Genomic DNA, 922,746 nt, shown 5'->3' with positions numbered 1-922,746 from the left:
TTGTCCGCTTTAGGCCCGGGCCCGCTGTGGGAGCCGTACAGATTATAAGCCATCACCACATATTCGGGGCCCTCCGGCAGCTTCAGCTTTTTCAGCGGCGCACTTGGCTCCAGTACGATCCGCAATTTCCGGCCGTCCCGCCGCAGCTCCTGATACAATTCATTGTAAAAAGCAACCACACCGTTCCAATCGCTGTCCTTGATTTTCTCGTAGTCAATTTCCACGCCATCCAGATCAAGCTGATCGGCCGCGTTCGCAATTTCCCGGATATGCTCCTGACGAACCGTCTTATTTTGTGTTAAATGGCGCACCAGCTCAGGGTCTTTTTGCACAACCGAACCGTCACCGTTTATCCGGTCATTGACAATCGTAATAAAAGTCCCGCCGTCAGCTTGGCGAAGTGAGGCATCGCTCGCAAGACTCTCCCGGAACGAATCTTTGAAATAGAGATGTCCCGCCGCATCGAAATAAGCCGCAAACATCTGCAGTTCGGACAGGCGGGAACCAAGCGCCCCGTAGTCTTCCTCCCCGGATTCCTGCTGCCAATCCACGATCCAAGCCGATAGATCGGTAGACTCGCCTACCGGTTGCAAAGCGGCGTTGGGTTGGCCTTCCGCCCTGCTTATATAGTAGTAAGTGCCGCCGCATAAAATCACGATGGTCGCTATGACCCCAATTAAAAGAAAGGATTTGGGAAAAACGCGTATTTTAAACAAGGGCGTTAGCTCCTTTTCATAAATTAAATCCATGATTCAAAAAAGCGGTTAGCAAGTGCAGCTTAGGTCCCTGGCACGAAGGACGGAAGCTCCAGCGTGGCCTGAAATCCTTCATTTACGCCGCTCTCAAGCAGCAGCCTGCCGCCATGTGCCGCCGCAATCCTGGCAACCATCGGCAAGCCCAGCCCATGGCCATGCTTCTTTATACGTTTGCGGCTTGACGAATACGGCAGCTTGAGCAAGTCCGGCAGTTCGGAACGTTCCGCTCCTTGGCCGTTATCCGATACGATCAAGCGGCATACGGACCGTTCCCGATCCCATTCCGTCCGTATGACGATCCGGCAGCCTTGCGGATTATGGGTAATGCTATTTTGTACTAAATTGGATACGGCGCGCAACAGCAACTTTTCATCCGCCCGCACCTTTATTTTATCGTCATTCAGTTTCAGATCAATGGTATACCTGTTCGTATCCAAACCTTGATTGAGAAAGTCGGAGGCCGCCTGTCTGACGATTGCGGACACTCGTACCTCTTTAATGCTCAAGGGCTGCATTTCATATTCCAGCATGGAGACCAGGTTCAAGTCATGGATAAGGGAACGCAGCTTCTCGCCTTGCCGGCGAATAATTCCCGCTTGCTGCCGCTGATCCAAAGGCAAGGCCGAGTGGTCTTCCAAGTCGCTGGCATAACCCAAAATCATCGACAACGGCGTACGGACATCGTGCGAAATACCGGCGATCCAATTGGAACGCGCCTCATCCTTCGCTTTAAGGGCTCTGTTCTGTTCCTGCAGCATCCTGGAAGCGGCATTGATACTGTCCGCCAAATCGCGGAAAATACTTTTGGCTTTGACCTGGACCGGCTCTTGCTTCGTCAGTCCGTGGATTCCGCTGACCAGCGGTTTTATGCTTCGCATGCACCATGCGCCCAAGCAGACCGACAACACAATGAACAAGACCAGATTACAAACCAGCAAAAGCACGATTCGGACCGGCAAAGATTGAATCCAATCCTTGAAATAGCTGACTTGGTACTTCGCATAGGTATGTTGAGGATACCCCACTACAAGCAGCCCCGTGTCTTTCTCCCATATGAACACCGGGTAATCCAGCAGATAATTGCGCGAGAACTTGGCTACATCCACTAAGCTGTAAGTACGCGGAAGCTGTTTAGGCAACTTATATTCCCAAGCAATTTTGCCTTTTGAATCGAGCAGCATGGCCCAAGCTTCACGTTCATTCAACAGCTTCTCCGCCGGGCCGGCAAGCCGAAAACCATCGGAGTGAACTTCCAGTTGTTCCGCTACTTCCCTAACCACCGACTCCGGGTTCCGCTGTTTATTTTCACTAAATACGATCGTGCCTAACAGCACCAGATTAAAGGCCATAAGCAGGAGGGAAAGCAGCATGGTTGCGCCGATAAACCGCCTAAGCATCGTCAGGACTCCTTGCATTACGGCGCCTCCTTCACATGAAGCTTGTAACCCAACCCTCTGACCGTAAGCAAATGCCGCGGACGCGACGGATCGGCTTCAATTTTTTCCCGGATGCGGCGAATGTGCACCATCAGCGTGTTTTCGTAACTGAAACTGTCATCTCCCCATACCGCCTGGCAAATGGCATCCGACGTGACGATCCGGCCTTCGTTCTCGTAAAGCTTTAATAGAAGCGTGCGCTCCTTGGCCGTTAACGGCAGTTCCTCTTGATTGCGCCTTACAGCAGCACTTTCCAGATCGATCTCAATGTCCCCCAGACAAAACGCAGGCAAACGTTCCGGTGCAGCGGAAGCAAATGTCCGTTTCAAAATGGCCTGCAAACGCAAAAGCAACTCGCGCGGCAAAAACGGTTTAACCAAATAATCGTCCGCTCCGAGTCCGAGCCCCAGCAGACGATCCTCATCTTCTCCCCGGGCGGACAACATCAATACGGGCATCTCGGAAAACGTGCGGATCGCGCTTAACAGACCAAAGCCATCCCCATCCGGGAGCATCACATCCAGGATAGCGATATCGGGCTTGTCCGTCCGGCATATGGCCAACGCCGAAGCGCAGTTTTCCGCCAGGTATATGCGAAAATAACCTTCCTTGCGCAAAAAACGTTCGATCATCACGCGTATTTCCGGCTCATCGTCCACAATAAGTATTTTTTTGTCTTTCAAATTATCCATGTACCCTCACCCAGTTCTCATTATACATGGAAGGCGGAGCTTCGCCCCCGGTATGCCGCGATTTAAGGTTGTCGTAAGGTTGCCGTAAGCTCATCGAAAGGTTCGGACTATAAAGTGAAAAGAAAACAACAAAAAACGGAGTTGAACAAACATGAATTCCCGAGCGCTTATCGCAACGCATAACTTGTCCAAAATGTACAATGGGGTCTATCGGGTAAACAAAGTTAATCTTGCCGTTCCGGAAGGGGAAATTTTCGGTTTCCTCGGGCCGAACGGTGCGGGAAAATCGACCTCTCTCAAAATGCTGCTTGGCCTTATCAAGCCTACGGAAGGCGAGGTGACCGTTTTCGGCCGCGAACTTGCCAAAGACCGCAGGTCCATCCTTAAGCAGATCGGCTCTTTGATTGAATCTCCGTCTTATTACGGTCATTTGACCGGCTGGGAGAACCTGAAAATCATGCAGCGTCTGCATGATGCACCGTCCAAAAATTTATATGAGGTTTTGCGCATCGTCCGTCTGGAAAAACAAAAGGACAAGCGGGTCGACCATTACTCGCTTGGCATGAAGCAGCGGCTGGGAATCGCCATGGCGCTGCTTGCCTTTCCAAAGCTGCTCATCCTCGACGAGCCTACCAATGGGCTCGATCCGGCGGGAATTTTGGAAATCAGGGAACTGATCAAATCGCTTCCCGCGCGTTACGGAATGACCGTAATGTTGTCCAGCCACCTGCTTTCGGAAATCGAGCAAATCGCCAGCTCGGTGGGAATTATCAGCAACGGCCACCTGCTGTTCCAAGGAACCATGGGGCAGCTCAACGCCAAAACGAAAATCTCCATCTCCTTAAAAACTTCCGACAACCAAGCGGCGGAACGCCTGCTCTTAAAACACGGCTTTCAAGCATCTTCCAGCGGTCCGCGCCTGCTGTTCGACCATCTTGACGATACTTTAACCGCGCAGGTCAACCGCTTGTTGGTCGACTGCGGACTCGACGTGATCCGAATCGAGGAGCGAAAAAAAAGCCTGGAAGATATTTTTCTGGAACTGACGGGAAAGGAGCGCAGCCTGTAATGAAAGAACTGACTTTAGAGTTTTTTAAACTGCGCCGCAAAAAAATCGGGTGGATGATTGCGATTTTTTTGGCGGCCGAAGTACTTTGGATATTCATGGTCACCAGCATTACGCTCGCCCGCCATCCCGAAAACGTCGGATGGGAGTACGTCCTATTGATGTTTTCCACGTTAAACGGGCTTTTTCTTCCCATCATTTCGGCCGTGGTCGTTTCCCGCCTCTGTGATATGGAGCATAAGGGAACGACGTGGAAGATGCTGATGGCAACCAACGTCAGCCGCAACCGCATCTACTTGGCCAAGTGGATTTGCGCCAATACGCTGCTGCTCTGCGGAGCCGCTTTCCAGATATGCGCCTTATCGGCTTTCGGGGTACTTAAAAATTTCCCGGACCCGCTGCCGCTCGTGCTGTTGGTCCGCCTTCTGGCTGGCACGTTCCTGACAAACCTTGCCGTCACTGCGCTGCAGCAATGGATTTCCCTCACGTTCAAAAATCAGACCTTTGCGCTTACGCTCGGCATGGCCGGCGGCTTTTTAGGCGTTACAGCCAGCTTTTTTCCCGCATTCATACGTAAGTTTATCGTCTGGTCCTACTATACGGAGATGTCTCCCATCGGGATGTCTTTTAATACCTTAGCGGAAACCAGCCACTATTTCGTGTTGCCCGCGCAAGCCGGAAACTGGGTGGCCGCTCTGCTGATGGTTGCGATATTCTATACGGCCGGATGCCTTCACGTATCCCGTCAAGAAATATAAGGAGCCATTCCTGTAATGAAGTAATTTGCCCCTTGAAAAGAAAAAGCGCCTCCTGTATGCTGGGTCTCGGAATGGTGGCCATTCACTGCCCTAATTGAAGGAGGACGCTCTACATGAAGTATAAGCTGAAACAGAAAAAGAATCAACGAATTACACGAATTACCGAATCGACACTGGTCGTCGGAGCGGATATCGCCAAGAAGATTCATGTGGCTCGTGCAGTAGATTTCCGTGGCATTGAGCTTGGAAAAGACTGCGTGTTTCATAATAGCCAGGAAGGGCTGACGAAGCTGGCGACGTGGATGAAGGAGCTCGGGCAGACACACGGCAAGACGGACATCATATTTGGCATCGAGCCTACTGGACACTACTGGTTTCCGTTAGCAGCCTTCTTACAGGATCAAGGGATTCAAGTCGTAGTGGTAAACCCGCATCATGTCAATAAGTCGAAAGAGCTTGAAGATAACTCACCGACGAAGAGTGACTACAAGGATGCAAAAGTCATCGCAAAACTCATTCGGGATGGGAATTACTCCGAACCGAAGTTGCCGACGAAGGAATTCGCAGAACTGCGGATCCTGATGAACCTCCGCGAGAAGGTATCGGACAGTCTAACTCAAGTCAAAAGCCGCATCGGCAATTGGTTTGATCGATTCTTTCCGGAGTACGCAAAAGTGTTTAAAAACTGGAGTGGCAAGGCATCGTTCATGACCATGCGAGCCTTCCCGTTGCCTGCTGATATCGTCGCCAAGGGCGCTAGAGACGTCCTAGCGCATTGGAAGACGGAAGTCAGGCGTGGCGTTGGAATCAAGCGGGCAGAAGCGCTTTACGCTGCAGCAAGCGTCTCCATCGGTCTGACAGAAGGCATCGTTGCCGCCAGGCTGGAACTAAGTACGCTACTGTCGCAGTTTGACCTGTTTAACGAGCAGCTTGAAACGATTATGCATCAAGTGGCCGGAATTTTGGAGGGCATTCCAGGAACGACAGAAATGCTGTCTGTACCCGGAATCGGCGTTCTGACCGTAGCCGGATTTCTAGCCGAGGTTGGAGATCTGAATCACTACGATCACGGTCAGCAGATCATTCGTCTGGCGGGCCTTAATCTGATGGAAAACAGTTCAGGCATACGGAAAGGACAGACAGGCATAACCAAGCGAGGGCGATCACGCCTACGGGCGCTGTTGTTCCGAGCGGTGATGCCGCTGGTTGCAAAGAATCCGGAGTTCCAAGCGCTTCACCGGTATTACACGACGCGGAGCCAGAACCCGCTGAAGAAGAAGCAATCTCTCATTGCCCTATGTGGAAAACTCATACGGGTGCTTTATACCCTGGGAACAAAGCAAAGAATGTATAACGCCAACGATGTCATGGGCCCCGTTAGGCAAGCCCAGCTGCAACAATTGGCTGCATAAAGTCAAGGAAGCAATCACCCTGCAATATCGCTTATTCACATGTGTACAACTAGACAACGGAAGCACCGGAGAAGCCGACGCACGACACACCGTAAGGGCAACGACCCTGTAAAGGAGCGAGAAACGGCATCCACCCCTTGAGAGGTAGAACGAAGGAATGTAAGGGCATAGACCCAGTGTGACATGGGAGGGTGAACCCCAAGGGCGGAATGTGGAGATCCATTGTGCGATCATAACCAATTATCTACAGTTTTGGAAACGAGAAGATCCTAAGCTCTGTTCCCGCCTACGCTCTTACAGAAAATCGTGGTGTAGACTATATTCTCCACCAGTATCTCTTACACTGTCAAAGTTGAAATATTGAGAATGAACGAGAAAACAGGAGAAGTTATTACTTTATAGTGGGAGGTTTCCCCATGATCCGAAGCATTGCCGCCGAATGGCTTAAACTGCGCCGCGGGCGCATCTGGATAACGATGACCGTGCTGCCTGCGCTCAGTTTGTTCATCGGCTGTTTCAACTATTATTCCAATCAAGAAGTTTTGAACAATGCGTGGTATAGCTTATGGACTCAAGTCAGCCTGTTTTACGGCGAATTTTTCTTTCCTATCCTCATTGCCATTTGCTGCGCGTATGTGTGCAGGCTGGAGCATGCCAACCGGAATTGGAACCTGGTGCATACCGCCCCCGTCTCCGCCGCCAGCATTTATTTCGGCAAACTGACGGTGATCGCGGTTTTGATTTTAGGCGTTCAAGCTTTATTTATTGCCTTATACTTACTCTTCGGGCTTCTCCTTTCGCTGCCTCCTGCGGATATTCCCGTGGAACTGGCCGGATGGGCTCTGCGCGGCTGGATCGCCGCGATTTCGATCGCGTCCATGCAGCTTTTGCTCTCCTTCAGGATACGCAGCTTCGCCCTTCCCGTCGGCATCAGCATATGCTGCTCCATGCTTGGTCTCGGTCTGTACATCCTAAACATGAGGTTCCTCTTCCCGTTTAGCTTATTGACAACCGGCATGGGCGTATTAGAGCAAAGCTCGCTTACGGGTCCGGAAAATGGTCTGTTTATCTTCATTAACGCCGCTTATATTTCCGTGTTCTCAGCTTTGGCAATACACCGGCTGCGGACAGCAGATGTCGTCACCACCTAGAAATGGGGCCTTCCGATTCGGAAAGGCCCTGTTGTTTCCTCGTTCAAAAGGTGTCAATCGCCCAGTTGACCGCCGCGTCAAACGTCCATTTAACGCCGTTGACCACTTTTTGCAGCGGGGTGTATCCGTTGGAGAACAGCACTTTGCCCGCAGGTTCCCCGGCAGCGTTTTGCTCGGCCTCGGCAACGATGACATCATCAAACACCCCGTCATACACCGGGTCTTTGCTATGCTCTTCACTAGCTGTGGCTTCCAAAGCCAACCCGCCCGCGGCAAGCGTAGACGCGATTGGGATCTCCGGCGCGACGGCCTCCCCGCCGACCTGTAGGGTCAACCCGCTGCCGGCGATCGCCACGTCCAGCTTACGCTCGATCGCCGTCTGCTCCGACACCCCTTTTAAACTGCCGAGATTCCGGGAGATCAGCGTCTTTTCCTCCGTTTGGCCGGGCTCTTTTTGCACGACGCGAAGCAGGTTATCTTCCACGATCAGCTTCACGTAAGCATCGGCCTGGCGGTCGTACCTTAAATATACCGATTGCGAGCCGATAATGTTCCCCGCGATCTGCAGCGACACCTTCACATTTTGATAGCCATCGCTCCCTTTAAGATAAAGCAGGCCTTTGCCGTTTTCCGGGGAGGTCAGGATGATGCGGTTGCCCCTGAATTCAGCGGCCCCGCCAAGCAATTGCCAATGATCGGCCCGCTTCTTGTCGCCTTCGTAAAAATCGTAGGATTCCCCGGTGTCCCCCGCGATTCTCATCAATAAATGGTTGCGATACCAGCCGGGAGACGGCTGCAGCCGCGTCAAATCGTACAAATCGGCGCCGCTGTCATTAAAGGTTTGCCCTTCGCGGTTAAAGTGCATTTTAAACAGCCGTTCGATGTTACCGGAATTCACGTTTTCCACCAAAGGATTCATTCCGTTGTGCAGCGAATTGGCGTGCATGATCATGTAAACATTCGGAACGAACCCCAGCTTATCCCGATAAATCTGCTCCATAAGCCGGTAATCTTGGTTGATGCGCGCTTCCATTTCCCGGCGGTTTTCCAATGGCACCTTATCGGCGTCGCGGATGAAGTCCATCAAATAGTGCGTATAGTATTGTGCTTCGTCTTTATCCTTAAACTGCTGCTCGGTTTGCGTCCCGGCATACCGCCCGTCCTTGTCAAAAATATTGATGTACGTCAAACGGTACCCATTGCTGCCCAATTCCCAATAGCCTCTGCGCGTTAACTTAAGCAGCTCCGGCCCCGACAGAAATTTCGGATCCACGACGTCCAGCCGGTCGGCATAGGAAAGCATCGTTGCTTTATAATTGTACTTTTCCAGCAGGGGCTGGGCGAACAAGGCGGAATCGCTGCGCCCGTCTTCAAAGCTTAAATACACTGCCCTTGGCGGCAGCAGCTTACCGTGCTGGTAAAAATCAAGCATATCCTGCTGCGAAACCGTGACATACCCGTTTTGATGCAAAATTTGCAGCTGCTCATCCAGACGGCTTTTGGCGATCAGACCGCGTGTCCCGTTTCGATCCACTCCGTAATAGGATAAGGCGATAAATCCCCGCGTTTGCTGCCAGGCCGCTTTGTCTGGCTCCCGGTAACGGTGGATTCCCGCCACGGCGTGTACCAACAACACCAGCACCATAGCCAGCACCACAATCTGAACGGTCGATTTGACCGCTTTTTCCCGTTCTTTGCGCCCGACATCAAGCGCCTTGCGCGGCTTGTTTTTTCCCATAGTCAGTCAACCTCACTGTATGAACCCTTGTCCTTGTGGGAATCATTAAAAAGATTTTTAAACAATGATTTTCTCCGCTTGTTCGCTTTGCGGCTTTCTTTTTTGGCCTTGGCCTCAACATCCTGCGGTGTTTCCCGCGTACCCCAGGTGGATTTCCAGAACGTCACCCAGGCGACCGGCATTTGCCAAAGCAGCACCAGCTCGTAAAAAACGCAAAACACCAAACCGAAAATCCATAGCTTGCTTTTACGGAACAAAAGATGGGCAAAACTCATCAATAATGCCATTAACATAAGTCCCATCAAAAACGTGCCCGGAAAAATACCGTAAGCAAGCGGTACGTATACAAGATTGTACAAAACGACGATCGGAGCGGCGATCGGAACGACCAGGCCTATGTAAAAAAACAGCGCCATGAACGGTTCTTTACGCCAGATGAACGTCCCCGCGCGCAGCGACTCCCGCAGCCAGGAACGCTTCCAGCGCATCTGCTGCTTCAGAAACACATCCAGCTTGGATGGCACGATGGTGGAGCAAATCGCGTTGTCCTGATACCCCGTCCGATGAGACCGCAAAATGAAGTTGGTCATGCTGCGGTCATCGCCAAACGTTGCCGGCTGGCCGAGAAACTTCTGGTTCAACCAGTCGTCCGCGTATTTGAGCACCAGCTCTTTCCGATAACATGACAGCGGACCGGACAGGCAGGTGACGCTGTCGAACCAGGATTCCGCCGCTTTCATGATGCGAAACGCGATATAATATCGAACCGTCTGCAGCTTCGTAATCGAATTCGTATATTTGTTTTCTACATCCGTCCGGCCGGCCACCCCGCCCATCTTCGGATCTTGGAACGGCTGCACGAGGTGAAGGATGGCGTCCGGCTCCAAAAAGCTGTCGGAATCGACGAACACGACCAAATCATGTTTGGCCATCTCCACGCCTTTGACCAAAGCGACCCGCTTGCCTCCGTTCTCCGGCAATACAACCAGCTTGAGGCGATCCCGGATGGCGAACCGCTCCGCTTCCTTATGCAGGCGCTCGACGATCTCATTAATCCGCTCCACCGATCTGTCAGACGAACGGTCGTCCACAACGATCACTTCCAGCTTGTCGATCGGATACTCCTGATTGATGCAGCTGAGAACGGTGCGCTGAATCCATTGTTCTTCATTAAAACAAGGGATAATGATCGACACGCCCGGCGTGTAGTCCGGGTTGACCGGCACGTTGCGGTACAAAGCCCCGAAAAAATACCGCGTCAGCAAAAATACGGCCGCCGTGAGACTGTATAAATAAAGCAAAATGTTGTATTTGAAATAGATGATGCTTTCCACGCGCATCAGCAAAATGATCGTCATCGCAACGAACAGCAGTCCGCTCGCCGTATAAACGGAGTAGCCCCAGCGCCTTTTCTGAAAGTAATTGTAAAGGCTGCTTTCAAAAGCGAGCGCCGCCATCGGTTTCTCCCCGTCCGGTGTTTCACGGGTAAAGCTGCGAACGACCGCCGCTTTTATTTTCACCTTCGACTCAAAACCCTCCGGCATCGTCCCCGGCGGAATGTTGAAGCGCAGCTCGAACACGTCGCCCTCTCGGCACGCTTTGGCCCCGCCTGGCTCCAGTTCCACCAACATCCCCGTTGAAGAAATATCCGCGGCCATTCCGCGTATGCCAGACTTTGCACCCGCCTTTTTCTCCGCTTTTTTACCATCTCCCTGGGGAAACAACGTTACGGGGAAATCGGCCTCATAACGCAAGCTGAGCAGACGGGGCATTTTACTGTCGGCAGTGGTGCCGTCCCCTTCGTCTTTTAACTGGAATCCGCCTCGGCGGTCCAACGCCTTGCGGATATTCTCTGGATCGGGGACATGGGCAAGCAATCGCCGGTCTGCCTTGGGCGTGGAGAGCACTTCAACCGGCTGTTTTTGTTGGTTCTTTTTTCTCAAGTTCATTGCCCCTTAACGTATAAGATCGGGCCTTTACAGGCTCCAGTAGTGGTAGCCCGCCGCTTCAAATTCGGCTTTAGCGAAAACCGCCTTAACATCGACAAACACTTTGCTCTTGTCCGCCCCGAACAACCGGTCGTAATCCTCCCGGCTCATGCCGAGGAATTCGCTGTGAGGCACAGCCAGTACCACCACGTTCAAATCCCGCAAATCGGACAAATTTGCCAGCTCCAGTCCGTACTCTTCATAAACGAGCTGCGGGTCTACCCACGGATCATAGACAATCGGCTGGATATCATATTCCTGCAGCTCCTCGATAATATCCGTAACCTTCGTGTTGCGAAAGTCGGGGCAGTCCTCCTTATAGGCCAGGCCAAGGATGCCCACTTTCACATCCGATAAATCTTTCCGCAGGCGCATCAGCAGCTTCACGATGCTGCGGGCGACATACTTGCCCATGCCATCGTTGATGCGCCGTCCCGCGGAAATGATTTTCGAGTGATACCCCGCATCTTCCGCTTTATAAGTTAAATAGTAAGGATCAATGCTGATGCAGTGGCCGCCAACCAGCCCCGGGGTGAATTTGAGGAAATTCCATTTGGTTCCCGCCGCGGCCAATACCGCTTTCGTGTCGATCTCCATCCGGTGAAACAGCATGGAAAGCTCATTCATAAAAGCGATATTGATGTCGCGTTGGGCGTTTTCGATCACTTTGGCCGCCTCGGCCACGCGGATGCTCTCGGCCCGGTAAACTCCCGCCTCGATCACCAGCTCGTAAACCTTCGCCACAAGGCCAAGCGTCTGCTCGTCCATGCCGGAAACGATCTTTACGATGTTCTCGAGCCGGTGAACCTGATCGCCCGGGTTGATCCGTTCGGGGGAATAGCCGACTTTAAAGTCGACCCCGCATGTAAGCCCCGACTCCGCCTCGAGAATCGGAACACATACTTCCTCGGTGACGCCGGGATAAACCGTTGACTCGTATACGACCACCGCGCCGGGGCGCAAATGTTTGCCGACCATGGCGCTGGCGTTCTTGACGTAAGTCAGGTCCGGCACTTTATCGTTTTGGACCGGCGTAGGTACGGCCAGAATGTAAAACGAAGCCTCCCCCAGCCTTGTCTCATCCGCGGTGAAGTCAATCCCGCTCGCCCCAATCGCCTGGGCCCCCACATCGCCGGTGGGGTCTTTTCCCGCCCGGTAATCGGCTATTTTCCGAGGGTTTAAGTCAAAACCGATCACGTTTGCTTTCCGGGCAAACGCGACCGCCAGCGGCAAGCCGACATACCCCAGTCCAACGACAGCCAGCTTGGCCGTCCGATTCTCTATGTTTGCGTATAGCTGATCCAAATTCTTCATAAGTTCAACTCCGTTCATTTCCCCTTGAGTATTCATAGATGTTAAGTAAGCGTCCGTTTTTTATTTCATCCCGTACAGCTCGTCCAGAAGCACAAAGGAATAACCCCGTTGCTTCAACTGATCGATCACTTCCGGCAAAGCTTCCAGCGTATGGATGCCGTCAAGCATATGCAGCAAAATGACGCTGCCGTTGGTTGTCTGCTTCAACACCCCGTTTAAAATGTACTGAGCATCATGGTCGGAATTCCAGTCCAAAGTGGTCACATCATACAAAGCGATCGTCTTATACCCCGTGGCCGCGATCACCTTGGCCGTTTCCTTATTGATCTCCCCGGTTGGGGGCCTGAACAGCATCGCCGGCTGCTGTTGAATCGCCTCGGTGATGACGCGGTGCGCCTTGACCACTTCCTCCTGCAGCTCATCGGGCGGTATTTGCGTAATTACGGGATGAGTGTAGGTATGATTGGCTACAAGATGGCCTTCTTCAACAATCGCCCGAGCCAGGTTCGGGTTGTTCTCCACGCCGTTCGCCCGCAGAAAAAAGGTCGCTTTGACGTTATGGTCCTCCAGAATCTTTAACAGGCGGGTGACGGTCAAATCGCTGCCCCAATCGTCAAAGGTCAAGGCGACGACCTTTTTGCCGTGCGGGTTCCATTTGGCGATGTCGTTGGCGTTATAAATCAGGTTATAGTCCGCCTGCTTGTAATCGGGGTTGATCCGGGCGGCATCGTACCCCGGAATCTGCTCCAGCGGCTTCCGCTCTCCGCCGCCTTGCACCAGCTTTGCTAGCGGCACCAGCTTATAGCCCACTTCATTCGCCGCATCCGCGATATAAGAAATGGAGGAGATCACCTCGGGATTCACGTCCGTGTTTAGCGCAATAATGCCGCCGCGGCTAATGTACTTCCGTATGTAGTCGCCAATTTCCTTAGCGCTCTTCATGTCGCTGTCTTTCGGGTTAATGTTGTAGGAAACGACGGCCTGCAATCCGGTTTGCGCCGCCACCAGGCGGACATCGTCATTGAAGCTGGCCCCCCGGGTCCGGACAAATTGCGGCGTCTTGCCTGTTGCGTCGGCAATCAATCCGTTGGTACGGTTGATTTCTTTATAGATTTCTTCATAGCTTAAAGTCGTTAAGTCGGCGCGCGTTAACGTATTGTTTTCCACCTCGTGACCGCGGCTCACCAACTCCTTGACGAGTTCCGGCTCCTCGGCCGCCCGCATGCCCGGGACAAAAAACGTCGCCTTGATTTGATACTTGTCCAGTTCATCCAGCAAACGCATGATCGTCTCGCGATCGCCCAACCCGTCAAACGTTAGGGAAAGCTCTTTTTTGGCCGTGTACACAAAAGACAAAGCTTTGCTTGGTTCTCCCGTATACCGGGTAATTGGCTGCTGCTGTGTTGAAACGGTCTGAACACCGGAAAGGGAAGAAGTCCCATCCCCGTTGTCCGCCTGCGGATTGGCCCGGCTGCAGCCGGCCACCCAAAACGCAAGCAGGGCTATGGCGATACCGATCCGTACGGCACGGGCCCTTTGTCCTCCTAGCGATATCATGCGTTCACCTTCTCCTGAAAGTTAATTTTTACCAATCAAAACTCTGAAAATAAAAAAACCGCCATTCCTGCATGGCGGCCGGACAATCATAGCGCAGCTTGCACCGTAACTTGCACGGCAGCTTGCACGCTTTAGACTCCGAACTTTGCGTCCTATCCTTTCGAATAGTTTGCCTTTAACTTCGTTTCATTTAATTATTTAAATTTATTATAATCGACTTCGGCTGGAAAGCAATCCATTGTTTATGAAAAAAAGCCGATTCACAAAAAAATAATTGGGATTATGGTCCCCATTAGTCCATGACCAATCTCCCAAAATGGAGCTAAAAAACAAGGGCGCCTGCTCCTTACGGAGCGGACACCCTTGTTGGTCCATCTAGTCCCGTTATTCGGAACCAAGAAAAATGTAGCGGGCCAGTACGAGAATCACCAGCACCCACATCAGCCAATGAATTTTGACTTTGTTTTTGCCGAACAGGTTGTTGAATCCGCCCAGAATGACATAAGAGACCAAACCGGCGGCGATCCCGTTGGCGATGCTTCCGGTAAAAGGCATCAATACGATCGTCAAAAACGCCGGGAACGCATGCAAGAAGTCATCCCACTCGATCGATTTGACCTGGCCGATCATCAGCACGCCGACGATAATCAGCGCCGGAGCCGTTGCCGCGCTGGGGACAACGCCGGCCAGCGGCGCGATGAACAGCGCCAGGAGGAACAAAATCCCCGTCGTTACCGAAGTGAGCCCGGTACGTCCGCCTTCGGCCACGCCAGCGGTGCTCTCTACATAGGATGTGATCGTGCTTGTGCCAAGAAACGCACCCGCGCTGACGCCAACCGCATCCACCAGCATCGCCTTGCCGATTTTTTTCTCGCCTTCTTCTTTGTTTTTCATCAAACCGGCGCGCGTGGCCGTGCCGACCAAGGTGCCGAACGTATCAAACAATTCAACGAACGTGAATACAAAAACAATTTCAAACAGACCCAGATGCAAAGCCGCGCCTAAATCGAGCTGGCCTACCGCGAGGTTATCGAAAGTGGGCAGCCAGTTGGCGCCGGAAAGTCCGGAAACGTTGGTGACGCCCATCGGAATGCCGATAATGGTCGTGGCGATAATCCCGATCAACAGTGCTCCTTTGACCCGCAGCGACATCAAAATGGCAATCAGGATCAAGCCGATCAATGTTAATTGGACATCGGGGCTATGGACGAAATCGCCCAGCGTGAAGTTGATGCTGCTGCCGGGAACCGTGGCGGACACGTCCGTTACCCCCGACAGATTGGCGCCGATCAGGTTGCTCATCTTCAAACCGAGGCTGGCCACAAACAGGCCGATGCCGACCGTGATGGCCGCTTTAATGCTCTGCGGCACGGCGACCAGCAGCAGCTGTCGGACCTTCGTCACCGTCAGAATCAGAAAAATGATGCCGGAAATAAATACCGCGCCAAGTGCTGCCTGCCAAGTGATAGCTCCGCCCGAGCTAAGCACCACGGTCATGAAGTAAGCGTTCAGCCCCATGCCCGGAGCCAGCGCGATCGGGATATTGACGAACAATCCCATAAGAATCGTGATCAGCCCTGCGCCTACCGTGGTGGCGAAAAATACCCCATCCACCGGAATGCCCGCTCCGCCGGGTCCCAAAAAGATCGTGTTCACGAACAAGATGTACGCCATCGTCATAAACGTGGTGATCCCTGCTATAATCTCCGTTCTTACATTCGTTCCGTGTTCCTTAAGCTTAAAGAACCGATCCATAAGAAAAATTCTCCCCCTTAAAATGAGTCGGAAAACGACAAAAAACCCGAGGTCAATAAATGTTCCCCGGGTCCCGTAAGCCAGAAGAAGCATGAGACCGCATAGGCCTGCCGAAAAACCCCAAACTCGCTTTTCCCCGCCAAAGCCCTGCGCCGCTTCTTCTCTTCGTAGCAAGATCATTTACGGTGACCTCGTAGAGACTTCCGGGCCGATTCCCGGAATTATACGAAAAAGAATTAAATTGGTATTCGTCGAATCCTTACAAACCCTTTAACAAGGGCTTGTCACATGATTTATTCTAGGCACGGGCGAAGGGATTGTCAATAGAAAAAACGAATATTTCTTTATGATATACCGTTGATCGTTCGTTTTTATACAAATTTAAACGATTACTGCCTGCTTATGGTAAAGTGTGCTCCAGATGATCTCGTATTATTCGGTCCCGGTTCATCCGGCCAACCAATTGACTTATTTGAGCCTCCGGTGATGGAGGAGTTTATCCGCTGCTTCACTTCATTTTGCGTCTCAATCTACGGCCGGGGCCGAGGCAGCTGCTGCACCTCTGCTCTTCTCCACATTCTTCTTCACCACATCAGCCTCTAAGGGCTCAACCGGAGCGCCAACACTAAAACTGCCGATGATTTTTCCGAGTGTGGTTTTGTCAAAATCGGTTTGGGAATACAGTTCAACTGTAAAGCCCTTCTCTTCCCAAATCACAATTCCATTGGCAAAATAGACCGTAGCCCCGTTGATTACCTCTGTTTTCACCTCTTCGGTAGTGCCAATCCCGTTTTCTCCACCTTTGGAAATCAGAAAATTAGCAGCTTTATCCCCTGAATTGTATTGCAATTCGACCATGCTGGTGCCCTGAAGAACACTGTTCTCAAACTTATAGTCTGCCACCCAACCAGGGGCCGGGAAGTTCATTCCAAGCGCTGCACGGGCTTCATCTATCGTTAGTTTGGCCGAAGCCGGCAATTCAATAACGCCGTCTCGCTCGCTTTTTCCATCATTTGGAGTGAAAGACGTAGAAGCAGGAGGAATTTCCTTATCGTATTGCGTTATTTCGAGATTCCCCACCTTAAACTTTGCCATGATGGATTGGAACATTTCCTGTGCATAGCTGGTTGTAGAAAATGCCCCGCCCAGACAAATTACCGCACCGCCTATCACCGCTGCTGTTCTCCAACTGCTTTTTTTCATCGTTATCCCGTCCTTTTCCCTTGATTGGGGTTGAATAGCTTCATGATCCAGCTTGTATATCAAGCGGTTATAAATCCTTTCTTTGGAGGTGCCGCTCCCCTGTTCTGCCTTCTCAAGCAGTTCTATGGTCTTGCTGAATTCTGTGAGATTATTTTTTTTGTTCATATTTTGAATCCCCCCGCCTGTAAGGAAAGATGCAGTTTTTTTAGGCTTCTATACAGTACAACGCCAATGTTGGACTCACTGACACCCATGATCTGTGCGATTTCGGAATTCTTCAATCCAGCCCCATATTTCATTGCAATGATGTTACGCTCCTTCTCTCGCAGCTTAGCGAGAGCCTTGAACAGTGCCTGATTATTATCCTCGCGAATCGCCAACTCCTCAGGAGACGGCTTGGGAAAAATCAGTTCCAGCAAAGAATCCAGTGAGGAGTGGTTTCTTTTCTTCTGAGCCCTGAAGTAGTCCGTTACAGCGTTTCTTACAATAGCAAACAACCATACCTCAAAATTGGATTTTTCCGGTGAATAGCTGTAATACTTGCATATAACGGTCTCAAACACCTGACTGCAAATATCCTCCGCCGCATGGTGGTTATTAATGCGATAATAGATATACTTGTAAACACGTTTGAAATACGTATTATATATCTGTGTGAATTCCTCTTTTGACATGATTGCCGCACGTGATTTTCCCGTATTTTGGTAACGTTCCACTTTACTCTGGATAACTTCCATCCGCACCCTCCTTCCACCTTGCCTTCACCTGCAGCTATACAAATTGCGCAATTTGTAATGAAGGAACTCACATATGTTAATACGTAAAATGAACAAAAGCATTAACAACCTTTCCTATCGATATAAAAAAAACGCCTGACGGCTCCTTTAGTGGCTCTGACTTCTACTTTGAAGCGATGGGAGGCTCTTCCTAAACATTGGACGCTGCTCTAACGGACACCAGCGACCTTATCCGCCCATTTCCCGGGTATTTCCCAGGCTAACGGACCCACATGACACTATTTCGTTCTAAACCCGTTCATCCAGGCCGATTTGAGGGAAATAAGGGCATCTGTGTCCGTTACATTTTGCAGACCTCCGTTTTTCCGAAAATAACGGCTCTGGTGTCCCTTAGCCCCTTTTATAAGGTAAAAAAATACCCCCTTCTACCTGCTGAACAACGCAGATAAAAGAGAGTATTTTATTAACACTCTATAGTTGCACGTCAACTGGAAATCCAGTTCACTCCCACTCGATCGTCGCCGGCGGCTTCGACGTAATGTCGTACACGACCCGGTTGACGTTATCGACTTCGTTGACGATCCGCACCGAAATTTTCTCCAGCACGTCCCACGGAATGCGGGCCCAGTCGGCGGTCATGCCGTCGATGGACGTCACCGCGCGAATCCCTACGGTGTAGGAGTAAGTCCGGGCGTCGCCCATAACCCCTACGCTTTTCATGTTTGGCAGGGCGGTAAAATACTGCCAAATTTCGCGATCCAGCCCTGCTTTGGCGATTTCATCGCGCAGGATGTAGTCGGAATCGCGGACGATTTTCAGCTTGTCCTCCGTGACTTCGCCCAGAACGCGAATCGCCAGGCCCGGACCCGGGAACGGCTGTCTCCACACGATCTCCTTCGGCAGACCGCATTCTTCGCCGACTTTGCGGACTTCATCCTTAAACAGCGTCTTCAACGGTTCAACGAGCTCGAACTTCATGTCCTCCGGAAGTCCGCCCACGTTGTGGTGGGATTTGATCGTCTGCGCCGTAGCGGTGCCGCTCTCGACGATATCCGTATACAGCGTGCCCTGCGCCAAAAATTTAAAATCGTCAAACCGCCGCGATTCTTCTTCAAACACGTAGATAAACTCGTTGCCGATGATTTTCCGCTTCTGTTCCGGATCGTCGACGCCGGCCAGCTTGGACAGGAACCGCTCACGCGCGTCGATCTTGACGACCTTCATGTCGAACTTGCCGACAAACGTCTCCATTACGCTATCGGCTTCGCCTTTGCGCAGCAGGCCGTGGTCGATGAACATGCAGGTCAACTGATCGCCGACCGCTTTGTGGATCAGCATTGCCACGACCGACGAATCGACGCCGCCGCTTAACGCGCACAGCACCTTGCTGTCGCCGACCTGCGCGCGGATGTCGCGAACCGCGTCCTCGATCCACGTCTCCATGCTCCATTTGCCTTCGCAGCCGCAGATTTCGTACAGGAAATTGCGGATCATTTCATTGCCGTGGATCGAATGGCGGACCTCCGGATGGAACTGTACACCGTACATTTTGCGTTCGGCATTGGCAAATCCGGCGATCGGGGCATGCTCCGTGGAGGCTTCCACCACAAAACCTTCAGGAAGTTTCGTCACGTGATCCCCATGGCTCATCCACACCGTCTGCTTGGCCTGAAGCCCGCGGGTCAACACCGAATTTTCGGCAAAATCAACATCCGCTTTCCCGTATTCCCTTTTTGCCGCGCGTTCCACTTTCCCGCCAAGCTGTTGCGCCATCAGCTGCATGCCATAGCAGATGCCCAGGATTGGCACGCCGACATCGTACACGGCCGGATCGATATGCGGCGCGTTTTCGGCGTAAACGCTCGACGGTCCGCCCGAAAACACGATCCCCTTCGGCGCCAGCTCCCGGATGCGCTCCACCGGCGTATTAAATGGCAGTAGTTCACTGTAAACGCCCAAGTCGCGGATCCGTCTGGCAATCAGCTGGTTGTATTGCCCTCCGAAATCAAGGACGACAATCATTTCATTTGGCTTATTCATGACCGAGCCTCCCTCAAATTATGACACCTATTATACGAAACGACGAAAGAGGTCGTCAAGGAAGCCGGGGCCGGGAATCAGCGGCGCCGAAAGGCCAAATTTCGGCAATGCTTCAGAAACTTCATGCTTTCCCTGCGCTCGGGTTGCCGCCCTCCGTAATAGAGGTTTTCCCAAATCGCCACAAACTCTTCAGCCGCGCCGGTTAAACCCGGTCTGCCCTGAAGGGCGGACCGCAAATATTCCCTGGCCGTCATGGCCGGCGGTTTGGGTCCGTAACTCTGGCCAAGCTCCCGCCAAACCCGGTCGGCGGCTGTCAGCAATTCGCTTCGTCCCGGGAAGCTGCGGCGCGGCCGGCGCAGGTACAGCCACAGCTGCAGCCGATTACCGCGCCAGGCGATTTCCCGAGCGATCAAAACCGCAAAGCCGGCGCCAAGCAGCGAGGCCGTCCAAACGAACGGATTCGGCACGGGCTGCAGCTTCTCCCGCCAGCCGGCGGCAATTTCGGCAGTGGCGGATGTCCATTCGGCGGCCAGCTTACGAACGCTTGCCACCGCCTCGTTCAGGCGTTCGAGCAGCCTCGCGCCGGCGTTCCCGCCGGCCGCGTCGCCGGGGTTGCCTGCGCCTGCCGCAAGCGCCTCGCCGAATCCGGGCGTCGGATCAAAAGGCACCCAGCCGGCCTGCGGAAAATAAACCTCGACCCAGGCATGGGCGTCCGCGTATGTCACGTCAATCCGCTGCATCGTTTCGTCCTGGCCAGCGCGGCCTGCCGCTTCGGGTTCGCCCGGCGCAAAACCCTTCACCCATCTCGCCGGAACGCCGCCGCTGCGGAGCAGCACCACCATCGCGCTGGAAAAATGATCGCAGTAGCCGATTTTGTCCTCGAACAAAAAACGGTCGACAAAGTCAGCCTCCGCCGGGGGACGCCGGGTATCCAGGTTGTAGGCATAGTTCTTCTTCAAATAGCTTTGTACGGCCAGAGCCGCATCATAGCGGCTGTTTGCACCGGCTGCGAGCTCTTTTCCCAAATTCCGCACCCGTTCCGGCAAGGCGTCGGGAAGCTGCAGATAACGTTCGGCGATGCCCTCCCCGTCGGGGCCGTGATCGTCTCGCAATGCAGGGCCCGGGGGCGTTTGCAGCAGCGCGGTCACTTCGTAGCCGTAGATTTGCTCGGCCGCGGCGGCGTAATCGATCACCAGCGCGTCAGCGAGCGGGTCGAAACGGGGATTCACCTGAACCCGGGGAGTTTGTTCCCCGCCAAAAACAAATCCGGAACGCACCGGAATGCCGCCGGAGAGAAGCGCTACCCGCCCGGTCAGCGGTTCTTTGAACATCACCGTCTGGCGGATTTCTTCCGTGACCGGGGCGGTTTCCGGCTTGATGGGCTGTGAAGCCGCCGTTGCGGCGTTCTTCGTTTCCCGCGTCCCCGCACTTTTCGCACCCTCCCCCGCAGCAGGCTGAATCCAGCCCCGCCCCGTATAGACGCTTTTGCTTTCCCCGCGCCAATACGTATTCCGCGGCGACAGCGCCGTGAAATACACATCGTGCCGAAGCTGCAAAGGCGCCCCCAGTTCGGCGTCGCTGCGGCTGTACCCGGAAACGCTGAAGACCGCCGCCGTTTCCTGCGCTGCAGTCAGCTCGGCGCCGCTCCACTCGGACAAACTCTGCGCAATCTGCTGCCAGGATACCGGACGGATCGGCTGAACCGGAAGCTGCGAGCTCAACAGCGCGGCGCCGGCCACGCAAACCAGAACAATCCCGGAGCCGAGCAGGCTTCCCCGGCCCGAGGCGTAACCCGGGTCCCGCTTGCCGAACACCAATGCCTGTAAAACCAGGCCGAGCACCGCGGACCGGATTAGTCCCAGATATAACTCGGTGGCTCCAGCCGTTTCCAGAATGACCAAATAAAGCAGCGTCACCGCCAGGAACAGCAGGATGTTTTGCCTGCCGAGCGTCAGCATTTGCACGGACACGACCAGCAGCGTCCAACCGATCAGCAGCAGCAAAGTGCGGAATTCCATACTGACGCCGCTCAGCCGTCCGGTTTCCATAAATTCGGTCAAATCAGCGCCAAGCTGTTTTCCGAAATCGATAAACCAGATCCATCCCTCCGCCTGCCCATGGAGATAAAATAAGGAACAGACGATCAAAAACGGAGGCAGCATGGCATATAAAAAAGACGGTAAACGCAAACATCCGGCGCATAACAGCAGTCCCGTCAGCACGAAAAAAAGCCTAACCGTGTCCGCTTGGTCATTGGCGACAAAAGCATACAGCGGATACAGCCATTCCCCAAACAGTCCGAACAAAAGCGCCGATAAAACGAACCGCAGTCCGAAGCCCGGAACATCGTCTTTGGGGACGGCTTCAAATGATGCATCCGGACGCGGAATCCCTCCCTCCGCAGGGGAGACAGCCAAGGCTGCCGCTTCTTCCTTTGAACTAGGCGCTGGCATGTTCCGCTCCCTCCTTTCGCGGGAGTCCAAGGTGCCGGGGCGTCAGGCCAAAAACGGCTGCGCCATGTTCCCGCAGGCGGGAGGCAAGCGCGTCATCAAGCTCCGCCCCGTCCGGAGAGCACGCGCACCACAGCTCGACGGAAACGCCCGCTTCCGCCAGTTGCAATACAGCTTCCATCAAACCGGGGGTGAGCTGTCCGGTAATGACCGAGACAGACCGTCCCTGGGCGGACAATTCCGGCCAGTCCCGCTCAAGCACCGCCTCAACGGGCAAACCTTTGCCGAGATCAACCCCGGCCAGCAGTTCCCTACCGTAGGCTAGTCCTTCATACCCGGATAGCGTGGCGATGCCATCCATTCCGCCGTGGCTAAGCAGCAGCTCCCCCGGTTTCCCGTACCGGGCTTCCCGCTGCAGCCAGGACGCCGCGGCGGATACCGCCAGCTCAAAGCGATCGGCCTCCGTGAGCCCGGCCGCCGGCGCAGCAGCGGACCGTTCCTTGCCGGCGGAGCGCCGCTGACCGGATACCTGACCCCGCGGCGCGGTATAATCCGCTTCATCCGTACCAAGCAGCAAATAACGCGGCACGTTCCCCTGCTCCTCCGGAATACGGGTCAGCAGCGTTCCCGTCTTCGCCGAATGTTTCCAGTGAATGCGACGCAGCGGATCCCCGGTCATGTACGGCCTCAGCCGGCCGGGCGCGGACGGCGCTGCCGCCTGCCGGCGGTACGGACCGCCGCCGCCCTCATCATCGCCGTACGCCTCCAGCGTTTCCGAAGGATAGGAACTTAACGGCCGTGGGGGGACGATCAAAACGTCTTCCGTCTCTACCCGCAAGCTGCGCTTAAACCAGCCGAGGGCATCGCCCCACGTCAGCCGCACCGCGATGTTTTCGTAAATCCCCCGATTGATTTCTTCCATATGATAAGTTCCGCTGTAAACCCTGCTAAACCCGGAGAAATACAATTTGCCTGCTCTGCCGCTGTTACGTACCACCGAAACTTCCGCGGCCAGATCATCTTCCACATGCAGCCACAGCGGCGGTAATCCGCTTAGGCAAGTCACCGTCAATTTCACGGCGAGCCCATCCCCGTCCGCCGGACGGTCCGGCTCCCAGGACCGCACCACTTTCATCCGTTTCGGCCCGCACCATAATGCCAACGCGCCTTGCAGCATCACGAACCAAGGCAGCAGCGCCAAAAAGAAAGAAGACGCGCCTCCGCGCCATAAATACCATGCCGTGAGCAGCCCCGTTGCCGTCAGAGCCGCCGCCCATCTCCAAATCCCGCTTCTCATGACGGCGCTCCTGAGACCCTTGCAAAAATCGGCACGTCCACTTTGGCGAGCAATTCCTTAAGCACCCGTTCACCGCTGATTCCGGCGATTTTGGCTTCGGTTTTTAATACGATCCGGTGGACCAGCACCGCTTCCGCAACCGCTTTGACATCATCGGGCGTAACAAACGAGCGGCCCTTGAAATAAGCCATCGCCTGCGAAGCCCCCATCCAGGCCAGCGTGCCGCGCGGGCTGATGCCGAGGGATATTTGCGGGTGACGGCGCGACGCGTCCGCCAGGCTGACCATATAACGCTTGACGACGTCATCGACCAGCACGCCCCGCACCTGCCGCTGCATCGCGGCGATTTCGTCGGGCAGCAGCACCGGCTTCAGCTCGGCGAGGGGATGCTGCTCCTGCAGCCGGCCAAGCATCTCGAGCTCCTGCTCCGGATTCGGGTACCCCAAAGTCAGCCGCATCAAAAAGCGGTCCAACTGCGCCTCCGGCAGGCGGTAGGTCCCCTCGTATTCCAGCGGATTTTGCGTGGCCAGCAGCAAAAAAGGCTTCGGCAAAGCCCGGGTGACTCCGTCCACGGTCACCTTCCGCTCTTCCATCGCTTCCAGCAAAGCCGACTGCGTTCTTGGAGCCGCGCGGTTGATTTCATCGGCCAGCACGATATGGGAAAATACCGGGCCTGGCCGAAATTCAAACTGCCCGCTTTGCGCATGATAGACGGTGATCCCGGTAACATCGGAAGGCATCAAATCGGATGTAAACTGGATGCGGCCAAACGATCCGCCGAGGCAGGCCGCCAGCGTCCGCACCAGCATCGTTTTGCCGACGCCGGGAACATCCTCCAGCAAAATATGGCCTCCGTACAGCATGGCGACGACCGCCAGCTCGATCTCTCTTTTTTTTCCGACAATAACACGATCCACTCGGGTGACCAGCCGCTGCAGCAGATCATGAGCCTGATCCTGATTCATCGTATCTCCTCCGTTTCTAGGCAGGCGGAAAACTTCCAACCAATCTATCTACCAGTTTCCCCAGAAACTAGCGGAAATAGACATGAATGAGAGATACGGGCAAAACAGTCCTGCCCCGGTCAGGCCGGTGCCGGTTACAGCGCGGTCACCCGGCGTTCATCCTCACGTAACGTGAGCGAAGCGATCGGATGACCCGCCGCTTCCATAAGAATCCGCAAAGGCACCCACAGCGATTCGTTTTTGCGTTCGAAAATCAGGTCATACTTGACCTGGGGTTCTCCTGTACGCTTCGATGTCGCCGTGCCGGTTTTCGGATCGAAGGTTACTTTCGCATTACCCCATACGACGACGGCATGTTGGTTGTCCCCGTCCCAATGGATTTTGGCGCCGAGCCGTTCCATCGTCGTCCGCAGCGGGACAAGGTATTGCCCATCCTGCAGCCGGTACTCCCCGCTTTCCAACCGGGTTTGCACGCCTCCCGCCTCAACCGTTAACGGCAAATCCGGGCCGAACAAAGCGGCGTTGGGCACGACATTGGCTTTCACCCAGGCGTCCGACGGGATGGTTCTATGTTTCTTTTTTACGGAAGGGTCAAGATGAAATTGTACGGGCGGCTGATCGGGGGAAATCGCTTGAAACGCATACCCCTGCTTCTTATAGTATTGAATGATTTTCGGGAGCGCCTTGACAGATTCCGCATGTCCCCCGCCATCGTGCAGGAGCACGACGACCTGATTTTGTTGGTTCGCGGATATTACGTTGTTTACGATTTCGGAAGCCGGAACCCCTTTTCTTCGGGAATCCCCGCTGTCCACGTTCCAGTCGAATACTTTATAGCCCCCGAGCTCAAGGAGGTTGAAATACGTTTGGTCAAAATGGCCGTACGTCCCGCCCGGAGCGCGAACCAGCGGCGTGCGTTCACCGGTGATTCCGCGCAGCACCTCTTCGGTGGCTTTGATCTGCTTCCAAAAATGGCCAAAGCTCTCGTAAAGCTCCTTGTATTCATGGTTATAGGTATGGTTGCCGAGCGTATGCCCGGCTTCCTCAATCCGCCGGATCATCTCGGGGTAGCGTTTCGCCTGCTCGCCAAGCACGAAAAAAGTGCCCGGAACGTCCTCTTTTTTCAAAATGTCCAACACCTCGTCCGTAAGCGGGCTAGGCCCGTCGTCAAAGGTAAGATACACCACTTTGCCGTCGGCTTTATTGGCGGTTTTGCCGTCGGTTTTAACAGTGGCGTTAACAATCGCTTTACCGTTCGCCGGTTTGGCCATGGCCGTTTCACCGGCTGCAGACACAGATAAAGAAACTGCCGCAGTTAGCACAGCATCCGCTCCCAACACCTGCGCCCCATTCTCCCTGGCATGTTCCCCCGCTTTTGCCGCGCCCTTATTTGCCGCCAGCGAATCTGCCGGCGGTTGGGCGAGCGCATGCGCCGCGACTTCCGGCCACCCTTGCCCCTTCGTTTGAGCGCCAAGCGGGACACTCACGACCCAAACAAGCGCCGTTAACAGCAACACCGTACGAATTGCCACTAGACCAAATTTCCATTTTCTATTCATCGTTTTTTCTACCTCCGCCGCTATGAGTAAATGAGATTATATGATTCATTTGGCTTTCTGGTAGATTGTATGAAGCTAGAAATGGAAATAGACCCCGTCCCCCGTATTGGACCGTAACGGACTGTAGTGACCTTATTCGCTCATTTCCCGGATATTTCCCGTTCTAAAGGACACAGATGCCGCTATTCGGCTCCACAAGGCAAGTTATTCGAAGATTCACTGGAAATAAAGGCTCCTGAGTCCGTTACAATTTTATTTCCTACGTTTTACCCCAAATAAAGTCTCTGGTGTCCGTTAGCGAATCGAGGAAACAGCCGCTTTCCGCTTTCAACATACGACGGCCGACTGGCGGGTGTCCCGGACAAAAGAAAAAACCGCCGAAGAAATGGCGGTTCTTTGATAACCTGATTTTAGGCGGGGTGGGCAGTTTTGATTGGAAAAATCCAATAGATCGCCGGAAATCGCACGCTATTGGGAGCTCTCATTGGAAAAAATCCAGTAGATTTCGTTCAAATCGCCCATTTTACACCCTGTCGAGACTCATCTATTGGAAAATATCCAATCAAGCGTCTGTATTTACCATTCATTTTCCAATTCTATTGGATATTATCCAATGAAATGCAATACCTGGACCGCGCATAAAAGAAATTTATCATCACCCCCGCCTACCGGCCCGCCTCTTTAACGGCCTCCAGCACCTGGTCGGCATGGCCTTTGACTCTGATGCCGCGCCACGCCTTCAGCAGCTTCCCTTCCTCATCGATCAAAAAAGTGGAACGGACGATGCCTTCGAATTCGCGGCCGTACATTTTTTTGAGCTGCCAAACGCCGTAATTCCGGCAAACTTCATGATCCTCGTCCGCGAGCAGCGGAAAGGTGATTCCCTGCTTTTGGCTAAAGCGGTCATGCGACTTGACCGAATCCCCGCTGATCCCCAGCACGGCCGCGCCGTATTCGGCAAACATCGCACCGAGATCGCGAAAATCACAGGCCTCCTGGGTGCAGGCCGGCGTGGAATCTTTTGGATAAAAATAAAGGACGACCTTGCGTCCGCGAAACTGCTTCAGCGATATCTCTTCTCCCCCGCTTGCGGGAAGCCGGAAATCCGGAACGGGCTTGCCCGCCTCCAACTGATGCTCCGTCATATGTGTATCCTCCTTAAAGCTCCTAACCTAAAATTGATTGTATTTGTAAAAAAAATTATAATGTAATGATATTAGGATATCTATATATGAAATTCGAACTTATCGTTTTTTTCTGAAAGGAACGAACATAATGACGAAACGCACAAAACGCGCGATCCTCTGGTCGGTGATCGGAGTTGTAATCGCAATCGCCGCATTCGTGGCCTACTATTTTATCGCGATATATAATCAGGTGGACAACTTTAAGAAAGAAGGAGAAGATTCCCCTTTCTATAATGTTCAGCCTACCGAGACCAAAGCCGAGGAACCTCCGAAATGGGAGGGAACGGAACGGGTCAATATTTTGCTGATGGGCGTGGATGCCCGCGGCCTGAAAAAGGGGGAAATCCCCCGGTCGGACACGATGCTTGTCGCATCGCTTGATCCCGTCACCAAAAAGGCCTATCTCTTCTCTATTTTGCGCGATACTTATACGGATATACCCGACTACGGCAAAGAGCGGATCAATACGGCGATCACCCATGGCCCCAATACGGCGATGAAGGCGGTGTCCGATTTGCTCGGCATCCCGATCCAGTATTATGTTTACACCGATTTCCAAGGCTTTATCGAGCTGGTGGACGCGGTCGGCGGCGTTGATTTTTACGTGGAAAAAGACATGCATTACACCAGTAAGGCGGATAACCATGAATACGACATCGACCTGAAAAAAGGCCAGCAGCATCTGGACGGTAAAACGGCGCTGCAATACGTGCGCTTCCGCCATGACGCCATGTCCGATTACACCCGGACCGAGCGGCAGCGCAACTTCCTGAATGCCGTCGCGGATAAGCTGAAGTCGACGACCTCGATCATGAAGCTGCCTTCGATTTTGGAGAAGGTGAATCCTTATATCGATACGAATCTGTCCGTGCAGGATATGTGGAAGCTGGCCACCGTTGGCTATGACAGCCAGATGGCAGCGAGCGAGCAGATTCCCCCGATGGAGCTATTGAAGGAAGAAACCGTCGGCGGATCGTCGGTGCTGGGCGTTCGCAGCGAAGACGAGCTGAAGCAGTACGTCCAGGATGTGTTCAACAAGACGGAAGAATCCAATGCGGAGGACGGCAGCCAAAATTCTACAGAGAACAGCGGCGGCTCCGAAAGCGGAAGCGATAAAAGCAACGCCGGAAACAGCGGCAGCACAAGCGGCGGCGGCAGAACGGGGAGCAGCGCGTACGGCGGCGGAACGGCGGAGCAGCCGGCGGCTTAACCCGCCGGCGGCCATCGCCTGGGATCGCGGCAGGCGCTCCCCATCCGGTTTAGCTTGAGAAACACGCTCCCTCCGGATGAAGTCAACCCGGAAACCCCGGAGTCTGCGGAACTGAGTTGTTTCAGGGACGCGGCTCCGGGGTTTTCAAAACATTATTTTCGAAAGGAAGTTTTGCATTATGAACCGATCGTTATCCGAACATCTTTACGAGGAAGCGCTCAAACATATCGTCGGCGGCGTCAACAGTCCCTCCCGGTCTTTTAAAGCGGTGGGCGGCGGGGCGCCTGTTTTTATGAAAAAAGCGGAAGGCGCGTATTTCTGGGACGTGGACGGGAACCGCTACGTCGATTATTTGGCCGCCTACGGGCCGATCATTACCGGGCACGCCCATCCGCACGTAACGCGGGCCATTCAAGAGGCTGCAGCGAACGGCACACTTTACGGCACGCCCACCGAGCTGGAAATCCGGCTCGCTAAAATGCTGAAGGAAGCGATCCCCTCGATGGACAAGGTTCGCTTCGTCAATTCCGGCACGGAAGCGGTCATGACGACGATTCGCGTTGCCCGCGCCTATACGAAGCGCAACAAAATCATCAAATTCGCCGGCTGCTATCACGGCCATTCCGATCTCGTGCTGGTCGCGGCCGGCTCCGGCCCGTCCACGCTCGGCATCCCCGACAGCGCCGGCATTCCGACCAGCATCGCGCACGAGGTAATCACCGTGCCGTTTAACGATGCGGCGGCGCTGAAGGATGCGCTGGACCGGTGGGGCGACGACATCGCCGCCGTCATGGTCGAGCCGATCGTCGGCAATTTCGGCATGGTGATGCCGAAGCCCGGCTTCCTGGAAGACCTCTGCCGGCTGGCGCGGCAGTATGGCGCCCTCGTTATATACGACGAGGTCATCACGGCCTTCCGCTTCCATTACGGCTCGGCGCAAACGTACGCCGGACTGGCGAACCACGAAGCGATCCGGCCGGACCTGACCGCGCTCGGCAAAATCATCGGCGGCGGCCTGCCGATCGGCGCGTACGGCGGCAGCAAGAAGATCATGGAGCAGGTGGCGCCGCTTGGCCCGGCCTATCAGGCCGGGACGATGGCCGGCAACCCCGCCTCCATCTCCGCCGGCATCGCCTGCCTTGAGGTGCTGCAGGGCGCCGGCATCTACGAAGAGATGGACCGCCTCGCCGCGAAATTGACGGACGGCCTAGCCGGCTCAGCCCGCCGGCACGGGGTGCCGCTGACGATCAACCGCATCCGCGGATCGTTTTCGACGCACTTCTGCGACCACCCCGTTACTAATTACGACGAGGCGCAGGATACCGACAGCGCGGCGTTTGCCGCCTTTTTCCGGGCGATGCTGAACCGCGGCGTCAATCTCGCGCCGTCAAAATTCGAAGCCTGGTTCCTGACGACCGCGCACACGGACAGCGACATCGACTTTACGCTCGAAGCCGCCGATGCGGCGTTTAAGGAAATTGCCGGCAAGTAAACGAATGACGATTTCGGCGTGGGTTCTCGGCGTCATGTTTTCGGCGTCGGGTTCTCGGCCTCATGTAACGTCGGGTTTTCGGCCTCACGTTTTCAGCGCCGGGTTCCCGGCGTCAAATTTTCAGCGTCGGATTTTGGGGGGCGGGCTTTGGTGTTAGGTTTCAATGTCGGTTTTCGACTTCAGGTTTTCGACTTCAGGGTTTCGACTTCAGGGTTTCGGCATCGGGCTTCGGTGTCACTTTCCGGATGGCCGTTCACGCTAAGTTCGGAATGGAATCACGGCATCCTCAAGCTCACCGAAAATAACGGTAATTTTTGGCGTTATTCCGGCGATATCCCTCACTCAATGAGAAATAGAGGAAATTTATGTCGCTATTTACTTGAATCACAAGTAAATACCCGCGCTCTGGACCATTCATAGATAAATAAGGACAAAAAATGTCGCTAATAGGGATGAACATGCCTAGCTCCGAATAATAAGAACATAAAGTTCCGCTATTTTGATGGTCCAGCCGACGGTTGGCCGATCCAATAGCAGGCTGTCAAGCACCGATTTCTAGATTGAGCCCCTCTTGTTCCTTTATATTCGGTTTTAGTTCTCACCGGACGGTCACAAATAGCGGGCACTGCCCCATTTACGATTCTCGCAGGACGGGTCTATACTAAAAGAAGCAGATGTATAAAGGATGTTGCTGGAAATGCTGCAAACCATAAACCGACAACTGAACCGGATGATGCCCTTGATTACGCCGACCAGCATTTTGATCGGGGTGTTGTGTGGCGGCAGTTTGTCCGCTTATACGTACCTGTCCCCGTGGCTGTTCGCTTTCATGACCTTTGCCGGGAGCATCAGCCTGAGCTTCAAGGATTTTTTGAACGTGCTTAAAAAACCCCTGCCCCTGATTCTCTGCCTGTTCATCCTGCATTTGGCGATGCCTTTGCTCGCCATGGGTTTGGGACATCTCGCGTTCCCGGGGGATTTTTATACGATTACCGGATTTATTCTCGCCGCCGCCATTCCTACGGGAGTCAGCAGCTTCGTATGGGTCGGCATCTACAGGGGCAACATCGCCCTCACCTTGTCGATTATCCTGATCGACACGATTCTGGCGCCTTTCGTCGTTCCCGGCATCCTGGCGCTGCTGGTCGGCACGAACGTCCAGCTCGACGCCGCCGCGATGATGGGCAGCCTATTCTGGATGATCGTTGTCCCCTCGCTGCTCGGGATGCTGATGAACCAGTGGAGCAAAGGGGCGGTCATTGCGGCTTGGAGCCCGTGGCTGAACCCGTTTTCCAAACTGGCCATGGCCATCGTCGTGGCGATCAACGGCGCGGTCGTCGCTCCTTATTTAACAAATTTCACCCCGCGGCTGTTGGGTCTTGGGGCCATTATCGTCTTGCTTGCTACGATCGGCTACCTGCTGGGCTTCGGCTTTTCCAGGCTAATGCGATTGAACGAGGCCGACAAGGTTGCGCTCGTCTTCAACGGCGGCATGCGCAACATCAGCGCCGGCGCGGTGCTGGCCGTTACGTACTTCCCCGCCCCGGTGGCCGTTCCGGTCGTGCTCGGCATGGTGTTTCAGCAGATGATGGCCTCCCTGGTCGGCTATGTGATTGGCCGCCAATCCCGCTCGCAGGAGCGGACCGACACGGCTTCCGCCGCCTGACGCTGCGCCTCTCCGCCGACTGACGCTTCGCCTCTCCGCTGCCTGACGCTGCGCCTTTCCGCTGACTGAAACTGCGCCCTCCCGCAAATGATGCAGCGGCGGAATCTGCCTAAAAAGTCCACGCCGGCCCTGTCGTTTTTTTCGTTTATCTAGTAGACGATTCTGGAAATAACGTTAGCATGATGGCAAGTGAAGACTTGAGAAAACGGCAAAATTAGTCTATTGAAGATCTCGGGTGACAGCATAGAGGAAAAAAAGGGCGCTATTTCAGCGATATTCCCTATGTTGCGTGCAATAGAGGAATTTTATGGCGCTATTTTCATGATTTAGTGGCGAAAGGCCCGCCTTTCGACGTGTTCATCGAAAAATAAGACCCAAAAGTTCCCCTATGGTGATGAATAGGCTCAAATTCGGAAAATAAGACCCTAAAGTTCCGCTATTTTATGGGGACGGACGATACTGAGCTCAAGACTAATATAGAACAAAGTGATCCATGGCCCCTGTCCGCAGATAAGCCATATTATTTCCGGTCATTCTACTAGTTTTCGCCTCACTGTTTTCCACTCCCCCTGTTTATCGGCCCTCCGGTTCTTCTGCCCTTCCGGTTTCCCGGCTCCCGCTCCGTCTCTTCCCGGCTCTCATTCCGTCCCTTTCCGCTCTTTTTCGAACCGTACCATTCCTTTTCCCTACTTTGCCGCTGTTCTTCATCAGCGCTTTTCCGTATAATAGAGTATAAACTAGAGCATTGCCCCCGGCCTCCAGGCTGAAAGGCAGCAAATATCTAAGGCAAAGGATGGGAGTACTTTGAATCAATCCGCAGCAAAATCCCTTGGGCGCAGCATTCCCCCGTTTCGGGCCGATCAGGTCGGCAGCCTGCTTCGGACCGCAGCGATCAAAACAGCCCGCGAACAGCGCGCAGCCGGCAGTCTATCGGCCGAGCAGCTGCGGGAAATCGAAAACGAAGAGATCCGCCGCATCGTGGACAAGCAGAAGGAAGTTGGCCTGCAGGCCGTAACCGACGGCGAATTCCGCCGGGCGTGGTGGCATTTTGATTTTCTTGAAAATCTCGACGGCGTCGAAGGATATGAAGCCGAAAGCGGCATCCAGTTCCACGGTGTCCAATCGAAAGCCCACAGCATCAAAGTCACGGGCAAAGTCGATTTCAGCAATCATCCGATGCTGGAGGACTATAAATTCCTGCACGGACTGGCCGGTTCGCATACGGCAAAAATGACTATTCCGAGCCCCAACATGCTCTATTACCGGGGTAAAATCGATACGCCGCTGTATGAGGATAAAGAAGCGTTTTTCCAGGATCTAACCCAGGCTTACAAAAAAGCGATTCGCGCTTTCTACGATGCGGGCTGCCGCTACCTGCAGCTGGACGACACCTCCTGGGCCGCCTTCTTCTCCGAAGAATCCAGGGACAAGCTGCGTGCGCAGGGCAAAGATCCGCAACAGGTACTTGAACTGTCGGCCAAAATGATCAACGAAGCGATCGCCGACCGCCCGGCGGACCTGGCGATCACCATGCACATCTGCCGCGGCAACTTCCGCTCCACCTGGACCGGCTCCGGCGGTTACGACGCGGCGGCGGAAACGATTTTCGGCGGCCTGAACCTGGACGGATTGTTCCTGGAGTTCGACGATGAACGCTCCGGCGGATTCGAACCGCTGCGTTATGTCAATCGGCCTGATTTGCAGGTCGTGCTGGGCCTGATCACCTCCAAGTTCGGCGAGCTCGAAAACCCGGACGCGATCAAGCGCCGCATCGACGAAGCCTCTCGCTATGTGGGGCTTGAACAGCTGTGCCTGAGCCCGCAGTGCGGCTTTGCTTCCACCGAAGAAGGCAACCTGGTAGCCGAGGAGCAACAGTGGGCCAAACTGCGCCATGTTGTGGAAATCGCCGCCGACGTGTGGAAGTAACATCCGTTAACCGGATACGCCCACGCATAGCTGAAAAAAGCCGTCCCCGGTCTTTGGTGACTGGCCCCTGTCTTCACAGACAAGGGCCAGTCCTTCCAAGCTAAGACCAGTGGGACGGCTATTTTCATAATATACAGGCCAGAACCGCGTGCTTACTGCTGCGGAGCCTTGTCGAAGAAATTCTCCTGCACGTATTTGGCCGCGATATCAAGCTGTTGTTTGGAGTCGGTGTCCTTTTTCGAGAACGATTCCTGCACGACATTGGACATGGTTGCATAGTAGTCCTGGGTGCCGAATTGCGCTTCCGGCTTGCCTTCCAGCAGGCTGAACAGCTGCGGATCGTATTTGTACACGTTGTCGTATTTGTCGTAAATGGCTTTGACTTTTGCGGCGTATTCCGAATCATCGCTGAAATATTCGAGCGGCGTCGGGATGTAGTATTTGCCTTCATCCTTGCGGGCTTTGATCGTATCCTCCACCGATTTCAACGCATCGTCCGTGAAATAATCAAACGTAATATAGCGGAAGGCCATTTCCTGCTCGTCCTTCGTCGCGTTCGGGTTGATGACGAGATAGTTGCCGCCCAAAATCCCGTAGTGCTTGCCGCCCTTCTCCGCCGCTGGCATCGGATAAGCGATCACGTCCTCCGGCTTCATGCCGCCTTCGTTCAACGCCGCCTGGATCACGTCAAACGCCCCGGCGATGACCATCCCCGTCCGGCCTTGCTTAAACGAGCTGATCGCATCGCCCCAGCCGAGCGCCCAGTCCTGCGGAATCGCGTTCACTTCCCAGCGCAGTTTTTTGTAGAAGTCCAGCGCTTTGACCCCGGCTTCGGAGTTGAACACCGCCGTCAGCTTTCCGCCTTCGGTCGTTTGGATGTCACCGCCGGCTTCAAACAGGAAATTCGTCCAGTTCCAGCCCGCTTCGTTGCCTTTTCCCATTGGGGCGATGCCGGAGATGCCTTTTTTCGGATCGGCCACACCCTTGGCCGTGTTGTACATGTCATCCCACGTCCAGTCGAGCGCCGGTATCGCCACGCCTTTTTCATCGAGCAGCTTTTTGTTGATGACCGTCGAGGTCACGTAGCCATTTTGCGTGATGCCGTACACCTTGCCGTCGACGATAAACTGGTTCTGCAGCACGGGATTGATCTCGTCTTTGTACTCCCAGTTGTTCCAAAGCTCCGTGATATCGGCTACCCAGCCGCGTTCCACGAGCAGCTGCGCTTCGGTCGCCCAGGTATTGTAAAACGTCGGCGCTTCGTTAGAGGCCATTTTTGCGCCAATTTCGTTTACATTATACGCCCAATCGTCTTTGATGATCGTCACGTTCGGATACTTTGCCTGGAAGCGGGCGATTTTATCGTCCTCCTGCTTGCGCAGCGTCGTTTCGTCCGGCAGCGGATAGTGGATTTTCAGCGTGACCTTGCGCTGCGTAATATCACCCGCTTCTCCTGCGGTCCCGGCGTTGCTGCCGCCATTGCCGCTTGGGCCGGCGGTTTCGCCATTCCCGGTGCCCGCCGCATTTTTACTGCCTCCTCCGCCTCCGCAGGCCGCCAGCAAGGAACCAAACAGTACGAGACACATCAAAACTGCTGAAAACTTACGCATGGAAACTCCCCTTTTCACAAAAAAATATATGTTGAGAAATGACATCTTCATCTTAAAAGAGAACTCTTGAGCAATCGATGTGCAATCGTATTCCTTTCGTGTTCAGGCTTACGATCTTGAAAACGTTATCCTTTCACCGCGGACAGGCTGACGCTGCGCATGATGAATTTTTGGAAGAACAGGAAGATGAAGATCGGCGGAATCATCGCCATGAACAGGATCGTAAATTTCACGTTGGTGTCCAGGCTGCGCGCGCCTACTACGTATTTGTAAATGGCTGTCGCCAGCGTGTATTTATCTTCGGTCTGCATGACGAGCGACGGCCAGAACCAGTCGTTCCAAGCGGTGGAGAAAATAAAAATCGCCAACGTGGCGAAAATCGGCACCGACAGCGGCACGGCGATCCGGATGAAAGCGGTCCATTCCGAAGCCCCATCGATGCGGGCCGCCTCGAAAATTTCCGGGTGGATGCCGTCGAAGAAGTTTTTGATCAGCAAAAAATAGTAGGCGCTCGCTCCCGCGGGAAGCCAGAAAGCCCAGTAGGAGTTCAGCAATCCAAGCTCCTTCAGGTTGACGAAGTTCGGAATCATGTAGCTCGAAGCCGGGATGAACAGCGTCATCAAAATGAAGAAATAAATCCCCCGGCCAAAAGGCACGCCGATCCGCGAAATGCTGAACGCGGCCAGCCCCAGCACCAAAACGGTCATGAGCAGATTCCCGGCGAAAATCAGCAGCGTGTTTTTTAAGTAAGTCGGCAAATCGATAAACGTCCAGCCTCTGGCGTAATTTTCCCAATGCCACTCCTGCGGGAAAAACCGTGGCGGAAACGAATTGACCTCCGGGTTGCTTTTGAGCCCGTTAAACAGCGTCATGGCGATCGGATACAGCATCGTGACGACCATCACGGCAATACATAACACCATTAATCCGTAGACGACTTTGTTCAACGGGTTCCGCAGATCGGACGGCGACAAAATCCCTCTTTCTTTCATACTAGTACTCCTCCCTGTTCAGCTTGAATTGCGCGATCCCCAGCACGGCCAACACCAGGAACATCAACACGCCGAGCGCCGTTCCTGCCCCGTAATCCAATTGGGTGAACGCGTATTTCACCGTCAAGAGAGCATAGGTAAGCGTCGCTTTGTTGGGCCCGCCGTCCAGCATGGCCAGTTGGGACTGGTAAGCCTGGGAGGTTCCGATCAGCTGCAGGATCAGCATCAACACGATCAAATTCCGCAGCGAAGGCAGCGTAATATATCTGATCCGGTTCCAGACGCCGGCGCCGTCGATTTCCGCCGCTTCGTACCAGTCCCGCGGAATGCTCAGCACCCCGGCCAAATAGATCAGCATGGCCGAGCCGAACTGCTGCCACGTTTCCATGAACACCAGCGAAACCATCGACCACTTCGGGTCGGAGACGAATGCGATCGGATCGGCGCCAAAAACACCGAGCAGCGCATTGATCGGACCCACCGGATCATACATCCAGCGCCACAGCCCGTACAAAACGACGCCCGGAACGACATAAGGCAGATAGGCCGCAATCCGCGCGAATCCCTGGAAAAATTTCAGCTCCGAAATGGCGATGGAAGCCGCGATCGGCACCCAAAACCCGATCACCAAACAGAGCAGCATGTAGTAGAGCGTATTTCTGATCGAAAGAAGCACGTCGGGATTGTTCAGCACCTTAACATAGTTTTCCAATCCTACAAACGTATTTCCGTTGACAAAATCGATATGGTAAAAGCTGTACACCATCCCTTTGACGATCGGCACCCACAAAAACACGATAAAAATAGCGATCGCCGGCACGAGGAACAAATACCCCATCATGTATTTTTTCCAATTCGAACCCCGCCGCAGAGCGGTTTGCGCCCCCGGCGCCGGCGCACGCTTCGTGTTCCGGCGCTGTCCGCTTTCCGGCGAATAAGGCGTTTCCCCCATCGGTCTCCCTCTTTTCTTCGTAATGTCTAATCCTAATTGTAGAAAAGGGGGGGATCCGCGAACATGTCTAAAACTATGTGAACTATAACCGATCTTACTTCTTCAGCTCGCTGGGGCTGACGCCGAAATATTTTTTGAAAATTTTGCTAAAATGCTCGGGGGACTCGTATCCGACCCGCTCGGCGATCTCGTACCGGCGCAAATCGGTGTTCAGAATCAGCGTTTTGCTTTCTTCCATCCGCAGCTTGATGACGTACTCCCACAGGTTGTACCCGGTGTTTTTCTTGAACAGGTAGCTTAAATAGTTGGGACTGACGTGGTTTTTCTTGGCCACCTCGTGAATCGTCAGCCCTTTTTGGCTGTAGTTTTGCTCGATATACTCCTTGGCGCTTTCGACGATCTGGTTGTTTTGCGTGTTGAGCTCCTCCCGGGAAGGGTCCAGGGCATAATTGTGCCAGTTGAAATCTCCATAATAAAACACATGGTAATCGCCGTGCTCTCCGCTCCACAGCATCGCCTTGTCCGCCTGACGGCTTAACAGGCCAAGAAAATCGGCGCCTTGCATAATTTGGCTGATCCCGACGGTGCACAAAATGCCGAGATATTTATGGACGTGATGATGCAGGCTGCGGCCGATCATTTCGAGCTGGTTGATTTTGTTGACGCTGGGCTCGGCATATTCCGCTTCACTCCACTGTGCGATGATGGCAATCTCCAGATCCCTAGTGTAAAAAGACAGGGCATTCCACTCCCCGTGCAGCAGCTCTTTGACGATGTTCAGCGCGGCATATTGAAACAGCCGGACGTCCCGGTTGTTCTGATTTTTTTCTCCGGGAAGCGCCAGCTTCATTTTGATCACGGAAAAATAAGGCCCGCTAAGCCCCAGCTTCCGCAGGTTTTCCGTTTCCTCGTCCGGGTCCGCCGCGGCAGGTTCATTCGCTTCCGTCAGCAGGCGGTTCAGCTGCTCGGTTTTTCCGGGTCCCAGCTCCTCCATCCGGAAATGCTCCTGCGCCCGGGACAGCCATTCCTCCATCTGCGGCGCCGGCTTATCCATTTTCAATAACGCATTGCGCACGGAATCGAGAAACTGCTCACTGTTCAGCGGCTTGACCAGATAATCCTTGGCCCCGAGCCGGATGGCCATCTGGGCGTACTGAAACGTCTCGTGGGCCGAAATGATGATCGTCTGCACCCACGGCTTGAGAATTTTCGCCTGATGCATCAGCTCGATCCCGTCCATCTCGCCCATCCGGATGTCCGTTACGATCAGGTCGATATCCTCCATCCTGACGTAATCTAACGCCTCATGGCCGCCCTGGGCGGTGATAATTTGGCCGATCGCGAGACCCGAGGACGTCAAAAGTCCGGCCAATCCTTTGCAAATGAGCGGCTCATCATCTACGACCAAGATGTTGTACATGCCTAAATTCCCCCTTTTCGTCATTCCCCGGAAATTTCCGTAATGGGCAGCGTGATCGTCACAACGGTGCCCCCCTCCGGACGGATCGCATAACTCAGGCCGTAATCGGCCCCGAAATGCAGCCGGATCCGCTGATGGATGTTGCGGATGCCGTAGCCGACGGACGGGCTGGGATTCTCGCCGTTCAGCAGCCTGTCGATGGCCGCGAAATCCACCGCTTTGTAGCCATTGTCCGCGATGGTGATATGTATCCGGCTTCCGTTTTGGAGCGCCCGGATGGCGATCTCGCCGTCTTCCCCCATATTTTTCACACCATGAATGATAGCGTTCTCAATCAACGGCTGGAGCGTGATTTTCGGTATGGCGCACGTTTGCAGCGCCGCGGGAATGTCCCAGGTCACCCGAAAGCCGTACTCGTACCGGTGCTCCTGCAGCTTGATGTAGGCGGAAGCGTGCTGCAGCTCCTCCTCCAGCGTAATCAGTTCCCGGCCGCGGCTTAAGCTGATTTTCATCAGCTTGGACAGTTCTTTGATCATTTCCGCGGAGGACGTGCCTCCCTCCATCGTGCTTTTCCAATAAATGCTTTCCAGCGTGTTGTACAGCAAATGCGGGTTGATCTGCTGATACAAAATTTGCAGCTGCGCCTCTTTCTGCTTGATATCCATCTGGTATTTGTAATGCACCAGCCCGTTCAAACGGCGCGCCATCCCGTAGATGCTGGAGACGAGCACGCTGATTTCGTCGTTTCTCCGCCATTTTGGCGTTTCCGGCACGGATTTGCCCGGTTCATATCGGCGCACAAAATAAACGAGCTTCTGCAGCGGGGTCATCAGCCCTCGCCAAAAGTACAGAATCATGATCAGCCCCACCGCAAAATAGGCCACCGAGATCAGCAGAATAATCCGCTTGATTTCGTTTTGCTGCTGAAGCAGGGCTTTCAGCGGAACTTTGTAGACCAGCTTCTGCTGAAGTACACCATGATAATGGATGACATAAATAAAATCATGGGTGATGACATCCTTGGCCCCGATCATTGCGTTCTCCACCGCCGCTTCCGGCGGTAAATCAAGCACCCCGCCCGCCTCGGGCGGCAAGGCGAGTCCCCCGGCTGCCCCCGGCAGCGCCGCCGTCAAAATCCGATCGTTCCAATCGGTGAAATAGAGCTCGCCCTCCGGAATCGATACGGTTTGCAGCGATTCTCCGATCCGCCCCTCCACGTTCGAGACGACCAGCACGCCGATCGTTCCGCCCTTGTCGATGTTGTTGATCGCCCGGACGTAGGCGAGGGTCCGCTGATTTTTTTGCCCTTGGGCCGGGGGCGACAAATGCTCGATTAAGCGCAAATAGCCGTTCCCTTTCCTGGCGACGGCTTCATCAAACCATTCCGGCTTCTCCCGTTCAAGAAAAAAATAAACCCCGGCTTTCTTGGACTCCGGATAATACGGCGCAAAAGAATACGAGTTCGACGGGTCGTACACGAACAGCGAATAATAAAGCGGCTCATGCTGGCCGGTCTCATCGGAATAACTGTTCAGCAGATTTTCCAGCTTCTCGTAGTTTTTCACCCGCTCCGTCGTCGTGTTATCCTCGGCCGGGTTTAACTGCTGGACCAGCGGATGCTGAAACACCGTCGATGCCACCTTGTTGATCGATTCGATATCCCGGCTGATCAGCCGGAAATTTTGATTGTTCAGCTCGATGTAGGCATTGGTGACATTCCGTTTCAAAATTTGATCCGCCCGATAGTTTCCGTACGAATTCAAAATAAACAGAGGGACGACCAGCACCAGAAAAACCAGGATCAACTGCTGCTTCAAACCGATCTGCGTCAACGGATTCTTGAATCCCGATTTCACTTGTCATGCACCTCCGGTTGCTTTAAGTACGAGTTCAAAAAGCCGGCTTTTTGAACGACCTCTTTAACTATAGCAAGCTTGAAAACCCGCAAGGTATGCGCATTACTACGGATATCGTGGCGTTTCCTAAGAATTGCGGGTGCGTATCGGGTCAATGCGTCTTACTTGTTAATAAACCCGCCATTCCTCTGCCCAGCTATGGCCTGTCTATACCCTGTCTACTGCCACTGCTCATAGTTTAGAGCATTTTCCGCGTTTTGCCAGCTACAAATTTAGGCTCTCAGAGATGTGGAATCCGACGCCCTGAAGAAAGTTTCGCACCTGCTCATTCCCGGCCTAAAACATTTCGTAATATTTAATAAACTAATAGAGAGTATTATAATGGTTTTAATAATGAAGATTCATCCAGATAAGTTTTTAGAAGTTGGAGAGTGGTGCTAGATGGTTTCTAACAAAGCTATAACCAAGTACACCGAAAAACAAATAGGCAACTTCAATTTGGATGAGTTGCACATAAACCACATGAACATTCCACAAAGCCGCCGTGAGGATCTAAAGGAAATTACAGCTTCCACTCTCGGCGTATTTCCTAAGTTTGTAGTTAACCACAGTTCGGATGGTAAACTCCACATAAAGGCTGGTGAGCTAATAGGTGGTGGCAGATATAGTGTTAATCAACCTATTGTTGAACGAATAGTTTATCTTATGGCCAAAAGATTAGGAATTGAATGCTCGCAGGTTTCTCTTTGGTTAATTGACAGAAGACTTATAGTAGATGATCAAGTGACGCCGAGGGAGCTTACAAACTTAAAGTTTGAGTCTGCTGTTCATTATAGTAATAAGATCTTAACGAGTGTGACTCGGGATTTTTTGAGAGATAGAGACTTCTATCATATGTCTTCATTTTTCCCGGATAAACAAAACTATGAATTTGTAAGGGAGCAGTTACCGGAACATGTTAAGCATAAATTAGATCGGATGGTGTTGCTGGATACACTGGTCGCAAATTCAGATAGACATAATAGGAATGTTGGTTTCTTTGTTTCGTCCAGGTCTGGCAACGTTGTTATAGATGATCTGGCGCCACTTTATGATCATGGTCTGTCTTTGGCTTCCGAAGTGCCGGAGGAGGTACTAAGAGAGGAAGGTCATGATATTTTTATTTCCTTCGCACCACAACCCTTTAAGGAATCCAACTTGTCTATTTTACGGTCTATAGCGAATAGCCGGAAAATATCCGGCGTAAACTTTGGAGTAAGCTCTGATGAATTGTTAAGCATTGTGGAAAGATACAAGCCGGTTATGAATTCAGTGTGGTATGATTTGGTCAACGAGTTTATTTATAAGAGATGGGGGTATATTTGTGAGATATTTCGTTAAGCAAGGTGATATCGTTATCGGCCGTCTCGTAATTACGGAAACAAAACTCGAATATATTCCTATTAGATCCGCCTTACGCCATTTACCAGTTCTGAAAGTTTATCCTCCCGGGTTATTTCTCTATACATTTACAAATGGAGTGGCGGCTGTTGATTCTACTGCTAAGCCAACGGAAGAGGCAATATTGCGCTGGATGGAAGATAGAATCTTTCCTAAAGACAGACAAGATAAAGACGAACTTCTCAAAGCGATAGGGTTGGATTCTTATGATGTAATAACTCTATTTCTAGAGTTGAAAGGTAAAACTTCAAGGGATACATTGTGGATCACGGAAGATCCGGACGAACCGTATTCGAAAGGAGAAACAGCCTCTTCTCTTTACGATGCCGATGATATTGATGAATTCACGGCCACTGACGAATTAAAGAATTTGAAATTTTTAAATGAGCTTCATATCGGTGAAACGAAAACAAAGTCATACAGCAGTGAAAAAAGAGAAAAATAGTAATCAAAAAAGGTCCCCCGATTTGAAAAGTAAAAATCGGGGGACCTTTTTTGGGGCTCAGCCTAGAAATCGGCGTTTGACTACAAAGTCAGTTGGCCCATATCGTTTGGAATTATTTAACATCCAGGCATCCCGGAGCACCTGTCTTTCGCTAACGGTTGTGGTCGAGCTTATTTAGGTGAAAAAGGGGCGAATCCGTAGAAATAAGGCAAAATAAGCTCTGCTGCAACCGTTAAATTTAATTTCACCTATATTTTATCGAAATAACGTCGCTCATAACCGTTAGAATGACGGCCTCACTTGAAGAAGCCGCGCTTTCCTGATGTCAAACGCCGTTTTAGGTTTTGATTGCTTTTTTCGCTATTTTCGCACCAGTTCATGCAATCCGCTGACGACCAGATCGGCGGCGGCGAGGATCGCCGGGCTGCCGATGCCGACAACGCCGCAACCGGCGGCTTTGCCCGCCTGCACGCCCGCCGCCGCGTCCTCGAACACGACGCACTCGGCCGGAGGCAGCCCCAGCGCCGCGCTGGCGGCGAGGAACACCTCCGGGTCAAACCCGCTTTCCCGTACGATCCAGCTCATTGAGCTACCGCCTTTCGCAGCGGCACCCGGATGCCCGCTTCACCCACGCGGCAAGTCTCCCCGTACACCATAATTTCCGCTTCCCCGCCGGACGCCGCCCGGATCGACACCTGCTCCCGGTCTACTTCCACGAGCAGCTTCGTGCCGCGATAGGAGACCGGGAAGCGGTAGCTGTCCCAGCGCTGCGGCAAACTGGGCTGAAACACAAGCGTGTCCCCGTCCGAACGCATCCCGCCGAACCCGTACACGATGTTCATCCAAGCCGCGGCGATCGACGTCGTATGCAGGCCTTCTCGCGTATTGCGGTTGTAGTTGTCCAAATCGAGCCGGGTGGCGAATTCGAAAAACCTGTACGCTTCCGCTTCCCGCCCAATTTCCGCGGCCAAAATCGAGTGAATCGACGGCGAAAGCGACGACTCGTGGATGCAGCGCGGTTCGTAGTAATCGTAGTTCGTCCGCTTCTCCTCAGGCGTAAACTCCCCGCTATGCAAAAACATGAACATCAGCACATCCGGCTGCTTGATCATGTCGTACCGGTACAGGCGGTCGTACGACCAATGCGAATACAGCGGAAATTCGCTGACCGGAATCGCATGGATATCGAGATGCGGCAGATCGAAAAAGCCGTCATGCTCCTCGTACACCCCCGTTCGCGCATCCCGGGGAATTTTCATATGCTCCGCTTTGTTCCGCCAGTCGGCCTGCTCCGCCTCCGTTAAGCCAAGCCGTCCCGCCAGGTCGTCATAAGCCGCAGGGGCTTCGCTTTGCATATCGGCGAGCACATCAGCGTGTATTCGAACAGCTTTTTGGCCATAAAATTGATGTAGCAGTTGTTGTTAACCATCAATTGGAACTCGTCCGGACCCATCACGCCGAAATAACCGTATAACCCCGACTGCTGTCCCCACTGCCCCCGGGTTGCGTAGAAACGGCTGATCTGAATCAGCATTTCCGCCCCTTTTTCAAACAAAAACGCCTTATCCCCGGTGATGCTCACATAATGCCTCAGCCCGTACGCCACCGCCGTGCCGACATGCAGCTGCAGGTTGGAATGCTGCCACAGGTCGCAGCTTTCCGTGCCGTCGATCGTGGCGATCGGATAAAACGCCCCTTCACAATCCAGCTCCCGCGCCCGCTTCAGCGCCTCGGGGAGCGATTCGTAGCGGAATTCGAGCAAGCTTTTGGCCGCCTTCGGGTTGTTGAAAATGTAGAACGGCAGACAATACGACTCCGTATCCCAAAAAGCCAGCCCCCGGTACGCCTCGCCGGTCAGCCCCTTCGCGCCGATGTTGAAGCCGGGATTATCCCCGTGGTAGGTCTGGTACAGCTGAAAAATACAAAAGCGGATGCCCTGCTGGTTCTCCGGGTCCCCTGCGATGGCGATATCCGAATCCGCCCAAACCTGCGACCAGTAGGCCCGCTGCCCCGCGGCCGCCGCGTCGTAGCCCGCCCCCTGCGTGTGCTGCGCCGCCAGTTCCATTCCCCGTTGCCAAACCGTTTCGCTTTCCAGGGAGCGGTCTTTTTCCGCGTAATTGACGGCCTGTTTGTCCAGCACCGCCCGCTCCCCTTGATCCAGCTTCAGCACCAGGTCCCGGCCGATAAACCGGTCGCCCTCCACAAGCTTGTTCTCCAGCGCGTCCTGCGCGTCGATGCGGAAGGCGGAAAACAGCCGGTTGCCCGTGTTCTCCGTTTGCCCGAGGATGCCCGCGATCCCGCCGTTCTCTTCCCCTTGCTTGAGCGCCTGCCAATAGCGCCGCTGCTGATCCTCGTGGATGACGGAAAAATCCAGCCCCGTCCGCACGTTCACCGTACCCGAAAAATTAAGCGGCTCAAACGTAATCCGCTGGCAGCCGAGATTAGGCACCTTCATGCTGACCAGGCGCTCGAAGGTGAGTTTCACGTCTTTTCCGCCGGATAGATGCCACACCAGCTCCCGGGTATAGATGCCGGTCTTAAAATCCAGCTCCCTGCGGAAACCGCTAAACCGGCTGACCGCCAAATCCAGCGTCTCCCCGTCCAGCGTAATCCGCGTATACAGCCAATCCACCGCGTTCACCATAAGGCGCAGCGATTTGATGATGCCTTTGTAATGGGCCGTCACCGGGCTTTCCTCGAACAGTCCGTTGAAATAGCTGCCCAGCAGCGAATCCCCACCATACCCTTCCTCCGGGTAACCTCTCACCCCCATATATTCATTGCCCAGCGAAAAAATAGACTCGGACACCCGGTTCCGCCCCGGGTCAAATCCCTCCTCCACAACCTTCCAAGGATCGACCTGCAAATATCTGTCCGCGATTTTCGGCATGCTCCGCCCTCTCCTTCTGTATATGTCGCTTGTCTTCGGCCGCTTTGCCGCCGGCCACCCGTGCCGCATGGCTGCGCGGCCATCCTCCTCCAGCTTAGCGAAACAACCGCCGCGGCCAAATGCCCAAGTCTAATGAGCTTATGTGCGATTATACGGAGTTGGGCCGGGAATTTAAGGCCGGATTACTGAGATGCGGTGGTGGGGCTGGCTGTGGCGTGGAATGAGATATTGTGACTATGATGGTGTGATTTTACTTTGGTGCGACTGGGGGGCGACTGGCGGTGGTGGTGGGGCTGGTGGTGGTGTGACTAGCAGTAGTGTGACTTGCGGCGGTGGCGACCTGCGGTGGTGCGACCTGTGGTGGGGCGAAATTCCACCAAATGCAAAAGTGCATGCGATATTCGTCGAAATTCCTCGAATCGGATGGTTCAAATGCAAATGTGCAGTTCATTTCCGGTCGTAAGACACTTTTTTATCCAATAGCCCCAAATGAGATGCACTTTTGCATTTCAATCGCTCTAAAGCAGAAATCTGCGGAAATTCAAATGTACTTTTGCAGTTCATCCAAACCTGAAAAACGCCGAAGCTCCTTTGCCCCGGCGTTCCGTCTTGCTGACACATGTTATTATTCGTTCACGAATACCGTTTTCATTTTGGCGCTATACTGTACGTCCAGCCCCAAATCTTGCGCCAGTACGGTGAGTGGCACATAGGTCTTGTGCTCCCCGCCGGTGGTTTGCAAAAAAGCAGGCGACGCCGTCGTCGCCGGAGTCCCGTTTACCGTAATTTGCCCGGAACCGATCGGGATGACAGCCGTCCGGCTTCCGTAGACGACGCTGGCGGTTTGCGTCCGGGAATCCCATTTGCTCTGCGCTCCAATCGCCTCGGTAATGTCCTTGATCGCCACAAACGTCCGGCCATTTTTAAGCACCGGCGGATACGGCGTTTTCAGTTCCTTCCCTTTAACGACGACGGAAAATGGCGCCACGCCGGTTTTCGCCCCCGTTTCCCGGTAGCTTCCCCAAACGGCCTGCGCGAACACCTTGGCGATTTCCTCGTATCCCGCCTGATTCGGATGGATGTCGGATTCCGTGAAAATATGCGTCAATGACAACTCGCGGCCCGCGAACGCCGCAGCCACATGCGCGGTTTGAACAGGCTTCGTGCCGGCCGCAAACTCGGCGGCGATTCCGTCAACGATCGCGGTAAATTTCCCCGCCATGGCCGTAAGCTCGGCGTAGGCGTCAGCGCCGGCCAAGGGCGGAATCGGCTGGTACTGATCGGCGAGCACGATTTGCGCCGACGGATTAAGCTCCGTTAGGATGCCAAGCACCTCGCGGACATTTTCCCCATAGGCGTTCAGCACCCCGTCCGCCCCGGCGCGAAGCTCGTCCAACGTGACGTGCTGCACGTCCGGCAGCAGCCTAAGCAGATCGTTCCCGCCGATCGTAATCGTGATCAGATCCGCCTGCTCCAGCTGGCGTTTGGCCGCAGCCGTCCCCGCTGCCAACGCCGCCATCCGCGGATCCGCCAGCTTGGGCTGGATCGCGTCGGCCGCGACCGGCTCGCCTGCCCGGATCGCCGCTACATAGTTTTTGAGGCCTTCGCTGGTCAAACCAAGAATGCCGTAATTGACCGCTCGGGTCCGGCCATGGAACAGACCTTGCTCCCTGAGCCGTTCAACGAAACCGTACGGGACGCTGCTTGCGTTCACCCCCGGTTCGTACCCGGCGGTAATGGAATCGCCGAGCGCGACGATCAAGTAATCACCGTCCTGAACATGTGACTGCATTTGCACCTGCGTCTGCTCCTGCACTTGTGGATGCATCGGCTCCTGTATTTGTGTATGCGTCTGCTCTTGCACCTGTGCCACTTCCCCCTCTAGCGGCCGAGCCTGCATACGCCCCTGTTCCGCCTCGGCCATCGCGGCGCCGCCGCTGGTCAACAATAAAATAAGCGCCATAGCTCCCGTCGGCAATAATCGTTTCCAAAGTACTCTCCCAAGTCCATTCCCAATTCGAATTTGCACCAATCCCACTCCACCCCTTGTCCCGCCGTTTTGAAAAAATTAGTCTCGCCCGAAAACGTAACGGACCGTAATGACGTTATTCGCTCATTTCCCGGGTATTTTCCACGTAACGGACCGAGCGGACGCTATCGGGCTACAAATGTGGTCGATTGGGCTGATATGAGCCAAATAAGGTCTGCTCGGTCCGTTACAATTATTTCTTCCCTGTTTTTGAACAAATAACGCCTCTCAGGTCCCTTAGAATCTCCGCCGAACCTTCAACTTGTGTAATCCTTCTTGCGCAACTTAAACTTACTTTATCCGGGATTGATCATTACAAAAAAGCCCGGGACATTTGCCGCCCCAGGCTAAAGTTGCCTTTTGTGCCGACAGCTTCCCGCTTGCCGACCGTTTACCGCTTGCCGACCGTTTACCGCTTTCCGGCAGTTTAGAGAGCCCGACCATCGCTCGTATTTTTGCTCTCGCGCACTCATCTTCTCCCCGACGCCTTGCACAATGCCATGCACAGCAGGCTCTTAACGCATGCAGCCGCCCTTCCATCAGCCGGGCAGAGCCGGCCGGGTTATTCCTTCTTTCCGTCGGCACGCTTGGCTTTTTTCAAATATTCGTCGTACCTCCCATCGAGCTCCTTGCCCATTTTCCGGTAGGCCAACGTTTCCTCTACAATCGGATCCAGCGTCGTCTGGACCCGGATCTCGTATCTCGGAGACAAGCGTCTCCGCTCTTCCTTTCGGCGCTCCTCTTCACTGCCGTATTCCCCTTCCGTCAGCATCTCGCTGAGCTCACGTTCCAACTCTTTATGATCGCTCATCCCTGGACACCCCTTCCGGTTAAATTGGCTTTATCGGTTGCCGCTACGGCCACTGATCACCAGTGCTGTTGTTCACTAGTGGTGTTGTTCACCGGTACCACTGCTCCCAGCGCTACTATCTCAGCACTACTGCTCCCGGCACTACTGCTCGCCACCCTGGCAAATCGGCCGAATGAGCCGGTAAGCTTTACATCCCCGTGGCGTCCGCGCTCTTCAAAACCCCCAGCAGTTCGTTGTGGATTTTGCCGTTGCTGGCTGCCAGGTGACGTACGCCGATGTCATAAGGGTTGCCTACGGTATCGGTGACTATTCCTCCCGATTCCGCAACGATCAGCGCCCCCGCGGCGACATCCCAGGCATTCAGCCCTACTTCATAATATCCGCTCAGCCGTCCGGCCGCGACATAGGCCAGATGCAGGGCGGCCGAGCCGGCGGCGCGCAGGCTGCGAACCTCGCCGGACAAGGCGTTCAAGCCGCGCATATTTGTCGGCAGCGCGAACTCCCGGTCGGGGTTGAAGCCAACCGCCACCACGCTGTCCGAAAGCGCCGACTCCGCCGAGACCTTGCATTTTTGACCATGCATATAAGCGCCCTTGCCTTTTTCCGCCAAAAACAATTCGTCGCGCATCGGGTCGTAAATGACGCCGACGGTAACTTCCCCGCGATACGCAAGCGCGATCGATACGCAAAAAAACGGAAACCCGTGCACAAAATTGGTCGTGCCGTCGATCGGATCGACGATCCACAAATATTCCGCTTCGCTTGCCGCGGCGAGCGCGGCCGCCGAAGCCGCCGCCCCGGGAGCGACTCCTTCTTCGCCGAGAATGCTGTGATCCGGGAAGTGCGTCAAAATCAGTTTGCGGATCATCGCTTCGGCGCCCTTGTCCACATCCGTCACCAAATCGCGCGAAGAAAGCTTCGTGCCAAGCTCGCCGTAACCGCCAAGCTTGCTCTTAATCCATTCTCCTGCCTTGGATGCGCAGTTGATCGCCACGGCCGTCGGGCTTTTACTGCCCACCACATATGGTACTTTCGGATTTGATTCCAATGGTTTCACTCTACCTTCATCGTAAACTTGTAATGCTTTACCAGTAAATCTATACGTCCCGCAAAGCGCAAAGTTGCGTCCTTTTCCCTTTTCATACCGTTTCGCGTCAGGTAATCAGGGCATGCCCGGACCGCCCATATGCAAAAAGTTCGCATCCGGAGCGGACCTCTTCAAGGCCCCGCCGGAAACGAACTTCTTCTTCATGAAATGCGGCGGATTAAGCGCCGACGATATTGTAACCGCCATCCACGAAAATAACTTCCCCGGTAATGCCCCGGGAGAGATGGCTGAGCAGGAACATCGCCGTATCGCCCACTTCCGCAGTTTCGGTCGTTTTGCGCAGCGGAGCCTTTTCCTCCACCTGCTTCAGGATGGAGTTGAAGTCGCTGATGCCCTTCGCCGCCAAAGTGCGGATCGGACCGGCGGAAATCGCGTTGACGCGGATGTTTTTCGGGCCGAGATCGTTCGCCAGATAACGCACCGAAGCTTCCAGCCCGGCTTTGGCCACGCCCATCACGTTGTAGTTGCGCATCACGCGCTCCGAACCCATGTACGTCATCGTCATGATGCTGCCGCCTTCGGTCATGAGCTTGGACAACCGCTGCGACACCGCTACCAGCGAATACACGCTGATGTCGTTCGCCAAGGCAAAACCTTCGCGGGAGGTGTCCATAAATTCACCGGCCAAATCTTCGGCTTTGGCAAACGCGATGCTGTGCACGAGGCCGTGCAGCACACCGAACTCGCTGCGCAGCGTTTCCGCCAGCGTGTCGATCTCCGCGTCCACCGTCACGTTGCACGGCAGAACCAGCGAATTCGGAATCGTCTCGGCCAGCTTGCGCACGCGGCCTTCCACGCGTTCGCTCTCGTATGTAAACGCCAGGCGCGCGCCCTGCTCCGCAAGGCTTTGGGCGATCGCCCAAGCGATGCTGCGCTCGTTGGCAACCCCCATCACGATAATATTTTTACCTGCCAATAAATCACCCATCATGATCCTCCTCAATAAAGACACTTCATTTTGTACAACTTACCTTATTTGCCGGCTTTTTTCAAGGGATGCGCCGGAGCTTGTCCCATCTTAAGGCCGAATCCGCACGGTAGCCCCGTCCAGCACCTCCACGCCTTCTCCGCTGTATTCTTTAAGCTCCTCCATCAGCGCGAACAAGGCGCCGTCCTTCAGCTTTGCTTCCAGCATGACGTCCACCCGCCCCGTATGCGGCGCGATGCTGCGCAGAAAATCAAGCAGCGGCCCGGCGGCTACATGGTCGGCATGCCCGCGGGGGTCGCCGGCACTTTTCGGGCTGGACGCGTGAATCTTCGGCGGCAGCGGGTCGTCCGCCGGAGAATCCGCCTGGGCGTACGGCGCAGACCACGTCGCCATTACCCTCGGCCACAGCTCGGCCGGGGTCTCGCCGGCGTTGTTCACCCATTGGTGATGGATATCAAGCACCATCGGGACCCCAAGCGCTTCGCACAGCTCCAGCGTCTCGGGGGCATTAAACGTCTTGTCGTCGTTTTCCAACGTCAGCCGCCGTTTGATGCGGTCCGGCAGCGCCGCGACGTTGGCCTGGAAGCGTTCGGCCGCCGCCGGCTTATCCCCGTAAGCTCCGCCCACGTGGATGTTGTTTTTGGCCCGCGCGTTCAGCCCCATCGCTTCAAACATAGCGACATGGTATTCCAGATCGCGGATGGAGGATTCAAGCACTTCGGGCCGCGGCGTGCTAAACACCGTAAAATGATCGGGATGAAAAGACACCCGAAGCCCCTGTTCCTTCACGTAGTTCCCCACGGCGGCAAACGGTTCCCGCAGCGCTTCGTAAGGATTCCAGTCCGACAGCGATTCATGCGTTGCCAACGGAATCAGCTTCGAGGAGAAGCGGTAGACCCGGATGCCGCTCGCTACGTTATGCCGCAGAAGCCGCAGCGTATTGTGCAGATTTTCCGCGGCGATCCGCTCGAGGCGCCGGATGGCGGCGTCCCGGTCGGCCAGGCTTTGGAACGTTTTGAACGTCATCGTTTTCGACGGCGAAGCGCCCTGGATGACGGTCGACATGGCCACGTAGCCAAAGCGCACGATCATGAAGCGGACGCTTCTCCAAAAAACATCTCGTAAGCCAGAGCCGTCTGTACCTTGGACTCCTCTTCCGTCAGCTGGCGTACCAGCTCCAGCTCCACCGATGTAACTTCCTCTCCATTGAAGTTGATTTCGGCGACGCAGGCTGTGATTTTGACGATAGCCACCGCCTTGTTGCCGGGCGTATAGGCGATCACCTTTTGCCCGGTAGGAAACACCCGCAGCCCCTGCTTCAGCATTTTGCCGCGGCCGTATTCCAACAGCTCATACAGCTCCTGTTCCTTCTTGAATTTGCAGACGGAGTTGAATTCCGTTTGAAAACCCATTGGCCCACTTCCTTTCCTAATTGGTTTGGTTAGGGTTAAAGCACGCCGCTCTCAAACTCCAGGTTTTGGCGGGCTTCGTAGCGCTCAAGCGCCAGCCCGATCAGACGGTCAAGCAGCGCCTCGTAGGACAGCCCCGTCTCCCGCCAAAGCAGCGGATACATGCTGAACGGGGTAAAACCTGGCATCGTGTTGACTTCGTTGATCCATACCGCCTGATCCGCTTTCCGCACAAAAAAATCGGCCCGGCAAAGCCCGCTCCCCGAAATCGCTTTGAAGGCCTTGACGGCGAGGTCCCGAATCCGATCGGCCAGATCGGGATCCAGCGGCGCCGGAATAAGCATCTGCGATTTACCGTCCAAATATTTGGCCTGGTAATCGTAATATTCTCCGGATGAGACGATTTCCCCCGGCACGGAAGGCAAAGGCTCGTCATTGCCGAGCACCCCAACCTCTACCTCGCGGGCGTCGACGAACTCCTCGACGATCACCTTCACGTCATAACGAAGCGCGAGCGCGATCGAATTCAGCAACTCGTCCCGCGTTCGCGCTTTGGAAATACCCACGCTGGAGCCCAGATTGGCGGGCTTTACGAAGCAAGGATAACCGAGCTTATCTTCGATTCCTTGAACCAGCGTATGGCCGGCGCGCTCCCACTCCGAGGCGGTGAAGAAGCAATACTTGCACTGCTCAAGGCCAGCTTCGGCGAACAGCTTCTTCATGATCACCTTATCCATCCCCGCGGCCGAAGCGAGCACACCGGCCCCCACATAGGGCAGGTCGGCCATTTCAAACAATCCCTGAATCGTCCCGTCCTCGCCGTTCGTCCCATGCAGCAGCGGAAACGCCACGTCGATGGCCGATTCGCCGGTCGAGAGCTTTCCGAACAGCAGGCTCATCGCCGCCGGCGTATCGCCCGCGCCGCTTTCCAGCTTCAGCTCCTCCAGCGCCGAAAACGGAGCCGACAGCTTGCTCCCGACGCTCCATTTTCCCTGCTTGTTAATATAAAAAGGAAGCAACTCGTATTTATCATAATTAAACGCCTGCGAAACGGCGAAGGCCGTCTGCAGCGAAACTTCGTGCTCTCCCGATTTGCCCCCGTAGATAAGCCCTACGGTCAATTTGTTCTGTCCCATGGGTAAACCTCTTTTCTTTTGTTATACATAGCTGCCAGTCAAAGGTTGGGTGCTGAAAAGCCGACTTTTTGAACCCGAACTTTCAAAACCGGTCCGCGATATGAAAAAAACGATACACCGTATTTTCGGTCCAGGCGTAGGAATCCCGGTAGTCCCAATAGCGGTGTTTGCTCGGCGTCGTATGGGCGTTGACCAGCGGCATCCCGCCGGCGTCAAAGGCGGTGACGATCGTGCTGTGCTGGAACCTGCCGTTGCCGTCCCAGTCGTAGATGATCACATCCCCCAGCTCCAGTTGCTCCGGACGTTCGCGGATTTCCGCGCGCAGCCCAGTGTCGCTGCGGGCGAGATGACCTTCCAGCGCATGCGCCACGGACCAGCTGTAGCTCCAGCCTTCCCGTCCACCGACGTAGCCTTTGTACCACCAGCCCGATTCTCTTTTTCCAGTATAGTTTATTGGGGCTCCGCCTGCAAAGAGGCATTGCGAGATATAATTGGTGCAGTCGACTTCAAAGGCGGCGAATTCCGGGTTGAACCCGTCCCACCACCGGTCGGCGTACAACGCCGCTTCTTCGCGCCGGTAAGCAATCCCCCTTGGCGGGGTCCCCCCAAGCAGCTCGCGGTTTAAAAAAGGCCGCGGCGCCGCCTGCCTGCGGCCGTCCCCAGCTTCGTCCGGCGCTGGCAAAGGCATCGACGGACGGCGCTCCGGCACGGGCAGCTCCACGCGCGAGACGATCCAGCCGGCCCCGTCGCGCTGCAGCGTCAGCCGCTGCTTCTCGATCCGCTCCTCCTGATGCCGGGCCCCGCCTTTTTCGTAATATATCTTTTTCAGCAGCTGCAGATCGACTTCGATCTCGCCTTCCCGTTTTTCGATTTCCCGCACCAGCTTGGCCCGCGTTTCACAGCGCAGCGGCGCCGCTCCCCGGCTGCGATACCACATGTCCAGCTTCCGTTTGCGCTCCCCGACCCGCAGCAGGTAATCCAGATCGGTCACGACCGTCTCTCTGCTTGGCGTCCGGTAATCCACTTCATCCTGGTTTTGTTCGTTCACATAAATGGACAACGTTTTTCTCCATTCCTCCGCCACTGTTCACGCCTCCTTTTCCATTAGTTCCAAGTATATGAACGCCCGTACGGGAGTATGTTCCCTCAAGACAGCCGTGAAAGCCCATTCAACCGCGTCATCTCGGCAAAATCCGGCGGGGCCGGCCGCAAAAAGTTCTTTACTCTCCGGGTCAGGGACGGTATACTTAATGAAGCGGTTATTTTTGAAATTTAGTTTCACCTAATGAAACAAGGAGGTACATTTATGTCAGCTAACGATTTCAACTCCGCAGCCCGCACGCTTGAAGTCGGCGGCAAAAGCTACCGTTACTTCAACCTGCAGTCCTTGGAAGAACAGGGACTCGGCAAAATTTCCAAACTGCCGTTTTCCATTAAAGTGTTGCTTGAAGCGGCTGTCCGCCAGTTCGACGGCAGAGCCATTACCCAGGAGCATGTGAAGCAAATCGCCGGTTGGAGCGAGGGCCGCGATGAGACCAAAGAGATTCCTTTTATCCCCGCTCGCATCGTTTTGCAGGACTTTACCGGCGTTCCGGTCGTCGTCGACCTGGCCGCCATGCGCGACACCGTGAAGAAAGCCGGCGGCGATCCGAAACGGATCAACCCGCTTGTGCCGGTTGATCTCGTTATCGACCACTCCGTCATGGTCGACGCCTTCGGTTCGCCGGAAGCGCTCGAATACAACATGAAGGTTGAATTCGAACGCAACGAGGAGCGCTACCGTTTCCTGCGCTGGGCGCAGACGGCGTTCGATAACTTCCGCGCCGTGCCGCCGGCCACGGGGATCGTGCACCAGGTCAACCTGGAGTATCTGGCATCCGTAGCGGCAACCAAAACGGTGAACGGCGAAACGTTCGTTTTCCCGGATTCCCTCGTCGGCACGGACTCCCATACGACGATGATCAACGGCCTTGGCGTCGTCGGCTGGGGCGTCGGCGGGATCGAAGCGGAAGCCGGCATGCTCGGCCAGCCGCTGTATTTTGTGGCGCCGGAAGTCATCGGCTTTAAACTGACCGGCAGCCTGGCCGAAGGTGCAACGGCGACCGACCTCGCGCTGACCGTCACGCAAATGCTGCGCAAAAAAGGCGTCGTCGGCAAATTCGTCGAGTTCTATGGCCCGGGCCTGTCGAACATCAGTCTGGCCGACCGTGCTACCGTGGCGAACATGGCTCCGGAATACGGCGCGACGATCGGCTACTTCCCGGTCGACCAGGAGACGCTGTCCTACATGCGCAGCACCGGACGCTCCGAGGAGCAAATCGCGCTCGTTGAAGCGTATTACAAAGCGCAAGGCATGTACCGGACGGACGATACGGAAGATCCGGTGTTCTCTGATCTGATCGAGCTTGACCTCGGCACGGTCGTACCGAGCTTGGCCGGACCGAAACGTCCGCAGGACCGCATCGAATTGACGGCGATGAAGGAGAGCTTTGACAGCATCATCCGCACGCCGATCGAAAAAGGCGGATACGGCCTCAGCGATGAAAAAATCGCGCAATCGGTGGCGGTGAAGCATCCGGACGGTTCCACCAGCGAGCTGAAAACCGGCGCGGTTGTGATCGCGGCGATTACGAGCTGCACGAACACGTCCAACCCAAGCGTCATGGTCGGCGCCGGCCTGCTGGCGAAAAAAGCAGTCGAACGCGGCCTGAAAAAGCCGGGCTACGTGAAGAGCAGCTTGACGCCGGGCTCCCTCGTCGTAACCGAGTACCTGCAAAAAGCCGGCCTGATCGAGCCGCTCGAAGCGCTGGGCTTCCACGTCGCCGGTTACGGCTGCGCGACCTGCATCGGGAACTCCGGGCCGCTGCCGGAGGAAGTCAGCGCGGCGATTGCCGATAACGACATGACCGTCGCCGCGGTACTGTCCGGCAACCGGAACTTCGAAGGCCGCGTGCACGCGCAGGTTAAAGCCAACTACCTGGCTTCCCCGCCGCTGGTCGTCGCTTACGCTTTGGCCGGCACGGTTAATATCGACTTGCAAAACGACCCGATCGGCTACGACGGAAACAACCAGCCGGTATATCTGAAGGATATCTGGCCGTCTTCGGCGGAAATCAAGGAAGCGATCGCCGCATCCCTGAGCCCGGATATGTTCCGCCGCAAATACGAGCATGTATTTACGCAAAACGAGCGCTGGAACGCGATTCCGGTGCCGCAAGGCGAACTGTACGAATGGGATGAAAAATCGACGTACATCCAGAACCCGCCGTTCTTCGAGAAGATCGGCGACGGGCTGTCCGATATCGCCGACATCCGCGGCGCGCGTGTGCTTGCCCTGCTCGGCGACTCCGTGACGACCGACCATATTTCCCCGGCCGGCAACATTTCGCCAAGCAGCCCGGCGGGCAGCTATTTGAGCGAACGCGGCGTCGAGCGCAAGGATTTCAACTCCTACGGCTCCCGCCGCGGCAACCACGAGGTGATGATGCGCGGTACGTTCGCCAACATCCGCATCCGCAACCAGGTGGCACCGGGTACGGAAGGCGGCGTAACGAAATATTTGCCGGAGGATGAAGTGATGTCGATCTACGACGCCTCGATGAAATACCAGGCGAACGGCCAGAACCTCGTTGTCATCGCCGGCAAAGAGTACGGCACCGGCAGCTCCCGCGACTGGGCGGCCAAAGGTACGTATCTGCTGGGCGTCAAAACCGTCATCGCCGAAAGCTTCGAGCGGATTCACCGCAGCAACCTGGTCGGTATGGGCGTCCTCCCGCTCCAGTTCAAGGAAGGCACGAGCTGGAAAACGCTGGGCATCGACGGTACGGAAACGTTCGATATCGCCGGCCTCAGCAATGACGTGAAGCCAGGCCAGGAGTTGATCGTAACGGCAACCCGCCAGGACGGCAGCACGTTCCAGTTCCCGGCGATCGCCCGCCTCGACAGCATGGTCGACGTCGATTACTACCATAACGGCGGCATTCTGCAAACCGTGCTGCGGCAGATGATTGCGGCAGGCGTGTAATTTTGCGGATATCTCCGAGATAAAAGTTTGAATGAAATAGCGCGAGTGCGAAGGGATGAACGCCCCTTTGCAACTCGCGCTTTTGTTTTTAGCCTATATATCGTTTAAGCTGCTCACGTAGTAATGGAACTCCGTCGTAATTGCGATTCCGACTTTTTGATACAGGCTTAACGCGTTTTGATTTTGCGTGACCACGCTCAGGCGGATCCGGGACGGCTTTTCAGCAAGAAGCAGCCGCACGGTTTGCGAAAGAAATTCCCGCCCGAAACCTTTTCCCTGGCAGGCAGGAAGGACGTTTGTGCGTCATCTCGCGATACCCCTCATTTACGGAAGGAACCACACGGTTAATGGACAAGCAGGCGTTATCCTCCCCGATAAATTTGTCCGCTGTCTGCAAGTTGCCATAACTACCGCCTCCACTTCATGCTAATTATGATCATCATACCTTTTACCGGCCATAATGGGAATAAAAAGACTGGCTCTTTCAATTTTAAGTTCCATGTGTTATATTATAACTATAACAGTTGTAACAAAGGAGGTGCCTACCCTTGATCATAAAGCTGGATTTGCAGTCGGAGGTTCCCATTTACACGCAGCTGGTGAACCAAATTATCGAAGGGATCGCCAGCGGCAAGCTGCAGCCCGGCGAACCGCTTCCCTCGGTACGCAGTCTGGCCTCCGATATCGGCATCAACCTGCATACGGTCAACAAGGCCTATACCCTGCTCAAGCAGGAAGGTTACATTCAAGTCCACCGCCAAAAAGGCGTCGTCGTTGATCCGGCCGGCATGCCGCCGGTTACCGCGGAGTTCCTGGAGAAGCAGGAGCGGGAAATGCGGCCGATTGTGGCGGAAGCCATTTGCCGGGGCATGAGCAAGGAAGAGCTTCTGCAGATGGTGGAACGCATTCACCACGAAATTACCCAGTCCGAAAGGAGCGAATAAAGATGCAATGGATGTCCGCTTTAATGCTGATTTTGATGTTTGTGCCGCTTTTGGCTTCACTTGCTTTTATGCCCTACTTGACGAGGGAAACGGTCAGTTTCGGGGTGTCCGTCAGCGAAGAGCAATATCGCAGCGAACCGCTGCGCCGGATGCGCAAGCAATATGCCGTCCTCAGCTGCGCGATCTATACGGCCTTGCTTCTGTTTTGTACCGCCGGGATGCTAAGCGTGGAAGGGAACGGGCAAGGCGGGGTATTCGCCATATTTGTCACGGTTACGATCGTCGTTTCGATTCTGCTGAATATAAGCTTTTATTTCCGGATGAAAAAAATCCGTCCGACGCTTCCTTCCGTCCAGCCGCAAAAAGTTCTGTTGGCGGTGGACACCGGCTTTCACCGGCAGAAGCTGACCTTTTCCGGCAGATGGTTTCTGATTCATGTCCTGATCATCGCCGGAAGCGCCGCGATCATGCTCATGAACTACGAGGCCATTCCCGACCCGGTCGCCATGAAGTTCGATTTCGCGGGCAATGTCGTCAGCAGCGCGGCAAAATCGTACCGCGTCGTCCTGTTTCCTAGCGTCATGCAGGCGATCATGACCTTGTTGTTCTGGTTGGTTAACTGGAGCATTCAAAAAAGCAAGCAGCAAATCCACGCCGGCAATCCCGAGCAATCGGTCCGGCAAAATGCGGCCTTTCGGCGCAGATGGTCGCTGTTTACAATTTTGTCGTCATTGGCGCTCGTATTCATGTTTTCGTTTATACAGGTTAATATGATTTATCCGCTTGACACAAACATCGTTACGCTCGTCAGCCTGATTGTTCCGGTTTTTATCGTGTTGTTTGCGATGGTGCTGTCCTTTGCAACGGGCCAAGGCGGAAGCCGGCTGGGAAGATCGGCCGAAGCTTCGGCGGCGGCGCCGCTGAACGATGACCGCTATTGGAAGCTCGGAGCGTTTTATTTCAACCCGCAGGACCCTTCCATTTTTGTGGAAAAACGATCCGGTATCGGCTGGACGCTCAACTTCGCGAACCCGGTCGGCTGGTTTGTGCTTGCCGGCATCGCCGCCCTGATCATCGGTTCCAGCCTGTTTTTCAGGGGCTGAGGCTGCTGTAATAATTTCATGGTTAACCATAAGGAGGAAAAGATGATGAACAAGCAATCCAAAAAGGTAAAACACACCGTTGCCGTTACCCTGGCTTTAAGCCTCGCCGTGCCCGCAGCATCCGCGTTGGCCGCCGAGCAAAGCAGCGCGGCGCTTGAGCCGGTAAGGGAAACCGCCACAAAGCTTGGCGCCGAGGTATCGTGGGAACAAAGCACCCGCACGATTACCGTAACAAAAGGCAGCCATGTCCTGAAGCTTGAGGCCGGCTCGGACCGGGCGCTTCTGGATGGCGAAACCGTCGCCCTTAACCAGCCGGTCCGCCTCTCCGGCGGCCGGACGCTGGCCGACACCGGTTTGATCGCCAAAGCGTTCGCCGGCGATAACGGGCAAACGGAGGATACGGCCGGCTTGTTCCTTAAGGCTTTGCAAGCCGGAGACGGGGCCAAGGCCGCCGAATACGTAAGCGAAGCATCCGCCTATGCGCTGCCGGCCTCCATGCTGGACCGGCTGTGGAGCAACTCCGAGGCCATGTTCGGCAAAACAGCGGGCGAGCCTTCCAAAAGCGAAAGCTTGAACACGGTGCACCGGAATGTGACGTATTCCTTCCAAAGCACCATCATCCCGTTTCAGCTTACGCTGCGTCTGGATCAGAACGGGAAGGTCGATGATTTATACATTGCCGCGGCCTCCGCTTCCGCTTATCAAAAGCCGGCTTACGACAACCCCGCAGCTTATAGCGAACGGGAAGTTACCATCGGAAGCGGCGCGATGGCGCTCCCCGGCACCTTAACCGTGCCTGCGGGTGACGGCCCCTTCCCGGCCGTCGTGCTCGTCCACGGCTCCGGCCCGCACGACCGCGACGCTTCGATCCTGGGGTCCAAGCCGTTCCGCGATCTGGCCGCCGGTCTCGCCGCGCAAGGCATCGCCGTACTGCGCTACGACAAGGTGACCTACGAGCATTCCTTCAAGGCGGCGGCCGATCCGAAATTTACGCTGAAGCAGGAAAGCGTTGACGATGCTTTGGAAGCGGTGAAACTGTTGCAAAATACATCCGGTATCGATGACTCCCGCATTTTCGTCGCCGGCCACAGCCAGGGCGGCTTTGCAATGCCGCTGATTGCCGCGGGCGCCCCGGACGGGGCCATCGCCGGAACGATTCTCTTATCCGCCCCAAGCGGCAAATTCGCCGACGTGCTGTCCGAGCAGCAGGCCGAGCTGGTCCGCCGCGTCAAGCAGCTAGGGCTTGACTCGACGCTATACGAGCAGCAAGCTGCGATGTATACGTCGATCGCCGATATGGTCAACGACCCTGAATATACGGTCGACCATATGCCGGAGGAATTTCCGCTGCAGCCTGCCTATTGGTGGTTCGAGCAGAAAAATTACGTGCCGGCCGAACTCGCCAAAACACAAACCGGGCCGATGCTTGTTTTGCAGGGCGAAAACGACTGGCAGGTGACGATGAAGCAATTCGAGGGCTGGGAAACGGCGCTGAAAGACCGTGGAAATATCGAGTTCAAGTCTTACCCGAAGGTGAACCATCTGCTCGCCGAATATGACGGCCTGTCCACCGGGACCGAATACGGCAAGCCTTCCAATGTGTCCAAGGCCATCATCGACGATATTGCGAATTGGATTCATAGCGTAAAATAACGCAAATAAGAAGAGGCCGCCCCAAACAGTTAAACTTACTGTCGGGACGGCCTTTTCCGCGTATTACCTATGATTCGGGCTTACCGGGCTGCGTTCTTGGCGTCGATCGAAACCTTCATTTGCAGCTTTTTAATGTATTCCTTTTTCCACCCCTTGTCCGTTTTCTTTGCTTATACACATACGGTTTTAAGGTTACCGATTTCGGCGTTGTTTGAAACGGCTCAAATACTAGTTTGGTGTAATGGTTTCCCGAATCGTCGGTACTTCCACTACCGCTGGCCAGCTTGGCCGACTCGCCTTTTTCGTTCACCAGATCGTATTCCGGATGTGGGCGCTGCTGCTGCTCTAACGGACTCCAGCGACCTTATCCGCCTATTTCCCGGGTATTTCCCAGCCTAACGGACTCACATGACGTTATTTGGCTCTAAACCAGTACATCCAGGCCGATTTGAGGTAAATAAGGTCTCCTGTGTCCGTTACATTCTGCAAACCTCCGTTTTTCCGCAGATAACGGCTCTGGTGTCCTTTAGCCTCCGAAACTCTCTTCTCCCCCCTCTTTACCTGAGTCTTCGGCCTCCCCCCAGCCTGAGCGGTAAATCCAGGCGACGGTCTACTCATGTGCATAATATGTACGAACTATAGAATCGGGTTTTGACTGGTGAACATCGATAACTGCAATTTAATTGTAAATCGTGCAGCTAAAACAGATCCAGCCGGAATTTCCCCCTGTTTCGGCAGCTTTAATTGTACCTTTTGCAATTATTTCCCGTTCGACCGCAAATCCCGCCCATTTAAATGTACTTTTTGCACTTACTATTCTCATCACGAAATGGACTGCCCAAAAGGGACTAGGCCTGCATCATCATCCCCATCTCCCGGGCCGCTTCGATCAGCACCGGCCCGTAATCCTCCAGCCGCTCCGGCGTCAGACGGCTGACCGGCCCAGACACGGACAAGGCGGCAGCGATTTGGCCGGACCGGTCAAAGATCGGCGCGGCGACGGCGGAAACCCCCGGCTCCCGCTCCTCGTAGCTGGTGGCGTAACCGCGCTCGCGGACCTGCTGCAGTTGGGACACATAAGCCGCCGGGTCCAACCCTGCCGGCCAGTCGGGGCTGTCCAGCACCGCCCGCATCACCGGCTCGTCCGAATAGGCGACAAGCACCTTGCTGGACGCCCCGACGTACAGCGGCAGCCGCGCCCCGACCTGGGCCACCCGCCGGATCGCCTGATTGCTCTGCACGGCCTGGATGCGCAGCCGGTCGTTGCCGTCGCGCAAATAGAGGCTGACCGTTTCCCCCAACCGGTCGCGCAGCCGCTCCATCAGCGGCAGCAGCAGAACGGCCGGATCGTCGTTATGGGACAAATGCGCCGACAGCTCCCATATTTTCAGGCCCAGGCGGTATTTTTCCGTCGCCGGGTCACGCACGACAAATCCACGCTCTTCAAGCGTGGTCATCAGACGGTGCACCGTGCTTTTATGTAAACCGATTTCGCCGGCAATCTCCGTTAACCCCAAATCGCTTCCTTTCGTAAAACACATCAATATATCCAGCGCCCTTTCGACGGCGCGAACCGTTAGCTTCCGGTCTTCCATCCGGCATCCACTCTCCTTAGGATGTTTCACTATATGAAACTCGGTTACATAAATTATATGAAAGACCGCGGCTTCCGTCAATGAACGATCCCGTCAATTCTCCGGTTTTTCATTGACTTTACGGCACCCCCGGCTTACGATAAATTTAAGAGTGTCGCCTTATTTCGACAATATCTTCGTGATTTGCTCGTATCGGCGATATATCTTGGACTTAGCCGTAAATTGCCACTTTTTTCGGCATATACTCTAATAAACGCAATTTTAGATTTTAAAAATACAGGAGGGAAGCCTATGAGCCACAGTGGCCGCAACGACCTTCCCTTGTCTTCGGCGTTCCCTAACAACGATTTTCCCGCAACCGCAAGCCGGCGCATCAGCATCAAGCATATTGCCGTGGCTTTGCTGTTATCCATTTTGTTTTTCCTGATTTTCTGCTTCGTTTCTCTGCACGGCTATATCGCCTGGGTGCTGTCCAATCCGACGGTCGCGCCGCTTTATTCCAATCCGAAGCTGTCCAAAAATCTGGATTACGAGAACATCGTGTTTCCTGCGGCGGACGGGAGCCGAATGATGCAAGGGTGGTATATACCCGCGGAAGATTCCGTCAAAACGATCGTATTTAGCCACGGTTACGGCGCCAATCGCGAGGAATCCTGGATTCCGATGTACGATCTGGCCGGTTTTGCCCACCGGTTGAATTTTAACGTCTTGATGTTTGACTACGGCTTCGCCGCCCAGAACAGCAAAGAGGTGGCTACCGGCGGCAAAAAAGAAGCCCAGCAATTGCTGGGCGCCATCGATTACGTCAAACAGCGCGGGGCGCAGGAAATCGTGGTCTGGGGTTTCTCGATGGGCGCCGGCACGGCGCTTCAGGCGGGACTGACGAGCGAATATATCGACGGCATGATCCTCGACAGCACGTTTTTGCTTGAGCCGGACACGATGTATCATAACATCCGGCAGCAAATCGATCTGCCGCGGCATCCGTCGCTGGAGATCATCGGCATGCTGCTGCCGGTGCTGAACGGCACTAGCCTGCGGCAAATTCCATACATGCAGGTCAAATCGGAGGACTATCCGTTCCCGACCTTGTTCATTCATGGGACGGAGGATGAGAAAGCGCCTTATCCGATCGCCGAGAAGCTGGCCGCCAATCAGACGAATCCCGATTCGGGCGTGTGGATTGTGGAAGGGGCGCATCATGAACTGATTTTTCGCGAACACCCCAAGGAATATTTGAGAAAAGTATCGCTTTTCCTCAGCCGGATCAAAACCGCCGCTTCCGGCAGCGGCAGCAATAGCGCCCTTACCGGGCCCGTATCCGAATAGCATAGGCCAAACCTCCCCGCGAATAAGCTGGTAGTAATGACTTTAAGCAAGGGGAGGTTAACCGGATGCTGTTCGTTTACGGGCCTTATTTGCCTGTGCGCATTTTGGAAGAGATCCGTTTCTGGAAACAGCAGGAAGCGGAGCATACGGAAGTGATCAAAGCGATCATTCCCGGTTTGGAGCACCACTACGTCAAGCTGCTGGACGAGTGGAAGAAGGTGTTTACCGCCACGGAGGCAGTGGCCGACCGGCTGCTTCAGCACGGCCTGACGTCCAAGGAAGCGGCCTCAAGCCCTCAGCTGATCAAGCAAACCGAGCGGCTGCTCGGCACCGCCTTTCAGCAGTCGAAGGAGTTTGTCCGCCAGCTGCACCATATTCTCGACCGGAGCGAGGCGGTCAAGGCCGTTCCGCTCGCCCCCGTCGTGCTGATGCACATTATCCGCGAATCGGAGTATTTCCTGGCCGTGCTGGAAAGGCTCAACCGCCCCGGGGAAATCGCAGGCTGCGTCGCCGGCGCCCCGCCGGTGCACGACCCGTATCACCAAGCTGGCGGAGCGCAGACTTATGACCCTTATCAGCAGCCTGACGATTCGCCGCCTTACGGGCCTTATCAGCAACCCACCGGACCGGCACCTTTTGGGCCTTTCCAGCAGCCTACCGGACCGGCACCTTCTGGGCCTTTCCAGCAGCCTACCGGACCGGCGCCTTCTGGGCCTTTCCAGCAGCCTACCGGACCGGCACCTTCTGGGCCTTTCCAGCAGCCTACCGGACCGGCGCCTTTTGGGCCTTTCCAGCAGCCTACCGGACCGGCACCTTTTGGGCCTTTTCAGCAGCCCACCGGACCGGCACCTTCCGGGCCTTTCCAGCAACCTACCGGACCGGCGCCTTCTGGGCCTTTTCAGCAGCCTACCGGACCGGCGCCTTTTGGGCCTTTCCAGCAGCCTACCGGACCAGCGCCTTTTGGGTCAACCGGCTCGAGAGCGGAAGAGCCTGAAATATCCTGGCCGCAGCATTCGCCGTATCAGCAGTCGATTTCGCCGGAGGAGGCGGATTCCGATTTCGAAACACCAAACGTTTTGAACGCGGGGCTTGAAGCGAAATCGGCCGCACCAACCGAGAATCCGCCGAATAACAATGCGGCGGAAAGTTTGGCAAAAAGGATTGCCGAGGAAGTGGCCGGCCAAGAAAACCTGCGGCATGAAAATGCCGCTCCTTCAGACGGCTCCCGCATCCCCGAGCGCCCCGTCCCAATCGGCGGGCATACTCTTCCGCCCCTGCCCTACCCTTACAATGCCCTCGAACCTTACATCGATGAGGCGACGATGCGCATCCATCACAACAGGCACCACAAAACCTATGTCGACGACTTGAACAAAGCGGAGAAAAAGCTTCAGGAGGCCCGCAAATCCGGAAATTTCGATCTGGTCAAGCATTGGGAACGGGAGCTCGCCTTTAACGGCGCCGGCCACTATCTTCACACCATCTTTTGGGAGGTCATGAACCCGAAGGGCGGCGGAAGACCGGAGGGCGAGCTGCTCCAGCAAATCACTCGCGATTTCGGCAGCTACGACGCTTTCCATCGGCAATTTTCCGAAGCGGCCAACAAAGTGGAAGGCGGCGGCTGGGCGATCCTCGTCTGGAGCCCGCGCAGCCACCGGCTGGAAATTTTGACGGCGGAGAAGCATCAAAACTTGTCGCAATGGGACATCGTGCCGCTGCTTCCGCTCGACGTTTGGGAGCACGCTTACTACCTGAAGCATCAAAATAAACGAGCCGACTACATCAAGGATTGGTGGAACGTCGTTTACTGGCCGGCCGTGGCAGAGCGTTACGAAGCCGCCAAAAAACTAAAATGGCAGCCGTATTAAACGGCTGCCATATCGTAACGGACTGTAACGACGCTATTTCCTCATTTCCCGGCTATTTCTCGCTGTAACGCGGACCCCGATGACGCTATTCGGCTCAAATGGAGGCCTTTGGGGCAGATCTGAGCTAAATAACGTCATCTGAGTCCGTTACCGCTTTTGCGATGCCTGTTTTGGCGCATTTAGCGTCTCCCAGGTCCGTTAGAATTTGCTCAACTCCAAGCTTCGCCAGCCTTACGGCCAGGCCACAGTCACCGCCTGTTCTGCCGCAGACCGCAGCTTTCCGTTATTCCTTGATCAAGGACAAAAACTCCGCTCTCGAAGCCGCGTCCTTACGGAAGCTGCCGCGCACCGCGGACGTTACCGTTTTGCTGCCCGGCTTCTTGACGCCGCGCGCGCACATGCAGAGATGTTCGCCTTCCACAACGACCATTACACCCTGCGGGTTCAATACTTCTTCCATAATGTCGGCAATCTGCGAGGTGATGCGCTCCTGCACCTGCAGGCGGCGGGTCACCGCCTCCACCAGGCGGGCCAGCTTGCTGAGCCCGGCGATTCTGCCGCTCGGAATGTAGCCGATATGCACTTTGCCGAAGAAAGGCGCCATATGATGCTCGCATTGACTGTAATAGACGATATCTTTGACAATGACAAGCTCCTCATGGTTCTCTTCAAACGTTACCCCAAGCACGTCGCGGGGATCCACTTCATAACCGGCAAAAATCTCCTCATACATCCGGGTAACCCGGGCGGGAGTATCGAGCAATCCTTCCCGTTCGACGTCTTCCCCGATCAGCTTTAAGATTTCACGAACATGATGTTCTATTTTCTCGTGATTTTCTCCAACCTGCTTGTTTACGTAATCCTTAAGTCCAGCCATTCAGGCGCCTCCTCCTTTCAAAAAAAAGTATGGCGATGACGCAGCATGACGCCGGTTTCATGACGCCATGATTGCGCACAGGCCACACTTTTTAAGACTCTTCATTTGAGCCGATTTTTATTTCTTCTTCCGCGGCCGCGCCGCCCCGGGAACCTGGCCCTGGTTTTTCATCATCTGCTGCGCGCGCTGCATTTGCTTGTTGTTCAGATTATAGCCCATCTGTTTTGCCACTTTTTGCAGCATTTCCGGATCGTTTTGCATTTTTGTCATCTGCCGCCGCAAATAAAAGACGCCGATCAGAAAACCGCCTACCAATCCGACGACAAGCGTAATAATTGGAATTACGATATCCATCATTCAGCCACCCCTGCATTAATATCCGTGCAGCCCCCCGTTTGGCTAACGCACTCCAAATATAATAGCATTCACCCTGCCGCGATTCAAGCCAGAACCGTTTCGATAAACAGCGTGGTTTCCGTCGCCAGATCCACTTCTTTCACGTCCAGTTCATCCCCGGCGCCGCGCACGATGCGGATGACCGGCCGGCCCGGCAGCCCCCGGTGCTGGCTTACGACCACGCCGGTTTCCTTGGTCGACAGCCTTACCGCCGTGCCGTTTGGATAGACGGATACGATGCGGGTAAACTCCACCAGCACGTCGCGATCCAGTTCATGCTCCGAATAGGCCATCAGTTGTTCACAGGCCTCGTGAGGCAATAGGGTCCGCTCGGAGCCGGCTTCACCGCCGCCGCTGATCAGGTTGTCGTACATATTCGCAACAGCGACGATGCGGGGGAACAGGTGGATTTCGTCCCCTGCCAGGCCGCGGGGCATCCCCGTGCCGTCCAGCCGCTCATGATGCTGAAGCGCCGTATGGGCGATGAGCAGATTAAATTCGCGTTTATGCTTCAGCATTTCGTATCCCCGCCATGTATGATGCTGCTTCGGATCGTCCTCCGCCGCGCCTTCCGGCAGCGGAACGGACTTGCCGATATCGTGCAGCAACGCCCCGATCGCCAGATCCTTCAGCTGGGAATAACCCAGCCCCATGTTCAGTCCGATCATGGAAGAGATCAGGCAGACGTTGACCGCATGCAGGTAAGCCGCATTGTCCGCCGTACGAATGTCGGTCAGCTGCAAAAGCACTTCCTTGTTGCTCAGCACGTCCGTCAGTAAAGTATCCACGCTGGCGCCGACTTTTTTCGTGCTCCATTCCTTTCCCGACCGGATCGCTTCCTGCGTCTCCACCATTTCGTGAAATACCGCTTGTTTGGTCGATTCGCTGATCACATCTTCGATTTCGACATCGTCGTAATCGGGATCTTTGATGTACAGCATCGTGACGCCGATCCGTTTGAGCGTGCTGATCATAAATACGGTCAGTTGAACCCCCGCCGACAAAAGCACGGTACCATTCGCGGAATAAACCGTTTTTCCCAAGTATTGCCCTGGCTCGATATCCTCAATACCGATGAAACGCATCCCTTCATCCCCCTTGACGGCCGGCTACCCGCTTCCGTCATCGTTGTCATGCTTGTTTGGTTCCGCTTTCCTTAACCGTCGCGGCTTTCTTCGGGAGACGCTGCCCCTCGCAGCTTCCGGTCCGCCGCCTGGAGGCGCTCCAGCACTTCCTCGTCCTGTTCGCTCTCCAGCGCCCGGCTCACCGCCTCCGCCGCCGCTTCTCCCCCGATCCGGGCGAGTGCCCAGGCGGCTGTGCCGCGAAGCACCGGACGAGGATCATGAAACAGTATATCTATTAATTTCGGCACGGAAGCCGCGTCTTTGAAGTTTCCGAGCGCAATGACCGCATTTCGCTGAATCGGTTTTTTCCCCCTCCAGGCCGCCGCGCTGTCACCGAAGCGCTCCTTGAATTCCCGGTTGCTTATATCGAGAAGCGGCAGGAGCAGCGGCTTAACCGTCTCCGGATCGGGCTGCAGCTCCGGCCGGTGGTTCCAGGACTTGCCCTTGTTTTTCGGACAAACCACCTGGCATGTATCGCAACCGTAAAGCCGGTTGCCGATTTTGACCATGAACTCCTCTTCGACAAACCCTTTCGTTTGCGTTAAAAAGGAAATGCACCGCTGCGCGTTCAGCACGCCTGGCCCGACAAGCGCCCCGGTCGGACAGGCATCGATGCATTTCGTGCATTCGCCGCAATCCTCCGTGACCGGGGAATCCGGCGGAAAAGGAATGTTCGTGATCATCTCGCCGAGGTAGATCCATGAACCCCATTTGGGCGAGATGATCGCGCAGTTTTTCCCTTTAAAGCCGATTCCCGCCCGCTCCGCCACCGCACGGTCGACCAAAGCTCCGGTATCCACCATGCTCTCGATCCGCGCTTCCGGAACCCGCTCCCGTATGAAGTCCTCCAGCTTGGCCATCGCCTCGCGGAGCACCTGATGGTAGTCCCGTCCCCAAGCCGATCTGGCCAGTATCCCGCGCCGCAGCCCTGGCTCGGACTTCGGCGGGTTGTCCATCTTGGAAGGATACGCCACGGCGATCGAAACCAGGGAAGCCGGCTGCTCAAGGGTCAACTCGGGGTAAACGCGCTTATCGATATCCGGTTCCTCGAACCCGGATTCGTATCCTTTTTTACGCCGGTCCAGCAAAATCGCCTTCAGCGAAATAAAAGGGTCCGCGGAGGCAAAGCCGATATCGTCGATGCCAAGCGACGCCGCGTTTTCCTTTATTTCACGTTTCAAATCCGCCCACCCGCTGGTGCTTGCAGGAACGACGCTGCCGTCGTGGATTGTCTTTGCCACTCCCTTCCCCTCCTTGATGTAAATTTTACGGGCGGCAAACGGCCCCTAAGTTGTTTTATTCCGATAAAGCCAGTCAGGAAGGCAGCCGCTTAATCGCTTCCCGGGCCAGCATATCGCAATGATTGTTGAGCTCATTGTCACTGTGACCTTTGACCTTAACGTATTCGACCTGGTGGATGCCCATCAGCCGCCACAATTCCTGCCACAGGTCTTTGTTTTCCACCGGCTGGTTTTTGCTGTTTTTCCAACCGTTTTTGAGCCAGCCCCGAATCCAGCCCTGCTGAAAGCAGTTCACCACATAGGCGGAATCGCTGTAAACTTTGGCCCGGCACGGCTCCTTCAGCTGACTGAGCGCGGAAATGACCGCCTGGATTTCCATCCGGTTGTTTGTGGTCATTTTCTCGCCGCCGGACAGATCCTTGCGATGCCCGTTAAACATTAATACAGCGCCCCAGCCCCCCGGGCCCGGGTTTCCGGAACAGGCGCCATCGGTATAAATCGTTATCTCTTTCACCGTTCATCCTCCAGACTCGCAGGCTATAAACCGCGGATTTTGCCGATAGGCCAAAACACGAACTCGGCTCTGCCGACAATTTGGTCTTCCTTCACGCTGCCGAAATACCGGCTGTCCTTGCTGCTCCCGGCATGGCGGTTATCGCCCATTACGAAGTATTCCCCTTCGCCCAGCTTGACGGGCGGCACGTCGCCATCCTCGATCATCGCATCGGTATAGGGTTCATCCTGCTCCTCGCCGTTGACGCAGAGCATATGGTCCCGCACTTCCACCGTATCTCCGGGCACGGCGACCACCCGTTTGACGAGAAACGGTTTGCGCTCCCCTTCGGCGCTGGGATCCTTCAAAATCACGACCTCCCCGCGCTGCGGATGGCCGAAACGGTAAACCAGCCTGTCGATAAACAGCCGCTCGCGCTCCTCCAAGGTCGGTTCCATCGATTGCCCCTTCACGATCGACAAATTGAACACGAATATGTTAAGCAGCAGCATAATGGCAAAAGCGACGATCACCGTTTTGAGCAAATCCCATATTTCCCCAGCCAGGCGGCTTTGCGGGCCGGACGGTTCAGGGCCTGGTTTCGCCTGCGCGGCCTCTTCGGCCCGTTCCTTGTTTTCCGAAAAAATCACCGGTTCCATAAAAGCACCTCATCCACAGTGTCACAACAATCTATAAATAGAAAAGCATATCCCGCACCCATTTGCAACGGATGGAAGATATGCTTCAATCTTTCCTCTTCTTACCTATCTAGAATTAAAAAAATCAATTAGACCCCGATAAAGAACGCGCGGCTGCAATACTAAGCTTCTGGAACGCTTCTAAAAACTTGCTTGCGCCGTAGCCCATCGCTTCGTACAGCGGCATAATCGCTTTGTTATGCTCGTCACCGGCCACCATGATCCGGCGGACATTGCGCTGCTGAAAACGTTGTTCCATCGCGGAAACGAGGCTTCTGCCTACGCCGCGCCGGCGGTAATCCGGGTGAACGGCCATCCGGTAAATACACCCGGTATTCTGGTCGATCGTTCCGATCAAGACCCCCTGAATTTCTTCCTCCGCTTCCGCAACTAGAATCAGTTCGGAATCCCAGGCCAATTGTCTGGCAAAAGCTTTTTTGGTGTCCTCGTAGCAAGCCTCGGACAAGGATACCTGCAAAAGATCCATCACTTGATTCACATCACTCAACTGAAAGGAACGAATAAGCATGCTATGATCTCCTTTTTCCTTAACACTAGATAGATTCATGTTAAAGGCGCGGCCTTTATTTTTACATCAAGCGAATAATTGAAACCAGACAAAAATCGAGAAAAAAACTGCTTCCTTGTCCATTAAACCATAGAAATCAACGAAATACACCAATTTTCTTCTGTAAGCGCTTCATATTAAGCGTTTACATTTATTTTTTGTGAATTTCTCTTCACAAAACAGGTTTTCATACATATATTTTGATCATTTGCCAATAATAGGTTTTGTTTCGAGTATGTAAATACGATCGACACTTTAAGTGCGTGTTCAAAAAGTCGGGTTTTCAGCACCGAGAAGGTTGGATGAAGCTAGGGACTGAGGAGCGGAGCGTACGTTTTGGGTACGTGAGCATCGGAAGTCACGGCTGAATTCAAGATTCGACGTCGAGACCACTTCCTGACCTGCTTCGTGATCAAAAGACGACTTTTTGAACAACCTTTTTAACCAAAAAATCGGGAGGTTTTTCCGTTATGGCCCATGAACTGCCTGCGTTGCCCTATCCGGCAAACGCGCTTGAACCTTACATCGACGAGCAGACGATGAACATTCACCATGATCGTCACCACAATACGTACGTGACCAACCTGAACGCCGCGCTGGAAAGCGCCCCGGAACTGCAGAACAAGAGCGTGGAGGAGCTTATTTCCGGCCTCGACAGCGTTCCCGAAAATATCCGCACCGCCGTGCGCAACAACGGCGGCGGCCACGCCAACCACAGCCTGTTCTGGACCGTGATCGGGCCCGGCGGCGGCGGCGCTCCGAGCGGAGCGGTCGCTTCCTCCATCGACAGCGATCTTGGAGGCTTCGACAAATTCAAAGAGGAATTTACAAAAGCGGCGACGACCCGCTTCGGCAGCGGCTGGGCTTGGCTGGTCGTCGGCAAGGACGGCAAACTGGCCGTAACGAGCACACCGAACCAGGACAACCCGCTCTCCGAGGGACAAACGCCCATTCTTGGCCTGGACGTCTGGGAGCACGCTTACTATTTGAAATATCAAAACAAACGCCCGGATTATATCGCGGCATTTTGGAATGTAATCAACTGGGATGAAGTGAACCGGCGTTACGAAGCCGCCAAAAAATAAGGGCGATCGCCAGGAGGAGGTTACGATATGGCCGAGCAAAAGCGCAGGCTGACCAATGATCCGGAGGAGCTGCTGAAAGCCAAACACGCGGACAACGAGCATAAGCAGCAGTTTACGAACTTCGCGCACAGCGTTACCGGTGGAGCCGAGGCAGCGGATCCGGGCAAGGTGGTGGGCGAAGAGCATCGCGAACCGGATACGCAAAACTATATGAAAACGGTGGAAAACCGCACGCTGGAATAAAGAAATTAAAAAAGAGGCCCTCCATGAAGGAAGGCCTCTTGATATTATTTTGCCGGGGTATACTTGATCCAGTCATAGTACGCCCGAACCGGGGACCCGGGATAAACAAAATTCCCTGTCCAATATTTGGCGGCGTTGCCCGCCCCCGCCCAGAAGTTGACCATGATGCTGCCCGGATGGCTCGGCAGCGGTCCGCGCGAGCCGTCCTCGGTATGCACCAGCTTGCCGTCGACATACCATTTGATCGAGGTCGGCGACCATTCAAAGGCATAGTCGTGGAAGTCCAGCGATGCATCAAAGCCAAGATCAATGACCGTGCTATGATCTCCGTCTCCGGCCGTGTAATAGTTGGTCTCCAGTTTCGTCGGGTCTTTTCCGAGAATCTCAATATCAATTTCATCATTCTCTTCAATGTCCGGATCCGGGTTGAGGTCATAATAAGTGAACAGTGAAGTGACCAGCCCCTCGCCTTTTGCCACCTTCATCCGCGCTTCCACACGCCCGTAGCCGTAGTCTTCCCCGATGGTTGCATATTCGCCGGAGGCATACTGCTCGCCGGAGCATCGGCTTGGACATCCCGACTTGTCCAATCGAAGGGCCATGATTCCGTTGTTGAATTCGATGTTGTTCGCCCGCCAGCCTACGCCGAAATCCTCGCCGTTCTCCCAGCCGTCCGAGGCATAGAACAGCTTCCCGTTAAAAGCGTTCAGCGGCTCCTCAAACCCGACCGCCGCCGCCGCCGGAACCGCCGCCAGCAGCAGGCTGCATCCTACCAAACAAACTCCCAAACCTCCGCGAACTTTTTGAAAGACTTTAAACTTTTTCATCATATCCCTCCTAATGAATTGCCGCGAAAAATCGCGGGAGATAACGCCGGTTTTGCTCCAGCATTTCCGCCAGCATGTTTTCGGCAGCGCTGACGGAGCTAGTCAAAGGATGATGCGCCAAAGCCAGCAGCGCCAAGCCCCGGTCACCGGTGACGGCCGCTTCGATGGCCAGCCGCTCGTAGGTTTTGATGGACCGGATCAGGCCTTTGACGGCCTCGGGGATCACGGTCACCGGCTGAACTACCGGCCCCTGGCCGGTCACCCGGCAGTTCACTTCAATGCAAGCATCATCCGGCAAAAAATCAAGCGTTCCTTGATTGGCAACGTTCAGCGTCTGAACATCACTGGAATTATTATACAATGAATTCATTAATTTGACAGCCGCTTCCGAATAGTAAGCCCCTCCGCGCTGCTCCAGTTGCTTCGGTTTCTCCTTTAATTCGGGATCCCGGTAAATTTCAAACAGCTCGTTTTCCAGCCGCTGCACCGTCTCGGCCCGGGTCTCCCCGCGGGAAGCCGCCTGCACCTGTTCCTCCAGCATCTCGCGCTGCAGATAGAAATATTTCAGGTAATACGAAGGGATGGCCTTAAGCGCCTGCAGCAGCGTGCCGTTCCAGGCGAATTGCGGAACGTTGCGCGCGGAGTACCCTTCCCGGTTGTCCAGCAGCTCCTCCAGCTTGGATTCGCCGTCAATCGTAACCTTGCTGATCCAGTGCAAATGGTTCAGGCCGACAAACTCGCAATGGATGCGCTCGACCGGCACTTTGTACAAGGAAGAAAGCCATTTGTAAGCGGCGATCGGCGAGTTGCACAACCCGATCGAGCGGATGCGGGAATGCTTGTGAATCGCCTCCGTTACCATCCCCGCCGGGTTGGTGAAATTGAGCAGCCAGGCATCGGGACACAGCTCCTCCATATCCTTGCAGATGTCCAGCAGGACGGGGATCGTCCGCAAAGCCTTCATCATGCCGCCCGGACCCGTCGTTTCCTGGCCGATCATGCCGTACTTCAAAGGGATCGTTTCGTCCCAAGCCCGCGCCTCCAGCAAGCCCACCCGCAGTTGCGTCGTAACGAATGCCGCGCCTTCCAGGGCGGATCGGCGGTCCATCGTCATCGTCAATTTGACCGGCAGGCCCGACGCCGCGATCATGCGCTCGGCAAGCTGCCCGACGATAGTCAGCTTGCGCAGGCCGTCCGGGATATCGACCAGCGCGATTTCGGTGACGGGCAAAGTCTCGTAGTTTTGAATAAAGCCCTCGATTAACTCCGGCGTATACGAAGATCCTCCGCCGATCACCGCGATTTTCAGTTCCTGTTTCATGGCTTAAGCTCCTCCTTTACCGACAATCCCGCATCCAAGCGCTCATAGACGGACTCGCCGACCGGGCGCCCGGATTTCTCCATGGCCAGCAAAATCGCGCCGGCGGCCGGCTCCATCGTAAGCCGGCGCAAGCTGCAATCGGGGGCTGCCCGCTTTACGATCTCTTCAATATAAGGCGTAACGAACCGGTGATCGGCGCGCGTCAGCACGCTGCCGACCAGCACGAGGTCAAACCGGTCCTCCCCCATGCCGAGTTTGCGGATCACCGCCGCGGCGGCCAGGCCAAGCTCTTTTCCCTGCCGCCGCAAAATCCGCCGCACCGCCTCATCCCGCTCGGCCACCTGAAACAGCAGCTTGGCCAGGTGGCCCGGAGCGCCCGCGCCGCGATCCAGATAGTCGTGAAACAAGCGCTCCACGGAAGGGTAGCCCAACGTTTGCAGAACCGCTTCGGTAAGGAGGGTCGGGCGCTCCCTGCCCTCCCAGGCGCGGATCACGGTACGGAACACTTCCACCGCCAGCTCGCCGCCGCCACCGAAGTCGCCGAACATGTACCCGAAGCCGCCGCACTGCAGCGATTCGCCCCGCTTGTTGACGCCGTAGCAGTTCGTGCCGCTGCCGCAAACGGCGACGACCCCGTCCGGCTGCCGCGTGCCCGCCCGCAGCCCGATTTCCGTATCGCAGACGATGCCGTGCTCCGGGAATCCCAGATCAGCGATCATCGGGCGCAGCACCAGAAAATCCGCCTCGCGGTCCGCGCCCGCCAGCCCGAACATGGCATACCTTATCTGCCGGTGGTCAAGCCCGGCCTGCGCCAGCGCTCCGCCCGCAGCCTCAATGATGCTGCGCCGGGCCAACTCCTCCTGCACCTGGTGGTTACCGCAGCCGCTTAAGGCCCGCCCCAAAATCCGCCCTTGTTCATCCGTGACGACAGCTAGCGTTTTACTGCCTCCGCCGTCCACTCCCAAAAAATAGTCCAAAGCGTTCTCCCCTATTTCAGCTTACTTAAGTTCTCCTGCCATCTCTCCGTCTTGTATTTCAGCAATTTGGCATAGCCGGCCTTCTGCGCGTCCGCTTCCGCCTGATCCAAAACAGCGTCCACCTCCGCTTCCGATTTCGCGTTCATCACCGCGGCCGCCATCGTCTTGCTGTAAATGTCCAGCACGCTTTGCGCCACGATCCCTTCCTCGCTGTCCCCGGCCGGGTCAAGGTTCGTGAATTCCGTCGTGTTGTACTGCGTCTTCCACGTAATTTCCGATTGCCATCTCGACTCCCAGTTTTGCTTCTCCGGCGGGAGCGCCGATTCGAATTTTATCTTGGAGTTGTCGACATACACCGTGTTGCCGACCCACTGGAAGTTCACGGTGGAATTCATAAGCTCGTCGCGCCCCTTCGTATCCGCGGTGTACTTTTCCGTGAACAGCGGCGCCTCTTCATCATCCGTCCCTTCCCAATAAAGCCCTTCCGGTCCCCACATGATAATCCGCTGCCCCTCCGGCCCGGTCATCCAGTCCAGGAAGGCGAAGATCGCTTCGGGATCTTTGGCGGACCGGGTGATGACGCTGACGTTCCAGCCCTGCTGCTTATAGTCGCCGGGGTAAATTTTGTTCTTGTCGAGGCCTTGCTTGTGAATCGGCCAGACCATGATGTAGCCGGCTTCCGGATCTTCGGCCGACAGCAGCGCGTTGCCGATCGCCCCGTATTCCGTCGGGCTGGAGGCCGCATACACGGCGATTTGCCCGCTGCGCACCTTCTGCTCGACCTGCTCCAGCTTTTGCGTAAACGCGTCTTGCGTCATCAGCCCTTCGCGGTACAACTTGTTGGCGAACCGGATGCCTTCCCGGTAAACGGGATCGGTAAAGATGGAAATAAGCTCGCCTCCGGAAGGCACCGCCATCATCGCATTAAACGTCGCCGGATGGTTTTCGCCGAACGCCGTCGTCAGCACCTCCACGCCCGCGGCGCCCTCCCCGGCCTCAAACGGCACGATGTCGGGGTACTTCTCCTTGACCGTTTTCAGGTAGGCGTACAGATCGTCGGTCGTTTCCAGCGGCGGCGCGCCCAGCTCGTTGTAGATTTTTTTGTTCACGAGATAGCCGGCATTGCCGTTGGGCTGCGTCGTGTACCAGTTCGGGAACTGGTACAGCTTCCCATCAGGTGACCGCAGCATGTCAAGGGTTGATTCGCCTGCCCATTTTTTCAGGTTCGGATATTTGCCTAAGTAGTCGTCAAACGGCACGAGCATGCCCGCCGCGCGCAGCTTCTCCACGTCCGCTCCGCGCTCCAGCCAAATAACGTCCGGCAAATCGCCGGAGACGATCATCGTGCTGAGCTTCTGCTTGGCGTTGCCGCCGGAGCTGATCGGCTCCACAATGACCTGCTTGTTCTCCTTGATCCATTTGGTCGCCAAGTCCTCCCCCCAATTCGGCATCGTATACCAGTCGTAATGGCCGTAGAAGGTAAAGGTCAGCGGTTTAACCACCTCCTTTGATTCCGTATCCGCCTGCGGCTGCCCTTCGTTCACCGCGGCCGCCTCCCCGCCGCCGCCGGAGCATGCGGTCAAACCGAGCAGCGTAGCGAGTATGGCGGATAAAGCGGACATTTCGATTTTTTTCCAATGCATCATGCAAGACTCCCCCTTGTTTTCTCGAACTATGAACGTTGAACATTCGAAACGGCCGCGGCCGGGCAGCGAAAAGGTTAAAGCCGCAGGGCTATTCCTTCAGCGACCCGATCATCACGCCTTTCACAAAATACTTCTGCACAAACGGGTACACGCATAAAATCGGCACCGTCGCCACCATCATCGTCGCCATGGACAGCGATTTGGTCGTCACCGTCTTCATCCGGTTCAAATGGCTCGCGGCCGCGGAATCCATCTGCGACATCTGCTCCGTCATGATGTTCGAGTTCAGAATTTGCTGCAGTTTCGTCTGAATCGGCAGCAAATCGGCATTGGAAATGTAAATGCTGGGGGTGAACCAGTCATTCCAGTGATATACGGCCGTAAACAGGGACAACGTTGCCAGAACGGGCCCGGACAGAGGCAGGATGATCTTGAACAATACCCCCCAATTCGAGCAGCCGTCTATGCGCGCGGATTCCTCCAGCCCTGCCGGCATCCCTTTGAAAAAAGTGCGGAAAATGATCATGTTCCATACGCTGATCAGCCCCGGAACAACCATCACCCAAAACGTATCGATGAGTTGCAATTCGCGGATCAGCAAATAGGTGGGAATCAAGCCGCCGCTGAAAAACATCGTGACGATGCAGATGATCATGTACAGCTTCCGCCCGATCAGCCAGCTTTTGGTCATGCCGTAGGCGAAAATGGCCGTGGCCAAAATGGACAGCAGCGTGCCGACGACCGTTCTCAGCACCGACACCGCAAATCCGTTCAGCAGCCGCCCGTCCCTGAAGACGACGGCGTAGTTCTCCAAGGTGAAGGCGCGCGGCCAAAAGGTTACGCCTCCGCGCATCGTGTCGTTTCCGCTGTTGAAGGAAATGACGGCAGCGTTCCAGAACGGGTAAAACGCAGCGAAACCGAGCACAATGAGCAAGGCGTAAATGAGCGCGGACAGCTTTTTGTCACTCAAAGTCAGCTTCATTTGTCTTCCCCCTCTTCATTCCGCGGCAAAGGAATTTACCATAAGCTGTTCCCCGACCTGCGGGCCGCATAGTTGGCAGCCGCGAGCAGCGCCACGCTGAGCACTCCTTTAAACAGTCCAACAGCCGTAGCATAAGAGTATCTGGAGTTCTGAATCCCCACGCGGTACACATAGGTGTCGATCACATCCGCCACATCCCGCAGCACCGGATTTGCGCCAAGCAGCAAAATGTCCTCAAATCCGGCGTTCAGCAGATTGCCGATATCCAGAATCAGAAACACGATGATGACCGGCATGATCGAAGGCAATGTAATGGAAAACATCTGCCGCAGCCGGCTCACGCCGTCCATGGCCGCCGCTTCGTAAAGCTGCGGATCGACGCCCGCGATAGCGGCGAGATAGACGATGGAGGAAAAACCGATTTCCTTCCACACGCCGGTCGTCACCAAAATCGTCCAGAAATACTCGGGAATCGACAAAAAGTTGATAGGCGCGCCGATCAGGTTCAGATTTTGCAGCGCGATGTTCAAACTTCCGTTGTCGGTGGACAGCAGCGAGGTGACGAACCCGGAAACGATGACCCAGGAAATAAAGTGCGGCAAATAGCTGATCGTCTGCACGGTCCGCTTGAACGCCCGGTTTCTTACTTCGTTGAGCATCAGCGCCAAAAGAATCGGAGCCGGGAACCCCACCGCCAGCTTCAGCAGGCTGATGACCAGCGTGTTGCGGATGACGCTCCAAAATTCGGGCGCCTGAAAAAACATTTCAAAATGCTTGAAGCCCACCCACGGGCTCGCCAAAAAACCTTGGAAAATGCTGTAATCCTGAAAGGCCATCAGCACTCCGTACATCGGGATATAGCTGAATACGACGATAAAAAGCAGCGCCGGCACGACCATCAGCTGAACATCCCACTGTCTGAGAAGCCTTGCATACAACTTCGGTTTGGGGTAAGTTTTGCGGCCGGTATTCCTCATCCCTTTGCGTTCCCTGCGAATGCTTGTTTGCAGCGGCACTCCCCCCTTTTTATCAGGCCCTGTACAACCATGATCGCGACAACCACGTAAGGTAACCTGTCATTTGCAAATTATTTTATAGACTTATCCGGAGAAAATCTCCCGTTATACGTCTGAAAAGTTACGATATTTTACTGAAAGTTTAAAAATTAATATTGATTTGACGTGAGTGAAATTATGGATGTTATGTTCATGTTACTTTCATGGAAATCTGAAAAAGAACTTTGGGTTTTCAAATTTACGGATTGGCTTTGCTGCGGATGCGGGCGTGTTTCGGGGACATGCCGACATGCTTCCGGAATAAATGATTGAAGTTGGACAGGCTGCGGAACCCGCATTCCATGGCGATGTCGCTGATTTTTAGCGGGGTCGTTTCCAGCAGCGCAAGCGCATGCTCCAGCCGAAGCTGAATGAGGTATTCGAGCGGGGGCGTGCCGACGGCCCGGCGAAAAATATCGCTGAATCGGGACGGGCTGAGATAAGCGGACGCGGCCAGTTCCTCCAACGTCCAGGGGTGGGCGACCCTTTCCTCCATGGCGTGAATAACCCGGCGCACCTTTTCCAACTGCATGGAGCCGATCTCCGGCCTGCACTTGCTCGCCTCCTCCGAGCGAAAGTGGCGGTTCACGCAGGACAGGAAGCGCAGCAGCGCGGCATGAACCATGGAAACATAGGACCGCTGCTCCCGCTCATGTTCCTCCTGCATGGACTGCAGCAACGCGCGCAGCTCGCCGATATACGGCGAAGTCCGGTCCAGCAGATTCGTGAAGTGAACGCCCATATCTTTGAACGGGGAAAGAATTTCGGGGTCGTACCGGAGACTGCCGGCGAACCAGGACATGTCGAATTCAACGACCAAAATGACCAGATCCCGCACCTCATAAGCACAGTGCAGATCGTTGGAATTGATCAGCAGGATGTCCCCTTGCCGGAACTCGAACGTTTTTCCGTTGATGATGTAATAGCCGCAGCCGGATTTGATATAGTTGATCTCCAGCACGTCATGCCAATGCAGCTTCTGGTAATGGACGTTGACCCCAATCGTTTCCGCGATGAAAAAAGGGTATCTTTTGTCCAGCAATACTTTTTCTCTAGGGATCGCGTCCCCCGCTCCAGCTAATTTCACGATTCGTTCACTCCTTTGCTCATACTGACCTGTTGCTCACAAATATTCGCAAAGCCGATCCTAGCTGCCGATTTTACGTATAATATACCATTAAAGAAACAGGCCGGGTATAAGCACTAGGTAACAGCAACCGATGAAGATGCATGATATTGCGGCACTAGATTGCTGCGGCGGAAGATACCAGTGATCCGGGATTCGGTGGCGGAAGAACTCTGCGGTGCGAGATACGGTAGGGCGCGGCTTTTGCGGTGCGAAATTCGACGGCGGGAGATTCGATGGGGCGAGATTGGCGACGTGGGATTCGGTGGGGCGAGATTAACGACGTGGGATTCGGTGGGGCGGGGCTTCTGCGGTGAGAGACTCGGCGAAGTGTGATTTCAGTAGCGCGAGACTCTGTGACGCGAGATTCGGCGACGTCAGATTCGGTGGGACGGGGCTTCTGCGGTAAGAGACTCGGCGACGTGTGACTTCAGTAGCGCGAAACTTCACGAAATGCAAAAGTGCATGCGATTTTTGTCGATAATCCTCGAAAAAGGCTCGTCAAATGCAAAAGTGCAGTCCATTTCCGGCCAAAATTCTCTTTTTTATCAAATAGCCCCTATTCAAATGTACTTTTACATCTCACACACTCAAAATAGGCAGGTTACGGGAAAATGAGATGCACTTTTGCAGTTGAGTTAATCCGCCAAACTATTGGTTCCTTCCAAATGGAACATGTATTGTGGTACCCTACGTGGGTTCGTTTTCCCTGTATCTGTCTCTCTCGCATGTGCTGTTCGTTACATTTTCGGAACGCTTGTTTTTGAGCTCTTAGCGTCTCTCGAGTCCGTTAGCCACGTTTCAACGTAAAAAGAAAACCGCACCCAGGTATAACCCCCAAAGTGCGGTTTTTGCCTATACTTGTTTAAAATACCGGTTCAATATCCGCAAAAAAACGTTCGGAAACGCCAGGCTCTCCATGTCTTCCCGGGTAATCCAGCGGTATTCCGCGGAGTCTGCGGCCAGATCGAAGCCCTCCTGCCTTGTCCCGCCTCCGGACGGAGATGCCGCTCCCGGCGCAGCCGTGTCCGAAGACGCGCTCGCTGCGCCGGCCAAAGCCAAAGGAGCTCCGGCTTCATAAGCCGCGGCGGTCTCGGCGGCGAATAAGGCGGCCGAACCGGCTTCCGCCGGATACTGCGCGGCTTGATAGGTGCTGGCAGTCCCGGCACTGGCGGCCCCGGCGTAGGAAGTCCGGCCGTTCGCGGCCCCGGCGTTGCCGCCCGCACCGTTTTCGGCCCCGCCCTTCATGGCCCCACCGTTAGCAGCCCCGCCGCTGGCGGCCTGGCCGGCAGTGGTCTCCGCGGCGAACCGGAACACGCGGAGGTTCCAGTGAATGTGGCTGAACGTATGCTCCGCGTTCATCCACGCTTCCCCCGGCCGCGCCGGCACACCTGCACCGGCCAGCGCCACCGCCAGCCGATCCATCGCCGGGCCGTCCGGCAGCCCGGCGCCTTCGCCCGGCACGGCGTCGGCCGGGATATGGGGCAGCTCCCACATCCGTGCGAGCAGCCCCGTGTCCGGCCGCCGGCGCACGAGCACGCGGCCCGCCAGCGCCCCGCCGCCCTCCACGAGGGCGACGAGCCGGTATTCCGGCCGCGGCGGCTTCGCCTTGCTCTTCACCGGCAGGCGCTCCTCCGCGCCGGCAAGCCGCCCGGCGCAGCGGGCCATGACCGGGCAAATCAGGCATTGCGGCGACTTGCGCGTACAGACTAACGCCCCTAGCTCCATCAGCGCCTGATTAAAATCCGCGGCCCGGCCCTCGGGGATCAGCTCCGCCGCCAGCTCCTCCATCAGCGTGCGCGTCCCGGTTTTCATGATATCCTCTTCGATCAGGAAATACCGCGACAGCACCCGCATGACGTTTCCGTCGACGGCCGGCTCGGGCCGGTTAAAGGCAATGCTCATGATCGCCCCCGCCGTATACGGGCCGACTCCTTTCAATGCCGACACGTCGGCCTTGTTGTCCGGCACAACCCCGCCGTGCCGCTCGACCACCTGGCGCGCGGCCGCCTGCAGGTTGCGGGCCCGCGAATAATACCCGAGCCCCTCCCAGCATTTCAGCACGTCTTCCTCCGGGGCTTCCGCCAAATCCCGGATCGTCGGAAACCGCTCGATAAACCGCTGAAAATACGGGATCACCGTATCCACGCGCGTCTGCTGCAGCATGATTTCCGAAACCCAAATATAATACGGATCGCGGTGTCTGCGCCAAGGCAAATCCCGCTTGGAGCGTTCATACCATTCCAGCAGCTCCGTACTAAAGAAAATTTTGTTTTCTCTGCTCTCCTGCATCTGGCACTCCTTCTATTCCACGCGTTCCACCACGGCAAAAGCGGAAGCCAACTGCCGCTCATGCGTGATGCTCAAATGGATCGTATACCGGCCATGGCCCGTTAACCCCAGCCGCTCCCAGGCTTCCGGCGGCATAAATACGCACGGCTTGCCGCTCGTATCCGGTAAAATCTCCATGTCCGCAAACCCAAGCGTCCTCCCGATACCGCAGCCAAACGCCTTGCTCACCGCTTCCTTGGCCGCGAAACGCCCCGCCAAAAATTCCGCCGGACGCGCGGCTTGCCCCGGCAGCCGCCGCTCGGCCGCAGTCAATATGCGCCGCGTCAGCCGCTCACCGCTCGCGCCGCTGAGCATACGCTGAACGCGGCCGATTTCAACGATGTCATGTCCGATACCGTATATCAAAACGTTTCCCTTCTTCCCTATGCATCACGGCATATGCAGGGCTTATCCCTGCACAGCCGCCACTCACATTGTAACAGGGAAGCCGCTCCGGCGCGAGTTCGGCAGGGACAAAACAGCGCCCGCCGCGTCCCTATGCGCGTAATGGCACAGGTGTTGCCCACGAGCACAAGTACGGTACGATCCCGAAAACTCCCCCGTCTCGCCTCCCTCGGACTAGCCCCGGCCATTTCACTCTTGCTATTCTTATGGACGGTAGGAAAAACTGCAAAAGTTAGCTTGTTTAAAAACTCTGGCGAAAGCATAAAGGAAAAAAATACCGTTATTTTAGCGATAGTATCCACTTCGAGAGAAATAGGGGAAATTTATACCGTTATTCTCCCGAATCATAAAGAAAAAGCCACCTTGCGCACCGTTCATAGGAAAATAAGGACAAAAAATTCCGCTAATGGGATTGATCATGTTCCAATCAGAAAAATAAGACCATAAAGTTCCGCTATCGCAGATGAACCACCTTACTTCCCGATCGTTTTACTAGATTTGTTGGAGCAGGGCCGTAGTTCTGTCCCCCCTCCCTGTTTTGCGGAAAGCAAGAATGATCAAGAAGAAGCGGCGCCCCCCGTTTATACTAATCACATAGACCGGTCTGGAGGATGTTCATGAACGCTGTCAGCACTATTAAGCAAAGCATCGATTATATTGAAGAGCGGCTCGGCGAAGAGTTAACGCTAAGCAGGATCGCCAGCGCGATGTTTTACTCCGAATACCATTTTCACCGCACTTTCTTGTACTTTGTCGGCGACACGGTCACTTCCTATGTGCGGAAACGGAGATTGTCGAAGGCGGCGGAGCTGCTGACCGAAACCGATTTGAAGGTGCTGGATATCGCGCTGCGGTGCGGCTTCGGCTCCCATGAGGTGTTTACCCGGGCGTTCCGGAAAATGTACGGCATCCTGCCGACGGAATGCCGGAAGCTGGGCCGTCCGCCGTTTCTCGTGCCGCGCGCCGCGCCTGTTCTGACCTTCGATGCGCAAATAACCAGTGATTGGGGAGATCAAATCATGCAATACCGTATCGAACAACTGCCCGCCATGCGGATTTTGGGCTACGCGATGCAAAGCTCCATCGTGGAAGGCAAAAACCATGACGATATTCCGGCATTTTGGCAAACATACATACAAGAGCGGCTCGGAGAACGGATTCCCGGGAGAAAAAATCCAAACGTCGAGCTTGGCGTCTGCTCCCCTGCCGACGAAGACGGTACCTTCCAATATATCATCGGCTTTGAAGTGGACGAAGCGGCCGAGGTTCCGGAGGGCATAACGGAATATCTCATTCCGGCGGCTACTTATGCTATCTTTACAACGCCACCGGCCGGCGAGGAAAATTTCAGCACATCCATCCAAACGACCTGGGATGAGATTTTTGCGAACTGGTTCCCCGCATCCGGTTACGAGCAGATAAACGCCCCCGATTTCGAATGGTACGATGAACGCTGCTACCCGAAGGAAGGCAAGCAGATCGACATTTACATTCCCGTCCAGCCGGCGAATTCCAAGTCCGAAGCCTAAAGGGCCAACAACGCTAGCAAAACAACAAAGAGTCTGCCTCATAAGCCGCTATGGCTATACGAGGCAGACTCGATATTTTTCATTAACTTATGCCGGCAAAAAAACAAACTGCGCTGCGCCGATTTCCAGCGTCCTGTTCTGCAAATCCGGCGCGTTGGTCTTAAAAACAAGCTGCGTTAACCGCTCCGCTTCCCCCCGCTTGAACAGAAACGACTTGTCTCCGATCCCAAGCTCGGCCGTTTCGCCGCCGGGCGCCGATTCCAGCAACGGCAAACCGAATAACTCCTGCCAATGAGCGGCTGCCGCCGCCGGATCGGAGACCGTAAACACGGCCCTTTGAATGGCCACTTCTCCGGCGGGGTGGTCTTTGATGACCCCTGTTGCTTTCAGCCCCGACAAACGCTCCGCATCCGTACCGTTCCATTGCAGGATAAATGGATAAGGCAAACCCCGGTAGTGTCCGTCAATTGTAAACATCCGCCATTCGATCCAATTCCCTTGGGCATCGAGCCTCCGGCCGTCCAAAATCGGCGAGAGGTCAAGACCCTGAGCCCGTAAACGGGATGCTAACCCATCGATATCGTCCGTACGCAGCGCAACCCGGCTGAACGCTTGGCGGGCAGGCAGCTCGGATAAAGCGTCGCGCACGACCGCGTTGGGCGAGTCGATTTTTTCCGCAAGCTCCCGATCCTCAATCCCGAGAAATTCAATATAAGTTAATCCGAAATAACTTAGCGCATTATACGTTCCCCAGAACTTGTGGGAGCCGCCTTTAAAAGCGGCCAGCCCCCATTTCGCAAACGCCTCGACCGGCGTCTCCAAATCGTTGACGTATTGCACAGTATGGTCCCATTTCAACATCATTGGGACACTTCCTTTCCGAGTTCCGTAGTCCGTCTGACCGCCGTCAGCACGCTTCGCTGCAAACCGGCGGCAAAATCGCTGCGGTTCAGTTCGTGCAATGCGTTAATGCCCACGCCGCCGGGGGAATTGTTGATATCGAGAAGCTGGCGTGGATGCAGCCCGGTATGCCGCAGCATCGCCACCGCGCCTTCAACATTTTCCAGTGCGATCTGCCATGCCTGTTCTCTCGGCAGTCCGGCCAGCACCCCCGCATCGGCAAGGGATTCAATGAAATAATAGACATAATTCGGCCCGGCCACCCCGTAACCGGTAAAAACGTCAAGCAGCGCTTCGTCCACCACCTGCACTTTGCCAAACCCGCCCAGGAATTCTTCCACCTGGGCAAGTTCAGCATGTTCATTAAACGCCACCCCGCTGTATCCGAAGCCGGTATCCGTGAGCGTGTTTGGAATAACCCGGACAACGGAGCGCTCGGGGCCGACATAACTTTCCAGTTTGGCTATGGTCACGCCCGCCACGATCGATACGATGACGCTGTTCCGGCCGGCAAATTCGCGAATCGTCCTGCCCACGCCGGCCAAATCGTCCTGAGGACGCACGCCAATCACAATCAGCTCGGCATCCTTCAGCGCTTTGTCCGGTTCATCCGGCCCCTGTATACGGTATGTCTCACTTAAATAATGCACGCGCTCCTCCCGAATATCCGCCACGCTGATCAGATGAGCCGGCACCGTCCCACGGCTGACAAGCGCCCGGATGATCGCTTCGGCCATCTGCCCTCCGCCGATGAAATGAATGCGTTGCTGCGCCATTTTACATTACCTCCTCTTTTAATTGTTCTCCCATGCCGCCGGCAAAATAAATCCGTCATACTTCTCCTGAGACTTGATGTACTCCTCGAACTCCGGGGATTCATACGCGGCTTTAAGATCTTTCGCCCATTGCGTATTTTCGTCGGCCTTATTTATAGATACGATAATCTTGTGCTGTTCCGGCGTGTTTTCGATTTTCAAAGCCTCGGTAATTTTCCGTTTCGCATTGGCAATGTAGTTGCCGTTCACCACCCCGAAATCGACATCCTTCAGCGATACCAAAATTTGCGCCGGATCCAGCACCCGAATGTCGATCGCGTATTGCCCCGGTGATACGCTGTTCAAGTTGAAGTCGGTCGTGCCGGCATTTTCGGCCACCTTCACCCAGCCCAGCTCCTCCAAAATCCGGACGGCGCGCTCCTGATTCACCGGATCATTGGGAACGGCCACCGTGCTGCCGTCCTTCACTTCGTCCAAAGACTGATGCCGCTCGGAATACAAGCCTTGCGGCGCGCTGGGAGCAAACGTGATACCGATCATGTCCATGTGCAACTCGTCATTGATCCCTTCCATGTAAGCGGTGCTCTGGAACACGCTGGCATCGATAGAGCCCTCCTGCATCGCCGGATTCACCTGCATATTCTGGGAAAATGTCTTGATATTCACCTTGTAGCCTTTTTTCTCAAGGATCGGCAGGATGCCTGCCCGGAATTGTTCCTCATAGGTTCCGACGCCGAAACCAACCGTAATCTCCTTTTTGTCTTGACCGGCGGTGTTTTGTTTGCCGCAGGCGGATAACACCAACAATAGTCCGATCAATAATACAGCCGCAAATTTCTTCATGGTTACAACCCCTCTTCCAGTGAATTGCGCAATTGGTATAAAGCGTCATCCGTCGCATTCACCGGCACCGCGCAGTTTGGCGCCAGCAGGAACGGCTTGCCCCGCATCAGCAACAGCGCTTCGCGGGCCTGCGCGCGGACGCGTTCAAGATCGCCGCCGGCGAACAAGGCATGGTCGATCCCTCCCACCTTGGTTGCACGGAGCGGAGCATCCAAACCGGCGTTGCCGGCAGCATATGTATCCCAACTGATCCCCTCGATCGGATAATCGTTAAACCGTTCAGGCTGGGAAAAAGCTCCGCAAGTATGCAGGATCCGCTTGCCGAAACTTGCCGCTTCGAGCACGATGTGATCATAAGGCCTTGAGAACTCGTTAAAAGCGGATTCGCCGAATAATCCCGGATGGGCGGTTCCCGTCACCGCGTAAAAAATGCCGTCAATCCCGATCATGCCAAGCTCCTCCACATACTCCGCCAAAGTTACGGCAATAGCGTGCAAAGCGCGGTGCACCCCGGCCCGCTGCCCGCCAAATAGAGCTTCCAGCGGAACGGGATGTTCGCTGCCGTAAACCGTATCGTTCACGTAAGCCGACCTGCCCGCCAGGAACAACAATACCGTTAGCGGCGAGAAAACGGTTTGCGTCAGCGGCGTATCCGTTAGTCCGGCCCGGATCAGCCGGGCCGCCTGAAGCTGCTCCGCCAGCGGGGCCGATTCCGCCGCGCGCCGCGGTTCAACCCGCCAGACATCGGCCGCCTCCCGAATGGCCGCCGCGGTCTGTTTGGGAAACACCGTGCGGTAATCGCGGAAATCGTAGCTGTTTCCCCATGTTTCCGCGTAATAGGTCGCGCGCGGATTGATCTTGACCCAATCCCAGGCGAATTTCCGCGTAAAAGCGATCGTGGCTTCCGCCAAGTCCCCGGCATTTTGTTCTTTATCCAAGAAATGATGCCAGCCGCTGACAATCGGGCGATCCGCCGTTTCGCCGGACAACAGGGCCTGAAATCGAGCCGTTTTGTTCCAGTTTGCCATGTCGTTGTTCTCCCCTCCAGCAATTCCGAGTTAACAGGTTGGATAAGTTTAAATCATACTAGCATACCAAAAAGTTTGGCGTCAATGTGATTTTTAATTGACTTCGCTTAATTCATGGCGTTATATTTTTAAAAATACTATAAAGTTCATCGGAAAAGTATACATACAAGCATCATGGAATCTGGAGGGCGCTAAATGATTCAAAAAGCATTGGCAGGACTGCAAACGATTGAGATCAGAGATGTTTATAAGGTTTTTGAACGTAAAGGAATTTCCAGCACCGCGCTGCAAGGAGTTAGCTTAACCGTTGAAAAAGGGGATATTTTCGGCGTAATCGGCTACAGCGGAGCGGGGAAAAGCACGCTGGTCCGCTTGGTCAATTGCCTGGAAAGGCCCACCAGCGGGCAAGTATTTGTTGAAGGACAGCCGCTTGATTCCTTAAATACCGAGCAATTGCGGGCTTTGAAGAAACGGATCGGCATGATATTTCAGCATTTTAATTTGCTGGAGTCTAAAACGGTTTACCATAACGTGGCCATTCCGCTCGTCCTGCAAAAAAAACCGAAGCAGGAGATCCGGGAACGGGTCAGCGAACTGCTGGAATTCGTCGGTCTTGGCGACAAAGCCGCAAGTTACCCAAACGAATTGTCGGGCGGCCAAAAACAGCGGGTCGGCATCGCCCGCGCGCTGGCCTCCAATCCGTCCATTTTGCTGTGCGACGAACCGACCTCGGCGCTGGACCCGCAAACAACGCAAGCGATTTTGCAACTGCTCAAACGAATCAATGCCGAATACCAAATTACGATCATGATTATTACGCATGAAATGGCCGTCATTCAGGAAATTTGCAACCGCGTTGCCGTTATGGAAGCCGGCCGGATCGTTGAACAAGGCACCGTACTTGACGTGTTTGGCAGCCCGCAGCACGCGACGACCCGCAGCTTCGTGCAGACGGTCATTCACGACCGCCTGCCGCAAAGCGTAAAAATAAGCCTTAGCCAAAAAGCGGAGAAATACCGCTTGTTTAAGCTGGGATTCGTCGGAGCCGCCGCTTCCTCGCCGATTGTCAGCAGGCTGATCCGCCAGTTTGCCGAAGTGGAAGTAAATATATTGTTTGCCTCGACCTCCGAAATTCAAGACACGACGTTGGGGAGCATGATCCTGCAGCTCCAAGGACCTTCCCGCACCATTGATGAAGCGGCCTGTTTCCTTCATGCGCAAGGCGTTCAAATCCAGGAGGTGACCGATATCGTATGTTAAGTACAACCATTACCCTCGACCAATTTATGCAAGCCATTTATGAAACGATCTATATGGTCAGCGTCTCCCTGCTGCTGGGGGCATTGCTTGGCATCCCGCTGGGCATTTTGCTGGTGGTAACGCGGCCCGGAGGTTTGCTGGAAAACAAAGCCGTTTACTCGCTGCTTAATCCGATCATCAATATCGTCCGTTCGCTGCCGTTCATCATTTTGCTGGTAGCGATCATCCCGTTGACCCGGGCGATCGTCCAAACTTCCATCGGCACGAACGCGGCCATCGTTCCGCTGATCATTTATATTGCCCCGTATATTGCGCGGCTGGTGGAAAACTCGCTGCTGGAAGTAAATCCAGGCATTTTGGAAGCGGCGGAAGCCATGGGGGCGACGCCTGCGCAGGTCATCTGGCATTTTCTGCTGCCGGAAGCGTTTGGTTCGCTTATTTTAAGCCTGACCACCGCTACGGTCGGACTGATCGGCGCAACCGCGATGGCCGGAACGGTTGGCGGAGGCGGTGTTGGGGATCTGGCCATTTCATACGGATACCAACGTTTTGACGATGTGGTGATGGTGGCTACGGTCATCGTGCTCGTTCTGTTCGTTCAGGGGCTGCAATCACTTGGCAACTGGCTGGCGCGAAAAGTAAGGCGCCGCTAGTTCTTATCCTCATAGCGTACATTCTATTTGCCTCCTATACTATTTAAGTAAAGTCTGATATACCTGATTAATAGGGGGGATTTACCGGTGAATTTTACAGCCATTGATTTTGAGACCGCCAATACAAGCCGTTCAAGCGCCTGTTCCCTTGGGCTGGTTCAAGTTAGAAATGGAGTGGTTACGGGGGAACATACCTGGTTGATCGATCCGCTTCAGCCGTTTGATAGGATGAATATCGCGATTCATGGAATTACTCCTGCCATGGTGGAGGGACAACCGACATTTGCAGAACTTTGGCCAATTGTGGAGCCGCTGCTTCAAGGAGAGATCGTCGTGGCCCATAATGCCGTTTTTGATATAAGCGTGCTGCGCTATTGTCTGGATGCCGGGGAATTGTGTTATCCTGATTTTCAGTACTTATGTACATACCGCATTGGAAAAACGATGCTTCGAGAATTGCCTTCCCATAAACTAAATATCATCTCCGAGCATTTCGGCATCAGCTTCAATCATCATGATGCACTGGATGACGCCAGAGCATCCGCTTATATTTTATTAAAATTAATGGAGCAACAACAGCAGGCCGACCCGCTCCAGCTTGCCATTAGTCAAGGTTACAATCCTGGAACGATGCATGCGGGCGGTTACACTCCTTTTAAAGCTTTGCCAAAAAAACAGCAAAAAGTCCGACAATAAAATGAAGCCCTTTTGCTCCCCCGTTATCCGGAAGGCAAAAGGGCTTGCTTCTTGCCGGTAAAACATTACTCATAACGCAGCGACTCGATCGGATGCAGCTTGGACGCCTTGTTGGCCGGGTACAAGCCGAAGAAAATGCCGACCGCCGCCGAAAATCCAAAAGCCAGCGCCATCGCCCAGACCGAGACGACAAAGGGCCAACCCGATATCAAGGAAAATACGAAAGCGGCAAAAAGCCCCAGCAGCGCTCCCATCGTCCCGCCGATAAACGACAATATCACCGCTTCGATCATAAACTGCAGCATGATGGTGCCCGGCGTCGCGCCGATCGCTTTGCGGATCCCGATCTCCCGCGTCCGTTCGGTGACCGACACAAGCATGATGTTCATGACGCCGATCCCGCCGACCAGCAGGGAAATGCCGGCGATCGAGCCGATGATCGTCTGCAATATCGAAAACGTGCTGGCCACCATCTGCTCGGCCTCTTTGGCCGTTTGCGAAATGTACGCGTCCGGCTTAACGTTTTTGCGTTCGGCAAGCCACGATTTGATCGTTTCGATCGTCTCGTCCGTGCGGTCGGGAGAAGTCGGCAGCACCTCGATCGAACTCAGACGGTCTTTAAATTCTTCTTTATCGGCAGGCATCGTAGTGATCGGGGCATATGCCGGATACAACTCCCCATTCATGCCGCTCATAAGGCTCTCCTGCTGCTTATAAACACCGACGACCCGATGTACGCCGGAGGATAACGTCAATTTCCGGCCGATCGCCCCTTGGGGGGAACCGTAAGCCTTCTCCGCGTATTTCGCATCGATCACGATCACTTTCTGCCGCGCCCGCTCTTCCTGCGCGTTAAAGAACCGGCCCGCAACCAGATCGATTTTTTGCAATTTAGGCGTCTCCGAAGTTGTTGCGGTAATGCTAAAACGCAAATCTTCCTTCTTAAATTTGGCGGTCGTGTAATACGAGGCCGAGGCCGCTACATAACGAACCCCCGGAAGCTTGCGGATTTCCGCCAGCTCCCGCTGCCGAATATAAACATTGTCGTCAGGCTCTCCATTCATATAACTCGGATAAATGACCAAGTACCCGTCCTCATAGTTCGAAACTTCCGACATGATCGAGGTTTGTCCGGCCTGCCCGATCGAAACGACCGTTACGACGGCGGCGACGCCAAACACGATGCCGATCATCGTCAGGAAGGAACGGAGCTTGTTCATCCGCAGATTGTCCAACGCGACAAGGATGCTCTCCCAAATGCTCATGTCCGTCCACTTCCTTTACGTACATCGCTAAGCACCTTGCCATCGCCAAACGTAATGATCCGTTCGGCATGTTCGGCGATGTCGGGTTCATGGGTCACGAGGACGATCGTTGTCCCCTCCGCATGGATTTCCTTGAACAAGGCCATGATTTCGTGGGACGATTTCGTATCCAGATTGCCGGTAGGCTCGTCGGCCAGCAGGATCGGCGCGTTCATCGTCAAGGCCCGGGCGATCGCCACCCGCTGCTTCTGTCCTCCGGACAGCTCGTTGGGGCGGTGCTTCACCCGCTCGGCCAGGCCGACCTTTCCAAGCAGCTCCAGCGCCCGCGCATTTCGCTGTTCGCGGGAAGTCCCGGCGTACATCAGCGGCAGCGTCACGTTCTGCAGCACGGTCTGGCGGGCCAGCAGGTTGAAGCTCTGGAACACGAAGCCGATTTTCCGGTTTCGCACCTTGGCCAGTTCTTCCTCGCTCAGCTCCTGAACCTGCTGCCCGTCCAATTCGTAGCTTCCCGCCGTCGGCACGTCCAGGCAGCCGATGATGTTCATCAGCGTCGATTTGCCGGAACCGGACGAGCCCATGATCGCCACGAACTCCCCCTTTTCGATGCTCAGGTTCAGCGGCATCAGCGCCTGTACTTCCAAGGGGCCGTTTTTGTAGATCTTCGTGATATCCTTTAGCGTAATCATGAGGTCTTCACCTTATCGCCATCCCGCAGCGAATCCGCCCCTTCGGTTACGACGACGTCGCCCTTGGCGGCGCCGCTGACGATTTCGATCTGCTCTTCGCCCTCCTTGCCCGTCGTAATCGGCGTCTTGACGGCTTTCCCGTCCGCAACCTTGTACACGAAGGCCTGTTCCCCTTCATATTGCACCGCTTCAATGGGCACCAGCAGCCGCGTTTTGTCGGGAATTTCGATTTCCAACGTCACGTTGTACCCGGCGCGGAGCTCCGGCGAAGGCTTGGTCAGGTCCACCGTCATTTCCACGGAGGCATCGTCCGAATCCGCTTTGGTTTTTCCGGCAACCGGCGCAAGATAGCCGATCGTCCCCTCGTACACGCCTGCAAACGACTCTCCCGTCACGACGGCTTTCATGCCTTGAGACACCTTGCCGGCGTCCAGCTCGCTCAGCCGCGCTTTCGCTTTATAGCCGCTGATATCGGCCAGCGCCGCAATTTTGCTTCCTTCGGCCAGCAGTTGCCCCGGGTCGGCGGCGATTTCGGTCACGACGCCGTCCGCGGTCGCCTTCACCGTCCGGTCGGCGAGCTGCTTTTCCAGCGAAGCGATCGTAATCCGGGTGCTGCGAATCTTCAGGTCATAGGAGGATAAGTCGAGCTCGTCCACTTCTCCGTCCGGGGATTCGTTTTTGATTTTCTTGTAGTCCTCAAAATGCTGCTTCTTGGCCTCCAGCCGCTCCGCCTCGGTCAATTCCAGATTGATCCGCTCCTGCTCCAGCTGGTCCTCGACTTTATCCATAGACAAAGTGAGCAGTGCTTGTCCCTTCTTTACCGTGTCGCCCTGCTTCACCTTAACGTCTTCGACAACTCCGTTGACCGGCGCATACACGTCCGCAGTTTCTTTGGGCTCCAGCGTGCCGTTTGTATAAATTTGCTCCACGATCGAGCCCTCTGTGACCTCGGCCGTTTTGACCGCGGCCGCCTTATTCAAACTGGCCATATTGACGACGACCAGCACGATCACGACCAGTCCGAGCAAGGCCCCCCAAAACCATTTTTTTCGAAACAAGTCCATCACCTATCCTATGTAATTATAATTTCGGCAAGTTATACCAGCAGTACCGATCCTAACGTGAAAATGAGCCAAACGGCCGTAATCCAGATCGCAATCGTCTTGCGCGGGCGTTGCATCATGACGGCGGAACCGATCACGTACAGGATCAGGCTCCAGATGCTGAACGGATCCAGGATCGACAGCAGTTTATACAGTTGGCTTGATTTATCGGCGACAAACGCCCCCAGGCTGAGCGACATATCGGTTACGGACTGCACGTCAAGCACGCGGATCAGGATGCCCGTGATGAGTCCGCCGACGATGCCCGGCAGCGCCGCATACGAGGCGACGGAAACGAACTGCATGTACTTGCCCTCCCCGCGTACGATCAGGTTCAGCAGCAAGAGCAGCAGGGCCATCACAAAAATCATGGCGACCGACATAACCCCCACCGACACGTAACTCGTTACTTGAGTCGTCGCCATTAACGTCTCTACCATCGCCGGGTCCAACTGCTGTTGCTGCAGCGCTTTCCGCATTTCGCCCTCCATCGCCGGCATCTGCAAATAAGTAACGATCACCGACGCCACCAGCAGCACGATAAGCGGTAAAATCCACGCCGTTCTGCTCTCCTTCACCCGTTTGAACGTAGCTTCCGGGGATACGAAAACCGTAAATAAATTTTTCAAAATTTACTCCTCCCTCTTCTTTCTCTCTCCATTATTGCATTGGCGTTTTTAATACAGCTGTAACAACTATCATGTATACATACGAAACAAAGCAGGCATAGATTCATTTTTTTGGCATTATGCAGCCCGCAAAAAAAAAGCCAAGCAAAGGGACTATAATTAAATTCGTCCTCTTTAGCTTGGCTTCCTGCAAGCGCACAGGCCGACCGGTAACTTTAAATCCCCGGAATCGGACTGCGCTTATGCTCCGTTTTCAAATAGAACGATTCCAGCCGTTCCCGAATGGCCGGATCAACCTCTTTGCCTTCCAGATAATCGCTGTTGTCTTCGTAGCTGATCCCAAGCTCCTTCTCGTCCGTCTGGCCTTCCCACAGCCCGGCGGTCGGCGCTTTGTCCAGCACGCTCTGCGGCACGCCAAGGCGGGCGGCGAGCTGGCGAACCTGCCGCTTGTTCAGGGAGCTGAGCGGCGTAATGTCCACCGCGCCGTCCCCCCATTTGGTGTAGAAGCCGGTGATCGCTTCGGATGCGTGATCGGTGCCGACCACCAGCAAATTCAATTCAAAGGCGAGCGCGTATTGCATCACCATTCTCGTCCGCGCTTTGACGTTGCCTTTGCCCTGCGGGCTGAGATGGCGCGATTTGCCGATATTTTTGAGGCCGTGCTCTACCTCCAGCGCGATTTCGTCCACGGCTTCCTCGATGTTCGTCTCTGCGGTATGTTCAAGTCCAAACGCCTTGGCCACCTCGTAGCTGTGCTCAATGTCTTCCTGCTGTCCGTAAGGCTGGAACACGCCAAGCGTCATGTAAGTCTGGCCGGTTTCCCGGGTCAGCTCATCGGTCGCCTGTTTACACAGGCCGGCCGTCACGGCGCTGTCAATGCCGCCGCTGATGGCGATCAGCAGACCGGTCGTCCGCGAACTTTTCACATGCTCCTTCAAAAAATCGACGCGTCTCCGGATTTCCGCATCAACGTCAATGGCGGGCTTTACGCCCAAACGCTCAATAATTTCCTGCTGCAAACTCATCCTCATCCCTCCACTCTATATGTAAAACGCCCCTGCGGTAACGGATTTGAGCCGAACCTCGGGGCGTTGCGGCGTTAGGCGGATAGCCTTGCCGCGGATTGCAAACATGTCTGTTACCGGCAGAAGCGGTCGAACGCGCTGGTCAGATCAGCGGCGATTTCCTCGGCCGAGCGGTCTTCGATTTGATGGCGCTCGATGAAATGCACCAATTCCCCGTCCTTCATCAGCGCGATAGAAGGCGAGGACGGCGGATACGGCGCGAAATATTCGCGGGCCTTGGCGGTCGCTTCCTTATCCTGCCCGGCGAACACCGTAAACAGATGGTCCGGCGTCATGTCGTGCTGCAGCGCCTTCGCCACGCCCGGACGGCATTGGCCTGCCGCGCAGCCGCAGACGGAGTTCACGACCACCAAAGCGGTTCCTTTCGCGCCGGGCAGCTTCTCCTCAACATCTTCCGGCGTCCGCAATTCCTGAACCCCCAGTACGGTCAATTCGTCTCTCATCGGTTGAACCATGTCTCTCATATATTGGTCAAATGACATAGACATTCAAATCACTCCTTGTGCATACGAAATAAGTGGCACCCGCAGCCTGCAGTACCTGTAGCCCCGGCTGCCGGATTATATCTATTATACATTCATCAAGTTGGAAAGCAAAGCCACTGCGCAAGATTACCCCCGCGTTTGCCGGCCCGTTCCTGACGGGGGCTGCCCTATCGGAACGATTCCTTTCGTTTTCCCCCTTACGCCTCGGCGAACGGAAAAAAGACCGTAAACACCGTTCCTTCCCCCTCCTCGGAGCGAACGCTGATTTTCCCTTGGTGGCGCTCGACGATGCTGAGGCATAAGGCCAATCCAAGCCCCGTCCCCTTCTCTTTTGTTGTATAAAAGGGCTCGAACAGCTTCTCCCGCTGGCCGGCCGGTATTCCCGGACCCGTGTCGGCAACAAGCAGTTCCACGCCGGAATCGCCCAGCCTCGTTTCCAGCGTCAGCTGCCCTTTTCCGTCCATCGCTTCCATACCGTTGCGCGCCAAGTTCAGGATCAGCTGCTTGATCTCCTTCACGTTCAGCAGCAGCACCGGCACCTGCTCATCCAGTTTGACCTCGATCGTCTGTCCGCGCAAATTGGCGTCCGCCCACAATAAAGGCGTCAGCTCCATGATGATGTCGTGCAGATTGTACTGCTCGTTTTCCACCGGGCGGTTTTGCGCCAGCGAGAGAAAATCGTTGATGATCCCGTTGGCCCGGTCGAGCTCCTCCAACACGATCCGGTAATAATGGTCCAGATTGGACGGGCTCTTCTCCCGCATCAGCTGCAGAAAGCCGCGCACGACGGCCATCGGGTTGCGGAGCTCATGCGTAATGCCGGCCGCCATTTGTCCGACGAGGCTCAGGCGTTCGACGTGTCCCCGCTCCATGCGAAGCTTCTCCAGTTCCGTGATGTCCTGGACGATCGCCACGGCGCCGATGACTTCCTGGCTTTTTAAGATCGGCGTAGTGCTGGTAAAATAAATATAGTCATCGCTTTGCAGCAGCTCGGACGTTTTGGTTTTTCCCGCAAGCGTGCTCTCCACCCGGGAAGCGAGCTTGCCGATCGGCAAACCGCGGAGGACGTCCTCCGGCTTGCGGAAGATCAGGTCCTCGCGGGCCGCCGCTACCTCGTCATCGTTGCGGTACATTCTGTATAACTGGAGAAACGTATTGTTTATCGATATAATATACCCTTGCTGGTCCAGCAGGACGATACCAAGCGGCGCGGCGTCCATCATCTGCTGCAGCCGCTCGGCCTCGCGGAAATATTCGCGTGAGAGCTCCGTAACCCGCTCGCGGAGTTTTTCTTTTTCCAGCGCATTCTCCACCATATGGACAAATAAACTGCCGACCACTACGGCAACGCCTGCGTTAACAAGAGTGGAAATTAAAGCGCTTAAATCCGAAAACATCGGTAAGCTCCCCGTTAGGAACGGAGATGCTCCGATCATCAGCTCGCCGCCCGTGAAACAAAGCGAAAGGATTGCAACTTTGCCGCGGCGGCCGGTCTTTTTGAAATAACGGGAGGCTAAAAATACAAATGGGTAAAGCGGCAGCCCCGTCTCCAATACGATTTCGGCCAAGGTATGGTTTATTGTGTACAACGGATAGATTATAATATGAAGCGCCGCAAGGACGGCCCCGCTCCGAAATCTGCCGTATAAAATGAGCGCAAACAGCGGCAGTATTCCGAAATTAAGAGGAACGGTGTCCCACAGGCGGCAGGCGAACAAGGCGCAGAGCAGCATGCTGAACATGCACGTGAACGTCAATCCCTGGACGTATGGCACACGTTTGGCAGCAGCGCCGATTTTCAGTAAATGACAATTTCTTTTTTCATACGACAACGGAAACAAAAACGCAGGCAAGCTGGCAATGAGCACCTGCAACACGATTTCTTTTACAGCCTCCACGTTCTCCCTCCTCAGGCGGAAGAATACCATTATAGTTCGATTAAAACATAGGCGACAAAGTTTTACAATAATGCTTGCTTCAGAAAAATATAAATTATTTTAGGGGACAGGTGGATGCGCCCCGCTGTGTTGCATCATTTCAAGGGTTTTGAAAATAAGTAAGAAAGTACAAACGGAAGGGAGCGACGGCATGAAAAAGTACGACGTGATCGTCATCGGAGGAGGACCGTCCGGGTTAATGGCGGCGATCGCCGCGGCCGAACAAGGCGCGAATGTGGCCCTGCTCGATAAAGGGGACAAACTCGGACGCAAGCTTGGCATTTCGGGGGGCGGCCGCTGCAACGTGACCAACAACAAGGAAATCGACGAACTGATCGCTTATATCCCGGGGGGCGGCCGTTTTTTGTACAGCGCCTTTTCGCTGTTCAGCAACCGGGACATTATCGCCTTTTTTGAGAACTTGGGGATCGCCCTGAAGGAGGAAGACAACGGAAGGATGTTTCCGGTGTCGGACAAAGCGAAGACGGTGGTCGACACGCTGATCGGCAAAGCCCGCTCGCTTGGGGTGCGGCTGCTCGTCCATCATCCCGTCGGCGCAATCGAATACGGGACGGACCGGGTGCGCGGGGTGAAGCTGGCCTCCGGCGAAACGCTGCTCGCCGCCTCGGTCATCGTGGCAACCGGCGGAAAATCGGTGCCGCACACCGGTTCCACCGGGGACGGATACCCTTGGGCCACCGCCGCCGGCCATACGATTACCGAGCTCTACCCGACCGAGGTGCCGATCGTTTCCCGGGAGCCGTTTATTCAAAGCCGGGAACTGCAGGGCCTGTCGCTGCGCGACGTGGAGCTGTCCGTGCTGAACCCGAAAGGCAAACCGGCCGTTTCCCATCGGGGGGACATGCTGTTCACCCATTTCGGGCTGTCCGGCCCGATCGCTTTGCGCTGCAGCGGGTTTGTCCGGGGCGTCAAGCAGAAAAACGGGGGAGCCGACGTCACGATGGCCATCGACCTGTTTCCGGGCGAAAAAGCCGGCGAATTGGAAAGCCGCCTGCGGCAGATGGCCACGGCGGAGCCGAAAAAAGCGCTGAAAAACGTGTTTAAAGGAACCTTGCCAGAGCGTCTGCTGCCGCTGCTGTTCGAGCGCGCCGGTCTGGCCGCCGATACGACTTTCGAGCATCTGCCCAAGGAGCCCTGGCAGCAGTTTGTCGCCGTGCTCAAAAACTTTACGCTTAAGGTCACGGGAACCCGCTCCTTCGAGGAAGCGTTCGTCACCGGCGGAGGCGTCAACCTCAAAGAAGTCGATCCGCGGACGATGGGCTCGAAGCTGATGCCGGGGCTGTATTTTTGCGGCGAAATTTTGGACATCCACGGCTATACCGGCGGTTACAACATCACGGCCGCCTTCGCGACCGGCTACACCGCGGGGCATCACGCCGGGCTGACGGCGCTGGAGAGCGGAGGAAGCTAAGCCTAGTAGATCGAACCGGACAGTCTACATCCAGTAGGGCCAATCCTTACGGACCTCAGTGCCGTTATTTAGATGAAATCAACAGTTTTCAAAATGTAACGGACACCACAGACCTTATTCGGCATTTGGGAGCACGTATCCGGCCTTTTTCAAGCAAATAAGGGCTCCTCTGTCCGTTAAAAATTAAAACGGCGTCTTTTCAGGCAAATAAGGGCTTTCAGGTCCGTTAGCCTTCTTGCGGTCAGATCTGCCGTCACCAACGTTCATGATTTCAGGGGCAAGTTTTATGATCTGCGCAGAAGCAAGATCCCGATTCTTCCATAAAACCCGCCCAACACGATCGCCAGCAAAACTCCGCAGGGAATCGCCCCCAGGCCTCCCCAGAGCGGCGGATACAAGGCGATCCCCAGGCCAGCCGTAAAGCAAACCAGTCCGGGAAGCAGCAGCAAAGTCATCGCCGGAACGGCCGTGCGGTACTCCAGCATTTCCCCGGGATTCAGCATCTTCATGCCGTCCCTGGCGAAAAAAGCACGCAGATGCCCGCTTAACCAATACATCAACAATAAAATCAAAACGATATAAATGATGGCATTCACCGGATAAGGCGGAAACACGAGCGCGGCCAGGCCGGCCAGGATCAATTGCCCGTACAGCTTCAGCTCGCCGCCGCGAAAAAAAGCCTTAACGAGCGCTTCCGCGACCCGCGCCTCCGGACTGCGCGACGGCAGCAGCCGGCGCCAGCGCCGGAACAGCCAGGGCCTCGCCCCCGGCTTCGGCGCTTTCGGCTGGTCGATGGCGGAAGCCAGCAAAAGCGCGATCAGCTTCGTTTTTTGCCGCTCCTCCTCACGGACTTCGGCATCAAACCGCCCTTTAAGCCGGAACCTCCACCTTCCAAGCGCGGCCGCTAATATGACGGCGGCCAGTACGGCAAGCAGAAAGTTTGCCGCTCCGCCGTATCCAGGACGTGCGTGGACATCAACACGCCGGCCCCGCGCCGCCGCTCTTCCTCCAGCAAGTCGAGAAAATCCTTGGTCGCCCGCGGGTCAAGCCCGATAAAAGGCTCGTCGACAATATAAACGTCTGGGCGGCCGAGAAATCCGACCAGCAGCATCATTTTCTGGCGCTTGCCCTTGGAGAACCCGTCCGGGAGATGATCCTTCACCTTCGTCATGCGGAACTTCTCCAGCAGAAAGCCCGCCTCCCGTTCAAAGCTTTTTTCCTCCATGCCGTAAACGGCCGCGGCCAGCCCCAAATGCTCCCATAACGTTAAAGTTTCAAAATAGACGGGATGCTCCGGAATATAAGCGTAACGCTCAGAACCGCCGCGAAACCGCACCTCGGCGTCCGCGTAAGGCAGCAGGCCGAGAATGGCCTTTAAGGTCGTGCTTTTCCCCGCCCCGTTCGGGCCGATCAGCCCGGTTAGCCGCCCTAGCCTCACCTGGAACGAAACGTTCTCGATCGCGGCCTTCCCGGGTTCGTACCCGGCTTTGCGGATCGCCACGTCCAATAGCGCATCTGTCAAATCTTTCACCTGCCGTAGATTGTAATACTACGATTATACCTTAACCGGCAGGGGGGCACGAGGCCGCCTTCAAGCGCCCAGCGTCACCTCCCCTTGGTCGCGGTCGCGGTGCAGGATGGCCGGACAGAACAAAAGCAGCAGCAGGCCGATGAGCGCCACCAGTCCCCCCGACAAAATAAACGCCGGTTCCGGCCCGAAAGCCGTCTATGGCTTATCTGCCGACGGGGGCCATGGATCACTTTGTGTCGTCCCCATAAAATAGCGGAACTTTAGGGCCTTATTTTCCGAATTTGCGCCTATTCATCAGCATAGCGGAACTTTTGGGTCTTATTTTTCGATGAACAGGTCGAAAGGCGGCCTTTCGCTACTAAATCGTGAGAATAGCGCCATAAAATTCCTCTATTGCACGCAACATGGGGATATCGGCTGAAATAGCGCCCTTTTTTTCCTTTATGTAGTCACCCGAGATCTTCAATAGACTAATTTTGCCGTTTTCTCAAGTCTTCACTTGCCATCATGCTAACGTTATTTCCAGAATCGTCTACTAGGTGCAAACGGGTTGAAATGCTGTAACTTTTTTACATTAAAAAGCCGCAAATTGTGATAAATTATATTTTTTTAAATTTCCGATTGTTTTAAGATAGCAATAATTCACCTATGTAAAAATATTCACAAATATAAGATAAGGCGGGATGTATATGTTGAAAACCGAGGAAATCGGCACGGATTTGTCCATGCATTTGTACCGGGTTTTTGCCAAATCCTTCAAAAGCGTCAATGAACACGCCGTGACCGGAAGCAAAATCCAGGGCTTCAACCCGACGGCCTTTGCCGTGCTGGAGGTGTTGTACTATAAGGGTTCGCAGCCGATCCAGCAAATCGGCGCTAAGCTGCTGCTGCAAAGCGGCAACGTGACCTACGTGATCGACAAGCTGGAGACGGCGGGTCTGCTGCACCGCACCCCCTGCCCGCGCGACCGGCGCGTTATTTACGCGGAGCTTACCTCCAAAGGGCAAGCGCTGATGGATCAGCTGTATCCCGAGTTTGCCAACCGGATCGATTATGCCTTAAGCGGCCTGAACGATGAAGAGAAAAACACCATGATCGATCTGCTGAAAAAGATGGGACGCGAAGCGGAAAAGCTGGCCCCGCTGGCGCGTAAAGGTTAATCTGATGCAAAAAAGCCTGCGCTCTTGTGTGTGAACCAAGAGACGCAGGCTTTTTGATTACAGCTAATGTGAAGGATCCATATCCTTGTTTTTATGGTGGTTCAAAGCGTCCTGGTGTCTTCGATCGTTGACCGCTTGCTGCATTTGCTGGGCCTCATGACTGTTGACCGGATCACGCTCCAAATCGGAAACGACGTTGGTCAGGTTTTTGTCTACCCCTGCCTTGCCTTTGGCCATTCGCTTATCCTCGCTTTCTCGTCATGGGTTCGTGAGCTGCCCGAGAGCTTGGGCACATTCGTGGATATGACGGACGTAATCCCCCGTCAGCTCCTGGATTTGCGCGGTGTGTTCGGCAACCGTCCGCCCGGCGCGTTCGACATCGACCAGTTCCACCCGGACCTCGCGCGGGTCCATGTAGGAGCATGAAAAATCAAAGGAAAACATTTGATGGCCCGCCGCGTTGATATGAATCCGCAAACCTTGGGGATTCGCCATGTCGGCCTGCACCTTGGCCGAATCCCCGGGATTCAGATATTCCGGAAGCTGTTTTTTCCACGCGTCCACGAGCGTGTTCTGATCCACGTTCATTTGTTCCTTACTCATGGTAACACCTCCCCTTTCCCGTTAAGATGCGGAGGAGAGGCCATTTTTATACCGCCCTGGGGGCTTGAACGCCTGCAGGCCGGCCGTCCTTCCCCGGTTAAACTCCGGGAGCATCCGGCGACGCGCTTGCTCCATCCTCCAGTTCATCGTCCGGTCCCGGAGCCCGGTTGCGCAGCCCCAACACGAAAAGAACGCCGATCACGGCCAACACCGCCATCACCATAAACAGCGAGTGCAGGCTGGCTCCAAGCACATGTTTTAACTCGCTCCACAGATCACGCGGCAGCAGATGCACCTTCTCCGGCGACAGCAGCTGGTCGATATCGCTTTGGGAAACCTCGATGCCGGAAGCGGCTAGGTCTTTGGTTTTGGCGGCGATTTGCAGATTGATCAGCGTGCCGAAGACGGTGACGCCGATCGTTTGCCCGATCGATTTGACGAATGAATTCAGGGCGTTGGAAGCGCCGCGCAGGCTGTACCCCACCGACGATTGGGCAATGATCGTAAATACGGCGAACGAAAAGCCGAAGCCGATCCCGTACAAGGCGTTAAACAGCAGCAGCGGAATGAGCGGTGTTCCTTCCGTCATAAATGCAAGCCCGCCGGCGCCGACGGCGACCACCGCCATCCCGATCAAAGAGGTCAGGCGCGAACCGCGGGTAATAAGCATCCGGCTGCCCAGCACGGAGCCCAGCATCCAGCCGATCGACATCGGCGCCAGGATCAGGCCCGAGACGGTGGCGCTTTCCCCGCGCACCCCTTGAACCCACAGCGGCAAATAGGAGGTCAGCCCGATCAGCAAGGCGCTGGCCACGAGGCTGGCCAAGTTCGAGTAGGCGATGTCCCGCACCCGGAACAGCTTCAGCGGTACAAGCGGTTCGGAGGCTTTTTTCTCGACGATAAAAAAGAGGATCAGCGAACAGGCCGCCAGCGCCAGGATAAGGATCATCCACGGCGAACTCCAGGGAAACTGCTGGCCGCCGGTCGCCAGTCCGATCAATAAAGCGCCGACCCCGATCGTTAACGTTAGCCCGCCCGCAACATCGATTTTGACTTTTCTTTTCTCCACGCGCTCCCGTAAATATTTGATGATAAAAAATAACGACAGCAGACCAAACGGTATATTAAAATAGAACACCCACCGCCAGTTGAGCGAATCGACGAAATAACCGCCCAGCAGCGGCCCGACGAGCGAGGAAATCCCCCATACGGAGCTGATCCAGCCCTGGATTTTGGCGCGTTCTTCCATGGAAAAAATATCGCCGATAATCGTAAACGTCACCGGCAGCAATCCGCCCGCGCCGATCCCTTGCAGCGCCCGGAAGCCGATGAGCTGTTCCATGTTCTGGGCGATCCCGGACAATACCGAACCGGCCAAAAACAGCAGCGAGCTGATAACGAACACCGGCCTTCTTCCATAAAGATCGCTGATTTTCCCGAAAATCGGCGTCGCCACGGTCATCGTCAGCAAATAGGCGGTAAACACCCAGCTCAGCAAATGCGCCCCGCCCAGATCGCCGACAATTCTCGGCCCGGCCGGCCCGATCACCGTCCCTTCGATCGCCGCCAGAAATGTCGAAAGCAGCAGCCCCAGCAAAATATAATTGCGTTGTAACCCGGTTTTCAAAGGTAAAACTTCCTTTCCTCTCACACTACATGTCATTCATCCATAAATTCAAATTATAATGGAACACGCTGGAAAAGGAAAGGACGTTGGTCCGGAGCTATTTTCTCCGATCCGCCGCCTGGTTTAGCGTGGGCTTTACAGTCATAGGAACCCTAGGAAACCCGGACAGTGATTCCGTTGATCGCACAGTTGTTTAGTCCCGGCCTCATTACCCTTATATGTCCCGATGACCATTTTACAACATTCTGGAAATAAGCGTTTAGCGGGATTCCCTGTCCATCCGGCTTCCTTGATAATGAAATGGAGGAATATTCCTTGATAACCATTTTGAGAGGAGAGCGCTGATGTCACTATTTTTGAAAAGACTAACTGCAATATCCTTCAGCTGCCTGCTGGCCTGGACCGGTTGGTCGGGGAGCGGTACCGCCGCCCCGTCTGCGGAGCAGCCGGAGCCGGGGACGCCGAAAGTCGAGTGGAGCTTCGATTACGGACAAGCTTTTAGAACGGCGAAAGGAAAAGCGGTTACCTCCGCTGCGGACGGAGGATACGTTGCCGTCGGGGATGTATCCACCATTTCAAATTTTTTTGGTTACGTCATAAAAGTGGATGAACATGGCCGCACCCTATGGGAGAAAACCTTGGATGTTGACGGAGATCCCGATATAGAAGACGTTTCGGCCCAAGAGATCATCTCTGTACGAGATGGCGGTTATCTGGTGAGCGGGTCAACGATGGACCGGACGGAAAGACCGGCAACCACCCTTCCCTATTTGGCCAAGCTGGACGACCAGGGAAACGTCGAGTGGTCCCGCTACTACCACCTTTTGGACTACACTCATTTTCATGCTGGGTCCGCAACGGAGACTGCGGATGGCGGGTTCGTAGTTACGGGGTACAGCGCCAATTCCGGGTTTTTGGCTCCGGTTTACCTGCTGAAAGTGGATCGGGAAGGAAATGAGGTGTGGCATAAAACCTGGTGGATTGGTGACAACCAGTCTTTTAGTGAAGTATTGAGCACTTCGGACGGGGGGGTGCTGGCAGTCGGTGGAATCGACAGTACGGCAACTTCGGATTCCGACGCTTCCCTGGTCGTGAAAGTGGACGCGAACGGCGAAGTGGAATGGGAAAAACAGCAAGTGTTTCCCGGCAGCGGGCGCTCTGCTTGGTCCGCACAGATGACGCCGGACGGGAGCTTTATCATTTCCGGGATGATGTATCAAGACGGAAAGCGAGTCACGTTCGTATTCAAAATGGCTGGTAACGGAGAGATCCTATGGGAGAAAACCTACCCGCTTGCGGAGGGGGAACATTTCTTCCGTCAGCTAGTTTCGGCCCCGGATGGCTATGCGTTGCTGGGAAGTTACACCACCGGCGACTATCCGGATCAGCAGACGCAGTATCAAATTTTGCGGATCGACAACGACGGGGAAGTAACCGGACATCTTCGGTTTGCAAGCCCGGGATTGGATTCGGTCGGGAAAGGTATGTACACCGCGGATGGCGGTTTTCTCATGACGGGTGAAGTTAGAGAAAAGAACAGCCTTCCCTTGATGCAACTAATCAAGGTGGCAGGCGAAGGCCAGCAGCCTCCGGCGGATTTGCAGGAACTCCGGTTTGATGAACCGGCGCTGGAGCTTGGCGTCGGCGAACGCCGGCCTAGCGTCGTTCAAGCGGTCTATGCGGATGGAACCGCGGCGGTCATTACGAACCAGGCCGTGCTCACCTCGCTAAATCCGGAGATCGCCGCCGTTGACAGCGACGGGTTCATTACGGGCCTGGCCCCCGGGACGACGGAAATCGTCGCCGAATATGAAGGCTTCTCCGCAAAGCTGCCGGTGACGGTGACCGTGACAGTGACGGATCCCCCTTCCGAAACGCCCGGGCGGTTTTACCTGGACTCGGAGGATTATTCGCTGATGACCGGCAGTGAACTGGATACCCTAGCCTTCTTCACCGATAAGTCGGGCCAGGCCTCGATCGTGAACGGGGAAACCCGGTTTACGATCGCCGATCCCGAAATCGCTCAAGTGGATGAGCGCGGCTATCTCATCGGCCTCAAGCCAGGGCTGACTTCCGTGACGGCCGTTTACCGGGAGCATACCTTTACGGCAAACGTGCTGGTCGTGAAGCCGTATGTGCCGGTGCCGCCTGGACCGGTTTTGGATGAGCGGCCGTCGGCCCCTAAAGCGCTGGAAGTGCCGGAAGTGAACGAAGGGCCTGAGGTGCCGCCGGTGGTGGACACACCGGACTGGGACGGCCCAGCCTGAAGCGGATGCGGCGCTGGCGGGGTAGCCGGTGATCGAAACACCGGCGGGGACGGGCGAGCCTGAAGCTGACTCGGGACAGGTGGGGCCCAGCCGGTGACAGAAACACTGGCTGGGCCCGTCAAATCTAAAGCGGATGCGGGACTGGCGGGGCCGCCAGCCGGTGAGACGCCCGCTAAGACAGGCGAGTAGCCTGGAATGCCGGCCGAACCTGCTGTAGATGGGGCTCCGGCGGCGCCTTCTACCCCTGAAACGGCGGACGGCTTGAAATAAGCCGGCCAGCCTGAACAACAAGCCCGAACTTGGACAACAAGCCCGAACTTGGTTCGGGCTTGTTTCTTTTGCCGCAGCCTCACAGAAGTTGTAATTGCGCCGAGAAAACCTGCAACAACCAGGCTGCCTGACCCCGAGAACTCCAGCGAAAAAAATAAGGACAAAAAATGTCGTTATTCCAGCAGCTTCCGCCCATTTGCGAGAAGTAGCGGAAATTTATGTCGCTATTTTCCCCGGTCGTATGGAAATGCTCACGTTCTGGACTATCCATAGGAAAATAAGGCCCAAAAATGCCGCTAATGGCGATGAATACGTTAGGCTCCGGATAATAAGTACATAAAGTTCCGCTATTTTGATGACCAGCGGTTGGTCGTCAGGTTGAGCGTTAGGTTTGTTGTTAAGTAGCCGGCTATCAAACACCTCTCCCCACCTGTTCCCGAGATTTCTTAGGTTAAGCCAAAAAAGTGGTCCAAAACAAAAATCGGCGATTGACCGCAGGACAAGTGCAATAGTGTAAAAGAGTGCAAAAACCTAACGGTTGTGAGCGACGCTAATTGAGTAAAAACGTGCGAATACAAAATGTAACGGTTGCCATCGAGCTTATTATCCGTTTTATCGGCAGTAATGGGGTGGTTTCGCCTAAATAAGCGCGAATACAACCGTTAAAAAAGAAATATCTGCCTTTTCGGTCAAATAAGCTTGATTACAACCGTTAGCGTAGAAAATGTTCCGGATAGCTTGTTCATTCGAGATTAACCCGTTAGTCATGCGCCGATTTCCAGGTTAAGCGCAAAAAGTACGGTCTGTCATAAAAAGTACGGTTAAATTCTTATTACACATTTTCTGCGGTTGGCTCATTTCGTTCCGGATGACCCGTGGTTACCAACCTGCCTTCGCGCATCGACCACTGCCGGGCCGGGTTGCCGGCGAAAAGCTCGGGCTCATGGGTGATCACGATCAGCGAAGCGCCGCCGGCCAGAGCCTGGCGGCAAAGGGCGATCAGCATGCGCACACCGTTATAATCGATGCCGGCCGTCGGCTCGTCGAGGATGTATAGCTTTTTGGGGCTGATCATCGACGCCGCGATGCTGAGCAGGCGCTTTTCCCCTCCGCTCAGCAAATACGGCGAAACCCCGGGCTTGTCTTGAAGCCCGATCGTTTCGAGCAGCTTGAGCGCGCTTTGGCGCAGCTCCTCCGGCAGCGGCTCGCGTTTCCTTAGGCGCAGCTGGCAGCGCGGCCCGTACAGCAGCTCGTCCCATACGGTCGCGGCGACGAACTGCTGCTCCGGCTGCTGGAAGACGTAGCCGATGTCCGCCGCCAACTTGTACAGGGACAGCCGTGCCGCATCCTTGCCCCGCCAAAAGACCGCGCCTTTAGGCGGACAGAGCAGCCCCATAAGCAGCCGGGACAAGGTCGTTTTGCCGGAGCCGTTCTCGCCGCACAGCAGCCGCCATTCGCCCGAGTCCAGCTTCAGGTCGACGCCGGAGAGCACTGGCGCGCTTTTGGGGGCATAGGCGAAGGTAAGGCCCCGCACCTCGAGCAGCGGGGCGGCGGTGGGCGGCGGCTCGCTGCTCGGCGCGCCGTTAGCGAGTGGGGGCTGCGGCAGGCCAGCCTCTTCAGGAGCCGCCGGCAGAGGCACGCCCGCCGCTGCAGTGCCGGCGGCGGGCACTGCAGCAGAAGCAATGGGAGCGGCGTCCGTGAGCATTGGCGCGCTCGCCGCGGCGGTGCCTCGGGCCCGCGCTGGCGGTACCGCGATCGCCGCGCCGCCCGGGGCTGCTGCTGCGCCTGGCGGCAGCAGCCCCAGCCGCTCCATCCGCGCGCGCTCGCCGCGGATGAGCTCGTCCGCCGGACCGTCCATAACGACGGTACCGGCGTCCAACACGACGAGCCGCGGCGCCGCAGCCGCGAGCTCGTCGATCCGGCCGGACAGCGTCACGACGGTCCGGCCTTCGCGGTGCAGGCGGCGCAGCAGCGCCAGCAGCCGCGTCCTCGCGGCGGCGTCCAGGCTGGCCGCCGGCTCGTCAAACACGAGCAGCGGCGGCTCCAGCGCCAGCGCCGCAGCGATCGCCGTGCGCTGGCGCTGGCCGCCGGACAACGCGTGTACACGCGCCATCCGCTGCGGCGTCAGCTGCACCGCCTCCAGCACATCCGCGACCCGCCGCTCGATGCCGGCGGCGGGTACGCGCAGGTTTTCCGGGCCGAAGGCGACCTCGTCTTCGACCCGGCCCTGTACGAGCTGCGCGTCGGGGTCCTGAAACACGACCCCGATGCGCTGGGCCACGGCGGCGATTTCCGCCTCCGCGGGGTCCACGCCGAAGACGAGCAGCCGGCCCGTCCGCACGCCTTCCCCGGAGCGCGGGAGATACCCGCTCAACAGCTGGGCCAGGACCGATTTGCCGCTGCCGCTCGCTCCCGCTACGGCAATCCATTCCCCGGCGGCCGCGCGGAGCGTTACGCCGCGCAGCACCGGCTCCGCCCCCGCCTCAAAGCTGTAGCCGACTCGCTCCAAATCAAAGGCCGGAGCCGTCATGTCAGGCTTTTCGCTCCCCGGCTGACCGCAAACCGGCGCAGCAGACCGCTGCGCGCCAACCCGTCGCCGATCAGTTTCGTCAGCAGCCCGCAGAAAACAACTCCGCTCAAAGTGCGGACCACGAGCGCGATCAACAGCACCCCGGTCCCCCATTTCGTATAGCCGAACATCTGCGCGGCAAAGAAAAACCAAACCGGTACCATCGCGCCCCCGGTCACCAGCATGACCGGCCAGCCCCAATTTTTATAACGCGTCAGCGCAAAAATCCCCTCGGCGATCACAAGATAACAAGCCGCGGCGGCAAAACAGGAAACGATGCCGTAGGCGGAACCCATAAACGACTGCACCACCGCCCCGATCCCGTATGTAATCAGCCCTGTTCCCGGCTTGCGGATAATGTAATAAGCCAGCAATCCATAAACCATGTACAAACCGGTAATCGTCGAAGTGGCGATAGGTCCCCCCAACGCGTTCAATGCTTGGTTCACCGGAGACAAAAATACGGTCATCACCGCGTTGGCCGCCGCCAGCATAGCCATCAGGACGATATCCAGCGTCGTAAATTTGGCAAAAGCGTTTTTTTTCGTCGATTCGTTCATATCTGCTTTGTCATCCTCTCCCAGATCAATTGTTAACCATAAATTAAAATTTAGGTTAACAATTGCGGCGCGTCAAGTCCTTTTTTCGGACCTAACCTAAATAAACCATAATCCGGCGCTAAAAATCACACTGAACGCCATCAGCCACACTCCGCCCCGGGACAAAGCCGCCTCCCGCAAAAACGTCCGCTCCGGATAAGCTCCGAAGCCCTTGGCGTCCATCGCCCCGGCGGTCTGCTCAATCCGGCGGATCGCCCCGGCGAACACCGCCAGCAAACGTCCCCGAACCTGCGCCAAACGCTCCGCCAATCCTCCAGGCGCTCTGGCAGACCGGATTTTGCGCGCATCGGCGGCAACCCGCCCCTCCTCGGCCAGCAGCGGCAAAAACGTCAAGGCCACCGACACGCCAAACACAAAGCGGTAAGGCAGCTTGAGCCGGGTCGTCATCATGACGACGAACTGTTTGGGGTCCGTCGTTTCAATGTAGATCAGCGAGGATATAAACAGGCAGAACATCCGCAGGCATACCGCCGCTGCCGCGGAGAGCGAGTGTACCGGAATTGACAGGAAGCCGGCGGAAATCGCCTCCCCGGAGGAAGGCGCTGCCAAGGCGGTGATGGCAAATAACGGCACGCCAAAGCCGGCGATATATCCCATTCGTCTGCCGAGCTTGCCCCAGGGCATTCCGGCCCCGTACCTGGCGGTCCCGACCAAAAAAAGCAGCATGGCGGTCAACGGCGCCGCCTTATCCCAATGCATACTCAGTGCCGCAACGCACAGCAGCGCGACCAGTTTGCTCAGCGGATCCAGCGCCTGAAGCGGGACGCGCGCCGAATACAGCTTTTTCACCGTTATCACATCTCCCCGTTGTTAAACGCTTATTACATACTCTTTTTTGAGCAACGAGTACATCAACAGGTTGACAAATCCCTTTTCCGTCTGCTGATATTCCCGGAGCAGCCCTTCCTCCTTAAACCCAAAAGCCTGCAGCAGCTTAAGCGATCCGGCGTTTTCCGGCTCCACCAGCGCTTCGATCCGGTTGAGCCCCATCGTGTCGTAACCATAGGCCAGCAGCATTTTCAGCGCCTCCGACATATATCCGCGCCCCCAGTATTCCCGCCCGAGATCATAACCGATCTCGCCGCGGTAAGCCCCGGACAGCTCCCAAACATTATACCCGCAGCTGCCGATCAGCTTCCCTTCTTCCTTTAGCTCGATGCCAAAACGCATCGCATCCTCGCTTTCGGACAAACCGTTCAGCAGATTGATCATGTCCCAGGCTTCTTCCACCGAAGCAAACGGAGGTACGTTCATATACCGGGTAACTTCCGGATCGCTCCAATAACGAAACATCACCTCGGCGTCGCCGCGCTCCATTCTCCTTAACCTCAGTCTTTCGCTTTCCAGGACAGGGATGTTCCCGCCGCATTTGAACATGTGCCGTTCTCCTCTCTTTACTTTAAACACAAAACCGGCGGATTCGGCAAACGCCAACCCACACCCCGGCATGATTATAGCTAATCATATCGAAGAGTCCCCGTCAAAGGTAAGCGGCAATTTTCGCAGGCTATGATTTTCTTGCCGTCATTTCGGTGATACTATGATCTACAGATAGAGCTTTACGGATAGGTTTCGGCTCATTAAAAAAAGGAGGGAAAACCCGGATGATCCTCTCATTCGGCATCACCGTTCTGCTGCTGGCCACGCTGATCTCCGGCGGCTTGCCGCGTTACGCTCTTCGTCAGATCACCCAAATGCGGCTGCAGACGAAAGAGCGCATCTATGAATATTTGGAGCGTACGGGCGTCTATTCCAAGGACCGGTTTGACCGTCTGGACAAACGCAAGATACAGGTTACGTCACAGGACGGCCTGTTGCTCAGCGGGTATGTGCTGGAATTTTTTCCGGATAGCCACCGCTGGATGATCATCGTTCACGGTTATACGGTCTCACTGCACGTTTCGACGCAATATATCGACATGTTTCGCGACGCGGGCTTTAACATTTTGCTGATCGACCAGCGGCGCCACGGCGGCAGTCAGGGCAAATATACGACTTACGGGTACTATGAAAAATATGACGTGCAAACTTGGGTAAATTGGATTTTGGAACATTACGGGGAACAAACCGAAATCGGTCTGCATGGCCAATCCCTTGGCGGAGGAACGGTATTGGAATATCTAAGCATCGCGCATCCGAACGTGAAGTTCGTCATTGCCGATTGCCCTTACTCCGATTTGACGGAGCTGATGCGGCATCAATTCACGAAGCTGAACAAGCTGCCTGCTTATCCTCTGCTGCCTTTGGTGAACAGGCTTTTGCAGCGTAAAGCGGGCTTCCGGCTCGACCAGGTCAGTCCGATCAAAGCGGTGGAAAAAAGCCGCCTGCCCGTTTTATTCATCCACGGAACGAAAGACAACTACGTTCCTACCTACATGAGCAAAGAGATGTACCGGAGTAAACCGGAACCGAAAAGATTGCTGCTGATCGAAGGCGCCGTTCATGCCAACGCCTACGGCGTTGATCCGAAACGCTACAGAACGGAAGTGCATTCCTTCATTCATGAGGTGCTTGGCGCGGAAAAGGCAACGGAAACAGTTACGGCGGCTTATTTGCCGAGCATCTGATTTTGAGCCATGACGATGTAATGATCCAGACGCTGGCTTAATTCCAGTATAGCGCCGCTGCTGAAGTTGTCCTCCACCGCGGCGTTCATCAGTTCGGAGCGCAGATGTTCGATCGTCGCTTTAAGTTCATTGCTTACTTTTTTATGTTTTCGACGGGTTTCCTTGTACACTGGTGTCGCCATAAAATCACCTTTTCTACGATCTTTCCCCTATTTTACCTCATGATGCCAAAAAACATATTTTGCAAATTTGATAAAAAATAGCACACCGTGTCGGAGTTTGTAAAATGAACGAACCTACCCTTCAGGCGCGAGCTGGCTTATAATAGCTTTATCGCGTATCGCGCTTACGGACCTGATCCGGAAGCGAAGTCAAGGAGGGAATACCCGTATGTTTCACGCAAGCGAATACTCGGGCACCCGGGAAGAGCGGCAAAACACCGTATTGTCGCAGCTTCGGGGCTTGATTTATGAAGAGAGCAGCAACGTGGCGAATTTGGCCAACGCCGCCGCGTTGCTGAATTTTTATTTGGACGATATCAACTGGGTCGGGTTTTATCTGTATGACGGCCAGGAGCTGGTGCTTGGCCCGTTCCAGGGGCTGCCGGCCTGCATCCGTATTCCGCTGGGCAAAGGAGTTTGCGGTACCAGCGCCGAGCGCCGGGAAACGCTGCGGATCGGCGACGTGCACGAATTTCCCGGGCATATCGCCTGCGACGCGGCTTCCAACAGCGAAATCGTCGTTCCGATCGTAAAGGCTGGGCAGCTGTTTGGCGTGCTCGACATCGACAGCCCGAACAAGCAGCGGTTCGACGAGGCGGACCAGGCTTTCCTCGAGCAGTTCGTGGCCACGCTGGCCGAGCAGCTCACCGTTCCGGCTGGGGTTAACCGGGGTTAACTGGGGTTAAACCGAAATCATCCGGCAATGCAGTCTGGCGCATCGTTCTGATTGGAAATATCCAATAGAACTGGAAATTCAGTGGTAAATACAGCAGCTAGATTGGATATTTCCAATAGATCGGGCTTGGCAGGACGCAAAACGGACGGTTTGCGCGATTTCTATTGGATTTTTTCCAATGGGAGCTTCAAATCGCATTCGATTCCCCTTAATTTATTGGATTTTTTCCAATCAGAGGTGGAGCGGCGATCAGGTTAGGGGAATTCCGGCAGGGAGTTCCGGTGTATGGTTATGCGATCATTCTGGTGGTTAGCAAGCTGCGAGCTCCTATATAGCCGCATGACGCGCAGGACCCCGCCGTCCAATCGGTGATAAACTAGTTTTACTGCACCCCATCCGGATCTGCACCCTTCCCCTGTTAGAGAAATAAAGTGACTCCCCCGCAGAAACAGAAGAAGCATCCTCACCGCCATACGGCGGATTGGGATGCTTCTTTTGTTATTCAGAATAGTTTTCGCCCGGTTTTCGGACGATCTCCAAACCTTCCACGTGCCGTTTGCCCATCAGCTTCCGCTTTTTGCGGTTTTCCTTGCTGTCGAACACGATATCGAAATCGTAATCGTCGGGATACAGCTCTTCTTTTTTGATGTAGGGCTTAAGCCGCTTGTGGTTGACCTTGATTCGCTGCTTCTGCACAAGCACTTCGACGATGCCCCGGAGGTCCTGCGGCGCGCTGACGATGCCGATCTTCCCGATCGAAGTGACGATCACCGAATCGCCCACCTCGAAAACAGGAGATTTCTTTTGCGGTGGCTGCTCCGCGGCGGATGAGGCTGCAGCTGGTTGATCCCGCTGCCCGGCCGTGTCCGTCCCCGGTTTGCCCGGTCCGGGCACGGAGGCGGCATGCCCGGCTAAGGCTTGCCCGCCTGCGGCAGGTCCGGGTTCCGCGCCGGCCTGAGCCCCAGGTGCCGCAACCTCCGGCTCCCGAGCCTGCAAAGACTGCCCCGGCACGGGACGGGGACTTACCGGTTCCTGCGTCGGGCCCAACGCAAGTCCCTGTGCCGGCTCCGGTGTCGGTATCGGCACGGGACGGACCGGCCTCTGCGCCAAGTCCAGCGCAAGTTCCTGCGCCGGCTCCGGCGTCGGCATCGACCACGGCGCTGGGCCTTGCTCCGCCCCACGCGCCAGCTCCTGCCCCGGCAACTGCGCCAGCCTCCGCCCCGGTGACGGCACAGGGTCCGGCAAAATGTCGTCCCACAGCGCCGAGCCTCTCGTCCCCTCCGCCAACTGGCGGCTGACGATATGCTGCGACCGCTCCACGATGCCCGGGGAGATTCCGAGCCGGCTCGCGATCTCGAGCGCGTAGCTGCGGCCGGCCTGGCCGATCGTCAGCCGGTACAGCGGGCGCAGCGTCTCCGCGTCGAATTCCATGCGCGCGTTCTGGAAGCCTTGCGCGCGGGAGGCAAACGTCTTCAACTCATTAAAGTGCGTCGTCACCAACACCGTTGCTCCTTTGCGAGCGAACTCCTCCAGGATGGCGATCGACAGGGCGATGCCTTCGCCGGGATCGGTCCCCGCCGCTAGCTCGTCGATGAGCAGCAGCGTGGACGGACCGGCCTCGCGCAGCATCGTAACAAGCGCGCTGATTTGCGCGGAAAATGTGCTGAGCGACTGCTCCAGGTTTTGCCCGTCGCCGATTACGGCCATAATGCCGCGGTACACCGCGAACCGGCTGCCGGGCGCCACCGGCACGAGCAGCCCGGACTGGACCATCAGGGCCAGCAGTCCGAACGTCTTAAGCACGACGGTTTTACCGCCCGTATTCGGGCCGGTGATGATCAGCGTCCGGTACTCCCGGCCGATCTCCATGTCCAGCGGAACCATCGTCTGCAGCAGCTTCGGATGTTTGGCCCCGCGAATGACGGTGTGCCCGTCCTCGCCGATCTCAACCGCCACGCCGCCGATCGCCGCCGCATATTTCGCTTTGGCGAAGATGAAGTCGTACGTCCCCGTAATTTCAATATTCCGGAATATCGCCTCGGCTTCCCGCTCGACCAGCTCCGCCAGGTAGCCGAGCACCTTGGCTTCCTCCCGCGCCTCTTCTCCCTGCAGCAGCTCCAGCTCGCTTTGCAGCGCCGACACCTCCTGCGGCTCGATAAACACCGTTTGCCCGCTGGTCGACTGATCCAGCATCCGGCCGTTCACTTGCTTGTAATAATCCTTCCTGACGGGGATGACGTACCTGCCGCCGCGCACGCTGACGATGTTTTCCTGCAAAATCGCAGCATGGCGGGCCATCACGGACTGAAGCTTTTTCTGAATCCGCTCTTTCACGACTGCGATCCTTTTACGGACTTTCTCCAGTTCCCGGCTTGCTTCATTCGTGATGACCCCGTGCCGGATGCAGCGCAAAATTTCCTGCTGCAGGAGAGGCAAATCCCGCAGGTCTTGGGCGTAAACGCCGATTCTCCAAGCCAGCTCGCCTTTGGAGGCCATATACTTCTTCAGTTGGCCGCAGCTGTGGAGAAAGGTTTGCACCGCCGTCAGGTCATGCTCGGTGAACAGGTACCCGGTGCCCAGCAGCGAAGCCACCAGCTCGATTCCCTCCAGCGATGGGAGCGGAACACTGGCCCCTTTTCCATATAGGGCAAGCGCCTCCGCCGTTTCCGCGATCGCCCGTTCGATCGGCCGTTTCTCCTCCAGCGGCGCCAGCTCCGCGATCCGGTTTCGCCCTTCATACGATACGGCGTAACTCATCAGCTCCTGTTTGATGCTCTCGTATTCCAGCATGTGAAGCGAAAATTTTTCCATGTCCAAAACCTCCTCATAATCGGTTCATCCTTCCATCCGGACGCACAAAAAAAGGCAAAGGACAGCACGAATGCCATCCTTTGCCTATACCTCTCCCGCTATATGCCTGTTCCCCCGAAAAATGCAAAAAAACCGCGCTGAATACAGCACGGCTTACATTCCAAAGCAACAGACAGCGCTAAAGGCACTGCATGATGTTCCGCGTGTGTTCTTAACTAAATTCAACAGACCGAAACAAGAGTACGCTCAAACAGACGTACGCGCCCAACATCAAACAGCCGCGAAGTCGCCCTGAATGCGTCCCTAAAAACCCGCTATCGGTCCATATGAAATTTGATTAGTTAAGAACATTCACCGACATCAAAATCTCTCCTGTCCAGAAGGATACCTCTAATTTAGCAAAAACCGCCGTAACAAGTCAATAATGAGAACTAACGCAATGTTAACAAAGCCATGTTTGGGTTATCTTGTTAAATGAGTGAATTGAATTATTTTATTCTTTCTCCTAATTCATGTATTATATTAGGGGTGTTAAAATGTAAAGCCAGTATTAAATAGCGTAACAAAGCGGAAAGGAAGGATCACGCCGTGTTACAATTCAACCGCATCCGGCTGGCCAACATCAAGCCGTTTGTCTTTTTCTCCGTCATCATGATATTGAAAATTTACATCGTTTGGATCACCATCTTTGACGAAGTTCCCGCCTGGGGGCCTCTGCTGAGGGAAATCCCCTTTATTTGGGCGCTGTTCTGCCTGATCGAATGGTTTTCTTCCAAGCGTAAAATCGGCCTTTATTTAACCGTCAACTTTATCGTCACCGCCATATTTTTTGCCGCAGTTATGTATCACAAATATTACGGGGTCATCGTTAATTACCATGCCCTGGATCAGGTCAATCAGGTGACTGCGGTCAAACACAGCGTATTTTCCTTGCTGGCGCCGTACTATCTGCTGATTTTTCTCGATATCGTCATCATCGGCTACTGGCTCCTGCGCAAAAAAAGAGCCGAGCAGCTCAGAAGCTTTTTTAACTTAAAAAAGACCAGCACCGGCGTGATCGCGGGTATTTTTGCGGCTTCGGTCCTCCTGTGCATCTTCAACGTATGGCCTAACCGGGCCAGCATGAACGAAATTAAGCAAGCGGAGAAAATGGGCATCCTGAACTACGAAACGTATACGATTTTTTCCGGCAAAAAAGAAGATCTCGTCGACAGCCGACAGATCTCCCAGACTAAAATCGACCAGCTTAAAGGTACTACACAGCCGGCCCACCCGAAATATTTCGGCGCGGCCAAAGGCAAAAACCTGATCATCATTCAATTGGAGTCGTTCCAAAATTTTCTGATCAACCTGAAGGTCGACGGCCAGGAAGTCACGCCGGTCATGAACCGGCTGGTGAAGGATAACATCTATTTCAAGCATTTTTATCAAATGGTCGGACAAGGCAACACCTCGGACGCCGAGTTCGTTGTGAACACCTCGTTCTACATTCCCTATAATGAGGCGGCCACGCAAAACTATCCGGACAAAGAGCTGCCCAGCCTGCCGAAATTGTTGAAGTCGCAGGGCTACGACACCGCTACGTTCCACACCAATGCGGTCGATTTCTGGAACCGCGGGGAACTGTACGCCGCTCTGGGCTGGGACCGTTACTATGACCAGAAGTTTTTCGGCACGGACGATATGGTCTTCTTCGGCCCTTCCGACGAAGTGCTGTACAAGAAAACCTCGGAAGAACTGGACAAAATGCAGCAGGGCGGCAAGCCGTTTTACGCTCAGGTCATTTCGATGACAGCGCACCATCCGTTTACGACGCCGCATGAGAAGGACAAAATCCAGCTGCCGGAACGGTATCAGGACAACATGGTCGGCGATTATTTGCGGGCGCAAAGCTACGCCGATTATGCGCTCGGCCAGTTTATCGACGATCTGAAGCAAAAAGGCATTTGGGATAACAGCGTCGTGGTCATTTACGGCGATCACCTCGGCCTGCCGATGTATTCCCTGGACAAACACGGCCTGGAGCTGATGCAGGAAATCTACGGCCGGGAATACAGCTATCGCGACATGCTCAACATCCCTCTGATCATTTCCGTCCCGGGCGAATCGCCGAAGGTGATGGAAAACGTGGGCGGCCAGGTTGATATTTTGCCGACGGTGGCCAATCTGATGGGGGCGTCTTTGGACGATCACATTCATTTCGGCGAGGACATCCTGAATCAGACGGAATACAATCTGCTGCCGCAGCGTTACTACCTGCCTTCCGGTTCGTTCCTGAACAACAAAGCTTTGTTTATGCCGGGGGTTTGGTACAACGACGGGACCCAATACCCGCTGGCCAAAGACGGCGTAAGCCAGGCTTTGACAACGGAAGACGAATACAACCGGGCGCTCGAGCTGCTCCGTCTCTCCGACAGCTATGTACAGCAGCTGCCGGACCGTGTTAAGGATGACAAGGAATAACTTGTAAAAAAGAACGCTGCCCCACGGCGCAAGGCGAGCTGCCTCTGTTGTAAAACAGGAAGCAGCCGCTCCAGGCTGGGGCGGCTTTTTTGCGTCGTCCGGGTTTGGTGCCCGGCTTGGTACTATATCTTCGCGGAGCTGCTCCCCTATCAAACAGGTATTTCGCGAGATGCCGGATTCTAACGGACACCAGCGCCGCTATTTCGGCGAAATTCAAGGGTGCCGCATCACAACGCCGGGCTCGCCACACCGTCCAGCGGGGTGTCCCCTGGCGGCTTCTCCTCCCTGCTTAGTTCGGCTTCTTTCATCCGCAAATATTTGCGGCCCCGCCAGCGGAAGTACGACAGGATGCCGCGCACGTATTCATCGGTGATCATGCTAAGGTAGATCGCGATGATGCCCCAACCCATGGAAACGCCAAACCAATAGGAGCAGCCGGTGGCAATGAGCCACATGAAAATCAGGGAGATGACCATCGTATATTTCGTGTCCCCGACCGCGTTCAGCGAGTTGCCGATCGCCATGTTGACCATTTTGCCCGGCTGCAGGAGCAAATTCAGCCACAGCAGCGCAACGCACAGCGCCAAAATCTCCGGATCTTTCGTAAACACGCCCATCAGCGCCGGACCAACCAATACGAGAATAAATGCGTTGACGATCACCAGCGGGAGCCCGAAGGCCAGCACACGGTAAACCGCACGGTAGGCCTCCTTCGTTTTGCCGGCGCCGTACAGGTGGGCGATCTGGATTTGCGCCGCCATCGCCAAGGAGAAGCCAAGCATGAAACAAAACGATTCCAGCGTATTCATGTACGTCCTTGCCGCGAGCTCGGTGGAACCGAGGATGGCGAGGAACGAAAAAATCGCAAGCTGTGAAAATACCCAGCTCGCCGAATTGACGCCAAGCGGCCAACCGATGACCAAAATTTCCTTAAACAGCTTGCGGTCGAAAACCGGCAAATCCCTAAATCCGATGCGCCGCTGAAAGGTGCCAATGAAGATCAGCAGCAGGACCACTGTTGCGATCAGCCGGCTGATTACGGTCGAGACGGCCACCCCGGTCAACCCCCACTGCGGAAAACCGAAAGCCCCGAAAATAAAACAATAGTTCATCGCGATATGGATGATGTTCATCCCTACCGCCGTGTACATCGGTCCTTTCGTGTTCCCGGTATTGCGGATCGCCGTTCCGAGCATGGAGATCATGGCGGTCAGGATCATGCCGCCGCCCACGATCGAAATGTACACCTCCGCCATCGGCAGCAATTCTTCGGGAAGCTGCAGCGCCCGGGCGATCGGCTTCGGCACGGCGATCAGCAAAACGCTGAGGAAGATGCCGATATACCCCGTCACTTTAAAGGCGATGATCGCTACGGTCCGGGCGTCCTCTTCCCGGCCGGAGCCTATTTTTTGCGCGATGACGATGCCGGCGCCGCTGGCAATGGTGGCAAACAGCGTCGTAAGCGCGTTAAACAGCTGATTGGAGAAACCGACGACCGCTACCGCGTTGTCGGAAATCCGGCTGACCATCAACGTGTCGACGGTGCCGAGCAAAATTTGCAGAAACAGCTCGATAAAAATCGGCCAGGCGAGCAGCCAAAGGGAAAACTTGTCTCTTTCGCCGCCCTTGGTTTTCTTCATTATTACAACCTCCTGTAGAAGGGGGAACGACCCTGCGCCCACCTCTATCTTGTTAGCACGAAACACATTATAGATGTTATATTGATATTAATGTATCAATGAATCAACTCAATCTTTTAATATTCCAACCTAAGAGGAGCTGGCGTTGTATGCCTCCGATCATCGAATTTACCGCGCCTCCCCTGCCGCATTATATCGTCAGCGGCGCTACGCCCCTGCCGGCCTTAGGCAAGCATCCCAGCCGGCAAAATATCGGCGCGTTTGACCTGCTCGTCGTCGTTTCGGGCTGCCTGTACGTTGGAGAAGAAGGCCGGAATTATGAAATCGGCGCGGGCCACGCCCTCATCCTGCGGCCGGATTGCTACCATTACGCCGTGGAAGGCTGCCGGGAAGAGACGCTGCATCATTGGCTGCATTTTCAAATTCTCGGCGATTGGCGCGTCCTCGAAGAGGAGGAATACCGGCAGCAGCAAGGAAGTTATGCGGACAACGAAACGCCGGGGCCGCCGGCTTTGCCCCTGTTCTCCACAACCTCCTATACCGTGCCGCTTCCCCAGTTCACGAAGCTCGCCCAACCGCAAAAACTGGCCGCCGCGATCAGCGAGCTGACGGAGATGAACCGCAGCATTCACTTAAGCGGCGTCCGGCTCAGGCAGCAGGCCTTGTTTCAGGAGGTCATCGTCCAGCTTTCCGCCTCCGCCGGCGGAGATGCGCCGTCCCCGCAATCGGTTTGCGCGGAAGCGGCCGCCTCCTACCTGCGCGAGCATTACCGCGAGCCCTTTTCCGCCACAAAGCTGGGCGAAAGCATCAACTTCCATCCCGTCTACATCGCCCGCTGCATGCAAAAGGTGTTCGGCTGCCCGCCGGCCGTATATTTGCTGCGCCTGCGCATCCAGCAGTCCAAGCTGCTGCTGCTGCAAACGGACCTGACCGTGGAGCGGATTGCCGAGCAGGTTGGCTTCAACACCGCCTCCTATTTCACCGCCTGCTTCACGAAAATGGAAGGCCTTCCGCCGCGGAAATACCGGCAGCGCTTCTTTTGGAACAAGCATTAGCAGACTAGTTTTAAAACTCCAGCGAAAACATAAGGGAAAAAAATGTCGCTATTTCGGCGATATTGCCCATTTTAAATAAATAGAGGAGTTTAATGGCGCTATTTTCTCGAGTCGCAGGGAGATGACCGCTTTTTGTACCGTTCATTGAAAATTAAGGCCAAAAAATTCCTTTAATGGTTACGATCATGGTTAATTCCGGAAAATAAGACCATAAAGTTCCGTTATTTTATGTGGGGGGGCTTCTCCCCTAACAAAAAAAGGCCGTCCAAAAGCAGATTTGTCTGCTTGGACAGCCTGAACGTCAAACTTATTTTTTGCCGGGATCGATATCCTGCGGCCGCAGCCCTTCCCAAATATTCGGGATGTTGACCTGATCCGGATGCTCGAAGACGAGAAAGGCGGTGGGAAGATACCGCTCCCCGTATTCCGAGGACGGCTTGTTGACGATTTCCCCGCCTTGTTTCACCAACACGGTGGACGACCCGCCGTCCAGATTGGCGGCGATGACCGCGCCGTGCTCCAGCATGATTTGCTGCACGTCGTACAGGCTCGCGCCGATGCTGTAGCCCGGCTGGCGCCCGTCGATCACGACGAACAGAATCGCGCCGTCTTCCCTTTGCCCCATCGCCGTTCGCGGAGCGATGCCCCAGCCTTCCTTCTGGTTACGGATCTGCCCCTTGCCGTTGACGATGATCCGCGGCTGGAACGTAACGGCTTCCTGAACCCCAAGCTCCTTTAGCTCCTCCAGCGTATATTTCCCGGCGATCATCTTCCCCTGCTTGTCCAGTCCGACCACCTGGGTGGACGTTTTGGAGCCGAGGCCGTTGTAATAAAGCTTGCCTTGCGAAATCACGAGCCCGATCGGCTTAAAGCCGTTGCCTTTCCAATTCGGATCGGCGAATCCCCCGCCATTGACGCCGGCGACGGCTCCGGTCCGCTGCACCATGCTGGACACCTTCTCGCCTTTGCCGCGTTTGGCCGGGACGCCAAGCCGGATTTTCGTCGGGTCGTTGACGGTCAAGACGTATCCGTGATAGCCGCTCCCCGAAACCTCTTCGATTTCGATAAGCGGTTTTTCTTCTTTGGTTTCTTCCTGCTGCGGGACCGCGATCGTATGGGTATCCTTCTCTTCGCCCATCTGCTCGAATTGAGCTTGATAAGCGGCCACCCGCTTGTCAAGCTCCGCTTGCCCGATAATATATTTGGCCCAGTGCCGGTGCTGCGTCGTAATCAAGGTATCGGCCATAAGGAACCGGACGTTATTGCCGGAAGGCGTAAAAAACAGCCATATCATAGCCGCCATTCCGATCCATAACATCACTAGAAACACTCGTGAGGAATAATAGATAAAGCCGCGTTTCCGCCTTTTTTGCGTTTTTCTGCGTTTTTGGCCCCGTTTCCCGCGGTTTTTAACCGAGGTCCGGCTGGGTAAAGATGCTGAGGGCATGTCGATTTTCCCCTTACCTGATCTAAGATCCAATGATGCTTATATAACGAATGCTCCGGGGTGAAAGTTTCAGTGACCGAATAATTGCCCCGTTTTTCTCTCATACTTAGCATGATTCCAACCTATTACAGGAGGCATAAACGCATGTCCGCAATCAAATTCGCAATCGTGTACTACAGTTCCACGGGAACCAACCATAAGCTGGCCAAGATGGCTGAGGAAGCCGCCAAGAGCAACGGGGCTGAAGTAAAGGTGATGAAAGTGCAGGAACTCGCGCCGGAAGCAGCCATCAACGGCAATCCGCAATGGAAAGCCCATGTGGAAAACACCAAAGACATCCCCGTCGTCACGCTCGAAGATCTGCAATGGGCAGATGCTGTGCTGTTCAGCGTGCCTACGCGGTTCGGCAACGTTCCGGCGCAGATGAAACAGTTTTTGGACACAACCGGCGGATTGTGGTTTCAAGGCAAACTGATCAATAAAGTCGTCAGTGCAATGACATCAGCCCAAAATGACCACGGCGGTCAGGAAGCGACGATCTTGTCGCTGTATACCACAATGTACCATTGGGGAGCCATCATTGCGGCCCCGGGTTATACGGATCCCGTTCTGTTCACGACGGGCGGAAATCCTTACGGCACAAGCGTCACCGTCGATCAGGACGGCAACATGACCGAAAACGTTCAGCCCGCCGTCACGCATCAGGTGAAGCGGATGCTGGAGATCGCCGCCAAGCTGAAGAGTTAAAGGAACGATTGAAGGCTGCAGCCTTACGAAGCCCGGGTGTACAAGTATACGGTGACTTAAAGATGCGATCCCCCGCTGGCGTCGATCAACTGCCCCGTAATCCAGCGGCTGTCTTCGGAAGACAGGAATGCGGCGATATCCGCGACATCCTGCGGCTGCCCCCATCTTCCGAAGATGGAATAGTCCGCGCCAAATTGACGCGAGTCCGGATCCTGGAGCATCGGAGCGTTCATCTCCGTCTCCACGAAGCCGGGCTGAATGGCGTTGATCGTAATGCGGCGCGGGCCAAGCTGGGCGGACAAGGACAACGTCAGCGCGTTGAGCGCCCCTTTTGTCATGCTGTAGGCGGCAACGCCGGGCAATGAGATCCTCGTCACGGCCGACGATAGGTTAATGATCCGCCCCTCGTCCCGCAGCCTCGGCAAAGCTTGCTTGACCAGGAAAAACGGTACTTTCACGTTAATGCCCATAAGTTCGTCAAAAGCTTCCTCCGTCGTTTCCTCAATAGGCAGCGGCAAACCGATCCCCGCATTGTTCACCAAAATATCGAACCTGGTGTCGTACGTGCGTGCTTTTAAAGCCTCGTCCAATGCCTCATAAAACGCCCCCACGCTTTCGGTATCCTTGAATTTTTGACCTATCGCAAATGCGGTTCCCCCGCTTTGCTCGATGGCGCGGACGACCTCTTCGGCCGCTTCCCGGCTTTGCCCGTAATGGACGGCTACCAATGCCCCTTCTTGCCCCAGACGGATCGCAATGGCTCTGCCGATCCCCCTGCCGGCTCCGGTAACCAGCGCGGTTTTTCCTGTTAATTTCCCCATGTTCCATAACCTCCAAAAATTTAATATTAAATTCAAATAGATTATGGCATAGGGCGGATTTTGTTATGTTGCTCTCTCATTCGCGCCTAACGGAATGCGCGTTAATCCAACAAAGAAAGTACTACAGACACGGAATTATCGGCAAAAAGCCGTTCAGGACGCGCTTTCAGCAGCACGGTAAGACCGATGAGCGATACGACCAGTGTCTGGGCCAGAGCTTGCGCATTCAAATCCGCTTTAAGCTCGCCAGATTGTACGCCTTGTCCAAGCTTTTCTTGGAATATTACGGCAAGATACATCTCATGTTCTCTAGTAAGAACTTCAAATTTCTTGTCATGAGGCGCCAGTTCCACCATCGTATTGATGCAAAAACACCCGCGATTCTCCCCCCCTTGGTATTCCGCCTCCACCAGACTCTCAAAGTAGGAGCGAAACGCTTCTTTGACAGATGCGTGTTTTTGCAGTCTGGTGCGGACATAAGAAGCGTGGGACCCCATATATTTGCGCAGCGCAGCTTCGAACAGCTCCGTTTTGTCTCCAAAAGCCGCGTATAGGCTTGGCCGCTGAATCCCCATTCTCGAAGTCAGATCGGTTAAAGAAGTAGCCTCGTATCCTTTCTCCCAAAACAATTCCATGGCAGCCTCTAAAGCCTTTTCCTTATCAAATTCGCGAAGTCTGGCCATCATTACCTCCATTATTAAGTATTGATTGGTATAAAATTATACTATTTTTTAAAATGCTCATTGTCAATGATCGCTAAAAACACAATAAATTTGTTGACAAAAAAAGTTTTAAGACAGTATAGTTTATGTTAAATTATGTACCGATTGGTATATAAATTTTTTTTAGCGATGGAGGATACAAAATGGAGAAATACGAAGCGAAAGCAACCGCTGGCGCCTGTACTGGCAAGACTACATCTCAAGGACCCGCCTTAACGTCCGAATCGGCTGCTTCTTCTTTCATGTCGTACAAAATAGCCCTGTTGTTCGCCATCGCCTGCGGCCTGGCGGTTTCCAACGTTTACTACGCACAGCCGCTGCTCGATTCACTGGCGGAACAATTCGATATCACCCGATCGTACGTTGGAATCATCATTACGCTTACGCAAATTTGCTATGCACTAGGGCTATTTATGCTGGTGCCGCTCGGCGATTTTCTTAATCAGCGCCGGCTTATCATCGTGATGATGCTAATATCCGCAGGGGCCCTTACCGTTGTTGGCATCGCCAATAACATCGCCGTGCTGTTTGCCGGCTTAGCGTTTGTAGGATTGCTCTCGGTCGTAACGCAGGTGTTAGTATCGTACGCATCCACTTTAGCCGCCCCGGCCGAACGTGGAAGCATCGTCGGGTTGGTGACCAGCGGAGTGGTGATCGGAATTTTGCTCGCGCGAACATTTGCCGGAATTCTAACGGATATCGCCGGATGGCGTTCGGTTTATCTGGTCTCTGCAGCTTTAATGCTGATCATGTGTGTAACTTTATACCGGGTACTCCCGCAATATTACGGTAAAAAGGATCCATTATCCTATCCGCAATTGCTTCGCTCGGTGGTTCAATTATTCGTACAAGAAAGAGTGCTGCGCATCCGCGCAGGTTTGGCTTTACTCATATTCACGGCGTTTAGCACATTATGGACATCTCTGGTGCTGCCTTTGAGCTCGCCTCCGACATCGCTATCGCATACCGCAATCGGGGCGTTTGGTTTGGCCGGCGTTGCCGGCGCGTTAGCGGCGTCTAAGGCCGGCCAGCTTGCCGATCGTGGCCTAGGGCAGAGAACGACGGGCTTGGCGTTGGTTTTGTTGTTGATATCTTGGCTGCCGATCAGCTATGCCGAATACTCCTTGCCTGTCCTAGTCATCGGCATCCTCCTACTTGACGCGGCGGTGCAAGCGGTGCATGTCACGAACCAGAGTTTGATTTTTGCCATGCGTCCCGAAGCGCGAAGCCGGCTCACTGGGGGATACATGATCTTTTATTCCATCGGCAGCGCAACCGGAGCTATCGCTTCAACCCATATCTACGCTTACTCCGGCTGGAAAGGAGTGTGCCTGTTCGGCGCCGCTGTCAGTACAGCGGCTCTTTTGTTTTGGGGATTGACCCTTCGGCAGACTAGACCAGACCGGCGTCCACATCGGGGAAGCTGACGGCTTCCTGCCGACCGGCAAACCCGTCATAGAAATTGCGAGAGACGGATGCCGAAGTAACCAAAGGAATAGCTTTTCAGAAACTTTTCAGCCCTCTATTACGTAAAAGTTGATAGATATTGTCGATCCTTTTTGAACTTTGGAGGTGGAGGAATTGAACAGAAACCGGAAACGGGGCGTTCCCGTGCTTATCCTTGTCCTGCTCGCCGGCGGGCTGCTTTTTGGGGGCGGAAAACCGGCTGAAGCGGGCTATTGGAACGATTTTTGGAGCGGGGTCAATGAACTGTCGCAACTCCCCTCCGAGGTGAGTGAATTAAAGGCGGATTACCAGAACACTATGGACAAGCTCGATGCGACCCAGGAAACGCTGGAAAACTTCCGCCGGCAAAACGAGGAGTTAATGGAGCGCAACAGGGAGCTCGCCGCTACCGTATCGGCTTTGACGGAGGCGCAGCAAACCCGCGACGCCAATACGCGGAAAATCCGGGTGCTGCTGTTTACCGGCCTCGCGCTGCTTGCGGGCTATTTTATCGTGCTGCGGCTCGTCCGGTTGGCGCTCCGCCGCTAACTGCCGCTACCGGAGAGGAGGAGTCCAGGATGGATATTCAAGAGTATAACGACCAGCCGGGGTTAGGCGGGCATACAGTAACCTTCGACTTGCACGAAGCCGACAAGCTGCATCTGCTGCACCCCGGGCAGGTCATAGCTTACCGGGGCCCCGCCCATCACCGCACCGACAGACTGATGAATATGAAGGGCATCTACCGGAAACGCAAGCTGTTGCAGGCCAACTTCACGGGGCCCTGCCGGGTGACCGCTTCTCTTCCTCCCGCCATCGGTTTAAAACGGATCGAGTTTGCCGGGGGGAGCGATCTGCTGTATGACTTCCGGCATCTCTTTTTTTATACCGAAGGCATCCGTATGGAGAATCGCATTCTTAGCATGAAAAACATGATGATCACCCGTGACGCGGTAAAAGTCAAGTTTTCCGGCCAGGGACAAATCGGGATTCTGACCCAAGGACAGGTGATTGAGCTGCCGCTGCATCCCGAAGAGCCGCTTTACGTGGAAGCCGGACGGGTGCTCGCTTATCCCGAGCACGCCAAGCTGGAGCTCTCCGTTTACGGCAATCATTTAGCCAGCCAACATATGCGCTACCAGTGGAAAATAACCGGCCAGGGCTCGGTGCTGGTCCAATCCGGCGGTCCCGGGAGCGGAGAACTGGTGCGGGATCTGCAGGCGGAGGACGGCATCGTCAAGCGTTTCCTGCGCGAGGTGATCCCTTTTGGCGGCGTGTTTATTAAATGATTGGCCTTCAAAATAGGGCCCAAAATAGCGGCATTTTATGTCCTTATTTTCCTATGAAGGGCCCAGAACCCGGGCATTTCCTTGTGATTCGAGAAAATAGCGACATAAATTTCCTCTATTTCTCTCAAATAGACGGATATCACCGGAATAACGACATTTTTAGGCCTTATGTTTTCGAAGTAGTTTCTAAGAGCAGCCTGGTTTTTGCAGGTTGTCCCGGCACAATACAAAAGAGCACCGCCGGTTTATCGGCGGGCTCCTGCTTTGATGTTCAGCGGCGTCCCGCTCTCTTGCGTCCAATCTGAATCAGTTAATACGGAACCTGCGGGCCGATCAATGTGTAATTACCCTCGAATAAATCGGCGCGCACTGTACAGAGTTATTCAACCCAGCGGATCACGTCATCTGCTTCTCTTCTTGTCTTAGGACGCGGAGCTTTGACACGGTATCCGAACGCAGCCATCACGCTGATTCCGTACTGATCGTTTTCCAGCAGCCCTTCTTCACGTAAAATGGCGTCCACACTGTCTCTATCGAAGCCTTCGATCGGGCAAGAGTCAATACCGATGAGAGCGGCGCTGGTCATCATGTTGCCGAGAGCAATATAGGTTTGCTTTGAAGCCCAATCAAACAGCGCGCGTTCCGACTCCATCAGCTTGAAATCCCCTTCCTGGAACTCCTGGTAACGGCCCATCATGTTTTTGACGTTATCTGCCGGAATTTGTTTGACCCCGGTCATTTGCTGCCAAAAGTAATCGGAATCGTATCTTGCATCCTTGCGTGCCAAAATCAACACAAGATGACTGGCGGTAGGCATTTGGCCTTGTGCCCCCCAGCTCACGGCACGCAGTTGCTCACGCAAATCCGGATTCTGGACAACGACAAACTTCCAGGGCTCAAGGCCAACCGAGCTTGGAGAGAGCCGGGCCGTTTCCAGAATGAAATTAAAATCTTCAGCGGCGATTTTCTTTGTCGGATCAAATTCTTTGGTGGCATGTCTAAATTCGAAGGCTGCCAATATCTCTTCTTTTTTTATGCTGTGGTTCATTGAATCCAGCTCCTTTAATGTAAATCGGCAATAGTTTTTTTCATCCTATCACTTCCAATATTTGGTTGTCAATTAGTAATTGTTTTTTGATATATTTTTGCTATCGTCACCAAAAGGTGATTCTATGGGTATTGAGCTTGTTGCGGCCTTCCATTTAACGCAGCCGGATAAAATACCTGTTGTAGTGCGAAATAACCACGGCAAATGCCGCGAGTCCCCTAATGCCTTCCAAATAAAATAGCTTTTTCTCGGATGTCTCTTCTTTCATTTTTCCCCTTCTTTCATGAGTAACTACTATAACATGCGACACGCTACCGCTCCAAGTTCCTAGTAGGATGATCCGGAAATAATATGGCTTATCTGCGGACAGGGGCCATGGATCACTTTGTTCTTATTAGGCTTGTGCTCGGTATCGTCCCCATAAAATAGAGGAACTTTAGGGTCTTATTTTCCGAATTTGAGTCTATTCATCACCATAGGGGAACTTTTGGGTCTTATTTTTCGATGAACAGGTCGAAAGGCGGCCTTTTACCACTAAATCGTGAAAATAGCGCCATAAAATTCCTCTATGTTTACGCAACATAGGGGATGTCGCTGAAATAGCGCCTTTTTTTTCCTTTATGTTGTCACCCGAGATCTTCAATAGACTAGTTTTGCCGTTTTCTCAAGTCTTCACTTGCCATCATGCTAACGTTATTGGTAGAATCGTCTACTAGTAGCTTCCCTCACCGGTTAACAGATGCGTGCCCATGAGCACGTTAAACATAAAAACCAATATACTGGTTAAGAAATTGCAAACTCGCCATTCGTTCTCTAATATTCATTACTGGTTTTCCTTTTTGTTATTCGTTGTAAATGCCAATATAAAAGACTTCTTTTATCCTGCTTCGATAAAATTTCTCGTTATATTCTTCACCCACTTAAATTGACGATACCGCATTAAGGCAGCCGGCATCTTAACAATTTCATCCAAGCTGATTACGGCATATAGAGCAATAGGTGGTAAATGCCACACAAAAGCGCTGATGTAACTTAACGGCAAAATAATGCCCCACATTACTATCGTATCGCACCAGAAGCCAAATTTAGAATCTCCTCCTGCGACGAATAAACCAGCAATGGTCGTCGCGTTCATCGACTTGGCAATACAATAATAAACGCATATATAAAGCATGCCATGAAGATAGTCTTGTGTGTTTTGATTCAAATCAATCGCATAGAACACCAGCGGTTTCATTAATAAAATTAGCCCGCCGGAAAGAGCGCCAAAAATCAATGCGTACCAGATCATCCGACTTCCGGCCCTTTTTGCCATCTCAATTTCATTGTTGCCTAAATACTTCCCTACAAGTACCGATCCCCCAGTAGCAATGCCTCCACATAATACAACAGCCAAATTTTTCACCACTGACGCAACGGAATTGGCTGCGACCATATCAGCATTTACATGTCCAATAATTGCAGCTGTTGCAGTTAAGGCGCCGCCCCAAACGATATAGTTACCTTGTACAGGTGTTGTATATCTTAAATAATCCTTAAGCAATTTACGCTGAACATTATCACGCACAGGCAATTGAAAGCGAATTGTCCCCCGTGTAATGGAATAAATAAAGCACCACCCCAGTTCAAAGAAACGAGCAACAACTGTAGCAAGCGCAACTGCCGTTATCGCTTTTTCTTGGATGTCTGGGAAAAACACAAATATACATAATGCGTTCAATAGAATATTTAAAAGTAAGCCTGAGGAACTAATCAAGGCGCTCAATCTTGCATTTTCCATACTTCTTATCACGCCGAGATACATTTGAGTGAGGCCCATCGCAAGGTAGGAAAAGGAAATCGTATGAAGAAAATTCGCTCCGTATCTAATTAATTCTTCGTCCTTCGTAAAAAAGCGCATTAGTTCATCCGGAAATGCCAAAGAAACCACGAAAAAGATCAGAGAGATCATAACCGCAAACACGCTGGCGATACTGAGAACTCTTTGTATAGTTTGCAAGTCCTTTTTACCCCAGTATTGAGCAGCAAGAACACCTGCTCCCGCCGAAATTCCCATATAAAACAAGGTCAGAACAAAAGTGATTTGTCCTGCCAGCGATACAGCCGACATTGCAGACTGACCCACCACCCCTAACATTACAACATCTGCTGAGACTGCAGTTGCCGCTATAAGGTTCTGCAATGCGATAGGAATGACCAAGTATACAAGCTCCCGATTGAACGTACGATTAAAATTAGCGCCAGCTGTATTTACCAGCTTTACACGTTTTTGCACTCTACCCCTGCTTTCATAAAACTCCCTCATCTATTGATTCATCTCAAATTGGCTTCTTCATCCAGATCTTCTTTCGTAATTTCTCTGTCTTTGTAATAATATTTTTGGTCATGTTCATCGATCGTGCGCATTACTTTGCAAGGATTGCCAACGGCTACGGAGTTCGCCGGAATATCTTTGGTTACTACACTCCCGGCACCAATAACAGTATTTTCACCGATGGTGACCCCAGGACAGATTGTGACATTTGCCCCGATCCAACAATTGTTCTCGATTTTCACAGAATCTGCGAACATATATCCCCGATAATCCGGGTGGATCGGATGTCCCACAGTAGCAATTGTTACAGCTGGTCCGAACATCACATTTTTCCCGATAATAATCTTAGTGTCGTCAACAAAATTGCAATTAAAATTAATGTAAGATCCTTCACCAATTTCAATGTTTGTTCCATAGCAAAAGTAGAAAGGCGGTTCAATCCACGCATTTGTTTCTTTGCCAAATATTTCAGACATAAGCTGGGCGCGCTTATCCAAGGCATCTGGTCCCGTTGAATTGAAGGCAAGCATTCTTTTTTTCGCCTGCATTCTGTCTTCAGGCAGTCCTTCACAGTAATCAGTAAATAACTTTCCAGAAGCAATTCGTTCTCTCATAGTCATATTTTTTCTCTCCTTATAAAGCCAAAATTTTAGCTGTTTACGTTATAACGGCTTAACCAGCTGTTTCAACATCTATTATTTTCTTTCTTAGAAGTTATCAAAATTGTATTATCTCATTGTGGTTTTATCCACCAAAATCAAATATAATTTTATCAAAATCGTATTTTCTTTTTAGGGAGATGAACAATGAATGTAAAGCTGGAAGTATTCTCCGACTTATCGGAAGAACTAAATTACAATCTTCCCGATTTCCCCCTTTACGTACGAAAAGGATCACTAAATCAATTTGATAAATATGCTGCTGCGTGCCACTGGCATCCGGACTTAGAGTTCATCTTAGTGCTGGATGGGGAGATGGAATATTTTGTGAATGGAGAAATTGTGAATATTGTGCAAGGAAATGGCTTTTTCGTTAATAGCAGACGCCTTCACTATGGTTTTTCTTCTAAAAAAGTCAATTGTTCATTCATCGTCATTGCAATACATCCCGCACTGTTTGGAGAAAACACATATTTGGGCAAAACATACTTTGAAGAGAAATTCGGTTCAAATACTGAAGACTACATTTTAATTACTCAGCAAAGTAATTGGGAAAAAGATATCCTACTAGCTTTAGATCAAACTTATAAGGAAATGAACAGCACTTCATATAACCCACTACGACTTCATTCTTTGGCTGCAGAGCTTTGTGCAACCATCAGTGATCATATACAGAAGGTTCCTGGGCAAGTTAACGATAACCAGTCGTGGGTTACTCTTAGGAATATGACTGGATTTATTCATCATCACTATGATTCAAAAATAACGCTCAATGAAATTGCTGCCGTTGGGTCTGTCTGTCGGAGCAAATGTTGCGAATTATTTGGCAAATATACTGGGAAAACGCCTAACTCGTATCTAGTGCGGTATCGCATTCAGAAGAGCTGTGAGATGCTGACGGAAACAAATAGATCTATTAGCGAAATTGCGATAAGATGCGGATTTCAAAGTGCGAGTTACTTTTCATATGTTTTTCGTAATGAAATAGGCTTGACGCCACTGAATTATAGAAAAAATATCCAAGCGTTACAACGATTTTGAATTCTATGATGAATTCCTTAATCTAATAATGTCTAACTATCTAAGCCCAGAAGCGACAGCGACTTTTTTTAGTTTCTATCTCTGTTGTTTTCGTCATCGTTCATATACAAGTAATCCTCACTATTATGATTAAATCTTTTGGATTGACGCTTAGCTAATTTTTCAAACCAAGCAGCGCTGATTAAGGCCCGAAACAAAAAATATAAACAGGTTAAGAAAATAGCAACTAACATAATTTGAAGAAGCATATAATTTTCCTCCTGTAATAAAAGATGAATTGAATAGACCATTCACTTTAAGAATAGTATATTTTTCATCATGTTTCCTTCAAAATAGGCTTTAATTTTATCAATATCGTATATTGACATAGAAATAGTATTCGTGAAGCAGATCAGTTGTTTTGGTGATTATTGCTTAGAAAGGCATTTGTGAGGGTTTCTCAACAAGCTGAATGAGCGAAAACAAACTCACCATCACTGCCATATGCGGAAGTCTTCGTGAAGGTTCTTTCAATAGAAGGGTGTTAAAGGCTGTGAAAGAGCTTGCGCCAAAGCATTGGGAAAGTCATCACGTTGACTTATCAACGATTCCTCTTTATAATTCTGACATCGAGAGCCAAGGCGATCCCCAGTCGGTTGCCGAATTTAAAGAAAGCATTCGAAAAGCGGACGGTGTTCTGATTGTCACCTGCGTCCGAGTAAAAGCTCAGTGCTGTTTCAATAAACTTTTGCGATTGCAAGTGCTACTCCGGGCAGTGGGGGGACAGCGCAGTCACAAGACCAGGTGAGACAGACACTGCTTGCCATGAATGCCTATACCGATGCCGGGTCTGAAGGTTCTCATCGGCAGCAATCACGAAAAACCGAATGAAACCACCAGAGAATTGGACGACGAATCAACGCTTCGCCATTTGGACAGATTTCTGATAGCTTTCGAAGAATGAATCTTGGTCTTTAAACAAACTCATAAGTGAAGGATGTGAAAGAATTATGAGTAATCAGAAAGTATACTATGGTAAAGATATCGAGGTAATGTTTAATTCGGAGGTATGCATTCATTCCGGTATTTGCGTAAAAGGTCTCCCTGGTGTTTTTGATTTAAGCAAGCGTCCTTGGGTTAATCCCGATGCTGACACTATGGAGGCAATTGCCCGACATATTGACACCTGTCCAAGCGGAGCACTGACGTATAGACTTCTGAACGGTGAATATTCAACAAAGAAAGAGGGATGAACATGCATATTGTAGATCATGATACCGCTAATAAAAGATTTCTTATTCGAGATAACGGCGGCATTGCTGCGGTGATGACGTATGTAATCTCAAGTCCGGAGCTCTACATTATTGATCACACTTTGGTCGAAAATGCTTACCGAGGACAAGGGCTTGGCGATAAGCTGGTCAAAGCTATGGTGGAATACGCGCGGGAAAACGGTATTAAGATTTTACCCTTATGCCCGTTTGCCAAGGGACGATTCGAACGTCTCTCCGAATACGCGGATGTTCTCCATAAATAATCACTAATAATATAATTATGACAATAGTAAGAGAAAATAAATGGTAAGCATATCAAAGAAGACGCAGCTATAGAATACTTGCAAAAAATTGCAAATTCTTTGGCTGTTGTTAAGGGAGAGAGATAATTTTTTCAAATAACCTCTCTCACGGTTTGGACATACAAGAAAAGACGGGTGAGAATTTTACTCAACCGTCTTTTTTCTCAATCTAATATCTCCATAACTCCATAGGCACTACAACCGAGGGCTAAGGGTGTAGTAACCGCATTAATTTCACCACATTGTTAATCAAATTGAAAATTTATAGCCAACGCATTTTCATTTTTAAGCACTATATTTTGCGTAGAGCCTTAACTAATAACCACCATGTTGAGCTAATATGGTAAAAATAGGTTGCTGAAGCAAACCCGAAACAGGTAGAATTAGTGCTAACGATAAAAGAAGGCTGCAGATCAATTTCTTTTTCATACTACCTGATACACCTCACTAATTATATTTTTATACTTTAAACAAATCTCTTCAGTAGCCGCATGTCTGAATTGTTCAAATAAAACCATGAACTTAATAATACTGTCCTCCTTATTAATCATAACTGAATTTTCCAAACCTTGCAGCATATATTTAAATCCTATTATGTAGTCACCTTTACGATGAAAATATAGTGATAAGTCATATAAAAAACCAGGGTAGTAATCAGGGATGACCTGACTTTTATACAAATCATTCGTTTGTGGATATACAAATGTTTCGATTTCTGAATTAAATTGTTGGAGAATATGATCCACATCAATTTCATAACGATTTGCGGCATACATAATATTAACTAAAGCTACAAGCATCTCATCCGGTTGACCCTTTATGTATTCTACATATTCTCCTAAAACACTTATATCACCTCCCATAAGCTTATTAGCATAGATATTAGCTATTGCCCATTCCTTGGATAAATTCAACCAGTATAGGGTCTCAGAATCTTTTTCTTTTACCCAGCTTAGATCGGCGTAGTCGTATGTTAATTGCAAAGCTTTTTTAAAATCATTCCTGCTTTCATATACATTTGCCTTCAGAAGTTTTGGGTAAGCTAAATAAACAAAAAGCGGTCTACTCAACTTGCTTTGTATTTCCTGAAGTGCTATCTCGGAACGCGCTTCTCTGTAATAATGTATCTTAGCTTTATTTTCCATTTCATTTGCCAATATTTCCACCCGGTCCCATTGATGAAGAGAACGATACAAATTAGCTAAGTCTTTTAGTGCGTCTAGTTGCTGGATTTCATCCATTCGTTCAATATAGGGTTCAAATTGACATGCAATCCTAAAATTTGATACCTGATCTTTCCCAATCCGTATTTTAAACAGTCGGTATTGACATAAGGCCAATCGTTCAGAATATTGCTTTCTCTCGCTCATGGCTACATTTTCATACAGTATTTCTGCCGCCTTATAATTTCCGCTTCCGAATAATTCCTCGGCCAGTTCAAACAATGGAGTGGAATACATCAAATCATCCAGTAAAAAACTTGCCATTTCATGAATACAGTCCAACTTACCTAATTCAGCACACTTATGAAGAAAGGGGCCGATTCTTCTCCAGTTCGGATTAATATCTTTTAGAAACTCATTAATGTAGTTTTCATAGAAATGTCCTTTAGGAAATCCCAATATCTCTGTAACACGATCCAAATGATCGACGGTTAAGGTTCGGTTACCATTTAATAAATAACTAAGTGTCCCTACGTTAATATCTAGCTTTATAGCAAGCTGTCTTGTGTTTAAATCGTTCTGTTTCATATAAGAAATAACTTCAGCAAGTATCGTAGATGAGTCCAATGAAACCACTCCTTATTTTTATATTTTCAATAGATTAAGGATTACATCCACAATGCCGGCATCTGGAATTTTATGTATATTACAAATATATACTTTTTTTGTACTATGGTCAATTTATTCATTATTTTGTAGTATGTCTCTCGCTTATAGAGTGATGTGGTAACACCTCTATGTTTTTTCTCTTCCCTAAGCGACGGGCAGTTTTTTCAGACCTGAGGGTTCGATTTATACTTGGCGGAAACCTCCCGTAAGTTAATTCCTGTTTTTCTTGACAGATATACAAGCGTTCGTAACGCGGTGAATGAATAAGTAGCAGAGACAGAAAAATAGCCTGTTGAGGGTTTCTCAACAGGCTAAATGAGCACAACCGCTCATCCTTTTTTGATTCATCTGGTTATAACCGTACCCTCAGCCAGAAACGTTTATTTTGACCAAATGAATTTTATATATATTTCTCAGCAATTTATGAAGCAGCTCAATTATTGACCGCTTTCCCAGCTATATCCGGTAAGCCTTCATCGCCTTGCGCAGCTCTTTCAGCGTTGGACGTTTGCCGTATAGCAGCACGCCCGTGCGGTAAATTTTCGCCGAGAGCCAGCCGAACAGGAAAATCGCGACGGTGAGGATGAGCAGCGAAAGCGCGATCTCCCACACCGGCGTTGTTCCGACGCCGATCCGGACGATCATCGATACGGGCGAAACGAACGGGATATAAGAGCTCACCTTAAGCAGTACCGAATCGGGGCTGCTCAAGCTGAATATCCCGATATAAAAAGCGACCAGCGACAGCATCGTAATCGGCATCACCGCCTGGCCAAGCTCCTCCGTCCGGCTCACCAGCGAGCCGATGGCGGCGAACAGCGTAGCGTACAGGAAGTAGCCGAGGATATAGAAGATCAGGCCAAGCACCAGCACCTCGACGCGTATTTGCGACAAATCGAGGTTGAAATCGGCCAGCACCGGCTGATTGTACGGCAGCGAAACGTTGATCGCGATAACAGCCGCAAACACGAAAATCTGCAGCAAGCCGATAAAAAACATGCCGATGATTTTGCCGAACATCTGCGCCAGCGGCGACACGCTCGTAATGAGAATCTCCATAATGCGCGAGCTTTTTTCCGCCGTCACCTCGGAGGCAATCATATTCCCGGTCATGGTGATCGTCATGAAGAACAGGATGATCAGCGCGTATACGACGACATAGTTGATCGCGCCGGGCTCCGCCCCGCTGCTTCCGGCCTGACCCGCTTCCGCGGCGGACTTTACCGCATCGATCTGAACCGGCGCGTTGAGCGCGGCGATTTGGGCTTCATTCAGCATGCCTTTCGTAATGTACTGCACTTTCACGTGCTGCAGCGCCGCCTGCAGGGCGGTTTGCAGTTCCGCCTTCATCTGGCCGGACTCAGACGTATAAGTCACCGCCGGAAAACCGCTATCCGCCCCGGGGGCAAACTGCAAATAACCGTCGATTTTGCTTGCCTCGAGCTCTTGATCCAGCGCGGTCTCATCCGCGTTTTCGTAGGGGATCAGCGTAAAATTAGCTGCCGGCTGCTTTTCCGTATAGGCCGTTAAGGCCTCCGCCAGCTCCGGCTGTCCGGCATAGACAACGCCAATCTTCGACGGTGAGTTGTCGCCTCCGGTAAATTTATCGATAAAATAAGGCACATGCAGGCCGACGGAAACGAGCAAAGCCAACACGACCGTCGTGATGATAAAAGCTTTTGTCCGCACCTTGTTCATAAACGTAAAGCCGATCACCGTGCGCATTTTATTCATTCGAATCACCCACCTCCCGAATAAAGATTTGGTTGAGCGTCGGCTCCTTGATTTCAAAATGCTCCACCTCGGCGGATTCCAGCGCTTTTTTCAGAATGGGCTGCGCGGCGGATGCATCCTTGATCCGGAGCAAATAACCGTTACCTGTCCGCTCCACCGCTTTAACGCCGGCTACACTTTCCAGGCCGGTCACTTCCCCCGCCGTTTTCAGCAGCACCTCTTCGCGGGGATAAAGTTTTTTGAGTTCCTGCAAATTGCCTTGCAGTACCGTGTTGGAGCGGTGCAAAATCGTAATGTTGCGGCACAGTTCCTCCACATGCTCCATCCGGTGCGTGGAAAATAAAATGCTGGTGCCCTGATCGCGCAGCTCCTTCACCGTCGCCTTGAGCAACTCGACGTTAACCGGATCCAGCCCGCTGAACGCCTCGTCCATGATGACGATCTTCGGCTTGTGGACGACGGCGGCGATAAAGCCCATTTTTTGCTGGTTCCCTTTGGACAATTCCTCGATTTTTTTGTCGTAATATTCCGGCACTTCGAAGCGTTCGAGCCAATATTTCAGGCTTTTGTCGGCCTCCGCCGCAGACATCCCTCTTAGGCGGGCCAAATAAATGATTTGGTCGCTAACCTTCACCTTGGGGTACATGCCCCTTTCCTCCGGCAAATACCCCATCTCGTGCTGGAGTTCCCTGCCGTACGGCTTGCCATGGTACAAAATGCGTCCGCTGTCCGGATAGATCAGCCCCAGCACCATTCGCATCGTCGTCGTTTTGCCGGCCCCGTTTGCGCCAAGCAGACCGTAAATTTCTCCTTCCTCCACCCGAAGCGAAATATGATTAACGGCCGTTTTTTCACCGAACTGCTTCACCACGTTTTCCAAAACCAACGGATATGCCATTACTTCTCCCCTTCTCTCGTCAAAAAATCACCCGGAGGATAACCCTGCAACCATAACTTCAAAATTTCCTCCAACTCCAGACTCCGGCTCTGAATCACCTGCAGTCCATGGTCTTCGCACCACTGCGTAAAATCGCCATTGTTCCTAACGGCCAGCTTGCTGATGCCGGGGCCATTCTCCCGGGAAATTACGGCGCCGGGGAAATCACCCGGCGTCAAGTTTTCCCCTTTGAGCCAAAATTCTTTCCAGCTTCCAAGCAGCAGGTCTTTTTCGGCCATGCCCAGCACTTGGCCTTCATGAACGAGGGCGATGCAATCGGCCAGCCGCTTCACTTCTTCGACCATATGCGTGCTGAGCACGATCGACACCGCTTCGCCTCCTTCGTCCATAAAATCACGCAGCTCCTCGATCATCGTTCCCCAGGCGAACGGGTCAAGCCCCGACGAAGGCTCGTCAAGCAGCAGCAGCTTCGGTTTGGCCGCCAGCGCGGCGGCGATTTCGAATTTGCGCCGTTCGCCTTTGGACATCCGGTTTAAACGTTCGCGCCGCGGCACGTCAAAACGGTCCATTAACCGCTCAAACCGCTTCGCGTCCCAATCCGGGTACCAATGGGAGCGGAATTTTGCCGCTTCTTCCGGGGTCATAAAGTTCTCATCCACCGCCGGGTTTTCGGGAACGTACCCGATTTGCCGGCGAATTTCAACCGGCAGCTCGCCGGCCGGCGCTTGGCCGCACCATTTGATTTCCCCCTCATCCGGTGCGACGATCTGCAAAATCATCTGCATAATCGTGCTTTTTCCCGCTCCGTTGGGTCCGACCAAAGCGACGATATAGCCTGCGGGAATTTGCAGATTCAGCGGGCCGATCGTTTTCCTGCGCCCGTGTTTTACGGCCCCGATCAGCTCCACAGCCAGCTCGAATTCCATCAGCTTTCCTCCCCCTTTTTGTCCCCCGGTCCATATTTCATCCGTAAAACTTGCAAAAACAGCTGTTTCAGCTCTTCCTCACCGTAATTCATCGATTTTCCGGTATCCACCGCCGCGGCGATGGCCTGCTGCACGACCGTTTTGCGGTATTCGCCGCGTTCCTGGGCTCCCACCTTCGCCACAAAGGTCCCGGTCCCTTGCTTCGTTCGCAGCAGCCCCTCGTTCTCCAGATCCTGATAAACGCGGCGAACGGTGATTACGCTGCAGTTCAGGCTTCCGGCGAATTCCCGGATCGAAGGCAGCAGCGTCCCTTCTTCGATTTGCCCGCTGATAATCAGCGATTTCAATTGCGTTTCGATTTGATGGTACAACGGTGCTCCGCTGTCCTCATTCAGCTGAATGGGGATCCACATCGATCTCGTCACCTCCGCCTTCCAGCGCATTCCCCAAAGCTCCCATCACGCCAGATCCCGCACGGCCAGCTTGCGCTTCGTGACAGCAGCAAACAGGCTTAAGCCCAGTGTTCCACAGACCAAGGAGCCCCACACCAGCGGCGACAGGAGCGCATACCGCCCGGAGTAATCCACCGTCAGCTTTATCAGATTCCCCCCGAAGCCGTTGACGACAAAAGCGAGCAAAGCGACCAGCACCATCGACGACAGCGACATCCAAAGATAAACGCTGCCTTTCTTTAAAAATTCAAAGTAAATGTACACGCCGTTAAGCAGCAATCCGTAACCGCACCAAGTTAAGGCAAAAGCAATGTATTCCGCCAGACTCAGTTCGCTTCGCAGGGTTGCCGAAAGCAGATAAAGCGCCGGAAAATAAAACACGCCATTAAAAAAGATCGCCGTAACCAACTGTATAATCCGGCCTAGCATCACCGCGTCCGCCGGGATGGGGAGCGTGCGGTAAAACCGCAGCATCTGCGTATATGAATCTTCTTTAAGGTAGTTAAAAGAGCGGCGCGAAAAATAAAAACCGGTAAACGGAATCAACAGCAGCATAAGAAAATCCGCCATCGGCTCAAGCAAAAAAGCCCCCCGTTCGTCGTATTGGAACATAAAGCTCATCATCAGCGCCATATACAGCATAAACAAGACGTTCCATATCAGGTACAACCGGTCCCCGCGCAGATCCCTTTTGAAGATGACCCAAGCGTCTTTCCACCTGTTCAATACGCTCAACCTTTCTTTTCCTAATTGTTAGATTTGTACGCCAATGGTGTTCCAATGGTGCGCCAATTGCGGCTCAAATGGAGCTCTAAACCGCGCACCGGATCATGCATCAAACCGAACTGTGTCTACTGTGTATATATTTATATACAGTATAATGACTGGGAGCGAATTCGTCAAACCTTTTGGGCGGGCCCTCCTACAAGCAAAAAAATAAACGCCCCGAGTTTAAAACTCAGGACGTTTCCGTGTGCGGACAAGTGTTTCGGTTGGTGCTTGGTTGGTGCCTGGTTGGTGCCTGGTTAACTCGTTGCCCGCATCCTCAAATGCCGAGGATCACTTCCCATACCGGCTTGGTATGTCCGCCCGGGTACATTAAGTACAGCAGCACATAGACGGCCCCCCCGGTAATCGCCGTAAAAAACCAGATGACCGAAGTCGTTCTGCCCCATTTGCGGTGTTTCGCATACTTTTCCCGAAATCCAAGCACCAGCGTCGTGATGCCGAAAACAGCCGCCACCGTCGCCAAAACGATGTGGAAAATGAGGAAGGTCTGATAATATCCTTTCAGACTATCCGGTCCGCCCCAGGACGTATTCCCGATAAACACCGTACGGGACATATAAATAATAAAAAACAGCAGCGCCGCGACCGCGGCGGCGATCATCGTCTTCTTGTGGGCTTCCCGTTTGCCCTTGATGATCAATCGCCACCCGATGGCAACCAGCACCGCACTAATGACGATAAATGACGTGCTGATCGTCGGGAACAACGTGTACAGATCCAATTTCGAACCTCCTAAAAGTTTTGTGAGCGTTACTTCTTGGAAATTACTTCGAACAAAACTTGCTTCGTAAGCATTCGCTTAGTTTTGTGAGCGTTACTTCATCGAATATACTTCGAACAAAACTCGCTTCGTAAGCATTGGCGCCGGGCTCTCACTGGAAAAAATCCAATAGATTGCCGGAAATCTAATGCAATTTAAGGCTCTCATTGGAATATTTCCAATAGATTTCGCTTAAATCGCCCGTTTAGCACCCTGCCGACCAGATCTATTGGAAATATCCAATCTAGCCGCTGTATTTTCCAGAGAATTTCCATTTCTATTGGAAATATCCAATCACCCCGTTTATTTCGGTTCAAAATCGAAATCGGTGCTTGACCGGACGGAAACAGGTACTAGTGCGTAAAAGGGTACATAAAAAAGCGCGAAAAATCTAACGGTTGTGAGCGGCGCTATTTGGGTAAAAACGGGGAGCTACAAGATGTAACGGTTGCCAGCGAGCTTATTTCCCGTTTTTCTGCAGGAAAAGGGGCTGTTTCGCCCAAATAAGCGCGATTACAACCGTTAGAAATGAAACCTTCGTTTTTTCGCCTGAATAAGCGCTATGACAACCGTTAGCATAAAAATGTGCCGAATAGTTGTACCGGATAGTTGTACCGGATAGATCGATCATTCGCGGCGCCCCCACTGGTCAAGCGCAATTACTGGACAATCTTCAGCACCGTCGTGCAGCACGGGAACGCGTACCGAAAGGCAAGCTAGGGCCGTTTTCATCGTGCCAGAAGCTCCGTACGCCTCAATATCCGAGGGTAACAAACAGCAACTCGTCGGCCCCGTCATCCAGCATTAACCCGCGCAAGGCATCTATTCCGCAACTTTCCCCGGCGGGAGAACCGCCGTATCCGACCGGAGCCCGGAAAGCTCACGCGCCTCAGAGCGCTCACGAACCTCAGAAGGCTTTGGAACTTCAGAAGACTTAGGAACTTCGGAAGGCTCACGAACCTAAGAAGACTTAGGAACCCCGAAATCCCCGGAAGGCCCAGGAGCCTCGGCAAGTTCACCCACCCCAGAACGCTCAGGAGCCTCAGCAAGCTGGGCCGCCAGCTCCTCGTCGTCGCCTCCGCGATTTTCTTGCTTGTACCACTGGTAAAAAACATATGCTAGCATCGAGGCAAATATAAACTCCTGGATGAACTTCATCAAAATGCCGCCCACCTGCTGGTCGATGCCGGGTTCCAGGAACCCGAAAAACTGCGGGCCGCCGAATTGGCTTAACAGCATTTCGGGATTCCCCGAAACACAGTATCCCATCGCTCTCGCCCACACGTTCGGATCGCTGTAGGTCGCGTAAAGCGGCTCCTTCGCGAAGATGATCAAACCGCAGGCCGGGGTCAGCAGCACCATGTTCAGAAAAATAAACCCCATTTTCTTCAGCCCCTGCGCGCCCGGGCGTTCGGGCAGCGGGTTCACCAGCGTCCACCACAACAGCACCGAGGCGGCAAACAGGACGATGTAATACAGCCGGTGCACGCCGAAATGCAGCATCACGTAATCGTGAACCGCCGGGATGTGGTAAAACGAAAACAATCCGTTAAACACCACGGCCGCCACCACCGGCTTCACCCAAAACCGCAGATGGCGCAGCGGGCTGCCGGCAAGAAACGAAGCGACTTTCCGCCACACCCAGGGCGGAATGCCCAACATCAGCAGCGGCGGAGCAACCAGATAAGACAATGCCATGCTGAGCATATGGAAGCTGAACATCATATGTCCCAGCAGTTCGACCGGACCGCCCTGAGCCAGATAAAGCATCGCCATCCCGGCCACGAACAGCAGCTTTCTCCCCGCCGGGACGCGTTCCTCCGCGGCCCATTTCCCTCCGGCCGGACCGATCAGCACGAAATATCCCGCCGTAACCAGCAGCATAAAGGCCAGAAATACCGGACTCCAAACATCCTCAAATTTAAAATATTCTAATCCAAGCACCGTAAAACCTCCCTCCGCCGCCGAATTTTCTGTCTAAATTGTGAAAAAAAAAGGAGGGCCATTGATCTCTGGATCAGACCCGCCTCTTTTTTCATCTTACCACCACATCCAGTATAGAGCGGCAATGACCGCGGTAAAAGCGACAAAGAATCCCCCGAACATAAACAGGATCGGAATCATGTGGCCTTTATCCTTCATGTGCATCCAGTATCCCAACTGCACAAGCACCTGCAGCACCGCCATCACCAGCAGCAGAATGACGGTAAACGCCGCATTCACTCCACCGGCGGCGACCGCCGCGAAAGCGATCAAGGTCAAAACGATGGAGAACACGAAAGCGACGATATGCTTTTGCGGGCCCTCATGCCGCTGATGGTGTTTGACCGCTTGCGTGCCGTTTGTTTCTTGGTTCACCATCTGTTATACCACCTTTCCGAGCAGGTAGACGACCGTGAAAATGAACACCCAAACGACGTCGATAAAGTGCCAGTAAATGGCCGATACGTACACTTTCGGCGCCGTTACGACGGTGAGGCCTTTTTTGAACAGCTGCCCGATCAACAGTGAGATCCACAGGATCCCGAACAAGACGTGCGCCCCGTGGAACCCGACCAGCGTGTAAAAGGCCGAACTAAACGCACTCGTCGTCATGCCGTATTCTTTATGATGTACGTATTCGTAAAACTCATAAATTTCCAGGATGAGGAACGCCAAGCCGAGCAAGACCGTGACGGCCAGCCATGTAGCCAGCTTCTTCTTGTCGCCGCGGTGCATCGCCTGGATGGCGAATACGCTCGTCAAGCTGCTCACCAGCAGGATAAACGTCGCGGCCGCCGTCATCGGCAGGCTGAACAGCTCGGCCGCCGACGGACCGTCGGCGACTTGGTTCCGCAGAGTCAAGAAGGTGGCGAACAGCGTGCCGAACAGGACGGCCTCGCCTCCGAGAAACAACCAGAAGGCCAGGATTTTATTGCGTCCTTCCAGCGTCGCCTTCTCCGGCTCATGAGGCAAAACCGTAGCCTGATGCGCATGTGGTGTCGTCATGCCGTGACCTCCTTCTCATTCGATTCTTCCGGTTCGATATGCCAGCCATGATCGTCATACAGCGAACGAAGCAGCATGCACCCCAGCGTAATTGCCAAACCGATGATGACTACAATGTACTTATTAAAGAGCAGATTCAGGAAACTGTTGCCGAAATCATCATTGGTGAACATAAAACCTAAACCGGCGATAAACAGGCCCACCGACATGACGAACGGAAGAATCGTCGGAGAAGGCATATGAATCGGCCCTACCGGTTCGGCCGGCGTCATTTCCTTGTTGCCTGCCATCTTCTCTTTCCAGAAAGCGTCAAGCCCGCGCACCAGCGGAATTTGCTTGAAGTTGTACTCCGGAGGCGGCGAAGGAATGGCCCATTCCAGCGTACGTCCGTCTTCCCAAGGATCATTCGCGGCGCCTGCCGGTTGTCTTGCCGTAATTCCGACATTGATCAAGAACACGATGACGCCCACGCCCATCAAAAACGCGCCGACCGTACTGATCAGGTTCATCAGATCAAAGCCCTGGTTCGGCAAATACGTAAATACGCGGCGCTGCATGCCCATCAAACCGAGGAAATGCTGCACAAAAAATGTCATATGGAAACCGATAATAAACGTCCAAAACTCGATTTTGCCCAATCTCTCGCTTAACATGCGTCCAAACATCTTCGGCCACCAGTAGTGCAACCCGGCAAACAAACCGAGCACCAGGCCGCCGACGATAACGTAGTGGAAATGCGCCACGACGAAATACGTGTCATGGTACTGATAGTCCGCAGGCGCGGAAGCCAGCATCACGCCGGTGACCCCGCCCATGACGAACGTCGGGATAAAACCGGAGGCGAACAGATTTGCCGTCGTAAAGCGGATTTGCCCGCCCCACATCGTAAACAGCCAGTTGAAGATTTTGATCCCTGTCGGAACGGCGATCAGCATCGTCGAAATGGAGAACAGGGCGTTGGCGACCGGTCCCATCCCCGTCGTAAACATGTGGTGCGCCCAGACCATGAAGCCGAGGAAGGCGATCAAAATCGTCGCGAACACCATCGAGCTGTAACCGAACAGCCGCTTGCGCGCGAAAGTCGGAATGACTTCGGAAATCACCCCAAAAGCCGGCAAAATCAAAATGTACACCTCCGGGTGACCGAAAATCCAGAAAATATGCTGCCAAAGCACCGGGTTGCCGCCGCTTTCCACATTGAAGAAATTGGCGCCCAAAATCCGGTCAAAGGTCAGCAGCACCAGGCCGACCGTAATCGCCGGGAACGCGAACAAAATGATGGCCGAAGTGATAAACGTCGTCCACGAGAACATCGGCATCCGCATAAAGGACATGCCCGGCGCGCGCATCGTAATGATCGTCGCCAGGAAGTTCAGGCCCCCGATCAACGTCCCCAAACCGGCGATTTGCAGGCCGATCGTATAGAAGTCCACGCCATGCGTCAGGCTGTAAGTGTTTGACGACAGCGGCGTATAGGACGTCCATCCGGCATCCGGAGCGCCGCCCATCAGCCAGCTGAGGTTCAGCAGCAGGCCGCCGAACAAAAACGTCCAAAATCCGAGCGCGTTCAAAAACGGAAACGCCACGTCGCGAGCCCCGATCTGCAGCGGGATAACCGCGTTCATCAGGGCGAAAATGACCGGCATGACGCCGAGGAAGATCATCGTTGTGCCGTGCATCGTAATCAATTCGTTAAACTGCTGGGCCGAAACGAAGTCGTTCATCGGCTTTGCGAGCTGCACGCGGATCAGCAGCGCCTCGATCCCGCCGATCCCGAAGAAAAATCCGCCCGCCACCAAATACAGGATGGCGATTTTTTTGTGATCGACCGTCGTTAACCAGTCCATCAAACCCTTGTGCCGCTTGACACTGTGAGCATGAGCCAAGGTTTGTACCCCCTTTAAATTGCTATCCATCCATCAGTAAGATAATTTGCTGTTTGCCAAATAATCGGCGATGGCTTCGATTTGGTCATCCGACAGCCCCAGGTCTTCCTTCGGGCTCGGCATTTTATTGCCAGGTTTCACTTTTTGCGGATCCGTCAGCCATTCCACTAAATTATCCTTGATCGGTTTTCCGTCCACCGATTTGCCGGACCCTTCCGCATTATGTAAGATGCTGGCAACGGTTTCTCTGCTTCCGATCCCCGTCAGGTTCGGTCCGACCGGGCCGCCTTGGTCACCGACAGCGTGGCAGCTCAAGCATTGCGTCTTGAACACTTCCGCCAATTCCGGGTCGGCGATCGTTTGAACCGGGGCTTTCATGGAGTCCACCCATTTGTTGAAAGAATCATCGCTCACCGCTTTAACCCGGAATTCCATGAACGCATGGGATTTCCCGCAGAGCTCGGCGCATTTTCCCAAGTAAACGCCTTCGTTGGAAGCCTCAAGCCAGGCTTTATTGATCGTTCCGTCCGTATTCGTGTCGATTTTCCCCGCCAGGGAAGGCACCCAGAAGGAGTGCAGCACGTCGGCCGTTTTCAGCTCCAGCGCGATCTTCTTGTCGGTCGGAATAACCATGTCCTGGGCCGTCGTAATGCCGTAATCGGGATACGTGAATTCCCACCAGAACTGGTGCGACGTCACTTTGATTTTGACGGCATTTTTATCCTTCGAGTAGTCTTCGCCGATCGCAAACACCTTTTGCACCGTAGCCACGGCCAGAATGAGTACCAGAACTAATGGGATGGCCGTCCAAATAATCTCCAATTTAAAGTTGCCTTCGACTTGCTTCGGCACTTCGGTTTGTCCCGGTTTGCGCCGGTACTTCACCAAGACGTAAGCGGCGATGCCGAACACGATCAGCATGACGACGATCATGATCGAAATCGACAGCTTGATAAGTCCTAGTTGCCCTTCGGCTACCGGCCCCTGCGGTCTGAGCACAGACAAGTCCTCGCGGCCGCATGCGGACAGGAGGAGCGAAAGTCCAGCAAACAAAGGCAACAGCCGCTTTACAACCTTCCACGGTTTCATCATTCATCTACCCCACTTCTTCCGATTTCTTCCGATCTGGCACAGGGTTTCCAGTGAGCCAAGAGCTCAAAAATTCTACCTGCGTATCACGGAAACTACATTCCTGTCAATTACAACAATCACCTATTAAATATATGATCGAACCCCTGTTTTGTCAATGATCGAAGGGGAGTTCACAAATTGTTCAAAAACCCGAAAAGGCGCATCACAAAAGGATTTGTGAGCGTTTTCTAAGTTTCGACATATGTCGAAAGGGCTACCAATTTTTGCGTTTTTCCGCTGCTCGATGGCGTTTTCCGGCTTCGCTTCATTTTTGACATTTCTTTAAACATTATTTCATTTTAGCCAAAAAAAAAGAGAGCCAATGCTCTCCCTTATTTTGTCAGCACCATCGGACCGTCCTCCGTAATGGCCAGCGTATGCTCATAATGTGCCCCCAGGCTGCCGTCCGCCGAGCGGATCGTCCAGCCGTCCTCCTCCCACAGCACGGCTCCCGTATCGCCGCCGGTAAAGATCGGTTCAATGGTGATGACCATGCCCGGCTTCAGCGTAACCCCGCTCTTCGGGCGCCCGAAATTCGGCACATCCGGCGGCTCGTGCATCGATCTTCCGATGCCGTGCCCGATCAGCGCCTTTACGATGCCGGTGTTCGCAGCCTCCGCCACGCGCTGCACAGCGTAACCGATGTCGCCGATTTTGTTGCCCGGATAGGCCTGGGCGATCCCGGCGCCAAGCGCTTGTTCCGTCGTCTGGAGCAGCTTCTCCGCGTCCGGTCCGACCTTCCCGATGCGGTAGGACCAGGCCGAGTCCGCCAGCCAGCCGTTTTTATTGACCACGATGTCGATCGTAACGATATCCCCCGATTGCAGCTTGCGGTCGCCCGGAAACCCGTGGCAGACGACATCATTGACGGAAGCGCAAGTCGCAAACGGAAAACCGTGGTATCCTTTTTGCTCCGGCGTGGCGCCACGCCCCGCAAGAAACGACTCGACAAAGCTGTCGATCTCCAGCGTCGTAATCCCCGGACCGATCAGTCCGGCGATCCCCTGGTGGCACTCCGCCAAAATGCGGCCGGCTTCCCTCATCCGCATGATTTCCTCTTTCGTTTTTATTCGTATTTTCACGCCTTCCGATTCTCCCCTCATTGATTGGCAAAACGAAAATTTGACGATGATGCATTCCTTTTATTATATGTAGATAGAAAAGAAAAAAACGTTCCGGACGCGGTTTCCGCGCCGGAACGATACATACCAGCTTCAAATGCTAGGATACGGATGAATCAAGCTTGCCTAGCTCAAGCTCAACCAGGTGGGTCAATTCCTCTTCGTAGCCGCCCATAATACGATACTTGCGAACATATTCTTTCACGAATTTTTTCGGATCTTTCGGTTTGAAGATTCGGGTCATTTCCCGTAAACTTTCTTTAACTTCATCGTGACCTTTCGTTGCCATATGAATTCCCTCCCAGAACGTTTAAGGTAAATGCTCCGATGCCAGAGAACGCGAAATGTCTTGATCCATGTTTTTATGCAGTCGCTTTGGGCTAGTTTTGGATGACCTCCTATTTTTTCATTGTAGCATATTCAGCACCAGGTTTCAGCTTCTTCCAAACATACATTTTTTACTCTGCGCCATCATTAATTATATTTATATGCCTGGCCGTAGGTTAAAATAAGGTTTAAATGCAAAAAGTCAGCTCGACTTAAACAGGAGTGATATTATCTTCATGACTTATCAAACGCCTAAAATTATGATCTTGTACGCCAGTTACGGGGATGGCCATTTTCAAGCGTCCAAAGCCCTCGAAGCCAGCTTCCGCGGCAAAGGCATTGCCGATATCATCCTGCTGGATTTAATGGCCGAAGCCCATCCGCTGCTGAATGAGCTGACCAAGTTCGTGTACATGCAAAGCTTCCGCACGCTGCCGCTTATCTACGGTTGGGTGTATAACGCGACCAAAGAAATGCAGTTTGAGGCCTCGCCGCTCGGCGTCATCAATTCGTTTGGCATGGGAAAACTCCAGCAGACCATCGACCAGCTGCAGCCCGATATTATCATCCATACGTTCCCCCAGCTCGCGATGCCCAAGTTGAGCCAAAAGACCGGCAAATCGCTGCCGCTGGTCAATATCGTCACCGATTTTGACCTGCACGGGCGCTGGATTCACCCAAGCGTCGACCGTTATTACGTCGCAACCGACGATTTAAAGCGGGAGATGACATCGCGCGGCATTCCCGAAGGGAACATCGTCGTCAGCGGCATCCCGCTGAAGCCCGATTTCTTCAGGGAGCCGGCTCCAGGCGGCGAAATCGCAAGCCGGCTTGATCCGCGCAAAAAAACGGTGCTGCTCATGGCCGGCGCTTATGGGGTGATGACGGGCATCCGCGATATTTGCGGGCGGCTCGTGGCTTCCGGGCGCCATCAGGTCGTTGTCGTTTGCGGACGCAACCGGAATTTGCACCGCGGGCTGAGCAAGCAATTGGGCCAGCATCCGGACGTGCATGTCTACGGTTACGTCAGCGAGGTGGCCGCGCTGATGCAAGCCTGCGACTGCATCATCACCAAGCCGGGCGGAATCACGCTGTCGGAAGCGCTGGCCTGCCGTCTGCCGATTTTCTTGTATCGGCCGGTCCCCGGACAGGAGCTCAACAACGCCCTTTATCTGCAGAAAAAAGGCGTGGCTATGGTCGCCGAGGATTCCGCGACGCTAACGGGTCAAATCGAAGCTCTCTTAAGCGATGAGGGGCGCCTTGCCGGCGTAGCCCGTGAAATTGAAAACCTCCGCAGGCCGGAGGCCGCGGAGGCGATCGTGAGCGATATTTTGCGGCAATGGTTTGCGCCGCCGGAAGCAGAGCTGGTTCTTACCGCCGAGGGCTCGTCATACATTAGGTAGTAAGAACCTAGCTTTGCGAAAGAAGGTGATGCCGTGTCTCCCTTCAAATCTTCCACCGGCCTTTACGAGAACTTCGCCGGATTTCTTTGCTATTTGCTAGCCTTTGTGGGAGGCGTCGCATTTTTGGCCCTTGAACGAAGAAGCCGGTTTGTGCTGTTTCATGCCCTGCAATCGGTCATGCTGTTCGGCGGGCTGATGCTGGCCCACGCGCTTTCCGGCTTCCTGCCGGTGATCGGCGTCGTCGTCAACCTGCTGCTGACCGCGCTGGGCGTCACGCTTTGGGTCGTGATGATGCTGGCCGCGCTGCAGGGCAAATGGCTGAAGCTCCCTTGGCTTGGCGACCTGGCGGAGAAACAGCTGCAGCGGATGTAGCCTGGGCTTGTCCATCACCGGGGAAACGGCTTACTTAAGCTCTTCCCCGGCTTCGGCCTTGCGCGGTCCTCCCAGCCCGTTGAACAGCAGGTTCATGACGATCGCCGTAACGCTGCCCGCCACGATGCCGTTATCCGCCAAAATGCGGAGCGCCGCCGGCAGCCGGTCGAAAATATCCGGCTGCACCGTCACGCCCAGCCCCATGCCTACGGAGCAGGCGATAATCAGCAGATTTTCGTGCCGGTTCAGATCGACCTGATCCCCCAGCATCCGGATGCCGGAGGAAAGCACGAGCCCGAACAGCGCGATCATCGCCCCGCCGAGCACCGAGGTCGGCACAAGCTGCGTCAAAGCGGCGATTTTGGGCACGAAGCCGATCAGGATCAACAGCCCGCCGGCGACCACGATGACGTCGCGGGTTTTGACCCGGCTCATTTGGACAAGGCCAACGTTTTGCGAATACGTGGTGTACGGGAACGAGTTGAAAATCCCGCCCAGAATGATCGCCAGCCCTTCGGCGCGGTAGCCGCGCGTCAAATCCTTCGATGTGATGTCTTTGTCCACGATTTTACCGAGCGCCATAAACACCCCGGTCGACTCGGCCACGCTGACGATCGCCACCAGAATCATCGTCAAAATCGCCGACGCATGGAAAGTCGGTTTGCCGAAATAAAAAGGCTGGATCGCATGAAACCAGCCCGCTTCCTTCAGCGGTGTCAGGTCCACTTTGCCGGCAAGCGCGGCCGCAAGCGTCCCGATGATCAAACCCAGCAGGACGGAAATGGAACGCGGAAAGCCTTTGGCGAAACGGTTCATCAGGATGACGAACAGCATCACCCCAAAGCCAAGCGCCAGATTGAGCGGGCTGCCGAAATCCGGGTTTTCGCCCGGGCTGCCGCCGCCCAGATCGGAAATGGCCACCGGAATCAAGGTGACCCCGATGATCGTTACAACCGAACCGGTAACCACCGGCGGAAATAAGGCGATCAGCTTGCCGAACAAGCCGGCAAACAGGAAAACGAACACCCCTGAGGCAATAATTGCCCCGTAGATGGCGGAAACTCCCATCCCGTCCTGCAGGCCGATGGCGATCATCGGCGAAACCGCCTGAAAGGCGCAGCCCAGCATCACCGGGAGCCCGATCCCGAAGAAGCGGTTCCCCCATACCTGCAGCAGCGTCGCCACGCCGCAGGCGAGCAAATCGATCGCGATCAGATAGGTAAGCTGCGCTTGCGTGAGGTTAAGCGCACCGCCGACGATCAGCGGCACAATGACCGCGCCGGCATACATCGCCAGCACATGCTGGATGCCCAGCGAAAAAGTTTTAAGCGGATGCCTGTGATGCTGAAAAATACGTTCTCGTTCCATGCTGAACCTTTCCCCCCGAAATTCATTAATACGATGAATAACTGCAACTGCGTTTAGTTAATACGATTAATCAAGCTCATCGGCAAAGGTGACTACGCCGTCTTCCAGCGAAGCGACCCGGACCAGCGAATCGACGCGGTAGCCCGCTTCTACCAACAGGCGCGCCCCCGGCTGGAACGATTTCTCGATGACGATGCCGACGCCAACGACGGCCGCCCCAACCTGCTCGACGATGCGGGCGAGGCCGAAGGCGGCTTCGCCGTTGGCCAGGAAGTCGTCGATGATCAGCACCCGGTCGCTGTCGGACAGAAATTTTTTGGACACCGTAATCTCGTTCGTCTCCCGCTTCGTGAACGAGTACACTTTTTCCACAAGAATATCGTCCTTCAGCGTCAACGATTTATGCTTTCTCGCAAAAATCATCGGGACCTTCAGCTCCAGCGCCGTCATGATCGCCGGGGCGATGCCCGAGGATTCAATCGTCAGCACCTTGGTGATCTCTTCTCCGGCAAAACGGCGGGCGAACTCTCCTCCAATCTCCCGCATCAGTTCCGGGTCCATTTGATGATTCAGGAAGGAATCGACTTTGAGCACCTGATCGCTCAGCACGATGCCTTCGGTCATAACCTTCTCCTTGAGCAGCTTCATTGCAAACCTTCCCCCTTCAATTTTCGTTCCTGCAAAAAACAAAAAGCCCATTTTCCACAATCGGAAAATGGACCACGTGAGGGCGAGTCGCTCTAAGTTTCAGCTTAACGCCGCAAGCCTCCCGAACCTGTTTGGACAGCCGCTTGGCCTATAACCCCCGGGGACGCGAAAAGACGCGAAAAATAGAGCTCCTCCCGTAGTCCGATCATTTCCGGTGATCAGGTAGAAACATGCGGGCCAATCCCCGCACTTATACGAGAAAAACGTCGAACCTCTTTTAAGCAATGTCAGAAGTATAACGCAAATCGCCCAGGGAAATAAAGAGGGATTTCGTCCCTTTCTTGAATATTTTGTAGAAATTCAGCGCCGGCTCCGTGACAGGGACGAAAAAAAACGGCTTATAGCAGCTTATATCGGCCGGAACTCGCGCGGCATCAGGTTGGACAGCAGCGATTTTAACTCGCCGTCTTCCTTGTAGCTTTTCTCCCCCGTATCGAGGCGGCGCACCCGGATTTTACTGTAACCGGCGCCGGAGTCGATCGGCTCAAAAACCAGGTTCTCCCGATCCGTCAGCCGCAGCTTATACCCCATCTCTTCGAACATTTTCAAAAAATCCGCTTCCGTCGGCAGCTTGCCTTCGTCCAAAAAGATAAGCCCCCTCAACTCCTTCGGTCCCTCACTGTGCATGACTTCAAAATGGACGATGCATTCCATGCAAATTCACGCTCCCTGATCTCTATGGTTTGATGCGTATAGCATCCCCCGCGTTTTGGCGGGCATCCTAACTATTACTACGTATCATCTCCCCGATCAGCGGGAAACGTTTGTGACATTACCGTGAAATCTTATGCACCCCCTGAAACACCTGCGCCAAATCTCCCGCGAACTCGCAAGTCTATATTTGCTCCGAGCCGCAATGCGGGCACCACTTGGTGCCTTTGACAAGCATCGACCCGCAGATTTGGCATTTTACGGTTGCGACCGTGATGGTCGGCGAAGCTTTCTCCTCATCCGGCTGCTCCGCTTTTTGCGTCCAGGAGCGAATCCGCCGGTCAAGCTCCTCCTGGCGTCTGCGTTCCCGTTCCAGATTGCGCTGCAGCCGCTCCTCCTCCTCGGGATCGGCCGGTTCACGAACCGCCTCGCTGTCCCTCTTCTCCGCGGATTCGATCAGATCGGCCGAAAACAGCAGCTGCTCCAGGTCAATGCTTCTCTTCGTTTCCTTCTCCAGCGTTTCCGGCACGACGGGAGTTCTCGTATCCTCCACCGTCGGCGCCGCAGCCCTTGCCGGCTCGATCAAATCCTCGGGAATGACCGATTTCCGTTTGATCAGCTTATGTCCGCAGTACTGGCAGAAAACGGCGTCCTCGGCCACCGTCCTTCCGCACGCTCCGCACAAACGCTCGTTTTTGAGCTCGGCGATTTTGGCCCGGATCTCGTCCCGCTCCTCGGCCAGCAAATCGCAGGTTTTGGCCAAATCAAGCATCTCTTTCTCCGCATAAGACATGTCTTTCTTGCGGTAACCTTCGTAGAAGATTTCACCCATTTTTTGGTAATACAAACCAAGTTCCCGTTCGATATTTGAAATTTGCGTATTAAGTTTCCCGACTTCAACGACGTTTTGTGCACGATCGGTCACTTTTCCCGCACCATCTTTTAATCGCTGTAAAAAATTCATGATGATTCCTCCCCGCGAAATATTCATTATCATACCAGATTTTTCACCTCAGTGAAAACCGCCCCTAGGCTCATGGCGCGGCATTTCGCCATTCCGTCATTTGTTGAATGCGTTTTCTTTTTTGATTCGCCGCGGCGTTCACGGTACAATTAAAGGGAGAGTTCAAAAAGTCAGGTTTTCAGCACCGAAGCTTATGCTTCCGATGTGCGTTTTTTCAAAACGCTTTAGGTTGGATGAAGCCAGGGACTGAGGAGCGGAGCGTAGGAGAAGCCTACGTGAGCACCGGAAGTCCCTGGCTGAATTCAAGATTCGACGTCGAGTATACTTCGTGATCTGCTTCGTGATCAAAAGATGACTTTTTGAATTACCTAATGTAAAGGGAGAGTTCCATTAACTAATGGGAAGCTTCACCAACCTGAACGTGATTAGGAGTAGATAGCCTTGAGCGTATTAGATACGAATTCCGACGACAGCGTGCTGAAGCAATTGGACTTAAGGGAGCTGTACCAGTGGGAGATCGGTGAGGATGAACTGCGCAAGCTGGAGGAGTGGAAGAAACTGCCCTTCCTGTACGAGCTTGCCCTGGATGAGCTGGAGAATAAAATCAAGCTGATCCAAACGGAGTGGAAAATCCATAACGGATACAGCCCGATCGAGCATATCAAAACCCGGATCAAAGAGCCGAAAAGCATTCTCGAAAAACTGGGGCGCAAAGGACTGGACCTGACCGTCGACAACATGGTGAGCCAAATCCACGATATCGCCGGGATGCGAATCGTTTTTTCGTTCGTGCGCGACATTTACAGCCTGCTCGACCATCTGAAGCACCGGGAAGACATCACCGTCCTGGAGGTCAAGGATTACATTGAAAATCCCAAGCCCAACGGCTACCAGAGCCTGCACGTCATCGTCGCCGTGCCGCTCACCTTGTTCGAAGGCCAGCGGTGGATGAAAGTCGAAATCCAGATGCGCACGCTCGCGATGGATTTCTGGGCGAGCATGGAGCATATTTTGTACTACAAATACGACAAACAGGTGCCGCCGCACGTCGTGCGCGAGCTGTCCGAAGCCGCCAAGGCCGCCGACGCCCTGGACAAAAAAATGCACGGCCTGCGCAAGGAAATCATGGGCGTATCCGAAGCCGCTTTGCCGGAGTAGGTATGCGGTGCGGGTGGGGGCGGGTGCAAGCGAGTGAAGGCGGGGGCGGACGAGAGCGAGCCGGCGATGCCAGCTCTGTAACTCTGTGCGGAGCGGAGGAATAAATGCAAAAAGTACAACTATTTCCGAGAATTAGCTAAGTTTCTCTAGAATAATTGTAAAAAGTGCAGGTATTTCCTGCATAAGCTCCAACTTCCCTCAGATGCCGAATAATAACTGTACTTTTTACATCTATTAAGCATTCTCCCACCGGAACCGGCCAAAGTAACTGCAATTTTTGCAGCTATTCGGCCGGTTTGTCAATTTGTTGCGCCTTCTTCGCCCCATTTCCTCCGCCGCATCCAAACCTTTATTTCGCCGTACTTAACTTTTCAATCGCCTGCTGTTCGGACGGCATAAAAAAGAGAGCATTTCCGCTGTTGGATTCATAGATGAAGTCCCGCAGGCTTTTACTGGCATACCTCGAAAAATCGCCTACAATGGCAACTTTCAATTGATAAATAACAAACTTCTGAATAATCTCGCCCGCCAAGCGGGTTTTGAGATCAAAAAAGCTTTCGTTTATCAGGGATTGGCTCATCACGATCCGGTCGCAACCTGTTTCATATCGTACGGTGGCCATCATATCCAAAGCGGACTGAACGTCATAAATGACCACTTCGCTGCCGCTCACGACCGCGATATCGTGTCCGTTAGCTTCTACCTTTTTGATTTGCACAGCGATCCTCCTCATCGGATTCCTTTATTTTTTAGCGATAAACCTTTGAATATAGTCATGACAAAACAAGCGGTTATCTTCGCCATTTGGTGTCGGAATTTCGGTGAGCCTAAAAAAGCTCAGACCTGCAACCATGGCAAGCAGCCCATAAGCAGCGCCGGCCGCATCCAGGGCTGAAAGATGTCCCGACTCATGGCCGTATTCAAAAATCCGGGCTATTCCCTGGAGGTCCGTCGTATAGCTTCTCGACAAAACCTCCTGCAGACGGGGATCCATCGCCGCTTTCGAAAAAAATTGCACAAAAAGCCTGGCCTGATCGTGATAAGGGATATTCATCCGTTCGATTCCGCCGATCTGCGAAACATTAATCTTCCTTTGCTCGTCATCACGAGGCGGCTCCAACGGCGGCAAAATGTACTTTAATGTCACGTCCAACATTTCATGGGCATTCATGGAGCTATCGATTTCCGCTTGGATTTTGATGCCATAGTAGGCCAGAAACGCCTTAAACGCTTCGCTCGTCAGATGATCCTTGTTTTTATAGTAGTAAGTGACAACCCCTTCGAACAGTTCGCGTATTCTGCAACCTTATCCAACGTAAGTCCATCCATTCCGTGCTTGCTGATATAGGTCAATGTAGCATTGATGACGTCCGCACGGCGTTTTGGCTCCGTACCTAATTTGGGCATGTTTTCACCTGCTTGTTTTATACTGACTAGTCGGAATAAATAAAGGATAGGTTAGTTTTACCATACCGTCAATAGAGAGCGGAGGACCGGCCGAAGGGGCGAAGGAATGCTCTTGTTTAGTTAGGACGTTGTCAGGATAGCAAGTAAAAACCGACCCTTTCGGATCGGTTAAAAGCCCAACCGTCAGCGGAGCCTGCAAAATAGCGGAACTTTATGTACTTATTGCCCGTAGCCAGGCATGTTCATCTCCATTAGCGGCATTTTTTGTCCTTATTCACCTATGAAGGGTCCAGAACCCGGGCATTTCCTTGCAATTTGAGAAAATAGCGACATAAAACGCCTCTATTTCTCTCAAGTGGACGGATATCGCCGGAATAAGGACATTTTATACCCTTAACTGGGGGGACTGAACTGCCGCAGCTTCATCAACGGTCAGCGATGCGCTTTGCCGCGGCGGTGCCGGCGGCCTGCGCTCGCCGGGCGCGGGCGGCGCGTCAGCGCGGCTTGCCGCGCAGCGGGGCGGCGAGCCGCTCGGCCCGCTGCCGCACCTGGGCGGCGACGAGCGCCAGCCCCTGCGCCGCGCCGGGCACGCCGGGCAGCAGCGCCGCCCACGGCGCCGGGTCCGGGCCGCCCGGCGGCTCGCCGGCCGCGTCCGGGCGGCCCAGTTCCACGCCGATGTCGTGGAACTCCGGCCCCGGCTCGTGCAGCCGGCCCTGCTCCGCCGCCTCGGCGAGCCACTCGGCCAGGGCCGCGCCGCCGCCGCCCGGCCCGGACGCCCGCCGCTCGCCTTCGCGCGGCCCGGCGGCCTGGCGCAGCGCCGCCTCGGGGTCCGGCAGCGGCGCGGCGGCCGCCCAGGCGGCCCACACGGCGCCGGCCAGCGCCTCGGGCGTCCAGCCGAGCGCCTCCAGGCGCAGCGCGGCGTCCCGCGCCCAGGCGGCCTCGGCGGCAGCGACGGCCTCGGCCGCCCGCGCGCAGCCGGGCTCGCCGCAGGCGCAGCGCACGCCGCTGCCGCCTTCGCTGCTGCTGCCGTCGCTGTCGCCTCCGCTGCTGCCACCGCTATCGCCGCTACCGCCACCGCCGCCGCTGCTACTGCTACTATCGCCGCGGCCGCCTCCGCCGCTGTCGCCGCCGCCCGGCCCCGCCGCCTCGCGCCATGGCGGGCGCTCCGGCAGCAGCGCCGCGATCCCGGCGGCCCCGCGCTCCAGCAGCGCAGCCAGCGCGCGCGGCCGCTCCTGCAGCCGCCGCAGCAGGGCGCGGCCCGCACGCTCCCGCTCCGCCGCCGGAGCCAAGGGGAGCGTCACCGCATGCTCCCCTCCTATTTTGCAGACCAGTCCGTCTGCCGTAAGGCTCAGGGAGAACTCCCTCCCCTCCGTTAGCGATGCCCTGCGGCTCATCCGATCCCTCCTTCCAGGATGCTGTTCGTCTGCAGCGCAATCAGGCTGTGCAGCTCGTCGTCGCTCATTTCCGTCAGCCACTGCTCGCCGGAGCCGACGACCTGCTCAGACAGCGCTTTTTTCCGCTCAATCAATTCATCGATCCGTTCTTCCAGCGTCCCTTGGCAAATCAGCTTATGCACTTCGACGTTTTTCTCCTGACCGATGCGGAACACCCGATCCGTGGCCTGGTTCTCCACCGCCGGATTCCACCAGCGGTCATAATGGACAACATGGTTCGCCCGCGTCAGATTCAGCCCCACGCCGCCGGCTTTCAGCGACAGCACGAACAGCGGCGAGCCGCCGCCTTCCTGAAACAGGCGCACCATACGGTCCCGGTCCGCCTTCGCCACGCCGCCGTGCAGAAAAAACGGCCTTTCCCCGTAGCGGTCGGTCAAAATCTCCTGCAGCAGCTCGCCCATCCGCACATATTGCGTAAAAATCAGCGCCGCTTCCCCGTTGTCCGTAATGATGTCCAACAGATCGCCGAGCCGCTCCAATTTGCCGGACCGCAAAACCGGGTTCCCGGCGCGGGTTCTCCCTGCCACCAGATCGGGGTGATCGCAAATTTGCTTCAGCCGGGTCAGCGAGGACAGCACCAGCCCTTTTCGGGCGATGCCGCCCTGCCCGCCGATGTTCGCCAACAGCTCCTCCGTCACCGACCGGTATAAACGGGCTTGCTCCACGGTAAGCGCGCAGTAAGACTTCAGCTCGATTTTTTCGGGCAGATCCTTGCGGATATCCGGATCGCTTTTCAAGCGGCGCAGCATAAACGGCGCAACCAAACGGCGCAGCTTCTGCAGCTCGCCGGTCTGCTCCTCGGCGCCGGCCTGATAACGCGCGCGAAAAGACGCATTGGACCCCAAATAACCGGGATTGAGGAAATGAAAGATCGACCACAATTCGCTGAGCCGGTTTTCCACCGGTGTTCCGGTCATGGCGATCCGATGGAACGCGCTCAGCTTCATCACGCTTTGGGCCTGCTTGGTCCCGAAATTTTTGATGTACTGGGCTTCATCCAGCACCACCGTGCCCCACTCCAGCGCCCGCAGCTCCCCGGCATCCCGGCCGGCAAGCTGATAGGTGGTCAGGATCACGTCGCAGTCACGGCACGCCTCGATAAACCGCTCTCCGTGGCAGCGGCCGCTGCCGTGGTGAACGTACAGCCTGAGCTCCGGGGCGAACCGGCTTAATTCGCGCTGCCAGTTCCCGAGCAGGGAAGTCGGGCAAACGATCAAGGATTGACCGGCAAAGCGGGTGGCATTGTCCAGCAGTACGCTGATGACCTGTACGGTTTTGCCAAGCCCCATATCATCCGCGAGCAGGGCGCCGAAGCCGAGCCCCCGCATCGCGGCGAGCCATTGGTAGCCCCGCTCCTGATACGGCCGCAGCGTGCCGTTGAGCCCGGGGGGAACAGGCCGGGGCCGGGAGCTGCGGGCCAAGCCGCCTTCGATCAACATGGTGAGCATTCCCGCTGTCTCGATACTCTCGACTTCCACGCCGTCAAACAACGCTTCGCCCGCGCCGCTGGACAGATGCATCAGTTCGCGGAACGTCAGCGCACCGTTTTCATGGCGTTTCATAAATTTCAGAACCTGACGGATTTCCTTGTTATCGATCTCGATCCATTCACCGCGGAAAAAAACGAGCGGCGTTTTCGCCGCAGCCAGTTCGGCCAGCTCTTCCCGCGAAATTTCCCGGCCGTCCAGCACCGCCGCCGCCTCAAATGCGACCAACTGCTCGACGCCCATCCGGGGCGTTTCCTGCACGCCGTCTCCCGGCATGCCCGCCCAGCCCCGGGTTTTGAGGCGGATGCCGGAAGTACGGCGGCCTTGCCGGGTCCAGCGCGAGGGCATCTGTACCGTGACCCCGTTTTTGCGTAAGCTTGACACCGATTTGCTGAGGAACGAATACACCTGCTCCGGCGCCAGCAGCAAGCCATCCGGCCGGGGCCCATCCAGCGCGGCGGCGATTTCCGGGGACGCCTCCGCCGCTTTGGCCAGCCGCAGCAGCGCCTGTTCCTGCACGTTCCGGTAGAGCCGCCCGCGAATCTCCATATCCCGCTGCGGATAACTCCAAACAAGCCGCAGCGGAAGCAGCACCTCGGCATCCTCGGCCCCCTCCGCCCAAAACGTCAGCCGCCACAGCGGCAGATTCGGCTCTTCGCCCTCTGCCTCGCCCTCTGCCTCTGCCTCCGGCTCGTAGTCCCTTTCCGGTTCGATGCGCAGGCATAAGCGGAAGCTCCCTGTCTCCGGCGCTCCCGCTTCCTGTGCGGGAGACTTTGGCCGGCCGCCTCCGGCCCCCGCAATCTCCTCCGTCAATTGCTCCAGCTCCGCCGCGCTTCCCTGTATGTCCACCGGTTGTCCGCCGCTAAGCAGCCCATTCCACCACAGCTCGGCCAGCGGCGAATGCCCCCTGCGGTAATCCGCACGGCTCGGATTCAGCTTCCGGCCAAGCTCGCCGGCCGCAGCCCTGGTCTCGTGATCGATCATCGCCATCAAAAAGGAATGCAGCACCGACATTTGCCGGTCGAGGAGCGCCGCTTCTTCTTCGGCGGCGCCGGTTTGCACTGCGGCCAGGCAGACGGGAGGCATGGAGCCGGCCAGGAGCCGGAACCGTTTCGCATCCCGCTCCGCCGTCAGCAGCGGCCCCCAAGCCGGACGGCGCAGCGCCTGCGCGCCGCGGCGCCGCCCGCCGGCCGACACCGGCCTGCTTCCCGGCGCGATCCGCCCCCGCAGCAGCAGTTCCAGCGCAAACTGCGCCGCCTTGCTCCAATAGCTCATCTCTGCCCCGGGCTTGACCCCCTGTCCTTCCCAGTCGGTCTTCTCCCAGGCCAGCAGTAGCCGCCAGGCTTCGGGGACGGGGAGCGCCAACCCTTCGAGCGTTCGGCCGATCAGGCTTTTACGCTCTCCGGACTTAAACGATTTGCGGACGGAGGACACCGGAAAACGGACCTCCGCCAGCCGCAGCGCGGCATGCCCGAATGGCCGCACGCCCGGCTCCGGCTCTACGCGCCTCATCACCGAGGTCCATGCATCCACCTTCGCTTCAGATATTTCACCGGAGAAACAGAACAGTACGTCCCCCAGCCATATTCCATATAGACGTTGATTCATGATGATCTCCCGTCGATTTCCTGTTTCCATCCAATTTTGCTACTACCATCTTATACGAAAACCGGGTTATATAAAACCTGAAGCCGCCGAAGGAGATTCGCTTCTCCTCCGGCGGCTCCGGCAAGGCACATACGGGCCCGCAAAGGCCGGGTTCCCTCGGTTCGCTGTTTTATTTTACGGCGATGACTTCGATTTCGACGAGGCCGTCCTTGGGCAGGCGGGCCACCTCAACGGCGCTGCGCGCCGGATACGGTTCGGCGAAAAACGATCCGTACACCTCGTTCACTTTGGCAAAATCGTTCATATCCTTCAGAAACACCGTCGTTTTCACGACTTTGTCCAGCCCGCTTCCGGCCGCTTCAAGCACGGCTTTAACGTTGCGGAGCGCTTGCGCGGCCTGCGCCTCCACGCCTTCCGCAAATTGTCCGGTTTCCGGAACGAGACCCAGCTGTCCCGAAGTAAAGACCAGATCGCCCAGTTGAACCCCTTGCGAATACGGCCCGATCGCTCCGGGCGCGGAAGTCGTTGAAATTACTTGTTTATCCATTTATATCCATCCTTTCTTAAGTTGAACTAATTATACTTTCATCTATTGTAGCGATGTTTATCTGCCTTGGGCAAGCCTTGACTCCATTCTTTCGGTCTCCGCCGGCTGCAGGGGCAGATAAAATGAAAACACGCTGCCTTCCCCTTCGGCGCTTTTCATGCGGAGAAATCCGCCGAGCAGGCGGGCCAGGTTGCTGCTGATCGGCAGGCCAAGCCCCGTTCCGCCGTATCTGCGGCTGATCGATCCGTCCGCTTGCTGGAACGACTCGAATACGGCTGATTGCTGCTCTTTCGGAACGCCGATCCCGGTGTCGGTTACGGCAAACACGATCCATTCCCCTTGCGGCACTTCGCCGCGTGCGGCCCTCCGTATGTTAAGCGTCACTTTTCCTTTATCCGTGAACTTAAAAGCGTTGGAGAGCAGGTTCCGCAAAATCTGCGCGATCCGATGGGGATCGGAAACGATCGTTGCCGGCAGCCCTTCCTCCACCCGTACCTCATACGCCAGCTTTTTCTGCGAGGCAATATGGTCGAAATGAACCTGCATCCAATCCGCCACTTCCGTCAGCACCACTTCTTCGTTCATGATTTCCAGCCGCCCGGCCTCCACTTTGGACAAATCGAGGATGTCGTTGATGATCTGCAGCAGGTCATGGCCCGATTTGTAGATGATCCGTCCATACTCCGGCAGTTCGTCCCCGGCATCCTCGCTTTCGGCGATGATTTGCGCCAAATTGATGATGCTGTTCAACGGCGTCCGCAGCTCATGCGACATCGTCGCCAAAAATTCCGATTTGTAGCCGGAAGCGAGCGTCAGCTGCTTGGCCCGGTCCTCCAGCCCGATTTTCGCTTTATGCAGCTCGTCCGTCTGCTTTCGCAGCAGCTCGTTGGCATGCTTCAGCTCCAAATTTTGCCGATGTCCCATCTGAAAATCGCGGAGAATCAACGTGAATACAAAACTAAAGAGAACGGCGAGCGGGAGCATGATCGGCATAATTTTAAACAGATAGGTATGTATAGGGGTAGCCCCGAAAAAGATAATGTTCAAGCAATTTATGATGTTAACGGTCAGGATCGTGACAATCCCCATGAAGGCAAAGCCCTGCTTCGCCCGGTTAAACCAAATGCGCAGGCCGGCGCAGACTGCTCCGAGCACCGTCAAGTTCACAAGCCCGAAGATCGCGGCGCCGCTTACGCCAAACGACAATCGCATCAAGCCGATCCCAAGCCCGATCGCAAGCAAGGTGAGCGGGTGCGGATAAACCAGCGTCGCAATAATCAACGGAACGATCCGGAGGTCGAAAATAATCCGCTCATCCAGCGAGAATCCGAATTTAATGCAAATCCAGCCCGCCACAATCATCACCAGAACGGACAGCATGTAATTGACGCGCGGCGAAAGATTCCTGAATACATATTTGTGCATAACATTGGCCACATAAGCGACCGCAATCAGCATGCCCAAATTGATCAGCAGCGTGTTCCCCAGGCTCATAGGCTTCCCTCCCTGCCGGTGCACTGGTTTGTATGCGATTATCCGGGATTCGCCTTATTACGTTCGGTACGGTAAGCTTTTATAAACAGCTCGGCATAATGCGGATCCCACTGGCTTCCCCGGCCTTGCTCGAGGATCGCAAGCGCCTGGGCGGGCTCCAAGCCTTTGCGGTAAGGGCGGTCGGAGGTCATCGCATCAAAGGCGTCCGCCACCGCGATAATCCGTCCAAACAGCGGGATGTCCTCCCCGGCGAGGCCGTCCGGGTAGCCCTTGCCGTCATACCGCTCGTGATGCGACCTTACCCCCGGCAAAAAAGAAGCCATGGCATCCGCAGGCTCGATCTGCTTCAGGATGGCCTCGCCAAGCACGGGATGCTGTTTGATCTGCTCCCATTCTTCATCCGTCAGGCGTCCCTCCTTGAGCAGCACGGCGTCGCGAATGCCGATCTTGCCGATGTCGTGCAGAAGCGCCGCTTTGCGCAGTTCATCGATGCGCCGCTCCGGCAACTCGGCCAGCCTGCCGATTTGCACGGCATATTCGGCCACGCGCAAGGAATGCCCGGCCGTATACGGATCGCGGGCGTCCAAAGCGGCGGCCAAGGTGGCAAAATAGCTGTCGACCAGCTGGCTGTTGCGCGCCGCCTCGGACCTAAGTCCCCGCAGCATATGATTAAACCCGGACACGAGCCGGGAAAATTCATCGGAATACAAATCCGCGGCCTCCGAGCGGAGATACCCCGTTTTTACTTCGGCCATGCGTTCATACAGATGCTGGATCGGCAGCATGATCTCGCGCGCCATCAGTCTGGAACCGATAAAGGCAAAACCAAGGCCGACGGCCAGAATATAGCCCGCCCACTGCCAGTATGCATAAGAGCCGTACCCCCAATTCTGCAGCCGGAACTGGACGGATAGACTGTACAGCAGCAGCGGGGAGGCGCCGACCAGAAAAAAGCTCCATTTTAACTTTCGCGATACGGGAACAAATACCCTTCCTCCCAGCGACAATTCCCTGCCGAACAATTTGCGGCTCCAGGCGCTGAGCTCCTGTAAAACCGGCCGCACCGCATAGGAGGTCAAATAGAACTCAATCAGGGCGTGCATGCCGCAGACGAGAACACAGCCCAAGGAGGCGAGCAGCACATAATAGGAAGGAATCGTGATCCGCCCGTTGGCTATAAGCCCCAGCGACAATCCGGCCCCAGGCCCGACCAAGCCGAGCAGATGCGGGCCAAGGATCCGTTTTACGGCCAGGGAAGGCATCCGGTGTACTCTTATGTATACGCTTTGCAGAACCTGGAAGCTTCCGACCTCCTGGAGAAAGGCGCTTCTGACCGGTTTGAGCTGCAAATAAAAGACGCCCCCATCCAGCAGGAGCATAACGACGACCGATACGCATAATACCCCGGCCAGCCAGAAGTACTGTTCCCTGGGAACATCCAGCGGCGCAGCGAAAATCAGGCTCGCAATCGCGATACCCGCCAGAAAGGAGCCGGTTGCATAGTTAAGCATGAGACGATGAATAAATGTTTTGTATACCGTCACGGCGTATTCCGCCTTCCCTTCGCAAATTGTCGGGTAACGCCCACTTCCTGTATTATCGGCATGAATCGGACTGCATTTCAGATAGCTTTTGGAATTTTTTATATAAACCCCCTTTCTTTTTGTATATTAAGTTTGAACCCAAAGCTAAACGCGAACGGGTCAAACAACGCTGTGGCAATTTAAAAATGAATATTTCAAATTGTTAAAAGTCGTTCTTAAACCTGTGAAACCTTGCACAATGCTGCATTCGCCATTTTGCAAGGTTGTTTTATGTCACAATGTACGTGATTTTTTTCACATTAACTCATATTCTTATATGCTAAAATGCCTTCGAACAAAGGTTATAAGACTCCTTTAGGCCTAGTCCGATCGGCTATCCGGCGGGCTTCCCGACCTCATTCGTTATTAAAATGTCTTCACATTTTAATATATAACAATTAATGGAGGGTTCTATCATGAAAAAAGCTTTACTCTTTCTCAGCAGCGCTCTTGTATTAGGGCTGTTGGCAGGCTGCGGTTCCAACAATGCCGCGGGCAATGGCAGCACGGAACCTGCGAACACCGCCCCGGCAACGGCGGAAAGCGGTACAAACAGCAATAGCTCCACGGCTTCTACTGAGCAAGGCCAATTCAAGGATGGCGTCTATTATGCGATTGGCGAAGCCGATCCGGATTCCGGATGGCAATCGTACGTGACTCTGACCGTGTCCGGCGGCAAAATCACCGCAGCAAAATGGAACGCGCTCAGCGAAAAGGCTCCCGTCGATAAAGTGACTTACTCCAAAGAAGGCAAATACGGCATGAAAGCCGGCGGCGCTTCCTCCGAGTGGCATGAACAAGCCGAAAAGGTGGAGCAATTCCTGCTCGAAAAACAGGATCCCAAAGCGGCCGCACTGAACGATGAAGGCAAAACCGATGCGATTTCCGGCGTTTCCATCCATGTAAGTGATTTCTTTAACCTCGCCGATCAGGCGCTTGCCGCCGGACCTGTGGAACCGGGCATTTACAAAGACGGCACCTACCACACCGAAGGCGACGAGTTCGATCCGCATTCCGGCTGGAAAGAAACCGCGGACGTCGTGGTGGCCGCAGGCAAAATCATTAAAGTCAACTTCAGCGGCGTCAACGACAAAGGCGAGGACAAGAAGCAAAACTCGATCGACGGCAAATACGGCATGAAAGCCGGCGGCGCATCCTCCGAATGGCATGAACAAGCCGTCAAGGCGGAAGCGTATCTCGTGGAAAACCAGGATCCGGCTTCCCTTACTTTTAATGAAGAAGGCAAAACCGACGCGATTTCCGGCGTATCGATCAGCTTGAAATCCTACTTCGACCTGGTTGCCAAGGCACTTGAACAAGCGAAATAACTACTACCTAACCTATACGAGAAGGTGAACCTCTTGAAAAAGATAGTCGTTTTGGGCGGCGGTTACGGCGGTGTCGTCACTTCCAAGCACCTGGCCAAACTGTTCAAAAAAGACAAGGACGTGAAAATCCAGCTCATCGACCGAAACCCCTATCATACGCTGCTGACCGAATTGCATGAGGTCGCGGCCAACCGGGCGCCGGAGGACTCGGTCAAAATCGAGCTTAAAAAGATTTTTGCCGGTCAAAAGGTGGACGTCGTGCTCGATTCCATCGACAACATCGACTTCGCCGCCAAGCAGCTCCGCTCGGCGAAAAACACGTACAGCTACGATTACCTCGTGATCGGCACCGGCTGTAAACCGACGTTCTTCGGAATTCCGGGGGCCGAAGAGCATGCTTTGACGCTTTGGTCCTACGAGGATGCCGTCCGGCTTAAGGAACAAGTTCGCCGCATGTTCAGCGAGGCGGCCAAAATTACCGATCCGGTCAAACGCCGGAAGATGCTTACCTTCGTCGTAGTCGGGGCCGGGTTCACCGGCGTCGAGTTGGTCGGCGAACTGGCGGAGTTCCGCGACGAGCTGTGCAAGGAGTTTTACATCGAAGCGGGCGAAGTCCGGCTCGTTGTGGCGGATATGGCGCCGAAAATTTTGCCGATCCTCCCCGACAAGCTGATTGAAAAGGCGGCCAAACGCCTTCATAAAATGAATGTGGAGATCATTACGAGCGCGAAAATCACCGGCGTTACATCGGCCAGCGTGCAGCTCGGAGACCGCGGCGAGCTTGAAGCCGACACGATCGTATGGACGGCCGGCGTCGAAGGCTCCGAACTCGTCGGCAAGCTCGACGTGAAGCAGGAAGGCCGCAAGCGGATCGTCACCAACGACAAGCTGCAAAGCATCGACCATGAAGATGTGTACGTCGTCGGCGACAACATTTTCTTCATTCCGGAAGGCGAAAAACGGCCGGTGCCGCAAATGGTGGAAAACGCCGAGCAGGCCGGACCGCTCATTGCGCATAACATTTACGCGGACGTCCACGGCAAACCGAAGAAGTCCTACAAGCCGGGCTTCCACGGCACGATGGTGTGCATCGGCAGCCGCTACGGTGTGGCGAATGTCGGACTTCCGAATAAAATGTTTATGTTAAGCGGCTTTATGGCCATGCTCAGCAAACACATGATCAATATGTATTATCTGTTCAGCGTGGCCGGCTTTGCGAAAGTCTGGACTTATATGATGCATGAATTTTTCCATGTCAACAATCGCCGCAGCTTCGTCGGCGGCCATTTCGCCAAACGTTCGCCGAACTTCTGGCTGCTGCCGCTGCGCCTCTTCGTCGGTTACAAATGGCTGGAAGAAGGTCTCGACAAGCTGCCTAAAATTTTGAAGGAGCCTTCGAACATCTTCCTGATCCCGGCTTCGCCGCATGCCAGCGACGTCGTATCCGCAGCCAGTGAAGCCGCCGGCAAGGTTACGGAAACGGTCGACGCCCAAGCCGCGGCATCAACAGTAGAGAGCGCTTCGACCGCGGTTACCGCGCTTCCCGTGCCGGGATTTATCAAATCCATCGTGGGCTGGTTCATGGACGTGTTCTTCTATACGTCCGACGGCGGATATACGGCGCTGGCTACCGTGTTCCAGTTTTTCATGGTATTCATGGAAATTGCGCTTGGCATCATGATCATCGTAGGCCTCTTCACCGCAATCGCTTCGGCGGCCACCGTCGCCCTCGGCGTCATGATCTGGTCTTCCAGCATGGCTTCCGCAGAAATGCTGTGGTACATGACGGCGGGCATCGCCTTGATCGGCGGTTCGGGCAGCGCGTTTGGCCTGGATTACTACGTTCTGCCTTGGCTCAAGAAACAGTGGAAGAAAATCCCTCTCGTTCGAAGATGGTATTTGTATACCGAATAGCAATCATAGCAAGTGACAACCAGTAATTCACCCCCCTTAATGAATAATTCGGAGTAATGGGCGCTGGAGCCGCACATTACTCCCCTTTTTCTATTACTGCCGAGTCGGTGGCCCTTGTTCCCTGCAAGCTTACCGCATACCAAGGAGTGTGTCCTTATGAAATTTATACTCTTCCAAGACGCTTGTTGTTTATTGCAAGGCGAATTATCGCCCGAGGCCGGCATTCATCTCGATATAACGGCAGAAGAAGTCGAACCGTTGGTGAACCTCCTGGAACAATACGATATACCTGCGGTGCGCCAGTGCCGTTTGTTGACCATTTACATCGCAATCAAGCTCGCCCTTCAGCGCCACAGCCGGTGCGATCATGCGGCTACCGGTGAAGAGTTAACCCGTTTGGTGCTGGACGGCGACTATCTATACAGCTTTTACGTAGGGTTATGCCTCAAGTGGGAGGAATACGATCTCCTGTCCCATCTGGCCCCCATCATTAAACAGATCCAAATCAGACGCGCGGAAGGACGCGCCGAAGATGAACGGCTGCTTAAGGGCTGGGAGCTGTTCCTGCAGCTCGATTTGAACCGGACCACGACCGGCCGGGCGATTTAGATTTTGCGTCACGGTTTAGCCTTGAGATTACGGGAAACGACAGCAAGGAGGGGCTTTCCATGAAACTTCATGAGGCGCTTGATATTTCTTTAAAAGCGGTAGACCGGGAAATCGAAAATATGGTCAAATTTGACCGGGACGTTCCCAACTCCTCGCAGCTTGCCAAAAGCATCATCGAACTCGTCCGTTCCGGCGGCAAGCGGGTCCGCCCGCTGATGGTCATTGTCGGCAGCCGTTTCGGCCCCGCCCCGGATGAGCAAAAAATTTGGCGTTTGGCCGCGGCCGCGGAGTTTATCCACGCCGCTTCCCTGATTCATGACGACATCATCGACGATTCCCCGGTCCGCCGCGGACAGAAGGCGATGCATATGAAATTGGGCGTAAGCGGCGCGCTGCATGTGGGGAACTATATGTCGGCCAGAGTGATCGAGCTGATCTCCGTTTACTCGGCGGACCGGGACAAGTACGCATACGATCTGACTGCTCTGGCTACGACGCAGTTATGTTTGGGCGAATATCAGCAGTTGGCTCATCTGTATGATTACGACGTGACGATCGAGCAGTATTTGGAGAAGTCGAAAAACAAAACCGCGCAGCTGATGGCTGCCTGCCTGCAAATCGGCGCTCAGGCGTCCGGCGCGGACGCGGAGACGGCCGAGCTGCTGTATGCCTTTGGGGAGAAGCTGGGCATGTCGTTTCAAATCCGCGACGATGTGCTCGACTTCACCCAATCGGCGGAAAAGCTGGGCAAGCCGGCCGGCAGCGACCTGCGCAGCGGCCAGGTGACCCTGCCCGTGCTGTTCGCGCTGCAGGATGAACGGCTCGCCCCCCGCATCCGCGCGATCACGGCGGCAAGCCCTGCCGCCGAAGCCGACGCCGTCGTCGCGGCCATCCAGGCGAGCGGCGCGCTGGAACAAACCGAGCGGCTGAGCCGCCGCTACTTAGGCGAGGCGCAGGAAATCATCGGCCGCCTTGCTCATTACCCTGCGCATCGGGATCTCCAGGCCTTGCTCGACTATTTTGGCGGCCGGGATCAATAGCCGGAAACCAGAGCTCCTTGCTTCTTGCAACCGGTCGTTCCCACCTCCCATTGGAAAAATCCAATAGATTGACGGAAATTGAACGTGATTTAGAGCTCTCATTGGAAAAAATCCAATAGAATCCGCTCAAATTGCCCATTACGCCCCCTTCGTGCCTAATCTATTGGAAAATTTCCAATCAAGCCGCTGTATTTACCACTAATTTTCTAATTCTATTGGAATATTTCCAATCAGAAACATGTATCGAGCGCCTAAGGGACTTCGAGTCGCCGCATTCCGAACGCAACGGCCAGTTGAACCTGCAGCTACGCTTACTTGCTGCCACGTGTACCTGACATCATGCATACCGGCCGCCATACGTACCTCATCGCACACACCTGCCACCACGTATATCGACCACCACGATACCGGCCGCCATACGTACCTCACCACACGCACCTGCCACCACGCATGCCTACCACCATACGTATTCCTCGCCCGGCTCCCCTGCACATCACTTGCACATTGCTTACACATTACTTGCACATTACTTGCACGCCGTTTACACCCCCACCTGCCAGCCGCACCCTGCCTCTACTCCAACCCCTCCCCGTTCGACGCAATCACCTGCTTATACCAGTGGAAGCTTTTCTTGCGGGAGCGGGCCAGCGTGCCCTTGCCTTCGTTGTCTTTATCGACGTAGATAAAGCCGTAGCGCTTCTTCATCTCGCCGGTTCCGGCGCTGACCAGATCGATGCAGCCCCAGGGAGTGTAGCCGATCAGGTTCACCCCGTCGGCGATCGCTTCCTTCATCGCCTTGATGTGCTCGCGCAAGTATTCGATCCGGTAATCGTCGTGAATGGTGCCGTCCTCCTCCACGGTGTCGGCCGCGCCGAGACCATTTTCCACCACCATCAGCGGAATTTCGTACCGGTTGTAGATGTTGTTCAGGGACCAGCGCAAGCCTGTCGGGTCGATCTGCCAGTCCCAGGCGCTGGCCTGCAGGTAAGGATTTTTGAGCCCCAGCGATAAATTTCCGCCCACCTGCTCATGCTCCGGGTCGGCGCTGACGCAAACCGAGGAGTAGTAGCTGAAGGTGTAGAAATCGACGCAGCCCGCTTTTAAAATGGCCTCGTCCCCGTTCTCCATCACGATCTCGATGTTGTTTTCCCGGAAATACCGTTTGGCGAACCCGGGGTAGGCTCCCCGGACCTGCACGTCCGAGCACAGGAAGTTGCTGAGGTTATCCTTTTGCTGGGCCAGCAGGATATCGTCGGGATGGCAAGTCCGCGGATAGGAGCACATATAGGCGATCATGCAGCCGACCTTGAAGTCCTTGTTGATATCATGGGCCAGTTTCACGGCTTTGGCGCTGGCGACAAACTGATGGTGCAGCGCCTGATACAAAAGCCGTTCATCCGTTTTGGCTCCATGACCCAGCACCCCCTCCCCCTCCGGCATGATAGCCCCGGCGATGAAGGAACCAAACGGCATGGTCAGGATATTGATTTCATTAAACGTCAGCCAGTACTTAACAACTTCTTTATACCGGTTAAAAATCACTTCGCAATACTTCACGTAAAAATCGATCAGTTTGCGGTTCGTCCATCCGTTATATTGCTGCGCCAGATGCAGCGGGGTTTCGTAATGGGATATCGTCACCAAAGGCTCGATCCCGTGTCTCTTCAACTCCGCAAACATCCGGTCATAATACCGCAATCCCTCCTCATTGGGTTCAGTATCGTCGCCATGCGGAAATATCCGCGACCAGGCGATCGACATGCGGAACACCTTGAAGCCCATTTCGGCAAACAATGCGATGTCTTCCTCGTAGTGATGAAAGAAATCGATCGCTTCGTGGCTGGGATAGTAGGCGTCCGGCTCCAGTACCGGCGTAATCCGGCGCGGAGTGGTATGGGTACCGGCGGTAATCACGTCGGCCGTGCTCAGACCTTTGCCTCCTTCGTTATACCCGCCCTCGATCTGGTTGGCCGCCGTGGCGCCTCCCCACAGAAAATCTTCCGGAAAACCTTTAGCGATTTGTGTCATCGTACTTCCTCCCCCAAATATTCAATTCCCCCGGCCGCAACCTCAAATGACCACCGTCAGCAAATCGTCCTGATAATCGACCGCTTGCTTCTCCGTCTCGATCACATCCAAATAATCTCCGGTATTGGAAATGATCACAGGCGTGGTTATATCATACCCTTCCGCTTTGATCGCCTCGGCGTCAAACTCCATCAGCACCTGGCCTTTGCGGACCCTCTCCCCTTGCTTGACTTTGGGAACAAAATACTTGCCTTTTAGCTTTACGGTGTCCCTGCCCACATGGATCAGGATATCCACGCCGTGGTCGCTGGTGATTCCGATCGCGTGTCCCGTTGAAAACAGGGAGGTCAATACCCCGTCAACCGGAGCTACAACCTTGCCTTCGGCAGGTTCAATGGCAATCCCTTTGCCCATCGCTCCCGTAGAAAACGCCTCGTCCGCGATTTCGGACAACGGTTTTACCGTTCCCTTGAGCGGGCTGCCCACCGTCTCCTGCTTTACCATCGTTTCGGTGTTGCAGGCCTCTTTGGGCTTGGCATCGTCCTCTTCATCCTTGAAGCCGCCGAAGAACATCAGCAGGAAGCCCAAAACGAAGCTGACGACCATCCCGATGATGGCCCCGTAGAATGCGGTATCCATGCCTTGCGGACCAATAAAGCTGGGAAGCATGAAAATGCCCAGGCCGCCCATGATATAGATTTTGCTGCCCATGGCTCCGAGAATAGCGCCGCCTGCCGCCGCCCCGATGCAGCTTAAAATGAACGGCTTTTTCCGCGGCAAAGTAATCCCGTAGATCGCCGGCTCCGTCACTCCGAAAATCCCTGAAATGAAGGCCGGAATCGACAGCGATCTTAATTTTGCGCTTCTTGTTTTCAGCATAATGGCCAGCACTACACCGGTCTGGGCAAACGAAGCGCCGAATATCCCGGCGAGAATCGGATCGTATTTCAACACCGCTATATTGTTGATGGCAATCGGCACAATTCCCCAATGCAGCCCGAAGATGACGAGCACTTGCCAAACTGCCCCCAAAAGCAAGCCGCCGATCATCGGGCTTAAGTTGTAGAGGAACAACGTTCCTTGCCCGAGCAGTTGGCCGGCCCAGGTTGCGAGCGGACCGATGATAATCAGTGACAGCGGAACGACAACCAGCAAGGTGAAGAAAGGAACCAGAAACGTTCTTACGACGCTGGGGATAATCTTTCTAAACAGCTTTTCCAGCTTCGCCCCCACATACGTGGAAATAATGATCGGAATGACGCTGGACGAATAGGACATCAGGATGACCGGAATGCCCAGGAAAGTAATGTACACCGGCGACTCGAAGATCGTACCGCCAAACAAGGTGTACAGTGGCGTGCCCGATGACATGATGCCGCTGAGCGTCGGATACACGAGTGAAGCCCCGATGGCCATGCCGATAAAAATGTTGGCGTTGAATTTTTTGGCCGCCGTATATCCGAGGAAAATCGGAAAGAAATAAAACAGACAATCACCTATGGCGTTCAGAATCTGGTATGTTCCCGAAGCGGCCGTGAGCCAACCCAGAGCTAAGAACAAGGCGTTGAACCCCTTGATCATTCCGGTGGCGGCCAAGACGCCCAGCGTCGGCTGAAACACTCCCGAGATGATGTCGATGAATCTGTTAAAGAAGCTCATCTTTTCCCCGGACGGTTCCGCCTCCGCATCCCGAAAGCCGCCGACTGCGGCCACGTCCGCATATACTTCGGGTACGTGATTGCCGATAACGACTTGGTATTGCCCGCCGCTTTGGATGACCGTGACAATACCATCCATCGCTTTTAACGCGTCCGTATTGGCCTTGCTCTCATCCTTCAGTTTAAAGCGCAACCGCGTTATACAGTGGGTCAGGCTGTTTACATTTTCTTTGCCGCCTACGTTTTTGATAATGGCTTTCGCCAATGCTTCATATTTCATCGCTGCTCCTCCTTAACTATTTGCTAGTATTTATAAAAAAGGCGAAACCATACGGACAACTATTCTGCTGCCCCGTTTGGTTTCGCCTGGTTGACCAGTAACGATCCATTCCGGTTATTCGGTTTCTCTTAACGTTACGCGATGCGTGTGAATCGTCAGATACAGCTTTTCATCGTCCGAGAGCGGCAAGCCCAAATATTTTTCGATCTTCAGCACGCAATCGTAAGCTTGCTTATACTTCGCTTTTACCTGCCTCAGCAGAAAATGGTCCAGCGTCTCGACCTTCTCCCGTTTGTTCAAGCGTTGAAAAAAATAGCGCAAATGCGTAATAAACCTTTCATAACTGACCGATTGCTCGTCAAGCTCAATATTGTACGAATATTTGATGATGTTCAAAATATCGTGGATCTTCTGGGTATGACGGGCCACATCGGCCACTTGACGGCTCCCGCCGTTCGTTTGGGCGTTGATCAGATGGAGCGCGATATTGCCCGCCTCATCTTCGGGCAAGCGATTGCCCGTCACCTCCTCGATGAACTCCAGCGCTTTTTGCCCAACCTTGTATTCCTTGGGGTAATATTTCCGAATCTCCCAGATTAACGGATTAGCGTTGGCCAGCCCCCGGTCGTGCAGCCGAAACGCGTTGTAAATATGATCCGTCAGGGTAACGTAGATAAAATCGCTCAGTTTGCCCTGCAGCATATTTTTGCCATATTCGATAATGTCGTAGCACAGAGAAACGTATTCGGTGGGGATGTCGTCCAGCAGCAGCTTGAATTTCTCGGAAGCTTCCGTCTGCTTAAGGATAAACACCTTTTCGATCAGCCCCTTATCCACTGCGTCTCCCGCGCTTTTCTTAAACGCGATGCCCCGCCCCATGACGACGAATTCCTCACGTTCCTCATCTCTGGCAATGATGGCGTTGTTGTTGAATATTTTTTCGATGATCATCGAAAAATTGCCCCCTCCCCTTATCGCAAATGAGTTAAGCAACAATTTTAACGCTGGGCGGAAAGCCTGTGCCGGGCGGTAGCGGGAACGGCGCATTAAATGTAAACGGATACATCACGAAATTCGTGTATGCCGGGCAACCAGCTGCCTGCCCCAAGAAACGCAACGATTGTCACTCGCTTAGCCAACAAAAACCAAAAAAGGCGACCCCAAAACATGACAAATCATGCCCCGGGTTTCGCCTTTGCAGTAACAATCCCAAATTCAGAATACCATCGAACAATCCATTTGGCAAGCAAAAATGTTCACGCTTTCACGCAGTGTTCATCTCACAACAAGAAATAGTCTCCCAGCGCGCAGAACAATATAACCATACTGATCACTTGATTCAGATTGTAAGAAGCAACGTTCATCCGTTTGCGGTTCGACGGCTTGATGATCTTATGCTCCGTCAGCAGCAAAATGACCGCAAGGATAATGCCCGCCGTGTACATCCAGCCGAGATGCCGGATCGGGATCAGAGCGATCAGCAGCAGCACCATGATCAGATGCAGGCCGGCCGCGATTCTCAGGCCGTTTTTGAGGCCAAAAGCGCTGGGGATCGACCACAGGCCGTGGTTCCGGTCAAAATCGATGTCCTGCGAGCCGTAGATGATGTCGAACCCGGCAATCCATAACATCACGACCGTGCCGAGAATAAACGGCGTGAAAGCAAACTTCCCGGTCACGGCAAACCACGCGCCAATCGGGGCGGAAGCGATCGTAAAACCAAGATACAAATGGCTTAGGTAAGTGAACCGTTTCGTATAGGAATAGGACGAGATCAGGAAAATCGCCACCGGCGACAAAATAAAGCAAAGCGGATTCAGCATGGCCGCCGCGAAAATAAAGATCGCATAGTTGACGACGACGAAAACGAGCACCTCCTTCGCCTCCAGCAGCCGCCGCGGCAAATGGCGATGGGCGGTACGCGGATTTTGGGCGTCAAAGGTACGGTCGACGATACGATTGAAGGCGTTGGCCCCGTTCCGGGCGGCGACCAAAGCGATCAGCCCCCACAGCATGACCCGCCACGACGGAAATCCTTCCGCCGCCCACACCATCGAAATGATCGCGAACGGCAGGGAAAACAGCGTGTGCGAGAACATCACCAATTCGCTGTACAACCTGATTTTGGTGCCGATTTTTCTGGCTACTTCCATGATATAGTCACTCTCCTTCGTGCGATAAGCATATGGCGGGGGCGGCTGTGGACGGACGGGGCCGGCTGACCGGGCTGGCCTGGCTGACCGGCTGGCCGGCGGCTAGGCCAAGCCGGCCAGCACCGCTTCCAGCGCGGCCAGCAGGCCGTCGATGTCGGCTTCGGCGATGACCAGCGGCGGCTGGAAGGCAAGAACGTTGCGGTTTACGCCGTTTTTGCCGATAAGATAGCCGCGGTCCTTCATCGCCTCCAGCACGTCATCGACGAGCCCGGCCCCGCGCTGCGGCTCATCGGCGCACAGCTCCGCGCCGCGCATCAGCCCCGCGCCGCGCACGTCGAGCGCGAGCTGCGGGAAACGCGCGGCGAGGTGCTCAAGGCCGCCGCGCAGCTGCGCCCCGAGGCGCTCCGCCCGTTCGGGCAGGCGGTGCGCCTCGATGTAGTCCAGGACCGCGAGCGCGGTCACGGACGAAACCGGGTTGCCGCCGAACGTGGAGGCGGATGGCCGCGTGAAGCTAGCGGCGATCTCGTCGGTGGTGGCGAAACCCGCCACCGGGATGCCGCCCCCAAGCGCTTTGGCCATCGTCACGATGTCCGGCGCAACGCCGTAACGGTCCATGGCGAACATCCGGCCCGTACGCCCAAACCCGGTCTGAATCTCATCGGCGATCAGCAGCACCCCGTGCTGTTCCAGCAGCCGCTTCACTTCAGCGAAATACCAGTCCGGCGGCGCGATAATGCCGCCGTTGCCCTGGATCGGCTCGGCGATCATCGCGGCGATTTCGCCGCCTTTGGCCGCCAGCGCCGCCCGCAGCGCCGCGATGGAGCGCCGCCCCGCTTCATCGGCGTTCATCCCCCGCTCGTACGGGCGGGGGATAAACGTCACGTCCGCAGCCTCCGCCAGCTGCGGATCGGTGCGCCACATCTGCAGGCCGGTGACGCTCATCGTCAGATACGTCCGGCCATGCAGGGACTGCTCCAAGGCCAGGAAGCCGCGGCGTCCCGTATGCAAACGGGCGAGCAGCAGCGCCCCTTCGTTCGCCTCCGAGCCGCTGTTCACAAAAAACGTCCGGCTAAGCCGCCCGGGCAAAATCCCGGCCAGCCGCTCCGCAAGCTCCACATTGGGCTGCGTCAGATAAATCGTGCACGTATGCTGCAGCGTCCGCAGTTGCTCCGCCGTCCGCTCGGCGATTTCCGGGTTGCAGTGTCCGGTGGCCACGACGGAAACGCCGGCAAAGAAGTCGGTATACCGCGTCCCGTCATGCCCGTACAAATACTGCATTTCCCCTTTGACGAGCTGTGGGGGATTACGATAGAAATGGCTCGTGCATGGGTAAAAGTACTGTTGCCGCTTTTGCAGCACACCCTCCGGTCCGATATACGTCTGCATAATTTTCCGCTTCCCTTCTGTTGAGTATGTCATGAAAGGGAGCAAGCGCAGCGCATTCGCTCTAGCCTGCCCCGCAAACGACGCTCGCTTACGAGCACGCCGCCGACACCGTTTGAGTAACGGCCGCCTAGTTTGTTGTAACGGCTGCCTAATTGGTTCCCGCAACCTCTTTTGTTCTCGTCTCCTCCTGTGTACCTGCCTTCACGTTTGTTCCTGCGGCCTCTTTTGCGGCTGCCGCCTCCGCCGCTCCGCCGGCGCTGCCGCCGTCGAACTGCAGCGCGCCCAGCGTATAACCGGCATAGACCGGCGTTAGGCGCGCAAACTCCGCCTCCGCCGTGTCGGGGGCCGCCGCGGCGTTTTTGTACGCCTTCACGATCCGCTCCAACTCTTCCGGACGATAGGTCGCCCCTTCAATCCGCAGCACGGACGCCCCGGCAGCGGTCAATTCTTTCACGACCGGCAGCAGGCACAGCTCCTTCGCGAGCATCAGATGGTTGCGGCCGTATACGTCCCGGTAAACCGGGTTTTCGCCCTTGTCGGTTTTCAATACGAGGATGTGGTTGCTGACATAATGGTTGTCTTCTTCGGCAATCGGTTCGAACACCTCCGTATTTTCATACAGGTCATGCTCCATGTACATGATCGCCGGGGAGCCGTGGACTATAACCTCCAGCGTTCCGGGCGCCTCGGCCAGCAGCGCCGCAAGATCGTTCGGCGGAAGCTCCATGGACGCCGTCATCCGGGCCAGGCCCAGCCCCCGGTAAAAATCGGCGGACAATCTGTTGTACACGTTCAGATTAAAATCGCCGATCAACGGATATCCCTTGCCGGCAAATTTGCGGATCGCCCCCAAATTCGTCACCATTAGGCCGTCGAGCGGCAGATGTTCCCCGGACAAAAGGGCGTCGTAAATCTCAAACTGCAGCTCGTTCATCATCCGCGGCAGGCACAGATACAGCTTCGTCTTCCCCTTAAGTTCAGCAAGCTCCTTGACGTCGGCCTTCGTAAACGGGCGGTCCGGTTCAAATACGTCGCCGGACAAATAAACGTGGTCGGCTCCGGACTTCAGCGCGGCTTTAGCCTGCGCCGTATTGTTTACGTGCACGGAGACCTCCGCGGAGCCGGCATCCGCTGCGGCCGCACTGCCCGAACGACGTGCTCCTTCCCCCTGCTCCCGATGCCGCGCTTTATCCAGCCCTGCCCGAATCGCCTCAATCCGTCCCGCGCTCAGCTCCCGCTCCTGCGTCGGCGTGCTAAACACTTTGCCGGTGCTGTAAAACTTGCCGGTCCCTTCGTAACGGCGGTTGATGTTCGCTAACCCCGGCCGGCCAAACGCGTAAGCGGTGGAGAAATCGCGCTTGCGGTTTTGGTACAGCAGCTCCGTGTCGCGGCTGCGTTCAAAGCCGACCGGATCGGCAATGTAACGGTCGATGGCGTCGCCGTAGGCGTTTACCAGCGTCAGAACAAAATCGGCGTCGCGCATGCGTCCTTCGATTTTAAAGGAGGTAATGCCGCCGTGAATCAGCTCCGGGATGTGCTCGTACATGAACATGTCTTTGACGGCCAAAGGATATTCCGCCGGATATACGTAGCCGTCTTTTTTGACGCGGTAATCCCAGCGGCACGGCTTCATGCATTTGCCCCGATTGCTGCTCATGCCGAATACCATCGAGCTGAAATAACAGTTCGCGCCATGCACCGAGCACATGTCCCCGTGCACGAAATATTCCAGCTCCATTCCGGTCGCCTGCTGCAGGTAACGGGTTGCCGCAAGATCCATTTCACGCGATGTGACGACCCGGGTTACGCCCATTTCCTGCAAAGCCCGGACCATCTCCACATTATGCACGTTCATCATGACCGAGGAATGGACTTTGATCCCCAGCCCCATCTCCTTAATCAGCGCCAGGACGGCAAAATCCTGCACAATAATCGCATCCGGTCCGGCGCTCTCCAGAAAACGCAAATACGCCCGCGCCTCGTCCAGCTCGCTTTCGTTCAGCAGGTTGTTGACCGTGACGTACGCTTTTTTTCCCCGTTCATGAGCCATCCGCACCGCTTCGGTAATTTCCTCCAGGCTGAAATTGTAGCCTTTGCGCATCAGACGCATATTGAGGCTGGGGCCTCCGAAATAAACCGCGTCGCAACCTGCATCGATCACTTTTTTGAAAATCTCGAAGGTTCCCGTTGGAGCCAATAGTTCAACTTCTCTTCCGTTAAAATAACGCGCCACCGCGTCCTCCCCCTCATCGCTAGTCATTTATCGGCTATCCAATATCCAATACATTGCACGGTTATCTCTAATAAGCTTGAAAACCATAACTCAACTTTCGCAGAGCCAAAATTGGCTCTGACCATTAATTGCAAATCATACAACTAACTTTATATCCATCTACTCAATCATTCGTTTAATTGCATTTCATACAACTATCTTCTCGTCTCTTGGTCTCTTTTTCGAAAGATAGCGGAGTAATTGCAGGTTTTACACTTATTCAAGTGCTATGGCAGCATTTCAGGAAAAGTAACTGTACTTTTTGCAACTACAGGATAGCCGCTTTGTCCAGTTACATCAACGCTTACTTGGCAATTTCATACTACGAAAGTTGAGTTACAAAAAACGGCAACCAACAACGGCAGCGGCCAAAAGCGCGTAGGATACCACGAACCACGTATCCAGGCTCTTCCATGTCAGCAGGTGATATTCCGTGCGCGGCGCGCCGATGACGAAACCCCTGGCTTCCATCGACAACACCAGCTCCTCCGCCCGGCGAAACGCGCTGACCGTGACCGGCACGAGCAGCGACACGAGCAGCCGCCCTTTCTCCTTCCAGGGCAGCTCTTTCAGGTCCGCGCCGCGGGCCGCCTGCGCTTTGAGGATTTTGTGGGTTTCATCGAGAATCGTTGGGATGAACCGCAGTGCGATGCTCATCATCAGCGTGAGCCGCTCCGATCGTATGCCGATCCGCCCAAGCGGCTTCAGCACACCGCTTAGGCCCTGGTTCAGCAGGCCCGGCGTCGTGGTAAACGTCAACAGCGCGGTAAAAGAGACCAGCAGCCCCATCCGTACGGCCGCCAGCAGCCCGCTGCTTACCCCATCGGCATATAGCGTCCAGGATCCGACGCGCCACAGCTCCGCTCCGCCCCGCACCGTCAAGCACTGAACGACAAAGATGAACGCCATCAACGTCCAAAGCGGCTTCGCCGCCTTGACGTAATATTTGAGCGGTATTTTTGTCGCCAGCATGTATGCGGCGGAAAACGCCGCCGCCGCGCCAAGCGCCGCCCACGATCCGACGGCCACGATCGCGACAAGGTACAGCAGCATCCCGGTCAGCTTCGCCCGGGGATCAACGCCGTGCACCCACGAGCCGGTGTCGATGCAGCGTCCGAACAGCAGTTTGTTCCGCATGTCATCCGCCCCCCTCTCTTGCCGCGCCGCGGACCGCAAACACCGCTTGTTCCGTGCCCGGCCGTCCTGCCGCAGCTGCCTGAACTGTCTTTTCTTCCAGAACCGACTTTGCTTTGACGGCTTCCGGCCCCAGTCCTAGCACTGCTGCGGCCGGAACAGGACGCTGACTCTCCGTACCCGGCACGGCGGGTAGCACGGCGGGTAGCTCTGCGGTATTCCCTGGCATTACCGAAGGCACCGCGGCGTTCTCCGGCACGCCCCCCGCCTTGTTCATCACCGCGTTCCCCGCCACCGCCGGCTGCGTTCGCGGCATGAGCCGCGCCAGCCGCTCGGCCAGCGCCTCCGCCGTCAGGCAGGGCTCCTCCGCCTCCAGCCCAAATCGTGCGCTCACCGCCCGCCAACAATGGATGCTGTCGGGAAGCTTCAGCCCTTCCGCCTCCAGCCTCACGGCTTCCCGCACCAGTTCGCCCGGCGTCCCCTGAAATGCGATCCGCCCCTCGTTCATGACGATCCACCGCTCTGCGTACGGAAGCATTTCCTCCATACGATGGGTGACGACGATCAACGTCTTGCCTTGTTCCCGGTGCAGCCGGGACAGCATCCCGGCCAGTTCGGCCCGGCTTTGCGGATCGAGCGTCGCCGTCGGCTCATCGAGCGCAATGACGTCCGGCTCCATCGCCAGCACCGAGGCGATCGCCACTTTGCGCATTTGCCCGCCGCTCAAATGAAACGGATTGCGCGCCAGGAACGAATCGTCCAGCCCGACCAGGGCCAGCGCCCGGCTGGCCCGCTCCCTGGCTTCGGCCGCCGGACATCCGAAATTTAGCGGCCCAAAGCACAGATCCTTCTCCACCGTATCTTCAAACAGCTGCTGCTCCGGGAATTGGAACACCAGTCCTACCCTGCGCCGCAGCTCCCGCATCCCGGACGCCTTTTCCCCGGCCTGCAGCGTAACGTCCAGCACCCGGACTTTGCCGGCCGTCGGTTTCAGCAGCCCGTTGAAAAGCTGCATCAGCGTCGACTTTCCCGAACCGGAAGCGCCGGCGATCGCCGCAAAGGCGCCGCGCGCCACATGCAGGGTTACGTTCTCCAGCGCGCTGTGCCGCCACAGGCTGCGATCATCGTATGCAAAGCTCACTTGCTCGAAATGAATGGCCATAACCAGGATGCCTCCTCTTTGCCGCCCCACGCCAAACCTTCCGAGGCGGAAATCCCCCGCCGCTCCAGCTCCCGCCTCAGCCTCATCCGGAAAGGGGGAATCAGACGGCAGGAGCTGAGCAGCGCCTCGTCCCGGAACAATTCCTCCGGCGGGAGATCGGCGGCAACCGTTCCTCCGCCAAGCACGATCGCCCGGTCGGCGGCCAAAATCTCTTCGGCGTCATGGGTGATCGACACCATCGTATACCGCCCGCAATCCCGCATATCCCGCAGGATGCCAAGCAGTTCCCCTCTCGCCTTCTCATCGAGCATAGACGAGGCCTCGTCAAAAATAACGATGTCCGGCTCCATCGCCAGAATCGCAGTGACGGCCACCCGCTGCTTCTGCCCTCCGGACAATTCCGCAGGGTGTTTGGTCAGCAGATGGCCGATCCGCAGCTTTTCCGCATATTCCCGGACGCGGCGCCGCATTTCCTCCCGGGGCAGGCACCGCCCCTCCAAGCCGAAGGCGATATCCTCCTCCACGGTCGCGCCGATAAACTGATTGTCCGGATTCTGAAAAACCATGCCGATGCGCCGCCGCAGATCAGGCGCGGTCTCCCGGTCAAGCGGCACGCCCCCCACCAGGATGGTTCCGGCGTTTGCGGCAAGCAAACCGCCGAGCAGTTTGGCCAGCGTCGATTTGCCGCAGCCGTTGGCGCCAACCAGGGAAACCCAGCCGCCCCAAGGGATGTTTAAGCTTACATCGCCAAGCACCGGACTTGCCGGATCATAAGCGAAAGAGACCTGCTGCACTTCATAAGCGAATCCGTTGTTCTCCATTTTCTCTCCGCTCCCTTCTCCCTTGATCCGGCACGCGGGCCGGCAGACGTAAGGCGGGTCAAATGCTATTCCGGCACAAAACCGCTGAACAGCTCCAGCTTCGACAGCGAGGGAATCAGATACCTGACCGCGATCCCGACGGCAATGCCGGTGAGCACGCCCATAAGCAGCAGCATCGGCAAATAATAGAAGATTCCCGTCGTGTGAAAATAGAGGGAGGCCGTCGTCAACTGCCCGACATTGTGGGCGATCCCTCCTACCGTGCTGATGCCGATCAGGCTAAGCCGCTTCCGTCCGATAAGGAGCAGGAACCACATCGCCGCAAAACTGAACAAAGCCCCCATGATGCTGAACAAGAAGCTGGAAAACGTACCGAAAACAAACGCCGTCAGCAGCGTTTTAAGCAGCACCATCATGAACGCGTCCCGGGTTCTGAGGAAATACAAGCACGTCAGCACCATAATGTTGGCGAGACCCAGCTTGGCGCCCGGAACGCCCATGTTGACGGGAATTATCGATTCCACCAGGCTAAGCACGACCGCCACCGCCGCAAAAATCGCCACGATCACCGTTCTTTTCAATATCAGATTGGACGTTTCATTTAACGACGGCATCCAGATCGTCCCCTTCCCCGGCGGCCACAACCTCGACCATCAGCTTGTGCGGCAGGCAGACGATCGTTCCGCCGTTGCGGTCGATGAACCCGAAAGTCAGGCACAATTTATCCGGACAATCGGCGTCAGTCATTTCAATGCCGTAATCGTGGATTTTTAACAGGTTGTAGCCGTATTCGGTTTTGATTTCCACGGTTTGTTCTTCCTTAGTCAGCTCCACAGTTTTATACAACTTCCCGTCAACCGTAATGTTGGCCACGCGCTCGCCATTTTTGTGAACTTTTTCACTTGAATCGCCGCCAAGCCACCTGGGCACGAGAAATGCCAAGGCGATGGCGACCACCAATCCGATCAACAGGATATCTCCGCGCTTCATGGCAAACTCTCCAAACTTTCCTAATTTTTTGATTATATAAATCTTAGATGAACCCATTATACATGCTGCCTTTCGTCTTCAAATGTGACAAATATCTCATCCTCACCCCTGCCTCCCGCATTTCACAAAATCATCACTTGGTCATACATTTTATGGAATTTGAAAGGTGGATTTAGTGTGAAAAAGATCAGTTATATTGTGAAAAAAATCACTTTGGTAGTGCAGTGATGTTTGTTACACTCAAGGCGACATTACCGGACAGAAAGAAGGCTGCGATCATGAACAAGAACAAAACGGCCATTCTGCTTTTCACCCTCGTTTTGGCAGCTGCGCTGCTCGGCGGCTGCAGCGGCTCGGGCAGCGCGGCAGACGGGGCCATAGACGCGAAAACGCCGCAAGCAAACGTTGTTCAGCCGAAATCGGAGACGTATTTTATATTTGATACGGTGGTGACCGTACGGATTTACGACGACCGGGCCACCGAGCAAAATTTCAAAGACCTGGATGCCCTGCTTAAAGAAATCGACAGCCGCATCAGCCGCACCGACAGCAGCAGCGAAATTTCCAAAGTGAACGCGAGCTCCGGCATCGCTCCGGTCAAGGTTTCTGCCGACACGTTTAATCTCGTAACCAAAGCGCTCGATTACGCCAAGCGGACAGACGGCCAGTTTGACCCTGCCATCGGCAACCTGGTCAGCCTGTGGAACATCGGCCATGAAGGCGCTCACGTCCCTCCGGAGGAAGAAATCGCCGAGGCGAAACGCTTGACCGATTACCGCAAAATCGAGATGAACGAGGCGGCGCAGGAGATTTATCTTCAAGAAAAAGGCATGTCCATCGACCTCGGTTCGATCGGCAAAGGGTTCGCCGCTGACCGGATTTACGATTATTTGGCGGAGCAGGGCTTTCACAGCGCGATCATCGACCTCGGCGGCAACGTCTACGCGATGGGTACAAAGCCAAACGGCGACGAATGGAACATCGGCATCCAAGATCCGGATAAAGAGCGCGGAAACCCGATCGGCACCCTTCGGGTGAACGATAAGACAATTGTGACCTCCGGCATTTATGAGCGGTTTTTTATCGAAAACGGCAAGCTGTACCAGCATATTCTTGATCCTACAACCGGTTATCCGGTGGACAACGGGATCAGCAGCGTCACGATCGTGACCGATAAATCGGCGGACGCCGACGCCCTCTCCACAACCTTGTTCGTGCTGGGGATCGACAAGGGCCTGGAATTTATCGAAAACACACCGAATACGGAAGCCCTGTTCATTACGAAAGACAAAAAGCTGTACGCGACCTCCGGCTTTAAACAACTGCTTCATAAAACGAACGACAGCTACACGTTTGCCAATTAATTCGCTTCGCAGCAGCCTCTAAATTCCTAAGAAAAATCGCCGCTGGCGAGGTCCTTTTCCGTTGCAGGGGAGGGGCGAGTATGAGGTTCCACCCCATACCCCCTCCCTCTTCTGCTCTACTTCGAGTCCTCCTCTTTTTTATTAGAAGCTCCAAGGAGTCTCGGCTCCTTCTGAGCTGGTGACGCTGCTCTAACGGACTCCAGCGACGTTATTCGTCCATTTCCCGGGTATTTCCCAGCCTAACGGACCCACATGACCTTATTTCGCTCTAAACGAGCTCACCCGGGCCGATTTGAGGCAAATAAGGTCTTCTGTGTCCGTTACATTTTACAATTTTCCTTTTTTCCGCAAATAACGCCTCTACAGTCCTTTAGCCTTCACTTCCCTCTTCTTCCCCCTCTCTACCTGCGCATCGTCCTCCACCCAGCTGGAAATATAAAAAGCCCCCAGCTCTAAAAAGCAGGGGGCCTTATCGGGTTATATTGCATTTTCAACACACTTGAGGTATAATGTTTTATTAGATTGTTACTACCCGTAACGCAGTTCCTCAAAAGATTATAACTCTCCTTATACCTTTCGGTATGAAATTCCTATTTTAATGACCCAGTAAAGTAAGGATTTAGTGTTTTTCTGATTCACACTGGCGCGGTCATCGGAGCCGCAAGGACAAATGAGAGGTAGGGCATTTGTTGTTTTGGAAACCGTTGTTAGTTGTAGTCGAAGAAGGAACTCCCGCTTAAGTCTTCAAGTGTACATGGAGACCGGGGTGAACAATAGCCATAAACCGGTGTCGGCATGCTGCCGGCGCCGGTTTTGTTTAATACGGAACACGCGAGATGCAGCGGGAGAATGCCAGATTCAACATCTGCTGATCGTAAATCCGATACTTCAGGTTCTGCTCCAGCACCCAGCGGGAAAAACCAAATGCCCGGGCGTATTGATGCTGATCGGCGGCATTGATATGAAAATACAGGAGCTCCCGCATAATCCGGTCTTCCTCATGGGACAACTGCAGGCCCAGCTGCGAAAATTGCCGCTGTCGGACTCTCCGCGCGGAATCGTCCTGAATGGCTTTATGTTTATGGGATACTTGCCCGGTGTGCATACGGTAATACAGCAAGTTCATTGGGATATTCGCCATTTTTATATGCGGGGCCAAGCGGTTCCACAGCTCATAGTCTTCGGCATGGGGATAGTTGCTGTCATAACGAACGCCCAGCCGGTGGATCATGCTATTGCGCATCACTACCGTCGGATGGCAGATGCAGCAGTGAAACAGCAGCCAAGTCCGAATTTCTTCGTGTTCCACCGGGTTAACCTTCGGTATGCTGCCAATGGAGTAGGTAAACGCGGCGCCGCACAAATCGATGGACGGATGCTCATCCATGAACGTCACCTGAACGCCCAGGCGGTTCGGCGTTGACAGGTCATCGCTGTCCATCCGGGCCACATATTCCCCGGTTGCCAGACTCAGGCCTTCATTTAACGAAGCGATCAGACCGTAGTTTTGGGGATGAAAGATTTTACGGACTCTGGGGTCCTCGACCAGCGAAATAAGATGGGCGGATCCGTCCGTAGACCCGTCGTCGATAATAATAAATTCAAAATCGGTATAGGTTTGAGTCAGTATGCTGTTTATAGCTTCCTGAACATAAGGGGCGTTATTGTATACCGGCATAATTACCGAAACTTTGGGCATATGAAATATCCCTCCATCATATAGTTTCTAAACTAAAATACTTTATAGACTATACTATGATGGTAGAATCCATGTGGACTAGACCAATTGCGGTATTCGAAAAAAAAGGCGATCCCCCCGATCTTCGAGGACCGCGCTGCCGAGGTTTTTGTCCTGTTTTCTTATTCGGCGTCAGTGTTTTTCGCCGCTCTACCGGCCTAGCAATCCGTTAAAACAGGATCGTGTTGAAAGATTCCGGCTCCAGCTCAAAGCCGTACATTTCCGTTCCGTCCGAGATTCGCACCGTTTTCGCTTCCTTGAACGGGTTGGCGATGACTATAACGCGGCCGCCCTCCGGCGTTTCGTAGCTGACCGCATTGCCGTACCAATGCCCGCGCTGGCCGATACGCTTTGATCTCGGCGTGACGAAATGCGAGAAATGCTTCATGACATAATACTCGGGGTTAATAATGGCTTCTTTTCGAGCCGGGTCGGCCGTAATCATCGAGTTCTGTTCCCAACCCCAGGTGCTGCGGCCCTTCGGCTCCAGCACCATGTTCCAGTAAATATAGGCATTCACCCGGTTCGTAAAATAGTGCTGGTACAAATTGAATACGTATTGGGCATACTCCCAAGTGTTCGTGCCGTCGCCGCACTCGTTTTCCGTCTGCATGTAGCGAAGCTCCGGGTAGCTCAAGGCCGTGCGCTGGATCGCCCATTTGCCGGCCCACTGGTACCCGACGCCTTTGACGTATTTGTAAGCCTCGGGGTCGCTTAACACCGTATGCGCATAGGCGTCGTGATCGGCGGTTTTCTTCTTCAGCCACTCGTCCCACGGCTCCGGCGCATTGATCGTGCCCAGCCAGATTTCCGTATCGAGCCCGTGTTTGTCGAAGGCCGGCCCCAGGTAATCGCGGATAAATTCGCGAAGCTGCTCGCCCGTCCAGACGCAGGACGGGAACTTCTGATCGGCCACGACCTCGTTTTGGACATGGATCTGGTGGATCGTGACGCCCTCTTCCCGGTAAGCCTGGACGAACTTCACGAAGTATAAGGCGTACGCCTCCAGGTTTTCTTTTTCCCAACACAGTGTTCCGTAGTTGTAAGCCTTCGGAGACTTCATCCACGTCGGCGGGCTCCAAGGCGAAGCGAACAGCTTCAACTCGGGGTTTAACGCCAACGCCTCCTTAATGTACGGAATTAGATACTTGCGGTCCCGTTCGATCGAAAAATGCTCCATCGCATAGTCGCCGTCGGTTTCGTTGTGGCTGTACCATTCCAAAGCGTAGTCGCTCGCCCCGATCGGCAGCCGGCAGATGCTGAACTTCTGCTCTCCTTCCGGATGAAACAAATTAGACAATACCCGCTGGCGTTCCTCCTCCGGGAGCCCATTTAACGCCACATATCCCAGCTCGTTAAAACACCCGCCGAAGCCTTCCACGCTTTGAAAAACTTCCTCCGTCAGCGTTAAGTCCGCCGCCCCATTGCCCGCGATCGCGGTTGGCGCGGATTTCTCCACCCATTGCCGCTCCCTAGAGCTTGATATCCATCGTTTCGGTTGTCCCATAGGAAGGAACCTCCTTCTTCTTTAACTTGAGAAAGCTCGAGCGAAAAGCATAAGCACAAAAAAAGTCGTTATTCCAGCGATATCCGTCCATTTGAGAGAAATAGAGGAAATTTATGTTGCTATTCTCCCCGGTCGCAAGGAAATGCCGGCGTTTTGGGCCATTCATAGGAATATAAGGACAAAAAGTACCGCTAAGTTGGATCAACATGCCTGGCTCCGGATAATAAGAACATAAATTTCCGCTATTTTGAAAGCCCAGCCGACGCTTGGTTCGCTCCCCACAGCAGCCGGCTGTCAAGCACCAGTTTCCAGGTTAATCCAAATTCAAGCTTTCGTTCAGCCCTTCACGGCTCCCTCCGCGATGCCTTCCATGATGAATCGTTGGAAGAAGCCGTAAATGACCACCACGGGGATCGCCGTCAGCACGAGCGAAGCCAGAATCAGCGACCATTCCTTGTTGTACTCCCCGAACAGCATGTTGGTGGCCAGGATCAACGTGTAGTTGTCCACATCCGTCAACATCATCAGCGGAAGCAAAAAGTCGTTCCATATCCACAAAAAGTCCAGAATGGCGATCGTTACGGTAATGGGGAGAAGCAGCGGCAAAATGATCCGGAAAAACGTCTGAAATTCGTTGCAGCCGTCGATTTGTCCGGACTCCTCCAGCTCGCGCGGAATCGACTTAACGAAACCGTGATACAGAAAAATCGCCATATTGACGCCAAGCCCGATATAGATCAGCGCCAGCCCGTAGGTGCTGCCTTGCACGTGCAGCGTTTTGGCCATCCGGGTGAGCGGAATCATAATGGAATGGAACGGCACGAGCATCGAGGCGACAAACAGCAGAAAAATGAAATTGCTCAATTTGCCCCGGGTGCGGGATAACTTATAGCCGGCCAAAGCCGAGCAGAAGACGATCCCGCCGATCCCAAGCACGGATACGATCACCGAGTTCATGGAGCTGTTTAACAGATGGATTTTTTCAAATGCCTGGGTATAGTTTTCGAAATGCAGCTTGGTCGGAAGCGCTACGAACGAAGCGAACATCTCTCCCTGGGTCTTAAACGAGTTGACGACCGCCATATAGATCGGGAAACAGGTGAACAGAGCGCCAACGGACAAAATCAGCCCAATCAGCAGGGAATTGATTTTTTTCATGCTCATGCTTCCACCTCTTTTTTCTTCATGACGTTCATCTGAATCAAGGTGACGATCAGCACGATGGCGAATAAAATCAGCGACTTGGCGCTGGCATACCCGTACCGGAAGTTATTGGAGAACGCTTCTTCGTAAATGTTCATCGTAATTACCTGCGTGCTGCGTCCCGGACCGCCCCCGGTCAGGCCGTACACGACGTCGAACACTTTGAAAGCGCCGTTCAGCGTCAGGAAGAAGCAGATCGTCACCGCGTGCGTAATCATCGGCAGGGTCACGCTTTTTAACGTTTGGAACGAACTCGCGCCGTCGATAATGGCCGCTTCCTTCAAGCTTTGCGGCACGCCTTGCAGCGCCGCCAGATAAATGATCATCATGTACCCAACCCCGTTCCACAGCGAAACGATCAGGATCGAGTAGAACGAATACTTCGGGTCTCCCAGCCAGGCATGGTCCAGGAAGGTGAAGGCCGCTTTTTCGACCAGTTGCGGGATCACCTGTGAAAACACGAAGGTCCACATAAAGGAGCTGATGATTAAGCTGATCATGTTCGGCATGAAGAAGATCGTCCGGAAAAACCCTTTGCTCCGGGTCCGCGTTTCGATCAGCACCGCCAGCAGTAAAGCGATTACATTTTGCAAAATAACCATAAACACGACGTACTTCAGCGTAAACAGCAGCGCATTGATGAAATCCGGATCCTCCGTGAGCGCTTCAACGATATTCGCGATCCCGACAAAGCTGTAATCCTGATTCAACCCGTTCCAGTCGGTAAACGTATAATACATTCCGCCGAACGTCGGGATAAGCAGAAAGATGGTGTATATGATGAGGGCCGGGGCCGTAAAAGCCAATAAGGAAAAATACTTCTTATAAATCCTGGACGGCATGTTTTTCTCCCCTCCTGTCATTTCTATGGATGATAAGTTGAACTAATACTTGTAACGAAAAAAGGCAGCCGGGTGAAATGTTCTTACGATTATATAGAAGGAAGGAACAACATGTCCCTTCCTATCGTTCAGCCGCCGCGTTACTTATTGACTTTGTTAAAGGACTTCCAAGCTTTGTCCAGAGCGGTGATGACGTCGTCCGGCGAGATTTGTCCGGCGATATAGGATTGCAGGGCTTTGCCGGATTCGTCCTTAACCGCTTGCGGAATGCGCGGGTCTTGATACGATTTGCCCGCTTTCACATACACCATGGCGTCGTCCACCCACGGATAGCTTGTGTAGTCGTGCACGGTGGCGACCGGGTTAAACTTCAACGCCTGGTAGAACGCGCTGGAATCCTTGTCGTCCAGGATATAGTTGATGAAATCGAGGGCCACTTCTTTGTTTTTGCTCGTTTTGGACACGGCCAGGGAAGTGGATGTGCTCAAGTTGATCATCGTGGCGTCCGGATTGTCATTGATCGGCAAAGCCGCTACGCCAAAATCGAGATCGGGATTCGATTTCAAAATCGTCTCCGCATACCACGGACCCTGCACCCACATCGCCGCTTTCCCGGTGGCGAACATAGCCGCGCCGTCGTCGCCGCCGACCTCAAGACCGTTTTTGGTGCCGTTCGCGTAGACCAAATCGATGATGTTAAACATATCCTTTAGTTCCGAGAAGGAGCCTTCGTCTTTGTTCATCCGGTCGATGAAATCCGGGTGTTCCGTGTTGACCATTGCTCCTACGGTCAGCGGCAGGAACAGCTGCGGAATCCACGACTCCTTGTCGGACAGAACAAACGGCGTGATGTTGTTTTGTTTGAGCTTATCGACGACCGCTTTCATTTCCGTTAACGTGGTTGGGGGAGTGAGGCCCTGTTCTTTAAAAATCGTCTTGTTGTACAAATACCCCCAGGACAACGTTTCGAGCGGCACCGCGACGACTTTGCCGTCCTCCGTCGTGACCGAAGGCTTCACGCTCTCCAGCAGCTTGCCTACGAACGGCTGATCGGACAAGTCCTCCAGATAACCGGCTTTATAGAAAGAAGGAATTTCATTGACCGCGTGAATGGCGAACACGTCAGGAGCATCGTTCGAAGCCAGTCTTGTTTTCAGGATTTGCGGGGCGGTATCCGCCGGCGGCATCTCCAGTTGAACGGTAACGTCGATGTCCTTTTCCGCCTTTTCCTTGGCCACGAAAGCATCGATATACTTATCGTAATGTTCCTTCAAACGAGGCTGGGCGATAAACATTTTTAAGCTGACGCTTTTTCCGCTTGCGCTTCCGCCGCCTGTCCCCGACGTTTCATTGTTCGCCGCATTGCTTCCGCCGCCCGATCCGCATCCGGCCAGCAACGCAGCGATTAAAGCGGTTCCGGCGATCCCCTTCCACATCTTCATCATTTATGACCTCCTAGACGATTAAGTTTGTTTACGCTTTCATTTTAATCAAAACATGTAAGCGCTTCATTGGACGGGATTAGACTCCTTCATTGGATATTTTTAAACCTTGTGAAGCTTTTCTCGCTTCTCCCGGCGAAAGTCCGAAATGTTTTTTAAACACCCGGTGAAAATAGGATACATCCTCGTACCCCACCATCTCGGCCACGCTTTTGATCGCGACCTCCTCGTCCGCTCCCAGCCACTCCATCGCCTTCTCCATTCTTAATTGCAGCAAATAGTCCGTAACCGTAACGCCGTACTCCTGCTTAAACGCTTTGCTCAAATACTCTTTGCTGACAAAAAACAGCTTGGCCACCTGCTCCAAACCGACCTGCTCGGCATAATGATGCTCAAGATAGAATTTCACTTCGCCCAAATGCAGCTTATTTTTAAATTTCCGCTGTTTGATCAGTTCATCCAATGCGGCCATATAGCAGCCTTCCATCAAGCCGGCCGCTTCATGATAGGAATCCGGCACCTCCGCATGTTCCGCCAAACGGTCAGGCTCGGCGGCCAGCGCGTTGGCCGCGCAAAGTTCCTTTAAATACAACAGGATTTCATGCACAAAATAGCGAATCGTCTCCGGCTTCTGGGCCGCGGCAAGCTGCGTATCCGCGTGCAATTCGCCGAACACCTTGCGGATTCCTTCGCCGTTCAACTCATTAAAGTAGGACCCCAGCCGCTTCTTGTAGACGGCCAACTTCGCGGACAACTCCAGGTCGATTTCCTGGCGGTCGCCGCGACGCCGCAAGGCTTGCCCGCATTTGGCCAATACCGCGTTCAATTCCTGGGGATCGATCGGTTTCAGCAAATAGTCGGCCGCCTTATAACGAATCGCCTGTCTGGCGTAATGGAAATCGTCGTACCCGCTCACTACGATCACCTGCTTGCCGGGAAAACGGTCATGGATGTTCCGCATTAGTTCTTCGCCGTCCGAACCCGGCATGCGCATATCGGTTATGATGAGTTCCGGACCAAGCTGCTCGATCAGCCGCAGCGCCTCCAGTCCGTCCTCCGCTTCCCCCGCGACCTCCATGCCCAATTCGTCCCACCGGCCGAGATTTTTGATAATGTCCCGGTTCCACTCTTCGTCGTCGACGATCAACACTTTGAACATGCTTTATCCCTCCTTCTGCTCGGGAAGATGCAGCGTTACGCAGGTTCCTTGGCCTGATTGGCTGTTCATGTCCACTTTGTATTCCGCTCCAAAATACATTTGAATCCGCGAAGCCACATTGATGAGGCCAATGCTGGTCCCCTGCGTCCACACTTGCTCCAGATCTTTATTTAGCTGCGATCGCAGCCGGTTCAGCTGTTCGGGGGCCATGCCGGCTCCGTTGTCCCGGATCATGATGAGCACTCCCACGGCAGGTTCGCGGCGGATCGCCACCTCAAGGCGCCACTCCCCCGCCTTATGATCCAGGCCATGGACAAACGCGTTTTCAACCAAAGGCTGCAAAGTCAGTTTGGGAATTCGGCAGTCCAGCACGTCTTCGGAAACGCCTAGCTCGTAATGAAGCCTTTTGCCAAACCGCTGCTGCTGGATGTTCATGTAATGACGCAGATGTTCAAGCTCCGCTCTGAGAGTCGCCAGCCTATCCGGATCGCGCACGATATAACGGAACATTTCGCTTAAGGAGCGGATAATTTCGTAGCTTTCCGCCGGTTTTTGCGAGAAGATCATCCCGCCGATCAGCTGCAGCGTATTTTGCAAAAAATGCGGGTTAATTTGCGATTGCAGCGCCTTCAGCTCGGCCGTTTTCTTTTCCAGGCGGATTCTGTATTCCGTATTAATATGCTCTCTGATCCGCTCTCCCATCGTGGCGAAATTGGCTTCAAGCAGCCCGATTTCGTCCTTTCGCCTGCTCCGGGGGAACGCCTGCCCCTTGGTCAGATCCAGCTTGCGCATCGCCCTAGCCAAGCCGATGATCGGTTTGGTCGTTTTCCAGGCAAAATAAAAGGCAAACAGCGCGGAGACGGCCACGGAAATCATCCCGACGACCAAACCGTAATTCATCGTCGCCCGGGCGCTTTCGTTAATGAAGGCGATCGGGACGACTTTCACCAATCTGAGGCCAACCGGTTCCACCGTATTGTAGAAGACGAACTCCCCGTCCGTTCTGAAGTAGCCCGGCCCGGCCTCTTTGGACTTGGACAGCGCAGCGGCCGCATTTTCCGGGAGGACGCCGCCTTTGCCGTAAAGAACGCGGCCGTTCAAATCCGTGACGAACACGGACTGTTCTTTTCCCTCGCCGAGCAAACTCATCGATTGGTCAAAATAAGACCAAAGCACATCCAAAGAAATATACCCCAGCTTCTCCTGGTTTTCAAAGCGGTTAATGCTGCGGATCAAACGTAATTTGTCAGGGGCGGATGGGGGCGTCTCCACGATAAAATCTTTGTTCTGCGTAAGTAAATCCCGATACACGCGCGGCATGCCGCTTACCGTTTCCACGTCGTTTTGCATCGAATTGATCGTAAACAGCGTGCCTGTGTCATTCAGGTACAGGATGACGCCTACGAGATGATTTCCCCCGCTATAGTACACGCTGTTCAGCGTATTAAAAACGTTCTGCTGCGCCGTAAAATGGCTGGCCGGGGTTTCTCCCTCGGGCCGGTTCAAATAATCGGTCAACCCCGGGCTGATCTGGATGGAATAAATCAGATTGTTCAGCCTGGCGAACTGCTCGCCCAGATAAATCCCCGTCCATTTCATGTTGGACAAGCTGGTGCTTATCACTTGCTCCTCCATCGAGGTTCTGCTGTTTTCCGCCGCGAGCGCGGTAACGACCACGACGGGGATGACCGCGATCAACATCATCGTCAAAATCAACTTGTTGCGGATGCTCGTTTTAAACGGATCGATGACCCGCTGCCGCAGTCTGCCAAACATGCGATCCCCCCTGATGCCGGAATATATAGTAGAAAACGCCTCGCTGATGCGGGAGGCGCCTGAAACAATCTATTGTTCTTCAATAATCTTGAATCCCCAGGGTTCAAGATTCAGGGTTTCCCCGGGACTTACCGGCGCGCCCGTGAGAAGTTCTGTCCCCTCCCGATGAGGGTAATTTAGCGATGCCGGCAAATCGGAATAGTTAAAAAAGTAGCGGACGGTTTTGCCCATTCCGTTCATCCCGTGTTTGGTGATGAGCGGGAAGCGGATGTCTTGATCGTGCCCCCACAAACCGGCCTGCTTCACAGCATGCTCAAGAATCTTGCCCATGACGGCTTCGCTGGTCATGCAGCCGATATACATGGCTTGCCCTTGGCCGTACCGGTTTTGCGTCACCGCGGCGTATTTCCCCCAGTGCGGATGGTCGTAATAGGCGAGCACCTCAGCCGTTACCGGCGTCAGCAGTTCCATCCATGTATGCACTTGGTTGTGCTCCACCCCGACCCGGAACGGATCGTCTTTCAGCGAAACGCGCTTCGGCTCTACGAACATGCTGTACGAGACGCCGCAAGCCTCCCCGATCACCCCCGGCTGGCGTTCGGTGCGGACTTTGACGTTTTCGTCCGTGAAGCCGCTCTTAAAAGTATAAACGATGTGCCCGCCGTCATACACAAACCGGTTAAGACGTTCCAGCAGTTCGCCGGAAGCCGTGTACAAGGCCGGCACCACAAGCAGATCATACCGCTCGAAGCTTGGGGTGGACGGTGACACGAAGTCGCAGCCGACGTTCATCCGGTACAACTCATCATACATCATCCGGACGACATCATTGTAGTTTTTGGTGCTGGTAAAATTAAACTTGAACCACTCCATCGCCGTTAACGACTCGTTGCTGACGAGAATAGCGACTTTGTTTTGCTTCTTCAGGTTCGCCAAATGCGGCGACAAGCGGGCGAAATCCCGGCCGATCGTTGTGGCTTCCTCATAGACCGGATTTGGCTCGAAGTCGTGGCTGAGCAGACCTTTCCAGTACGTTTCGATGGAATTGTGGATCGAATGCCAATGCCAGTAGGCGACCATATTGGCCCCGGAAGCCAGGTGGCTGAACGCCTGCAATCTCAGCTGCCCCGGGTACGGCGTCCAATGGCTGAAAGCTTGCGCCTCCGTCTCGATCACCAAATAATTCGTTCCTTTGGTAGAGCGGGCCACATCCCCGCCGAAGGAAATTTCAATGCCGGTAAGATCGTCCTGCGAGGGATGATAGATATCCACCCCCGTGATGTCGAACGGGCGGGACGCCTCGAAATGGTCGATGTCCGGCTGGATGCCGTAGGAATGCCCGCGCCACTCAAAATCGAAGTTTTGCGTGACAAACTGATCCGGCCGCTTATATTCGTTTACAATCGATACCTGCCAATTCAGAAAATCGGCGGCCAGCTTCCGCTGGAACTTGGCAAACTTCGCGCCCAGGCTGCCGTTGATCGTCCCCACGACCGAGGGGAAGTCCTCCCAGCTGTTGATCCGGTTGCTCCAGTAATCCAGCCCAAACGCCTGATTCACCCGGTCCAGCGTTTTGAATTTCTCTCTGATGTATTTAACGAACAGCAGCTGGACGTTAGGGCCTGCCGTGTGGTAATGCTTCGTTTCGTTGTCGGTCTGATACCCGATAACCGCGGGGTGGCCGCTGACACGGGAAATCAGTTTGCGGATGATCCGTTCCGCATAGAACAGATAGGCCGGATGGGTGATGTCCATAATTTGCCGCGCGCCGTATTTGGCGGGGCCTTTTGCCGTTGTCGCCAGCACGTCCGGATGCTCCTTCACCATCCAGGTCGGCACGGCATACGTAGGCGTGCCGACGATGACATGAATCCCCGCCCGCTGCATCGCGTCCAGCACCCGGTCCACCGAGGTGAAGTCGAACACCCCGTTTTGGGGCTCGTGCGTGCTCCACGTCGATTCGGCGATCCGCACCACGTTGATCCCCGCTTCTTTCATCATCCGGATATCTTCGTCAAGACGTTCGTAAGGCATATATTCGTCATAGTAAGCGACACCGTAAAGCAGCTTCTCCATATAAGTTACCTCCCGAGAGTGATCACAAAATGATTACGCTTTCATCGTATTAAAAAAAGTTCCCCCCTTCATTGGACGAATTTAAGCTTTTGGGGTGGACGATTTTAAACCGGCGGGCCGTGCTGCCGCAAAAACTCTGTTCAACGCCGCGAAGATTTGGTATGCTTAACCTCATATCCATCCTCCGCAGGATGCAAAACCGCTAGGAACAACATAGAGGAACCGCCTAATATGAACATCAAAAAGCGCTGCTACCCCAAAATCCGCCTGGCCGTCCTTTTTTCGCTGATCGTCGGGCTCGCCGTAATTATAACTACGTTTATTTCCGTGGCTTCATCCTATAAAGCCGAAAGAAGCATTTTATACGACAGAACGCTTGAAATGAACTATTCCACTTCGCTGCAGATGAGCCGCACCTTGGGCACTTTATTCACGTCGATGCGGCTAGGACTGCACACCGTATCCATTCATCTCTTCGACGCAGACGAGGTCTCGCAATCCGCCGACATTCAAGCCAAACTGGATTTCTTCAAGAACAGCAACGACTATTTCAACTCGGTGTTTTGGGCGGACGCCAAAGGTGTCGTTCGCAGCATCACTTCGCCGAACTATAAAATGGACGGAACCAAGCTGGTGTCGACGCCGGTGCAAGAAGCCCTGGCAACCCGGAAAGCAACGCTGTCGAAGCCTTATACCAGCGCAAGCGGACGGCTCATCATCCTGATGACAGAGCCCGTGTTCGACAAAAACAGCGTTTATCAAGGGTTCATAGGCGGTACGATTTACCTCGAGGAAAACAACATCCTCGACAGTATTTTTAGCGAAAAGCAGGCAGATAAGACGGGCTCTTATTATTATATCGTGGATTCCAGCGGACAGCTGATCTTTCACCCCGACACCAGCCGGCGCGGCGAAAATGTTAGTGAAAACGCTGTAGTTCAAGCTGTGAAAAGCGGTGAAAACGGCCGGAAATCCGTGATCAACACGAAAAAGGTAGCTTTTTTGGCCGGGTACGCCACGGTGCCTGAGGCCGGTTGGGGCATCATCATGCAAACCCCGATCAGCATGTTGGAAAAACAACAAGAAGAACAGGTTCGCAAAATGCTGCTGATCATGGCCTTTCCCTTCATTCTTATCATAGCGGTTACGATCTATTTGGCGCATAAGGTGACAGAACCGATCGTATGGCTGGCCCAGTTTGCGAAAAGTTCGGTCCGTAATCCCAAAAAGCTGCCGCCGATCCGGACAAGCCATTGGATTTGGGAGGCCGACATGTTAACGAAGACCGTGCTGAGCTCCCTGAAGACGATGAAGGACCAAAATGAACGGCTTACCGACAGCACCCGCAAAGATCCGCTGACGGGCCTCCAAAACCGCAGGGCGCTCGATGAAGTATTGGCTTTATTTGATTTCGCCAAGCATTCTTTTTCGATGCTCGTTTTGGATATCGACCGGTTTAAACAGATCAATGACACATACGGTCATCAAACCGGGGATGAAGTGCTGAAGTTTGTGTCGGAGTTAATTCAATCGGCCGTGCGGCAAAAAGACCACTGCTTCCGCTTCGGGGGCGAAGAGTTTATTGTGCTTCTCCCGGATACGCCGCTGGCCGTTGCCTTTCAAACGGCGGAACGGCTTCGCAGCCAGCTGGAAGGCACGGTAAGCCCGGCCGGCAGGCCGGTCACCGTGTCTATAGGAGCGGCCGAGTTTCCCGTTCAGTCGGATGATCTGGATGAGCTGTTCCGCTTGGCCGATAAAGCGCTTTATAAAGCCAAGGGAGACGGGCGCAACCGGACGGTTGTGGCGGATGAGGGCTTGGAAGAAGTACGTTCGTTTATCATGGACCGGGATTGAGCGGTCCTTTTTCTTTTTTGTGGATTTGTCACATCCGCGGGCAGGCGATCCGTTGTATAAGGTGAAAGGGTGTGAAACGTGTGGACGATGTCGATCTGTCGCAAACGATAACCGACATTTTGGAAGGTGACACCGAAAAGTTCGCGGAAATCATGCGCGTTTACCAAAAATCGATTTTCCTGTATTGCTGCCATATGTTAGGCAACTATGCCGAAGCCGAGGACAGCGGTCAGGAAGTATTTCTGAAAGCCTACCGTTCGTTGGGAAAATATAAACGCGAAGTTCCGTTTGGAGCCTGGCTGTACAAAATCGCCTACAATCATTGCATCGATATGATCCGCAAGCGGAAGCTGGCCAAGTACCTGCCCTTCTTCTACCGGGATGACAAAGAGAACAAGCCGGTGGACTGGCGGATCGAAGCCCATTATTTTGATGAATTCGTACACAAGGCCATATCGAAATTGTCGGCGGAGGAACGGAACTTGTTGATTTTGCGCTGTGTCGATGAGAAGAGTTATGAGGAGATCAGCCAGATTCTCGGCCGAAGCAACGCGGCGCTCCGCAAGAAATACGGGCGGACGGCGGCGAAATTCCGCCAGTATTACGCTCAGGCGAAAGGAGTGTGTGCTTATGATATCGGACAAGGATCAGGATCTGAAACAACTTTTTCGTGAAGCGCAGATTCCCGAGATCGACCTGACCCCCAAAGTGATGAGCAAGCTCTATGCCGAAAAAAAAACAAAGGCGCGATTGATCGGGAAACGTAAAGCAGGTCTGCTGGTCATAGCCGGAATGCTGCTGGGGGTAACGACTGCTTTTGCGGCGTCAAACTACTACTATGCCTTTAAAAGCAAGCACGGCAACATTATTAGGGAAGAAAAGATATTGGATAAGAGCAGCCCCGAGTATAAAAAGCCTTCCCGGGACGAGCAACGGCGTTCACTAAGCAGCGTCGGTTTATCTAACGATCTGCTGAAGGAAGGAGAGGCCGCGATTTTTTACGTGCTGGAGAACAATCCGGATCATGAGATCGACATCGAATGGAAGCGGGTTTCCTTTCACGATTTGACCGAGCTTCGTTCCCGCATGGCGGGGCAGCCGGTGAAGCTGTTTGACCGTTTCGAGGGTGATTATCAATTTGCTCATGCTACGGTCTCCTTCTACCCGGCCCTTTATGAGAACCCGCTAACCGATCAGGAAGAAGCGGAGATTACCGAAAAGCTGCGAAAGCAGGCAGAGGAATCGGGTAAAGGGTATGCGATGATGCCGATCGAACTCTCGAAAAATTACTGGATAATAATGAGCTCGTACCAAAAAAACAGCAAAACGGGAATTGTGGTGACGATTTCTAAAACCCCCGGGAAGCAGACGATTTGGATGCCCGAAGAAAGCAAGGACAATCCGCGCGAGACCCTCGAAATTAAGAGGGTAAAAATGCTGTATACCGAATTTGCAACCGGCCGGAGTATTGAATGGGTCTATGATGTTCCGGGCAGCAAGGAGGCCGTACATTACATGATCGAAACCGGCTTGCAAATGAACAAAGACCAGGTGATTAAACTGGCCGAGTCTTATTTGGATTAAACGGTATAGCTCCCACTCTGCCTGCGGAATCCGCAAGCAGGGTGGGCAGATTGCTCCAGAGAAAAAATAAGGACATAAAATGGCGTTATTCCGTCAGCATCCGTCCATTCGAGCAAAATAGAGGAATTTTATGTCGCTAGTTTCCTTCGTCGCAAGGAAATGACCGTGTTCAGGACCATTCTTAGGAAAATAAGTACATAAAATGGCGCTAATGGGGATAAACCTGCTAGGCTTCGGATAATAAGTACATAAAGTACCGCTATTTTGATAGGTGGCGATTTGTCGTTACCCGGTCCGGGTCATGGATTTGTCCGGATGGTCCACAAAATCCCGTCCGTACACTTCCTCCTGGATTTGCTCGAGCGTCTTGCCGCGGGTTTCCGGGGCCATGACCACGCCGATCACCGCGGCGATGACCAGGAAGCCGATCATCACCATACCGGAAGCCGCAAAGCCCATGGTAGTGAGCATGGACGGCACCACCAGCGAGATCAGGCCCACCGCCACCCGGGCGGTGCTGAATAGGAACCCCTGGGCTTTGGCGCGGTATTTGGTATGAAACAGTTCGCCGGCCCATAAGCCGTAGAAGGCCTGCGCCCCGAAGCCGGCGGCGACGCCCCACAGCACAACGAAGGCCAGCAGTTCGGCCATGCCCATGCCGCCGAAGGACAGGATCGCCCAGGCGGCAATCCCCATGAGTGCGCCTATGCCGTACAGCACTTTCCGGTTGACCTTATCGCCGAATTTGATAAAGACGAAATACGTCGAAGCGACGGTCAAAATCCAAAGGAAGGCCTGCAGTAAATTGGCCTGAGCGGAGGTGAGACCGCCGACCCGCTGGTAAATGTAAGGCATAAAGTAGCCCATCACGCCCGCCACCAGGTTCCAGAAGCAGTAGATGCCCAAGAGCAGGACGATCGAGCGCAGGTTGGCCCGGCTCTTGAACAGCTCGGCAACCGAACTTTTCGCCGCCTTGTCGCCCGCCAGCGCCTTGGCTTCCCTGGCTTTTTCCTCCTCCCAGATCTTGCTCTCGTTGATTTGCTGCTGCATGATCCAGGTAATCAGGGCGATGACAAACAACTGCCCGAAGATCAACCGGCTGCCCAGCAGGCCAAGCGGAGCCAGCGCCACGGACAGCAGCAGCGATATCGCCGGGCCGATGGACCAGGCGAGTTGCCCCCAGCCTACCCGGGCGGCCCGTTCGCCCGCCGGCGCCTCTTCGGAGATATACGTCCAGGCGGCCGGGATTGCCGCGCCCACCGCAATGCCGGTAATCACGTAACCCGCCAACAGCATCGGAAAATTAAACGACAGGGCGACAAGCAGAACCCCCAGCATGTACACGAGCAGATCGTATTTGTAAATCAGCTTGCGGCCGTATTTGTCGACCAGGACCCCGCCGATCAGCGCGCCGATCGCCGACCCGAATCCGTTGGCGCTGAGCGCCCCGAGCAGGCCCAGCTTCACATCGTCCAGCTTCAGGTATTCCACCCATAAGGTGAGTCCTCCGGCGCCGGCAACGATAGAGCCGGCTTCCAGGTAATTCGACATGGCTACGGTGATGGTTGACTTGAGACTGCTCTTTTTTGTTGTTTGAGCGGAAGCCATCACACCCGCTCCTTCCCGGATTCCGCCTGGAGGTGGAACACCTCCGTCAAATCGCGGGATTCCGGACTGTTGTCGGGGTTGGTCCGCATAATGTCCTTCATGTAATCCCACCATCTGCGGCAGACCTCCGTATCCGCGCTTTTGGCCCAAAGCGCTTCATCCTCGATTTCCAGGCAGGCAAACAAGGTATGGGTCGTTTCGTCCAAAAAAATCGAATACGTGCGGACTCCGTGGCTTAGCAGCATCTCTTTCATCTCCGGCCACAGTTCATCATGGCGTCTTTGGTATTCCTCATGGCAGCCTGCAAAAACTTGCATGATCGAGGCTTTCCGTATCATGTTACAGCTCCTTCCCGATCCTCAAAATATTCACGCCCTATATGTTGGCGCTTACACCTTCCACTATATAAGCGGGGCGTTCCCGCCTGTAGGAGGGATTCTTCGGATCGGGTAGATATTCTTCGGAACATGACGGGAAACCGCGTGACGCCTCTAGCCGGTTCCGAAAGTTCCCCGGTATTCGGACGGGAGTTGGCCGAAATGCTGCCGGAACAGCCGGCTGAAATAGCGGACATCCTGATATCCGACAGCCCGGCTGACGTCCCGCAGCTTTGCCGAGGGGTCGGCGAGCAGCCGTTTGGCCTGCTCCAACCGGGCACGGGTCACGTATTCAAGCACCGTCTCCCCGGTTTGCAGCTTAAAATACTGGCAAAAATACGTAGGATTCATGTGGACCTGCTCGGCGATTTTTTTCACTGTAATCGGGCTTCCCAGGTTCCGGCCAATCCAGTTCTTGGCGGCTTCAACCGGCTTGGCCGCAGGCCCGGACCGGGCCTGCTCCAGCGTCGCCACGGCCCGCCTGATCATCCGCAGCGCCAACAGCTTCAGCTCCTGGAGGTTCACCGCTTCTTGCGCCTCCCGCAGCGCGGCTTCAGCCCCCGCATCCCCGGCCGTTTCCCCACAGGTTTCAAACAGGGTAGATTCTATTAGGAGCAGTACATTTTCCGCAACTTTGCGGATATGCGCCGGGGAGGAATACCCGCCGATATGCTCGAACAGTTGCCTGCACACCGCTTCCGCCTCGGCGGCATCGGCCTGTTCGACCGCCCGCTTCATCCGCCGCAGCAGCGAAGGAGGAAGGCCGTCGGGCTGTCCACCGCCACCACTCTTGCCGCCGCTCTGGTGGATGCGCCTATACGAAAACACCTTGTTCCCCCCATCCAGAAGGCGGTGCTGCATAGCGGAAATCGCCTGCCGCATCGCATAAGGCAGCAAATACAAATCATCGATCGGCTCCCCGAACGAGACCGATACGGTAAACGGCGTGTACGCTCTTACCGCTTCACGGATTCGTCCGGCCGTCTCCAGGGCGGCTTCTTCCCATTCGCCGCCGTCGCTTGCCGCGTCCGGCCCCGGCCGGCACAGCAGCGCCCAGAAATCCGCGCGCGTCCCCCGCCACCACCAGCCGCTCATCCGGTGTTTCTCCGCCTCCACGCCGACAACTTCGCTGGTCATATTTTCCAATACGTAAGAATAAGCCCGCCAGTCTTGATCGGTAAAGCTTCTGGCTTTGACCGGCATCGCGTCCATAGAGATATACAGCAGGATGTACTCCCCCTTCGGAAAAGAATCCACCCAGAATCCCAAGCGGGCCAGGTCGCTTCCGTCCGCCGTGATCCGGCCAAGCGCCTGCGTCTGCTGCGTGAATTTGAGCATCGCTTCTTTTTGGCGCATCGCGCTCCAGCGGTAATCTTGAAGGCGCCGTTCCTCCACCTTTTGCTTGATTTCCGCCAGCACCGCCGCCAACTGCTCCCGGTCAATCGGCTTCAGCAAATAATCAGCCGCGCCTTCTTTCAGCGCCGTGCGGACGTATTCGAAATCGTTGTATCCGGTCAGGATGACGGCCAGGAACTCACGGATTTTGCCCGCTTCCCGGATCAGGGTGAGTCCGTCCATTTCCGGCATGCGGATGTCGGTGATGAGCAGATCGATTTCGGCGTCCCGCGTTTGGAGGAAATCAAGCGCCTCCCTGCCGTCCCCCAAAGCGGCCAGCACTTCCCATTCCTCGCCGCAGGAGGCGACCAGCCGCTTCAGCCCCCGGCAAATTCGCGGTTCATCGTCCACGATCAATACTTTGATAGGCCTCATATCCTTCTCTCCTTTGGCGATTCGGCCAGGTCTTCCACGTCCGCCCGCTCGATCGCCGGAATTCGAATGATGACGGTGGTGCCCTCGCCCACCGCGCTTTCCATCCGCAGACCGTACTTACTTCCCAACGTGTAATGAATGCGTGCGTTTACGTTTTTCAGGCCAAAGCCCGAATCCTTTCGCTCCATGGACACATTGTTCAGCTCGCGGTTCAGCGCCTCAAGCCGCTCCGCAGCGATACCTGGGCCGTTGTCCTGGATGCGGAAGACGACTTGCCGTTCTCCCGGGAGCGCCCCCTGTTCCTCGGCGATATGCAGTCCGATCTTTAGACTCCGGCGGCTCTCCATTCCGTATTTCACGGCATTTTCCACGATCGGCTGCAAAATAAACTTGGGCGTGTACCAAGCGTTGTTCACCTCTTCCGTAATCGTAAAACCCAGCCGTTCTTCAAAGCGAAAGGCCTGGATCGTCAGATAATCGCGGACGTGCTGCACTTCCTCGGCAATCGTGACCCATCTCGATTTATTGGATACCGAAAACCGCAGCATGCGCCCGAGCAGGGTTACCATTTTTACGACCGTTTCCTGCTCCCCTTCTTCCGCGGCCATGCTGATGCTCTCCAGCGTGTTATACATAAAATGAGGGTTAATCTGCGACTGCAGCGCGTACAGCTCCGCTTCCTTCTGGCTTAGCTCGGTTTGTACGTTTTTCGCGATCAGCTCCCGGATCATCGACACCATGAAGTTGAAGCTCCGTGCCAGCATCCCCACCTCATCCCGGGTTTGAATCCCCGGGTCGACGTCAAACCGGCCTTTGCCGACCTCCTTCATCAGGCGGGCGAGTTTCTTCAGCGGCCTCGTCACCCGGTAGGAGAAAACGGTGTAGATGATCAAGGTCACAAGCGCGAACCCTGCAAACAGCAAACCGACGACATTCCGGGTGATGTCGGCCTGCTTTGTCAGCTCTTTCAGCGGGATGCTGTACATCAACCTCCAGCCGTATCCGGCAGAGCGCGAGCTGCTCATAATCCAGGTTTTCCCGCCTGCCTGCTTGCGGAAGCTGCCGCTTTGCACCGGATATTCGCGGATTTCGGCATCATAGCCGCCGATCCGCGCACGGTTGGTATGATAAAAAATTTCGCCTTGCCCGTTCATCAGCCAAAATTCCGCCTGCTCGTTTTGCTCGAAATTTTGCAGAATCCGATCGATAAACGACATTTGCACCGCGATAAACATCGTGCCGAGGCCGGTGCGGTTGTCCACATCGTCAATTTGTTTCATGATCATGAGGTAAGGCTCGCCGGTGCCGAATTTTAGCCCGAAATCGCTGGACAGCAGCAGCTTCGCTCCGCCCCTTAGCTCCAGATCCTGCCCGTAGGGAATCAGCAGGCCTTTGCTGTCCAGGCCCGTAAAATCGATTCGGGAAGCGGAGAACAGCCGGTTTTTGGATAAAATGAACACCCCGAGAATTTCCGAATTGCTGCCTTCGAGAAAGGTCTTGGAAAGATAATTGTTCAGTATATAGGTATCCGTATTGAGATCGGACTTGCTCTGGTAGGCATCTTTGCGCAAAATCCGCACAACGTCGGCGGAGCTGAACAGCTGCTCGGGAAGCACGGCCAGCTTGCCGATATGCTGGTCGATCGAGCTGTTGGCCTGATCGAGGAACTTCGGCATATATTGGCCGATTTGCTCCACTATCGATTTCTCATACTGCCGGTAAGAAATAACGCCAAGCAGCGAGATGGGGAGCACGGTAAGCACCACATACACGATCAGCAGCTTGGAGCTGAGCCGAAAATCCCGGAACCGCCGTCTTCCTCTCCTAAAAAACATATTCATCCACGTTATCCTTGGTAAAATCGAGCGGCTCCCCCATAATCACCGAATCCCCCTTCACCCGAATCTCCCCGACATTGCGGACAACCTGGCCGTTTACGGGAGTTTGGCCGTCAAGCAAGTTCACCGCCAGCACGATCGTTAAATACCCCAGCCGTTTCGGACTCCAGAGGGTGGCGTTCTTGACGGTCCCGTTCTTTAAATATTCCCGCATCAAATTTGGCGTGGACAGTCCGACCGCGTGAATGCTCCCGGCTTGGTGCTTGTCTTCCAACGCCTTGGCCGCCGCGGGCAGCGCGACGGAGGAGGTGCCGATGATTCCCGCCAAATCGGGGTACTTCTCCATCAGCCTGATCGCCTCCGTGTAGGCCAGCTGCGGATCGTCATTGGCCGCGGCGGTCTCCACCAGCTTCATGTCCGGATAATACTGCGCATTCTGCACCTTAATCCATTTCATCCACTCGTTCATGTTGGATGCGGTGGAAGCCCCGGCCAAAATGGCATATTGCCCCGTTTCGTTCATTTGCATTGCAAGCGCATCCAATAAATGGCGTCCGAGCGTTTCCGGATCGACCATATTGACGAACAGCTCCCGCCCTTCCCGCTCGGTATCCGAGTCCCAGGTGATCACCCGGATGCCGCTTTGCTTCGCTTCCCGCAGCACAGGCAGCAGCTTGGCCGAATCGTTAGCTGACACCGCGATCAGATCGACCTTGCGCGAAATCAGGCTTCGGATGACCCGGATTTGCTGCCCGGTGTCCGCCACCGGCGCTCCTTCATACAGAAGGTTCGCCCCCAGATCGGCAGCCGCCTCGCGCGCCCCGTCCTCCACCAGATTAAAATAAGAATTTTCCGTAGCTTTCGGTACCATTCCGATCGTGTAAGTTTCCTGGGCAACCGGGTCCGTCTGGCTCTGGGTCTCCTTTTCGTTGGAGTAGATGACATCGTATTTGACGGCCGCATCTCCGCTTCGGCAACCAACAATGGCGATGAGCAGCAGGAGCGCTGCAGACCACAGAGCTGTAAACCGTAGTCCTGCAGACCGTACTCTTATAAGCCGTAGTCCTATAAGCTTTGCTGTACCCCAGCGGCCCAAGGCTCCTCCCCCCTTCCTAAATGCCCAATATGATTTGGCGATTCAATCGTATCCCCATGTTTTTTTGTTGTCAACGAAATATTGGGATTGCCAATGTTGTTTTTTGTTGTTTTTTGTTGATTTCATTGTTCGCTTCGATAAGGTAAAGGTATAATATGGTTTAAAAGTAGATTTGAAGTTTGGCGAGAGGGGAATAGATGATGGGCTTAGTTGACGATGCCTGGTTTACCGTAGAAATGATTGATACCCGCACCTACGCCATTAGTGAATACGGCCATTGGGAGAAGGTCCACTCTTTTTTGCTGATCGGTGAAAACAAAGCCGCCCTTATAGATACGGGACTAGGCATAGACAATATTAAAAGAATTACGGATGAGCTGACCCGCTTGCCGATCGTTGTCATCACGACGCATGTCCATTGGGATCATATCGGGAGCCATGGCGAGTTCGATTGCATTTTGGTACACGAAGCCGAACGCGACTGGCTGGTTCACGGCATTCCGGGACTGCCGATCGAGGTCATCCGTAAAGATGTGAGGCGCGATATCAGCCGCCCTGCTCCGCGATCGTTTAATCCCGACACGTATGTCCCTTTTACCGGTATACCTTCCGGCACTTTGCGGGATGGGGACACGCTGGACTTAGGGAACCGCAAGCTGGCCATTTTTCATACTCCCGGCCACTCTCCGGGACATATTAGCATTCGCGATGTTTTCAGCGGGTATCTTTTTACGGGGGATTTGCTGTACAAAGATACGCCCATACAGAAACTAGGCTACCCGAGAAAACTCCAACAAAAACATAAGAACTTAAAGTGTCGTTATTTCAGCGATACCCACCCATTTGAGAGAAATAGCGGAATTTTATGTCTCTATTTCCTCCCGTCGCAAGGAAATGCCCGCGTACTGGACCGTTCGAAGGAAAATAAGTACATAGGAAAAATCCAATAGAATTCGCTCAACCTCCCTGTTTTGCAGCCTGTCGAGCCTATTCTATTGGAAAATTTCAATCAAGCCGTTGCATTCACCAACAAGTTCACAATCTATTGGATATTTCCAATCAGAACGTTGTACCAGGTCACAACAACTTGCAATCTGCCCCCCGACCATATCGGCTTGCAGCTCGCATTAGATTTTACTCAACTCCGCCAAAAAGGCTGGTCTTCCGCTATATAATGTCATTAATTCATCGACCATTTGTTGTTGATGGGTTTCGCCCGCTATCTTTTTGTATCTCGCAAGAATGCCGCATACGTTCCGGTAATGTTTTCGGGTGGACGAAGCTTTCGCCGACGAACGGATATGCTCTTGATACAACATTAGCACCTCGTCCTTAAACCGCTCTGCCAACCGGCCGGCATAGGTTTCAATTTCGTCCGGATGCTGCCTTACATACTCCACGAGTCCGTCCAGATCGTTTTCCGCTTCAACCAGCTTAAGGTACAACCTTTCGCCGCGCCAGCCATTTTGCTCTTTCAACTCTTGCTTCAATTGACGATAAAACATTTCCTTATCTCCACCAGCCAATTGTTTCAGCAAGATGTAATATTCAAAATGTCCATCCAGCAGCAGCTCTTTGGCCAGTTTTATCTGTTCTTTCTTTAGCGATAGTTGTGTATAGGCGTCATATCTGATTTTTTTCCATTGGAAAACGAGGCCCGGGGAGGCTTCGTCTTGAGCTTCACCCTCCAAAGCCAAGTCCACGACTTTATGAAAGTCCCCCGCCTCCATGAACTTGTGCATATACCATTCCCGGAAAAAGGGGAACCGGAGATTTTCCGTGATAAAATGTTCGCTTTCTTCAGGTGTGCCGTATTCCTGTATGATCCCAAACAATATGCGTAACAAACTTTCATTACTGTATTTCTTGTACTCGTTGTCGGCATTTTGGCGGATCAAGTGTTCGATCTGCGCTCTCAGCCTGCTTCTGAACGCTTCAACGTCGGCAAAACCGGCGCATATTTCAAACAGTCCGTTTTGGTAATCATCCCAACTCCCGAAGAACCCGCCATCGATCCGATCGATCAACTTATTAAATACCCGCTCTCGCCCATCCGCATCCAGATCGTGACTTTCCCCGGCGATTTCCCCAATCAGTTCCAGCGCTTCATCCGCCAAAACGCCGATGTCCCCGTCCGAATCATCGGCATACTCAAAAGCTTCCATGGTTTCTTCCAGTAACAAAAGGGCGATATCCAAAGCCAGCGGGAGGTTATCCGTCTCTCTTGCTTTCTCTAGTATTTCACTCATCTCTTGCGCAAAATTATAGGTTTCCCCATACGTGATGAAGCCGTCCCGGCCCGTATATTTTCTGACGATAGCTTGGATCAGCTTCCGGCAATTCTCCAGTTCCTGTTTGTCGCCCCCTTTGGCATATTTGACCAAAAGGGAATTTCTTAGCATCGCATCCCCCCGGGCAACTTCCATGATAATCCCGACCAATTCTTCCTTGGGAAGCTGATCGAGCACCTCTTTCAACACCGGCTGCCTTTCCGTCCCCGGTTGCTCCGTTTCGTTACGCTCCTCTTCCTCACTGCTTAACATATCCAACAGTTCATAGTAAGCCGCCACTTTGTGCTTGCAAATAGGACCGTAAGAATAAGGGCAATCACAATGGGAATAGAGGATGTCCCCGTTCTCGCCAAGCTTGACGACGACCTCGTAATCGTCGCTTCCTTCCACCTGACAAATAAATTCCCGATCCCCTTGGTGATAGACGTCAACAACACGGTCATCTATGTAGTAATCGTAACCCTTAGTTAAAACCGCTTCGGCTATGTCGTTCTCGAAATGGTTGATATTCATCCGCAATTCCCTCGTTTTCCTTCGATAGATGGTTTATTTCTAATATAGCACACGAATTCTCACGATAGAGTCATGGAAGGAAAAAACTATCTTTTGTCGAAATTTATAGGAGATGGCTCGAAAATGCTCGAATTGAAAGGGGGTGCGATCATGGAAAAAACAATCGTACATAAGCTTGTTGACGAAGTGATGAGCGAAGTGCTCTCGACCAACCGCGAAGCCTTGGAAAGCGAAGGCATTTCCAAAGCCAGCGTGGAATTGGCTGTCCGGTTGTCGGCGATGACGACCGTGAAAATCCTCGAAAAGCTCGAACTGATCGAAAAAGGTTAAAGAGTATTTTCCGGGCGGGTCAATCCAAATGAAGGAAAATTTCCGAAGACGAAAAAACCCGAACGTTGTGCAATAGACATCGTTCGGGTTTTTGGCTCAATCCACTTTAATCCCTAAACCATATTCATCCGACAAGGTTATATAAGGTCCGTCGCAGGTGAAGCCTCCCCGGATCTTTTCGTTTTCTTTAAAATACATAAAACTGTCTAAGTCTCCATAGAGGAAGTTCGGTCTGGATGCCACCAAAGCCGCGCCTGCCGCAATCCCGATCCGGCTCTCCATCATACAGCCAAGCATGCACTTTATTCCGCTTGCTTCCGCGATGGAGTTGATTTGCAACGCTCGATAAAGGCCGCCGCATTTCATCAATTTAATATTGATGAGATCCACCGCCTCTTTTTTCACCAGCTTGATCGCATCCTGCGGAGAAAAACAGCTTTCATCGGCCATGATTTTCAAAGGCGATTTCGAGCGGACATAGCTAAGCCCGTCGATGTCCCAATGGGGAACCGGCTGTTCTACCGCCTCCACGCCATATTCGGCATAGCGGTGAATGACGCGAAGCGCATCGCCGGCGGACCAGCCTTGATTGGCGTCCACTTTCAAACGGATGGCCCCGCCGACCGCTTCCCTGATCCGCCGGACCGCTTCAATATCGTCCTCCGGATTCAAACCCGCCTTGATCTTGATATGGCGGAATCCTTGTTCCGCCAATCGGACCGCTTCCTTGGCCATGTCTTCCGGAGCGCCGATGCCGATGGTCCTGTCCGTCTCCATTTGCTTGGCCATTCCGCCGAGCAGGCGATACAACGGCAGCTTTGCATATTGGCCCATAATATCGTAAAGGGCAATATCGATGGCGGCCTTGGCGGCGGCATTATGTACCAGCGTTTTATCCATCAAATGGTGAATAGAATCAATGCTGAACGGGTCCAGTCCGATTAATGCCTGTTTCAAAAGGAGAACCGCGCCTGCGATCGTGTCGGCCGACTCCCCGGTCACAAATGTGGCGCCGCTTCCTTCTCCGTATCCGACAAGACCTTCATCCGTTTCAATCTTGACGATGACAGTTTCGCTATAATCAATGGTGCCCAGGGCAATGACGACCGGCTGCCGCAATTCAAGCTTCAGTTTTTTCGCCGTAATCTCTTTGATTTTCATCGAATTATGCGATCTCCTCCCTGTTCATTATTTTGCCAATGGGGATGCATGTTTCCGAGCACGGCAAAAACCTTGGCCTCTTTTGTACCGGGGTTATACACCAGATGGGGGACATTTTTCTTCATATAAAGGCTGTCCCCTGCTTCCAGGCGATAGGTCCGTTTATCCGTCCGGTATTCGATGCACCCTTCGAGAACATAGCAAAATTCCACAAAATCATGGGTCACCATTTCATCATAGTCCGTCTTACCTGCTTCAATCTTCACCAGCATGAACGACATATCCGGCTTCTCGCCATTCTTCAACCGGACCGGCGACATCAGTTGATATGTGGCATGCGCCTGCGGAAAAGTCAGCTCTGCCGCCCCTTCCCCCGCCGCGATAAAAACATCCGCCGGCACTTCATATTCCAATAGAAACAACAGCTCGACGTTCAGCGTCCTGGCGAGTTTTCTAAGGACGGACAGAGAGGGTTCCGCCAAATTGCGCTCAATTTGCGAAATATAAGCGGGCGTGACGCCGGCCAAATCGGCCAGAGCCGTGGAAGACAGCCCTTGCTCCCGCCTTAAATCCCTGATTTTTTCACCCTTTAGCTTAAATGAAACTTCCTTGCTGCCGATGGCGCTAACCCCCTATCGTGGACTTGACAATCCATAGAATGGTCGCCGGATCCTCGCCCGGATTAAAAAGATAATGCCCGGTTTTCCTGGGAATAAAAATGCTTCCCCCTGTTTCGATCCGTACGCTGTCATTTCCATATCGATACTCAAGCTGTCCCTCCAGGATATAGATGCCTTCGTCCGTATCCGTGGATAAATCCTCGGTGGAAATCCGTTCATGGGGAGGAATCTCCAAACGAAGCACCTCGATTTCCGGAGGTTGGGTGCTTCTCCAGGCCAGCGGCGTCAACACTTCGCACTCCCTGGGCAGGTTCAGGAATTTGATCGTTGCCCGCTCGTTTTTGCGAACCACGATCACCTCTTCGTCGGGCTCTTCGGCAAACAACAGGGGGGCCGGGATGTCCAGCTCCTCGGAAAGCTCCCTCAGCACCGGAAAAGAAGGTTCCTGCCGGTTGTTTTCCAGGTTGGACAGATACCCCGTGGTAACCCCAATCCGCTTCGCCAGTTCCGCTAAGGTGAGATTTTTCTGTTTTCTCGCTTCTCGCAGTATATCTCCTAACATAAAGTGAGTCCTTTTTGTTTATTTTCTTGTGAACAGGATCGGCTCCACCGTAAATTCGAACGGGATGCTTAGCGAGGTGATCCGGCCGTCCACGCCCGTAGCGAATGAAACGGGATGCGGGCCGCCGAGCAGCTCAAACGTGAAAATATCGTAATGAAGGTGTTTCACATCCATGGAATTGTTATGGAATTGCATATGCAGCGCGTCGCCTTTTACCGTGATGTGAATATCGCCGTAGCCGGGGTTCGTATACTCTCCCGCGTATTCTTCCAAGTCGTGGCTGTAGGGTTTGCCTTCGATTTTCGTACCGTAAATTGCGCGAAGTTGTCCCTTCATGGCGGCCAACAAGGTATTCATGCCGTCTTGATATGCCGTGAACCAGTCCTTCTCGCCTGCGTGTCCAAGATACCGGTCATATATTTCCATGGATAACGCCGTCGTAAACAAATTACTGTTCGCATTGGTGAGGACAGCGCAGCCGATACGGTCATCCGGCATAAAGGAAATTAAGGCGGAGCCCCCGTTTACATTTCCCCCGTGATCCACCACTTTGCGCCCCCGGAACAAATCGACCGTCCACCCCAGCGCATAACCGATCGTGACGCGCTCCGGAAATTCAAAAGGCAAGATCTGATACGGGATGTTCGGTTTATGAAGTTCTTTAAACAGAGCCGTATCGATTAATGGCTGCTCTCCCGCTTTGCCGCCGTTTAGGTTAAAAGCAACCCATTTCGCCAATTCATCGATCGTTGTATTGATGGAACCGGCCGGCCCCATAGCATCGATCACTAATGGGACGTTTTCCTTGTTGACGCCATTTTCGTCCGGCGTATACAATCTGGCGTACTTGCCGTTCTGATCCGGATACGGAATACGGAAGCTGTATTCTTGGATACCCAGAGGCGAGAAAATTCTCTCCTCTACGAATTTTTCCCAGGTCATGCCGCTGATTTTTTCGATTAAGTATCCCACGGCCGCATACATATGATTTTGGTACTGAAAGCCGCTTCTGAACGGGATATTGTTCTTCAAATGACGGATACGGTTGACCGCCAAGTCTTGACGCTTCAAATCATCCCAATTGAACCACATGAGTTCATGCCTCGGGACTCCGGTTCTGTGACACAGCAGATCCCGCGTAGTGGCCTGTATGGAGCCTAATGGATCGGACAGTTTGAATTCCGGCATATACGTCCGGATCGGCGCATCCAGTTTCAGCTTCCCTTCATGGGCCAGAATCGCGGCGGCTGTCGCCGTAAACGACTTACTGGAAGAGCCGATCGGCAACAAGTGTTCCTTGGTCATCGGAATGTTCTCATCCAGGTTTGCGTACCCAAACGCCTCGGAATAAATGACCTCCCCATCCTTGATGATCGCTACCTGAGCACCGGGAACGTTCAAGTCGGACATCGCCTTTTCGATGGTCTCATGAAGACCGTTTAAGATTTGATCGCTCATGTGATCCCTCCTATCGATTAAGTAAATTCGGTGGGTTACCGCCTTATTTTCGAAACCCGGCTAGTCGAGCTTAGAAGTTATAAGTACCATTTTAAATGATTAATATTAATTGTAAATATAAATATGAGATTTTTTATTTTTATATTAATAGATCGACTTTCTCTAGCCGCAGAACGGGCGGGCGTACCGAGGAACAGGCGGGCGGGCATACCGGGGTGGCATCCAGGGGGACTAGGTGCGAAAGCGTAGAAGATCGCGATTCTAACGGTTGTGAGCGACGCTATTTAGGCTAAAACGGGGGTTTGCAAAATGTAACGGTTGCCAGCGAGCCTTATTTCCTATTTTTCGGCGGTAAAGGGGCTGTTTCGTCCAAATAAGCGCATATACAACCCTTAGAAAAGAAATCACCCGATTTTCGGCCGAATAAGCGCGATGACAACCGTTAGCGTAGAAAATATTCAGGATAGATTGATCATTCGAGGCTAACCGGTGAGACAAACACCGATTTTTAGGTTAAGTCGTAATTCTCCCTTTTAAATTTAAACGAAAATGATAATTCCTCGTTTTGACGCAAAAAAACTCACTGTCCAGAAGTTCTCAACAGAATTTTTGGACAGTAGATAAGCTAGTTCTCCTTCATGTGTACAAAATTAACCTATGGGCTCGATCTTACTTACCCAGTTATCGAGTCTTTTTCTTTCTTGGGCAAGTAAATCCCATTCTGGTTCCTCGTAAGGGAACGACATATACAATCTGGCGGCGGCTCTACACTGGAGGCTTTCATTCCACGCTCCCGCAAAGGGAGCGACCTTACCTCCGATATCCATTTTTACACCGCAAAGATCTTTCAATCCACGCTCCCACAAAGGGAGCGACTGAAGCGGCCTGTCAGCTTGTGGATCTTCTGGACTTTCAATCCACGCTCCCGCATAGGGAGCGAGTTATATCCTTTATAAACGGATCATGACCGTAACCTTTCAATCCACGCTTCCGCATAGGGAGCGATTGTTTCGCAGAATTTCCCCAAACCCTCACGGATAATCTTTCAATCCACGCTCCCGCATAGGGGAGTGACTCGAGGGTCCATTGACTTTACTGCCGCCGCGGGCTTTCAATCCACGCTCCCGCATAGGGAGCGACAATACTCTGCATAGCTCGGAAAACGGCCGTTTTCTTTCAATCCACGCTCCCGCAAAGGGAGCGACACGGCTGCGGCGTTTTCGCGCAGGAATTGCGTTACTTTCAATCCACGCTCCCGCATAGGGAGCGACTTCGGTCACGTCTTTGCGGGCCATGCTGTCAGCCTCGCTCTTTCAATCCACGCTCCCGCATAGGGAGCGACACTGATTATCCAACTAAGCTGCAAAAAATCATTGAACTTTCAATCCACGCTCCCGCATAGGGAGCGACTTGTTACGCCCGTATTCGATATTAGCGTAACCACTTCTTTCAATCCACGCTCCCGCATAGGGAGCGACTTCATAACGCCGTCATTGCCGCCAAGACGCTGAACCTTTCAATCCACGCTCCCGCATAGGGAGCGACGCTCTCTGTCGTGTTGGTGACGCTTTGGACGAACGCTTTCAATCCACGCTCCCGCATAGGGAGCGACGGCGATCATTTCAACCCAGCATCCAATAAGAGATTGAAAGCGCTTTAGTGCGAATCCCCATTGTTATGATTAATAAATGGGGTAAGGATTGGCGAAAAATCCCGGAATCCCGCTCCGGGCAAGGGGTGCGAATGCCCCAGGGATTTTATGTGAGCTTGGGGTTCGCACCACCTTTATGGTTCACTTTTGCCAGCCGATCGATTACTATCCCGTTGATGTTCCAAGGCTACTTCGCCGCATATTTTTCGTTAAACATATCCACGTAAGCTTTATGCGGGAATAACATGGGGTTATTAATCAGCATCAAAATCTGATTCAGTTGAAACGTTAGTGAGAGTAGCGAGATTTCTTCTTTTTCCTCGCTCTTGCTATCCAGGTTGACGAGTACTCGGTAATTCTGCAAATCGTACTGCTTCTTTTTTTCCTGTGCTTCCGCTGCCTGCTCTTCACTTGTTTCTCCAGAATCCTTTGTCTTGTACCACACAAATGCTTTACGATAATCCTCATATTTCTCTTCGTTGTGGTTTAATTCATTATACCAATATTCCAAATGCTGCAGAGCGGAAGTCAACGCAACAGTCAAGCGCTTCTCCTTAGGGTGAATAATAATATCAAAACCGTCCGGAATCTTCAGTTCGGATTCGCTGGTATGACACAATATCCGAAGCGGACGCGTTGAAGTCTGTGTACGAAATGCTGTCAGGTCATCGCCAAAAATAACGTCATGATTCATTCTGGCAACGGATCTTTGGGACGTTTTAAGCCCCCTGATTCCTTCCAGCCAGTCCTCTAGCGCTCCAGGAGCCGGATTTTGACTTTTACATTCCACCACAACGGCAACTGCTTCAATCGGAATATATTTTAAGGTGCCGTGCCGAAAAATATAGGGCGTGTATTGCTCATCGTAAATGGCCAAATCGACTTCGTTGGATACCCATCCGGCGGAATCGATGATAAAAACGGAGCGGGCGATGGAAAACTTCTTCGGAATCAATTGCTCGAACATGCTCTTCCATACCTCTTCCCGGTAGCCGCCTGACGTTCCCGGATGCTGGCTCTGAAAACTTAACTGGCTGACAATCGAAGCTTCCAGTTCCGCGTAGTTGTTTACGATGTGCCGAATAGCCTTTTGTCCGCGTGTATCTGCGGTTTCTTTGCTTTTGCCTTCTTTGCTCATCCTTTAACCTCGCTTTGTTTCAAAGTCATTCTTCCAAATCCGGCGTTCGTCTTCCCACCGATACCCTCCTGTTCCAGGGCCCGGACCACGAGCTGCTCCGCGATCTCCAGCCACGAATCGGCTTCCTCATGGTCCGTCTCACAAAACAACATGATATTGAAATCGGCCATTACCGAGAGAAACGGAACGGGGACCAGCGAATCGTCGTCGCCCGGCGCACCGCCCGACAGGCTGTTATATGCTTGATGATGAGGTGTCATTACATCCGGCAAGAGGGCCTTATGAACCGTTTCGGGCGTTGGAAGCGCATCGAAAAACCGGATAAAACCCGCTTCCTGTTGCGTACCAAACAACACCTTGTAGCTGTCGCCGTCCATCCGAAATGACGAGCGCTCCGTCCCAAGACGCAGGTGGCAGTAATGAGCAGTCAAGCCCTTGATCGCTGTTCCCGGAATATACGGCACGCCATAAGTCTTGTGCAGCGCCATACCTGTTTCCAGTACAGTTTTCTGCCCCTGGCCGATGATGCAGGGCGACTTGCTGGAGACTAAGAAAGGTCTATGTCGCCCGGCCATTCCATGATAGTGCCGTAGGTACAGTTCCTTATACCAATCGATTGAATCAGTCCAATAAGTCTCATATTCTCTCACAATCCGGTCGTAAAAAGCATCCTTTGCCTCCCCGTTTCTATCCACGATCGTTCTAAGGTTGGAGCTCTTTTGCGAACCCCGATATTTGTTCAACACCTGGTGCAGATTCATGGCTTCCCCTCCTTTCTTTGGGACATCGGTCAGGATTCCGGCTGGCGGAGCAGCGTTTCGCTGTAACGCTTGAACCAGGTTGCGGCATGCAGGGCACGGCGGGATAAATATCGATATTCCCCGCTGTCCCCAGGGAGGCTCTCACTTGTTAATTGCTCCCGGTCGAGCGCTTCCGCTAGATAGCGCAAATAGTTCGCATAAGCAGCTTTTATAACCGATTCGGAAGCTTCTCCGGAGGCCGACTTTGCTTCGTAAAACGCCACAGCCAGCCGCAGCCCGTTCTGAAGCAACAGCGACGGAAATTCGCGGCTTCGCCGGTAAAATTCGGCCGCATCCAAAGAGTCTGGCTCAATGTTATTGATGTAACAAAAAGCCACTTCGGCATATCGGTGTTCATAAGAGTTCATGCACTTTCCCCTCCGGAAAAACGACATTGCAGCCTTCCTTTTCCTACCGTCAGATTGCCTCCGATTTGTAGCATTTTTGTACCGGACAGTCTGCTCAGCAAGCTTTGCTCCGTCAGTCCTTCGATCCTAGTGTACAGACGGTCGCACCAGACAATGCCGTACAGGATGGACTCCGTCGGCAGATATTCCTCAGACCACAACATCCCATTCTGTACGGTCTTCGTATCGGGCGAAATGCGAATCCGCGGCGTCACTTCACAGCACATGGTTACAAAGTACTGAAAACTCTCATCGGAAACGAGCACTAAACGTTCTTTAAATATACGACGAGACACGTTGTCTGCAAAAATTTGCTCGCCTGCCCATGTGGCCAAAAGATCGAGTTGATCTGACTTCTTGGCCCGACACTCAAATTCATCGAGGTAAAGCGGAAATGTACTTTTGTCCTCCCAGTGAGGCGACGAATGAACCGACGGAGCTTTACCATCCCCGGATGCCGAGTTGGTCAATGCGCTCCCGGTCGTAATCCAGGCGCGAGAATCGGTTAGTTCTTGCTCCAATTCCCCGATATCCGGACAGACAACCATACCTGCGGCCGACAGATCGCGGGCCAGCCGCCGGACGGCAAGCGGGCAAGTGACATACGCAAAAGTTCCATAAAAGCTGGCTACCGGGAACGCAAACAACCGGCTGTCAGAAAAGACGAGAGCACCCGCATTTCCCTCAATCCCCTTGCCCCCAGAATCTCTTTGATCAGCCTTTCCAAAAGCAGCATTCAGCCACTCCTCTTTCTTCAACGGAACCGAAGCGGCGTTGCCTTCCCTCTTCTCCAGCTCCGTCGCCAGCGATTCACGCTGAACTCCCTTTACACTGCTGCCCGGGATATAGGGCCATTCGGTTATTTTCTCTCTCATCATCGGCATATCGATCGCGCCTACACCCTGACCGGTCCCGATATGGACCGGGGACAGACAATGAATCCAATACATTTTGCTGCCAGTACTCATCGAGATTCCACCTCCTGATTTCGTTCATCTCCGCTGTACGCTATTTCATCCCACACGCCCCATAAAGCCAGTCCAAACCCGTCGTTTCTGTCAAGCATGGCCGTTCGCCGGTTGCGGTCGGATACGGATTGCAGCCACAGCTTTTCCGCAAGCAGTCGCGGGTTCCCCTTCTCGACTTTGAAGAAGTAGACGCTCCCGGCTGGAACCATACGTCGGATGGCCTTTTCCTCCCGCTTGCCATAGCTCCAACCGGAAATGGGCTGCCAGCGAGGGACACAAGCCCATTTGAGTTCCAAAACGATATCTTCCTCCCCCACTGCTTCCGGTTTTCCTCTTAAGTCGCTATCGAGCCATCCCGGTAGCCAGCCTTTCGTAAAATACGCCGGGGTTGCCAGCACCATTCGAATATAGCAGGCCCCGTCCAAAGCCTGGAGAATCGAGTCGGGACAAGACCAGACATCGCCAGCTTCGGTTTCACTGAAATGCGCGAGACGCCGTTTGCCGCCAAACGAGTGGATCGCCGACAAGCCTTTCGGCCAAGCGATGTTCGACTCAGACAAATCCGCTTCTGCCAGCAAATACGCATCCTCAGGAAACACTAACGCCTCGGTGTCGAACAAAATCCCCTCCATCGCCGTGTGCGATGCCTTGTCAATGGCTACATGCGTGCGGACATCCCGGGGGAACGCCTGCAGGAACGGTTTAGGTGCGGCTTCCTTAACGTAAGTCGAACCACCTTGAACGTTTTCCGGCAAGCGTGTCTCATCCGCATACCAGTTGTCCAGCGGTTTCAGCCAATCTTCCGTTAACGTGTGTGTTCCGAGCCAAGCGATCATCCATTCAGCGGGCAGATATTGCGGGGCTGTGGCCGCAGCCTTGCCTGCGGCACCCGCGGCGGGCCAAAGCCGGTCTCCATACCAACCGCTTCTGCCTGTACCGAGGAACCCTTCTCCTTCTTCCGGCTTACAGGGGACGATCCTGTCCACTTCCAACCGATCCCCGGCCTGCCGAAAATGCAAATCCCGAGGAACCGGGAAATAAAGTTGCTCCTTATAATGCAAAAGAGGACCGCGCACGACCAGCTTGGCTACCTCAAGCTTTTCTTTCTCGCCGAACGCGGTTGTATGACCGTGTTCCTCCGCCAGCTTCTTCCCCAGCAGCGTACGGAGCGTGCCGGCGACAACACTGGGCGGGACCTCGCTCATGCTGTGCGCCTTGGCACCGGGAGTCGCCTCGAACGGACGGCCATCCCGCAGCATCACCGGTTCAAGAGGGCGAATTTTCAGCCATCGTTTCATAGATTGCACCCGCTTTCTCTAGATTGACGGCAATGATAAACTGCTCGGCCAACAGGCGCAGCCGCTCCAACGGCGCGCCCTTCCTGCCCAGCATATCGAGCATGGGCGCGACCAGTCGGCGTTGCAGAACTTCCGCTGTCAAGTGCTCGGGCTTTTTGCGAACCGCCAGCCGCTCCAGTTCTTTTTCAAGCAATCTGCACGTCTGCTCTTGATCGGAAAGCCAAGGCGAGCCTTTGCTCAACCGGCTGTACTCCTCATACAGGCCGCGCAATTTATATGCAAACGAGAACGAAAATAACTTATCCCGATACCATTGCTGTATCTGCTGCAGACGTTCCACCGGCCGCTCGTCGAAGGACAGACGTATCCTCATCTGATCGCCTCCATTGCGTTTACGGTAAACAATAGCAAGACTGTCCCGCTCCTGTTTGGCCATACGCTCGGCTTCCGCCGCCAACTGCCGAACGTCTCCAAGCATTTCCATCATATGTACGACCGCAATTCCGATGGACAACGTAGGCCGTCTTCCGTCTTCAGGTATAGCTTCCTTCATGACCCGAGCAAAAGATTGCTGCAAGTTTTCCGCCGCCTCCAGACACTTGTCGATCGGCAAATACGCCATCACGTCATCGCCGCCGCTGTAAACCAGCCGGCCTTCGCAGGCGTTGATGATGTCTTCCGCACTGTCGGCGAACTTGGACAGGCGTTCCGTGAACGCTTCATGTTGCTCAAATGTAGACAGTTTGTTTAGAGTTTCGCCCATTCGATCCCCATCGCAGAGCAGAAACGCATAGTACGGTGTCGGGCGGATGCCGATTTTCCGAAACAGCACCTCAAGCTCCGCTGCCGCCTGAGACACGAGCTTCCGCTTTTTTTCATCCTGCATAGGCGGATTGGCATGTTCGTCCACAAAATCCTCGATTCTACTCTCATAAAATAGTCTGAATAATTGCCCTTCACCGTTTGGATTCAGCTTACCGAACACCGGGTCAATCTCTCGCAGCTTATAAAAGTAGCCTTCTACTTGATGGCGCAGATCCGCATCCTTCTGCAACCGCCGTTGGAAGTTGTTGAACGCCACGTCGCATACGGACAGAAAACGGCTCCCGGCATGCGTGTACAAAGAGAGCCGCTTCACCGCCGAAATGGCATCCAGCGTTTCATGCGATTTGATACCGAAACGGGCCAAGTCGTTCTGCTTGTCCGTCAGCAGCACCGACTCACGGCCGCCGTCAAGGCTCGATTTCTTTTCGCCGTACATTCTTGCCGGTTCGTTCTGTTTGAAATCACGTAAGGTTTTACGGGCGGTCAGCAGCTGCTCGGCACGTCTCAGCGCTGTTCCGTAATCGTTTAGGTCAGGAAGCGGAACCCAAACCGCGTAGAACTCGATAAAATCCTTGATTTGCCGATCCCACAGATTTTCATTAACATACGACCGCAACCGCTCCAGCGCTTCATCCGAGATTTTTTTCCAGGCCCTGGCCACTTCAATGCGAATGTCTAGTGCAAGCTGCTCTGGGGAATCGGATTCAACAAAGCCGAGCAACTTGTTCGTCACTTTGGCCCGATCCGGCGAAGCTTCCCAATCAATATGCGGATACACGATCTTTCCGTTTTTGCCTCGAAAAGCCTCTGCCGCCGCACGGCTAAGCCTGGACAGAAGAAAAGAACCGAACCACAAATCCCGCGTCCGCCTTGCCTGGGCGATAAAGTCCTGCACCGGCCCGATCGAGAACAGCATCAGTTTTCGTTCAGCCACTGCCATTCCCTCACCTTCCCCGAATTTAAAAAAGCGATAACCGCCGAATCGGTTACACCCTCTCTGCGTGTATGTCGGCTGTTACTGCGATCCTTCATCGGATTTTTCGCTTGGTGTTCAGGCAGATACTCCGGAGCTATGTAGACGGCGCTGGGGTGGATATCTTCCTCTTTGAATTGCTTGCTCGCTTCGTACTGCTTGCGTTCTATATAATTCTTAATGTCTTTCTTATGAATCAACTGCAGACGTAAATGACCAAGTCTAGGCTGGTTTAACACAACCGCCGCGCTAATCGCTTTTAAACCGTTTCCGATGGCCACTGCCTTCACAATTACCGGCGAAGCCAGGCGATCACGGTCTTTGGGCACAAGCTCGATATCCGACGGCTCGTATCCCTGATCTTTAGGCTGATGCTTTTGGGAGTCGTTCTGAAAATGAAAAATAATCGGCAACCCCAGTTGAGCGCGCGGAAAAGCGACATAGTCCGGGACTTCCTTGATGGTAGTCGACTTCAGATGATCTTTAATGCCAATTTTCGTAATGCGGCGGATTGAGTCGGCTTCCGGCCAAAATGACCTTGAAAAGCGCTTGGTGCGTCCTTCCTTGTACTCATTTCGAGCATTGCGAAACTTCTGCAGCTCCCTGACGGCCGTTCCCCACGCTTTGACAGGCTCTGTTTCGCCACCGCCAAATTTGATCGTGGTGCTTAAAGTCGGCCATTCACGATACGTTTGCTGAAAATTCGTTTCATGTGAAACCAGGTTCAACTTGTATTTCTCTACTTTTTCCTGAAAACATGCTCGTAGTTCATCCGCCCTTGCTGTTTTAGGGGAGAACTTACTGCAATACAGACTTCCACAACCTCTTCGGGTTCGTGAACCGATACCGCCGAAATTGATCCAGGCCCATAAAGCGCATTCCACATCGAGCTTGAGTTCTTCCAAGTCCCGGGCCCACGTCTTTGAGCCGGATTCGGGCAGGTTATACTCAACATGCAAGGTGAAATAGAAGTTATTCAAATACTGCGGGTCTTCCTGCTTTATTCCCAGGAATGAGAAGAGTGCGTACTGACCTTCCCACGGCTCTCTGACCATTTTTTTCTTACTTTCATCAAATATTGAGGTAAGGTTAATTTTCGACAAATCGGTTTCAACCCATATTTTCACCGAACTCGGTCTTTCTGTACTACCGAAAATCTCTACCTCCCGGCCTTTTAATTCCACTACGTTTTGATAAGTGGCCCCGCGAGTAGCCCGCCACCAAAAACGAAGCTGACCGCGGATCGCGCTACTTCTTACCGGACGCAGCTTGTCAATCCACTGCGGCTTTACCCCTCCGCCAACCATCGGCGTCACCACTCGGATAGTGAAGCAGTCGCGAACCATTTTCTTATTTGCGTCATCCAGTAGCGATTGGACCTCTGACGCCCTCAATTCGGGAGCTTTTAACGTCCGCATTTGACTTCCACCCCTCTTCTAATTCGACTGATTACGACCCAGGAAAAAAGAACCATTCGCCTTGTTCCACCTATTTCGATCCCTATCGACCAAAACCCTCTTTTCCCACAAATTTCCCAATATATTATAGGCCTAAAGCAAGAGTGAGAAATGATTCTGAGGGTAGAGTCGCCTTTCTGATCGGATTTCTACAGCGATTTCTAAGTCAAGCAAAAAAACTCCCCCGCGAGGGAGGAGTTAAATAATTTGTCTAATCGTGGATTAGGCTCAATTCATCTAAAAAGGCCGATTTGCCTTTTATAAATCCGTTAATTCCATAGGCCCCCTTAACTTTATCTATCTCCTCTCTCTAAGCGAAGGAATAATCATCTAGGCAATCGATAAAGGGGAGGCTTCACTCTAAAATCACTCCACATTAGATCTTGAGTGCACAAAAAAAGCCCCGAACCGAAAGGTACTTTCATTACAAGATACTGCCTTCACGTGGGAAGCGCCCGGCGAATAGATACGTCGGAATCACCAGCAGTAACTTTCATTCAATTCACACTCCCGGATAGGAAGCGACCCGTAGCTTTCAGGACGGACACCGGCGCCGGATCTTTCAATCCATGCTCCCGCATAGGGAGCGACAAGCATGAAGTTTTGGGCATTGGCTTTTACAATCTTTCAATCCACTCTCCCGCACAGGGAGCGACTCAAAGACAAAGTCGATACCTCCAGCGAGGATTTCTTTCAATCCACGCTCCCACACAGGGAGCGACTGGAATCGAATTTCGGAAACACAGGCCACAATTGTCTTTCAATCCACGCTCCCCGCACAGGGAGCGACCATCCTTGCCTTAATCCAGATTCTTGAGCGGCATCCGGACTTTCAATCCATGCTCCCGCACAGGGAGCGACTACGACCGGGCGCAGGTTGAGCTGGATGATAGTGACTTTCAATCCACGCTCCCGTACAGGGAGCGACTGATGAAGACCTGCACGATTCGATAACCTTCGTCTTTCAATCCACGCTCCCGCACAGGGAGCGACAAGGTCCAAAATTTCCGCTGCAATTTCGCTAATTTCCTTTCAATCCACGCTCCCACACAGGGAGCGACCCTTTTGTTTTATTTGTGGCTGTTCGGCCTTTTTTCCTTTCAATCCACGCTCCCACACAGGGAGCGACAGAGGACGAAGACAGCTATTCCTGTCATAAATTACTTTCAATCCACGCTCCCACACAGGGAGCGACTTAGGGATGCATTGAGCGATGAGCGCTTCCCTGTTCTTTCAATCCACGCTCCCACACAGGGAGCGACTGCGTTCATCTTAACCCCACATCCAGCAAAGGTTTGGAAACGCTTTAGTGCGAATCCCCTTTTTTGTGGTTTAAAAACAGGGGAATTCTAACCGCAAAATCCCGCAATACCGCGCCGGGCAAGAGGTGCGAATGTCCCGGGGATTTTATGTGAGCTTGGGGTTCGCACCGCTATTATTTCCCCGCTTTTGCCAGCCAATTGATTACTCTTCAGTACTTCAAGGCTACATCGTCGTATATTTCTCGTTAAAGTCACATAACCTTACGCACCTATTTCGATCCCTATCGACCAAAACCCTCTTTTTCCACCCCCTAATATCTATCCAATGAATTGGTCTATAGACAGTAGCCAAGCGACGACTTCTAAATTAAACAAAAAACTCTCCCGCAAGGGAGGAGCACTTTAATTGGACCGGTCATGGATTTGGCTCAACTCGTCCAAAAAGGCCGGTTTGCCGCTATATAAATCCGATAATTCCTCGATTATTTGGCGTTGACGGGCGCTGCCGGCTATCTTTTGATATCTTCTAATGATGCCGCATACGTGTTGGTATTCTTTGCGTTTGGAATCCACGCTGGCCTCCAAGCGAATCCGCTGCTGATACAACGCGATCACTTCGATCTCAAACCGCTTCGCCAGCCGGTCGGCATATCTTTCAATTTCTCCCGGATACTCCTTCACGTACGCTAGGAGCTCGTCCAGGTCGTTTTCCGCTTCAATCAGCCTTAGATACAACCCTTTGCTTTGCCAATCCTTTTTCGCTTGGAACTCTTGTTTTAGGTGATGATAAAGGGCTGCCGTATCACCGCCGGCCAATTGTTTCAGTTCGTCATAATATCCAAAATCTCCGTCCAACAACAGCTCCTCAGCCAAGGTTTTCTGCTCTTCCTTAAGCGATAACCGTTTATAAGCCTCATATCGTAGCTTTTTCCATTGGAATACCAGTCCCCGGAGAGCTTGGTCTTGGGCTTCACCTTCCAAAGCCAGATCCACGACTTTCTGAAAATTTCCCTCCTGCATGAACTTCTTGATATGCCATTCCCGAAAAAAGGAAAACCGGAGATTCTCCACAACAAATTGTTCCGCTTCTTCCGAGGTGCCGTATTGCTGGATCATTTCAAACCAGATGCGCAGCATCCCTTCAGTGCTGTAATTTTTCTGCTCGTTGCCAGCGTTTTGGCAAATCAATTGTTCGATTTTCGCTCTTAGCTTGTTCCTCAACGCTTCCACATCGGCAAAGCCGGCGCAGATCCGCAGCAATCCAATGTGGAATTCATCCCAGCCCTCAAAAATCTCGCCATCGCTCCGTTCCATCAGTTTCTCGAATACCCGCTGTCTTTGCTCCGCATCCAGGTCGCGGCTTTCCGTGGCGATTTCCCCGACTAGTTCCAGCGCTTCTTCTGCCATAACGCCAATATCTCCGTCAGAGTCGTCGGCATACCCGAATGCTTCTATGGCTTCCTCCATAAGCAAAAGGGCGATATCCACGGCCAGCAAGGGGTTGTCCGTATTTCCAGCCTTCTCAAATACTTCACCCATCTCACGCGTAAAATCAGCGGTTGTCCCGTACGGGGATAAACCCATCCCGGCCCGCATACTTTCGGACAATGGATTGAATGAGTCTGCGGCAATTATCCAGTTCCTGCTGCTCATCAACCTTGGCATATTTGAGCAAAAGAGAATTTCTTAAGAATGTATCCTTCCGTGCAACGTCCATGATAATTCCGATCAGTTCCTCTTTGGGGATTTGCTGCAACACTTCTTTCAGCTCCGGCGGCTTGGCCGCCTTCAACTGCGGAGTTTCATTGGACTCTTCACACTCGCCTTCACTGTTCAACATATCCGAAAGCACATAGTACGCCGCCACTTCATGTTTGCAAATAGGGCCATAAGCATACGGACAATCGCAATGAGAACGGAGGATTTCCCCGTTTTCGTCAAGCTTGACAACGACCTCGTAATCATCGTTGCCTTCCACTTGACATTCGCGATCCCCTTGATGATAAACGTCAACAACACGGTCATCTAAATAGTAGTCATACCCTTTATCTAAAATCGCATCAGTTAGGTCATCCTCGAAATGGTAAATGTTCATGGCGGGTTCCTCATTTTCCCTTCTATAAAAGATTCTAGTTGCATAATATAGCACATGAATTTTAAGAGTGAAGGTAAAAGAATCTCACATCCGTTAGAAGCTCGGGCTCGGTACTTTTACTTGCCAAAAGCCAAAAGGCCCCTCTTTTCAGAGGAACCTTTTCTGATCGCGATTCACATATGGAGTGGTGAATACATGAGTTCAATAAAATATCATTTGTTTAGTTCAACTTCGGCCACGTTTCCAATAAACATTTTCACGCTTGTGCTTAATACCGTAAACCCACACATTCGCTGCTGCCGTATCAACTTCAAATACAAGAATAACCTGGTAAAGTCCAAGTCTGGCCCAAAGCCCTTGTAACGTACCATTTTGAATTTGTTTTGCGGTAAGCATCGGTGAATACTGTAGCCGATCAAACGAATCCAGATAAATACGTTCCTTCACTTCCGGCGGATATGCAAGTACGCCGCTAAGTTCATCCAAGGCGGTGTGTGTCCAGTATACGTTATATATTCTGTCCATGCTCGAAATCTTTCACCTTGGCACGCAAGTACTCAAGCCCAGATTCCTTTCCATATAGACGTCCATGTTTACGGTCTTCCAGACTGTGCTGTACTTGCCGGATTAAATCAGAATCTTCTTCCAAGAATGAAATATCCAGTTGATGTTGATTGTCTTTTTCCCGTTTCAAACTTAAAAATCCAATAAAATCATACACCTGGAGCGCGTCTTGTTCCGGCATTTGATCGATCAGTCGTTTTAATTCTTCTCGATTTACTCCCATCTCTTCACCACCCTAATCTTAGACTGGATAAGCACTTTTGTTCATTATAACATATTAAGTTTCACGCCAATCCTTAAACCCTATTCATCCGACAAGGTCAAACAGCTGGGCGTAAACTCTATTCCGCTTACTTCCGCGGTGGAATTGATTTGTAACGCCCGAAAATGAAGACCACCGCATTTCATCAAATATATTTTATCTTTAACAAAATGTGACCGATTGTCGTCCATAACTGTGTTATTGGTAAAAGGAGGGCAGTGCAACCATGCAGCGATCCATGACCCGGCCGGGAAATCATGTGATGAAGAGCTACGAAACCTATGCAAGCATGCTGTTCCGGATTGCCATGGTTTATCTGGGCAGCCGTGAGGATGCGGAGGAAGCCACTCAAGATGCCTTCATCAAACTAATGGAAAAAGCGCCCGAGTTCAAGGATGCCGAGCATCAAAAGGCCTGGTTGATCCGGGTGATCACCAATCATTGCAAAACGCTGCTTCGCAGAGGCTGGCGCAAGCGGGAGGTTTATAGGCTTGTCTGGAGTTATCCTGTTCGCCTTTACATCGCCCAATCAAAGTGCTATGATACAAACATGACGTTAACGTTATATTCTATCGTGAAAGGAGTGATCGATCATGGACCGTATGCGCATCGGCGAGTTGACAGAGCGTGCCGGGGTAACCCAGCGGACGGTCCGCTATTACGAGAGCATCGGACTGCTTCCTTCAGGCGAGCGCGAAGGCAACGGTCATCACTACTACACGGAAGAAACGGTCGCCCGTCTGCGGAAGATCGATCAGTTGAAGAAACTGGGCTTAAGCCTTGAGGATATCCGGGACGTAATCGAGCTCTACTTCACGGACCCTAGCGGGGTGCAGCCGAAGCGGAAGGTTCTCGGCCTGCTGCGCCAGCATCTGGCCGACACGGACGAGAAGCTCGAGGCACTGGGGCAGTTCCGCGCCGATCTGCAGTCCCATATCGAACGCTTCGAACGGTGGCTCGAGACCTATGATCGAGCCTAAATTTTTTTGCCAAAAACATGACGTCAACGTCATGTTTTTAAAATTTCGAAGGAGGAATTATATCAATGAGAGAAAACATTGGATTTATCGGACTCGGCCTGCTCGGGCTGCCCGTCGCAGCCAATCTGCTCCAAGCGGGGTATGCGCTGACCGTATACAACCGCACCGCGGACAAAGCGGAGCCACTCGTTGCCCAGGGCGCGGTACAGGCGGCCCGTCCCGCCGACGCCGTGACGGCCGGGGGCATCGTCGTCACCTTGGTGTGGGACGATGAAGCATTGGAAGGCGTCGTCAGAAGCGAGGACTTCCTGGAGCGGCTCGGGCCGGGCGGCATTCACGTGTCGATGAGCACAGTGTCACCGGATACGGGCAGGAAGCTGAAGGACTTGCACGCGCGGCACGGCTCCGTCTATGTCGAGGCACCCGTCTTCGGCCGGCCCGAGGCGGCCGCTGCCAGGCAGCTGTGGATTCCCGTAGCGGGTCCGCAGGAAGCGAAAGAGCGGGTGCGGCCGGTGCTGGAGGCGATGGGAGCCAGAGGGATCTTTGACTTCGGCGAAGAAGCCGGTACGGCCGTGCTCGTCAAGCTGATCGGTAACTTCCTCATCGTCTCCGCCGCACGCTCGCTGGAGGAAGCACTAGGAATGGCCGAGCGCGGCGGAGTCGATCCCAAAGCGGCAGTCGACATGCTTACGAGCACGCTGTTCACCGCCCCAATCTATCAAACCTATGGCAAAATGATCGCCGAGAAGACGGCAACCATCTCCCAAAGCAAAATTCCGCAGAAGGATGTCGGCCTCTTCCTGGCGGCGGCGCAAAACGTGCAATTCCCCGCTCCGCTCGCCGGTCTGCTGCTCGATATGCTGGAAGGCGGAGATCGAAGCAGACAATAGACTGAGCCAATTCGCAAAATAAGAAGGGCTGTCCCAAGGTCACGAAAGTGACCTGAGGGACAACCCCGTTTTTTTCTTTGGACATTCACTATATTCTAAACAAGCCTGTTGTTTTATACAAGGTTACATTTTAGGAGGATCAATCTCAATCTTCAACCCTTCCCCCCTCAAACCGGGCAACACAAAAGGAACTCGCATCCTTTCGATTCCCGTTTTGTCATTTACTAAGGTGTAGTAAGCCAATAAAATGCCTTTAACGGCATTTTCGTGAACAGGTTCGCGCACCAGCAACTCGCTAATGGTAACCTCCCTTTCGTTCTCACCAAATCCAAGGGCAATATGGTAATCGAAAAAAGGAATGGAGCTCTTGCTTCCGGCAAGACACACAATCGGGAACCGCCATTTGGTAAAATCATTTACCATAGCCTCGGCCTCTTCTAGAGTAAAAGTTTTAAGCCCGACATTCAGGTCGCTTAATCCATGACGTATCACTGGATAATATGCAAACTGCATGAGGTGATCTCTAAACTTGGGAATTAATGCCCCATGTAGATTGCAATGGCCGATCATTCGCAAAACCTCCTAGCCTGACCGGTGAATAACCTGATGCATTCGGCATGTTTGTAATCGCCGTACTGTCTTTCCATAAAAGGAAATGAGCCGCCCTGTGGTTAGGATGACGGCTCATTTCAATTTGACGTATTCTGGCTGACCGCTTCAATTGCTGCATAACTTCCTCAGACGTTGCAATATTCAGTGATTTAAAGATGTCGCTAAAAAGCATTTTTTCTGCTTCTTTTTTGGCTCAACCTAATAATCAGCGCTTGACAGGGAAGGCCGGTGGGTTGGTCGGCAGATCAATATCCTCTGTCCGGACGCTTTGCACGATTATCCCGTTTGATCCGGAAGGGCAAGACACCGGGAAAAATGAAAGGACCGTGATTAGCCCTCACCCTCTACCCTCTGAACAAAAGGGATAATCGTGGAAAGCAGCATGCAGGATACCAAGACACGAACGCTATAATTTATTTTGTCAAGCACTGATCTCGGTTTTGAGCCTCTTTTTTCTACTTCATTCTTGTAAATTTCAAAATTCATTTCATCGAAACAGACAAACACAACTTTTTTAATTGTGGTGTTGTTATTCGCCAAATACTTTTTCCTCATTCCATAAGCTCCTTCAACGCCCTGAATCCACCCTAAAAAAACACTTGAACGTAACGTAACGTCATCTTTTATACTAAGCCTACCGGCAGACATCTGGCCCACACGAAAGGAGATGATAATGAAAAGGAATTGGAACACATCTCCAACCTCATACTAAAAAAAGAAGCTTTGACGGTTTAAGATTAGACCAAGCTGCTCATTGCGATGCGCCTTAGCCACGAGAAGTATTTCGCCGAGCGGTGAGCGAACTGGAATACGCATTTCGACCGGCTGGGCAATTTTTTTGACCAACAACCGGAGTCTTAAAACAAGAAATGGAGGATTTTTAGCCATGAAAGAATTTTCCGTCATGCATGACACGTTTAGCCTGGAACGCATCTATAACACTTCACCTACACGGGTGTTTGCCGCGTGGGCGGACCCCGAGTCCAAAGCCAATTGGTTTGCAAAAGCGGACGAATTCGACTTTCGCGTAGGCGGACGGGAAGTCATCCGCGGCAGCGAACCGGGGGGCCCGGTCTATGCGTCCATCTTCACCTTTCAGGAAATTGTGCCTGATAACCGCATTGTCTATACGGCAACGATTGATATGGGGGAGAAGCGGATCTCGGTTTCCGTGATAACAGTCGAACTCCAATCTGAAGGCGTTGGTACAAAGCTCGTCTACACCGAGCAATGCGCTTTCCTCGACGGTTTGGATTCGAAGGAAGCGCACCTTGAAGGAGCCAACGATTTTCTGGACAAGCTGGCCACCGAGCTTAAGCCCACCAATTAATTCTATAGAAGCGGAGTTGGGTTGACTCCAACAAGCGTAACCGGCTGCCGACGTTCTCTCTGGCGTCGGCAGCTGACCTTGCAATCAAACCAGTCCGGATCGAACGCCTTACGCTACCCGTCTAAACGTTTGCCGGATTGGGCCCGAGAATTCACAAGAGTCAAGTTGCGAAATTTCGTATGGTGTCCAAATATTTTTCCCGGTCGTATTGAAAATTTAGTTCATGCGATTCGCTAATACGTCTAACTTCTTCCAGTTTTTCGACTAATTGTTTAGAAAACTCGATCATATTGTTGCGCGAGAAAACAAATCGATTCGCCGCCGGTATGGATTTATCCATAAACGGGGATTGTTCCGTAAGCCAGATGACGGAGTCTCCCTCATAGAAAACATCCACATAATATCCCCCGCAGCCAAATATTCCACAGGTGCATGTAAACATCGGATATTTTCCTGGACTAAGCAATGATTGAAAAAAAACTTTTTCCACAAAAACCTCATCTTCATCAAATTTGTGTCCATTAACGTAGAGATCAACTCTGTAATCCAGCACCGGCATTAACACTCTTTTATGCTTGGAGATCTTTTTGTACTCCTTCCTAACCTCCATCTCGATCTCAACGGATAATGTATCGTGCTTTAATTTCATTTCGTAAATGCTCCTCTCCCAGGAGTGCACCAAATTCATTCCAAAAAATGACTATATCGAGTATAAAAAGTCTTGATCATATCAAAGAAATTTTGACGCAAATCTGCTAGATGATGATCACTTTTGATTTCCAAATGGACCTGGGAGCCATTAAAGTAAATGATCCTCACTCCCTCATCCTCAAGATCCATATAAGTTAGTATTGAGTTTACTTCCTTACTAAATTCAACAAACCATCGGGTGATGGATACGGAATCTTTAAGCAACAGACTCAAATCTGTTGTAACTGCAGTAAAGGATACCTCAATTTCAGCGGGGGTTCCCTTAAGTTCCTTGACTGAAACATCTATGCCCCCTATACGCGCCTTGCCATCCGGTTCAATATACTGGTTAATTTCATCCTTGTCAAAATGAGGTCTACAATCTGTTTTTTATGTATTCGAATATTTTATCCTGTTCCCTTTTATGTGTGACGACAACAAAACTATAATCCAGCCCCATAAAACCACCTCATTGCGATATGAATTAACTATTATTGCAAAGTATACAGCCGAATAATGAGAGATAGACACCATGTTTCTCGCATTTCGGATAACCGTATGGAATGGTGGGGCAGTCATCCCCTTCTTCAATCTCAGACCATTCCAAGTAGTTGTTTATATCGACACTTCTTTTCTCAAAAGCACGGATCATTAAATCAAATTGTTGTAAGCATCTCCGGACCATTTCTTGATTAGGTTCATAATTGAGCCGTTCCCATCCTAACCCGTCAATAGCCGATGCAATAGTTCTAAGCATAAATTCTTTTTCTGCTTCAAAAGAGTCGATCGTCCACGGCATTTCATCAATGTCAAAACCCACCGTTCCAATCCCAACGCAAACTTGATCCCTCTGGGCCAGCCAGATGACCAGTTCTTTCTCTCGGTTTGTTGTAGCTAAGATTGACCCGCTTAATGCAAGAACCTCTATAAAAACGGAAGTCAGTCCATTGGACATATTTCGTCCATGTCAGACATAAATTGGTGCAGTTCGGCGATTTCATCGTGACTTAACATGCGCAAGTAAGCTCCTTACATCATAATTTATACAACCCTTTTTCAACTGCCACCTTCATCTAAGATAACGAACCCTGCTCATAGCTTACTCCCATTTTGATCATATCCCTCATCAACCGTTCAGGTTCGACAAGATTGGCCTGCGTCCATAATCCCGTTTTTTTAATCGAGCCGTCAAGATATTGAAGAAGACAAGCGACAACCGGAATGGCGGTGAGCATGTAACCGTCGCTATGGTATAACGATACTTCTTCGGATGTTCGTTGTCCTGCTTTATAACCTGTGGCTTCTACCTTCAGGATCGTTCCGTACGGAGGCCGGGAGAAGGTCGTTAGCCCCCATTTAAAAAAGGAACTTATGGCGTTTCGCGATTTGTCGGGACACACCTTCTGTGCCAACAAAGCAACGGGTAAAACAAACCAATCCACAAACCAATTAAATCCTCCCACAAAAAAACCCGTCTCCTTCAAATCGGCATACCGTTTAGGGACCTCGACCATTTCCTCCAACATCATCGGCCAGCAATAAGACTTGCCGTACTTTTTGCCAAAATTAATATATCGAATATCGAAGGTACCCGCTTTTTTCCACCGGCCGTCCTTGTAAAAAGAAGAATCAAAAGAATAAAGCTCCTCCGCCAGTTCACGAATCGTCGAATCGCTTAAATTGAGCTTTGCCCAGTCAATTTTAATGATGCTGGCAACATTGGCGGCCTCCAATGAATCAAAAAAACGGGCGATGTAATGAACCAAAACGGCGGCCAATCCAGGATGAAATCCGCCATCCGTAATAAAGCAGCAACCCGCTTCCGCGATATCCTGTTCAAGTGCCTTCAAAGAGTTGATTTTGGGCGAAGAGTACTGAATATCGAGATAATCGATGCGCGCCTCTATGGCCGCCTTGGCTACCTGATTCACATAATCGGATGTACTGGAAGCCACAACAACCAAACCAACCTGTTGGAACAGCTTTTTAAGAGATGCTTCATCCGACGCGTCGGCAAACTCTCCGCTTACTCGTTCCCCCGCAAATACCTGATTGAATTCCGCAGCCGTTTCCTGAGCCTTTTGCAGATTTCGCCCTGCCAACACCACAGTTACATCCGTCTCTTGTAACAATAATCCGGCAATCATACGGCCCGTAGTTCCATACCCGCCTAAGATCAAAATGTTCACAATGGCAGCCTCCAATAGCCCAAATTTGTTTTTAGTATAAAGATATTGGGCAGTGCCCGATGTACCGGGAATCACATTTTTGGAGCAAAGACTACTATAACAATATAACTCGCGCAGAAGTTAATTCGGAATTTTAAGCATTGAGGTATAGTAAAGCTTGTGCTACGATAAAAATAGTAAAGGAGCCGTGCTAGTAACACGGACTCCCTGTACACTTACCGCTTTAAAGAGCGGTCAGCTGTGCTAAGGTGCTACGATCGAAATAGACCGCATCCTTTGCGTGGAGGGCGGTCTATTTCTTTGTGCTTTGATTAATCGCTACGATCATGGCCACAACCTTAGCGTCAACAGCGCAATGATTAGCGCGGCAAAACTGATCATGATCATCAAAGTGTCTTTAATCGCCACAGGCATCACCTCCCTTCCGGGAGATTAGCCGACCGCCCTTATAAGCCAGTTTCGTGTACATGCTTTATTGTAGCAGAATTTGGTAGCCGAGTAAGGGATGATTTTAACTTTTCACGTTCCCGACATACCTCCTCTTATAACTTCACAGCCTTTTCTCCCAGTCGTCCCGCCCTAACTGACGCTCTCTCATCTGCCAAAATTAAGGAAAAAAGCGGGATTCCCTCCCAGTCCCCTTTTCCAGGATAATGGAAGAAGGCAATATCCCTTAAAAAATATAATTTGGGAGGGAACGTTGATGTTGCATCGTTTTAAAGGATTAGTCCTATTATCGCTAAGCTGCGTGTTGGCCTGGACCGGATGGACCGGTTCCAGCCAGGCCGCCTCCGCTGTTTCGGAGAAGGCTCTTGAAGCGAAGGTGGAGTGGAGTAGGGAGTACGGTGACAGCTACGCTTCTGCCCAGGCTCGTTCGGTGGTCACCGCTACCGATGGAGGTTATGTCGCAGTTGGCTCTGCCGAATACAATGGCGATGAGGCTGGGTATGTGGTCAAAGTGGACAAGGATGGTGCCGTGGAGTGGGAGCAACGGCTGCAGATCACCGGAGACTACACCAAGGATAGCGTTGAGGCCAGACAAATAATTCAGACACAGGATGGAGGATATCTCGTAAGCGGTGCAATCACCGACCGAACCGAGAGACCGATCACCCTCCCCTATTTGGCCAAGCTTGACGGCCAAGGACAAATCGAATGGACCCGCTATTATAAAGACCTATATATCGGAACGCATTTATATGCGGGATCCGTGGCGGAAACCCCGGACGGAGGTTTTGCCGTTACCGGGTACAGCGTCAATTCGTATTGGGAAGCCCCCGCCTACCTGCTTAAGGTCGACAATGAAGGAAACCAGCTTTGGTTTAAAACGTACCGCTTTGGGGAAGGGAATAACCAGGTTTTTAATGAGGTCATCACCACGCCCGACGGAGGGTTATTGGCGGTAGGCTATATCGACAGCGTGATCAACTCGGACGCGGACGCCTCCGTAATCGTGAAGGTGGACGCCCAAGGTGAAGTCGAATGGGAGAAGAAGCAACCCGCTCCGCAGACCGGCCGCGCAGCCTATTCGGCTCAATTGTCGGCGGACGGAGGTTATATCGTATACGGGTCGATGTATCAAAACGATAAACGAACCGCGTTTCTCCTGAAAGCGGATGCAGACGGCAATATCGTTTGGGGGAAAAACTATTCTCCCCACGACGACAACGGCTCTTACAGACAATTAGTGACCACAAAGGGCGGATACGCGCTTTTAGGCAGTTCGACCCGCAAGGAAGATTCGAAGTATCAATACCAGATTTCCTACATCAACCAGGATGGCGAGTTGACCGGAAAGCTGCAATATGCGGCTCCGGGACTTGCCGCCGTAGGAAAAGGGGCTCCCACTTCGGATGGAGGATTCGTTCTGTCGGGCCAGGTAAAGGAAAGCGGAAAGTACCGCATGCAATTGGTTAAGCTCTCGGGAACTGGACAAGATCCTGGTGATCCGGAATTGGCGGAACTTCGCTTCGCCGATCCGGCCGTGAAGCTGGAGATCGGCGAGCGTAAGCCGAGCGTCCTCGAGGCTGTTTATACGGACGGAAGTGTCACCGATGTGACGTATTTTGCCGGCTTCACTTCCCTGAATCCGGAGATCGCCGACGTGGATAAAGCAGGCGTCCTCACGGGCATATCCACCGGAACTGCCGAAATTACCGGCGAATACGGTGGACTTAGAGCCGTGTTATCGGTCACGGTCAATGACGGCTCGGGTGAACCGGAGCCTGGTCCCGGGGAATTCTACCTGGATTCGGAAGACTATTCCGTAACCGTCGGCAGTGAGTTGGACATCGAGGCGTTGTTCACCGACGAGGACGGAAACACGGTGAACGTCACCGGCGAAACCCGGTTTACGACGGCCAACCCGGAGATCGCCCAAGTTGACGAGCGTGGCAATATCACCGGCATTAGCCGGGGACTCACGTCCGTGACCGCCGTCTACCAAGGCCATGCTTATACGTCTAGCCTCCTGGTCGTCAGACCCTATACGCCACCCGGCGTGTTGGACGACTTTAGAATGATTGAGGATTGGGACCAGTAAGGCCACGCAATCGCTTACCACCAATAAGCCCATCCATTTTTAAATGGACGGGCTTTTTTCAATTAAAATAGTAGAATCGGTGCTTGACTAAACGGTTAATCTCGAATGATCGAGCTACCCGGAACATTTTCTACGCTAACGGTTGTCATTGCACTTATTCGAGCGAAAAAGCAATAGTTTCTTTTTTAACGGATGTAATCGTGCTTATTTAGGTGAAACCGTCCCATTACTGCCGATAAAACGGAAAATAGGCTCGATGGCAACCGTTACATTTTGTAACCGCTCGTTTTTCCCCAAATAGCCTCGCTCACAACCGTTAGATTTGTTTCGCACTCTTTTACGTTGCTCTAATAATCATTTGCATTTTAAAGCACCTTGGCTTGAGTCCGCTAAACTTTGTTATACTAGTGGAATGCCTATAATAACAACTTACTCGCTCACGGAGGAACATTCCGATATGTTCAAAATCAAAATATCCTTGGCACTGATTGTACTAATCGTATGCACTCTGGGGTTTGGGGCAATTTCCCTGTTCGTACAAGACAACGAAATACGTAATTTCGATAAGGTTATCGCCGCTTGGATTCAGCATTGGGAAACCCCGGCTTTAACGGTTGTTATGAAATTTTTTACGACCATCGGCGGAGGGCTGCCGCTGATTCTTGTGATTATTACAGCCATGGTTGTTTTATATACCGTTTTGGGTCACCGTAGGGAACTTGTCTTCTTGGCCGGTGTCATGCTTGGTTCAACCGTACTGAACTGGGCACTTAAAACACTGTTTCACCGTGCGCGTCCCGTCATTCACCGGATAATTGAAGCTGAAGGGTACAGCTTTCCGAGCGGACATTCCATGGCCGCATTCAGTTTTTACGGTGCCCTTGCTTTTCTGATTTGGAGACATGTGCCCACTTCATTAGGCCGCTCGCTGATGATCGTTCTGAGCACCCTGTTTATCTTGGCCATCGGAATCAGCCGGATTTATTTAGGGGTGCATTACCCGAGCGATGTCCTTGGAGGATATTTCGTTAGCGGTTGCTGGTTAACTGCGAGCATTTTGTGGTATAAGAAAAACGTTATCGATCGTACTCCCTAAAAAGCCAGACCGCATTAAGCGGTAGTTTTTCCCCACGACCATGGAATTGTTCAGCTTTGCTTTGCTGAAAACTTTACAATTCAACTTTGGCAGAACGAAAATCAACTTAAAAGCAGGTCGAGCATGGGTTAAACCGCGGTAGAATGCGGGCCATGAAGCCGCCTAGCAAGAAGGGTAATTCTACGAAATGCAAAAGTGCAGGCGGTTTTGTCGAAACTCCTCTAAACCGGTGGTTCAGATGCAAAAGTGCAGTTCATCTCCGGTCAAAAGCTGCTTTTTTATCGGATAGCCTCAAATGAGATGTACTTTTGCAGTTGACCCCATCAGGCCGTCCTTCTTCCCGTGAAAAACGATAACGACCTCCTTTGGATTTGTATACTGAAAGTATACAAAAACGCTGCTGACAACAGCATGTCAGTAGCGTTTCCAAGGTTCGTCGTTCCGGTAGCCGGCTGTCAAGCATCGATTTCTAGGTCCAACCCAAATTCAAATTATTCCGTTAAATTCGGCGTAACGGCGGTACCCTTCACAGGCATGCCGGTCCGTCCCTTCAAAATAGAGCGGAAGCCCTTCGGCCAGGACGGGATGCAAAGTTTTCAGAGGATTTTGCCGCTGGTGGTGGATATGAAGATGCGGTTCCGAGGTGGAGCCGCTGTTTCCGATTCGCCCCAAAACCTCCCCCGGTCTAACGTGATCTCCGGCCTTCACCTGAACGCTCCCCTCTTTTAAATGATTCAGCAGCAAGCAGGTACCGGTTTCCTCGATCCGCAGGTAAACGTGGTTGCCTTCCATCGAAAGAATTTCCTCGCTTCCCTGCGGAATATCCGGCTCTTCGTCATAGGCGGCGATAACCGTACCGGATACCGGCGAAAGCAGCTCTTGATTCCATATCCCGTAATCTTCCGGATTCGCGCTTCCCGTATCATAAGGTTCCATGACCAGATCATAAGCCCAGCGTTCTTTATTTACATATATGACGTTAATATCGAAGAGTCCCCCTGCTGATTTGCAATTGCATGCTAAAAACGCGGCCCCCGAACATCTCGGAAGCCGCGCCTTACTTATTTGTTAAGAGAAGGTTGGAACTAAGATTTAATAAAAACCTTGCGGTCATTGAGCTCTTGGATATCGCGATGATTGTTGTCGTAGTATTTATAAAATTCATCCAGTTGTTCTTGGGAAAGCTGGACCGCATCCTTTAGAATGTACCATTCCACATTTTCGGTTAATGGGGGTGTCGTCAAGGATCCCAAATAATGATAATAACCCAAATGAGCAGGGAGCAATTGACCGATATCCAGGTTGTCGATCGTAATTCCCTTCTCCCCTTTTGCATTCGCTTTTGCCGCTTCTAAAATTTGCCCGAAAGCTTGATTTTCTTTCCCCGCAGTAAACATAACTCCGATTACAGCGATCCGGCCGTCTACAGCCTTATGTACGAAGTGGCCTTCAAGCGGATAGTGCTTGCCGTCGATCGTATGCTCGCTTTCGGCATGAAAATGAACTTGAGACAGTGCAAAGGAACGCTCATCAATTTCTGCGGTTCCACGCAGACCAACTTGTATGCTATGTCCGTTATCCTCTATTGAAGTTCCTGCTTGGTCATAGTTTAATACCAACCCAGCCCCTTTATAATCAATAACCTGGGATGTAACAATGTCTATAGGAGATTGCATTTTGCCCGATACAAACTCCCATTCCTCTTGATGGTCATACGTGAAGTGATTTTCTTTAGATGCTGATAAATTGGTTGCCGCGTGACTTGCAGAACAACCCGCCAACAATATAAAAGCCGTAAATCCGAGTACAAAGAAATTTTTCTTCATGTTATTCCCTCTTAACATTTATTTTTTGGTCCGGCCGCGGTTATCTTTGATCGATCTTTTGTAAAATACAGGAATATCCCGTTGATCATTATACTCCTTGCCCTTTTTTATGTAATGCATCTTATCAACCATATTCAAACGGTTACTATAGTTCTACTGGTACATGACATTATATTATTCAAAACTTCGACATATATGTAAAAATTATTACCTAATATATATTATAATCTCATTGACAATTATGGGTTCATAATATAGTATGTAGTAAATAAATCCAATATTTGGATTATCTATCATTTGGGGATCAATTTCCATGGACAAGCCTCTTTGGAATTGATTCATAATAAGTTCATTGGAGGGAGGGATCCTTAGGCTCTGATTACCCGCGCCTCAAGCTAGTGAAAGCGCTGTCAATCTTGGCTTGGAAAGCTCACGGAAAATCCTATTATTAATTACAAGGAGGAGTAGAATGATGACAACCCGGACTTTTGTGAATCATCATAAGTTATTTATGAAATGGTTTGTTGTTTCGGCAGGTACCCTGTTTCTGATGCTGGCGGGTTCGTTTGTGTTTGCGGACAGCGCTTCCGCGCACGGTTATTTGACGGACAGCCGCGCCCATCTATGTTCCACGGGCCAAAACACCGATTGCGGGCCAGTGAAATGGGAGCCTTTCAGTGTGGAGGGCCGCGGAGATTTCCCTGAATTCGGCGTCCCGGACGGCCAGATCGCCAGCGGCGGGAAATTTTTTGAACTCGACGAACAAACGGCCGATCGCTGGACCAAGGTAGATATGGTAGGCGGGGAGCATACGTTTCATTGGAAGCTTACAGCCAATCACAGCACGAATACATGGGATTATTATATTACGAAAAAAGACTGGGATCCCAATTCCCCGTTAAAACGGGCGGATCTTGAGTTGTTTTGCCGCTATATCGACGACGGCGCGATTCCGCCAATTGACGTTTATAACGATTGCTTTATTCCGAATGACCGGGAAGGCTATCACGTTATCGTGGCCGTTTGGGATATTGCGGATACAGTGAATGCCTTCTACCAAGTGATGGATGTCCAGCTCAGCATCAATCCGTCGGCGCCAACCACGCCCGAACCGGGTTTCCCTGGTGATCCGGACCGTTTCGGAGAGCACCTCATCTGGAATCCCATCAGAGTTTATACCGAAGGTGAAGTTGTTGTGCACAACGGGCAATTCTGGCAAGCTCTCTGGTGGACCCAGGGACAGGAACCAGGGACGACTGGAGAATGGGGTCCGTGGAAGCTGATCGGCGACGTGCCGCCCGACGAGGAAGGCAGCGAATCGGACAGCGTATAAGAGCATATCCCGCAAGAGCCAGAGGGTAAATCCCTCTGGCTCTCTTATTTTTTCAAATGATACGGAACCGTGGCGACGATGACATTTCTCCGATAAAGCAGATGCGCTCGAATCAACAGGCTCGACTGATTATGCAATACATTGTGCCATCCTTTTTTCGGAATAAATTGAGGGATGATCACGGTCACCTGATAATTCGCTTCGTGGGCCTTTTTTTGTACCGTATCCACGAATTTTATTAGCGGGTGAATAATGCTCCGATACGGAGAGTACAATGTCACCAATCGAACGTCCGGCTGCCATTTCCTCCACTTCTCTTCAAAAACCGCTTCCTCCTCCTTTTCAAAAGGAACGTGTACCGCAATGATTTGATACGGCGCAAGGGACTTGGCATAGTTCAGCGAATTCTCCACTACACGCGTGATACCGGCAACGGGTACGATCACCACGTTCCCTTCGATGGGTACAACCGGCTCACAAGTTGAAATTCTCAGCTGATCCGCAATCGCTTCATAATGCTTATGAATCCGATGAAAGAAGTAAATAATTAAAGGTAAAAAGATAAGGACCGGCCAGACATTTGGGAACTTGGTGATGAAAAAAATCACGCTGACCAACAAACTGATCAACGCTCCGATGGTATTGGTCAAAAATTTCTTGATCCAACCTGGAGGTTTTTCCCGTAACCATTTCACCATCATGCCTGACTGGGACAGCGTAAAGGGGATAAACACTCCGACCGCATAAAGCGGGATTAAAAGTTCTGTTTTCCCTTCAAAAACGATAATCAGTAAAATCGAAAAAAAACCCAAGAAAAGGATGCCATTCGAATAGCCCAGCCGATCTCCACGAACCGTAAACGCTCTTGGAATGAACTTGTCTTTGGCCAAATTAACGGCAAGCAACGGGAAAGCGGAATATCCGGTGTTGGCAGCCAGAATAAGAATCAAAGCCGTCGTCCCCTGAATGAAGAAATACATAAAATTTCTTCCGAAAGTTTGTTCCGCGATCTGGGAAAGCACGGTAACCTCCGCGAGATGGCCTACGCCGTAATAATAAGCCAGAAAAACAATTCCCGTGAACAATACAGCCAATATGCCCCCCATGGCCAGCAATGTTGTTGCCGCATTGCGCGGAGCCGGATCTTTAAAGTTGGGGATGGCATTTGAGATCGCTTCCACCCCTGTCAAAGCGGTACATCCGGAAGCAAAAGCGCGAAGAAGCAAGAATAAGCTAATTCCAGCTGCCGGAGTACCAAGCGGAGCGTGCAATTCCGGCGAAATTTGGCCGGTTATAATTTTATAAAGGCCGGAGCAAATCAAAATAACCAGCGCCAGAACAAATAAATAAACGGGAAACGCAAAAACGGTAGCCGATTCGGTGACACCACGCAAATTGAGAATTGTAATTAACAATACAAAACCTGCGGCTATGGCCACAGTGTATGGATGAAGACTCGGCAAAGCCGATGTGATGGCGTCCGTACCGGCCGAAACGCTTACCGCAACAGTCAAGATATAATCAACGAGTAACGAACCGCCGGCAATCAGTCCGGGAAGCACACCCAGGTTTTGCCTGGAAACCACATAAGCCCCGCCGCCGTGAGGGTAAGCAAAAATAATTTGCCGGTAAGACAAAATGAGAGCAACCAATAGAACCAAAACACCGGCGGCAATCGGAATCGAATACCAATAGGCTATCGCGCCCACGGCCATTAATACAAGCAGGATTTGTTCAGGTCCATAAGCCACCGAAGACAGGGCATCGGAAGACAGGATGGCAAGCGCTTTGGTTTTGGTTAGTTTCTGCTCGCCCAGTTCCGTTGATTTTAACGGCCGTCCAATCAAAAATCGCTTTATATAAGAAAGCACAGGGTTTCACCGCCTAAAATACATTGTTTTTTTATATTGCTCGCCAGAAATAAGTATTATTTCAAACACGGACTGAAGATTAAGGGCAAATTGCCCAAATGGAGGAAATAAAAAAACACAGGGGTTTCCTGTGCTAAATTTGAACAAATTGAATCAAAAACATATAGACGAGCGTTCCGCTGGCAATGGATAGTAACATGTTCCTTCTCCAAAGATGAAGAACAATAACGAGGGCAATCGAGATCAATTCAGGTACTCCATGGTTCCCGGATGTAAAATTCACGTCTTTGATACTGTAGACAACCAATAATCCTAAAGCCGCCGCGGGCAGCATTTTGCCGAGATACTGCACATAACGCGGAGCGGGCCGGCCCGGGGGGAAAACAATAAATGGAATAAACCTGGTCATCATGGTTCCTAAAACGACCATTCCAATGGTAATCACTTGTTCCAATAAAGTCATTGACATGTAGTTTCACCCGTTTTCTTTTCCAGCGGCTTCCTCATTAAAGTGAGCACGCAGAGAATCATGATCATGGAAGGAATGATAAAGTTGTCGCCGTTAAAAATAAATAGGCATAACAAGGATAGTCCCAAGCCAAGTAACGCGCTGTGATGTGTTGTTTCTTTCATCCATTGTTCAATGAAGATGACCACGAATAAAGCCGTCATCACAAACTCAAGGCCTTCCATATTTAATTGCACCAGCGATCCAAACAATCCGCCGATTGTAGCTCCTAACACCCAGTAGATGTGATTCAGCAAGGTAACGAAGAACATGTACCACCCTTTATTCACCTCTTGCGGTATTTGGGCGGAGTAATTAATAGAGAACGTTTCATCGCACATGCCAAAAATCAGATAGATCTTTTTTAATCCGGTGCCTTTGTATTTTTCAAGCATGGATATCCCGTAAAAAAGATGCCGCGCGTTTACCACTAAGGCAAGTAGCAGCGCGCTTAACGGATTATACGCGCTAAGCAATAGATGGACAGCGACAAATTCCATCGATCCCGCAAAAATAAGCAGGCTCATGAGGAATGTATACCACACCCCGAAACCCGATACGTTCATAAAGATGCCATAGGCAATCCCCAGGAATAAAAAACCCGCTAAAATGGGGATCGTAGCAGGAAAGGCTGCACGAAATGCCAACTGAAGTTCTTGTTTGTTCAACATAAATAGTTAACTCTCCTTAGGACGATTACGTTTCCATGCCATTTTAGCAGTGCAAATCCATACAATCAACGATATAATTGTATGGATTACAATTTTATGAGGTGTGCAAATATGCCGATCAATTCCTTCACGGATTACCCGATGTCATGGAAACCCGATAGAGACGCCTTGAAACGTCCACTCTATCGTTCGCTCGCCCTGCTGCTGGAACATGACATCACAAACGGATTTTTAGCCCCTGGTACAAAACTTCCGCCGCAAAGGGAGTTGGCCGATTTTTTGGACGTAAATTTTACGACCATAACACGCGCCTACAAGCTATGCGAACTAAAAGGCTTAATTTATGCGGTCACAGGGAGCGGTACATTTGTTTCCGCCAACGCGGCACGCTCCATCACCATTTCGAAAGACAAGATTTCAAATGAAGTGATCGATCTTGGCTTTGTCGCCTCATTTGAGCAAAGCAACAATATTGTCGCCGAAGCAGCAAAGAAAGTGATGGAGAAAAGTTATTTGGAGCAACTCTTAAATTACAATGACCCTACAGGCATTCCCCATCAAAAAATAGCGGCGCTAAACTGGCTGGAGGCTTTTGGGATCCATGCGGACAAAGACAATATGGCGATCGCTTCCGGGGCGCTAAATGCATTGGCGATCACGTTATTAGCTCTGTTTGAACCAGGCAACCGGATCGCGGTCGATATGTATACATTCTCAAATTTTATCGAGATTGCGAAATTGTACCGTATTAAGTTGGTCCCGATTCCCGGTGACGAACACGGCATGCTGCCGGGCGAGCTTGACAATCAGTGCCTTCAAATGGATGTGCACGGCGTTTTTCTGATGCCTTCTTGTTCCAACCCCACGACGGTCATGATTCCGGACAACCGCAAACGCGAACTGGCTGCCGTTATCCGAAAGCATCGGTTGATTTTAATTGAGGACGATATACATGCCTTTCTGTCAGCCGGTATTATGGAAGATTACGGTCAACCTATGTTTCAGCTTCTCCCGGAACAAACGGTTTATATTTGCAGCACGTCCAAGTCCATTTGCTCAGGCCTTCGAGTGGCTTATATCGTGTTCAGCGAGGCATTTAAAGAGAAGATCGAGAAGGCCATTTTTAATATTAATGTCAAAACCTCTTCATTGGATGCCGAGATCATAACCGAACTGATTTTATCCGGAAAAGCAAGTGCAATTGCGGCGGAAAAAAAACAGCTGGCGAAGTCCGCAAACCGGTTATTTACGGAGGTTTTCCCGCAGCCGCCCCATACCGGCCATCCACTAAGCTTCTATAGATGGCTTCCCCTATCGGATCATACCGACGGAACGCACGTGGAGAGTTATTTTCTGCACAAAGGAATTCGCGTGTATCACTCCGATCGCTTTTTAAGCGGAGCCAGTACGCGGGACAATTATTTAAGAATAGCCCTTTCTTCCACGAATTCTCTGGAGGAATTAGAACGAGGATTGGAGATTTTGAAGGAAAATCTCCAAATCATTTAAGCATTTGCGCGATGGCCCGCCGGCTCTTTATTTCAGCAGTATTTGTGTTTGAAGCAATATGACTCCCCACATCAGTAAGCTGCAGCCCCAGCACGTTCGTGAAATCCAGCGCTCGGCCGGCCCCCCGTTTTTAAACAACCGAAGGGCGATTTTAAGCTTCGGCAGCAGCAAGAAATGAATCCCTTCGTCACCAAATATATCGCCGGCGAGATGCGCCCACCAGCCGATGACAAACCCGATCACCGCCATATTGATGATCTCCGGTTGCTGAGCGGAAAAATTAAGCAGGCCTATGGATAGTACGGCCGCAAACTCCGGGGTATGAATTACCCCGCGATGTTTAACCAGCGGAAGAATGAGAAAGGCAAAGCCGGCAAAGGCCGTGATCCAGTGTAAGTCATACATGGCGTACCCTGCCAATAGCAAAGCGCCGATGCCGATCAAAACCAAACTCCGCAGCCTCGCCAGCAGCCAGAACAGGATGGCGGCACCAATCCATAACGGCCCGCTCTTCACCCATTCCCCAACCTGTTCGGGGACGTGTCCGAACTGCCGATAGGCCACTAACCCTACACCTAGTGCTCCCAGAAATCCGGACAAGGTCCTAAAGAGGCGCCGGTATCGAAGGGGAAACTGGATACGATTGCTCACCGTGCTTGTTTTATGATCAAAGTCCGGGAACACTCCGCCGATCCCTGCCGCCGCCACGAGCGCCGCTGCGATTCCTACATCAGTTTGCATGGTTAATGACGGCATCATAAGCAGGCCGGCCGATCCCGCTGTGACTGCCAAAGCAACATGCCCCTGTTTGTTCACATTCATCACCTTATTTCTGTAAAAATGAAAAAAGCCTTATAGGCGGCCTTTTTATTCTACAAGAATTTTTTAAATTTGCGAACAAAAAAACAACCCTTGCCCCGCAAAACAAGACAAGGGTTGCCGGCCGGTTAGGTCCCCAGCAATAAATCCGGCTCCGTGATGTTATAGTGCTTCTGCACTCGCAATAGTTCCCGTCCCTGCCGCAAATAAGCCTTAATCGTGTCCACCCGGCTGTTTAAGACGTAAGCCGTTTCCTCGGGCGTCAGCCGATGAGCATACTTCAGGATCAGCGCGATCCTTGGATAAAAAGGGACGTGGCGCAGCAGTTCTTCCACCGTATCACTCGGTTCGCCGGTGCGCTCTTCTTCGATACCGGTCTGCAATGAGCAGGATACCGCGATCGAATACAGCCATACATGAAACGGAATGGAGAATTCGTATTCGTCAAGCCGCTGCCTGGCCGTAACAAATGTACGGACCACCTGGTCCTGGGCAGCGGTTTTATTCCCGGCCATCCGGAAGCACAAATCGAAAATCCGGCTATGGTACATGTTAATCAGCTGCTTAAAAGCGCGGATTTCACCGGCAAGCGAACGCCTAATCAAACGATCGGGCTTAACCTTCATTTTCGGATACCACAGCTTCCATCTTAATAATTTCCAACTTGCGAATCCGATGGCGGCCTTTTTCCCTGACTGTAAACTTCAGCGGTCCGTACGTCCATTCGCTTCCCTTCTTCAAGGCCGGGTTTTGCGTATAGACCCATCCCCCGATCGTATCCAGTTCTTCGTCAAGCAATTCGATGCCCAGCATCGAGCAGACCAACTCCAGCGAAACTTTACCGTCCACGAGAATGTGGTTTTCTCCCAGCTTTTCAATTTCGGCTTTCTCTTCCGTATCGAATTCGTCGCGGATTTCGCCGACAATCTCTTCCAAAATGTCCTCAATCGTGATCAAACCGGAGGTGCCTCCATATTCATCAAGCAAAATCGCCATATGCACCGATTCCTGCTGCATGCGCAGCAACAGATCCTTTACCGGCATAGCTTCCGAGACAGACAGGATGGGTTGTATCAGCTTGTGTATTTCCAAATTCGGATTATCGCTTAATTGCATCAAAAATTGTTTGGTATTGATAAAGCCAAGGATATGATCCTTGTTCCCCTCCATCACGGGAAATCGGGTATATTGCTCGGATTTCATAACCTGAAGCGCCGCTTCCTTGCCGGCATGGACACCAATGCACACCATATCCGTGCGCGGGACCATGATTTCACGGGCCAGCAGTTCGTCGAAAGCAAAGATTTTGTTCACATACCCGTATTCCGCTTGGTTGATCATACCGCTCTTATAGCTTTCCGTAAGAATAATACGCAGCTCTTCCTCGGAATGGGCCTCTTCGTGTTCTTTGGCCGGCTTAATTCCGAAGATGCGCACCAGCCAGTTGGCGGAACCGTTCAAAGCCCAGATAAAAGGGTACATCACTTTATAAAAATAGATCAGGGGCTTAGCCGTTAGCAAAGAGACCATTTCCGCTTTTTGAATAGCAACGGTTTTAGGGGCCAATTCGCCAAGCACGACGTGGAGAAAGGTGATCGAAACGAACGCAATGCCAAAAGATAAAATACTGCTGACTTCCGCAGGCAATCCGTACCGGTCAAAGACAGGATGCAGGATTTTCTCCACGGTGGGCTCCCCCAGCCATCCAAGTCCTAACGCGGTGATCGTAATTCCGAGCTGGCAGGCGGATAAATAGCCATCCAGGTTACTCGTAACCCGCCCAACAGCCAATGCATTTTTCCGGCCTTCCAGCACCATCTGGTCAACCCGGCTGGATCTCAGCCGCACGATAGCGAACTCGGCCGCCACGAAAAAAGCGGTGGCTACAATCAGCAAGGCAACCAGAAATAAATTTAAAGCATACATGCAAACACTCCTCATTTGAATGCGTCTTTGGAACTTTATTTCAATAAGTTCTTATGAACTTATAATAACAGAGTTCATGCAACTGTATCAACACCTTACTTTGCCTGATTTTGGGCAAATTGCTGCGAATTTTAACTTCTTGATGCCTTTTTAGCCCACAATACTGGTTTTACTTCTTCTTTGACTTTTTTTCTCCACCGTCGTAAGATGAGTTCGTAAGAACTTATATGGAGGAATTGAACATGGAAACATTCCATCTAACCCGTAGTGAAATGTCGCAGCTCCTTCTTAGTCTGAGCGGTCAAAGCCAAAAGGCACCCAAAAATATCCTCCAGGAAGTGTGGGCGAAGTCGCATAAGGAATTGATAGCAGGCGGCAACTCATTAGGCGCCTTTATTTCCACGGCCCTGCCCCCTATCTTTGAGAAACTGATGAACATGAATCCAAGCGATATAGGATTGTCGCTTAACGATATCGTTGCCCTAGGTTCCCAGATTGAATACAACCATTTTGCGCTGACAGCGGTTCAAAATTGGGTAAAACGCGATTTGAAGGAGATTATCGGTACTCCGAGGTTAGGAAAGAAATATTCGATCGAACAGGCGGCGATTCTGTTCATCATCGAGGATTTACGGGCCGCGTTGGATCTGGATTCCATCAGAAAACTGCTTTTGCTCATCTTCCATGATTTTGATGATCAAGCTAAAGATCTCATTAGCCCCATCGATCTGTACGCAGGCTATTCCGGGATTTTCGAGGAGCTTGACCAGAACAACGACCAGGTGCTGGATCTCCAATCCGGCCACTTGAACAGAGATAAAAAGCAGGATCATCTCATGGAAACAACCGTTAAGAAAAAAGCGGATGAATTTGCCCATGGCCTTGCCGGCCTAAATCCGCAGCAGCAGGAAGCGGTCAGCAATACGATCGTAATCGCCATGTTATCCGTTCAAACCACTTATTTCCAAACCTTGGCCAAACGTTTCCTGAACGCTTCCCTCTTTCTGCACAATTTAAAGTAGGAAGACAGGTTGCAAAAAAAGTCCAAATAACCTAAAAAAATATACATTGTTGATGAACCGAAACTCACGTAAAATGGTCCCTGTGTTGATAATCATTCTCATCGAAAGGGAGCGTCTAGCATGTATATCCCGAAGAAACGATCATTTGGGGCGCTGTTGCTGGCAGTGACGCTCACGCTGGGGCTAGCGGCCTGCGGTACGAACAAGGAAGAGGCAGCGAAAGGCACAACGGGCAACGTCACGAAAAAGGAGCAGCCTCCTGCGAGTCATACGTATACCGACGCTTTAGGCCGCAAGGTCGAGATTCCGTCAGAGCCGAAGCGAATTGTGGCCCACTTCTATGCGCCGGAAATGGTGTCGCTGAACACCGGCATGGTAGGGACAAACTTTGCCAACGCCCGGTTGGTGCTGGAAGAGGAACAATTGAAGGGCGTAGAGGATATCGGCGGTCAAGGTTCGGCTCCCAGTTTGGAAAAAGTCCTGGCGCTTGCCCCTGACTTGATTATCGTGCCGGATTTCCTGGATGCGGCTCCACTGGAGGGGTTGTCGAAAATAGCGCCGACCGTAACGATGCCCTACAGCGGCGATGTGTTCAGCCGGATCACGGCGCTGGGCGACATTATCGGCAAGCAAGACGAGGCCGCGGCTTGGATCAAGCGTTACAAAGACAAGTCGGAACAAAAGAGAAAAGAGCTGGCTCCGCTCGTCGAAAAAGGACAAACCGCATCGGCCTTTGTTGTTTTTCAGGACAAGCAGCTGTATATATACGGACCGCAGCGGCTCGGGCCCACGATGTACGATGCGCTCGGCTTTAAGCCTCCGGAAGCGTTAAAACGTCTGTTTGCCGAAAAAGAGAATGAAGATAAGATGTGGTTAACGATTTCTTTGGAGAAATTGCCGGAGCTGGCCGGCGATCATATTTTTCTAGTCACGCAGGACGCCAACGAAGCTTCCCGTAAAGGTGTCGAGGAATTAATCCAAAACTCCGTCTGGAAAAGTCTTCCCGCTGTGCAAAATGGACAAGCCTATGTCGTGAGCAACCGGTGGGCCTTTAATGATTCGGTTACACTAGAGTGGCTTTTGGACGAAATGCCCAAAGTATTGAAGCCACAATCGTAAAGCAGCGCCGGCAGAGGTTCCGCATTCATCCATGCGGGGCCTCTTCTTATTTTATGTGCACGGTATCCCGCTAAAATGGCCGCGTTGCTGGCGGATGGATAATTTGATAAAATCATGGATAATAAATTTGGAAACATTGGAGTTCTTCGACGATGAAGCATGAGCAATCCGATCCCTCCTCCCCATCGATCCCTATCCTATCCCTTCTTAATATCCGCCAATTTGACATTTCCGGCGGGAGCAATACGCAAAAGTATCGAAGCGAACATTATTCCATATGGTGGATCAAGCAGTGTCCCGCGAACCTGGAGGTTGACGGAGCAACACATCATCTCGGTCCTGACGGCTGCGCGCTGGTCCCTCCCCGTTCGATCGTCAGCCTGCAGCCTGCCGGTCCTGTTTCCGGAAAGCTGCAGGCGTATGAGTTTGTGTTCATGTCCAATGAGGCGGCTGCGGCGCTTATCGGGCATGTTACGACGGTCTTTTCCGTTAGTGGGGAATGCGTTTCCGGCTTTTACGCCGTGCTGGATCAATGGGGCGCGGCCCATGGGCTTGCGCGGCTCCGGCTTCAAGCCCGTTTTCAGGAGCTGGTGACACTGCTGCTCGAACAGCTGGACAGAAGCTCCAAATTCGGTGTAGAGCGGGAAGTGGAGGAAACGATTCATTACCTGCACCGCGAATATTCGAAGGACATCCGGATTGAGAGACTGGCGGAGCAAACGGCTTTGAGCCGCTGGAAGTACAACGACATGTTCAAAAAAATGACCGGCAAGACGCCGGTACAATATTTGACCGAGCTGCGAATAGACCGGGCCAAGCAGTTGCTGATTGGCTCCGATCAACGCCTGAAGGAAATCGCCGAGCAAACAGGCTTTCGGGACGAATATTACTTCAGCAGACGATTCAAGCAAGCCGTTGGCGTGTCCCCTACCCAGTTTGTCCGTTTGCAGTCCCGGGATATCCGCATCTGTTCCTTGCATACGCTCGGCGATCTGCTGCCTCTCGGCGTCGTGCCCGTAGGTGCGAACCGTTTTTTGGCCGATCTTTATGGCGAAGACACACGTGGCATTCAGCCGCTGGACGAGCCGCTCGATATGGAGAAGCTGCTCTCCCTGCAGCCCGACCTGATCATATGCCCCAGTTATATGCCCGAACCGCAATATGACCGTTTGGCCGCGGTTGCTCCTACCGCTTTGCTCGACTGGCATGACCACATTTACACGCGGCTGTACAAGCTGGGCCGGCTGCTCGGCAGGAGCGATAAGGCCAAACTTTGGACCGAATCGTATCGGAACAAAGCGCGGAACATACGCCAAAAGCTAAAGCCTTACGTGCAAAAAGGGGAAAGCGCCGCAGCTTTTGTATACCATCGCAAAGAACTTTACGTCTACGGCGGCCATAATTTCGGCCACACCTTATATGAAGGACTCGGTTTTGTCCCTCCGGGCCGGGTCAGGATATTAATGACCAAGTCGCTAAAGTGGAAAAAAATCGCACTTGAGGACATTTCCCGTTACTCCGGAGACCGGGTATTCATGGCCGTCGAGAAGAAGGACAGAAACAGCAAAGAGTTCCTGGAAATGCTGCAAAGCGAAGCCTGGAGCAGCCTCCCGGCTGTTGGAAATAAGCGCTCTTACATCGTGGAACATCGTTGGGGCCTTTATGATGCGTTGACATTGGAGCGTCATTTGGATGAAATGCTGTTGCTGTTGACTCGTTGATTGTTACTATTAACGCAAAAAAACGCGGCCTCCGAAAACCTCGGAAGCCGCGCCGGCCTGACATTCCGTTTATAATCACTATTCAGTCAATTTCAATGTAAGATTTCTTTCCTGTTTACCTTCATACCGGACAATGACCGATCAAACATGTCAAGAATAAACAAGAATCTTTCCGCTTCGCGGAAAACATGATCCGCTAACAAAGGATGAATGATGCTTTTTATTCGGCACTCTTCAATTAAGTCACGTGCAGTTTTCTTAAAATCACGCAATGATTTTACTGAAACGCGATTTTCATCAACAAATTGACTTAAAAGCGGATGTGTTTGCGACTCAGGGCGCATTGAGCTCAAATCGATAGCCTGATACATCAGCGTGTCGAATTCGTGGCTAAACTCTCTTGCTTGTTCTACCAGTTTTCTTTCAGACGGATCAAGCAAATGACCTATAAACTTTGCGTGGTCGGCCATAATTTTCAGAAAAAATACATTCTCATCAATAATCGCGTCAGCTAACGGTTCAAGCCTTCCGTTATTAAGCTCATCTAATCGGTTACTGAAATACCTTGCTTCCCGGCTAACATGATCTACAAGCAGCGGAAAATTGTTGCCTCCGGGAAGTTTGCACCGCAATATCAGTCCAAGTACCTTCCTCTTAAATGCCCAAATGTGTGTGGCTGCATTGTGGACTTCTGAGTTGAACTGTCTGATGGTTTGGGGATCAGTATTTTCTGGATATGCATGTGCCCTTCTTTCGATATCCTCAAAGATCGCCTGGAATTGAATGGCCTCATCAATTAATTGAGTGTCCTCGCATCTAAAACCCAAGCGAAGGAAGAAAGAATGTTCCTTCATAATACGTGACCAAAAACGTATTTCATCTAATGAACGTATAACAAAAGGATCTGACATCAATATCACTCCATTCAGTATCCGGTTATAATACATTGACTTAATAACAGATTTTATGGGAGTGGCTTGTTCCAATATGATATCGGCATAAAAAAAATGTGGACTTTTTTTCTAACAAAAATCACGCAAAAAAGCACGGCTCCCGAAAACCTCGGAAGCCGCGCTATACTTACACTATGGAGATGCTAATGATAATCTATCCGTTTGTACTAAGCGTGAGCAAGCGTTTTAGGTTGTCAACAATAAATTTATTATCGGCACTATTGATTCCACGACCGGCAAAATGGCCCCAGATCGACTTGATAGGATTAAAAACAGCATTAGGTATAAGCTTAGCCTCATATTCGTTATCGTCCGCCGTACAGAAGAGATCCGTGCTTCCTGGCATGATGCAGGCAAGCGCTTTAATGCTTCCCAGCGCCTTATCGAAATCTCTGTTATAGGCGGGGTCTGCACTAATATCTGCATGTTGGCCTGTCCATAACATGGCCAGGACATTGTGCGGATCCATCTTCATAAAGCTATTTTCCCAGACGCCAGCCACAAAATCTGCCAATGAGCTATATCCCAGATCACGATAAAGTTCCTCTCTATAAAACGCCTGCGATAAGCCCCATCCCGCATAAACACGGCCAACGGCGCGCATGTCTGCAGAAGTCAATTGGTTTAGCTTTCTTGAATCGAAGCGGGCCGCCGCCATGAGCGAGGCTTTCATTCCATCGAGGACCAAAAACGTTTGCGGCCAAGTCTTGGCAACTCCAGCGAAAGGCGCGATTCGTTCCACCATGTCCGGATAACTCGCCCCCCATTGGAATGCTTGAATGCCTCCCATTGACCATCCAACGACGAGAGCGATCTTTTGAATGCCGAATTTTTCGGTCACCAGCCGATATTGGAATTGAACGTTGTCATAGATGGTTACCTGCGGAAAATTAGCCCGGTCGAATGGGGGAGGCGTATTAGTAGGAGACGAAGATAATCCGTTACCCAGCAGATTGGGAACGATAATGAAATATTCTCGCGGATCCAGTGCCATGCCGTTTCCAATCAACCATTCATTCTGAACATGCGTGTCGCCAAATGCAGTTGGATAGACAATGGCATTATCTTTCTTTTCATTTAATCTTCCATAAGTCTTATAAGCTAGAAAAGCGCTCGGCAACATCACTCCTGATTGCAAGGTTACGTCACCCAATTCAAAAATCTCATAATCCATCGTATTATCGCTCCCTTCAAAATGAAACCACACATTTGGAGTGTCTTTCTTGTACATCTTGTGCTTAGTATAGGTCTGTGGTACTTTCAATAAAAGTGATTAAAATTTAATATAGTATTCAATAATATTGAAAGTAAAGGGGGTCGTATGATGGAATTGCGCCAACTGATTACGTTCCGCACGGTTGCATCCACGTTAAATTTCACTCGGGCTGCGGAAGTGCTGAACTACGTCCCCTCCAACGTCACGATGCAAATCAAAGCATTGGAGGATGAGCTTGGTGTTCGTCTCTTTGACCGTTTGGGCAAGCAGCTCGTTCTCACAACCGCGGGTAAACGCTTTTCAACTCATATCCAAAGCGTTCTAGACAAATTGGACGAAGCCCGCAGCGTCGTTCATGACAATGAAAATCTAAGCGGTACCCTAACGATAAGTGCCAACGAGGTTATTTGCGCCTATCGGCTTCCAGCTGTCTTTCAACGATTTCGTTCGCGGCATCCGAGAGTTCGTCTGATCTTCCGCTCCGTTCCGAATCAAGAGCTTAAGCAAACGCTCTTTGAGGGAACCGCGGATGTTGTCTTTATGTTGGACGAACCCATTCGCTCAAGCGGACTTGCCGTGGAGCCGTTGGTGGAAGAAAATTTCCGCTTGTTCGCCGCTCCAGATCACCCGCTCGCCAAACGAACTGTGCTACAGCTGGAAGATTTTCACGGAGAAGTGTTCCTGACGAATGAAAAGGGTTGTCCCTATCGAAGCATGTTTGACCGGTCATTTGAGAAAGAGGGCATTGATAGTATTACGTATTTAGAGTTTCAAAGCGCTGAGGCCATTAAACAATGTGCAATTTCGGAAATCGGCATTGCCTTTCTTCCTGAAATCGTAGCGGGAGCCGAAGTTGAACGGGGCGAACTTGTTGCTCTTCCATGGCAAATTCCCGACTTGCACGTGTATACACAGATGTCATGGCATAACGACAAGTGGCTTTCACCCATCATATTATCTTTCATTGAAGCAGCAAGGGAGGTTATGGCTATAGAGGGGGAGAAAAATTAATGAAACTTTTTGCGGTGCTTATTCCTAACTCCAGGTAACGCTTTTTTTATTTAACAATTATTAGCTTTAAAGGAACAAAGGTTAGAAGAATGTTAGAAGTTTGGCTTTTCACGCAAAAAAGCGCGGCTCCCGAAAACCTCGGAAGCCGCGCCGTGCTTGACATTATAGAGATGCTGATGAAGGGATTCGAACCCCCGACCTACGCATTACGAATGCGTTGCTCTACCAGCTGAGCTACATCAGCAAGTTCACTTTTAGCGAACAAAAATTATTATACCGCGTTTTAAAAATAATGCAAGCCCTAAAGTTTGGAAATTTTGCGCAAACCCGTTTTGCCTGAATTTCTTGCTGCTTCCGGCGTGCGTTGCGTACCGCGCAACGGTACAGCGACATGGTCCTGCCGCACACGTGGTGCTATCACAATGCTACCACAACCAAGCCGCTTGCACTACAGCTTCTCCCTCACGGATTGGATTTTCTGCTCGGACGAACTCGCTTTGTCGCGGCGGTCGTCGATCTTGATCGAAGTCGACACCCGTCCGGCACCCGACTCGAACGGCGCTTCATGAATCGCCCGAATGGCCGCGAATACGTCGTCCAGTGTCCCTTCAATAATCGTGCTCATCGACGTCAGCGTGAACTTAATACCTTCCTGCTTCTCCAACACCCGTTGCAGTTCGGCCACATAAGAGCTGAGGCTGGTGCTGCCCGTGCCGATCGGAATAACCGTTACTTCAGCAATCGCCATTTTCGTTCCCCTCACTTTACTATATTTAATTCCCGCCCGAGTACTATTTTATCAATTCCTCACCGGTAAATACAAACAAAAAGGGGCTCAAAAACATAAGGGCAAAAAATGTCGTTATTCCAGTGATACCCGTCGATTTGGGGAAAATAAAGGAAATTTATGTCGCTATTTTCTCGGACCGTAACAAAATACCCGAAATCTGGACCGTTCATAGGAAAATAAGAACAAAAAATTCCGCTAATGGGGATAAACATGCTCAGCCCCGGACAATAAGTGCATAAAGTTCCGCTATTTTGAAGGCCGGCGGTTGGCTGTTCCAGTAATCGGTGGTTGGCCGACGAGTGGTTGGCCAACGGTCGACCAGTAGGTTGGCCTTTCCAGTAACCATCGCTTGGCCAACGGTCGACCAGTAGGTGGCTGTTCCAGTAACCGATGGTTGGCCGACGAACGGTCAGCCGTTCCAGTAACCGGCGGCCGGCCGACGAACGGTCGGCTGTTTCAGCAACCAGCGGTTGGCCGACGGTCGGTCAGTAGGTTCGCCGTACCAATAACCGGCTGTCAAGCACCGTTTCCTAGGTAGCTCCCCCAAAAAAAGTTTAAAATTTTTTTTCGTTCCCCACTCCGCGCATCACCTGCGGGCTCCGGCGGATTTGTCCCGGCTTCCGGCTTGTCCATGTGATGCAAGTCACACTTTCAACACAATATATTGTGCTAATCTTGTTTCAGCCAAACAAAATATAGTGTGAACCACGAAATCCTGCGAGAAACAAGCATGGTTCCGTATGCAGCTTTTACATATGCCTTATTGAGTCGACAGCCTATAGAAGAAGCTTCACTAGGCAGCGCATTCGGGCATGTTCAACCTGGGCAGGTTGGAGATGTCTTTTTATTTAACGTCAAATTAGCTTTTGGGGAGGAGCTTTAAATATGGCATTGCTAAACCAAACCTTCACCGGCCGGGACACCATGCTGGATGAAGTCATTCAAATGGGCGAGGAAATCATTCAAAGCCGCAACCTTGAGGTGCTGCGCGAAAACGCGAATCTGAACGGCGAAAGCTTCTCGGGCAAAATGAGCAAATTCGGCAGCGAGTACGCCAGATGGTACGCGACTCATTTCATCCTGCCCAAACGGGTGGAACAGGCGATTAAAGACAACATCGTCTACGTGCACGATCTTGATCAATATGCGATCGGGACGACGAACTGCATTTTCATCCCGTTCGAAAAGCTGCTGCGCGAAGGATTCAACACCGGTAACGGCAGCGTTAGACCGCCGAATTCGATCATGACCGCGATGGCGCTGGTGGCGATCATTTTCCAATCCCAGCAAAACTCCCAGTATGGCGGCGTATCGGCCAACAAGCTGGACTTTGACCTTGCTCCCTACGTGGCCAAGTCATTCGAAAAATATTTCCGCAAAGGCCTGGAATATTTCGAAGAAGGTGCCCATGGCGCCGAATTGGCCGGGAACGGAGACGTCTCGATGAGCCGCAGCGACCTGCAGGAGCGTTATCCGAAATCGTTTAAATTTGCGCTGAAGGAAACCGAAACCGAAACGCTGCAGGCCGCCGAAAGCCTGATCCATAACCTCAACACGATGTCGAGCCGGGCCGGCGGGCAAATCCCGTTTACCAGCATCAACTACGGCACCTGCACCTCGCCCGAAGGGCAAATGGTGATTAACTCCCTGCTGGCGGCCACGATGCGGGGGCTGGGCAGCGGGGAAACGCCGATTTTCCCGATCCAGATTTTCAAATGCAAACAAGGCGTCAACCAGAACCCGGACGAACCGAATTACGGCCTGTTCCTGAAAGCGGTGGAATGCTCGGCCAAACGGCTGTATCCGAATTTCGCCAACCTGGACGCCCCGCTCAATCTTATGCATTACGATCCGAGCGATCCGGATACGGAATTCGCCACGATGGGCTGCCGCACCCGGGTGCTGGCCGACCGGTTCGGCCGGAACCATCTTTCCGGCAAAGGCAACCTGTCGTTCAACACGCTGAACCTGGTCAAGCTGGGCCTGGAGCACGGCATTGCGCTGGGACGGCGGACAGAAGCGGACGAGCGCGGTTTCTACCGCGAGCTGACGCATTATATGGACATCGCGCTGGAAGGGCTGCTGCATCGGTTTAACATTCAAGCCGCTCAAAAAGCCAAGGCGTCCGACTTCATGATGCGTGAAGGCGTGTGGGAAGGCGGTGAACAGCTTGGACCGGAGGACGCTGTCGGCGAATTGCTTAAGCACGGCAGCTTGTCGATCGGGTTCATCGGGCTGGCGGAATGCATGAAGGCGATGTACGGCAAGCACCACGGCGAAGATGAAACTGTCTATCAAAAAGCGTACGAACTCATTTCCTACATGCGCGATTATTGCGACCGCCAAAGCGATATTCACAACCTGAACATTACGCTGTTCGCCACGCCGGCGGAAGGCTTGTCCGGGAAGTTTACGAAACGCGACCGCGCGGTTTACGGCCCGATTCCGGGCGTAGTGGACAGAGAGTACTACACCAATTCGTTCCACATCCCGGTGTATTACAACATCAGCGCGGCAAAAAAAATCGAGCTGGAAGCCAAATTCCACGGGCTTTGCAACGCCGGGGCCATTTCATACATCGAGCTTAACGGCAACGCCCGGAACAATCAGTCCGCTTTTCTGAAAATCGTTCAATACGCCCTGCAGCAGCAGGTCAGCTATTTCAGCATCAACCATCCGATCGACCGCTGCTCGGCTTGCGGCTTCGAAGGCATCATCGGGGCGACCTGCCCTTCCTGCGGCAGCCATGAGAACGACGTGCATATCCGTCGCCTGCGCCGGGTCACCGGATACCTGACGGGGGATTACCAAACGCGGTTCAACGCCGCCAAACAGGCGGAAGTCCGCGACCGGGTCAAACACGACGCATGAATATTTGCGGCTATTACCCGGAATCCATCAATGAAGGCGAAGGCCTGCGGGCCGCGATCTTCATCAGCGGATGCCGCCACTACTGCAAAGGCTGCTTCAGTCCGGAGACGTGGAATTTCAATTACGGCGAGCCATTCACAGCGGAACGGGAAGCGGAAATCATTCATGACATTAAAAACAACCCCCTGCTGAGCGGTCTGACGATCCTTGGCGGAGACCCCTTCTTCTCCGCCGCCGAGGTCAGCGGGTTTATCGACCGGCTTGTGGCGGAGACCGGGCCGATTTCGATTTGGATTTACAGCGGATATACGTATGAGGAGTTGATAGAGCATCCCGGGTCCCCCGAATATGAGCTGCTGCGGCGCTGCGAAGTGCTGGTGGACGGACGTTTCGTCGAAGCGCTTCGCGACCCTTCCCTGCTCTACTGCGGCAGTTCGAATCAACGGTTGATCGATATCCGGCGAAGCTTGGACAGCGGTCAAGCGGTTCTTTGGGAGCCAAGCCTTCCTTTCATACGATAAATATGATCCTCGGGTGAGCGCAGATGGCTGCGCTCTTTTTTTTCGGGCGTTATCCCAAGCGCTTTGTTAATCTTCAGTTTAAAAAGTGGGCTATAATAGAATAATGTCGACTCGCAAAGCAATCCGTTCGGGAAGGAAGTTTGATACATGGATTTATTGATTACGGTTATTTTGCTGCTCATCTGTCTGGTCGTTTCCAACATTATCAGCCACTACATTCCGTTTATCCCCACCGCGCTCACCCAAATCGTATTTGGCATCGCCATCGCGCTGGCGTTTAACGGGATTCATCTGGAGATCGAAACGGAATGGTTTTTGCTGTTGTTCGTAGCCCCGCTGCTGTACAACGACGGAAGGCATTTCCCCCGCGAAGAGCTGTGGAAGATGCGGGGGCCGATCTTAGGCAACGCCATCGTCCTCGTTTTGCTAACCACCATCGGCGGCGGTTATTTCATCCACGCCATCATTCCGGAAATCCCGCTTGTCGCCGCCTTCGCGTTGGCCGCCATTCTCTCGCCGACCGACCCGGTGGCCGTAAACGGCATCGCCAAGCGCATCCATATTCCGGACAAAGTGCTGAATCTCGTCCGGGGCGAGTCGCTGATCAACGATGCTTCCGGCCTGGTTGCCTTCAACTATGCGGTCGCGGCGGTCGTGACCGGTTATTTTTCGCTGAGAGAAGCTGTTTATGACTTTACATACATGTTTATCATCGGAGCCGTTTTAGGCCTCGTGCTCAGCCTGGTCATGACCTCGCTGCGGTTTTCCCTTCGCAAACAAGGCATTCAGGATGCCACCCTGCATTCGCTCCTGCAAATTCTGACTCCGTTTCTTATTTTTATCGTCACCGAACACTTCCTGCACGCTTCCGGCGTCATTGCGGTCGTTGTGGGCGGCATCGTGCATTCCCTGCTGCGGGAACGAACGGAAACGATGCTCGCCGAGGAGCAGGTCTTGACGGAAAATATATGGCAAACCGTGCTGTTTATCCTGAACGGGGTCGTCTTCCTGCTGCTGGGGCTGATCATCCCGTCATCCATGCGCGCCACGGTGGAAAATCCCAACATCGGCAATACGCTGGCGATCGGCTACGTTTTGGCCATCGGGGTTGCCATTTTAGCGATTCGTTTCGTCTGGTCGTATTTCTTTTCCCTGTACGAATATAAAGCCTCCAAATCGCCTGAAACCGCGGCAAAACCGAGCGTTAAAAACAGCCTTCTGGTCAGCCTGACGGGCGTCCGCGGCGCCGTTACGATGGCCGGGGTGTTGTCCATCCCCTATGTGGTCGCCAGCGGACAGGCTTTTCCCGAGCGTTCGCTCATTCTGTTTTTGGCCGCGGGCGTCATATTGTTCACCCTGATCGCGGCCACCCTCTTGCTGCCTCTGTTCAGCAAAGGAGCGGCCGAAGGCGAAGCGACGGACGAATACATCGACATGGCCGAGGCCCGAAGCAGGCTGCTGCGGGTCGCGGTGCAGAAGATTAAAGCTGAAATGAACGAGCACAACAAAACCGCCGCCTATCAATTGATGGATGAATACAAAAGGCTGTTCCGCCCCTTGTATCTTCAGCAGGACGCCCACAGGCTGGAACGGTCGGAAGTTTTCGGGAAAATGACCGAAATCCAGCTTGCGGCGCTAAAAGCCGAAAGGAATTACATCCATGAAACGATGCAAAGCGGCGGAATGACCAAAGAGACGTTCGAAACCTTCGAGAAGGCGTTGGACCTTCGCGAAGAAGGGCTCTGCAGAACCGCCCGCGCCCGCATTTCGTTCCTGGTCGGCAGCGCCGTCCGCGACTGGCGGCGGGCCACCCGCAAGTACCGGCAGTTCGCCGGGTTTCGCCACGGCCAGGAAATCCAGCTTCAAGCGCTGCAAGCGGCGCTCGAGTACTTGAAGGGCCTGGCCCGGGAGAACGAGCGGGACCCCGCCCTGCAAAGAGTGATTCTCCAGTACAAGCGGGTGATCGCCCACATGACCGGTCCCGAGCCGCAATTCAGCGAACATGCGGAAGCGCAAAAAGAAGAGCTGCGCATCCAAGTGATGGATGCCGAACGCGCGGAAATCCACAATATGTACGAAGCCGGCAGCATCAATTGGGAACAGGCCCGGGAACTGCGGAGAATGGTCAACCAGGTCGAAAGCGTCACGCTGATTGAACACGCGGAATAAAAATGGGAAGATGCGGATTAATCCTCAAATACCGAAGGTACCGCGCTTGCCGTTCAAAGCGGAAACCCGCAGCTCCGGCCATGGCAGCGTCAGCCCTTCCGGATGCCATATGTGCACCGTTCGGCTTTCACCGGGAAGCAGATCAAAATAGTTGTCGCTATAGCGGACGCGGCCCAGCGGCAGCTCCAGCTTCACGAAACGCGCGGCCCCCGGGCCCGCCGCGGTTACCGTCACCGCCTGCGCCGCCTCGTCGACCCGTACGTCCAGCTCGGTTTCCGGCAGGCGCAAATCCTTCGGATCGCGCAAGTAATAGCGGTTCGCCGGGGCGGCAAAGCCGGAGGCGGTCAACACGGCCGTGACCTCTTCCGGCCCGGCCCCTCGCAAGGCTGCCGCTTCCTCCACCGCGCCGATGCGCACCGCGGACTGCGGCGGAATGTCCGCCGCAAAAGCGGCCCGGTACACGGCGGTCCCGCCGTTTAAGGCGTGCACCGTCAGCTCCACCGTTCCCCGCAGCGGCTCCAGCGTGTCATTAACCACCCACACTTGCAGCGGTTCGCCAGGCTCATGCTCGAGCGAAAGCAGCACAGGATGATAGAACGTTTTGGCATAGTAAAAAGAAGCCTTCGGCAGCAGCTCGTAATCGATCATCGACCAGCTTGTGCCCGGCCAGCTGTCGTTCAGCTGCCAGACGAGCGCGCCGCTGCCCAGGTGCCGGTTCCGCCGGAAATGTTCGATCCCGTACTTCAGCCCTTCCGCCTGCGTCAGCATCGAAAAATCCATGTATTCCTCGATATCGCGCGGAATCCCCGTGTAGCCCTCCATCAGCAAAATACCTTTGCGGTGGTTCGTATCCTTATTGCGGTAGGCCATCTCCGCGCTCCCCCAGACAAACTGGCCGGCGGGGATGTTTTTTTCCAGCGTGTAGCGGTTCGCCGAGGCGTGCATGCCGAATTCGCTGCTGAACAAGGCGAAATCCCGCTTGTAGTTTTTGAAGGTGACGCCTTCGATGCTGTAGTCGAGCCGCGGCTTCTCCCCCTGCATCCGCGGATACACCGAGCCGTGCCAAACCTGCCAATTGTGGCGGTCGCCGGTGTGCGGGTCGTTGGCGTCGTAGCCGCCGTTTGCCCCGTAAGGCGAAGAAGGCCAATACGGGCGCGCCGGGTCCAGTTCCGCCAGCACCTCCGGAATCAGCTCATGATAAATGCGCTCCCCGAAAAAGGGCCCGGTAATGTCGCCGGCGGCGCTTTTCATATCGTACAGCCAGTCGATTTCGTTATTGCCGCACCAGAGCGCCAGGGACGCACGGTTGCGCAATCTTTTGACATTATCGATCACTTCCTGCCGCACATTGTCCATAAAATCCCGGTTGAAATCGGGGAACAAGGCGTTGGCGAAAGCAAAATCCTGCCATACCAGCACGCCCCGCCGGTCGCATTCGTCGTAAAAAACATCTTTTTCGTAGATGCCGCCCGCCCAGACGCGCAGCATGTTCATCCGCCCCTCCACAGCCAGCTCAATCAGCCCGCGGTAGGTGGACTCCGGGATTGAGCCGATCAGGTTGTCGGCCGGAATCCAGTTGGCGCCTTTGGCATAAACCTTAACCCCGTTAAGGATAAAAGCAAACGCATTGCTGCCATCGTCGTTACGTAGGGCAAGCTCCAGCGTGCGGATGCCAAACGGCTGTATATAACGGTCAACCTCCTCACCTTCGGCGCGCAGCACGACCTCCAGCGTGTACAAGTACGGCTCGCCCAAATCGTGCGTCCACCACAGCCGGGGATCACGGACCCGCAGCTCGGCTTCGGCCTGGCCGAAAGCTCTGCCTACACCCCCGGCAGCACCGCCTTGTCCCGCACCGCGGTCCCCAAGGATCGGCAGGACGGCGCACGCCGCCTCCAGCCCGCCGGCATCCAGCAAGCGGACCTCAACCTCGGCCTGCGTCCCTTTCCGGAAAGACTCGGCCTGCGCGTTAAAATGAAGCACCGCTTCCCCGGCCTCTAAAGACCGCGTGCAGGCGTACACGCCGGTCAGCTTGGCCTGCTTCCGGCGCGTGAGGCGCACCTTGCCCCAAATGCCCGCAGTCACGATTCTCGGCCCCCAGTCCCAGCCGAAATTCATCGCCGCCTTGCGGATCCAAGGCCGTTCTTTTGTATAGGACGACCATTCGAACTGTTCCTTATCCCGATGATGCAAATGCAGCGGCTCGAACCTTACGGCCAGCACATTCCAGCCCTCGCGCACAATCCGCGTCACGTCGAAAACATACTCCCGGAACATGTTGGCCGTTCTGCCGATTTCATGCCCGTTGACGTAAACCGCCGCAAACGTATCCAACCCCTCGAACTTTAGCTCGATCCGCTCCCCTTCCTCCGGCGCGGCGTCCAGTGTAAACGGCGTGCGGTACCACCATTCCTTGCGCTCGATCCAGCGGCATTTGGCGTCGTTATGCCCGAAATACGGAGGATCGATGATCCTCCGTTCCAGCAGCGCCGAATGCACGTCCCCCGGCACGGCGGCGCCGATCCAAAAGCGGTCGTCCAAACCCGGCGCCGCCAGCTCATGGGCAGGTTTTTCCCCTACTTCAAAATGCTGCAGTTTCCAAGGACCCGACAATTCCATGCTGTTTCCCTACTTCCCGAAAAAATTTGGTTTATGTTTCCCCATACATCAAACCGCCGTCCAGCGCCTCCTCGCGGAACTCGCTGGGCGTCTTCCCCGTGTGCTTTCTGAACAGACGGCTGAAATATTTCACGTCCTCATACCCGGTCATCGCGGCGATTTCGCTCACCTTGGCCGGGGTCACCGCCAGCAGATTCATCGCCCGGCGCATCCGCATCCCGGTCACGAAGTCGCCGAACGTGCTCCCGGTCTCCTTTTTGAACAGCTCGCTGAGATGGCCGGGGTGAAGGTGCACGTACGCGGCCACCTGCTGCAGGCTGAGCGCCTCCGCCGGGCAGGACGCCATATACGCTTTGGCCCGCTGGACGTGGGAGATTTGGCTTGCCCCGGGCGATGTGTGGTACATGTTCATAATGCCGAGCAGATGCCGGAACAGCTCATCCTTCAGCTTCCCGGCTTCCGGTTGCTCCTGCGGCCAAGGCTCGATGCGCACCTTTTCCTCCCGGCCGACGGCGCGGAGCGTCCGCTCCAGCCAGCGATGCCCGATGGCCGCGGCCGAATGAAGGCAGGCCCGGAACGATTCGGGCGTGCACTCCGGGTCTGCCGTCAGCGTATCGGCCAACTCCTGCGTCCATGCTTTTAATGCCATCCGGTCATGGTCCAACAAAATCATCCCCAGGGCGTTTTCCTCCTCCTGGGTCAGCACCGTTTTTCCGCCTTTTCGCCCCGCCAAATCGGCATAATCGAACATCGTCCCCGGCTGCAAATCATGGTATTTGAACGCGGCGGCGGCCGTAGCGTAACTCCGGTGCACCTGCTCCGCGCCCGCCACCGTTTCTCCGGCAGCCATCCGCAGCCGGCACTTGAGCAAGCCTTCAATCCGCTCGAAGGCGCCTTTAAACCGCTTGGCCCCGGAAGGTTCACCGGCAGTGAGCGGGACGGCGCAGACGATGAATTCCCGGTGGATCAGCACCGCGGCGCTGGGGATCAAATCCTCCAGCATGTTCTGCACGGCAAACCGGAGCAGCCCGCCGGCCGAGCCGTTCGTCCCCCAGCCGTCGGCGCACAGAAGCAGCGCCTGCCAGCGATCCGCTTGTTTCGCCATCCCTCTTCCTATGGATTCCGCCAAGCCGGCGGCAAACGCGTCTTCGGCTAACGGCTCGCCCTCGACGATCCACTTAAGCAGCAGCCGCTGCCGCTCCTCGCGGGCCAGCCGCAATGCCCGTGAGTCTTCGGCGCGGCGCTCCGCGATCCGCTGCATAGCCTGCAGCACCGTCTTAATGATCTCCTCCGGCTTGCTCGTTTTGAGCAAATAGTCGCCAACCCCTTGGCGGATCGCTTGCTGGGTATAGGCAAAATCCCCGTAACCGGACAAAATGATGACCTCCAGCGCGGGCAGCATCCGTTTCGCTTCCTCCGCCAGTTGGAGCCCGTTTTTGCCGCTCATGCGGATATCCGTCATCAGAATATCCGGCTTCTCCTCCCGGATGCGCTGCAGCGCTTCTTCGGCCGAAGCCGCCGGAGCCAGCAGCGTCAGCCCCAGCTCGTTCCAGGCGATAACGCTCGCCAGTCCGGTCCGGATAATGACCTCGTCATCGACGATCAACAGTTTCATGGCGATACCTCCATGATCGGAATCGAGAAAGCAACTTCCGTCCCTTCGCCTTCCCGGCTGTCCACTTCCAGCCGCGAGTCCCGGCCGTAATGCAGCAGCAGCCTTTCGTGCACATTGCCGAGCCCGTATCCGGCATGGGGGACGGCCTCTCCCGGGGTCTCACGCACGGCAGCGGGACCAGCCTCACTCCGCATCCTCTGCACCCCATCGTAACCGGCCTCGCCCCGAGTCCGCCGCTCCAGCATCCGGCGCACCTCGGCCAGCCGCTCCGGGGCCATCCCCGGTCCGTCATCCAGGACCGCCACCTTCATCCGCCTTCCTTCCGGCTGGATCAGAATGGTAATCGTTCCGGGACCTTCGCGTTTCTGGATGCCGTGGATCAGCGCGTTTTCCACCAAAGGCTGGAGCAGCAGCTTCAGCATCCATTTGTCCAGCAGCTTCTCATCCACGATATAGTCAACGGTAAATTTGTCCGGAAAACGGATCGATTGCACCCGCGCGTAATTCCGAATATGCGCCAGTTCCTGCTCCACCGGGCAATACTCCTTGCCCTGATTCAGGCTGATCCGCAAAAAATCGCTAAGCCCCTCGACCATGTCGGCTATCCGCTTCTCGTCCGCCATCAGGGCGATCCAATGGATCGAGGACAAGGTGTTGTACAGAAAATGCGGGTTGATCTGCGCTTGAAGCGCCCGCAGGTCGGCTTCCTTTTTGCGTGCCTCGCCGCGGATGACCTCCTGCTTGAGCCGCTCGATATGCGCGCCAAGCATGTTGTAGCTCCGCCCGAGCCGGCCGATTTCATCGTCCGTGGTGGCCGGAAAACGCGGCAGCGGCCGCTCCGGATCGATCCGCGACAGATGGCGGGTCAAAACGCGCAGCGGCAGCGTGATCCGGCGCACCGTCAGCCAGATCAGCAAAGCGCAAACCACGACGGACACCCCCACAACGGCGGCCGTCAGCGTCAGGATATAGCGGTTTTCGGCGCGGTATTGCTCATACGGCACCGTCCCGAGCAAAATCCAGCCGGTAAGCGGCTCCCGGCGGTAGAGGACGGTCGACTTTTCGCCGCCTTCGCCGTATATGACGCTGCCGCTCCCGGTCTGCTGCCCGCCGGCGTCTTCCGTCAGCTGCGCGAGCAGGCCGGGCGCATAGGCGGCCAACGGCCGGCCCAGCCGCGACTTGTCGGCGGAGGAGAGAATGGTTCCCTCCGCGCTGATCAGTTCAATCCTTCCCGCCCCCTGGCCGAAATCCGGCGCATGCCAATTCCCCGATACTTCCCGCTCATCCAAGCTGATTGCCAGCCAACCAAGGTGGCGGAAATCGTAAATGCTGCGGATCGGCCGAAACAAGGTGATAACCTGCGTATCCCCGGCATAATCGCGAATCCGGTAAACGTCCGACCACCTTTTTCCGCCGGCGGCGATGGCTTCCTTGGCAGCCGCTGGAAGTTCGCTTTCGTACCAAGTGGCCGTGGACAGACTGGCGTCAAACCGCTCCGGGTAAACAGCGATATTGGCAATATAATGCTTGGAAGCGGCCAGATTGGTCATGCGCCCGACGAGCGCCGTCCGCTCGCCTTCCACATCCTCGTTTCTGCTTAGGTAAGCCTGCAAATCACGCTCCCCGATCAGAAAGATCGACAATGTCTCGATGTCCTCCAGCATAAACCGCAGGTTGGCGTCCATTTGCTTCAGCATGTCGCTGCCCGTCAGCTTTGTTTTTTCCTCGGTGATGTTGGAGGAGATCAGAAAGGCAAACAGGCCCAGCGCCAGCATCGGCACGATCATGGACCCCGCGATCACCACCGACAGCCGCCGCTGCAGCGAAGAAGTCAGCCAGCCGCGCATAAATGCCCTCTCCTCTCTCTAAGGTGATGTGAAAAACATTCTAACGGTTGCCACAATCGCTATTTGCTCCAGCAACGCCGATTTCGAATTCTAACGGATGCCATGGCGCTTATTTCGCTAAAATCCGGTTGTTTCGGCCCAGACTAAGACAAATAACGGCGCTCACAACCGTTGCATTTCCGGCAGGCGAGGCGCATGATCTGCTCGAAAACCTGCACTTTTGCGGAAAATCTCAATAGTACCAGGACCACCAGTCGTCTTGTGTAAGAGTTAATGCAACGCTGGTCCCCGCAACTCTCAGCATTAGCCCCGTACACGCCTGCCCGCACCAAGCCCCTCGCTCCCCTGCCTCCTATCCTTTCACCGCGCCGGCGGTCATCCCCTTCATCATCTGCTCCTGGAACAGCAAATAAAGCGCGATCGTCGGCAGGACGGAAAGCGTCATTGCCGCCAGCGTCAGGCCGTAATCGATCTGGTAGCCGTCCGCGAAGTTGGCGATGGCGAGCGGCAGCGTTTTGAGCGCCGTTTTGTTGATAAACACGAGGGCGAACGAGAAATCGTTCCAAGCGTGCAAAAAGCTAATGATCGTAACCGTGGCCAGCGCCGGAGCCGACATCGGCAGCATAATGCGGAAAAACAAGCCCCACAGCCCGGTCCCGTCGATAAACGCCGCCTCCTCCAGCTCGCGCGGCACGCTTGTCAAATACGCCGTCAACACGAAAATCGCCGTCGGCAGCGCAAAAGCGGTATAGGGCAATATCAGCGCCCAATAGGTGTTCAGCAGCGACATTTGCTTCATCAGGATAAACAGCGGCACCAGCGTGCTGTGAATCGGAATAAGCATGCCGACCACGAAAAAGGCAAACACCCCGCCCTTCCAGCGAAACTGAAAGCGGGCCAGCACAAAGGACGTCAACGCCGCGATAAACAGCGTAAGCGCTAACGAGCCGGCCGACACGACCAGCGAATTGCCGAAGGCCGCTCCCAGCCGCGAGCTTTCCCACGCCCGGATGAAATTGTCCCCGCGCCACACCTCAGGCAGCCCGAAGGGGCGGGCATAAAAATCCGCATTTGTTTTAAAGGCGCTGATCACCAGCCAAAAAAACGGGTACAACGTTAAAATGCCATAGATCGTCAGCCCCGTCCATAAAATTCCATTGCTTATTTTTCGCAGAACGCCGTGTCCATCTCGCGGCGGCGCTTCTGCGGATATCGGCGTAGCCGTGTGCATCCCTGAATCCTCCCTTCTTGATTACGCCGTGCTTTCACGCCGTGCCTTTCTTGCGGCTCGTCAGCCATTGGCTTGTTCCGATCAGCAGCAAACTGATCACCATAATCGTCGTCGAAATCGCGCTGCCGAAGCCGTAGCGGTAGGTCGAAAACGTCGAGTTGTACATATACGTCGCCAGCAGTTCGGTGGCGTGAGCCGGCCCGCCTTTGGTCATAATGTACACGAGATCAAACGACTTCAGGCTCCCGGAAATGCACAGGACGACCGCGACCTGGACCGTGTTTTTGATCATCGGCAACGAAATGGCCCACAGTTTGCGCACCCCGGACACCCCGTCGATTTTGGCCGCGTCGTGGATTTCCCCGGGGATATTTTGCAACGCGGATATGAAAATGATCAAATACAGGCCCACATAACTCCAGACCAGCGGCGGCAGCAGCGAATAGATGGCGATATTCCCGTCCGACAGCCACTGCAGCTTCCAGCTCTCCAGCCCAAGCGCATCCAGCAAAAAATTAAGAATCCCGATTTGCGGATGGTAAATGTACTGCCAGATCATCCCGATCACCACCGTCGAAAGCACCATCGGCAAAAAAACGGCCGAGCGAAGGAACCGCTGCACCCCGCTCTCCTTATGCAGCAGCACCGCCAACGCCAGCGCCAGCGGGATTTGCCCGAACACCGAAGCAAGCACGAAAATAATGTTGTTTTTCAGCGCCCGCCAAAACACGGGGTCCCGTAAAATTTCCGCATAATTGCTCAACCCGTTGTACTTCGCCTCACCGATGCCCGACCAGTTAAAAAAGCCGTAATACGCCGACCAGACGACCGGCACAAACACGAACAGCGCATAGAGAATCACGGCGGGCGCCAGGCCCGTGAAGATAAAACGCCTGCTGCGCAGCGCATTCATAAGCTCTCACTTCCCCTGATTAAAATAACCCCTCCCCCCTCAAGGGGAAGGGGCGTCATATTAGTTCGCAACTACAGCAGCCTGCGTGTCCTGGATTTTACGCCCGATGTCCTCTGGTTTGCCGCCCATCAGCAGCTCCTGCAGCCCGTTGTTGACCACCTCAACCGTGGCTGAGCCGAGTTTGGAATCATAGACCGGCACAATTTTGATGCCCTGCACCAAATCGTACAGCTCCACGAACAGCGGATGAGCTTTGCTCTTGTCCAGCTCGATGTTGTAGCTGACCAGGGTGCTGCTGTCCAGCGTCGCCTTTTGCCCGTCCGGCCCGGCCAGCGCGTAGAACAGCTTCATCGCCGCTTCCTTTTTGCCGCCATCCAGCTTCTTGCTGACGCCAAGCCCCGTTCCCACGACGCCAGAGGTTGTAGCGGGATCGCCTTTGCCGTCCGCAATCGCCGGAACGATCGTAATATGCGTGTTGTCCAGCACCTCCGGCGGCGCGTTGTTGACCAGGTTGGCCAACGCCCAGCCGCCGTTGACGACCATCGCCGCGTTGCCCTGGAAGTACAGCTGCATCATCTGCGTTTCGTCCAGGCTGTTGAAGCCTTCCTGGAACGCGTTGATTTCGCCGAGCTTCTGGAACGTCTTAAGCGCCTCGATAAATTCAGGGTCGGTGAACTTGGCCCCATCCTGCTCCACCGCTTTCAGGAACCAGTCCGTCCCCGTAATCCGGTCCGCCACCGTGCTGAAAAACGTCGACTGCGCCACCCAGTTCGCTTTGTTGCCCAGCGCGATCGGAATCACGCCGTTGTCGTTAAACGTCTGGACCGCCGCCTCCAATTCCTCCCACGTTTCCGGCACTTTGACGTTGTATTTTTTGAACAGCGCATCATTGTAAAAAATAAACGAGCTCGGCGCCAGGTTCATCGGCACGGAGTAGATTTTGCCGTCCACGGTGTAGCCGTCCAAGGCGTTCGGGATGAAGCCGTTTTTCCATTCCGGATTGGCGTTCAATTCGTCATCGATCGGCTGCAGCAGATCGCCTTTGACGAACTCCTTCGTCATCGCGTCCGGCCACATCACGAACAAATCGGGCATTTCGTCAGCCGCCGCCACCGTGCGCAGCCGGGTTTTCAGCCCATCGGTCGGAAGCCCCTCGTCGACCACCTCGATGTCCGGGTTTTGCACCCGGAAATCCTCGATGATTTTCCGCATCGCCACCGCCTTGGCATCCTGCCCGGTCCAGTTATGCCAGATGGAGATGCTCACCTTCTCCCCGCCAGTCCCGCCGCCGCTGCCGCCGGCGGTTTCGCTCCCTCCGCCGCACCCGGCCAGCAGAAGCGCCAGCATCGCGGCGCCGCAAATCATAGCGATCCATTTTTGGGTCATTCTCTTTTTCATATCCGGTAGTTCCCCCCTCGATTTATGATTAATCTCATTGTAATGTTAGCGCTATCAATTTAGAAAGGTGACGATTCGCGGCATGAGGGGTGAAAAATTTCGGATGGATGAGGGACTCCCGCACCAACTAAGAAAAACGCCTAACCGCGTCCTTTAATGGCTCTGACTTCTACTTTGGAGCGATTGGAGGGATGGGTTCCCATTCCCTCTTCTGTTCTTTGAGTAACTTTCCCCTTCTTCATGAACAGTAGCGCCCAAGTACCTCGGCCCTTTCCATCTGTAATCTACATCCAGTGGACGTTGCTCTAACGGACACCAGCGACCTTATCCGCCCATTTCCCGGGTATTTCCCAGCCTAACGGACACAGGCGACCCTATTTCGCTCTAAACCCGTTCATCCAGGCCGATTTGAGGTAAATAAGAGCATCTGTGTCCGTTACATTTTGCAAACCTCCGATTTTCCTCAAATAACGGCTCTGGTGTCCCTTAGCTATTAGGAGAAAAAAACAAGGCCGCCCAAACGCAGTTCAACACTGCGCCGGACAGCCCCGCCTTCGAATTAAGGGTTGCTGAGTTCTTCCCCTTAAAGGTGGCTGAGTTCTTCCCCTAAGGGTTGCCAAGATCCTCCCCATGGGAAGCGATGACTTTTTTGTACCAATAAAAGCTTTTTTTGCGGATCCGCTCCAGGGTTCCCTTCCCCTCGTCGTCCTGATCCACATAGATGAATCCGTACCTTTTGCGCATCTCGGAGGTGGAGGCGGAAACCAGGTCGATGCAGCCCCAACTGGTGTAGCCCCAGAGCTCCACCCCATCCTTGATCGCTTCGCCCATCTGCTCGATATGCCGGGCAAAATATTCGATCCGGTAATCGTCCCGGATGCTGCCGTCCGCCTCGATCCGGTCGACCGCGCCGAGCCCGTTTTCCACAACGAACAGCGGAATCCGGTAACGGTCGTACATCTCCTTCAAAACGACGCGCAGGCCAACCGGGTCGATCTGCCAGCCCCACTCCGAGGATTCCAGATAAGGGTTCGCCAGCCCGGACGACAGATTGCCCGCCGCCTGCCCCGCTCCGCCGCGCACCGCACCTTCGGGATTGGCGCTGGTCGTGACCGACATGTAATAGCTGAACGCCAGATAATCGACGAGATTTTCCCGCAAAATCGCTTCATCCCCGGGTTGCATCTCGACCGCCACGCCGTGTTCCTCCCAGTGCCGTTTGATGAACGAAGGGTAAACGCCGCGCACCTGCACGTCCGTGCAAAACTGGGCCATCTGGTTTTCCTCCTGGGCTTTCAGGATATCCAACGGGTGGCAGGTGTAGGGGTAAATCAGCTTGCGCGCCAGCATGCAGCCGATTTTCGCCTCCCCGTCCAATTCCCGGCAGCGTTTAACCGCCAGCGCGCTGGCCACAAACTGATGATGCAGCGCCTGAAAGGCCAACTGCTTCGGATTAGCTTCACCTTCAACAAGCACGCCGGCTCCCAAAAAAGGCGCCTTTAAAGTACAGTTAATCTCATTAAAAGTCAGCCAATATTTAACCTTGCCTTTGTAGCGCGCAAACAAAGTTTCCGCGTAGCGGACGAACAGGCCGACCAGTTCCCGGGAAGCCCAACCGTTATACCGCCGCACCAGCTCAACCGGCATCTCGTAATGGGAGATGGTCACCAAAGGTTCAATCCCATGCTTTCGCAGCTCGTCAAACACCCGGTCGTAAAACGCCAGCCCCGCTTCATTGGGCGCTTCATCGTCCCCGTTTGGAAAAATCCGCGGCCAGGAGATCGACAACCGGAACACTTTAAAGCCCATCTCCGCCAACAGCGCAATGTCTTCCTTATACCGGCGGTAAAAATCAATCCCCCGCCGTTTGGGATAGTTGCCCTCCGTGTCCGCGATCGCTTCCTCCAGCCGGGCGCGGGTCATGCCGAGCAGCTCCTCCAGGCTGCCGCGTTCCTCCGGCGGAACATAACGGACGACATCTGCGGTCGACAGCCCTTTTCCATCTACGTTATACGCGCCTTCGACCTGGTTGGCCGCAACCGCTCCGCCCCACAAAAAATATTTCGGAAAAACACTCGCCATAATCGAACCTCACCGCCTTATCCTCTAAGAGTTCTAAGCCTGCACCGCCGCCTGTTCCCGCTCCTTCGCCTCGGCCGCTTGCTCATCGGCCAGCGCCTCGGCATCGGCCTTTTTAAAGAACGGATAGTACATAGCCACGCTGATCGCGATCAGCACGATCTGGAACAAACCGACCCGCCAGCCGCCGGTCATCCAGCCGTTGAAAATGATCGGAATGCCCAGCGGAACCTGTACCCCGTTAAGGACGGGCAAAATGCCCAAAGCGGTCAGCAGAATGGCCAGCCCGCTCGTAATGATCGGCGTCACGATGAACGGAATCATCAGGCGCAGGTTCAGCACCAGCGGCAGCCCGAAAATAACCGGCTCGTTTACGCCGATAAAGCTTGGCACGATCGCCAGCCGGCCCAGCGTTTTATAACGTTTGGACTTGGCAAACAGCATCGTAATGATCAGCCCAAGCGTGGCCCCAGCCCCGCCGACCAGCACATACACGGGGAAAAACGGCGAACCGACGATATTCGTGCCTTCCAGCCCCTGCTGGTACGCCTGAAGATTTTCCAGACCAAGCGTTACCCAGATCGGACCAACGACCGAGTAGACGACCAGCGTTCCGTGCACGCCGAAAAACCACAGCAGATGAATGACGAACACGCAGACGAGCATCGCCCACCAGGTGCCGCCGAGACTGGTTAACGGAACCTGAATGATGTTGAACACGAACTCATGCATATTCCCGTACGGAGTCGCCCGGAAGATAGCCGACAGAATAAGCAGGATGATCGCCATTAAAAATCCGGGGGTCAGCGCCGCAAACGATTTTTCCACGGTCGGCGGAACGCCCTTCGGCATTTTGATGTAGAACTTTTTCTCCAATACGAAAACGTACACCGTACCCACTAACAGGGCTACGATAATGGCGACGAACAGCCCTTTCGCCCCCAGCCAGGAGTACCCGATCGCGGCCGTCGCCCCGTCATCCAGCAAACCCTTCGGGGTGACGAGCAAAAATCCCATCAGGGCCAAAATTCCCGCCGAAAAACCCTGCTGTTTCTTTTGCGTGGCAAAATTGTACGCGATCGAAAATGTGGCATAAAGTGCGATCAAATCGGTCGTCACCGTCATCGGCATCGAGGTAAACGTTTTCAGTCCGCTGCTTTCAAGAAAAGCCTGATACGACTCGATCTTGAGCGCATTAATCAGGGAAAATATCGCGCCCAGGATGAGGATCGGCATCAAGGCCATCAGTCCGTTGGAGATCGAGCTGATGTAAATGTTTTTCTGCACTTTGTTGCTGATTTTCTGGATTTTAACTCTCCATTCAGCGCCCCCCGCCATTTTATTTAACTCCCTTCTCCATCAATTCGAAGGCCGTGGCCAGCACTTTCTCGCCGTTCATCATCCCGTAATCGGCCATATCGATGGTCGTTACCGGGATCTGCGGATAAGCTTCGGCCAGCTCCGCTTCGGCATGGCCCATTTGCGGCCCGAGCATAATGATGTCAAACGGCGCCTGCGCGTCGATATCGCTTTCGGCGACGGCGTCGATCAGCACCTCGATGTTTTGGGCTCGCGCCGCCTCCTTCATTCGTTCCACCAGCATGCTTGTCGAGAATCCTCCGGCACAGGCAAGCAAAATCTTTTTCATCTTAATTCACCGTTCCTTTCACTTGTTGTTGCAGCGCCAGGCGCGCTTTGATTTCCTCGATCAGCTCCACAATCAGCTCACGTACGGTGAGCGCGTTCATCAAATGGTCCTGCGCGTGGATCATCAGCATGGTCACTTCCGCTTTTTCTCCGCGTCCTTCGGCCTGAATCAGCTTGGTTTGGACTTTGTGCGCGTCCTTAAGCTTTTCCTTCGCCTGTTTGACCAGCTCTTCGGCCTCCTCCAGCTTTCCTTCACGCGCGATCCGGACCGCTTTTAGGCTAAGACTTCTGGCTTCGCCGCTGCTGGCGATGATTTGCATAACCGTTTGTTCGTACTCCATATGGTTTCTACCGCTCCTATAATAAATTTTCTATAAGGGTGATGAATTGTTCGTAGCTGCCGACATGCAGCAATTTATCGCGGATATCTTCTTTTTCCATGATCAACAGCAGCAGCTTGCTGATCTCCCGGTGCAGAAACAATTGCCCTGGGCGCAAATTAATCAGAAAAATGATCTGCACCGGTTTGTCTTCGTAAACGATGGGCTTCTCGAGCAGGGTGACGTTAATACAGTCCTTGATCGCGCTCATCCGCATCGGGTGGGGACCGGCCACACCGTTTTTGTAGATCGTCGTAAATTTGTGTTCCCTGAACAGGACCTGCTCCGTGAAATCGGGAGCCGAGTACCCTGCGGAAACCACCTCTTCGCAGCGCCGCTGCAGCAGCTCCAGGTAGTCGTCCAGGCCCGACAGATGGAACAATTCCCGCTGAAAAAGCTCCTTAAAATCCTTCAGTTTATACGAGGCATGCACGGGTCCGATCTGCAGGGAGATCGTTTCCTTGATCCGCTGGATTTCCTGGTCGTCCAGCCACTGCTTGATGTGGATGACCGGTTTTTTCGTAATCTCGTCCTCCAGCGGAATCGTGGTTAGGATCAAGTCCAGCGGCTGGTCCTGCAGCTTGTCCAGCTCTGTGATGGAAGCCGTGATCACCGAAGCTTTGGGAAAAATCGACTCCAACTTCAACCGGATCAGGTGCGCGCTGCCCCCGCCCGAAGAGCACACGACGGCGATCCGCCGGAACTGCTCAAGCCGCTGCTGCTTCATCCGCTCCAGATGGGTAGCAAAATGAAGGGCCACGTAACCCGCCTCGTCCCGGGACATTTTGAAGCCGTATTTCTCCTCGATGATTTCCGCGAACCGGAACGAAATGACGAAGACGTTGGCGTATTCGCTGTATACGTCCTCCACCAGCGGATTTTTCAGCTGGAGATTGTAGTACAGCCGGTTCAGCAGCGGAAACATATGCATCAGCAGCGCTTCCCGCAGCTCCTCATCCCGGTTGAAATCGGTCAAAAACTCCTCGTCCAGCCTTTGCAGAATACGGCTCATCCCGATGCGGAGCTCCGCTTTTTCCTCGTCCCCAATATGCTGGACGATCGTTTTGCCGGACAAATGCAGCGCCAAATACTCGACCTCATCCTGCGGCAGCCGGATGGCATATTCACCGGCGATCCAGTCCGCCACGTCCCTGGCAATTCTTTGATACAGCGGTTCGGGATTGCGCGGCATCATCTGGTCGGCGACGATCAGGTTGCGGCGCGAAACCCGGTACAGCAAAATAAACAGATGGGTCACAATGTTATTCAAATAGACATCCGATATGTCCAGCCCGTTATCCTTTAGCAGCTTGAGCAGGCGGGCTTTGAGCTTCTTGGCGTCAAAGCGCCGGCGAAACTGCTGGAAATCCTCGGACTGCTTGATCGTCTGCCGGTTGTTTAAAATAAAGTGGGAAAAAGCTTTCCGGAAATTTTGCTCATCGCCCTCGATCTTCATGCCGTAATGGGCTTTGCGGCTCAGCTTCAGCCCAAACGCCTCAAGCTGCTGCTCCACTTCCTTCAAGTCGGCGATAATCGTGGAACGGCTGACGCCGATTTCGTCGGCCAGCCGCTCCATCGACTGAAACGAATCGCTTTGGAACAAGTACAGCAGCAAATACTGCTGCCGTGCCGCCTTGTTGTTGAGATCGACGTGGTTTTCCCGGTTTTCTTTCATATGAAGCCGATAGGCTTTAAAGCGCGCTTCCTCCGTAGTCTCCAGACGGTAACCTTGACCGCGGATCATCCGGATGCGAAAGCCGTTTTTCTCGCCGTCTTTGTTCAGGCTGCGGATCAGCTCTCTGACCGTCCGTTCCGCGAGTCCGAGCTGATGTGTCAGCTCGCTCATTTTTACCGGGGCCTGACTGCCGGTCAGAAGGTCGACAATCTTGCGTTCCCTCATGATGCAATCCCTCATTTGCGATACTAGTATCTGATGAAGCAACTCAGCTGGTTATAGCTCTATAGTAGGAGATACTCGCGTATATGAACAGTTTGGATTCTGCAATTTGGAGCGGCAAAAATCACAGGATAGCTTTGGCCGCTAACCGGACCGGGTCAGGCAAGATCTGTCCAGGTCAGATCAGCCCAGCCAGGACAGGCCGGCCCCTGTACAGTGATCATTCCAGGACTAGGCCTGCCCCTTACACTGGTCATTCACGGGCACAACCTCGTCCCGGCCCAGACCGCCCCGAAATAGCGTACTTTTTGGGCGTTATTTTGGCATTGTTCCCCTTCGTGCGCAAAATAACGGTAAAAAATGTCTTTATCTCCCCCGCATCTCCCGGAGATACCTCCTTTTTACCGCCTACGCCCAAAATAACGACATAAAAGGGCTCTATTTTGCGAAAGAGCCAACGTATCGCGAAAATAACGCCCTTTTGTTCCGCTATTTCCGCCGGCTGGTCTGCCAGGAAACTAGTTTAACAAAAAAGGACCCGCCCCAAGGGCAGGTCCAGCAGTTCCAACTGAGTTCGCGTACCTATATTTCTATATATCACGTATCCATGCTAATGTCGTCCCACGCTTCGTCCCGGTAGCCGATCATCCAGAACAGGCCGCGGCGCCGTTCCATCACGACGCTTTCGATCAGGCCGCCCGCAGGGTCCCGGCCTTGAATCCGGTCGTTGACGCAGGCCCAGTGCAGCCGGTAGATCTTGTCGGCCTCGTCCAAAATCTCTTCCGGGCGGCGCAACGATGTCCGCTCCAGAAACTCGGCAAAGCCTTCGCAGCTGGAAACCGCCTTAATCGCAAAATCGCAGTCGCACGTATGGTCCGGAAAATCGAGCGAATCCACCACCCCAAGCGCCCACAGAAGCGCCCAATAGGCCTCGTATTGCCAGGTCAGGTTGATGGCGTCCTGCCGGGCAGGCTCCGCTTGCTCCAGCAGGTCTCTCTCCAATTCGGCCAGTTCATCCGCCACCCCGAATTGATCCAGCAGGCCGGTCACAAAAGCTTTCGACTCCGCCAGATCGCTCTCCTGGGCGACGTCGCACGCGTATTGGATGACGATCAGCAGGGCCGCCGCCCGGCGGGCGATCTCCTCTCTGGACTTGACTCTAAGTTCGCTTAACGGCGGGAGTTCGGGCAGATGCTCCAAATACGGGATTTGCTTTTCCTTGAGATAAGCCAAATTCCTCTGCTTTCTCTCCGCTCCCTCCGGGGTGGAGCGATCTTCGCCTCGAATTTTTCGCGTGCAGGCTCGCGGACTGAAATCCGCGGCATCGGACCGGCCGTCGGGATACACGATCACCCGTCCATCCCGGTCCAGCAGCGTACCGTCGGAAATAAACCCGATCCCGTCCACCTTTCCGGCAAGGCTCATGAACCGTTCCATGTAGTCCTGGCCGTACTCTTTTTCGGTTTCGATCGCCAGCATCGTATTGATCACGGAGATTTGGAGCAGCACGCGGCGTTTCAACTCCTCGTCTTCAAACGGAATGCTGTCGTAAAATCCCATCATCCCCGGAATGTTATTATCGAAATAATCCGGATCGGTATCCTCCGAGGCCACGCGAATCGTGATTTTGTTGTTTTTAAACCAGCCTTTCGGCAGGACCGAAAACTCCGTTTCGCCCGGACCTCCTTCGGTTACTTTAAAGCCGTCCCCAAAAACCTCGCGAACCAGCCCGCCGATATCGCGAATATCGTTCCGGGACGCAAAAATCGTAAAATAAGGCAAAAGTACTTCCTCTCCTTCAAACGGCGGTATCGTTCATCACATAAACGGTTTACGCGCTAAAATAAAAAAACGATGTTCCCGGCTCGTTACTTCCCCATCCCGCTCTGCGGCTTCGTGCAGTTCAAGCAGCCGCTCTAAGCAGCGGTCCACGGAAAAGCCGGCGAATTCCCATTCGATGATTTTGGCGAAAAAGACGAGCGCGCCAACATCCTTAAAACGCAGCTGCGGGAAGCATTCCTGCCGGTCCAGCACCATAAATCCCGCTTTTTCCAGCGCTTCCGCCGTTTGAGCCAGTCCGAAGTCCGCCGGCGTCGTCATCGCTCCCTCGCCCAGCAAAAACCGCGACAGCTCCCGGTTGTTCATCCCGCCGACCTGCTGGGTGACGAACACGCCTCCCGGCTTCAGGATGCGGCTGACCTCCCGGGGGGAGAACGATTCGTGCCGGTTGATCACCAGATCGAACAGGCCGTCTTCAAACGGCAAAACATCATCGTCCTCCACGAATTTGACTTCGATTCCGTAGGCCAGCAGCTTCGCCCGGCACAGCTCATAGTTGGGCGGATAGCTCTCCGTCGCATAAGTCCGGCCCGGCGGCGGCGAAAGCGACAGCAAAAACTCTCCACCGCCTGTGCCCATATCCAGCATGACCGTATCGCCGTCCATCAAAGACTTCACGCTTGTTTCATAATCCCACGGAAGCTCTTCTTCCGCCATCCGGCCGGTCAGATAGGAAAAATCCCAGCCCCGAAAGCCTTTCGCTTCTTCCACTTGCCACCGTTTTCTTAATTCGTTTCGGTTTATCGCGTTCATCGCCAATTCACCATATGTATTGTTTTAATCATCATACCAGTGCCCACGATGGGGAGCAACAGCAAGGTCCGGGGCATACTTGGATGGGTGTCGACCCAGATGTCTTCCCGCGGCTTTAACGCAGCGCCTTAGCGATGATCCATTCCAGCCACTTCCACGGCAGCAGCGCTTTGCCCCAGATCAGCAGATGGGAACCCTGCCCCAGCGCGTACCGCAGGCGCGGAGCGCGCATGCCGGCGATTCGCGCGATCAGCTCGGCCACCTCCTGCGGATCGGGCGCTGTCTCCGCCGCCTTGCGCGAATACCGCAGCACCGCCTCAAGCTGCGCCCGGTAAGGGGAAGCGGGATCGGTGCGAATCTCGCCGATTCCTTTGTTCCAGATCGCGGTACGATAGGCTCCCGGCTCCACCAGCACGACCCGGACGCCAAACGGCCGTAGCTCATGGCGCAGGCTTTCCGAGAAGCCCTCGATGGCGAATTTGGAAGCGGCGTAAGGCGCATAACCGGGAAAACCGGCTAATCCGCTGACGCTGGAGACATTGATCACCAGCCCCCGCCGCTGTGCGCGCATTATCGGCAGCACCGCCTGTGTCACCGCAATGACCCCGAACAGATTGGTCTCCATTTGACGCCGCCAGTCTTCCATCGGCACCTCTTCGATGAAGCCGCCGACGGCCAGACCCGCGTTGTTCACCAGCACGTCCAGCCGCCCGTACCGGCGGACAATCTCGTCCACAGCCGGTCCAATCGACGCATGCTCCGTCACATCGAGACGAACGCAGCGGATCCGATCCTCCACTCCCTCACGGACCGCCCGCTCCTCAAGCTCATCCCTGCGCCCCAGGTCACGCATCGTGGCCACGACCTGGTATCCCCTGCGGGCGAGCGTCAGGGCCGTGAGCAGGCCAAATCCGCTGGATGTCCCCGTAATCAGGGCAACCGGCAGGCCGGCGCTTCCCAGGGCGGCACCGGCACCCTGCCCAGCTTGTTGCTCCGCCATAAATCTTCCCCCTGTCCACCAGAAATTTAACGGTTGTGGCAGCCGCTATTTTGCATAAAATGACCTTTTCTAATTTCTAACGGTTGTGAGCGCCGTTAATAGCCTCAATCTGGGTAAAAGCAGCCGGGTTTCAGTGAAATAAGCCTCATAGCAACCGTTAGAATTTGAAATCAACGTTTTTGGATCAATTAGCGGTTGTGGCAACCGTTAGAATCGTTTTTTCCCTGATGTTTTTGTTTATGCCGCTGTTTGCGTTCATCCCTACCTTCCGTCACTCCCAGCGCTATTCCCTATCCGCCGCTTTACATCGTTCCACCCTACGCAGCTTGGCCGCTCCCGCAACGAACCGGTACGGGCTGAAGCGGATCTCGGGCAAGTCGCTCTCCAGCCTGCGGCTCAGTTCCTGAAGCTGCCCGCTTACTTTGGCCTCCACGTCTGCAGGAGAGCTAATGTCCGGCGCGAGCTGCAGCGAGATGTCCAGCTCCCCGCCGGCGAGCTGGACAACCCGGTAATGCTCGATCGCAGCCGAAGCGGCAATGACCGCCCGGGCCACAAAATCCGGAAATACCGCAACCGGCTCCCCCGTACGGCTATGAGGAAAATACAGGATATCGTCACAGCGTCCCTCGATCCGCTCGATGGCGGTGAAGGGACAGCCGCAGGCGCACAGCTCCGCCGCTTCGGTCAGCACATCGTTGAGGCGGTAGCGTACGATCGGCTGGGTGGTGCGGGAGAAGTCGGTTATGATCGGCACGAAGCGCCGGGTGGCCGGGTCGAGGTATTCTTTTTCAATGTGGACGACATCCTCGTTCAAGTGCAGCGTCCCCAGCTCGCAGGTCGCCCCCAGAAAACCTTCGGTGCACTGGTAGGCCTGATGGACCGTTTGCCCGAATGTTTTCTCGATCACGTCCCGATCCAGCGGATCCAGTACCTCGGCGACCGAAATCAGCCTGGACGGCCGCGCCGTCAACCTGCCCGCCGTGAATTCATCCGCCAGCATTCTCAGCATCGAAGGAGGGGCGACCCACACCGTCGGCCGGTACGCCTCCAGGCGTTCCACCAGTTTGCCGATCGGGTCCAGCAGGTCAAAGTACCGGAATTCCAGCTTTCCGCGCCGCACCGATTCGTACAGATTGCTGTTCGCCCGCAGAAAAAAAGCGATCTTCGCCGGCTTCCGCAGCCCTCCGGGCAGCAGCTTCGCCAGCACCGTTCCGGTCCAAGCATCCTGCTCCCGGCCGCTCACCAGAAACAGTCCGCGATTGCCCGACGTTCCGGACGACAGCCCGACCGTTATCCCTTTGATCACAGGGCTGAAATTGCGGGTAACCTCCCCTTCGGCCGCCAACGCCAGCGCTTCCTCTTTCAGAATGCCGGCCGTGTTGAGGCGGTCGAAATGCTCCATCATCAGCGCCTTGTCCATCAAGGGAAAGCTCCGCCATGCCTCGTTCTCCAACCCGTTCCACCATTCGCGGTAAAAAGAAGAGTTAGCCTGAACCCAACGGATATGGCGAATCACCCGGCGCTCCTGCCAACGCTCCAGACGGGCGCGGCTGCTCCATTTTCGTCTCCGGCGCGTCAGCCAGTAATGATATACGGTCCGCAGCGTGCTGGATATGCTCAACGTTCCATCGCCTCCGTTCCCCATAGCCTCAACGCCTCGGTGCAGTGGCTGGGCACGATCCGGATGTCCGGATACCTCCGGTGCAGCTCCGTCAGCCGCTCGAAACTGCGTCCGTACTCCCGCCTGTCCGACATGATGATCCCTGCCGCCGGATGCGGCCTGCGCCCTTCACGGAACGCCCGGCTGGACCAAACCGTATCCGCGCAAAGAAAATAGTCGGCCTCCCCCGTACTCGCAAACAGTCCGATCATCCCCTCCGCATGGCCGGATACTTCCACGGCGATCACGCTGCCGTCCCCGAAAATGTCGAATCCTTCCGCAAAAGGAAACTCCGGCCCGAAGCGGAATCGCTGCTCACCCGTGTCAATGGGCTCCGACCTTGCGGCGAACTGCTCGGGGTCCGGCAGCAGTCCGGGCAGGAACCCGGCTCTGACGGCGGCCAAGGGTCGCAGCGAGCGTACGGCCTCGTAGGCTTTAGGCAAATAAATCATTTTAGCCTGCGGAAAATCTTTGACGCCCGCGATATGATCGGCATGAAAATGCGTCAAAATCACGTATTTGACCTGTTCCGGGTCCATGCCGAGCCTCTCCCGCAGCCAGCCCGCAGCACTGTCGCGCTCCTCGTACACCACCGGCGTAATATACCGGTACAGCGCATTCGGCAGCCTGGCGGTCTCCTCAAAAAAGCGGAAGCTGTACCCCGTATCCACCATCACCGGCCCATGCTGCGGATGGACGATGCAGGCAAATCCCGCCGGGAACCGGACCGGGCGCAGCCGCCCGCCGCGCAGGGTCAAAAATTCCGGATGGGTGCAGTACCCGGCCGCGCCCAGATACAATTGCACCCTGACCTTTGCGGGAAGGTTCGTTTGAGCCTTTGACGCCTCAGGCGGGAGGCTTGTTTGAGCTTTGGGCGCACCAGGTAGGATGCTTGTTTCAGCCCCAGGCGGAATGCTTGTTTTACCCCCTGGCGCCCCAGGCAGAATGCTTGTCAAGGCCCCGGCCGCTCTGGCCGGAACGCTCGTTTGGATGCTCTTCATCATGACCGTCCCCTCCACCATTCCGCAAAACGCCGCAGCCCTTCGTCCAGGCTGACGCGCGGAGCATAACCGAGCAGCGTGCGCGAATCCGTAATGTCGAGCGTCTGGCTGAGGGCGAGCGTACCGGCGGTATAACGCGTAAGCAGCGGCTCGCCCAGCACCGGGATCAGCCGGTGCAGCCCTTCCAGCACCGCGGCCGCTCCGTAGGCCTTCCGGTAAGAAATGGAGCGGGTCTTCAGGGGCAAGTCCAGCATACGAAACAGGGACTCTACCAGCCGCACGAACTCCCTCGGTTCCCCGTTCGTAATGTTATAGGCCCGCCCCCCCGCTTCTTCGGGTGCGCTCCAGGCGTTCAGCAGCGCGTCCACGGCATTGTCCACGTAGGTCGCGTCGATCAGCGCCTTCCCGCCGCCGATCAGCGGTACGCCGGACTTGCCGCTCGCGGCGACGATGCGCGGGAACAGCGCCTGGTCATAGGGGCCGAATACCGCTCTAGGCCGAATAATGACCGACGCCAGCCCCTTGGCATGATACCGCTCCACAACCTGCTCCGCCAGCCGCTTCGTGGCGGCATAATGATTAGCTCCTTTAACCGGCAGCGGCTCGGACTCGCGGATGCCCAAGCGGGGCAAATAATCGAAATATACGCTTGGGGTCGATACATGAATGAAGCGGCGCACCCCATGACGCAGGCTGGCCTCGGCGAGTATCCGGGTAGCCTCCACATTGCAGCCGTAAAAATCGCGGTATTTGCCCCATGGCGAGGATAACGCCGCGCAATGAAAGACCGCATCCTGCCCGGAGCAGACCGCGGCGGTGCCGCTCTCGTCGCGCAAATCCTGGCAGCGGAAGCGGATACCCTCCGCCTCGAGCCGCCGGCCCTGCTCGGGGCTGCGCCCGAGACCGGTTACGTCCCAGCCCTCACGGACCAACCGCCTGGCCAGGTGTCCTCCCAAAAAACCCGTCGCCCCAGTTACCAATGCTTTCATGATGGTTCACCGTTCCATTCTATGTCGTAAGTTAACGCTTCTGTCAGCGTAATCCCCAATCTGCGGGCCGTGCGGAAGGCATCGTATACGACCTGTGCCTGCTCCAGCCATGGCCTAAGGTCATCCGCCCGGAAGATAACGTCCCGGGTCCCCCGGACCGCCCCCAGCCAGGAGCCTAGCCCTCTGCGCAACAGCTCCCGCCATCCGCAGCCGAGCATCGGCAGGGCCAGCATCGCCTTGCTCCCCGGGCGCGGCCGGATGATGACGCCTTCGGCCGCCAGTTCCTCAGGGCTGAGCAGCGCCCGTTCCAAGCCGGTGCCGGACTCGAACAGATGAACGCCGCTGGTCGCCCGGGGATTGCATTCGATCCCGTACAGCTCGCCGCCGTTTTGCTCGATCAAATCAAAGCCGATCTGTCCGCAGAACCCCGTTCCATCCAAAAAGCGGCGCACCCATTCCAAAGCACCTTCATGCTCCATATATTCAAAATGGACGCTCGCCCCCGTTTTCCCGGTCCGGTAACGGCTGCCGTAAGCGGCATGAGCAACGATGCGCCCGTCGTGCACGACGCTGTAGGTGCATATCGCCCGGCCGGCAATAAAATCCTGCGCCACCCAGGGCGACGTCTCCGACAGCTCGCTTCCTTCCGGAGGCGGCGGCTGTATGCTCCTTGGCGGCATTGCCCTGTCGCTCCTTAGCGGTATACTCCCGCCACTCCGTGATGGTATAGCCCCGCCGCTCCTGAGCGGCATTGCCCCGCCAGGCCCGCCAAGGCGCTCCCCGGGCGGCTCCGCCGCTGCTCCCTTCCTCGGCTCCGCCGCCGCTGGATCCCGCCTCGGCCCCACCTTCGCCGCCGGCATGATGACCCGGGAAGCGAAGCGCGAATAGGCCGGCTTCAGCACCACGCTCCTGCCCTCTGCAGCCGCAAGGCTCATCGTCGCCTGCCATGCCTCGCGGCTGTTCAGCAGCGCCGTAGCCGGGACGGGCAAACCCAACGAAGCGCCGCGCTGAATGAAGCGGTATTTATGATGCCATTCATGCAGCAGCTCCAGCGGCGCCACCAGCACGCGGCAGCGGCGCTTCAGCCGTTCACTCCCGCCGGCGATGACGAAGATCTCTTCGCACAGCGGAATCAACAGGTCGATGTCCCACTGCCCGATCACCTTCTCCAGCGCGGTCAAATAATCCTGCGGCTGCTGTCGCGGAGGCGGAACATGAAAGCTCCGCTCCACCGCCGCTGAGCGCCGGCACAGGTGATGCGGCGCGCTCTCGGCCGCGTATACCCGGTGCCCGGCGCGATGCAGCAGGCGCGCAAGCTCCAGCGCAACCGGAGCCCGGCCTCCCGTGAGCAGAATGCGCAGCGGCCTAGTAGTCAAGCAGCAGCCCCCCCAGCGACAGGCCCGCCGCCGTCCCCAGCAGCAGCACCCGGTCGCCGCGCCGGATGCGCCGCTGCGCGATCGCTTCATGCAGCCCCATCGGAATGGAGGCGGCGATCGTATTCCCGTGGTTCCGCGTATTATCGAAAAAACGGTCCTCCGCGATGCCGAGCTTCTGGCGCAGCAGGCGCATCGCCATCGCGCTGCCCTGGTGCGGAATCACGAGCCGGATATCCTCCATACGGGTTCCCGACGGGGCCAGCAAACCGTCCAGAAATTCCGGAAGCAGTTTGGAGGCCATGCGGAAGATCGCTTGTCCGTTCATGCTGAACAGGAACGGCTCGGGGCGCTCCGCCGAATATTGCGAGGCATGGCGGCGGGTTCCGCCACCGGCGATCTCCGAGTACCGGGCACCGCGGCTGTACGTTTTCATGGAGGCGTATACGATCTGCGAAACCTCCTCGGGTTCGGATTGGCCGATCACCACGGCGGCCGCCCCGTCGCCGAACAGCGCCGCGCTCTCCTTGTCGGCCCAATTCAGCCCGGCCGAAGCGATCTCCGTCGCCACCAGCAGCACCCGCCGGTACCGGCCCGCCTCGACCAGGTATGACATGACGTCGAGCCCGTTCAGGAAGCTCAGGCAGGTGGCGTCCATATCAAAAGCCGGCACCCCCGAGTCTTCCTGGCCCATGGCTTGCTGGATGAAAACGGCCGTGCTGGGCAGCGGCTGTTCCTTCGTGCCGCTCGTGCACACCAGGCAGTCGATATCGGCGAAGCTAAGCCCGGCGTTTGCCAGCGCCATTTCCGCCGCCCTCGCTCCCATATAGGACGACGTCTCCCCTTCGGCCGCATAGCGGCGTTCGCCAACCCCCGTGATTTTGCCGGTCCATCCGGCCGGAACGCCAAGCAGGCGGTCCATCTCCTCGTCCGTGACGCGCCGCGAAGGCATGTATTTCCCCGTGCCGAGTATTTTTACTTTTCTAAGCTGCATTTCCCCATCTCCACTTCTTGGTTGTCGATAACTGTGACAATTCGTCCCAATCAGATAATGAAAATATAAAGTCCTCGCAGGCGTGAATTCTCAGGAATCCCTGAATCTAAGGCGTGGGTTTGGAGTTGTGACTGGAAAAAATCCAATAGATTGCCGGAAAATAAATACCATTTTGAGCTCTCATTGGAAAATATCCAATAGATTTCGTTCAATCGCCCATTTTGCGCCCTTCCGTGCCTAATCTATTGGAAATATCCAATCAGGTCGCCGTATTTGCCACTAAATTCCCAATTCTATTGGATATTTCCAATCAGCCCATTGAGTTTATCCAAACTTTTAACAACGGCAGGGACAGACACCGGTCTGCCCCTGCCAACGGCCTTGCTCTCCATCATCGTAAACCCGCAAAGCGAAAAAAAGCACATCCGTGAAACCACCACTGCCAGCCGCAGCTAACCGCTATCGCGACACGATCTCCTTCAATGCCCCGTCCAGCGTTTCGTACTTAAACGTGAACCCTTCCCGCAGCAGCCGTTCCGGCAGGACCCAGCGGCTCTTGAGCACCAACTCGGTCTCGGTGCGGATGAGCCGCGCCCCGAGCTCCAGCATCCAGCGCGGCGCGGGCAGCCCGATGGGGACGCCCATCGTCCGGCGCAAGCTGGCCATCAGCTCCCGATTGGTGACCGGATGCGGCGCGGAAGCGTTAAAGACGCCTTCCAGCTCGGGATGCTGCTGCAGGAACACCACGATCCGAAACAAGTCTTCCATATGAATCCAGCTGAACTGCTGCTGCCCGGAACCTTGCGGCCCGCCAAGCCCAAAGCGGACCAGATTGCGCATCGGCCCCATCACCCCGCCGTCATCCAGCACGATGGCGATGCGGAGCGCTACCCGCCGTGTGTCCGGAAGGTCAAAAGCGAAGAAAGCCTGCTCCCACGCCTTGGCCACATCAACCGAAAATCCCGTGCCGATCTCACCGCCTTCTTCTGTCATGGGGCGGTCTTCCGCATGCCGGTAGATCGTTGCCGTACTTGAATTGATCCACAGCGCCGGAGGACGGCGGCATGCCAAAACGCTCTCCCCAAGCAAACGTGTGGTCTCCGTTCTTGACTCCAGGATCAGCCGGCGGTTTTCCGGTGTATAGCGGCAGTTTACCGATCTGCCTGCCAGATTGATCAGCAAATCAGCGCCTTCCAGCGCTTGCGTTATTCCCGTTCGGTCATCCCAGGAAATGTGGGAGGACTGCCTGGAAATCATGCTGATCTCATATCCCATATCCTTAAACCGGCGCTCGAAAGCCCGGCCGACAAAGCCCGTACCTCCGGCCAGCACCACTTTGGGCATCATGAATCCACTCTCCTGTCGCAAATAAAATGACAAAGTTCGTGATATATTGTCGTCATTATACCATGGTTTCGGAGTTGAATTTGCCCAAAGCCGCCAACCGCGCAAAATGGTCCGCCGGACCCATCGGTTCTGCTTTGTCAAACATTGCTAATCATTAAATTTTAAGCGATAATTTAGGCTATCCGAATTATGGCTCAAAACTGAAATCGGTGCTTGATCGGGAATAGGTGCGGCGTATAAAAGTACGATAATTGTAACGGTTGCCCGCGAACTTATTTCCCGTTTTTTCGCTCGAATAAGCGCTATGACAGCCGTTAGCACCGGATAGCCTGATCATTCGCGGCAACCTATTGCCTAGCACCGCTTGCTAGATTAAGCCCAGAATTACAGCCAAAACGATAACGGAGGGATTTGCCGTGAGCAAATACGGAATGTACGCCAAGTTTACCGCCAAACCCGGGGAGCGCGACAAACTGGTCGATATCTTGTTGGAAGCCGCCGCCGGAGCCGAGTTGGTCCAGGAATGTGAGTTGTATATCGTCAACGTCTCCGATACGGAACCGGATACCGTGTGGGTGACGGAGGTATGGAGCAGTAAGGAGGCCCATGACGCCTCACTCCAACAAGAAGCGACGAAAGCGTCCATCCAGCGTGCCATGCCGCTGATCGCCGGTGTGGAATCCATCCAAATCCGCCCTGTCGGCGGCAAGGGCATATAACTCCGAAAAAAGGAGGCGATACGCCAATGGATATTCAACATGATCCATATATTCGCAGCGATCAGGAGCGGGATCGCCTGCACAGGCTTGCAGCGCTGGCGGCGAAGTTTGCGGAGCGGGCCGCGGAGCATGACCGGCTGGGCACATTTCCGCATGAGAACATCGACGAGTTGCGCGATTTTGGCTATATGAAGCTGACCGTACCCGAGACATTTGGCGGTGACGGTATTTCATTATACGAAATGGTGCAGCTGCAGGAACGGCTGGCGATGGCGGACGGTTCCACGGCGCTGGCTGTCGGCTGGCATGTCGGCAAGGTGCTGAACTTGCGGGAAAGCCGCAGCTGGCCCGAACCGGTATGGGCGGAGCTATGCCGGGACATCGTGGAAAAAGGCGTGATGATCAACGCGTTCGCCAGCGAGCCGGCGACCGGCAGCCCGAGCCGCGGCGGCAGACCCGCCACGACGGCTGTAGCGGTTCAGGGCGGCTGGGTGCTGAGCGGGCGGAAAAATTTCAGCACGTTATCGCCCGCGCTCGACCGCTGCATCATCACCGCTTTTTGCGAAACGACCGGTAAAACCGCAGAGTTCCTCGTCATGATGAAAGACGGCGTAACGATCGAGGAAACCTGGGATACCCTGGGCATGCGAGCCACTGGCAGCCACGACATCATACTCGATCAAGTTTTCGTACCGGAAAACCATTTGCTGAAGCCCAGCGGTGCAACGATCGACGACGGCGGCGGATGGCTGCTGCACATTCCGGCCTGCTATATGGGCATCGGCCTGGCCGCGCGGGAATTTGCTCTGCGCTTTGCCGCCTCCTACCGCCCGAACAGCATCAAAGGCCCGATCGCCGAACTGCCGAATATCCGCCAGTTGATCGGCCAGATGGAGCTGGAGCAGCGGACGGCCCGGCAGATGCTGTACGCCGCGGCCGACCGTTGGGACCGCCATCCCGAGCTGCGGCCGAAGCTGCGGTCCGACCTCGGGCTCGCCAAAATGACCGCCACCAACGGCGCGATCCGGATCGTCGATCTGGCGATGCGCATCGTCGGCGGAACAAGCTTATCGAAAAGCCATCCGCTCGAGCGTTACTACCGCGACGTCCGTGCCGGCCTGCACAACCCGCCGATGGACGATGCGGTCATGGCTATACTGGTGGGTGAGGCGCTGGAGGGGAAGCTGGAGGGGAAGGAGCGCTAAAAAATGATTCAACCATGCGTTGTTCGCGGAAAAAAGCTGCATGTCGAGATTTTCGGCAAAAAAGACTCGCCCGCAGTACTTTTTTTACACGGCGGGCCCGGGGAGAGTTGTTATGAATTCGTCTATCATCAGGCGGAGAGGCTTGCGGCAGAACTCTTTGTCATTGCCATCGATCAACGGGGGGGTATGCCGTTCCGAAAAGATTTTGGAAGACGAGCCTTTTGGCCTTAAGGATCTCATTGACGATTGCGAAAATCTCAGGCAACAACTCGGCGTCAAACAATGGTCAGTGATCGGCCACTCGTTCGGCGGTTATTTGGCTTTGATCTATGCAGCGGGTCATCCGGACTCTGTTGCGAACGTTATTTTTGAATGTCCCACGTTCGATTTTACGTGGACCGCGCAAAGCCTGCTGACGAAAGCAGCGTCCATTTTCAAAACTCTAGGCGACGCGGAGCGTTCGGAACAATGTTTGCACTTGGCGGCGAGTAACCTTTCCGCCAGGGAGCTTTTTGACCGGTACATGCAGTTTGGAGAAGATCTGGGCGAAAAGAAAGAGCTCATTTACTCCCCTTATGAGACGCTGACGGATGATTCTTTGTATACGGAAGAAGAATGGGACGAATTCGGAGAAAAAACGGATATCCACCTCAGCCGACTAAGGGAAGAAGGGAAGATATTTGAATCTGCAGTTCCGCTTCTGTCCCGGTTGTCAGTTCCGTCGCTCCTTATTTTGGGTAAGCACGATCCTGTCACATGCGAGCGTCATATTCGGGCATATAAAGATGCCGCGCAAGGCGAGACCATCGTTATGAAGGGCTGCGGGCATACTCCGCATAAGGAACAGCCTGCACTATACAGAGATACGGTCAGCAATTTCATTCTTGCGAGTACCTTTTAAGGGTCCCGTCCATTCGTTTTAAATTGATGAACGCAAACCAACTTAAAAGCAGGTGGAGCAAGTCCCACGAAATGCAAAAGTGCAGGCGGTTTTTGTCGAAACTCCTCTAAACTGGCGGGTCAAATGTAAAAGTGCAGTTCATTTCCGGCCAAAAGTTACTTTTTTATCGGATGGCCCCTACGTGAGATGTATTTTTGCATTTCAATCGCTCTAAAATGGTGATTCACGAAAAATAGCATGCACTTTTGCAGTTGATCCCACCAGGCCGTCCTCCTCCCAATGAAAAACGAACAACTGCAGGAACTGATCGATCTCAAAAATTCGCTGCAAAAGTTAGGTTAATTAGTCTTTAAGCAACCAGCCACGGGACGCTTAGCCCTTGGCCTTAAGTTCCGGCCCTTAATCCTTAAGCAGCTCCCGCAGCATCCCTTCCCTATTGTTCAAAAATTCCTTCATAATGACGTAATGGTCGGTCTCATCGAGCTTAACCTTACGGATGCCGCCCGCCGTCAGCTGGTAGATCACACTGTCGGGATAAGCCATTAAAATCGGCGAGTGGGTGGAAATAATGAACTGCGAATGCGAACGGACCAGATCGTGGATCCGTGACAGCATTGCCATTTGCCGGTACGGCGACAGCGCCGCTTCGGGCTCGTCCATGATGTAGAGGCCGCGCCCGCGGAAACGGTTCATAAACGCCGCGAAAAAAGACTCTCCATGCGACATCATATGCAGCGATCTCCCGCCGTAAGACGCGATTACAGAGCCCCCGCCCGGTTCGCGGTCGAGGTTGTCGATTTCCGTGGCCAGGTTGTAATAGCTTTCCGCGCGAAAAAAGAACCCATCCCGCGGCCGGACCGCCCCGCGCACCGTACGGATGTAGCGGTGGAGCTCGGAGTGCGTCTCCGCCGTTGAGAAATTGAAGTTCAGCGACCCGCCCTCCGGATTGAAGCCGAGCGCGACCGCCAGCGCTTCCAGCAGCGTCGATTTTCCCATCCCGTTTTCGCCGACGATGTATGTGACCTTGGGATGGAACTCCAACTCATCTAGCGAAGCCACCGCGGGAAGGTGAAACGGATACCGATCAAACGAGGGCACCTCCTCCCGGCGCAAGGCGATTTTACGCAAATAGGCGTTCATGTCCAAAGCCAATCTCCTCCTTTCCATCCGGATGCTCTCCCGATCTTAACACTTCATTCACCAAACACGTCCGCAACACTATGCCGTTCCATTATAAAACAGATACGCCGGCGTATGTAACCGTTCCCCTCGGCCTTGGTGGCTTGTTTGTCCATCATCCTGGATCGGCCGCGGTAATTGATGCTCACATTGGATTTTTCCAATGAAATTCGGCGTACGCCCCACGCAACAGAAAACGCTAGACAACTAAAAACGCCTGTCCGAAAAACGGCCGGAAGCCGCCGGACAGGCGTTGTTGCTATTAGTATGTTATGAGTTCCTTGGGATCTTCCGGGCTCTAGGCTTCGACGCCAACGCCCTGCAGGAATTGGAACACGGTTTCGACCTTTTCTTCCGTCAGGTCGCCGCTGTTGTCGAAGACGAAAATCGATGAGGACGGGATATCCCAGTTGATCTCCGGCACGAATTGGACGCGGTGCTTGAAGTCGTCCCAGTGCTCCAGCTTCCACGTATCGCGCTCGGTTTGCCGCTCGATGATTCTTTCCCTTTGCGTCTCCATATCCTTCAATGTAACGACAATGACCTTGACGTCCACTTCGCGGTTGCTTAAACCCGCCGCCTGAAGCACCTCATCAATCCAAGCTTTATTTTTAAGCTCCGCCGTGAACGGGGAAATCATAAAGACATTTTGGCCCGCAGCCAAATTCTCAATGCAAATGTCCTTGGTCGTGTCATACTCCAGATCGCGAAGATGATGTTTGTAAAAATCGGAGTCGCGATCGTTGACGTCCAGCCCGTTCATCTCCAGTATTTTTTCGACGAAACGTCCGCCGACCGTATCGCGGTCCAAAAAAGCCGCCGGCATGCGAAACGCCAGCTTGCGGGCCACCGTCGTTTTCCCCGTTCCGGCGACGCCCACAAAAAAAACCAACTTCTGCATGATGTAGCGATCCTCCTTAAGTATCTGCCTATAGCTAATCCCATTGTACTATACAATTTTGAATCGGCACACCTGCAGTTGGACGGGGCATGACGAGCGACTTGCAACAGCCTGCCCGCAAGGCAAGGCATCCGCGAGAAACACCAGCGGACAAGGCCAGCGCAAAACAGCGCGGAACCTTACTCTTGTTGCCGGGGTTTCCCCTTACGCTTCAGCGTCGTTGCCGACGATCCGGAGCAGTTCTTCCCCTTCGCGAACCTCTCCTTGCCGGAGCGGGAGCACATCGGTGTAATCGAACGTATTGGTGACGATTACCGGAGTAACCGTAGGGTAGCCGGCCTCCCGGATTTTGTCCACGTCGAATTCCAGCAGCAGTTGGCCGGCCGCAACACGATCGCCCTCTTTGATATACGAAGTGAAGTGTTCGCCGTCCAGCTTGACCGTGTCGATCCCGACATGGACCAGAATTTCCGCGCCGTTATCCGACACCACCGCCAAGGCGTGTTTTTTCTTGAACGCTACGGTGACGGTTCCGTCGAATGGAGCGACGACCCGTCCCGCGGCCGGCTCGATGGCCACGCCTTTGCCCATCGCCCCTGCGGCGAAGGCCGGATCAGGCACCTCCGACAGCGGAACCACGTTACCGCTTAACGGGCTGAGCGCCATGTCGCTGGGTTTATCGGAAGCTGTGCCTTGTTCCTGATCCTGGGCTGGTTCGGCCGAAGCGCCGGCTTTGCCTTTGTCCTCTTCTTCAACCGGGTCTTTGAAGCCCAGCACGTAAGCCAATACCGCGGACAGCAGGAACGAAGTCGTAATCCCGATGATCAACCCCGGGAAGCCTTGACCGCCAGGGCCGTAGAAAATCGGCAGGGTCAGCAGGCCGGGAGCGCCGGAAGCAAATGCCTGAGTACCGGCCTGGCCGATGATCGCGCCGCCGACGGCGCCGCCGATCACCCCCGCGATAAACGGACGCTTCAGCGGCAGGGTTACCCCGTACACGGCCGGTTCGGTAATCCCGAACAGGGCGGAAAGCGTAGCGGAACCGGCCAGCGCCTTCAGCTTTTTGTTTTTCGTTCGCAGCATAACGCCGAGCGCCGCGCCCGTCTGAGCGAAGACCGAAGCAGTAGCCGCCGGCTTGATGCCGTCTTTGCCGTAAACCGCGATGTTGTTGATGAATACCGGGATCAAACCCCAGTGTACGCCGAAAATAACGAGCAGCTGCCAGGATGCGCCCAGAATGGCGCCGGCGATCAGCGGGCTGAACGCGAAGGCGGCCAGCAGGCCGTCGGCGATGGCGTTGCCGACATACACGCCAAATGGTCCGAATACGATCAAAGTCAGCGGAACCATAACCGCAAGTGAAATCAGCGGTGTCACGAAGTTCTTGATGCTCTCATGAATCACGCGATTGCAGAACTTTTCCAGCTTGCTCATCACGATAACCGACAAAATAATCGGAATTACGGTCGACGAATAACTCATCATGATGACCGGGATGCCGAAGAAGTGCGTCTCCGTTCCCTCCGTTTTCAACTGGATGATCTGCGGATAAAGCAGCGCTCCGGCAATCGCCAAGGCCGTAAACATATTGCCGCCGAACTTCCGGGCCGTTGTAACCGCCAACATCGCCGGCAGGAAGTAGAACAGGCTGTCCGCCGCCGCATACAGGATGATGTAGGTCGTATCCGTCGTCTGCAGCCAGCCGAAATTGCTGGCAATCAGCAGCAGCCCTTTAAGAATACCGGCTCCCGCCATGACCCCAAGCAGTGGAGCGAAGATGCTGGAAATGACGTCGATCACGGCTCCAAAGCCTTTTTTGCCGCCCTGCGGCTTGTCCTCCGCTTTGGAATCGCTCAAAATGTTGGAAACCCGGCCGATGGCGTTATAAACCTCCGGCACTGTGTTTCCGATAACCACCTGGAACTGTCCGCCGCTTTCCTTGACCGTGATGATCCCGTCGGTCTTTTCCAGCTTGGCTTTGTCCGCCTTGGATGTGTCCTTCAGGGTAAACCGCAGTCTCGTCGCACAGTGGACGAGCGAAACGACATTTTTTTCGCCGCCTACGCCCTGAACAATTTCTTTTGCTAAGTTCTCGTAACTCATGCTGTGCACCCCCACTATTTTGAATAAAAGCAATAATTTGGTGTTTTTTGGCAAATAAAAAACCTAAGCCTTGAAAAATAGTAGACCGCAATGTCTCGCTATTTTTCACGACTTAGGTTTTGCCTGCATCACCAGTAACAATCCCATTAAGATGCTGATATGGTTTTGATGGCTCTATAATATACCGCTTTCTTCTCTTTGTCAACGCTTTATTAACGATTTACGACCCGTTCGATATGCACCGTCAAATAAAGCATTTCCTCGTTGGTTAATTTGTGATTGTACTCTTTTTCCACGAACATTTTGATTTTCTCGGCGCATAACGCGGCTTCCCTATGCTTCTCCTTGATCAAATCGAACAGATTGTCATAGTTCTCCTTGTAGTGCGTCCCCTTGAGCACCCGCTGGGCAAAAAATTTCAGATGCGTAATAAAACGCAAATAGCTCAGCGAATCCTCTTCAAATTCCGTCCCGAAATGATATTTGACGATATTGATGATCTGCTGCATGAACTTGGTAATGTCCATGGTGGTGCCGACTTCCTCGTTCATCTCCGCATTGACGATATGGATGGCGATAAAGGCCGCTTCGTCCTCCGGAAGGTCGATGCCCAGCTTAAGCTTGATCCGCTCCAGCGTCTTCAGGCCAATGCGGAATTCTTCCTTGTACAGCTGTTTGATCTCCCATAGCAGGGCATTTTTGATCTCCAGTCCCTGCTGATGCCGCTCCACCGCAAAGTTGACGTGATCGGTCAAAGAAACGTAGATATTTTCGTTCAGCTTCTTGGGGAGGTTCTTCTTGGCATAATCGATAATTTCCTCAACGATGACGATCAGTTCGATGGGCACCTCGCGCAGCAGCATCTTGAAATTATCGGAGGTCTGCTTGTTTTTGAGCGCAAACACCTTCTCGATCCGGCTCTCGTCCACCTTATCGCCGGGCTTCTTTTTAAAAGCGATCCCCCTGCCCATGACCACCAGCTCCGTCCCGTCCTCCTGAAGCACGCTGATGACATTGTTGTTAATGACCTTGGCTATTTTCATATGACCCCCCGTCCTTTATAACCAGCTTAAGCCGGCTCCCTGCCTTCTCGTTATATCATTTTCTCCGGCAAAAACAGAAAAAACCCCGGCACGACAAAATGAAAACCGAACCAAGAATTGTCAACGCTTACAGAACAAAGAGGGAAGCCCCGGTTATCCGGGACCTCCGATTTTCCATGTTCATCAAGCCGGTGCGATTACTCGCCGAGGTTTTCACCGTTTGATTGGATGACATTTTTGTACCAACCGAAGCTTTTCTTCTTGGTCCGTTTCAGCGTGCCGTTGCCTTCGTTGTCCCGGTCCACGTAGATATAGCCGTAGCGTTTTCTCATTTCGCCGGAGGAGGCGCTGACGATGTCGATCGGCCCCCAGCACGTATAGCCGAGGATTTCGCACCCGTCCTGGATCGCTTCGCCCAGCTCGGCCAGATGGCGCTTCAGATAATCGATCCGGTAGTCGTCGTTCACTTCTCCTTCCGGAGTGACCTCGTCATGCGCACCAAGCCCGTTTTCCACTACGAACAGCGGCTTCTGGTAACGGTCGTGCAATTGGTTGGCCGTAATGCGCAGGCCGAGCGGATCGATGGTCCATCCCCACTCGGATTTGTCCAGATAAGGGTTGGCGACGGAGCCGAACACATTGCCGCTCGTCATTTTTTTGTTCACTTCGGGATCCGTGCTGGTCGTGCGGCTGGAGTAGTAGCTGAAGCCAATGTAGTCGACCGTATGCTCCTTCAGAATCTCCGCGTCGCCCGGCTCCATCTCGATGGTCAGCCCGTGATCGCGGAAGAAACGCTTGGCGTACCCCGGGTATTCACCGCGTGATTGCACGTCGATGAAGAAGTAGGACTCGCGGTCTTTTTCCATGCCCTGATACACGTCATCCGGGTTGCAGGTATACGGATAGAAGCTGCCAGCCGCGAGCATGCAGCCGATTTTGGCGTCCGGAATCAATTCATGGCAGGCTTTAACCGCCAGTGCGCTGGCAACGAGCTGATGATGCGCCGCCTGATATTGAATTTGCTTGACGTTGTCGCCTTCCTTAAATACCAGCCCCGCACCCAGAAACGGCAGATGCAGCAGCATATTGATCTCGTTAAAGGTCATCCAATATTTCACTTTGTCCTTATAACGTTCCAGCACGGTTTTGGAATATCTTTCGAACAGCTCGACCATTTTGCGGTTTTTCCAGCTGCCGTATTTCTCGATTAGGGCCACCGGCACATCGAAATGGGCCAGGGTGACAACGGGCTCAATGCCGTTTCTCAGCAGTTCGTCGAACAGGTCGTCGTAAAACTTCAGACCGGCCTCGTTTGGAGCGGCGTCTTCCCCGGTGGGAAAAATACGCGCCCAGGAAATCGAGACGCGCAGCGCCTTAAAGCCCATCTCCGCGAACAGAGCAATGTCTTCCTTGTAACGATGGTAAAAATCGATCGCTTCGTGGGACGGGTAAAATTCGCCGTCCAGCGGCTTAAACGACGGAACGTTGCCTTTCATGATGCTTCTTCTTTGCTCGCCCGTCGGCAGCAAGTCCACCAAGGTGAGGCCCTTTCCGCCCTCCAAGTAAGCGCCTTCGGCCTGGTTTGCGGCAATCGCCCCGCCCCATAAAAAGTTTTCCGGGAATCTAAAACCGGTCATGTTCATGCTCCTTTCTTTCTGCTGGCGTTGTAGGGACTAACCTTTCGTAATAAAAAAACCCGAACAACCCCGGCCGCACGATCGGTGCAGACTGGAGCGTTCAGGTTATGCCCGAGTGGTAACATCCCCGTGTCATTTTTTGATTGATTATGCTACAACTTTAACAATCATTCGGGGAGGATGTCAACCAAAGAAAGCCAAAGCCGCGGCCTCGGGTCATGAACCGGAAGGTCAAGACGACTGCTGGCGCAGCTTCGTTTCCCGCACCAGTTCTTTCACGTTCTCCTCAAGACGGAGCTTTAACTCCTCAGCGATATCGAACCCGCCCTCTTCTTTACGGACCACTTGCGAATCGACCGTATACACGCCGCCCAGGATATAGCGGGCGCCCAGCACGGACAATACCGGCTTTAAAGCGTAATCGATCGTCAGCAGGTGAGCCAAACTGCCTCCGATGAACAGCGGCAGCACGACCTTGCCGGCCAGGCCTTTTTGCGGGATCAGATCGAGGAAGGTTTTGAGCACTCCCGTGTACGAGGCCTGGTATACCGGACTGGCCACGATGACGGCGTCCGCCTCGGCCACCATCGCATTGGCTTTGACGATCGCCGCGCTTTCGAATTTGGTATGGATCAAATCTTCCGGCGGCAGCTCGCCGACATTCAAATGCCGGACCTCCAACCCTTCTTTGCCCAGCAGTTCCTCCGTCAGGGAAAGGACGGCCGCCAGCCGGGATCCCGGCGTGGGACTGCCGTTAATAATCGTAACTTTGGCCATGTCGGATTCTCTCCTTTATGTATAAGATGGATTATTTTCTAAATCGGTATACGAATCGCTGTCAGGCCATACGGCCTGTCGCGCCAAGTATCCTGGCGCACCAAGTGTACTGTCGCACTAAGTGTCCTGCCGTACTAAGTGTTCTGCCGTACTAAGTATTCTGCCGCACCAGGCGGTCCGTCACACCAAGCATTCCGTCAAATTCCGATGAACCTGCTAGGTTAAAAAAGATGCTATCAATATTTTAAGGAAAAGTCAATGAAAGCCACTCCGGCGCTTCGGGCCGGCGTCTGGGCACATCCCCATGGGCGGTTGCATACGATGAAGCAAAATTACCGTTTTTAGGAAGGGGCCTGTTAGTTTATGAATCCCGTGTATCCGTATATCGGCAAAAAAACGGTCTGCGAGGAGCGGCCGATCGCTTTTCCGCCGCAGCATCAGGAAAGGCAGCCCGGTCTGGAAAGCTTAATGCAGCCACGGCCGATTTTCGACAATCCCGAATACCGCGGCAGCGGCAAATTACGAGGGAAAGTAGCCGTCGTGACCGGCGGCGACAGCGGCATCGGGCGCGCCGTGGCGGTGGCGTTCGCCAAGGAAGGGGCAGACCTCGTCATCCCTTATTTATGGGAAACCTCCGACGCAGAGGAGACGAAAAGGAGAATTGAAGCGCTGGGGCGACGCTGTCTGCTCATCGAAATCGATTTACGCCGCAAAGCGAACTGCGAGCGGGTCATCCAGGAGACGATGCGGCACTTCGGGCGGCTTGATGTCCTGGTGAACAACCACGGTGTTCAGTACCCGCAGCACAGCATCGCCGACATCTCCGAAGAGCAGCTGTATCAGACGTTTCAAACGAACATTTTTTCGTACTTTTTCCTCGTGCAAGCCGCCTTGCCCCACCTCCGGCGCGGCAGCTCGATTATCAATACCGCTTCCGTCGTCGCTTACAGGGGGCACAAAACGCTAATCGATTACTCCGCCACCAAAGGTGCGGTCGTTTCGTTCACCCGTTCCCTGGCCCTTTCCCTGATCGATTTCGGCATCCGCGTCAACGCCGTCGCCCCCGGCCCCGTTTGGACGCCGCTTACCGTCTCCAGCTTCTCGGCCGAGGAAGTCACGACGTTCGGAACGGACACCCCCATCCGCCGCGCCGCCCAACCGTATGAGCTGGCTCCCGCCTACGTGTACCTGGCCAGCGACGACTCCTCCTACGTTGCCGGCGAAACCGTGCACGTCAACGGCGGCAGTATGGTAACGGCTTAGACAAAAGGACGCCGGGGGCGTCCTTTTGCGTTTAACTTGTTCTCTGGCGACGGGCAACGCATCGTTGTTAGCCTTGCCGGCACTTGGCGGCTTACAATGCTCTAGCGTTGGTATAGCAGCCTTGTTTGGCGCCCGGACAGGTTTGCAAAGCCTAACTGTCGGCGCGGCCGCTTACCGGCCGCTTACGCTGAATGTTGGCGCTGCTTGCGGCGCGTTTAATGCTGGCATTCTCACGATTCGTCCCTGAAGTGGCGCTTAATGCTGACATTCTCACGATTCTACGCGAAATAGGGGTATTTTATGGCGTTATTTTCAGGGATTTAGGTATCCAGTGCAAAATAGAGGCATTTTATGTACCTATCTATCTCCGCTCCCGAAAAAAAACAACTTTCCCCGCCTTCACCGGATAAATAACGACATAAAAGTCCCTTATCCTGCGCCATTTCAGTAGAAAGTCAGAAATAGCGACGTTTTTTACCGCTATATCCGGGGTGAGCGATACCGTGACCTTCTTTCGCTGTGTCCGGGGTAGGCGATGCCGCGGCTTTCTTTCGCCGTGTCCGGGGTAGGCGATGCCGCGGCTGTTCTACTTCATCTATCCCGGTTAAGCGATACCATGACTTTGTACCACCGTTGCTGGGCTGGGCGATTTCCGTGGTATTTATCGCCATATCCAGGCGATTTCTCGAAGACCAAGCGCCGGGCGGCCAAGCCGCTTACAGCGCTTCGATGATGTCTCCGGCCAGCAAAGAGGCCGGAGACCCGGGCCGGGCGGCTGCGGCGCGTTCGCCGGCGAGGCCGTGCAGGTACACGCCCAACGCCGCCGCCTGAACAGCGTCCAGGCCCTGGGCCAGCAGCCCGGCGATGATGCCCGTCAACACGTCCCCCGATCCCCCGGTCGCCATGCCGGGGTGCCCAGTAACGTTGACGAAGACGCGGCCGTCCGGGGCCGCCACGACGGTGCGCGCGCCCTTCAGCACGAGCGTGACGCCGTGCTGCTCGGCGAAGCGGCGCGCCAGGCCGATGCGGTCCCGCTGCACCTCGGCCGTCGGCAGCCCGGCCAGCCGGGCCATTTCGCCGGGATGCGGCGTCAGGATCGTCGCCGCGTCCCGGCGCTTCCACGCCGCGAGGCCGCCGGCCGCGGCGAGGATGTTGAGGGCGTCCGCGTCCACCACCAGGGGACGCGGGGCGCCCTCCCACAAGGCGCGCAGGAAGGCGTCCTCGCCCGGGAAGCGGCCCAGCCCCGGGCCGACGGCGAGCACGTCGCGCGCCGCCAGCAGCCGCAGCACTTCGTCCGCTGCGGCTGCGTTCCAGGCGCCGGCGTCGCCGCTGGCGGCCGGCGCCAGCATCAGCTCGGGCACGGCCCCGAGCACATGCGGCAGCAGCGCCGCCGGCAGCGCCCACGTCGCCAGCCCGCAGCCGGCGCGGAGCGCGGCTTTGGCGGCGAGCAGGCCGGCGCCGCTCAGCGGCAGGCTGCCCGCGGCGAGCAGCACGTGCCCGTACGTGCCCTTGTGGCCGTCGGCTTCGCGCCGCAGGCCCGGATCCACACCGAGCTCGCCGCGCAGCGTCTCCCCGGTGAGGACAATTCCCGCAGCCGCCATGCCCTGCGGCAGCTCCCGGGGGATGCCGATATAGCGGACGATCACATCCCCCGCCGCCTTGGCCCCCGGATACTGCGTCAACCCCGCCTTCAAAAAGGCGAGGCACACCGTAATCCGGGCCCGGATGCACGGGTCGTACGTTTCGCCCGTATCGGCGTCCAGCCCGCTGGGGATGTCGGCTGCGACGATCGGCAGCCCGCTTTCGTTCGCCTCCCGGATCAGGGAGGCGTAAATACCCCGCGGCGCGCCTTTGGCGCCGGTGCCGAGCAGCGCGTCAACGATCCCGGTCACGCCCCGGGAGCGGGCCGACGCAACGTCACCGGGAGCGTACACCGCGCCCGGAAGCCCCAGCGCTTCCGCAATGCGCTGCTGCAGCGCCGCTTCCCCGCCGAGTTTTTCCGGCTCCTCGGCGTACAACAGGCTTACCTTTACGCCCGCGTCGGTCAAATGCCGGGCGCACACCAGGCCGTCGCCGCCGTTGTTCCCTTTGCCGACCAGGATCAGCCAATGCTCCGGATACCCGTCCATCGCGCCCAACTCGCCATGTCTCCCGGCATTCGAGCAGGCCGGTACAAAAGACGGCTTGCTGCCCCCGAGCGCGCTCTGTCCATACCATCCGTCTCTCTTCATCCCTCCGCGAACGTGGATATCCGATCCGCCGGCCCGCAAGGAACCACGCACGTCAACATCCCAGCCGTCATCGTAAATTCGTTCGCCAGCCTCTTCCACTCTTCGTGCGGGCCATTCCCAGGTTTGATGCCGGCGCTTCCGGCAAAAGGCCAGCACCTCTTCGGCGATCGCCCGTCCGGCGTTTTCCATTAACGCGACTGACGGAATTCCCATCTGTACAATCGCATGCCGGTCAATCTCCCGCATTTGCTCCGATGTCACAAATCTCATTCCTGCTCCTCCCTTCCCATCCAACCGCCAATTTCACCAACAACAGAATCGGCCGGCTTCTCCGAATTACTATTACTACAAATCGCTGACATGCCTTACCGGCATCGCCGTTATGTGCAAGCTTCTCCCGATTCGTCTTCTTTCCACCATCCAAGCTAACACTCCTAACGCACATTCCGAGCTCCATGCCACGCTCAAAAGCCTTAACTAGTTCCTCTCTTAGTAAGCAACGGTAAACCGCGCGCCCGGGAACTGCGGATCTTCGACCTCGTCCAGCAGCGCCACCGCGTAATCCTCAACGGTGATCCGGCTTTGGTCCCGTTCATCCGTGATCAAACGATCCAAGCCAATCCGGAACTGCCCCGTCCGTATGCCGGGTTCAATGACCGCCGGCGGACAGATCACCGTCCAGTCCAGGCCGGAAGCCTGATACAACGCCAGCGCCTCGTTGTGCGCCCGGGCCAGCGGACGAATCTCCTCCGGAAACTCCGGCGAGTCCATCAGCCGGACGCCCGGCGCAACCTCAAGGCTTCCCGCGCCTCCAACGGCGATCAGCCTGCGTGCGCCGCCGCGTCTCGTTCCTTCGATCAGGCAGCGCGTCGCCTCCTGCATCTCATCCTCATCCCCAAAGCGCGGCCCGTAAGCGCTAATCACAACATCCTGCCCCTCCGCCGCCTTGGCGATGGAATCGGGCATCAAAATATCCCCTTCGATCACGCGCAGCGTTCCTTGTTTGCCTTTCGCCGCTCCCGTCCCCGTTTCCTGCAGGTCCGCTTCGGCAAGCCGCGACGGATCGCGCACCACCGCCGTCACGTCATGCCCTCGCCGCAGCGCTTCGGCCAAAATTCTTTTTCCAAACGTGCCCGTAGCCCCAAACAATACGATATTCATTGGTTATCCATTCCGTCCTCTCTACGCTTGTCGTCAACCCAATTCGGCTGCTCTTATTATAATCATCCCAAAAAGGCAGTTCAAAACACCGCCGGCCCCCGGTACCGCCAAGTTTTGTGGTTCCCCGGCCATTTCCCTCGCCGTATAGGCTCCAAGAAAAGCGAGCCCTTAGAGAGCCCATTATGGAGCCAGATTGGATATTTCCAATCAGAGCTGTTCGATCGGCCATACAAAAAGAACTCCCGGCAGTTCTGCCGGGAGCTTAACCAGTCTTAATATCCGCAGGGCCGTTCAACCCGCTTTGCCGAGCAAAAAACTCACGATCAAAATGACGAAAACGACCGCCGTGATCAGCACGAAACGGTAATCCTTTTCCGCCAAAAACACAAACAGCGAAACAAACACGCGGAGCACCGGAGTCAGGATCAGCAGCAGCAGCCCCGCCTGAATGATGGCGGCCGATTTCATGGCGGCCAGCCCTTGCGCGATGTCCCCAAAGCTGGTCGGGAACGTGTCCCCCGGGTAGCCGCTGTCCCCCGTCACCAAAAATAGCAGCAGGCCGGCGATGATCACGACGGCGGCCACGATGACGCCGATCCGCAGCATTTTGCTGACGACGATTTCCGCGGCGATGGCACGGTTTTTATCCGCAGGATGGCTTTCGTTCATGTTAACCCCTCCATCCTTGGTAGATCATTTGGCAGGCGATATAAATCATCACCGGAATAAAAAGCTTGCGGATCGTTTTGCTTTTCAGCCGCTGCATGATCCGCGACCCTACGGTGGCCCCGACAAGAACGCCCAGCGCCACCGGGGCGGAAATGGTCGGAATGATGTCTCCGCGCAGCAAATAAATGCCCGCGCTGGCCGCCGCCGTGACCCCCATCATAAAATTGCTGGTGGCCGTGGACACCTTCAGCGGCATTTTCATAAACACGTCCATCGCCATCACCTTAAAGCTGCCGCTGCCGATCCCGAGCAAGCCGGAAACGACGCCCGCCCCGTACATGACCCCGAAGCCTTCATAAACCCGGTCGATGTTGTAGGCTACGCTTTTGCCGATCGCTTTGTCGTAATACTCTCCCTGCAACCCCAGCTTTTTCGCGAGGGGATGGAGCCGGACGCCCTCCGGCACTTCCTCCTTGCCTTTTTTGATCATAGAATAAGCCGAATAAAGCAACAACAGAGCAAAAATGAAAAATAAAATCCGCGGCGCGATCAACGCTCCGATAAAAGCCCCCGTAATTGCCCCGACGGTCGTGGCGATTTCCAGAAACATGCCGACCCGCAAGTTGGTGATCCGGTCGCGCAGGTAAGCCACCGCCGAGCCGCTGGACGTGGCGATGACGGATATAATGCTCGCCCCGATTGCATGGTTGATGTCAACGCCAAACAGCAGGGTGAGCGCCGGCGTAACGATAATGCCCCCGCCGAGGCCCAGAATCGAGCCCACGATCCCCGCCAATATGGCGATTAGAAAAATTTCAATAACGATCGTTGTCAAAACTGCATCTCCTTTGCTGATCATTTTCCGTGACGATTTGCAGAAATGCCGACCACGATGCGCAACGTTGGTGCTAAACCGGCGTATGATGCGCGCGGAGAATGGCCATATGTACACTCCTTCCGATAACCGCAAAAAAAACATCGCCTGCTCCTATCGTCAGCTACCAAGTATAACACTTTGCTTTTCAGACTTCACCCTCAATTTCCGGGAATTTCCGCTTTTTTGACGAAGCGCCTTGAAATTCGCCATGCTCCTGTGCAATAGTGGAAGGAGGAAAATGGAAAGGGGGATCACGGTGTCCTTTTCGGAATGGATAACTTGGTTTCGGCTGCATCAGGGGTCCGCTGTAACCGCCTTCCTGGCGCTCGTGATTTTTCTCTGGTTGTACGGGACCGCCCGCCGCAGAGCGGCGTTTGAAGAACATAAACGGCTGGAGCATTTGAAAAACAGCCTGGAATTGTACGCGGCTGCGGTCGCGGCGTTGATGCGCGCTTTGGACAAGCCTGCTCTCTCGGGGGCGGGAAAACGCTTATTATTGAACAAATTGCTGGCATTGCGCGCCGCTCCTTACGCCACGGAAAACGCGCTGACGCAAATTTCGGCCTACGCCGCCGACGGCGACGCCGCTCGGCTTGAACTGCTGCTGAAGACACTGGAGAGGGAGAGCGAGCAGTTGATCGCCGAACGGGACAAGCTGCTGCGCCAAATGGAGCAGCCGGGATGGGGACAATGGCTGTGGCGTTATTTTCGTCCTTCACTGCCGTTTCTATTTGCGGCCGGGTTGTTTTTCACCTTCTTATGGCTGCTGCAACTGGTGGACGAGTCTTTTCCGGCCCCGGCCGAAGGGGCTGACCGCTGGCGTCTTTGGGCGTCCTGGATCCAGCTCGTTTCAACCTGGTTGGCGCTGGGGGTGTTTTATCCGGCAGCGATGAGCCTCCGCCGCAAAAACGCAAGCTCGGCGCTCGCCCGGATTCTTGCCGTGCTGATCGCCGTGTTGGCCTTATTCCATCTGGCTGGATACGTGTTTGCTCCGTATATTTTGGGCCTGCAGCTGCTGCTTTTCGGCTGGGGTTACCGCCTGAACGGCCGCAAGCCGCGGAAATCGCGCCCATATGTCGGCCATCCATCGGCGGCTTCCGGCGACGGCAGCGACGGCGGCCACCCGGACGCCACAAAGGACGGCGAACCGCGGGACCGGTAATCGTGTGTGGGCAACTCCCGACGCTCACGGCGTCGGGATGCCATTAGAATACACCGTCGGAGCCCGGCCGCAAGCAAAATGCCGCGAAACGCCGCGAAATGCAAAAGTGCAGTTCATCCCCACCCAAACAACCATATTTCTCCAGCCCCCAACTACATCAAGGTCTATTCTCCGATTCCATGCTGCGAAAGTTGAGTCAGAATAATATTTATTTGGTCTTTTTAAAATGCGTTTTGTATGATCTTCATTTTTAGAGGATATTGAGGTACTTAAAATCGCGGGAAAGGCTAATACACTATCAACCGGATATAATAAGCATGAGTACAACAAGATCGATATATAAATTTATTATATGGTTTCCAAATTTGTAAATTAATTAATTCATGTTATAATGAATTTAGTTACGGAAGGGGGAAACTTTCATGATTGACGATCACGGAAAACCTTTTTCTAGTCCTGCCGATCCACACGGTGCTAAGGCTAATTTTGATACAAATGAAAAAAAGCTACATTCACATGGTGTTTCTGGGCTTTGGAGACAAATTACAAATTTATTGATTTTAGTTGGAGTAATTGCAGCAATTATTCTGCTGAGTAGAATTTTTTAATTATTATATAAAGAAAAAAGCCGTTGCTTTTTACTCTTGCAACGGCTTTTTTCTTTATTTTGTTTCTAGGGCAGGAATGTGAATCCGGCTAATGTTCTTGCACTTGTTTCATGAATATACTTCGAATTGATTCTCAATACTCCTACACCCTGAAGTACCGCAGCTCCAAGAATTGCACCCTCAGTAACATACTTACCAATTACTGTACCGGCTTCAGGAGACCCCTCACAAATAAATCGATCCCCACACTTACATTTATAGAGGCCAGGGGTAACCTCCCAGTGTATGCGATTATAATCTTCATCACATAGGAAGGCAAATCCTTGGGGTCTCATTTGGTGGTTGCCTGGATAATAGGTACATGTTGCTTCTGGCATAAATCAACAGCTCCTTTTTTTATTAATATCGTTTGTTTTTCTTGAGAAGATGGTCTATAAAAAGATCTTTAAAGTCCGCTTTTTTTATAAACACCATGTTTGATTTCCCCGGCCGGCGAAGAGATGATCTGAGTGAACGGTGCTTTTCCCCACTCCTTGGATCAGCCCCTTGTCCGACACAACATTGGCGAACAGCTCATGGATCTGCTCCGCCTTGCCGTGAGCGGACTCCTGACTATGTTCCGCAGGGAATAAACTGCATGTCGAGCGAATACATCCGCTTGAACCGGCGGTTCAACTCGCGGGTCTGCTCCGATTTCGGCAGCTGCACGAACAAACTCGGTTCCGGCAAGCCTTCCGACTCCGCCCGGTGTAAACCGATAGCTCCGGAAACCAGGTCGCGGGCGTAGACGCTACGTTACTCATCACGTCATTTCAAGGCAATCTGCGCCAAATTCTCACCTTCCTTCATTTGCGTATGGTGTTCCCGCCGATGTTTAGAGAAAATGGTCGGCGAGCATTAGCAAACGCTAAGCGTTTGGTCACGCCCCCCCATTGCGAATCGCCCCCTCAGGCACCCCTACGATTTGCACTTTGTTCGAACGTCCTTCCTCTATAGGCGCCTACCTGGTCTCATCACCCGTTGCAATGGGGGACGACCGGTTAGGAGCACTGCGCGGCCCCAAAACTCGGCGAGAAAAAGCAGGACCGTGAAAGTGTCATTCACGGCCCTGCAAAGATGAAGGTTTACCTTCTTCGACACTATCATTGTATCTTGGATCGTCGACGATCATCGGCCTTTAAGCGGACAGAGAGAGGACAGTAATGACTTTGCCTAGTTACATCAGGGCTTATTTACCGATTTCATGCTGCGAAAAGAGCGCGTTTGGAGGTAACTTTTCTTTCGACATCAGGCAGCCGATCCCACGAAGTTTATACTTTTTGATATCTTAAAAAGGCTCAAAACCGAGATCAGTGCTTGACCAAATAAATTATGACTTTGGCTCTGATGTGGCTGTCTATAGCGTTTGTGTCTTGGTATCCCTGCATGCTGCCTTGCACGATTATCCCTTTTGTTCAGGGGTAAAGGGTGGGGGCTAATCACGATCCTTTCATTTTTCCCGGTGTCTTGCCTCATTCCTCCCGTCAGGTCTGCTTCACTTCTCCTAAACCTCCTTCTCACAAACCTGTCTAACGATCTCGAACATGTCTGCTTCTCCCAAACATATTTTCTTCTCCTGAATTTATCTTCCTCTCTGCTTCCCGATCAAACGGGATAATCGTGCAAAGCGTCCGGACAGCGGATGTTGATCTGCCGATCTGCCGACCAACCCACCGGCCTTTCCTGTCCTCAAGCTTTCAACGCTCTTCCGATATTTCTTGCCACGATCGGTTACCGGCTTGACTGTCAAGCGCTGATTATTAAGTTGAGCCCTTAAAAACAACAAAACCCCGCTCCTAAAGCAGCACGGCGCTTGGCCTTCGCTGCCCGGAGCGGGGTTGTCTTAATGAGATCAGTTCGACACGGAACCCGATTCGCGTAAAGACTTGACTGCGTGGCGGGACGACTTGGCAGATCTGGCCGAACCGGCCGAGCTGCCCGAACTTAATTCATACCGCTTTCGTTCCGTGCGTTCGACTTGAACGATCTGCCCTTCATGAACAACGATGTTCAGAGAGCCGAATTCCATGCCACCCAACAGCCCGGCAATTCGTTCCAACCAGACATCGTCTACCTTTAGTGGTCTTGCCATTTTTATCGCCCTCCTGTTCTTTAGCGAATCTTTGGACTCACGCCTTGTTTTAGTGGCTGCTTTTGCGCGTAAACCAGCTTTTGAGCAGCAGTGTGACGAGCGCCAGCATCAGCAGCAAGGACGCCACCGCAAACGATGCGGAAAACTGGTATTCGTTATACAAAATTTCCACATGCAGCGGCAGCGTGTTGGTTTCTCCCCGGATATGGCCGGATACGACGGACACGGCGCCAAATTCCCCCATCGCTCTCGCATTGCACAAAATAATGCCGTACAGCAGCCCCCATTTGATATTTGGGAGCGTCACTTTCCAAAAGATCCGGAAGCCTCGCGCACCCAGCGTAACGGCGGCTTCTTCCTCCTGCTGTCCCTGATCCTCCATGAGCGGAATCAGTTCTCTGGCGACGAACGGGAAGGTCACGAACAAGGTCGCCAAAATGATGCCCGGCAACGCAAAAATAATCGTAATGTCATGCTCCTGCAGCCATGGCCCAAACCAGCCGTGAACCCCGTAGACGAGCACGTAAATGAGGCCGCCGATAACGGGGGAAACGGCAAAGGGCAGGTCGATCAGCGTCACGAGCACTTGCTTGCCGCGAAAATTGAATTTGGTAATCGCCCATGCGGCCGCCACGCCAAAAATCGTGTTCAGCGGAACGGTGATCACGGCGACGAGCAGCGTCAGCCGCAGCGCGGACAAGGCGTCGGGGTTGCGGATGGCTTCCACGTAAACCCCCCAGCCCTTTTTGAGGGCTTCCGTGATTACGACGGCCAGCGGCAGCACGATCAACCAGATCAGCACCAGCGCCGCGAGGGTGATGAGCACCCATTTTACGGCGCCCGATCTTTTTCGGGACTGGCGGCCGGGCGCAGTCGGCTTATGGGCAGCTAATGGTACAGAACCCGCCATATGATTTCCTCCTCCATGCTTGAATCATCCTGTTTGGCCCGTTATCTCGCGGTTTTGCGCATCCGGCGCTGCAGCGAGTTGATCAGCAGCAGCAGCACGAACGAGATGAGCAGCAGGATCATCGCCACCGCCGTCGCGCCGGCGTAGTCGAACTGCTCCAGCTTCGACATGATGAGCAGCGGGGCGATTTCCGTCTTCATCGGCATGTTGCCGGAAATAAACACGACCGAGCCATACTCCCCGATACCGCGGGAAAAAGCCAGCGCAAACCCGGTGAGCAGCGGCGGCAACAGCTCCGGCAGCACAACCGACCGGAACGTGCGGAACCGGCTGGCGCCCAGGGTGGCCGCAGCCTCCTCCACTTCCGCGTCGAGATCCTGGAGCACCGGCTGGACCGTCCGGACGACAAACGGGATGCCGATAAACATCAGCGCCAGCGTGATCCCTATCGGCGTAAACGCGATGCGGATGCCCAGCGGCTCAAGCAAGGAGCCGATCCAGCCATTCGACGAGTAGATCGCCGTCAGCGATACTCCGGCCACCGCGGTGGGCAGCGCAAATGGAAGATCGATCATGGAGTCAAACAGTCTTTTTCCGGGAAAATCATATCTGACAAGCACCCAAGCCAGCAGCAGCCCCAGCACGGCATCGATCAGACCGGCGGCCGCCGCAGTCAGAAAGCTGACCCGATAAGAGGCCAACACCCGCGGATCCGTGGCGACATCCCAAAACTTTTCCCAGGTAAGTCCCGTAGAATTCAGCAGCAAGGCGGAGAGCGGGATCAGCACGATCAAGCTCAAATAAAGCACACTGTATCCCATAGTTAGCCCGAATCCTGGCAGTACTCCGCGCTTCGTGGCGCTACTGTGCATGTTACTTCATCCTTTCTCCTGTTTCAGGCCGGAGAGCGGCTCAGCGGTTTGTTTGCGCCGCCTCTCCGGGACCTATCCTCCGCTTTGTACGGCCGGTTATTGAGGTACGTAAATCTGGCTGAAAACGCCGCCATCGCTAAAATGTTTCTGCTGCGCTTCCGCCCATCCGCCAAACTCCTCGTCAATCGTAAACAGCTTGATGTCGGGGAACTGGTCGGTAAACTTGGCTTTTACGCTGTCCAGTGTCGGACGGTAATAATTTTCCGCCGCGATCGTCTGTCCTTCCTCCGAGTACAAATATTTCAGGTATGCTTCGGCGACTTCCCGGGTTCCGTGTTTGTCGGCGTTTTTGTCCACAACCGCTACGGGAGGTTCGGCCAGGATGCTTTCCGATGGATAAACGATATCGAATTTGTCCGGTCCGAGCTCTTTTACGGAAAGCCAGGCTTCGTTTTCCCAGGCGAGCAGCACATCGCCCAGTCCGCGTTCAACAAAGGTCGTCGTCGCCCCGCGGGCGCCGCTGTCCAGAACAGGAACGTGCCGGAACAGTTCCTTGACGAATTCCTGCGCTTTGGCTTCATCGTTATTATTATGGTGCAAGGCGTATCCCCATGCCGCCAGGTAGTTCCAGCGGGCGCCCCCCGAGGTTTGCGGGTTCGGCGTAATGACCTCCACCCCATCTTTGATCAGATCGTCCCAGTCCTTGATCCCTTTCGGATTGCCTTTACGCACCAAAAACACAATCGTCGAGGTATAAGGAGAACTGTTATATTCATATTTCTGCTGCCAGCCCTCATTGATCTGGCCGCTTTGCTGAATGGCGTCGATATCGTATCCTAACGCCAGCGTAACCACGTCCGCCCCCAGGCCGTCGATCACCGCCCGGCTCTGTTTGCCCGAGCCGCCGTGCGACTGCTTGATCGTGACTTTTTGACCTTTCTCTTTCTCCCAATAAGCGGCAAATGCTGCGTTGTATTTTTCGTATAGCTCTCGGGTCGGGTCGTAGGATACGTTCAGCAGTTCCACTTCCTTAAGCTTCTCCCCGCTGCCTGAAGAAGCGGCTTCCGCGCTCGCCTCCTCGCCCCGCTTGTTATCCGCCGAGCAGGCCGTCATCACCGTCAGCATCGCCAGCACCAAACTCATTAGAACCCCTTGCTTCCACAGTTTGATCATCGTATCACTCCCCTTGCTCTCTTGATATTTTGCTTGCACCGCCGGTAGGCTTCATACCGCCCGTCATCCCCTAAAAGGAGGAAACGGAGAAACGCCCAATCCCTACGGTCAAACCGAGCGACTACCCGTGTCTGCCAAGGCAATAGAGCGTTCCTCCGCCCGTACGGTTAGAACATTTAAAATTATTCCTACCTGTTTAGTATGCTATGGTGTTATTTTATTATCGAGGGCCTAAAATTGTCAAACATTTTATTCAAAAAAACCAAATTATTTATAAGGTCCCCTTATATTGCGAAAGACGAATGTACGAGCCGCAAAATGGGAATGATTATTCGTTAAATTGTGGAGTTTGGGGCGGAATGCAAGTACCTGCAGTGAGGTCTGCGCATATGTCCGGGTTGAAGAAAAGGCATGGTTAGATGCGGTGGATGTGGTCAGTAGATACGGTAGATGCGGTAGATGTGGTAGATGTGGTCAGTAGATGCGGTTAAATGCGGTAAGTAGAAGTGTTAAGATGCGGTCAGGTTAGCTTAGGGGATGGCTAGGGGATGGCTAGGGGATGGCTAGGGGGTGGCCGGATTGGAACGGATCGAACGTGAAGATCAAGCGTGGATATGCAGGTTATACTGGTTAACCTCTTGAACCGTGGATAATCGCGGATAGCGGATAGACGGTACTTTTGGGGCGCGGGTCTGGTATTGCGATGGTGAGCGGACCGATCAAACATAGCGGCTCCAACAATAGAGGTAAAAAATGTCGCTATATCTCGCTTTTCACATTCAGCGGAAAAATAGCGGAATTTATTACCGCTATTCTTCGTCAGACGCGTACATTTACTCGATTTCAGCCGGTCTGCACACAAATAACGACATTTTTTTCCTCTATTTCAACAAAACAGCTCAAATCGTGGGAAATAACGCCATAAATTACCGTTATTCTCAAAAGAGGGACATTACTTTTGCATCAAAGTTGATAAGATGCGTATCTCTTTCCATTCTAACGCTCGCCACAGCGGCTATTTGCTCCAAAAACGCCGATTTCAAATTCTAACGGTTGCCATATCGCTTATTTCGCTTAAACCCAGCTATTTTTGTTCAGATCAGGGCAAATAACAGCGATTACAACCGTTAGAATTTAGAAAGGGTCTTTATTCGCAAAATAGCGGCTGTTACAACCGTTAGATTTCCGGCGGGAGCGAATACGTGCCTGCCCCTGCCCTAGAATTCAGCGGCTCGATGCAAGAGACCTTGGCGATGGCCAGCTCCTGGCCGGCAGGCGACAGCTGGCCTGTTTCCGCATCCCGCCGGAATGCCACGATATTGCCGCTGTATTGGTTCGCCACCAGCACGTAGCCGTCCAGCACGGCGAAGTTCCGCGGCCAGTTCCCGCCGGTCCCGATCCACTCCGGGTCGCCAAGCTTGCCGCTCGCCGGATCGATGCGGAAGCGGACGAGACTGTTATGCCCCCGGTTGGAGCCGTACAGGAAGCGGCCGTCCGGCGACAGATGAATGTCGGCCGGATAGTTCTCGCCCCGGAAATCCCCGGGTAAGGTGCCGACATGCTCCAGAGGTTCCAGGCGCCTTTGATCCACGTCACAAGCGTAAACGGTCAGCGTATTGTTTAATTCATTCATTCCGTAGGCGTACCGCCCGGAAGGATGAATGACAAAATGGCGCGGGCCGGAGCCGTCCGGCAGCCGTGCCTCCCCGTGCTTCACCAGCTTTCCGTCCTCCAGCCGGTAAATCACGATCCGGTCGATCCCCAGATCGGAGACGTAAGCACACCTCCCGTCCCGGCTGGGAACGGCGCTGTGCGCATGGGGCCCCTCCTGCCGTTCCAGATGAACGCCGCCGCCTTCATGCTGAACGTTCGATCGTATCCCCGCCAGCGCCCCGTCTTCGCCCAGCGTAAAGCTGATCACATTGCCGCTGGAATAATTGGAGGCAAGCAGCCAACCCTCCTCGCCGGCCTTCGCCAGCGCGAGATGGCAGGGATCCGCCCCCAGCGTCGGAAGCTCGTTCAGCTTCGTCAATCCGCCGTCCGCCGGATTGATCGCGAAACTGGCCGTTCTCCCTTCGCTCTGCTCGCTGACCGTATAAAGCCGCCATGCGTCCATATCCGCGATCACGAAAGAAGGATTTACAATCCCATCCGTTTGCCCGAGGATGCGCATGGCGCCGCTCCGCAAGTCCAGTTCGCATAAATAAATTCCCGGGCCGCCCGGCTCAGCATAAGATCCTGCGTAAAACAACCGGGAATCCGTTCGATCGAAAATACTCACCTCAGCACTCCTCCCTGGGCTTTCCGCGCTTCCAACAGATCCTTCATATCCTTATATTTACCCGTACAATGCTCTCTTCCGGCCTGGCTGTCGGTTTCATCCAGCATCCGTTTGACCTCCGACAAGGAAAGTTCATCGAAATACGACTCCAGCCGTTGCTCCCCGCCGGTGAAAATCCGGTCCATGACGGTGTGCATATTGGAAGATACTTGGCAGGTGGACTCCTCGCTGCCGGAGCACCAGCCCGGATGCAGCGAACCGCGCGCAAACATTCGGTACAAGTCGCCCAAAGTCACCCGCGCAAGTTCCGTATTGAGCTGATATCCTCCGCCGACGCCCTCCTTCGTTGTCACCAAACCGTGCTTCCGCAGCGAACTAAGCACTTTGCGCACGCGGGCCGGATGGGTCGCGACGCTGCAGGCGATTTGCTCGCTGTTAGCCATTTGCTCCTCTTTGTTGTCCAGAAACAACAGACAATGGACCGCAACCGTGAATTCGCTATTCATTGTCCTTCCCCCTTTACCTTGGCAGGTTTGAAACATGAGCGGCCGATTATGTTATAATGTTCTCGCGAAATACTATTAGAGGTTGTTCAAAAAGTCGTCTTTTGATCACGAAGCAGGTCGGGAAGTGGTCTCGACATCGAATCTTGGATTCAGCCGGGCCTTCCGTTGCTCACGTACCCAAAACGTACGCTCCGCTACTCAGTCCCTAGCTTCATCCAACCTTCTCGGTGCTGAAAACCCGACTTTTTGAACACGCACTATTAACAAGTATTTAGTTTTGTCAAACAATCACTTCTTTATATAGAAAGGGATCTCCCATGAATGCGATAAACCCTTCTTACCTGCAAATCGCCTTTACTTTCGGCGCCTTGTTCATGGCGGTAGCCGTGCTGTTTATCCGCCTCAAGGCGAGCCGCCGGCCCGTGACGATCCGGAAAATCATCATCCCCCCGCTTGGCATGACGACCGGGTTTATGATGTTCGTCGTTCCCGAGACGCATATTCCCGTCACTTGGGGGATCATCGCCTTTGCTCTCGGCTGGCTGCTGTTCTCCTATCCGCTCATCCGGACCACAAAATTCGAGAAGGTGGACGGCCAGGTCTATGCCCAGCGCTCGCGCAGCTTTATTTTTATTCTGATCGGCCTGCTCGCTGTCCGCATGCTGCTTCACGAAGCGGTGGAGCAATATATCTCCGTGCTTCAGACCGGTGCCGTCTTCTTTCTGCTGGCCTACGGAATGATTATCCGCTGGCGGCTGTTTATGCTGAAGCAATACCGCGCCATGACGGCAGGCCCTGACAGCCCTTCCAATTCCGATTAAAGCTCCGCGGGCTGCGAGTCCGTCCAGCCTTCGACCACAGACCGGTTGCGGCCCGCCTCCTTCGCTTTATACAAGCAGCGGTCGGCGCAGCCGATCAAATCCTGCCCGCTGACCGGATCAAGCGGCGAAATGCAGCAGCCCCCGATGCTGATCGTGACGCAGCCGGAAACCGCGGAAACTTCATGGGGGATGGCCAACCCGGACACCGCCCTGCGAAGCTTCTCCGCTATATTCCGGGTTTGGCGGTCGTCACAATCCGACAAGACCACGACAAATTCCTCCCCGCCGTAACGCGCCGCAAACCCGCCCAACGCTTGCACCCTTTTGTGGATCGTTTGGGCGATGGAACGCAGCACCTCGTCCCCGCCCTGATGTCCATAGTGATCATTGTAGGCTTTAAAGCAATCCACATCGATGATAAGCAGCGACAAGGACGTCGATCTCCCCCCCGGCGAGGCCATTTCCCGCGACAAAATCTCATCAAAACGGCGGCGGTTCGGAATTCCGGTCAATCCGTCCAATTGGGTCAGCCGGGTTAATTTCTCGTTGGCTTTCTCCAGCTCGAAGCCGGACTCAATCAATTGCCGGTGTTGTTCCGAAAGCCGGATAAACAGCCGGTTCACCTCGTTCACCACCGAGCAGATTACGGCCATTGCCGCAATGACCGAATTAATTTTGGCCAAGTACCAGCCGAGCGAAAACCGGGTGCCGACCAGCAAGGTCAGCGTTACGTCCATCATAAGCGCAACGATCGCCACCGTCAGCCACAAGTGCAGTACCGTGTGGCCTTTGTTTCTCCAGGCCATCACGATCAGTGCCGCCAAGTTCAGCAGCCATACGGCAGGGCCGATCCCGGACGAATTTAACTGCCGGTAATCGCTGTGACGTATAATTTCGGGCAGCGCCCGCTCCCCGAGGACCGACAATTCAATAATGCCAAGCGCAAGCAGCAAAGTAAACGAAATGCCCGCCGCGCCCCAATTGAAAATATGCTCTTTTTTCTCGATCGGCTTTGGCCATATCGATTGTGTGAACACGTACAGCAAAATCCCCAAAGAAAATCCGCTGTGCCAAAACACCCACAACCATCCCGCAGCCTGACTGCGCTCGCCGAAATACCAGGCATCGGAAAACAGCCCCGGAAACGTAATAATATGCGCAGCGGTAATGATTCCGGTAAACAGGTAAGTGCAGGACAACACCAGCAGCGACGGAATTCCGGACGCCCGGTATTGACCGTAGACAATAAAAGCGGTAAGCAGATCCCCGAATATGAGCCAGGCGATGGCAGCGGCAAAAAAAAGCTCCAACCCGGGCGAATTTCTTATGCCGAGCGGAATCGCCGCCATCGACACGGCCACGATCAAAATGGCCAGAAAAACCGCCAATTTTCTTTGCTTGCTTCCGGAGGGAATGTCGAAAACCTGTGATGCCACCTTGTAATTTCCATGCATAGGCGGGCAATTCCCCCCTTCTGGTTGTTTTTCGTGTAGTACCTCCAACATATTAGATTTTAAATGGAGATGCAATCTTTTTCTCCCGGCTCCCACAAAACGGCAAACAGCCGCATTCGCTTCATGGCGAACGCGGCTATTTGGGACAAGTAGGGTATTTATCGGATTACGCCTAAGAAGACGTTCTCGGATCGAAAGTGGGATTCTTCAGTTGAGGCAGCATCCTCATCCCCTTCTCCATTTCCGAAGAGCATAAAGGACACACCGGCGTATAATCGAACGTAAAATTATCCCGCATCCAGCCATTGCAATCCTCGCTGATGCAAGACCAGACCGGCGTGTTCTCCTCGGGAATTTCCTCCAACGGTTTTTTACGGTAGCTCATCTTTTTCCTCCTCAAAATGGATGTTGGTCAACCAATTCGGCAAGCAGCCAAGCGCCGCTTATATGAGCTGAATAAAAACGGCTCCTGGCGCAAAAATGGGCGCACCAAGAGCGTAATGCCTATCTAAAAAAAATTCACACATTGAAAAAAGTTCCATATATAAAGTGACACTCTTTTCAATGTGTGAATACTGCGTTCTCGAATCATAAGCTGATTCAATTATAACGGTTTACCAAATAAAACGCAAATCTCCTGATATTTCAAGCCGATTCCCTTTGCCAACTGGACAGACGGGCCGGGGGAAATTATAATGACTATTAAAATCCACAGTTGAATAGTTCAGGGGTGCTGGAATCGGCCGGCTGAGATTGTGTCCCTTCAAGATACTGACCCTTTAACCTGATCTGGATAATGCCAGCGTAGGGAGCCGTTATGGATGGAACATCAATTCATGTCATTCCGCCAGCCTATCAGCGTCCCGACCGGGACGTTTTTTTTGTTGTCTGGACCTTACGTCCGGAAGGTTTCGGAGCTTCCAGGTTAAATGAACAAACTGCGGAAATTTAACATTAAAAAGGGAGAGATATTGCTGTGAAAAAAAACATGCGGGCTTCCCTCGCGGCGGTCCTATCCTGCCTCCTGCTGGTCCTGGCCGGCTGCGGCGGCCAAGCTGCCGGCGGCAACGGGGGCAATTCGTCCGCGGGTGCCGCTGCGGACAATGGAGGCGCCAAGGCGCCGCGTGACATTAAGCTCGTGCTCGACTGGAGCCCCAACACGAACCACACCGGCTTATACGCCGCCAAAGAGCTGGGCTATTTTGAAGAGGAAGGCCTGAACGTGGATATCGTGCTCCCGGGCTCCGGCGGCGCGGAAGCGATGGTCGCTTCCGGCGAGGCGCCGTTTGGCGTCAGCGTGCAGGAGAACGTCACGCAAAGCCGGACGCAAGGCGTTCCGCTCGTATCGATCGCGGCCGTTATTCAGCACAACACCTCCGGCTTCGCCGCTCCGGCCGGCAAAAACATCAAATCGCCGAAAGATTTTGAAGGCAAAACTTACGGCGGATGGGGGTCTCCGGTAGAAGAAGCCGTCATGAAATCCATCATGGACCTGGAAGGCGCCGACGTCGGCAAAGTCAAATTCCTCAACATCGGAGATGCCGACTACTTCACCGCCGTGAAGCGCGACATCGACTTCGCCTGGATTTTTTACGCCTGGACCGGCATTGAAGCGGAGCTTCGAGGCGAGCCGCTCGATATGTTGTACGTCAAGGACTACTCGGATAAGCTCGACTATTACACGCCCGTTATCGTGACGAACGAGAAGACGATCGCAAACGATCCCGAGCTGGTCAAGTCGTTTATGCGCGCCGTGTCCAAAGGATACAATTACGCCATCGATCATCCGGAAGAAGCGGCGCAAATTTTGCTGAAGGCCGTACCTGAACTCGACCATGACCTGGTCGTCGCCAGCCAGAAGTGGCTTAGCCCGAAATACCGGGATGACGCGGCCCGCTGGGGCGAGCAGAAAAAAGAAGTGTGGCAGAACTACTCCGACTGGATGCACGAGCGCGGGCTGCTGGAGAAGCCGATTGATGTTGATGCCGCGTTTACAAACGAGTTTTTGCCTGCCGAGTAATGAGAAATAAACCGAGAGAGGATGTTAAATTTATGCCAAATGCACTGCTCAGCATTCAAATCATTCCGAAAACGCCCAACGGCGAAGACGTCATTCCGTATGTAGACCGCGCGATCGAGGTCATTCAGGCCTCCGGGGTCAAATATCAGGTGAATCCGCTGGAGACCACGATGGAGGGCGATTTGGACGAGCTGCTGGCCATTGTCAAAAAGATGAACGAAGCCGTCATCGAGTTCGGCAGCACAGGGATCATTTCGCAGATTAAAATTTCTTACAACCCGCAGGGCGTCAGTATGGATAAGCTGACCGAGAAATACCGCCTATGAATTTCCGCAGCCTTTGGAACAGCGTATGGCCGCCGCTTACGGCGGTCATCCTGTTTTTGCTCCTTTGGCAAGGGGCTACGGTATGGTTCCATATTGATCAATGGATTTTGCCCAGCCCGGTTGACATCGGCCGCGAAGCGGCTGGCGAAGCGGCCGGTTTATGGGAGCACACCTTCGCCACGCTGCGCCTGATGTTGGCCGGATTCGCCATCGGCACGCTGGTCGGCCTGCTGGTCGCTTTTGTGCTGCATTATGTGCCGTTTCTGAAAGCATCGCTTTATCCGCTGATCATCTTGAGCCAAAACGTGCCCAGCATCGCGCTGGCCCCGCTGCTTATGATCTGGTTCGGCTTCGGCATGCTGCCCAAAATCATCGTCATTACGCTCGTCTGCTTTTTCCCCGTGGCCGTTGCCGCCATGGACGGACTGAACCGGACGGACCGGGTGATGCTGAACTATATGCGGATGATCGGGGCGTCCAAAGGCCAGATTTTTCGCAAACTGGAAATCCCCTATGCCCTTCCCGCCATTCTTTCCGGCGTAAAAATCGCCGCAACCTACAGCGTGATGGGGGCCGTCATCGCCGAATGGATCGGCGCGGACAAGGGGATCGGCTATTATATGCTGCTGCAAAAATCGTCGTTTCGCACGGATAAAATTTTCGTCGCCATCGCCATTATCGTCGTGATCAGCCTGGCCATGTTCGTCTGCGTCGCCCTGCTCGAAAAATGGCTGGTCCGATACAAGCAGAAAGGGGATTAGCTCGCATGAATGTTCATACCGGAGAAAAAACGGCAGCCCCGTTAGCGCTTGAGGTACGCCATATTCATAAAACATTCCGTGATCGGCGTAAAGAGGTCCCCGTGCTGCGCGATATTTCGCTGGAGGTACACGCCGGCGAGTTCGTCTCGATCATCGGCCCGTCCGGCTGCGGCAAAAGCACCTTGTTCCACATGATCGGCGGTTTGACCGCCCCCGATCAGGGAGAGGTTTATTTGCAGGGCAGCAAGGTGACCGGACAACGTGGCCACATCAGCTATGTGCCGCAGCAGCCGGCGCTTTTTCCGTGGCGAAGCATTGAGGACAACGTCGTGCTTGCGCGGGAAATCGCCGGAATGAAGCGCGCGGGCGCGCGGAGCGAAGTACGGGAATGGCTGCGGAAAGCGGGACTGGGCGGCTTTGAAAAAGCGTATCCCCACACGCTGTCCGGCGGCATGCAGCAGCGGGCTTCCTTCCTGCGGGGACTGCTTGCTCCCCAGGAGGTGATGTGCCTGGACGAGCCTTTCAGCGCGCTGGATGCCTTGACACGCAGCGACATGCAGCGCTGGCTGCTGGAAATGTGGGAGGAAAACAAACGCTCCGTCCTGCTGATCACGCACAGCATAGACGAAGCGCTGATGTTGTCGGATACGATTTATTTGTTCTCGGGCCGTCCGGCCAGGGTGCTGCACACCATCAAGGTCCCATTTCCGCGCCCGCGCCGCGAGGATGTGGCCGAAGACCCGCTGTTCCTCGAACTGAAGCGCGACATCGCCCAGCGTATGGCCGCAGAACAGCAGTGCCAAAATTAAAGTATCGAATAAATGTTCAGCATGTCGTCGGATAACTTCATCAATGCGTGGACGACGTCGGGGTCAAATTGCGTTTCGCTGTGCCGCAAAAGCTCCAGTTTGGCCTCGCTCATCGTCAGCCTTTTCAGGCGGTAATGCCTGTCCGATGTCATGGAATCAAACGCGTCGACAACGGAACAGACCCGCGCGTTAAAAGGGATCTCCTCCCCTTTTAACCCGTCGGGATACCCTCCCCCATCCCAACGCTCGTGATGCCACCGAACGACTGCGACAACATCCGGCCCAAAGGCCGGATTCACCTCCACCAATTCGGCGCCAACCACCGGATGAAGCTTGATAATATTCCACTGCTGCTGCGTCAATGGCCCGCGATGCTCGATAATGCCGCGCGGTATCATCGTTTTCCCGATGTCGTGCATGAAGCAGCCTCGTATTAAACTGTCTTTCTCCGCCCCACCGATGCCCAGCGGTTCCGCAATCTTCTCCGCAAGCATGGCTACCCGGACGCAATGATGATAGGTTTCTGGATGTTTTCGCATAAGCATTTCAAACCACTTCACCGCATCGGGGTTATTATCCGTATACAAGTCATCCATGAATTCACTTGGACCAATCAACAAGTTTTGCCCCCTAAACCCTGTGTCGTCACTTGCCCGTCATATTCCCAGGTGGTTTTTCTAATATCAACGCTACAGGTCAATAAGAAAAAATCACGATTTTCCGTTAACTTTCACCGCGCATCACCCAATAATGTCAGAGCCCACGGTCAAAAAACGGTAAATGTCGTACAATAACAATTATGCGACATAAATGAGGAAGAAAATGGTCGAAATGTGGCAAGGATTGTAATTCATTTATGTTACATTATAGGACAAAAGAGCGAAATTTGCATTAATATTAGTCCGAAAATAGAGAAAAAGAACTATTGTTTTTATTCTATGAACTCCATCAGGCAGTCCTGAACGAAATCGGGGGCTGCTTTTTTCATTTGCTCCACGGTGTGAAGATAGCGCTGAGTCGTGTTTATATGCGCGTGTCCGAGCGTTTCCTGCACTTGCTGCAGCGATGCTCCCTGAAGCAGCGCCAGCGTCGCGTTCGTATGGCGTAGCCAGTGCGGCGTCGGTTCTTTACTGATGTTGCTCCGCTGGGCTGCACGTTTAATGATGCGTTCGATTTGCCTAGGCGTAATCGGAAAAAGCCTCAACTCCGCTTCCGGTTCGTCACAATTCGACAAATTTTGGGCGTGATGCTGATACAGCCTCCATAACTGCGGAGGAATTTTAACCTCTCTGCTTTTTCCCCTCTTGGCGTGGGAAATCGTTAACCAGATCGAGGTTTCCGTCGGATCGGTATGAAAGTCGCCCCATTTTATCCCGGTCAGTTCCGAAACGCGCAGGCCAAGCAGTACAAGGGACAGGCCGATGAGGTAGTTCCGGAGGCTCTCTTTTCGCAAACTGTTTAGCAGCTTGCCTACTTCGTTCCGCGTCAAATAATGCTTCCGGCTCGTTACCACCGCCGTCGGGATCCGGATGTTTTGGGTCGGATTATGGTCGAAAATTCCAATGCCCCGGTCGCTTCCCCATTTGTAAAAAGACTTCAAGGGCGCTATGAACGCCGCGACGCTTGCGGGTGCCAGCGGTTTTCCGGACTCGCGGTAAATGCCGTGCGTCAAATAAATTTTGTAAGCTTCGATTTCCCTCCAGGTTACATCCTTAAGCGGCATGCCCGATAAAAAACGCCTGAATTGTTCCAACGCACGGTAGTAATTTTTACGTGTATTCGGGGCATTTGAGCAAGCGGTCAAAAACATTTGGATCATCTGCTCGTCTTGATAGTCTTGTTTTGAAAAATGGAACGGATATTGTTTGGTAACTGCCGTCAATAAGTTCTGTTGCATTATCTTGTGTACCTCCTGTTGGCGATGTATAGTGTCGCATAATTGTTATTGTACGACATGAATAATCTTGTCATAAGAAAATATGTGAGATCACGGTAAAAACCGGCTTGCAAAGTTGTTTTCATGGATTGCAAAGTGATGTTCCGCGCTGACTGACACATGCCTGCACAAAGAGATATAATTAGGGGTATACACCGCCGCTTGAAAGGAGCGGATAATATGTCGTCCCATCTGCAAGAGTTACCGCCGGAAACGTTGTGGCCGAAGATCGATGCTCACGTTCATATAGATTTGTATGACGAGGCAGACCGGGAAAAGCTGCTGCAGGAGATGCCGGGAAACAAAGTGGAAGCTCTCATCGCCGTATCGATGAACCTGGCTTCCTCCCGGCTCAATTTGTCTCTTGCGGAGCGCTACCCTGGCCTCGTCTATCCGGCATTCGGTTATCATCCCGAACAGCCCGTGCCGTCTGAAGGCGAAGCAAACCGCCTCTTGGACTGGATGGAGGAGCATGCCCGCGAAATGATTGCTGTCGGCGAAATCGGGCTCCCCTACTATTTACGAAAAGAAGCGTCCGGGCAAGGCCGGCCTTTCGATCTCGAACCTTACCTTGAGCTGCTGGAGAGGCTGATGCTTGCGGCAAAACGTTTGGATAAACCCGTTGTGCTGCACGCCGTTTATGAAGATGCCGAGCTCGTATGCGACATGCTGGAACGGCACGGGCTGACCCGGGCTCATTTTCATTGGTTTAAAGGTTCGGAACAAACCGTCCGCCGCATGGCCGATCGCGGTTATTACGTCTCGTTTACGCCGGATATCCTGTACGAGCGGGACATTCAGGAGTTGGCCCGCATGTATCCGGCCGACCTGGTGATGGCCGAAACCGACGGCCCTTGGCCTTTTGAAGGGCCTTTCTCCGGCCGGCTCACCCATCCTGCGATGGTGGGACACGTCGCTGTCGCCTGGGCCGGCATTCGCGGAATCGCCCCGGAGGAAGCCGCCGCGGCGCTTTACGAGAATACCCGCCGTTTTTACGGGATATGACGTTTTGCGGCCGGCAGCGTTCTTCCGATGCTGTTTAGCGTTGGCCCATGGGTCATGGACAGGCTCCCGCCCCGCTGCAGTTAGGCGTACTTTTGTCTCGTAACGGACCGGAAAGCCGCTATTCGCTCATTTCACGCGTTTTCCACTAGTGTTGCGTCCAATCTGATTTGACAAGATACATTTTCCATCTGCACAAATATTCTAACGGTTGCCACAAGCGCTATTTGCTCCAAAAACGTTGATTTCAAATTGTAACGGTTGCCATGGCGCTTATTTCACTGAAATCCGGCTATTTTGCTTAGATTCAGGCAAATAACGGCGATCACAACCGTTAGAATTCAGAAAAGGTCTTTTTTCGGAAAATAGCCGCTGCTGCAACCGTTAGATTCCTGTGCGCATTTTCGCCACACCACAGCAATGCCTTGACACATCGCTAATAAAACGCAAAAAAACCTGCAAGCGCTTTGCAGGTTTTTTTCATGGAAAACTATTTTAATTCAAACCCCCGCTCCCGCAAAAATTCACGCAGGTGGAGCCGCGAGGGCTGGGCGAGTTTTTCCGCCATTAACACGGACCAAGGCGTATCTTTGGCCCCGCCTGTCCGCTCGCGCAAATACTTGGACATGGTCTCGTCATAGGCGGCAACATGCTCCTCTTCCCGGGAAACGTCGTACCCGTTCCAATGCAAAACAGCCTCCTGTGGAAGCCGCGGGCGTTGTCCCGGCTCCTGGTCCGGAACCCCCAGGCACATCCCGAACAGGGGATAAACCAAATCCGGCAATCCGAGCAATTCCGCCACCTTGGCGCTCTGATTGCGTATTCCGCCGATATATACGATGCCCAGCCCCAAGGATTCCGCGGCTACGGCGGCATTTTGCGCCGCCAGCGCGGCGTCTACCGTGGCGACGATGAAGTTTTCCACCGCTCCTTCATACGTTTCCTGTGCGGGAAGGTGCCGCTCAGCCGTATGTTTTAACCGCGACAAATCCCCGCACCAGACCAGAAATACAGGGCACTGCTCCACGTAAGCCTGGTTGCCGCACAACGCGGCCAGCGTTTTTTTGCGCTCCGGGTCGTTTACCGCAATAACCGTGTAAGCCTGCACGTTGCTTGAGGTGGAGGCCATTTGCCCCGCAGCAACGATCGTTTCGACCTGCTCCCGGCTCACCGGCTGCCTGCTGAACTTCCGGATCGAACGATGGGCCATTAGCAATGATATCGTTTCGTTCGTCTTATTCATGCTTTTTTTCACTCCCAACCCTGCCATAATAAATTGAACCGCTTGATCCGTTTTCCAGTCCCATTATGGAACTTTCATGACCGATTAGCAAGCCGGGGAGCCCGATGCCGGACGCCCGTTGAAAAAGCGGCATGCCAAGGAGTAAACTTGCGGCGGCAGGCGGCAATCTTGGCGGACAAAAGCATGTGTTATACGAATACCGAAGCCGCGCTATACAGCAAATACACCGCCATCCCCCATACGATCAGCGCGGAGATCCGGTTGACCACCGCTTGAATCCGCCCGCCGCGATCGAGCCCCCCAAGCATCTTCCCCGCCAAAGCCAGGCCGAAAAACCAGAGCCACGACACCAGAATCGTCGCCAGCGTAAACGACCATTTGGCGCTTCCTGCGTATCCGAGCGAGCTCGTTCCGATCACGCCGACCGTATCAAGGATCGCGTGCGGATTCAGCAGCGATACCGACATGGCGAACATCGCCTGCTTTCGGGCAGGCAGGCCGGAATCAGCGTCATCAACCTGACGCGGTGCGGTTCGCCAAATCGACCAGCCCATGTAGACCATAAAACAGGCGCCTGCCGCAAACAGCGCCGTTTTCAGCCAAACGGCCGACAAAACGATCACCGACACGCCCAGCACCGCCAGCAAAATCAACGCCGTATCGCATAAGGCCGCCGTCAAAACAGCCGGAAAAGCCCGAACCAGTTTGCGTCCCGAAGCTCCTTGGTTAAATACGAACACATTTTGGGCGCCCAGCGGCAAAATCAGTCCAAACGCCAGCACAAAGCCATGCAAAGCAGCTCCCAGCATAAGGCGCACCCCCTTCCTATCCTCTCAGGCTTGACCGATCTTCTCAGGTTTGACCGATCTTCTCAGTTTGACCGGTGAAACCTATTGTACCCGCTGCCCCGCTTTATGGCTCCATCCATTTGGTTGGCTATCAAACCAACCAAACTGTATAATGAAGTTTGACGGTAACGAATCGGACAAGCTATTCAACCCCAATAGGAGGAAAACAGCGCTATGGAACAACCTTTATGGCAGCCGAACCGCAATTCGTCCGTTCCGCTGCACCGGCAAATCATGGAGCACTTCCGCGATAAAATCGCCGGCGGCGAATGGCCGGTCGGCACCCGCATCCCTTCGCAGCGCATGCTCGCCAAAAACCTCGGCGTCAACCGCAGCACCGTTGTCGCCGCGCTGGACGAGCTGGCGGCCGCGGGGATGATTCAAGGCAGCAAGGGCGGCGGGACCCGCGTCATCAACCAAACCTGGGGCGTGCTGGCCGCAGCTCCTCCTCCGGATTGGACCAGCTATGTAAGCGCTGGAACGCAGCGCCCGAATCTTCCCGCCGTGCAGGAAATCAACCGGGCCGAATTCCGCCCCGGCATCATCCGGCTGGGCACGGGGGAACTGTCCCCCGAGCTGCTGCCGCAGGCGGAGATGGGCGAGCTGCTGCGGCACATGGCCAACCGCCCGCCCAGCCTGGGCTACGGCGAACCCGCAGGGGACCTGCGGCTGCGGGAAATCATCGCCGGCAGGCTGAAAAAGCTCGGGATCGCCGCCTCCCCCTCGTCGCTGCTTATCGTATCCGGCGCGCTGCAGGCGCTCCAGCTCATTTCGGTAGGGCTGCTGCTGCGGGGGTCCACCGTTTTGCTGGAGCGGCCGTCCTACCTGTATTCGGTGCCCGTTTTCCAATCGGCCGGCATGAAGCTCCGGGGCATCCCAATGGACGCGGAGGGCCTGCGGGCCGATCTCGTCAGCGCTTACGCCAAACAGTATGAAGGAGCCCTGCTGTACACGATCCCGACGTTCCACAACCCGACCGGCACGGTCATGAGCGAAAAACGGCGCCAGTTGCTGCTGGAAAGCTGCGAAGCCGCCCGGCTGCCGATCGTCGAGGACGACGTGTACCGCGATCTTTGGCTGGATGCGCCGCCTCCGCTCCCGCTCAAGGCGCGCGACCAAAGCGGCGGCGTGCTGTATGTCGGCAGCCTGTCCAAAACGCTGAGCCCCGGGCTGCGCATCGGCTGGGTCGCCGGCCCCCCGCCCGTCATCGAGCGGCTCGCCGACATCAAGATGCAGAGTGATTACGGCTCCAGCGCCCTGTCTCAGCAGGCCGCCGCGGAATGGCTGGAAAGCGGGATGTACGACGCCTGGCTGGAACGGCTCCGCTCCGGGCTGCGGACCAGAAGGGACCTGGCCTTATCCGCGCTGAAGCAGCATTTTAGCGGTTTGGCGGCCTGGGAAGCTCCGCGCGGCGGTTTCTACATTTGGCTGAAGCTGAACGCTTCCCTGGCGCCTCGGGAGCTGTTCGACGCCGCGCTGAAAGCGGGCCTCCTGATCAACCCCGGGCATCTTTACGACCGGGAGGCCAACGACCGGCTGCGCCTTTCTTACGCTTACGCCGCGCCGGACGTGCTGGAGGAGGGCATCTCACGTTTAGCGGTGATCGTCAGATCGCTGTTACGCTGATGAGCAGGACGCGGCGACTTTAATGCAGTGAGGGAATGGAATGGACAAAATTCGGCTGCCCGAGAAACTTCGGCGAAAAAAATAAGAACATAAAATGTCCCTATTTCGGCGACATCCCCCATTTTGAGTACAATAGGGGAATTTTATGTCGCTATTTTCTCGAATCGCAAGGAAATGCCCGCGTTCTGAACCATCCGCAGGTAAATAAGGACAAAAAATTCCGCTAATGGCGATGAACATGTCTGGCTCCAAAAAATAAGCACATAAAGTTCCGCTATTTTGAAGACCGACGGCGGGTCGGGTCATCTTGGTAGTTCCAGCAGCCGACAGCGGGTAGTCATCGTCGTTCCAGCGGCAGCCGACAGCGGATCGTCAAATGCCTGTATTCTCGCAGAAATTGCAACACGGACCAAGGCCGGCGAAAACAGCAAACAGGCCCTTCCTTTGACTGGAAGAGCCTGCCGCCCCTAATCTGCCCTAATATGCCCTAATATGCCCTACTCCGCCCGGGTCAGCCGAACGGCCATATACGGTCTGCCGGGAAGGTCCACGCGGAACGTGCCTTCAAAGGTGCCGGGAACCTCTGTGATCGTCATATTCCACGTATCGATAATGTCCACTTTAAACCGGACGCCCGCCCGCAATTGGAATATTCTGAACTTTGGCCTATTGAAGCCGAAATAATACATATAGTATTCATCGCGAATTCCCGCGCAAGGCAGGTCCCAATCGGACTTCAAAGGCTCCCAGCGCTGCCCTGGCGCCTCCTCCACCAGCCGGCGCAAAAAGCCGATGCGCGCCGGGCTGTCGCCGACCAGCTTCCCGCCTTTGGACCACCATAAAATCTCTTCATCGTTCAGGTACGTTTCACCGTGGCCGACGTATCCGCCGCGAATCATCCCTTCCCAGCAGCGGCGCACCATTTCCTCGCCGGTGATATTGCCCCAGCCTTGGTCGATATCGCCTTCATAGGCGCATTCGTCGATGACGACGGCCTTGCCCCAGCGTTCCCGCCACTCCAGGGTCGCTTCCGACGTTTTGTACACATCGATGCGCTGCAGGCTGGAATGGGTCACCCAAGGCTTGCTGTGGTCATAGAAGGTCAGACAGTTGTGATTGGACAGCAAATGCCCGTAAGGATCGTTCTCCTGGATGATTTGGGCGAAACGTTCCCAATCCTCGGCGCTTTTCGCCCACATCAGGTCGAATTCGTTGGCCAGCGACCACCAGACGTTCCGGTACGCCGCCAGACGGGCCACAATGTAGCGCAAATAAAGATCGTCCGCCTCCCGGTCCATTTCCGAAAATCCCCAGCGGTCGTACGGATGAAACAGGATCAGATCGGCCTCGATCCCCAGCCGCCCCAAATCGGCGATCCGCCGCTCCAGATGCTCGAAAAAGGCCGGATTAAACACGCTGAAATTCCAGCCCGTCTGAGGTGAACCTTCATACGCATACAACTGCGGCTCATTGCGGTTGTACAAATAAGACTTGGGAAACACGCACATGCGCATTTTGTTGAAGGGCGATCCGGCCAGCGATTTCAGCGTCTCTTGTTCCAGCTCTTCTCCCTGGTGCGTCCAGGCATAACAGGTCGTGCCAAACGGCAAATACGCCGTACCGTCCTCATAAGCAAAATGGAACGTATCCTGCACGCGCACCGGGCCGTGATGATCTGCGGCGGGAGGTCCGCAAACAAAGGAACCTTCCAGCCCGTCCAACGCCTTGACCGTGCTTTCGGTCCGGTACGTCCACTCCCCTTCACGGTCGGGCATCAGGCGGATTTTATAGCTTCCGTCCCCGTTGTAAAACCCAGGAACCCGCACAGAGCGGCTGTCGCCGCCGCAGCTGAACACAGCGGACAACTCCACATCGGTATAGGGATTGCCCTGCGACGGCCCTTTAAGCTCCAGCTCAAACACATCCCACTTGGCTGCGCGCTCCGGTGAGCTGACCACGCCGCCCCCTTCGACCCGCACGTCCGCAAGCTGATCCTTCCCGCTCCCCAAATCGCGGCTCGGCGCGGCGGCTTCTCCGGAAGGCAGCCCAGCCATTTCCCGCAGCAGCGCTTCCCGTTCCCCGGGCGGAAACCCGAGCTCCTGCCGCCGCTCCAGAAACTGCCCCAGCGTCATCATTTTGTAAGTAAACGAGATATGCTCCTCATCGGCAAGAAACGGAAAATACTTGAACAAAATTTGTTTGGCGGGCTTGTCGGACCATATCCGTCCCACGCTTGTTTGCTCAGTAATCATAAGCATCCTCCCTCGTTTCGCGGCCCCATGGGCCACGTATTTTACCAGTCCGGCTTGCTAGCCCTTCACCGCTCCGGCCATACCGGAAACGAAATATTTTTGGAAAAATAAATACACGGCCAAAATCGGCACGATCGAAATCAGCACCGCCGCGCTAAGCAGCGTGTAATTCGTGGAATGCTGCCCCTGGAACGTAAGCAGGCCCGCGGTAACCGGCTGCATCGAATCTTTCGTGATAAATATTTGCGCCAGCAAAAATTCATTCCAGGTGGACAGGAAGTCGAGAATCACCAGCGTGGCTATAGCCGGCATGGCAATCGGCAGAATAATGCGGAAAAACTTGCCCAGTTCCCCGCACCCGTCAATATACGCGGCCTCGTCCAGCTCCTTGGGAATGGAGCGGAGAAAGCCCCGCAGCACCATAATGCCGAAAGGAATGCCGAAGCCGATATACACGATAAAAATGCCGGGATACGTATTGGCCAGCCCAAAGTGGTTCAGCATCATGTTCAGCGGCACCAGCGTAGCCTGGAACGGGATCATCATCCCGACCAGAAACACGGCAAACAGCGCGTTTGCCCATTTGAACCCCATCCGGGTCAGCGCATACGCGGCCAGCGCCTCGACGAGAATGCCGAGCGGCACCTTCACGACCGAGATAAACAGGCTGTTGCCGATATAGGATTTCATCTTATCCCAAGCCTCGGCAAAATTGCTCCACGCCAGCGTCTCCGGCAAAGCGTACACGGGATTTTGCATCAAATCGGCGTTGGATTTCAAAGCCGTCATGGCGATGAAAACAATCGGAATCAGAAAGATCAGCGCCAGGCCAAACAGCAATATATAGGCAACCGCTTGCGAAGCGGCGGATTTTTGCGTTTCTTCCATCGGAGACAACGCCCCCTTTCCGTAAAAATCATACGTGCGATTTCCGGTTTGTGTAAAATACGTAAGGAATGATCACGACCATCGCAACAAACACAAGGAACCAGGAAATGGCCGAGCCCACGCCGATGTTGTTGAATTTGAAGGTCTGATAATACATCCAGGACGACAGCACCTGCGTGCTTTGGGCCGGTCCTCCCGCCGTCATGCCGTAGATGATGTCATATACTTTCATGGCGTTAACCATCGTGGTCGCAAAAACGATCACAAAGGTTTCACTAAGCAGCGGAATCGTGATAAAGCGGAAAGATTGGAACGGCTTCGCCCCGTCGATGAGCGCCGCTTCATAGCAGTCCTTCGGAATGCTCTGCAGCCCGGCGAGAAACAGCACCATCGGCAGCCCCACGCCCTGCCACACTGCGGCGACGAACACGGCGTACAGCGCCGTTTTCGGATCGGCCAGCCAAGGATGGGCCAGACTGCCAAGCCCGATCCCTTCGAGCACCGTGTTGATGAACCCCCTCGTCGGATGATAAAGCCAGGTCCACATGAGCGCAACGATAATGCCCGACAATACATAGGGAAAATAAAATACGCTGCGGAAAATCGATCTGCCCTTCAAACTCCTGTTGAGCAGCAGCGCCAGCAGCAAGCCGAGGCCGATAATGATCGTCAGCGAACCGATCAGCCATAGCACGTTATTTTTTAACGCGGTTCCAAATACCGTATCTTCCGTTAATAGATAAATATAGTTTTGCAGGCCGACAAACTTTTTCTCGGGAGAAATTCCGTTCCAGCTGTACAAGCTAAGCTGCAGTGTGTATAGAGAAGGTATGACAATAACCACAAGATAAATGAGCAGCGCCGGCAGCAAAAATGTCCACGGCTTCCAAGCCTTCAGTTTCATAAGCGCCTCCCTCCAAGTCCGGTAAACGGCTTTCAGGGCGCGGCCGGCAGGCCGCTTCCCTGAAAGTTTGTGACCAAACGCCTATCGTTCTAGTTGTTTTTATACGACTCGGCGGCTTTCTGAATTTCCTTGGCCGCCTGCTCAGGCGTCCATTCGTTCAGCACGACGGCATCCTGGGCTTCGAACAGCTTCTGCACTACCGTCTGCGGCAAAGCCTGGTCCGCGATCAGGAAGTTGCCTTCCCCGATCATTCCGGCCATCTCGGAGGTATGCGGCGACTGCGCGGAAGTTTTGAACTGCTTCAGGGCCGGCGAACCGTACTGGTCGATATACTGATCCACAACCTCTTGACCGGTAATATATTCACCCAGTTTTACGGCAGCTTCCTGCACCTTCGGATCGGAGCTTCCGTTGATTTGGAACATTTCCGCAAAGCTGGACATCCGTACGGGCTGCTGATCGTTCGGGAATTTAAAGATGCCGAACTGATTCGGATCGGCTCCCGCCTGGGCAAAACTCAGATCAACCCACGCCCCTTCCAGCGCAAAACCTTGCTGCGCACTGTAAAGCGGCGTCTCCGCTTCCTGCGGGTCCAGCGTGATGAAGCCTTTTTCGAAATAACCTTTATCGGACCATTCCTTCAGCTTAGCAAAAGATTGCACCACCGCGGGGTCATCCCATGACGCTTCCAGAGTGTTCAGCTTGTCGTGGAGCTCGGAGCCGCCGTACAGTTCGATCAGCTGCTCAACCCAACGCATCAGCATCCAGCCTCCCTTGCCGCCGACGGCAAAAGGCGTAATCCCACCATCCTTCATCGTTTGCAGTTGCCCTTCAAACTCGGCGAACGTGGTTGGCGGGGTCAGGTTTAATTTGGTATACAGCTCTTTCGGATAAAATACCCCCAGCGAAGCGAGATGGAACGGCACGCCCGTTATTTTTCCGTCGAATTTGACGAGGTCGAGCGCTGCGGGGTTGTAGATCTCATCCCATTTATGCTCGGCCGCAACCTGGGTCAAATCCATGGTGAGACCGTTTTCAGGATAAAATGAGCCGAGCGAACCGCCCCAAGTAAACCACATGTCCGGCAGCGTTTTTGAAGCGGCGGCCACCTTCAACGATTCTTTCAACGGATCGGTACCGTAGAAGGTGGGCTCTACTTTAATATCCGGATTTTTGCTCTCGAACTCTTTGATGATCGGTTCCAAATAAGCCTGTTGATCATTCAGCACCCAGACCGTCACGGCCGTTTTGGCATCCTCGCCTCCGGCGCCGTTTCCCGCAGCAGCGTTCTTCGAACCGCCGCCGCCTCCGCAGGCCGACAACATTAACATGATCGCCGTCATCGATGCCAGTACTGCCGTTAAGCGTTTTTTTCTCATAAGCGTCCCCCCGTTATATGTGATATAAGTTTTCGGTATGCAAGCGCTCTGCTTGTTTACCTGCTTTAAGTCTACTACCCGAGGACGGGAGCCCGGTATGAGCGGCATTTGTCATTTTGTACACTTCGCTGACGCGTTGCGGCTGTTCTTAATCGCCCATTTTGAGCACAATAGACGAATTTTGTTTTTTGCTATCTTTTTTTGCACTAACGGTTCCGGTATTCCAGCGGAGTCATGCCCACCCTGTCCTTAAACAGCTTGCTGAAATAATGCGGATTCGTATAGCTGAGGACTTCGGCGATTTCATAAACCTTTTTGTTTGTTTCCCGCAGCAGCTTTTGCGCATGAATGATTTTGTTGCGGATCACGTATTCGCTGAAGCTTTCGCCCACTTCCCTCAGAAAAATACGGCTTAAATAGCCGGGGCTGATCGGAATGGAGTCCGCTGCCTTTTGCAGCGTAACATCCTCCAGCAGATGGCTGTCTACATATTCCTTCGCCAGACGGATATGCAGGCTGTCGCTTTGCTGATTCACCGGGAATTTCAGCTCGGCTTCCAGGTAAGCCTCGGGAATTTGCTGCGGATGCGCGTAAACGGAGCTAAAGGAATAAACGATCGAGGCGTTAAGCAGCTCGAAAATTTTGCCCCGCAGCCGCTCCAGGTACTGCTCCCTGCCGCAGCGGTCGACCGCCCCCGACTTCGGCGCGGCCGGCGCCAGCCAGATGATTTCCCGGCGGCCCCGGTGAAAGACGAGCCCTCCAAAGTCCCGGCCCACGTATTCTTCGATCAGGTAGCGGATCGAGATGAATTTCAGGTGGTCCTTGCCTGCGGCCACAGCGATTTGATCCGCGGCATCGTCCCGCAGACGGATGGCGGTAAGCCACAGTCCTTCGGACAACGCTCCCCCCGCCGCAAGCTCCGGCACCAGCATTTCCCGCGGATAAGTGTACGTATCGAGCAGGGAAACCAGCCAAGCGTTGCGCTCTTCCTCCGGCCATGCCGGGAACGTCCTGGGCGTGCTTTGTTCCAGCAGCTTGACCGCTTTTTGCAGCGCTCCTTTCACTTCCTCCTCGTCCATCGTGGGCTTATGCAGATAATCGAGCGCATTCAGCCGAATCGCTTCTTTAACATAAGGAAAATCGTCATAACTGCTCAAATAGATCATCTGGATATGCTGCGGCCAGTGGCTGCGGATATAACGTCCCAACTCGATCCCGTCCATGCCCGCCATGCGGATATCGGTCATAACGATATGGATCTCCTCCGACTCCAGCACCTTCACCGCTTCTTCGCCGTTGGCGGCCTCGGCTTTCCAGCACACGCCCTGCGCCTCCCAATCCACCATATAACGCAGCCCCATTCTGACAATGGCTTCGTCCTCCACTACAAGCAGATTCCACATTTCAATTCCCCCTTTTTAAAAGGTTGTTCAACTTTAACGGTTTATAGGGTATCGTCATGATCACGGCGGTTCCCGGCTCCAGACGCTGGACGGTAAGGCCGTATTCTCTGCCGAACCACAGCCGGATGCGATCGTTGACATTGTTGATGCCGATATGGGAAACGCCGTCCCCGTCCCCATCCCCCAGCAGGCGCTCGATCTGTTCCTCCGCGATCCCGACTCCGTTATCCTTGATTTCGATGCAAAGCTTGCCGCGATCGCGCTCAATAAGCGAGACTTTCACGCGGATCGCCAGCATCCGGCCCAGTCCCCGCGAGCCGTGAAAAATGGCATTTTCCAAGATCGGTTGCAGCAGCATGGCCGGAACCCCCGCGTCCAGCAATTCCTCAGGCACGTCCCACTCGACGGTAAACGTATTGGTGTAGCGCAAATCCATCAATTGCTCGTAATCCCGCAGCAAATCGATCTCCCGGGACAAGGGCATGAGCTCATCATTCAGCTTCAGGTAGGATTGCAGCAAACGGTTAAGCGCATGGATCAGCTTGGCGATTTGCGGGGACTGCTGCAAAATGGCCAACATCCGGATCGAGTTCAGCGTGTTGTACAAAAAATGCGGCTGGATCCTCACCCGCAGCGCATACAGCTCGGCCTTTCGCTTCTGCCGTTCCTTCTCCGCGATCGACTGCACCAGCTCATCCAGCCGTCTGACCATACGCGCGTAACTCAAATGCAGCTGCCCGATTTCGTCATACCGGGTCGGCGCCTCCAGGACCTCGAATTTGCCGGTCTCGACGCTCCGCATCGAGCGGATCAACCGGTTGATCGGGCGCGACAGATTGCCGGCAAGCAGCCAGGATACGAGCGCCGAGGCCACCGTCAATACGGCGGCGATCGCCACCGTATATTTGCGTATGGTGTTGCTGCCTTGCAGGATCACCTGCTGATTTTTGCCCACATAGATCGTCCAGCCCAAATAACTGTTTTTCCTCACCACTCCGCTGTATTTCACCTTACGGTTATCGAGCTTGCTCTCTGCCGACCAGGCGCCGTTCGTACTTACATCAAGCGGACGTTCGAGCAGCCGCGCGGCAATTTGTTCATCCGAAGCGTAGATCAGCCGATGATTCGCGTCGACTACGGTCACGACGGTGTCCTGCAGCCCGGAAGAATCGATGATATTTTCAATAAAATCGGGAGAAATATGAATGGCAATCACGGCGAGCGGACGCATTTCCTCATCCAGCAGCATTCTCGATACGGTAACGGCCTCAAAAGATTGCCCTTCAAATTGCCCCACCTTATGCACGCCCGAGACGACAAAGCCGCCTTTCTTCTCTAACGCCTCTTGATACCAGTCTTCCCGGCTAACGTCGTAGGCCCGGTTGATCGAGGAACTTCCACTGAGCTGATACCCGCTGATCCGCCCGTTGTTGCCGTACAGTACCATCGCTTTAATCGACTTGTTAATTGAAGGATACGCGCTCATTAAACGAATCAGCTGCCGCTGCGCGTTCAGTTCCGCCGATCCCCAGTCTTCTTCCGGAATGTAGGGCCGGTTAAAAATTGTAAACGCTTCCGGCATATAGTACGGCAAAATGCTGAAACGGTCGAAATCGCTAACTTGTTTCTGAATCGCCGAAATCAACTGTCCGGCAATCACTTGCAGGTCTTGCTCCGTCCGCTTCATCAACGTTTCCGAAGACTTTTGGTAGGCGATCGTTCCCACCAGAAGCACCGGCAGACTGCTGACGACGATAAGCACGAGCAACAATTTTCTTTGATAAGATAAGCGCTTCCAAAACATGAATTCAACCCCCAGCTGTCAAAAGATATCCCGATCTTATCATAGAAAAGAAAAAGCCCCGGTCACCAAACAACCTAAGCCAACCCGTTGGATCGTAAACTAAACTATTTTATTTTTTAGTTCGAAAAATAATCACGACCTAAAAATACAACTTAATTAACGATCAGTCAATCACTATCGCTTAATTTAAGTTTATACACAGGGATAAACAACTAAATAGTTTAGTAAATTCTCCCATAAACGGTGAGAATAAAAGACAGCGCCAGATTGCTACCGTTGAAAATTTTTAAATCTGAGCAATTTACATTTTATTGCAAAAGTGATATCATTGTTATATCATAACAATATGAATTACCAATGACCCTAAAGGAGTGTTCCGTATGTACAAGGAAAAAGAAATGTCTTATTTGAACGGCTTTGCCGCTTTGCTGTTTATCCTGGCGCTCGCAGCGGCCGGCGTCTATTTGATCTCGCTTTCCGGCGCGCTTCCCGTGATTGGCGGAATCGCCGTTTGCGCCATCGCCTTCGTGCTGCTCACCGGCCTTACGATCGTACAGCCGAACCAGGCTGCCGTCGTGACTTTTTTCGGACGTTATCTGGGCGTCATTCGCAAAAGCGGATTATACCTGGCCGTCCCGCTCTCAAGCCGCCGAAAGGTTTCGCTGCGGGTCCGCAATTTCAACAGCGCCAAGTTGAAGGTCAACGATGTGAACGGGAACCCGATCGAAATCGCAACCGTCGTCGTTTTTGCGGTCGTCGATTCCGCCAAAGCGCTGTTTGAGGTAGATGAATACGAAACGTTCGTGGAAATTCAAAGCGAAGCGGCCCTGCGCCACGTTGCGAGCAAGTACCCTTACGACCAGCCGGACACGGCCAGCTTCTCCCTGCGCGGCAACACCGAAGAAATCGCGTTGGAGCTGACCGATGAGCTGCAGAACCGGCTGGCGATCGCCGGCGTCAAAGTGATCGAAACGCGCCTCACCCATTTGGCGTATTCGACCGAAATCGCCAGCGCCATGCTGCAGCGGCAGCAGGCCGAAGCCATCATCGCCGCACGCGAAAAAATCGTCGACGGCGCCGTCACGATGGTGCAAATGGCGATCGAACGCCTGCAGGCGGGCCAGGTCGTGGAACTGGACGATGAACGCAAAGCCGCGATGATCAACAACCTGCTCGTTGCCGTCGTTTCCGACCGTTCCGCCCAGCCGGTCATCAACGCGAGCACGCTTTACTAAAAGGGCGCCATTTACGATGGCCAGCAAAAAGAGCTTCCCTCTTCGCCTTGACCCGATTCTGTATCAAGCTTTGGAGCGCTGGGCAGCGGACGAATTCCGAAGCGTCAATGGTCATATCGAATACCTGCTGCGGGAAGCTTTGCGCCGTGAAGGCCGGCTGCCTTCAAACCGGGCGCCGGGCAAAGAGGAGGAGAAGCATGACGCAGACTAAACAGATTCGCAAACCATGGTGGGAGTCCAAATCGGCGGCGCTTTTGAAGGAATTTGCCAAAACCGGCGGAGGCACATACGCGGCCGCGAAATTTCATGGGCTGAAATATACGAGACAGCATGTGCGCGTCAGACTTCCCCACGACCTTGGGGAATGCATCGTCACCTTGGCCGACCCCAGCTCCAGTTCCTCCGGCCAAACGCATGTTATCGGCATAAAATACAGCTACCGGCCCCGCCGCAAGCTGGAGTTCGATCTTTTCTCCGCCAAGCGCCCGGCGTTGGGTTTGCTTTCCGGGCGCTTGCGGCCTGCCGCGCTGCCGGATTCCGCCTTGAACAAGCGGTTTCGCGCGCGGGCGTCGCACCCCGGCCTGCTGCGCTCCGTCCTCAAGCAGGACGGCCTGGCCGAGGCGCTGGAACAGCATCCGGGGGCGCACATCAAACTCCGGCTCAAAGCGCATGAAGCGTCGCTAAGTTTTTCGGAAAGTGTCAAACACCCCGATGTGCCTGCGCTCAACAGCAGTGTGCGGATCATGAAGCTGCTCATCCAAGGGCTTTATGAGCAAGGGAGCATTTGCCCGCCGTAACGGACCGTAGTGACCTTATTCGCTCATTTCCCGGATATTTCCCGTTCTAACGGACACAGATGCCGCTATTCGGCTCCATTAGGCAAGTTTTTCGCAGATTTACTGGAAATAAAGGCTCCTGAGTCCGTTACAATTTTAAACCCTGTGTTTTGCCCCAAATAAGGTCTCTGGTGTCCGTTAGCAAAGCGAGAAATGTCCGCTTTCGCCATGCGGCGGCCGATGAGCAGGTGCCCGGGCATGAATAAAGCGGCCTCACCGGGTCCACCCCGGAAGGGCGCTTTTTTGCGGGTATAGAAGCCGCTTTTTTGCGGGCATAAATGTTCATTGAGCAGCTTATTCGTCGCGTTCGCCAGAGCATGCCTAATAGTAGCTTGTTCACCGTATTCGCTAGATCCCATCGATTTAAGCAGCCTATTTCCCCCGCCCCCCTCTCATTGGAAAAATTCCAATAGATTGGCTGATATCTAACACCATTTTGAACCTTCATTGGATAATATCCAATAGAATTCACTTTAATAGCCCGTTTTGCGCCTTGCCGAGCCTCGTCTATTGGAAATATCCAATCTAATAGCTGTATTTCCCACCTAATTTCCAATTCTATTGGATATATCCAATCAGATCGCCAATTTAAGTCCTATGGAAGCTCCCACTCCTCATACAGCAAGCCCCAGGCGAAGCCGATATGGAACGGCTATCGCTTGGGGCTCTTTTCGTGCTAAACTTACAGCTTCACCCTTTGCAGCCGCAGCGCGTTCAGCACCACGGATACCGAGCTGAGGGCCATCGCCGCGCCGGCGAGCCAAGGGGCGAGGAAGCCCGCGGCCGCCACCGGGATGCCGATCGTGTTGTAAGCAAGCGCCCAGAACAGGTTCTGCTTGATGTTGCCCATTGTGCGCTTGCTCATCGCGATCGCGTCCGGCACGCCCTCAAGGTCGCCGCGCATCAGCGTCACATCGGCGGCCTCCATCGCCACGTCGGTGCCCGTGCCGATCGCGATGCCGACGTCGGCCACGGCCAGCGCCGGGGCGTCGTTGATGCCGTCGCCGACCATCGCCACCTTCAGGCCGCGCTCCTGCAGCTTTTTGACTTCGGCGGCTTTGCCTTCCGGCAGCACCTCGGCGAGCACCTCGTCGATGCCGACTTCGGCGGCGATCGCCTTCGCCGTGCGCTCGTTGTCGCCGGTGATCATGACCACGTGAAGCCCCATCGCCTTCAGCCGCGCCACCGCGGCTTTGGACGTGTCCTTCACGGTGTCGCTCACGGCGACCATGCCGGCGTAGACGCCGTCCACGCTGGCGAGCAGCACGGTGTTGCCGGCGGCTTCCAGCGCCGTCATCTCCGGCAGCGCGGCGGAGACGTCGACGCCTTCCCGCGCCATCAGGCGGCGCGTGCCGGCGAGCACCCGGCGGCCAAGTGCGACCGCCGCAATGCCATGCCCCGGCACCGCCTCAAAGGCGGTTGCCTCGGGCAGATCCAGGCCGCGCGCCCGCGCCCCGGCAACGACCGCATCCGCGAGCGGATGCTCGGAGCCGCGCTCGGCGGCGCCCACGAGCCGGAGCAACTCCGCCTCGTCCCAGCCCCCGGCCGGGACGATTTGCCGCAGCTCCGGCTGCCCCCGCGTGATCGTGCCGGTCTTATCCAGCACGATCGCGTCAAGCCCTTGGGCGGTCTCGAGATGCTCGCCGCCCTTGAACAGGATGCCGTACTCCGCGGCCCGCCCGGAGCCGGCCATAATCGACGTCGGCGTCGCGAGGCCGAGCGCGCAGGGGCAGGCGATCACGAGCACGGCGATCGCTTTTTCCAGCGCTTCCGCAAAGCTGCCCGGCGCCACCAGGAAAAACCACACCAAAAACGTCACTACAGCGATCCCGACAACGATCGGCACGAAAATCCCGGAGATCACGTCCGCCACCCGCTGGATCGGGGCCTTCGACCCCTGCGCCTCTTCGACGACGCGGATGATCTGTGCCAGCGCCGTTTCCCGGCCGACCTTGGTGGCCTGAACGCGCAGCACGCCGTGTTTGTTCACGGTCGCCCCGATAACCGGATCGCCTGCTTTTTTCTCGACCGGAATACTCTCCCCCGTCAGCATCGATTCGTCCACCGCGGACGAGCCGCCGGCCACGATACCGTCTACCGGTATCTTTTCGCCCGGCTTTACGATCAGCAGATCGCCCGGAACGACGGCTTCGATCGGCACGACCGTCTCCACGCCGTCTTTGACGACCAGCGCCGTCTTGGCCTGCAGCCCCATCAACGTTTTGATCGCCTGCGAGGAACGGCCTTTGGCCAGCGCTTCGAACCATTTGCCGAGCAGGATCAGCGTGATCAGGACCGAACTCGTCTCATAATACAGCTGGGGGGTATGCCCGTGCGGCATAGACAGAGCCTCAAAACTCAAATACAAGCTGTAGAAATACGCCGCCGACGTGCCGAGCGCAACCAGCACATCCATGTTGGCGCTGCGGCTGCGCAGCGCTTTGTAGGCGCCGACGTAAAAGCCGCGCCCGATGATGAACTGCACCGGCGTCGCCAGCGCCAGCTGAAACCAGGGATTCATGAACAGCTCCGGCGTCCAGATCCACGAGGTGAAGGAGAAATGCCCGGCCATCGCCCACAGCAGCGGAAATGCCAGCACTGCCGACACGATCAGCTTGTTTCTCTGCTTGCGGATCTCCCGGGTCCGGATGTCCTCCGACTCCTGCTCCGAAGGTTTGGGAATGGCTCCGTATCCGAGCTTGCTAACTTTATCGATGATTTGCTCCAGCGATACTTGCCCCGGCTCATACGTCACCTGGGCCGTCTCCAGCGCCAGGTTCACGTTCGCCTGCTCTACGCCAGGAAGCCGGTTTAACCCTTTTTCGATCCGGGCCGCGCAGGCGGCGCAGGTCATGCCGGTGATTTGCAGCATCGCTTGATCGCTGGGGGCCGACAGTGCTTTTTCCATAGTGATTCCTCCATGTTTGTTTGCGTTTCGTCCCATGTACCCCCATGGGGTATATTTTAGGCAAAAAAATCTCCGCTCTTTCCGAGCCTGACCTCATACGTTTTTTCCGTATCAGCACTCGAAGCGGTTGGATCAACTTCTATAACTTAATTAAACCACGTCATATCCTTGCTCTTCGATCGCTTCTTTAATCTGGTCCACCGACACTTTGCTTTCATCAAAAGCAACCTCTACTTTTTTGGCCGCCAAATCGACTTTGCCTGTGGCGCCCAATCCCGCGACGGCTCCTTCCACCGACTTGACGCAATGATTGCACGACATGCCTTCCACGTTCAACGTAATATTTTGCATGATTCCTGCCTCCTGAATTTTTGATATTTTACTTCATTAACTTATTGACCGTCACCAACAGCTCATCCACCACTTCCGTCTCGCCGGCTTGAATCCGTTCGATGACGCAGCTTCTCATATGTCCCTCGAGCAACAGCCGGCCGACGCTGTTGAGCGCGGACTGGACGGCGGCAATCTGATTCAGGACATCGTCACAGTAAGTATCTCTTTCGATCAGCCCTTTGATCCCGCGAATTTGCCCTTCGATCCGGTTCAAACGGCTGGTCAGGTTGTTCTTCATCGCTTCGGAATGATGGCTGTGCCGGACCGTTTTGCCCTCAGCTTTGCCCTCATTCTGCGCTCCGTGGTCTCCGCAATGGTGTGTATGTTCCTGAACGTTCTCCGCCATACGTCTTCTCCTTTCAAACCAGCATAACTTGTTGTGGTAAGTTCATTATAATATACCCCCATGGGGTATGTAAAGAGGCAGATGTGTTTTTTTCAGCTTGCCCTGTATCGCTGGATTTCACGCTTACTCCCATGTTTGTTTTTATAAGATTCAAGCCCTGTTGCCGATAAAAAGCTAGCGTTCAACGGAGGGATGCTTCGATCGGAGCTTTATTAAGAGGTTGAAGTTTTACAATCGGTCGAAGTTTTACTGTCAGTCGAAGCCTTACGAAATGCAAAAGTGCAGGCGAATTTCGTCGAAACTCCTCGAAACAGGTGGGTCAAATGCAAAAGTGCAGTTTAACTCCAGCTTTACATCCATATTTTTCCACATCCACTCTACTCAACTGCACTTTTGCACTCCATACGTCTCGGAAGCGAGAAAATCGCGATATGAGATGCACATTTGCACTTGATTCTCGCAAAGCGCTCCTTATCAGCGCAAAGACTACTTATCACCGCAATGACTCCATATCACCACAATGACTCCATATCACCACAAAGACTACTTATCACTGCAACGGCTCCTTATCATCGCAAAAGCTTCTTCCTATCACCACAAAGCGCTTCTAAATCATCGGCCAAGCAACTGACGCCCGGGCTTTTCCCGGCCCCACGTTCCCGTACCGCACTTACTCCTCCCGCAATTACAAACAAAAAACCCGCCGCCACCTTTAAGGTGACAACGGGTTTTTCTGTACACAATTCATGCACACACTTTTACCGATAACCCCAAATCATCGTTAACAGCGTACCGAAAACGGTGACCAGGCCGACGAACAGGGCGTAACCGACATTGGTGAACAACGCGGTTTTCGTGCCGCCCTCACTGATATGCATAAACAGGAACAGCTGAAGTGACATTTGGATCGCCGCGCAAATGAGCAGGATGGTGAGTCCCACCGCCATCGGCATATCCCAGAAAATGACCGACAACGCCACAACGGACAGAATCAGCGAAAATAGATATCCCATGACGTGCTGAGCAGGAAAGAGCTTTTTCATGTCACATCATTCCTTTCAAATAAACAAAGCTGAAGATGAAAATCCAGACAACGTCGAGGAAGTGCCAATACAGCGAGAAAATAAACGATTTATTCGCGGTATCGACCGTAAATCCTTCGCGCTTCACCTGAATCATCAGACCTGCGCCCCACAAGAGGCCCAGCGTCACGTGGGCGCCGTGCGTGCCGAGCAGGACGAACAAACTGGACAGGAAGGCGCTCGTTTGCAGCGTCGCCCCTTCATGCACATACGTCACGAACTCGGTAATTTCCACGCCGAGGAAGCCTAGGCCAAGCAGCAGCGTGATGATAAAAAAGGACATAAACGCCTTTTTCATCCCGAGCCGCATGCTGTGTACCGCCAGTCCGCAGGTGAAGCTGCTGGTCAGCAGCAGGAACGTCTCGGCGAGCACCGGCCCGAGTACGAAAATCTCCTTTCCGTCCGGGCCGCTGCCCGTACGGTTCCAAAGCGTCAAGTATACGGCAAACAGCGTACAGAAAAGCACAATTTCCGCGCCCAGGAACAGCCAGAAGCCGAAGATCCGGTTGCTGTTCTCTTCCGTCTGGTATTCGAGCGGCAAAGAATGATCTATTTTCATGCTTGTTCACCCCGCAATCCCGCTTCCGATTCTTTTCGCATCAAGGCTTCCTCGGTTTTTCTGATTTTGCTGACCGGAATATGGTGTCCATGATCACGCTCGAACGAACGCACCGCCAGCATAACGATTACGCCAAGGCCGGCAATAATCGCCGGAATCCACCAGCTGAACACCATGAAAAATCCGAAGAAGAAGAAGATAATTCCCAAAATAATCGGCTGCCCGCTGTTGTTCGGCATATGAATCTCTTCAAGTTTACCATTATACAGCGGCTTGCCGGTTTTCTTCGCTTTCCAGAACGGATCAAGATCGTCCACTTCAGGCACTACTGCAAAGTTGTACTCCGGCACCGGACTGTGCGTGCTCCATTCCAGAGTGCGCGCATTCCAAGGGTCGCCGGTTTTGTCTCTTTCGGCATACCGGAAGCTCCAGTAAATGTTATAAACCAGCACGATAAATCCGATGGCCAGGCCGACCGCGCCGATCGAAGCGATCAGGTTCAGCGGACCATAACCGGTGCTTTCCGAATACGTGTACATCCGCCGCGTCATCCCGTTCAGTCCGAGGAAGAACAGCGGCATAAACGTAACATTGAAGCTGATTGCGATGATCCAGAAGGCCAGTTTGCCCTGGCGTTCGTTCAGGCGGAACCCGAACAATTTCGGGAACCAGTAGTAGAAGCCGGCGATCACCGCAAACACGGTACCCGGAATCAACACGTAGTGGAAGTGGGCTACCAGGAACATCGTGTTGTGATATTGATAGTCTGCGCTCGCCATCGCCAGCATGACGCCGGTAACGCCGCCGATCGTAAAGATCGGAATGAAGGCGAGGGAATACAGCATCGGCGTCGTAAATTCGATCCGCCCTTTGCGGAGCGTAAATAGCCAGTTAAAGATTTTGACCCCGGTCGGAACCGCAATCGCCATCGTCGTAATCGAGAAGATGCCGTTGACCATCACGCCATGGCCCATCGTATAGAAGTGGTGCGCCCAGACGATAAACGACAGCAGCGAAATGACGACCATACTGTAAACCATAGATTTGTAGCCGTACAGGTTTTTGCGCGAAAACGTCGAAATGATTTCACTATAAATCCCGAAAGCGGGCAAAATAACGATATACACCTCCGGATGGCCCCAGACCCAAAACAGGTTGGCCCAGAGCATATCCATCCCGCCGTTGGCCATCGTAAAGAACTGCGAGCCGAACAGCCGGTCGAACATCATCAGCGCCAGGGCCACGGTCAGCACCGGGAACGCGAACATAATGATGACGCAGGTGATCAGCACCGACCAGGTAAACATCGGCATTTTCATCAGCGTCATGCCTGGGGCTCGCATTTTTAGAATCGTAGCGACAAAGTTGACACCGGTCGCCAATGTGCCAATACCGGCAATCTGCAAGGCGATTGCGTAATAGTTATTGCCTACCGTCGGGCTGAACTCGATGCTGGCCAGCGGGAAATAAGCCGTCCAGCCGGCATCCGGGGAACCCCCGATGACAAAAGAGATGTTAAACAGCATCGCTCCGGCAAAAAACAGCCAGAAACTGACGGCGTTCAGCCGCGGGAACGCAACGTCGCGGGCGCCGATTTGCAGCGGGATCACGACGTTCATAAGCCCGATGACAAACGGCATCGCCATAAACAGGATCATGATAACCCCGTGCGTCGTAAAAATTTCATTATAGTGCTGCGCATCCAGCAACCCGTTTTCCGGGACCGCCAGCTGCCCCCGCATCAGGAGCGCATCCACGCCGCCGCGGAACAGCATCAGCAGGGCGCAGATGATATACATAATCCCGATGCGCTTGTGGTCAACGGTCGTCAACCATTCGCGCCACAGGTAGCCCCACTTTTTAAAATAGGTTAACCCGATGAGAATCGCCAGCGACGCGACGACGATGCTGACCATCGCGCCGTAAATCATCGGTTCCCCAGTGACGAAAAATTCGTCCCATTTCATGTTAAGCTACTCCCTTCCTTAGTTATGCGTCGAATGATCCATCGAAGAATCGTTCATGTTCGTATCCGACATATCCATCCCGGAGTGGTCCATTTCGGAGTGCTCCATTTCTTCGGAATCCGTCGTTCCTTCCTCCGCCGCTCCCGAATCGCCGTGATGGTGCCCGGCGTTTTCGCCCTCCGGAGCCGGTCTGAACGGCAGATGCGTGGACGAATACGATTTGCGGCCGACAAATTCCGTTTCCAGCAAGGAATCAAATTCCTGCTCCGTCAGCGCAGGCGCCGTCGTTTTTACTTCCTCTACCCATTTGTCGTACTCGGAAGGTGACATCGCCAATGCTTCGAATTCCATATGGGCGAAGCCTTCGCCGGAGAAGTTGGAGTTTTTGCCCATATAAGAGCCCTCATGCTCAGCAACGAGGTTAAGCTTGTTGACCATGTCGCTCATCGCATATTTCTGGCCGCCCAACTGCGGAACCCAGAAGCTTGTGATCGGCCCGTAAGAATACAGGCGAAATTCCACCGGACGGTGCGTCGGGATATTTACGTAGTTTACCGTTTCAACGCCTTCCTCTGGATAACTGAAATGCCATTTCCAGTTGGAGGACGCCGCGTAGATCACAAGCGGTTTCTGATCCTCGTAGCCTGCCGGCACCTTTTCGACGGCGGCCGTGCTGCGGACCGTGACGACCGACAACACCGCAACGATAATGATCGGGATGGTGATCCAGGTGATTTCAAGCCATTTGTTGCCTTCCTCATGCGGCGGTTCATAGTCCGGAGCCGCTTTGGAAGCGCGGTATTTCGACAACACGAAAATGTACAAAATATAAACGACTAGCAAAATCAACGCCATTGTCAGAATGGAAAAGATAATGACGTCAGACTGGGTCTTGGCCACCGGCCCTTTCGGATTCAAAACCATTAACGAATCGCATCCGGTCAGCAGCGCAAGAAGGGCTGAAAACAGAACAAGCAGCAACCCTTTCCTTTTCATAGGACACCGATACCCCTTTCTTCATTGTGAACCTTCATTAGTAAATGTTGTGAACGTTGTGAACGCCATCACGAATAAACCGGGATGGCTGTTGTCTTTAAGCTAAATTTAATGTTAGAGAAGGGAAGAGTGAATAACAATTCATAGTGATAGTCATTTATGTAAAATATTGTTAATCTTAAGTGTGACATTCCTCCTTTACATCTCAAGTAATCCCCTTTAGAGCTCGTTTTCGGCCAAATTCAGGCAAAATACGCGATTTTGATAAATGTTCACAATGACGGCTCGTTCTTCGATAGTTCGCAGAATTGTCATAATAATTTCGGTGTTTAGTGATTTTATTCACATTATTTTCGTGTTTTGTCCATATTCAAGCCACCACAAAAAAAGGCCGTCCTCAAGATCGTTTAAGATCCGTAAGGACAGCCTGCTTTTATTTTTTCGCGCTTTTTTTGTTTAACGTACTACAGCAATTCTTTACGAAGCTGCTCCGGCGATTTCGGCGACAGCAGTCCGAACGGAACATCAAATACGGTTTTCGCCCCCGACTCCCCGGCTTGCGACAGCTTGTACACCGCGCGGGCGTAAGCGACCAGCACGCTGGCCGTAAACTCAGGGTTGCTGTCCAGTTTCAAGCCAAACTCGATCAGCTGTGTACTGTCCTTCCCTGTCCGGCCGCTTCTCAGCACCATACCCCCATGCGGCATCGCGGAATGGTTCGCTTTAAGTTCCTCTTCGCTGATAAAATGAACGGTAGTATCATAATCCGCAAAATAGTTCGGCATCGTTTTGATCTCATGTTCGATTTTGGCCAGGTCGGCTCCTGCTTCGGCAACGACGTAGCATTCGCGCAAATGCTTCTCGCGCGTGGTCAGCTGCGGATTTTCGCCTTTGCGGACGCGCTCGACCGCCGCTTCTACCGGGATCGTGTATTGCTTGCCATCTTTGACGCCCGCAACGCGCCGGATCGCATCGGAGTGGCCTTGGCTGACCCCTTTGCCCCAGAACGTGTACTCTTTGCCTTCCGGCAGCACAGCTTCGGCAAGCAGCCGGTTCAGCGAGAACAAGCCCGGATCCCACCCCGTAGAAATCACGCTGACCGTTCCGGCCTTCGCCGCCGCTTCGTTTACTTTTTCGAAATATTCAGGGATTTTGGCATGCGTGTCAAAGCTGTCGACCGTATTGAACAAGGCCGCCAGCTCCGGTCCCTGCTCCGGCAAATCCGTAGCCGAACCGCCGCATAGAATGAGCACGTCAATGTCGCCTTTATATTTTTCGATTTCGGAAATGTGCACGACGCCGCCGGCCGCCGCCACCTCATCCGGTTTTCTTCTTGAAAAAATAGCCTGCAGCTGGAAATCGGGATTTTGCTTCAGCGCCAGCTCCACACCCCGTCCCAAATTTCCGTATCCTACGATACCCGCTTTGATCTTCGTTGCCACTTGCCTTCCTCCTCCAAATGTAGACTCTTACCCATTGTAGCTTACCCTTGGCCTATTTTAAATAGTTAACATGTAAAGTTAACGTTGATTTATTGTTCTGGCGCAAACCAAAAACGGCGCTTGACAAAACAATCAGGCGTACGCCTTCGTCTTAACCCGAAATTTGCAACAACCAGGTAGCCCGAGAACTCTGACGAAAAAAAAATAAGGGCATAAAATGTCGTTATTATGGCGATATCCGTCCAGTTGGGAGAAATAAAGGAAATTTATGTCGTTATTTTCTTAGGGTCGCAAGGAAATGCCCTCTTTCCGGACCATTCTTAGGAAAATAAGTACATAAAATGCCGCTAATGGGGATAAACATGCTAGGTTTCGGATAATAAGTACATAAAGTACCGCTATTTTGAAGGCCGACGCTACCTTGGTCGTTCCAATAGCCGGCTGTCAAACGCTGATTTCGAGGCTTAGCCATTGTCCACGCTGGAAAAAATGCCCGCTTGAACCTTCACACAATCGACAAAAATTCAGATCAGGTTAGTCCCATATAGCCCGTTGTAGTCATACTAAAGTTTTGACAGCCATTGTAAAATAATATTTATTGTGAAGTTTCTCATTGACTATTTCGATAAAGGCGGTAATGAAGTTGAAATCACGATGGTGCAAATGGGCCGCGCTTATGGTGTTGGCGTGTTTCGTCGCGCTGGGCATGCGCCCTCCCGCCGCGCTGGCCCATGCCTATGTCGTTTCCTCGGCGCCTGCGGCGGATGAAACGCTGGACCAGGCGCCGAGCTCCGTCCGGATCGAGTTCAACGAGCCGATCGAAGCCGGCTTTTATGAGCTACAGGTGATCGGGCCGTCCGGTGTCAGCGAGTCGGCGGGCGAGCCCGTATTCGATCCGGAACAGCCTACCCGGCTGAGCGTTGCCCTAAAGCCGGACCTGCCGGAGGGAGCGTATGCGGCCAAGTGGAAAGTCGTCTCCGGCGATGGGCATCCCGTCTCCGGGACGATTTCTTTTCAAATCGGACAGGGAGCTTCAAGCAGCGTTCCCCAGCACGACTCCACCGCTCAGAACAGCTTTCCCGGCTGGAGCCTGCTGGCGATCCGCTGGCTGTTATACGGCGGCATGACCTTGTATTTGGGCACTCTTGCGTTCCATTTGTGGCTGCTGCCCGCCGGGAAACAACGTTCGGTTGCTTTGCCCGAACGCTTGAAACGGCGCAGCCGCACGGCCCTGTTGCTCGGGTATGCCGCGGCCGCGGCCGGCGTGCTGCTCAGCTTGCCGCAGCAAACCGCCAGCGATTCCGGCGGCGGCTGGAGCAAGGCGTTTGATCCCGACAGCCTGCAGGAGACATTAACTTACACGAGCTTTGGCGAGATTTGGGTGTACCAGACCGTGCTGCTCATCGTACTGCTCGCAGCGACCGTACTCCTCCTTCGCGCCTTTAGCAAAAAGTCCTACCCGGGCAGGCTGCTCCTTGCCTTGGCCTTCGCGGGTTGCCTTGGCTTGCTGCTCGCCAAAGCTTTCATCGGCCACGCGGCCACGGCCTCCGTGAAATCCGCCGCCGTCACGGCGGACTTCCTGCACTTAGCCGCTGGATTGATCTGGCTCGGCGGCGTGGGCGCAGTGGCGTTTTTGCTTCCGGCCGCGGCCACCCGGCCGAAGCCGCTGCCGGCGGAGGCCCGCGCCGAGCCGGCACACGCATCGGCGCCAGCAGCGGCCCTTGCCGGCCCGGCACACGCGTCGGCGGCGGCGGACCCGGCCGCGGCCACTGGCGGCTTGGTCGGCCCTTCGGGCGCCCCGCCCGCGGCCACCGCCGCGGATTCGCCGCCACAAACGCTTTATTGGCGCACGATCCGGCGTTTCTCCATGCTGGCCGCGGGCTGCGTCGCCGTCCTGATCGCTACCGGAGTTTACGGAAGCCTGCTTCATGTGCCCACCTGGTACGCGCTTTTTCATACGGATTACGGCAAAGTACTGTTGGTGAAAATACTGCTAACGGTGGTTTGCCTGGCGCTCGGGCTGTCGGCTTTTCTGCGCGGACGCAAACCCTCCCGGCCGCTCGGAGCCGGGGTTTGGACGGAATTCGCCCTCGGCATGATCGTTCTTGTTTTGGCGGCGCTGTTGGCCAATCTGCCGACCGCCGCGGCCAATCCCGGCCCGTCTCAGCTGACAAACCAGCTCCCGGACGGATCACGCGTCACGATCAGCATCTCGCCCAATCTTGTAGGGGCCAATACGTTCCGGGCGGCGATCACCGGGCCGGACGGCCAACCCCGCCGGGATATTGAACAAGTCACACTGGAGCTGACCTCTAAAGAAATGGACATGGGTGTCGTGGAATTTGGTTTTCCCGGCCGGCAGTTTGGAAGCGATCCGCCCGAAGCCAAAGCTGACGGGATCATCACGATGGGCGGCCGTTGGAATGTCCGCGTCCATATCCTGCTGAAATCGCTGGACACCCTGGATTACGATACGGAGCTGCGGGTTGGCAGTAAATAATCCAGTAGACGATTCTGGAAATAACGTTAGCATGATGGCAAATGAAGACTTGAGAAAACGGCAAAATTAGTCTATTGAAGATCTCGGGTGAAACATAAAGGAAAAAAAGGGCGCTATTTAGGCGATCCCCCCATGTTGCGTGCAATAGAGGAATTTTATGGCGCTATTTTTACGATTTAGTAGCGAAAGGCCGCCTTTCGACCTGTTCATCGAAAAATAAGACCCAAAAGCTCCCCTATCGTGATGAATAGGCTCACATTCGGAAAATAAGACCCTAAAGTTCCTCTATTTTATGGGGACGGACGATACTGAGCACAAGACTAATATAGAACAAAGTGATCCATGGCCCCTGTCCGTAGATAAGCCATATTATTTCCGGATCATTCTACTAGTAAATCATTAATGCAATGAATAAATAAGGAGAGGATTAACATGTTTAGAGCCCTTCCATTTCGCATGAACCGTTTATGGTTCGCTGTCGCTTCAGCGGCCGCGGCCACCTTGCTTTTCGTTGGCGTCGCCAGCGCGCATGTGACCGTCAGTCCCGGAGAATCCGCCCCAGGGGCCTGGCAAACGTACACCATCAAAGTACCCGTAGAAAAAGATATCCCTACAGTCAAGGTTGCGCTAAAAATACCGGACGGCGTAGAGTTCAAGCAATATCGGCCAATACCGGATTGGGACGTTGAATTGACCAAAAACGATGCCGGCGCCGTGACGGCGGTCACCTGGTCCGCCGAGGGCGACGGAATCGGGCCCGGCGAGTTCCAGCAATTCGATTTTGTGGCCAAAAACCCCGATAAAGAGGCCGAAGTGGCCTGGGACGCCTTCCAGTATTACAACGACGGCAGCGTGGTGGAATGGATCGGCGGCGAAGGCGCCGATCGCCCGCATTCGCTGACGGTAATCAGCGCGGACGCTGGCGGCGCGGCGAACGGGGATGCCGGGCACGGGCACGGGCATGACGCAAGCGATAGCGGCGCGAGCGGCGCCGATGCCAGCGATGCGGACGGCGGCGCGAACGGGGATGGCGCCGGCACAGGAACGAGCGACGCAGGCACGAACGGCGCGGGCAACGCGGGCGCAACTGCCGGCGCTGACAGCTCCGCCGCAGCGCAAAGCGCCGGCACATCCGGCGTTGGAACGGCCACTTTGGTGGTGTCCATCGCCGCCCTGATCGTCTCGCTGGCCGCTCTGTGGCTCGCTCTCCGCTCCGCGCGTAAATCGGCCTAACCGTTAGCGGGCTAGACGGTTGTATTCTAATTCACTCAACTTTCGCAGGGCGAAACAGCCAAACACGTACCCGTCTTCAATTTCTTCACTTTATAAAAAAAGCTTGTTACTACTCACGAGTAGTAACAAGCTTTTTAAAATACCAAAGTGTTACCTTAGATTACCTTAAAACATAAAGAAACTCTTCCTTAGCCGCATATACTTCCATCATCATTAACGCCCCAAGCTGAAACCCGTTTACGAAAGAAGATGTAGCCTGCATCGACTCGGTCTGTCTGTGCAAATCGAGCAGCGTTTCAAGCTGGTTGAAATCATCGGTAGACAGCTTCCCTTTCCACATTCCTTTGGCTTCGGATATCTTTCTTCTTATTCTACGGAACTCGGGATCTCTCGGGACGATCTTCTCTTCCGGGCGAATTTCACCACAATACAATGCTTCCAGCATACTTTTCATTTTCATCTTCCTTTCGTATGGATGGCAACGCCTTGAAAGAAAGACTTACACATGATAGGTTAATTGTGCAGTCTGCCTTTTAGGTAGTTACGGGGAGGAAGTGGCGAGTTCCTTGATGAGAGTGTGCCGCTTCAACTTTTACTCAAGATCATTCAGTTTTAAAAAAATTGCTTTATTCCATTTTGATAGTGACTAAAAATCACTCTCTATGCTTTGATTGCACAGTGACTATAAGTCACTAGTCAAGGAGCTATTTTATGTTTAATCGAGAAATATTTGCGGAGCGTTTTAAAAACCTACGCCTTGAAAAATCTATTTCACAGCAAGACATTGCCTCTTCTTTAAGAGTTGACAGGACCATTGTAAGTCACTGGGAAAGAGGGACACGAGTTCCTAGTTTAGAAGTTGCTTGCGCTCTGGCTGATTATTTTGACGTAAGTCTTGATTATCTTGTTGGACGTTCAGATTCTACTATCGTTAGAAGGGGAAACCTCTTTTAGAAAAGTTGCGCTTTCTTCTCGCAGTATAATGGTCGGGCTGTGTTGCATCGGAGTTGTAGAATTATCCCTTCACTCTCCCAAACGGGGCGACATGCTTTACTGTTCATATGATTTTGAAAAATAAGAAGGCGAAGATAACAAAAAACAGGTTAATCATGGTAGTATCTGACCATAATCGACCTGTTTTCATTCGGCACCGGGTGGGGTATTTTTGAATAGCCGCCAGGCAACCCGATGTAAAATTTAGCCCCTTCCAGCCTAACGTCTGCAATTAACCCTTTGTTTGACGGGATACTACCCGTTTGATAAACTCCCAATCCGTCTCATCGTATTGGAGAATGAATCGCTTGATCGGTTCTTTCTCCAGGGTCTCCGAGCAAATAAAATCCGAATGCGCGTAACCCTGTATAACCCGTTCAAACAGCTCTTTATAAGTCACATTCTCGTTTTGAAGATCCAAGTTGTATGTATGCGAAGTTCCTTCTATTTTTGCCGTATAGACGCCATTAATCTGTTCAACTTCACTATTTTTAATGATTCCATTAAATAAAACACGGCGCTCGTTATACCGATCTCTTAAAACAAACTTTCGATTGCATAAATTGGCGGTCAAGAAGCTTTGGACCTTGTCCTCGTCCATGACAACCGTCAAGTTCACCATTGCATGGTCATTCATTTTCTGATCCATCGTCAATTGTTCGATATATGCAGCGCCGTCGATGCCTTCCAATATCTCATCCTCAAGGCGCAAGTGTTTGATGACTCGACAGGTGTTCGACACGGACTGGGTGTATGAAACCATCGCCACGAATCTGAATTTACTAAACAAACTGTTAGCTTTCAATTTGTTTGAGCGATTCAAACGCGATCGTTGTAAAGCGTTTCATCGCGGCTATACGATTGCAAGGTTCCTTAATAATAGCGGATATTTCCATTCCGTTAAACAAGTAGCGAAATCCTTTTTCGTAGTGTCCTCTATATAAATAATATTGAGCTAATTCATAAAGTAAGCTAACATGCTGGTCAGCAGTATTTTGATCATTATATATTTCGTTTCCTTTTTGCTTGTGGAGGTTGGATGGTTCTGTTTCAAATTGGGCAAGAATATGATCTACATCAACTTCGAAACGATTTGCCACTATCATAATATTCCATAAACCACGAATAATTTCAATTTCTTTCCGTTCAATAAAATTAACGTATTCTGAGAGTAGTTTTGTATCACCCGACATTAACTTAGCTAATAAAATATCGTACCTGAATTTAATCCAGTCTGCCTGGATAGTTGACTAATATTTAACCCATTCTGTTTTATAAACTGATACAGCACTCCGAGAATCGTGGTTGTATTATTCAAACAAACCACCTCTGATAAATTTTGGTGTTATATTATAAATATATACATCTGTTTGAATGTGGTCAATAAAAATTCCATTTCTATATTTCGGCCGCTTTCGGATTGCAAAGCGGTAAATAACGCAAAACAGCGGTATTCCTAGACCTCATGCTTGAGGCTTGGATACCGCTGTTTTTTAGTTACAAAGTGCGATAATCAACCAAACTCCCGCGTTACATCGCGCCAAGCTGTGTCTTATTCCTCGGCCCCCGCCCGGCGGATTTGCGGTCCGGCGCTACGCCCAGCAGACAGAGCAGCGCCAACAGCATCCCCAGCGAAGCGCTGACGAACAGCGCCGGGTAACCAAACGCGTCGATCAGCCAGCCGAGCAGCGGCGGCGAGGTGATGGCGGCCAGCGACGAGACGAAATAATAAATCCCCGTGCGGGTGCCGATGCTCTCTTCGCGCCCGGTCGCCACCACCCACGGATACGAGTTAATGTTAATGCAGGCCCAAAAAATCCCCCCGACGATCAGCAGCACCCGCAGCCAAAACACGGACTCCACGAAAACGACCGCGCCGAAAACGACGAACAGCCCGGCCACTCCCAGCAAAATGACCGCCTTCTTACCGAACTTGGCCCCCAGCCAGCCGCTCGGCAGCGCAAACGCAAGGAATGCCAGCGAGAAAAACGTAAGAGAAAACGACGCTTCGCTGTCGCTCATGCCGAGCTGTTTTGTGCCATACAGCGTAAACAGCGCTTCCACGCCTTGATACGCCACAAACCAGAAAAAAATCGCCGCCAGGATCAGGACGGTTGTTTTGTCCAGTTGGTCTCTGATCCGTACCGCGTGTTTTGGCTCGGAAGATGCGGCAGACACGTCGGATACGGCAGATGCGGCCCCGCCCCCGGCCCCTAAAGAAGCATAAACCGCCGGCTCGCGGATCACCGCCTTCAGCACTACCATGCAGATGAGCATCACGATCCCGGCAAACAAAAAGGGCACGTAAGAACCGATTCCGTACAGCTTGGAGCCGAGGCTAAAAGCGAGCACCGAACCGATTCCGCCCATAAAGTTGATAACGCCGTTCGCTTTCGTCCGCAGATGCTCCGGCGTGATGTCCGGCATCAAAGCGACGGTCGGGGCCCGAAACAAGCTCATTGACAAATTCATTAGCACCATAAACAAAACGAGTGTCACAAACCCGGCATGCAGCGGTATTAAAGCCGCGAACACGGCGCCGAGCGGCATGCCGAGCAGCAGATACGGCATTCTGCGCCCGAACCTTGTCATCGTTTTGTCGCTGCGGTGTCCGATCCATGGCTGCAGCACGATGGCCAAATAGTTGTCGATCGTCATCATGAACCCGATCAAGGCAGCGCTTTTCACATAATCGTCCAAAAACAGCGGCACAAATGCGTTATAAAGCGCCCAGGTCAAGCTGATGCTGAAAAAGCCCAGACCCAGCAGCCATGTTTTTTTCATCCGCTCACGCTCCTTTATTTAACCCAGCAGTTCGGCCAGGACATCGGGATAGTCCGTAATGATGCCCGCCACCCCGGCCTGAATCAGCGCGCGCATCACCTTGGGATCGTTTACCGTAAACGGGTGATAAGCGACCCCGGCCTCTTTGGCGGCCGCAACCAGCTCCGGCGTGAGCGCATACTGGTACGCATGCAGCGCGTCCGCCCCGATCCGCTTCGCGTAATCCCAGGGCTCGTACAACCCTTCCATATACAAAATACCGGTGCGGATGTCCGGGGCTATTTTTTTACACTCGACCAAAGAATAATGATTAAAGCTGGAAATGATCGTCCGCTCGGCAAGGCCAAAACGCCGCACTTCGTCGATGACCCTTTGCTCGATGCCAGGATACAGCACCACGCCTGTCTTCAGTTCCAGATTGATGATCGTATCCGTACCGCGCACCAGCTCCAGCAGCTCTTCCAGCGTCGGGATGCTTTCCCCCAGGTAGTCCTCGCGGAACCAGGAGCCCACCTCGCATTGCTTCGCTTCCTCCAGCGTGATGTCCTTAATCCACTCCGGCGTCCCCGCCGTCCGCTGCAGCGATTCGTCGTGTATAAGCACGAGTTGTCCGTCCCGGGTCATTTGCACATCCGTCTCAATTCCGGTAGCCCCCAGTTCAAGCGCCCGGGCAAAAGACGCCATCGTGTTCTCCGGGCAATGCCCCGCCGCCCCGCGGTGGGCAAAGTTGATGATCTCGGCCAATGGTGATTCCTCCTTGGGATATTTACTTAAAATGATTATAGTCCATCCTCCCAATATAATCCTGCAATGTTAGACCCATATTAAAAAGGCGCCCTCCCATGGCGTTGTGATTGGAAATATCCAATGAAGCTGGAAATTTAGCATAGATGCGCAGCCTGATTGGATATATCCAATAGAATTGGAAATTAGGTGGAAAATACGGCAGTGTTATTGGATAATCTCCAATTGATTCGGCTCGAAAGGGCGTTAAACGGTCAGTTTGAGCGAATTCTATTGGATTTTTTCCAATGAGAGTGCCAAATTACGTTTGATATCCGGCGATCTATTGGATTTATCCAATGACGGTGCGAACCAAGGGCAGAGGCGCCAACACCAGCGACGAAAAAACCGGAGAACCCCGCTGCCCCCTTAAACAGCAGCCGCTCTCCGGTTTATGCCCTAAGATATGCCCTTCACCGCAACCACCTATTGCACCTTCAACCATGTCCGCAATTCGGCGTTCAGCGCCTCGGCGTCGCGGACCGCGCGGGCGTCGTTCAGGACTTCTCCCGGCTTGCTGCCTTGGCCGATGATGTACCCCGCAAACGGCATGCCGGCGAAATCGAACGTATACTGCAGCTGTTGGATGACCGGCAGCGCCTTGATGCGCGGATTGTCGCCGCCGACCACGACGGCGTAAGCCGTTTTGCCCGCGAGCGCCGCTTTGAAATCGTAGCGCGGATCCCGCAGGCTTTGCGACCAGCGGTCGATGAAGTTTTTTAAAATGCCGGAAACACCGTACCAATACACCGGGCTGGCAAAAACAAGCACGTCATGCTCCAGCGCTTCCCGGATCACCTCCTCATAATCATCGTCGACCGGATCGAACCCGCCCTCCGTATGCCGTTGATCGTGAATCGGCTTGATATTTTTGGAGCGCAAAACGATATCCGTATAGGGAATTCCCTCTAATACCTTGCTCGTCAATTGCTCCGTATTGCCCCCACTCCTGGTGCTGCCCTGCAAAACAGCGATGCGCATGCCCGCACTCCCTTTCCCGGATCTACTTTTTAGCCTATCCGCTCATTTTCCGAATAAACGCCTACCCTATATTTATACGATGTTTTACATCTTTATGACATTGGCATGCAATTGCTGGCGCTTTTTCGCGAATTCTGAATGAGGGATGTCCGCCGTATCCCGCAATATAATCCCCGACCTTGCGCCGAGGAGCCAACCCGACCAAGGTCCAGTTCACAAACCGTCTCAGGCCCGTTATGTCCGGCCGCAAATCCCGCTAGAATAAAAGCATGAACAGCGGGAACAACACGAACCGCCAACCTGATATCCAGATTTATAAAAAATATATGTTCAAAAATGAACTACAAAAATAAAAGAAAGCGAGTGGTTATTCATGAGAAAACTTTACCGTTCCTCCACGGACAGACAAATTAGCGGCTTGTGCGGCGGCATCGCCCAGTGGCTGGGGGTCGACGCAACGGTCGTGCGGCTCATCGCCCTGATCGCGGTCTTTTTCAGCGTCGGAACCGTCGTCGCCCTGTACCTGATCGCCAGCCTGATCGTGCCGAGAGAACCGTTTGCCGGGCTCGGATACGACGAACCGTCCACCAACTACTAATCGAAAACTAATCTAAGGAGAGATGATTATGAGCAGCATTTTTGACAGAATCGCCAACTTAGCCAAAGCGTCCATACATGAAGTGTTAAACAAAATGGAAGACCCGGTAGTCATGACCGGACAATACCTGCGCAACCTGGAAGACGATCTGAACGACATGGAAAAAACAATTAAGGAGCAGCAAATGAACGCTGCCGTGCAGGAAAGAAAAAGCGCGGACATCGCTCATTTGGCCAAGCAAAGCGAAATCCGCGCGCTGACCGCGCTGGAGAGCGGCGACGAAGTTACAGCGCAGCACGCCGCGGCGGAGAAGCTCCGCTACGAGGAGCAGGCGCAGCAATACGCCGCCGCCGCAAGCGAAGCCCGCGAGCGCGTGAAGGAGCTGGAGCTTCGCCTGGAAGAAGGCAAGGCGGAATACGCCCGCCTGAAAGAGAAGCGCAACGAGTTGGCCGCGCGGGCCCACAAAGCCCAGGAGCGGAAAGCGGAGCAGCGGCCGAGCATCAGCCGCGGCATTGAAAGCGGCACGGCGGCCCGCGGCTTCGAACGCATGGAGGAGAAAATCCTGGAATGGGAAGCTAGCAACCAGCTTTCCGGTTCCGGCTACGGAACCTCCCCTGCCGCCGCCAGCCCAGACGCCGGCATTCCTACCCCCGCCGTCAACGCCGAGCTGGAACGCCTTAAGCAGCAGCTATCGGCCCGGCACTCCTGAGCCGTTCATATAGAAACCCGCCCGGTGAAACCAGCCGGGCGGGTTTTTGCGCGTTGAACAAAGCCAACTCCCGCGAAATGCAAAAGGGCATGCGAGTTTCGTCGAAATTCCCCGAAAATGGCTCGCCAAATGCAAAACTGCAGTTCATTTCCGGCTAAAAGATACTTTTTTATCCCACAGCCCCAAAACAGATGTACTTTTGCATTTCAATCGCTCAAATAGGGAGGATTTACGGAAAATGAAATGTACTTTTGCAGTTGATCCAGTGAAGCGGCGCCGCTACCAAAGAAACAAACGGGAGGCAAAACGCGCTGCCTTAAAAGAAAAAGCCCGGCAAGGCTTGAATGCCCTGCCAGACTTTTTTCCGTTCTGTCGTTGCAAGATTATTTCCCTTCCTTGCCGGACTTGAACACTTCGCCGATCGCGCCCAGGGTGCCGAGCGTTTCGATCGCGTTGGACGGGATGAACACTTTGTTCGCCGGTCCTTTGGCCACTTCCTTCAAAGCGTCGAAGGACTGGTAAGCCAGCACCTCTTCCGTCAATGCGGCGTCGCGGAGCATTTCGATCCGCGCCTTCTCGGCTTCCGCCACCGCCTGAATCGCCTTCGCTTCCCCCAGCGCTTCCAGCTCCTGCGCCTGCCGCAAGCCTTCGGCTTCACGGATGCGCGCTTCCTTGTCGCCTTCCGCCTTGAGGATTTTGCTCTGCTTATCGCCTTCGGCGCGCAAAATCATATCCTGCTTGGCGGCTTCGGCTTCGAGCACAATCGCCCGTTTGTTCCGCTCGGCCTTCATTTGTTTGTCCATCGCTTCCTGAATGTCGATCGGCGGCTTGATGTCGATTACTTCGACGCGCTCGATCCGCACGCCCCATTTTTCGGTCGCTTCATCCAGCGCAATCCGGATTTCCGTCGAAATTTTTTCCCGGCCGGACAATGTCTCGTCGAGCTCCAACTTACCGATAATTTGCCGCATCGTTGCGGTGGTAATGTTCCGAACCCCGTACACGTAGTCGGAAATTCCGTACGTAGCTTGTTCCGGATCAACCACTTGATAGAAAATGATCGTATCGATTTCCACCTGAACGTTGTCCTTCGTAATCACGGTCTGCGGCGGTACGTTTGTCTGTTGAATCCGCAAATCATGATAAAGGCGAACCTGGTCGATCACCGGAATCAGAACGTTCAACCCCGGCGTCAACAGCCGGTGGAATTTACCGAGCCGTTCGACGACGCCCACCCGCTGCTGCGGCACAATTTTGATCGTAAGCGAAATAAAAACGACAACGACAACAACAATAATTACAAGAATAACCCACGGCATTAAGAAATTTCCTCCCATCGTTCTACCTCGATAATCGTACTGCTGCGCTTCAGCACCCGTACCCGCTCATCCTTGCCGATCGGCAAGGCGGACTTGGCGCTCCACGTGTCTCCCCCAACCTTGACGATGCCGTATTGCCCCTCTTCAATCGGTTCCACGACGATGCCCTGTTTGCCTACCAGTTCGGTGCCGACATCTTTAAACCCTTTCGATGCGCGAAATTTTCGCGACAGCGGCTTGGTAAATATGGTCAACCCTAAAGCGACCAGACAGCCGGCCACCACCTGCAAAACATAAGCCTCGGGGGCTATCCAAGCCACGATCGCCGCCACCAGCGCCCCGATGCATAACCACAGCAAATAAAACGTCAGCGTCATCATTTCAAACACCAGCAAAACCCCGGCGGCGATCAGCCAAACGGCCCACATTTCCATCCCCCTGTTGCACCACCTTTCCGCATTATAATTATATATACGGCGACGATACCAAAAAGTATCAACAAATGGAATGGTTTTTTAGTTATTTTGCGCATAATCGGGGAAATTGGCGGTTTTTTGAGGAAAATTGTTGTCTTTTTGTCATAATACGCCGTGCCGCTTCCTTAGTCTAATTCCCCGCAGCTCCTGCTGCGGTTCTGAGATATTGTCCGGTTAAAGATTCACAGCAAGCCGTAATATCCCTGGGCACGCCTTCAAACAATACCCTTCCTCCCTCCGCTCCCGCGCCGGGGCCCAGATCAATGATCCAATCGGCCTGGCAGATCACTTCCGGATGATGTTCGATAACGATCAGCGTGTTGCCCTGATCGGCAAGGCGGTTCATCACGCGGATAAGCCGGTCGACGTCCGCCAAATGAAGCCCGGTGGTCGGTTCGTCCAACACGTAAATATTGCCTCTTTCCTCCAGTTCAGCCGCCAGCTTGACCCGCTGCAACTCTCCGCCCGACAAAGTGCTGAGGGGTTGTCCCAGCGGCACGTAATCAATCCCGGTCTCCTGCAGCCTTTGCAGCGCCGGCAAAATTTCTTTTTCTTGAAAAAAAGACAGCGCCTCAGCGACGGTCATAGCCAAGATGTCGCTGATATTTTGGCCGCGCAGCGGATAGGACAGCACTTCCTCGTTGAAGCGTCTCCCCCCGCAGGCTTCACAAACGGTCGCCACCGTATCCATAAAAGCGAAATCGGTGTAAATGGTCCCGAGCCCCTTGCAGTCCGGGCAGGCTCCCTGCGAATTAAAACTGAAAAGCGAGGGGCTGACCCGATTCGCCTTGGCAAACAGCTCCCGGATCGCATCGAATATGCCGGTATAAGTGGCGATATTGGACCTGTTCGAAGCGCCGATCCCCCCTTGATCGATAACGGTCGCCTCAGGATAGGCCTGCGCAAACGCACCGCGGATCAACGTGCTCTTGCCCGATCCGGCCACTCCGGTAACGGCGGTCATCACCCCTGCGGGGACCCGGACGCTTACCTCTTTCAAATTGTTGAGGCTCGTGCGCGGGATTTCCAGCCACCCGGCCGGTTGCCGGACCTCGCTTTTGCATGAAAGCTGGCGCTTCAGCAGCCGGGAGGTCAGCGTATCCGCCAACATCAGCCCGCCGGGGTCCCCCTCGTAGACGATCCTGCCCCCGCCCGTTCCGGCGCCCGGTCCCATTTCCACGATATGATCAGCGATCCGGATCACGTCCGGGTCATGCTCCACGATCAGCACGGTGTTGCCTTTATCCCTTAATTGCCGCAGCAGCCGGTTGATCCGGCCGACATCGTGGGGATGCAAACCGCTGCTCGGCTCATCCAAAATGTAGAGCAAATCGCTCAGACTGTTGCCGAGCTGGCGCACCAGCTTGATCCGCTGCGATTCCCCGCCCGACAGGCTGGACGTTTCCCGGTTCAAACTCAAATAGCCAAGCCCGATCTCGATCATGTCAGCCAGCCGCTTGACGATTGCCTCGGTCACCGTCCGGACCTGCGGTTCGCGAACGGTGCGCACAAATTCGATCAGTTCGCTGACCGGCATGTTCGCGCAGTCCGCAATGCTTTTGCCGTTGATCCGGCATGCCAGCACGGCCAGATTCAATCTGCCGCCGCGGCACGCCGGGCATATTTTCTCGGTCGCGATCCGCTTGATCGCTTCCTTGTAAAGGGCGGTATCCCGGCCCTCTTTGTCCAGAAAAGACCGTTTGATGCGCGGAACGACACCCTCGTACAGCGAAGTCGGCGGCCACTCTTTCGTCGGATTCGTCGGTTTGAACCCCGTTTTGTACAGTAGCGTATCCATTTCTTCCTCGGTGTAATCCTTCAGCTTTTTGTCGTTGTCGAACAGTCCGGTGGCGGCATATCTTTTCCAGCGGAAATCGCCGGGCTGAAAGGTAGGAAACAGGATCGCTCCCTCGTTCAGCGATTTTTCCTTGTCGATCAAGTGGTCGATAAGAATCGTCTTGGCTTTGCCCAGCCCTTCGCATTCCAGGCACATCCCCTGCGGATTATTGAAGGAAAAAACGTCGGAATAACCAACGAAAGGCGCGCCTTGCCGGGAAAACAGCAGACGCAGCAGCGCATAGATGTCCGTGGCCGTGCCGACGGTCGATCTGGCGTTGCCGCCGAGCCGCTTCTGATTGATCACAATCGATACCGGCAAATTGGAGATGCTCTCCACCTCGGGCTGCCCGTAATGGGGCAGCCGGTTGCGGATGAAGCTGGAGTAAGTTTCGTTCAGCTGCCGCTGCGATTCGGCCGCGATCGTATCGAAAACAAGCGCCGACTTGCCCGAACCGGATACACCGGCAAACACCGTAATCCGCTTTTTCGGAATGGAGACGCGAACGTCCCGCAAATTTTTTTCTCTGGCTCCGATGACATGAATGAAATCGTCCTTGTGCATGTTTCCTTTCCTCCTCAGAATGATTCGCTTAAAATAAAATAAACTAAAACCATGACAAAAACTGACATGGTTTTGCAATTGGAGGAGATTGGATGTCCAAGACAAGGCTTCTGTTCGACCTGATCATGTATGTCAACGCCAAGCGCAGCTTTACGGCGCAGGAGGTCGCCGACGAATTCCGGGTGTCCGTGCGGACGGCGCACCGGTATTTGAGCGAACTTAGCGAGATGGGCGTCCCGCTCTATACCGAGCCGGGCCGAACCGGAGGGTACCGCTTGCTCCGCGGCAGGATGCTGCCACCTGTGATGTTCGACGAAGACGAAGCGTTTGCCGTTTTTTTCGCCTTCCAAACGTTGAAGTATTATCCGTCGCTGCCCTTTGACATCAATGTGAAATCCGTCTCCCGCAAACTGTACACGAATCTAGCCGACGATATGAAGCGCAAAGTGGACCGGCTGGAGGCGGTGACCGCGATTTGGAATCGCAAGCGCAGCGTCGCTTCGCCGTTTTTGAAAGAAATTATCGAAGCGGCCGCGGACCGGCAAGTGCTGAAAATCGGGTATGCTTCGAAAAAGGAGGACACGGAGAGAGAAGTTGAGCCGCTTGGGATATACGCTTATGACGGCTTCTGGTACATGCCTGCCGCCGACCGGAGCACCGGCGATATCCGCCAGTTTCGAACGGATCGCCTTTTGTTTGCGGAACCGCTGCCGGAAACGTTCGATCCGCCGGTTGGCTTGGCCGGCTGGCTGGAGCAGCTCTCCGGCCAGCCTTTGAAAACGCCGGTGCGGCTGTATGTCGAACTGACCCGGGAAGGCATGCGGCAATGCCGCAGCCAGCCTTGGCTGGAACCGCATATCACAGCCGCCGATCCAGATCACGGCTATATCGATGCCGTGATCGACGAGAGCGAAGTAGAGTTCACCGCCGCGTATTTTTTCCAGTTGGGTCCTGACGCCAAAGTGCTGGAACCACGCGAAATCGCGGACCGTATCCGCGCGCGGGCGCGGGCGCTGGTCCGCCATTACGGTTAAAGACGGCTAAAAGCAGATAAGGAGGATGAGGATGGATAAGGATGGATAAGGATGGATAAAGACGGGTGAAGTCGGGTGAAGTCGGATAAATCACAAACGTTGCAACAAATCTGACATCTGACATGATAACATTTCTAACCACACAACTATCTAACGGTTGCCACAAGCGCTATTTGTTCCAAAAACGGTGATTTCAAATTCTAACGGTTGCCATAGCGCTTATTTCACTTAAAACCAGCCATTTTCACCTAGATTAAGGCAAATAACGGCGCTCGCAACCGTTAGAAATTAGAAAAGGTCTTTTTTCGCAAAATAGCGGCTGTTACAACCGTTAGATTTCTGGCAGGCCCAAATTCCGATCGATAACCTGAGCTTTTACGGGAAATTTGGAGTTTCAGGGCTACAAGTTGTCTTGTTCGAAAGTTAATGCAACGCTAGTGCAGATAAAGACAGATAAAGGTGGATAAAGGCCGGATCCCTGACGGGAAAACCAGCCTCTTCGCGGTGAAGCTCGCCCTCCCGTCGGCCCTCCCGTCGGCCCTCCCGTCTACCCGGAAAAAACGGCGTTCGCGGCATACCAATGGATGATCTCGTTGCCGTACAAGTACACGAGCAAGGTACCGAAGGCCAGATAGGGGCCAAATGCCAACGTCTGACCGCGCTGCCTGCGGCCAAAGGCATGCTGCAGCAGGATCGCCGCGGCCCCGGTGACAGCGGCCGCCAACAAGGCGAGGAGCACGCCGGGAAAACCGACGGCCCAGCCAAACACGGCCAGCAGCTTGATGTCGCCCATCCCCATCCCCCGGCCAGGGGCGATGGCGGCGATAAGCAGCAGCAGGCCGCTGCCGCCAAGCGCGCCCAGCGCATGGCTCCATAGCGGGCCGCCGCCGGCCAGCGGCACGGCGGCGAGCAGCGCGGCGCCAAAGCACAGCAGGGCGCCGTTGGGGATGATTCTCGCGGTCAGGTCGGTGACCGCGATCAGCACGGCCAGGGCGGTCAGCAGCAGGCCGACCGCCCATGCGCCCGATGCACCGAAACGCAGGTGCATCAGGGCGAACATCGCCGCCGTGGCGAAGGCGGCGGCGATGTCTCCGGCCCGGCGCAGCCGGCCGGAGGGGGCGGCGCCGGCGGCAGGGGCTGTGCCGCCGGCCGCTGCCGCAGCGCTCACGCGTGCGCTGCCGCTTCCGCCGACGCTGCTTCCGTCCGCGCCGCTTCCGCCCGCGCCGCTTCCACCCACGCCGCCTCCGCCCGCGCCGCTTCCGCCCACGCTGCTTCCGCCCACGCCGCTTCCGCCGGCGGGCAGCAGGCCCCGCCGCGCCACCAGGCGGCGCCCGAGCCGCGCCAGTCCGGCGCCCGCGGCCAGCCCGGCGATAAAGTTAAGCGCCGCCAACATTATCGTTTCCATAGCCCCTCCAATAACGGAGCCGTACGTTCCATAGCTGCCGGCATATTTTATTAACCCCCTAAAATAAGCTCAAACCAACAACGGCGCTTGTCCAAACAATCATGAGAACCTCCAGCGAAAACATAAGGACAAAAAATGTCGTTATTCCGGCGATATCCGTCCTCTTGAGAGAAATAGGGGTTATTTATGTCGCTATTTTCTTAGGGTCACAAGGAAATGCCCACGTTCCGGACCATTCATAGGAAAATAAGGACAAAAAATGCCGCTAATGGGGATGTAAGTGCCAGACTCCGGATAATAAGTACATAGAGTACCGCTATTTTGAAGGCCGACGCTTGGTTCATTTCAGTAGCCGCCTGCAACCGTTAGAACGGCGCGCCGGCGCTCCCCCGGGGCTGCATCTTGCTGATCGTCAAGCACCGTTGTTGGTTTTGAGCCGAAAATTCCGTATAAGTTAAACATCGGTATAAACAGTTTGATCATACAGCAGCGCGGCGAACGAAGGCAACAAGTCAATTTACGCCAAGTCAATTCAGCCCAAGTCAATTCACGACTAAATCAAGTCACGACCAACTCGCTCCCCGCCTCAAACGGCCCGTTGTCATCTCTCTTCTTCCACTTCGCGGATAATTTCCTGGAGGGTGGTGCGTCCCTCCAACACTTTTCCAACGCCGTCGGCCAACAAGGTGGTCATGCCGGTTTCCCGCGCCAGCCGCCGCAGCTCCTTTGCGGATCGTCCGCTTACGATCCCGGAGCGCAGCTCATCGCCGGCAAGCAGCACTTCGTGCACCGCCATCCGGCCGCGGTAGCCGCTTTTTCCGCAAGCGGCGCAGCCCTTGCCGCGATACAGCTTGTCCGCGTTGAGGCCCAACCGTTCCAGGTACAAACGCTCTTGCATATCCGGCGTGTAGCCGGTTTTGCAATCGGGGCAAACACAGCGGACCAGCCGCTGGGCGACGACCCCGATCAGCGAGGAGGCGATCAGATGCGGCTCGATCCCCATATCCCGCAGCCGGACGACCGCGCCGACCGTATCGCTCGTATGCAGCGCCGAAAACACGAGATGCCCCGTTAACGAAGCGCGCAGGGCGATTTCCGCGGTTTCCGGATCGCGGATTTCCCCGACCATAATAACATTCGGATCCTGCCGTAAAATAGAGCGGAGACCTTTGGCGAACGTCAATCCGGCCGCAGGATAAACCTGCGTCTGATTAACGCCGTCAAGCATGTATTCCACGGGATCCTCGATCGTAATAATGCTCGTCTCTTCGCGGTTCAAATGCTGCAATACGGAGTAGAGGGTCGTCGTCTTTCCGCTCCCCGCCGGTCCCGCCAGCAAAACCATGCCATGCTGCTTTCCTACCATGCGCCGTAACAATTCGAGATTTTCCTCGGCCATGCCCAGCTTGTCCAAACTTTGTATCCCTTCGGATTGGTCAAACAGGCGCATAACGATTTGTTCCCCGTGCACCGTCGGCAGCGAAGACAGCCGGATGTCAATCTGTTTGCCGTCGATCGTCAGCTTGATGCGCCCATTCTGAGGCAGCTGGCGTTCTTCGATGTTCAAATGGGCCAAAATTTTCAGCCGGGCGGTGATCACGCCCTGCATCGATTTCGGAATAGACCGCCCTTTGCGCAGATGTCCGTCAATGCGGTAGCGGACCGTCAGCTGCGCGTCCATCGGATCGACATGAATGTCGCTGGCGCCGAGGCGCACCGCTTGTTCGATCATTTGCTGAACGAGACGGACAACCGGGGAGTCTTCATCCAGAATCATCGAGTCTTCCACCTCGATCTGCCCGCTCCCCGCCCCTGCGTTCACGGAATCCTGCTGCCCGTACAGCCGGGCGATTCCCCGCTGCAATTCCCCCCGTGAAATAATAGCCGGTTCAATCGTAAAGCCGGTGCTTATCCGCAAGTCCTCAATAACGAACAAATCCAGGGGATCGGCCATGGCGACCATCAGCTTCCGGCCATCCACGCGAATCGGCAGCACCTGGTGCCGCTTGGCCATCTGCTCCGAAATGACCTGGGTCAATTGGGGGGCGGTCTTAAGCCTTGCCAAGGTGACGTGCGGGATGCCAAGCTGAAATTCCAGCGCCTCGATGAGCTGATGTTCGGTCAGGACTCCCTGCTCCAGCAGCACATCGCCAAGCTTTTTACGGGAACGCTGCTGCTCTTCCAGCGCGGTTTGCAGCTGCGCTTCCGTAATCATGCCGGATTCCAGAAGAAGTTCACCCAATCTTTTTTTGATTGTGTACATGGCTTACCCCATCTCCATGGAAAATTTACCATATTTCTTTATATGTTGCATACACGAAACTTCGCGAAGAAAACCAGTCCTTAAGTCCTATAAGTAAACAGCGCGAATTATCGTGAAATTAGCCATTTGCTGAATATTTATGCAACTTCGGCATAGTTACGATTATAAACCTTTCAATTATCCGGCGCTATCATTCAATAGTATATTATACCTATTCAGGGCAACAACGGTCCTAGTAAGAAAAACGTCTATCGACGTACTCTTCAGGTTCGTTAGGGTTTACACCAAGCCAGATTTGCATAGGGCCTCAGCCGAGTTTATCGTTTTTTCATGGAAAAAAGGACGGCCCGATGGGATCAACTGCAAAAGTACATTCTTTTTTCCGCAAATTATCATATTAGAGTGGTTGAAATGCAAAAGTGCATCTCTTTCAGGGTTATCCGATAAAAAAGTAGCTTTTGACGCGAAATGAACTGCACATTTACATCTGAACCACCTGTTTCGAGGAATTTCGACGAAAAGCGCCTGCACTTTTGCACTTGGCGGAATTTCCTCCGCTTCTTTATATCGCAACGTGGCGGGAGTGGCATATAGTTCCTTTCACGCAAAGGCTTCAGCACGTTCAAGCTCCCGAATCACGGCTTGGAGCCCCGCACTCAAAAAAAGCCGCGCCCGGAATGGAACTCCCCCCCTTCAAAAGGGGCCTGTTCACGGACCGGGAACGGCTTTTAGTTACACTTTAATTACGCTTGCACGGCATCCAGATCAACCGAGCGCTTGAACGCTTCGGTGTCGTTTTCGCCAAGGATTTTGCCGGTGATGACGCCGGCGGCGATCGAGTCGTTGACGTTTAACGCCGTCCGCCCCATATCGATCAGCGGCTCGACGGAGATCAGCAGCCCCGCGAGGGCGACCGGCAGGTTCATCGTCGAGAGCACGATGAGCGAAGCGAAAGTCGCGCCCCCGCCGACGCCGGCAACGCCAAACGAACTGATGACGACGACCAGGATCAGCGTCAGGATAAAGTCCCAGCTCGTCGGATTAATGCCGACGGTCGGCGCGATCATGACGGCCAGCATGGCCGGGTAAATGCCGGCGCAGCCGTTTTGCCCGATCGTAGCTCCGAATGAGGCCGACAGGTTGGCTACCCCTTCCGGTACGCCCAGCCGCTTGGTTTGCGTCTCGACGTTAAGCGGGATCGTGGCGGCGCTGGAACGCGACGTGAAGGCGAACACCAGCGTCGGCAGCACTTTGCGCACATACTGTACCGGGTTGTACCCGAACAGGGCCAGCAGGATCAGATGGATGATGAACATAACGATAAGGGCTACGTAAGAAGCGCCCACGAACTTGATCAGCTTGAGGATTTCCTCCACGCTGGTCGTGGCGGTCACGTTCGTGATTAGCGCCAAAATCCCGTACGGCGTCAATCGCAGCACCAGCGTAACGATCCGCATAACGACCGCGTAAACGGCGTCCACCATTTTGCGGAACGTATCGGCCTGCTCCGGTTTTTTCTTATCCAAACCAAGCACGGCCACCCCGATGAAAGCGGAGAAAATAACGACCGCCAGCGTTGAGGTGCTGCGCGCCCCGGTCATGTCCGCAAACGGGTTCGTCGGAATAAAGTCGAGCACCTGCTGGGGAATCGTTTTGTCCGCCACATCGCCGAGGCGCTCCTCAAGCGCCGCGCCGCGCTGTTGTTCCCGCTCCCCGGCCTGGATTTCGATCGCCTTCAGATCGAAGCTGAGGCTCGTCACGATGCTGACCGTGGCGGCGATCGCCGTTGTAATAAGCAGCACGGCGATGATCAGGGCGCTCATTTTCCCCAGGTTTCGTCCACCCTTTAATTTCATGATGGCGGAAATGATCGACACCATGATCAGCGGAATGACCACCATTTGCAGCAGTCCGACATAACCGCGGCCCACCAGGTTAAACCAATCGGCGGAACCGGAAATGACGTCCGAGCCCGCCCCGTACGCCCACTGCAGGATAACGCCGAACACAAGTCCGAGTCCCAGCCCGGTAAACACCCGTTTTGTAAAAGAAACATGCTTCTTCTGCATCCAGACCAATAGGCCGATCAGAACCAGCATAACAACTACGTTAATGATGATACGCAAGGTATCCATACAACGTCTCTCCTCCTCAAAATAGTACAAAGTATCGTAATAACGTCCGGACGATATGGAGCCGGAAACAATTTACAGACGATATAATATCATAAATACGACTATTTTGATAGGAATAATTTTTCCAGATAATGTTACAGTCGGTTAAGCATAGTATATGCATTCAATACAGCTTTCACCTGAAAGCTCTAAAAGGGTACGTATCCCGACGACTTATCCCGCTTAATTAGACTCACGCTCTCCCAGCGGCGTGATTTCCACCTCAGCGTGACGGAGATCCTGGAGACAAAGGAGGAAATGGCCGCCAGCAAGAGCACTTCATCGTTCAGGCTTTGAATGAGCACTCCTTAAACGCCGTTACCCTTTGCTGGCGCCCGAAGTTAAGCCGTCGACCAGCAGCCGCTGCAGGAACATAAACAATATTGTGATCGGGAGCGCGATCAGAACCGCGCCCGCGGCAAACAGCGTGAAATTGCTATTTTGGATGCTGCTTACCATGTCCCACATCCCTACGGCCAGCGTCCAGTTTTCCTTCGTCCGCAGCACGAGCCGGGCAAAGATAAAATCGACCCAAGGACCGACGAACTGAGTCAGTGCCATGTACGTCAGCATCGGCTTGGACAGCGGAACAATGATGCGCGCGAAAATCGTAAAATTGCTGGCCCCGTCGATCCGGGCCGCTTCGTCCAGCGAGCGGGGAATCGTATCGAGGAACCCTTTGGCGATAAACGTTCCGCCGAGCGGCGCCCCCGCCGCGTACACGATAATCAATGCAAAATGCGTATCGAGCAGATGCAACTCCCGCAGCAGCAGATAAATCGCAATCATGCTCATGAATCCCGGGAACATGCCGAGCACGAGCAGGCCGGACAGCGCCGTTTTGCGGCCGCGGAAGCGGAACCGGGACAGCGCGTAGCTGGTCAGCAGTATCAGGAGCACACCCAGAACCATAGAGCAGGCGGCAATTTTCAGCGTGTTCAAATACCAGGTGCCGAACAGATACGTTTTCGAGGTGAACAGTTCAGCATAATGAACTAAAGTTAATTTCTCCGGAATCAATGTTTTGCTGTAGAGCGATTTGCCCGGCCGCAACGAGCCGAATACGACCCAGAGCACGGGGTATACCGCGGCGATACATAGCAGGACAAGCACCAGATAACTGGCGCCAAGCCGAATCCCGGTTCTTATTTTCCGTACGCTCATTGGATCATATCCTCCTCTTTAAACGACTTGGTTCTGCGGTAGTTGTATATCGAGAACGAGGCGATAATGACGAAAATAATGATCCCGATAGCAGAGGCCATGTTGTACTTATTCTGGTTCAGCGTCAGCTTATACAGCCAGGTGACGAGCAGGTCGGTTGCGCCGGCGTATTGATAGTCGCCCTTAACCGGATCTCCCCCCGTCAGCAGGAAGATGGCGTTAAAGTTGTTGATGTTGCCGGCAAACTGCGCAATCAAGGTCGGTGCCGTCGTGAACAGAATCATCGGCAGCGTAACGATCTTGAATTTTTGGAATCCGGTAGCTCCGTCCACCTCGGCGGCTTCATACAAATCTTTCGGGATGGTGGTCAGCACGCCCAAAATGAGCAGCATGGATACCGGGATCCCCACCCACATGTTGACGACGATAACCGTGACCTTGGCCCAAAACGGATCGGTCAGCCACGGCAATCCCCCAAGTCCGAAATAACCGAGATACTGATTGATCGGACCGAACTGGCCGTTAAACATATTTCTCATGACAAGCAGCGATATGAGCTGCGGAACCGCGTAAGGAAGAATCAAAATCGTTCTCCACAACCCTTTAAAGCGGATGCCCTTCTGATTGATGAGCAAAGCCACGAGCAAACCGCCAAAGTAGGTGGTTATCGTGGACAATACCGCCCAGATGATCGTCCAGGTCAATACGCCGTAAAAGGTATGGCTCCAGGTTTTGAGGGCAACCAATTCTTTAAACGTCCCGAATCCGACCCAATCGACGAGCATCGCCGGCGGGATGTGTTTGGGAGCCGAGTAGTTGGTGAAGGCAAGCATGACCATGAAAATGATCGGCATCACAGTAAAAAATAAGATCCCTGAGGCGGGAATGCTCAAAAAGGCAACGGCGAATTTATAATCGAGCACATACCGAACCGATTGTATGAAATTGTTCGGCTTTTTGCCTTTCTCTCTTTCCTGCCCGATTTTGCGGGCGTCTTTCACGTTCAGAATATAAACAATGACAAAAACCGCTAAAAACAGCAGCGTAATCAAGCTTTGAATCATAATGAAAATGGAATGGTCCCCGTCCACCCATTTTCCTTTTACGAGCATTCTGGGCACTTCGCCGAGCGTAATAATCCCCCAAATCGCCGTTCCCAAATTTTTGATCAAATAAGCGAGTCCCAGCGCCTCCACCGCCAAAAATAGCAAGCCCTTGATATATTGGCGGTTATAGAGCTGCCCAAGTCCCATGCAAATGATTGACAGTACGCTTGCGTTTCTCTTGTGTCGGTCCATGAACCTTCCTTCTCCTCTCCTCGAGAAACCGCCGGAGCGGCCCGCCGCCTTTTAAGCGGCGGCCGGACAGCATTCCGGTTTCGTTGTCCAAAGCATCCCGGTCTTATTGAGCCACACCTTTGTTCAAATCCGTAATCTGAGCAATCGTTTTTTCCATCGTCGTTTTCGGGTCAGCATTGTTGTTCCAGATTTCCGGAAGCGCCGCGTTCATCGGAGCCCAGACATTAGACATTTCCGGAATGGACGGCATCGGCTGCGAGTTTTTCGCCTGTTCCGCAAAGGCGGACACGTACGGATCGTTTTTGATTTGGTCGCTCTCCAGGGCTTCGAGATTCGTCGGAACCGCGCCTACTTTTTCGTGCAGCAGAAGCTGGGCATCCTTCGTGGAGGCAAAATGCGCGAACATTTTAGCCGCGTTCGGATATTGGGTAAACGAATTGACGACCCACACCTTCGCTCCGGAGAAAGTAATGGCGGTTTTACCGTCCACCGTCGGGTACGGAGCCACGCCAAGATTGTCGCCAAGCGCCGCTCTGTATCCGGCCAATTCCCAAGGACCGTTGATATCCATGGCTACATCGCCCGCAGAAAACAAACTGCGTTTGACGTCCGCGTTGATGTCCCCGCTGTTGATCGGCAAAACTTCTTTCAGGCTTTGGAATACTTTTAAGCCTTCAATCGCGCCGTCTTTGGCCAATCCGATATCATTCGGGTTCGTGCCGCCCTCGCCGAACAGGTAACCGCCCCCGCTGGCAATAAACGGATAGTTGAAATACATATTGCCGGTTTCCCACATAATCGCGAATTTATTTTTCGCCTTGTCCGTAAACGTTTTACCAAAGGCGAGAATATCTTTGAAATCTTTCGGCGCTTCGGGGACCAGCGACTTGTTATAATACAGCGCCATCGTTTCCGCAGCCCTCGGATAGCCGTAAAGCACGCCGTCATAGGTGGCGCCTTGAACCGCAGCTTCCGTATTGTTCTGCGCCGTTTCTTCGCCAAACACATCATTGGCCAAAATAAGCCCGGAAGTTGCGGCGTTGCCCAAATGATCGTGCGGTACAATGAGCACGTCGGCGGCCAGCCCGGCAGGTCCGTCCTGCGTCAGCTTACCGATTTGGTCGGTCGGAGCCACTTCCTCGATTTTTACGTTAACGCCGTATTTTTCGGTGAATTGCTTGGCGATTTCTTCAGTGAATGCCAGCTCTTCTTTACTTTCCCAAATGACAAGCTCGGCGCCATCTTCCGGAACAATCGATTCAGCACTCACATTTTCCCCGGTAGTTGCATTCCCTGTATTTTCGGTTTGGTTTGCCGGTGCGTTTGCGTTTCCGTTGTTGCTTGGACCGCAAGCGGTGATGGAGACGACCAGCGATAATGCGGCGATCAAAGTCAATATCTTGTTGGACTTCATCACATTAACCCCTCCTAAATTTTAATAAAATATTGTCAAAAATCATGCGCAAACGTTTTCTGAAAACTGCTGAAAAATTGTTATTTTTTTGTTTTTTGCTTTTTATTTCAGCATTTTTTTGTTCGAAAGCGCTTTATATACGAGATCATCATACAACAAGGTTTAATGTCGCAAAAACGTTTGCACAATCAATTTTTTAGCAAAAAACCTATGTTATCCTTTATTTTCTTTAATTTACTCTCATTATCACAAAATATCTATTTCATTACTCATTCCGCCAGTCCGATATGCCGCTGCTCTTGTGCCATTTTACTCTTAATATCAAGGGTTAAATCATTACAAGCCAGTGCGGTTTCATACTCTCAAGTCCGTTTTATAAAACGCTTTATTTTAGGTATTGTGCAATGGTTTGAACAATGTTATAATCTGGAACGATAAGACGAATACTACGTCTGTTGTCTCTTTCCATCATTCATAAATCGAAGGCTCTGCTATCGAAAGGTACATCCTCGGCCCTTTTTTTAGGCCCGGATGTGCTTTTTTTGCTTACGATGCAAGTTTTGTACGAAGCGGAGTCAATGAAGTGATGCTCACAAAACTGAGCTTATGCTTCCGATGCAAGTTTTGTACGAAGCGGAGTCAATGAAGTGATGCTCACAAAACTTTTAGGAGGAATCTTATGCTGCTTGAAGCGATTTATCATCGTCCGAAACTCAATTGGGCCTACGCTTACGACTACGAGACACTCCACTTGCGCCTGCGCACGAAAAAAAACGATCTTACTGAGGTTTATGCTTTTGTCGGGGATAAATACATGTGGGATCAAAGCAAGGAGCTGATTCCCATGTCCCTCATGATCAGCGACGAGCTGTTCGATTACTGGGAATGCGCCTATCAGCCGCCGCTGCGCAGAACAAGATACGGCTTTTTGCTAAAATCCGGCGAAGAGCAAATCTGGATGACCGAAAACGAATTTACCCGGGAGCGCCCTTCCGGGCCAGAGCGCCTGTTTGAATTTCCGTTCATTAACCCGATCGATGTGTTTACCCCTCCGGCATGGGTTAAAGAGGCGGTCTTCTATCAGATCTTCCCGGAACGCTTCGCCAACGGCGACCCGAGCATAAGTCCGAAAGACGTGCTTCCCTGGGGCGGCAAGCCGGAGCGCACCAACTTTTTCGGCGGCGATTTGCAGGGCGTCATCGATCATCTCGACCATTTGAGCGAGCTCGGGATCACGGGCATATACTTCACGCCGTTGTTTGAAGCGACAACCAATCATAAATACGATACGGCGGACTATATGAAAATTGATCCGCACTTCGGCGATATCGCCACGGTCAAGAAGCTCGTAAACGCGTGCCATGAACGGGGAATCCGCGTGCTGTTCGACGCTGTGTTCAATCACGCGGGCAAAACGTTCGCCCCGTTTGTCGACGTACTGGAAAAAGGCGAAAAATCCCGCTACAAGGACTGGTTTCACGTCCGCGAATATCCGCTGCAGGTCAAGGACGGGGTGCCGACCTACGATACGTTTGCTTTTGAGCCGCTGATGCCGAAACTCAATACGGAAAACCCGGAAGTGAAAGAGTATTTGCTAAAGGTCGCGGAGTTCTGGATCAAAGAGGTAGGGATCGATGGCTGGCGGCTGGACGTGGCGAACGAAGTGGATCATCATTTTTGGCGCGATTTCCGCAAAACGGTCAAAGCCGCGAACCCGGACGCTTACATCCTCGGTGAAATTTGGCATGAATCCTCCGGCTGGCTGCAGGGTGATCAGTTCGATGCCGTCATGAACTATCCGTTCACCGAAGCCGTGCTCGATTTCGTCGTCCGCGGCACGCTGGATGCCGCCGGATTCGCCCATGCGATCGGCAAGCAGCTGTCCCGTTATCCACAGCAGGCAAGCGAGGTCGCCTTCAATCTCCTGGACAGCCACGATACACCGCGCCTGCTGACGCTTTGCGAAGGCAACAAGGCCAAAATGAAGCTGGCCGCCCTGTTCCAGTTCACATACGGCGGAACGCCCTGCATTTACTACGGAGACGAGATCGGTCTTGACGGAGAAATGGACCCGGACTCCCGCAAATGTATGGAATGGGATACGGACAAACAGGACCGGGAGCTGTTTAAGTTCTACCGCGAGCTGATTGCCGTCCGCAAAGATCTGGCCCCGCTCCGCACCGGCTCGATCCGCTTCCTGATCGCCGAGGCGGGCGGCAGCAAGCTGGCTTACGAACGCAAGCTCGATGGTGAGACGGTGCTCGTGCTGCTCAACAATTACGATGCCGGTCAAACGTTTGAGGTCAGCGCGCCCGGATCGGCCTGGCAGGACCGGATGAGCGGGAGAACCTACAAAACGGAGAGCGGAAAGCTGGCCGTCAAGCTGCCCTCCTACGGGTACGCGGTGCTTACGGAAAGTAAATAGCGGCGCTTAAAGCTTAAGGCGGCTTGTCCTGGGGTTGGGCGGGCCGGGCCGTCTCGTTCCCGCCCTCATTCCGGGCACATGCTCACGCCTTGCGTACAGAGATGGCGTAAAATAAGTTGTGTAAGGACAGGTTAGTCTATCAAACGACAAAAAAGTAGGGTATGCTTGGGATTGCGAAGTCACCAAGGAGGAACCCTACTCAATGACAACTATACAACAAAACTCGTTCACAGAACAACTCGAAAATACAATGCAAAGTTTTCTAAAAGAAAAAATTGAAACTCTTTTAAAGGAGGAAATTAAAAATTACTTACAAGTAGAGCACCCGGAAGTGGCAAACAGCCGCAACGGATATTACAGCAGGAACTGGGAAACCCGACACGGGGTGATTCCGGATCTGCAAGTGCCGCGGGATCGCCAAGGCGACTTTCAGACGGAACTGTTCGCGCCCTACCAGCGGCGGGAAGCTTGGCTAGAGGACACGGTCATTCACATGTACAAGGGCGGGATGAGCACAAGAGACATCGCCGCCTTCATTGAAAAAATGTTTGGCGCCCAGTACTCGCCGACGACCGTGAGCAACATCACGAGCACGGTGCTGGAAGACGTTGCGGCCTGGCAGGCTCGACCGCTGGCCAAGCGTTATGCGGTCATCTATCTGGACGGGATGTACGTGAAGCTCAAGCGTCAGTCCGTCGCCAGCGAAGTCATTTATATTGCCATGGGTGTCGATGAGGCCGGACACCGTGAGATCCTTAGCTTCAGCCTTGGCGGCAAAGAAAGCGCCAACGGGTGGAGGGATGTCCTGCGAGACCTCTACAAACGTGGCGTGCACGAGGTGCTGCTGGGCGTATTCGATGGCTTAGCGGGACTGGAGGAGGCCTTCCGGGAAACGTATCCGCAGGCCGGCGTCCAGCGTTGCGTCACTCATAAAATGCGCAATACGCTACCGAAAATCCGTGATAAGGACAAAGCGGATTTCGTGACGGACATGAAGACGATTTACAGTGCCATGGATCGCGATGTCGCCATGGCCAATTTCGACCTCGTGCAAGCCAAGTGGGGCAAGATCTATCCGAAGGAGCTCGCGTCGTGGGAGAACGAGTTACCGGTCCTCCTTCGCTTTTACGATTTCCCAACGATGATCCACTATGCCATTTACACCTCGAACCCCATCGAGCGAACAAACAAGGAAATCCGCAAGCGGCTGCGGCCCATGAACAGTTTGACGAACATGGATGCAGCGGAGAAAATTATTTATCTAGAGGCCCTCTCCTATAACGAACGCTGGAGCAGCCGGGTGTTGCGTGGATTCGCGGATGCAAAAACCCAGCAAGCGCTCAAAAAAATGTTTGACGAAAAATATCCCCAGGCCTGAGCCGATGCAGTCGCGTTAGCCAGGTGTGGCACACAAAGCATAGATAACAAGGACACTTTGACAACTGGAAATAAAAAGGAAATTTTTCAGGGGGGATCCCCCCTGAAGCTTGAAAACCAATGATATCCATTGCCCCAATGGATACCCTACTTCGAACCCTAAAAGATAATTACACAAAACTCTTGACGCTACCCGTACAGACATAGAAGGCAAGTAAATAGCGGACTTTTGGGGCGTTATTTGGGTGCTTTTCTAGCCTTGGAGGGAAATAACAGTAAATTTTGTCCCTATTTCACACGCCTCCGCGGAAAAAGCTTCTTTTTACCGCACACGTGCCAAAATAGCGACATAAAAGGACTCTATTCTCCGAAGGACCTTTACCATCGCGAAAATAACGCCCTTTTATTCCCTTATTTCCGTCAGCTGAGCAAAAATCCCGGAAGTTGGCAACACTCTGGACAGTATAAACGGCTCTCTCTGTAAAACGTTTGCATCTCTTTTGATCCAAGAAAAATCGAGGCCTCATGGCGGGTTCCCCCCTTTTAAACTCTTTTTCGCTTTAAATCGAACATTCTTCTACTCGCTCTATTTAAGGGGTGTGAGCCTTGTCCGCGCCGCTTTCTATTTACTTTCCGCTGCGTTTCGATTAATATTACAGTGTAAAGCAAACGGTTCCACAGAGGAGGTTTATATGGCTGTCACCATCAAGGATGTTGCAAAAAAGGCCGGAGTATCGCCTTCTACCGTGTCCCGGGTGCTGTCCAATCATCCCAGAATCAGCGCGGAAACATCACGCAAAGTAAAACTCATTATGGACCAGCTTGGCTACCATCCCAACATCATGGCCAAAAGCCTGGTTTCCAAAACGACAAACAGCATATGCATCATGCTGCCGAAGTCCGCTGAAGAACTGTTCTCCAACTTCTTCTTCATGGAACTGATCCGCGGGATCGTGACGCAGGCCGGCCGCCTCGGTTACGACGTGCTCATCAGCTCCGGCGCCAACGAGAAAGAGGAAGTCGAAAATGTCTCCAGACTGATCAACGGACGCCGGGTGGACGGAGTTATTTTGCTGTATTCGCGGCAAAACGATCCTGTGATCGATTTTCTCCATAATGGCGGACATCCGTTTGTTGTGATCGGACGCAGCGAGAAATATCCTGATATTTTATCGGTGGATAATGATAACATCCAGGCATCGTACGACGCCACGAAGCATTTGATCGCGCTGGGGCATGAGCGCATCGGGTTCGTCAGCGGGCCGCCGGAGCTCGTCGTTTCCAAAGATCGGATGAAGGGGTATCAGGATGCACTCAGGGATTCAGGACTGGAGTGCCGGCCCGAATGGATTGTCGAAGGTGAGTTTTTGCAGGACAGCGGGTATCGGGCCATGTCGTTTTTCATGAATCTCCCGGATCGCCCCACGGCCCTCGTCACGATCGACGACGTGGTGGCGTTCGGCGTGCTTCGCGGCTTGCATGAGCTGAAATACAAGGTTCCCGAAGATTTGTGTCTGGTCAGCTTCAATAATATTCCGCTGTCGGAGCTCTCGACGCCGCCGCTCAGCAGTATCGATATCGGCATTTACAACATGGGCTACACCGCTTCCCAGGTGCTGATCCAGGCGGTTCAGGGCAGCAAAGACAAAGTTTATCCGAAGCGGCAGATCATTCCGCACCGCCTGATCGTCCGCGACTCGTCGATGTATTCGGTGCCCAAAAAATAAACGCAGATACGCCTTCGAAAAATAACGGAAGCTTACCGCTTCTTTTATTTTTCGAGTTTTATTCAAACGTTTGCGCTAAAAGGAGGAAGGTTTGTGGATTCAATCAAGGCATGTTTATTCGACCTGGACGGCGTGCTTGTCGACACCGCCAAATATCATTTCCTGGCCTGGAAACGGCTGGCCGCCGAGCTCGGCTTCGAGTTCACCGCACAGGACAATGAGAAGCTCAAGGGCGTCAGCCGCATGGCCTCGCTAGATATTTTGCTGAAGGTCGGCGGGCTGGAATTGGAAGACGGCGTGAAGCGGGAGCTGGCCGAACGCAAAAACGGCTGGTATGTCGAATACATCTCCAAAATGGACGCTGCGGAAATTTTGCCGGGCGCGCTCGGTTTCTTGAAGCAATGCCGGGAGCTGGGCCTGAAAACCGCGCTCGGCTCCGCCAGCAAAAACGCCCCGATCATTTTGCGGAATACGGGGCTGGCGCCGTATTTTGACGTAATTATCGACGGCACCCGGACTTCCAGCGCCAAACCCGATCCCGAGGTGTTCCTGCTCGGCGCGGAGGAGCTTGGCGTCCCGCCGGAGGCGTGCGTCGTCTTTGAGGACGCCGAGGCCGGGATCGAGGCGGCGCGCCGCGCCGGCATGCGCTGCGTCGGCATCGGATCGCCGGATACGCTCGGCGCGGCCGATCTCGTCGTCCCTTCGCTGGGGGACGTGTCGCTAAACCTTCTTTTTCAAAATTAGTATGTCCAAAGGAGCCGGTTATAGTGAAACAATATTTAAAAGAAGATGCTTGGTCGATCATCGAAGAAGGGTTCGATCCGGCAAACCATGAGATTTCCGAGAGCATTTTCAGCATCGGAAACGGGTATATGGGGCAGCGGGCCAATTTCGAGGAACGGTACGGCGGCTCATCCCTGCAGGGCAGTTATATGGCGGGCGTCTATTATCCGGACAAAACCCGCGTCGGCTGGTGGAAAAACGGATATCCCGAATATTTTGCCAAAGTCCTGAACAGCACCAACTGGATCGGAATCGACGTTTGGGTGGACGGCGCCGCCCTTGACCTGGCCGCTTGCGAGGTGAAGGATTTCATCCGCGAATTGAACATGAAGGAAGGCTGGCTCTCCCGGCGCTTTACCGCCGTTTTGGAGGGAGGGAAGGAAATCGCCGTGGAGGCGAAGCGGTTCGTCAGCATCGTCCGCCATGAAATCGGCGCGGTCCGCTATACGGTGACTCCGCTCAATTTCAGCGGGGAACTGCGTTTTATGCCGTACCTGGACGGCGACGTAAAAAACAAGGATTCCAACTATGAAGAGAAGTTTTGGGTCGAAGTGGAGAAAAAGGCCGCGGCTGGCCTGTCCTACCTGACGGTCAAAACGAAAAAGCTGGACTTCCATGTGACGTCCGCCATGGCTTTTGATGTGTTGAAGAACGGGCAGGCGCTGGAGCTTTCGCAGGTCTTCAGCGAGCGGGAGAAATATGTGGCCGCCGAAGCAGCCGTCCAGGCCGGCCAAGGCGAGGCCGTAACGCTTTATAAATATGTGGCGAACGTGACCTCCCGCGACCATGGGCTGGGCGCGCTGATCGAAGCCGGAACGAAATCGCTGCTGGCGGCAAAAGAGGCCGGCTTTGACGTTTTGCTGCGCGAGCAGGCCGAAGCCTGGGCGGAAAAATGGAAAACGAGCGACATCATCATCGAAGGCGACGTATCGGCGCAGCAGGCGATCCGCTTTAATATTTTTCAGCTCAATCAAACCTACAGCGGGGACGACGACCGGCTCAACATCGGTCCGAAGGGCTTCACCGGGGAAAAATACGGCGGAAGCACCTACTGGGACACGGAAGCCTACTGCGTGCCGTTCTACCTCAGCACGGCCGATTCCGGCATCGCCCGCAATCTTTTGATCTACCGTTACAAGCACCTGGAGAAAGCGAAGGAAAACGCGCGGAAGCTGGGCTTCTCCAAAGGCGCGCTGTATCCGATGGTGACGATGAACGGCGAGGAATGCCATAACGAATGGGAAATTACGTTCGAAGAGATCCACCGCAACGGCGCCATTGCTTACGCTATTTTTAATTACGTGAATTATACAGGGGATAAAGCATACCTCAGTCAATACGGTTTTGAAGTGCTGGCGGAGATCTCCCGTTTCTGGGAGGAGCGCGTCAATTTCTCGGCGGCCAAAGGCAAATACGTGATTCTTGGGGTGACCGGGCCGAACGAATACGAAAACAACGTCAACAACAACTGGTACACGAACCGGATTGCCGTTTGGACGCTGGAATATACGCTGGAAGTGCTGAACGATTTGAAAAACAATGAACCCGGCCACTATGAAGCCTTGGCGGGCAAGCTGAATTTGCAGGACGAGGAAGCCCAAAAATGGCGGCATATTATTGATAACATGTACTACCCTTACGATGAAGAACGGGGCGTATTTTTGCAGCAGGACGGCTACCTCGACAAGGAGATCGTTCCGGTGAATGAACTGGCGCCGGAGCACCTGCCGCTGAACCAGAACTGGTCGTGGGACCGGATTTTGCGCTCCTGCTACATCAAACAGGCCGATGTGCTCCAGGGCTTATACTTCCTGGGCGACCGCTACGACCTGGAGACGAAAAAACGCAACTTCGATTTCTACGAGCCGATCACGGTGCATGAATCCTCCCTGTCCCCCTGCCTGCACGCGATCATCGCCTGCGAGCTGGGATACCAGGAGAAAGCGTACGAAATGTACCTGCGCACCGCCCGCCTCGATCTCGACAACTACAATAACGATACCGAGGACGGCTGCCATATTACGAGCATGGCCGGAACGTGGATGTCGATCGTGCAAGGATTCGGCGGGCTTCGTGTGCAGGGCGGTGAGCTGGTGCTGCACCCGTTCATTCCGTCTCACTGGAAGTCGTTTTCCTTCAAAGTGATGTTCCGCGGCTCCCGCTTGCAGGTGAACGTCACCGAAAACAGCATCATCGTCGTTAACGAAACGGATGTGCCGGCGGCTATCCGGATTTACGACCAAAGTTATACGGTCGGCGCTATGGGCGAGGTGCAAGCGCAGCGTTCCGCTCCGGCCGCGCTGAGCTGATGATCCAACCAACAAGCCATGCCAAAAAAAGCTGCTCCCAGGCATCAACGCCGTGGTGAGCAGCTTTTTTGGCATGGCGATATCTAGCTTATGGCTGCGCCAGAGAGTAGCGAAATGCAAAAGTGCAGGCGAATTTCGTCGAAACTCCTCGAGACAGGCGGCTCAAATGTAAAAGTGCAGTTTATCTCCAGCCATACGACCATATTTTACCATATCCACTCTAACCAACTGCACTTTTGCATTTCAAGCGCTCAAAAACCCGATTTTATCGGAAATCGGATGCACTTTTGCATTTGATCCGGCCGGATACAGGATATGCATCATTGTTTAGTGTATATCCTTTCGGCCACGATGTTCTATGAGCGCAGCGCTAAGCCCGAACGCCCAACACGATCATGCCGATGCCGTTAGCAGCAAGCTTGCCGTCTCCCAGCGATTGAACGCACTCGCCGCCGAATCGTACCTCCCATGCCCCCAGCGCAGGCAGTTCAAGCGTCACCGCGCCGGGATCGGCGTTGTACAGCACATACAGGTGGCGGTCCGGATCGCCGCCGGCGTGATCCCGCAGCGTATACGCCACCGCGCGGGGCGGCGCCGCCTCGAAGCGCAGATGCGCGCGGATCTCGTCCGCCGTCCGCAAGCGGAACGCGGGGTGTGCCCGGCGCAGCGCGATCAGGCTGCACATATAGAGCACGTCCGCCCGGTGCGCCGCGCAGCGCTCCCAATCAAGCCAGTTGGTCTCAATCGGCGATTTGTAGCTGTTCTCCACGCCGCCCTTCGTTCGCATGAACTCCTGCCCGGCGTGGATGAACGGAATGCCCTGGCTCGTGAGCACGATCGCCGAGGCCAGCCGGTGCATGGCGCGCCGCCGCTCGTCCGTTTCCCCGTCCGTGGACAGCATGATTTTGTCCCATAGCGTATGATTGTCGTGGCATTCCACGTAGTTGACCGACTGCGCCGGCTCCGCCGCAAACTGGCGGATTTCCCCACCGTAATCGATCCCCCCGGCAACGCCTCGTTTCACGCTGTCCTCAAAGCCGTCGCCGCCGCCGATAAAACCTTTTTTGTCCAATATAAAAATATCGCCCTTGACCGCGTCCCGCAGTCCGTCATTGAACATGCCGATGCGCGGCAGCTTCCCGGCGTTGCCCTGGTTGGCCCGGCGCTCCTTGGGAAGCACCGTGTCCATGAACCAGCCTTCCCCGATCATCATGATCGAAGGATCGATCTCATCCAATCGGCGTCGGATTTCGTTCATCGTATCGACATCGATCAAGCCCATCAGATCAAACCGGAAACCGTCGATTTGGTATTCGCGCACCCAATGCAGAATCGAATCGGCGATATACTTCGCCATCATCGGCCGCTCCGAGGCGCATTCGTTGCCGCAGAACGCCCCGTCCGAGAAAGTTCCGTCCGCTTTATACCGCAAGTAATAACCCGGGACCAGCTTGGTGAAATGAATCAGGTACCCGTCGAACACGTGGTTGTACACCACGTCCATGATGACTCGAAGCCCCCGGGCATGTAACGTTTGCACAAGGCGTTTCAGTTCGGCGATGCGCGCGGCCGGATCGTAAGGGTCCGTGGCATAGGAACCTTCCGGCACATTGTAGTTTTTCGGATCGTAACCCCAGTTGTAATGGGGTTCATCCAGACGGCGTTCATCCACGCTCTCCCTGGAGTAGTCGAACACAGGCATCAGCTGCACATGCGTAACACCAAGCCCGGCGATATGGTCCAAACCGGTGGGAATGCCCCGCGGACCGCGCGTCCCGCTTTCCGCCAGCCCCAGGAATTTGCCTTTCTCGCGAATGCCGCTCCCCGGGTGAACCGACAGATCGCGGACATGCAGCTCATAGATCACCGCGTCGGTCTCTGAAGCCAGCGTCGGCTTCACGTCTTCGTCCCACCCTTCCGGATCGGTGCTCCGCAGATCAAGGATCGCCGCTTTATCCCCGTTGACGCCCACCGCCTTGGCGTAAGGATCGGCGGCTTCGTTCCACTGCGCCCCCACCTTAACGCGGTAAGTATACAGCAAGCCATGGCAATCCTCCGGGATTGAGAGCGTCCACGTCCCCCGCACGTCGCGCCGCATCGGCAGTTCCTTCAAGGGAGCGGCGTCCCAGGCGGCATACAGGACGACTTTCGCCTCCGAGGCCGTGGGGGCCCACAGGCGAAACCGCGTCTCCTCCGGCGTGTAAACGGCCCCCAGATCGTCGCCATCATAATAAAACTTCGCGTCGAATTCCGCGTCAAATACGGAAATTCCTCCGGTAACTGCCAAATCGCCGTAATCTATCGTACCGTTGTATTCTTTTTGAACGGACAAACGGCTTCACTCCTTTCCCCGCAAATTCCGCAAATGCGGAAGCACATCTTCCGTATAGGCGCGCAGGTATTTCCCCCACACTCCAGGCTTGCGAAAAACAGCCGCGCCAGCCGCTTCCTGCTCCGGTGACAGCATCGTGAACGGCAGCGAAACCGCCCGGATTTGGTTCGGCCGGATGGAGCCGTTATCGCTCTTGCCGCCCTCCTCCCGCGGAACGTCGATTACGTCGTAAAGGCACGCCGCCGCCTCGTTCCAAAAACGCTGCCGGAAGGAATCGCACACCTTGCGCGCTAATTCATCATATGGCCCCGTTTCCCCGAAACGTTCCGCCAGCCGCGCCATAATGCACAGGGCGTTATACCACAGGGCGTTGATTTCCACCGGCTTGCCGTGCCGCGCCATCACACCCCAATCGCCTACGCGCACGTCCATCCAGGTGACCTGATCCAGGCCGCCGCCCGCGTGAATCAGCCCATCCTCGTCATCCCGATCGAAAAATCGGTTCCGCTGCGGTAGTCGGCGACGATTTCTTTTTAACTCCGGATAGACCGCCTCGCGAATGAACCTGTAATCAGCTTCCCCACCGGTATGTTTCAAATATTCATAGACGGCGTGAACGTACCAAAGCGCCGCGTCCACCGTGTTGTACAGCGGCTCCTGGCCATCGTCAGGAAACATGTTAGGAATCAGCCCGCCGCCGTATTATGCCCATCTCCAGGGAAACGTTTACTTTTCTTTATGTGCTGGATTATATCACCCGAATCGAAAAGGTGCAACCGTTTGCACAAAGTGACTGAATCAGAGCAAAAAGCTTCCTGACTTTAACAGCACTTTATGAATCAGTTTCAGCGGTTGCTCGTTTTTCAAGGGAAGAAGGACGGCGCGATGGGATCAAATGCAAAAGTGCATTTGAATCCCCGCAAATTTCTGCTTTTGAGCGGTTGAAGTGCAAAAATACATCTCATTTCCAGCAATTGAACAAAAAAGTAACATATAATCGGAAATGAACTGCATATTTGCATTTGAACCGCCCGTTTCGAGGGATTTCGACAAAAATCGCATGCACTTTTGCATTTCAGGGGATTTCCACCTCTTCCTTTTTTCAAGCCCCCGCATTCCATCGCTGTCAGATCCATTCTCTACCTGCTTTTAAGTTGGTTTTCACCCTCCGAAAGTTGAGTTATAAATTTTTAAGAAAAACGCCTGACGGCGTCCTTTAATGGCTCTGACTTCTACTTTGGAGCGATTGGAGGCTCTTCCTAAACTTTGGACGCTGCTCTAACGGACACCAGCGACCTTATCTGCCCATTTCCCGGGTATTTCCCAGCCTAACGGACACAGGCGACCCTATTTCGCTCAAAACCCGTTCATCTAGGCCGATTTGAGATAAATAAGGTCATCTGTGTCCGTTACATTTTGCAAACCTCCGTTTCTCCTCAAATAACGGCTCTGGTGTCCCTTAGCCTCCAGATTTCCCCTCTCTACCTGCGCATCGCCCTCTACCATACCCAAAATTTTATATAATAAGGTCAAAAAAACCGGCCCTTCGAGGACCGGTTCTGCGCTGCTGTCCCTTTCGGCAGCCGTTTTATCCCGCTTGTTTGACGATATACTCCAGATCGCCCAGCAACAGCTTGGCAAAACTGGAGTTGATGCCTTTTCCGCTTTGCGCGTTGATCGCCAGCTTCAGCACATTGATTTTCTGCTGGCGCTCGCGCTCCGTTTTCGCCTTTTGCAGGGAGCCGATCTTGGCTTCCAGGCTTTGGGCGGTTCCCTTCTTCACGTATCCTTGCGCTTCTCCGGCATCGACCAGTTCGTCCAGATGGACGATGTCGATCGTAACCGTAAAGTCGAACTGTTCCGCGGATTTGTACCCGGCCGTATCCGAGGCGCTGACGACCAGCTTATGCTTGCCAGCCGCCAGAGAAAGCGGCGTGATTTCGTGCAAACCGGCGATTTGGCGGCCGTCCAATTGATACGTCGTATTTTTCACTCCGCTTACGGCATCCTCGACATCAACTCGAATCGGAAGTTCGGTTTCGATTTGCAAAAACTGCCGCTCCCCGGAAAAATGAATGACCGGTGACTGGCGATCGATATTGATGTAGACCGTTTTCTCGGCTTCGCTATTCCCGGCCCGGTCCCATGACCGGTACTCGATCACGTATTTGCCGTCCTCCGTCAGCAGAATTGGGGAAGCGTAGGTAAGCCACTCCCCGCCGTTTACCCGGTATTCGGTCCGTTCCAGACCGCTTACGCCCTCGTCCTCAGCCGACAAGGAAACCGTAACGTCTTCCGGGTTGTACACCTCTTGACCCGTTTGCCCCGAAGCGTTCGCTTCGGTCACCGGGGCCAGCGCGTCTGCTCCCGTCCCGCTAAGCGCAACGTGATCCAGGGAGAGCGGCTTCAGCTGGTACGCCCCGCGAAAAACTGAAGCGATGCCGGTAATGTCCACCTTGGAACCCGCCGTGAAAAGCGCGCTGAACTCCGCCATGTCCACCCCGGTCCGGCCATCGAAACGGACGCGCGTTGCCGCGCCGTCACCCTTAACGGCATTAAACTCAAACGAGCCGGCCGGAGAAGCCGCAGTCACGTCTTGAACCGCCACATCGGTTAATGTGATGAACTGTCCCTGATTGCCGTCCGTAACCGCCTCCTGCTCGATCGGCTGCGGAAGCGCGGCGGTCCCTTTCTTTTCGATCATGACCGGATTTTCCAGCTCAACCTCCCCGTTGTACAAAGTCCGGGTGGCGCTGATGCGGATCAGATCGCCGGCATGATAGCCGGACGCCGTTTGAAACACGTAGACGCCGGCCGTTTCGTCCTGGAGGTAAAACCCTTGTCCGCCAAACAGCCCGGGCTCGGACGTAATCACGCCCTCCACGGTAACGACCGTGCCGTCGGCCGCCGAACGGGCGGCGGCAATCGTGGTCAATTCCGGCACCTGCGGATGGTCGCCCGGCAGCGGCTCGGCTGCGACATCGGCGATCGCCACCGTCTTCGTCAGCGCGTTTCCGCTTCCCTGCTTGAGCCGCAAGTTGGCGCTTGCGGCCGTCACGCCCGGCTTAAGCTGAACGGTCAGATCTTTTGCGGCGTGCCCCTGGGCATCTCCCGTCAGCGAAAATGCCGGGCTGTAGTTGTAATCGGACCAGCTGCCGTCGGCGTTTTTGAAGCGGGCGATCTGCTCGCCGCCAGCCAGGTAGATGCCGACTTTAAGATCCGATACCGTCTGGCCGGGCGTTAAGCCGTCGGCCGTCAAGCGGATCTGGAACTCCTGCGCGCTTGGCAGTTGCTCCTGATGCACGAATGCGTACTTAGGCTCCGTAGCGGGCGCTTGCGTCGAGCCGTAAGAGCCTGGCTTGAACGTCGCAGGGTCGTACCATTTGTATCCGGCGGCCGGCTGGGCCCAAGGCTCCGGCTGCGGCTCAGTGGTGGCGGCTGGCTCTTCGTCCGGCATCAGTTCGGTCGGCTCATCCAGCACAAGCCCCGGCACCTCGGCGAAGGAGGTGTAATTTTCATCATGAGCGAGCCACTTCACGATTTGCACCAGGAACACCCCGTCGTCGACTTCCTTAAAGCCGTCGTACGTCGTTTTTTTCTGGCCGGTTTCTTCTCTCACATATTTCGGAGTTGCGTCCTCGACGGGCGAGGAGTCGCCGATGAAGGCCGCTTTGCCGAGTCCAAGCTTGGACACCGCCGCATACGGCCCTTCGTCTCTTCCGCCGCCGTTGTAGACACCTTCGTCAACCGCGTTCCCCCAGGCCGGCACGCCTTCGGGAACGTAAACAAGGCCTTTCGCTTTTTGCGGGTCCAAGATCGCCAGCGTAGAGCCAGCATGCATGGCTACGGCCTCAACGCCATTCGTGATGCCAAACGCCTGCGACGGGCTGACGATGTCGCCCGCATCGACGTCCCCAAGGGCGTTGTAACGGAATCGTACGCCAAAATTGTCCGCCAGCCAATCGGAGCTCGTTACCCCCTGCATCGCCGGGGAGGACGCTTCTTCCGCGCTCATGCCCTTGGCCGGGTTCTCATAAGCTCCGCGGCGAAAGCCGTTGAACACCTCGGAGGCGTCCCAGCGGTTTTTGTTGCGGTCGGCATTATAATGGTCGGATATGAAAAACACCGCTCCGCCGTCCTCGACATACTCCACCAGCGCCTCTTGCTCCGCGGCTTTAAAAGGCACGTTCGCTTCGGGAATGACGAATACGTCGTAGTCCCGCAGCGCGTCGTACGTAATTGCCGTTTCCCCGAACGTATACGGAATCGGCCGCTCCAGCGCCTCGACCGTGAAGCCGGCCCCGCGCAGCCCGGCGGCGAAATCGGAAAACGCTCCTTCGATCACCCAGTCGGCCGCGCCGGCGGTTTGGGCGTGCGCGTTGTCAAACAGCACTTTTTTGCCGGTGCCGTCCGGCAATTCCGGGGTCTGGCCCGGATCTCCCGGATTTTCGCCTGGGTTTTCACCAGGATTCTCGCCCGGATTCTCCGGCTCTCCGGGATTCTCTCCGGGGTTCTCGCCCGGTTCTTCCGGTTCCCCAGGTTCCCCAGGTTCCCCCGGTTCTCCCGGCTGCGACGCGGTAAACTCAATCCCCGTCACGCTTTTTAAGCCGGGGAAGTTGTTGTACGCGGCCAACGCGCCGGACACCGAGATCTGCTCGCCGATGATCTCCGGGTTGCTTTGCAGGCCGAAATCGCCTCTCAGTCCGGACGGAATCTGCACGTCGACGAGTTTGGCCGTGTCCCGCTCTCCGGCCGCATCCGCGATCAGCAAGTTATAGTCGTTGCCGAACGGCGCCTCAAAATCGGCGGTCTGCGACCCGGCGGCATGTCCGACGACATAACCCGTCACCGTAACGGCTTCGCCGCCGTTTCCTTTGGCGATGGCTTCGGCTACGCTGATCCCTGCTGCTGCGGATTCGCTTATTTCCGCGGAAACATCACTCTCTCCGGATGCCGCCGTTCCGGCTTCAGGAACAAGCCCCGCCTCCGCTGTAATATGCTCCTGTTCCGCTCCATTTGCCGATTCCGCCGCTTCTGCGGTAAAGCCCGGTATTCCCGTCATGACCAAAGCGCCGGCCAAAATCAGGCCAAGCAGTTTCTTGCTCCAACCGCTCCTCACCATGGATCGACTCCTCCCCAAATTTAGAATGGACTACCTCCTAATCATATGGATCGATAAAGAACAGACTGTTTACGTTTTGTTAAAATATTGTAAAATTGTATTTTTTGCTAATATATAGGCTTTGTGTCTTATTTTTTTGATTTACCGGCCGGCTATTAATTAGGTATTCCGCCAGTCCGATATATAAGCAGAATGGTTCTTTCGAACTATTCCAAGTTTTTCAAGAAAACTGCCTTTCATCAAGATGATGCTGACGGAGGTAAATATGTATTGCTCAAACTGTGGAACGATTTTGGAAAAAGAGGACAAATTTTGCGCCGGATGCGGAACGCCGATCAAAACTCGACATAACGAGCCCGCTGCTCTCACTCCCTATGCCAAGTCCGGCGCGGCCCCGGAAACAGCCGGAAAAGACTCCCCGCCGCCCGAGTTCGGAGTTCCCTTGGAGGAGCTTGAACTGTTCATAGGCAAACGCGCAGGGGCGTATTTTCAAAAATGGCGCGAAGACCATCGCTGGAACTGGCCCGCCTTTCTGTTTGGCGGCTTTTGGCTGTTGTATCGGGGGATGTACTTGTATTGGCTAATCTATCTGATCGTCTGCTCGCTCATTATCAACATCGTAGGCTCCCTTGTATTTCCGGGTTACCAGGTCTCGTTCAGCATGGTCATCACGATGCTGGCTTTACAGCTCGCCATAAAAATCGGCTTTGCCGTGGCGGCCAATTCCATTTACCTGCATCATGCCCGGCGCAAAATAAAGGCTTTGAGCTACAGGTACCCAAACGACCGGGAAACCCGGGAGTTAAAAATCATACAGGCGGGAGAAACCAGCCTGTACATCCCGATCGCCTTGGCCCTGCTGCCTTTTTTGCTGGCGCTGGTTTACGGACTGTTCACCTATCTCCATACGTATCAGCAGATCCAGCAAGTGATTGACTCTGAAATACAGGAGAGCCGGTATCCCTGAGGCAGAGGGATCGGGATGAATAGCGGCAGTACATTTCCTGCGGTTTGGAGAAAATAAGGCCTCCTGGGTCCGTTACAATTTTTGCCCCCTGGTTTTCTGGCAAATAAAGTCTCTGGTGTCCGTTAGATCGCATTACTGCGGCGGCGATGGCAGCCTAATCCGGACCTCAACGAAAAAGGGCTGTCCCAAAGACCATACCCTATGGCCTTCAGGACAACCCTTGTTTATTTTCGTTCTGTGCGAAGCCCGCGCCGCGCCGCGTTGCTACACTCCCGCCTTCTCCAGCATACCGCGTGCGATCCAGACGCCTGCCGCGCCGGCCTGAGCCAGTCCGCGGGTGATGCCCGCTCCGTCGCCGCCGCAGAATAAGCCGCCGATTTCCGTTTCCAGCGATTCGGCCAGCTTCGGGCGGGCGGAATAAAACTTCGCTTCCACGCCGTAAAACAGCGTATGTTCGGAGGCGATCCCCGGCGTTACTTTATCAAGCGCTTCGACCATTTCGATCAGACTTTTCATCGTGTTGTACGGCAGCACGAGGCCAAGATCGCCCGGCACGGCCTCTTTGAGCGTCGGCTCGAGAAAGCCTTCGGAAATCCGGGTAGCGGTAGAGCGGCGGCCCCGGAGGATGTCCCCGTATTTTTGCACGATGACCCCCCCGTTCGACAGGTCGTTGGCCCGTTGGCAAATCTCCCGCGCGTATTCGTTGGGCTTATCGAACGGTTCGGTAAATTTGTGCGAGACAAGCAGTGCAAAGTTCGTGTTTTGCGAACCAAGCGCAGGATCTTTAAACGAATGGCCGTTCGCGGCCATTACCCCGCTGTGGTTTTCGACGACCACATGCCCGGACGGATTGCTGCAAAACGTGCGTACCCGTGTACCGACCGAAGTGTTGTAAATGAATTTCCCTTCGTACAGGTGCTCGTTAATCTCGCGCATGACGACGTCCGATGTTTCCACACGCACCCCGACATCCACCTGGTTGTTGGTCATTTTCAGGCGGCGTTTCTTCAAAATGTCCGTCAACCAGGCGGAGCCGTCCCGTCCGGGAGCGACCATGACCAGATCGGCCTTATGCGTCTCCCCCGATTTAAGCTGGATTCCGCGAACCTGGTGGCCTCCGTCGGCTTTTACCGTGATCAGATCCTCCACTTCCGCCTTGAACATCATGTCGATTCGGGTGTTCAAATATTCGTAGATCGACTTCAAAATCTCGAGGTTTTGTTCCGTGCCCAAATGGCGGACCTGCGCCCGCAGCAGCTTCAGCCCCGCGGCATATCCGCGCTGCTCGATCCCGCGCACCGCTTCGGTCAGCGGGTCGGTGATGTTCGTCGTGGCGCCGTGCTCCAAATTGATCGCATCGACGTATTTAATCAGCTCCAGCACTTTGGACGGAGCGATATAATCGCTCAGCCAGCCGCCGAATTCGGTCGTAATGTTGAACTTTCCGTCGCTGTACGCTCCCGCACCGCCAAACCCGGCCGTGATCGAACAGGCCGGCAGGCAGCCGGCGAACTCTTTTTTCCCGGCCGGAGGCGGACAAAGCGTAATTTTCTCCTCCAAAATCGGACAGCGGCGGCGGTAAATGTCATGTCCCTTGTCCACCAGGAGCACCTTCCAGTGAGGCGCTTTCCGCGTCAGTTCGTAGCAGGCAAATATCCCCGCCGGCCCGGCTCCAACCACAATTACATCGTATTTACTCATCTGCTTCCTCCTGAAAGATATGATAGAGGTTGTTCAAAAAGTCAACGGGCTGCCAAACCCGGAAAAAACAAAAAAATCCCGGCTATCCAATAGGTATGCGAAAGCTCCTATTCGTAGCCAGGAATTTAGGGTTCCTTGTAGAGACCCCCGATCCTTATTACCGGGGATATACGAAATCAAAATATTAGCATATTCAGTTTCCAGCAACAATCCGAGTATATGAGAAAGAAACGTATAAGTCAAGGAAAAGTTATTTTATTATTCGGATTTTGGCGCATTTATAATTTATTTAATTTTCTATCCGGTCTGAAAAATCCGTAAAACACGAACATTTTCATGTATTTTGCTTAGCATATTAGCTTTGCTGATTAGCATTACTTCTCGATCATATTGTATAATATAGGGTGAAGCATTTTATTTTATTTTAAATCATAAGGAGTAGATGCAAAGAATGGACAGTGACAGGCTTTTGGTGTTGAATTTGGTATTGGTCGTAATCCTTATCGCTTTAACGGCTTTTTTCGTGGCGGTAGAATTTGCGATTGTTCGTGTTCGAGGCAGCAGGGTGGATCAATTGATCGCCGAAGGACGCAAAAACGCGCTCGCGGTCAAAACGGTAACCTCCAATCTGGACGGTTTTTTGTCGGCCTGCCAGTTGGGGATTACGATCACCGCGCTCGGACTCGGGTGGCTCGGGGAACCTACGGTGGAGAAAATACTGCACCCGCTGTTCCACAGCCTCCATGTACCTGATACACTAAGCAGTGCGCTATCTTTTATCATCGCTTTCGTAGTTATCACTTATTTGCACGTCGTTGTGGGTGAGCTGGCGCCAAAGACGATGGCCATCCGCAAATCCGAGGAAATCGCCTTGCTAACGGCCAAGCCGTTGATCATGTTTACCAAAATCATGCGTCCGTTTATCTGGGCCTTGAACGGATCGGCAAATCAGCTCGTGCGCTTGTTCGGCATCAAGCCGGCTTCCGAGCACGAAGAAGCTCACTCGGAGGAAGAACTGCAAATTATTATTAACGAGAGCTTTGAAAGCGGCAAAATCAATCAAAGCGAATACGGCTACGTCAGCCGGATTTTTGCCTTCGACAATTTGCTGGCCAAAGAAATTATGGTCCCCCGCACCGATATGATGTGCTTATATAAGGACAAGTCGCGGCAGGAAAATCTCGAGATTATCAAAGAGCAGCAATACACAAGATTCCCTGTCGTCGAAGGAAGCAAAGACAACGTTATCGGGATCATCAATACGAAGCAGTTTTTCCTCGCCCATGAAAGCAACCCGAATCTGGATATCGCTTCGATTCTGCAGCCGGTTATGGCTGTCTCGGAAGTGATGCCCGTCAACGAGCTGCTCAAAAAAATGCAGCAGGAAGGCACCCACATCGCTATTCTGATCGACGAATACGGGGGTACGGCCGGACTGGTAACGATCGAGGACATTCTGGAGGAAATCGTCGGGGAGATCCGCGACGAGTTCGATAAAGAGGAAGAAGAGCCGATCGTGCAGCTCAGCGACACGCATGTCATCGCCCAGGGAACCGTAACGGTTAACCAGATTAACGACCTTCTGCTCACCGATCTCAGCACCGAGGAAGTCGATACGATCGGCGGCTGGCTGTTCGGGATGAACCCCGGCATGGACGTCGGCGAAACGCTGGAGCATGAGGATTTAACCTTTAAGCTGCTTGAAAAAGAACCGCACCGATTCCGCAAGCTGGAAATCGTAAAAAGGGCCGTAGTAGAGGCCGGATAGCCAGAAGCCGGATCGCTATAAGATAAATAAGGCTGTTCGCAGGTTTACCCAAACTTGCGAGCAGCCTTTTTTGGTTTCGAGTCCGTTGAAAACTCAAGGCAGTTGCCGCCGGACTTCAGCCACTTCGTCGTCCTGTGGCGTTTCTTCGCCGTAGCGGACTTTATAATACAAGCGAACAAGGAGCCCCTGCTCCGTATTTTGCAGCTCCTTGGTGACGGCTGCCGCCTGCGGCTCCGCCGGCCCCGGCCCATTAGCAGCGGCAGGCTCTAACGATTCGGGCAGGCCCGGACGATCTGCCGTCTGGGCGGCTTGTTTGGGCTTGGCGAACATGGCCTCCCTTGCGGCCTTGGCTGCCTCCGCCTCCGCTGCGGCCGCGGCCAGCTTGCTGGCGTAGCCCGATTTTTCCGCCTTTTCCTTCACCTTGCCTGCCGCCTTGCCGCGTACCGCCTTTAAGCCGCGCTCCTGCCTAATATCCAAGGCCGTTTCATAGGGCGTAAGGTGCGGCTTGATCCGATATCCGCCTTCACGCTCCGCCTTAAGCAGGCGTCGGTACAAATAACGGACCCTCTCCCGATTGTCCCGCAGATCCTCCCAGCGTTCGGCTTTTCCGGAGCGGAACAAAGCTGAGCCCGCCTTTTTCCACTTTTTAAGCGCCGCTTCCCACGTAAAAATCCGGATTTCCTCGTCCCGGTACGCGGCGTTTTCCTGTACGGCCTTCTCCCGGCGCAGCAAATCCAGCAGGCGGTCGATCGCCCGCCGCCATACTCCGCCCGCGTTCCGGTAAAGCCAATACAGGCCGAAACCAAGGGCCGCCGCAAGGGCAAGGATGCCGATGGAATAAAAAGCGATGTCCAGCAGCCGCGCCCAGATTCCCGGCTCATGCGCTTCCGCTGCCGGCAGCATCGGCTGCATGGGCGGCAGTTCCACCGCTTGTTCCGGCGGCGGCCCCTGTTCCCCCGGGCGGGCCAGCCACCTAACGAACGTCTTCAGCAGACCCCACAGCAGGCGGCCGAGCCACCCGCCCGCCCCGGCCGCAAGCGCCAGGGAAACGATGACGATAACGCCGATGAACAGGCGGTTATGGCGTTTCAAGCCGCCGGGAAGCCGCTCTGCCGGATCACCGGACAACGAACTATAACGCAGGAGGCTGTTGTTCGTAACGAACAAGGCAAGCGCCAGGCAGGCCGCCCCCGACCAGGTGAGCAGCGGAACCGTTCCTTCGAGCCCGGGAATGCGCGGGAAGGCGATCCCGGCGGCAAAGTATAAGGCGACTCCGGACCAGTACAGGCGGAAATTGCCGATCCGCAACGCGGCCGTAACCCCCTGGAGCCAGCAAAACGCCCCGGCGGCAAACCAGAAGCTGGCGCGCAAAATCGTAAACGTGAGTACCATGGATGCGTTAACCGGGTCAGCGCCAGAACCCGGATCAGCGTCAGAACCCGCAACTGCGATTGCGACCGTGCCAGCACTAGTGCCAACACTGGCATTAGCATTAGCGCCGGCGACCACGCCGGACCACATTCCGGTCCAATCCCCTGCCCCGGAGCCTGCCCCAGCGCCCGCCCATGCCGCCACCAGGGCCATCGCCGCTCCCAGCAGCAAGGCGACAGCCCACCGCTGCCACAGCATACGCAGACGGTTGCGCAACAGCACGCCGCCTAGCGACAGCAGCGGCAACCCGCACAGCCATGCCGCCATCCCCGGCCCAAGCAAGTAGGCCTGAGCGACAAGCCAAACCGGGAGCAGAAGCCCCAGTTCGATCAGACAGGACAGCCAAAGCTTTAACGAGTTATATATGTAAGCGGAACCATTGGGATTCGCGCCAACCACTTGCCCCTGGCTTGTATCGGGTTTCACGCCAAAAACCTCCATTAACTTTAAAACTCGAACTTTATAACTCAAACTGACTGTTTAGCCCATGCTTCAACTTATTCACCGATAAAAACATCATACCATAACTGCGGCGGAACCAGCGCCATTTCCGGCCCGCGTATCGTCACTCATAACATAAGAAAACCGTCGATCGACGTACCTTCAAAGAAGCCAGACCGCGGAACCTTGGAGTAACGGGCGGCTTGGACGAAAAGGCGGAACGGCGAAAAAGCGGCCGACTTTCTCGTCGGCCGCCCAACTCTCATAACGTATCATCTCAAAAAGATGAACATTGCTTAATCCCGTTTACGCCGGTTACGCTTGGCCGGACGAAGGATCGGCCATATGGAAAACTTCCCATATATGTCCGTTGATGTCCTGAAAGCCCCACTGATACATAAAGCCGTGATCCTGCGGATCACTCGAAGGGGTTGCGCCGGCGGCCAGGGCTTTATTAACGATCTCGTCCACGTGCTCGCGGCTGTCGGCAGCCAGGGAAACAAGCACTTCGCAAGTTCTCGCCGCATCGGCAAGCTCTTTTTTGATGAATGTTTGGAAGTAAGGCTCCACAAGCAGCATGGCAAAAGTGGTGTTGTTAATAATCATGCAGGTAGCCTTGTCATCCGTAAATTGCAAATTGAATTCAAATCCGATTTTCCCGAAAAAATCCATCGTTTTCTGCAAATCTTTTACCGGCAAGTTAATGAATGTACTCTTCGCCTGAAAAGCCATGCTCGATCACCTCTTCAATTTTGTTCTATAACTTTACATACGTAAAATTATGATCCTAACATAAAGCACCATTGACAAAATATCAAGATAGACACTAAGGAACACCAGCAAAGGAACTGCTTCGGCGGTGTTCTTTAATGCGCGACCAAATCCCAACTCGGAATACAGGGAATTTATAGGTCCTATCCAGGGACTAAACTTGGAAAAAGCGCCTGTTTCCCGCATCTTTCTAAATATAGAGGAAAAAATGTCGCTTTTTTCCCCTGCCGCTAGGAAATGCCCGTGTTCTGGACCATTCAGAGGAACTCGGCCCATTCGGGAATTTCCATCCATTCCACACCGTTGCCGCCGCGCCGCAGCAGCTCCGCCGTTTCCGCGAGCTTCCCGCCCCAGTGGCAGGAAATGATCAAGTAATCGGTGTCGGCCGCTCCCGCCTCAAGCTCCAGTTCGAGCAGCCGAACCATTGAAACCGTTCTGTCCAAAACCAGCCGCGCCATCGTTTCCAGCAGCAGCTCCAGTTGGTCGGCTGCCGCCTGCGGCTCAATGCGTACCGGCTCCACCTTGCCGCCCGGCAGCCGCGCATTGCTCAAAAAAACCGCGCTTAACCCGTTACGCAGCGCATACGCCGCCACCGAAGCGGCATAACGAATCCCCAGCTCGATCCGCTCCGGCTCGGTCACCGTTTTCCACATCGAGTCGCTGGTCTCCACATTAAGGCAGATGACCAGCCGATGATCGGCGGTATAATCCCGCTTGTGCACCTGCAGCTCCCCGGTTCGGGCCGTCGCTTTCCAGTTGATCTGGCTCAGCGGATCTCCGGGGCGATAGGCGCGGATCCCCGCGGTCAAAAACGGGTCCTCCACGATCCAGCGCCGGACGGCGACTTCCCCAAGCCAGCTGTGGTTCGGCAGCGGCAGCTCCTCCAGCGGAACCACCCGCGGATACACCAGCAGCTCCAGATCCAGCGGAAAACGTTCAACCTCCGAGTTCAGCCCCAGCGGATCGCCCGTCGTCATCGTGACCGATTCCAGCCGGTACAGCCCCCTGCGGGCGCAAACGACCTTATGGCGCCTAGTAATTTGCCGGTATGACCGGAGATGAAAAAGGCTGCTGTGGTTCTGATAAATTTCCCCGGCATGAATCGCCAGGTTGCTCTGCTTCCCGAACGCAAGCCCGGCGGGAATGCTCGATTCCAGACGGAGCCAAGGCAGCGGCAGCAGCTTGGCATTGGCGATGACCTCGATCATTTCGACCTCGTCGCCTTCAAATGCGGCCCGTTTGGAAAAATACCGCTCATACCGTATCCCTTTTAGCGCTCGCCGGCGATATAAAACGGCGATCAGCACAATGAGCAGAACCGCGCTTAAAATAAGCCAAGGCAGTTGCATGGGATCAATCCTCCTGCGTTCCCCGTGCCGTCAGGAGCGGCTCGGCCGGCACCTCCACCTGCTGCAGCGCCTGGCGGACGACTTCGCTTCCTTGCTCCTGGGCGCTCCGAAGCCCTTGCCGCAGCACCAGCCGATGGGCCAGCACCGGCACGGCCGCCGCTTTGATATCGTCCGGGGTGACGTAATCCCGGCCCCGAATCAGCGCCAAGCCCTGGGAAGCGCGCAACAGCGCCGTGCTCGCCCGCGGGCTGGCCCCCAGCTTCACTTCCGGATGCGTCCGGGTCGCCTCGGTCACGGCCACGATGTAGCCGAGCAGGTCGTCCTGGACGCGGATCGTCCGCGTATACCGCTGGGCCGCCGCCATCTCTCCGGCCGAGGCGGCCGCCCCGATTTCCGCCAGCGGCTGGCGTTCCTTAAAACGCTGCAGGATGGCGACGCCTTCGCCGTGCGACGGATACCCCATCGCAATCCGCATCAGGAACCGGTCCAGCTGCGCCTCCGGCAGGGGAAAGGTTCCCTGCTGGTCGATCGGATTTTGCGTGGCCATGACAAAAAACGGTGACTCCAGCTCATGCGTGACGCCGTCGATCGTCACCTGGCGCTCCTCCATGCATTCCAGCAAGCTGGACTGCGTGCGCGGCGTCGCCCGGTTGATTTCGTCCGCCAGCAGCACATGCGTAAACACCGGACCCGGCCGAAACTCGAACTCCCCCGTTTTCTGATTGAAAAAATGGATGCCGCTCAGGTCCGAAGGCAGCAGGTCCGGCGTAAACTGGACTCGCTTGAACTCGCCGCCGAGCGATTTCGCAAGCGCTTTCGCAAGCAGCGTTTTGCCTGTGCCGGGCACGTCCTCCAAAAGCACATGACCGTTCCCGAGCAGCGAAGCGAGCAGCAGGTCGATCACCTCCTCCTTGCCGACGACCACCTCGCCGATATTGCGGCGAATCCGCACGATCAAATCCATCGCTTCCCGCAGTTCCATAAGTACCGACACCGCCTTTACCGATTTCTTCCTCTCCATCTTAACAAAAAGCCCGGCCGCTTTATAGCTGGAGGGCCTGCTTAAACCTTCAGCCGCTCCCGCAAATCGACGACCGACCGCATCGCGTATTCCTTTTGCACCGGCTGGCCGTCCTGCAGGACGATCAGGCAAGGAACGCTGGAAACCTCCCATTGATCGCGAAGCCGCGGACTATAGTTAATATTCAGCTTGGATACCGGAATGCTCGGCCCGGCCGCCAATGCGATATCCAGCATTTTTTCCGCCAGTTTGCAAGTTCCGCACAGCGCCGTGAAGAAAAACAACGCCTCCTTGCCGGAAGTTTGTTCCGCGCGGCCCAGCCATTCCTGTTCCGTTATTTCGCGAATTGCCATAGGCTGCCTCCCCTTTACCCATAATCATAACACAAGAAGCGGCCCTGCTCGCTTTGTATACGAACGGGCCGCTCCCTTCGGCAATCCGGTTATGGGCATAATCGCCCTTTAAGCCGGACGTGTGGTGAACAAGTGGAAGGTCACTCCGAACTTATCAGTGACGACGGCGTAAGCCGGGCTGAAATAAATGGACTGCAGCGGCATATCGACGCGCCCGCCCTCTTTTAAGGCTTCATAAAGCTTCCGCGTATGATCCGCCGTGCTTGACGTCAGGCACACCGTAACCTGGCTGCCCGGTTGATGCGGCTCACCCGGAAAAATATCGCATACATAAAGCTCCGTTTCCCCCAGCTTCAGTATGGAATGCGCTATGCGCTTTTTAACTTCGTCGGTCATTGGGTTTTGAGGTTCGGGCATTTCGCCGAAGGTTTGCTTAAATGCCACCTTGGCCTCCAACGCCTGCTCATAAAAAGCAATCGCTTCTTCAGCTTTTCCATTCAGGGCAATCAGGGGGGTTGTCAACAGAATCATGTAAACACACTCCTTAGGGATTTAATGGGTCGGAATCCGGGAAGCGAAAGAGGCGATCTCCGTTTCCGCTTGATTCGATCTTTATTGTAGCCCATAATAGTGACAAGTTTTGTCATAAATAAAAAATTAAAAAAGAAACAGTGGAGGTCCCTATGTCCAAATCGAAACGTCTGATGGAATTGATGATGACCGTCAATCGCAAGCGAAAATTCACCGTCAAGGAATTGGCCGGGGAATTTGGCGTTTCTCCGCGCACGATCCTCAGGGATCTTCAGGAGTTAAGCGAACTGGGCGTGCCGCTGTATTCCGAGGTCGGACCGCATGGCGGCTACCAGGTGCTGAACGAAAGGGTGCTGCCCCCGATCGCTTTTACCGAAGATGAGGCGGTGTCCATCTTTTTCGCCAGCCACGCCTTGCGCCACTACCACTTTCTCCCGTTTGAAACGGAAGCATCTTCCGCGCTCAGCAAGTTTTATCATTATATGTCCGGGGATGTCCGGGACCGCATCGATCAGATGAAAAACCGGGTCGATTTCGTAACGCCCGAAAGGCAGTCGGCTTTCCCTTATTTGGCGGTTCTGCTGGACGGCGCCATCCGGCAAAAAGTCATTCGCATCGGCTACGCTTCGCGATCCGGCGCAACGACCACCCGGCATATTCAGCCGCTCGGGATATACGCCAGCCGCGGTTTATGGTACTGCCCGGCGTATTGCTTCGAGCGCGAAGATTTCCGCTTGTTCCGCTGCGACCGTATCGGCTCGGCCGTTATCGAGGAAGCGGACTCCGCGCCAAAACCGCTCGATCTGCGGCATGTCCATCTCAGCAATTGGGAATCGTTCATCGATAGAAAGCCCATCTACGTGAATTGCACCATCGAGCTAACCCCGCTGGGGATCGAGGCCTGCGAGGGCGAGATGCTCCGCCACTTTCGTCTTGAACTTCGCGAGGATGGTTCGGGCCTGCTGTGGGGGCAAATTCCCCCGGGGGAAATTCCGTTCCTGGCCGATTTTTTCATCGGCTTGGGGCGGGAAGCGACCGTCACCGAGCCGCCGGAGCTGATTTCGGCGATCAAGCACAAATTGACCGAGCTGCTGGACAAATACAGCTGAGCGCAAAGCGGTGCGAATCGCTGAACCACCACGCTGGGCGATGCTGAACCATCCGAACTCAAGCTTGAAATAATAACTCAACTTTCAACTGAAAGTTTTCAAAGAATTAAGATAGGCGGCCTGCAAAATAGAAAAACACTGCTTCGTTTGGTAAAGCGAGAGTGGCTCAACCTTATAATCCTTGCTTGCCAGTCATGCCGAAAACCGATCGTTGCAAGAAACGCGGAAGGGCGTTGGAAGCTTGAAGACAGGGAAGTGGGATGGGGGACGGCGGCAGATCAACACTCGCTGTACGGAGACTTTGCACGATTATCCCGCTTGATCAGGGGAGCAGAGAAACAGACAAGCTCGGGAGAAGAAAATATTTGGTGGAGAAGCAGATAGGTTCGAGATAATTTAAACGGGCTTAGGAGAAGGAATCAGGTTTAGGGGAGGTGAAACAGGCCGAACAAGAAATCAAGACAAGAGATCAAGGACAAGACGCGAGGGAAACGAAAAGACCGTGATTTTGCTGTAGCCTGAACCTTCCATTTGCAGCAACGCCCGGACTGTTTATGTTAACCCCTACCCATTAAGTTGATCTGCGTCAAACTTCCCCCGCCGTTCCAGCGTCTCGATCAAGCCGCAGCCGCAAGGGGCTGGTTCGGTTGGCGCGCGATCAGCCGGCGGTAAGGGATCGCCGGAATCGCCACACACATGCGCAGCAACTTCTGCCGCATCGTTTCTTCCGCTCCGGGCCGGCGCAGCGAGCGGCGTACGGTGTACTCGTTTAGGTACGCCTGCAGATGCTTCAGTCCCAAGGCTACATACGTACTCTTCAGCGATTCCCACGCCTCTCTCACCACTTTCCGCAAGGGCGTATACAGCCGAAAGGCCAGAGGGAACAACTGTACCGCCGATGTACGGACATCCACATGCCCGTTGATGAACGCGGTTAGATCGTGACGGTTTGCCCTTTGTCCGTCTCCTCTCTTATACGGTACTAGGCGGATTTTGACCTGCTCCGGCTCGCCCGACTCCGTGACCGTGCATCCCGCTACGACCGCCGAGGCATACGGATGCGAAAACTGACACCGGGACGGATTACGCCCATATACATCGCTGTTCACCTTCACATCTCCGCAGAGCAACTCTCGGGCATCGAACTCTCCCACGGCATGGCGTATTTTGTGCAGCATCAACCAGGCGGTTTTGTAGGTGACCCGGATCACCTTGCTCAGCCGCATCGCCGAGATGCCGCCCTCAAGCAGGAACAACTCCAGCGCTTTGAACCACTTGGGCAGGGGCAGATGCGTTCCTTCAAAAATCGTACCGACCAAAGCCGACGTTTGATGCTTGCACTTTCCGCACTCGAACAAGGGGATATGCCGGGAAGTCAGACGACTGCACCGGGTGTGAGCGCAACGCGGGCAGACAAAGCCGTTCGGCCACTTCATCGCGATCAGCGCCTCCATGCAGGCTTGCTCGCTGTTATAACGGCTGGTGAATAGTTGAAGTTCCGTTCCCGCATTGACCTCCATGTTCGCTCGCCCCCGAATCAATAATGCACGAACGTGCGTTCGATTTATTTTATTATACCAAACATATGTTCCCTCATCAAGCCAAAAATCTCATCTGAACCGCCTCATTTTTTTCTCATCTCTTTATCTTCTCTCTTTTTTTGGAACCCTTGCCTAGCCCCCCCCTGCTCCCTGAACGGAAGGGATAATCGTGCAAAGGCTGCAGGCAAGGACACCAAGACACCAAGACACGAACCTTTAGATAGCCCCTCACCTGGCGTCGATTTGTGACACTGCTCAAAACGGCTACGGTGCAAAAGTAGGTGCGCTGGCCTCGGTGGAACATGACGCCCTCTTCATCGTTGACGCCTCCATGCTTCCATGTTTGAGTGGAATCGCAGCAAAGCGGTCGAGTTGCTTGCCTGATTTAGAGTCATGCCACCGTCACATTTTACAAGGGATCTCCTATACTCTTGATCAACGAAGCAGTCCAAAAAGCCGGGAAGACACGGTCCGCCTCTGATTCAGCGTCAACTCCGGCAACGGATTGCTGCTTTACCCAGCTAAATCAAGACTTGTCTGCCGATTTTTTGCTGCGAAAGTTGAGCATTAAGTACAAAAAATGCACTAGCGTTGCATAAAGTTCCGCTATTTTTGTGAGGTGGGTTTAGACTAAATTTTCACTGCCCGCCCCTGCTCCGGTAGCCGCTGGGGGAGTACCCGGTAATTCTTTTGAACACCCGGGAAAAATAAAACATATCATTGTAGCCGAGCGCTTCCCCGATTTCCTTAATGCTCATTTCCGTATTGAGCAAAATGTTTTTCGCTTCGGCCACCTTTAGCCGGTGGATAAATTCACCTAGCGGATACCCCGTGTACTCGTGAACGATTCTGCGCAGCGTCGATACGGAAATATGATGCCTGGCCGCAAGCTCCCCCGGCTCCCGGCGGGCGTACAGCGACCCGGAGATGTCTTCGATCACCTTAAGCACAAACCGTCCCCGATTGCCCGTCTCGGCCAGATCGGCCTGGGCTGCCAGCTCGTACAGGAAAGCTTCAAGCAGCAGCGAGGCGCGGTCCAGATTGCTCGGAACACCGCTCTCCATGAGCATGAACATCATCTCCATCCGGTTTACGGCCGAATCGTCGATCGCCGCCTTTTGGACCTCCCCCGGATGCTGCAGCCAGCTGCCCAACCATTCCCCAACCCGTTCCCCCTCGACAGTAAAATAATACTCGTCCCAATACCCGCCCTCATGAGGACCATAATTAAACTCAGCGCCGGGGAACAAGCAAAACCAGGAGCCTGCGGAAACCTCCTGCTTCTCTCCGCCGTCAACCTGGTAGTAACCTCCGCCGCCGGTAATCACCACAAAAGCCCAATAGCTGAACTTCGCCTGGACGCGCTGCATCGTTCTGCCGGGCAAGTGGCCGGCGTTGACCACCGTCAGCGAGCGGATTTTCCGCTTGCTGGCGTCGACGGCCGGATTGAACACACGAATCGGATGCGGGCTGATCATATAATCCAGATATTTTGTCATCCTGCACATTCTCCCTTTAGAATTCCTGTGCTAAATTATTGGTGTCTGAACAAATAAAACAAACTCGTGGCGAATTTTGCTTCATTGTAGCAAATTCGCGCCGATGACGAAAGGGAGCTAAGTGCGGAATATGAGCGAACTCAAAATCGGACTGATCGGCGCCGGATCGATCTCGGAATCCCATCTGCTGGCCTATCAGGCCAACCCGAAAGCCACGCTGCGGGCCATCTGCGACCTCAACGAAAGCAGAGCCCGGGCCATGGCGCGGAAGTACAACATTCCTCATGTGCACACCGACTATCGCGACCTGCTCGCAAACTCCGATGTGCAGGCGGTCAGCATCTGCACCTGGAACAACAGCCACGCCGAAATCAGCATCGCCGCCCTCGAAGCGGGCATAAACGTCCTTTGCGAGAAGCCGCTCTGCATTACCGTAGACGAAGCGCTCCAGGTACAGGAAGCGGTGAAGCGGACCGGCAAGCTGCTGCAGGTCGGTTACGTGCGGCGTTATGCTTCGAACATCGCCGTGCTCCAAAAATTCATCGCTGCCGGGGAGCTCGGGGAGATTTATTTTGCCAAAGCGAGCCTGGTCCGGCGCCTCGGCAATCCCGGCGGCTGGTTTGCCGACAAATCCCGCTCCGGAGGCGGCCCGCTGATCGATATCGGCGTGCACGTCATCGACCTATGCTGGTATTTGATGGGCCGGCCGAAGGTGAAATCGGTCAGCGGCAACACCTATTACAAGCTGGGCAACCGCTCCAACATCGAGAATTACGCGTTTTACCAGGCGGCGGACTACGACGCATCCCTGAACACGGTGGAGGACATGGCCAATGCGCTGATCCGTTTCGAAAACGGGGCCTCCCTGATGGTGGACGTCAGCTTTTCGCTTCATGCCAAGCAGAACTCCGCCCTGGTCAACATTTACGGGGAAAAAGGCGGCGCCGAAATCGAACCGGAGCTGTCGATCGTTGCGGAACGCCATAATACGATCATCAATATCGACCCGCAAATCAGCACGCCCGCTTTCGATTTTCAGGGAAGCTTCCAGAACGAGATCAACCACTTTGTGGACAGTTGTCTGGACGGCATGCCGCCGATCAGCCCGGTGGAGGACGGTGTGGAAATCATCAAAATATTAAACGCGATTTACCAATCGGCCGAGGAAGGCCGAGAAATCCGGTTTTAGGAGGCCGTTAGCATATGAAGCTGAACAATAAGATCGGCATCATCGTCGACAGCTTGGGCCTGGGCGTTACGGAAGGCCTGAAAAAAGCGAAGGAACTCGGAGCCGAAGGCGTGCAAATCTACGCCGTATCCGGCGAAATGGACCCGGCCGCGCTGCCCCCGGCCAGACGTAAAGAGCTGCGGAGCTATATCGAAGGGCTGGGCCTGGAAATATCGGCGCTCTGCGGCGATCTGGGCGGTCACGGATTTCAGGACGCCGCCGCCAATCCGGCCAAAATCGAAAAGTCGAAGCGCATTCTCGATCTGGCCGTCGAGCTCGGCACGAACATCGTGACGACCCATATCGGCATCGTGCCGGAGGACCCAAGCAGTCCGATCTACGCCGCCATGCAGCAGGCCTGCGAGGAGCTTGGCGTGTACGCCAAAAGCTTGAACGCCTATTTCGCAATCGAGACGGGGCCGGAGCCGGCCGCACATTTGAAAAGCTTCCTGGACACGCTGAGCACGAACGGCGTTTCCGTCAATTTTGACCCGGCCAACATGGTGATGGTGACGGGCGACGATCCGGTGCAGGGCGTCAAGACGCTGCAGGACTATATCGTGCATACGCATGTGAAGGACGGAGTGCGCCATCGCCCGGTCGATCCCCGGGACGTATACGGCTATCTCGGCTACGAGGCGATGGATCATGAAAAGATCGCCGACATGGCTTCCTCCGGCGGCGCCGGATTTGAGGAGGTTCCGCTCGGTGAAGGCCGGGTGGATTTTCCGGCTTATTTTGCCGCCCTGCAGGAAATCGGCTACACCGGCTATCTGACGATCGAGCGGGAAGTCGGCGACAAGCCGGAGGAAGATATCCGCAAAGCGGTCGGCTTCATCCGGTCTTTCCGGGAGCGAGGTAAAATATGAAACTCGGAATAAGCTCTTATAGTCTTTTTCAAGCCATGCAGGCGGACGAAATGACCATTCTGGAGGCGATCGATTGGATCGCCGGCATCGGCGGCGAGCATATCGAAATCGTGCCGCTGGGCTTCGATTTGAACCACCCCCCCGAGCTGACCGGGCAAATTCGCGAGCGGGCCGCCAAGGCCGGAATCGCCATTTCCAACTACGCCATCGGCGCCAATTTCATTACGGACACGGCGGAAGCTTACGAGGCGGAGATCCGCCGGGTCATGCGGGAAGTGGACATTGCCCATGCCCTCGGCGCCAAGCTGATGCGCCACGACGTTGCTTCCCGGCAGGATACCTCGATCGTGCGCTTTCAGGAGGATCTCCCGCGCATCGCCGAGGCCTGCCGGCGCATCGCCGATTATGCCGCGCAGTACGGCATTACGACCAGCCTGGAAAACCACGGCTATTACGTTCAGGCCAGCGACCGGGTACAGGCGGTGATCCACGCGGTCAACCGGCCGAATTACAAGACGACGCTGGACGTCGGGAACTTTGTGTGCGTGGACGAACATCCCGTAATCGCGGTGAAGAAAAACATCGGCTACGCGTCGATGGTGCACGTCAAAGACTTCTACATCCGTCCGGCGGACCGCAACCCCGGAGAAGGCTGGTTCCGCAGCGCGGGCGGCCAGTATTTGCGCGGCGCGATCGCCGGCCAGGGCGACCTCGACCTGTGGGAGATTCTCCGCATCGTAAAACGCTCCGCCTATGACGGCTTCCTGTCCATCGAATACGAAGGCATGGAGGACTGCCGCAAAGGAACAAAAATCGCTTTCGAGAACGTACGGCGGATTTGGGAGGAAGTGTAGGCCGGCGGTATAAACTACATTGGAAACGTGCTTTTATAGGGGCGGGGTATACTAAAGTATACCTCGTTTTTTGCGTGGCACAGCAGCATCCCGCCAACTGAATCCTCCATTCTCAGCGCAATTGGAAAAATCCAGTAGAATACCCTAAAATCGTCCGTTTTGCGCCATTCGAGCCTTTTCTATTGGAATTATCCAATCAAGCGCTGTGCTTTTCGACTGGTTTCCAACTCAATTGGATATTTCCAATCAGAATGTGTAGATCATCAATTGGGGAGTGAGCGGACTGCAGCCTCGAAGAAGGCTCCGCAGCGCGGGCGGACGCCGCTCCAACACATAAAAAGGACGGCCATCAGTCGGTTTTACGACTTGACGGTGCCGCCCTCCCTTTTTACGCAATGTAATTTTCAGGTGAAAAATCGGGTAATGCCGTAGTTATTACGGAATTAGGTCAAGCGCCTGCTGCGGTACAAAAGCTTCAACCCCGTTGTACACGACCACGCCTTCCAGTTGCGTCTTTTTGCCGTTCAGGATGGCGATACTTTGGTGCAGCGGCAGTTCCAGCTTGTCGCTGCCTTTGGTGACGACGATCTTGCCGTTTTTGTCATCGAGCTTGTAGGTCGCACCCTTGGCCGTGAAGGCCGGCTTGGCTTTTACAAACAATTTGTCCGCCGCTGCGTTCAAATCAAGCCCCATCACGCGTGCCATGTACTTGGCCACGTCGGTGTTGTCGATCACGCCCGTCGGACGGTCGCCGTTCGGCGCATAGGTGTACAGAACCACATCGCCGCCCGTATGTCCGCCGGTCGTCCAGCCGATCCCCGACCGCTTGCTGATCATCGGACCAACCGTATAATTCAGGCTGCCCGCTTCGGCCTCTTTAATGGCTTTAACTTCCTCCGCCGTCAGGTCAGTAATGCCGAAATACTGGGCCATCACTTCTTTGATGTTGGTCCGCTTCGCGTTCAGCTTGGCTTCCAGCCCTTCGCCGGTCAGCTTCGCTTTTTTGAGCGGGCCGATGAACGTGGACAACGGCTCCTTGTCATAGCTTCCGGTCGTCGACGCGTTGCCGATCGTCAGCCCGCCGTTGCCGTGGTCGGTTACAGCCACGAGCGCGGTCTGCCCGTCGCTTTTGGCAAAATCAAGCGCAACCTTGACCGCCTCGTCAAAAGCCAGCACATCGCTAATGACCCCGATCGGATCGTTGGCATGAGCAGCCCAGTCGACTTTACTGCCTTCAACCATCAAGAAGAAACCGTCCTCGTCTTTGGACAGCACTTCAATCGCTTTGGCGGTCATCTCGGCCAGGCTCGGCTCCTTGGACGGATCGCGGTCCATGTCATAGGCCATCCCGGCGGGCGCAAAAGCTCCCCATATCTTGTTTGATTTCGATGCCTTCAGCGCGGCCGGAGTCGTTACATAATCGTAACCGAGCGCTTTGATGGATGCGACCAGGTTGGCCCCGTCTTTGCGGCCTTTAGCGTCCAAATATTTGGCGCCCCCGCCCAACACGACATCCATCCCGTTATATACTTGCTGCATGCTGAGCGCGTCATAATTTTTGCGGTCCGGATAATGGGCGGAAAAGTCCGCCGGAGTGGCGTGCATAATTTCGGAAGTAGCGATAATCCCCGTCGCTTTGCCCGACAGCTTGGCCGCTTCGAGCACCGAAGCGACCGGCTTCTTCTCGTCGCCCGCCTGGATCTTGGCTTGCCCCGGCATCGTCGCTTTGTCCGGCAGCACTCCAACATAGCCCGTATGCGATTTATGCCCTGTCGCAAAAGCGGTCCCCGCCGGAGCCGAATCCGCGATCGCCGCGTCGGCCGAATGGGTGCGTACGAGACCGCTCGCCATTTGATCCAGCGTCAGGCTGCTGCCTTTATACCATCTGGACAACGCCGTAGCGTCATTCGCCATTCCGTCCGGAATGAGAATAATTACATTTTTGATAGCTGCATCCGCTGCCTCCGCCCCCTCCGCTGCTACACCGCTTCCACCCGCCGAGGCCGTCAAAACGAGCGCCGAGGCGATCAGCAAACTTGCCATCCTTTTCAAACCATGTCCAAGCATAAACCATCCTCCATCCCAAGAAATTCGTAGATTTTACTTTTTTCAGTATAGAGGACGCACATTAACAATATGTAAATTCATTTTCATATTTTTGTAAAAGTGCAACTACCTGCCCGGGCTGATCGTGGAAACGTTAATAAAATAGTCAATGTTTTTAATACAATTGTATTAATTACTCGCCTCTCATAGACGATAAATAGGATGTCAGCACCACAACGATTAGGCGGAAAGGGGGTGAAATCGATGAATATACTTACGCCGGGAGTGATCAGCGGATTGATAGGAGCTTCCAACTATATGCATGCGTCCAATGCGCCTATGGCGGTTTACAACAAGGAAGCGGCGAAAATTAATCCCGATACGGAAAAAATGGGAAGAGCTTTAGGCGTTGCCGGCAACGCTCTCAACTCTGCCAGAAGTGAAAGCGATAATGCGGCGGAGGAATTGGAGAAGGCGAAAGAACAAGCAACAAAAACAGAACAAGCCGAGCAGGAAGCAAAACTGCAAAAGGATATGGAAGCAAAAATAAAGGCGCAGCGAGAGGTTGCAAACCAACCTGCCGACACGGTAGAGATTAGCAATGAGGCGCGGCTTGTATCCGGTAACAACGACCCTGCAAGTGTGCAACAAAATACGGGTTCCGACACCATTGAACCCAAAATTTACACATCCGACGGTACGGCCTTCACGGTATCCGCAGACATAAATATATCGCCGGTAATTTCGGTAAGGGTATAGCTTGGAGAAAAAAAGGGCTACGTCCCCGCTTGACTGGCGGGGCAGTAGCCCATATTATTTGTCCGCTAAAAGTCTTCGTCCGGCAGCGTTAGCGCCGAATCCCGATCGTGACGATTTCGCAAGGTCCGGTCATCAGGGACAGACAGCCGACGGCGTCTTTAGCCAGCGGGTTCCCCTCCTCCTCCAGAATCGTCGTTTTATAAAAATACTCGTGGTCGAAATCCACGCAGAACGTCAGCTCGCCCGGCTGCCGGCTCATATTGTACCAACGGAGCAGCAGGTCGCCGGTTTCCGCGTTCATTTTCAACGAAGAAAAAGCCAACTCCTTGCTTTCCCATCGGAACGGCGCAGAGCTTGGAGCGAGCGTGCCTTCATGCATCCCGGTTTGGCACACGGTCCAAGGCACCTGGAACTGGTATGCCTCGGCAAATGCGCCGGAAGCGATGCCGTCTCCACTGTGCGGAATCAGCTCCATCCGAGCCGTATGCGTGCCAAGACACTGGGCTTCCGGCGTCGGGAACAACCCCCAGTCGCCAAGCTCGCCGACACAGCGCAGCAAAGTAACAGCGATTGTGTTGCGGCCGCCCTGCAGCACTTCGTATTCGTTCAGGCCGAGATTAGCGACCGTCAAACCGGCCTTCTCCCCGCTTACGTCCACAAACGCTTGCTGATGCTGCGTGTTGCTCGGGTTCTCCCACTCCGGCGCCGGAACATTGCTGCGCTCCGCGATTTCGAACATCGAATCGGCGCGGTGTACGGAAGCTTCCAGATCGGTCGGGAACAGCGCCCGAATGCGGTGGTCTTTCGCCGTGTTGTCGATCGTCGTTTCAAGCTGCACGCCTTTGCCGCCGGCTTCAAGCGAAATGACCGTGCGCAGCTTCAGCGTCGTCAGCTCGCTGCTGCGCTGTGCCTTGCGCTGCGGATAGTACACCAGCTCGCGCATCTCCTCGTCCAGCTTGTCGTCGGCGGAAGCCGGAATTTCCCATTCAAGCATACTTCCACCGCAGCGCGGTACGGCGTATCTTCCAAAATGCGGATTTGTGCCGCAAGTCCTTTGGTGGTCAGCGCTTTTTCGCCTTCCGGCTGCTTGTACATATATTCATTGCCGATATCGCCGGTATCCTCATAGATGCCGAGGTCGCGGTAAATTTGGCCGGTTGCTTTATCGGTCAGCGCAAACGATCCATCGCCGGCGATCTCCACTTTCAGGCCGGCGTTTTCCATGACCAGGCCGCCGGTGAACAGCGAGGCCGGTGCTGCCGCGGTGGCCGTTTGGCGGCGCACCCAGGCGTACGCGCGATGCCCCAGCGCCGGCACCTGCTCGGCCTGGAACGTCAGCTTCACCCGGCGGCACATGTACGGCTGCCGGAACTTGTCGTCCGGCAGGTCGTAGCCAAACAGCAGGCCGAGGTCTTCCACCGTGCAAGGCACGGCGTTCCCCGCCTCATCCACCAGCTCGCGGCCGGACAGGTCCACCGCCTTCATGCGGCGGGCGGTTTCCTCCAGGCCGAGCCCCTCGCGCAAATACAGGCGGGCGGCGTCCAGCTCCACGGTCACCGTGCCGGTGCGGTTCCAGCCGGTCGTGTTCATGACGACCAGCGGCAGCGGATCTTCGCCGTACCCGGCGAAGACCGAGGTGTTCACCGCGTCGGCGATGACCCGCTTGCTGTCGTCGATAATCGCCTCGGCGACGTGGCGGCTCTTGGCGAAGCGGGTGACCATCTCGCGGTGCACCTCGTCCACGCTGCAGCCGCAGATGCTGTCATGCGGATGGTTTTGCATCAGCGTTTTCCAGGCGTAGGTGAACAGATGGTGCGGGTAGTCTTGCCCGAGCATGTTCGCCACCGAAGCGAGCGGCTCGGCGACTTTTTCCAGCAGGGCCTGGCCTTCCTGGTTCATCTGCTTCAAATACACGCGAGCGGAAGCGGTGTTGACCAACGTGCCCCAGCCGTCGGTGCGCTGGCTGCGCAGCTCGCCTTTGACGGTGGACAGCTCGCGGCAGCCCAGCGCCCCCTCCAGCGCCTTCAGGTAGTCCGGCAGGTTCGAATGCACGAACTTCGTGTCCGGGTACAGCTGCTCGGCCGTGCGAATCGCCTCCGGCAGATCGAGCTGCAGCGGCTGGTGGTCGCAGCCGTTCATGAACAGCAGCTCGCCTGTGGCCGCGTATTTTTCCGCGTCCGCCAGCTTGCGGTCCCAGAACGCTTTCGCTTCCGCTTCGTGGGCCGGCACCTCATTGCCGTTGGAGTACCAGTTGGCGAACAAAATGCCAAGCACTTTCGAGCCGTCCGGCCCTTCCCAGATCAGCTCCGAGAAGGAGGACTCATACCCGCCGTCGGAGACGGTGTTGTTGAAGCCGGTCGGCTTCACGCCGCGGCCGAAAAAGGCGTTGTCGATGCCCGATTGCCGCATCAACTGCGGCGTTTGGCCGACGAGCCCGAACGTGTCGGGGAAATAGCCGATTTTTGCCGGCGCGCCGTATTGTTTCGCGTCCTGATGGCCGATCTGCATGTTGCGGATATTCGCTTCCCCGCTCGTCAGAAAAGCGTCCTGCAAAATGTACCACGGCCCGATCAGGATGCGCCCTTTGCGGATATACTTCTCCAGCCGCTCCTTGTTTTCGGGGCGGACCTGCAGGTAATCCTCCAGAATAATCGTTTGCCCGTCGAGGTAAAAGCTTTTGAACGCCGTATCGCCGTCCAGTTTGTCCAGCAGCGCGTCCACCAGCTGAACGAGGCGAACGTGGTGCTTCTCGTAAGGCAGATACCATTCCCGGTCCCAGTGCGTATGGGAAATGATATGCGCTGTTCTTTTCTTCTTCATTCCGTTACCCCCTCATTAAAATAGCGGAACATTATGGTCTTATTTTCGAATTTGAGCTTGATTTATCACCATTAGCGGAATTTTTTGTTCTTATTTTCCAACGAACGGCTTAAAATGCGGCCATAACCCTGCGATTCGAAAAATAGCGACCTAAAATTCCTCTATTCCACTCATAGTGGGTGATACCGCCGAAATAGCGACATTTTTTTCCCTTATTTGTTCAACAGACTAATATTTGCAGTTATTCGCCGGTTCGGTACGTTCAAGCTTCCGTTTCTAAAGGATATTCTTCCATGTAACTCAGCAGTTCGTCCACGGTTGTGAACGCCAGGCCGGTCACTGTGTCGGCGCAGCCGTAGTAAATGGCGATCCGGCCGGTTTCGGCGTCGGTCAAAGCCGCGCACGGGAAAGTGACGTTCGGCACGTCGCCCACGCATTCGTACAGCGTTTCCGGGCCGAGGATGTAGTTGCGCGAGCGCGCTTTAACGATCCAGGGCTTGTCGATGTCCAGCAGGGCGCAGCCCATGCGGTAAACGAATCCGTTGCACGTATTGATAACGCCGTGATAAATGAGCAGCCAGCCTTTGTCGGTTTCGATCGGAACCGGCCCGGGGCCGATTTTTTTGGATTGCCATGCGGAGGCGTCGCCGTTAATCGTGCCCATTACATAACGGTGTTTGCCCCAGAACGTGAGGTCCGGGCTTTCGCTGTAAAAAATATCGCCGAACGGCGTGTGGCCGGTATCGCTCGGGCGGCTGAGCATCGCGTAGCGTTCGCCGATCTTGCGCGGGAACAATACGCCGTTGCGGTTATACGGCAAAAAGGCGTTTTCCAGCTGATGGAACGTTTTGAAGTCGGTCGTATAGGCGATGCCGATCGTCGGGCCGTGGTAGCCGTTGCACCAGGTGATGTAATAGCGGTCGCCGATTTTGCAAACGCGCGGATCGTAGCGGTATTCCCGCTTGGTCACTTCCTCGTCCCCTTCGAACTGGATCGGATCGTGGTTGATTTTCCAGTTGACCCCGTCGTCGCTGAATCCGGCAAAAATGTCCATGCTCACCGAACGGGAATCGCAGCGGAACACGCCGGCAAATCCGCCTTCAAAAGGCACGACCGCCGAATTGAACACGCTGTTGGAGTTCGGGATCGCGTGGCGTTCGATAATCGGGTTTTGCGAGTAACGCCAAACCGGGGCGTTCAGGCCGGCCGGTTTGTCCTGCCAAGGGATATTTTTCAGGGCTTCGCCAACAATTTTGCTCATCGTCGTCATGTCTCCTTCTTGTATAAAAGGTTATTTATCAGATATTAACTTTTGCTCAGATTTCCTTAAAAGCTTAGGCTTTCGAATCGATACTGTCGCCCGCCGGAAATCTAACGGTTGTAGCAGCGGCTATTTTCCAAAAAAAGCCCTTTTCAAAATTGTAACGGTTGTGAGCGCCGTTATTGGCCTGAATCTAAGCAAAAATAGCCTAGTTTAAGTGAAATAAGCGCCATGGCAACCGTTACAATTTGAAATCAACGTTTTTGGAACAAATAGCGCTTGTGGCAACCGTTAGAATATTGGTGTGGCTTTTGATGCAGCCTTTCGATACGCCCCAACGCCACGCCCTACTGACACGCCCCTACAAAATGCCTTCCTGCATCGCCCGGTACACGAGCTGCGAAAACAGGCTGTTCGACCAGGCGAACCATTTGCGCGTGAACGTGTTCGGATCATCGGCGTGGAAGCCTTCATGCATGTAGCCCGTGTCAGCGTCGGTCGCTTCCAGCATCGCGATCATCTCCAGCTTTTCTTCCTTCGTCCGCGCCGTCAGGCCCTGCATCGACAAGGCCATATGCCAGATGTAATCCATCGGCGTATGCGGGCTGCCGATGCCTTTTGCCGCTTTGCCTTCGAAGTAAAACGGGTTTTCCTTGCTCAGGGCAAAACGCCGCGTATTTTGATACACCGGATCGTCCGCGCCGGCATAACCGAGATACGGAATGGACATCAAACCCGGCGTGCCGGCGTCGTCCATCAGGCAGTAATTGCCGAAGCCGTCGGTTTCGTACGCGTAAATCGGGCCCAATTCGGGGTGCCGGTAGATGCCGTACAGCTTAATCCCGTGATCGACCTCGAATTCCAGCTCCTTGAGCTCAGCCAGGAAATCCAAGTCACGGAACACCCATTCGGCGAATTCCTGCATCTGGCGCAGCGCAACGACGGCGAACATGTTGCCCGGGATGTTGTAATGGAAATCGCAGGCGTCATCGCTTGAGCGGAAGCCCGACCAGATCATCCCGGTGTAATTCACCGGCATGCCCAGACCGCCGTTGCGCAAGGAATCGGTAGGAATACCGTTGTTGCGGGTGAACCGGTACGGCGACTGCTCAAAGTGGCGCTGCTCGGTTTTGAACAGCTCGTAGATTTTCCGCATCGCCGCTTTGAAGCCGGCATCGAAAATGTCGGTCAACTCGGTTTCTTTCCAGTACGCATAGGCGAGCCGGACGACGAAACAGAGGGAGTCGATTTCGAATTTCCGCTCCCACACCCAAGGCGACATCTCCGTTTCGTCCGCCGTGTTCCAGTGCCAATCGTTCGCCGATTCATTAAAAGCGTTGGCGTACGGGTCGATCTGGACGTATTGGATATGGCGCTTGATCAATCCGCCGATGATGCGCTGCAGCTCGGGATCGTGTTTGGCCAGCGGCACGTAGTGGATGACCTGTTCCACCGAATCGCGCAGCCAGGAGGCCGGGATGTCCCCGGTGATGACGAAGGTCGTGCCGTCGTCCATCAGCTTGGTCGTCGTTTCCAGGGTGTTCGGGAAGCAATTTTTGAACAGCTGCAAAAGCTTTGGACGATGCCCGAGCTTCACCTCGGCTTCGGCCAGCACATCCTGAACGGCCTGCGGAAGCGCAAGCTTCGGCATCGGGATTTTCGGGAGTCTAAATTGTTCCATGAGCAGTCTCATTCCTTTATTGGTCTGGTTTATTCATCCATTCACTTTAATCGTCTTGATCTCGTACGGGGCAAAATCGAGCCGGATCCGGCCCGCTTCGGCCGCCAGCGGCTCAAGCTCCTGTTCGAGCGCATTCGATACGCATACCTTGCTGTACGGCTGCTTCCAGCTCAGCTCCACACGTTCGCGTCCGCCGGCGGATTCATAGAACCGCAGGATAACGCCGCTTCCGTCCTCGGCCGGTTTCACCGTGTCGAGCACGACGTGCTCGCCGATAAAGCCGATCAGCGATTGCGCTGGCGGCAACGCTCCCGGATGAGCCTCGGCGGCTGTGACCGCCGGGATATGGTTCAGTTCAGCCGCGGCGCGCACCGTATGGGCCGTCTGCCAATCGCCGAGGTGCGGGTACAGCGAATACGTGAATTCGTGCTCGCCCAGATCCGCCGTAACGTCCGGCCATTTCGGCGCGCGCAGCAGGGACAGGCGGATGGTGCTGCCCTGAACGTCGTAGCCATATTTGCAGTCGTTCAGCAGGCTTACGCCGTAGCCCCGTTCCGAGACGTCCACAAAACGGTGGCCGCACACTTCGTATTGCGCCTGCTCCCAGCTTGTATTGCGGTGCGTGACGCGCTCAAGCGCGCCGAACGGAATTTCGTAGGTCGCTTTGTCGGTCACCACATCGATCGGGAACCCAACCTTCAGCAGTTTGTGAGCTTCGTTCCAGTTTACCTTCGTCCGGAAATCGATCCGCCGGTCATGATGATACAGGATCAGGTCCTGCATGATTTCCGACTGGCCGATGCGCCAGCGGAATTGCAGCACATCCTTGACCTTGCCGCGGACCGCGAGCCGGCTTTCCAGCAATTTCGCTTGCCCGGCCGGCTGCTGTTCGTAGCGGCTGTCGATGTCCCAGGCGTCCCACAGCGTCGGGCGGTCATGGAAGAAGTGGAAGCGGTTTGCCGTTTCGCCCGGTTTCACGATTTCACGGTCCGCCGCTTTGTCCCAAAGGCTAACGATTTCGCCGCGCTCATTAAACGTTAAGCAGTAGTGGTCCGTTTCCCAACGGTCGGTAAACATCCGTTCCTTGGCGGCAAGGCCCTTCTCCTGCAGTACCTGGCCAACGGCAGCGAGGATATCCGCCTTATCCGTTCCCTCATCTGCCGCTCCCCCAGCCGACGCCGCTGCCAGCGAATCCGCTTCGCTTCTCAGCCAAATCGTCTTGTAGCCGAACGCCGGAACCTCCGGCACCCGCACCCAAGCCGCCTCGGCATTTCCGCCCGTTCCCGGCAGCAAGTCGAGCGCAAGCCGCGCGCCGTTTTCGTCATAGGCGGCAACGGAGCGGCCAAAGCCGTGCCCGGGAACCTCGATCACCGCGTCGCGGGTCCAGCCGAGGCTGTTAAACACGATGTAGGGCTTGCCTTCGCCCGCCGTGGCGATCTGCCCGGCCAGCGCCGTCTGGCCTTGCCGCAAACCGGTATTCCCTGTTGCGAAAATTTCCGTGTATTCTTTTTCCGACGTTTCATACGCTTCCGTAATCGCCGAACCCGGGATGATATCATGGAACTGATTCAGCAAAATCAGCTTCCAGCCGTCATGCAGCGTGTTTTGCACCTCGCGCTGACGTTCCGCCGGCAGCGACGATGCCGCCAGCGTGTTCCACAATTCCGCTTCGCGGTACAAAATTTCCGCTTTTCGGTTGTTCCGCTTGTTGCGGCCATGGGTCGTGTACGTTCCGCGATGCAGCTCCAGGTACAAGTCTCCGTGCCACGACGGCAGCTGCGGCCCCGCCGCTTCAATCCCGGCAAAAAACGCCGCCGCCGTGCTGTATTCACTGGCCGGCTGGCCGATCATCAGCCCGGAGCGATCGATATACTCCAGCATTTCGCGGGTCACGCCGCCGCCGCCGTCACCGTGCCCGTACAGCAGCATCTGCTCGGGATGCACGGCTTTCTCCCGGTAAGACTGCCAGTGATCGTGCACGTCTTTCGGCAGCGTGTTTTCGTTGACGCCGTGGTTCAAATAAGACAACATCGGCGTGCCGTCGATGCCAACCCAGTGGAACAGGTCGTACGGGAACACGTTTGTGTCGTTCCAGCCCAGCTTCGTCGTCATAAAATAGCGGATGCCGCCATGCCGCAAAATCTGCGGCAAAGAAGCGCAATAGCCAAACGTGTCCGGCAGCCATTCGATGTCCGAGGTTTGGCCGAACTCCTCCTGGTAAAAGCGCTGCCCGTACAGCATTTGCCGCATCAGCGACTCGCCGCTCGGCAGGTTGAGGTCGGGCTCGACCCACATGCCGCCGACCAGTTCCCAACGCCCTTCCTTGATTCTCGCCTTGACCCGCTCATACAGCTCGGGGTCGTTGTCCTTTAAATAAGCAAACAGCTGCGGCTGGCTTTGCGCGTACCGGTACTGCGGGTATTCGCGCATCAAAGCGTCTACTGTCGAGAACGTGCGGCTCGTTTTCCGCACCGTCTCGCGCGCCGGCCACAGCCAGGCGATATCGATGTGCGACTGGCCGATCATATGGATCAGACCTTCGGCGTTGCCGCCGATCGCCTTGACCCGCTCCGCCAGCCGCCGCTCGATTTCGGCGATCCCGCCGCCATCTTGAATCGCGTCAGGATCAAGCACCACGAACTCGTCCATCGCGGCGTGCAGCGCCTCGATCAGCCGCGTGCGCCGCATATCCTGCTCCGGCAGCAGCACGGCGGAATCGCGGATCACGGTCGCCGTATACATCAGGCTTTGCACCGGACGGTTGACCAGCACCAGCTTGCTCTGAATCGAAGAAATCGGCGGCTGAATGACCGCCTGCCGGTTCAGCGGATCGATCGGCTCCGGAATCGGATCAAACAGTTCGATCTCAAGCTGAAGCGGACGATCCCCCTGCTCCCGGGGCAACGTCACAAAAGTATGGTTCCGGTCGAGGCCTTGATACGACTTTCCGTCGATTCTCAGCAGCCCTTCGCCCCCAGAGGCAAATACGAGGCCGGCATGGCCGCCCTGCCAGCGGTCCGGAATCGTTAACTCGCTCCTAAAAAAATACGTTGTTCCCTGCGTGCTCGGAAACCGCTCAAGCCCTTGACCCTCCGGGTAGCCGGCTTCCTCGGTATACTTTCCGGGAACCAAATATGCCGACTTCGTGATCTTCCAATTGCGCAGCTCGATTTGCTCCAGCCACGCCGCGTCCGACAGTTCCCGAATAAAACGTCTGATCCGTTCCATTTTTCATTAACCCTCCCGCACAAAAAACTTGGCGCTCAGCGTGTCGTTTACGTTTTTGCCTACATGAACACGGAATTCCCCTGGTTCGATGACCGGTTTGTAATCGGGGCCGATATATTGCAGCTCCTCCGCACCGAGCGTAAACTCGACCCTCCGGGTTTCCCCCGGAGCAAGCCACACCTTGCGAAATCCTTTCAACTCCTTCGCCGGTCTGGTCACGGTGCTGGCCACGTCGGTGATGTATAGCTGCACGACCTCCGCCCCGGCGCGCTCACCGGTATTCGTGACATCCACCGTCACTTTGACCGATGCACCCGGCAAAATCGCCTCCGCCTCCGGCTGAACGGTCAATCCGGCATAGCTGAATTCCGTGTAACTTAGCCCGTACCCAAACGGATAGCGCGGCTGCGAATCGTCCTCGAGGTATCTTTTGCCCCGCGAACGTTTGCCGTTGTAATACACCGGAAGCTGCCCGACATGCTTCGGAATCGAGACCGTCAGGCGTCCGGACGGATTCACATCGCCGAACAAAATGTCGGCCACGGCGTGTCCGCCCTCCTGTCCCGGATACCACGCCTCCAAAATGGCGTCGGCATGCTCGTCGACCCATGGCTCGGCGATCGGCCGCCCGTTAATGTAAACCACTACCAGCGGTTTACCCAATTTATGGATTTCCCGAATCAGCTCGAGCTGCACCCCAGACAATGCCAGCGACATGCGGTCGATGCCTTCGCCGCAATCCATGTCGCTCCAGGAGTTCCCAGTGACCTTCGAGGCTCCCGTTTTCAAGTCGATGCTGCCCTCACCGAAGTCCCGCGCGCTGGAGCCGCCGACAACCATGACTACCGTATCTGCCTGCTCCGCGCAGGCCAAGGCGGTTTCGAAGCCTTCCCGGGAGTCGCCTTTAATCCGGCAGCCCGGGGCGTACAGCACCCGCTCCGGCGCAGCCGCCAGCTTGCCGCGGATGCCGCCGAGCACGGTGGTCACCTTGGACCGCGGCTGCGGCGAGGTGTAGTCGCCGAGCTGGTTGTAGCCGACATCCGCGTTGGGGCCGATCACGGCGATTTTCCCGGCGTCCGTGGAGAGCGGCAGCACGCCGCTGTTCTTCAACAGCACGATGCCTTCGCCCGCCAGCTTCCGCGCCAGCGCCACATGCTCCGCGCTGCCGATCACCCGCTCCGCCCGGTCCGGGTCGCCGTACGGGTTCTCGAACAGACCCAGCCGGAACTTCAGCGTCAGCACGCGGCGGACCGCCCCATCAAGTACTGCTTCCTCCAGCTCGCCGGAACGCACCGCTTCCAGCAGATGTTTGCCGAACATTTCGCCGGACATTTCCATATCGATGCCCGCGCGAATTGCCTGGACAGCGGCATCCCGGCCGTCCGCGGCCACATCGTGGCCGGAAGCCAGCATGTCGATCGCGCCGCAGTCGGTGATGACCATGCCGTCAAAACCCCATTCGCCGCGCAGCACGCCGTCCAACAGTTCCCTATTGGTCGTGCAAGGCACGCCGTCGATTTCGTTGTAGGCCGGCATGACAGACGCCGCCCCGGCCTGCACCGCCTTGCGGAACGGCAGCATATCCACCTCCAGCAGCTCGCGCCGCCCCATGTGCACCGGGCCGGCGTTGCGGCCGCCCTCGGAGCTGCCGTAGCCGACGAAATGCTTGAGCGTTGCGGCCACGCTGTCCGCGCCGTCCAGGCTTTCGCCTTGCAGCCCTTCTACCGAAGCCACGGCCATTTCGCCGATCAAATAAGCGTCTTCGCCAAAGCATTCCTCGGTCCGGCCCCAGCGGGGATCGCGCACGACGTCGAGCACGGGGGAATACGTGACCGCTCCCCCCTGGGCGCGCGTCTCCCGGGCCACCGCCCGGCACATCTCGCGGTACAGGTCCACGTTCCAGGTGCTGCCGAGCGACAGCGGCACCGGGAACACGGTTGCGCCGATCGCCATATGGCCGTGCGAGCATTCTTCCCCGATCAGGATCGGGATGCCCAGCCGCGAGTTCTCGATCGCGTACCGCTGGATCGCGTTTACGGCCTCCGCGCCCTCGCGCGGCGACAGGCCGGTTTCGAGCGTGACGCCCGTCCACGGGTCAGCCCGCAGCACGCCGTACAGCGAGCCGATGCCGCCGTTTTTCACCTGCTCCTTAAACGACTCCGTCAGCCGGATCTCGCCGTTCACATGCTCGTAGGTTTGCCAGCCGAACGGCTGAACCAATTGCCCGACCTTCTCTTCCACGGTCATCAGCCCAAGCAGATGTTCAACCCGTTCCGGGATCGGTTTCGTGCTGTCTTTGTAAAGCAACCTCTCCACCTCGCTCAATTTTAAATGCGTGTTAACTCAACTTTCGCAGAACCAAAATCGGCTTAACCGCTGATGCTGTATAGACAGAATAACGAATAAAATCTTAGCCTTGACAAAAATAGCAAACCACCGCTGCCTATTTATTTCGCTGTCGGATGGCGGGCAAAGTGTGCTTGACCGGCTCCACTCTGACCGCTAATTGCTAATCATACAACTAACTTTACTTCCATTTGCCCAATCATTTGTTTAATTGCATTTCATACAGCTATTTTCTCGTTCCTTTGTCTCTTCTTCAAAAGATAGTGGAATAACTGTACGTTTTACACTTAATTAGTAGCTGTGGCAGCATTTCCGGATAAGTAACTGTACATTTTACAACTAATTCAACGATGGACCCCGTTTTACTTTGATCCAATGTCAACTCCAGTTCCGGATAGCCGCTTCGCCCAGTTACATCGACGCTTATTTGCCAATTTCATGCTGCGAAAGTTGAGGTGTTAAGAACAAAAAATGTCGCTATATCGTCGATATCAGTCCATTTGCGAGAAATAGGGGACATTTATGTCGCTATTCTCCCCCGTCACAAGGAAATGCCCGTGTTCTGGACCATTCACAGGAAAATAAGTACATAAAATGCCGCTAATGGGCCTGAACATGCCAGGGCTCCCGATAATAAGTACATAAAGTACCGCTATTTTGCAGGCCGACGGCCAGTCGTTCCGGTAACCCGCTATCAAGCACCGATTTCTATATAAGCTGAACTATGGATTGTACGAGAATCATTTCCCACCCTTGCACTCTTGCCTTACTTCCGCATTTCTTTAGTTCAACATATATAGGTTGCCGATTCTCATCCTCATATCTAGGCCGAGCCGGTTCCTGGCCGCTCTTATTCTTTGACGGCCCCTACCGTAAGCCCCTGTACGAAATAACGTTGGAAAAACGGATAGGCGAAAATAATCGGCAGCGTCGCCAGCACGACCATCGCCATGCGCGCCGTGTCCTGCGGAATCGACGACAGCGCCTGCAAGCTCAGCGAGCTGTTTTGCGAGTTTTGCTGTATGAACTGAATGCTCGATTCGATCCGCATCAGCATCGATTGCAGCGGTACGAGATTCGGATTGTCGATGTACAGCAAGGCGTTAAACCAGTCGTTCCAGTAGCCCAAGGTGCTGAACAGGCCGATTGTGGCCAGGCCCGGCAGCGACAGCGGCAATACGATGCGCAGGAAAATATAGAAATCGCCCGCTCCGTCAATCCGCGCCGATTCGATGATCGCTTCAGGCACGCTGGTGCTGTAGAACGTACGAAGAATCATGATGTAGAAAGCGTTCATCGCCAGCGGCAAAATCAACGCCCAAAGCGTATCCTTCAGCCCCATGAGCTGGGACACGACCATGTAAGTCGGAATCATCCCGCCGTTAAACAGCATGGTCACGATCGCAAACACGGAGAAAAACCGCCGGTAGCGGAAGCTTTTCCGCGAAATCGCGTAAGCGTACAGCGCGATCAGCACCAAGCTGAGGAGCGTGCCCGCCACGGTAATCAAAATCGTCACCCCGTAAGAGCGAAGCAGCGAGTCCCCGCTTTCGAACACGAAACGGTAAGCCTCCAGGCTCCATTTGGCCGGAAACAACCGGTACCCGTCCGTGGCCAGCGTTTTTTCATCGGTAAGCGAAATGATGACGACGAACAAAAAGGGGAAAACGCACATGAAAGAAAATAGGCCCGCAATCAGGTGCAAAACGGCGTTCCATCCGCGTGAGACATTATGAAAATCCTTGTGTTTTCTGACAACCTCCGCCATAGTCTGACACTCCTTTCAGCTTGAATTAGAATAGGGCGCTGTCTTTGTCGATTTTGCGCACAATGAAGTTCGAAACGAGGACGAGCACAAAACCGACGACCGATTGATAAAGTCCCGCCGCCGTACTCATGCCGATTTCCCCGGTCGTCTTAAGACCGCGGTATACGTAAGTGTCGATGACGTTGGTCACGGCGTAGAGCGTCCCGGAATCCCTCGGCACCTGATAGAACAAACCGAAGTCCGCGTAGAAGATCTTGCCCACCGCCAGCAGCGTCATAATAATGATGATCGGAGAGAGCAGCGGAATCGTGATGTTGCGGACCTGCTGCCATTTGCTCGCGCCGTCGATCATGGCCGCCTCGTACAGCGACTTGTCGATGCCCATGATGGAAGCAAGGTACACGACGCTATTGTAGCCGACCATTTTCCACAAATTGACGAACACCAATATATACGGCCAATACTTCGCTTCCGAGTACCAATTGATCGGTTCCGCGCCAAACCAGCCGAGGATTTGATTGAGCATCCCCCGGTCCATGCTCAGGAAGCTGAAGGCAAAATAGCCGACGATAACCCAGGACAGAAAATACGGCAGAAACATCCCGGTTTGATACACTTTGGCCATCACTTTGCCGGCCAGTTCGGAGAGGATGATCGCCATCGCCACGGAAAGCACCAGTCCGATAAAAATAAACGCAAGGTTATACAGCAGCGTGTTGCGCGTAATGGTAAAAGCGTCGTCCGTCATGAACAGGAACTTGAAGTTGTCCCACCCAACCCATTCGCTTTTGGCCAGGCTGGCCCAGAACCCTTCGCGGCTGAAACGGTACTGCTTGAAGGCGGCCACGGTGCCGACCAGAGGAAGATATGAGAAAAAGAAAAACCAAATGGCCCCCGGCAACACCATAAATAACATGACTTTGTTTTTGAGCACGTTTTTGAAAAATGCGGCCATCTTTGTGTTCCCCTCCTGTCTTCATAATGAAAAAGGATCGGGCGCAACGTTCACCCGCCCGATCCTCAAATGTTCAGTTTCCCGAAATGTTATTTGTTGTTCTCAGCTCTCCAGGCATCAAGCTGTGCTTGGGCTTCGGCCATGACCTTGTCAAGACCGGCCTCTTTGAATTTTTGAATCGCCTTCGGAAGATATTCTTCCGGATCGACGGTCCCAGTCATCAGCGAGGACCAAAATTGCTCTCTTACATTTTGAACAGCAGCCATTTCGGTAGCCACTTTCGTGCTGTCGAAGTTAAAGCTCAGGATCGGCGAATTGACGCCGGAAGCGTTAAACTGCTTGAATTGCTCCCATTTGTCGTCGGGATCGTTCGGGTTCAAATAGAGCAGCATGTTGTTACCCAAGGAGTAAGACGGCATGTCGTAGTTTTTCGATTCCGCCAGGTTTTCCATGTGCTTGTCGTCGACTTTCTTGTAGTGCACGCCTTCGATCCCGGAGTCGATCATGTTGCGCAGCACCGGATCGGTATTCAGCAGGTTCAGGAATTCCATCGCTTTCTCCGGATATTCGGAGTTGGCGGAAATGGCCATGATCGAGCCTTGAACCGAAGTATTCGTAACGATGGCCTCGCTCGCCGGCGTGGATACGACCGGGTATCCAAAACTTGCGGACAACATATTGTCGGCCAGCGGCTGAGTTTGTTGCCGGAATAACAACCAGTTGCCGGACTTTTTCAGATCCTCGATGGATCCGGTCGTTGCTGCTTCAGGAGCCACATAACCCGCTTTATAATATTTGTGCATCGTTTTCAGCGCTTCCTGCATTTCCGGAGTTTCCAAAATGTTGACGATTTTATAGTCGGTGGTGTCCAGTTTTACCGCCATCGGCAGGTCTTGGATAATGTAATCATACGGAACGTAAGGAATATATTTTTTATCCATCGCAAACGGCGTTACGCCAGGCTCTTTTTCCTTGATCGTTTTCAAGAGCGGTTCCAGACTATCCAAAGACCGGACACCTTCGATATCCAAATTGTATTTGTCAAGAAGGCCTTTGTTAAAAAACCATGCTTCCAACTGCGGAAGCTCTTTGTTGGCCGGAATGCCGTAGTTGTGGCCGTCGACCTTGGAGCCTTCCAGGAACGCCGGATTGATCGTGCTTTTCAGGTCTTTTCCGTATTGCTCAAGCAAATCGTCGAGTTCCATAAACGCGCCTTTTCTGGCGTTTTGCACATAATCAAAACTACCGGAGCCGGAAGCGGTGAACAAAATGTCCATCGGTTCCCCGGAAGCGACATTAACCTGCATCTTTTGCGAGTAGTCGCCCCAGTCGACCATTTTCATCGTGACCGTGGCATTGATTTTTTCCTTCGTGTACTTGCTGACTTCTTCCATAACTTTGTCCACGTCTTTTTGCGGAGTGCCGATCGTGTACCAAATGAGGTTTACGGTTTTGTCCGAGTCCCCTCCGGCTGCCGGCGAACCGCCCTCGGCGCTGTTTTTGCCTCCTCCGCAAGCACTTAACACAAACACCAGAGCCGTTAGCATCGCGAGTGCGAAGGAAAAGCTTTTTTTGCTTCTACTCATGCTGGATCCTCCCTTTTGAATGAATTTCTGTAGTTTATCTAATACAACCTTACCGGATGAAAGCCGTTTCAAAAAGAAGCTAAATTTAATAAATCAGGGTACAAATTAAAGAAAAGATTCACGGCAAAAAAATACCCCGGGATAAAGAATGGAATCCCTTACATAAGGAGTTAGTTCCTTTCCTTTACCCCGGGTGCTCCCGTTGTTGTACCGTATGCTAATGAAGGGCTTTGAAATCGGTGGGCGATATGCCGACATATTTCCGAAACTGTTTGTAAAAATAGCCGATCTCCCAATATCCCACATTGCGGGCGATTTCATGCACCTTCAAATTGGTGTTTTTCAGCTGCTGCTTTGCTTTTTCGATCCGATATTTATTGATATATTCCGCAAAAGAACCCCCCGTCTCTTTATGAAACAGCTGGCCTAAATAAACGGGGTGGATATGGTACTGCGCCCCCAGCGTTTTCAAGGAAAGCTCGTCGGCATAATGGCCGTGGATGTACTCCAGCACCTGGCTCACCACCGGATTTTTGGCATCCTGCAGCAGCGAACCGACCGTTTCCTCCGCCACGCCCTGAAGATGCGTCACCAGCTCGGAGAACGCGGCGCTGCCCTGCACCCGGTCCAACCCTTTTCGGAAGATGTCCGTTTCGTCGGTGTGCTTGATCTCTTTAAGCTCCATTTTAAATCTGACGACGAGTTCAAGCGCGGCGTTGTGCAGGTCCTCCGGGCGGATGCCCGGCGTTTGCTGCAGCTCCGCAAAGTCGGCTTGGATCCGCTGCTTTAATCCTTCCCCGTCCCGGGCCAAAATCAGCTTGGCATACTCGTCCCAAGGGAGGGATATTGCGCTGCCTTCGCCCCCCTTATCAAGCTCCAGCGACTTATACTCCATGATCGGGCGGTCCGGATAGATCATAAAATACTCCAGCGCCCGTTTGGCTTCCTGATAGCTTGCAGCGCCTTCTTCACACGGCAGCGCACCCTCCTGACGCAGCTTGCAGGCGCTTCCTACGCCGATTTGCACCGGCGTATTCCGGGCGGCAAGCGCTTCCTTAAGCTCCTGCAGCTTGGCGAGAAAATCCCGCTTCCCTTCGGCTGCGGTCGGCAGCATGCCGATCAGCACGATATCGCCGTTAACGTCGCGGAAAGGCGTAATTTCATGGTTCGCTTCCAGAAACTTGGCCGTTTCCTCGAAGGTTTCATTTTGGCCGCCGCCCGTTCGCAGCACAGCTACGGCCATGAAAGGGCCGTTTAACGAAAGGCTCAGCAGTTCGGCCCGCTCGGCAAATTCCCTGGCCGCGATCTGCCCGGTCAGCCAGCGGTATAACGTATTGTCTTTGAGAATCTGCACGTCATAAGCGTCGTACAGCTCCTCGGACCGCTGGCTGTCCAGTTTTTCCACCGTATTGCGTAGCGTTGATTCCAATTCATCCACATTGATCGGCTTCAGCAAATAATTTTCGATGCCCAGCCGCATGCCTTCTTTCAGGTAATCGAACTCATTAAAGCCGCTCAGAATGATCGCCTTGAGATCCTTATGCCGCTTTCGGGCTTCGGAAATTAAGGTCAAGCCGTTCATCACCGGCATGGAAATGTCGGTGATCAGCACGTTGGCCGGGGTGGCTTGCAGCGCGTCCAGCGCCTGCTGCCCGTTTTCCGCGTGCCCGACAATTTCCAGCCCGAACGACGGCCAATCCAGAATATCGTACAACCCTTCTATGATAAAAGGCTCGTCATCGACAATAAACACTTTATACATCTTCAGCATCCGTTCCTTCCCGATTTGGATAACGTACTACAATCGTCGTCCCTTCTTCAGGCCGGCTTTCGATTTCAATCCCGTACGCGGGCCCGTACAAAAACCTCAGCCGGCTATGAACGCTGCGCAGCCCGAACATTTCCCCCGGCTCTTCCTTGCTCTCCAGCGCTTCGCGGATTTCGGCCAGCCTGCCTTGATCAATGCCTTTCCCGTTATCTTGAACGACCGCCGTCAGAATTTCCCCCTCTTCCTGAACTCTGACCGTCAAGCGGTTATCGTCCCGGTCGGTTCTGATGCCGTGGACGATGTAATTTTCAATAATCGGCTGCAGCGAAAGCTTCATCGCCGCATTGCCGAAAAGAGCAGGATCGGCAACGATCTTATAATTAAATCTGTCTTTATAGCGGATTCTAAACAGCTCCAGGTACAGCCGGCAGGCCTCTAGTTCGTCTTTCAGGGTGTAGATTTTTTTCTGCTGCACCAGGCTTTTGAACAGCACGGACAAGCTGTAGATCATCTCGCCGACGTCCCTTGCCCCCTGGGAGACGGCCCGCATGCGGATCACCTCCAGCGTGTTGTACAGGAAATGCGGGTTGATCCTGGCCTGAAGCGCCACCAGTTCGGTCTGCTGCTGCTTGATTTCGGCCTTGTACACCCTTTCGATGTATTGATTCAGCTCATCGAGCATATCGTTAAAGCTTCGGGAGATTTGCCCCAGCTCGTCCTCCCGCGAATCGGCGATCCGCGCCGCCAAATCCCCGCCGCGCACCTTGCGCGTAAAGCGGATGATCCCGTACATCCGTTTGGCGAAATTGCTGATGAACAGCGAGGGAATCATAATCGCAAAAAAAATGCAGATGATGCTGACGGTAAGAATCGTATTTCTTAGCCCAACGTACGTGTTGGCGAGCTCCTGTTTCGGCACGGCGCTCAGCACCGTAAATCCGCCCTGGCTTTGCGTCAGCTTGGTAACGATCGTCCCCCCGCCCAACACACCGCTGTCGTAAATCGAGTTCAATTGCTCGTTGTACGGGTATTTCCGGCCGTAGTATGTGCCGGAGGAATCGAACAGTACGTCCCCGTTGGCGGAGATGACCAGAATGGAGCCCTTCAAGTCTTGTTTGTAAAAGGCCATGCTGTCCCAAATCTTGTCCGTATCGAAATAAACCACAAGCTGCCCGATATTCCGCAGCGACTGGTTGTTGTTGACCGGCACGCGGACGGAGTACATTGGCGTATCCGGCAAGCTCACCGCTTTGCGTACCCAGATGTTGGCCGCCGCCACGTTCGAACTGTCCTGCTGGTACATGACGTCCGGGATGTACGAGCGGGCGGCGTTGGTGGAGATGATTTTGAACTGCTTGTCGTTGCCAAAGGCATACAAATGCTGCTGATCCGCGCTGTACAACATCAGGCTGCGGATATCCGGATTATCCTCCACCTGATTGCGGAAATACAGCACCGTATCCGTCAAAGAGCTGTTTTCCGTATAAAAACGATCCAGCCGGTACCGCACGTAATCCTGATACGGGTGCTCCAGGAAATAAGACGTATTGGAAGCGAGTTCGCTGTCCCGGTAGATGTCCCGCACCATGGCCTGCACCGAATCGTATTTGCCGCCGATATAATTGCTTACGCTTTCAATCGCCCGTTTCTGAATGTCCAGCTGTCTCTGCACCGCGGACTCCGACATGAATTTGAACATCAGGTAGGAGAACGTAATGATCGTAACGATCGTAATGACCGAAAAAACCAAAATGATTTTCATGAACAAGTTGTTTTTGAAATAATTGCGGTAAATGTTGCGGATCAATAGTGACGTCCCTCCTCCCGCATAGGTCAATTATATCACGCCAAACGGGGCATGTGATTTGCATATCCTGGGGGGCCTGGCTTTAACGCCATTGTGAACTCTCATTGGAAAACTCCAATAGATCTCGCCCAAATGGCCCAGTTTCCGCCATACGAGCTTAATCTATTGGAAATATCCAATGAAGCGCTGTGCTTGCCACTGAATTTCCGTTCTATTGGATATTTCCAATCTGAACTAGTCCATCAGGCTGCGAAAACCGGTGTCCGGCCCTACCCACGATAAGAAAAACGCCAGACGGCGTCCTTAAATGGCTCTGACTTCTACTTTGGAGCGATTGGAGGGATGGATTCCCATTTCCTCTTCTGTTCTTTGAGTATCTTTCATGAACAGTAGCGTCGAGTACCTCGGCCCTTTCCATCTGTAGTCTACATCCAGTGGACGTTGCTCTAACGGACACCAGCGACCTTATCCGCCTATTTCCCGAGTATTTCCCAGGCTAATGGACACACATGACCCTATTTCGCTCTAAACCCGTTCATCCAGGCCGATTTGAGGTAAATAAGGTCTTCTGTGTCCGTTACATTTTGCAATCCTCCGTTTTTTCGAAAATAAGGGCTCTGGTGCCCCTTAGCCCCCAGATTCCCAGATTTCTCTTCTCCCCCTCTCTACCTGCACATCGCCCTCTACCATGTCCGAAATTTTATAAGGTTGAAAAAACGCCCGTTCCCGAAGGAACAGGCGCCGCTGCAGGCAGATGGGGGTTAAAAACACATGTACGCTTACCCCCGGAATTCCTGCAGCCCTTCATTCAACGACCGGGTAGCCGCGTAAACTTGCTGGTACAGCTTAAAGAGGCGGGCGTATTTCTCCACGTTGGCGGCGATTGGCTCGTACGTGGCCGCGTAGCCGATAAACGCGTCGGCGCATTCCTTCAGGCTGGCGAACCAGCCGCTGCCGACGGCGGCCATCATCGCCGCGCCCATCGCCGGGCCCTGCTCGTTCTTCAGCGCGACGACCGGCTTGCCGAAAATATCGGCCTGCATCTGCAGCCAGACCGGATTTTTCGCGCCGCCACCGATGGAAATGACGCGCTCAACCGTAATGCCGGCTTGGCGGATCAGGTCAAACGACTCCTGCAGGGAGAACGTGATCCCCTCCATAACAGCGCGGGCCAGATGCTCGCGGCGGTGCGTGCCGGACAAGCCGATGAAGCTGGCGCGAATGACGCTGTCCGCATGCGGCGTACGTTCTCCCACCAGGTAAGGGGTGAACAGCAGCCCCTCCGAGCCCGGAGCGATGCCGCCCACCGGCTTCAGCAGTTCGTCGAAGCTCAGCTCCGGCGCCAGCGACTCCTTGAACCAGCTCAGGGAATACCCCGCGCCCAGCGTGACACCCATCGCGTAAAACGCCCCCGGATGCGCATGGTTAAAGAAATGCACCTTGCCGCCGAAGTCTTTGTTTTTGTCCTCTTCGTAAGTCAGGACAACGCCGGAGGTCCCCACGCTGCACAGCGCGTCGCCCTTGCGGACGATCCCCGCGCCAACCGCGCCGCAGGCGTTGTCCGCGCCGCCGCCGAACACCTTCGTCGCCGAAGACAGACCGGTCAACGCCGCAAACTCCGGCAGCAGCGTCCCCGTCTCCTCAGTGCTGCCGACAAGCGGCGGGCAAAAGCCTTCCGGAAGGTCAAACGCGGCAGCGATCTCATCGCTCCATTTGCCTTCCGGCACGTTCAGCAACAGCGTTCCGGCAGCGTCGGAGATTTCCATCTGCACTTTGCCGGTCATCCGATACCGCAAATAATCCTTCGGCAGCACGAAACGCGCCGCTTTGGCGAACAATGCCGGCTCATGCTCCTGCACCCACAAAACCTTTGGCAACGTAAATCCTTCAAGAGCCGCATTGCGCGTAATTCCGAGCAGCCGATCTCCCAGCTTCGCCTCGATTTCCCGGCATTGCTTGGTCGTGCGCGTATCGTTCCACAAAATCGCGTTGCGCAGCACACTGTTGTGCTCATCGAGCAGCACCAGCCCGTGCATTTGGCCCGAGAACGACACGCCCTCGATGTCCGCCGCGGAAACGCCGCTCTCCTGCAGCAGCCGCTTTAAACAGTCAACTGTGCCGTTCACCCATTCTTCGGGATTTTGCTCGCTGTACCCGGGACGCTCCTGAATAAGCGGATAAGCCGCAGAGGCTTCCCCTTTGATTTCGCCGTCTTGGCCGACGAGCAGCGTTTTGACCGAACTCGTGCCAAGATCGATGCCGATCACATATTTCATCCGTACGATTCTCCTTTCATATTTCCCCGGCAGGCAGGGCGTATGACCACAAAAAGGGACGGCATGCGTCCCTTTTCATACATATAAGACGGACAAGGCGTCCGGGCAACCCGCTTACTTCGCGCTGAAAATATATTCGTTCAGGCGGGCTTTGATCAGTTCAAGATGGTTGGACTTGTTGACGATTTTGCTGTTTTGCAGCGCGTAAGCTTCCAGCGTTTTGAAGTTGGCTTTGCCGGATACGATTTCGGCGCCGATGCCGGTTTTGAAGCTGGCGTAACGCTCTTCGATCAGCTTGTCGAAGAATTTGTCCTCGATCAGCTTGCCGGCAACCTTCAAGCCTTTGGCGAAGCTGTCCATACCGGCGATATGCGAATAGAACAAGTCTTCCGGCTCAAAAGATCCGCGTCTTACTTTGGCGTCGAAGTTCACGCCGCCGGAGCCCAGTCCGCCGTTTTGCAAAATTTCGTACATTGCCAGCGTAACGGCGTAGAGATCGGTCGGGAATTCATCCGTATCCCAGCCGAGCAACGGATCGCCTTGGTTGGCGTCGATCGACCCGAGCATGTTGTTGATGCGGGCTACGCGCAGCTCATGCTCGAACGTATGGCCGGCCAGCGTCGCATGGTTCGCTTCCAGGTTCAGTTTGAATTGATCCTGCAGGCCGTATCTTTGTAAGAATGCAATCGTCGTGGCCGCGTCGAAATCGTATTGATGTTTGGTCGGCTCTTTTGGCTTCGGCTCGATCAGGAATTGGCCTTTAAAGCCGATTTCTTTTGCGTAATCAATGGCCATGTTGAAAAATCTTGCCAGGTTATCGAGCTCCAGGCCCATATCCGTGTTCAGCAGAGACTCGTAACCTTCGCGTCCGCCCCAGAACACGTAGTTTTCCGCGCCCAGCTCAAGCGCCGTTTCCAGACCTTTTTTCACTTGCGCCGCGGCGTAAGCAAATACGTCGGCATTGGAAGTCGTTGCTGCGCCGTGAACGAAACGCGGGTTGGAGAACATGTTGGCCGTGTTCCACAGCAGCTTCACACCGCTCGCTTTCATGCCTTCCTTGATTTTTGCGACGATGACGTCAAGGTTTTCGTTCGATTCCTTCAGCGTTTCGCCTTCCGGCGCGATGTCCACGTCATGGAAGCAGAAGTAAGGAGCGCCGAGTTTTTCGAGGAATTCGAAGTTGACTTCCACGCGCACCTTGGCCAGGTCCAGACCGCTCACGGTTTCCCACGGACGAATCATGTTGCCTTGACCAAACGGGTCGCTGCCGTTCATTGTCAGTGTGTGCCAATAAGCTACCGCGAAACGCAGATGGTCCTTCATCGATTTGCCAAGCACGACTTCGTTTTCGTTATAATGTTTGAATGCCAGCGGATTCGTGGATTCTGCGCCTTCATACTGGATTTTGTTGATGTTTTTAAAATAACTCACAATAAAGTCCTCCCAACCGGTTTGGTTTTTAAGTAAGCCTTTACATCCATTGGTTTATAAGGAGCATGCCCGCCGTTTCCAGGCAGCATGCCCTGCACAACTAGATCGTATCACGTTCAACTTAGTTTGTCTAGCGGACTAACAAAGTTGTTGTTTTTTGTTGATTTTTCGGGGGACTGTTGTGTATGATGCGTATAAAGCACGTAAATAAGATCCACGCAATATAATATACGCAATGCAACTTTGGAGGAAAAAAATGAAGATAACAGGCGACCAGCAGCTGATCAAAAAAATGAACAAAACGATCGTCCTCGACACGATCCGCCAGCACCAGCCCTTGTCCCGGGCGGATATTTCCGCCGTGATCGGGCTCAACAAGGCGACGGTGTCGTCCCTCGTGTCCGAGCTGATCGACAGCCGGCTCGTCGCCGAAATCGGCCCCGGCGAATCGAGCGGCGGCCGCAAGCCGACCCTGCTGCTGTTCAACCGCAGCGCCGGATACGCGATCGGCATCGATATTCGCGTAAACGATCTGCTGGCCGTGCTCGTCGATTTGGAAGGCAACGTCCTGCAGGAAAAGACAGCCGCGCTTACCGATTCTTCCCCGGACAGCGTGCTGGAACAAATCCGCAAAACGATCCGCCAGCTCGCCAAAAAACTGCCCGACTCCGCCTATGGCATCGTTGGGATCGGGATCGGGGTGCCCGGGCTCGTCGACGAGAAAAGCCGCGTCGTGTCCGCTCCCAATCTGGGCTGGAACCAGGTCGACTTGCTTGGCCCCCTTGCCGCCGAATTCGGGGCCAACATTCATATCGATAACGAGGCGAACGCCGGCGCGATTGGCGAGAAGCTGTACGGAGCCGGCCGGGACGCCCTCAACCTGATCTACTTAAGCATCGGGATCGGCATCGGCTCGGGGATTATCGTGGGCGGGGAGCTTTACCGCGGCACCTCGAATTTTTCCGGCGAGGTCGGACATATGACCGTTGCCGAGGACGGCCCCCTCTGCCGCTGCGGCAACCGCGGCTGCTGGGAGACCTTGGCCTCCGAAAAAGCGCTGCTCGACCGGGCCAGCAAGCTGTGGGGCCGCGCGGTGCCCGACCTGGAGCAGATCGTCCGGCTGGCCCGCGATGGCGACCCGGAGGCGCTCCGGCTCCTGAATGAAACCGGCGCCCAGCTAGGCGTCGGGTTGGCCAATCTCGTCAACATCCTGAATCCCGAGCTGATCGTCATCGGCAACCGGCTGTCGCTGGCCGGCGATCTGCTGCAGGAAGCGATGCTCGAAACGCTGGAAAACCGCAGCCTTTCCTATCATCGCAAAAAGTCGCATGTCGCCTTCGCCAATCTCGGCACCCGCTCGACCGCTTTAGGCGCCGCATCCATGCCGATCACCGCTTTTTTGGCGGACACGCATAGCGAACCGGCGGAAGCTTAATGGAAGCCGGATGCCCTTGGAGGCAGTCAACGTTTGTCTTGCGGGAGATCGCCTTTCTCCTGGGCATCCAAATAAGGCTTGTTCGCGAAGTAATACATAAAGCCCATCAACATCACCCCGCCGATCAAATTGCCTATCGTCACCGGGATTAAGTTGTGAACCACGCCGGCAAAAGAAATCGTCCCCGGATGGTTCAGCACAAGCGCGATGGCGAACGTGCACATATTTGCGATGCTGTGCTCGTATCCGGAAATGAAAAAACAGAAGACAAACAACATCATGGCGAACATCTTGGCGCCATCGCCCTGCAGCGACATCGGTATGAAGAAGGCCAGGCAAACAAGCCAATTGCATAGGATAGCGCGAAAAAACAGCTCAAGGGCAGGCGTGGCCATTTTATGCTCCACAACGCTCAGCAGAAAGCTGTTGACCGAGGGATCGGTAAACAACCCCGTCAAATAAATCAGCAAAGCAAAAGCGGCGGCCCCCATGATATTTCCGATATAGCTAAGCCCCCAAAGCCGGCCGACATCCGACCATTTCAGCTTCTTCCTTAACGCGGCAAAGGTATAATAAAACGTATTCCCGGTAAAAAGATCCCCTCCGCCGTAAGCGATCAGAATAATGGCCGCGCCGAACGTAATCGCCGCCATCGGGTATGTAAGCGGAGAGTGTTCGAGGTAGAAATAGTTGCCGCTTTTGAAAGCAACGATGACGCCAAAGCCGATAAACATGCTGGCCAGCATCGCCCTGGCGATATAACGGATTTGGCTTTGGCGAAAAATTTTGTACTTCTTGAGTGCCAGCTCTTCCACTTTTAATAACGATTCGGTCTCCATAGCGCCTCCTGTCATTTTCCTTCAATTTTTATATATCTTAATATTTTGTCCGGTGCCGGTCAAAACAATATCTAGGAGCTTAACACTCCGGGGAATTGTTCCCAGCGGATGGTGTATTTACAACCGGCCGGCAAATATGCATAATGAAATCAGGATATGTGATAATGATTATCATTATTAGATAATAGATTGAGGAGATGAAGGCCGCGATGAGATTATCCGTTCGGAGAAAAACGGCGCTATGCACCGACGATTACCTCGATTTGCTGAACCTCGCCATTCAACTCGGCGACAAGCAATGGCAAAAGGAAATCATCCGGAAGCTGGAAATGATGCAGACGGAAACCCGCCACGTTGCGATATAAGGAAGAGGGGGAAATTCCACGAAATGCAAAAGTGCAGGCGCTTTTCGTCGAAATTCCTCGAAACAGGTGGTTCAGATGTAAAAGTGCAGTTCATTTCGGGCCCAAAAGTTACTTTTTTATCGGATAGCCCTAAAAGAGATGTACTTTTGCATTTCAACCGCTTTACATATGGTAATTCACGGAAAATAGAATGCATTTTTGCAGTTTCCCATGAAAAACTAACAACTGCTGGAACCGATCCACGAAATCGAACATAAAACAAGAAGCCCCTTGATGAAAGGGGCCTCTTGCTTGGATGAGCCAATTCCTCCTCTGTTTACACCTTGATGGTCTCATCCACGCTCCCTTCCACCAGGCTGGAAATCACCAGATCGGTTTTACGCATTAAATCCACTTCGTAGGGGTCGCTTACGAGGCTCCCGTCGGCTTCGCGGACAATTTTGACGACAGGCCGGTGCACCAAGCTCGTTTCCAGGGAGGTTACAACCCCCAACTGGCCGCTGCTCAGCCTGACTACACTGGAAAGAGGATAAATACTGATATGTCTTAAGTAGGTTTGAATCAGATCGAGGCTGAAATACCGGTCGCCGGCGGCCAGCAAGTATTCGATCGCTTCTCCGGGCGTATAGGCCAGCCGGTAATTTCTGCGGGAGATCAGCGCATGGTACGTATCGGCGATGGCCACGATTTCCGCGTATTCATCGATCTCCCCGTGTTTAAGCCGCGAAGGATACCCCGTGCCGTTAAACCGTTCGTGATGCTGCAGCGCGCATAAAGCCGAGCGCGGGGAGAGCCCTTCCATCCTGCTGATGATGCGGTGGCCTGCCTCCGGATGCAGCCGCACCGCCGCCCGTTCGGCGCCGGTCAGGCCGCCGCTGCTGCTGAAGGTATGGGCCGGCAGCTCCGTCATCCCGATGTCGAACAATAGAGATCCGACGCACAATTCGAGCATCTCGGCGCCGGCATACCCGTTGGCCAGACCGAGAATAGCCGCATACGCCGTAACGTGAAAGGAATGCTCCAGCAAATACGGATCGGCTTTCTGCAGCCGGATCAAACCGTCAACAACCCCGTCATGGCTCGTAATCTCATATAAAGTGTTGCGGAACATCCGGCGGAACTGCTCCTCCAGTTCCGGGGTCGACGGCCGGCCGAACCCCAGCTCCGAGTCGGCCAGCCGGATCAGGGCCTGCCTCATTTCCTTGCGCGTTTCCCACTTTTCTCTAATTTCCTGAACAGGCACAGGAGCATACGAACCTTCGGCGGCAGGCGCAAACTGGAGCTCGGCTTTGGGGCGGTTATCCTGCGGTTCTTTATTTTCGATGAATGCGTCTTTGATTCCCAGTTTTTTCAAGCGGTTGATATGGACTTCGGTCAGAATCGTTCCCGAGCCCAACATGACGATTCCTTGTTGGTTTAAAATCGGCTCGGCCAAAATATCCCCCGGCCCAAGCATCGTGATATGAACCTGTTTCATGGCAACACCTCTAAATGTAGTCCAGACCACAGAAATTTCCTATTCGACAAATTCAAATTTAGCATGGTTATAACAGCCAAGAACATTACCCCAAAGTATACTTTCAAGATTCGCTTTTTCGACACGACTATACAAAAAGTCACTATTCCTTTACATAATTCAACGATATCCTTAAAGATAAATAGGAAATATCTACGAAATTTGAGGGTGAATAGCCATGAGTATGCAAATGCATGAGAGGGCGGACGCAGCGCTGGGCTCCCGTTTGCTCGGAAGAGAATGGGAGTTGGAGACCTTTTCCGTTTATTTGAGTCACTATTTGAAAATGGAGCGGATCATAAGCATCTATGGGGCGGCCGGAGTCGGAAAAAGCGCGTTGTCCGAGGAATTCCAAAAACAGGCCATTCGTCAAGGCGCTGCTACCGTTGCCCTGGACGCCGCCCGTTTTAAGGCAAAGCCCGATGATTTCTGCCGGCAAATACTGAAGCAGCTAGGACTTCTGGGTACGCTTCCTTCCACTTCCGATCCCGGTTTTGTCGTCAGAGCCGCCATCGAAGCCATTCAGCGGAGAGCGGAATCGGGCCCGACCATTCTTTTTCTCGATTCGTACGAACTGCTGGATGATCTGGACGACTGGTTTCGCGATTTCTTTTTTCCGCAGATTAAAGCCGGCTGCCTCACCGTCATTTCCGGAAGAAATCCGCTATCCGAGCATTGGCTGAACTCCATGGTCTGGAAGCGCAGCATTTACCGGATGCCCTTGGCGAACTTGGACTACTGCAGCGTCGTCACGTATTTGCGCGGGCGCGGTATCACCGACCAGGAACTGATTTTCCGCGTCTGGAAACAGACCGATGGACATCCGCTGGCGCTGGCAGCCTTATATGGCGGCCGGGAGAACAGCGGGGGACCGGAGAACGGGCAAGAGGATTCACCTGCCGCAGACCGCTCCCTTTCCTTGGGGCCTTCCCCGGAGTACCTGCCCAAAGCGAAGCCCGAAGAGGTCATTTACGCCCGCACCGATTTAACCCATCGCGAGAAGGAAGTCGCGGCGCTTGCCGCCGAAGGAATGACCAATCGGGATATCGCGTCCAGGTTATTTTTGAGCGAGGTAACGATCAAAAAACATATGCGCTCGATTTTCCAAAAAGTCGGGGCCAGCAACCGGACGCAGCTGCTAAAGCTGCTTATGGACTGAACTTTCGTAACTAAAGAAATCCATTGCTTTCCTCCTTATGACGCATGTATGATGAGTATATAAGTTTTTGTTACGGATGTTCTCCCGTATGCCGGACATCGTCAGAGTTCTTGTTAACACCATTTGCGGTTCATTTCGAGGAGGCTTTTAAAAGTGGACGACCAGCTAGCCTATCCATCCAACTTTGAGTCAATCATCGACGCCTCGACGCTGCTGCGCGCCATCGATTTGATGGGTGTGGGGCTTGCGATTACCGACCCTCGTTTGCAGGACAACCCTCTCGTATATGTAAATCGGGGATTTGAGGAAATCACCGGCTATTCCCGCGAGGAAGTTTTACTGCGGAATCCCCGGTTTCTTCAGGGTGCGGAAACGAACAAAGAACAGTTGGAGGTTATACGTCAAGCTATCCTAAGCGGCCGACCGTCGACCATCACGATCAAAAATTACAAGAAAGACGGCAGCACCTTTTGGAATCAATTTACCATTAGCCCCATATTGGATTCGGATGGGGACCCCCTTTATTTTATCGGGCTTCAGCTCGATGTCACCCAGGAAATGGAGGAACGTCGAGCCTCTACGGAGCAGATCCGCCAACTCTCGAATTTAGATCCGATCACCCGTTTGTTGAACATGAGCCGCTTCCGGGAATTGATGCATGCTGAACTCCTCAAGGCGGAATCCGAGAAAAAAACCGCGGCCGTGTTTCACGTCAACCTGAACCGGTTCCGGTATATCAATGAAAGCTACGGAGAGAGCACGGGAAACGAACTGCTCTGGCAGGTCGCCGGCCGGCTGCGGAGCTCCTTCGCCGAAGAAACGCTGATGTGCCGCAGTTTTGCCGACGAATTTATCGTGCTTGTTTCCGACATATCCGATCCTTTGTTTATACATACTTTAGCGCTCGGTCTGAGCGATGCGCTTCATGAGCCTTACGTTTTGGCCGGGGAAGAAATTCAAATCGGTTTCGGCATGGGCATCAGCCTTTTCCCGGACGACGGTCCCGATGTCACCCAATTGTTAAAGCACGCCGAGCTTGCTCTAAAGGAAGCTAAGGAGGAAGCGCTTAACGGACCGCACTATTTTGACTACTACTTAATGGACAAGCTCCTAGAACGGGTTTCTTTAGAGCAAAAAATGGCCCGGGCGCTTGCGGATGGGCAGTTTGAGCTGCATTTTCAGCCCAAGGTGGACTCCGCCACCGTGAACCTTACCGGTTACGAAGCGTTGATTCGTTGGAAGGACCCGATCCAGGGCTATATCCCGCCGAATACGTTTATTCCGATCGCCGAGGATACCGGGTTTATCGTCGAATTGGGAGAATGGGTGCTGCGCGAGGCCTGCCGGGCCAACAAACAATGGCAGGACAACGGCTTTCCGAAGCTGCCGATCTCCGTAAATGTATCCGCTGTCCAATTCAGGCACCCCCAGTTTTTGCGCACCGTCGAGAACGTGCTGAAGGAAACGGGGCTGGCGCCGCAGTATCTGGAGCTGGAGGTCACGGAGTCGCTGCTGAACAATCCGGTGATCATTAAAGAAACGCTGGTCGCCCTGCAGGAGCGGGGAATTTCCCTCTCCGTCGACGATTTCGGCACGGGTTATTCCTCCATCAACTATTTGAAGTCCCTGCCGCTGCAGGTGCTGAAAATCGACCGGGCGTTCATCCAGGAGACCCCTTGCTCCGAACGGGACAGCCTGCTGCTGCTCTCAATCATTCAATTGGGGAAGTCGCTGGGCATGACGGTTTTGGCCGAAGGGGTGGAGACAAAGGAACAGTTCGATTTTTTGCAAAAACATGGCTGCGACCAAATTCAGGGGTTTTATTACAGCCGCCCTCTAAACGTTTCCGATATGGAAAAATTGTTGAAGGAGCGAAAAATAAATCCGCTGGATCATATGGATTCGGCATGAATTAAAATGATAACGGCAAGGCCGGCGGAATGAAGATTCCTCCCGGTCTTGCCGTTTTTTATTTTCGCCGCCGGCGGAATGTACATGATCCCGGAGAGCGTTCAGCGTTTCTTGGTCTGGCTCCTCCCGATTGGATAGAAGTAAAACAGGCACAGGGCCAGCAGCATGGAGGCGGCGGGAATGCCGCTCATCATCCAGCGGATGCCGGCAATCACGGAGTCTGGCTGCGTCGCTTGACGCGCGGCGTAACCGCTCAACTCCAAAATCAAGCCCATGCAGCCCGCCTGCAGGGACACCCCCCAGCGGACGATAAAGCCGTTCATTCCAAAATACATCCCTTCCCGGCGGGCGCCTGTCCTTCGCTCATCCTCGTCGATCACCTCAGACAACATCACGTCCAGCAGCACCAGCAGTCCGGCAAGACCGAACCCGACGGCGGCGGCAACGATAACGCTGGCGGCCCCCGTTATGAGACCGAACGGGAGCAAGGCGATCAGATAGCAGCCGGCCGCCGCCATGATTCCCCGCCGCGGCCCTGATTTTGCCGTAATCCGCCCCCACGCAAATACGGACGGGACGGCTGAGAGGAATATGGCGCCGAGCAGCACGGTGTTAAAGCTTTCGTCCCGTTCCAGGACATATTTCGTAAAAAAAGGAATCCCGGCGGGCAGCAGCGCAAACGTAAACTGAACGAGAAAGCTGCCGAGGACGTACAGCATAAAAGCGCGGTTGCTGAGCGTATAGCGAATGGCCGCAGGCAGGCGGAACGCCGCCTGGGGGGAGCCGGGATTCGTCTCCCGGCTCCCCCAAAGCGACAGGGCCAGAAAAGCGGCGGCGACCGCGGCAAACGCCGCGCCCATCCCCCCGAAGCCGATTTGCGAGTACACCAGCGGCGGAAGCGCGACGCCGATGATCATGCCAACGATGCCAAGCATCTGCCGCCATGACGAGACGTAGGCACGCTCCTCCATCGTTGGAAACATTTCCGGGAACAAGGCGGAATAATTCAGCACAACCGTTACAAACAGCACATCGTACAAAAAGACGGCCGCAACGAAATAAGGCAAGGCGGCATCTCCCGCCGCCGGAGGGATCCATAACGCGGCAAAAACCGCGGCCAGCGGAAGCAGCCCGAACGCGATATAAGGGATGCGCCGGCCGAAGCGCGTCCGCGTCCGGTCGGACATATGGCCGAGGAGCGGGTTCAGCACCGCGTTCAAGGCGCCATGCGCCACCATGGCCAAGCTGATCCACGCCGGCCGCACGCCAAGCACATCCACATAGTAATAGACCAGATAGGCCGCAAAGGCTTGAGACAGCAGATTCACGGCCAGATTGCCCGAACTGTAAGCTACTTTCCGCAGTTCCGGCCTGGATGCATGGGCGTTAAACCGCTTCATCCGTTCCCCTCCCCCATTGGCCGCTCATGTGCATTAATGGCGCTGCTGAAGCTTCCGCAAATCCCGCCACCGGATCATGACGATTCCTTCCGAGTTTATGGTTTGCTGCACCTCCGGATCGCGGAACAAGTCAAAATCCCACTGCCGCTTCTCCCACTCCCCGTGAATCGCCTTCAATTCCTCCGACGCCAAAGCCGGATGAATAATGATCTCGGAGACGCCGGGACGCAGGGTCCGCAGCGCGCGGATCATGTCCCGTTTATAGCTTTCGTACGTTTCCCCCGGCTGCTTGCCGAAGGGAAGGCCGATCAAATGGTCCAGGATCACGACGCCCATCCGGTCGGCGAGTTCGGTCGCTTGCCGGGCCATCGCGGCGGCTTCCGCCGGCATCTTGCCGATATCGGGCAGCGCGCGCGGCATGCGAAACGGCAGTCCATAGCGGGCGCAAACCTCAAACACGGCGTCAAGGAAATGATGCCCGGTCGCAAGCCCATACAAACTGCCCATATGGTTGTCGAGATGGGTTGGCGCAAGCCCCAGCGCCAGCGCCGTTTCAACCTGGTTGACCATCTCCAGGCGAACGTGATGGCGGGCGGCCTGCCGTTCAAACGAGGCGGTATCGGCGGGAAAATATCCCTCCTCCGTCACAAGCGTGCTGACATCGCCGTTCCTCGTGACCGGTCCCCATTTATAGCCGCTCCATTCGCTGGTAAACGTCAGATGCACGCCAACATCGTATTCGGGATGCGCGGCGCTCCAGGCGGCCGCCTCCTTGGCCCAGCCGCAAGGAATCATCACGGTGGCCGAGGATACGGCCCCTTCCTTCAGCAGCTGCATAATAGCCGCGTTTTCGGCATGGCACATGCCGAAGTCATCCGCGTTAACAATGAGCAGCTTCGCCCCCGGTTCATAGCCCAACTGTTCGGCCAATGTCATCGCCAAGCCTCCGTTTCGTCAGTGGATTTAATCGAAGCGCTTACATTAAGAATAGGAATCGCGGTTATTGATCCAAGAATAACCAAAGATCAAGCCAGCTCTTCCTGAAAATGTATTCGTCCGCCCATTCGAACATTCCTGCTTGCAGCAACGCGACATATTGGCCGCCCATTAGAATTGTCGCGTTTGCCGCGCCGTACGCATACGCCAGGTCTCCCGAAACCCGGTCATTCCGTCATCCCGCCACTCTTATTGGAAAGAATCCAATAGATTGACGGAAGTTGCACGCTTTTTCGAGCTCTAATTGGAGAAAATCCAGTAGATTTCGCTCAAACCACCCATTTTACGCCCTTCCGAGCCTCATCTATTGGAAATTATCCAATCTAGCCGCTGTATATACCAATAATTTTCCAGTTCTATTGGATATTTCCAATGGATAGGCGACTTGGGCCGATCTTGGGGCTGATCCAGTCCAGTACTTACGAGCCAGTCCCCCTCCCCGCTATTTGCCAATCCGATAATGATATCCCGACACGGCGGAAAAACCGAGCTTCCCATACAACTCCAGCGCCGGGGCGTTCTTCTCAAGCACTTGCAGATACATCCCTTCCGCCCCCGCTTCGGCCGACCAGACTGCGAGGGTGATCAGCATCCGGGCGGCCGCTCTCTTGCGGCGGTGGCGCGGATCGACGACGACATTGCTGATTCCGGCCCAGCCGGCCTCGATCACCGCCGTGGCCACCCCTATCGGCTCCCCTTGCCCTTGATCCACGATCGTAACAAATGCTTTAGGGGAAGGCATAGCGGCAAAGATCGACCTGTAGCCCTCACGCCGTGATTCGGGGAACCCTTCCATCCGTAAAAAATCGTCCAACCACGGCTCGCTCGCCTCCGGCGCAAGGATGACCCCGCCGTTCGTGATGCGGAGCCCTTCTGCCCCTTCTGTCAGGACCATTGCTGGACAAACAAGCCCCAAGTCTTCGGCACGCTTTATGATGTCCCGGCAGGAAGCCGTCAGCAGCAGACAGCTCATCACCTTCTCATATCCCGCCGCCGCGAGCAGGCTGTCTAACTCCGGTGGCGAGTACTCACTCACATGAAAGCAGGTCGGCAGCCCGCGCTCGCGATAGAAACGCTCCACCTCCTCCAGCCAATCCCCTTCCGGGAACGGGCCTGCGGCAAGCACGCTGTTGGCCCGCCTCGTTACACCGTCATTCGCCCGAAGCTGCCAGGAACCGAGAGGCCGCAGCTCGCGCGGCGGCCAGCCGCTAGCAGCAAGTTCCTCGAGCCGGCGGCCGAGGCCGCTATCCGTTATCTGTCCGCTCATTTCAACCACCCCGCAAAAAAGTCGCGGTAGCCCTGCTTCATCACCGTGGCCGAAAATTTCGCAAAACCGTAGTCGCGGTTGTCAGCGGAATATTTCTGCGGCGAGGCCGCCGCCATATTGACCAGTTCGAACCAATTTTGCTCATTGCCCGCGAAGGCGTGGCGGGAACTGATATGGTCGTAGCAGGGATGCTCGGGTTTGACGACGATTTTTCCCATCGCCAGCGCTTCGGTCAGCGGCATGGCAAACGTATCGAACTTCGAGCAGCTCCAATACACCTTCGCCGAATTCATCAAAGCGAAAACTTCATCCTGGGAAAGAGCAAACCGCAGGGTAACATTGCTTGGGATGTCGTATTTTTTCACGCTCTCCCGGTAACGCTCCCCGCCGAAAACCATGATGACGTCCTTGTCCGGATTTTGCCGCGCATACTCCAGTACCAGGTCCGGGCGCCGGTTTTCCTCGTCCCGCCCGATCCAAAGCACCCGGTTATTCACGATGGCCGCCGGATCAAAATGCTTCCGCGCCAGCGCCTCGTCAAAGCCGATCGGGATCACGTTGACGTCCGTCACCCCGAACACGTCACGAAGCTGCCGCCGCAAAAACTCGGTCTGCACGACCGCCTTGTCCACGATCCCGTAAAACGGCTTCATCATTTCGTAGCCGGTCAACGCCGGATCGGGAAAACTGTGCGGGAACAGTACGCTGTTTTTGATGAACATTTTGAGAAACGTAAACCCGGAGACCGTATAGATTACGTGCTCGATGCCCTGGGCGTAAATTTGGTCCAACACGATGTCGTAATTGACCAGATCGCCTTTTTCATGCTCGTATCCCGGAATCCAGTCATGTCCGCTGACATGGCGCTCCGGTGAAATAAAAACGATCTCGACGCCAAGCTCCGCCGCGATATTCCGCAGCCGTTCCGCAAAAACCCGTGGTCCCTGCGCCTCGGCAAACTGGATTTTCCGCATGACCAAACCGACTTTTTTCATATGATCCCGCCTTATTTTCTATGTGAATTACCGTACTGCTTGCAAACTTCCGTCTACCCGGGCCCGCGCTAACTCCCCATAAGAGCCAGGCAGCCGGCCAAATTAGCCGCCGCTTCTTCACGCTGCGCCAACAGCCGTTCCCGCGGCCATACACCACTCTCCCGCCCAAGGTCGCCCTGAATCAGCAGCAGCATCCAAAGACCAAAAAGCGCGGCAAAACTTGCGTATTCGCGGACAAATGCCCTCCGCTCCCACCCGGCGCCGTAAAGCCGGGCTTGTCCCAGATACTCGCCGAGGATCGACTCCCGGTCGGAAGCCGTCATTCGCTTCGCAAACATCGGATGCGACATGTCGATCAGGTGAAAGAGATCCCAAAACGGTGAGCTCAGGTGAGCGTGTTCCCAATCCAAAATATACAACCGCCCCTCATCCGTAATGGCGTAATTCCCTTGGTGAAGATCGCCGTGCGACAACACCCGCGGCCCGCCGAACCGTTCTCCCTCACAAGCTGCGCGAGCCTCGGTGAATATTCCGGCCGGCTGCTCAAATCCAAGCTCGCTTAAAATCGCGGCAGCCTCGTTTTGCCGGTCCAAAAGCTCGGCGGCGATGATCTCGATGCCGGGCTTGGGCCCCTGCATGGATAGGCCGCTCCATTCGGCCGCCGGACGGCTATGCCACCACGCCATCCGCTCCGTGACCTTCAAAGCATTCCCCAGCCGGTAGGCATGCCCCAGAGGGCCAAGATCCTCAAAAATCGCCCAGCCGGCCGCTCCCTTTCCTTCCCCGGAGGTCGCCAGCATCTGCGGATAAATCGGCGGGAAGAAGGGCAGTACATGCCTGTATACCCAAACTTCGCGATCGATCGACTCGCCGTTCGTTACCGGCTTAAAAATGCAGCTTTGCCCCTTCACCGGATAAAACCGTTCCACAAACCTGCCGTTCATCCCCTGGTAAAGCGGCTCTCTTCTCCATATTTTGCTGTCGTCGAGCGTTCCTTCCGCCCGGACAAATTCGTGCAAATTCCCCATCATGCCGATTCCCGTTTCCCCACGTTTTCTTTAGGGTACATAAAATTTTAAAAGAATGTCAAACGGTTACCGTAATTTTTATTTAGACGTGCAAAGAGCGGCCCAAAATTGGACCGCTCTTCGCTTTTATTTATTATGCTGCCTGGCAGCAGGCGTCATTCCGCTTACGGGGTCGGCTGTGCCGCTCCCGCAGGCTGGGCTGCCTGTACCTGCGGATAGGCAAAAGGTGCAGACAAATTATATTTCTTCGCATTTGTCATATCGGGTACCGACAAGATATAAATGCTGTAAGCCGATTGGGTGTTAATCGCTTGCCCTGTGAAATCCTGGGCGAGCTTAATGTTGGTTAACGGCCCTGCTTTGGGTACCGCAATGCCTTTATCCTTAGATGCCTCCGCTGACGCAAGATCGATGGAACCGCCGGATGGAACGGCGAGAATAACATAGGAAGCGATTTTTTCAGCGTTCTGCGGCGCGGTGAAACTCACTGATATCCCGGTAGCATCGGATTGAACCGATGCCTGGCTTACCCTCGGAACCGTTACGTCCTCTAGACTCGTCGTTAATTTAAATGGATTGGAAGCGGCGGACAAAGCATTTTCGTATCCGGAGCCCGCTTTCGTTACCGTAAGCACGAACAACTGATAATTCGTCCCCGTATTGATCGCATTCCCAAATGCGTCTTTGGTTTTCTGCAGCTTGAGCGAGACATTGGACCCGTTTGGTTTTACCTGGGTGTAATTGTCCGCTAGCGTTACATTGTTGGCGCTCGCCAAATTGAAAGTGGCGGCTTGGGCTTGCGGCACGGCCATAATCCGGTATTCCTCTATATTGCTTTCGTTGCTCAGTTTATTGAATCCGACCGAGATATCGTTAACTACGTTCGTATTCCCGATGATGTCGGCATACAATCCGGTCACAGCCTCTGCGACTTTGGTTTCGGTCTTTAAAGTAATCGCGCTTGATGCTGAAGACAAGGCGTTTTTTCCCGAGAATTTACCACCGCCTGCCGACAGAACGAACACATTATAGCTTACGCCTTCGCGGATCGTTTCCCCGTCAATGTCACGAGCATTCGCGTCCAACACTTTCGTCAACGTGTTACCGTTCTTGTCTACAGACGTATAATTTGCGTTGGAAACCTCATTGGCCTTGGATAGATTAAAGCTTCCCGCCTTCGATGATTTGACCGCCATGATCCGATAGTGGCCGATGTTCGTTTCATCCGCGGCCCGGTTAAACGACACCTGCAGAGCGCTGTCTTTACCATTATCCTTCACATCGCTGACCGTCAGATTCGAAACGGCCTCGATTTGAGCTTGCATCGACAGCGTAATGTCGCCGGATGCATTCGACAGCGCGTTCGTGCCTGAGAGACTGCCGCCGCCTGCCGTCAGGACGAACACATTATAGCTTACCCCTTCACGGATCGGTTCCCCGTCGACGTCACGAGCGTTCGCGTCCAACACTTTTGTCAGGGTGTTTCCGTTCTTGCTAACGTACGTATAGTTTGCTTCGGCCACCTCATTGGCCTTGGACAGATTAAAACTGCCCACCTTCGGCGATTTGACGACCATAATCCGGTAGCTGCTGACATTCGTTTCATCCGCGGCCCGGTTAAACGATACCTGCAGATCACTGCCGTTGCCGTTATCCGCCACATCGCTGACCGTCAGGTTCGAAACGGCCTCAATTTTGGCTTGCTTCGACAACGTAATCTCGCCGGATGCATTCGACAGCGCGTTCGTGCCCAAGTAATTGCCGCCGCCTGCCGTCAGGACGAATACCTTATAGCTTACCCCTTCGCGAATCTGTTCCCCGTTAACGTCACGAGCGTTCGCGTCCAATACTTTCGTCAATGTGTTTCCGTTCTTGCTGACGTACGTATAGTTTGCTTCGGCCACATTATTGGCCTTGGACAAATCAAAGCTGCCCGCATTCGATGATTTCACGACCATAATCCGGTAGCTGCTGACGTTCGTTTCATCCGCGGCCCGGTTAAACGATACCTGCAGATCACTGCCGTTACCGTTATCCGCCACATCGCTGACCGTCAGGTTGGAAACGGCCCCAATGTTGGCTTTCTTCGACAACGTAATCTCGCCGGACTCCTTGGACAGCGCGTTTGTGCCCGAGTAATTGCCTCTGCCTGCCGACAGGACGAATACCTTATAGCTTACGCCTTCGCGGATCAGATCCCCGTCGACGTCACGAGCGCTTGCGCCCAGCACTTCCGTTAACGTATTCCCATTCTTGTAGACGCGCGTATAGTTATTGCTTGAAACGTTATTCGCCTTGGGCAAAGTAAAGCTGCCCGCATTCTTCGATTTGACGACCATAATCCGGTAGTGGTCGATGTACGACTCATCCGAAGCCCGGGTGAACTCGACGCGCAGATCGCGGCCGTCTCCGTTATCCGCCACATCGCTGACCGTCAGATTCGAAACGGTCCCCACTCTGTTGCCATTCTTCAGCGTAATCTCGCTGGATGCATAGGACAGCGCGTTGGAGTAACCGCTTTTGCCTACCGACAGAACAAACACCTTGTAACTTACGCCATCTTTAATCAGATCTCCGTCGACGTCACGGGCGTCGGAGCTCAGCACCTCAGACAGCGTTTTTCCATCTTTGTAGACGCGTGTATAGTTTCTGCTGGAAACGTCATTCGCCTTGGACAATGTAAAGCTGCCCGCCTTCGATGATTTGACGACCATAATCCGGTACTGGTCGATGTACGATTCATCCGAAGCCCGGGAGAACTCTACCCGCAGATCGCGGCCGTCTCCATAATCGTCCACATCAGTGGCCGTCAAATTCGAAACGATCTTAACCTTACCATTATTGCCGCTGCCGTTGCCCCCTCCGCTGTAGCCGTTAACCAGCGTTATCGAGCTCGATGCCGAGGACAGGACGTTGGCGTTTGATCCGCTGCCTACCGCCATAACGAACACCCGGTAATTCACGTCATTGCGGATCCAATCCCCGTCGACGTCTCTGGCGCTGGAAGACAAACGGTAATTGCTGATGTTGTATCCCGTTTTGCTGACTTGCGTATAATTGTTGCTCGATACGTTATTCGCCTTCGACAGGGTAAAATCGCTGTAGTTTTTGCTCTTCACGATAAAAATCCGGTAAGAGCCGATTTTGGATTCATCGTTCACCTTCGAAAAGCTCACCTGCAAATCCCGGCCGTCCCCGTAGTCGTTCACGTCCTCCACTTTGGTGACCACAGGGGAATTCAAGGAGCCGCTGTCCAGCTTGATCGAAGACGATGCCGCCGACAGCTTGCTGGCATTAACGTTCGGATTGCTGCTGACCGACATCACAAACACGGTGTACGCTACTCCGTTTTTGATATATTCGCCGGACGTGTCGCGGGAAGACGAAGTGAGATCCACGCTGAGCTTTTGGCTGCTTCCGGACTTGTTAACGACCGTTGAATAAGAGTCTGATATATTGTTTGCCGTCTTCAGGTCAAATTTGTACGCATCCGCAGTCTTCACGACGAACACGCGATAGTTCGCGATGTGATTTTCTCTTTGCGCCCGCGTAAACTCGACGCGCAGATCGCGGCCGTCTCCATAGTTGCCGATATCGGAAACTATGACATTCGTAGCCGCCGCTACCGAGTCGCGCTGCAGCGTAATGGCCGGTGAAGCGTTAGACAGGGCTGCTTGGCCGCTCGTTTTGCCTACCGCCAATACGAAAGCGACATAGGATTGATCTTCCCGGATGTATTCACCATCCACATCCCGCGAGTTGGACGTAAGCGTAACTACGGGATCCGAACCGGTGGGATACAGGGACGTATAGTTTCCGGACGATACGTTCTTCGCCGCGGCCAGACTGAAGCGGGACACATTGGCCGACTTAACGATCAGAACGCGGTAATGGTCTACCCGTGATTCATTGTAGGATTTGGAGAAGCTGACTTCCAAGTCGCGGCCGTCTCCGTTATCCCCGATATCACGCGCGTAAACATTGACTACCGGATTCGGTGCGGTTGCGCTGCCGCCGCCTCCGACGCCTCCACCGTTGCCGCCGCTGCCGCCGGAGCCCGACGTGGTAATCGTGACGATTTTCGTTTTGTTGGTATAGCCCACGCTCTCGCCCAGCGCCTCGCTGACGAAACGGACGGGAACCATCGTTGTGCCCCTTAAGTTTTGCGCCGGAACGTCAAGTTTCACGGTTTTGTTGTCGATGGTCGCCGTTTTCGCTTTGATTTTGAGCTTAATCGTCGTGCCGTTCTTTTGCGCCGTTACCGTTTGCGATTTTTGGTTCCAATTGATCGATGCGCCCAGCGCTTCGAAGATAGCGCGCATCGGCAGCATTACCCGGCCATTGATGGCAAGCGGTGCCTGTTTAGTCGCCAACCGGCTGCCGTCGATATAAATGGAGATCGGTTTGGCCGCTTGAGCCGGCGGCGGTTGCAGCAACGGAACCGCTATTATCGCAGCTAAAATTCCAGTCCAAATTTTCTTCAACAAACTCATCCTCCCAAATTCCTAATCGTCAAGTGGTAAATCATTCCTCACCAATCAATGACGAACCGGAACGGAAAAAAGTTTCCTATTTTGGTTTTTTTCCAAAAAAATATTATGGGGATATGGGCCGCGCTCGCCGCCATTAGATGAAAGCAAAAAAATCCGCCCTCCCTTTTTAAATAAATGGGAAAGCGGATCTTCCTCCGCGGTAAATTGGCGTATGTATTTTCCCGCTCCGTCCGTTCACTAGGCTTCTGCCCGCTGAAGCCGGGCGGTCAACGTCTCGCGCCAGCTGGCCGACAAAACGTCCACCTCCAGAATGCGCTTCAAACCGTCGGCATTTTCTTTGTCCACATGCATGATCCGATTGGCAAAAGACAGCGTCACGCCCGCCGGATGCCTTTCGAGCAGCACCAGCGAATCGCCAGGACCTACCCGCCCCTCCTGCACCACCCGAAAGTAGTAGCCGGTATAACCGGTCTGCTGGACTTTCAAGGGGAGTTCGGGGACTCCGTGTTTGACGCCTAATTTGAAGCATGGCTGTCTTGGCTGGCTGACCTGGACCACCGCTTCACCCAGCCGGAACGTATCCCCGATGCAAATGTCGTCCTCCAGCATCCCTTCCGTCGTTAAATTTTCGCCAAAGGCGCCGAAACTCAGCGTAATTCCCAGCTCCCGCTCCCAATAGGCGTATCTTTCAAAAGGGTACACGCAAACGGCTTTATCCGCGCCGCCATGATGAACGAGATCAGCCTGGCCGTCCCCCGCAAAATTCAGCGCCGAAAGATGCAGCGGACCGGAAACCGGGGTTTTGTATATCCCTGTCGCAATTTCCTTGCCGGAGTGCTTCACCTGCGCCGGTTTTCCCACATTGATCGACCGGATCGCTACCATTTGTTCCGTCATAACCACACCATTCCCTTCTGTTTTGGAAATCCGATTTCCCCTGCCGATTGGCTCCTGCCGGACCATTCATGAAACCCATTATACAGACTAGGCTTGCACCAACACCACCCCGAATTCGGAAAAGAGACTGAAACTTCTCGAGGGGCTTATTCGTAATAGTAATAGTTATGACAATGACAAATCCAAACAACAATCCAACCACCCGATCGGAGAGGATCTCTCATATGAAACTGAAAAAAGTCGTCATCGTCGGCACCATAGCCGTCGTTATTACCATCAATCCAAGCTTATCCGGCTATCTGACCAGCATCGCCTTTGCGGCCCACGCCTCCAAGGCATCCAGTCTTAGCACCGCAACGCTGAGCCCCCAGAGCGAGTTGAACAATGTGCTAGGCGTCTCTTCGGACAAGGAAGTCTACGACGCCCTGCTCGAAGGCCAGTCGCTGGCCGATATCGCCGAAGCTCATGGACAGAATGCGGATAGCGTCATCGGCCTGCAAATTAAGGAAATGCAGGAGCAGCTGCAACAGCGCCTGGAGCAGGGGAGCCTGACGCAGGAAGCGTACGAACAGCAGCTCCGGGAAATCCCTGAGCTTATCGCGGGCAGCGTGCACAGCCAGTACAACATTTTGACGTGACCGCGACTATGGAAGGGCGCCCCCTCCCGCCGAAAATAAAGAAACTTTTTGCCCTTATTTCGGCTATTGGGTGCACGCTGGCGGCAATAGTGGATTTATTTGTCCTTATTTTTCTGTATCGGAGCGAAAAACCGGCAAATGGCTTACCCGCCATACAAATAACGGCATAATTTTCCTCTATTGTGTGCAAAACCTCAGAACCGCAGAAAATAACGCCATTTTTTGTGCTTATTTTGACTCAAAACCGAAATCGGGGGTAGACAGGGGCTGAATGAAACGATTCGGAGTACGTGTGGATGTACGTGAGTCGGCCTGACAGACCCTATTGACCTTATTGGGCCTTTCCGGACACATTTGGGGCTGTTTTTGAGCCGTGCCCGGGCAAAAAAAGTTAGACGCTCATAAGTAAAACGCCTGACGGCGTGCTTTAATGGCCCTGACTTCTACTTTGGAGCGATTGGAGGGATGGGTTCCCATTCCCTCTTCGGTTCTTTGAGTAACCATCCCCTTTTTTCATGAACAGTAGCACCCGAGTACCTCGGCCCTTTTCAATCTGTAGTCTACATCCAGTGGACGTTGCTCTAACGGACACCAGTGACCTTATCCGCCCATTTCCCGGGTATTTCCCAGCATAACGGACACACATGACCCTATTTTGCTCTAAACCCGTTCATCCAGGCCGATTTGAGGAAAATAAGAGCATCTGTGTCCGTTACATTTTGGAAACCTCCGTTTTTTCGAAAATAACGGCTCTGGTGTCCCTTAGCCCCCAGATTCCTTTTCTCCCCTCCTCTCTACCTGCGCATCGTCCTCTACCATGTCCGAAATTTTATAAATTCTATAAGATTAAAAAAATTACAGCCCTGAGGCTTATGCCTCAGGGCTGTTTGCATCTTATTGCCCCCGCTTGGGAAGCAGCTTCACGTATTCGTCCGAAAGCTTCATCAGCTTCGTGACATAATCGTAGTCGCCGCGGTAAGCCGAGATATCCGTCACCGGCTGCAGCGTCTTCAGCGACACGGCCGTGCCGTCGTCGAAGCCTTGACCCGGCACAAACATCACCTCATCGTTGAAAAACGATCCGGTCGGCAAATAATACCGCATGCCGATCACGTTCCGGTCGATGCTGAGCAGATCCTGGCCCAGAGCGGTAAAACCTTCGCCTTCCAGCGAAACGCCAAGCAGACCCGCGATTGTCGGCATAATGTCAACCTGGCCCCCAGTGCGCTCTACGACCTGCCCGCCCTCCGCTCCGGGAACATGAACGATCAGCGGAATGTTAAAGCGGCTGATCCGCTCGTCATAAGCGATGCCGAGCTTTTCGCTGATTTCCTCGGCGCTGACGTCATTCGGCTGCAATCCGAAATGATCGCCGTAAAACACCAGCATCGTATTGTCCCACAGGCCGGCTTGCTTCAAACGGTCGATCAACGTCCCGATCGCGTAATCGGTGTAGTTGACGGCCTGAATGTAGTTGCCCAGCATCGTCCCCTCCATGCCGGCGGGAAGCTGGATATGCTGGCGGTCCTTCGGCACGACAAACGGCGAATGGCTGGATGTCGTCACAAACTGGGCGTAAAACGGCTTGGACTGCGCTTCGATTTCCGCCAGCTTCTCCACGCCCACCCGGTACATCTCCTCGTCGGAAGCCCCGAAGTCGTTAAAATGATCGTTTGTATAATACGGCTTGTCATAATACTTATCAAAATGAAGCGCCGGATACAACTTGTTGCGGTCCCAAAACGTCACCTTGTTGATATGGAACGTATTCGCCACGTACCCGTGCCCCTGCAGCAAACGCGGCAGACTCGGCAACTCGCGGTCGCCAAAGCTCGTCGACATCGCGGCCGCGGCCGTCGGGTAAATCGACGTGTTGGACATAAATTCGGCGTCCGATGTATTGCCCGGCCCGATTTGCTGGAATACGTGCGGGAAATAGAACCCTTCCTTCGCCAAGTTGTTCAGCACCGGCGTGATCTCCTGCCCATTCAAGGTCAGGTTGATCGGAAAGTTCTGGAACGACTCCATCTGCACGACGATCAGGTTCATCCCTTGGGCCGCGCCGAAAAAGTCGGGAGCCGCTTTCGCAGCAGCCGCAACGGCCGAAGTGTTCGTAGTGCCTGTAGCGCCAGTATCGCCCGTATCCGCCCGGTAAGGGTACGTGCTTTGCAGTTGCCGGATTTTGGCGATCGTCTCCTGCAGATTTCCTTCCGCGATCATCCGTTCCTCTTCCTGGTCGCGGATGGCCGCGTCCACCTGGAAATTCAGGAAGCCGACGCTTTCGGCCCGCACCAGCTCGTTATCGATCCCTTTCCCCGCGCGGATGTACAACCCGGACAGCAGCAGGCTGGCGATCAGGATAAACGCGACGCCCACCTTCCAAACCAGCCCTGCTCGCGGGCGATCGGTCCGGAAGTTCAGTCTTCCCCGCGAAGTCCTGCTGCCGAAACTTAAAGTTCCCTGCGGCCAGCCTGAACGGGACGTACCGCCGCGGCGGACAAGCCCGATGATTTTGACCAAGACCAGCACCGCCAGATCAGCAAAGTACAGGAACTGCTCCGGCCGGAGCAAGGCGCCGATGCTTGCTTTCACCTCGGGTACCTGGCCCAGACCGCTAAGCACCTTATAGGTCGGCACGGTCCCGAAGTAGGCGAAATACACCGTGGCGGCAAACAAAATGAACGACAGGACAAAATTAAAGCCGAAGAATGTCCACCATTTGCCCTTGGCCGGCGTCACCAGCTCCACCAGGCAGAGGAGCGCCAGCACCGACAGCAGTTCGCCGGGCAGGCCCGCCGGATGGAAGCCGCCGTAAAAAAAGTACCGCAGCAACAGCAATTTCACGCCGATCAGCACGAACGTTTCAACGATTTTGTATCGACTGGATTTAAATATGTTCCCCATCTTTTTACCTCGATTTTGTTCCCGTTTTACAAAAAACACGGTTTTTTATCTGTTTATTATAGCACGGTAAAATCGAGAGTCGAACTTCCATAAGCTGTAAACGGGCGGAATCTACACAAAATCGGCCATGGACCGGACTCGGAGTTCCCCCGGAGCTCCCGGGACAAACGCCTCCTTATCCGCAGCGGCGCCACGCCGGCGAAACTCCACGGTCACCGGCACGCCCGGCATCAAATCAAAGTAATTGTCGGAGAAGATCCCTTCCCGTTCGGCTTGAATCCAAACCTGCCGCGCCAGCACACCGCTTACAAGCGTATACTTGCCGCCGCCGCTGCCCGGCACTTCCCGCACCTTGATTTGCGCCTGCGGCAAATCAAGGTCTTTGCCGGAAACAAAGTAAAACGGCTTGCTGTTCGCTACTTCCCCGTTCAGCTCCAGGCTGGCGAGCAAGACGACCTGCCGCGGATCGCGGTTTTCCAGCCAAGCTTCTCTAGCGAATGCGACCACCTCCCTGGCTGAGTCCGCCGCGATGTTGACCGCCTGCGCCGTTTCCTTGAGCACCCCGCCGCGCACATCGTACAGCGTCAAGCGCAGCGTTCCCGAAATGTTCTCCCGTTGGTCGGAAACGATGCTAACGGCAATTTTGCCGTCCTCCGGTTCGTGCACCGACAGCATCACGTCCCCGAAGCTGCGGCGGACCGCATACTGCAGCGCCTTCCAGCGGCCGTAATAATCCATGCCCGCCCAGGAGGCGACCGGCCAGCAGTCGTTCATCTGCCAATACAGCGTGCCCATGCAATAAGGCTTGTTCCGGCGGTGCGCCTCGATCGCCGTGCGGATCGCCTCCGCCTGCAGCACCTGGCTCATGTACAGGAACGCCTTGAAATCCCGCGGCGCCGGCAAATAGATGTCCATGTATTCCTTGATCAACTGATTGCCCCGGCCATTCTTCTGATGCGCCAGCATAATGTCCGATTCCAATTCCAGCGCGCTTTCCGGCGCGTATTTCAATACCGAATCCAATTCCGGGAACGATTGAAAACCGTATTCGCTCATAAACCGGCCGATCCGGGTGTTGTAATTCGCAAACGGCTCGACCGCGTGCCATACGCCCCAGTAATGGATGTCCCCTTCGCCGGACACCTTATAGGCGTGCTGGTCCGCGTCGCCCGTCAGATCGCGCAGCGGCGAGGACGGCCAGTAAGCAACGCCGCCAGCCAGCCGATCCACCGCCTGCGGCAAAATATCGTGGAATACGGCCTCATAATCGGCCCAAATCCGCGCGCGGACGTTAGCCGCGTAGTTTTCCTTCCAGCCCCAGCCGGCATTTTCCACATAATGCGACCAGGCCGAATCGATCTCGTTGTTGCCGCACCACAAGGCGATGCACGGATGGTTGCGCAGGCGCTTGATATTGTGCTCCGCCTCCCGGGCGACGTTCTCCAGGAACGCGGCGTCCCCCGGATACATGCTGCAGGCGAACATGAAATCCTGCCACACCAACAACCCGTATTCGTCGCACAGCTCGTAAAAGACGTCCTGCTCGTAAATCCCGCCGCCCCACACGCGCAGCATGTTCATGCCGCTTTCGGCGGCCGAAGCGATCTCGTGCCGGTAGCGCTCCGCCGTCACCTCCGTTATGAAGCTGTCGTTCGGAATGTGGTTGGCGCCTTTGGCAAACACGGGGACGCCGTTCAGCTCAAAGCGGAAGGAAGCCCCCGCCTCGTCCCGCTCGCGAACCAGCTTAATTTCGCGCAAGCCCGTCCGCACCGCCGCGTCGGCTTCCAGCGTACCATTCGCGCCGATCAACTCGGCCTTAAACGTATACATCGCCGGTTCTCCTAGTCCCCGGCACCACCACAGCTTCGGCTGCGCCAGGGTCAGCGGCAGCTCCACCTCCTGCAGTCCCGGCTGCAGAGCAACCTGCCGCTCCCATACCGCTTCCCCGGTGGAGACGCGGAGCCGCCCTTCCCACGCGGTGGCCGCTTCAATCTCCACGATCGCCGTTAATTCTGCGACTTCCGGCGCAACGCGGTCCTGGCGGATGAACAAATCGCGCAGGACCGAACCGCCCCACGCTTCGATCCGGGCTTCCCGCCAAATGCCGCTCGTCACCAACCGCGGCCCCCAATCCCAGCCGTAATGGTAAGGGGCTTTGCGGGCAAACACGCTGACTCTGCGGTCTCCCAGTCCGCCGAGTTCCGATTGGTCGTTCGCGGCCGGCAGATCGTAGCCCAGCCTCTCCAGCTTGGGCAAATCTTCGGCGATCGGAGAGCGAAACCGCACCGCGATCGTGTTCAGCCCTTCGCGAAGCAGCGGTTTGATATCCGCCCGCCAGCAGCGGAACATATTATCGGCCGAAAAAACATGCAGACCATTCACGAAAACGTCCGCATACGTGTCCAAACCCGCAAAGACGATTTCGATTCGCGGCAGCTTCGCCCATGCTTCATTCATTTCAAACGAAGTTTGATATTCCCAATCCTTCTTGTCGATCCACTGCAGCTCATGCTCATTCGTGCCGTAAAACGGATCGGGAATGGCGCCGCAGCGCAGCAGATCCGTATGTACCGTTCCCGGAACCCGCGCCGGCAGCCACTTCGTTTCATCGCTCGCCTTGAATTTCCAATCGCTGAGCACATAACGTTGATTGTTCATAAGCCCTCCTCAAGTTGTAGGTTATGAACCCTATTATAGTTGATAATCGTTATTTTTTGTTATGTTTTTTGTTAGCATCATAAATGCCATAAGTATTCCGAAGTTATCATATATTAATATGTTGTCTTCCAATCCCCCGCTAAAAAACAAGCAAACCAAAGACAATAAATAATAACACAATACATTTTCATTATTATAACAAAGCGATACAATTTATCTGTAAGCGCTAACATAATTTCCTAAAAAGGGGCGATCACATTGAAAAAGCAACTCCTGATGACTTTCATGCTGATCTTTACATTCGCCAGCGTACTGGCCGGCTGCGGCGGAGGCGGCGCTAACGGCGCCGGAAACAACGGAGCTCCTCCGGATAACGGAACCGCGGCGGAAAACAACCAAGCGGGCGACCCAAGCGGACAGCTTAGCGGCAAGGTGACATTCCTTACCAACCGCACCGACATGATCGGCAAGGAATACGACGAATACGTCAAGCGGTTCCACGAAAAGTATCCAAACATCGAGATCGAATTCGAAGCCAGCCAAACGGACTACAACCAGCAGGCCAAGGTTCGCATGGCCAGCGGCGAGCTGCCGGACCTGATGTTCGTCCCGGACATTCCAAACTCCGATTTGCCGAAATATTTTGCGCCGCTGGACGATTTGGGACTGAGTGCGGAAATTACGTTCAAGGATTTCAGATCTTTTGACGGCAAGCTGTACGGCATCTCGACGGGCAACTCCACCTCCGGGATCGTTTACAACAAAAAGGCATTCGCCGACGCCGGCATTACGGAGCTCCCAAAGACCTGGGAAGAATTCCTGGCCGCCTGCGAAAAGCTGAAGCAAAACGGCGTCATTCCGCTGGCCTCCAACTTCAAGGACAAATGGCCGCTGAACAACTGGGTATTCGATATGCCGAGAGTCATTGAAAACAACAGCAACTTTCCTAACGAAATGATAGGCACGGACACTCCGTTCACCATGGATAACGGGTACGGCAAAGCGATGTCCCTCATCAAAGAGCTGGCCGATAAAGGCTACCTGGAAAAAGACATCAACTCCACCAACTGGGAGCAATCCAAAAAGGATCTGGCGAACGGCAAAATGGCGATGTACTTCCTGGGCAACTGGGTCATCAATCAGGTGATCGGCGTCGGCGCGGAGTCCGATAACATCGGGTTTTTCCCGCTGCCGTTCGACGGCTCGGGCGAGAGCAGAGCCGCGCTTAGCCCGGATTTCTTCTACGCCGTCAACAAAGACAGCAAAAACCTGGAAGCGACCAAAGCTTTCTTGAAATGGATGCTTGAGGACTCCGGTTACGAGGATTTTGCCGGCTTTATCTCCCCGCTGGAAGGCCGCGAATCCAAGCTGGCCCAATTGGCCGAATTCCAGGCGACCGGCGTGCAGCTGCAGGAAGGCCAGCCCGATGATCCAAAGGTGATCGAAATCCGCAACAAAGCGCAAATCGATCTGCCGGCGATCGTGCAGGAATTTGTGTTGGCCAAGGACCCGCAGGCCGTGCTCGACAAATGGAACAAAGCCTGGGCCAAAGCGAAGCAGGAGCTGGGCTACTAAGAAAGAAGGGATACGGCATGTTTGGAACACTGTCTTACAAAACGCAGAAAAACATCATCATCGTCTCGTTTTTGCTGGTCCCGCTCGCTTTGCTCCTGCTGTTTACCTACTATCCCGCGTTGAAGCTGGTCATGTTCAGCTTTACCGATTGGGACGGGTACAGTCCGGAGAAGCCGTGGGCCGGGCTGGCCAATTACCGGGAAGTGTTCACCAACCCGGACATTTTCGGCGTATTCGCCCATAACTTTGCCTATTTTTTCATGGGTATCGTCCAAAATATCATCGCGATTTACTTCGCCGTTATTTTGAACAGCAGGCTGCGCGGCCGGAACTTTTTCCGGCTCCTGCTGTTCCTCCCTTACATCATGAACGCCGTGGCCGTCGCTTTTATGTTCGGTTACGTCTTCGATACGACCCAAGGTTCGCTAAACCTCTTCCTGCAAAGCATCGGTCTAAGCAAACTCGGCGAAACGAGCTGGCTCGGCACGGCAGGCCTGGTCAACTATTCGCTCGCTTCGACCGGGCTGTGGCGGTTCATGGGGTACAACATGGTGATCTATATCGCCGCTTTGCAGGCGATTCCCCGCGACATGTACGAAGCGGCCAAAATCGACGGCGCCGGGGCGATGCAAACTTTTTGGCGGATTACGCTGCCGAACATGAAGCCGGTTATCCAGCTGAATCTGTTCCTGACCGTCACCGGCGCGCTGGAGGTGTTCGACCTTCCGTTCGTTCTGACCAAAGGGGGGCCGGCCGGCGCCAGCCAAACGTACGTGCAGCGGGTGATGGAGACCGCCTTCGCTTACAACCATTACGGGCTGGCCTCGGCGATGAGCATCATTTTGCTGATGTTCGTCATCATCGTCGTAGGGCTGCAGCAGTTTGTCCTTAGCAGAGGGGGAAGCGGCAAATGAGCGGGCGTAAATTCACTTTGCTGGATGCGCTGAAATACCTGACCTTGCTGATCGGAGTTTTTATTGTGCTGTTCCCTCCGTACGTCGTCATCGTCAACTCGTTCAAATCGAGCGATGAGTTTAATACCGCCAGCACGATGGCGCTGCCGCAAAGCTTTTTCAATTTTGAAAATTTCAAAATCGTGTTTGAGCGGGGCGGCCTGCTGAGCGGGTTCGGCAATACGCTGATCATTATTTGCGTGTCCCTGGTCTTCAATATCCTGTTCGGAACGATGGTGGCTTATGTGCTGGGGCGGTTTTCTTTTAAACTGAAAAAAGCGGTGTTCGGCCTGTATCTGTTCGCGACCGTCATCCCCGGCATTACGACCCAGGTCGCCACCTTCGGCATCATCAAATCGCTGGGGTTGTACAACACGCTGGGGGCACCGATCATTTTGTACGTCGGTGCGGACGTGATCCAAATCATTTTGTATTTGCAGTTTATCCGCAACATTCCCGTCGATCTCGACGAAAGCGCCATGGCCGAAGGCGCCTCCCTGTTCCGGATATACCGTTCGATCATTTTTCCGCTGCTGACCCCGGCGACGGCTACGTTGATCATTTTGAAGACAATCAGTATTTACAACGATATGTACACACCGTACCTTTACATGCCGAAGCAAAGCCTGGGCGTGGTGACGACGGTGCTGATGCGCTTCCAGGGCGTCAACGTGGCCGACTGGAACCTGATCTGCGCGGCGATCCTGCTGATCCTGCTGCCCACCGTGGTGCTGTATTTTTTCCTGCAAAAATATATCTTTGAAGGCGTGACCAGCGGTGCGGTAAAATGAGGTATGATCCTACGAGCCATGTTCCGAAAATCCTGGTTGTTTTTTGCCAATCTATCCATGCAGAAAAAACTGGTGATCGTGTTCGTCTTTCTTATTTCGCTGCCGGTCACCTATTTCAGCTACACTTCGTACCGTTCCAGCTTCAGACTGGTGCAAAGCAGCACGACCGAAGCCGCTCATTTGATGACGGACAACGCGATGGACAAAGTGGACCGTTACATCGCCGATTTGAAGCGCTACACGAGCCTGCCCTTGTACAACAAAGAGGTGCAAAAATATTTGGACCAGCAAGGGACGGATTGGGACAAGAGCACTGCGATCGATATTTTCCTGATGTATTTGAACAATACCAAGGATGAGATTTTGTCCGCCTATCTGGTGGACCGTTACGATATGATTTTTTACTACCGGAAGTCGGGCATCAACATGCTGTATCCGGAAATGAGGCTCGGCGAGTGGAAGGAATTAGCGCGTAAATCCGGTTCGTCCCCCGCCCTTGCCGGCACGCATTTGATCCGCGTGAACGAAACAGAGAGCCGCCAGGTGTTTACCGTCGTCCGCCCTATCCGTTCGGTCAGCTCCTTGCACGATATCGGCCTGATCGCCATCGATGTTGACGCGAAGCTGTTCGAGGGGATCATCGAACCGCTGAATGCCGTAACCCACGGCGACGCCCTGATCGTGGACGAATACGGAAAAGTCGTGTATAACGCCGATCCCGCCAAGCTGGGCGAGGATTTAAGCGGCAGCCCCCTGCTTGCGCCGGCCGCGGGTACGCGGGGCAGCTTCCATTTGGACATCGGCGGCCGGCCTTACATCTGCGTTTACACCTCGTCGGCGCAAACCGGCTGGAAAACGCTGGTCTACATTCCTTTAACCGAACTGCTGGCGCCGATGAAGCAAAACCGCGATAAACTGATGATCACGACGTTGTCCGTTATTTTTTTCGCCCTGCTCGTGGCCATCGTTATCTCCTACGCGCTTACGAAGCCGCTGAAACGGACGGTGCAGCTGATGAAGCAGGTGCAGCGCGGCAAGCTCGACGTTCGGGTTAACGTCAAATACAATGACGAAATCGGCCTTTTGGGCAGCCAGTTCAACCGGATGATCGCCCGCGTGAAAGAGCTGCTTCACGAGGTGGCGGAAACGGAAAAAAGCAAGCAAAAAGCCGACATGCTGGCGCTGCAAAACCAGATTAACCCGCATTTTATCTACAACACGCTGGAATCGATCCGCATGCTGGCCGAGCTGAACGACGATGACCGGGTCGCCGAGCTGACCTATCTGCTGGGCCTGCTGCTTCGCTACAGCATTACCCGGAGCGCCGACGAGCACGTGACAGTGGGCCTGGAAATCGACCATGTGCGGAACTATTTGCTGCTGCTGCAGCTCCGTTTTCCGGACAAATTCAACTTCCGTGTGGAGATCCCGGAGCATTTTTATCCGCTGCCGATCGTCAAGCTGGTGTTTCAGCCGATTGTGGAAAACGCGGTGTTTCATGGTTTGGAAAAAAGAGAGGGCTCGGGCACCATTACAATTAGAGCGTGGAATGAGCGGAATGACGCCATCTTTACGGTGCAGGATGACGGTGTCGGAATGACGGAGGAGCGCCTCGCCTCCCTGAATCATAGCTTGACGGACGGAAAAACGGATAAATTCGGGATCGGGCTGCGCAATGTCCGGGAGCGGATCCGGCTCCATTACGGCGCGGACTCCCGGTTAACCGTCAGCAGCCGGCCGGGTGAAGGCACGACGGTTACGGTGAGAATCGCCGGCTTGCTCTGTAACGGCGCGGGGGGAGTTGGATGAGCAAGTTAAAGTATGACCACGGCTGGCTTGGAGGCCTGACCACGGCTTCGACCAAGTCGTAATGCCGAGACGTAATGCCATATTGCCGAGGTGCTGACCGCAATGCCGTACTTGACGGCCGTAATGCCGAGGTGCTGACCGCAATGCCGTACTTTCCGGCCCTAACGGACACCAGCGACGTTATTTCGGCAAAATCTAAAGCCTTCAGAATGTAACGGACACCACAGACCTTATTTGGCATTTCAGCACGCCTTTTCGGCTTTTTTCGGGCAAATAAGGGCGCCCCTGTCCGTTAGCCGCGTGCGGTCTGACCAGCAGGAATGGAAAGCTTGCGTTATTAAGGAGCCGTCTACTAGGTTTGATCCGGACGTAAACGGAATGATTCAAAGGGGGAAATCCTATGCTGCGAATCGCGATCGTGGACGACGAGGCTTCGATTCGGGAAGGGCTGGGTAAGATGATCGGCAAGGAAAGCGCCCGCTTCGCCGTTACCGGCCTGTTTGCGAACGGTCAGGAGGCGCTGGATTTCCTTAAGGCCGAGGAGCTTGACGTCATCGTCACCGATATCCGCATGCCCGTGGTGGACGGACTGGAACTGATCAAACAGGTAAAGGCCATCAAGCCGGAAATCCGCTGCATCATCATGAGCGGGTTCACCGATTTTGAGTATGCCCGGCAGGCCCTCCGGTATTCCGCGGTGGACTATCTGCTCAAGCCGATCGACAAAAAACAGCTGTTCGCCCTGCTTTACGCGCTTGATGAGGAGAAGACGGCGGCCCGCGGCAAGGAACAGCAACTCCGCTCGGGATTGCTGCTCTCTTATTTTAAAAGCTTCGCAGGAGGCTCTGGGCTTGGGCCTGACGTAAAGCTGCCGGAGCTTTCCCTGCCGGAGCCTTATTTTGTCGTATATGCAATCAAGGGCTGTCAACCGGAAGCGCTGCGCACCGGGCTTGAGCAAACCGGGAGTCTCCCCGTCCGCTGTTGGGATCTGGTCGACACCGGCGAACAGGTTCTCGCTTTAGCCTGTTATTATTCGCAACAGCCGGGCCTGGAAGAACTCCGCCAAATGGCGGCGGTTCTGGAAGCCATATGCGGTCCCCGCCGCACGCTTGCCGGCTCCAGCTTCGTATATGGCGATCCGGCGATGCTGGGCAGAGCTTATGCGGAAGCGAAAAACGCCTGCGAGCTCGGCATTTACGGAAGCCAGACGTGGAATTACCATGAGGCCGGCGGCAGTGCCGGGCCCGGCAGCGGCGGTGCGGATATCGGCGAACGGTTTGCCGCCTGCCGCGATGAATGGATCGAACAGCTGCAAATTTTAAACGTTCCCCGGGCGGTTGCCTGTTTGGAGCGGCTGTTGGAGCAGGTGCGGAAAGACCGCCCTCCGCTTGAATCCATTATTTTACTATGCCGTCTTGTAGTGGGCACCTTCTCCGCCGAACTGCACGAATGGAGCAAAATATGGCCGCACGCCAAAGCCAAACAGTTGGAAGCCGAGTTGTTGTCCTGCCTTAGCTTTGATGAAATCCGGCAAAAATTTCTGGCCGAATTGGCCGGCGCTTTGCAACAGATCCGGGCCGGTCGCCTGGCGCAGGCGGGGAAATCGGTCGAAACCGTCAAGCGCTGGATCGCCGAACATTACAACCAGCCGGCCGAATTGAGCCAGCTCGCTCGTATGGTTTATTTGACGCCCAGCTACCTGAGCAAGCTGTTCAAACACGAGACCGGCATGACGATCACCGATTACCTGATTGAGGTGAGAATCAAAAAAGCGAAGCTGCTGCTGCGCAAATCAAACGAGCTGAAAATCCACGAAATCGGCTGCGAGGTCGGTTATCCCGACCCGGCCTATTTCAACAAGCTGTTCAAGCGCATGGTCGGGGTGACGCCTAACGAGTACAAAAAGATATCGCAATAAGGTAAGGTCGTATCACTGCCTGCGGTTCCGTCCGTTTCTGTACAATAACGGGCCTAAGCGCAGGCTTTACAGGTTAACAAGTTTATTGCGATTCCTCGTAGTTGACATCTTTTTGGTAGGAGTAGACAAGTCCCCCTCCTGCGGCCAACAAAACCACAGGTATAATGATCCACCATAAATTCAGGTCAAAAAGGCTGTAGCTGAAATTTCCGCTTCCGGGTTTGATGCCCTCCAAAGCCGAGACGATAAACCCCGTGCAAATGACGATAACTCCCGCCAACAACGAGGTACACCCCAAAAACAATTTGGTCATAGACGACGTTTCCCCCTCCGAACTCAAACGCATTTCCGGCAGGAAAAGATCTCCCTCCCCAGCGAGTATTGTTATGTACTTCCATTATTGCAGATCCCACCCATCTTATAAAGCTCGGGAAAACCCGCTGGAACGATCAGAAAATAACATAGTTCCGCTTGCATCTCATCTCCGCGCTTGAAACGAGCGAAATTGGTGATGAACAAAGCCGGCCATCACGGCTAACCAGGCGGTGATCGCGATAACCCCCATGCTCCGTGGGATCAAGACCAAAAAGGGCAGTTTTAAGGCCTGCGACAACTGGTAAGTGCTGGTCGTATACATGGCGAGCGGGAACACCATCCCCCAAAATTGCGGATCGTAAGTCAGCGGGTAACGGTGGTAAACATGACGCCACACCATCAAAATAAACAGCAGCGGAATCCACCATGTTCCCGTAATCCAAAAAAACAAAGTAAACCCTCTTAAATAAGGGACGAGTTCAGTCAGAAACGGCCAATCGGCCGCATGCAGCATCAGGGTGGAGCCGGCCAGCGTCGTGATCGCAACCGCCCCCATGTTGATCCAATAAGGCGGAGTAAGCGCCGAATATTTCAGGTCGACAAAAGTAAACCGGTAAAATATTAACGTGATGATGTTCAGATACAGCATACAGCCGAGCAAATACATGCACAGTGTAAAAAACAGGACGATCTCCCGGCCTTCCGCCATGTAGGAGGAAATTAACGTGCCGAGAACGGAAACGGATTGGGTGGCGACAGCGGCGATCAGCCAGGCTCCGTTAATGCCTTCGGCCAGCGTAGGCTTCTCTTTTCTGACGGTAACGGCCGTAAAAAAAGTATACATAATGATGACCCAAAGCAAGATGCCGAATATCCAAAGCCCTGTGGAAATTTTGCCGTTATGCGCTACAACCACCCATTGGCTGCCATACACGCAGGTCGCCGCCGTGCAGGTAAAAAAGCCCGGCCCCTGGCTGTGACTGGTCAAATCTTTGCTAAACCTCGGAAAATATTTAATGAGACGAATCAGCGTCAGTACCCACAACGTAACATAGATGCAGGTGTTCAAATACAGCAGCAGCCTGGGAACAAACGGAATCCCCAGCAAATGCAGCGCAATGGACAACGTCCCGGTGGCCATCGCCATTGAAAAATAACCCGGAAACAGGTGTTTGATCTTTTCGGCCATCACCCTTAACATCCTTAACCATCCCCGCCTTTTAAGACTTGACTTCCATCTATTCTTCCCTCACGCTCAGAAACTTAAATTTAGCTTACCACGATTTAAAATAACAATATTGTGACTGAACTAACCCGGTATCTTAACAGCATCGCAAAAACATAATGATATTTTCAGGCAAAACATAGTATGATGTTGTCGAAGTTCAGCTCTTTTTTGGACCTATTTTTTGAAAGGGGTTTCATATGAAAAAGATTTGGATCGTCTATTTGCTGCTGATCGCCTGCTTTGCGCTCTACGTGCTGGATTTCCGGGCGCAGCAGAGCCGCATGAACGAGCAGTGGGGAACGGGCGGCCTGCGCGGGGAAATCGACGAAAAATACGTCATGGTGACGTTCCAAATGGGCATCGATTACTGGAAAAGCGGGCTGAAAGGCTTTGAGGACGCGGCCCAGGCCTTAAACGTATCGGTGGAATACCGCGGCTCCACCCAGCGCGACGTCCATGAGCAAATCACCGTATTGGAGCAGGTCATCGCCAAAAAACCGGCCGGCATCGCCATCTCCGCCATCCATCCCTCCCTGCTGACGGCCACGATCAACAAAGCGGTCGACGCCGGCATCCCGGTCGTATTGTTCGACTCCGACGCGCCGGGGAGCAAAGCGTATTCCTTCCTCGGCACCGACAATTACGCGGCAGGGGTCGAAGCCGCCCGCAAAATGGCCGAGCTGACGGGCGGCCAAGGGGAAGTCGCCGTCGTCACCACGCCGGATCAGCAAAATCATCAGGAGCGCACGAACGGGTTCGCCGATACGATTGCCGCGGAATTTCCCGGGATTCGGATCGTCGACGTCAAAAACGGAAAAGGCGATCAGCTCGCTTCCCGGCAGGCCGCGGAGGAAATTTTGCGGGCGCATCCCGGTGTCGGCGGCATTTTTGCCACGGAGGCGAATGGCGGCATCGGCGTGGCCGAAGCGGTGCGGGCGGCCGGAGGCGGGTCTAACGCGGGCAGCGGCCCCCGGATCATCAGCTTCGACACCGACAAAGGCACGCTCGACCTTGTCAAAAGCGGGGATATCGCCGCGACCATGGCCCAGGGCACCTGGAACATGGGGTATTGGTCCCTGCAGTTTTTGTTTTCGCTGAAGCATGGGTTGGGCGGCTCCTCCAATCCCGGGGCTCCGCGGATTCCCAAGCAGGCGGACACCGGCATCACCGTCGTGACGCAGCAGAATGTGGACGATTACTATGCCAAATAAACGTTACGGGAAAAGCTGGGAGCTGCGCCGTTTCACCCTGAACAATTTGCCGATCCGCTACAAATTGATCGTGCATTTTTTGCTGATCAGCATCCTTCCTTCCCTCGGCCTGGGCTTGCTGACCAACTGGACGGTCGATCGCATCATCGAGCGCCAAATTACCGACAATACGCTGCAACTGATCGGCAAAGTGAACAAATCGCTGGAAACCTACGTGGAAAATTTGCAGAACATGACCTACTTTATCTCGTTTAACCCGGAGGTGCTGCGGTTTCTTGAGGGGCAATCCGAAGCGGGGGCCGGGGACGGTATGCGGGTTGATGCCTTGGCGGCAACGGAAGGCGATAGAGCCGGGGCACTTGCGAAGACGGGGAACGTATCGGGTACAGGTTCGGGTTCGAGCAAACTTGCCGATCGGGGTGAGGCGGCGGGTACGGACCATTACGAAATCCGCAAATTTCTGCAGGGCTTTACAACGTTATATTCCGAAGTGGCCGGCATTTTGGTTGTAAACAGCCAGGGCGATTACATCAGCAACGAAATGTACGCCAGAACTCCGGAAAAGCTGACTGCGGAAGACTGGTACAAGGAGGCGGTGCGGAGCAAAGGCATCTTCAAGGTGATCGGCCACCCGCATCAGCGCAATGTAACGACGCACGTAAGCTACAAGGACAGCGAGGTCGTTTCGGCCGTCAGGGCAATTCTCGACCCCGACACCCAGCAGGTCAAAGGCGTTGTGCTGATCGATTTGAAACTCCGCGTGATCGCCGAAACCGCGCAGGACATCAGGTTGGGCAAAACCGGATATTTGACGGTGCTCGATCAGGAAGGACAACCGATATACGCCCCGCCGGAGCCTTACACCGACAACATCCCGCTGGACCGGATGGACCTGGAAGGCTCGGGCACGTATTCGGCACGGGCCGGCGGACGCGACCTGCAGTTCATTTACCGCGTCTCCCCGTTCACCGGCTGGACGACGGTCGGCGTTTTTACGATGAAGGAGTCGGCCGCGGAAATGCGGGAAATCCGCTTTTACGTCGTCAGCTTCGTGTTTGTCGTCTGCCTGCTGGGCATGACCGCTTCCTTTTATTTGGCCCACTCGATCTCCAGGCCGATCGCCCAGCTCACGTCCTTCATGCAGAAAGCGCAGTCCGGCGACCTGACGATCCGCCACTGGAGCGACCGCACCGACGAGATCGGCCATTTGGGCCGCAAGTTCAACGCCATGCTGCTGCAAATCAACCGGCTGATTTCGCTGACCGAGCTGCAGGAGCGGCAAAAACGGGAAGCCGAGCTGCGCAGCCTGCAGGCGCATATCAAGCCGCATTTCCTGTACAACACGCTTGATACGATCCATTGGATGGCCCGCCGCAAAAGCGCGGACGATATCGCCGAGATGGCGGAATCGCTGTCCAAGCTGTTTCGGATCGGTCTGAGCAAAGGCAACGACATCATTCCGCTGAGCGACGAACTCGAGCATGTCCGCAGCTATTTGCAAATCCAGCATGTCCGGTACCAAAACAAGCTGGACTATACCCTGCATATCGCCCCGGAACTTCAAGGCGTTTACGTCTTGAAGCTGATCCTGCAGCCGATCGTGGAAAACGCGATTTATCACGGAATTAAGGAGCGCCGGGGGCCCGGTCATATCGTGATCGAGGCAGCCGAAGACGGCGGCGCGCTTGCGATCACGATCCGTGACGACGGTAAAGGCATTCCCCCCGACCGGCTGGCTCAGCTGCAAAGGCAGCTGCAGTTTGCGGGGTCAGCCGCCGCGGCCGAGTCCCCCGGGCCGAAGCCTGAATCGGCCCCCGATTCCGCGGACGGCAAAGGGTACGGCATGCTGAACGTGCAGGCGCGGATCGCTTTGACGTTTGGCGCCAAATACGGAATCGCCATCCAAAGCGAATTAGGACGGGGAACGGTCGTAACGATGACGCACCCGCTGATCCGGGATAACAACGTACGTTGGGAGAGGATAAACCATGAGTGATCGTATGGAAAAAAACATGAACGAAAACAGCCTGTCCCCCGCCTTCCGCTGGAAAGTGCTGATTGCCGACGATGAGATGATTATTCGGGAGGGCATCCGGGACAGCGTCAATTGGGATCAGCTCCGTCTTGCGGTTGCGGCGGAAGCCGAAGACGGCGAAGAAGCGCTGGAGCTGGCCGTCCGGCACGGCGTTCACATTCTGCTCGTGGACCTCAACATGCCGATCATGGACGGCATCGAGCTGATGAAGCGCGTCCGTAAGCAGCTCCCGGGCTGCAAAATCGTCATTATTACCGGCCATGACGAATTCGCCTACGCGCAAAAAGCGATCCGCCTTCAGGTCAAAGATTATATCCTCAAGCCGGCCAATCCGGCGCAGCTCGAAAAGGTGCTGCTGCAGGTCCGGACGGAGCTTGAGGAGGAGGCGGCCCGGCAGCTCCACTGGCAGGCCGCCTCCCGGCAAATTTCCCGCAGCTATCCGCTGCTGCGGGAACGATTTTGCCAGGAATGGATGGACGGCAGCATGACGGAAGCCGAGATTTTGGAGCAGCTGCAGTTTCTGAAGCTGCCGGCCGCCTGCCCGGACTGGCTTGGCGTGATCCGTCTGCGCGAGCCGGCCGGGGCGCCGGCGGCCATGAAGGAATCCGAACGCCAGCTGTACCTGTTTGCGATCGAAAATATCGCTTCCGAATTGCTCTCCTCCTCCCCCAAGGCGATGTTCCGCGACCCGTTCGGACTCATCGTCGTACTGCTGTGGAGCCTGGAGGCGGAAGCGGATTTCCACCGCATTGAAACTGCGGTGCGCACCAACCTGAAAATCGCTGTCGACGTTCATCTGGCCGAAGGCGGCGGCTGCGGCGGGGTGACGGACCTGCCCGCCGTTTACCGCAGCGGCAAAGCCGCGGTGATGAAGGAGACCCCCGTCTCGCCTTTGGTGCGCCGGGCCAAACAGTACATGCTGGAGCACTTCTCCGACCGCCGGCTGACGCTGGAAAAGATGGCCGGGGCGCTGCAAACCTCCTCCGTGTATTTAAGCCGGGTGATCAAGCAGGAACTAGGCGCCTCGTTCAACAGCTATTTGACGCAAATCCGCATCCGCCGCGCGGCACAGCTGCTGAACGCGACGGAGCTGACGATCGCGGAAATCGCCGAACAGGCCGGCTATGAAACGCAGCATTACTTCAGCACGGCGTTTAAGCGGGCAACCGGCATTTCCCCGCTCCAGTACCGCAAAGGCGCGTTCAACCTCAAAGAAGAAGGAACCGAGTGACCTCCGGTTCCTTCTTCTTTTTGCTCGGGAAGTATCTTGTCGTATTCGCTAACGGACACAAAAGACCTTATTTGCTGATTTCCCGGACATTTCCCGCTCTAACGGACACCACAGCCTTTATTGGGGCTCGGTTGAGGCGATTTGGCCGGTTTTTGCGGAAATAACGTCTTCTCAGTCCGTTACATTTTTTTGATCCCCGGTTTTTGCAGCAATAGAGTCCCTGGTGTCCGTTACATCACCTTACGGCAGCCGCGTCCTTCCCCCAGCACGCCGATTTCAAAGTTGCGCCAAAACTTAGTTGGATTTTTATAAAAAGAGTAGATTCATTGTAAATACGCGCCCCCATGTCTCTTGTTATACTCACTTTTGCAAACGCATTCAAATTATTGAATTCACAAATCGGGAGGTTGGGTCATGAAGAAATTTTCGGCAATCCTGCTGGCGCTGGTCGTTGTTCTGACGCTGGCGGCATGCGGAAACGGCGGGGCTGGCGGCAATGGAGCCGGGGGCAGCGGGGCAAGTGGCGGTAACGAGACCGGTAGCAGTACTGGCAACGGCGGCGGAAACTCCGGCGCCAGCAAAGGCACGGTTGGCCTCTCCATGCCGACGAAATCGTCGGAGCGTTGGGTGGGTGACGGCCAGAACATGGCGAAGGAATTCGAAGCGCTTGGTTACGCTGCGGATCTGCAATACGGGGAAGACGTCATCGAAAATCAGGTGTCGCAAATTGAAAATATGATCACAAAAGGCGTCAAAATTTTGGTGATCGCGGCGATCGACGGCGGCTCGCTGACCGATGTGCTGCAAAAAGCCCATGATCAAGGCATTCAGGTCATCGCCTACGACCGCTTGATCATGAACAGCGAATATGTCGATTACTACGCCACCTTCGACAACTTCAAGGTCGGCGTGCAGCAGGCCGCTTACATTGAAGAGAAGCTGGGCCTCAAGGACGGCAAAGGCCCGTTCAACATCGAGCTGTTCGGCGGCTCGCCGGACGACAACAACGCTTATTTCTTCTATGACGGCGCCATGTCGGTGCTGCAGCCATATATCGACTCGGGCAAACTGGTCGTGCGCAGCGGACAAACGAAAATGGAGCAAATCGCCACGCTGCGCTGGGACGGAGCCACCGCCCAGGCGCGGATGGACAATTTGCTGAGCGCCCACTATTCGACGGAAAACGTTGACGCCGTGCTGTCCCCATACGACGGCATCAGCATTGGCATCCTCTCCTCGCTCAAAGGCGTGGGATACGGCACCGGCGACAAGCCGCTGCCGATCGTGACCGGCCAGGACGCCGAGCTCGCTTCGATCAAATCGATTTTGGCGGGCGAACAAACGCAAACGGTATTTAAGGACACGCGTGAGCTCGCCAAAAAGGCGGTGGCCATGGCGCAAAGCATTCTCGAAGGTACGGAGGCCGAAGTGAACAATACGGAAACGTATGATAACGGTGTGAAGGTTGTCCCTTCCTATTTGCTGGAGCCGGTCTCCGTGGATAAGGACAACGTGGAAAAAACGCTGGTCGAGACCGGTTATTACACCAAAGAGGAGCTTGGTTTGTAGTTCCGGCCGGGGATACACGAACGGCGGAATGGCATCACAGCAGGCCGGTACAGCGGCAAACCGGCACCCGCGGCGGACGGCTTTCCCGGCCGCCGCTGTTTTACATCAATGCGGCAGAAAGGCAGGTGGCGGCATTTGCAAAAATTGATTTTGGAAATGCGGGGCATCACCAAAACGTTTCCCGGCGTCAAGGCGCTCAGCGACGTCAATTTAAAGGTGGCGGAAGGCGAAATCCACGCGCTTTGCGGGGAAAACGGGGCCGGCAAATCGACCCTGATGAAAGTGTTAAGCGGCGTTTATCCGCACGGCACCTATGAAGGGGATATTTTGTTTAACGGCCAGGTTTGCGAGTTCAAGGATATCAAGCAAAGCGAACAGTTCGGCATCGTCATTATCCATCAGGAGCTGGCGCTGATCCCGTATCTGTCGATCGCGGAAAATATTTTTCTCGGCAACGAACAAAAAAAGCGCGGACTCATCGACTGGAACGAAACGACGATTAAGACGCGGAAGCTGCTCGAAACCGTCGGGCTGGACGAATCGCCGGCCACCCGGGTGCTCGATCTCGGCGTCGGCAAGCAGCAGCTGGTGGAGATCGCCAAAGCGCTGGCCAAGCAGGTCAAACTGCTCATCCTGGACGAACCGACGGCGGCGCTCAACGAAAGCGACAGCGAAAACTTGCTGGCGCTCATTCTCGAATTGAAAAAACAAGGCATCACCTCGATCATCATCTCGCACAAATTAAACGAAATCAGCAAGGTGGCCGATTCGATCACGATTTTGCGGGACGGCAAAACGATCCAGACGCTCGATATGAAGGCGGACAAGGTGACCGAGGACATGATCATCAAAGGCATGGTCGGACGCGATTTAACCCACCGATACCCTGAACGGGAGCCCCGCATCGGCGAGGTCATCTTCGAGGTTCGGGGCTGGGAAGCCCACCATCCGCAGCAGGAGGAGCGAAAGGTGCTGGACGATATCAACCTGACGATCCGCCGCGGCGAAATCGTCGGGATCGCCGGCTTGATGGGCGCGGGCCGAACGGAGCTGGCGATGAGCATCTTCGGGCGTTCTTACGGCAGACATATTAAAGGCCAGCTGTTCCTGCACGGAAAAGAGGTCCGGTTCAACTCCATCAGCCAGGCCATTGAGCACGGGGTCGCTTATGTCACCGAGGACCGCAAGCAGTACGGGCTGATTCTGATCGACGATATCAAGCGGAACATTTCGCTCACCAGCCTCGGCAGGCTGTCCCGCCGCGGCGTCATTCACGAGCAGGAGGAAGTGCTTGTCGCGGAGGAGTACCGGAAGAAGCTCAATATCAAGACGCCGAGCATTTTGCAAAAAACGGTCAACTTAAGCGGCGGCAACCAGCAAAAGGTCGTGCTCAGCAAATGGATTTACGCACAGCCGGAAATCCTCATCCTCGACGAGCCGACGCGCGGCATCGATGTCGGAGCCAAATACGAAATTTACTCCATCGTCAATCAGCTCGCGGACGAGGGCAAAGGGATATTGTTCATTTCTTCGGAGCTGCCGGAAATTCTCGGCATGTGCGACCGCATCTATTGCATGAGCGAAGGGCGGATTACCGGGGAGGTCGCCCGCAAGGATGCGACGCAGGAAGTGTTGATGAAATCGATGACTCGAGGCAGGGGGTAGGCAGATGCAAGCAGTTAGCGAACTTTTCCGCAAAAATATCCGCCAGTACGGGATGATCATCGCGCTGGTGTTTATCACGGTGTTGTTTCAAATTTTGACCGATGGGATTCTGCTGAAGCCGCTGAACATCACGAATCTAATTTTGCAAAACAGCTACATTCTCGTGCTGGCGATCGGCATGGTGCTCGTCATCATCACCGGACATATCGATTTGTCCGTCGGTTCGGTCGCGGCGTTTATCGGTGCGCTGGCGGCGATCATGATGGTCAACTGGCAGGTGCCCACGTTTCTGGCGGTGATCCTGGCGCTGGTCATGGGGGCTTTGATCGGAGCCTGGCAGGGCTTCTGGGTTGCTTACGTCAAAATCCCGGCGTTTATCGTGACGCTGGCCGGCATGCTGCTGTTTCGCGGCCTGACGATGATCGTGCTGGGCGGTCAGTCGATCGCGCCGTTTCCGAAATCGTTCCAACGCATCAGCTCCGGGTTTATTCCCGACTGGTTTGGCGGCGGCGGATTGCATATACTAACGATCGTACTCGGCATCCTTCTCTCCATCCTGTACATCTGGCAGGAATGGAAGGAACGCCGGACCCAGCTGAAATATCAGTTTGAAGTGCCGCCGATGTGGACGTTTATGCTGCAAATCGTCGTGCTGGTGGCGGTGATTAATCTTTTTACGCTGGTGTTGGCCACCTATAACGGCATTCCGAACATTTTGATTATCCTGTTCTTCCTGATCGTCATTTACTCCTTCGTGATGAACCGGATGGTCCCCGGCCGCCACATCTACGCGCTCGGCGGCAATGAAAAGGCCGCCACGCTGTCAGGGGTCAAGACGAAAAAGGTAACGTTCTGGGTGTTCGTCAACATGGGCACACTGGCCGCGCTCTCCGGCCTGATCTTCGCCGCCCGGCTCAATTCGGCCACGCCGAAGGCCGGCACGAACTTTGAGCTGGACGCCATCGCGGCCTGCTTTATCGGCGGCGCCTCCGCTTCCGGCGGCATCGGCACCGTGGTCGGCGCGATCATCGGCGGCCTCGTGATGGGCGTGATGAACAACGGTATGTCGCTCATCGGCCTCGGCGTCGACTGGCAGCAGGGCATCAAAGGGCTCGTCCTGCTCCTCGCCGTCGCGTTCGACATTTACAATAAGTCGAAGACGAGTTGATTCTCGTACTGCAAAAGCGAGCAGGCATTCGCCGGAATTCCGGGCGGAAGCCTGCTCGTTTTTTGTAAAAATCACCTCTCTCCCTCTCCTTGCTGGGAAATGGCTGTTACAGCGTGTCTACTTTCTAGTTTACATTCAAATAGCGGTAATTTAAGGCGTTATTTTGATCATTTTGCCCCGCTCCCGTCAAATAGCGGAACTTATTGTTCCTATTTGGGGGCCAAGATGGAAAAAGGGGGCCTTGGCCCCCCTTCCACCAATAATAGCGGAAAAAAATTCCTCTATTTCGTCTGGACTCCTACTTTGCCGAAAATAACGCCCCTTTTTACCGCTATTGCCCTGGCCTGCGGCGAGTCCTTGTCCTGCTCCCCGTCTGGCATGGGGATTACGATGGATCGGGGCTTGCGAAAGGCGGCGAAATGCAAAAGTGCAGGCGATTTGCGCCAATAACTCTCGATCAGGGCTGTTCAAATGTAAAAGTGCAGTTCATTTTCGTTCATTCGACTATTTTTTTCCAATTCTACGCAAAACAACTGTATTTTTGCATTTCACTCGCGCTTTAAGGGCTTTTGGCGAAATATCAACTGCATTTTTGCAGTTGATTGGGTCACGCCCCCCTTCTCGATCGTCAACCTGGCTATCTGGCCACACTTCTGCAGCGCGCCCGGCGCATACGAAATTATTGTTCCGGAGATTCTGCCGGACTCATCTTTGACTCGGCCTCTTCGCGAGTGATGACCGTAAACTGCTGGTCCCCCAACTTGATCAGGCTGCCTGCCGGCACATCCAGCTTCATGCCTAGGGAAACCACTACACGATACGGATACGCGGACTCCTTCATGCCTTCGTCCCCAGCCCCGGTAGACTCGTTGGACTTGGAATTGGAAGCATCGTCAAGCTGATCGGTGCCGGAAGCGCCGGATGGGTCTGTCACGGTTCTATCAGTTTTGCCGGCCGGATCGGTCTCGGTGTTATTCGTTTTATTGGTTGCGTCGGCTGCACCAGTTTTATTGGTTTTATTGGTTTTATTGGTTTTATTGCTTGTATCGCTTGTATTGCCTTTATCGTTCTTATCGCTTGTATTGCTTGTATCGCTTGTATTACCTTTATCGCTTTTATCGCTTGCATTGGCTTTATTGTCTTTATTGGTTGCATCCGTTGTATTGGTTGCATCCGTTGTACCAGTTGTGTTGGTCTTGTTCGCTGCATTGGTTCCACCAGTTCCACCGGTTGAAGCGGCTTTCTTATCTCCGGATACACTTTCATTCACATGTTCCTTCGTATCTTTCGCAGCGTCTCCTTCACTTCCCCCTGCGCCAGCCGCTGCATCGTCGCTCTTTGCTCCAACTGTTCCTGCGGCTCCGCCGGCCGCGCCGTTCGGGTCGGCCGTCCCTGAATCCCCGGCAGCGGGACTTTCAGCGGTACAATTGCTTCCGTATTTCAAATTTGTAAATTGCTGAGCGGGCGCCCCTGAAGACTCGATCGTCAAGGCCGACGGAACAAAGGCAGCACACTGCTCCGCCCCAGGGAACAGAAATACGAGTGAAGTTGTCTCCGTACCGTCGTCGCCCACCACATTGTCAGCATATACAAGCGCCTCTGGTTCCTCTGCCTGAGCAGGCGGTTGGGTTGCCGCAACAGGCGCTTTTGGCCCAAGCATCCCTTGTTGCTGCATCACGATTAAAATACCGGCAATCACAACGAGGCCGGAGGCCAAAACGATCATGGTCGCGCTGACTTTTTTCCCGTTTTGGGCAAAAAATCGCTTCAGCGGCGGGGAGAGCGCAAGACGCGCTTCAGCAAACACCTTCGCCAGCGACGCTCCAGCTTTCTCGAAGTAAAGGGTGCGGTATTCTTTACTCTTAAATGCGCTTCTGTCATGCTTGTCAAAATACGTTAGCAGCGCCGCGGCGTAGGCCGGAACAAGCCCCCCGGACTCGGCAAAAAACGGATGGCCTTGCGACCAAAGCATGAACTCGTAAACCGTTTCCTTATCCTTGGCATGCTGATGGAGGTACTCCAACACTTGATTGTAATCGGCAAGCCCGGATTTGGAGTCTTGATAAAAGGCCAGCACGATTTTTCCAAATTGCGTCAATTCGATACTGGACCGCAGCCACTCGCGTCCCAGCTCCTGTACCCGCTTCATGTCGCCCGCGGACAATCTATGAAAAATATCCTCCATCGGCTCGCGCAACGTAAACCATTCGTACAGCGCCTGCAGTATGGCGGCATGAGCGCGCTGCCGGCCCTCAAGCTGCACACCGGCAAAAGCGTCCGCTCCACCTAAAAACGCGGCGGATACCACCTGATCCTGGGTCAGCTTATCCGGCTCCAGTTCATTCAACAGCAGGTTTTTGGCGGCAAGCGAGAGAAGCTCCGCCAATTCCGAATCCGCCACGGTCATTCCGCTGTCAGGCAGCGGCGTTCTTTCCCATTTGCGGATATTTTCCAGGGCCAAGTGTACGGCAGTCAGCAAGCGCTGCTGCTTGCGAAGCTTGTCCGTAAGACTTTCAACGGCATATTCCTTAAAGGAAGCGTTCCGCAGCAAATCCGGCTGGACGATCGCCCAGCTATGCACGATGTTCAGAACTTCCTTGGGCCCGTGCGCTTCCGCAAACTTGTTGCGGATGTAGGGTTCAAACAATCTGTCGGATAACTCGTCAAGCTTCAGGACCGTGCCAAAAAAGGCTTTGCTCAGTTCCGGCTGGCTCTCGGTCAAAGCGTACAAGGCATAGGCTAACTCCATCTGCCCTTCCGTCAGCGCGTTGTTAATCGCATGGATCAAATAATTGACCAGCTTGGGGCCATAATTCCGGCTATCCAGCCGGTAATAATCCCTGAAGCATTCCACGACCGCCAGCTCGGCTATATTCCGCTGTTTTACCCGGTCAAATTCCCGGTCAAAGGCGGCAAGGAATATATCGTTCAGCCGCAGGCTCGAATCCGGGGCGCCCGCAGGCTCCAAATAACCAAGCAACCCCCGCAGCACCGTTAATTTATGATTTTCATATAAATCTAGGTGGCCCGTTTCAATCCGATAAAACACGCACAGCTCATGGTAACCGGACAACAAAGCCCGGCTCTGCGGCTCCCTGGCCGCAAGCATCTCATCCGCAAAGCGATGGAAGTCCTCCAAGCTTTCCAGCTCGCCTATCTTGCTCCAAACAAAATCGAGGTAAGGCTGTCTGCCGTCATCCACCTCATCCTGCGGCAGCCGCCCGGAAGCGAGATCGAACACATATTCTTTTTCGATTTCCCGGTCACTCGGCCGCAAGCTTCCGCGCTCTACGAATTGCAGATGAATGTGTTTGCGGCTCTGCGGCTCCTTGGCATAAGTGAGGAATCCAAAGCGCCGGCGCAGTTCAAACGGCAGACTGGCGAACAACACTTTGAGCAGCGCCGCGGCGTATTGCGTAATCTGCTCCGCCGGAACGTCCAGCGCAACATATACTTTTTTTCTGCCTTCCCCAACCGCGGTCATGACGGCAAAAAGCAGCTGTTTAAAGCTCTTCTCATTCAATTTCAGCTCATCCAGCAATTCGCCCGCCGGCAAACCGGATGGACCGTTCTGCTGAAGCAGCGGGTTCCGCGCACGCTGCGGGAGATCCTCCAGCTCCGGCAGTACCCGGCCGATCTCCTGGAAGTATTTTTCGGCATAATCCGCTTCAAAATAACGGCCGTAATCGGTCACGATCTCATCCCGCCGCGCGGACGGAATCACATAGTTATGAGTAAGAAACGCGCTGCGCAAGCCGGTAAAATCCACCGGCTGATAAATGCTCCGTCCCAGCACCGTATCTCCGCCATCGGTATGGAACAAATGGATCGCCGGCGGATAACTGCCGGCCTCCTTCTCGCCCCGGGAAGCCAGTTCCGCAGGAGCGTCGTATACGCAAAATGGATGGAGCTGTTTCTTGATAAACACGGAGTCCAGCCCGTCCGATGCCGCGACCGTATCAAAACCTTCCGTTCCGCGAAATAACCCGCTCCGCTCCCTTGTATAGATTTGCTGTTGAATCATTGCGGGAGATGCTTGCTTCACGATCATTCTCTCCCCTCAATGTAATTCAATTTGTACAGCAGCCAAATGAATGGCTCATCCACGCGAATCGGCTGCACGACATTTTGCAGCTTCTGGTCGATCGGGTTGCTGCCGAGCGCGGATACCGCGAAATATCCCGTGTTTTTGAAATATACGTCCATCGTACCTTTAAAAGGCCGGTCCACTTTCTCAATAAAGCGGCGGATTTCGCCATCGATATTTTCAAATTCGGTCACATTAAAATATTTGCGGTGCACCACATGATTAAAAATATTGCTGTTCGACTTGATATACTCTCCTTCTTCATCCTTCAAGGCGTGCAGCATATCGCTTTTCGTCAGCACAACCGCGGTCGGGATGTCCGTTTTCCCCTTATCCTCATAAGCGATAAAATCCCCAAACATCGTCAGCACCACATCGCGCGGTTCATCATATTGCGATACCCATTCGCCCGGTTTGTCTCCGGCGTTGATGCGGATTTTCTCGCGAATGGAGCGAATTTGCAGTGGATCGACCATAAACAGCAGGCCTGAAGAGTTTTTGATATGCTGTCCTTGCAAGCCAAGATAGTCCTGATCCACCATACCTTCTCCCGCCACGTCAAAGAAAACCAGCGTTAGCGGCGGCTTCGACTCATCCTTGAACACAAACTGAAAAATAAACGGTTCCTGCATTTTCTCTTTCTGAGTCGATGGCAAGAGTTCACCGCGCTCAAACAGCGGCTCTTCATAGATGGTCCGGAATTTACGGCTGATTTCGGCGTTAAGCGGCATACAAGCCGCGTCAAAATGATCCGCCGTCGTATTTTGCAGGGTGTGAATCAGCGAAGTCATATAAACGGATTTCCCCACCTGGGAAGCTCCAATGATGGAAATAATATTGCTGGGTACTTTGCCCGCCGTTACCGGAAGCTCGTTATGACAGTGCGGACATAATCTGCGCCGGGTCACTTCCCCATAGCGGTCGTTTAATCCGGTCAGGACATGATCCGAATAGATCAGATGCTCTTCCGGAACGTCCTGAGGACGCAAAATCGCCTCAATTTCATAGACGGTATCGAGACCAAATCGCTCCCTGTATTTATTCAGCGCTTCGTCCTCGCCAAGCGCGTAATCCTCATCGTCTTCACGATAATGCGTCGCCCTGAAGACGACTTCATCGGGTGCGAATTTACTGAAGCAATAGGGGCATACAATATCATAAAATAACGGCCGCGCTTCGGCTTGGGGTTTCTTTTTAAACAAATCAAACAGACCCATCGTGTTCTTTCCTCCTCCTTGCTCGCAGTACATTTACTCCGGAATCAGTTCATACAGTCTCCCGTACTTAGGGCCGTCGGTAAAAAACAGCCTTACGTAATCGTTTTTCCCTACCTCGATCGGAGGCAAGGTGCTTCTGCCCGGCGGGAAATCCCTGAGAAAAGGATATACGGTCCCGTCGTCTGTACTTACCGGATAATTGCCCTGCTTTTTTACATAACAAAGCGCTTCTTTCGGAATCTCCACTTCCGCGAGCACCGAGATTTGCACCGTTTTATATTTGCGCAGCAGACCGCTCTTATGGGAGATGGAATAGCGGATTTTGGCCCGACCCGTGCTGAACTCCACGGTGTTCCGCGCGTCAGGCTGATCGATCAAACATTTGTCTCCGTCCTCCATCATGCAGGCATAAACCGTATAGGCGACGAGTCCAATCGTGTCGATCCGGTCCACATACCCTCCCGCCGCTTTGTATTCTTCACGGGTATACAGCTTCAACCCGGCGGCAGCAGGGGGATAACGATACTCCCCCTGCGGCTCCCGGTCTGCAGACCGCTTGCCGATATAAACCGCCTGTATTCCTTCAGGCCACTGCCACTGCAGCTTGCAGCGATCCTCATCGATTTTGTAACTAAGCTGTGTGATGAGCGGCAAGCCTTCTTCCGCCTCGACGAATCGCATCGCTATGCCCCCTTTGCCCTTTAAAATCCGCTATTGCGCCGGTTTCGGGCAGGTTCCTGATATCCGGCCGCGCCGCTCTGAACAGCAGCCCCTCTGCGGCGCATAGCAGACCGGACACCGTCCGCCGGGACCGGTACGGCAAGCGTGAACATCGTCATCACGGCGGCCAGCACGAGGCAGGCCAACAGCCGGATCATCGCGTCTCCCGGTTGCCATCCGCCGAGGCCCCACTCCAGCAGGAGGCCCGCAAGCAGTCCCGATACGGCCCCGCCGATCGTAAAGCTTTTCGCCAAATACCGGTTATCGAACATCATTCCGAGCGCCAGGCCAAGCAGCGCGCCGAGCCCGAGCACAAACACGATTCTCAGGATCATGTAATACGGGCTATTTTCCATTGTCCCGGTACGTTCCGTCACTAAAGTGCGTTCATCCTGATTGTTGTCGTATATTTTCTGGAATACAAAAGTCAGATTGGACGCATCCGCCACATCATAATATTGTCCGCCGGTCTGGGCGGCGATGTCTTGGAGCAGTGCCGCCCCCTCTATATTGCCGCCCGGCGCGCTAAGGCCAAGACCGATCGTATTTACGGCCACACCGCGGTCCTGGTAGTCGGCGAGCACTTGTGGCAGGTTAACGGAGCTGACCCCGTCCGACAGCAAAATCGCCATCGCGCCTCTGGAGCCGGACTGCCCTTTGATCTGTTCCATCGACGCTTGCAGCGCCTCGCCGATATCCGTTCCCGCATTCGTGGGCTCAAGCGCATCGATCGCGGCGTTCACTTCGTTTTTTACCCCCTGATCACGGACACGAACGAAAGGCTGAATGAGCACGGGCTGATCATCGAAACTGATGACCGCCACCTGCTTGCCGCTGTCCATTTGCCCGACCAGGGATTTTGCCGCTTCATAGCGGAGGTCATCCGGATCGGTCTCCTGCATGCTCCCGGAGTTATCAATAATCAGGACGATATCTTTCACCGTTCTCGCCCGTCCTACATTCAGCTCATATAAAAACTCAAAAAGCGCTCCCGCGAGCAGAAGCATGACCAAGGTCACCGGAACGAGCAGTTTCCACGAAGTACCGACATACCGCTGCCTCCAAGACGCCCCGCTCAGACGGGGGGAGATCATTTCCGCAATCAGGCAGAATAACCCGACGGACAAGGCCAAAAGGCCAAAATAAAGCCCCACCACGACAAATCCGGGCAGCCTGCCCGATAGCTCGCCAAGCAGCAGTTCGCCGATAACGGCCCCAACCGCTCCGCCGATGAGACTGAACAGCACCAGGAGCCAGTTTATTTTACGCTGCATACGTGCACTTCCTTCCTAAAGAGGTAGTTCAAAAAGTCATCTTTTGAGCCTGACTTTTTGAACTCTCATCATAATTTTGGGGGGCGGGCAGGTCAACAGAGCTCTGGCAGCCTGGATTGGTCGATTCCATGGAACTCGTACCCGTTCTTAACATAAGTCTCATAGTATACTTTCCCGTTTACGTAATACATCAGGTCTTCGGGGTGGAAGCCGCCCATTAGGTTCAGCTTCTCTACGCCGCTGCTGCGCTTCTCGTGCACACAGCCAAGCTTGTAAATCCTTGACGATTCATCCGCCTGGAAAATATGCTGCACAAACTCGCTCGTAAAATCGCCAAACACGTATTTTTCCTCATAGCGGTGCTCCTGGGTGTAATCGTACAGGCGAAGCTGGATCGCGGCATTATCCTCCAAGATGATGTACAGCTTCTTGAACAGTTCTTCCTTGGTAAGCACGGACCGGTTGCCGTATTCTACCGTCACATTGGCGCGCTGCAGCAGCTCCTCCTCGAACGTGCGAAAGAACATCGGCGACGCTAAAATCGCCTTGCGGCAAACTTCGATGAGCCGATCCGCCAATCCCTCGATCCCATGGTCCAGCAGACGGCGGGAATCTCCCATCGTACTGTCCGCAAAAAACGCCTGCTTTCCGCGTTTGCTCTCCCACTGCTCCATAATGTCGGCGGTGACTCGCTCATAATACTCCATAATATTCTGGCCGATATAATCATCCGCGGTCTGGATACTGCCGAGCGCCGTGTCGCGAAGCGTTTGTTCCATCGTTTCAAGCTGCGTGATCACGGCGCGATACCGGTCATGCCGTTGCCGAATCGCTTCTTCAAACCGGGCGATCAGCATCAGCTTCGTTTCCAGCAGCAGGATATCCCTTCTTCTGGAATAGACATGGTCAAACAAATAACGGATTAAGCTGCGTAAATTATGCCGGTCCATCATCGGCAGGCGCGGAAAGCTCTGCTCTTCCACCCGGCCCTGACGGAATTGCTCCAGCTCGGCTTTGGCCGATGCCAGCAGCATCTCCGTTTCCCTGCGGCCGTTCCTCAGCTGATCCATAATTCCCGAAGAGCCGCCGTCCGCCTCATCTGCGGTCCAGGCCGCCAGGGAATAGATCTCAACATCAGGATGCTGGGAAAGCGACTGCTTGATCGCCGCCTCGAGCCATTCGCCGGCCCGGAATTCCTGCAAGCGGCGCGCCGCTTCCTCCTGGAAGTTGCTGCGGAAGAAGGCTTCTCCGCCGCCGCCGAACAAGGCTTCCTCGGCTTCCTTCAAAGGCAGTTTGCGGATCGCCGCGTAGCTAATATCGTTCGTCATCAAGCCATGCATTTCGTTCAAGCGTTCCTCCGAGGGCGTCAACTGCAGGGAGGCGCGATCCAGGGCCGCTGCATCCACTCCAAAAAAAGCCAGCCTCTCCGCCGCCGATAACGCCGGCTCCTGCTTCATTCTCGTGAGCAATCCCCTGTAGAAATGATACAGCACGGCCAACGCGATCGACTGGTTCGGACGCTTCACCTTGGACAATCCGGCCGAGACAAAACCCTGCCGCCCGGATTCGGTCATGATGTTGTTTTTGAAGGAAGTATTGTTGTAAGCCGCATTGTTCGCGTGGAACATCTGCTCCTTGTACTGCCTGTTCTTAAGCAAACTAATATGGGATATCGCCTCGTAGCAGCCCTGCATCCCCTGGCTTGAGGCAATTCCCCGTTCATCGCGGTCCGATAAAATATAAACGAGATCAAACAAAGGCGAAGGCGGATGCGAAACCGGAATCGCCAGTCCATCCTCGGTAACGTGAAGCGGGGCGGTCAATGCGAAATCCGGCTGCTGCATCAGGTTCAGCTCACGCAAAAAAGCGACGCCAAGCGAACTGCTGAATCCAAAAGCTTCGGCCCCTTCCCGTTCGTTGATCAAGGCATACAAATCCATTTGCACCGCCTTAAAAGACTGGCGGAATATCGCTTCCGCGAGCAGCGATATTTCCGGAACCAGCACATTAAACGGATCATCGACCCGCGTAATGATCGAGAGACGCACGCGATCAAAGGACGGATACAGCCTTCCGTACTCCGCCAAAGCTCCGCTGGCCTGCCTTAAAATCCGGTTGAGCTCCGGCAAGCCCTGCTGGGCATCCGCATAGAACTGCCGGTATAGGTCAGGGCGCAGCGTATGCGAGTTCGCCTCCGCTTCCGCCGCCACCGGAAAATGATACTCCAACAGACCAGCATTAGCAGGCTCCTGCGCGGAGCCTGCGTACAAATAAATCAATCCCTCGCTGTTTTCCCATCTCTTCTCGTTCATCCGCATGATCGGCTGGGTGGCCTCGCGGCTTTTATCTCCGATAAACAGAAACACGGCGGGATAATGAATGCTGCTCTGGTCATCGCCGCCGCCGGTAAGCCGCTCTTCGGAACGGTCATACTCGGCGGCGAACTGCTCTAGCTTCCGTCTAACCATTATTTCAGCCTTCTGCGGATATCGTTCAGCTTCGCGGCAATCTGCTTGTAGAACTGATACATATCGTCGCCGTTCGCCAGCGCCGCTCTTTCATATTCCAGCGAGTCCCGCCCCTCAAGGAATCGTGCGGCCAGCTCATCCAGCGTTTGCAGCAATGGCTCGATATTCTCGGACGCCGTCAGCTCCGCGGCACGGCGCGACGCTTTGCGCATCAGCGTGCCGCGGCTTTTCTCATCCAGGCCTCTGAAATGAGCAAACACATCATACTCCACATAATTCTGGCTTTTCATCAGGTTGGCAAAAGGCTCCCAAGCCTCTTCTTCCGGTTCGCGATCGTATACATACAGCGCGCCTTTCTTCGTGATCGTGCCGGTATACAGTGCCTCAATGAACTGCTCGAGCCACTTCTCCTCGTCCTGATGCTGCTCCAGCACCGCATCCAGCTTCGCCGCCATCGCCGCGATTTCGTCATACTTGGCGATCTCCTGGCGCACACCAGCAATCAGCTGCGGCGAACGGATCAAATTCTCCTTGGCCATCTCTTCATGGATGCTTCCGAAGATATCCTTAACGGTCTCCTGCGGAAGTCCCTCCGCAAGCAGCCGTTTCAATTCGACGGCCGCCCGTTTCACTTCGCCCAAATTCGGCTTTGCGGCATCAAGGCGCATATCGTACGCCGCCAGCTTATCCTGCAGGGAGAACGGCTTCGTGAACACGGCCGAATAGCGGCTGCTCGTATTTTGATCCGCGTCTTTTTCCACGATAACCTTCAACGCCAGCGCTTTGGCAAATTCTTCGCGCACGCGGGCATTATAGGTTTTCACGCGCGGGTTGACGTAAGTTTCGCCCCAGGACTTCTCGGGGATCGGCGACGGCAGGTAGGTCCAGTTGTTCTTTTCGGTCTGCACCAGATGGCGTCCGATCCCTTCCTTGTCGAGAATCGTCCGTTCATAGCTTTCCTCGTAAACCTTAAGCGGCGTGTAGACAAACAGCGGCACCCCGTTGCGTGTGTTCAGCCAGAAAATGCGGTTTTTCACTTCACTTTCCTTCACCGTGAAATGAGACTTGCCGATCGCATTGTTCTGGTAATTGCGAATCCCCTTCAGGATGCTCGGCGCCTGCACCGGAACGGATACAAAACCCCAGGAAGGAAAATGCAAATTGCCCGTGCTGTTCGACAAATGGAATACCGGAACGGCCTCTTCATCCAGCTTGCTGGCGATATGGCGTTCGACGAATTTTTCGATCGGCTCATCCTGTCCGTACTTGATGATCAGGAAATCTTCCATCGACTTCGTAATGAGATCGCCGAATTTTTCCGAAAGGAAATCGGAAATGGAGCTGACGATATCGATCTCCTGCTCTTTGACCCACTGGTTCGAGTTGTCCAGCAATTCCGCTGCAAAATCGCGAATGAGGTCGTCGACATCCTTCTGCTCCATAATGCTGCTGACCACCTTGGAAATATCCGGCACGCTGACGATGTTCCAATAGTAGGTTTTGTTGCCCTTATGATCCACCTGTTCTTCGCCGCTCGTCAAAATATCCCCGTTCTTGGAGAAAATCGAGCTGAGCGCGTTCAAGATTTCCGTGAATACGCTGTAAATGCGGTTGTTTTCCCGATTCAGCAGGTCGTACAGGTCCTCGTAAAATTCAATCATTTGCTCGGTGCGCTCGACATCGGCATGGAGCCAGTATTCATTGATCTTGGCTTCGATGTAGGCGTTTTTCTTCTTCTCCTTGGATACAAACGCGCTTTTGGCGTCGCCCAGCTTCTCCCCGGCATGATCTTGCGCCGCCTCAATCTCGCGGGGAATTCTCAGCAGATTCTCGCGCAGCGTCTCAATGTAGGAGAGCAGCATCTTCAGCAGGCAGAAGCCTTTTTCCGTATGAATCAGCCTGGATACATAAAACGGCCCCTGCTCCGGATGCAGGAACTGCCGGCGGATCTGGTCGCTGAATTGCTCCATCAGCTCGCCCGGAAGCTGCTTTTTCACCTTGATGTACTCTTCTCTGGCCCGGGCCAGGAAAGATTGCTCCAGCTCCGTATCCAGGTTCACGGCCTGGGACTTCACGACGTTAGCATAGCTCAGCCGCTCGCTGTTCTCGTAACCCGGAAGCGGTTCGGGCACGCGCGCTTCGAAGGTTTTGACGATGCTGTCCAGATCGACGCCCAGCTTGCGGGCAAACTTCTCCACTTCCTCCTGGGTCGGAGCCTGATGGAACATTTTCTCCATCTTGTCGAACAGCCGATAAGCCAAATAGGTCGTCATCTCTTCGATCGGCAGTACCGCCGAGGAGGCCCCGATAATGTTGTATTCGTAGTTGGCCGGATAGGCCTTGTTCATTTGCGCGATATTCGTGCGGATATTGCTGATATAGTCATGGATGGCGAATTCCTCGCCGGACTGTTTCTCCTCATTGGCCATAAAGTTCGTAATGTTCTCTGCGGTGACGTTCATACAGTAATCATAGGCGTTTTCCAGCAGCTTGCCTTCCGTATTGGTCGCCGAGATCAAATGGCACAGGTTAAACGGAGGCAGCGGAGAGTTGACGTTCAAAATATTGCCGTACTGCTGCTTGAACCTTTCGCCGCGATGATCGACGTTCATCCAGTAATCAAGCTCTTTCAGCGCGGCGTAGCCGTTTTTCTTAATGTACTCGCGCGTGTGCTCGCTAAGGCTTTTGTTGGACAAATTGATATCCGGCGTAAACAAATACCCCAGGGTGTTCACCCGGTCAATCCCGGCGGAGCCGTGATCGCGCTCGATAATGCCGCGCACGATATAAGCGATATCGAGGAAGCAGCCGCTGCCCGTGCCGCCGGACAAGCCGGTAAGCAGAAACACCATCAGCTTCTTATTGGTGCCCACGGACAAGGTTTTGATTTTCTTGTCGATCGCCTGCACGACCTGGTTGATCTTCGTGAACAGCAGCAGCCGTCCGGCCTGCCGGACCCCCGCCGCGCCGTTCATGCCATCGGTGATGCTAAGCTCGGGCGACAGCCAATCCGTAATGTACGGCTCCAAAATGCTGCGGTTTTGCAGCAAGCCGCCGATTTCCGGGTTGGACAGCAGCACGAATTCATTGATCGGATCGAGGCCGATGCCTTTGTACCGTTTGCTGCGATCCTGCTCATTGGTCTCAAAAGCGAGGAATTCCACATTGTCCGGCTTATCGCGTTTTTTCTTGGACAACGGATCTTCCGGCAGCCTGAATCTGCGGTTGATTTGATATTTCAAGCGCAGCAGGGCATCGATCCCGGTTCCGCCAAGACCGATAATGAGGATCGGGTTATCAATCGTATCTACTCGAATTTTATCGCTGACGATCCCTCCGCCAAGCGAAACGTCCAATTGCTGAATATGCTCTCTAACGATCGGCTTCATTTATTTGTCCTCCTAAATTAAATACTCGATGAAAATCGTTTTGTCGATCTGTTGCAGCGATAGGGACACGCGATCCCCGCTTTTGAGCTCAAGCCCGGCGGCGGCATCCACGGCCCGGCCGGATTTCTCGAGGCGCGCGGCCGAGGCGTTGCGCAGGGTGATGCGGTCTCCCTTGGCCGGCGTAAACACGATTTTCTCCGTTTCCTTCAGTTCGGGCGCCAGCTGCAGCAGCTGATGGAGATTAAACTTGCCCTTGAACGCGGTAAGCTTCTTATATTGCGGGAAGGATTTCTCGCTCGTATTCTCGTCGCGAATTTCGATGACGATCTGGCCGACGAAGCCGCGATTCGCTTGCTTGACCGCGCCGGCAATAAAGTAGGCGGCCGCGGCGATCACGGCCAGAGCCACCGCCGACCCGACAACGATCAGCCAAGGGAACGGCTTCTCATCGCTCCCTGCTGCCGGATTGGCAGGCGCAGTCGCTGCTCCTCCGGCGCTATCTTTGGCGCTCAGGGTCACCGGATCGGTTTCGCGGTAGAAGCTTTTTTCCTCGGCGCGAACCTTCAATTCATAATCGTGGGCTTCGGCAAAGCTGAACGTTCCTTCGAATCTGTCGCCGGTATTGTTCAGTTTGATTTCTTCCGTATTGCCGCTATCCAGATCCTTCACGATGAGCGCGGCGTTCATGTTCTTGTACAGCTCGTCATTTTGCAGCTTCTGTCCATTGCTCGTCAGATACGCTCCAATGTTCACCTTATCGCCTGGCTTGTAGCTTTTCGAGGCGATCTTATCCATTTCCAGCTTAAGATCGTAGTTAAAGACGAGGTTGATGTCGATTTTGTCCTTGGCCGCACCCTTGACTCTGAGCTTCCAGTCTCCCTCGGCCGGAGCCAGCAGCTTAATCAGGGAATAACTCTTCGATTTGGACAAAATAACATCATCGGATGGTATCGCTACTTTACCGCCGGATGGGTTGACCAGCTCCGCCTCAACCGGCTTGGACGACATAATGGAAATATTGGCCTCGAGCACGTTGGCGTTCGGCACGTTCACCGTCACATCCTGGAAGCTTCCGTTGCCTGTCATGCTCCGGATGGGGACGATTTTGAGCTTCAAATGACTGGCGAAGATTTCACTAAGGATTTGCGGAAGGTCATCCGCCGAACTGGTCGAGAACGATTTGGCCCCCGTCTGATTGGCCAAATCCGCAAGCGGCGCCTTATTCAGCTTGCCGTCCGCGTTCAGCCCGATCGTATAGATCGGAATGCCCGCCGCCTTCGCTTGATCAACGGCCTCGCCAAGCTCCTGATCGGACTCGCTTTGCGTTCGTCCCGAGCTTTTGTTGAAATCGTTGTTGCCGTCGGCCAGCAGTACGATCATCGGCTCGTGCCCCGGTTCGGCTCCGTTTTGCAGCACCTTTACCGCCTCTCGAACACCCACGGCAATATCGGTGTAGGGTCCTCTGTCCAGCCCATCGATGAAGTCTTTTAAATCCTGCTTATCCTCCGGAGACACGATCTCCAGCAGCGCCTTCTCCCGCTGCACCTTATCCGTAAACGCCACAATCCCTACCTTGTCGCCTTTCGCGGACAACATGTCGATAAACATCTTCATCGCTTCATTTCCGACTTTATTCGTGTCGCTCGTATTCATCGAGTTGCTTATATCGACAACGAGCACAGCATCGATAGATGAAGCCTGCTGGGCCTGAGCTGCTTGCGCGGCCGCCGCGGCGCCGGCCATGGAGATACCGGCATAGGACGCCAGTAACCAAAAGACCATCAAAACCGTTAATATACGTATGGATTGTCTATAACAATGCTGCATAAGATTGCCCCTTTATTTTTAGATATAAATGCGTAGAAGTGAGACAGTTCCAGATATATACTATACTAATGATAATGGATAATCCTTAAGAAAAGGTTACGAAAAAACAAGTTCGCACCGCCATAATTCACCAAAATCCGCCGGACAATCGTCATCCTTAACATTAATTACGAAAGGAAACGAAATATGGTTACATACGGATGTCTTGCCTTGTTGTTTTTGTTTGTCATCATTAAGTCCTATATCTACTACTCTCGCAGACAGCAAATTGTTGCGCCGCAGGAGCTCGACAGAAGACTGCTCAAATTAATAAACGATGAAGAGAGAGAGCTATGAACAAGAAAAAAACGGTTATTCTGCACCCTCCATTAAAGACGAAACATGCCTACGAAAAGTTAAGATGCTGCAAATATTGCCAGAGCTATACCGCGCTAAATGAGGAAAAGTGCACCATTTGCGGGAAATCCGGCCTTATTCCGGTTGCGGAGAAGGCGCGTCAGGCAGCGCGGCGCACCCAGCACAATGATCTGCTGCTAGGCTTATTTCTCACGCTGCTTGCTGTTCTGTTCAGCCAGACCTTTCAGCTTATGGCCATTTCGGCCGCGGCGGGGATTTTACTGTCCGGGCTGCTCTATTGGGTTCACCGCAAAACTCTCCACAGCCGCATTTCGCTTGAGTTGAGCGAGCTGTTCCGGCGTGATCGCGATAAAATCGCCGCAGGTCTGGTCCGTAATCTGGAAACGGCCGCCGCGCATGAAGAGGAGGTCCGATCCTATGAAATGATGCGGGAAGTTGCCGTTATCGTCCGCAACGATCACATCCGCAAGCTGCAGCTGATTCTGTTGCAGTCATTTATCTTGAGGAAAGATATGGAGCTGGAACTTACGCCTCTCCTGCTGCAAGATTTCGACCCCGATCTGGCCTCCTATATTGGCGAGCTTGCCAAAATTAAACGCGAACTCATTAAAGACAAAACTTTTCAATATGTTATCAAGTATGAGCGGCAAATCCTGGATATGGAACATGGAGATGACATCCTGGCCGGGGTGGCTGGAGCCGCTGTTAGGTTAAAACGCTATGTTCTAGCCTATTCGGACTTCATTGCCCGTTATGCTCGCAAGCTTCCCAAGGACCGTTTCCTCCGCTTATTCCGGATGATCGCCGATTCGCCCGATCTGGATTGGGGAGAGCTTATGGCCGAGACCGCCCGAATTCATCTGGAGAAATACCAGTGGGATGCCGACTTTCAACAAATAAAGCCGAGGTCTGCCGCCTATGACGGTTAAAAGATGGATCACCCTGCATCATCTGCTCATTCTGTTGTGTTTAATGATGATTCCTTTGCTGATCCACAAGGGCATCGGGATCTCTCAGAAGCTTGCCGCCATTCAAACGGCGGAACATTTGTTTCACGAAAAGCGGCTTGTAGAAGCCGAGAACTGGTACCGGAAGGCGCAGGTTAACAGGAGCATACGCTATAAGGAGGAGCTTATTTCCTCGCGGCTGGAGGAGCTTGCTCCCATTACCGCCATGAAAAACGATTTGGGGGACATTGCCGATCAGGCTTCCCGTGCGGATCACGAGCGTGATTTCGAGCTGCTTATGAAGGCTTACAACAAACTTCAGCAGGCGCAGAGCCGTTATATGACACCGGAAGGGGCTTACAGCGACTATTACAGCCAAGTGTCCGAGCATTACGGCATTCCGCAAAACTTCACCGGTTATTTCCAAAAATTTAAAACACTGTTTCTGGAGCAAATGGAACAAAATCTGGCCGGTGCGAGCTATGATGATGAATCTTTTAAGCGGAATCTGCTGCGAATTCCCGGCGGCCTGCTCGGTACGGAGCAGGAATGGCTTGATGAGTTGCTTACAGCTTTCCAAAAATATGACGAAACCAAGCTGACACGCATGGCTGCTAAAGGGCTTGTCAAATCCATGCTGAACGATGCTTCTTCCATGCTGGCGGAATATAAGTCAAATAATCTGGAAGCTCCATGGATCATTTCCAATGCGGAGAACTTGATAGAATCGCTTTTGCAAAGTGACTGGGATAACGATGACTACGCTGCTTTCGCCATGCATGCGCGGCAGTTCGCTACATTCGCTGACTCTGCCGATCCGGAATCCAAGGTGCTGTCCTTAGCTAAAAGCCGAATTGACGAGCTGATGTTGCGTGCCGGGAAAAATGCGGAAAACGGCGATTATCAGGAAGCGATCGATCTGTACACGGCCCTTGGCCACTATCAGGATACACAGGCGGAAATAAGCGCGGCAGAATTGGCCTGGACTTTGGCTGAACCGGTCCGGCTGCTTCCTTCCCCGGCGGATGGAAGCGGCTATGCGCATGTCGTGAGCGGACGCGACCGTTTCGGATCGAAGGTTTACGTAGCGGCGACCGACCAGAACAATAAGTTATATTTTGGCCGGATGAACGCGGAGGAGAGCGTGCAGGTTTTATCTAACCAGAACCTGACTCCTGAGAAGCAGATCCGTACTATTGCGGTCGATCCGGATTTAAGTACGAATAGTAATCCCGTCATTGTCGTTGAAGCGGCATCCGAGGCGAGAAACGCCCGCTATGCCGCATTTGAAGTACGGGAGAGCAACATTACGCTCCTCTATTCTATAGAGGGAGACAGCCTGACCATACAGCCTGACGGAACGCTTCATGTGGTGAATCCGGTTGGCGAAGGGGAAGGACAAACGGCGATATTCGTTCGTTCCGGCGATATTTATCAGTTCGCGGGCATTATGCAGGATATCCTGGATATTTCCGCCGACAGCGTCAGCCAGTATCCCGACAAGCTTGTCCGCTTCACCAGCACCATCATCCGCACCGGATCGGGAGAAGCGCTCGCCATGGGCAGCAATAGCTTACTATTGCTAAGAGGAGATTTCTCACTTCCCGCTGGCGCGGCAAAAGTAACCGTAACGGGACGCTTCAAGCAGTACGCCGAGCAAACTGTGGATGAGCAATTAATAGGACAGATCGAAGCGGCGCTGAAGGGACAAACCGGCGGGGAAACGAGCGGACCGAATGAAAGACAGGTAGAGGATCGGGTTGACGGACAGATTGGAAGCCGAGTTGAAGAACAGGTTGATGGGCAGGCTGATGGACAGGTTGCAGGAACGGGGGACGGGCAGATGGGCGGGCAAGGTGCTGGACAGGTTGATGGAACGGGCGATGGGCAGATGGGCGGGCGGGCTGATGGACAGGGTGAAGGAGCGTCGAATGGACTGCTGCAAAGCCTTACGGAAGGAAAACAATTATGGGTTCCCATTGTCGAGGTGGAAATGATCCGGTAATAGGTACATTGTTGCGCTGTGAGCGAGCTTATTTAGGCGAAACAGCGCTTTTCCTAAGAAAACACGGGGAATAAGCTCGATCGCAACCGTTACATCTTGCAGGTCCCCGTTTTTGCCCAATTAGCGGCGCTCACAACCGTTAGAATTTTCGCGTTCTGCCTGAGAAACTCAAGCGAAGAACATAAGGGAAAAAAATGGCGTTATTCCATCGGTATCCGTCCTTTTGAGAGAAATAGAGGAAATTTTTGTCGCTATTCTCCCCGGTCGCAAGGAAATGCCGGCGTTCGGGACCATTCACAGGGAAATAAGGACAAAAAATACCGCTAATGGGGAGGAACACGCCTGGCTCCGGATAATAAGCACATAAAGTTCCGCTATTTTGATGGCGGACGGTTGGTCGTCTTCATCGTTCCCGCGGCCGACGGCTGATCCTCTTCGCCGTTCCAGCAGCCAGCTCTCAAGTGCCGATTTCTAACGGGTCGAGCCCCCTCCAACAGACAAGAAGCACCGCGGCAGAGAGGTTCTCCCTGCCGTGGTGCCCACATTACTCGATATTAGTTCTCCCCAAGCTCCCCGCCGGGGTAAATCATCACCTTGACGCTGGTTTCTTTGTTCGTTCTTGCCAGTTCGACCGCGTTTTTGATGTCGCTCAGCGGGAATTTGTGCGTAATGATCTTCCGGATATCCTGCTTGGCACGGCTTAAAATCTCGATAGCGGCCGGGTACGTATTGGCGTAGCGGAAAACACCGCACACATCAAGCTCCGCGTCGATCAGCGCCCCGATGTCGACCGGTACGGCAGCCTTGGCCGGCAAGCCGACCAGAACGATCCGCCCCCCGCGCTTCGCGAACCGGATCGTATCGGCGATGGCGCCGGGATTTCCGGAGGTTTCGATGATCAAATCGAAGCCCTCTCCCCCGGTCAAGGGCGCCAGCCGCTCCTCCAGGGAACCCGGGGCCGACGGATCGAACACCTCCCGGGCTCCCATATCCAAAGCCAATTTGCGGCGAAACTCGACCACATCGCTGCCGAATACCTGGGAGGCGCCGAACATTTTAGCCGCCTTAAGCGCCAACAGCCCGATGGGACCGAGCCCAAGGACCAGCACCCGGTCGTACGGCTGAATCCGCCCCCGCTTTACGGCATGAAATCCGACCGACAAAGGCTCGAGCAGCGCCCCTTCCTCGAAGGACATCTCCGCCGGCAGCGGAAACAAAAAATCGCTGCGCACGGTCACGTATTCGGCCCAAGCCCCGTCTACCGGCGGGGTGGCCATAAACGCGACCTCCGGGCAAAGATTGTAGCGCCCGCTTTTGCAATACGCGCATTTGCCGCAGGTGACGCCCGGCTCGACGGCAACCCGCTCGCCCGCACGGACATTGGTCACCCGCTCGCCTGTCTCCACCACCACGCCGGCCAACTCGTGACCCAAAATCAGCGGCTGCTTTACTTCATAGCGGCCGATCCGCCCATGCTCGTAATAATGCACGTCCGAGCCGCAAATCCCGATGCAGTGCACCTTGATCAAAGCTTCATCCGGTCCCGGCTTGGGAACGGGGACCTCCCGCACCTCCAGCTTAAACGGCGCATCCAGCACGGCAGCCTTCATCGTCTTCTCCATCGCTTGCACTCCCTCCTAAATGAAAGCTTGTTTAACTAACGATCCTGCCGAAACACAACGGCTTCATAAGGACGCATCGCGAAGCTGCTCTGCTCCCGTTCCGGACGGTGAGCGTAATTGGAAAGCGCAACCTGCCGCTCGCAGCCTGCAAACTCCGGCGGAACGGCAAATTCCGGAGCATTGCCGTAGAAGTTCAGCACGATCAGGAACGTCTGTCCTTCAAACGTGCGGGAATAGGCGAAGATTTCCGGGTGCTCGTCAAGCCAGCCGTCGTATCTTCCGTAGATCAGCGCTTCGTTTTCCTTACGCAGGCGGATCAGCGCTTTGTAATAATTCAGAACCGAATCCGTTTCCTGAAGCTGCCGTTTAACGTTGATTTCATGGTAATTGGGGTTAATGTTGATCCAAGGCACGCCGGTTGTAAACCCGCCAAACAGTGAATCGTCCCATTGCATCGGCGTGCGGGCGTTGTCGCGGGCCCGGTAAGCGATCCTGCGCATCGTTTCCTCGACGTCTTTGCCGTCCATCAAGCGCTCACGGTAGAAGTTGTAGATTTCCACATCGCGGTAATCAGTCAGTTCCTTAAACACGACGTTGGTCATGCCGATTTCCTGTCCTTGATAAATAAACGGCGTGCCCTGCATGAGCATAAAAAAGGTAGCCAGCATTTTGGCGGATTCCTTCGGATAGTTGTCCGGATCGCCAAAGCGGGAGACGGAACGCGGCTGATCGTGATTTTCCAGATAAAGCGCGTTCCATCCGATGCCCTCCAGCCCCGTCTGCCACTTCTTCATGATTCCCTTCAGCCTCGCCATCTCCCAAGGCCCGAAATCCCAGCGGCCTTCCGGACCGAAATCAAGATTGACGTGTTCAAACTGGAAGATCATGTTGAAAGCCCCGTTCTCTTCGCCGATCCAGCGGTCGGCTTCGGAAATCGGCGCGCCGCTAGCTTCCCCCACCGTCATAATATCGTAGTCGGCAAAAGCTTCGCGCTTGAACAGCTGCAGGAAATCATGGATTCCTTCCACATTGCGGTGCCCGGCCATGGCATCCACATACCGCAGCTTGTGCGGGTTGGGCATATCCGGCAGCCCCGGCAGCTTCTTAATGTGCGTGATCGCGTCGACCCTGAACCCATCGATGCCCTTGTCCAGCCACCAGCGGATCATGTCGATCAGTTCCTGCCGGACTTGGGGATTTTCCATGTTCAGATCCGGCTGTCTCCGGGAATACAGATGCAGAAAATATTGTCCGGTCGTCTCATCGTATTCCCAAGCCGAACCGTTAAACATCGATTCCCAGTTGTTCGGCTCGCCCCCGTCCTTGCCGTCCCGCCAAATATAATAATCGCGCTTCGGATTATCGCGGGAAGAACGGGATTCGATAAACCACGGATGCTCGTCCGAGGTATGGTTCAGCACCAGGTCCATAATAACTTTCATACCCCGCTCATGGATGCCGGACAACAACCGGTCAAAATCCTCCATCGTGCCGAACTCGTCCATAATGTCCTGGTAATCACTGATATCATAACCGTTATCGTCATTGGGCGATTTATAGATCGGACAAATCCAGATGACATCAATCCCCAGCTCTTGCAAGTAATCCAGCTTGGAGATGATGCCGGGAATGTCCCCGACTCCATCTCCGTTCGAATCCATAAAGCTCCGCGGATAAATTTGATACGCGACCGCTTCTTTCCACCATACTTTTCGCATTTTCGGTTTCCCCCATAACATCTTCATCCATGTTCAAAACGCCCCTGCGAGGAACAGGTCGACCTCCGAAGCTTCGGGCATCCCGTTTTGGGCGCCGAATTTGGTGACCGCCAACGCCGAGGCGGCGACGGCGTATTCGGCCGCCTCCTTTAATCCCAAGCCTTTGGCGATGGACACCGCAAGCGCCGCGTTAAAGCAATCCCCGGCTCCCGTCGTGTCCGAGACCTCCATCTTCCTGCCGGGGATATGAAACGTATGGCCGGACGCATTCATATGCACCACGCCATCCGCCCCAAGCGTAACCATAATGGAGGGAAGCCCTTTATCGATCATCCTCCGCATGGCAGCATAAAGTGCAGAGAAATCGGTTACTTTCAAAATCTCCGGCATTCCCGCCAAAATGGACAGTTCCTGGCGGTTTGGCGTTAACAAATGCAGCATCGGGTAAATTTCTTCCGGCAATGGCTGGGCCGGAGCCGGATTCAGGATGATTTTTTTGCCCATCCCATGCGCGTATTTAATACACTCAACCACCGTATCCAGCGGAATCTCCAGTTGCAGCAGGACAACATCCGCCCGGTCGATATGCGACTTGCGCTGCTCGATATCGGACCAGGTGATTTTTCCGTTCGCTCCGGGTACGACCACAATCCGGTTGTCCCGGTCGTGGACCCAGATCGAGGCGATCCCCGTCTTCTCCTCCGGCATCACGTTCAGCGCCTGAACGATGGAATGCCGTTTTAGTTCCTGGAGCATCTGCTCGCCAAAGCGATCCTTTCCTACCGCACCGATAAAAGAAGTTTCCATACCGAGCCGGGAAGCCGCCACGGCCTGGTTTGCCCCTTTTCCTCCGGGCAGAAGCTTGACCCCGGCGCCCATGATCGTCTCTCCTTTTTCGGGAAGAACCGGGGTCTCTATGACAATATCCATATTCATACTGCCGATCACGACAATATTTGGATTTTGCGTGCCTGTCATTGCTACTCACTATCCCTTCGCGTTGAATCCCTGATGATTAATGACACGTTGATCTCGATGACCTCGGAGTCGAATTTCGTATCCCGGGCTTCAATCTGTTGTACCAGCGTGCGCGCCGCCGTTTCTCCCATTTCGTAAATGGGCTGGGCGACGGTCGTTAGTTCGGGTTCGATCATTTCGGCCAGCTTAATGCCGTCGAATCCGCATACAGCGATGTCGTCCGGCACCTTCACACCCTTCCGGTGAAGCGCCTTAAGCGCGCCGATCGCCATAAAATCGTTGCCGGCAAAGATGCCGTCAATATCGGGATGCCGCAGCAGCAGCGTTTCGACCGCCTGCATCCCGCCCTCCAGTTGAAAGTGGCCGGGCGCCATTAATGAAGGGGTGTACCATGAAAAAGACTTAACGTAGTCTTCGTAACCGTTTAGCCGTTCCTGGGCGGTGACGATTTCCTGCGGACCATAGATGTGGGCGATCTTTTTGCAGCCTATGTCAAGCAGATGCTTTACGGCAAGCTGGGCTCCCTCGTAGTTGTTGCAGCGGATTAACGTGCATTTTCCCGTATCGGACGAACGGTCCAGCACGACCACGGGAATATTGTCCCGGCGAAGCTTGTTCAGTTCCTCCTGCGTCAGATAGTTGGAGGCATAGATGATCCCGTCGATTCGCCGCTTGCGCAGCGCCTCCAGATAGCTTTTTTCCTTAAAGTCACGGTTGTCGGAATTGCAGAAGAACACGGTATAACCCCGCTGCTGGCAAATATCCTCCACGGCCCGGGCCAGTTCGGAAAAAAACGGGTTTGTAATATCAGGCAAAATTAGAGCGATCGTAGGCATGCTCCGATCCGCCAAACGGCGGAATATCGGCGGCTCATACCCGAGCCGCTCCATGGCATCCATTATCCGCTGCTCCGCCTGCTTGCTGACATATCCATTTTGATTGATCATGCGGGATACCGTCGCAATCGATACCCCCGCCAGTTCCGCCACATCTTTGATCGTCGCCAAGTTTCAACACCACCACATAGTTTCTATATATATTTACAGCAAATTTACAATAAAGGCTTTACTTGATAGGATGAGTAGGCCGTACGGCTGCCGCCGTCATTGCCGAAGCCGATGGCGCCGCGCAAATAAGGCGCGTCTTCATCGCGATACTGAATGGCCGGGCTTCCGTCGATGGAAACCTCGATCAGGGAGCCCCGCACGCTGACTTCCAGTTCATATTCCAATCCATGGTTCCAAGGGAACGGCTGGGATTGCAGCGCACGGTAGCCTTCGAAATTTTTGTACAAAGCAATCGTTTGCCCTGGTGCCAGTCCGACGGCGTACCCCCGCATCGCTCCCTGCACGCGGAACAGGATGGAATGCTGCTCGCCTTTGAGCGGTTTCAGCTTGACCCGGAACCGGTAATCGTCCCACAAATGCGAACCCGTATAGCATTCGGCCGGTTCGAATCCGTGGCCGCCGGCCAGCCGGCCTTCCTCCAATCTCCATATCCCCCGCAGGTAGGTCATCAGCGACACCGTCTGGTGCAGGGCGTTCCATTTCTCCATGCGCTGAGAGGCAAAATCGACGGCATAATCCGCGGCGCCGTACACTTTGAACTCGTCCAGGAACCATTTCAAGGAAAAAGATTTCTCCCGCAGGCTGGAATCTCCGCTCACCGTGTACTCCATACCGACCTTGCCGATCGCTGTGTTCTCGGCATACGGAATTTGGTAGCCGATCCGCTGCCATTCTCCATTCAAAACGAGCGGAGCGCTGTACAGGCGGCGTCCGGTGAAGACGTCCTCCGCAAACAAGCGCACATGGAGTCCGGTGCCTACCGTCTCGTCGAGCTTGAGCCACGCTTCCACGGTCTGTCCGGGATATACGGTTGGCGAGATGTCCGGATCGTAGCGGCTGTCGTCGAAATCGCCCGGCGAGCCGTACGTCAGGAAAAACACGTCGAAAGTCGTTCCCGTAAACACCGAAGGCGCCGTAAGCTGCAAGGAACGCCGTCCTTGGTAAGCCTCGCGGTCCGTATTGGCGAGCAGAATCCGCTCATTCCCGCGGTATTTCCATTCCAGCGCATGCGTGGAGCCGGGCAGTTCAAAATGCAGATAATGGGCGCTGTCGTCCCGCAAAATCTCCTCCCATTCCGGGATCGGCTCTCCGTTTAATTTACTGGCCAGCTTGGCCGTATCGGCGGTAATTTGCGGGATCGTCTGCAAATTCAAGCTGCCCAAAATGCCGGAGCAGCAGACGAAATCGTTAATCGGGTCTTTCCACTTCGCCTCGATTCCGCCGGGGCCGTTCAGAACGCCAAGAATCGTTCCGACATTGCCCACATTGCAGTCCGTATCCCACCCGCACATATTGCAGATATTGATCGTCCGGCTGAAGTCGCCCTGCCCGTACAATAAGGATAACACGATTACGGCCGCGTTAGGAATAATATGGCAGACTCCTTCATAATGCTGGTACCCGTATTTTTCCTGAACATAAGCAAACGCTTCGCGCCAATCCCCCGGATGCTCAAGGTGGAAGGCCATGACATCCCGCGCCATCCGCGCGTAATCGCTGGTTTCCTCAATGACGGACAACCCGTCCGCAAGGATCTCCTCCACCTTACCCTTCACAAACGCGGAAGCGATGCAGGCGGCAATAAAACGCCCGCCACGGACGCCGTCCCCGCCGTGCGTCACGCTTGACATCATCCCCGCAAGCTCCGCCGCTTTGAACGGATCGCCCGGGCATACCAGCCCCCAGCAGTCCGAGAAAATCTGTCCGCCAATCTGCTCGGCCGCCGTTTTACCGTTCTGCTCAATGGAACCGGACAGCGGAGCGGGAACGCCGTTTTTCAAATTCAGGTAAGCCGTATGCTCGGTCGAAACGCCGTAGCCTCCCCACCAAAAGAAGCCGTGCCCTTCCCCCGCGTAATTCCGCAGCGTATGGGCCATTTCCCGCTCCGTTAACCGGTTTGGATCAAAGTCGGCCAGCGCCCGCATAAAAAATACCGGACCATTGATATCATCATCCGCCGCAAAATGCTTGAACAAATAAGGATAGTCCGTAATTTCCCCAAAGGTTTGCGCAATCCGCTCGTAGGACCAGCCCTCGATATTGGCGCCATGCACCACACCGATCACCTTGCCTAACCAGCCTCCATACAATTTTTCCATGTAATCTTTAGGAATTGCCATCCGTATCACCCCGTTATTAGCTTTTAACGGCCCCGCCCGTTAAACCGGCGATAATTTGCTTTTGGAAAAAGACGTACACCAGCATGATCGGGATCACCGTCATGACGAACGATGCAAAGGCCAGGTTGTAATTAAACGAATATTGCGATTTGAAGTTATATTGGAATAACGGAAGCGTCCAAAACGTTTCCGATTTGTTCAAAATGAGCAGCGGCAGCAGGAAGTCGTTCCAGATCCAGAAGGAATTGATGATGATCACCGTGGCGGTCAAAGGAGCCAGCAGCGGAAAAATGACCGAGCGGTACGTTCTGAATTTGGAGCAGCCGTCCACCTCCGCCGCCTCTTCCAATTCTTTCGGAATCGTCGTGCGAATGTAGCCTACATATAAGAATACGCCTTGCGTTAGCGCATAAGTCACGTAAAGCAAAATCAGCCCGAACCGGTTCAGCAGGTCAAGCTCCGTCATCAGTCTGGTTACGGGCAGCATGATCACCTGGAAAGGAATGATAATTCCCATAATAAACAGGATGTACAAGGTTTTGAAATACCATTGGTTCATATTGCGGCTGATGGCGTAGGCCGTAAGCGGCACAACCAGCAGGATCAACAAGATCGAAACCAGCGTAATCAAAACGGAGTTGGAGAAAAACTGAAAGAAATTATTGTTGAACAGCACTTCCTGAAAATTGCCCAAATACAGTTCCGATGGGAAGGCAAAAAAGTTTCTGGCGCTTTCCTTGCTTGTTTTGAATGCTGTGATCACCGTCAAATAGAGGGGCAGAAAAATGACAACCAGGCCGGCGGACAACAAAATATAGCTGACCGCGGACAATCGCTTTTCACTGCTGCCGTTCATCATGCATTCACCTCCAATCTGCTCATGGAGCGGATCTGTACGATCGATACGATGGCAATGATCACGAACAAGACGATCGCCAGCGAACTCGCGTAGCTGAATTTAAATTCCTGAAAGGCAAAATTGTAGACGAGCAACCCTACGCTCTCCGTCGTTCTGCCCGGCCCCCCTCCCGTCATCGCCATAATGTAATCGAACGCGGTGAGCCCGCTTTTGGCCGAGAGGATCACGACGATATTTAAGGTCGGAATCAGAAACGGGATGACGACGGAGCGGAACCGCTGCCAAGGGGTGGCGCCATCCAGGCTGGCCGCTTCGAGCAAATCCTTGGGTACGCTCTGCAGAGCCGCCAGGAACAGCAGCGTTGGAATGGCCAAGCCTTGCCACAGGCTGACGAACAACAGCCCGAAGAAGGCCAAATCCGGATTGGACAGCAAATTCCGCGACAGCACATCCGAGCCAACGGCTTTGCCAAAAGCCGGAAGGGCCTGGGAGAACAACTGGTTGAAAATCAAACCGACGGTAATCATGCTAAGTACGGCCGGGAAGAAATACGTCGTCCGGTAAAACGATTGGAAGCGGCGAACGCGATTGAGCAGCAAAGCGATCACTACGGCAAGCACCACGGTCAGGACGATCAAGCCAAGTGCATATTTAAAGGTAAAACCCAGGCTGTTACGGATCCGGTCGTCCTGAACCAGCCGCACATAGTTGTCCACCCCAATGAAATGACTCGTCTTGCTCAGCCCGTCCCAATCGCTCAGACTGTACAAAAATCCGTTCACCATCGGGTAAAGGAAGAAAACGGCGTACAACAGAAGCGCCGGAAGCGTAAACAAGTAATGGGCATATCTGTTGAATGTTTTCATCACAATCCCCCTCTTTTTAAAAATAAATGTGGAAACCGGAGAGGATGATGCATCCTCTCCAGTCCGCCCTTCTATTACTTGCCAAACTCCTGGTTGATCCACTTCAGCAAGGCATCCTTGTCTTTCATGATCAGATACGCGGAGGTTTCCGTACCCCAGCTGGAATCGAGGCCCGCCTTCCAATTAAAGTGAAGCCATGGATAATAACGCCCGTCTTCCGTAATCAGCTTTGTGACATCCTCCGTTTGCGGAGCGTCCGCTTTGACGCCCGTGATGGTGGAAGGAGACTTCTCATTATCCGCCAAATATTGCGCCGTCTGCTGATCGGCCATAAACTTCACGAACTTTTTGGCTTCTTCCGGGTGTTCCGTAGAAGCGGAGATCGCCAGCGCATAATCGATGCCGCCTACGACAGCCCCGTTACCGTTTTCATTCGGAATAGGGAACATCTTGTATTCATCTTCCATGCCGGCTTGTTCGATCACCGGAACAGCCCAAATGCCTTGCGGAAGCATCAACGCCTGTCCCGTGGCAAACAGATTTACGGCATCCGGATAATCCGCCCCTGCAGCGTCAGGTTGGCTGTTATCGCGAATAAAATCCATTTGCGCTATCAGCTTCTGAATGCCGGGATCGTCTGCCGCTTTGACCGAAGCGTCCTGGAAAAATCCGTTGGCCGCTTCATAGCCCACGGCATTGGTCAGCAGCGCTTCGGTGAGATGACCCGCGGACCAGGCCGCTTTAAAGCTGGTAGCAAACGGGATAGCGCTCTTCTCCTTAATCGCCGCCGCGGTTTGCTCCAGTTCCGCCCAGGTTGCCGGCACCTTCAAGCCGAGCTCGGCAAATTTACCGGCATTATAAAAAATGCCGTAAGCGTTTACTGTCAGCGGCGCGCTGTAATCTTTGCCGTTCACTTTGACGCCGTCCAAAAATTGCGGATTGATGTTCGCAAGCACATCGGTGCCGGTCAAATCCATAAAGTAATCGGACTCGGCTTGCGTTTTGAAATCGGATTCATTCGGAAATATGGACATGATATCGGGCGCATCGTTGCTGGCCAGCCGGTTGTACAACACCTTCCGCGAATCCGGAACCTGCACCTGATTGACTTTGATGTTCGGGTTCTCCGCCTCGAAATTGGCGATGATCTGGTTCAGATAGTCCTTGACTTCGGACTTCTGGTTGAAGATTTCCAGCGTCACTTGCTCCCCCGAACCTTGATTTGCGTTTGCGCCTTCACCCGCGCCCCCGCCGGACGACTTGCCTCCGCATCCCGCCACGACAAGCATCAGAGCCAGCATCGAAATCCCCAATATTTTCTTTGTTTTCATATAGAGCCCCCCTGTTCATTTAAGTAATCTTTGCAAAAACAGTTGAATGAAAGCCTCGCTTTTTACCCCTACGGCAGCCAGCACATTGGTCTCCAGCGGCCGCTCGAAGAACACGTCTCTGTGTTCGACCGTCATCCCCCTGGTAAACTCCCCCTTGCACTCTACGGAAATCTTCTTCGGCGCGAGGTCCAGCAAATCCGGATGACTAAGATAAGCAACCGTCAATGGATCATGCAGGATAGGGAGATGTTTTGAGGAATCCATCCACATCGATATCAAGCGCGACAAAAAATCGGTTTCCATTCTCCCCGCAAGCTTGATCCGATCCACATCGGCCTGGGTTAACCGGCATTTCAAGGTGACGTCGAGGCCGATCATCGTCAGTTTCAGCCCCGCATCAAAGACGATTCTCGCCGCTTCCGGATCACACACGATGTTCCACTCCGGGTAAAAAGCCGAGTGCATCCCGCCCATCATCACAATGTTGGCGCCCCGCATCACCTCGGGAGCTTTCATCACCGCGCAGGCCACGTTGGTCAGCGGGCCGATGGCGACAATCGTCAAGTCCGGGTCGCGCCGCACCTGATCGATCAGAAAATCCGCCGCATGCTGCTCGCAGTTGTGATCGATGTCCTTGTATTCCTCCGCCCACTGGCACGGAATGCTGGCGGTATCCGTCTTGTTGATTAACGGGCTGCCGATACCGGTCGCCACAGGAATGTCCAATCTCCCGTAAGCTTTGAGCAATTGCAGGGCCAACTTCGTACGCAGGCCGGTGTTTCTGTACACCGTCGTTAATCCGGCCAAGTCCAATTCCGGGGAATTCAACGCCAACACAATCGCCAGCGCGTCGTCGATATCGTCGCCGATATCCGTGTCTATGACGATCCGTCTTATCTATACCACCTCTTTCATAGGATTCAAAAAGCGAGCAAGACGGAAAATCTACCATAAAAGACGATGATAATATGTAAATTTTACATCATTCTCCGCTTTTTATAGCGCTATCATAGCAAATGAAAGCGTTTCTATCAAGTTATTTTTATTTATAGTTTTTCATTTAATCCCTTGATAGTCTCACAAACCCTTATAAAATAAGAGTTTGTCGCGCCGTGATTTATTTTCGCAAGCTCCGCATTACATTGTGTAAATTTTACACATTCTTCGAAATTAAGAAAAACGCCTGACGGCGTCCTTTAATGGCTCTGACTTCTACTTTGGAGCGATCGGAGGCTCGTCCTAAACTTTGAATGCTGCTCTAACGGACACCAGCGACCTTATCCGCCCATTTCCCGGGTATTTCCCAGCCTAACGGACACAGGCGACCCTATTTCGCACTAAACCCGTTCATCCAGCACGATTTGAGGTAAATAAGGGCTTCTGTGTCCGTTACATTCTGCAAACCTCCATTTTTCCGCAAATAACGGCTCTGGTGTCCCTTAGCTCCCAGATTCCTCTTCTCCCCCCTGCGCACCGCCCTCTACCATGCCCGAAATTTTATAAAAAGTCAAAAAGCCCGGATCCAAGATCCGGGCTGCAACGCTTTAAAGATTCAATTTTGTGACGAGCTTGCCTCCGGCTCAAAAATCAGCCTTAACTGCTCGCATTCGTCTCGCAGCTCGTCAAGCTGCTCCAGGTAATACAGCAACGCTTTGATGATGACGTTTTGCTCCAAGGAGTCTTTGGACTCTGTTTTGATTTGGGCAATGGCCTGAAGGTAATCTTTCTTTTCGGATTCGCTCAGGGAAACGTGATTTTTGATGGTCAATTCCATTCTACGATACACCCGCTGAAGCTGACGCGATCTCATAACCGGCGTAACGTCCTCCGGCCAGCAGTTCATAACCCAGGAAGGCGTCTCAAACAACAGCGGCATTTCCGGTTTTTTGAACTTCAACCCTTCGACCACTAAACCGACCAAGTATTCAATATAAACCGCTAACTTACGGTTATGGTCAAACGACAGATTCGGGCCGCTCACCCGGGTGTATACAAACATGACGCTGAGCGCGATAAACGACACGTCCACGACAAATCCGTCCATTTGCTCGCCGTACAGATCGGCAATACTGTCCTCCAACCATGTAAATACTTTACGCTCGACCGTCATCACCGCATTTTGTATGCGTTCATTTTCAAAAAAATGCTGCGACGGATCCAGAAAAAAGTCGAGATAAGTATGATATTTAAAAATATCTTCCAGATAAATCATGCTTAACTCAATAATCCGGTCGCTTTTCGATAAATCCACTTTGCGATAGAGCCTCTGGACTTTTTCCTCCAGCTCTTCGGCAAAAATCTCTATCACTTCCAGGAGCAGATCCTCTTTACCGGGAAAATACTTGTAAAACGACGGCTTGGTCATTCCGCTCGCTTTGGCAATTTCATCGATCGTCGTTAAAGCAAACCCTTTCTCCTCAAAGAGTTGAAACGCCGCCTCAATGATCGCTGTTTTTTTATCCACACCCATGATCCTTTCTTCATGAATTCATCAGCGAAAAAACGCGCTCCGAAAGCCCCGCCTGCTAATGAGCCGGCCTCCTACATGGACAGCGGGCTGTTCGGACCTTCCGGAAGATGTCCCGAAGGTTCCGACGGGCCGGCATCCCGGTTGGCTTTGCGCTCCTGGCGTTTCTCCTTATATAAGGCTACCACCATGTATAAGGATGGTACAACGATCAACGTGAGCAGCGTGGAGAACATCAGCCCGAAAATGATCGTATACGCCATCGGCCGGAACAAAACGCTCCCCGTGATCGCCAGCGGCAGCAAGCCGATGATGGCGGTCAGCGAGGTCAGTATGATCGGCCGGAAACGGGCCGAGGTCGCTCCGATAATCGCTTCCGTGAGCCCTACGCCTTCGCGGCGCGCATCCTCGATAAACTCGATGAGCACGATCCCGTTCCGCACGACGATCCCCGCCAAGGAGATAATCCCCATGATGCTCATGAAGCCGATCGACGAGCCGGAAATAAAGATCCCGATGATTCCGCCTGCCGCGGCCAGATATACCGTCGTCATTATGATGACCGGCGTCGACAGCGAGTAGAACTGCACCGTAATCAACAGCAGAATCAAGAAGATGACGATGATGAACAAGCTGCCCAAATCCGCGAAGATCTCGGCCTGGTCCGACGTTTCGCCGCCAAGTGTCCAAGTGTAGCCCTCCGGAAAATGCATGCCGCCAAGCAGGGCGCTAATTTCCGTATTCAGCTCGGTTGCCGTTTTGCCGCCAGTCGCATCAGCCTCCACCGTAACGGTACGCACCAGGTTGTAGTGCTGAATTTTCTGGATGGAGAACGACGGCTTTAATTCCGCCAGCTGCGATAACGGTACTTGCACGCCTTGGTCATTGGTCACGTTGATTTGCTGGAACAGATCGCTGGGATTGCTGTCTTTGTTTTTCATATACAAATTAACGTCGATGATTTGTTTCCCCGTATCAAAATCGCCGATATCGAGGCCGTCGCCCATCAGCCGGAGCGTTTGGGTCAAGGTCTGGTAATTCACCTGATGCTGTTTCATGGCCTCTTCGTTAATGGCAAACTCCAGCGTGTAGCTTTGGTTGCCGAAGTTGTCTTTGATGCCCGAAGTGCCGTCGACCTGGGCGATTTTCTCCTTCACCTGTTGGGACAGGGTTTGGAGTTCATCCAAATCCTCGCCCGAAATCCGCACGGACACGGCCGCTCCGACCGGAATCCCCAGCCGTGGAATGTTCGTCGTAATGGTGGCCCCGGGGTACTGTTTCTTCAATTTCTCCTGCCAGGATTGCACCGTTTTATCCCAATTGTATTTGCCCTCTTTGCCGACAACCGCGATTTGGCCGACCGTAGGCGAAGCGGCTACGACATTGGTGATGTCGGAATAGATCGCCGGCGCTTTCCCGCCTGATCCATAGCTGACGAGCTCGGCTTCCGGCTGCTTCCGCACCCACTCGGCAACGCTCGACACCACGCGATCGGTTTGCTTAAACGACGTTCCGACGGGCATCTCCACATTGATGTTGACCTGCGGATCTTCCGCCTGCGGAAACAGATCGATCGGCGTCAGCAGCGCAAACCCGAACGAGGCCGTGCCGATCAAAAGTCCGGTCAAAGCGGTAAGCAGCGGCCGCTTCAGCACCTTCGGAATGATGGTGCCCGAATACCACCGCGTGGCGGCTTGAATTTGCTTGCCCAGCAAACCGGGCGGCTTTACCCCGCCTTTTTTCACTTGACGATGGACTCTTCGCTTCTCATGCCATTCGCGGAAAATCGGAATGATCGTCAGCGACATTAACATGGACGCCAACATGGAGGCGGAAATCACGATTGGGAGCGGCTTGATGAAAGAGCCGATGTCCCCGGTCAGAAACAGCAGCGGCATAAAGGCGAAGATGGTCGACAACGTCGCCGTCAGGATCGAAACGGAAACCTCATTGGCTCCTTTAACGGAAGCGTCCGACGGATTTTCTCCAAGTTCGCTGAGCCGCCGCTCGATGTTATCGTTGACGACCACGGCGTCATCGACCAGGATCCCCAGCACGATGATCAGGCCAACGATCGTAATTTCATTCAAAGTGACTCCGGTCAGCGGCAAGGCGACCAGCCCCAGCGCGATAGAGATCGGAATGGCCAAGGCGACAAAAGCTGCCGTCAGCATGTTCAGTCCAAGCATACAAACGATGATGACGGCCACGATCGCAATCAGCATTTCCCGGGTTAACTCGTTAAACATTTTGTTCACGACTTCCAGCTGGGCAAACGCTGTCTTGAACGTTACGTTTTTCGGCAGACCTTCGGCCAAATCGCTAAGCTTCTCCGAAATGACCTTATCCATGGAAGGGACGTCCGAACCCGTCTGCGCGTTGACGTTGACCAGGATGGCGGGCTTCCCGTTATAATACGGCAAATATTCCGGATCGCTATACGTCAGCTTGGCTTCACCGATATCTTTTAAATAAACGGGGAACCCGTTTTGCGTCGTCGTGATCTGAACGTCATTTAATTTCTTTACATCGTCCAGGCTTTTGACCAGCAGCTGATAATTGCGGTTATCGTAACTCAGGTCTCCCAGCGGTACGCGTTCGTTCATCTTTTGTACGGACTGAACGACCATTTCCCACGGAATTCCGTATTGCTGCAATTTCTGCGTATCGATTTGCACGGCGACTTCCCGGTCGGGAATCCCCTGGATTTCCACGCCGGCTACGCCTTTTACCGTCTGAATCTGATCGCGCCAGCCGATCATCGTATCGTTCAGTGCATACAGCTCTTCCCGTGTATCCGCGTAAACCACATAGGAGCCGACAAAAGAGGCGGTCAGATTATCGTTAACGACCGGCTGCATTGCGTCGTCCGGCAAATCGGCGGCGGCGTCCTGGACATTCTTGCGCAGTTCGTCCCAGGCCGCTTCGGCGTCCGCATCCGCATAAGCCTCTACCGTGATGCTGGAATACCCGCTTCCCGAAGTGGAGATGATGTTTTCGACGCTATCCACCTTCTTGATTGCCTGTTCCAGCACCTTGGTGACGGATTGCTCCACCTTCTCCGGCGTTGCTCCCGGGTAAACCGTCGTTACCAGCGCGGTCTTCACCACCGCATCCGGCATCTCCTGGCGGGCCAGTCCCGTAAAGCTGTACACGCCGACCAAAATAAGCATGATGAAAAACAACAGGGTAATTTTGCGTTTCTTGACCAAAAAATTAATCATTGGCCGCGTCCTCCGCCGTTACAATGGCGTACCCGTCAAACAACCCTTCAGCTCCAGCGGTCACGACGACATCGCCCTCCTGCAACCCGGACAAAATCCGGAAGCGGTTTTCAATGATTTCATCCCCAAGTTCGACGGTCGTTTTCACCGCTTTCCCGCCGACAGCACGAAATACGTACGGCTCCTGGCCGTTGCTGATCACGGCTTCGGCCGGGATGAGGATGCCTTTTTGATCGGAAACTTGAAGTCCTGCCTTCACGACCTGCCCCGGGAACCAGTCCTTTTTCGGGTTAGGAACGCTCACTTCCACGGAAATCGTGCCTGTCCCCGCATTGGTCTGCGGATAGACGCGGGTTACGGTCCCGGTCCGGGTTTCATTCCCCAGCGCCATGTCAACCTTCTGCCCTTTCTTCCAAGCGGAAATTTTGCTGTCCTGAACCGGAAGCAGCACCTGCAGTTCGGCGGTCGACCCGATGACAAAAGCCGGGTTTCCCGCAGCGGCGGCCTGGCCGGCCACCGCCATTTTCTCCAGTATCGTACCGGATACGGTAGCCGTCAATTTCGTTTTGGACAGGGCCAACTCAGCTTGCTCCTGACTGGCCAGCGCGTTTTGATACCCTGCTTCGGCTTGCGCCTTGGAGGCCAGGGCCGATTGTTTGCCGGACTGGGCTTGTTCGAGCCCGGCCTTTGCGGCTTTCAGCTGTTCATCCGTCGCGCCGTCGGTCAATTCCTCCAGTTGCTTCTGCGCGCTGTCCAGTGTATTCTCCGCATTTTTAAGCTGAATTTGCGATTGCTCGTATTCATTAAGCGAAATCAGCCCTTGAGCATATAAATTTTGATACCGGTCGGTATCAGCCTTTATTTTGTTATAGGCATCCTCCGCTTGCTTCACCTGATTTTGCGCCAGGGCCAGCTGCTGCTCCGACGCCCCCTTTTTCACCGTGGACAAATTAGCCTCGGCGCTGTGGATTTGCGCTTCGGCCTGGGCGAGCCCCGCCTCGGCGGCGCTGACTTGGCCCTTGGCTTGGGCTACGCCGCTTTTGGCCTGTTCCAACCCAATCCGGGCCGGCGCGTCATCCAGCACGGCCAGGACGTCCCCTTCTTTGACTTTGTCGCCAACTTCCACCAACGTCTGTTTGATTTCTCCGGATGCTTGAAACGTAACGGTCGCCGAATCTGCGGATTGCAGCGTGCCCGACAGATCATATGCCGTGTTCAAAGGTTCTTGTTTCACCTGCATCACCTCAACGACTGCCGAGTTGGCATTCGCTGCGGCGGTTTCTCCATCGTTTCCCGAAGAGCATGCGGTTAAAGACAGCGTGAATACCGCCGCTATCGCAAGCCATAAGCAACGTCCTTTCATCAGGATGTTCCCCTCCCGTTATACTCACTAGTATTTTTTTTAACTCCAAAGTAACCCAGCAGCAATGCGGTTGTCAAGCGACGCCTAGGTGATTGATTTTCTGGACCTCAGTGTGTTAGCATGTGGGAAACAAAAGGTATTGGGGAGGAAATTTTCCATGCGAAAGGAAGTCGCTGCTTTTATTTTGTCGTTTGCGTTGCTTGCCGGCGGCCCTGTATCTGCCTTTGCCGCGGATGACGACAATATCACGCCATCGGGCGACACGGCAAAGACGGGCGAACAATTGAAAGGTTCGTTTGTCGATTCGGAAAAACAACTCTTGCCGGTGGAGCATTTGGATTTGGACACGGTATTGGATTTGGCTCTTAATAATTCTTATAACTTGCGGCTGTTGGAAATGAAGCTGACCGCCTTGAAGCAAAAAGAGGGCAGCTTGAAGGAGCAGAGAAAAGCTCTGGACAACTCGGTAATCGAAACCGGCTTAGGTTCATTGCCTGCAACCCCGGAGGAACTGAAAGCAGCGTACGGAATTGAAGACGAGGAGGGAACTGAGCTGTGGCTCGGTCCAGTCTCCGATACAAACAATGCCGTCAATAATGTCATGCAAGGGATCAACGGCATCGCCGCCGCCCTGAATCAGCAGCTTGCCAGCCAGCGCGAACAGATTAAATTGGCGCTCGACCAGATGGAAACGGATCAAGCGGATACGCTGATCGATCTGGACAAAGCAAAAGCCGGAGCGCAGCTGCAGATCACCTCGCAATATGTTCAGCTTCTGTCGTTATATAAGCAAATCGACCTGAACGAGCGATATCTTGCGGTGTTGAACGACGATTACAACAAGGCCGTTACGCTGCAGCAGGAAGCGATGGGCAGCGCCGAAAACGTAACGGCGGCCGGGAGACTGGTTCGCGACCAGGAGAAACAGTTGGACACGCTGAGAGACAACTACAAGCTTGCCCTGGTTCAGCTCTGCTTCGATCTTGGACTGGCGTACGATCCGGAAATCACGCTGGGGGATATTTCATATACCCCGGAGCCGGTCACGCGCAAGGATACCATGGAAGTCCTGGCCAACTCGTATGACATGAAACAGAAGTGGAACGCCATCATCCTGGCCAATGATCAGAAAGCTCATACGGCGGCCTCCAATGACGACGAGAAAGATTATCTGGAAACGATGGCCCGAATCGCCGACGTGCAGGCGGATCAAACCCGCGTGGAATTAAGCAAAAAAATCAGCAAAACATACAGCGACGCGGAAACGGCCTATAAGGCTTATCAAAACGCATCCGAGGATTTGACCGATACGCAGGCCGATTATACGAACATGGAAGTCCGTTACAAAAACGGCCTCGTCTCGCGTTATGATTTCAACAAATCGGGATTTTCTTTAACGCAGCAGGAAACGGCCCTGGATTTGACCCGTTTGCAGGCATATATGGCCGATCAAGCGGTAAAAGCCATGGAAAAAGGACTCATTAACTAATAAGCAATTAGCGCCGATTCCCTCGGGCTGGATGGGACTGGTACAGAAAGGCCTCATTTGAGGTCTTTCTTTTTTTAGCGCTTGACCAGAAAACCGGTGGTTGGCCGTTCCAGTAGCCGGCTGTCAAGCACCGATTCCAGGTTGAGCCAATTTTAGAGTTAACTTTTATCCCAGGAGGAAAAATCATGTCTACGATTAAGGAAGTTTCGGCGGAGACCGGTATTTCGCCCTATACGCTTCGTTACTATGAGCGGGAAGGCATACTGCCGTCCGTCAAGCGTGATCCGAGCGGCAATCGGCTGTACGACGAAGAAAGTCTCGAATGGCTGAATTTTATTTTGGCGCTGCGGGCGACGGGCATGCCGCTTGCCAAAATCAAGGAATATGTGGATTTGTACCGGGAGGGCGAGAGCACGCTCAACATGCGCAAACAAATGATGCTCGAACATAAGAAGAAAGTTGAAAAGGATCTTGCGGCAACCTATAGATATCTGGAGCAGATCAATTACAAGCTGGCGTTGTACGATATACAGGAAAAAGGGGCATTTCTTAAGCTGCCCTGAAGCGGCCGCCGGCGGTTTATGACATGGAGCCTAACGCGCCTCCTTGTGGGGGCGCGTATTTATTTGGAGCCCAAGGTTAGAGTAAGGTATAAGACAATTGGGCTTATTTCTCCTCTTACCGCTGTTTTTGTCCCGTGATTTTTGTGAATTTTTGCGGTTCATGCGGCTTTTTGCCGGGGGAAATTTATCTTTTTACCGGCGCTTGACTTATAGTTAACTCCACTTATTAACATAAACTTGGGGCCAGCGAAGTCTGGTAATAATCTTATCCAGGGAGGAAATACCACATGAATGCAAAAACAGCAATTATTACAGGTGCCAGCAGCGGAATGGGGGCAGCTACAGCCAAGCTCCTCGCCCAACACGGGATTAAGGTCATGATGGCGGCTCGCCGGGAAGAACGCTTGAAGCAATTGCAGGCAGAAATCCGGGACGCCGGAGGCGAAGCCGGTTACAGGGTGACGGACGTCACCTCACGCGCGGACGTTGAAGCATTGGCGGACGAAACGATTACAACCTTTGGACAAATCGACATCATGATTAACAACGCGGGGATCATGCCGCTTTCCTTTTTCCGGAATTTAAAGGTTGACGAATGGGAGCGAATGATCGATGTAAACATCAAGGGCGTCCTATATGGGATGGCCGCCGTATACAAGCATATGGAAGCGCGCAACGAGGGACATATTATTAATTTCTCGTCTATTGCGGGACATTTGACCTTCCCTTCCAGTTCCGTCTACAGCGCCACCAAACACGCGGTGCGGGTGTTAACGGAAGGCATGCGGACCGAGCTGGCGGCGCATCAAAATATTCGGACCACCCTCATCTCCCCCGGCGCCGTTGAAACCGAGCTCTACGGCACGATTACCGACGACTCGATTTATCCGGCTTTAGAGCAGTTAGGGAGCAAGGAATGGCAGCAGTTGGACCCCAACGACATAGCCAAGACGGTGTTGTTTGCTATCCAGCAGCCGGCGAACGTGACAATCAACGAGCTGATTGTCCGCCCGACATCGCAAAACCTGTAAGCCGCTGCCCGTCTTCCATATTAAGAAAAACGCCTGACGGCGTCCTTTAATGGCTCTGACTTCTACTTTGGAGCGATTGGAGGAATGGGTATGGGGGTTCCCCCCATGCCTATTCCCTCCTCGGTTCTACTCCGAAAACCCTTCCCCTTTTTTCATGTAAGGAAGCACCGAGGAATTCGGCTCTTCCTAAACTTTGGACGCTGCTCTAACGGACTCCAGTGACCTTATTCGCCCATTTCCCGGTTATTTCCCAGCCTAACGGACACACACGACCCTATTTCGCTCTAAACCCGTTCATCCAGCACGATTTGAGGCAAATAAGGTCTTCTGTGTCCGTTACATTTTGCAAACCTCCGTTTTTCCTCAAATAACGGCTCTGGTGTCCCTTAGCCCCCTCCAGGTCCTCTTCTCCTCGCCCCTCTACCATGCCTTATAAGGTCCAGGTGCCCGAGGGTATCTGGTCTTCCGGAAAACCGGACTCCATCCAGGCTTGCTTTTTGAGAAAGCTTCAGGACCCGCATATAATAGAAATACAGGATTATCCAAGGATGTATTTTTACAGGCAGGTGATATTTTTGTCCAGCTCCCACCTCACCAAAAAGGCGCTCGCCGCCTCGCTGAAGCAAATCATGCGCCATGTCCCCCTGAACAAAATCACCGTCAAGCATATCGTGGACGATTGCGGGCTAAACCGGCAGACGTTTTATTATCATTTTAAGGATATCTACGAGCTGCTCGGCTGGATCTATCAGACGGAAGCGGTGGATGCCATTGCCGGGGAGCGCAGCTACAGCACCTGGACGATCGGGTTTTATAAAATTTTTAAATATATTGGAGAAAATAAAGCCTTCTGCCTGAATACACTCCATTCCCTGGCCAGAAGTCATCTCGATGCCTATCTGTATTCGGTCACGAACGAACTCATCATGGGGGTCGTCAATGAGGTGTCCTGCGGCATGCGCGTTGAGGAAGCGGATAAGCGGTTTCTGACCAACTTTTACACGCTGGCGTTTGCCGGGCTGGTGATCGAGTGGATGCGGGACGGCATGAAGGAGCAGCCGGAGGTTATCATCGGCAAGCTAAGCGAATTGATGGAAGGCAATTTCGTGCGGGCGCTGCGCCGGTATGAAAGAAAAGCCGCTGATCTAATCGATCGCGACTGACCTGATTGTCCCCATCCAAGCGATCCACATGTATGGTTCGGCCGTTTTTTCCGACGGGAATGCGCTGCGGTAACCTTCTTCATCACCGCTAACGCAGGCCTCCAGCAATTGCTTCAAAATACGCTCGATTTCCAGGTCCGGTTCCGTCACCGGTTGCCCGTCTTGCACGTTTGTCGTTTCTTTGGCTTGTCCGGCGGCATCACCAGTTTGATCCTGTGAACTTACGGCGGGTACCAATTCATTCTCCTCATTCGTCCCGGCCGCATCGTTACCGCACGCCGTTATACTACCAAGCACAAGCATCCCTGTTAAAAATAAAAATCATGTAAAGATTTGTCGACAGAACCAGTCTTGCGGCGATTCTCCATACAATACAGACCGACTGTCTAAAAATTGGTCATCCGCCTCCCTTTGATGATTTTGAACTGCCAGGGAATGTAATACATTTAGGTTGTTCCGATCTCATCAAATCTATGGAGGCGACGGTTATGTCAGCGGACTATAGCGGCAGACAGGTCTATTTTGTCGGTGGGGGAATCGCTTCGCTTGCGGGCGCGGCGTTCCTGATCAGAGATTGCGGCTTTCCCGGCCAGCAAATTCACATTTTGGAGGAAATGAAGGTGTTAGGCGGCAGCAATGACGGTGCCGGAAACGTTGAACAGGGGTACGTCATTCGCGGCGGCCGGATGCTGAACGACGAAACTTACGAAAATACGTGGGATTTGCTGTGGTCCATCCCGTCATTGGACAATCCGGACCTTTCCCTTCGCGAGGAAATCATCGCTTTTGATACGGCTCATCCCACGCATTCCAATGCAAGGCTGGTAAACAAGCATGGCGAAGTGGTGGATGTTAGCTCCATGGGCTTTGACATGGCCGACCGGCTCGCCATGGTCAAACTGATCATGACGCCGGAGGAGGCATTGGGGAAAGCGCGGATTAACGACTGGTTTGGACCGCATTTTTTCGAGACGAATTTCTGGTATATGTGGGCGACAACTTTCGCCTTTCAGCCTTGGCACAGCGCGGTGGAGCTGAAAAGATACATGATCCGGTTCATGCATGAGTTTCCGCGCATTCATACGCTGGAAGGGGTGACCCGAACCCCTTACAATCAATACGATTCCATTATTCTGCCAATGCACAAGTATCTGGAGGAGCATGGCGTCGATTTCACGTTAAAATGCACGGTAACCGATCTCGATTTCAAAGACGGAGACGGCATTACCGTGACGCGGATGCACTATGTCAAAGACGGCGCAGAAACGGCGCTCGATTTGACGGAAGGCGATCTGGTGATCGTGACCAACGGGTCGATGACGGAGGGCTCCAGCCTCGGCTCCATGACAACAGCTCCAAAGCTGGGCGGCAAAGGAAGCTCGTGGAAGCTGTGGGAAAACATCGCCGCCAAGAAGGCAGGCCTCGGGAACCCTTCATCCTTCGCTGATCATATCGACGGCTCCAAGTGGGAATCGTTCACCGTCACCTTTCGGGATTCGCGGTTTTTTGAGCTGATGGAAGCCTTCTCCCGTAACAAACCCGGGACCGGGGCGCTCGTTACTTTCAAAGATTCCAGTTGGCTGATGTCGATTGTCCTGGCTTACCAGCCGCATTTCCGCAATCAGCCGGAGCATGTGAAGGTGTTTTGGGGCTACGGGCTGTTCCCGGATCGTATCGGCGATTATGTAAATAAGAAAATGTCCGACTGTACCGGCGAGGAAATTTTAACCGAGCTGCTCCATCATCTCAAATTCGAAAAGGACATGGATGAGATCATCGCTTCGGCCAATTGCATCCCCTGCATGATGCCGTATATTACGGCGCAGTTTATGCCTAGAGCGATAGGCGACCGGCCAAAGGTGATCCCTGATGGCTCGACGAACCTGGCGTTTATCAGCCAATTCTGCGAAATCTCGGACGACGTCGTCTTTACCGAAGAATATTCGGTGAGAGCCGCGCGGATGGCCGTGTACGGACTGCTTGGCATCAACAAGCCGATTGCGCCGATCAACCAATATCAATACGATGTGCGTACCCTGCTGCAGGGGTTGGTTACTTCATTCCGGTAGATTGCCAAAATCCCTATAAAGGTTTACACTTGTCATATAGGATACAAAACGAGTGAAGCACACTCGCGATGCGCTTATTTAGGCGTTCGCGGTGTGCTTTTTTTGTGTTTTCGGATTTCTAGTAAAGAAAGGGTGGGTGATTTCATGAATGTTTATGCGCAAGCAGTACGGGAAAAGCCGTTCGGACCGAATTATGGCAAAGACTTTATCCCGCACGATGAGGCTTTTAAAAAAGCTGCTGCAAACTTTTTTCGCCGAATTTATTGCGCTGTTCTTCCCCGAACTCGACAAACTGCTGGATCACCGCCAGACCCGTTTTCTTATGCAGGAGCAGCTCGTTGATATCGTTGGCGAAGAGTCCCGCACGCTTGATCTTCTGCTGGAAACGAAGTATGTTGCCACGGACGCCTACATACTTATTCATCTTGAGCCGCAATCGTATAAACAGCCAGATTTCCATGAGAGAATGTTTATCTACTTCAGCCGATTGTTCGAACGCCACCGGAAAGAACATAAGCTGATCATCCCGATTGCCGTGTTTACCGGCGACGGTATGCATGATGAGCAAAACTCGCTTAGCATGGATATCCCCGGTCAGGGAATCCTGCATTTTCAATTTCTGAAAGTGGAATTGCGGAATCATCATTGGCGAAAATTTGTCGATTCCAACAACCCCGTTGCTGCTGCATTGCTGGCCAAAATGGGATACAATAAAGGCGAAGAAAAGGAAATGCGCTTTGCGTATTTGCGGATGATTTTACAACTAGGAAAAAAACTAGACGACGCGCGAATGAAGCTCATCATGTCCATTGCCGATTTATATTTCGTGCCTGATCCGAAACAGGACGAAGCAATGCTCTATGAATTAACCAAACCATATTCGAAAGAGAGGGAAACTATCATGGAATTGATGCCAGCCTGGATGCGTCTGGGGTATGAAAAAGGATTGGAAGAAGCAGTGAAGGCAGTTCAAACCGAACGGCAAAACATTGCCCGCAGGCTCTTTGCCAAAGGATTTTCTTTGGAGGAAGTGGCCGAAACTATCGAATTGCCGATTGAGGAAGTGCGGAAGTTACAGAATTCCTGAATAAGCTCATTTAGGTTTCTATGCGCCAAATTTTAACGATATTTCGGGTGAAGCACACTCGCGATGCACTTGAAGTGCGTTCGCGGTGTGTTTTTTTGTGTTTTCGGGTTTCTAGTAAAGAAAGGATGGGTGATTCCATGAGTACTTATGTGCAAGAAGTGTGGGAAAAGCCGTTCGGACCGAATTATGGCAAAGACTTTGTCCCGCACGATGAGGCTTTTAAAAAATTGCTGCAAACCTTTTTTGCCGAATTTATTGCGCTGTTCTTCCCCGAACTCAACAAACTGCTGGATCACCGCCAGACCCGTTTTCTTATGCAGGAGCAGCTCGTTGATATCGTTGGCGAAGAGTCCCGCACGCTTGATCTTCTGCTGGAAACGAAGTATGTTGCCACGGACGCCTACATACTTATTCATCTTGAGCCGCAATCGTATAAACAGCCAGATTTCCATGAGAGAATGTTTATCTACTTCAGCCGATTGTTCGAACGCCACCGGAAAGAACATAAGCTGATCATCCCGATTGCCGTGTTTACCGGCGACGGTATGCATGATGAGCAAAACTCGCTTAGCATGGATATCCCCGGTCAGGGAATCCTGCATTTTCAATTTCTGAAAGTGGAATTGCGGAATCATCATTGGCGAAAATTTGTCGATTCCAACAACCCCGTTGCTGCTGCATTGCTGGCCAAAATGGGATACAATAAAGGCGAAGAAAAGGAAATGCGCTTTGCGTATTTGCGGATGATTTTACAACTAGGAAAAAAACTAGACGACGCGCGAATGAAGCTCATCATGTCCATTGCCGATTTATATTTCGTGCCTGATCCGAAACAGGACGAAGCAATGCTCTATGAATTAACCAAACCATATTCGAAAGAGAGGGAAACTATCATGGAATTGATGCCAGCCTGGATGCGTCTGGGGTATGAAAAAGGATTGGAAGAAGCAGTGAAGGCAGTTCAAACCGAACGGCAAAACATTGCCCGCAGGCTCTTTGCCAAAGGATTTTCTTTGGAGGAAGTGGCCGAAACTATCGAATTGCCGATTGAGGAAGTGCGGAAGTTACAGAATTCCTGAATAAGCTCATTTAGGTTTCTATGCGCCAAATTTTAACGATATTTCGGGTGAAGCACACTCGCGATGCACTTGAAGTGCGTTCGCGGTGTGTTTTTTTGTGTTTTCGGGTTTCTAGTAAAGAAAGGATGGGTGATTCCATGAGTACTTATGTGCAAGAAGTGTGGGAAAAGCCGTTCGGACCGAATTATGGCAAAGACTTTGTCCCGCACGATGAGGCTTTTAAAAAATTGCTGCAAACCTTTTTTGCCGAATTTATTGCGCTGTTCTTCCCCGAACTCAACAAACTGCTGGATCACCGCCAGACCCGTTTTCTTATGCAGGAGCAACTCGTTGACATCGTTGGCGAAGAGTCCCGCACGCTTGATCTTCTGCTGGAAACGAAGTATGTTGCCACGGACGCCTACATACTTATTCATCTTGAGCCGCAATCGTATAAACAGCCGGATTTCCACGAAAGGATGTTTATCTACTTCAGCCGATTGTTCGAACGCCACCGGAAAGAACATAAGCTGATCATCCCGATTGCCGTGTTTACCGGCGACGGTATGCATGATGAGCGAAACTCTTTTAGCATGGATATCCCCGGTCAGGAAATCCTGCATTTTCAATTTCTGAAAGTGGAATTGCGGAATCATCATTGGCGAAAATTTGTCGATTCCAACAACCCCGTCGCTGCTGCATTGCTGGCCAAAATGGGATACAATAAAGGCGAAGAAAAGGAAATGCGCTTTGCGTATTTGCGGATGATTTTACAACTAGGAAAAAAATTAGACGACGCGCGAATGAAGCTCATTATGTCCATTGCCGACTTATATTTCGTGCCTGATCCGAAACAGGACGAAACAATGTTCAATGAATTAACCAATCAATATCCGGAAGAGAGGGAAACTATCATGGAATTGATGCCAGCCTGGATGCGTCTGGGGTATGAAAAAGGGCGGGAGGAAGGATTAGAAGAAGTAGTGAAGGCAGTTCAAACCGAACGGCAAAACATTGCCCGCAGGCTCATTGCCAAAGGATTTTCTTTGGAGGAAGTGGCCGAAACTATCAAATTGCCGATTGAGGAAGTGCGGAAGTTACAGAACAACTGAACAACCGAATTGAGCCCCTACCATATCTATAAGCGATTTGAGATTACTATGTACATGCAAAGTCAATTTATACTTTGTCGCAAGGAGAGTGAAACCCTTATGGAATCAATGCCGGCCTGGATGCGCCTAGGATACGAAATAGGATACAAGGAAGGATACGAAATAGGATTCAAAGAGGGCCTAGAAATAGGTATTTTGTTCGGACGACAAAGGATCATACATAGACTGATTTCGAAAGGTTATTCATTGGATCTAGTTTTGGAAATAATGGCAAAACCCATCGAAGAAGAAGAAAAACTAAAAAATTGACCAAAGAAGAAAGTAGCCGATTAAGCAATCGGCTGCTTTCTGCGTACATCTGTAAACTTGTTGTACTTATTGAGCAGCCCGTCCAATAGGACCGACTGATGAATGACCCTTTTGTGCCTCAACCCGTACCGCTGCGCTAAACGATTTAATTCTTTTCTCTCCATCTCTATACGGAGTTTCATTCTCTCCGAATTGCTCATAGCTCTCACCCCATGAACATATTAGGAGATGTTGCTAAATATTACATGCTGAGGCCTACTGCATAGTATAAAAAATACCAAAATTTTATAATTCTCCTTATGGTTAATTGTTATCTATAAAGCCAAATCTAACAACTTTGGGCAAAATAAAAATAGGGCCAGCCCAAATGGACTGAACCCTACTTTTTCGTATAGTTCAAGGCAAATATATTACCAATAACCGTGTACTACTGTTGTAATTAAACCTGTACTACTAGCCAAACCAACTAAACTAACTATTGTCATAGCCGAAACCGCTTAAAGCAATTGCTATCTTCAAACTGTACAATTTACTTTTTATGGCTTCTTCGTAATTTCCTTTCCTCAGATTATAAATTGCGTAATTCTGAAAAAAGACGGAACAACGATTTATAAAAGAAGGCTCTTTAGACTGAATACTTACTGCTGCTTCTGAAAAGCATTTGTCTTTTCCAAACAATCTGTATTGTTTAATTTCCTCAGAAAAATGATCAAGAACATCATCAATGAAAAACTGATGGCGATTGGCCGATTCTATTAAGGTTATCAAGCCTTCTATAACTTCATCGGGTTCCTCTTCCAAAAATTGAACATACTTAGGAATTTTAGACCGATCACCCGACTTAATATCCACGCAAAGATGGTTTACTTTCGCAAACATTTTAAATTGCTCTATAACTGCAGTTTGGGTTTCATCATCGCCCTCAAACCAACTTAAATCCGCATATTCTGCAATCCATTTCTTCGACTCCTCAAACATTCCTCGATATTCGTAAGTGCCGGACTTCATAAGATAGCCCTTACCATAATAGTAAACAAGAGGACGAAGCGGCTTGAAATCGCTGCATCTCCATACTTTTTTTTCGTATAATGCTTTGGCTAATCGGCAAAGTTCATCCGCGTAAGCTTCGGCTTCTATCCAATTAAATTTAAGCGAGTAAACTTCGACCAACATTAATATTCCATCAAGTGCATACACTTCAGGCAATCGATGTCTGTAAGTCAAAAATTGCATTGCGGCCTTAAATCCCTTGCTACTATCCGGGTGGTGAATTTTGAACAATCTGTAATAACACATCGCCAACCGCTCAGAATGACTTGATCGCTCACTTTCGATGACGCTTTCATACAGAATAACCGCCGCTTCCTTGAAACCCTGTTCAAACATCCGCTCCGCAGTCTCAAAAATCCCCGCAACCTGCTTCAAATCTTCGAGTAATTGGTTCAACACCTCTTGAATGCAGTCATGACGCCCCAGTTCGGCGCAGCGCATAAAAAAAGGGCGAAGTCTTCTCCAGTGGGGGGCGGATGGAACAAAACATTCGTCTACGTATAAGTCATAGAAGTAACCTTCGGAGAGCCCCATCGCTTTCGTGATCCGATCCAGCTGTCCGACGGCAATCGGCCGGTTTCCGTTAATAATGCCGCTTAACGTACCGACGTTGACTCCTGAAACTTCCGCAAAGCGATGAAGGGTTGTCCCTTCTTTCTTGATGTAGTCTTCCAGTTCTGCGCGAATCGTGGTTGTGGATATCAAATATCCATCACCCCCCAAACGATTTCCGTTTACAGAAATAGTGAACATTCTTCCTGTAGAGCGTCCTAACGACACTTCATTACATCAAACTACATCCATAATAATACAAACTGCTAGTATATTCCTGATATTAATCCTGATTTTTACAATTGTAAACATAAAAAAAGACCAGTAAGAGGCAATTTTGTCTACTTACTGGTTAGTTTGCGAATCAACCTCAATTGTTGTCAAATCACGACTGTTTTTGGTTTCGCTTAAACCTTGATCTGAGGCGGCGACCCATCGGATAAAGTTGCCCCCGCCTTCTTCTTCATGTATTGCGACCAATAGGCGGTCAAAATAGGCACCAGAATCGAGGTCACAACAACGCAGGCGGCGACTAAAGCGGTGGCCGATTGGGCCGCCGGCATAAATTCCGGCTTCATATTGGCGACGATCATCGGATTGGCCACGGCGGCGCCCGCTGTACTGGATGCGGCAATTCCGGCCGTACCGTTCCCCCCGCCCACATATTTGTCGGCCAGGATCAACGGAATTCCCGTGATGATGATGACGGAAACGGCAAGCAGCACGCCCAGAAGCCCCGTTTGCACAATAACCCCCAGATCGATCGAGCATCCTAACGCAAAGCCGAAGAAAGGGATCATCGTATGAGTGGCTTTTCCAAAAAATTCACGAAGATCATGATCCAAATTACCCAACAGGAAACCGATCAAAAACGGAAGCACCGCGCCAACGAACACCTGCGGTTCGAAAGCGGCCAAGCCCGTGGCGCCCAAAATCAGCATGGTGACCAGAGGCCCGGATTCCAGGGACATCAGCACAAAAGCGCCCGCTTCTTCCCTGGTTCCGTACTGCTGCATAATCGAAGCGTATAAACCGCCGTTGGTCATATCCATCGAAGCGATCAGCGCAAGCACGGACAAGCCCGCAAAAAATCCGCTCTGGATACCGCCGGCCGGCAAAAATTGCGAAGCGACGAGGGCTACGATCCAGGCCACCGCGATTTTGGTCAATACCAATGTGCCCGATTTTCTTAGAACCATCCCCGTTGCCCTTACGTCGATGGCCGCCCCCATACAGAAAAACCATACGGCCAAAATGGGGATCGTTCCCGTCATAAGCCCGTTTGTAAATGAACCGAAATACTCTCCGGCCCCAGGAAAAAAGGTGTGTACAACCGCTCCCAAAAGCAATGGGATCAACATCATCCCGCCAGGAATCCGATCCAAGGTCTTTTTGATTTTCATGTCTAATCCACCTTCCACAACCAATAGAATGCGCTTTCATTTTATTTGCGGCCCAGTCCCAGCTCCGGAATCAGCGCCGCGTACAAATCATGGCTTTTCTTCAAATGCCGGCTAAATTCTTTTCCGTCCCGGACCAGCAGACCAAGCCCCATGGAACTCATCTCACCGATAAACTCCGGCTCCCTGGTGCCCTGAACGAAAGCTTCCGCCAACAAGGCTCTGATCTGATCCGAAGTTCCTTTCGGTACGGCCAGTCCGCGCCATGTTCCCGCGAATTCCACATGCAGTCCGGTTTCTTCCGCCAGCGTCGGAACTCCCGGGAGGGCCGCCGCCTCCTCATCCCCGATGATGGCTAACGTGCGCAGTTCCCCCTGCTCAACGTAGCTTTTGACTTCGGCCGGGCTCACGGGCACCGCGTCGACGAAGCCGCTAAGCAGCGCCGATATGGCGGGCCCCGCTCCTTCGTAAGGAATATGCGTGAACTTTACGTCCGCCTCTTTCTCCAGCATTGCGGCAGCCAAATGCCAAACGCTTCCCGTGCCGGCGTTCCCCATTTTGATCTCACCGGGATGGGAATGCGCATAATCGAGAAATTCCCGGACATTTTGCCAAGGAGCGTCCGCTCTGACGGTAATCGCGGCGGGATCACGGTTTGTTTGCGCGATGGGAATAAAGTCTTCATACGTCACCGGAAGCAATCCCAGATGCGGAAGAGTCGTTAATTCGGCCACGAGAAAAGTTACCGTATAGCCGTCCGGTTTGGCGTGCGCGCCCTCGGTCAAACCGATAGCTCCGCCGCCGCCCGTGCGATTCACCACGACAATCGGTTGATCAAGATGTTTTTCGGCCGCTTGCGCCAATGCCCTTGCGGTAAGATCCGTACCGCCTCCGGCGGCGTACGGTACGATCAAAGTAACGGGTTGCTGCGGGAAATCCGCCGGCGGGTTTGCCGATTTCGGGCGATCAGGCAGAACGTACGCCAACATAATGGTCAATAACATCGCTATTCCGATAACACACCCCCCTATCGCCAGCCGTTTTGAGCTCGCTTCCACTTTTCCGTTTTCTCCGCTCATGCTATTCCTCTTTTCCGCTAGTTCAGCTTGTTTAGTTCCCCTTGCGGCGGCCACCTCCCCATATGCAAATCAGCCAAATCATCATACCCAAAGTACGTGATTTAATTCTCAAGGGAAGTGTAAACGAACCGGCCGCCGTGAAACAATCGGATAATCTCCTTACGAATCTTCAAATATTCCGAATTTGCGTGTATTTGCCGGATCTGCATATTCGCCGGAAAATTTGTTGGTTTCCCGGTATTTGCCCGGCGTCATGGACTTGTTTTTGCGAAAGGCCCGGATAAAACTGTTTTCGTTCTGATATCCGACCCGGAACGCGATATCGGCTACTTTGAGCGATGTATCCTGCAATAGTTCGCAGGCTTTGTCCATTCTCAGGCTGGTCAAATAATCGTAAATCGTGCTGCCGGTTTCCGTTTTGAAAATCGAACTTACCGAGGAAATTCCCATGTTCACATGGTCCGCAATCTCTTGCAGTCCGATATTCGCCTGATAATTCTGCTCCATAAACCCGATCATCCGCCGCGCCAAAATAAATTCCTTCGTCTGCTTCCGGCTCTCCAGTTCCCGGGTCAGCGTACCGGCCAGAAGACACAGCAATGCTTCCGCCTCGGCCAACTCCATCGTGGTCAGCTTCTGCCACGTATAATCGTCCAGTTCGTTCGGGACGGGCAATCCGCGCGCCTCCGCCATGTTCAACATCTCTACCATAAGCTGGTCAACGAATTTATAGACGTTTTCCGGATGGATTCGCCCGCCGCATATGTCCCGCATCCAACGCCGCATCAACTGTATGCTCTGTTCTTCTCCGGACGTTTGCAGCGTTTCGAACATTTCCGTCTTCCAGCCTTCATGGAGGGTTGACGGGATGCCGTCTTTGCGGATACTGCATTCCCGATAATCCCTGGCCTGGCCATACCCATCGTACAGACGGTAGGACAGCGCCTCCTTTGCTTCCGCATAGGAGCGGTTGATCTCCGGGAGATGGGACACCTCTCCCCCGATTCCGATCGATACCGACAAGTGCAGGTATTCGCGAATGGCTTGAATCAGTTGACCGGCCGCGTCCTTGTACGAGCAAGCCTCCAGCGCTTCTTCCTTAGGCTGGAGCAACACCGCCATGTCCTCGTGATCCGCCGGCATCGTGACGCAGCGCCAAAACGGCTCCAGCTTCTCGCGGACAATGTTGTCCATCGCGTATTTCAGCAGCATCCGGTCCTCTTCCCGATACTCGGCGGCAAATTGCTGGTAACGGTCGATGGATATAATCAGCATGGCAAGCGGAGCGGCCGTCCAATCCTGAAAATAACTTCCCCACTTGGCCTGCATTTCCCTTGAGCCGATCGCCCGGCTTAATACTTCCCCGATCAGCTTGGAGCGAAGCTCCGGCAGGCTTTGCTCGGCGACCAGCGATTTGATGCGGAAATCGCCTACCCATCGAACGAGAACATGCTCCAGCTCGTACAGGCTGCCCCGGCCCGGCGATTCCTGACCGGCCTGGAGCAAGGCGTTGATCCGCTTCAATGGCCGGAACGCGGCGTAATTGTAGTAGTACATGGCCGCGCAGCCGATCCCGGCGGAAACCAGGGAGAACAGCAGCAGCACGTTGCGCGTAAGCGTGACGCTCTTCAGCAGTTCCTCCAGGGGGACCAGGGACACCAGCCGCCAGCCGGTCACATCGGAGAAGGCCTGGTTTGCCATATAGTCCTGCCCGCGCACTTTGACGTAGTCAAACGGCCGGACGTCCAAATCCGCAATCACCCCTCTCATTTCCTCAGACGTAAAGGGAAGATTCAGCTTGGGGTAAATCAATTCGCCATCCAGATTAAACACGAATTGATAATCCGACAAATGGGTGTAGGTTTTGGAAAACAGGCTGTCATAATCCAGATTGACGATCACCGCCCCGCCGACCTCGCCGCCACGCACGACCGGCCGCACCAGAGACAGCACCTCGGTCTGCCCGGTGAGTCGCTTAGGATTCGATTCCCCCGTCTCACCGCCGTTCCCGTAGACCCTTCGTTTGATCAGCAGCGGCTTGTCCCGGATTTCCTGAATCCAACCGGACCAGTGCGAATCGGACGCATCCGCCCAAGCCGGCTTTCCTTCAAACCGAGTCGATATCACCGTCCGGTCCCGGAATCTGACGAGATGAACCGAATGAATATCCGGCTCTTTGAGGCGGCTATGCAAATAGGAGCGCAGTTCTTGCACGGAAGGCTCACGGCCGCTGGCTTGCCCGAAAATATACGACAACACGCCCGGATCGTAAGAAATGTCCACCGCCTCGTTATCCGCTTCGCGGAACGCCCGGTTGGTCACGTCCAGGTTGATTTGCAGCAATTCCACATTCGGGGCGTTCAGCTCCGTGTCCAGCCCGCTCCGATACTGGGAATAGGAATACAACCCGATCGAGGTAATGCAGACCGGCACGAAAACCGTGAGCAGCAGGATCAGCCTCGTCTGCTTGTTCTGAAGTAAAAATTTAAATTTCATGCGAAACATCTTGATGCTTCACCCTTCCAAATCTATAGCTGAAATTTTTTCCGATAAATACACTTTACACCAAATCAATTCCACCACAGTGATTTTTTTTAAGTCTCCCTGCAGGGCGGTCAAAATGCAAACAGTCCCTCCCGGGGCCGGGACGGACTGCTGCCGCGATCACCTATTCACTTAAATCCTTCCGGGCAACTCGGTCCGTGACTTTTCCGCGCAACCCTGCTTCGGTTCAGGCTGGGGTTTTCCCGCAATCAGGATAATTCCCAAAATAACCAAACCCCCTCCAACCCACTGCAGCCAATAAGAATGTTCACCCAAAATAAGAACGGACAGCAGCAAAGCGGTAAACGGCATCAGTCCCGAGAAAGCGGCCGCCGTCGAAGCCAGGCATCTTTTGATGCCGGTGTACCATAACATGAAAGCCAGCGCCGTCACAAACGGACCATACCAGACTAAAGCCAGCCATTCTTGCCATCCGATCGAGCGCAGCGAAGAAAGCGGATGTTCAAAAGCGGCCGGGATGAGGCAAAGAAACATGGCCATGGCGGTAACAAGCGTGGTTTGAGTCATGGGCGGAATTGCCGCTCCCTGTGAGCCTGCGGATTTCATCGCAAATCTGCGCGACAAGATGTTGAACGAGGATTCGCTGATCGCCGCCAAAAGCACCAGACCGTTGCCGGCGAGATGGGCCAAGCTCATGGCCCCGGGTTTTCCCGCCGAAAACAACTGGATCAAAACAACGCCGCCGATGGCGCTAACGAGGCCCAGCAGCGCACGCCGGCTGATCGGTTCACTCAACACGAACGCAGCTAACAAAACGGTGATCGCGGGCGTTGCGCCCGTTAGGATTCCCGCCTCTCCGGAAGTGGTCTTTTCAAGACCGGTCAGCAAAAACATACGAAACAAAAAAATGCCGAACAGCGCCTGGAGGAATAACAATACTCCATCTCTAAGCCGCAATTGGCGGTATGCCCCCGTCAGTTCTTTCCAGCCGAGCGGCAGCATTATGCACAGCGCCAGAAATAAGCTGACCCCGGTGATCGTGAAAATTCCAAGTTGCTCGCCAAAAAAACGGGCCGCTATCACGGAAGTGCCAGCAAGCGAAAACGCTCCGGCCAAACATGCCATTCCCTTTAACCGTTCCAACGGATCACATCCTTACCTACGTATTGAGCGATAGTACAAACCTGAAATCATGATACAATCGGAGGTAGTGATATCTTAAAAAAAGACCGGTCTCCCGTAAAGAACCGGTTCGGCGCAAAAATAGGCAGTCCAGTTGGAGGTTTTATGTGGGGAATTGAGTTGCAAAGAGACAGTGAAGTACCTTTGAAACGGCAGCTTTACATGGCGCTGAGCGAACGGATTTTGAACGGCACGATCCAGGCGGGAGAAGCGCTCCCATCCACCCGGGGGCTGGCCCAAGAGCTAAAAATATCGCGCAATACCGTAGTAGAAGCTTATGACATGTTGGCGGTCGAAGGTTTCATTCTAAACCGCCCCGGTTCGGTTACACGAGTTGCCGAGGGACTGATTCTCGAAAAACAAACTCCACCGGCGGAATCGCCGAGGGATGGACGGCCTGCTCCGGTGCCGCTTCTGGCCGACTTCCGGACAGGCCATCCGGATTTGCGGCTGTTCCCCCGGTATCTTTGGCAGCAGCTATTGAAGCGAACGCTGCAGGAAATGCCGGATGCGCACCTGGGATATACGGGACCGCAAGGATTACCGAGGCTGCGCGAGGAAATCGCCGCGCACCTGCTCCGCAGCAAAGGCCTGTCCGCAAACCCGGAGGATATTTTTATTACGGCAGGGGCCACGCATGCCCTGAATTTGGTCGCCGACCTGCTGTACGAGGAAGGGAAGCCGATCTGCACGGAAGACCCCTGCAACCGGGGAATGCTGCAGACCTTATTGAACAAGGGGTATCCCGTTAACCCGATCCCCGTCGACAAGCTGGGGGTGCAAACGGAATATTTGCAGGATCGGCCAAGCTGCGCGGTATACGTTACGCCCTCGCACCAATTCCCGCTGGGAGGGGTTTTGCCGGCAAGCCGCCGCACCGCCCTGATCAGGTATGCCAGGGAACAAAGCAGCTACATTGTGGAGGATGATTATGACAGCGAATTCCGCTATTACGGCGATCCGGTAGCCCCGCTGTACGCCATGGATCCCGAGCGGGTAATCCACATCGGCACGTTCAGCAAAGTGCTCATCCCGGCGCTCCGGATCGGCTATGTCATTCTGCCGGGCAAACTGCACCAGCGCTGGCGTGGGCTGCGCACCCATTCGGATGTGCAGAACCCTCCGTTTGAGCAGGCGGTTTTGGCCGAATTTCTGCACAGCCGGAAATTTGACCGGCATATTCGCACGGTGAAAAAACATTACGGGGAGCGCCGCCAAGCCCTTCTTACAGCGCTGAAGGCTCATTTCGGCGATACTTGGCGTGTTTGGGGCGATGCTTCCGGACTGCATCTAGCCGTCCAGTTCCCGGGGATGAAGTTTGACGAGGCCTTCGTGAAGCACTGCATCAGCCACGGAATTCGCGTCACCCCGGTGGAATACCACTGTATCCATAAGGGAAATCATGTAGACAAGCTGCTGTTTGGTTACGGCCATTTGGAGCCGGAGGATATCGTAAAAGGGGTAGCTATGTTTCATGAGGTTGTTATGAGGTTTCAGGGGGAATGAACTCCTGCGACGAAATGCAAAAGTGCAGTTCATTTCCGCTCACAAGGTACTTTTTTATTGAATAGCCTCAAAAGAGATGTACTTTTACATTTCAATCGCTCCAAAAGGGGAGTTTACGGAAAATGGAATGCACTTTTGCAGTTGATTCAACAGCTCCTCCCCCCCTACTCCAGCCTCACATTGGAAATATCCAATCACCAGCCTCTGTATTGCTGCTTCATTTCCAATCAGATTGGATATTTCCAACGAGTAGTAGCGAGCGGCCTTTCCTTCCTACTTCAGATAAAAAACCTCCCGCATCGGAACGATCGGGCTTGGTTCATTGAAATCGAACGAGCCTTCGACCATGCCCGATGTAATTGCGTTCCAGCGCTGGCAAGCCTCGCTTTGGGCAATATAGTCGAACGCCGCGTCCACATCGTCGCACTCAAAGCAATAGAAAAACTGGTTCCCCTGCTGAAAAATCGAATAGTTGCGAATGCCCGCTTTGCTGTGCTCCTCCAGCACCTCCGGCCACGGATTCAAATGCATTTCCACATAAGCGTCCAAATGCTCTTCCTTCACGCGCCAAGTCCAGGCGAATTTCCGGCTTTGTTCCATGAATATCCCCTCCCAGGTTACCCCGCTAAAATAGTGAAAAAACACCCCCAGAACATTCTGCCGGAGGTGTTGGATAGTTCTATTCTAATATAATTCCTTCTATTCGGCGATATGCGGGACGACAAATTGAGCGGTTCGTCCGATAAGCCGATAATCGGTATTCAAATGATTTCGTCCCGATCGTAACCGCGGCTCCCGTTTGGACGGCTCTCCCTTCGGCAATAATGAAGCTAAAAACACCCTTGAGAGGGAGAACAGTGATGCGTTACCGCAGAAAATTCCATCGTAAGCCCGTTCATTTACTCAAGAAAGACACGGACTCCACAAGCCGGACACCAGTTTCGACCGAGCCCGAGCCCGGCGTTTTATTCGAAGAACTGGAAGCAAACTTGCAAACTATCCGAGAGACGCTCGGCCACAGTACGGACATTATCATCCGCAACCTGCCTGTCGGCTACGAAGGGAATCAGTCTATCGCCATACTCTATACCGACGGATTAGCCGATCAGAATATCATCACCGATTTCATCATGAAATCGGTGATGCTGGATATCAAATTGTTTGAACGCGCCGACCGGAAAATCGCCCTTCCCTCCGATGCCATACAGGCCCTGAAAAACTACGCGCTGACGATCGGGGATATCCGGGACGTCAGCGATTTTGCCGCCCTTTACCAGGCGCTGCTGTCCGGGGACACGATCATCCTGATCGATGGCCATAACCAGGGCATTGTTTGCAGCACCCGCGGCTGGAAGGACCGGGCAGTCAGCGAGCCGTCCGCAGAAAACGTCGTTCGCGGCCCCCGCGAGAGCTTCGTCGAATCGCTGCGCACCAATACAGCGTTGATCCGGCGGAAAATCAAAGACCCGCATCTGTGGCTGGAAACGATGCAAATCGGCCGGATCACCCGAACCGACGTGGCCATCATGTACATGAAGGGTATGGCCAATGACAAATTGGTGCAAGAGGTGCGCGACCGCCTGAACCGGATCGATGTCGGCAGCATTTTCGAGAGCGGATATATCGAGGAATCGATCCAGGATGAAACGTTCAGCCCGTTTCCGACCATTATCAATTCCGAACGGCCGGACGTGATCGCGGCTGCGCTGGTGGAGGGCAGGGTAGTCATTTTAGTGGACGGAACGCCGATTGTGCTGATCATCCCGACATTGTTCTCCTCTTTCCTCCAAGCCCCGGAGGATTATTACCAGCGCGCGGATTTCAGCAGCTTTGTCAGGCTGCTTCGTTACATTGGGATCCTCGTTTCTTTGTTCGCACCATCTATGTACGTCGCCTTCACGACCTTTCATCAGGAGTTGCTGCCGACGCAACTGCTGATTAGCCTGGCGGCGCAGCGGGAACAGGTCCCTTTTCCCGCCTTTATCGAAGCGCTGCTGATGGAGCTGACCTTCGAGATTTTGCGCGAAGCCAGCATTCGCATGCCGAAAAATATAGGCGCGGCGATCTCCATTGTCGGCACGCTGGTGATCGGGCAAGCCGCGGTTCAGGCGGGCATCGTGTCGGCAGCGATGGTGATCGTCGTGTCATTTACGGCGATCTCCAGCTTCATTCTGCCGGCCTACAATATGTCGATCGCTTTTCGCCTGCTGCGGTTTCCTTATATGGCGCTGGCCGCGTCCTTCGGCTTATTTGGCATCATCGTCGGCGGCATCGCTCTTGTTTTGCACCTGTGCAGCCTGCGTTCGTTTGGCATTCCGTACATGGCGCCGTTCGCTCCGCTTATCCCGACGGATAACAAGGATGCGCTCATCCGGCTTCCGCACTGGATGCTGGGCTCCCGGGTCCGTCTCATCAACCAGAGCAATATTACGCGCCGAAACAATACCCCCCCGCGGAAATCGCGGGAATAACGCGCTACCGCAACAAGCAAATCCCGCAGCGCACGCAAAGGAGACTTATCCGTGAGAAAAAACATGGCCGCTCTGATCCTGCTGCTTTCCATCGTCCTGCTGACTACCGGCTGCTGGAATCGCAGGGAGCTCAACGAACTCGGCATCGCCGTCGCGGCCGGCGTGGATATGGAGGGAGGCCGCTACCGTCTTACCGTACAGGTGGTGGATCCTGGACAGGTCACCGCGCAAAAGGGGGCGAGCGGCGGCGCTCCCGCCACGCTGTATACCGCCGAAGGGGATTCCGTTTTCGAAGCGGCGCGGAGACTGACGCAAATCAGCCCGAGAAAGATTTATTTCTCCCATCTTCGCATATTTCTGATCGGCGAGTCACTGGCCCGGCAGGGTATCGGGCAAAGCCTCGATTTTATATTTCGGGATCATGAATTCCGCCCCAATTTCTACTTGGTCGTCGCCAAGGGGGCAAGCGCTCAGGAAATGCTCAAGATCATGACCCCGCTCGAACCCGTTCCGGCCAACAAGCTGTTCTCGTCGCTGGAAACCTCGGAGATCAACTGGTCCCCCAGCCTTGCGGTCACGCTTGACGAGTTGATCAATAACTTGGCCAGCACAGGGCAGAGTCCCGTATTAACCGCATTGGAAATCACCGGAGACCCGAAAATCGGAGAGAGCAAAACAAATATCTCCAGTATCTACACGCCAACCCAACTGAAATTTTCCGGTTTGGCCGCATTCAATAAAGACAAGCTTATCGGCTGGTTGAGCGAACGGGAAAGCAGAGGATATCACAGTATCCATGGCGGCGTGAAAAGCACGGTCATGTTCGTCCGCTCCCCGGATAACGGCATGGTGATCATTGAATTCCTCCGCAGCAAAACGAAAGTGAAGGGCAAGGTGGTCGACGGGAGGCCGCAAATCGAGATTCAGTTCACAGCAGAGGGCAATGTCGGCGCCTCCGGTTCCAAAAACCTGAATCTGACCGATCCGAGCGTGATACCCGATCTGGAGAAAAAAATCGAGGAAAAGCTTATCGAATTTATGGAAACAACCATAGAAAAGGCGCAAAACGAGTTCAAAACCGACATATTTGGATTTGGCGAAGCCGTTCGCCGCGCCGACCCTCAGGCATGGAAAACGCTAAAAGAAAATTGGAATGAGGAGTACTTTACCAGTCTGCCGGTAAACATCAAAACGGATTTCATTATTCGCCGCATCGGAATGATAACAAGCCCAGTCACGGAGCAAATGGAGGAGTAGACATGCCATGTTATGGAGCGCAGGCATTCTGATCATTGCCGGCATCATCGTCTGGTTCGAGCTGCCGGCACTTTGGAAACAACAGCAAAAAAAAGACCTGTGGGCCTTCTGCATTCTGCTCGTAATAGCCGTAGGGTTCTCTATTCCGGTGCTGCTATTCCCCCATTTTCCCAGTCCGCTGCTCGTGCTGACGATCATATTCAAACCGATTATTGATTTTTTAATAGCGATCGGCTTAATTTCATAAACAAAAATGAATCGCTCGTTTAAGAAACGATCCGAGGTGAAAATCATGTTGAACGAAGTTCATATTTCCGTACGCCAGTTGACGATTGTCACGATCTTTTTTACGGTAGGCAGCGCTATTTTAATCACCCCTTCCGGCATGGCCCAGTTAGCCAAGCAGGACGCCTGGATCGCCGGTCTGATCGGAATCGGAGCGGGTCTGCTGATCGTCTGGTTCATGTCCAAGCTTGTCAGTCTGTATCCGCAAAAAAACTTGACTGAGATACTGGAAACCTTGTTGGGAAAATGGGTCGGAAAAATCGTTTCCCTGCTGTTCATAACTTCGTTGTTCAGCGCCCCTACAGCGGTATTAAACGATTTAGGCGATTTTATGACGACGCAAATGATGCCGGAAACCCCGATCGAAGCCATCATCATCCTGTTCGGGATCGTGGTTCTCATTGGCGTCCGCCTGGGGATCGAAGTGGTGGCCCGTTCTGCGGAGCTGCTGTTTCCCTGGTTTATCCTTCTTTATCTTCTATTGGTCCTGCTGGTCTCCTTCAATATAGATCCGCGTCATTTACAACCTGTCCTGGAGAACGGCTTTCCCCCGATCTGGCAGGCTGTGCTTACTTTTATCAGCGTCGCTTTTTTGCCGCATGTTTCGCTGCTCTTGCTCCTTCCGTCCTCCATGAACCGGCCTGCCGAGTTCGGCAGGGGTATCGTTCTGGGCAGCTTGATCGGCAGTTTGATGCTGGTGATCGTCATCACCCTGTCCATCTTCGTCCTTGGGGCGGAGATTACGTCAAAAAGCTTGTTTCCAAGCTATGTACTGGCCCAAAAAATCGACATCGGCCACTTTTTGCAGCGGGTTGAAACGATCGTGGCCGTCATGTGGTTTTTTTCGCTGTATTTCCGGATTACGCTGTACATGAGTTCGATTACGGTATCCCTTGCCCGGATTTTCAATTTGAAGGACTACCGGCCGCTCGTTTGGCCGCTGGGGATGCTCTTTATCGTCATGTCGTTCGTCGTTTACCCCAACGTCCCTTTCAGACAAGCCTGGGACGCCCGCACCTGGCCGTCGTACATTTTAACCGTCGGGCTGCTGCTCCCCCTTTTGTTGTTAGTCATTCATGGGCTGCGCCGCCTGTTCAAGAAAAAACAGCCGCAGCAGGCCTGAAGCCAATTTCAGCACATCGGCCTTCGCGGCCGACAACACCTCTCCGTGGATAAGCCGGTCGTCAGGCCGGCTTTTTTTGTCCCCCCCTTTTTCACCAAACCTTCAACCTGCGTTCAGTTGCGTTTCAGTTTGCCCGCTTATCATGTAGTTGCCGGAAGCGAAACCGAGTTTTCGGTTCAGGTGCCTAATCTTCAAGCGGAGTGTGAATAAGATGAAACCGAAAAAAAAGCTGGTCATCGCGGTGATCGTTCCGCTGCTGATCGTTGGAGGAACGCTATACGGGCTGGCGGACCGTTACTTAATTAAACATGTGGAGCGGGTTGTGTCAGAGGAAGGCGCGTCCCAGAGCGGCTTGAGTCCGCAGGAGACCACCACACCTGCGGAAGCCGATGCCAAATCGGATGATTGGAATTATGCGAGCGATGATATTCAAATCCATATCGATCAGGTGCAAACCGGTTCCGGGGCGGACCAAATTACGTATTACGCGGCCGATGTGCAGTTGAAGAACTCGGGCAGCCTGCTGTCCGCCTTTGCCGAAAACAGCTTCGGGCGCAATATTACGGAGAACACCTCGAAGATCGCCTCCGATAACGGCGCGATTTTTGCCGTCAACGGCGATTATTACGGCTTCAGGGGCGACGGGGTGATTATCCGGGGCGGAACGTTGTACCGGGATGAACCGGCAAGAACGGGGCTGGCGTTATTTAACGACGGAACGATGAAATCTTATGACGAAACGAAGGTTTCTTCATCGGCATTGCTGGAGCAGGGAGCGGTCCAAACGTTATCGTTCGGTCCGGCATTGATCCAGGATGGTGAAGTGAACAGCGATTTGGACAACGTGAAAATCGACACCAATTTCGGGAACCGCTCGATCCAAGGCGCCAATCCCCGCACCGGCATCGGCCTGATCGCGCCGAACCATTACGTGTTTGTCGTCGTTGACGGGCGCGAGGAAGGCTACAGCCGCGGCATGACGTTAACGGAGTTTGCCCAGGTGTTTAAGGATTTAGGCTGCACCGAAGCTTACAATCTGGACGGAGGAGGCTCGTCCACGATGTATTTTATGGGCCGGGTCGTTAACAATCCTCAAGGCAAAGGGCGGGAGCGCGGCGTCAGCGACATTCTCTACGTGAAAGAGGTGAACTGACATGACCACGATTCTGATCCCCGCCTATGAGCCGGACGAGCGTCTGCTGAATTTGATCGGACAGTTGAAAAACATGCCGGAAACCCGGATCGTGATCGTCGATGACGGCAGCGGAGAGGTGTACCGTCCGATTTTTGACATGGCCCGGGCGGCGGGATGCAAGGTGCTGCGGCATGATGTCAATCGCGGCAAAGGCCGGGCCCTGAAAACGGGCTTCCGTTATTTGCTCGACACCGGGGAGCGCGGCCCCGTGGTTTGCGCCGACAGCGACGGCCAGCATCTGCCCGCCGATATCGGCCGGGTCGCCGCTGCCGTGCGGGAGCAAGGCCGCAGCCTCGTCCTCGGAAGCCGCCGCTTCACCGGCAAGGTTCCGCTGCGCAGCCGGCTTGGCAACGCGGTAACGCGTTTTGTGTTCGCCTTTACGACCGGGACGAAAATTTACGACACCCAAACCGGGCTTCGCGGCTATTCATCGGACATGCTGGAGTGGCTATGCTCGGTTCCGGGGGAACGTTTTGAATATGAAATGAACCTGTTGCTTGGGGCTAAACAAAAAGGATACACCCTGCAGGAGGTGTTTATCGATACGGTTTACCTGGACGACAACAAGTCCTCCCATTTTCGGCCTTTGGCGGATTCCGCGCGAATCTACCTGCCGATTCTGCTGTTCAGCGCCTCGTCCATCCTGTCGGCGGGCCTCGACTTCGCGCTGCTGTTCCTGCTTCAGGCGTTCAGCAAAAATCTGGCGCTGTCGGTCGCGGGAGCGAGAATTTGCAGCTCCGCCGCCAACTTTGCGATGAACCGCCGGTTCGTGTTCGCCCACGGCCGTTCGGCCAAGCTGTACGCTTCTTTGCCGCGGTATTTTTCGCTGGTTCTGATCGTATTATTGCTGAATATGGGGCTGATGCATGTATACCATGACCTGGCCCGCATTCCTCTGATCGCGGCCAAGCTGCTGACCGAAGGCTCGCTTTTTCTGTTCAGTTATTGGGCTCAGCGTAAATATGTGTATTCGGATCTTCGATAAATTTTACAAGCTCCCGGTTGAACTTATCCCGTTCCTCATAAAACAACCCATGCCCGCTGTACTGGAACCACACGAGCCTGGAACGCTTAATCCCTTCATGCTGGGCCGCCGCGAGCTCGGGGTAACATACCTTGTCATGGATGCCGTGCAGAATTAACGTCGGCACTTCGATCTTGCCGAGATCGGCGAACAAGCTTTCGTCGCGGAAGGAAGCGGCTACCTTGGCCGTCGCGTTGCCGGAGGCCGCATATTCGATTTGCCGGACCCAGTCGCTGAAAGGCTTCGACAGATGCTGAAAGAAAAACGTATTCTCCAGGTTGAAAAGCATGTTTGGACGGTCGTTATACGTCTGCTCAATGAGCTCGCTCACCGCTTCCTTCGGTTGTCCGTACGGAAAACCGGGGCGGCGGGTAACGCTCGGGGCGGCCGCGGCAAACAGCGCCAGCTTCGCTACGCCATGCCCTTGGTGGCGGGCCATATAGCGGATGGCGGTTGCTCCCCCGTAAGAGTGGCCGGCGAGTATGAAATCGCGGAGGCCTAGCGCATCGACCACGGCGCGGACGTCGTCGGCCATCCGGTCCAGACGGTAGCCGTCCCAAGGCTTGTCGGATTCGCCGAAGCCGCGCAGATCGATGCCGATGCAGCGATACCCTTGGGCCGGCAGCACGTTAAATTGATATTCAAACGCCCTGTTGCTTAACGGCCAGCCGTGGATGAACAAAATCGTCCGTTTCCCCGCCGGATGGATGTCCTCCACAAAAATTTTCACATGAGGCTCCACGCGCACAAAATAACCCATATCTGCTACCTCCGGTTCCTAAGGATTCAACAGAATCAGGTTATTCGAGCGGAGGGGAATGGGTGAATGCCTAATTGTCTTTGTAAATCGAGCATAATCGTCAGCGTCGCAGGTTTACGTCATTATACATGACATAAATATCTCATATATTCTAACTTTTTTCTCAAATATACTGGTTATTTTGCTTTATTTTATATATGAAAGTATCTTTCTGTAAAAATTATGAACGTTTTTTGTAATTTATATTGACACGCTCTTTTTCTGCCTCATATAATTTAACTACGTTCACAATGTCGTGACGCTTATATTCCGGTCCCCGCACAACGCTGTGCCGGCCGGTGGCAACGGAGCCGCACGGGCAATCGCTATCGATTGTTCCTGCGGCTCTTTCTGTTATTTGGCAAGCTGAAGTTAAAAAAAGAAAGCGCCCTTAGGGGCGGAAAATGGGGAGGAGATCGATGGGATGGAACGGACCGGATTTTGGAAAACCGGGCATAAGCCCTCGCTATTCAGCGCATTTCTTTATTTTGACGTCAGTTTCATGATTTGGGTGCTGATCGGACCTCTGGCGGTCATTATGATGCAGGATTATCCGATGAGCGCCTCGCAAAAGGCCAACTTGGTCGCCCTGCCGGTGCTCGGCGGCTCCGTGCTCCGGCTGGTGCTGGGTGTGCTGGCCGATCGCATCGGCCCGAAACGGACCGGCCAGATCGGCATGATCGTCACCATGATCCCGCTCATTTATGGCTGGCAGTTCGTGAGCTCGCTCGGCGAACTTTACATTGTCGCCCTGCTGCTCGGCGTGGCCGGCGCTTCTTTCTCCGCCGCGCTGCCGCTTGCCAGCCGCTGGTATCCGCCGCAGTATCAGGGCCTGGCGATGGGGATCGCCGGAGCGGGCAACAGCGGCACGGTGTTCTCCACATTGTTCGCTAACCGGATCGCCCAGCATTACGGCAGTTGGGAGGTCGTCTTCGGACTGGCGCTGATCCCGATCGTCATCGTGTTTATTGTTTTCTCGCTGCTGGCCAAAGACAGCCCAAGCCAGCCCGAACCGAAGCGGCTGAAGGATTACGCGGCGGTGCTCCGCCAGCGGGACACCTGGTTGTTCTGCATGCTGTATATGGTCACCTTCGGCGGTTTTGTGGGCATGTCCAACTATTTGACGATTTTTTTCAATACCGAATATGGGTTAAGCGCCGTTAGAGCCGCCGACTTTACCACGCTTTGCGTGATCGCCGGCAGCTTTTTCCGGCCCGTTGGCGGCTGGCTGGCCGACCGGGTGGGCGGCATTCGTATGCTGCTCGTGCTGTATGGCGGCGTCGCCGTCATGATGGCGCTGATCTCCTGGCTGCCGCCGCTGTCCCTCGTCACCGTGCTGCTGTTTATTTGCATGATGTGCCTCGGCATGGGCAACGGCTCGGTATTCCAGCTCGTTCCCCAGCGGTTCCAACAGGAAATCGGCGTCATTACCGGCATCGTCGGCGCGGCCGGAGGGCTGGGCGGGTATTTCCTGCCGAATATCCTGGGGATATTAAAAGAGCTCACGGGTTCGTATACGCCGGGCTTCCTGATCCTGAGCGGCATCGCCATCGCCTGCATCATTACGGTGCTGCTGATCCAAGGCGAGTGGAAACGGACCTTCCTCGAAAGGAGCGGTGCGTATGACGCTTATACCTACAGCCGCCAATCCTGACGGGCGCCTACGTACGCACTGCTGTTTCTGCAGCATGCAGTGCGGCATTGAGCTGCATCCGCTGGGGGGAGCGGCGGGCCCGGGAGCTGCGACAAGGCCGGGTGTTGCGGTAGGGCCAGGTGCTGCGACAAGGCCGGGTGCTGCGGCAACGGGGACAGGAGCCGGGGCGAACACGCTCCGCGCTGCAACTACAGCTCCCAGTTCGGGGGCGCGTTGTGCGGCGGCGATGAGTGCGGAAAAGTCCGGGATCGCATCGCTCAGTACGGCAAACGCACTTGGGTATGAAGCGAAACCCAGCCCCGATTTCCCCGTAGCTACCGGGAAGTTGTGCCAAAAGGGCCTTCACTCCGTGACTCACGCGGCGCATCCCGAGCGGATTCTCGCTCCGCTCCGCAGACGGGAGGAAAGCGGGATTAGCGGCAGGCCCTTGGTGGGGAGCGGATTGGACGCGGCTGGAGGGTCTGCTGGTGCCGGGCTGCGGCGAACAGCGCATGGCGTCCGGCCGGCCGCGACGTGGCAGTCCGCAACCTGGACGGAAGCGCTTGACGATATCGCCGCCCGGATTCTCCGCTTGCAGGAGCAGCACGGTCCGGACAGCGTAGCCGTCTTCGGAGGCGGGTCGCTGACGAATGAGGTTTGCTATCTGCTTGGCAAATTCACCCGTGTGGCGCTCCGCTCGCGGTACGTGGATTATAACGGCCGCTACTGCATGTCCTCGGCCGCCGCCGCCCAGCAAAGAGCCTTCGGCATCGACCGGGGGCTGAATTTTCCGCTGGACGATATCCCCAAGGCCAAATACATCATCCTGGCCGGCACCAACATCGCGGAGTGCCAGCCGACCATGATGCCGTATTTGCTTGCGGCCAAAAAGCAGGGCGCCGTGCTCGTGACAATCGATCCGCGCCAAACGCTGACCTCCAAAATCGCCGACCTCCACATCACGCTGCAGCCGGGCCACGACTCGCTGCTCGTTAGCGGCATGCTGCACGTCCTGCTTGAAGAGAATTTGTACGATGCGGAATTTGTATCGGCTCACACGGAAGGATTGGAAGAAGTGCGCGAAGCCGTGCGGCTTTTTCCGCCGGACCGGGTGGCCGCGTTGACCGGGGTTGCCGAAGACACGATCCGCACCGTTGCCCGGGGTTTTGCCGCCGCGGAAACCGCGATCGTCCTGACGGCCCGCGGGCTGGAGCAGCAGGTCAACGGGGTCGAGCATACGCTCCAGTACATTAACCTGTGCTTGCTTGCGGGGCACATCGGCAAACCGGGCAGCGGGTTTGGCTCCGTGACCGGGCAGGCCAACGGGCAGGGCGGGCGCGAGCACGGTCTTAAGGCTGACCAGCTCCCCGGCTACCGGTCGCTCGAAGATCCGGAGGCCCGGGCTCACGTGGCCCGCGTCTGGGGGATCGAGCCGGCCGACCTGCCGGGCAAAGGCGTCTCCGCCTATGAGCTGTTCGGCAAAATTTTGGACGGCGGCATCAAGGCGATGATTGTTCTCGGTTCCAATCCGATCGTGTCCAGCCCCAATAACGCCAGGGTCGCCGAGGCGCTGGCCAAGCTGGAATTGCTCGTCGTCGTCGACCTGTTCGAAACGGAGACCGCGGCTTACGCGGATTGGCTGCTGCCCGGCACGTCCTTCCTGGAAGCGGAAGGCACGCTGACCAATCTGGAGGGCCGGGTGTTTCACCGGCCCCAGGCTTTTGCTCCGGCAGGGGATAGTCTGCCGGATTACCGGTTCATCTGCGCCCTGGCCGAGCGGCTGGGCCGGGGGCAGTATTTCCGGTACACGTCGGTTTCGGACGTGTTCGACGAGCTCTGCCGCGCTTCCGCCGGGGGCAAAGCCGATTACAGCGGCATGAGCTATTCGCGGCTGAAGGAAGCGCAAGGGCTGTTCTGGCCGTGCCCGGCAGCCGGGGAAGAAGCGGCGGCAAAGCCGGCAGGCCACCCCGGGACGCCGCGCCTGTTCGCGGGCGGCGTCTTCCCCCGTGCAGGGGGCCGCGCCCGCCTGCACGGGATCACGCCCCAGCCGCCGGCGGAGAGCGCAGATCCGGATTATCCGTATCTGCTGACGACCGGGCGGCTGGCGGGCCACTACCTGAGCGGCGCGCAAACCCGCCGCACGGAGGCGCTGGCGAAGAAGGCGCCGGAACCGGTAGCGGAGCTGCACCCCGCTTTGGCCGAGCAGCTTCGCCTGCGCCAAGGAGAACGCGTCCGGCTGACGACCCGCCGGGGCTCGTTGGAGTTTGCCGCCAAGCTGGCTCCCGACATTCACCCCAGGACCATATTCGTCCCGTTTCATTGGGGCGGGGAGCTCGCGGTCAACCGGCTAACCAACGATGCCCTGCACCCCATCAGCCGGATGCCGGAATTCAAGATTTGCGCGGTGCGCGTTGAGCAGGCTAAACCTGTGCATGACCCACCGGTTCCCGAAACAGCGCAGAAACCCTGCTCAAAATAGCGGAAAACGCCAACTTGTGTAGTAAAAAGTTAACTGCATCTCTAGTGAAACCCACGCTCATTGGATAAGATCCAATAGATTGACGGAAATCGCACGCAATTGGGAACTCCAATTGGAAAAAATCCAATAGACTTCACTCAGATCGCCCGCTTTGCGCCTTACCGAGTCCAATCTATTGGAAATATCCAATTAAACCGTCGTATTTACTAGTAATTTTCCAATTCTATTGGATATCTCCAATCAGAACGTGTCAGGCCGAAAGCGGCAAAAAGTAAATAAGCAGCCATCGGCTCCACTATATTCAAACACAAAAAGGGCTGCGCCAGAAATCCCCTGGCCAGCCCGCAGGTTATTTTAACTCTCCTCGATTTCGATGCGTTTCGATCTTGTTTGACCGCGTTTCGGCACTTCCAGTTTCAACACGCCGTCCTTGAGGGACGCGCGAATGCCTTCTTCGTCGATGTCCTGAACGTAAAATCTGCGCACGTATTCGCCATAGCGGCGTTCCTTCCGGACGATTTGCTGCTTGGAATCTTCCACGTTGTTGTCTTCATTGCGCACCGCTTTAATCGTCAAGTAAGGATTCACGTAGCCGATTTCGATTTCATTTTTTTGAAATCCCGGAAGTTCGGCTTCCACCAGATAAGCGTTCTCCGTTTCGTGAATATCCGTTCTAAAGGACATGACCTGGCCTTTCAGCGGCATGAAAAAATCGTCGTTAAACGCATCGTTAAAAGACTTCACCCATTGACTTAACGCATCTTCTCTGTGTCTTCCAAAAGGAATCAGATCAAACATCATTTATTCCCCTTTCTTTGACCTTATTTGACCTTACACCCTCATTATATGCTTGCGGTCAGAGAATGACAAAAGCGATCTCCGGCCAAAGAGCCCCATTACGAGGCATTTTAGTCCAATTTTTGCGGGCGGGGCAAATCAACCTTTCGATTTGACCTTGTTTGACCTTCGCACATCCCCTTGTTTTTTTCCCGAATTTGTATTTATATGCTGGCCCGGATTGACCGCAATAATTCCGCATGATAAAATCTGATTAATCACTCAAAAATTAGATCATTCAATCAATTTTTCAAGGAGGAGTCTTCATGCAGCAAGACAGCAGGGAGAATTTGGCTCAAGAATCGCCGGATTGGCTGGGGAAAACGCTGGCTTTACTAAGTGCTCTTCTAGTCGCAGGGGCATTTTGGTATACTTGGTATAGTTACCAGGACTGGATGGCCGGCACCGGAGTTCCTTGGTATGGCTGGATCCGGCTTGCTTTTACGCTCCTTATCGGCGTTTTCTGCTTAGCGGCAACCCTTTTGTTTATTATGGGAAAACGTTCCGGATGGTCCGTGTTCCGAGCCGGTTTAGTTCTGGTTCCCGTCATGCTGGCGTCAAACTTGATCATTCTGATCATCCGGGCGGTTATCGGCGTCTTCGAAGGTAAGGCGCTGCCCCTTTTCGAAAAGATATTCAGCGACCCGAAATCGATCGCCGTTCCCGTGATCATTCTGGCCTTGGCATTGCTCGGGGCATTAAGCAAGAAAGATCATAAAAACGAATAGTTGGAGTAATCGTATGAACGATAATCACAAACCGGAAACAAAACAATCTTTCATTGCGGAAGCAAGACGCGAACAGATCATTGAGGCTGCGATCCGGACATTGGATGAAATCGGCTATGTTCACGCGAGCCTCGCCCAAATCGCCAAACGCGCGGGTATCAGCACAGCGCTTATTTCCTATCACTTCGCGGATAAGAACGATTTGATGAATCATCTGTTGATGAAGCTGGTAGAATTATCGACCGCCTATGTCCTGGACAGGGTGCGCCCGGCAAATACGCCGGAAGAAAAGCTGGAAGCTTTTATTAACGCCAGCTTGGCCTATCAGGGAACCCATCCCGCCCATAATACCGCTCTGATCGAAATCGTCTTTAATGCTCGAACTCCGGACAATATTCCTTACTACAAGTTAGACGATGAGGATGAAGAGGAAGAGCCGCTTGCCCGCGAACTGAAGACGATCCTGGAGGAGGGCCAGTTCCAAGGTGTGTTCGGAGATTTCCATACGGGGGTCATGTGCAAGATGATTCAAGGGGCGATCAGCGAATACATGCTTACTTCAGCCCATAACAAAGAAACGGACTTGGAGACCTACAGCAACGAGCTGGTGAAGATCGTAAAGCGAGCCGTGGAGAAATAAACGACAAAAGCGACCCCGAAGGGTCGCTTTGATCTTGTTATTCTTCGCTTGTCTCATTCACTTCATTGTAAATAATAACGGACTGTGTTTCCTGCTCCCATTTCACCGTGGCTTCAAACGCCTCGCCAATGAAACGAACCGGCACGACGGTGCTCCCGCCGATTACGGCAGCCGGCGCGTCAAGCGTTTGCTTCACGCCGTTCTTGTACGCGGTTTTGCTGTTAATGATCAGTTTCAAGGTAACTCCGTCCTTGGTTACGGTAATCGACTTATCCGACGGATCATAGGTTACTTCCGCCTGCAAAGCTTCGGAAATGGCGCGGAACGGTACCAACGTGCTGCCATCTTTTACAATCGGCGCTACCTCCGTCGCGGGCTCTTCCCCGTTCACATACAGCTTAACGCCCTTTTTGCCCAACTTGTCATACAGCTTGCCGAGCTTTTTGTAAGATTCAAGGTTGGTTATGTCGGCCAATACCGCTTCTTTCTGGACGTAAACCGCATCGGTCACGCTGCCGTCCTGCTCCAGCATATCCGCCGCTTTGGTCAAAGCCTGCGCCGCCTCCTTGATCCCTTCCAGTTCCGTCTTCATTTCATCCGTCAACTGAGCGTCGTATTTGGTGAGCAAAAGATCGGCCAGCACCGCACCCGCCGGCTTGTCCTTCACGTTTTCGATCGCTTTAAGCAACCCTTTGTAACCATTGTGGCCTGGACCATACGTTTCCGAAGTGACTGTTGCCGGTTTATTTTCCTTTTCCTTAACCCCTTGCTGTCCTTTAGTCTCCTTGTTTGTCTTGGAGGCGCTATTGCTATTGCTATTTCCCTTGTCTCCGTCTTTGCCGTCATTGCCATGCGGCTTGTCCGAATTCACCGTTTCCTTGGCTTGATCCTTGGCTTGATTGGATTCCTTGGCTTGATTTGCCCCCTTGTCATCGCTTGCATTGTCGGCTTTTTGGTTTCCTTGTCCCCCGCCCGATTTGGCCTGAGAACCGGTCTCCGCTTTCTTGTCCGTCCCGCTTGCGCCGCCTGCTTGCCCCGGCTTGGCCAAAGCGGTTCCCGCCGACAGGCTTACCGCCAAAATACAGGAGAGTGTGATGATCCAGCTTTTTTTCATGTGTTTGTTTGCCTCCTCAAAATGACTGGTTTATTTTTTAAATCGGTAAATCACGTCATTTTATAAATACCACTTTGTCGAAAAAACAGAAAAATTGTCGATCATAACTCATGGCTGTTCATTTTCCGTAGACAACTGCGCCTCGATGGCTGCCACTAGATCTTCATAAGAAGAACTTGGAAGCAGTTCGCCGTTCACCATAAACTGCGGAGTTCCGTTAACGCCGTAGTATCCCGCCGTCTTAAAATCTTCCTTCACCGGGAGCATATAAGTCCGGTCTTTCAAATCCTTGGCAAAACGCTCGTAATCGATGCCGTCGATATTGTTTTTGACAAAATCGAGCAAAAACTCGGAGGTGGCCCAAATTTCCGATTCCTTCCCTTGATTCGCGTAAAGTTCGCGCTTAAACTCCCAAAACTTCTCGTTGCTTTGCGCAAAAATCGCTTCTCCCGCACTGGCGGCCATAATCGAATCCCGATCTATGAAAGGAAAGTTGGTAAAGAACAGCTCGACTTTCCCCGTATCGATAAAATCTTTTTGAAAACGCTCCATATTTTCTTCTTCCCATGTTTTACAAGCAGGACATTTGAAATCGGCAAATTCCATGACCTTCACCTTGGCGTCAGGACTTCCGAGATGCGGCTGCTTTTCGTATTTCAGCCCTTCCGCGACAAATTTACCCTTAATTTCCGTATAGTTGGGCAGATCGTTAAGGTTGGGAGAGGCTGCCGAATCTTTGAGAAAAATCATAGCAAGCGCAATTATCACCAGGCTTACGAGAATGATTAAAAGTAAAAATGTGCGGTTTGAAACTTTCGGCTGTTTACCTGCCTTTTGTTGAATCATCACTAATTCCCCCAATGCTCAAGTTTTTCCTAATTTTATCGAATAAGCCCGGTTATAAATGTAATTTAAGTCACATTATCCTTCTTTTTGGAAAATTGTGAGATGTTGTGATTTTCGCAGGATGAAGATGGAGAATAGCACAATAAAATATTAGGAATCATCGAAGGAGGGATTTTTATATGCAATACGGGCCTGATCCTAATGCAATCTACCCAAATGAGGCAATCAAAAGTATATGCTATATTAAAAACGTTGTAACACGCCCAAATATTATTGTCGGTGACTACACGTATTATGACGACATAAACGAGTGCTGAAAAATTTGAAGAGCGTGTCACACATCACTATGAATTTGGCAGACTTACCCCTTAAAGGTGACACTGTAATTGGAAACGATGTGTGGATCGGTCAAAATGTCACTGTAATGCCCGGGGTACATATTGGTGATGGAGCAATCATTGCAGCCAATTCTGTCGTGGCCAAAGATGTTCCCCCTTACCATATTACGGGCGGGAATCCCTGCAAAGTTATTAAGAAAAGATTTGATGACGAACTCATCGATCATCTCCTTCCTATTAAATGGTGGGATTGGCCTGCGCGTAAAATTTTTGATCATCTTGAAACTCTATGCAGCGGGGATCTGACAAAAATCAAGGAAATTCAATAGCTCATTATGAGCAAAATGGGAAAGAGATTGATCTATGCCAAATTTATTAAAGGTAGGAGCATTTATCATCAGCTTAAGTGTATTATCGGGTTGTCTTAATAGTAATCAACCTCAAAGTGCAATTAGCGACGCGGGGAACGCGCAAAATTATGCAAACGAGGATAAAGGCACGGACGAAAATTCCGAATATATAGTGTTTACTAAGCATCAAGATCTAGACCCCCCGACGCTTTCTGACTTTAACGAAGGTGTACATGTTGACTTATCAAAGTATAAGCGGAGCTTTTTCACCGATGAGATCATTGACATGGTCGGCAAAAATTTGGAAGCTATTGTACAACACGATGAAACACAGTTTTTAGAGAACACTAATGAGGGCTATAAAGAGCAAAACCTAGCATGGTTTAATAATAATGATAACTATCAACCTGGAGTTGAGTACGATTTTCATGAGGTTACATTAATTGAAAAAATCAAGGATATTGGACGGATTAATGTTGCTATTGCATTTTTAAGAAAGAAAAATGATGGTACCATTGAAAGAGGCACTGCTCATTATTCATTCCTGCAAAATAAAAATGGGGATTGGGAAATAACACTGCTTGACGCCAATTAAAAAAACGCGAGCCCCGGGGTTGTTGCCCTCGGGGCTCGCGTTCATATCCTGCATAATAGCGGTTAAGCCGTGCGCTTTATGTTGCGTGGTTGTTCCGGATTCGGAAGTTCCGTTCCGGCTGCTCCGGGTTTGCGGAACAGTTTGCGCAGGTAAGGGAGCACGTAGTAGTCGAGGCCGATTTTTCCGGCGTTGGCGGCGGCGGCGATCACCAGCACTTCAAGCAGCAGCATTTGCGCGTTTGTGCTTACCGTTCCGCTGAAGAGGAACGCCGCGTTCATCAACAGGCCCATCAGGGCGGCGAAGGTGGTGAAGGTGCCGAGGATCAGCCCCAGGCCGACCAGGAACTCGCCGTAAGGAACGAGGATGTTGAAGATGCCTACGTTAGGCAGGGCGAAATGTTCCAGGAAGGTGGCCCACCAGCCTTGGACAGCGGGATGATCGCCCGTGCTGTTCGCGATCGCGCCGGTGAGGAAGCCCGCGGCGTCGAAGCCGCCGGTAATTTTATGATACCCTGCTTCAATCCATTGGTACCCGAGGTAAACCCGGATGACGGTCAGCAGCCACATGGCGATTTTATTGGTTCTCAGGAAGTTGTTAAACATATTTACCACTCCTTAAGGTGATTTGTTCGATTAATTTTGTTTGTTTAAGGATGATCATCTTTGATGTCTTTATTATAAGTGATTTTTTTCACAATACATGTGATTTAAATCACATATACCACATTTTTAATAAATGGTTTTTTAAACATTCAATTTTTACGGCTTTCGAGGCGACTTCGCAGATCAGATCCGGCAGTTGTTGCAAAGCCAGCGCGGCAGTGATAGTGCCTGCTTTCTGCTCCAGCGCTCTCAGGGTCTATGCATGGAATGGGATAGTTGCAAAATATACAGTTACTTATCCGGCAATACGGCCACAGCGCTTGATTAAGTGCAAAACCTGCAATTACTCCGCAATCTTTCGAAGGAAAGGGGAAATAAACGGGGAATAACTGCATGAAATGCAATTAAACGAAAGATTGGGTAGATTGATATCAAGTTAGTTGTATGATTTGCAATTAAGGGTCAGTGCCAAACCGATCAAGGCTCTAGCCCAAAAAGAAAAGAGGCTCCACCGCCCCCTGCTCCTGCACAAGGTGGAAAGCCCCTCCCTTATGTAACTTGCCTCAAGGCTGCTAACGGACATGAATGACCTTATTTGCCTGAAAAGAAGCCGTTTCAATTTCTAACGGACAGGAGAGCCGCTATTTGCTCGAAAATGGCCGGATACATGCTCATTTGTGCCGAATAAGGGCTGTGGTGTCCGTTACATTTTGAAAACTGCGAATTTCACCCAAATAGCGGCGCTGGTGTCCGTTAGAATTCGGCATACTGTTTACCTTAGAAAGGTACATTAGTTGCCTTAGAAAGGTGCGTTAGCTGCCTTAGAAAGGCATCGCCTCTCCTTCACGGTCGATCATCCAGGCCCCGGCATCGGCCTCGATTTTTCCTTCAACAAGATCAAGAATGCTTTGCGCCGTATCCGCCGGATCGCCAGGGGCTTCGCTGCCGCCCATCGGGGTGCGGATCCAGCCGGGATGCAGCGCGTATACGGCAAAACCTTGCGGGGATAGCTCCTTGCGCAGCTGAGCGGAGAAGAAGTTGAGCGCCGCCTTGGAGAGCCCGTAAGGATAGTCCCGGCCGTGGGCCCACGAGAAGCATCCGGCTTCCGAGGATACGTTCAAGATGCAGGGATGGGCGCTGTTTTTCATCAACGGCAAAAAATGCTTCACCATTTTCATCGGGCCAAGCAGGTTCGTCCGGAAGGTATTCTCCACCGCCGCAAACTCAAGCTGTTCAATAGGCTGTTCGCGAGCAAGCAAAATGCCGGCGTTGTTGACCAGCGCATCCAAAGCGCCCCACTTGGCCGCCATCGCCTCTTTGGCTTTAAGCACCGACTCTTCCTCATCGACATCCAGCTCCAGAAGCGTCAGCCGGCCTGACGCCCGGGCCTGCAGCTCCTGCAGCGGCTCCATGTTCGTATCCAGGGATCGAAGACCCGCAGCTACCTTATGTCCCCGCCCCAGCGCTTCCTTGACGATCTCCCGGCCAAGCCCCCGGCCCGCTCCCGTAACGATCATTTTCATGATTCAACAATGCCTCCTATTCGGATAATATTAGAGCTTCACCTTGAATCCGCTTTCAATTTGCTTGGGTGTCATTTTCCAGCAGTTAATTCACTCCCATCTTAGCATAAAAGAACCGTTTAGAAACCAAAAAGTGGAAACCCGAACAATGATTCTTTTGCCTGTTGCTTGTCCACCACTGCACAAATGCCCATATTCGCGAATATACTGCAGCATGAAAAAAAGGAGGAATTGAACTCATGCAACCCAATCCTAATGTGTATTCGACTTACGGGGCTACCCCGACCGCTCCCATCAGCCAGGTCAGCCCCGCGTACCATGAGCCGATGGATCACCACGGCCACAAAAGACATATGATGGAAATTTGCAAAAGATATCATCATCATCTCATTCACATTGAAAGCAGCGACGGCCATGTTCACGTAGGTATTATTGACGGAATGGACGACGATCACGTGTATTTGCTCATTCCGATCGGCGATATGGACGGCGACGATCGTGCTTTTGGCGCTCCGTTTGGCGGATTTGGCACTCCGTTCGGCGGGTTTGGCACTCCGTTTGGCGCTCCGTTTGGCGGATTTGGCGGGTTTGGCGGATTTCCTTTTTTCGGCGGATTCCCCCGGAGATTTCGCCGCTTTATACGCCGGCCTTTCCCGTTTTTCGGACTCAGAAGATTTTTCTTCCCATTCTTCTTTTGATTACGAATCAAAGCTACGGCCACTGGATGGTGCGATCCAGTGGTTTTTGCGTATTTTTCGCAAATAAAAAACCGCAGGGAGGCGCGGGAGGCGCCCCCTTTTTCCGATTAAACGGCTTGCTTGCGGCGGTATACGCTGCTGCCGATTCTCGCAAATACGCCGCTCAGTCTGCGGATATGCTCGAAGTTCGGATAGATCACCTCATCAAGCATATATGCCGATACCCTGCTGCCCGGCCTTCTTCTGCGGTTCAGCGCTTCAATGATTCCGGACGAAGATTTTATGCCTACGCCATGGCCGTAAAACAGGTCAGGCCCCAGCATGATGCCATTCTCTCCCTGCCACTCCGGGGTTGCCGGGTTATGGTCGGGATTTTTGAAATAGAAAATGTCCCCCGGGTAAGCTCCAAGCATCCGGTTTCCCTGGATAAATCCAAGATCACTGTCATACTGCCAATCATACAAATACAAATTGTTAAAGTAAGTGTTGAACGCCGACCGCGGGATTTGCTCCAACACCGCCTTGTACACAACGATAACCATCGCCATGGAACATTCAAACCCATAGAGCGAGCCGTTGGCAAAAATATCACGGATGGCATCGGTGGGAGCCACTCCGCTTCGCAGCCGGAATCCCCCTTCCCCGGTTCGATGCCAATACGCTTCGTTGCAGCGGGAAGTTTTGTACGTGGCAAACTTCACTCCGCTGGCATACAGCGCCTGTGCCGACTCCACGATGCGGCTGCGAAGGCTAAGTTCGAACAGGAGCGCCTCCAGCGACACATACGCGTAAGCGGCCGGGCTGGCTTCCTTCGCCTGCACGATGGACCGCTGCAGCTCGGGCAGCGCCATCTGACCTAACCGGATTCTATCTCCGGGCGGTAAAACAATCATCTTTTCCCCTCCGTGTTCATTGTTTTGGGGTTGGTTAGGTTATTGTACGTGCAAAAGCCCGTTTTGGTGATGATTCCATTGAATATCCGTTCCCTGGCAATGCTATAATATAGAGCGATTTCAGCAATATTCAGATCAAAAGGCCATTTTATTCGAAGGATGTTGACGCATAACATGAACGATCGGCAAAAAGGAATACTTCACATGCTTTTAACGGAACAGCGCCCCCATGTTCGCGTCCAGGATATAGCGGCAGAGCTAAACTGTTCGGAGAAAACGATCCGCAACGATTTCGATGAAATCGAGCGGTATTTGGCGGAGCATACCACGGCCAAGCTGCTGCGCAAACCCGGCATTGGGGTATCGCTCACGATTGGGGAGCGGGAGAAAGAAAAGCTGTTAAGCTCGCTGTTCTGGTCCGCCCCGAACAAGGAATACAATACGGATGTGAACCGGTCCGCGGCGATCCTCTACCGGCTGCTGATGGAACCCCGGCCCACAACGATCCATGAGCTCGCAGCGCAGCATTTCGTAAATAAGGCCACCATTAAAAAAGACTTGGACAGGCTTCAGCCATGGCTCAAAAAATACAACCTCTCCATCGTCTCCAAACAAAAGGTCGGCGTCACCGCCGAAGGCAAGGAACGCGATAAACGGACCGCTTTGTCGAAGCTGTCCCAACTGACGGGCCAAGCCGGCAACCAATTTATCAAGGACAGGTTTGCGCCCCACGAAATTGAGCTCGTTGCCCGCGAGTTGAAGCAGCTGGAAACGGATGCCGGGCTTTTTTTCACGGACGAAGCTATGGACAACCTGCTTGTGCACACGCTGCTGATGGTGCGGAGGACGAAGCTGAAGCAGCCGATCTCTTTTTCGGAGCAAGAAAAGTCGCTTATCCGGGAAAAACGGGAGTTTCCCTGGACGGATGCGTTCGCCCGGAAATTGGAGCGGATTTTCGCCGTCCGTTTCCCCCAAGATGAGGTGGCTTATTTAACCGCGCATATCCTCGGCGGAAAAATCCGCTCCCAGACGCGGATTGAAGCCAGCTTGCCCGCAGGCGGCCCGTCCGGCTCTGCCGATGACCGGGGCCGTGTCTCCGGATTGGTGGAGTCGCTCGTGCAAAAAATGTCCGCGCTGACCTTGGTCGATTTTGCCCGGGATCCGATTTTGCTGGAAGGGCTGCGCATTCACCTGTATTCGGCGGTTAACCGCCTAAGCTATGGACTGATCGTAACCAATCCGATGCTTCCGGATATCAAAAAAATGTACCCGTACATGTTTGATAGGGTCATCGACGCCACCCGCGGAATCGGCGGCGGATTCCCGTTTGTCATTCCCGAAGAGGAGGCGGCTTATCTGACCTTGCATTTTCAGGCGGCGGTCGAACGTTTAAGCCAACCCGCGGCGAAGCCGAAGCAGATTATAACGGTGTGCCATATGGGGATCGGCGTGTCGCAGATTTTGCGCACCAAGCTGGAGCGGAAATTCCCGGATCTGAAAGTGCTGGATTCCGTCCGGAAGGCCGATTTGCCGGCTTACCTCGCCCGGGAGGGCGTCGATTTTATCGTGTCCACGATACCGCTGGAGAATGTCAACCCACCGCATATCGTCGTCTCCCCGCTGCTGGATTCGGGGGAAATCCGCAAGATCGAAGACTTCATCGGCCGGATGGACGAGGAAAGGGAACCCGCCGATTCGGGCTCCATCCTGCAGCAGTTTACCCGGCCTTCCCTTGTTTTCCCGCAGGCCGGTTTCGGCCACCGCTTTGAAATCATCGAATATCTCGCAAACCAGCTGCACGTGCAGGGTTTTGTGGAGCAGGACTATGCCCATCAGGCCTTGCTCCGGGAACGCGTCTCGTCGACGACGATCGGCGGCGGCATTGCGATTCCCCATGGCGATCCCAAGCTGATCCGAAGTTCGCAAATCGCCGTAGCCACGTTAAAGGAACCGCTGGATTGGGACCAGGAGAAAGTGTCCGTGGTGTTTATGCTCGCCCTGGACCATCGGGATCAGGACAGCATGAAAAAGCTGTTTCAACGGCTATCGCTGCTCAGCGAGCAGCCGTCCGCGGTCGAGCGCATGATCCGGGCGTGCGCCCCCGAGGAACTGCTGGGATGCCTATGAGCAGGGCGGTACGGAAAAAATCGGTTTTTCCGGAACCTGCGGTAAGAATTAAAATCTTTTCCGTCCTTTTTCTGCGCTAAGATGAGGTTGTAAGCGATTACTAACTTGAAACAGGGGGGACCAAAACCATGAAATTGTTGGCCATCACCTCATGCCCAAACGGGATTGCCCATACTTATATGGCGGCGGAAAATTTGCAGAAAGCCGCGGAGAAATTAGGCATTGAGATGAAAGTTGAAACCCAGGGCTCGATCGGGGTGGAAAACCAGTTTACGGAGGAGGAGATCCGCCAGGCGGACGGGATTATCATCGCGGCGGACAAGTACGTGGATAAAAGCCGGTTCATCGGCAAAAAATTGCTGGCGGCAGGCGTACAGGAAGGAATCCGCACCCCGGAAGAACTGATCCAAAAAATGATTCGCGGTGAAGCCACAGTGTACCGGGGGAGCAAAGAGGCAGGCGACCGTCCGGTCAAGCAAGCGGCGGGCAAACAGCAGAACCAATTTTACCGGCATTTGATGAGCGGTGTCTCTTACATGATCCCGTTTATCGTCGTCGGCGGTTTGCTGATCGCCATCGCGTTGTCGGTCGGCGGCGTGCCGACGCCGGGCGGCCTGCAAATTCCCGAGGATTCGTTCTGGAAAACGATCGAGAAGCTGGGCGCCGCATCCTTTACGTTTATGGTTCCGATTCTGGCCGGGTTCATCTCCTTTAGCATCGCGGACCGGCCGGGCCTGGCGCCAGGGCTGATCGGCGGCTACATCGCCGCCAACGGCAGCTTCTACGGCAGCGAAGCCGGCGCCGGATTTATCGGGGGGATTATCGCCGGTTTTCTGGCCGGTTACGTGGCTCTGTGGATCAAGAAATGGAAAGTGCCGAAACCGATCGTCCCGATCATGCCGATCATTATCATCCCGGTACTTTCCTCGCTGATCGTCGGCCTGATCTTTATCTTTCTGCTGGGCGGACCGATCGCCCAGGTGTTTGCCTGGATGACCACCTGGCTGGCCAGCATGCAGGGGACCAGCTCCATCCTGCTCGCGCTCATTCTCGGCGCCATGATTTCCTTCGATATGGGCGGCCCCGTCAACAAGGTTGCCTTTATGTTCGGGTCCGCGATGATCGCCGAGGGCAACTATCAGATTATGGGTCCGATTGCCGTGGCGATTTGTATTCCGCCGATCGGCCTTGGCCTCGCCACGTTTATGTTCAAGCGGAAATTCCACGACGCCGAACGCGAATCCGGGAAAGCGGCTTTTACGATGGGCTTGTTCGGCATCACCGAAGGCGCGATTCCGTTCGCTTCGCAGGACCCGCTGCGCGTCATTCCGAGCATCATGGTCGGCTCCATGGCTGGTTCCGTAATCGCCATGCTCGGGAACGTCGGTGACCGGGTAGCCCACGGAGGCCCGATCGTTGCGGTATTGGGTGCGGTGGATAACGTCCTGATGTTTTTCGTCGCCGTGATCATTGGGGCGATTGTGACCGCGCTGATGATCAAGCTGCTTAAAAAGGATCAGGTTGCACCTCAGCTCGCCGGCGGTTCCGAGGCTTATGAAGAGGCTGCTTCGGCTGCGGAGCTTGTGGAACGGTGGCAGGAGCGGCGGCAGGGACGGCAGCAGATGGGCACACCCGCCATGGCCGGCTCTGAAGTCAAAACCGGAACCGCAGCTAAAGAGCAGCAAGAGCCGCGCCCGGTCAACAAACTGACGGATATCCTTGATTTGAATCTGATCGAGACTTCATTGACCGCTTCAACGCGGGACGGGGTCATCGATGAAATGATCGCTAAATTGGAGGCGGAAGGCGTGCTGACCTCCCGGGAGGAATTTAAGCGAGCGATTTTGAGCCGCGAGAGTGAAAGCTCTACCGGAATCGGGATGAACATCGCCGTTCCCCACGGGAAATCATCCGCCGTCCTTAAGCCGCGGGTCGTATTCGGGATGAAGCCGGAAGGCGTCGACTGGAACAGCGCGGACGGAACACCGGCCAAGCTGATCTTTATGATCGCCGTCCCTGCCGAGAATAAAGGCAATGAGCACCTGAAAATTTTGCAAATGCTCTCCCGCCAGCTGATGGACGACGGCTTCAGAGAGCGCTTGTTGAACGTGAAGACCAAACAAGCGGCCTACGAGCTGCTGGATGAGATTCAGTAATATGAGGGAAAAGGCACTCCCGGTGCAGGTTGTCGGGGAGTGCCTTTTTTCGGAGCGCTCAGAAATAGCGGTAATTTGTGGTCCTATACTCCCGACTGGACATTTGGCTCGGCAAATAGCGGCAATTTATGTCGCTATGCCTCGGCCATGACGCCGAAAAACCTCATTTGCGCCAGTCCAACGGAAAATAGCGGCACAAAAATCCGTTATTCCGGCGAATTATCCGAAATCCAAAAATATAGGGACCTTTTTTGCCGTTATGTCACGTTATGTGGAAAAGCGGACGGCCCTACCCCCTCCTACGCGGCAAACCGGTCCCGCCCTCTTTAAATTTGCCGGATTTGAATCAAATTGGTCGTACCCGCCTGCCCAAGCGGCAAGCCCGCGGACAACACGACCGTGTCCCCTTCCTGGGCGTACCCGGACTTCACCGCGCTTTGAATCGCCGAATCAAACATCTCGTCGGTGGTGGTCACCGGCCCTCCCAGATAAGGGAACACCCCGGACAAAAGGCATAACTTGACCAGCACATGCGGGTGATGCGCAAACGCCACGATCGGGGCCTTGGGCCGGTACTTGGACACCATCTGGGCGGTAAAGCCGCTTTCGGTGGAGGTGAGAATTACTTTGGCGTCCAACTCCAGGGAAGCGCTGACGGCGCCTTGGCTGATCACCTCCGTGATGTTGGTCGCATGCAGCTTTCTTCTATGGTTGAATTGCTCGTCATAGTCGATCATCGACTCCGCTTTGCGGGCCACCGCCGCCATCGTGCGTACGGCCTGGACCGGGTATTTGCCGGCCGCCGATTCCCCGGACAGCATCACAACATCGGCTCCCTGTATCACCGCGTTGTACACATCGCTCACTTCAGCCCTGGTCGGCCGCGGATTCACCTGCATCGACTCAAGCATATGCGTGGCCACGATCACCGGCTTTCCCGCCAAATTGCATTTATCGATGATCTCTTTTTGCCGTATCGGCACTTCCTCCACCGGCACCTCCACACCCATATCCCCGCGGGCTACCATGATCCCGTCCGACGCCTCTATAATGTCGTCGAGATCGTGAATCCCTTCTTCATTTTCGATCTTGGAAACGATTTGCACGTGGCCGGCACTCTGCTCCTGCAAAATTCGCCGCACTTCGCGGATGTCATCCCCTTTGCGCACGAACGAAACGGCGATCATTTCCACGCCGTGCTCCAGACCAAAATGAATATGGCGGATATCCCGTTCCGTTATCCCGGGCAGCGTCGTTTTGATGCCAGGCAGGTTCACGCCCTTGTTCGGCTTGAGCTTGCCGCCGCTGACAATGCTGCAGCGGATCTCCGAGCCTTCGGCGGATAGGACGCGCAGTTCCACCAGCCCGTCGTCGATCAAAATCCGATCGGCCTCCCGCACCACCTTGGGCATATCGGGATAATTGACCGAAATTCGCGCGGCATCCCCGGCGATCTGCTCGGTCGTTAACACCAGTTCCTCGCCGGCCTTAAGCTCTGCGAACGGTTCGCGCAATTTGCCGATCCGCACCTCCGGCCCTTTAATATCCATCATGATGGGCACAAACGTGTTCAACTCGCGCGCCGCCTCACGCACCTGGGCGATCCGCCGCGCGTGCTCCTCCAATTCTCCATGCGCCATGTTCAGCCTGCCTACCGTCATTCCGGCGCGAATCATGTCCTGAAGCACCCCGCCAGAATCGCAAGCCGGCCCCAGCGTGCAAATGATTTTAGTGCGCAGCATGCTAACCCTCCTTCGAATTTTCACATTCTTTGTTCAGTAAGGTATAGTATGCTTTTTTTGCCCTTCCGATAAACGACTTGGCACGAATCCATTATGGGCCTTAAGCGATCGTGATCACCTCGTATTGCTCCGCAAGCTCCAGGAAACGCCCCATGCTGGACACCTCGCCGGCAGCCAGCTGATCCTGGATCCCGTAATAGTTGACGCAAGTGCCGCAGGCCAGCACAGGTACGCCGCGCCCCTCCAGCTCCTTCAGATGCAGCGAAGCGAACGATTGCTCCGTCAATGCCAGCACGCCCCGGTTCACGCAAAAAACCGCGGCCGGCAGCTGCTCCCGCTGCTTAAGCAGCGTGACGAAGGTTTCCAGCAGCTGCGTACCCAGCTCCCGTTCACCGCCGCCTATGCTGTCCGTCGTTAAAAAAATCACTTTGTTCTTCAAATTTCCGTCTCCCCTCGAAGTCTTTTTTTCACATTTCTGTCCGTATGTAAAGCTAAAGCTATTATAGCTCCAAACACCAATGTAATCGAACCGGCTCTTGCCAATGCAGGGGGGCTCCCCCCGGCTCAAGTCCAGTTTTCAATCCGACCATTTGCCGGCGCAAAGCCCCCGTTCCCGCAGGTACAATAAATCCCGTACCAATATTTAGGGGGAGTAAAAATATGAAATCTGTTTCTAATAAAAAGAGGGCTGCAGCATCGTTTCTCAAAACCTTGCTGATAACTATAGCAGCGGCTGTCATCATAAGCGCCATCCCGGTTAAGGCGGGGGCCGAAAGCCATGAAATCGACAAGGAGCAAATCGATGCTTTCATGCTGGAATCGATGACTAAGCTGCAAATTCCCGGCGCTTCCCTGGCGATCGTTAAGGGAGAGCAAGTTCTTTTTCAAAACGGCTACGGCATTTCCGGGCCCGACCGCAAGCCGGTGACGGCACAAACCCCGTTTGTCATCGGGTCCGTCAGCAAGTCGTTCACCGCCCTGGCCGTCATGCAATTGGCCGATGCCGGGAAAATCGATCTCGAGGCTCCGGTCCGGCAGTATTTGCCCTGGTTCCGGGTTGCCGATGAAGCCGCGTCCGCGCAAATCCGCGTCAAGCATTTGCTTCACCAGACGAGCGGGCTATCCACCTATGACGGCCAGGTGTCGCTGACGCAAGGCGGCTTGCCGATCGAGCAGCATCTCCGTAATCTCAAGCAGGTTAAGCTCACCGAACCTGTCGGCACGGCTTACCAATACTCGAATCTGAATTACGATATTTTGGGAGGCATGATCGAAGCTGTTTCGGGGGTGTCTTACGGAGACTACATCAAGCAAAATATTTACGCGCCGCTGGGCATGACGCACAGCTATGCTTCACCAAACTCTGCGCAGGAGCTGGCTACGGGCTATCAGCCGGTGTTCGGACTCATGCTCCCAACGAAAATGATCAACCATGAAGGGACGGTTCCTTCGGGATATTTGGTCTCCAGCGCCGAGGACATGTCCAAATACCTGATCGCTCAAATCAATCAAGGGCAATTCGGAAATACGGCCATCGTATCCGCGCAGAGCACTGCGCTCATGCATACCCCGGCGGCCTTGATGTGGGGGAACCAATATTACGGCATGGGGTGGAGCATCGACAAGGACCGCAATTGGGTCTATCACGACGGCTCGACGGAAAATACATACTCCAAAATGATCATCGACGGCGATTACGGCATTATTTTACTGGTAAACTCGATGGATTTCTTCCATATCGACGCTTACGATCAAATCACGGCGGGAATCGATCGTATTCTTCACGGCGAGGAGCCCGTCACGGCCGGGATGGATACTTATAAGAAGGATTTTCTGCTCGTCGCTGCCATTGCGCTGGCCGTTCTACTTTACCTGGCAGGGTCGATCCGCGGTCTTTTCCGCTGGAGAGCTCACTTCAAGCCAACTAAGCTGCGTATCGCCATTCAGGTGCTGTCGGTTGCATTCATCCATGCGCTCATTCCGCTCGCAATCCTGTTCGTGCTGCCTAAAGTTCTCGTGCCATGGCCGGTCATCTTCGTATTTCTCGTGGGCTTAGGCCACTTTATGTATTACGCCTCGATTGCGCTGCTCACGATCGGAGCCCTTAAATTGCTGCTGCTTGCCTACAGCATCCGCAAACAAAAAAACGGCCGTAACCCGGCCGTGTAGCGGGTTAAGGCTCCGTAAAAGGACAGGCATCCGTCCGTATGGCTACTGGCGCAGCCTTTCGGTTCGTAATGAACCCCAGCGAGGCAAACCACGGTCACGAAATGCAAAAGTGCAGGCGAATTTCGTCGAAACGCCCCGAAACGGGCGGCTCAAATGTAAAAGTGCAGTTCACCACCCTCGTATATTCCATTATTTTACAATTCCATGCGAACCAAATGCACTTTTGCAGTTCATTCGCTCGAAAAGAGGGATTTGCGAAAAATCAAATGCACTTTTGCACTTGGACCAACTAATCAACGGGAACGAAGGGGACATTTGTCTTCAACCATCGCTTACTTTACTACCCCTGTTACTTCACCGCCCCTGCCGCGATGCCTTTGATGATGTACTTTTGGGCAAACGCATAGAAAATGACGACAGGGATGATGGTCAGCGTCAGGCCTGCCATGGCCTGGTTCCACACGATCGTGAACTCTCCGAAGAAGTAGAATGTCGACAGCGGGATCGTGCGCAGCGCTTTATCCGACAGCGTCAGCGACGGCAGCAAATAGTCGTTCCACGTCGCGATGACGTCCAGAATGGCTACGGTAATCGTGATCGTCTTCAGCATCGGAAACACGATTCTCCAAAACACGCCGAATTTCGTGCAGCCATCCAGAGTCGCGGCTTCCTCCAGCGCGATCGGAATCGATTTGATGAACCCGTGGTACAAAAACACCGCCATACTGGCGTGGAAGCCGATGTTCATGTATATCAAGCCGCCGTGCGTATTCAGCATCGGGAGATGCAGGTAGGTGCGAATCCAATCCATAACCTGCATCAGCGGCATCATCAGCGTTTGGAACGGGATCAGCATCGTCGCGACATAAGCCATAAACATCCATTTGCTGATTTTCGTGTCGCGCCGCACCAGCATCCAGGCGGTCATCGACGACAAAATCACCACAAAAATCACCGTCAAAATAGTGACCAGCAGCGAATTGCCGAGCACCCGGAAGAAGTTCATCTTGTCGATCGCGCTCGCGTAGTACTCGAAGTTAAGGCTTTGCGGGAGCGCCAGCGCGTTGGTGTACAACTCCGCCCGGTTTTTGAAAGAGTTGACGAGCATAATATAAATCGGAGACAAGAAAACAAGTGCAAGAATGAGCAGTAAGACGGAAGGAATCCATTTGCCGGCAGGCTTCATTACATTTGCACCTCTTTCTTTTTCGTAATGATGACCTGTGTCAGCGTCACAACAGCCACGACGAGGAAGAACACGATCGCCTTCGCTTGGCCGACGCCATACCGGCCGTACCCGAAGATTTCGTTAAAAATGTTCATGGCGAACATTTCCGTGGAGTTCACGGGACCGCCGTTCGTCAAAGACAGGTTTACGTCATAGATCTTAAACGCGCCGGAGAGCGTCATAAAGAAGCAGATCGTAAAGGACGGCATAAGCAGCGGAAACACGATTTTGGTCAGACGCTGCCACATATTCGCGCCGTCGACCTTCGCCGCCTCAAGCGTTTCGTCCGAAATCCCCTGAATCCCCGCGATATAGATGATCATCGTATAACCGGCCATTTGCCACGTAAACACAATCACCATCGCATACAGCGCGAATTCCGGATTGATCAGCCAGTTGAAAAAGATGTTGTCAAGCCCCGTGTTGTTCCCGAGAAACTTAAAAATATCAGTAAAAATAAACTTCCAAATGTAGCCCAAAATCAGCCCGCCGATCAGGTTCGGCATAAAAAACAGCGTCCGCGCCAGGTTGCTCGTGCGAAGCCCGCTGGTCACCAGCAAGGAGAACAAGAGCCCAAAGACGTTGACGGAGATCAGCGCCAAAATCGTGAATTTGATCGTATGCCAAGCCGAAGAATAAAACCGCTCATCATGAAAAATACGGATATAGTTGTCGAAGCCCACGAACACTTTCGGATCGGCCGGAATCCCGTTCCAGCTAATAAACGAGTAGTACACCCCAATGATAAACGGTATGATCACGACTGTCGTAAAGATGATGAATAACGGCATGGTAAACAACGCGTACCAGAGCTTATCTTTGTTACTGCGCATAGGTCCACCCCATTTCGGGAATTTGCTGTAAAAAACTAAAGCCTAACGCCATCGAAGCAGAGTTAGGCTTTAGTGTGATGATTTCCTAAACGTCAGCTAAATGTTACTTTGCCGCATTGGCCCAAGCTTTATCCAGGTTTTGCAGGAACTGCTGGCCGGTCATATCCGGATTCAGGAAGAACTCGGCCGTCGCCGGAGCCAGGTCGTTCACGATGATCCCTTGCGGGAAGTAGTTAAAAGCCCAAGGAATCGTTTCACCGCTCTTCGTAGCTTCAAATACCGCTTGCGACAGCGGATCGAGACCCGTCGCTTCGATGTTGGTCATCGCCGGGATAAATTTGAACTCGTTCACGATCGTATTTTTGCCCGTTTCGCTCGTAAACATCCAGTTCAGGAAAGCGTTGGCCGCTTTGATTTCCGCCTCGCTCGCTTCCTTGTTGATGACCCAGCCGCCCGGAATATCTACGGACAGCTTCTTGTTGCCGGCAATCGGCAACGGCATCATGCCGATGTCCAGATCGCCGTAGTCCGCGAGCATCGAGTAACTCCAGTTGCCTTGGTGAACCATCGCCGTTTTTCCGGTGGCGAAATCCCCCATTTGCGTGTCATACGTTACTTCCATCGGGTTTGTGGAGTTGGCCCGAATCACTTCCATAAACTTGGCGAACTCTTGGAATTCCTTGGTGTCGGCCAGTTTCACTTCGCCTTTGTTCAGCTTCTCGACGAACGCTTTCGGATCTTCCTGGAGGGCGAACGGAGTATTGATGATATGCCCGATCAGGAAGTACGCTTCCTGGGAAAGGCTCAGCCCGTTAACACCTTTGGCCTTCAGGCCTTCCATCGTGGTCTTGAAAGAGTCGAAGTCGGTTACTTTGCCCGGATCGACCAGGCTCTTGTTGTATACGAGACCGAAGCCCTCTACGCCCGTCGGCACGCCAACCACTTTGCCGTCGACTTCCAGGGCCATGTTCGGCGCGATATTTTTGACATACTCTTCATTGCTCATATCGTAGTAATAGGACTTGAATTTTTCCGCCTCCGCGCCGGCCCCTACGCTAAAGATCGTCGGGCCTTCCTTCGCCGCCAGCTTGGCTTGCAGTTGGGTCATGTAAGCATCGCCGGCAGAGCCCCATACGTCGACTTCGTTGCCGGTTTCCTGTTTGTATTTTTCCGCCAACCCCTCCAGGGCTTCGGCGATTTCGACCTTGTTTTGGAACAGCGAAATTTTCGCTTGTTTTTCCGGTTGATTGCCGCCTCCGGCACCGCCGGCATTATTCGCGGCATTGCCCGCATTGTTTTTTGCGTTGCCACCGCAAGCCGCTAGAGCAACAACTAACGCCATCGTCGCGATCAAACCAAGCGCTTTTTTCGTTCTTTTCATTCCTGTCCCCCCGATTATGATGTCGTTTGTAATGATGAAACCCCTTACACGTCCATTATATTGGTTATGGACCTGGGCAATACAGGGGATATCATCGCCATTTGGAGTAAAATTTGAAACTACATGATCTCCCCAAAACAAAAAAGGAAAAAAGTCGCTGCGGCAGCTTCTTCCTTCCTTTGTTATTCCATCCGTGCGGGCAGGTTATGCATTTTTAGCCGCCCATCCGCGGCCGGGGTGCCTTATGATGTTTACGGTACTGCGTCGGTGACTCGCCGGTAAATTTTCGGAACACCTTGCCGAAATAGTTGTCGTCCTCGTACCCCAGCATCCGGGACACCTCAAGTACGGTTTTGTCCGAATGGCTGAGCAGGGACTTGGCTTTTTCCATCCTTAACCCGGTCAAATAGTTCATCACCGTGGTCCCGTAAGTTTCCTTAAACTTCTTGGAAATATATTGCGGGCTGAAATGAAACCGTTCCGCCAAGGAAGTTAAGCTAATCTCGGCCCCGATATTGGACGAGATGTAATGCTGAATCGCATGGATGCTTTGGAGCGAAGCCAAACCTTCCCCCTCCGACTCGATCATCAGCCAGAAAATATGCGTCAGTTCCTTCCCCCACTCCTCCAAATCGCTGATCCAAAGCGACAGCGTTTCCGCCTGGTGCTCCTGATGAAGCTGGCGGGAAATGCGGGCAATCAGCAGATTCACTTCCATCGTATAGTGCTGCAGGTCCTTTAACGACAAATACCCGAGCTGTCTGAGCTCCCGCACAAAAGAACCGATCAACTCCGCCATGTGTTCCTTGTCGCGTTTTCTTAAAGCCTCCAGCAGGAGGATTTCCCGGTCGATAAACGTAACGGCATGGTTTGGCTTGGCCGCGTCCGCCCCGCCGTCCAAAATATTGGCCTGGACAATTTCCGTTCTGGCCTCTTTTATGCCGGATAAAATTTCGGTGTAGACGTACTTTTTTCGGATAAATCCGGAGAAGGTGTCCAGCTTAATTGTGGACAGCCACGACTTCTCCAGTTTGGCCTTGTGGTATTCCACGTCCAAAGCGGAAGCTTCCCCCTCGATCAGGACGCAGAAAAAGGAATCGACCCGAAAAAAATAAAACCGTCCCAAGGGCCGCAGCACGTCTTTTATAATGTTTCGCACGGAGAACATGAACAACGCTTCGTCCCCCATAAAGCTGCGGTCGACAATCGCCGCCAGGTTTCTTGGCAAAAAGAGCAGCAGGTAAAAATCTTTGACGGGGAAGCCCACTTCCTGCAACACTTGGCGGACGCCTTCATGATTCACGGAATCCGTTTGCAAATAGGTAGCCATCTTCTGCTCCTGGAGCAGGGTGTTGGCTTCATGAACCTGAAAGTTTTTGCGCAGCTCCTCGCTGCGGTTTTCCCGGCTCTCCAGGATTGCTTCAACCGCCTTGGAAACGGCCTTGTTCAAGTCGTCGATCTTGAAAGGCTTGAGCAGGTAGTCCACCCCTTGCGCCAGCAAAGTCGCCTTGGCATAACGAAATTCCTGGTACCCGCTCAGAACGATGACTTTGGAATCCCAGCCTTCCGCCCGCAATTTTTCCAGAAAGGTCGGCCCATCCATACGCGGCATGCTCATATCGCAAATGATCAGTTCCGGCGCCTCGCGGCGCACGATTTCAAGCGCCTCCACACCGTCCTCGGCCAGCAAAATTCCGGTCACTTGATGGCTGGGCCAGTCGATGGCCAATTCAACGCCTTCCCTGACATGCTCTTCATCATCCACGATCAGTACTTTCATGCGGTTCACGCTCCTTCTCCGGTTGATAAGGGATGGACAAAGTGACGGTCGTCTGCGCATAAGGCTCGCTTTCGATGTCCCAGGCAAAACCGGGCCCATAATACAACTGCAGCCTCTTTAATACATTAACCAATCCGATGCCGACCCGCGATTCGAGCTTGGCGGAAGAATCCGCATACGCACGGCGGATGTCGCGGATCATGTCCAGGGCGAATCCGCGCCCGTTATCGATCACGCGGATGATCAACCGGTCGTTCAGCTCAATTTCCACGCGGATGGTTCCCGCACCGTTCCCTTTTTCAATCCCGTGCACGATGCTGTTTTCGACCAGGGGCTGCAGCACCATTTTCGGCACCCGCAGAAACAACGCCTCGTCCGGGCAGGTTTGCGAGTAGTCCAATTTATGCTTAAACCTTCCTACCTGCAGCGAAATATAATGGTTCAAATGCTCCAATTCATCTTGCAAAAGAACCTCCTCATGATCGATATCCATATTGTAGCGGAACATCGCCCCCAGCTCGGCCAGCTTGTCGCTGACCTCATGCGCGTTTTTCTTGATCGCCAGCGTGCCGATCGATTGCAGCGTATTGTACAGAAAATGCGGATTGATCTGCGCCTGGAGCATTTTCAGCCGGGCGTCCGCCATCTCCAGCTTGTACCGGTACTGCTGGTTCCAAAGCGCGTCCAGCTCCGCGGCCATATCCTGGAGACGGTCCTCCAGCAGGCCAAGCTCGTCGGTCGCTTGCGAGCCGCCTTGAATGTTGAAATTGCCCATTTGGATTTTTTTGATTTGACCCAGGATGCGTTTGATCCGCAGCAAAATCACATACGAGATGACTCCCGCCATGATGGCGACAAAACCGGTTACAGCCACCTGCAGGGCCAGCGATTTGTTCAGCGCCTGCTTGCCCGCCTGGAGGGTCACGGTGCTCGGGATAAATTTCACCAGCGTAATGGGCAGACCGTAGGAAACGTCCGTATAGTAAATGTATATTCCCATTCCCTTGGGATCATGGATCAGGCCCCTGGCGTTCCCGTCCGCAGCGGCGATTTTCCCGCGCAATTCCGTCATCCAGCCGCTGTCCGCCGCCGGTGAAGTCGAATACAGTAGCTGCAAATTATTTTGCAAAAGAATGTATACATCCCCTTGCTCGGACGTCGATAGCGGTTCAACCAGTTCCCTCAATTCGGTATTCCGGACCGTAACGGAGGTCAGTCCCAGCGTCTCGCGGCTGGAAATGTCCGCAAACAGCTTGTTGATCTGCAGCCTTTTTTCCCCGTTCACTTCAATGACCGCGTACTCCTCGGCATAGCTTTGACCTTCCGCGGGGAGCTGACGGTTGATAAAATCGGGAATGAGCTGCCGCTCGTTCAGCCCCGATTTCACGTTAAACTGGCGGTTGGTCAGCGCGCTTTTGTACGTCACCGAGCGGATTTCCGTATAGCTGCCGAAGAGACGCTGCATTTTTTGATTGATGTACACGGCTTCCGCCGGGGTCTGCATCTCCTTTTTGGTCAGCAGGCGCATCAGCTCGGGGTCGCCGTAATAGGACAACGTCAGCAGCATGATGTCATGGACGTATTTATGAACGCTCGACATCGTGATCGCCATCGATTTTTGGTTCAGCTGAACGAGCTGGTCCTGCACGGAGCGCCCGATAATCTGGTAGGACATGTAGCTGGAAATCAAAAAAGGCACGATGGTGGCTGTCAGCAAACCCAATAAAATTTTGGTGAATAAGCTTCGTTTGATCAAGGACATGGCATCCTCGCCCCCGTAAACGGTTTCTTTCCTGTCAGTAAACCTTATTCTGCTGCCGGGTGTCAACTCTCGGGATCAGAGCCGAAGCACCGAGTACTTCGGCTCTCTCTAATCAGTGGACACTGCGCTAACGGACTCCAGCGACCTTATTCGTCCATTTCCCGGGTATTTCCCAGCCTAACGGACACAAACGCCCCTATTTCGCTCTAAACCATTTTATCCAGGACGGTTTGAGGTAAATAAGGTCTTCTGTGTCCGTTACATTTTACAAACCTCCGTTTTTCCGCAAATAACGGCTCTGGTGTCCTTTAGCTTTCAGATCTTTGCTACTCGTATGACCGGCAGCCCCTGGAGACCTCGTCTCCGTCGTCCGCCACCGCCCCTTCCAAAAACACCCGGTGCGAAGGATACGCCAGCTTGATGCCTTCCTCCTCCAGCACCTGCAGCAAGGCCAAGTTCATTTCCTGCCGGGCCGACAAATACTCCGCCCAAACCGTGGACTTCGTAAAATAATAGATGAAAATCCCCAAGCTGCTCTCGTTAAAATCGGTAAACTTGACGTGAATCGTGCCGGGGTCGATTTGCTTGTTGTCCCTCAGCAGCCGCTCGATCCCGGAAATGGCCGAAGTTAGCCGCGCGCGGTCCGAATCCAGCGCCACGCCAAGCGTAAAGCTGACCCGGCGCTTGCCCATCCTGCTCCAGTTGGTGATCGGCTGATCGGCTAGTGCGGCGTTGGGAACCGTAATCACCGCATCCGCGAAGGTGCGGATTTTGGTGCTGCGGAACGTGATATCCTCCACCATCCCTTCGGCGGCGGGCGTTAGAATCCAATCCCCTTTGGCGAAAGGTTTTTCCAAAATGATGACGATGCCGCCGATAATATTGCCGAGCGTATCTTTGGCCGCCAGGGCGACAGCAAGGCTCCCCAGTCCCATGCCGGCCACCAGGCCGCTGATGCTGAAGCCCCATTCCGTGCCGATTAACGCGATCGTCAGGACGATGACGACAAACCGCAGCACCTTGGACAGAAACGGAATCAGCATGCTGGAATCGTCCAGCCGGATTTTTTGGCTGATCCCTTCAAGCAGTACGGACGATTGAGCCGATAAAATATACAAAGCCCAACCTGCCAGGGCAATGACGGTGCTGCGGAACAGCGGGTCAAGGCCGATGGCCAGCTCCCAGCTGCGCGGCAGCAAATATTTGATGCCCAAATAAACGCCCAGCACCACGAAAAACGAGCGGAACGGCCGTTCAAGCACCTGCTTCCACAGCTCTCCCCTGCCGGATGCTCTAAATAGGCGGTGCAGCAAGGCGAATGCATACTTCACAAATACTTTGTTAAGCAGCGCAAAAAACGCCACGATCAAGACGGCGATTCCGATATCCGCCCACCTGATCTTGTCGATACTTTCAGCAAACCCCTCCCAAAAGTTCATATAAAGCGACACCTCCCGGATAAATAAAGTGCCATTATACCATTGCCCGTTTTATTTTGTCTAAATGACCCCAATATCATATTTGAAAATTTTCTTGAAAAAGATGAAAATGCGGCGTATAATACGAAATGAACGTTTTAGTCATTTAGTCATTTTTATATAAAGGAAGTATGCCTCATGAGAAAACAGCGCAGCCCCATAACGTGGTGGAAAAATAGCATAAAGCATTTACGCCGGTTCCAGGCTTTGATAGCTCATTTAGCGGCAAGCGCAGGCCGGGGCATCGAACGCGCCCTCCGTTATTGCAGCGGTAAAACCCGCCTTGGCCTTCAGCGCAGCCGGCAATTTCTGGCCCGTCAGGGCAGTTACCTGAAGACTGAAACCCTGAATACCGTTAAAAACCGGGAGGTCATCGTGCCCGTTCTCGGTTTGCTGCTGATTCCGCTGCTGTATAGCGGCGTTTACCTGATCGCCAACTGGGACCCCTACGGCAAGGTGTCCAATCTGCCGGTCGCCGTCGTCAATTTGGATAAGCCCGTAAAGTATCAGGGCAAGACGATTGATATCGGGAACCGGCTGGTCGACAATTTGCAGCACAACGACAGCGTGGATTTTCAGTTCGTTTCCAAGGAAAAAGCCGAGCAGGGTTTGAAAAATTACGACTATTACCTGCTGATTGAAATTCCGCCGGGCACGTCGCAGGCCGCGACCACGATTCTGGACCCGGAACCGCAGAAAATGGAGCTAGTGTACAAGGAAAACAGCGCGTTCAATTTTTTGTCCGCTTCGATTTCCGATAAGGTCGTGGAAAAAATCCAGAAGGAAGTTTCGGCGGAAGTAACCGAAACGTTCACGGAGGAAATGTTCGAAGCCTTGACCCAAGTGTCCGACGGACTGCGCGACGCCAGCGACGGCGCGAGCCAGCTGGAATCCGGCCTGAAGCAGCTCGGCGACGGCATTTCCGAGTTTCAAAAGCAAGTGAACGGCAAAATCGACGCGGCGATGGGCTCTGCCGATCAGCGGCTGGATTCGCTCATCGACGAATACGGCGACAAGCTGCATGAGCGAATCAACGAAGAGATCGACAAGGAAATCGCTGAAAATAAAGACCCGATCGATCAGCGCCTGCACGAGGAAGTGAACCAGGCGATCGCGGACAATGCCGGCACCGTGAAGCAGCGCATGCATAATGAAATCGACACAGCGGTCCTAAACAACGCCGAATCGGTGCGCAGCGTGCTGCACGAGCAAATCGACAAGGCCTTTGCCGAATACGGCGACGATGTCCGCGCGCGAATGCATAAGGAGATCGACACGGCTGTGGACGAATATTCGGGGCAAATCCGCAGCAAGCTGCACAGCGAAGCCAATGGCTTGATCGACCAGTACAGCGGTAAAACCCGCAGCCGGATCCACTCGGAGATCGACAAGGCCATCGACGAGTACAGCGATGCCGTCAAGGCGTATATTATCGCCAGCGTGGACGAGGAGATCAATCAGCAAATCGATCAAATCGTATTGGACGCCAAGGAAAAGGCGAAACAGCTCGACGATACGTTTGCCCGGGTGCTGAAGGAGCTGGAGCCGGTGATCGAGCAATTGCCGGCCGACAAGCAGGAGCAAATCCGGGCGCGGCTGGCCGAACTGGAGAAGGCCAAGCAGCAAATTGTCGATTGGATGGATTCGCAGCTCCCCGGTCTGAAGCAAAAGCTGAACGATCGCGTCAACCAGATCATCAGCAAGCGCTTTGACGAAAAGCTGCCACAAATTACGGATAAAATCCACAACGTCATCGACGATAAATTCGCTGAGTTGATGCCGCAGCTAGAGCAAAAGCTGAACGACCTCATCGACACCAAATACGAAGAGCTGCTGCCGGACATCGTCAGCCGGATTCATTCGGCCGCGGACACCAAGCTGAACGAGTTGGAGCCGAAGGTGCAAAGCGAACTCCATGCCAAGGCGGACGAGAAATTCGACGAGCTCCAGCCGGAGCTGCGGCAGAAGCTTCATGAAGCGGCCGACGATAAATGGGGCGCGCTGCTGCCGGAAGTGACGGACCGCTTGAACCAGGTCGCGGAAGACAAATATCAATCATTGCTGCCGAAGCTGCAGCAGCGCTTGCACGACGCGGCGGACGAGAAATTCGCTGACGCCAAGGGCAAGGTTTCCGAGCTGTCGCATGACAAGCTGGACGAAGTCAAAGGCATCGCCACCGATGCCCAGGGCACGCTGAACGATGCGTTTGACCAGTTGCTGGACGGTCAGCAGAAGCTGTTGGACGGCGAACAGCTGCTGAAAGACGAGCTGCGCAAAGGCGCGGAAAAAGCAACGCTGGACCCGACCGCCCAGACGTACAACATGTTCGCCCAGCCCGTGGAAAGCAGCCAGGTCAGCAACCATGACGTGGAATATTACGGAGAAGGGATGGCTCCTTATTTCCTGGCGCTTGGCCTGTTTGTCGGCGCGTTGATGTTTTCGTTGTTTTACCCGTTGAAAAAGACAACGATCGCTCCGCCGAACGGTCCGGTCTGGTTCCTCGGCAAATTCGGGTTCATGCTGGCGGAAAGCCTGCTGCAAACGACCATCCTCGTAGCTTTTGTGCTGTACGGCCTGAAGCTGCAGGTGACGAGCGTGCCGATATTTTTTACGGTGGCGTTGTTCTCAAGCATCACCTTTTACGCCATCATCCAGTTTTTGTCCAGCCTGTTCGGCAATGTCGGGCGGTTTATGATCGTCATCATGCTGGTGCTGCAGCTGTCCGCTTCGGCCGGGACGTTCCCGATCGAGCTGACGCCGGAGTTCTTCCAGCAAATCCATCCGTATTTGCCGATGACGTATTCGGTCAGAGCTTTCCGGGCCGTTATTTCCAGCGGGGACTACGCCTTCATGTGGTCCAGCCTGGACCGCCTGGCTGTGTTCCTGGCCGCAAGCTTGGCCGGCAGCCTGCTGTACTTCACGCTGGCGCATTACCTGAAAACCCGCAAAGCCGCGAAAGCGCAGCGTACGGCTAATGCGCAGCTGCCGATGGAATCTTAAGCAAAAATGCAGACGTCCAGAGCGGCGTCTGCATTTTTTTATTGAGAAACCCACCTAATCCCCCGGCCTTCAAAAATAGTGGACTTTTATGTCCTTATTTTCCGGATCCGCCCCTGATCATGGCCATTAAGGGATTTTTTTGTACTTATTTTTCAATGAGCGGTGCAAAAAGCGGCCACTCCCCCGCGATTCGAAGAAATAGCGGTATAAAATGCCTCTATTGCAATCCAAACGTGTGATACCGCCGAAATAACGACATTTTTTACCGCTAACCCCGCTACGTTTCCGCTTGTCTAGCTTGTCTAACATGTCTAAATCCACGCTTTTTTTTCAACTGTTTTCGTTTGAAACCTTAAACTTCCCGATCATCGCCCGCAGTTCCTCGGATAGCTGACTTAAGCCGTCCATCGCGGCGAGCATTTCCTGCGCGCCGGCGTGCTGCTCTTCGGTATGGGCGTAAACCTCCCGAGCGCCTCCCGCCGTCTGCTGGGCCACATGGTTGATCGACGTGATCGCCTCCACAACGCCGTCCGATTGTTCCAACAGCCGTTCCGCCTGCTCTGAGACCCGGCAGATTTGGCCCGTTACCTGCTCCACCGCCCGGCGGATGCTGGAGAAGGCCTGTCCGGCCTCTCCTACCGTATCCAAACCGGCGGCGACCTCCCGCGAGCCGCTTCTGGCCGCCTCCATCACCCGCCGCATCTCGCCGCGGATGCTTTCCACCAGCTCCGCCACGCCGGCAGCGGCAATGCCGGTTTGCTCCGACAGCTTGCGCACCTCGCTCGCCACGACCGCAAAGCCCTTGCCGGTCTCACCGGCCCGGGCCGCTTCGATCGAGGCGTTCAACGCCAGCATCTGCGTCTGCTTGGAAATGCCGGCGATCAGTTTGGCCGCTTCGCCGATTTGGCCGGAATGAACGCCAAGCTGCTCGATAAACGCGTGCAAATCCGTCATCTTGTGCTGAATCGTGTCCATTTGCGACACCGCCGAAGCGACGATCCGCTCGCCGTCCACGGTTTCCCGCAGGGCCTGCGAGGATTGGCGTTTGGCTTCCTCCGCCAGCCCGGCGATCCCGCTGACGCCGGACGACATTTCGGCCACTTGGGACACGCCCCGCTCGACGCTCTGCACCTGTTCCTCGCTCCCCGCGGAAATTTCCCCCATAATGCCGGAAATCTCCTCGGACGACAGCCGGAACTGTACCGATTGCCGGCGCAACTGCTCGGCCGAGTCCGCTACCTTGCCCGCGTTCCGCCGCAACTCGCTGATCATGGCATGCCAGCTGGCCTTCATGCCGTTAAACGCCGAGGCCAAGTCGCCGAGCTCGTCGCGGTTGTTCACCGTAAGCTCACCCATCGTCAAATCGCCGGCAGCCATGTCTTTGGCCCCTTTCAGCATGGCCCGCATTGGCTTCAGGATGATCCGGGACACCACAATCCCGGTGGCGACGGAGAGCAGCAGCACGGCGATGCCGCAAGCGGCCAGCGTGCGCACGGCCTCGTCCGCTTCCTGCCGGTACCCGTTCAGCGTGCTTTCCAACTCGGTCTGCTGCAGCGTCCGCAACTGTTCCGCCCCTTGAATCAGCGCATCCGACACCGGGATCGACCACACCAGCGCTTCGGCCTTGGCCAAATCCGGCTTGCCTTCGTTGACGTAATCCCGGACCTTCGTCAGCAGCCGCGCAAAAGTGGAGTTCGATTCCGCCAGCTTCTTGGCGATATCTGCGCCGTCTCCACCCTGGTAAGCGCTTTCCATCCCACTGATCAAATCGCCCACCTGTTCGTTGACCTCGGTCATTTGCTGTTCTTTTTCGGACGAAGGCTCCATGATGTAGTCAAACAGCAGGCTATTCTGCCGCTGGGCGTTGCTTTCCAGCCGGGAAACCCGCTCGATCGCCGCCGTATTTTGTTCGAGCACTGCCGAGTAGTTGCGGTTCAGCTTGTCCATAAACACATAAGCAATCCCCGCGATGGCCCCAACCAGCAAAGAAATCGTAAAAAACGTGGCGGTCAGCTTACGCCCCAGCGACAAAGCAGGCAACATCCCGTCGGCCTTCATCCCTTTGACTTTCCGCTTCATAAATGGCATCCCCCTTGATTTGAATAACAAACAAGGGCCGCCGGACAATCATCCGCGGCCATGGTGTCTTCATCGCAATATCCACTTTTTATCATAAATAAATCGAAGCGGAAATGGAATCCAAAATTCTCATCTTTTGTATGAAAATTCTCGGATTCAAAAACCACCCAAATATATCCTAAAATTCCACGGGCCATTCCGGGAAATTAAATTTCTTCTCCATATAACGCTGAAGCTCCTGCTCGATCGTTTCGGAAATGCGGCCTCCAGCTTTATTTCAGCGCTTTCCGCTGCCGCTCCAGCAGCTCTTTTCGCCGCCTCTGCTCATCGGCGCTCCGAACCTCGGACGCCAGCCGGTCAAGACCGGACTTCATGTTTTCCATTTCCCCGTACAGGCGTTCCATCGCCCGCTTGGCCTGCTGGTTGTAATCCTGGGCAAAAGCTTTGCCCGCTTGCCCCTTCCACCAAGTATCGATACCGCCAAGCATACGCGAAAACACACGTTCCGTATTTTTCAAATCCATCGCTTCGTTGTGCACTTTTCTGGCTGCGCTGCTGATATCCCCCGGCGAAACCATATTACCCTACCTCCCTTAGTTGACCCCTCGTAGGAGAAAAGGCGCGAAGACAGCGGCTATCCTGCTGTTCTTCACGCCTGCTTCCGATTATTTACGAAGTGCGCTCGCAATGTCTCTTTCACTTTGTTCCTTGATATCAGCGATTTTGTTCAGGTTGTTGCTGATGTTCGTTACGCATTCCACCAGCTTGTCCAGGCTTGGTTTCAGTTGGTTGAATTCATCCACAAAAGCTTTAGCGGAGTCCCCTTGCCACCAGCCTTCCACCGATTTGATCTCCCGGTCGAGCTGGTTGATCAGATCGCGTGCATTGTTCCCTTTGCTCAAGATGGACTTGGACACGCTGCGCGCCTGTTCAGGACTAAACGTTAAATTTGCCATTAATTATCTCACCTCCTTTCAAGAACAAGTTCCGGCTTGCTCTCATAAACGCCGGTCCGCAGACCGGTAAACTTGTTCTTCACGATAAAATAACCGTCTCCCGCCTCAAACTCCTTCTCCTGGATGCCGTAAGGCAGTCTGGCGTTAAACAAGCTTTGCTCCTTCAAGCTGCCGAGCAGAAGTCCGCACTGCTCTTCGCGGATCGCTTTGCCCAAGCCGTCCCAGTTGTTCGCCAGCTCCCCGGTCAAATCGGCGGCCAGAACAGCGGCTTTCATGCCGCGTTCCTGCTTCACGATTCGCTCCAGCAGCTCCTTCAGCGAATATTGGTCGCCCTCCGTCAGCTCGCTCAGCTTGTCGATGACGAACACAAGCTGCTTCCAGGAGCGGACCAGCGCCTCGACATCGCCCCCCGCTCTTCGCGTCTCCAGCAGCTTGGAGCGCCGTGCGTCAAGCTCTTCCTTGACACCATCCAGGAACGAGTACATGTCTTCGATCTGCGCCAGGTCCGTCACAAACGGCTCGTTCATGATCGAGTACAGCCCCATCGCGTTCGAATCCAGCGCGTATACGGCGAGCCCTTCTTCACCCAGGTTCGCGGCGAGCGCCTGGATCCAGGAGACGAGCTGCGTGCTTTTGCCGCTCAGCGGATCGCCGGCGACCATCAGCACCGGCGTTGCCGCCAGATCGACGAGCACCGGCTGGAGATCCTGGTCGCCAAGGCCGATAGCGATCCGGCTGCCGCCGATGCCGCGGTTGATTTCGGCCATGTCGATCCGGGCCGGCATGACCGGGATCGGCGTTGCCGGGCGGACCGTTCCGCCGCGGACAAGCGCGGCGTAGCGCTCCAGCGTCTGCTCCAGATCGGCCGCTTTGTACTCCGGCACGGCGGTCTGGAACTCCAGCGGCGGCTTCCCTCGCACCAGCGCCCGGCCGGCCAGCTTGGCCGGTTCCAGCCCTTCGGTGCGGCCGACGATGCCGTCGTATTCTCCCTTGTCCGTCAGCTGCAGCGTCACCGCCATTTTGAAGTTGACGGCGAATTTGTAGCGGACAAGCGAAGCGTTGGTGGCGGAAACGGCCATGTAAATGCCGTATTTCGCCCCTTCCCGGGCCAGCATCACCATTTTCTCGTCGACCGACTCGTACGTTTCCGACAAGGCAAAATAGTTGTCGATGACGAGCACGATCGCCGGCAGCGAAGCGGGGGCGCCGGTGGCACTTGTCCCGGAGGCAACCGCTCCGGCGATATTCGATCCGTCGGTACCTGCCCCGCCGCTGTCCTGGCCGCCTCTTTCACGGATACCCGCAGCGTTCAAGCGGTAATCGTTGAACCCGTCGCTGCGGGTGTCCTCGAACAGCTTTTTTCGCTCTTCGATGATCCGGAACACGAACAACACAAATTGCTGGATGAGCGATTCCTGCTCCAGCGTCATTACGCCGCCGCAATGCGGAAGCTGTTCCAACGCCCGGAACGAAGAGCCGCCGAAATCCATCACGTAGAGATGGACGTCCTCCGGCGAATATTTATGCGCCAGGGACAGGCACAGCGTTTTCAGCAAATACGTTTTCCCCGTGCCCGGTGCCCCGTACACAAACAGATTGCCGTCTTGGGCAAAATCGATGTGCAGCGGCTCCTGGCGTTGGCCCCGCGGATCGTCCAGCAAGCCGATCGGCACGCTGAGCAGATCGCCGCTCGGCGTCCAGCGGCCGAAGTCCGTCCGCAAGCCTTCCTCGGGCCGGTAAATATCATCCAGGTAAACGGTATCCGGCAGCGGCGGCAGCCACGGCCCTTTGATCGGTTCGATCCCGTTTGCGCCGGACACCGCGATGATATGATCGACCATCGCCTTAAGCTGGGTCGGCATTTCCTTTTTGGCGATTTTCTCTTCTTCGCGCGGATAAATCTGCTCCGCCCGGCCATGCAGCGATACTTCGTAAATGCGCTTGGCGCGGTTTTCACGTTTGAGCAATTCGCCCTCCGGATCGTAATCCGCGCCGGAATACGCTGACTGGAACAGCTCGAAAATTTCGTCATGCCCGACCTGGATATACGCCCGGCCCGGCTCCTTGATCATCGCCGCGTCCGGACGTTTGATCACGTCTTTGCTGTCCGTCTCGTCCTGCACCTTGAGACAGATCTTGAACTTGGAGTTGCTCCAAATTTGATCGTCGACGACGCCGGCCGGCTTTTGCGTGGCCAAAATCAGATGCACGCCAAGGCTTCGGCCGACCCGGGCCGCGCTGACCAGCTCCTTCATGAAATCAGGCTGATCCTGCTTCAGCTCGGCGAACTCGTCGGCGATCATGATCAGGTGCGGTATCGCCGGCATGTTCTCCTGCTCGGAGCGGCTCCGGCTGTAGTACAACTTCTGATACCGGTCGATGTTGTTGACGCCGTATTCCGAGAATACGCGCTGCCTGCGCATCAATTCGCTTTTGATCGACAGCAGCGCCCGCGTCGTCTCGTTCCCGCCGAGGTTGGTGATCGTCCCGACGAGATGGGGCATCCCTTTAAAAACGTCGGCCATCCCGCCGCCTTTATAGTCGATCAGCACGAACACGACGTCATGCGGATGATAGTTCAGCGCCAGCGAGATGATGATGCTTTGCAGCAGTTCGCTTTTCCCCGAACCGGTCGTGCCGGCGACGAGCCCGTGCGGGCCGTGTCCGGTTTCGTGCATGTCGAGGTAAAACGGGTTCCCCCCGGCTTTGACGCCGATCGGCACGCTCATCCCTTTAAACGGCTTGTTGCGAATCCAGCGCGAGGCCACGTCGACTTCGCCCGCCGCTTTCGCGCCAAGCAGCTCGAGCAGCGTCAGCGAGACGGGCAGTGAAAACTGGGCGGCCGTGTTTTTGATGCGCAGCGGCGCCAGTTTTCGGGCCGCCTGATCCAATTGGGCGAAGTCGGCCTTGTCGGGAAGGAATGTGGACTTCTCCCCGCTTTCCCGGTCCGCCAACTCCCCGGTTTTGCCCTGCAACAGTACGACCTGGCGGCAGTTCATCGGCAGGTACGCCGCGCCCTGGGCGATAAACACCGACGACACGCCCAATGAAGCGCATTTGTTGTACAAATATTTGTGGATCGGTTCGTTTTCGAGCAAGCTGGGATCCTGAACGATAAATACGTAATGCGGAAGCATCGCCCCGCCTACTGTCTTTAGCTCCCGATCCTTGAGGACCTGGTACAGCTCGCCGAGCACCTGGTGCGCGATCGCCGGCCCGCACAGCAGGTACCGCGAATCGAAGCCGCCGGACCAGACGTGCGGCAGCGGCTTCAGCCAGCTCCAGCGGTCCAGCGTGTCCTCGGAGGCGAGCACGACGACCCGCACATCGTCATATCCGTGATGGGTCACGAGCTGCAGCAGCAGCTTGGTCACCAGGTCCAAAGCCATCTCTTCTTCGCCGGCGATGCCGCATATTTCCGCCTCCATAAGATTGACGGCAACCGGCACGTCGGGCACCCGTTCGAACTCCAAGGCCAGCCGCTGCGGCTCCATCAGGAGCGGATCGCTCTCCAGAATAATCGCCTGCTTCGTGTAATTGATCCGCCGCGCCGCCGGAACGCTGCCTACGCCGAGGCGCAGGGACAGAAAGTCCGGATACGACGGCGTCCGTTCCCACAGCCGGTGGTCGAGCTGCTGAATGCGCTCCAGGCAGGCGGCCGGCTCCGGGTTCAGCTCGTTCATCGCTTTGATCTGCTGCTCGCGGGCCAGCGTCAGCTCGCTTCGGCAGTCGGCGACGAACTGCAAGTATTTTTTCTCCCGTTCCTTTTTCTTGTTTTTGTATTTGCGGATCTGCGCCGTGGCGCTTGTGAGCGACACGATCAGCGTCATCAACGTCATGGCGATCGACAGCATCATAAACATCGATTGCGACGTGAGCGCCAGCAGTCCCGTAATCACCAGCATGACGGCCGGCGGAGCCAGCAGCGTAAACCAGGAGATTTCCGGTTTCTCATAGGCGTGTGGCGGACCCGGAATCTCCAGCTCCCCGCCCGGCATCTCCGGAAGAAACCGGGGCTGGCGGTTAAACAAATGGTTGTCATTCATCATATTGGCCTCGCGAATTCGTTATGACTTTGGCAGCCTGCCCGCCGGACAACGACATTTTGTGCCATTCGAAGCGGCTGCTGAAATACATTTCCCCGCCGATCATATGCAGATGATCCGCGCTGTCGCCGCAAATCCGGATTTTGCTCCCCAATTCCAAATCGATACGGTAAATCGTATCGCCATGCATCCGGTTGCTGCAGTACAGGTAACGCCCATCCGTGCACAAGCTGCCGGGGACAAGATCGTCGTACGCCCGCGCACTCCCCGTACGCAGGTCGAACACGGTCAGCAGGCGCCGGTTTTTTTTGTCGGCGTAAATCAGCTTATCCCCCAGCAAAAGCAGACCGGCAGAGGCCGCATCGGACACAATCTCCCGTCCGCTGCCGTCGGCGCGGCAGGTTCGAATCCCGAGCCCCGTCGCGTAATAGATTTCGTCCCCCTGCAGCGCAAAAGCCTCAACCGCCTCGTCGGCAATCCGGCTCTCTTCCCGTCCGTCAACACGAAGACGGTACAGCTTGCGGTCCTCTTCGTTGATATAGTAGAGCCAGTCCCCTTGGCGGATCAGCCCGCCGCAAGGAGCCTGCGTCACCGGCTCCACGGCCCCCGTCCGGGCATCGATCCGGCAGAGCCGATGGCCGCGCTGCTGATCGCTTGCGTAAATGCCGTCTTCGGCCGGGTTCATAAACCAGAAAACGCCGTCCAGCAGCCTTGTTTCTCCGTTTGCGGGATCAAGCCAAAACGTGCCGGAGTAATGGCAAATGTCCGTCAGCAGCAGCTTGCCGCCCGCTGCGAGCACAAGCCCGCTGCCGCCCAAGTGATCGCCCATCGATACTCCCCCTTTCTACACCAGCGTCAGCAGCGCCCCGGCCGCCACGCCTTCCTCCTCCAGCGTCCGGACCGGGTCCAGGATACGCCCAAGCGGCTCGGCCTGCAAACGATGGCCCGGCGAAACCGCCAAACCGTACGCTTCCGCCAGCATCTCCAGCAGCTCCGCCGAGGTGACGAAAGGCGGAACCCACAGCTCCTTGCGCATTTGGGGCGCTTGAAAGGTCACCAGCATTGTCTCATCCATCCGAAGCCCTTCCTCCTCGTCAGTTAGTGATCGTCAGCACCAGTACCCGTTCCTCCTTGAGCTGGTAATCGACGTCCTCCCCGGCCGCCGCCGCCAGCTTCAAGTATTTGGTCTTGAATTTATAATCGGATACGGCTTCCATCGTGACCTTGGTCACGACTTGCTCGCGCTCCGGGTCGGTCTCCTCGTCGAAATCGAGCCTAACGGTAAAGTCGTTGTATTTGCCGTCGTTGGACCTGAACTCCAGCTCCCTATTGCTTTCCCCCGGGTTCGTATGGGTGACGTTCATCGCCGCTTCAAACGCATCGGAAAAATACTCCGCGAATTTATCCTCATTCACCTTCGCATCCAGATTCCGCTGGAATTCGTATTCCAGGCTGCGGTCCCTGGCGGAGCGGGCCGAGTTGGACAGCGCCGTGCCGAGGATGATATTTTCCCGGCCCAAATTGAGCAGTTCCACCAGCGGTTCGATCAAAATCGAAGCGAGGATGACGATAAGCACGCCGATCGCTATATTTTTCATGGCTCATCGCCCCATTGATCGAGGTATTCGTAATATTCCAGGTCCTTGTAATGCTTCAGCCCCGTCGCCGTCAGCGAAAACGAAACCGGGATTTCCCGCTCGTATTTTTTGCCCCAAAGCTCGATGCTGAGCGGATACACCGCCTCGATCGTCACTTTGACCGGCTTCCCCCGCTGTTTGTAAGGTTTTTCGTATTCCGACAGATCCTCGTAATAGGACGCATCGTCGTAGCCGATGGCGTCTCCCCCGTCCTCGTTCTTCGCGATGATCTCCACGTCGTCGGCCTTCTGCCTGTAAATCGGGCGTTCCCGCAGCCGCTCCAGAGCATCGTCATAGTACGTTTGCTTCAGATAATTGTCGCTCGCCGCCACCTGGGACACGTTAAACGTCTCAATCACCAGTGTCATGTACCAGGGAAAAAAGTAGATCAGGTTCGTGAACAGCAGGATGCAGACGGTAACCAGTATGGATACGAGGATCGACTTGGCAAAAGCTCGCATGTCAGTTCTCCTGTCTGTCCGGAATTTGGATTACGCCGAGCTCCCCGTCATCTCTTCGATCAGCCCCATAAAGTACTTCCATATATCGTCGATCCAAGTTGGCAATTGTCCTCTAACGATGCTAACGACTAATCCGATGAGCACGATTACAGCCACGGTAGCGGCAATCTGCTTTATGCCGAATTCCCCGGTCTCATCCTCCCAAAACGCACGGATTCCTTTCTTTGGACTCGTTTGTTTTTCCACCTGTTTCATCGTGACAACCTCCCCTTAACTCCTTATTTTTAGATGTTTATTGAAACATTTGAATGGAATCCATGATCGTAAACAGATAGTAGATGCCGATATAGAGCGCGAGAATCCCGATCAGCACGAACTGTATCCGGCCGTTGGTTCGCTCCCGCCGCTCCAGCTCTTCCTCCAAAAAACGAATCCGGAAGCTGTCGATTTCGTTTTTGAGATACACCATCTGCGAGATGTTGTCGTAGCCCTTAAGCCGGGTTTCCATCAAATCGCAAAACTTGATGATATAGTGAATCGGCACCCGCCGCTTTAGCTGCTTCAGCGCATATTCCTCGCCGTATTCGATATTGTCGAGCATCACCCCAAGCTCCTCGGCCATGTCGGCGTTGGCGTTTGGCAGGTAATCGCGGATGACGTCGGCCAAATAGATGTTGATCGACTTCGAATACTGGTAGTACACCATGCTGTAAAACGCCGGAAAATCGCGGGCGATGTTGCGGTTTTTGCGCTCGATTTTTTTCTCCATCTCCGACACCGGGTACAGCCAGCCCAGGATGATGAAGATCGCCGCCACGCATCCGAGCAGCCGGTTGGCGCTCAGGACGACCGCGGTCACCAGCACCGCGCCGCCGGTGTACAACATCTGCTCAAGCCGCAGCTCCTCCGGCGTCATCGCAAGATCGAGCCGGTCCAGCATTTTTTTGAACCGCAGCCGCTCCGCGCCGCCAAGCAGGGGCCTGACGTATTTGGCCGCGGCTTTTATCTTCCAACCCCGCAGCTTCTCCCGGAACCGGGCGTGTTTCCGCTCTTTCAAATACTTGCGGTTGCGCTTCTTCTGCTTGGCCTGCACCGGCTTGAAAATCGGGTAAGCGAACACCTTGACCAGGTAAATGATCGACACCAGCGCGGCAAGCTTTGCCAAGAGCGTCATTTCAGCTCACCGCCTATCCCCAGATCCCCCTGCAAAGTCTGCGTCCGGGCAAAGCTGAGGCAGATGATGCTGATCATCACCGTATTGATGACCTTTCCGTAGCTGGCGTACAGCATAAATTCGCGAAAATCCTTGACGGATAAGGCATATATGAAAAACAACACGATGATCACGGTTTTCAGCAGAAAATCCCGGTTCATCTTGCGGAAAATCCGGTCTTTACGAGCGTTGATTTCCCGCAGCACCGCGTTTTCATCCACGATGTCGAGGAAAATGTCGGCCATCCCTTTGCGCTCATTATATTCGAACACGATGGCCTTCTTGGTGAAGTTGTCGAATTTCGGGCCAAGCTGCCGGTTCAGCACGGTGATCGCCTGCTTGAAGGAATACCCGTTGTTATCACAGTTGTCGATAAATTGCTGAAAATAAGGCCGGATGCTCGGGCGGATGTACTCGTCGCTTTCCATTACTTTTTTGATCGCCACCAGCACCCCTTCCCGGGCCAGCGGGCAGATGATGTCCTCGGCATCCATGATGCTCTCCAGCTTCTCCGCCTTGATCGCCTTCGACTGCATGGTGAAATACGTGAGCAAGCCGACGAAAATGGCAATCGTAATAACGACCGACAAGGTGACATTCTCCATAAAAAGAATGATGACCAGCACCATGACGGCAAACGCGATGCACAGCAAGGAGGTGAAGCTTTCGAGCGTCAGCGGCAAATTGAAGTCGAGAATAAGCCCTTCCACCAGCCGGTTGTATTTGGCGTAGATATTCTCCTTGCGCTTGACGATCCGCTCTTTTTTGATCCGCTCCACATAACGTTTGTTGTTGTACCTGCCCAGGTATTCCGCCAGCGTATCCAGCATCCCGAGGAAAAAACGCCCCGTGCCTGCGAAAAAACGCACCTCAAACACGGCGTTGAATACGATGAAAGCGGCGATGCCCAGCAGCAGGCTAATGGCTGAAATCGTATCCATCTAAGGCATACTCCTCTATTTCGTCGTCTTCCGGCGGCCGGGTCAAAAACGCGAACCGGCTGCGCTTGATCCCGGCCTTGATCATCGTCTGCTGCACCTTTTCCGACAGCTGCCCCACACGCTTGTGCTTGCCGACGATTTTCAGCACCCGGTGCGTGCCCTCTTCTTCCAGCACGTCCTCAGATATGAACTTGTAGATCGGGTTCACGATCGGCTCCAGCCCTTCGGAACCCAGCACCTCCGAGATCGAGGTCACCTTCCGGGTGCCGTCGGCCAGCTTCTCCTGGAAAATAATAAACTTGACCGCGCTGCAAATGTTCCGCAAAGCCAGCTCCGCCGGCTCGTTGGAGGCCATTAGGTAGGCGGTCAGGAAGCGGTAAATCGCTTCCCGGTCCCCTTCCGCGTGCAGCGTCGTGAAGAAGAAGTGCCCCGTCTGCGCCGCCCGCAGCGCGGTGGCGAATTCCCCCGGCGTCCGCAGCTCGCCCGGGCCGATCCAGTGCGGCGACTGGCGCATCGCATTGATCAGCAGATTCTCCATCGTCGCCGGGCTGGCATCGTCCTCGTCGGGGACGGATTCGTACTGCAGCACGTCGTTGATGACCCGGCCGTGCTCGCCGCCGCCTTCCCGGCGCAGCAGCCGCATTTCGGAAGGATTTTCGATCGTGATGATCCGCGACAGCGGGTTGATCTCCTTGACCAGGATCTCGTTCAGGGTCGTTTTCCCGCTCCCCGTCGGACCTACGGTAATCCAGGACAAATCGGCCTTCGGCAGCAGGGACAGCAGCTTGAACATATTGACCGAAAACGACTCGTTTTTGATCATCGTTTCCGGGGTGATGCTCTTCTTGCTGAATTTCCGGATCACCACGGCCGGCATGTCGTACGGCGAAATATCCGCATGGGTGGCGTTCACCCGGTACCCTTCGATCGTCCGGGCGTTGACCATCGGCACCTTCGGGGTCAGCCGGACCTTGGAGACGCCAAGCAGTTTGGAAATGATCCGCTCCAGATGCTCGCGGTCGATAAAATGCGGCTCCCAGGGCAAGGTTTTCCCGCCGGTTTCGACAAAAATCTGCTCCGGTCCGTTGATGCGGATCTCGTCGATCGCCGGGTCCTCCATCGCCTTCGTGATCGGGCCGTAATGGGTGATCTCGTCGGTCAGCGCGTGCTTCAGCGCGGCAAGCTCGTAATACCCTTCCACGACCGGTTTTTGCGAATCGACGAACTCGTTGATGAAGGCTTTGGTCATTTCCCGCTTGCGGGCCGGGTCGGTTTCCCGCCGGAAAGCATGAGTGGCGACCTTCGTGATGTATTTCTGGCAGAGCTCCAGCGCCTCTTCGAACTGAATGGTCGTGTATTTGTTTTTTAACTCGTCCATATCTTCTTTTTTGCCGCCGCTCTGCTGCGACACTTTTTGCTGCATTTCGCTGACTTTGGCGCGCGTAAGCATCCTTCCACCCCCTTACTGCTTGCCCAGAATATCCGCGAGCCGCTTCAATTCCTTGATGAAATATTTGTTCACCAAGGCGCTGTCCCTGACGTACAGCTTGCCTTCGAGGGATGCGGCATAGGCGGCTTTCACCAGCGGCACCGCCGCGGCGATGTTAAAGCCGTACTCGCGCAGGCCCTTGTAATCGTATTTGAGATCCTGCATGTTCATCAGGATGACGCTCGTGAATTTGGCGGTGCTGATTCCGACCGAAGCCGCGAAGTCGAGCAGCCTGACCATGTTGCTCAGGGCCTCAACCCGTTCGGACGCGGTGAAAAAGCCAATATGCGAGCTTTTCATCGCTCCGAGGCACAACTCCAGCGGCGGATTGTTTGGGATATCGAGCAGAATAATGTCGAACATCCCTTTCAAAGTGCCGATCACCCGCTCCAAATGCTCGAATTCGAAATCGAGATACTCCTCGATCAGATCGTGGGGACTGGGCGCCAGCAGATACAGCCGCTCGTATTTCGTCCCCGTAATCTCCTCCCGAAAATCGGTCTTGTCGCTTTTTAAGACCCGGAGCAATCCTCTCCCTTGCTTAGGCGGCTCTACGTCCAGGTAATGAAACAGGTTCGGCTGAAACGTCTTTAAATCGACGATGCACGTATTCAGCCCCTTCTGCGCGAGCAAATACCCCAAATTGCTGATCAGGATCGCGTTGTCGGCAAGGTCGCAGGCCGGAATGAAGCCGATGACACTATAGATGAGCTTGCTGTCCTGGAGCTCCGCCCCGCCAAGGTAATCCTTCGGCGAGATTTTTTGCAAAATCCGGTCGAGCTTCAGTTCTTCTCTTTGATCCATGACTCCACCTCATTTTGCAGCGTCGGCAGTTGATCCAGGATGACGTCGCTGTTTTTGCGGCTCAGGATCGTGATCAGGTATTTCTTCCCGCTGTAGCCGTTGTATTTGGCAAAGTTGTCGATCTGCTGCTTGGAGCCCTCCAGCAGCAGCGCCCGCGGCTGGATGCTCTTCATGAACTCCTGGCTTTTCATCACTTCCTGCCGCTTATCCTCGCTTAACTTGAGCACCTCTTTGTACACTTCATAGATCGAATGGCTGCTTGCATTCAGCATATCCTTCACCGTGATTTGATCGAACAGCACTTCCGTCTTGATCGCCGTGCTCGTCCCCCCAAAATTGGGGTTGCCCGAACCTGAGCTTTCCTCCTTCTCGTAGGAGACGCGGATTCTGACGGTGTCCCCCGGCATCAGGATGTCGCCGCCGGCTTCCAGGAAGTTGTAGGGCAGGGTCAGCACTTCGTGCTTCTCATCGAGCTGGTACAGCCATTCGTTTTTGAGCGGTTTTTCTTCCCGCAGCTGATCTTTATACAAAATGCCGTCGTCCCGCAAATAATACTCCGTGTATTTGCCAATCACCGACTCCAGATCCGCCGCCAGCACCATATCCTCGGTATATTCCTTGCGGATGAGGGCGTATTTGCGGATCATCTTCTCGGTGATCACCTGATCGGCCGGAATGCCGCCGTCGTGAGCGATGCGGAGAATTTCCACCGTGTCCTTGGCCGCCTTGTTGGCGTTGTTGAGCACGATAAACGAGACGATGATCACGGTAACGCTGACGACCAGGGCCATGATTTTTTTGAAAATTTTACGGTTTGGCGAAACGCTTTTGATCGTCGTTAAATCCATCGAGTGTTACGCACCTTCCATTAGTCTTAGAAGCATATGGCCAAAAGCTTGCTCGTACTCCGGAGCGAGATTCGTCAAAGCGATCTCCGTTTCGATCTGGGAGTCGAAGCTGTTATTGTATGGGACATGCCCCGCGAGGTTCATTTCGTAACGAAAAACGTCGCTAAGTCCGCTGGCCAGCACTTCGCCCACCCGCTCCGGCGCAAACAAAGCGTCCTGGAACCGCGAGCGGTCGTTGTATTTGGTCACGATCACCTTCGACTTGGCGTTGAGATAGGCCGCCTTCTCCGCATCCAGGACGACCTCGACATTGCGAATCGTGCTGAGCACCGCGTGCAGGTTGTTCGGCACGCATAATCCGAAAATATCGATGTGGATCATCGTTTCCCGGAACTCCCGGAACAAGTCAAGCGGCATATCAAGCAAGACCAGGTTAAACTTCGTCCTTAGCAAAGAGAGCAGGCCTACCAGCTTGTCGCTGGTGTAGAACTGGTCCATCAGCCTATGGTCCTGGAACGAATATCCGAGCGTGGTCAGCCACAAATGATCTTTGATGCTGCAGGCTGTCGTCATGTAATCCTGGGGCCGGGCGAGCGTGCGGATCAGGGAGGCGCTCATTTCGTCGTATTTATTGCTTTGTTCATGAAACCTGCCGAAGTACATGTTCATGCTCCGGTACTCCGCGTCCATGTCGATGATCATCGTGCTCAACCCGCGTTTGCTGGCTTCATGCGCCAGGTTCACCACGGTGCTGGTCAGTCCGCTGCCGCGGTGTCCGGTAACGGCGACGACCCGGCTCATGCCCCGGCTGATCCCCGCCATCCGTTTCGTCAGAGGATCGGTGGCCTCGGGCTCGGCCTCGCCTTTTTCGGCCTTGGAGCGGAAGCGGCTGAAGAAGGATTTTTTCTTCTCCGGCTTCGCCTCCTCCTCCGCAGGCGCGTCTACGGGAGCCCGCTGCGGTTTGGAAAGCTGTCCTCCGCTTCGCCCCGCGGCCAGCTCATCCAGCACGGAACGGATCAGGCCCAGCGGGATTCGCGGTTCGTCGCAAACGACGATCCGCAGGCCAGCGTACTTCTGCAGGAGCGGCTCCAGTTGCTGGGACCTAAGCGGGTTTCTGGTGAGCAGAAAGACCGGGACCTGCGCCCCGCGGCGGTCGCTGAACCATTTCAAGGCTGCGTTTAGTTGGCCCAGATCCGTTTCCTGGCTCCCTGAAAACGCCTCGTCGGTCAACAGCACGCCATCCACTGCCGGGTTGTTCTCCAGAAGATAGCCGGGCAAATCCTGCAGCGTCAGCGCATCGGCCTGGGCAGCTTCCCGTCTGCCTGACAAGTAACCCGACACGATTCGATGGAATCCGCCGGAAACGATGAGAATTGCCATAGGTTAGTAATTCCTTTCTCCCTTGTCCGATCCCCGTCTTAGTCGTTCAAATCGTCAAACATCGACCCGACCACCGTGACCTCAATGTTATCGAGCACATCGATGCCCTGCAAAGTTCCGAGCTTCTTGTAGGTATGGCCTCCTCTGGAGAGCGGAGCGTCGTTGATCCAGGCTTTGACGTAATACTTGCCGTTTTGCATGTTGGCGTGCGTGTAGACCGGGATATTGTCCGGGTTGATCTCGATTGTAACGGTCGTCGTTTCGGTAATTTTGTACATCTTTTTCTGTTTGTCAGCGACATATTCCCGATACTGATAGTTCTCCTTGCTGCCTTGCGTACTGGACTCGCTGTAACCTTCGAGCACCCGTTTCCAATACTCATGCGTTTTGCTCTCGTCCTGATCCTGGGAGTAAAAGATTTCCTCGACGTCTTTCTTATACCGCGATTCGTCGTCTTCCCGGTCCAGCACATTCAGCAGCGTTTTGCCGTCTACCCCTTTGGGCTGCCCGGCCGTCAGTTGGCCGGCTGCTGCTTTGAACCCTCCACCCTTCGCGGCTAGCGGTTCATTGGCGATATTGACCGCTTTTTTCTTGCTGTTGATGTAGATCAGATTCGTTTCGTAACGGAAGGAATCGATCAGCGTGTCGACCATATCCTTATGATCCTTCGTATCGTCGGGCGACTGCTTGTACATCACGGTTTTAACCGTAAACGTGTAACTCCCGGCCGGGTTGAAATAATACCCCGATTTGACCGGGTACGCGTATTTTTGCAGCTGCCGGTCGGTGGCGAATACCGCCTTGTCGTACAGCGATTTTTTGTTGGTCTTGTCCTTGGCCGCTTGGCGCGCCTTCTGGTACTGCTCCGCCATCGGGCTTTCGCTCTTCCAGGCGATGTCGGCGCTGGCCTGCTGGGTGAAGGTGCGCTCGTACTGGCCGGGAACGGCCGTCCAGTTGTAAGGCTGGCCATTCTCGTCGATATGCTTCATCCAGCGGATGACGTCATATGTGTAAGGTTCGTTTTCCCAGAACAGCTTTTTGGTTTTGGAGTCCGGGGTGTTGTTCTCGATCTTGTTCTCATACGTATGTTTCCCAAGCTCCTTGGTCCCGTTGTAGACGTAGACGTCATAGATTTTGCGGTTCTCGCCGGAGTTGAAGTCGGCATGGGCCGTTTCGCGTACAGTTACCCAACTGCACCCGCCGCCCTTGCTGCAGACCAGTTTTTGATATTCATAATCCCTTTTAACAGAGCCTCCATAAGACACCGTCCCGCTTTTGCGGATCGGTACTTTCGGGTTTTCTGGGTTTTTCCACTTACGGTTTAGCGGGTCATCCCCGAAATCCTCGCGTTTAATGATGGCGTTAACGACCGGATACCGTTCAATGACTTCTCTAGCTTCATTCACCCGCGGATTGCCCTCGACCTTGAAATCCCGAAACAAATCGGGCGCATTGTTATTAACGTTAAGCTGGCCTGTCGCATTGCTAACCCACTTTCCCTCCGGCAGCGTCAAGATCGCCGTAATCGGGTTGCCGTCCCGGAGCGGGAATTTCACTTTGGTGGATAGTACGTCATAAGGCAGCGGCTCCGGCTTCACCAGCTTAACAGCCAGCGGATTGGAATCGAGCGCATTGTTGTCCAGGTTCTTCTCCTTAGGCGCTTTGCCGTCTTCATTGACCTTGAACTGAATGCGGACATCGCTGTCCGGCATTGTAAAAGTGGCGTAAAGAACAGCGCTCTTTGCATTCGATACGCTAAAAGAACCTGATTCCGCATTGGCATGGCCGGAAAACGCCAAGTTATCAGCCTGTGCGGTTAGCCTGGTTCCATCTTTCTTTGTCAAAGTCCAAGAGTAGTTTGTCGTTACCGGGTCAGTGAAAGTGGAATTTACCCGCACAGCCGCCTGCACCTGTTCTCCAGCAACGGCCTCTTCCGGCAATTTATCAAACGTCGCCGCCAAATCGGATTCCAACAAAGCGAAAGGAGCGATCGGAATATCCAGATACGTCACGCCGACATTGCTGTCGATATAAACGGTCCCAAACCCCCAGGAAAACATCGTCGGAGGCTGCAGGACATGGACGTAGTCGATCCAGTTCCCGCTTTTGGGTTTGGCGTTCTTAGTATAAACCGACTGATCCCCATAGTCGGAGTTTTGGTTGTTGTACATAAATTCGGAATAAGGTACCCCGGCGTACTCCGTATTTAGTCCTTGGATGATTAATTGTTCGAACGTGCCGCCGATGAGATATTTGATTTTGGTATTTTTGTACTCGTCAAAATCGCTTTTAGCGATCCCGTATTTATCTCTAACCTCCTGGTTAAGCCAAGGATCAGGGATTAAATTAAAATTTTGGATTTTTCTTCCGCTCCATCCCTGATACCAAGGCACCCCTTCGGTAGGGACTGAGTGGCCGTTTTTGGTATATCCGCTGTACTCCTTCATTTCCTTGCCCTTATGGTTCAGCGTTCTTCCATGATCTCCGCCATAAACGATTTGAAACGTGTTATTTTTGAGCTTTTCCCTCTCGGTTTGCTCCGACGGCGGATTCAAATGTTTTTGGATCAGGTCCCTGCGAAGCGTCCTCGTTTCGTTATTAATCGTTACACTATTGGGATAGTAATTCTGGAGGCCGTAAAACTCTTGCATGTCTTGATTGATTCTCTTGAGCGCTTCATCAACTGTAGCGGGTCTTGTACTATCCGCTGGTTCCGTGCCCTCCGCCGCCTCGACGAGCCGAAGGGGAAACATCTCCATCAGCAAAATTAACGCCAAAAACAGGCCAACCCATTTTACGCTTGTTTTCATCTGCGATCCCTACTCTTTGATTTCATAAACACTAACGTCAATCGGATCTGAATTATGTGAGGCAATATATACAGAATAATTGCTGTCCTTGAACACCTTTAATTCAATTTCTTGCTCCCAATCCGTCTTCTTTTTTATATATTGGATGGCTTCCTGAACCGTTTTTTTATCAATTTTTTGCAGGAGAATTTCCTCAACTTCCTTGACTTGCCTTTCATAATCCGCGCCTTCCCTCATCTCCGGGAAATAGATCATCATGGACACCACTGGGTAATATTGCTCGTTGCTTCCTTTTTCGATCTCTAGCGTAGATCCCGTATTATGCTTCACTTTAAAACCGTACATATTTTCTTCCACGGCCTTGTTTTCGCTTGGCTCCTTCTCCTCTTCCGGATCAAACGGGATATCGCTGATGTATGCCGTACGCACCGCGGCGTCCCACTTGACATAGGCGCCCAGCCCTTCGGTGACGAAGCGGATCGGCACGAAGGTTCGGCCATTGATCCGGCGCGCAGCCGTGTCCATCTCTTTTACTTTCCCGTTCACGTTATACAGCTTCTGCCCTATAATCAAAGTGATTTCATTGTTATCCAGTTTGATCGTTACCGATTGGTTCGCCGGAGCCCACTTCACATCAGCCCCTAACGCCTCGCTGACAAAACGGACCGGCACCTGCACCCGCTGCGCCTTATCCACGTACGGCTGCTCATCCGGAAAAGCGATGCGCTCCCCCTGATATTCAATACGAAGCGGCAATTCCACCGCCGCCGAAGTTGCGCCTGCGCCAGGCAGCCATGCCACCGCAAAAACAAGACATGCCAATACCCCTATCGTTTTTTTCATTTTGCTGATTTTCATTTTGCAAAAACCCTCCTAAAGCTTAAAGTGCATGTTTAACTCTTCAATGAATTCCTTGCATCCTAAGGGGTATGACTATAATACCAACATATTCCAGCTACCTGGGCTACCAAAATTATACACGGCAAAAAATACCTCCTGTGAGGGCTGTAAGTCTTGATTTATTGGTGCCTTTGCGCTAGTTCTGGAGAAATTCACTAAGTCCTAAGACTCAAAAATGCGAATATTTATGCAAAATGAAATTTTTTGACATGTTTTTAAATTAAAAAAAACGCCTGACGGCGTCCTTTAGTGGCTCTGACTTCTACTTTGGAGCGATTGGAGGCTCTTCCTAAACTTTGGACGCTGCTCTAACGGACACCAGCGACCTTATCCGCTCATTTCCCGGGTATTTCCCAGCCTAACGGACACAGGCGACCCTATTTCGCTCTAAACCAGTTTATCCAGGGCGATTTGAGGTAAATAAGGGCTTCTGTGTCCGTTACATTTTACAAACCTCCGTTTTTTCGAAAATAACGGCTCTGGTGTCCCTTAGCCCCAGGTCCCTTTTCTTCTCCCCCTCTCTACCTGCACATCGCCCTCTGCCATGCCCGAAATCTTATAAATGTAAATAAAAACCGCCACGAAAGCAGCTTCGCATAAAACAAACTGCCTTCGGGACGGCCCGGAATGGTTTATTAAATTTTGGCGGCAGGGATCGGATCGCGCTTACTCGGCAATAACCTCCTGATTTTTTAACACATTGACTTTATAATTCATGCCCCATTCATACATGGACTCCAAGATCGGCATCAGGCTTTGGCCGTGTTCGGTGAGCGTATACTCCACTTTGGGCGGAACCACGGGATACACTTCGCGATGGACGATGAGATCCTCCTCCAGCTCCCGTAATTGATTGACGAGCATGCGCTGGGTAATTCCGGGAATGAGGGAACGGAGCTCGTTGAACCGTTTGGTTCCCTCCTTGCCAAGATGCCACATGATGAGCATTTTCCACTTCCCCCCAATGATATGCAGGGTCAGCTCTTTTTCGCAGTTAAACGTTCTTTCATCAAATCTTCCCACGTTATCTCACCTCCAATCCCATCCTACCACAAAAAAGGGAGTACAGTATACTTTAGGACAATAGGTGCTAATCAAGTACATATAGGCATTTTCAAGTAACTATATGTTTTTAAAGTGCGTACTTACATCGTTAGCAGTTCACGGTTATGATGGGCTTACGTTCACCACATTCTAAATCATCGGGAGTGATTATAATGGAATTGCAGTTGGCGCTTGATCTTGTCAACATCCCTGAAGCCAAACAAATCGTGGCCGAGGTGCAGGAGCATATCGATATCGTGGAAATCGGAACCCCCGTGGTCATTAACGAAGGTCTCCGCGCGGTCAAAGAAATTAAAGAACAGTTCCCGTCATTAAAAGTGCTGGCCGATTTGAAAGTGATGGATGCAGGGGCATACGAAGTGATGAAAGCCGCGGAAGCCGGCGCGGATATCGTAACCATTCTGGGGGCGACGGACGACGCCACGATTCGGGGCGCTGTGGAAGAGGCCAAAAAACATAACACGAAAATATTGGTGGATATGATCAACGTAAAAGATATCGAAACCCGCGCCCGGGAAATCGACGCATTGGGTGTAGACTACATCTGCGTTCATACCGGTTACGATTTGCAGGCGGAAGGCCAAAGTCCGTTCGAGCAATTGCGGATCATCAAGAACGTCGTGAAAAATTCCAAAACGGCGGTGGCCGGCGGAATCAAGCTGGACACCCTGCCCGACGTAGTTAAGGCCAATCCCGATCTTGTCATCGTTGGCGGAGGAATTACCGGACAGGCCGACAAAAAGGCCGTGGCCGCAGAAATGCAAAGATTGGTCGCTCAAGGGTAACGGTGCGGATGGATACCGTGCAATATGCCGCAAAAATTATCGAAGAGCTGCAGCATTCCGTATCTTTTATTCAGGAAGCCGAAGCCGATCGGTTGGTAGACCGGCTGCTCCAGGCCGATAAAGTGTTTGTGGCCGGCGCGGGCCGTTCCGGGTTTATGGCGAAATCGTTTGCCATGCGGCTGATGCAAATGGGCCATAACGCCTACGTCGTCGGTGAAACGGTGACCCCCAGCATCGGCAAGGACGACGTGCTCGTCATTGGTTCCGGCTCCGGAGAGACGAAAGCGCTGGTCAGCATGGCGCAAAAGGCGAAAACGCTGGATGCCGGGATAGCGCTCGTCACCATCTCCCCCGAATCCACTATCGGGAAACTGGCCGACGTGATCGTACGCCTGCCGGGCTCTCCGAAGGATAAGGAGCAAAGCCGTTACAATACGATTCAGCCCATGGCCTCCTTGTTCGAACAAACGCTGTTGATTTTTTACGATGCGGTCATTCTAAAATGCATGGAACGCAAAGGAATCACGGGCAGCGAGATGTACGGCAGGCACGCAAACTTGGAATAGCGCGTAGACCTCGAATAACACTAAACCTGGAATACACTAAACCTGGCATACACTAAACCTGGCATAACGCCGCAAAGCAGGCCCGACCTATGGACGGCCTGCTTTTTTTGAACCGGAGTTTTCTTACTCATGACTAAAGTCGCATTTTTGTGATAACTCGTTATCAAACTTTCTCCCTTCATCTATCAAAGCGGTTATATGAATCCCATCCATCAGCCCTTGCCTATACATGATCGAATAAACCTTGGAAATTCTTTCATTTCCCAGTTCCTCGTATTGATACAGCTTGGATTGCTTGTCCTTAGGCAAACATTGAAGCATTTCATTGAATAACAATTGCAGTCTCTTTGATTTAGCACGATACTCATCCTGGATCGACACGCCATTCCCAATTTCATCAGTCCGCAGCTCTATCAGCTCATTCAAATAGCTTCTTATCGTTTCCACCAACCATCACACTCCATCCCCAAGTGATGCCCATATTATATCAACGTGAATAAATATTTTATACGATCACATTGACATCAAAGTGATGTCACCATACCCACATTGCGCTTAGAACAAGGGATTTTCGAAAAAATTATATTTTTAGCCGATAAAAATAAATGCTCAATCGCAGAGCAAGTCGAATAAAGAACATGTTTCGACTGACTGGCAAAAATGTGCTTGATCGGCTTAAACGGCGACGATTAATTGCATTTTGTACAACTAACTTCATACCCAACTGCCCAATCACTCGTTTTAATTGCATTTCATACAATTACAGTCCCGTTTCTTTCCCCTTCCTTCAAAAAAGAGCGGAGTAATTGTAGGATTTGCACTTAATCAAGCGCTATGGAGTATTTCCGGATAAATAATTGTACATTTTGCAACTACTGCAACGATTAAATCGAGATAACTCGCCGGCTTAACCCGTTTATGTATACAGACACACATAGCGACGGACCCGGGGTACGAGAGTATCGGCCTTCTGAATTAGCTTCTATCATTTTCAAGAATTTGGTATAATAAAACGGACGAGGTGCACCGGTGGGCGGACGCGGCGAAGCTAACCCGAAGGGGGGTGAGGCCGTGTCCATTCTTGAATTGTGCTTGAAACTGTTGGACGGGGTGTCCAGGCTGGTCGGGGTTCTGACCGGAATTAACACGTTGCTTACCGCCCGCAAACAGGCGTGAGACAAGAAAAACCACCGGGAATAGGTTGGCCGCCTACCGGTGGTTTTTCGCCTGAAAATCTCGCCGTGGTTGCCCATCGGCCCTTGTCTGCCGCAATGCAGCATCGCGGCATTTTTCATTTTACGTATTTTCTAAGCACATTATACCACAAGCAGGACTTACTTAAAAGCTTGATCAACCGCCTCTATGATACTTTAAGTAACTGTTCATTTTGCAACAATTTCGACTAGGCAACTTGGAGGTGTATAATTTAAGCAAAAGATTTGATGCGCTATTGGACAGATATAAAAGTGAGATGGCCGATATATTTGGTGGAAACTTAATAGGTATTTATTTGACAGGTTCAATCGTTTTGAGATATGGATTAACACTGGATCAAAGGAGATGCCGTTTCTTTCAAATCGTATCCGTTAACGCAATTTCAGGGATTCATTAAACATATTTCATGGCTTCGATATATTCTTTTTGTCTAGCACATTGGGACATTTCCTCGCAATCAAGTTCTTCTAGCCTTTAATGTATCCACCATATGTTACATAGAGGGTCGTGTACACACTCACTGACAACAGCGTGTCAGGGTTAAAAGACGGGTTGGGAATTTTTCTTGCCAATGATCTGATATATTACGTTTGCGACATATTTCTAATTATCCTCTAATTCATTGTTATAACCAATAGACACCTCAAACTTTTCCCCAGATTCTGTACATACTGTGGAGTGATACCTCATATCTACAACACTGTAACGCACTTCTTGACTTATAATCTTGATGTTAGGATCTTTGCTGTTGAGATATTCTTCGACCGTCAAGCCAAACGATTTTTTCCCCCATGGTGTTCCATTTACTCCAAAATAAATGACAACCGCAATTATACCTGTGCCAGCGATTAGAAGAATACTGAATATCCATCTCATTACTTTTTGTTGAGACATCGATTTCTCCTTGATCAATTGGATTTACCCAACAGAATACCTTGGCTGTCGGTCAGACATACAACATCGCCGTGGATGTTAAGCTTGTAATATTGACCCTCTCCTGTACCTTGATCAACATGGGGCCACAGGCTGGCGCTTAGGTCGTGTATGATTCCAATACACTACTAGCTCCTTCTTAGCTACTTAACTTTCCTGAACTCCCGGTCGAACTGAGGACTTACTTATACAAAAGGCTGGCATTGCTGCCAGCCAAAATAAATCAAGTTCAGTTTAAATTAAAATTTACTATTTCTTTTTTTCTTTGCTCTTCGGAGCAGGCTAGTTAACATACAAGTCGAAATCAAACTCAGCTCCTATGGTGTTGGCAAAATTAATAATATCAGCTTCAAGGTAGATCGCCGGAGTTTGTTTTTGTTCAATATAAATCGCAGTGTTAAACTGATACGATACATCGTTATTTTCTTTAAATTTGCACAGTTCTGACTTTTTGCTTTTTAATACAGATAAAAGTTCACTAAGCTGATTATTAATATCAAGGGACGCTGTAAGTTTTGTTCTTAAAAACCAACCATCCTCTTTCCTGAAATGTGTACCATTTAATTTTTCACCTTTTCTGAAATAACCCGTCGGAGTAACGAGTAAACTTTTCGTTAATTCATTAGGATTAAATAGACCCATTACCGAAAAAGCAACCATTATTGAAGTTTCTTCCACATTACACCTCATTTCAAAAATATGCCTGTCAAAAACCCTTCACCATTTTCTCCCTTTAAGTATATCAGCACTTCTCCTGAGTTTTGAATTATAGTCTATCGTCAGGCATTTAATCCGATCCACGTCCTTTATCTTTTGCAGATGATCAACTAAGGCATCGGCATCTACTTTTATGCTTGAGGTGATTGCTCATGCTCAAACGGTCATATTGTGCATCTATATGAGTAATTTCTGCAAACAGGGCTTCATCCAATACAAGCTCTTGAGACATTTTTTCCAACCTTCCTTTCAATTTTACGAGAAAAAAAGAACCACAAGCGGAGGGGACGCCTGTGGTTAGAATAATTTTGCTTAATTCGCCCTACTCGACTGTTCCTGCAGTGATGTCGATTATAAGCTTCTCTTCAGGTATGCTAAGATCTTTTGTAGTATACAGAATATACTGGGATGAATGGTCCGTTGGTTCAAGTTTCACCCAGTGATTAACCTCACTAACCCTAAGCCCCACAATCTTACGTGTCTGATGGAGTCGTGTACTACTGTTTCTTTGAAATAAATTAATCAATTCAATTTGAGGCTCAAGACGAAAATCAGTGCTTGACAAAATAAATGATGACGGAGATGGGGGGGTGTCTCTCCAAACCACTTTGCACGATTATCCCTTTGGTTCAGAAAGCCAAGTCACATGAGCAAACGGGATAATCGTGCAAAGCCTCCGGATAGCGAGTCTCGCTCCAGGCCACGGTCTGTTGTCGGCTTGACTGTCAAGCACTGATGATTAGGTTGAACCCAATTTGATATTCATATCTTTCATCAGCTGTAATTTTTAATGAGTCACTTCTTATCTTTTCGTTTGCCCAACCGTGGGTGTTAACGCTTTGAATCAGAGCAGCAGAAATTAGTCTTGTTGATACTAGCCCTACACAAATTCCAGCATAGTCTACTCCACTCGTTGGAGCCCATCCTTTGATAAGTAGTGTAGTAAATAATATAGCGAACAATAGAACTGGAATACCTGCCCCCCACAAATAGGTAGTTCCTTTAATATCCATCCCTCGTTGAAAATATGCCGTAGAACCTAGAAGAAACCAAACAAATGATAAGGCACTAAAAATAATTAGCATTATTAGCAGAAGCCGTAACCATACATGCATATTTGACCCCCTTTGGATTGTAGAGAGCTTCAGCTTTCTTCTTTAGATAAATCTTCAATCGCTAATTTTAAGATAATAGCTATTTCTTCCTCTCGATTCACTTTCTCACCTCACTTATTAACCGTTTTCGTTCTGCAAAAGTTGAGTTATGAGTTGTTCAACTCAGAATTTTGTTTATCCCAACTCAAAATCTTAAGTGATTATCGGGAGACAAGTCGTTTATTTTTCCGACCCTTCGATTCCAAATGATGTGGATATCCTGGGCTTGTAAAAAAGCTCATTCCTCCTCGCTGTTTAAGTTGGAATAAGCCTTTGAAAGTTTGTATACCCCACCTATATATAAACAACAGGCGAGCCAATAAGAACAATCATACTACTTGTGTTTGTTTAGTTCTTTTCTAAATAATTCCTTAGATTTATTAACAATACTATCTAAGACACTGGTATCTACGAAAACTAAAGAAGCAAACATAATCTCCGGTACACTCTGCCCCTATTCCATTTGAGATCACGCCGGAAATCTAACGGTTGTATCCGTCGCTATTTTGCGAAAAAAGACCCTTTCGAAATTTTAACGGTTGTGAGCGTTGTTATCTGATCTAATCTGAGCCCAAATAGCCGATTTTTAGCTAAATAGGCACCGTGGTAACCGTTAAAATGGGCCTTAATGCAATGCTCTTGTCCAATCCGATTCCCTTTTCCTGTATCTCGTGTCTTATTTATATATCGGAAGTAGGAATCTGGAACGAGAGAGGAATCTGCAAAACATATAGTTCTTTATGCCCAACCGGAGACACCGTGCCACAAATAAAAACCCCTCCTTGGAAAAACACTTCTCCAAATAGAGGGGTTATGCACGTTTGAGGGGTTATACACGTTTTCGGAATTTGTTCTATTATAGAGGGCTAAGCTTCCTTAGGTTTCGCCATGCGCGTGAATACTTTGATCACCTCGCTCAGCAGCAGCGGGATCAGCGCCAGCCCAATGACGATGGCCCAATCCGCCAAACTCAGGTTCTGCACTTTGAAGGCGGCGGCCAAAAACGGAACCGTGATGGAAACGAACTGTAAAACCAAACCCACGAGGACCGCCCCGACCAACAGCTTGTTGGAGAACAGGCCAACGGTAAAAATCGACTTCGTGGTGCTGCGCTTCGAAAAAGAGTAAAACAGCTGCGAAGCCGCCAGTACGACAAACGCCATCGTCCGCGCATAGACCATCACGTCTGCGGGAATATTTTCCGACCTTAGTCCATATCCGTATTCGCGAAGGCCCACGTAAAAAGCAACCAGCGTCAGCGCCCCGATCAGCAGGCCGCCGATTACGGCCCGCACTGCGGCACCGCCGGCGAAGAAGCTCTCCTTCGGATCCCGCGGCTGGCGTTTCATCACATCTTCTTCACCCGGATCCACGCCCAGTGCGATCGCCGGCAGCGTGTCCGTCACCAGATTGACCCAGAGCAGCTGGGTGGCCAACAAAGGCAGCGGCCAGAAAAAGAGAATCGAAGCCAAAATCGCCACGACTTCCCCAAAGTTGCAGGCCAATAGAAACGTCACCGTTTTGCGGATGTTGGCATAAATATTCCGGCCTTCCCGGATCGCATGGACGATCGTCGTAAAGTTATCGTCCGTCAGGATCATATCGGCGGCGCCCTTCGATACGTCGGTACCGGTAATGCCCATGGCCACCCCGATATCGGCGGTTTTCAAGGACGGCGCGTCATTCACCCCGTCCCCCGTCATCGAGACGATATTTCCCTGGGCTTTAAACGCTTTGACGATCTTGACCTTGTGCTCGGGAGACACGCGGGCGAACACGCGGACATTTTGAATTTTCCGGGCAAACGCTTCGTCCGTCATCTCGTCGATTTCCGCGCCCGTCATGCTCTGCTCCAGCGAGCTGGCGATTTCCAACTCTTTGGCGATGGCGACTGCGGTATTCCGGTGATCGCCCGTGATCATCACCGGCGTAATCCCGGCCATTTTCGCTTCCCGAATCGAGTCCTTCACTTCGGTCCGCGGCGGATCGATCATGCCCACAAAGCCGAGGATCGTCAGATCCTGTTCCATCTCCTCCGGGGACAGCAGGCGGTCCGTGTCCTTATAGGCTGCGCCAAGCACCCTTAACGCGTTGTCCGACATTTTTTCCGCCGCCTGCAAGTATTGGCCTTTCAGCTCCTCGGTCAGCGGCACCACTTCCCCCTTGACGACGGCTGAAACCGAAATCCGCAGAAGCTGGTCGATCGCCCCCTTCGTATGAATGCGGTAGCCCTCCCGCGTCTGATTTAAAGTGGACATCAGCTTGCGGTCGGAATCGAAAGGCTTTTCGTCCAACCTTTTGTATTCCGCTTCCAGCGAACGCTTCTGAATATTATGCTGTTCGCCGTAGGCAACCAGAGCGATTTCCGTAGGATCGCCGGTTCCCTGGCCGTTCTCGTAGGTAGCGTCGGAGCAGAGGACGAAGGTTTTGATCAACTCCAAAGGCGGCTCTTCATTTAAAGGGGTGGCGGTAAAATACTCGACCACCGTCATTTTATTTTGCGTCAGCGTTCCCGTTTTGTCCGAGCAGATGATGTTCACGGAACCTAGCGTTTCGACCGCCGGCAGTTTCTTCACGATCGCGTTAATCCGCGACATGCGGGTGACGCCAAGCGCAAGCACGATCGCCACGATGGCCGGAAGTCCTTCCGGAATCGCCGCCACCGCCAGGCTGATCGCCGTAAGAAACAATTCGAACAGGTCGCGCCCTTGGATCAGCCCGATCACGAAAATCAGCACGCAGATGCCGATGGCGATGTAACCGAGTATTTTGCCGAGCTCTTCCAGCTTTTTTTGCAAGGGCGTGAGCTCCCGGGTGTCTTCATCGAGAATTTTGGCGATTTTGCCCATCTCCGTGTCCATGGCCGTCGCCACGACGACTCCTTCGCCGCGCCCGTAGGTGACCAGCGTCGACATGAACGCCATATTGGTCAGGTCGCCGACCGGCATCTTCGGGTCCTCGTGGATATCGTCGGCGTTTTTATCCGCCGGCACGGATTCCCCGGTCAAAGCCGATTCCTCGATCTGCAGGTTGGCGCTCGCCAGCAGGCGCAGATCAGCCGGAATGTAGCGCCCGGCATCGAGGATGACGATGTCCCCGGGCACAACCTCCCCGGAGTCGACCTCCTTCACTTCCCCGTCCCGCCGGACAAGCGTCCGCGGCGTCGTCATCCGCTGCAGCGCTTCGATCGCTTTCTCCGCTTTTTGCTCCTGGATTACGCCGATGACCGCGTTCAGGAGCACGACGGCCAGAATGATCACCGCGTCCATGTATTCCCCGACAAACAAGGTCACTACGGCAGCACCCAGAAGAACGTAAATGAGCATATCTTTGAGCTGGGCCAAAAAGAGGGACAACATGCTTTTTTTTGGTTTGCCCTTTAGCTTGTTCGGTCCGTACTTGCTTAACCGGGCTTTGGCTTCCGCGCTTGTCAAGCCCGGCGCCGGGTCGGACTGCAGCTCCCGCAGCACGGCTTCCCGGGATTTTGTATGCCACATCGGCAACACCTCTTATTCAGAATATATTCAAAATGGACCCTACCATTATTGTAAACCTGTTCCATCCATAATTATGAGTGCGCACATGAAATTGAATGAATCCCGCCACAATTTTGCCATGATTTAAAAGCGCGCCAATTGCCCGCATCAAGATGAAAAAAACACGGCGCTATGCTACAATACTTGAATGTGTTAACGGGAAATTATTTAGGAGGGTATTTGAAGCGCATGCTGATTATAGGTATCGCCGGCGGAACCGGCTCCGGTAAAACCACGGTGGCCCGCTCGGTTATAGAGCAGCTTGATACGGATAAAGTGACGTTCATCTCGCAGGATAATTACTATAAAGATCAGACCCATCTGACGATGTCCGAACGGGAAAAGACCAACTACGACCACCCTTTCGCCTTCGACAACGAACTGCTTGTGGAGCATCTCACCCTTCTGAAAAACGGACAAGCCGCTTACGCGCCGGTGTACGACTTCACGATCCATACCCGGTCCGACAAAACGATCATGCTGCAGCCGAACAACATCGTTATCGTCGAGGGACTGTTCGTGCTGTATGACGAAAAGCTGCGGGGCTTGCTCGACATTAAAGTGTTCGTGGACACCGATTCCGACGTCCGCATCCTCCGCCGCGTGCTGCGGGATATCGAGGAACGAGGCCGCTCGATCCATTCCATCCACCAGCAGTACCTCGCGACCGTAAAGCCGATGCACGAAGCCTTCATCGAGCCGTCCAAAAAATACGCCGACCTCATCATCCCCGAAGGCGGGCATAACGAAGTCGGCATCCAAATGCTGACGATCCTGACCGAAAAATATTTATCCGGAGGCGCCCGGTAAACCCGGGCCGCCTCTTCTTTTTGCGCGGGCGCCGGCTTTATGGCCGGGACATTTTGCCGTATGATAAAATGGCATTAATACTAGGGAGAGGACGGGATGTTTCGTGCGGGGAAAAACTTTGCTGCTTCACCACATCAAATCGCATTTGCTGTTTTACCTGACGGCCGTCGGGTTCCTGGCGGTTGCCAACATCACGTATTCGTATTTCCCGAAAGTGCTGGGGGAGTTTACCGATCACCTGCAAACCGGCAATTTGACGAGAAACGGCGTCGTTTACCATGCCTCGGTTCTCGCCTTGATCGCGCTCGTTTATGGAGGCTGCTTTGGAATCGGCCAATACATCAACCATCGCCTTGGGCGGATCTTCGAATTCCGCGCCCGCCAGCAGTTGTTCGGGCACTTTACCCGCTTAAGCGAATCTTTCTTTTCCAAAAACGGCATCGGCAAGCTGCTGAGTTACGTGATGAACGACGTGACCGGCGTGCGCGAATCGATCGCCAATGGATTAAATCAAATGACCAATGCGTCGGTTTTGCTGATTTCCGTCATCGTGATGATGGCGGTGAGCGATATTCCGGCGCTTTTGATCGTGGTCAGCGTTTTGCCGCTCATCGCCATCCCGTTTCTGGTCGTCCGCATCGGCCCGCTGATTCGCGACCGCTCGCGAAAGGTGCAGGAGTCGCTGGCGGCCATGACCGAATCGGCGGAAGAACAGTTTGAGGGCGTCAAGGTGACCAAAAGCTTCGCCGCCGAAGACACCGCCTACCGCCGGTTCGGCGAAACCGTCGACCGGATATTAAGCAATCAGCTGTCCTTGGTCCGCATCACCTCGTTGTTTCAAGTGCTGCTGCCCTTCACCGGCGCGATGTCGATGGCGATCGCCATCGCCTACGGCGGCATGCTGGTGACGCGCGGCGAGCTGTCGCTCGGCAATTTCGTGGCGCTGACGCTCTATTTGCGCATGATCATGAACCCGCTGCGCTTGATCGGCAACGTCATCAATGCCATGCAGCGCTCCAGGGCCTCGTTGGACCGGTTGAACCGGCTGCTTGCCGTAAAGCCGGACATCCGCGAAGCCGAAGGGGCGCTGCAGCTCGAAGACCGGCCGCTAAGCATCGAAATCCGGAATTTGACCTTTTCGTATCCCGAAGCGGCCAGACCGTCGCTTACGGATATCCGTCTTCGCTTGAAGCCGGGCCAGACCTTGGGCATCGTTGGCCGGACGGGCAGCGGCAAAACGACGCTCGTCAAGCTGCTGCTGCGGATTTACGATCCGCCGCGGGGAACGGTGTTTATCGGCGGCGCCGACGTCCTCGACTTGTCGCTGGAGAGCCTGCGCTCGCAGATCGCTTACGTGCCGCAGGACGGCTTTCTGTTCAGCACGACGATCCGCGACAACATCGCTTTTTTTGACCGGAATTCGGATCTGAAAAAAGTCGTGGAGGCGTCAAAGCTCGCCGATCTGCACGACAATATCGCCGCCTTTCCCGATAAGTTCGAGACTAAGCTGGGGGAACGCGGGCTGACCTTGTCGGGCGGGCAACGCCAGCGCACCAGCCTGGCGCGGGGGCTGATCAAGGACGCCCCGATCCTGCTGCTGGACGACAGCGTCAGCGCGGTGGACGCCGTAACCGAGACGAAAATCCTGACCAATCTGCGCTTGGCGCGCGAGGGCAAAACGACGGTGATCATCGCCCATCGCATCAGCGCCGTTAAACATGCCGACCATATCCTCGTGCTTGAGGACGGCCGGATCGCCGAGCAGGGCACGCATGACCAATTGCTGGATGCCGGCGGGTTATACGCCGCGCTGCACGCCATTCAGGAAGGAGGGGAAAGCGATGCCGGCTAAAACCATGGAACAAAGTCCGAAAAAATACGAGCTATCCCCGGAAAACCGGCGCAATGCGTTCGCCGCCCTCTTCGCCTACGCCAAACCTCACCGCAAGGCGTTCCTTGGCGTGTTCGCCTTCGCGTTCCTGGCGATTGCCGCCGATCTTCTGCAGCCGGTACTCATTAAATACGCCATTGACGAAAAGGTGTTGTTCGGGGCGCACGGAGCTAGTATCCTGTTAACGCTTGCAATCGCGTATTTGCTGTTGGAGGCTGTCAGCGGCATCTTTTCTTATTTCCAGGCCAATATGCTGCAGCGCGCCGGCCAGAGCATCGTCGCCCGCTTGCGCAAGGATTTGTTCCGCCATATCACCGGGCAGTCCATGTCCTTCTTCGACCGCAGCTCCGCGGGAGGCCTTGTCACCAACCAGTCCAGCGATACGGAGACGATTAACCAGTTTTTCACTCAAGTGCTGTTAAGCCTTGTGCGCGACGGGTTGTCGCTCATATTGATCGTCGTCTTCATGTTCTCCCTGGACGCCCGCCTCGCCTTGTACTGCATGATCCTGTTCCCGATTATTACGGCCATTTCCCTGGCTTTCCGCAAATATTTGCGCACCTGCTACCAGCGGGCTCGCGCCCTGCTGTCCCGGCTGATCGCCTTCACCGCGGAAAATTTGACCGGCATGAGCCTGATCCAGTCCTTCCATCAGGAAAAAGAGCAGGCGTCGCGGTTTACGCAGCGGAACACCGTCTACCTGCAGGCCAACCTGCAGGAGGTGCGGGCTTCGGTGCTGTTCAACCGCTCCTTCGATATTTTGGGCAACCTGTCCGTCGCTTTTGTCGTGTGGATCGGGGGGAACGCAGTGCTGGGCCACCGCATTGAATTCGGCGTGCTGTACGCGTTCATCAGTTATATCCGCCAGTTTTTCCAGCCGATCAACGCCATCACCCAGCAGTGGAACACGCTGCAATCGACGATGGTGTCGATGGACCGGCTATGGCGCATCTTCTCCGTCGAACCGGAGGTCCGGGGTCCGCAGCCGGAGGAAGCCGTGCCCGCCGACCTCGCCACCGTTCGCGGCCGGATCGATTTCAACCGCATCCGGTTTTCGTACACCGCAGGCCAGGAGGTGCTGCACGGCCTGGATTTGCATATCCGCGCGGGCGAGTTCATCGGCATCGTCGGCACGACCGGCGCGGGCAAAAGCTCGCTGGTTAACCTGCTGACCCGCTTTTATGACGTGGACGAGGGCAGCGTCGAGATCGACGGCATCGACATCCGGCGCCTGCCGTTAGAGTCCCTGCACCGCATGGTCGGACTGGTCCAGCAGGACCCGTTCCTGTTCTCCGGCACCATCATCGACAACGTCCGCCTGTTCCGGCAAGAGATCAGCCGGGAAGAGGTGATCGAGGCGTGCCGCCGGGTCGGCGCCCATCCGATGATCGAGCGGCTCAAAGACGGATACGATACGCTGCTGTCCAACCGGGGCAGCGGGCTGTCCGCCGGGGAGCGGCAGCTGATTTCTTTTGCCCGCATCCTTACGTTTAAGCCGAAGATCCTGATCCTGGACGAAGCGACCGCCAACCTCGATTCTCAAACGGAGCTGCTGATCCAAAACGCGCTGCATGTCGTTTCCGAGGGACGGACCACCCTGGTGATCGCCCACCGCCTGTCCACCGTCCAGCATGCCGACCGCATCATCGTCATCCAAAGCGGACGCATCGCCGAGCAGGGAACACATGAACAGCTCCTGGCGCAAACCGGCTATTACGCCGAGCTCATCCGCCACTCCCGGGGCGAACCGAGTGTGACGGCCTGAGCCGGCTCATGGCAGCCGATGCCATGCGGACACCAGGCTGGCGAATGCTGGGCACACGCCAAAGTTTAAAGCCGGGACATGGCTGGCAGGCCATGCGGACACCAGGCTGGCGAAGCTGGCACATGCCAATGCTTAAAGCCGGGGGATGGCTGCCCATGCCATGCGGACACCCGGCCGGCGCACGCTGGGCACATAGTAAAGCTTAAGCCGGGACATGGCTGCCAAGGCCATGCGGACACCAGGCTGGCGAAGCTGGCACATGCCAATGCTTAAAGTCGGCTCATGGCTGCCAAGGCCCGCGCACGGCCGGTAATAATGACGCTGCGCACCGAAATGTCTGCACACCCGTTAGGCGATTGCCATATGATACGGTAAGACTAACGTCGGGTGGGTGACACAAAGATGATTTATACCGCACTCGGGGATTCGATTACGTTCGGAGAAAATGCCACCTCTCCGGCCAAGGCCTATCCCCAGCTTGTCGTATCGTCGTTGAATGCCGCGAACTCCCGCAAGGTCAGAGGATTTGTGCTGGCCCGGCCGGGATGGAGCAGCCATGAACTGCTGGACGCCGTTTTATGGCAGGACTCGTCCATGATCCATTTGTCCGATGTCGTATCCGTATGGATCGGCGGGGTGGACCTGGCCAGCACCGCAATTTCTTCGCTTCTGACCGGAAAGCTGCAGCCGGACGAACGGCTTTTGAGCTCTTATCGGGCAAATCTGAACGGGATTTTGCAGCAAGTTCGCCATCTAAGCCGTGCAAACCTGGTGTGCTGCACGCAGTACAATCCGTTTCCGAACAGCGCCGCCGCGGGGGAGTGGATCGGGCGGCTGAACCGGGTCACGAGAGAAGTTGCGGTTCGGCACGGGGCCAAGGTCGCCCCTGCGCATCAGTGGTTTGAAGGCAGGCAAGCGGAACTCATTGCCGGTTATAAAACGGGGAGGCTCCAGGATGTGTTAAGCGGATCATTGCCCATTCATCCGAACAACCTGGGGCATCGGGCGATTGCCGAAGGACTGGCGCCATACATCCATCCTGCCCCCAAACCCGTGAAGCGCCATAGTGTGAAGCGTCATAGCTTAAAACGCCATAAACGGTAATTTTTCGATGAAAAAAGCAAAAAAATCAACCCCTGCGTCATCGTAATAAGAAAAACGCCTGACGGCGCCCTTTAATGGTTCTGACTTCTACTTTGAACGCTGCTCTAACGGACACCAGCGACTTTATCCGCCCATTTCCCGGGTATTTCCCAGCCTAACGGACACACACGACCCTATCTCCAAACCAGTTGATCCAGGCCGATTTGAGGTAAATAAGGTCTTCTGTGTCCGTTACATTTTGTAAACCTCCGTTTTTCCTCAAATAACGGCTCTGGTGTCCCTTAGCCCCGGTTTCCTCTTCTCTTCCCCTCTCTACCTGCGTATCGCCCTCTACCATGACCGAAATTTTTTAATTCTATAAGGTGAACAAAAAATATCCCCTTTCGGACGCTGGCCAACAAGCCCGTAGGGCGAAGGCAGACCGGGAAGGGGATATTTTTCACATACTGCTCCAAGGCAAGCGATTATCTGGAGACTCTATCCTCGCTCACATCATTAAAGAATTTCAGCGAGTACAGCGCGCAAATTCCAACGATAACGTAAATGATCCGGGACGCGGCGGAATTTTGCCCGCCGAAAATGCCCGCCACCAGATCGTACTGGAACAGTCCTATCAAAAGCCAGTTGATCCCGCCGATAATCAGCAGAGCCAGCGCAATAATATTTAATGTCTTCATGAACGACAACTCCTCGTCAAAATTGATGTTTATTAACAAAATTCCCATATTTATCTTGAATTATGCAGTCTTTGAATTTAACGGAAATCAAGGGGGATGCATGCATACATAAAATCATCACGGAGCAATTTAAGGGGGAATGACAAATTTTGCTTGGAGGGAAATCAACCGATGAATAAGCTTGGCGCGCATGAAGTCATGGAAGTACACGAGATTTTAAGCAACGAAATCTGCGGGTTGAATGCGATGATGCTCTATCGCCCTTACGTGAAAGACCAGCAATTGCAAATGATGATGAACCATCAAATGCAAGCCTGTACCATGGATTACAACCAACTCGTACAGCTGGCGCAGCAAACGGGAGCATCCCAAGCCGTACCGGCCCGCGGCCAAAAAACGATGGCAAGCGCCAGCGGGATGGCCACTGCCGGCGGAACAATGCCAACTATGGGTGGGAGCATGGCAACTTCCGGTGGAACAATGTCAACTGCGGGTGGGGCCATGCCGACTGGGAGTGGGACCATGCCAACTGCCGGCGGAACGATGGGGACTCATGAAACCATGCCAACCTATGCAAGCTCTTCGTATCAACCGATGTATGGCCTGCGCCAACCGGAAACGCAAACGCCGGCTCATAGCACGGATCAACTTGACGATGCGGACGTGGCCTTAGCGCTCTTGAACAGCCACAAGCAATCGGCCGCCTTAAAAATGAAAGCCGCGCTTGAGATGGCCAACCCTGCGCTGCGTCATTTCGTTCAAGCCAGTGCCGGCAGATGCGCGGACATGGCTTACGAATGTTTCCAATACGCCAACCAAAAAGGGTACTACCAGGTGCCTACGCTTCAGGAAAATACGACCGATACGTTCGTGCACGCCTACGGTACGGTTCCCCAGGGAAATCCGCAGCCGTCCGGCGGTATGTTTATGTAGAACGGCCAGCAGCATCAAGGCACCCTTTGCGGTGTCTTGTTTTATTTTAGGGAAACGACACGGCCGTTCCCCGCTGCATAACAGGAAACGGCCGTGTCGCTCCGTAAATTACACTTGCTTAAACTCGATCCATCCGATCTGCAGCCCCGGCTTGGTGAATTCCAGCTTCAGCTCGTAAATTCCCGCTTCCAGCCCGATTTTCACCAGCTTTTGCCGAATCCAGTTGCCGTCCGTTCCGTTGGTTTGCACCGTCGCCATCAACTGGCCGTCCAGCATGAGGTTGCAGGCGCTTTGGGCCAAATTGGTATCCGCGTACATCAAATTGACGATGATCCGGTACTCGCCAGCGCGGTCCACCTTGATGAAAGTGGCTCCCGCGGCAGCCGGTTTGACCTGCGCGCTAACGGCCAACTCCTGGACCTGACCCGGAACGAGCGCCGGATTTGCTTTAAAGGTATGAACGGTTTCCACGATTTCCTGTTTCTGCGAGAAGACCGGCGCGTTCATCAGGAACCGGCAAATATTCATGGCGCAGCGCTGCAGTTCCCCGCGCGTCAATGACCCGTTCCCCAGCGATTCGATGGTGTTGTCGTCCATGGCGTTGACCTCCGCGCCGTAGTTGCTGACGACCATGTACAGATCGTTTTGCGCCCGGACCATAAAATTCGTATATTTCTTGTCCGCCGGACCGCCATTCGCCACATCGTTCATCATCGCCCACCAGTCCGTCATCACGATGCCCGTAAAGCCCCATTCTCCGCGGAGAATCGTCGTGTTCAAATCGTAATTCGATGCTGCCCAATGCCCGTTTAGCGGATTGTACGAGGTCATGACCGAGCTGGCCCCGCCCTGCTTCACCGCCATTTCGAAGCCTTTGAGATACACCTCCCGGAGCGCGCGTTCGGAAACGACCGCATCGACCTTGCTGCGGTGCTTCTCCTGGTTGTTGCCGGCAAAGTGCTTAAGCGTAGCGTGGGAGCCGCCTTTCTTAATACCGGCAGTGCAGGCCGTCGCAAAAATCCCGGTGATCAGCGGGTCCTCGGAAAAATACTCAAAGTTCCGTCCGTTTAGCGGGCTGCGCCGGATATTGAGGCCCGGTCCGAGCAGCGTATCAACTTCGTTTCTCAGCAGCTCCTTGCCTTCCAGCACATAAAGCTCTTCGACCAGCGCCGGGTCCCAGGTCGCTGCAAGCAGAGTGCCGATCGCCACCTGAGTCGCCTTTTCCCCGGTATCCATGCGGATTCCGGACGGGCCGTCCGCCGTACATCCGATCGGGATGCCGAAGCGGAACAAGCTGTCGCTCACTCCCCCAAACGCCGAAGCCGTGCCCGGGGTCACCAGCGGGCTGCTCATCCCTTCGCCGCGGACGATTGCGGCCAAGTCCTCGTCGCTAAGCTGAGCCACAAAATTTTCCAGGCTGATCTTGCCGTCATGCACGTCCTTCAGTTTAAAGCCGCGGTCCCCCGTTTGCTCCAGCGTTTCGGGAAGCCTCCGTTCAATCCGTTCCGCCAAGGATACGGTTCGCTTCGGCACCTCCACATAAGTGATCTCATACGAACCGTCCGCCTGGCGGGCGCCCGGCTTCATGCGGGTGAAGTCTTCCGCCGGCGCCAGCGCCTCTTCCAGCTGCTCCACAACCCGCAGCTCCGGCACGTCGTACCCGTTTTGTCCGTCCACGCCGATCCTAACCGTATTTTTGACGCTGTTCCCTACATGAAAATAGTACATCCCGGCTTCAAGCACGTAAGCGGAACGGTGACCGGTATCTCCGCCATCGTCGTAGGAAGCCAGGGCATTCACCGGGAAGCTTAAAGCCAGCCGCTGCGCTTCTCCCGGCTTCAGCTCCTTCGTTTTGGCGAAGGCCACAAGCGCCTTGGCCGGCTTGCCCAGCTTACCTTGGGGCGCTTCCGCATAAACCTGAACCACCTCTTTACCGGCATAGGTTCCGCCAATGTTTTGCACGGTCACGCCGATTTCAAGCCGCTCTTCTCCCTCTTTGACGACCCGCTTCGCTTGCTCCGGCTTGACGTCAAATTCCGTATAAGTCAATCCATAGCCGAATTCAAACCGCACCTTGTCCGGGCAAAACGTCTCAAAATACCGGTATCCCACATAAATATCTTCCTGGTACAGATTTTTAAATTCGTTGCCGTAATTGCGGGTCGACGGATAGTCCTCAATCGAATAAGCGATCGTATCGGTTAATTTGCCGCCCGGATGGACGTCCCCGGCCAGCACGTCGGCAATGGCGTTGCCGCCTTCCATCCCGCCGTGCCAGGCGTAAATGACGCATGGGATCGGGTGTGCGTACGCTTCATCGTCGAGCCAGCTCATGTCGATGATATTGGAGACGTTCAGGACGACGATCGTATGTTCAAAATGAGCCGTCACCCGCCGCAGCATCGCAATTTCATCGTCCGTCAACCGGTAGCTGCCGGGCGCGTCGGCGTTGTCCTGGTCTTCGCCGGCGGTGCGCCCGATTACCACGATCGCCTTGTCCGACTTGGCCCTTGCAGCGGCCACCAGTTCGTCGGTGAGCGGCATTTCCCGCTGATGCCAAGGCTCCGCGGCCCAGCCGCCTCCGCCGTTGTCGAACGGGTTTTGCTCGATCCATTTTTCATAAACGGACGCCAGTTCCTCGTTCACCCGGATTTGCTTTTTGCTCCGCAGGCCGTCCAATAAATGGGTCGTGTAGGCCACGTTGACGCTGCCGCCCGAACCCGTGCCGCTGCGGTAATAGTCCACTTGAATTCTCCCAAAAATTGAAACGCTTTCAACGCTCCGAAGCGGCAGCGCTTGTCCTTCATTTTTGAGCAGCACCGCGCCCTCCGCGGCCACCTTCCTGCTGAATTCCGCAAACCCTTCCAAAGGTACTCCCACTTTTGAGCTCAATGCCTTCTCTCCCCACTTGTATTTTTATCCAGTTAGTTATACCGTAACCGATTCCTTTTGAAATTTCCATAGCATTATTGCAGATAAAATAACCGGAACATTTGATATGTGGGGCGAAAAAAAGAGCAGCGGCATCCATTGCTGACGCGCTGCCCTTTCGGCACAAATCACTGACTAAAAACGATTAATCCCAGTCCTCAAAATCCTCGTCCACGGAATACACTTTGCCCGTGACAGCATCGATGTCCACATCGGCTTCGCCTTGCGCGGTCTTCAGCTCGACTTCGTAAACGTACCGCCCGTCGTCGTAATCAAGCTCAACTTTGGTGACCGTAGCCCCGCTTACTTGCTTGACCGCGATTTCGGAAGCTTGATCGGCGGTGATTTTCGCCCCGCCGGGCAACCCTTTATTCGATCCCGCAATGTAGTCACGGTCGTCACGGTCATCACGGTCATCGTCATCATCGTCGTCATGTTCTCTATCCTTGACCGCCAAAACCTTCCCCGTTACGGCGTCAACTTGTACGTCCACATCACCGTTTGCCTGCTCGATTTCGATATCATAGAATACTTTGCCCGATTTGCGCTTCAATTCCACATCCTCGACACGCCCGGCCTCGGCTTTTAATGCCGCGGCTTTCGCCTGCTCAATGGTGATGTAGGAACTTTTTCCCGACTGAGCCGCCGTTTTTGCGGTTGCCCCGGTTCCGGTATTTCCTGTGCTTTGGCCCGCTGCCCCCGCGCTCGCAAGAGCCGTAGTCGCCCCCAGCAGCAGCGCCGCGGACATGGCACCAACCCACATTTTTCGCTTCATCATCATAAAAATGCCTCCTTTAATATTTCGCTTTCGCTTTGTGCCTGCCCAATTAGATTACCCTTCCCAAATGAGAAGCCGGAAAGAGAAACATTAGAATTTGCTGAGAAAATGAAGTGAAGCTTTGCGTCCATCAATCATCTGAATCGGGTTCATCCTCATCCCAGGTTACCGTCCGGATCGCCCCGGAGATCGCCTGGACCTCCACCGTCGCCTCCCGGCCGTCCGCCAGGTCGATCTCCACCAAATAATAAGGCGTGCTGCCGTCCGCGCCGCGCAGCTCCACATCGTCGACTTCTCCGGGAATCTCGGCAAGGGCAAGCTTTGCGGCTTCGTCTTCCGTCAGCAGCCGGCTTTTTGCGCCCTCTTCCCGCCCCGGAGAAGAAATCGTGCGGGAAACCAGCGTTTCCCCCGTATAAGGGTCAAGCGTCATTTCCCGGCTGGTGCCGTTCTGCTGGACAATTACCGCCTGATAGGCTTGCTTGCCCTCCAGTTCAACAAGCTCCAGCTTGGCGATTTCCCCGTCGATGCGCGATTGCAAATCCGCTTTAACCTGTTCCCGGCTCAGCAGCGTTTTCTGCTCCGTATCCGCTGCCGCTTCGATCCGCTCGATCGAATTCACTTTGCCTGACCCGGCGTCGACGGCAACCTGATACAATCCTGACTCAGAGCGGAGCCGCAATTTGTATTGACCGTCCTCAAGAACGGATTGTTCGATTTTGCCGGGATATTGCTTCAGCACGGCTTGTTCGGCATCCTGCGCGGTCAACGCCGCTTCACCGCTCCTCCAGGGCTGCCAGAACATGACCAGCACGGCAGCAGCCGCAAGCACAACGATCCCCGCCATCCAAAATCTCAGCCCAAACCGCAGCCTCATCTCCCATCACCTTTCATCATTGCCAGCTCCCCCCAGTATATCCGGTGAAAATGAGAAATCCATGAGAACTATTCACCGGCCTGCTCCTTGCGAAAAATCAGGGAGGCGGTTGTCCCTTGCCCTACTTGGCTGTCCAGCTTAATCCGCACTCCGAGGGCCCCGGCGATCTCCTTGGCCAGCGCCAGCCCCAGTCCAAAACCGCCCTCTCCGGCCCCCCTCGTTCTTGCCGGGTCCAGCCGATAGAAGCGGTCGAATACTTTGTTCAGCTCCTCCCGGGGGATTCCGATCCCCCGGTCCTCCACCGTGATCCACCCCTCCCGCTCGTCCGCCCCAACGCGCACGGCAATGCCGGTTTCACTGTATTTGCGCGCATTGTCGAGCAAAATGAACAACAGCTGTTTTAGCATGCCCGCATCCGTATTTTGCCAAATAGATCCTTCCGCGAATAATGTTACATCCCGCTTATAGGCATTGCGAAAAGCACGGACCGATTCTTCCGCCACCCCGGCCAGATCAACGCGCTTCACTTTCATTTGCCAGTGCTCGGGCCCCCTGGCCAGCATCAGCAGCTGTTCCGTCATTTCGCGCATGCGGAGCGATTCGGACAAAATGGCTTCGACCGCCTCGTCAAAGATTTCCGGGCGCTCCCGGCCGCGCCGCTGCAGCAGGCTCGCATAGCTCTCGATGATCGTCAGCGGCGTCTTCAGTTCATGGGAAGCGTCGGATACGAAGCGCTCCTGGCGCTCAAAGTTGGCTTCCAGCATGCCGATCATCCCGTTAAATGTCTCTTCCATCTCCTTCAGCTCGTCTCTGGACGAACCGCTCTGGCTCAGCCGCTTGAACCGGCCGCTGCGCATAATCTCCTTCATCGTTCCGATCATCGAGGAGACCGGCGTCATCATCCGGTTCGCCAAAATCCGGCTGGACACCACAGCAGGGATTAACGCGATGAGGGTTACCGCGACGAGCACCGTGCGCAGCACCGCAAGACGGCCCTCCGTGTCGGCAATCGATTCCATAACCTGAACGTTGACAACTTCACCGTCGGGCCAGATTACCGGGACCGAAACCCAAACATACCCGGTCCGTCCGACTTCCATGCGCCGTGTCTTCCGCTCCTCCTCGAAGGCATACTTGAGCTTGCTCAACTGCTGCTCGGAGGAGGTGGTTACCGGAGGCGTGCTTGTGCCGTCGCTCTTTACGATCCTCAGCATTCCGTTCAGCGGAGCGTACGCCCGCAGAAGATCGTCCGGCGGAATCAAACCCGCCGATTGCCGCACGCCTTTGACGATCGCCTCCGCTTCCGCTTCGACCCGCTTGATTTCATTGCCGACCGACATACGCTCGAACAAAATATACACCGACAGATTCACCGCGATCAGCAGCACGGCGAACAGAGCGGAGGAATATAAATAAATTTTGCTTCTCAGCTTCATGGCTGCTCCTTCAGGACATATCCGACCCCGCGGACCGTGTGGATCAGTTCCTGCGCCCGGCCGCGGTCGATCTTTTTGCGGACATACCGGATATATACGTCAACGATATTGGTATCGCCGTAATGATCGTATCCCCATACCGCTTGTAAAATCTGCTCCCTGCTCAGCACCTGCCGCTGATGCTTGAGCAGAAACACCAGCAGGTCGTATTCACGCGGCGTCAATTCCACCGGATCGCCGTCCCGGAAGACTTCCCGGGTTTGTTCGTTCAGCCTTAAACCGGCGGCGCCGAGCCACGCATCTCCGGACGAAACTTCGGCCGGAGAGGCTACGCCCGCCGTATTGCGCAAACGCAAGGCGGCGCGGATTCGGGCCAGCAATTCCTCGATCCGGAACGGCTTGGTCACGTAATCGTTGGCCCCGAGATCGAGGCCGGAAACTTTGTCTTCGACCGAGCTCTTGGCCGTAAGCAAAATGACCGGGATCCGTTCGTCCAACTGGCGTATGCGGCGGAGAACTTCAATGCCGCTTATCTCCGGGAGCATAATGTCGAGCAGGATCAGATCCCAATGGCCGCGGCGGAAAGCTTCCAAGCCTTCGGTCCCGTTATTTGCCTTGCCTACACGGTAGCCCTCGGATTCCAGTTCGATTTCAAGCAGGCGCGCAATTTTCACTTCATCTTCTATAACCAATATCGCTTCATTCATCCGCTTCCCTCCGCTGTTAATTACAAGCTTATTTTTCTATTATACAAAAGAGGCCATCCCTTAGGTCGGATTGCCGACTTTTTGGGATAACCTCTGATGTTGTGGCCTGTAAACGGTTATTGACCGTAACCAAGTCCGTTCAATTGTTCGATGGCGGAATCGACGTACGTTTTGTAGTTGAACGTTTTTTCCAAGGTCTGCAGGAATTTGTCGTAATCCTCGAGTTTGTTTTTGCCGTAAACGAACTTGATCATCTCTTCCTCGATAAAGCGGTTGGCGTCGGCCGGATTGTATCCCGCCGGGCTCTGCACGAAGCCGTCCAGCGTTTCGATCCGCGGGATGGAGGCCTCGAAATCGATATATTCGACAAGATCGGCGAATTTCGTTTTCAGGTATTCCGTTTCCGGACGGCCGGAAAACTGGTACAGCCAGGTAAAGGAAGCCTCCTCGCGGCCCTTGTCCGTAATCGTCACCTTGTCGCCGTCCAGCGTATAATGGGTGTTTTCAATCCCGAACTGCACGAGGCGGTTACCTTCCGGCGTTGACGTATAATTAAACAGCTCCAGCACCTTGCTTAATTTCTCCGGTTCGTTTTCGAGCCGTTTCGGCACCACCCAGAGCCCGCCGGAAGCGCCGATGTTGATCGATTTGCCGAATTTCTGCCCGTCCGGCCCTACCGGCGGCGGCAGTTGAATCCATTCCGCGTCCGGATTGGCGCCTTTCCACGCCTCGACATCGGCCGGTTTCATCACCTGCGCCCATTCCGTGTGAATGATGCCGACCTTTCCTTGGAACGCTTTGTCCTTCGCCATCGTGCCTTTGTTGTTCACCACTTCCGGATCGACGACGCCCGCGTCAAGGAAACGCTTGATCGTCGTCAGCGCTTCCTTCATCTCCGGCTGATAGAACGTATTGGCCACTTTTCCGTCGCGGACATAAAATTGCGAGGTATCCATAATATTCGTAATGCCGTAGGCGCCGAAGATCGGCTCGAAGGCGTCAAAATTCGTTCCGCTCAGGCCAAACGTATCCGGTTTGCCGTTGCCGTCCGGGTCCTGCTCGGTAAACGCTTTTGCCACATCAAACAGTTCGTCCACCGTCGTTGGCATAGACAAATTCAGGCGGTCCAGCCAATCCTTGCGGATCCAATACGTGTAGGACAACGCTTGCCCCGCCTTCGGCAAGGCGTATTGCTTCCCGCCGATGCTTCCCTTTTTGAGGACATCCTCCCCGGTAAAGTTCTTATATTCCGGCATTTTGTCCAGATACTCGGACAGATCGAGCAGCGAACCCGATTCAACCAGCTTCTGTAACTGCGGTTTCCCGGTAACCATAAACAGGTCCGGCAAGTTGTTGGAAGCGGCGCGGACGTTAATCTGGTTCTCGTAGTCCCCTTGATCGCCGACCAGCGTCATTTCCAGCGAAGCGTTCAACTCCTCGTTCAGCGCTTTTTTAATAAAATCGTCCGCCGGCGGCGTCGTGCCCCAACTGATTTGCGCCACCTCAAGCTTCACCGGCGACCCGGCTCCGTTACCTTCCTTTGCGCCCTGAGGACCGTTTGCCCCCAACGCGGGATTGCCGCCGTCTCCGCCGCCGCAGCCCGCGAGCATTCCGGCCAGCAGCAGCGCCGCCAACGCACCAAACCCGATTCTTTTTGCTGACTTCATCTTGTCCCCTTCTTTCCGATGAAATGAAATATATTTGGTCAAGCCGGGCGGCTGCCAAAGTTATCCCTTGATCGCGCCCAGCAGCATCCCTTTCGTGAAATGCTTCTGGATAAATGGATACACTGCAATGATCGGCAGGCTGCCCAGAATAACCGCTGCCATCTGCATCGCCGCTGTAGGTACGGTCACCTCGGCCTGCAGTTCGCTGGACTGCGACAATAGCAGCATGTTGCGGATCACGACCTGCAGCGGATAAAGATCGGTGTCCGTAATGTACAGCACCGCCGAGAAAAACGAATTCCAATGTCCCACCATATAAAACAGCCCTACCGTCATCACGGACGGGATGGACAGCGGGAGCACGATCCGCCACAAAATCCGGAACTCCTTGGCGCCGTCGATCCGGGCCGATTCAAACAGCTCTTCCGGGAGATTTTCAAAAAAACTTTTCATCACCAGAACATTAAACGTTGCGATCGCCCCGGGGACGATCAAGGCCCAAACGGAGTTGAGCAGGCCCAGGGACTGCACCACCAGATAAGTAGGGATAAGCCCCCCGCTGAACAGCATGGTGAACACGATATACAGCAGGAAAAAGGTGCGTCCCTTCAGGTTCTTGCGGCTTAGCGGATAGGCGGCCAGCGTATTTAACGCCAGGTTGAAGGCCGTCCCCACGATTGTCACAAACAAGGTGACCAGCATCGATTTGCCGAGCGCCGGATCGGCCAGGATCCGGTTGTACGCCTCAAACGACAGGCTGCGCGGCACCACGACGAACCCGCCGTTTTTGATCACTTCGCTGTAGGGGGTCAGTGACATCGAGACCACGTACAGCAAGGGAAACAGCGAGATGGCGGCAACGGCAACCAGAATCAGGTACACCGCGGCATTAAAGATTTTGTCGGACCGGCCTGTCACCATATGCTTCCCCCCCATCTTTTCGCCAGCTTGTTCGCGCCGGTAATCAGCACGATGCCGATCACGGATTTAAACAAACCAACCGTCGTCGCCAGGCTAAAGCTCATTTGCTCCAGGCCTGTGCGGTATACCCACGTATCGATAATGTCGCCCACCTCGTAGACGCGCGGATTGTAGAACACGAAAATTTGCTCGAACCCGGCGTCCATAATGCTTCCTATCTTCAGAATCAGCAGCAAAATAATGACGTTGCGGATACCCGGCAGGGTCACGTGCCAAATCATCCTGAGCCGGCCAGCCCCATCCACCCGGGCGGCTTCATACAACGTCGGGTCGATCGAGCTGATCGCGGCCAGATAAATAATCGCCCCCCAGCCGAGATCCTTCCAGATTTCGGTCGAAACCAGTACGCTCCGGAACCACTCCGTGGAATTCAAAAACGGAACCGAACCGCCCCCCGCCTCCGTGATCCAGCGGTTGAACAACCCCGTCGTCTCCGAAAGAAACGCGACGGATATGCCGTAAACGATGATCCAGGACAAAAAATGCGGCATATAGCTCAGCGTCTGCACCCATCTTTTTAGCCAGCCGATGCGGCACTCATGCAGCAGAATCGCCAGCGCGATGGAGGGGACGACGCCAAACAACAGCTTATACAGGCTGATGAGCAGCGTGTTCGTCAATAGTTGGGTGAAATAAGGCGACTCGAAAAACTGCCGGAAATGCTTATACCAGGGATCAGCCCACGGACTGTGCAGGATGCCTTCGGCGAAGTTGTAGTCTTTAAATGAAATGATAATGCCGTACATGGGCAAATACTTGAAAATGAAATACCACACAAGGCAGGGCAGGAGCATCATATAGAGCGCTTTCATTTGCCAGATGCTTGACAGCGTCCGGTTTGCCGTCCGGTGCGGGGTTTGTTTTGGCGGTAGCGCGGAGTGCTCTGGTAGTGTCGCGGGTTGCTCTGGCGGTAGCGCAGGGTGCTCTGGCGGTAGCGCGGTTTGCGGCTTCATGGCTTCAACCTCTCTATCTCGAAGTTTCTTGATCCGCTTTTATCTTAACGAACCCGCGGGCCGGACAATAGCACCGAATCTGTGGGATCGGATGCACATTTCTCAGCTTTTGCCGCGGGATTTCCGCCGAAGCTCCGGTTTTGGGAGCCAGAGCCGGCTCTATCGCCCGCCGCCGGAATTCTAACGGTTGCAGCAGCAGCTATTTGGCGAAAAAAGGCCTTTTCCAAACTCTAACGGTTGTGAGCGCCGTTATTTGCCTGGTTTCAGGTAAAAACAGCTGAGTTTCAGCGAAATAAGCGCCATGGCAACCGTTACAATTTGAAATCAGCGTTTTTGGAGCAAATAGCGATTGTGGCAACCGTTAGAATAGTTTGGCGGTTAACTCATAGCCAAGCGGAAACCATAAAGACCCGGAACACATTTTCCGTGCTCCAGGCCGACGCCGGGTTTTCCGGGTTTTCCAGCTTTTCCAGGTTCCCTTTCAGGCCGTCCGGTATTCATTTGGCGTAAGTCCGGTCCAACGCTTGAAAATTTTAAAAAAATAGCTGGGGTTGGCGAACCCGCACCGCTCGCCAATCTCCGCAACGGTAAGCTCCGTTTCTTTCAAATAAAACTTCGCTTCGTCGACCCTGAGCTTCTGCAAATAGTTGATGAACGTATCGCCGGTCTTTTTCTTGAACAGGCCGCTTAAGTAATTCTCGTCCATACTGACGTATTTCGCCATCGCCTGCAGGGATATATCCCGCTCATAATGCTGCTGCAAATAATCAAGAATCGCGTTGATTTCCGGATGATCCGTCTCGGCCGGCTTGCGGTGCCGGCTCCCCTTGGCATAACGGCGCATCCGCCGGTCCAGTTCCTCCAGCAGCACGGCGTGGCGCGTGCAGTTCAGCAGCACCGCCGCGTCCTCCGGCGGTTTCCGGCTGATGCGGGCGAACAGCTTATCCAGCCGCTCGGCGGTCTCCTTGACCAGCACCATCGGCAGTACTTGCTGCGCCAGATAATCCCACAGCCCGCACAGCAGATCCCCGCACTCCCCGGGCTCATGCCGCTCAAACGCCCGGATGATCGCTTGCTCCATCTCCCATGGAACGGCCGCCGAGAATGCGTAGTCGCTTTCGAACGCGCGGTCGGACGTTGGCCGCTCGTAATAGAAACGGTCGAGCCAACGCAAATTCTCAAGCCATTCCCGCTCCAGAGCCCCGGCGGAAGCGGAGGCGGAGGCGGAGTCGGAAGCGGTGCAGCAGATTATCGGCAACTCCCGATCGGTATGCTTAAGCGAACCGGGCGCGCTGCCGGTCCAGCGGATGAACAACGTCGTCAGCCCCATCTGCGCATGGGAATGAACCAGCCTCCCCCGGCCCGGGGACATCCCCAGCAGCGAGCAGCAGCGATCGTAATCGAACGACTGCGCTCCGTTCAGCCCGGTAACGATCAGCGGCCGGTCCCCTCCCCAGTCGTACCGCTTCAGCTCCTCCAGCTTTTCTTTTTCGTCCCCGCTAAGCTCCTTGCCCAGCATACTGCGCCATAGATAACCCACCCGGTCGCTTAACGCCAGCTCCTGCTGCCGCGCCAGCTTCTCCAGCTCCGCCTTGGCTTTGCCGAGCGCCCCGAGCAGCCCCGCGTCTTCCATCGAAAGCTTCAGAATGTAGCCGGTGGCGCCATATTCCAGCGCGGCCCGCGCATACTCGAATTCGCCGGCACAGGTCAGCATGATGAAGCGTGCTTCGCTGCCCCGGGACCGGGCGGCTTTCAGCAGCTCAATGCCGTCCATGTAAGGCATAAAAATATCCGAGATCACGATATCCGGAGCCAACGTCTCCAACTGCTCCAGCGCTTCCCGGCCATGCGCGGCCTCCCCGGCAATGGCGAAGCCGTGCTCCTCCCAGGGAATGGCCTGGCGGATCGAACGGCGGACGAAAGGCTCATCTTCCACGAGCAGGATTTTCCACATCGGTCTATCCCTCCTCAAAGTTTTGTGAGCATTACTTCCTGAATCAGCTTCGAACAAAACTCACTTCGAAAGCGGGGGCTTCTGGTATGGCGAAGCGATCAATAGCGGCATCTCCAGCACGGCCATCGTCCCCTGCTCCAGCGGGACCAGCGTCAGCGAGGATTCCCGCCTGAACAAGAGCTCCAGCCGTTCGCGCAGGTTGCCGATCCCGATGCCTTTCCGCTTGCGGCCTTGTTCCGGCCGGGCGCCCGCAAGGCCCTGGCCGTTGTCGCGGATCTCCAGCCGCAGCTTCTGGCCCGCCCGCATGGCGGCGATGCGGATCGCCCCACCTTCACGCACATGAACGAGGCCGTGCTGGATCGCATTTTCAACCAGGGGCTGCAAGCTGAGCTTGGGCACCAGCGCGTACTGCAGCTCCTTGCCGATCTCGTATTCGGCCGTAAACGCATGGTCGTAACGGAACGATTGAATGTATACGTAAGCTTTTACCAGCTCGATTTCCTCTTTGAGATGGACAAGGTCCACCTCGGTATTCAGGCTGGATTCCAAGAGTCGGCCGAGATTCTGGCAAATCTCGAACGTGCCCATATCGCCGTGGTTCCGGGCGTTCCACTTGACCGTGTTCAGCGTGTTTAAGAGAAAATGGGGATTCATTTGCGACATCAGCATTTGAAAATGAAATGCTTCCTTTTGCCGTTCCTCGGTCTTCAGCCGGGAAATCAGGCCGCGGATGTCGCCGATCATGCCGTTAAAGGTTCTGGCCAGCACCAGCAGTTCGCCCTTGAACTTCCATTCGGGAATGCGGACGTCGAGGTCCCGGTGAACCAGTTCCTTCATCGTTCGCTGCAGCGTACGCAACGGGCGGAGTACGGACGCGACGATGGCGTAGGTAACGGCGATAAACACGACAACCGTGAGGGAAAAGGAGACGAGCACCTGGTTTTTCATGGCCCGGATATTCCCCGAGAGCGCTTCCAAAGGAAAGCGCGTCACCAGCGTCCAATCCAGATTGGGCAAGTATATGCCATTGTATATGAACATATTGTTCGCGCCGGAGACATAACGGGAAGGCTCGTTCGCAAACACTCCGTCCATCTCCGCCAATTGAGCCGCCGTATGCGCATCCTGCGGAAGCAAAATCGGCCGTCTCGCACCGTCGAACAAATAGTAGGTCTGCTTCACTTGAAAACCGTTCGTGATCGACTGCAGCCAGGCGCGGATATCGAGGCTGATGCGCAGATAGCCGAAGGTCCGGCCGTTCACCTCCTGCAGCCTGGCGTAAAGCGAATACAGCTCCGCCTGCGGAAAAATGTCCTGCAGCACGTCCCGGGATTCATGGACCGCCCAGGCGTAGGATTGTCCCGTATCCTTGAGCTGCTTGAATTCCGGCTGGCCCGTGATTTCCGAGCCCGTGACACTGCGAACGGAAACGCCTTCCTCGGTGGTCGTGTAGACATGGCCGTAATTATCCGCCAGCGTAATATGGACCGGTATAAGCGCGTTGCCAAGCCCTTGCTTGAGCTCCAGCAATTGATTGCCGATCTGAAGATTGCGTTCCGCCTCATCAAAATCGTCCGGCCGCAGCAGCAGCGTTTTTAGCCCCGGCTCGCGCTCCAGCTGCAGCATCGCGCCCAAAACGCCGATCCGGATGTCCTCCATGCCGTTTTTCAGCAAATTCAGCTGCGACACGTTCTGCTGCGAAATATTCGCCTTCATGTTCGTTTCCAACTGGTTGATGCTCCTCAGCTGCAGGAAGCTGGAAGGGACCAGTACGAACAACAGGATCGATAAGAACAGCCGGTTTTTGATGCCGGACGGCCATAAGGACTTCAAGCCAGCCACGCCGCTCGCCTCCTCTTCCATCGTAAGGTTGTTCAAAAACCGCCTGCTGCAGATCACTTTTGAACCCGCAATTAAAGGCAGTATATCACAGGAGTTCCGGGACCGGAACAGGCCGCTCCCGGCATCCGGAGACGCCGAAAGCGGCTAGTAGACGATTCTGGAAATAACATTAGCATGATGGCAAGTGAAGACTTGAGAAAACAACAAATTAGTCAATTGAAGATCTCGGGTGACAACATAAAGGAAAAAAAGGGCGCTATTCAGCGATATCCCCCATGTTGCGTGAAATAAAGGAATTTTATGGCGTTATTTTCACGATTTATTGGTGAATGGCCGCTTTTCAACCTGTTCATCGAAAAATAAGACCCTAAAGTTCCCCTATTGGTGATGAATAGGCTCAAATTCGGAAAATAAGCCCCTTAAGTTCCTCTATTTTATGGGGACGCTGGCAGCTACCTGAGCGCGCAGGACTAATATAGAACAAAGTGATCCATGGCCCCCATCCGCAAATAAGCCATATTATTTCCGGAGCATTCTACTAGTTTAGAAGGAAACGTCCGATAGCCTGGCTCCGTCAACTTTCATAACAGCGGATTTCCGCGATGGCCGCCGAAGGATCGCCATTCGTGGCATGGATCACGATCCGCAGCCGGGAGGCGGTGACCCCGCCGGGAAGATCATGCGTGCGCCGCCGCTGATAGTTGCCCTGCACCCGCAGCAGCTCGCGCCATTCGCCGTCCGCGAAGGCCTCGATGGCGTAATCTTTCGGGCACTGCGGGTCACGGTAGAACGGCTCGTAAGCGTGATATTCCCGGAACAGGTGGCCGGGAAAAGTAAGCTCGACGCGGCCGATCCGCTGCGGCTCCGCCCATTCCAGGCCGGCCCACTGCGGCAGCGGCTCCGCCGGGTTCGAGCGCCAAACGTTGGTGTAGTCGTACGGGCGGGTCACCCCGGACAACACGTTAGCGGCTCCGTAGGCCGGCTGCGGCGGTTCGACGCGGAAGCTGAGCGTGCCGCCGTCGCGGTAGCGGCGCATCCGCCCGCCGCCCATCTCGTACGCGGAGACGTGGCCAGGCAGCACGGTGCCCGCCATATGCCACTCCACGCCAGGGTTCGCGAGCAGATCGAGCCGCACATACGTGCCCGGTTCGAGTCCGTCCGCCGCCGTCAGATTGACCGGCCATTCGATCCAGCGCCCCGGCCCTGGCGGCACGGTCAGCTTGGTCTTCGCCAGCGGCGTGCCAGCATCGGCACGGTAATCCCAAATATGCCGGACCGGCAGCAGCTCGGCTTCGACCGTCTGCGGCTGATCCGTACCGTTGCTGAGGCAGACGGACAAGCTGCGGATTTGCGCCGTACCGACGGCGATCCACTGCCCCCGCCGCTGCATGAGCGGCTCCGCAGCTTCCATAAATCCCTTCTCCGCCTTGCGGAATCCGCCCGTCCGATCGCGGCTTTCCGGCCCCGCGCCGTACACAAGCTCCGCGCTGCTCGCCGCCGCTTTTGCGCCTCTGGCCAAATCGGCCGGGTCCTCGTTGCGCACGTTCGGCAGGAAGCAGCCGTCCCGCAGCAGCCGCTGCTGCACTTCCTTGATGCAGACGTCGGGCACGTCGGCCACCTCGATGCCTTTTTGCAGCGCCAACGCCGCAGCTGTCCCCGCCGCCTGGCCCATCAGCGCGGTCGTCGCCATCACCCGCACGGTGCCGAGCGCCGCGTGGCTGACGCTGACGTTGCGGCCGGCCATCATCAGGTTGCCGGCATCCTTGGCCAGCATGATCCGCAGCGGGATGCCGTAGGGGCCGCAATAGCTTTTGACTGCGTATTCCGTCGTTTCGGCATATCCTTCCGCACTGGCCGGCTCCGCCGTCGGCGCCAGCAGCCCGCCCGCGGTATGCAGATCGATGAACCAGCCGCCGTAAGCCACCTCGTCCGGGAAAACGGTCAGGTTCAATAGATCGTGCTCGGTCATGAAATACCGCCCCATGATCCGCCGGCTTTCCCGTTTTCCCGGCACCTGGCCGATCCAGTCGAGCGCCAGATTGGCCGATCTTTGCTTCAGCTCAGGGTCGCCGTTTTTGATCCAGTCCCATATCCCCAGCGCATGCCGGGTCAGCTCATGGCGGATATCCTCATTACCGTAAATCGTATGCCACGGCACGCCGATCTCGATCCACCAGAAGCCCGCCATCAAGTCGTAAAAATGCCGCCCCTGGTTATAGAAATATGCCGGGTCTTCATGCTTCACCGCCCATTCCGGGGCCCGGAACGGAACGGGCCGGCCCATATCCTTGGCCTTGAGCTGGATCGAGCTGCCCATCGTATCACTGCTGGCTTCAAGCGGAGCATGGAGCTCGCCGAATTCGCCGCGGCTTTCCGTGCCCAGGCGCCATTCGCAGCCGGCCATATCGGCCACGACGCCGTCGCCGGTGCAATCGATAAACACCCGGCCCCGGATGGTCAGCTCCGTCTCGGCGTTCGCCACCCGAGTCTTCACCGCACGGATCGACTTCGGACCATCCATCTCCACCTCCGTCACCGACGTGTTCAAGTGGAACTTAAGATTCGGCGTCGACACCATCATGTCATAGATCGTCATGTCCCAGACGCTGTTGGTCCATCCGTTTTCGCGGATCGGTTCGTGGTTGGCGGCCCGCTCCTCGATCAGAAGCTCGGAGATGATCCCCGTCTCCCTGGCATAGGCGTGAAACTGGGCCGCGCCGTGCGTCGTGACCCGCACCTCCGACGAGCTGTTGCCGCCAAATACCGGGCGGTCCTGAATGATACAGACACTTGCCCCAAGCCTGGCCGCCGCCACCGCCGCGCTCACCCCGGCCAACCCGCCGCCGCAGACGACGACGTCGTATGATTCCGTGCTCGATTTGTTCACTGTGCTTCCCCCTATGGACCTCGTTTTTTCCATTGTAAATCCGGTTCATCCTTAGGAACGATCAACATATCTTGGGGATTCACTGCACAAATCCTTGCTTCCTCAAAAACTTAGATGAACCCGTCTGAAAATTTCAGAAATTGTTATTACGGTACATATTTTAACGATATGTGTTACTATAAGTTACATAAAACATACTTTTCGCAAAATTTTCATTACATCAGGAGGGGATGCGTATGGCCATACAAACTTCGGATTTGCTTCAGCTGCCGTTACTTAAAAATATGAAGCTGCTGGGAGGCAAAAAAGGACTGAGCCGGGTAGTGACATGGCCGTACATCGGCGGCGAGGATTTTTCGCTAGAGTGGACGCGCGGCGGCGAAATGCTGTTTCTCATGAACGCCGGGGGCCGTGAGGAATCCGGCGGTTTGCGGAAATTGCTGGCCGATTGCGCCTCCAGAAACCTGGCCGGGTTGATTCTGCTTCATCCGCCGGATAGCAGCTCGGCCAAGACCGAACTGGCGCAGTTGGCGGACGAATTGGACTTTCCGCTCCTGGAGCTGTCCGGGAACATAAAACCAACCGAAATCATGAGGGAAATCGGCGACGTCATTGTAAAGCAACAAAATGAACGCCGGCATCTCTACGATATGATTTATGAAATTTTATACGGAGCGCACGCCAACGTCGCAGCTGTCGAGAGACAGGCGGCGTTTTTCGGATATGATTTGAGCTCGGCGCATCAGGTTTGCGTGATCCGGGCAATCAACTTCGAGCACATCGCCTTAAGCTCCGGGTATGTGGAAGACGATGCGCGGGCTGAATTCAAAAGCTATTTCAATCAAGTCGCATTAAACGCTGCCGCGCAATACATCCAGAACGTCATGGCTATACCGAAAGGCGGCAACGAAGCGGTCCTGTTGATTCCACTCAAACAAAACCACGATGAAAAAATGCGAATGAAGCAAGTGGAAAATTTTTGCGAGCACATCATGAACATGTTTATCGGCCTAAAAGTCAAAGCCGGAATAGGCGGCGTCTCGGAAGTGGTATGGGAATGCAGAAAAAGTCTGAAAGAAGCAGAGCAGGCGCTGCAAATCGCCGTGAACACGGAAAACGCCCGAATCGTAACAAAATTCGAGGACTTGGGCATGTTTCGGGTTTTATACAAATTTCCCGATATCTCCGTGTTGGATGAGTATGTCCAGTCTCAATTAGGACCTTTGCTGCAATACGACCACGTCAACAACGGCGAACTAGTGAAGACGCTCCAGACCTATTACGAATGCAAGCTAAACCTGAATCAAACCGCCAAGGAACTGTTCATCCATCGCAATTCGCTAATGTACCGGTTCAAAAAAATTGAAGAACTGATCGGCAAAAAACCGGACGATACCGCAGCATATCAATCGCTCTTCTTCTCTATATTGCTCTATCGCTTTATAAATGTGCAAGGTGAACGATAACTCCCCGAACATTCTGTGCAATCCGTATGATGATTAGATGCCTCACCGTCCAATATACTAGTCATGTAAGGAAACCTTTCTATTCAAGTAGATAAAATAAAACATCATAAGTGAGGTAATCTAACAATGCAGGCTTATTTTGATGGGGTTCCAAAAACGTTGAAGGACGGCATTTTTCATGATCTTTTTCTCGATCCAACCAAAACGGCTGTAATTACCATTGACATGCATGACGGCCATCTGGCCGACGACCCGGAGTGCCCGTCGCCGGCGCCGCGGGGAAGGGAAATTATCGAGCCGATCAACCGCTTCACCGAAGTGTGCCGGACGCTGAACATCCCCGTTATCCACGTGCGTTCCGTGCTGCGCAAGGACGGCTCGGACGACATTCGCGGATATAAAAGCGCGTGGCGGATCTTATCGGAAATGCGCGATCAACCGCTGCCGTTCGCGGACCATCACGCACTGGAAGGAACCAAGTGGACGCGCTTCTCGGTGCAAGTGGAGGAAGAGGATTACACCGTGGATAGCAAAAAGCGGCTAAGCGCTTTTTATTCTACGGATCTTGAGTTGCTGTTGCGAAACCTCCGAAAGGAAACGATCGTCTTGACCGGGGCCCTGACCGACTGCTGCGTCTTGAACACAGCGTGCGATGGAGCAAACCGGGATTTCCGAGTCGTCGTTCCGCAGGATTTATGCCGAGGATATCTCGAGTTGGAACAATCGGCCTTGCAGATTATTTCCAGGTACTTTGGGCTTGTGGTGGATTCGGAAGCTTTAATCAATCAGTGGAAAAAATGAGATTTGAGGAGTGGGATGAGAAATGACCAGACAAAAAGCGAATGAAAAAAAAGGGAGTCGCGTTTCATTATGGTTGGCGGGCATGGCCATCGTTATCGGCTTGGCCGGCTGTTCCTCCGGTTCGAGCAACGAATCCGGCCCCGCGCCGGCAGATTCCGGCCAGGAGGTCGAAGTCTTGACGGTCGGGATCGGAAACGTCATTCCTCCGCAATTTTACGTCGACGAAAACGGCGAGCTTACCGGTTACGATCATGAAGTTCTGCAAAAGATCGATGAAAAGCTGCCGCAATTTGAATTCAAATACGAGCAGCTTGAGCTGGCGGCAACTTTGGTCGCCCTGGAATCCGGCAAGATTCAAATCGCCGACTGGCAGTTCGGCAAAACGGCGGAGCGGGAAGAGAAATTCCTCTACCCGGACGAGCCCTACGATATCGGTGTACTCAAGCTCATCACCCGTAAAGACAACCTGGAACTCAATACACTCGAAGATATGGCGGGAAAGAAGATGGCGCAAATGCCGACGTCCAGCTTTTACACCTACCTGAAGAAGTTTAACGAAGAACATCCGGGCCAAAAAATCGACGTGCAAACGGTCGACAGCTTGCCGGTGGCGGATGCGATGAAAATGGTCGAATCGGGCCGTATCGACGGCACCCTGGCTCTCGCCGGCACTTACAATAAGCTGAATGAGGAACTGCAGCTGGATACCCGTTTAGGCGGCACCATCGATGCGTATCCGGTGTATCAGATCCTCCCCAAAGACCGCCCGGACATCAAGGAAGCCATCGACGGGGCGCTGAAAGAATTGCGTGAAGACGGCACGCTTTCCGAGTTGTCGAAAAAATGGTACGGGCTGGACAACTTTGCCGAATACGAATCGTTCACAAGCGGCCAATCGTCATCCAACCAATCCTTTGGCGGGTAAATCTTGAAGCGGCGCACCGGAGAGATCCGCGCCGGTAAGGAGGGGCTTCATGGAAAAGTTTTTCGACGTTGAATTTATGCTGCGCTCTATTCCCAAAGTGATCGAGGCGCTCCCCGTCACCCTTTTACTGCTGGTACTGTGCATGATTTTCGGCTTGTTGTTAGGCGGTCTGCTGACTTGGATGAAATTAAAGGGCCATCGGTCGCTGCAAACGGCAACGGGGGTTTACGTCTCATTTATGAGGGGAACCCCTCCTCTCGTTCAGCTGTTTTTGATTTATTACGGATTGCCGAACCTGCTGGCGCAATTAGGGCTTAATGTTAGCAGTTGGGATAAATTAGTTTTTGCAATTATTGCATTTACTTTAAGCAACGCCGCTTATCTGTCCGAAACGATGCGTTCCGCTTATTTGGCCGTTCCGGCGGGGCAGCATGAAGCAGCGCAAAGCGTCGGAATGACAGGGTTCCAGTCGTTTCGCCGAATTATTTTGCCGCAGGCGCTCGCGGTAGCGATTCCCAATCTCGGAAACAGCTTGCTGATCGTTTTTAAGGATTCCTCCCTGGTCTTCAGCATCGGCATCGTAGAACTGTTAGGCAAAGCGAAGCTGATCAGCGCGGCGGGATACGGAGCCAAAAACTTGGAAGTATTCGTCGCTGCAGCGTTCGTCTACTGGATTTCCTGCATGATACTGGAGTACGGAACGGGCCTGTTGGAGAAACGTTACAAACGCAAGATGGGGCTGTCCGTATAGCTGACCCGGACGAAAGGGAAGTGAAATGCAAATGGACTTTTACCTGGAGCAATTTTGGAAGTTGTTGTCGGCAGCGCCGATTACACTGCTGCTCAGTGTCACCGCCATGTTTTTCGGCATGATTATCGCTATGTTTTGCGCGCTTGTGCTGATTTACAAAATACCGGTGATCCGAAGATGGGTGACCTTGTATTTATCGGTCATGCGGGGGACGCCGCTGTTGGTTCATCTGTTCATCGCCTATTACGGCATTCCGAAGCTCGTCGACGCGATAGCCGAAGCGACGGGGCTTCCGCTCTCGGTGAACGGAGTACACCCGATCGTCTTCGCGATCATTGCGCTAAGTCTTGAACGTTCGGCCTATCTGACCGAAGCGATTCGGTCCGCCCTGCTATCCGTGCCGAAGGGGCAGATGGAAGCGGCCTATTCCGTCGGCATGACGACGAGCGAAGCCTATCTTCGGGTTGTGTTCCCCCAGGCGTTCGTCGTGGCGATACCGAATTTGGGCAACTTATTTCTCGGGGGAGTCAAAGGGTCTTCGCTCGCATCAGTGGTGGCCGTGGTCGAAATGATGAACATGGCCAATATCGAGGCGACCGACTCCTACAGGTTCATGGAAATCTATGCGATCGTCTCGCTGATCTACTGGGGCATGTGCATCGCCTTTGAACAGTTGTTTGCCAGAATGGAGAAACGGATGGGGCATTTCCGAAAATCACTGCGTTAATCACCGGAAAAGGAGATGCGTTATGTTGCCTGATATTTGGGATGACGATGAACTAAAACAATGCGAAAAATACTTAATCGGCCTGCGCCGCCACTTTCACCGCTTCCCGGAGCTGGGGGGGCAAGAAAAAGAAACCTGCGCGAAAATCGCCGGCGAGCTGGAGCAAATGGGGATTCGTGTTCGCCGGGTCGGCCACGCCGGCCTCATCGGCGAACTGACGGGCGCGCTGCCAGGCAAAACGCTCGTTCTGCGCAGCGACATGGACGCCATCCCCGTTCAGGAAAGCTCCTTCAATCTGCTGCGGGAGAAAGTCGTAATTTCCGAACGCGAAGGCGTCGCCCATCTCTGCGGACACGACGGGCATATGGCGATGCTGCTTGGCGCGGCCAGGCTTCTGTCGCAGCGGAAGAAACGGATCAAAGGACGGATCTTGTTCTGCTTTGAGGAAGGCGCGGAGAAGGTGATCGGGCTGCAGGCGATGATGGACGCGCTCGCGGGAGAGAAGGTCGACGGCGCCTGGGGGATATACCTCGAGTCTTCCCTGCCGTCCGGCGGCTTTGCGGTGGAAGCAGGCGCACGGCTGGCCGGCGCCATCGGGTTTCAGATCACAGTTACCGGCGAAGGCGGGCACGGTTCACGTCCAGACAAAACGGTCAACCCGATCGATTGCTGTGCGCAAATCGTGGGCGACATCCAAGGCATGATCGCGCGAGAAATCAATCCTTACGAGAATGTGGTTCTGTCCTTCGGCAAAATCGAAGGCGGAAGCACGTCCAACATGATTCCTGATACCTGCTCGATGTCGGGAACGATGCGTTTTTTTGACCGGAATGTCGGTTTGCATCTGCAAAGCTCGTTCGGGCGCTGGGTCGAGCATATCGTCACCGCTCACCGCTGCCAGATCAGCATCGACTATTTCGGACGCGGCATGCCCGTGGTCAACCGTCCTGAGGATGCCGCGCGGGCGCGGGAAGCGATCCTCAAGGTGGTGCCGGAAGCCGAAAGCAACTACAGTTTACCGCCGCAAATGCGTTCGGACACGTTCGGGACTTATATCGACGAGTTCTCCGGCGTGTTTGTGTTATTGGGGATCGATAATCCGAAACTCGGCACAGGGGCGGACGGCTACACGCGAAAATACGACCTGGATGAATCCTGTCTCATCAAAGGGACATTAGCCACCCTGGAATATGCAAAGCTGTTTTTGGACTGGGAATAACGATTACCTGTTGGAGAAAGAGGAGGACCATTATGACGACAGAGCCAATGGTGCAGTTGAGCAACATCCACAAATCTTTTGGCGCGCTTCATATTTTGAAGGGGGTAAACTTGAATGTCGGCAAGGGAGAGGTCGTGGTTATCCTCGGTCCCAGCGGATCGGGCAAAACTACCCTGCTCCGCACCATTAACTTCCTGGAAAATGCCGACGAGGGCAGCGTTACGGTCAACGGTTTTACCGTGAAATGCCACCATCCCCACAAAAGGGATGTGCTCACTTTGCGCCGCAAAACGGCGATGGTGTTCCAGAATTACAATTTGTTTCAAAACAAAACGGTGCTGGAAAACGTCATGGAGGCGCTGGTCACCGTAAAAAAAATGAAGCGCGAAGAAGCGGAAGCCCGGAGCCGGGACGTGCTGGAGAAGGTCGGCCTCAAGGAAAAGGCGGACTTCTACCCGACGCAAATTTCCGGCGGACAGCAGCAGCGCGCCGGTATCGCGCGGGCGCTGATTCTAAACCCGGACGTAATATTGTTCGATGAACCGACGTCCGCTTTGGATCCGGAACTCGTAGGAGAAGTGCTTGCGACGATCAAGGCGGTCGCGAGCACAGGAATTACGATGATCGTCGTGACCCATGAAATTTCGTTCGCTCGCGAGGTCGCCTCCCGCGTCGTGTTCATGGACGGCGGCAATATCATCGAAGAAGGAGGAACGGAAGAGATTCTCACGAATCCGCGGGAAGAGCGCACCAAACAGTTTTTAAAAAGAATCACTTCATGAGCCGATGGTGTATGAATTACCGGGGCCCGTTTCCGTTAATCGGATATTCAGAAGGAGCCAGTTATGAGCTTAATTTCAGCCTACAATGAGATTATTACCTTATTTTTCATCATGTTGATCGGCTTTGCCGTGATCAAATACAAAATCGTAACGGATACCTTCCGCAGCGATTTAAGCAATTTCCTTTTTTACGTCAGCATCCCGTGCACGATGATCCGCTCGATGAACCAAGAATTTTCACAGGACAAACTGCATGACGTGCTGATCATGGTCGGCATGAGCGCAGCCTTCCTCGTTTTCGGATATGCGCTCCGCTGGTTCGGGTTAAAGCTCCTTGGCGAAACGGATGTCAGGCGCAAAACGGTTTACGAATTCACTTTCGTCATCACCAATTACGGCTTCATGGGCTGGCCGGTGTGCTACGCCCTGTTCGGCGATGACGGCATGTTCTATTCGGCCATTTTTGCGATCCCGATTAACATCGTGTTTTATATTCTTGGCGGCCTCATCTTTTCCAAAATCAACGGCGACAAAGAAACGATGAGCTGGCGCATTTTGTTGACTCCGCCGAACATCGCCACTTTAATCGGCATCCTGCTCTTTTTGTTTTCCGTGAAAATCCCCGGGATTTTCTCCGGCGTCATCGATTTGATGTCGGCGACGACCACGCCGTTGGCGATGGCGGTGGCAGGGATGATGCTGGCCGCATTCAGCCTGAAAAAGGTGTTTACCAATCCGAAAGCATTTGTGTTCGCCGGCCTGCGCTTGCTGGCACTGCCCCTGCTGTTCTTTGTTTTGCTTAAAATATTGGGTTTCGGCGGACTGGTTCTCGCCATTCCTGTTATTATCGCCGCAATGCCGACTCCGCCCAATCTGACGATACTGACGGAGCAATACAAAGCCGATTCGTATTTGGCGGCGCAGCTTATTTTTATTACGACATTGGTATCCGTGCTTACAATTCCGGCCATCGCCGCCGTGGTCGGATCCGGTCTATGACTAAACTTTATAGCTAGGCATGTACCTTGAGCATCCTTTGGGATGCGATTGGGTCATGCCTTAGCTTTTTTGTGACAACCACTAGTTTCCCGATAGTATTTTCTTGGCTTCGCGAAGATCAATTCTCGCATGATGCCCATGTTTCTCCAGCAGGTGCAGTAAATTTGATCCATTTAATAAGGTCAGGGGTTTATCTTTAGCAAATTCGTATGAATCAGGACCGTAGTCTGCGGTGGAAACGAGAATCCCTTTGGTTGCCCCTTCATTAACCACTGTCCCATACAAATCCCGAACCGCCGAAACACTAACAACATTCGTATATCTTTTTGCCTGTATTACAATCTTGCCGCCTCTGATCGGATCCGGATCGAAAGCAACCGCATCAACGCCTCCATCTCTACTGGCTCTTGTTACTTTAACTTCCCCGCCATGGCTCTTAAATTCTTTTTCAAATAATTCACGAATCAGATGTTCAAAATCTTCCCAATCCATCGCGGCCAAATTCGTTGATTCATCTAACTGGTCCGCAACATCATAACTATCAACGAACCTCTTATCGGATTTACTAATTTGTAGAATCGGCTTAACCGGACTTAATGCACTTAGCTTACTGCCGGCTATGCCCTTTAAACTCTTAAAACATGTTCTGGGATCAACATTTGCCAGATCAATGTCTGCAAACTGCTCCTTCTTGACTTGAATAGTTATGATGCAATTATTCTCTTCCTTGCCGGTCGCTTTATTGATTGCGTTAACCCAACCATTGAAAGAAACAGCCTCAATAGCATTCGCTCGATCCGCCTCAAAAAGCTCATGCATTGTTCTAAGAGCTATTTTATACATTGCTTCATCAAACATTTTTGTGACTTGATTTTCCGTAAGATGGGTTTCCTTTAACTCTTTCTTGGATGTTAAATATTTCACTTCTTTTAAGGTTGGAAAACACTCGATCGACGGTAATTGATACTCTACAATAAGTATTTTAGTTTCACTGCTGTACTCTAACTCAAAGCTTTTGGGAAAAGACTCGGGATACATCGAATTTTCCAACACCATTTCGCAATATTCCACAACGGAATCTTCATTTAGATTGAAATACGCTTCCTTCATCTCATCAATTTTTTTATTATATTCATCTTGTTCTTTAAGAAAAAAGTAGTATACCTATTCTCGTACTCTCTAATTTTTTGTTCTTTTTTCGCCTTGAATATTTTTTCTATGAAGGTGAGAACGGGTTCCTCTTTCCTAGGCTGGTCCGGGTACTCCCTTTTTGCTTTTGGGCTTGGCTTAGGCGGAATTTTTTCGGGAAATTCCTCGTTCTTCTTTAACACATCCCAATTCACGGCGTCATCGATAGAAAGCGTATGAATCAATAAATTATCAATCATGCTGATGGCCTCTTGCGCTTCTAAGGTCATTCTTGCCGCTTCTTCAATACTTGCTTCCTGTTCCGCAACCATCATACGTCTGGTCTCAAGCTTACTCCATTTTTCTTCCCACTTTAAAATCTGGATATCAATTTTATTTCGCAGGATATCCATCTCTGGTGCAGAAATAACTTTATGCTCGTTTAAACCGTTGTCATACATCTCTACAGAGTATTTCAATATGCGAGTACCTGCCTGATTCCAATGTGCTTGGGTATTTCCAATCTTTATACGATTGTTTTTCACCGAAATGAACCCCCATTTATTAAATTTAAGCGATACAATATTACAAATTTCTCCACAAAATACAAAATTCCTTGTCTTCAAAACGGTTTTGATTACCTATAATTGACAAACCAAAAACCGGGATGTAGGATAATACTTAAAACGAAGAGTTAGTTATTTGAACAACTTACTGTGAAGGAGGGAAATAAACCTATGGCAAAACCCAATGTTGTGACCCGTGAGGAGCTTTTGCGGGCCGCCCAGGAATGCGTCGTACAAAAGGGAATTGAAAAAACGACGCTGAAGGCGGTCGCCGAACAAGCGAAGGTGAGCCAGGGAACCGTCTTTTATCATTTCCGGACGAAAGAACAGTTGATGATCGAGCTGGTGCAAAGCCTGTGCGATTCCTCCTGGGAGTCTCTGCGGCAGAGCCATGCCAGCGTGGAAGAGGCGCTGCAATCGGCCAAAGAAAGGTGCGGGTACGACTCCACCTATCACCGGTTGTTTTTCGCTTCGCTGGCGGCCAGCCTGCATCTGGAACCCAACCGCCGGCGGTTGGGCGAGATGATCCGCGAAGAAAACAAACACCTCGCCGGAATTCTTGAAGACCACTGGGGAAGCAGCTCCCCCGTGGAGCAAATATCGATGGACCAATGGGGCATTTTGATGAACGCGATCATTGACGGGTTGGCCGTGCAAGCTTTGCTGGACGAGGATTTTCCTAAAGAGAAAACATTTGATGCGCTTCAGGCCATGTTTAATTTCATATCAAAAGGAGGGAGCTAATGAGAACCGGAACAGCAACCAGGACGGGGAACGGAGTTTTTCTGCTGTGGGGATTTCTCCTCTGGCTCGCGGCCACCGTCGTTTTTCATTTTTTGGGAGGCATGTTGATGGATGAGGAAAAGCCGATCAGCACGGCGATTTGTTTCGTTGCCGCCATCCCCTTGATCTGGGGGTGCATGATGCCGCTGTATTCCCTGCATCGCCTTTCGCCGTCAGAGCGGTTATGCCCCGCCGTCTATACCGTTTTGCCCGGGATGCTCCTTGACGCACTGTCGCTTCCCTTCCACCGCTTCGTCTTCCCGGGCATCACCGACAGCAGTATGCCGTTGTTGGCGGCTTGGCTGCTTTGGGCCTATGGATTAATAATTATAACGGGGATTCGTGCAAAAGGACACTGGGCATAAGCCAGTGTCCTTGACCGAAAATATTCATTGTTCCTTAATGCTGACAGCATCCCTGATGGCATTTGGCAAACTCCCGAGCTTGTTCGGAGTGCCCCCGTTCTTGTTCACGGCATAAACCCCGTCTGCGAACGTGTAATATACGTAATTCCCCAACGCTTTGACGTTTCTGATCCGCAGCCAGCCGGAATCAAAATCGAGGTCCGCGGTGGCCAGCCGTTTTTTCGCGCCTGTCAATATGTCAACCTTCCATAAGGATTGCGTCCACTTCAACTGATTTTCTTCGGTGTAATAAAGCGTTCCCCCGACCATGTCGAAGATCTGCATCCCGGGATCGTTTAGCTTGGCGACCGCCCTTTTGCCGGATCCGTCGAGGTTCATTTCGCGCAGCGTTTTAGCGCGGTTGTCCAGATAATAGATTTTGTTGTTGAAGATGATCGAATCGTTTACATCGGCATCTCCGGACAGTTTCTTTTGATGGCTTCCGTCCATACTCATGCGGTACAACGTCCAGCGTTTGTTTTCGTAATGGCCATAATAAATCCAATTATTGTATACATAACGGATGAAGCAATTCGCCTTGGACAGTTTTGTTTTTTTTCCGTTCTGCAGCTTATAAATGGCATAATCGGCATCGGCATCGGTGAACCAAATCACATCGTTTTTGATATAGGCGTTGTCTTTCATTAAATTACCCTTGCCGATCACATGGCGTGCGCCCGTGTCGTCGTCATAGTTGATCTTCACGATGTCGCCGTTCGGCCGATTAAAATAGAGATCCCCGTCCTGGCCCATCACGAGACCCAACTGTTCACTCTGGGGAAAATGGAAAGTTTTCAGGTTGCCGTTGAGATCGGCCCGGTAGAAATAATTTTTATCCACTGTCCCCAAATAATCCTGTATGTAAAAAAAGAGTCCATCCGTATATTCCACCCGATTCATTTCCTGCGAACGGATCTCCGAAGAAGGGCGGGTGTCAATGTCGATTTTCTCGACCGTCCCGTCGCCGTACATATAATACATCATTAATTCGCCGGCATAGATGGCCCTGGGCTGCAAACTTTTCTTTAAAGATGCCAGCACATCGCCGGAAATGTTTTTTTCGCCGTCGCTGATCACAATGATCCCGTCTTTAAAAAACAGCTTCTTCTGAAAAAGATCTTCGACCACGTTCCGCAGCGGCAAATAAGTCGTGCCGTTCACCGCTTGGCCCGGAGCGCTCATGACGATCTTCCGGTCATTGATGTAGAGCGCCTGCTCACCGATACGCGTTTTGGCCGTCTGGCCGTTGGCCGTAATCGTGATGTCTCCTGTTTTCGCGTTGAGCGACAATTTCGCGCCCAGTTGATCCGCCAGAAACCGCAAAGGGACTAATGTATTCCCTTTCTCCACAAAAGGGGTAACCCCGGAATTCGTTCCATCGATCCGGGTCATTTGGCCCTTGACGTAAGCCTTGGAACTGTCGATGCTTAAAACGATGGCATCGTTCAGATCCATTTCGGGGCGGCCATCCGATTCTGTGCCCGTTGTTCCGCCGGTCTCTTCCGCCGTATTATCGCTGCCCGTTTCCGTTAGGATAACGCCCCCCTCTTCCGCTGCCGGGGTTTGCGCTTCCGCCGCCAGGCCGCCGCTCATACAACTCAATAGTAAACTCATGATGACGATCACTTTTTTAAACAACCTGCGTTTCCTCCCTTTTTCAATCCATGCGTTCTGTAGTTGTTGATTTACTTTAATGCGGTTGCGTGCCAGAGTTAAGGATACTATACGTTCCCATGAAATTCCATAGTTCTAATGGAGGTCTGATGAAGCATTGAACTGTTTCTCTCGGGTTGGTAGAATATACCTTTAGAGAGTATTTTCACTCACGAAGGAGAGGAATGAATGACACCTCAACAGCAGGCGGCCATGGCATCGATGGCGGGTTGGCTGGCGCATGAAAACGAGCTCGGCCGGGAACCCAGCAAAATCGAAATCGCCGGGGAATTTGATTTGCACAGCATGCACTACTACATGTTCAAGTACAAAAAAAACTTGCTCGGCAAGTGGCTCCTGGGCGTATGCGGCGGCTATGAAGATCCGTCCGATACCGAGCATTGCGGCCATATCTTCAGCGAAATGCAGCCCTATGATCCGGCCACGGCCGAGCAGGAAGCGATCGCCATGGTCGAGATGATCCGCGAATATTGGATGAAGCGGGCGGCGGAACTGGAGGCCGCGGAAGCGCAAGTTCAGGCTCAGGCGGACGGCTCTGCCGGCAATGAAGAAGACGAAACATCCTCCGGAATTTTTAATGGGTTCGTGCTGCTGAATACCCATGAATGCGACCTGGAGTTGATTAAGGCCAACCTGTTGCAGGATTGGAATATCACCTACTCACAGGACGAGGATGAACAAGAATACCCTGAAAAGGATAAAGAAGGCACCTTGGTTTTTGAAGCGGAGGGCTGCACCTTGGCCGTCAGCTTTGTCGACGCTCCCGTACCGAACGGAGAAGCCGAGTTCCATGCCCAAGGCAACTATATGTGGCGCGAGGCGGTGGAGGTAACCAAAACGCATGTGGCTCAAATCATTGTGGCCACGTTTCCCCGCTCCGTCTCCCCGCTTGAGTGCGGCAAAATGTACGCCAAACTGGCGGCAAGCTGTTTGAAGCTGCCGAACGCGGTTGGCATCTATACGTCCGGTACCGTTTTTCAGCCGGAGTTTTTTGTGGAGTTAGCGGAAGTGATGAAGTCGGAGGACACCATTCCCCTGCTTAATTTGATTCATTTCGGATTGGTCGGTGGCGAAAAAGGAATCAGCGGTTACACGAACGGACTGGCGTCGTTCGGGAAGGATGAAATCGAAGTGCTGGACAGCCAGGCCCCGCCCGCCGAGCTGCGCGATTTCCTGATCGACCTCGCCGGGTATGTCATCGATCGGGACGTCACGCTTAGGGACGGAGAAACGATCGGCTTCACGGCGGAGCAGAAGCTGCCGATAACGCGCTCCGAAGGCGTGTATGTTGAGGGCGACAGCCTGAAAATCAAATTTTAACAGCGGTTGCTCAAGGCAGGGGGAAGGCCCCCTGCTTTTTTCATGAAAATTTGTGATCCTGCTTCGGGTCTAGTTGTAAAAGATACAGTTATTGATCGGAAAATGGAGCGGGGCGCTTGTTTAATTGCGAATCCTGCAATTAAATCCGCGCGATTCGAAGAACTGGCGCAGATATTTGGATGTAGTTGCAGGAAATGCAATTAAAGCATATGAATCCGCTTCTTCGTTGAAATCTAGTTGTACGTTTTGCAACTAATGGTGGTACGAGCCCTTGGGGAACTTTCATACCCGGCAGGCGTCGTTGTGCTTATTTCCCGCTATGGTATTCGGAAGAAGACGTCCGCAGTGAATATAACCCGGAGACGGTACGGTCCAGTCTTTCCTTAATCAGGATCGACGCGGCGTATTGGGCCGGAATCGCTTCGTAGCCGTAGTGGATCCCCGCCAGTCCCCCGGCGATGGCCCCGATCGTATCGGAATCCCCGCCCAAATTGGCCGCCCGCTGCACAACTTCGCTAAAGTCCGCGCTCTGCAGCAAAATATGGAGAACCCACCGGAACGTATGCACGACAAAACCGCTCGGCTCGCAGTCGGGGGCCGTTTCAAAAAGGCCTTCATATTCCGTCCCGGCCGTTTCAGCGAAAATGGCGGACCTTAAATCTTCACCGCGGAGCAGGCGGCCGGCAATCCGGTTATAGATCAGGCAGGCCTCACCGCAGCGCGGATCGTAGTGCGTCATCTTCGATTGCATGAGCGTCACCCGCTCCATGCCGGCGCTGTCCCCGTAAGCCAAAGCCACAGGCAGGCAGCGCATCAGGGAACCGTTCCCGGCGCTTTGCCCCAGATCAGCGTGTGCGTAAAAAGCGGCCTCAAACCAGTTGCCCTCGTAGCTTTCGAAGACGTGGCGGATAATGTTGCCGATGTCCTTCGGCCTCGAATTGTACCATTCCAGGAACAGACGCCCGATGGGCTCCATCGGCTCGGCCGGATTTTCCAGAATGCCTTCAGCCACGCAAAGCGTCATCATCGTATCGTCGGTCACTTCCCCCGGCGCAAGCCGCCACACCCCGCCGCCGATGATCTCCCGCAAATAACCGTACTGCGCCTTGATCTCCCTGGGGCTCATAAACTCCGTCGTCCCGCCGAGCGCATCGCCCACGGCCACGCCGTACAACCCGCCTTTGATTTTGCTGTATAAAATTTCTTCGTTCACGGCAACTCCCCCGTTTTTTCCGAGTTTAGACTGAAACATTTCGCGGTCACAGGCGTCAACTTACGCCGTCATATACCGAAAAATTCCCTCGCGGTTTGCGTCGTCATCTCGGCGACCTCCGCCGCGTTTCTGCCCGTGCAGGGGGCGATCGTCTCCACAATATGCGGCAGAAATGCAGGCTCGTTGCGCCGGTCCGCCGGCTTGTCCTTCAAATCCCGCGGGGTGAGGAACGGCGCATCCGTCTCGATCATCAGCCGGTCCGGCGGAATGATAGCGGCGAGGTTCTGCAAATGGCGTCCTCTCCGCTCATCGCAAATCCAGCCGGTAATCCCGATATGGAAACCCAGCGCAAGGTACGTCTTCAGTTCCGCCTCGGTACCCGTAAAACAGTGGACCACCGCCTTTTTTACCCCGTGCTCCTTCAGGATCGAGGTGAAGTCGGCGGAAGCTTCCCGCTCATGCAGGAACAGCGGCAGATTCAATTCGAGCGCCAAGCGAATCTGCTCGGCAAACCATTTGCGCTGCACATCGCGCGGGGAGAAATCCCGGTTGTAATCCAAGCCGCATTCCCCGATGGCAACCACCTGGGGAAGCTGTGCCAATTGTCTGAGCCTTTCTATCGTCTCCTTGTTGCAGCTCTTGGCGTCATGGGGATGAACACCCGCCGTAGTGTACAGTTTTCCCGGGTGGTCCGCCGCATAACGCGCCGCTTCTTCACTGCTTCGCAGGCTTGTCCCGGTGATAATCAGGGGCGCAACGCCCTTGGCTGCCGCCCGCTCCACCACCTGCTCCCGATCGCGATGAAACGAGCGGTGCATCAAATTAACGCCGATATCGATCGTTGTCATTGGTGGGTTCATAGTTAACCCCTCCTTCTTATCTTAAGGCCGATCAGCTCATGGCTTTCCCCGCTGCTTCGGCGTTTGCTCTACGATTCATTCCCTGTTGTCATTTTTCACCCTGTATCTGTGGATTCCAAACGGTACAGCATCCCGGCGGCACCCGGTCGGCCAGCCATACTTCATTGCCGGCATAATAAAAAGTAACCCCAAGCCGCTCCGCGTCTCGTGTGTCTATTTTAAGAATAACCAGCTCACCTCTGCGGCTGCCCGCAAGCGTGGCGAAATGAGTCCCCTCCGACAAATGCACGTACTGCCGGTTCATGGGCAGCAGCCCTCCTTTCAGTATAGACGGGAGGGCATATTTGTTGGTCCCATGGTACAGCACGGCAGGAGGCTCGCCCGGGGTGTAAGTTACCCGGTCATGACTATGGCCGTATCTTGCTCTAATCCGGTTGTCCTCGATCACAAAGCGCTGCTTATCCGAATTGCGGACTACCTGATCGATATCTTCACGGCTTACCCGTGACCACTTAGCCTGCGCCCGGATGGCTTTCAGAAGGGAATCCACCGGACATGAACCGTCCGCAGGATCGAGGACAAGCCTGAAATCCTCGGGGGTATGGCGGAGCATTTTGCTCATCAGCTTGCTTAGGCTTTTTTCCGTCGCCGGATTTAACATCGTTATCACTTCACTTTCTAGTTGCTTCCATTTATTGCATTATAACCTTTCCAGGGCGGTTTGGTCAGGAAAGTTTGGTTTAACACTACATTCCCGCGAGGAAGTCAGGTAGGTGACATCAAGATAATCGTGTAAAACGTACGCTAAGCAAAAATCAAAGCATTATTGCATGAACTTGCGTAAGCTAAGAAATATTTTGAAACGAAACAACATAGCGGGTATAATAAAACTCATCAACTGGGCGTATGCGATAGCTCAATATAATCCAAAAGAAGCAATCTCCCTGCTTTGCGAGGGCCGATGAGATTGCTTCTTTCACTTTTTGTAGTGAAACAGCTCGTCAAGCAGCTAATCGCAGACAAATACGCACACGAAACGTGGAACCTTCAGAGATAGAAGTATTTCTGGGCTTGGAGAAATATTTTGTGAGATTGCGATACACTGTAAACAGGAGGGATTTTTATGATATCTAACCGGAGCGCCCAGATCGGTCCGCCGCGTTTCGGCATTGCCGTGCATGCCCTGATCTTGCTTGCCAAATGCGAGAGACCGCTTTCCAGCGCGGCCATTGCCAGCCATGTCCAATCACATGCCACATTCCTCCGCAGGGTATTGGCACAGCTCACGCACACCGGTATTGTCGAAGCGAGAGAAGGACGGAATGGGGGCTACTATCTGAAGCGCCGTCCGGATCAAATTACGCTGGCGGATATATTTTTGGCTGTAAAATCGGATTGCTGCGAACAAGAGGTTCAAGAGGACTGCGCCTCGGGCCAACAAAAGCTCGAAGCGATTATGGGAGAAGTGCAGAAGCAGGCTGTCGAACTGCTCAAGCAGCATACGTTAGCCGATTTGATGCAAGAATAATTACCGGATTGCAATGTGAGCCGGAACGTTATATACTGTACTCAGTTAAGTTGCAGTTTAAAATTCGACTGCATTTTATTTTGATATATACTGTGCCTGAATATAGCACAGTAATTATAAGGAGGAGAGAAGCATGTCCGTTTCACAATCGTCCCAGACGGTAGAGCAGCAGCAGTTTTTCAACGTTATTCAGGAGCGGCGGTCCGTCCGCAGCTATGATCCCGAGGTAAAGATTTCGCGGGAGGAAATGAACGAAATCTTGCAGCAAGCTACGCTGGCTCCTTCAGGCGCCAATCTGCAGCCGTGGCGGTTTCTCGTAATCGATTCGCAGGAGCTGAAGCAAAAACTGCTTCCGATCGCCTTCAATCAGCAGCAGGTGATTGAGGCTTCGGCTGTCATTGCGGTACTCGGAGATTTGGAGTGTTATAAATTGGCCGAGAAAATTTACGGAATGGCGGTCGATGCGGGTTACATGCCTGCAGAGACGGCTAAATCGTTCGTGGAACGCTATCAAGGGATGTTCGCGAGCATGCCTAAGGAGACTATTCGCCGATCCGTATCTATTGACGGTGGATTGGTATCCATGCAGCTTATGCTTGTCGCCCGCGCTAAAGGCTATGATACGGTCCCGATGGGCGGCTATGACCAGGCTAAATTTGTAGAAGCGTTCGATATTCCGGAGAGATACGCTCCTGTTATGCTTATCGCCATCGGTAAGGCGGCGAAGCCCGGACACCCGACGGTAAGATTGCCGATTGAGGATGTCGCTTTCTTCAACGAAATGCCTAAGGCATGAAAAGGGCTTTTTTCGTAAATAGCGGCTGGTGCAACCGTTAAATTTCCAGCGGGCTACCTAGTACCCGCTCGAAGCCTGAGCTTTGGCGGGAAATCTCGAAAGTTTCCGGGCTTCAAGGCACCTTGTGCTGGACAACCTCTCGCCCCCTCATGGTATACTGCCTGTAATACGCGGAAAAGGGTGGTTAGGTAACCATGTGGAAAGAATTTAAAGCCTTTGCTCTTAAGGGCAACGTACTGGATCTGGCCATCGGGGTCATTGTCGGCGCCGCTTTCGGGAAAATCGTCACCTCTCTGGTAGAAGACATGCTGATGCCGGTGATCGGCCTTTTGATGGGCGGCATTGACCTTAAAGGACTGCAATTCCAATATGGCGACACAATCCTGAAATACGGTGCATTCCTTCAGACCATCATCGACTTCTTTATCGTCTCCTTCTCGATTTTCCTGTTTGTTAAAGGCATCAATAAACTGAAACGCAAAGAAGAGCCGAAACCCGAAGCGCCGCCGGCGCCGTCCAAAGAAGAGCTGCTGCTGACGGAAATCCGGGATTTGCTGAAACAGCGGCAGGTCGAGTAGAACAACTGCAACTGAAGCAACTGTATGGAAAATGAAAGCAACCACAGCCGAAAAAAGAGTGCCTTGAGCAGCAACCAATCTGTCGCGTTCGGGCACTCTTTTTTGCTTGTTACAACCGCGGATCGATCTCCCGCTCCTGCGCCACCTCAAACAGCAGATTGGCGGCGATTTCCTTATACGCCGTATGATCCGGCGATATGTCGGCGAAAGGTACGCCGAGCAGTTGCATCCCAAGCCGGTACTCGCTTAGCGAAGTGCGCAGCTTCTGGTTGACGTTCTTTTGCTTCAGCAGCTTGCGGTACTTGTGCGGGAACCTGTAGTCGTACCCGTAGATGATGGAGAGGTACTCGGGATTGCGCACCTTCATATAAGGCACGGTCTTGCCGTTCCACACCTCCGGTTTGATGACGACTCCCTCCATATGCTGCTCCAGCGTCAGCTTGGCGAAGTAGCTTTCCGCCCGCGCCAGGCAATCCGGTTCGGACAGATTGAGCGAAAGCGCCTCGTCCGCGGAAAGAAAACCGTACATCTCGGACGTCTTCCACTCCGGCACTTGCTCCCGGCCGTCTTCATAGACGATTTTCAGCACGGCAAAAGCCTTATACTCCATTGCCCCGTCCTCCGCATAAAGCTCCAACTGCCGCTTGTAAGTCGCGTAAGCCTCCAAATGATCCGCCAGCGGAACATGGGATTCGCGGATATCATGCATGGGCTTGTAGTTCTGGTAAACGCTCGGCCCATACTTCTCACTAAGATCGGATTTCGCCATACGGAACTGATCCCGTTCAAAACCGCTCGCCTCATACTCCTTGTTCAGCTTGGCAAAAGCCTGTTCAAACCCGGTTTGCGCCAGGAACGCAAGCTCCGTTTCCAACGCCTTCTCGATCGGCTTAAACTGCCGCTCGATCAGCCCTTCGCCCAGCGCTTTCCACGGCAAAAGCTCGCCGTCCAGGATCAGCATGGCGATCCCCTGTTCTTCCATATACCCGCCGAATTTATCCAGCAGCTTAGCGTAAATGGACGAAAGGTCCGCCTTGTTCACCTTGTAGCCGTTCCGGCTGACGGCAAAACATTGCTCCGGGTCTTTATGCAAATAAACATTGCACCGCGAACCCATATATTTCGGCTGCAGGACGACCTGCCCCACGCCGCGTTCCTTGAAATAATCCAGTCCGCGCGCCAAGGATTCGAGCTCGTTCGCCGCCTCGTCCTTGTCCGCCGGGGACATCGTGCCGGAGATGAAGTTGATTTTGTGCCGCGAGCAGTAATGCAGCCGGCGCAGTTCTTCTTCCCCAAGTTCCCCGACCGACACCTTCCGCTCTTCCTTAAACAGCGATGGAAGCTCTTCGGCGATCGCCGCCCGCCCCGCCTTCCGCGACTTCAAAAACGGCTTATACGAGATGCTGACGGAAGTCAGCAGGTTGCCGTGTACGCTGCCGGTATCGATATGGATTTTGTTGCGGATGCGGAATGGCTGCTTGGCTGCCACGTGCCCGAATACATGGTAGGGGTGATTGTTCACCGCTTCCTCCTGTAAAAAAGCCAGCTGCCCCTCCAGCGGCGCCTCCCGGTCAATCCGGAAGTTCCGCTGATGCCGGGCGGAGTTCGTATCCAGCTTGCCGATGTACTTATTCCGGCACGGCGCATGAGTAACGTAGAAGGATGGTCCCTTGGTCCCCACATAGCGGTAAAACGGCTGCGACGCCGCCACCAGCTCCAGGAATCGGTCCAGCAGCGCCGCATCCTGCCGCAGCACCTGAACCGAATCGAAATACGTATGCAGCAGTTCCTGATCGACGCCGTTGATTTCGCCTTTCAAATACTTGTCGACGAAGTTCTCATGGTTCCCCAACACAAAGTAAAAATGCTCCCGGTTCTCGTGCAGAAACCGGATGATTTCCTCCGTTTGCTTGCCCTTGTCGATCCAGTCGCCCGCCAAAACGAGCTTGGTATGCCGCAGCTTCTCCGCCGCCACCAGCTTGCCGTCCTCCAGACGGTACCCGTGATCGCGCAGCAGTCCCCGCAGATCGTCCACGCATTCGTGCACATCGCCGATGATGATATATTGCTGATCCTGCGGGAGTACGGTGCTCAAGTAATCGTCAAGGTTCTCGATCACGACGCGGTACTCCGGATTCGCTGTTCCTTCACCCGGAAGGTAGAAATCTTTAGCACGGACCTTGTGAACTTTGCCGTAACCTTCGCGGGCCAGCGAGCCGAGGACATCTTTTTTCAGCCGGTTGATGTGGTTTGTGATCAGCTTCTTGGAGCGCTCCGAGGCATAATAGTCCTCCCGCTTGCGGTAATCGAAGACGATGACCTCCAGGTTGTAATTGTTCTGAACGGCAATGTCTTTCACTTTCGCCCGGAAATCCTCGGACAGCCCAGTCGTATCAACCACCACAAACTCCGCGTTGATCGGAAAAGAGGTCGCCAGCTTCAGTCTTTCAAACAGCAGGCGAAAAGCCTGCTCGCTCGCTTCCAGCATCACTTGATCGTATTTATCGTATTCGTATCCAAGGAGCTCCTGGCGAATCCCGTCGGAGGACAGATACTGCACGTTAGCCTTGATATTCCGGCTTCCGTCCTCAAAACGCAGCCGTGGCATCAGCACTTCCTTGGCGAAGGTGGTTTTGCCGCATTCGGTCGAACCGACCAGCATAAAAATCGTATGGACCTTGGTTTGGATTTCCATCGCTTTAGGCCCCCTTTTTCTTGAGAATGACGCCCTGTGTCGTCTTGATATGGTCGACCCCGTCCCCGACGGCCACAAATTCGAAATGCAGCTCCGTATCCCGCAGCACCTCGCCGATCCACTGCCGGAACGAGGCTTCGCCCATTTCCCATTTATGGTCGTCATGCCGGAATTCGCTCAGCTCGTAAAACCGGTTGAAATCCGCGTTGGGCGTCGTGACGATGAAACGCTCAAAATCGACTTCCGCACAAATTTGCCGGATCAGCCGCCCCGCCTCGTCCTGGCTCATATGCTCAATCACTTCGGTGAGGATGACATCGACCTGCTCCCCGTTGTAACTCTCCAGGAAGTAATCGATTGAGGCGAACGTGACGAGGTTATCCAGTTCTTTTCGAGCGGCCTTGCGCCCAACTTCCGCCAGCAGTTCCTCGTTGATATCGACCGCGTAGTAAGTCCCCTCGATTTTTCCAGCAAAAGGAATCGCATAAAAGCCTTCCCCGCATCCCACATCCAAAATCGACTTGTCGAAGGCCAGCGCGTTTCCGATATAGTTCCGCCGCTGCAGCGCCGTACCGCCATAGGCGAACTGGATGTCGTAACGGTCTGTCTTCTCCAGCTCCGCCTTGTACCTGTTGAAGCGGTCCCTGGAAGAAAGAAAGTTCCGTACGAACAAACTGCGGATGTAGAACGGCGCGTTGATCACGTTTAAGCTTTTGATGTACTTATCCAGAATGCTGTCCGAGATATCGATATACTCATTGCCGAACATGGACAGGAACAAGCACAATACGCTGACGGTGTGCAGCAGCAGGTACAGGCTTTTCCCCGTCTTGACGGTGAGCGAGTAACTCTTATCGGCCTGATGGGTAATTTCAAACGTAAATTCCTTCAGATGCTTGGCAAAAAATTCGATGTACCGGACCCGCTCGATATGAACCATATTGATGAAAAAAGTATGCTCGTAGCCCTCCGTATCCCGCGTATCCTGCGCTTTTAACGGGGCGGAAAAAAACTCGCCGATCGCGTTCAGCGGGAACAACGGCGTGTTGTACCGCGATACGTTCAAATACTCGAAGTTCTCCTGTTCGTGCTGCTTATATGAAATGTCGTTGTCGGCATCTTTAAAGTACACGTTAAAGGTGTGCTCGCCGGTATACCAGCCGTACGCCATGCCTTTGCGGATGGAGCGGAGCAGCATCCCGGAGTGCGGATTTTTTTTGATCAAAAAAGAAAATTGCGGATTCGTAGACCTCACCTGGATGATCGCCATGGGAATCCCTCCTGACTTCACTAAATTGCGGCTACCCCCAGACCTCATGCAGGGTGGAGCGGAATATGCCGTTCAGTTGTTCAACGTCGGGCTGGGCTTGCCGGGCCTGCAACTTGGCGGCCGCTTGCTCGAAATAAGCCAGGCGCTCTTCCAAATACGTGTGGATCGGCTGCAGCTTCGGCTCCATATCAAGCTCATCCCCGGCCTTCTTGCGGGCCAGCAGGTGTTGGATCGTGTCCATTAACTCGCTATTCGCGGGGACCAGGTCCTGAACCAAGTCCTCAAACTCCACCGGCGGCATCGTATCGTATTTCTCGATCCAGCCGCAGGCCAACACCGGCCGCAGGACGTAGAAGTATTTTTTGAGCTTCACCCGTTCCCCTTGCAGGTAACCCCGGAAGTTTCCTTTTGCCATTTGAAGATAGTGGTACATACAGGATTTGGGCGAAAAAGTTAACGGGGAAATCCGGCGAATTTGTTCGGCGGCGGAATATTGCTCCATATATTGTATCGGCGAATGCAGCCATTCCAGCAACGGCGGGTTCGATTTGTGAAACAGAACCAGCGCTTTTTTTAAATCCCAACCGTTGATATCGAGCTGGTCGCTGATCGGGCGCTCGATCACGTCCCGGCCTTCGTAGATCGACAAATACCAATCGGCCGGCCGGATATAGAGGAAGCGAACATCATAATCGCTGTCCCGCGAAGGAAACCCCCAGGCCCTGCTCCCCGATTCGCAGGCGTACAGAATGCGCACCCCTTCTTCCCGTTCAATGTTATGCAGCTCGTTTAGGATCGTTGGATGGAAGTCGGATGGATTGGTCATGGGAGGTCACTCTCCTTACTATTACTGATATGTATGGCCATGGACTTCCTCGTCCATGGCCGTTCTATAGGTACGGTCACCTATTTATTATGTTTGCTCAAAGCGTCCAAATCCAGTGTTGCGACCTGCTCCGTCATGGAGGCGTACCCGTGTATGGATTGGGCGATATAGGACAACACCATGTCGCTCCAGCCGTAAATGTAGAACGTATTGCGGTCCGTCTGCGGGACCAGGGCATGGCGGTACGGGGCGATGTCGACGATAAACGCCTTCACTTCCGGGTTCACCTTGGCCCGGTACTGAGCCAGTACCTGATAAAAAGGACTGCCGCTGTTCTGCTGTTCGTCCGTGATGATGATGATCTGATCCACGCGCTTGCGCTCCTGCAGCAGCTTGCGGACCGGCGCACCGGTATCCGTCCCGCCGCTCGCGCGGATGTGCTCGGCTTGCCCGAGAATGCTGTCCCGCTTCGAAGGTTTCGCGTCGTGGACCTCGTGGTTGAACAGCCAGAACAGCGAGTTCCCCCGCGTCTTCTTATACAGCGCCAAGGCAAAAACCGCGCCGATCTCCAAATACTGTCCTTGCATCGAACCGGAGATATCCAAAAAGATCGCGGTGTTGTCGCCCAGCTCCGGCAGATTGCCGAAGGTCAGATCGGCCGCGTCCCGCAGCGCGTCGCGCAGCTCCGGATGCTCTATTTGGCGGAACGCCGTAGCGAAGCGAAACGGCAGGATGCGCGCTTTGCGCAGCGCCTCCGCGTCGGTCAGCCGCGCGACCACGTAATCCAGATGCCGCTGCTCATCCAGCACGCCCGCCCGGTCTAGCGTGTTCAAATGGCGGAGCAGCGCGAAGGTCGGCATCTGGTACAGCAGCGCCTCCCAGACAGCCTTCGACGGCTTGATCGCGCCGGTCACCGTTTCGTACGGCAGCTTGCCGCGTTCGATCCAGGCGATCTGCTCGTTTTCGCCTTCGGCCTGCTTCAAACGCTCCAGCGCCTCCACCTGCGGCAGCAGGCCAAGGTTGGCCTCCAGCCCGCGCAGGTAGCGGAACAGCGCCTGCTGCTTCAGGTCCGCCGGCTTCGGATGGGCGGTGGCGATCACGTCGCCCAGGCTGTAGCCCCGGCCGCGGCCGTTATACTTCAGCGCCCAATATTCGCTCACCTCGGCGAGGAAGCGGTTCACCTGGCGCTTGACGGCGCGGCCGCCTTCGCCCCGGCCCTGTCCCTTCAGGATCGTCAAGAAGTCGGACAGGTCGGACGGGATACGCACTACCTGGAGGAATATCCCCGCGAACAGGTCCGGACGATAGGCGGACAACACGGCCAGGCCAAACAGCGGCTGCAATCGCATTAGGCCTGCGGTGCGCGCATACACAATCGCTTTTGCCATAAAGGTCGGGTTTGCCGCTGCCATCTCGTGATGCAGTTGCTCCGCATCGCTCAGCAGTTCATTTTGGTCGGCATAAAACGTGTTGCTCATTGTATTGGTCAGCAGGATCTGCAGGTATTGCTCTTCCGCAGATCGCGTATAAGCCGGGTAATGGTCTTTGTTGCGTGTCGTCGGTCGCATGGAACCGAACAGTTTTTGCGCGAAACTCATGGTTAAAACCTCCTGCCCGTTTTCACAAGAAAACGGCAAATCAAAATGGATAACACCGGTGAAGAATTGGTGGAATAGGTCGGTGCAGGAGTCGAACCTGCCATATTGCCCGGATATTCCAATGGTCGCTTTGGATGCGAAGTAACCCATTCCGGCGCCTCACCGGCGTTATGCGGTTTTGGCAAAACGCACGCAAGGGAAACTGCTTTTCGAAAAGGTTGCCTTGTGCCGCTTGGCACAATCGGATACTAATTCCCTAAACTAGTCGAAGTAACCCTTTCTGGCGCCTCGCGTTTGTTTTTGCCCGTTTGGTTAAAGCTCGCTCGAAGAATAAGGCGGACAGGCACATAAACTGCTCTACCCCTGAGCTATTCCGCCAACCGGCGGAAGTTGGATTCGAACCAACGACCAGTCGCTTAACAGGCGAAGTATCCCGTCCAGGCGCCTCGGCGATCTTTAACCTGCCGGCCTTCGCCTTGCGGCGATGACCTTGTGTACCTATCTTCGCTCATATTGTTGCCCGCGAACATGGCGAAAGTATTACGACAGAGAAAAAAATAGCCCCCGTCCCATTTTAAAGAAGTGTGAAAAAACGCTTTTCAACTTCGCTTTTTTATGGGCAGGGGCTATATTTAATGTTTCACTCCATCATTATGGATTGATCTCAACCAAAAGTGGATCGGATGATTTATGTTGATAAAGTTGCTTTACGGCATCCTCAATTTCAGGCTCTTTGATTTCAATGTCGATAATCTCCGTTTGCTTCGAGATAAGAGCCAAAGCCTCCACAATACTAATTTCTTCTTTACGAAAAAGAAATGATTTTTGGAGCCCCTGGTCTTGTAACAACACTAAACGCGGGTCGCTCACGGATATGTCAGGCTGTCCGACTTTTACCACCAGTTGATGCCCGTTGGTAAATCGGTTTTTAAATTGTTTCAGGGTACCGTCGAATATGAGCTTCCCTTGGTCAATCGTGATAATTCGATCACATATGTAATCAATGTCCTTCATATCATGCGTTGTTAAAATAAAGGTCGTATTTTTTTCCTGGTTTACTTGACGAATGAACTCTCTGATTTTGGCCTTTACGGCCACATCCAATCCGATGGTAGGTTCATCAAGATACACGATTTCCGGGTCATGCAATAAAGCAACTACAATTTCGGCGCGCATTCTTTGGCCCAGGCTTAATTGACGGACCGGTGTTTTCAGAAAGGAGGACATTTCCAACAATTCGATATAAAATTCAAAATTTTTGCGGTATTGCCGTTTGTCAATTTTATAAATCATCCTAAATAAATCAAAAGTCTCTTCCATCGGTAAATTCCAATAAAGCTGGGTACGTTGGCCAAAAACTACTCCGATTTTTCTGGCATTTTCCCGGCGATTTTTCCATGGAACCTTTCCTTGAACTCGAATCAAGCCTTCGGTAGGCACCAAAATTCCCGCCAACATTTTAATAGTGGTTGACTTCCCGGCACCGTTTGCCCCAATGTAGCCCACCAGTTCCCCCGATCCAATCGAAAAAGAGATATCATCCACAGCTTTTTTCCATTCGTATTGACGTTTAAGTAGAGAGAGTATGGCAGGGCCTTGATTAGGGGTACGGTTGATTAAGCGGAATGCCTTACTTACATGCTCGACCTCAATTAATGACATGGTTCTCCTCCTATGATCCGGTGCCTTGATAACTTCTGATTCCAACCCTCCAAAACCCGTACGCGAGTGTAAATAACACAAGTCCGACGATGGGGGTCACAAACTGAAATACGGGACTGAAAAAGCCAAAATCCTGTTTTTTTAAAAAGTATTGTGCCGGATAAAAGTTAATAAACGCATACGGTAAAATCAGAGTTAGGAGTATCTGGATAAATCCATGATAAATGGACAACGGATAACGAATGAAGTTTTTCGCCTGAAAAAACAACAACTCTCTAATCCCCCGGCTCTCCGTAAACCAAAATGAAGGGACGGCCGTAATAATAAGCCCCGCTCCTTGAATTAAAGCTCCGCCCAACAAGACAAGCACCAAGTATACGAAGCCTACAAACGTCAGTTCGAGTTGCAGCCGCTGAAAAGCCAGCCCGATCACAAAGATGGATAATATCAAATGGCTTAGGTATCCGGTATTGAATTCGCGGCAGGACAAGTATAAAAAGCTGTTTAATGGCTTTGTCAGTATCTCATCAAAAGTCCCCTCTTTAATCATGAGCGGTAAACCGGAATTAATGCTAAAAAAGAAAAAGCCAGCTAATGCATATGAACACAGATTCAGTCCGTACAAAAATATCACTTGATCCGGAAGCCAACCCTGAATCGTTTGAAATCGGTTGATTACAATCCAAACCAATAGAAACTCCGCCCCATATGAAGCGAACTGTGCAGTGACTCCGATCAAGAAAGCTTTCCGGTATTCCAGGATCCCCCGTAGACGCAGATTTATAAACTTAATATACAAAGATATGTACTGCATGTATATTAACCCCCGTGTACAACTACTTTTTGCTTGGCTCTCCACCAAACAAGCCGTTCAAAGACATATAAGACAATTAGCCACACAAATTGCACAGCTATGATTCCCCATGCATCCCCCCATGTCCTGTTTCCCAAATAAATGGAGATTGGTTCAAAAAAAGTGAGGCGGAAGGGTAAGACCATACTGATATTTTGCAGCCAACCGGGGTAAAACCATAACGGAATAGTCGAACCGGAAAACAACTCGAAAACAGCGCCGACAAAAAACGGAATATACCAGGAAGTTTCCAGCCAAAACACAAACAAAGCAATGATGTACTTGATATAAAAGGAGATAAGGACACCCAAAAGGACGCTTCCCAGAAAGAGGATACACATGTCCATGGATATAGGGATTTCAACGCCATAACACAAAATCCCTATCAGCACCGCGGGCAGCGTAATAAACAGAACTTGAAAAACATTACTGCCCAAATCTTCAGCAAATACATAGTTTTTAAAATTTACCGGCCGTATAAAATCGGCCACGATGGAGCCGTCTTCAACCTTCCGGCCAATCTTTCCGGCAGCCTCGGAACGAGTAAGATTAAACAGAACACTGGAAATAAAAACATAGGTAATCATCTGCCCCACATTAACTGTGTTAGTATTCAATGAGGAACTGCGGTATAGGGCTTGCCAAACATTGACTTGCACAAAAAGAACCATGATACTTGCGATAATGGAAATATAAAAGTCGAATTTATAGGCATATCTGTCTTTAAAAGCAAGTCGGAAGTAGGTTAAGAAAAGAGACATCTCTTTCCCTCCTAAGAAGGTAATCGGATAAGGACAGGGCATAAACAATTGTATTCGATCCTATGTTCATACTTTTCAATATATAAATTTAACGGCAATTTCCCGTCTTCTTGGATTAGTGCTAATTGGGAATTGGGAAGATATAGACGGACTTCCAATGATCCCTCCTCCTCATTCAATCTTATGTCCTCTTCAGTGTCCATTTGTGTTGATGTACCAATATCGATTTCCCGCTCAGTGCATCCAAAAAAAGTTTTTCGGTCGCAGCCGAATTCAAAACTAATGATATCTTTAGCGGAAAGCGCACTGACATGATGAATCATTAGTTTCAGTTCCAACCCTTCCATAATTAAGGTAGCAACTAACGTATAGCTCAGCCGTTTATGATTTGTGCTTTTCTGAATATCCTGTAATGCTGATAACCGACTGGATAAATCGGCTGAATCATTTGTGGCCGCTATTCTCTTATTTATTCTCAGATCAAAATCGTTATCGGCTAATTGTGCGATTACATAACTAAATTTGTCGTTTAGTAAAGTATGCTTTAAATCATCGGGGAAAAACCAGCTATGGAAGTTCCAAAATAGAACTTGCGGAAACCGGTTCATGGAATGGCTCAATAACCGCCTAAACGGATTTACGTTGTATAGAAGTTCAAGCGCGTATCCTGCAAAATCCATAGAATGATGGGCATCGAAAGCTTCGATCAATTCCTTGAGGAGAGACTCGTCATATTCCGGCAAGTCTAGCAGCATTCTTACCTCCAGCAGCTCTACAAGCTTAAAAACCGGAAGTTTATCTATGCGGGTAATATAATCTCTGAAAATATTTGCGCATGCAATCAACACGCTCAAGGTAACATTTGGAGCCAAGATATTATCATCAACAAAAATAGAATTTTTGACGACAGCCTGATAGTCCAACTTCTTCATAAAGCGAAATCCGTTTTGGGTCAAGTCATTATTGTGTTTGACCTGATCGATATCATCCGGGTAAGTAATAACAGGAACTAATTTATGCAGGTCGATATAGAGATTACCCCTGTACAAATCAGCCTCCTCATGCTCTGTTTCCCCCTTGAATTCAACGAAATTGTTTTTCAACAAGCATTGTTTTAAATATTTTGGATTCTCGTATAACAAATCGATATCCATGCTTTTTTTGAGCGGAATGCGGCCATTGCTCGACAAGTGGTTGCTGAAACCCTTGATTACAACGAGCGGAAATGGCAGCTCCTTGCTTAAATCCCGTAAAAAGCTCCAACGACTCTGGAATGTATAATCAATCTCTTTCAGCGTATTGGCTAGATCCTGGTTTATTCCATTTAGTAGCTCCCCGCGGCCCTGTAACTTATCGTAAAAAAAGGAATGGAGCTTATGTGTGTTTACAAAGCGGCGAATCTCCGCAGGAGGATCATTAACAGGATGCACTTTTTCGGAATTGCTGTCAGGGCAGCCTAAAATCCATTCATAAAACAACGAATTTTCCATCGCCAATCTCCTTATTTAAAATAGTCAAACACATAGTCAACGTTTTCTTGCTATGCATTTCCAATGCGCTGAAATAACCGGACCTGCGGGGAAGCTCACCGTTTCTTTTTTCAATCCCAAACTTACCATATCAAAGCCTTTGAAAAGGGCCTCCAGATCCTTTCTTTCCGCGAACCAATGCGGTATTCCCGGATCTGCTCCGATATCGGATACAAATACTTGCTTCTCAATTTCCTCTCCTACTCCAAATTTCCAATCCTCCGTCGACAGAAATGTAGCAAATACCCAGCCCTCTTTGCGCAAAACCCGATACATTTCGTTCACCATTTCTATTACATCTTTGAATCGTCCATGATAAATCGAATTAATGGCCACACAACCGTCTGTAGTCTGATCGGCAAAAGGCAACTCACTGGAATTTATTAAGCAAGTCGTTAAATTAGTTAAATGTCCATAATTGTTCTTAATGCTTTGTAGAGGCTTATCCGCCACATCGATAGCAGTGACCTTAAAACCCAGCTTGGCCAAAGCAATGGAAATTCTGCCAAAGGAACACCCTATATCGATTATATGCTCCTGCGGCTTCCGTATTAGGGGCAAAATTTCGTTTAGCTCCGACGTGTCCCCGCTGTCGATCCAGAGGTTTTGATTGTATATATCCGTCCAGCTCATGATATGACCACACTTTCATCGATTAAATCGGATAAGGAAACCAATATCTCCTTGGTTTTTGCAAAATCTTCAACGGGCAATCGCGTTCTCATCCGTTCAGGCTCTATCAGACATGGGTAAGCATATCCCTCAGGATCAATAGACAAACTATACAGGCCATAATGACACGGGAATTTGGGGCATTCATTGCACAATTCGCGATTGTACTTCTGCTGGCCTGCACCAACCAGATGAATCTCATTCCCTTCATGACGGTGGTACACCAGGATCGGCATTCCCGGACTCTCTAACGTCTCCTTGAAGGGGGACGTTTGGTCTAGGTATTCCTTTATAGGCGCGATATCTACCCGTTGTTTATTGCACGAGGAAAGATCCGTATCAATTTCGAACAGTTTAAGCTGGAGCAGATTCCGATCGCAAAATTGAATAAGTGACTCGGCGTGCGGCAAAGTATCCTGCGTTACTACCGAATGAAGGCGGATAGCGGCCCCCTTCGTTTGAAGATAGCCGATTCCCTCCAGTACGCGGCTTAAGTAATCGGTTCCCGTAATCCGCCTGAATAGATTGGAGTCGATTGTATTTATGTTGACTTTAATTAATGAAATGGGAAGCTCCCATAGAGGCAAGCGCTTAGTGATTAGTGAGCCGTTGGTCGTTAAATGAATGGAATCTCCTACTTTGCTTACGGCATCACCTACGATCTCGCAAATATCTTCCCGCAAGGTAGGCTCTCCTCCAGTAAAATTCACCCGCGAAGGTTGAATATCCGCGAGAACGCGAAATAATGCACCATACCAGCCAGCTGGCAACTCTTGCCGTTTGGATCCTTCATGCCGCCAAGCACCACAATAGTAACAGGAGTAAGTACAACGCCGGGTTAATTCAATGAAAATGGCCGGTTTCATAGGCTGCCTGTTCCTTTCAAATCGTCATACAAGAGAGGGAAGACTTTATTGAAAATTATGTTATGCTTTTCCTCCATTTCTTGAGCTCCATCCACAATATACATGTTCTCCTTCCGGGCAAGCTCATGGAACTTCTCGGAAATGATTTGAACGTTTTGGATGTCCCTCATTAAGGGACTCTTCCCATCGACACGCTGTTGATTTCTTTCATAGCTCATACTTGGAGGCGTGTGCAAAAATATAGCCAAATCGGGCGCCGGAATCGAACTGTACAGCAGACGAACAGTGGCTTCCTCAACCCAAAAACCTCTATATACGATATCGTCATACCAGTACCTGTCCACCACCAGATGGATTCCCTCCGATAAAAGAGGTTTCAGGCACTCGTGGTAAACCTGAAGACACCCTCCGGCAAATACAGAAGTAACTGCCATTGCGTTTTCGCTATTTTGAATCGCTTCCGTATATACAAAGTCATGCATTAGCGGAAATCTGTTTTTCCAATCTATGCACAGCCTGGTAAAAATCACATCGTATTTTTTTAACTCGGTTATTTTTTGCTTTGCTCGTTCCCCATAGTCTTCCGCTTCGAATTGCAGCCCGATGCAGTTTATCCCCATCTGGCTTAATTTTTTTTTCAGAAGCTCCAACTGCGTACTCTTTCCGGCACCGTCGAGTCCGCTGATGCTAATGACTTTTCCCATCATGAGACAAAACCTCCTTTACGGTATAAATTGGACAAGGCGCCAAAGGATCCTCTGCCAGGCGATAATCCTCGCCGTGTACGGTAAGAAGAGCAAGACAGCCCTGCCCTTCGTGAACGCGGCAAACTGGATATGGGAGACGATAGCCGTTACTGATGACTTCAGCTAACAGGCAGCAATTGTATTCCGTCCCGTCACAGTCGTAAAAGCCTCCTTGTCCGCATGCTTCAGGGGCTTCCCCATCGGAAAATCCATATTGCAGATATACTCTGCTATTCAGCCGACCGCATGCCTCCTGGAAGCTATCGACAAAATCCAGCCAATGTTTTTTGAAAATCCTGCTCTCCGCATTCCGCCCTAAAGAAACGGGAAACAGGATTTGAATGGAGTCCACTTTAGGCAGATTATTGATCTGCTGCATGATACTCGCAACATCGGTATCAAACGGATAGACATATACTTGCAACTTGTATCCCAGATTGACCAGTTGAGCGATCGAAGCCATTTCGCATTTTGTTGTTCCATCCAGTGAGATGCTAAAGGTGATGCTCTGATCCGAACGAAGCAAACTGGTTCTTAAATTGCTTAACCGGCTCAAGTTCCGCTTGATTAAGGTTCCATTGGAAACAACATTAACGGAAGCTTCGGAGCGAACAGCCATTTCCATGAAATCAAAAAGCAAAGGATGCAAGAATGGTTCGCCACCGGAAAGGGTGACTCTATCCGGTTTTGTTCTGGTAAGTATATTGCTAAAAGTCTCCGTATCCATCATATGGTTGGATGGTTTCAAGTAACAATAAGCACACTTGATATTGCACTTTCTGGTGATGTTTACCCGAACTTTTTTCACAATTGTTGCTCCCTTTGCTTGATTGATATTTCCTCATAAACATCGATATCGGGATAAAGCACACAAACTGGTATATATTTTCCCTGTTGGCAATCCACCGCTTGACGGGCATACCTTTTAACCATACATCCGCCATTACAAATACTAAGGTGGGTGCAGGCCGTACACGCTTCGGGTAATTCTACTTTTTGACGGGCCCATTCCCAGCTCATACTGGAGAAATAATCGGATAACCGTCTATCCGTAATATGTCCGTAGCAAAAATCCGGGAAATCCATCGCCAAAGAACATGGATAAATAAATCCTTCCGTATCCACAAAACAAATGTTTTTTTCGAGGCTCAAACAACCGCAAAATTTGGAGGACGGCCGCAGAACATCATCTGCAAGTTTCCGTGTCGTTTCAAATCGGATTCTCATGTGATTTAAATTCGGTTGAACCTTCTTCATTCGGGTCATAAAACGTTCCCACTCCAACGGATCCACCGATTTTATCTCGGTGCCTCTGCCGGCTTCGCTATGATACAACAGCCCCAAAATATCAACGCCCATTTGATCGAACAGTGTGGCCAAACCGCCAATCTGATGCATATTTTCCGTAGAGACGGAGCTTAGAATTCCCGTTTGGATTCCATGCTCCACACTGATTTCGACCGACTTTACGGCGCGATTGAACGCTCCTTCCAACTCGACAAATGCATCATGATAATCTGCTAATCCATGTATGCTAAAAAAAACAATATCCACACTTTCCTGTATCCAATGTATGTTTTTGTTGGATATAAATTGTCCATTCGTCGGTACGGCAACAATTAATCCAAGAGATTTGGAGTATTCACAGATTTCACGGATATAAGGATACAAGAACGTCTCCCCGCCTTGCAGGGTAACTCTCTTCACCCCGCTTTCCGAGGCTTCCTTAATGATTTGTTGGGCTAAGGGCAAAGTCATATGGGTGTTTTGTCCAGGTGCGGCATGATAATAGCAATGCCGGCATTTTTGATTACAGTTTCTGGTCAAATGGATGCACAGTTCTCTTAAGGCCATTTTGATCATACTCCATTTCCATGGTTATGATGGAAGTAATGCTTTGGGCTTTCCGATCCAAGTGCAAAGATAATCCCTATGAACCAAATTCAACGGATGGATTACTGGATTTTGAGGGAATTGATGATCTTTTGCCTGCTCTTTGGGACAGAAAGGATCTTTGACAAATAATGAACGCTCCCCTGTAGTATGAAGATGATAAAGATACGACCTAGACGCACACCCTCCTCCACATATCTTATTGATCTCGCAATCGCTGCACCCCTCAATGGCTTCCGGATTCCGGTTCCTTCTGCGAAACGATTGAAATTGGGGAGACAGAATCAATTCGCTCAGGTCATCTTCCAATAAATTTCCTACTTTGAAATCATGCAAATATACACATGGTGAAATCGGGATTTTACCATCCGGTGTAATGGAATGAATTCGAAAGGATTTGCGGCCGCAAGGGCATCTTTTGGATGAGGTGTAGTTGCTTGCTGCTGCCAGCGTAGGTTCGGTTAAATCCAGACTCTCACATAATTCCATAAGCAGTGAAAATCCGGTGTAGTATTGTTCTGCGGTTAAAGCGGTTTTCATGTGTCTTGTTTCGACAGGCTTTATCGGATTTATCCTCACGTTACATCCATAGATTGTACATAATTCCACTAAAGCTCTGATTCTATCCTCCGTGAAATTCCAGTTCATAGCGCACATTACAAGGGTAAATTCTTTATGGTGGTCACGGCATAGTTGAAGCGCTTCCAAAACATCCCGAAAAATATCCGTTCCTCTATTTTGGTTATGCTCTTCCGGATAAGGTGAGTCAATACTAATGTCGACATCGTTCAATAGCAGAAACTCTTCCTTATGATGTTTGGCCAGATACATAGCGGTAATGCCAGAAGTAGTTAAACCAACGTCAATTCCCGACTCCACCAGTTTACGAATGATATAGGGAAGAAGGGTCTTTCGGGGATCGGGCCCATTGGTAAACAGCGGCTCATTACCGCCTAAATTAATCGTTCGGACTCTCAGGCTGGACACTTGCTCTACTACCCGATCAATAATTTCAGTTGTTAAATCCCTGCCTTTTCTGCGAGCGGACATCGAGTAACAATGTTTGCAACGATAAGGGCATTCATTCCCCAAAGTCCAACCGATATTCTCAATTTCTACTTCACATTCCGGTAAATATTCTTTTTCAATAGGTCCTACATTACTTTTATAATGCTCTAAAGGATTGACTCTCACCAATAGATCGGACACACAGCACACTTCCTTTTTTTGGAATTTATGATATATTTTAATTTAGGGAATATTGGCGTTTAAAGATGTAAACAAAATCACAAAAAGTAAATATAATAGAAAAGTTTCCTAAAAAATTCTAACCTTACTATTACATCAAACCACCTGTTCACCAAATACCCATCCCCTGTTACAATTAGGAAATAGCAACTTTGAGGAAACGGGTGGATGGAACAGCTATGGCTAAGGAAAGCTTTGATAAGGAAATCCAGTTTCTGCGCATGCTTGTGCTAGCCAGCGGCGCTTACAGCAGGCAGCAGTTTGCGAAGCGTCTCGGCATCTCCGTGCATACGTTCGACAAGACGATTCGCCGGCTGAAGGAGATCGTCAGCACCATGCATCAGCATTTGCCGGAGGAGCAGGGGAAGGAGCTGGCGGAGGCGATCCGCTTCAATTATTACGAGTCGACCGATCCGATGCTGCTTTTTCTGTTCCGCGCCAAGTCGCTGAAAGAGTCCGAATCGCAACGGATTTCGCTGCTTCTAGCCGCGCTGAACGAGCAGGCGCTGACGGCGATGGAATTGATGAACATCTGCTGCGGCAGTCTCCCGGCGAACGCTTCGCTCCCCGACGAGAAGACGATCCGATCGGACCTGAAATATTTGGAGGAAGTTGGCGTCATCAAGAAGGAATCCGCCTCCCGCCCCTACCGGTACCGGATGGACAACGACTTGGTACGGGAACTGTCGGAGGAGGAACTGTACGATCTGTACGATTTCGTCGACGTGATGGCAAGCACGCAGGTTCCCTCCGTTCAAGGCTACCTGCTTCGTGACGGATTGAAGAAGCATTTGCTGCGAGGGCAGGCCGAGCCGCAGGCGATCGAGCCTTTTTTATATAAGTATCATTATTATTCGCGGATTCTGGACGAGGCGCATTTGTTCACGCTGCTGGACGCCATCCGGCACCGCCGGAAAGTGCGGTTTCTGTATTTTTCGCCTAAAGCCGACAAGAGCTACGCCTCGCAAAATACAAATCCTTTGTTCGAACGGGAAACGGCGGGCAAGGCCGAGCAAACGCTCCCTTTAAAGGTTGTTTACGACCATCAGTATGGGCGCTGGTATCTACTGGGAAACGGCAGAGAAGGCATCCGCAAATACCGTATGGAGGGCATGACGCAAATTGAGGAAACGGATGCGGTTGTGGCTGAGGTTTTATTCGAAGAGAAGACGGCCGAGCTGGAGGAGAAAATGAAATACAGCTGGCTGATCGATACGGGCGCCCCGGTGACCGTGCGGGCAAAGTTCTTTAACCCGGAGCCGGCCGAACCGAATTTTGTCAAAGAACGCGTGCTGCTGCAGGGACAATGGGGGCGGATTGTGTCCGAGGACGAGGAAGCCTTCATCTACGAAATCACGGTGAACGGAACGACCGAAATTAAGCCTTGGCTGCGGAGCTTCGGATCGAGCTGCGAGGTGCTGGAGCCCCGTTATTTTCGCCGGGAAATGATTGCCGAATGGAAGGAGATCCAGGCGTACTATGAACCCGTTTGAGAAAATTTTCAACTATCAGATCATCTCCCGGCTGGACGATGCCGGCACGTTTATGATCACCGCACACGAGCGGGCCTGGCTGAAAAAGATGCTGGAACATCCCGCGGCGGCCGAAGCTTTTACGGCGGAAACCAGGGACAAATTGCTCATGTTCCTGGAAAAAGACCCGGCTATGGACACCTCCGGCCACCTGACCGAAAAGGCCAAAAGCGTGGAGAAGCAGGTGTATCACCCGCTGCTGCGCCCTTTACGCCGCTGTATCGCGGACGGAAGCGGAATTCGCATCACTTATAAAGTAAAAGGAGGCCGGGTTCACGAAGACCATTCCGGGGTGGCTTACAAATTGGAGTATTCCATGGTTAAACGCGAATGGTATTTGCTCTGGTACAACCTGCGGCATCGTGCGCTGATGAGCACCCGGTTGGCGAAAATCGTCGCCGTCGCGGCCGAACCGGCCGCGCCTTCCGCTTTGGAACGGGCGCGCGCCGGAATCAAGCGGACGCTGGAGGCGCGGAAGACGGAAGCGTTGATCGAAGTCGGCCGGGAGTATCATATGGAGCTGTCCCGCATCCTCTACGCCTTCTCGTGTTTCGAGAAGACCGTCGACTATGACGAAGGCCACGGGACGTACCGCATACGGGTATGCTTTTTGGGCGATGAAGCCGAATACCTGCTCTCCAAAATCCGCTTCCTCGGGAAGCGCGTCCGGGTCATCGAAGGCGATTATTTAAAGCGCAGAATGCTGGAGGCCTCCACCAAGGCGTTGGAGAGATATGGCGCCCTCGACACGGCGGAAGATATTCCGGGAGAGTTGTCTTCTTAAAACTACTTCCGCCGATTTTTCGTAAACCGCGTATATGTAATTATGGCCGCAATCATCATAGCGAGGAAGCCGACGTTGCTCGCCCAATCCTTGGTCATCCCCAGCAACATGCAAAGGTTGGTCACAAGGCTGTTCGTCAGCAGCGCGATCAGAATCAAAAAGATCGGCCTCCATAAGTTGTATCCTCTCATGCAACACTCTCCTCCCCGGTTTAGGCAGCGCTTTCACGATAGAACAATTCTGTTACCCATACTTTATCATAAAGCCTCGGCAAAATATATTCTCAAATGATAGGTTCCGTATATACAAAGTCATGCATTAGCGGAAGCTGATGCTTATGATTTTTCCACTCACCCGCGAAACCTCCTTCATATGATTGTTGAGCAACAGATTAATATCCACTATAACCGTACTACGGGCCGGACTCTATAAAGATTCGTACAGTCCGCGTTAATCAACCTGCGGATCGGGCGAAACAATCCCCCGCAGCAAAAGATCCACCATCTGCACCAACGCTTTTTCCAGAGGGAGTTCGGTGTTTCTGTCCGTTGGATCGTCCATTAAGCGGTACAAAGCCCCGATGTAGATCTGAATAAAGATTTCGATATCGAACGGACGCAAAACTCCCTCTGTCATTCCCGCTTTGACGAGCGATCGAATGTGGTCCCAACTCGTCGTCACGTACTTGTCGATTTCCCTCCACTGCTCGGGGTATCTTTTCCTAAGCTCTTGAAGAATTCTGATATCGGTGAAAAGGAACCGCTGCGGCAGGACGACCAATGCTTTTCGAAGCTTCTGCAACGTATTCAAAGTCCCGTCGGCCATGATAGCGGCTTCCGCTTCTTTCATTTCAGCGACCGCCCGTTCGACGATATGCTCAATGATCCGTTCTTTGGATTCGAAATATTGATAAAGGGTTTTCGTGCTCACGCCCAAACCGGCCGCCAGGTCCCGAATCGTAAATTTAAATCCCCGCTGCAAAATTTCTTGTTCCGCAGCCTGGATGATTCTTTCTTTCATGATAGGCTCCCTCCTTAGAATAATGACGGCTTCTCGCTTTTCATCAGCCCCGGCAAATAAAACAGCGGATATAACAGAAGGAACAAATTAGGAATCCACCACCCGATGTCAAAGTCCCCGCGAATCGCCCAAAACGCGATCGCCTGCAGCCCCGAACAAAAGGTCAGGCTTAACGAAACGATACAAAACGGGGCCCACAACCGCTCCCCCCGCCGATACAATAAAATGCTGGTCAACCCCGTCACGGAGATCAGGATATCCAAAGGGATAAAAGACATATTCCACGCCACCGCGATTTCGTTGGTGTAGTCCTTGTACAGCATCTCTTTAGGCAGCAGCCCAAGGAAAGTGATCATCCAATATAAAAGAAAGCCAATATCCGTGATCAGCATAAGTACTTTCAGTGATTTCTTCACCCCACGCACCCCTTCAAACTCAAGAATGACGGAAAATATATAAACTATTTTGTTTTCCTTGGTTTCCATAGTACATGATTTCTCCCTTCCTGTTCAACCCGGTTTTGATCTGTTTTAAGCCGAATGGGGGGAAGTTGGCTTTGTCATTGACATGTCTGGTGGCCCAGCCTTTATAATCATAGGGTTATATGAAAGGGGATTTCGCTATGTGGTTTATGTTTGCATTACTTACTGCGTTCGCCTGGGGCGGTGCGGACCTGTTTTATAAAAAAGGCAGCGACAGCCATGACCGGTTCAGCCATATTAAAATCGTCATTATGGTTGGCCTGGTGATGGGGATTCACGGCACGGCTTACCTGCTGATCAAAGGGCTGCACTTCGATCCCGCCGACATGATCCGGTATTTACCGGTGTCTGCGCTGTATATCCTGTCGATGGCGATCGGCTATTTTGGCCTTAGATACATTGAGCTGTCGATTTCCTCGCCTGTGCAAAACTCTTCCGGCGCCATCACGGCCATTTTGCTGTACCTGTTTTTTCCCCATGACCTCGGCGTCTTTGAAGTGATGGGGGTGGCGATCATTACCTGCGGTGTGGTTGGCCTGGCCGTGCTGGAAAAAAGAGCGGAACGCCAAGCTCTACGGTCCAGCTTCACGAAGGTCGACGTCAAATACCAAATCGGCGTAATGGCGATTACGTTCCCGATCCTTTACTGTATCCTCGACGGGCTCGGCACCTTTGCCGACGGGATTTATCTGGACGAGCTCAAGCTGATCGGTGAAGACGCCGCCCTGCTCGCCTATGAGTTTACCTTTTTTATTTGCGCCGTGATCGCCTATGCTTATCTTGTTTTTGTCAAAAAGCAGCGGTTTAACCTTTTCCGCGAGCGCGTCAAAGGGTATGCCGCCATCTTCGAAACGACCGGACAGTTCTTCTACGTGTTCGCCATGTCCGGCAACGCCATCATCTCAGCGCCGCTGATCGCTTCCTACAGTATTTTTTCCGTGATTCTGTCGCGGATTTTCCTCAAGGAGCGGCTTGGCAGGCTGCAGTACGGGGTGATCGTCCTGGTGATGATCGGAATCGCGCTGTTGGGGTTGGCGGATGAGCTGTAAAAAGGGTGCGGTCAGACCTTAGCGGAAAGAGCCTTAGGGGTAAGGGCCTTAGCGGTAATTTTTACCGCTATTTTGCTGTTTCGGCGCTTTGCCCGAGAATAACGGACATTTATGTCGCTATTCCCCGGGATCGCCCAGGAAACCGGCCCTTTTGCCGCCTTCGCAGGACAATAACGCCATAAAATGTCTCTATTTCAGCTGGATCGCTTGATGCGGCAAGGATAACGACCTTTTTTTCCGCTATTTCCAGCGGACCACACACAAAAAAGGCCTGGCGCGCATGGCGCCAAGCCGGTGACGGCGCGGAGGCAGGCAGGTTATAGCAGCAACGCCCGTCTCCAGCGCCAAAACCTATATCAAGCCAGCTTCTGCCCGCAGTTCGGACAAAAGTTCGCGCCTTCGTTTTTCGTGCCGCAGTTTGGGCAGAAGTTGGGGCGTTTGGCGCCTTCCGGCGCGGATGGGGCGGGCGGCGCAGATGGTGCAGATGGAGCCTCGGATGGGGCGGATGGAGCCGCCGATTCCGAACTCTTCCCGGCCGCAGACGGCGCCGATGATTCCGCATGTTGCTCGGCTGCCTGCTTCGGACTCGGATTCCCCGCTTGATTTTGGTTCTGATTTTGGTTCATATTTTTCAGCATTTCGTTCGCCATGTTCATCCCCATCATCATGCTCGCCATATCCGCAGCGGCCCCGCCGCCCTGCACTTTGCCGGAAGCGATGCCGTCCGTCATGCTGACCTGCTGGTATTTGGAGAGATTCCCGATCATTTCATGCGACGCCGTTTTGGTGATCATATCCTGGATTTCTTTTGGATAATTGAAGCTCATCACTTGAAAGCCTGTAATTGTAAACCCGTCGTCCATCACCTGCATATCGAGATCCTCGCGGATGCCCCTCGCGATGTCCGCGGCGTTGGCCTGCAGATTAAACATATCCTTGCCTTCCCGGCTAATCCACTTCATCAGCAGTTGGTCCAGCACGGACGTAATCCGCAGCTTCACATCGTCCACAAGATAGCTTGGCTTGATCCCGGCAATCTTGTCGATCAGCGTCACGTAGTCATTTACCTTGAAGTTGAACGTGCCGTTGGCGCGAATCGGCATGCCGCCCGGCAGCTGAGGCGTCGGGATGAGAACCGGATTTTGCGTTCCCCATTTCACGGTGAATTCCTTCGTGTTGACGAAAAGCACCTCGACCCGCATGCCGCTGTTGAAGCCGAACTTAAACCCTTTTAACGTCGACAAAAAAGGAACGATATCCGATTCGATATTAAATTCCCCTTCATCCTTAAAGATCCCTTCGATCTTGCCGTTGTTGATGAAAATAGCGTCCTGGCCGGAGCGGATGATCAGTTTGCTTCCTTTTTTGATCTCGCGGTTGCTCCACTTCCAGAAAATCATGTCGTCTCTGAACTCTTCCCATTCCACTACGTTCGCAAATTGGTTTCTAAAGAATCCCATCGTTGTCCCTCATCCCTTTCGTTAAAATGATCCCCGGCTGCCGCTGTGCGAATGCCCGCCGCCAGTCCGTCCGCCTCCACCTCCGCCGCTTGAACTGCTGCTCTTCTGGATTTTCCGTTTCGTGACCGTCGTGCGGATGAACCGGTCCTGCCGCTGCAGAACGCCTGAAGTTCCGGCGTCCTCATAGGTTCTGCCACTCACCGTCACCCGGCCGCCGGAGCGGTAAGCCATGATGCCGACGGCAATGCCGCCGATCGCCAACGCTCCGCCCAGTTGGAACCAGAGGTTGAACAAAATATTGTCCGGGTTGACGCCAGGTTCGTATCCCATATACCGGTTTGCCGTTTTTATATACTTCTCGAAAGCCCGGCGATAATCGCCTTCCGTCATATCGGGCGTGATTTTGTTCCTAATCTTATCCAACCTCGCATCATCGAGGTATTGCTCGGCTTTATAAAATCCCGCCAAATAAATGTCGCGATTTCGCATGTCCAGCGTTAGGATAACGGCATTGCCGAAAGGCTTATCGTAACCCGGTGCCTGTTCGTCGTAAAAATCCTCGGTCATTTTGACGACGTCCTCATTTTCCGGATTATCGGTCGTGATGATCATAATATCGGTCTCGCGTTCGGCCCCGTATTCGATGGCCATGGTGTTCAGCTCATCGTAATCGGCTTGGCTCAGCAGATGGGCATCGTCATAAATTAAAGTTTTAGGCTCCGCTGCCGCTGCGGCCCTTATGGCCGGTGCAGGCACCATGAGGCAGAAGGCGGTCAGCAAGCAGACCGTTATAAGCCAAAAGCGCTTTTTCATAGGAATCCGCCTCCCATCATCCATGCCACGATTTTTAACGACAGGAAGGAGATTCCGAAAATCCCGGCAAACCACGCCGCCACCTTTGCTTTGCTGATCGGCGGCTTGCCGACCACCTTGCCTGTCTGGCCGTTCATAGCGAAAGTGTACTGCTTCCGGTTATAGTCGTAATACACCATCCAGACCGGCAGCAGCACGTAATCCGCCCGTTTTACCGTCGTATCGATTTGTTTGTCCGTATAGCTTACCGTGGCATACCCGGAAACCGTTGAAGATATATAAGAGTCGATATAAGGCCGCGTTTTCTCTTGGGCACGGGGGGTGAGCTCCGCATCGGTGTAGCTGTATTTTTCGGCAATGTATCCGGCAAGATAAGGCGTCTTGAAGGCTTTGAGCTGTTCGTAAGGAAAAGGCTCCAGCTTATCCATCAGCTCATCGTTCATTTTCGCCGAAGCGTCGATCGGCAGCCGGACATAATCAAGGCGGATTTTCCGGTAAATCTCGAAATGGTCCGTTTCCGTATATTGATATTCGCCGCGCGTGTAGCTTCTCACCTTCGTCCCGTGGCCTTGGACCTCGATCCGGTTATGTAAATCATACAGCCAGAACGGCACGTAGATCCCCGTAATACCCTGGATGCGGTCCGCGGTCATGAAGCCTCTCGGCGTGAGCAGTCCTTTTCCGCACCATTTCTTAAATGCGGCCATCGCTTCTTCCTTGCTGATCGTAAAAGGGATCACCTGCGCCGGAGCCAGTTTGCCCGTCAGGCGATCGCTCAGCACCACGGCGGAGCCGCAGAAGCTGCAGGTCGTCGCGCTGGTCTCCGGCTCGGTGACGATGACGGCGCCGCAGCTTTCGCAGTGGTACTCCCTCACCTCATCTTCCGTGAACACCTGCTGCTTCAGCGGATCGGGGATTTGCTCGATCTCGTCCTTTCTGCCGCAGCTCGGACAGGCCAGCGTACCCGTCTCGCTATCAAACATCATGCCGCTGCCGCAGTTCGGACATTTGTATTCAATCACCGGCATTGGCGTCTTTACCTTTCTCCAATTGCGCGATAAGTTCATCCAGATCGTCTTTCCGCGCGCCGTCCCGCAGCTCGGCAAGAGCCTCCGCTTCATTCAAGGCGCGGTCGACCTGCTCTTCCGCCGCACGGAATGCGGCTTCCACCCCGCCGGCGGACGCACTCGCATGGGTCTGTTGCAGCCGCCCCGCTTCCGCGAGCTTGGTTTTTAGCGTGGTGCGCCGCGTTTCCAGCTCGCTTAGATCGGCGGCCAGCTTATCCTGCATCTGCTTCATTTGGGCGGCGTTGGCGGCGGATTGCTCATAAGCGGCTTGTAATTCGCCGAGCCGTTCCGCCTGCTGCGCTTTTTGCTCCAGGAACTTAAGCGCCCGCTCCTCGTCTCCCGACTCCACGGCCTTCTCCGCATACCGCTGCAGCTTCCGGACCTCCCCGGCGCATTCGTCAAACGCCCGTTTCGCCCGGCTTTCTTCCGTCTGCACCGCGGCCGTCTCCGCCTTCACCTGGCCCAAATCGCGATGCATTTGGCGCATGTATTCATCAATCGTTTTCTCCGGGTCCTCCGCCCGTTCCAGCAAACCGCCGATATTCACTCTCATCACATCCCGAAACCTCGACAAGATTCCCATACCCTGTTCCTCCCTCGATCGATCTATATGTACTATAATACATGAAAAGCGGGCCATTGGTTTCAAAGTGGCCAACGGGAAAAAATGTCCAAAACAAAAAAAGACGCCTCCCTCGCGGGATTTGTCCTGATTTGCGCCGGGAAGCAGCGTTCTGTTAAAGTATTAAATCGCCGACTAACGAACAGGGGATATGCCAAATCCAACGAACTGCAAAAGTACAGGTGAATTTCGTCGAAATCCCCCGAAACGGGCGGTTCAAATGCAAAAGTGCAGGCTATTTTCGCCATTTTGATCAAATTCGCTGCTAACCTCCATTTTCAAATGCACATTTGCATCTCATCGCTCTCATAGCCCGAATTCAGCCTACTTCAACTGCACTTTTGCACTTGATTCAGTCTCGCTGGCGTTTTTTCATACAAAACTGAGAGGAATATGCAAAGGATCGATCTAATCAGCCCATGAGAGCTCGTTTTATGCAATTCGTTTAGCACCTATTCTCTCTTGGCCCCACGCTTGGTACTATTCTATGAAATTAATAAGCAGCGCCTCTGCCCGCGCCTCCTCCTTGTCTGAGAGCCATACTTTGATCGCAGGATCGGTATCCCCGGATTTCCCCAAAGTCGCTTTCAACTCCGGCCATTTCTCTTCTTCATACCGGTTAATGACCTGATTTCCATCGGAGCGAATATGTCTGATGAAAATTTTCGTCGAGGCATCCACTTGAATATGGGCATCCCCCACTTCCACTTCTTCTTCCTTTTCCGCTTCCGCCGGCGCAGCCGTGAGCATAACCTTAGAGTTCGGGCTTACCGTGATCCCTTCCGTTCCCACGCCCGCCAGTTTCCCGAACAGATCTGCCTTAGCCTCATCCCATCCCGCCAGGATTTCCGCATTCTCATCAACGTACTCAACCTCCGAATCGGTAAACGGCAATAACCCCGGATCAACCCAAGCGACGGCCGCGAATCCGCAAATTCCCATAAGCAAATAAGCGCCTGCCATAGCCCTCAGCAGCGCGTTTCCGGAGCGTGTCATCTTACGCAGTTGCACAACAAGACCTATACCGATGATCCCTCCTGTCACATTAAGCAAAATATCATCGATATCGCTGCTGCCCAAAGCCAGGATATACTGAATGACTTCCAACGAAAAAGAGATAGCCAGCAGCCAGAGGAGCTGAAGCCGCAAAGGTTTCCGCCCTGCCATAAAAGCCGCGAACATCCCCAACGGAATAAAAATGGCGATGTTTCCGCCGATATTCGCGAGCACCCTGTCGAATTCAATGGCGTCACTCGTGAAATATTCCATAATCGTTCGAAAAGGAATCACATTCAAGCTTCTAAATGGTAAAAAATTGCCCCGAAGCATCGCCGACAAAGGGATGGTTTTGAACAATATGATTTTGAGCATGAACACGGTGTAAACCGTAAACATCAAATAGAATACGCCAAGCAGGATCCTGCCTGCACTCCCCGTTTCACCCAGTTCAGCATGCAGTTTTTTCTCCCCTTGGGACTCCATGCGCCATCACACCTTTCGGAAATTCATTTACTAGCAAAAAAAACGTTTACTTGGGCCAATCAGTTACACTTGTTCATTTTCCGCTTCTTTCATGAGCCGAAGCACCGAGTACTTCGGCTCTTTCCAATATCTATAGACGCCGCTCTAACGGACTCCAGCGATCTTATCCGCCCATTTCCCGGGTATTTCCCAGTCTAACGGACCCACACGACTCTATTTGGCTCAAAACCAGTTCATCCAGGCCGATTTGAGGTAAATAAGGTCGTCTGTGTCCGTTACATTTTACAAACCTCCGTTTTTCCGCAGATAACGCCTCTGGTGTCCCTTAGCCTCCAGGTTCCTCGTCTCCTCCCCCTTTCTACCTGCACATCATCCTCTACCCCGCCGGAAAATTTATAAATTTTAGTATCTCAAAAAAAAGCCCGGAAGGCCGAAAGCCTCCCGGACATCATAAAACCATTTAAAACGTAATACTGCTCCCTCTCAATTACTCCATCCTTGCGTCTTTCTCGAAAATCGGCATCATCCGCCGCTTCCCTTTTCTAAACACCGCCAGCTCGGTATACCCCAGCTCTACCGCGTCGGCCAAAGCGCTATCCAGTAACGTTCCAATGTCGTCCGGAAAGTGGGCGTCCGAGGATAACGTCAGCGGAACCTGATATTCGGCCAACACGGACAGAAACAAGGGGCTGGGGCAGCTTTCCGCAATGGGATACCGGTAAGCCAGGCCGGTATTAATTTCGGTAATGACCCCGCTCTGCACCATGATCTCGGCAATTTGCCGGTAATACGGCAGCAGTTCCTTCTCGTTGGCCGGGCGGAAGCCGAAGACCTTCAGGTTGTCCGGGTGGGCGATAATATGGAATAAACCCGACTCACAGGCTTGTTTTAACAATTCATAATAGGCCGCGTAGGTTTGCACGGGTTCTCTCCCGTCAAATCCAGCCTTTGCCTCGGGATTGTCAAAGCCCCAGCCTTCCAGGAAATGCACGGATCCGATGACGTAGTCCCAATCATAGTTCGCCAGCAACGCGCCAAGCTCCGCTTCGCCGCCGGGGAAGAAATCCGCCTCAATGCCAAGCGCCAGATCCGGCCTTGTTTTCTTCGCTTCCGTGACAAAGTCCACGAAGTCCGCAAGCGACGCGACGCAAACCTGATCAAGCCACGTACGCTGCAGCTTTCCGACAGGGCTGTCATCCAGCAGCATGTGTTTTTCATAGTAGGGCCGGCATTCCCGAAAACGGTATAAATGATCCACGACTCCAAACTCTTGAATGCCCCGCTCACGCCCCGTGGTTAAATAGCGGTCCAGCCATTCCTCACTGTAGCATCCCTGCCGCATTCTGCGAGACAACAGCTGCGCCATTTCCTCCGCATACGGAAGCGCATGATGGCCCAGCGCCCGATCCGGCTTCGGTTCCGTCGAAGACAACCCTTGCAAAGTGCGCGATAACCAGCGTAACGAATACGGGCCTTCCTCCAAATGAAAATGCAAATCAACCTTCATCCGCCATATCCCCCTTGTCTAATCCCATTTCACCATGGCCTCGGAAGGCTTAATCCCTAAATAATGGCACATTAACGGGGCCAGTAGCAGCTGCGATAACCCCCGCGCGTCATCAAGCATGGAAGCAGGGATCGGCAGCTCGCCAAAAACATAAAGCGGGACATTCCGTTCCTCCGGCTCCGTTCCCCCATGCTGTCCCATCGCATTCATCCCATGGTCCGATGTGACGATGACCTGATATCCCTGCGATTTCCATAGCGGAACCAACGTGGCCAGCATCCCGTCAACCGCACGCACGGCGCCTTCATATTGCTTGCTTTCCCCGCCGTGCTTGTGGCCCATATCGTCGATGTTCATCGAGTGGATATATAAAAAATGCGGATCATGCGCCAAACGCAAATGCTCGGCATCGCTAAACAGATGGCTGTCCGGATAGTGATCCTCGTAATAAAAAATACCGTGTTGGACCGGTTTGCTCTCATCATGCTGATGACGGTCCGTAACAGGATTGAACGGAGCGCTGTTATACAACTCGCTAACCCAATGATACGCAGCAGCAGCCGTCCTTAAGCCCGCCCCCACAGCGAGCTGAAACACGCTCCGCTCATGGCTTAGCCGGGCGATATGATTGGCCGTGATGCCGTTTTTCGCGGCTGTCGTGCCGGTCAGCAACACTTCATAGAGCGGGCGCGACAGGCTGGGCAGCTGCGATTGAACCTGATAACAGGCGGCCTCCCCCTGCTCCACCAAATGCTCTATGTACCCCAAATACTTGCGGGCGGCATCATATCTTAATCCGTCCAAAACAACGACAACGAGCTTAGCTTCCGTGCCGTTCATTCTGTTCTCCCCCTTCATTTTGCTTCGATCCACTGGATATGATTGCTCCGGAGCGTCTGCACCCATTCCTTCGGCACAGCCGCGTCGCTAACGATCGCGTGAACTTTGTCCAGCGGGGCAATCTCCACAAAAGCTTCTTTATCCAGCTTGGATTCATCGGCCAATACAATCGTCCGGTAAGCCGCCTCGATCATTCGCCGTGACATCCCCGTTTCGTTGATATCGTAATCACTGATGCCCCGTTCCAAGGAAATCCCCCCGATAGAGATAAAAGCCTTGTCGACCCGGAATTGCGACATGACGCTTTCGCCGATCGTTCCCGACATCGACTGCTGCTCCGGATTCAATTCCCCGCCGATTACGAAAATTTTTCCGGAAAACCTCCCGCTAGTGAGCGACTCCATTAAATGATAGGCCACGGCCAGCGAGTTCGTCAGAATCGTCAACCGTTCCCGCCCGGCAATGGCTTTGGCCAGCTCCAGCGTCGTCGTGCCGATGTCGATCGCGATCGTGTCGCCGGATTCGATCAACTCGGCGGCTGCGCGGCCGATCCGTTCTTTTTCCTCCGCCTTCACCTTCTGGCGCTGCAGATAAGGGGGCTCGAAGCTCGTCAGTTTGGGGAGCAACGCGCCGCCGTAGACTCTTTTGGCCAGACCTTCTTTTTCCAATAAAATCAGATCACGGCGAACGGTTTCCTCCGAAACGGTAAACAACTGCGATAATTCCGGCACCTTCACCTGACCCTCTTGCTTCAATTGCTCCATGATCACGCGTTTGCGTTCCTCGGATGAAATCGACAAATCCTTAAGCCCCTTCCTTCTCAAGCTGCAGCAGCTGCGAATGGTCCAAAGCCAGGTTTACCGGGCTATTGTCGCCGAGCCGCGGAGAACGGCCGTCATTCAGCGCGTCGACCGTCAGCCTGATGCCTGCGGCATCGATGGCATAACGGATCACGTTGCCCAAAATAGACGCCGAATGAACGGTCCCCTCCACGACCTGTTTGCCCGCATCTGCTTGTTCGTCCACGTCCCCCCGATCCTTGCTTGCCAGGACCAGCGATTCCGGCCGGATAGCGAAGCTCTCCGCCTCACTCTCGACGGTCCCGAACAGCCGCAGTGCCTCGGCGCGGGACAGCACATTGTAGCTGCCCATGAACCGGGCGACAAACTCCGTTTTCGGCGTAGAATACAGTTCCTCCGGCGTACCCTGCTGCACGATGCTTCCTTTATTCATCAAACATACCCGATCGGATAGGGTTAAGGCCTCTTCCTGATCATGGGTCACAAAGATCGTGGTTATGTTGAATTTTTTCTGGATCTCGCGGATTTCGGTGCGCAGGTTTTTGCGGATTTTTGCGTCGAGTGCGCTCAGCGGTTCATCCAAGAGCAGAACCTTGGGCTGCACGGCCAGGGAACGGGCGAGCGCCACGCGCTGCTGCTGCCCTCCCGACAGATGCTGGGGATACGCATCCCGTTTGTCTGTCATATCGATGAGCTCCAGCAATTCCTCGGCTCTTTGGCGTCTGGCATCCTTGGAGGCTCCCCGCATTTTCATCCCGTATCCAATATTTTCACTAACCGTCATGTTGGGAAACAGGGCATAAGATTGAAACACCATGCCGATCTCCCGGCTGCACGGGGGCAAGTTGACAATATCCTTATCGTCTAGCCAAATCTGCCCGTCACTTAGCTCCGTCAGACCCGCAATGCAGCGCAGCAGCGTGCTTTTTCCACAGCCGGAAGGCCCCAGCAGGGTGACAAGCTCCCCCTCGCGGATATCCAAATTCACCTGGTTCAGCACCGTCATATCTCCGAATTGCTTGCGGATGCCTGCCAGCTTCAAATAAGGTTTCATTCCGAGATCCCCCTGTTCACTTTGTTGCCGAGCTTCATCAGAACCATGGACAGCGCCAGAATAAACAGAAAGTAGGAAATCGCGATCGCGCTGGCCAAATGCCCGCTTTCATTCATCCTGCGGGCCAGATACACCTGAATGGTCTGAATATGTCCCCCCACCAGCATGTTCGTTACGACGAATTCGCCAAACAGGACAGAGAAGGACAATAAAGTCGAGGTCATCACCCCGGGCCAGATATTCGGCAAAATTACGCCGACAAAAGCCTTGATCCGGCTGGCGCCCAGCATCTCCGCGGCATTCAGCAGCTCCACCGCCGAAACGGTCAGCAGGCTGTTGCGGATGCCTTGATACATATACGGCAAAATGACGATGAAATACGCGCCGATCAGAATATAGGCGGTGCCTGAAATGTTAAGCGGTCCGGAAGAGTAGGCGCGAATCAGTCCTACGGCGGCGACGACGCCGGGCACGGCATAAGGGAGTACGACGATCCCTTTCATGAAGCTTTCCAGCCGCGGCAAATATACGGTGATGATAAACACGGCCGGCAGCATAACCGCAAGGCAGAGCGCCACGCTGATCAGGCATAAATAGAAAGATTTCCACAGCGCATCCAGAAATCGTGTATCCTGAAACATCTCGCCGAACCATTCCAGCGTCCAGCTCTCCGGCAGGATAGTGGCCTGCCATTCCTTGGCGAACGCATAAATCAGCGTGGCCAGCAAAGGAAGGAGCAAATAGACCATCAGCAACAGCATAAGCGAACGATGTCCCCAGCCGGCTTTCCTGCTTGGCGACTCCATCACAATTCCTCCTTCAAGGCCGAGGATTTCAGCTTGGGCCATTTCCGCGAGCTGCGGGCTTTTGGCGTAACGAAGCCGGATTGAAACCGGTTTGAGCGCTGGGTCATCTTATGATTCAAAAAGACCGCCAGCAGAGTCGATAACGCCATAATCACCGCGAGCGCATTACCCAGCTGCGGTTCGTTCACTACGTCGCCCGAGACCAGGTTGCCGATCCGCACGGCGAGCAAATTGAAATTGCTTCCGACCAGGGCATAAGCCGTCGCGTACGCCCCCATGCTGTTGGCGAACAAAATCCCCAGCGTCCCGAATACAGCCGGCATAAGCACCGGGATGCCGATCGTCCGCCAAAACTGCCACGTACTGGCGCCGAGGAGCGCCGCCGCCTCCTTCCACTGCTCGCGAATCCCGTAAAAGGAAGGGTACAGCAGCAATAAAGCAAGGGGAACCTGAAAATAAACATAAACCAGCACAAGTCCCGACCAGCTGTATAAATTAAAACCGTCGAACACGCTCCAGCCCCACTGCTTAAAGAGCAAGGTAAATACCCCGTTGCTGCCCAGCAAAATAATATAAGCGAAGGCCAGCGGAACGCCGGCAAAATTCGAGGTCATATTGGATAACATGATCAAACGATCCCGCATCTTGGGCGCGAATCGCGTCACGGAATAAGCGCAAATCAGCCCCACGGCAACCCCGATCACGCTGGAAAACACCGAAATCAGCAGACTGTTCTTGATCGCTTTGAGATAATAATCGCTTTGCAGAATTCTGGCATAATAATCGAACGTAATACCTGAGCCGTCCCCTTGGCTAATGCTTCCCGTCAGCATCGACAGGATGGGGACCAGTTGGAACAGGGCGATCATCACGGCAAAAGGAACCAGTCCGAGCAAAAACCAGCGATTTTTACGCTTCACGCCTCTCCCTCCCCTACTTGAATAACCCCACAAACATACAAATTCTATAAGGGGCGCCATTCGTACAGGACGATGGCGCTCCACCTAGGACTTCAATCGTTTGAACTCGGATTAGTTCATGTGCACAAGCACGCGCTCCTGCCACAGCTGAGGAAGCTGCTTCGCCGTTTCTTCCCAAGCCTTGTAATCGCTGACCGGCTTAACGTTGGCATAGGCTTCGGCAGGCAGCAGCTTGGCCGCCACATCCTCGGGCAGCTGAACGCTTTCGCGGATCGGTCTGGCGTACCCTTTTGCCAGGTTGATTTGACCTTCATCGCTCAAAATATACTCGCGTGCCAGTTTGGCGGCATTCGGATGCGGCGCGTATTTGTTGATGATCGTGGCGTAACCGCTGACGACGCTGCCTTCCTTGGGAATGGCGACGTTGAACTTATCCACGCCGCCCAGTTGATCTCTATAGTTCAGCGCGTTGAAGTCCCAGAACAGGGTCACTTGCACTTCGCCCTTCTCGATGTTGGCCAGCGAAGCCTCGGCATTGGACAGGCGTCCCTTTTTGGCCAGATCTTCAAAATAAGCGATCCCCGGCTCGATGTTCGTTTCATCGCCGCCGTAAGCCATTGCGGCCGCCAACACGGCCATTTGCGCTTGCGCCGCTTTCGTGACGTCGCCAACGATGATTTTATAGTCGCCGTTCTTCAGATCTTCCCAGCTTTGCGGCGCCTGCTTCACCAAATCCGTGTTGGTGAAGATCGCGATCGATCCCGTATAGCCTACGACCCAGTGCCCGTCCTTATCCTTGGCCCAATCCGGAATCTCATCCCAATACGAGGTTTTGTAGGGTTGAGTTACCCCTTTATCCACTGCTACCGGCCCAAAGGCGATGCCCACGTCACCGATATCCGCGGTCGGCTTGTCCTTCTCGGCCTCGAATTTGTTGATTTCATCGGCGCTCGACATGTCCGTGTCCGTATGCTGCAGTGAATACTTGGTTAGCAGGTCCGCCCACGTGTCTTTCCAGTTCGCCCATGAATCCGGCATACCGACGCTGACGACGGAGCCTTCTTCCTTCGCCTTCTTCTCCAGATCAGCCAATGAGATTTCCTCGGCCGGAGCTCCGGCGCCAGCATTGGCACCTGCATTGGCGGCGGCATTTCCGCTTGTGTTTGAGCTTCCCTCTTTACCGCCGCCGGCTCCACAAGCTGCAAGCATCAAAACAAACAAGGACAGAACAAGGCCAAACGCCAGTCGCTTCTTTAACCATGATTTCATGTTTTCTTCGCACTCCCTGTGGATTATTGTGGGTTTAATATGTATTTCTGTTGGTTTCAACCCAATTAGAGTATAGGTAGGGACTGTTTGCGCTGGATTAAAAGAGTTGTTTAAGTTTATTAAAATCGTAGACATGGCGGAAATGGGTACTGACGAATGAATAGTTGCAAAACGTACAACTAGATTTCAACAAAACAGCGGGTTAACACGTTTAATTGCATTTCATGCAACTACACCCCAGCATTTGCACCAGCCCTATGAATAGGGCAGATTTAATTGCATGATTTACATTTAAAAAGCGTCTCACCCCGTTTTCCGATGAGTAACTGTATCTTTTACAACTATTCAACGGCGCACCCCCCAGACAGAGCAGAATCGGAGAAGTTCAAGAAAAACGCATGACCGTGTTCTTTAATGGCTCTGACTTCTACTATGGAGCGATTGGAGGCTCTTCCTAAACTTTGGACCCTACTCTAACGGACACCAGCGACCTTATCCGCCCATTTCCCGGGTATTTCCCAGCCTAACGGACACAGGCGACCCTAATTTCGCTCTAAACCCGTTCATCCAGGCCGATTTGAGGTAAATAAGGTCGTCTGTGTCCGTTACATTTTGCAAACCTCCATTTTTCCTCAAATAACGGCTCTGGTGTCCCTTAGCCCCCTCCAGGTCCTCTTCTCCTCCCCTCTTTACCTGCGCATCGCCCTCTACTATAAATTAGAAAAACCGCCAGGGAAGATCACCCTGACGGTCCTTTTAGACTTTCTGATCCTAGCTTACAACCCGCTCGATATGAATGGTCAAATACAGCATCTCTTCATTCGTCAGCTCGCGATGATAGGTTTTGCGGATGTAGACCTTGATTCGCTCCACGCAGGCGAAGGCTTCCCTGTACTGTTCCTTGACCATCCCAAACAGGGCGTTGTCCGTACTGGTGATGTCGGTCCCGTTGATCAGCCGCTGGGCAAAAAATTTCAGATGCGTAATGAAGCGGAAATAAGCCAATGACTCCTCGTCGTATTCGATGCCGAAATGCTTGCGGACAATAGACAGAACATCATGCATCACCTTGGTGATATCGACCATATTGCCCATGTTCTCATTAAGCTCGGCATTCACCAGATGAAGGGCGATCTGCGCCGCTTCATCCTCGGGGAGCACGACGCCGAGATCCTGGCGCAACATTTTCAGCGCCTCAAGTCCGACCTCGAACTCTTCCTTATAAAAATGCTTGACCTCCCACAAGAGCGGATTTTTAATGTCCATGCCCTTGAAGGCGCGCTTGATGGCAAAACTGATGTGGTCCGTAAGCGTAACATAAATGCTGTCATGCAGGATTTTGCCCAGGTGCAGCTTGGCATATTGGATGATCTTCTCGGATGCTTCCATATGCTCCATCGGAATCTCGGCCAGTAGGGTCTGGAGCTTCTCGGACAATCCCTTGTTGTCCAAAGTGAACATCTTTTCGATCTTGTCCTTGTCGACCTGGTCTCCGGCCTTCTTCTGGAAGGCGATTCCCTTCCCCATAATGACCGATTCCTTGCGATTTTCGTTCACGACGATGATCACATTATTGTTCAGTACTCGCTCTATTCGCATCCGAATCATCCTTTGCCTTTAGGAGGATTTCTCCGTTCGTAGCAATGATTTGCCGATACCAGTCAAAGCTCTTCTTCTTCATTCTCCGTAATGTGCCCCGGCCTTCATTGTCTTTATCCACATGGATGAAGCCGTACCGCTTGTTCATTTCGCCGGTGCCCGCGCTGACGATATCGATCGGCCCCCACCAGGTGTAGCCCATGATCTCGCATCCGTCCTGGATTGCCTGATGGAGTTCGAGCAGATGCTGATTCAAATATTGCATGCGGCTGTCATCGGCGATCGTGCCGTCCGCACCGATTTCATCCTTGTCCCCGAACCCGTTCTCCACGATGAAAATCGGCTTCCGGTAGCGGTCGTAGATTTCATTGCACACATACCGCAGCCCCTTGGGATCAATGGGCCAGCCCCACGAGGTTTTGGTGAGATAGGGGTTGTCCAGGCCCATAATCCCGCCGGTGTTGCCCAGGATAGGCATCCCCGCCTTATGGGTCGTGCTGCGGTAGTAGCTGAATCCGATATAGTCGGCCGGATAGGCCCTAATCAGCTCCAAATCGCCCGGTTCGATGGCGAGCTCAATGCCATGCTCTCTGAAAATCCGCTCCGCATATCGTGGATATTCCCCGTGCAGCAGCACGTCCGAGTAGAAAAGCGAGCGGCGTCTCAGCTCATAAGTCTCGAACACATCATCCGGATGACAGGAGTTCGGATAGATGATGCTCAAGGAGAGCATGCAGCCCATGCGGGCGCCGGGGATGATCTCGCGCAGCAGCTTGGTGGCGGCGGCGCTGGCTACGAACAGATGGTGGCTCGCCTGATAAATATCCTGCAGCTTCCGCTCCGGGTTGCGCAGCTCGATCCCCCCCGCCGCCAGCGGAATCGTATGCATATGATTGATTTCGTTGAAGCCCATCCAATACTTGACCTTGCTTTTGTAGCGCTTGAAGATGACTTCGCAATACCGCGTAAAAAAAGCCACGAGCTTCCGGTTCGTCCAGCCGCCGTATTCCCGCACCAGATGCAGCGGAGTCTCAAAGTGGGAAATCGTAATGACCGGCTCGATGCCATGCTTGAGCAGTTCATCGAACAGGTTGTCGTAGAATTGCAGGCCCGCTTCGTTAGGCTGCTGTTCATCCCCGTTGGGGAAAATCCGCGACCAGGCAATCGAAGTGCGCAGGCACTTGAAGCCCATTTCCGCGAACAGAGCCACATCCTCCTTGTAGCGATGATAGAAGTCGATGGCCTCATGGCTCGGATAATAGGCATTCGGATCAATTGCCTCATTCAACACGCCGTTGACGATCCCATGCCTTAACGCATCGTTGATCGAAGGCCCTCTCCCATCCTCATTCCAGGCGCCTTCGGCCTGATTGGCAGCGATAGCGCCGCCCCACAGAAAATGTTCCGGAAACGATGTTGTCGAGATCATATATTTTCCTCCGTTTCAGTTTAAATGGTAAGGTTCAACTAAAGCTGTTCGCCCTGGCTTGCGATGACCTGTTTGTACCAATAAAAGCTATCCTTCTTGATCCGGCGCAGCTCCTTGGCATCCGTCTCATCCCGGTCCACATAGATGAAGCCGTAACGCTTCTGATACCCGTTCAGCCAGCTCAGCAGGTCGGTGAATGACCAGGAGCAGTAGCCGATAACCTCCACTCCGTCCGTAATCGCATCCCGAATCGCGGAGATATGGCTGCGGAGATACTCAATGCGGTAATCGTCATGAATGACATCTCCCGGTTCCAGTTTGTCGAATTCGCCGAGGCCATTTTCGGTAATAAAAACCGGCAGCCGGTAGCGGCTCGTGATTCTGCGCAAACCGACCCGCAGCCCCTGGGGATCGATATCCCAGTCCCAATTGGTGGTTTCCACGTAGGGATTGGCGGTGGTTTTGTACATGCCCGGGATGCCGGTCGGCTTGGTCGAACCCTTTGCCCCGGTCGTATTTTTGTGCCCAAGCTCCAACCGCTGCTGCAGTCCGTACTGCTCAACCGTCGTGGTCCGATAATAATTGACGCCCATGAAATCGGGCTTGGCCGAGGCCAGAAGCTCGAAGTCACCTTCGTGAATCGCCGGAGCGAGTCCATTATCCTCCAGGTACGCCCAGGCGGCGGCCGGGTAACGTCCCCATGCGTAGATGTCCATCCAGAAGTAATTGTTCAGCTCCTCGCTGTTTTCGTAAGCCAAAATGTTTGCCGGATCGGAATTAACCGGATAGTAAGGCTTGTAGGCAAAGCTGGGGCCGATCAACCCGCCCGGCACAATCTCACGAAACGAACGAATCACGGTGGCATTCGCCAGATTGGCAATATGATTCACCTCGTACATGCGTTTGCGGTCCCGCACGCCCGGAGGATGCAGCCCGGTCTCGTAGCCGTAGCTGACAAAATAATTTTGTTCATTGAGCGACACCCAGTACTTTACCCGGTCCCCGTAGCGCTTGAAAAGAGTCACGGCATAGTTGTTGAAATCCTCGATCATCCGCCGCGATTCCCAGCCGCCGTATTCATCCATCAGCGCCTGGGGCAGGTCCCAATGATACAAGGTCAGAACCGGCTCAATCCCGTGCGCGATCAATTCATTAATCAGGTCGTCGTAAAAAGCCAGCCCCCGTTCGTTGGCTTCCCCCCGTCCCGCCGGATAAATACGGCTCCAGGCGACGGAGAAGCGGTACGCTTTTAAGCCCTGCTCGGCCATCAGCGCAATGTCTTCTTTGTAGCGATGATAGTGATCGACGGCGACATCGCCGTTCGAGCCCTTGAACGTGGTTCCTTCCTGTTTCGTAAAGACATCCCACACGGAAGGTCCTTTGCCGTCGGCATCCCAGGCTCCTTCGACCTGGTAAGCCGCCGATGCCGAGCCCCATAAAAAGCCGGCAGGAAACGGCGCTTTGCTGCGATGTTCCATATGTTGAACCTCCTCCTAAGCGTAAATTTGCCGCATTCTTGATAAATCTTGATAAGTGTTCAAAAAGTCAGATTTTCAGCACCGAGAAGGTTACTACCTTTTAACGGAGCTCCAGCAGCGGTTCGCGGTACAGCACCTGCCGCTTGGCGGTGACCTCAACGGTAGTGAATGTATTCATATTCGTGATAATGATCGGCGTGGTCAGTTCCAGGCCCGCTTCCCGGATCGCTTCGGGGTCGAATTCCAGCAGCAAATCTCCTTCGCGGACCTGCTGATTTTCAGCGACTTTCACCTCGAATGGCGCTCCTTTTAATTTCACGGTGTTTAATCCCACATGGATCAGCAGTTCAAAGCCATCCGCCGCCGTGATGCCGATGGCATGCTTGCTTTTGGCGATTGAGGTGATGGTACCGGATACCGGGGCGTAAATTTTGCCTTCCTCGGGGAGGATGGCTACCCCGTCTCCCATCGCTCCGGACGAGAAGACCTGATCGGACACCTCTTGAAGCGGGATGATTTGGCCGCTGACCGGTGCGGATACGCCGGAAACATCACTTCCTGCCGCCGGCACCGCCGGGCTTGGGTTATTTTTATTTTCGCCAGTTGCCACCGGGTTCTTGGACTTGTCTTCATCAATCTGCTCTTCAAAGCCCAAAATGTAAGTCAGCACCGCCGTGATGACAAAAGAAGCCGTAATGCCGATCAGGAAATACACGAACGTATCCGTCGCAAAGGCGGGCAGCGTGGTCACCGCCGGGAAAACATAAGCCAGCACGGTACTGTGGAACGCGCCGATGAAGGCTCCGCCGATGACACCGCCAATGATTTGTGCGATCAAGGGCCGCTTCAGCTTGACGGAGATGCCGTAAACGATCGGCTCGGTTACTCCGGCCAGAATGGACGGCGCCAGCGCCGACAAGGCGTACGCCTTCAGCTTCTTGTCCTTGGCCTTGAGGAATACCCCCAACGCCGCGCCGGAAGAAGCGAAGGTGGCTGCCGCGGACGGCGGCTTGATCGTATCGAAGCCGTGAAGGCTGAGATTGTTCAGCATAGCCGGGACGATTCCCCAATGAAGGCCGAACATCACGAGCAGCGTCCAGCCGCCTCCGATCAGGGCGCCCATGACCAGTCCGCTGGAGCTGCTCAAATAGTTAATGCCGGAAGCGATGCCGTTCCCCAGATAGACGCCGACCGGACCGATCGCCGCGGCGGCCAGCGGCACCATGATCAGCAGCGACACCAGCGGGACGGCGAACATCTGGATGTTGGCCGGGATGATTTTTTTCAGATACCGTTCCATATGGGAATAAACCCAGATCGTCAGCATGGCCGGAATCAGCGTGCCGGTGTAGGACATCAGCACGACCGGAATGTTGAGGAAACGGGTGACGTCCCCGATGTTCTCCATCAGTCCGGTAAAATTCGGCTCCAGCAAAGCGCCCATAATCGTCAGGGACACAAACATGTTTGCGCCGAAATAGCGGGCCGTGGAAATCGCCAGCAGCAAAGGCAGGAAATAAAACACGCTGTTGCCGGCGGCGGCCAAAATTTTGTAAGTGCTGCTGTCCTGCGCCAAGATCCCCAAGGTCGTGCTGAGAATGACAAGCACCGCTTTCAGCATTCCCGCGCCGGCCAAGGCGGGCACGATCGGTGTCATGATGCCGGACATCGTGTTGAAGAAGCGGGTGATGAGGTTGCCTGTTTTTTCGCTTTTGGCATCCTCTTTGGCTTCTCCCGCCGGCTTGATATCATGGTTCGCGATAATTTCTTTGTAAACGGCATTCACATCATTCCCAATGACGACCTGAAGCTGTCCGTTGCCTTGAACCACCGTAATAACTCCATCCAATCGCTCCAGCTGCTGCTTGTCCGCCTTGCCGAAATCCTTCAGCTTGAACCGCAGCCGCGTCATGCAATGATACAGCTCGGTAACGTTCTTCTCCCCGCCCACATGCTCCACGATGCGGTTGGAGAGCTCTGTAAACTTGCCCATCGTTCATCCCCCTTAACATTCATTGTTGTCTTTGGGGAGTCCCCCGGAAAACACAAAAAGACCTAAATCGTAAGAGTCCCCGGAATAGACGTACGTATCCCAAGCTCTACAATTTAGGTCTTGCCTGCATCACCAGTAACAATCCCGTATTCGGTTAAGTTGTTGCACCATCAAGTTAGCATAGAATCATTTTCATGTCAACGCTTTCTTTTTTGTTCCTTTTTTCGCCTCTTGTAAGAGCGTCATAGATTGGGATAAGATAGCCTTACATTTTAGGGGTTGTTCAAAAAGTCATCTTTTGATCACGAAGCAGGTCATGAAGTGGATTCGACATCGAATCTTGAATTCAGCCGGGCCTTCCGGTGCTCACGTACCCAAAACGTACGCTCCGCTCCTCAGTCCCTAGCTTCATTCAACCTTCTCGGTGCTGAAAACCTGACTTTTTGAACGCATTTTTAGACTTCAAGGAGGCGCAACGAGAGAGAGTTTACCTCTTCACAACACTATGAAAATCATTCACTTCTTCTTGCAAATTGCCGTACTCACTGCATTTTACGGTGCGGGAGTGCTGATTCAGATGCTCAGCAAGGCTCCAATTCCCGGAAGCATCTTCGGACTTGTGCTGCTGTTTCTGGCACTGAAGCTGCGGATCGTTCCCGCCGGATGGCTGGAACATGGAGCCACTTTTATGCAAAAATACATTCCCTTATTCCTGGTGCCGGCGACGGTTGGTGTCATGGATTATTTTCACGTGTTCACTGGAGGCGGACAATGGCTGATTGCGATTGTCGTGCTCAGCACGCTGCTGACCATGATCCTGGCCGGAGCGGTTGCGCAGGTGGCGGGCAGGATCACAGCAAAAAACAAGGAGGCGGCTTCATGCGCGAAATCCTTCTCGAAGCAAGCGTAGCCTTGGGAATTGTCCTGTTGTTCCTGCTGATGAGCGCTCTGTATCGCCGGCTGAAATGGGCCATCCTCGTCCCGACTTTGACCTGCTCGGCGCTTGTGATCGCCTTATTGATGGGGACGCGAACCTCCTACGAAACGTTCATGAGAGGCGGACAGTGGCTGCAATACTGCCTCGGCCCCGCCGTAGTGGCGCTCGCCTATCCGATGTACAAGCAGCTTGACGCGCTGCTTAAAGAATGGAAAGCAGTACTCGCCGGCGCGATCGTTGGCATTGCCGCCGGGATGATCAGCGGAATCTGGTTTGCTTTATGGCTGGGGTATCCCCGGGAACTGCTGATCTCCCTCCTGCCCAAATCGATTACAACACCAGTAGCGATGGAAATCTCCGCGAGCTTGGGGGGCAATGCGCCGATTACCTCCGCTTTTGTGATGATTGCCGGAATTACCGGCGTTGTGCTGGGGCCCATCATCTTCCAATGCTGCGGAATCACCAGCGACATCGGGCGGGGGATCGGCTTCGGCGCCGCTTCCCATGCGCTCGGAACGAGCAAAGCCGCGGAATTCGGCCCGGTCGTCGTGTCCACCAGCACGGTAGCCCTGACCCTTAGCGCCGTGTGCGGCTCCGTGCTGGCGCCGGTGGTCGTGTGGCTGATGTTGTGAACGGGGTCACCCCTTAATCGACCCGATCATCACGCCTTTCTCGAAGTATTTCTGGATAAACGGATAGATCACCAGGATCGGCAGAGTGGACACGATGATGACGCCGTATTTGATCTGGTCGGCATACCGCTGCGCGTACCCGCCGGCATCGCCGCCGGTGCCCGCGCCGTTTGCAAACACCTGGTTGGACAGCAGGATGTCGCGCAGCACGATCTGCAGCGGCTGCAGGTCGTTGTCACGAATGTAGATCAGCGCGGTAAAAAAATCGTTCCAGTGCCCGACCAGATAGTACAGGCCGATCACGGAGACCAGCGCCTTCGACAGCGGCAGCGCCACCTTCACGAAAAAGGTGAAATGCGAGCAGCCGTCCATCACCGCGGCCTCATGCAGCTCCTGCGGCAGCGACGTTTCAAAGAAAGTGCGGGCGATGATCAAATAAAACACGTTGACGCAAAACGGCAGGATAAACACCCAGATCGTGTTGGTCAGATGCAGGTCTTTCATCAGCAGGTAAGTCGGGATCAGTCCCCCGTTAAAAAACATCGTCACCACAAACAGGAACATGATCACCCGTCTCGCCCGAAATTCCCGCCGGGACAGCACGTAAGCGGCCGGCAGCGTAAACAGCAGGTTGACCAGGGTGCCGAACAAGGTGTAGAACACCGTGTTGCGGTAACCGGTCCAGATCCGCGCGTCCTTGAAAATCTCCTGGTACCCGAACAAGCTGACGTTTTTGGGATAAAACAGCACCTTGCCCGTCGAAACAAGCGTGGAATCGCTGAACGAAGCGATCACGATAAAATACAGCGGATAAACGATCAGCAGAAAAATGACCGTACACACCAACGCTAGAGCCGCTTTAAACGCCAGCTCCTTGCCGTCCAGCCGCACGCCGCCCGCTTTGAACGCGAGTTCCTTCTCCCTGGTCCCCGTTCCAGTTTGCCCCATGTCCTTTCCTCCTCCTTTCGTAAGCTTTTAGAACAGACTCGTTTGCGACGCTTTTTTCGAGATGGCGTTCATGGCGTACAGGAACACGAAGTTAATGAGCGTATTAAACAAACCGATCGCCGAGGCTAAGCTGAACTGGTTCGAGACGATCCCGATTTTGTACACATAGGTGGCAATGACTTCGGAGACCGGAAGATTAAGCGCATTTTGCATCAGGAAAATTTTCTCGAAGCCCGTGCTGAGGATGTTCCCCATGCTGAGAATGAACAAAATGATAATCGTCGGCACAAGCGCCGGGAAATCGACATACCGGATCGTCTGCCAGCGGCTGGCGCCGTCGATTTTGGCGGCGTCGTAGAGCTGGGGATCGACCGTCGACAAGGCGGCCAAATAAATAATGCTGTTCCAGCCGCAATGCTGCCAAATATCCGAAAGCACATACACCGGAATAAAGGTGGAGGTGGAAGCCAGCAGATTGATATGTCCGAGCCCCAGCGAGTTCAGCAAATGGCCGACGACCCCGGTTTCCGGGGACAGCAGCACATTCAGCATGCCGACCAGCACGATGACCGAGATAAAATGCGGCAAATACACCGTCGTTTGCATCAGCTGCTTCATTTTTTTGCGCCGGATTTGATTAAGAATTAACGCCAGCACGATCGGCGCCGGAAAGCCGAGCACAATGCTCGCCAGGCTGATCAAAAACGTGTTCCGCATGAGGCCGGTGAACAGGTAGCTGTCGATAAACTGCTGAAAATACGCCAGCCCCCGCCACGTTCCCCCGGTCAGCCCTTTGCTGAAGTCGTAGTCGCGGAAGGCGAGCTGAATCCCGTACATCGGAATATAGTTAAAAATAAGTATCACGATAATCGCCGGCAGGATCATGATCCACAATTGATAGTCGCGTACGATGTCCTGAAGCCCTTTGCGAGCCTGCATATGTCTCCCGCCCCCTACTGCTTGCTTTTGTATTCGTCGTAGTATTTTTGCATGATTTCCAGGTTTTTCGTGATCCCGGCCTTTTCGGCCTCCTTGACGTAAGCGTCCCATTCCGCCTCGACGCCGCCCTTGGTGACCCACTTGGCAAAGCTGGAATTGGCCAGGTTCATAATGTTCGTGTTGTTCAGGCTAAGCGTGTTGTTGTCCATGGTGGAGTACTTAATAAACATCGCCGGAAAAATATCGTTCGCCAGGTCCGCCTGCAGCGCTTCCTCTAAAGGTTTGGATTGTCCGATTACTTCCTGCATGTCTTTGCCCAGCGTGAGCTGAAGGTCGTCGGAGATATAAAAAGCACCGTGGTCCGCCATCGTCGACGTCCATTTCCACGTGCCCGGGTCCATCTTCGGGTCCGCCGGCGGCAGAACACTGTAGGTACCGTCCCCGTTGTCCTTTATGTTCGGGCCGAGCGAGCCAAACAGCACCTGCATGCCCACCTTCGGGTCGTACAGCTCGTTAATGAAGCGCATGGCCGCTTCCTTGTTTTTGCTCTTCGCCGACATGACGATATGGTTCACGCCATAGTTCAAGTTGTAGTAGTCATAGGTCCAGGCCAGTTTGCCCGTATAATCGGCGGATACCTTCAGCGGCGGCATGGACGCATATTGCGGAGCGAGTTGCTCCCCGAACCGGTCCGACGCTACCCAGCCCCAGGTGAAGCCAACCTTTGCCGTATCGCCTTCCCCGCGGGCGGTCGATTGAAATTTCGTATAGTCGTGGGTAAACACTTCCTTATTGATCAGTCCGGCCTTGTACAGCTTGCCGAGAAAAGCGACCATCGTTTTGTAGCGCTCGTCGATCAGGAAGTTCTTCACTTGGCCGTCTTCGACGAAATAGCCTTCCGCGTTCCCGTCCGATAAGGTGACGCCCATACTGCCCATCAGTACCGCCGGGTTAAAATAGCCGCCGATGCCGCCCGGCCAGTCCATCGGGATTTCATCGTTCGGGTCGCCGTTGCCGTTAGCGTCCTTCTCCTTAAACGCCATAAGCACGTCGTACAGCTCATCCCAGGTCGTCGGCATGTCAAGGCCAAGCTCATCCAGCCATTGCTTGTTAATGTACTGCCGGGCCGAGGCCGCCGGCCAGAACCGCTGATATTTCGGGAGGCCGTAAATTTTGCCGTCCGGCTGAGTGGCGATCAGCTTCGTCTCCGGTTTGTCGGTGAACATAGCCTGTACGTTCGGGGCTTGATCGAGCATCGCCGACAGGTCCTGGAACAATCCCTGGAACTGGGCGAAGTCCGCATCCGTGATGACGTTAGGCCCGATAAACAAATCCGGGATATCCCCGCTCGCCAGCATCGTGCCTTTTTTCTGCCCCCAATCGGAGGTGATCTCCTGCCACTCGATGTCCACGCCGGCGGCCTCCTCCGCCTGCTGCAGCCACTCCATTTCCGCCAGCGGCTTGGTCAGCGGATGCTTCGTCATAATCGCCGTCAGCTTTACCTTTTCTCCCGACGGTTCTCCGGCCCCCGGCGCATTCGCGGTTTCCCCGCTGTTCCCCCCTGAACCGCACCCTGCCAGCAGTATGGCTGTGATCAAGACGAGCGATGTGAAAACGGTTACCTTTTTGCGCATTTCCATACCTCCAAATGTTAGATTTGGACACCGTTCATGCTGGCGCCCGTTTCTGCGGACCGCCGCCGCGCTTTGCCTGGCCGAACCAGGCACTATTGACTTTAAAGGGAGGCTTAGGCCGGCGTAAACGGGCAGTTTTGGAGCGGTATTCAATTTTTGAAAGCGCTTAACTATGAGGGTGTTGTTCAAATTTTGTATATCTTCAAAAAATGCAGCTTGGGGCGAACAAAAAACCGCTGCACCGCCTTTTTGCGGTTAACAGCGGTTCAAGGATGTTGTTTATTCATCCGGATAATTGATTTCTTGGAGATCAAATTGGGTTGAGTGGGCCGAAGCGGATTCATAAGTGGCAAAGTATATTTTATGAAGTTGAAGTAAATTCCAAGTATTTTTATCTTTCAGAAAAGGCGCCTTCTTTTTATACACAATCTCATGCTCCTTTCTGTTTTATTATAACTTTGAAGGAACGGAGGAGTGAATAGAAATATCTTCGGCCCCGCCCGTTCCGTCCTTTGTGAAAGCGTTGACATGATATTCCAATTGTTTTATACTCGATTTAATCTTACTTAGGGTTGTTACTGACCGACAGGCAAAACCTAAGAAAATGATATGTTGGCATCGACATATTATTTTTCTTAGGTTTTTTTGTGTCCGGCCCATCGACGAACTAGGGGGGAACTTATGGAATATAAATACGAACTGGTGCAGACAGATGCATCATTTCCGTTAAAAATCATCGTCCATTCTTCGAATGAACCTGCAAACATTTCGGCGCATTGGCACGATAGCGTAGAGATCTCCTATGTGTTGTCGGGTATGATTGACCATATTTATGTTGATGGCGCTAATTATCGCTCCCAAGCGGGGGACATTGTGCTGATCAATTCCAATGCCATTCATTCCTTTTCCTTGAGCAAAGCGGAGGGAGAGGAGAGAAAAGCGGTTACGGTGCTGATTCCTTATGAATTTATCAAAGAAAATGATCCCGGCAATGGCTTGATTTCATTTGATTGTATATCTATTTGGGAAGCGAATGAACAGCGTTTGCGGCATTTTGCCGAGCTGCGCGAATTGCTGAACGACTTAGTGGCGGCGTACCTGAACCGGGATCAAGACCTTTTTGCCCCTATTCATTTAACTGCCTTATCCTACAAGCTTATATATGTTTTATTCAAGTATTTTAAAAAAACCAATGCGTTTGTTCCTGTTAGAGATTCTCGCAAATATTCGGAGCGGCTATCGTTAATCATGGGTTATATTAAAGCCAACTATGACCAGAACTTGTCTCTAAATGCAATTGCTGAGGTTCTCGGATTATCCTCCGAGTATTTGGCCCGTTTTTTTGTCAAGCATACGGGGGTGACCTTGTTTCAATACATTAATGCCATCCGTTTGGAGCGGGCATTTCGTGATTTGATGAGCACGGATCAGCCTATCATCCAAATTGCGCTTCATCACGGGTTTCCGAATGAGAAATCTTTTACCCGAGTATTTAGGCAGGTTTTTCAGACGACACCGCATCAATATCGAAAAGAGAACAAGACCTACGCGAAGTTAGACGTCAGTAAATGACCCTAAATTGGTTAATAAAAGACAGGCAGGAGATGAAATGAACCACTACAATAATATGTAAGCGTTTTATTATACCAGTATGGGAGGCAATATGATGATAAAAAGCTTCAAAAAAGCGGCTAGACCAACGGCATTGCTGGCATTGGCCGTCACGACAACCCTTACCTTCAGCTCAGGTGCGTGGGCCAAGGAGACAAGCGCCGCTGCACCCTCTTATCGGACGGTTGTAGAGGTCAAGGATTTTGGAGCGCAAATTACGAAAATCATTGTTGATCTGGGTAAATCGATACCCAAAAACACGGTAACCAAGGATACATTTACGGTACATGTAGAAAGAAGCGACCGCCGGTTGGACGATCCTTTGATTGCGGAAGGCGACCGGAAGGTAACCCAAGCTTATGTGGCGGATCAAAACGGCAATCCTGCCAAAGAAGCCGGAAGATACGTGGTCTTGGAAATGGAGATCGGTCCTGAAATAAAATTAAGCCCTGCGATGAATTATGTTGAGGTAGGCGCATGGAATGACAACAAATACACCGTTACCCAGCAAAAGGACATTACCACCAAATCCGGGGTGATTTCCGGTCTGGTTATCAACAACTCCGCTGGCGAGATCAGAGAGCTGGTGGATGAGTTTAATACGGGCAAAGCCACTTATCAAGGAGTTACGTTAACTTATGCGGACTATGCGCCGGCAAATGATAAAAAGAAAAATCCGCTGGTGATTTGGCTGCATGGTATGGGCGAAGGGGGCACCGACCCTACGATTGCAATCGCCGGAAACAAAGCGGTGAATTTTGCTTCCAAGGACATTCAATCCTATTTTGGCGGGGCATATGTATTGGCTCCTCAGACACCAACCTACTGGATGGATGGTTTTAAGGATTTTGGGGACGGAACCTCGAAATATGAAAAAGCCTTAATGTCTTTGATCCGCGACTATGTTGCCAAAAACAAGGATATTGATCCCAAGCGGATTTACATTGGCGGAGATTCCAACGGCGGGTATATGACCATGTTGATGATCCGTGATTATAAAGACTATTTTGCCGCGGCATTTGTGGCCTGCGAAGCCTTAAAAGACAGTCTGATCACCGACAAACAAATCAAAGCGATGAAAGACTTGCCGATCTGGTTTGTTGCTGCCAAAACGGATACCGTTGTTCCTCCCATCGATTATACCGTTTCAACGTATAGCCGCTTGGTGAACGCCGGTGCAGAGGATGTTCATATGTCTTTATTTAACAATGTATCGGACACCTCCGGCCTGTACAAAAAAAGCGACGGGACACCTCATGAATACGATGGTCACTGGTCCTGGATTTATGTGTATAACAACGATGTCTCTAAGGTGATCAATGGAAAGAACACAACATTAATGGAATGGCTGGCTTCTAGGACGAAAAAATAAGAAAAACGTCGCCGCTGATCCGTTACGTTGGATGTACGGAAGGGATGGGTATGGGGTTCGCCCCTATCCCCATCCCTTTTCGGTTCAACTACGAGAGTACTTCCCCTTCTATCATGATCCGAAGCACCGTGTACTTCGGCTCTTTCTAAACTGGGGATGCTGCTCTAACGGACTCCAGCGACCTTATTGCTCCATTTCCCGGGTATTTCCCAGCCTAACGGACACAGTTGACGCTATTTCACTCTAAACGGGCTCTCCCGGGCCGATTCAAGGGAAATAAGGTCTTCTCTGTCCGTTACATTTTGCAAACCTCCGTTTTTCCGCAAATAGAGCCTTTGGAGTCCCTTAGCCACCAGTTCCGTCTTCTCCTCCCCTTTCTACCCGCGCACTGTCCCCTCCCTCGCATCTAAAAGCCCCGAGGCTTGGCGGTTGGCAGATTCTGGTGCAGGTTCTGGCAACGGCTGCCAGCACCAACATGCTTACTTCCAGCCGCAACGGTTCGAAGCTCAGCCCTTGTGAGTCTGGCGGTACTGGCCGGGGGTCGTCCCGACGATTTTTTTGAAAGAACGGATAAAGCTGGAGGTATTGGTGAAGCCCGTTTGGGCGGCGATCGCTTCCAGCGGCTCGCCGCTCTCCCGCAGCAGCCGGGTCGACTTCTGAATCCGCAGCCGGTCAAGGTATTCCTTGAAATTTTGCCCCATTTCCTTCTTAAAGTGGTGGCTGAAATTCGAGACCGACATGCCAAAATGATCGGCCAGCAGCTGCAGCGAGCAGTTCGGATCCATGCCCTTCGCTTCAATCACCGCGAGAATCTCCTCCCGGGCCGCTGGGCGCGCCTTGGGCAACGGCAACGCCTCCCGGATCATCTCGCACAGCTTGGTGCCGCTGTCCCGGAGAATTCCGGCCATCTGCTCCAGCGTATAGCGGGGCCGGAACGCGGCGTCCGTCAGCCGCAGCAGGCTTTGATCGTCTTGGCGGAACCACTGCAAGCCGTTAAAAATCACGCTGGCCGTGTTCAAATACACGCTGCGCACCATATGCGGGGCCAATCCATCGCTGCCCAGGTACCCGATGATCCGTTCGATCAGGGATTCCACCAGGGCGGCTTCGTTTTTTAAGATGGCCAGTTCCAGCGACTGCAGCAGCTCGGCAAAATAAGAAACCGTCCCGGACGGCGACACCTCGATTTCCCCAAAGCCGAGGATGGGGTGGGTGCCGCGGAGCCGCAGCTGCTCCACCGTGCGCAACGCCTGCAAGTAGGACATATGCGCGGATTTGGGACTCCGGGCTTCAGCGGGCTCGCCGATGCCGATGATCGTCCGCCAGCCCGGATCCGTCTGCAACTTCTCCTGCAGCTCCTCCTGCAACTCCGCTTGCAGTTCCTCCTGAAGCCGGGCCAGCGCCTCCTTGACCGCAAAGCCTTCCTCATGAGCGCAGACAAACACGATTTCATGATGATACGTGCTTTTGAAAAAATACCCGCGCGCCCCTGCCCCTTCTTCGGGAACCCCCTCCTCCTTGCGTTTGCAAAACTCAAGCACCCAATTCGCCTCCACATCCTCGGTCTCGCAGGAGATCACGGCCACCGTCAGGTACGGGCCGGTCAGATCGATCCCCGTTTTCACCGCCTCCCGCTCAAACGCCTGCCATGTAAGGAAGTGCCCGTTCACCAGCTCCAGCAAAACGCGGTCCCGCTTAATCGGCAGGGTTTCCTTCACTTGCTCATCCAGCCTGCTATTGGTTGCATAAAGGCCGCTTAACGTATAGCGGATCGTATCGATCTCGTTCATCGGGCGCTGCTCCTGCGGCTCGAACAGAGCGGCGGCAAAGTCAACCAGCCGTTTGATCGGGTGGTAGTTTTTGCGGATCGACACGTATATCACGATCACTTCAAGCAGCAGGATAATTCCGACCAGCAGGATCGTATTCAGTTGAACCATGCGGATGCCCTGCAGGGAGTCGGATACCGGGAGCAAGCTAACGTATTTCCAGCCGTTTTTATCCGATACCGCTTGGGAAACGACATAGGAGACACCGTTGATCCGGTGAATGCCGGAGGTTGGCCCGTTCGCGCCGCTCACCCCGTTTGCTTCTTTCGCCCCGTTTTCCTCCTTCGCCCCGCTCGCCTTACCCATCCGCTCCACCAGCGCCGCCAAATCGCCGGAAGCTTGGTACAGGGAGGCATTGGAGGCCACCAATGGCCGGCCCCGCTCATCAAAAATAAAAATATCCCCGTTATACGCCTCCGAAACCGACCGCATCATGCGCAGGATCGTATCCTCCCGAACCATGATCATGACGACGCCGGGGGAATTCGACCCGCCTACCGGCAGCGGCTGCAGGAAGGTCAACACCCGGACCCGGTTGTTGCCGGGGATGACGACCTCCTCCACAGGCCGAACCATGGGGGAGTTTAGCGTATTCAAGGTCTCCTTCAAGTAAGCGTGCTGCCAGTTTTCATAATAGTAGCCGACCCCGGGCGTCGCCATATCGCCCATGCTGTATGCGCTTCCACTTTTAGAGAACAAAACACCGATGTTCCTTACGTACAGCAGCGTATTGTAGATGAAAGCATCGGTTGCGTTGTATTTTTTCATCTCGTTCGCAATCAGCACCCGCTGGTAATCGCTCTCCCCCGCCTGATACAGCCGGAATTCCCGGTTCTGCACCAGCTCGAACGGCAGGTTGTACACGTAGCGCGTAAACGTGTCCATCGAGGTCATGAACTGCTCGGTAATATGGGCGTTCCAGTCCATTTCCTTCTCCTTGACCGCTTTTGCCGAATAAGGATAGTAATATAACAAAATGATCAGGACCGGAAACAGCAGCACCAGCACATAGGAAATCAACAGCTTTGTCAGCAGATTGGCTTTGTTTTTGCCCAAGGCCGGTTCACCTTCCTTTTCTGTGTTCCCATGGATGACGGCCGCCATCTGTCTTAAGATATGCTTCCCGCGAAAAAAACTGCCGCCAGCCGCGGTCCGGCTTCTGTGAAATACGTCGATCTTATCGTAACGTTGACCTTCGTCATTTGGCAACCCTTTCGTTGCCGGAAATGGGCCGGGCGGCGGCTCACTTTGGGGACACTGGGCGGAGCGGCGGCTATTCTCCGGCGGCCGGCTCCGCAACGGACGGGAGGTTAGGCTATGCCAAAGCAAAGCCCATGAAATGCAAAAGTGCAGGCGATTTTCGCCCGAATGCCCCGGAAATGGCTCGTCAAATGCAAAAGTGCAGGCCGCAAGCCTCTTTTTAAGCGAATAGCCCCCAAATAGATGTACTTTTGCATTTGGATCGCTCCAAAACGTCATTTTAAGGAAAATCAAATGCACTTTTGCTCAAGAAGAAGTCCCGGAACTGCTGCCCGGAACTCTAACGGTTGCAGCAGCGGCTATTTTCCGAAAAAAGCCCTTTTCAAAACTCTAACGGTTGTGAGCGCCGTTATTTGCCTGAATTTAAGCAAAATAGCCGGATTTCAGGGAAATAAGCGCCAGGGCAACCGTTACAATTTGAAATCAACGTTTTTGGAACAAATAGCGCTTGTGGCATCCGTTAGAAAATTTGTGTGGCTAGAATGTGTATCTTATCAGATCAGAAAGGAATGCTCCATCAGCGGCAAAGCTCGGAAATGTATTCGGCGTCCCGGCCGACCCCGCCGATCAGCGCGGAGCCTCTGGTGTACTGCCACGGCAGCCCGAGGAAGTACAGACCTTGGACAGGCGAAACACCGCGATGATGGACCGGTTTTCCTTTATCGTCCAGCACGTCCGCAATCCGAATCCAACCGTAATCCGGCCTGAAGCCGGTGGCCCAAATCACGTTTTGGACAGTGAGCTTGCTTTGATCCTGAAACGTAAATTCATGGCCACGCGCGCTTTCGGTCTTTGGTTTGAGCTTGATTTTACCTTGTTTGACCAGCGCTCTTAATTCGTACCCGAAAATCGGGTCACCTTGACGGCTTAAGAATCGGCCCAGCTTACCGTCGACACTGGCGTTCATCACGCCCAGCTTGTCTGCCCACCAGAAGATGCTTTTCCCGAAAAGCTGGAGCGGGAGGAACCTCATCTTATGTCCCGCGGAAAGATAAACTTCCCGGTCCTGGGCCAGTTCGGCCGCAATTTGTGCGCCGGAGTTTCCCGCGCCGACCACCAGGACGGCCCCGTCTTTTAACGAAGAAGGATTCAAATACTGCGACGTATGGACTTGGTAGACATCGTTCGCCAGCGCCTCCCGGAATCCAGGAACAAACGGCTTATGAAAAGGTCCGGCAGCTACAATGACGTTGTTCGCCAAATACTCCCCTGTACGGGTATGAACCTTAAATTTCCCTTGCTCTTTCGTTAGGGAGAGGACCTCCGTCTCCAACTGAACGGGCAAATCGAAATGGGCCGCATACCGCTCCAGATAGTCGGCGATTTCATCTTTGGCCGCATATCCGTTCGGGTCCCCCGTGAGAGGAAGGCCCGGCAATGAGCTGTACGCGCGCGGGGTAAAAAGAACCAGGGAGTCATAGCGCTGCCGCCAAACGCCGCCGAGTCTTTTTTCCATACCGATGATCCGGAAATTTACATTCTTTTGCTTCAAATAGTACCCTGCGGCCAATCCCGCCTGGCTTGCCCCGATGATAAGTACGTCCGTTTCCGCCGTTGGCATTGGCATCCCCTACACTTTCATGACTTCATGATGAATCTCCGGCGTTTCGATCTGAATGGTGGTATGCTGAATTTTGAATTTCTCCTGGATCAAGCGGATCGCTTGTTGGAGAATTCGTTGATTATCCTGATTGTCCTTGATCAAAATATGGCAGCTCAGCGAATCCAACCCGGAAGTGATCGTCCAAATGTGCAGATCGTGCACGTCCGTTACGCCTTCAATACTCTCCAACGTCTCTTTGACCTCCGCCTGGTTGACGGTGACCGGGGTTCCCTCCATCAGAATATGAACGGTATGTTTGATCACGCCCCAAGCGCCTTTCAGGATCAGGACGGCAACGAGCACGCTGATGATCGGGTCCGCGATATACCAGCCGAAAATCATCATGATCAGACCGGCCACGATGGCCCCTACCGAACCCAAGGCATCGCCGAGAATATGGAGGTACGCGCTGCGCAGGTTGATGTTGTTTTTCACGTCGCCTTTTCTCATCAACGACCATGCGCTGAGTATATTCGCGAGCAGACCGATGCAGGCGATCAGCATCATCGAGCCGCTGGCCACCGCGCGGGGCTCCAGCAGCCGCTCATAAGCTTCCCAGAGGATAAACCCGGCAACGACGAACAAGGTGATTCCGTTAAAAAGCGCCGCCAGGATCTCGAAGCGGTAGAAGCCGTACGTTTTGTTGGGCGATGCCGGTTTGGTCGCAAACCAGACGGCAACCAGGCTCAAGACCAGCGAGCTGGCATCGTTCAGCATATGCCCGCTGTCGGATAAGAGCGCGAGACTGCCCGTGACCAACCCGCCGAAAAATTCCAAAAACATAATGCCGACGGTAATGATTAAAGCGATGGTCAGGCCCTTTTTATTGCCGCTCGGATCAAAATGATGGTGGTGACCGTGATGACCATGGCCGTGATGATCGTGCCCATGGCTATGGTCGTGATCGTGGTGTTTAGTCGAGTGTTCATGCCCGTGATCGTGTTCATGTTCATGTTCGTGTTCGTGAACGTGTTTGTTACTCATTTCGAAAACCTCCTGTCCGGGTTTAGCATGGAAGATGGCTGAAGCGATCTTTGGCAGTTATGCCGGATTACGTTCCAGCTACGTAAGTTTTATTATATGAGCATATGCTCATATATGGATTATCGAGCATTCTCTCGCTTTTGTCAAGGTATAGCATGAAAAAAAGGTCCGCTGCAGGCCCGTCTATAGGATATCGGAAAATTATTGCTTCGAACACAACAATCTTGCTATAAGTATATGGTAGAACATGGTATATCGAGGCAAAATGGGGCATCCCCGCCATAAAAAGAGGGCCCCAACGCTTCCGTAAGCTTGGAGTCCTCTTTTTTGTCTCAATTACTCACTGTAATGGTTGTCGACAAATGTGTTATACTGCACCGAAATAAAATAGGTGATGTCGGGTGTGTATAAATACAGATTCAACGCTTCCGGCGTATAGGGGCCGGCCTCGACATGAAACTTGCCTTCACTGTCGAAGGTGACGTTTACATCTTCAATATGCTTGGATATACTGCCTCTTTTCTCCTGAACCTTCAGTACCATATTTTGCCCGCTAAATTCCTTGAATTTGCCTTCCACAACCAGCTTGCGATCCTCGCGGAATTCCGCGAACAAGCTCCGGTCTTGCAGTTCGGCAGGCTTCACGTACAATTTTCTTTGCGGCAGTTTGGGCAGGGAAGCCGCCGGCGTTTCATTCACCGGACGGGCGCGAAGTTCGCCCAGCGTTTGCCGTAAATGCTGCAGAATTTGCAGGGCTTCGCCCCGCGTCAGTTGCCTTGCGCCTTCAAAACCCGGTATGGACAATTCCGTAACGCCTTGAACGTAGTCTTTGGCCAGAACATACGTGATCGCATTGGAACCTTTTGCGTTTACGCCATCCGCCGCCGCGACGATCTCCGCAACCTGTGTGCGGGTAACCGGATTGCTGCGGGCGGCCGCGTTCGCGATGCCGGCGAGCGGGTAATTGCGGCTTTTTGCGATCGCGTAGGCGCCATCGGCCCAATGGGTGGCTTTGGCCGGCTGGTACGCTTGAATATTCACGCTGTACATTTTAAGCAGCATCGTCCAAAATTCCGCTTCGCTGACTGTCTCATCGGGATGAAGCAGCCCGTCTTTCGCCGGGGAAATAATGCCGCTCTTTAGCCCCCATTCCAGGCTGGCCTGCAAAGGGTGGCCGGAGATGTCGGAAGGTAAATTGGCCGCGGCTGCACTGTACGTTTTGGTCTTCCATTTCGGATAAACTTTTACGCTGATCTCTGTGGTTTTTCCGTCCAGGGTTGCTTTTACCGTATAATCGCCGGCTTTTAGCCCGGTCAAGACTCCATCCGCGGAAACTTGCAGCCCCTTGGAATTGCTGCTCACGAAAGTGATGCCGCTCTCTACCGCCTCCGATCTCCCGTCACCGAATATGGCTTGGAAGCTTAACCGGTGTGAACCGCCTTCATTCAGCGTGATTTCGCCGAACACCGGCTCAAGGGCAATCAAGGCGGGCCCTTTTCCGGTCGTAAAAGACCAGGTTTTGGTTTGATTCTCCGAGGATGCCTCGGTCCGGTAGTTCAAAGTTACCGTATATGTATGATTCCCTTTTAAAACCTTCTTGGGGAACAAAAACAAAGTTTTTTGCGAGTACAGTTCCTCAAAGTAAGCGACTTCTTCTCCGTCCTCATCCTTGATCGCGGCTTCGTAAGAAGTTATCTTCGTTTCCGTGGTCGCGGAGATGATGTAACCCGAATGCTCCAGGCCAAACTGTTCGAGCGGGTTCGGAATTTCATGACCATAGAACCCTACCGGCACTCCGGTCTGCCCGTCATAGGGATAAACGGATATGCCGCCGGAAATCGCGGAAGCGAATCCCGATCCCGCCATGTTAACCACGGCCGTACCGTCCACCAAACCGATGCCGATTTCACTATATCGCGGACCTAAAATAATATCCCGATGGTAGGCCGAATCAAGCCAGCCCTGGATCGCGGAGGAACTGCTGTTTTGCTTAAAATGCATAACCTCGCCATAAGCGGCTCCATTACTCCCGGAACTCCACCCTGCGGTCCGAATTCTTTCCTTCACGGAGGCTCCGGTAAAACCTTTGTTCCCTTCTTTTTCCGAGTGAGCGCTTAAGCCGGGATGATCCTCCTTATTCGCATTATAGTATTTGGCGTGGGCTTCCGCCGCTTGCGTAATCTCCTGATTGAGCGTTACCGGTTGAACCCCTATCTTGGCGCGCACTTCATTGAGAAAATCCAAAGCTTCCAACTGATCGCTCGTATACCCTGATTTCCCGCCATCCGCCGCATACACGTGCGGTGCCGCGCCAAAAGCTCCTCCTCCAAACCATCCCAGCAATAGCAAAAGAGCCCCCGCGCCCGCGATCACGCTCCTCCCGCGTTTACGAGCGGCAAACGGGCCCTTCCTGTTGTCCAATCTCATGCCATGACCTCCTTTTTGTCAGGAATTGAATTCGACAAAGTTCGGCGCTTTCCTGCAAAATCACTAGTAAATGCAACTCTATTAAAAGGGGCTGTCCCCATAAAAATAGCCAGTAGTGTCCCCCGCAAGCAGCAGGCTCTACGTCCATACGGCAATTTGAATGGAATAGTTGCAAAATGTACAGTTACTTATCCGGAAATGCTGCCACAGCGCTTGATTAAGTGCAAAACCTGCAATTACTCCGCTATTTTTCGAAGGAAAGGCAAAAAGACGGATAGATAGTTGTACGAAATACACGCGTGGTTGGGCAAATGAATATAAAGTTAGTTGTATGATTTGCAATTAATGGTATGAGCAAACAACCGCTGGCTCTTTGGGCCTGGCGGCTGTTCGTTTCCCTGCTCCTTATTTCACTTCGTTCAAGCGCTCTTCCAGACGGTCCCAGGTTTCGGTGATGCCCTGCAGCATACCCATGTCGATGACGGTCTTGAGGGCTTCCGCCGATACGTATTCGCTGCGGCTGACCAGTTTCGTCTGGCCGCCAAGATCGATGAATTCCATCGCGACCACAGTTGCCGGCATCTCCTCGTTCACATTGCCTTCGGCATCCGAGAAGTAGTCGGTGTAGACGAAACTATCCGGCTCGTCGATTTCCTTATATACACCTTTACCCCAGGATTCCATACCGTAGAAATCGCCTTGATTCCGATCCATACATTTCATGCAATAGTGCCAAACGCCGCCCGGCCGGAAATCGATGTTGCATACCGTAACCTCCCAGCCTCTCGGTCCCCACCAGTGCTTCAAATGCTCCGCCTCTTTAAACATCGAGAACACCAGCTCGCGCGGCGCGTTGAAGACCCGCTCCAGTACCAATACCTTATCATTCTCTACTCTCGAAACCATTGCCTGATTTGCCATTGTAAAATCCTCCTCATCGATTTTATGATTTTTCCTTATTTTGCTGTTCCCTCAAATAGTTATCCAAATTGTCGAACCTGTCTTCCATAACGCGCCGGAAGGATTTCACCCAAGTATCCAGCGCTTGGAAGGGCTCGGGCCGGAGCTTGTAGATCCGGCGATTGCCTTCGGCCTTCATTTCCAATATTCCGCCTTCGCTAAGTATCTTCAAATGCTTCGAGGTTTGGGGCTGACGAAGTCCCAGCCGGCCGGCAATTTCCCCCACGGTCAGGGGACCTTCGCGCAAAAGTTCGACGATAGCCAAACGATTCGGTTCAGCCAACACGCTCATCATCATCGTCCTGTCCATGCCCGGATTGTTTTTCCTTGACATGCCGTTCACCTCATTAAGGGATGCTTACTTGATATCGCCTCACTCCTTTATCGTCAAAGTTTTCTTCCGGTGATTTAAATATACACCATTAGGAATATTCCTGTAAAGGAATATTTAAATTTTTTTTTGACCAGCAGCAATTCGAACTTTTTATCTGGACCAACCGTCAGTTAGAATACGATCGCGGCTAGGGGGCTCATACCGAGCGGGAGCTTCATATTTAAATGATGTAGCGCCCGGCGATCCGTATACGCTGATTAACCCGTCGCAAGGGAGGATTGAAGTGAACAACAACATGATCCGGCCACAAAACTTGAGTAACCTTCCCCTTTTTTCATGGACAGTAGCGTCGAGTACCTCTGCCCTTTCAATCAGTAGTCTACATCCAGTGGACGTTCTCTAACGGACACCAGCGACCTTATCCGCCCATTTCCCGGGTATTTCCCAGGCTAACGGACACACATGACCCTATTTCGCTCTAAACCCGTTCATCCAGGACGTTTTGAGGCAAATAAGGTCGTCTGTGTCCGTTACATTTTGCAAACCTCCATTTTTCCTCAAATAACGGCTCTGGTGTCCCTTAGCCCCCAGATTCCTCTTCTCCCCCCTCTCTACCTGCGTTTCGCCCTCTACCATATCCGAAATTTTAAAAATTCTATATGGTTAAGAAACACGTCCCGCGTTTAGCGGTAGTTTCTTCTTTACGATTCTAGAATCGCTCAGCGAGAGGGAATATCCCACGAATTGCAAAAAAGCCCAATCCTAAGGATTAGGCCCTTTATCCATCTCGATACTTAGGTTGAGTTTATTTCCCGCGTCATCCTTCTCATTCTCCATATAATAGTCCTGCAATTCATCTTCGGTTGTCCCTTCCGCCAAAGGCACCTGGTTGCGGTAGGCTGAGCGGCAGAGCACATGGGCGGCAACCGGGGCGGTCAAAAATACAAAGAAGATTCCCAAGATGAGGCGGATGCTGAAGTAGCCGTCGGTAATGATGAAATACAGCAAGGTGCCGACGAGCGCGCACAGCACGCCAAGGGTAGAACTTTTAGATGCAGCATGAGACCTGGTATACACATCGGGCAAACGGACAACGCCAATCGCGCTGATCAAGCTGACCACCGCCCCGAATAGAATAAGGACTGCTCCGACAACTTCACCGCTTCCGCTCAATGACAACACCTCTTTCTATAAACCGGGCAAAAGCGACGGTGCCGATAAACGACAGGATCCCGATCAGCAGAATTAGATCAAAAAAGGCATGAGTGTGCAATAATACGGAGAACACGCCGATACTGGCAATGAGATTAATTCCGATAGTATCCAACGCTTGAACGCGATCGGCACCGGACGGCCCCTTCACCACCCGATATAAATTGGCCAGGATCGCCAGCATTAAGATACATAAGGCGATGACCATCATCGTGTCGAAGATCATTTTCTTGTCACATCCTTTATCGCTTTTTCAAACACGGATTTTGACTTTAAGACGGCCTCTTTGGACTCCGGCATATTCAGCCCGTGAATGTACAGCACCTTGGAATCGGAGCTCAGCTCCATCACGACCGAGCCTGGCGTCAGGCAAATCAGCAAGGAGAGGAGCGTGATTTCCAAATCCCCCTCCAAATCCGTCTCGACCTTGAAGATTCCCGGCTTCACATCGAGTTTGGGACGAAGGACATGCTTCACGACCATCATCGAAGAAATAATCAGCTCATTGATAAACAGAACAAGCAGTTTGCCGATCGCAGCCAGCGTAAACACATAAAACGAGCTTTTAAAGAACCGGCGCATGCACAGTAAAATAAACAGTCCGACAAAGTAACCGCTGATAAAGTTCAATACGCTCACTTCATCCTGCAGAAACATCCATAAGCAAGCGATAAATATGTTGAGAAGCACCTGAACGGGCATGGCTGTCTCCCCCCTTTATTCAAACACGGCGTCAATATACAGATTTGGATTCAGCAATTCCTCGGCAGCTTGAGCCACATAACCTGCAAGCCCTTCGGAGCCGATTCCCAGGGCAAGACTGGCGATAGTCAACAGAGCAATCGGCAACAGCAAGCCCTTCGCCGTCCCCTTCTCCTCCTCTTCACTCAAGAGCCGGTCGCCCCAAAAAGCGTTCATGAACATTTTGATCATGGAATATAGAATACACAAGCTGGCCAGCAGCCCGACCGCCCCCAGCCAGAAATAACCGGACGCAAAGGCGCCTTGCGTAATGAACACTTTGCCAAGAAAGCCGCTTAACGGCGGGATTCCCACCATGGACAGCGCGGCGATGAAGAACATCCAGCCGAGCTGGGGATGAACACGGATCACCCCACCGGTCTCTTTTAAATGGCTTGTTCCGGTCAGATGAATAATCGTTCCGCCTATCAAAAAGACGAGCGCCTTGATCACCATGTCGTGAATCAAATAATAGATGGAACCCATCATACCGGTGTGCGTGAATGAAACGAGCCCAAGCATAATAAACCCGACACTTAGGACCACATTATAGGTTAATATTTTGCGCAAATCCCAATAACCAATCGCTCCGAGTCCGCCTAGAACCATCGTGGCGGCAGCGAGTATCCCTATAAACAGATGGGTGATCTGCGGCTCATGATAAAAGATCAGCGTAAACATCCGAAAAATCGCATAGATCCCCACCTTGGTGAGCAAGGCCGCAAAGATAGCCGCGATGGCCGTCGGCGGAACACTGTAGGATCCCGGCAGCCAGAAATAAAGCAGCAGCCCCGCCTTTAAAGCGAAGACAATCAGGAACAGAAACGCCACCGTTGTAATGAGCCCATCCTGGCCGACCTCAGCGATCCGGATCGAGATGTGGGCGAGGTTCAATGTGCCCGTGATCGAGTATAAATAGGCAACGCCCATTAGGAAAAAGGCGGATGAAATGATGTTCGTAAAAATATATTTGAGCGACTCGCGCAGCTGCCTTTTGGTGCCGCCCAAGCTGATCATGACATAAGAAGCAAACAGAAACAGTTCAAAAAAGACATATAAATTAAACAAGTCCCCCGTCAGAAACGAGCCGTTGACCCCGGTGACCAAAAACAAAAACAGCGGATAAAAATAAAGTTTCTCCTGTCTTCGCCCAATTGACGAAAAGGCATAGATCAGACAACCCGCCGAGACCACCGAGGTGGTGAGGAGCAGCAGAGCGCTGAACATATCGCCAACGAAGCTGATGCCATACGGCGCCTCCCAACCGCCCAGCTGCAGCGCTTGAATCCCGTCATTTCTGATCTGGTTCATCAATAGAACGGAGACGACCCCCGTAGCCAGCAAGGCAGCCAGACTAAGAACCCTTTGAAGCTGAATATTTTTCTGAAAAATTATGAGCGCCATTCCCGTGAGCAGAGGGATGACGACGGGAGTAATTAATAAGTTATTCATCCTCATTTCCCCTTAATCGTTCCATGTCATCCGTCCCGTAGTTTTGATAGGCCCGGTAACATAAAACTAATACTAGCGCGGTTACAGCAAAATTAATGACGATCGCCGTTAAAATCAAAGCTTGGGGAATCGCATCCGTGAAACCTGCTTTTTTCTCATGGAGAAGAGGAGGCGCCCCGGTTTTTAGACCACCGGAAGTAATGAGCAATAAATTCACGGCATGGCCAATGATCGATGACCCCAATACAATCCGCAGCAGCCGTCGCGATAAAATCAAATAGGTTCCGACCGATACCAAAATGCCGACCAGAATAACGATTAATGTCTCCATATTACCGGTCCTCGCTTATCCCCAAAATAATAACGACCGCGGTGCCTATCACAGCCAAAGCGACTCCCGTATCGAAAATCATCGCGGAAGCCAGTTCGGTATCTCCAAAAATCGGCAGGTCGACATGACCGAAGATCTGGAATAAAAACGGTTTGCCGAATACGGCCCCCGCCATCCCCGTTCCGACAGCAATCAGCACGCCGATGGCCGCAAGCTTCTTGAAATCGATGCGGATATTTTCCCTCACCTTCTCGATGCCAAAAGAAAGATACAGCAGAACAATGGCCGCCGCCGTACTCAGCCCCCCGATGAATCCGCCGCCCGGCTGATGATGACCATTCAGAAACAGATAGATCGAAAAGGTAAAAATAATGACCACCGCTACCCGGGTTACCGTTTTTAGGATCACATTATTCGGTTTCATCTTGCTCCCTCCTTAAAGCTTTGTGGCGCTGATGGATCAGGATATATACCCCCAATCCGGCAATGGTTAACACGGATATTTCCAGCATCGTATCGAAGCCGCGGAAATCCACCAAGATCGCGTTGACGATATTTTTAGCCCCTGCCAGCTCATAGGCGTTTTCAAAAAATGAAGAAATCGATTCGAACAATTTATGACCGTTTGCGGATAACGCCAAAACCGTCACCGTCAGCCCGACAGCCGCCGAGATGATCAGATTCGTTAATTTGAAAGGAATCCGTTCGATGTCCTTCGCAAGCTTTGGCAGATGATAGAAGCACAGCAAGAACAGCACCGTGGTCACGGTCTCCACCACCATTTGGGTCAAGGCCAGATCGGGCGCCCGGAAGATGACAAAAAACATGGAAACCATATAACCTAACGCACCCAAGGCCACGATCGCCACGATCCGATGACTCGTTAATAACACGGTTAACGCGGCGATGATCATCCCGATCACCAGCCCGGCATCAAAAACACTAACACTAGCGTTATTGGAAAAATCGAACCGGATCCCGTAAAGCAGCAGCAGCGAACCCATTAGTAAAATGGCAAAAAACGTAAAAATGTAGATCAGATAATGCCGCAGCGAACCTGTCATATAGCGGTTTGTCAGCGAGGCCGAGAGCTTTTCCGTCCCCCGTAAGGTTTGATTGTATAAATGATTCAGCGTGAGCTGCTGCGGATAATTTCGTACGGCCTTGATCCACCGCTTCGCGGTTTTGAACAGAAAGATCCCGACAGCTACTACCCCGATCGTCATCAGCAATTCCATATTCAGTCCATGCCACGCGCTGATTTTCAGATCGTAGGCGGAAACGGACATCATCGGCAAAACCGCGGTTAGTGCCGGGGCAAGAATATATTTGCCCAAAACATTCGGGAAGAAGAAAATGAGGATCACAAGCAAGCCTAATACGAGGGGAGAGATCAGCATGCCATAAGGCGCCTCATGCACTTCTCGCGTCAGCTTTTCCGGGCGGAATCTTCCGCCAAAGGTTTTGAATACGAAAATCATGCAGTAGACGAAAGTAAAAATGCTGGCCACCCAAGCGATGATCGGGAACGCCATGCCGATGTTGCCCAGACCGAAAATACCGGCATGGGATACTTCCGTCACGGCCCCAAAGAACATTTCCTTGCTCAAAAAACCGTTAAACGGCGGCAATCCCGCCATCGAAAAGGCGCCGATCAAAGCGATCGTAAACGTAATCGGCATCACCTGCATCAACCCGCCCAAATAGCGGATATCCCGTCTGCCTGTCTCGTGGTCAATAATGCCGACGACCATAAACAAGCTTCCTTTAAAGGTGGAGTGATTAAACAGATGGAACAGGGCGGCAAATGTGGCCACCGTAAAGACGGTACCGCTCTCGCCGGGTCCAAAATAGACCGCTAAAGAACCGACCCCAAGCAGGCTCATGATCATTCCCAATTGGCTGATGGTCGAGTAAGCCAACAACGCCTTCAGATCGGTCTGTTTCAGCGCCGTCAAAGAACCGTAAAGCAGCGTAATGATGCCGATTCCGGCTACAAGCCAGAACCACACGGCACTGCCGCCAAAAATCGGAGTCATCCGGGCCACCAAATAAATGCCGGCTTTGACCATCGTTGCGGAGTGGAGGTAACTGCTCACCGGAGTCGGCGCCTCCATTGCATCCGGCAGCCAAATGCCAAACGGGAATTGCGCCGATTTCGTAAAGGCTCCCAGCAAAATACATAACATGGCGGGAATAAACAAGACATGGCCTTGGATCATGTCCGCATTCGCTATGAGCTCCCGAATGCTGTAGGTATCTCCGATGATGATCAGCATAATAAATCCGGCCAGCATGCCGAAGCCGCCAAGGACGGTAATCAATAACGACTTTAAGGCGCCTTGCCGTGAGCTCTGGCGCTCGTACCAATAGGAAATCAATAAGAAGGAAGAGACACTGGTCAATTCCCAAAATCCATACAGGACTAATAGGTGATCGGAAAATACCAATCCCAGCATGGCCCCCATAAACATGAGCAAATAAACGTAGAAATTATGGAGCGCCTCACGGATTTTGGACATATAAAAAATAGAATAAATAATGACTAAGGTACCGACACCGGAAATGAGCAGGCCAAACAATAAACCAAGCCCATCCACGTACGAGGTAATATTGATATCAAAGGACGGGATCCAGGACAATGTGTATTTGTAGGTTTCCCCAGCGGCAACATGGGGTATATATTGTAATAAATAGATAAAGATAGTTAGAGGCACGAGCAGTACGAACCAGCCTGTATGCACTTGACGATTCAAATACTTATACAGAAAGGGAACCGCGAGTGCACTGATCAACGGAAGAAACATGAAGGTAAAAAATGTAGCCAAACGCACCCCTCCTCACATACGAATTTTGCGGTCTTTAACGAGTTGACTCTTTCCGCGACATCCATTATAGTCTTACATAGTTTAGCCCGGCTCTACTATTTAACCTTGAGGTGAAATGCTTACAATGGATAACTTAAATAATGAATGCATTCTAGTCTGCGTTTATTATGGACCGAACGGCGAAAGACTAATCAAACGCGGTTGTAAAATCGCCAACATGATGCAAGCCCCGCTTTATATATTAACCATTGACTCCAAGCCGTTTGATGAATTGGACGCCGAGAAGACTTTTTACATTGAACAATGGAAAGAATGGGCCAACTCCAATCCGTCGGCTCAGTTTATTATGAAAGACAATGAAAGCCGGCCTGTCTCTAAGGTCATAGCGGAAGTGGCCAGAGCAAAAAATGTCACACAGATTATTCTGGGCCAGACGGCGCAAAGCCGATGGGAACAAATTACGAAGGGATCGATTATTAATTCGTTGGTGCGTGAGATCCCTTTTGTTGACCTGCATATCATTTCGGTCTCCCGTTATATCCGCGACGGGGAAGGAATGTACCAGCATGGAATCCGCGCTTATTTAATTAAAGATGGGGAACAGTATAAACTAAGCTTCTGTCACGAGAAAAATACCGAATATGAAGGCATCTTCTTCAAAGAAATCGATACGGATTTCGATAATGGCATTTTCCGCTTTATGAAGGATGCTGAAACGCTGCAGGTCCCGGTTCATGACGGGATCGTCACCGAATTTAAAAACGTCGATATGAGTACAGCTTTAGATTTGGACGACGCTGACGAATAAAAATTCTCCTCTCCGCATGTTCCATGTGGAGAGTTTTTTATTTCAGAACAAGCATTTTATAAATTCACATCCACCTTAATCGGCTGCTTCTCGTTCTTATCAATACCTAAATACTTTAGCGTTTCCGCCGTTGATTGATGATGCAGTATCGATTTTACGATGGAAATGGCAATTCCCTTATGGTACGCGTGATAACCAAAGGTTTTGCGCAGTGTATGCGTTCCAATTTTCTCCGCTATTCCTACCTCCCTTGCCGAGTGGTTGATAATACGGTATGCCTGCTGACGGGTGATTGGACGGCCGTCCTTTTTGGATCGGAATAAATAATCCTCCGCCTTCCAATCGCCGCTGGACAAATATTCGGTTAATATCTCCCCGATCTTGCTGTTCAAGTAGTAGGCCTGCTCTTCTCCGGTTCTTTCATCCTGAATATAGAGAAATTCCTTCGCGCCTTGACCGTCCCAAACATCCTGCACAGTAAGGTTAAGCAATTCGAAAAGACTAATCCCCGTGTTAATTCCCAGGACAAAAAGCAATAGGTCCCTTACCGAGTGCTTTCTCAGCTCCTCTTTCATTGCTTGAATGGTTTCCATGTCTCGAATCGGATGTACATACTGCACAAAGGACCCCTCCGAATATGTTACTTAATTATAGGTTAACATATATTGTGTAACATAACAATTGAAAAAGGGAATTAAATACGAAAAAAGACACCCACGTATTTCATACGTTAGTGTCCTCAAAAAATAGATACAATAACCCCAACATTTCAATGGCTCTTTTGTATTACGCCGAGAAAACCTGAAAAACCAGGCGGTCTGAGAAACTCCAGAGAAAAATAACGAAAGGCAACCAGCGATCGAGCAAAAATGTTCGTGTCTCCGTGTCTCCGTGTCTCGGTGTCTCGGTGTCTCGGTGTCTCGGTGTCTCGGTGTCCCTGCCTGCTGCTTGCCTTTGCACGATTATCCCTCTCGTTAAGGAAGCAGGGGGTGGGGGCTAGAGCGAGGATTCCAAAAAAAGAGAGAAGAAAAAGAGATGGGGGAAAAAATGAGGCGGTTCAGTTGAGATTTTCGGCTTGATTGGGGAACGTATGTTTGGTATAATGAAATAAATAGAACGTGTGTTCGTGAATTCTTGATTCGGAGGCGAGTGAACATGGAGGTCAATACGGGAACGGAACTTCAATCATTCAGCAGCCGTTATAACAGCGAGCAGGCCTGCATGGAGGCGCTGATCGCGATGAAGTGGCCGAACGGCTTCGTCTGCCCGCGCTGCGCTCACACCCGGTGCAGCCGTCTGACCTCTAGGCATATCCCCTTGTTCGAGTGCGGAAAGTGCAAGCATCAAACCTCGGCTTTGGTCGGCACGATTTTTGAAGGAACGCATCTGCCCCTGCTCAAGTGGTTCAATGCGCTGGAGTTGTTCCTGCTTGATGGTGGCATTTCGGCGATGCGGCTGAGCAAGGTGATCCGGGTTACCTACAAAACCGCATGGTTGATGCTGCATAAAATACGCCATGCCGTCGGGGAATTCGATATCCGGGAGCTGCTCTGCGGAGACGTGAAGGTGAACAGCGATCTGTATGGGCGTAATCCGTCCCGGTTTCAGCTTTCGCATCCGTATGCCTCGGCGGTCGTAGCGGGATGCACAGTCACGGAGTCGGGCGAGCCGGAGCAGGTCAAAATCCGCCTGGTGCCGCATAAGAGAGGAGACGGAAAAAGGGCAAACCGTCACGAACTCGCCGCGTTCCTCAACGAGCATGTGGATGTCCGTACATCGGTGGTAGAGTCGTTTCCTCTAGCCTATCGGCTGTATGCGCCCTTGCGGAAAGTGGTGAGAGAGGCGTGGGAATCGCTGAAGAGTACGTATGTAGCCTTGGGACTGAAGCATCTGCAGGCGTACCTAAACGAGTACACCGTACGCCGCTCGCTGCGCCGGCCCGGAGCGGAAGATACGATGCGGCAGAAGTTACTGCACATGTGTGTGGCGATTCCGGCGATCCCTTACCGCCGGCTGATCGCACGCCAACCGAACCAGCCCCTTGCGGCTGCGGCCTGATCGAGACGCTGTAACGGTGGGGGGAGTTTGACGCAGATCAACTTAATGGGTAGGGGGTAGCTTAATGCGGATCAACTTGATTGGTGTGAGTTAACATGAACGGTGTGGGCGTTGCTGCAAACGGAAGGGTTCAGGCTACAGCAAAATCATGGTCTTTTCGTTTCCCTCGCTTCTTGTCCTTGATCTCCTGTCTTGATCTCTTGTCCGGTCTGTTTCACCTCCCCTAAACCTGATTCCTTCTCCTAAGCCCGTCTAAATTATCTCGGACCTATCTGCTTCTCCACCAAATATTTTCTTCTCCCGAGCTTGTCTGGTTTCTCTGCTACCCTGATCAAACGGGATAATCGTGCAAAGCGTCCGGACAGTGAGTGTTGATCTGCCGCCCAACCCACCGGTGGTCTTCCCTGTCCTCAAGCTTTCAACGCCCTTCCGCGTTTCTTGCCACGATCGATTTTGGCTCGACTGGCAAGCAACTGATTCCTGAGATTGTACTTATTATCATTAAGAATCGAATTCTAAAACATTTGGCAAATGAAAAATCTTAATTTGTCTCCAAGATTCATTCAAAGAAATGGGCTTCAATCCTATGAGTCACCATCCACAGGGTAATCTAAGACAGCCCGAACAATCGATTCCTTAATCAGCTCCCACCGATCGCGAGGGTTCATCATGAATTCCGAGGCTATGGCGACGACCAGATCTTTTTCTGGAATGCAGCAAATGACATTGCCGCCATCGCCCATCGCCATGTAGGCAGAAACCCCATCCTCTTCGCGTAACCACCAAAGATAACCGTAATGGTTGGGGTTCGTCGCTGTGGATGCGTCAACCCATGCCGCCGGAACAACCTGGCGATGGTCCCACATGCCGCGGTTCAGGTACAGAAAGCCAAAACGCGCCATATCCCGGGGAGTCAGCGTAAGCCCCCATCCGCCTGTGGAGTTCCCGTTGGGATCATGTACCCATCCTTTCACGTCTTTTCCGAAGAAATCGTCAAACCCAAATGCCTTCATTTCATAGTCCGGGATTTCCTTCATGCCGATCGGTTTAAACAAGCGTCCATTCGCAAACTCACGGGCGCTTTGCCCCGTGCTGCGGGTAAGGATGGCCGAAAGCAGGTGTGCCCCCGCGGTAGAATACTTGAAAGCTCCGATACTTCCCCCTTGGCCCAGCATATCCAGCGTATATTTCACCCAATCGGGCTGCATACACAACTTGTCCAGCGGTTCTTGCCAGTCCGCGAACGGATAAGGAGCCGTCATCGTGAGCAGACGCCGCAGCGTGATTTCCCGCTTCTGCCCATCCGCCGCACCCGCAACATATTCGGGGAAAAAGTCCAGCACCTGCTGATCCACACTTTGAATATGCCCGGCATCGATAGCAATCCCGATGAGGGCGGATAGGATGCTTTTCGTTACCGAGGCCACATGGTGGGCGTCCTCCGGGCCATAGCCGTTAAAGTATTTTTCATAAGCGATATATCCGTTTCTCACAACCACGATCCCGTTGATATTGCTGTATTCCGATTTTATTACAGGTTCAAGCTCCGCAAGCTTGGCCGCGTCCATTCCCACGGTGGCCGGGTCTGCGGCTTGCCACTGCGTGGTTGGCCAATAGTTTCTTGGCATGATCGATTCCTCCTGCCGCTATTTTTTCTTGACGGGAAAATACACCTCGGTAATTAGTTCCTCGCCAGCGCTGATTTGATTAGGGTCGGTTACATAGATTTCATAAGGCGAGTTCACCAAGACATAACCTTCATGTTCGATCCATTCCCGCAGCTTGGCATAAACCGAGGTCAACTCCGAATACGAACCCTTCAGCACAGACTTTGCGCAAAGGCCTCCGGGCAAATCCCGCGTTCCCTTTACCGCCTTAGCAATCGGGATGGCAAATTCCGTATCATTGCCCGCCGGATCGTATTCCGGACTGTGATAAATCGTCATCGGCGTGCCCAGCATGGTGAGTTTTTCCGTGGCGATCATTTCATATAGCCGGCCAAAATACGCCCCATATCCCAGAGCATAATCGTCACGGCTCATCATCCGGCGCAGCGAAAGGATATTCAGCGGCCGGGTTTCCACAAGCTGCACCTCGATCTGATCCAGGTACGACATAATCGGCACACCCTGCTCCAGATTCAAAATGTCCTGACTCATTTGGCCCAGGGTATACTCCAAAGACTTCAGCTTCTCCTGGACCTCCCTCCGTTTACGGTTAAGCGCCGAACGAAGCACTTCTTCGGATTGATCCACGTCCGATTCCAGAACCGCTTTAATTTCCTCCAACGAAAAATGATACGACTTCAACCGGTTGATCAAGAGCATTGTTTTGAGCTGGCCGATGGAATAATACCTGTACCCGTTTTCGGGGTTAATCTCCTCCGGAGTAAGCAACCCAATTTCCGCATAATATCGCAGCGTTTTGGTAGACACTTCGCAAATCTTCGAGAATTCGCCGATGGATAGCAAAGGGGGCACCTCCTTCCTATTCAACTATGCACCTTCCCCTAAGGGCAAAGTCAACCGCAAAAACCTTGTTCAATTTGAATTAAGGCCAAAGTCGAGTTATAACCTGGACCATCGTTTAGTACATGAGACTAACTTTAGGCTCTGATGCAACTAGCCGGAGGGCGGTTGTTGCCGGGATGGGGGAACTATACAATTTTGGTGGAAGAACAAACCCAATGGAAGAGGAGAAATGATATGAAATCATCAAATTGTAAAAGGCCTAGACAGCTCATTCTGGCCAGTGTCTTGCTCGCCGGCTTGATCCTGTCATCTTCGGGCTTGCCTGCTTATGCGGCGGCCGCTCCGGATAGTAATCAGACCCAAAGTCATAACCCTGCCGGGAAAGGGACAACCGCCTCCGCAGCTGCCCCAATCACAGCTAAATCCGTAGAGGAATTTGCGGATGCTTATTTTGCCCGTGAGGATGTGAAGGAGAAGCTTACGGGGGCATTGTTCGTAGTTGTAAAAGATGGCAAAGTCCTGCTTAACAAAGGATACGGTTACGCGGATATGGCTTCCAAAATACCAATCGATCCCGACACTACCTTATTTAGAATGGCATCCATCTCCAAGCTATTTACGACTACAGCGGTGATGCAGCTTGCCGAGCAGGGTAAGATCGATTTGGATCGCGATATTTCTGCATATATGGAAGGAGTTACGATCCCCAATCAAACCGGCGTGCCCCTCACGATGAAGAACCTGATGACCCACACCACAGGTTATGATTATACTGATTTTTCCGGTAATACTCCGGATGTTTCTCTCCAGGATTATGTGAAAGATAACGTGCCTTCCGTAAAAATAAAACCCGGCGATGCCTACCGCTATGACAATATGGCTTTTGTACAGCAAGGGTATATAGTAGAAAATGTAGCTAAAACTGACTTCAATACTTATGTAAAGGAAAATATATTTAAGCCGCTTGGCATGATACATAGCGACTTTTTCTTATCGCCCCAAGTCGAAGCAAACCTGGCAAAAACCTATGATGATGCGGGTAAAGAAATAGCCGTGTATCCTAATTATCCCGAAGTAGACCCCAGCGGCAGCATGTTCTCAACCGGCAGCGATATGGCCAAGTATATGCTGGCGATGTTAGACGGAGGAAAGCTTGGTGAGGCCCGTATTCTGGAGGAAAATACAACAACCACCATGGAAGCTTATCAGTATGGCATTAATGAGAGCCTGCCGGTGATGTCCTATGGTTTCGAATCCATGTATAGCCACCTCTACAATGGTCAGAAAGCCATTGGAAAAGGCGGTGACCTGCGTGGTTTTCACTCTTGGCTGTGGATGGTGCCGGAGCAAAAGTTTGGCGCTATGATCATTGTCAACGGTGAAGCGCTGGATCCCCGCATGGAGATGTTTGGCTCATTTATGGATCAATTTTATCCCGAACAACACCAGGCTGTCACCCCAATGAAATCATCTAAGGAAAGCTTGGCCAAGTTCGAAGGAAAGTTCCAGGATTTGAGAACCCCTTTACTTAGTGCAGAGGTTAAGGCAGGTGAGGATGGATCACTGATGATTAAGGATGCATTGGGAACCCATAAGCTTCAGCAATTAGAGGAGCTGTTATTCCAGGATGAACAAGGTGTAAAAGCAGGCTTTAAGAAAGATGAGCAGGGCAAAATTGCATACATGTATTACAACTATCCGGATAGCTTCTTAAAGAAGCTGCCTGAGCCGCAACCATTCTCTGACGTACCGGCAGATAGTCCATATGCCGCTGCGATTGAACAGATGCATGTCATGCAATTTCTGAGCCAAACGGACACGGGTACCTTTAGACCGGAAGAAGCCATGACACGTGGAGAATTTGTGCAAATCTTGATGAAAATCCCCGGATTCCCGTTATCCAATGAGCCTGTGGTGTTCAAGGATGTAACAGGACATGATCTGGCTCGGGAAATTCAATCGGCGGTCGTCTATGCCGGGCTAAAGGGGACGCCAGATGGCCGCTTTGAGCCGGACCGTGCCATTACTCGGCAAGAAGCTGCCTCCATTATATGGGGATTCATTCAGTCAAATACGTCTGTGCCGGCGCCACAGGCTAAATTGACAGGAACGCCGCCCGCTCCTTGGGCTTCAGATGCAGTACAGTTTGTAGCGGCCATGCATCTCTTTGGTCCTGAAGTAAAAGTAGATGCTGACGGGGCTGTTGATTATGAACCTACCCGCCCCATGCTTCGCCAGGAAGCCGCCGCCATGTTTGCTGTGTTTTGCGAAAGAATCCCGGCTTTATTATATGGCGTCGAAGGCTAACCTCCTGTTGAGGATGATGTAAGCTAATTCGGACTATTAAAATAGAAACAAGCAAAGGCCCCTGCGTCCCTACTACCTTGACGGTGGAGAGAAGCAGGAGCCTTTGTTGTTTTAGTAGCGATTATTTGCCGGCCGCGCTGGCTCCGGCAATCCGCCCAAACGTGAAAATGTCCGTAATGGCGTTGCCGCCAAGCCGGTTGCCGGCATGAACTCCGCCGGCAACCTCGCCGGCCGCGAACAAGCCGTCAATAGGCTTACCTTCCGTATTCAACACCTGGGCCTTTTCGTTAATTTCCAGACCGCCCATCGTATGGTGCACGGAGGGGGTTCTTGGCGTAGCAAAGAAAGGCGGTGTTTCGAGTTTTGCGCCAAAATTTTTCTTGCCAAACTCAGGATCAAGCTGGTTTTCTACGTAAGTGTTGTATTTCTTCATTTCCGCCACAAAAACATCGGCCGGTACGCCCATTTGCTCGGCCAGTTCCTCCAGGGTATCCGCCATGAAAATATTTTTGTTCGCAATCAGATCCTGATAATTGTCGCCCCATACATTTTTCCCGTTCAGATCCGGATTGCCCAGCGAGGTCATATCACTGATGATATAGAAGGTTTGATCCGTCTGCTCCAGAGCAGCGGCAGCCAAAACGTCTCTTTCGGCGTACTCGTTCACATACCGCTTGCCTTCCTTGTTGACGAAAATTTGCGTTTCCGCGCTTCCCCATACGCCGCCGGACAAAGCACCCGTTCCCGGTTGGCCGCTTGGCATCAGTTGGATAAAGCCCATGCCCCACAGATTCGCTCCTACTTCCTTACCCATCACAATCCCGTCGCCGGTAGCATTTGTGGTATTGGTTGTCTTGACGCTTGCATCAAGAGCAGGCCAATAGTTATTGTATTCAACGACCATTTCAGGGTTCGCTCCGAAACCGCCGGTGGCCATGACCACGCCCTTGGAAGCCTTCAAAGTGACCGGAGTGCCGTCCGATTGCTCGGCGGTCACGCCCACAATTCTGCCGTTCTCAACGATCAGCTTGGTGGCTTTCGTGTTCAGCATAATTTCTGCGCCAAGCTCTTTTGCACTTTTTTCCATCGTATTAATATACCCTGTTCCCAGCGGTTCGGTATTATGGTGGGTTCTGGGCCACAAGGCGCCAAGAACGGTCCCGATCCCATCCTGGAACTTAGCTCCATGGCTCTCCAGCCATTGAATCGTGCCGTAGCTGTTGGTCGCCAGCGTCTTGACCAGTTCAAACTTGCCGGAGATTTCTTTCCCGTCAAGATCGGTTCGCTTCCCGCCGATATAGGTGTGAATCATATGCAGTTCAGGCGAATCAAACAGCTTGGTGGTGTCCCCTTTGGCGAAGTATTCCTTGATCTGTTCCTTGAGCGTCTTGAGCGTATCGGCGTAATCGCCGAATTCTTTTTCATCGTAGGTCAGAATCTCTTTCAACTCATTGGTCAGCGCTTTCGTCATGGCCACTTTCGGCTGTCTCGCCGGGTCATAGGAATTGAACTCGCCTCCCGAACGAATCGTGTTCCCGCCAAGCGCAGGCGATTTTTCGATCAAAATCACCTTTGCCCCGTTCTCAGCGGCCGATACCGCAGCGGCCAGACCCGCTCCGCCCCCGCCGACAACCACGACTTCGGTTTTCTTGGTAATCGCTTCTTTGGCAGCCGCCTTCAGCGGTTCCCTGCTCTTCAATTCATCGATGTCGGCCCCGGCCTTCGCCAAAGCGGCCGCGATCGCGTCAATCAGGCCGTTGCTGGACACGGATGCCCCCGACACGATATCTACCTTCAGGCTCTGCCCCTCGACCACCTTCTGGGGAATGGTCTCAAATACGGCATCGCTTACTCCCTCCGTGTCCTTCTGCTCCACCACCTTCACCGATTGAATGGTGTTGGCATCCACCGTTACCTCTACTTTAATAACGCTATGTAGGCCTTGCGCTTCCCCCGTATATGTCCCCGGTGTGTAAAGCCCTTGGGCATCCGCCGCATCAGGCGCTGCTTCCTTATTACTGCCGCTGCATCCTATCACACCCATGATCAAAATAAATACCAGTGCCGCCAAAAATCCCGTTCTTACATACCTGCAACTTGGATGTCTCATGTCACCTGCTCCTCTTCTAAGATTGTGCATAATTTCACAATATAAGCGAAAAAAATTCGCGAATATTGCCGCAACAAATTCGCTTACATTGATTATTATACGCTTTCATTTCCACGTGTTTCCATGTTTTTTCTCACACAAGGGGGGCTAAGCAACCAAAGAGCAAACCGGGCGGTACATGGGAGTTTATCATGCACGGTCCGGATGGCGTTGATTTTCCCAACACCAACGTCTTTGTTGAGGTCGTTAAACCCGAGCGAATCGTCTTCAACCATGTGCCGCTGTATTCGATCAGGTGAAAACCTATGCCGTCCCCGGCGCCGAACAGACCATGGATCGTCTTGAGGAGCATCTAGCGAGTATGTCTTGAAAGTAAGCGATTGCGATCCTGTAGTTTATTTTCGCCAATCCAGCCCGAACTGCCCCTTATAGAGTTCGTGCCTTGGTGTCCCTCATACTACCTTTGCACGATTATCCCTCTCGTTAAGGGGGGGGGGCAGGGGCCCCGGAGTGAGGCGAGCTCTTGTCCATTTCTCTGCGTTCTGATCAAAGGGGATAATCATGCAAAGCGTCTGGGCAACGTGTGTTGATCTTCGATAGATTACAGACCTCATTTAGTGCTAGTTTTTCTTGCGACATCTTTAACCTTCCCTCAAAGTTTATACTTTCTGATATCTTCACCCGGATTTATGGAAAAATTTCGGTCCCCCGCTTCCCGGTCGGGAAATGGGCGGCCGTATTCATTAGTAGATTGGGTATTTTCGGGGCATGACAATACAATACCAGCTCAAAAAATTTATTATTGAAGTTAGTGAAGCATTGCCTTATTGGAAATATCGAATGAGTTGATTTTGCTCGTCTTGAGCTTTAAACTTCATAGTAGAGCGACCTCCTGGATGGGCTTTTTGAGGCGATGACCTCGTGCGTAACCCCATCGTACCGAGGCGCTCTTTTTTAATCAATGGAAAGGAGAAACGCATGAATCATAAGATTTTGATCATCGATGATGATCTGGAATTAGGCCAGCTGCTTAAAAAATGCGTTAGCAAGGAAAAAATCGACGCGGTGATTTGTCCATCCGGCCCAAGCGGGTTAACCGCCCTTTCCCAAAGCGAATTTCAATTGATCGTTCTCGATGTCATGATGCCGGGGATGGATGGTTTTGCCACTTTGGAAGCCATTCGGGAAATTAGCAGCGTGCCTGTTTTAATGCTGACCTCCCGGACAGAAAGCGGTGATAAAGTTCGCGGACTTCGTTCCGGAGCGGACGATTATTTGACCAAACCGTTTGATATCGAAGAATTCACCGCTCGCGTGGTTTCCTTAATTCGAAGATATACGATGTTGAACCACGATACGAATCATCATCAGGTGTTATCTTTTAAAGGCTTAAGCATGGATTATGAAACCAGAGCGGTATCCGTTAACGGAGAACCGGTAGAATTGGTCGGCAAAGAGTTTGACATTCTCTATTATTGCGCCAGGAATCAGGGGAAGATTTTAACGAAACAGCAAATTTATGAGGAAGTTTGGAAGGAACCTTATGCTTACGACGACAGCAACATTATGGCAATCATCAGCCGGCTTCGTAAAAAGATAGAACAGGATTCAAGCCATCCAACTTACCTGCAAACGGTAAAAGGAGTCGGCTATCGTTTCAACCGGGAGGTATGAACATGGAGAGGATGGATATAGAACCCACATGGATCGTATTGTTATTTATCGCTTTAGGGGCTGCTGCCGTACTGGCCTTTGTGCTGTTTAGAAGGCTGCTGCACGTCCGCAGAAGGCTCCGTGATATATCCGAAATACTTGACGATATAGTACAAGGCAATGCAAAACACCGGATTCTGGCCGATCCCCATGATATGACCGCTGCGATCAGCTACAAAATGAACGATATCGTCCTGCATTTTCAAGAACAGATCATCGCCTTAAACAAGACAGCGGAAGCCAATAAGCAGTTGATGACGAGTTTTTCGCATGATGTCCGCACCCCGCTAACCACCTTGATCGGATATCTGGATGCCGTACATAAGCACATCGTTGCCGGCCGCGAACGGGAGGAATACATGGAAACCGCCCGCCGAAAAGCGCATGACTTGAAGGACTATGTAGATAAACTGTTCGAATGGTCCAAATTAAACTCCGACGAGGAAACCTTCGCCATCCGGACCGTCGACATCTGCGAATTAACCCGAATGATTTTGAAGGACTGGATACCTGTCTTCGAAACAAGGTCCCTTTCCTTTGACATTGACATCCCTGAAAAAAAGCTCGCAGCGCACCTCGACACCAACGCCTATTCGCGGATCCTGAACAATCTGATTCAGAACGTCCTTGCGCATAGCCAGGCGACAGCGATTACAGTCGGCGTTTCCATGGAGGATCACCGTATCGTTACATCGGTTATGGATAATGGCATCGGGATTTCTAACGAGGATTTGCCGTATATTTTTCAACGATTATATAAATGCGACAAAGGCCGATCGAAAAAAGACAGCGGCTTAGGATTATCGATCGTGCAGCAGCTTACCGAAAAGATGCGCGGTACCATTCACGTGGAAAGCACGCCGCTTGAGCGAACCGCGTTTCAAGTTCAGTTTCCACTCGTCAGTGAGAATCCCGGCTAACAGGCGGGATTTTTTGCTTTCATGGGGTTCTTTTCAAGGTTGAGGCAAGGTTCGTGCAAGGTTGATGCAAGGTTGTTGTGCTAACATGGCATAGTCAAACAAAGGAGGATTCAGGGGATGAGCGATTATATCATTGAAACCAACCATCTTACGAAACAATACGGGGAGCAGAAAAGCGTCGCCAATTTGAATATCCATGTCCGCCAAGGGCGCATTTACGGCCTGCTGGGGCGAAACGGCGCGGGCAAAACGACCACCATGAAAATGCTGCTCAACCTGACGTTGCCGACTTCCGGCGAAGTGCGAATTTTCGGCCAAGATATGCGGACCGAGGCCCAAAAAATTCTGCCCCGCATCGGCAGTTTGATTGAGTCCCCGGGTTTTTATCCGAATTTGACCGGAACGGAAAACCTCAAGCTCTTTGCCGATCTGCGCGGCGTCCCGCAGCGAAATGCCGTCAAAAATACCCTGGAATTAGTTGGTCTTCCGTATAAGGACAAGAAATTGTTCGCGCAATATTCGCTTGGGATGAAACAACGCCTGGCCATTGCCTTGGCGGTCATGCATGACCCTGAACTGCTGATTCTCGACGAACCGATTAACGGGCTGGATCCGATCGGCATTGCCGAGGTCAGAAGTTTTATTCGCGCGCTTTGTACGGAAAGAGGAAAAACCATTTTGATTTCCAGCCATATTTTATCCGAAATCGCTCTGCTGGCCGATGACATCGGCATTATTGATCACGGCGTTCTTTTGGAGGAGCTAAGTCTCAAGGAACTGGAAAAGAAAAACAGCAAATATGCTCACTTTATCGTTTCGGATACGGCCAGGGCCGCCCGTCTGTTGGAGAAGCACTTGAACATGTTCAACTTCTATGTTGAGGACCAGCAAAGCCTGCGCTTGCATGACATGGCATTGCCCGTTTCGGCGATTACCCGCCTGTTTATCGAAAACGGAATTGACGTCTCGGAAGCGCACACCTGTGAAGACACGCTCGAGGATTATTTCAAAAAGATCACAGGAGGCGTGGGGATTGCTTAAACTCGTTAGATGCGAATTCACCAAGCTGAAGCGTAAAAAATTCATCCTATTGGTGATTGTTGCCGCGTTTCTTTTTCCCATTCCCTTAACGATGCTGGCGATGAATGGAGGTTTCGGAGGCCTTAATGTCTACGATAAACTGTTCGGAATGATCGTGAGTTATGGACAAGCGCTGCTGCTGCCCAGCATTTTAGGGATCGTGGCTTCTATGCTGTTTTTTATGGAACGCGACCATGATACGCTCAAAAATCTCCGCACGATTCCGGTTTCGGCCACACGGATGGTTACGGCGAAGATCATTGTGTTGTTTATGCTTGGGCTGATTTTCTCGCTGGCCTCCGTGGCCGCTTCCATGCTTGGCGGAGCCTTTGTCGGGAATATTCAGGGTGTGTTTGCGAAGCTCTGCATTAGTGCGGCCGACGGTATTCTGCTCACGGCCGGAACCTTGCCGGTGGTCATCGTGATTGTCTATTTTAACCGCAGCTATATTTTTTCGATTATCCTGGCTTTTTTCTACACCATTCTTAACTTTTCCATGGCCTTTGTAGGCCTGCAATATGATACGCCGATGATGAAATTACTGACGAGTATTTTGCCGACGCCGATCATATACCGCTGGTTATTGGGCCTTTTCACCTCGCCGGCCGATTCGTTCTACGCGATCATTGAACCGAAAACTTTGCCATTGCCGCAGGTCGTTATCATTATTGCGATCATCGCTTTGATTTCTTATATGGCCATTGTACGAATCTACAATAAGCGGGAGGACTAAGGTGGGACCATGGTGAACATTTTAAAAACCGAAATCATCAAATTAAAACGGTATTCGATCATTTGGGTTGGCTTTGCCGCGGCGCTGCTGGTTGTCCTCTTAACCCGATTCATGGCCACGGCGGAAGACGGCACAGCACGCAACTTGGAGAACTTCTCCAATACCGTGATCTGGAACAATTTCAGCTTGCTCTTCCCTGCCACGATTACCTTAATCGCCGGATATATGATCAGCCGTGAATACACGGAAGACACGCTAAAAAACATCCTCACCATCCCGCTCTCCTTCCGGCGTCTGTTGGTCGGAAAGCTCATCACCGCCGGACTGCTCGCCCTATTTTTGGCCGTGGTTACCTTTGTACTTTCGCTCGTCATCGTGCTGATCAGCGGCTTCCAAGCAGGCAGCGCTGCGGTGATGGTCAAATCCTTGATCCAAATGATGGTGATGAATTTATGTATTTACCTGGCCGTCCTCCCCATCATCGTGTTAACCAGCCGCAACCCAAACGGCTTCATGGCCGGCGTGGGCTTCGCCTTTTTCTACGGATTTATCGGAATCTTCGCCGGAGGACACGGCCTGGGCGATCTTTACCCGATTACTGCAGGCTTAGGCTTGATTCATTATCAAGCGGAGGGCGGTTCGGATTATAATGTGGCTGCTTGCGTAATCACATTAGTTATTATGGTGATTGTATCGGTGTTGTTGATCGTAGGGATGGGGGATCGGGTGAAGGAGGCGAGAAGGACGGAAAGGAAAAAGGGGCAGACATCGGATGGAAAGAAAAAGAAGCAAACATCGCGCAGATAAGCCAGAGTAAGCAGGAAAATACCATATAAAAATACCCGGCGGGCTAATATGCCTTCCGGGTATATTAGAAGCTACAGATGGCCTCGTGCTCTATTCCATGCGTGCTCTATACCATATAGGATAGGGAGCGGCCCATGCAGGATAAGGATCGGCTATACTTATACGTTCGCTTCATCCTTCATCCGCCCGTTGACTTAGCAGTTGCCCCTCCGCCCCGTACCCGGAGTGAACCTCAATCATCAGCGCCGCCCCCAGCTTAAACCCATACGTAAATGTCGCCGTCAACTCCAATCCCTGAATTTCCTGCTGCAAATCAATCAGCGCCTCCAGTTTAGTAAACTCCTCACCGGACAACTTCTCTTTCCAAGCTTCCATCGCCTCGGACATTTCCCCGCACATCTGGCGATATTCGGGATCTCTGGGCACCACCTGCCCCTCGGGAGCCAGGTGGCCGTAGTATAGGGATTCTATAAGGGTTGGCATGGGGATTCCTCCTTTTTTTCTTTTAGAGTAGCAGATATGGGAGGAAGATGTGGTACGTGTATGCGTAAACAGAAGAAGCCCCCGAAATAGGGGCTTTATCCTCTTGGAATATCGTTATAGGACACATTAAGAAGTTCAGCTTGTTTATGCCTCACTAATTAATTATAGTAGTTTGAAAAAAAGCTCTATCGAATTTTTTTATGTTAATCTTATTGTAGAGCGATAAAAATATTGATAGCTAAGATATACGCACCCGGCAGATATTGCGCATTTTTCTTTTTACTTCTCAAAATCAGCTAGCACCTGATTATCACATCCCAGTATTGGATTTATAATAACTTTTCAGTTTATATAACCATTTCTAATATAAGTATACAAACTAGACTCCACATTATTCTCTAATTCAAGCTGCATATTTATAACTGCCTTTCCCTCCATTACAGTCTCTTCAACAGTTGCAATGTTAGGATTAGCTCTCCCTAAATAATAAAACTCACTTCCCTCATCATCATCCTTTTTAACAAAGATGTGAATTTCTATTCCGCTTTTTTCTGCGTTTACGATTTTCTTAACCTCTTCAGATTCAAGAGTTCTATTTCTTCTTGTAAACCATCTTAATATCTTAGGAGATAAAAATTCATCCTCATATTTTATACCGGAATCTATCTCTTCCTGTTTGTGGTAAGTTACAAAAATCGGACAAGTATTATTTTTTATTTTATAACCGTAAACAGTCGATGTTTCATCGCTTTCCCAATTAAGTAACTTACATACATCTTTTCTTGAATATTTCTGATACAAAGTCAATGAAGAGTTACCACTATAGATATTTACCTTTTCTTTAGCACAATTAAGGATATCTATAACCATTTCTCTAAAATAGATATTAGTGTTTAAAGCGTTACGAAACTTTTCGTTTAGTTTGAAATAACCGTTTTCAAGTATACATATAGGCTCTTCCCCATACTTTATTCTTTGCGATGTTATAAAAAAGGTAAGATCATATACTCGTAGAACCGAAGCAATAGTTGCTTTATCTATTTTACAACCAGTTTGTTGTAAGACTTCGATATATTGATCGTAAGAAACTCGATTTTCACCTATTAGTAAATCCAATAAAATTACCTCATGTTTCCGTTTACCAGGAAGTATTTCGGCAGAAAGAGCATATAAAATTTTCTCTTCATACAGGGTTAATTCATTCACTTCAATCTTTATCTTCTTTAAGAATTTATAGTACGATTCGAAGGTTTTAACAATAATTATCGGATCAATTGAGCGTTGAATAATAAAATCAAATAACATAGGAACTCTTCCAATTCGATATTGCAGTTCAAGAAAAGCTTCTCTTAACTTTTTTAACTCGGTTAAATTACTTTTATTAATTGATTTAAAAATTTGAGCCTTTGCCACTTCTTCAAAATTTATTGTTGATACCCCTTTAATATAACTGGTATCGTTCAAAGATCTTCGAATATTATCTTTATTCATTGATCTATCATCTGACAACGCAATTGGAATTAGATAATTGTTTTTATAGTTCCCTATAAAATCAATAATTGTGACAAACTCCTTGTCATTGTGCTTTCGAAGACCTCGACCTAATTGCTGAACGAATACAATACTTGATTGAGTTTGCCTAAGTAAGATAACTTGATTAATGCAAGGTATATCAATGCCCTCATTAAAAATATCCACAGTTAATATGTAATCGATTTTTCCCGATTCAAGAGCTTCTATCTGTTGTTCTCTAAACTGGATACTATCTTCGCCCGTTAACGCAATAGTTCTATATCCCTTATCATTCATCATTTGCGAAAGCTTAATAGCTTCTTCCTTGCGACTACAAAAAATCAGCCCTTTAACGTTTTCACCAGAAAAACCATAATACTCAATTTTACTAATAATATGATCTACACGCTCTTCGGTTGCTAACTTAGTAAGCATCGCTGTATCATCAATAAGCCGTCCATCATATTCAAAATCAGTTACTCCAAAATAATGAAACGAACAAAGCATATCTTCTTCTAGTGCCTCTTGAAGTCTTATCTCATAAGCTACATTGTAATCAAATAGTTGATAAATATTAAACTCATCCGTTCGTTCTGGTGTAGCTGTCATCCCCATCAGAAACTGAGGGCAAAAGTGATCAATAACTTTTTGATATGAAGAGGCACCTGCTTTATGGACTTCGTCTATCAAAATGTAATCAAATTCTTCTGAAGAGAAATTATTTAGTACCTCTGTTTTTGATATGGATTGAATGGTTGCAAATAAATACTTAGCTTGTGTTGACTTGCTGTTGCTAGACAAAATGCCGTAGTTCTGCTCGTTCCCACCTATGATACGAGTAAAATCTGCTCTAGCCTGTTGTAAAATTTGTTCCCTGTGCGCAATAAACAACATTCTTGAGGGATTAAAACTTTTAACATCAAATGCAGATAAGTAAGTCTTTCCTGTCCCTGTAGCAGAAACGATTAATGCCTTTTGTTTATTTGCTAATCGGACCTGTTCAATTTTTTGCAATGCTATTTTTTGCATTTTATTCGGCTCTATAGTTGAGGTGACTTTTTGAGGGCTCTCTTGAGTTGCCGCGGCCGAAAGCCATTCCACCATAATTTCTTCTGCAGAATGTCTGACATATGTTTTTTCATAGTCTTTGATCCATGCTTCAGTCAAAACATATGATTTGTTCCAAACCTCTTCGTATTGACTAATGATTTCTTTTACAGAATCTGCATGAGAATTTAATGTTAGTTTCACACTCCATTCATAATTTACTTTTAATGCTTGGGCTGTTAAGTTAGCACTTCCAATGATAAGTGAATGATGCTCTTCATTAATAAATATATAGCCCTTTGAGTGAAAGCCCTTAAGATCTGACAAACGAACCTCCATATTATCTATCTTAAGGAGTTCATAAAATACTTTCGGATGATTAAAATGAAGATATGTTGATGTTAATAATCTACCTCGTATTCCCTTCCGCTTTAAATCAAGGAAATGCGATTTCAAAGTTGCAAGACCACTTTCCGTCACAAAAGCCACAATAAACATAAATGACTTGCATTGCTCTAGTTCTTCTAAGAGAGGAGTTAATATATTTTGATTAATTGACGGGTTGTTTACCAATAACTTTGGTGGGTATTTTATAGAATCTTCATTTATTGACTCTACCAAACTACCGTTATCTAATGATTCATTGAGTTCAGAATCTTTATAAATTTCTCTCAACTCCATTCCTTGTCCGCAGAAAACAAATTATGTGAGATCGAAAATTAGTGTGATACAGTTCCCATTATCTTATGAATTGCCGGAACATCTGCTGGGGCCCAATCTAAAGTACTTAATTCGGAGATGGGCAACCATTTGATAGCAGCGTGCTCGGTTAGAACTGGAGCTCCCTTAACCAATTCACAATAAAAAGTTGTTAGATGAACAATCCCAAAATCATATTCATACACTGTTTTTTCAATTTGATTACCTATCTCAACCTCACATAACATCTCTTCTTGAATTTCTCTCTGTAATGCCTCTTGAGGAGTCTCACCAGATTCAATTTTCCCACCAGGGAATTCCCACTTTAGCGGTAAGCTTTGATTCTCACCTCTTTGTGCGCAAAGTACGTATCCTTCTTTTACTATAACTGCTCCCACTACATGGATATTTTTTTTCATAGCCGCCTCCAAAAGAACCTATTTATATCAATATCATATCTATGATACAAAGGCATAATCAAGTTTTTTGAATAAATCGTTTCATAAGTTCATCTTTAATAAAAAAACCGAAAATAGTATTCCATTTTAAGTGTTTGAATTCCTTTTTATTTTTGCTCCAGTCCTGATTTTTTCAGGGGAAACTAGCTAAAACGGCAAGCTTGCAGATTATACTAAAGAAGGTTGCCCATCAATCAATGGTCAACCTTCCATTCATTCTATGAATTGTACTTTGTCAAAAGAATTAACAATAGTCCCCTCATTATGGAATAAATATTCCTTTTCTTTTCTATTTCTGTTTGCCGAATATTGAAGTTGATACACTTTAGTAGGTACGCCTTCATATATGGCAGCAATATTGTCAACATAGTCATAAGTAGTGATCCAATGGCTATTAACTATCCCTTTTATTGCTTCGGAGAGTTCTTTATGGTCATCATGACTATAAAAGTTAGTGTACAAATTCTTCCCCTGTTTGTAGTAGGGAGGGTCAAAAAAAATAAAAAGTTGATTAGCTGCAAAATCTGGTAAGATGTGCTGTATTAGGTATACTGCATCGTGATTAAACAAATGGACTCTGTTCCTAACATTGGATATTCGTCTAATTTTATCCATCAAATCAGTCTTATTGTACCTACAGTCTAATGGATTTTTGTTGTCATTCTCTTCCCTGCTTATTGGGCCCCCTTTAATTATTCCTGAACGATTGGTTCGATTCAAAAAGAAAGTTGAAAATCCAATTTCAAGGGTGCTATAATTTTGCTGATTATTATAGATTCTTCTTTGTCTTTCCCATTCTTCTATGTTAATCGGAGTATTTAAAATTAAATTAATTAGGTTATCTGTATCATTTAAAACACTGTACCAGAAGCTATATATGGCCGTATCGAAATCATTAAGAATAATTGAATGTACATCTTCCTTTAACAGTAACTCAATCGCTAGCCCTGCCCCACCTGCAAAGGGTTCTACGTAAATAGGAAATTCTATCCTATTTTGCTCAATTACATTCCTCACAAACTTATATAATTGGGATTTTCCTCCAGGATAACGGAGCGGAGATAGTGTAATTGGCAATGTTGTTCCCCCTTTTGGTCGAAAATATGTTTACTTTCCGCCAATCTAGTTAATTTTCATATATTTCATCAAAAAATGAGTACGATTAGTAATGTACAATAACAGTAAAAAATACCTACAGTATAGCTTTACACTCTCATTTATCTAAACGGAATTACTATATTATCTTCTTACTGAATTTTGCCTTGACAAAATTTCATCCAGGCAATTGAGAATCATCGATACTTTTTTCCAACAATCAAGAAGTTCGTGATAATCTGGCACTTGTGTTTGTGAATGAATATAAAAGTTAATAATTTTTGTAGCTGCGGTGCTGTTATTCTCAGTGAAAGTGACATCAATTAGTTCAATTTCTTCTTCGTAATAGGGAAATGATTTCTTTAAATGTATTTTTATATGGTCAAATAATAATTCTCTCAATCTTTGATTTCTCTTTGTCCTCTCTTTAGCTATTCCTTTCAATTTCATTTCCCCATCTTGACGAACAAAATGGTCGATGTATTCATGTGTATACGTTTCAAGTAACGAACGAATCAGATACATGGAACCCATTCGGTTCTCCTTGTATGATGTAGACTTAAGCTCTTTTATCAAAGTATTGATTCTTTTGTTGGCTTTGTACCGATTTGTAAATGGGTACGCGCTGGTTAGGTAAGTATACCTTTCTACGTTAGTAGCTCCTCTGTTCGCCCCATTTTGTGAGCTACCGCTATCTCCGCCTTGCGAGCTGCCGCTGCCTCCATCTTGTGAGCTGCCGCTGTCTCCGCCTTGTGAGCTGCCACTGCCTCCGCCTTGTGAGCTGCCGCTGCCTCCACCTTGTGAGCTGCCGCTGCCTCCGCCTTGTGAGCTGCCGCTGCCTCCGCCTCGTGAGCTGCCGCTACCTCCGCCTTGTGAGCTGCCGCTACCTCCGCCTTGTGAGCTGCCGCTACCTCCGCCTTGTGAGCTGCCGCTGTCTCCGCCTTGTGAGCTACCGCTGCTTCCGCTCTCATTATCTATTGCACTTGAGTCCTCTTGACATATGTTAATAACCTGAGAATTAAATACTTCCTCAGTAGTAGAACGTGTATCAATCTCATTATGTAAGTAAATACGCCCTATAATAATTTTTAAAGCAGAATTAAATTTTTCTAATGGTAGTGCTGTTGTTACACTTTGGTCTGGAAGAAAGTCAATTTTAAGGATCTCTTTAGCCTTTTTTGAAAATGGTAAGAAGCGATCTAACCTTGTTGTTTCCATTTTGTAAATTTCGAGCTTCTTTTTCTCTTGGTCTGTCCAAGATAGTTTATTTCGGACATATTCTAAAAAAAAGAAGAATCTGATACCTTTTCTTACAGTGGCAGCGGTTTCACCTAAAACTCTAGCAATATGGTTGATAGATTCTCCTTTTCTAAACCTATTAACATATCTTTTCGTCGTCGCAATAGTAGACCATCGTTTAATTCCTTTTTCTCCAGCATGACGACTTGTAATAAAAGGTTCCGCAGCATCTCTGTTCGGAGCAAGAACAACCGGGAGATTTTTCAGGTATTCCCTCATATCGTTATCAATGTTTGGCACCTTATCAAGTTCACTTTTTGCAAGAAGCGACCGATCATACAGTAATTTACATGCAGATATTCTTCTGTTTCCTTCTACCACTACGTACTTACCGTTCTCAAAAATAACCACTGGTTTCTCTGCCGGAGGTAACCCTCTACTTAAATAAATATTGTTCGCCAACTCAATAGATCCTTCTTCATCTATCAAAAATCTCAGAAGACTTTCTTGAGTAGGGTTATCTATAAACACTCTTGGATTATCGTAATCAAGCAACACTCGAGAAATATCAACATTTATTTCCTTCCATTCGGAATAGTTCACATAAACACTCCTGTCGTGTCGTTTTCCCTATAATTATACTTCCTACACCCGGATCAATAAACACCTTTTTCCATAAGATATCCTAAAAAAGAAGAGGTAAATCAGTAAGAATAGGGGGCCTCCGATATGAACAAACAATATTCTATTGATATTCCTTAAACTTGCGATTTCTTAGTTAGGCTTAACTGACAAATGGGCATTCGAGTAGCGTGAACACTTCAGCGGTCTTAGGCAGAAAGTTGGAGATAGCGAAGAACGTTGAAAAAAATCACCTTGACGGCACGTATACAGAAATCTGGCCGAAGAATTCATCTCGAATTTCGGAGTCCTTTGAAAAAGTCGAGCTATTTTGACAAAATAAAAAGGAATTCGGCAGCTTAAAATGGAAATTGTTATTGTTTGGACAACAAAAGTTCCACACTTCGAGGAAAGGAATCATTTACATAGTTCAGCACAGTGCCCCAGGACCCCTTCGGATGTTGAGACTCCATTAGGAGCAAGTAACGAGGTGGGATGCCTTTCTTCTGTTTGCTGTATAATCTGGTTGCAAATCTGATATGCGAAAGTGGAGTGGCACCTAATAACTTTTCAACCAATCAAAGCCATCATTGACACTATAAACACTAATTCCATCCGTACGGTGGCCTAGCACGCTATAAGCTATTAAGGGAAGGAGAAATCTAAGAAATGCGTAAGGCGTACGATACTATTCTCCAATCTGAGGTCTCCGCAGAGTTAGCTGCTCAAAACGGCGGATTCGAACCGTATCGTTATGAATGTGCTTGTTGCGGAGAAGAAGTGTTTGTAGCTGCGCCTTTCAGCAACAGAATGGTCGCTCATTTCAGGCATCGTAGTGGAAACAATGATGTTGAATGTGAGAATTATCTGGGTCAATACGGAGCGATAAGTACGGATTCTAGTTCGAGAAGAAACAACCGCGAAAGAGCAGAATTTTACTATGATAGTACCAGCAAAACTTTTAGTTTAGCTGTTAGATTCAGCGAGAGCGAAATTCAGAGCTATGAGCAGAAATCAGTTGATTTCGAGTTAAGAGCACAAGACTTGGATACGCCTTTACGTGTCTTGAAGATCAACAGTATGAATTTTTCGCCAGATGTTCCTACACTGATTCCTTTGAACAACTTTTCGTTTAGCTATTATTCGTCTAATACTCTAAATGGGATAAAAAGGAAATATGATTTTTTGAATCGTGATAATACTCCAACCTTTTTCAAAATATTAGGAAACGATGATGACTTCAAGGCGAAGTTGGTTCGTAGCACTGTATTATTTACGAATACTAATTACTTTGTAGCAATTCAAAGCCAATACTCAGCACCACGAGGAGTTCAATTTCCCAAAGGAATAGAAGTTGGGCAAACTTTCCGTTTTGAAACGATGAATCGAAAGTTCTTAGGTATTGTTTTGTCGATAGCGAATAAAACACCTTCTATAGATTGTCTACTGAAGTCTTGGGGGTATCAGTTAGAGGCTTCCGAGACACTGACGCTTCTATGGCCGCCAGCACATTTAATTGATGATGCAAGCATTATCGTATCGGACTGTGCTTTTATCTTTTCGAGCTTTGAATTACAGGCTCACGGGAACATCAACTTGCATTCAGATGAAATAATAAAGCTTTCAAACGGTATTTCAAAAGTTATGGTCAAGCCTAAGACAAAAATATTCAAGAAGAATGCTGAAATTGTCATTGAAAAAGTTGCGCCGCCTGTTAATGATTATAGCGTGATTGCACCATCTAAAAGCTTGGTAAGCACCTTCACTGTGCCTGACGATGGCATCTACTACCTTTTCAATCATTCGGGGGTATCACCATTAACAAACGGACAGGTTGTGTTTTTGACACCTAATAGTTCAATTGTTCGATATAAGTTCAACTATCCGGTCGGCTATATTTATCCTTGTCTCCAAAAGGAATTGACTGGCGAGGAATTGCTTGAAGATATTCTTGTGCATTACAAGCGAATGGAAGCTTTCGACTCAACCCGGTTCAGTAAGCTTGTGCTTAGCAAAACCACTTCCAAGTACATTGAGAAGTGCAAAATTACCGGTTCAATCAATCCGGTCGTTATGCAATTTATTGAGGAGGGACAGTTATGAATTATCTTCCTCTATTAACCGAAGATGAGGTGCGTTATATTATCTCGATTATACCGCTTCAGGAAACGGTTTCCTATTTTAAACATAATCCAAAACAGTTCGCCAAAATTCGTCCGGGCTTTCGAGCGACCACCATTTCAAAAGCAGATGCAAGCAAACTATTGTTTAGCTATCGTAGTCAAAAATTTGTTTCGTCTTTTATTGAAAAACATATTAGTAATTGGCTTTCTCAGACTCAAAAACATATCACAAAGTGTATGGATGATGGAGACAGTAAAGATATAGCTTTAATACATATTCTGCCTTTCGGCTTTTTTGCAGACAATGTAAGTCTATACTTTAAACTTGTGAATGATGAATATTCGGAGGAATACATCGCATTAATGAGTGCGATTGTCAAGAATATTAAAGAGGTTGCTAAAGAACAAGAAGAACTAAAAGGGAAAATAACAGCGCTTGAATTCCAAAGCAATAAACTTCAAGAAGAATTAGCAACAAAAAACAATGAGTGGAGCAGAAATAATGACATGCTTTCAGACAAATTGTTGGAGATGGATGCTTTTAAAGACAAGGTTTCTATCCTTGAAAAACTCCAAGCTACATCTATGAAAGATAAGGAAGAAATCGAAAATTTTAAAATAGAAAAGAAGAGATTGCTCGGTAAAATTGACAGACTTTCGACTGAAATAACTGAAATAAAGAATAACAGTCGACTTCTTGATGAACAAATAAGAGAGGATTTGGAGAAACAACAAAAACACCTTGACGAGGCACAAAGTTCTGCACCAAGTCCGAAATGTCCTCATGATATAGATGAGTTCAAGGAGTATCTCGGATACAATCTAACCAATATCGGAGTGCCTAATGATGCCGAGTATTTTCCACTGCTTATATCTTATTTAAGTAAAATTCTCTTTCGAGGTGCTCCTATCGTTGTCAATCACGCAATAGGGATAAATATTATTAAGTGCGCGGCAAACACGCTAACGGGGAAATCGACAGTAAAGACGTTGTCATATAGCCAGGACATAACAATCGAGAAAATAAGAGAGTTCCTATTATTGTCCGATCGCGTTGTTTGTTTGGATAATTTTATTGGGAATTATAATGAAACCGAATTGATTCCGTTGATCGAAAAGCACAGTGATAAAATCGTTTTTTTAACAGTTATTTACGATAGAACTTTGCGTTACTTGTCACAAGAGTTTCTGCGATACTGCTACTACTTCAACGCGAATCGTATCGGAATGTTATCCGTTAAATCGGAATTGTCTGAAGACCCCTCAACGATTGTGGAGCATAGTTATAGGCCTCAAGCTACACAGGGAGAAAATCGATTCCGAAATATCTTCCGGGAGATACTTCGAGAATTAAGCTACCCTCAAAGTATAATTGAACATAAATGTGAATCCATAGCCAATGAACAAGATTTATGCCAATCGCTTGCATTCGATATTTTACCTTATTGCATAGATGTGTTGCAGATAAAACCATACAACATATCCGAGCGATTGCTCAAATATGCAGGTAAAGACGGAAGATGTCCCCAGAAAAATTTACTTGTGAGGTGGTTTGCTCAATGAATGAATTATTAACCGCTATGTCAAGTGATATGGGGATTAACCGTTACAGGGGTGAACATGACGAATCGTTTATTTACCGGCTCTGCTATTCGGCATTGGGGCTATGGTGCTTGAAAATAGCACAAAACTCCTTCGCTGGAATAACGGGGACAACCAAGCATAATCAGACTATCGTTATGAATGATTTGCTTCAACGATACGCTAAACTATTCCCCGGAATTGTCGACAAATTTACTCACGCCGATAACCCACTGGGGAATTTATTGGTTCATTTTCGGAGGGTGTATGAGGAAGCCGGGTATCTTCAAACAGATAAAGATAATCGAAATCGGTTAGCCAATTTCGGTAGAAACATTCGGATAGGTAACACTTCCCTGTTTATTGGCGTTCCCAATAAAACATATAACGTAAATGGGCTTGGCGTGTTTACATCACCAACAGCACCCTCATCTTCAACACGTGAATTCCTAATTAGGGACGAATTGACCTGCGAGGAATACTTTCAAGAGAGGTTCGACATTTTAGATTTTAATGATAGGGATATTACTGCGGATGAACTGCAATTTTTCAATCCCCTGTCGAACAGAGTCCCTTCACAATCATGGTCAGCAAAATTAGTTACAGATTGTTCGATTGCTCGAAAAAGTGAATGGGGTCCTTTTTACCGAGTGATTCAGGAATCTGACAAATTACTTTTGTTTGCAGATGAAATTGTCGAGGCGCAAAGCGACAGCTTAACTTCTTTCGAATACAGGCGACTGTATTTTGCAATAAAAGCGCATTACAACAACCCCTTAAAAGCATGGATTGTTAAGCAAGATCAAGAATATTCGAAGCTTAGAATCAGCGGACATTTGCCAAACCGAGAATACTATTATCTGTTGCTTTTGTCTTGGCCATTCAATCACGCCTTTGACAAGGTCAACTTCCTAATAAGAAATGACTTTATTCCAGAAGTAACAGATACACTTAAGAACATCGGCATTGTAATTAAAGGAGGAAATGCAGATGCTTAACTCAAACGGTGTACAACAATACTATCAGGCAATCCGTGACAGACTCAAGAATTATATAAAATCAGACTATTTGGCTAACAGCGAAACGCTGCTTCTTTACGTTGATGAGCTTTTGGGTGAGCTTTGCTCTGAACATACTAACATTGCGCGTGAGCCGTATATCGAAACCTCAGCGTCATATAAAAAAGTTAAAGATGGAATTAAAAACTCTACGTGCATCGAACAGGGTGTAAAGGAATCTCTCCTGAAGCTTGTCGAGGAAGATCTCGGTATCTTTCCCGACCCATTTGAACACCAAGTTAAGGCTTTAGAGTATTATTCAACAGGGAGAGATTTGTTCGTTTCTACAGGCACAGGATCCGGTAAAACAGAGTGTTTCCTTTGGCCGATAATCGCCAAATGTTTCGACGAAGCTAAGAATCGCCCTAGCTTCTTTAAGACGGAAGCTGTGCGCACTCTCATCATTTATCCTATGAACGCTCTGGTTTCTGACCAACTTACCAGATTCAGAAGGATCATAGGAAGCGATAAATTCCTAGATATTTTCACTAAGGATACTGATTCTACCCGCATCCCCCATTTTGGCATGTATACAGGAAGAACGCCTTACTCTGGAGACGCAAAGCTGGCAAGCAGCCGTGAATTGGCAAATACATTTCGTGAAAACTATTTGATAGATGAAACTGCTGATGCGGAAACACAACGGCGGCAAAGCAATAATATAGATGGGCTTAGGAGCATCAACAAATACCCTGCAAGATTCGGCGAAAACGGGCTGCAGGTATTTATTGAAAACTTGGAAAAGAACGTACATAAACCAATGCAGTATGATGCTGAGCTTATTACGCGCTTTGAAATGCAGGATTGTCCGCCGGATATTCTGATTACCAACTATTCCATGTTGGAGTATATGCTTATGCGTCAGCGTGAAACGAACATATGGGACAAAACGAAGCGATGGCTTGACGCATCCACTGACAATAGACTACTCATCGTCTTGGACGAGGCGCATATGTATCGTGGCTCCGCAGGTGGAGAAATTGCTCTATTGCTGCAGCGGCTTTTCTCGCGCTTGGGCATTACAACCGAAAGAGTGCAGTTTATTCTTACAACTGCGAGTATGCCTCAAGATGAACAAGAAGCGATTCGTGCTTTTTACTCTGGGCTTACAGGGAAAGAGCCTACCAGTTGCGAATTCTTGTTTGGTACAAAAGAACCCGTTCCAGAAGAGCTGGAGGTAAAGACAGACATTAATGCCTTGTCTTCGATTGGCTCTGAACAAGTGCAAGGAGAAGGAATAACCGTCAGAATTAAGGATTTTGCCAAAGCTGTTTTCCATTGCGACTTGCCGAATGACATTAGCCAAAGCCAAGCGCAAGAGTGGCTTTACGATAATCTACCGAGATATCAAGCATTTGTTTTACTTAACAAACTATGCCGTGATGGAGCAAAATCATATAGTGAGATCAGAAAAGAGCTATTTGGAGACAGCGGAAATGCTGGAAAAGCTCTTGATGCTTTACTAGCTTTAGTTCCTCTTGCTGCAAAGAATGGGAATATCCTTTTTCCGGTACGCCTCCATATGTTTTTGCGTGGGTTACAAGGTTTATATACCTGTTCCAACCCAAAATGCACCTGTGCAAAGTATTCAGAAAGTGAAATGCTCCCATTAGGTAAGGTTATCTCTATCCCTAAGGATAAATGCGAGTGTGGTGGGCGAATTTATGAGCTTGTAAATCATATTAAGTGTGGGGCATTATACTTCAAGGTTTTCGTTCAAAAAAATGACGGGCAGCCATATTGGTATGTATTTCCGAAACGCGGGTTAAGTGGAGATGCAAATTCGCTTCATGAAATGCTCCTCTATGTAGTTCCAAAGAATTATCAAAAGAGAAAAACCGACAAGATTGGTGCGCTCGACCCATTCACGGGAAAACTATATATATCACCTCAAGATAAAGACGACTTGCTGACTGTAATTTATAGCGATAAATTTGATAATGGAACGCAATCATTTAATTTTGGAGTTTGCCCAAAATGTAATAAGCCCATGCCGCTGAAGAAGCCTGTTGACTTATCTACCAAGGGTAACATACCATTCTACAACTTGACTAAGGCACAATTTGAATTACAACCCGCAAAATCTGAATTGATTAACCAAGGAAAAAAGGTCTTGTTGTTCTCTGATTCCCGCCAGAATGCAGCAAAACTTGCATTGGACTTATCAAAATCAGCTGACGCAGATGCTTTCCGTCAGGCGATTATGCTTGCGTCGCTTCTTTTAAAGGTTGACGGAAAAGAGCATTCGTTATCAGACTTATACCCGGCATTTTTGGATGTATGCATTCAAAACAACCTTTCATTCTTCAGCGGTAAAAGCAAAGAGAAATTTGAAAACGATAAGCGACTGTTTAAAGATAAAAAAAGTAGAGCTGAAAGACGGGGTAGAACCATTGATTACGCGGCAGTAGCTCAAGAATATCAAGCGTTACCAGACGATTATTATGAGCAACTGCTGACTTTCTTTACGGAAAGTCCACGTTCATTCAAGGATATTGGCATTGGTTTCTTAGCCCCCATATCTTCAATTCTCGATGATTGTGTATACGATTTAGAAGATGAAGGTTTGACTATTAATGGCGAGATACTCCATCAGTTGCTCGTGCTGTTATTCTGGGATGTTATGGACGATAGCGCTGCTATCGGGGAAACAATTCCCGATGATGTCAGGAAAGGCCTACCTGGACGAAGCAAAATGCAGGAGTTTGGACTGAGCACCGATTTTTCAACAGAATTAGATAAAGGACTTGTTCAGAGAGTTAAAGGACTCCTGAAAATTGATGATTCTGCGGTGAATAAAATAGTTAATAAAGTGCGCGATTTATTCTTTTCTCTTGCTTCAAACAACAGATATTACATTAAACTAGCTGCAGTGAAAATCGAGTTTGCCGACAAAGACTTCACTTGGTATCGCTGTGTAAAGTGCGGAAAATTGTCCCCCTACAAGATTGGGGATTATTGCGGAGCTTGTTTTAACTCAGAAAATGTAGTGCCAATCAGGGCATCGGACTTGTCTCGCTTTGATTTTTGGCGGATACCTGTACTCAACGCCTTGGAAAAACTTGAAATGATCCATACAATTAATACTGAGGAACATACGGCACAATTGTCACATAAAGAAACCAGAAGTGATACTTGGAGCCGTACAGAAAAATATGAAATGCGATTCCAAGACATTTACGCTGGTGAAAACGGCGAGCAATCTATCGATGTTTTAAGTTGTACGACTACTATGGAAGTTGGGATCGATATTGGTTCTTTGACTGCTGTTGGGCTTCGTAACATACCTCCTATGAGGGAGAATTACCAGCAGCGTGCCGGACGCGCAGGTCGTAAAAACGCTGGCATCTCGACCATTGTTACATATGCCTCCGGTGGAATCCACGACAGCCATTACTTTTTACATCCCGAGGAGATGATATCCGGTGCGCCGCGAAAACCATGGATTGACCGTGATAATCCGAAAATCAAGCAGCGCCATATAAATATGTTAGCATTGAATGGTTTCATGTCCACCTTTGAGATGAAAACACAATTTGACGGTATCGTTGACATTGGTATAGTGTCGTTTTGTGAAAAATTCGGAGAGAACTTTGTTGAATACGTAAAATTAATGGATTTATCAACCGATGAGACTATCAGACAGTTCCGTAAAATAAGTCACCACGTTTTATCAGAGGGTAAGCGCAATGAGTATATAAACGACGACAAAGAGACCTCTGCGTTTGATGTCTTCTATCGCGAAGGCTTTATACCATCGTATTCGTTCCCGAAGAATGTCGTTAGATTCTATGTAGAGAAGGAATCCAAACGAGGCAAAAATGCTCCGCGCGATATCCAATATGCCCCAGAAAGAGATATTGCTGTAGCACTTAGCGAATACGCACCCGGCAGATTTGTCACGATTGATAAAAAGATATATAAAAGTGGTGGCATATACGCGAATCCTCGTCCACGAGGATTTGAGGAAAACCAAGCAGAATACTATTTCAAGAGCAAGGATTATTATAATGACATATATATTTGCTCTGAATGTAATTGGTTTGGTAATAAGTCGGAAGAATTCAAAGAAATGCAATGCCCATATTGTAGCGCTTCAATAGAACATAGAAAAATGTTACGTCCATGGGGGTTTTCTCCAGTTAAAGGTGAGGAAGTTAAGTTTGAAGATGAAGATGAACAATATACTTATACAGAAGCACCTTACTATTCCTATGTTCCACAAGATAAAGATGTTATGAAAAGTTATGAGAAAAGCAAAATTCGTTATGCTAATTTGTCTGACAGAAAAGTATTAACTGTCAATATGGGCAAAAGCAAGAACGGCTTTAATGTTTGTAAAAAATGCGGTGGTGCTGAGGTTGCGGATGCAAACAACAATAGAAATTTCAAATTTTCTCAGCCATATCACGATAATCATCCTCTGTGTCGGCATGACGGAACTATCGCTACAAATATCTTTTTAGGTTACGAATTTTTAACAGATATGTTCATGCTAGATATTTCTTATGATTCAATAAAACTAGTGGGAAACAGTAATGCCGAAGAAAAGGGCATTCTGCGGGCAGCAGTTACAACACTGCATGAAGCGATCAAAAAGGCAGTCTCACTAGTGCTTGATATAGATTACAATGAAATTAGCGGAGGTTGGCGCCCGCGAATCAAGAGTGACGGTAGCTCACATATTGAAATGTTCTTTTATGACAATCTCACGAGCGGCGCGGGTTATTCTTCTTTGATTGGATTAATTCTTGATAAAGTTCTTGAGAAAGCGAGAATGATCCTTTCAGAATGCGAATGCTCTCGAACATGCAAAAATTGTCTTGATAATTATTATAACCAGAGGAACCATCAATTTTTTGATAGGCATTTGGGATTACAACTTCTTAACTATGCTGAGCTTGGAGAGATTCCTGATGAATATAATGCGGAAGAACAACAAGCCTTACTCGTACCATTGCAAAGGCTAATAGCCGAAGACAGTGGTACTCCTCAACCTAAATCTCCGGTTAAGTTTGAGGTTGTTCCGGCTATTCTGAAGAAACAAGAGAATACACAGACAAAGATTTATTTGAATCCTTATGACTTGTCTGATTGGCTGCCCAATGCCTTTATGACATATAGAAATCTGATAAGCGAGAGGTAGAAAATGGCTAAGTCATTTTCGCTGCTCCGTTATCCGGGCGGCAAATCGAAAATCTATGAAAAGGTTAAACTCTTATTGAAAACAATACGCTGGGTAAAAGAACTTATGTGGAGCCTTTCGCAGGTAGATTCGGTATGGGGACTGATTTACCGTACGACAACATTGTGGAATCCGTCGTGTTAAACGTTTTTGCTTCCCATATTCACCATTTTTAGTTTTCGGTATCTGCCCTAAAGGTAGACGATTGCGTGAAGTTCAAGAACTAATGTAAGTGATTCGGCAGCATTGCATTGTAACACAATCCAAAAATGAGACCAAGCCCGCTTCGTTAGCGGGCTTTGGGTAAACATCACGATGAACAACCAAGCTTGTATAATGCATGATACAATGGATTTTTTTGAGTCAAGCATGCCGTCATTCTCCCAGCAACACTTGATCAAATGCAAGTTTCTGTCTACGGAATTGAGCGATGACCAAACTATCTGCTTCCATAATGGAACGTGTTTTCCTGGCATCGCCCGAAAAGCTACACCAACCGCCCCGAATCCAATACCCCCAGTTCAACCAGTCTCTCCCCCAGCAATTCGGCTAACCTATCATCAGGCAGCGGGTTGCGGTGGGTATTTTCCAGATAAATATGTTTCTCCGTTTCAGGCATTAGGTACTCTTTGTACCAAAAAAACATATCTGGACTATCCCCATGCATGCGAAGGAACGAGCGCAGCGTGGACGCATGATAAATGGTGTTGCTGATATTGGTGAGCCAGTCGGCGCGGTAGAAGTGCTCCCATTTTCCGGACTCGGCTGTGCGCAGGGCTTCCAGTCCCTGGCTATAATGCCGCACCGCGCGCGCGGCCTGGATGAACGCCTGCGGATAAGCCCCGGAGCAATAGTCCACGTAAGCATTGCAGATGGAAGCCAGGCCGCGGCAGCCTGTCAAATGAAGTTCGATTTGCACCAGCATTTGGATATATAGCCTACGGCTATTCTCATCCGACAGCTTTTGCGCCGCCGTGCGTCCCCGCTGTTGCAGCGCTTCCCAGCCCGGGATGGCCTGTTCCGCGCAGTGTTGAAACCAGCGCACCTGTTCTGCGAAGCTTATATCTCCTGTAGCCCAAATCAGCTGTTCGTGGGTGCATGTTTGGCCCTGCAGCCAATGCCCGATAATTTGCCTAGCGGGATGATGATAGAATTCCTCTCCCGCTCTCTCGTCCTCATGGGCGCCGTAAGGAATGGTGCAAGCGGCATAATCTTCGTACAATTTTACGATGTCCGGTTGTTCTTCGCCGTACATTCGTTTGATAAAACCAGCCAAATGCCGCTGCGTATCCGCATCGCCGTTCCGCCACATCTCCGCCGTGAAGTCAAGCGCGTGAAGATGGGGCAGGATGTTACCGCTGTTGACCAGCAGATAATCCTTTGCTCTCGCCTTGAACGCGTCGTTCAGTTCCTGCTTGATGAGCTCCACAGGAGAAGGGAACATCGTGAGATGGTTGGAGGCCTGCAAATCATGAAACGTAACATGATAATAAAGCCCGTGCTTTCCGCCCTCATGGGGACCCGGAAGTGCCGGAATCCGCAAATTCAAGTTGCCGTGCCGGCGCGAAACCATTTCCCCGTAACCATTATCGGCCCAGATCTTAATGATCTCTTCCGGCAACCGGATATACCCTTCTTTGTACAGCTCGGCCAATTCCCCATACAAGGCCATGCAGCAAACAGGCTGCTCCACCCTGGCCTTCACCATGTTGTACTGTTTCTCAATCACCGTAGAAATGAGCTCGCCGCGTTTGGCGGGCGTATCGAATTCGGGATCGTTCTCCCAGAAAGGCCGGTCGCCCTGCCCGCGAAAGCTCAGCACCCAGACGATCCGTTCGTCCTTCTGCCGTTCAATCGCCTCCATCCACAAACGTTCGAACAGCGCCGGATGTTCTTTATAGCTGGCCGTCTTGCCCGGAAAAGCCCGCAGAAACATTTCCGCCCCCAGCGGTTCGGCATGATGATGCGTAACATACAGCCCCATATCCAGGGCCAAACGATGATGGATACCGTTTCGCGGCAGGTCCGTACCGGGGACCACCATATTTCCCCCCAGCCTCAGCAGCGCTTCGAATACCGGCTGCCACACTTCCGCCGTAGGCGGATATTCCGTTTTCCATCCAATCAGGCAGACCTCATCGTTTACAAACCAGCCGCGATAAGCCACTGCCGAGGGGACAGAAACATACGGGACATCGGCGATTTCGATCCGATCCCTTTTGGCAGGCGAGAGTTCTGCCCAGAACCAGAGCGGGTCCACCCCCAGGAAAACCCGGCTGTAATGAAGCAGGCCGTACACCAACCCCAGGTCGTCGCGACCCACGATATGCAGAAACCGATCCTCCCCCAGCATGACCGCATAAGCCTCCGGCCGGTCCGGGCACTCATCCAAGTCCGCCGCGTATCGAACGTGGATGCAAGCGATTCGGCCGTCCGTTTCGCCGTGGTGCAAACTCGACTGCCGCGAGTTATCCGCCCGTTCGGACGAAGGCTTAAGCCCGAATACTTTTTCATGATCGCGGTAGATCATCTCCAAAGCGTGACGAACCGGACTGGATACCGTTTCCGGCTCAAGATAAACCGTATTTCCGTCAATATAATGCATATTACCGCCTCCTCTGCCTATTTAAGTTGAACTATTGATTAAGCGGGATAGGAACAGCCGGGTGTTTAGTTCAACTTATATAGAATGTCAGCCGAATCTTTATACGCTTTTGCAAATGCAAATCCAGATCCTCCTATCCTTTCAAACCGGTCGTCGCCACGCCCTCAACCAGGTATCGTTGAAAGACGAGGAAGACCGCCACGACCGGAATCAGGGATATGACGGACATGGCGAACAATCCGCCGTAATTGCTGAATGAATTGGGGTCCAAATATAAATTTAATGCCAGCGAAACTGTAAACATGCGGGTCGAACTGATAAAAATTAAAGGCTGGAAAAAATCCTGCCAGATCCAGTAAAACGAGAAAATCGTCGAAGTAATAATGGCCGGCGTGACGAGCGGCAACACAATGCGGAAGAAAATACCCATTTTGCCGCAACCGTCGATCTCGGCGGCTTCATCCAGATCCATCGGTCCGCCTTGTTTATGATGAAGCTTTCCGTAAAGGCCCGAAAGCCGTTTATGACTTGCAGGATCAGATTAAACAGGACAACGGGCGTAAGCATTGGCAGCGTGATTTTGGAAAAACGCATCCAGCGGACCCACTTGGGTTCATTACCAATCAAAGGGGGGAAGACCATGAGTAGGGCCGCAAAACGCTGGTATGCCATATCATTTCACTTTATAATGACCATCCTGGGTATCCTGATGATTTACCCTTTGATTTGGTCCGTGGCCAGCCCTTTCAAGGACAATAGCGAAATCTTCGGGAACTTGTATTCGCTTTTTCCCCATGATTGGGGACGTTATTGGGAGCTGCGGGCCAAAATCTCACTCGCTTTCGTTCGGAACGAAGCAGCTGCTTCTTCAGCCGTTGTTCTGTCGTACAGCACCAGTTTCGTAATATCCGTAAACACATTTACGATTTCGGCATGACCCGACGGTTCCGGCGCGTCGAGCGGCGTCGTAAGCGGCGCAGCCTTAATAATAGAATATCTATAATTTAATTTCTTCTCAGAGGGTAATACCTCTTCCTTCGACTCATTATTATTTTCTTTCGCTCCTTTGAAAATGTATTTAAATAAACTCTTTTTCTTAAATTTCTCTACCCTGGACATTTCCGGATGATTCCCTTGATTTAGTACTTACTTGATTATATTAGCATCATGAAGTATATAGAGCCGATATCTGGCCTATATATCTTCATAAAACAACCGATTGTTCCTCAATCCCGTCTCTCTCTTTCGCATAAAGGAAATCCGAATGATTCAAATATTCTTTTAAACCGTTCCCCACATCGGGGCGTGAAACTTGAATTAATTCATTAAGCCCCGTATCACTACGAAAATGCAGTTTCGAATAAAGGACTACAGGCAATTGCTTATTGTTCTTAAATCTTCGATCCGGCCCACCACTTTTATTCACATATCTCCAGGTTTTATCAACGATGGTTGTGTCTCTGGGGACTATGCCATCTTCAATAAATCGGGTATTGGAACATTCCAATATCAGGCTTCCGTAACTAACTGCTCCAACCTTTCTCCGCTTTACGACTAGGATTTTATCGGGAAAAAAGTACAGTTTCTGTTTTCCAACCGGTATACAGGGAACCTTAACGTTGGTCTTTATGTATTTGGGAAGCGAATAGTTGATTGAAATATGACTTCGATGAATCAGCGTCGATGCACCGGCATGATATTTCCGATCCCGAACTTGCCCCGAGGCCGAAATATGCCATTTTCGCTCGGCACTGATTATCTCATTGAAGGTATCATAAAATGCTTGAATTTTTGATTCTGCAGCTTCATCAATGTCATACACAATAATTGTCGTCTTTCTATATTTATCTAACAGATACAATGCAGCAATAGACAGCAAGCCTATAATCATAAATGAAGTTGAACTCAATAAAACTGTTATTGCAACTCCTATTGTCCATAAAGGGAATAATTTATATTTTTTGTTTATTTCATATAGCAGTTCTTGCGAATTTGAGTCAAAAATATCTAGCGCATCGTTACTTTCAATTTCATGCATAACAACATCGGAAGATTGACTAGTCTGCATATTCTGTTCATGAAGTACCGTATTATTCGTACTTTTTCTTTTTCCGATCATGGTTTTATAATAAAGCCCGTTTACACCAATGCGAACATAATTGCCGCGGGGACTTATACCAAAACGAAAGCCTTTAGTTCCAACGGAAGCTCCAATCCCTGACTTGGAAAAATTGATCCTCAACCCTCCAAATGATATAGACTTTCTAAAATAAAAACCCATATCTATCCTCCCTCCATGTAATGAATTTGAATTCAAAAAAATAGTCACTATGCCCTACTTATTTCCACACCATCCGACATGTTCCTCCTATGGTTTTCTCTTTTTAATAATCCCTTTATCCTTAGTTCATTAATCCCTCCTTTAACAACACTCTACGCAAGCGTATAATTGGAATATATTAGGCGACATTTATAATAAATACGAGGATGATTTACTAAAATGGTCAAATATAATTGGTACCTTGGAGGATTCGTATTGCTCCTTCTCCTATCACTTTCTACTCTCATTTACCTATCGCAAAGGGAATCTTATAGTCAGATCTCTGACCTCCATATTGAACAACTACAGGAAAAGGAGCATATTGAAATACTTGATGTAAAATTAAATAACGGCCTTGATCAGCCCTTTGCTTATGTTTTTTACAAGAGGGGTTACAAAATAGGGGCTTGTATCGTAAGAGTAATTAATAAAAAGCTAGAGTACAGTATGGACTTAATGCTTAACGAGGATAATAGCAAACCTGTCCAAGTTTTTGGAATTCGAACGGGATATCCTTATCTCATGATTCAAATCAATGACGATCACCTTCTCAAAGAAGGCCGCTACATTTATGCAACATTTAATCAAACAAAATGGCATCGATTCAACATGGATGGCTCAAGAAGGAACTATATCGTTTCTGGTGACTATGACGAGGCATCGGACGGAAGATCATCTATTCAAATATACAATGAGAAAAAAGAGTTGATATTTGAGTAAGATCTCAACTGGTTCATCCCTTTTCCCCTAATCTGCCGCGGATAAACTGCACCATCCAAAAAGATAAAAAAGGCGCTGCCGAAAAACCAAGGGATGATCAAGGAAGTCAACGTGCCCGATGAAATGCAGTCTTTTTATAAAAAAACTTGACTCCCCCCTTAGGGGTTAGCCGATTATTGTTTTGAGGTGATGAAATGCTTATAAACGAAGCCTGTAAAAAAAGTAAGCTTACGAAAAAGGCCATGGAATATTACGAGGCCAAGGGGCTGATTTCTCCTAAAGTTCTTGAAAATGGTTATCGGGATTATAGCGAAGCAGACATACTTACTCTCAAAGAAATATCGGTGTTGAGAAAGTGCGGGATAAGCGTTACGGATATTAAGAATATATTGTGCAGCAAAAATAAATCCGCTGCATTGGCAAAGTGTAAGTATGTTACGGAAATTAGGTTGCAACGGCTTCAAACGATTCAGCAATGTATGGACAATCTGATCCGTAGTTACGATGTTGAAAGAGAGTTTGACTATTTGCAAGCTCATGATGAAAATTTGCTCACTGTAAAAGAAAGACTTGTATTGGCTTTTCCCGGTAACTATGGACTATTTTTGTCTTTACATTTTGGCAGATTCTTGGACGGAATTGTTGATACCGATGAAAAGCGCCAAGCTTACAATGAAATCATCAATTATCTTGATGATGTGGAATTGCATTTGCCTCCAGAGTTATCTGAGTACTTGGAAGAAATTTTTACGTTGAACGAAAGACTTGATGTTGTACAACTTGAGAACACAACCAATAAAGCTATGGCTGAAATGCTAAATAATACGGAAAACTATTTAGCCCAACACCATCAAGATATAGAAGAATATCATGCTTATCTGAAGTCAGACGAATTTTTAAATTCTCCCATAGCAACCATGCAAAAAAAGCTGCGCGACTTCCAAAAACAGAGCGGCTATTATGAACGGTTAGTCAATAATGTGAAAGTGATTAGTCCCCATTATGCAGAATATCTTGCAGAGATAGAAACTGCAAATGAGCAATTTTTTCGTGCGTTCCCCCAAGCAAAAGATATTTATGATTTGAATTAACCCCATACCTTCTTTGTTAATGTTTAAAAAACAGACTTGCTGAATCGGAGTAACATTATTTTAACTTCCTTATCAAACTTTGTTATCACTATGTGAATACTCTTTTTAGTTTCTCAGATATAATTTTTATCGTGCAAGGAGAAAGGGGTACATAGAGTTGAAGAATGAAATGAATCGTACGTTTTTGAAAGGAGAGATGCTATAGTGCGCCGGATATCGCTTATTGGTTTGTCTTTTGCTTTTTGCTTGATCCTGTTGGCGGCGTGTTCGAATCCAAACCCTGCCGGCCAGGAAACGACCGGGAGCGCGGCGAACAATCCCCAAAGCGAAGCACGGGGAAACGAGTTGACCGAGCAAGATATGAAGCTGGGCCAACTGGCCATTGGGCAGACGATGGACAAGGTCCGGGAATTGTTGGGTGAGCCTTCCGAGGAAACGATAGCGCATGGCATCGGAGATCCCGAATGGATCTATAAAGATAAAGGCGTCGAGATCGATGGAGGAGGATATGTCTGGGGGATCCACGCGACAAGTCCCTTCTCGGGGGTCACACCCAGAAACATTGGTATAGGCAGCACGGTGGATGAAGTAAAAAAAGCCTACCCCGCTATTGAAACCTCGCCATTAGATGAGGGAATTTTAATCCAAAAATCAACGGACAACAAATATATGCTCCAGTTTTCCATAAAGGACGACAAAGTGGCCTTTATCGTGTTGGTCCAAGACCTTGTTATCAAATGATGTATAAGAAAAGTGGCTGTCCCTAAAGTCAAGTTTATGACCGTTTGGGACAACCCCTTAATGTATGTAGTTATTTGGCAGGTCGGTGCATCCTGCATCTTTTTATGGAGATGAGCTGCATTCGAGTTTTACAAATACCCTTTAATCCTATTCATAAGTGTCTCGCCATTTGTGGTAAACAAGATATAAGTATTTGAAGTTGTTTTGATAAATATCCGATCTGTAGTACCGTAAGGGGTTCCGATTCGAATTGCATTTTTTTCTTCGCCGCCGTACGTTTCATCAAATCCTACTTCTTCAACATCTTTTAAAAGGATTTCTGTCTTCGATAGCTGCCAAGTAATAATGAGTGTATCATTTTCCTTTTTCACATTTATGCCCATCCTATGATCTCCTCCCTCTATAAAAAAACTGATGGCGCGTGAAGCCCTTAACTTGATTTTTCATTATTTAATTTCAGCGATACAAGTAAATTTATTACAAATATATAAATCGGGTGGATGATCATAGCACCAAGGCTCAACAGCCCGACAACGGGAGTTGGGATCTCCCCGCGATCCACTATAGGAAACAAAGAACTAAATGCGAAATTTATCAATACAAAATACGGAAACCACAGAACCATCGAAATGAACCTTAGTTTTGTACAATTTTTCAGCAAAGTATTTTCTGGTCAAGATAACGAATACAATCGTAAATAAAATAAACATGATGAAAATAAGAGAATAAACAACTTGGTTAACTAAGAAAGTCCCAACTGAGTACTCTGCCGATCCGGTAGATATTTGCTAGCAGTTGTATAGGGAAAGATAACATTACCGCGTATCCAAAACTCATTATATTGATTTTCACAAAACTCTTAATAGTAACCATCTCCTTGTTGCTCCATAAACAAATTATACCAGGTCGAACTTGAGCACACAGTGCTATCAGCGTCTTTCCAACTTACTTATTGAGAAAAACAAAAAACCACAACCAAATAAGGTTGCGGTTTTTTTGTCACTCACTTCGAAATATCCAAAAACCCCTCGCCAAACACATCCCGCACGTCGTGAATGGTGATAAAGGCGGATTTGTCGATGGATTTGACAATCTTATTAAGCGTGGACACCTCTTGTTTGCTGATAACGATGTATAGGACCTCCGTTTCCTCCATCATTCCCCCGCCCGTACTTTTCCTCTCTATCCCCGCTATTTAAGGACTGAATATTTCTCAATCGTTTGACCGCTTGTTCGAGAAAAAGCTCATTTTGCTGGTGCGACTATGTCCGGGTATTCCGCCGTGAGCGTCGCATAACTTTCAATCCACGCACTCACGTAGAGTGCGACCACTGGATACTGACGCGAGCACATGAAGCTTTTTCTGATTTCAATCCAAGCACTTACGTAGAGTGCGACGGAAGAGGAGCGGACGGTTAGCGCCGTTGCTAATAATTTCAATCCACGCACTCACGTAGAGTGCGACTTTTGTGAGATCCACTTCATCCGGAATTTCATTTCCATTTCAATCCACGCACTCACGTAGAGTGCGACGCTTTTTTCATTTCTTCAATCTTTTGCAAATCCCATTTCAATCCACGCACTCACGTAGAGTGCGACTAAAGGCACTTTCGAGCGGTTTTACATCGGCAAAGTATTTCAATCCACGCACTCACGTAGAGTGCGACCATCATGCTTTAGATATAGGGCGCTTGTGCGATCCTATTTCAATCCACGCACTCACGTAGAGTGCGACGGAGGCGGTCGCGCTATATACCGACATTATGACATTTCAATCCACGTACTCACGTAGAGTGCGACATCATCAAGCTCAATGCGATCCTGTTTGCTCTCCTATTTCAATCCACGCACTCACGTAGAGTGCGACAAGGCATTCAGTCTGCTTACTGCACTCATTGTAAATTTCAATCCACGCACTCACGTAGAGTGCGACGTTTGATGAGCTGTCGGAGCGTGTGACGCGAATTATTTCAATCCACGCACTCACGTAGAGTGCGACGGAGACGCAGAGAGCTTCGCAGTTGGAAGACCAGTTGATTTCAATCCACGCACTCACGTAGAGTGCGACTATGATCAGATGTCTGCTATTGGGCGTAGCGATAATTTCAATCCACGCACTCACGTAGAGTGCGACCCGGATGCGCTAGACGTTGGCCTGGAAATCCTCCGGATTTCAATCCACGCACTCACGTAGAGTGCGACGCCTTACAGACAAGTTAATGGCACGGAATTACAAGATTTCAATCCACGCACTCACGTAGAGTGCGACCGCAGAAATAAACCTACCCGAAAGCGAGGGAGAATTTCAATCCACGCACTCACGTAGAGTGCGACGTCGAGGTGTTGTTCATATCGATTCTGATGGCATGATTATTTCAATCCACGCACTCACGTAGAGTGCGACCCTGTCCTTAACTTCTACGGCCCGGCTGGTGAAGCGATTTCAATCCACGCACTCACGTAGAGTGCGACGACCTGTGCAGCCATGGGCGCGAGTTCCTATACGGATTTCAATCCACGCACTCACGTAGAGTGCGACATTGCCATATTGAGTAAATAACTCATACTCTCGGGCATTTCAATCCACGCACTCACGTAGAGTGCGACCATCCCGATAATCTTCGACAGCCTCGGCGATCTCAATTTCAATCCACGCACTCACGTAGAGTGCGACTTCGCACGGCATCAAACTCAGAGACGCTCCGTTCTGATTTCAATCCACGCACTCACGTAGAGTGCGACGCGCCCGCTGGCTTCGAAGGTTTCACCGATGCAAATTATTTCAATCCACGCACTCACGTAGAGTGCGACTCGTAGAGCGCGGCATGGAGGGCATCGTAGCTAAGCATTTCAATCCACGCACTCACGTAGAGTGCGACCTGATTACTTGCCATATGAGTGCGTACCTCCTAAAATTTCAATCCACGCACTCACGTAGAGTGCGACAATCAGAGCCTCGCCAACCGTCACTTTAGATACCAATTTCAATCCACGCACTCACGTAGAGTGCGACCAACTGGTTCAGCGCTCAGTACATCATACAAAGAATTTCAATCCACGCACTCACGTAGAGTGCGACATTTAACGCGGGGGCTTCGGCCCCTCTAAGGAGATTTCAATCCACGTACTCACGTAGAGTGCGACATGTAGGGTTTCCGGCCAAAGTGGTGACCTTTGACATTTCAATCCACGCACTCACGTAGAGTGCGACTCGTCTTCCTTAATTTTTACGATCGTACCTTCCGATTTCAATCCACGCACTCACGTAGAGTGCGACAGCTTCTTTTTTTCTTTATCATAGTTGTTTTCTGATTTCAATCCACGCACTCACGTAGAGTGCGACGTGGTCGCCAGCCGCCTACATATTCCTTCGCCTTGTCATTTCAATCCACGCACTCACGTAGAGTGCGACAAGCACTCACACATGCGATCCAAATTACAGATGCAATTTCAATCCACGCACTCACGTAGAGTGCGACCTGCTGCCCTCGCTGCATCGCTGAGTTGATAAGATTTGATTTCAATCCACGCACTCACGTAGAGTGCGACAAAAACGAGCCAATGCGTTTTGCTGCGCTTGTTACCATTTCAATCCACGCACTCACGTAGAGTGCGACGAATCGACACCATGCTAATCCCTCCTTTGCATAAATTTCAATCCACGCACTCACGTAGAGTGCGACCGAATCGACACCATGCTAATCCCTCCTTTGCATAAATTTCAATCCACGCACTCACGTAGAGTGCGACCTCGGGCTGTTCGATCTCATAACCCTTGGATTCATTTCAATCCACGCACTCACGTAGAGTGCGACTTTATTTCCCGTTTTGGCTTTTGCGGCAGAGGAAATTTCAATCCACGCACTCACGTAGAGTGCGACAACAGCCCGGCATTCGCCATGATGAAAAACAGAATATTTCAATCCACGCACTCACGTAGAGTGCGACAATAGGGAGTTGCTTCGCCTGGATCGTAATAATCCGATTTCAATCCACGCACTCACGTAGAGTGCGACAGCGGGCCTTGTGAAGCCTTGAGCCACAAGGCCTCACATACCCAGAAGTGCGAACCTACTTTGTGAGTGCGAAATTTTACCGTTTATTTCAACCCAAATCCTAACAAACCCTTTAATGACGCGGGGTGCGAACCTCCCAGGGATTTTATGTGCGCTTGGGGTTCGCACCGCTAGAAAATAAGCGGCTCCTCTAAATCTATCGATGGCTTGGCCCCAATATGCTCTACTTTGGTTTTGTAGTTATTGCCCAACCGATAAAATCGCAAGCTATNACCGTTTATTTCAACCCAAATCCTAACAAACCCTTTAATGACGCGGGGTGCGAACCTCCCAGGGATTTTATGTGCGCTTGGGGTTCGCACCGCTAGAAAATAAGCGGCTCCTCTAAATCTATCGATGGCTTGGCCCCAATATGCTCTACTTTGGTTTTGTAGTTATTGCCCAACCGATAAAATCGCAAGCTATCTTTTTCTTCATCAATTAACTGGGTTAACTCCAATTTCAGAGCAGTGAACTGGGCTGCATCCACAATGCACTCAAACACGGAATTCTGCACCCGCTGCCCGTAATTCTGACACGCCTTGGACACTTTACGCAGCCTTGCAGCACCCCCCGCCCCTGACGTTTGAACATCATATGTAATGAGCACAAGCATCCGAACTCACCTACTTCCATAAAAATGGCGGATACTCATCTAGATCACCGCGCAAGAAACGGGCCAATAATAGCGATTGAACATACGGAACCAGCCCCCAAGGGATTTTCTCACCGAGATACGGGTGTGTGATGCTTTCCTGCTTTTTGGTTTGCCATGCCTTCAGAAACATTTTGCGGGCCTCGTCCGTCATTAGCACAGCCCCGTTTTCTTTGGTAACAAAATCGCTCGATGTCACTTCTTTTCGATTGATCAGCGAAAGCACAAATCGGTCTGCATAAATTCCTCGCAGCTCTTCCATTAGATCCAAAGCCAGGGACGCACGACCAGGACGGTCTTGGTGCATAAAGCCGACGTAAGCATCGAGGCCCACGGTCTCCAGAGCCGCAGCCGTATCATTAGCCAAGAGAGTGTAAGCAAACGACAGCATGGCATTCACGTTGTCCTTAGGGGGTCTCCTGGATCTTCCTTGGAAAGAGAAGTTTTCCTTCTGCTGAAGTATCATTTGATCAAACACACGGTTATAGTGAACCGCCGCTTGGCCTTCCCAGCCCCTTAAACTTTCCAGGTTGTTGCTGTTGCGGACTTCGCGCAAAATATCCGACAGTTGGCTCGAGACGGATTTAAATTGTTCAACATCAACTCGCAGCGGATAGTCTCGCGTCATACGCTCCAGGATCCACTTATGGTTATAGACTTTGCCTGTAATGAAGTTTCGTGCGATCTTCGTTGCTTCCTCTTCATTATCAGAAATCCGGTACTGCGTCTTTCGCAAAATGACATTTCCCCGGCTCTCACCGATTACTCTTGCCAAAAATCTCCCGCTTTGTGTCAAGAAGGTGATGGAAATATTACGATCAGCACAATAACCCATTAACGCTGGACTAGCCCCCGTATATCCAAAGCTCACGATCGACTCCAGATTATGAAGCGGCAAGCGACCAAGCTTCTCATCATCTTTGAGCAGTAACACATTGTCGCCATCAAGCGCCAAGTAAGTATCAGGCTGAGTAACATATAACGTATTTAACAGCTTCCTCATTCACTCAGCCTCCCCTCGATGTAGCTTTGGACAGAGCGTTTGTGCAGCAGATTGGGCACACAGATGTGCTGCAAGGAGCAGTTTTTGCAAAACGGCCCCGTCTTTACCTTGGGCGTATGACGTTTATCGTAATAATGATGCATCTCAGCTGCCATTTGTCTCACTTGATCTCGCAGCATGTCACTAATCGGAACTTCGATGCGATGCTTGATTTCGTTGTAGAATATGTACCCTGTGTCGACGCGGCACAGCATCATCTCTTCCAGGCACATCGCTTGGGCTGCTAGCTGAATGACGTCTTCATCGCCTTTTTTCGGCTTCCCCCGCTTATACTCAACCGGGTAAACCTTATAGGTACCTTCTACTCCCGCCAATTCTACTCCATCCGGGTCCTGGATAAATTCAACCACATCACAGATTCCGCTTAGCTGCAGTTCCTTGGACTGAATCGGCATCGCACGAACAATCAACTTGTCTCTGCGCTTCTCCTTGATAAACGGTTGATCCGCTTTTTGGTGCAAATGCTGGCCTTCGATGGTTCTGACATTTTCTTCCCACTGCTGTTCGATATGAATCAGGGCCCACTGACGTTTGCAAAATTGGAAATGCTGGAGCCCTGACAGCATCAAATAGCGGTCCTCGTCATTAACGGCCATCAATAACCTCGACATTCAAGCCATCGAGTTCCTCTAGTTCAATCGTATAATCTTCAAATCTTTTTGGTTCGGGAGTTGTAGAGTATACTTTTAAAGACCGATGCACTTTGGCCGAAGAATATTGCCCCAGCTTGGAAGAATGATTCCACCAGTACACTTTGTGGACTTCCATACTGCCGTCGGGACGAGCAGAGGAACTATCATTTTCAAACAGCGTGATCAACGCCTGCTTAATTTTCTCCGCATCTTCTTCCGTGAAGCCTGTCTTCTCCGCAAGTTGTGTATTAATGCTGCCCTTAAACACATACACGCCGAAATCCACACGATGCTTCATGCCCATCGTATCGGAGCTGCGCTTGTCTCCCGTTACGGAGTTTACACTTTTGGTAATCTGCGTGCTGACAATATCGATCGGATCAATGCTTGTTGCGGTATGAATAGACACAGGACCACGGACGCCCACAGACAGCTCGGAACCTTTAAAAGCAAATACTTGCCCAATGCTGCGCACATCAATCCATTCCTGACAAGCAAGTTTGGCAAATTCATCAGCCGATGCATTTTTTGCTTTCAGCATCTTCGCGAGCTCCGGATGGGCATCCGCACGTTCACGCAAACTTTTGAATTCATCCGCTTTTCTGTCATCCGACTGGACAAAAACCTTTTCTCCCATATCCAGCAAGCGGTTGCGAATTTTGCGTTTGATGGCGACATCGGAGATTTCTCCGTGTCCGTCATAATTTTGACGAGGGCGATTGCCGTTTAATGGGTCCCCGTTCGGATTGGCTTTTGTTACAGATAAAATAACAGCAAAATCGATTTTATGACCAAGCGTGCTCATTCGTTTGTATCCTCCTCTTTTTTCTTATAAAGTTCACGGCGTTGACTGTAGAATCCCAGCAGATATTGCTCTGTTAAAGGAGTATTATTAAACTCGCCATCCTTAAATTGATCGGCGATTTCATCAATCATCTTGGATAAATAGGTAGCTTTCGTTCCCAGCTTGGCCTGATAAGGCTGCAGGCTGGCTTGAATTGTTTTCCAAGTTCGGCTAGGATTCTGGGCAAAAGAGTTCATATAACGAATCGCGTTGGTAGACCTCGTCTCGTCTTTGCCAAGCGCTCCTCGTTCCAGCACATCCGCCACAGCCAGCAAGCGGCCAAACAGATAACTCCGATCCCTGGATTCGGTGTTTAGCGGCACATTCCATTCCTCCTTTTGTTCCAGCAGCATTTTTCGGATCAATGCGCATGCAATGCTTAGCGTCTTCTCCCATTCCCACCGTTCCATCGAAACCGGATTCGAAGCCCGGTGGAAGGCACTCCTAACAATGTCTCGGGGAACTGTACGTTTATCGACAATGCAAGGGATAATCCGCTCCATTAAACCTTTGACGATCTTTTCGCTCGCTCTTGGGCCGTAAGCAGCAAAAGCAATATCTTTGGTCGCCGGCGCCCCATAAAATGAAACAAACTTCTCTTCGTCCCTGCGGTACCGATGCTCCCAGGCACAAGACTTATGCCACTCTTCCAGACGGTTCAAATACAGCTCTTTATTCAGATGCCGATAGTAAAGCACCGCCATCCGGCCCGTCGTTGCCGAGTCCAGAACGAGAATATTCACCTCTGCTTGATATGTAAGATCATTCCGGAACCCGTCAATCGCTCGTTTTACCTGGTCGGCATAAGGCTTGTCCGTATCCGGTTCCCTTTCAATCTCCCGGCCTAAATGTCGCTCCATATCAACGATGTCTTCGTCGGTATTCGGAACAGGATCATTATCGTTGCCCCACACCAGAAAGACCCGTTCATCAATCGTTTTCCCCTGACGGTGAATCAGCCATTTCAAGGCATTGTGCGCTTTCTGCGACACCTCATAACTGATCGATACCGCTTCCCTGCTCGTTTTAAAGCGTCCGCGAAAGGTGAAGCCAGAATTGTCATTCGCAGAAATTAACTTTGCTTTGTCCGCCGCATGACGAATTTTGTTCGCATGCCGCTCCGTACTCGGAAGTGTTTCTCCTGTAACAAAACAAACGTCCTGTTCTCCCAGCTTTTGATTGTAAAAGGCAATAAACGAATCAAACATCGCTTTGTCTTTCCAAACATCCTCCGGTGAATCAGGGGTGAACACATTAAAACGGACAAAAGCGCTGGATGTCTCCGCAGCCCCGCTTGAGAAAATAGGCGGCTTTTCCCCGAGCTTTGCCTTGTATTTATCATCCCATTTCTCTATCAACCGACCATTCTCGTCAAGCTTGATTATTTTTGCGGCAACCAAGTCCTCTATTAACCGCCCCTTGCGCAAATACGTATAAATACATTTCAATTTCTCTGTGGCATATGGCGAATTGGCCCATTCCTCCAAATTGCGGATGTACTTATCAAAAGGAACCTCATCCGGATTTTTGATCTGACCGCCATACTTGACGAAGTCGCCAGCGACATAACTAAGCTTGTCGTGTAACGGATATGGAGCAACCTTGGAGCCTGACCGACTCGCTGATTCTTCTGTGCAGGGGATTAAGGTGCTTTCCTTCTCCAACACTCTGGCCTCAAGAAAATCACCGTCTTCATCGATCGAAACCTCAATATGTGCATTCTGGGTTGTGTGAGAAACCGGCAGCAGCGTGTATTCCCGGTCACTACGTTTTTTTACCATTTTCCCGACTTGATCCAGATTAGCCTCATACGTTTCATATAGGTGGAGCAGCCAACTCATCTCATTCACCTCCTAAATTACGGAGCAGTTGTTCCGCAGACTCGATGTTATCCGAATTGAACGATTTGGGCTCCATCTCTCTAACCGAACGAACAATCGTGCACTCTTCCGGCTTCGGAAACTGGATATACCCTTTATTCATCTCTACGGGCCACAGCCTTATAGAAAGCTCATTCTTTCCGGTTTCATCCGGATAGTTGAACCCGTGAACCATCGTTCCTAAATACTGCGTTCTTTCTTCTGTATCGTAAAAACCCGGTCCAGTGCCAAATTCACAAGGCTGGACATACCCCTGACACTCTCTAGTACCGAGGAAAATATCTCTGCGTCCTCCCGCTTTCAACGAACGTTGAAGGATGCTGTAATGCTTCCCTTCATTGCGGTCAAAGGCGAGGTCAGGCCGGTGTTCGTTAAAGACAAAATGGGCTCTCACTTGGTAATGGACATCCTTCAGATACGTATAATTTGCCAGCGTGTTCCCGCCCCCATATTCGATCGGGCGCACACCTTTCGATTCCATCTGGATCGGCTTCATTACACGCAACTCGTCGATGATATACATGATGGTCGGCTTCCAGTAGATGGATTCCAGGATTCCCTTGATCGCTTGGTAGGTTGGAACACTGTAGGACAGCTTCTCACCGCCTATTTTGGTTAAAGGGTCGGTGAATAAAGCGTAATCGCCGAAAACTTCGAACTGGACTTCGTTTCTCATGGTTTGGATCACCTCCTTTACAGTGAAAGCAGCCCGAAAAAGATTTTATTCCTCTCAGGCTGCAACACTCATCATCTAGCTGGTTCTTTTTTTAATTACTTCAACAATTTGCTTCAAAATCTCTGCATAGATTAATTCAACCTTCTCGTTCACCATGGACTTTGGCTTGTTGTGAAGCACAGTTCTCACCTCCGTAATTCCGTTCTCTAGAGAAGGCTCTCTGATATACTTATTATTGAACGCTCGTTTTTTGCCCCCCTTGTTTTTATATATTCAGCAGCATTGATGATGTGCTTGTCTTTTTGTTTTTTTAGTTCTAATGATGATTCATATAAGCATATTGTAGGGTAGTGTCTTTCGCATATTGCGCGGATTGAAAAAATAACAAGTATGTCAGAAGCCTGTCTAGGGATGGACTAAAAACCAATAAAGTCCATTCCGCCCTCCCCCTTCAAATCCACCCCATATTCATCGCTGTACCAATTCTCTTTCAACTCATAAATCATGCCGTCCAAGTGCACTACAATGGCGTTATCCCGTCTTAAATGCTCCAGCTCTTGCGAATACAGGTTCACCGTATATTGCTGGGCTTGTTTCAAAAACTTGCTTATATCTTCAAGCCATGCTCCACTATTCAATTGAGCAATGAGTTCTTTACCTCTTCCATAAGGCACGAGGACGGAAGTCGTTTTTTGATCAATGACCTGAAAATGCTCCGCTGCCGTTTTGTAGCTCCCATTTAACAACAAAGGAAAGCTTGCCCCATGTTTCTTTTGATAGTGAGTCACATAATCATTCTCCTGTGAGAGAGACATCAGAAGCTTGGTCATCTCTTTGTCTAATTTCTTAACGTAATAGTTTAAATTGACCTCCATTCTATTGTAGTAATAGCGGAAATATTCACTCATCGCCTTTGGTAAAAGCAGGTTTCTTTCATATTGATCAGCTTTCTTCTTAAACCTGGCTAGTATGTAGCTGGACATCTCCTTCCCGACTTTAATCTCCTTCAGCTTCGAAACGGCTTCCTCCGCATGATCGATAATATACACATTCCGCTGTTTATCTTCTCCATGCCGGTTGCATCGTCCGGCGGCCTGGGCAATCGAGTCCAATCCAGCGAGAGAGCGAATGACACATTTAAAGCTGACATCGACCCCAGCTTCTATTAATTGTGTGGTTACGCAGATAAAGGGGTCTTGCTGATCCAGCATACCTCGGATTTCCTCAAGCTGCTCTTTTCGGTGTGCCGCACACATGGATGTACTTAGATGGTAGACAGGCACAGGGAAATCCTTCAGCTTTTCATATAAATCCTTAACCACCCTTTTTGTATTGAGAATGATAAGTGTGCTGCCCCATTCGTTGATTTCCGACTTCACCCAATCGGCCAACGTCTCATTCGTCATAGGATCTTCCGTTTGGTCAATAAGCTCGACCCGTTTAAAAGCCTTCGCAACTTCAGAAAGATTCGGCACAATCTCCCCATCCCGGTCCTTCCAAAGACTATGCTTCACCTCCTCCAGTGTAGGTTGGGTGGCCGTGCAGAGAAGAATGCTGCAATGAGCATCTTGTTTCAAGAAATTCAACGCCTCGTTAAACAGGGCAATACAATGAATGGGAACCTTCTGTACTTCATCAAAAACGATCACTGAATGACTCAAATTATGCATACGACGGGTATTGCGGTTGCCTTTGGCATAAAAAACATTGAGGAATTGGACAAGGGTAGTAAAAATGATCGGGCTATCCCAATTGTCGCGAGCGAGCTTAAGCTTCTCTTTGTCCGTAATAATCCCGTCATCTGCTTCGTCATCATCTCCCCTGCCATTCGGATCGTCCTCAATAATATTGGAGTGATGTTCCAAAATATGTTCGCTATCCTTCAATATCTTCCTGACCTCATCCGCATTTTGCTCGATGATTGTTGTATACGGAACGACATAAATGATCCGCTGTTTATTGTACTTGCCGGCATGCCTGAGCGCATAGCGAAGACTGGCAAGTGTCTTGCCTCCACCTGTGGGGATGGATAACGTATAAATGCCGGACGGGCGCTCGGCAGCGAACACATCGCACTGTTCCGACATTCGGGCTCTCAGCACGTTGATCGGTTCGCTTGCATCACTTCTTTCCTTTAAAGCGGCCAGATGATCCATTAAACGACGATAGTAGCCGTCAAACAAAAGAAGATGCTGTGTGGGCTCTCCAGCCTCAACCTGTTCTTCAAAACTACGCGTGTCGGTCCGATCCGCATCAATTAAACAGCTGAAAATATATTTTGTAACAAAAAAACTTTGTGTAGGCGTGCGATTAATAAATTGTTCCAATTCATCCACGGCAACATGAATATAATTGATAAGCTCTTCCTTGGACATCATGTCCTGAAAAAAACGTTCAACAGCCAATTCGTATTCAGGAAGATTCGTATCTTGTACTCGTCTTAAGTAATCGGATTTGATCTCAGGTGAGAGATAGTCTTGGAGGTTGGAGTGATGAGAGATGATGGCGTTACCGACGATTTCAGCCAGAAGCTTTTCGCAGAAGGTACTTTCTTTATGGTGAAGTAATGAAAATAGCAGCCTGCCTCCAGCTGTAGAATGATCAACCTCACCGCGCTTCGGCTGTGGCAACTCAGGGTGGAAGGCAACGATGTCTATATATTGTTGGAACTTATCGCTATACTTCCCCAGATCGTGAAGCAGCCCGGCTAACCCAGCGACATGTTTCAGGCCCAGCTTTTCTCCGAACTGTTCCGCCAGCCGTTGTACTCCAAGCAAGTGCGTTTTTATCGTTTGAATTTCTTTATCGAGTTGTCGTACATGGGCAATATACACAAGCACATCTCCTCGCGTATGATCATATACAACCTAGTTCTATTTTACCGCAAGATTTGTCATAATTCACCAATATACGGGTAAAAAGCCTTATTACAATTAAGTAGCAATCCCAACAAGCAACTCGCTTAGCTATACACTTCTCCGGTTGTAATAATGGAGGGGAACTATGAGTTTTGACATCGTTGCGACATAGGTTATTTTTATCATGACGTTGACTTCGTGATTTGGCAGCCCAAAGGGCTGAACATCGGCCGGTCTGCCTACAGCGGCGCGGTGCTGGCTCTGCTGACCGGGGTCGTCGTCTTCGGCGACGTGTGGGAAGTCGTACAAATTACGTGGAAAGCCATCTTGACGTTTAACGCCATGATTATCATCTCTACCTAAAGCGCTTTGCTATGAACCCCAAAAAGTTGCGAGACTTTCAGAATCAGAGCATTTATTATGAACGGTTAGTCAATAGTATGAAAGTGTAGTCCAATATTTCCCTGCAATCTACGCACTTACAAAGAGTGTGACCGGGCATGGCGTTAATCGCATCGAAAATTGGGATTTCAATCCACGTACTCACATGGAGTGCGACCAGGAGCGCCATTAGCGCGGCCAAGAGCTGGTGAGCATTTCAATCCACGCACTCACATGGAGTGCGACCCGACCATCCGCATCATTGTTGACCTTTCCAATATTTCAATCCACGCACCCACATAGAGTGCGATTGTCTAACTTCGAGCCCGTATTCCCCGAGAAACTTCTTATTTCAATCCACGCACTCACATAGAGTGCGACGGTATTTGCCGCTTGCCCCGGACATTGGGCGTGATATTTCAATCCACGCACTCACATAGAGCGCGACCATCCGGCGGCGCAGCCGGTGCTTCCTCTTTCCGATTTCAATCCACGCACTCACATAGAGTGCGACGGCGATTTCTTTGATCTGAACACAGGCAGCAATATTTCAATCCACGTACTCACGTAGAGTGCGACATGACAAAAGCGAAGTAATCGAGGAAATTTTAAACATTTCAATCCACGCACTCACGTAGAGTGCGACGCGCACCCTTGGGGTCAGACTCGTAAATTTAGCGCTAATTTCAATCCACGCACTCACGTAGAGTGCGACTCGGTTTCTCACCGATAGTCGTTGAACGTTCCCCATTTCAATCCACGCACTCACGTAGAGTGCGACAAACCGGCGCTTACCGGTTTCTCGATGCACCCAGCCATTTCAATCCACGCACTCACGTAGAGTGCGACGGTTCCGCACATCTGGATACCAAATCCTGAAAGATTTATTTCAATACACGCACTCACGTAGAGTGCGACGCATGCGCCACGTTCTCCAATTTCTGCTCATAGCCGATTTCAATCCACGCACTCACGTAGAGTGCGACAATATTGCCCTGCGAATGTATCCCAATCACCTTCAAATTTCAATCCACGCACTCACGTAGAGTGCGACTCCACGTACATAATCCTCAACGCTGGAATAATTCGTATTTCAATCCACGCACTCACGTAGAGTGCGACTCCAAGGCAGACCAGGCTTTTCAGTCTGGCAATGAGCATTTCAATCCACGCACTCACGTAGAGTGCGACAGTTAGCCCAACCTTGATAGGAGAAGTCCATGGCGTAATTTCAATCCACGCACTCACGTAGAGTGCGACTGAAACCGTTTGGTAGCTGGCTGAAAACAAACTTAATTTCAATCCACGCACTCACGTAGAGTGCGACAGTAGAATAACATTTGCTGATATGGTACACCACAAATTTCAATCCACGCACTCACGTAGAGTGCGACGCGATAAACGAGCTTTTTACAAATGTCAGTGATGGATTTCAATCCACGCACTCACGTAGAGTGCGACATCGGGAGAGGTGCAAAAATGAGTAATCTTTTGAATATTTCAATCCACGCACTCACGTAGAGTGCGACTCAGCATGCCAATATCTTTGTCTGTGGTGTCGTTATAATTTCAATCCACGCACTCACGTAGAGTGCGACGGACAACCACTCTTATTTGCGATCGCCATAAGGTATTTCAATCCACGCACTCACGTAGAGTGCGACGGAATTTACAGCGTCATACTCGGTTGCAATACGCAATTTCAATCCACGCACTCACGTAGAGTGCGACCGGAGGTGTCGTAATAGACGTGGCTGCCATCCGGATTTCAATCCACGCACTCACGTAGAGTGCGACCATCATTCGTGATTGTTACACCTTTAAATAGCAACATTTCAATCCACGCACTCACGTAGAGTGCGACAGCGGGCCATGCGAATCCTTGTGGCACAAGGCCTCGTAAGCCCAAAAGTGCGAACCCATTTTGCGAGCACGAAATTTCTCCATTAATTTTAACCAAAATCTCTACAAACCCTTTAATGACGCGGGGTGCGAACCTCCCAGGGATTTCATGTGCGCTTGGGGTTCGCACCGCTAGAAGATAAGCGGCTCCTCTAAATCTATCGATGGCTTGGCCCCAATATGCTCTACTTTGGTTTTGTAGTTATTGCCCAACCGATAAAATCGCAAGCTATCTTTTTCTTCATCAATTAACTGGGTTAACTCCAATTTCAGAGCAGTGAACTGGGCTGCATCCACAATGCACTCAAACACGGAATTCTGCACCCGCTGCCCGTAATTCTGACACGCCTTGGACACTTTACGCAGCCGCGCGGCACCTCCTACGCCTGTTGTTTGAACATCATAAGTAATGAGTACAAGCATCCCGACTCACCTACTGCCATAAAAATGGCGGTACTCATCTAAATCGCCGCGCAAGAAACGGGCCAGTAATAAGATTTGTGGTTATAGATCTTCGTTGCTTCCTCTTCATTATCAGAAATTCGGCTGCATCTTTCGCAAAACGACATTTCCCGGCTTTCACCGATCACTCTTGCCAAGAATCTCCCGCTTTGTGTCAAGAAGGGGATGGAAATATTACGATCAGCATACAACCTAGTTCTATTTTACCGCAAGATTTGTCATAATTCACCAATATACGGCTTCATTATAATAAAAAGCAATCCCAACAAGTCAGTCGCTTAGCTATACACTTCTCCAGTTGTAATAGTATAATTTAACCGTACTTAGAACTGTAATGAATAGGGAGGATTTGTTTAACGCCGGTGCTGAAAATAAATGGTTCCTTCAAGGATTGGCCCTCCTTCTGCTTTTCTCGCTTTCTGCCCTGATTCACCTCTCTCAAAAAGACTCTTATAGTAAAATTTCCGATCTTCATATTAAACAGCTAAGTGAAAAAGAACACATTGAAATCCTCGATGTCGCAATAAAAACCGACCTGAACAAGCCCTTTTCCTATGTTTATTACAAGCGGGGGTGAAATTAGGGGCATATTATATAAGCGTTATTAATGATAAGCTGGTTTACGGCAAGGACCATTTAATGATCACGCTCCTCTTTGAACGATTTGGTCCGTCTGAATTGAAAAAAGGCGAAAGCGATCACAATGACTCCGATTATCAAGGAAATGGTCGCCGCCATATTGTAGTTGTTTAGCTGATACACCCAGGAAATCAAAATATCCGTCCCGCCGGCCGTCTGCCCGCGAACCGCGGGGCCGCCGCCATTGAACAAATAAATGATATTAAAATTGTTAAAGTTGGCCGTATATTGAATTATGAGCAACGGCGCGGTGGCAAACAGCACATGCGGCAGCGTAATATAGCGGAATTTCTGCCAGCGCGTCCCACCGTCCACATCGGCCGCTTCATAGGCATCATGGGAGATGCCGCTTCGGCCGCTGCCAGCCGCCGGCGATGAGCTCGGCCTCTTTTTTGGCATCCCTGATGTTGACAATGTAGATCATGGCGGCTATCGCCAGCAAAATAAGCGACAAAAGCCCGTACACCAGTAAAAAAATCGAATGATCCACTTTGGGAATCGTCCCCAGCGTGACCATCCCCCACAGACCTAGTCCGATAAAATCCGCGAAGGTGATGATAAACGCAAGCTCTAAAATAACAGAATGACCCCTTTGATATAACTGCGGTTGTACAACTGCCCTAATCCGGCGAACAGAATGGACAGCCCCATCGCCAGCCAGGGGCGATGCGCCGGCTTCTCCCGGGCTGCATAACCCTCTTTGTGCGCCGGATGGCGCAGCTCGCCAGCATTGCGTTCCTCCATGATGAATTCCTCCCGGTACGAAATAACAAGCTCAAACGGCCGACGGCTGGCGCCGCTTACCGGCCGGAAGCCTTGATCTGGGCGGCAATCTGCTCCGCCGTTTCATCCAGCACGGACTTCGGGTCCTCCCCCTGCACGATAAAATCAACCGCATCGTCCATCGCCCAAAAGCGCTTACAACTAAGATTATATATAAATTTACTCAGATACGCGTATAAAAATATTCATAGGCAGCACCGATCCATATCATCCTTGTCTGCGTCACCAGCCATAAATCTCTACCCGCTTGGGATTTACTAAAATTTCCTGAGCAAAATGCCGATATATTTTTGTTGACTTCCAGTACATAGTATATTATTTGGGGGGAATCGGATGAACATATTGACGAAAGGTGTCATGCAAGGGTTGATTGGGGCGTCAGGGCATATGAAAATGGCTGACGTTGCTATGGGTGTTTATAAAACGAATCATAATGACGGGGCTTTAGGCTATGCTATGGATTCCATGAATAGAGCTGCCGAATCCAGCCCAGAGGTGGGTGAAGCTTTAAAGCAAGCACAAGCAGAGGCCAAAAAGCAAGCCAAAGCGGAACAGGAAGCATCTCTGGAGAAAGTGCGCCGTCAAAAGGCCGCGGAGGCGAAGGAGGAAAATAGAGCACCGGCCGCCTCACCACCAGCAGACACTATAGAAATTGGTGCGGAAGGCCGCAAATTCTGCACGAAACTTTTTAATGAAAGTGGCGCTCAGCATGCAGGTACTGCTAAAGCCGTTATGTCCGAGCCTAAGTTATATTCGCCACAAGGCGATATAAAAGTAATGGAAAGTGTCCTCACATAACGATAAAGGCTTGAATCACCCATGGAATATAACGACCGAATGGCTTGGGGGATGCCTCTTGCTATCTATGCGGCTTTCACGATCAGCTCGCGGTGTACATCATCATATGTCCAGAGAGCCTGGAGCTTTTACAAGCCGCGCATTAGCCCAGGATGCTAAATTGGCTCACTTCGAAATATCCAAAAACCCCTCCCCAAACACATCCCGCACGTCGTGAATAGTGAGAAACGCGGCTTTGTCGATGGATTTGACAATCTTTTTAAGCGTGGATACCTCTTGTTTGCTGATGACGATGTACAGGACTTCCTTCGGATTTTTCGTATAGTAGCCATGGCCCGACAGTACCGTAACGCCACGGTCCATTTGGGTAATGACCATCTCAGCGATGTCGTTTTGTTTCTCCGAGATGATCGTAACGGCCTTTTTGGGATTCAGCCCCTCGATCATGAAGTCCATCACTTTCGTACCGACATACAAAATGACGATGGTCAGCATCAGCTTCTCCGCCCCGATAATAAAATAGGAGGAAAAAGCCACGATCAAATCGAAAAACAACAGCGCATAGCTGATATTCCAGTCGAGATATTTATTGGCGATCCGGGCTAAAATCACGGTTCCCGCCGTCGTTCCTCCGACCCGCACGGTCAGGCCGATTCCGACCCCCACAAGCACACCGGCGAAAACCGCATTAATGGTCGGTTCATGCGAATTGATCCTCCAGTTTTCCGTTAAATGCAGAAACAGCGAGTTAAAAGCGACCGCAATCACCGTATACACCGTTGTTTGCCGATCGAGAAATTTGTAGCCGACTATCAGCAGCAAGCCATTGATCACGATATTGACGATGGAGGGCGACCACTGAAACAAGTAGTACAAAATAATAGTGACCCCTGTAACGCCCCCCTCACCAAACTCATTTGGGATGACAAACAGATTGACGGCCAATGCAAATAAAAAGGCACCCACGATTATAGTAACGATATCCGCAATTCTCTTTTTCATAACTACTCTGATCCTCTCTAGCAGTTCTAGCCTTACAACCAGATCATCGTATTCCACTTACAACTATAAAGTCAATATGACTTTTACACTTTAATTCGCTATCCAATTCACTTGAAAAAGGAATTTCGACAAAATTCATACCAAAATAAAGAACGGGAGGTGCCAGAGGAGAATCCCTGCAAGCCGCCCGTTCTTTTCTTATTCCGTTCAATTATTTTGGTTCTTTACCCCCCACTCGCATAACTGTTCCAAAACGGGCAACAGGGTTTCCGCTTTCGCTGTGAGACTGTACTCGACTTTAGGGGGAACTTGGGGATACTCTTTGCGGTTCACCATACCGTCGGCTTCCAGTTCTTTTAGTTGGGCACTCAATGTTTTATAGGTAATGGCTCCTATCCGTCTTTTCATATCATTAAAGCGAACCGTTTGGTTTTCTGCGAGGAGGTAAATAATCAGCATTTTCCATTTGCCGCCGATCACTGATAAGGTATAGCCAAAAGGGGTCTCTTGAATATTACCTTTCCCTTTATAGTCGGCCACGCTCATATTTGCACTATCCTTTCTGGTAGTACCTATCAATAAAGTGCGTACTATTTTTTTGTTTGCGTTCATTTTATACTGGCCTTACTTTGAAGTAAAGGAGAGAAAAAAATGGCTAATGTCAAAACCTACAATCACGATCTTTGGGATCACGGCATCTCCCAGGGTTACAGTGTCAACGGCACCATCTACATTTCGGGGCAATTTTCCCACGATACGGAGGGCGCGTTCGTTGGCGCGGGCGATATTGAGGCGCAGACCCGGCAGACGCTGGAGAATCTCGATCGCGTGCTGGCGGGATTTGGGGTCACGAAGTCGAACCTCGCTTATGTAGAGCTCTATCTGACAAAGGCGGAAGAGCATTTCGAGCCCGTCATCCGGCTGTTCAAGGAATACATGGGACAACACCGGCCGGCCGGCAGTCTTATCGGCGTAACCTACCTGGCATCCCCTGAGCAACTGGTCGAAATCCGCGCCGTCGCACACACGGACTAACTCGGCCGCCGCAACCCGGCGCAACGCCGGGCGGCCGGGCTTCGAAAAGGGGCGGGCCGCTATTGGCGCATATAAAAAGCCCGCTTCATTTAGCGGGCTTTAGGCGTCCATCAACCTCTTTTATAAGCGAGGATTCGGCGGTACAACGCTGCATCCTTCAGCTTGCGGAAATGGGACATGGCCGGATAAAGGTTGGCTTCAATAATGGACACACGCCCCCCTGGATCGGTGGCGACGTCCAGGCCGTAAATACGGTGTTCGGGGAACAAGGCTTTTAGTCTTCTTACGGAAAGAAGCGAAACTTTGTTGATTTTGGATTCCAGTGCGGAGGCGGGCAGATGTCTAATGGATGAGCGCTGAAGCCCCGGTCTGAACTTGAGCAGCGTTCCTTTGCTCCGCGTATTGTTGGAAACAATGTAGCCTTTGCCGGCCACCTTGATCAGCTTGCCCGTAACTACCCACTGGGATGAACTTTTTTTCCGCTGCACGATGACTCTCATATCAAAGGGGCGATTGTTGATGGTGGGGCGGGTAATCCGCCGTTGAACCATGTAACTCGCGGACCCCATTATTTTTTGGATATAGCGGTAGGTGTTCTCCCTTCCCTGTATCACCTGTGCCCGATTCTCGTAATGTACGGCGTACCTGCCATTCCCCAGATCCGAAACTTGAATCACCCCGCGGCCGCGGCTTCCCCAAACCGGTTTAACCATGACATGCCGGTGTTTTTTCAAAAGACTCCAGAAGGATGGCCGGTTCATCCTCTTTGTTTCCGGCAGGTAGGGCGCCAACGAGGCATCCCTTTTCATAAACTCGTATTTTATCCATTTATTCTTCGCTACGGTTCCCACGGGACTCCACCTTTCTTCTATTCGCTTGAACGCCGTGCAGATACTCTTCCAGCCATTCCAGAAAAACCTCGATGTCCTTAGCCGTAATGTCCCCGATATTGGCGACCCGGAACGTCTTTAGCCCCTCCAGCTTGCCGGGGTAAATCATTATGCCTTTGCTGTAGAAGAAATCATGCATGGACTGAAAATCAAAATCCGCATCAGGTTCACGAATGGAAGTAATGAGCTTCGCGTGATGCTCTTCGGGGACGATGTAGGTCAAACCGAGCCTGTTTAGACCGCTGATTAAAGTTTTCCAGGATGCGGTGTATCTTTCGTAACGCTTGGCTGTACCTTCCTGCTTTAATTCCCGGATAGCCTGCTTAAGCGCGTACAAGGTCTGTACCGGCGGTGTAAACCGCATCTGCGCATGTTCAGCAAAATAACGATATTGCGCGTACAAATTCAAATAATAACTTCTTGGCTTCCGATCCTTTAAATTCTCCAATTTGCTCTTCTCCGCGATCACGAACGAAACCCCGGGCATTCCCTGCAGGTTCTTGTTGGAACTGGACGCCAGAAAAGAAATGTTCATTTCCTTCATGTCCATCGGAACCGCGGCAAAAGAGCTTATGGCGTCCACCATCAAGTCGATGTGATACCTGCGGCACAATTCCCCGATCTCCTTCACCCTGTTCAGCAGGCCGGTTGTCGTCTCATGATGCACCACCGCGAGATGGGAAATCCTGCGGCCGGAGGAGCGGATACACCGCTCTAATTCATCGAGATCAATGGCCTCATCAAAAGGACTCCTGAATTCCAAGAAGTCGATTCCGTAGACCGCGGCGATCTCGCACATCCGTCTGCCATATGCGCCGTTATTAACAATAACCATGGCTTCGCCGCCAGGAACGGAGCTGATCATGGATTCAACGGCCGCGGTGCCCGAGCCGCCAAACAAGACGGCCCGATAGTGGTCCGGATCCGCAACCAAACGCGTGAGTTCGCTGGAAATGTGCTCCATAACAACACCAAACTCGGCTTCACGGGGGCATATATCCGGAACCACCTGTGACCGTTTTACACTATCCGTAGTTGTTGCCGGTCCGGGGGTAAGCAAAATATTTCTTTTTACGTCAGAGTTCACGGGCCATCCACTTCCTTGAACTTAATCGGATCGTTTTGCAGAAACCGCTGTAGGCGCATCTTTACTTCGCAAGGCTTTATGCCCGGACGGGCCAGCTGCGCTTTGGACTGCTTGGAGATTTTCATATACAGAAAAGTAAGCGCCCTAGTCTCTTTCCAAGCTAGCAAGCAAGCTTTCAGTTCTTCGAGGTTGTGAACGTGGATCGACTTCGTATACCCGCAGGCAGCGGCAATGCTTACGAAATCAACATTATGGGATACCGTGCTTTGCCCCCCTGTTGATTCATAGGCGTTATTATCGAGCAAAATATGCACCATATTGCCGGGGTTATAGCACCCGTTAGTCGAGAGGCTTCCCATGCGCATCAACAGCGATCCGTCCCCATCAATCACGACGATGTTCTTGTTGGGCTGGCTTAGAGCAAGCCCCAGTCCAAAAGAACCGACGCACCCCATCGATCCCACCATGTACAGATTGCTGCTTGCATCTTCAATTTCATACAATTCCCGCCCCGTTTTGCCCGTCGTGGCCAGTTGTACCGTGTCCCCGTCTTTCACCGCATTGATCACGGCCAATGCCTCATACCGCGCCGGCATCTGATCTTCTTTATGGGCATGCTGTATAAACTGGTTGGAATGTAGGGAGATTTGCTGCTTCTGCAAAGGCTCCGCGTCAAAGGTCCCTTTCTTGACGATAAAGAAGAACGGCCGATTCCGGGCGATTTGCTCATGGGCCTGAACCAATTGCTTCCTGGCCTCCTCCAAATCTTTGGAAAGATATTGCCACTCCACGTCCATCAATTCCAGCAGCTGCGCCGTGATCCTGCCCATCAGTTCATGCTGAGGTTCGTCGGGAATCCCCGGCTCCCCGCGAAGGCTGACAAACCCGAGCAGCGGAATGCGGAAGGGGTAAACAAGAGAGGTTAACGGCGAAACCGCGTTGGTTAGCCCTGAGTTTTGCATCAGGACCACCGATTTTTTCCCTCCTAGATAAGCGCCCGAGGCGATGGCAATCGCGTCTCCCTCGTTGGCTGCCGCAACATAATCGCATTCGTTGATGGCATAATTGATTAGATTTTTCAGATAGGAGCATGGAACCCCACTGAAAAAGGTGAAGCCTAATTTTCGGAGCTCTTCTCCAAATATCTTTGTGTCCAATTACATCCCCTCATTCAGGCTGAACTGCGGCGCCGGGAGATATTGCCGTTCCGCGGCTTCCAGCTCTTCCGCGCCTTGAAGCCGAAAAACTTCTTCCAGCGGGGCAACCTTATTTTCGATTTGGGCAAGACTCTCGTCCCGATAAATGCTGCGGGATACTTGTTTCATGGCCGCAATGGAGGAACGCAAGTTGTGGTTCGCCCAGATCGCCAGGCTAATCCCCAGCTCCCGGAACTTGTCGGTTGGGGTTAAATAGTATTTCGTGGGCACGATAACTACGGGCAATCTTCCCGCCCATTCCTTCATGAACGCTTCAATCTCCGTTATATCCGGCCTTTTGCTGTGGATGAGCACCGCATCGGCCCCCGCCTTCCGGTATGCCTCCGCCCGCCGCAGCGCCTCGTCAAGCCCTCTCCCCGTAATAAAAGCTTCGACTCTGGCCACAACCAAAAAATCTTCGTCGGTTTGCGCATCCTTCATCGCCTTGATTTTGCCGCAAAATTCTTCGATCTCCGCCAGCGGCTGGAATTGGCCGTTGATGAAGGAATTCATTTTGGGAAATTGCTTGTCTTCAATACAAACCCCCGCGATCCCGCGCTGCTCCAGCTTTTTGACCAAGCGTCTGGCATTGTTGAAGTTGCCGTACCCCGTATCCCCATCCAGCAAAATCGGGATGGACGTCGCGTCGCTCATGAATTCAAGCACATCCACAACCTGGGTCCATGAAGCTTCATTATTGTCTCTAACGCCCAATGCCGCGGAGATCGACAACCCGCTGGCCCAAATCCCTTTAAAGCCTTCCTCCTCGACAATTTTGGCGGACAGGCCGTTATGGGCCTCCATGATAAATTCCAGTTTTCTGGAGTTGATCAATTGTCTAAGCTGCTTCGTTTTGCTCATTTGTGCTTCCTTTTTTCCTTCGTTGGCCATGGCCATCCTCATCTCCTGTGTCTCAGCTATAAAAAGCATATGTATCAGGCTCTCCTACTGTTTAGGCTATTTGCCCGAATTGAGGAAATATTCGGAAATGAGCGTATATTGTGAGCGCAAATAAGCGAAAATATTAACAAGGTAACTCTAACGGACTCCAGCGACGTTATTCGCCCATTTCCCGGGTATTTCCCAGCCTAACGGACCCACATGACCTTATTTCGCTCTAAACGAGCTCACCCGGGCCAATTTGAGGTAAATAACGTCATCTGTGTCCGCTACATTTTACAAACCTCCGTTTTTCCGCAAATAAGGTCTCTGAGGTCCTTTAGCTTTCCTCTTCTCCTCCCAGCAGTTTTTCGGCAAGTCAGCGTAATTGTGCATCTCTTTATATTCTGTAGTTTATATTTTTTGTTATAACAGTTGTAAGAATAGCTAACTGGACACGGGGATCGAAATGGAACATAAAGTGCCGAATTTCTTGAAACGCTCTCGGGTGTGATGGAGGAATACGATGAAACCTTGAAAGGCCCGAAGGATCGTTGATATGACCGTGCGATACCTGTCTGTCCAAGAGGCTATTGCCATTAATATCGCCATGATACAGAAATATAGTTCCGGGGAAGATGTCGGAGTTAAGGATGGGGACATGTTGGAGTCTGCGGTATTCTAGCTGCAATCCTCTGCTTTTGGCGATGAGGCATCCCCTTCTTTATTTGAGAAAGCCGCAGCGCTGTTTCAATCCCTGGGACAAAATCATCCCTTTCAAAATGCAAACAAACGGACCGCTTTTACCGCTTTGATGATCTTTTTGCGGCTGAACGGCTATGCCTTTGTCATGGACCAGAAAGCGGCTGAAGATTTTACCGTTGACATGGTGAACCTTCATTATGAATTTCAGGAACTTGTGCAGGTGATTAAACAGCATTGTAAAGAAACCCCACAACGATGAGAAGCCCGCTTCATTGAGCGGGCTATAAATGATCGATCTCGTCTTTATCCTACACTCGCAGCCTCTTCCATCCCATGCAGACTTATCTTCATCCCCAAGGCAAGTGCTAATTTAAATACAGTATCAAGACGAGGAATTGTTCCGCCATTTTCGATACGAGCAATAGACTCCTGATGAATCCCCACTTTGTCTGCCAGCTCCTTTTGTGTCCAGCCGAGCTCGATTCTTCTTTGATGAATGGCATTTACTAGTTGTGCGACTGCTTCAAGCTCATTCATCCGCATTGGATCTATGGACTTTAGTTCCTTCTTTTTTTCACTCCAGCTTTTCATCATCAGTCACTCCTTCCTTTCTCAATAGCCAACTATCCATTCGTTTTTTAGCAATTGCAATTTCCCTCGGAGGTGTCTTTTTCGTTGTTTTGACGAAGTGATGCAAAAGAACAAAGTGATTCCCATTCCATCCAAAGAAAAGAATACGATTATTACCTGGGCGGATCTCCCATATATCACCTAAAATCCTTTTTGTAAACCTCTCGCCTGCCCGAGTTCCCTTCTCTTCCAACCGGATTCAGGCAATAAATAATCTGCTCCAATTGAACTCTTGCATTCTTATTATTGAGCGCGGCAGCATCAAGCTCGTCAATGAAGTTTTCAACTGGTTTATTACCTTCTTCGTCCTCATAAAACAGAATATTGTACAAGGCTGCCTCCAAAATTACACGTTTATTTCCATTATTATCACTATTATAACATATAAATCATAATTTTTGGCGGTAAAGTAACGGTAAAAGCGGCAGTTAAAGCTGCCCGGCCCCATACTCCAACATCAACAGATCCAAATAAATTTGAAAGGGCGCTCGCGAGCACATGTCGACACCGTTAAAGTAGCAGTGTTCGATGGGGGTGTAGAAGACAAGGTCGGATAGTTCGGTCAGGCGGTTGGATTTGGTTCCGACCAGGGAAAGGATCGGCGTGCCTTGCTGTTTGACGATATGCGCATATTCTAAAATGTTAAGGGTTTCTCCGCTATAGGAAACAAAAATGGCCAGGTCGTCCTTGCTCAGGTTCTGCGCGGCACATCGTAAATCGTCCCAATCCATTCGGGCCATGTTGCTTTTCCCTAACATCAGCAGCTTTTTGGAGGCGTCCCAGCAGACGGAATAGGAATGGCCGACTCCGAACCACTCGACTTGTCTTGCTTCCGCGAGCATGGAGGCGGCCTGCTTTAATTTATGTTCATCGATACGTTGCAAAACCTCTTGAATATCCTTTTCATATCGTTTGACATAAGCGGATAGAGAGGCTGAGAGTCCTTCATTTTTCGCGGGATCCTCATCGCGCAGGTAGAGGTGAAGCTGAAGCTTAAAATCTTGAAAACCCAGAAAGCCGAGCCTTTTACAGGTCCGGCTGATCGTTGCGGTGGAAACAAACATTTCCTTTGCCGCCTCTTCCAATTTCAAGGACACTAACCGTTCCGGGTAACGAATAAAGTGGTCTAAAACCTGCTTTTCAAGCTGGCTTAAATTTTCTCGTTGCTGGACTAACCTCTTCATAAGGGACTGCATGTTCATCACCTTTTCATAAAAAGAACAGAACGTTTCAGACGTTCCAAACCTTCCAGGAGCTTGGATTGCGGACATCCAACATTCATCCGAAGAAAGACACCTCGATCCTCCCCGTAAACATCACCAGGCATAATCCCTACTTTACCTTCATTCACAAGGGCATGTTGCAGCTCTTTTTGCGTCTTAAGCAGCCCTGTGCAATCGATCCATGCCAGATAAGTAGATTCCGGCACCGTAAACCGTAGAGTCGGCAGCTCCGTATCGATATATTCCTGGACTGTTTTCAAATTATTATACAGATAGGAACAAAGCTCATCAACCCAATAACCGGAACGCCGATACCCCTCGATGACGGCAATCTCGCCAAAAATATTTGCGCTGGACACCCCATCCCGATACTTTAGTAACCGCAAAAATCTTTCCCTTATTCCTTCATTAGGAATAATCGCATAAGAGCCGCCCAAACCAGGGGTGTTGAAAGTTTTACTTGCCGATGAGCAGATGAATATATTTTCCGCATCGTTGGTCACACTGGTCATTGGAAGATAAGTCCGCTGATTATAGGTGATATCCATATGAATATCGTCCGAAATCAGTTTAACCCCATACCGATTGCATAAATCCACGATTCTTGTTAACTCCGGTTTGGTCCAAAGCCTGCCCGTAGGATTATGCGGATTGCACAGCAAGAATACTTTCGCCTTCGGGTCGGACAGCTTTTGCTCCAAGTCGGAAAAATCGATTTCATACCTTCCTTCTTTTAGAAGCAGCGGATTGCTCACAAGCTTCCGTTTCATTTCCCGAATTAACGGAAAAAACGCATCATAGGCCGGGGTCTGCATGACAATATGATCCGCTTCCGATGTTAAAATTTCAATGAGCCTTGCGATCGAATAAATCACGCTTGGACTATATACAATCCAATCCATTTCGATGTTGGCGCCAAAACGCGTCTCGTACCAGTAGGTAATGGAGGATTTATAGTCTGTGTGGTTCCATCTCGTATATCCAAATACCCCATGATCCGTCCGTTCCTTAAGGGTTTCCAGAATTTCAGGCGGGCTTTGAAAATCCATGTCGGAAATGGAAAATGGCAATAAATCGTTCACCCCGAACCGATCTTGAATAAAATCCCATTGAGTACAATAGGTCCCCATCCGGTTAACCCTGTGATCAAAATGACTCCGCATGTTATCCCTCTTTACTCATCCGCTGATTTTATAGCCTTGCGATTCCATAAGTTTGCCAATCTCTACTCGCACATGGTTGACTTGCGCTCCAATGACCACCTGAAGATTATGGGCATCCAATTTGATAACACCCAATGCTCCGTGCTTTTTTAGCGCTGGTTCATCTATTTTTTCCATGTCATCAACGACTAATCTTAGTCGGGTAATGCAATTATCCAAGGATTGAATATTCTCCGGGCCGCCTAAGGCGCTTAATAATTGCACCGCTTGACTATTGGAAGCAGCTTTCCCGCTATCTTCATGGGCCCCAGCGATTTCCGGCTCCGTATCGTTATCTTCTCTACCTGGTGTTTTCAAATTGAATTTGGTAATTGCAAAGCGGAATACAAAATAGTAGACCGCAAACCAAATCAACCCTACGATCAGTACCAAATACCATTTCGTATAAGTTCCTTGCAGGACTCCGAATACGAGAAAATCCAGGATGCCTCCATCGGTGTTGCCGATTTTCGCGCCGAGCAGGGCCATCACCATAAATCCAAGTCCGGTAAGAACGACATGAATCCCGTAAAGAACAGGGGCAAGGAATAAGAACAAGAACTCAATAGGTTCTGTTATCCCGGTTACAAAGGTGGCGATGACCCCGGAAATGAGCAAGCCTTTGATTTTTTTGCGATTTTCCGGTTTCGCCGTATGATAAATGGCTAAGGCTACAGCCGGCAGACCAAACATAAAGGTCGGCATTTTGCCCTGCGAAAGAAAAGCGGTCGCGGAAGCCGTAATCGGTGAGCCGCTTTTGAGCTCCGCATAGAAAATATTCAGCGCCCCCGAAACGGTTTCCCCGTTTACAACCGCCGTTCCGCCCGCTTCCGTAAACCGAATCATCGCCACTAAAATATGATGGAGTCCAAACGGCAGCAGCAATCTTTCCCCTGCTCCGAATAAAAATGGGCCAAAAACGCCCGCTCCTTGAATCATGGAGCCAATGCCGTTGATAATCATGGTAAAGAAAGGCCAAATCAGCGGAATGATCAAACCAATAATCGACAAAGTTATCGCCGTAATGATCGGGACAAATCTCGCTCCTCCAAAAAAAGCGAAGGCCTGCGGGAGTTTAATATTATGAAAGCGTTGATGGAGAAAATAAACGATAAGTCCGGCAACAATTCCTCCGAGCACGCCCATCTCGAGACTTTGAATCCCAAGAACCATGCCCTGGCCTGCCTGTCTCAGGACCTCCGGATTCGCCAATTGATCCGTTTCCACCAAATAGAAATTAATCGATAAATGCATCACAATATAGCCGATCAGACCGGAAAATGCCGCTACCCCTTTTTCATATCGGGCCAAACCAAGCGGAATCGCCATCGCAAAAAGCAAGGGTAAATATGTAAAGGCAAATCCCCCGATGGTAGAAATAAACCGTAGAATCACTTGTATGAGCTGATGATCCAAAAAAGGAAGATTTTCGATCGTAGTTGGACTGGTGAACGAACTGCCGATGCCAAGCAATAACCCCATAAAGGCTAGAAGCGCAACAGGCAGCATAAATGTCTTCCCCAGCCCCTGAAAAAATTCCCATCCCTTAGAAGCTGATCGGACCTTTGTTTTCATCGCTAAACCTCCACAAAAAAATGAACTTATCTACACTCTACGTCCCGACTACCCTATTAGCAATCGCTTTCACCGCAATTGTAAATGCGTACATTTTTTGTGTGGAGGGTACAATCCCCTAAAAAATCCGCTTAATATGTACCGATAAATCTTTGCTCAAATCGACGTAGCCGTCTTCCGTCCGGATCAGAGGATGGGTCAGGTCGTGAGGATTCACCATGACAACGACGCCATTGCGGTCGTCCGTCAGCACCACGGGGTTGCCGATGAGCGAGTGCATCATTTTCTCCACGAACAACTTCGTTATCCCGGGATCGAGCGGGCCGAAGGCGTCCTTTTCCATTTGGCCCAGCACTTCATTAAAAGGCGCCGGATCGCGGTACACTCGCTTGGAAGTCATGGCGTGAAAAATATCCACCACCGCCACAATCCGGCTGAAGAGGTCGATTTTTTCACCGGTGATGCCCAGCGGATACCCGCTGCCGTCCATGCGTTCATGGTGCTGCAGCGCTACCAAAGCTTGCCTGTGATTGACGCCAACCGTGTCCTTCAGGATTTCATAACCGAACACCGTGTGATTTTTCATAATGGCGAACTCTTCCGCCGTCAAAGCCCCCGGTTTGTTTAAAATCTCGTCGGGAATCAGCGTTTTGCCAATGTCATGCAGAAATGCCGCGGCGGTTAATTGCAGCAGATCCCGATGGTCGAGTCCCATCCACCCGCCGAGCAGATTGGACATCGCCCCGACCGCGATATTATGGCGATACGTATAATCATCCTTCGCTTGCAAAGCGGCAAATAAACGGATCAGTTGGGTAGCTTGCGTCACCTCGTGAATCGCGGGGATGACGTTCTTTCGGATTTCCGCCAGAGGCACTTTTTTCGTTTCCCGCACTTCATTAAATATTTCGTTAACATACTGCACCGCGTCATCGACGATCTTCGCCTGAGGAGAAGACAGGTCTTCCAGAGCGAAAATCTCCGCGGCCAGATCATCATCCGTCAGAATAATGCCCCGGTTTTCCAGCATCGTGAGATGCTCCTGCGTAATGACCATCGATTCGGACAGCAACAACGCGCCGGCTTCGCTAAATATATCTTTATTGACTTTTCGCCCGATAAAATGCAGCGACTTTTCATTGTAATCTCCCAAGCGGTCTCCCTCCTTTTCCACATCCCTAATCTTTTTATTTTGCCATATGAATCTTTACGATTTCTCGACAAGCAAAAAGCCAGCTACCAAGCTGGCTTCTTCTCACCACCGTCTTCTGTCCTTGTTGTTAAACTCTGGACCCCGCAAATCTGAAATCTGCGACTCCGCATTTTTATAGGTATTCACAATATTTTTAATCGCATCAAATTCCTGATCCCCCGGCCCAATCCCGCTCATAAACATCCTTTCCAGGATCGTGCCGTAGAAATCGATGCGATCGCGAAGATGATTGCATTCGATGTCAATCACGTCTTCAACCGTATTTTCCTCCACGAAGGCCGTAATCTCATCTCTATGATAATCCGGTGCGGCATCCCTATCATTAATGATCGATATAGGTTCATTTATATTCTGAAGATCGATGGAGCTTCGAACATCCGAGAACGGAATTTGCTGCTTGGCGAGCATCACCTGAAACGGCTTATGCTTGAACAGCTCGCTCATCACCAGGTAACACATCTCCCGGTTCGCGATCAGGATTCCTTCAAAAGGATGCAAAACCCAAACCCCTTCTTTTCGGAACAGGTTAAAATTAAACGGCTCTCCTCCGTACACATATCTAATAGTATAAGTCGTTGGAGATAGTTGAGAAAAGCTAAAATCCTCCACGTAAAAACACACCCCTACACCCAGAATGCACTGATATTGCTATCATACCAAAACCCGGCAGGTGCAGTCATCTATTCCTAAGCCGTTACTTGTTCATCTTATGGATATCATCGGCTTTATTAAAGCTGGCCGAAACGATCATAACCACAATGAGGATGCCGCAAATCCATGCTCCTATCATCTTTTAGCCCCTCTATTTTTTCTTCAATCATATGAACTTCTTCGTTCTGATATGACATGAAAAATTCCATGAGAGAGGGAAAAAAAGGGACATGCCCGAAAAGGACACATCCCTTATAAACATTATTATATTAATCCAATAAGCTGGTGTTCAGCGGGTCATTGGTTTTCAACTCGCCGGCTGCGTTATTTCCGGGCATTAATCCAAGGCGGTTATGCAGCTTGCTGTTGATTTCGCTTAAGTGTTTCGTTTGCTCGGTAGCCGTCTGAATAATGGTACGGTTGGATTGCTCGTACAAATCGATGGCGGTAAAGAGATCCGTCATGGCCCGGTCGATCGATTCCATCTGCAGGCCAGGCTTCCCGAGCAGATCATTGGTTTTCTGCGTGGTTTCCTTCAGCATGCGGGAATTCTCCTCAAACATCGTCTGCAGCGTGGAGTTCGCGGAATTCACGGCCTCAATGGTATCCAACTGGTCTTGCAGCGCCATCGTAATCATGGCGGATACGGAAAGGAGATGCTGCGTCTTGTCGATCGTTGCTTCAACGGAATCAATCAGCTTGTCATTATTATCATTAATAATGTCCGTACCGGCGATCGCCTGCTGATAGAGCATGACCATCTCTTCAAACGATTGAATCCGCGTGACCACTTTCCGCAGCCCGCGCTCCAGGTGGGTTTTGCGGTTTTCGTTTTCCGGTTTGGCGATTTCCTGCTCGAACAGTTCTTTCAGTTTATGGCCCATCGCGATGCGAACTTGCAAGTTGTACACCGACTCCAGCGACGAGCGTTTCAGATTTTTCATGTAAACGATGTTCTCTTCCAGCGTCTCTTTGCCGTTTCGCAAGGTCTGGACGATGGCATCCACATTGGTCTTCACCGATTGATATTTATATATGTAATTTTTCAGCGGCGTTTTCTTAAGCAATTTTTCAAAAAAGCCAAGCTGTTTGCTCTTGCTGAGCGAATCGATTTCCGATCTTAGCTTGAGAATGTTGTTGGAAACTTCGGAGCGTTGGCCGGACATCAGCTCATTGATGGGCCTCTGCAGCATGCCCAGGGATTGGCTGGCCTGCTCCATCGTTTTTTGCCCCATACGGCCGATGCTGTCCATGAGCGTTTCCAGCTCCATCGAATCGGTGGTGGCCACCTTTTGGATCAGCTGGTTCGCTTCCTGTTCCACTTTCGCAAGATCCGTCTCTTTTAATTGAACCATTTGTACAGTAGACATAAAAATGCCCCTCCTCTTTTAGTTAGACCGGTACCGCTGCTGAATCAGATCCACACGGGTTTGCAGTTCGATAAGGTCTCTATGCTCAATCGTCTCCACATAGGATGATAGCTTGGTGTTGATATCCTTTATCCCGGTAAGCAGGAGTCTTCGGTTCTGGCGTTTGGCCTCCCCGCTTAAGTTTAAGAATGGATTGATCGCTCCATTTAAATCTTTGAAAATAAGTCTTTGAATATTGTGATTGATATTCCCGTCATGCAGCGTCTTGAGCTGCGGAATCAGCCGATTGACTCTGGCCAGCAAACTGAGCGTTTTTTCGACAATTTCATCGTCGAGGTTGTTCTTTTGCCCCTCGGAAATCACCATCTCTTCAGTAACTTGAATGTACTCCATAACAGGTCCCCAGAAAGGATCTTTTTCGATCTCCGGAGCATTCTCCGCAGCAGGACGAGCCTGATCTTGAGCTTGATCCTGATCGTGATTCTGATTCAGGTTCTGAGCCTGAGTTGGCGCGCCGGATGTTCCGGCATGATTCACCCGCTCGTTGATTTGGGCTTCCGGCCCTTGCGGCTTTGCCCCGGATAACCGGCTTAACAAAGCGATCGCGGCGAGAGAGAACAGTGTGGGGATCAGCAAATTCACAATCTCCGGTAAAAACGGGGCTGTAAACAGAGATGCAATGAATCCAAGCAGCGAAATTCCGCCCGCAAGTTTATAACGAGTCATGAACCGGTTCCTCCTTTCCCTACCTCATAATATCTGTATCTTAAGTCCTGGACTCATATCCTGTCAATTCTTGGAGAACCTTAGAACGGCCGCTTGATAACGTACTCCTTCTCAAAATAAGTAGCATAAATGCCAAATTCAGGGGAAGGTATCTCAAAAGCTTCTCCCAATAGCAATTTAACGGCCAGATAAGGGAAATTTACCCCCGATAGGCAAGTCGTATATAACCCTCCTGAAGTGCGCGGGTTAATTTCCAATAGCTTGGGCGTATCCCCTTGATAGATAAATTGAATGTTGAAATTGTACTGAAGCGGCAAAACGCGGTGAATCTCGTGAGCCAAACGTATCAACGCTTCGTTGTGTTCCAGCAACCGAACCCGTCCCTCTACCTTCTTTCGGGGAACCGCAGCAATGATCCCTTCCGCAGATCCCAGACAATCCACGCTGTATTCACTGCCCTCCAAATACTCCATGACCATCAGAGGCGGAAAGCTGGGTTCACTTCCCAGCAGCCTGACCACTTCTTCAATATGCATGGTCGCCCCGGCCCACTCATATAAACTTTGAATCGTGTTGGGCTCGTCCGTGATGATTCTAAACCCGGCGCCCCCTTCCCCGGAGACGGGTTTAAGGCAACCCCTGCGGCCTTTGCCGGTAAGCAGCTTGTATGCCTTTTCAAATTCTTCCAGGTTTCTTACAACGTAATAATCGGGAAGGTGAAGATCCGGCACACCGCTTAGAAACTCGAACAGCCGTCCCTTGTCATCCACGATGGATAACATATCGGCAGCACCGGCCAGCATAACCTTCGTTCCTATTCTATCAAACTCATCCCGATGTTTGGCAACTTCGGCAAGCCGATAATGCGGAATGAAAATGTCGATTTTATGTCTGGCGCAGAAATCCAAACAGTAAGCCGCATACTCATGGGCAGGCAAGGCCGGCTCCAGTTCGGCATAATCAGCCGCCTGAAGCATGATGGAGTGACGGGAGGGATGCGTAGCGAATATTTTAAACGGTTTGTTGTCCGGATTGTGACGAATCATTTCAACATAATGGCTTGCGGTGGAGAATGTCCGATTAAACCATATATTCACGGGTAGATTCCTTCTTTCGAAATACTTCAAGAACCGAACGCAGGATTTCCTCCGAAGCCGCTATGCCCGATTCTTGGGTAAAGTTGTAGGCCCCCGACCCTGCATAGGCGGCATAAAGCTCCCCGTGCGCGGGAGCCAACGCGTAATCCGCGGCCTTTAGCAGACTTTCATCCAGCAGGGAGTCTCCGGAAGCCGCCGCAAACGCCGAGGATAACATGTCTTTAATATATAACATGGCGCTGCCTTTATTGATTTCCGCAGGGATCAAATACAGCTTCCTGCCTTGGATGGAGAGGCTCCAGCCCAAAGATGCAATCTCTCTGCCGAACGACCGGACCAATTCCAAGGGGATTTTCTCCCGATCGATAATGACGGTATAGAACAGGTTGTCCGCCAAATACTCCCGCAGGACCCAATCCGGGGAAGCGATCTCTCGAAAACGCCGCAGCAGGTCATCATGGTTCAAATAGTGATCCTGGAGCTGCCGAATCTTCTTAGCCCAAACGGGATCGGGTTCGCCATCCATCAGGATATTTCCCCCATTGCTCGTAATTGCGTATTTAGGCTTAATATTCGCTGAGATATGGAATATCCGCCTGTATTGTTCAACAGTACGCGTGGTAACCGGCACAAACGCCGCTAATTGTTGTACTTCCTGCAATAATAACAATGACTTCTTCGACATAAACGAGATGTACTCGCCATTGTACAGTTCAACCGGGAGATGCTGCGCCATGTCAGGCGGCAATCCCATAGCCCTTTGGGAGTAGATCAGGGTCCGATCCAGATCGCTTGCAAAAATCACGCTTATTCACCTGCCCTCAGAGGTTTAATAATGCCGCAGCAGGAATACGTGAGATCATCGTAAGTTTCTACCGGAACGCCCCGCTCCTTGGCGAGCAAAAGAATATGCTGCAGACTTGGATTATCCAACCGGTCCACAAGGATTTTCCAAGGGATTCTGCGCAGCAGCACACGCGTGGTTTCCCCCACCCCCGGTTTGACCAGGTTAACGTCGTCAATGCCGAAGTCAAGCTGGATTCTCCGGATGTCGCTCATCCCTTTCCAGGTCTCCAAAGGGCCGGCATTGTCCGACAACATAGCCGCCGCTTGGCCACGTGCTTCTTCCGACACTTCATCAAAGCGGGAAGAGATCTGATCGACAAAAAAGTTGGATAAATCGTTAGGCAGCCATTCTTTATAAAATTTGGCTCCATGGAAATCGTCGGGCCCGATAAGATCTTGTCTCAGCACCGTTCTGCTCATCAGCCCGGACACTGTGGAGTTCAAGCAGGCGCTGGGGATCAGAAAATCCTCGCGGGTACCGAAGGTGCTGGAACAGCAGCCCGGATCGGCCAAGACGGCGAGATCATCGCTTAAAGCTATTCCGTATTTCAAACGAAAGCTCTCGCAAGCCGCAATGAGTTCTTTGCGAATGGCCCCTTTTCCCGTCCACCCGTCCACGAACTGGATGTCCATCCCCGGGTGATTTTGCAGCATGTAAAGCACGGCATTTTCATCTATACCGCGGCCCCGGATGATCGAAATACTGTAATGAGGCAGTTCTTGATGGTAACGCATTTTAATATAACGCTTGATCAGAATCCCGATCGGGGTTCCGGCCCTGGCCAGCGAAGCCAGAACCGTATCAAATCCTCGCTTCTTGACGATCAGTTCGGCCGTTACCGCAACCGCCAATGCTACTTTACGCGCGGTCGCGGCCAACGTATCGTGGAATAGCCGGACGTACTCGGAAGAAGGCTGATATTCCACAGGCAGCATTTCCGAATAATGCGTTCCCGATTGGATCGCGCTTTCCCGATCTTCGGTTCCTTTCTCCAGCGCAATATCGCTAAGATCCTTCAGCAAGAAAATGACGTCTTCCTGGCTGTAGCTTCCGAGCGGAACGGGTGAGGCCATGGATTTATGATGAAGAGTCATGTCTAACGCCTCCCTTTTCAGTTAAAATGTACAAAATGAAGCGTTGGTGTCTCCGTTAATTTCAAAGCATTGACGTAAGATTCTAGGCTAGCTTGATGCGAGCGTTCGACAAAGACGAAAATTTCATCGTACTGACCTTCGTTAATGTTATAGAAGAAATAACCGATCTCCGCGTCATCAGGGTAATCAAAGGAATACGCGTTTTTAATACCGTAAGCGGCGTTGTCGAACGGATGGATGGGACTTCTTGTGCTTGATTGATAATAAATGCCCTCCCCCATCTCCGCGGCAATCCGCATCGGTATGTACATAAATTCTCCGGTCCCCAGGCACAGCGTTTTGCCGCCTGCGCGTTTGCTTTTCAATAAAGCCGCCGTTTGGGCGATCATTTCGTCCAGTTTTTCATTGTCCGTACCCTGCAAGCCAAATCGGCCTGTAAACGCCAAGTAAGGTTTGATATTTACATCACCCGTAGAATTCATCGACGAGAACGGAACATGACTGAAAAATCGCCCTGCCTCATGATGATAGATTTGCGGTTCCTTGGAAGGCTTGGACATCACGTTTTCTCCGCGGTGTTCCAGACCTGGTGCAGCGCCTCTAACTTTGATTTGGCCACGGATAAGCGATAGGCAGTCAATCGTGACCTTAAGCTCGGCTTCTGTCTCCTTAAAGCGGGCGATATCCTCATCCGACCTCCAATCCAATAAGCTGGCTAAGACATAACGGCTTCTTGGATGTTTTTGATGAAGGTCTCTGATGATGTTGAGAGCGGTTTTGCCTGTCGTTATTTCATCATCCACAAGCACCACCGGCTCGTCCCCGCGAAAAAAATCAACATTGGACGGATAACAACGATGGGCGGTGGCATGCGAATGTTCTTCTTCAAAAGTAAGCGTCGGCTCCGACTCGACCATGACGTCCCGGGTCGTATGAATGTATTTGGCCGGGCCGCTAAAGATAGCATACATGCTGTGCCCCAGCGCGGTCGCGGTTTCCGCAAACCCGATAAACAAAGCGGGCTCCGGGATCGGCAGCAAATTCGCTTTGACCCCCTTATAGATGGCCGCCGCTGCCTCCGGGTTCACGATCCCCCGCACAATTTCCGCTATGTCCCCGGTAATCTCCCCACCGCAGTGCTTCTGGTATAAATAAGCCAATGCCGCCCCGCTAAGCAGTGAAACTTCAGGCACCACCGGAATGTGTTTGCCCAGCACTTTGCTGACAAACAGAAAACTTCGTTTCTTATTGATTCGCGCCGCCATCTGAAAAAGAGCTTCCAGCGGCAGCTGAAACGGATTATCCAGGATTTCGATCTCGACTTCCAAATCCCCTAAAATCTTATATAAGCGCCTGTTCAATGCCTTTGGTTCCGACGAGCAGTGAAGTATAGCTTTGGTTTTCACGTAACACCCCATAGATTTGAGATCGTAAAATAATGCGTTTTGCCCAGGTTAAATGCGGTTTAACTTCATTCATCTTGTTTTCGTATTGGCTCTTAAGCACACCCGTGATGCCGTTGCTGTTGGCGATAATAGACGTTGCATCCATGTATTCTTCATGGGTAACCACATACATCGACTGAACCGGATGAATGTGGGAAGGATGGATGATGGTTTTGCCCAGGATTCCGTTTTCTTTGTCCAATTCCGTTTCCCGGATCAGCCCGTCGACATAACCGTTGATATAATCCATGCGCAGGATCCGTCCCTGTTTGCCTGCCGCCTCCTCAAAAGGAGTTTGCCTGAGCAGCGGCTTCAGCACACGATTGCTCTTAAAGTACTCCCACACCGGCCCGGAAATCACATATTGGTTCACGGCTCGTCCAAATACGTTGATGATATCGGTTATACAATCACGGATGACGCCAATATCGTAAATCGTCATATCCGGGTTTCTTCGCAGGCCAAACAGGCTTGAGAAATCCGTCGCGCCAATCCGCACATTCAAAACATAGTCTTTATGATCGTCAAGCAGGCGTCTAATCCCCAACAGTGTATCTAAACGCGACTCCCGGTAAATGACATCGGCGGTTTCCAAAATCGGCATCCCATAAAGCGTAGGGGCTTGCGAACGTTTGGTTTGGTTATACTCCTTGATCAATTCAAGGAATTGCTGTCCATTCTCCAAAGAAAATTTGGGCAGCGCAAATCCCGATATCACTTCGATGGAATCCTCCAGCAGCGCAATCAGTCTCTTCATTTGCCTTGGAGTACGCACCCGGATAAAAATTAACGGAATATCCTCATCCGTGATTTGCTCTTGTTTCTTTAAGTTGAAGATGTGCTTCAATTGCAGACAAAGATTTTTTTCAGCCGCCTCGACCTGAACGTCGCCTATGGCGTCTTCCAAGTCGATAATCGCCGTGACCAGCCCGCGGATTTTTCCGGAAACCAATTCATCCGCGATGTTCGGCCGAATGGCGGGCATATAAAGCGCGGCCCCAACAGCATGGGAAAGGGTTTCTCTGCTTGACTTATTCGTAAACGGCTGGGGGTTCAGATAAAAGATCTCGGCGTCCTGCTCGCTTTTTAAATAGCTGAAGTAGTGCATTCCATTCCCCTCCTTCACCAGCAAATCCAATTATCAGGAAATGAGCAAAAAATAATCCCCCCCTGTAATTAAGGAGGGATATGTGTTATACGGCCCTAATTCGGTAAGGGATTCATCTTTTGTGTGTTTACATGGACTGAGGTTTCGATTCTTCCGATTTCGATTTCTTGCGAATAGAACTGATGATCATCGTGCCAATCAATACGGCGATCAAAAGCCCGAAGAACATTACGTGGCTCATATGGAATCCGAACACGGCCGCCAGCATTTTGCCGCCGATGATAATGATGAGAATAAAAGCTGCCCGTTCCAGTTCAGGGAAACGGTCAATGAGCTTCAGGAAGACTTGCGCTACCCCCCGCATCATCAGCACGCCCAGAATTCCGCCGAGGAAGAGCACCCAGACCTGATCGCTTACGCCAAACGCCGCAATGACGGAGTCTACGCTGAAGGCAATGTCCATTAACTCTACGGTAAGAACCGTACGCCAGAATCCGTAGGCTTTGGCTTCAATTTCATCCTCTTCGTCATTTTTCCTTCCGATGTAAGGAATAACCGGTACTTTACCGGCGCGAACCCACTTGATTTCCAAATCGAACAGATTGCTGCAGGCGATCCATAAGAGGTACAAACCGCCCAAGACTTTAACCCATGTAATTTTAACGAGGAACGTACCTACACCGATCGCCAGGAAGCGGAAGATATAGGCGCCGATAATCCCATAGAACAAGGCCTTCCTTTGCTGCTCTTTGGGCAAGTGCTTTACAAGGACTGCCAAAACAAGCGCATTGTCGGCGGACAGCAGGCCCTCAAGGAGCACCAGGGAAGCGATAATGCCCCAGGTTACCGGATCGGACAATAGGGCACCCAGGTTGTTCCAGTCAAAAAAGGACATAAAATTCTCTACAAAACTACTGATAAATTCGGACATTGCCTAAAATTCCCCCAAAATTTTATTTAGAGCCTTGAGTCCATCGCATTCCCCAATTAAAAGCGCGGTCGAGTTCCAGGTGACCCGAAAAATATTCAACAATTCTTTCAACGCTGAAGGTCTGGTTGTTCACATTGCGGATCATGGCGATGGCGCACATCCCTTTACGGTTGTTATGCTCGTCCAAACGCACGACAATGTCGGGCCCGCCCTGCTGCTTTATGGTTACGACACCGTCGGCTTCCGACCAGTTGGTTACGCCTTCGTAAATAAACGCGAACACCAGCACCTTTTCGATTTCGGAGACATACCGGCCGTTTATTCTCAGGTTTTCGCCGGTTGCGACATCGCCGGTTCGATCGTCCCCGTCAAGAGCGATGTACGGCAAACGGTTGAGGGAGCCGAAACTTTCGCCAAGCGCTTGAATTACGCTTTTTCTTCCATCCTTCAACTCAAACAAACAACCTAAATCAAGATCGACGCCTTTGCTCCCGAAGAACCCTTTTTGCTTTCTTTGGTTCCAGTTCAAGTTGACCAGGATTTCGCCGAGCTCGCCGGATTTCTTCTCCAGGTTGATCACATCGCCGCGTTTCTTCAGCTCAATTTTCGATAAGGAAGGCGGCTGCGCCGGAGATGGAGCGGGCGTCGGAGCAGGAGGCGGTGTTGCTGGTGTTGGTGCCGGCGCCGGCGTTGGTGTTGGAGCAGGCGACGGTTGATTTGAGGGCGAATCTTTCACCTCAATGCCGAAGCTGCCGCACAGCGCGGCCAACCCTCCCGAATAGCCGGAACCTAAGGCGTTAAATTTCCACTCGCCGTTGTATTTGTACAATTCACCCACAATGATTGCCGTTTCTACGGTGAAGGATTTTCCGATGTTAAAGCGGATGATTTCAAGTCCGTTCGCCGGATCGACGATACGAATGTAGGTATCATCAAGCTGGGAGAAGTTTTGTCCTCTTTTTTCCCCGTCGTAGATGGTTAATGCAAAAGCAATTCGCTCGTAGTGCGGCGGCACGTTCTTAAGCGAAACGGCCAACTGCGCTTGATCCGCTACTCCGGAATAGACTTGCTTGTTATTTGAGAGTACGGTTATCGATTGATTGGGGCCGGTGGGATTACCGTAAAAAATCAAGTCTTCATCTTTCGTTACTTTCGAGTTCTGCGCCAATAAAAAGGCTGAAAAGTCCACCTCTAAAGAGCTGTTAGCATTAAGCCAACCCATTCCAACGATGACATTGTTCAGATTTGGGTTGTTTTTCGTCAGGTCTGCCTTTTGGCCTTTAATCAAGGAGATCGTCACGAATGTACCAACCTTTCATATATGAAGATAAAGGGAACGATTATTGCGCGTCCAAACCGTAGTTTCTGCATAGAGCCGCCAGGCCCCCGTTGAAGCCGGAACCTATAGCCTGGAACTTCCACTCTTCTCCGTGACGGTACAGCTCGCAAACCACAACCGCGGTCTCCAAAGAGAAGTCTTCACCAAGATCATACCGGGCGATCTCCCGATCGGTCTCCGCATCTACAACCCGCACGAAAGCATTGGAAACATGTCCGAAATTTTGATTTCGAAGCGCTGCATCATGGATGGTTACGGAAATACCGACACGATGAATATGCGGAGGGATCAAGGAGAAATCGATGATAATTTGTTCATCATCGCCGTCGCCCTCTCCTGTCCGGTTATCTCCGGTATGTACAACAGAGCCGTTTGGAGTCTTGGGATTGTTATAGAATACAAAATCCTCGACCCCTTTTGCCTTACCGTCCGCATGCAGAAGAAACGCGGAGGCGTCCAGGTCATAGTCTTGTCCGGAGCTGTATTTATTGATATCCCATCCTAAACCTATGAGTGCCTTTTTTAGTCCTGGGTTGGTTTTCGTCAAATCAATACGCTGGCCTTTTGACAGGCTGATGGTCATCCCGATTCCTCCCTGTATATGTTAGATGCTGATTCCAAAATCTCTGCAAAGCCCGGCCAGACCATCTTTAAATCCGCTGCCGACGGCACTGAACTTCCATTCCGCTCCATGACGATAGAGTTCGCCTACGACCACAGCCGTTTCTACGGAATAATCTTCCCCTAGATCGTAACGGATCAGTTCCTCGCCGGTAGCCTCATTCACAACACGCACATAAGAGTTTGCCACTTGGCCGAAGTTCTGGTTTCTTTCTAGAGCTTCGTGGATCGTAATGCAGAAGGCGATTTTGTTAACATTAGCAGGTACGTTAGCCAGATCGATCTTAATGGTTTCGTCGTCGCCCGCACCCTCGCCCGTTCTGTTGTCCCCCGAGAGGACGATCGAATTGTTGCTGTTGGCGGGGTTGTTATAGAACATAAAGTCGACATCCGCGTTGACCTTGCCGTTTTCATTGAGGCAGAAAGCGGATGCGTCCAGATCGAATTCTTTGCCACCGTCGTACTTGTTCGTATCCCAGCCAAGCCCGACAACGATTTTCGTCAAACCCGGATTCGATTTGGTAAGGTCAACCTTTTGACCTTTGGATAGATTAACTGCCACCTTGCTCGCCCCTTCGTTTATGAGTAAGAAAAAGGGCCGCCTGTCATAAGACGGCCGGTAGAATACGCCAGGCTGTATCAGGAAAGGCCAAAATCGCGCACAAGTCCGCCCAAGCCGTCCTTATAGCCGCTGCCTACCGCATTAAACTTCCATTCGCCGTTATTGCGGTATAGCTCGCCAACGACGATCGCCGTTTCAACGGAGAAATCCTCGCCAAGATCGTAACGGATCAGTTCTTCGTTGGTGGCTTCGTTAACAATCCGCACAAAGGCGTTGGAAACTTGTCCGAAGTTCTGACTGCGTGCCGCCGCGTCATAAATCGTAATACAGAAAGAGATTTTATCGATCTCCGCAGGAACGGCCGCAAGATCCACCTTCAGCTGCTCGTCGTCCCCTTCCCCTTCACCAGTACGGTTATCACCGGTATGTACAACAGAGCCATTGCTGTTTTGCGTGTTATTGTAGAAAATGAAGTCCTTTTCGCTCGCGGCTTTGCCGGAGGCGTTCAAGCAAAAAGCCGAAGCATCCAAGTCAAAATCCTGGCCGCCGTCATATTTGTTTGTATCCCAACCAAGCCCCACAATGACTTTAGTAAGACCGGGGTTCGTTTTCGTAAGGTCGATTTTCTGGCCTTTTTCCAAACTGATAGACATAGATTAGCAACTCCCTAGTTATATTTATTAGACGTAACGGCTTGCCAAAACATTAATATGTGCAGCATGCGCGCCCTCGCCCAGGGCGTTAAACTTCCATTCGCCATTATGACGATAGATTTCGCCCACAAGCAACGCCGTCATCCCCGCATAGCTGTCCGTTAAATTAAACCGGATCAGTTCTTGGTTGTTTACCGGATTGACTACCCGGATGAACGCCGATTTAATCATTCCAAAATCCTGGCCGCGGGCTTCGCATTGATAGATGTTAACTACCATCAGTATTCTTTCAACATGGGAAGGGACTTTGGCAAGATCAATGATGATTTGCTCATCATCGCCATCCCCTTCGCCCGTTAAATTATCGCCCGTATGTTGTACGGACCCGCACGGGCTCTTCAAATTATAGAAACATACGATATTTTCATTCTTTTCCAATTTCCCGTCGGCATTTAACAGAAGCGCCGAAGCGTCGCAGTCGATATTGGCCGTTCCTTTTTTCTTTCTCCCGAAAAATCCGCGCGATTCGGTTTCCACGGGATCCCAGCCTAAGCCCACGATAATTTTGGACAGTCCGGCGTTATTTTTGGTCAAGTCAACTTTCTGGCCTTTAACAAGAGAAATTGACACGCTTTTCACCTCCTTCCAGATAGTGCCTTATTACAAGATTATAAACTATTTTCAACAGAGAAACCTATGTTTTGACACAAAATTAATGATTAAATCCACGTAAATTCGTCGCTTTATGTCGCATTATGCCATCCGGATTCCATCCATCGCATATCGATTCTATTTTTATCCAAAATCGGTGTTTCTCCGAGAAAGAAAATTCTCGCCGCTGGCGTGGTTCTTTGTCATAATCGTTGATGTAACTGGGCGAAGCGGCTATCAAGATCCAGAGTTGACATTGAATCAAAGGAGAAAGCTTTTCCCGGTTTTTCGAGGCGACTTCATGGACAGATCCGGCAGCTGTAGTAAAGCGACCGCCCCACCTGAGCGTACCTGCTTCCTACTCCTGCTTTCTTGGTCCATTGTTGAATGGAATAGTTGCAAAATGTGCAGTTACTTACCCGGAAATGCTGCCATAGCGCTTGATTAAGTGTAAAACCTGCAATTACTCCGCTATTTTTCGAAAAATGAGGCTACAAACAAGGAAATAAATGTATGAAATGCAATTAAACGAATGATTGGGCAACTAGATGCAAAGTTAGTTGTATGTTTTGCAATTAATGGTCAGCGCCAAGCCGATCCAAGTACGCTTTTGCCCGCAATCCGGCCAGGCAAAATAGATAGGCAGCGGTGGTTAAGCCGATTTAGGCTCTGCGAAAGTTGGGTTATAGATTCTAATCTAAAAAAAGCCGAGGCAGCGGGGCATCCCCATGCTGTCTCGGCTTCTTGATGCATAAAACTATTCCGCAATAACTTCCTTCTGCTCTTCGTCAATGATGTAGCTGTGCGTCGTCGCAGCTTCTTCGACATCATTGAATGCCCAGTGCGTTGCCGGCACATCCGGGAAGGTAGGCGCGGTTACGCCATACAGCGGACCACGTTCAAACATCCGGTTGAGCATCACGACCGCTTCCGCACGCGATGCATAGGCATTTGGCTTAAAGCTGCCGTCCTGGAAGCCTTCGATCAAGCCGGCTTCCCGTACCGCATTGATGTTTCCTTGTGCCCAATGTCTGGCGATGTCGTTAAAGCTCGTCTGTCCTTGCAACGCGGCCAGCTTCCGGTAGTTGGCCATGACCGTGGCGATTTCCGCACGGGTGACGGCTTGATTCGGCATAAAGCTGCCGTCCGGCAGCCCTTGCATGATTCCTTGTTCTTTGACAAAAGCAACGACTCCCGCTTGCCACGAGGTTACCGGAACATCGCTAAACGGTGCTTCCCCGCTATAGGAACCTTCGACATAGCCGAGGTTGCGGGCAATCATCGCCGCCAATTGTCCGCGCGTTACGTTCTCCAGCGGTTTGAATTTCCCGTCCGGGAATCCTTGAATATACGGCGTATGCTGACCGTCCGTTACTCCATTGTTAAAGTCAATGATCGTAAAGGTACTGAAATGATTAACGGAGAATTGCAGGCCGAGTTGACCATCAGGCATGGTTACGGCCTTCCCTGCAACCACTTCTTTCTCGCCGTTCGAATGCTCGATAAAGATTCCCAACTGCTTCAGGAACGCGGCGCGTGCGCTCGCATTGTCAGGAAGCTCGACGCCCTTCAGCGGCAGGGTCAGCGTAACCGGCCGGCTCGGCAGGTTCGTCTCGATCGTCATCGGTCTGGCCACGACTTTGATATTGTCGTCGGCAGCCCATTTGCGAACCACTTCCTCAGTCCGCGCGCGATCTTCAATCTCATCCCGTTCGCTCTTGTCTTTGACCGGAACGAGCCGGAAATAGAAGTCTTGCGTCAGGCCTTTCAGCGAATCGGCCGGCACCTGAATGAACACATTCGGATTGTACATTTCAAAAGCAATGGCATTCTCTTGCAGTAGCGCCACCGTGTCCGCCGGAACTTGCAGATTCACTTCGCTGACCTCATCCTTTTCGTCCGGGATGATGATCCGCGCCACATCTTTACCGGTCTTCAACGCTTTATCGACCGTTTCCTGCGCTTTCGCTTTGTTGAAGGTTACTTTATCGACAATATGTCCGTCATTGTAAGACGTGCGCTCGATCGGCACCTTCGTAATATCCGCTTCCTCATCGCCGCCGATAACCACATCAACTACAATCGTTTGGGTTTGAGGTGCGGTGGAATTACTAGTGTTATTGGAGCTCGAACCGCTGCTCTTTTTGCCGCCGCTGGAACTGCTGGATTTCTCGTCCCGGGTGACGGTAATGGTATAAGTTCTTGTGCTGCCGTCCTGCTCTGTGATCACGATGGTGATCTCATTTTTTCCTTCCCGCAGTGAAATAGCATCGCTGGTTTGTCCGTTCTCGACCAGTCGGCCATTAACCGTGATCGTTGCCTCCGGATTGAAAGCAACCGTAAACCGGATTTGCGATGTGTTATTGCTTACGGACATCGTATAGTCATAAACGGCATCTGTTACGGCCGGTTGAATCGTACCCGTTGACGGCACGATGGACAGTCCAACTTGTCGAATCAATGCATTCCGACTATCATTCAGCGCTTGCAGTGCCGCGTCAACTTGCTCCTGCGTGGCATTCTCATCGCCGAGCACGCCTAGCGCCGCTTGCAGCTTCTCTTGCAGCTTCGCCCAAGTTTCCGGGGTGTAGTCTTCCGGCTTCAGCGTTCCCGCGCTGATCTCGTTGTTAATTTCAGATGTTCTGTTTTGCAACGCTGTCTTATCTACGTTTGCCGTGATTGTAAATGTTCTGGTTGTTGTAACGGAACGTCCGCCTTCCACCGCCGTCACTTCTATTGTATAGGTGCCTGGCTCCAATTCTTCTTTTATATCGTAAGACCAGGCGGAATCGCCGGTATTCCAGATTAATTCACCAGCAACGTCAACGATATTTCCTTGTGCATCCTTCATCGTTACCGTCAGTTCATCCGCATCCGCATGAACACTGCCCGAAACGGCAGGCGTCTTGTCCGATGTATTTCCGCCAGGCTCGGTAATCTGCAGCGCTGCGGCAAACGGATCGTTCAACTCGAAACTGAAATCCGCTACCGGGGAGCCTTCTTCACCCTCGCCTTTCAGGTGCCCCGCTTCTCCATCATAAGCAACGGTGACGTTCCAACCGCTGGCGAGCGGCTCAGCCAGATTCAGCGTGATCCGGTCCTTGTTATCCCCGGAAATCGCAGCGCTCGTTACTTCGATCGTACCCGGGTTGCCGAACTCGTCCACATAAGTGACGGTAAATCCATCCGCCTCATCTCCCGTTCCGTCAAGCGCCAGCGCTCGATCGAACGGAATCGTAATGAACGCCACGCCCCCTTCAAAAGATCCGGGGTTGGACGGAATCGGCGCAGCTTTCTTTAAGCCGGCCTGGGCCGCTTCCAGTGCTGCCAAGGTATCATCAACTTCTTTTTGCGTCGCTTCGTCCTTAGCAAGTACGTTTTTGGCGGCTTCTAAGGCATCCTGATAGGTTTGCCAAGTCTCCGAGGACCAGTCTTTTTCGTTATAACCGGCGGCTTCATCCACCTCGGCCTGAAGGGCCGTTTTATTAACGACGGTAAAAGTGTGCACTTCTGTTGCAACTTGTCCACCTTTTGTCGCCGTTACTGTCACGGTATAAACGCCCGGAGCCAAATCCGCTTCATAAGCATCAAACGTCCAAGCCCCCGTGACCGGATCAATGGTTAAAACTTCATTTGTCTTAACAGGCTTGCCTTCCGAATCGGTCAGCGTAATAACGACGCTCTCCGCATCTTTCGGTGCGGTCCCCGTCACTGCAGGCTGCAGATCATTCGTAATCCCAATCGGCTCGGTAACCGTTAATGCCGCGGCAAACGGGTCTTTCACATCGAATTCAAAGTCACCGGCGGCCACCCCGCCTTCACTGTCACCAACAAGATGGCCTTTAGCCTTCTCGTAAGACACGTGAACGGTCTCCTTGGCGGAAAGGTCGGTTCCATCCGGCAACGTGAGGATCACTTTTGTCGGATCCGTGCTGTCAACCGCCGCATTAACAACCGTTACTTCCGTTCCCCCGACCGTTACTTTAAATCCTTCAGCAAAACTGCCTCCTCCGCTTAGGTCAAACTTCACCGCCCGATCAAAATCAATCGTAATCGTGTTTGTCCCCTCGATAAAGCTGCCGCCTTCTGCGTTCGGCGGGCTCTTCACCAGTCCAGCGATGGCAGTTTGCAAGTTGTTTAGCGCAGTATTAACTTCGGCCTGTGTCGCATCGGCTTTAGCCAGTGCGATATTGGCAGCTTCCAATGCATCTTGCAAAGCTTGCCACGAGGTATCGGTGTACCCCTCATTCGTTATGCCCGCAGCTTCCTCGATTTTATTTTGCAGCGCCACTTTATTTATGGCATTCAATGTCTCCTTAAACGCATCGGCCGAAACTCCGCTTTGCAGATCTCTAAGCGTTCCCGTTCCGTCATAGGAAACCGTGATCGCTTCGCCGGATGAGAGGTCTTCCTCCGATAAGTCAATAATTAACTTTTTCTTGTCATTCGGATCGACCCGGTAACCCGCACCCGTCAAATCAAGAGGTGCATCACCCACTGTAATTGCAAAACCCGCCAGATCACCCAAAGCAATTTCCCGATCGAACGTTAAGGATAACGAATGATCGGCGCCATCGACTTCGGCCAGCGCCAACTGTGCACTGTCGGGCAACGGATAAGCCGAGCCAAAGGTGAAATAGTTTCCGTCGCCAATATCCGAATCAGTTAATATAACTGTCCCGTCGGTTTGATTAACCGGATAGTAAGTTGTTTCAGTATCAAAGGTTCCACTGCTGCTAACGATCAAATATAATGGATACCCTTTTTCTACATCAATCTTATCAACTTGAAGTGTAATCCGATCACCAGCATCCCAATTTGTTTTCTGTACCTTGTACACGCGTTCTATCGTTTTGATAGCTATGGATTCATCATTCGTAAGCTTGTAGCCTTGTTCAAAACTTACTTCTTTTCCGTTATCTCCAAACACGAAAAAGGATTTGTCTTTTTCAAAAGTTTCCGTGTTAGCCATATTCGTCGCAGCCACGGAATCACCCAGCGAAATCGTTACATTCGCGCCATTTCCTTGCGACTTCGATTGTTTTTGATTTTGCGCGCCTAAATCGTCGCGGCCGATCCCCGTTACGCGGTTATTATAAGCCGTATTGGAATTCGTATCCCAAAATGCCGTCCCTGCTGCTCCGTCCCAATCGCTGGCAACATAATCATTGTTTAGAGTGATCCCGTATTTTAAAGCCAAATAGCTGTTGACTTTATTTTTTTCATAAGCTTCCAGCACACGGTTATATATGATCGTTTCCGTCACAAGACCGTTAAACCGATTATTATGCGCTGCGCCAATGTAATAGCCGCCTGCTGCCGAAGCTTTATTAAAATTAACATTGCCGACCGGTACTCTTTCCCCCAATTTGGTTCCGTTTAAAAAAATGCCCAAAGTATCCGCTGTCCGCAATACATTGAGGATGTCGGCCTGCCCTAGCACAAATTGGTTGCCGGAAATTTTTAATTCGTTTCCGCTGCCCGCATTGCCAAAATTGGATGCTATCGAAGTATTGCTTATTATATTTTGGGAACCGGTGCCCTCGCCCCCAAAATTCCAAGGGAATCCGCCTATTACTCCTGTATAAGGCCCTTGAATTGAAAATACTTCACGAGTTGTATCTGTAGTATTAAAATGAGTCCGCGTATAGTAACCCCTGGTTGAGTTAATTAATATTCCCCCATTAAAATTAATCGCGCCGGATACAAACGAATTAGGCTTGGTTGGATCAATGGGATTCCAAACATTATCGCCGGAAACATCCGGATTCAAATCGGTTAAGTCAGTTAAGGTGGTAATGCTTATACCGTCCTCTGCCAAATTCATGCTATCTTCGATATCAACCCACGAAATTAGTCCGTTTTTGACGCCGCCCGGATACACGGCCCCCGTAACGGTGGTACTCTCGGCTTCCGAACCTGCCTCCGCATGAGCTACCGAGGGCTGAACCAAGCTCGGCAGCGGAAGCATGCTGGCAACAAGCAAAAAGGAAAGCACCATCGACCATCCCCGCATCATCCGGATTCCAGGCCCTCTCTTGACTTTCTTCATCCTTTCATCACGCCTTTCCCGCTGAATTTAGATATGTAGTTTAATTTCTAAATATAAATTTTTGAAGCATGATGTGCCGAAAGGCCATCATCCCTGGCAAATCTCTTCTCCGCCTTGTTGGGAATCGGTTGGAATCCCTGGAGGAAGAACCATCCATCACTTTATCAAACAAAACTCGACAAAATCTCGACAAAAAAACAGCCCATCCATGTACAATACCTCATAGAAAATTTTTAAGGTACAGTCTCTAACGGGTCTATCAGGGGATATAATATATACTTAGTTTAGGAAAGAAATAAAGGAGTACATTTATGAAGCAAAATATCAAGGAACAGATCATCTCCCAAGCCGAAACCGATGTAAAAATAGCGCTCGAAAAGGAAAGCACCGGCCATGATTGGGGACACATTCAGCGTGTCACCCGGCTAGCCAGAACCATCGCCCTGCAGGAGGGCGCCGATCTGTATATTTGCCAGCTCGCCGCGCTTCTCCATGATCTGGCGGATGCCAAACTGAACCCCAGCGAGGAGTACGGTCTTCGGAAGGTAAGCGCTTGGTTAGAGGAGCATGACGTGGAGCCCGAAGATGCCGGGCACGTGATGGAGATCATCTCTACGATGTCTTTTAAGGGCGGAAATTCCAGCCCCATGAAAACCCTGGAAGGCCAAGTGGTGCAAGACGCCGACCGGTTGGACGCGATCGGGGCGATTGGCATCGCGCGCGTTTTTACCTATTCCGGGGCGAAGGGGAGAGCGATGCACGATCCTGAGGTGAAGCCGAGAGAAACCATGACGGAAAGCGAATATAGAAATGGGCAGGATACCGCAATCAATCACTTTTACGAAAAACTGTTGAAGTTGAAAGATCTGATGAACACCTCGTACGGAAAAGCGCTGGCGGAACAAAGACATCAATTTATGCTGGAGTATCTGGAGCAGTTTTACGCCGAGTGGGACGGGGAAAAATAGGAGATCACCGAAAGTCCGAGATACACGTAAAGAGGAACGTCCCGCTCCGTTAAAGAACAGGGCGGGCGATCCTCTTTTATGGTTTTTTCCCGATGCTTCGCTTGTTTTCCATAATAGTTCTAATCATGGTACGATCGGGGAGTTGAGTAAACAACCTATGGCCCGGATGTGAATTGGCTTCAATGATCCAAATGCGGCCATTCTCGTCTATGGCTAGATCAACGCCTAATTCATTAATCAAATGCCATTTATTAATCGTTCTGGCAATGGTCATGGACAGCCCCTCTATTTTGCGATAACAGGCGTCCACTTTGGTTTGGTTGTTGTGAAAAATGCTTAAGAGAACCTTTTGCAAAGGCTCCGCATGCCCCCCTTTAAGATAGTTGGTCACAAACTTGTGAGGAGCGGCAACACGGGCGGCCATCCCCGCAATAATCCAATGGTTCTTCGGCTTCTGCAGATATACACGGATATCGAAGATCATCCTATGATACTTCGCTAATCGCAGGCCCCTCTGTACCAAATACCGGTGCCTGGGTTTCCGATAGGAATGAATCGCTTTTATGACAGCGCCAGCTCCGACAATCTTCTGACTTGGACCGCAACGGACCTCATACCCCCCGCGCAATCTCTTGACACGGATGATTCCGCTGCCGCCGCTTCCCTGGTCAGGTTTTATGAAGACGGTGGAATAGTTTTTCAGCATTCGTAATGTGCTTGAATCCGTCATCCAGTGAGTTTCAGGCAAATACGCACGCAAGACAGGGTTCTGTAACATCTCCTGTTGCTTTCTCATTTTCCCAATGGCCATTGACATCCTCTTCTCTTGTTGGAGGGAACTTTCCGTCCCCTCCAGCTTATCAATTGCTGCGGGATCAGCAGGCCTTTTAATCGCCGGCGACTTCGTTTCCTGTATTTCCGCGGTAATAATGCGTATGCGGCATTGCGCCGTTAACTGTCGTCACCCCTTCAAAGTGATGAATATGGCCTCCGCCGGGAACGGGAATAGCCGGGCCGGTGACACCTGTAATCACGTGGGAATGCCCGTCATCAAATGACGTAACCGTATGGTAACGATGGGTATGCTGCACCCCGCTGGGGGCCGGCGCCGTCAAGCCCGCGTAGGCATGACGATGCCCCACGTCAAACGAAGTAACCCCCTTAAATTCGTGCGAGTGTACCGGTCTTCCTCCCCACGAAGTAATATACAGCTTATGCGAATGGCTTCCGTCCGAATCTGTGGATGATATCACAACTCCCTTGACCGGTATCTTCATGGAAAACCTCCTTTCCTTTCTGTTCACCATCTCATGGTTACTGTATGCCATACACCCAGAAATTCCTGTGCCATAGTCCAATGGAAGATGATATAGGCCTGGTTCAGGATACGGATATTGCCAAATCCGAAGTACTTAACGCAAAAAAGCGGCCCGCTAAGGCCGCTCTTCAACTTAAAATGATATTAAGCTCGTTACAACTGCTCTACATACCGCGTATCCTCTTCCATCCTTGTAAAAGAGATGCTCTCGCGAATTCTCGTAAAATCCTCGCAGCCGAAAATCAGGATTAGCGATATCAGATACTTCCGATTGCGTTCCAGCGTTTTTTTGCTAACGTTGATCTCTTTGGTCATAGCCTTCAAGGGAAGCTTCTTTTTGTGCAAAAGATCGTTCAGCCATTCCCGGTTGTTGCAAAAATGGCGGGCAATCCGCACCAGCATTTGCCGGGTATCCTGGTGACTTGGCATGATCTCTTCCAGCTCCCGAAGGCAGATACCGAATTCCCGAAGCCTTTCGTCATAGCTGACCAATTCCTCCGCCAGCGCCGCAGCTCGCTCCTGCCTTTCAAAGGCATCCAGCGAGCTCGCATTATCGGCAATGTACAGCATTTCCTTCCAATCGGCTTCGTTTTGGGAAATTTTTATTTTTTTCCGAAAATCATCGATCAATCGTCTGCGGATCATAAGAAACGCAAAATTATTAAATGTTTTCCCATACCCCGTACGGTATCGATCAACAGCTTCATTGAAAGCGATCAAACCTATGCTTGCTTCATCATCATTCCATCCAACTCTACGCTTGCAGACGTGTTTGACAACCTTCAATATAAAGGGCCGGTATTGACCAATTAGAGCCGACCGTGCCTGCTCATCGCCGCTGCGAATCTGCGGCAAGCATTCTTCGGATAAGTTGTTCATCTGGCAATCACTTTCCACTTTGTAATCACTTCATTTTTTTGTAGTGTGGTGGTTTATGACCATTAATTCGCTGTCGGTTCGGTTCCCCAAACAAGTACGCCATTCTGATACAACGTCACTTTCGTATGATCGGCATAGGAAGATTGCGTGCCTTTATACGAGTAATCATCACTTTCGTCATAGTTTGACCAGTCTGTTTTATTGATACGGGTTTGAATTTCACCCGTGCTGCCTCCAGGCGCCAACACGCCTGCATCCGGGTTGAAGCTGACTTCCAAATAATAATCGGCGCCGGGTACAGCTTCATCCATTTTGACCAGCTTGCCGTTCAGCTTCGAACAGCCCAGTGTTGCATAGTCGCAGTTGAATACCTGTGTACGTTCGCCGTCGATCGTGTAGTAATAACGGAGGGTCAACTCGCTGATCGGTACGGAGGTTGTACCTTTGTTTATAATTTGGAAATGCGGCTTAAAGTGATTGTCATTCACACTGGTATCCTGTGTGCGATACTGGAGCACCAGTCCCGCCCCCGGCTGCTGATCATCCGCTTTCGGCACCACGCTGACCGTGTTCGAAACCGTTTGGCCCGCATCGTTCTTCGCTACGACTTGGTAGTAGTACGTCGTGCCTGCCGTTACGTCTATATCCGTGTAGCTAGTGCCGTATACATCGCTCGTTACTGTCGCGAACGTGCCGTCTGCAGCCGTCGAACGCTTCACATCATAGCCTGCCGCATTCGCCGATGCTGTCCAGTTCAGCGTTACTTTCGCCGTTTCGCCCGCTGCGCTCAGCGTAAAGCTGCCCGGTACGGACGGCTGGTCGGATATGCCGTACGTTTTTAAGTTGGGCGGGAGCTTGTCCAACGTAACGACGTTCGGATGATTGTACACTTTTTGCAGATGCTCAAGGCTATTATGTTTGCCGTCTCTCAGGAAATCGCCATACCAAGTAGCGAACCAGCTCCAATGGGCTTGATACAGCTTCGCCAGATCAGGATCCGGAATAGCGCCGTTTTCGCTCATGGCAACGAGCTTTTTGTCCTTGCCCAAGGTAACAAGGTCTTCGTATTTGGCAATTTGCGGACTGTAGTCACCGGCTTGCGGGTAAGAGTCATAGCTTAAAATATCCACATACTCGTCCCCCGGATACCAATCGGGAGAAACGGAATTCCAGACCCAGATCAAATTGTTCAATTTGCACACATTCGTCAAACGGTCGTGCATCAAAATATATAATTCTTTGGCGGGTTCAGGACCTTTAGCGCCCCACCAGAACCACTTGCCTTCCGCTTCGTGCAAAGGACGGAACAGGACAGGCACTTTCGCATCCTGCAGCTTCTTCAATTGCTCGGCGATCACATCGATGTCGCGAACAAGCAGTTTATAATCTTCGGATTCCGGATGGTTCATCGCATATTCTACATCGAATGTAGTCGAATCGGTATAGAAGCCTCTCCACCATTCTTTTCCCGGCTCATCGATCAAATCCTTCGGCGCGTTCCAGTGCCATGCAAAGGAAACAATGCCCCCTTGCTTATCCCACTCAATCGCTTTTTCAATCTCTGTGGAAGTAGCACCACGTTCCACTCTGCTTGGCGAATAGTCGATCAGGTCAAGCGCCGCAATCGCCGGTTTTTTGCCTACATTGGCTTGCAGCCAATCAATTTCGGCGATATCCTCTTGACCGGCGAGGATATTCTGGCCGTATTGATCCACCAGATAGTTCATCAATGCTCTTGCTTCTACCGTCGCGTTCGGATTGGTGAGCGTTTTGGTGACCGCATGCGGCGGACGGTCGGCGGCAGGCTTCAGCTTGACGTAGTCGATATCGTACCAGCCCCAGCCCGTTTCAAAACCGATCGTATTCGCCCCTTTATTCAGCAGCAGCTTCCCACCGGAAGTTTCCGTAAAATCAGCCGATGTCCAAAGCACCAGCTCACCGGACGCTTTGCCGTTTAAAGAGAAATTCGTGCGTTTGTCGTCATAAGGAGAACGGTAGCCGATGGTAAGATCGTACAAGCCCGCCTCTGGAGCCTGGATCGTCATCGTCAGCGAATCCCCTGGATTGTGGAAATTCGTTACATAACCGGTGCCGGAGAAGCCGCTCCCGCTGGATGACACCGTGGTTCCCCCACTCAGCGTGCCGTCTTCGGCTTCATAGCGAACCGGGCCGTCTTTAGGCACCTGCGGAACCGCATTTACGACATTGGAGTCGGTCGTTCCCGCACTGTTGCTTGCGGTGACTTTGTAATAGTAAGAAGTATCGTTCGTTACGCTTGTATCCGTATAAGACGTTGCGGCCAAGTTGTAGGCTACTGTAGTAAACGGACCGTTTGCAGCCGTTGCCCGCTGTACGCTGTAACTCACAGCTCTGCTGGAAACGTCCCAGGACAAATCGACTTTCCCGTCGCCCGCTTCAGCTTTCAGCGTAAAGCTTCCGGGAGCCTCCTTAGGCGGCTCAGGATGATCACTGCCGGCAGTCAACACGATGTGATAAGCCGTCAAAGGCGGTACTGTATAGGTAAAGTGGTTGCCGGAAATTTGCGTGATCGGCGCTGCTTCTTTAATTTGCGAGCTGGTTTGGTCGAAGCCCCAAACTTTACCGGAACCGTAAGTCGTCCCGCCGGAAAGATTGAATTCGGCGTTGAGTGCGCTGTCCATGCTTTTATTCATGACTACGAGATGCAGTTCATTTGGGGCTGCATCCGTTACGGAAGCATGCACCGAACTATTTTCAATATCCGATGTTTGCGCTTTAACGCTGATATCGCCGAAAGTAGAGCGATTGCCGTCATAATTGCGGTAAAGCTTGTAAGCGGCGCTAACGTAATTGTTAGCCCCCTCCTTTAACCTCCAGTAGTCTGCCATGTAAACGCCGTTTTTGCCCAAGATGCCCAGCACGTCGGCCATAGCGATCCCACCGGAAATATCATTTTCGCCGCCGTAGCTATACTCGGTCAAAGCCAGTTTGGTTCCCGGGTAATACTTGTCTATCGACTGCTTCAATCGAGGCAGCAATGGCAAGTATGCGCTGTTCCATTGAGCGATCCAGCTATCTTCCTTGTAGGTCGGATCCCATAAAGTACGAGGCGCCTGCATTCTGGCTTTCTTCGTTTCGTCGTTGCCGACCTCATTCGTAATTCGGATGCCTCCGCCCATTGCTTCGGGATACCAGTGAACATCAAAAACATCCAGCAATCTTTTGCCCTCGGCTTCCGAACTAAGGCGCATTTGATCCAGGTAATAGTCCACGAACCAGCTGTAGCTGCCTTTTACGGAGTTCCAGTCAGGTGCGGATTGGAGATCCATATAGGCCGCAAAACCGTAAAGAACCGGGCCAAAAATTTCCGCCCCGGGGTCAACCGCTTTGACGGCTTTGGATAAACTTACCGCCCGGTCCACCAACTCTTTCGCTCCAACCGGTTCACCATGAATGCGCGGATGCGTATGCGGCCAGAGAGCCGGCTCATTGTCCAGCGAATATCCTTTTACACCCGTCTTTGTTGAAGAATCGCCATACTTATCCACCAAAAAGTTAACGAACTCATCCGTATAAACCTGATTGTCACTCAGGTCAGGCTGCAGTTCAAACGGCGCATTTTTAGCGTTTACGACTTGATCCCAACGAGCGGAAGGAGCCTTTTCGCTTTCCTGCACACTTCCGTTTCCATCCTTGGCCACATATCCGGCCATCGGCAGCGTGACTAAAGAATAGGCGCCAAGCTGCAGCGATTGATCATGGAACGAAGTCACCACCGCTCCAGGCTCGCCGCATTCGGCATCTGTCAGACCGCCATTGGTGCATAAAAAGTTATCGCTGGAGTGCTGCCAATCGCTGCCCGCATTGGACATATTGTTTTCCCAGTTGTAGCCGGTCAACCGATTGCCGCCAAGCCGTCTCGCCGTCAGATTTTCATCCCCTGCCAAATCCTGATTCGTACCGTATATATAAGGGCTGATAGGATTCCGATCCTTGGACGTATCGACTTGAATGGAAACGGTTTTTGCCGTTTGACCGTGAACTGTAGTTTGAGCCGGCAGTGCAACACTTAATGTAACCGCGCATGCCATGACGGCAGGCAGCCATTTGGAACGTTTGGACAAAATACCACTATTACTCTTTCTTTCCTTCATCCCGCTTTTTTCCTCCCTTCAATTTGAAAAGAGCGACACCCATACGGGCCCCGCTTCGTCAGGCTTTAAGGCTCCTGACCCCAAACGAGCTTATCGTTTTGGTACAGCGTCACCTTACTCCAATCCACAAATTTATCCCTCCCTTGATGTTCTGCATCATTAAATACAACGAATGCAACTTTTAACCAAGTCACCACCTTTCTCTGAAAGCCGTACATATTTCGATAGGTTTCCGCTACCTATTTATACGAAAAAAGGTAACGCTTTCGGTCCGTCCCGGCTTCATTTTTTTACAATTTATTACTCTATGATCTATATATAGATTTTATCGACGTTTTTTGTTAAGTTTTGAGATGTAATAGTTCTTTTTCATATAATTTCCACAATTTCTGTATAAAAATGATATAAAATGGGCTAAAAACGTTGCTCAAGATTTCCGTAACAGCTACCCGGAAATCTAACGGTTGTAATTTGAAATCAACGTTCTTGGAACAAATAACGCTTGTGGCAACCGTTAGAATACTGGTGGCTTTGAGGCAACGCTAGAGCGTTTTAGGAGTATTCGTTCACCTCGAATACGAGCAAGCAAAAAGCGACCGATTAAGGTCGCTTTCCAAACATTCGTTCGAGTTGTTACTCTATTGGTAGGCTTTCAACGGCTGTAAAAAACACATCTAGAAGTTCATTCTCAAAATTAGCTTTTACGTATTCAGAGATTTTGTCCAACTCTTCCTTGCTATCATACTCCAGGCATGGGCGCCCTTCGCTCCACAAAACCCTGCATTGAAAAAGGGCTTGAACACGTTCAATAATATAATCTTGCTCCACGGGTCCACGACGGACTGTCATGATCTTATGCTCCTCCAACGTTGTTTTATAGCGATTGCTACCCACTTTATTGTCTAAAATTTTAACATCTGTTTTCCGTGACATTTATCACTAACCTTACCACTTAGTCCTTGCTTGGATTCTTCACTAAATTGCGATTATATTACCGATAATTACCATAAAAGTAATGCTCAGGGAGGAGGTTTTTCCCTTCCTGCACACTTTTATTCACGATTTCAATCAGTTCTTCCGTCGTTCCGCCAATTTGTTCCGTGAGAACACCATCACCAAAATGTTCTTTCATTCGGGCGTCCAATTCTCTAAATTCCTTAGTATCGACACACATCAATACATTGGTAATTCCAATCACCAGTTGATCCAATAAGAAAACGCCTGACGGCGTCCTTTAAAGGCGGGGCGTAAACTTTCAACCCCATTCCCTCTTCTGTTCTTTGAGTAACCTTCCCTTTTTTCATGAACAGTACCGCCCAAGTACCTCGACCCTTTCCAATCTGTAGTCTACATCCAGTGGACGTTGCTCTAACGGACACCAGCGACCTTATCCGCCCATTTCCCGGGTATTTCCCAGGCTAACGGACACACCTGACCCTATTTCGCTCTAAACCCGTTCATCCAGGCCGATTTGAGGTAAATAAGAGCATCTATGTCCGTTACATTTTGCAAACCTCCGTTTTTCCCAAAATAACGTCTCTGGTGTCCCTTAGCCCCCAGATTCCCAGATTTCTCTTCTCCCCCTCTCTACCTGTACATCGCCCTCTACCACGCCCGAAATTTTATTAATTCTATAAGATTAAAAAAAGCCCAGTCCTCATACGGACCAGGCTTTGATTCTAACTTTTCACCCGCTATTTTCGGGCTCAATCTAAAAATCGGTGCTTGACGGCCGGCCAAAGAAATAAGGTTATTTCAGTCCGTTAGCCCGCCCAATGGCTCCGAATAGTTTTGATTTTGTAAAGTCCATCGTCCGTCCCATAATAAGAGATGCCAGGAATGTGAAAAATGCCGTTTTGATATCCATGATCATGGCTCCAAGTATAAGCACAACAAAATCAAATGCAATATGAATCGTGCCCATCTTTAGTTGAGGAAAATGAAGCTGAATTAACCGGCCTAACAGTCCAACCCCTCCGCTAGTCAGCCCTTGGCTAAAAACGATTCCCGACCCGAATCCCAAGCATGCCCCGCCAATCACAATGCCTAACCATAGCGGAGGGTGGACCCAATTTCGGATGGGATCGAGCAGGTCAAGGAAGACGGACAAAGCCCCCGCAACAATCATGGTCTGGATCACGAAAAAGCGGCCAATCCGTTTCCAAGCCAGCAATAGCAAAGGAATATTTAGAGCAAACACGACGATCCCCGGACTCCAATTTAAAGTATATAGCGTGAGAATCCCGATTCCCGGAAATCCTGTGCTAAATAAATGAACAGGAACGTATCCTACGTTGACGCCTAAACCCATAATAAAACAGCCAATGAACGAAATAATGATATTGCCCGCTTTCAATGTTAAAGATCCTCCGTTTAACTCTAAGCCAACTGGTTATAGGAGATCAGCCTGTGAATATGCACGGCCAGATAGGTGAGCTCCTCGTTTGGAATGTTTTTTCCGTATACCTGGTGAATATACTCCTTGATCTTAAAAGCCCCGTCCATCGCCTGCGGATACAGGCTGGCGATTTGCTCAAACAGGATGTTGTCCGTATTCTCCAGCATCTTATCCGTATAAAACCGCTCCACAAAAAACTTCACATGGGTTACAAAACGGGTATAATGAACGTTTTCCGTATCCATATCAATATTCATCGAATATCTCACCAGGTTGACGATGCTGCCGATCATTTTGGCCATCTTCATGCCGTCTTTGGATTCCTTCTCCCCGCTTTGGGCATTGATCAAATGAAAAGCGATGTTGGCCGCTTCCTCCTTGGGCATGTCGATCTGCAGCTTTTCTTTGATCAGCTCCAAGGAGAATAGCCCGATCTCAAATTCCTCGGCATAGTAATTTTTAATCTCCCAAAACACTTTGTTGGCAATCGCGATATTTTTAGACAACCTTTCCACCGCAAAATGCAAATGGTCCATAAGGGTAAAATAGATCCCCGTGTTGAGCTTGGTTTGCAGCTTCTTTTCCGCGTAAGCCACAATCTGCCCGGTCAGTTCCACGTATACCGGAGGAATAGCGTCCAATACGCCAAGATACTCTTTGACTTTGACATTTTCGATGGGCATGAAGATTTGGTCGGCTTGGTGCTCCTCGACGGTATTACCCGCTTTTTGGCCGTAGCCGATGCCTTTGCCAAACATAATGTACTCCTTGTTCTGCTCATCCTCCACCAAAACTACGCTGGAATTCAACACTTTTTTGATTTTGATCATCACGGGCCACCTTCCTTATCGAAAGATAGGGAATTAATCCAAATCCTCGCCATTGCTTTCAATCACTTTTTTGTACCAGTAAAAAGAATCCTTGCGGCTGCGCTGCAACGTGCCGTTCCCTTCGTCATCCTGATCGACATAAATAAATCCGTACCTTTTGGACATCTGGGACGTGGAAGCGCTGATGATATCAATCGGTCCCCAGCTGGTGTAGCCAAACAGGTCAACGCCGGCTTCCACCGCTTCCTTCATTTGTTTAAAGTGTTCCCTAAAATAATTGATCCGGTAGTCATCGTGGATAGAACCGTCGCTTTCTACCCGGTCCACGGCGCCCATGCCGTTTTCCACAATGAGCAGCGGTTTTTTATAGCGGTCGTATAACTCGATTAAGGAAATTTTCAGGCCCACCGGGTCGATTTGCCATCCCCAATCCGTTACGGGTAAATAAGGATTTTTCACCCCTGTGATCGTATTGCCCGACGTTCGCTCCAGTCCTTCTTTGGCGGACTCGGTCAACGACATATAGTAGCTGAAAGAAACAAAATCGACCGTGTGCTTCCGTAAAATCTCCCTATCTCCCGGTTCCATTTGCAGATGAATATTTTTCTGCTCGAGCATGGTTTCGATCAGGGGCGGGTATTCTCCAAATACCTGCACATCCGCGTAAAAATAAGTGTGCAAATTCCTCATCAGCGTAATTTCCACATCTTTGGGATGGCACGTATTCGGATAGGTCGTCAGCATCGTCAGCATGCAGCCTACCTGGCTGCCCGGAATGATGCGGTGGCAATCCGCGGTCACCAGCGCCGAGGCGACAAACTGGTGATGCAGCGCCTGATAAATAGTTTCCTCCACCTTGCCCTCCGGACAACGCTCCGGGACAATGCCCGCGGTTGTGAAAGGATGGCGGATGATGCTGTCGATTTCGTTAAAGGTCAGCCAATATTTCACCAGGTCCTTATAACGCGAGAAGCAGACATTACTAAATTTCACGAAATAATCAATGACCTTTCTTTCCACCCACCCGTTGTATTTGACGCTTAAAGCAAGGGGCATTTCATAGTGGGAAAGCGTGACGATCGGTTCGATGCCGAGCCGTCTCATTTCCGTGAACAAACCGTCATAAAACTTCAGCCCCAATTCATTGGGCTCGTTCTCTTCACCGGTCGGAAAAATCCGGCTCCAGGCGATCGAAACGCGCAGCGCCTTGAAGCCCATTTCAGCAAACAGCGCCAAATCCTCCTTATACCGATGATAAAAATCGATCCCTCTGCGTTTCGGATATTTTTTGACGTCCGGATCTTGCATCGCCCGTTCAATCATTTCGGTGGTAACGACCTGGTGCGCTTCGTAATCCTCAACATTTAAATGGGGTCTGTACATGGCTATGTCAGCGACGGACGGACCTTTCCCATCCACGTTCCAAGCACCTTCCGCCTGATTGGCGGCAATGGCGCCGCCCCATAAAAAGTTCTCCTGAAATCCTTTGCTCATTTCTATTCTCTCCCTTGGTTTAATTTTCTAAAGCGGTTACAACCATCAAAGTATCCTGGCGGTTCACCTGCTTCAAATCCGCAACCTCTACCGCGTATTTGTCCTTATTGGTCACGATGGCGATGGTTACCGGATCGAAGCCTTCTTCAATAATCTTTTCAAGATCGAACTTCAGCAACAAATCGCCGGCTTTCACTTCATCTCCGACCTTCACCTGGGGCTCAAAATATTTGCCCCGCAACCTAACGGTATCGATCCCTACATGGAACAACAGCTCGATGCCGTTCGCCGTACTCATGGCCATCGCATGGTTTCTGCTGTAAATCACTTCAATTTTGCCGTCCACGGGCGCGTACAATTCGCCTTTGGCGGGAATCACGGCAACCCCCTCGCCCATCGCTTTGCTGGAAAAGACCTCATCCTTCACTTCGGACAAAGGAATCATTTCCCCGATCACCGGGCTTTTGAACTCTTTTACCGTGGTAAGCTGGTTAGCAGGTTGCCGCTCTTCCGCTTTGGCTTTGTTGTCTTTGCCAAGCACAAAGGCCGAAACGAAGGCAACCACAAAGGAAATAACGAGCGCGATGACGGCATTAATGATATTCCGCGGCAGCTCTTCCGAAATAAACATGGACAAACTGGCTAATCCAGGTCCGACCAGCACATAAGCCTGCAGGCCGACGATGCCGGTAAACGCCCCGCCGATAAGAGAACTGAACATGACGCTGCCGAGCACTTTTTTATTTTGCAGGGTGACCCCGTACAAGGCCGGTTCCGTGATGCCGAACAAGGCGGAAATTCCGGCGGAAATCGCCGTGGCTCTTAGCGCTTTATCCTTGGTCCGCACCGCAACGGCGAAGCAGGCGCCGCTTTCGGCGATATTGTGGGCAAGCGAAGCGGGCATATAGAGCAATTCCTTGCCGGTGCTTCCCATCGCGGAGAGAGCGTAAGGAATGAGCGCTTTGTGCATGCCGACGGATACCATCAGCGGCAATACGGCGGCCAAGAGCGCTACGGCAATCCAGCCCACTTTATCGAACAGGGTTAAGATAATGGATGAGAAACCTTCGCCGAGCGTATAGCCGAGCGGACCCAAAATGAGCAAAGAAACCGGAACGGTAATGAGCAGCGACATCATCGGGACAAAAAAGATCCGGATCACCTTCGGCGATATTCGCGTAAACCATTTTTCCATTTGGGCATAAAGCAAGACGGTCAGAATCGCCGGGAAGACCTGATAGGCATAGGCGATGCTTTTGATCTGAAGGCCGAACAACTGGGCGCCTTCCCCGAGCATGGCCGTCATGTTCGGCAGAAGCAAAGCGCCGACGGCAGCCAGGGCCACCAAAGTATTTACTTTCAGTTTGTTGGCGGTGGTAACGGCCACTAGTAATGGAAGAAAGTACAGAGCCGCGTCGCCAATTTGCACCAAGATTTTATAAGTGTGGCCGTCCGGGTCCAAAACATTCATTAACCCGAGCAGCAGCAACAACGACTTTAACATCCCGGCCCCGGCAATCGCCGGAATCAGCGGCTGAAACACACCGACGATAAAATCCAAAATAACGCTGCCAAGCTTTCTCTTTTCTTTCGGTTTAGCTTCGGATGCCGCAGCAGCAGCGGATTCCGAGTTCGGGTTCGCCGAGCCCAGCAACTGATTAACCGCATCATAAACTTCAACCACTTCATTCCCAATGACGACCTGGCACTGGCCTGTCATTTTTACGGCAATCACGCCGGGAATGCTTTCAAGCTGTTTGACATCAGCTTTACTGTTGTCGATCAAGGAAAAACGCAGTCTTGTCGAGCAATGTTCAAAATGGGCGATGTTCTCCTTGCCGCCTACATACTTCAGAACTTCCGCGGCAGTCTGTTTGTAATTCATGTCCAATGCCCCTTCCTTTTGTAAATTTGCGAAAGTAAGCCGGCTTTTATACAAATAAAAAAGGACCTAAAACGACAAATAAAAGATTTGTCATTTTAGATCCTGCCTGCTTTACCAGTCACATGTCTAATGGGTGTATTCGATTAATTGAAATTATATATCAAGATTTTGAAAGCGTCAACATGGATGTCTTATAATAACCTCACGGTTTTTCTATTTTGAGCCCCAGATCGACTCGTTATTGCTTCCGATCAACGAGAAGGTCATCACTTCATTGTGGCTGGAGAGCTCATTTCTTTGCTTGAAGAACACGCCTTTATAGGTCACTCCATTAATGACCATGGAGCAGTAATAAGTCCCGGAAGTGTAAGACCAAGTGCCCGTCACATTGCCTGTTATGGTGCCGTTTGCGTTCAAAGTTACGCTTTGGGTAGGCAGCATGCCCACACCGGATGTCGAAGCGTCAAGCCCCATTTTGACGAATTGATAGGTCCCCGTCATATCATTCATGCTGTATCCCGTAGAAGAAATGCTGCTTCCCAGGAATTCGTATACCGCTGTGACAGGCCACTTATCCGCATTCATGAATTGTTGATGCGCCCGAACCTCATGCCCTTCGGTTCCGTTATTGAAGCGGGTATGGTAAATCAGGTACCGCAATCCGTCCGTATCAATCAGTGCCGAATTATGCCCTCCCGATTTGTAACCTAGCGGGATTCCCGAGAGCTGATAATTTCCGAACAGTTTAATACCGTGATTGCCTTGATTGATTGAAGCGGAAGGATACACGGCTTGGTTGCCGGCGGCATCCGTGTACGGTCCGTCAATCGCGGTGGACCGGTATAACCGGATGTGATAGCCGCCCATATTTGCCAATCCCCCATACGTTACATACAGGTAGTAATAACCTGCGGCTTTGTCATAGACAATATAAGGGGCCTCCCCCGATTTTCCGTAACCGCCCGCAATGCGTTTGCCGAAATAACGATCCGTATTGCCGCTGTCCGCCCCGGGATAATAGGGCTTACCCGTCTCGGGATTAAGCTGAAGCATATAAATGCCGCCGGACCAGGACCCGTAACTCATCCATAGTCTGCCTGAAGCATCGTAAATCAGGGAAGGGTCGATGGCGTTCGGGAACAGCGAGTTGTTATAGCCGCCGCTGCTTGAGAACCAGCCGCTTCGGACTCCCGATAGGGTACCGTTGTCGATCAGATCCGGGATGTTGGTATTTTGATACCACGTATTCACGGTTTTGGTCCCGAGCGGCGACGTGGTGGTAATGGGGTTGCTGGCACGGGTAAATCCGGAATAAACAATAGTATCTACATATTCGTACGGACCTGTTATGGACTTGGACACGCCAAATCCAATGGCGGAACGAATGTAGGTCGATGATGTACTGTAATACAACATATAAGCGCCCTTGGAACCGTCCGCCCATACATAGGATGGGTTATAAATCACATCCGGCGCCCATACCGCGTGACCGCCCGAGCTATCCTGATCATTATAACCCGCCCATGCAAAAGATGGCGCGAGCGCAGAGAGCAGTGGCGCGCCCGAGCTTCTGGATGCGTTCCCCGTGCCGCCCGCTTTGATCAGTTTCCATTTTTGCATGTCTCCGCCCCAGTAATTCCACTGCTGGACGTTGGCGCCCGCAGATGTGCTCCCGTCAGCGACATCCAGCGCAGAAGTATACCCCGATGCTTTGGTCAGGAAAGCAACCGTTCCATCTTCATTCTGCTGAATTCGGAACAATTGCATGGCGCCGCCCCAGTATGCCCATTGCTCAATGTTGGTGCCATCGGCGGCCGATCCGCTGTTGACGTCAATGCTGCTCTTATAGGAAGAGTTGGCCGTCAGAATGTAATAATCTCCATTGCTGTGATGCATGATTCTGAACTTCTGCGCATCGGAACCGTTGTAGGACCATTGCCGAATATTCGTTCCGTCGGCCGCCGCCCCATCAGCTACATCAAGATACAAGCCGCTATTTTTATTTTTGATATAATAATACCCCTCAAAGGTTGATGGTGCATACAGACTCCGATTGGTATAACCCTGGGTTCCGACATTAGACCAGTTTCTCAGATCCGTACTGCCGGCCTGAGCCAAATGGGAACCGAAAACGTAATATTTGTTCGTTGAAGAATCGTAGTAAATGGATGGATCGTGCACAGATACCCTCGTTGTGTTTGAGGTGGTCGATGAACTGGCTGCAGCAAATGCACTTCCGCTGCTTATACTGGCTGCAAGAAGCACAAATATGATAGTCAGAGTGCCCAGCTTGCCCCACACATTTCGAATCAAATGCATCATAAGATATTCTCCCTTCATGATATATTAAGCGCTTTCAAACCTGAATAGAATGACATCGATTTAGGATGCGTATCACCTCATTTCATCCATAATTTTTATATTGATGGCAAAAACTAGATATGTATACATAATAAACTTAACTTCATGTCGAAGTAAGTCATTTATTGCCGATAACCTAAAAGAATAGGTAATAGGACGGGAAAATCCAGCAGGCGTTAACAAAAAAAAGGCACCCCTGAACCATGAACCTTCAGGGATACCTTCCATATTGGATATTTTTTTAAGACTGCAAATCTTCGATCGAATTCACATCTTCCATATAAGCAGGTACGGCCAAACCGGATTTTACATGAACCATATTTGCACCAAGATCATCGAGCCGGTCGCCGTATTTCTCCCAATAATCCGCATGGGTCACCGGCAGCCAAGCCGCTACAATTGCGTCCACGTCACCGTTGGCAACGCCGATCCACATCGGTCCGATTTCAACCTGCAAAGCTTCTGCCGTGTACCCCAGCTTCTCATCAAGCACGTAGCGAACTACGTTTGTACTTGCAAGCTCAGAATCCCACGCTACATAACTGAGGGTAAAGGGATCTCCATCTACGGGTTCCAATCCGTCAATCCACGCTTGGACTTTAGCTTCGTGTTCATCAACCCATTTTGCTGCTGCCGCTCCCGGCTCCATCCCATTCTGAATATCTATCATCACTTCACCCATATCATCGGACGTCCAGTTAAAACGGTCCAGAAATTCATAGGCTACCGGGTGATCCTCCTGCAGTCCGAGACGTGCTATGGTGTGAATCTCTTCAGGTTCTCCATAAGTCAGCTTCGGATCATCCAAGTATTTCAAATCATAGGTATTAAACATCCAGTGCGGAGACCAGGCAACAATGACAATCGGTTCTTTATTTTTGTAAGCTGTATCGAGCTGGGCTGTCATGCCCGCCGCTGAGCTTTCCGTCAAGGTCCAATCGGACAAATCATAATCTTCCATGGCCTGGGCCGTCAATCTCATCAGGCCCGAACCTGGATCCGTTCCTGTTATTTTATAATCAACCTGCTCTCCGACAGGCACTTTGTTCTCGCCCGTGGCCGCATTGGAGGAACACGCTCCTAACGCGAGTACTGCAGCCAAACTTGTCAACACCATCCATTTTTTGGTTTTGTTCATCATGTTTTTCTCCTTTGTAACAGTCGTTTAGATGCCGGCGTTACATTCTGCAGAAGTGTAGACAACATTTGACGAAATGCGACGGTCGCTTTGTCAATTCAACAACACCGTCATGATAACAAATAATGAAATCGATCTCAAATAAAAAAAGCGTTCGTTGTGAACGTACAGAAAATACTGTATAAACCGAACTTCAATATGTTGTGATATGCTCTCATATCCTCTCTTATCCTGCAGATTCATCCCCGAAAAAGTAAACTTAAAAATTTTTAAACTTTTTTAGTATTTTCAATCATTTAGGTGTGCGAAAGCCTCCTTTCTGCATACGTTCATGACAGATCAGGAGGCCATTTTCCCTCTATATTCGCTTTGCTAAATTTATGGAAGTTCCCGGAGACTTGACTTCTCGTGTTTATTAATGGGCTAAACGCTCAAGCAAGTTTAACGGTAAGAACAGGATCTTGGCCGGCAGAAATTGGCCCTTCATGCGTTTCAACCTCCAGAACGGCATCGATGCCAACGGGGACGATGACAGGTGTAATAATCGGAAGTCCCGCCGCCTTTATGCGTTCGATATCAAATTCCAAGAGAACTTGGCCGGTTTTTACCCGCTCTCCTGTTTCCACTCGGGGAGTAAAGCCTTCTCCCTTCAGCGAAACGGTATCCATCCCGACATGGATCAGAATTTGCGCGCCCGAATCGTGTTCAAGAACAATGGCGTGCTTGGAGTTGATAAGGTGGGCGATTACTCCGTCAAAAGGCGAGAAGACCTTTCCTTCCGTCGGCTCGATCGCTATTCCCTCACCCATCATACGCTGCGAAAACGCCTCATCCGGGACTCTATCCAGCGGCACCGCACGTCCGCTCAAAGGAGCCATGACAACCAAATCCGCGGTTTTCTTTCTGCTCTTTTGCATCCAAGACAACATAACATTTTTCTCCTGTTCGATTTAATCTATCCTCATGGCTAAGTTTAATTGGTAATAAATAAACGCTTGTTTATCCTTTGCAATATGATCGCTTACCCACTTCTGCAAATCGTCAGCAGATACCGGTTGGCTTCGGCCGGTAAAATCGTTTTTCAAAGCCTCTTGCTGTAAGGGGTCTTTCAGCCTTTTTTCCAGGACCAAATACCCTTCTTTGGAACTTCGGTTCATAAAGGTCAGCCCGCTTACCGATAATTGATCCTGCGCTTCTTGATGCTTGTGCTCGTTTATTACATCTTCTATAGTCTGAATCCGATCCAAGCCGTAGTAGGCATAAAGCTCTGGCGGTGCCTCATTTTCCTTCATCAACTGCTTCATTTTTGTGATTAACTCAAACTCTTTGCTGCAATCATCGAGCGGTTGCAGTTGTTTAGGATCGTTTTTGTAATGGAAAAGCTTATTCCCGAATCTTTGATAATTTTCCGCCATGATATCGCTCGATCTGATTTTCAAGACGCTGATCCCTTTTGTGAACGCAAAAGAATCCTCCAATGAAATGTTGGATAGTTCTTCTTTGGTAAAGCGCCGATTAATACGCATCGGTGATAATGTATACTCATGCAAAAGCTCTTCGCCATTCGGCTTTGGCGCCCGCATGTACACGTACTCGCCATCGGCAATATTAATGTTGCTGCCGAAATAGCCAAACAACACGGCATCATGATTGGATTTCGAATTGTTAATGATGCTCCCTAACGGCTTCCCTTTCATATGCTCAGGCCGGTCCATACCAAAAAATTCAAGGATGGTTGCCGGGATATCGATCGTTTGACTCAACTGATCTCTGCTTATCCCTTGCTGTTTCTGTCGAGGGTCCCAGATAAAAAACGGAATATTGGCGATCTCATTATAAACGGGCATAATGTTTTTTCCCCACCATTCATGTTCACCAAGCATAAAACCATGGTCGGTATTAACAATGAGCATCGTGTCATCCCACAAGTTCGCTTCATCCATAAAATCCAGCACTTTCCCCAGATAATCATCACACATCGTAATTAAGGCTTTATAGTAACCTAAAATCATGGCCCTTTTCTCAGGTGAAAAATCATCGTAAGTGTACGTTAGCCAACCATCAAATGTTTCCGGGACATTGTACATATCCAGATATTTTTTGGGCACAAAAAAGGGTTCATGCGGATCGAAACACTCAATTTGCAAAAACCATTGATCGGCATTTTTATTTTCCCTTAGAAAGTCCAGTCCCGCTTCCACCGTTCGGTGTAAAGGATGGTCCTCTACGCGGGTCATGTAACGCCGGTTCACCATATCTTGTGAGATACTGGCTAATTTCCTTTTCTTCTGTTCGGCATTAAGGTTTTCCAAACCGGCAACATCTACGTTTTTATCCACCTTGGCTTTCCAACTGTCGCCCTCCTGGCCCCGTATGAATTCATAAGAGGAATAGCGAGGGTGATACGTTGCTCCGCCGTCACGCCAATAATGTTTATGATCGGTTACTAAATGGGTATAAACCCCGTTCGCTTTTAAAATTTCCGGTGCTGAATCATCAAACGGTTCGACAGGCCCCCAGCCCCGATGCAGAAAGTTATATCGGCCCGTATGCAGCTCACGGCGTGCAGGCATGCACGGTAAACTCCCCGTAAAAAAATGATCAAACCGCACGGATTTTTCCGCCAGCCTGTCAAAGTTCGGAGTCATCGTATCTGTTGCGCCGTACGGAGTAAGATAGTCCTTTCTAAGGGTATCAAACATCACTTGAATGGCCTTCATTTTTTGTTCCACTCCTTTTATCTATAGAAAAAAGTAATGTTTGTCAGCTATATCGTTTTGCTTTCCCAACGACATAGGTAAGGACGAATGCGGCACAGCATCCGATAACATAACTGATCAAGTACTGCAAGTAATCGCCATTAGCGATTAATGGAATGGCCGACATCCCTGCGGAACCAAACGCGGTAGAATTGACATCGAAAAGCCGAATCATGATTCCGCCGATCCCTGCTCCAATGGAACCGGTGATAAAACCGAATCCTGAGGGAAGCACCACCCCATACATGGTTGGCTCGCCTACCGCCAGGAAGGATGTCGGAATCGCCCCCTTGGCGATTTCTTTCGTCTTCTTGTTCTTTGTTAGAAAATAAATCGCCAAACCGGCGCCGACCATACCGGCATTGCTCATGATTTGCACCGGGAATACAGGGTCGACCCCCAGGGTATTAAGCAACTCCGCATGAATCGCGGAGAGACTATGATGAAGCCCCGTTGCAATTAATGAAGGGAACAACGCCGCTAAAACGAACCCTCCTAATATTCCGCTAAACTCCAGCAATGCGAGAATTCCATTAATAATCCAGTCAGACAGAATTCCTGCAAGAGGCATCACGGTTAATAAGAAAATGGCTGAGGTAATTAGCAACGTTAAAGTTGGCGTGACGACGACATCCAAAATATTCGGGACTACCTTTCTTAGCAGTTTTTGAATGACAGATAGGAGATATACGCCGAAGATAACGCCAAAGAGCCCCCCTTGTCCATTCGAAAGACCCAAGTCTCCGAGAAGCGATCCCGAGATTGAAACCGCACCCAAGACTCCGCCAAGAATCATATCCGTTTTAAATTCCCTGGCAGCCATGATACCGGTATAAATCGCGAGAAATGAAAATGTAGCCGCGCCAAGAATAGATAATAATGTGCTCAGTTGCAGGATATGCCAGGAATCTAAAACGACTTGTTGAGCCGTTAAGGCATCCGTTCCCTTAATCCCTAATTCGGCCGCTCTCTGTGCAGCGGAATTTGTAATCATATTGTTTACCCCTTGGATAATTCCAGAGGCGATGATCCCCGGCAGAATCGGTACAAAGATATTGGATATCATCTTTAGGAAACCTTTTTTCTTTTCTTTACTTTCTTCCGGCTCCGTGACCTTATTTTCGATAGATGATGAATTTATAATCTTCTCCATCTCTTCTCTAACTTTGTTGCTGTGACCGGGTCCGACGACAATTTGTGTACTGTCCTCCTCTATAATTCCCAATACACCTTTAAGTTCTTTAATTTTTTCCAGCTCTACCTTCGAGTTATCTTTGTACTTTATCCTGACTCTCGTCATACAGTTTGTAAGACTATCAAAGTTGCCGGAGCCCCCCGATAGCTCTACGATCTGCCCAGCTAATGTTTTGTCATCCATGCAGGTGACTTCCCCTTTCCAAGTTACATTATCAGCTTTTGAAGCGCTTTCGAGCCAATTATAAATGAATCACCGACAATAGATAAGTCATTTGCGCCATGTTGGGAAACGGTTTCATCGATTGGGAAAATTCTATGGGCTGCTCCCCCCTTAAGGCTGCCAAACGCAAAAACGCCTTTAAGGATAGCCCATATCTTATGACATGGTAGTATCACTTAAAGGTGCTGGAGGATTCCCTTTACATTTTGTATTTAATATAACTGTAGGCCAGCATTTCAATTACTACATGGTAAGTACTGTTCAAATTCAGCATCGTCATACTAGAGGGTTCAACCTGGGTTGAAATATGGAATGTCGAATGATGAGCCAACCAATTATTATCATCAGCGGTGATTGAAAGTATTTTTACATTTTTCAGAATTGGTGTGGTGAGGGCTTCTTTAAGCGTCAGGTTATTTCCGGACTGAGAGAAAATAATCAGTAAATCACTTTCATCCATTCGTTCAATTAGGATTTGATACAGATTGTTTTGCATGCCGATCGGAAGAACCTGCATTTCTTTCCCGATCCCTAAAAAAACTCTTTGCATTTCTGCGGCTAGGAGTTGCTGTGCCAGCCCTGTTCCGATCAAGTAAATATGTTCACTTTCATCAATGGCCTTGTGAATCTCATGAAGATTTATATCTTTTATATGTTCCAGTGTATTATTGATACTGTTACGGATATATTCGCCAAAATCACTATGCGCAATCGGACTCTCGGAAAAAAAATTTCCCCACTTCATAAAATTTTTCAGTTCGGTAAATCCGGAGAATCCCAACTTTTGCGCAAATCTTAGTACCGATGATTTGGAAGTCAGGCTTTGGTTAGCAAGTTCCGTGATACTTAATTTCGGAATTAATTCCTTATTGCTTAAAATAAATTTTGCCAGGAATATATCTCCTTCACTAAACGTACTATACTTTTCACTTATTAGATTTTCAATTTTCATTGTATGCTCCTCTCCCTTAACAACAAATCATATTCCTATTTCCCTCATTTTTACCGTTACTTTCTCGACCCTGCCCTCCATATTCGTCCCACCAAACTTCGGAAGTTTCAGATCGCTTACGATGGTTCCGTCGCGCATAAACATAATACGCTCCGTCCGCGCCGCAACCTTGGCGTCGTGGGTTACTAGCATAACCGCAGTACCCTCCGCGTTGATCTCGGAAAGTAGGTCCATAATCTCCTGCGCGGATTGTGAGTTGAGCGCACCCGTAGGCTCGTCACCGAAAATAATTCTCGGGCTGTTCATCAGCGCGCGGCATATTCCCGCTCGCTGAAGCTGGCCTCCCGAAACCTGGGTAATGTCACGCTTTTCAAGCTCTGAAATACCAACCCTTTTCATAAGCGCTCTTGCTTTTTCCGTCATTTTTGCGGCGTTTTTTCGATTGCCCCGCATGGCCGGAAGAATGATGTTGTCGAGGATATTCAGATTTTTCAGCATCGTCGGCTGTTGGAACACAAATCCCATTTTTGTTCTGCGGAGATCCGCCAGCTCATTCTCCCCGATCCCCGATAAGTCCCGGCCGTCGACCACGACTTTTCCGCCGTCAACACTCTCCGTCCCGCTCAGCGCGAACATCAGCGTGGATTTTCCCGAGCCCGAAGGCCCCATTACTGCCACGAACTCACCCTCGTGTATCTCCACAGAAACGCCATCGAGAACATTGCGCTTTTCATCGCCCTCACCGAAAGATTTAATGACATGATCACCGATAATAATCTTCTTCATACCCTACTCCTTTATATTTTCCGAAATTTTAATTTGTCCCGCGCCCGATGTGCCGATTATCGTTGCGATAAGCACCGAACCTATCATCAACAGCGGACTAAGCAGATACGCGGAAAGCGGATTGACCGCAAAACGAAACGTCGACGCTCCAAAGGAGGAGATCACTGCGCCCGCAAGCTTCTCTCCGACCGTGTTGGCGAGAAGCGTGCCGAGCACAATCCCGACAACCAGAACGAATGCCGAACGTGAAACATACTGCGCTTGAATATCTGGGTTGGTAAAACCGAACGCTTTCTTGACGGCAATGGAATATCTGTCTTTGGCGACAAGCATTTTCATAAACAACAATGTAACCAATACCGTAATAACCAGCGCGACGGCAATTGCTGATTTAGAAGCCTTTCCCACGGAGTTTATGGTCGTGCCGTAGGTCTGAGCCATATATTCCTCAATGTCCGAGACCTTGGCATAAGCAAACCTGCTCGCATATTCCGCAACCTTGCCGTCGATAAGAGATTGATCTGCCAGCTCCGCGCTGATCACGTACCACATCATGTCTGCCGAATTGTCGCTGAAAACGGCCTTTGCGGTTTTGCCTCCGTTGGTAATGTCGGAATAAACGCCGCTTACCGCAAGGCTTTTTTCCTTCCCTTCCGTCACCAATGTAAGGATATCGCCGACCTTTTTGCCCAGCTCCTTGGCGTTCATGGCCGAGAGCGCAATTTCGTCTTCTGCGGCGGGGGCACGGCCCTCGGCATATTGGACGGGGAATACCGAATGATCGCCGAGCTCAATTTTCAACCGTTCCTCCGAGCCTTCCTCCGTTTTGACTTGGAAGGTTTTGGTCGTCAGCACGGCAAATTTTGAAATAGCACTATCGCCGCTCATGGTTTTTACAATTTCAGCGGCTTTTTCGGACATATTGTCGGTCTGCTGAATATCGATGCGGATATCGCTGTTGCCGATTCCCATATACTGGGTGAAGTCTTTGGAGGAAATTGTGTTGTGCAGGTTCTGCGGAACTATCATGATAAAGACCGAAATGATCAGCACCACAAGCATGGTGGCGTAAAGTTTTTTCCTGGCGAGAACGTCTTTGACACCGAGAAAAATATTCGTGTTAAGCAGCCTGTTTTCACTCAGGTTAAAACGCTTTGCGCCCGAGGTTTTTTCCTGTGAAGTGCCAAAGCGGATGGCTGCGGCGGCGGATATTTTCCGAAAGCGTCTCAGCACTCCGCTTACATAGGCCATGATTGCAAGGAATACAAGCAGTATACCGATGATTCCGAAAGCTGCAGCAAAAGAAGAATGATCGCTTTCCCCCATGTAAAGCCGTATATTTTCAAGAAGCATGTCTTTGAATACGAAGGAGAGTGCAAATCCGAGAAGACAACCTGCCGCGGCAATAACCGCATATTTGGTCAGATAAATCTTCTTGATGTCGGAAACACGCAGCCCTAGTGCCTTCATGACACCGATTTCCCGGTAGTCGTCTTCGATTTTCGCAAGTAGCGTAAAACGTATGCACATCAAAGCGATCGCAACGACAAGCACGCTGACAAGTAGGATTACCCCAATCATCATCCCGTCGGAAACGGCGTTAATCGTTTTGAAAAGCGGATAGGTAATCGTGGGTCCGTTCGTTTCGAGCCCGGCGGAAGCGTACGCCGTTTCGAATTCACCAAGCTTAGACAGATCCTTTAGCCTAAACTCGATCAGATACTCGATGCTTCCGGCATTTTCTAGCTCCTCGAAATCATTTTTACTGATCAGAAATCTTTTGGAGGAGGCCAGCGTGGAATTCATTTGCGAATCGCGGAGGAATCCCGCAACGGTAAATTCCTTTCCACTGATTACGGCCTTGTCGCCGACCTTTGTGGTGTTGTCCCTCATATAACTTAGCGGAACATAAAGCTCGCCGTCAGATACGTTGATGACGTTTCCGTCAAGATCAAGAAGATAGTCGAATTTTTCGCTCTGAATGCTGACCCCATTGTCCTGAACACTATTCGCAAGGGAATTATCGCCTAATCTAATCCGCGAGCCGTCCATATTGAGGAACTCCAACACCTGAAATTCATCGACATTGCCGTTCCGCTCCGCAAATTCCGTTAGCCGGACCGTATTGATATTCCCCGTATGCATCTGCATAAAATGCGGTGTCTTCGCCCGCACCATAAGCGTATCTATCGCGCCCGAAAGATTTACGACGAGGATCGCTGCAAGCGAAACAAGCATAGCCGCGGCAGCCACAAATATCATCGTTGTCAACGTGATCAGCTTGCTTTTGGAGATGTCATTGCGGATTATTCTGGAATACATAAGTTACCTCCGTGTTCAAGCTTTTTAACCGATTTTAGGTGATATAGAATGACCGAAGTCACGCATAAAAGCATACCGGCGATGATAATGAGAAGTCCCGTTCCCCTGCCTCCGCCCGTGCCGATGACCTTTCCTACACTGCCGGCAAGCACTCCGCCTTCAACGAGTAAGGGGGTGAACACATAATCCGCCAGTATACCCGAAAACGCATAAGAGGCAACAAATCCAAACTGAGATAGGATTCCGATCAATGCCCACGCTCTGCCTTGAACGGAAATCTCAATGTTGGTGCGAACAAGGAAATCCAGGCATACGTTTGCAGATGGCAGCATGGCAAAAAAGAGAAATCCCGAAATACAGATCAAAATAATATTTTCGCGAAATCCGAACCCCGCCATAAACATGCCTACACAAAACAGCGAAATTGAGAGAACCTTCACATAGTCTTTTTTGATTGGGAGGAATCCTAATATCACGCTGGATACGAGCATCCCCGAAGCGATAATGGTTTCAAGCGTTCCTACTACGGAGCTGTCCGTAAAAGCAAGCAACATCGGTATGGACAACGTTTCAATAACTCCGAGGAAAAAGGTCAGCACCGAGGCCATGATCACAAGAACAAGCACACCTTTGTTTCCGGAAACCGCGCTCCAACCGTCTTTGAATTCACGGACAAACGATGTTGCCTGTTCGTATGTCTTGGAAGCAAGACCGCCGCGTACGGCAAGAGTAGTAATAACGGTGACGACAATAGTGCCGATGTCGATGACAATGAGCAGCTTTATATCCGAAATGGTGAGCAAAAATCCCGCAATGACCGGAGAAATCAGAAATTTTGCCGAGCCCGCCACCTGGACAAGCCCGCTTGCCTTCGTGAACTGCTCCTCGGTGAGTAAATCCGTAACCGTAGCTTTATATGCAGGTTCAAGCAGTGATGAAAACACCGAGCTTATTGCAACTCCAACGCAAATCTGCCATAGCTGCGCATCTCCGCGAAGCATGCATATGAGGATGAATACAAGTCCCAGTGCGGAAAGACCGTCGCCCAAAACCATTAAAAGCCTGCGGTCATAACGGTCCGCCAGCACTCCCGCAAAGGCGCTTAAGAGCAGCGACGGCATAAACGCAAGCAAGGTTACAAGCGCCATGGCCGAGGCCTTGCCCGTCTGCTGGAAAACATAAATCCCCAGTCCGAACGACGTAAGCCCGCTTCCTACTGCCGAAATAAGCTGTCCGAACCACAGCAAGAGAAATTTTCCGAAGGATTTGCCCGAGTTATTCATGGCCTCCTCCATCTCCTCCGCCAAACATCCGCATGACGTCCATAAGGCTTCCGCTTTCGGCACCAAGCAGCCTTTCCACGTTGCAAACAAACGCCAATATCCGTGAAGCGCGCTCCTCGCTCGTCATGGGTACCATATCATCATCAAAAACGGTATTCGCATAGATCACAATCATTTCCATACATTCATACGGGAACGGCGTGCTGAATAGTCCCTGCTCAATGCCCTCGTGAATGATTCCCGTCAGGATCGGCGTAACGCCGCCAACGATGCTCCTTTGGATTTTCTGATGCATCAGCGCGTTCTGCGGCTTGTGAATATGCTCCATAATTTCCTTACTGCTTCCGCCGCTGATGTTCAGTGCCATTACCGCGCGAATCACGCGCTCGATTACGGGGATGCTTTTATCTGCGGCAATTTCCTGCGCCGCACCTAAAATACGGACATTATACCGCTCAATCAGCGCGTCCATAATATCCTCCTTCGACTTGAAGTGATGATACAGCGTTCCCCGCGCAATTCCGACTTTTTCGAGAATATCATTGGTACTTGTGCCGTCAAAACCCTTCTGGCCGAAAAGCTCATCCGCCGCGTCGAGGATTTCGTTCCGGCGTTCCTCCGCTTGTTTTACAACTCTCATTGTTAGGCCTCCTCATTAGCCGACCGACTGTCTGTCGGTTAAATAATAACATGATATTTTGTGATGTCAAGGGCGTTTTAAATCTTATCAAAAAAATCCACAACCTCATTTGGTTGTGGATTTTTAGCATGGAGGTGAACCGTGGCCTGTGCAAATCTATTAGAGGCGCTGATAAGCGGGCTCTTCGAGCATGAATCTTACGCGGTCGGCAACCTGCTCGGGTTTCCCGTCTCCGGCTCGCATCAGATCACCGGTACCCTGCGACCAATCGAAATTGACGATATAGTACAGGCCGCTGGATTCGTTGTAGTAGTATTCGTGGACATTGTCCGCAATCTTGACGGACTTTCCGTCCCGGTAGCGGTATAGGGTGCCAGCGTGTTCGTCCGAGTCGTATTCGGTGAAGTAATAAAGCTCGTCCGGTTGCGGATAGTATTTACCGATATTAAAGCCGATCATGCCGATGTCAGCGGAAATTTGACGACTTGCTCCGTTAGCGTACTCGTACAGCGCGTGACCCTCACCCATCCGCTTGTAGTAGAATAGCTTGGCTTTTTCCTCCGTAAAGTACTGAAAAAGAGAGACATCTTCATCCAACACTTTACGGTGAACAGGGAAGCCTTCCTCCACATCGAAAGCAACCAAAGTTCCCCCTTTTTCGATGCCATACAGCTTTTGGCCATCCAGGCTCAACCTCACTTGCGACAAAGAGGAACCTAACACCTGATCCAGTTTGACCGTTCCGGTCTTGGGAGTAAAGAGATAAGCCTCCGCAGCATCATTTAAATGCTCCTCATATTTAGCCATAGCCTCTTCGGGAAAGGAAACCTCCGATAACGGAACTTTAGGTACCGTGGCATAATCGGCCTTTTTGTAAATGACCATGCCGGTTTTGGCATCCGCCAAAAGCAAACTTTCGTAGTTATCCGTTACGACGACCGAAGCGCCCCCACTGAAAAAATGCAGGCTCCCTGGAGGGTCGAAGTCTCTTGCTTTCAACTCACGACGCAAACTGTCGCGGTTGATTTTCTCTTCATACCGCTGATTGGCCTCGTTAAACCCGGATTTGTCGAACTCTTCCACATCCGCTTCATAAGGCTCGCCCGTCCAATAGTTGATCATCCTTTTTCTTTCAACGGTCGTAAAATCCTCGCTATTCGGCTCCTTAATCTTGGCATCGCTTTCCGCAAGATCGTCAGTCATGGCATCAAACAGTGTCAGCTTCGCCGGCTCGAGCTTTCGATAAAAGAACGAACCTTCTTGAGTGTCTCCTATATTAAATTGCATATTGGAGACAAGTTTGACCGGAGATTGATCCGGCAGCTTACTGTAAAAATCGTGTGACCCGGTGGACGTCGGTTTCAGGTAATGAATTTCTCCGGAATCGGGATCGATTTCCGTAATGGCCAACACATCCGTGTCAATTACCGTCTTCTTGTCGAAGCTGTTTTGCTTAGCCATTTTGATGATCTGTCGATTCTGTTCATCGAAGGTCATGTAATAAAGCAGTCCGGGCTTGTCGACATAATAGTAGTCTGTTACCTGATCGTCGACTAAAACTTCTTTGCGCAGGTTATGTATATAAAGCGAACCCCCGGTCTGCTTGCCGTAATCTTTTATGTAAATGGCGACCTTCCCGTCATTGCTGATCTCGAAAAAGGTCTCTTTCACTTCGCTGATTGCGGAGGCCAGCTCTACGCCGGGCTTGCCACCGGTGTTTGGACTTTCGGGCAAATCGCGGTAATACAGAACAGCTTTGCTATCATTCGTGAGCTCTCTGACAAAAAATATCTTATCCCGTTGCTCATTCAATTTGAACAACCGATTATAACTCATCTGCCTCCAGGGCTCCGCCGCCTGCATCAGTTCATTCTGGGGCAGCGGTCCGCTCAGTTCGGTCGGTTGCTGCTCATCTTTCTGCATCATCATAAGTAGGTTGTCTCTTAAGAATACAACGGGAGCTTCCGATGTGGAGCTCTTAACCGATGATTTCAGTATGAATAACGCCGCCAAGATAGCCGCCGCTGCAACAACGAAGATCAGCAGGGCAAATATGAGCGCTTTGCGTTGACGCAAAACTTGCAAAATAATCTCCTCCTAGTATGTATGAAAGCTTGATTTGGAATACATATTATAACATAATACCTTACAATACCCTCTATTTCCACAAAATCTTCCCTTTGCTTTGCCGAAAAATGTCTAATCATGGCATATATATTTAAACAAAATATGAAAAACGCCTGACGGCGTCCTTTAGTGGCTCTGACTTCTACTTTGGAGCGATTGGAGGCTCTTCCTAAACTTTGGACGCTGCTCTAACGGACACCAGCGACCTTATCCGCCCATTTCCCGGGTATTTCCCAGTCTAACGGACACAAACGACCTTATTTTGCTCTAAACCCGTTCATCCAGGCCGATTTGAGGGAAATAAGGTCTTCTGTGTCCGTTACATTTTGCAAACCTCCGTTTTATCGAAAATAACGGCTCTGGTGTCCCTTAGCCCCCTAAAAAAAACCAGTCGCCGCTTTAATTCCGGCAACTGGTCACATAAAACATCAGATCATCTATTGCAATTCCATGTAATACAGATTTACAGGATTATCTTTTGTAATGGTATGTGCGCCAGGGGCAAGCAGTACGCTGACAATACCATCAGTGATTGGATAACTGGTTCCATCAATTTTGATTTTTTTTCCGTCTGCTGAATTAAATACTAATGTTAATGTCGAATCTTCCGTTGTGGTGAAACCAATACGGGTCACGGTCTCGATTTTTAAACAATGAGTTAGAGTCAGGCCATTATACTCCACAGTTCCCTTGCTTGCCGAAAGATTCCCTTTAATATCAAAGAAGTCACTGTCAGTTCCAGCTACGGTAAAGTTATGAACTTGTTCTCCAGTTGTTGGTTCCGGAACGGGAGTCGGTGTTGGCTCGGGTGTAGGTTCTGGTGTTGGTGTGGGTTCTGGTGTTGGTGTGGGTTCTGGTGTTGGTGTGGGTTCTGGTGTTGGTGTGGGTTCTGGCGTTGGTGTTGGTTCCGGCGTAGGTGTGGGTTCCGGTGTCGGCTCTGGCGTTGGTGTCGGTTCCGGTGAGGTTGAATTCCCCCCTACAGATACAAGTTGAGTTGTATAGCTTCTTATTTTAGCCATTAGAGCAGAATTAAGTGCATACGACTTGTCATCGACGGAATTATCAAATTCCCATGTAAAGTCACCGTTATTCAGGCGTCCCGCTTTGGCAGTAACCATTTGTTCAACATCGCTTGCGTCATCGATGTCTGCAACATTCACTCCCGTATCGACGCTTGTATCAAAGTTATTATAAGCTGTTCCACCTTTTAATGCTTTGTATGAGCCTGGTACGGTTTCATTTCTCGACGCAGCTAAGTACGCATCAAATGATTTTTCATTCGCCGCAGCTGTTCCGTTATTGGAGTTTGCATAAATCAGACTGGCCGCATCAACTATCATATTGTTGAAGGCCTTGATCACACCGCCGTTTTCGCCTGAAAATATACCTTCCCCTAAAGCATCCGTACCTTGCAAGGAACTCAACATCGGATATTTAGCATGTCTAAAATAATTGGATTCGACAAAGGCCGAAGCTCCCGTTGTAACACCGACACCATATTTTGAGACTCCATCATAGAAGTTATTATAGATATGAACGGATGCCACTCTGATCCGCGGATGACGGGAGTCTGAATGATCAAACCAGTTATGGTGGAAGGTGACAAAAAATTCCGCCGATTCACTCAAACCGACCAGAGCCGCTTTTCCTGAATCCCAGTAGTGATTATACGAGATCGTAATATTTGTCGATCCTTTTTTAAGGTCTGTGGAACCATCGCCCTTTGCTTGGTCAGCATCTCCTCCAGCGGTTCCATAGAATAGATCATTGTTATGCACCCAAACATTGGCATTCCCTGTATCCATCGAAATCCCGTCGTCAGGGAACAACATCAGACCCAGGTTTCTCACTTCCACATTTCCGGTATATCTAAGCAGGATGCCCCATCCGTAAGCATAGGCATCGTCCCCGATCCCTTCAACCGTCATATTCATTTCCGCATAATTTTTTTTGCCTTTGACTTGAAGATAGCCGCTGCTATTAAGTTGGCCTTTCATGTCATCAGCTGTAACTTTTCCAATGAAACGGATGGCAAGCGGTGTAGTATCATAACCTTTTTGTCTTAATTGCAAAATCTCGCCTATACCAACACCTGTCTGAACACGCCCTGAGCTATTGATTTTCACATCAAGGGTCACGGTCTGTGCGGTCTCGGATGTTACATACAGAACCTGGGCACCATCTTTAAGTGTTCCATTATCATTATAAGCACCAGAGCCTGTGCCATATTGCGAGTCTGTTGAGAAAGCAAACCCAGATCTGTCATGTGAAGCTACGGATAGCTCATTGGAAACAGCACTAACTTTTGAACCGTCCGTTAGCTTGGCTTCAACTTTCATTACATAATCTCCGGCGGCAAGACCTACAGCATCAGCTCTCCAATGGGAAGGGTATTTACGGATCAATTCATTGTCAATTTGTTGATAGGAAGAATCCGCTGCACTTTCAGGTTTAACATATACATTATATCCTTCCGCATTGCTAACAGGAGACCATTCAACATACGCCGTTTCGTTCCAGCCTCCACCGCCGATAATCGAAAGACCGGCAGCATAAGTTTTAGTATTTTGCAGTCCTCCTGTCATTAAAGATATGGCAAGAGAAAAAAATAGAACCATACTCATTACTTTTGTAGCCCGTTTCTTCATTTACAATCCTCCTAATTTGATTTGTTGCTATACCATTGAACCGTTATTAAAAATCCGTCAAAAGTTCCTTAATTCACCTCCCCCGTGAAATCAATTAATTCAAACTATTTCGTCAGTATTCGTCAATATCCGCCTCCTTTCAACATCCTAAATTGTAGCATGTACTACAAAATATTTCCTGGTTTTAATTGGATAATTATCCCTATTGACAGATAATTTTCCACCGGCCGTTTGGGACTGTTGATCATTTGAGGAATTGACTGAATGATTAAGAAAAATTGCTTAGCTATTTGATCATAAGAGGATGCAAAACCTAAGAGATGTCACAAAAACACCCCGTAACTCGTTATATTTTTAAGGCCTATTTTGCAATAGGTTTAATATACGGGGAACCGATAGGAAGTGAAGACGTGAAGGAACTGTATCAGAAATATAAAGGGCTGCTCTTTAAGCTCGCCTATCAACTGACCGGATCTGTTACGGACGCGGAAGATGTTGTACACGATGTTTTCCTGAAAATAGCCGATGTTCCGCCGGAGAAGTTGTCAGAACCTAAAGCCTATCTTTGCAAGATGGTAACGAATCGCTGTCGGGACTTGCATAAATCGGCACGCAGAAAACGGGAGCAATATTATGGGGAATGGCTCCCAGAGCCCCTGCACAGCATGAATGATGATGCGATGGATGCGGTCATCCGCGACGATCTGCTATCCTATGCGATGCTTGTTCTGCTTGAAAGGCTATCGCCAACGGAACGTGTCGTCTTTGTGCTTCGAGAGGCGCTTGGCTTTGACTATCCTGAAATTGCCGGACTGGTGGAAAAGAGCGAAGTGAACTGTCGTAAACTGTTCAGTCGGGCCAACGCGAAAATGGGGATTACATCTGAACAACTCGTTCATTCGGAAGCAGCCACCCCCGAGCTCGTCCATGGTTTCCTGAACGCCCTCAAACAAGGCAACCTCGATCAAATCTTATCCATCCTGGATCAAGAAGTTGTCCTAGTCGCCGATGGAGGAGGCAAAGTCCCGGCCGTTGTCGAACCCCTCTCTACAAGAGAACCTGTTGCACAGTTCCTGCTTGGTCCATTCCGGCAAGCATCAACGAGCGATGGCGTTCATACCGAGGTCATTCGGATGAACGGACAGCCTGCATTTATTGTTCGATCTGGCGAAGGGATTCAAACCGTCGGGATTATTCATGTGGAGAAGAATCAAATCCGCAACATTTATATTGTCAGAAACCCAGACAAGCTGAAGCACGCTGGAAAATGAAATGAAGCACAAAGAACCTTCGGAGGGTTCTTTGTGCTTGTGCTTTTAACATCGATGCTGGTTGAAATCAACCTTTACCTTTGCTCTTACAGCTTAGCTCAAGCCGGCTTTAGTCAATCCATATGCTGCGTCAGCAGAACCCGGTACGGTCTTGAAGGCGACGTTAATACGGTTCCAGGCATTGATCGCCATGATCGAGAAGGTGAGATCTGAAATTTCTTTCTCGGACAACTGCTCGCGAACGCGATTATAGATGTCGTCAGGTACGCCATGCTCCGGCAGCTTGGTCAGAACCTCGGTCCATGCCAGCGCAGCCCGTTCGCGTGGGCTAAATAGCGTTGATTCGTGCCAAATTGAGACGTGGTAGAGGCGCAGCTCGCTCTCGCCATGGATCTTAGCCTCCTTCACATGCATGTCCAGACAAAATCCGCATCCATTCATTTGCGAAGCTCTGATGTGAACGAGGTGACGGATTTTCTCTTCAATTGAACTTTCCTTCTCGGCATTGCTGAGCTCCATGATTTTTTTGAAAAATTCCGGTGATTGTTGCATGTAATTTATACGTTGTGTCATAGCTACTCTACCTCTCTTTTCTAATTTCGTGATTATTATTTTAAAAACAGTGAGGGTGATTACCAAACTATACGTTATCGTACGATCGTCATACCGCCGAAGCTTAATTCGCCGCGCCTTTTCCTCTTGCTTTGGATCTCCAACCTCCTTTGTTAATCACACTCGAAAATATAACGACGATGTGATTTATTTTGTGACATTCTGAAGCAACATGTAGCAGAAGCTGCTGGCGGCTCAGCCGGTAATAGAAAAAGCAGCCATCACAGAGGAGACTCTGCGACAGCTGCTTTCTCAATTGGTACACTAGGTGCTATTGATCGTTGTGGGTTAACTATTACTGCTTCGTTTCAATAAATTGTATTAATCTTGACAACGCACTAGAGTATATTGAGCCATGTCTATACACAAACCATACCTCCAAATTTCGGTACTCTTCAGGTAAACTGTGGAAAGCGATTTTGCCTGCCTCTTCCGCTTTAGCAATCGACGATCGTGGCAACATAGACACGCCGAGCCCAGCGGAAACCCCATCCAGAATAACTGCTAATGTTCCAAACTCCATAATCTGATAGGTGGTCAGGCCAGTCCCTCTCAGAAAGCTCTCTGCTTTTGCCCGATGCGTACAACCAACATCGAAAAACAACATCGGCTTCGAAAGCAACTCGTGCATGTCGCTTTTTCCCGGCTCCGAGATCAGCACCAACTCCTCTTCGAAGGCCGCTGCATGTTCTATATCCGGATCGTCAACCGGACCATAGACAAACGCTCCATCAAGCTCGTAATTCAACACTTTTTGCACGAGAGCATGTGTAACCCCCGTAGTGAGCGATAAATTCACATCCGGGTATTGTAATCGATATTCGGCCAATAGAGGGGTAAGATGAATGGCCGCAGTCGTTTCAATAGAACCTATCCGAAGAGGCCCTGCAGGATGGTCGGAGTATTGTGTAGTTTTCACAGCTTCGTCCAGCAGAGTCAGTATTTTATCCGCATATCCCAGTAAATTCTCGCCAGCCGGAGTTAGCGTCATCCCTCGATTGGATCGCCGAAAAAGAGGGATTCTCAGCTGAGCCTCGAGGTACTGAATACGATTCGTCACATTAGACTGTACGTAGTTCAACATTTGCGCAGCCTTGGTTATGCTCCCCTCTCGAGCTACAGCTTGAAATATTCTCAAGTCTCCGCTTTCCATTTCTATATCACCTGCTTGGTATGATCAGTTTTGATACTCACATTCGATTTTGTTCATTTTACTGTATGATTCCCACTCTGTACAATTCAAAATATATAGATTCATCAAAATACGAATGACTGGAGGATTTAGGATGAAAGCAATCGTACATGCTGGAATGAACGGCTTAAAGAGCTTGACATATGAAGATGTTATTGACAAACAGCCAGGCTGCGGTGAAGTAAAAGTAAAGCTGAAAACTGCAGGGTTGAATCATCGAGACTTATTTCTCATGGCCGATCGAACAAATGAGGATGCTCCCCTGATTATGGGTTCTGACGGCGCGGGAAGAATTGAAGCGGTAGGCGAAGGCGTAACGAACCTTACAGTAGGTTCCGATGTAATCATTAATCCGTGTATCGGATGGGAATTCACCCGCAATGTCCCGACCATTCCAGCTATAGTAGGCGGTCCTTCGAATGGTACACTCGCCGAGTCCATCATCATCCCTGAACAAAATGCCGTCAGCAAACCAGCTTACTTGTCTTGGGAAGAAGCTGGAGTGTTGCCCTTGTCTGCCTTGACGGCCTATCGGGCTTTGTTCACGAGAGGCCGCTTACAGCGAGGCGAACATATCCTTATTCCAGGCATTGGTGGCGGTGTGGCAACCTATGCCATGCTTATGGCTTCAGCGGCGGGTGCACGAGTCAGTGTCACATCGCGCAGTCAAACAAAAAGGCAAGCCGCTCTTGCACATGGGGCAGATCATGCCTTTGACAGTCATAGTGATTGCAAAGAAAGTATGAAAGGAGAAAAAGTGGATCTCATCCTGGACAGCATCGGGCCGGCTACGTTCCAACAGTACTTTGATATCATTAAGCCGAATGGCCGGATCGTCACGTTTGGCGCAAGCTCAGGTGACCGAATGGAATTAGCGGTACGATCCATATTTTACCCCCAAATCAGTATCATCGGCACCTCAATGGGCAGCAGCGAAGAGTTTATGGCTATGCTGCAATTTATGGAACTTCACTCGATACGCCCTATCATTGATAGTGTGTATCCCTTACAAGACACCTTTCGCGCCTTTCAGCGAATGCAACAGGGGGAGCAATTCGGTAATATTGGAATAAGAATAGATTGAGTCACACGCGGCCTGTATCTCCACATTCGTCGAGGTCATCTGGCTTGTTTTCTGTTCTCCCACAGCAAAAATCCACAACCCCATGCGGTTGTGGATTTACATTGTGGAGGCGAGGGGAGTCGCCCCCCTGTCCTGAAGGCAACGCCACACAGGCTCCTACGGGTGTAGTGACAGTTTTGATGTCACCCAAATTTAAATAGATCGAGTACACTTTTCGACCAATTTGGTACCTGCTCTAACTTGTAAATCAATTGATTTCGTTGAATTTCTGCAATAATCGTAGGCTCATAAGTATTATCAATGATAATGAGTTGGTTCGCTATACCAACGGCAGGTTCTAAATTCTGCAATGATTGTCCATATCGCCAACGGATATCCTCTTCTGCAATCCAATGACCTCCCTGCTCTACCCGAGATGCCACGCGATCAATATGCATTTGTACATCCTGAAGACCGATATAGTACATCACTATCTCATAACCTTTTTCCTTGGCCAACTGCATATGCCTTAAGAAAAATGTTCCCGACAACGTCGTTTCCACCGCGAAACTATTATTGAAATTAATCAAGGTTCGAATCCTTTTGATCGCTTCCTTACCTGCAGACAAATCCGCACTACGCGGATTTTCAGGATTAAGTCGTAATGCAATTCGATCAGGATCAACAATCTCTCCGATCCAGTCTCGCATTTGTGAGCTGAGCGTACTTTTACCAGCACCGTTGGTTCCGGCAAACACCGTCATGACAGGTTTATTATTACTCAAAATATTCCCGCTCCATCCGCTTTCCGGTGGAATCAAAAAAAACCTCAAATTTATTACCTTTCGCATCTTCGCGAATACGTTTGTTATTTTTTATATAGTAAAGGGATGCTCCGGATTGCTTGGCCTTTTGACGAGCACTTTGATTGGCTCTTTTTAGTATGTCTTGAAGCTGTTCTCGATTCACTGCCATTTCAAGAACCTCCTTCAAATTTGATATTGCTGTCGTACATTATTATAACACAAGAAAAAAGTCAGCAGCCAAATTAACGGCTGCTGACTAATGACGGTGAAAGGCACACCTCAAGGCATGTTCTTTAGAAGCGATTGGATCGATAGGGTAACCATGTGGTACCAAATTCAAGCAAAATACAAAACATTCTTTCTCTCCGGATTCAAGAGGTGGAGCCTCCAGCGGGATAGAAGAAGCTATACCGAAATTTTTGGCCCAAAACGGCGCAAAGGTGGTATTCGCTGCCAGAAGAAAGGAACCTCTATATACGATTGATTGCAGCAAAAGCCGAACTTAGAGCAGAAGTTGCTGGCGGCTCATGCGGTAATAGAAAAAGCAGCCACCACAGAAGAGACTAAAATACTGCCTTACCCGGAATCCTGCCAACAGCAATCTCTATGATTGCGGCTTTCCTTTACGAAATATACTGACTCAAGTTCAAGGACTGCTCAAAGGATTCGGTAATAACATATTTAAACTCAGATCAGTATAAGGATATCAATCTGATTCTCTTTCACCAATTAGCCCTCCCAAATTGAACTCTGACCATACATTCTAATACGTGAGGTGATTCCTGTGAGTAATGACAAATTTATCATAACCCCAAGAGAAGACAAGACTGTAACAATGTCTATCCGTATTGAAAAAATCCTGCAAGAACAGCTGGATGAGCTTGCTCGAAAGAGTAATCGCTCCCGCAACGAAATTATAAACATGGTATTGGAATATGCTCTCAAAAATGCAAAGTTTATTGATTCTGCAAATGGTTAAGCTAATATATGAAAAAAAGGTACCTCTCTCGGTACCTTAACTTATTTATCCTGTTTAGTTTCACCAAAAATCTTTTCAACAAGCATCATTTCCTATTTAGACGAAGTGATGTCTCTTTGCTTTTCTTTTTCCACACATGAAGTATTTTAGCAGCCCTAGGATCACCCTCACGCTCAACCTGAACCTTTAGCTTAAAAACAAGGCCAGAAATTACAACTGCGTAAAGGGAAAATACAGCGGATCTATAATTACCGACTGCATAAGAAATCATAACTTCACGAAAATATTCCTTTGTTTTGGGTGTTTAATCCGTTCAGTAGCTAGATTCAAAGAAAAATCATCCTTGTTCTCTCCTCTGTTCAATAAATACTTACAAAAGCCAAAAATAGAATGCTTCACCTTATCACTCTCATAATTTTGGGCTTCCTCATACTCACTTACATATCTATAGGAAGGAATTGCTTTCATATCTGCTTCCTTCATTGCTTCGATAAGGAATGGTCAATTAATTTGTTACTTTTCTCCAAACTGTTCTACATACGAATCTTTTACTAGTTGAATGACTCTAGCATAATTTAAGGCACATTCCTTTAACATAGCTTCATCCATATCTTCGATATTATTCATAAGTTCAATAAGTTTATCAATTTCCAATACTCGATTCCGCATATCCGAATTTAGCAAATGAAATCCAGCGAATAAATGCGGTCTAACCTTTTGGATATATTCTGCTATATCCATCTGAAATTCAACATCTACTAACTGTAAGACACATGAAGCACCATCTTGCTCAAGAATCTTATTGTAAACTTGGAATTTCTTCTCAATGGTTTCTTTTCTTGTTGCTATTCTTGCCTGAAACCATGTAGTTGTAAATCCACCTGCTAGTCCTGCAATTGCACCTATCGCGCCTGAGATTACATTCGATAATCCTTCTTCCAACGTGATCGCTCCCCCTTTTCGCATTATGCAGCATGTCAAAATTTTTCATTCAATATATATTCCTATGTTTCATAATAGCCCTTACTTCGGCTTGTGTTTCTTGTACCTAAATTTCTTACGATTCCCCCTTCTATTTTGTCTTTCCAATAGCATTAACAGCAACATTACCAACTTCTCTTTACTAATCAATCACTGAATATGTCTTCCCCTATTATGAAGAACTAGTTATAATTACCTACATAGCATCCTAGCATATTCCAGTTGAATCGAGGTAAGGATTTTGGCAAAAACGTAAGAAAGAACTTTCATTTGTCGAACTCGCAATATAACCTTTAGTTGGCTTTTCTTTTGTACCTTACATTCAACATCACCTTCAACCAAGTACGGGACTTATCTTGGAAGTGCATGGCTAAATTCCCTTCTGGTTTTTATCATCGTCGTACTTGCAGTAAGTATCGGCCCTCGCATCTAATACCCACAAAAAAGCTAAAAAAACAACATCCACGAGATTGATAAGATGAGCGGTACGAAGTTCGAGCGATATCGCGAGCAGTTCTTCAAACGTCTGGGCTGAAGAATATTGGCTATGGAGCTATTCAGCAAGCCTATACGAGCAAGGTTGTATTTAGTTACACTAAAGCGCGGGTTATTTTGTGGCTCGTTAAGGTACAAAACGTAGGTATAAAAAGTTTATAAAAGGGGATGGGGATCATGGATATTTTACCAAAACAACGTGGTGTCTTTTTCATGTCTGATACACCAGACCAAAAATTAAAGGGAAGTTTATCTTTTTCCCAAGAAGACGGAGGCTTTTTAGAAATAGATGGAGTTTTTGATCAAACTCTAAAAAGAGTTTTTAATTATTCTGTGATTCATGGTGAACTTAGTGATGGAACATTAGTTACACTTTTTGATTGCCTAGTAAAGAGCTTTCCATCTTTTCAAACCTCAACTTCTAACTGTTCATACATTGTTAATTTTATTGTTGAAGGTGGGCAGTATTGCACAAAAGAAGAGGTTATCCTTCATTCACTAAAAATAGAATATTCAAATTTGAGTGATTGGATTATGATTCACGGATTTCAATTTAGTAAGAATTTTTCTGATAAAAAATTTTCTGTTGACTATACATTGCCTAAGCCAATAGAACTTTACAAAACATCAGAATATAATCTTTCTATTTGTTTCAGCGCATCGTTACCTCGATTAGAACATGTACAAAAAGAAGCTGCAATAACACAAGAAACTTACTTTTTAATCGAATCAGAATCAATGAAATTAGATGCCTCTCTTTCGATTAGTTACGATATTGAAAATTTTCTTTCATTTGCAATGATAACAAAAAGAAAAATAGCATATCCAAAAAAGATATATGGGACGACTAAAGATGACGCACGGATTCAAATTTATTATAAATTAGCAAGTAAAGATGATAAGGAAATTAGCTGGTTTGATATGTTGTTTACATACCCACAAATAAAGGAACAGTTTCCAAAACTAATTTCAACATGGTTAACCAAAGCAGATTTATTAAGACCTGTATATGGCCTATTTCTAGGAATAGTATATGAACCAAAATTATTAATTGAAAAAAAATTTTTGAATTTAATACACTCTCTTGAGGTTTTTCACAGAAGAACGAGATATGGTCTTGATTTGCCGAAGGAAGAACATGAAAATCGATTAAGATCAATTTATGAGCAATTGGTTAATAATGAGCATCTTAGTTGGCTTAAAGAAAAACTTATTTTCAGTAATGAAATTTCTTTGAGATCTCGATTACAACAGCTTCTTGCAGAATTTCCTATACTGGAGGAATATCTCGGAGATAAAAAAGATAAGTTTATTTCTAAAGTAGTTAGAACCCGAAATTATTACACCCATTACGATAAACAATTAGAGAAAAAAGCTTTAAAAGGAATTGACCTCTTTGAAATACAAAAAGAGCTTCAAATTTTGATATTGGGCTGTTTATTAAAAGAAATTGGATTCAATACTGATCTGACAAGTGAATTGATGGAGAGATATGCGAGAAGTATTGGAATTAAATTAAAATCAACTTCTGAAGAAGATTTACTAAAAAATGCAGATGAGTATCTGCAGGAACTTGGTTCGCCGACTGATAATTAAAGTGTAAAATTAATTAGTAATGATTAAATAACACTCGGATTTCATAATAAGGCGCTTTACTGGTTACCGTTAAGAAACCACGTGAAAGTGCCTGTTTTATTTGAAATGGGCAAACTGCTAGAGACCAACATCGTTCACTTCAAATAGAGGGTCTTCATCAGTTGAATAGGCTTCTCCTTACATTCCCAGGAATCCTCGGAATTTCTCATCTTCAAGTTGAAACCCTTCTTACCTTGCTTCCTTTAACGGTAAAATGATAAACTCATGCTGAAAACGGTATTGCCACCCCATTTTCTTCTGCTTCTTAATCCCGTTGCCTTTTTAAACGATTCCGTAGTAACAGATCCGTTTTAAACCGACTAATCCAGTTCTCCTTATCATGAATGATCGTTCGTACAAATCATGGCATCACCTTTATTCATTACCCAATTAACAAAAACATCCTTTTTGAATCAAACATCATTCTGTCTAATTGTATTGTTAAGCTTCTTGTTTAGCTTCCTAGCGCTGGCACATCATATAACTGCTTCAGGATCGACCTTTATGAAAAAGCATATCTGATTAAGCCTTGGGTTCGTTTTCCTTGTGCAAAATGCTCAAGTCAAGTATTCGAGCTATTTTTTTAGTATGTATTTCCAACAAACTAGTATTAGGGAAATGATTAAAACAAACACCAATATTCCAAATAATATAGTTAAAATTGAAGATATAATCAAAATATATTCCTCCCTGCTCAAATCAAATTCATTATAATTTTACCAAAACATAATTTAATTGTAAAATTAAACTTCCATATTTTTCTTAAATAGTATATTATATAGACATACCCTTCAATTTATGGCCATATTGTTGGTATAAATAATATTTGGGAGATGTTGATTTGAAAAAGATATTAATCACTTTAATGTCTGCTGTACTAACCTTAACCATTTCGTCTCCAGTATTCGCCTCAGAAAATTCCGCACACTTAAATTTTGAACAGTTCAAAACAGAATTACTTGAGGCTAAACTTGAAGGTAATGATAAACTAATTGAAAACTATATTGAAAATAATCCTGAATTGAGTGAACTGTACATTCAAAATACAGATGCCTTTGACTCAAATAAAGTTAATGAAAAACTAAAAAATGTAAAACTTGGACCGAATGATTCTGCTCTAATTGTAATGGATGATGATAGCTTCGTTGAAGTAACTACAACAACTAGACCTGTAATTGAGGAAAATGGCGCCATTTCTACTCAGGGCTATGAGAGAGACTACGACATGTCAGGGACGAAATGGAATACTGATTTCAAATATGAAGTTGGCGGTATAGCAACTCTGAAACAGACCGCGTACTATCAAATTGGTAGCAAGATGGATATTTATCAATATGATTACAGCGGTACTAAAGGTGCCATAGGCATTACTGTAAGCGTAAAACAATCTTTATCTGGAAATAAAACTAAAACAGCTACCTTAAAGGGTGATTATACAATTAAGGGTCTTGCCGTTACTCAGTACTACACCTTATATACTGAAATTGGCTTTATTAAGGCTTATTTAGAGGATGACGGATATTACTATGTGGACTATTACATTGATAGCTGGGCTTCTGGACAAGATGATTATTAATTAATATCAGATGAGATGAACCTCAACCTTACTTGCACTGAAGTTGTAGTTCATCTCCGATTCTTTCGGACTTACTTATTAAAACATTTTCCGACTTCACAGCATGAGTCCAAAGATTTAGCTCAGCGAAAGTTGTTAAAATTAGGGCATTTTTCTACCCAACTATTAATTAAATACCCCGTGGTCATTCAGTCACGGGGCTACATATCCTCAAATAACTCTTAATGTTGTGGCTAAAGTAATTAGCGCCGTTTTTTTGACCGTGTAATACTTTTGTCTCCCCCAGCCAAAGCTATTAATCAGAGCATCATCTATAGGCTCTTCCCTGCAAAAATACTTGGCTTCTACAAGCGATAACTGCTCAAAATCAAGTTCAAGTAGAGCTTTCTGCATTGGGTACATTCGCTCTTCTAAATCCTGCAGTTCTTGTTCCAATCGTTCGATTTTCTCTACAACCCTAATAAATGACGCTTCTATAGGATTATGAATACCTCAGCCCCCTGTCACTCCAGCAAGGTTTCCATAAGTTGCCGGTATATCCCTTATCACTAAAGCCACCAACCAATCACTGGTTGATGGCTTTTGCGTACTTTAATGAAGGCGAGTGGAGTTGTTAATATACTTTAAACTGCGATATCCCAGCCACTGCCTGACGGAAGGAGCCGCGAGAATAGTAGCGATATACCGTAACATGCAGAAGAAGAAAGGCAGATACGGTTACAGCGGCACTGGCCAGGCCGATTAGACCGTAGCCATAAGAGCTGTTGATATAATAGCTGTATGCAATCGTAAGGACTGCGGCATAAACAAATGGGACTCCAAAAATAACGCAGATTTTCCGATCAATCATCGTCTTCAGTTCCTCATCCAACAATCCAATTCGATGTAAGCTTCGGTACCGCTTGTTGTCGCTTAAGGATTCCATCTTCAATTTGAAGTGAATCATAGCGATTGCGAAGAAGTATAACAGCAGACAAGCATACAACACAACAAACGTTAGGAAATTGGAGCTTTGCTGCGCGGTTCGGTAAGCCGCTATTCGGGAACTAATCTGATAAAAACGGTCCTGCGGATCGCCCCCATTCAGTTCGTGCAGCTTCTTCGCCACATCCTCTACAACGCCTTTCGAATGCCGCCAATCGGCAAAATCATAAGCATGCAGAAACCCGCCGATTTTGTAGCTGTCACTTTGCGTAGCAATCCATGAGTAATCCTGCGAGTTGACCAGCAAAACTTGGTCGGATATGCTGTTGATCTGTCCAAACAAGGGGTCCATTACTGTGCCCTAAACAGAGAAGGTTCTTGCCCCTTCGAATGAATCTATCCTATTCGTTACATGTTCATACCCATCGTTGACATCGTAGGGATATACATAAAGGACCGAACCTTTCTGAACCCTGTAGCTCTTCAACAACAGCTTGTTAATATCAGCAACGTCAAAGACCGTGTTGTCATTGTTCCTGACAAATTTTATCTTATCCTCACGGACAACCCGATTATCATGAGCTTCTGCAATTTTCCGGACTTCATTATCTCCCAGCGGCTGATAGCTGCCTTTGATCTCCGTGTAGACCATATGGTACGGGTGATAGGTCACCGCATTATGTGTGAAGTTGGGGTAAGTTACCAGACTGAACATCATAAAGAACAGGATTGCAAAGAAAATCCAACTCGTCACAAAAAAGATGGTTCGGTTTTTGCGATAATAATATTTAATGTCCGACAGCAGAAAGAGCTGTTTTAGATAGGACTTAGGGCGCTTCCGCTTGTAGTAATCGATCAGTGCACTTCCGTTAAAAAAAATCAGCAGCGATCCCAGCACGCACACCAGTAAGCTGACGAACCAAATATTGCTCTGAATATGATAAAAGAAAACCATGATGCCAAAGGAAGCCACCGTTAACCCTGCGCCGACCGTGCACAGCCAGACCCCGGTACGCCCGCCGCTCTCCGTTTTATCGGTATATTTGATTTTCTCTAGTATGGTGCTCTTCAGCATGCCCAGCAGATTTACGGCCAACGACAGCATAAATATGCCTCCCGCATATAGCGCCGTTAGTTTATACGCTGTGAGAGAGACCATCATCGGGATGCCGTGAATTCCAATTCCATACCGGATAAATCCCCAGAAAAACAACAACAGCAGTGTACCCGCGCCCAGTCCGTATACCAGAAAGAGGATGCACAGCACCAGGTTTTCGACCAGAACCTGAACCCTAGCCTCGTTCTCCGTCATGCCAAGCGTCAGCAATATCCCGTACTCTTTCGACCTAACCTTCATAAATACACTGTGGGTATACGGAATAAACAGACAGCTGAACAGGACCACCAGCGCCGTCGGGGCGTAGATATTGCTCGAAATCATGGAATCGACTATTGTAGGGTTCTTAAAGGATTTATTGACAGATATGGCGATAAAGCTGTATAAAATCGCAACCGACGCCAAATTGCACAGAATAAACAGACGGTATTGCTGAATGTTCGCCTTGAACATTCTGAGGGCGAGCGTTCTCATACGCGACCTCTTTGCAGCACATCCAGAATTCGATTCATAAACTTCTCCTTATCGTCGCTTTGTCTGCTGATCTCACCCAGCACGGAACCGTCTTGCAAGAAGATCACCCTCTGACAGTGGCGGGCGGAGAAAAGATCATGCGTAACCATGAGAATGCTCGCCTCGCGGGTCTGATGGATTAGCTCGAAATAGGATAGAACCTTCTCAGAGGACTCAGAATCCAGATTCCCCGTAGGCTCATCGGCAAACAAAATCTCGGGATCTTTGATGATCGCGCGGCATATCGCGGCCCTCTGCTGCTGCCCGCCGGAAATCTCATAAGGATATTGATCGAGAATCGAGCCGATATCCAGCATCTCCGCCAGATGCTCTACCTCTGCCTCCCCCTCTTCCAATTTCTCCGTATTCTTGTCCAGAATCAGCGGAACCATGATGTTCTCTCGAACCGTCAGGCTGTTCAGCAGATTGAAATCCTGAAACACCATGCCGATATGGTTTCTCCGAAACAAAGAGAGTTCATTCTTCTTCATCGCACAGATATTGCGGCCGCTGATGAGGATATCTCCTTAATCGGATTTGTCGATGCCGGATGCCACGTTCAATAAGGTCGTTTTCCCGCTGCCCGAGGTTCCCATGATTCCCACAAATTCGTTGTTTCCCAGGACCATGTCCACGTTGTTTAGAGCCATGGTGTTCCGGTTCCCATGGATCCGATACTTCTTGGAGACCTGCTTCATTTCCAAAGCGTTCATAATCATCATCCTTCATGCTAATAAATTTCCCCTTTGATTCGGACGCTTCCATTGATTTTCCCTCATATATTCTAGAATACCTAGGCTAAAAGAGAGCCAAAAATTCAGAATTCCTCATTCGCCCATTAAAAAGTTGCTCTTGTTCTAATATACAAAAAATCCTCAACCTAATATAGATTGAGGATTTCACTAGATATAGAGGCGAACCGTGGCTATGCAAAACCACAATTCGCTGCAGCGTTATGCTTAGGTTGTTTGACGAGGTAGCTTGATGTTCTTATGGGAGGTCAGCAATTTGGAGAATTCGGGAAGGGGCCGTTTTTCTGCACGTTTTTGACGTGCCTTCTCATTTCTTGCATCTAACTTCGCTCTTTCTTCAGCTGACCTTACTTTGTATTTCTTGAGTTTACACTTTTGAACTATAACAGGACTCATGTCACAAGGAAATCGGCCAATTCTGGTAGTATGTATATAGTCAATACTTTCATTAGGAAGAACACACTTTTTGAGTTTTTCTAAAGAATCAACCATAACGTATTCTTCTCCACAATCAAAACAGTAAATACCAACTTCATCTTTCTTTAAATCACCGTTACAAAGAACACAAGTGAAGGTCATATATTCCCCCCTTATAATGACAATATTCCTACCAGTACCCCTACTCAATCGTTATCATCTGCTTTTTGCAAAATATTATATCATACAAAAAGCATAACCATAAGAAATGGTCATGCTTAGAACCACGAAGAACCCCTGTCCGAAGGCAACGCCACACAGGCTTCTACGGGTGTAGTGAAAGTTTTGATGTCACCCGAAAATCTTCACTTCGAGTTCCAATATTGCTGGGCAATTCTTTGTCCTTGATTAATTTTTGCCCACTGCTCAGCCTCGGTTAATTCATTACCACCATCACAAGAAGCAAATCCACATTGATGGGATAGCAACAATCTATCCTTGTCAATAATGCTCGATGCTTCATCAAGCAATCTGATTACACGCTCTTCATCATCAAGCGTATTCGTTTTAGATGACAACAAGCCAAGTACAATTTCTGTTTCCGGCTTATCCTTGAATACGGCAAGCGCCTCAAGTGAACCTGCGCGTTCATCGTCCCATTCCAGGAAGAAACGGTCATATTTAAGCTGCTTCAAGAACAGATTAGCAATTTTCACATATGAGCCGCCCCCCATATTACGGGAATCATAGTTGCCACGACAGTTGTGCGTCCACATTTTTAAACCTAAACGATGACCAAAATCAATCAATGTATTGTTAATGTCAATAAATTCAGTAGCAAGAGCTTGTACTTCCTCTTGATTGATATTTTCACCGGTATACGGAGAATTCGGGTTGTCATCCGCAAACAGTTCCCATAAGCAATCGTCAAATTGCAGAATTTTCCCTCCAGCAGCAGCAAATTCCTCCACAAATTCCTTATATGCCTTGACGAGGCCGTTTTTAAGCTCATGTCTATTTTTATAAACCGCATCTTTGCCGCCAATGTTATCCGACCATGACAACTCACCAAAAATATGTGATGGAGAAGGTACGCACAGCTTCGTTTCACGGTCGCCAGCAAGAGCTTGGAATTTTTTGAATATTCCAATAAAATGATGGTTTTTTCCGCTCAATTCACCTGTAATGCGCAAACCAATATCTTTTCGCGTCTCATATTTCGAACTTCCATCAACGTCACGGAAAAAATACCCATGATCCGCAATATAGCGGTTAATTCCTTGAAATCCCCAAACAAAATCCAGATGCCACATGGATTTGGAATATTCACCATCAGTAATAACCGACAAATCATGCTCAATTTCTTTTTCAATTACAGCCTGAATGGCCTCTGTTTCACACTGCTCGTAGCCCTCAAAATCTTGATAAAATGGATAGCTGATATCATCCCGATGTTCTATTTGTGTTTTATATTTTAATAGTTCAGACGGTCGCAACAAGCTACCTACGATTTGAAATTTGCTGCTCATTCAAAAAACCTCCCCGATCTGTCTCATGTTAAATCGTAATGCTTTGATTGTAGCATGGAAGAGGATTTTTTACGTAACACTCAAAAGTCATAACTAGCTATAGCTAATAGCTATAACGGGTAATCACTCCCTTATAGGCTTCTGCATATGATGGAGAAAATGAATGAATCTGAAATGGAGGTCACGACCATGAGCTTGCAACAGCAGGGACAACAAGAACAAACACTGTATCGAATGGATCCAACTACTAGGCATAACTTAAAATCCATTCAAGATCATATAGCAAATATATGTAACAGTCATGTTAATACACTTGTTCGAGTGGAGACCGTAGATGGCGATGTTTTTGAAGGATTACTTATCCAATGCGAAAGGGGAATTCTTTACTTAAGACTACCCAGCCATGAGACTAGTCGAGGTTTTGTTCCTGGTTTCCAAAATGATTTCGTTTTACCCCTAGTGTTGTTCAATTTACTCGCCATTTCATTATTATAGGCCTGATCAAACCTAATCCTCTAATTAAGGAGTGAAATCTTATGGCATTTACACCGCCTTTTGGACCACAAGGAACACAGCGGCCACCATCCGCCCCTCCTCCACAATTCATACCACCGCAACCTGCTGCTACAGCGTTCGCCATCGACCCCGGAGCTATTGCCGGTTGTTTATTCCGCAACACATTTGTGTGGCTGAGAAATGGGAACGCGTTCTGGTTCTTCCCAACCTTTGTAGGACGTACATCCGTTGCGGGTTTTAGATGGACCGGTCGAACATGGGTGTTTACTGGAGTCGATCTAAGAAGCATTGTGTCGTTTACTTGTTTTTAGAGAAGAAAAATGCTAGCCCAGCACCTTATCGGTGCCGGGCTGTTGTTTTCTAAATTCACCGTTTCATTTCATGCTACAAAAATCCATTGCGTTCAGTTCCCCGCCTACGCGCCGCAGCATTTCTTATACTTCTTCCCGCTTCCGCAAGGACAAGGATCGTTGCGTCCTACTTTATTCGGATTAGTATAAGGTATGCTCAGGCTACCTTGGAGTTTGGGGCTGACAAACATTTGTTCCAGTTCCTTCTCACGCCTGGCCAGCCGCGCTTCTTCCATATCAAGCTCCTTCTTCCATTGCGGTAATGAAGGATGCGGCGTGTTTGAGATTACGCAGTAAGCATAAATCGACTCCGTAAGGCTCATTAGTCCCCGGTCGTAACCTCCTTCCACCATCGCCTGGACTAACGGAAGGCCCTTGCTTGATCCTAGCTCGCATAGACCATCCGCCAACCTGGTCGCATAGGTAAGATTCTGTTCTTCCGGCAGCAGCGTTAGCAATGCCTCTTCCGAGGCGGACAGCTTGATTTTACCGAACACATCGGAAGCATACAGCCGGAAATATTCCCCGTTAGCAGCAAAATACCGGTCGGCCAGCGTCGTCACAACCGAGGTTGTCCCGATATGAACAAGCGCCTCTACAGCCTTCTCTGGAAGCCAATCATCCTCCGCTCCCAATAAGCCGCACAACAAAGGAATGGCCGCTTCCAGCTTCATTGCACCCGCCAGCTGAACAAAATAGGCGGTTTCATAGCTTAAGTCCTCCGGATTATAAGCATCCAGCTTCTGCAGTACAGCATCGGGATCGATACACGTCCGACGAGACAACTCATTCACGATTTCGTCACCATACGTTGTATCAAACTCATTTACAAATTTATCGGTGGTTTGCTCAATAAACAATTGGAAGGCGCTTACTAGTTCCTGATCGTCCATAATCGAAAGATTGCGCTTTTGCTGCACCCGTTTTTTCCAAAGCGGATCTTTATCGATGAACTCCACAAAGGGCTCCAACAACTGGGGATCGCTATGATACAACATATTCTTCAAGTGGAATTTCGTATTATCATCGTATGCCGTTGACTGACACAAGGCCAGCAACTCGCGGATCGTCTCTTCGGTTTGCGGGAACTTATATCCACGGAACAAATGAACTTGGGCCTGCTTAGATTGCTTCAGTTTTTCTAACAAAAGCGGCATTAAAGCAGTATCATTTTCATATAAAAAGCTGTCTTCAAAATATCTAAGAGCGGTATTGCTTACAATATGCTCCGGATGCAGGATATAACTCTTTACTTGTTCAGGATGGAACATAAACATTTCCCTTTCTTATCATAAATCGTCATTTTGCTGCAGTCTACATACGATTATAGCACATCTAAGGTAACGGTCACTTACCGCAAGCAAGTATGATATCCAAGTTCACATCCATCCATATTGAGATTGTTAACCATGATTTATACCGCTTCAGCGGATACGGCGGCGCGGCTGCAGCGTGTAATAGAAAAATGAGTTCTGTCATCGTGACAGAACTCGCTGAGTATTATTACTAGACTTCTAAAGCTCTCTTTTAAGCAAGCCACACCTTCTCTTGCGTGGGTTGATCTCCATGATACGTTTCATAATGCGACTGATCGGGCGCATGGAATTGTGCTTCAACTGGCTTTGACGACGGCTGATAGGACTCGTCCACATACATGATTCTACGCTGAATTTGCATGAGCCCGTTCACGACGCGAAGCGCAATCCAAAAAAGTACAAGACCAACGCCTACGTATAGCAGATATTGCTGATTATAAGTCCAATCGATATGAAAATAACGAAACAAGTTGTTCTCCAGAATATCCAGCTGCATTTCATTCATTAAAATGATATGCACGACGGGAAGAGCAATAAGTCCGAGTCCTAATGCAATAACCGTCACCATCACAACGAAAAAGACAATGCCTGTTATAAATCTAAGTAATACGAGCATCAGATTTCTAATGAATAGTCCACCGTCAAACCCCTTCACCATTCGCTTCAACCAATTCTGCCCAACTTCAGGCTGTAGATGGTTTGGAACCGAAACAGGAGGAACCGGTAAACCTAAAATATGGCGAATTAGGCTTTGTTCAAAATTTACAATCCCATTCAACAGCTTAGCTACTCCAAAAAACAGCGGTATCCCGATAAATATCGGAGTCAAACCGATGGATAGGGCAAGCCCCGTGATCGCTAGTGTCAAATAGATTATCCCTAACGGGAGTGACAGCAATAAATAGAGAATCGTCGCATAGGTTTTGGGATTAAAAAGCACCCAATTCACCTTACCCGCCCGCGCTATTGTCGTCGCTTCTACTGCTTTCAATTCAAACACTCCTTTGGCTTCATAAGTCACGCTCTGAGTTATAAACCCATTATAACTACCTTATTTGCCCGGCATAACCGTCTTAGGGGGGTGTCTGAACCTGGACTTTAGGCTAGGGTTGGGGGGAGATTCACTAGCGAACGAAAGACGGATACAGGTTTCATTGAAGCGATGGAACTCTCAAAAAAAACCGCAAGCCCTGGGGAGAAATCCCTTACGCTTGCGGTTTCTTTCATACTAGCGGCAACTTCAGCTATCTTAAATTAATAGTGGCCTTGTCCTTATCTTTTGCCAGGTTTAGAATCAAACCATCTTCTGATTTAGCTACTTCGTCAGGAACTTCCATTACAACAAAGCCGGTTTTTGAAGACAGTGGCTTAACACTTTCTTTGCTAAGGTCCTTATCTATCATCGTGATCGTATATGTATACTCATATTTGTCCTTAAATATCGCCTTCATTTCGACTCCGCCAATCATTGACGTAAAGTTGTCTGCTTCCGTTCCTTCATTGGTAACCGTATAATTTAAAATTAGAAACTTATTGCCCTCGTCCGCACTAGAAGAAAAGTATTCATCACTGACTTTTTGATTGAATTCAAAGGAGTCCAGCACAACTTCCCAATTGCCCAAATTGAACTTGTCCCCTACTTTGTAAGCAACCTCTTTCGGCTCTTCAGGCTCCTTAGCCGGTTCTGCTGTATCAGCGTCACCTGTTTGCTCATTATTTACGTTCTCTGCAGCGCCTTGATCCTTTACAGAGTTATTAGCATTCTGCGTTCCTGTTGATGCAGGCGCAGTACTCGCAGTACCTCCACATGCAGTAACCAGTAATAACAGTGCCAAAAGTAACATTCCCAAACTAGTTTTTCTCAAAACTCTACTCCCCCTTTTCTACATATTACCACATATTACGAGTTTTTTGGTTCCTAGGTTTCATTTTTTTCAACATTCTGCCTTTCGCTCGTCCCAAATTTCATCAAAAATAAGATGCAAAAAAAGCGACCAATCACGGTCGCTTTTTCTCATGCTAAATATGAAGGCGAGGGGAATCGCCCCATCTAGTTTTTCGTCTGATTAGGGCTTGTATTCGCTAGGACCGGCAGCATTTTCTCGCCTTTCTCCATGAAGGAATTGCATTGGGCACACTTTGGCTGAGCCAAAAAAACGAAGTTATCCCTCATCCATCCGTTGCACTTTTCATTGGTGCATGACCATATCATTGTCATTTCCTCTGGAAGATCACTCGTTAGTCTTTTCCGTGAATAGTACAAGTGGCGTCCTTCTTTCTCTCCAGGAATAATGTGCGAAAAAAAAGCCCCAACACGAGGTTTGGGGCTTTGCAATAGCAGTCTTACTTACAGTTTAACAACATTTTCGGCCTGAGGGCCGCGATTGCCTTGTACGACGTTAAATTCAACGCGTTGTCCTTCGTCCAACGATTTAAATCCGTCGCCAACAATCGCGCTGAAGTGCACGAATACGTCACTGCCGCCTTCAACCTCGATGAAACCAAAGCCTTTTTCTGCATTAAACCATTTTACTGTTCCTGTTTCCATGATTCATTACCTCCACATGTTCATTTTGATATCCTTTAAAATTTCCAAAAAAAATCACATATTATACAAGGTTACACCCATTAAAATTATAACCCTCTACAATATGTGACTTCAGGTCGAAATTCCAATGAACTAATTATAGCACATCTGAAGTTGGTTTACAACTTTCCATACTGCTTAGCTATTTAATCATAAAAAAATGCAAAAAAGCGACCTGTCTCGGCCGCTTTTTCAGTGGTACATATGGAGGCGAGGGGAGTCGAACCCCTGTCCGAAGGCAACGCCACATAGGTTTCTACGGGTGTAGTGACAGTTTTGATGTCACCCGAAAGCATTGCGAAGCAATGCTAGCATCGTAAGCGATACTCGGACTCCCTGTCACCGGATTCCCTTCGGGTCAGCCTGATTATCTTCTTCCGCCAGCCCCAGGCGGAGACCAGACGGCGTATCCCACTAAAGTTGGGCCCTATTCCCGGCACATGGGCGATGCAGAGATAGAGCTAGCACGCAGGTTATTAAGCTGCGAAAGCTAAGTTGTTGTTTTGTTTGCCGTTTAATTGGCTTTAGCGTTGATAAAGCGGACGCGTCCCCACTACCCGCTACCCATGCTCGATCTACCCCCGTCGAATCCAAAAAACGCCCCCGAATTTTGAATTAAACGGCTGAGCATGGAGTGCTGTAATCACACTGTTGTGATACGAACTGCATTTTGTGTTACGAACTTAGTATAGCACATTTTGTGCGTCAAATGGCTTGTAGGTTGCTGGAAACTCAACTAAGTTAGGGAATTTTATTGTACCAATTCACCGTAAGGAAAGCAAGCTCCATAACACCTCTATTATGAACGCAGCCCACAATATTAAATATGACTCTGACTTCCACGTCAGAGCGATCCCCCTTCTTTCATGGGCCGAAGCACCGAGAACATCGGCTCTTTCCAATCTGTGAACGCTGCTCTAACGGACACCAGCGACCTTATCCGCCCATTTCCCGGGTATTTCCCAGCCTAACGGACACACATGACTCTATTTGGCTCAAAACCAGTTCATCCTGGCCGATTTGAGATAAATAAGGTCATCTGTGTCCGTTACATTTTGCGAACCTCCGTTTTTCCGAAAATAACGGCTCTGGTGTCCCTTAGCCTCCCGATTTCTCTTCTCCTCCCCTCTCTACCTGCACATCGCCCTCTACACCGCCGGAAAATCAACAAATTCTGAATATAATCCCCAAAAAAACCTCAGACTCACCATGAAACCATGGTTAAATCTGAGGTTTTCATCATTATATAGGGTTAACTAACGAGCCACCTTCTGCTTCTCCCGCAGCGCCCGCTGGATATCGCGCTGGGCGTCGCGTTTGGCGGCGGAGTCGCGCTTGTCGTATTGCTTTTTCCCTTTGCCCAAGCCCAGGAGCAGCTTCGCGTAGCCGTTGCGGACGTAAATCTTCAGCGGCACGATCGTGTAGCCTTCCTGCTTGGACAACCCGAGCAGCTTGCTGATTTGCGCTTTATGCATCAACAGTTTGCGCGTCCGTGTCGGGTCGATCGGATTAAACCGGTTGCCCTGCTCGAACGGGCTGATATGCATGTTGTGGATATGGATCTCGCCGTTCCGGATCGTTGCAAACGCGTCCCCGATATTCACGCGGGCATTGCGGATTGACTTAATCTCCGTCCCGGTGAGCACCATCCCCGCTTCGTAGGTATCTTCGATGAAATAATCATGGGAAGCTTTTTTGTTTTGCGCCAGTACCTTGCCATCATTTTTCTTGCCCATGTTCATCCTCCTCCTGAAGCCCCACGGGGCAGTGTTTACCAGACATTTATTGTATCAACTCCGGCGGTTAAAAGCAAGAATGCTCACCCCCGGACCTTACGAATCAATACCGAACACAACAAGGCAAGCGAAAGAACGCCGGCAAACACTAGAAAAGGTAAAGAAGAGCGATTCATCTCCAATAAATTGGCCGTAAGAATCGGACCCGCGCTCGCCCCAGCGAATAACACAAAAGTATATAAGGATGTCGCAACCCCTCTGTTCCCGCTCCCGATTTCTCCGATCAGCGAAATCAGCGAAGGCACGGTCACGGCAATGCCGGCCACGAACGCGACGCTCGTCACGGCATAAACTACCACCGACTGAACAGAAGACATCATGACCAAAGCCGCGATCGAGCAAATGAGTCCGGTGCGAAGCACGGGCAGCATCCCCCATTTACGGCACATCCGCCCGGCAAAGAAGGAAAGAAACATCCCGAGCATGCCCAGCGAGCGCACGCCCAGAATTTCCATCTCGCTCAGCGAATACGGCGGTTTGCCGAGAAAGGCGCCCATCGCGCTGTACATGCCCACAAAGCAGAGCAGAATCGTCACCGTAATGCCATAACATAACAAAAGATTTCGATTCGACAACACGGCATACCACCGGCGATCCTGCCCCAAGCGGCCTTGCCGCACCTGTTCCGCCGGAACAGGCGGCAGCCAAACGATCACGAGGCATAATAGCGCAACATAACCAAGCGCCAGCAGCCTAAACACCCAAGGCCATTCCAGCAGCGCGGCAAGCGAGCTCGCCCAAACCTGCCCAAAGATCCCCGCCATTAAAAAGCCCGAGCTAATAAATCCTATAGCCGTCACTCTTTGCTCCACGGGGAAAACCTCTCCCGCATAAGTTAAGGCCACGGGCGAAAATGTCGCGGCCGCCGCCCCCTGCAAACATCGCAACGCGATCAATCCTCCGAAGCTTTCCACAAATCCCAGACACGCGGTGGCCAGAACCAACACGGCAAGCCCCGCGACGATTACTCTTTTTCGGCCAAGCCGGTTCGATAAAGGACCATAGACCAGACAACCAACGGCAAAAAACAAGGAAAAAGCGCTCCCCGCCAAAGCCGATTCACTTGTCCCGACGTGAAATGCCCCGGCAAACACGGGAAGAAGGGGGACCGTAACATATAAGGAAGACAGGATGAGCAAGGCGGCCCCAAATAACAGCCACCGGATCAGCGTGTAATTGGTGTGAACCCATGGCGGGTTATCCATTCTAGTTTTCATAGGCGCTCCTATTATTCAAAAATAATAAAAATGAGTAGATCATCAGATGTTTGATCGTAGGATCGTAATTAAGAATACGCTCGTTTTAGAGTTCATGTCAAGGATATATGTCAGGTTTTATAACACAATCCTAAAAAACTTCTTGTTTTTCGACATTTTTCCGCATATAATGTGAACCAACAAATGAAAACAAGTAGTTAAATTTTCACTCAATGTAATATTACCTAACACAAAAGGAGGCGGCACATCATTACTCACATCGAATTCAAAGCCATACCCCGGCGAAAATTGGTCGATGAAGTGTTGGATCAAATGCAAACACTCATCCGGTCGGGCCGTTACAAAAGCGGGGACAAGCTACCGCCGGAACCCGAATTGATGAAGCTGCTCGCGGTGGGGAGATCCACCGTCCGGGAAGCGGTCAAGGTGTTGACGCATGCCGGTTTGCTGGAAGTGTGCCAAGGAGACGGGACCTATATTCGCTCCTCTTCCACAGGTCTTGCCGCAGTAAGCCAAACCCTAACTCCGAAGAACTATGCTCATATTCTCGAGGCGCGCAGGATTCTCGAAATCGAAGTTACCGGACTAGCCGCCTTAAGAAGAACGGATGCGGATCTTGAAGTGATGCGCTCTTTTCTGAATCAACGAAACGATGCGCTGGAGAAGGGGCGGTACGCGGAATACGTTGAAGCGGATATTTCCTTTCACATCGCGGTGGCCCAGGCTGGCAAAAACGAAGTTCTCCTGGAAATGTACAAGGTCGTGGCCGAAAGCTTGAAGGAAATGCTCAGCCAATTGATTCTGGACACACGGCAGTACGAAGATAACACGGTTTACCATGAAGCGGTTTATGCCGCCATTGAGGCGGGAAATAGCGATGAAGCCAGAAAATCCGCCATTCAGAATCTCGACGCGGTCCATCGCTCTCAAGTTTACCATTTCTAAACATCTGATGATCTCTTCTTTAATAACAAACATCCGATGATATGTTGAATTGCTCTGTTCGAAAATAAAACCTAGGGGTGAATAAGCTATGAATCATGAGCACGAGAATAACGAAACTTTGCAAGTCGGCATTGAGGAGAAACTCTCCATCGGCGCCAATCTGACCTACGGTTTTCAGCATCTGCTGGCGCTTACAGGCATCTTTCTTTTCCCGGTATTAATCGGCCAGGCTTTGAACCTGGAGTTTCAAACGATAGGTTATTTGATTCAAGCCTGTTTCTTGACGACAGGGCTCGTGACGATTCTGCAATCGGGAAAAATGCTGCGGCTCCCCGTCGTGCAAGGGCCGACCGCCGCGTTTTTCGTGGCCGTGCTTTCCGCAAGCGCCAGCGTCGGCTTGGGGACGGCCTTCGGATCGATGGCGGTGGCGGGCATCATTTTTATGCTCCTCGCCCTACCGATCCGCAAATTCGGTCTAATCGGCCATATTAACAAATTCATCGCCCCGCCGATCGTTTATGGCACGCTGCTGATCATCATCGGCGCGCAGCTCGCCGACATCGGCCTTAAAAATTGGTTCGGCAGCGCGAATATGGGCGTCAATTTCGCCGCCTCCATCATCACGGTCGGCTGCGTGCTCGCCTTTATGATTTTTGGCGGCAACACGATCCTGCGCCGGGGCGCACTCCTGTGGGGGATTATTGCCGGAACCTTGTTTTTCGCGGTGTTCGGCAGCGTCGATTTCTCGGCGGTGGCCACGGCCGGCTGGTTCCGTTTGCCGGAGATTTTCCCGTTTGGTTTCGGCGTTTCCATCCCCGTCGTTATTCTGATGCTGCTGGCTTTCCTGCAGGCTTCCGCGGAAGCGGTAGGCATGTATACCCTGCTGACCAAATGGGGGAAACAAGAACTCGACAGCACCCGGGTTAACCGCGGTTTGTTCGGTGAATTTCTCGGCTGTACCCTGGGCGCCGTCTTTGGCGGGCTGGGCACAACCTCTTACCCGGAAAATATCGGTATCGTCCGCGTCTCGGGCATCGGCAGCCGCTATGTCACCATGACCGCCGGCATCATGGCCGTTATTTTGGGCCTGATTCCCAAAGTCGGCTTGTTTATCGCCTCCCTGCCCAGCGCCGTTTTATCCGCGGCTTCCACGATTTTGTTCGGCATTATCGCCATCAGCGGGATTCAAATGGTCAGCAAGGTTAAGTGGGATGAACTGAATCTCGCCGTCGCCGGCTCCTCCTTTATTATCTCGCTCGGAACGATGTATTTGCCCGCCGAGCTTACAGCCGGCTTGCCGCTGGCTATCCAGAGCGTCGTCACCCAGCCGATGCTGGTAGGTGTAGTTATGCTGATCGTTTTAAACACGGTAGTTAATGTATGGATTCGTCCCGTGCTCGAACGGCGCGCGTCGGCAAACGGTTCACAGGACTCCATTCCCACAGAGGCCGCCTGACGCGGCATATTCAATCCGACTTATAAGGAGAGTGTTTCTATATGAGCTTGAAAAACAAAGTAAAATGGGAGATGGATCCCGCGAGAACAGCCGTCATTGTAGTGGATATGCAAAACGTGTTCTGCAAACCGGACGGAGCGCTTTATGTGCCGCGGACCGCAGGGATCGTCGACAACATCCGGCAGCTCACCGGCGCGGCCAGAACGGCGGGCATGCCCGTGATCTACCTGCGCCATATCGTCCGGGGAGACGGCAGCGACACCGGAAGAATGAAAGACATGTATCCGAATGTGAACGAGATCCTGAAACGCGGCACCCCCGGCGTAGAAATTATTGAAGAATTAACCCCGCTCCCCCAGGATATTATCGTTGATAAGCTGTTTTACAGCGGTTTTCATGATACCGATCTGGATACGATCCTGCGGGCAAAAGATATTAACACGATCATCATCTGCGGCACCGTAACCAACGTTTGCTGCGAAACGACCGTCAGAGACGGGGCGCACCGGGAATATAAAGTAATCTTTCTAAGCGACGCAAACGCCGCCATGGATTACCCGGACATGGGCTGGGGGGATATTTCCGCCGAGGAAATCCAGCGCGTAACGCTGACCGTCATCGCTTACGAATTCGGTCAAGTCAGTTCAACCGCCGAGGTTCTTAACGAAATTGACACGAAAACAAAAGCGGCCCGCTGATGGGAATCAGGGGCTCTCAATCTCAACGCAGCAAATGCATTCATCCGGCAGGGTGAGTGCTTTTTTTATTTTCCGCCGTTCCCTACGCTCTTAACTCCCTCCTCACGCCTTCCCCCGCGGCAGCTTGTCGGCATACCTCGCCCGCAGCTCGCCCAGATATTCCAGCTTGGACAGCACTTTTTCCTTATTGAACAAGCCGATGCTCAAAATCATCTGTTCGATCAGCAAAAGCGGCGTGACCATGGAGTGGAACTCTCCCATTTCGCCCCGGCTGACGTAAAAAGCCGCCTCCACCTGCGCCCCGTACCGGAACTCCTCGCGATCCGTGATCATCACAGCCGAGCAGCCCACCCGCTTTACGCAATCCAGGATCACCTCGGTTTCGGGAAGCAGCCGGGTGAAATTGAACAGCAGCACCACGTCCTCCCGCTGCACATGCGCCAGCGACTCCAGCAGCTCATGCCCGCTGGCCGCCATCATCCGCACCGACATCCCAAACCGGGACAAGCGGTAAAACAGCAGGTCCCCCAAAGCCAGCGCCGGCCCGGGCGCGTACACGTAAATCCGCCGGGCCCCGGCCATCAGCGAAGCGGCCAGCTTCAGCTCCTCCGGGTCCGTCTGCTCCGCCGTTTCCCGCAGGTGGACCAGCGATTGCTCCAGCATCTGCAGCGGCAGGCTGGCCGGATCCATCTGCGAAATCGTCTTCTCCAGCTTCACCGCCGGGGGCGTGTCGGCAGCAGACCGCAGCTTCAGCCTGAATTCTTTGCCGTTCTCGTATCCCGCCGCACGCCAAAACCTCGACACCGTGGCGATGCTGGTGCCAATCCGGTCAGCAATCTCCTGCTCGGTCATAAACAGCACCTCGTCCGGATGCCGTTCGATGAAATCGGCGATTTTCAACTGGCCGGGCGAAAACCCGGATTTATCGGCAAACACTTGATTGCGGGTCAATGGCATAGCTATCAGCTCCTTGGGTCTTTTTTGGCGCGTTCCTCACTCTATCCTACCAGCATTTTGTTATGTAAATTTAATTACATTATTTTCATCGTGTAAAAAAAAATACAATACGTTGACATACAACTCTGCTTCTTTTAATAATCCGGTTCTACACTAAAAGCATGCAAACCCAATTCAGATTCAAGGAGGTTTCCCTTCATGTCACGCAAAACCCTCTACACCCTCTCGTCTTCGCAAAAAATGATGATTTTCGTGCTGTCGATGTCGCTGTACGGGCTGTCCAACATGTTCACTGAGCTCATCCCTTCGCTGCGGCTTGGTCCAATCGAACTGTCCGTCGAGTATTTCGCGTTTATCCCGCTCACCTTGTGCATCCTGTTCCATCCTTTTTATGCCGCTGTAGGCGCGGCGCTGGGCGAAGTCATCTTCGGCGAGCTGATGCTCGGGCAATTCGGCGGTCTGGGGGAGCTGGAAAAATTCCTGACCTTCTCGTTTGCCATGTACGTCGCCGGCCGGATGGTGCGCAACCCGCAAAACCGCCTGCAGGTCGGCACCGCCGCGATCACGGGCGTCATCATCCATCAATTGTGCAGCAGCCTGGTGGATATCGGCAAAGTCTGGATCGGCGTGGAAGAATTCGAAGCCGTGCCGGGCCTGGCTCAAAGCGTTGTGGTCGTCGAGGGCGTCGGGTTCCTGAACGACGTGCTGTTTTCCGGGATTCTTTTTGCCCTGCTTCCGACCTTGTATCTGGTACCTAGACTTTATGGAAAAATCGAACCCCTGCTCGGCATCAAACCCCGCGACAAAAACACCAAATACGAAGCAGCCGGCGTCATTACGCCCAAGCTGGTCATCACCGGCATTGTGCTGGCGCTCGTAGCCTTTGGCGCCGAGTCCTTGTCAGAGACCGACTGGAATCTGGGCGAATGGGACAGCGGACTGGCCGACCGGATGGGTTCGGGCGCAATCTGGCTGAGCATCGCCGCAGCCGCGGTCGTCGCCATCGTCGTTCTGCTCATCATGCGGGCGAAAAAATCGCGCAGCTCGCAAAACAGCGACACTGAGAGCTTGCCTTATGCATAACGGGTTTCAAGCCAAAGCCGATACCGCGCTGGCCGCCGAAATCCGCGGCGTCTCCTTTACCTACCCGGGTTCGGAGCAACCGGTGCTGAACGAAGCCTCCCTGACGATTGAAAAAGGAAGCTTCACGGCGATCATCGGCGGCAACGGCTGCGGCAAATCCACGCTTTGCAAACTGTTCAACGGCCTTATCCCGCACTATTATTCCGGGGATTTTGCTGGCGAAGTCGTCATTAACGGCGTTTCCGCCCAGGGAAAAAGCGTAGCCGCCTTGTCCCGCATGGTCGGCTACGTCTACCAGGACTTCGACAACCAGCTCGTCCGGCCGACCGTTCTCGACGAGGCTTGTTTCGCCCCGCTGAATTATGGACTCGCCGATTATCGGGAGCGGGCCCAGCGCGCCCTCGACTTATGCGGGCTTGCGCCTTTGCAGCACCGCTACATCTGGGAGCTGAGCGGCGGGCAAAAGCATCTGCTCGCCCTGGCCGGGGCTTTGCCGCTGGAACCGGACCTGCTGATCGTCGACGAGCCGGTTTCCCAGCTCGACCCCAGCCACGCCCGCCAGGTGTATGAGGTATTGCGTCAGTTAAACCGTGATCACGGCAAAACGATCATCGTCATCGAGCATCACACCGAATTTATCGCCGACTACTGTGGCGACGTCTGTCTAATGGAGCAGGGCCGCGTGCTGTGGAAGCTGCCGGCGGGCGAGGCGCTGAACCGCCGGCACGACCTGGAGCGGCTCGGCATTCAGCCGCCTGAAGTTACCCAGGCGGCCGCCCGGTTGCGGGCTATGCTGGAGGAAGGGGACGCCGCTCATACTCATACTCATGCCGATGCTGGTTACCCGATTACAACAGGAGACGCGGTGAAGTATTTTACCGGCTTGCTGCGGGAACATGGCGGGGCAGGCAGAGATAGCAAATTTGCCATACAAGAGGCGGTCTCCAAACCTGCGGGCACGATAAAGGCTCACGGCTTAGCGGAGCAATCAAAGGCCGACGGCTTACCGGAGCAACCCCAGACCGTGGCCCAGACCATCATCCGCTTCAACCAGACTTCGTTAAGCTATCGGACTATCCGCAAAACGGAACATACGGTGCTGCACGGGATCGATCTTGCCATCGCCGAAGGCGAACGGATCGCGCTCGTCGGCAACAACGGGGCGGGCAAATCGTCCCTGCTGAAGCTGATCGCCGGGATCGCCAAACCGTCGGCGGGCGCTGTCGCCGTGCTAGGGCAGGACACCCGCAGCACCCCGATCGAGCAGCTGTCGCGGCAGGTCGCGTTCGTGTTTCAAAACCCGGAGGATATGTTCATTGAAGATAACGTGCGCAAAGAAATCGCCTATTGCCTAAAACGCCGGAAATACCCCGATGCCGATACAAGAGTCGTCCACATGCTGCGCAGCTTCCGGCTGGAGGAACTGCAGGACCGTGACGCCCGCTTGCTGAGCGGCGGCCAGCAGCGCCGCGTGTCGCTGGCGATCGGCGCGGCAGTCCGGCCCGCGGTCATGCTGCTGGACGAACCGACGGCCAACCTCGACCTGGCCACCCGGGAGGAGCTGCTGAGCACACTGGCCGAGCTGGAGCAGCACGTGCGCACGGTGATTATCGCCACGCACGACATGCAGCTGGTGAGCCGGTGGGCAACGCGCGTCATCGTCATGCACGAAGGGGCCGTGCTGGCGGACGGAACGGCGGCAGATATTTTCGCCAGCCCGGACCTGATCCGCCGCGCCGGTCTGGCCCTTACGCAAAGTATGGAGCTGTCCGACGCGCTTGGGCTCCGTCCCGCGTGCAGCTCCCCGGCAGAGTTGGCCGGCCGTTTATATCAATCCATTACAGGAAAGGAGACTTTAGCGCATGCAGCTCGTCCGCAACTGGTTTAACAAAATCTCGCTCGACCGGATTCAGCTGGAGCTGATGAACACAGCTTACGGCAGCGGCCACGCCTCCCTGTCCCGGCTCGATCCGCGCGGGCTGCTGATTTGGTATCTTTTTTTCGCCATCATCCCGTGGTTTATGAACAGCTATCTCATTTTGGCCGGGATGTGCCTGTTTATGATCGTTACGACCGTGTTGTCCCGGGTCACGCCGTTCATTATTATCGTACTTTGCCTCGGACTGATCGGGCAGGTCGGCTGGCTGTTCATCATCTCGCTGTTTTTTGGCGGGGACATCTCCTCCGCCTTGCCGCTGCTCAAGCTGACGATGAAGCTGTCGATCGTGTCGCTGGCCAGCATCACGGTTTTTTCCGGCATGGATCCGGAGAAAATCAGCGACGGCCTGCTTGCGCTTGGCATGCCCGCCGCTTTTTCGTTCAGCTTGTCCTATGGTTACCGCATTTTGCCGGTGCTGTTCGAGGAATTCCGCAATGTGCTGCTGTCCTACCGCCTGCGCGGCCAGGCGCCGGAGCGCAACGGTCTGCTCTATTGGCGGCTTGGAGCGTATTATCTGAAGCTGCTCGTTTACGCCTTTTTCCCCTTGATGCTGGCGACCGCCAAACGCTCCCGCACCACGGTGGAGGCGCTGGAGACGCGCGGTTTTTCCTACGGGATGAAAAATCCGCGCTCCAAAAAGCTGAAATTATCCCATCTGCGCATGAAAAAACAAGACCTGTGGTTTCTGTCCGGCTCAGCGGCGTACGTCGCCCTGTTGTTTTGGATCGGTTGAGAGTGAGGACCTCTAGAATGCCAATCCTGGCACAGACCGCCAGTATCCCATTAGAACGCACATTAAATAAGGAGTGTCATCCCATGCGAATCGACCTGCATACCCACGCCAAGCTGTCCAAAGCCACCGACTTCTCGCCGGCTTATTACGAAGAAATGCTCCGCGAAGCCGCGGCGAACGGACTGAACGCTTTGGCTTTGACCGAGCATTTTAACACACGCCATTTTTTCGAAGTCTATGAGAGCCTGGACCAGCTTTATCCTTATAACGGAGAGTACTATGAAGCGGGGCCGCTAAAAATATTCCCCGGCATGGAGGTGGATATCCGCGAAACCGGCCACATCCTGCTGATCGGTCGCAAGGAGCTTATTCTGGAGGTGCGGCGGAAGCTTGACGACTATACGGAAAAAGACGCCTTCATCCCCTTCGCTGATCTCATGACGCTGGCGGAAAGCTACCCGCTGCTCAAAATCGGGGCCCATCCGTTCCGCGAATCGACGCCGCTGCATCATTTGGACCGGTCGCAGCTCCAGCGTCTGGACGCTTTTGACCTGAACGCCAAAGATATGTACGAATACGGCAACGAATTAAACCGCGCCAACGTCGAGCGTTTTGCCGCCGAGCTTGGCAAGCCGGTGACCGCCGGCAGCGACACCCACCAATGCCTGCAGTACGGCAGCGTGTACAACGAGCTTCATCAACCGTGCCATTCGGTCGCCGAATTGAAGCAGGCCATCGCCGCCGGGGCCTACGACGTCCGCGTAGCCGACAGCCTGCCGCTGCAAGTCAAAGCCTCCGTCATGCTGAAAAAGCTGCTCAAGCGCCTGGCCCTACTCGAAACGCCGGCAGAGGCCTCCCCCGTCCCGAATACGCTTGTATAAACCTGCCAAACCAACTTCAGTAGGGGGAGCCTTCCCCCTCTCTTCTTATATTTACATCCTCCTTTGATATTACACTTAATTGTAGGGGAAAAAACGCACCACATCTCTGCTTATATTTGGCTAGGATTTGGCCTGAGCGGAAACAACCCCGGGACACAAGAATCAAGGCACTCAAAATAGGTCGATAGCACAAAAACCGGAGGAAACCGCTCCGGTTTATTTCTTTTCCAAGGAGAGAGAGGAGCCCAAATGCGGATTACAAGTTCAGTCATATCAAAATTTCGGATAAATAAATAATACAAAAAATTGCTGATTTTGTAAAAGTTATGTGCTATGATAACGTAGCGAAAAATATACAGGACAACCCTGTTAACGGTCAGCATCTTCCCAAAAGGCCCTAGATCTGCGCAATAAGTGTGAAAAGGAATTTCTTGACATTGAGAAAAAAACCGGCTTGGCTACTATATGAATTTTTGACAAATTTCGACCAACCTTTGTCGATTTTGTACCGATATATACAAACTTCAGAAAGGACAGCGAGGTGTCAGCATGAAACGATTCGGGTTAGCCATTCAGATTGTAATCGGTCTATTCCTTGGTATTTTGGTAGGTGCTATCTTTTACGGCAATCCTGAGGTGGCGAGCTACTTGCAGCCGATTGGCGACATTTTTATCCGGCTGATTAAAATGATTGTCGTTCCTATCGTCATCTCCACGTTGATCGTTGGGGTCGCGGGTGTGGGAGACTTCAAAAAGCTGGGGAAGATCGGCGGAAAAACGATATTGTATTTTGAAATCATTACCACGATTGCGATTATCGTCGGCCTTGTTGCGGCCAACCTGTTCCAGCCCGGTGTCGGGGTTGACATGACGAATTTGACCAAAACCGATATCCATCAGTACGTGGAGGCGGCAGAAACGACGCAAAGCCACAGTTTTGTCGATACCTTTGTCAACATCGTGCCGAATAACGTCTTCGAAGCGATTGTCAAAGGAGACATGTTGGCAATCATCTTCTTCTCTGTCCTGTTTGGACTCGGGGTTGCTGCAGCTGGAGAAAAGGGCCAGCCTGTACTTCGTTTCTTCCAGGGTGTGGCGGACGCCATGTTCTGGGTCGTGAATACGATCATGAAGTTTGCGCCGTTTGGTGTTTTTGCATTGATTGGCGTAACCGTCTCCCAATTTGGTCTTTCTTCGCTTGTTCCGCTCGGGAAGCTGGTCATTCTCGTACACATGACGATGCTGTTCTTCATTTTGGTTGTACTCGGCGGCGTTGCCCGGATGAGCGGGATTTCGATCTTCTCCATCATCAAGATCTTGAAGGACGAGCTGCTCCTGGCCTATTCCACTGCCAGCTCAGAGTCGGTGCTTCCGAAGATCATGGAGAAAATGGAGCGTCTTGGCTGTCCAAAAGCCATCACATCCTTCGTCATACCGACGGGCTACTCATTCAATCTGGACGGCTCCACGCTCTATCAGGCGCTGGCTGCCCTGTTTATCGCCCAGATGTATGGCATACACATGCCGATCAGTTCGCAAATTACGCTGATGCTGGTATTGATCGTCACATCGAAAGGGATCGCGGGCGTGCCTGGCGTATCCTTTGTCGTACTGCTGGCGACCCTTGGCTCCGTCAACATTCCGCTGGAAGGCCTCGCCTTCATCGCCGGAATCGACCGTTTGCTGGATATGGCCCGCACAGTGGTAAACGTCATTGGCAACTCTCTTGCCTCCGTCGTTATCTCCCGCTGGGAAGGCCAGTTCGACCAGGCAAAAGCAAAAGAATACATCCGTGAAGCCACATCCAAAGTGGCGTAAACGGGCAGCGGATCCTTCCCTGGAATCGACAGGCGAAGGATCCCTTTTTTGTATCGGCCTTGGTATGGGCTTACATAGCAGTCTCTGCAAAATTCTATTAACCCACGGCATAGGACATACGGCGAAAGTTCGGCAGGCGCCGCACGACGGGCGCGATCGACAACAGATCCATTCTGCACATGCTGACATACGGAGCGAAGCAGAATAAAAGGGCAGGCATTTTTACCAAAATGCCCGCCCTTTTTGCGTTTACTTTTTCTTCTTGCGGACAAACGCGGCGGTGGCGTTCCCGCCGCCGCTCTTGCCCTTGCCGCCGCCCCGCTTGCGGCGCGGCCCGGCCTCCCCGGCGCCCTCGTCCCGGGCGCCGACAAAAACCCCGCTCGCGGACGTCTTCTTCCGCCGCGAGCCGCCTCCTCCGCCGGTGCGGTACCCGCCACCGCCGTCCCTGGCGACGGCCACCGTCCCGGAGGCATAGCCTCCCTTGCCGGAGCCGAAGCCAAAGCTCGCCGCGGGCGTCCCCGCCGCCTCCGCTGCTTCGCCCGCGCCCGGGACCGCGCTTGCATCCGCGGCCCCGTCCATCCCGGCGGCGCCCGGCGCCGCGCCGCCAAAGCCGGCCCCGCCGACGCCCCGGCCGGGCTTGCCCTTCTTGCCCTTGCCGCCTCCTTGGGCTCCACTACCTTTGGCGCCGCCGCCCAAGGCACCGCCGCCTTTACCGCTCTTGCCGGCCTTTCCGCTCTTGCCGCCCTTCCCGGCCTTGCCGCCTTTCCCGCCTCTGCCGCCGCCCCGGCCGCCGTCAAACCCGCCGCCGCCGAACAGCTCGCCGCCCCGCTGCCGCGGCTTCATGTCGACCATCTCGAAATCGATCGTATGGTCGTCCATATTCACGCGCGCCACGCGGATTTTCACCTCGTCGCCGATCCGGTAAATCTTCGACGTCCGCTCCCCGATCAGCGCCATATGCTGCTCGTGAAAATGATAATAATCGTCCGTCATCGCGCTGAGCCGGATCAACCCTTCGACCGTGTTGTCCAGTTCGATGAACATGCCGAAGCTGGTCACACTGCTGATAATGCCCGGAAATTCCTCCCCGACCTTATCGAGCATGAATTCCGCTTTCTTCAGCTGCTCCGTATCGCGTTCCGCCTCGACCGCAATCCGCTCCCGCTCCGAAGACTGCTGCGCGATATCCTGCATCCGGCTCGCCAGGTACTCCAGCCGGGCTTCACTCAACGCCCCGCCGCCTTCGATCACCTCCCGGATCACCCGGTGGATGACCAGGTCGGGATACCGCCGGATCGGCGACGTGAAATGCGTGTAGAACTCCGCCGCCAGCCCGAAATGCCCCGTGCTTTCGGCGTCGTATTTAGCCTGCTTCATCGAACGCAGCATCATCGTGCTGATGACCGTCTGCTCCTTCGTCCCCCGGATGTCCTCCAGCAGCGTCTGCAAAGCGCGCGGATGCACCTTGTTGCCTTTGCCGCCCTTCACCGTATATCCGAAGTTGGCGACAAACGCCAGGAAATTCATCAGCTTCTCCTGGTCCGGGTCCTCGTGAATCCGGTAGATGAACGGCACCTTCAGCCAGTGAAAATGCTCCGCCACCGTCTCGTTCGCCGCCAGCATAAACTCCTCGATGATCTGCTCGGCGATCGAACGCTCGCGCTTCACGATATCAACCGGCTTGCCGTTTTCATCCACGATCACCTTCGATTCCTCGAAATCGAAGTCGACCGCGCCGCGGCGCATCCGGTTCGCCCGCAGCTTCAAAGCAAGCTCCTTCATCAACCGGAACGTCTCGGCCAGATCGGCGTAACGCTCCGTCACTTCCGGATCTTCCTCCTGCAGGATTTTGCGGACGTTCGTATACGTCATCCGTTCCTTCGTGCGGATCACGCTGGTGAAAATATCGTGGTTCACCACTTTCATCTGGTCGTTAAACTCCATCTCGCAGGACAACGTAAACCGGTCCACCTTCGGGTTCAGCGAGCAAATCCCGTTGGACAGCCGGTGCGGCAGCATCGGGATGACGCGGTCGACCAAATACACGCTGCAGCCGCGATTGTACGCCTCCTGGTCCAGCCGGGAGTTTTCGCGCACATAGTAGCCGACATCGGCGATATGCACGCCCAGCCGGATGTTGCCGTTCGGCAGCCGCTCCACGTGAACGGCGTCGTCCAGGTCCTTGGCGTCCTCGCCGTCGATCGTAACGATCACTTTACCGCGCAGGTCCCGCTGCCCTTGACGTGCGATCTCCTCTTCTTCGATCTCATCCGGCGCTTCCAGCGCCTCCGCCATCACATCCTCCGGAAAAGCCTCCGGAAGCTGATGCTTGCGGATGATCGACAGGATGTCGACGCCCGGATCGTCCTTGTGGCCGAGAATTTCGCTCACCTGGCCGACGGCCGCGGCCCGGCCTTCCGGGTACTCCACGATCTGCGCGACAACCTTCTCGCCGTCCACCGCGCCCCCAAAGCCTTCCTGCGGAATAAAAACATCGCGGTTAATCCGCTTGTCGTCCGGGATCACGAACCCGTACGATTCATGGTTCTGGAACACCCCGACCACCTGAGTGACCGCCCGGTGCACGATGCGCACGACCTCGCCCTCCAGCTTGCCGCCTCCGGCGCTTTTGGAGCTGACGCGAACGAGCACCGTATCGCCGTTCATCGCGCTTTTCAAGTCATTCGCATGAATGTACACATCCGGATGATCCCTGTCCTCGGGGATCAGGAACGCAAACCCTTTGGCATGGGCCTGCAAACGCCCGCGCACCAAATCCATCCGTTCCGGCACGCCATACCGGTGTGTACGGGTCAAAATAATCTGCCCTTCCTGCTCCAGACGGTTCAGCAGCTTGAGAAACTCTTTGAAGTCGGCGGCGTCGGCAATGCCGAAATGCTCCTCAAGCTCCTGATACGTCATCGGCTTATAAGCCTTCTCCCGCATAAAAGCCAGCAGCTCTTGTTCTGTAATCAAATTCAAATGATTTCACCTCAGGCCCGGCCTGTCCTTTTACCGGGATGTTATTTGCAAATGAATTTCCATGAAATGCCTCAGCATGGTATATACCCTAGTATACACGAATTTGGCAGTTTGCATCCGTTCGCGGGCGAATCGCCTCCTTTTGCTATATAAGTTGAACTAATTATTGTACGGTAAAGGGCAGCCGTGTGAAATGTTCTTACGATCGCTGTTGTTCGCGGATTTCTCTAATTGGACCAAATTCAGATGTTGTAGAAATCCGCTCACAAAGGCGACCACTACCGTTTCTTCAGAATCATTTCCCACTCTTGCCTAACTCCGCTATTTTTTTAGTTCAACTTTATATAGCAGAAATGGCCGGCATTAACATAAGTTTTACGGTCGAAATTTATCAAAACTCTTCATTTCATAACATATTTTTCCGAAAATAATATAGTAATACCATTTATTAGGAGATGAAAAATTCATGGATAGCAACCTTATTTTGCAGAGACGAAACAAACTATTCGTCAAAATCATTTGGATTATGGTCGCTTTTGGGGCGCTGACCGACCTGATGATCGGGGTGGACAGCACCGTGCTGATCTCCCTGATCGCGGTCGGCGGCATCTGCTGCTCGATCGCCACCTATATGAGTTACGCCAACAAGGGCACCCGCTTCGTCATGTTCATCGTCCCCGCCGTCATTTCGCTGCTTACGTTTCTGATCATTTACCATGACCCGAACCCGCTGATGAGCTCCTATTTGCTCGTATACGTCAATATCGGACTGATGACGCTTTATGCCAACTACAAGCCGATTGTATTTTCCGGCATACTCGGAATCGCCCTTACGCTTTATTTTTACAATATCCCGTTTTATCACGATAAAATGTTTCCTCGCGAACCGCTGACCTACCTGCTCTTATACCTTATCTTCATCATCGTCGCGCTCTCTTTTGCGGCGCGGTTCAGCGAACGGCTCCAGCAGGAGGTCCTGCACAAACAGAAGGATACGGAGGAAGCCAAACAGCGCGGCGATGAGCTGCTCGCTCATTTAAGAAACTCGCTCGAAGTGCTCGGCCGCCTCAGCACAGGGCTGCGCGATAATGTCAACACCACCGGGAAAATCTCCAAGGAGATCACCGCTACCTTCGGCGAGGTTACCGCGACGCTGGAACAGCAGACACAGGGGCTCCAAGCGACGACGAATTCGGTGCACGAGGTGAATGATGTCGTAGAACAGGCGGCGGTTATAGCCTCCCATCTTCAGCAGCTCTCTTCGGAAATGCAGCATTCGACGGAGGACGCCGGCGTCCGCATGAATGCTTTGTCCGAAAATATGGGGTATCTGCAGCAGGTGATAGCCGGAACGGTGGCCCAAATGCAGCAGCTTCGCGATCAAAACGAGCAGATCAGCCACATCGTAGATACGATTCACGGGATATCGGCGCAAACGAATCTGCTCGCCATGAATGCGGCGATTGAGGCGGCCCATGCCGGGGAGCACGGCAAAGGATTTGCCGTCGTGTCCGCGGAAATTCGCAAGCTCGCGGAAAATTCCCGGGACTCTACCGACCGGATCAACCTAATTTTGGAGGATGTGATCGGGCAAATCAACAACGTTGCCGAGCAAATTTCCATTGGCTTTTCCGCCATCGATGCCGGAAAAGAAGAAGCGAGAGAACTGCAAAGTTATGTGGCGAAAGTTGCCGGCAATGCGGAAATCGTAAATCAGCAATCGGATCAGGTCGATCAGTCGGTACGGCATATGAAAGAACGTTACGCCAGTATTATGGAAGAAATTTTGGCAGTCGCAGGCGGCACCGAGCAAAATATGGGCGCCGCGGAGGAAATTTTGGCCGGCCTTGAAGCCCAGGACAACAAAATCCATGAGATTGTGCAGCATTATCAGGATCTCGACCGGTTGATTGTTACGCTTTCCAATAATTAGAACTTCATATAAACAACCAAAGGCTTGTCCCCAAGGGCAAGCCTTTGACTCATCCTGATTATGCGGTTAACAATGGCAGCGCATCCAAATACCAATCAAAGCGAGGTTTGTTTTCGTAGATTTCGGCCACATGAATAATTGCGGGAATGACGTTCGCTCCTTTGTAAAAAAAGCTTGTCCCCACCTTGGACATCGGAACGTGGAAGGAAATTTTCAAAGCCCGGGACAAAATCGGATCCAGAAGCGTCACATAGTGGCGGATGTGATGGTCTCTGGCAAACAGCACGATCGACGACAGCAGGCGGTTTAAATTTTTACCGCGGTACTCTTTCAGCAGAGCCACCTTGTCCACTTCGGCGGTGTACTCCGGTTCGGTGATGATCGCCGGATGCTGCGCAAATGGGACCAGCCGATTTAAGCCTTGATCTGCGGCGGGATCATACGGTTTGATCTCTGCCGTAGCAACCGGCACTCCATGTTCATCATACACCAGACAACGGCCCAATACTTCACTCGCAAATTCGAGCTCAAACCCTTTTTCCAGCCAAACTTTCGTCCAAATCGCGTGATATAGAGCTTCTTCCTGCAAAGTTGTCACCAGCTTGTACATTTTTCTACCTCCAATCCCTGTAATTAGTACTATTATACTATTTCTTCCAAACATAAACAAATATTATATAATTCGTAAGTCATGCGTCACTCCTCGCCAAAACGCAAAAAAGCCCCTGTTTCCTAGGCGGAAACAAGGGCTTCATAACCTATTCGTTAATTATCTAAGAACTACTGCGACGATGATCGACAGGATAAAAAATCCGGCCCCCAAGGCTACTGTAATGCGTTCCAGAACCAGATCCATGCCGCGAGCTTTTGTTTTCCCAAACAGATGTTCAGCTCCCCCGGAGATGGCGCCGGCAAGACCCGCGCTTTTCCCTTTCTGCAACAATACGACTGCAGTCAAACCAATCGAGAAAATAACGAGCAAAACCTTCAGCAAAATTTCCATTCAATCCACCTCCTAAGCGAGAACATCCTTATCTATTCCAAGACTTACATAGTTGATATATAAACAAATCATTATCATTTTACCATAAAGAAACAGGAATAACAACCGTTTGCCGGTTTATGTTTTTACGATGCGTTTGTGATCAAAATTTCGCGGCACGTCAATATATTTTCTCATGATCAACAGCGGTGAATTGGGACAAATTTCCCCAAAATTCTTGAAATTGTGCCAAATTACGACTTTTAACCGTGGTACGATTGATTTAAGTAACTCTAGTTCAAACGTATGGGAGGGACATTATGTCGAAGACCAAAGCACTACAAACCAAAACACGGGGGAAATCCGGGGCGTTCCAGCGGAAATTGCTGATCATTATTTTAGCCACTTCCTTGATCCCGCTGATCGCCGCCAGTTCGTTCTTCATCCGTTATTTCAGCGGCGTGACGACCGAAGACAGCCAAGAATTGGCGCAAACGACGCTGGACCTGAACATCTCCAAAATCGATGAATGGATCATGTCCAAAACGTCGACGGTGGAGCAGCTCGTTCAGCAGAACCCGCAATTCCAATCCTATGATCCGGAGAAAATGTTTCCGATTCTGGACATATTGGAGCAAAGCGACAGCCAAACCGAAGGCTTCAGCCTTATCGACAAAAACGGCCAGCTCACCAACAACCTGGGGATGACCGCCGACATGTCGAAAAGCGATTATTTTCTGAAAGCAAAAGAAACGAACAAACTGGCTTTTTCCGAAATGAATTACCTGGAGGCATTGGGCAAATATTTCATTACGGCGGTCGTGCCGCTCAGTGATAAGGACGGGCAATTTATCGGCGCCGTCGCTTTTTCAATCACGCCCGACGTGCTGACGGAGCTCAGCAACAACATTAAAATGGCGGATACGGGTTATGGTTACGTCGTCTCGAACAACGGAATCTACTTCAGCTATCCGGATGCCGAAAGATTCAGCCAAAACATGAAGGATTACGCCGAAACTCCCGCTTTAAAAAATGCAACCGAGGCGATTCTCGGCAAACCAAGCGGCTCTCTTACCTATAAAGACGAAACGGGAAAAGAAGTGATCACCTACTACGGCACGATTCCGAGCACCGGGTGGAAAATGGTCATCACCGTGCCGACGAGCGAGATTTTCGCCAAAGTGAATCGAGCCAGCACGTTATCCATCGCCATCGCGGCCGTTACGGCCCTGATCGTATCGGCCATCGCCTTCCTGCTGGCCCGCCTCATCGTCAAGCCGATTCTGGCGATCTCCCAGGTCATGAAAAAAGTCGCCAGCGGGCAGTTGAACGAGCGGGTAACCGTCCATTCGAAGGACGAAATCGGGGAGATGAGCGAAAACATCAACCAGATGATCGAATCGCTTTCCGGCATGGTTAAGCAGATCGATCTCACGATCGGCCAAGTGGCCGCCGCTTCGGACGAGCTGCTGGCCGCCACCCGGCAATCGTCGCAGGCGACGGCGGAGATCACTTCCGCGATCCGGGAAGTCGCCGGAGGGACGGAGACCCAGTTCCGCGGGGCCGAACAGTCGGCGAGAGCGACGGAGGAAATGGCCCAAGGCGTGCAAAAAATAGCCGAAGCATCAGGCAATGTTTCCGAGCAGGCCGAAAACGTCTCAAGCGAGGTCGAGCGCGGTTATGAGGAGATCCAGGCGGCGATCAGCCAGATGGCGCAAATTCAAACCGCTGCCAACCAAACGGCGCAAGACATCGGACGGCTGACCGAGCATTCCAAGGAAATCGGCGAGATTGTCGACGTCATCTCGGACATCTCCAACCAGACCGCGCTGCTGTCGCTGAACGCCTCGATCGAAGCCGCCCGCGCGGGCGAGGAAGGCCGGGGGTTTGCCGTTGTCGCCGGGGAAGTGAAGAAGCTGGCCGAACAAACCAGCGAGTCGATTTCCCATATCGTCGAACTGATCCAATTTATTCAAAGCTCTACCTCCCAGGCCACGGATTCCGTGCAGACGAGCGTCCGGGAGATTAAGGACGGCATCGCGAGCATGGAGAAGGTCGGCGTTTCGTTCGGCCAAATCCGTCAAGCCATTTACCATGTATCGGCACAAATCCAGGACGTATCCGCCACGACGGAGCAAATTTCCGCAGGCACCGAAGAAATCGCCGCATCGGTCGGGGATATGCTGACCATCGCCAAAGATTCGGCGGACAACGCCCAATCCGTAGCCGGTTCCGCCTCGGACCAAGCGGCCATTATGCAAAGCATCGAAACGTCGGCAGGCTCGCTGCATCAGCTGATGAACGAACTCAAGGAACAAATCAAAGTATTCCAGGCCTGAATCGCCCAGGCCAACGTGATTTACATAGCCATGCATGTGAATATGAGTACAAAGGGCCCTTTCGCAGATCAACCTGCGAGGGCCCTTTTCGTCCGAGTCCTCATCATGATGACACGGGCTGCAGTCTGCGTATTCGCAGCGCCATACCGGGTTTGGCGGGCAGTTGGATGATGCAGGTGCCGCTGAGCGTCTCATCCACCGGGGTTACGGTCATTTCCCAAGTGTCGATAATATCGGCCCGATAGGCACCCATTTCATCCAGCGTGGCGACAAAATAGGCCGGGCGGTGAATGCCGAAATATCCGAGGTAATATTCGCCTTCCACGCCTAACGTCTCCATCTGGCGCATGGTGAACAACGGCGTGCTGTTCTCGGGAAGCTCCTCCAGAATCCTTCGGAGAAAAGCGATCCTCGCCGGGCTCTCTCCATGCAACGTGCCGCCTTTGGCCCACCAGATTTCCCCCTCCGGGTGCAGATAGGTTTCGCCGTGTCCGGCATAACCGCCCCGGACGGCCGCTTCCCAGAAGCGGTGAGTCATTTCCTCGGCCGTAATATTGCCCCACCTAAAAGGCACGTTTCCTTCATACAGACACTCGTCGATCACGACCGGCTTGCCGTAAAGCCGCCGCCACTCGCGGACGAGCGTCACATCCCAGTGCTGAATGCTGCAATGCGTGACCCATTCCTTGCCGTGATCATACATTACTACGCTTTGCGGCTCATACATGCGGGTACCGTTATGGATGGAACGAAGATGTCCGTACGGATCCTCTACTTTCACAATCGCGAACAGCCGGTCCCAATCTTCCATCTTCTTCTCGGTCATGAAGTCGTACTCATTGGCCATCGCCCACCATACATTGCGGTAAGCGGATAGCCGGGCAAGGATGTAGTGCAGATACCTGTCGTCATCCTCGGCCATCATCCGGTCAAAGCCCCATCGGCCTTTATCATAAGGATGGAACAGAATCAGATCGGCTTCGATGCCGAGCGCAAGCAATTCTTCGATATGACCCTCAAGTCTGGCGAAAAATGCGGGATTGAACCGCTGCACATCGAAGCCTGTTTCCGGGCTGCCCTCGTAAGGGAAATCCACCGGATCCGAAGCGTTGAAGCTGTAATTTTTCGGAAAGACGGTCATGCGGATTTTGTTGAACGGCGAGCCCGCCAGCGAGGCGATCGTCCGCCGTCTGACCTCCTCCGGCTGATGAATCCAGGCGTAACAAGTCGTACCGAACGGATGATAGGATGTGCCGTCGGCATACCGGAAATGCGCCTCATCCTTCACTTGCACGGGCCCGTGGTTCCCCGCCGAAGCTTCCGTGCAGATGAAGCTGCCGGTATGCCCGTGCAGTTCGCGGATTCCGCTAGCCGTCACATAATCCCATCTCCCGGTCCGGTCAGGCATGAACCGCAGCCGGTAGGTCCCGTTCCCGTCGTAGAAGCCTTTGACTCCCACAACCCGCTCACCGCAGGTGAACACGGCGAACCAGACCCCATTGCGGTACGGGTCATTTTCTTCAGGACCCTGAAAGACGATTTCGAATTTCCCCCACCGCTCGACCTCGGTAGGCGCTTCGTCCGGACGGTTATTCATTGTCAAGTTAGTAACCTCCTCTTGTTTTCCCGCAAATTTTCCTATCCTTTAATGCCTGTAGTGGCGATTCCTTCAACAAAGTATTTCTGCATCGAGAAGAACAGCGTCAGGCTCGGTACAAGCGACAGCACCGACATGGCGAACATCGGCCCCCATGAGGATTCGCCGGTGGAATCCATAAACAGCCGGAGTCCAAGCTGAACGGTGTACAGGCTTGAATCGTTCAGATAGAGCAATTGGCTGAAGAAATCGTCCCATGTCCACATAAAGGAGAACAGGGCGGTTGTGATCAGCGCGGGGGCGGCCAGCGGCAGGATCATGCGCAGGTAAATCTGCACCGGCCCGCAGCCGTCAATACGCGCGGATTCGTCCAGTTCCTTCGGCAGTCCCCGGATGAACTGAACCAGCAGGAAGATAAAGAAAGCCTCCGTCGCCAGAAATTTCGGAACGGTCAGCGGCAGGAAGCTGTCCACCCAATTCAGCTCTTTAAACATAATGTACTGCGGTATCGTTCTGACATGCTGCGGAAGCATGATGGTAACGAGCATCAGCGCAAACCATAACTTCTTGAGGCTAAAGTTCAGGCGCCCAAAGGCAAATGCCGCCATGGAGCACGAGATCAGATTGCCCGCGATTACGATTACACAGATGATCAGTGAATTCAGAAAATAAATGCCAAAGCCTTTGCCCGCGATCCCGCTCCAGCCGGTCGTGTAATTGCTTAACGTAAACTCTTTCGGCCATAAGCTGATATCACTGAAAATCAGCTGGCTTGGCTTCAGCGAGCTCATCAGCATCCAGACAACCGGATAGAGCATCAGGATGCCGATCAGGATAACAAAGCCATGCTTCAGCAGCACCCGGTAATTCCAAGTGGCTCCCATAGGTTATTCCCCTCCATCCCCGTAAGTCACCCAACGCTTCGAGGAAGCGAATATGAGGGCTGTGAACAGGCCGATGATGACAAGCAGAACCCAGGCCATCGCCGACGCATATCCCATTTCAAAAAATGAAAATCCTTTTAAATACAAGTACAGCGTATAGAACATCGTGGAATCCATCGGGCCCCCTTTGCCGCCGCTGACGATAAACGCCGGGGTAAAAGCCTGAAAGGAGCTGATCACTTGCATAATTAGATTGAACAGCACGACCGGGGAGAGCATCGGCAGCGTAATGCTGAGAAATTGCCGCATTTTTCCCGCACCGTCGATTTGTGAGGCTTCATAATAATCGTTTGGAATCTGCTTCAGCCCGGCCAGGAAAATAATCATGGACGAACCGAACTGCCATATCGACAGCGCCACGAGCGAGGACAGGGCATACTTGGGATTGGACACCCAATCCGGTGCCTGAATGCCGAAGGCCTCCAGCAGGAAAGTATTGACGACCCCGCCGCCGCCAAACATTTTGCGCCACAGCACCGCGATGGCCACACTTCCCCCCAGCAAGGTCGGAATGTAGTAGACGGTTCTGTACAGGCCAAGTCCCCGCATCCCTTTGTTCATCAGCATCGCAACCGCCAAGGCGAAGCCCAGCTTTAACGGAACCGAAGCGAAGACATAGACGAACGTGACCTTCAGGGATTGAAGGTAACGCGGGTCCTGATTAAACATTTTGTTGTAATTCTCGAGCCCTACCCCATTTGCCGGAGTCAGCAGGTTAAAGTCGGTAAAAGACAAATACAAGGAAGAAATCATCGGAATCAGTGTCAGCACGAAAAAACCGATGAACCATGGCAGCAAAAATAAATAAGCGGTTAAATTCCGCTTCCACCACCCCGCAAAAGAGTGGCTGCGGGCCCGAACGCCGGGATCGGGCCCTTGTTGTGAAGCCGCAGCCTGACTCAATACTGCTCACCCTTTCTCTTTGTTGCTATTTCGCTTTGTTCACGGCCTCTTCAGCGGCGGCAAGGATATCGGCGGCCGCTTCCGCCGGCGTTTTGGCGCCAAAACCTACGGACATGGCCGCATTGTTCAGCTTTCCGTCAAATTCGCCGATATTCGGCAGCTCCCGGTCCATCGGACTGGCATTTTCCGCCGCAATATTGAAATATTCATAGATTTTCTTGTCGATGTCCGAGCCTGCGGCACTGAGTGCGCTTCTGACTTTCTCGGAGCCCGGAATGCCACGGTCGTTGCCGAGAATCTGCGTCGCCTCGGGATCATTAACCATAAAATCAATGAACATCGCGGCTTCCTGCGGATGCTTGGATTCCTTGCTGATCGTCATGAACTGGCTCGGCTGCACCCACAGGCCGGAGCGGACCTGGTCCGCCGCCTTCGGCAGCAGGCTGATGCCGATCTCGTCGGTCATGGCGCTTTGAAAACCGGACATCTGATTCGACCACACCAGCGCCATCAGCACCTTGCCCTGCACAAGCAGCGATACGTCCGGACTTGTCTCCGACATGGAAGCGGAGGCTTCCGAAGAAGGAATAATGCCCGCTTCGCTGAAATCCTTCCACAGGTTCAGCCAGGCTTCCGCATCCTCCTGTCCGAAGCCGACGCCGCCGTCACGGTACAGCGCCTTGTCTTGCTGACGCAGGAAGTAATTGAAATAGTGCGGGAAGAAGGATTGCCCGGCAAAGGCGAATTTTCCGTCTCCGAGCTTCGCTACCGCATCCTGGCCGTAGGCCTTCAAGTCGTCCCAGGTCATAGCCTGAGCCGGCGGCTGCAGTCCGGCCTGCTCCAGCAGGCTCTTGTTGTAGATCAGGCCCAGCACGTTCGAGCCCAAGCTGATGCCATATTGCTTGCCGTCCATCGCTCCGGCCTCGATCACGTTCTGATCGAAATCAGCGACGTTAATCTCCTTGCCGACGTATTGGCTGATGTCCAGCAGCGCATCCTTGGACACATAGTCCGGGTAGTTGTTGCCGAGCTGCATCAGATCGGGCGGATTGCCGCCTGCGATCTGCGTGGCCAGCTTGTCGAAATAACCGTCATTGCCCATATACTCCGGGCTGATGGTAATGTTCGGATATTTGGCCTGGAACAAATCGATGACTTTCAGCGTCGCATCATGCCTGGCCTGCGATCCCCACCACATGATCCGCAAGGTCACCTTATCCGTGGTCCCCGCGCCGTTCGTCTCCGCTCCTTCTTCCTTAGGCTTGTTTCCTGCTCCCCCGGAGCAGGCTGTAACGGTCAGCATCAGAACGAGCAGCAGTAATACCCAGCTTTTTTTCACGACTTTCATGAACTTCCCTCCAATTCATCTTTGTCCAAACCGAACAACGGCTTCATGCTTTAATCCCGCGTTGGCCGCAGCCTCCGCTACTCCTTAAGGAAGCGGCTTAACGGAGCCTTGCCCGCCAGCTCATCGGCCATGTTTACGACGAGCATATTCCAGTTCAGGAATCCCCCGTTCATCACCGGCGTTCCGGTCACAGGGTCGTAATACTCATGCAGCGTTCCGCTCTGCTCCAGATCCCTCCCGAGCAGGCGGACCGTCCGGCGGGCCAGTTCTTCCGCTTCTCGCCGGTAGCCGTAGTTCATCAATCCGCGGAAGCCGACGTAATTCACAATGCCCCAGATCGGACCCAGCCAGTTTGAGGGATTGTTTGTAGCCGAGATGTCGTACATCTTCTCATCCATGGCCAGCGATGGAATGCCATAAGGGCTGTTGAAGGTATTTTTGTCTTCCATATGCAGCCCGGACAGCCAGGCCGCCTGTGCGTCCGTAGCCACCTCCGACCAGAGCGGAATAAATCCGGTCCAGGCCCTGATTTTGATCGGCAGCGTCTTCCAGAATACACCCAGCCCTGTATGGAACCAGTCGAATTGCCGGGTCCTGATATCCACATCGACAGAGTAGAAGAACTTGTCCCTCTTGTCCCAGCACTCCTCCTGTATGGCGTCCGCCAGCCGCTGCGCCTTGTCCAAATAGTGCCTTCTTCTGTCCGGCAGGCCCCATTTTCCCGCCAGAAGCGCCATCGCTTTCAGTTCACTGATCATAAAGGCGTTCAGATAGATATTCGCGGTGGAATATTTCGGCCGGCCGAAGGTCGCCGGATCGTTGTCCATGCCGATCATGATGTCATCGGCCCATACGTACAAACCGCAATTCTCATTGAAGTAATCCCGGTCATAGCAGCCGAAATACCGTTCAAGTCCCTCCGCGTACCGCGCCGCCCACTCATAATCGCCGCAGTGGCCCGAGATCAGCGCGATCTGCTGGCACAGGAACGGCTTGTGCATATTCAGCTTCAGCCCTTCCTTGCGCTTGCCGATCAGATAAGGCTCCTCGGTCTTCCCTTTTTCAATCATCATCGGAATGTAGCCGTCTTCCATCTGATGATCGAAGAAATTATGGATATTGCCTTTGGCGTAAGGGGTAACCTGGCCTGCGGGCAACAGATTTCCTTCCATGTTCAGCAGCGCATAGGCCGACCAGAAAGAGTCCCAGTCCCACAGGTTGGCGCTGTATACCGACCCCGGATCGATAAAAGGATGCTTCAGGTAATGGGCGGGCGCCTTCAGGCATTGCCCCGCCTGATCCGAGATGAATTCCCGCAGCAGCGCTACCCTTCGTTCATAGTGATCGCTCATTGCCGTACCTCCCAAAAGTTTTGTGAGCGCTACTTCCTGAATCAGCTTCGAGCAAAACTTGCTTCGGAAGCATAAGCTTAGTTCGGGCCATCCGGCTCATGTTCGGGCCGACCCGAGGACGCTGACAAACCGGTAGCGGCCCGATCCTGCCGCATATACGGTTTTCCCGTTTTCCGTCTTCAGCTTCCGGGCCATCGCGTCCGCTTCAACCAGCCTTCCCGGAACGTAAATGTCAGCCGTCGTATTCACCGGAATACGCACATTCAATTCCAATCGGTCCCCGTCTCTCCTCCACTCTACTGCCAATAGGCCATAAGGAGAGGCATATTCGGCCCGCAGGCCCGTCAGCTTGCCGCCCGGCTCGGGGGCGATCAAGCTATGCTTGAACCCGGGGGCTCTCCAATCCGCTTCCAGACCCGCCGCATAGCGGTAGAGCCATTCTCCGACCGAACCCAGCGAGTAGTGGTTGAACGAGTTCATCGACGGGGACTGGAAACCGCGCTCCTCCGTCCAACCATCCCACCGCTCCCAAATCGTAGTGGCGCCATGCTTGACGGAATACAGCCAGGAGGGGAATTCCTCCTGATGGAGCAGTTTGTACGCCAGGTCCGGCCGGCCGCTGTCCGACAACGCCGGCAGCAGGTATCCGACACCCAGGAATCCGGTAGTCAGACGGTTTCCGTTGTCCTTGATCCGCCGCTCCAGCCTGCTTGCGGCCTTCAGCCGCAGCTCCGGAGTCAGGAGATGGAAGCAGAGCGCCATACAGTAGACGGTCTGGGTATCCCCCTGAATCACTCCGTCAGCGGATACGTAAGCCCGCATAAAGGCCTCCCGGATCTCCTCGAACAGTTCCCCGTACATCTTCGCATCCGCCTGTTTACCGACAAGCCCGGCGATCCTGGCGAACAGGAAGGTGCTATAGCCGAAATAAGCGGTGGCCAGCACGTCCTTTGGCGTGTCCGCTCCGATCGACAGCCAGTCCGCATGGTCGGCATAGCCGGGCCTGAGGCATCCCTCGCTGTTGGCCCGCAAATAGTCGATCCAGCGGCGCATCGGAATGTAGTGCTTCCGCAAAATCTCCAAGTCGCCGTACATGAGATACAACGTCCAAGGAATGATGATGCCCGCATCCCCCCAGCCGGCATTGTCCGGGGCGAACCATTTGGAGCTGCTCAAGCCTTTGTAAATGTGCCAACCGGCATCCGGGGCCACATCCGGCAGCGCCCCATCCGGCGACTGGGCGTCGAAGACATCCATCAGATATTTACGGAAGAATCCGGCTACGTTCATGTTGTACGAAGCGGTGCGCGCGAAAATCTGGGCGTCTCCGGTCCAGCCGAGACGTTCGTCCCGTTGAGGGCAATCCATGGGTACGGACAGAAAATTGCCGCGCTGCCCCCACACGATATTCGCGATTAGCCGGTTCACCAGCGGATCGGACGTCTCCAGCTTCCCCGCTGCGGGCGTGTCAGAATGAACGACTTTGGCGGTGATACGCTGTACCCGGATATCCGGCGAAGAGCACTCTATCTCCGCATACCGGAATCCCTGGAAGGTAAAATGCGGTTCAAAGCGTACCTCCCCGGAACCATCCAGCACATACCCGCAAATCTGCACCGCCCTGCGAAGGTTCAGCGTGTACAGAGAACCGCCCGGATCCAGCATCTCCGCATGATTAACGGTAATGACCGCCCCTTCGGGCCCCGTCACCTCCAGCGCCGTCCAGCCGGTCAGGTTCTGTCCGAAGTCATAGATGACGGTGCCGCGGCCGGTCTCGCTCTGCCGGACCGGCTCGATCGTCTGCATCACCCGGACGGGCGGCCCGCTCTGGGGAACGACAAGCCCTTCGTAGGGCTCGAACACCTCCGCACGGCTCCAGCCCGTGTCATTAAATCCCGGACAATCCCAACCCTTCTGCTCCAACCTTGCATCGTATCTTTCGCCCTTGATCATGTCGGAATAGCGAACCGGACCTTCGCTCAGCTTCCAGCTTCCGTCCGTGCAGAAGCTGCCTTTGCTCCCGTCTGCGTATTCGATCTTGAGTTCCATCAGGCAGCGGGGATCTTCCCCATACCGGCGTACGCCCATCATGCCGACGTTCCCGGCATACCATCCCGTGCCCAGCAGAGCTCCCCAGGCATTCCCCCCTTCAAGCAGCAGTTCCGCAACGTCATATACCTGGTATTGCACGCGGGTACCGTAATCCGTCCAGCCCGGAGCGAGCTGATGGTCGCCCACCCGTTTGCCGTTGAGCCTCGCCTCGTACATGCCTAAAGCGCTTGCATAAAGCCATGCGCAGCGGACCGGTTTGTCGATCCGGAACTCGGTCCGCATATAGCTGACCGGCACAAGCTCCTCTTCCCCGGCCGCTTTTTTCCCGATCCAGGAACCCAGCCACTGCTCTTTGCTTAAGGCGGTGCCGAATTCGTGAATCTTGCTCCAGCCGGAGTATACGCCATGCTTATCCCACACGGCAGCTTTGCAGTAATACCGGCACCCGGGAGCCAGCCGTCTTCCGGCATAAGGGATATAGACGGATTGATCGCCGGCGGCGATACCGCTGTCCCACATATTTCCGCAATCCTCGGCAAGCTTCTCTTCGCTGTCCGCCACAAGCACCCGATATGCGCTCTGGGACTGATTCCACTGTTCCTTCCCCCGCGTATCCGCTTCCAATTCCCAAGTAAATCTAGGGTGATCTGCTCCTACGGCCAAAGGACGTTCTTCATCCTCAATCAACAGCCGCGATATGTGTATAGCCATAACTGTACAATTCCCCCCTGATTTTTAGCCCCCCACTCCCTAAGTTTGTCGTGGATGATGAGTACTGGTTGAGAACAGTATAGGGGAGTTTAGATATGAATTTATAGGGCGATCGTGCACACTTAGAGGGGGGATGATGTACATTCTTGAACTTCCGGATAATCTGTGGTAGAACTGGGACAAAGGACATACGGAAAATCGCATCATGAAATGGAGGCGCTTCCATTTGGTTTTTATGTTATCGGGCACCCGCTTTTTTCAGGACGATTTCCCCATCTATCTGAATCGGGAGATCGAGGCCTTTCACCTGCGCGCACATGTCCACGATTTTGTGGAATTATGTCTGGTCGAGGAAGGACAAGGCTATCATTTTATCGGAGAAAAATCCTTTCCGGTACAGAAGGGAGACGTGTTCCTGCTGCCGGTAGGCACGCTCCATGTGTTCCGCCCCTTGTCGGCCCGGGCGTCTCATCCGCTTGTAGTATGCAACTGCATATTCAAAATGGAAGCGCTTCAAGAGCTGATTCATTCCCTCTCCCAGGACGCCCGGCTCCAAGATATGCTGAAAAAAACCTATGAAGGCGGGGGCTGCTGGTTCCAGTTTCATGATAACCGGAACCGTCTTGTCCGGCTGTTCAACGAAGCCTATATCGAATTCCATAACAAGGGGGACAATTACCGCGTCCTGATCAAATCGCTGCTGCTGCAAATCTTCATCGTGATCGGCCGCCTCGCAGGCGAAGCGAACACGGGCATCTATTCCAAATCCTCAGCCATCATCTCCGAGAAGATGGAAGACGCGCTGGAAATCATCAACTGCCGCTACCAGGAGCACCTTACCCTCGAAATGATGTCGGAGCAAACCTTTATGAGCGTGAGGCAATTCCAGAAGCTGTTCAAGCAGGCGACGGGTAAAACGTTCAATCATTATCTTCAGCATGTCCGTATCCTGAAAAGCTGCGAACTGCTCGTGAATACAAGCGATTCGGTGAGACAAATCGCCGAGCAGGTCGGTTATGCGGATATGAAATTTTTCCATACACTCTTCCGGAAGATCACGGGGGAATCGCCGCTCCGGTACCGGCAACTCTACAGAAATATGCGCTGCACAAGCAACCATGTTTAAAAAAAGACCCGTCCGATCACTTGGGCGGGTCTTAACTTTGTATCTGCTTTTTCTACAGCTCCAGTCCCCTTTGTCGTATAGTTTGTGACGCAGCTCACACGTTAAGGGTACTCTATTCGCTATATTAGTGATAATGATTATCAATATCAATAATATTTTTACAAAAGGGGTGTTTTTACATTGAAACCACATATGTCTCCAGGCCATCTTTTTTTGGCTTCCCTTGGTAAAACCAGGCTGCGTCCGGGCGGTAAAACCGCAACCGAGCGAATTTTAACGTCCTGTCGGATTACGGAGCATTCGCACGTGCTCGAAGTAGCGCCAAATATGGGTACGACCGCCATCGAAGTCGCCTCTCGTTACGGCTGCCGGGTGACGGGGGTTGATCTTCACGCTCCAAGCTTAGATAAAGCCAAGGAAAACGTTAGACAGCACGGCCTCGAGGAACAAGTCCAGCTCGTCATCGGCAACGCCATGGCGCTGCCGTTCCCCGACAACTCGTTCGACGTTGTCATTAATGAAGCGATGCTCACCATGCTGACCCATGAACAGAAACAGCAAGCGGTCTCCGAGTACTTGCGGGTGCTGAAACCCGGAGGCCGGCTGGCGACCCATGATTTGCTGCTGCAGCAAGAACCGGATACGGAAGCCGTGAAGCAACGCCTGAACGAATTGCGCAAAGCGATATACGTTAACGCCCAGCCCATGACGGCGGCCAAGTGGGAAGAGCTGTTTTGCCAAGCGGGCTTTGGCGAGGTGGTTTGCGTTACGGGCAACATGTCCCTGTTGTCTTTGAAGGGGCTGATTGTCGACGAAGGCTGGGAAGGCATGACCCGCATCCTGGCCAATGCGATGCAAAGCGAAGACGACCGGCAGCGCCTGTTCCACCTGATAAACCTGTTTGACGAGAGCAGCGACTTATACGGCCACATCACCTGCGTTTCGACCAAAGCCTAACGGAGCGGCTACCGGATGACCACATTGATTGAGTTTACAGATGTTGCAAAAACGTATGGCGGCCAGTCCGTCTTCACCGGCTTCTCCTGCCGGCTGCAGCGGGGAGAGGTAATCGCCCTGCTCGGTCCTTCCGGCTGCGGAAAAACAACGCTCCTTAACCTGGCGGCAGGGCTGGCGCAGCCGGATAGCGGCTCCATCCGGCTGCATACAGATCATATCGGCTACATCTTTCAAGAACCAAGGCTCATCCCGTGGCGGACCGCCGGGGAGAACATTGGGTTAGTGCTGCAAACCGCTGATAAATCGGACGTTGAACGAATCATTGGCGAGACGCTGCGGAAAGTCGGCCTGCAGCAAGCGGAAAACCGCTACCCCCGGCAGCTTTCCGGCGGCATGAAGCAGCGCGTGTCCATCGCCCGGGCGTTGGCGCTGGAGCCGGACATGATTCTGATGGACGAGCCGTTTTCCGCCCTTGACGCCGCCTTGAAACGAGAACTGATGAATGATATGGCAAGGCTGATCGGCGAACGGGAGATCGGCGTAATGTACGTGACGCACGACCCCGAGGAGGCGGCGCGGCTGGCGGATAGGGTGCTGATCTTTTCGCCGCTGGACCGTACTTTTGCAAATGAAAAAATTTTCCCTGTGCCAAGACTGGAGCGCACGGAGGCTCAAATCCGGCAGTTTAAAAACAAGATGATGTCAATATCCTAGGAGGTTCTGATGAAAAAAATATTTACCGCCATTTATCCGTTGCTGGCGCTTTTCCTTGCCGCAACCATGATTTTTACGGGGTGTTCGGGCACGCCCGCCGCTCCTGCGGAACCGGCCGCGAATGGGCAACAGCAACCGGCAGCCGGAACTGCCGCGGGGGAACCGTCCGGACCGGCAGCCCAAAAAATGCAACAACTGACCGTTCAGGGACCGATGGGGATTACAATATCGGCACCGATTTACAACATTTTGGAGAATCAAGGTCTGGCAGCTTACGCGGATGAGGTTGTTTATACCCCCTGGAAAACCCCGGATGAGCTGCGCGCCAGAATTTCCAGCGGGCAAGCCGATATTTCCGCCGTGCCTACCTATGTCGGCAGCAATTTGTACAACCGCGGCATGGACGTCAAGCTGCTGAACACGCTGGTCTGGGGTATTCTCTATGTCGTCGGCCCCGAAAATGAAACGGGAGGAGGCTGGGAAACTTTACGCGGACAGACGATCCACGTACCGCTGAAAGGAGACATGCCGGACCTCGTCTTCCGTTATTTGCTTCGTAAAAACAACCTTGACCCGGAGAAAGACATTCGGATTGAATATGTGGCCGGAACGCAGGAATTGGTCGGGCTGATGGCCGCCGGGAAGGCCAAATATGCGGTCATTCCGGAGCACCTGGCCACGATGGCCGTACAGAAAGTCGAGGGAACGGCCAAAATCATGAGTTTGCAAGAGGAATGGGCGAAAGCGACCGGAAAACCGGCCAGAATTCCTCAAGCCGGCATTCTGGTGTCGGGCGAACTGGTGAAGAATCAGCCGGAACTGGTGGAAAGCCTGCAACGGCAATTTCAAGAATCGGTGACTTTTCTGAATCAACACCCGGACGAAGCCGCGAAAATGATGGCCGAGTACCAGGAAGGATTGGAGCCGGCGTTCATTGCATCGTTGATCCCTTCCCTGAATCTTGAATTCGTCTCCGCCAAGGACGCGAAGGAGGAATTGGAGTTTTTCTTCACCGAACTATCTTCGCTTTCCCCCGACATCATAGGAGGCAAGCTGCCGGATGATGCGTTCTATTACGATAAATAAACCGGGCAAACGCTCGCTTGGGGTAAAATGCTTAGCCGTGCTCGTCATCATCGGCGTCTGGCAGTGGATTTCTTTATCCCTGCCGGACATTTTGTTCGCTTCGCCCTTGGATACGCTGCGGTCGCTTGTGCAAATGGCGCGCAGCGGCGAATTGGCCCGGCAGCTGCTGACTTCGGGAGGCCGGATGCTGGCCGGTTTCTTCTGCGGAACGGCCGCGGGGATTGCCGCCGGGCTGCTGGCGGGAATTTTCAGCATCGTTTACGAGGCGGTGCGCCCCGTCCTATCCCTGCTCATGGGCATTCCGCCGATCATTCTCGTAGTGCTTGCCATGGTCTGGTTCGGCACGGGAGCGACGGTGCCCGTATTTGTGGTCTCTTTATTGGTTTTCCCAAGCATCTACCTCAACACGGCCGACGGATGGCGCGGGATTGACCGGCAGCTCTTGCAAATGGCCGAGGTTTATCAAATCGGTCCTATGAAAAAACTGCGTCATATCGTCATTCCTGGACTGGCCGTGCCGATTTTTACGGCCGTTTCACTGGCCGCAGGGTCCGCCGTCCGGACAACGATCATGGCGGAGCTGCTCGGCTCCGACAACGGGATCGGTTACTCGCTCGCTTTTGCGCGAGTGAACCTGGACACCGCCAAAGTGTTCGCCTGGACGTTCGTGAGTATCGTGGCGATTTTGGCTATGGACCTTTTCGTCATTAAGCCGCTCCGCAAATTTGCTTTGCGCTGGAATCACGAAGAAATCCAGATTTGATAAGAAAAACGCCTGACGGCGTCCTTTATTGGCTCTGACTTCTACTTTGGAGCGATTGGAGGGATGGGTTTCCATTCCCTCTTCTGTTCTTTGAGTAATCTTCCCTTTTTTTCATGAACAGTAGCGTCGAGTCCCTCGGCCCTTTCAATCTGTAGTCTACATCCAGTAGACGTTGCTCTAACGGACACCAGCGACCTTATCCGCCCATTTCCCGGGTATTTCCCAGCCTAACGGACACACATGGCCCTATTTCGCTCTAAACCCGTTCATCCAGGCCGATTTGAGGTAAATAGGGTCTTCTGTGTCCGTTACATTTTTCAAACCTCCGTTTTTCCGCAAATAACGGCTCTGGTGTCCCTTAGCCCCCATAAATTCTATATGGTGAACAAAAAGACCCGCCGATCGATTCGGCGGGTCTTTTCGCAACTTATGCGATTAGTGTTTCAGGTTGTAGAAAGATTTCAAGCCGTTGTACTGAGCCAAATCGGCCAATTGGTCTTCGATGCGGAGCAATTGGTTGTACTTGGCGATCCGGTCCGTACGGGAAGGAGCACCGGTTTTGATTTGGCCGGCGTTCGTAGCCACGGCGATATCGGCGATCGTGCTGTCTTCGGATTCGCCGGAACGGTGGGATACGACAGCCGTATAGCCGGCGCGTTTCGCCATTTCGATCGCGTCGAACGTTTCGGTCAGCGTACCGATTTGGTTTACTTTGATCAGGATCGAGTTGCCGATGCCTTCATTGATGCCTTTTTCCAGACGTTCGGTGTTGGTTACGAACAGGTCGTCACCGACGAGTTGGATTTTGTTGCCCAGTTTTTGCGTGAGCAGTTTCCAGCCTTCCCAATCGTCTTCGGCACAGCCGTCTTCGATCGTGATGATCGGGTATTTGTCTACCCAGGAAGCGAGCAGGTCAACGAATTCCGCGGAAGTAAAGGATTTGCCTTCGCCTTCCAGGTGGTATTTGCCATCTTTGAAGAACTCGGTGGAAGCGACGTCCATACCCAGGAATACGTCTTTACCCGGAGTGTAGCCGGCTTTGGTGATAGCTTCCATGATCGAGGACAACGCGTCTTCGTTGGAAGTGAAGTTCGGAGCGAAGCCGCCTTCGTCGCCAACCGCGGTGTTCAGGCCTTTGTCCTTCAACACGGATTTCAGGTTGTGGAAAATTTCCGCACCGGTACGCAGAGCTTCCTTGAAGGAAGGAGCGCCTACAGGCAGGATCATGAACTCTTGCACGTCGACGTTGTTGTCGGCATGCGCACCGCCGTTTACGATGTTCATCATCGGAACCGGAAGCTGCTTCGCGTTGAATCCGCCAAGGTATGCGTACAGCGGCAGGTCCAGAGCGTCAGCGGCTGCGCGGGCAACGGCCATGGAAACCGCCAGGATGGCGTTGGCGCCAAGTTTGCCTTTGTTCGGCGTGCCGTCCAAAGTGATCATCAATTTGTCGATGCCGATTTGATCCAGGGCGTCCATGCCGATTACTTCAGGCGCGATGATTTCGTTGACGTTCTCAACGGCTTTCAATACGCCTTTGCCCAGGTAACGGGATTTGTCGCCGTCGCGAAGCTCAACAGCTTCGTGCGCGCCGGTGGAAGCGCCGGAAGGAACGATGGCGCGTCCGATGGCGCCGGACTCAAGGTAAACTTCAACTTCAACCGTAGGGTTGCCGCGGGAGTCAAGGACTTCGCGTGCGTATACTTCAGAAATAATTGTCATGGGTATACAGTCTCCTTTTTTAGAGGTAGTTCAAAAAGTCCGCTTTTGATCACGAAGTGAATCAAGAAGTGACTCGGTGCTGAAAACCGGCCTTTTTGAACACGCATCTTAATTTAATATTTTAATTATACAGCTTGTTATACGGTTTGGCTTATGCCTTGCGGCTGGCGATCATCGATTGGCCGGTCATTTCCGGCGGCTGCGGCAGGCCCATCAGGTCAAGCAGCGTTGGCGCTACGTCAGCGAGGATGCCTTTATCGCGCAACACGACGTTTTCGTCGGTCACGATAAACGGAACCGGGAAGGTCGTATGCGCGGTGAAAGGACGGCCCTGCTCGTCGAACACCATGTCGGCGTTGCCGTGGTCGGCGATGATGACGACAACTCCGCCTTTCGCCTTGACGGCGTCAACCACTTTGCCGACGCATTCGTCGGTCACTTCGACCGCTTTCTTCGTCGGCTCCAGCATGCCGGAGTGGCCCACCATGTCCGGATTGGCAAAGTTCAAAATGATCGCGTCGTGTTTATCCGCTTCGATCTCTTTCACGCAAGCCTCGGCGACTTCATATGCGCTCATTTCCGGCTTGAGATCATAGGTTGCGACCTTCGGCGAATTGATCAGGATGCGCGTTTCGCCCGGAAGCTCGACGTCGCGGCCGCCGCTGAAGAAAAACGTCACGTGCGGATATTTTTCCGTTTCGGCGATGCGCAGCTGCTTCTTGCCGTGCTGCACGAGCACTTCGCCAAACGTGTTGTCGAGATCCTTCGGCTTGTAGGCTACGTAGCCCTGAACCGATTCCGCGAACAGAGTCAAGCACACGAAGTGCAGGTCCGTCGGGAATTTCGGTCCGCGGTCGAAGCCTTGGAAATCCTTGTTCGTGAATACGTTGGACAGCTGAATCGCCCGGTCCGGACGGAAGTTCAGGAAGACGACGGAATCGCCGGATTCCACCTGTGCAACCGGCTCGCCTTTGTCGTCGACGATCACGGTCGGCATGACGAATTCGTCAAATACCGATTTCTCGTAAGACTCGGTGACAGCCTTGATCGGGTCCGTATATTTCGGCCCTTCGGCATAAACCATAGCCCGGTACGATTTCTCCACGCGGTCCCAGCGTTTGTCGCGGTCCATCGCGTAGTAACGGCCTTGCACCGTAGCGATTTTGCCGATGCCGACTTCGTTCATCTTGGCGATCAGCTTCTCCAGGAAGCCTTTCGCGCTGTCCGGCGCCACGTCGCGGCCATCCAGGAAAGCATGCACGTATACATCGTGCATATCTTCTTTTTTGGCCAGGTCGAGCATCGCGAACAAATGGTTAATGTGGCTGTGCACGCCGCCGTCGGACAAAAGCCCGTACAGATGGAGTTTCTTGCCTTTGGATTTGGCGCTGCGAACCGCATTCACCAACGTTTCGTTGTCGAAAAATTCGCCTTCGCGAATCGATTTGGAAATCCGGGTCAAGTCCTGGTACACGATCCGGCCGGCTCCGATGTTCAGGTGTCCGACTTCGGAGTTCCCCATTTGGCCTTCCGGCAAACCTACCGCTTCGCCGCTGGCCGTCAGAGTCGTGTTCGGATACTGCTTCAGATAACGGTCGTAGTTCGGCTTATGGGCTTGCGCCACAGCGTTGCCTTCCACCGTATCGCGAAGTCCGAAGCCGTCCATGATGATCAATGCTACAGGTTTTGGAGCAGCCACTTACTTCGCCCCCTCAACGAGTTGAACATAGGAAGCCGGCTGCAGGCTGGCACCGCCGACGAGCGCGCCGTCGATGTCGCTTTGGCTCATATATTCCTTCACGTTCTCCGGCTTCACGCTGCCGCCGTATTGAATGCGGATTTTGCCGGCTACATCGTCGCCGTACAATCCTTTAACCAGGCTGCGGATGTAGGAAATGACCTCGTTCGCGTCCGCGGATGTGGACGATTTCCCAGTGCCGATGGCCCAGATGGGCTCATACGCAATAACGACCTGCGCCGCTTGCTCTGCAGTCAGCCCTTGGAGCGCCGCCTCGGTTTGCACCTTTACGACGTCCTTCGTTTTGCCGGCTTCCCGCTCTTCAAGTTTTTCGCCGACACAAGGAATCGGAGTCAAACCGTGTTTGAACGCGGCATGAATCTTTTTGTTTACGATCTCGTCGGTTTCGCCAAAATAAGCCCGGCGCTCGGAATGCCCGATGATGACGTAGTCCACGCCGAGTTCTTTCAGCATACGTCCGCTGATTTCGCCGGTGAAGGCACCTTCGTCTTCAAAATGCATGTTTTGCGCGCCGATTTTGATCGACGTTCCTTTTGCGGCTTCCACCAAAGCCGGAAGGTTGGTGAACGGAGCGCAAATCACGCTCTCGACGCCCGCAACTTCCGCTTTCCCTTTTACCTCTTCAAAAAAAGCTTTTGCTTCGGAAACCGTCTTAAACATCTTCCAGTTCCCGGCAATTACAGGTGTTCTCATGGAGTCAACTCCTTCACTTCTTAAGGGTAGTTCAAAAATCAGCTTTTGATCACGAAGTTAACCACGAAGTTTATTCGGCATCGAATCTTGAATTCAGCCGGCCCTTCCGGTGCTCACGTACCCAAAACGTACGCTCCGCTCCTCAGTCCCTAGCTTCATCCAACCTTCTCGGTGCTGAAAACCCGATTTTTGAACAATTCATCTTAAAGGTAGTTCAATTCATCTTAAAGGTAGTTCAATTCATCATTTTTTGACGTCTTACTTGTCGTTCAATGCTACAACGCCTGGAAGCGCCTTGCCTTCCATGAATTCGAGGGACGCGCCGCCGCCGGTGGAGATGTGGTCCATTTTCGACGCCAGGTTGAACTTCTCGGCTGCCGCTGCGGAATCGCCACCGCCGATGATTGTGTAACCTTTCGTCTCTGCGCAAGCTTCGGCTACTTCCTTCGTCCCGTTCGCGAAGATATCGATTTCGAATACGCCCATCGGTCCGTTCCAAACGACCAGTTTGGAGTTTTTAATGATGTCCGCATACAATGCGCGCGTTTTCGGTCCGATGTCCACGCCTTCCCAATCGGCCGGAATGCTGTCGATGTCAACTGCTTTGTGGTTGGCCGTGGCGCTGAAATCGTCGGCTATGATTACGTCAACCGGAAGCAAGAACTTCTTGCCGAGCTTTTTCGCTTTCTCGATGAAGCCGAGCGCAACATCCAGTTTGCTGTCATCCAGCAGCGATTGTCCGATTTCATAACCTTGCGCTTTGAAGAACGTATAGGCCAGACCGCCGCCGATCAGCACGTTGTCCGCGATGTTCAGCAGGTTGTCGATAACGTCGATTTTGTCTTTAACCTTCGATCCGCCGATAATCGCCGTGAAAGGACGGTCCGGGTTCGACAAAGCTTTGCCGAGAACGGACAATTCTTTTTCCATCAGCAGGCCGGATACGGCAGGCAGGTAATGTGCGATGCCCTCGGTCGACGCATGCGCCCGGTGAGCCGCGCCAAACGCGTCATTAACGAACAGGTCGGCAAGCTCCGCGAATTGTTTGGCCAGTTCCGGATCGTTTTTCTCTTCACCCGGATAGAAACGGACGTTTTCCAGCACCAGTACATCACCATTGTTCAATTGAGCCACTTTCGCCTTAACCGCGTCGCCAACCGCTTCATCGGCTTTGGCTACCGGCTTGCCAAGCAGCTCGGACAAGCGTTCTGCAGCCTGGGTAAGGCGCATCGATTCGTTCACTTGACCTTTCGGACGTCCCAAGTGGCTGGCGAGAATGATTTTCGCGCCTTTTTCGATCAAGTAGTTGATCGTCGGCAGCGTTTCGCGGATCCGGGTATCGTCGGTAATTTTCCCGTCTTGCATCGGCACGTTGAAATCGACGCGGACAAATACGCGTTTTCCGGTTACTTCCACATCACGTACACTTTTCTTGTTCATCTCCACGTTCCTCCTAAAGGTGTGCGCAGGCTTCTCCCATGCATCGAAAACCGCGCATCCACGGCTATAATTCTGATTTCTCTCCTAAGCGTCAATCTGTATCTCTATTTTTATTTAAGTATGTGTGTGTGAATATCGTTCTTGCTTCAAGACCAAAGAGGAGGCCTATTGACAGGTTGCTCCTCTTTAGGATTTATATCAGGTTGGCTGGGATATTACTTAACTTTCTTTGCGAAGTATTCCAAAGTACGAACCAATTGAGCAGTGTAGGACATTTCGTTGTCGTACCAAGCCACGGTTTTAACGAGCTGTTGGTCGCCCACAGTCAGTACTTTCGTTTGAGTAGCGTCGAACAGGGAACCGAAAGTCATGCCTTTGATGTCCGAAGATACGATTTCGTCTTCCGTGTAACCGTAAGTTTCAGAATCGGAAGCGGCTTTCATAGCAGCGTTCACTTCATCGGCAGTAACCTTGGTTTTCAGCACGGTAACGAGTTCAGTCAGGGAACCGGTCGGTACAGGCACGCGTTGAGCGGCGCCGTCCAGTTTGCCTTGCAGTTCAGGAATTACGAGGCCGATTGCTTTAGCTGCACCGGTCGTGTTAGGAATGATGTTTTCGGCAGCGGCGCGGGCACGGCGGAAGTCGCCTTTCGCGTGCGGAGCGTCCAGCGTGTTTTGGTCGCCGGTGTAAGCGTGGATCGTCGTCATCAAACCTTCTACGATGCCGAATTTGTCGTTCAATGCTTTAGCCATAGGAGCCAAGCAGTTTGTCGTACAGGAAGCGCCGGAGATAACCGTTTCGGAGCCGTCCAGGATTTCATGGTTAACGTTGTAAACGACCGTTTTCATGTCGCCGGTAGCCGGAGCGGAGATAACGACTTTCTTCGCGCCGCCTTTCAGGTGAAGCTCAGCTTTTTCTTTGGTTGTGAAGAAGCCTGTGCACTCCAGAACGATGTCTACGCCAAGCTCGCCCCAAGGCAGTTCTTCAGGGTTGCGGTTAGCCAGAACCTTAACTTCTTTGCCGTTAACTTTGAAGAAGCCGTCATGAACTTCGATGTCGCCTTCGAATTTGCCTTGCGTTGTATCATATTTCAACAGGTGAGCCAGCATTTTGGCGTCCGTCAGGTCGTTGATAGCTACTACTTCGATGCCTTCCACGTTTTGAATGCGGCGGAAAGCCAGGCGTCCGATACGTCCGAAACCGTTAATACCTACTTTTACACTCATGAATAGTTCCTCCTAGTGTTGGTTTTTTTATTATTCAAGACAGGCTAAAAAGCCCGCCATGAGTAAACATCATTAGCTTCACTTGATTTCTTGCTTGTCACCCTGCTCAAGCTGGGTTACGATCTCCACCGCGGCGGCCTCGTCGATGACGAGGATGTCCTCCTGGCCAAAACGCAGCACGGCGTGAATCGCCTTGGCTTTGCTTTTGCCCCCGGCAATCCCGATCACGGTTTCCGTCTTCATGATGTCCTCCAGACGAAGGCCTAGAGTCCGCATTTTGTGAACGACGACGCCGTCTTCATTAAAATAATAACCAAATGATTCCGCGACCGCGCCTTCCTTCCGGATTTGTTCGGTCACCTGCGGCTCCAGCTTGCGCCGCCGCGCCATCTCCATCGCGTCGCCGATGCCGTGCACCACGATTCGCGCTTGCCGGATCATATTGACGATGTCCTCGATATTCGGATCGTGGACAAGCGATTCGTACGCTTCCTTGCCGAGCAAATCAGGTACGTGCAGCAGGCGGTAACCTGCCCCCACCCGTTTCGCCATCCCGGAAGCGATCGTGTTCGCCTGGATTTCCAGACTTTCGCCCAATCCACCGCGGGCAGGCACAAACCAGCTGTCCTTCATCGTCAGGTTATGCGGCGGATTCAGTTGCTCCGCCACCTCCGCCAGCGTCGTTCCGCCGGTAACGGCAACCCCGTCGCCCTCATTCATGGAGCTTAAGAGCGCCCTGGCTCCCGCGCGCCCCAGTTCCCGCTTCACCAACGGCGAAGCGTCGCAATCTCCGGGGACGACCACGACTTTGCGCAGCCCGTAGCTCTGACGAATCGCTTCTTCCAAATTGGCGAGGCCAAACAATTCCTTGACCACCGGCTCCAGTTCCTCAAGCAGAAGCTTGCCCGCATCGCTGATTCTCATGCCGATATTCTCGATTTCAATCAGGCCCTGAGCCTTCAGAAGATCCGTTTCGGCCCGCAACACACGCTCCGTCATATCCAGTGAAGTTGCCAAGGTTCTGCGGCCAATTACGTCAGATAACATGATCTGATGAAGTATGGTGTACCTTTTCTTGAGAATGTCCATGAGATCAGGCAGAAGCTGCTTCTGAATTTCCAAAAGGTTACGCATGATCTCCATTCCTGCAAGCTCCTTCTTCTTCCCAACTCCTTGGCCTTAAAATGTCCCGGGTTAACTTTTTAAGTCCCACCGTTATTTTAACCAATTTTTAGCGTGGTTGCAAGCCTGACGTCCGTAGAATTCTCAAAGTTTGGTATGGTTATACGGTAATGAACATAATAAGCCGTTTTTGTAGAATGCAGAGCGATACTTTGCCTGGCTCCTATTCTGTTTTACCAATAAAAATTCGCTCTATTCGTACCTCGTATATGGAAAGAAAGCAGTTTGTTAAAATTTTTAAATTGTCACATTTTTGATAGATTTAATTATTGGCAACCAGTTTACAGTAAATATTTTTAGTATTAGTATAAATAGTGATAATAATAGGATTTATTGGAAGTGAGGTTATTAAAGTTGCGCAGCTTTCTATTACTTTTTCTTGCTTTAAATTTGACGATTTTATCTAGTTGTACCGAGAAACCGTCACCCCTGGAAAATAAAGAGGTGGTCAAATTAAACATCGGCTATTTTTCTGAGCAACACTTTGATGATAGATACGCTTCTCTACTAGCACTGGAATATCCGAATTTACAGTATACCATCGTTCCAACAAGCGATATCTTAAGAAGAAAAATAACTGTAAGCGAATGGGCGAAAAACAATGATGTGGATTTGATTTATTTGCCTTCAAATCAATTTCAGCTGGCTATAAATAACGGATTACTTCAACCCTTCGACAACTATATAGATCGAGATTCATTCCCTTTGGAAAATATGGTGCCGAGTATCGTAGATTTAACGAAACAATATGGCAACGGTAAACTGTACGGATTGCCTCCTACTTTTTACGGCAGCGCTTTGGTGTATAACCAACAGCTTTTTGATCAATACGGCGTGGACTACCCCACAGAACAGATGACATGGGAAGATATTATTGTTTTGGCTAACCGGTTTCCAAAAGGGTTGTCCCTACCCTATCCGTCCACAGCCGATTGGTTAATCGACATAGGCCAAACCGAAAATCTTCATGTTTACGATGAGCAGAGGAAACAAATTACTTTAAACAACCCTTCATGGACAAAAATTCTTGAGCTAGTCAAGGAACCATTACAACGAGGAAATATTGCCTTTAACGACATTAACAAAAATTCCTTCATTTCAGAAAATTATGCAATGGCTGTTGTTAATTACGAGGATATTAACAGTTTAGAGCAGCAAGGCTCCGAACTAAAATGGAAACTGGTTACCATGCCAGTCAATCCTGCTTCTCCCCAATCCAGTCACCATGTTTCGCTAGGGGGACTCTGGTCTATTCCCAGCACTTCATCACAAGCTGATGCCGCCTGGGAGCTGATTCAATTTTTCATGTCCGGCAAAGTCGCGGAGTGGGAATACCGCTCCGTATACGGCTTCTCTTCGTTAGCCTCTTATACTTCCTTAGGGGATCGTGACAGAAATTTTGAGGCATTCTACAAGCTGCAGCCCATAGAGAAAAACAATGTTGTTCCTGATCAAATCTATAACCTTATTAATGAATCCGTCGATCAAATCGTATCCGGCAATAAAACGGTTCAGCAAGTTTTAGATGAAATACCAAGCGAATTAAGTCAGTAAGGGGAATGGGTTGTTTTAGGAGTCATGTTGTAAATGGGGCATTCTGATGCTCCCTTTACATAAAAGGCATCCAGAATACGCCCAATTAGGCAAATAAAAAAATTAAGAGGAGGATAGAGGTTACCTTATGCTTAAGCTTGTAGTTCCACAAAATTAATGGGAGGTAAGTACTAATGAAAAAAACAGTGATTGTTTCTTTAACGGCGGCTCTTTTTTTGGCAGTAGCTATTCCTACCTTTGCTGAGGACATTGATACTCCGGACCCTAATGTGGACACATATGCTTATATTGGTTCAAGTCAAAATTATGACGGTAAGGTTAGAGGGAAATCGTACGCTACGACATCTAACACAAAAATGACAAAGTTGACTGTACAAGGTACATTTTATCAGTCCGGTAGTAAAAAGGAATCCGGGTCGTCATCAACCACGAAAAGAAATTCCGAAGCTGCCTGGTACACGAAAGATGGCGTATACTCCGATTCCGGATCGTACAGCTTGAACACAGCGTCGAGAACTTATTTTTCAGGCGGCAAGTACGCTCAAGATTATGCATCGGATGAATGGTAATCGTTAGGGTGGGGCATCCCACCCTTCTTTCACAAAGGGGAACTAGATATGCTCAGAAAAATTCGGATATTATTATGCTTGCTGCTCGTAACAATCCTCTTATCAAGCTGCCAAACGCGTCAGCCTGAGGATCCCGTGATTCTCAAAGTTGCTTATCCGTCCGCCAAGCAATTTTATGTTAATTTTGGTTATGCTTTCGAAAACAAGTATCCCAATATCGATGTTCAAGTGATTCCAAGTGATCCGGTATCCGAAGAAACGGGTTGGGATCGTGAAGCGGATGTTATTTACATAAATGGTTTGGAGCAGTATAAGATGGCTATTGAAAAGGGGATTTTAAAGCCGATTTCTCCCCCATTAACCAATGGAACGGAATCAGGTGATCTTTCTCCGATTGTTACGTCACTTTTGGAAGCCGCGTCGGACAACGGCCAGTATTATGCTCTTCCACCTACTTTTCATAGCGAGGCGCTTTACTATAACAAGAAGCTATTTGATGCTTATCATATCCCTTATCCCCGGAATGGAATGACTTGGGAAGAGGTGTTTGCATTAGCCGAACGGTTCCCGACAGAAGATGATCAAGGGGAACCCCTTTATGGAATCCAAATGAATTACTATCGCAATGTCACCATGAACTTTATTTTAAAAGCGGGCGAAACGGAAAACCTGACTTATCTCGATCCAAAAACCATGAAAGTCACGATGAATACGGATAAATGGAAGTCAATCTGGACCGCCGCGGTGAAAGCTTTTCGTGCCGGAGTGGTTTATGATCAGGGAGAAGAAGCCGATTCGATGGAACACCCCAAGTTTTTAACTGAAAATGCCGCTATGACCGTTAGTTCCAATGCTCTTGCCTATAATTTTGAGCCGTTCTCCCATTTTGAAGATGCTACCTTAATCGACTGGGGAATGGTTACAGCTCCGGTTGATCCTTTAAATCCAGATTATATGAATTTCTACGAAATGTTCGACTTTTTCGGCGTTTCCTCAAGCACAGAACACGGAGCCGAAGCGATGAAACTTGTTAAATTTATTGCTGGAGATTCGGTAAACAGCCAACTATTGGCCAAGAACCAGCCGAATTATGGATTGCCTGCCGTAACCGAGTACGTGGAGCAGGTTGGGGATCATGATTTATCTCCTCTTTACACCCTTAAAGCAAATCCCAATTATACCGACCTGTATACCCAAGTCGATGCCGAGATTCTCGATGCCTTTCAGGATGCTGCTCAAGTCGTATTGGACAAGCTTCTGCAAAATGAAATAACCTTGGATGAAGCTCTTGCCGAGGTGGAAGTCAAGGGACAAGAAGCCGTAGACACCGCAGTCCTTACCCTTGAGCAAAAAAAGAAAAACAACCAGGGCGACCTCCAATAATGCCGGATATTTGAGTAACCCTTCCCTTCTTTCATGAACAGTAGCGGCGAGCACCTCGGCCCTTTCCAATCTGTAGTCTAATCCAGTGGACATTGTTCTAACGGACACCAGCGACCTTATCCGCCCATTTCCCGGGTATTTCCCAGGCTAACGGACACAAACTACCCTATTTCGCTCAAAACCCGTTCATCCAGGCCGATTTAAGGTAAATAAGGTCTTCTGTGTCCGTTACATTTTGCAAACCTCCGTTTTTTCGCAAATAAAGGCTCTGGTGTCCCTTAGCCCCCTCCAGGTCCCCCTTCTCCTCCCCTCTCTACCTGCGCCTCGCCCTCTACCTTGCCCGATATTTTATACGCTATAGAGTTAAAAAAATCGAGCCGGAAGCGCAGCAATTCGCTCCTTGGAGGCGAAGGCTTACTGGACGTCCCCTCTCCATTGTTTAAAAATACGGCCGCCCATTTTTTTGAACGCGACTGAGCGCACGGCGTCGTCTCGGGGCGGATGATTCTGCTGAAATGGGCCGGCGCATAATAAGCCAGCGTTAGTCTGCTGCGAATTTTTATCCATGTTAGGAATTACCACTTGCATTTCCTTCGACGATGCCATATAATCATTTTTGTTACGCTAATTGCGCCCGTGGTCCAATGGATATGACGTAGGCCTCCGGAGCCTGAGATCGAGGTTCGATTCCTCGCGGGCGCGCCATACTTAACCAACAGCTAAATAACTAAACGCTGAGTTCCAACGCCTGAATGACTGTATGAATGACATCGGGCTTTTTTTATCCCCTGAGTTTGACTATCTTTGACTTTTGCGAACAAATTGTATATGATGAGGTTATTATCGATCGTTTCCGTCAATTCTGATGATTGATCGAACCGATTTTAAAGCAATCTCATCCCAAGCGAGAAGCTGCCGTGCAAGCGATCCGGGTGAAGCGGCCCATACATACGCCGGAAGCCGGATAACTGCCCGCAGCCGATCCAAATTTAAGGAGGTTTTATCGGTGAGTTATATTCCTATGGTCGTTGAACAAAGCAACCGCGGCGAACGCGCCTACGACATTTATTCCAGACTGCTGAAGGACCGGATTATTTTCCTGGGCTCGCAAGTCAACGATGTCGTGGCCAACTCCATCATCGCTCAAATGCTGTTCCTGGATGCGGAAGATCCGACGAAAGACATCTCCCTCTACATCAACAGCCCCGGCGGATCAATTACCGCAGGCATGGCCATTTTCGATACGATGCAGTTCATCAAAGCGGACGTCTCCACGATTTGCGTCGGCCTTGCCGCTTCCATGGGCGCGTTCCTGCTGAACGCCGGCGCTCCCGGCAAACGCTACGCCCTGCCGAACAGCGAGATCATGATCCACCAGCCGCTCGGCGGTGCGGAAGGCCAGGCAACGGATATTGAAATCCGCGCCCGCCGCATTCTGAAAATGCGCGACAAGCTGAACCACATTCTCGCGGAGCGCACCGGCCAGCCGCTGGAACGGATCGAAAAAGACACCGACCGCGACTACTTCATGAGCGCTCTCGAGGCCAAAGAATACGGCCTGGTCGACCAAGTCATCGAAAAAGTAAATCCGGCGAAAGCTTAAGACCGGGCCTTAAAATGCGTGTTCAAAAAGTTCGGTTTTCAGCACCGAGAAGGTTGGATGAAGCCAGGGACGAAAGGAGCGGAGCGTACGTTTTGGGTACGTGAGCAACTGAAATGTTTCCGTAGGAAACATGCTTCGGAAGCATATGCTTAGGCCCGGCTGAATTCAAGATTCGATGCTGAGCTACTTCTTGATTCACTTCGTGATCAAAAGCGGACTTTTTGAACAACCTCTTAAAGGTGAAGGCTGCCCGAACGACAGGACACTGTTCGTAGGGCGGCCTTTTTTGTTATGATTAGGCATAATAGCTAAAGAGCTTAAGGCGCAATTTTTATAAAGAGTAAGGAGTGAACCGGGAAATGGGACCTACTGCAAGAAAGAAGCTGTATGAAGTCAGCCGGGTTTTGGCGGAAGTGGCCGTCGGGAAAAAGAAAGCCGATTTGGTCGTCAAAAACGGCACTTTAGTTAATGTATACACCGGGGAGCTGCTGCCGCATACGGATGTCGCCGTGGCCCAGGGGCGTATTGCCTACGTCGGAGACGCCGGGCATACGATCGGCGAGGGGACGGCCGTGATCGACGCCGCGGGACGTTACATCGCCCCAGGTTTGCTGGACGGTCATATGCATGTGGAAAGCACGATGCTGTCGGTGACCGAGTTTGCCAAGGCCGCTTTGGCCAAAGGGACGACCGGCGTGTTTATGGACCCGCACGAGATCGCCAACGTGTTCGGAGCCGAAGGCGTGCGCTGGATGCACGAGGAAGGCCAGGGGCTGCCGCTGAAGGTGTTCACCACGTTCCCGTCCTGCGTACCGGCGACCGACCACCTGGAAGACGCCGGGGCGGCGCTGGAAGCCAAGGACATCGCCGAAGGCATGACCTGGGACGGTGTGGAGGGGCTGGGCGAAGTGATGAACTTCCCTGGCGTCGTGTACGGGGATGCGAAAATGAGCGGAGAGATCCGGGCGACGATGGAAGCGGGCAAAACGGTCACAGGCCATTTCCCCAGTGAAGATGAGCGCATGCTGCAAGCGTATATCGCCTCCGGCGTCACCTCCGACCACGAGACGGTCACGCGGGAGCAAGGGCTGTTGAAGCTGCGCCTCGGCATGCATTTGATGATCCGCGAGGGCTCCGCCTGGCATGACGTCAAGGAAGTGATCAAGGTGGTGACCGAAGATCATGCGGATACGGCCAACATCATACTGGTCACCGACGACGTATACCCGCAGACGCTGATCGAAAAAGGCCACATGAACCATGTCGTGCGCCGCGCGATCGAGGAAGGCGTGGAGCCGGTGACCGCGATCCAGATGGGCACGATCAACACGGCCCGTTATTTCAAGGTGGACGGTGATGTGGGCGGCATCGCTCCGGGAAAATGCGCCGACCTGCTGCTGATTGGCGATCTAACACGGATGGAGCCGTCCACCGTGATTGCGGACGGAACCGTCGTTTATGATAGCGGAGAGCTGCGCGTGCCTTTCCCGGCGTATCCGTATCCGGAGCGCGCGCGTAATTCGGTACATTTGGCCCGTCCTTTGGAGCCCGGCGATTTCTTGCTGGCCAGCCAAAGCGGGAAGGCCGAGACGAAAGTTCATGTCGTGGACGTGATCGAAAACAGCGCGCGGACGCAAAAAGGAACCGCCAGCCTGAAGGTGGCAGACGGTTTCATTCAGCCCGATCTGGCGCAGGATGTCCTTACGCTGGCCTGCATCGACCGCCATCACGGCTCCGGCGATATTTCGCTGGCATTTGCCCGCGGGTTTGGGCTGAAGCGGGGCGCCGTCGCCTCAACGGTGGCGCATGACAGCCATAACCTGCTCGTGATGGGCGCCAGCGCGGAGGACATGGCCTTCGCCGCGAACGAGCTGGCCAAGCTGGGCGGCGGCATGATCGCCGTGCAGGACGGGCAGGTGCTGGCCGCCGTGCCGATGGCGATCGCCGGCCTGATGTCCGATCAGCCGCTGGAAACGGTGGCCGCGCAGGTCAAGCAGCTGGAGGCCGCCTGGCAGCAGCTCGGGTGCACGTTGAACGCGCCGTTCATGACGTTTTCGCTGATCGCCCTGCCGGTCATTCCCGAGCTCCGCATCACCAACCGCGGGCTTGCGGACGTGAACGATTTCCGGCTGATCCCGGTGGAAATCGTATAAAGCGATGCGGACGGCCAACCCGGCCGTCCGCATGTTTAAATCTCCTTCCTTCTCCGTTCTTTTACTCCGGAAAAGCAAAATACCGTTTGGCGTTATCGTGGCAAATATCGGTCACCATGGTGCCAAGCAGCTCGAAATCCTTAGGCGCTTCGCCCCGCTCCACCCAATCGCCGAGCACATCGCAGAGCAAACGGCGGAAGTACTCATGCCGCGTATAGGACAGGAAGCTGCGCGAATCGGTCAGCATGCCGATGAACTGCGCCAGCACGCCGAGATTGGCGAGCGTCTTCATTTGCTCGAGCATCCCGTCCTTGTTGTCGTTGAACCACCAGGCCGTGCCAAACTGGATTTTGCCCGGAACGCCGCCGCCCTGGAAGCAGCCCATAATGCTGGCGAGCGCCGGATAATCGTTCGGGTTCAGCGAATACAAAATCGTCTTCGGCAGCGCCCCGTCACGCTCCAGCGCGTTCAACAAGCCGGCCAGCGCGGCGGCGACGGGCCCGTCGTTGATGGCGTCGTACCCGGTATCCGGTCCGAGGCGTTTGAGCATCGCGCTGTTCGTGTTGCGCAGCGCATGGATATGCAGCTGCATCGCCCAGCCCCGCTCGGCGTACTCCTTGCCCAGGAAACGCATCGTGTAGGACTTGTACTTCCGCTCTTCCGCCGGAGTGACGCTGCCCTTCTTGAGCGCCTTATCGAAAATGGCCTCCACTTCCCGCAGCGTCGTCTCCTGGTATTCCAGCGTGTCCAACGCATGGTCGGACACCCGGCCGCCCGCTTCATGGAAAAACTCCATCCGCTCCCGCAAGGCGTCCAGCAGTGCGCCATAGCTGCCGATCGGCTTGCCCGCCGCCGCTTCCAGCTTGGTCAGCCACGGTTTGAACGTGTCGCGGTTAATCTCCAGAAATTTATCCGGCCGGTAACTCGGCAGCACCTTCGTTCCGAAGTCCTCCAGCTCTTTGATTTTAAAATGATATTCCAGCGAATCCGCCGGGTCGTCGGTGGTGCATACGACGGTTACCTTCGATTTCTTGATCAGATCCCGTGCGCCAAACCCTTCGCCCTGCAGCAGGGCGTTGACCTTCTCCCAAATCGCCGGCGCCGTGCGTTCGTTCAGCAGCTCATCGATGCCGAAAAACCGCTGCAGCTCCAGATGAGTCCAATGGTACAGCGGATTTCCGAGCAGCTGCGGCACTACTTTTGCCCACGCAAGAAACTTGTCGTAATCGTCCGCCCCACCGGTAATCAGTTCCTCGTCGACGCCGCAGGCGCGCATCACCCGCCATTTGTAATGGTCGCCGCCCAGCCAGGCCTCGGTAATGCTGCGGAATTTCTTGTTCTCGTAAATCTCCTGCGGGCTCAGATGGCAGTGATAGTCGATGATCGGCAGCTCCTTGGCGTATTGATGATACAACTCCTTCGCCGTATCGCTGTTCAGCAAAAAATTTTTCCCCAAAAACGTCTTCGCCATTTCCCCGTGCTCCCTTCGTTTTTCAACCTGGTAGATTCAATAAAAATCAAATGGTTGTTAACGTTAACATTACTAGTTGATTTTATTGTAATCGTTTTATTCCAAAACACAAGAACAAACTCTCTTATGACCATTCAAACGGATTCGCGCCCGGCGGCAGCAGCTGGGTAAACGGGAAATAATATTCCGGAAAGCCAAATACGTACGGCAGGTATTCATACAGTTGGAAAAAGATGTACACGCCTTTATCCTTCACGTAATAGGAAGGGTTTGGGCCGATCGTTTTGAAATTGCTGAAATAGCCTTCCGTTTGTTCCAGTTTCCCTTTGATCGCCGGATCGACGATCGTGCGGTAATTCGGATTGGCGCGGAGCAGCTCGTCCAAGGTCAACAGCTTGCCGTCGCTAAGGCGGAACGTCAGCCCCTCTCGGTAAGACATGCCGTGCGCCCCGCCGGTATAAGCGTAAGTTTCCTCTAAAATGCTCAGGACCCCGTTTTGGTTATACGTAACGTCATACTTTCCAATGTATTCGTAGGGATTGCCGCTGGGCGTGGAAGGCTGGCTGGTTTTCGCTTCTTTGACCGCATTGTTGACAAACGTCTCCGCTTTCTTTTTCAGCAAAAGATTGATATCGCGCTCCACGGACTTGCGCTTAAGCCCGCCGACCTGCGGGTAGTCGACTTTGATCGCCGCCTCCGGCAGCTTTTTTTCAATCGTATGCTTTGTGATGCGCACTTTGTCGGTCGGCTGCGATGCGGGACGCGTGGTCTGCTCCTTAACCACAGCAGTTGTTGGCAGTGCTGGAACTCCGGCAGCTATGCCGGTCATGCACAAACTTGCAATCGTCAAGAGCGTGACCACAACTCTCATGTTGCTCGGTTTCATTTGATTTAGCCCCCTTTGCTTGGATACCTCCATTATCACCTGGCCGGGCGAAAACCATGCTTTGAGCTTGCCGCCGCAAAAAAAGAACAGTGCCATGTTCCCCGCTTCGGGAGATCCATGACACTGCTCCTATGTTAACCGTTACTAGCGTCCGCTCTTCAATTCCGTCCAGTAGCGGTCGTAAACTTGCAGCTTGTCACCCACATCACCAAGCCACTCGGTGCGGGACAACTCATCGTTGGTCAAATTAATCATCTTGTCGTTCATATATTCCTGGCTGTGGAACTCCGCCGCTTTCGTGTTCGGGTCGCTGTAGCCGATCACTTCGTAGTTTTTCGCGCTGACTTCCGGATCCAGCATGAAATTGATGAATTTCTCAGCCAGCTCTTTGTGCTGGGAATCCTTCGGAATCGCGTAGTTGTCCGACCAGATCGTACCGCCTTCCTTCGGCACCACGTAAGCGACATCCGGATTGTCCTTGGCGATGTAGGAAGCGTCCCCGGACCATACCGTCGCGATCCAACCCTCTTCCTGGATCATTTTTTGCTTGATGTTGTCGGTATCGAAGGCCAGTACGCTCGGCAGCAGCTTTTTCAAATCGTCGACAGCCGCGGTGATTTCCGTTTCATTGGCCGAGCTGTTGGAGTAACCGAGCTTTTTGAGCGCCATGCCGATGACTTCGCGATTGTCGTCCAGCAGGATCACCTTGCCCGCGTATTCGGGGTTCCACAGGTCTTCCCAGCTGTCGATTTCGTCTTTCACATACTTCTTATTGTAAGCGATCCCCGTTACGCCGGAAGTATACACGATCGAGTATTTATTCCCGGGGTCGAATGACGGATTCTTATAGGCATCGGATACGTTCGCGAAATTCGGAATATTATCCATGTTCAGCGGAGCCAGCAGATCCTGCTTGATCATCGTGGCCACCATATAGTCGGAAGGCTGAATCAAATCGTAGCCGCCCCCGCCGGCTTTGATCTTGGCCAGCAGGTCCTCGTTGTTGGCGAACACGTCGTAATTGATCTTCACGTTGTATTCCTTCTCGAATTGCGCCAGCACTTCCTCATCGAAGTTGTCCGCCCAGCTGTAAATGTTCAGCGTCTCCTTAGACGAGCCGCCGCCGCAACCAGCCAGCAGCCCCACCATCATCGTTACCGCCAGCAGCAAGCCGGCCCATTTCATTTTTTTCAATTCTCAGTCTCCTTTCTCTTTCTTTCATCAGCATAACCCGGTCTGCCATGTTTCCTAAAACGGCAGCACCGACTGCTTTTTTTGCCCCTTGCCGCGGTTCAGCACGAATTGTGCCAGGAAGATCAGCGTTACCGTGACCAGGATTAAAATCGTACAAAGCGCGTTAATTTCCGGGGAAATACCCCGTTTCACCTGGCCGTAGATATAAATCGGCAACGTTGTCGAATTTGGTCCGCTGACAAAAAAGCTAACCATAAAGTCGTCCAGCGACAGCGTAAAAGCGATCAACGCCCCGGAGACAATGCCCGGCAAAATCTGCGGCAGGGTCACGTGACGAAACGTCTGCCAGGTCCCGGCGCCCAAATCCTGCGCGGCTTCCTCCAGCTGGCTGCCCATGCCGGACAGGCGGGTCGAAACGACGACGTAAACATATGACAAGCTGAACGTGATGTGTGCGATCATAATCGTTATTTTGCCCAGCGGCATATGAAGCTGAGTGAACAGCACCAGCAAGGACAAACCCATGATAATATCCGGGACGATAATCGGCATATACAGCAGCCCGCCCATGCCGGCCTTGGTCCTTCTGCCGACCTTACGCATCGCCAGCGCGGCCAAAGTGCCCAGCAGCGTAGAAACGATCGTGGAAACGACCGCGACGGTCAAACTGTTGTTTAGCGCCTCCATCACATGCCGGTTGTCGAACAAGGATACGTACCAATCGAACGTAAACCCGCTCCAATCCGCGGCCAGCCTGGAGCTGTTAAACGAATAGGCGACGATAAACGCGATCGGCACATAAATGAAAATCATCATGATCAGGGAATGGATGCCCAGCAGCGGATGGCTTTTCGTCTTCATGAGCCCACCTCCCGCACGGTCTGATACCGTGAAGTCATCGCCCGGTTAAACAACGCGATCAGAATCAGCGACGTGATGACGAAAATCACCGACAACGCCGAGCCGAACGGCCAGTTGCGCGCCCCGAGGAACTGGCTTTGAATGATGTTGCTGATCATCGCCGACTTCGCGCCGCCCAGAATGTCCGTGACGACGAACATGCCGGTCGTCGACACATATACCAGCACCGATCCGGTCATAATCCCGGATTTCGTCTGCGGCAGCGTAATATGCCAGAACGCCCGCCAACGCGAAGCGCCCAAATCACTGGCGGCCTCAAGCAGCTTCTTATCCATCTGCTCCAGGGATACGTAAATCGGCAGCACCATAAACGGAATAAACGTGTATACCATGCCGAGCAGCACCGCGCCCCGCGTATATAGCATCTGCAGCGGTTCGGCTATCAAGCCGAAGTCCAGCAGCAGCTCATTGACAACCCCTTGGGTACGAAGCAGCAGCACCCAGGCGTAGGTGCGGATCAGGAAATTGATCCAAAAAGGCACCGTAATCAGCACCAGCCCCCAGGTTTGCATGCGCGGACCGGCGTTCGCAATATAATAGGCCAGCGGATAGCTCAACAGCAGACAGAAGACGGTCGTCAGTACGGACAAGACGATCGTGTCCCAATAAATCCCCAAATAAAGCGGATCGAAAAACATGGAGTAGGCGTCGAATTTGAAGTCAAGCACCACATTGCCCAAACTGTCGCGGCCCATGAAGGAAATGCCTACGACGATCAGCATCGGTACCACCAGAAACAGGCTCAGCCACAGCAGAACCGGGAGCAGGCTCAGGCTCGATTTTTTCATGACCCGATGATCACCTCGTCCTCCGTCTTCCAATCCACCCCGATTTGCTCGCCGACTTGATACGGATGGTCATCCGCCGCGTCCAGCACAATCGAAACGGTCATCGGCTCATTATCCAGCTGGACGATCAATTTATGAACGCTCCCCAAATAAAGCACATCCTGCACTTCACCGGTTCTTTTGGCGCTGGCGATGCCGCTGCCGCAGACGGTCCGGAGTTTCTCCGGCCGCACCGCAAACAGCCGCCCGTCCAGTGAAAAGATATTGTTCTCGCCGACAAAAGTAGCGGCGAACAGCGTCGCCGGGGAAGCGTAAATTTCGCGCGGCGTGCCGATTTGCTCCACCCGGCCGCTGTTCATGATGACGATCCGGTCGGACATCATCATCGCTTCCTCCTGGTCGTGCGTTACGTACACGAACGTGATGCCCAAGCTGCGCTGCAACTGCTTCAGCTCGGCCTGCAGGCTTTTGCGCAGCTGCAGATCCAGCGCTCCAAGCGGCTCGTCCAGCAGCAACACGCGCGGCTTGTTTGCGATCGCCCGGGCGATTGCCACGCGCTGCTGCTGCCCGCCGGACAGCTGGTGCGGGTAACGCTTGACGAGTGCGGTCAACTGCGTCATCTCCACCGCCTCTTGAATGCGTTCCTTCTGCTGTTTTGCCGGCATTTTTTTCATTTTCAGACCAAATGCGATATTCTCCTCAACCGTCATATGCGGGAACAAAGCATAATGCTGGAACACAAGGTTCAAATCCCGGCGGTTGGGAGGCAGATTCGTCAGATCGGTCCCATCCAGCAGGATTTTCCCCGACGTCGGATGTTCAAAGCCCGCTATCATGCGCAAAATCGTCGTCTTGCCGCAGCCGCTCGGGCCCAGCAAGGTCAGGAATTCCCCTTCCTTTATGGTGAGCGATAGCGGATGCACGACAACCTGACCCGCAAAGTGTTTTTCCACCGCAGCCAGTTCAATCATCGATGCATCAACTCCTTTAGTAGTTCTGTCATGGAAGACGCCGGGCGGGCGCCTCTCCATAGGAGGTAAAGCCGCGTTTGGCGGCGCTTTTCTTACGATAAAAGGGACGCGGAAACTCCGAAGCTTACTCTTGTATTTATCTTAAGAAAAAAAAGCCATATCCATTGGTATGGCTTTAGCAGGTCCACCGATTCATTTTTTGCATATTCACTATACCTTGTTTTGGCGCGGGTTACAACACTTTTCTGGGGATTTTACACAGAGGGGAAGATAGGAAGCCAATGAACATATTGATTTAGCTTGTTGAAATAATCAGGGAAAAATATAAGGGCAAAAAATGGCGCTATTTCGGCGAAATTACCCACTTCGAGAGAAATAGAGGACATTAATGTCGTTATTTTTCCGAATCGTAGGGGAATAGCCGCTTTTCGCACGGTCCATTGGAAAATAAGAACAAAAAATTCCGCTAACGGTGATGCCCATGCTCTCCTTGAAAAATAAGACCATAAAGTTCCGCTATTTTTCGGTGAAGGGGTGCAGACGGTGCCGCGTCCGCCTGATTTTTTGCATCCAACCTTACGCGAATCCACCTATGGAATAAGAAGGGGGCGGCGGCGAACCCCCGTCCCCGTCCCTTTACACCATCGCCCCTTGCGCCTGCAACTGCTCCCGGAGCAGCGATACCTCCACTTCCGCCGCAGTGATCCCCGCTTTGCAGGCCAGGGCCGCCGCCGTGCCCGCCGCTTCTCCCGTAGCCATGCAGCTGGGCGTCAAGCGCGTGGTCGCCAGCGCTTCGTGTGTGGTGGAAATGCAGCGCCCCGCCGCAAGCAGATTCACCGGCCCTCGGGCCACCAGGCAGCGGTAAGGAATGCTGTAGGAGCCGTCATTTTCGATGGTAGCCGCCATGACCCCTTTGCCCGATGGATCATGCAGGTCAACCGGGTAGCCGCTCTTCGCAATCCCGTCCTCAAATTGCCGTCCCGCCACCACGTTCTCCATCGTTAACCGATACAGACCATCGATCCGGCGCGATTCTCGGATTCCGATCTGGGGCGCGACCGAAGAAATGGAGGCCTCGGCGAACCCGGGCACCCGCGATTTCAAAAACTCCGCCATCATCAGCACCTGCTTGCGCCCTTCCTCCTCCGCCAAAGTAAGTTCCTCGACATCGGTTGCGCTTAAGCCTTGAACCCGCGTGCAGTTGATCAGCACCTCGTCCTTCTCCGGTCCGATAAAAAACAGGACCTGATCGCGGTTGATCGGCACCCCGGCGGCCTTCCATTCCTTATAAAAACCGGAAACCCCCGTGAGCGGAATACTTCCCATCTCCAGTTCGGCAAACGGTGTCTTATGGTAAAAATTTTCGGGATCGGCCAGCATCGCCTTCCGAATCGCCTCCACGTCAACACCTCGCATCCGGAACTTCATCGTCATCGGCTGCGACAGCCCGTCGCCCTCGCGCCCCTGAAGCGTCGGCGCTCCCGCCAGGTAGGCGACATCCGCGTCTCCGGACGCGTCGACGAACATCGCCCCGTTCACCTTGATCCGCCCCGATTTTCCGGTAAGGGTCACGGACCGGATGTATTCGCCCTCACGCTGCACCTCGTCTACAAAACTGTGCGAGACAAGCTTCACCCCCGCTTCGCGCAGCATATCAACGGCCAGTACCCTATATATCTCTGGATGGTACGGCGTCAGCGTATGCACGAAGCCGACGGTATCGCGCAGATGCCCGGGCGAACCGCCACGCTCCATCAAGCGCTCCACAATCTCCTGGGCGATGCCGCCGATGACCCGTTCTCCGCGCTGCGTGTGGAAGGTCATCCAAGGATAAACCCCGGCGGCCGTAGACATCCCGCCGACGAACCCGTACCGTTCGATCAAGATGACGCTGGCCCCCTGCCTCCCCGCGGCGATGGCGGCGGCGATGCCCGCCGGCCCCGCTCCGGTAACCACCACATCTGCTTCCATCATCCGTGTCCTGCTGCTGTCCATCTCTTTCTGCTCCTCCTTTGGTCGTTATTCCCCAACTATTCCTTCAGCCCCGTCATCGACACCCCTTCAATAAACTGCTTCTGCGCGAAGAAGAACACGATGAGCAGCGGCAGGGTCGCCATGACCGAAGCGCTCATCAGCAGATGCCACGACGTCCCCGACTCGTCGGTAAACAGCGATAACGCCAGCGGCAAGGTCATCAGCTTGCGGTCATTGATAAAGATCAGCGGATCAAAAAAATCGTTCCAGCTCGTCAAAAACGTGAAAATGACCAGTGTGGCGATCGCGGGCTTCGCCAAGGGCAGCATGATCGTGGAATAAATCCGCAGCCGCGAGCAGCCGTCAATCATCGCCGCCTCCTCGAGCTCCTTCGGAATCCCCAGAAAAAACTGGCGCATCACAAACACCCCAAACACGCCGCCCGCGCCAAACACAGGCAAAATAATCAGCGGCAAATGCGTATTGATCCACCCCAGCTCCCGCATAAACAGAAACATCGGAATGGCGATGACCTCGTTTGGAATCATCATCGTGCTCAGCAGCAGCAGAAACACCAGGCTTCTCCCCCAAAAAGGAATCCGGGCGAAAGAATATCCGGCCATGGAGGAGAAAAGCACGGTTCCCGCCGTGACCAGAAGGGCGATATACACGCTGTTGCCGTAAAACAGATGGAACGGGATCGTCTCCAGCACATCGGCATAATTCGCCCAGCGTACCGGCGACGGTATCAGCCGCGGCGGAAATACAAACACGTCGGCCGGCTGCTTGAGCGAAGTGGAAACCATCCAGACAAACGGGGTCATCATCACCACCGACACGGCGAGCAGCAGCACATAATGGAACAGGTTCCCGCCTGCCGCGCTATTTTTTTTGGCGAATAGACTAGTTTTCATTCAGAACCCACCTTTTTCTCATCTGCCATTGTACCAGCGTAAGCAGCAGGGTGATGACAAACAGCACATAAGCCAGTGCCGAAGCATATCCGAACTCGAACAGCTTAAAGGCTCTTTCCCAAATCGTGTAGACCAACACCTTGGTGCTGCCGGATGGGCCCCCTTGCGTCATGACATAAATTTGCCCGAACACCTTCAGCGAACCGATAATCGTCATCATCAGCGTCAAAAAAATCGTCGGCGTGATCATCGGCACGGTAATCCGGAAAAAGATCCGCATTCTCCCGGCCCCGTCGATCCTGGCGGCCTCGTAGAGCTGGGCCGGAACCTGCTGCAGTGCGGCAATGAACAGCACCATGTTCAGACCGACATTTTTCAGCAGACTGGTCACAATGACCACGGGCATGGCAAGCCGGGTATCGTACAGCCAGGCCGGTCCGGTAATGCCGATCATACTCAGCAGTTGGTTAATGAACCCGGAATCCGTCGCAAACATGTATTTCCAGACAATCGACCAGACCACCAGCGAAGTCATGACCGGAATAAAAATCAAGGTCCGGAAAAAGCCCGCCCCGCGAATATTTTTCGATAGCGGAAGCGCAAGCAGCAAGGCCAAAATAATGTTCAGCGGAACAAGCCCGGCGGCAAAGTAAAGCGTATTGCCCAGCACCCGCCAAAATTCCGCGTCCCCCGCGACAGCGCGGTAGTTCTCGAACCCGATGAAGTTAGCCTCGCCCAACAACGGCCAATCGGTAAAGCTCATATAAAGCGCCATAATTAACGGGACAAACAGCAGCAGGACGAACCCCAGCACCATCGGCAGCACAAACAGCCAGCCTGCCAAATTGTCCCCCCGGTTTAAGGAACCGGCCTTCCTCTCCTTCCTTCCGAACGGACGGCCGGGCCTTTCCGGTTTTATCGTTTCAAGTGTCGTCATGTCGCTTTCCTCCTGTCTTTCGGGGCCCCTCTACAGCCGATCAATTGCATTTCGTAAAGCGGCAACCTCCCGGCGGATTCCTTCCGCCTCATTGCCCGTGACCACCGCTCCGACCAACAGCACCTTCACACCGCTATCGGCCAGGGCTGGGATATCCTCCGGGGCGATTTTACGCTGGGTCGGCACAATGACCGGCAAACCGGTGTGTGCCGCGAGCCAGCGGTAATGGAGCAGATCGGCAAGGGTAAGCTTAGTTCCATATTCATTGCCGGGAACGATGGAAGCCTCAAGCGCGCTTATACCGAAGGCCCGGCCCCCTTCCACGATGCCCCGGTCGAACCCGCTGTCGATCGCAAACGTTTTTGCCAACCCCGGAGCCCGCAGCAGATAAGAGGGATGATGAAAGGCGTAAATCGAGTAAAAGTCAATGCCAAGCTCCGGGAGCCGGGTTATCTCCTCCGGGTTTACCTCTTCCGCCGACCCTCCGGGTACGATCCCGAAGGGCCCGTCAAAGCTAGAGCGGATTTCCTTGAAAATGTCGGCATAGCTGTCCAGCGCGCCGAAGCGATTGCCGCTGGCCCGGTGCCCGACGTTGATATGCACTTTCAGACCGTCGGCCCCTGCGGCCAACGCCGCCTCCGCAAGCTTGATGACGTTGGCCGGGAGGCTGACGAACAGCTGCAGCCCCGGCTTTCCGTTTAAAGCTTTATCCAAACGATTCATGCCCGTTCCCCCTATGCTCAAAAACTGTCTCTATTTGCTCAGCAGGGCATCCACCTTGCTTTTTACCTCATCCTGAATTTGCTGCGGTTCGCTCCGCCCGGCAAACAGCGCGTCAAAGCCCGTCAAAATCTCCGTATCGATGTTTTGCCAGCGGATATGCCCCGGCTGCACGACCGCTTTAGGCATCTCGTCGATGACCGCCTGCTTGATGTGCCCGGCGTCCGGATTGCCCTCCACGTTCAGGAACTCCTCCGAGTTCAGCACCGATTGGCGCGGCGGTACGAAGAAGGCCGAAGTTTTCTGCACGCCCTCTTTGCCGGCCAGGAATTTCAGCAGTTCCTTGGCTTCCTCCGGATGTTTTCCGTCTTTAAACAGCACGTAGCCGGCCTGACCCATCATCGGAACGCTGCCCTTGGAGCCCGATGGCATCGGCGCAATGCTCCATTGGAAATTTTGAATCTCTCTGGCCTTGGACACAAAGCTGTAGTTGTCGAAAATCATGCCGATTTGCCCGGATTCAAAATTAACCTGCTCTCCCGCCTTCGGATGCGAGCCGTCCGTGAACATCATGCGCTTCAACATCTCCAGGGTTTCAACCCCGTATTGGTCGTTCCAGGTGTATTCCGTCATCTCCGGATTAAACGGCCCGCTTCCGTTTGACCAGGAATACGAAGCGAGGATAATCCATGTCTTCCAGTCGCGGAAAAAGTTAGCCCCGTAAACGTTCGGCGAAGCAGCGCTCGTCTTGATCGCCTTTGCGGCTTCTTCGAACTTTTCCCACGTCCATTCTCCTTTTTCCGCAAGCTCGTTTGGCGTACTTAAGCCCGCTTGCTTAAACAAATCTTCGTTATAGAACACCACGCTGGGCGGAGTGGAAAACGGCAACCCGTACAGCTTGCCGTCCTGACGGAACAGTTCAAGCGTCGAAGGGATAATGTCAGCGCTGTCAAAAGCCTCATCCTGAACGATATCCGAGACATCGGCCAGAATGTCGTTAGCCATAAATTGCGGCACCATCCGCTCCGATACCCAGGCAATGTCGGGCAGCTCCCGGCCTGCCGCCAGCACGGACATTTTTTGCTGGTAGTCCGCAAACGGGATCGTGTCGATTTGCACCTCAATATTCGGATGCTGCTTCGTGAAAGTGTCGGTCAGCCCTTTGTACAGCTCAAGCTGCGCCGGATTTCCCCAAGTCGCAAATTTCAACAGCACCTTCTCGCTGCCGGCATTTCCGGGCTCTTCAGCCGTGTTATTCGGCTGTTCTTGTCCGGCGCAGCCGATCAGCGCCACCCCAAGTGTCAATGTCAACAATCCGGTCAACCATTTTTTCATATACCGCTTCCCCCTCTGCATGGTTCATATTCACATTCAAGTTCTAAGGTTAATTATATTGACATGTGAACCTATAAAAAATCACCAAACCTTCAGAAAAGGTACGATTTTTTTAGGTTTTTCCGGTTTTTGCCCATAAAAAAAGAACTACATAACATATAATGTTAAGTAGTCTTACATCCCTTTCCGTTCCCGATAGGTTCCGGGCGTCATTCCGGTATGCTGTTTAAACACTAACATAAAATGCTTCGGGCTCTGATAGCCCGATAAACGGGCAATGTCATAAACCTTCAATTTCGTTGTCTCCAGCAGTTTGCAAGCGCGCCGGATGCGCGTTTCGGCGATATAATCGGACAAATTCCCGCCTTCCTCTTGCTTAAAAAGCTGGCTAAGATAAGAGGGATTCAGATGCACCCGCTCCGCTAACGTCTGCAGGCGCAAATCACCGTCGGGATGTTCGGCGATATAATTCTTCAGCTTGCGGATAATCCTGCGCCCCTCGCTGGATGGCGGCCCCCCGTCCGCCTGGCTTTCCGGTGCAGCTCCACCCGCCTCTCCATTTGAAGGATTCAAGGTTAGCCGAATCTTGTCCAAAGCAGCCGCAAAATCCTTACGGTCTATGGGCTTCAGCAGGTAATCGGCGATCCCGAATTGCAGCGCCTTTTTCGCATAAACAAAATCTCCGTAGCCGCTGACAATGACAATCGGCATCCCATGGCCCGCAGCCCGCAGCTTTTCCACCATCTGCAACCCGTCCATCTCCCGCATCCGGATATCCGTAATAATGGCATCCACTACATTGCGTTCCAGGTAGGCCAGCGCCTCCTTGCCGTGAGCGGCTTCGTATACGACCTCAAAATCAGGGGCCGCGCGGCCGATCAAATCGCGAATTCCTTTACGGATAATGTCCTCGTCCTCCACCAACATGAGCTTGATCATTTGATGCCGACCTCCTGCTCCTTTTGTGTCACGAACGGCAGCGTTACGGTAAAAGCCGTACCTTGCCCCAAGCTTCCATCAATTTCGAGATCGCAGTCGCCGCCGTAAATCAACAGCAAGCGCTGTTTGATATTTTTAAGCGCCACTCCATGACCGCGTATTGGCAGCGCCGGCATGTTTGCTGCGTCATCTGCGGCAGCCTCCTCCAATGAACCCCGAAGAGCCGCCAGCTCCTCCTCCGACATGCCCCGCCCGTCATCACTGACAGTCAGCAGCACCACATCCTCAAAACGCGCCGCAGTTACGTAAACCGTTCCCCCTTGCTCGCGGTCACCGATTCCGTGCATAATCGCATTTTCAATCAACGGCTGCAGCAGCAGCTTCGGAACCAGGCAATCCTCCAGCCCTTCTTCGATATCAAACATGGCCCGCAGCCTGGAGCCATGGCGCATTTTTTGGATGCGAATATAGGATTCGGCCGTCTCAAGCTCCTCGCCAAGCCGAATCAGGCTTAGGTCTTGCTCCACCGCGCTGCGGATCAGCCTGCCCAAAGCCGTGGCCATTTCCGAGACGTCCTCATTACCACGCTGCCGAGCAAGCATGCTGATCGACTCCAGCGTATTATAAATAAAATGGGGATGGATCTGGCTTTGCAAGGCAGCCAACTCCGCCTCCCTTTCCCTCATGCCGAGCACGTAGACTTCATGGACAAGCCGGTCGATTTCTTCCACCATGCGATTAAAGCCGGAGCCGAGCCGGCCGATTTCATCCTCGGTCACCGCCGGCACGCTCTGTTTGAAATCGCCGCGCTCCACAAGCCGCATTTTCCTTACCAGCGTTCCAAGAGGTTTGGTCAGGCGATAAGAGAAATAAGTGGCGAAGGCCCCGGCCAAAACGAGGCAAATGATACCGGCCAGAAGCGTAAAATTGCGAAGTTCCTTGGTCTCCACAAGCAGGGACGCCACCGGAATATAACTGACGATATTGATATCGGAATATTTTGAATAGTTGGAGACGACCAAATACTCGTTCCCCTCCATATGCAGGAGCTGGCTGGCCGTTTCCGAACGTCCGGAAAGCTCGCGGATGCGATCCGGCAGCAGCTTGGCTGTCTCCGTGTCTTTCTCCGCAGGCGCCGTGTAGAACAGTTCTTCCCGGCTGTTTTGCACCACGATCCCGCCGTTTTCCTCCATCCGGGCATTATCGACAAGCTGCTTGAACAGCGTCTGCTTCAAATCGATTTTGACTAACCCAAGCGTCCGGTTTGTATTGGGCTCACGGATCAGCCGGGCTACGGAAAAATAACTTTGATTGCCGTCCAGATAGTAAGAGGGCCGATGCGGCGGAAGCAACACCCAAGCTCCCCTCGCTTCCTCCACTCTGGAGTACCAAGGCTGCCGCTCCACATCCGTGTATGCAGCGATCGCACTTGGCGCCAGGCTCGAGAAAGTGTAACCGCTTCCCGCAAAAATCTGGATGCTGTCGATTTCCGGCCTGTCGAAAGTCATGCTGGCGATATAGAGCTGCATTTTAGAGCGCTCCTCCACCGTGGGCTGCTGATGCAGGCTGTCCTCTCCCCCATACTTGCGCAAGATGGACAATACCCCCGAATCGTATACAGGCATCAGCGTTAATCTCTGCATCTCCATCAGCGTCCGGTCCAAATTCCGGTTGATCTGATCTACCAATTGCGCGGTATAATCGGAGGTTCTCCGTTCAATGGAGCTGGAAAAATCCACGTAGGTCGCCACGCCCTGCAAGCTAAGCGGAATCGAAATGAGCAACAGGAAGATCAGCAAAATTTTAGCCCGAAGACTCCAAGATTTAAGCGGCTTGAACCGGAAAGACACGCTGGCCACACCCCTTCCGCCGGTCCTGTTTATTTTCACTCCATTGTACAGGAACATGGTGGGGATGACTATGGGGTTGTCCCCGCTCTATCGTCGATTGTGTTCTATGAATGCAAAAAAGCGCCTTCTTTTAATTTCTGAAAAGAAGGCGCTAAAGCGCTTTCGTTTTTAACTAATATAAAACTTTCATTCTATAATTAATTAGGTTTAATTTCATTTCCTGTAATTTCCAAAGTATAGTTTGCGGAATCATCAACTCCAAAGACTCCGATATAGTAGACTCCTTTTTTGGGAGATTTTATGCTAAAGCTCTCTTGAGGTAAATCTGTATTATCATGAATATAATAAGTAGACGGATCCCCTTGATATGGATCTGCTCCCGGTTCCCAAATTGCCAAATCCAAATTTTCCATGTTCTCGTCAGTGATTAATAAAGTCAGATTGAAATCAGCGGTCGTTGTGTCTTGATAAATTTCATAGAGATCAATACTCCCTGCTTGTACATAGCCATCAGGAACCCTGATATATGTGCGGTAGTTATCAAATGATCCTGAACCTTGCGCTGCGTTTTTTATAGATTCATAACCTAAGATATTTCCATTTCCATACAGCTTATCATAGCCTTCTTGACCCATATCAAATGCGGAAAAGCTAATTGTACTTGATTCTCCTTTAGAATACGCTGCATCGTACATCAATGCAAAAATCCCCGCAACCATAGGTGACGACATCGAGGTACCATCTAAGCTTTCATATTCACTTTTAGAGTTTGCCTTCGCAGCTCTAATACTCTGACCTGGAGCTACAACATAAGGACCTTGACTTCCAGTTCCTCTTGACGAAAATTCACTTAAACCCCATCCACCTTCATAAGGATCCTTCACACTCCCCACCGAAGTTGATGTATATTTAGCGAAAGTACTTAATGTATCGTAATATTTGCCCAAAAAATTCCCCTCATTATCATACCCATCACCTTCATTCCCAGCAGCGACAAATACAGGTACTCCAGCATTTTTTATTTTATTTATGATACTTATAATTTCTGTTACACTGCTATATGGTGCTTGAGTACCTATGCTGATATTCACTACTTTAATGTTGTAAGTGCCAAGATTCTTATATACCCATTCAAGTCCTCTAGAAATTTGGTTAAAGGTTCCCTCACCATCACTATTTAGTACTTTTACTCCAACTAAAGCTGCTCCGGGGGCTACCCCTGTTTGAATTCCAGGATCGCCCTCGCCAGTACCTGCCGCTATACTTGCAACGTGTGTACCATGTCCCTCATCATCGTATGGAGTAGATTTTCCGTTAACCACATCATACCAGCCAATAACCTTTCCCCCATCGAGGTCTACATGATTTGCATCAATTCCTGTATCAACAATAGCAATTGCAACATCTTTTGACGAATAACTACTTTCTTTACCGTCTAAATCTCCTGAAACTTTGAAATCACTTCTTGCTTTTTTTATTCCCATCATCTCAGTTGAGGCGTTTAAAAAAGGGGTGATTTCTCTTTCTTCTTGAGAATCGGATATATAGACTTCTGAGTCACTCTTAGGTTGAGTATAAATAGCATCGACTGTAGGCATGGACTCAAGAATCCTCAGTTGATCTGGGCTAGCCAACAAGTTAAATGTGTTATATCCTACTTTCTCATAAATAAATTTTTCTCCAAAGGCCAATTTGATTTCTTCACTAAATTTATCCTCAGCATCATCATCGTGGGTCAAAAAGATTTGAACCGGAATCTCATTATTTGCGTCGTTCAACTTGGAAATCTCCTCTTGTACATTAAAGTGGATTTTTCCTTCTTTTTCGATTTCCAATTCCTGTTCATTCCCATTCAAACCTCTTGGTTGTATCTGCTCTAATTGAACTACATTGGTTTCCACCGATTCTTTCAAGCTCTTCTTATTAATTTTAGATGGGTCAATATGCAGTTGAGAGGAATCTCCGTAGGCAAATGACATGTTGGAAAAAATAACAGCTAATGCAAGTAAAAACACTACATGTTTTTTCAACATTTCTAATCACCTTTCCATATTTAAATTCTACTTTGCCTAGAGCTCAACTCCGAAATCACCTTCACCTCCACCTCCACCTCCACAAAAAAAGAATGATAGGAAATAAAATCTAAATAATCCATATTTAGTGTACCATATTGAATCCACTTTATTTGTGAATATTTGTTTAAAATTGGTAAACGGATACATTAGTAACCTAGCTGCCGCATAAGTTTATGCAGGGGTAGCTAGGTTATTCCTCAGCACTCGACCTGCATGCCTTCAACTCATACACCACGTTCACCGTTGTGTGCACTTCGATTGGAGAGCTTGCCCCGCTATCCGCAGACTCGGATGTAACGGCTACTTTGTAGTCAAACGAAATGCTCGGCATGCTGGCGCTCTCCAGGCTGATGCTTACCTCCTGACCCAACGTGCGGCCAGCAGCTTTGGCAAGGACGCCCGCTTTTCGGCCCGCATTGGCCATCGCTTTTTGAATCGCTTCCTCTTCGTATTGCTCCGGTTTCTCGGCGCCAAAACGGATGTCGTCGATTTGGTGGTTGGTTCCTGCGGAGGAAGCCGCGTCAAGGAGCTGTCCTACCTTATCCAAGTCGCGGTAAGTGACGTCCAGCGAGTGCCGTATAGCCGCTGATCGATTCTTCCCCCGATTTATCGTTATACGTATAATCGGGGCGGACCAAGAACCTCCAATGTTGTGGTTTTAATTACCAAACGCATCCCGCGGATAAATGTTGCAGCAAAATAAGAATAACCGTCGGATAAATTCGTTCCGGCGGATATAAAAGAGCACCGCCGATTTAATCAGCGGACTCCTGCTTTGATATTGCAGGAATCCGGAGATATTCGGAGTAAGCTTAAGATCAAGCGATTTGCACTTTCATGGGAATGGCCGCTCAGGCTTGTACATATGTTTTCAGAACAAAGGAAGGAGATGTGGTATAATGCCACACATTCAATTTGATGAAAATGGGCATTAAATCTTATCCAGCGTAACGGCATTGCAGGTTCGATAGGACAAACATTAATCACCAATGATGATAATGGCTTTCCATTCACCACCATCAGCCGTTATTAGAGTTTAGAGTGAACAAGCCCCAACGTGCCGAGGCGTATAGAGCTATTTTCTCCCCTTTTGAGAATAGAGGTAATCAAATATTGATGTTTACTCGCTCTGTCATTAAGCAAAGCACAGCGTCGCCGGACTTTGAAGCGAATCGTTCAGGAAACCAAAGCCATGTTACCCGACTTTAATTAGAACCCGAGCAAGACACTAATCTCTTGAAAGGGTGAAACCTCATGACTAAAAAAACAACTCAGGATTTTGCGGAAATCATGGAAGGAGCCATCCAGATTTCGGAGGTTAAAGAATACTTAACCTCTTTCTCGGTAGTTATTGGCAACCTCATTGTGGCTCAACGGCTGCAGCTAGACTGGACACAAAAACAACTTGCCGAAGAGCGCTAGAATCTCCCAAATTGAAGCTCAATTCGCCACCGGGTGGGGGCTTAAACAACGACCGTCAAGCAATAGATTTTTCTTCTATACTGTTTTTATGTATTGGGGACACGGTTTCCATCTTTGAGTGATTTCATCAATATCTTTTAAATCTACATAGAGATAATACCGCTTCCCGCAAAAATCTGGATGCTGTCGATTTCCGGCCTGTCGAAGGTCATGCTGGCGATATAAAGCTGCATTTTGGAGCGCTCCTCCACCGTGGGCTGCTGATGCAGGCTGTCCTCCCCCCTGTACTTGCGCAAGATGGACAACACCCCCGAATCGTATACAGGCATCAACGTTAATCTCTGCATTTCCATCAGCGTCCGGTCCAAATTCCGGTTGATCTGGTCCACCAATTGCGCGGTATAATCAGAGGTTCTCCGTTCAATGGAGCTGGAAAAATCCACATACGTCGCCACGCCCTGCAAGCTAAGCGGAATCGAAATGAGCAGCAGGAAGATCAGTAAAATTTTAGCGCGAAGGCTCCAAGATTTAAGCGGCTTGAACCGGATGAACACGCCCCACAACACCCCTTCCGCCGGTCCTGTTTATTTTCACTCCATTGTACAGGAACATGGTGGGGATGACTATGGGATACCAAGCTTTCCGTCCGGCATTTGCTCCAAAGTACTTGACTATGACGTTAGGTCATAGTGCATAATTCTCACTATAAAACTACTTGGAGTGAGAGAAATGAATATAAAATCACTGCGCTCAGATCATATTTATCAAAAAGTTGCCCAAGCTTCGCCCGAGGAAAAGCTTGAATTATTCAGAAACGAAATGATGGCCCCCTTTATGAAGCAATGGCAAATTCAACAGATCCCTTTTAGAGCTGAAGAGGCGAATGGTTTTGACGTTATTACGTTTAATAGTATGATGCATCGATCCCCTGATCAGATTACCCCTCAGATTTCGGCAGAGATCGAGCTGATTTCGTCCGAATCATTTTGGTTAGAATGTGAGCATGCTGTGAAGAAAAGCCTACAACTATTTGTAGAGCATGAAATTAACCTCCCCGTATCCGATTATTTGTTTACCATTCAACTCGGGAATCCGGAAAGCCGTGCCTTAGCAATAAACGAAGGATATAGCGGCTTTGGGGGCATTCCCGGGTTTATCTGGGGTACACTCTTGCCAAATGAGTACACAATTCCTCGAATGAAGGCTGGGCTGGCGCACGAATGCAACCATAATGTGCGATATCAATTTATTCAGTGGGATCACACCGTTAATTTGGGCGAGCTCATTGTAAGTGAAGGATTGGCTGAAAACTATGCTGCGTTCATGTTTGGAGAAGAATTGCTCGGCCCTTGGGTAACGAAAACAAACGCAGACACACTTAACAGGCACATAAAGCCTGTGCTTAGAGAGCAATTGCAATTAACCGGGTTTGATCAATTTGCTCCGTATCTTTACGGTGACGAGATCGCAAAACTTCAAAACTTTAAACCGGTCAATATGCCTTATAGCGCTGGCTACGCTTGCGGATATTATTTAATCCAATATTATTTAAGAAAAACAGGAAAAACGATCTTTGAGGCAACAATAACGCCTGCTGCTCAAATACTAGACGAAGTAAAAGGATTTTGGGATGAAGAAACCATTATTAACGGTTAAAGATATTGTTCAGATTACGGGCATTACAGGTCGGACCCTGCATTATTACGATAGAATTCATTTATTTAAACCGACACATCTGACGGAAAAAGGGTATCGCCTATATGATCGAAGCAGTTTGGAAAAACTTCAAACGATTTTGTTCTTAAAGGAATTGGATTTTTCCTTGAAAGAAATTGCGGACATTTTAAAGTTGACCAAGCAAGAACAGAAACAAATATTAAAGAAGCAGAGACAAACCTTATTATCGAAAAAACAAAGACTGGAAACCATCATGGCAGCTCTCGAAGAATACGTTTCGGGGAATGATATTAGTAATTTGCAAATCTTCAGTAGTTCTTTGCCATTGAAAGAACAATATGCAAATGAGGCGAGATTCGTTTATGGTGAAACTGAGGCGTATAAAGTGTTTAATGAAACGCTGGAAAAATTATCACCCGATGAAAAAGAGGAACGTTTCTCATCCATGGAGGAAATATTCAAACAAATTGCGTCTCGTATCCATCAGGACCCTTCCTCCGATGAAGTGCAGCGCTTAATCGAGGAGTGGAAAAAAAATCTAATGCAACTCATGCCATGTGATGCAGAGCTACTGGCTTGCATTGCCAACACCTACAAATTCGATGCACGATTCAAAAACTACTTTAATCAATATAGCAATGAGGATTTAGCAGATTTTCTTTACAGTGCAATTATGCACAATATCAATGGTTGAACATCTCTCAATTGTCCTAATGATGCAATTAAACCTGGAACAAAACCATTTGTTCAATGAAACAGCGATAGTCTAGGACTTTATTTTCTAGTCATTGGCTGTCGCTGTTTCAATTATCAAGATCGGTTTATAAGCGGAAATATCGCGCTTCTTGCTCACGACAGGAGATGCGGCTGTGTACAGTTCTTTGAGCGACAACTTCCGGCCTTGAACAAGGAAGAAGCGCAACTTACTTTTCATTCGAAAATGGGTGTGGTCTTAAACAACGACCGCTAAACGATAGATTCTTCTAGATTGCTTTTATGTATTGGGGACACGGTTTCCATTTTTGAGTGATTTCATCAATATCTTTTTAAGTTTATTAAGTATATTAGTCAAGTTTTTAAATGGAGCTTCTACATAACGCTTATGGATCAATATATCCCTCAAGCAATTCAACAATACGTTGCTTCAATCTCTGTGATACCACATGCATCTTAGACTTTCACAGAATTGATTAAACTATCGTACACTCATCCTTTTATAATCCTTCATGTATTTGTTGAAGCAATATTTTTAATTCTTCTTCATCAAATAAATCTTGATTCTCGGGTACTTTTATCAATAGTTCGGGAAAACGTCTAATAAATGCTATTCTTTTTTCCATCTGTTCGTCTTTTTCTAAAGGCCAATTTCCCGTCTTCGCATAAACCATTACTTTATAAGCATCCTGGTCTGACTTTAGTGCTTTCTCCATATTTTCTTTTGAAATATCGTAAAAAACAGGGTCCCCATATGGGCCTTGCGGCCACGTAATTTGAATTTTATCACCCTTCTCGATAATTGCAAAACCATTCCCCTGGTGTATTCTCTCCATAAATAATTCCTTCCTTCAAATTTACTGTTTAGGATAAACATCAGATATTGTATAACCTCCTGATGGAATCTGATCGACCACAGCCTCTGGAACTATCCCTCCTCTCCTTGTACAATAAATCTCCGGTTTTCTTATCTTTTATAAAGCACTCGAACTTTCCTTGAGTGTGCATTTTTGTTTATGCATTTACCCATTGTCAAGAATATAATCTAGCTCGTCTAGCTTATATTCATAAATAAATCTTTGAGCGAGCTATTCATAAGTTGGACGATAAAAAATAAAAGGAAGCGGCGCACTCTCGACAAAGAACCACGCCACTTCCCACCTGCAATCACCTTAAAGGCCGACTGCATAAATATCCTATCATGTGCAGTCGGTCCTTTCAAGGAATTGCAAATATAAGAGACTGAAAGGATGACGTATATGAAAAGCATTTTGGAAGAACTTTTTGACGGGAATATAAACCCGGCTGAACTAATCATTCCAAGAAATCCGGAGTATCGTCCTTTAAATCGTAAAATATCCGATACAATACTTATGTGGAAAGACAAGCTGTCTGAACACGATTTTCAAGAGCTCGAAGAATTGTTGGACTTACGCTCCCAATCGGATTCCATGTATGCCGAAGCATCCTTTGTATACGGTTTTAAGCTTGCCTTATGGATCATGATTGAAGTGATGACCGGAGAGACGGAGCTTTCGCATTAGTAAGATTAAAGCCTTCACGTCCCCGGAGATTTGATAGAAAGCCGCCTCCGACATACACACGGAGGCAGCTCAACTATCGCAAATTGAAAGGGTGAAGCCTCATGACTAAAAAATTAGGTCAGGATTTTGCGGAATTCATGGATGAAGCCAACCAAATCCCGGAGGTTAAAGAATACTTAACCTCTTTTTCGGTTGTTATTGGCTGGGCCGGCTGCAGCTAAGCTAATCAAGTTTATATTTTTGCATGGGTTATTGGTTGAATGATGGTTTTAATCGTCACTAAGTAGC

Annotated in this window: 746 protein-coding genes, 3 tRNA genes, 1 other RNA gene, 15 pseudogenes, 3 CRISPR repeat arrays and 5 riboswitches (1 of these 773 running past the window's edge); of the genes and pseudogenes, 228 read left to right on the top strand and 537 right to left on the bottom strand. The window is 52.4% G+C overall.

The genetic code is table 11. The features are described 5' to 3' along the window. From EHV15_RS13620 to EHV15_RS13610, 3 genes are all read right to left on the bottom strand, one after another. On the bottom strand, positions 1–716 hold the 5' portion of the coding sequence (locus tag EHV15_RS13620) for a glycoside hydrolase family 18 protein (protein ID WP_246061544.1). It extends 361 nt beyond the left edge of the window; the window shows 716 of its 1,077 coding nt (coding positions 1–716); the start codon lies at positions 714–716; its stop codon lies beyond the left edge, outside the window. Positions 717–778: 62 nt separating this feature from the next. Then, a complete protein-coding gene (locus tag EHV15_RS13615) occupies positions 779–2,170 on the bottom strand; it encodes a sensor histidine kinase (RefSeq protein WP_128631686.1) in 1,392 nt (463 codons plus the stop codon). Then, the gene (locus EHV15_RS13610) at positions 2,170–2,883 is read right to left on the bottom strand and encodes a response regulator transcription factor (RefSeq protein ID WP_128631685.1); all 714 of its coding nucleotides are present in this window, start codon (positions 2,881–2,883) and stop codon (positions 2,170–2,172) included. The genes EHV15_RS13615 and EHV15_RS13610 overlap by 1 nt, the downstream gene beginning before the upstream one ends. Before the next feature lie 151 nt (positions 2,884–3,034). Between EHV15_RS13610 and EHV15_RS13605 the strand changes: the two genes are divergently transcribed. From EHV15_RS13605 to EHV15_RS13590, 4 genes are all read left to right on the top strand, one after another. Further along, positions 3,035–3,952: an ABC transporter ATP-binding protein gene (locus EHV15_RS13605; RefSeq protein ID WP_128631684.1), complete on the top strand. Its 918-nt coding sequence runs from the start codon at positions 3,035–3,037 to the stop codon at positions 3,950–3,952. Then, a complete protein-coding gene (locus EHV15_RS13600) occupies positions 3,952–4,707 on the top strand; it encodes an ABC transporter permease (RefSeq protein ID WP_128631683.1) in 756 nt (251 codons plus the stop codon). Before EHV15_RS13605 ends, EHV15_RS13600 begins: the two co-directional genes overlap by 1 nt. 113 nt (positions 4,708–4,820) lie before the next feature. Then, positions 4,821–6,119, top strand: coding sequence for an IS110 family RNA-guided transposase (locus EHV15_RS13595; protein ID WP_128631682.1), 1,299 nt, complete (start codon positions 4,821–4,823; stop codon positions 6,117–6,119). A gap of 416 nt (positions 6,120–6,535) precedes the next feature. Next, entirely contained in the window at positions 6,536–7,270 is a 735-nt protein-coding gene (locus EHV15_RS13590) for an ABC transporter permease (RefSeq protein ID WP_128631681.1), read from the top strand. Between the two features lie 43 nt (positions 7,271–7,313). On the opposite strand, the gene EHV15_RS13585 is transcribed toward EHV15_RS13590, so the two are convergent. The 13 genes from EHV15_RS13585 to bcp form a co-directional block, all read right to left on the bottom strand. After that, positions 7,314–9,008, bottom strand: coding sequence for a polysaccharide deacetylase family protein (locus EHV15_RS13585; RefSeq protein WP_128631680.1), 1,695 nt, complete (start codon positions 9,006–9,008; stop codon positions 7,314–7,316). Positions 9,009–9,010: 2 nt separating this feature from the next. After that, positions 9,011–10,957, bottom strand: coding sequence for a glycosyltransferase family 2 protein (locus tag EHV15_RS13580; protein WP_128631679.1), 1,947 nt, complete (start codon positions 10,955–10,957; stop codon positions 9,011–9,013). 27 nt (positions 10,958–10,984) lie between these two features. Then, entirely contained in the window at positions 10,985–12,310 is a 1,326-nt protein-coding gene (locus tag EHV15_RS13575; protein ID WP_128631678.1) for a nucleotide sugar dehydrogenase, read from the bottom strand. 60 nt (positions 12,311–12,370) lie between these two features. After that, positions 12,371–13,867, bottom strand: coding sequence for a polysaccharide deacetylase family protein (locus tag EHV15_RS13570; protein ID WP_128631677.1), 1,497 nt, complete (start codon positions 13,865–13,867; stop codon positions 12,371–12,373). Between the two features lie 70 nt (positions 13,868–13,937). Continuing rightward, a riboswitch (cyclic di-GMP riboswitch) is annotated at positions 13,938–14,051 on the bottom strand. Between the two features lie 200 nt (positions 14,052–14,251). Beyond that, positions 14,252–15,622, bottom strand: a complete 1,371-nt coding sequence (locus tag EHV15_RS13565; RefSeq protein ID WP_128631676.1) for an NCS2 family permease — start codon at positions 15,620–15,622, stop codon at positions 14,252–14,254. Between the two features lie 148 nt (positions 15,623–15,770). Next, positions 15,771–15,871, bottom strand: a riboswitch (purine riboswitch). 276 nt (positions 15,872–16,147) lie between these two features. After that, positions 16,148–16,990: a hypothetical protein gene (locus EHV15_RS13560; protein WP_128631675.1), complete on the bottom strand. Its 843-nt coding sequence runs from the start codon at positions 16,988–16,990 to the stop codon at positions 16,148–16,150. Further along, positions 16,987–17,562: a sigma-70 family RNA polymerase sigma factor gene (locus EHV15_RS13555; protein WP_128631674.1), complete on the bottom strand. Its 576-nt coding sequence runs from the start codon at positions 17,560–17,562 to the stop codon at positions 16,987–16,989. The genes EHV15_RS13560 and EHV15_RS13555 overlap by 4 nt, the downstream gene beginning before the upstream one ends. Before the next feature lie 501 nt (positions 17,563–18,063). Then, positions 18,064–19,602: a glutamine-hydrolyzing GMP synthase gene (guaA, locus tag EHV15_RS13550; RefSeq protein WP_128631673.1), complete on the bottom strand. Its 1,539-nt coding sequence runs from the start codon at positions 19,600–19,602 to the stop codon at positions 18,064–18,066. Positions 19,603–19,679: 77 nt separating this feature from the next. Beyond that, positions 19,680–22,055, bottom strand: a complete 2,376-nt coding sequence (locus EHV15_RS13545) for a DUF4129 domain-containing transglutaminase family protein (protein WP_128631672.1) — start codon at positions 22,053–22,055, stop codon at positions 19,680–19,682. Further along, positions 22,042–23,349, bottom strand: a complete 1,308-nt coding sequence (locus EHV15_RS13540; RefSeq protein WP_128631671.1) for a DUF58 domain-containing protein — start codon at positions 23,347–23,349, stop codon at positions 22,042–22,044. Before EHV15_RS13540 ends, EHV15_RS13545 begins: the two co-directional genes overlap by 14 nt. Continuing rightward, positions 23,346–24,314, bottom strand: coding sequence for an AAA family ATPase (locus EHV15_RS13535; protein WP_128631670.1), 969 nt, complete (start codon positions 24,312–24,314; stop codon positions 23,346–23,348). The genes EHV15_RS13540 and EHV15_RS13535 overlap by 4 nt, the downstream gene beginning before the upstream one ends. A 134-nt stretch (positions 24,315–24,448) precedes the next feature. Further along, the gene (locus EHV15_RS13530) at positions 24,449–25,873 is read right to left on the bottom strand and encodes a polysaccharide deacetylase family protein (protein WP_246061542.1); all 1,425 of its coding nucleotides are present in this window, start codon (positions 25,871–25,873) and stop codon (positions 24,449–24,451) included. A 665-nt stretch (positions 25,874–26,538) separates the two neighbouring features. Beyond that, the gene (gene bcp, locus EHV15_RS13525) at positions 26,539–27,018 is read right to left on the bottom strand and encodes a thioredoxin-dependent thiol peroxidase (protein WP_128631669.1); all 480 of its coding nucleotides are present in this window, start codon (positions 27,016–27,018) and stop codon (positions 26,539–26,541) included. 130 nt (positions 27,019–27,148) lie between these two features. On the opposite strand from bcp, the gene EHV15_RS13520 reads away from it, so the two are divergent. The 4 genes from EHV15_RS13520 (at position 27,149) to EHV15_RS13505 (ending at position 33,354) form a co-directional block, all read left to right on the top strand. Then, entirely contained in the window at positions 27,149–28,270 is a 1,122-nt protein-coding gene (locus EHV15_RS13520; protein ID WP_128631668.1) for an LCP family protein, read from the top strand. 178 nt (positions 28,271–28,448) lie between these two features. Then, positions 28,449–29,762: a glutamate-1-semialdehyde 2,1-aminomutase gene (locus EHV15_RS13515; RefSeq protein WP_128631667.1), complete on the top strand. Its 1,314-nt coding sequence runs from the start codon at positions 28,449–28,451 to the stop codon at positions 29,760–29,762. Between the two features lie 697 nt (positions 29,763–30,459). After that, a complete protein-coding gene (locus tag EHV15_RS13510; RefSeq protein ID WP_128631666.1) occupies positions 30,460–31,428 on the top strand; it encodes a bile acid:sodium symporter family protein in 969 nt (322 codons plus the stop codon). Positions 31,429–32,232: 804 nt separating this feature from the next. Next, on the top strand, positions 32,233–33,354 hold the full coding sequence (locus EHV15_RS13505) for a 5-methyltetrahydropteroyltriglutamate--homocysteine S-methyltransferase (RefSeq protein ID WP_128631665.1): 1,122 nt from the start codon (positions 32,233–32,235) through the stop codon (positions 33,352–33,354). A gap of 152 nt (positions 33,355–33,506) precedes the next feature. On the opposite strand, the gene EHV15_RS13500 is transcribed toward EHV15_RS13505, so the two are convergent. The 5 genes from EHV15_RS13500 to EHV15_RS13480 form a co-directional block, all read right to left on the bottom strand. After that, positions 33,507–34,964, bottom strand: a complete 1,458-nt coding sequence (locus EHV15_RS13500; protein WP_128631664.1) for an ABC transporter substrate-binding protein — start codon at positions 34,962–34,964, stop codon at positions 33,507–33,509. Between the two features lie 125 nt (positions 34,965–35,089). Next, on the bottom strand, positions 35,090–35,956 hold the full coding sequence (locus EHV15_RS13495) for a carbohydrate ABC transporter permease (RefSeq protein WP_128631663.1): 867 nt from the start codon (positions 35,954–35,956) through the stop codon (positions 35,090–35,092). Position 35,957: 1 nt separating this feature from the next. Then, the gene (locus tag EHV15_RS13490) at positions 35,958–36,797 is read right to left on the bottom strand and encodes a carbohydrate ABC transporter permease (RefSeq protein ID WP_246061931.1); all 840 of its coding nucleotides are present in this window, start codon (positions 36,795–36,797) and stop codon (positions 35,958–35,960) included. A gap of 205 nt (positions 36,798–37,002) precedes the next feature. Continuing rightward, positions 37,003–38,328, bottom strand: a complete 1,326-nt coding sequence (locus tag EHV15_RS13485) for a response regulator transcription factor (protein ID WP_128631661.1) — start codon at positions 38,326–38,328, stop codon at positions 37,003–37,005. 20 nt (positions 38,329–38,348) lie between these two features. Next, a complete protein-coding gene (locus tag EHV15_RS13480) occupies positions 38,349–40,184 on the bottom strand; it encodes a sensor histidine kinase (protein ID WP_128631660.1) in 1,836 nt (611 codons plus the stop codon). A 441-nt stretch (positions 40,185–40,625) separates the two neighbouring features. Here EHV15_RS13480 and EHV15_RS13475 point away from each other — a divergent pair, with 441 nt between their 5' ends. After that, complete coding sequence (locus EHV15_RS13475) at positions 40,626–41,564, top strand: HipA domain-containing protein (protein WP_128631659.1); 939 nt, start codon at positions 40,626–40,628, stop codon at positions 41,562–41,564. Further along, the gene (locus EHV15_RS13470; protein WP_128631658.1) at positions 41,548–42,069 is read left to right on the top strand and encodes a hypothetical protein; all 522 of its coding nucleotides are present in this window, start codon (positions 41,548–41,550) and stop codon (positions 42,067–42,069) included. The genes EHV15_RS13475 and EHV15_RS13470 overlap by 17 nt, the downstream gene beginning before the upstream one ends. A gap of 360 nt (positions 42,070–42,429) precedes the next feature. On the opposite strand, the gene EHV15_RS13465 is transcribed toward EHV15_RS13470, so the two are convergent. The 11 genes from EHV15_RS13465 to EHV15_RS13420 form a co-directional block, all read right to left on the bottom strand. Next, positions 42,430–42,654: an HAD family hydrolase gene (locus EHV15_RS13465; RefSeq protein WP_246061539.1), complete on the bottom strand. Its 225-nt coding sequence runs from the start codon at positions 42,652–42,654 to the stop codon at positions 42,430–42,432. Next, on the bottom strand, positions 42,651–43,424 hold the full coding sequence (locus tag EHV15_RS37895; protein ID WP_281281630.1) for a glycosyl hydrolase family 65 domain-containing protein: 774 nt from the start codon (positions 43,422–43,424) through the stop codon (positions 42,651–42,653). The genes EHV15_RS13465 and EHV15_RS37895 overlap by 4 nt, the downstream gene beginning before the upstream one ends. Continuing rightward, positions 43,370–44,959, bottom strand: coding sequence for a glycoside hydrolase family 65 protein (locus EHV15_RS13460; protein ID WP_281281629.1), 1,590 nt, complete (start codon positions 44,957–44,959; stop codon positions 43,370–43,372). Before EHV15_RS13460 ends, EHV15_RS37895 begins: the two co-directional genes overlap by 55 nt. 625 nt (positions 44,960–45,584) lie before the next feature. Beyond that, entirely contained in the window at positions 45,585–46,922 is a 1,338-nt protein-coding gene (locus tag EHV15_RS13455) for an SGNH/GDSL hydrolase family protein (RefSeq protein ID WP_246061537.1), read from the bottom strand. 628 nt (positions 46,923–47,550) lie between these two features. Next, complete coding sequence (locus EHV15_RS13450) at positions 47,551–47,799, bottom strand: hypothetical protein (protein WP_036626156.1); 249 nt, start codon at positions 47,797–47,799, stop codon at positions 47,551–47,553. A gap of 187 nt (positions 47,800–47,986) precedes the next feature. Next, positions 47,987–48,856, bottom strand: coding sequence for an inositol monophosphatase family protein (locus EHV15_RS13445; protein ID WP_128631657.1), 870 nt, complete (start codon positions 48,854–48,856; stop codon positions 47,987–47,989). A gap of 208 nt (positions 48,857–49,064) precedes the next feature. Next, complete coding sequence (fabI, locus tag EHV15_RS13440; RefSeq protein WP_128635324.1) at positions 49,065–49,835, bottom strand: enoyl-ACP reductase FabI; 771 nt, start codon at positions 49,833–49,835, stop codon at positions 49,065–49,067. Between the two features lie 90 nt (positions 49,836–49,925). Further along, the gene (gene uvsE, locus EHV15_RS13435; protein WP_128631656.1) at positions 49,926–50,927 is read right to left on the bottom strand and encodes a UV DNA damage repair endonuclease UvsE; all 1,002 of its coding nucleotides are present in this window, start codon (positions 50,925–50,927) and stop codon (positions 49,926–49,928) included. Then, complete coding sequence (locus tag EHV15_RS13430; RefSeq protein ID WP_128631655.1) at positions 50,924–51,247, bottom strand: hypothetical protein; 324 nt, start codon at positions 51,245–51,247, stop codon at positions 50,924–50,926. Before EHV15_RS13430 ends, uvsE begins: the two co-directional genes overlap by 4 nt. Before the next feature lie 35 nt (positions 51,248–51,282). Beyond that, the gene (locus EHV15_RS13425) at positions 51,283–52,380 is read right to left on the bottom strand and encodes a D-alanine--D-alanine ligase (protein WP_128631654.1); all 1,098 of its coding nucleotides are present in this window, start codon (positions 52,378–52,380) and stop codon (positions 51,283–51,285) included. 82 nt (positions 52,381–52,462) lie between these two features. Then, positions 52,463–53,464 carry an amidase domain-containing protein gene (locus tag EHV15_RS13420; protein ID WP_128631653.1) on the bottom strand — a complete coding sequence of 334 codons (1,002 nt, stop codon included), beginning with the start codon at positions 53,462–53,464 and terminating at the stop codon, positions 52,463–52,465. A 222-nt stretch (positions 53,465–53,686) separates the two neighbouring features. On the opposite strand from EHV15_RS13420, the gene acnA reads away from it, so the two are divergent. Beyond that, positions 53,687–56,404, top strand: a complete 2,718-nt coding sequence (gene acnA, locus EHV15_RS13415) for an aconitate hydratase AcnA (protein WP_128631652.1) — start codon at positions 53,687–53,689, stop codon at positions 56,402–56,404. 93 nt (positions 56,405–56,497) lie between these two features. Here acnA and EHV15_RS38325 read toward each other — a convergent pair. Beyond that, positions 56,498–56,686, bottom strand: a pseudogene (locus EHV15_RS38325) (GNAT family N-acetyltransferase); the annotation flags it as partial. A gap of 266 nt (positions 56,687–56,952) precedes the next feature. On the opposite strand from EHV15_RS38325, the gene EHV15_RS13405 reads away from it, so the two are divergent. From EHV15_RS13405 to EHV15_RS13395, 3 genes are read left to right on the top strand one after another with little or no spacing between them, the layout of a single operon-like run. Then, the gene (locus EHV15_RS13405; RefSeq protein ID WP_128631651.1) at positions 56,953–57,348 is read left to right on the top strand and encodes a GntR family transcriptional regulator; all 396 of its coding nucleotides are present in this window, start codon (positions 56,953–56,955) and stop codon (positions 57,346–57,348) included. A gap of 2 nt (positions 57,349–57,350) precedes the next feature. Continuing rightward, positions 57,351–58,451, top strand: a complete 1,101-nt coding sequence (locus EHV15_RS13400; protein ID WP_128631650.1) for a DUF1648 domain-containing protein — start codon at positions 57,351–57,353, stop codon at positions 58,449–58,451. Positions 58,452–58,493: 42 nt separating this feature from the next. Beyond that, positions 58,494–60,104, top strand: a complete 1,611-nt coding sequence (locus EHV15_RS13395) for an alpha/beta hydrolase family protein (protein ID WP_246061535.1) — start codon at positions 58,494–58,496, stop codon at positions 60,102–60,104. A gap of 115 nt (positions 60,105–60,219) precedes the next feature. Here the strand turns inward: EHV15_RS13395 and EHV15_RS38320 are convergent. Together EHV15_RS38320 and EHV15_RS13390 are read right to left on the bottom strand one after the other, a co-directional pair. After that, positions 60,220–60,429: pseudogene (locus EHV15_RS38320) on the bottom strand (DUF5643 domain-containing protein); the annotation flags it as partial. 523 nt (positions 60,430–60,952) lie between these two features. Next, on the bottom strand, positions 60,953–61,699 hold the full coding sequence (locus EHV15_RS13390; RefSeq protein WP_128631649.1) for an IclR family transcriptional regulator: 747 nt from the start codon (positions 61,697–61,699) through the stop codon (positions 60,953–60,955). Between the two features lie 291 nt (positions 61,700–61,990). Between EHV15_RS13390 and EHV15_RS13385 the strand changes: the two genes are divergently transcribed. Both EHV15_RS13385 and EHV15_RS38040 read left to right on the top strand, forming a co-directional pair. After that, positions 61,991–63,028: an alpha/beta hydrolase gene (locus EHV15_RS13385; RefSeq protein ID WP_128631648.1), complete on the top strand. Its 1,038-nt coding sequence runs from the start codon at positions 61,991–61,993 to the stop codon at positions 63,026–63,028. 65 nt (positions 63,029–63,093) lie between these two features. Further along, positions 63,094–64,896: a Fe-Mn family superoxide dismutase gene (locus EHV15_RS38040; protein WP_342773983.1), complete on the top strand. Its 1,803-nt coding sequence runs from the start codon at positions 63,094–63,096 to the stop codon at positions 64,894–64,896. A 283-nt stretch (positions 64,897–65,179) separates the two neighbouring features. Here the strand turns inward: EHV15_RS38040 and folE are convergent, their stop codons facing one another. The 7 genes and pseudogenes from folE to EHV15_RS13340 all read right to left on the bottom strand — a co-directional run bounded on the left by folE (position 65,180) and on the right by EHV15_RS13340 (position 70,254). Beyond that, a complete protein-coding gene (folE, locus tag EHV15_RS13370) occupies positions 65,180–65,773 on the bottom strand; it encodes a GTP cyclohydrolase I FolE (protein WP_128631647.1) in 594 nt (197 codons plus the stop codon). A gap of 117 nt (positions 65,774–65,890) precedes the next feature. Further along, positions 65,891–66,127: a YneF family protein gene (locus EHV15_RS13365; protein WP_128635322.1), complete on the bottom strand. Its 237-nt coding sequence runs from the start codon at positions 66,125–66,127 to the stop codon at positions 65,891–65,893. Between the two features lie 86 nt (positions 66,128–66,213). Continuing rightward, entirely contained in the window at positions 66,214–67,254 is a 1,041-nt protein-coding gene (locus tag EHV15_RS13360) for an HD-GYP domain-containing protein (RefSeq protein WP_128631646.1), read from the bottom strand. 86 nt (positions 67,255–67,340) lie between these two features. Next, positions 67,341–68,522 (bottom strand): annotated as a pseudogene (gene queG / locus EHV15_RS13355) (tRNA epoxyqueuosine(34) reductase QueG); the annotation flags it as partial. An 85-nt stretch (positions 68,523–68,607) separates the two neighbouring features. Beyond that, positions 68,608–69,048 carry a ribonuclease HI gene (gene rnhA / locus EHV15_RS13350; protein ID WP_128631644.1) on the bottom strand — a complete coding sequence of 147 codons (441 nt, stop codon included), beginning with the start codon at positions 69,046–69,048 and terminating at the stop codon, positions 68,608–68,610. 23 nt (positions 69,049–69,071) lie between these two features. After that, positions 69,072–69,686, bottom strand: coding sequence for a signal peptidase I (gene lepB / locus EHV15_RS13345; RefSeq protein ID WP_128631643.1), 615 nt, complete (start codon positions 69,684–69,686; stop codon positions 69,072–69,074). Positions 69,687–69,810: 124 nt separating this feature from the next. Further along, entirely contained in the window at positions 69,811–70,254 is a 444-nt protein-coding gene (locus tag EHV15_RS13340) for a GNAT family N-acetyltransferase (protein WP_128631642.1), read from the bottom strand. A gap of 509 nt (positions 70,255–70,763) precedes the next feature. Here EHV15_RS13340 and EHV15_RS13335 point away from each other — a divergent pair. Together EHV15_RS13335 and EHV15_RS13330 are read left to right on the top strand one after the other, a co-directional pair. Continuing rightward, the gene (locus EHV15_RS13335) at positions 70,764–71,378 is read left to right on the top strand and encodes a superoxide dismutase (RefSeq protein ID WP_128631641.1); all 615 of its coding nucleotides are present in this window, start codon (positions 70,764–70,766) and stop codon (positions 71,376–71,378) included. Positions 71,379–71,405: 27 nt separating this feature from the next. Next, entirely contained in the window at positions 71,406–71,621 is a 216-nt protein-coding gene (locus EHV15_RS13330; RefSeq protein WP_128631640.1) for a hypothetical protein, read from the top strand. 44 nt (positions 71,622–71,665) lie between these two features. Here the strand turns inward: EHV15_RS13330 and EHV15_RS13325 are convergent, their stop codons facing one another. The 9 genes from EHV15_RS13325 to acpS form a co-directional block, all read right to left on the bottom strand. Next, a complete protein-coding gene (locus EHV15_RS13325) occupies positions 71,666–72,448 on the bottom strand; it encodes a family 16 glycosylhydrolase (RefSeq protein WP_128631639.1) in 783 nt (260 codons plus the stop codon). Positions 72,449–72,458: 10 nt separating this feature from the next. Then, entirely contained in the window at positions 72,459–73,769 is a 1,311-nt protein-coding gene (locus EHV15_RS13320; RefSeq protein ID WP_128631638.1) for a 6-phospho-beta-glucosidase, read from the bottom strand. Further along, on the bottom strand, positions 73,766–74,746 hold the full coding sequence (locus tag EHV15_RS13315; protein WP_128631637.1) for an N-acetylglucosamine kinase: 981 nt from the start codon (positions 74,744–74,746) through the stop codon (positions 73,766–73,768). Before EHV15_RS13315 ends, EHV15_RS13320 begins: the two co-directional genes overlap by 4 nt. Before the next feature lie 11 nt (positions 74,747–74,757). Further along, entirely contained in the window at positions 74,758–76,392 is a 1,635-nt protein-coding gene (locus EHV15_RS13310) for an extracellular solute-binding protein (protein WP_128631636.1), read from the bottom strand. A gap of 88 nt (positions 76,393–76,480) precedes the next feature. After that, positions 76,481–77,374: a carbohydrate ABC transporter permease gene (locus EHV15_RS13305; RefSeq protein ID WP_128631635.1), complete on the bottom strand. Its 894-nt coding sequence runs from the start codon at positions 77,372–77,374 to the stop codon at positions 76,481–76,483. Positions 77,375–77,409: 35 nt separating this feature from the next. After that, entirely contained in the window at positions 77,410–78,351 is a 942-nt protein-coding gene (locus tag EHV15_RS13300) for an ABC transporter permease (RefSeq protein WP_128635321.1), read from the bottom strand. Between the two features lie 277 nt (positions 78,352–78,628). Further along, on the bottom strand, positions 78,629–79,516 hold the full coding sequence (locus EHV15_RS13295) for an AraC family transcriptional regulator (RefSeq protein ID WP_128631634.1): 888 nt from the start codon (positions 79,514–79,516) through the stop codon (positions 78,629–78,631). Positions 79,517–80,410: 894 nt separating this feature from the next. Beyond that, complete coding sequence (gene mutY / locus EHV15_RS13290) at positions 80,411–81,847, bottom strand: A/G-specific adenine glycosylase (RefSeq protein ID WP_128631633.1); 1,437 nt, start codon at positions 81,845–81,847, stop codon at positions 80,411–80,413. Between the two features lie 12 nt (positions 81,848–81,859). Next, complete coding sequence (gene acpS / locus EHV15_RS13285) at positions 81,860–82,252, bottom strand: holo-ACP synthase (protein WP_128631632.1); 393 nt, start codon at positions 82,250–82,252, stop codon at positions 81,860–81,862. A gap of 656 nt (positions 82,253–82,908) precedes the next feature. On the opposite strand from acpS, the gene EHV15_RS13280 reads away from it, so the two are divergent. Beyond that, positions 82,909–83,820: an AraC family transcriptional regulator gene (locus EHV15_RS13280; protein WP_128631631.1), complete on the top strand. Its 912-nt coding sequence runs from the start codon at positions 82,909–82,911 to the stop codon at positions 83,818–83,820. 87 nt (positions 83,821–83,907) lie between these two features. Here EHV15_RS13280 and EHV15_RS13275 read toward each other — a convergent pair whose 3' ends face one another. Genes EHV15_RS13275 through EHV15_RS13260 form a run of 4 tightly spaced genes read right to left on the bottom strand, consistent with a single transcriptional unit; the run spans position 83,908 to position 87,367 of the window. After that, complete coding sequence (locus EHV15_RS13275; RefSeq protein ID WP_128631630.1) at positions 83,908–84,684, bottom strand: VOC family protein; 777 nt, start codon at positions 84,682–84,684, stop codon at positions 83,908–83,910. Next, on the bottom strand, positions 84,681–85,496 hold the full coding sequence (locus EHV15_RS13270; RefSeq protein ID WP_128631629.1) for a pyrroline-5-carboxylate reductase family protein: 816 nt from the start codon (positions 85,494–85,496) through the stop codon (positions 84,681–84,683). The genes EHV15_RS13275 and EHV15_RS13270 overlap by 4 nt, the downstream gene beginning before the upstream one ends. Before the next feature lie 18 nt (positions 85,497–85,514). Beyond that, positions 85,515–86,339, bottom strand: coding sequence for a MetQ/NlpA family ABC transporter substrate-binding protein (locus EHV15_RS13265; protein WP_128631628.1), 825 nt, complete (start codon positions 86,337–86,339; stop codon positions 85,515–85,517). Between the two features lie 2 nt (positions 86,340–86,341). Then, positions 86,342–87,367, bottom strand: a complete 1,026-nt coding sequence (locus EHV15_RS13260) for a uroporphyrinogen decarboxylase family protein (protein WP_128631627.1) — start codon at positions 87,365–87,367, stop codon at positions 86,342–86,344. A gap of 195 nt (positions 87,368–87,562) precedes the next feature. On the opposite strand from EHV15_RS13260, the gene EHV15_RS13255 reads away from it, so the two are divergent. The 3 genes from EHV15_RS13255 to EHV15_RS13245 all read left to right on the top strand — a co-directional run bounded on the left by EHV15_RS13255 (position 87,563) and on the right by EHV15_RS13245 (position 89,976). Further along, a complete protein-coding gene (locus tag EHV15_RS13255; protein ID WP_128631626.1) occupies positions 87,563–88,627 on the top strand; it encodes a methionine ABC transporter ATP-binding protein in 1,065 nt (354 codons plus the stop codon). Continuing rightward, positions 88,621–89,280, top strand: coding sequence for a methionine ABC transporter permease (locus EHV15_RS13250; RefSeq protein ID WP_128631625.1), 660 nt, complete (start codon positions 88,621–88,623; stop codon positions 89,278–89,280). The genes EHV15_RS13255 and EHV15_RS13250 overlap by 7 nt, the downstream gene beginning before the upstream one ends. An 87-nt stretch (positions 89,281–89,367) precedes the next feature. Continuing rightward, complete coding sequence (locus EHV15_RS13245) at positions 89,368–89,976, top strand: 3'-5' exonuclease (RefSeq protein WP_128631624.1); 609 nt, start codon at positions 89,368–89,370, stop codon at positions 89,974–89,976. Between the two features lie 65 nt (positions 89,977–90,041). Here the strand turns inward: EHV15_RS13245 and EHV15_RS13240 are convergent, their stop codons facing one another. The 7 genes from EHV15_RS13240 to EHV15_RS13210 all read right to left on the bottom strand — a co-directional run bounded on the left by EHV15_RS13240 (position 90,042) and on the right by EHV15_RS13210 (position 97,127). After that, positions 90,042–91,241, bottom strand: coding sequence for an ABC transporter permease (locus EHV15_RS13240; protein WP_128631623.1), 1,200 nt, complete (start codon positions 91,239–91,241; stop codon positions 90,042–90,044). Further along, on the bottom strand, positions 91,238–91,927 hold the full coding sequence (locus EHV15_RS13235; RefSeq protein ID WP_128631622.1) for an ABC transporter ATP-binding protein: 690 nt from the start codon (positions 91,925–91,927) through the stop codon (positions 91,238–91,240). Before EHV15_RS13235 ends, EHV15_RS13240 begins: the two co-directional genes overlap by 4 nt. Further along, the gene (locus tag EHV15_RS13230) at positions 91,924–92,991 is read right to left on the bottom strand and encodes an efflux RND transporter periplasmic adaptor subunit (protein ID WP_246061533.1); all 1,068 of its coding nucleotides are present in this window, start codon (positions 92,989–92,991) and stop codon (positions 91,924–91,926) included. The genes EHV15_RS13235 and EHV15_RS13230 overlap by 4 nt, the downstream gene beginning before the upstream one ends. Before the next feature lie 32 nt (positions 92,992–93,023). After that, positions 93,024–93,659 (bottom strand): Yip1 family protein, encoded by a 636-nt coding sequence (locus EHV15_RS13225; protein WP_128631620.1) that lies wholly within the window; start codon positions 93,657–93,659, stop codon positions 93,024–93,026. A 215-nt stretch (positions 93,660–93,874) separates the two neighbouring features. Beyond that, entirely contained in the window at positions 93,875–94,684 is an 810-nt protein-coding gene (gene nadE, locus EHV15_RS13220; protein ID WP_128631619.1) for an ammonia-dependent NAD(+) synthetase, read from the bottom strand. 113 nt (positions 94,685–94,797) lie between these two features. Beyond that, a complete protein-coding gene (locus tag EHV15_RS13215) occupies positions 94,798–95,232 on the bottom strand; it encodes a BrxA/BrxB family bacilliredoxin (protein WP_128631618.1) in 435 nt (144 codons plus the stop codon). A 194-nt stretch (positions 95,233–95,426) separates the two neighbouring features. Next, positions 95,427–97,127, bottom strand: coding sequence for a two-component system sensor histidine kinase NtrB (locus tag EHV15_RS13210; RefSeq protein WP_128631617.1), 1,701 nt, complete (start codon positions 97,125–97,127; stop codon positions 95,427–95,429). Positions 97,128–97,317: 190 nt separating this feature from the next. Between EHV15_RS13210 and EHV15_RS13205 the strand changes: the two genes are divergently transcribed. Next, positions 97,318–98,598 carry a BaiN/RdsA family NAD(P)/FAD-dependent oxidoreductase gene (locus EHV15_RS13205; RefSeq protein ID WP_128631616.1) on the top strand — a complete coding sequence of 427 codons (1,281 nt, stop codon included), beginning with the start codon at positions 97,318–97,320 and terminating at the stop codon, positions 98,596–98,598. A gap of 284 nt (positions 98,599–98,882) precedes the next feature. Here EHV15_RS13205 and EHV15_RS13200 read toward each other — a convergent pair whose 3' ends face one another. Both EHV15_RS13200 and EHV15_RS13195 read right to left on the bottom strand, forming a co-directional pair. Then, positions 98,883–99,509 carry an ABC transporter permease gene (locus EHV15_RS13200; protein WP_246061929.1) on the bottom strand — a complete coding sequence of 209 codons (627 nt, stop codon included), beginning with the start codon at positions 99,507–99,509 and terminating at the stop codon, positions 98,883–98,885. Then, positions 99,503–100,120, bottom strand: a complete 618-nt coding sequence (locus tag EHV15_RS13195; RefSeq protein ID WP_246061531.1) for an ABC transporter ATP-binding protein — start codon at positions 100,118–100,120, stop codon at positions 99,503–99,505. Before EHV15_RS13195 ends, EHV15_RS13200 begins: the two co-directional genes overlap by 7 nt. A gap of 698 nt (positions 100,121–100,818) precedes the next feature. On the opposite strand from EHV15_RS13195, the gene EHV15_RS13190 reads away from it, so the two are divergent. Continuing rightward, positions 100,819–101,289 carry a MarR family winged helix-turn-helix transcriptional regulator gene (locus EHV15_RS13190; RefSeq protein WP_128631613.1) on the top strand — a complete coding sequence of 157 codons (471 nt, stop codon included), beginning with the start codon at positions 100,819–100,821 and terminating at the stop codon, positions 101,287–101,289. A 63-nt stretch (positions 101,290–101,352) separates the two neighbouring features. Here the strand turns inward: EHV15_RS13190 and EHV15_RS36480 are convergent, their stop codons facing one another. The 3 genes from EHV15_RS36480 to EHV15_RS13180 all read right to left on the bottom strand — a co-directional run bounded on the left by EHV15_RS36480 (position 101,353) and on the right by EHV15_RS13180 (position 103,555). After that, complete coding sequence (locus tag EHV15_RS36480; protein ID WP_178075843.1) at positions 101,353–101,526, bottom strand: hypothetical protein; 174 nt, start codon at positions 101,524–101,526, stop codon at positions 101,353–101,355. Between the two features lie 21 nt (positions 101,527–101,547). Next, on the bottom strand, positions 101,548–101,892 hold the full coding sequence (locus EHV15_RS13185; RefSeq protein ID WP_128631612.1) for a hypothetical protein: 345 nt from the start codon (positions 101,890–101,892) through the stop codon (positions 101,548–101,550). A 97-nt stretch (positions 101,893–101,989) separates the two neighbouring features. Next, complete coding sequence (locus EHV15_RS13180; protein ID WP_128631611.1) at positions 101,990–103,555, bottom strand: MDR family MFS transporter; 1,566 nt, start codon at positions 103,553–103,555, stop codon at positions 101,990–101,992. Between the two features lie 308 nt (positions 103,556–103,863). Between EHV15_RS13180 and EHV15_RS13175 the strand changes: the two genes are divergently transcribed. Next, the gene (locus tag EHV15_RS13175; RefSeq protein WP_128631610.1) at positions 103,864–105,786 is read left to right on the top strand and encodes an Ig-like domain-containing protein; all 1,923 of its coding nucleotides are present in this window, start codon (positions 103,864–103,866) and stop codon (positions 105,784–105,786) included. 1,102 nt (positions 105,787–106,888) lie between these two features. Here EHV15_RS13175 and EHV15_RS36475 read toward each other — a convergent pair. The 4 genes from EHV15_RS36475 to EHV15_RS13155 all read right to left on the bottom strand — a co-directional run bounded on the left by EHV15_RS36475 (position 106,889) and on the right by EHV15_RS13155 (position 110,622). After that, entirely contained in the window at positions 106,889–108,586 is a 1,698-nt protein-coding gene (locus EHV15_RS36475; RefSeq protein ID WP_178075842.1) for an ABC transporter ATP-binding protein, read from the bottom strand. Continuing rightward, positions 108,583–109,185 carry an ECF transporter S component gene (locus tag EHV15_RS13165; protein ID WP_128631609.1) on the bottom strand — a complete coding sequence of 201 codons (603 nt, stop codon included), beginning with the start codon at positions 109,183–109,185 and terminating at the stop codon, positions 108,583–108,585. Before EHV15_RS13165 ends, EHV15_RS36475 begins: the two co-directional genes overlap by 4 nt. Before the next feature lie 96 nt (positions 109,186–109,281). Further along, the gene (locus EHV15_RS13160; protein WP_246061526.1) at positions 109,282–110,034 is read right to left on the bottom strand and encodes an energy-coupling factor transporter transmembrane component T family protein; all 753 of its coding nucleotides are present in this window, start codon (positions 110,032–110,034) and stop codon (positions 109,282–109,284) included. Between the two features lie 21 nt (positions 110,035–110,055). Beyond that, complete coding sequence (locus EHV15_RS13155) at positions 110,056–110,622, bottom strand: GNAT family N-acetyltransferase (RefSeq protein ID WP_128631608.1); 567 nt, start codon at positions 110,620–110,622, stop codon at positions 110,056–110,058. Between the two features lie 227 nt (positions 110,623–110,849). Here EHV15_RS13155 and EHV15_RS13150 point away from each other — a divergent pair, with 227 nt between their 5' ends. Continuing rightward, positions 110,850–111,812 (top strand): alpha/beta hydrolase, encoded by a 963-nt coding sequence (locus EHV15_RS13150; protein WP_128631607.1) that lies wholly within the window; start codon positions 110,850–110,852, stop codon positions 111,810–111,812. Here the strand turns inward: EHV15_RS13150 and EHV15_RS13145 are convergent. After that, positions 111,794–111,994: an aspartyl-phosphate phosphatase Spo0E family protein gene (locus EHV15_RS13145; RefSeq protein WP_128631606.1), complete on the bottom strand. Its 201-nt coding sequence runs from the start codon at positions 111,992–111,994 to the stop codon at positions 111,794–111,796. The two genes, EHV15_RS13150 and EHV15_RS13145, sit on opposite strands and share 19 nt — an antisense overlap. A 208-nt stretch (positions 111,995–112,202) precedes the next feature. Here EHV15_RS13145 and EHV15_RS13140 point away from each other — a divergent pair, with 208 nt between their 5' ends. Next, positions 112,203–112,709: a GAF domain-containing protein gene (locus EHV15_RS13140; RefSeq protein ID WP_128631605.1), complete on the top strand. Its 507-nt coding sequence runs from the start codon at positions 112,203–112,205 to the stop codon at positions 112,707–112,709. Between the two features lie 498 nt (positions 112,710–113,207). Here EHV15_RS13140 and EHV15_RS13135 read toward each other — a convergent pair whose 3' ends face one another. Beyond that, on the bottom strand, positions 113,208–115,520 hold the full coding sequence (locus EHV15_RS13135) for an endonuclease MutS2 (RefSeq protein ID WP_128631604.1): 2,313 nt from the start codon (positions 115,518–115,520) through the stop codon (positions 113,208–113,210). A 588-nt stretch (positions 115,521–116,108) separates the two neighbouring features. Here EHV15_RS13135 and EHV15_RS13130 point away from each other — a divergent pair. Further along, positions 116,109–117,983, top strand: coding sequence for an LTA synthase family protein (locus EHV15_RS13130; protein ID WP_128631603.1), 1,875 nt, complete (start codon positions 116,109–116,111; stop codon positions 117,981–117,983). 227 nt (positions 117,984–118,210) lie between these two features. On the opposite strand, the gene EHV15_RS13125 is transcribed toward EHV15_RS13130, so the two are convergent. Beyond that, entirely contained in the window at positions 118,211–119,623 is a 1,413-nt protein-coding gene (locus EHV15_RS13125) for an MATE family efflux transporter (protein ID WP_128631602.1), read from the bottom strand. A 149-nt stretch (positions 119,624–119,772) separates the two neighbouring features. Here EHV15_RS13125 and EHV15_RS13120 point away from each other — a divergent pair, with 149 nt between their 5' ends. Next, complete coding sequence (locus tag EHV15_RS13120) at positions 119,773–120,678, top strand: helix-turn-helix domain-containing protein (protein ID WP_128631601.1); 906 nt, start codon at positions 119,773–119,775, stop codon at positions 120,676–120,678. A 307-nt stretch (positions 120,679–120,985) separates the two neighbouring features. On the opposite strand, the gene EHV15_RS13115 is transcribed toward EHV15_RS13120, so the two are convergent. Next, positions 120,986–122,125 (bottom strand): phosphodiester glycosidase family protein, encoded by a 1,140-nt coding sequence (locus tag EHV15_RS13115; protein WP_128631600.1) that lies wholly within the window; start codon positions 122,123–122,125, stop codon positions 120,986–120,988. Between the two features lie 144 nt (positions 122,126–122,269). Between EHV15_RS13115 and wrbA the strand changes: the two genes are divergently transcribed. Continuing rightward, positions 122,270–122,872, top strand: coding sequence for an NAD(P)H:quinone oxidoreductase (gene wrbA, locus EHV15_RS13110; protein ID WP_128631599.1), 603 nt, complete (start codon positions 122,270–122,272; stop codon positions 122,870–122,872). 56 nt (positions 122,873–122,928) lie between these two features. On the opposite strand, the gene EHV15_RS13105 is transcribed toward wrbA, so the two are convergent. Then, on the bottom strand, positions 122,929–123,693 hold the full coding sequence (locus tag EHV15_RS13105) for an SDR family oxidoreductase (protein ID WP_128631598.1): 765 nt from the start codon (positions 123,691–123,693) through the stop codon (positions 122,929–122,931). 101 nt (positions 123,694–123,794) lie between these two features. After that, a complete protein-coding gene (locus EHV15_RS13100; RefSeq protein ID WP_128635319.1) occupies positions 123,795–124,376 on the bottom strand; it encodes a TetR/AcrR family transcriptional regulator in 582 nt (193 codons plus the stop codon). A gap of 182 nt (positions 124,377–124,558) precedes the next feature. Here EHV15_RS13100 and EHV15_RS13095 point away from each other — a divergent pair, with 182 nt between their 5' ends. From EHV15_RS13095 to EHV15_RS13085, 3 genes are all read left to right on the top strand, one after another. Continuing rightward, a complete protein-coding gene (locus EHV15_RS13095; protein ID WP_128631597.1) occupies positions 124,559–125,842 on the top strand; it encodes an MFS transporter in 1,284 nt (427 codons plus the stop codon). A 154-nt stretch (positions 125,843–125,996) separates the two neighbouring features. Then, positions 125,997–126,410 carry a hypothetical protein gene (locus tag EHV15_RS13090; protein ID WP_128631596.1) on the top strand — a complete coding sequence of 138 codons (414 nt, stop codon included), beginning with the start codon at positions 125,997–125,999 and terminating at the stop codon, positions 126,408–126,410. A 29-nt stretch (positions 126,411–126,439) separates the two neighbouring features. After that, entirely contained in the window at positions 126,440–127,150 is a 711-nt protein-coding gene (locus EHV15_RS13085; RefSeq protein WP_128631595.1) for an AIM24 family protein, read from the top strand. Positions 127,151–127,529: 379 nt separating this feature from the next. Here EHV15_RS13085 and EHV15_RS13080 read toward each other — a convergent pair whose 3' ends face one another. From EHV15_RS13080 to EHV15_RS13070, 3 genes are all read right to left on the bottom strand, one after another. After that, on the bottom strand, positions 127,530–128,198 hold the full coding sequence (locus EHV15_RS13080) for an NAD(P)H-dependent oxidoreductase (protein ID WP_128631594.1): 669 nt from the start codon (positions 128,196–128,198) through the stop codon (positions 127,530–127,532). 877 nt (positions 128,199–129,075) lie between these two features. Next, positions 129,076–130,473, bottom strand: a complete 1,398-nt coding sequence (locus tag EHV15_RS13075) for an MATE family efflux transporter (protein ID WP_246061524.1) — start codon at positions 130,471–130,473, stop codon at positions 129,076–129,078. A 38-nt stretch (positions 130,474–130,511) separates the two neighbouring features. After that, positions 130,512–131,132: a DapH/DapD/GlmU-related protein gene (locus EHV15_RS13070; RefSeq protein ID WP_128631592.1), complete on the bottom strand. Its 621-nt coding sequence runs from the start codon at positions 131,130–131,132 to the stop codon at positions 130,512–130,514. Positions 131,133–131,318: 186 nt separating this feature from the next. Here EHV15_RS13070 and EHV15_RS13065 point away from each other — a divergent pair, with 186 nt between their 5' ends. Beyond that, positions 131,319–132,212 (top strand): AraC family transcriptional regulator, encoded by an 894-nt coding sequence (locus tag EHV15_RS13065; RefSeq protein ID WP_128631591.1) that lies wholly within the window; start codon positions 131,319–131,321, stop codon positions 132,210–132,212. Between the two features lie 68 nt (positions 132,213–132,280). Here the strand turns inward: EHV15_RS13065 and EHV15_RS13060 are convergent, their stop codons facing one another. Continuing rightward, the gene (locus EHV15_RS13060; RefSeq protein ID WP_128631590.1) at positions 132,281–132,460 is read right to left on the bottom strand and encodes a hypothetical protein; all 180 of its coding nucleotides are present in this window, start codon (positions 132,458–132,460) and stop codon (positions 132,281–132,283) included. 203 nt (positions 132,461–132,663) lie between these two features. Here EHV15_RS13060 and EHV15_RS13055 point away from each other — a divergent pair, with 203 nt between their 5' ends. The 3 genes from EHV15_RS13055 to EHV15_RS13045 all read left to right on the top strand — a co-directional run bounded on the left by EHV15_RS13055 (position 132,664) and on the right by EHV15_RS13045 (position 133,728). Further along, positions 132,664–132,999, top strand: a complete 336-nt coding sequence (locus EHV15_RS13055) for an NADPH-dependent FMN reductase (RefSeq protein WP_246061522.1) — start codon at positions 132,664–132,666, stop codon at positions 132,997–132,999. Positions 133,000–133,201: 202 nt separating this feature from the next. Next, on the top strand, positions 133,202–133,444 hold the full coding sequence (locus tag EHV15_RS13050; RefSeq protein ID WP_128631589.1) for a (4Fe-4S)-binding protein: 243 nt from the start codon (positions 133,202–133,204) through the stop codon (positions 133,442–133,444). Positions 133,445–133,446: 2 nt separating this feature from the next. Then, a complete protein-coding gene (locus tag EHV15_RS13045) occupies positions 133,447–133,728 on the top strand; it encodes a GNAT family N-acetyltransferase (RefSeq protein ID WP_128631588.1) in 282 nt (93 codons plus the stop codon). 464 nt (positions 133,729–134,192) lie between these two features. Here the strand turns inward: EHV15_RS13045 and EHV15_RS13040 are convergent, their stop codons facing one another. The 14 genes from EHV15_RS13040 to EHV15_RS12975 form a co-directional block, all read right to left on the bottom strand. Beyond that, positions 134,193–135,557 (bottom strand): helix-turn-helix domain-containing protein, encoded by a 1,365-nt coding sequence (locus EHV15_RS13040; RefSeq protein ID WP_128631587.1) that lies wholly within the window; start codon positions 135,555–135,557, stop codon positions 134,193–134,195. Between the two features lie 498 nt (positions 135,558–136,055). Beyond that, complete coding sequence (locus tag EHV15_RS13035; protein WP_128631586.1) at positions 136,056–137,333, bottom strand: ABC transporter permease; 1,278 nt, start codon at positions 137,331–137,333, stop codon at positions 136,056–136,058. After that, positions 137,326–138,231 (bottom strand): ABC transporter ATP-binding protein, encoded by a 906-nt coding sequence (locus tag EHV15_RS13030; protein ID WP_128631585.1) that lies wholly within the window; start codon positions 138,229–138,231, stop codon positions 137,326–137,328. The genes EHV15_RS13035 and EHV15_RS13030 overlap by 8 nt, the downstream gene beginning before the upstream one ends. Next, complete coding sequence (locus tag EHV15_RS13025) at positions 138,231–139,157, bottom strand: ATP-binding cassette domain-containing protein (RefSeq protein WP_128631584.1); 927 nt, start codon at positions 139,155–139,157, stop codon at positions 138,231–138,233. The genes EHV15_RS13030 and EHV15_RS13025 overlap by 1 nt, the downstream gene beginning before the upstream one ends. Beyond that, positions 139,157–139,570, bottom strand: coding sequence for a GntR family transcriptional regulator (locus EHV15_RS13020; protein ID WP_128635318.1), 414 nt, complete (start codon positions 139,568–139,570; stop codon positions 139,157–139,159). The genes EHV15_RS13025 and EHV15_RS13020 overlap by 1 nt, the downstream gene beginning before the upstream one ends. 45 nt (positions 139,571–139,615) lie before the next feature. Beyond that, a complete protein-coding gene (locus EHV15_RS13015; RefSeq protein WP_128631583.1) occupies positions 139,616–140,344 on the bottom strand; it encodes a hypothetical protein in 729 nt (242 codons plus the stop codon). 310 nt (positions 140,345–140,654) lie between these two features. Then, entirely contained in the window at positions 140,655–141,119 is a 465-nt protein-coding gene (locus EHV15_RS13010; RefSeq protein WP_128631582.1) for a DUF420 domain-containing protein, read from the bottom strand. Positions 141,120–142,118: 999 nt separating this feature from the next. After that, the gene (gene ctaG, locus EHV15_RS13005) at positions 142,119–143,102 is read right to left on the bottom strand and encodes a cytochrome c oxidase assembly factor CtaG (RefSeq protein WP_128631581.1); all 984 of its coding nucleotides are present in this window, start codon (positions 143,100–143,102) and stop codon (positions 142,119–142,121) included. A gap of 96 nt (positions 143,103–143,198) precedes the next feature. Continuing rightward, positions 143,199–143,519: a cytochrome C oxidase subunit IV family protein gene (locus EHV15_RS13000; protein WP_128631580.1), complete on the bottom strand. Its 321-nt coding sequence runs from the start codon at positions 143,517–143,519 to the stop codon at positions 143,199–143,201. Between the two features lie 3 nt (positions 143,520–143,522). Then, entirely contained in the window at positions 143,523–144,146 is a 624-nt protein-coding gene (locus tag EHV15_RS12995; protein WP_128631579.1) for a cytochrome (ubi)quinol oxidase subunit III, read from the bottom strand. Then, complete coding sequence (ctaD, locus tag EHV15_RS12990) at positions 144,143–145,993, bottom strand: cytochrome c oxidase subunit I (protein ID WP_178076056.1); 1,851 nt, start codon at positions 145,991–145,993, stop codon at positions 144,143–144,145. The genes EHV15_RS12995 and ctaD overlap by 4 nt, the downstream gene beginning before the upstream one ends. 72 nt (positions 145,994–146,065) lie before the next feature. Next, the gene (gene coxB / locus EHV15_RS12985; RefSeq protein WP_128631577.1) at positions 146,066–147,124 is read right to left on the bottom strand and encodes a cytochrome c oxidase subunit II; all 1,059 of its coding nucleotides are present in this window, start codon (positions 147,122–147,124) and stop codon (positions 146,066–146,068) included. A 371-nt stretch (positions 147,125–147,495) separates the two neighbouring features. Further along, the gene (gene map / locus EHV15_RS12980; protein WP_128631576.1) at positions 147,496–148,245 is read right to left on the bottom strand and encodes a type I methionyl aminopeptidase; all 750 of its coding nucleotides are present in this window, start codon (positions 148,243–148,245) and stop codon (positions 147,496–147,498) included. Positions 148,246–148,384: 139 nt separating this feature from the next. Further along, positions 148,385–148,573: a hypothetical protein gene (locus tag EHV15_RS12975; RefSeq protein WP_036626318.1), complete on the bottom strand. Its 189-nt coding sequence runs from the start codon at positions 148,571–148,573 to the stop codon at positions 148,385–148,387. Between the two features lie 274 nt (positions 148,574–148,847). On the opposite strand from EHV15_RS12975, the gene EHV15_RS12970 reads away from it, so the two are divergent. Both EHV15_RS12970 and EHV15_RS12965 read left to right on the top strand, forming a co-directional pair. Beyond that, positions 148,848–150,014, top strand: a complete 1,167-nt coding sequence (locus EHV15_RS12970; protein WP_128631575.1) for an MGDG synthase family glycosyltransferase — start codon at positions 148,848–148,850, stop codon at positions 150,012–150,014. Between the two features lie 33 nt (positions 150,015–150,047). Beyond that, positions 150,048–150,386, top strand: coding sequence for a DUF4870 domain-containing protein (locus EHV15_RS12965; RefSeq protein ID WP_128631574.1), 339 nt, complete (start codon positions 150,048–150,050; stop codon positions 150,384–150,386). Positions 150,387–150,416: 30 nt separating this feature from the next. Here the strand turns inward: EHV15_RS12965 and EHV15_RS12960 are convergent, their stop codons facing one another. The 4 genes from EHV15_RS12960 to EHV15_RS12945 all read right to left on the bottom strand — a co-directional run bounded on the left by EHV15_RS12960 (position 150,417) and on the right by EHV15_RS12945 (position 154,077). Then, entirely contained in the window at positions 150,417–151,754 is a 1,338-nt protein-coding gene (locus EHV15_RS12960) for a nucleobase:cation symporter-2 family protein (RefSeq protein ID WP_128631573.1), read from the bottom strand. A 66-nt stretch (positions 151,755–151,820) separates the two neighbouring features. Next, positions 151,821–152,402 (bottom strand): xanthine phosphoribosyltransferase, encoded by a 582-nt coding sequence (locus tag EHV15_RS12955; protein ID WP_128631572.1) that lies wholly within the window; start codon positions 152,400–152,402, stop codon positions 151,821–151,823. Positions 152,403–152,579: 177 nt separating this feature from the next. After that, positions 152,580–152,680: riboswitch (purine riboswitch) on the bottom strand. A gap of 130 nt (positions 152,681–152,810) precedes the next feature. Further along, on the bottom strand, positions 152,811–153,116 hold the full coding sequence (locus EHV15_RS12950) for a hypothetical protein (protein ID WP_128631571.1): 306 nt from the start codon (positions 153,114–153,116) through the stop codon (positions 152,811–152,813). A gap of 181 nt (positions 153,117–153,297) precedes the next feature. Beyond that, complete coding sequence (locus EHV15_RS12945) at positions 153,298–154,077, bottom strand: zinc ribbon domain-containing protein (protein ID WP_128631570.1); 780 nt, start codon at positions 154,075–154,077, stop codon at positions 153,298–153,300. A gap of 477 nt (positions 154,078–154,554) precedes the next feature. Between EHV15_RS12945 and EHV15_RS12940 the strand changes: the two genes are divergently transcribed. After that, positions 154,555–155,235: a GTP pyrophosphokinase gene (locus tag EHV15_RS12940; RefSeq protein WP_128635317.1), complete on the top strand. Its 681-nt coding sequence runs from the start codon at positions 154,555–154,557 to the stop codon at positions 155,233–155,235. A 349-nt stretch (positions 155,236–155,584) separates the two neighbouring features. Here EHV15_RS12940 and EHV15_RS12935 read toward each other — a convergent pair whose 3' ends face one another. The 7 genes and pseudogenes from EHV15_RS12935 to EHV15_RS12905 form a co-directional block, all read right to left on the bottom strand. Next, complete coding sequence (locus EHV15_RS12935) at positions 155,585–155,953, bottom strand: DUF4180 domain-containing protein (RefSeq protein WP_128631569.1); 369 nt, start codon at positions 155,951–155,953, stop codon at positions 155,585–155,587. Positions 155,954–155,977: 24 nt separating this feature from the next. Continuing rightward, positions 155,978–156,642, bottom strand: a pseudogene (locus EHV15_RS12930) (TetR/AcrR family transcriptional regulator). 494 nt (positions 156,643–157,136) lie between these two features. Further along, positions 157,137–157,943 carry a hypothetical protein gene (locus tag EHV15_RS12925; protein WP_128631568.1) on the bottom strand — a complete coding sequence of 269 codons (807 nt, stop codon included), beginning with the start codon at positions 157,941–157,943 and terminating at the stop codon, positions 157,137–157,139. 89 nt (positions 157,944–158,032) lie between these two features. Next, positions 158,033–161,191: a DEAD/DEAH box helicase gene (locus EHV15_RS12920; RefSeq protein WP_128631567.1), complete on the bottom strand. Its 3,159-nt coding sequence runs from the start codon at positions 161,189–161,191 to the stop codon at positions 158,033–158,035. A gap of 169 nt (positions 161,192–161,360) precedes the next feature. Continuing rightward, a complete protein-coding gene (locus tag EHV15_RS12915; protein ID WP_128631566.1) occupies positions 161,361–161,738 on the bottom strand; it encodes a RidA family protein in 378 nt (125 codons plus the stop codon). A 57-nt stretch (positions 161,739–161,795) separates the two neighbouring features. Continuing rightward, the gene (locus EHV15_RS12910; RefSeq protein ID WP_128631565.1) at positions 161,796–163,232 is read right to left on the bottom strand and encodes an ATP-binding protein; all 1,437 of its coding nucleotides are present in this window, start codon (positions 163,230–163,232) and stop codon (positions 161,796–161,798) included. Between the two features lie 38 nt (positions 163,233–163,270). Beyond that, positions 163,271–164,776: an HD-GYP domain-containing protein gene (locus EHV15_RS12905; RefSeq protein ID WP_128631564.1), complete on the bottom strand. Its 1,506-nt coding sequence runs from the start codon at positions 164,774–164,776 to the stop codon at positions 163,271–163,273. Between the two features lie 455 nt (positions 164,777–165,231). Here EHV15_RS12905 and EHV15_RS12900 point away from each other — a divergent pair, with 455 nt between their 5' ends. The 4 genes from EHV15_RS12900 to EHV15_RS12885 all read left to right on the top strand — a co-directional run bounded on the left by EHV15_RS12900 (position 165,232) and on the right by EHV15_RS12885 (position 169,706). After that, on the top strand, positions 165,232–166,143 hold the full coding sequence (locus EHV15_RS12900; RefSeq protein WP_128631563.1) for an FMN-binding protein: 912 nt from the start codon (positions 165,232–165,234) through the stop codon (positions 166,141–166,143). A 33-nt stretch (positions 166,144–166,176) separates the two neighbouring features. Next, the gene (locus tag EHV15_RS12895; protein WP_128631562.1) at positions 166,177–168,057 is read left to right on the top strand and encodes an FAD-dependent oxidoreductase; all 1,881 of its coding nucleotides are present in this window, start codon (positions 166,177–166,179) and stop codon (positions 168,055–168,057) included. Positions 168,058–168,213: 156 nt separating this feature from the next. Continuing rightward, positions 168,214–168,666, top strand: a complete 453-nt coding sequence (locus EHV15_RS12890) for a hypothetical protein (protein ID WP_128631561.1) — start codon at positions 168,214–168,216, stop codon at positions 168,664–168,666. 59 nt (positions 168,667–168,725) lie between these two features. Next, complete coding sequence (locus EHV15_RS12885) at positions 168,726–169,706, top strand: polyprenyl synthetase family protein (protein WP_128631560.1); 981 nt, start codon at positions 168,726–168,728, stop codon at positions 169,704–169,706. A 573-nt stretch (positions 169,707–170,279) separates the two neighbouring features. On the opposite strand, the gene EHV15_RS12880 is transcribed toward EHV15_RS12885, so the two are convergent. The 11 genes from EHV15_RS12880 to EHV15_RS12830 form a co-directional block, all read right to left on the bottom strand. Then, complete coding sequence (locus EHV15_RS12880; RefSeq protein WP_128631559.1) at positions 170,280–171,734, bottom strand: glycoside hydrolase family 1 protein; 1,455 nt, start codon at positions 171,732–171,734, stop codon at positions 170,280–170,282. Positions 171,735–171,776: 42 nt separating this feature from the next. Then, the gene (locus EHV15_RS12875) at positions 171,777–173,672 is read right to left on the bottom strand and encodes a beta-glucoside-specific PTS transporter subunit IIABC (protein WP_128631558.1); all 1,896 of its coding nucleotides are present in this window, start codon (positions 173,670–173,672) and stop codon (positions 171,777–171,779) included. 114 nt (positions 173,673–173,786) lie between these two features. Then, entirely contained in the window at positions 173,787–174,623 is an 837-nt protein-coding gene (licT, locus tag EHV15_RS12870) for a BglG family transcription antiterminator LicT (protein WP_128631557.1), read from the bottom strand. Positions 174,624–174,952: 329 nt separating this feature from the next. Further along, positions 174,953–175,825, bottom strand: coding sequence for a UbiA-like polyprenyltransferase (locus tag EHV15_RS12865; protein WP_128631556.1), 873 nt, complete (start codon positions 175,823–175,825; stop codon positions 174,953–174,955). 102 nt (positions 175,826–175,927) lie between these two features. Then, the gene (locus EHV15_RS12860; RefSeq protein WP_128631555.1) at positions 175,928–177,211 is read right to left on the bottom strand and encodes an aspartate aminotransferase family protein; all 1,284 of its coding nucleotides are present in this window, start codon (positions 177,209–177,211) and stop codon (positions 175,928–175,930) included. Positions 177,212–177,359: 148 nt separating this feature from the next. After that, on the bottom strand, positions 177,360–179,444 hold the full coding sequence (locus EHV15_RS12855; protein WP_128635316.1) for a peptidase U32 family protein: 2,085 nt from the start codon (positions 179,442–179,444) through the stop codon (positions 177,360–177,362). A 375-nt stretch (positions 179,445–179,819) separates the two neighbouring features. Then, on the bottom strand, positions 179,820–180,620 hold the full coding sequence (locus tag EHV15_RS12850) for an energy-coupling factor transporter transmembrane component T family protein (protein ID WP_128631554.1): 801 nt from the start codon (positions 180,618–180,620) through the stop codon (positions 179,820–179,822). Position 180,621: 1 nt separating this feature from the next. Beyond that, the gene (locus EHV15_RS12845; RefSeq protein ID WP_128631553.1) at positions 180,622–181,779 is read right to left on the bottom strand and encodes an energy-coupling factor transporter ATPase; all 1,158 of its coding nucleotides are present in this window, start codon (positions 181,777–181,779) and stop codon (positions 180,622–180,624) included. Further along, on the bottom strand, positions 181,755–182,600 hold the full coding sequence (locus tag EHV15_RS12840; protein WP_128631552.1) for an ATP-binding cassette domain-containing protein: 846 nt from the start codon (positions 182,598–182,600) through the stop codon (positions 181,755–181,757). Before EHV15_RS12840 ends, EHV15_RS12845 begins: the two co-directional genes overlap by 25 nt. A 65-nt stretch (positions 182,601–182,665) precedes the next feature. Further along, complete coding sequence (locus EHV15_RS12835; RefSeq protein ID WP_128631551.1) at positions 182,666–183,214, bottom strand: Gx transporter family protein; 549 nt, start codon at positions 183,212–183,214, stop codon at positions 182,666–182,668. After that, a complete protein-coding gene (locus tag EHV15_RS12830; RefSeq protein WP_128631550.1) occupies positions 183,198–183,590 on the bottom strand; it encodes a NusG domain II-containing protein in 393 nt (130 codons plus the stop codon). The genes EHV15_RS12835 and EHV15_RS12830 overlap by 17 nt, the downstream gene beginning before the upstream one ends. A 278-nt stretch (positions 183,591–183,868) precedes the next feature. Here EHV15_RS12830 and EHV15_RS12825 point away from each other — a divergent pair, with 278 nt between their 5' ends. Further along, complete coding sequence (locus EHV15_RS12825) at positions 183,869–184,954, top strand: FAD:protein FMN transferase (RefSeq protein ID WP_128631549.1); 1,086 nt, start codon at positions 183,869–183,871, stop codon at positions 184,952–184,954. Between the two features lie 817 nt (positions 184,955–185,771). Here the strand turns inward: EHV15_RS12825 and EHV15_RS12820 are convergent. The 8 genes from EHV15_RS12820 to EHV15_RS12785 form a co-directional block, all read right to left on the bottom strand. Next, complete coding sequence (locus EHV15_RS12820) at positions 185,772–186,653, bottom strand: glycosyltransferase family 2 protein (protein WP_128631548.1); 882 nt, start codon at positions 186,651–186,653, stop codon at positions 185,772–185,774. 208 nt (positions 186,654–186,861) lie between these two features. Continuing rightward, positions 186,862–188,199 carry a glycoside hydrolase family 30 protein gene (locus tag EHV15_RS12815; protein ID WP_128631547.1) on the bottom strand — a complete coding sequence of 446 codons (1,338 nt, stop codon included), beginning with the start codon at positions 188,197–188,199 and terminating at the stop codon, positions 186,862–186,864. Between the two features lie 336 nt (positions 188,200–188,535). Next, on the bottom strand, positions 188,536–189,363 hold the full coding sequence (locus tag EHV15_RS12810; protein ID WP_128631546.1) for a carbohydrate ABC transporter permease: 828 nt from the start codon (positions 189,361–189,363) through the stop codon (positions 188,536–188,538). Beyond that, on the bottom strand, positions 189,360–190,244 hold the full coding sequence (locus EHV15_RS12805; protein ID WP_128631545.1) for a carbohydrate ABC transporter permease: 885 nt from the start codon (positions 190,242–190,244) through the stop codon (positions 189,360–189,362). Before EHV15_RS12805 ends, EHV15_RS12810 begins: the two co-directional genes overlap by 4 nt. A 140-nt stretch (positions 190,245–190,384) precedes the next feature. Continuing rightward, entirely contained in the window at positions 190,385–191,686 is a 1,302-nt protein-coding gene (locus EHV15_RS12800) for an ABC transporter substrate-binding protein (RefSeq protein WP_128635315.1), read from the bottom strand. Between the two features lie 79 nt (positions 191,687–191,765). Continuing rightward, positions 191,766–192,845 (bottom strand): response regulator, encoded by a 1,080-nt coding sequence (locus EHV15_RS12795; RefSeq protein WP_128631544.1) that lies wholly within the window; start codon positions 192,843–192,845, stop codon positions 191,766–191,768. A gap of 3 nt (positions 192,846–192,848) precedes the next feature. Then, on the bottom strand, positions 192,849–194,621 hold the full coding sequence (locus EHV15_RS12790; protein WP_128631543.1) for a cache domain-containing sensor histidine kinase: 1,773 nt from the start codon (positions 194,619–194,621) through the stop codon (positions 192,849–192,851). Positions 194,622–194,690: 69 nt separating this feature from the next. Continuing rightward, positions 194,691–196,697 (bottom strand): beta-galactosidase, encoded by a 2,007-nt coding sequence (locus EHV15_RS12785; protein ID WP_128631542.1) that lies wholly within the window; start codon positions 196,695–196,697, stop codon positions 194,691–194,693. Positions 196,698–196,928: 231 nt separating this feature from the next. Here EHV15_RS12785 and EHV15_RS12780 point away from each other — a divergent pair, with 231 nt between their 5' ends. From EHV15_RS12780 to EHV15_RS12770, 3 genes are all read left to right on the top strand, one after another. Continuing rightward, positions 196,929–198,551 (top strand): sensor domain-containing diguanylate cyclase, encoded by a 1,623-nt coding sequence (locus EHV15_RS12780; RefSeq protein WP_128631541.1) that lies wholly within the window; start codon positions 196,929–196,931, stop codon positions 198,549–198,551. Positions 198,552–198,622: 71 nt separating this feature from the next. Continuing rightward, positions 198,623–199,225 (top strand): RNA polymerase sigma factor, encoded by a 603-nt coding sequence (locus EHV15_RS12775; RefSeq protein ID WP_342773982.1) that lies wholly within the window; start codon positions 198,623–198,625, stop codon positions 199,223–199,225. Further along, positions 199,182–200,135 (top strand): DUF4367 domain-containing protein, encoded by a 954-nt coding sequence (locus EHV15_RS12770; RefSeq protein WP_128631540.1) that lies wholly within the window; start codon positions 199,182–199,184, stop codon positions 200,133–200,135. Before EHV15_RS12775 ends, EHV15_RS12770 begins: the two co-directional genes overlap by 44 nt. Positions 200,136–200,420: 285 nt before the next feature. On the opposite strand, the gene EHV15_RS12765 is transcribed toward EHV15_RS12770, so the two are convergent. From EHV15_RS12765 to EHV15_RS12745, 5 genes are all read right to left on the bottom strand, one after another. After that, entirely contained in the window at positions 200,421–201,743 is a 1,323-nt protein-coding gene (locus EHV15_RS12765; protein ID WP_128631539.1) for an MFS transporter, read from the bottom strand. Continuing rightward, entirely contained in the window at positions 201,743–202,081 is a 339-nt protein-coding gene (gene rhaM, locus EHV15_RS12760) for an L-rhamnose mutarotase (protein WP_128631538.1), read from the bottom strand. Before rhaM ends, EHV15_RS12765 begins: the two co-directional genes overlap by 1 nt. Positions 202,082–202,234: 153 nt before the next feature. After that, positions 202,235–203,890, bottom strand: a complete 1,656-nt coding sequence (locus EHV15_RS12755) for a helix-turn-helix domain-containing protein (protein WP_128631537.1) — start codon at positions 203,888–203,890, stop codon at positions 202,235–202,237. After that, positions 203,887–205,731 carry a cache domain-containing sensor histidine kinase gene (locus tag EHV15_RS12750; RefSeq protein ID WP_246061518.1) on the bottom strand — a complete coding sequence of 615 codons (1,845 nt, stop codon included), beginning with the start codon at positions 205,729–205,731 and terminating at the stop codon, positions 203,887–203,889. The genes EHV15_RS12755 and EHV15_RS12750 overlap by 4 nt, the downstream gene beginning before the upstream one ends. Continuing rightward, positions 205,715–206,824 (bottom strand): autoinducer 2 ABC transporter substrate-binding protein, encoded by a 1,110-nt coding sequence (locus EHV15_RS12745; protein WP_246061516.1) that lies wholly within the window; start codon positions 206,822–206,824, stop codon positions 205,715–205,717. The genes EHV15_RS12750 and EHV15_RS12745 overlap by 17 nt, the downstream gene beginning before the upstream one ends. A 200-nt stretch (positions 206,825–207,024) precedes the next feature. Between EHV15_RS12745 and EHV15_RS12740 the strand changes: the two genes are divergently transcribed. After that, positions 207,025–207,774: an MBL fold metallo-hydrolase gene (locus EHV15_RS12740; RefSeq protein WP_128635311.1), complete on the top strand. Its 750-nt coding sequence runs from the start codon at positions 207,025–207,027 to the stop codon at positions 207,772–207,774. Positions 207,775–207,951: 177 nt separating this feature from the next. Here EHV15_RS12740 and EHV15_RS12735 read toward each other — a convergent pair whose 3' ends face one another. Then, positions 207,952–209,628 carry an SWIM zinc finger family protein gene (locus EHV15_RS12735; protein ID WP_128631536.1) on the bottom strand — a complete coding sequence of 559 codons (1,677 nt, stop codon included), beginning with the start codon at positions 209,626–209,628 and terminating at the stop codon, positions 207,952–207,954. Between the two features lie 150 nt (positions 209,629–209,778). Here EHV15_RS12735 and EHV15_RS12730 point away from each other — a divergent pair, with 150 nt between their 5' ends. Further along, a complete protein-coding gene (locus tag EHV15_RS12730; protein ID WP_128631535.1) occupies positions 209,779–209,958 on the top strand; it encodes a hypothetical protein in 180 nt (59 codons plus the stop codon). 96 nt (positions 209,959–210,054) lie between these two features. Here the strand turns inward: EHV15_RS12730 and EHV15_RS12725 are convergent, their stop codons facing one another. The 15 genes from EHV15_RS12725 to EHV15_RS12660 form a co-directional block, all read right to left on the bottom strand. Next, positions 210,055–211,119 (bottom strand): mandelate racemase/muconate lactonizing enzyme family protein, encoded by a 1,065-nt coding sequence (locus tag EHV15_RS12725; protein WP_128631534.1) that lies wholly within the window; start codon positions 211,117–211,119, stop codon positions 210,055–210,057. Continuing rightward, entirely contained in the window at positions 211,116–211,697 is a 582-nt protein-coding gene (locus EHV15_RS37005) for a helix-turn-helix domain-containing protein (protein WP_281281721.1), read from the bottom strand. Before EHV15_RS37005 ends, EHV15_RS12725 begins: the two co-directional genes overlap by 4 nt. A 46-nt stretch (positions 211,698–211,743) precedes the next feature. Further along, positions 211,744–212,301: a helix-turn-helix domain-containing protein gene (locus EHV15_RS12715; RefSeq protein WP_128631532.1), complete on the bottom strand. Its 558-nt coding sequence runs from the start codon at positions 212,299–212,301 to the stop codon at positions 211,744–211,746. 18 nt (positions 212,302–212,319) lie between these two features. Continuing rightward, positions 212,320–213,759, bottom strand: coding sequence for a serine hydrolase (locus tag EHV15_RS12710; RefSeq protein ID WP_128631531.1), 1,440 nt, complete (start codon positions 213,757–213,759; stop codon positions 212,320–212,322). Positions 213,760–215,597: 1,838 nt separating this feature from the next. Continuing rightward, positions 215,598–216,548, bottom strand: a complete 951-nt coding sequence (locus tag EHV15_RS12705) for a DUF6602 domain-containing protein (protein ID WP_246061512.1) — start codon at positions 216,546–216,548, stop codon at positions 215,598–215,600. After that, complete coding sequence (cmr6, locus tag EHV15_RS12700) at positions 216,545–217,309, bottom strand: type III-B CRISPR module RAMP protein Cmr6 (protein ID WP_128631530.1); 765 nt, start codon at positions 217,307–217,309, stop codon at positions 216,545–216,547. The genes EHV15_RS12705 and cmr6 overlap by 4 nt, the downstream gene beginning before the upstream one ends. A 29-nt stretch (positions 217,310–217,338) precedes the next feature. Then, on the bottom strand, positions 217,339–217,716 hold the full coding sequence (gene cmr5, locus EHV15_RS12695; RefSeq protein ID WP_178075841.1) for a type III-B CRISPR module-associated protein Cmr5: 378 nt from the start codon (positions 217,714–217,716) through the stop codon (positions 217,339–217,341). Then, positions 217,713–218,723: a type III-B CRISPR module RAMP protein Cmr4 gene (gene cmr4, locus EHV15_RS12690; protein ID WP_128631528.1), complete on the bottom strand. Its 1,011-nt coding sequence runs from the start codon at positions 218,721–218,723 to the stop codon at positions 217,713–217,715. The genes cmr5 and cmr4 overlap by 4 nt, the downstream gene beginning before the upstream one ends. Then, positions 218,720–220,021 (bottom strand): type III-B CRISPR module-associated protein Cmr3, encoded by a 1,302-nt coding sequence (cmr3, locus tag EHV15_RS12685; protein WP_128631527.1) that lies wholly within the window; start codon positions 220,019–220,021, stop codon positions 218,720–218,722. Before cmr3 ends, cmr4 begins: the two co-directional genes overlap by 4 nt. Then, positions 219,990–221,786 (bottom strand): type III-B CRISPR-associated protein Cas10/Cmr2, encoded by a 1,797-nt coding sequence (cas10, locus tag EHV15_RS12680; RefSeq protein ID WP_128631526.1) that lies wholly within the window; start codon positions 221,784–221,786, stop codon positions 219,990–219,992. Before cas10 ends, cmr3 begins: the two co-directional genes overlap by 32 nt. Then, a complete protein-coding gene (gene cmr1, locus EHV15_RS12675; RefSeq protein WP_128631525.1) occupies positions 221,762–223,237 on the bottom strand; it encodes a type III-B CRISPR module RAMP protein Cmr1 in 1,476 nt (491 codons plus the stop codon). The genes cas10 and cmr1 overlap by 25 nt, the downstream gene beginning before the upstream one ends. Before the next feature lie 868 nt (positions 223,238–224,105). After that, a CRISPR array of direct repeats spans positions 224,106–224,538; the repeat unit is 32 nt; unit sequence CTTTCAATCCACGCTCCCACACAGGGAGCGAC. Between the two features lie 402 nt (positions 224,539–224,940). After that, complete coding sequence (locus EHV15_RS12670; RefSeq protein ID WP_218571228.1) at positions 224,941–226,122, bottom strand: hypothetical protein; 1,182 nt, start codon at positions 226,120–226,122, stop codon at positions 224,941–224,943. Continuing rightward, positions 226,091–226,633: an SWIM zinc finger family protein gene (locus EHV15_RS37000; protein ID WP_218571227.1), complete on the bottom strand. Its 543-nt coding sequence runs from the start codon at positions 226,631–226,633 to the stop codon at positions 226,091–226,093. The genes EHV15_RS12670 and EHV15_RS37000 overlap by 32 nt, the downstream gene beginning before the upstream one ends. A gap of 225 nt (positions 226,634–226,858) precedes the next feature. After that, the gene (locus tag EHV15_RS12665) at positions 226,859–227,158 is read right to left on the bottom strand and encodes a type II toxin-antitoxin system RelE family toxin (protein ID WP_128631524.1); all 300 of its coding nucleotides are present in this window, start codon (positions 227,156–227,158) and stop codon (positions 226,859–226,861) included. Beyond that, positions 227,142–227,420 carry a hypothetical protein gene (locus EHV15_RS12660; RefSeq protein ID WP_128631523.1) on the bottom strand — a complete coding sequence of 93 codons (279 nt, stop codon included), beginning with the start codon at positions 227,418–227,420 and terminating at the stop codon, positions 227,142–227,144. The genes EHV15_RS12665 and EHV15_RS12660 overlap by 17 nt, the downstream gene beginning before the upstream one ends. Before the next feature lie 265 nt (positions 227,421–227,685). Between EHV15_RS12660 and EHV15_RS37890 the strand changes: the two are divergent. From EHV15_RS37890 to EHV15_RS12645, 3 genes and pseudogenes are all read left to right on the top strand, one after another. Next, a pseudogene (locus EHV15_RS37890) lies at positions 227,686–227,922 on the top strand (RNA polymerase sigma factor); the annotation flags it as partial. 130 nt (positions 227,923–228,052) lie between these two features. Continuing rightward, a complete protein-coding gene (locus EHV15_RS12650; protein ID WP_128631522.1) occupies positions 228,053–228,439 on the top strand; it encodes a MerR family transcriptional regulator in 387 nt (128 codons plus the stop codon). 65 nt (positions 228,440–228,504) lie between these two features. Then, the gene (locus EHV15_RS12645; RefSeq protein WP_128631521.1) at positions 228,505–229,329 is read left to right on the top strand and encodes an NAD(P)-dependent oxidoreductase; all 825 of its coding nucleotides are present in this window, start codon (positions 228,505–228,507) and stop codon (positions 229,327–229,329) included. A gap of 123 nt (positions 229,330–229,452) precedes the next feature. On the opposite strand, the gene EHV15_RS12640 is transcribed toward EHV15_RS12645, so the two are convergent. The 3 genes from EHV15_RS12640 to EHV15_RS12630 form a co-directional block, all read right to left on the bottom strand. Then, positions 229,453–229,899, bottom strand: a complete 447-nt coding sequence (locus EHV15_RS12640; protein ID WP_128631520.1) for a hypothetical protein — start codon at positions 229,897–229,899, stop codon at positions 229,453–229,455. A 372-nt stretch (positions 229,900–230,271) separates the two neighbouring features. Further along, positions 230,272–230,496 (bottom strand): hypothetical protein, encoded by a 225-nt coding sequence (locus tag EHV15_RS36465; protein WP_128631519.1) that lies wholly within the window; start codon positions 230,494–230,496, stop codon positions 230,272–230,274. A 153-nt stretch (positions 230,497–230,649) separates the two neighbouring features. Continuing rightward, entirely contained in the window at positions 230,650–230,829 is a 180-nt protein-coding gene (locus tag EHV15_RS12630; protein WP_128631518.1) for a hypothetical protein, read from the bottom strand. Here EHV15_RS12630 and EHV15_RS12625 point away from each other — a divergent pair. After that, the gene (locus EHV15_RS12625; protein WP_128631517.1) at positions 230,828–231,271 is read left to right on the top strand and encodes an SRPBCC family protein; all 444 of its coding nucleotides are present in this window, start codon (positions 230,828–230,830) and stop codon (positions 231,269–231,271) included. The genes EHV15_RS12630 and EHV15_RS12625 overlap by 2 nt on opposite strands. 160 nt (positions 231,272–231,431) lie before the next feature. On the opposite strand, the gene EHV15_RS12620 is transcribed toward EHV15_RS12625, so the two are convergent. The 4 genes from EHV15_RS12620 to EHV15_RS38315 form a co-directional block, all read right to left on the bottom strand. Next, positions 231,432–231,920, bottom strand: a complete 489-nt coding sequence (locus EHV15_RS12620; protein ID WP_246061510.1) for a hypothetical protein — start codon at positions 231,918–231,920, stop codon at positions 231,432–231,434. Positions 231,921–232,445: 525 nt separating this feature from the next. Beyond that, positions 232,446–232,916 carry a hypothetical protein gene (locus EHV15_RS12615; protein ID WP_128631515.1) on the bottom strand — a complete coding sequence of 157 codons (471 nt, stop codon included), beginning with the start codon at positions 232,914–232,916 and terminating at the stop codon, positions 232,446–232,448. 118 nt (positions 232,917–233,034) lie between these two features. Then, positions 233,035–234,150, bottom strand: coding sequence for a saccharopine dehydrogenase family protein (locus tag EHV15_RS12610; RefSeq protein ID WP_128631514.1), 1,116 nt, complete (start codon positions 234,148–234,150; stop codon positions 233,035–233,037). 324 nt (positions 234,151–234,474) lie between these two features. Continuing rightward, positions 234,475–234,531: a hypothetical protein gene (locus EHV15_RS38315; protein WP_425464470.1), complete on the bottom strand. Its 57-nt coding sequence runs from the start codon at positions 234,529–234,531 to the stop codon at positions 234,475–234,477. 322 nt (positions 234,532–234,853) lie between these two features. Between EHV15_RS38315 and EHV15_RS12605 the strand changes: the two genes are divergently transcribed. Both EHV15_RS12605 and EHV15_RS12600 read left to right on the top strand, forming a co-directional pair. Then, the gene (locus EHV15_RS12605) at positions 234,854–236,692 is read left to right on the top strand and encodes a hypothetical protein (protein ID WP_128631513.1); all 1,839 of its coding nucleotides are present in this window, start codon (positions 234,854–234,856) and stop codon (positions 236,690–236,692) included. Positions 236,693–237,149: 457 nt separating this feature from the next. Beyond that, positions 237,150–237,788 carry a phosphatase PAP2 family protein gene (locus EHV15_RS12600; RefSeq protein ID WP_128631512.1) on the top strand — a complete coding sequence of 213 codons (639 nt, stop codon included), beginning with the start codon at positions 237,150–237,152 and terminating at the stop codon, positions 237,786–237,788. A 486-nt stretch (positions 237,789–238,274) separates the two neighbouring features. Here the strand turns inward: EHV15_RS12600 and EHV15_RS12595 are convergent, their stop codons facing one another. Next, positions 238,275–238,724: a M23 family metallopeptidase gene (locus EHV15_RS12595; protein ID WP_128631511.1), complete on the bottom strand. Its 450-nt coding sequence runs from the start codon at positions 238,722–238,724 to the stop codon at positions 238,275–238,277. Between the two features lie 149 nt (positions 238,725–238,873). Further along, positions 238,874–239,614 carry a carbonic anhydrase gene (locus tag EHV15_RS12590; RefSeq protein ID WP_128631510.1) on the bottom strand — a complete coding sequence of 247 codons (741 nt, stop codon included), beginning with the start codon at positions 239,612–239,614 and terminating at the stop codon, positions 238,874–238,876. 469 nt (positions 239,615–240,083) lie between these two features. Between EHV15_RS12590 and EHV15_RS12585 the strand changes: the two genes are divergently transcribed. Further along, positions 240,084–240,947 (top strand): lytic polysaccharide monooxygenase, encoded by an 864-nt coding sequence (locus tag EHV15_RS12585; protein ID WP_246061508.1) that lies wholly within the window; start codon positions 240,084–240,086, stop codon positions 240,945–240,947. Between the two features lie 44 nt (positions 240,948–240,991). Here the strand turns inward: EHV15_RS12585 and EHV15_RS12580 are convergent, their stop codons facing one another. The 3 genes from EHV15_RS12580 to azlC form a co-directional block, all read right to left on the bottom strand. After that, the gene (locus EHV15_RS12580) at positions 240,992–242,818 is read right to left on the bottom strand and encodes an APC family permease (RefSeq protein WP_128631509.1); all 1,827 of its coding nucleotides are present in this window, start codon (positions 242,816–242,818) and stop codon (positions 240,992–240,994) included. Between the two features lie 133 nt (positions 242,819–242,951). Further along, complete coding sequence (locus EHV15_RS12575; protein ID WP_128631508.1) at positions 242,952–243,287, bottom strand: branched-chain amino acid transporter permease; 336 nt, start codon at positions 243,285–243,287, stop codon at positions 242,952–242,954. After that, positions 243,278–243,997: an azaleucine resistance protein AzlC gene (gene azlC, locus EHV15_RS12570; RefSeq protein ID WP_128631507.1), complete on the bottom strand. Its 720-nt coding sequence runs from the start codon at positions 243,995–243,997 to the stop codon at positions 243,278–243,280. The genes EHV15_RS12575 and azlC overlap by 10 nt, the downstream gene beginning before the upstream one ends. Positions 243,998–244,108: 111 nt before the next feature. Between azlC and EHV15_RS12565 the strand changes: the two genes are divergently transcribed. Continuing rightward, a complete protein-coding gene (locus EHV15_RS12565; protein WP_128631506.1) occupies positions 244,109–245,506 on the top strand; it encodes an aminotransferase-like domain-containing protein in 1,398 nt (465 codons plus the stop codon). Between the two features lie 27 nt (positions 245,507–245,533). Here the strand turns inward: EHV15_RS12565 and EHV15_RS12560 are convergent, their stop codons facing one another. The 3 genes from EHV15_RS12560 to EHV15_RS12550 all read right to left on the bottom strand — a co-directional run bounded on the left by EHV15_RS12560 (position 245,534) and on the right by EHV15_RS12550 (position 248,251). Further along, complete coding sequence (locus tag EHV15_RS12560; RefSeq protein WP_178075840.1) at positions 245,534–246,298, bottom strand: metal-dependent hydrolase; 765 nt, start codon at positions 246,296–246,298, stop codon at positions 245,534–245,536. Positions 246,299–246,453: 155 nt separating this feature from the next. After that, complete coding sequence (locus EHV15_RS12555; protein WP_128631504.1) at positions 246,454–246,951, bottom strand: hypothetical protein; 498 nt, start codon at positions 246,949–246,951, stop codon at positions 246,454–246,456. Next, entirely contained in the window at positions 246,941–248,251 is a 1,311-nt protein-coding gene (locus tag EHV15_RS12550; RefSeq protein WP_128631503.1) for a hemolysin family protein, read from the bottom strand. The genes EHV15_RS12555 and EHV15_RS12550 overlap by 11 nt, the downstream gene beginning before the upstream one ends. 242 nt (positions 248,252–248,493) lie before the next feature. Here EHV15_RS12550 and EHV15_RS12545 point away from each other — a divergent pair, with 242 nt between their 5' ends. The 3 genes from EHV15_RS12545 to EHV15_RS12535 all read left to right on the top strand — a co-directional run bounded on the left by EHV15_RS12545 (position 248,494) and on the right by EHV15_RS12535 (position 252,113). Next, positions 248,494–249,273: a DUF1836 domain-containing protein gene (locus EHV15_RS12545; RefSeq protein WP_128631502.1), complete on the top strand. Its 780-nt coding sequence runs from the start codon at positions 248,494–248,496 to the stop codon at positions 249,271–249,273. 120 nt (positions 249,274–249,393) lie between these two features. Further along, positions 249,394–250,392: an ABC transporter substrate-binding protein gene (locus EHV15_RS12540; RefSeq protein WP_128631501.1), complete on the top strand. Its 999-nt coding sequence runs from the start codon at positions 249,394–249,396 to the stop codon at positions 250,390–250,392. Positions 250,393–250,544: 152 nt separating this feature from the next. Then, a complete protein-coding gene (locus EHV15_RS12535) occupies positions 250,545–252,113 on the top strand; it encodes an AraC family transcriptional regulator (RefSeq protein WP_128631500.1) in 1,569 nt (522 codons plus the stop codon). Between the two features lie 92 nt (positions 252,114–252,205). On the opposite strand, the gene EHV15_RS12530 is transcribed toward EHV15_RS12535, so the two are convergent. Beyond that, on the bottom strand, positions 252,206–253,024 hold the full coding sequence (locus EHV15_RS12530; protein ID WP_128631499.1) for a DUF2935 domain-containing protein: 819 nt from the start codon (positions 253,022–253,024) through the stop codon (positions 252,206–252,208). Between the two features lie 196 nt (positions 253,025–253,220). Then, positions 253,221–254,240 (bottom strand): alpha/beta fold hydrolase, encoded by a 1,020-nt coding sequence (locus EHV15_RS12525; protein ID WP_128631498.1) that lies wholly within the window; start codon positions 254,238–254,240, stop codon positions 253,221–253,223. A 150-nt stretch (positions 254,241–254,390) separates the two neighbouring features. On the opposite strand from EHV15_RS12525, the gene EHV15_RS12520 reads away from it, so the two are divergent. Continuing rightward, the gene (locus EHV15_RS12520; RefSeq protein ID WP_128635308.1) at positions 254,391–255,293 is read left to right on the top strand and encodes a LysR family transcriptional regulator; all 903 of its coding nucleotides are present in this window, start codon (positions 254,391–254,393) and stop codon (positions 255,291–255,293) included. A 171-nt stretch (positions 255,294–255,464) separates the two neighbouring features. Here EHV15_RS12520 and EHV15_RS12515 read toward each other — a convergent pair. Further along, a tRNA-Thr gene (locus EHV15_RS12515) sits at positions 255,465–255,537 on the bottom strand. Positions 255,538–255,741: 204 nt separating this feature from the next. After that, the gene (locus EHV15_RS12510; RefSeq protein ID WP_128631497.1) at positions 255,742–256,041 is read right to left on the bottom strand and encodes an MTH1187 family thiamine-binding protein; all 300 of its coding nucleotides are present in this window, start codon (positions 256,039–256,041) and stop codon (positions 255,742–255,744) included. Between the two features lie 927 nt (positions 256,042–256,968). On the opposite strand from EHV15_RS12510, the gene EHV15_RS12505 reads away from it, so the two are divergent. The 3 genes from EHV15_RS12505 (at position 256,969) to EHV15_RS12495 (ending at position 261,644) form a co-directional block, all read left to right on the top strand. Beyond that, positions 256,969–258,954, top strand: coding sequence for an anaerobic ribonucleoside triphosphate reductase (locus EHV15_RS12505; protein WP_128631496.1), 1,986 nt, complete (start codon positions 256,969–256,971; stop codon positions 258,952–258,954). After that, entirely contained in the window at positions 258,951–259,475 is a 525-nt protein-coding gene (gene nrdG, locus EHV15_RS12500; protein WP_128631495.1) for an anaerobic ribonucleoside-triphosphate reductase activating protein, read from the top strand. Before EHV15_RS12505 ends, nrdG begins: the two co-directional genes overlap by 4 nt. A 147-nt stretch (positions 259,476–259,622) precedes the next feature. Further along, positions 259,623–261,644, top strand: a complete 2,022-nt coding sequence (locus EHV15_RS12495; RefSeq protein ID WP_128631494.1) for a Na+/H+ antiporter — start codon at positions 259,623–259,625, stop codon at positions 261,642–261,644. 24 nt (positions 261,645–261,668) lie between these two features. Here EHV15_RS12495 and EHV15_RS12490 read toward each other — a convergent pair whose 3' ends face one another. The 20 genes from EHV15_RS12490 to EHV15_RS12395 form a co-directional block, all read right to left on the bottom strand. Then, positions 261,669–264,263, bottom strand: a complete 2,595-nt coding sequence (locus tag EHV15_RS12490) for a beta-mannosidase (protein ID WP_128631493.1) — start codon at positions 264,261–264,263, stop codon at positions 261,669–261,671. A 31-nt stretch (positions 264,264–264,294) separates the two neighbouring features. Continuing rightward, entirely contained in the window at positions 264,295–265,878 is a 1,584-nt protein-coding gene (locus tag EHV15_RS12485) for a helix-turn-helix domain-containing protein (RefSeq protein WP_128631492.1), read from the bottom strand. After that, the gene (locus EHV15_RS12480; RefSeq protein WP_128631491.1) at positions 265,875–267,725 is read right to left on the bottom strand and encodes a cache domain-containing sensor histidine kinase; all 1,851 of its coding nucleotides are present in this window, start codon (positions 267,723–267,725) and stop codon (positions 265,875–265,877) included. Before EHV15_RS12480 ends, EHV15_RS12485 begins: the two co-directional genes overlap by 4 nt. A gap of 352 nt (positions 267,726–268,077) precedes the next feature. Continuing rightward, the gene (locus EHV15_RS12475) at positions 268,078–268,956 is read right to left on the bottom strand and encodes a carbohydrate ABC transporter permease (protein WP_128631490.1); all 879 of its coding nucleotides are present in this window, start codon (positions 268,954–268,956) and stop codon (positions 268,078–268,080) included. Positions 268,957–268,990: 34 nt separating this feature from the next. Then, on the bottom strand, positions 268,991–269,869 hold the full coding sequence (locus EHV15_RS12470) for a carbohydrate ABC transporter permease (RefSeq protein WP_128631489.1): 879 nt from the start codon (positions 269,867–269,869) through the stop codon (positions 268,991–268,993). Positions 269,870–269,929: 60 nt separating this feature from the next. Further along, the gene (locus tag EHV15_RS12465; protein ID WP_128631488.1) at positions 269,930–271,267 is read right to left on the bottom strand and encodes an extracellular solute-binding protein; all 1,338 of its coding nucleotides are present in this window, start codon (positions 271,265–271,267) and stop codon (positions 269,930–269,932) included. A gap of 606 nt (positions 271,268–271,873) precedes the next feature. Beyond that, entirely contained in the window at positions 271,874–273,349 is a 1,476-nt protein-coding gene (locus tag EHV15_RS12460; protein WP_128631487.1) for a glycoside hydrolase family 1 protein, read from the bottom strand. A 33-nt stretch (positions 273,350–273,382) separates the two neighbouring features. After that, positions 273,383–274,684 carry a PTS sugar transporter subunit IIC gene (locus EHV15_RS12455; RefSeq protein WP_128631486.1) on the bottom strand — a complete coding sequence of 434 codons (1,302 nt, stop codon included), beginning with the start codon at positions 274,682–274,684 and terminating at the stop codon, positions 273,383–273,385. A gap of 1 nt (position 274,685) precedes the next feature. Further along, positions 274,686–274,994, bottom strand: coding sequence for a PTS sugar transporter subunit IIB (locus EHV15_RS12450; protein ID WP_128631485.1), 309 nt, complete (start codon positions 274,992–274,994; stop codon positions 274,686–274,688). Between the two features lies 1 nt (position 274,995). After that, complete coding sequence (locus EHV15_RS12445) at positions 274,996–275,334, bottom strand: PTS lactose/cellobiose transporter subunit IIA (RefSeq protein ID WP_128631484.1); 339 nt, start codon at positions 275,332–275,334, stop codon at positions 274,996–274,998. A gap of 16 nt (positions 275,335–275,350) precedes the next feature. Further along, positions 275,351–277,273 (bottom strand): BglG family transcription antiterminator, encoded by a 1,923-nt coding sequence (locus EHV15_RS12440; protein ID WP_128631483.1) that lies wholly within the window; start codon positions 277,271–277,273, stop codon positions 275,351–275,353. A gap of 594 nt (positions 277,274–277,867) precedes the next feature. Continuing rightward, a complete protein-coding gene (locus EHV15_RS12435) occupies positions 277,868–279,052 on the bottom strand; it encodes a DUF4272 domain-containing protein (RefSeq protein WP_128631482.1) in 1,185 nt (394 codons plus the stop codon). Between the two features lie 36 nt (positions 279,053–279,088). Next, entirely contained in the window at positions 279,089–279,862 is a 774-nt protein-coding gene (locus EHV15_RS12430) for a class I SAM-dependent methyltransferase (protein ID WP_246061505.1), read from the bottom strand. A gap of 115 nt (positions 279,863–279,977) precedes the next feature. After that, positions 279,978–280,862: an SDR family oxidoreductase gene (locus EHV15_RS12425; RefSeq protein WP_128631481.1), complete on the bottom strand. Its 885-nt coding sequence runs from the start codon at positions 280,860–280,862 to the stop codon at positions 279,978–279,980. 283 nt (positions 280,863–281,145) lie between these two features. Further along, the gene (locus EHV15_RS12420; protein WP_342773981.1) at positions 281,146–282,483 is read right to left on the bottom strand and encodes a F390 synthetase-related protein; all 1,338 of its coding nucleotides are present in this window, start codon (positions 282,481–282,483) and stop codon (positions 281,146–281,148) included. Beyond that, complete coding sequence (locus EHV15_RS12415; protein WP_246061503.1) at positions 282,480–283,526, bottom strand: MBL fold metallo-hydrolase; 1,047 nt, start codon at positions 283,524–283,526, stop codon at positions 282,480–282,482. The genes EHV15_RS12420 and EHV15_RS12415 overlap by 4 nt, the downstream gene beginning before the upstream one ends. Continuing rightward, positions 283,523–284,512 carry an NAD-dependent epimerase/dehydratase family protein gene (locus EHV15_RS12410; RefSeq protein ID WP_128631479.1) on the bottom strand — a complete coding sequence of 330 codons (990 nt, stop codon included), beginning with the start codon at positions 284,510–284,512 and terminating at the stop codon, positions 283,523–283,525. Before EHV15_RS12410 ends, EHV15_RS12415 begins: the two co-directional genes overlap by 4 nt. Then, entirely contained in the window at positions 284,509–285,888 is a 1,380-nt protein-coding gene (locus EHV15_RS12405; RefSeq protein WP_128631478.1) for an ATP-grasp domain-containing protein, read from the bottom strand. The genes EHV15_RS12410 and EHV15_RS12405 overlap by 4 nt, the downstream gene beginning before the upstream one ends. After that, positions 285,878–286,879 (bottom strand): beta-ketoacyl-ACP synthase III, encoded by a 1,002-nt coding sequence (locus EHV15_RS12400; protein WP_128631477.1) that lies wholly within the window; start codon positions 286,877–286,879, stop codon positions 285,878–285,880. The genes EHV15_RS12405 and EHV15_RS12400 overlap by 11 nt, the downstream gene beginning before the upstream one ends. Before the next feature lie 459 nt (positions 286,880–287,338). After that, a complete protein-coding gene (locus EHV15_RS12395; RefSeq protein ID WP_128631476.1) occupies positions 287,339–288,226 on the bottom strand; it encodes a TIGR01777 family oxidoreductase in 888 nt (295 codons plus the stop codon). A 416-nt stretch (positions 288,227–288,642) separates the two neighbouring features. Between EHV15_RS12395 and EHV15_RS12390 the strand changes: the two genes are divergently transcribed. The 3 genes from EHV15_RS12390 (at position 288,643) to EHV15_RS12380 (ending at position 291,051) form a co-directional block, all read left to right on the top strand. Next, positions 288,643–288,945 carry a putative quinol monooxygenase gene (locus EHV15_RS12390; RefSeq protein ID WP_128631475.1) on the top strand — a complete coding sequence of 101 codons (303 nt, stop codon included), beginning with the start codon at positions 288,643–288,645 and terminating at the stop codon, positions 288,943–288,945. Between the two features lie 26 nt (positions 288,946–288,971). Further along, the gene (locus tag EHV15_RS12385; RefSeq protein ID WP_128631474.1) at positions 288,972–290,150 is read left to right on the top strand and encodes an acyl-CoA dehydrogenase family protein; all 1,179 of its coding nucleotides are present in this window, start codon (positions 288,972–288,974) and stop codon (positions 290,148–290,150) included. Between the two features lie 112 nt (positions 290,151–290,262). Next, positions 290,263–291,051, top strand: coding sequence for an alpha/beta fold hydrolase (locus tag EHV15_RS12380; RefSeq protein WP_342773980.1), 789 nt, complete (start codon positions 290,263–290,265; stop codon positions 291,049–291,051). Positions 291,052–291,450: 399 nt separating this feature from the next. On the opposite strand, the gene EHV15_RS12375 is transcribed toward EHV15_RS12380, so the two are convergent. The 6 genes from EHV15_RS12375 to ssuE form a co-directional block, all read right to left on the bottom strand. After that, positions 291,451–292,218: an AAA family ATPase gene (locus EHV15_RS12375; RefSeq protein WP_178075839.1), complete on the bottom strand. Its 768-nt coding sequence runs from the start codon at positions 292,216–292,218 to the stop codon at positions 291,451–291,453. Positions 292,219–292,528: 310 nt separating this feature from the next. Beyond that, complete coding sequence (locus EHV15_RS12370) at positions 292,529–293,131, bottom strand: P-loop nucleotide/nucleoside kinase family protein (protein WP_128631473.1); 603 nt, start codon at positions 293,129–293,131, stop codon at positions 292,529–292,531. 204 nt (positions 293,132–293,335) lie between these two features. Beyond that, positions 293,336–295,234, bottom strand: a complete 1,899-nt coding sequence (locus EHV15_RS12365; protein WP_128631472.1) for a beta-glucoside-specific PTS transporter subunit IIABC — start codon at positions 295,232–295,234, stop codon at positions 293,336–293,338. A 212-nt stretch (positions 295,235–295,446) separates the two neighbouring features. Then, positions 295,447–296,277, bottom strand: coding sequence for a BglG family transcription antiterminator LicT (licT, locus tag EHV15_RS12360; RefSeq protein ID WP_128631471.1), 831 nt, complete (start codon positions 296,275–296,277; stop codon positions 295,447–295,449). Positions 296,278–296,474: 197 nt separating this feature from the next. Further along, positions 296,475–297,914, bottom strand: a complete 1,440-nt coding sequence (locus tag EHV15_RS12355) for a 6-phospho-beta-glucosidase (RefSeq protein WP_128631470.1) — start codon at positions 297,912–297,914, stop codon at positions 296,475–296,477. Positions 297,915–298,145: 231 nt separating this feature from the next. Next, positions 298,146–298,691: an NADPH-dependent FMN reductase gene (ssuE, locus tag EHV15_RS12350; protein ID WP_128631469.1), complete on the bottom strand. Its 546-nt coding sequence runs from the start codon at positions 298,689–298,691 to the stop codon at positions 298,146–298,148. Between the two features lie 363 nt (positions 298,692–299,054). Between ssuE and EHV15_RS12345 the strand changes: the two genes are divergently transcribed. Beyond that, the gene (locus tag EHV15_RS12345) at positions 299,055–299,954 is read left to right on the top strand and encodes an SDR family oxidoreductase (RefSeq protein ID WP_128631468.1); all 900 of its coding nucleotides are present in this window, start codon (positions 299,055–299,057) and stop codon (positions 299,952–299,954) included. Between the two features lie 25 nt (positions 299,955–299,979). Further along, positions 299,980–300,201, top strand: coding sequence for a hypothetical protein (locus EHV15_RS12340; protein ID WP_128631467.1), 222 nt, complete (start codon positions 299,980–299,982; stop codon positions 300,199–300,201). A gap of 469 nt (positions 300,202–300,670) precedes the next feature. On the opposite strand, the gene EHV15_RS12335 is transcribed toward EHV15_RS12340, so the two are convergent. From EHV15_RS12335 to EHV15_RS12320, 4 genes are all read right to left on the bottom strand, one after another. Then, on the bottom strand, positions 300,671–302,455 hold the full coding sequence (locus EHV15_RS12335) for an NAD(P)H-hydrate dehydratase (RefSeq protein WP_128631466.1): 1,785 nt from the start codon (positions 302,453–302,455) through the stop codon (positions 300,671–300,673). A 219-nt stretch (positions 302,456–302,674) separates the two neighbouring features. Continuing rightward, positions 302,675–303,346, bottom strand: coding sequence for an NAD(P)-dependent oxidoreductase (locus EHV15_RS12330; protein ID WP_128631465.1), 672 nt, complete (start codon positions 303,344–303,346; stop codon positions 302,675–302,677). 291 nt (positions 303,347–303,637) lie between these two features. Beyond that, positions 303,638–304,015 (bottom strand): DUF1634 domain-containing protein, encoded by a 378-nt coding sequence (locus EHV15_RS12325; protein ID WP_128631464.1) that lies wholly within the window; start codon positions 304,013–304,015, stop codon positions 303,638–303,640. Between the two features lies 1 nt (position 304,016). Then, the gene (locus EHV15_RS12320) at positions 304,017–304,850 is read right to left on the bottom strand and encodes a sulfite exporter TauE/SafE family protein (RefSeq protein WP_128631463.1); all 834 of its coding nucleotides are present in this window, start codon (positions 304,848–304,850) and stop codon (positions 304,017–304,019) included. A gap of 280 nt (positions 304,851–305,130) precedes the next feature. On the opposite strand from EHV15_RS12320, the gene EHV15_RS12315 reads away from it, so the two are divergent. Continuing rightward, on the top strand, positions 305,131–306,054 hold the full coding sequence (locus tag EHV15_RS12315; RefSeq protein WP_128631462.1) for a hypothetical protein: 924 nt from the start codon (positions 305,131–305,133) through the stop codon (positions 306,052–306,054). Positions 306,055–306,476: 422 nt separating this feature from the next. Then, on the top strand, positions 306,477–306,662 hold the full coding sequence (locus EHV15_RS12310) for a hypothetical protein (protein ID WP_246061500.1): 186 nt from the start codon (positions 306,477–306,479) through the stop codon (positions 306,660–306,662). Positions 306,663–307,274: 612 nt separating this feature from the next. Here EHV15_RS12310 and EHV15_RS38035 read toward each other — a convergent pair. From EHV15_RS38035 to EHV15_RS12280, 7 genes are all read right to left on the bottom strand, one after another. Then, the gene (locus EHV15_RS38035; RefSeq protein ID WP_342773978.1) at positions 307,275–307,391 is read right to left on the bottom strand and encodes a DUF6838 family protein; all 117 of its coding nucleotides are present in this window, start codon (positions 307,389–307,391) and stop codon (positions 307,275–307,277) included. 1,162 nt (positions 307,392–308,553) lie between these two features. Next, positions 308,554–308,793, bottom strand: coding sequence for a YezD family protein (locus EHV15_RS12305; protein WP_128631461.1), 240 nt, complete (start codon positions 308,791–308,793; stop codon positions 308,554–308,556). 49 nt (positions 308,794–308,842) lie between these two features. Continuing rightward, the gene (gene cysW, locus EHV15_RS12300; RefSeq protein WP_128631460.1) at positions 308,843–309,703 is read right to left on the bottom strand and encodes a sulfate ABC transporter permease subunit CysW; all 861 of its coding nucleotides are present in this window, start codon (positions 309,701–309,703) and stop codon (positions 308,843–308,845) included. Positions 309,704–309,744: 41 nt separating this feature from the next. Further along, the gene (gene cysT / locus EHV15_RS12295) at positions 309,745–310,575 is read right to left on the bottom strand and encodes a sulfate ABC transporter permease subunit CysT (protein WP_128631459.1); all 831 of its coding nucleotides are present in this window, start codon (positions 310,573–310,575) and stop codon (positions 309,745–309,747) included. Positions 310,576–310,671: 96 nt separating this feature from the next. Beyond that, the gene (locus tag EHV15_RS12290; protein ID WP_128631458.1) at positions 310,672–311,748 is read right to left on the bottom strand and encodes a sulfate ABC transporter substrate-binding protein; all 1,077 of its coding nucleotides are present in this window, start codon (positions 311,746–311,748) and stop codon (positions 310,672–310,674) included. Positions 311,749–312,925: 1,177 nt separating this feature from the next. Then, a complete protein-coding gene (locus tag EHV15_RS12285) occupies positions 312,926–314,029 on the bottom strand; it encodes a lactonase family protein (RefSeq protein ID WP_128631457.1) in 1,104 nt (367 codons plus the stop codon). Beyond that, a complete protein-coding gene (locus tag EHV15_RS12280) occupies positions 314,026–314,535 on the bottom strand; it encodes an Rrf2 family transcriptional regulator (RefSeq protein ID WP_128631456.1) in 510 nt (169 codons plus the stop codon). The genes EHV15_RS12285 and EHV15_RS12280 overlap by 4 nt, the downstream gene beginning before the upstream one ends. 317 nt (positions 314,536–314,852) lie before the next feature. Here EHV15_RS12280 and EHV15_RS12275 point away from each other — a divergent pair, with 317 nt between their 5' ends. Further along, positions 314,853–315,356, top strand: a complete 504-nt coding sequence (locus EHV15_RS12275; RefSeq protein WP_128631455.1) for a CcdC family protein — start codon at positions 314,853–314,855, stop codon at positions 315,354–315,356. Here EHV15_RS12275 and EHV15_RS12270 read toward each other — a convergent pair. Next, positions 315,353–316,810, bottom strand: a complete 1,458-nt coding sequence (locus tag EHV15_RS12270) for a GGDEF domain-containing protein (RefSeq protein WP_178075837.1) — start codon at positions 316,808–316,810, stop codon at positions 315,353–315,355. The two genes, EHV15_RS12275 and EHV15_RS12270, sit on opposite strands and share 4 nt — an antisense overlap. A 172-nt stretch (positions 316,811–316,982) precedes the next feature. Next, positions 316,983–317,195, bottom strand: a complete 213-nt coding sequence (locus EHV15_RS12265; RefSeq protein WP_128631453.1) for a cold-shock protein — start codon at positions 317,193–317,195, stop codon at positions 316,983–316,985. Positions 317,196–317,526: 331 nt separating this feature from the next. Further along, positions 317,527–317,638: riboswitch (TPP riboswitch) on the top strand. A gap of 148 nt (positions 317,639–317,786) precedes the next feature. On the opposite strand from EHV15_RS12265, the gene EHV15_RS12260 reads away from it, so the two are divergent. From EHV15_RS12260 to EHV15_RS12245, 4 genes are read left to right on the top strand one after another with little or no spacing between them, the layout of a single operon-like run. After that, complete coding sequence (locus tag EHV15_RS12260) at positions 317,787–318,830, top strand: ABC transporter substrate-binding protein (protein ID WP_425464432.1); 1,044 nt, start codon at positions 317,787–317,789, stop codon at positions 318,828–318,830. Positions 318,831–318,862: 32 nt separating this feature from the next. After that, positions 318,863–319,156: an MTH1187 family thiamine-binding protein gene (locus EHV15_RS12255; RefSeq protein WP_128631452.1), complete on the top strand. Its 294-nt coding sequence runs from the start codon at positions 318,863–318,865 to the stop codon at positions 319,154–319,156. Further along, the gene (locus EHV15_RS12250) at positions 319,153–319,917 is read left to right on the top strand and encodes an ABC transporter permease (RefSeq protein WP_128631451.1); all 765 of its coding nucleotides are present in this window, start codon (positions 319,153–319,155) and stop codon (positions 319,915–319,917) included. Before EHV15_RS12255 ends, EHV15_RS12250 begins: the two co-directional genes overlap by 4 nt. Before the next feature lie 5 nt (positions 319,918–319,922). Further along, on the top strand, positions 319,923–320,726 hold the full coding sequence (locus tag EHV15_RS12245; RefSeq protein ID WP_128631450.1) for an ABC transporter ATP-binding protein: 804 nt from the start codon (positions 319,923–319,925) through the stop codon (positions 320,724–320,726). Here EHV15_RS12245 and EHV15_RS12240 read toward each other — a convergent pair. Both EHV15_RS12240 and EHV15_RS12235 read right to left on the bottom strand, forming a co-directional pair. Continuing rightward, positions 320,723–321,346 (bottom strand): HD-GYP domain-containing protein, encoded by a 624-nt coding sequence (locus EHV15_RS12240; protein WP_246061498.1) that lies wholly within the window; start codon positions 321,344–321,346, stop codon positions 320,723–320,725. The two genes, EHV15_RS12245 and EHV15_RS12240, sit on opposite strands and share 4 nt — an antisense overlap. A 311-nt stretch (positions 321,347–321,657) precedes the next feature. After that, positions 321,658–322,623, bottom strand: a complete 966-nt coding sequence (locus tag EHV15_RS12235; RefSeq protein ID WP_128631449.1) for a tyrosine-type recombinase/integrase — start codon at positions 322,621–322,623, stop codon at positions 321,658–321,660. A 219-nt stretch (positions 322,624–322,842) separates the two neighbouring features. Here EHV15_RS12235 and EHV15_RS12230 point away from each other — a divergent pair, with 219 nt between their 5' ends. Then, the gene (locus EHV15_RS12230) at positions 322,843–323,667 is read left to right on the top strand and encodes a TatD family hydrolase (protein WP_128631448.1); all 825 of its coding nucleotides are present in this window, start codon (positions 322,843–322,845) and stop codon (positions 323,665–323,667) included. 487 nt (positions 323,668–324,154) lie between these two features. Here EHV15_RS12230 and nfsA read toward each other — a convergent pair whose 3' ends face one another. Both nfsA and EHV15_RS12220 read right to left on the bottom strand, forming a co-directional pair. Then, complete coding sequence (gene nfsA / locus EHV15_RS12225; protein WP_128631447.1) at positions 324,155–324,907, bottom strand: oxygen-insensitive NADPH nitroreductase; 753 nt, start codon at positions 324,905–324,907, stop codon at positions 324,155–324,157. Between the two features lie 188 nt (positions 324,908–325,095). Beyond that, the gene (locus tag EHV15_RS12220; protein WP_128631446.1) at positions 325,096–325,716 is read right to left on the bottom strand and encodes a LysE/ArgO family amino acid transporter; all 621 of its coding nucleotides are present in this window, start codon (positions 325,714–325,716) and stop codon (positions 325,096–325,098) included. Positions 325,717–325,929: 213 nt separating this feature from the next. On the opposite strand from EHV15_RS12220, the gene EHV15_RS12215 reads away from it, so the two are divergent. After that, on the top strand, positions 325,930–327,381 hold the full coding sequence (locus EHV15_RS12215; RefSeq protein ID WP_128631445.1) for an aminotransferase-like domain-containing protein: 1,452 nt from the start codon (positions 325,930–325,932) through the stop codon (positions 327,379–327,381). A gap of 497 nt (positions 327,382–327,878) precedes the next feature. On the opposite strand, the gene EHV15_RS12210 is transcribed toward EHV15_RS12215, so the two are convergent. The 6 genes from EHV15_RS12210 to EHV15_RS12185 form a co-directional block, all read right to left on the bottom strand. Continuing rightward, complete coding sequence (locus EHV15_RS12210) at positions 327,879–329,633, bottom strand: DUF5605 domain-containing protein (protein WP_128631444.1); 1,755 nt, start codon at positions 329,631–329,633, stop codon at positions 327,879–327,881. Between the two features lie 57 nt (positions 329,634–329,690). Beyond that, on the bottom strand, positions 329,691–330,521 hold the full coding sequence (locus tag EHV15_RS12205; protein ID WP_128631443.1) for a carbohydrate ABC transporter permease: 831 nt from the start codon (positions 330,519–330,521) through the stop codon (positions 329,691–329,693). Positions 330,522–330,549: 28 nt separating this feature from the next. Continuing rightward, positions 330,550–331,425 carry a carbohydrate ABC transporter permease gene (locus EHV15_RS12200; protein WP_128631442.1) on the bottom strand — a complete coding sequence of 292 codons (876 nt, stop codon included), beginning with the start codon at positions 331,423–331,425 and terminating at the stop codon, positions 330,550–330,552. 89 nt (positions 331,426–331,514) lie between these two features. Further along, positions 331,515–332,804 carry an ABC transporter substrate-binding protein gene (locus EHV15_RS12195; RefSeq protein WP_128631441.1) on the bottom strand — a complete coding sequence of 430 codons (1,290 nt, stop codon included), beginning with the start codon at positions 332,802–332,804 and terminating at the stop codon, positions 331,515–331,517. Positions 332,805–333,010: 206 nt separating this feature from the next. After that, positions 333,011–334,207: a response regulator gene (locus EHV15_RS12190; RefSeq protein WP_128631440.1), complete on the bottom strand. Its 1,197-nt coding sequence runs from the start codon at positions 334,205–334,207 to the stop codon at positions 333,011–333,013. Between the two features lies 1 nt (position 334,208). After that, positions 334,209–336,011 carry a cache domain-containing sensor histidine kinase gene (locus EHV15_RS12185; RefSeq protein ID WP_128631439.1) on the bottom strand — a complete coding sequence of 601 codons (1,803 nt, stop codon included), beginning with the start codon at positions 336,009–336,011 and terminating at the stop codon, positions 334,209–334,211. Between the two features lie 380 nt (positions 336,012–336,391). Here EHV15_RS12185 and EHV15_RS12180 point away from each other — a divergent pair, with 380 nt between their 5' ends. From EHV15_RS12180 to EHV15_RS12170, 3 genes are read left to right on the top strand one after another with little or no spacing between them, the layout of a single operon-like run. Then, positions 336,392–337,246, top strand: coding sequence for an SPFH domain-containing protein (locus tag EHV15_RS12180; protein WP_128631438.1), 855 nt, complete (start codon positions 336,392–336,394; stop codon positions 337,244–337,246). Between the two features lie 16 nt (positions 337,247–337,262). Next, the gene (locus tag EHV15_RS12175) at positions 337,263–337,457 is read left to right on the top strand and encodes a type II toxin-antitoxin system antitoxin (protein ID WP_036626509.1); all 195 of its coding nucleotides are present in this window, start codon (positions 337,263–337,265) and stop codon (positions 337,455–337,457) included. Continuing rightward, positions 337,444–338,043 (top strand): hypothetical protein, encoded by a 600-nt coding sequence (locus EHV15_RS12170; protein WP_128631437.1) that lies wholly within the window; start codon positions 337,444–337,446, stop codon positions 338,041–338,043. The genes EHV15_RS12175 and EHV15_RS12170 overlap by 14 nt, the downstream gene beginning before the upstream one ends. Before the next feature lie 65 nt (positions 338,044–338,108). On the opposite strand, the gene EHV15_RS12165 is transcribed toward EHV15_RS12170, so the two are convergent. From EHV15_RS12165 to EHV15_RS12125, 9 genes are all read right to left on the bottom strand, one after another. Continuing rightward, entirely contained in the window at positions 338,109–338,441 is a 333-nt protein-coding gene (locus tag EHV15_RS12165; protein WP_128631436.1) for a hypothetical protein, read from the bottom strand. A 323-nt stretch (positions 338,442–338,764) separates the two neighbouring features. Continuing rightward, positions 338,765–340,990, bottom strand: a complete 2,226-nt coding sequence (locus EHV15_RS12160; protein ID WP_128631435.1) for a heavy metal translocating P-type ATPase — start codon at positions 340,988–340,990, stop codon at positions 338,765–338,767. Between the two features lie 150 nt (positions 340,991–341,140). Then, the gene (gene copZ / locus EHV15_RS12155; protein ID WP_128631434.1) at positions 341,141–341,341 is read right to left on the bottom strand and encodes a copper chaperone CopZ; all 201 of its coding nucleotides are present in this window, start codon (positions 341,339–341,341) and stop codon (positions 341,141–341,143) included. Positions 341,342–341,369: 28 nt separating this feature from the next. Next, a complete protein-coding gene (locus tag EHV15_RS12150) occupies positions 341,370–341,729 on the bottom strand; it encodes a metal-sensitive transcriptional regulator (protein WP_128631433.1) in 360 nt (119 codons plus the stop codon). Positions 341,730–342,487: 758 nt separating this feature from the next. Then, entirely contained in the window at positions 342,488–342,772 is a 285-nt protein-coding gene (gene qoxD / locus EHV15_RS12145) for a cytochrome aa3 quinol oxidase subunit IV (protein ID WP_128631432.1), read from the bottom strand. A gap of 1 nt (position 342,773) precedes the next feature. Beyond that, positions 342,774–343,370 carry a cytochrome aa3 quinol oxidase subunit III gene (gene qoxC, locus EHV15_RS12140; RefSeq protein WP_128631431.1) on the bottom strand — a complete coding sequence of 199 codons (597 nt, stop codon included), beginning with the start codon at positions 343,368–343,370 and terminating at the stop codon, positions 342,774–342,776. Next, entirely contained in the window at positions 343,367–345,337 is a 1,971-nt protein-coding gene (qoxB, locus tag EHV15_RS12135) for a cytochrome aa3 quinol oxidase subunit I (RefSeq protein ID WP_128631430.1), read from the bottom strand. Before qoxB ends, qoxC begins: the two co-directional genes overlap by 4 nt. An 18-nt stretch (positions 345,338–345,355) precedes the next feature. Next, entirely contained in the window at positions 345,356–346,333 is a 978-nt protein-coding gene (gene qoxA / locus EHV15_RS12130; protein ID WP_128631429.1) for a cytochrome aa3 quinol oxidase subunit II, read from the bottom strand. 464 nt (positions 346,334–346,797) lie between these two features. After that, on the bottom strand, positions 346,798–347,775 hold the full coding sequence (locus tag EHV15_RS12125; protein WP_128631428.1) for a diaminopimelate dehydrogenase: 978 nt from the start codon (positions 347,773–347,775) through the stop codon (positions 346,798–346,800). 643 nt (positions 347,776–348,418) lie between these two features. Here EHV15_RS12125 and EHV15_RS12120 point away from each other — a divergent pair. Both EHV15_RS12120 and EHV15_RS12115 read left to right on the top strand, forming a co-directional pair. Continuing rightward, positions 348,419–350,275 (top strand): copper resistance CopC/CopD family protein, encoded by a 1,857-nt coding sequence (locus tag EHV15_RS12120; RefSeq protein ID WP_178075836.1) that lies wholly within the window; start codon positions 348,419–348,421, stop codon positions 350,273–350,275. 432 nt (positions 350,276–350,707) lie between these two features. Then, positions 350,708–351,508 carry a YcnI family copper-binding membrane protein gene (locus tag EHV15_RS12115; RefSeq protein ID WP_178075835.1) on the top strand — a complete coding sequence of 267 codons (801 nt, stop codon included), beginning with the start codon at positions 350,708–350,710 and terminating at the stop codon, positions 351,506–351,508. A 160-nt stretch (positions 351,509–351,668) separates the two neighbouring features. Here EHV15_RS12115 and EHV15_RS12110 read toward each other — a convergent pair whose 3' ends face one another. Continuing rightward, a complete protein-coding gene (locus EHV15_RS12110) occupies positions 351,669–351,962 on the bottom strand; it encodes a DUF6809 family protein (RefSeq protein WP_128631426.1) in 294 nt (97 codons plus the stop codon). 257 nt (positions 351,963–352,219) lie between these two features. On the opposite strand from EHV15_RS12110, the gene EHV15_RS12105 reads away from it, so the two are divergent. Continuing rightward, positions 352,220–352,462 (top strand): helix-turn-helix domain-containing protein, encoded by a 243-nt coding sequence (locus tag EHV15_RS12105; protein WP_128631425.1) that lies wholly within the window; start codon positions 352,220–352,222, stop codon positions 352,460–352,462. 271 nt (positions 352,463–352,733) lie between these two features. Here the strand turns inward: EHV15_RS12105 and EHV15_RS12100 are convergent, their stop codons facing one another. The 5 genes from EHV15_RS12100 to EHV15_RS12080 all read right to left on the bottom strand — a co-directional run bounded on the left by EHV15_RS12100 (position 352,734) and on the right by EHV15_RS12080 (position 357,049). Next, entirely contained in the window at positions 352,734–353,192 is a 459-nt protein-coding gene (locus EHV15_RS12100; RefSeq protein WP_128631424.1) for a hypothetical protein, read from the bottom strand. 103 nt (positions 353,193–353,295) lie between these two features. Then, positions 353,296–353,694: a hypothetical protein gene (locus tag EHV15_RS36460; RefSeq protein ID WP_178075834.1), complete on the bottom strand. Its 399-nt coding sequence runs from the start codon at positions 353,692–353,694 to the stop codon at positions 353,296–353,298. Positions 353,695–354,031: 337 nt separating this feature from the next. Then, the gene (locus EHV15_RS12090; RefSeq protein ID WP_128631423.1) at positions 354,032–355,285 is read right to left on the bottom strand and encodes an SLC45 family MFS transporter; all 1,254 of its coding nucleotides are present in this window, start codon (positions 355,283–355,285) and stop codon (positions 354,032–354,034) included. 18 nt (positions 355,286–355,303) lie between these two features. Next, on the bottom strand, positions 355,304–356,029 hold the full coding sequence (locus EHV15_RS12085; protein WP_128631422.1) for a glycerophosphodiester phosphodiesterase: 726 nt from the start codon (positions 356,027–356,029) through the stop codon (positions 355,304–355,306). Positions 356,030–356,494: 465 nt separating this feature from the next. Further along, positions 356,495–357,049 carry a flavodoxin family protein gene (locus EHV15_RS12080; RefSeq protein WP_128631421.1) on the bottom strand — a complete coding sequence of 185 codons (555 nt, stop codon included), beginning with the start codon at positions 357,047–357,049 and terminating at the stop codon, positions 356,495–356,497. Between the two features lie 373 nt (positions 357,050–357,422). Here EHV15_RS12080 and EHV15_RS12075 point away from each other — a divergent pair, with 373 nt between their 5' ends. The 3 genes from EHV15_RS12075 to EHV15_RS12065 are packed head-to-tail and all read left to right on the top strand — an operon-like array spanning position 357,423 to position 358,765. Beyond that, the gene (locus EHV15_RS12075) at positions 357,423–357,647 is read left to right on the top strand and encodes a PspC domain-containing protein (protein ID WP_128631420.1); all 225 of its coding nucleotides are present in this window, start codon (positions 357,423–357,425) and stop codon (positions 357,645–357,647) included. Positions 357,648–357,675: 28 nt separating this feature from the next. Beyond that, positions 357,676–358,356: a PspA/IM30 family protein gene (locus EHV15_RS12070; protein WP_128631419.1), complete on the top strand. Its 681-nt coding sequence runs from the start codon at positions 357,676–357,678 to the stop codon at positions 358,354–358,356. A gap of 46 nt (positions 358,357–358,402) precedes the next feature. Next, a complete protein-coding gene (locus EHV15_RS12065; protein ID WP_128631418.1) occupies positions 358,403–358,765 on the top strand; it encodes a hypothetical protein in 363 nt (120 codons plus the stop codon). Here EHV15_RS12065 and EHV15_RS12060 read toward each other — a convergent pair. From EHV15_RS12060 to EHV15_RS12050, 3 genes are all read right to left on the bottom strand, one after another. Continuing rightward, positions 358,740–359,675 (bottom strand): SPFH domain-containing protein, encoded by a 936-nt coding sequence (locus EHV15_RS12060; RefSeq protein WP_128631417.1) that lies wholly within the window; start codon positions 359,673–359,675, stop codon positions 358,740–358,742. The genes EHV15_RS12065 and EHV15_RS12060 overlap by 26 nt on opposite strands. Then, entirely contained in the window at positions 359,675–360,109 is a 435-nt protein-coding gene (locus EHV15_RS12055) for an NfeD family protein (RefSeq protein WP_128631416.1), read from the bottom strand. Before EHV15_RS12055 ends, EHV15_RS12060 begins: the two co-directional genes overlap by 1 nt. 172 nt (positions 360,110–360,281) lie before the next feature. Next, positions 360,282–362,552, bottom strand: coding sequence for an ATP-binding cassette domain-containing protein (locus EHV15_RS12050; RefSeq protein WP_128631415.1), 2,271 nt, complete (start codon positions 362,550–362,552; stop codon positions 360,282–360,284). A 92-nt stretch (positions 362,553–362,644) separates the two neighbouring features. Between EHV15_RS12050 and EHV15_RS12045 the strand changes: the two genes are divergently transcribed. Beyond that, positions 362,645–363,586: a helix-turn-helix transcriptional regulator gene (locus EHV15_RS12045; protein ID WP_128631414.1), complete on the top strand. Its 942-nt coding sequence runs from the start codon at positions 362,645–362,647 to the stop codon at positions 363,584–363,586. 547 nt (positions 363,587–364,133) lie between these two features. Here the strand turns inward: EHV15_RS12045 and EHV15_RS12040 are convergent. From EHV15_RS12040 to EHV15_RS12015, 6 genes are all read right to left on the bottom strand, one after another. Then, complete coding sequence (locus tag EHV15_RS12040) at positions 364,134–364,991, bottom strand: prepilin peptidase (RefSeq protein WP_128631413.1); 858 nt, start codon at positions 364,989–364,991, stop codon at positions 364,134–364,136. 601 nt (positions 364,992–365,592) lie between these two features. Further along, positions 365,593–367,254, bottom strand: coding sequence for a GspE/PulE family protein (locus tag EHV15_RS12035; RefSeq protein ID WP_128631412.1), 1,662 nt, complete (start codon positions 367,252–367,254; stop codon positions 365,593–365,595). Positions 367,255–367,997: 743 nt separating this feature from the next. Next, positions 367,998–369,389 (bottom strand): L-cystine transporter, encoded by a 1,392-nt coding sequence (locus EHV15_RS12030; protein WP_128631411.1) that lies wholly within the window; start codon positions 369,387–369,389, stop codon positions 367,998–368,000. Positions 369,390–369,746: 357 nt separating this feature from the next. Then, positions 369,747–370,592: a sugar ABC transporter permease gene (locus EHV15_RS12025; protein ID WP_128631410.1), complete on the bottom strand. Its 846-nt coding sequence runs from the start codon at positions 370,590–370,592 to the stop codon at positions 369,747–369,749. Beyond that, the gene (locus EHV15_RS12020) at positions 370,589–371,890 is read right to left on the bottom strand and encodes a carbohydrate ABC transporter permease (protein ID WP_128631409.1); all 1,302 of its coding nucleotides are present in this window, start codon (positions 371,888–371,890) and stop codon (positions 370,589–370,591) included. Before EHV15_RS12020 ends, EHV15_RS12025 begins: the two co-directional genes overlap by 4 nt. Positions 371,891–371,993: 103 nt before the next feature. Beyond that, positions 371,994–373,304: a sugar ABC transporter substrate-binding protein gene (locus tag EHV15_RS12015; RefSeq protein WP_128631408.1), complete on the bottom strand. Its 1,311-nt coding sequence runs from the start codon at positions 373,302–373,304 to the stop codon at positions 371,994–371,996. A 679-nt stretch (positions 373,305–373,983) separates the two neighbouring features. On the opposite strand from EHV15_RS12015, the gene EHV15_RS12010 reads away from it, so the two are divergent. The 5 genes from EHV15_RS12010 to EHV15_RS11990 all read left to right on the top strand — a co-directional run bounded on the left by EHV15_RS12010 (position 373,984) and on the right by EHV15_RS11990 (position 381,925). Further along, positions 373,984–375,729 (top strand): alpha-glycosidase, encoded by a 1,746-nt coding sequence (locus EHV15_RS12010; protein WP_128631407.1) that lies wholly within the window; start codon positions 373,984–373,986, stop codon positions 375,727–375,729. Between the two features lie 202 nt (positions 375,730–375,931). Beyond that, a complete protein-coding gene (locus EHV15_RS12005) occupies positions 375,932–377,107 on the top strand; it encodes an IS256 family transposase (protein ID WP_128630411.1) in 1,176 nt (391 codons plus the stop codon). Positions 377,108–377,798: 691 nt separating this feature from the next. Then, on the top strand, positions 377,799–378,833 hold the full coding sequence (locus EHV15_RS12000) for a LacI family DNA-binding transcriptional regulator (RefSeq protein WP_128631406.1): 1,035 nt from the start codon (positions 377,799–377,801) through the stop codon (positions 378,831–378,833). A gap of 93 nt (positions 378,834–378,926) precedes the next feature. Continuing rightward, on the top strand, positions 378,927–379,577 hold the full coding sequence (gene pgmB / locus EHV15_RS11995; RefSeq protein WP_128631405.1) for a beta-phosphoglucomutase: 651 nt from the start codon (positions 378,927–378,929) through the stop codon (positions 379,575–379,577). Positions 379,578–379,600: 23 nt separating this feature from the next. Beyond that, the gene (locus EHV15_RS11990; protein ID WP_128631404.1) at positions 379,601–381,925 is read left to right on the top strand and encodes a glycoside hydrolase family 65 protein; all 2,325 of its coding nucleotides are present in this window, start codon (positions 379,601–379,603) and stop codon (positions 381,923–381,925) included. A 370-nt stretch (positions 381,926–382,295) separates the two neighbouring features. Here EHV15_RS11990 and pulA read toward each other — a convergent pair whose 3' ends face one another. The 3 genes from pulA to EHV15_RS11975 form a co-directional block, all read right to left on the bottom strand. Next, positions 382,296–384,257 (bottom strand): type I pullulanase, encoded by a 1,962-nt coding sequence (pulA, locus tag EHV15_RS11985; RefSeq protein WP_128631403.1) that lies wholly within the window; start codon positions 384,255–384,257, stop codon positions 382,296–382,298. A 6-nt stretch (positions 384,258–384,263) separates the two neighbouring features. Further along, positions 384,264–384,944, bottom strand: coding sequence for an amylo-alpha-1,6-glucosidase (locus tag EHV15_RS11980; RefSeq protein ID WP_281281720.1), 681 nt, complete (start codon positions 384,942–384,944; stop codon positions 384,264–384,266). Positions 384,945–385,845: 901 nt separating this feature from the next. After that, entirely contained in the window at positions 385,846–389,379 is a 3,534-nt protein-coding gene (locus EHV15_RS11975; protein ID WP_128631401.1) for a DUF6359 domain-containing protein, read from the bottom strand. Between the two features lie 265 nt (positions 389,380–389,644). Between EHV15_RS11975 and EHV15_RS11970 the strand changes: the two genes are divergently transcribed. Continuing rightward, positions 389,645–390,346, top strand: a complete 702-nt coding sequence (locus tag EHV15_RS11970; protein ID WP_178075833.1) for a DUF2628 domain-containing protein — start codon at positions 389,645–389,647, stop codon at positions 390,344–390,346. A 264-nt stretch (positions 390,347–390,610) separates the two neighbouring features. On the opposite strand, the gene EHV15_RS11965 is transcribed toward EHV15_RS11970, so the two are convergent. Next, the gene (locus EHV15_RS11965; RefSeq protein ID WP_128631399.1) at positions 390,611–392,047 is read right to left on the bottom strand and encodes an NAD(P)/FAD-dependent oxidoreductase; all 1,437 of its coding nucleotides are present in this window, start codon (positions 392,045–392,047) and stop codon (positions 390,611–390,613) included. A gap of 94 nt (positions 392,048–392,141) precedes the next feature. Beyond that, positions 392,142–392,241, bottom strand: a riboswitch (purine riboswitch). A gap of 257 nt (positions 392,242–392,498) precedes the next feature. Here EHV15_RS11965 and EHV15_RS11960 point away from each other — a divergent pair. Further along, the gene (locus EHV15_RS11960; RefSeq protein WP_128631398.1) at positions 392,499–393,815 is read left to right on the top strand and encodes a hemolysin family protein; all 1,317 of its coding nucleotides are present in this window, start codon (positions 392,499–392,501) and stop codon (positions 393,813–393,815) included. Between the two features lie 93 nt (positions 393,816–393,908). Here EHV15_RS11960 and EHV15_RS11955 read toward each other — a convergent pair whose 3' ends face one another. From EHV15_RS11955 to EHV15_RS11930, 6 genes are all read right to left on the bottom strand, one after another. After that, complete coding sequence (locus EHV15_RS11955; protein WP_128631397.1) at positions 393,909–395,672, bottom strand: hypothetical protein; 1,764 nt, start codon at positions 395,670–395,672, stop codon at positions 393,909–393,911. A 330-nt stretch (positions 395,673–396,002) separates the two neighbouring features. Beyond that, positions 396,003–396,419 (bottom strand): VOC family protein, encoded by a 417-nt coding sequence (locus EHV15_RS11950; RefSeq protein WP_128631396.1) that lies wholly within the window; start codon positions 396,417–396,419, stop codon positions 396,003–396,005. 296 nt (positions 396,420–396,715) lie between these two features. Continuing rightward, a complete protein-coding gene (locus EHV15_RS11945; protein ID WP_128631395.1) occupies positions 396,716–397,807 on the bottom strand; it encodes a DUF58 domain-containing protein in 1,092 nt (363 codons plus the stop codon). Between the two features lie 4 nt (positions 397,808–397,811). Then, positions 397,812–398,789 (bottom strand): AAA family ATPase, encoded by a 978-nt coding sequence (locus EHV15_RS11940; RefSeq protein WP_128631394.1) that lies wholly within the window; start codon positions 398,787–398,789, stop codon positions 397,812–397,814. Between the two features lie 80 nt (positions 398,790–398,869). Further along, positions 398,870–399,181, bottom strand: a complete 312-nt coding sequence (locus EHV15_RS11935; protein WP_128631393.1) for a thioredoxin family protein — start codon at positions 399,179–399,181, stop codon at positions 398,870–398,872. A 108-nt stretch (positions 399,182–399,289) separates the two neighbouring features. Further along, positions 399,290–399,712 carry a VOC family protein gene (locus EHV15_RS11930; protein ID WP_128631392.1) on the bottom strand — a complete coding sequence of 141 codons (423 nt, stop codon included), beginning with the start codon at positions 399,710–399,712 and terminating at the stop codon, positions 399,290–399,292. 152 nt (positions 399,713–399,864) lie between these two features. On the opposite strand from EHV15_RS11930, the gene EHV15_RS11925 reads away from it, so the two are divergent. Further along, positions 399,865–400,821 (top strand): helix-turn-helix transcriptional regulator, encoded by a 957-nt coding sequence (locus tag EHV15_RS11925; RefSeq protein WP_128631391.1) that lies wholly within the window; start codon positions 399,865–399,867, stop codon positions 400,819–400,821. Positions 400,822–401,438: 617 nt separating this feature from the next. Here the strand turns inward: EHV15_RS11925 and EHV15_RS11920 are convergent. Next, positions 401,439–402,341 (bottom strand): transposase, encoded by a 903-nt coding sequence (locus EHV15_RS11920; protein WP_128631390.1) that lies wholly within the window; start codon positions 402,339–402,341, stop codon positions 401,439–401,441. Positions 402,342–403,000: 659 nt separating this feature from the next. Further along, positions 403,001–403,861: a helix-turn-helix domain-containing protein gene (locus tag EHV15_RS11915; protein WP_128631389.1), complete on the bottom strand. Its 861-nt coding sequence runs from the start codon at positions 403,859–403,861 to the stop codon at positions 403,001–403,003. A gap of 130 nt (positions 403,862–403,991) precedes the next feature. On the opposite strand from EHV15_RS11915, the gene EHV15_RS11910 reads away from it, so the two are divergent. The 3 genes from EHV15_RS11910 to EHV15_RS11900 are packed head-to-tail and all read left to right on the top strand — an operon-like array spanning position 403,992 to position 406,812. Further along, a complete protein-coding gene (locus EHV15_RS11910) occupies positions 403,992–405,050 on the top strand; it encodes a Gfo/Idh/MocA family protein (protein ID WP_128631388.1) in 1,059 nt (352 codons plus the stop codon). Positions 405,051–405,064: 14 nt separating this feature from the next. Continuing rightward, complete coding sequence (locus EHV15_RS11905; RefSeq protein ID WP_128631387.1) at positions 405,065–405,958, top strand: sugar phosphate isomerase/epimerase family protein; 894 nt, start codon at positions 405,065–405,067, stop codon at positions 405,956–405,958. Beyond that, positions 405,955–406,812: a sugar phosphate isomerase/epimerase family protein gene (locus tag EHV15_RS11900; protein ID WP_128631386.1), complete on the top strand. Its 858-nt coding sequence runs from the start codon at positions 405,955–405,957 to the stop codon at positions 406,810–406,812. Before EHV15_RS11905 ends, EHV15_RS11900 begins: the two co-directional genes overlap by 4 nt. A 435-nt stretch (positions 406,813–407,247) precedes the next feature. Here the strand turns inward: EHV15_RS11900 and EHV15_RS11895 are convergent, their stop codons facing one another. Then, positions 407,248–408,879, bottom strand: coding sequence for an alkaline phosphatase (locus tag EHV15_RS11895; protein ID WP_128631385.1), 1,632 nt, complete (start codon positions 408,877–408,879; stop codon positions 407,248–407,250). Between the two features lie 243 nt (positions 408,880–409,122). On the opposite strand from EHV15_RS11895, the gene EHV15_RS11890 reads away from it, so the two are divergent. Next, the gene (locus tag EHV15_RS11890; RefSeq protein WP_128631384.1) at positions 409,123–409,617 is read left to right on the top strand and encodes a hypothetical protein; all 495 of its coding nucleotides are present in this window, start codon (positions 409,123–409,125) and stop codon (positions 409,615–409,617) included. 88 nt (positions 409,618–409,705) lie between these two features. On the opposite strand, the pseudogene EHV15_RS11885 reads toward EHV15_RS11890, so the two are convergent. The 12 genes and pseudogenes from EHV15_RS11885 to xylA form a co-directional block, all read right to left on the bottom strand. Next, positions 409,706–412,437 (bottom strand): annotated as a pseudogene (locus EHV15_RS11885) (alpha-mannosidase). A 262-nt stretch (positions 412,438–412,699) separates the two neighbouring features. After that, on the bottom strand, positions 412,700–413,698 hold the full coding sequence (locus tag EHV15_RS11880) for a glycoside hydrolase family 130 protein (RefSeq protein ID WP_128631383.1): 999 nt from the start codon (positions 413,696–413,698) through the stop codon (positions 412,700–412,702). 361 nt (positions 413,699–414,059) lie between these two features. Beyond that, positions 414,060–415,379, bottom strand: a complete 1,320-nt coding sequence (locus EHV15_RS11875; protein WP_128631382.1) for a glycoside hydrolase family 125 protein — start codon at positions 415,377–415,379, stop codon at positions 414,060–414,062. A 33-nt stretch (positions 415,380–415,412) separates the two neighbouring features. Then, complete coding sequence (locus EHV15_RS11870; protein ID WP_128631381.1) at positions 415,413–418,607, bottom strand: alpha-mannosidase; 3,195 nt, start codon at positions 418,605–418,607, stop codon at positions 415,413–415,415. A gap of 6 nt (positions 418,608–418,613) precedes the next feature. Continuing rightward, the gene (locus tag EHV15_RS11865; protein WP_128631380.1) at positions 418,614–420,914 is read right to left on the bottom strand and encodes a glycoside hydrolase family 3 N-terminal domain-containing protein; all 2,301 of its coding nucleotides are present in this window, start codon (positions 420,912–420,914) and stop codon (positions 418,614–418,616) included. A gap of 889 nt (positions 420,915–421,803) precedes the next feature. Beyond that, on the bottom strand, positions 421,804–422,721 hold the full coding sequence (locus EHV15_RS11860) for a carbohydrate ABC transporter permease (RefSeq protein ID WP_128631379.1): 918 nt from the start codon (positions 422,719–422,721) through the stop codon (positions 421,804–421,806). Between the two features lie 25 nt (positions 422,722–422,746). Then, complete coding sequence (locus tag EHV15_RS11855; protein WP_128631378.1) at positions 422,747–423,676, bottom strand: ABC transporter permease; 930 nt, start codon at positions 423,674–423,676, stop codon at positions 422,747–422,749. Between the two features lie 89 nt (positions 423,677–423,765). Then, complete coding sequence (locus EHV15_RS11850; protein WP_128631377.1) at positions 423,766–425,262, bottom strand: ABC transporter substrate-binding protein; 1,497 nt, start codon at positions 425,260–425,262, stop codon at positions 423,766–423,768. Between the two features lie 217 nt (positions 425,263–425,479). Further along, complete coding sequence (locus EHV15_RS11845) at positions 425,480–427,024, bottom strand: response regulator transcription factor (protein ID WP_128635299.1); 1,545 nt, start codon at positions 427,022–427,024, stop codon at positions 425,480–425,482. Further along, complete coding sequence (locus tag EHV15_RS11840) at positions 427,017–428,792, bottom strand: sensor histidine kinase (protein WP_128635300.1); 1,776 nt, start codon at positions 428,790–428,792, stop codon at positions 427,017–427,019. Before EHV15_RS11840 ends, EHV15_RS11845 begins: the two co-directional genes overlap by 8 nt. A gap of 824 nt (positions 428,793–429,616) precedes the next feature. After that, entirely contained in the window at positions 429,617–431,113 is a 1,497-nt protein-coding gene (gene xylB, locus EHV15_RS11835) for a xylulokinase (RefSeq protein ID WP_128631376.1), read from the bottom strand. A gap of 114 nt (positions 431,114–431,227) precedes the next feature. Then, the gene (gene xylA, locus EHV15_RS11830) at positions 431,228–432,544 is read right to left on the bottom strand and encodes a xylose isomerase (RefSeq protein ID WP_128631375.1); all 1,317 of its coding nucleotides are present in this window, start codon (positions 432,542–432,544) and stop codon (positions 431,228–431,230) included. 256 nt (positions 432,545–432,800) lie between these two features. Between xylA and EHV15_RS11825 the strand changes: the two genes are divergently transcribed. After that, on the top strand, positions 432,801–433,979 hold the full coding sequence (locus EHV15_RS11825; RefSeq protein WP_128631374.1) for an ROK family transcriptional regulator: 1,179 nt from the start codon (positions 432,801–432,803) through the stop codon (positions 433,977–433,979). Between the two features lie 26 nt (positions 433,980–434,005). Here the strand turns inward: EHV15_RS11825 and EHV15_RS11820 are convergent, their stop codons facing one another. Then, on the bottom strand, positions 434,006–434,818 hold the full coding sequence (locus EHV15_RS11820; protein ID WP_128631373.1) for a formate/nitrite transporter family protein: 813 nt from the start codon (positions 434,816–434,818) through the stop codon (positions 434,006–434,008). A gap of 209 nt (positions 434,819–435,027) precedes the next feature. On the opposite strand from EHV15_RS11820, the gene EHV15_RS36455 reads away from it, so the two are divergent. Continuing rightward, entirely contained in the window at positions 435,028–435,183 is a 156-nt protein-coding gene (locus tag EHV15_RS36455) for a hypothetical protein (protein WP_178075832.1), read from the top strand. 316 nt (positions 435,184–435,499) lie between these two features. Here EHV15_RS36455 and EHV15_RS11815 read toward each other — a convergent pair whose 3' ends face one another. After that, positions 435,500–436,660: an HD-GYP domain-containing protein gene (locus EHV15_RS11815; protein WP_128631372.1), complete on the bottom strand. Its 1,161-nt coding sequence runs from the start codon at positions 436,658–436,660 to the stop codon at positions 435,500–435,502. Positions 436,661–436,877: 217 nt separating this feature from the next. Between EHV15_RS11815 and EHV15_RS11810 the strand changes: the two genes are divergently transcribed. Together EHV15_RS11810 and EHV15_RS11805 are read left to right on the top strand one after the other, a co-directional pair. After that, on the top strand, positions 436,878–437,858 hold the full coding sequence (locus EHV15_RS11810; RefSeq protein ID WP_128631371.1) for a LuxR family transcriptional regulator: 981 nt from the start codon (positions 436,878–436,880) through the stop codon (positions 437,856–437,858). Positions 437,859–438,011: 153 nt separating this feature from the next. After that, positions 438,012–439,769 carry a putative bifunctional diguanylate cyclase/phosphodiesterase gene (locus EHV15_RS11805; protein WP_246061495.1) on the top strand — a complete coding sequence of 586 codons (1,758 nt, stop codon included), beginning with the start codon at positions 438,012–438,014 and terminating at the stop codon, positions 439,767–439,769. 101 nt (positions 439,770–439,870) lie between these two features. Here the strand turns inward: EHV15_RS11805 and EHV15_RS11800 are convergent, their stop codons facing one another. The 7 genes from EHV15_RS11800 to EHV15_RS11770 all read right to left on the bottom strand — a co-directional run bounded on the left by EHV15_RS11800 (position 439,871) and on the right by EHV15_RS11770 (position 450,845). Beyond that, positions 439,871–441,169 carry an MFS transporter gene (locus tag EHV15_RS11800; RefSeq protein ID WP_128631370.1) on the bottom strand — a complete coding sequence of 433 codons (1,299 nt, stop codon included), beginning with the start codon at positions 441,167–441,169 and terminating at the stop codon, positions 439,871–439,873. 33 nt (positions 441,170–441,202) lie between these two features. Then, positions 441,203–442,105 carry a polysaccharide deacetylase family protein gene (locus EHV15_RS11795; protein ID WP_128631369.1) on the bottom strand — a complete coding sequence of 301 codons (903 nt, stop codon included), beginning with the start codon at positions 442,103–442,105 and terminating at the stop codon, positions 441,203–441,205. A 502-nt stretch (positions 442,106–442,607) separates the two neighbouring features. Continuing rightward, complete coding sequence (locus tag EHV15_RS11790; protein WP_128631368.1) at positions 442,608–443,432, bottom strand: GNAT family N-acetyltransferase; 825 nt, start codon at positions 443,430–443,432, stop codon at positions 442,608–442,610. Next, the gene (locus tag EHV15_RS11785; protein WP_128631367.1) at positions 443,429–444,427 is read right to left on the bottom strand and encodes a glycosyltransferase; all 999 of its coding nucleotides are present in this window, start codon (positions 444,425–444,427) and stop codon (positions 443,429–443,431) included. Before EHV15_RS11785 ends, EHV15_RS11790 begins: the two co-directional genes overlap by 4 nt. A 68-nt stretch (positions 444,428–444,495) precedes the next feature. Beyond that, positions 444,496–445,458 (bottom strand): phosphotransferase, encoded by a 963-nt coding sequence (locus tag EHV15_RS11780; protein WP_246061493.1) that lies wholly within the window; start codon positions 445,456–445,458, stop codon positions 444,496–444,498. A gap of 161 nt (positions 445,459–445,619) precedes the next feature. Beyond that, positions 445,620–449,939, bottom strand: coding sequence for a copper amine oxidase N-terminal domain-containing protein (locus EHV15_RS11775; RefSeq protein WP_246061491.1), 4,320 nt, complete (start codon positions 449,937–449,939; stop codon positions 445,620–445,622). Between the two features lie 246 nt (positions 449,940–450,185). Continuing rightward, a complete protein-coding gene (locus EHV15_RS11770) occupies positions 450,186–450,845 on the bottom strand; it encodes an MOSC domain-containing protein (RefSeq protein WP_246061925.1) in 660 nt (219 codons plus the stop codon). A 224-nt stretch (positions 450,846–451,069) separates the two neighbouring features. Here EHV15_RS11770 and EHV15_RS11765 point away from each other — a divergent pair, with 224 nt between their 5' ends. Further along, on the top strand, positions 451,070–451,483 hold the full coding sequence (locus tag EHV15_RS11765) for a hypothetical protein (protein WP_128631365.1): 414 nt from the start codon (positions 451,070–451,072) through the stop codon (positions 451,481–451,483). An 894-nt stretch (positions 451,484–452,377) separates the two neighbouring features. On the opposite strand, the gene EHV15_RS11760 is transcribed toward EHV15_RS11765, so the two are convergent. Both EHV15_RS11760 and EHV15_RS11755 read right to left on the bottom strand, forming a co-directional pair. After that, complete coding sequence (locus tag EHV15_RS11760) at positions 452,378–454,387, bottom strand: LTA synthase family protein (protein ID WP_128631364.1); 2,010 nt, start codon at positions 454,385–454,387, stop codon at positions 452,378–452,380. A gap of 111 nt (positions 454,388–454,498) precedes the next feature. After that, positions 454,499–457,045: a beta-mannosidase gene (locus EHV15_RS11755; protein WP_128631363.1), complete on the bottom strand. Its 2,547-nt coding sequence runs from the start codon at positions 457,043–457,045 to the stop codon at positions 454,499–454,501. A 276-nt stretch (positions 457,046–457,321) separates the two neighbouring features. On the opposite strand from EHV15_RS11755, the gene EHV15_RS11750 reads away from it, so the two are divergent. The 5 genes from EHV15_RS11750 (at position 457,322) to EHV15_RS11730 (ending at position 464,091) form a co-directional block, all read left to right on the top strand. Then, positions 457,322–458,620: an ABC transporter substrate-binding protein gene (locus EHV15_RS11750; protein ID WP_128635295.1), complete on the top strand. Its 1,299-nt coding sequence runs from the start codon at positions 457,322–457,324 to the stop codon at positions 458,618–458,620. Between the two features lie 17 nt (positions 458,621–458,637). Beyond that, the gene (locus tag EHV15_RS11745; protein WP_128631362.1) at positions 458,638–459,534 is read left to right on the top strand and encodes a carbohydrate ABC transporter permease; all 897 of its coding nucleotides are present in this window, start codon (positions 458,638–458,640) and stop codon (positions 459,532–459,534) included. Continuing rightward, a complete protein-coding gene (locus tag EHV15_RS11740; protein ID WP_128631361.1) occupies positions 459,531–460,364 on the top strand; it encodes a carbohydrate ABC transporter permease in 834 nt (277 codons plus the stop codon). Before EHV15_RS11745 ends, EHV15_RS11740 begins: the two co-directional genes overlap by 4 nt. An 18-nt stretch (positions 460,365–460,382) precedes the next feature. Then, entirely contained in the window at positions 460,383–462,173 is a 1,791-nt protein-coding gene (locus EHV15_RS11735) for a cache domain-containing sensor histidine kinase (protein WP_246061488.1), read from the top strand. A gap of 400 nt (positions 462,174–462,573) precedes the next feature. Beyond that, a complete protein-coding gene (locus EHV15_RS11730) occupies positions 462,574–464,091 on the top strand; it encodes a response regulator transcription factor (RefSeq protein WP_128631359.1) in 1,518 nt (505 codons plus the stop codon). An 82-nt stretch (positions 464,092–464,173) separates the two neighbouring features. Here EHV15_RS11730 and EHV15_RS11725 read toward each other — a convergent pair whose 3' ends face one another. Continuing rightward, on the bottom strand, positions 464,174–464,404 hold the full coding sequence (locus EHV15_RS11725) for a hypothetical protein (protein WP_128631358.1): 231 nt from the start codon (positions 464,402–464,404) through the stop codon (positions 464,174–464,176). A 165-nt stretch (positions 464,405–464,569) separates the two neighbouring features. Beyond that, complete coding sequence (locus EHV15_RS11720) at positions 464,570–465,595, bottom strand: tellurite resistance/C4-dicarboxylate transporter family protein (protein ID WP_128631357.1); 1,026 nt, start codon at positions 465,593–465,595, stop codon at positions 464,570–464,572. 236 nt (positions 465,596–465,831) lie between these two features. On the opposite strand from EHV15_RS11720, the gene EHV15_RS11715 reads away from it, so the two are divergent. The 6 genes from EHV15_RS11715 (at position 465,832) to mmsB (ending at position 474,513) form a co-directional block, all read left to right on the top strand. After that, positions 465,832–466,845: a substrate-binding domain-containing protein gene (locus tag EHV15_RS11715; protein ID WP_128631356.1), complete on the top strand. Its 1,014-nt coding sequence runs from the start codon at positions 465,832–465,834 to the stop codon at positions 466,843–466,845. Beyond that, positions 466,835–468,841: a cache domain-containing sensor histidine kinase gene (locus EHV15_RS11710; protein WP_128631355.1), complete on the top strand. Its 2,007-nt coding sequence runs from the start codon at positions 466,835–466,837 to the stop codon at positions 468,839–468,841. The genes EHV15_RS11715 and EHV15_RS11710 overlap by 11 nt, the downstream gene beginning before the upstream one ends. After that, positions 468,834–470,111 carry a response regulator transcription factor gene (locus EHV15_RS11705; protein ID WP_246061486.1) on the top strand — a complete coding sequence of 426 codons (1,278 nt, stop codon included), beginning with the start codon at positions 468,834–468,836 and terminating at the stop codon, positions 470,109–470,111. Before EHV15_RS11710 ends, EHV15_RS11705 begins: the two co-directional genes overlap by 8 nt. A 414-nt stretch (positions 470,112–470,525) precedes the next feature. Next, complete coding sequence (chvE, locus tag EHV15_RS11700) at positions 470,526–471,680, top strand: multiple monosaccharide ABC transporter substrate-binding protein (protein WP_128631354.1); 1,155 nt, start codon at positions 470,526–470,528, stop codon at positions 471,678–471,680. A gap of 135 nt (positions 471,681–471,815) precedes the next feature. After that, the gene (mmsA, locus tag EHV15_RS11695) at positions 471,816–473,345 is read left to right on the top strand and encodes a multiple monosaccharide ABC transporter ATP-binding protein (protein WP_128631353.1); all 1,530 of its coding nucleotides are present in this window, start codon (positions 471,816–471,818) and stop codon (positions 473,343–473,345) included. Positions 473,346–473,349: 4 nt separating this feature from the next. Continuing rightward, positions 473,350–474,513: a multiple monosaccharide ABC transporter permease gene (gene mmsB / locus EHV15_RS11690; protein ID WP_128631352.1), complete on the top strand. Its 1,164-nt coding sequence runs from the start codon at positions 473,350–473,352 to the stop codon at positions 474,511–474,513. 679 nt (positions 474,514–475,192) lie between these two features. Here the strand turns inward: mmsB and EHV15_RS11685 are convergent. The 7 genes from EHV15_RS11685 to EHV15_RS11655 form a co-directional block, all read right to left on the bottom strand. After that, positions 475,193–478,558, bottom strand: coding sequence for a GAP1-N2 domain-containing protein (locus EHV15_RS11685; protein ID WP_128631351.1), 3,366 nt, complete (start codon positions 478,556–478,558; stop codon positions 475,193–475,195). A 2-nt stretch (positions 478,559–478,560) separates the two neighbouring features. Next, complete coding sequence (locus tag EHV15_RS11680; protein ID WP_128631350.1) at positions 478,561–479,817, bottom strand: TRAFAC clade GTPase domain-containing protein; 1,257 nt, start codon at positions 479,815–479,817, stop codon at positions 478,561–478,563. A 33-nt stretch (positions 479,818–479,850) separates the two neighbouring features. Beyond that, entirely contained in the window at positions 479,851–480,498 is a 648-nt protein-coding gene (locus tag EHV15_RS11675) for a beta-mannanase (RefSeq protein WP_128631349.1), read from the bottom strand. A 20-nt stretch (positions 480,499–480,518) separates the two neighbouring features. Further along, positions 480,519–481,811 (bottom strand): vWA domain-containing protein, encoded by a 1,293-nt coding sequence (locus EHV15_RS11670; protein WP_128631348.1) that lies wholly within the window; start codon positions 481,809–481,811, stop codon positions 480,519–480,521. A 92-nt stretch (positions 481,812–481,903) separates the two neighbouring features. Then, positions 481,904–484,279 carry a transcription initiation factor TFIID gene (locus EHV15_RS11665; RefSeq protein ID WP_128631347.1) on the bottom strand — a complete coding sequence of 792 codons (2,376 nt, stop codon included), beginning with the start codon at positions 484,277–484,279 and terminating at the stop codon, positions 481,904–481,906. Next, positions 484,279–487,668, bottom strand: a complete 3,390-nt coding sequence (locus tag EHV15_RS11660; protein ID WP_128631346.1) for a tubulin-like doman-containing protein — start codon at positions 487,666–487,668, stop codon at positions 484,279–484,281. Before EHV15_RS11660 ends, EHV15_RS11665 begins: the two co-directional genes overlap by 1 nt. A 12-nt stretch (positions 487,669–487,680) precedes the next feature. Next, a complete protein-coding gene (locus EHV15_RS11655) occupies positions 487,681–489,411 on the bottom strand; it encodes a vWA domain-containing protein (RefSeq protein ID WP_246061924.1) in 1,731 nt (576 codons plus the stop codon). Between the two features lie 416 nt (positions 489,412–489,827). Between EHV15_RS11655 and EHV15_RS11650 the strand changes: the two genes are divergently transcribed. Next, positions 489,828–490,781, top strand: a complete 954-nt coding sequence (locus tag EHV15_RS11650; protein WP_246061484.1) for a hypothetical protein — start codon at positions 489,828–489,830, stop codon at positions 490,779–490,781. Then, positions 490,771–492,804, top strand: a complete 2,034-nt coding sequence (locus tag EHV15_RS11645) for a hypothetical protein (RefSeq protein ID WP_128631345.1) — start codon at positions 490,771–490,773, stop codon at positions 492,802–492,804. The genes EHV15_RS11650 and EHV15_RS11645 overlap by 11 nt, the downstream gene beginning before the upstream one ends. Positions 492,805–493,358: 554 nt before the next feature. Here EHV15_RS11645 and EHV15_RS11640 read toward each other — a convergent pair. The 12 genes from EHV15_RS11640 to EHV15_RS11585 all read right to left on the bottom strand — a co-directional run bounded on the left by EHV15_RS11640 (position 493,359) and on the right by EHV15_RS11585 (position 510,419). Further along, positions 493,359–494,426, bottom strand: coding sequence for an NAD(P)-dependent alcohol dehydrogenase (locus EHV15_RS11640; protein WP_128631344.1), 1,068 nt, complete (start codon positions 494,424–494,426; stop codon positions 493,359–493,361). A gap of 35 nt (positions 494,427–494,461) precedes the next feature. Further along, the gene (locus EHV15_RS11635) at positions 494,462–496,144 is read right to left on the bottom strand and encodes a glycoside hydrolase family 13 protein (RefSeq protein ID WP_128631343.1); all 1,683 of its coding nucleotides are present in this window, start codon (positions 496,142–496,144) and stop codon (positions 494,462–494,464) included. Between the two features lie 33 nt (positions 496,145–496,177). Further along, the gene (gene rbsK / locus EHV15_RS11630) at positions 496,178–497,122 is read right to left on the bottom strand and encodes a ribokinase (protein ID WP_128631342.1); all 945 of its coding nucleotides are present in this window, start codon (positions 497,120–497,122) and stop codon (positions 496,178–496,180) included. Between the two features lie 2 nt (positions 497,123–497,124). Beyond that, positions 497,125–498,129, bottom strand: coding sequence for a LacI family DNA-binding transcriptional regulator (locus EHV15_RS11625; RefSeq protein ID WP_128631341.1), 1,005 nt, complete (start codon positions 498,127–498,129; stop codon positions 497,125–497,127). Between the two features lie 44 nt (positions 498,130–498,173). After that, on the bottom strand, positions 498,174–500,309 hold the full coding sequence (locus tag EHV15_RS11620; RefSeq protein ID WP_128631340.1) for an ADP-ribosylglycohydrolase family protein: 2,136 nt from the start codon (positions 500,307–500,309) through the stop codon (positions 498,174–498,176). 16 nt (positions 500,310–500,325) lie between these two features. Further along, on the bottom strand, positions 500,326–501,168 hold the full coding sequence (locus EHV15_RS11615; protein WP_246061482.1) for a carbohydrate ABC transporter permease: 843 nt from the start codon (positions 501,166–501,168) through the stop codon (positions 500,326–500,328). Further along, positions 501,165–502,034 (bottom strand): carbohydrate ABC transporter permease, encoded by an 870-nt coding sequence (locus tag EHV15_RS11610; protein ID WP_128631339.1) that lies wholly within the window; start codon positions 502,032–502,034, stop codon positions 501,165–501,167. Before EHV15_RS11610 ends, EHV15_RS11615 begins: the two co-directional genes overlap by 4 nt. Before the next feature lie 74 nt (positions 502,035–502,108). Next, a complete protein-coding gene (locus tag EHV15_RS11605; RefSeq protein ID WP_128631338.1) occupies positions 502,109–503,365 on the bottom strand; it encodes an extracellular solute-binding protein in 1,257 nt (418 codons plus the stop codon). Between the two features lie 15 nt (positions 503,366–503,380). Next, positions 503,381–504,247 (bottom strand): nucleoside hydrolase, encoded by an 867-nt coding sequence (locus tag EHV15_RS11600; RefSeq protein ID WP_281281719.1) that lies wholly within the window; start codon positions 504,245–504,247, stop codon positions 503,381–503,383. 670 nt (positions 504,248–504,917) lie between these two features. Next, complete coding sequence (locus EHV15_RS11595; protein WP_178075830.1) at positions 504,918–505,829, bottom strand: TetR/AcrR family transcriptional regulator; 912 nt, start codon at positions 505,827–505,829, stop codon at positions 504,918–504,920. A gap of 77 nt (positions 505,830–505,906) precedes the next feature. After that, on the bottom strand, positions 505,907–509,056 hold the full coding sequence (locus EHV15_RS11590) for an efflux RND transporter permease subunit (RefSeq protein ID WP_128631335.1): 3,150 nt from the start codon (positions 509,054–509,056) through the stop codon (positions 505,907–505,909). Beyond that, positions 509,049–510,419 carry an efflux RND transporter periplasmic adaptor subunit gene (locus tag EHV15_RS11585; protein WP_128631334.1) on the bottom strand — a complete coding sequence of 457 codons (1,371 nt, stop codon included), beginning with the start codon at positions 510,417–510,419 and terminating at the stop codon, positions 509,049–509,051. The genes EHV15_RS11590 and EHV15_RS11585 overlap by 8 nt, the downstream gene beginning before the upstream one ends. A 157-nt stretch (positions 510,420–510,576) precedes the next feature. Here EHV15_RS11585 and EHV15_RS11580 point away from each other — a divergent pair, with 157 nt between their 5' ends. From EHV15_RS11580 to EHV15_RS11565, 4 genes are all read left to right on the top strand, one after another. Continuing rightward, positions 510,577–511,908 (top strand): TolC family protein, encoded by a 1,332-nt coding sequence (locus EHV15_RS11580; protein WP_128631333.1) that lies wholly within the window; start codon positions 510,577–510,579, stop codon positions 511,906–511,908. Between the two features lie 185 nt (positions 511,909–512,093). Beyond that, the gene (locus EHV15_RS11575) at positions 512,094–512,471 is read left to right on the top strand and encodes a MerR family transcriptional regulator (RefSeq protein WP_128631332.1); all 378 of its coding nucleotides are present in this window, start codon (positions 512,094–512,096) and stop codon (positions 512,469–512,471) included. Positions 512,472–512,758: 287 nt separating this feature from the next. Then, complete coding sequence (locus EHV15_RS11570) at positions 512,759–513,502, top strand: SDR family oxidoreductase (protein ID WP_128631331.1); 744 nt, start codon at positions 512,759–512,761, stop codon at positions 513,500–513,502. Between the two features lie 548 nt (positions 513,503–514,050). Beyond that, on the top strand, positions 514,051–514,665 hold the full coding sequence (locus EHV15_RS11565; protein WP_246061480.1) for a TetR-like C-terminal domain-containing protein: 615 nt from the start codon (positions 514,051–514,053) through the stop codon (positions 514,663–514,665). Here the strand turns inward: EHV15_RS11565 and EHV15_RS11560 are convergent. Further along, positions 514,648–514,962: an FIG domain-containing protein gene (locus EHV15_RS11560; protein ID WP_128631330.1), complete on the bottom strand. Its 315-nt coding sequence runs from the start codon at positions 514,960–514,962 to the stop codon at positions 514,648–514,650. The genes EHV15_RS11565 and EHV15_RS11560 overlap by 18 nt on opposite strands. A gap of 176 nt (positions 514,963–515,138) precedes the next feature. On the opposite strand from EHV15_RS11560, the gene EHV15_RS11555 reads away from it, so the two are divergent. The 6 genes and pseudogenes from EHV15_RS11555 to EHV15_RS11535 all read left to right on the top strand — a co-directional run bounded on the left by EHV15_RS11555 (position 515,139) and on the right by EHV15_RS11535 (position 520,300). Beyond that, positions 515,139–516,734: an oleate hydratase gene (locus EHV15_RS11555; protein WP_281281624.1), complete on the top strand. Its 1,596-nt coding sequence runs from the start codon at positions 515,139–515,141 to the stop codon at positions 516,732–516,734. Positions 516,735–516,882: 148 nt separating this feature from the next. Further along, positions 516,883–517,236 (top strand): annotated as a pseudogene (locus EHV15_RS38310) (hypothetical protein); the annotation flags it as partial. Positions 517,237–517,287: 51 nt separating this feature from the next. Further along, positions 517,288–517,821: a hypothetical protein gene (locus EHV15_RS37290; protein WP_246061475.1), complete on the top strand. Its 534-nt coding sequence runs from the start codon at positions 517,288–517,290 to the stop codon at positions 517,819–517,821. 125 nt (positions 517,822–517,946) lie between these two features. Continuing rightward, on the top strand, positions 517,947–518,900 hold the full coding sequence (locus tag EHV15_RS11545; RefSeq protein ID WP_178075829.1) for an Rpn family recombination-promoting nuclease/putative transposase: 954 nt from the start codon (positions 517,947–517,949) through the stop codon (positions 518,898–518,900). 47 nt (positions 518,901–518,947) lie between these two features. After that, positions 518,948–519,991: an Rpn family recombination-promoting nuclease/putative transposase gene (locus EHV15_RS11540; RefSeq protein ID WP_178075828.1), complete on the top strand. Its 1,044-nt coding sequence runs from the start codon at positions 518,948–518,950 to the stop codon at positions 519,989–519,991. 99 nt (positions 519,992–520,090) lie between these two features. After that, the gene (locus EHV15_RS11535) at positions 520,091–520,300 is read left to right on the top strand and encodes a hypothetical protein (protein ID WP_128631325.1); all 210 of its coding nucleotides are present in this window, start codon (positions 520,091–520,093) and stop codon (positions 520,298–520,300) included. A gap of 20 nt (positions 520,301–520,320) precedes the next feature. Here the strand turns inward: EHV15_RS11535 and EHV15_RS11530 are convergent, their stop codons facing one another. From EHV15_RS11530 to EHV15_RS11505, 6 genes are all read right to left on the bottom strand, one after another. Beyond that, entirely contained in the window at positions 520,321–520,464 is a 144-nt protein-coding gene (locus EHV15_RS11530; RefSeq protein WP_246061923.1) for an aspartyl-phosphate phosphatase Spo0E family protein, read from the bottom strand. A gap of 307 nt (positions 520,465–520,771) precedes the next feature. After that, positions 520,772–522,055 carry a helix-turn-helix domain-containing protein gene (locus EHV15_RS11525; protein ID WP_246061473.1) on the bottom strand — a complete coding sequence of 428 codons (1,284 nt, stop codon included), beginning with the start codon at positions 522,053–522,055 and terminating at the stop codon, positions 520,772–520,774. Between the two features lie 254 nt (positions 522,056–522,309). Next, positions 522,310–523,305 carry a 2-keto-3-deoxygluconate transporter gene (kdgT, locus tag EHV15_RS11520; protein WP_128631322.1) on the bottom strand — a complete coding sequence of 332 codons (996 nt, stop codon included), beginning with the start codon at positions 523,303–523,305 and terminating at the stop codon, positions 522,310–522,312. 41 nt (positions 523,306–523,346) lie between these two features. Continuing rightward, positions 523,347–524,306 carry a tripartite tricarboxylate transporter substrate binding protein gene (locus EHV15_RS11515; protein ID WP_128635289.1) on the bottom strand — a complete coding sequence of 320 codons (960 nt, stop codon included), beginning with the start codon at positions 524,304–524,306 and terminating at the stop codon, positions 523,347–523,349. Between the two features lie 234 nt (positions 524,307–524,540). Then, complete coding sequence (locus EHV15_RS11510; protein ID WP_246061471.1) at positions 524,541–526,877, bottom strand: helix-turn-helix domain-containing protein; 2,337 nt, start codon at positions 526,875–526,877, stop codon at positions 524,541–524,543. A gap of 180 nt (positions 526,878–527,057) precedes the next feature. Next, positions 527,058–528,029, bottom strand: a complete 972-nt coding sequence (locus EHV15_RS11505) for a DMT family transporter (protein ID WP_218571225.1) — start codon at positions 528,027–528,029, stop codon at positions 527,058–527,060. Positions 528,030–528,173: 144 nt separating this feature from the next. Here EHV15_RS11505 and pdxR point away from each other — a divergent pair, with 144 nt between their 5' ends. Then, the gene (gene pdxR / locus EHV15_RS11500; RefSeq protein ID WP_128631320.1) at positions 528,174–529,574 is read left to right on the top strand and encodes a MocR-like pyridoxine biosynthesis transcription factor PdxR; all 1,401 of its coding nucleotides are present in this window, start codon (positions 528,174–528,176) and stop codon (positions 529,572–529,574) included. Between the two features lie 273 nt (positions 529,575–529,847). Here the strand turns inward: pdxR and EHV15_RS11495 are convergent, their stop codons facing one another. Beyond that, entirely contained in the window at positions 529,848–530,174 is a 327-nt protein-coding gene (locus EHV15_RS11495; protein WP_128631319.1) for an L-rhamnose mutarotase, read from the bottom strand. Between the two features lie 260 nt (positions 530,175–530,434). Between EHV15_RS11495 and EHV15_RS11490 the strand changes: the two genes are divergently transcribed. The 6 genes from EHV15_RS11490 (at position 530,435) to EHV15_RS11465 (ending at position 536,890) form a co-directional block, all read left to right on the top strand. Further along, positions 530,435–532,045: a spore germination protein gene (locus EHV15_RS11490; RefSeq protein ID WP_128631318.1), complete on the top strand. Its 1,611-nt coding sequence runs from the start codon at positions 530,435–530,437 to the stop codon at positions 532,043–532,045. Between the two features lie 51 nt (positions 532,046–532,096). Continuing rightward, positions 532,097–533,302, top strand: coding sequence for a Ger(x)C family spore germination protein (locus EHV15_RS11485; protein WP_128631317.1), 1,206 nt, complete (start codon positions 532,097–532,099; stop codon positions 533,300–533,302). Between the two features lie 7 nt (positions 533,303–533,309). Further along, the gene (locus EHV15_RS11480) at positions 533,310–533,549 is read left to right on the top strand and encodes a hypothetical protein (RefSeq protein WP_128631316.1); all 240 of its coding nucleotides are present in this window, start codon (positions 533,310–533,312) and stop codon (positions 533,547–533,549) included. Positions 533,550–533,594: 45 nt separating this feature from the next. Further along, positions 533,595–534,710: a GerAB/ArcD/ProY family transporter gene (locus EHV15_RS11475; RefSeq protein ID WP_128631315.1), complete on the top strand. Its 1,116-nt coding sequence runs from the start codon at positions 533,595–533,597 to the stop codon at positions 534,708–534,710. A 211-nt stretch (positions 534,711–534,921) separates the two neighbouring features. Continuing rightward, positions 534,922–535,863: a phosphodiester glycosidase family protein gene (locus EHV15_RS11470; RefSeq protein WP_178075826.1), complete on the top strand. Its 942-nt coding sequence runs from the start codon at positions 534,922–534,924 to the stop codon at positions 535,861–535,863. A gap of 1 nt (position 535,864) precedes the next feature. Beyond that, the gene (locus tag EHV15_RS11465) at positions 535,865–536,890 is read left to right on the top strand and encodes a bifunctional glycosyltransferase family 2/GtrA family protein (protein WP_128631313.1); all 1,026 of its coding nucleotides are present in this window, start codon (positions 535,865–535,867) and stop codon (positions 536,888–536,890) included. Here the strand turns inward: EHV15_RS11465 and EHV15_RS11460 are convergent. Then, a complete protein-coding gene (locus tag EHV15_RS11460) occupies positions 536,844–537,689 on the bottom strand; it encodes an alpha/beta fold hydrolase (protein ID WP_128631312.1) in 846 nt (281 codons plus the stop codon). The genes EHV15_RS11465 and EHV15_RS11460 overlap by 47 nt on opposite strands. A 463-nt stretch (positions 537,690–538,152) precedes the next feature. Here EHV15_RS11460 and EHV15_RS11455 point away from each other — a divergent pair, with 463 nt between their 5' ends. Both EHV15_RS11455 and EHV15_RS11450 read left to right on the top strand, forming a co-directional pair. Continuing rightward, positions 538,153–539,382 carry a nitrate/nitrite transporter gene (locus tag EHV15_RS11455; protein WP_128631311.1) on the top strand — a complete coding sequence of 410 codons (1,230 nt, stop codon included), beginning with the start codon at positions 538,153–538,155 and terminating at the stop codon, positions 539,380–539,382. Further along, a complete protein-coding gene (locus tag EHV15_RS11450; RefSeq protein ID WP_246061469.1) occupies positions 539,351–541,840 on the top strand; it encodes a molybdopterin oxidoreductase family protein in 2,490 nt (829 codons plus the stop codon). The genes EHV15_RS11455 and EHV15_RS11450 overlap by 32 nt, the downstream gene beginning before the upstream one ends. A 354-nt stretch (positions 541,841–542,194) precedes the next feature. Here EHV15_RS11450 and EHV15_RS11445 read toward each other — a convergent pair whose 3' ends face one another. Beyond that, the gene (locus EHV15_RS11445) at positions 542,195–542,638 is read right to left on the bottom strand and encodes an Hsp20/alpha crystallin family protein (RefSeq protein WP_128635286.1); all 444 of its coding nucleotides are present in this window, start codon (positions 542,636–542,638) and stop codon (positions 542,195–542,197) included. Positions 542,639–542,943: 305 nt separating this feature from the next. Here EHV15_RS11445 and EHV15_RS11440 point away from each other — a divergent pair, with 305 nt between their 5' ends. Then, positions 542,944–543,405: a hypothetical protein gene (locus EHV15_RS11440; RefSeq protein WP_128631310.1), complete on the top strand. Its 462-nt coding sequence runs from the start codon at positions 542,944–542,946 to the stop codon at positions 543,403–543,405. A gap of 13 nt (positions 543,406–543,418) precedes the next feature. Next, entirely contained in the window at positions 543,419–544,045 is a 627-nt protein-coding gene (locus EHV15_RS11435) for a TetR family transcriptional regulator (RefSeq protein WP_128631309.1), read from the top strand. Positions 544,046–544,082: 37 nt separating this feature from the next. On the opposite strand, the gene EHV15_RS11430 is transcribed toward EHV15_RS11435, so the two are convergent. Together EHV15_RS11430 and EHV15_RS11425 are read right to left on the bottom strand one after the other, a co-directional pair. Continuing rightward, positions 544,083–545,159 (bottom strand): copper amine oxidase N-terminal domain-containing protein, encoded by a 1,077-nt coding sequence (locus tag EHV15_RS11430; RefSeq protein ID WP_128631308.1) that lies wholly within the window; start codon positions 545,157–545,159, stop codon positions 544,083–544,085. A gap of 108 nt (positions 545,160–545,267) precedes the next feature. Further along, positions 545,268–546,005, bottom strand: coding sequence for a DsbA family protein (locus EHV15_RS11425; protein ID WP_128631307.1), 738 nt, complete (start codon positions 546,003–546,005; stop codon positions 545,268–545,270). Between the two features lie 179 nt (positions 546,006–546,184). Between EHV15_RS11425 and EHV15_RS11420 the strand changes: the two are divergent. Further along, positions 546,185–546,672: pseudogene (locus EHV15_RS11420) on the top strand (CatB-related O-acetyltransferase). A gap of 34 nt (positions 546,673–546,706) precedes the next feature. Continuing rightward, on the top strand, positions 546,707–547,288 hold the full coding sequence (locus tag EHV15_RS11415) for a hypothetical protein (RefSeq protein WP_128631306.1): 582 nt from the start codon (positions 546,707–546,709) through the stop codon (positions 547,286–547,288). A 62-nt stretch (positions 547,289–547,350) separates the two neighbouring features. Here the strand turns inward: EHV15_RS11415 and EHV15_RS11410 are convergent, their stop codons facing one another. Next, on the bottom strand, positions 547,351–547,890 hold the full coding sequence (locus EHV15_RS11410) for a DoxX family protein (RefSeq protein ID WP_128631305.1): 540 nt from the start codon (positions 547,888–547,890) through the stop codon (positions 547,351–547,353). A gap of 821 nt (positions 547,891–548,711) precedes the next feature. Continuing rightward, positions 548,712–549,413, bottom strand: coding sequence for an SDR family NAD(P)-dependent oxidoreductase (locus tag EHV15_RS11405; RefSeq protein ID WP_128631304.1), 702 nt, complete (start codon positions 549,411–549,413; stop codon positions 548,712–548,714). A gap of 239 nt (positions 549,414–549,652) precedes the next feature. Between EHV15_RS11405 and EHV15_RS11400 the strand changes: the two genes are divergently transcribed. After that, positions 549,653–550,111, top strand: coding sequence for a hypothetical protein (locus tag EHV15_RS11400; RefSeq protein ID WP_246061467.1), 459 nt, complete (start codon positions 549,653–549,655; stop codon positions 550,109–550,111). Between the two features lie 107 nt (positions 550,112–550,218). Here the strand turns inward: EHV15_RS11400 and EHV15_RS11395 are convergent, their stop codons facing one another. Next, complete coding sequence (locus EHV15_RS11395; RefSeq protein ID WP_128631303.1) at positions 550,219–551,004, bottom strand: protein-glutamine gamma-glutamyltransferase; 786 nt, start codon at positions 551,002–551,004, stop codon at positions 550,219–550,221. Between the two features lie 159 nt (positions 551,005–551,163). Between EHV15_RS11395 and EHV15_RS11390 the strand changes: the two genes are divergently transcribed. Together EHV15_RS11390 and EHV15_RS11385 are read left to right on the top strand one after the other, a co-directional pair. After that, positions 551,164–553,131 (top strand): BglG family transcription antiterminator, encoded by a 1,968-nt coding sequence (locus EHV15_RS11390; RefSeq protein WP_342773975.1) that lies wholly within the window; start codon positions 551,164–551,166, stop codon positions 553,129–553,131. 128 nt (positions 553,132–553,259) lie between these two features. After that, positions 553,260–555,287: a PTS fructose transporter subunit IIABC gene (locus EHV15_RS11385; protein ID WP_128631301.1), complete on the top strand. Its 2,028-nt coding sequence runs from the start codon at positions 553,260–553,262 to the stop codon at positions 555,285–555,287. Positions 555,288–555,613: 326 nt separating this feature from the next. Here the strand turns inward: EHV15_RS11385 and pyk are convergent, their stop codons facing one another. Next, positions 555,614–557,029 (bottom strand): pyruvate kinase, encoded by a 1,416-nt coding sequence (gene pyk, locus EHV15_RS11380; protein ID WP_128631300.1) that lies wholly within the window; start codon positions 557,027–557,029, stop codon positions 555,614–555,616. Positions 557,030–557,129: 100 nt separating this feature from the next. Further along, positions 557,130–557,468 (bottom strand): DsrE family protein, encoded by a 339-nt coding sequence (locus EHV15_RS11375; protein WP_128631299.1) that lies wholly within the window; start codon positions 557,466–557,468, stop codon positions 557,130–557,132. 221 nt (positions 557,469–557,689) lie between these two features. On the opposite strand from EHV15_RS11375, the gene EHV15_RS11370 reads away from it, so the two are divergent. After that, a complete protein-coding gene (locus EHV15_RS11370) occupies positions 557,690–559,198 on the top strand; it encodes a serine hydrolase domain-containing protein (protein ID WP_128631298.1) in 1,509 nt (502 codons plus the stop codon). Positions 559,199–559,547: 349 nt separating this feature from the next. Here the strand turns inward: EHV15_RS11370 and EHV15_RS11365 are convergent, their stop codons facing one another. The 6 genes from EHV15_RS11365 to EHV15_RS11340 all read right to left on the bottom strand — a co-directional run bounded on the left by EHV15_RS11365 (position 559,548) and on the right by EHV15_RS11340 (position 567,621). Further along, positions 559,548–560,384 (bottom strand): carbohydrate ABC transporter permease, encoded by an 837-nt coding sequence (locus tag EHV15_RS11365; protein ID WP_128631297.1) that lies wholly within the window; start codon positions 560,382–560,384, stop codon positions 559,548–559,550. Beyond that, positions 560,384–561,259 (bottom strand): carbohydrate ABC transporter permease, encoded by an 876-nt coding sequence (locus tag EHV15_RS11360; RefSeq protein WP_128631296.1) that lies wholly within the window; start codon positions 561,257–561,259, stop codon positions 560,384–560,386. The genes EHV15_RS11365 and EHV15_RS11360 overlap by 1 nt, the downstream gene beginning before the upstream one ends. Positions 561,260–561,362: 103 nt before the next feature. Beyond that, complete coding sequence (locus EHV15_RS11355) at positions 561,363–562,640, bottom strand: sugar ABC transporter substrate-binding protein (protein ID WP_128631295.1); 1,278 nt, start codon at positions 562,638–562,640, stop codon at positions 561,363–561,365. Between the two features lie 214 nt (positions 562,641–562,854). Next, complete coding sequence (locus tag EHV15_RS11350) at positions 562,855–564,420, bottom strand: response regulator (RefSeq protein ID WP_178075825.1); 1,566 nt, start codon at positions 564,418–564,420, stop codon at positions 562,855–562,857. Beyond that, positions 564,398–566,176: a sensor histidine kinase gene (locus EHV15_RS11345; RefSeq protein ID WP_178075824.1), complete on the bottom strand. Its 1,779-nt coding sequence runs from the start codon at positions 566,174–566,176 to the stop codon at positions 564,398–564,400. The genes EHV15_RS11350 and EHV15_RS11345 overlap by 23 nt, the downstream gene beginning before the upstream one ends. A 332-nt stretch (positions 566,177–566,508) precedes the next feature. Beyond that, a complete protein-coding gene (locus EHV15_RS11340) occupies positions 566,509–567,621 on the bottom strand; it encodes a mechanosensitive ion channel family protein (RefSeq protein WP_128631292.1) in 1,113 nt (370 codons plus the stop codon). A gap of 177 nt (positions 567,622–567,798) precedes the next feature. Between EHV15_RS11340 and EHV15_RS11335 the strand changes: the two genes are divergently transcribed. Continuing rightward, positions 567,799–570,660 carry a YhgE/Pip domain-containing protein gene (locus EHV15_RS11335; RefSeq protein ID WP_128631291.1) on the top strand — a complete coding sequence of 954 codons (2,862 nt, stop codon included), beginning with the start codon at positions 567,799–567,801 and terminating at the stop codon, positions 570,658–570,660. Positions 570,661–570,990: 330 nt separating this feature from the next. On the opposite strand, the gene EHV15_RS11330 is transcribed toward EHV15_RS11335, so the two are convergent. From EHV15_RS11330 to hxlR, 18 genes are all read right to left on the bottom strand, one after another. Then, positions 570,991–572,739, bottom strand: coding sequence for a methyl-accepting chemotaxis protein (locus EHV15_RS11330; RefSeq protein WP_128631290.1), 1,749 nt, complete (start codon positions 572,737–572,739; stop codon positions 570,991–570,993). A 272-nt stretch (positions 572,740–573,011) separates the two neighbouring features. Then, positions 573,012–573,317 (bottom strand): WXG100 family type VII secretion target, encoded by a 306-nt coding sequence (locus tag EHV15_RS11325; RefSeq protein WP_128631289.1) that lies wholly within the window; start codon positions 573,315–573,317, stop codon positions 573,012–573,014. A gap of 87 nt (positions 573,318–573,404) precedes the next feature. Next, positions 573,405–573,695, bottom strand: a complete 291-nt coding sequence (locus EHV15_RS11320; RefSeq protein WP_128631288.1) for a WXG100 family type VII secretion target — start codon at positions 573,693–573,695, stop codon at positions 573,405–573,407. Positions 573,696–573,703: 8 nt separating this feature from the next. After that, positions 573,704–577,744, bottom strand: coding sequence for a type VII secretion protein EssC (gene essC / locus EHV15_RS11315; RefSeq protein WP_128631287.1), 4,041 nt, complete (start codon positions 577,742–577,744; stop codon positions 573,704–573,706). Further along, positions 577,734–578,570 carry a DUF5050 domain-containing protein gene (locus tag EHV15_RS11310; RefSeq protein WP_128631286.1) on the bottom strand — a complete coding sequence of 279 codons (837 nt, stop codon included), beginning with the start codon at positions 578,568–578,570 and terminating at the stop codon, positions 577,734–577,736. Before EHV15_RS11310 ends, essC begins: the two co-directional genes overlap by 11 nt. 15 nt (positions 578,571–578,585) lie before the next feature. Then, positions 578,586–578,816, bottom strand: coding sequence for an EsaB/YukD family protein (locus tag EHV15_RS11305; RefSeq protein WP_128631285.1), 231 nt, complete (start codon positions 578,814–578,816; stop codon positions 578,586–578,588). 19 nt (positions 578,817–578,835) lie between these two features. Beyond that, on the bottom strand, positions 578,836–579,339 hold the full coding sequence (locus tag EHV15_RS11300; protein ID WP_128631284.1) for a hypothetical protein: 504 nt from the start codon (positions 579,337–579,339) through the stop codon (positions 578,836–578,838). Beyond that, positions 579,336–579,839, bottom strand: a complete 504-nt coding sequence (locus tag EHV15_RS11295) for a hypothetical protein (protein WP_128631283.1) — start codon at positions 579,837–579,839, stop codon at positions 579,336–579,338. Before EHV15_RS11295 ends, EHV15_RS11300 begins: the two co-directional genes overlap by 4 nt. A 30-nt stretch (positions 579,840–579,869) precedes the next feature. Next, complete coding sequence (locus EHV15_RS11290; RefSeq protein WP_128631282.1) at positions 579,870–580,094, bottom strand: hypothetical protein; 225 nt, start codon at positions 580,092–580,094, stop codon at positions 579,870–579,872. Between the two features lie 37 nt (positions 580,095–580,131). Beyond that, positions 580,132–581,013, bottom strand: coding sequence for a hypothetical protein (locus EHV15_RS11285; RefSeq protein WP_128631281.1), 882 nt, complete (start codon positions 581,011–581,013; stop codon positions 580,132–580,134). Beyond that, entirely contained in the window at positions 581,010–581,993 is a 984-nt protein-coding gene (locus EHV15_RS11280; protein WP_128631280.1) for a hypothetical protein, read from the bottom strand. Before EHV15_RS11280 ends, EHV15_RS11285 begins: the two co-directional genes overlap by 4 nt. Beyond that, positions 581,971–583,443 (bottom strand): TadA family conjugal transfer-associated ATPase, encoded by a 1,473-nt coding sequence (locus EHV15_RS11275; RefSeq protein WP_128631279.1) that lies wholly within the window; start codon positions 583,441–583,443, stop codon positions 581,971–581,973. Before EHV15_RS11275 ends, EHV15_RS11280 begins: the two co-directional genes overlap by 23 nt. Positions 583,444–583,455: 12 nt before the next feature. Beyond that, a complete protein-coding gene (locus EHV15_RS11270) occupies positions 583,456–584,286 on the bottom strand; it encodes a CpaE/TadZ family protein (RefSeq protein ID WP_128631278.1) in 831 nt (276 codons plus the stop codon). Next, entirely contained in the window at positions 584,265–585,134 is an 870-nt protein-coding gene (locus tag EHV15_RS11265; RefSeq protein WP_128631277.1) for a CpaB family protein, read from the bottom strand. The genes EHV15_RS11270 and EHV15_RS11265 overlap by 22 nt, the downstream gene beginning before the upstream one ends. Before the next feature lie 6 nt (positions 585,135–585,140). Further along, positions 585,141–586,514, bottom strand: coding sequence for a CpaE/TadZ family protein (locus EHV15_RS11260; RefSeq protein WP_128631276.1), 1,374 nt, complete (start codon positions 586,512–586,514; stop codon positions 585,141–585,143). 38 nt (positions 586,515–586,552) lie between these two features. Beyond that, a complete protein-coding gene (locus EHV15_RS11255; protein ID WP_128631275.1) occupies positions 586,553–589,324 on the bottom strand; it encodes a hypothetical protein in 2,772 nt (923 codons plus the stop codon). 9 nt (positions 589,325–589,333) lie between these two features. Next, positions 589,334–590,182, bottom strand: a complete 849-nt coding sequence (locus EHV15_RS11250; protein ID WP_128631274.1) for a copper amine oxidase N-terminal domain-containing protein — start codon at positions 590,180–590,182, stop codon at positions 589,334–589,336. Between the two features lie 708 nt (positions 590,183–590,890). Further along, complete coding sequence (hxlR, locus tag EHV15_RS11245; RefSeq protein ID WP_128631273.1) at positions 590,891–591,247, bottom strand: transcriptional activator HxlR; 357 nt, start codon at positions 591,245–591,247, stop codon at positions 590,891–590,893. A gap of 194 nt (positions 591,248–591,441) precedes the next feature. Here hxlR and hxlA point away from each other — a divergent pair, with 194 nt between their 5' ends. After that, on the top strand, positions 591,442–592,074 hold the full coding sequence (hxlA, locus tag EHV15_RS11240; RefSeq protein ID WP_036626796.1) for a 3-hexulose-6-phosphate synthase: 633 nt from the start codon (positions 591,442–591,444) through the stop codon (positions 592,072–592,074). Between the two features lie 8 nt (positions 592,075–592,082). Next, positions 592,083–592,640 (top strand): 6-phospho-3-hexuloisomerase, encoded by a 558-nt coding sequence (gene hxlB, locus EHV15_RS11235; RefSeq protein ID WP_128631272.1) that lies wholly within the window; start codon positions 592,083–592,085, stop codon positions 592,638–592,640. A 123-nt stretch (positions 592,641–592,763) separates the two neighbouring features. On the opposite strand, the gene EHV15_RS11230 is transcribed toward hxlB, so the two are convergent. From EHV15_RS11230 to EHV15_RS11210, 5 genes are all read right to left on the bottom strand, one after another. Beyond that, positions 592,764–593,087 (bottom strand): hypothetical protein, encoded by a 324-nt coding sequence (locus EHV15_RS11230; protein WP_128631271.1) that lies wholly within the window; start codon positions 593,085–593,087, stop codon positions 592,764–592,766. A gap of 1,371 nt (positions 593,088–594,458) precedes the next feature. After that, positions 594,459–594,749, bottom strand: a complete 291-nt coding sequence (locus tag EHV15_RS11225; RefSeq protein WP_128631270.1) for a hypothetical protein — start codon at positions 594,747–594,749, stop codon at positions 594,459–594,461. A gap of 321 nt (positions 594,750–595,070) precedes the next feature. Next, complete coding sequence (locus EHV15_RS11220; protein ID WP_178075823.1) at positions 595,071–595,466, bottom strand: DUF4279 domain-containing protein; 396 nt, start codon at positions 595,464–595,466, stop codon at positions 595,071–595,073. 764 nt (positions 595,467–596,230) lie between these two features. Continuing rightward, positions 596,231–596,620 carry a hypothetical protein gene (locus tag EHV15_RS11215; protein WP_128631268.1) on the bottom strand — a complete coding sequence of 130 codons (390 nt, stop codon included), beginning with the start codon at positions 596,618–596,620 and terminating at the stop codon, positions 596,231–596,233. A 905-nt stretch (positions 596,621–597,525) separates the two neighbouring features. After that, entirely contained in the window at positions 597,526–600,162 is a 2,637-nt protein-coding gene (locus EHV15_RS11210) for a cation-translocating P-type ATPase (protein WP_218571224.1), read from the bottom strand. 222 nt (positions 600,163–600,384) lie between these two features. Here EHV15_RS11210 and udk point away from each other — a divergent pair, with 222 nt between their 5' ends. The 4 genes from udk to EHV15_RS11190 all read left to right on the top strand — a co-directional run bounded on the left by udk (position 600,385) and on the right by EHV15_RS11190 (position 605,765). Then, positions 600,385–601,005: a uridine kinase gene (gene udk / locus EHV15_RS11205; RefSeq protein ID WP_128631266.1), complete on the top strand. Its 621-nt coding sequence runs from the start codon at positions 600,385–600,387 to the stop codon at positions 601,003–601,005. Between the two features lie 103 nt (positions 601,006–601,108). Beyond that, the gene (locus EHV15_RS11200) at positions 601,109–602,857 is read left to right on the top strand and encodes an ABC transporter ATP-binding protein (protein WP_128631265.1); all 1,749 of its coding nucleotides are present in this window, start codon (positions 601,109–601,111) and stop codon (positions 602,855–602,857) included. Next, on the top strand, positions 602,847–604,661 hold the full coding sequence (locus EHV15_RS11195) for an ABC transporter ATP-binding protein (RefSeq protein ID WP_128631264.1): 1,815 nt from the start codon (positions 602,847–602,849) through the stop codon (positions 604,659–604,661). The genes EHV15_RS11200 and EHV15_RS11195 overlap by 11 nt, the downstream gene beginning before the upstream one ends. A 402-nt stretch (positions 604,662–605,063) precedes the next feature. Further along, positions 605,064–605,765, top strand: coding sequence for an SGNH/GDSL hydrolase family protein (locus tag EHV15_RS11190; protein ID WP_128631263.1), 702 nt, complete (start codon positions 605,064–605,066; stop codon positions 605,763–605,765). 464 nt (positions 605,766–606,229) lie between these two features. On the opposite strand, the gene EHV15_RS11185 is transcribed toward EHV15_RS11190, so the two are convergent. Continuing rightward, a complete protein-coding gene (locus EHV15_RS11185; RefSeq protein WP_128631262.1) occupies positions 606,230–606,442 on the bottom strand; it encodes a DUF378 domain-containing protein in 213 nt (70 codons plus the stop codon). Between the two features lie 171 nt (positions 606,443–606,613). Between EHV15_RS11185 and EHV15_RS11180 the strand changes: the two genes are divergently transcribed. Continuing rightward, positions 606,614–607,375 carry a spore coat protein gene (locus tag EHV15_RS11180; protein WP_246061466.1) on the top strand — a complete coding sequence of 254 codons (762 nt, stop codon included), beginning with the start codon at positions 606,614–606,616 and terminating at the stop codon, positions 607,373–607,375. 108 nt (positions 607,376–607,483) lie between these two features. Here EHV15_RS11180 and EHV15_RS11175 read toward each other — a convergent pair whose 3' ends face one another. The 11 genes from EHV15_RS11175 to EHV15_RS11125 all read right to left on the bottom strand — a co-directional run bounded on the left by EHV15_RS11175 (position 607,484) and on the right by EHV15_RS11125 (position 624,385). Beyond that, the gene (locus EHV15_RS11175) at positions 607,484–610,267 is read right to left on the bottom strand and encodes a glycoside hydrolase family 3 C-terminal domain-containing protein (protein ID WP_246061465.1); all 2,784 of its coding nucleotides are present in this window, start codon (positions 610,265–610,267) and stop codon (positions 607,484–607,486) included. A gap of 184 nt (positions 610,268–610,451) precedes the next feature. Next, on the bottom strand, positions 610,452–611,087 hold the full coding sequence (locus tag EHV15_RS11170) for a PepSY domain-containing protein (RefSeq protein ID WP_128631261.1): 636 nt from the start codon (positions 611,085–611,087) through the stop codon (positions 610,452–610,454). A 127-nt stretch (positions 611,088–611,214) separates the two neighbouring features. Beyond that, entirely contained in the window at positions 611,215–611,958 is a 744-nt protein-coding gene (locus EHV15_RS11165) for a PepSY domain-containing protein (protein ID WP_128631260.1), read from the bottom strand. 68 nt (positions 611,959–612,026) lie between these two features. Further along, the gene (locus tag EHV15_RS11160; RefSeq protein ID WP_128631259.1) at positions 612,027–613,394 is read right to left on the bottom strand and encodes a sensor histidine kinase; all 1,368 of its coding nucleotides are present in this window, start codon (positions 613,392–613,394) and stop codon (positions 612,027–612,029) included. Further along, positions 613,391–614,101: a response regulator transcription factor gene (locus tag EHV15_RS11155; protein WP_128631258.1), complete on the bottom strand. Its 711-nt coding sequence runs from the start codon at positions 614,099–614,101 to the stop codon at positions 613,391–613,393. The genes EHV15_RS11160 and EHV15_RS11155 overlap by 4 nt, the downstream gene beginning before the upstream one ends. Positions 614,102–614,217: 116 nt before the next feature. Further along, positions 614,218–615,768: an extracellular solute-binding protein gene (locus EHV15_RS11150; RefSeq protein WP_128631257.1), complete on the bottom strand. Its 1,551-nt coding sequence runs from the start codon at positions 615,766–615,768 to the stop codon at positions 614,218–614,220. 60 nt (positions 615,769–615,828) lie between these two features. Next, on the bottom strand, positions 615,829–616,689 hold the full coding sequence (locus EHV15_RS11145; RefSeq protein ID WP_128631256.1) for a carbohydrate ABC transporter permease: 861 nt from the start codon (positions 616,687–616,689) through the stop codon (positions 615,829–615,831). Further along, entirely contained in the window at positions 616,683–617,561 is an 879-nt protein-coding gene (locus tag EHV15_RS11140) for an ABC transporter permease (RefSeq protein ID WP_246061922.1), read from the bottom strand. Before EHV15_RS11140 ends, EHV15_RS11145 begins: the two co-directional genes overlap by 7 nt. Before the next feature lie 622 nt (positions 617,562–618,183). Next, positions 618,184–619,656 (bottom strand): response regulator, encoded by a 1,473-nt coding sequence (locus tag EHV15_RS11135; protein ID WP_128631254.1) that lies wholly within the window; start codon positions 619,654–619,656, stop codon positions 618,184–618,186. A gap of 60 nt (positions 619,657–619,716) precedes the next feature. After that, positions 619,717–621,534, bottom strand: coding sequence for a sensor histidine kinase (locus EHV15_RS11130; protein WP_128631253.1), 1,818 nt, complete (start codon positions 621,532–621,534; stop codon positions 619,717–619,719). A 538-nt stretch (positions 621,535–622,072) separates the two neighbouring features. Next, positions 622,073–624,385 carry an FAD-dependent oxidoreductase gene (locus EHV15_RS11125; RefSeq protein WP_246061464.1) on the bottom strand — a complete coding sequence of 771 codons (2,313 nt, stop codon included), beginning with the start codon at positions 624,383–624,385 and terminating at the stop codon, positions 622,073–622,075. A 236-nt stretch (positions 624,386–624,621) separates the two neighbouring features. Here EHV15_RS11125 and EHV15_RS11120 point away from each other — a divergent pair, with 236 nt between their 5' ends. From EHV15_RS11120 to EHV15_RS11085, 8 genes are all read left to right on the top strand, one after another. Next, positions 624,622–625,851, top strand: coding sequence for a PucR family transcriptional regulator (locus tag EHV15_RS11120; RefSeq protein WP_178075822.1), 1,230 nt, complete (start codon positions 624,622–624,624; stop codon positions 625,849–625,851). Between the two features lie 126 nt (positions 625,852–625,977). Then, positions 625,978–626,652, top strand: coding sequence for a cysteine hydrolase family protein (locus tag EHV15_RS11115; protein ID WP_068783143.1), 675 nt, complete (start codon positions 625,978–625,980; stop codon positions 626,650–626,652). Positions 626,653–626,674: 22 nt separating this feature from the next. Continuing rightward, positions 626,675–627,577 (top strand): transporter substrate-binding domain-containing protein, encoded by a 903-nt coding sequence (locus EHV15_RS11110; protein WP_128631250.1) that lies wholly within the window; start codon positions 626,675–626,677, stop codon positions 627,575–627,577. Between the two features lie 49 nt (positions 627,578–627,626). Further along, the gene (locus EHV15_RS11105; protein ID WP_068783145.1) at positions 627,627–628,328 is read left to right on the top strand and encodes an amino acid ABC transporter permease; all 702 of its coding nucleotides are present in this window, start codon (positions 627,627–627,629) and stop codon (positions 628,326–628,328) included. A 31-nt stretch (positions 628,329–628,359) separates the two neighbouring features. Then, positions 628,360–629,055, top strand: a complete 696-nt coding sequence (locus EHV15_RS11100; protein ID WP_178075821.1) for an amino acid ABC transporter permease — start codon at positions 628,360–628,362, stop codon at positions 629,053–629,055. A 22-nt stretch (positions 629,056–629,077) separates the two neighbouring features. Further along, on the top strand, positions 629,078–630,274 hold the full coding sequence (locus EHV15_RS11095) for a M20 metallopeptidase family protein (RefSeq protein ID WP_128631249.1): 1,197 nt from the start codon (positions 629,078–629,080) through the stop codon (positions 630,272–630,274). Positions 630,275–630,321: 47 nt separating this feature from the next. Then, positions 630,322–631,056: an amino acid ABC transporter ATP-binding protein gene (locus tag EHV15_RS11090; protein ID WP_128635282.1), complete on the top strand. Its 735-nt coding sequence runs from the start codon at positions 630,322–630,324 to the stop codon at positions 631,054–631,056. A gap of 63 nt (positions 631,057–631,119) precedes the next feature. Further along, positions 631,120–632,055 (top strand): AEC family transporter, encoded by a 936-nt coding sequence (locus EHV15_RS11085; RefSeq protein ID WP_128631248.1) that lies wholly within the window; start codon positions 631,120–631,122, stop codon positions 632,053–632,055. An 81-nt stretch (positions 632,056–632,136) separates the two neighbouring features. On the opposite strand, the gene EHV15_RS11080 is transcribed toward EHV15_RS11085, so the two are convergent. Beyond that, the gene (locus EHV15_RS11080) at positions 632,137–633,165 is read right to left on the bottom strand and encodes a restriction endonuclease (protein ID WP_218571223.1); all 1,029 of its coding nucleotides are present in this window, start codon (positions 633,163–633,165) and stop codon (positions 632,137–632,139) included. Next, positions 633,162–633,728 (bottom strand): hypothetical protein, encoded by a 567-nt coding sequence (locus EHV15_RS36995; protein ID WP_218571222.1) that lies wholly within the window; start codon positions 633,726–633,728, stop codon positions 633,162–633,164. The genes EHV15_RS11080 and EHV15_RS36995 overlap by 4 nt, the downstream gene beginning before the upstream one ends. Before the next feature lie 192 nt (positions 633,729–633,920). Here EHV15_RS36995 and EHV15_RS11075 point away from each other — a divergent pair, with 192 nt between their 5' ends. Both EHV15_RS11075 and EHV15_RS11070 read left to right on the top strand, forming a co-directional pair. Next, entirely contained in the window at positions 633,921–634,493 is a 573-nt protein-coding gene (locus EHV15_RS11075; protein ID WP_128631247.1) for a TetR/AcrR family transcriptional regulator, read from the top strand. Next, the gene (locus tag EHV15_RS11070) at positions 634,493–634,897 is read left to right on the top strand and encodes a DUF5367 family protein (protein ID WP_128631246.1); all 405 of its coding nucleotides are present in this window, start codon (positions 634,493–634,495) and stop codon (positions 634,895–634,897) included. Before EHV15_RS11075 ends, EHV15_RS11070 begins: the two co-directional genes overlap by 1 nt. 24 nt (positions 634,898–634,921) lie before the next feature. On the opposite strand, the gene EHV15_RS11065 is transcribed toward EHV15_RS11070, so the two are convergent. Continuing rightward, positions 634,922–636,574 (bottom strand): stalk domain-containing protein, encoded by a 1,653-nt coding sequence (locus tag EHV15_RS11065; protein ID WP_128631245.1) that lies wholly within the window; start codon positions 636,572–636,574, stop codon positions 634,922–634,924. 204 nt (positions 636,575–636,778) lie between these two features. On the opposite strand from EHV15_RS11065, the gene EHV15_RS11060 reads away from it, so the two are divergent. Beyond that, complete coding sequence (locus EHV15_RS11060) at positions 636,779–637,930, top strand: DUF4261 domain-containing protein (protein WP_128631244.1); 1,152 nt, start codon at positions 636,779–636,781, stop codon at positions 637,928–637,930. Positions 637,931–638,237: 307 nt separating this feature from the next. On the opposite strand, the gene EHV15_RS11055 is transcribed toward EHV15_RS11060, so the two are convergent. The 3 genes from EHV15_RS11055 to EHV15_RS11045 form a co-directional block, all read right to left on the bottom strand. After that, on the bottom strand, positions 638,238–639,143 hold the full coding sequence (locus EHV15_RS11055; RefSeq protein WP_246061463.1) for an ADP-ribosylglycohydrolase family protein: 906 nt from the start codon (positions 639,141–639,143) through the stop codon (positions 638,238–638,240). A gap of 68 nt (positions 639,144–639,211) precedes the next feature. Then, positions 639,212–640,003, bottom strand: a complete 792-nt coding sequence (locus EHV15_RS11050; protein ID WP_246061462.1) for a TatD family hydrolase — start codon at positions 640,001–640,003, stop codon at positions 639,212–639,214. A gap of 88 nt (positions 640,004–640,091) precedes the next feature. Next, positions 640,092–640,664 carry an RNA 2'-phosphotransferase gene (locus EHV15_RS11045; RefSeq protein WP_128631242.1) on the bottom strand — a complete coding sequence of 191 codons (573 nt, stop codon included), beginning with the start codon at positions 640,662–640,664 and terminating at the stop codon, positions 640,092–640,094. A 462-nt stretch (positions 640,665–641,126) separates the two neighbouring features. Between EHV15_RS11045 and EHV15_RS11040 the strand changes: the two genes are divergently transcribed. The 3 genes from EHV15_RS11040 (at position 641,127) to mscL (ending at position 642,905) form a co-directional block, all read left to right on the top strand. Then, positions 641,127–641,531 carry an RrF2 family transcriptional regulator gene (locus EHV15_RS11040; RefSeq protein ID WP_128631241.1) on the top strand — a complete coding sequence of 135 codons (405 nt, stop codon included), beginning with the start codon at positions 641,127–641,129 and terminating at the stop codon, positions 641,529–641,531. Positions 641,532–641,664: 133 nt separating this feature from the next. After that, positions 641,665–642,327: a nitroreductase family protein gene (locus EHV15_RS11035; protein WP_128631240.1), complete on the top strand. Its 663-nt coding sequence runs from the start codon at positions 641,665–641,667 to the stop codon at positions 642,325–642,327. Between the two features lie 194 nt (positions 642,328–642,521). Then, a complete protein-coding gene (gene mscL / locus EHV15_RS11030) occupies positions 642,522–642,905 on the top strand; it encodes a large conductance mechanosensitive channel protein MscL (RefSeq protein WP_124333399.1) in 384 nt (127 codons plus the stop codon). 109 nt (positions 642,906–643,014) lie between these two features. On the opposite strand, the gene EHV15_RS11025 is transcribed toward mscL, so the two are convergent. The 15 genes from EHV15_RS11025 to EHV15_RS10960 all read right to left on the bottom strand — a co-directional run bounded on the left by EHV15_RS11025 (position 643,015) and on the right by EHV15_RS10960 (position 659,485). Then, positions 643,015–645,600 (bottom strand): metallophosphoesterase, encoded by a 2,586-nt coding sequence (locus EHV15_RS11025; RefSeq protein ID WP_128631239.1) that lies wholly within the window; start codon positions 645,598–645,600, stop codon positions 643,015–643,017. 4 nt (positions 645,601–645,604) lie between these two features. Then, entirely contained in the window at positions 645,605–646,870 is a 1,266-nt protein-coding gene (locus EHV15_RS11020) for a class I SAM-dependent methyltransferase (RefSeq protein WP_128631238.1), read from the bottom strand. Between the two features lie 31 nt (positions 646,871–646,901). Beyond that, complete coding sequence (locus EHV15_RS11015) at positions 646,902–647,696, bottom strand: nucleotidyltransferase domain-containing protein (protein WP_128631237.1); 795 nt, start codon at positions 647,694–647,696, stop codon at positions 646,902–646,904. Positions 647,697–647,776: 80 nt separating this feature from the next. Beyond that, a complete protein-coding gene (locus EHV15_RS11010) occupies positions 647,777–649,294 on the bottom strand; it encodes a TROVE domain-containing protein (protein ID WP_128631236.1) in 1,518 nt (505 codons plus the stop codon). A gap of 381 nt (positions 649,295–649,675) precedes the next feature. Next, positions 649,676–649,770, bottom strand: a tRNA-Ser gene (locus EHV15_RS36450). Positions 649,771–649,945: 175 nt separating this feature from the next. Next, complete coding sequence (locus tag EHV15_RS11005; protein WP_128631235.1) at positions 649,946–650,956, bottom strand: ABC transporter ATP-binding protein; 1,011 nt, start codon at positions 650,954–650,956, stop codon at positions 649,946–649,948. Positions 650,957–650,966: 10 nt separating this feature from the next. Further along, positions 650,967–651,695 (bottom strand): ABC transporter permease, encoded by a 729-nt coding sequence (locus EHV15_RS11000; protein WP_218571221.1) that lies wholly within the window; start codon positions 651,693–651,695, stop codon positions 650,967–650,969. An 80-nt stretch (positions 651,696–651,775) separates the two neighbouring features. Then, positions 651,776–652,570, bottom strand: a complete 795-nt coding sequence (locus EHV15_RS10995; RefSeq protein WP_178075819.1) for an ABC transporter permease — start codon at positions 652,568–652,570, stop codon at positions 651,776–651,778. An 11-nt stretch (positions 652,571–652,581) separates the two neighbouring features. Beyond that, positions 652,582–654,060, bottom strand: a complete 1,479-nt coding sequence (locus EHV15_RS10990; protein WP_128631232.1) for a hypothetical protein — start codon at positions 654,058–654,060, stop codon at positions 652,582–652,584. Between the two features lie 36 nt (positions 654,061–654,096). Beyond that, complete coding sequence (locus tag EHV15_RS10985; RefSeq protein ID WP_128631231.1) at positions 654,097–654,732, bottom strand: class I SAM-dependent methyltransferase; 636 nt, start codon at positions 654,730–654,732, stop codon at positions 654,097–654,099. Beyond that, the gene (locus EHV15_RS10980; RefSeq protein WP_128631230.1) at positions 654,729–655,637 is read right to left on the bottom strand and encodes a radical SAM protein; all 909 of its coding nucleotides are present in this window, start codon (positions 655,635–655,637) and stop codon (positions 654,729–654,731) included. The genes EHV15_RS10985 and EHV15_RS10980 overlap by 4 nt, the downstream gene beginning before the upstream one ends. Further along, positions 655,634–656,344: a dTMP kinase gene (locus EHV15_RS10975; protein WP_128631229.1), complete on the bottom strand. Its 711-nt coding sequence runs from the start codon at positions 656,342–656,344 to the stop codon at positions 655,634–655,636. The genes EHV15_RS10980 and EHV15_RS10975 overlap by 4 nt, the downstream gene beginning before the upstream one ends. Beyond that, positions 656,325–657,191 (bottom strand): radical SAM protein, encoded by an 867-nt coding sequence (locus EHV15_RS10970; RefSeq protein ID WP_178075818.1) that lies wholly within the window; start codon positions 657,189–657,191, stop codon positions 656,325–656,327. The genes EHV15_RS10975 and EHV15_RS10970 overlap by 20 nt, the downstream gene beginning before the upstream one ends. Continuing rightward, positions 657,188–658,237 carry a radical SAM/SPASM domain-containing protein gene (locus tag EHV15_RS10965; RefSeq protein ID WP_178075817.1) on the bottom strand — a complete coding sequence of 350 codons (1,050 nt, stop codon included), beginning with the start codon at positions 658,235–658,237 and terminating at the stop codon, positions 657,188–657,190. The genes EHV15_RS10970 and EHV15_RS10965 overlap by 4 nt, the downstream gene beginning before the upstream one ends. A gap of 24 nt (positions 658,238–658,261) precedes the next feature. After that, positions 658,262–659,485: a radical SAM/SPASM domain-containing protein gene (locus EHV15_RS10960; protein ID WP_128631226.1), complete on the bottom strand. Its 1,224-nt coding sequence runs from the start codon at positions 659,483–659,485 to the stop codon at positions 658,262–658,264. A gap of 218 nt (positions 659,486–659,703) precedes the next feature. Here EHV15_RS10960 and EHV15_RS10955 point away from each other — a divergent pair, with 218 nt between their 5' ends. Both EHV15_RS10955 and EHV15_RS10950 read left to right on the top strand, forming a co-directional pair. Beyond that, positions 659,704–661,017, top strand: coding sequence for a helix-turn-helix transcriptional regulator (locus EHV15_RS10955; protein ID WP_128631225.1), 1,314 nt, complete (start codon positions 659,704–659,706; stop codon positions 661,015–661,017). After that, positions 661,004–661,840, top strand: coding sequence for a WYL domain-containing protein (locus EHV15_RS10950; RefSeq protein ID WP_128631224.1), 837 nt, complete (start codon positions 661,004–661,006; stop codon positions 661,838–661,840). The genes EHV15_RS10955 and EHV15_RS10950 overlap by 14 nt, the downstream gene beginning before the upstream one ends. Before the next feature lie 2 nt (positions 661,841–661,842). Here EHV15_RS10950 and EHV15_RS10945 read toward each other — a convergent pair whose 3' ends face one another. The 3 genes from EHV15_RS10945 to EHV15_RS10935 all read right to left on the bottom strand — a co-directional run bounded on the left by EHV15_RS10945 (position 661,843) and on the right by EHV15_RS10935 (position 663,276). Continuing rightward, positions 661,843–662,031 carry a hypothetical protein gene (locus EHV15_RS10945; RefSeq protein WP_128631223.1) on the bottom strand — a complete coding sequence of 63 codons (189 nt, stop codon included), beginning with the start codon at positions 662,029–662,031 and terminating at the stop codon, positions 661,843–661,845. Between the two features lie 259 nt (positions 662,032–662,290). Next, positions 662,291–662,860 (bottom strand): TetR/AcrR family transcriptional regulator, encoded by a 570-nt coding sequence (locus tag EHV15_RS10940; RefSeq protein ID WP_128631222.1) that lies wholly within the window; start codon positions 662,858–662,860, stop codon positions 662,291–662,293. A gap of 14 nt (positions 662,861–662,874) precedes the next feature. After that, entirely contained in the window at positions 662,875–663,276 is a 402-nt protein-coding gene (locus tag EHV15_RS10935) for a DUF5360 family protein (protein WP_128631221.1), read from the bottom strand. Positions 663,277–663,482: 206 nt separating this feature from the next. On the opposite strand from EHV15_RS10935, the gene EHV15_RS10930 reads away from it, so the two are divergent. Then, entirely contained in the window at positions 663,483–664,391 is a 909-nt protein-coding gene (locus tag EHV15_RS10930; protein WP_128631220.1) for an EamA family transporter, read from the top strand. Between the two features lie 356 nt (positions 664,392–664,747). Here the strand turns inward: EHV15_RS10930 and EHV15_RS10925 are convergent, their stop codons facing one another. From EHV15_RS10925 to EHV15_RS10850, 16 genes are all read right to left on the bottom strand, one after another. Next, positions 664,748–665,851 (bottom strand): SPFH domain-containing protein, encoded by a 1,104-nt coding sequence (locus EHV15_RS10925; RefSeq protein ID WP_128631219.1) that lies wholly within the window; start codon positions 665,849–665,851, stop codon positions 664,748–664,750. Between the two features lie 21 nt (positions 665,852–665,872). Next, on the bottom strand, positions 665,873–666,664 hold the full coding sequence (locus EHV15_RS10920; protein WP_128631218.1) for a TPM domain-containing protein: 792 nt from the start codon (positions 666,662–666,664) through the stop codon (positions 665,873–665,875). Next, positions 666,661–667,692 carry a TFIIB-type zinc ribbon-containing protein gene (locus EHV15_RS10915; RefSeq protein ID WP_128631217.1) on the bottom strand — a complete coding sequence of 344 codons (1,032 nt, stop codon included), beginning with the start codon at positions 667,690–667,692 and terminating at the stop codon, positions 666,661–666,663. Before EHV15_RS10915 ends, EHV15_RS10920 begins: the two co-directional genes overlap by 4 nt. Beyond that, entirely contained in the window at positions 667,679–668,314 is a 636-nt protein-coding gene (locus EHV15_RS10910) for a PspA/IM30 family protein (RefSeq protein ID WP_128631216.1), read from the bottom strand. Before EHV15_RS10910 ends, EHV15_RS10915 begins: the two co-directional genes overlap by 14 nt. A 519-nt stretch (positions 668,315–668,833) precedes the next feature. After that, positions 668,834–669,835 (bottom strand): VanZ family protein, encoded by a 1,002-nt coding sequence (locus EHV15_RS10905; protein WP_128631215.1) that lies wholly within the window; start codon positions 669,833–669,835, stop codon positions 668,834–668,836. A 487-nt stretch (positions 669,836–670,322) separates the two neighbouring features. Next, the gene (locus tag EHV15_RS10900; RefSeq protein ID WP_128631214.1) at positions 670,323–671,342 is read right to left on the bottom strand and encodes a PHP domain-containing protein; all 1,020 of its coding nucleotides are present in this window, start codon (positions 671,340–671,342) and stop codon (positions 670,323–670,325) included. 18 nt (positions 671,343–671,360) lie between these two features. Then, entirely contained in the window at positions 671,361–672,182 is an 822-nt protein-coding gene (locus EHV15_RS10895; protein WP_128631213.1) for an alkaline phosphatase family protein, read from the bottom strand. 14 nt (positions 672,183–672,196) lie between these two features. Continuing rightward, a complete protein-coding gene (locus EHV15_RS10890) occupies positions 672,197–672,982 on the bottom strand; it encodes a DeoR/GlpR family DNA-binding transcription regulator (protein ID WP_124333408.1) in 786 nt (261 codons plus the stop codon). A gap of 4 nt (positions 672,983–672,986) precedes the next feature. Continuing rightward, entirely contained in the window at positions 672,987–674,036 is a 1,050-nt protein-coding gene (locus EHV15_RS10885) for an ABC transporter ATP-binding protein (RefSeq protein WP_128631212.1), read from the bottom strand. After that, on the bottom strand, positions 674,033–674,842 hold the full coding sequence (locus tag EHV15_RS10880) for an ABC transporter permease (RefSeq protein ID WP_128631211.1): 810 nt from the start codon (positions 674,840–674,842) through the stop codon (positions 674,033–674,035). Before EHV15_RS10880 ends, EHV15_RS10885 begins: the two co-directional genes overlap by 4 nt. Then, the gene (locus EHV15_RS10875; protein ID WP_124333411.1) at positions 674,842–675,762 is read right to left on the bottom strand and encodes an ABC transporter permease; all 921 of its coding nucleotides are present in this window, start codon (positions 675,760–675,762) and stop codon (positions 674,842–674,844) included. Before EHV15_RS10875 ends, EHV15_RS10880 begins: the two co-directional genes overlap by 1 nt. A 111-nt stretch (positions 675,763–675,873) precedes the next feature. Further along, a complete protein-coding gene (locus tag EHV15_RS10870; RefSeq protein ID WP_128631210.1) occupies positions 675,874–677,031 on the bottom strand; it encodes an ABC transporter substrate-binding protein in 1,158 nt (385 codons plus the stop codon). Positions 677,032–677,802: 771 nt separating this feature from the next. Beyond that, a complete protein-coding gene (gene licT, locus EHV15_RS10865) occupies positions 677,803–678,630 on the bottom strand; it encodes a BglG family transcription antiterminator LicT (protein WP_128631209.1) in 828 nt (275 codons plus the stop codon). Further along, positions 678,602–680,059, bottom strand: coding sequence for a glycoside hydrolase family 1 protein (locus EHV15_RS10860; protein ID WP_128631208.1), 1,458 nt, complete (start codon positions 680,057–680,059; stop codon positions 678,602–678,604). Before EHV15_RS10860 ends, licT (EHV15_RS10865) begins: the two co-directional genes overlap by 29 nt. Before the next feature lie 38 nt (positions 680,060–680,097). Beyond that, on the bottom strand, positions 680,098–681,537 hold the full coding sequence (locus EHV15_RS10855) for a glycoside hydrolase family 1 protein (RefSeq protein WP_128631207.1): 1,440 nt from the start codon (positions 681,535–681,537) through the stop codon (positions 680,098–680,100). A gap of 100 nt (positions 681,538–681,637) precedes the next feature. Next, positions 681,638–683,530: a beta-glucoside-specific PTS transporter subunit IIABC gene (locus EHV15_RS10850; protein ID WP_128631206.1), complete on the bottom strand. Its 1,893-nt coding sequence runs from the start codon at positions 683,528–683,530 to the stop codon at positions 681,638–681,640. A 505-nt stretch (positions 683,531–684,035) separates the two neighbouring features. On the opposite strand from EHV15_RS10850, the gene EHV15_RS10845 reads away from it, so the two are divergent. Both EHV15_RS10845 and EHV15_RS10840 read left to right on the top strand, forming a co-directional pair. After that, a complete protein-coding gene (locus tag EHV15_RS10845) occupies positions 684,036–684,440 on the top strand; it encodes a CidA/LrgA family protein (protein ID WP_128631205.1) in 405 nt (134 codons plus the stop codon). Then, positions 684,410–685,099 carry an LrgB family protein gene (locus EHV15_RS10840; protein ID WP_128631204.1) on the top strand — a complete coding sequence of 230 codons (690 nt, stop codon included), beginning with the start codon at positions 684,410–684,412 and terminating at the stop codon, positions 685,097–685,099. The genes EHV15_RS10845 and EHV15_RS10840 overlap by 31 nt, the downstream gene beginning before the upstream one ends. 6 nt (positions 685,100–685,105) lie before the next feature. On the opposite strand, the gene EHV15_RS10835 is transcribed toward EHV15_RS10840, so the two are convergent. The 3 genes from EHV15_RS10835 to EHV15_RS10825 are packed head-to-tail and all read right to left on the bottom strand — an operon-like array spanning position 685,106 to position 688,620. Beyond that, a complete protein-coding gene (locus EHV15_RS10835; RefSeq protein ID WP_128631203.1) occupies positions 685,106–686,047 on the bottom strand; it encodes a carbohydrate ABC transporter permease in 942 nt (313 codons plus the stop codon). A 27-nt stretch (positions 686,048–686,074) separates the two neighbouring features. Next, on the bottom strand, positions 686,075–686,986 hold the full coding sequence (locus tag EHV15_RS10830; protein WP_128631202.1) for an ABC transporter permease: 912 nt from the start codon (positions 686,984–686,986) through the stop codon (positions 686,075–686,077). A gap of 14 nt (positions 686,987–687,000) precedes the next feature. After that, the gene (locus EHV15_RS10825) at positions 687,001–688,620 is read right to left on the bottom strand and encodes an ABC transporter substrate-binding protein (protein WP_128631201.1); all 1,620 of its coding nucleotides are present in this window, start codon (positions 688,618–688,620) and stop codon (positions 687,001–687,003) included. 681 nt (positions 688,621–689,301) lie between these two features. On the opposite strand from EHV15_RS10825, the gene EHV15_RS10820 reads away from it, so the two are divergent. Then, positions 689,302–690,192, top strand: a complete 891-nt coding sequence (locus EHV15_RS10820) for a helix-turn-helix domain-containing protein (RefSeq protein ID WP_128631200.1) — start codon at positions 689,302–689,304, stop codon at positions 690,190–690,192. Between the two features lie 94 nt (positions 690,193–690,286). Next, positions 690,287–691,603, top strand: coding sequence for a prolyl oligopeptidase family serine peptidase (locus EHV15_RS10815; protein ID WP_128635280.1), 1,317 nt, complete (start codon positions 690,287–690,289; stop codon positions 691,601–691,603). Positions 691,604–692,109: 506 nt separating this feature from the next. Here the strand turns inward: EHV15_RS10815 and EHV15_RS10810 are convergent. The 13 genes from EHV15_RS10810 to EHV15_RS10750 all read right to left on the bottom strand — a co-directional run bounded on the left by EHV15_RS10810 (position 692,110) and on the right by EHV15_RS10750 (position 707,564). Further along, entirely contained in the window at positions 692,110–694,641 is a 2,532-nt protein-coding gene (locus EHV15_RS10810; RefSeq protein WP_246061460.1) for an AraC family transcriptional regulator, read from the bottom strand. Positions 694,642–695,209: 568 nt separating this feature from the next. Then, the gene (locus tag EHV15_RS10805) at positions 695,210–696,253 is read right to left on the bottom strand and encodes a flavin-containing monooxygenase (protein ID WP_128631199.1); all 1,044 of its coding nucleotides are present in this window, start codon (positions 696,251–696,253) and stop codon (positions 695,210–695,212) included. Positions 696,254–696,262: 9 nt separating this feature from the next. Beyond that, positions 696,263–697,279: a cation diffusion facilitator family transporter gene (locus EHV15_RS10800; protein ID WP_128631198.1), complete on the bottom strand. Its 1,017-nt coding sequence runs from the start codon at positions 697,277–697,279 to the stop codon at positions 696,263–696,265. 336 nt (positions 697,280–697,615) lie between these two features. Next, positions 697,616–699,706, bottom strand: coding sequence for a CAP domain-containing protein (locus EHV15_RS10795; RefSeq protein ID WP_128631197.1), 2,091 nt, complete (start codon positions 699,704–699,706; stop codon positions 697,616–697,618). Between the two features lie 405 nt (positions 699,707–700,111). Next, positions 700,112–700,627, bottom strand: a complete 516-nt coding sequence (locus tag EHV15_RS10790) for an SRPBCC domain-containing protein (protein WP_128631196.1) — start codon at positions 700,625–700,627, stop codon at positions 700,112–700,114. Positions 700,628–700,649: 22 nt separating this feature from the next. Continuing rightward, on the bottom strand, positions 700,650–701,000 hold the full coding sequence (locus tag EHV15_RS10785; RefSeq protein ID WP_128631195.1) for an ArsR/SmtB family transcription factor: 351 nt from the start codon (positions 700,998–701,000) through the stop codon (positions 700,650–700,652). Positions 701,001–701,762: 762 nt separating this feature from the next. Next, positions 701,763–702,173, bottom strand: a complete 411-nt coding sequence (locus tag EHV15_RS10780) for a Na+/H+ antiporter subunit G (protein WP_128631194.1) — start codon at positions 702,171–702,173, stop codon at positions 701,763–701,765. Further along, complete coding sequence (locus tag EHV15_RS10775) at positions 702,157–702,438, bottom strand: Na(+)/H(+) antiporter subunit F1 (RefSeq protein ID WP_128631193.1); 282 nt, start codon at positions 702,436–702,438, stop codon at positions 702,157–702,159. Before EHV15_RS10775 ends, EHV15_RS10780 begins: the two co-directional genes overlap by 17 nt. Beyond that, positions 702,435–702,914, bottom strand: coding sequence for a Na+/H+ antiporter subunit E (locus tag EHV15_RS10770; protein ID WP_124333433.1), 480 nt, complete (start codon positions 702,912–702,914; stop codon positions 702,435–702,437). The genes EHV15_RS10775 and EHV15_RS10770 overlap by 4 nt, the downstream gene beginning before the upstream one ends. 15 nt (positions 702,915–702,929) lie before the next feature. Next, positions 702,930–704,405 carry a Na+/H+ antiporter subunit D gene (locus EHV15_RS10765; RefSeq protein ID WP_128631192.1) on the bottom strand — a complete coding sequence of 492 codons (1,476 nt, stop codon included), beginning with the start codon at positions 704,403–704,405 and terminating at the stop codon, positions 702,930–702,932. Next, positions 704,398–704,736, bottom strand: a complete 339-nt coding sequence (locus EHV15_RS10760; RefSeq protein WP_128631191.1) for a Na(+)/H(+) antiporter subunit C — start codon at positions 704,734–704,736, stop codon at positions 704,398–704,400. The genes EHV15_RS10765 and EHV15_RS10760 overlap by 8 nt, the downstream gene beginning before the upstream one ends. 1 nt (position 704,737) lies before the next feature. Continuing rightward, a complete protein-coding gene (locus tag EHV15_RS10755; RefSeq protein ID WP_128631190.1) occupies positions 704,738–705,160 on the bottom strand; it encodes a Na(+)/H(+) antiporter subunit B in 423 nt (140 codons plus the stop codon). Then, positions 705,147–707,564: a Na+/H+ antiporter subunit A gene (locus EHV15_RS10750; protein ID WP_425464431.1), complete on the bottom strand. Its 2,418-nt coding sequence runs from the start codon at positions 707,562–707,564 to the stop codon at positions 705,147–705,149. Before EHV15_RS10750 ends, EHV15_RS10755 begins: the two co-directional genes overlap by 14 nt. A gap of 124 nt (positions 707,565–707,688) precedes the next feature. Here EHV15_RS10750 and EHV15_RS10745 point away from each other — a divergent pair, with 124 nt between their 5' ends. Continuing rightward, a complete protein-coding gene (locus EHV15_RS10745; protein ID WP_128631189.1) occupies positions 707,689–708,372 on the top strand; it encodes a universal stress protein in 684 nt (227 codons plus the stop codon). A gap of 56 nt (positions 708,373–708,428) precedes the next feature. Here EHV15_RS10745 and EHV15_RS10740 read toward each other — a convergent pair whose 3' ends face one another. Next, entirely contained in the window at positions 708,429–708,992 is a 564-nt protein-coding gene (locus tag EHV15_RS10740) for a tyrosine-type recombinase/integrase (protein ID WP_128631188.1), read from the bottom strand. Between the two features lie 535 nt (positions 708,993–709,527). Between EHV15_RS10740 and EHV15_RS10735 the strand changes: the two genes are divergently transcribed. Continuing rightward, complete coding sequence (locus tag EHV15_RS10735; protein ID WP_128631187.1) at positions 709,528–710,430, top strand: transposase; 903 nt, start codon at positions 709,528–709,530, stop codon at positions 710,428–710,430. A gap of 584 nt (positions 710,431–711,014) precedes the next feature. Here EHV15_RS10735 and EHV15_RS10730 read toward each other — a convergent pair. Together EHV15_RS10730 and EHV15_RS10725 are read right to left on the bottom strand one after the other, a co-directional pair. After that, positions 711,015–712,058, bottom strand: a complete 1,044-nt coding sequence (locus EHV15_RS10730) for a serine hydrolase domain-containing protein (protein ID WP_128631186.1) — start codon at positions 712,056–712,058, stop codon at positions 711,015–711,017. An 18-nt stretch (positions 712,059–712,076) separates the two neighbouring features. Further along, the gene (locus tag EHV15_RS10725; RefSeq protein WP_128631185.1) at positions 712,077–712,901 is read right to left on the bottom strand and encodes a MerR family transcriptional regulator; all 825 of its coding nucleotides are present in this window, start codon (positions 712,899–712,901) and stop codon (positions 712,077–712,079) included. A gap of 234 nt (positions 712,902–713,135) precedes the next feature. On the opposite strand from EHV15_RS10725, the gene EHV15_RS10720 reads away from it, so the two are divergent. Then, on the top strand, positions 713,136–715,208 hold the full coding sequence (locus EHV15_RS10720) for a serine hydrolase domain-containing protein (RefSeq protein WP_178075816.1): 2,073 nt from the start codon (positions 713,136–713,138) through the stop codon (positions 715,206–715,208). Positions 715,209–715,329: 121 nt separating this feature from the next. On the opposite strand, the gene EHV15_RS10715 is transcribed toward EHV15_RS10720, so the two are convergent. Continuing rightward, positions 715,330–717,318, bottom strand: coding sequence for a flavocytochrome c (locus EHV15_RS10715; RefSeq protein ID WP_128631183.1), 1,989 nt, complete (start codon positions 717,316–717,318; stop codon positions 715,330–715,332). A 164-nt stretch (positions 717,319–717,482) separates the two neighbouring features. Between EHV15_RS10715 and EHV15_RS10710 the strand changes: the two are divergent. From EHV15_RS10710 to EHV15_RS10685, 6 genes and pseudogenes are all read left to right on the top strand, one after another. Then, positions 717,483–717,688 (top strand): annotated as a pseudogene (locus tag EHV15_RS10710) (SRPBCC domain-containing protein); the annotation flags it as partial. Positions 717,689–718,296: 608 nt separating this feature from the next. Beyond that, the gene (locus EHV15_RS10705; protein WP_128631182.1) at positions 718,297–718,992 is read left to right on the top strand and encodes a response regulator transcription factor; all 696 of its coding nucleotides are present in this window, start codon (positions 718,297–718,299) and stop codon (positions 718,990–718,992) included. A 2-nt stretch (positions 718,993–718,994) separates the two neighbouring features. Next, entirely contained in the window at positions 718,995–719,951 is a 957-nt protein-coding gene (locus EHV15_RS10700; protein WP_246061458.1) for a sensor histidine kinase, read from the top strand. Between the two features lie 117 nt (positions 719,952–720,068). Next, positions 720,069–720,992 (top strand): ABC transporter ATP-binding protein, encoded by a 924-nt coding sequence (locus EHV15_RS10695; protein ID WP_128631181.1) that lies wholly within the window; start codon positions 720,069–720,071, stop codon positions 720,990–720,992. After that, positions 720,985–721,764, top strand: a complete 780-nt coding sequence (locus EHV15_RS10690) for an ABC transporter permease (protein ID WP_178075815.1) — start codon at positions 720,985–720,987, stop codon at positions 721,762–721,764. The genes EHV15_RS10695 and EHV15_RS10690 overlap by 8 nt, the downstream gene beginning before the upstream one ends. 9 nt (positions 721,765–721,773) lie before the next feature. Further along, on the top strand, positions 721,774–722,571 hold the full coding sequence (locus EHV15_RS10685) for an ABC transporter permease (protein ID WP_128631179.1): 798 nt from the start codon (positions 721,774–721,776) through the stop codon (positions 722,569–722,571). A 171-nt stretch (positions 722,572–722,742) separates the two neighbouring features. Here EHV15_RS10685 and EHV15_RS10680 read toward each other — a convergent pair whose 3' ends face one another. The 5 genes from EHV15_RS10680 to EHV15_RS10660 all read right to left on the bottom strand — a co-directional run bounded on the left by EHV15_RS10680 (position 722,743) and on the right by EHV15_RS10660 (position 729,707). Next, entirely contained in the window at positions 722,743–723,054 is a 312-nt protein-coding gene (locus tag EHV15_RS10680; RefSeq protein ID WP_128631178.1) for a DUF6809 family protein, read from the bottom strand. A 342-nt stretch (positions 723,055–723,396) separates the two neighbouring features. Next, positions 723,397–726,294 (bottom strand): DEAD/DEAH box helicase, encoded by a 2,898-nt coding sequence (locus EHV15_RS10675; RefSeq protein WP_128631177.1) that lies wholly within the window; start codon positions 726,292–726,294, stop codon positions 723,397–723,399. A 38-nt stretch (positions 726,295–726,332) separates the two neighbouring features. Then, the gene (locus EHV15_RS10670; protein WP_128631176.1) at positions 726,333–726,731 is read right to left on the bottom strand and encodes a (deoxy)nucleoside triphosphate pyrophosphohydrolase; all 399 of its coding nucleotides are present in this window, start codon (positions 726,729–726,731) and stop codon (positions 726,333–726,335) included. A 252-nt stretch (positions 726,732–726,983) separates the two neighbouring features. Next, entirely contained in the window at positions 726,984–727,847 is an 864-nt protein-coding gene (locus EHV15_RS10665) for a DNA adenine methylase (RefSeq protein ID WP_128631175.1), read from the bottom strand. 162 nt (positions 727,848–728,009) lie between these two features. After that, positions 728,010–729,707: a hypothetical protein gene (locus EHV15_RS10660; RefSeq protein ID WP_128631174.1), complete on the bottom strand. Its 1,698-nt coding sequence runs from the start codon at positions 729,705–729,707 to the stop codon at positions 728,010–728,012. A gap of 687 nt (positions 729,708–730,394) precedes the next feature. Between EHV15_RS10660 and EHV15_RS10655 the strand changes: the two genes are divergently transcribed. Genes EHV15_RS10655 through EHV15_RS10640 form a run of 4 tightly spaced genes read left to right on the top strand, consistent with a single transcriptional unit; the run spans position 730,395 to position 739,633 of the window. After that, the gene (locus EHV15_RS10655; protein WP_128631173.1) at positions 730,395–731,828 is read left to right on the top strand and encodes a hypothetical protein; all 1,434 of its coding nucleotides are present in this window, start codon (positions 730,395–730,397) and stop codon (positions 731,826–731,828) included. Beyond that, positions 731,825–733,411, top strand: a complete 1,587-nt coding sequence (locus EHV15_RS10650) for a coiled-coil domain-containing protein (protein ID WP_128631172.1) — start codon at positions 731,825–731,827, stop codon at positions 733,409–733,411. Before EHV15_RS10655 ends, EHV15_RS10650 begins: the two co-directional genes overlap by 4 nt. Then, positions 733,408–734,427: a hypothetical protein gene (locus tag EHV15_RS10645; RefSeq protein WP_128631171.1), complete on the top strand. Its 1,020-nt coding sequence runs from the start codon at positions 733,408–733,410 to the stop codon at positions 734,425–734,427. The genes EHV15_RS10650 and EHV15_RS10645 overlap by 4 nt, the downstream gene beginning before the upstream one ends. Then, positions 734,420–739,633 carry a DEAD/DEAH box helicase gene (locus tag EHV15_RS10640; protein WP_128631170.1) on the top strand — a complete coding sequence of 1,738 codons (5,214 nt, stop codon included), beginning with the start codon at positions 734,420–734,422 and terminating at the stop codon, positions 739,631–739,633. Before EHV15_RS10645 ends, EHV15_RS10640 begins: the two co-directional genes overlap by 8 nt. 526 nt (positions 739,634–740,159) lie before the next feature. Here EHV15_RS10640 and EHV15_RS10630 read toward each other — a convergent pair. From EHV15_RS10630 to EHV15_RS10610, 4 genes are all read right to left on the bottom strand, one after another. Beyond that, the gene (locus EHV15_RS10630; protein ID WP_128631169.1) at positions 740,160–742,277 is read right to left on the bottom strand and encodes a glycosyl hydrolase 115 family protein; all 2,118 of its coding nucleotides are present in this window, start codon (positions 742,275–742,277) and stop codon (positions 740,160–740,162) included. 133 nt (positions 742,278–742,410) lie between these two features. Further along, on the bottom strand, positions 742,411–742,749 hold the full coding sequence (locus tag EHV15_RS10625; RefSeq protein WP_128631168.1) for a carbohydrate ABC transporter permease: 339 nt from the start codon (positions 742,747–742,749) through the stop codon (positions 742,411–742,413). A 335-nt stretch (positions 742,750–743,084) separates the two neighbouring features. Next, positions 743,085–743,396 (bottom strand): hypothetical protein, encoded by a 312-nt coding sequence (locus EHV15_RS10615; protein ID WP_128631167.1) that lies wholly within the window; start codon positions 743,394–743,396, stop codon positions 743,085–743,087. An 85-nt stretch (positions 743,397–743,481) separates the two neighbouring features. Continuing rightward, positions 743,482–744,558, bottom strand: coding sequence for a DUF4236 domain-containing protein (locus EHV15_RS10610; protein WP_128631166.1), 1,077 nt, complete (start codon positions 744,556–744,558; stop codon positions 743,482–743,484). Between the two features lie 219 nt (positions 744,559–744,777). Between EHV15_RS10610 and EHV15_RS10605 the strand changes: the two genes are divergently transcribed. The 3 genes from EHV15_RS10605 to EHV15_RS10595 all read left to right on the top strand — a co-directional run bounded on the left by EHV15_RS10605 (position 744,778) and on the right by EHV15_RS10595 (position 747,149). After that, complete coding sequence (locus EHV15_RS10605) at positions 744,778–745,317, top strand: hypothetical protein (RefSeq protein ID WP_128631165.1); 540 nt, start codon at positions 744,778–744,780, stop codon at positions 745,315–745,317. 194 nt (positions 745,318–745,511) lie between these two features. Next, entirely contained in the window at positions 745,512–746,408 is an 897-nt protein-coding gene (locus EHV15_RS10600; RefSeq protein WP_128631164.1) for a MerR family transcriptional regulator, read from the top strand. A 204-nt stretch (positions 746,409–746,612) separates the two neighbouring features. Beyond that, entirely contained in the window at positions 746,613–747,149 is a 537-nt protein-coding gene (locus tag EHV15_RS10595; protein ID WP_128631163.1) for a hypothetical protein, read from the top strand. Positions 747,150–747,277: 128 nt separating this feature from the next. On the opposite strand, the gene EHV15_RS10590 is transcribed toward EHV15_RS10595, so the two are convergent. The 10 genes and pseudogenes from EHV15_RS10590 to cas3 all read right to left on the bottom strand — a co-directional run bounded on the left by EHV15_RS10590 (position 747,278) and on the right by cas3 (position 759,788). After that, entirely contained in the window at positions 747,278–747,532 is a 255-nt protein-coding gene (locus tag EHV15_RS10590; protein WP_128631162.1) for a SunI/YnzG family protein, read from the bottom strand. 620 nt (positions 747,533–748,152) lie between these two features. Further along, positions 748,153–748,302 (bottom strand): annotated as a pseudogene (locus tag EHV15_RS10585) (DUF2179 domain-containing protein); the annotation flags it as partial. Between the two features lie 144 nt (positions 748,303–748,446). Beyond that, positions 748,447–751,165: a CRISPR direct-repeat array (repeat unit 32 nt; unit sequence ATTTCAATCCACGCACTCACGTAGAGTGCGAC). Positions 751,166–751,335: 170 nt separating this feature from the next. Next, positions 751,336–751,436 (bottom strand): annotated as a pseudogene (locus EHV15_RS10580) (CRISPR-associated endonuclease Cas2); the annotation flags it as partial. Between the two features lie 93 nt (positions 751,437–751,529). Then, positions 751,530–751,820: a CRISPR-associated endonuclease Cas2 gene (gene cas2 / locus EHV15_RS10575; RefSeq protein ID WP_128631161.1), complete on the bottom strand. Its 291-nt coding sequence runs from the start codon at positions 751,818–751,820 to the stop codon at positions 751,530–751,532. A gap of 10 nt (positions 751,821–751,830) precedes the next feature. Then, complete coding sequence (gene cas1c, locus EHV15_RS10570; protein ID WP_128631160.1) at positions 751,831–752,862, bottom strand: type I-C CRISPR-associated endonuclease Cas1c; 1,032 nt, start codon at positions 752,860–752,862, stop codon at positions 751,831–751,833. Beyond that, positions 752,859–753,518 (bottom strand): CRISPR-associated protein Cas4, encoded by a 660-nt coding sequence (cas4, locus tag EHV15_RS10565; protein ID WP_128635276.1) that lies wholly within the window; start codon positions 753,516–753,518, stop codon positions 752,859–752,861. Before cas4 ends, cas1c begins: the two co-directional genes overlap by 4 nt. Then, entirely contained in the window at positions 753,508–754,359 is an 852-nt protein-coding gene (gene cas7c / locus EHV15_RS10560) for a type I-C CRISPR-associated protein Cas7/Csd2 (RefSeq protein WP_128631159.1), read from the bottom strand. The genes cas4 and cas7c overlap by 11 nt, the downstream gene beginning before the upstream one ends. Next, positions 754,356–756,239 carry a type I-C CRISPR-associated protein Cas8c/Csd1 gene (cas8c, locus tag EHV15_RS10555; RefSeq protein WP_128631158.1) on the bottom strand — a complete coding sequence of 628 codons (1,884 nt, stop codon included), beginning with the start codon at positions 756,237–756,239 and terminating at the stop codon, positions 754,356–754,358. The genes cas7c and cas8c overlap by 4 nt, the downstream gene beginning before the upstream one ends. Position 756,240: 1 nt before the next feature. Beyond that, positions 756,241–756,954, bottom strand: coding sequence for a type I-C CRISPR-associated protein Cas5c (gene cas5c / locus EHV15_RS10550; RefSeq protein WP_128631157.1), 714 nt, complete (start codon positions 756,952–756,954; stop codon positions 756,241–756,243). Positions 756,955–757,370: 416 nt separating this feature from the next. Beyond that, a complete protein-coding gene (cas3, locus tag EHV15_RS10545; protein ID WP_128631156.1) occupies positions 757,371–759,788 on the bottom strand; it encodes a CRISPR-associated helicase Cas3' in 2,418 nt (805 codons plus the stop codon). A 222-nt stretch (positions 759,789–760,010) separates the two neighbouring features. Here cas3 and EHV15_RS10540 point away from each other — a divergent pair, with 222 nt between their 5' ends. Next, on the top strand, positions 760,011–760,175 hold the full coding sequence (locus EHV15_RS10540; RefSeq protein WP_326044205.1) for an ArsB/NhaD family transporter: 165 nt from the start codon (positions 760,011–760,013) through the stop codon (positions 760,173–760,175). Between the two features lie 164 nt (positions 760,176–760,339). Next, positions 760,340–762,057: direct repeats of the CRISPR family, unit length 32 nt; unit sequence ATTTCAATCCACGCACTCACGTAGAGTGCGAC. Positions 762,058–762,227: 170 nt separating this feature from the next. On the opposite strand, the gene cas2 (EHV15_RS10535) is transcribed toward EHV15_RS10540, so the two are convergent. Continuing rightward, positions 762,228–762,518 carry a CRISPR-associated endonuclease Cas2 gene (gene cas2 / locus EHV15_RS10535; RefSeq protein WP_128631154.1) on the bottom strand — a complete coding sequence of 97 codons (291 nt, stop codon included), beginning with the start codon at positions 762,516–762,518 and terminating at the stop codon, positions 762,228–762,230. A 74-nt stretch (positions 762,519–762,592) separates the two neighbouring features. Next, positions 762,593–762,742 (bottom strand): annotated as a pseudogene (locus EHV15_RS38305) (CRISPR-associated endonuclease Cas1); the annotation flags it as partial. A 164-nt stretch (positions 762,743–762,906) separates the two neighbouring features. Between EHV15_RS38305 and EHV15_RS10525 the strand changes: the two are divergent. Continuing rightward, the gene (locus EHV15_RS10525) at positions 762,907–763,134 is read left to right on the top strand and encodes a hypothetical protein (protein WP_128631152.1); all 228 of its coding nucleotides are present in this window, start codon (positions 762,907–762,909) and stop codon (positions 763,132–763,134) included. A gap of 59 nt (positions 763,135–763,193) precedes the next feature. On the opposite strand, the pseudogene EHV15_RS10520 reads toward EHV15_RS10525, so the two are convergent. Beyond that, positions 763,194–763,847, bottom strand: a pseudogene (locus EHV15_RS10520) (carbohydrate ABC transporter permease). 465 nt (positions 763,848–764,312) lie between these two features. On the opposite strand from EHV15_RS10520, the gene EHV15_RS10515 reads away from it, so the two are divergent. Continuing rightward, positions 764,313–764,777, top strand: a complete 465-nt coding sequence (locus EHV15_RS10515) for a hypothetical protein (protein WP_128631151.1) — start codon at positions 764,313–764,315, stop codon at positions 764,775–764,777. Between the two features lie 165 nt (positions 764,778–764,942). On the opposite strand, the gene EHV15_RS10510 is transcribed toward EHV15_RS10515, so the two are convergent. After that, the gene (locus EHV15_RS10510) at positions 764,943–765,779 is read right to left on the bottom strand and encodes a YitT family protein (RefSeq protein ID WP_128631150.1); all 837 of its coding nucleotides are present in this window, start codon (positions 765,777–765,779) and stop codon (positions 764,943–764,945) included. A 207-nt stretch (positions 765,780–765,986) separates the two neighbouring features. Next, positions 765,987–766,325: a winged helix-turn-helix transcriptional regulator gene (locus EHV15_RS10505; RefSeq protein ID WP_128631149.1), complete on the bottom strand. Its 339-nt coding sequence runs from the start codon at positions 766,323–766,325 to the stop codon at positions 765,987–765,989. A gap of 105 nt (positions 766,326–766,430) precedes the next feature. Between EHV15_RS10505 and EHV15_RS10500 the strand changes: the two genes are divergently transcribed. Beyond that, complete coding sequence (locus EHV15_RS10500) at positions 766,431–766,814, top strand: RidA family protein (RefSeq protein ID WP_128631148.1); 384 nt, start codon at positions 766,431–766,433, stop codon at positions 766,812–766,814. A 110-nt stretch (positions 766,815–766,924) separates the two neighbouring features. Here the strand turns inward: EHV15_RS10500 and EHV15_RS10495 are convergent, their stop codons facing one another. From EHV15_RS10495 to aepX, 4 genes are read right to left on the bottom strand one after another with little or no spacing between them, the layout of a single operon-like run. After that, positions 766,925–767,665: a YheC/YheD family protein gene (locus EHV15_RS10495; protein WP_128631147.1), complete on the bottom strand. Its 741-nt coding sequence runs from the start codon at positions 767,663–767,665 to the stop codon at positions 766,925–766,927. Beyond that, positions 767,643–768,791, bottom strand: coding sequence for a 2-aminoethylphosphonate aminotransferase (locus EHV15_RS10490; protein WP_128631146.1), 1,149 nt, complete (start codon positions 768,789–768,791; stop codon positions 767,643–767,645). Before EHV15_RS10490 ends, EHV15_RS10495 begins: the two co-directional genes overlap by 23 nt. After that, entirely contained in the window at positions 768,788–769,948 is a 1,161-nt protein-coding gene (aepY, locus tag EHV15_RS10485) for a phosphonopyruvate decarboxylase (RefSeq protein WP_128631145.1), read from the bottom strand. The genes EHV15_RS10490 and aepY overlap by 4 nt, the downstream gene beginning before the upstream one ends. Further along, on the bottom strand, positions 769,949–770,848 hold the full coding sequence (gene aepX / locus EHV15_RS10480; RefSeq protein WP_128635275.1) for a phosphoenolpyruvate mutase: 900 nt from the start codon (positions 770,846–770,848) through the stop codon (positions 769,949–769,951). It lies immediately after the preceding gene. A gap of 577 nt (positions 770,849–771,425) precedes the next feature. On the opposite strand from aepX, the pseudogene EHV15_RS10475 reads away from it, so the two are divergent. After that, positions 771,426–771,830, top strand: a pseudogene (locus tag EHV15_RS10475) (type II toxin-antitoxin system death-on-curing family toxin). Positions 771,831–771,874: 44 nt separating this feature from the next. Here EHV15_RS10475 and EHV15_RS10470 read toward each other — a convergent pair. The 22 genes from EHV15_RS10470 to EHV15_RS10370 all read right to left on the bottom strand — a co-directional run bounded on the left by EHV15_RS10470 (position 771,875) and on the right by EHV15_RS10370 (position 796,561). After that, positions 771,875–772,165 carry a helix-turn-helix transcriptional regulator gene (locus tag EHV15_RS10470; protein WP_128631144.1) on the bottom strand — a complete coding sequence of 97 codons (291 nt, stop codon included), beginning with the start codon at positions 772,163–772,165 and terminating at the stop codon, positions 771,875–771,877. Continuing rightward, positions 772,146–772,394, bottom strand: coding sequence for a type II toxin-antitoxin system RelE/ParE family toxin (locus EHV15_RS38300; protein WP_218571219.1), 249 nt, complete (start codon positions 772,392–772,394; stop codon positions 772,146–772,148). Before EHV15_RS38300 ends, EHV15_RS10470 begins: the two co-directional genes overlap by 20 nt. Further along, positions 772,339–772,533, bottom strand: coding sequence for a hypothetical protein (locus EHV15_RS36985; RefSeq protein WP_218571288.1), 195 nt, complete (start codon positions 772,531–772,533; stop codon positions 772,339–772,341). Before EHV15_RS36985 ends, EHV15_RS38300 begins: the two co-directional genes overlap by 56 nt. Before the next feature lie 96 nt (positions 772,534–772,629). Continuing rightward, complete coding sequence (locus tag EHV15_RS10460; RefSeq protein WP_128631143.1) at positions 772,630–773,472, bottom strand: MurR/RpiR family transcriptional regulator; 843 nt, start codon at positions 773,470–773,472, stop codon at positions 772,630–772,632. Next, positions 773,403–774,587, bottom strand: coding sequence for a MalY/PatB family protein (locus EHV15_RS10455; protein ID WP_128631142.1), 1,185 nt, complete (start codon positions 774,585–774,587; stop codon positions 773,403–773,405). The genes EHV15_RS10460 and EHV15_RS10455 overlap by 70 nt, the downstream gene beginning before the upstream one ends. Before the next feature lie 15 nt (positions 774,588–774,602). Beyond that, complete coding sequence (gene malX, locus EHV15_RS10450) at positions 774,603–776,201, bottom strand: maltose/glucose-specific PTS transporter subunit IIBC (RefSeq protein ID WP_128631141.1); 1,599 nt, start codon at positions 776,199–776,201, stop codon at positions 774,603–774,605. Positions 776,202–776,319: 118 nt separating this feature from the next. After that, on the bottom strand, positions 776,320–777,354 hold the full coding sequence (locus EHV15_RS10445) for an HD-GYP domain-containing protein (RefSeq protein ID WP_246061456.1): 1,035 nt from the start codon (positions 777,352–777,354) through the stop codon (positions 776,320–776,322). Positions 777,355–777,456: 102 nt separating this feature from the next. Next, complete coding sequence (locus EHV15_RS10440) at positions 777,457–777,912, bottom strand: hypothetical protein (protein ID WP_128631140.1); 456 nt, start codon at positions 777,910–777,912, stop codon at positions 777,457–777,459. A gap of 422 nt (positions 777,913–778,334) precedes the next feature. Beyond that, positions 778,335–779,435: a toxic anion resistance protein gene (locus EHV15_RS10435; RefSeq protein WP_128631139.1), complete on the bottom strand. Its 1,101-nt coding sequence runs from the start codon at positions 779,433–779,435 to the stop codon at positions 778,335–778,337. A gap of 18 nt (positions 779,436–779,453) precedes the next feature. After that, on the bottom strand, positions 779,454–780,161 hold the full coding sequence (locus EHV15_RS10430; RefSeq protein WP_128631138.1) for a hypothetical protein: 708 nt from the start codon (positions 780,159–780,161) through the stop codon (positions 779,454–779,456). A gap of 80 nt (positions 780,162–780,241) precedes the next feature. Continuing rightward, the gene (locus EHV15_RS10425; protein ID WP_246061454.1) at positions 780,242–781,258 is read right to left on the bottom strand and encodes an ATP-grasp domain-containing protein; all 1,017 of its coding nucleotides are present in this window, start codon (positions 781,256–781,258) and stop codon (positions 780,242–780,244) included. Beyond that, positions 781,242–782,063, bottom strand: coding sequence for an HAD family hydrolase (locus EHV15_RS10420; RefSeq protein ID WP_178075814.1), 822 nt, complete (start codon positions 782,061–782,063; stop codon positions 781,242–781,244). The genes EHV15_RS10425 and EHV15_RS10420 overlap by 17 nt, the downstream gene beginning before the upstream one ends. A 2-nt stretch (positions 782,064–782,065) precedes the next feature. Then, complete coding sequence (locus EHV15_RS10415) at positions 782,066–783,199, bottom strand: cysteine protease StiP family protein (protein WP_128631135.1); 1,134 nt, start codon at positions 783,197–783,199, stop codon at positions 782,066–782,068. 17 nt (positions 783,200–783,216) lie between these two features. Beyond that, positions 783,217–784,527: a phosphoribosyltransferase family protein gene (locus EHV15_RS10410; RefSeq protein WP_178075813.1), complete on the bottom strand. Its 1,311-nt coding sequence runs from the start codon at positions 784,525–784,527 to the stop codon at positions 783,217–783,219. A gap of 13 nt (positions 784,528–784,540) precedes the next feature. Further along, positions 784,541–785,752: an HpcH/HpaI aldolase/citrate lyase family protein gene (locus EHV15_RS10405; protein WP_128631133.1), complete on the bottom strand. Its 1,212-nt coding sequence runs from the start codon at positions 785,750–785,752 to the stop codon at positions 784,541–784,543. Between the two features lie 127 nt (positions 785,753–785,879). After that, positions 785,880–786,683 (bottom strand): TerC family protein, encoded by an 804-nt coding sequence (locus EHV15_RS10400; RefSeq protein WP_128631132.1) that lies wholly within the window; start codon positions 786,681–786,683, stop codon positions 785,880–785,882. A 22-nt stretch (positions 786,684–786,705) separates the two neighbouring features. Then, positions 786,706–787,983, bottom strand: coding sequence for a TerD family protein (locus EHV15_RS10395; RefSeq protein WP_128631131.1), 1,278 nt, complete (start codon positions 787,981–787,983; stop codon positions 786,706–786,708). Positions 787,984–788,023: 40 nt separating this feature from the next. Further along, positions 788,024–788,605: a TerD family protein gene (locus EHV15_RS10390; protein WP_128631130.1), complete on the bottom strand. Its 582-nt coding sequence runs from the start codon at positions 788,603–788,605 to the stop codon at positions 788,024–788,026. A gap of 21 nt (positions 788,606–788,626) precedes the next feature. Next, positions 788,627–789,205, bottom strand: coding sequence for a TerD family protein (locus tag EHV15_RS10385; protein WP_128631129.1), 579 nt, complete (start codon positions 789,203–789,205; stop codon positions 788,627–788,629). Positions 789,206–789,282: 77 nt separating this feature from the next. Then, positions 789,283–789,858 carry a TerD family protein gene (locus EHV15_RS10380; protein ID WP_128631128.1) on the bottom strand — a complete coding sequence of 192 codons (576 nt, stop codon included), beginning with the start codon at positions 789,856–789,858 and terminating at the stop codon, positions 789,283–789,285. 27 nt (positions 789,859–789,885) lie between these two features. Then, a complete protein-coding gene (locus EHV15_RS10375; RefSeq protein WP_128631127.1) occupies positions 789,886–790,488 on the bottom strand; it encodes a TerD family protein in 603 nt (200 codons plus the stop codon). 778 nt (positions 790,489–791,266) lie between these two features. Next, the gene (locus EHV15_RS10370) at positions 791,267–796,561 is read right to left on the bottom strand and encodes a DUF8202 domain-containing protein (RefSeq protein WP_128631126.1); all 5,295 of its coding nucleotides are present in this window, start codon (positions 796,559–796,561) and stop codon (positions 791,267–791,269) included. 311 nt (positions 796,562–796,872) lie between these two features. On the opposite strand from EHV15_RS10370, the gene EHV15_RS10365 reads away from it, so the two are divergent. Next, positions 796,873–797,529 (top strand): HD domain-containing protein, encoded by a 657-nt coding sequence (locus EHV15_RS10365; RefSeq protein WP_128631125.1) that lies wholly within the window; start codon positions 796,873–796,875, stop codon positions 797,527–797,529. 76 nt (positions 797,530–797,605) lie between these two features. Here EHV15_RS10365 and EHV15_RS10360 read toward each other — a convergent pair whose 3' ends face one another. The 22 genes from EHV15_RS10360 to EHV15_RS10255 all read right to left on the bottom strand — a co-directional run bounded on the left by EHV15_RS10360 (position 797,606) and on the right by EHV15_RS10255 (position 828,899). Further along, on the bottom strand, positions 797,606–798,340 hold the full coding sequence (locus EHV15_RS10360) for a YheC/YheD family protein (RefSeq protein ID WP_128631124.1): 735 nt from the start codon (positions 798,338–798,340) through the stop codon (positions 797,606–797,608). 76 nt (positions 798,341–798,416) lie between these two features. Further along, positions 798,417–798,806, bottom strand: coding sequence for a YmaF family protein (locus tag EHV15_RS10355; RefSeq protein WP_128631123.1), 390 nt, complete (start codon positions 798,804–798,806; stop codon positions 798,417–798,419). A 194-nt stretch (positions 798,807–799,000) separates the two neighbouring features. Next, the gene (gene sigI, locus EHV15_RS10350) at positions 799,001–799,726 is read right to left on the bottom strand and encodes an RNA polymerase sigma-I factor (RefSeq protein ID WP_128631122.1); all 726 of its coding nucleotides are present in this window, start codon (positions 799,724–799,726) and stop codon (positions 799,001–799,003) included. A 62-nt stretch (positions 799,727–799,788) separates the two neighbouring features. Next, a complete protein-coding gene (locus EHV15_RS10345; RefSeq protein WP_128631121.1) occupies positions 799,789–803,859 on the bottom strand; it encodes a glycosyl hydrolase in 4,071 nt (1,356 codons plus the stop codon). 633 nt (positions 803,860–804,492) lie between these two features. Beyond that, positions 804,493–804,708, bottom strand: coding sequence for a hypothetical protein (locus EHV15_RS10340; protein ID WP_128631120.1), 216 nt, complete (start codon positions 804,706–804,708; stop codon positions 804,493–804,495). Positions 804,709–804,850: 142 nt separating this feature from the next. Further along, positions 804,851–805,069, bottom strand: a complete 219-nt coding sequence (locus EHV15_RS10335; RefSeq protein ID WP_128631119.1) for a hypothetical protein — start codon at positions 805,067–805,069, stop codon at positions 804,851–804,853. A 540-nt stretch (positions 805,070–805,609) separates the two neighbouring features. Beyond that, positions 805,610–806,215 carry a YitT family protein gene (locus tag EHV15_RS10330; protein ID WP_128631118.1) on the bottom strand — a complete coding sequence of 202 codons (606 nt, stop codon included), beginning with the start codon at positions 806,213–806,215 and terminating at the stop codon, positions 805,610–805,612. 23 nt (positions 806,216–806,238) lie between these two features. Then, entirely contained in the window at positions 806,239–807,087 is an 849-nt protein-coding gene (locus EHV15_RS10325) for a PRD domain-containing protein (protein ID WP_128631117.1), read from the bottom strand. A gap of 33 nt (positions 807,088–807,120) precedes the next feature. Then, positions 807,121–808,581, bottom strand: coding sequence for a glycoside hydrolase family 1 protein (locus EHV15_RS10320; RefSeq protein ID WP_178075812.1), 1,461 nt, complete (start codon positions 808,579–808,581; stop codon positions 807,121–807,123). A gap of 19 nt (positions 808,582–808,600) precedes the next feature. Beyond that, positions 808,601–810,466, bottom strand: a complete 1,866-nt coding sequence (locus tag EHV15_RS10315) for a beta-glucoside-specific PTS transporter subunit IIABC (RefSeq protein ID WP_128631115.1) — start codon at positions 810,464–810,466, stop codon at positions 808,601–808,603. 213 nt (positions 810,467–810,679) lie between these two features. Continuing rightward, entirely contained in the window at positions 810,680–812,788 is a 2,109-nt protein-coding gene (locus EHV15_RS10310; RefSeq protein WP_218571218.1) for an RICIN domain-containing protein, read from the bottom strand. 280 nt (positions 812,789–813,068) lie between these two features. Further along, positions 813,069–813,965 carry a glycine betaine ABC transporter substrate-binding protein gene (locus tag EHV15_RS10305; RefSeq protein WP_128635273.1) on the bottom strand — a complete coding sequence of 299 codons (897 nt, stop codon included), beginning with the start codon at positions 813,963–813,965 and terminating at the stop codon, positions 813,069–813,071. Positions 813,966–814,396: 431 nt separating this feature from the next. Beyond that, positions 814,397–814,894 (bottom strand): PTS sugar transporter subunit IIA, encoded by a 498-nt coding sequence (locus EHV15_RS10300; RefSeq protein WP_128631113.1) that lies wholly within the window; start codon positions 814,892–814,894, stop codon positions 814,397–814,399. 21 nt (positions 814,895–814,915) lie between these two features. Then, on the bottom strand, positions 814,916–816,685 hold the full coding sequence (locus EHV15_RS10295; RefSeq protein ID WP_128631112.1) for a sulfatase: 1,770 nt from the start codon (positions 816,683–816,685) through the stop codon (positions 814,916–814,918). Positions 816,686–816,728: 43 nt separating this feature from the next. Next, entirely contained in the window at positions 816,729–818,102 is a 1,374-nt protein-coding gene (locus tag EHV15_RS10290; RefSeq protein ID WP_128631111.1) for a PTS transporter subunit EIIC, read from the bottom strand. A 238-nt stretch (positions 818,103–818,340) separates the two neighbouring features. After that, positions 818,341–819,093, bottom strand: a complete 753-nt coding sequence (locus EHV15_RS10285; RefSeq protein ID WP_128631110.1) for a MurR/RpiR family transcriptional regulator — start codon at positions 819,091–819,093, stop codon at positions 818,341–818,343. Positions 819,094–819,120: 27 nt separating this feature from the next. Continuing rightward, a complete protein-coding gene (locus tag EHV15_RS10280; RefSeq protein WP_128631109.1) occupies positions 819,121–819,879 on the bottom strand; it encodes an ABC transporter ATP-binding protein in 759 nt (252 codons plus the stop codon). 3 nt (positions 819,880–819,882) lie between these two features. Then, on the bottom strand, positions 819,883–822,201 hold the full coding sequence (locus EHV15_RS10275; protein ID WP_128631108.1) for an ABC transporter permease: 2,319 nt from the start codon (positions 822,199–822,201) through the stop codon (positions 819,883–819,885). Further along, complete coding sequence (locus EHV15_RS10270; RefSeq protein ID WP_128631107.1) at positions 822,186–823,484, bottom strand: MFS transporter; 1,299 nt, start codon at positions 823,482–823,484, stop codon at positions 822,186–822,188. Before EHV15_RS10270 ends, EHV15_RS10275 begins: the two co-directional genes overlap by 16 nt. Next, positions 823,477–824,124 (bottom strand): TetR/AcrR family transcriptional regulator, encoded by a 648-nt coding sequence (locus tag EHV15_RS10265; RefSeq protein ID WP_128631106.1) that lies wholly within the window; start codon positions 824,122–824,124, stop codon positions 823,477–823,479. The genes EHV15_RS10270 and EHV15_RS10265 overlap by 8 nt, the downstream gene beginning before the upstream one ends. A gap of 159 nt (positions 824,125–824,283) precedes the next feature. Beyond that, entirely contained in the window at positions 824,284–826,209 is a 1,926-nt protein-coding gene (locus EHV15_RS10260) for a hypothetical protein (RefSeq protein WP_128631105.1), read from the bottom strand. Between the two features lie 479 nt (positions 826,210–826,688). Further along, positions 826,689–828,899, bottom strand: coding sequence for a pectate lyase family protein (locus tag EHV15_RS10255; RefSeq protein WP_128631104.1), 2,211 nt, complete (start codon positions 828,897–828,899; stop codon positions 826,689–826,691). Positions 828,900–829,309: 410 nt separating this feature from the next. Between EHV15_RS10255 and sigJ the strand changes: the two genes are divergently transcribed. Beyond that, positions 829,310–830,170: an RNA polymerase sigma factor SigJ gene (gene sigJ / locus EHV15_RS10250; protein ID WP_128631103.1), complete on the top strand. Its 861-nt coding sequence runs from the start codon at positions 829,310–829,312 to the stop codon at positions 830,168–830,170. 93 nt (positions 830,171–830,263) lie between these two features. On the opposite strand, the gene EHV15_RS10245 is transcribed toward sigJ, so the two are convergent. Both EHV15_RS10245 and EHV15_RS10240 read right to left on the bottom strand, forming a co-directional pair. Further along, the gene (locus EHV15_RS10245) at positions 830,264–830,743 is read right to left on the bottom strand and encodes a carboxymuconolactone decarboxylase family protein (protein WP_128631102.1); all 480 of its coding nucleotides are present in this window, start codon (positions 830,741–830,743) and stop codon (positions 830,264–830,266) included. A gap of 334 nt (positions 830,744–831,077) precedes the next feature. Then, the gene (locus EHV15_RS10240) at positions 831,078–831,935 is read right to left on the bottom strand and encodes a LysR family transcriptional regulator (protein WP_128631101.1); all 858 of its coding nucleotides are present in this window, start codon (positions 831,933–831,935) and stop codon (positions 831,078–831,080) included. A gap of 133 nt (positions 831,936–832,068) precedes the next feature. On the opposite strand from EHV15_RS10240, the gene EHV15_RS10235 reads away from it, so the two are divergent. Continuing rightward, the gene (locus EHV15_RS10235; RefSeq protein ID WP_128631100.1) at positions 832,069–833,058 is read left to right on the top strand and encodes a zinc-binding dehydrogenase; all 990 of its coding nucleotides are present in this window, start codon (positions 832,069–832,071) and stop codon (positions 833,056–833,058) included. A gap of 182 nt (positions 833,059–833,240) precedes the next feature. Here the strand turns inward: EHV15_RS10235 and EHV15_RS10230 are convergent, their stop codons facing one another. Both EHV15_RS10230 and EHV15_RS10225 read right to left on the bottom strand, forming a co-directional pair. Next, positions 833,241–833,822, bottom strand: coding sequence for an ATPase (locus tag EHV15_RS10230; protein ID WP_128631099.1), 582 nt, complete (start codon positions 833,820–833,822; stop codon positions 833,241–833,243). Beyond that, a complete protein-coding gene (locus EHV15_RS10225; protein WP_128631098.1) occupies positions 833,815–834,012 on the bottom strand; it encodes a hypothetical protein in 198 nt (65 codons plus the stop codon). The genes EHV15_RS10230 and EHV15_RS10225 overlap by 8 nt, the downstream gene beginning before the upstream one ends. Positions 834,013–834,627: 615 nt before the next feature. On the opposite strand from EHV15_RS10225, the gene EHV15_RS10220 reads away from it, so the two are divergent. After that, positions 834,628–834,822, top strand: a complete 195-nt coding sequence (locus EHV15_RS10220; protein WP_246061452.1) for a ribbon-helix-helix protein, CopG family — start codon at positions 834,628–834,630, stop codon at positions 834,820–834,822. A 513-nt stretch (positions 834,823–835,335) separates the two neighbouring features. On the opposite strand, the gene EHV15_RS10215 is transcribed toward EHV15_RS10220, so the two are convergent. After that, positions 835,336–835,764, bottom strand: coding sequence for a hypothetical protein (locus EHV15_RS10215; protein WP_128631097.1), 429 nt, complete (start codon positions 835,762–835,764; stop codon positions 835,336–835,338). 711 nt (positions 835,765–836,475) lie between these two features. Between EHV15_RS10215 and EHV15_RS10210 the strand changes: the two genes are divergently transcribed. Both EHV15_RS10210 and EHV15_RS10205 read left to right on the top strand, forming a co-directional pair. Next, positions 836,476–837,894, top strand: a complete 1,419-nt coding sequence (locus EHV15_RS10210; protein ID WP_128631096.1) for an ApeA N-terminal domain 1-containing protein — start codon at positions 836,476–836,478, stop codon at positions 837,892–837,894. A gap of 880 nt (positions 837,895–838,774) precedes the next feature. After that, complete coding sequence (locus EHV15_RS10205; RefSeq protein WP_128631095.1) at positions 838,775–839,509, top strand: hypothetical protein; 735 nt, start codon at positions 838,775–838,777, stop codon at positions 839,507–839,509. A 210-nt stretch (positions 839,510–839,719) separates the two neighbouring features. Here the strand turns inward: EHV15_RS10205 and EHV15_RS10200 are convergent, their stop codons facing one another. From EHV15_RS10200 to EHV15_RS10175, 6 genes and pseudogenes are all read right to left on the bottom strand, one after another. Next, the gene (locus EHV15_RS10200) at positions 839,720–839,944 is read right to left on the bottom strand and encodes a hypothetical protein (RefSeq protein ID WP_128631094.1); all 225 of its coding nucleotides are present in this window, start codon (positions 839,942–839,944) and stop codon (positions 839,720–839,722) included. A gap of 178 nt (positions 839,945–840,122) precedes the next feature. Further along, positions 840,123–840,785, bottom strand: a complete 663-nt coding sequence (locus tag EHV15_RS10195) for a hypothetical protein (RefSeq protein ID WP_128631093.1) — start codon at positions 840,783–840,785, stop codon at positions 840,123–840,125. Between the two features lie 9 nt (positions 840,786–840,794). Then, positions 840,795–842,024 carry an FtsX-like permease family protein gene (locus EHV15_RS10190; RefSeq protein WP_128631092.1) on the bottom strand — a complete coding sequence of 410 codons (1,230 nt, stop codon included), beginning with the start codon at positions 842,022–842,024 and terminating at the stop codon, positions 840,795–840,797. Further along, positions 842,021–842,713 (bottom strand): annotated as a pseudogene (locus tag EHV15_RS10185) (ABC transporter ATP-binding protein). Before EHV15_RS10185 ends, EHV15_RS10190 begins: the two are co-directional and overlap by 4 nt. Positions 842,714–843,022: 309 nt before the next feature. Then, positions 843,023–843,394: a hypothetical protein gene (locus EHV15_RS10180; protein WP_128631091.1), complete on the bottom strand. Its 372-nt coding sequence runs from the start codon at positions 843,392–843,394 to the stop codon at positions 843,023–843,025. 203 nt (positions 843,395–843,597) lie between these two features. Next, complete coding sequence (locus tag EHV15_RS10175; RefSeq protein ID WP_128631090.1) at positions 843,598–844,761, bottom strand: cobalamin-independent methionine synthase II family protein; 1,164 nt, start codon at positions 844,759–844,761, stop codon at positions 843,598–843,600. A 189-nt stretch (positions 844,762–844,950) separates the two neighbouring features. On the opposite strand from EHV15_RS10175, the gene EHV15_RS10170 reads away from it, so the two are divergent. Next, positions 844,951–845,256, top strand: coding sequence for a hypothetical protein (locus tag EHV15_RS10170; protein WP_128631089.1), 306 nt, complete (start codon positions 844,951–844,953; stop codon positions 845,254–845,256). Between the two features lie 436 nt (positions 845,257–845,692). Here EHV15_RS10170 and EHV15_RS10160 read toward each other — a convergent pair whose 3' ends face one another. The 8 genes from EHV15_RS10160 to EHV15_RS10125 all read right to left on the bottom strand — a co-directional run bounded on the left by EHV15_RS10160 (position 845,693) and on the right by EHV15_RS10125 (position 852,543). Then, positions 845,693–846,784 carry an SEC-C metal-binding domain-containing protein gene (locus EHV15_RS10160; RefSeq protein ID WP_128631087.1) on the bottom strand — a complete coding sequence of 364 codons (1,092 nt, stop codon included), beginning with the start codon at positions 846,782–846,784 and terminating at the stop codon, positions 845,693–845,695. Positions 846,785–847,154: 370 nt separating this feature from the next. Next, complete coding sequence (locus tag EHV15_RS10155; protein ID WP_128631086.1) at positions 847,155–847,934, bottom strand: sensor domain-containing protein; 780 nt, start codon at positions 847,932–847,934, stop codon at positions 847,155–847,157. A gap of 253 nt (positions 847,935–848,187) precedes the next feature. Beyond that, positions 848,188–848,808 carry a DUF4352 domain-containing protein gene (locus EHV15_RS10150; protein ID WP_128631085.1) on the bottom strand — a complete coding sequence of 207 codons (621 nt, stop codon included), beginning with the start codon at positions 848,806–848,808 and terminating at the stop codon, positions 848,188–848,190. 185 nt (positions 848,809–848,993) lie between these two features. Further along, positions 848,994–849,206: a cold-shock protein gene (locus tag EHV15_RS10145; RefSeq protein WP_128631084.1), complete on the bottom strand. Its 213-nt coding sequence runs from the start codon at positions 849,204–849,206 to the stop codon at positions 848,994–848,996. Positions 849,207–849,290: 84 nt separating this feature from the next. After that, positions 849,291–849,491, bottom strand: a complete 201-nt coding sequence (locus EHV15_RS10140) for a cold-shock protein (protein ID WP_036627035.1) — start codon at positions 849,489–849,491, stop codon at positions 849,291–849,293. Positions 849,492–849,732: 241 nt separating this feature from the next. After that, positions 849,733–850,135, bottom strand: a transfer-messenger RNA (tmRNA) gene (gene ssrA, locus EHV15_RS10135). Positions 850,136–850,786: 651 nt separating this feature from the next. Further along, positions 850,787–851,266: an SsrA-binding protein SmpB gene (smpB, locus tag EHV15_RS10130; RefSeq protein WP_128631083.1), complete on the bottom strand. Its 480-nt coding sequence runs from the start codon at positions 851,264–851,266 to the stop codon at positions 850,787–850,789. An 83-nt stretch (positions 851,267–851,349) separates the two neighbouring features. Beyond that, complete coding sequence (locus EHV15_RS10125; RefSeq protein ID WP_246061450.1) at positions 851,350–852,543, bottom strand: MFS transporter; 1,194 nt, start codon at positions 852,541–852,543, stop codon at positions 851,350–851,352. A gap of 249 nt (positions 852,544–852,792) precedes the next feature. Between EHV15_RS10125 and EHV15_RS10120 the strand changes: the two genes are divergently transcribed. The 3 genes from EHV15_RS10120 (at position 852,793) to EHV15_RS10110 (ending at position 855,642) form a co-directional block, all read left to right on the top strand. Beyond that, the gene (locus EHV15_RS10120; RefSeq protein ID WP_128631082.1) at positions 852,793–853,488 is read left to right on the top strand and encodes a FadR/GntR family transcriptional regulator; all 696 of its coding nucleotides are present in this window, start codon (positions 852,793–852,795) and stop codon (positions 853,486–853,488) included. Between the two features lie 88 nt (positions 853,489–853,576). Next, positions 853,577–854,944 carry a uracil-xanthine permease family protein gene (locus tag EHV15_RS10115; protein WP_128631081.1) on the top strand — a complete coding sequence of 456 codons (1,368 nt, stop codon included), beginning with the start codon at positions 853,577–853,579 and terminating at the stop codon, positions 854,942–854,944. Positions 854,945–854,985: 41 nt separating this feature from the next. Next, on the top strand, positions 854,986–855,642 hold the full coding sequence (locus tag EHV15_RS10110) for an isochorismatase family protein (RefSeq protein WP_128631080.1): 657 nt from the start codon (positions 854,986–854,988) through the stop codon (positions 855,640–855,642). Between the two features lie 102 nt (positions 855,643–855,744). On the opposite strand, the gene EHV15_RS10105 is transcribed toward EHV15_RS10110, so the two are convergent. Continuing rightward, positions 855,745–856,599 carry a MurR/RpiR family transcriptional regulator gene (locus tag EHV15_RS10105; RefSeq protein ID WP_128631079.1) on the bottom strand — a complete coding sequence of 285 codons (855 nt, stop codon included), beginning with the start codon at positions 856,597–856,599 and terminating at the stop codon, positions 855,745–855,747. A 198-nt stretch (positions 856,600–856,797) separates the two neighbouring features. Here EHV15_RS10105 and EHV15_RS10100 point away from each other — a divergent pair, with 198 nt between their 5' ends. The 5 genes from EHV15_RS10100 (at position 856,798) to EHV15_RS10080 (ending at position 863,053) form a co-directional block, all read left to right on the top strand. After that, entirely contained in the window at positions 856,798–857,682 is an 885-nt protein-coding gene (locus EHV15_RS10100; protein ID WP_128631078.1) for a DUF8171 family membrane protein, read from the top strand. Further along, the gene (locus tag EHV15_RS10095; RefSeq protein WP_128631077.1) at positions 857,675–859,570 is read left to right on the top strand and encodes an ABC transporter ATP-binding protein; all 1,896 of its coding nucleotides are present in this window, start codon (positions 857,675–857,677) and stop codon (positions 859,568–859,570) included. Before EHV15_RS10100 ends, EHV15_RS10095 begins: the two co-directional genes overlap by 8 nt. Further along, the gene (locus EHV15_RS10090; protein WP_128631076.1) at positions 859,545–860,354 is read left to right on the top strand and encodes an energy-coupling factor transporter transmembrane component T family protein; all 810 of its coding nucleotides are present in this window, start codon (positions 859,545–859,547) and stop codon (positions 860,352–860,354) included. Before EHV15_RS10095 ends, EHV15_RS10090 begins: the two co-directional genes overlap by 26 nt. 83 nt (positions 860,355–860,437) lie before the next feature. Beyond that, on the top strand, positions 860,438–861,235 hold the full coding sequence (locus EHV15_RS10085) for a PHP domain-containing protein (protein ID WP_128631075.1): 798 nt from the start codon (positions 860,438–860,440) through the stop codon (positions 861,233–861,235). Positions 861,236–861,784: 549 nt separating this feature from the next. Next, positions 861,785–863,053 carry a cation:dicarboxylate symporter family transporter gene (locus tag EHV15_RS10080; RefSeq protein ID WP_128631074.1) on the top strand — a complete coding sequence of 423 codons (1,269 nt, stop codon included), beginning with the start codon at positions 861,785–861,787 and terminating at the stop codon, positions 863,051–863,053. Positions 863,054–863,302: 249 nt separating this feature from the next. Here the strand turns inward: EHV15_RS10080 and rnr are convergent, their stop codons facing one another. Then, positions 863,303–866,029 (bottom strand): ribonuclease R, encoded by a 2,727-nt coding sequence (gene rnr, locus EHV15_RS10075; protein WP_128635270.1) that lies wholly within the window; start codon positions 866,027–866,029, stop codon positions 863,303–863,305. Between the two features lie 472 nt (positions 866,030–866,501). Between rnr and EHV15_RS10070 the strand changes: the two genes are divergently transcribed. Continuing rightward, positions 866,502–867,968: a methyl-accepting chemotaxis protein gene (locus EHV15_RS10070; protein ID WP_128631073.1), complete on the top strand. Its 1,467-nt coding sequence runs from the start codon at positions 866,502–866,504 to the stop codon at positions 867,966–867,968. A gap of 58 nt (positions 867,969–868,026) precedes the next feature. Here EHV15_RS10070 and EHV15_RS10065 read toward each other — a convergent pair whose 3' ends face one another. Both EHV15_RS10065 and secG read right to left on the bottom strand, forming a co-directional pair. Beyond that, the gene (locus tag EHV15_RS10065; RefSeq protein ID WP_128631072.1) at positions 868,027–868,578 is read right to left on the bottom strand and encodes a GNAT family N-acetyltransferase; all 552 of its coding nucleotides are present in this window, start codon (positions 868,576–868,578) and stop codon (positions 868,027–868,029) included. 159 nt (positions 868,579–868,737) lie between these two features. Further along, positions 868,738–868,971: a preprotein translocase subunit SecG gene (gene secG, locus EHV15_RS10060; protein ID WP_128631071.1), complete on the bottom strand. Its 234-nt coding sequence runs from the start codon at positions 868,969–868,971 to the stop codon at positions 868,738–868,740. 299 nt (positions 868,972–869,270) lie between these two features. Between secG and EHV15_RS10055 the strand changes: the two genes are divergently transcribed. Continuing rightward, positions 869,271–871,289: a methyl-accepting chemotaxis protein gene (locus EHV15_RS10055; protein WP_128631070.1), complete on the top strand. Its 2,019-nt coding sequence runs from the start codon at positions 869,271–869,273 to the stop codon at positions 871,287–871,289. A gap of 103 nt (positions 871,290–871,392) precedes the next feature. Here EHV15_RS10055 and EHV15_RS10050 read toward each other — a convergent pair whose 3' ends face one another. The 6 genes from EHV15_RS10050 to EHV15_RS10025 all read right to left on the bottom strand — a co-directional run bounded on the left by EHV15_RS10050 (position 871,393) and on the right by EHV15_RS10025 (position 880,196). After that, complete coding sequence (locus EHV15_RS10050; protein ID WP_128635269.1) at positions 871,393–872,886, bottom strand: DUF5605 domain-containing protein; 1,494 nt, start codon at positions 872,884–872,886, stop codon at positions 871,393–871,395. 41 nt (positions 872,887–872,927) lie between these two features. After that, positions 872,928–873,770, bottom strand: a complete 843-nt coding sequence (locus EHV15_RS10045; RefSeq protein WP_128631069.1) for a carbohydrate ABC transporter permease — start codon at positions 873,768–873,770, stop codon at positions 872,928–872,930. Between the two features lie 3 nt (positions 873,771–873,773). Beyond that, complete coding sequence (locus tag EHV15_RS10040) at positions 873,774–874,628, bottom strand: carbohydrate ABC transporter permease (RefSeq protein ID WP_246061918.1); 855 nt, start codon at positions 874,626–874,628, stop codon at positions 873,774–873,776. Between the two features lie 130 nt (positions 874,629–874,758). Further along, positions 874,759–876,081: an ABC transporter substrate-binding protein gene (locus EHV15_RS10035; protein WP_128631067.1), complete on the bottom strand. Its 1,323-nt coding sequence runs from the start codon at positions 876,079–876,081 to the stop codon at positions 874,759–874,761. 77 nt (positions 876,082–876,158) lie between these two features. Then, positions 876,159–877,433, bottom strand: a complete 1,275-nt coding sequence (locus EHV15_RS10030) for an MGH1-like glycoside hydrolase domain-containing protein (protein WP_128631066.1) — start codon at positions 877,431–877,433, stop codon at positions 876,159–876,161. A gap of 96 nt (positions 877,434–877,529) precedes the next feature. Further along, positions 877,530–880,196, bottom strand: coding sequence for an alpha-L-rhamnosidase (locus EHV15_RS10025; RefSeq protein ID WP_246061447.1), 2,667 nt, complete (start codon positions 880,194–880,196; stop codon positions 877,530–877,532). A gap of 235 nt (positions 880,197–880,431) precedes the next feature. Here EHV15_RS10025 and EHV15_RS10020 point away from each other — a divergent pair, with 235 nt between their 5' ends. The 5 genes from EHV15_RS10020 to EHV15_RS10000 all read left to right on the top strand — a co-directional run bounded on the left by EHV15_RS10020 (position 880,432) and on the right by EHV15_RS10000 (position 884,842). Next, positions 880,432–881,322, top strand: coding sequence for an AraC family transcriptional regulator (locus tag EHV15_RS10020; protein ID WP_246061917.1), 891 nt, complete (start codon positions 880,432–880,434; stop codon positions 881,320–881,322). A 180-nt stretch (positions 881,323–881,502) separates the two neighbouring features. After that, the gene (locus EHV15_RS10015; RefSeq protein ID WP_246061446.1) at positions 881,503–882,279 is read left to right on the top strand and encodes a class I SAM-dependent methyltransferase; all 777 of its coding nucleotides are present in this window, start codon (positions 881,503–881,505) and stop codon (positions 882,277–882,279) included. 15 nt (positions 882,280–882,294) lie between these two features. After that, a complete protein-coding gene (locus EHV15_RS10010) occupies positions 882,295–882,993 on the top strand; it encodes an ABC transporter ATP-binding protein (protein ID WP_128631064.1) in 699 nt (232 codons plus the stop codon). Between the two features lie 9 nt (positions 882,994–883,002). Then, positions 883,003–884,079 (top strand): ABC transporter substrate-binding protein, encoded by a 1,077-nt coding sequence (locus EHV15_RS10005; protein WP_128631063.1) that lies wholly within the window; start codon positions 883,003–883,005, stop codon positions 884,077–884,079. Beyond that, entirely contained in the window at positions 884,054–884,842 is a 789-nt protein-coding gene (locus EHV15_RS10000; RefSeq protein WP_128631062.1) for an ABC transporter permease, read from the top strand. The genes EHV15_RS10005 and EHV15_RS10000 overlap by 26 nt, the downstream gene beginning before the upstream one ends. Before the next feature lie 435 nt (positions 884,843–885,277). On the opposite strand, the gene eno is transcribed toward EHV15_RS10000, so the two are convergent. The 6 genes from eno to EHV15_RS09970 all read right to left on the bottom strand — a co-directional run bounded on the left by eno (position 885,278) and on the right by EHV15_RS09970 (position 892,816). After that, the gene (eno, locus tag EHV15_RS09995) at positions 885,278–886,564 is read right to left on the bottom strand and encodes a phosphopyruvate hydratase (protein WP_128631061.1); all 1,287 of its coding nucleotides are present in this window, start codon (positions 886,562–886,564) and stop codon (positions 885,278–885,280) included. A 151-nt stretch (positions 886,565–886,715) separates the two neighbouring features. Beyond that, positions 886,716–888,263, bottom strand: coding sequence for a 2,3-bisphosphoglycerate-independent phosphoglycerate mutase (gene gpmI, locus EHV15_RS09990; RefSeq protein WP_128631060.1), 1,548 nt, complete (start codon positions 888,261–888,263; stop codon positions 886,716–886,718). After that, entirely contained in the window at positions 888,264–889,016 is a 753-nt protein-coding gene (tpiA, locus tag EHV15_RS09985) for a triose-phosphate isomerase (RefSeq protein WP_128631059.1), read from the bottom strand. It abuts the gene before it with no gap. Between the two features lie 258 nt (positions 889,017–889,274). Continuing rightward, positions 889,275–890,456 (bottom strand): phosphoglycerate kinase, encoded by a 1,182-nt coding sequence (locus tag EHV15_RS09980; RefSeq protein ID WP_128631058.1) that lies wholly within the window; start codon positions 890,454–890,456, stop codon positions 889,275–889,277. A 215-nt stretch (positions 890,457–890,671) separates the two neighbouring features. Continuing rightward, positions 890,672–891,682 carry a type I glyceraldehyde-3-phosphate dehydrogenase gene (gap, locus tag EHV15_RS09975; RefSeq protein WP_128631057.1) on the bottom strand — a complete coding sequence of 337 codons (1,011 nt, stop codon included), beginning with the start codon at positions 891,680–891,682 and terminating at the stop codon, positions 890,672–890,674. Between the two features lie 78 nt (positions 891,683–891,760). Continuing rightward, entirely contained in the window at positions 891,761–892,816 is a 1,056-nt protein-coding gene (locus tag EHV15_RS09970) for a sugar-binding transcriptional regulator (protein ID WP_128635266.1), read from the bottom strand. Positions 892,817–893,218: 402 nt separating this feature from the next. Here EHV15_RS09970 and EHV15_RS09965 point away from each other — a divergent pair, with 402 nt between their 5' ends. From EHV15_RS09965 to ade, 6 genes are all read left to right on the top strand, one after another. Then, positions 893,219–894,418 (top strand): ABC transporter substrate-binding protein, encoded by a 1,200-nt coding sequence (locus tag EHV15_RS09965; RefSeq protein ID WP_178075810.1) that lies wholly within the window; start codon positions 893,219–893,221, stop codon positions 894,416–894,418. Positions 894,419–894,591: 173 nt separating this feature from the next. Beyond that, positions 894,592–894,987 (top strand): hypothetical protein, encoded by a 396-nt coding sequence (locus EHV15_RS09960; protein WP_128631055.1) that lies wholly within the window; start codon positions 894,592–894,594, stop codon positions 894,985–894,987. A 48-nt stretch (positions 894,988–895,035) separates the two neighbouring features. Continuing rightward, entirely contained in the window at positions 895,036–896,370 is a 1,335-nt protein-coding gene (locus EHV15_RS09955) for an extracellular solute-binding protein (RefSeq protein ID WP_128631054.1), read from the top strand. Positions 896,371–897,000: 630 nt separating this feature from the next. After that, positions 897,001–897,075 (top strand) — tRNA-Arg (locus tag EHV15_RS09950). A gap of 301 nt (positions 897,076–897,376) precedes the next feature. Next, a complete protein-coding gene (clpP, locus tag EHV15_RS09945; RefSeq protein ID WP_128631053.1) occupies positions 897,377–897,973 on the top strand; it encodes an ATP-dependent Clp endopeptidase proteolytic subunit ClpP in 597 nt (198 codons plus the stop codon). 359 nt (positions 897,974–898,332) lie between these two features. Further along, the gene (ade, locus tag EHV15_RS09940) at positions 898,333–900,126 is read left to right on the top strand and encodes an adenine deaminase (RefSeq protein WP_128631052.1); all 1,794 of its coding nucleotides are present in this window, start codon (positions 898,333–898,335) and stop codon (positions 900,124–900,126) included. A 61-nt stretch (positions 900,127–900,187) separates the two neighbouring features. Here the strand turns inward: ade and uxaC are convergent, their stop codons facing one another. The 15 genes from uxaC to EHV15_RS09865 all read right to left on the bottom strand — a co-directional run bounded on the left by uxaC (position 900,188) and on the right by EHV15_RS09865 (position 917,681). Beyond that, on the bottom strand, positions 900,188–901,597 hold the full coding sequence (uxaC, locus tag EHV15_RS09935) for a glucuronate isomerase (RefSeq protein ID WP_128631051.1): 1,410 nt from the start codon (positions 901,595–901,597) through the stop codon (positions 900,188–900,190). Positions 901,598–901,721: 124 nt separating this feature from the next. Further along, a complete protein-coding gene (locus tag EHV15_RS09930; protein WP_128631050.1) occupies positions 901,722–902,483 on the bottom strand; it encodes a DUF3298 and DUF4163 domain-containing protein in 762 nt (253 codons plus the stop codon). A 144-nt stretch (positions 902,484–902,627) separates the two neighbouring features. Next, positions 902,628–903,677, bottom strand: a complete 1,050-nt coding sequence (locus EHV15_RS09925) for an ABC transporter substrate-binding protein (protein WP_425464430.1) — start codon at positions 903,675–903,677, stop codon at positions 902,628–902,630. Between the two features lie 54 nt (positions 903,678–903,731). Continuing rightward, positions 903,732–904,538 carry an ABC transporter permease gene (locus tag EHV15_RS09920; protein WP_128631049.1) on the bottom strand — a complete coding sequence of 269 codons (807 nt, stop codon included), beginning with the start codon at positions 904,536–904,538 and terminating at the stop codon, positions 903,732–903,734. Continuing rightward, on the bottom strand, positions 904,535–905,386 hold the full coding sequence (locus EHV15_RS09915) for an ABC transporter permease (protein WP_128631048.1): 852 nt from the start codon (positions 905,384–905,386) through the stop codon (positions 904,535–904,537). The genes EHV15_RS09920 and EHV15_RS09915 overlap by 4 nt, the downstream gene beginning before the upstream one ends. Further along, complete coding sequence (locus EHV15_RS09910; RefSeq protein ID WP_128631047.1) at positions 905,383–906,357, bottom strand: ABC transporter ATP-binding protein; 975 nt, start codon at positions 906,355–906,357, stop codon at positions 905,383–905,385. Before EHV15_RS09910 ends, EHV15_RS09915 begins: the two co-directional genes overlap by 4 nt. Before the next feature lie 636 nt (positions 906,358–906,993). Further along, positions 906,994–908,352, bottom strand: a complete 1,359-nt coding sequence (locus EHV15_RS09905; RefSeq protein WP_128631046.1) for an FAD-dependent oxidoreductase — start codon at positions 908,350–908,352, stop codon at positions 906,994–906,996. Between the two features lie 35 nt (positions 908,353–908,387). Next, a complete protein-coding gene (locus tag EHV15_RS09900; protein WP_128631045.1) occupies positions 908,388–909,245 on the bottom strand; it encodes a carbohydrate ABC transporter permease in 858 nt (285 codons plus the stop codon). Beyond that, the gene (locus EHV15_RS09895) at positions 909,235–910,182 is read right to left on the bottom strand and encodes a carbohydrate ABC transporter permease (RefSeq protein WP_128631044.1); all 948 of its coding nucleotides are present in this window, start codon (positions 910,180–910,182) and stop codon (positions 909,235–909,237) included. The genes EHV15_RS09900 and EHV15_RS09895 overlap by 11 nt, the downstream gene beginning before the upstream one ends. A 30-nt stretch (positions 910,183–910,212) precedes the next feature. Beyond that, entirely contained in the window at positions 910,213–910,905 is a 693-nt protein-coding gene (locus EHV15_RS09890; protein WP_128631043.1) for a hypothetical protein, read from the bottom strand. 30 nt (positions 910,906–910,935) lie between these two features. Continuing rightward, entirely contained in the window at positions 910,936–912,237 is a 1,302-nt protein-coding gene (locus EHV15_RS09885) for an ABC transporter substrate-binding protein (RefSeq protein ID WP_128631042.1), read from the bottom strand. A 174-nt stretch (positions 912,238–912,411) separates the two neighbouring features. Further along, positions 912,412–913,176, bottom strand: a complete 765-nt coding sequence (locus EHV15_RS09880) for a response regulator transcription factor (protein ID WP_128631041.1) — start codon at positions 913,174–913,176, stop codon at positions 912,412–912,414. After that, positions 913,173–915,026: a cache domain-containing sensor histidine kinase gene (locus tag EHV15_RS09875; RefSeq protein ID WP_128631040.1), complete on the bottom strand. Its 1,854-nt coding sequence runs from the start codon at positions 915,024–915,026 to the stop codon at positions 913,173–913,175. Before EHV15_RS09875 ends, EHV15_RS09880 begins: the two co-directional genes overlap by 4 nt. Positions 915,027–915,223: 197 nt before the next feature. Next, positions 915,224–917,059: a S8 family serine peptidase gene (locus EHV15_RS09870; RefSeq protein WP_128631039.1), complete on the bottom strand. Its 1,836-nt coding sequence runs from the start codon at positions 917,057–917,059 to the stop codon at positions 915,224–915,226. Between the two features lie 232 nt (positions 917,060–917,291). Continuing rightward, positions 917,292–917,681, bottom strand: a complete 390-nt coding sequence (locus EHV15_RS09865; protein WP_281281716.1) for an SIMPL domain-containing protein — start codon at positions 917,679–917,681, stop codon at positions 917,292–917,294. Between the two features lie 674 nt (positions 917,682–918,355). On the opposite strand from EHV15_RS09865, the gene EHV15_RS36445 reads away from it, so the two are divergent. Continuing rightward, positions 918,356–918,523, top strand: a complete 168-nt coding sequence (locus tag EHV15_RS36445; RefSeq protein WP_178075808.1) for a hypothetical protein — start codon at positions 918,356–918,358, stop codon at positions 918,521–918,523. Positions 918,524–918,666: 143 nt separating this feature from the next. On the opposite strand, the gene EHV15_RS09860 is transcribed toward EHV15_RS36445, so the two are convergent. Continuing rightward, positions 918,667–919,077, bottom strand: coding sequence for a hypothetical protein (locus EHV15_RS09860; RefSeq protein ID WP_246061445.1), 411 nt, complete (start codon positions 919,075–919,077; stop codon positions 918,667–918,669). 175 nt (positions 919,078–919,252) lie between these two features. Here EHV15_RS09860 and EHV15_RS09855 point away from each other — a divergent pair, with 175 nt between their 5' ends. Continuing rightward, positions 919,253–920,179 (top strand): DUF2268 domain-containing putative Zn-dependent protease, encoded by a 927-nt coding sequence (locus EHV15_RS09855; protein ID WP_128631037.1) that lies wholly within the window; start codon positions 919,253–919,255, stop codon positions 920,177–920,179. After that, a complete protein-coding gene (locus EHV15_RS09850; protein ID WP_128631036.1) occupies positions 920,154–920,894 on the top strand; it encodes a MerR family transcriptional regulator in 741 nt (246 codons plus the stop codon). The genes EHV15_RS09855 and EHV15_RS09850 overlap by 26 nt, the downstream gene beginning before the upstream one ends. A 520-nt stretch (positions 920,895–921,414) precedes the next feature. Here EHV15_RS09850 and EHV15_RS09845 read toward each other — a convergent pair. Then, positions 921,415–921,750: a hypothetical protein gene (locus tag EHV15_RS09845; protein ID WP_128631035.1), complete on the bottom strand. Its 336-nt coding sequence runs from the start codon at positions 921,748–921,750 to the stop codon at positions 921,415–921,417. Between the two features lie 423 nt (positions 921,751–922,173). Here EHV15_RS09845 and EHV15_RS09840 point away from each other — a divergent pair, with 423 nt between their 5' ends. Further along, entirely contained in the window at positions 922,174–922,458 is a 285-nt protein-coding gene (locus EHV15_RS09840) for a DUF6809 family protein (RefSeq protein ID WP_128631034.1), read from the top strand. Positions 922,459–922,746: the final 288 nt, after the last annotated feature.

Origin of the sequence: Paenibacillus oralis (assembly GCF_003863965.1) — a bacterium.
GTDB classification, from domain to species: Bacteria; Bacillota; Bacilli; order Paenibacillales; family Paenibacillaceae; genus Fontibacillus; species Fontibacillus oralis.
Note: the sequence above shows the minus strand (reverse complement) of the source record. Positions and strands in the feature narration are given on the sequence as shown.

Coding starts and splice junctions, on each gene's coding strand:
- EHV15_RS12440 (WP_128631483.1), bottom strand. CDS start 277,273: ATGAGGGAACGCAAGATTGTCGACCTTCTGACCGGCAGTCAGGCCCCG.
- EHV15_RS11715 (WP_128631356.1), top strand. CDS start 465,832: ATGAAAAAGATTTGGATCGTCTATTTGCTGCTGATCGCCTGCTTTGCG.
- sigI (WP_128631122.1), bottom strand. CDS start 799,726: ATGAACAACTTATCCGAAGAATGCTTGCCGCAGATTCGCAGCGGCGAT.
- EHV15_RS13320 (WP_128631638.1), bottom strand. CDS start 73,769: ATGAAACAGGAACTGAAAATCGCGGTGATCGGCGGAGGATCTTCGTAT.
- EHV15_RS12765 (WP_128631539.1), bottom strand. CDS start 201,743: ATGGCTTCCGCTCAAACAACAAAAAAGAGCAGTCTCAAGTCAACCATC.
- EHV15_RS37000 (WP_218571227.1), bottom strand. CDS start 226,633: ATGAACATTTACCATTTCGAGGATGACCTAACTGATGCGATTTTAGAT.
- EHV15_RS10860 (WP_128631208.1), bottom strand. CDS start 680,059: ATGATCTCGACAACATCGTTTCCGGAACATTTTCTGTGGGGCGGCGCT.
- EHV15_RS12950 (WP_128631571.1), bottom strand. CDS start 153,116: ATGGAATGCATCGTCCATTTTGAAGTCATGCACAGTGAGGGACCGAAG.
- EHV15_RS12380 (WP_342773980.1), top strand. CDS start 290,263: ATGAATTCGTCTATCATCAGGCGGAGAGGCTTGCGGCAGAACTCTTTG.
- EHV15_RS10610 (WP_128631166.1), bottom strand. CDS start 744,558: ATGGGTTTTTATTTTAGAAAGTCTATATCATTTGGAGGGTTGAGGATC.
- EHV15_RS12850 (WP_128631554.1), bottom strand. CDS start 180,620: ATGCGGAACAAACTGCTGTTCGGACGCTGCATCGACACCGGCTCGTGG.
- EHV15_RS10280 (WP_128631109.1), bottom strand. CDS start 819,879: ATGAAGAAGATTATTATCGGTGATCATGTCATTAAATCTTTCGGTGAG.
- EHV15_RS12215 (WP_128631445.1), top strand. CDS start 325,930: ATGGAACAACCTTTATGGCAGCCGAACCGCAATTCGTCCGTTCCGCTG.
- EHV15_RS13535 (WP_128631670.1), bottom strand. CDS start 24,314: ATGAATCAGGATCAGGCTCATGATCTGCTGCAGCGGCTGGTCACCCGA.
- EHV15_RS12005 (WP_128630411.1), top strand. CDS start 375,932: ATGACAACTATACAACAAAACTCGTTCACAGAACAACTCGAAAATACA.
- EHV15_RS11045 (WP_128631242.1), bottom strand. CDS start 640,664: ATGTTAAATCCGGCGACGGAAAAAAGCCTAAGCAAGCTGATGAGCAAA.
- EHV15_RS10910 (WP_128631216.1), bottom strand. CDS start 668,314: ATGGGAATCTTGTCGAGGTTTCGGGATGTGATGAGAGTGAATATCGGC.
- EHV15_RS11035 (WP_128631240.1), top strand. CDS start 641,665: ATGTCCGTTTCACAATCGTCCCAGACGGTAGAGCAGCAGCAGTTTTTC.
- EHV15_RS10640 (WP_128631170.1), top strand. CDS start 734,420: ATGCTTAACTCAAACGGTGTACAACAATACTATCAGGCAATCCGTGAC.
- EHV15_RS11570 (WP_128631331.1), top strand. CDS start 512,759: ATGAATGCAAAAACAGCAATTATTACAGGTGCCAGCAGCGGAATGGGG.
- EHV15_RS11760 (WP_128631364.1), bottom strand. CDS start 454,387: ATGGGGAACATATTTAAATCCAGTCGATACAAAATCGTTGAAACGTTC.
- gap (WP_128631057.1), bottom strand. CDS start 891,682: ATGAGTGTAAAAGTAGGTATTAACGGTTTCGGACGTATCGGACGCCTG.
- EHV15_RS12310 (WP_246061500.1), top strand. CDS start 306,477: ATGATTGACGATCACGGAAAACCTTTTTCTAGTCCTGCCGATCCACAC.
- EHV15_RS12345 (WP_128631468.1), top strand. CDS start 299,055: ATGAATCCCGTGTATCCGTATATCGGCAAAAAAACGGTCTGCGAGGAG.
- EHV15_RS10945 (WP_128631223.1), bottom strand. CDS start 662,031: ATGAGAGGATACAACTTATGGAGGCCGATCTTTTTGATTCTGATCGCG.
- guaA (WP_128631673.1), bottom strand. CDS start 19,602: ATGAATAAGCCAAATGAAATGATTGTCGTCCTTGATTTCGGAGGGCAA.
- EHV15_RS13270 (WP_128631629.1), bottom strand. CDS start 85,496: ATGGCGCAGCAACGCATTCATTTCATCGGCGGAGGGCAGATGGCCGAA.
- EHV15_RS11415 (WP_128631306.1), top strand. CDS start 546,707: ATGCCAAATTTATTAAAGGTAGGAGCATTTATCATCAGCTTAAGTGTA.
- EHV15_RS11680 (WP_128631350.1), bottom strand. CDS start 479,817: ATGGGTCTGTTTGATTTGTTTAAAAAGAAACCCCAAGCCGAAGCGCGG.
- EHV15_RS12665 (WP_128631524.1), bottom strand. CDS start 227,158: ATGGACAGAATATATAACGTATACTGGACACACACCGCCTTGGATGAA.
- EHV15_RS12670 (WP_218571228.1), bottom strand. CDS start 226,122: ATGGGTTTATCCCCGTACGGGACAACCGCTGATTTTACGCGTGAGATG.
- qoxD (WP_128631432.1), bottom strand. CDS start 342,772: ATGAAAAAGCTCTTTCCTGCTCAGCACGTCATGGGATATCTATTTTCG.
- EHV15_RS10990 (WP_128631232.1), bottom strand. CDS start 654,060: ATGGAAAATTCGTTGTTTTATGAATGGATTTTAGGCTGCCCTGACAGC.
- EHV15_RS11335 (WP_128631291.1), top strand. CDS start 567,799: ATGAGAAAACAGCGCAGCCCCATAACGTGGTGGAAAAATAGCATAAAG.
- EHV15_RS36475 (WP_178075842.1), bottom strand. CDS start 108,586: ATGACGGCTCCGGCCTTTGATTTGGAGCGAGTCGGCTACAGCTTTGAG.
- EHV15_RS10225 (WP_128631098.1), bottom strand. CDS start 834,012: ATGGCAGTGAATCGAGAACAGCTTCAAGACATACTAAAAAGAGCCAAT.
- EHV15_RS11940 (WP_128631394.1), bottom strand. CDS start 398,789: ATGGAACTGCGGGAAGCGATGGATTTGATCGTGCGGATTCGCCGCAAT.
- EHV15_RS11300 (WP_128631284.1), bottom strand. CDS start 579,339: ATGAAAAATATAGCGATCGGCGTGCTTATCGTCATCCTCGCTTCGATT.
- EHV15_RS10235 (WP_128631100.1), top strand. CDS start 832,069: ATGAAAGCAATCGTACATGCTGGAATGAACGGCTTAAAGAGCTTGACA.
- EHV15_RS11050 (WP_246061462.1), bottom strand. CDS start 640,003: ATGAACCCACCAATGACAACGATCGATATCGGCGTTAATTTGATGCAC.
- EHV15_RS10325 (WP_128631117.1), bottom strand. CDS start 807,087: ATGATCAAAATCAAAAAAGTGTTGAATTCCAGCGTAGTTTTGGTGGAG.
- EHV15_RS13155 (WP_128631608.1), bottom strand. CDS start 110,622: ATGTTCAAATGCGGCGGGAACATCCCTGTCCTGGAAAGCGAAAGACTG.
- EHV15_RS10315 (WP_128631115.1), bottom strand. CDS start 810,466: ATGAATTACAAACAGACTGCCGCGGAAGTTCTGAAGTATGTAGGCGGC.
- EHV15_RS11860 (WP_128631379.1), bottom strand. CDS start 422,721: ATGGCGGAGGTTGTCAGAAAACACAAGGATTTTCATAATGTCTCACGC.
- EHV15_RS12575 (WP_128631508.1), bottom strand. CDS start 243,287: ATGTCAATGACTTTATTGGAACAAGTGATTACCATTGGAATGGTCGTT.
- EHV15_RS13330 (WP_128631640.1), top strand. CDS start 71,406: ATGGCCGAGCAAAAGCGCAGGCTGACCAATGATCCGGAGGAGCTGCTG.
- EHV15_RS11875 (WP_128631382.1), bottom strand. CDS start 415,379: ATGGAACAATTTAGACTCCCGAAAATCCCGATGCCGAAGCTTGCGCTT.
- EHV15_RS09845 (WP_128631035.1), bottom strand. CDS start 921,750: ATGGAGAGAATACACCAGGGGAATGGTTTTGCAATTATCGAGAAGGGT.
- EHV15_RS11295 (WP_128631283.1), bottom strand. CDS start 579,839: ATGCGAGCTTTTGCCAAGTCGATCCTCGTATCCATACTGGTTACCGTC.
- EHV15_RS37895 (WP_281281630.1), bottom strand. CDS start 43,424: ATGCAAAGCGAAGCCCCTGCGGCTTATGACGACCTGGCGGGACGGCTT.
- EHV15_RS13080 (WP_128631594.1), bottom strand. CDS start 128,198: ATGAACCACAGCATAAAAAAAGAAGAGATATTGGCAGCCTTCGAATTT.
- EHV15_RS12080 (WP_128631421.1), bottom strand. CDS start 357,049: ATGCGCATCGCTGTTTTGCAGGGCAGCACCAGGAGTGGGGGCAATACG.
- EHV15_RS10065 (WP_128631072.1), bottom strand. CDS start 868,578: ATGTACAAGCTGGTGACAACTTTGCAGGAAGAAGCTCTATATCACGCG.
- EHV15_RS12445 (WP_128631484.1), bottom strand. CDS start 275,334: ATGGAGTACGAACAAACGGTTATGCAAATCATCGCCAGCAGCGGCGAA.
- malX (WP_128631141.1), bottom strand. CDS start 776,201: ATGAAAACAAAGGTCCGATCAGCTTCTAAGGGATGGGAATTTTTTCAG.
- EHV15_RS13455 (WP_246061537.1), bottom strand. CDS start 46,922: ATGGCGCTTATTTTATTGTTGACCAGCGGCGGCGCCGCGATGGCCGAG.
- EHV15_RS11970 (WP_178075833.1), top strand. CDS start 389,645: ATGTATTGCTCAAACTGTGGAACGATTTTGGAAAAAGAGGACAAATTT.
- EHV15_RS12810 (WP_128631546.1), bottom strand. CDS start 189,363: ATGAGCATGAAAAAAATCAATTCCCTGCTGATTGGGCTGATTTTGTCC.
- EHV15_RS12975 (WP_036626318.1), bottom strand. CDS start 148,573: ATGGCAACGAAAGGTCACGATGAAGTTAAAGAAAGTTTACGGGAAATG.
- EHV15_RS12495 (WP_128631494.1), top strand. CDS start 259,623: ATGGATTTATTGATTACGGTTATTTTGCTGCTCATCTGTCTGGTCGTT.
- EHV15_RS13265 (WP_128631628.1), bottom strand. CDS start 86,339: ATGAAGAAATTTGCGGCTGTATTATTGATCGGACTATTGTTGGTGTTA.
- EHV15_RS12055 (WP_128631416.1), bottom strand. CDS start 360,109: ATGGAAATGTGGGCCGTTTGGCTGATCGCCGCCGGGGTTTTGCTGGTG.
- EHV15_RS10590 (WP_128631162.1), bottom strand. CDS start 747,532: ATGGGCATAAATGTGAAAAAGGAAAATGATACACTCATTATTACTTGG.
- EHV15_RS10365 (WP_128631125.1), top strand. CDS start 796,873: ATGAAGCAAAATATCAAGGAACAGATCATCTCCCAAGCCGAAACCGAT.
- EHV15_RS10090 (WP_128631076.1), top strand. CDS start 859,545: ATGCAGCTCGTCCGCAACTGGTTTAACAAAATCTCGCTCGACCGGATT.
- EHV15_RS12220 (WP_128631446.1), bottom strand. CDS start 325,716: ATGCTGGGAGCTGCTTTGCATGGCTTTGTGCTGGCGTTTGGACTGATT.
- EHV15_RS11530 (WP_246061923.1), bottom strand. CDS start 520,464: ATGGAGAGAAAAGAATTAAATCGTTTAGCGCAGCGGTACGGGTTGAGG.
- EHV15_RS11265 (WP_128631277.1), bottom strand. CDS start 585,134: ATGGATTTAACGACGATCAAAAGCGTTTCGCCAAACCGTAAAATTTTC.
- tpiA (WP_128631059.1), bottom strand. CDS start 889,016: ATGAGAACACCTGTAATTGCCGGGAACTGGAAGATGTTTAAGACGGTT.
- EHV15_RS12305 (WP_128631461.1), bottom strand. CDS start 308,793: ATGGCAAGACCACTAAAGGTAGACGATGTCTGGTTGGAACGAATTGCC.
- EHV15_RS10825 (WP_128631201.1), bottom strand. CDS start 688,620: ATGCGCAAAAAGGTAACCGTTTTCACATCGCTCGTCTTGATCACAGCC.
- EHV15_RS11725 (WP_128631358.1), bottom strand. CDS start 464,404: ATGACCAAATTGTTTTTGGGGTGTACCTCGTTGTTGGCGGGAGTTATC.
- EHV15_RS10925 (WP_128631219.1), bottom strand. CDS start 665,851: ATGGGATTCTTTAGAAACCAATTTGCGAACGTAGTGGAATGGGAAGAG.
- EHV15_RS09870 (WP_128631039.1), bottom strand. CDS start 917,059: ATGTTGAAAAAACATGTAGTGTTTTTACTTGCATTAGCTGTTATTTTT.
- EHV15_RS12200 (WP_128631442.1), bottom strand. CDS start 331,425: ATGAAACTGAAGGCTTGGAAGCCGTGGACATTTTTGCTGCCGGCGCTG.
- EHV15_RS13460 (WP_281281629.1), bottom strand. CDS start 44,959: ATGCCGAAAATCGCGGACAGATATTTGCAGGTCGATCCTTGGAAGGTT.
- EHV15_RS11250 (WP_128631274.1), bottom strand. CDS start 590,182: ATGAAAATCAGCAAAATGAAAAAAACGATAGGGGTATTGGCATGTCTT.
- EHV15_RS10195 (WP_128631093.1), bottom strand. CDS start 840,785: ATGGACCCCTTGTTTGGACAGATCAACAGCATATCCGACCAAGTTTTG.
- EHV15_RS11290 (WP_128631282.1), bottom strand. CDS start 580,094: ATGAAACAGGTGGAAAAACAAACGAGTCCAAAGAAAGGAATCCGTGCG.
- EHV15_RS13045 (WP_128631588.1), top strand. CDS start 133,447: ATGCATATTGTAGATCATGATACCGCTAATAAAAGATTTCTTATTCGA.
- EHV15_RS12915 (WP_128631566.1), bottom strand. CDS start 161,738: ATGGATAAACAAGTAATTTCAACGACTTCCGCGCCCGGAGCGATCGGG.
- EHV15_RS10180 (WP_128631091.1), bottom strand. CDS start 843,394: ATGACCTTCACTTGTGTTCTTTGTAACGGTGATTTAAAGAAAGATGAA.
- EHV15_RS11635 (WP_128631343.1), bottom strand. CDS start 496,144: ATGCGAAAAGTATGGTGGAAAGAAGCGGTCGCGTATCAAATTTATCCG.
- EHV15_RS09900 (WP_128631045.1), bottom strand. CDS start 909,245: ATGAAAACTAGTCTATTCGCCAAAAAAAATAGCGCGGCAGGCGGGAAC.
- EHV15_RS10980 (WP_128631230.1), bottom strand. CDS start 655,637: ATGAAACCGGCCATTTTCATTGAATTAACCCGGCGTTGTACTTACTCC.
- EHV15_RS11565 (WP_246061480.1), top strand. CDS start 514,051: ATGTATTTTTACAGGCAGGTGATATTTTTGTCCAGCTCCCACCTCACC.
- EHV15_RS11890 (WP_128631384.1), top strand. CDS start 409,123: ATGAATATACTTACGCCGGGAGTGATCAGCGGATTGATAGGAGCTTCC.
- EHV15_RS12335 (WP_128631466.1), bottom strand. CDS start 302,455: ATGAGATTTGTGACATCGGAGCAAATGCGGGAGATTGACCGGCATGCG.
- EHV15_RS10345 (WP_128631121.1), bottom strand. CDS start 803,859: ATGAAGGAAAGAAAGAGTAATAGTGGTATTTTGTCCAAACGTTCCAAA.
- EHV15_RS12455 (WP_128631486.1), bottom strand. CDS start 274,684: ATGGCGGGGGGCGCTGAATGGAGAGTTAAAATCCAGAAAATCAGCAAC.
- EHV15_RS11820 (WP_128631373.1), bottom strand. CDS start 434,818: ATGGAGACCGAATCGTTATTAAAAGTGGAAGAGCTGGCACTCAAGAAG.
- EHV15_RS11365 (WP_128631297.1), bottom strand. CDS start 560,384: ATGAAGCCTGCCGGCAAATGGATTCCTTCCGTCTTACTGCTCATTCTT.
- cysT (WP_128631459.1), bottom strand. CDS start 310,575: ATGCACAGTAGCGCCACGAAGCGCGGAGTACTGCCAGGATTCGGGCTA.
- EHV15_RS09915 (WP_128631048.1), bottom strand. CDS start 905,386: ATGAAAAAATCGAGCCTGAGCCTGCTCCCGGTTCTGCTGTGGCTGAGC.
- udk (WP_128631266.1), top strand. CDS start 600,385: ATGCTGATTATAGGTATCGCCGGCGGAACCGGCTCCGGTAAAACCACG.
- EHV15_RS12585 (WP_246061508.1), top strand. CDS start 240,084: ATGATGACAACCCGGACTTTTGTGAATCATCATAAGTTATTTATGAAA.
- folE (WP_128631647.1), bottom strand. CDS start 65,773: ATGGCTGGACTTAAGGATTACGTAAACAAGCAGGTTGGAGAAAATCAC.
- EHV15_RS10000 (WP_128631062.1), top strand. CDS start 884,054: ATGATGCGTTCTATTACGATAAATAAACCGGGCAAACGCTCGCTTGGG.
- EHV15_RS10715 (WP_128631183.1), bottom strand. CDS start 717,318: ATGAGACATCCAAGTTGCAGGTATGTAAGAACGGGATTTTTGGCGGCA.
- EHV15_RS12910 (WP_128631565.1), bottom strand. CDS start 163,232: ATGAGCCTGGGGAACACGCTGCTGATCAATTTGGGCATGCTGATTGCG.
- EHV15_RS10100 (WP_128631078.1), top strand. CDS start 856,798: ATGTCACGCAAAACCCTCTACACCCTCTCGTCTTCGCAAAAAATGATG.
- EHV15_RS11870 (WP_128631381.1), bottom strand. CDS start 418,607: ATGGAACGGATCAGACGTTTTATTCGGGAACTGTCGGACGCGGCGTGG.
- EHV15_RS12275 (WP_128631455.1), top strand. CDS start 314,853: ATGAATGCGATAAACCCTTCTTACCTGCAAATCGCCTTTACTTTCGGC.
- EHV15_RS11555 (WP_281281624.1), top strand. CDS start 515,139: ATGGAGGCGACGGTTATGTCAGCGGACTATAGCGGCAGACAGGTCTAT.
- cas10 (WP_128631526.1), bottom strand. CDS start 221,786: ATGGCAGTGGCTGAACGAAAACTGATGCTGTTCTCGATCGGGCCGGTG.
- cas1c (WP_128631160.1), bottom strand. CDS start 752,862: ATGAGGAAGCTGTTAAATACGTTATATGTTACTCAGCCTGATACTTAC.
- EHV15_RS13600 (WP_128631683.1), top strand. CDS start 3,952: ATGAAAGAACTGACTTTAGAGTTTTTTAAACTGCGCCGCAAAAAAATC.
- EHV15_RS13425 (WP_128631654.1), bottom strand. CDS start 52,380: ATGGGACAGAACAAATTGACCGTAGGGCTTATCTACGGGGGCAAATCG.
- EHV15_RS10795 (WP_128631197.1), bottom strand. CDS start 699,706: ATGAGATTGGACAACAGGAAGGGCCCGTTTGCCGCTCGTAAACGCGGG.
- EHV15_RS11015 (WP_128631237.1), bottom strand. CDS start 647,696: ATGACCAATCCATCCGACTTCCATCCAACGATCCTAAACGAGCTGCAT.
- EHV15_RS10855 (WP_128631207.1), bottom strand. CDS start 681,537: ATGGAACATCGCAGCAAAGCGCCGTTTCCTGCCGGCTTTTTATGGGGC.
- EHV15_RS11855 (WP_128631378.1), bottom strand. CDS start 423,676: ATGGCCGCATTTTTCAAAAACGTGCTCAAAAACAAAGTCATGTTATTT.
- EHV15_RS13430 (WP_128631655.1), bottom strand. CDS start 51,247: ATGGGTTTTCAAACGGAATTCAACTCCGTCTGCAAATTCAAGAAGGAA.
- EHV15_RS11535 (WP_128631325.1), top strand. CDS start 520,091: ATGGAATCAATGCCGGCCTGGATGCGCCTAGGATACGAAATAGGATAC.
- EHV15_RS12190 (WP_128631440.1), bottom strand. CDS start 334,207: ATGTGGAATCTGCTTGTAGTGGAGGACGAAGCCATTGTCAGAATGGGG.
- EHV15_RS10085 (WP_128631075.1), top strand. CDS start 860,438: ATGCGAATCGACCTGCATACCCACGCCAAGCTGTCCAAAGCCACCGAC.
- EHV15_RS12370 (WP_128631473.1), bottom strand. CDS start 293,131: ATGCAGAAGTTGGTTTTTTTTGTGGGCGTCGCCGGAACGGGGAAAACG.
- EHV15_RS09960 (WP_128631055.1), top strand. CDS start 894,592: ATGAAAAAAACAGTGATTGTTTCTTTAACGGCGGCTCTTTTTTTGGCA.
- EHV15_RS13585 (WP_128631680.1), bottom strand. CDS start 9,008: ATGGGAAAAAACAAGCCGCGCAAGGCGCTTGATGTCGGGCGCAAAGAA.
- EHV15_RS10680 (WP_128631178.1), bottom strand. CDS start 723,054: ATGCCAACCCTTATAGAATCCCTATACTACGGCCACCTGGCTCCCGAG.
- EHV15_RS11270 (WP_128631278.1), bottom strand. CDS start 584,286: ATGGATCAAAGAGAAGAACTGAAGCTCGACCGGATTTTGCAAAAAATC.
- EHV15_RS12395 (WP_128631476.1), bottom strand. CDS start 288,226: ATGATGCCCAAAGTGGTGCTGGCCGGAGGTACGGGCTTTGTCGGCCGG.
- cysW (WP_128631460.1), bottom strand. CDS start 309,703: ATGGCGGGTTCTGTACCATTAGCTGCCCATAAGCCGACTGCGCCCGGC.
- kdgT (WP_128631322.1), bottom strand. CDS start 523,305: ATGAAAATCAAAAAGACCTTGGATCGGATTCCTGGCGGGATGATGTTG.
- EHV15_RS11095 (WP_128631249.1), top strand. CDS start 629,078: ATGTTGCCTGATATTTGGGATGACGATGAACTAAAACAATGCGAAAAA.
- EHV15_RS13565 (WP_128631676.1), bottom strand. CDS start 15,622: ATGGATCGGTTCTTTAAGCTTAAGGAACACGGAACGAATGTAAGAACG.
- EHV15_RS11655 (WP_246061924.1), bottom strand. CDS start 489,411: ATGGCCGGCGCCGCGGCGGCCGCGCAAGCAGCTCAGGCCCAGCAGGCT.
- EHV15_RS12050 (WP_128631415.1), bottom strand. CDS start 362,552: ATGCACAAGGACGATTTCATTCATGTCATCGGAGCCAGAGAAAAAAAT.
- EHV15_RS11395 (WP_128631303.1), bottom strand. CDS start 551,004: ATGATTGTTTTACCGCCCGGAGATAGAATCCGGTTAGGTCAGATGGCG.
- EHV15_RS11915 (WP_128631389.1), bottom strand. CDS start 403,861: ATGACAAAATATCTGGATTATATGATCAGCCCGCATCCGATTCGTGTG.
- EHV15_RS12620 (WP_246061510.1), bottom strand. CDS start 231,920: ATGAAATTAAAGCACGATACATTATCCGTTGAGATCGAGATGGAGGTT.
- EHV15_RS10455 (WP_128631142.1), bottom strand. CDS start 774,587: ATGCGGAGTCATTTTGATCACAGGGTTAACCGGATGGGGACCTATTGT.
- EHV15_RS13615 (WP_128631686.1), bottom strand. CDS start 2,170: ATGCAAGGAGTCCTGACGATGCTTAGGCGGTTTATCGGCGCAACCATG.
- EHV15_RS10405 (WP_128631133.1), bottom strand. CDS start 785,752: ATGCACTACTTCAGCTATTTAAAAAGCGAGCAGGACGCCGAGATCTTT.
- EHV15_RS10175 (WP_128631090.1), bottom strand. CDS start 844,761: ATGAGCAGCAAATTTCAAATCGTAGGTAGCTTGTTGCGACCGTCTGAA.
- bcp (WP_128631669.1), bottom strand. CDS start 27,018: ATGACGGAGCATCAGTTGGAGGCGGGCAAGCCCGTTCCGGATTTCCGG.
- EHV15_RS11920 (WP_128631390.1), bottom strand. CDS start 402,341: ATGGAGGTCAATGCGGGAACGGAACTTCAACTATTCACCAGCCGTTAT.
- EHV15_RS13135 (WP_128631604.1), bottom strand. CDS start 115,520: ATGGAAAAATTTTCGCTTCACATGCTGGAATACGAGAGCATCAAACAG.
- EHV15_RS11770 (WP_246061925.1), bottom strand. CDS start 450,845: ATGACGGAACAAATGGTAGCGATCCGGTCGATCAATGTGGGAAAACCG.
- EHV15_RS13070 (WP_128631592.1), bottom strand. CDS start 131,132: ATGACTATGAGAGAACGAATTGCTTCTGGAAAGTTATTTACTGATTAC.
- EHV15_RS11605 (WP_128631338.1), bottom strand. CDS start 503,365: ATGAAAACAAAGAAAATATTGGGGATTTCGATGCTGGCTCTGATGCTT.
- azlC (WP_128631507.1), bottom strand. CDS start 243,997: ATGTTGAACAAACAAGAACTTCAGTTGGCATTTCGTGCAGCCTTTCCT.
- EHV15_RS13205 (WP_128631616.1), top strand. CDS start 97,318: ATGAAAAAGTACGACGTGATCGTCATCGGAGGAGGACCGTCCGGGTTA.
- EHV15_RS13465 (WP_246061539.1), bottom strand. CDS start 42,654: ATGAGCTGGATCGTACGGGAAAGCGGGTTTGACCCGGAGGTGTTCCTC.
- EHV15_RS13360 (WP_128631646.1), bottom strand. CDS start 67,254: ATGCGTTTCATCGGTATTGAGGATATCGAGCCAGGGCAATACTTGGGA.
- EHV15_RS10615 (WP_128631167.1), bottom strand. CDS start 743,396: ATGTCCAGGGTAGAGAAATTTAAGAAAAAGAGTTTATTTAAATACATT.
- EHV15_RS13540 (WP_128631671.1), bottom strand. CDS start 23,349: ATGAGAAGCGGGATTTGGAGATGGGCGGCGGCTCTGACGGCAACGGGG.
- EHV15_RS11135 (WP_128631254.1), bottom strand. CDS start 619,656: ATGTGGAAAATCCTGCTCGTGGAAGATGAGCCTTTCGTCCGCCGTTCG.
- EHV15_RS12705 (WP_246061512.1), bottom strand. CDS start 216,548: ATGAGCAAAGAAGGCAAAAGCAAAGAAACCGCAGATACACGCGGACAA.
- EHV15_RS10830 (WP_128631202.1), bottom strand. CDS start 686,986: ATGCAGGCTCGCAAAGGGCTTCAGGACATCGTACGCGACTATCAATTG.
- EHV15_RS12880 (WP_128631559.1), bottom strand. CDS start 171,734: ATGACACAAATCGCTAAAGGTTTTCCGGAAGATTTTCTGTGGGGAGGC.
- EHV15_RS11040 (WP_128631241.1), top strand. CDS start 641,127: ATGATATCTAACCGGAGCGCCCAGATCGGTCCGCCGCGTTTCGGCATT.
- EHV15_RS12550 (WP_128631503.1), bottom strand. CDS start 248,251: ATGTATGCTTTAAATTTATTTCTGGTTGCCTTGCTGATTGTAGCCACC.
- EHV15_RS13450 (WP_036626156.1), bottom strand. CDS start 47,799: ATGAGCGATCATAAAGAGTTGGAACGTGAGCTCAGCGAGATGCTGACG.
- EHV15_RS13520 (WP_128631668.1), top strand. CDS start 27,149: ATGACGAAACGCACAAAACGCGCGATCCTCTGGTCGGTGATCGGAGTT.
- EHV15_RS10125 (WP_246061450.1), bottom strand. CDS start 852,543: ATGAAAACTAGAATGGATAACCCGCCATGGGTTCACACCAATTACACG.
- cas2 (WP_128631154.1), bottom strand. CDS start 762,518: ATGCTTGTACTCATTACTTATGATGTTCAAACAACAGGCGTAGGAGGT.
- EHV15_RS09855 (WP_128631037.1), top strand. CDS start 919,253: ATGAATATAAAATCACTGCGCTCAGATCATATTTATCAAAAAGTTGCC.
- EHV15_RS11390 (WP_342773975.1), top strand. CDS start 551,164: ATGTTGACGCATAACATGAACGATCGGCAAAAAGGAATACTTCACATG.
- EHV15_RS10240 (WP_128631101.1), bottom strand. CDS start 831,935: ATGGAAAGCGGAGACTTGAGAATATTTCAAGCTGTAGCTCGAGAGGGG.
- nfsA (WP_128631447.1), bottom strand. CDS start 324,907: ATGAATAAGACGAACGAAACGATATCATTGCTAATGGCCCATCGTTCG.
- EHV15_RS13310 (WP_128631636.1), bottom strand. CDS start 76,392: ATGATGCATTGGAAAAAAATCGAAATGTCCGCTTTATCCGCCATACTC.
- EHV15_RS11090 (WP_128635282.1), top strand. CDS start 630,322: ATGGTGCAGTTGAGCAACATCCACAAATCTTTTGGCGCGCTTCATATT.
- EHV15_RS11435 (WP_128631309.1), top strand. CDS start 543,419: ATGAACGATAATCACAAACCGGAAACAAAACAATCTTTCATTGCGGAA.
- EHV15_RS11025 (WP_128631239.1), bottom strand. CDS start 645,600: ATGGAAATCCAAACCAAGGTCCATACGATTTTTATGCTGGTCGGTTCG.
- EHV15_RS10300 (WP_128631113.1), bottom strand. CDS start 814,894: ATGTTGTCTTGGATGCAAAAGAGCAGAAAGAAAACCGCGGATTTGGTT.
- EHV15_RS10510 (WP_128631150.1), bottom strand. CDS start 765,779: ATGAAAAAGAGAATTGCGGATATCGTTACTATAATCGTGGGTGCCTTT.
- EHV15_RS10380 (WP_128631128.1), bottom strand. CDS start 789,858: ATGTCTATCAGTTTGGAAAAAGGCCAGAAAATCGACCTTACGAAAACG.
- EHV15_RS10650 (WP_128631172.1), top strand. CDS start 731,825: ATGAATTATCTTCCTCTATTAACCGAAGATGAGGTGCGTTATATTATC.
- chvE (WP_128631354.1), top strand. CDS start 470,526: ATGAAGAAATTTTCGGCAATCCTGCTGGCGCTGGTCGTTGTTCTGACG.
- EHV15_RS11750 (WP_128635295.1), top strand. CDS start 457,322: ATGACTTTCATGCTGATCTTTACATTCGCCAGCGTACTGGCCGGCTGC.
- EHV15_RS12110 (WP_128631426.1), bottom strand. CDS start 351,962: ATGAAAAGTATGCTGGAAGCATTGTATTGTGGTGAAATTCGCCCGGAA.
- EHV15_RS11170 (WP_128631261.1), bottom strand. CDS start 611,087: ATGATGATGAAGCGAAAAATGTGGGTTGGTGCCATGTCCGCGGCGCTG.
- EHV15_RS11340 (WP_128631292.1), bottom strand. CDS start 567,621: ATGAACTTTTGGGAGGGGTTTGCTGAAAGTATCGACAAGATCAGGTGG.
- EHV15_RS12425 (WP_128631481.1), bottom strand. CDS start 280,862: ATGGCGGAGCAACAAGCTGGGCAGGGTGCCGGTGCCGCCCTGGGAAGC.
- EHV15_RS12890 (WP_128631561.1), top strand. CDS start 168,214: ATGAAATTTATACTCTTCCAAGACGCTTGTTGTTTATTGCAAGGCGAA.
- EHV15_RS13035 (WP_128631586.1), bottom strand. CDS start 137,333: ATGAATAAAATGCGCACGGTGATCGGCTTTACGTTTATGAACAAGGTG.
- EHV15_RS13580 (WP_128631679.1), bottom strand. CDS start 10,957: ATGAACTTGAGAAAAAAGAACCAACAAAAACAGCCGGTTGAAGTGCTC.
- EHV15_RS12210 (WP_128631444.1), bottom strand. CDS start 329,633: ATGATTACTGAGCAAACAAGCGTGGGACGGATATGGTCCGACAAGCCC.
- EHV15_RS09880 (WP_128631041.1), bottom strand. CDS start 913,176: ATGATCAAGCTCATGTTGGTGGAGGACGAGGACATTATCCGTAAAGGA.
- EHV15_RS11705 (WP_246061486.1), top strand. CDS start 468,834: ATGAGTGATCGTATGGAAAAAAACATGAACGAAAACAGCCTGTCCCCC.
- EHV15_RS10720 (WP_178075816.1), top strand. CDS start 713,136: ATGAAATCATCAAATTGTAAAAGGCCTAGACAGCTCATTCTGGCCAGT.
- ctaD (WP_178076056.1), bottom strand. CDS start 145,993: ATGGACTGGTTAACGACGGTCGATCACAAAAAAATCGCCATCCTGTAT.
- ade (WP_128631052.1), top strand. CDS start 898,333: ATGGGACCTACTGCAAGAAAGAAGCTGTATGAAGTCAGCCGGGTTTTG.
- EHV15_RS11305 (WP_128631285.1), bottom strand. CDS start 578,816: ATGGATGAGACAATGCTGGTGACCTTTCAAGCGCCCCAAATGCGCAAG.
- EHV15_RS11060 (WP_128631244.1), top strand. CDS start 636,779: ATGACACCTCAACAGCAGGCGGCCATGGCATCGATGGCGGGTTGGCTG.
- EHV15_RS10265 (WP_128631106.1), bottom strand. CDS start 824,124: ATGAGAGTTGTAAAACAAGCGGAGGAACGCCGGAACGAAATCCTCGAC.
- mutY (WP_128631633.1), bottom strand. CDS start 81,847: ATGCAGGAGAGCAGAGAAAACAAAATTTTCTTTAGTACGGAGCTGCTG.
- EHV15_RS12250 (WP_128631451.1), top strand. CDS start 319,153: ATGAATTTCCGCAGCCTTTGGAACAGCGTATGGCCGCCGCTTACGGCG.
- EHV15_RS09910 (WP_128631047.1), bottom strand. CDS start 906,357: ATGATTGAACTGGCTGCGGTGGAAAAACACTTTGCGGGTCAGGTTGTC.
- EHV15_RS09885 (WP_128631042.1), bottom strand. CDS start 912,237: ATGAAAAAATGGTTGACCGGATTGTTGACATTGACACTTGGGGTGGCG.
- EHV15_RS12960 (WP_128631573.1), bottom strand. CDS start 151,754: ATGGAACGAGAACGTATTTTTCAGCATCACAGGCATCCGCTTAAAACT.
- cmr6 (WP_128631530.1), bottom strand. CDS start 217,309: ATGAATCTGCACCAGGTGTTGAACAAATATCGGGGTTCGCAAAAGAGC.
- EHV15_RS11960 (WP_128631398.1), top strand. CDS start 392,499: ATGGACAGTGACAGGCTTTTGGTGTTGAATTTGGTATTGGTCGTAATC.
- EHV15_RS36480 (WP_178075843.1), bottom strand. CDS start 101,526: ATGGCCAAAGGCAAGGCAGGGGTAGACAAAAACCTGACCAACGTCGTT.
- EHV15_RS11360 (WP_128631296.1), bottom strand. CDS start 561,259: ATGCGCAGTAACAAAGATAAGCTCTGGTACGCGTTGTTTACCATGCCG.
- EHV15_RS11785 (WP_128631367.1), bottom strand. CDS start 444,427: ATGAAAAAAGTCGGTTTGGTCATGCGGAAAATCCAGTTTGCCGAGGCG.
- qoxC (WP_128631431.1), bottom strand. CDS start 343,370: ATGAAAATAGATCATTCTTTGCCGCTCGAATACCAGACGGAAGAGAAC.
- EHV15_RS11905 (WP_128631387.1), top strand. CDS start 405,065: ATGAAGCTGAACAATAAGATCGGCATCATCGTCGACAGCTTGGGCCTG.
- cas5c (WP_128631157.1), bottom strand. CDS start 756,954: ATGAGAAACGAAGTCCAGTTCGAAGTTTTCGGCGATTACGCTTTATTC.
- EHV15_RS10785 (WP_128631195.1), bottom strand. CDS start 701,000: ATGTCAAGGAAAAACAATCCGGGCATGGACAGGACGATGATGATGAGC.
- EHV15_RS10430 (WP_128631138.1), bottom strand. CDS start 780,161: ATGACTCGTTATAAACTTGCGGGCGGAATTTCGCTGCTTGGATTCATT.
- EHV15_RS11255 (WP_128631275.1), bottom strand. CDS start 589,324: ATGAAAACAAGCGTAAAATGGGTTGGCCTGTTTTTGGCGTTAATTTTG.
- EHV15_RS10285 (WP_128631110.1), bottom strand. CDS start 819,093: ATGAAAATTGAAAATCTAATAAGTGAAAAGTATAGTACGTTTAGTGAA.
- EHV15_RS10760 (WP_128631191.1), bottom strand. CDS start 704,736: ATGGAGACATTAATCGTTATTCTGGTCGGCATTTTGGTATCGGTCGGA.
- EHV15_RS10995 (WP_178075819.1), bottom strand. CDS start 652,570: ATGTCTCTTTTCTTAACCTACTTCCGACTTGCTTTTAAAGACAGATAT.
- EHV15_RS10360 (WP_128631124.1), bottom strand. CDS start 798,340: ATGGCCATTGGGAAAATGAGAAAGCAACAGGAGATGTTACAGAACCCT.
- EHV15_RS12825 (WP_128631549.1), top strand. CDS start 183,869: ATGAACAAGAACAAAACGGCCATTCTGCTTTTCACCCTCGTTTTGGCA.
- EHV15_RS13500 (WP_128631664.1), bottom strand. CDS start 34,964: ATGCGTAAGTTTTCAGCAGTTTTGATGTGTCTCGTACTGTTTGGTTCC.
- ssuE (WP_128631469.1), bottom strand. CDS start 298,691: ATGGCCAAAGTTACGATTATTAACGGCAGTCCCACGCCGGGATCCCGG.
- EHV15_RS10770 (WP_124333433.1), bottom strand. CDS start 702,914: ATGCCCGTTCAGGTGCTTCTCAACATATTTATCGCTTGCTTATGGATG.
- EHV15_RS11745 (WP_128631362.1), top strand. CDS start 458,638: ATGTTTGGAACACTGTCTTACAAAACGCAGAAAAACATCATCATCGTC.
- EHV15_RS12385 (WP_128631474.1), top strand. CDS start 288,972: ATGGATATTCAACATGATCCATATATTCGCAGCGATCAGGAGCGGGAT.
- EHV15_RS12865 (WP_128631556.1), bottom strand. CDS start 175,825: ATGGAAGTAGCCAGAAAAATCGGCACCAAAATCAGGTTGTACAGCGAA.
- EHV15_RS11070 (WP_128631246.1), top strand. CDS start 634,493: ATGAGAACCGGAACAGCAACCAGGACGGGGAACGGAGTTTTTCTGCTG.
- qoxB (WP_128631430.1), bottom strand. CDS start 345,337: ATGAAATGGGACGAATTTTTCGTCACTGGGGAACCGATGATTTACGGC.
- essC (WP_128631287.1), bottom strand. CDS start 577,744: ATGATGAATGACAACCATTTGTTTAACCGCCAGCCCCGGTTTCTTCCG.
- EHV15_RS10105 (WP_128631079.1), bottom strand. CDS start 856,599: ATGCCATTGACCCGCAATCAAGTGTTTGCCGATAAATCCGGGTTTTCG.
- EHV15_RS10245 (WP_128631102.1), bottom strand. CDS start 830,743: ATGACACAACGTATAAATTACATGCAACAATCACCGGAATTTTTCAAA.
- EHV15_RS12750 (WP_246061518.1), bottom strand. CDS start 205,731: ATGAATATGTTTTTTAGGAGAGGAAGACGGCGGTTCCGGGATTTTCGG.
- EHV15_RS13240 (WP_128631623.1), bottom strand. CDS start 91,241: ATGAGCATTTGGGAGAGCATCCTTGTCGCGTTGGACAATCTGCGGATG.
- EHV15_RS11880 (WP_128631383.1), bottom strand. CDS start 413,698: ATGAGCAAAATTGTTGGCGAAGCCCTGAAAAATATCCCTTGGCAGGAC.
- EHV15_RS11440 (WP_128631310.1), top strand. CDS start 542,944: ATGCAGCAAGACAGCAGGGAGAATTTGGCTCAAGAATCGCCGGATTGG.
- EHV15_RS09890 (WP_128631043.1), bottom strand. CDS start 910,905: ATGAATCGTTTGGATAAAGCTTTAAACGGAAAGCCGGGGCTGCAGCTG.
- EHV15_RS13235 (WP_128631622.1), bottom strand. CDS start 91,927: ATGATTACGCTAAAGGATATCACGAAGATCTACAAAAACGGCCCCTTG.
- EHV15_RS11930 (WP_128631392.1), bottom strand. CDS start 399,712: ATGATTCTGTTGACAACCCCCCTGATTGCCCTGAATGGAAAAGCTGAA.
- EHV15_RS11105 (WP_068783145.1), top strand. CDS start 627,627: ATGGAAAAGTTTTTCGACGTTGAATTTATGCTGCGCTCTATTCCCAAA.
- EHV15_RS12660 (WP_128631523.1), bottom strand. CDS start 227,420: ATGGGAGTAAATCGAGAAGAATTAAAACGACTGATCGATCAAATGCCG.
- EHV15_RS12020 (WP_128631409.1), bottom strand. CDS start 371,890: ATGGACCGACACAAGAGAAACGCAAGCGTACTGTCAATCATTTGCATG.
- EHV15_RS12290 (WP_128631458.1), bottom strand. CDS start 311,748: ATGATCAAACTGTGGAAGCAAGGGGTTCTAATGAGTTTGGTGCTGGCG.
- EHV15_RS11120 (WP_178075822.1), top strand. CDS start 624,622: ATGGCCATACAAACTTCGGATTTGCTTCAGCTGCCGTTACTTAAAAAT.
- EHV15_RS12710 (WP_128631531.1), bottom strand. CDS start 213,759: ATGAGCGATCAAATCTTAAACGGTCTTCATGAGACCATCGAAAAGGCG.
- EHV15_RS13335 (WP_128631641.1), top strand. CDS start 70,764: ATGGCCCATGAACTGCCTGCGTTGCCCTATCCGGCAAACGCGCTTGAA.
- EHV15_RS11740 (WP_128631361.1), top strand. CDS start 459,531: ATGAGCGGGCGTAAATTCACTTTGCTGGATGCGCTGAAATACCTGACC.
- EHV15_RS11140 (WP_246061922.1), bottom strand. CDS start 617,561: ATGAAAGCGCTCTATATGATGCTCCTGCCCTGCCTTGTGTGGTATTTC.
- EHV15_RS11810 (WP_128631371.1), top strand. CDS start 436,878: ATGAGTATGCAAATGCATGAGAGGGCGGACGCAGCGCTGGGCTCCCGT.
- EHV15_RS12430 (WP_246061505.1), bottom strand. CDS start 279,862: ATGAACGCGATAAACCGAAACGAATTAAGAAAACGGTGGCAAGTGGAA.
- EHV15_RS12040 (WP_128631413.1), bottom strand. CDS start 364,991: ATGGAAACGATAATGTTGGCGGCGCTTAACTTTATCGCCGGGCTGGCC.
- EHV15_RS12595 (WP_128631511.1), bottom strand. CDS start 238,724: ATGGAACCTTATGATACGGGAAGCGCGAATCCGGAAGATTACGGGATA.
- EHV15_RS11730 (WP_128631359.1), top strand. CDS start 462,574: ATGCTGCGAATCGCGATCGTGGACGACGAGGCTTCGATTCGGGAAGGG.
- EHV15_RS11190 (WP_128631263.1), top strand. CDS start 605,064: ATGATTTATACCGCACTCGGGGATTCGATTACGTTCGGAGAAAATGCC.
- cas8c (WP_128631158.1), bottom strand. CDS start 756,239: ATGAGTTGGCTGCTCCACCTATATGAAACGTATGAGGCTAATCTGGAT.
- EHV15_RS09840 (WP_128631034.1), top strand. CDS start 922,174: ATGAAAAGCATTTTGGAAGAACTTTTTGACGGGAATATAAACCCGGCT.
- EHV15_RS10900 (WP_128631214.1), bottom strand. CDS start 671,342: ATGAAGGTTGATTTGCATTTTCATTTGGAGGAAGGCCCGTATTCGTTA.
- EHV15_RS12000 (WP_128631406.1), top strand. CDS start 377,799: ATGGCTGTCACCATCAAGGATGTTGCAAAAAAGGCCGGAGTATCGCCT.
- EHV15_RS12115 (WP_178075835.1), top strand. CDS start 350,708: ATGTTTAGAGCCCTTCCATTTCGCATGAACCGTTTATGGTTCGCTGTC.
- EHV15_RS12540 (WP_128631501.1), top strand. CDS start 249,394: ATGTATATCCCGAAGAAACGATCATTTGGGGCGCTGTTGCTGGCAGTG.
- EHV15_RS13215 (WP_128631618.1), bottom strand. CDS start 95,232: ATGTCTATGTCATTTGACCAATATATGAGAGACATGGTTCAACCGATG.
- EHV15_RS11825 (WP_128631374.1), top strand. CDS start 432,801: ATGAAGATAACAGGCGACCAGCAGCTGATCAAAAAAATGAACAAAACG.
- EHV15_RS10020 (WP_246061917.1), top strand. CDS start 880,432: ATGTTATCGGGCACCCGCTTTTTTCAGGACGATTTCCCCATCTATCTG.
- EHV15_RS12520 (WP_128635308.1), top strand. CDS start 254,391: ATGGAATTGCGCCAACTGATTACGTTCCGCACGGTTGCATCCACGTTA.
- EHV15_RS10735 (WP_128631187.1), top strand. CDS start 709,528: ATGGAGGTCAATACGGGAACGGAACTTCAATCATTCAGCAGCCGTTAT.
- EHV15_RS13180 (WP_128631611.1), bottom strand. CDS start 103,555: ATGACATGTAGTGTGAGAGGAAAGGAAGTTTTACCTTTGAAAACCGGG.
- EHV15_RS10930 (WP_128631220.1), top strand. CDS start 663,483: ATGTGGTTTATGTTTGCATTACTTACTGCGTTCGCCTGGGGCGGTGCG.
- EHV15_RS10515 (WP_128631151.1), top strand. CDS start 764,313: ATGAACATATTGACGAAAGGTGTCATGCAAGGGTTGATTGGGGCGTCA.
- licT (WP_128631471.1), bottom strand. CDS start 296,277: ATGAAAATAGCCAAGGTCATTAACAACAATGTCATCAGCGTGCTTCAG.
- hxlB (WP_128631272.1), top strand. CDS start 592,083: ATGGATACCGTGCAATATGCCGCAAAAATTATCGAAGAGCTGCAGCAT.
- EHV15_RS13060 (WP_128631590.1), bottom strand. CDS start 132,460: ATGCTTCTTCAAATTATGTTAGTTGCTATTTTCTTAACCTGTTTATAT.
- EHV15_RS11950 (WP_128631396.1), bottom strand. CDS start 396,419: ATGGCTTTTCAGGCGAAGAGTACATTCATTAACTTGCCGGTAAAAGAT.
- mscL (WP_124333399.1), top strand. CDS start 642,522: ATGTGGAAAGAATTTAAAGCCTTTGCTCTTAAGGGCAACGTACTGGAT.
- EHV15_RS12460 (WP_128631487.1), bottom strand. CDS start 273,349: ATGGCGAGTGTTTTTCCGAAATATTTTTTGTGGGGCGGAGCGGTTGCG.
- EHV15_RS11215 (WP_128631268.1), bottom strand. CDS start 596,620: ATGCATGTATGGTTACGGCTTCTGCTAATAATGCTAATTATTTTTAGT.
- EHV15_RS10190 (WP_128631092.1), bottom strand. CDS start 842,024: ATGAGAACGCTCGCCCTCAGAATGTTCAAGGCGAACATTCAGCAATAC.
- EHV15_RS11275 (WP_128631279.1), bottom strand. CDS start 583,443: ATGCTTACGCGCGCCAAAGTCAGCGAAATGCAGCAAAAAGTGTCGCAG.
- EHV15_RS13595 (WP_128631682.1), top strand. CDS start 4,821: ATGAAGTATAAGCTGAAACAGAAAAAGAATCAACGAATTACACGAATT.
- EHV15_RS11900 (WP_128631386.1), top strand. CDS start 405,955: ATGAAACTCGGAATAAGCTCTTATAGTCTTTTTCAAGCCATGCAGGCG.
- EHV15_RS13115 (WP_128631600.1), bottom strand. CDS start 122,125: ATGCCCTCAGCATCTTTACCCAGCCGGACCTCGGTTAAAAACCGCGGG.
- EHV15_RS09850 (WP_128631036.1), top strand. CDS start 920,154: ATGAAGAAACCATTATTAACGGTTAAAGATATTGTTCAGATTACGGGC.
- EHV15_RS12060 (WP_128631417.1), bottom strand. CDS start 359,675: ATGCCGTGGGTTATTCTTGTAATTATTGTTGTTGTCGTTGTCGTTTTT.
- EHV15_RS09980 (WP_128631058.1), bottom strand. CDS start 890,456: ATGAACAAGAAAAGTGTACGTGATGTGGAAGTAACCGGAAAACGCGTA.
- EHV15_RS12180 (WP_128631438.1), top strand. CDS start 336,392: ATGTACAAGGAAAAAGAAATGTCTTATTTGAACGGCTTTGCCGCTTTG.
- EHV15_RS11280 (WP_128631280.1), bottom strand. CDS start 581,993: ATGGATACGATTTCAGCCATTAGCCTGCTGCTGGGCATCGCCGCTTTC.
- EHV15_RS12535 (WP_128631500.1), top strand. CDS start 250,545: ATGAAGCATGAGCAATCCGATCCCTCCTCCCCATCGATCCCTATCCTA.
- EHV15_RS10110 (WP_128631080.1), top strand. CDS start 854,986: ATGAGCTTGAAAAACAAAGTAAAATGGGAGATGGATCCCGCGAGAACA.
- EHV15_RS11620 (WP_128631340.1), bottom strand. CDS start 500,309: ATGGCAATTCCTAAAGATTACATGGAAAAATTGTATGGAGGCTGGTTA.
- EHV15_RS12475 (WP_128631490.1), bottom strand. CDS start 268,956: ATGCACACGGCTACGCCGATATCCGCAGAAGCGCCGCCGCGAGATGGA.
- EHV15_RS10305 (WP_128635273.1), bottom strand. CDS start 813,965: ATGAACAAAACCAAAAAATGGATGGTGTTGACAAGTTTGGCTGCAGTA.
- EHV15_RS12715 (WP_128631532.1), bottom strand. CDS start 212,301: ATGTTAGGAGATATACTGCGAGAAGCGAGAAAACAGAAAAATCTCACC.
- EHV15_RS10355 (WP_128631123.1), bottom strand. CDS start 798,806: ATGAAGATACCGGTCAAGGGAGTTGTGATATCATCCACAGATTCGGAC.
- EHV15_RS11425 (WP_128631307.1), bottom strand. CDS start 546,005: ATGATTCAACAAAAGGCAGGTAAACAGCCGAAAGTTTCAAACCGCACA.
- EHV15_RS13065 (WP_128631591.1), top strand. CDS start 131,319: ATGAATGTAAAGCTGGAAGTATTCTCCGACTTATCGGAAGAACTAAAT.
- EHV15_RS11325 (WP_128631289.1), bottom strand. CDS start 573,317: ATGGTTTCGCCGGGGGATATCAGCAGCGCAGCCAGAAAAGTGCACAAC.
- EHV15_RS11710 (WP_128631355.1), top strand. CDS start 466,835: ATGCCAAATAAACGTTACGGGAAAAGCTGGGAGCTGCGCCGTTTCACC.
- EHV15_RS12505 (WP_128631496.1), top strand. CDS start 256,969: ATGGCATTGCTAAACCAAACCTTCACCGGCCGGGACACCATGCTGGAT.
- EHV15_RS11085 (WP_128631248.1), top strand. CDS start 631,120: ATGAGCTTAATTTCAGCCTACAATGAGATTATTACCTTATTTTTCATC.
- EHV15_RS10625 (WP_128631168.1), bottom strand. CDS start 742,749: ATGGATCTGGATGAAGCCGCCGAGATCGACGGTTGCGGCAAAATGGGT.
- EHV15_RS11165 (WP_128631260.1), bottom strand. CDS start 611,958: ATGAGGCTGCGGTTTGGGCTGAGATTTTGGATGGCGGGGATCGTTGTG.
- EHV15_RS12480 (WP_128631491.1), bottom strand. CDS start 267,725: ATGCGCGGCTGGCTGACTTCTTCGCTGCAGCGGCGGCTGTCGGTGGTG.
- EHV15_RS11660 (WP_128631346.1), bottom strand. CDS start 487,668: ATGAAGCCGATCGTTAGAGAGCATATTCAGCAATTGGACGTTTCGCTT.
- EHV15_RS12410 (WP_128631479.1), bottom strand. CDS start 284,512: ATGAAAGCATTGGTAACTGGGGCGACGGGTTTTTTGGGAGGACACCTG.
- EHV15_RS13185 (WP_128631612.1), bottom strand. CDS start 101,892: ATGAGTAAGGAACAAATGAACGTGGATCAGAACACGCTCGTGGACGCG.
- EHV15_RS10965 (WP_178075817.1), bottom strand. CDS start 658,237: ATGGCCTTAAGAGAACTGTGCATCCATTTGACCAGAAACTGTAATCAA.
- EHV15_RS12795 (WP_128631544.1), bottom strand. CDS start 192,845: ATGTTCAAAGTGTTGATCGTCGACGACGAAGAGTGGAACCGGGACATT.
- EHV15_RS12735 (WP_128631536.1), bottom strand. CDS start 209,628: ATGAATATCAACCATTTCGAGAACGACATAGCCGAAGCGGTTTTAACT.
- EHV15_RS12820 (WP_128631548.1), bottom strand. CDS start 186,653: ATGCCCAAAGTTTCGGTAATTATGCCGGTATACAATAACGCCCCTTAT.
- EHV15_RS11790 (WP_128631368.1), bottom strand. CDS start 443,432: ATGAGCGGACAGATAACGGATAGCGGCCTCGGCCGCCGGCTCGAGGAA.
- EHV15_RS12205 (WP_128631443.1), bottom strand. CDS start 330,521: ATGGAAGAAACGCAAAAATCCGCCGCTTCGCAAGCGGTTGCCTATATA.
- EHV15_RS12195 (WP_128631441.1), bottom strand. CDS start 332,804: ATGAGAAAAAAACGCTTAACGGCAGTACTGGCATCGATGACGGCGATC.
- EHV15_RS10605 (WP_128631165.1), top strand. CDS start 744,778: ATGGTCAAATATAATTGGTACCTTGGAGGATTCGTATTGCTCCTTCTC.
- EHV15_RS11650 (WP_246061484.1), top strand. CDS start 489,828: ATGAACAAGAAAAAAACGGTTATTCTGCACCCTCCATTAAAGACGAAA.
- EHV15_RS11320 (WP_128631288.1), bottom strand. CDS start 573,695: ATGGCAAATTTAACGTTTAGTCCTGAACAGGCGCGCAGCGTGTCCAAG.
- EHV15_RS09970 (WP_128635266.1), bottom strand. CDS start 892,816: ATGCGTAACCTTTTGGAAATTCAGAAGCAGCTTCTGCCTGATCTCATG.
- EHV15_RS11475 (WP_128631315.1), top strand. CDS start 533,595: ATGTTGAACGAAGTTCATATTTCCGTACGCCAGTTGACGATTGTCACG.
- EHV15_RS11455 (WP_128631311.1), top strand. CDS start 538,153: ATGGAACGGACCGGATTTTGGAAAACCGGGCATAAGCCCTCGCTATTC.
- EHV15_RS12175 (WP_036626509.1), top strand. CDS start 337,263: ATGGCCAGCAAAAAGAGCTTCCCTCTTCGCCTTGACCCGATTCTGTAT.
- EHV15_RS13605 (WP_128631684.1), top strand. CDS start 3,035: ATGAATTCCCGAGCGCTTATCGCAACGCATAACTTGTCCAAAATGTAC.
- EHV15_RS11460 (WP_128631312.1), bottom strand. CDS start 537,689: ATGGGTTATTTTGTGCGCGTGGAGCCTCATGTGAAAATTTTTGTGGAG.
- EHV15_RS10115 (WP_128631081.1), top strand. CDS start 853,577: ATGAATCATGAGCACGAGAATAACGAAACTTTGCAAGTCGGCATTGAG.
- EHV15_RS10470 (WP_128631144.1), bottom strand. CDS start 772,165: ATGATGAAAAGCTGGAGTGAAAAAAAGAAGGAACTAAAGTCCATAGAT.
- EHV15_RS12330 (WP_128631465.1), bottom strand. CDS start 303,346: ATGAATATCGTATTGTTTGGGGCTACGGGCACGTTTGGAAAAAGAATT.
- EHV15_RS36445 (WP_178075808.1), top strand. CDS start 918,356: ATGACTAAAAAAACAACTCAGGATTTTGCGGAAATCATGGAAGGAGCC.
- EHV15_RS12235 (WP_128631449.1), bottom strand. CDS start 322,623: ATGCAACAGAACTTATTGACGGCAGTTACCAAACAATATCCGTTCCAT.
- cmr4 (WP_128631528.1), bottom strand. CDS start 218,723: ATGAGTACTGGCAGCAAAATGTATTGGATTCATTGTCTGTCCCCGGTC.
- EHV15_RS12510 (WP_128631497.1), bottom strand. CDS start 256,041: ATGGCGATTGCTGAAGTAACGGTTATTCCGATCGGCACGGGCAGCACC.
- EHV15_RS13390 (WP_128631649.1), bottom strand. CDS start 61,699: ATGGAAGACCGGAAGCTAACGGTTCGCGCCGTCGAAAGGGCGCTGGAT.
- EHV15_RS13610 (WP_128631685.1), bottom strand. CDS start 2,883: ATGGATAATTTGAAAGACAAAAAAATACTTATTGTGGACGATGAGCCG.
- EHV15_RS11005 (WP_128631235.1), bottom strand. CDS start 650,956: ATGTCATTAATTGAGGTCGAGCATGTAAGTAAGGCATTCCGCTTAATC.
- EHV15_RS10275 (WP_128631108.1), bottom strand. CDS start 822,201: ATGTATTCCAGAATAATCCGCAATGACATCTCCAAAAGCAAGCTGATC.
- rbsK (WP_128631342.1), bottom strand. CDS start 497,122: ATGACAGGCACGCAAAATCCAAATATTGTCGTGATCGGCAGTATGAAT.
- EHV15_RS11755 (WP_128631363.1), bottom strand. CDS start 457,045: ATGAACAATCAACGTTATGTGCTCAGCGATTGGAAATTCAAGGCGAGC.
- copZ (WP_128631434.1), bottom strand. CDS start 341,341: ATGCAAAATATTACGTTGAACGTGGAAGGCATGTCGTGCAATCATTGC.
- EHV15_RS12035 (WP_128631412.1), bottom strand. CDS start 367,254: ATGTACACAATCAAAAAAAGATTGGGTGAACTTCTTCTGGAATCCGGC.
- EHV15_RS11510 (WP_246061471.1), bottom strand. CDS start 526,877: ATGAAATTTAAATTTTTACTTCAGAACAAGCAGACGAGGCTGATCCTG.
- EHV15_RS11160 (WP_128631259.1), bottom strand. CDS start 613,394: ATGAAGCTGAGAAGCAAAATTTATTTATATTCCTCCGCTCTGTTCGCC.
- EHV15_RS12590 (WP_128631510.1), bottom strand. CDS start 239,614: ATGAAGAAAAATTTCTTTGTACTCGGATTTACGGCTTTTATATTGTTG.
- EHV15_RS12860 (WP_128631555.1), bottom strand. CDS start 177,211: ATGCAGACGTATATCGGACCGGAGGGTGTGCTGCAAAAGCGGCAACAG.
- uxaC (WP_128631051.1), bottom strand. CDS start 901,597: ATGGCGAAGACGTTTTTGGGGAAAAATTTTTTGCTGAACAGCGATACG.
- EHV15_RS13050 (WP_128631589.1), top strand. CDS start 133,202: ATGAGTAATCAGAAAGTATACTATGGTAAAGATATCGAGGTAATGTTT.
- EHV15_RS10050 (WP_128635269.1), bottom strand. CDS start 872,886: ATGAATAACCGTCCGGACGAAGCGCCTACCGAGGTCGAGCGGTGGGGG.
- EHV15_RS10415 (WP_128631135.1), bottom strand. CDS start 783,199: ATGACTCTTCATCATAAATCCATGGCCTCACCCGTTCCGCTCGGAAGC.
- EHV15_RS10025 (WP_246061447.1), bottom strand. CDS start 880,196: ATGGCTATACACATATCGCGGCTGTTGATTGAGGATGAAGAACGTCCT.
- EHV15_RS09920 (WP_128631049.1), bottom strand. CDS start 904,538: ATGAAGACGAAAAGCCATCCGCTGCTGGGCATCCATTCCCTGATCATG.
- EHV15_RS10045 (WP_128631069.1), bottom strand. CDS start 873,770: ATGGGAGCCACTTGGAATTACCGGGTGCTGCTGAAGCATGGCTTTGTT.
- EHV15_RS10460 (WP_128631143.1), bottom strand. CDS start 773,472: ATGTCCGCAATCCAAGCTCCTGGAAGGTTTGGAACGTCTGAAACGTTC.
- EHV15_RS10880 (WP_128631211.1), bottom strand. CDS start 674,842: ATGGAGTCGCCAAGCAGGAAAGCCGGCTGGGGACATCGTTCGCTTATG.
- EHV15_RS12015 (WP_128631408.1), bottom strand. CDS start 373,304: ATGAAGTCCAACAAGATATTGACTTTGATCGCCGCATTATCGCTGGTC.
- EHV15_RS10400 (WP_128631132.1), bottom strand. CDS start 786,683: ATGTCCGAATTTATCAGTAGTTTTGTAGAGAATTTTATGTCCTTTTTT.
- EHV15_RS13560 (WP_128631675.1), bottom strand. CDS start 16,990: ATGAACAAAAAAAATAATCTCACAGAATTCAGCAAGACCATAGAACTG.
- fabI (WP_128635324.1), bottom strand. CDS start 49,835: ATGGGTGATTTATTGGCAGGTAAAAATATTATCGTGATGGGGGTTGCC.
- EHV15_RS10815 (WP_128635280.1), top strand. CDS start 690,287: ATGATAAAAAGCTTCAAAAAAGCGGCTAGACCAACGGCATTGCTGGCA.
- EHV15_RS12375 (WP_178075839.1), bottom strand. CDS start 292,218: ATGGAAAGGAGGAGATTGGCTTTGGACATGAACGCCTATTTGCGTAAA.
- coxB (WP_128631577.1), bottom strand. CDS start 147,124: ATGATGAAACCGTGGAAGGTTGTAAAGCGGCTGTTGCCTTTGTTTGCT.
- EHV15_RS11150 (WP_128631257.1), bottom strand. CDS start 615,768: ATGAAGTCAGCAAAAAGAATCGGGTTTGGTGCGTTGGCGGCGCTGCTG.
- EHV15_RS09955 (WP_128631054.1), top strand. CDS start 895,036: ATGCTCAGAAAAATTCGGATATTATTATGCTTGCTGCTCGTAACAATC.
- EHV15_RS12780 (WP_128631541.1), top strand. CDS start 196,929: ATGAACATCAAAAAGCGCTGCTACCCCAAAATCCGCCTGGCCGTCCTT.
- EHV15_RS12875 (WP_128631558.1), bottom strand. CDS start 173,672: ATGAAATATGAAGCATTGGCGAAAGCCATTATCAAAAACGTAGGCGGC.
- EHV15_RS11010 (WP_128631236.1), bottom strand. CDS start 649,294: ATGAGTTTCGCGCAAAAACTGTTCGGTTCCATGCGACCGACGACACGC.
- EHV15_RS11515 (WP_128635289.1), bottom strand. CDS start 524,306: ATGTTATTGACCATTATGTTGGCGTACGTTCTGCCTGATCGCCCGAAA.
- EHV15_RS13020 (WP_128635318.1), bottom strand. CDS start 139,570: ATGTGGATCCCCATTCAGCTGAATGAGGACAGCGGAGCACCGTTGTAC.
- EHV15_RS12245 (WP_128631450.1), top strand. CDS start 319,923: ATGAATGTTCATACCGGAGAAAAAACGGCAGCCCCGTTAGCGCTTGAG.
- EHV15_RS10985 (WP_128631231.1), bottom strand. CDS start 654,732: ATGAGCTGGACGGATATATACAATCAAAACCTCTGGATCGACAGCGGG.
- EHV15_RS11355 (WP_128631295.1), bottom strand. CDS start 562,640: ATGAAAAGAACGAAAAAAGCGCTTGGTTTGATCGCGACGATGGCGTTA.
- EHV15_RS13260 (WP_128631627.1), bottom strand. CDS start 87,367: ATGGCAAACTGGAACAAAACGGCTCGATTTCAGGCCCTGTTGTCCGGC.
- EHV15_RS10500 (WP_128631148.1), top strand. CDS start 766,431: ATGGCTAATGTCAAAACCTACAATCACGATCTTTGGGATCACGGCATC.
- EHV15_RS12450 (WP_128631485.1), bottom strand. CDS start 274,994: ATGAAAAAGATTTTGCTTGCCTGTGCCGGAGGATTCTCGACAAGCATG.
- EHV15_RS10775 (WP_128631193.1), bottom strand. CDS start 702,438: ATGATCTTCGACACGATGATGGTCATCGCCTTATGTATCTTAATGCTG.
- EHV15_RS11100 (WP_178075821.1), top strand. CDS start 628,360: ATGGACTTTTACCTGGAGCAATTTTGGAAGTTGTTGTCGGCAGCGCCG.
- EHV15_RS12845 (WP_128631553.1), bottom strand. CDS start 181,779: ATGGCCATTCATTTCGAGCAAGTGAGCTTTGCATACGATGATCGCAGC.
- EHV15_RS13030 (WP_128631585.1), bottom strand. CDS start 138,231: ATGGCATATCCGTTGGTTTTGGAAAACGTGGTGAAGCAGTTCGGTGAA.
- EHV15_RS10390 (WP_128631130.1), bottom strand. CDS start 788,605: ATGACCATCAGCCTGTCAAAAGGCCAGCGTATTGATTTGACGAAAACC.
- EHV15_RS12740 (WP_128635311.1), top strand. CDS start 207,025: ATGGGCTTAGTTGACGATGCCTGGTTTACCGTAGAAATGATTGATACC.
- EHV15_RS12400 (WP_128631477.1), bottom strand. CDS start 286,879: ATGCAGCTTAGAAAAGTAAAAATACTCGGCACGGGGAAATACATGCCT.
- EHV15_RS13545 (WP_128631672.1), bottom strand. CDS start 22,055: ATGCCAGCGCCTAGTTCAAAGGAAGAAGCGGCAGCCTTGGCTGTCTCC.
- EHV15_RS11405 (WP_128631304.1), bottom strand. CDS start 549,413: ATGAAAATGATCGTTACGGGAGCGGGCCGGGGGCTTGGCCGGGAGATC.
- aepX (WP_128635275.1), bottom strand. CDS start 770,848: ATGAGCAAAACGAAGCAGCTTAGACAATTGATCAACTCCAGAAAACTG.
- EHV15_RS10705 (WP_128631182.1), top strand. CDS start 718,297: ATGAATCATAAGATTTTGATCATCGATGATGATCTGGAATTAGGCCAG.
- EHV15_RS12630 (WP_128631518.1), bottom strand. CDS start 230,829: ATGGCTAAAAATCCTCCATTTCTTGTTTTAAGACTCCGGTTGTTGGTC.
- acnA (WP_128631652.1), top strand. CDS start 53,687: ATGTCAGCTAACGATTTCAACTCCGCAGCCCGCACGCTTGAAGTCGGC.
- EHV15_RS11450 (WP_246061469.1), top strand. CDS start 539,351: ATGACGCTTATACCTACAGCCGCCAATCCTGACGGGCGCCTACGTACG.
- EHV15_RS11430 (WP_128631308.1), bottom strand. CDS start 545,159: ATGAAAAAAAGCTGGATCATCACACTCTCCTGTATTTTGGCGGTAAGC.
- EHV15_RS10005 (WP_128631063.1), top strand. CDS start 883,003: ATGAAAAAAATATTTACCGCCATTTATCCGTTGCTGGCGCTTTTCCTT.
- EHV15_RS10340 (WP_128631120.1), bottom strand. CDS start 804,708: ATGACAGTCCGTCGTGGACCCGTGGAGCAAGATTATATTATTGAACGT.
- EHV15_RS11260 (WP_128631276.1), bottom strand. CDS start 586,514: ATGGCAATTCTCATCGTTTCCGGCGGATTCCATCGAATCGTGTCGGGT.
- EHV15_RS10870 (WP_128631210.1), bottom strand. CDS start 677,031: ATGAAATCATGGTTAAAGAAGCGACTGGCGTTTGGCCTTGTTCTGTCC.
- EHV15_RS10210 (WP_128631096.1), top strand. CDS start 836,476: ATGGATATTTTACCAAAACAACGTGGTGTCTTTTTCATGTCTGATACA.
- EHV15_RS11080 (WP_218571223.1), bottom strand. CDS start 633,165: ATGAAGGAAGCGTATTTCAATCTAAATGAAGATTCCGTTGTGGAATAT.
- wrbA (WP_128631599.1), top strand. CDS start 122,270: ATGTCCGCAATCAAATTCGCAATCGTGTACTACAGTTCCACGGGAACC.
- EHV15_RS10700 (WP_246061458.1), top strand. CDS start 718,995: ATGGAGAGGATGGATATAGAACCCACATGGATCGTATTGTTATTTATC.
- EHV15_RS13385 (WP_128631648.1), top strand. CDS start 61,991: ATGAGCCACAGTGGCCGCAACGACCTTCCCTTGTCTTCGGCGTTCCCT.
- EHV15_RS10820 (WP_128631200.1), top strand. CDS start 689,302: ATGGAATATAAATACGAACTGGTGCAGACAGATGCATCATTTCCGTTA.
- EHV15_RS11800 (WP_128631370.1), bottom strand. CDS start 441,169: ATGAAGCGGTTTAACGCCCATGCATCCAGGCCGGAACTGCGGAAAGTA.
- licT (WP_128631209.1), bottom strand. CDS start 678,630: ATGCGAATAGAGCGAGTACTGAACAATAATGTGATCATCGTCGTGAAC.
- EHV15_RS10295 (WP_128631112.1), bottom strand. CDS start 816,685: ATGAAGGCCATTCAAGTGATGTTTGATACCCTTAGAAAGGACTATCTT.
- cmr5 (WP_178075841.1), bottom strand. CDS start 217,716: ATGAACTCTTATGAACACCGATATGCCGAAGTGGCTTTTTGTTACATC.
- EHV15_RS13555 (WP_128631674.1), bottom strand. CDS start 17,562: ATGGAAGTTATCCAGAGTAAAGTGGAACGTTACCAAAATACGGGAAAA.
- EHV15_RS13140 (WP_128631605.1), top strand. CDS start 112,203: ATGTTTCACGCAAGCGAATACTCGGGCACCCGGGAAGAGCGGCAAAAC.
- EHV15_RS11180 (WP_246061466.1), top strand. CDS start 606,614: ATGAATAAGCTTGGCGCGCATGAAGTCATGGAAGTACACGAGATTTTA.
- EHV15_RS11310 (WP_128631286.1), bottom strand. CDS start 578,570: ATGGGCGATCACTTGGGCGGCAGCGGGCTTGTGCTCGCAGCGGGCGGC.
- EHV15_RS11780 (WP_246061493.1), bottom strand. CDS start 445,458: ATGATGGGGAATTTGCACGAATTTGTCCGGGCGGAAGGAACGCTCGAC.
- EHV15_RS10670 (WP_128631176.1), bottom strand. CDS start 726,731: ATGAAAAAAAATATCCATGTAGTGGGAGCAGTTATAGTAAAAGAAGGA.
- cmr1 (WP_128631525.1), bottom strand. CDS start 223,237: ATGCGGACGTTAAAAGCTCCCGAATTGAGGGCGTCAGAGGTCCAATCG.
- EHV15_RS12830 (WP_128631550.1), bottom strand. CDS start 183,590: ATGAAGCGCGGAGATATCCTGTTGATCGGATTGGTGGTCGCCATCGCC.
- EHV15_RS11465 (WP_128631313.1), top strand. CDS start 535,865: ATGACCACGATTCTGATCCCCGCCTATGAGCCGGACGAGCGTCTGCTG.
- EHV15_RS12170 (WP_128631437.1), top strand. CDS start 337,444: ATGACGCAGACTAAACAGATTCGCAAACCATGGTGGGAGTCCAAATCG.
- EHV15_RS10080 (WP_128631074.1), top strand. CDS start 861,785: ATGAAACGATTCGGGTTAGCCATTCAGATTGTAATCGGTCTATTCCTT.
- EHV15_RS13085 (WP_128631595.1), top strand. CDS start 126,440: ATGGATATTCAAGAGTATAACGACCAGCCGGGGTTAGGCGGGCATACA.
- EHV15_RS11020 (WP_128631238.1), bottom strand. CDS start 646,870: ATGGCGATCATCCAGGTGAGGTCTACGAATCCGCAATTTTCTTTTTTG.
- EHV15_RS11115 (WP_068783143.1), top strand. CDS start 625,978: ATGCAGGCTTATTTTGATGGGGTTCCAAAAACGTTGAAGGACGGCATT.
- EHV15_RS13105 (WP_128631598.1), bottom strand. CDS start 123,693: ATGGGGAAATTAACAGGAAAAACCGCGCTGGTTACCGGAGCCGGCAGG.
- cas2 (WP_128631161.1), bottom strand. CDS start 751,820: ATGCTTGTGCTCATTACATATGATGTTCAAACGTCAGGGGCGGGGGGT.
- secG (WP_128631071.1), bottom strand. CDS start 868,971: ATGGAAATTTTGCTGAAGGTTTTGCTCGTTATTTTCTCGATTGGTTTG.
- EHV15_RS12645 (WP_128631521.1), top strand. CDS start 228,505: ATGAGAGAAAACATTGGATTTATCGGACTCGGCCTGCTCGGGCTGCCC.
- EHV15_RS11925 (WP_128631391.1), top strand. CDS start 399,865: ATGTCCAAATCGAAACGTCTGATGGAATTGATGATGACCGTCAATCGC.
- EHV15_RS12165 (WP_128631436.1), bottom strand. CDS start 338,441: ATGGGATCTAGCGAATACGGTGAACAAGCTACTATTAGGCATGCTCTG.
- EHV15_RS10745 (WP_128631189.1), top strand. CDS start 707,689: ATGGATAACTTAAATAATGAATGCATTCTAGTCTGCGTTTATTATGGA.
- EHV15_RS10850 (WP_128631206.1), bottom strand. CDS start 683,530: ATGGGCAAGTTTACAGAGCTCTCCAACCGCATCGTGGAGCATGTGGGC.
- EHV15_RS10895 (WP_128631213.1), bottom strand. CDS start 672,182: ATGAACGGCACGGAAGCTAAGCTCGTTGTCGTTGTTTTGGACGGATTA.
- pdxR (WP_128631320.1), top strand. CDS start 528,174: ATGTGGGGAATTGAGTTGCAAAGAGACAGTGAAGTACCTTTGAAACGG.
- EHV15_RS36455 (WP_178075832.1), top strand. CDS start 435,028: ATGAGATTATCCGTTCGGAGAAAAACGGCGCTATGCACCGACGATTAC.
- EHV15_RS11575 (WP_128631332.1), top strand. CDS start 512,094: ATGTCTACGATTAAGGAAGTTTCGGCGGAGACCGGTATTTCGCCCTAT.
- EHV15_RS12600 (WP_128631512.1), top strand. CDS start 237,150: ATGTTCAAAATCAAAATATCCTTGGCACTGATTGTACTAATCGTATGC.
- EHV15_RS11445 (WP_128635286.1), bottom strand. CDS start 542,638: ATGTTTGATCTGATTCCTTTTGGAAGACACAGAGAAGATGCGTTAAGT.
- EHV15_RS11670 (WP_128631348.1), bottom strand. CDS start 481,811: ATGCAGCGTAAAATAAACTGGCTCCTGGTGCTGTTCAGTCTCATCGGC.
- EHV15_RS12150 (WP_128631433.1), bottom strand. CDS start 341,729: ATGGCGGAGAACGTTCAGGAACATACACACCATTGCGGAGACCACGGA.
- EHV15_RS10885 (WP_128631212.1), bottom strand. CDS start 674,036: ATGAAACCTTATTTGAAGCTGGCAGGCATCCGCAAGCAATTCGGAGAT.
- EHV15_RS11110 (WP_128631250.1), top strand. CDS start 626,675: ATGACCAGACAAAAAGCGAATGAAAAAAAAGGGAGTCGCGTTTCATTA.
- EHV15_RS36465 (WP_128631519.1), bottom strand. CDS start 230,496: ATGAGGAAAAAGTATTTGGCGAATAACAACACCACAATTAAAAAAGTT.
- EHV15_RS12280 (WP_128631456.1), bottom strand. CDS start 314,535: ATGAATAGCGAATTCACGGTTGCGGTCCATTGTCTGTTGTTTCTGGAC.
- EHV15_RS10790 (WP_128631196.1), bottom strand. CDS start 700,627: ATGGCAAATCAGGCAATGGTTTCGAGAGTAGAGAATGATAAGGTATTG.
- EHV15_RS11765 (WP_128631365.1), top strand. CDS start 451,070: ATGAAACTGAAAAAAGTCGTCATCGTCGGCACCATAGCCGTCGTTATT.
- EHV15_RS12840 (WP_128631552.1), bottom strand. CDS start 182,600: ATGGAGAACAACGGATTCGCTTATGAAGTGCAGCAGGTCTCTTTCGCT.
- EHV15_RS11840 (WP_128635300.1), bottom strand. CDS start 428,792: ATGAAAATCATTTTGGTTTTTTCGGTCATTACGATCGTTACGATCATT.
- EHV15_RS11735 (WP_246061488.1), top strand. CDS start 460,383: ATGTTCCGAAAATCCTGGTTGTTTTTTGCCAATCTATCCATGCAGAAA.
- EHV15_RS11470 (WP_178075826.1), top strand. CDS start 534,922: ATGAAACCGAAAAAAAAGCTGGTCATCGCGGTGATCGTTCCGCTGCTG.
- EHV15_RS12730 (WP_128631535.1), top strand. CDS start 209,779: ATGGAAAAAACAATCGTACATAAGCTTGTTGACGAAGTGATGAGCGAA.
- EHV15_RS11795 (WP_128631369.1), bottom strand. CDS start 442,105: ATGACATTGGCCGAACAGTTGGGCTATGAACCGGGGGCGAAGCTGCTC.
- EHV15_RS09895 (WP_128631044.1), bottom strand. CDS start 910,182: ATGACGACACTTGAAACGATAAAACCGGAAAGGCCCGGCCGTCCGTTC.
- EHV15_RS11285 (WP_128631281.1), bottom strand. CDS start 581,013: ATGACGCTCTTGGCAAAGCTTGCCGCGCTGGTGTCGATCATTTACCTG.
- EHV15_RS10805 (WP_128631199.1), bottom strand. CDS start 696,253: ATGCCAACGGCGGAAACGGACGTACTTATCATCGGGGCAAGCCAGGCG.
- EHV15_RS10095 (WP_128631077.1), top strand. CDS start 857,675: ATGCATAACGGGTTTCAAGCCAAAGCCGATACCGCGCTGGCCGCCGAA.
- EHV15_RS13590 (WP_128631681.1), top strand. CDS start 6,536: ATGATCCGAAGCATTGCCGCCGAATGGCTTAAACTGCGCCGCGGGCGC.
- EHV15_RS13120 (WP_128631601.1), top strand. CDS start 119,773: ATGCCTCCGATCATCGAATTTACCGCGCCTCCCCTGCCGCATTATATC.
- EHV15_RS11945 (WP_128631395.1), bottom strand. CDS start 397,807: ATGCAACTGCCTTGGCTTATTTTAAGCGCGGTTCTGCTCATTGTGCTG.
- EHV15_RS11965 (WP_128631399.1), bottom strand. CDS start 392,047: ATGAGTAAATACGATGTAATTGTGGTTGGAGCCGGGCCGGCGGGGATA.
- EHV15_RS10030 (WP_128631066.1), bottom strand. CDS start 877,433: ATGAGCGATCACTATGAACGAAGGGTAGCGCTGCTGCGGGAATTCATC.
- EHV15_RS13100 (WP_128635319.1), bottom strand. CDS start 124,376: ATGGCCAGACTTCGCGAATTTGATAAGGAAAAGGCTTTAGAGGCTGCC.
- uvsE (WP_128631656.1), bottom strand. CDS start 50,927: ATGATCGTGCGCTTTGGCTACGTGGCCATGTCGACCGTCATCCAGGGC.
- EHV15_RS12010 (WP_128631407.1), top strand. CDS start 373,984: ATGCTGCTTGAAGCGATTTATCATCGTCCGAAACTCAATTGGGCCTAC.
- EHV15_RS10655 (WP_128631173.1), top strand. CDS start 730,395: ATGCGTAAGGCGTACGATACTATTCTCCAATCTGAGGTCTCCGCAGAG.
- EHV15_RS12325 (WP_128631464.1), bottom strand. CDS start 304,015: ATGAACGAAAGCCATCCTGCGGATAAAAACCGTGCCATCGCCGCGGAA.
- EHV15_RS10320 (WP_178075812.1), bottom strand. CDS start 808,581: ATGAGCAAAGGATTTCAGGAGAACTTTTTATGGGGCGGCGCCATTGCC.
- EHV15_RS10905 (WP_128631215.1), bottom strand. CDS start 669,835: ATGGAGTCCCAAGGGGAGAAAAAACTGCATGCTGAACTGGGTGAAACG.
- EHV15_RS12945 (WP_128631570.1), bottom strand. CDS start 154,077: ATGAATTTTTTACAGCGATTAAAAGATGGTGCGGGAAAAGTGACCGAT.
- EHV15_RS12545 (WP_128631502.1), top strand. CDS start 248,494: ATGGAAACATTCCATCTAACCCGTAGTGAAATGTCGCAGCTCCTTCTT.
- EHV15_RS12470 (WP_128631489.1), bottom strand. CDS start 269,869: ATGAATGCGCTGCGCAGCAGGCGTTTTATCTTCACGGGCCTGGCGCCC.
- EHV15_RS11195 (WP_128631264.1), top strand. CDS start 602,847: ATGCCGGCTAAAACCATGGAACAAAGTCCGAAAAAATACGAGCTATCC.
- EHV15_RS11815 (WP_128631372.1), bottom strand. CDS start 436,660: ATGAAACAGGTTCATATCACGATGCTTGGGCCGGGGGATATTTTGGCC.
- EHV15_RS13300 (WP_128635321.1), bottom strand. CDS start 78,351: ATGAGGAATACCGGCCGCAAAACTTACCCCAAACCGAAGTTGTATGCA.
- EHV15_RS10755 (WP_128631190.1), bottom strand. CDS start 705,160: ATGAAACCGAATAATGTGATCCTAAAAACGGTAACCCGGGTAGCGGTG.
- EHV15_RS12030 (WP_128631411.1), bottom strand. CDS start 369,389: ATGGATACCTTGCGTATCATCATTAACGTAGTTGTTATGCTGGTTCTG.
- EHV15_RS12025 (WP_128631410.1), bottom strand. CDS start 370,592: ATGAGCGTACGGAAAATAAGAACCGGGATTCGGCTTGGCGCCAGTTAT.
- EHV15_RS11585 (WP_128631334.1), bottom strand. CDS start 510,419: ATGAAAGGACGTTGCTTATGGCTTGCGATAGCGGCGGTATTCACGCTG.
- EHV15_RS12605 (WP_128631513.1), top strand. CDS start 234,854: ATGTTGCATCGTTTTAAAGGATTAGTCCTATTATCGCTAAGCTGCGTG.
- EHV15_RS12920 (WP_128631567.1), bottom strand. CDS start 161,191: ATGAATCAACGTCTATATGGAATATGGCTGGGGGACGTACTGTTCTGT.
- EHV15_RS13305 (WP_128631635.1), bottom strand. CDS start 77,374: ATGAAGCTGACTTTGAGTGACAAAAAGCTGTCCGCGCTCATTTACGCC.
- EHV15_RS10765 (WP_128631192.1), bottom strand. CDS start 704,405: ATGAATAACTTATTAATTACTCCCGTCGTCATCCCTCTGCTCACGGGA.
- EHV15_RS12755 (WP_128631537.1), bottom strand. CDS start 203,890: ATGAGGCCTATCAAAGTATTGATCGTGGACGATGAACCGCGAATTTGC.
- EHV15_RS12615 (WP_128631515.1), bottom strand. CDS start 232,916: ATGTCCAATGGACTGACTTCCGTTTTTATAGAGGTTCTTGCATTAAGC.
- EHV15_RS12640 (WP_128631520.1), bottom strand. CDS start 229,899: ATGATCGGCCATTGCAATCTACATGGGGCATTAATTCCCAAGTTTAGA.
- EHV15_RS12835 (WP_128631551.1), bottom strand. CDS start 183,214: ATGCCGTCGTTAAATGAAACGTCCAATCTGATATTGAAAAGAACGGTG.
- EHV15_RS12525 (WP_128631498.1), bottom strand. CDS start 254,240: ATGGATTATGAGATTTTTGAATTGGGTGACGTAACCTTGCAATCAGGA.
- EHV15_RS10160 (WP_128631087.1), bottom strand. CDS start 846,784: ATGCCGCTTTTGTTAGAAAAACTGAAGCAATCTAAGCAGGCCCAAGTT.
- EHV15_RS11910 (WP_128631388.1), top strand. CDS start 403,992: ATGAGCGAACTCAAAATCGGACTGATCGGCGCCGGATCGATCTCGGAA.
- EHV15_RS12315 (WP_128631462.1), top strand. CDS start 305,131: ATGGAAAGGGGGATCACGGTGTCCTTTTCGGAATGGATAACTTGGTTT.
- EHV15_RS10845 (WP_128631205.1), top strand. CDS start 684,036: ATGAAAATCATTCACTTCTTCTTGCAAATTGCCGTACTCACTGCATTT.
- eno (WP_128631061.1), bottom strand. CDS start 886,564: ATGACAATTATTTCTGAAGTATACGCACGCGAAGTCCTTGACTCCCGC.
- hxlA (WP_036626796.1), top strand. CDS start 591,442: ATGGAATTGCAGTTGGCGCTTGATCTTGTCAACATCCCTGAAGCCAAA.
- EHV15_RS11385 (WP_128631301.1), top strand. CDS start 553,260: ATGAAATTGTTGGCCATCACCTCATGCCCAAACGGGATTGCCCATACT.
- EHV15_RS10310 (WP_218571218.1), bottom strand. CDS start 812,788: ATGATGCATTTGATTCGAAATGTGTGGGGCAAGCTGGGCACTCTGACT.
- EHV15_RS10010 (WP_128631064.1), top strand. CDS start 882,295: ATGACCACATTGATTGAGTTTACAGATGTTGCAAAAACGTATGGCGGC.
- EHV15_RS11350 (WP_178075825.1), bottom strand. CDS start 564,420: ATGAAAGTACTGATCGTGGATGATGAAGAGCATGTCAGGGAAGGCGTT.
- EHV15_RS10435 (WP_128631139.1), bottom strand. CDS start 779,435: ATGTCTACTGTACAAATGGTTCAATTAAAAGAGACGGATCTTGCGAAA.
- EHV15_RS11645 (WP_128631345.1), top strand. CDS start 490,771: ATGACGGTTAAAAGATGGATCACCCTGCATCATCTGCTCATTCTGTTG.
- EHV15_RS13570 (WP_128631677.1), bottom strand. CDS start 13,867: ATGATATCGCTAGGAGGACAAAGGGCCCGTGCCGTACGGATCGGTATC.
- EHV15_RS13125 (WP_128631602.1), bottom strand. CDS start 119,623: ATGAAGAAAACCAAGGGCGGCGAAAGAGACAAGTTTTCCCTTTGGCTG.
- EHV15_RS13025 (WP_128631584.1), bottom strand. CDS start 139,157: ATGGAATTCGAGCTGGCTGTGGAGCTGATCGGGGCCGTAAAACACGGG.
- EHV15_RS11850 (WP_128631377.1), bottom strand. CDS start 425,262: ATGAGTAGAAGCAAAAAAAGCTTTTCCTTCGCACTCGCGATGCTAACG.
- smpB (WP_128631083.1), bottom strand. CDS start 851,266: ATGGGCAAGAAAAATGATGGCAAGGTACTGGCGCAAAACAAAAAAGCT.
- EHV15_RS12625 (WP_128631517.1), top strand. CDS start 230,828: ATGAAAGAATTTTCCGTCATGCATGACACGTTTAGCCTGGAACGCATC.
- EHV15_RS13095 (WP_128631597.1), top strand. CDS start 124,559: ATGGAGAAATACGAAGCGAAAGCAACCGCTGGCGCCTGTACTGGCAAG.
- EHV15_RS12800 (WP_128635315.1), bottom strand. CDS start 191,686: ATGAAGATGTGGAAGGGGATCGCCGGAACCGCTTTAATCGCTGCGTTG.
- EHV15_RS10950 (WP_128631224.1), top strand. CDS start 661,004: ATGAACCCGTTTGAGAAAATTTTCAACTATCAGATCATCTCCCGGCTG.
- EHV15_RS12555 (WP_128631504.1), bottom strand. CDS start 246,951: ATGAAGGTTAAGCCCGATCGTTTGATTAGGCGTTCGCTTGCCGGTGAA.
- EHV15_RS12485 (WP_128631492.1), bottom strand. CDS start 265,878: ATGAAACTGTTGATCGTCGATGACGAGGTCATTATCCGGACCGGACTG.
- EHV15_RS10840 (WP_128631204.1), top strand. CDS start 684,410: ATGCGCGAAATCCTTCTCGAAGCAAGCGTAGCCTTGGGAATTGTCCTG.
- EHV15_RS13575 (WP_128631678.1), bottom strand. CDS start 12,310: ATGAAGAATTTGGATCAGCTATACGCAAACATAGAGAATCGGACGGCC.
- EHV15_RS13400 (WP_128631650.1), top strand. CDS start 57,351: ATGCAATGGATGTCCGCTTTAATGCTGATTTTGATGTTTGTGCCGCTT.
- EHV15_RS12530 (WP_128631499.1), bottom strand. CDS start 253,024: ATGTCAGATCCTTTTGTTATACGTTCATTAGATGAAATACGTTTTTGG.
- nadE (WP_128631619.1), bottom strand. CDS start 94,684: ATGAGTTTGCAGCAGGAAATTATTGAGCGTTTGGGCGTAAAGCCCGCC.
- EHV15_RS10070 (WP_128631073.1), top strand. CDS start 866,502: ATGGATAGCAACCTTATTTTGCAGAGACGAAACAAACTATTCGTCAAA.
- EHV15_RS12230 (WP_128631448.1), top strand. CDS start 322,843: ATGTCGTCCCATCTGCAAGAGTTACCGCCGGAAACGTTGTGGCCGAAG.
- EHV15_RS11330 (WP_128631290.1), bottom strand. CDS start 572,739: ATGAAGCGGAAAGTCAAAGGGATGAAGGCCGACGGGATGTTGCCTGCT.
- EHV15_RS10170 (WP_128631089.1), top strand. CDS start 844,951: ATGAGCTTGCAACAGCAGGGACAACAAGAACAAACACTGTATCGAATG.
- EHV15_RS11185 (WP_128631262.1), bottom strand. CDS start 606,442: ATGAAGACATTAAATATTATTGCGCTGGCTCTGCTGATTATCGGCGGG.
- EHV15_RS11490 (WP_128631318.1), top strand. CDS start 530,435: ATGCGTTACCGCAGAAAATTCCATCGTAAGCCCGTTCATTTACTCAAG.
- EHV15_RS13145 (WP_128631606.1), bottom strand. CDS start 111,994: ATGGCGACACCAGTGTACAAGGAAACCCGTCGAAAACATAAAAAAGTA.
- EHV15_RS09905 (WP_128631046.1), bottom strand. CDS start 908,352: ATGGACAGCAGCAGGACACGGATGATGGAAGCAGATGTGGTGGTTACC.
- EHV15_RS13230 (WP_246061533.1), bottom strand. CDS start 92,991: ATGGACTTGTTTCGAAAAAAATGGTTTTGGGGGGCCTTGCTCGGACTG.
- EHV15_RS10835 (WP_128631203.1), bottom strand. CDS start 686,047: ATGGGGCAAACTGGAACGGGGACCAGGGAGAAGGAACTCGCGTTCAAA.
- EHV15_RS10730 (WP_128631186.1), bottom strand. CDS start 712,058: ATGCCAAGAAACTATTGGCCAACCACGCAGTGGCAAGCCGCAGACCCG.
- EHV15_RS10290 (WP_128631111.1), bottom strand. CDS start 818,102: ATGGATGACAAAACATTAGCTGGGCAGATCGTAGAGCTATCGGGGGGC.
- EHV15_RS11495 (WP_128631319.1), bottom strand. CDS start 530,174: ATGGAACAAAGCCGGAAATTCGCCTGGACTTGGCGCGTGAAGGAAGAG.
- EHV15_RS10270 (WP_128631107.1), bottom strand. CDS start 823,484: ATGAATAACTCGGGCAAATCCTTCGGAAAATTTCTCTTGCTGTGGTTC.
- EHV15_RS12270 (WP_178075837.1), bottom strand. CDS start 316,810: ATGCATGGAAATTACAAGGTGGCATCACAGGTTTTCGACATTCCCTCC.
- EHV15_RS12650 (WP_128631522.1), top strand. CDS start 228,053: ATGGACCGTATGCGCATCGGCGAGTTGACAGAGCGTGCCGGGGTAACC.
- EHV15_RS10140 (WP_036627035.1), bottom strand. CDS start 849,491: ATGGAAACAGGAACAGTAAAATGGTTTAATGCAGAAAAAGGCTTTGGT.
- EHV15_RS11640 (WP_128631344.1), bottom strand. CDS start 494,426: ATGGAGAAGACGATGAAGGCTGCCGTGCTGGATGCGCCGTTTAAGCTG.
- EHV15_RS09930 (WP_128631050.1), bottom strand. CDS start 902,483: ATGAAACCGAGCAACATGAGAGTTGTGGTCACGCTCTTGACGATTGCA.
- EHV15_RS13255 (WP_128631626.1), top strand. CDS start 87,563: ATGATTCAAAAAGCATTGGCAGGACTGCAAACGATTGAGATCAGAGAT.
- EHV15_RS10915 (WP_128631217.1), bottom strand. CDS start 667,692: ATGCCGGTGATTGAATACAAATGTCCGAACTGCGGCAGCGGCATGATG.
- EHV15_RS12045 (WP_128631414.1), top strand. CDS start 362,645: ATGTCCAAGACAAGGCTTCTGTTCGACCTGATCATGTATGTCAACGCC.
- EHV15_RS13490 (WP_246061931.1), bottom strand. CDS start 36,797: ATGATGGGGTATTTGTTCCTCGTGCCGGCGATCGCTATTTTTATCGTG.
- EHV15_RS10685 (WP_128631179.1), top strand. CDS start 721,774: ATGGTGAACATTTTAAAAACCGAAATCATCAAATTAAAACGGTATTCG.
- EHV15_RS11400 (WP_246061467.1), top strand. CDS start 549,653: ATGCAACCCAATCCTAATGTGTATTCGACTTACGGGGCTACCCCGACC.
- EHV15_RS12415 (WP_246061503.1), bottom strand. CDS start 283,526: ATGATGAAGAGCATCCAAACGAGCGTTCCGGCCAGAGCGGCCGGGGCC.
- EHV15_RS11720 (WP_128631357.1), bottom strand. CDS start 465,595: ATGGCCGAAAAGATCAAACACCTGTTTCCGGGTTATTTTTCAATGGCG.
- EHV15_RS11590 (WP_128631335.1), bottom strand. CDS start 509,056: ATGATTAATTTTTTGGTCAAGAAACGCAAAATTACCCTGTTGTTTTTC.
- EHV15_RS12265 (WP_128631453.1), bottom strand. CDS start 317,195: ATGAGCTACCGTAAAAAACCGTTGGAGGAAATTCCCGAGGAGAACACG.
- EHV15_RS13495 (WP_128631663.1), bottom strand. CDS start 35,956: ATGAAAGAAAGAGGGATTTTGTCGCCGTCCGATCTGCGGAACCCGTTG.
- EHV15_RS12185 (WP_128631439.1), bottom strand. CDS start 336,011: ATGTTTTGGAAGCGCTTATCTTATCAAAGAAAATTGTTGCTCGTGCTT.
- EHV15_RS12770 (WP_128631540.1), top strand. CDS start 199,182: ATGATATCGGACAAGGATCAGGATCTGAAACAACTTTTTCGTGAAGCG.
- EHV15_RS13530 (WP_246061542.1), bottom strand. CDS start 25,873: ATGAATAGAAAATGGAAATTTGGTCTAGTGGCAATTCGTACGGTGTTG.
- EHV15_RS10505 (WP_128631149.1), bottom strand. CDS start 766,325: ATGAGCGTGGCCGACTATAAAGGGAAAGGTAATATTCAAGAGACCCCT.
- EHV15_RS10940 (WP_128631222.1), bottom strand. CDS start 662,860: ATGAAAGAAAGAATCATCCAGGCTGCGGAACAAGAAATTTTGCAGCGG.
- EHV15_RS13150 (WP_128631607.1), top strand. CDS start 110,850: ATGATCCTCTCATTCGGCATCACCGTTCTGCTGCTGGCCACGCTGATC.
- EHV15_RS12490 (WP_128631493.1), bottom strand. CDS start 264,263: ATGGAATTGTCGGGTCCTTGGAAACTGCAGCATTTTGAAGTAGGGGAA.
- EHV15_RS12970 (WP_128631575.1), top strand. CDS start 148,848: ATGACTTATCAAACGCCTAAAATTATGATCTTGTACGCCAGTTACGGG.
- EHV15_RS12070 (WP_128631419.1), top strand. CDS start 357,676: ATGAGCAGCATTTTTGACAGAATCGCCAACTTAGCCAAAGCGTCCATA.
- EHV15_RS13365 (WP_128635322.1), bottom strand. CDS start 66,127: ATGGATATCGTAATTCCAATTATTACGCTTGTCGTCGGATTGGTAGGC.
- EHV15_RS11410 (WP_128631305.1), bottom strand. CDS start 547,890: ATGTTTAACAACTTCCTGAGAACCAATAAAATCGCCATGTGGCTGCTG.
- EHV15_RS11665 (WP_128631347.1), bottom strand. CDS start 484,279: ATGGTTAGACGGAAGCTAGAGCAGTTCGCCGCCGAGTATGACCGTTCC.
- nrdG (WP_128631495.1), top strand. CDS start 258,951: ATGAATATTTGCGGCTATTACCCGGAATCCATCAATGAAGGCGAAGGC.
- EHV15_RS11610 (WP_128631339.1), bottom strand. CDS start 502,034: ATGAAAACATTCAACAGATATGCCCATTACTTGTTTACGCTTCCGGCG.
- EHV15_RS12105 (WP_128631425.1), top strand. CDS start 352,220: ATGTTTAATCGAGAAATATTTGCGGAGCGTTTTAAAAACCTACGCCTT.
- cas7c (WP_128631159.1), bottom strand. CDS start 754,359: ATGAGCACGCTTGGTCATAAAATCGATTTTGCTGTTATTTTATCTGTA.
- EHV15_RS10630 (WP_128631169.1), bottom strand. CDS start 742,277: ATGCATTATATTGACGGAAATACGGTTTATCTTGAGCCGGAAACGGTA.
- EHV15_RS10675 (WP_128631177.1), bottom strand. CDS start 726,294: ATGGAGTTGAGAGAAATTTATAAAGATTCTGAACTCAATGAATCATTA.
- EHV15_RS11935 (WP_128631393.1), bottom strand. CDS start 399,181: ATGGCAATTCGCGAAATAACGGAACAGGAATGGCTGGGCCGCGCGGAA.
- EHV15_RS11075 (WP_128631247.1), top strand. CDS start 633,921: ATGGCAAAACCCAATGTTGTGACCCGTGAGGAGCTTTTGCGGGCCGCC.
- EHV15_RS13475 (WP_128631659.1), top strand. CDS start 40,626: ATGGTTTCTAACAAAGCTATAACCAAGTACACCGAAAAACAAATAGGC.
- EHV15_RS11480 (WP_128631316.1), top strand. CDS start 533,310: ATGTTATGGAGCGCAGGCATTCTGATCATTGCCGGCATCATCGTCTGG.
- EHV15_RS11545 (WP_178075829.1), top strand. CDS start 517,947: ATGGGTGATTCCATGAGTACTTATGTGCAAGAAGTGTGGGAAAAGCCG.
- EHV15_RS11580 (WP_128631333.1), top strand. CDS start 510,577: ATGCGAAAGGAAGTCGCTGCTTTTATTTTGTCGTTTGCGTTGCTTGCC.
- EHV15_RS12995 (WP_128631579.1), bottom strand. CDS start 144,146: ATGACGACACCACATGCGCATCAGGCTACGGTTTTGCCTCATGAGCCG.
- EHV15_RS12160 (WP_128631435.1), bottom strand. CDS start 340,990: ATGGAAAAAGCACTGTCGGCCCCCAGCGATCAAGCGATGCTGCAAATC.
- EHV15_RS12815 (WP_128631547.1), bottom strand. CDS start 188,199: ATGGGACAACCGAAACGATGGATATCAAGCTCTAGGGAGCGGCAATGG.
- EHV15_RS10600 (WP_128631164.1), top strand. CDS start 745,512: ATGCTTATAAACGAAGCCTGTAAAAAAAGTAAGCTTACGAAAAAGGCC.
- EHV15_RS13340 (WP_128631642.1), bottom strand. CDS start 70,254: ATGCTTATTCGTTCCTTTCAGTTGAGTGATGTGAATCAAGTGATGGAT.
- EHV15_RS12255 (WP_128631452.1), top strand. CDS start 318,863: ATGCCAAATGCACTGCTCAGCATTCAAATCATTCCGAAAACGCCCAAC.
- EHV15_RS38040 (WP_342773983.1), top strand. CDS start 63,094: ATGCTGTTCGTTTACGGGCCTTATTTGCCTGTGCGCATTTTGGAAGAG.
- EHV15_RS12365 (WP_128631472.1), bottom strand. CDS start 295,234: ATGAGTTACGAGAACTTAGCAAAAGAAATTGTTCAGGGCGTAGGCGGC.
- EHV15_RS11975 (WP_128631401.1), bottom strand. CDS start 389,379: ATGGTGAGGAGCGGTTGGAGCAAGAAACTGCTTGGCCTGATTTTGGCC.
- EHV15_RS10975 (WP_128631229.1), bottom strand. CDS start 656,344: ATGATGGGAAAAGTCATTAGCATCAGCGGACTCGACGGTGCCGGAAAG.
- EHV15_RS13325 (WP_128631639.1), bottom strand. CDS start 72,448: ATGAAAAAGTTTAAAGTCTTTCAAAAAGTTCGCGGAGGTTTGGGAGTT.
- EHV15_RS13175 (WP_128631610.1), top strand. CDS start 103,864: ATGTCACTATTTTTGAAAAGACTAACTGCAATATCCTTCAGCTGCCTG.
- EHV15_RS10800 (WP_128631198.1), bottom strand. CDS start 697,279: ATGAGTAACAAACACGTTCACGAACACGAACATGAACATGAACACGAT.
- EHV15_RS11225 (WP_128631270.1), bottom strand. CDS start 594,749: ATGTCTCAACAAAAAGTAATGAGATGGATATTCAGTATTCTTCTAATC.
- EHV15_RS13055 (WP_246061522.1), top strand. CDS start 132,664: ATGAGCGAAAACAAACTCACCATCACTGCCATATGCGGAAGTCTTCGT.
- pyk (WP_128631300.1), bottom strand. CDS start 557,029: ATGCTGCGCACTAAAATCATTTGCACGCTGGGGCCGGCTTGCGATTCT.
- EHV15_RS11615 (WP_246061482.1), bottom strand. CDS start 501,168: ATGATGAACGGCAGCAGTGAAAAGCGATTGTCCGCGGTCAGCTATATT.
- EHV15_RS11145 (WP_128631256.1), bottom strand. CDS start 616,689: ATGGTGACAGGCCGGTCCGACAAAATCTTTAATGCCGCGGTGTACCTG.
- EHV15_RS12355 (WP_128631470.1), bottom strand. CDS start 297,914: ATGACCGGTTTTAGATTCCCGGAAAACTTTTTATGGGGCGGGGCGATT.
- EHV15_RS12090 (WP_128631423.1), bottom strand. CDS start 355,285: ATGAAAAAAACATGGCTGCTGGGTCTGGGCTTTTTCAGCATCAGCTTG.
- EHV15_RS13280 (WP_128631631.1), top strand. CDS start 82,909: ATGAACGCTGTCAGCACTATTAAGCAAAGCATCGATTATATTGAAGAG.
- EHV15_RS10055 (WP_128631070.1), top strand. CDS start 869,271: ATGTCGAAGACCAAAGCACTACAAACCAAAACACGGGGGAAATCCGGG.
- EHV15_RS13000 (WP_128631580.1), bottom strand. CDS start 143,519: ATGGTGAACCAAGAAACAAACGGCACGCAAGCGGTCAAACACCATCAG.
- cas4 (WP_128635276.1), bottom strand. CDS start 753,518: ATGGCCGTTAATGACGAGGACCGCTATTTGATGCTGTCAGGGCTCCAG.
- EHV15_RS12805 (WP_128631545.1), bottom strand. CDS start 190,244: ATGCCGTCCAGGATTTATAAGAAGTATTTTTCCTTATTGGCTTTTACG.
- EHV15_RS10255 (WP_128631104.1), bottom strand. CDS start 828,899: ATGAAGAAACGGGCTACAAAAGTAATGAGTATGGTTCTATTTTTTTCT.
- EHV15_RS12790 (WP_128631543.1), bottom strand. CDS start 194,621: ATGTTTGGCAGACTGCGGCAGCGGGTCATCGATCCGTTTAAAACGAGC.
- EHV15_RS12955 (WP_128631572.1), bottom strand. CDS start 152,402: ATGAAGCTGCTCAAGGAGAAGGTTATGACCGAAGGCATCGTGCTGAGC.
- EHV15_RS10370 (WP_128631126.1), bottom strand. CDS start 796,561: ATGAAGAAAGTCAAGAGAGGGCCTGGAATCCGGATGATGCGGGGATGG.
- EHV15_RS13165 (WP_128631609.1), bottom strand. CDS start 109,185: ATGAACGAATCGACGAAAAAAAACGCTTTTGCCAAATTTACGACGCTG.
- EHV15_RS11155 (WP_128631258.1), bottom strand. CDS start 614,101: ATGAATGAAGCGATATTGGTTATAGAAGATGAAGTGAAAATTGCGCGC.
- qoxA (WP_128631429.1), bottom strand. CDS start 346,333: ATGAAAAGGAAAGGGTTGCTGCTTGTTCTGTTTTCAGCCCTTCTTGCG.
- EHV15_RS13515 (WP_128631667.1), top strand. CDS start 28,449: ATGAACCGATCGTTATCCGAACATCTTTACGAGGAAGCGCTCAAACAT.
- cmr3 (WP_128631527.1), bottom strand. CDS start 220,021: ATGAAACGATGGCTGAAAATTCGCCCTCTTGAACCGGTGATGCTGCGG.
- EHV15_RS10695 (WP_128631181.1), top strand. CDS start 720,069: ATGAGCGATTATATCATTGAAACCAACCATCTTACGAAACAATACGGG.
- EHV15_RS12565 (WP_128631506.1), top strand. CDS start 244,109: ATGCCGATCAATTCCTTCACGGATTACCCGATGTCATGGAAACCCGAT.
- lepB (WP_128631643.1), bottom strand. CDS start 69,686: ATGGAACCGGTGATTTTTTCGGAAAACAAGGAACGGGCCGAAGAGGCC.
- xylB (WP_128631376.1), bottom strand. CDS start 431,113: ATGAAATATGTGATCGGCATCGATCTTGGCACGAGTTCGGTCAAAACG.
- licT (WP_128631557.1), bottom strand. CDS start 174,623: ATGATCATCGAAAAAATATTCAACAACAACGCCATCATTGCCAGAGAT.
- rhaM (WP_128631538.1), bottom strand. CDS start 202,081: ATGATACGGAAAGCCTCGATCATGCAAGTTTTTGCAGGCTGCCATGAG.
- EHV15_RS36460 (WP_178075834.1), bottom strand. CDS start 353,694: ATGTCGGGTGATACAAAACTACTCTCAGAATACGTTAATTTTATTGAA.
- EHV15_RS12725 (WP_128631534.1), bottom strand. CDS start 211,119: ATGAAAATCAAAGAGATTACGGCGAAAAAACTGAAGCTTGAATTGCGG.
- EHV15_RS12465 (WP_128631488.1), bottom strand. CDS start 271,267: ATGAAAAAGAGAATGACCCAAAAATGGATCGCTATGATTTGCGGCGCC.
- EHV15_RS10955 (WP_128631225.1), top strand. CDS start 659,704: ATGGCTAAGGAAAGCTTTGATAAGGAAATCCAGTTTCTGCGCATGCTT.
- EHV15_RS11675 (WP_128631349.1), bottom strand. CDS start 480,498: ATGCGATTCGTCGAGGCGGAAGAAGGCTTGCCGCTCATCACACAGCTT.
- mmsB (WP_128631352.1), top strand. CDS start 473,350: ATGCAAGCAGTTAGCGAACTTTTCCGCAAAAATATCCGCCAGTACGGG.
- EHV15_RS13250 (WP_128631625.1), top strand. CDS start 88,621: ATGTTAAGTACAACCATTACCCTCGACCAATTTATGCAAGCCATTTAT.
- EHV15_RS37290 (WP_246061475.1), top strand. CDS start 517,288: ATGCATGATGAGCAAAACTCGCTTAGCATGGATATCCCCGGTCAGGGA.
- EHV15_RS11370 (WP_128631298.1), top strand. CDS start 557,690: ATGAAATCTGTTTCTAATAAAAAGAGGGCTGCAGCATCGTTTCTCAAA.
- EHV15_RS12785 (WP_128631542.1), bottom strand. CDS start 196,697: ATGGAGAAGCTGCTTTACGGTGTCGCTTACTATGACGAATATATGCCT.
- EHV15_RS12885 (WP_128631560.1), top strand. CDS start 168,726: ATGAAACTTCATGAGGCGCTTGATATTTCTTTAAAAGCGGTAGACCGG.
- EHV15_RS11895 (WP_128631385.1), bottom strand. CDS start 408,879: ATGCTTGGACATGGTTTGAAAAGGATGGCAAGTTTGCTGATCGCCTCG.
- EHV15_RS13395 (WP_246061535.1), top strand. CDS start 58,494: ATGATGAACAAGCAATCCAAAAAGGTAAAACACACCGTTGCCGTTACC.
- EHV15_RS13275 (WP_128631630.1), bottom strand. CDS start 84,684: ATGATGTTGAAATGGGACCATACTGTGCAATACGTCAACGATTTGGAG.
- EHV15_RS13190 (WP_128631613.1), top strand. CDS start 100,819: ATGTTGAAAACCGAGGAAATCGGCACGGATTTGTCCATGCATTTGTAC.
- EHV15_RS10035 (WP_128631067.1), bottom strand. CDS start 876,081: ATGAAAGTCGTGAAAAAAAGCTGGGTATTACTGCTGCTCGTTCTGATG.
- EHV15_RS12900 (WP_128631563.1), top strand. CDS start 165,232: ATGAAAAAAGCTTTACTCTTTCTCAGCAGCGCTCTTGTATTAGGGCTG.
- EHV15_RS12075 (WP_128631420.1), top strand. CDS start 357,423: ATGAGAAAACTTTACCGTTCCTCCACGGACAGACAAATTAGCGGCTTG.
- EHV15_RS13510 (WP_128631666.1), top strand. CDS start 30,460: ATGCTGCAAACCATAAACCGACAACTGAACCGGATGATGCCCTTGATT.
- EHV15_RS10920 (WP_128631218.1), bottom strand. CDS start 666,664: ATGAAAAAGCGCTTTTGGCTTATAACGGTCTGCTTGCTGACCGCCTTC.
- EHV15_RS13485 (WP_128631661.1), bottom strand. CDS start 38,328: ATGTACAACATCTTGGTCGTAGATGATGAGCCGCTCATTTGCAAAGGA.
- EHV15_RS11845 (WP_128635299.1), bottom strand. CDS start 427,024: ATGTATAAAGTGTTTATTGTCGATGACGAGCCTTTTATCATAGAAGGG.
- EHV15_RS10645 (WP_128631171.1), top strand. CDS start 733,408: ATGAATGAATTATTAACCGCTATGTCAAGTGATATGGGGATTAACCGT.